At 61.4% G+C, this 922746-nt stretch carries 871 protein-coding genes, 13 tRNA genes, 2 pseudogenes and 6 riboswitches (1 of these 892 only partly in view); of the genes and pseudogenes, 374 read left to right on the plus strand and 512 right to left on the minus strand.

Going from position 1 to position 922746, the window contains the following annotated elements:
- The 6 genes from KD146_RS07630 to KD146_RS07655 all read right to left on the minus strand — a co-directional run.
- Positions 1 to 213, minus strand: partial view of an HAD family hydrolase gene (locus KD146_RS07630; protein ID WP_212658100.1) — the beginning only. It extends 1020 nt beyond the left edge of the window; only the first 213 of its 1233 coding nucleotides appear in the window; the start codon lies at positions 211 to 213; the stop codon falls past the left edge of the window.
- The gene (locus KD146_RS07635) at positions 210 to 1259 is read right to left on the minus strand and encodes an ABC transporter ATP-binding protein (protein WP_212658101.1); all 1050 of its coding nucleotides are present in this window, start codon (positions 1257 to 1259) and stop codon (positions 210 to 212) included. Before KD146_RS07635 ends, KD146_RS07630 begins: the two co-directional genes overlap by 4 nt.
- Positions 1252 to 2286 carry an ABC transporter ATP-binding protein gene (locus KD146_RS07640; protein WP_249327611.1) on the minus strand — a complete coding sequence of 345 codons (1035 nt, stop codon included), beginning with the start codon at positions 2284 to 2286 and terminating at the stop codon, positions 1252 to 1254. Before KD146_RS07640 ends, KD146_RS07635 begins: the two co-directional genes overlap by 8 nt.
- Positions 2287 to 2290: 4 nt before the next feature.
- Positions 2291 to 3424 carry an ABC transporter permease gene (locus KD146_RS07645; protein WP_212658102.1) on the minus strand — a complete coding sequence of 378 codons (1134 nt, stop codon included), beginning with the start codon at positions 3422 to 3424 and terminating at the stop codon, positions 2291 to 2293.
- A 10-nt stretch (positions 3425 to 3434) separates the two neighbouring features.
- The gene (locus KD146_RS07650) at positions 3435 to 4421 is read right to left on the minus strand and encodes an ABC transporter permease (RefSeq protein WP_212658103.1); all 987 of its coding nucleotides are present in this window, start codon (positions 4419 to 4421) and stop codon (positions 3435 to 3437) included.
- Positions 4422 to 4512: 91 nt separating this feature from the next.
- Complete coding sequence (locus KD146_RS07655) at positions 4513 to 6414, minus strand: ABC transporter substrate-binding protein (protein WP_212658104.1); 1902 nt, start codon at positions 6412 to 6414, stop codon at positions 4513 to 4515.
- A gap of 498 nt (positions 6415 to 6912) precedes the next feature.
- Here KD146_RS07655 and KD146_RS07660 point away from each other — a divergent pair, with 498 nt between their 5' ends.
- The gene (locus KD146_RS07660) at positions 6913 to 7905 is read left to right on the plus strand and encodes an ROK family protein (RefSeq protein WP_212658105.1); all 993 of its coding nucleotides are present in this window, start codon (positions 6913 to 6915) and stop codon (positions 7903 to 7905) included.
- Here the strand turns inward: KD146_RS07660 and KD146_RS07665 are convergent.
- Positions 7902 to 8951, minus strand: a complete 1050-nt coding sequence (locus KD146_RS07665) for a LacI family DNA-binding transcriptional regulator (protein ID WP_212658106.1) — start codon at positions 8949 to 8951, stop codon at positions 7902 to 7904. The two genes, KD146_RS07660 and KD146_RS07665, sit on opposite strands and share 4 nt — an antisense overlap.
- A 95-nt stretch (positions 8952 to 9046) precedes the next feature.
- Positions 9047 to 11755 carry a glycoside hydrolase family 2 protein gene (locus KD146_RS07670; RefSeq protein WP_212658107.1) on the minus strand — a complete coding sequence of 903 codons (2709 nt, stop codon included), beginning with the start codon at positions 11753 to 11755 and terminating at the stop codon, positions 9047 to 9049.
- Between the two features lie 174 nt (positions 11756 to 11929).
- Between KD146_RS07670 and dgoD the strand changes: the two genes are divergently transcribed.
- Genes dgoD through KD146_RS07685 form a run of 3 tightly spaced genes read left to right on the plus strand, consistent with a single transcriptional unit; the run spans position 11930 to position 14614 of the window.
- Positions 11930 to 13102 carry a galactonate dehydratase gene (gene dgoD / locus KD146_RS07675; RefSeq protein ID WP_212658108.1) on the plus strand — a complete coding sequence of 391 codons (1173 nt, stop codon included), beginning with the start codon at positions 11930 to 11932 and terminating at the stop codon, positions 13100 to 13102.
- 3 nt (positions 13103 to 13105) lie between these two features.
- Entirely contained in the window at positions 13106 to 13861 is a 756-nt protein-coding gene (locus tag KD146_RS07680) for an SDR family oxidoreductase (RefSeq protein WP_212658109.1), read from the plus strand.
- Positions 13862 to 13867: 6 nt separating this feature from the next.
- Positions 13868 to 14614, plus strand: coding sequence for a FadR/GntR family transcriptional regulator (locus KD146_RS07685; protein WP_212658110.1), 747 nt, complete (start codon positions 13868 to 13870; stop codon positions 14612 to 14614).
- Positions 14615 to 14620: 6 nt separating this feature from the next.
- On the opposite strand, the gene trxC is transcribed toward KD146_RS07685, so the two are convergent.
- Positions 14621 to 15061, minus strand: coding sequence for a thioredoxin TrxC (trxC, locus tag KD146_RS07690; RefSeq protein WP_212658111.1), 441 nt, complete (start codon positions 15059 to 15061; stop codon positions 14621 to 14623).
- 30 nt (positions 15062 to 15091) lie between these two features.
- A complete protein-coding gene (locus KD146_RS07695; protein WP_212658112.1) occupies positions 15092 to 15310 on the minus strand; it encodes a hypothetical protein in 219 nt (72 codons plus the stop codon).
- Positions 15311 to 15521: 211 nt separating this feature from the next.
- Here KD146_RS07695 and KD146_RS07700 point away from each other — a divergent pair, with 211 nt between their 5' ends.
- The 10 genes from KD146_RS07700 (at position 15522) to KD146_RS07745 (ending at position 23789) form a co-directional block, all read left to right on the plus strand.
- The gene (locus KD146_RS07700; protein WP_212658113.1) at positions 15522 to 16445 is read left to right on the plus strand and encodes a sulfurtransferase; all 924 of its coding nucleotides are present in this window, start codon (positions 15522 to 15524) and stop codon (positions 16443 to 16445) included.
- 108 nt (positions 16446 to 16553) lie between these two features.
- A complete protein-coding gene (locus KD146_RS07705) occupies positions 16554 to 17777 on the plus strand; it encodes a YeeE/YedE family protein (RefSeq protein WP_212658114.1) in 1224 nt (407 codons plus the stop codon).
- Between the two features lie 407 nt (positions 17778 to 18184).
- On the plus strand, positions 18185 to 18787 hold the full coding sequence (locus KD146_RS07710; protein ID WP_212658115.1) for a DUF6969 family protein: 603 nt from the start codon (positions 18185 to 18187) through the stop codon (positions 18785 to 18787).
- Between the two features lie 41 nt (positions 18788 to 18828).
- Positions 18829 to 19077 (plus strand): nitrate/nitrite transporter NrtS, encoded by a 249-nt coding sequence (gene nrtS, locus KD146_RS07715; protein ID WP_345790762.1) that lies wholly within the window; start codon positions 18829 to 18831, stop codon positions 19075 to 19077.
- A 66-nt stretch (positions 19078 to 19143) separates the two neighbouring features.
- The gene (locus tag KD146_RS07720) at positions 19144 to 19440 is read left to right on the plus strand and encodes a PRC-barrel domain-containing protein (RefSeq protein ID WP_212658116.1); all 297 of its coding nucleotides are present in this window, start codon (positions 19144 to 19146) and stop codon (positions 19438 to 19440) included.
- A gap of 126 nt (positions 19441 to 19566) precedes the next feature.
- The gene (locus KD146_RS07725) at positions 19567 to 20385 is read left to right on the plus strand and encodes a universal stress protein (protein WP_212658117.1); all 819 of its coding nucleotides are present in this window, start codon (positions 19567 to 19569) and stop codon (positions 20383 to 20385) included.
- A gap of 94 nt (positions 20386 to 20479) precedes the next feature.
- A riboswitch (TPP riboswitch) is annotated at positions 20480 to 20593 on the plus strand.
- A complete protein-coding gene (locus KD146_RS07730) occupies positions 20584 to 21192 on the plus strand; it encodes a YkoF family thiamine/hydroxymethylpyrimidine-binding protein (RefSeq protein ID WP_212658118.1) in 609 nt (202 codons plus the stop codon). Its footprint overlaps the riboswitch before it by 10 nt.
- Positions 21193 to 21241: 49 nt before the next feature.
- Positions 21242 to 22030, plus strand: coding sequence for an ABC transporter permease (locus KD146_RS07735; RefSeq protein WP_212658119.1), 789 nt, complete (start codon positions 21242 to 21244; stop codon positions 22028 to 22030).
- Positions 22027 to 22812: an ABC transporter ATP-binding protein gene (locus KD146_RS07740; protein ID WP_212658120.1), complete on the plus strand. Its 786-nt coding sequence runs from the start codon at positions 22027 to 22029 to the stop codon at positions 22810 to 22812. The genes KD146_RS07735 and KD146_RS07740 overlap by 4 nt, the downstream gene beginning before the upstream one ends.
- Positions 22791 to 23789: an ABC transporter substrate-binding protein gene (locus tag KD146_RS07745; protein ID WP_212658121.1), complete on the plus strand. Its 999-nt coding sequence runs from the start codon at positions 22791 to 22793 to the stop codon at positions 23787 to 23789. Before KD146_RS07740 ends, KD146_RS07745 begins: the two co-directional genes overlap by 22 nt.
- Positions 23790 to 23888: 99 nt before the next feature.
- Here the strand turns inward: KD146_RS07745 and KD146_RS18350 are convergent, their stop codons facing one another.
- Entirely contained in the window at positions 23889 to 24014 is a 126-nt protein-coding gene (locus tag KD146_RS18350) for a hypothetical protein (protein WP_269369944.1), read from the minus strand.
- A 279-nt stretch (positions 24015 to 24293) separates the two neighbouring features.
- Between KD146_RS18350 and KD146_RS07750 the strand changes: the two genes are divergently transcribed.
- Positions 24294 to 24911: a 5'-methylthioadenosine/S-adenosylhomocysteine nucleosidase gene (locus KD146_RS07750; protein ID WP_345790816.1), complete on the plus strand. Its 618-nt coding sequence runs from the start codon at positions 24294 to 24296 to the stop codon at positions 24909 to 24911.
- Here KD146_RS07750 and KD146_RS07755 read toward each other — a convergent pair.
- On the minus strand, positions 24908 to 25228 hold the full coding sequence (locus KD146_RS07755; protein ID WP_212658123.1) for a hypothetical protein: 321 nt from the start codon (positions 25226 to 25228) through the stop codon (positions 24908 to 24910). The genes KD146_RS07750 and KD146_RS07755 overlap by 4 nt on opposite strands.
- A gap of 181 nt (positions 25229 to 25409) precedes the next feature.
- Here KD146_RS07755 and KD146_RS07760 point away from each other — a divergent pair, with 181 nt between their 5' ends.
- Together KD146_RS07760 and KD146_RS07765 are read left to right on the plus strand one after the other, a co-directional pair.
- The gene (locus KD146_RS07760; protein WP_212658124.1) at positions 25410 to 25742 is read left to right on the plus strand and encodes a hypothetical protein; all 333 of its coding nucleotides are present in this window, start codon (positions 25410 to 25412) and stop codon (positions 25740 to 25742) included.
- A gap of 108 nt (positions 25743 to 25850) precedes the next feature.
- Complete coding sequence (locus KD146_RS07765) at positions 25851 to 26315, plus strand: cell wall hydrolase (protein WP_212658125.1); 465 nt, start codon at positions 25851 to 25853, stop codon at positions 26313 to 26315.
- 15 nt (positions 26316 to 26330) lie between these two features.
- Here the strand turns inward: KD146_RS07765 and KD146_RS07770 are convergent, their stop codons facing one another.
- From KD146_RS07770 to KD146_RS07790, 5 genes are all read right to left on the minus strand, one after another.
- Positions 26331 to 26795: a DUF2076 domain-containing protein gene (locus KD146_RS07770; RefSeq protein WP_212658126.1), complete on the minus strand. Its 465-nt coding sequence runs from the start codon at positions 26793 to 26795 to the stop codon at positions 26331 to 26333.
- Between the two features lie 74 nt (positions 26796 to 26869).
- Entirely contained in the window at positions 26870 to 27151 is a 282-nt protein-coding gene (locus KD146_RS07775) for an EscU/YscU/HrcU family type III secretion system export apparatus switch protein (RefSeq protein ID WP_212658127.1), read from the minus strand.
- Positions 27148 to 28875: a flagellar hook-length control protein FliK gene (gene fliK, locus KD146_RS07780; protein WP_212658128.1), complete on the minus strand. Its 1728-nt coding sequence runs from the start codon at positions 28873 to 28875 to the stop codon at positions 27148 to 27150. The genes KD146_RS07775 and fliK overlap by 4 nt, the downstream gene beginning before the upstream one ends.
- A 130-nt stretch (positions 28876 to 29005) precedes the next feature.
- A complete protein-coding gene (locus tag KD146_RS07785; RefSeq protein WP_212658129.1) occupies positions 29006 to 29749 on the minus strand; it encodes a glycosyltransferase family 2 protein in 744 nt (247 codons plus the stop codon).
- A gap of 103 nt (positions 29750 to 29852) precedes the next feature.
- The gene (locus tag KD146_RS07790) at positions 29853 to 30371 is read right to left on the minus strand and encodes a DUF1993 domain-containing protein (protein ID WP_212658130.1); all 519 of its coding nucleotides are present in this window, start codon (positions 30369 to 30371) and stop codon (positions 29853 to 29855) included.
- 81 nt (positions 30372 to 30452) lie between these two features.
- Here KD146_RS07790 and KD146_RS07795 point away from each other — a divergent pair, with 81 nt between their 5' ends.
- The gene (locus KD146_RS07795) at positions 30453 to 31274 is read left to right on the plus strand and encodes an ion channel (protein WP_212658131.1); all 822 of its coding nucleotides are present in this window, start codon (positions 30453 to 30455) and stop codon (positions 31272 to 31274) included.
- On the opposite strand, the gene KD146_RS07800 is transcribed toward KD146_RS07795, so the two are convergent.
- From KD146_RS07800 to KD146_RS07815, 4 genes are read right to left on the minus strand one after another with little or no spacing between them, the layout of a single operon-like run.
- Positions 31271 to 33973 carry a sensor histidine kinase gene (locus KD146_RS07800; RefSeq protein ID WP_212658132.1) on the minus strand — a complete coding sequence of 901 codons (2703 nt, stop codon included), beginning with the start codon at positions 33971 to 33973 and terminating at the stop codon, positions 31271 to 31273. The genes KD146_RS07795 and KD146_RS07800 overlap by 4 nt on opposite strands.
- A complete protein-coding gene (locus tag KD146_RS07805) occupies positions 33973 to 34209 on the minus strand; it encodes a hypothetical protein (RefSeq protein WP_212658133.1) in 237 nt (78 codons plus the stop codon). Before KD146_RS07805 ends, KD146_RS07800 begins: the two co-directional genes overlap by 1 nt.
- Complete coding sequence (locus KD146_RS07810) at positions 34193 to 34576, minus strand: response regulator transcription factor (protein WP_212658134.1); 384 nt, start codon at positions 34574 to 34576, stop codon at positions 34193 to 34195. Before KD146_RS07810 ends, KD146_RS07805 begins: the two co-directional genes overlap by 17 nt.
- 59 nt (positions 34577 to 34635) lie before the next feature.
- Positions 34636 to 36258 (minus strand): helix-turn-helix domain-containing protein, encoded by a 1623-nt coding sequence (locus KD146_RS07815; protein WP_212658135.1) that lies wholly within the window; start codon positions 36256 to 36258, stop codon positions 34636 to 34638.
- 190 nt (positions 36259 to 36448) lie between these two features.
- On the opposite strand from KD146_RS07815, the gene KD146_RS07820 reads away from it, so the two are divergent.
- From KD146_RS07820 to KD146_RS07840, 5 genes are all read left to right on the plus strand, one after another.
- Entirely contained in the window at positions 36449 to 37804 is a 1356-nt protein-coding gene (locus KD146_RS07820; RefSeq protein ID WP_212658136.1) for a substrate-binding protein, read from the plus strand.
- A gap of 62 nt (positions 37805 to 37866) precedes the next feature.
- On the plus strand, positions 37867 to 38898 hold the full coding sequence (locus KD146_RS07825; protein ID WP_212658137.1) for a branched-chain amino acid ABC transporter permease: 1032 nt from the start codon (positions 37867 to 37869) through the stop codon (positions 38896 to 38898).
- A gap of 1 nt (position 38899) precedes the next feature.
- Positions 38900 to 40036 (plus strand): branched-chain amino acid ABC transporter permease, encoded by a 1137-nt coding sequence (locus KD146_RS07830; RefSeq protein WP_212658138.1) that lies wholly within the window; start codon positions 38900 to 38902, stop codon positions 40034 to 40036.
- A gap of 10 nt (positions 40037 to 40046) precedes the next feature.
- On the plus strand, positions 40047 to 40814 hold the full coding sequence (locus KD146_RS07835) for an ABC transporter ATP-binding protein (protein ID WP_212658139.1): 768 nt from the start codon (positions 40047 to 40049) through the stop codon (positions 40812 to 40814).
- A gap of 11 nt (positions 40815 to 40825) precedes the next feature.
- Positions 40826 to 41581: an ABC transporter ATP-binding protein gene (locus KD146_RS07840; RefSeq protein WP_249327791.1), complete on the plus strand. Its 756-nt coding sequence runs from the start codon at positions 40826 to 40828 to the stop codon at positions 41579 to 41581.
- A gap of 106 nt (positions 41582 to 41687) precedes the next feature.
- Here KD146_RS07840 and KD146_RS07845 read toward each other — a convergent pair whose 3' ends face one another.
- From KD146_RS07845 to KD146_RS07880, 8 genes are all read right to left on the minus strand, one after another.
- Positions 41688 to 42449: a 5-oxoprolinase subunit PxpA gene (locus KD146_RS07845; RefSeq protein WP_212658141.1), complete on the minus strand. Its 762-nt coding sequence runs from the start codon at positions 42447 to 42449 to the stop codon at positions 41688 to 41690.
- Positions 42446 to 43348, minus strand: coding sequence for a 5-oxoprolinase subunit C family protein (locus KD146_RS07850; RefSeq protein WP_212658142.1), 903 nt, complete (start codon positions 43346 to 43348; stop codon positions 42446 to 42448). The genes KD146_RS07845 and KD146_RS07850 overlap by 4 nt, the downstream gene beginning before the upstream one ends.
- Positions 43345 to 44016 (minus strand): 5-oxoprolinase subunit B family protein, encoded by a 672-nt coding sequence (locus KD146_RS07855; protein WP_212658143.1) that lies wholly within the window; start codon positions 44014 to 44016, stop codon positions 43345 to 43347. Before KD146_RS07855 ends, KD146_RS07850 begins: the two co-directional genes overlap by 4 nt.
- Positions 44017 to 44189: 173 nt before the next feature.
- Positions 44190 to 44366, minus strand: coding sequence for a hypothetical protein (locus KD146_RS07860; protein ID WP_212658144.1), 177 nt, complete (start codon positions 44364 to 44366; stop codon positions 44190 to 44192).
- Between the two features lie 119 nt (positions 44367 to 44485).
- Positions 44486 to 44722, minus strand: coding sequence for a hypothetical protein (locus tag KD146_RS07865; protein ID WP_212658145.1), 237 nt, complete (start codon positions 44720 to 44722; stop codon positions 44486 to 44488).
- Positions 44723 to 44849: 127 nt separating this feature from the next.
- Positions 44850 to 45251 carry a thermonuclease family protein gene (locus KD146_RS07870; RefSeq protein ID WP_212658146.1) on the minus strand — a complete coding sequence of 134 codons (402 nt, stop codon included), beginning with the start codon at positions 45249 to 45251 and terminating at the stop codon, positions 44850 to 44852.
- A gap of 407 nt (positions 45252 to 45658) precedes the next feature.
- A tRNA-Ser gene (locus tag KD146_RS07875) sits at positions 45659 to 45748 on the minus strand.
- Between the two features lie 44 nt (positions 45749 to 45792).
- Entirely contained in the window at positions 45793 to 46764 is a 972-nt protein-coding gene (locus KD146_RS07880) for a quinone oxidoreductase family protein (protein ID WP_212658147.1), read from the minus strand.
- A gap of 220 nt (positions 46765 to 46984) precedes the next feature.
- Here KD146_RS07880 and KD146_RS07885 point away from each other — a divergent pair, with 220 nt between their 5' ends.
- Genes KD146_RS07885 through KD146_RS07895 form a run of 3 tightly spaced genes read left to right on the plus strand, consistent with a single transcriptional unit; the run spans position 46985 to position 49067 of the window.
- Complete coding sequence (locus KD146_RS07885; RefSeq protein WP_212658148.1) at positions 46985 to 47437, plus strand: YeeE/YedE family protein; 453 nt, start codon at positions 46985 to 46987, stop codon at positions 47435 to 47437.
- Positions 47437 to 47907, plus strand: a complete 471-nt coding sequence (locus KD146_RS07890; RefSeq protein ID WP_212658149.1) for a DUF6691 family protein — start codon at positions 47437 to 47439, stop codon at positions 47905 to 47907. Before KD146_RS07885 ends, KD146_RS07890 begins: the two co-directional genes overlap by 1 nt.
- Entirely contained in the window at positions 47904 to 49067 is a 1164-nt protein-coding gene (locus KD146_RS07895; RefSeq protein ID WP_212658150.1) for an FAD-dependent monooxygenase, read from the plus strand. Before KD146_RS07890 ends, KD146_RS07895 begins: the two co-directional genes overlap by 4 nt.
- A gap of 59 nt (positions 49068 to 49126) precedes the next feature.
- Here the strand turns inward: KD146_RS07895 and KD146_RS07900 are convergent, their stop codons facing one another.
- The 4 genes from KD146_RS07900 to KD146_RS07915 all read right to left on the minus strand — a co-directional run bounded on the left by KD146_RS07900 (position 49127) and on the right by KD146_RS07915 (position 54006).
- The gene (locus KD146_RS07900; protein WP_212658151.1) at positions 49127 to 49837 is read right to left on the minus strand and encodes an invasion associated locus B family protein; all 711 of its coding nucleotides are present in this window, start codon (positions 49835 to 49837) and stop codon (positions 49127 to 49129) included.
- Positions 49838 to 49982: 145 nt separating this feature from the next.
- Positions 49983 to 53468, minus strand: coding sequence for a transcription-repair coupling factor (gene mfd, locus KD146_RS07905; RefSeq protein WP_212658152.1), 3486 nt, complete (start codon positions 53466 to 53468; stop codon positions 49983 to 49985).
- Positions 53465 to 53743: an FAD assembly factor SdhE gene (locus KD146_RS07910; RefSeq protein ID WP_249327612.1), complete on the minus strand. Its 279-nt coding sequence runs from the start codon at positions 53741 to 53743 to the stop codon at positions 53465 to 53467. The genes mfd and KD146_RS07910 overlap by 4 nt, the downstream gene beginning before the upstream one ends.
- Before the next feature lie 104 nt (positions 53744 to 53847).
- Complete coding sequence (locus KD146_RS07915; protein ID WP_212658154.1) at positions 53848 to 54006, minus strand: hypothetical protein; 159 nt, start codon at positions 54004 to 54006, stop codon at positions 53848 to 53850.
- 260 nt (positions 54007 to 54266) lie between these two features.
- Here KD146_RS07915 and KD146_RS07920 point away from each other — a divergent pair, with 260 nt between their 5' ends.
- Together KD146_RS07920 and recG are read left to right on the plus strand one after the other, a co-directional pair.
- The gene (locus tag KD146_RS07920; RefSeq protein ID WP_212658155.1) at positions 54267 to 54422 is read left to right on the plus strand and encodes a hypothetical protein; all 156 of its coding nucleotides are present in this window, start codon (positions 54267 to 54269) and stop codon (positions 54420 to 54422) included.
- 102 nt (positions 54423 to 54524) lie between these two features.
- A complete protein-coding gene (gene recG / locus KD146_RS07925) occupies positions 54525 to 56633 on the plus strand; it encodes an ATP-dependent DNA helicase RecG (protein WP_212658156.1) in 2109 nt (702 codons plus the stop codon).
- On the opposite strand, the gene KD146_RS07930 is transcribed toward recG, so the two are convergent.
- From KD146_RS07930 to glmU, 3 genes are all read right to left on the minus strand, one after another.
- On the minus strand, positions 56608 to 57054 hold the full coding sequence (locus KD146_RS07930; protein ID WP_212658157.1) for a MepB family protein: 447 nt from the start codon (positions 57052 to 57054) through the stop codon (positions 56608 to 56610). The genes recG and KD146_RS07930 overlap by 26 nt on opposite strands.
- 76 nt (positions 57055 to 57130) lie before the next feature.
- On the minus strand, positions 57131 to 58957 hold the full coding sequence (glmS, locus tag KD146_RS07935) for a glutamine--fructose-6-phosphate transaminase (isomerizing) (RefSeq protein ID WP_212658158.1): 1827 nt from the start codon (positions 58955 to 58957) through the stop codon (positions 57131 to 57133).
- A gap of 2 nt (positions 58958 to 58959) precedes the next feature.
- Complete coding sequence (glmU, locus tag KD146_RS07940; protein WP_212658159.1) at positions 58960 to 60315, minus strand: bifunctional UDP-N-acetylglucosamine diphosphorylase/glucosamine-1-phosphate N-acetyltransferase GlmU; 1356 nt, start codon at positions 60313 to 60315, stop codon at positions 58960 to 58962.
- Between the two features lie 143 nt (positions 60316 to 60458).
- Between glmU and KD146_RS07945 the strand changes: the two genes are divergently transcribed.
- From KD146_RS07945 to KD146_RS07955, 3 genes are all read left to right on the plus strand, one after another.
- Positions 60459 to 61238: a hypothetical protein gene (locus tag KD146_RS07945; RefSeq protein ID WP_212658160.1), complete on the plus strand. Its 780-nt coding sequence runs from the start codon at positions 60459 to 60461 to the stop codon at positions 61236 to 61238.
- Between the two features lie 79 nt (positions 61239 to 61317).
- Positions 61318 to 61392: transfer RNA gene (locus KD146_RS07950), tRNA-Lys, on the plus strand.
- 12 nt (positions 61393 to 61404) lie between these two features.
- Positions 61405 to 61953: a hypothetical protein gene (locus KD146_RS07955; protein WP_212658161.1), complete on the plus strand. Its 549-nt coding sequence runs from the start codon at positions 61405 to 61407 to the stop codon at positions 61951 to 61953.
- A gap of 43 nt (positions 61954 to 61996) precedes the next feature.
- On the opposite strand, the gene map is transcribed toward KD146_RS07955, so the two are convergent.
- From map to coaD, 9 genes are all read right to left on the minus strand, one after another.
- Entirely contained in the window at positions 61997 to 62752 is a 756-nt protein-coding gene (gene map, locus KD146_RS07960) for a type I methionyl aminopeptidase (protein ID WP_212658162.1), read from the minus strand.
- Between the two features lie 4 nt (positions 62753 to 62756).
- Entirely contained in the window at positions 62757 to 64397 is a 1641-nt protein-coding gene (gene pgi, locus KD146_RS07965) for a glucose-6-phosphate isomerase (RefSeq protein WP_212658163.1), read from the minus strand.
- A 22-nt stretch (positions 64398 to 64419) separates the two neighbouring features.
- On the minus strand, positions 64420 to 65559 hold the full coding sequence (gene tgt / locus KD146_RS07970; protein WP_212658164.1) for a tRNA guanosine(34) transglycosylase Tgt: 1140 nt from the start codon (positions 65557 to 65559) through the stop codon (positions 64420 to 64422).
- A gap of 215 nt (positions 65560 to 65774) precedes the next feature.
- Positions 65775 to 66836: a tRNA preQ1(34) S-adenosylmethionine ribosyltransferase-isomerase QueA gene (queA, locus tag KD146_RS07975; protein ID WP_212658165.1), complete on the minus strand. Its 1062-nt coding sequence runs from the start codon at positions 66834 to 66836 to the stop codon at positions 65775 to 65777.
- Between the two features lie 49 nt (positions 66837 to 66885).
- Positions 66886 to 67335: a DMT family transporter gene (locus KD146_RS07980; protein WP_212658166.1), complete on the minus strand. Its 450-nt coding sequence runs from the start codon at positions 67333 to 67335 to the stop codon at positions 66886 to 66888.
- A 65-nt stretch (positions 67336 to 67400) separates the two neighbouring features.
- Positions 67401 to 67763, minus strand: coding sequence for a hypothetical protein (locus KD146_RS07985; RefSeq protein ID WP_212658167.1), 363 nt, complete (start codon positions 67761 to 67763; stop codon positions 67401 to 67403).
- A 19-nt stretch (positions 67764 to 67782) separates the two neighbouring features.
- Positions 67783 to 68262, minus strand: coding sequence for a peptidylprolyl isomerase (locus tag KD146_RS07990; protein ID WP_212658168.1), 480 nt, complete (start codon positions 68260 to 68262; stop codon positions 67783 to 67785).
- A 294-nt stretch (positions 68263 to 68556) separates the two neighbouring features.
- Positions 68557 to 69108 (minus strand): peptidylprolyl isomerase, encoded by a 552-nt coding sequence (locus KD146_RS07995; RefSeq protein ID WP_212658169.1) that lies wholly within the window; start codon positions 69106 to 69108, stop codon positions 68557 to 68559.
- Positions 69105 to 69590: a pantetheine-phosphate adenylyltransferase gene (gene coaD / locus KD146_RS08000; RefSeq protein WP_212659152.1), complete on the minus strand. Its 486-nt coding sequence runs from the start codon at positions 69588 to 69590 to the stop codon at positions 69105 to 69107. The genes KD146_RS07995 and coaD overlap by 4 nt, the downstream gene beginning before the upstream one ends.
- Before the next feature lie 119 nt (positions 69591 to 69709).
- Between coaD and KD146_RS08005 the strand changes: the two genes are divergently transcribed.
- A complete protein-coding gene (locus KD146_RS08005) occupies positions 69710 to 70090 on the plus strand; it encodes a pentapeptide repeat-containing protein (RefSeq protein WP_212658170.1) in 381 nt (126 codons plus the stop codon).
- An 18-nt stretch (positions 70091 to 70108) separates the two neighbouring features.
- Here the strand turns inward: KD146_RS08005 and KD146_RS08010 are convergent, their stop codons facing one another.
- Positions 70109 to 71335 (minus strand): MFS transporter, encoded by a 1227-nt coding sequence (locus KD146_RS08010; RefSeq protein ID WP_212658171.1) that lies wholly within the window; start codon positions 71333 to 71335, stop codon positions 70109 to 70111.
- 171 nt (positions 71336 to 71506) lie between these two features.
- Between KD146_RS08010 and KD146_RS08015 the strand changes: the two genes are divergently transcribed.
- Positions 71507 to 71971 carry a DUF805 domain-containing protein gene (locus KD146_RS08015; RefSeq protein ID WP_212658172.1) on the plus strand — a complete coding sequence of 155 codons (465 nt, stop codon included), beginning with the start codon at positions 71507 to 71509 and terminating at the stop codon, positions 71969 to 71971.
- Between the two features lie 52 nt (positions 71972 to 72023).
- Here the strand turns inward: KD146_RS08015 and gyrA are convergent, their stop codons facing one another.
- Positions 72024 to 74795 carry a DNA gyrase subunit A gene (gene gyrA / locus KD146_RS08020; protein ID WP_212659153.1) on the minus strand — a complete coding sequence of 924 codons (2772 nt, stop codon included), beginning with the start codon at positions 74793 to 74795 and terminating at the stop codon, positions 72024 to 72026.
- Positions 74796 to 75041: 246 nt separating this feature from the next.
- On the opposite strand from gyrA, the gene KD146_RS08025 reads away from it, so the two are divergent.
- From KD146_RS08025 to KD146_RS08040, 4 genes are all read left to right on the plus strand, one after another.
- A complete protein-coding gene (locus KD146_RS08025; protein WP_212658173.1) occupies positions 75042 to 76007 on the plus strand; it encodes an AraC family transcriptional regulator in 966 nt (321 codons plus the stop codon).
- Between the two features lie 151 nt (positions 76008 to 76158).
- On the plus strand, positions 76159 to 77154 hold the full coding sequence (locus KD146_RS08030) for a hypothetical protein (RefSeq protein ID WP_212658174.1): 996 nt from the start codon (positions 76159 to 76161) through the stop codon (positions 77152 to 77154).
- Positions 77151 to 79433 (plus strand): vWA domain-containing protein, encoded by a 2283-nt coding sequence (locus KD146_RS08035; RefSeq protein ID WP_212658175.1) that lies wholly within the window; start codon positions 77151 to 77153, stop codon positions 79431 to 79433. Before KD146_RS08030 ends, KD146_RS08035 begins: the two co-directional genes overlap by 4 nt.
- Positions 79434 to 79486: 53 nt before the next feature.
- The gene (locus tag KD146_RS08040; RefSeq protein ID WP_212658176.1) at positions 79487 to 80239 is read left to right on the plus strand and encodes a hypothetical protein; all 753 of its coding nucleotides are present in this window, start codon (positions 79487 to 79489) and stop codon (positions 80237 to 80239) included.
- Here KD146_RS08040 and KD146_RS08045 read toward each other — a convergent pair.
- The 4 genes from KD146_RS08045 to KD146_RS08060 all read right to left on the minus strand — a co-directional run bounded on the left by KD146_RS08045 (position 80236) and on the right by KD146_RS08060 (position 85243).
- Positions 80236 to 81306 carry a serine hydrolase domain-containing protein gene (locus tag KD146_RS08045; RefSeq protein ID WP_212658177.1) on the minus strand — a complete coding sequence of 357 codons (1071 nt, stop codon included), beginning with the start codon at positions 81304 to 81306 and terminating at the stop codon, positions 80236 to 80238. The genes KD146_RS08040 and KD146_RS08045 overlap by 4 nt on opposite strands.
- A gap of 88 nt (positions 81307 to 81394) precedes the next feature.
- Complete coding sequence (locus KD146_RS08050) at positions 81395 to 83689, minus strand: putative bifunctional diguanylate cyclase/phosphodiesterase (protein WP_212658178.1); 2295 nt, start codon at positions 83687 to 83689, stop codon at positions 81395 to 81397.
- Between the two features lie 42 nt (positions 83690 to 83731).
- A complete protein-coding gene (locus tag KD146_RS08055; protein ID WP_212658179.1) occupies positions 83732 to 84670 on the minus strand; it encodes a FecR domain-containing protein in 939 nt (312 codons plus the stop codon).
- Between the two features lie 159 nt (positions 84671 to 84829).
- A complete protein-coding gene (locus KD146_RS08060; protein WP_212658180.1) occupies positions 84830 to 85243 on the minus strand; it encodes a winged helix-turn-helix transcriptional regulator in 414 nt (137 codons plus the stop codon).
- Positions 85244 to 85392: 149 nt separating this feature from the next.
- Here KD146_RS08060 and KD146_RS08065 point away from each other — a divergent pair, with 149 nt between their 5' ends.
- The 4 genes from KD146_RS08065 to KD146_RS08080 all read left to right on the plus strand — a co-directional run bounded on the left by KD146_RS08065 (position 85393) and on the right by KD146_RS08080 (position 90883).
- Complete coding sequence (locus KD146_RS08065; protein ID WP_212658181.1) at positions 85393 to 86274, plus strand: NAD(P)H-binding protein; 882 nt, start codon at positions 85393 to 85395, stop codon at positions 86272 to 86274.
- A 144-nt stretch (positions 86275 to 86418) separates the two neighbouring features.
- Positions 86419 to 88806 (plus strand): efflux RND transporter permease subunit, encoded by a 2388-nt coding sequence (locus tag KD146_RS08070; RefSeq protein ID WP_212658182.1) that lies wholly within the window; start codon positions 86419 to 86421, stop codon positions 88804 to 88806.
- A gap of 117 nt (positions 88807 to 88923) precedes the next feature.
- Positions 88924 to 89445, plus strand: a complete 522-nt coding sequence (locus tag KD146_RS08075; protein WP_212658183.1) for a hypothetical protein — start codon at positions 88924 to 88926, stop codon at positions 89443 to 89445.
- 112 nt (positions 89446 to 89557) lie between these two features.
- Positions 89558 to 90883, plus strand: coding sequence for a sensor domain-containing diguanylate cyclase (locus KD146_RS08080; protein ID WP_249327614.1), 1326 nt, complete (start codon positions 89558 to 89560; stop codon positions 90881 to 90883).
- Positions 90884 to 90959: 76 nt separating this feature from the next.
- On the opposite strand, the gene ssb is transcribed toward KD146_RS08080, so the two are convergent.
- Both ssb and KD146_RS08090 read right to left on the minus strand, forming a co-directional pair.
- Complete coding sequence (ssb, locus tag KD146_RS08085; RefSeq protein WP_212658184.1) at positions 90960 to 91463, minus strand: single-stranded DNA-binding protein; 504 nt, start codon at positions 91461 to 91463, stop codon at positions 90960 to 90962.
- A 286-nt stretch (positions 91464 to 91749) separates the two neighbouring features.
- Complete coding sequence (locus KD146_RS08090; protein ID WP_212658185.1) at positions 91750 to 92097, minus strand: hypothetical protein; 348 nt, start codon at positions 92095 to 92097, stop codon at positions 91750 to 91752.
- Between the two features lie 134 nt (positions 92098 to 92231).
- Here KD146_RS08090 and KD146_RS18555 point away from each other — a divergent pair, with 134 nt between their 5' ends.
- From KD146_RS18555 to KD146_RS08110, 5 genes are all read left to right on the plus strand, one after another.
- Positions 92232 to 92411 carry a ribonuclease H1 domain-containing protein gene (locus KD146_RS18555; RefSeq protein ID WP_427857063.1) on the plus strand — a complete coding sequence of 60 codons (180 nt, stop codon included), beginning with the start codon at positions 92232 to 92234 and terminating at the stop codon, positions 92409 to 92411.
- Between the two features lie 145 nt (positions 92412 to 92556).
- Positions 92557 to 95451: an excinuclease ABC subunit UvrA gene (gene uvrA, locus KD146_RS08095; RefSeq protein WP_212658186.1), complete on the plus strand. Its 2895-nt coding sequence runs from the start codon at positions 92557 to 92559 to the stop codon at positions 95449 to 95451.
- 255 nt (positions 95452 to 95706) lie between these two features.
- Positions 95707 to 95859, plus strand: a complete 153-nt coding sequence (locus KD146_RS08100; RefSeq protein ID WP_212658187.1) for a hypothetical protein — start codon at positions 95707 to 95709, stop codon at positions 95857 to 95859.
- Between the two features lie 198 nt (positions 95860 to 96057).
- Positions 96058 to 96207 carry a DUF1127 domain-containing protein gene (locus KD146_RS08105; RefSeq protein WP_212658188.1) on the plus strand — a complete coding sequence of 50 codons (150 nt, stop codon included), beginning with the start codon at positions 96058 to 96060 and terminating at the stop codon, positions 96205 to 96207.
- A gap of 159 nt (positions 96208 to 96366) precedes the next feature.
- Complete coding sequence (locus KD146_RS08110; protein WP_212658189.1) at positions 96367 to 96927, plus strand: type 1 glutamine amidotransferase domain-containing protein; 561 nt, start codon at positions 96367 to 96369, stop codon at positions 96925 to 96927.
- Here the strand turns inward: KD146_RS08110 and KD146_RS08115 are convergent.
- Complete coding sequence (locus KD146_RS08115) at positions 96924 to 97577, minus strand: glutathione S-transferase family protein (RefSeq protein ID WP_212658190.1); 654 nt, start codon at positions 97575 to 97577, stop codon at positions 96924 to 96926. The two genes, KD146_RS08110 and KD146_RS08115, sit on opposite strands and share 4 nt — an antisense overlap.
- A gap of 95 nt (positions 97578 to 97672) precedes the next feature.
- On the opposite strand from KD146_RS08115, the gene trmFO reads away from it, so the two are divergent.
- On the plus strand, positions 97673 to 99058 hold the full coding sequence (gene trmFO, locus KD146_RS08120) for a methylenetetrahydrofolate--tRNA-(uracil(54)-C(5))-methyltransferase (FADH(2)-oxidizing) TrmFO (protein ID WP_212658191.1): 1386 nt from the start codon (positions 97673 to 97675) through the stop codon (positions 99056 to 99058).
- Positions 99055 to 99507 carry a YiiD C-terminal domain-containing protein gene (locus tag KD146_RS08125; RefSeq protein WP_212658192.1) on the plus strand — a complete coding sequence of 151 codons (453 nt, stop codon included), beginning with the start codon at positions 99055 to 99057 and terminating at the stop codon, positions 99505 to 99507. The genes trmFO and KD146_RS08125 overlap by 4 nt, the downstream gene beginning before the upstream one ends.
- Here KD146_RS08125 and KD146_RS08130 read toward each other — a convergent pair.
- The 4 genes from KD146_RS08130 to yajC form a co-directional block, all read right to left on the minus strand.
- Positions 99504 to 100349: a phytoene/squalene synthase family protein gene (locus KD146_RS08130; protein WP_212658193.1), complete on the minus strand. Its 846-nt coding sequence runs from the start codon at positions 100347 to 100349 to the stop codon at positions 99504 to 99506. The two genes, KD146_RS08125 and KD146_RS08130, sit on opposite strands and share 4 nt — an antisense overlap.
- A 1-nt stretch (position 100350) precedes the next feature.
- Entirely contained in the window at positions 100351 to 100740 is a 390-nt protein-coding gene (locus KD146_RS08135; protein WP_212658194.1) for an Mth938-like domain-containing protein, read from the minus strand.
- 7 nt (positions 100741 to 100747) lie between these two features.
- Positions 100748 to 103309 (minus strand): protein translocase subunit SecD, encoded by a 2562-nt coding sequence (gene secD / locus KD146_RS08140; RefSeq protein ID WP_212658195.1) that lies wholly within the window; start codon positions 103307 to 103309, stop codon positions 100748 to 100750.
- 65 nt (positions 103310 to 103374) lie between these two features.
- Entirely contained in the window at positions 103375 to 103725 is a 351-nt protein-coding gene (gene yajC / locus KD146_RS08145; protein WP_212658196.1) for a preprotein translocase subunit YajC, read from the minus strand.
- Positions 103726 to 103926: 201 nt separating this feature from the next.
- On the opposite strand from yajC, the gene KD146_RS08150 reads away from it, so the two are divergent.
- Positions 103927 to 104808 carry an ATP-binding protein gene (locus KD146_RS08150; protein ID WP_212658197.1) on the plus strand — a complete coding sequence of 294 codons (882 nt, stop codon included), beginning with the start codon at positions 103927 to 103929 and terminating at the stop codon, positions 104806 to 104808.
- 51 nt (positions 104809 to 104859) lie between these two features.
- On the opposite strand, the gene KD146_RS08155 is transcribed toward KD146_RS08150, so the two are convergent.
- From KD146_RS08155 to KD146_RS08210, 12 genes are all read right to left on the minus strand, one after another.
- Positions 104860 to 106125, minus strand: coding sequence for a M23 family metallopeptidase (locus KD146_RS08155; protein WP_212658198.1), 1266 nt, complete (start codon positions 106123 to 106125; stop codon positions 104860 to 104862).
- A gap of 168 nt (positions 106126 to 106293) precedes the next feature.
- On the minus strand, positions 106294 to 107061 hold the full coding sequence (gene surE, locus KD146_RS08160) for a 5'/3'-nucleotidase SurE (protein WP_212658199.1): 768 nt from the start codon (positions 107059 to 107061) through the stop codon (positions 106294 to 106296).
- Positions 107061 to 108389, minus strand: a complete 1329-nt coding sequence (gene serS, locus KD146_RS08165; RefSeq protein ID WP_212659155.1) for a serine--tRNA ligase — start codon at positions 108387 to 108389, stop codon at positions 107061 to 107063. Before serS ends, surE begins: the two co-directional genes overlap by 1 nt.
- Positions 108390 to 108501: 112 nt before the next feature.
- Positions 108502 to 109320 carry a twin-arginine translocase subunit TatC gene (gene tatC, locus KD146_RS08170; RefSeq protein WP_212658200.1) on the minus strand — a complete coding sequence of 273 codons (819 nt, stop codon included), beginning with the start codon at positions 109318 to 109320 and terminating at the stop codon, positions 108502 to 108504.
- Between the two features lie 3 nt (positions 109321 to 109323).
- Complete coding sequence (tatB, locus tag KD146_RS08175) at positions 109324 to 110136, minus strand: Sec-independent protein translocase protein TatB (RefSeq protein ID WP_212658201.1); 813 nt, start codon at positions 110134 to 110136, stop codon at positions 109324 to 109326.
- Between the two features lie 43 nt (positions 110137 to 110179).
- On the minus strand, positions 110180 to 110386 hold the full coding sequence (gene tatA / locus KD146_RS08180; RefSeq protein ID WP_212658202.1) for a twin-arginine translocase TatA/TatE family subunit: 207 nt from the start codon (positions 110384 to 110386) through the stop codon (positions 110180 to 110182).
- A 62-nt stretch (positions 110387 to 110448) separates the two neighbouring features.
- A complete protein-coding gene (locus tag KD146_RS08185; protein WP_212658203.1) occupies positions 110449 to 111543 on the minus strand; it encodes an ABC transporter ATP-binding protein in 1095 nt (364 codons plus the stop codon).
- Positions 111543 to 112199: an SMC-Scp complex subunit ScpB gene (gene scpB / locus KD146_RS08190; RefSeq protein WP_212658204.1), complete on the minus strand. Its 657-nt coding sequence runs from the start codon at positions 112197 to 112199 to the stop codon at positions 111543 to 111545. Before scpB ends, KD146_RS08185 begins: the two co-directional genes overlap by 1 nt.
- On the minus strand, positions 112196 to 112984 hold the full coding sequence (locus KD146_RS08195; protein WP_212658205.1) for a segregation and condensation protein A: 789 nt from the start codon (positions 112982 to 112984) through the stop codon (positions 112196 to 112198). The genes scpB and KD146_RS08195 overlap by 4 nt, the downstream gene beginning before the upstream one ends.
- An 87-nt stretch (positions 112985 to 113071) precedes the next feature.
- Positions 113072 to 115243, minus strand: a complete 2172-nt coding sequence (locus KD146_RS08200; protein ID WP_212658206.1) for an SPOR domain-containing protein — start codon at positions 115241 to 115243, stop codon at positions 113072 to 113074.
- Positions 115244 to 115342: 99 nt separating this feature from the next.
- Positions 115343 to 117088 carry an arginine--tRNA ligase gene (gene argS / locus KD146_RS08205; RefSeq protein WP_212658207.1) on the minus strand — a complete coding sequence of 582 codons (1746 nt, stop codon included), beginning with the start codon at positions 117086 to 117088 and terminating at the stop codon, positions 115343 to 115345.
- Positions 117089 to 117118: 30 nt separating this feature from the next.
- On the minus strand, positions 117119 to 118312 hold the full coding sequence (locus KD146_RS08210; protein ID WP_212658208.1) for a deoxyguanosinetriphosphate triphosphohydrolase: 1194 nt from the start codon (positions 118310 to 118312) through the stop codon (positions 117119 to 117121).
- A 99-nt stretch (positions 118313 to 118411) separates the two neighbouring features.
- Here KD146_RS08210 and KD146_RS08215 point away from each other — a divergent pair, with 99 nt between their 5' ends.
- The 3 genes from KD146_RS08215 to xth are packed head-to-tail and all read left to right on the plus strand — an operon-like array spanning position 118412 to position 120760.
- Entirely contained in the window at positions 118412 to 118762 is a 351-nt protein-coding gene (locus KD146_RS08215) for a HesB/IscA family protein (RefSeq protein WP_212658209.1), read from the plus strand.
- 51 nt (positions 118763 to 118813) lie between these two features.
- Positions 118814 to 119929 (plus strand): serine hydrolase domain-containing protein, encoded by a 1116-nt coding sequence (locus KD146_RS08220; protein ID WP_212658210.1) that lies wholly within the window; start codon positions 118814 to 118816, stop codon positions 119927 to 119929.
- A 51-nt stretch (positions 119930 to 119980) separates the two neighbouring features.
- On the plus strand, positions 119981 to 120760 hold the full coding sequence (gene xth, locus KD146_RS08225; protein WP_212658211.1) for an exodeoxyribonuclease III: 780 nt from the start codon (positions 119981 to 119983) through the stop codon (positions 120758 to 120760).
- 30 nt (positions 120761 to 120790) lie between these two features.
- Here the strand turns inward: xth and KD146_RS08230 are convergent, their stop codons facing one another.
- The 18 genes from KD146_RS08230 to KD146_RS08315 all read right to left on the minus strand — a co-directional run bounded on the left by KD146_RS08230 (position 120791) and on the right by KD146_RS08315 (position 143298).
- Positions 120791 to 121600 (minus strand): tetratricopeptide repeat protein, encoded by an 810-nt coding sequence (locus tag KD146_RS08230; protein ID WP_212658212.1) that lies wholly within the window; start codon positions 121598 to 121600, stop codon positions 120791 to 120793.
- Between the two features lie 555 nt (positions 121601 to 122155).
- On the minus strand, positions 122156 to 123520 hold the full coding sequence (locus tag KD146_RS08235) for a flavin monoamine oxidase family protein (RefSeq protein WP_249327615.1): 1365 nt from the start codon (positions 123518 to 123520) through the stop codon (positions 122156 to 122158).
- A 129-nt stretch (positions 123521 to 123649) separates the two neighbouring features.
- Entirely contained in the window at positions 123650 to 126406 is a 2757-nt protein-coding gene (locus KD146_RS08240; protein ID WP_212658214.1) for a valine--tRNA ligase, read from the minus strand.
- A 155-nt stretch (positions 126407 to 126561) separates the two neighbouring features.
- Positions 126562 to 127449, minus strand: a complete 888-nt coding sequence (locus tag KD146_RS08245; protein ID WP_212658215.1) for a DUF2497 domain-containing protein — start codon at positions 127447 to 127449, stop codon at positions 126562 to 126564.
- A gap of 196 nt (positions 127450 to 127645) precedes the next feature.
- Positions 127646 to 129010: a TolC family outer membrane protein gene (locus KD146_RS08250; protein ID WP_212658216.1), complete on the minus strand. Its 1365-nt coding sequence runs from the start codon at positions 129008 to 129010 to the stop codon at positions 127646 to 127648.
- Positions 129011 to 129168: 158 nt separating this feature from the next.
- Entirely contained in the window at positions 129169 to 129825 is a 657-nt protein-coding gene (locus KD146_RS08255; protein WP_212658217.1) for a protein-L-isoaspartate O-methyltransferase family protein, read from the minus strand.
- A 127-nt stretch (positions 129826 to 129952) separates the two neighbouring features.
- Positions 129953 to 130026 (minus strand) — tRNA-Cys (locus KD146_RS08260).
- Between the two features lie 257 nt (positions 130027 to 130283).
- Positions 130284 to 131069, minus strand: coding sequence for a sugar phosphate isomerase/epimerase family protein (locus tag KD146_RS08265; RefSeq protein WP_212658218.1), 786 nt, complete (start codon positions 131067 to 131069; stop codon positions 130284 to 130286).
- Positions 131069 to 132100: a hydroxyacid dehydrogenase gene (locus tag KD146_RS08270; protein ID WP_212658219.1), complete on the minus strand. Its 1032-nt coding sequence runs from the start codon at positions 132098 to 132100 to the stop codon at positions 131069 to 131071. Before KD146_RS08270 ends, KD146_RS08265 begins: the two co-directional genes overlap by 1 nt.
- A 103-nt stretch (positions 132101 to 132203) precedes the next feature.
- Positions 132204 to 133430 carry a D-mannonate dehydratase ManD gene (gene manD / locus KD146_RS08275; RefSeq protein WP_212658220.1) on the minus strand — a complete coding sequence of 409 codons (1227 nt, stop codon included), beginning with the start codon at positions 133428 to 133430 and terminating at the stop codon, positions 132204 to 132206.
- Positions 133431 to 133460: 30 nt separating this feature from the next.
- Positions 133461 to 134600, minus strand: a complete 1140-nt coding sequence (locus KD146_RS08280; RefSeq protein WP_212658221.1) for a Gfo/Idh/MocA family protein — start codon at positions 134598 to 134600, stop codon at positions 133461 to 133463.
- 108 nt (positions 134601 to 134708) lie between these two features.
- On the minus strand, positions 134709 to 135455 hold the full coding sequence (locus KD146_RS08285; protein WP_212658222.1) for an SDR family NAD(P)-dependent oxidoreductase: 747 nt from the start codon (positions 135453 to 135455) through the stop codon (positions 134709 to 134711).
- Between the two features lie 29 nt (positions 135456 to 135484).
- Entirely contained in the window at positions 135485 to 137818 is a 2334-nt protein-coding gene (locus KD146_RS08290) for a DUF4962 domain-containing protein (protein ID WP_212658223.1), read from the minus strand.
- Positions 137819 to 137893: 75 nt separating this feature from the next.
- The gene (locus KD146_RS08295) at positions 137894 to 139495 is read right to left on the minus strand and encodes a type 2 periplasmic-binding domain-containing protein (protein WP_249327616.1); all 1602 of its coding nucleotides are present in this window, start codon (positions 139493 to 139495) and stop codon (positions 137894 to 137896) included.
- Entirely contained in the window at positions 139492 to 140373 is an 882-nt protein-coding gene (locus KD146_RS08300; RefSeq protein WP_212658224.1) for a carbohydrate ABC transporter permease, read from the minus strand. Before KD146_RS08300 ends, KD146_RS08295 begins: the two co-directional genes overlap by 4 nt.
- Before the next feature lie 13 nt (positions 140374 to 140386).
- A complete protein-coding gene (locus KD146_RS08305; RefSeq protein WP_212658225.1) occupies positions 140387 to 141382 on the minus strand; it encodes an ABC transporter permease in 996 nt (331 codons plus the stop codon).
- The gene (locus KD146_RS08310; protein ID WP_212658226.1) at positions 141379 to 142482 is read right to left on the minus strand and encodes an ABC transporter ATP-binding protein; all 1104 of its coding nucleotides are present in this window, start codon (positions 142480 to 142482) and stop codon (positions 141379 to 141381) included. The genes KD146_RS08305 and KD146_RS08310 overlap by 4 nt, the downstream gene beginning before the upstream one ends.
- 30 nt (positions 142483 to 142512) lie before the next feature.
- The gene (locus tag KD146_RS08315; RefSeq protein ID WP_212658227.1) at positions 142513 to 143298 is read right to left on the minus strand and encodes a GntR family transcriptional regulator; all 786 of its coding nucleotides are present in this window, start codon (positions 143296 to 143298) and stop codon (positions 142513 to 142515) included.
- Between the two features lie 204 nt (positions 143299 to 143502).
- Between KD146_RS08315 and KD146_RS08320 the strand changes: the two genes are divergently transcribed.
- On the plus strand, positions 143503 to 143826 hold the full coding sequence (locus tag KD146_RS08320) for a cupin domain-containing protein (protein ID WP_212658228.1): 324 nt from the start codon (positions 143503 to 143505) through the stop codon (positions 143824 to 143826).
- Positions 143827 to 143873: 47 nt separating this feature from the next.
- Here the strand turns inward: KD146_RS08320 and KD146_RS08325 are convergent, their stop codons facing one another.
- From KD146_RS08325 to KD146_RS08345, 5 genes are all read right to left on the minus strand, one after another.
- On the minus strand, positions 143874 to 144641 hold the full coding sequence (locus KD146_RS08325) for a FadR/GntR family transcriptional regulator (RefSeq protein WP_249327617.1): 768 nt from the start codon (positions 144639 to 144641) through the stop codon (positions 143874 to 143876).
- Positions 144638 to 145351 (minus strand): ribonuclease activity regulator RraA, encoded by a 714-nt coding sequence (locus tag KD146_RS08330; RefSeq protein WP_212658229.1) that lies wholly within the window; start codon positions 145349 to 145351, stop codon positions 144638 to 144640. The genes KD146_RS08325 and KD146_RS08330 overlap by 4 nt, the downstream gene beginning before the upstream one ends.
- 80 nt (positions 145352 to 145431) lie before the next feature.
- Entirely contained in the window at positions 145432 to 146712 is a 1281-nt protein-coding gene (locus tag KD146_RS08335; RefSeq protein WP_212658230.1) for a TRAP transporter large permease, read from the minus strand.
- 1 nt (position 146713) lies between these two features.
- On the minus strand, positions 146714 to 147238 hold the full coding sequence (locus KD146_RS08340) for a TRAP transporter small permease (protein ID WP_345790765.1): 525 nt from the start codon (positions 147236 to 147238) through the stop codon (positions 146714 to 146716).
- A 58-nt stretch (positions 147239 to 147296) separates the two neighbouring features.
- Positions 147297 to 148283: a TRAP transporter substrate-binding protein gene (locus KD146_RS08345; RefSeq protein ID WP_212658231.1), complete on the minus strand. Its 987-nt coding sequence runs from the start codon at positions 148281 to 148283 to the stop codon at positions 147297 to 147299.
- Between the two features lie 338 nt (positions 148284 to 148621).
- Between KD146_RS08345 and KD146_RS08350 the strand changes: the two genes are divergently transcribed.
- The 12 genes from KD146_RS08350 to KD146_RS08405 all read left to right on the plus strand — a co-directional run bounded on the left by KD146_RS08350 (position 148622) and on the right by KD146_RS08405 (position 163691).
- The gene (locus KD146_RS08350) at positions 148622 to 149653 is read left to right on the plus strand and encodes a LacI family DNA-binding transcriptional regulator (protein WP_212658232.1); all 1032 of its coding nucleotides are present in this window, start codon (positions 148622 to 148624) and stop codon (positions 149651 to 149653) included.
- Positions 149654 to 149662: 9 nt separating this feature from the next.
- Entirely contained in the window at positions 149663 to 151279 is a 1617-nt protein-coding gene (locus KD146_RS08355) for an FAD-dependent oxidoreductase (protein WP_212658233.1), read from the plus strand.
- 18 nt (positions 151280 to 151297) lie between these two features.
- Positions 151298 to 152569 (plus strand): extracellular solute-binding protein, encoded by a 1272-nt coding sequence (locus tag KD146_RS08360; RefSeq protein WP_427857064.1) that lies wholly within the window; start codon positions 151298 to 151300, stop codon positions 152567 to 152569.
- A gap of 108 nt (positions 152570 to 152677) precedes the next feature.
- Positions 152678 to 153598: a carbohydrate ABC transporter permease gene (locus KD146_RS08365; protein WP_212658234.1), complete on the plus strand. Its 921-nt coding sequence runs from the start codon at positions 152678 to 152680 to the stop codon at positions 153596 to 153598.
- The gene (locus tag KD146_RS08370) at positions 153588 to 154430 is read left to right on the plus strand and encodes a carbohydrate ABC transporter permease (RefSeq protein WP_212658235.1); all 843 of its coding nucleotides are present in this window, start codon (positions 153588 to 153590) and stop codon (positions 154428 to 154430) included. The genes KD146_RS08365 and KD146_RS08370 overlap by 11 nt, the downstream gene beginning before the upstream one ends.
- Positions 154431 to 154443: 13 nt before the next feature.
- Positions 154444 to 155487 carry an ABC transporter ATP-binding protein gene (locus KD146_RS08375; protein ID WP_212658236.1) on the plus strand — a complete coding sequence of 348 codons (1044 nt, stop codon included), beginning with the start codon at positions 154444 to 154446 and terminating at the stop codon, positions 155485 to 155487.
- 257 nt (positions 155488 to 155744) lie between these two features.
- Positions 155745 to 156677 carry a hydroxyacid dehydrogenase gene (locus tag KD146_RS08380; RefSeq protein ID WP_249327799.1) on the plus strand — a complete coding sequence of 311 codons (933 nt, stop codon included), beginning with the start codon at positions 155745 to 155747 and terminating at the stop codon, positions 156675 to 156677.
- A 360-nt stretch (positions 156678 to 157037) separates the two neighbouring features.
- Positions 157038 to 158627, plus strand: a complete 1590-nt coding sequence (locus KD146_RS08385) for an ABC transporter substrate-binding protein (RefSeq protein ID WP_212658237.1) — start codon at positions 157038 to 157040, stop codon at positions 158625 to 158627.
- Positions 158628 to 158687: 60 nt separating this feature from the next.
- A complete protein-coding gene (locus KD146_RS08390; protein ID WP_212658238.1) occupies positions 158688 to 159662 on the plus strand; it encodes an ABC transporter permease in 975 nt (324 codons plus the stop codon).
- On the plus strand, positions 159659 to 160567 hold the full coding sequence (locus KD146_RS08395; RefSeq protein WP_212658239.1) for an ABC transporter permease: 909 nt from the start codon (positions 159659 to 159661) through the stop codon (positions 160565 to 160567). The genes KD146_RS08390 and KD146_RS08395 overlap by 4 nt, the downstream gene beginning before the upstream one ends.
- Positions 160567 to 162297, plus strand: coding sequence for a dipeptide ABC transporter ATP-binding protein (locus tag KD146_RS08400; protein WP_212658240.1), 1731 nt, complete (start codon positions 160567 to 160569; stop codon positions 162295 to 162297). The genes KD146_RS08395 and KD146_RS08400 overlap by 1 nt, the downstream gene beginning before the upstream one ends.
- A 176-nt stretch (positions 162298 to 162473) precedes the next feature.
- Positions 162474 to 163691 (plus strand): bifunctional alpha/beta hydrolase/OsmC family protein, encoded by a 1218-nt coding sequence (locus KD146_RS08405; RefSeq protein WP_212658241.1) that lies wholly within the window; start codon positions 162474 to 162476, stop codon positions 163689 to 163691.
- A gap of 214 nt (positions 163692 to 163905) precedes the next feature.
- Here KD146_RS08405 and KD146_RS08410 read toward each other — a convergent pair whose 3' ends face one another.
- Positions 163906 to 164799 carry a LysR family transcriptional regulator gene (locus KD146_RS08410; protein ID WP_212658242.1) on the minus strand — a complete coding sequence of 298 codons (894 nt, stop codon included), beginning with the start codon at positions 164797 to 164799 and terminating at the stop codon, positions 163906 to 163908.
- A 94-nt stretch (positions 164800 to 164893) separates the two neighbouring features.
- Here KD146_RS08410 and KD146_RS08415 point away from each other — a divergent pair, with 94 nt between their 5' ends.
- From KD146_RS08415 to KD146_RS08425, 3 genes are read left to right on the plus strand one after another with little or no spacing between them, the layout of a single operon-like run.
- Positions 164894 to 165178, plus strand: a complete 285-nt coding sequence (locus tag KD146_RS08415) for a DUF2218 domain-containing protein (protein ID WP_212658243.1) — start codon at positions 164894 to 164896, stop codon at positions 165176 to 165178.
- 41 nt (positions 165179 to 165219) lie between these two features.
- Complete coding sequence (locus KD146_RS08420; protein WP_212658244.1) at positions 165220 to 166074, plus strand: SDR family oxidoreductase; 855 nt, start codon at positions 165220 to 165222, stop codon at positions 166072 to 166074.
- 15 nt (positions 166075 to 166089) lie between these two features.
- A complete protein-coding gene (locus KD146_RS08425; RefSeq protein WP_212658245.1) occupies positions 166090 to 166695 on the plus strand; it encodes a protein-methionine-sulfoxide reductase heme-binding subunit MsrQ in 606 nt (201 codons plus the stop codon).
- 70 nt (positions 166696 to 166765) lie between these two features.
- On the opposite strand, the gene KD146_RS08430 is transcribed toward KD146_RS08425, so the two are convergent.
- Together KD146_RS08430 and KD146_RS08435 are read right to left on the minus strand one after the other, a co-directional pair.
- Positions 166766 to 168193 carry an aminobutyraldehyde dehydrogenase gene (locus tag KD146_RS08430; RefSeq protein WP_212658246.1) on the minus strand — a complete coding sequence of 476 codons (1428 nt, stop codon included), beginning with the start codon at positions 168191 to 168193 and terminating at the stop codon, positions 166766 to 166768.
- The gene (locus KD146_RS08435) at positions 168190 to 168960 is read right to left on the minus strand and encodes a gamma-glutamyl-gamma-aminobutyrate hydrolase family protein (protein WP_212658247.1); all 771 of its coding nucleotides are present in this window, start codon (positions 168958 to 168960) and stop codon (positions 168190 to 168192) included. The genes KD146_RS08430 and KD146_RS08435 overlap by 4 nt, the downstream gene beginning before the upstream one ends.
- A gap of 98 nt (positions 168961 to 169058) precedes the next feature.
- Between KD146_RS08435 and KD146_RS08440 the strand changes: the two genes are divergently transcribed.
- The 10 genes and pseudogenes from KD146_RS08440 (at position 169059) to KD146_RS08485 (ending at position 177962) form a co-directional block, all read left to right on the plus strand.
- Positions 169059 to 170423 carry a glutamine synthetase family protein gene (locus KD146_RS08440; RefSeq protein WP_212658248.1) on the plus strand — a complete coding sequence of 455 codons (1365 nt, stop codon included), beginning with the start codon at positions 169059 to 169061 and terminating at the stop codon, positions 170421 to 170423.
- Positions 170423 to 171727, plus strand: coding sequence for an NAD(P)/FAD-dependent oxidoreductase (locus tag KD146_RS08445; protein ID WP_249327618.1), 1305 nt, complete (start codon positions 170423 to 170425; stop codon positions 171725 to 171727). The genes KD146_RS08440 and KD146_RS08445 overlap by 1 nt, the downstream gene beginning before the upstream one ends.
- Positions 171728 to 171786: 59 nt before the next feature.
- Positions 171787 to 172188 (plus strand): annotated as a pseudogene (locus KD146_RS18465) (iron chelate uptake ABC transporter family permease subunit); the annotation flags it as partial.
- 65 nt (positions 172189 to 172253) lie between these two features.
- The gene (locus KD146_RS18470) at positions 172254 to 172538 is read left to right on the plus strand and encodes an ATP-binding cassette domain-containing protein (RefSeq protein ID WP_345790766.1); all 285 of its coding nucleotides are present in this window, start codon (positions 172254 to 172256) and stop codon (positions 172536 to 172538) included.
- 132 nt (positions 172539 to 172670) lie between these two features.
- A complete protein-coding gene (locus KD146_RS08460; protein ID WP_345790767.1) occupies positions 172671 to 173885 on the plus strand; it encodes a benzoate/H(+) symporter BenE family transporter in 1215 nt (404 codons plus the stop codon).
- On the plus strand, positions 173882 to 174493 hold the full coding sequence (gene mobA / locus KD146_RS08465) for a molybdenum cofactor guanylyltransferase (protein WP_212658250.1): 612 nt from the start codon (positions 173882 to 173884) through the stop codon (positions 174491 to 174493). Before KD146_RS08460 ends, mobA begins: the two co-directional genes overlap by 4 nt.
- A gap of 105 nt (positions 174494 to 174598) precedes the next feature.
- Positions 174599 to 174673: transfer RNA gene (locus KD146_RS08470), tRNA-Asn, on the plus strand.
- Positions 174674 to 174840: 167 nt separating this feature from the next.
- Complete coding sequence (locus tag KD146_RS08475) at positions 174841 to 175296, plus strand: SRPBCC family protein (RefSeq protein ID WP_212658251.1); 456 nt, start codon at positions 174841 to 174843, stop codon at positions 175294 to 175296.
- A 57-nt stretch (positions 175297 to 175353) separates the two neighbouring features.
- Positions 175354 to 176760 (plus strand): cryptochrome/photolyase family protein, encoded by a 1407-nt coding sequence (locus KD146_RS08480; protein WP_212658252.1) that lies wholly within the window; start codon positions 175354 to 175356, stop codon positions 176758 to 176760.
- A 152-nt stretch (positions 176761 to 176912) separates the two neighbouring features.
- A complete protein-coding gene (locus tag KD146_RS08485) occupies positions 176913 to 177962 on the plus strand; it encodes a cysteine synthase A (protein ID WP_212658253.1) in 1050 nt (349 codons plus the stop codon).
- Positions 177963 to 177978: 16 nt separating this feature from the next.
- Here the strand turns inward: KD146_RS08485 and KD146_RS18355 are convergent, their stop codons facing one another.
- The gene (locus KD146_RS18355) at positions 177979 to 178719 is read right to left on the minus strand and encodes a glyoxalase superfamily protein (RefSeq protein ID WP_282558797.1); all 741 of its coding nucleotides are present in this window, start codon (positions 178717 to 178719) and stop codon (positions 177979 to 177981) included.
- A 198-nt stretch (positions 178720 to 178917) separates the two neighbouring features.
- On the opposite strand from KD146_RS18355, the gene cls reads away from it, so the two are divergent.
- Together cls and KD146_RS08500 are read left to right on the plus strand one after the other, a co-directional pair.
- Positions 178918 to 180366 carry a cardiolipin synthase gene (cls, locus tag KD146_RS08495; RefSeq protein WP_345790769.1) on the plus strand — a complete coding sequence of 483 codons (1449 nt, stop codon included), beginning with the start codon at positions 178918 to 178920 and terminating at the stop codon, positions 180364 to 180366.
- A gap of 10 nt (positions 180367 to 180376) precedes the next feature.
- A complete protein-coding gene (locus tag KD146_RS08500; RefSeq protein WP_212658255.1) occupies positions 180377 to 181093 on the plus strand; it encodes an alanyl-tRNA editing protein in 717 nt (238 codons plus the stop codon).
- Here KD146_RS08500 and KD146_RS08505 read toward each other — a convergent pair.
- The 6 genes from KD146_RS08505 to KD146_RS08530 all read right to left on the minus strand — a co-directional run bounded on the left by KD146_RS08505 (position 181071) and on the right by KD146_RS08530 (position 187377).
- Positions 181071 to 181571, minus strand: coding sequence for a GNAT family N-acetyltransferase (locus KD146_RS08505; RefSeq protein WP_212658256.1), 501 nt, complete (start codon positions 181569 to 181571; stop codon positions 181071 to 181073). The genes KD146_RS08500 and KD146_RS08505 overlap by 23 nt on opposite strands.
- Positions 181571 to 182602 carry an amino acid ABC transporter substrate-binding protein gene (locus KD146_RS08510; RefSeq protein ID WP_212658257.1) on the minus strand — a complete coding sequence of 344 codons (1032 nt, stop codon included), beginning with the start codon at positions 182600 to 182602 and terminating at the stop codon, positions 181571 to 181573. The genes KD146_RS08505 and KD146_RS08510 overlap by 1 nt, the downstream gene beginning before the upstream one ends.
- Before the next feature lie 110 nt (positions 182603 to 182712).
- Positions 182713 to 183462: an amino acid ABC transporter ATP-binding protein gene (locus KD146_RS08515; RefSeq protein ID WP_212659162.1), complete on the minus strand. Its 750-nt coding sequence runs from the start codon at positions 183460 to 183462 to the stop codon at positions 182713 to 182715.
- Positions 183463 to 183512: 50 nt separating this feature from the next.
- Positions 183513 to 184640 carry an amino acid ABC transporter permease gene (locus KD146_RS08520; protein ID WP_212658258.1) on the minus strand — a complete coding sequence of 376 codons (1128 nt, stop codon included), beginning with the start codon at positions 184638 to 184640 and terminating at the stop codon, positions 183513 to 183515.
- A 4-nt stretch (positions 184641 to 184644) separates the two neighbouring features.
- A complete protein-coding gene (locus tag KD146_RS08525) occupies positions 184645 to 186177 on the minus strand; it encodes an amino acid ABC transporter permease (protein ID WP_212658259.1) in 1533 nt (510 codons plus the stop codon).
- Positions 186178 to 186360: 183 nt separating this feature from the next.
- On the minus strand, positions 186361 to 187377 hold the full coding sequence (locus KD146_RS08530) for an amino acid ABC transporter substrate-binding protein (RefSeq protein ID WP_212658260.1): 1017 nt from the start codon (positions 187375 to 187377) through the stop codon (positions 186361 to 186363).
- Positions 187378 to 187596: 219 nt separating this feature from the next.
- On the opposite strand from KD146_RS08530, the gene metC reads away from it, so the two are divergent.
- Positions 187597 to 188784: a cystathionine beta-lyase gene (gene metC, locus KD146_RS08535; RefSeq protein WP_212658261.1), complete on the plus strand. Its 1188-nt coding sequence runs from the start codon at positions 187597 to 187599 to the stop codon at positions 188782 to 188784.
- On the opposite strand, the gene KD146_RS08540 is transcribed toward metC, so the two are convergent.
- Positions 188766 to 189452: a phosphatase PAP2 family protein gene (locus tag KD146_RS08540; protein WP_212658263.1), complete on the minus strand. Its 687-nt coding sequence runs from the start codon at positions 189450 to 189452 to the stop codon at positions 188766 to 188768. The genes metC and KD146_RS08540 overlap by 19 nt on opposite strands.
- A gap of 165 nt (positions 189453 to 189617) precedes the next feature.
- On the opposite strand from KD146_RS08540, the gene KD146_RS08545 reads away from it, so the two are divergent.
- The 3 genes from KD146_RS08545 (at position 189618) to KD146_RS08555 (ending at position 191051) form a co-directional block, all read left to right on the plus strand.
- Positions 189618 to 189694: transfer RNA gene (locus KD146_RS08545), tRNA-Pro, on the plus strand.
- Positions 189695 to 189737: 43 nt separating this feature from the next.
- A complete protein-coding gene (locus KD146_RS08550) occupies positions 189738 to 190043 on the plus strand; it encodes an ETC complex I subunit (RefSeq protein WP_212658264.1) in 306 nt (101 codons plus the stop codon).
- A gap of 144 nt (positions 190044 to 190187) precedes the next feature.
- Positions 190188 to 191051, plus strand: coding sequence for a TraB/GumN family protein (locus tag KD146_RS08555; protein WP_212658265.1), 864 nt, complete (start codon positions 190188 to 190190; stop codon positions 191049 to 191051).
- Between the two features lie 63 nt (positions 191052 to 191114).
- Here KD146_RS08555 and KD146_RS08560 read toward each other — a convergent pair whose 3' ends face one another.
- The 8 genes from KD146_RS08560 to KD146_RS08595 form a co-directional block, all read right to left on the minus strand.
- Complete coding sequence (locus tag KD146_RS08560) at positions 191115 to 192266, minus strand: Gfo/Idh/MocA family protein (RefSeq protein WP_212658266.1); 1152 nt, start codon at positions 192264 to 192266, stop codon at positions 191115 to 191117.
- 12 nt (positions 192267 to 192278) lie between these two features.
- Complete coding sequence (locus tag KD146_RS08565) at positions 192279 to 193334, minus strand: sugar phosphate isomerase/epimerase family protein (protein WP_212658267.1); 1056 nt, start codon at positions 193332 to 193334, stop codon at positions 192279 to 192281.
- 141 nt (positions 193335 to 193475) lie between these two features.
- Positions 193476 to 194615: a Gfo/Idh/MocA family protein gene (locus KD146_RS08570; protein ID WP_212658268.1), complete on the minus strand. Its 1140-nt coding sequence runs from the start codon at positions 194613 to 194615 to the stop codon at positions 193476 to 193478.
- Between the two features lie 6 nt (positions 194616 to 194621).
- Complete coding sequence (locus KD146_RS08575) at positions 194622 to 195371, minus strand: sugar phosphate isomerase/epimerase family protein (RefSeq protein WP_212658269.1); 750 nt, start codon at positions 195369 to 195371, stop codon at positions 194622 to 194624.
- A gap of 190 nt (positions 195372 to 195561) precedes the next feature.
- Positions 195562 to 196647 carry an ABC transporter ATP-binding protein gene (locus tag KD146_RS08580; RefSeq protein ID WP_212658270.1) on the minus strand — a complete coding sequence of 362 codons (1086 nt, stop codon included), beginning with the start codon at positions 196645 to 196647 and terminating at the stop codon, positions 195562 to 195564.
- Positions 196648 to 196651: 4 nt separating this feature from the next.
- Positions 196652 to 197572, minus strand: a complete 921-nt coding sequence (locus KD146_RS08585; protein WP_212658271.1) for a carbohydrate ABC transporter permease — start codon at positions 197570 to 197572, stop codon at positions 196652 to 196654.
- Positions 197569 to 198429 carry a carbohydrate ABC transporter permease gene (locus tag KD146_RS08590; RefSeq protein WP_249327619.1) on the minus strand — a complete coding sequence of 287 codons (861 nt, stop codon included), beginning with the start codon at positions 198427 to 198429 and terminating at the stop codon, positions 197569 to 197571. Before KD146_RS08590 ends, KD146_RS08585 begins: the two co-directional genes overlap by 4 nt.
- Before the next feature lie 167 nt (positions 198430 to 198596).
- On the minus strand, positions 198597 to 199832 hold the full coding sequence (locus KD146_RS08595) for an ABC transporter substrate-binding protein (RefSeq protein WP_212658273.1): 1236 nt from the start codon (positions 199830 to 199832) through the stop codon (positions 198597 to 198599).
- A gap of 228 nt (positions 199833 to 200060) precedes the next feature.
- Here KD146_RS08595 and KD146_RS08600 point away from each other — a divergent pair, with 228 nt between their 5' ends.
- The 3 genes from KD146_RS08600 (at position 200061) to KD146_RS08610 (ending at position 201758) form a co-directional block, all read left to right on the plus strand.
- Positions 200061 to 201125: a LacI family DNA-binding transcriptional regulator gene (locus KD146_RS08600; protein ID WP_249327620.1), complete on the plus strand. Its 1065-nt coding sequence runs from the start codon at positions 200061 to 200063 to the stop codon at positions 201123 to 201125.
- 59 nt (positions 201126 to 201184) lie between these two features.
- Positions 201185 to 201261 (plus strand) — tRNA-Arg (locus KD146_RS08605).
- A 131-nt stretch (positions 201262 to 201392) separates the two neighbouring features.
- A complete protein-coding gene (locus KD146_RS08610) occupies positions 201393 to 201758 on the plus strand; it encodes a DUF1622 domain-containing protein (protein WP_212658274.1) in 366 nt (121 codons plus the stop codon).
- A 12-nt stretch (positions 201759 to 201770) separates the two neighbouring features.
- On the opposite strand, the gene KD146_RS08615 is transcribed toward KD146_RS08610, so the two are convergent.
- Positions 201771 to 202652: a helix-turn-helix domain-containing protein gene (locus KD146_RS08615; RefSeq protein ID WP_212658275.1), complete on the minus strand. Its 882-nt coding sequence runs from the start codon at positions 202650 to 202652 to the stop codon at positions 201771 to 201773.
- 90 nt (positions 202653 to 202742) lie between these two features.
- On the opposite strand from KD146_RS08615, the gene pobA reads away from it, so the two are divergent.
- Entirely contained in the window at positions 202743 to 203909 is a 1167-nt protein-coding gene (gene pobA, locus KD146_RS08620; RefSeq protein ID WP_212658276.1) for a 4-hydroxybenzoate 3-monooxygenase, read from the plus strand.
- Here the strand turns inward: pobA and KD146_RS18475 are convergent.
- The 4 genes from KD146_RS18475 to KD146_RS08640 are packed head-to-tail and all read right to left on the minus strand — an operon-like array spanning position 203891 to position 207654.
- Positions 203891 to 204655: an IclR family transcriptional regulator gene (locus tag KD146_RS18475; RefSeq protein ID WP_212658277.1), complete on the minus strand. Its 765-nt coding sequence runs from the start codon at positions 204653 to 204655 to the stop codon at positions 203891 to 203893. The two genes, pobA and KD146_RS18475, sit on opposite strands and share 19 nt — an antisense overlap.
- 41 nt (positions 204656 to 204696) lie before the next feature.
- Positions 204697 to 206019: a TRAP transporter large permease gene (locus tag KD146_RS08630; protein WP_212658278.1), complete on the minus strand. Its 1323-nt coding sequence runs from the start codon at positions 206017 to 206019 to the stop codon at positions 204697 to 204699.
- 57 nt (positions 206020 to 206076) lie between these two features.
- Positions 206077 to 206598 carry a TRAP transporter small permease gene (locus KD146_RS08635; protein WP_212658279.1) on the minus strand — a complete coding sequence of 174 codons (522 nt, stop codon included), beginning with the start codon at positions 206596 to 206598 and terminating at the stop codon, positions 206077 to 206079.
- Between the two features lie 9 nt (positions 206599 to 206607).
- Positions 206608 to 207654 (minus strand): TRAP transporter substrate-binding protein, encoded by a 1047-nt coding sequence (locus KD146_RS08640; protein WP_212658280.1) that lies wholly within the window; start codon positions 207652 to 207654, stop codon positions 206608 to 206610.
- 432 nt (positions 207655 to 208086) lie between these two features.
- On the opposite strand from KD146_RS08640, the gene KD146_RS08645 reads away from it, so the two are divergent.
- Together KD146_RS08645 and KD146_RS08650 are read left to right on the plus strand one after the other, a co-directional pair.
- Positions 208087 to 209790, plus strand: coding sequence for a thiamine pyrophosphate-requiring protein (locus KD146_RS08645; protein WP_212658281.1), 1704 nt, complete (start codon positions 208087 to 208089; stop codon positions 209788 to 209790).
- A 22-nt stretch (positions 209791 to 209812) separates the two neighbouring features.
- Positions 209813 to 210346, plus strand: coding sequence for a 2,4'-dihydroxyacetophenone dioxygenase family protein (locus tag KD146_RS08650; protein ID WP_212658282.1), 534 nt, complete (start codon positions 209813 to 209815; stop codon positions 210344 to 210346).
- 39 nt (positions 210347 to 210385) lie between these two features.
- On the opposite strand, the gene KD146_RS08655 is transcribed toward KD146_RS08650, so the two are convergent.
- The 7 genes from KD146_RS08655 to KD146_RS08685 form a co-directional block, all read right to left on the minus strand.
- Positions 210386 to 211144: an SDR family NAD(P)-dependent oxidoreductase gene (locus KD146_RS08655; protein WP_212658283.1), complete on the minus strand. Its 759-nt coding sequence runs from the start codon at positions 211142 to 211144 to the stop codon at positions 210386 to 210388.
- A gap of 64 nt (positions 211145 to 211208) precedes the next feature.
- Positions 211209 to 212663 carry an aldehyde dehydrogenase gene (locus KD146_RS08660; protein ID WP_212658284.1) on the minus strand — a complete coding sequence of 485 codons (1455 nt, stop codon included), beginning with the start codon at positions 212661 to 212663 and terminating at the stop codon, positions 211209 to 211211.
- A 12-nt stretch (positions 212664 to 212675) separates the two neighbouring features.
- Positions 212676 to 213401, minus strand: coding sequence for an ABC transporter ATP-binding protein (locus tag KD146_RS08665; protein ID WP_212658285.1), 726 nt, complete (start codon positions 213399 to 213401; stop codon positions 212676 to 212678).
- Positions 213394 to 214122 carry an ABC transporter ATP-binding protein gene (locus KD146_RS08670; protein ID WP_212658286.1) on the minus strand — a complete coding sequence of 243 codons (729 nt, stop codon included), beginning with the start codon at positions 214120 to 214122 and terminating at the stop codon, positions 213394 to 213396. The genes KD146_RS08665 and KD146_RS08670 overlap by 8 nt, the downstream gene beginning before the upstream one ends.
- The gene (locus tag KD146_RS08675) at positions 214119 to 215060 is read right to left on the minus strand and encodes a branched-chain amino acid ABC transporter permease (RefSeq protein ID WP_212658287.1); all 942 of its coding nucleotides are present in this window, start codon (positions 215058 to 215060) and stop codon (positions 214119 to 214121) included. Before KD146_RS08675 ends, KD146_RS08670 begins: the two co-directional genes overlap by 4 nt.
- A complete protein-coding gene (locus tag KD146_RS08680; RefSeq protein ID WP_212658288.1) occupies positions 215060 to 215932 on the minus strand; it encodes a branched-chain amino acid ABC transporter permease in 873 nt (290 codons plus the stop codon). Before KD146_RS08680 ends, KD146_RS08675 begins: the two co-directional genes overlap by 1 nt.
- Positions 215933 to 215968: 36 nt before the next feature.
- Positions 215969 to 217201, minus strand: coding sequence for an amino acid ABC transporter substrate-binding protein (locus tag KD146_RS08685; RefSeq protein ID WP_212658289.1), 1233 nt, complete (start codon positions 217199 to 217201; stop codon positions 215969 to 215971).
- A gap of 256 nt (positions 217202 to 217457) precedes the next feature.
- Here KD146_RS08685 and KD146_RS08690 point away from each other — a divergent pair, with 256 nt between their 5' ends.
- Positions 217458 to 218216: a helix-turn-helix domain-containing protein gene (locus tag KD146_RS08690; RefSeq protein WP_249327621.1), complete on the plus strand. Its 759-nt coding sequence runs from the start codon at positions 217458 to 217460 to the stop codon at positions 218214 to 218216.
- Here the strand turns inward: KD146_RS08690 and pcaQ are convergent.
- Entirely contained in the window at positions 218165 to 219151 is a 987-nt protein-coding gene (gene pcaQ, locus KD146_RS08695; protein ID WP_249327622.1) for a pca operon transcription factor PcaQ, read from the minus strand. The genes KD146_RS08690 and pcaQ overlap by 52 nt on opposite strands.
- A 113-nt stretch (positions 219152 to 219264) precedes the next feature.
- On the opposite strand from pcaQ, the gene pcaD reads away from it, so the two are divergent.
- Genes pcaD through KD146_RS08735 form a run of 8 tightly spaced genes read left to right on the plus strand, consistent with a single transcriptional unit; the run spans position 219265 to position 225726 of the window.
- Positions 219265 to 220059 carry a 3-oxoadipate enol-lactonase gene (gene pcaD / locus KD146_RS08700; RefSeq protein ID WP_427857065.1) on the plus strand — a complete coding sequence of 265 codons (795 nt, stop codon included), beginning with the start codon at positions 219265 to 219267 and terminating at the stop codon, positions 220057 to 220059.
- Entirely contained in the window at positions 220052 to 220453 is a 402-nt protein-coding gene (pcaC, locus tag KD146_RS08705) for a 4-carboxymuconolactone decarboxylase (RefSeq protein ID WP_212658292.1), read from the plus strand. The genes pcaD and pcaC overlap by 8 nt, the downstream gene beginning before the upstream one ends.
- Positions 220450 to 221193 (plus strand): protocatechuate 3,4-dioxygenase subunit beta, encoded by a 744-nt coding sequence (pcaH, locus tag KD146_RS08710; protein WP_212658293.1) that lies wholly within the window; start codon positions 220450 to 220452, stop codon positions 221191 to 221193. Before pcaC ends, pcaH begins: the two co-directional genes overlap by 4 nt.
- Positions 221193 to 221807, plus strand: coding sequence for a protocatechuate 3,4-dioxygenase subunit alpha (gene pcaG / locus KD146_RS08715; protein ID WP_212658294.1), 615 nt, complete (start codon positions 221193 to 221195; stop codon positions 221805 to 221807). Before pcaH ends, pcaG begins: the two co-directional genes overlap by 1 nt.
- A gap of 8 nt (positions 221808 to 221815) precedes the next feature.
- Positions 221816 to 222661, plus strand: a complete 846-nt coding sequence (locus KD146_RS08720) for a CoA transferase subunit A (protein WP_212658295.1) — start codon at positions 221816 to 221818, stop codon at positions 222659 to 222661.
- Position 222662: 1 nt separating this feature from the next.
- Positions 222663 to 223442: a CoA-transferase subunit beta gene (locus tag KD146_RS08725; protein WP_212658296.1), complete on the plus strand. Its 780-nt coding sequence runs from the start codon at positions 222663 to 222665 to the stop codon at positions 223440 to 223442.
- A 1-nt stretch (position 223443) separates the two neighbouring features.
- Entirely contained in the window at positions 223444 to 224646 is a 1203-nt protein-coding gene (gene pcaF / locus KD146_RS08730) for a 3-oxoadipyl-CoA thiolase (protein WP_212658297.1), read from the plus strand.
- Positions 224647 to 224679: 33 nt separating this feature from the next.
- Complete coding sequence (locus KD146_RS08735; protein WP_212658298.1) at positions 224680 to 225726, plus strand: 3-carboxy-cis,cis-muconate cycloisomerase; 1047 nt, start codon at positions 224680 to 224682, stop codon at positions 225724 to 225726.
- Between the two features lie 24 nt (positions 225727 to 225750).
- On the opposite strand, the gene KD146_RS08740 is transcribed toward KD146_RS08735, so the two are convergent.
- Positions 225751 to 226245: an ArsR/SmtB family transcription factor gene (locus KD146_RS08740; protein ID WP_212658299.1), complete on the minus strand. Its 495-nt coding sequence runs from the start codon at positions 226243 to 226245 to the stop codon at positions 225751 to 225753.
- Between the two features lie 200 nt (positions 226246 to 226445).
- Here KD146_RS08740 and trhA point away from each other — a divergent pair, with 200 nt between their 5' ends.
- Positions 226446 to 227126: a PAQR family membrane homeostasis protein TrhA gene (gene trhA / locus KD146_RS08745; protein ID WP_212658300.1), complete on the plus strand. Its 681-nt coding sequence runs from the start codon at positions 226446 to 226448 to the stop codon at positions 227124 to 227126.
- Here trhA and KD146_RS08750 read toward each other — a convergent pair.
- Both KD146_RS08750 and KD146_RS08755 read right to left on the minus strand, forming a co-directional pair.
- Complete coding sequence (locus tag KD146_RS08750) at positions 227123 to 227605, minus strand: DUF192 domain-containing protein (RefSeq protein ID WP_212658301.1); 483 nt, start codon at positions 227603 to 227605, stop codon at positions 227123 to 227125. The genes trhA and KD146_RS08750 overlap by 4 nt on opposite strands.
- A 10-nt stretch (positions 227606 to 227615) precedes the next feature.
- Complete coding sequence (locus tag KD146_RS08755; protein WP_212658302.1) at positions 227616 to 228239, minus strand: cold-shock protein; 624 nt, start codon at positions 228237 to 228239, stop codon at positions 227616 to 227618.
- Between the two features lie 183 nt (positions 228240 to 228422).
- Here KD146_RS08755 and KD146_RS08760 point away from each other — a divergent pair, with 183 nt between their 5' ends.
- From KD146_RS08760 to KD146_RS08790, 7 genes are all read left to right on the plus strand, one after another.
- Entirely contained in the window at positions 228423 to 228839 is a 417-nt protein-coding gene (locus KD146_RS08760; RefSeq protein ID WP_212658303.1) for a VOC family protein, read from the plus strand.
- 171 nt (positions 228840 to 229010) lie between these two features.
- Positions 229011 to 229487: a YcbK family protein gene (locus tag KD146_RS08765; RefSeq protein ID WP_212658304.1), complete on the plus strand. Its 477-nt coding sequence runs from the start codon at positions 229011 to 229013 to the stop codon at positions 229485 to 229487.
- 72 nt (positions 229488 to 229559) lie between these two features.
- A tRNA-Glu gene (locus tag KD146_RS08770) sits at positions 229560 to 229634 on the plus strand.
- A gap of 49 nt (positions 229635 to 229683) precedes the next feature.
- Positions 229684 to 229758, plus strand: a tRNA-Glu gene (locus tag KD146_RS08775).
- A gap of 208 nt (positions 229759 to 229966) precedes the next feature.
- Positions 229967 to 230509, plus strand: coding sequence for a sigma-70 family RNA polymerase sigma factor (locus KD146_RS08780; protein WP_249327624.1), 543 nt, complete (start codon positions 229967 to 229969; stop codon positions 230507 to 230509).
- Positions 230506 to 231162 (plus strand): ChrR family anti-sigma-E factor, encoded by a 657-nt coding sequence (locus KD146_RS08785; RefSeq protein WP_212658305.1) that lies wholly within the window; start codon positions 230506 to 230508, stop codon positions 231160 to 231162. Before KD146_RS08780 ends, KD146_RS08785 begins: the two co-directional genes overlap by 4 nt.
- On the plus strand, positions 231159 to 231917 hold the full coding sequence (locus KD146_RS08790; protein WP_212658306.1) for an SDR family NAD(P)-dependent oxidoreductase: 759 nt from the start codon (positions 231159 to 231161) through the stop codon (positions 231915 to 231917). Before KD146_RS08785 ends, KD146_RS08790 begins: the two co-directional genes overlap by 4 nt.
- Positions 231918 to 231987: 70 nt before the next feature.
- Here the strand turns inward: KD146_RS08790 and KD146_RS08795 are convergent, their stop codons facing one another.
- From KD146_RS08795 to KD146_RS08825, 7 genes are all read right to left on the minus strand, one after another.
- Positions 231988 to 233223 carry an SAM-dependent methyltransferase gene (locus tag KD146_RS08795; protein ID WP_249327625.1) on the minus strand — a complete coding sequence of 412 codons (1236 nt, stop codon included), beginning with the start codon at positions 233221 to 233223 and terminating at the stop codon, positions 231988 to 231990.
- Positions 233224 to 233248: 25 nt separating this feature from the next.
- The gene (locus tag KD146_RS08800; RefSeq protein WP_212658307.1) at positions 233249 to 234040 is read right to left on the minus strand and encodes a DUF1365 domain-containing protein; all 792 of its coding nucleotides are present in this window, start codon (positions 234038 to 234040) and stop codon (positions 233249 to 233251) included.
- Positions 234025 to 235359 (minus strand): NAD(P)/FAD-dependent oxidoreductase, encoded by a 1335-nt coding sequence (locus tag KD146_RS08805; RefSeq protein WP_212658308.1) that lies wholly within the window; start codon positions 235357 to 235359, stop codon positions 234025 to 234027. The genes KD146_RS08800 and KD146_RS08805 overlap by 16 nt, the downstream gene beginning before the upstream one ends.
- Positions 235360 to 235436: 77 nt before the next feature.
- Positions 235437 to 237227, minus strand: a complete 1791-nt coding sequence (gene recJ / locus KD146_RS08810) for a single-stranded-DNA-specific exonuclease RecJ (RefSeq protein ID WP_212658309.1) — start codon at positions 237225 to 237227, stop codon at positions 235437 to 235439.
- 78 nt (positions 237228 to 237305) lie between these two features.
- Positions 237306 to 238292: a class II fructose-bisphosphatase gene (gene glpX / locus KD146_RS08815; protein WP_212658310.1), complete on the minus strand. Its 987-nt coding sequence runs from the start codon at positions 238290 to 238292 to the stop codon at positions 237306 to 237308.
- A 34-nt stretch (positions 238293 to 238326) separates the two neighbouring features.
- Entirely contained in the window at positions 238327 to 239667 is a 1341-nt protein-coding gene (locus KD146_RS08820; RefSeq protein WP_249327803.1) for a homoserine dehydrogenase, read from the minus strand.
- A gap of 295 nt (positions 239668 to 239962) precedes the next feature.
- The gene (locus tag KD146_RS08825; protein WP_212658312.1) at positions 239963 to 241174 is read right to left on the minus strand and encodes an LL-diaminopimelate aminotransferase; all 1212 of its coding nucleotides are present in this window, start codon (positions 241172 to 241174) and stop codon (positions 239963 to 239965) included.
- Positions 241175 to 241589: 415 nt separating this feature from the next.
- On the opposite strand from KD146_RS08825, the gene KD146_RS08830 reads away from it, so the two are divergent.
- Positions 241590 to 242909, plus strand: a complete 1320-nt coding sequence (locus tag KD146_RS08830) for a glycosyltransferase (RefSeq protein WP_212658313.1) — start codon at positions 241590 to 241592, stop codon at positions 242907 to 242909.
- 4 nt (positions 242910 to 242913) lie between these two features.
- Here the strand turns inward: KD146_RS08830 and KD146_RS08835 are convergent, their stop codons facing one another.
- The 4 genes from KD146_RS08835 to KD146_RS08850 form a co-directional block, all read right to left on the minus strand.
- Positions 242914 to 243549, minus strand: coding sequence for a hypothetical protein (locus KD146_RS08835; protein ID WP_212658314.1), 636 nt, complete (start codon positions 243547 to 243549; stop codon positions 242914 to 242916).
- Between the two features lie 150 nt (positions 243550 to 243699).
- The gene (gene rpsI, locus KD146_RS08840; RefSeq protein ID WP_212658315.1) at positions 243700 to 244182 is read right to left on the minus strand and encodes a 30S ribosomal protein S9; all 483 of its coding nucleotides are present in this window, start codon (positions 244180 to 244182) and stop codon (positions 243700 to 243702) included.
- Between the two features lies 1 nt (position 244183).
- Entirely contained in the window at positions 244184 to 244648 is a 465-nt protein-coding gene (rplM, locus tag KD146_RS08845) for a 50S ribosomal protein L13 (protein ID WP_212658316.1), read from the minus strand.
- A gap of 169 nt (positions 244649 to 244817) precedes the next feature.
- Positions 244818 to 245891 (minus strand): COX15/CtaA family protein, encoded by a 1074-nt coding sequence (locus KD146_RS08850; RefSeq protein ID WP_345790771.1) that lies wholly within the window; start codon positions 245889 to 245891, stop codon positions 244818 to 244820.
- Positions 245892 to 245969: 78 nt separating this feature from the next.
- On the opposite strand from KD146_RS08850, the gene KD146_RS08855 reads away from it, so the two are divergent.
- The gene (locus KD146_RS08855) at positions 245970 to 246176 is read left to right on the plus strand and encodes a DUF2842 domain-containing protein (RefSeq protein ID WP_212658317.1); all 207 of its coding nucleotides are present in this window, start codon (positions 245970 to 245972) and stop codon (positions 246174 to 246176) included.
- Here KD146_RS08855 and KD146_RS08860 read toward each other — a convergent pair whose 3' ends face one another.
- Both KD146_RS08860 and KD146_RS08865 read right to left on the minus strand, forming a co-directional pair.
- Positions 246177 to 247217: a polysaccharide deacetylase family protein gene (locus KD146_RS08860; protein WP_212658318.1), complete on the minus strand. Its 1041-nt coding sequence runs from the start codon at positions 247215 to 247217 to the stop codon at positions 246177 to 246179.
- A gap of 12 nt (positions 247218 to 247229) precedes the next feature.
- Positions 247230 to 249611: a GumC family protein gene (locus KD146_RS08865; RefSeq protein WP_212658319.1), complete on the minus strand. Its 2382-nt coding sequence runs from the start codon at positions 249609 to 249611 to the stop codon at positions 247230 to 247232.
- 151 nt (positions 249612 to 249762) lie between these two features.
- Here KD146_RS08865 and KD146_RS08870 point away from each other — a divergent pair, with 151 nt between their 5' ends.
- The 5 genes from KD146_RS08870 to KD146_RS08890 all read left to right on the plus strand — a co-directional run bounded on the left by KD146_RS08870 (position 249763) and on the right by KD146_RS08890 (position 255286).
- Complete coding sequence (locus tag KD146_RS08870; protein ID WP_212658320.1) at positions 249763 to 250314, plus strand: polysaccharide biosynthesis/export family protein; 552 nt, start codon at positions 249763 to 249765, stop codon at positions 250312 to 250314.
- 11 nt (positions 250315 to 250325) lie between these two features.
- Positions 250326 to 251456, plus strand: a complete 1131-nt coding sequence (locus KD146_RS08875) for a glycosyltransferase family 4 protein (protein WP_212658321.1) — start codon at positions 250326 to 250328, stop codon at positions 251454 to 251456.
- Between the two features lie 72 nt (positions 251457 to 251528).
- Positions 251529 to 253052, plus strand: a complete 1524-nt coding sequence (locus KD146_RS08880; RefSeq protein WP_212658322.1) for an undecaprenyl-phosphate glucose phosphotransferase — start codon at positions 251529 to 251531, stop codon at positions 253050 to 253052.
- Complete coding sequence (locus KD146_RS08885; protein ID WP_212658323.1) at positions 253049 to 254332, plus strand: O-antigen ligase family protein; 1284 nt, start codon at positions 253049 to 253051, stop codon at positions 254330 to 254332. The genes KD146_RS08880 and KD146_RS08885 overlap by 4 nt, the downstream gene beginning before the upstream one ends.
- Positions 254333 to 254404: 72 nt before the next feature.
- On the plus strand, positions 254405 to 255286 hold the full coding sequence (locus KD146_RS08890) for a DMT family transporter (RefSeq protein WP_212658324.1): 882 nt from the start codon (positions 254405 to 254407) through the stop codon (positions 255284 to 255286).
- Between the two features lie 21 nt (positions 255287 to 255307).
- Here KD146_RS08890 and KD146_RS08895 read toward each other — a convergent pair whose 3' ends face one another.
- The 11 genes from KD146_RS08895 to hemP form a co-directional block, all read right to left on the minus strand.
- Complete coding sequence (locus KD146_RS08895; protein ID WP_212658325.1) at positions 255308 to 256285, minus strand: phosphotransferase enzyme family protein; 978 nt, start codon at positions 256283 to 256285, stop codon at positions 255308 to 255310.
- Positions 256286 to 256357: 72 nt separating this feature from the next.
- A tRNA-Pro gene (locus KD146_RS08900) sits at positions 256358 to 256434 on the minus strand.
- Between the two features lie 114 nt (positions 256435 to 256548).
- On the minus strand, positions 256549 to 257496 hold the full coding sequence (locus KD146_RS08905; RefSeq protein WP_212658326.1) for an energy transducer TonB family protein: 948 nt from the start codon (positions 257494 to 257496) through the stop codon (positions 256549 to 256551).
- Positions 257497 to 257499: 3 nt separating this feature from the next.
- Positions 257500 to 257931, minus strand: a complete 432-nt coding sequence (locus KD146_RS08910; protein WP_212658327.1) for an ExbD/TolR family protein — start codon at positions 257929 to 257931, stop codon at positions 257500 to 257502.
- The gene (gene tolQ, locus KD146_RS08915; protein ID WP_212658328.1) at positions 257931 to 258623 is read right to left on the minus strand and encodes a protein TolQ; all 693 of its coding nucleotides are present in this window, start codon (positions 258621 to 258623) and stop codon (positions 257931 to 257933) included. Before tolQ ends, KD146_RS08910 begins: the two co-directional genes overlap by 1 nt.
- 11 nt (positions 258624 to 258634) lie before the next feature.
- Positions 258635 to 259060 carry a hypothetical protein gene (locus KD146_RS08920; RefSeq protein ID WP_212658329.1) on the minus strand — a complete coding sequence of 142 codons (426 nt, stop codon included), beginning with the start codon at positions 259058 to 259060 and terminating at the stop codon, positions 258635 to 258637.
- Positions 259060 to 259884: a heme ABC transporter ATP-binding protein gene (locus tag KD146_RS08925; protein WP_212659168.1), complete on the minus strand. Its 825-nt coding sequence runs from the start codon at positions 259882 to 259884 to the stop codon at positions 259060 to 259062. The genes KD146_RS08920 and KD146_RS08925 overlap by 1 nt, the downstream gene beginning before the upstream one ends.
- Before the next feature lie 4 nt (positions 259885 to 259888).
- A complete protein-coding gene (locus KD146_RS08930; protein ID WP_427857066.1) occupies positions 259889 to 260980 on the minus strand; it encodes a FecCD family ABC transporter permease in 1092 nt (363 codons plus the stop codon).
- 5 nt (positions 260981 to 260985) lie between these two features.
- Positions 260986 to 261855 carry a heme/hemin ABC transporter substrate-binding protein gene (locus tag KD146_RS08935; protein WP_212658330.1) on the minus strand — a complete coding sequence of 290 codons (870 nt, stop codon included), beginning with the start codon at positions 261853 to 261855 and terminating at the stop codon, positions 260986 to 260988.
- Between the two features lie 7 nt (positions 261856 to 261862).
- Positions 261863 to 262927 carry a hemin-degrading factor gene (locus tag KD146_RS08940; protein ID WP_212658331.1) on the minus strand — a complete coding sequence of 355 codons (1065 nt, stop codon included), beginning with the start codon at positions 262925 to 262927 and terminating at the stop codon, positions 261863 to 261865.
- 3 nt (positions 262928 to 262930) lie between these two features.
- Entirely contained in the window at positions 262931 to 263110 is a 180-nt protein-coding gene (hemP, locus tag KD146_RS18480; protein WP_212658332.1) for a hemin uptake protein HemP, read from the minus strand.
- 195 nt (positions 263111 to 263305) lie between these two features.
- On the opposite strand from hemP, the gene KD146_RS08950 reads away from it, so the two are divergent.
- Positions 263306 to 265396 carry a TonB-dependent receptor domain-containing protein gene (locus KD146_RS08950; RefSeq protein WP_249327626.1) on the plus strand — a complete coding sequence of 697 codons (2091 nt, stop codon included), beginning with the start codon at positions 263306 to 263308 and terminating at the stop codon, positions 265394 to 265396.
- A gap of 60 nt (positions 265397 to 265456) precedes the next feature.
- Here the strand turns inward: KD146_RS08950 and KD146_RS08955 are convergent, their stop codons facing one another.
- Positions 265457 to 266191 (minus strand): GntR family transcriptional regulator, encoded by a 735-nt coding sequence (locus KD146_RS08955; protein WP_212658333.1) that lies wholly within the window; start codon positions 266189 to 266191, stop codon positions 265457 to 265459.
- Positions 266192 to 266362: 171 nt separating this feature from the next.
- Here KD146_RS08955 and KD146_RS08960 point away from each other — a divergent pair, with 171 nt between their 5' ends.
- The 15 genes from KD146_RS08960 to KD146_RS09030 all read left to right on the plus strand — a co-directional run bounded on the left by KD146_RS08960 (position 266363) and on the right by KD146_RS09030 (position 281748).
- Entirely contained in the window at positions 266363 to 267211 is an 849-nt protein-coding gene (locus KD146_RS08960; protein WP_212658334.1) for a fumarylacetoacetate hydrolase family protein, read from the plus strand.
- A 151-nt stretch (positions 267212 to 267362) separates the two neighbouring features.
- Complete coding sequence (locus tag KD146_RS08965; RefSeq protein WP_212658335.1) at positions 267363 to 268268, plus strand: VOC family protein; 906 nt, start codon at positions 267363 to 267365, stop codon at positions 268266 to 268268.
- A 35-nt stretch (positions 268269 to 268303) separates the two neighbouring features.
- Entirely contained in the window at positions 268304 to 268876 is a 573-nt protein-coding gene (locus tag KD146_RS08970; protein WP_212658336.1) for an NADPH-dependent FMN reductase, read from the plus strand.
- Between the two features lie 42 nt (positions 268877 to 268918).
- Positions 268919 to 269806 carry an alpha/beta hydrolase gene (locus KD146_RS08975; RefSeq protein WP_212658337.1) on the plus strand — a complete coding sequence of 296 codons (888 nt, stop codon included), beginning with the start codon at positions 268919 to 268921 and terminating at the stop codon, positions 269804 to 269806.
- Positions 269806 to 270843 (plus strand): Ldh family oxidoreductase, encoded by a 1038-nt coding sequence (locus tag KD146_RS08980; protein ID WP_212658338.1) that lies wholly within the window; start codon positions 269806 to 269808, stop codon positions 270841 to 270843. The genes KD146_RS08975 and KD146_RS08980 overlap by 1 nt, the downstream gene beginning before the upstream one ends.
- Before the next feature lie 32 nt (positions 270844 to 270875).
- Positions 270876 to 271340 carry a tripartite tricarboxylate transporter TctB family protein gene (locus KD146_RS08985; RefSeq protein ID WP_212658339.1) on the plus strand — a complete coding sequence of 155 codons (465 nt, stop codon included), beginning with the start codon at positions 270876 to 270878 and terminating at the stop codon, positions 271338 to 271340.
- A 4-nt stretch (positions 271341 to 271344) separates the two neighbouring features.
- Complete coding sequence (locus tag KD146_RS08990; protein ID WP_212658340.1) at positions 271345 to 272835, plus strand: tripartite tricarboxylate transporter permease; 1491 nt, start codon at positions 271345 to 271347, stop codon at positions 272833 to 272835.
- A gap of 76 nt (positions 272836 to 272911) precedes the next feature.
- Positions 272912 to 273874, plus strand: coding sequence for a Bug family tripartite tricarboxylate transporter substrate binding protein (locus KD146_RS08995; RefSeq protein WP_212658341.1), 963 nt, complete (start codon positions 272912 to 272914; stop codon positions 273872 to 273874).
- A gap of 75 nt (positions 273875 to 273949) precedes the next feature.
- Positions 273950 to 274351 (plus strand): YciI family protein, encoded by a 402-nt coding sequence (locus KD146_RS09000; protein ID WP_212658342.1) that lies wholly within the window; start codon positions 273950 to 273952, stop codon positions 274349 to 274351.
- A gap of 27 nt (positions 274352 to 274378) precedes the next feature.
- Positions 274379 to 274708, plus strand: coding sequence for an NIPSNAP family protein (locus tag KD146_RS09005; RefSeq protein ID WP_212658343.1), 330 nt, complete (start codon positions 274379 to 274381; stop codon positions 274706 to 274708).
- A 42-nt stretch (positions 274709 to 274750) separates the two neighbouring features.
- Entirely contained in the window at positions 274751 to 275962 is a 1212-nt protein-coding gene (locus tag KD146_RS09010; RefSeq protein ID WP_212658344.1) for an acyl-CoA dehydrogenase, read from the plus strand.
- 28 nt (positions 275963 to 275990) lie between these two features.
- On the plus strand, positions 275991 to 277172 hold the full coding sequence (locus KD146_RS09015) for a CaiB/BaiF CoA transferase family protein (protein ID WP_212658345.1): 1182 nt from the start codon (positions 275991 to 275993) through the stop codon (positions 277170 to 277172).
- A 151-nt stretch (positions 277173 to 277323) separates the two neighbouring features.
- Positions 277324 to 278529, plus strand: coding sequence for an MFS transporter (locus KD146_RS09020; RefSeq protein WP_212658346.1), 1206 nt, complete (start codon positions 277324 to 277326; stop codon positions 278527 to 278529).
- 130 nt (positions 278530 to 278659) lie between these two features.
- Positions 278660 to 280408: a sensor histidine kinase gene (locus KD146_RS09025; RefSeq protein WP_212658347.1), complete on the plus strand. Its 1749-nt coding sequence runs from the start codon at positions 278660 to 278662 to the stop codon at positions 280406 to 280408.
- Positions 280405 to 281748 carry a sigma-54-dependent transcriptional regulator gene (locus tag KD146_RS09030; protein ID WP_212658348.1) on the plus strand — a complete coding sequence of 448 codons (1344 nt, stop codon included), beginning with the start codon at positions 280405 to 280407 and terminating at the stop codon, positions 281746 to 281748. Before KD146_RS09025 ends, KD146_RS09030 begins: the two co-directional genes overlap by 4 nt.
- A 7-nt stretch (positions 281749 to 281755) precedes the next feature.
- Here KD146_RS09030 and KD146_RS09035 read toward each other — a convergent pair whose 3' ends face one another.
- The 7 genes from KD146_RS09035 to KD146_RS09065 all read right to left on the minus strand — a co-directional run bounded on the left by KD146_RS09035 (position 281756) and on the right by KD146_RS09065 (position 289254).
- Positions 281756 to 282175 carry a nitroreductase/quinone reductase family protein gene (locus KD146_RS09035; protein ID WP_212658349.1) on the minus strand — a complete coding sequence of 140 codons (420 nt, stop codon included), beginning with the start codon at positions 282173 to 282175 and terminating at the stop codon, positions 281756 to 281758.
- A gap of 93 nt (positions 282176 to 282268) precedes the next feature.
- Entirely contained in the window at positions 282269 to 283696 is a 1428-nt protein-coding gene (locus KD146_RS09040) for a glycosyltransferase family 2 protein (protein WP_212658350.1), read from the minus strand.
- Positions 283693 to 284730, minus strand: coding sequence for a HEAT repeat domain-containing protein (locus KD146_RS09045; protein WP_212658351.1), 1038 nt, complete (start codon positions 284728 to 284730; stop codon positions 283693 to 283695). The genes KD146_RS09040 and KD146_RS09045 overlap by 4 nt, the downstream gene beginning before the upstream one ends.
- Before the next feature lie 2 nt (positions 284731 to 284732).
- Positions 284733 to 285851 carry a YaiO family outer membrane beta-barrel protein gene (locus KD146_RS09050; RefSeq protein ID WP_212658352.1) on the minus strand — a complete coding sequence of 373 codons (1119 nt, stop codon included), beginning with the start codon at positions 285849 to 285851 and terminating at the stop codon, positions 284733 to 284735.
- A gap of 13 nt (positions 285852 to 285864) precedes the next feature.
- A complete protein-coding gene (locus KD146_RS09055) occupies positions 285865 to 286230 on the minus strand; it encodes a response regulator transcription factor (RefSeq protein WP_212658353.1) in 366 nt (121 codons plus the stop codon).
- Positions 286231 to 286450: 220 nt separating this feature from the next.
- Positions 286451 to 287080 carry a hypothetical protein gene (locus tag KD146_RS09060; RefSeq protein WP_212658354.1) on the minus strand — a complete coding sequence of 210 codons (630 nt, stop codon included), beginning with the start codon at positions 287078 to 287080 and terminating at the stop codon, positions 286451 to 286453.
- Positions 287081 to 287241: 161 nt separating this feature from the next.
- A complete protein-coding gene (locus tag KD146_RS09065) occupies positions 287242 to 289254 on the minus strand; it encodes a PAS domain S-box protein (protein WP_212658355.1) in 2013 nt (670 codons plus the stop codon).
- Between the two features lie 356 nt (positions 289255 to 289610).
- On the opposite strand from KD146_RS09065, the gene KD146_RS09070 reads away from it, so the two are divergent.
- The 3 genes from KD146_RS09070 (at position 289611) to KD146_RS09080 (ending at position 292961) form a co-directional block, all read left to right on the plus strand.
- The gene (locus KD146_RS09070) at positions 289611 to 290612 is read left to right on the plus strand and encodes a DctP family TRAP transporter solute-binding subunit (RefSeq protein ID WP_212658356.1); all 1002 of its coding nucleotides are present in this window, start codon (positions 289611 to 289613) and stop codon (positions 290610 to 290612) included.
- Positions 290613 to 290683: 71 nt separating this feature from the next.
- Complete coding sequence (locus KD146_RS09075) at positions 290684 to 291358, plus strand: TRAP transporter small permease (protein ID WP_427857067.1); 675 nt, start codon at positions 290684 to 290686, stop codon at positions 291356 to 291358.
- Positions 291359 to 291362: 4 nt separating this feature from the next.
- Positions 291363 to 292961 (plus strand): TRAP transporter large permease, encoded by a 1599-nt coding sequence (locus tag KD146_RS09080; protein ID WP_212658357.1) that lies wholly within the window; start codon positions 291363 to 291365, stop codon positions 292959 to 292961.
- A gap of 81 nt (positions 292962 to 293042) precedes the next feature.
- Here the strand turns inward: KD146_RS09080 and KD146_RS09085 are convergent, their stop codons facing one another.
- Both KD146_RS09085 and KD146_RS09090 read right to left on the minus strand, forming a co-directional pair.
- Positions 293043 to 293360 carry a hypothetical protein gene (locus tag KD146_RS09085; RefSeq protein WP_212658358.1) on the minus strand — a complete coding sequence of 106 codons (318 nt, stop codon included), beginning with the start codon at positions 293358 to 293360 and terminating at the stop codon, positions 293043 to 293045.
- 17 nt (positions 293361 to 293377) lie between these two features.
- A complete protein-coding gene (locus KD146_RS09090; RefSeq protein WP_212658359.1) occupies positions 293378 to 294052 on the minus strand; it encodes a helix-turn-helix domain-containing protein in 675 nt (224 codons plus the stop codon).
- Positions 294053 to 294192: 140 nt separating this feature from the next.
- On the opposite strand from KD146_RS09090, the gene KD146_RS09095 reads away from it, so the two are divergent.
- Positions 294193 to 294915 carry a response regulator gene (locus KD146_RS09095; protein WP_212658360.1) on the plus strand — a complete coding sequence of 241 codons (723 nt, stop codon included), beginning with the start codon at positions 294193 to 294195 and terminating at the stop codon, positions 294913 to 294915.
- A gap of 1 nt (position 294916) precedes the next feature.
- On the opposite strand, the gene KD146_RS09100 is transcribed toward KD146_RS09095, so the two are convergent.
- A complete protein-coding gene (locus KD146_RS09100; RefSeq protein WP_212658361.1) occupies positions 294917 to 296461 on the minus strand; it encodes a PAS domain S-box protein in 1545 nt (514 codons plus the stop codon).
- A 221-nt stretch (positions 296462 to 296682) separates the two neighbouring features.
- Here KD146_RS09100 and KD146_RS09105 point away from each other — a divergent pair, with 221 nt between their 5' ends.
- Positions 296683 to 297975, plus strand: coding sequence for an NAD(P)/FAD-dependent oxidoreductase (locus KD146_RS09105; RefSeq protein ID WP_212658362.1), 1293 nt, complete (start codon positions 296683 to 296685; stop codon positions 297973 to 297975).
- 58 nt (positions 297976 to 298033) lie between these two features.
- Here the strand turns inward: KD146_RS09105 and KD146_RS09110 are convergent, their stop codons facing one another.
- A complete protein-coding gene (locus KD146_RS09110) occupies positions 298034 to 298951 on the minus strand; it encodes a helix-turn-helix domain-containing protein (RefSeq protein ID WP_212658363.1) in 918 nt (305 codons plus the stop codon).
- A gap of 105 nt (positions 298952 to 299056) precedes the next feature.
- On the opposite strand from KD146_RS09110, the gene KD146_RS09115 reads away from it, so the two are divergent.
- The 11 genes from KD146_RS09115 (at position 299057) to iolB (ending at position 314084) form a co-directional block, all read left to right on the plus strand.
- Positions 299057 to 300331, plus strand: coding sequence for an ABC transporter substrate-binding protein (locus KD146_RS09115; protein ID WP_212658364.1), 1275 nt, complete (start codon positions 299057 to 299059; stop codon positions 300329 to 300331).
- 165 nt (positions 300332 to 300496) lie between these two features.
- On the plus strand, positions 300497 to 301327 hold the full coding sequence (locus KD146_RS09120; protein ID WP_212659172.1) for a carbohydrate ABC transporter permease: 831 nt from the start codon (positions 300497 to 300499) through the stop codon (positions 301325 to 301327).
- Positions 301324 to 302142, plus strand: a complete 819-nt coding sequence (locus KD146_RS09125) for a carbohydrate ABC transporter permease (RefSeq protein ID WP_212658365.1) — start codon at positions 301324 to 301326, stop codon at positions 302140 to 302142. The genes KD146_RS09120 and KD146_RS09125 overlap by 4 nt, the downstream gene beginning before the upstream one ends.
- A gap of 11 nt (positions 302143 to 302153) precedes the next feature.
- Entirely contained in the window at positions 302154 to 303242 is a 1089-nt protein-coding gene (locus tag KD146_RS09130) for an ABC transporter ATP-binding protein (protein ID WP_212658366.1), read from the plus strand.
- Positions 303243 to 303311: 69 nt separating this feature from the next.
- A complete protein-coding gene (locus tag KD146_RS09135) occupies positions 303312 to 305318 on the plus strand; it encodes an aldo/keto reductase (RefSeq protein ID WP_249327627.1) in 2007 nt (668 codons plus the stop codon).
- A gap of 505 nt (positions 305319 to 305823) precedes the next feature.
- Positions 305824 to 305966, plus strand: a riboswitch (FMN riboswitch).
- 107 nt (positions 305967 to 306073) lie between these two features.
- Positions 306074 to 307051, plus strand: coding sequence for a DMT family transporter (locus KD146_RS09140; RefSeq protein ID WP_212658367.1), 978 nt, complete (start codon positions 306074 to 306076; stop codon positions 307049 to 307051).
- Positions 307052 to 307254: 203 nt separating this feature from the next.
- Entirely contained in the window at positions 307255 to 308097 is an 843-nt protein-coding gene (locus KD146_RS09145; RefSeq protein WP_212658368.1) for a MurR/RpiR family transcriptional regulator, read from the plus strand.
- A gap of 119 nt (positions 308098 to 308216) precedes the next feature.
- Positions 308217 to 310142: a bifunctional 5-dehydro-2-deoxygluconokinase/5-dehydro-2-deoxyphosphogluconate aldolase gene (locus KD146_RS09150; RefSeq protein ID WP_212658369.1), complete on the plus strand. Its 1926-nt coding sequence runs from the start codon at positions 308217 to 308219 to the stop codon at positions 310140 to 310142.
- A gap of 86 nt (positions 310143 to 310228) precedes the next feature.
- Positions 310229 to 312073, plus strand: a complete 1845-nt coding sequence (gene iolD, locus KD146_RS09155) for a 3D-(3,5/4)-trihydroxycyclohexane-1,2-dione acylhydrolase (decyclizing) (protein WP_212658370.1) — start codon at positions 310229 to 310231, stop codon at positions 312071 to 312073.
- A 19-nt stretch (positions 312074 to 312092) separates the two neighbouring features.
- Entirely contained in the window at positions 312093 to 313010 is a 918-nt protein-coding gene (gene iolE / locus KD146_RS09160) for a myo-inosose-2 dehydratase (RefSeq protein ID WP_212658371.1), read from the plus strand.
- Positions 313011 to 313280: 270 nt separating this feature from the next.
- Positions 313281 to 314084: a 5-deoxy-glucuronate isomerase gene (iolB, locus tag KD146_RS09165; protein WP_212658372.1), complete on the plus strand. Its 804-nt coding sequence runs from the start codon at positions 313281 to 313283 to the stop codon at positions 314082 to 314084.
- Between the two features lie 87 nt (positions 314085 to 314171).
- Here the strand turns inward: iolB and iolG are convergent, their stop codons facing one another.
- The 7 genes from iolG to KD146_RS09200 form a co-directional block, all read right to left on the minus strand.
- A complete protein-coding gene (gene iolG / locus KD146_RS09170; RefSeq protein ID WP_212658373.1) occupies positions 314172 to 315209 on the minus strand; it encodes an inositol 2-dehydrogenase in 1038 nt (345 codons plus the stop codon).
- Between the two features lie 101 nt (positions 315210 to 315310).
- Positions 315311 to 315766: a MerR family transcriptional regulator gene (locus tag KD146_RS09175; protein WP_212658374.1), complete on the minus strand. Its 456-nt coding sequence runs from the start codon at positions 315764 to 315766 to the stop codon at positions 315311 to 315313.
- Positions 315767 to 315790: 24 nt separating this feature from the next.
- Entirely contained in the window at positions 315791 to 316102 is a 312-nt protein-coding gene (locus tag KD146_RS09180) for an integration host factor subunit alpha (protein ID WP_212658375.1), read from the minus strand.
- Between the two features lie 243 nt (positions 316103 to 316345).
- Complete coding sequence (locus KD146_RS09185; protein WP_212658376.1) at positions 316346 to 317323, minus strand: beta-ketoacyl-ACP synthase III; 978 nt, start codon at positions 317321 to 317323, stop codon at positions 316346 to 316348.
- Complete coding sequence (plsX, locus tag KD146_RS09190) at positions 317320 to 318390, minus strand: phosphate acyltransferase PlsX (RefSeq protein ID WP_212658377.1); 1071 nt, start codon at positions 318388 to 318390, stop codon at positions 317320 to 317322. The genes KD146_RS09185 and plsX overlap by 4 nt, the downstream gene beginning before the upstream one ends.
- A gap of 78 nt (positions 318391 to 318468) precedes the next feature.
- On the minus strand, positions 318469 to 319017 hold the full coding sequence (locus KD146_RS09195; RefSeq protein WP_212658378.1) for a YceD family protein: 549 nt from the start codon (positions 319015 to 319017) through the stop codon (positions 318469 to 318471).
- Entirely contained in the window at positions 319014 to 319541 is a 528-nt protein-coding gene (locus KD146_RS09200) for a ubiquinol-cytochrome C chaperone family protein (RefSeq protein ID WP_212658379.1), read from the minus strand. The genes KD146_RS09195 and KD146_RS09200 overlap by 4 nt, the downstream gene beginning before the upstream one ends.
- Before the next feature lie 168 nt (positions 319542 to 319709).
- Between KD146_RS09200 and KD146_RS09205 the strand changes: the two genes are divergently transcribed.
- Both KD146_RS09205 and KD146_RS09210 read left to right on the plus strand, forming a co-directional pair.
- Positions 319710 to 320159, plus strand: coding sequence for an outer membrane protein assembly factor BamE (locus tag KD146_RS09205; RefSeq protein ID WP_212658380.1), 450 nt, complete (start codon positions 319710 to 319712; stop codon positions 320157 to 320159).
- Positions 320160 to 320223: 64 nt separating this feature from the next.
- Entirely contained in the window at positions 320224 to 320610 is a 387-nt protein-coding gene (locus KD146_RS09210; RefSeq protein ID WP_212658381.1) for a putative immunity protein, read from the plus strand.
- 8 nt (positions 320611 to 320618) lie between these two features.
- Here KD146_RS09210 and nusB read toward each other — a convergent pair whose 3' ends face one another.
- From nusB to KD146_RS09250, 8 genes are all read right to left on the minus strand, one after another.
- The gene (gene nusB / locus KD146_RS09215; protein ID WP_212658382.1) at positions 320619 to 321113 is read right to left on the minus strand and encodes a transcription antitermination factor NusB; all 495 of its coding nucleotides are present in this window, start codon (positions 321111 to 321113) and stop codon (positions 320619 to 320621) included.
- Positions 321114 to 321215: 102 nt separating this feature from the next.
- Entirely contained in the window at positions 321216 to 322289 is a 1074-nt protein-coding gene (gene ribD / locus KD146_RS09220) for a bifunctional diaminohydroxyphosphoribosylaminopyrimidine deaminase/5-amino-6-(5-phosphoribosylamino)uracil reductase RibD (RefSeq protein ID WP_212658383.1), read from the minus strand.
- Positions 322286 to 322762 carry a transcriptional regulator NrdR gene (nrdR, locus tag KD146_RS09225; RefSeq protein ID WP_212658384.1) on the minus strand — a complete coding sequence of 159 codons (477 nt, stop codon included), beginning with the start codon at positions 322760 to 322762 and terminating at the stop codon, positions 322286 to 322288. The genes ribD and nrdR overlap by 4 nt, the downstream gene beginning before the upstream one ends.
- 9 nt (positions 322763 to 322771) lie before the next feature.
- A complete protein-coding gene (gene glyA / locus KD146_RS09230) occupies positions 322772 to 324073 on the minus strand; it encodes a serine hydroxymethyltransferase (RefSeq protein ID WP_212658385.1) in 1302 nt (433 codons plus the stop codon).
- A gap of 121 nt (positions 324074 to 324194) precedes the next feature.
- Positions 324195 to 324277, minus strand: a riboswitch (ZMP/ZTP riboswitch).
- Positions 324278 to 324325: 48 nt separating this feature from the next.
- The gene (locus KD146_RS09235; RefSeq protein ID WP_212658386.1) at positions 324326 to 324535 is read right to left on the minus strand and encodes a DUF6898 family protein; all 210 of its coding nucleotides are present in this window, start codon (positions 324533 to 324535) and stop codon (positions 324326 to 324328) included.
- Between the two features lie 92 nt (positions 324536 to 324627).
- A complete protein-coding gene (locus tag KD146_RS09240; RefSeq protein WP_212658387.1) occupies positions 324628 to 325839 on the minus strand; it encodes a L,D-transpeptidase family protein in 1212 nt (403 codons plus the stop codon).
- 293 nt (positions 325840 to 326132) lie between these two features.
- A complete protein-coding gene (gene ldtR, locus KD146_RS09245) occupies positions 326133 to 326642 on the minus strand; it encodes a transcriptional regulator LdtR (protein WP_212658388.1) in 510 nt (169 codons plus the stop codon).
- 211 nt (positions 326643 to 326853) lie between these two features.
- Entirely contained in the window at positions 326854 to 327243 is a 390-nt protein-coding gene (locus KD146_RS09250) for a DUF6163 family protein (RefSeq protein ID WP_212658389.1), read from the minus strand.
- A gap of 95 nt (positions 327244 to 327338) precedes the next feature.
- Between KD146_RS09250 and hemB the strand changes: the two genes are divergently transcribed.
- From hemB to KD146_RS09270, 4 genes are all read left to right on the plus strand, one after another.
- Positions 327339 to 328352 (plus strand): porphobilinogen synthase, encoded by a 1014-nt coding sequence (gene hemB, locus KD146_RS09255; protein WP_212658390.1) that lies wholly within the window; start codon positions 327339 to 327341, stop codon positions 328350 to 328352.
- Positions 328353 to 328407: 55 nt separating this feature from the next.
- Positions 328408 to 328926, plus strand: coding sequence for an RDD family protein (locus tag KD146_RS09260; RefSeq protein WP_212658391.1), 519 nt, complete (start codon positions 328408 to 328410; stop codon positions 328924 to 328926).
- Positions 328927 to 328985: 59 nt separating this feature from the next.
- Positions 328986 to 329714 (plus strand): arginyltransferase, encoded by a 729-nt coding sequence (locus tag KD146_RS09265; RefSeq protein WP_212658392.1) that lies wholly within the window; start codon positions 328986 to 328988, stop codon positions 329712 to 329714.
- 63 nt (positions 329715 to 329777) lie between these two features.
- Positions 329778 to 330788, plus strand: coding sequence for an endonuclease/exonuclease/phosphatase family protein (locus KD146_RS09270; RefSeq protein WP_212658393.1), 1011 nt, complete (start codon positions 329778 to 329780; stop codon positions 330786 to 330788).
- Here the strand turns inward: KD146_RS09270 and KD146_RS09275 are convergent.
- The 11 genes from KD146_RS09275 to rpoZ all read right to left on the minus strand — a co-directional run bounded on the left by KD146_RS09275 (position 330785) and on the right by rpoZ (position 341223).
- The gene (locus KD146_RS09275; RefSeq protein WP_212658394.1) at positions 330785 to 331096 is read right to left on the minus strand and encodes a Dabb family protein; all 312 of its coding nucleotides are present in this window, start codon (positions 331094 to 331096) and stop codon (positions 330785 to 330787) included. The genes KD146_RS09270 and KD146_RS09275 overlap by 4 nt on opposite strands.
- A complete protein-coding gene (gene parC / locus KD146_RS09280; protein WP_212658395.1) occupies positions 331093 to 333363 on the minus strand; it encodes a DNA topoisomerase IV subunit A in 2271 nt (756 codons plus the stop codon). The genes KD146_RS09275 and parC overlap by 4 nt, the downstream gene beginning before the upstream one ends.
- Before the next feature lie 547 nt (positions 333364 to 333910).
- The gene (recO, locus tag KD146_RS09285) at positions 333911 to 334618 is read right to left on the minus strand and encodes a DNA repair protein RecO (protein WP_212658396.1); all 708 of its coding nucleotides are present in this window, start codon (positions 334616 to 334618) and stop codon (positions 333911 to 333913) included.
- Between the two features lie 3 nt (positions 334619 to 334621).
- Positions 334622 to 335005: a YkvA family protein gene (locus KD146_RS09290; RefSeq protein WP_212658397.1), complete on the minus strand. Its 384-nt coding sequence runs from the start codon at positions 335003 to 335005 to the stop codon at positions 334622 to 334624.
- Positions 335006 to 335009: 4 nt separating this feature from the next.
- Positions 335010 to 335933, minus strand: coding sequence for a GTPase Era (gene era, locus KD146_RS09295; RefSeq protein WP_212658398.1), 924 nt, complete (start codon positions 335931 to 335933; stop codon positions 335010 to 335012).
- The gene (gene rnc, locus KD146_RS09300; RefSeq protein ID WP_212658399.1) at positions 335930 to 336637 is read right to left on the minus strand and encodes a ribonuclease III; all 708 of its coding nucleotides are present in this window, start codon (positions 336635 to 336637) and stop codon (positions 335930 to 335932) included. Before rnc ends, era begins: the two co-directional genes overlap by 4 nt.
- Positions 336634 to 337428: a signal peptidase I gene (gene lepB, locus KD146_RS09305; protein WP_212658400.1), complete on the minus strand. Its 795-nt coding sequence runs from the start codon at positions 337426 to 337428 to the stop codon at positions 336634 to 336636. The genes rnc and lepB overlap by 4 nt, the downstream gene beginning before the upstream one ends.
- Positions 337429 to 337458: 30 nt before the next feature.
- Positions 337459 to 337878 carry a holo-ACP synthase gene (gene acpS, locus KD146_RS09310; protein ID WP_212658401.1) on the minus strand — a complete coding sequence of 140 codons (420 nt, stop codon included), beginning with the start codon at positions 337876 to 337878 and terminating at the stop codon, positions 337459 to 337461.
- Positions 337875 to 338468 carry an orotate phosphoribosyltransferase gene (gene pyrE / locus KD146_RS09315; RefSeq protein ID WP_212658402.1) on the minus strand — a complete coding sequence of 198 codons (594 nt, stop codon included), beginning with the start codon at positions 338466 to 338468 and terminating at the stop codon, positions 337875 to 337877. Before pyrE ends, acpS begins: the two co-directional genes overlap by 4 nt.
- The gene (locus KD146_RS09320) at positions 338455 to 340740 is read right to left on the minus strand and encodes a RelA/SpoT family protein (RefSeq protein ID WP_212658403.1); all 2286 of its coding nucleotides are present in this window, start codon (positions 340738 to 340740) and stop codon (positions 338455 to 338457) included. The genes pyrE and KD146_RS09320 overlap by 14 nt, the downstream gene beginning before the upstream one ends.
- A gap of 114 nt (positions 340741 to 340854) precedes the next feature.
- The gene (gene rpoZ / locus KD146_RS09325) at positions 340855 to 341223 is read right to left on the minus strand and encodes a DNA-directed RNA polymerase subunit omega (RefSeq protein WP_212658404.1); all 369 of its coding nucleotides are present in this window, start codon (positions 341221 to 341223) and stop codon (positions 340855 to 340857) included.
- Positions 341224 to 341451: 228 nt separating this feature from the next.
- Between rpoZ and KD146_RS09330 the strand changes: the two genes are divergently transcribed.
- Positions 341452 to 342021, plus strand: coding sequence for a LabA-like NYN domain-containing protein (locus KD146_RS09330; RefSeq protein ID WP_212658405.1), 570 nt, complete (start codon positions 341452 to 341454; stop codon positions 342019 to 342021).
- Between the two features lie 24 nt (positions 342022 to 342045).
- Here the strand turns inward: KD146_RS09330 and smpB are convergent, their stop codons facing one another.
- Together smpB and dapA are read right to left on the minus strand one after the other, a co-directional pair.
- Entirely contained in the window at positions 342046 to 342543 is a 498-nt protein-coding gene (gene smpB / locus KD146_RS09335; protein ID WP_212658406.1) for an SsrA-binding protein SmpB, read from the minus strand.
- A gap of 5 nt (positions 342544 to 342548) precedes the next feature.
- A complete protein-coding gene (gene dapA, locus KD146_RS09340) occupies positions 342549 to 343424 on the minus strand; it encodes a 4-hydroxy-tetrahydrodipicolinate synthase (RefSeq protein WP_212658407.1) in 876 nt (291 codons plus the stop codon).
- A gap of 273 nt (positions 343425 to 343697) precedes the next feature.
- Here dapA and KD146_RS09345 point away from each other — a divergent pair, with 273 nt between their 5' ends.
- Entirely contained in the window at positions 343698 to 344633 is a 936-nt protein-coding gene (locus KD146_RS09345; protein WP_212658408.1) for an alpha/beta fold hydrolase, read from the plus strand.
- On the opposite strand, the gene KD146_RS09350 is transcribed toward KD146_RS09345, so the two are convergent.
- The 3 genes from KD146_RS09350 to KD146_RS09360 all read right to left on the minus strand — a co-directional run bounded on the left by KD146_RS09350 (position 344630) and on the right by KD146_RS09360 (position 350194).
- Positions 344630 to 345175, minus strand: coding sequence for a hypothetical protein (locus KD146_RS09350; protein ID WP_212658409.1), 546 nt, complete (start codon positions 345173 to 345175; stop codon positions 344630 to 344632). The two genes, KD146_RS09345 and KD146_RS09350, sit on opposite strands and share 4 nt — an antisense overlap.
- A gap of 154 nt (positions 345176 to 345329) precedes the next feature.
- Positions 345330 to 348590, minus strand: a complete 3261-nt coding sequence (locus KD146_RS09355; RefSeq protein ID WP_212658410.1) for an OmpA family protein — start codon at positions 348588 to 348590, stop codon at positions 345330 to 345332.
- A 248-nt stretch (positions 348591 to 348838) separates the two neighbouring features.
- On the minus strand, positions 348839 to 350194 hold the full coding sequence (locus KD146_RS09360; RefSeq protein ID WP_212658411.1) for a porin family protein: 1356 nt from the start codon (positions 350192 to 350194) through the stop codon (positions 348839 to 348841).
- A gap of 437 nt (positions 350195 to 350631) precedes the next feature.
- Between KD146_RS09360 and KD146_RS09365 the strand changes: the two genes are divergently transcribed.
- Entirely contained in the window at positions 350632 to 351375 is a 744-nt protein-coding gene (locus KD146_RS09365) for an SDR family oxidoreductase (RefSeq protein ID WP_212658412.1), read from the plus strand.
- 9 nt (positions 351376 to 351384) lie between these two features.
- Here KD146_RS09365 and KD146_RS09370 read toward each other — a convergent pair whose 3' ends face one another.
- The 4 genes from KD146_RS09370 to KD146_RS09385 form a co-directional block, all read right to left on the minus strand.
- Positions 351385 to 352191, minus strand: a complete 807-nt coding sequence (locus tag KD146_RS09370) for a hypothetical protein (RefSeq protein WP_212658413.1) — start codon at positions 352189 to 352191, stop codon at positions 351385 to 351387.
- Between the two features lie 109 nt (positions 352192 to 352300).
- On the minus strand, positions 352301 to 353461 hold the full coding sequence (gene nagA / locus KD146_RS09375) for an N-acetylglucosamine-6-phosphate deacetylase (RefSeq protein ID WP_212658414.1): 1161 nt from the start codon (positions 353459 to 353461) through the stop codon (positions 352301 to 352303).
- Positions 353458 to 354486, minus strand: coding sequence for an SIS domain-containing protein (locus KD146_RS09380; RefSeq protein WP_249327811.1), 1029 nt, complete (start codon positions 354484 to 354486; stop codon positions 353458 to 353460). The genes nagA and KD146_RS09380 overlap by 4 nt, the downstream gene beginning before the upstream one ends.
- Before the next feature lie 2 nt (positions 354487 to 354488).
- The gene (locus KD146_RS09385; RefSeq protein WP_212658415.1) at positions 354489 to 355277 is read right to left on the minus strand and encodes a GntR family transcriptional regulator; all 789 of its coding nucleotides are present in this window, start codon (positions 355275 to 355277) and stop codon (positions 354489 to 354491) included.
- Positions 355278 to 355539: 262 nt separating this feature from the next.
- Here KD146_RS09385 and KD146_RS09390 point away from each other — a divergent pair, with 262 nt between their 5' ends.
- Together KD146_RS09390 and KD146_RS09395 are read left to right on the plus strand one after the other, a co-directional pair.
- Positions 355540 to 356445 (plus strand): N-acetylmuramic acid 6-phosphate etherase, encoded by a 906-nt coding sequence (locus tag KD146_RS09390; RefSeq protein WP_212658416.1) that lies wholly within the window; start codon positions 355540 to 355542, stop codon positions 356443 to 356445.
- A gap of 285 nt (positions 356446 to 356730) precedes the next feature.
- The gene (locus KD146_RS09395) at positions 356731 to 357561 is read left to right on the plus strand and encodes a MipA/OmpV family protein (RefSeq protein ID WP_212658417.1); all 831 of its coding nucleotides are present in this window, start codon (positions 356731 to 356733) and stop codon (positions 357559 to 357561) included.
- Between the two features lie 71 nt (positions 357562 to 357632).
- On the opposite strand, the gene KD146_RS09400 is transcribed toward KD146_RS09395, so the two are convergent.
- The 3 genes from KD146_RS09400 to KD146_RS09410 all read right to left on the minus strand — a co-directional run bounded on the left by KD146_RS09400 (position 357633) and on the right by KD146_RS09410 (position 359183).
- A tRNA-Ser gene (locus KD146_RS09400) sits at positions 357633 to 357722 on the minus strand.
- 225 nt (positions 357723 to 357947) lie between these two features.
- Complete coding sequence (locus KD146_RS09405) at positions 357948 to 358643, minus strand: glutathione S-transferase N-terminal domain-containing protein (RefSeq protein WP_212658418.1); 696 nt, start codon at positions 358641 to 358643, stop codon at positions 357948 to 357950.
- Between the two features lie 99 nt (positions 358644 to 358742).
- Positions 358743 to 359183 carry a glyoxalase superfamily protein gene (locus KD146_RS09410; RefSeq protein ID WP_212658419.1) on the minus strand — a complete coding sequence of 147 codons (441 nt, stop codon included), beginning with the start codon at positions 359181 to 359183 and terminating at the stop codon, positions 358743 to 358745.
- A 342-nt stretch (positions 359184 to 359525) separates the two neighbouring features.
- Between KD146_RS09410 and KD146_RS09415 the strand changes: the two genes are divergently transcribed.
- Positions 359526 to 360296, plus strand: coding sequence for a sulfite exporter TauE/SafE family protein (locus tag KD146_RS09415; protein WP_212658420.1), 771 nt, complete (start codon positions 359526 to 359528; stop codon positions 360294 to 360296).
- A 31-nt stretch (positions 360297 to 360327) separates the two neighbouring features.
- On the opposite strand, the gene KD146_RS09420 is transcribed toward KD146_RS09415, so the two are convergent.
- Together KD146_RS09420 and KD146_RS09425 are read right to left on the minus strand one after the other, a co-directional pair.
- On the minus strand, positions 360328 to 362421 hold the full coding sequence (locus KD146_RS09420; RefSeq protein ID WP_212658421.1) for a molybdopterin-containing oxidoreductase family protein: 2094 nt from the start codon (positions 362419 to 362421) through the stop codon (positions 360328 to 360330).
- Between the two features lie 121 nt (positions 362422 to 362542).
- A complete protein-coding gene (locus KD146_RS09425; RefSeq protein WP_212658422.1) occupies positions 362543 to 363169 on the minus strand; it encodes a hypothetical protein in 627 nt (208 codons plus the stop codon).
- A 347-nt stretch (positions 363170 to 363516) separates the two neighbouring features.
- Here KD146_RS09425 and KD146_RS09430 point away from each other — a divergent pair, with 347 nt between their 5' ends.
- Entirely contained in the window at positions 363517 to 363912 is a 396-nt protein-coding gene (locus KD146_RS09430; RefSeq protein WP_249327629.1) for a DUF1801 domain-containing protein, read from the plus strand.
- A gap of 54 nt (positions 363913 to 363966) precedes the next feature.
- Here the strand turns inward: KD146_RS09430 and KD146_RS09435 are convergent, their stop codons facing one another.
- Both KD146_RS09435 and ndk read right to left on the minus strand, forming a co-directional pair.
- Positions 363967 to 365919, minus strand: a complete 1953-nt coding sequence (locus tag KD146_RS09435; RefSeq protein WP_212658423.1) for a DEAD/DEAH box helicase — start codon at positions 365917 to 365919, stop codon at positions 363967 to 363969.
- Positions 365920 to 366075: 156 nt separating this feature from the next.
- On the minus strand, positions 366076 to 366498 hold the full coding sequence (gene ndk, locus KD146_RS09440; protein WP_212658424.1) for a nucleoside-diphosphate kinase: 423 nt from the start codon (positions 366496 to 366498) through the stop codon (positions 366076 to 366078).
- A 211-nt stretch (positions 366499 to 366709) separates the two neighbouring features.
- On the opposite strand from ndk, the gene KD146_RS09445 reads away from it, so the two are divergent.
- From KD146_RS09445 to KD146_RS09460, 4 genes are all read left to right on the plus strand, one after another.
- Positions 366710 to 368572, plus strand: a complete 1863-nt coding sequence (locus tag KD146_RS09445; protein ID WP_212658425.1) for an ABC-F family ATP-binding cassette domain-containing protein — start codon at positions 366710 to 366712, stop codon at positions 368570 to 368572.
- Positions 368569 to 369000, plus strand: a complete 432-nt coding sequence (locus tag KD146_RS09450; protein ID WP_212658426.1) for a cupin domain-containing protein — start codon at positions 368569 to 368571, stop codon at positions 368998 to 369000. The genes KD146_RS09445 and KD146_RS09450 overlap by 4 nt, the downstream gene beginning before the upstream one ends.
- Before the next feature lie 69 nt (positions 369001 to 369069).
- Positions 369070 to 369933, plus strand: a complete 864-nt coding sequence (locus tag KD146_RS09455; RefSeq protein ID WP_212658427.1) for a DUF4344 domain-containing metallopeptidase — start codon at positions 369070 to 369072, stop codon at positions 369931 to 369933.
- A 36-nt stretch (positions 369934 to 369969) separates the two neighbouring features.
- Positions 369970 to 370776 (plus strand): DUF4344 domain-containing metallopeptidase, encoded by an 807-nt coding sequence (locus KD146_RS09460; protein WP_212658428.1) that lies wholly within the window; start codon positions 369970 to 369972, stop codon positions 370774 to 370776.
- A 24-nt stretch (positions 370777 to 370800) separates the two neighbouring features.
- Here the strand turns inward: KD146_RS09460 and KD146_RS09465 are convergent, their stop codons facing one another.
- From KD146_RS09465 to KD146_RS09475, 3 genes are read right to left on the minus strand one after another with little or no spacing between them, the layout of a single operon-like run.
- Positions 370801 to 371418, minus strand: coding sequence for a DUF6198 family protein (locus KD146_RS09465; protein ID WP_212658429.1), 618 nt, complete (start codon positions 371416 to 371418; stop codon positions 370801 to 370803).
- On the minus strand, positions 371415 to 371861 hold the full coding sequence (locus tag KD146_RS09470) for a DNA polymerase III subunit chi (protein ID WP_212658430.1): 447 nt from the start codon (positions 371859 to 371861) through the stop codon (positions 371415 to 371417). The genes KD146_RS09465 and KD146_RS09470 overlap by 4 nt, the downstream gene beginning before the upstream one ends.
- Before the next feature lie 9 nt (positions 371862 to 371870).
- Positions 371871 to 373352: a leucyl aminopeptidase gene (locus tag KD146_RS09475; protein WP_212658431.1), complete on the minus strand. Its 1482-nt coding sequence runs from the start codon at positions 373350 to 373352 to the stop codon at positions 371871 to 371873.
- A 210-nt stretch (positions 373353 to 373562) separates the two neighbouring features.
- Here KD146_RS09475 and KD146_RS09480 point away from each other — a divergent pair, with 210 nt between their 5' ends.
- The 6 genes from KD146_RS09480 to rsmA all read left to right on the plus strand — a co-directional run bounded on the left by KD146_RS09480 (position 373563) and on the right by rsmA (position 380892).
- Positions 373563 to 374633, plus strand: coding sequence for an LptF/LptG family permease (locus tag KD146_RS09480; RefSeq protein ID WP_212658432.1), 1071 nt, complete (start codon positions 373563 to 373565; stop codon positions 374631 to 374633).
- Positions 374630 to 375700, plus strand: a complete 1071-nt coding sequence (locus KD146_RS09485; RefSeq protein ID WP_212658433.1) for an LptF/LptG family permease — start codon at positions 374630 to 374632, stop codon at positions 375698 to 375700. Before KD146_RS09480 ends, KD146_RS09485 begins: the two co-directional genes overlap by 4 nt.
- 23 nt (positions 375701 to 375723) lie before the next feature.
- Positions 375724 to 377988: an LPS-assembly protein LptD gene (locus KD146_RS09490; RefSeq protein ID WP_212658434.1), complete on the plus strand. Its 2265-nt coding sequence runs from the start codon at positions 375724 to 375726 to the stop codon at positions 377986 to 377988.
- A 97-nt stretch (positions 377989 to 378085) separates the two neighbouring features.
- A complete protein-coding gene (locus tag KD146_RS09495) occupies positions 378086 to 378985 on the plus strand; it encodes a peptidylprolyl isomerase (RefSeq protein ID WP_212658435.1) in 900 nt (299 codons plus the stop codon).
- 51 nt (positions 378986 to 379036) lie between these two features.
- Positions 379037 to 380035, plus strand: a complete 999-nt coding sequence (gene pdxA / locus KD146_RS09500; protein WP_212658436.1) for a 4-hydroxythreonine-4-phosphate dehydrogenase PdxA — start codon at positions 379037 to 379039, stop codon at positions 380033 to 380035.
- Positions 380032 to 380892 (plus strand): 16S rRNA (adenine(1518)-N(6)/adenine(1519)-N(6))-dimethyltransferase RsmA, encoded by an 861-nt coding sequence (rsmA, locus tag KD146_RS09505; protein WP_212658437.1) that lies wholly within the window; start codon positions 380032 to 380034, stop codon positions 380890 to 380892. Before pdxA ends, rsmA begins: the two co-directional genes overlap by 4 nt.
- 20 nt (positions 380893 to 380912) lie before the next feature.
- Here rsmA and gmk read toward each other — a convergent pair whose 3' ends face one another.
- The 8 genes from gmk to fabD form a co-directional block, all read right to left on the minus strand.
- The gene (gene gmk, locus KD146_RS09510) at positions 380913 to 381551 is read right to left on the minus strand and encodes a guanylate kinase (RefSeq protein ID WP_249327630.1); all 639 of its coding nucleotides are present in this window, start codon (positions 381549 to 381551) and stop codon (positions 380913 to 380915) included.
- A gap of 10 nt (positions 381552 to 381561) precedes the next feature.
- Positions 381562 to 382431, minus strand: a complete 870-nt coding sequence (locus KD146_RS09515) for a YicC/YloC family endoribonuclease (RefSeq protein ID WP_212658438.1) — start codon at positions 382429 to 382431, stop codon at positions 381562 to 381564.
- Between the two features lie 17 nt (positions 382432 to 382448).
- Positions 382449 to 383549, minus strand: coding sequence for an endolytic transglycosylase MltG (mltG, locus tag KD146_RS09520; RefSeq protein ID WP_212658439.1), 1101 nt, complete (start codon positions 383547 to 383549; stop codon positions 382449 to 382451).
- Positions 383542 to 383691: a hypothetical protein gene (locus KD146_RS09525; RefSeq protein ID WP_212658440.1), complete on the minus strand. Its 150-nt coding sequence runs from the start codon at positions 383689 to 383691 to the stop codon at positions 383542 to 383544. The genes mltG and KD146_RS09525 overlap by 8 nt, the downstream gene beginning before the upstream one ends.
- Positions 383692 to 383715: 24 nt before the next feature.
- Positions 383716 to 384984 (minus strand): beta-ketoacyl-ACP synthase II, encoded by a 1269-nt coding sequence (fabF, locus tag KD146_RS09530; RefSeq protein WP_212658441.1) that lies wholly within the window; start codon positions 384982 to 384984, stop codon positions 383716 to 383718.
- Between the two features lie 22 nt (positions 384985 to 385006).
- Complete coding sequence (locus tag KD146_RS09535) at positions 385007 to 385243, minus strand: acyl carrier protein (RefSeq protein ID WP_046138081.1); 237 nt, start codon at positions 385241 to 385243, stop codon at positions 385007 to 385009.
- A 216-nt stretch (positions 385244 to 385459) separates the two neighbouring features.
- The gene (fabG, locus tag KD146_RS09540; RefSeq protein WP_212658442.1) at positions 385460 to 386197 is read right to left on the minus strand and encodes a 3-oxoacyl-[acyl-carrier-protein] reductase; all 738 of its coding nucleotides are present in this window, start codon (positions 386195 to 386197) and stop codon (positions 385460 to 385462) included.
- A 52-nt stretch (positions 386198 to 386249) separates the two neighbouring features.
- The gene (fabD, locus tag KD146_RS09545; RefSeq protein WP_212658443.1) at positions 386250 to 387200 is read right to left on the minus strand and encodes an ACP S-malonyltransferase; all 951 of its coding nucleotides are present in this window, start codon (positions 387198 to 387200) and stop codon (positions 386250 to 386252) included.
- A gap of 276 nt (positions 387201 to 387476) precedes the next feature.
- Between fabD and KD146_RS09550 the strand changes: the two genes are divergently transcribed.
- The 11 genes from KD146_RS09550 to KD146_RS09600 all read left to right on the plus strand — a co-directional run bounded on the left by KD146_RS09550 (position 387477) and on the right by KD146_RS09600 (position 398004).
- The gene (locus tag KD146_RS09550) at positions 387477 to 388229 is read left to right on the plus strand and encodes a TetR/AcrR family transcriptional regulator (RefSeq protein WP_212658444.1); all 753 of its coding nucleotides are present in this window, start codon (positions 387477 to 387479) and stop codon (positions 388227 to 388229) included.
- Positions 388230 to 388504: 275 nt separating this feature from the next.
- Complete coding sequence (rpsF, locus tag KD146_RS09555; protein WP_212658445.1) at positions 388505 to 388903, plus strand: 30S ribosomal protein S6; 399 nt, start codon at positions 388505 to 388507, stop codon at positions 388901 to 388903.
- 18 nt (positions 388904 to 388921) lie between these two features.
- Positions 388922 to 389176 carry a 30S ribosomal protein S18 gene (gene rpsR / locus KD146_RS09560; protein ID WP_035100429.1) on the plus strand — a complete coding sequence of 85 codons (255 nt, stop codon included), beginning with the start codon at positions 388922 to 388924 and terminating at the stop codon, positions 389174 to 389176.
- A 140-nt stretch (positions 389177 to 389316) separates the two neighbouring features.
- On the plus strand, positions 389317 to 389889 hold the full coding sequence (rplI, locus tag KD146_RS09565) for a 50S ribosomal protein L9 (protein WP_212658446.1): 573 nt from the start codon (positions 389317 to 389319) through the stop codon (positions 389887 to 389889).
- Between the two features lie 241 nt (positions 389890 to 390130).
- Positions 390131 to 391615, plus strand: coding sequence for a replicative DNA helicase (locus KD146_RS09570; protein WP_212658447.1), 1485 nt, complete (start codon positions 390131 to 390133; stop codon positions 391613 to 391615).
- A 2-nt stretch (positions 391616 to 391617) separates the two neighbouring features.
- A complete protein-coding gene (alr, locus tag KD146_RS09575; protein ID WP_212658448.1) occupies positions 391618 to 392748 on the plus strand; it encodes an alanine racemase in 1131 nt (376 codons plus the stop codon).
- 103 nt (positions 392749 to 392851) lie between these two features.
- Entirely contained in the window at positions 392852 to 394252 is a 1401-nt protein-coding gene (gene radA, locus KD146_RS09580) for a DNA repair protein RadA (RefSeq protein WP_212658449.1), read from the plus strand.
- Between the two features lie 130 nt (positions 394253 to 394382).
- A complete protein-coding gene (locus tag KD146_RS09585; protein WP_212658450.1) occupies positions 394383 to 394991 on the plus strand; it encodes a CvpA family protein in 609 nt (202 codons plus the stop codon).
- A 165-nt stretch (positions 394992 to 395156) separates the two neighbouring features.
- Positions 395157 to 396659 (plus strand): amidophosphoribosyltransferase, encoded by a 1503-nt coding sequence (gene purF / locus KD146_RS09590; protein ID WP_212658451.1) that lies wholly within the window; start codon positions 395157 to 395159, stop codon positions 396657 to 396659.
- Positions 396659 to 397393: an SDR family NAD(P)-dependent oxidoreductase gene (locus KD146_RS09595; protein ID WP_212658452.1), complete on the plus strand. Its 735-nt coding sequence runs from the start codon at positions 396659 to 396661 to the stop codon at positions 397391 to 397393. The genes purF and KD146_RS09595 overlap by 1 nt, the downstream gene beginning before the upstream one ends.
- 8 nt (positions 397394 to 397401) lie before the next feature.
- The gene (locus tag KD146_RS09600) at positions 397402 to 398004 is read left to right on the plus strand and encodes a GNAT family N-acetyltransferase (RefSeq protein WP_212658453.1); all 603 of its coding nucleotides are present in this window, start codon (positions 397402 to 397404) and stop codon (positions 398002 to 398004) included.
- Here the strand turns inward: KD146_RS09600 and KD146_RS09605 are convergent.
- The 9 genes from KD146_RS09605 to guaB form a co-directional block, all read right to left on the minus strand.
- Positions 398001 to 399266 carry a hemolysin family protein gene (locus KD146_RS09605; protein ID WP_212658454.1) on the minus strand — a complete coding sequence of 422 codons (1266 nt, stop codon included), beginning with the start codon at positions 399264 to 399266 and terminating at the stop codon, positions 398001 to 398003. The two genes, KD146_RS09600 and KD146_RS09605, sit on opposite strands and share 4 nt — an antisense overlap.
- Positions 399267 to 399413: 147 nt before the next feature.
- Complete coding sequence (der, locus tag KD146_RS09610; RefSeq protein ID WP_212658455.1) at positions 399414 to 400865, minus strand: ribosome biogenesis GTPase Der; 1452 nt, start codon at positions 400863 to 400865, stop codon at positions 399414 to 399416.
- Between the two features lie 34 nt (positions 400866 to 400899).
- Positions 400900 to 401703, minus strand: a complete 804-nt coding sequence (locus KD146_RS09615) for a tetratricopeptide repeat protein (RefSeq protein ID WP_212658456.1) — start codon at positions 401701 to 401703, stop codon at positions 400900 to 400902.
- A 129-nt stretch (positions 401704 to 401832) separates the two neighbouring features.
- Entirely contained in the window at positions 401833 to 403404 is a 1572-nt protein-coding gene (gene guaA, locus KD146_RS09620; RefSeq protein WP_212658457.1) for a glutamine-hydrolyzing GMP synthase, read from the minus strand.
- 89 nt (positions 403405 to 403493) lie between these two features.
- The gene (locus KD146_RS09625; protein WP_212658458.1) at positions 403494 to 403973 is read right to left on the minus strand and encodes a TspO/MBR family protein; all 480 of its coding nucleotides are present in this window, start codon (positions 403971 to 403973) and stop codon (positions 403494 to 403496) included.
- A gap of 62 nt (positions 403974 to 404035) precedes the next feature.
- Entirely contained in the window at positions 404036 to 404452 is a 417-nt protein-coding gene (locus tag KD146_RS09630) for a hypothetical protein (RefSeq protein ID WP_212658459.1), read from the minus strand.
- Positions 404449 to 405741, minus strand: a complete 1293-nt coding sequence (locus KD146_RS09635) for an RsmB/NOP family class I SAM-dependent RNA methyltransferase (protein WP_212658460.1) — start codon at positions 405739 to 405741, stop codon at positions 404449 to 404451. Before KD146_RS09635 ends, KD146_RS09630 begins: the two co-directional genes overlap by 4 nt.
- Positions 405742 to 405750: 9 nt before the next feature.
- On the minus strand, positions 405751 to 406176 hold the full coding sequence (locus KD146_RS09640) for an MAPEG family protein (RefSeq protein WP_212658461.1): 426 nt from the start codon (positions 406174 to 406176) through the stop codon (positions 405751 to 405753).
- Positions 406177 to 406669: 493 nt separating this feature from the next.
- Positions 406670 to 408172 (minus strand): IMP dehydrogenase, encoded by a 1503-nt coding sequence (gene guaB / locus KD146_RS09645; protein ID WP_212658462.1) that lies wholly within the window; start codon positions 408170 to 408172, stop codon positions 406670 to 406672.
- A gap of 291 nt (positions 408173 to 408463) precedes the next feature.
- Here guaB and KD146_RS09650 point away from each other — a divergent pair, with 291 nt between their 5' ends.
- Both KD146_RS09650 and KD146_RS09655 read left to right on the plus strand, forming a co-directional pair.
- Positions 408464 to 409858 (plus strand): MFS transporter, encoded by a 1395-nt coding sequence (locus tag KD146_RS09650; RefSeq protein ID WP_212658463.1) that lies wholly within the window; start codon positions 408464 to 408466, stop codon positions 409856 to 409858.
- 27 nt (positions 409859 to 409885) lie between these two features.
- Entirely contained in the window at positions 409886 to 411271 is a 1386-nt protein-coding gene (locus KD146_RS09655; RefSeq protein WP_212658464.1) for an MFS transporter, read from the plus strand.
- Positions 411272 to 411363: 92 nt separating this feature from the next.
- Here the strand turns inward: KD146_RS09655 and KD146_RS09660 are convergent, their stop codons facing one another.
- Positions 411364 to 412104: an RlmE family RNA methyltransferase gene (locus KD146_RS09660; protein ID WP_212658465.1), complete on the minus strand. Its 741-nt coding sequence runs from the start codon at positions 412102 to 412104 to the stop codon at positions 411364 to 411366.
- Entirely contained in the window at positions 412094 to 413188 is a 1095-nt protein-coding gene (locus tag KD146_RS09665; RefSeq protein WP_331284409.1) for a Ppx/GppA phosphatase family protein, read from the minus strand. The genes KD146_RS09660 and KD146_RS09665 overlap by 11 nt, the downstream gene beginning before the upstream one ends.
- Before the next feature lie 572 nt (positions 413189 to 413760).
- Here KD146_RS09665 and nirB point away from each other — a divergent pair.
- A complete protein-coding gene (gene nirB / locus KD146_RS09670) occupies positions 413761 to 416205 on the plus strand; it encodes a nitrite reductase large subunit NirB (protein WP_212658467.1) in 2445 nt (814 codons plus the stop codon).
- A gap of 11 nt (positions 416206 to 416216) precedes the next feature.
- Positions 416217 to 416549, plus strand: coding sequence for a nitrite reductase small subunit NirD (gene nirD / locus KD146_RS09675; RefSeq protein WP_212658468.1), 333 nt, complete (start codon positions 416217 to 416219; stop codon positions 416547 to 416549).
- Between the two features lie 15 nt (positions 416550 to 416564).
- Here the strand turns inward: nirD and KD146_RS09680 are convergent, their stop codons facing one another.
- Positions 416565 to 416738, minus strand: coding sequence for a hypothetical protein (locus KD146_RS09680; RefSeq protein ID WP_212659220.1), 174 nt, complete (start codon positions 416736 to 416738; stop codon positions 416565 to 416567).
- Between the two features lie 128 nt (positions 416739 to 416866).
- On the opposite strand from KD146_RS09680, the gene KD146_RS09685 reads away from it, so the two are divergent.
- The 5 genes from KD146_RS09685 (at position 416867) to cydB (KD146_RS09705) (ending at position 421463) form a co-directional block, all read left to right on the plus strand.
- On the plus strand, positions 416867 to 417259 hold the full coding sequence (locus KD146_RS09685; protein ID WP_212658469.1) for an MAPEG family protein: 393 nt from the start codon (positions 416867 to 416869) through the stop codon (positions 417257 to 417259).
- 36 nt (positions 417260 to 417295) lie between these two features.
- Positions 417296 to 417655: a YciI family protein gene (locus tag KD146_RS09690; RefSeq protein WP_212658470.1), complete on the plus strand. Its 360-nt coding sequence runs from the start codon at positions 417296 to 417298 to the stop codon at positions 417653 to 417655.
- 4 nt (positions 417656 to 417659) lie between these two features.
- Entirely contained in the window at positions 417660 to 418892 is a 1233-nt protein-coding gene (locus tag KD146_RS09695; protein ID WP_212658471.1) for an RNA polymerase sigma factor, read from the plus strand.
- Between the two features lie 158 nt (positions 418893 to 419050).
- A complete protein-coding gene (locus KD146_RS09700) occupies positions 419051 to 420469 on the plus strand; it encodes a cytochrome ubiquinol oxidase subunit I (protein WP_212658472.1) in 1419 nt (472 codons plus the stop codon).
- The gene (gene cydB / locus KD146_RS09705; RefSeq protein ID WP_212658473.1) at positions 420459 to 421463 is read left to right on the plus strand and encodes a cytochrome d ubiquinol oxidase subunit II; all 1005 of its coding nucleotides are present in this window, start codon (positions 420459 to 420461) and stop codon (positions 421461 to 421463) included. Before KD146_RS09700 ends, cydB (KD146_RS09705) begins: the two co-directional genes overlap by 11 nt.
- A gap of 119 nt (positions 421464 to 421582) precedes the next feature.
- On the opposite strand, the gene KD146_RS09710 is transcribed toward cydB (KD146_RS09705), so the two are convergent.
- The 3 genes from KD146_RS09710 to KD146_RS09720 form a co-directional block, all read right to left on the minus strand.
- Positions 421583 to 422278, minus strand: a complete 696-nt coding sequence (locus tag KD146_RS09710; RefSeq protein WP_212658474.1) for a DnaJ domain-containing protein — start codon at positions 422276 to 422278, stop codon at positions 421583 to 421585.
- Positions 422275 to 422994 (minus strand): VWA domain-containing protein, encoded by a 720-nt coding sequence (locus KD146_RS09715; RefSeq protein ID WP_212658475.1) that lies wholly within the window; start codon positions 422992 to 422994, stop codon positions 422275 to 422277. The genes KD146_RS09710 and KD146_RS09715 overlap by 4 nt, the downstream gene beginning before the upstream one ends.
- A 120-nt stretch (positions 422995 to 423114) precedes the next feature.
- The gene (locus KD146_RS09720; RefSeq protein WP_212658476.1) at positions 423115 to 423828 is read right to left on the minus strand and encodes a FadR/GntR family transcriptional regulator; all 714 of its coding nucleotides are present in this window, start codon (positions 423826 to 423828) and stop codon (positions 423115 to 423117) included.
- A gap of 287 nt (positions 423829 to 424115) precedes the next feature.
- On the opposite strand from KD146_RS09720, the gene KD146_RS09725 reads away from it, so the two are divergent.
- The 3 genes from KD146_RS09725 (at position 424116) to KD146_RS09735 (ending at position 427118) form a co-directional block, all read left to right on the plus strand.
- Positions 424116 to 425141, plus strand: coding sequence for a TRAP transporter substrate-binding protein (locus KD146_RS09725; protein WP_345790774.1), 1026 nt, complete (start codon positions 424116 to 424118; stop codon positions 425139 to 425141).
- A gap of 82 nt (positions 425142 to 425223) precedes the next feature.
- Positions 425224 to 425802, plus strand: a complete 579-nt coding sequence (locus KD146_RS09730; protein ID WP_212658478.1) for a TRAP transporter small permease subunit — start codon at positions 425224 to 425226, stop codon at positions 425800 to 425802.
- Positions 425803 to 425804: 2 nt separating this feature from the next.
- Complete coding sequence (locus tag KD146_RS09735; RefSeq protein ID WP_212658479.1) at positions 425805 to 427118, plus strand: TRAP transporter large permease; 1314 nt, start codon at positions 425805 to 425807, stop codon at positions 427116 to 427118.
- Positions 427119 to 427187: 69 nt separating this feature from the next.
- Here KD146_RS09735 and KD146_RS09740 read toward each other — a convergent pair whose 3' ends face one another.
- Positions 427188 to 427709 carry a heme-binding beta-barrel domain-containing protein gene (locus KD146_RS09740; protein ID WP_212658480.1) on the minus strand — a complete coding sequence of 174 codons (522 nt, stop codon included), beginning with the start codon at positions 427707 to 427709 and terminating at the stop codon, positions 427188 to 427190.
- A 164-nt stretch (positions 427710 to 427873) separates the two neighbouring features.
- Between KD146_RS09740 and KD146_RS09745 the strand changes: the two genes are divergently transcribed.
- The 9 genes from KD146_RS09745 to KD146_RS09785 all read left to right on the plus strand — a co-directional run bounded on the left by KD146_RS09745 (position 427874) and on the right by KD146_RS09785 (position 440740).
- Positions 427874 to 428581, plus strand: a complete 708-nt coding sequence (locus KD146_RS09745) for an ABC transporter ATP-binding protein (RefSeq protein WP_345790775.1) — start codon at positions 427874 to 427876, stop codon at positions 428579 to 428581.
- Entirely contained in the window at positions 428581 to 431130 is a 2550-nt protein-coding gene (locus tag KD146_RS09750; protein ID WP_212658481.1) for an ABC transporter permease, read from the plus strand. The genes KD146_RS09745 and KD146_RS09750 overlap by 1 nt, the downstream gene beginning before the upstream one ends.
- 779 nt (positions 431131 to 431909) lie before the next feature.
- A complete protein-coding gene (locus KD146_RS09755; RefSeq protein ID WP_212658482.1) occupies positions 431910 to 433817 on the plus strand; it encodes an ABC transporter substrate-binding protein in 1908 nt (635 codons plus the stop codon).
- 71 nt (positions 433818 to 433888) lie between these two features.
- On the plus strand, positions 433889 to 434890 hold the full coding sequence (locus KD146_RS09760; RefSeq protein ID WP_212658483.1) for an ABC transporter permease: 1002 nt from the start codon (positions 433889 to 433891) through the stop codon (positions 434888 to 434890).
- Entirely contained in the window at positions 434887 to 435783 is an 897-nt protein-coding gene (locus KD146_RS09765) for an ABC transporter permease (RefSeq protein WP_212658484.1), read from the plus strand. The genes KD146_RS09760 and KD146_RS09765 overlap by 4 nt, the downstream gene beginning before the upstream one ends.
- Positions 435780 to 436760: an ABC transporter ATP-binding protein gene (locus KD146_RS09770; protein ID WP_212658485.1), complete on the plus strand. Its 981-nt coding sequence runs from the start codon at positions 435780 to 435782 to the stop codon at positions 436758 to 436760. The genes KD146_RS09765 and KD146_RS09770 overlap by 4 nt, the downstream gene beginning before the upstream one ends.
- Positions 436751 to 437593, plus strand: coding sequence for an ABC transporter ATP-binding protein (locus tag KD146_RS09775; RefSeq protein WP_212658486.1), 843 nt, complete (start codon positions 436751 to 436753; stop codon positions 437591 to 437593). The genes KD146_RS09770 and KD146_RS09775 overlap by 10 nt, the downstream gene beginning before the upstream one ends.
- Before the next feature lie 26 nt (positions 437594 to 437619).
- Complete coding sequence (locus KD146_RS09780) at positions 437620 to 439209, plus strand: DUF5060 domain-containing protein (protein WP_212658487.1); 1590 nt, start codon at positions 437620 to 437622, stop codon at positions 439207 to 439209.
- A gap of 19 nt (positions 439210 to 439228) precedes the next feature.
- Positions 439229 to 440740 (plus strand): DUF5060 domain-containing protein, encoded by a 1512-nt coding sequence (locus KD146_RS09785; RefSeq protein WP_212658488.1) that lies wholly within the window; start codon positions 439229 to 439231, stop codon positions 440738 to 440740.
- Between the two features lie 183 nt (positions 440741 to 440923).
- Here KD146_RS09785 and KD146_RS09790 read toward each other — a convergent pair whose 3' ends face one another.
- The 5 genes from KD146_RS09790 to KD146_RS09810 are packed head-to-tail and all read right to left on the minus strand — an operon-like array spanning position 440924 to position 446038.
- Entirely contained in the window at positions 440924 to 441823 is a 900-nt protein-coding gene (locus KD146_RS09790) for a nucleoside hydrolase (RefSeq protein WP_212658489.1), read from the minus strand.
- A gap of 30 nt (positions 441824 to 441853) precedes the next feature.
- Entirely contained in the window at positions 441854 to 442834 is a 981-nt protein-coding gene (locus tag KD146_RS09795) for a sugar phosphate isomerase/epimerase family protein (RefSeq protein WP_212658490.1), read from the minus strand.
- On the minus strand, positions 442831 to 444333 hold the full coding sequence (locus KD146_RS09800; RefSeq protein WP_212658491.1) for an FGGY family carbohydrate kinase: 1503 nt from the start codon (positions 444331 to 444333) through the stop codon (positions 442831 to 442833). The genes KD146_RS09795 and KD146_RS09800 overlap by 4 nt, the downstream gene beginning before the upstream one ends.
- Positions 444330 to 445286, minus strand: a complete 957-nt coding sequence (locus KD146_RS09805; RefSeq protein ID WP_212658492.1) for a transketolase family protein — start codon at positions 445284 to 445286, stop codon at positions 444330 to 444332. The genes KD146_RS09800 and KD146_RS09805 overlap by 4 nt, the downstream gene beginning before the upstream one ends.
- The gene (locus KD146_RS09810; protein WP_212659178.1) at positions 445286 to 446038 is read right to left on the minus strand and encodes a transketolase; all 753 of its coding nucleotides are present in this window, start codon (positions 446036 to 446038) and stop codon (positions 445286 to 445288) included. Before KD146_RS09810 ends, KD146_RS09805 begins: the two co-directional genes overlap by 1 nt.
- Before the next feature lie 357 nt (positions 446039 to 446395).
- Between KD146_RS09810 and KD146_RS09815 the strand changes: the two genes are divergently transcribed.
- From KD146_RS09815 to KD146_RS09835, 5 genes are all read left to right on the plus strand, one after another.
- Positions 446396 to 447034 (plus strand): DUF2291 family protein, encoded by a 639-nt coding sequence (locus KD146_RS09815; protein WP_212658493.1) that lies wholly within the window; start codon positions 446396 to 446398, stop codon positions 447032 to 447034.
- Positions 447031 to 448554, plus strand: coding sequence for a sugar ABC transporter ATP-binding protein (locus KD146_RS09820; RefSeq protein WP_212658494.1), 1524 nt, complete (start codon positions 447031 to 447033; stop codon positions 448552 to 448554). The genes KD146_RS09815 and KD146_RS09820 overlap by 4 nt, the downstream gene beginning before the upstream one ends.
- Before the next feature lie 9 nt (positions 448555 to 448563).
- Positions 448564 to 449613, plus strand: a complete 1050-nt coding sequence (locus KD146_RS09825) for an ABC transporter permease (RefSeq protein ID WP_212658495.1) — start codon at positions 448564 to 448566, stop codon at positions 449611 to 449613.
- Between the two features lie 31 nt (positions 449614 to 449644).
- The gene (locus tag KD146_RS09830) at positions 449645 to 450487 is read left to right on the plus strand and encodes a DeoR/GlpR family DNA-binding transcription regulator (protein ID WP_249327634.1); all 843 of its coding nucleotides are present in this window, start codon (positions 449645 to 449647) and stop codon (positions 450485 to 450487) included.
- 292 nt (positions 450488 to 450779) lie between these two features.
- Positions 450780 to 451664, plus strand: coding sequence for a D-ribose ABC transporter substrate-binding protein (locus KD146_RS09835; RefSeq protein WP_249327818.1), 885 nt, complete (start codon positions 450780 to 450782; stop codon positions 451662 to 451664).
- Positions 451665 to 451790: 126 nt separating this feature from the next.
- On the opposite strand, the gene KD146_RS09840 is transcribed toward KD146_RS09835, so the two are convergent.
- Positions 451791 to 452825, minus strand: a complete 1035-nt coding sequence (locus KD146_RS09840; RefSeq protein WP_212658497.1) for a LacI family DNA-binding transcriptional regulator — start codon at positions 452823 to 452825, stop codon at positions 451791 to 451793.
- Between the two features lie 246 nt (positions 452826 to 453071).
- Here KD146_RS09840 and KD146_RS09845 point away from each other — a divergent pair, with 246 nt between their 5' ends.
- The 6 genes from KD146_RS09845 (at position 453072) to KD146_RS09870 (ending at position 459223) form a co-directional block, all read left to right on the plus strand.
- The gene (locus KD146_RS09845; protein ID WP_212658498.1) at positions 453072 to 454121 is read left to right on the plus strand and encodes a Gfo/Idh/MocA family protein; all 1050 of its coding nucleotides are present in this window, start codon (positions 453072 to 453074) and stop codon (positions 454119 to 454121) included.
- Positions 454118 to 455059 (plus strand): sugar phosphate isomerase/epimerase family protein, encoded by a 942-nt coding sequence (locus KD146_RS09850; RefSeq protein WP_212658499.1) that lies wholly within the window; start codon positions 454118 to 454120, stop codon positions 455057 to 455059. The genes KD146_RS09845 and KD146_RS09850 overlap by 4 nt, the downstream gene beginning before the upstream one ends.
- Before the next feature lie 77 nt (positions 455060 to 455136).
- The gene (locus KD146_RS09855; protein ID WP_212658500.1) at positions 455137 to 456360 is read left to right on the plus strand and encodes an ABC transporter substrate-binding protein; all 1224 of its coding nucleotides are present in this window, start codon (positions 455137 to 455139) and stop codon (positions 456358 to 456360) included.
- A 72-nt stretch (positions 456361 to 456432) separates the two neighbouring features.
- Positions 456433 to 457335 (plus strand): carbohydrate ABC transporter permease, encoded by a 903-nt coding sequence (locus KD146_RS09860; protein WP_212658501.1) that lies wholly within the window; start codon positions 456433 to 456435, stop codon positions 457333 to 457335.
- The gene (locus tag KD146_RS09865) at positions 457332 to 458159 is read left to right on the plus strand and encodes a carbohydrate ABC transporter permease (RefSeq protein WP_212658502.1); all 828 of its coding nucleotides are present in this window, start codon (positions 457332 to 457334) and stop codon (positions 458157 to 458159) included. The genes KD146_RS09860 and KD146_RS09865 overlap by 4 nt, the downstream gene beginning before the upstream one ends.
- Positions 458156 to 459223 carry an ABC transporter ATP-binding protein gene (locus tag KD146_RS09870; protein ID WP_212658503.1) on the plus strand — a complete coding sequence of 356 codons (1068 nt, stop codon included), beginning with the start codon at positions 458156 to 458158 and terminating at the stop codon, positions 459221 to 459223. The genes KD146_RS09865 and KD146_RS09870 overlap by 4 nt, the downstream gene beginning before the upstream one ends.
- A gap of 53 nt (positions 459224 to 459276) precedes the next feature.
- Here the strand turns inward: KD146_RS09870 and KD146_RS09875 are convergent, their stop codons facing one another.
- The 3 genes from KD146_RS09875 to KD146_RS09885 all read right to left on the minus strand — a co-directional run bounded on the left by KD146_RS09875 (position 459277) and on the right by KD146_RS09885 (position 460058).
- Complete coding sequence (locus KD146_RS09875) at positions 459277 to 459495, minus strand: LrgB family protein (RefSeq protein ID WP_212659180.1); 219 nt, start codon at positions 459493 to 459495, stop codon at positions 459277 to 459279.
- Positions 459496 to 459622: 127 nt separating this feature from the next.
- A complete protein-coding gene (locus tag KD146_RS09880; protein WP_212658504.1) occupies positions 459623 to 459859 on the minus strand; it encodes a hypothetical protein in 237 nt (78 codons plus the stop codon).
- Positions 459860 to 459984: 125 nt separating this feature from the next.
- Positions 459985 to 460058: transfer RNA gene (locus KD146_RS09885), tRNA-Gln, on the minus strand.
- A 258-nt stretch (positions 460059 to 460316) separates the two neighbouring features.
- Between KD146_RS09885 and KD146_RS09890 the strand changes: the two genes are divergently transcribed.
- The 8 genes from KD146_RS09890 to KD146_RS09925 all read left to right on the plus strand — a co-directional run bounded on the left by KD146_RS09890 (position 460317) and on the right by KD146_RS09925 (position 470168).
- Positions 460317 to 461246, plus strand: a complete 930-nt coding sequence (locus KD146_RS09890) for an ArsR/SmtB family transcription factor (RefSeq protein ID WP_212658505.1) — start codon at positions 460317 to 460319, stop codon at positions 461244 to 461246.
- A gap of 102 nt (positions 461247 to 461348) precedes the next feature.
- Entirely contained in the window at positions 461349 to 462860 is a 1512-nt protein-coding gene (gene arfA, locus KD146_RS09895) for an arabinosylfuranosidase ArfA (RefSeq protein WP_212658506.1), read from the plus strand.
- A 313-nt stretch (positions 462861 to 463173) separates the two neighbouring features.
- Complete coding sequence (locus tag KD146_RS09900) at positions 463174 to 465096, plus strand: ABC transporter substrate-binding protein (protein ID WP_212658507.1); 1923 nt, start codon at positions 463174 to 463176, stop codon at positions 465094 to 465096.
- A 208-nt stretch (positions 465097 to 465304) separates the two neighbouring features.
- Positions 465305 to 466309 carry an ABC transporter permease gene (locus tag KD146_RS09905; RefSeq protein ID WP_212658508.1) on the plus strand — a complete coding sequence of 335 codons (1005 nt, stop codon included), beginning with the start codon at positions 465305 to 465307 and terminating at the stop codon, positions 466307 to 466309.
- A gap of 7 nt (positions 466310 to 466316) precedes the next feature.
- Positions 466317 to 467174, plus strand: a complete 858-nt coding sequence (locus KD146_RS09910; RefSeq protein WP_212658509.1) for an ABC transporter permease — start codon at positions 466317 to 466319, stop codon at positions 467172 to 467174.
- Positions 467175 to 467322: 148 nt separating this feature from the next.
- Positions 467323 to 468303, plus strand: coding sequence for an ABC transporter ATP-binding protein (locus KD146_RS09915; RefSeq protein ID WP_212659181.1), 981 nt, complete (start codon positions 467323 to 467325; stop codon positions 468301 to 468303).
- Positions 468300 to 469211: an ABC transporter ATP-binding protein gene (locus KD146_RS09920; protein ID WP_212658510.1), complete on the plus strand. Its 912-nt coding sequence runs from the start codon at positions 468300 to 468302 to the stop codon at positions 469209 to 469211. Before KD146_RS09915 ends, KD146_RS09920 begins: the two co-directional genes overlap by 4 nt.
- Positions 469212 to 469220: 9 nt before the next feature.
- The gene (locus tag KD146_RS09925; protein WP_212658511.1) at positions 469221 to 470168 is read left to right on the plus strand and encodes a family 43 glycosylhydrolase; all 948 of its coding nucleotides are present in this window, start codon (positions 469221 to 469223) and stop codon (positions 470166 to 470168) included.
- A gap of 14 nt (positions 470169 to 470182) precedes the next feature.
- Here KD146_RS09925 and KD146_RS09930 read toward each other — a convergent pair whose 3' ends face one another.
- From KD146_RS09930 to KD146_RS09945, 4 genes are all read right to left on the minus strand, one after another.
- A complete protein-coding gene (locus tag KD146_RS09930) occupies positions 470183 to 470698 on the minus strand; it encodes a GNAT family N-acetyltransferase (RefSeq protein ID WP_212658512.1) in 516 nt (171 codons plus the stop codon).
- Positions 470698 to 471801, minus strand: coding sequence for a M24 family metallopeptidase (locus KD146_RS09935; RefSeq protein WP_212658513.1), 1104 nt, complete (start codon positions 471799 to 471801; stop codon positions 470698 to 470700). The genes KD146_RS09930 and KD146_RS09935 overlap by 1 nt, the downstream gene beginning before the upstream one ends.
- Before the next feature lie 255 nt (positions 471802 to 472056).
- On the minus strand, positions 472057 to 473640 hold the full coding sequence (locus KD146_RS09940; protein WP_212658514.1) for an ABC transporter substrate-binding protein: 1584 nt from the start codon (positions 473638 to 473640) through the stop codon (positions 472057 to 472059).
- Between the two features lie 68 nt (positions 473641 to 473708).
- Complete coding sequence (locus KD146_RS09945) at positions 473709 to 474371, minus strand: helix-turn-helix domain-containing protein (RefSeq protein WP_212658515.1); 663 nt, start codon at positions 474369 to 474371, stop codon at positions 473709 to 473711.
- A gap of 154 nt (positions 474372 to 474525) precedes the next feature.
- Here KD146_RS09945 and KD146_RS09950 point away from each other — a divergent pair, with 154 nt between their 5' ends.
- The 5 genes from KD146_RS09950 (at position 474526) to KD146_RS09970 (ending at position 478615) form a co-directional block, all read left to right on the plus strand.
- Positions 474526 to 475575, plus strand: a complete 1050-nt coding sequence (locus tag KD146_RS09950; protein ID WP_212659182.1) for an ABC transporter permease — start codon at positions 474526 to 474528, stop codon at positions 475573 to 475575.
- Positions 475575 to 476474: an ABC transporter permease gene (locus KD146_RS09955; protein ID WP_212658516.1), complete on the plus strand. Its 900-nt coding sequence runs from the start codon at positions 475575 to 475577 to the stop codon at positions 476472 to 476474. The genes KD146_RS09950 and KD146_RS09955 overlap by 1 nt, the downstream gene beginning before the upstream one ends.
- A complete protein-coding gene (locus KD146_RS09960) occupies positions 476474 to 477307 on the plus strand; it encodes an ABC transporter ATP-binding protein (RefSeq protein WP_212658517.1) in 834 nt (277 codons plus the stop codon). The genes KD146_RS09955 and KD146_RS09960 overlap by 1 nt, the downstream gene beginning before the upstream one ends.
- Positions 477304 to 478047: an ABC transporter ATP-binding protein gene (locus KD146_RS09965; protein WP_212658518.1), complete on the plus strand. Its 744-nt coding sequence runs from the start codon at positions 477304 to 477306 to the stop codon at positions 478045 to 478047. Before KD146_RS09960 ends, KD146_RS09965 begins: the two co-directional genes overlap by 4 nt.
- Before the next feature lie 76 nt (positions 478048 to 478123).
- Positions 478124 to 478615 (plus strand): GAF domain-containing protein, encoded by a 492-nt coding sequence (locus KD146_RS09970; protein ID WP_212658519.1) that lies wholly within the window; start codon positions 478124 to 478126, stop codon positions 478613 to 478615.
- Positions 478616 to 478682: 67 nt separating this feature from the next.
- On the opposite strand, the gene KD146_RS09975 is transcribed toward KD146_RS09970, so the two are convergent.
- A complete protein-coding gene (locus KD146_RS09975; RefSeq protein WP_212658520.1) occupies positions 478683 to 479639 on the minus strand; it encodes an alpha/beta fold hydrolase in 957 nt (318 codons plus the stop codon).
- Positions 479640 to 479819: 180 nt separating this feature from the next.
- Between KD146_RS09975 and KD146_RS09980 the strand changes: the two genes are divergently transcribed.
- The gene (locus tag KD146_RS09980; protein ID WP_212658521.1) at positions 479820 to 480545 is read left to right on the plus strand and encodes a helix-turn-helix transcriptional regulator; all 726 of its coding nucleotides are present in this window, start codon (positions 479820 to 479822) and stop codon (positions 480543 to 480545) included.
- Positions 480546 to 480591: 46 nt separating this feature from the next.
- Here the strand turns inward: KD146_RS09980 and KD146_RS09985 are convergent, their stop codons facing one another.
- The 3 genes from KD146_RS09985 to putA all read right to left on the minus strand — a co-directional run bounded on the left by KD146_RS09985 (position 480592) and on the right by putA (position 486361).
- The gene (locus tag KD146_RS09985; protein WP_212658522.1) at positions 480592 to 481089 is read right to left on the minus strand and encodes a CC0125/CC1285 family lipoprotein; all 498 of its coding nucleotides are present in this window, start codon (positions 481087 to 481089) and stop codon (positions 480592 to 480594) included.
- A gap of 144 nt (positions 481090 to 481233) precedes the next feature.
- Positions 481234 to 482718: a PAS domain-containing protein gene (locus KD146_RS09990; protein ID WP_212658523.1), complete on the minus strand. Its 1485-nt coding sequence runs from the start codon at positions 482716 to 482718 to the stop codon at positions 481234 to 481236.
- 238 nt (positions 482719 to 482956) lie between these two features.
- Positions 482957 to 486361, minus strand: a complete 3405-nt coding sequence (gene putA, locus KD146_RS09995; RefSeq protein ID WP_212658524.1) for a bifunctional proline dehydrogenase/L-glutamate gamma-semialdehyde dehydrogenase PutA — start codon at positions 486359 to 486361, stop codon at positions 482957 to 482959.
- A 199-nt stretch (positions 486362 to 486560) separates the two neighbouring features.
- Here putA and KD146_RS10000 point away from each other — a divergent pair, with 199 nt between their 5' ends.
- Entirely contained in the window at positions 486561 to 487028 is a 468-nt protein-coding gene (locus tag KD146_RS10000) for an Lrp/AsnC family transcriptional regulator (RefSeq protein ID WP_212658525.1), read from the plus strand.
- Between the two features lie 229 nt (positions 487029 to 487257).
- Here the strand turns inward: KD146_RS10000 and KD146_RS10005 are convergent, their stop codons facing one another.
- From KD146_RS10005 to KD146_RS10060, 12 genes are all read right to left on the minus strand, one after another.
- A complete protein-coding gene (locus tag KD146_RS10005; protein ID WP_212658526.1) occupies positions 487258 to 488838 on the minus strand; it encodes a peptide ABC transporter substrate-binding protein in 1581 nt (526 codons plus the stop codon).
- Between the two features lie 60 nt (positions 488839 to 488898).
- Complete coding sequence (locus tag KD146_RS10010; protein ID WP_212658527.1) at positions 488899 to 489891, minus strand: ABC transporter ATP-binding protein; 993 nt, start codon at positions 489889 to 489891, stop codon at positions 488899 to 488901.
- Positions 489888 to 490907, minus strand: coding sequence for an ABC transporter ATP-binding protein (locus KD146_RS10015; RefSeq protein ID WP_212658528.1), 1020 nt, complete (start codon positions 490905 to 490907; stop codon positions 489888 to 489890). Before KD146_RS10015 ends, KD146_RS10010 begins: the two co-directional genes overlap by 4 nt.
- Positions 490904 to 492088, minus strand: coding sequence for an ABC transporter permease (locus KD146_RS10020; RefSeq protein WP_212658529.1), 1185 nt, complete (start codon positions 492086 to 492088; stop codon positions 490904 to 490906). The genes KD146_RS10015 and KD146_RS10020 overlap by 4 nt, the downstream gene beginning before the upstream one ends.
- A complete protein-coding gene (locus tag KD146_RS10025) occupies positions 492085 to 493014 on the minus strand; it encodes an ABC transporter permease (protein ID WP_212658530.1) in 930 nt (309 codons plus the stop codon). The genes KD146_RS10020 and KD146_RS10025 overlap by 4 nt, the downstream gene beginning before the upstream one ends.
- Before the next feature lie 147 nt (positions 493015 to 493161).
- A complete protein-coding gene (locus KD146_RS10030) occupies positions 493162 to 493653 on the minus strand; it encodes a GAF domain-containing protein (protein WP_212658531.1) in 492 nt (163 codons plus the stop codon).
- Positions 493650 to 495245, minus strand: a complete 1596-nt coding sequence (locus KD146_RS10035) for a diguanylate cyclase (protein WP_212658532.1) — start codon at positions 495243 to 495245, stop codon at positions 493650 to 493652. The genes KD146_RS10030 and KD146_RS10035 overlap by 4 nt, the downstream gene beginning before the upstream one ends.
- 99 nt (positions 495246 to 495344) lie before the next feature.
- Positions 495345 to 496379 (minus strand): sulfate/molybdate ABC transporter ATP-binding protein, encoded by a 1035-nt coding sequence (locus KD146_RS10040; protein WP_212658533.1) that lies wholly within the window; start codon positions 496377 to 496379, stop codon positions 495345 to 495347.
- 11 nt (positions 496380 to 496390) lie between these two features.
- A complete protein-coding gene (gene cysW / locus KD146_RS10045) occupies positions 496391 to 497266 on the minus strand; it encodes a sulfate ABC transporter permease subunit CysW (RefSeq protein WP_212658534.1) in 876 nt (291 codons plus the stop codon).
- Positions 497250 to 498119, minus strand: a complete 870-nt coding sequence (gene cysT / locus KD146_RS10050; RefSeq protein WP_212658535.1) for a sulfate ABC transporter permease subunit CysT — start codon at positions 498117 to 498119, stop codon at positions 497250 to 497252. Before cysT ends, cysW begins: the two co-directional genes overlap by 17 nt.
- A gap of 217 nt (positions 498120 to 498336) precedes the next feature.
- Positions 498337 to 498828 (minus strand): group III truncated hemoglobin, encoded by a 492-nt coding sequence (locus KD146_RS10055; RefSeq protein WP_345790777.1) that lies wholly within the window; start codon positions 498826 to 498828, stop codon positions 498337 to 498339.
- Positions 498829 to 499503 carry a helix-turn-helix transcriptional regulator gene (locus KD146_RS10060; RefSeq protein ID WP_249327635.1) on the minus strand — a complete coding sequence of 225 codons (675 nt, stop codon included), beginning with the start codon at positions 499501 to 499503 and terminating at the stop codon, positions 498829 to 498831.
- A 92-nt stretch (positions 499504 to 499595) separates the two neighbouring features.
- Here KD146_RS10060 and KD146_RS10065 point away from each other — a divergent pair, with 92 nt between their 5' ends.
- The 4 genes from KD146_RS10065 to KD146_RS10080 all read left to right on the plus strand — a co-directional run bounded on the left by KD146_RS10065 (position 499596) and on the right by KD146_RS10080 (position 501594).
- A complete protein-coding gene (locus tag KD146_RS10065) occupies positions 499596 to 500198 on the plus strand; it encodes a superoxide dismutase (protein ID WP_212658536.1) in 603 nt (200 codons plus the stop codon).
- A 116-nt stretch (positions 500199 to 500314) separates the two neighbouring features.
- The gene (gene fdxA, locus KD146_RS10070) at positions 500315 to 500653 is read left to right on the plus strand and encodes a ferredoxin FdxA (RefSeq protein WP_212658537.1); all 339 of its coding nucleotides are present in this window, start codon (positions 500315 to 500317) and stop codon (positions 500651 to 500653) included.
- Positions 500650 to 501201, plus strand: coding sequence for a flavin reductase family protein (locus tag KD146_RS10075; protein WP_212658538.1), 552 nt, complete (start codon positions 500650 to 500652; stop codon positions 501199 to 501201). The genes fdxA and KD146_RS10075 overlap by 4 nt, the downstream gene beginning before the upstream one ends.
- A gap of 99 nt (positions 501202 to 501300) precedes the next feature.
- Positions 501301 to 501594, plus strand: coding sequence for a DUF6894 family protein (locus tag KD146_RS10080; protein ID WP_212658539.1), 294 nt, complete (start codon positions 501301 to 501303; stop codon positions 501592 to 501594).
- A gap of 54 nt (positions 501595 to 501648) precedes the next feature.
- Here the strand turns inward: KD146_RS10080 and KD146_RS10085 are convergent, their stop codons facing one another.
- The gene (locus tag KD146_RS10085; RefSeq protein ID WP_282558799.1) at positions 501649 to 502662 is read right to left on the minus strand and encodes a sulfate ABC transporter substrate-binding protein; all 1014 of its coding nucleotides are present in this window, start codon (positions 502660 to 502662) and stop codon (positions 501649 to 501651) included.
- Positions 502663 to 502966: 304 nt separating this feature from the next.
- Here KD146_RS10085 and KD146_RS10090 point away from each other — a divergent pair, with 304 nt between their 5' ends.
- The 9 genes from KD146_RS10090 to KD146_RS10130 all read left to right on the plus strand — a co-directional run bounded on the left by KD146_RS10090 (position 502967) and on the right by KD146_RS10130 (position 519448).
- Positions 502967 to 507646, plus strand: a complete 4680-nt coding sequence (locus KD146_RS10090; RefSeq protein WP_212658540.1) for an NAD-glutamate dehydrogenase — start codon at positions 502967 to 502969, stop codon at positions 507644 to 507646.
- 112 nt (positions 507647 to 507758) lie between these two features.
- The gene (locus KD146_RS10095) at positions 507759 to 509825 is read left to right on the plus strand and encodes an ATP-dependent helicase (RefSeq protein ID WP_345790779.1); all 2067 of its coding nucleotides are present in this window, start codon (positions 507759 to 507761) and stop codon (positions 509823 to 509825) included.
- Positions 509826 to 509998: 173 nt separating this feature from the next.
- Positions 509999 to 510946: a class 1 fructose-bisphosphatase gene (locus tag KD146_RS10100; protein WP_212658542.1), complete on the plus strand. Its 948-nt coding sequence runs from the start codon at positions 509999 to 510001 to the stop codon at positions 510944 to 510946.
- Between the two features lie 165 nt (positions 510947 to 511111).
- Positions 511112 to 512383, plus strand: a complete 1272-nt coding sequence (locus KD146_RS10105; RefSeq protein WP_212658543.1) for an AGE family epimerase/isomerase — start codon at positions 511112 to 511114, stop codon at positions 512381 to 512383.
- A gap of 69 nt (positions 512384 to 512452) precedes the next feature.
- Entirely contained in the window at positions 512453 to 513325 is an 873-nt protein-coding gene (nadC, locus tag KD146_RS10110) for a carboxylating nicotinate-nucleotide diphosphorylase (RefSeq protein ID WP_212658544.1), read from the plus strand.
- A gap of 1 nt (position 513326) precedes the next feature.
- Positions 513327 to 514178 carry a 3'(2'),5'-bisphosphate nucleotidase CysQ gene (gene cysQ, locus KD146_RS10115; protein ID WP_212658545.1) on the plus strand — a complete coding sequence of 284 codons (852 nt, stop codon included), beginning with the start codon at positions 513327 to 513329 and terminating at the stop codon, positions 514176 to 514178.
- 109 nt (positions 514179 to 514287) lie between these two features.
- A complete protein-coding gene (locus KD146_RS10120) occupies positions 514288 to 514836 on the plus strand; it encodes a PadR family transcriptional regulator (protein ID WP_212658546.1) in 549 nt (182 codons plus the stop codon).
- A gap of 15 nt (positions 514837 to 514851) precedes the next feature.
- Entirely contained in the window at positions 514852 to 516102 is a 1251-nt protein-coding gene (locus tag KD146_RS10125) for an efflux RND transporter periplasmic adaptor subunit (RefSeq protein WP_212658547.1), read from the plus strand.
- A gap of 4 nt (positions 516103 to 516106) precedes the next feature.
- Positions 516107 to 519448 (plus strand): efflux RND transporter permease subunit, encoded by a 3342-nt coding sequence (locus KD146_RS10130; RefSeq protein ID WP_212658548.1) that lies wholly within the window; start codon positions 516107 to 516109, stop codon positions 519446 to 519448.
- A gap of 106 nt (positions 519449 to 519554) precedes the next feature.
- Here KD146_RS10130 and KD146_RS10135 read toward each other — a convergent pair whose 3' ends face one another.
- The 10 genes from KD146_RS10135 to KD146_RS10180 all read right to left on the minus strand — a co-directional run bounded on the left by KD146_RS10135 (position 519555) and on the right by KD146_RS10180 (position 530070).
- On the minus strand, positions 519555 to 520034 hold the full coding sequence (locus KD146_RS10135) for a GNAT family N-acetyltransferase (protein WP_212658549.1): 480 nt from the start codon (positions 520032 to 520034) through the stop codon (positions 519555 to 519557).
- Positions 520035 to 520090: 56 nt separating this feature from the next.
- Positions 520091 to 521986, minus strand: coding sequence for an ABCB family ABC transporter ATP-binding protein/permease (locus KD146_RS10140; protein ID WP_212658550.1), 1896 nt, complete (start codon positions 521984 to 521986; stop codon positions 520091 to 520093).
- The gene (locus KD146_RS10145) at positions 521986 to 522306 is read right to left on the minus strand and encodes an ArsR/SmtB family transcription factor (RefSeq protein WP_212658551.1); all 321 of its coding nucleotides are present in this window, start codon (positions 522304 to 522306) and stop codon (positions 521986 to 521988) included. The genes KD146_RS10140 and KD146_RS10145 overlap by 1 nt, the downstream gene beginning before the upstream one ends.
- Before the next feature lie 91 nt (positions 522307 to 522397).
- Complete coding sequence (locus KD146_RS18485) at positions 522398 to 524146, minus strand: LysM peptidoglycan-binding domain-containing protein (RefSeq protein ID WP_212658552.1); 1749 nt, start codon at positions 524144 to 524146, stop codon at positions 522398 to 522400.
- Between the two features lie 174 nt (positions 524147 to 524320).
- Positions 524321 to 525913 carry a citramalate synthase gene (cimA, locus tag KD146_RS10155; protein ID WP_212658553.1) on the minus strand — a complete coding sequence of 531 codons (1593 nt, stop codon included), beginning with the start codon at positions 525911 to 525913 and terminating at the stop codon, positions 524321 to 524323.
- A gap of 5 nt (positions 525914 to 525918) precedes the next feature.
- Positions 525919 to 526395 carry a GFA family protein gene (locus KD146_RS10160; RefSeq protein WP_212658554.1) on the minus strand — a complete coding sequence of 159 codons (477 nt, stop codon included), beginning with the start codon at positions 526393 to 526395 and terminating at the stop codon, positions 525919 to 525921.
- Positions 526392 to 526871: a GFA family protein gene (locus tag KD146_RS10165; protein WP_212658555.1), complete on the minus strand. Its 480-nt coding sequence runs from the start codon at positions 526869 to 526871 to the stop codon at positions 526392 to 526394. Before KD146_RS10165 ends, KD146_RS10160 begins: the two co-directional genes overlap by 4 nt.
- Positions 526868 to 528283 carry a cysteine--tRNA ligase gene (gene cysS / locus KD146_RS10170; RefSeq protein ID WP_212658556.1) on the minus strand — a complete coding sequence of 472 codons (1416 nt, stop codon included), beginning with the start codon at positions 528281 to 528283 and terminating at the stop codon, positions 526868 to 526870. The genes KD146_RS10165 and cysS overlap by 4 nt, the downstream gene beginning before the upstream one ends.
- 238 nt (positions 528284 to 528521) lie before the next feature.
- Entirely contained in the window at positions 528522 to 528968 is a 447-nt protein-coding gene (locus tag KD146_RS10175; protein ID WP_212658557.1) for a c-type cytochrome, read from the minus strand.
- A gap of 103 nt (positions 528969 to 529071) precedes the next feature.
- Positions 529072 to 530070 (minus strand): fumarylacetoacetate hydrolase family protein, encoded by a 999-nt coding sequence (locus KD146_RS10180; RefSeq protein WP_212658558.1) that lies wholly within the window; start codon positions 530068 to 530070, stop codon positions 529072 to 529074.
- Positions 530071 to 530200: 130 nt separating this feature from the next.
- Between KD146_RS10180 and KD146_RS10185 the strand changes: the two genes are divergently transcribed.
- Positions 530201 to 531364, plus strand: coding sequence for a DUF2865 domain-containing protein (locus KD146_RS10185; protein ID WP_212658559.1), 1164 nt, complete (start codon positions 530201 to 530203; stop codon positions 531362 to 531364).
- On the opposite strand, the gene gltX is transcribed toward KD146_RS10185, so the two are convergent.
- From gltX to KD146_RS10200, 3 genes are all read right to left on the minus strand, one after another.
- Complete coding sequence (gene gltX, locus KD146_RS10190) at positions 531309 to 532634, minus strand: glutamate--tRNA ligase (RefSeq protein ID WP_212658560.1); 1326 nt, start codon at positions 532632 to 532634, stop codon at positions 531309 to 531311. The genes KD146_RS10185 and gltX overlap by 56 nt on opposite strands.
- Positions 532634 to 534298 carry an NAD+ synthase gene (locus KD146_RS10195; protein ID WP_212658561.1) on the minus strand — a complete coding sequence of 555 codons (1665 nt, stop codon included), beginning with the start codon at positions 534296 to 534298 and terminating at the stop codon, positions 532634 to 532636. The genes gltX and KD146_RS10195 overlap by 1 nt, the downstream gene beginning before the upstream one ends.
- Positions 534299 to 534419: 121 nt before the next feature.
- Positions 534420 to 535397 (minus strand): hypothetical protein, encoded by a 978-nt coding sequence (locus KD146_RS10200; protein WP_212658562.1) that lies wholly within the window; start codon positions 535395 to 535397, stop codon positions 534420 to 534422.
- A 219-nt stretch (positions 535398 to 535616) separates the two neighbouring features.
- Here KD146_RS10200 and KD146_RS10205 point away from each other — a divergent pair, with 219 nt between their 5' ends.
- Positions 535617 to 536039, plus strand: a complete 423-nt coding sequence (locus KD146_RS10205) for a response regulator (protein ID WP_249327636.1) — start codon at positions 535617 to 535619, stop codon at positions 536037 to 536039.
- Here KD146_RS10205 and KD146_RS10210 read toward each other — a convergent pair.
- The 5 genes from KD146_RS10210 to rpiA form a co-directional block, all read right to left on the minus strand.
- Complete coding sequence (locus KD146_RS10210) at positions 536036 to 537943, minus strand: PAS domain-containing sensor histidine kinase (protein WP_212658564.1); 1908 nt, start codon at positions 537941 to 537943, stop codon at positions 536036 to 536038. The two genes, KD146_RS10205 and KD146_RS10210, sit on opposite strands and share 4 nt — an antisense overlap.
- A gap of 111 nt (positions 537944 to 538054) precedes the next feature.
- Complete coding sequence (locus KD146_RS10215) at positions 538055 to 539431, minus strand: class II 3-deoxy-7-phosphoheptulonate synthase (RefSeq protein WP_212658565.1); 1377 nt, start codon at positions 539429 to 539431, stop codon at positions 538055 to 538057.
- A gap of 735 nt (positions 539432 to 540166) precedes the next feature.
- Entirely contained in the window at positions 540167 to 541543 is a 1377-nt protein-coding gene (gene gor, locus KD146_RS10220; RefSeq protein WP_212658566.1) for a glutathione-disulfide reductase, read from the minus strand.
- A 113-nt stretch (positions 541544 to 541656) separates the two neighbouring features.
- Positions 541657 to 542169 (minus strand): DUF2059 domain-containing protein, encoded by a 513-nt coding sequence (locus KD146_RS10225; RefSeq protein ID WP_212658567.1) that lies wholly within the window; start codon positions 542167 to 542169, stop codon positions 541657 to 541659.
- A gap of 34 nt (positions 542170 to 542203) precedes the next feature.
- Complete coding sequence (gene rpiA / locus KD146_RS10230; RefSeq protein WP_212658568.1) at positions 542204 to 542902, minus strand: ribose-5-phosphate isomerase RpiA; 699 nt, start codon at positions 542900 to 542902, stop codon at positions 542204 to 542206.
- A 254-nt stretch (positions 542903 to 543156) separates the two neighbouring features.
- On the opposite strand from rpiA, the gene KD146_RS10235 reads away from it, so the two are divergent.
- Complete coding sequence (locus KD146_RS10235) at positions 543157 to 543750, plus strand: L,D-transpeptidase (RefSeq protein WP_212658569.1); 594 nt, start codon at positions 543157 to 543159, stop codon at positions 543748 to 543750.
- 106 nt (positions 543751 to 543856) lie between these two features.
- Positions 543857 to 544870: a GTP 3',8-cyclase MoaA gene (moaA, locus tag KD146_RS10240; RefSeq protein ID WP_212658570.1), complete on the plus strand. Its 1014-nt coding sequence runs from the start codon at positions 543857 to 543859 to the stop codon at positions 544868 to 544870.
- A gap of 3 nt (positions 544871 to 544873) precedes the next feature.
- On the opposite strand, the gene KD146_RS10245 is transcribed toward moaA, so the two are convergent.
- The 3 genes from KD146_RS10245 to KD146_RS10255 form a co-directional block, all read right to left on the minus strand.
- Positions 544874 to 545284: a VOC family protein gene (locus KD146_RS10245; RefSeq protein ID WP_212658571.1), complete on the minus strand. Its 411-nt coding sequence runs from the start codon at positions 545282 to 545284 to the stop codon at positions 544874 to 544876.
- Positions 545281 to 545760 carry an Lrp/AsnC family transcriptional regulator gene (locus tag KD146_RS10250; RefSeq protein WP_212659186.1) on the minus strand — a complete coding sequence of 160 codons (480 nt, stop codon included), beginning with the start codon at positions 545758 to 545760 and terminating at the stop codon, positions 545281 to 545283. The genes KD146_RS10245 and KD146_RS10250 overlap by 4 nt, the downstream gene beginning before the upstream one ends.
- Before the next feature lie 143 nt (positions 545761 to 545903).
- Positions 545904 to 546440, minus strand: a complete 537-nt coding sequence (locus tag KD146_RS10255) for a thermonuclease family protein (protein WP_212658572.1) — start codon at positions 546438 to 546440, stop codon at positions 545904 to 545906.
- Between the two features lie 109 nt (positions 546441 to 546549).
- Between KD146_RS10255 and KD146_RS10260 the strand changes: the two genes are divergently transcribed.
- On the plus strand, positions 546550 to 548076 hold the full coding sequence (locus KD146_RS10260; RefSeq protein ID WP_249327637.1) for an MFS domain-containing histidine kinase: 1527 nt from the start codon (positions 546550 to 546552) through the stop codon (positions 548074 to 548076).
- 85 nt (positions 548077 to 548161) lie between these two features.
- Positions 548162 to 549235: an HD-GYP domain-containing protein gene (locus tag KD146_RS10265; protein WP_212658573.1), complete on the plus strand. Its 1074-nt coding sequence runs from the start codon at positions 548162 to 548164 to the stop codon at positions 549233 to 549235.
- On the opposite strand, the gene cobT is transcribed toward KD146_RS10265, so the two are convergent.
- Positions 549232 to 550254: a nicotinate-nucleotide--dimethylbenzimidazole phosphoribosyltransferase gene (cobT, locus tag KD146_RS10270; RefSeq protein ID WP_212658574.1), complete on the minus strand. Its 1023-nt coding sequence runs from the start codon at positions 550252 to 550254 to the stop codon at positions 549232 to 549234. The two genes, KD146_RS10265 and cobT, sit on opposite strands and share 4 nt — an antisense overlap.
- Positions 550255 to 550319: 65 nt before the next feature.
- Here cobT and KD146_RS10275 point away from each other — a divergent pair, with 65 nt between their 5' ends.
- A complete protein-coding gene (locus tag KD146_RS10275) occupies positions 550320 to 551162 on the plus strand; it encodes an adenosylcobinamide-GDP ribazoletransferase (RefSeq protein WP_212658575.1) in 843 nt (280 codons plus the stop codon).
- Positions 551163 to 551239: 77 nt separating this feature from the next.
- Complete coding sequence (locus tag KD146_RS10280) at positions 551240 to 551926, plus strand: retropepsin-like aspartic protease family protein (RefSeq protein ID WP_212658576.1); 687 nt, start codon at positions 551240 to 551242, stop codon at positions 551924 to 551926.
- Between the two features lie 56 nt (positions 551927 to 551982).
- Here the strand turns inward: KD146_RS10280 and KD146_RS10285 are convergent, their stop codons facing one another.
- A complete protein-coding gene (locus KD146_RS10285) occupies positions 551983 to 553686 on the minus strand; it encodes an alpha/beta hydrolase family protein (protein ID WP_249327638.1) in 1704 nt (567 codons plus the stop codon).
- Positions 553687 to 553869: 183 nt separating this feature from the next.
- On the opposite strand from KD146_RS10285, the gene KD146_RS10290 reads away from it, so the two are divergent.
- Complete coding sequence (locus tag KD146_RS10290) at positions 553870 to 554361, plus strand: nucleoside deaminase (RefSeq protein WP_212658577.1); 492 nt, start codon at positions 553870 to 553872, stop codon at positions 554359 to 554361.
- Here the strand turns inward: KD146_RS10290 and dusA are convergent.
- Positions 554358 to 555407, minus strand: a complete 1050-nt coding sequence (gene dusA / locus KD146_RS10295; protein WP_427857083.1) for a tRNA dihydrouridine(20/20a) synthase DusA — start codon at positions 555405 to 555407, stop codon at positions 554358 to 554360. The two genes, KD146_RS10290 and dusA, sit on opposite strands and share 4 nt — an antisense overlap.
- 94 nt (positions 555408 to 555501) lie before the next feature.
- Between dusA and KD146_RS10300 the strand changes: the two genes are divergently transcribed.
- Positions 555502 to 556863 (plus strand): FGGY-family carbohydrate kinase, encoded by a 1362-nt coding sequence (locus KD146_RS10300; protein ID WP_212658579.1) that lies wholly within the window; start codon positions 555502 to 555504, stop codon positions 556861 to 556863.
- A 75-nt stretch (positions 556864 to 556938) separates the two neighbouring features.
- Positions 556939 to 558234: an NAD(P)/FAD-dependent oxidoreductase gene (locus tag KD146_RS10305; protein ID WP_212658580.1), complete on the plus strand. Its 1296-nt coding sequence runs from the start codon at positions 556939 to 556941 to the stop codon at positions 558232 to 558234.
- A 19-nt stretch (positions 558235 to 558253) separates the two neighbouring features.
- Here KD146_RS10305 and KD146_RS10310 read toward each other — a convergent pair whose 3' ends face one another.
- The 3 genes from KD146_RS10310 to KD146_RS10320 form a co-directional block, all read right to left on the minus strand.
- Complete coding sequence (locus KD146_RS10310) at positions 558254 to 559174, minus strand: DMT family transporter (protein ID WP_212658581.1); 921 nt, start codon at positions 559172 to 559174, stop codon at positions 558254 to 558256.
- Complete coding sequence (locus tag KD146_RS10315; protein WP_212658582.1) at positions 559174 to 560091, minus strand: DMT family transporter; 918 nt, start codon at positions 560089 to 560091, stop codon at positions 559174 to 559176. Before KD146_RS10315 ends, KD146_RS10310 begins: the two co-directional genes overlap by 1 nt.
- Positions 560092 to 560286: 195 nt before the next feature.
- Positions 560287 to 562806 (minus strand): beta-mannosidase, encoded by a 2520-nt coding sequence (locus KD146_RS10320; RefSeq protein WP_212658583.1) that lies wholly within the window; start codon positions 562804 to 562806, stop codon positions 560287 to 560289.
- A gap of 265 nt (positions 562807 to 563071) precedes the next feature.
- On the opposite strand from KD146_RS10320, the gene KD146_RS10325 reads away from it, so the two are divergent.
- Complete coding sequence (locus KD146_RS10325; protein ID WP_212658584.1) at positions 563072 to 565051, plus strand: putative bifunctional diguanylate cyclase/phosphodiesterase; 1980 nt, start codon at positions 563072 to 563074, stop codon at positions 565049 to 565051.
- Positions 565052 to 565082: 31 nt separating this feature from the next.
- Here the strand turns inward: KD146_RS10325 and KD146_RS10330 are convergent, their stop codons facing one another.
- The gene (locus KD146_RS10330) at positions 565083 to 566933 is read right to left on the minus strand and encodes an ABC transporter ATP-binding protein (RefSeq protein ID WP_212658585.1); all 1851 of its coding nucleotides are present in this window, start codon (positions 566931 to 566933) and stop codon (positions 565083 to 565085) included.
- 317 nt (positions 566934 to 567250) lie between these two features.
- Here KD146_RS10330 and pepN point away from each other — a divergent pair, with 317 nt between their 5' ends.
- Together pepN and KD146_RS10340 are read left to right on the plus strand one after the other, a co-directional pair.
- Positions 567251 to 569893, plus strand: coding sequence for an aminopeptidase N (gene pepN / locus KD146_RS10335; RefSeq protein ID WP_212658586.1), 2643 nt, complete (start codon positions 567251 to 567253; stop codon positions 569891 to 569893).
- A 179-nt stretch (positions 569894 to 570072) separates the two neighbouring features.
- The gene (locus KD146_RS10340) at positions 570073 to 571731 is read left to right on the plus strand and encodes a sensor histidine kinase (protein WP_212658587.1); all 1659 of its coding nucleotides are present in this window, start codon (positions 570073 to 570075) and stop codon (positions 571729 to 571731) included.
- Between the two features lie 13 nt (positions 571732 to 571744).
- Here the strand turns inward: KD146_RS10340 and KD146_RS10345 are convergent, their stop codons facing one another.
- The 8 genes from KD146_RS10345 to ccmI form a co-directional block, all read right to left on the minus strand.
- On the minus strand, positions 571745 to 574627 hold the full coding sequence (locus KD146_RS10345; RefSeq protein ID WP_212658588.1) for a bifunctional [glutamine synthetase] adenylyltransferase/[glutamine synthetase]-adenylyl-L-tyrosine phosphorylase: 2883 nt from the start codon (positions 574625 to 574627) through the stop codon (positions 571745 to 571747).
- Between the two features lie 48 nt (positions 574628 to 574675).
- Positions 574676 to 576100: a HAMP domain-containing sensor histidine kinase gene (locus KD146_RS18225; RefSeq protein WP_212658589.1), complete on the minus strand. Its 1425-nt coding sequence runs from the start codon at positions 576098 to 576100 to the stop codon at positions 574676 to 574678.
- 4 nt (positions 576101 to 576104) lie between these two features.
- Entirely contained in the window at positions 576105 to 576776 is a 672-nt protein-coding gene (locus tag KD146_RS10355; protein ID WP_212658590.1) for a response regulator transcription factor, read from the minus strand.
- Positions 576777 to 576839: 63 nt separating this feature from the next.
- On the minus strand, positions 576840 to 578375 hold the full coding sequence (locus KD146_RS10360; protein ID WP_212658591.1) for a Do family serine endopeptidase: 1536 nt from the start codon (positions 578373 to 578375) through the stop codon (positions 576840 to 576842).
- A 127-nt stretch (positions 578376 to 578502) separates the two neighbouring features.
- Complete coding sequence (locus KD146_RS10365; RefSeq protein ID WP_427857068.1) at positions 578503 to 578967, minus strand: cytochrome c-type biogenesis protein; 465 nt, start codon at positions 578965 to 578967, stop codon at positions 578503 to 578505.
- Positions 578964 to 580937, minus strand: coding sequence for a heme lyase CcmF/NrfE family subunit (locus KD146_RS10370; protein WP_212658592.1), 1974 nt, complete (start codon positions 580935 to 580937; stop codon positions 578964 to 578966). Before KD146_RS10370 ends, KD146_RS10365 begins: the two co-directional genes overlap by 4 nt.
- A complete protein-coding gene (ccmE, locus tag KD146_RS10375) occupies positions 580934 to 581410 on the minus strand; it encodes a cytochrome c maturation protein CcmE (RefSeq protein WP_249327640.1) in 477 nt (158 codons plus the stop codon). Before ccmE ends, KD146_RS10370 begins: the two co-directional genes overlap by 4 nt.
- A complete protein-coding gene (gene ccmI / locus KD146_RS10380; RefSeq protein WP_212658593.1) occupies positions 581407 to 582495 on the minus strand; it encodes a c-type cytochrome biogenesis protein CcmI in 1089 nt (362 codons plus the stop codon). The genes ccmE and ccmI overlap by 4 nt, the downstream gene beginning before the upstream one ends.
- Positions 582496 to 582618: 123 nt before the next feature.
- On the opposite strand from ccmI, the gene KD146_RS10385 reads away from it, so the two are divergent.
- On the plus strand, positions 582619 to 583683 hold the full coding sequence (locus KD146_RS10385; protein ID WP_212658594.1) for a hypothetical protein: 1065 nt from the start codon (positions 582619 to 582621) through the stop codon (positions 583681 to 583683).
- Entirely contained in the window at positions 583680 to 585689 is a 2010-nt protein-coding gene (locus KD146_RS10390; protein ID WP_212658595.1) for an FAD-dependent oxidoreductase, read from the plus strand. Before KD146_RS10385 ends, KD146_RS10390 begins: the two co-directional genes overlap by 4 nt.
- On the opposite strand, the gene KD146_RS10395 is transcribed toward KD146_RS10390, so the two are convergent.
- The 21 genes from KD146_RS10395 to KD146_RS10490 all read right to left on the minus strand — a co-directional run bounded on the left by KD146_RS10395 (position 585686) and on the right by KD146_RS10490 (position 601753).
- Complete coding sequence (locus tag KD146_RS10395; RefSeq protein ID WP_212658596.1) at positions 585686 to 586903, minus strand: hypothetical protein; 1218 nt, start codon at positions 586901 to 586903, stop codon at positions 585686 to 585688. The genes KD146_RS10390 and KD146_RS10395 overlap by 4 nt on opposite strands.
- Before the next feature lie 87 nt (positions 586904 to 586990).
- Positions 586991 to 587470: an RT0821/Lpp0805 family surface protein gene (locus KD146_RS10400; protein ID WP_212658597.1), complete on the minus strand. Its 480-nt coding sequence runs from the start codon at positions 587468 to 587470 to the stop codon at positions 586991 to 586993.
- Between the two features lie 58 nt (positions 587471 to 587528).
- The gene (locus KD146_RS10405; RefSeq protein WP_212658598.1) at positions 587529 to 588902 is read right to left on the minus strand and encodes an ATP-binding protein; all 1374 of its coding nucleotides are present in this window, start codon (positions 588900 to 588902) and stop codon (positions 587529 to 587531) included.
- Positions 588903 to 588912: 10 nt separating this feature from the next.
- Entirely contained in the window at positions 588913 to 589572 is a 660-nt protein-coding gene (locus KD146_RS10410) for a response regulator transcription factor (protein ID WP_212658599.1), read from the minus strand.
- 29 nt (positions 589573 to 589601) lie between these two features.
- Positions 589602 to 589895, minus strand: coding sequence for a hypothetical protein (locus KD146_RS10415; protein ID WP_212658600.1), 294 nt, complete (start codon positions 589893 to 589895; stop codon positions 589602 to 589604).
- A gap of 133 nt (positions 589896 to 590028) precedes the next feature.
- Positions 590029 to 590784, minus strand: coding sequence for a glycoside hydrolase family 108 protein (locus KD146_RS10420; protein ID WP_212658601.1), 756 nt, complete (start codon positions 590782 to 590784; stop codon positions 590029 to 590031).
- Complete coding sequence (locus tag KD146_RS10425; RefSeq protein ID WP_212658602.1) at positions 590777 to 594508, minus strand: baseplate multidomain protein megatron; 3732 nt, start codon at positions 594506 to 594508, stop codon at positions 590777 to 590779. The genes KD146_RS10420 and KD146_RS10425 overlap by 8 nt, the downstream gene beginning before the upstream one ends.
- A 32-nt stretch (positions 594509 to 594540) precedes the next feature.
- Positions 594541 to 594972 (minus strand): NlpC/P60 family protein, encoded by a 432-nt coding sequence (locus tag KD146_RS10430; RefSeq protein WP_212658603.1) that lies wholly within the window; start codon positions 594970 to 594972, stop codon positions 594541 to 594543.
- Complete coding sequence (locus tag KD146_RS10435; RefSeq protein WP_212658604.1) at positions 594969 to 595859, minus strand: DUF2163 domain-containing protein; 891 nt, start codon at positions 595857 to 595859, stop codon at positions 594969 to 594971. Before KD146_RS10435 ends, KD146_RS10430 begins: the two co-directional genes overlap by 4 nt.
- Positions 595856 to 596476, minus strand: a complete 621-nt coding sequence (locus tag KD146_RS10440) for a DUF2460 domain-containing protein (RefSeq protein WP_212658605.1) — start codon at positions 596474 to 596476, stop codon at positions 595856 to 595858. The genes KD146_RS10435 and KD146_RS10440 overlap by 4 nt, the downstream gene beginning before the upstream one ends.
- Before the next feature lie 130 nt (positions 596477 to 596606).
- Complete coding sequence (locus KD146_RS10445) at positions 596607 to 597161, minus strand: phage tail tape measure protein (RefSeq protein WP_212658606.1); 555 nt, start codon at positions 597159 to 597161, stop codon at positions 596607 to 596609.
- Complete coding sequence (locus KD146_RS10450; protein WP_212658607.1) at positions 597151 to 597342, minus strand: rcc01693 family protein; 192 nt, start codon at positions 597340 to 597342, stop codon at positions 597151 to 597153. The genes KD146_RS10445 and KD146_RS10450 overlap by 11 nt, the downstream gene beginning before the upstream one ends.
- Complete coding sequence (locus KD146_RS10455) at positions 597339 to 597653, minus strand: gene transfer agent family protein (RefSeq protein WP_212658608.1); 315 nt, start codon at positions 597651 to 597653, stop codon at positions 597339 to 597341. Before KD146_RS10455 ends, KD146_RS10450 begins: the two co-directional genes overlap by 4 nt.
- A 24-nt stretch (positions 597654 to 597677) precedes the next feature.
- Positions 597678 to 598091: a phage major tail protein, TP901-1 family gene (locus tag KD146_RS10460; protein WP_212658609.1), complete on the minus strand. Its 414-nt coding sequence runs from the start codon at positions 598089 to 598091 to the stop codon at positions 597678 to 597680.
- Positions 598092 to 598253: 162 nt separating this feature from the next.
- The gene (locus tag KD146_RS10465) at positions 598254 to 598652 is read right to left on the minus strand and encodes a DUF3168 domain-containing protein (RefSeq protein ID WP_212658610.1); all 399 of its coding nucleotides are present in this window, start codon (positions 598650 to 598652) and stop codon (positions 598254 to 598256) included.
- Between the two features lie 3 nt (positions 598653 to 598655).
- Positions 598656 to 598997 (minus strand): phage head closure protein, encoded by a 342-nt coding sequence (locus tag KD146_RS10470; RefSeq protein WP_212658611.1) that lies wholly within the window; start codon positions 598995 to 598997, stop codon positions 598656 to 598658.
- Entirely contained in the window at positions 598994 to 599560 is a 567-nt protein-coding gene (locus KD146_RS10475) for a head-tail connector protein (RefSeq protein ID WP_212658612.1), read from the minus strand. The genes KD146_RS10470 and KD146_RS10475 overlap by 4 nt, the downstream gene beginning before the upstream one ends.
- Before the next feature lie 152 nt (positions 599561 to 599712).
- Positions 599713 to 600933: a phage major capsid protein gene (locus KD146_RS10480; RefSeq protein ID WP_212658613.1), complete on the minus strand. Its 1221-nt coding sequence runs from the start codon at positions 600931 to 600933 to the stop codon at positions 599713 to 599715.
- A 10-nt stretch (positions 600934 to 600943) separates the two neighbouring features.
- Positions 600944 to 601432 carry an HK97 family phage prohead protease gene (locus KD146_RS10485; protein WP_212658614.1) on the minus strand — a complete coding sequence of 163 codons (489 nt, stop codon included), beginning with the start codon at positions 601430 to 601432 and terminating at the stop codon, positions 600944 to 600946.
- On the minus strand, positions 601432 to 601560 hold the full coding sequence (locus tag KD146_RS18370) for a hypothetical protein (RefSeq protein ID WP_282220958.1): 129 nt from the start codon (positions 601558 to 601560) through the stop codon (positions 601432 to 601434). The genes KD146_RS10485 and KD146_RS18370 overlap by 1 nt, the downstream gene beginning before the upstream one ends.
- A gap of 4 nt (positions 601561 to 601564) precedes the next feature.
- The gene (locus tag KD146_RS10490; protein WP_212658615.1) at positions 601565 to 601753 is read right to left on the minus strand and encodes a hypothetical protein; all 189 of its coding nucleotides are present in this window, start codon (positions 601751 to 601753) and stop codon (positions 601565 to 601567) included.
- Positions 601754 to 601941: 188 nt separating this feature from the next.
- On the opposite strand from KD146_RS10490, the gene KD146_RS10495 reads away from it, so the two are divergent.
- Positions 601942 to 602202, plus strand: a complete 261-nt coding sequence (locus tag KD146_RS10495; protein WP_212658616.1) for a DUF2442 domain-containing protein — start codon at positions 601942 to 601944, stop codon at positions 602200 to 602202.
- Between the two features lie 124 nt (positions 602203 to 602326).
- Here the strand turns inward: KD146_RS10495 and KD146_RS10500 are convergent, their stop codons facing one another.
- From KD146_RS10500 to KD146_RS10520, 5 genes are read right to left on the minus strand one after another with little or no spacing between them, the layout of a single operon-like run.
- Positions 602327 to 602965, minus strand: coding sequence for a hypothetical protein (locus KD146_RS10500; protein WP_212658617.1), 639 nt, complete (start codon positions 602963 to 602965; stop codon positions 602327 to 602329).
- A gap of 20 nt (positions 602966 to 602985) precedes the next feature.
- Positions 602986 to 603360 (minus strand): hypothetical protein, encoded by a 375-nt coding sequence (locus tag KD146_RS10505; protein ID WP_212658618.1) that lies wholly within the window; start codon positions 603358 to 603360, stop codon positions 602986 to 602988.
- Positions 603361 to 603368: 8 nt separating this feature from the next.
- Positions 603369 to 604523 (minus strand): phage portal protein, encoded by a 1155-nt coding sequence (locus KD146_RS10510; RefSeq protein ID WP_212658619.1) that lies wholly within the window; start codon positions 604521 to 604523, stop codon positions 603369 to 603371.
- Positions 604524 to 604541: 18 nt separating this feature from the next.
- On the minus strand, positions 604542 to 605798 hold the full coding sequence (locus KD146_RS10515) for a DNA-packaging protein (protein ID WP_249327641.1): 1257 nt from the start codon (positions 605796 to 605798) through the stop codon (positions 604542 to 604544).
- On the minus strand, positions 605776 to 606198 hold the full coding sequence (locus tag KD146_RS10520) for a hypothetical protein (protein WP_212658620.1): 423 nt from the start codon (positions 606196 to 606198) through the stop codon (positions 605776 to 605778). The genes KD146_RS10515 and KD146_RS10520 overlap by 23 nt, the downstream gene beginning before the upstream one ends.
- 320 nt (positions 606199 to 606518) lie before the next feature.
- Between KD146_RS10520 and KD146_RS10525 the strand changes: the two genes are divergently transcribed.
- Positions 606519 to 606773, plus strand: coding sequence for a sunset domain-containing protein (locus KD146_RS10525; protein WP_427857069.1), 255 nt, complete (start codon positions 606519 to 606521; stop codon positions 606771 to 606773).
- A 57-nt stretch (positions 606774 to 606830) separates the two neighbouring features.
- On the opposite strand, the gene KD146_RS10530 is transcribed toward KD146_RS10525, so the two are convergent.
- The 6 genes from KD146_RS10530 to KD146_RS10555 all read right to left on the minus strand — a co-directional run bounded on the left by KD146_RS10530 (position 606831) and on the right by KD146_RS10555 (position 613309).
- Entirely contained in the window at positions 606831 to 607598 is a 768-nt protein-coding gene (locus tag KD146_RS10530; protein ID WP_212658621.1) for an MOSC domain-containing protein, read from the minus strand.
- A 40-nt stretch (positions 607599 to 607638) separates the two neighbouring features.
- Positions 607639 to 609222 carry an FAD/NAD(P)-binding protein gene (locus KD146_RS10535; protein WP_212658622.1) on the minus strand — a complete coding sequence of 528 codons (1584 nt, stop codon included), beginning with the start codon at positions 609220 to 609222 and terminating at the stop codon, positions 607639 to 607641.
- Positions 609223 to 609412: 190 nt separating this feature from the next.
- Entirely contained in the window at positions 609413 to 610657 is a 1245-nt protein-coding gene (locus tag KD146_RS10540) for a DUF2254 domain-containing protein (RefSeq protein WP_212658623.1), read from the minus strand.
- Positions 610658 to 610740: 83 nt separating this feature from the next.
- Positions 610741 to 612006, minus strand: a complete 1266-nt coding sequence (locus KD146_RS10545) for an Hsp70 family protein (RefSeq protein WP_212658624.1) — start codon at positions 612004 to 612006, stop codon at positions 610741 to 610743.
- Between the two features lie 86 nt (positions 612007 to 612092).
- Positions 612093 to 612749: a diguanylate cyclase domain-containing protein gene (locus KD146_RS10550; RefSeq protein ID WP_212658625.1), complete on the minus strand. Its 657-nt coding sequence runs from the start codon at positions 612747 to 612749 to the stop codon at positions 612093 to 612095.
- A gap of 104 nt (positions 612750 to 612853) precedes the next feature.
- Positions 612854 to 613309 (minus strand): YcgN family cysteine cluster protein, encoded by a 456-nt coding sequence (locus KD146_RS10555; RefSeq protein ID WP_212658626.1) that lies wholly within the window; start codon positions 613307 to 613309, stop codon positions 612854 to 612856.
- Between the two features lie 132 nt (positions 613310 to 613441).
- Here KD146_RS10555 and KD146_RS10560 point away from each other — a divergent pair, with 132 nt between their 5' ends.
- The 3 genes from KD146_RS10560 (at position 613442) to KD146_RS10570 (ending at position 617009) form a co-directional block, all read left to right on the plus strand.
- A complete protein-coding gene (locus KD146_RS10560) occupies positions 613442 to 615601 on the plus strand; it encodes a transglycosylase domain-containing protein (protein WP_212658627.1) in 2160 nt (719 codons plus the stop codon).
- Between the two features lie 278 nt (positions 615602 to 615879).
- On the plus strand, positions 615880 to 616452 hold the full coding sequence (locus KD146_RS10565) for a DUF1214 domain-containing protein (RefSeq protein ID WP_212658628.1): 573 nt from the start codon (positions 615880 to 615882) through the stop codon (positions 616450 to 616452).
- Positions 616449 to 617009, plus strand: coding sequence for a DUF1254 domain-containing protein (locus tag KD146_RS10570; protein WP_212658629.1), 561 nt, complete (start codon positions 616449 to 616451; stop codon positions 617007 to 617009). Before KD146_RS10565 ends, KD146_RS10570 begins: the two co-directional genes overlap by 4 nt.
- Here the strand turns inward: KD146_RS10570 and KD146_RS10575 are convergent.
- From KD146_RS10575 to KD146_RS10615, 9 genes are all read right to left on the minus strand, one after another.
- Positions 616998 to 618869 carry a putative bifunctional diguanylate cyclase/phosphodiesterase gene (locus tag KD146_RS10575; RefSeq protein WP_212658630.1) on the minus strand — a complete coding sequence of 624 codons (1872 nt, stop codon included), beginning with the start codon at positions 618867 to 618869 and terminating at the stop codon, positions 616998 to 617000. The genes KD146_RS10570 and KD146_RS10575 overlap by 12 nt on opposite strands.
- Before the next feature lie 276 nt (positions 618870 to 619145).
- Positions 619146 to 621233 (minus strand): ATP-binding protein, encoded by a 2088-nt coding sequence (locus KD146_RS10580; RefSeq protein ID WP_212658631.1) that lies wholly within the window; start codon positions 621231 to 621233, stop codon positions 619146 to 619148.
- Between the two features lie 65 nt (positions 621234 to 621298).
- Entirely contained in the window at positions 621299 to 621805 is a 507-nt protein-coding gene (locus KD146_RS10585) for a putative pterin-binding protein (protein ID WP_212658632.1), read from the minus strand.
- A 9-nt stretch (positions 621806 to 621814) separates the two neighbouring features.
- On the minus strand, positions 621815 to 622858 hold the full coding sequence (locus KD146_RS10590; protein WP_212658633.1) for an HD domain-containing phosphohydrolase: 1044 nt from the start codon (positions 622856 to 622858) through the stop codon (positions 621815 to 621817).
- A gap of 186 nt (positions 622859 to 623044) precedes the next feature.
- Positions 623045 to 623431, minus strand: coding sequence for a DUF302 domain-containing protein (locus KD146_RS10595; protein ID WP_212658634.1), 387 nt, complete (start codon positions 623429 to 623431; stop codon positions 623045 to 623047).
- Between the two features lie 203 nt (positions 623432 to 623634).
- Positions 623635 to 624015, minus strand: coding sequence for a GFA family protein (locus KD146_RS10600; RefSeq protein ID WP_212658635.1), 381 nt, complete (start codon positions 624013 to 624015; stop codon positions 623635 to 623637).
- A 56-nt stretch (positions 624016 to 624071) separates the two neighbouring features.
- Entirely contained in the window at positions 624072 to 624692 is a 621-nt protein-coding gene (locus tag KD146_RS10605; protein WP_212658636.1) for a LysE family translocator, read from the minus strand.
- A 7-nt stretch (positions 624693 to 624699) separates the two neighbouring features.
- A complete protein-coding gene (gene chrA, locus KD146_RS10610) occupies positions 624700 to 625920 on the minus strand; it encodes a chromate efflux transporter (protein WP_212658637.1) in 1221 nt (406 codons plus the stop codon).
- A 23-nt stretch (positions 625921 to 625943) separates the two neighbouring features.
- On the minus strand, positions 625944 to 626768 hold the full coding sequence (locus KD146_RS10615; RefSeq protein ID WP_212658638.1) for a hypothetical protein: 825 nt from the start codon (positions 626766 to 626768) through the stop codon (positions 625944 to 625946).
- A 354-nt stretch (positions 626769 to 627122) separates the two neighbouring features.
- Here KD146_RS10615 and KD146_RS10620 point away from each other — a divergent pair, with 354 nt between their 5' ends.
- Positions 627123 to 628268, plus strand: coding sequence for a DUF2336 domain-containing protein (locus tag KD146_RS10620; RefSeq protein WP_212658639.1), 1146 nt, complete (start codon positions 627123 to 627125; stop codon positions 628266 to 628268).
- A gap of 27 nt (positions 628269 to 628295) precedes the next feature.
- On the opposite strand, the gene KD146_RS10625 is transcribed toward KD146_RS10620, so the two are convergent.
- The 3 genes from KD146_RS10625 to KD146_RS10635 are packed head-to-tail and all read right to left on the minus strand — an operon-like array spanning position 628296 to position 631579.
- A complete protein-coding gene (locus tag KD146_RS10625) occupies positions 628296 to 628634 on the minus strand; it encodes a DUF1491 family protein (RefSeq protein ID WP_212658640.1) in 339 nt (112 codons plus the stop codon).
- Entirely contained in the window at positions 628635 to 629807 is a 1173-nt protein-coding gene (locus tag KD146_RS10630) for a peptidoglycan-binding domain-containing protein (protein ID WP_212658641.1), read from the minus strand.
- Positions 629804 to 631579, minus strand: a complete 1776-nt coding sequence (locus tag KD146_RS10635; RefSeq protein ID WP_212658642.1) for a PAS domain-containing sensor histidine kinase — start codon at positions 631577 to 631579, stop codon at positions 629804 to 629806. Before KD146_RS10635 ends, KD146_RS10630 begins: the two co-directional genes overlap by 4 nt.
- A 377-nt stretch (positions 631580 to 631956) precedes the next feature.
- Here KD146_RS10635 and KD146_RS10640 point away from each other — a divergent pair, with 377 nt between their 5' ends.
- Positions 631957 to 632250, plus strand: coding sequence for a hypothetical protein (locus tag KD146_RS10640; RefSeq protein ID WP_212658643.1), 294 nt, complete (start codon positions 631957 to 631959; stop codon positions 632248 to 632250).
- Positions 632251 to 632434: 184 nt separating this feature from the next.
- The gene (locus KD146_RS10645) at positions 632435 to 632860 is read left to right on the plus strand and encodes a SufE family protein (protein WP_212658644.1); all 426 of its coding nucleotides are present in this window, start codon (positions 632435 to 632437) and stop codon (positions 632858 to 632860) included.
- Here the strand turns inward: KD146_RS10645 and KD146_RS10650 are convergent.
- The 11 genes from KD146_RS10650 to mbhE all read right to left on the minus strand — a co-directional run bounded on the left by KD146_RS10650 (position 632857) and on the right by mbhE (position 641716).
- Positions 632857 to 633933 (minus strand): acyltransferase family protein, encoded by a 1077-nt coding sequence (locus tag KD146_RS10650; protein ID WP_212658645.1) that lies wholly within the window; start codon positions 633931 to 633933, stop codon positions 632857 to 632859. The genes KD146_RS10645 and KD146_RS10650 overlap by 4 nt on opposite strands.
- Before the next feature lie 54 nt (positions 633934 to 633987).
- Positions 633988 to 634476, minus strand: a complete 489-nt coding sequence (locus KD146_RS10655) for a DUF6456 domain-containing protein (protein WP_212658646.1) — start codon at positions 634474 to 634476, stop codon at positions 633988 to 633990.
- Positions 634466 to 634840, minus strand: coding sequence for a helix-turn-helix domain-containing protein (locus KD146_RS10660; RefSeq protein ID WP_249327642.1), 375 nt, complete (start codon positions 634838 to 634840; stop codon positions 634466 to 634468). Before KD146_RS10660 ends, KD146_RS10655 begins: the two co-directional genes overlap by 11 nt.
- A gap of 221 nt (positions 634841 to 635061) precedes the next feature.
- On the minus strand, positions 635062 to 635484 hold the full coding sequence (locus tag KD146_RS10665; RefSeq protein WP_212658647.1) for a Ros/MucR family transcriptional regulator: 423 nt from the start codon (positions 635482 to 635484) through the stop codon (positions 635062 to 635064).
- Between the two features lie 125 nt (positions 635485 to 635609).
- The gene (mnhG, locus tag KD146_RS10670) at positions 635610 to 635963 is read right to left on the minus strand and encodes a monovalent cation/H(+) antiporter subunit G (RefSeq protein ID WP_212658648.1); all 354 of its coding nucleotides are present in this window, start codon (positions 635961 to 635963) and stop codon (positions 635610 to 635612) included.
- Positions 635960 to 636256 (minus strand): cation:proton antiporter, encoded by a 297-nt coding sequence (locus tag KD146_RS10675; protein WP_212658649.1) that lies wholly within the window; start codon positions 636254 to 636256, stop codon positions 635960 to 635962. The genes mnhG and KD146_RS10675 overlap by 4 nt, the downstream gene beginning before the upstream one ends.
- Positions 636253 to 636732: a Na+/H+ antiporter subunit E gene (locus KD146_RS10680; protein WP_212658650.1), complete on the minus strand. Its 480-nt coding sequence runs from the start codon at positions 636730 to 636732 to the stop codon at positions 636253 to 636255. Before KD146_RS10680 ends, KD146_RS10675 begins: the two co-directional genes overlap by 4 nt.
- Positions 636729 to 638282 (minus strand): proton-conducting transporter transmembrane domain-containing protein, encoded by a 1554-nt coding sequence (locus tag KD146_RS10685; protein WP_212658651.1) that lies wholly within the window; start codon positions 638280 to 638282, stop codon positions 636729 to 636731. The genes KD146_RS10680 and KD146_RS10685 overlap by 4 nt, the downstream gene beginning before the upstream one ends.
- A gap of 1 nt (position 638283) precedes the next feature.
- Positions 638284 to 638661, minus strand: coding sequence for a Na+/H+ antiporter subunit C (locus tag KD146_RS10690; RefSeq protein WP_212658652.1), 378 nt, complete (start codon positions 638659 to 638661; stop codon positions 638284 to 638286).
- On the minus strand, positions 638661 to 639086 hold the full coding sequence (locus KD146_RS10695; protein ID WP_212658653.1) for an MnhB domain-containing protein: 426 nt from the start codon (positions 639084 to 639086) through the stop codon (positions 638661 to 638663). The genes KD146_RS10690 and KD146_RS10695 overlap by 1 nt, the downstream gene beginning before the upstream one ends.
- The gene (gene mbhE / locus KD146_RS10700; protein ID WP_249327643.1) at positions 639083 to 641716 is read right to left on the minus strand and encodes a hydrogen gas-evolving membrane-bound hydrogenase subunit E; all 2634 of its coding nucleotides are present in this window, start codon (positions 641714 to 641716) and stop codon (positions 639083 to 639085) included. The genes KD146_RS10695 and mbhE overlap by 4 nt, the downstream gene beginning before the upstream one ends.
- A gap of 231 nt (positions 641717 to 641947) precedes the next feature.
- Between mbhE and KD146_RS10705 the strand changes: the two genes are divergently transcribed.
- The 3 genes from KD146_RS10705 to KD146_RS10715 all read left to right on the plus strand — a co-directional run bounded on the left by KD146_RS10705 (position 641948) and on the right by KD146_RS10715 (position 645436).
- The gene (locus tag KD146_RS10705; protein WP_212658654.1) at positions 641948 to 644044 is read left to right on the plus strand and encodes a S9 family peptidase; all 2097 of its coding nucleotides are present in this window, start codon (positions 641948 to 641950) and stop codon (positions 644042 to 644044) included.
- 69 nt (positions 644045 to 644113) lie between these two features.
- On the plus strand, positions 644114 to 644719 hold the full coding sequence (locus KD146_RS10710; protein ID WP_212658655.1) for a superoxide dismutase: 606 nt from the start codon (positions 644114 to 644116) through the stop codon (positions 644717 to 644719).
- A 165-nt stretch (positions 644720 to 644884) separates the two neighbouring features.
- Positions 644885 to 645436: a response regulator gene (locus KD146_RS10715; RefSeq protein ID WP_212658656.1), complete on the plus strand. Its 552-nt coding sequence runs from the start codon at positions 644885 to 644887 to the stop codon at positions 645434 to 645436.
- Here the strand turns inward: KD146_RS10715 and KD146_RS10720 are convergent.
- Positions 645433 to 645993: an LOG family protein gene (locus KD146_RS10720; protein ID WP_212658657.1), complete on the minus strand. Its 561-nt coding sequence runs from the start codon at positions 645991 to 645993 to the stop codon at positions 645433 to 645435. The two genes, KD146_RS10715 and KD146_RS10720, sit on opposite strands and share 4 nt — an antisense overlap.
- A gap of 4 nt (positions 645994 to 645997) precedes the next feature.
- Positions 645998 to 647491, minus strand: coding sequence for a helicase HerA-like domain-containing protein (locus KD146_RS10725; RefSeq protein WP_212658658.1), 1494 nt, complete (start codon positions 647489 to 647491; stop codon positions 645998 to 646000).
- A 117-nt stretch (positions 647492 to 647608) separates the two neighbouring features.
- Here KD146_RS10725 and KD146_RS10730 point away from each other — a divergent pair, with 117 nt between their 5' ends.
- Entirely contained in the window at positions 647609 to 648928 is a 1320-nt protein-coding gene (locus KD146_RS10730) for a TIGR03808 family TAT-translocated repetitive protein (protein WP_212658659.1), read from the plus strand.
- Positions 648929 to 648931: 3 nt separating this feature from the next.
- Here KD146_RS10730 and KD146_RS10735 read toward each other — a convergent pair whose 3' ends face one another.
- Together KD146_RS10735 and KD146_RS10740 are read right to left on the minus strand one after the other, a co-directional pair.
- Positions 648932 to 649933: an asparaginase gene (locus tag KD146_RS10735; protein ID WP_212658660.1), complete on the minus strand. Its 1002-nt coding sequence runs from the start codon at positions 649931 to 649933 to the stop codon at positions 648932 to 648934.
- Positions 649934 to 650031: 98 nt separating this feature from the next.
- The gene (locus tag KD146_RS10740) at positions 650032 to 650370 is read right to left on the minus strand and encodes an SH3 domain-containing protein (RefSeq protein WP_212658661.1); all 339 of its coding nucleotides are present in this window, start codon (positions 650368 to 650370) and stop codon (positions 650032 to 650034) included.
- Positions 650371 to 650586: 216 nt separating this feature from the next.
- Between KD146_RS10740 and KD146_RS10745 the strand changes: the two genes are divergently transcribed.
- The 8 genes from KD146_RS10745 to cysG all read left to right on the plus strand — a co-directional run bounded on the left by KD146_RS10745 (position 650587) and on the right by cysG (position 662057).
- Positions 650587 to 651456, plus strand: a complete 870-nt coding sequence (locus KD146_RS10745) for an NAD-dependent epimerase/dehydratase family protein (protein ID WP_212658662.1) — start codon at positions 650587 to 650589, stop codon at positions 651454 to 651456.
- A 90-nt stretch (positions 651457 to 651546) separates the two neighbouring features.
- Positions 651547 to 652137 (plus strand): ANTAR domain-containing response regulator, encoded by a 591-nt coding sequence (locus KD146_RS10750; RefSeq protein ID WP_212658663.1) that lies wholly within the window; start codon positions 651547 to 651549, stop codon positions 652135 to 652137.
- 8 nt (positions 652138 to 652145) lie between these two features.
- Positions 652146 to 653357, plus strand: a complete 1212-nt coding sequence (locus KD146_RS10755; RefSeq protein WP_212658664.1) for a CmpA/NrtA family ABC transporter substrate-binding protein — start codon at positions 652146 to 652148, stop codon at positions 653355 to 653357.
- Positions 653358 to 653778: 421 nt separating this feature from the next.
- The gene (locus KD146_RS10760; protein ID WP_427857084.1) at positions 653779 to 655092 is read left to right on the plus strand and encodes a CmpA/NrtA family ABC transporter substrate-binding protein; all 1314 of its coding nucleotides are present in this window, start codon (positions 653779 to 653781) and stop codon (positions 655090 to 655092) included.
- A gap of 70 nt (positions 655093 to 655162) precedes the next feature.
- Positions 655163 to 656242, plus strand: coding sequence for an ABC transporter permease (locus KD146_RS10765; RefSeq protein ID WP_212658666.1), 1080 nt, complete (start codon positions 655163 to 655165; stop codon positions 656240 to 656242).
- Between the two features lie 9 nt (positions 656243 to 656251).
- Positions 656252 to 658006, plus strand: coding sequence for an ABC transporter ATP-binding protein (locus KD146_RS10770; RefSeq protein ID WP_212658667.1), 1755 nt, complete (start codon positions 656252 to 656254; stop codon positions 658004 to 658006).
- Positions 658007 to 658009: 3 nt separating this feature from the next.
- A complete protein-coding gene (locus KD146_RS10775; protein WP_212658668.1) occupies positions 658010 to 660649 on the plus strand; it encodes a nitrate reductase in 2640 nt (879 codons plus the stop codon).
- Entirely contained in the window at positions 660621 to 662057 is a 1437-nt protein-coding gene (cysG, locus tag KD146_RS10780) for a siroheme synthase CysG (protein WP_212658669.1), read from the plus strand. Before KD146_RS10775 ends, cysG begins: the two co-directional genes overlap by 29 nt.
- A 156-nt stretch (positions 662058 to 662213) precedes the next feature.
- Here cysG and ertB read toward each other — a convergent pair whose 3' ends face one another.
- The 9 genes from ertB to KD146_RS10825 all read right to left on the minus strand — a co-directional run bounded on the left by ertB (position 662214) and on the right by KD146_RS10825 (position 673558).
- A complete protein-coding gene (gene ertB, locus KD146_RS10785; RefSeq protein ID WP_212658670.1) occupies positions 662214 to 663878 on the minus strand; it encodes a thiourocanate hydratase in 1665 nt (554 codons plus the stop codon).
- A 135-nt stretch (positions 663879 to 664013) separates the two neighbouring features.
- Positions 664014 to 665099: a thiohydantoin desulfurase gene (gene ertC, locus KD146_RS10790; RefSeq protein WP_212658671.1), complete on the minus strand. Its 1086-nt coding sequence runs from the start codon at positions 665097 to 665099 to the stop codon at positions 664014 to 664016.
- A complete protein-coding gene (locus KD146_RS10795) occupies positions 665099 to 666352 on the minus strand; it encodes a Zn-dependent hydrolase (protein WP_212658672.1) in 1254 nt (417 codons plus the stop codon). The genes ertC and KD146_RS10795 overlap by 1 nt, the downstream gene beginning before the upstream one ends.
- A 163-nt stretch (positions 666353 to 666515) precedes the next feature.
- The gene (locus KD146_RS10800) at positions 666516 to 667874 is read right to left on the minus strand and encodes a hydantoin-5-propionate amidohydrolase (RefSeq protein WP_212658673.1); all 1359 of its coding nucleotides are present in this window, start codon (positions 667872 to 667874) and stop codon (positions 666516 to 666518) included.
- A gap of 156 nt (positions 667875 to 668030) precedes the next feature.
- Positions 668031 to 668783 carry an ABC transporter permease gene (locus KD146_RS10805; RefSeq protein ID WP_212658674.1) on the minus strand — a complete coding sequence of 251 codons (753 nt, stop codon included), beginning with the start codon at positions 668781 to 668783 and terminating at the stop codon, positions 668031 to 668033.
- Positions 668780 to 669715 carry an ABC transporter ATP-binding protein gene (locus tag KD146_RS10810; protein WP_212658675.1) on the minus strand — a complete coding sequence of 312 codons (936 nt, stop codon included), beginning with the start codon at positions 669713 to 669715 and terminating at the stop codon, positions 668780 to 668782. Before KD146_RS10810 ends, KD146_RS10805 begins: the two co-directional genes overlap by 4 nt.
- On the minus strand, positions 669712 to 670905 hold the full coding sequence (locus tag KD146_RS10815; protein WP_212658676.1) for an ABC transporter permease: 1194 nt from the start codon (positions 670903 to 670905) through the stop codon (positions 669712 to 669714). The genes KD146_RS10810 and KD146_RS10815 overlap by 4 nt, the downstream gene beginning before the upstream one ends.
- A gap of 100 nt (positions 670906 to 671005) precedes the next feature.
- Positions 671006 to 671917, minus strand: a complete 912-nt coding sequence (gene osmF / locus KD146_RS10820; RefSeq protein WP_212658677.1) for a glycine betaine ABC transporter substrate-binding protein OsmF — start codon at positions 671915 to 671917, stop codon at positions 671006 to 671008.
- Between the two features lie 81 nt (positions 671918 to 671998).
- Positions 671999 to 673558 carry an aromatic amino acid lyase gene (locus KD146_RS10825; protein WP_249327644.1) on the minus strand — a complete coding sequence of 520 codons (1560 nt, stop codon included), beginning with the start codon at positions 673556 to 673558 and terminating at the stop codon, positions 671999 to 672001.
- A gap of 104 nt (positions 673559 to 673662) precedes the next feature.
- On the opposite strand from KD146_RS10825, the gene KD146_RS10830 reads away from it, so the two are divergent.
- Positions 673663 to 674796 (plus strand): LysR family transcriptional regulator, encoded by a 1134-nt coding sequence (locus tag KD146_RS10830; protein WP_212658678.1) that lies wholly within the window; start codon positions 673663 to 673665, stop codon positions 674794 to 674796.
- Between the two features lie 4 nt (positions 674797 to 674800).
- Here KD146_RS10830 and rhaM read toward each other — a convergent pair whose 3' ends face one another.
- From rhaM to KD146_RS10860, 6 genes are all read right to left on the minus strand, one after another.
- Positions 674801 to 675136 carry an L-rhamnose mutarotase gene (gene rhaM, locus KD146_RS10835; RefSeq protein WP_212658679.1) on the minus strand — a complete coding sequence of 112 codons (336 nt, stop codon included), beginning with the start codon at positions 675134 to 675136 and terminating at the stop codon, positions 674801 to 674803.
- Positions 675133 to 676131 (minus strand): ABC transporter permease, encoded by a 999-nt coding sequence (locus KD146_RS10840; RefSeq protein WP_212658680.1) that lies wholly within the window; start codon positions 676129 to 676131, stop codon positions 675133 to 675135. The genes rhaM and KD146_RS10840 overlap by 4 nt, the downstream gene beginning before the upstream one ends.
- Positions 676128 to 677105 carry an ABC transporter permease gene (locus tag KD146_RS10845; protein ID WP_212658681.1) on the minus strand — a complete coding sequence of 326 codons (978 nt, stop codon included), beginning with the start codon at positions 677103 to 677105 and terminating at the stop codon, positions 676128 to 676130. The genes KD146_RS10840 and KD146_RS10845 overlap by 4 nt, the downstream gene beginning before the upstream one ends.
- Positions 677102 to 678607: a sugar ABC transporter ATP-binding protein gene (locus KD146_RS10850; RefSeq protein ID WP_212658682.1), complete on the minus strand. Its 1506-nt coding sequence runs from the start codon at positions 678605 to 678607 to the stop codon at positions 677102 to 677104. The genes KD146_RS10845 and KD146_RS10850 overlap by 4 nt, the downstream gene beginning before the upstream one ends.
- A 97-nt stretch (positions 678608 to 678704) precedes the next feature.
- The gene (gene rhaS, locus KD146_RS10855) at positions 678705 to 679691 is read right to left on the minus strand and encodes a rhamnose ABC transporter substrate-binding protein (RefSeq protein WP_212658683.1); all 987 of its coding nucleotides are present in this window, start codon (positions 679689 to 679691) and stop codon (positions 678705 to 678707) included.
- 38 nt (positions 679692 to 679729) lie between these two features.
- Positions 679730 to 680536 (minus strand): DeoR/GlpR family DNA-binding transcription regulator, encoded by an 807-nt coding sequence (locus KD146_RS10860; protein WP_212658684.1) that lies wholly within the window; start codon positions 680534 to 680536, stop codon positions 679730 to 679732.
- Between the two features lie 182 nt (positions 680537 to 680718).
- On the opposite strand from KD146_RS10860, the gene KD146_RS10865 reads away from it, so the two are divergent.
- Together KD146_RS10865 and rhaI are read left to right on the plus strand one after the other, a co-directional pair.
- On the plus strand, positions 680719 to 682818 hold the full coding sequence (locus KD146_RS10865) for a bifunctional rhamnulose-1-phosphate aldolase/short-chain dehydrogenase (RefSeq protein ID WP_212658685.1): 2100 nt from the start codon (positions 680719 to 680721) through the stop codon (positions 682816 to 682818).
- A gap of 99 nt (positions 682819 to 682917) precedes the next feature.
- Entirely contained in the window at positions 682918 to 684207 is a 1290-nt protein-coding gene (gene rhaI, locus KD146_RS10870; RefSeq protein ID WP_212658686.1) for an L-rhamnose catabolism isomerase, read from the plus strand.
- Between the two features lie 255 nt (positions 684208 to 684462).
- Here the strand turns inward: rhaI and KD146_RS10875 are convergent, their stop codons facing one another.
- Positions 684463 to 685959 (minus strand): CoA-acylating methylmalonate-semialdehyde dehydrogenase, encoded by a 1497-nt coding sequence (locus KD146_RS10875; protein WP_212658687.1) that lies wholly within the window; start codon positions 685957 to 685959, stop codon positions 684463 to 684465.
- Between the two features lie 94 nt (positions 685960 to 686053).
- Here KD146_RS10875 and KD146_RS10880 point away from each other — a divergent pair, with 94 nt between their 5' ends.
- Together KD146_RS10880 and ybaK are read left to right on the plus strand one after the other, a co-directional pair.
- Entirely contained in the window at positions 686054 to 686935 is an 882-nt protein-coding gene (locus tag KD146_RS10880) for a LysR family transcriptional regulator (protein ID WP_212658688.1), read from the plus strand.
- A 41-nt stretch (positions 686936 to 686976) separates the two neighbouring features.
- Positions 686977 to 687450 carry a Cys-tRNA(Pro) deacylase gene (gene ybaK / locus KD146_RS10885; RefSeq protein ID WP_212658689.1) on the plus strand — a complete coding sequence of 158 codons (474 nt, stop codon included), beginning with the start codon at positions 686977 to 686979 and terminating at the stop codon, positions 687448 to 687450.
- A 73-nt stretch (positions 687451 to 687523) separates the two neighbouring features.
- Here ybaK and KD146_RS10890 read toward each other — a convergent pair whose 3' ends face one another.
- From KD146_RS10890 to KD146_RS10905, 4 genes are all read right to left on the minus strand, one after another.
- The gene (locus KD146_RS10890; protein ID WP_212658690.1) at positions 687524 to 687670 is read right to left on the minus strand and encodes a DUF1127 domain-containing protein; all 147 of its coding nucleotides are present in this window, start codon (positions 687668 to 687670) and stop codon (positions 687524 to 687526) included.
- A gap of 253 nt (positions 687671 to 687923) precedes the next feature.
- On the minus strand, positions 687924 to 688052 hold the full coding sequence (gene cydX, locus KD146_RS10895; protein ID WP_212658691.1) for a cytochrome bd-I oxidase subunit CydX: 129 nt from the start codon (positions 688050 to 688052) through the stop codon (positions 687924 to 687926).
- Between the two features lie 9 nt (positions 688053 to 688061).
- Positions 688062 to 689210, minus strand: coding sequence for a cytochrome d ubiquinol oxidase subunit II (cydB, locus tag KD146_RS10900; protein WP_212658692.1), 1149 nt, complete (start codon positions 689208 to 689210; stop codon positions 688062 to 688064).
- Entirely contained in the window at positions 689207 to 690814 is a 1608-nt protein-coding gene (locus tag KD146_RS10905; protein WP_212658693.1) for a cytochrome ubiquinol oxidase subunit I, read from the minus strand. The genes cydB (KD146_RS10900) and KD146_RS10905 overlap by 4 nt, the downstream gene beginning before the upstream one ends.
- A gap of 128 nt (positions 690815 to 690942) precedes the next feature.
- On the opposite strand from KD146_RS10905, the gene cydD reads away from it, so the two are divergent.
- The 5 genes from cydD to KD146_RS10930 all read left to right on the plus strand — a co-directional run bounded on the left by cydD (position 690943) and on the right by KD146_RS10930 (position 697308).
- A complete protein-coding gene (gene cydD / locus KD146_RS10910; RefSeq protein WP_212658694.1) occupies positions 690943 to 692727 on the plus strand; it encodes a thiol reductant ABC exporter subunit CydD in 1785 nt (594 codons plus the stop codon).
- Positions 692724 to 694376, plus strand: a complete 1653-nt coding sequence (gene cydC / locus KD146_RS10915; protein ID WP_212658695.1) for a thiol reductant ABC exporter subunit CydC — start codon at positions 692724 to 692726, stop codon at positions 694374 to 694376. The genes cydD and cydC overlap by 4 nt, the downstream gene beginning before the upstream one ends.
- Positions 694377 to 694446: 70 nt before the next feature.
- Positions 694447 to 696699: a heavy metal translocating P-type ATPase gene (locus KD146_RS10920; RefSeq protein ID WP_427857085.1), complete on the plus strand. Its 2253-nt coding sequence runs from the start codon at positions 694447 to 694449 to the stop codon at positions 696697 to 696699.
- Positions 696696 to 697106, plus strand: a complete 411-nt coding sequence (gene cueR, locus KD146_RS10925) for a Cu(I)-responsive transcriptional regulator (RefSeq protein WP_212658696.1) — start codon at positions 696696 to 696698, stop codon at positions 697104 to 697106. The genes KD146_RS10920 and cueR overlap by 4 nt, the downstream gene beginning before the upstream one ends.
- A 1-nt stretch (position 697107) precedes the next feature.
- Positions 697108 to 697308, plus strand: a complete 201-nt coding sequence (locus KD146_RS10930; protein ID WP_212658697.1) for a heavy-metal-associated domain-containing protein — start codon at positions 697108 to 697110, stop codon at positions 697306 to 697308.
- Between the two features lie 204 nt (positions 697309 to 697512).
- Here the strand turns inward: KD146_RS10930 and KD146_RS10935 are convergent, their stop codons facing one another.
- The 3 genes from KD146_RS10935 to KD146_RS10945 all read right to left on the minus strand — a co-directional run bounded on the left by KD146_RS10935 (position 697513) and on the right by KD146_RS10945 (position 701069).
- On the minus strand, positions 697513 to 698460 hold the full coding sequence (locus KD146_RS10935; protein WP_212658698.1) for a substrate-binding domain-containing protein: 948 nt from the start codon (positions 698458 to 698460) through the stop codon (positions 697513 to 697515).
- A 67-nt stretch (positions 698461 to 698527) separates the two neighbouring features.
- Positions 698528 to 699547 (minus strand): ABC transporter permease, encoded by a 1020-nt coding sequence (locus KD146_RS10940; protein ID WP_212658699.1) that lies wholly within the window; start codon positions 699545 to 699547, stop codon positions 698528 to 698530.
- Positions 699528 to 701069: a sugar ABC transporter ATP-binding protein gene (locus KD146_RS10945; RefSeq protein ID WP_212658700.1), complete on the minus strand. Its 1542-nt coding sequence runs from the start codon at positions 701067 to 701069 to the stop codon at positions 699528 to 699530. Before KD146_RS10945 ends, KD146_RS10940 begins: the two co-directional genes overlap by 20 nt.
- 198 nt (positions 701070 to 701267) lie before the next feature.
- On the opposite strand from KD146_RS10945, the gene KD146_RS10950 reads away from it, so the two are divergent.
- Positions 701268 to 702293 carry a LacI family DNA-binding transcriptional regulator gene (locus tag KD146_RS10950; protein ID WP_212658701.1) on the plus strand — a complete coding sequence of 342 codons (1026 nt, stop codon included), beginning with the start codon at positions 701268 to 701270 and terminating at the stop codon, positions 702291 to 702293.
- Between the two features lies 1 nt (position 702294).
- Here the strand turns inward: KD146_RS10950 and copM are convergent, their stop codons facing one another.
- Entirely contained in the window at positions 702295 to 702648 is a 354-nt protein-coding gene (gene copM / locus KD146_RS10955; RefSeq protein ID WP_212658702.1) for a CopM family metallochaperone, read from the minus strand.
- 153 nt (positions 702649 to 702801) lie between these two features.
- Between copM and cobF the strand changes: the two genes are divergently transcribed.
- The 7 genes from cobF to cobM all read left to right on the plus strand — a co-directional run bounded on the left by cobF (position 702802) and on the right by cobM (position 708911).
- Positions 702802 to 703536: a precorrin-6A synthase (deacetylating) gene (gene cobF / locus KD146_RS10960; RefSeq protein WP_212658703.1), complete on the plus strand. Its 735-nt coding sequence runs from the start codon at positions 702802 to 702804 to the stop codon at positions 703534 to 703536.
- Positions 703537 to 703657: 121 nt separating this feature from the next.
- Positions 703658 to 704824 (plus strand): precorrin-3B synthase, encoded by a 1167-nt coding sequence (cobG, locus tag KD146_RS10965; protein WP_212658704.1) that lies wholly within the window; start codon positions 703658 to 703660, stop codon positions 704822 to 704824.
- 2 nt (positions 704825 to 704826) lie between these two features.
- The gene (locus tag KD146_RS10970) at positions 704827 to 705459 is read left to right on the plus strand and encodes a precorrin-8X methylmutase (protein ID WP_212658705.1); all 633 of its coding nucleotides are present in this window, start codon (positions 704827 to 704829) and stop codon (positions 705457 to 705459) included.
- A complete protein-coding gene (locus tag KD146_RS10975) occupies positions 705456 to 706196 on the plus strand; it encodes a precorrin-2 C(20)-methyltransferase (RefSeq protein ID WP_212658706.1) in 741 nt (246 codons plus the stop codon). The genes KD146_RS10970 and KD146_RS10975 overlap by 4 nt, the downstream gene beginning before the upstream one ends.
- On the plus strand, positions 706193 to 706954 hold the full coding sequence (locus tag KD146_RS10980) for a precorrin-3B C(17)-methyltransferase (RefSeq protein WP_212658707.1): 762 nt from the start codon (positions 706193 to 706195) through the stop codon (positions 706952 to 706954). The genes KD146_RS10975 and KD146_RS10980 overlap by 4 nt, the downstream gene beginning before the upstream one ends.
- Positions 706951 to 708156: a precorrin-6y C5,15-methyltransferase (decarboxylating) subunit CbiE gene (gene cbiE / locus KD146_RS10985; RefSeq protein WP_212658708.1), complete on the plus strand. Its 1206-nt coding sequence runs from the start codon at positions 706951 to 706953 to the stop codon at positions 708154 to 708156. The genes KD146_RS10980 and cbiE overlap by 4 nt, the downstream gene beginning before the upstream one ends.
- On the plus strand, positions 708153 to 708911 hold the full coding sequence (gene cobM / locus KD146_RS10990) for a precorrin-4 C(11)-methyltransferase (RefSeq protein WP_212658709.1): 759 nt from the start codon (positions 708153 to 708155) through the stop codon (positions 708909 to 708911). Before cbiE ends, cobM begins: the two co-directional genes overlap by 4 nt.
- Here the strand turns inward: cobM and KD146_RS10995 are convergent.
- The 12 genes from KD146_RS10995 to phnG form a co-directional block, all read right to left on the minus strand.
- Entirely contained in the window at positions 708908 to 711355 is a 2448-nt protein-coding gene (locus tag KD146_RS10995) for a bifunctional diguanylate cyclase/phosphodiesterase (RefSeq protein WP_212658710.1), read from the minus strand. The genes cobM and KD146_RS10995 overlap by 4 nt on opposite strands.
- A 173-nt stretch (positions 711356 to 711528) precedes the next feature.
- Positions 711529 to 713964: a bifunctional diguanylate cyclase/phosphodiesterase gene (locus tag KD146_RS11000; RefSeq protein WP_212658711.1), complete on the minus strand. Its 2436-nt coding sequence runs from the start codon at positions 713962 to 713964 to the stop codon at positions 711529 to 711531.
- A gap of 137 nt (positions 713965 to 714101) precedes the next feature.
- Complete coding sequence (gene phnE / locus KD146_RS11005) at positions 714102 to 715445, minus strand: phosphonate ABC transporter, permease protein PhnE (RefSeq protein ID WP_212658712.1); 1344 nt, start codon at positions 715443 to 715445, stop codon at positions 714102 to 714104.
- Between the two features lie 9 nt (positions 715446 to 715454).
- Positions 715455 to 716426, minus strand: coding sequence for a phosphonate ABC transporter, permease protein PhnE (gene phnE, locus KD146_RS11010; protein ID WP_212658713.1), 972 nt, complete (start codon positions 716424 to 716426; stop codon positions 715455 to 715457).
- Between the two features lie 63 nt (positions 716427 to 716489).
- Positions 716490 to 717401 carry a phosphonate ABC transporter substrate-binding protein gene (gene phnD, locus KD146_RS11015; protein ID WP_212658714.1) on the minus strand — a complete coding sequence of 304 codons (912 nt, stop codon included), beginning with the start codon at positions 717399 to 717401 and terminating at the stop codon, positions 716490 to 716492.
- Between the two features lie 79 nt (positions 717402 to 717480).
- Positions 717481 to 718311, minus strand: a complete 831-nt coding sequence (gene phnC / locus KD146_RS11020; protein WP_212658715.1) for a phosphonate ABC transporter ATP-binding protein — start codon at positions 718309 to 718311, stop codon at positions 717481 to 717483.
- A 191-nt stretch (positions 718312 to 718502) separates the two neighbouring features.
- Entirely contained in the window at positions 718503 to 719204 is a 702-nt protein-coding gene (phnL, locus tag KD146_RS11025) for a phosphonate C-P lyase system protein PhnL (protein ID WP_212658716.1), read from the minus strand.
- 159 nt (positions 719205 to 719363) lie between these two features.
- Positions 719364 to 720140, minus strand: a complete 777-nt coding sequence (gene phnK / locus KD146_RS11030) for a phosphonate C-P lyase system protein PhnK (RefSeq protein ID WP_212658717.1) — start codon at positions 720138 to 720140, stop codon at positions 719364 to 719366.
- Positions 720137 to 721015: an alpha-D-ribose 1-methylphosphonate 5-phosphate C-P-lyase PhnJ gene (locus tag KD146_RS11035; RefSeq protein ID WP_212658718.1), complete on the minus strand. Its 879-nt coding sequence runs from the start codon at positions 721013 to 721015 to the stop codon at positions 720137 to 720139. Before KD146_RS11035 ends, phnK begins: the two co-directional genes overlap by 4 nt.
- A gap of 55 nt (positions 721016 to 721070) precedes the next feature.
- Positions 721071 to 722159 carry a carbon-phosphorus lyase complex subunit gene (locus tag KD146_RS11040; RefSeq protein ID WP_212658719.1) on the minus strand — a complete coding sequence of 363 codons (1089 nt, stop codon included), beginning with the start codon at positions 722157 to 722159 and terminating at the stop codon, positions 721071 to 721073.
- Position 722160: 1 nt separating this feature from the next.
- Positions 722161 to 722760, minus strand: a complete 600-nt coding sequence (gene phnH / locus KD146_RS11045; RefSeq protein WP_249327646.1) for a phosphonate C-P lyase system protein PhnH — start codon at positions 722758 to 722760, stop codon at positions 722161 to 722163.
- A 1-nt stretch (position 722761) separates the two neighbouring features.
- Positions 722762 to 723217: a phosphonate C-P lyase system protein PhnG gene (gene phnG / locus KD146_RS11050; protein WP_212658720.1), complete on the minus strand. Its 456-nt coding sequence runs from the start codon at positions 723215 to 723217 to the stop codon at positions 722762 to 722764.
- A gap of 76 nt (positions 723218 to 723293) precedes the next feature.
- Between phnG and phnF the strand changes: the two genes are divergently transcribed.
- The gene (gene phnF, locus KD146_RS11055; RefSeq protein ID WP_212658721.1) at positions 723294 to 724019 is read left to right on the plus strand and encodes a phosphonate metabolism transcriptional regulator PhnF; all 726 of its coding nucleotides are present in this window, start codon (positions 723294 to 723296) and stop codon (positions 724017 to 724019) included.
- On the opposite strand, the gene phnN is transcribed toward phnF, so the two are convergent.
- From phnN to KD146_RS11110, 11 genes and pseudogenes are all read right to left on the minus strand, one after another.
- Positions 724016 to 724579 carry a phosphonate metabolism protein/1,5-bisphosphokinase (PRPP-forming) PhnN gene (phnN, locus tag KD146_RS11060; protein ID WP_212658722.1) on the minus strand — a complete coding sequence of 188 codons (564 nt, stop codon included), beginning with the start codon at positions 724577 to 724579 and terminating at the stop codon, positions 724016 to 724018. The two genes, phnF and phnN, sit on opposite strands and share 4 nt — an antisense overlap.
- Entirely contained in the window at positions 724576 to 725724 is a 1149-nt protein-coding gene (locus KD146_RS11065; RefSeq protein WP_212658723.1) for an alpha-D-ribose 1-methylphosphonate 5-triphosphate diphosphatase, read from the minus strand. The genes phnN and KD146_RS11065 overlap by 4 nt, the downstream gene beginning before the upstream one ends.
- 85 nt (positions 725725 to 725809) lie before the next feature.
- Positions 725810 to 726859 (minus strand): annotated as a pseudogene (locus tag KD146_RS11070) (sn-glycerol-3-phosphate import ATP-binding protein UgpC); the annotation flags it as partial.
- Between the two features lie 2 nt (positions 726860 to 726861).
- Complete coding sequence (gene ugpE / locus KD146_RS11075; protein WP_212658725.1) at positions 726862 to 727704, minus strand: sn-glycerol-3-phosphate ABC transporter permease UgpE; 843 nt, start codon at positions 727702 to 727704, stop codon at positions 726862 to 726864.
- A 10-nt stretch (positions 727705 to 727714) separates the two neighbouring features.
- Positions 727715 to 728599, minus strand: coding sequence for a sn-glycerol-3-phosphate ABC transporter permease UgpA (gene ugpA, locus KD146_RS11080; RefSeq protein WP_212658726.1), 885 nt, complete (start codon positions 728597 to 728599; stop codon positions 727715 to 727717).
- A gap of 96 nt (positions 728600 to 728695) precedes the next feature.
- On the minus strand, positions 728696 to 730012 hold the full coding sequence (ugpB, locus tag KD146_RS11085; protein ID WP_212658727.1) for a sn-glycerol-3-phosphate ABC transporter substrate-binding protein UgpB: 1317 nt from the start codon (positions 730010 to 730012) through the stop codon (positions 728696 to 728698).
- Between the two features lie 143 nt (positions 730013 to 730155).
- Positions 730156 to 730566, minus strand: a complete 411-nt coding sequence (gene mce / locus KD146_RS11090; RefSeq protein WP_212658728.1) for a methylmalonyl-CoA epimerase — start codon at positions 730564 to 730566, stop codon at positions 730156 to 730158.
- Positions 730563 to 732686, minus strand: coding sequence for a methylmalonyl-CoA mutase (gene scpA, locus KD146_RS11095; protein ID WP_212658729.1), 2124 nt, complete (start codon positions 732684 to 732686; stop codon positions 730563 to 730565). The genes mce and scpA overlap by 4 nt, the downstream gene beginning before the upstream one ends.
- 138 nt (positions 732687 to 732824) lie before the next feature.
- Complete coding sequence (locus KD146_RS11100; protein WP_212658730.1) at positions 732825 to 734804, minus strand: acetyl-CoA carboxylase biotin carboxylase subunit; 1980 nt, start codon at positions 734802 to 734804, stop codon at positions 732825 to 732827.
- Complete coding sequence (locus KD146_RS11105) at positions 734801 to 735391, minus strand: endonuclease domain-containing protein (RefSeq protein WP_345790784.1); 591 nt, start codon at positions 735389 to 735391, stop codon at positions 734801 to 734803. Before KD146_RS11105 ends, KD146_RS11100 begins: the two co-directional genes overlap by 4 nt.
- A gap of 7 nt (positions 735392 to 735398) precedes the next feature.
- Positions 735399 to 736931, minus strand: a complete 1533-nt coding sequence (locus KD146_RS11110) for an acyl-CoA carboxylase subunit beta (protein ID WP_212658732.1) — start codon at positions 736929 to 736931, stop codon at positions 735399 to 735401.
- 118 nt (positions 736932 to 737049) lie between these two features.
- Here KD146_RS11110 and KD146_RS11115 point away from each other — a divergent pair, with 118 nt between their 5' ends.
- The gene (locus KD146_RS11115; RefSeq protein ID WP_212658733.1) at positions 737050 to 738462 is read left to right on the plus strand and encodes a helix-turn-helix domain-containing protein; all 1413 of its coding nucleotides are present in this window, start codon (positions 737050 to 737052) and stop codon (positions 738460 to 738462) included.
- 12 nt (positions 738463 to 738474) lie between these two features.
- Here the strand turns inward: KD146_RS11115 and KD146_RS11120 are convergent, their stop codons facing one another.
- On the minus strand, positions 738475 to 740952 hold the full coding sequence (locus KD146_RS11120; protein WP_212658734.1) for a hybrid sensor histidine kinase/response regulator: 2478 nt from the start codon (positions 740950 to 740952) through the stop codon (positions 738475 to 738477).
- Positions 740953 to 740986: 34 nt separating this feature from the next.
- The gene (locus tag KD146_RS11125) at positions 740987 to 741394 is read right to left on the minus strand and encodes a hypothetical protein (protein WP_212658735.1); all 408 of its coding nucleotides are present in this window, start codon (positions 741392 to 741394) and stop codon (positions 740987 to 740989) included.
- A gap of 62 nt (positions 741395 to 741456) precedes the next feature.
- On the opposite strand from KD146_RS11125, the gene KD146_RS11130 reads away from it, so the two are divergent.
- From KD146_RS11130 to KD146_RS11145, 4 genes are all read left to right on the plus strand, one after another.
- Complete coding sequence (locus tag KD146_RS11130; RefSeq protein WP_212658736.1) at positions 741457 to 742077, plus strand: response regulator transcription factor; 621 nt, start codon at positions 741457 to 741459, stop codon at positions 742075 to 742077.
- Between the two features lie 116 nt (positions 742078 to 742193).
- Positions 742194 to 742511, plus strand: a complete 318-nt coding sequence (locus KD146_RS11135) for an Hpt domain-containing protein (RefSeq protein ID WP_212658737.1) — start codon at positions 742194 to 742196, stop codon at positions 742509 to 742511.
- Positions 742512 to 742670: 159 nt separating this feature from the next.
- A complete protein-coding gene (locus tag KD146_RS11140) occupies positions 742671 to 744557 on the plus strand; it encodes a diguanylate cyclase (RefSeq protein WP_212658738.1) in 1887 nt (628 codons plus the stop codon).
- Positions 744558 to 744846: 289 nt separating this feature from the next.
- A complete protein-coding gene (locus KD146_RS11145; protein WP_212658739.1) occupies positions 744847 to 746484 on the plus strand; it encodes a BCCT family transporter in 1638 nt (545 codons plus the stop codon).
- A 56-nt stretch (positions 746485 to 746540) separates the two neighbouring features.
- Here KD146_RS11145 and KD146_RS11150 read toward each other — a convergent pair whose 3' ends face one another.
- The 11 genes from KD146_RS11150 to ectA form a co-directional block, all read right to left on the minus strand.
- Complete coding sequence (locus tag KD146_RS11150) at positions 746541 to 746777, minus strand: hypothetical protein (protein WP_212658740.1); 237 nt, start codon at positions 746775 to 746777, stop codon at positions 746541 to 746543.
- A gap of 123 nt (positions 746778 to 746900) precedes the next feature.
- Positions 746901 to 747089 (minus strand): hypothetical protein, encoded by a 189-nt coding sequence (locus tag KD146_RS11155; RefSeq protein ID WP_212658741.1) that lies wholly within the window; start codon positions 747087 to 747089, stop codon positions 746901 to 746903.
- Positions 747090 to 747189: 100 nt separating this feature from the next.
- Positions 747190 to 747960: an ectoine/hydroxyectoine ABC transporter ATP-binding protein EhuA gene (ehuA, locus tag KD146_RS11160; protein WP_249327647.1), complete on the minus strand. Its 771-nt coding sequence runs from the start codon at positions 747958 to 747960 to the stop codon at positions 747190 to 747192.
- Positions 747957 to 748649, minus strand: a complete 693-nt coding sequence (gene ehuD, locus KD146_RS11165; RefSeq protein WP_212658742.1) for an ectoine/hydroxyectoine ABC transporter permease subunit EhuD — start codon at positions 748647 to 748649, stop codon at positions 747957 to 747959. The genes ehuA and ehuD overlap by 4 nt, the downstream gene beginning before the upstream one ends.
- A 2-nt stretch (positions 748650 to 748651) precedes the next feature.
- Positions 748652 to 749323, minus strand: a complete 672-nt coding sequence (ehuC, locus tag KD146_RS11170; RefSeq protein WP_212658743.1) for an ectoine/hydroxyectoine ABC transporter permease subunit EhuC — start codon at positions 749321 to 749323, stop codon at positions 748652 to 748654.
- A gap of 84 nt (positions 749324 to 749407) precedes the next feature.
- Positions 749408 to 750274, minus strand: coding sequence for an ectoine/hydroxyectoine ABC transporter substrate-binding protein EhuB (gene ehuB, locus KD146_RS11175; RefSeq protein ID WP_212658744.1), 867 nt, complete (start codon positions 750272 to 750274; stop codon positions 749408 to 749410).
- A gap of 69 nt (positions 750275 to 750343) precedes the next feature.
- Positions 750344 to 751801 (minus strand): aspartate kinase, encoded by a 1458-nt coding sequence (locus tag KD146_RS11180; RefSeq protein ID WP_212658745.1) that lies wholly within the window; start codon positions 751799 to 751801, stop codon positions 750344 to 750346.
- 74 nt (positions 751802 to 751875) lie between these two features.
- The gene (gene thpD / locus KD146_RS11185) at positions 751876 to 752799 is read right to left on the minus strand and encodes an ectoine hydroxylase (protein WP_345790785.1); all 924 of its coding nucleotides are present in this window, start codon (positions 752797 to 752799) and stop codon (positions 751876 to 751878) included.
- A gap of 44 nt (positions 752800 to 752843) precedes the next feature.
- Positions 752844 to 753236 carry an ectoine synthase gene (locus KD146_RS11190; RefSeq protein ID WP_212658747.1) on the minus strand — a complete coding sequence of 131 codons (393 nt, stop codon included), beginning with the start codon at positions 753234 to 753236 and terminating at the stop codon, positions 752844 to 752846.
- A gap of 13 nt (positions 753237 to 753249) precedes the next feature.
- Positions 753250 to 754539: a diaminobutyrate--2-oxoglutarate transaminase gene (gene ectB, locus KD146_RS11195; protein WP_212658748.1), complete on the minus strand. Its 1290-nt coding sequence runs from the start codon at positions 754537 to 754539 to the stop codon at positions 753250 to 753252.
- A 48-nt stretch (positions 754540 to 754587) separates the two neighbouring features.
- Positions 754588 to 755088 carry a diaminobutyrate acetyltransferase gene (ectA, locus tag KD146_RS11200; RefSeq protein WP_249327648.1) on the minus strand — a complete coding sequence of 167 codons (501 nt, stop codon included), beginning with the start codon at positions 755086 to 755088 and terminating at the stop codon, positions 754588 to 754590.
- A 344-nt stretch (positions 755089 to 755432) separates the two neighbouring features.
- Between ectA and KD146_RS11205 the strand changes: the two genes are divergently transcribed.
- From KD146_RS11205 to KD146_RS11225, 5 genes are all read left to right on the plus strand, one after another.
- Positions 755433 to 755924 carry a MarR family winged helix-turn-helix transcriptional regulator gene (locus tag KD146_RS11205; protein ID WP_212658750.1) on the plus strand — a complete coding sequence of 164 codons (492 nt, stop codon included), beginning with the start codon at positions 755433 to 755435 and terminating at the stop codon, positions 755922 to 755924.
- Positions 755925 to 756027: 103 nt separating this feature from the next.
- Positions 756028 to 756471, plus strand: coding sequence for a hemerythrin domain-containing protein (locus KD146_RS11210; RefSeq protein ID WP_212658751.1), 444 nt, complete (start codon positions 756028 to 756030; stop codon positions 756469 to 756471).
- 103 nt (positions 756472 to 756574) lie between these two features.
- Positions 756575 to 756862, plus strand: coding sequence for a hypothetical protein (locus KD146_RS11215; RefSeq protein WP_212658752.1), 288 nt, complete (start codon positions 756575 to 756577; stop codon positions 756860 to 756862).
- 21 nt (positions 756863 to 756883) lie between these two features.
- Positions 756884 to 757978, plus strand: a complete 1095-nt coding sequence (locus KD146_RS11220; protein ID WP_212658753.1) for a mechanosensitive ion channel family protein — start codon at positions 756884 to 756886, stop codon at positions 757976 to 757978.
- 179 nt (positions 757979 to 758157) lie between these two features.
- Complete coding sequence (locus KD146_RS11225; RefSeq protein ID WP_212658754.1) at positions 758158 to 760563, plus strand: S8 family peptidase; 2406 nt, start codon at positions 758158 to 758160, stop codon at positions 760561 to 760563.
- Between the two features lie 15 nt (positions 760564 to 760578).
- Here KD146_RS11225 and KD146_RS11230 read toward each other — a convergent pair whose 3' ends face one another.
- From KD146_RS11230 to KD146_RS11275, 10 genes are all read right to left on the minus strand, one after another.
- Positions 760579 to 762237: a Na/Pi cotransporter family protein gene (locus tag KD146_RS11230; protein ID WP_212658755.1), complete on the minus strand. Its 1659-nt coding sequence runs from the start codon at positions 762235 to 762237 to the stop codon at positions 760579 to 760581.
- Between the two features lie 82 nt (positions 762238 to 762319).
- The gene (locus tag KD146_RS11235; RefSeq protein WP_212658756.1) at positions 762320 to 763135 is read right to left on the minus strand and encodes an inositol monophosphatase family protein; all 816 of its coding nucleotides are present in this window, start codon (positions 763133 to 763135) and stop codon (positions 762320 to 762322) included.
- Positions 763132 to 763968, minus strand: a complete 837-nt coding sequence (locus KD146_RS11240; RefSeq protein WP_212658757.1) for a glycerophosphodiester phosphodiesterase — start codon at positions 763966 to 763968, stop codon at positions 763132 to 763134. The genes KD146_RS11235 and KD146_RS11240 overlap by 4 nt, the downstream gene beginning before the upstream one ends.
- Positions 763969 to 763970: 2 nt before the next feature.
- The gene (locus KD146_RS11245; RefSeq protein WP_212658758.1) at positions 763971 to 765005 is read right to left on the minus strand and encodes an ABC transporter ATP-binding protein; all 1035 of its coding nucleotides are present in this window, start codon (positions 765003 to 765005) and stop codon (positions 763971 to 763973) included.
- A 9-nt stretch (positions 765006 to 765014) separates the two neighbouring features.
- A complete protein-coding gene (locus tag KD146_RS11250) occupies positions 765015 to 765839 on the minus strand; it encodes an ABC transporter permease (RefSeq protein ID WP_212658759.1) in 825 nt (274 codons plus the stop codon).
- A gap of 2 nt (positions 765840 to 765841) precedes the next feature.
- A complete protein-coding gene (locus KD146_RS11255; RefSeq protein WP_212659198.1) occupies positions 765842 to 766627 on the minus strand; it encodes an ABC transporter permease in 786 nt (261 codons plus the stop codon).
- Between the two features lie 98 nt (positions 766628 to 766725).
- Positions 766726 to 767877 carry an extracellular solute-binding protein gene (locus KD146_RS11260; RefSeq protein ID WP_212658760.1) on the minus strand — a complete coding sequence of 384 codons (1152 nt, stop codon included), beginning with the start codon at positions 767875 to 767877 and terminating at the stop codon, positions 766726 to 766728.
- A gap of 353 nt (positions 767878 to 768230) precedes the next feature.
- Positions 768231 to 769244, minus strand: a complete 1014-nt coding sequence (locus tag KD146_RS11265; RefSeq protein WP_212658761.1) for a LacI family DNA-binding transcriptional regulator — start codon at positions 769242 to 769244, stop codon at positions 768231 to 768233.
- A gap of 79 nt (positions 769245 to 769323) precedes the next feature.
- Positions 769324 to 770265 (minus strand): MYG1 family protein, encoded by a 942-nt coding sequence (locus KD146_RS11270; protein ID WP_212658762.1) that lies wholly within the window; start codon positions 770263 to 770265, stop codon positions 769324 to 769326.
- Between the two features lie 149 nt (positions 770266 to 770414).
- A tRNA-Gln gene (locus KD146_RS11275) sits at positions 770415 to 770489 on the minus strand.
- 183 nt (positions 770490 to 770672) lie between these two features.
- On the opposite strand from KD146_RS11275, the gene KD146_RS11280 reads away from it, so the two are divergent.
- Together KD146_RS11280 and KD146_RS11285 are read left to right on the plus strand one after the other, a co-directional pair.
- Positions 770673 to 770749, plus strand: a tRNA-Pro gene (locus KD146_RS11280).
- A gap of 257 nt (positions 770750 to 771006) precedes the next feature.
- Positions 771007 to 771885, plus strand: coding sequence for a hypothetical protein (locus KD146_RS11285; RefSeq protein ID WP_212658763.1), 879 nt, complete (start codon positions 771007 to 771009; stop codon positions 771883 to 771885).
- A gap of 243 nt (positions 771886 to 772128) precedes the next feature.
- On the opposite strand, the gene KD146_RS11290 is transcribed toward KD146_RS11285, so the two are convergent.
- Positions 772129 to 772809 (minus strand): spermidine synthase family protein, encoded by a 681-nt coding sequence (locus tag KD146_RS11290; RefSeq protein ID WP_212658764.1) that lies wholly within the window; start codon positions 772807 to 772809, stop codon positions 772129 to 772131.
- Between the two features lie 64 nt (positions 772810 to 772873).
- The gene (locus tag KD146_RS11295; RefSeq protein WP_212658765.1) at positions 772874 to 773485 is read right to left on the minus strand and encodes a biotin transporter BioY; all 612 of its coding nucleotides are present in this window, start codon (positions 773483 to 773485) and stop codon (positions 772874 to 772876) included.
- Between the two features lie 96 nt (positions 773486 to 773581).
- Here KD146_RS11295 and KD146_RS11300 point away from each other — a divergent pair, with 96 nt between their 5' ends.
- Positions 773582 to 774484 (plus strand): MBL fold metallo-hydrolase, encoded by a 903-nt coding sequence (locus tag KD146_RS11300; RefSeq protein ID WP_212658766.1) that lies wholly within the window; start codon positions 773582 to 773584, stop codon positions 774482 to 774484.
- On the opposite strand, the gene KD146_RS11305 is transcribed toward KD146_RS11300, so the two are convergent.
- From KD146_RS11305 to pdxH, 4 genes are all read right to left on the minus strand, one after another.
- Entirely contained in the window at positions 774477 to 775292 is an 816-nt protein-coding gene (locus tag KD146_RS11305; RefSeq protein WP_212658767.1) for a DUF1499 domain-containing protein, read from the minus strand. The two genes, KD146_RS11300 and KD146_RS11305, sit on opposite strands and share 8 nt — an antisense overlap.
- A gap of 76 nt (positions 775293 to 775368) precedes the next feature.
- On the minus strand, positions 775369 to 776511 hold the full coding sequence (locus KD146_RS11310) for a M48 family metallopeptidase (RefSeq protein ID WP_212658768.1): 1143 nt from the start codon (positions 776509 to 776511) through the stop codon (positions 775369 to 775371).
- A complete protein-coding gene (locus KD146_RS11315; RefSeq protein ID WP_212658769.1) occupies positions 776511 to 777722 on the minus strand; it encodes a DUF898 family protein in 1212 nt (403 codons plus the stop codon). The genes KD146_RS11310 and KD146_RS11315 overlap by 1 nt, the downstream gene beginning before the upstream one ends.
- Before the next feature lie 71 nt (positions 777723 to 777793).
- On the minus strand, positions 777794 to 778423 hold the full coding sequence (gene pdxH, locus KD146_RS11320) for a pyridoxamine 5'-phosphate oxidase (protein WP_212658770.1): 630 nt from the start codon (positions 778421 to 778423) through the stop codon (positions 777794 to 777796).
- 107 nt (positions 778424 to 778530) lie between these two features.
- Here pdxH and KD146_RS11325 point away from each other — a divergent pair, with 107 nt between their 5' ends.
- On the plus strand, positions 778531 to 779481 hold the full coding sequence (locus tag KD146_RS11325) for a DnaJ C-terminal domain-containing protein (protein WP_212658771.1): 951 nt from the start codon (positions 778531 to 778533) through the stop codon (positions 779479 to 779481).
- A 42-nt stretch (positions 779482 to 779523) separates the two neighbouring features.
- Here the strand turns inward: KD146_RS11325 and KD146_RS11330 are convergent, their stop codons facing one another.
- Positions 779524 to 780459, minus strand: a complete 936-nt coding sequence (locus tag KD146_RS11330) for an L-threonylcarbamoyladenylate synthase (RefSeq protein ID WP_249327649.1) — start codon at positions 780457 to 780459, stop codon at positions 779524 to 779526.
- Between the two features lie 88 nt (positions 780460 to 780547).
- Between KD146_RS11330 and KD146_RS11335 the strand changes: the two genes are divergently transcribed.
- The 4 genes from KD146_RS11335 to KD146_RS11350 are packed head-to-tail and all read left to right on the plus strand — an operon-like array spanning position 780548 to position 783109.
- On the plus strand, positions 780548 to 781495 hold the full coding sequence (locus KD146_RS11335) for a histone deacetylase family protein (protein WP_212658773.1): 948 nt from the start codon (positions 780548 to 780550) through the stop codon (positions 781493 to 781495).
- Between the two features lie 11 nt (positions 781496 to 781506).
- Positions 781507 to 781749, plus strand: a complete 243-nt coding sequence (locus KD146_RS11340; protein ID WP_212658774.1) for an exodeoxyribonuclease VII small subunit — start codon at positions 781507 to 781509, stop codon at positions 781747 to 781749.
- A gap of 20 nt (positions 781750 to 781769) precedes the next feature.
- The gene (locus tag KD146_RS11345) at positions 781770 to 782369 is read left to right on the plus strand and encodes an SCO family protein (RefSeq protein ID WP_212658775.1); all 600 of its coding nucleotides are present in this window, start codon (positions 781770 to 781772) and stop codon (positions 782367 to 782369) included.
- Positions 782366 to 783109 (plus strand): TlyA family RNA methyltransferase, encoded by a 744-nt coding sequence (locus KD146_RS11350; protein WP_212658776.1) that lies wholly within the window; start codon positions 782366 to 782368, stop codon positions 783107 to 783109. The genes KD146_RS11345 and KD146_RS11350 overlap by 4 nt, the downstream gene beginning before the upstream one ends.
- On the opposite strand, the gene aroC is transcribed toward KD146_RS11350, so the two are convergent.
- Positions 783106 to 784221: a chorismate synthase gene (gene aroC, locus KD146_RS11355; protein ID WP_212658777.1), complete on the minus strand. Its 1116-nt coding sequence runs from the start codon at positions 784219 to 784221 to the stop codon at positions 783106 to 783108. The genes KD146_RS11350 and aroC overlap by 4 nt on opposite strands.
- A gap of 53 nt (positions 784222 to 784274) precedes the next feature.
- Positions 784275 to 784922, minus strand: coding sequence for a histidine phosphatase family protein (locus KD146_RS11360; protein ID WP_212658778.1), 648 nt, complete (start codon positions 784920 to 784922; stop codon positions 784275 to 784277).
- A gap of 298 nt (positions 784923 to 785220) precedes the next feature.
- On the opposite strand from KD146_RS11360, the gene KD146_RS11365 reads away from it, so the two are divergent.
- Positions 785221 to 786636, plus strand: a complete 1416-nt coding sequence (locus KD146_RS11365) for an FAD-binding oxidoreductase (protein ID WP_212658779.1) — start codon at positions 785221 to 785223, stop codon at positions 786634 to 786636.
- A gap of 21 nt (positions 786637 to 786657) precedes the next feature.
- Positions 786658 to 787254, plus strand: a complete 597-nt coding sequence (locus KD146_RS11370; protein ID WP_212658780.1) for a hemerythrin domain-containing protein — start codon at positions 786658 to 786660, stop codon at positions 787252 to 787254.
- A gap of 190 nt (positions 787255 to 787444) precedes the next feature.
- Here KD146_RS11370 and KD146_RS11375 read toward each other — a convergent pair whose 3' ends face one another.
- Positions 787445 to 788173 (minus strand): SOS response-associated peptidase, encoded by a 729-nt coding sequence (locus KD146_RS11375; RefSeq protein WP_212658781.1) that lies wholly within the window; start codon positions 788171 to 788173, stop codon positions 787445 to 787447.
- 72 nt (positions 788174 to 788245) lie between these two features.
- Here KD146_RS11375 and KD146_RS18230 point away from each other — a divergent pair, with 72 nt between their 5' ends.
- From KD146_RS18230 to KD146_RS11390, 3 genes are all read left to right on the plus strand, one after another.
- Entirely contained in the window at positions 788246 to 788647 is a 402-nt protein-coding gene (locus KD146_RS18230) for an NUDIX hydrolase (RefSeq protein WP_212658782.1), read from the plus strand.
- Between the two features lie 15 nt (positions 788648 to 788662).
- Positions 788663 to 789049: a TIGR02301 family protein gene (locus KD146_RS11385; protein ID WP_212658783.1), complete on the plus strand. Its 387-nt coding sequence runs from the start codon at positions 788663 to 788665 to the stop codon at positions 789047 to 789049.
- Between the two features lie 100 nt (positions 789050 to 789149).
- Positions 789150 to 789428, plus strand: coding sequence for a hypothetical protein (locus KD146_RS11390; RefSeq protein WP_345790787.1), 279 nt, complete (start codon positions 789150 to 789152; stop codon positions 789426 to 789428).
- Positions 789429 to 789704: 276 nt separating this feature from the next.
- Here KD146_RS11390 and KD146_RS11395 read toward each other — a convergent pair whose 3' ends face one another.
- Both KD146_RS11395 and KD146_RS11400 read right to left on the minus strand, forming a co-directional pair.
- Complete coding sequence (locus KD146_RS11395; RefSeq protein WP_212658784.1) at positions 789705 to 791528, minus strand: methyl-accepting chemotaxis protein; 1824 nt, start codon at positions 791526 to 791528, stop codon at positions 789705 to 789707.
- A gap of 339 nt (positions 791529 to 791867) precedes the next feature.
- Positions 791868 to 793202 carry a dihydroorotase gene (locus KD146_RS11400; RefSeq protein WP_212658785.1) on the minus strand — a complete coding sequence of 445 codons (1335 nt, stop codon included), beginning with the start codon at positions 793200 to 793202 and terminating at the stop codon, positions 791868 to 791870.
- 68 nt (positions 793203 to 793270) lie between these two features.
- Here KD146_RS11400 and ygfZ point away from each other — a divergent pair, with 68 nt between their 5' ends.
- The 3 genes from ygfZ (at position 793271) to KD146_RS11415 (ending at position 795398) form a co-directional block, all read left to right on the plus strand.
- A complete protein-coding gene (gene ygfZ, locus KD146_RS11405; RefSeq protein WP_212658786.1) occupies positions 793271 to 794110 on the plus strand; it encodes a CAF17-like 4Fe-4S cluster assembly/insertion protein YgfZ in 840 nt (279 codons plus the stop codon).
- 38 nt (positions 794111 to 794148) lie between these two features.
- Positions 794149 to 794751, plus strand: a complete 603-nt coding sequence (locus tag KD146_RS11410) for an HD domain-containing protein (protein WP_212658787.1) — start codon at positions 794149 to 794151, stop codon at positions 794749 to 794751.
- 125 nt (positions 794752 to 794876) lie between these two features.
- A complete protein-coding gene (locus KD146_RS11415; RefSeq protein WP_212658788.1) occupies positions 794877 to 795398 on the plus strand; it encodes a hypothetical protein in 522 nt (173 codons plus the stop codon).
- Here the strand turns inward: KD146_RS11415 and KD146_RS11420 are convergent, their stop codons facing one another.
- The 3 genes from KD146_RS11420 to KD146_RS11430 all read right to left on the minus strand — a co-directional run bounded on the left by KD146_RS11420 (position 795399) and on the right by KD146_RS11430 (position 799533).
- Entirely contained in the window at positions 795399 to 796358 is a 960-nt protein-coding gene (locus KD146_RS11420; RefSeq protein WP_282220846.1) for a cell wall hydrolase, read from the minus strand.
- A 256-nt stretch (positions 796359 to 796614) separates the two neighbouring features.
- Positions 796615 to 797124 (minus strand): hypothetical protein, encoded by a 510-nt coding sequence (locus KD146_RS11425; RefSeq protein ID WP_212658790.1) that lies wholly within the window; start codon positions 797122 to 797124, stop codon positions 796615 to 796617.
- Positions 797125 to 797250: 126 nt separating this feature from the next.
- Entirely contained in the window at positions 797251 to 799533 is a 2283-nt protein-coding gene (locus KD146_RS11430; protein WP_212658791.1) for a putative PEP-binding protein, read from the minus strand.
- A gap of 100 nt (positions 799534 to 799633) precedes the next feature.
- Here KD146_RS11430 and ispH point away from each other — a divergent pair, with 100 nt between their 5' ends.
- The 3 genes from ispH to rnhA are packed head-to-tail and all read left to right on the plus strand — an operon-like array spanning position 799634 to position 801571.
- Positions 799634 to 800605, plus strand: a complete 972-nt coding sequence (ispH, locus tag KD146_RS11435; RefSeq protein ID WP_212658792.1) for a 4-hydroxy-3-methylbut-2-enyl diphosphate reductase — start codon at positions 799634 to 799636, stop codon at positions 800603 to 800605.
- The gene (locus tag KD146_RS11440; RefSeq protein WP_282558803.1) at positions 800602 to 801132 is read left to right on the plus strand and encodes a GNAT family N-acetyltransferase; all 531 of its coding nucleotides are present in this window, start codon (positions 800602 to 800604) and stop codon (positions 801130 to 801132) included. The genes ispH and KD146_RS11440 overlap by 4 nt, the downstream gene beginning before the upstream one ends.
- A complete protein-coding gene (rnhA, locus tag KD146_RS11445; protein ID WP_212658794.1) occupies positions 801125 to 801571 on the plus strand; it encodes a ribonuclease HI in 447 nt (148 codons plus the stop codon). The genes KD146_RS11440 and rnhA overlap by 8 nt, the downstream gene beginning before the upstream one ends.
- Here the strand turns inward: rnhA and KD146_RS11450 are convergent.
- Positions 801555 to 802559: a DUF808 domain-containing protein gene (locus KD146_RS11450; RefSeq protein ID WP_212658795.1), complete on the minus strand. Its 1005-nt coding sequence runs from the start codon at positions 802557 to 802559 to the stop codon at positions 801555 to 801557. The two genes, rnhA and KD146_RS11450, sit on opposite strands and share 17 nt — an antisense overlap.
- Before the next feature lie 39 nt (positions 802560 to 802598).
- Complete coding sequence (locus KD146_RS11455) at positions 802599 to 803975, minus strand: sulfotransferase family protein (protein WP_212658796.1); 1377 nt, start codon at positions 803973 to 803975, stop codon at positions 802599 to 802601.
- A gap of 201 nt (positions 803976 to 804176) precedes the next feature.
- Between KD146_RS11455 and KD146_RS11460 the strand changes: the two genes are divergently transcribed.
- On the plus strand, positions 804177 to 804515 hold the full coding sequence (locus KD146_RS11460) for a hypothetical protein (protein ID WP_212658797.1): 339 nt from the start codon (positions 804177 to 804179) through the stop codon (positions 804513 to 804515).
- Positions 804516 to 804524: 9 nt separating this feature from the next.
- Here the strand turns inward: KD146_RS11460 and glyS are convergent, their stop codons facing one another.
- The 7 genes from glyS to KD146_RS11495 all read right to left on the minus strand — a co-directional run bounded on the left by glyS (position 804525) and on the right by KD146_RS11495 (position 811989).
- Positions 804525 to 806549 (minus strand): glycine--tRNA ligase subunit beta, encoded by a 2025-nt coding sequence (gene glyS, locus KD146_RS11465; protein WP_212658798.1) that lies wholly within the window; start codon positions 806547 to 806549, stop codon positions 804525 to 804527.
- 69 nt (positions 806550 to 806618) lie between these two features.
- On the minus strand, positions 806619 to 808526 hold the full coding sequence (locus KD146_RS11470; protein ID WP_212658799.1) for a DUF2207 domain-containing protein: 1908 nt from the start codon (positions 808524 to 808526) through the stop codon (positions 806619 to 806621).
- A 5-nt stretch (positions 808527 to 808531) separates the two neighbouring features.
- Entirely contained in the window at positions 808532 to 809092 is a 561-nt protein-coding gene (locus KD146_RS11475) for a LemA family protein (RefSeq protein ID WP_212658800.1), read from the minus strand.
- A gap of 78 nt (positions 809093 to 809170) precedes the next feature.
- A complete protein-coding gene (locus tag KD146_RS11480; protein ID WP_212658801.1) occupies positions 809171 to 810094 on the minus strand; it encodes a glycine--tRNA ligase subunit alpha in 924 nt (307 codons plus the stop codon).
- 52 nt (positions 810095 to 810146) lie between these two features.
- Positions 810147 to 810371, minus strand: a complete 225-nt coding sequence (locus tag KD146_RS11485) for a hypothetical protein (protein WP_212658802.1) — start codon at positions 810369 to 810371, stop codon at positions 810147 to 810149.
- A 13-nt stretch (positions 810372 to 810384) separates the two neighbouring features.
- Positions 810385 to 811230 carry a S49 family peptidase gene (locus KD146_RS11490; RefSeq protein WP_212658803.1) on the minus strand — a complete coding sequence of 282 codons (846 nt, stop codon included), beginning with the start codon at positions 811228 to 811230 and terminating at the stop codon, positions 810385 to 810387.
- A gap of 51 nt (positions 811231 to 811281) precedes the next feature.
- Complete coding sequence (locus tag KD146_RS11495) at positions 811282 to 811989, minus strand: tRNA1(Val) (adenine(37)-N6)-methyltransferase (protein WP_212658804.1); 708 nt, start codon at positions 811987 to 811989, stop codon at positions 811282 to 811284.
- Between the two features lie 174 nt (positions 811990 to 812163).
- Here KD146_RS11495 and KD146_RS11500 point away from each other — a divergent pair, with 174 nt between their 5' ends.
- Positions 812164 to 813177, plus strand: coding sequence for a polyprenyl synthetase family protein (locus KD146_RS11500; RefSeq protein ID WP_427857070.1), 1014 nt, complete (start codon positions 812164 to 812166; stop codon positions 813175 to 813177).
- Here KD146_RS11500 and KD146_RS11505 read toward each other — a convergent pair.
- The 3 genes from KD146_RS11505 to KD146_RS11515 form a co-directional block, all read right to left on the minus strand.
- Positions 813174 to 814055, minus strand: a complete 882-nt coding sequence (locus tag KD146_RS11505; RefSeq protein WP_345790818.1) for a 4-(cytidine 5'-diphospho)-2-C-methyl-D-erythritol kinase — start codon at positions 814053 to 814055, stop codon at positions 813174 to 813176. The genes KD146_RS11500 and KD146_RS11505 overlap by 4 nt on opposite strands.
- Before the next feature lie 7 nt (positions 814056 to 814062).
- Positions 814063 to 815805: a tetratricopeptide repeat protein gene (locus tag KD146_RS18490; RefSeq protein ID WP_212658807.1), complete on the minus strand. Its 1743-nt coding sequence runs from the start codon at positions 815803 to 815805 to the stop codon at positions 814063 to 814065.
- A gap of 107 nt (positions 815806 to 815912) precedes the next feature.
- On the minus strand, positions 815913 to 817559 hold the full coding sequence (locus KD146_RS11515; RefSeq protein ID WP_212658808.1) for an electron transfer flavoprotein-ubiquinone oxidoreductase: 1647 nt from the start codon (positions 817557 to 817559) through the stop codon (positions 815913 to 815915).
- 66 nt (positions 817560 to 817625) lie between these two features.
- Here KD146_RS11515 and KD146_RS11520 point away from each other — a divergent pair, with 66 nt between their 5' ends.
- From KD146_RS11520 to KD146_RS11550, 7 genes are all read left to right on the plus strand, one after another.
- Positions 817626 to 818444, plus strand: coding sequence for a uracil-DNA glycosylase (locus tag KD146_RS11520; protein ID WP_212658809.1), 819 nt, complete (start codon positions 817626 to 817628; stop codon positions 818442 to 818444).
- A 136-nt stretch (positions 818445 to 818580) separates the two neighbouring features.
- The gene (locus KD146_RS11525) at positions 818581 to 819909 is read left to right on the plus strand and encodes an MFS transporter (protein ID WP_212658810.1); all 1329 of its coding nucleotides are present in this window, start codon (positions 818581 to 818583) and stop codon (positions 819907 to 819909) included.
- Complete coding sequence (gene moaB, locus KD146_RS11530) at positions 819887 to 820423, plus strand: molybdenum cofactor biosynthesis protein B (RefSeq protein ID WP_212658811.1); 537 nt, start codon at positions 819887 to 819889, stop codon at positions 820421 to 820423. The genes KD146_RS11525 and moaB overlap by 23 nt, the downstream gene beginning before the upstream one ends.
- Positions 820424 to 820649: 226 nt before the next feature.
- Positions 820650 to 822479: an ABC transporter ATP-binding protein gene (locus tag KD146_RS11535; protein ID WP_212658812.1), complete on the plus strand. Its 1830-nt coding sequence runs from the start codon at positions 820650 to 820652 to the stop codon at positions 822477 to 822479.
- 135 nt (positions 822480 to 822614) lie between these two features.
- A complete protein-coding gene (locus KD146_RS11540; protein ID WP_212658813.1) occupies positions 822615 to 823079 on the plus strand; it encodes a hypothetical protein in 465 nt (154 codons plus the stop codon).
- Positions 823079 to 823306, plus strand: a complete 228-nt coding sequence (locus KD146_RS11545; protein WP_212658814.1) for a helix-turn-helix transcriptional regulator — start codon at positions 823079 to 823081, stop codon at positions 823304 to 823306. The genes KD146_RS11540 and KD146_RS11545 overlap by 1 nt, the downstream gene beginning before the upstream one ends.
- A gap of 81 nt (positions 823307 to 823387) precedes the next feature.
- A complete protein-coding gene (locus KD146_RS11550) occupies positions 823388 to 824359 on the plus strand; it encodes an NAD(P)-dependent alcohol dehydrogenase (protein ID WP_212658815.1) in 972 nt (323 codons plus the stop codon).
- Positions 824360 to 824394: 35 nt separating this feature from the next.
- Here KD146_RS11550 and KD146_RS11555 read toward each other — a convergent pair whose 3' ends face one another.
- Complete coding sequence (locus KD146_RS11555; RefSeq protein WP_212658816.1) at positions 824395 to 825864, minus strand: MDR family MFS transporter; 1470 nt, start codon at positions 825862 to 825864, stop codon at positions 824395 to 824397.
- 407 nt (positions 825865 to 826271) lie between these two features.
- Here KD146_RS11555 and KD146_RS11560 point away from each other — a divergent pair, with 407 nt between their 5' ends.
- Positions 826272 to 827420 carry a PA0069 family radical SAM protein gene (locus KD146_RS11560; protein WP_212658817.1) on the plus strand — a complete coding sequence of 383 codons (1149 nt, stop codon included), beginning with the start codon at positions 826272 to 826274 and terminating at the stop codon, positions 827418 to 827420.
- On the opposite strand, the gene KD146_RS11565 is transcribed toward KD146_RS11560, so the two are convergent.
- Positions 827417 to 828103: an HAD-IA family hydrolase gene (locus KD146_RS11565; RefSeq protein ID WP_212658818.1), complete on the minus strand. Its 687-nt coding sequence runs from the start codon at positions 828101 to 828103 to the stop codon at positions 827417 to 827419. The two genes, KD146_RS11560 and KD146_RS11565, sit on opposite strands and share 4 nt — an antisense overlap.
- A gap of 34 nt (positions 828104 to 828137) precedes the next feature.
- Complete coding sequence (locus KD146_RS11570; RefSeq protein WP_212658819.1) at positions 828138 to 828728, minus strand: hypothetical protein; 591 nt, start codon at positions 828726 to 828728, stop codon at positions 828138 to 828140.
- A gap of 149 nt (positions 828729 to 828877) precedes the next feature.
- Here KD146_RS11570 and KD146_RS11575 point away from each other — a divergent pair, with 149 nt between their 5' ends.
- The 3 genes from KD146_RS11575 (at position 828878) to KD146_RS18495 (ending at position 832207) form a co-directional block, all read left to right on the plus strand.
- Entirely contained in the window at positions 828878 to 829534 is a 657-nt protein-coding gene (locus tag KD146_RS11575) for a ribonuclease HII (protein ID WP_212658820.1), read from the plus strand.
- A 105-nt stretch (positions 829535 to 829639) separates the two neighbouring features.
- Positions 829640 to 830773: a site-specific DNA-methyltransferase gene (locus KD146_RS11580; RefSeq protein ID WP_212658821.1), complete on the plus strand. Its 1134-nt coding sequence runs from the start codon at positions 829640 to 829642 to the stop codon at positions 830771 to 830773.
- A 270-nt stretch (positions 830774 to 831043) separates the two neighbouring features.
- Positions 831044 to 832207, plus strand: a complete 1164-nt coding sequence (locus KD146_RS18495; protein ID WP_212658822.1) for a GGDEF domain-containing protein — start codon at positions 831044 to 831046, stop codon at positions 832205 to 832207.
- A gap of 29 nt (positions 832208 to 832236) precedes the next feature.
- Here the strand turns inward: KD146_RS18495 and greA are convergent, their stop codons facing one another.
- Positions 832237 to 832719: a transcription elongation factor GreA gene (gene greA / locus KD146_RS11590; protein WP_212658823.1), complete on the minus strand. Its 483-nt coding sequence runs from the start codon at positions 832717 to 832719 to the stop codon at positions 832237 to 832239.
- On the opposite strand from greA, the gene KD146_RS11595 reads away from it, so the two are divergent.
- Positions 832719 to 833543, plus strand: a complete 825-nt coding sequence (locus tag KD146_RS11595; protein WP_249327653.1) for a TetR/AcrR family transcriptional regulator — start codon at positions 832719 to 832721, stop codon at positions 833541 to 833543. The genes greA and KD146_RS11595 overlap by 1 nt on opposite strands.
- A 59-nt stretch (positions 833544 to 833602) precedes the next feature.
- Complete coding sequence (locus KD146_RS11600; protein ID WP_212658824.1) at positions 833603 to 834580, plus strand: zinc-binding dehydrogenase; 978 nt, start codon at positions 833603 to 833605, stop codon at positions 834578 to 834580.
- An 82-nt stretch (positions 834581 to 834662) separates the two neighbouring features.
- Here KD146_RS11600 and KD146_RS11605 read toward each other — a convergent pair whose 3' ends face one another.
- Complete coding sequence (locus tag KD146_RS11605) at positions 834663 to 835160, minus strand: GNAT family N-acetyltransferase (protein WP_212658825.1); 498 nt, start codon at positions 835158 to 835160, stop codon at positions 834663 to 834665.
- Positions 835161 to 835239: 79 nt separating this feature from the next.
- Complete coding sequence (mutY, locus tag KD146_RS11610) at positions 835240 to 836292, minus strand: A/G-specific adenine glycosylase (protein ID WP_212659201.1); 1053 nt, start codon at positions 836290 to 836292, stop codon at positions 835240 to 835242.
- Positions 836293 to 836362: 70 nt separating this feature from the next.
- On the opposite strand from mutY, the gene KD146_RS11615 reads away from it, so the two are divergent.
- The 3 genes from KD146_RS11615 (at position 836363) to smc (ending at position 841264) form a co-directional block, all read left to right on the plus strand.
- A complete protein-coding gene (locus KD146_RS11615) occupies positions 836363 to 836878 on the plus strand; it encodes a DUF721 domain-containing protein (protein ID WP_212658826.1) in 516 nt (171 codons plus the stop codon).
- Between the two features lie 90 nt (positions 836879 to 836968).
- The gene (locus tag KD146_RS11620) at positions 836969 to 837772 is read left to right on the plus strand and encodes a thioredoxin domain-containing protein (RefSeq protein ID WP_212658827.1); all 804 of its coding nucleotides are present in this window, start codon (positions 836969 to 836971) and stop codon (positions 837770 to 837772) included.
- A 36-nt stretch (positions 837773 to 837808) separates the two neighbouring features.
- A complete protein-coding gene (gene smc, locus KD146_RS11625) occupies positions 837809 to 841264 on the plus strand; it encodes a chromosome segregation protein SMC (protein ID WP_212658828.1) in 3456 nt (1151 codons plus the stop codon).
- Between the two features lie 15 nt (positions 841265 to 841279).
- Here smc and KD146_RS11630 read toward each other — a convergent pair whose 3' ends face one another.
- Positions 841280 to 841612 (minus strand): c-type cytochrome, encoded by a 333-nt coding sequence (locus tag KD146_RS11630; protein ID WP_212658829.1) that lies wholly within the window; start codon positions 841610 to 841612, stop codon positions 841280 to 841282.
- Between the two features lie 462 nt (positions 841613 to 842074).
- On the opposite strand from KD146_RS11630, the gene KD146_RS11635 reads away from it, so the two are divergent.
- The 9 genes from KD146_RS11635 to gcvPB all read left to right on the plus strand — a co-directional run bounded on the left by KD146_RS11635 (position 842075) and on the right by gcvPB (position 849628).
- Positions 842075 to 842473, plus strand: a complete 399-nt coding sequence (locus KD146_RS11635; RefSeq protein ID WP_212658830.1) for an AtpZ/AtpI family protein — start codon at positions 842075 to 842077, stop codon at positions 842471 to 842473.
- Between the two features lie 11 nt (positions 842474 to 842484).
- Positions 842485 to 843261: a F0F1 ATP synthase subunit A gene (locus KD146_RS11640; RefSeq protein WP_269368165.1), complete on the plus strand. Its 777-nt coding sequence runs from the start codon at positions 842485 to 842487 to the stop codon at positions 843259 to 843261.
- A 66-nt stretch (positions 843262 to 843327) separates the two neighbouring features.
- Positions 843328 to 843555 carry a F0F1 ATP synthase subunit C gene (locus tag KD146_RS11645; protein WP_108462026.1) on the plus strand — a complete coding sequence of 76 codons (228 nt, stop codon included), beginning with the start codon at positions 843328 to 843330 and terminating at the stop codon, positions 843553 to 843555.
- Between the two features lie 100 nt (positions 843556 to 843655).
- Positions 843656 to 844288: a F0F1 ATP synthase subunit B gene (locus tag KD146_RS11650; RefSeq protein WP_212659203.1), complete on the plus strand. Its 633-nt coding sequence runs from the start codon at positions 843656 to 843658 to the stop codon at positions 844286 to 844288.
- Between the two features lie 5 nt (positions 844289 to 844293).
- Positions 844294 to 844776 (plus strand): F0F1 ATP synthase subunit B family protein, encoded by a 483-nt coding sequence (locus tag KD146_RS11655; protein WP_212658831.1) that lies wholly within the window; start codon positions 844294 to 844296, stop codon positions 844774 to 844776.
- Positions 844777 to 844942: 166 nt separating this feature from the next.
- Positions 844943 to 845031, plus strand: a riboswitch (glycine riboswitch).
- Positions 845032 to 845131: riboswitch (glycine riboswitch) on the plus strand.
- A gap of 57 nt (positions 845132 to 845188) precedes the next feature.
- Positions 845189 to 846355 carry a glycine cleavage system aminomethyltransferase GcvT gene (gcvT, locus tag KD146_RS11660; protein WP_212658832.1) on the plus strand — a complete coding sequence of 389 codons (1167 nt, stop codon included), beginning with the start codon at positions 845189 to 845191 and terminating at the stop codon, positions 846353 to 846355.
- Between the two features lie 10 nt (positions 846356 to 846365).
- Positions 846366 to 846731 (plus strand): glycine cleavage system protein GcvH, encoded by a 366-nt coding sequence (gene gcvH, locus KD146_RS11665; protein ID WP_212658833.1) that lies wholly within the window; start codon positions 846366 to 846368, stop codon positions 846729 to 846731.
- A gap of 9 nt (positions 846732 to 846740) precedes the next feature.
- Positions 846741 to 848084 (plus strand): aminomethyl-transferring glycine dehydrogenase subunit GcvPA, encoded by a 1344-nt coding sequence (gene gcvPA, locus KD146_RS11670; RefSeq protein WP_212658834.1) that lies wholly within the window; start codon positions 846741 to 846743, stop codon positions 848082 to 848084.
- The gene (gene gcvPB, locus KD146_RS11675; protein ID WP_212658835.1) at positions 848081 to 849628 is read left to right on the plus strand and encodes an aminomethyl-transferring glycine dehydrogenase subunit GcvPB; all 1548 of its coding nucleotides are present in this window, start codon (positions 848081 to 848083) and stop codon (positions 849626 to 849628) included. The genes gcvPA and gcvPB overlap by 4 nt, the downstream gene beginning before the upstream one ends.
- A 59-nt stretch (positions 849629 to 849687) precedes the next feature.
- Here gcvPB and KD146_RS11680 read toward each other — a convergent pair whose 3' ends face one another.
- The 3 genes from KD146_RS11680 to KD146_RS11690 form a co-directional block, all read right to left on the minus strand.
- Positions 849688 to 850275 (minus strand): hypothetical protein, encoded by a 588-nt coding sequence (locus KD146_RS11680; RefSeq protein WP_212658836.1) that lies wholly within the window; start codon positions 850273 to 850275, stop codon positions 849688 to 849690.
- 22 nt (positions 850276 to 850297) lie between these two features.
- A complete protein-coding gene (locus tag KD146_RS11685) occupies positions 850298 to 850792 on the minus strand; it encodes a peroxiredoxin (protein ID WP_212658837.1) in 495 nt (164 codons plus the stop codon).
- Positions 850793 to 850912: 120 nt separating this feature from the next.
- On the minus strand, positions 850913 to 851725 hold the full coding sequence (locus tag KD146_RS11690; RefSeq protein WP_212658838.1) for a protein-disulfide reductase DsbD domain-containing protein: 813 nt from the start codon (positions 851723 to 851725) through the stop codon (positions 850913 to 850915).
- Between the two features lie 127 nt (positions 851726 to 851852).
- Between KD146_RS11690 and KD146_RS11695 the strand changes: the two genes are divergently transcribed.
- Positions 851853 to 852434: a YqgE/AlgH family protein gene (locus KD146_RS11695; RefSeq protein ID WP_212658839.1), complete on the plus strand. Its 582-nt coding sequence runs from the start codon at positions 851853 to 851855 to the stop codon at positions 852432 to 852434.
- On the opposite strand, the gene KD146_RS11700 is transcribed toward KD146_RS11695, so the two are convergent.
- The 12 genes from KD146_RS11700 to coxB form a co-directional block, all read right to left on the minus strand.
- Positions 852431 to 855310 carry a putative bifunctional diguanylate cyclase/phosphodiesterase gene (locus KD146_RS11700; protein WP_212658840.1) on the minus strand — a complete coding sequence of 960 codons (2880 nt, stop codon included), beginning with the start codon at positions 855308 to 855310 and terminating at the stop codon, positions 852431 to 852433. The two genes, KD146_RS11695 and KD146_RS11700, sit on opposite strands and share 4 nt — an antisense overlap.
- Positions 855311 to 855476: 166 nt before the next feature.
- A complete protein-coding gene (locus tag KD146_RS11705) occupies positions 855477 to 856088 on the minus strand; it encodes a GNAT family N-acetyltransferase (protein WP_212658841.1) in 612 nt (203 codons plus the stop codon).
- Between the two features lie 11 nt (positions 856089 to 856099).
- Positions 856100 to 857362, minus strand: coding sequence for a M16 family metallopeptidase (locus KD146_RS11710; protein ID WP_212658842.1), 1263 nt, complete (start codon positions 857360 to 857362; stop codon positions 856100 to 856102).
- Positions 857363 to 857414: 52 nt separating this feature from the next.
- Positions 857415 to 858806: a threonine synthase gene (gene thrC / locus KD146_RS11715; protein WP_212658843.1), complete on the minus strand. Its 1392-nt coding sequence runs from the start codon at positions 858804 to 858806 to the stop codon at positions 857415 to 857417.
- 69 nt (positions 858807 to 858875) lie between these two features.
- Positions 858876 to 859634: an SURF1 family protein gene (locus KD146_RS11720; protein WP_212658844.1), complete on the minus strand. Its 759-nt coding sequence runs from the start codon at positions 859632 to 859634 to the stop codon at positions 858876 to 858878.
- Positions 859631 to 859984 carry a DUF983 domain-containing protein gene (locus KD146_RS11725; RefSeq protein ID WP_249327655.1) on the minus strand — a complete coding sequence of 118 codons (354 nt, stop codon included), beginning with the start codon at positions 859982 to 859984 and terminating at the stop codon, positions 859631 to 859633. The genes KD146_RS11720 and KD146_RS11725 overlap by 4 nt, the downstream gene beginning before the upstream one ends.
- A 66-nt stretch (positions 859985 to 860050) precedes the next feature.
- On the minus strand, positions 860051 to 860887 hold the full coding sequence (locus KD146_RS11730; protein WP_212658846.1) for a cytochrome c oxidase subunit 3: 837 nt from the start codon (positions 860885 to 860887) through the stop codon (positions 860051 to 860053).
- Between the two features lie 2 nt (positions 860888 to 860889).
- Positions 860890 to 861456 (minus strand): cytochrome c oxidase assembly protein, encoded by a 567-nt coding sequence (locus tag KD146_RS11735; protein WP_212658847.1) that lies wholly within the window; start codon positions 861454 to 861456, stop codon positions 860890 to 860892.
- Entirely contained in the window at positions 861456 to 861638 is a 183-nt protein-coding gene (locus KD146_RS11740) for a hypothetical protein (protein WP_212658848.1), read from the minus strand. The genes KD146_RS11735 and KD146_RS11740 overlap by 1 nt, the downstream gene beginning before the upstream one ends.
- Positions 861635 to 862558 (minus strand): heme o synthase, encoded by a 924-nt coding sequence (locus KD146_RS11745; protein ID WP_212658849.1) that lies wholly within the window; start codon positions 862556 to 862558, stop codon positions 861635 to 861637. Before KD146_RS11745 ends, KD146_RS11740 begins: the two co-directional genes overlap by 4 nt.
- Before the next feature lie 66 nt (positions 862559 to 862624).
- Positions 862625 to 864325: a cytochrome c oxidase subunit I gene (gene ctaD, locus KD146_RS11750; protein WP_212658850.1), complete on the minus strand. Its 1701-nt coding sequence runs from the start codon at positions 864323 to 864325 to the stop codon at positions 862625 to 862627.
- 25 nt (positions 864326 to 864350) lie between these two features.
- Positions 864351 to 865250 (minus strand): cytochrome c oxidase subunit II, encoded by a 900-nt coding sequence (gene coxB / locus KD146_RS11755; RefSeq protein WP_212658851.1) that lies wholly within the window; start codon positions 865248 to 865250, stop codon positions 864351 to 864353.
- A 352-nt stretch (positions 865251 to 865602) separates the two neighbouring features.
- Between coxB and KD146_RS11760 the strand changes: the two genes are divergently transcribed.
- Entirely contained in the window at positions 865603 to 866115 is a 513-nt protein-coding gene (locus KD146_RS11760; protein WP_427857071.1) for an invasion associated locus B family protein, read from the plus strand.
- A 15-nt stretch (positions 866116 to 866130) separates the two neighbouring features.
- Positions 866131 to 866382: a PilZ domain-containing protein gene (locus tag KD146_RS11765; RefSeq protein ID WP_212658852.1), complete on the plus strand. Its 252-nt coding sequence runs from the start codon at positions 866131 to 866133 to the stop codon at positions 866380 to 866382.
- A 162-nt stretch (positions 866383 to 866544) separates the two neighbouring features.
- Here KD146_RS11765 and KD146_RS11770 read toward each other — a convergent pair whose 3' ends face one another.
- Complete coding sequence (locus KD146_RS11770; protein WP_212658853.1) at positions 866545 to 866802, minus strand: hypothetical protein; 258 nt, start codon at positions 866800 to 866802, stop codon at positions 866545 to 866547.
- Between the two features lie 155 nt (positions 866803 to 866957).
- On the opposite strand from KD146_RS11770, the gene KD146_RS11775 reads away from it, so the two are divergent.
- The 4 genes from KD146_RS11775 to KD146_RS11790 are packed head-to-tail and all read left to right on the plus strand — an operon-like array spanning position 866958 to position 870930.
- The gene (locus tag KD146_RS11775) at positions 866958 to 867848 is read left to right on the plus strand and encodes a LysR family transcriptional regulator (protein WP_212658854.1); all 891 of its coding nucleotides are present in this window, start codon (positions 866958 to 866960) and stop codon (positions 867846 to 867848) included.
- A gap of 48 nt (positions 867849 to 867896) precedes the next feature.
- Positions 867897 to 869510 carry an exodeoxyribonuclease VII large subunit gene (xseA, locus tag KD146_RS11780; RefSeq protein ID WP_212658855.1) on the plus strand — a complete coding sequence of 538 codons (1614 nt, stop codon included), beginning with the start codon at positions 867897 to 867899 and terminating at the stop codon, positions 869508 to 869510.
- Between the two features lie 47 nt (positions 869511 to 869557).
- Positions 869558 to 869779: a DUF2093 domain-containing protein gene (locus KD146_RS11785; RefSeq protein WP_212658856.1), complete on the plus strand. Its 222-nt coding sequence runs from the start codon at positions 869558 to 869560 to the stop codon at positions 869777 to 869779.
- A complete protein-coding gene (locus KD146_RS11790; protein WP_212658857.1) occupies positions 869779 to 870930 on the plus strand; it encodes a glycosyltransferase family protein in 1152 nt (383 codons plus the stop codon). Before KD146_RS11785 ends, KD146_RS11790 begins: the two co-directional genes overlap by 1 nt.
- Before the next feature lie 5 nt (positions 870931 to 870935).
- Here the strand turns inward: KD146_RS11790 and KD146_RS11795 are convergent, their stop codons facing one another.
- Both KD146_RS11795 and KD146_RS11800 read right to left on the minus strand, forming a co-directional pair.
- Positions 870936 to 871181 carry a DUF4170 domain-containing protein gene (locus tag KD146_RS11795; protein WP_212658858.1) on the minus strand — a complete coding sequence of 82 codons (246 nt, stop codon included), beginning with the start codon at positions 871179 to 871181 and terminating at the stop codon, positions 870936 to 870938.
- Between the two features lie 3 nt (positions 871182 to 871184).
- Entirely contained in the window at positions 871185 to 872036 is an 852-nt protein-coding gene (locus KD146_RS11800) for a 3'(2'),5'-bisphosphate nucleotidase CysQ (protein WP_212658859.1), read from the minus strand.
- A 269-nt stretch (positions 872037 to 872305) separates the two neighbouring features.
- Here KD146_RS11800 and KD146_RS11805 point away from each other — a divergent pair, with 269 nt between their 5' ends.
- Positions 872306 to 872818 carry a DUF6101 family protein gene (locus tag KD146_RS11805; RefSeq protein WP_212658860.1) on the plus strand — a complete coding sequence of 171 codons (513 nt, stop codon included), beginning with the start codon at positions 872306 to 872308 and terminating at the stop codon, positions 872816 to 872818.
- 88 nt (positions 872819 to 872906) lie between these two features.
- On the opposite strand, the gene ubiA is transcribed toward KD146_RS11805, so the two are convergent.
- A complete protein-coding gene (gene ubiA / locus KD146_RS11810) occupies positions 872907 to 873839 on the minus strand; it encodes a 4-hydroxybenzoate octaprenyltransferase (RefSeq protein WP_212658861.1) in 933 nt (310 codons plus the stop codon).
- A gap of 137 nt (positions 873840 to 873976) precedes the next feature.
- Here ubiA and KD146_RS11815 point away from each other — a divergent pair, with 137 nt between their 5' ends.
- From KD146_RS11815 to KD146_RS11830, 4 genes are all read left to right on the plus strand, one after another.
- Positions 873977 to 874717 (plus strand): 16S rRNA (uracil(1498)-N(3))-methyltransferase, encoded by a 741-nt coding sequence (locus tag KD146_RS11815; protein WP_212658862.1) that lies wholly within the window; start codon positions 873977 to 873979, stop codon positions 874715 to 874717.
- A 73-nt stretch (positions 874718 to 874790) separates the two neighbouring features.
- Positions 874791 to 876161: a glutamate--cysteine ligase gene (locus KD146_RS11820; RefSeq protein WP_212658863.1), complete on the plus strand. Its 1371-nt coding sequence runs from the start codon at positions 874791 to 874793 to the stop codon at positions 876159 to 876161.
- A 92-nt stretch (positions 876162 to 876253) separates the two neighbouring features.
- Entirely contained in the window at positions 876254 to 877528 is a 1275-nt protein-coding gene (gene purD / locus KD146_RS11825) for a phosphoribosylamine--glycine ligase (protein WP_212658864.1), read from the plus strand.
- Positions 877461 to 878543 (plus strand): patatin-like phospholipase family protein, encoded by a 1083-nt coding sequence (locus KD146_RS11830; protein ID WP_212658865.1) that lies wholly within the window; start codon positions 877461 to 877463, stop codon positions 878541 to 878543. Before purD ends, KD146_RS11830 begins: the two co-directional genes overlap by 68 nt.
- A 9-nt stretch (positions 878544 to 878552) precedes the next feature.
- Here the strand turns inward: KD146_RS11830 and KD146_RS11835 are convergent, their stop codons facing one another.
- From KD146_RS11835 to KD146_RS11850, 4 genes are all read right to left on the minus strand, one after another.
- Positions 878553 to 880541, minus strand: a complete 1989-nt coding sequence (locus tag KD146_RS11835) for a putative bifunctional diguanylate cyclase/phosphodiesterase (RefSeq protein ID WP_212658866.1) — start codon at positions 880539 to 880541, stop codon at positions 878553 to 878555.
- A 122-nt stretch (positions 880542 to 880663) separates the two neighbouring features.
- Positions 880664 to 881731 (minus strand): HWE histidine kinase domain-containing protein, encoded by a 1068-nt coding sequence (locus KD146_RS11840; protein ID WP_212658867.1) that lies wholly within the window; start codon positions 881729 to 881731, stop codon positions 880664 to 880666.
- A gap of 111 nt (positions 881732 to 881842) precedes the next feature.
- Positions 881843 to 882286, minus strand: coding sequence for a nucleoside deaminase (locus KD146_RS11845; protein ID WP_249327656.1), 444 nt, complete (start codon positions 882284 to 882286; stop codon positions 881843 to 881845).
- 55 nt (positions 882287 to 882341) lie between these two features.
- A complete protein-coding gene (locus tag KD146_RS11850; RefSeq protein WP_249327657.1) occupies positions 882342 to 883199 on the minus strand; it encodes a DMT family transporter in 858 nt (285 codons plus the stop codon).
- 187 nt (positions 883200 to 883386) lie between these two features.
- On the opposite strand from KD146_RS11850, the gene mutL reads away from it, so the two are divergent.
- Positions 883387 to 885228 (plus strand): DNA mismatch repair endonuclease MutL, encoded by a 1842-nt coding sequence (gene mutL / locus KD146_RS11855; protein ID WP_212658868.1) that lies wholly within the window; start codon positions 883387 to 883389, stop codon positions 885226 to 885228.
- A 46-nt stretch (positions 885229 to 885274) separates the two neighbouring features.
- Positions 885275 to 885793 carry a metallophosphoesterase family protein gene (locus tag KD146_RS11860; RefSeq protein ID WP_212658869.1) on the plus strand — a complete coding sequence of 173 codons (519 nt, stop codon included), beginning with the start codon at positions 885275 to 885277 and terminating at the stop codon, positions 885791 to 885793.
- A 5-nt stretch (positions 885794 to 885798) separates the two neighbouring features.
- On the opposite strand, the gene edd is transcribed toward KD146_RS11860, so the two are convergent.
- From edd to KD146_RS11880, 4 genes are all read right to left on the minus strand, one after another.
- Positions 885799 to 887613 carry a phosphogluconate dehydratase gene (gene edd / locus KD146_RS11865; protein WP_212658870.1) on the minus strand — a complete coding sequence of 605 codons (1815 nt, stop codon included), beginning with the start codon at positions 887611 to 887613 and terminating at the stop codon, positions 885799 to 885801.
- A gap of 62 nt (positions 887614 to 887675) precedes the next feature.
- Positions 887676 to 888380, minus strand: a complete 705-nt coding sequence (gene pgl, locus KD146_RS11870; RefSeq protein WP_212658871.1) for a 6-phosphogluconolactonase — start codon at positions 888378 to 888380, stop codon at positions 887676 to 887678.
- A 1-nt stretch (position 888381) separates the two neighbouring features.
- The gene (gene zwf, locus KD146_RS11875) at positions 888382 to 889863 is read right to left on the minus strand and encodes a glucose-6-phosphate dehydrogenase (protein ID WP_212658872.1); all 1482 of its coding nucleotides are present in this window, start codon (positions 889861 to 889863) and stop codon (positions 888382 to 888384) included.
- A 28-nt stretch (positions 889864 to 889891) separates the two neighbouring features.
- Complete coding sequence (locus KD146_RS11880) at positions 889892 to 890827, minus strand: glucosamine kinase nucleotide-binding domain-containing protein (RefSeq protein ID WP_212658873.1); 936 nt, start codon at positions 890825 to 890827, stop codon at positions 889892 to 889894.
- A gap of 210 nt (positions 890828 to 891037) precedes the next feature.
- Here KD146_RS11880 and cobU point away from each other — a divergent pair, with 210 nt between their 5' ends.
- On the plus strand, positions 891038 to 891586 hold the full coding sequence (gene cobU / locus KD146_RS11885) for a bifunctional adenosylcobinamide kinase/adenosylcobinamide-phosphate guanylyltransferase (protein ID WP_212658874.1): 549 nt from the start codon (positions 891038 to 891040) through the stop codon (positions 891584 to 891586).
- Between the two features lie 9 nt (positions 891587 to 891595).
- On the opposite strand, the gene cbiB is transcribed toward cobU, so the two are convergent.
- From cbiB to cobA, 4 genes are read right to left on the minus strand one after another with little or no spacing between them, the layout of a single operon-like run.
- A complete protein-coding gene (cbiB, locus tag KD146_RS11890) occupies positions 891596 to 892558 on the minus strand; it encodes an adenosylcobinamide-phosphate synthase CbiB (protein ID WP_212658875.1) in 963 nt (320 codons plus the stop codon).
- Positions 892558 to 894021 (minus strand): cobyric acid synthase, encoded by a 1464-nt coding sequence (locus KD146_RS11895; protein ID WP_212658876.1) that lies wholly within the window; start codon positions 894019 to 894021, stop codon positions 892558 to 892560. The genes cbiB and KD146_RS11895 overlap by 1 nt, the downstream gene beginning before the upstream one ends.
- Before the next feature lie 8 nt (positions 894022 to 894029).
- Positions 894030 to 895346 carry a cobyrinic acid a,c-diamide synthase CobB gene (locus KD146_RS11900; protein ID WP_212658877.1) on the minus strand — a complete coding sequence of 439 codons (1317 nt, stop codon included), beginning with the start codon at positions 895344 to 895346 and terminating at the stop codon, positions 894030 to 894032.
- Positions 895312 to 896148: a uroporphyrinogen-III C-methyltransferase gene (gene cobA / locus KD146_RS11905; RefSeq protein WP_212658878.1), complete on the minus strand. Its 837-nt coding sequence runs from the start codon at positions 896146 to 896148 to the stop codon at positions 895312 to 895314. Before cobA ends, KD146_RS11900 begins: the two co-directional genes overlap by 35 nt.
- 68 nt (positions 896149 to 896216) lie before the next feature.
- Here cobA and KD146_RS11910 point away from each other — a divergent pair, with 68 nt between their 5' ends.
- Positions 896217 to 896945, plus strand: a complete 729-nt coding sequence (locus tag KD146_RS11910) for a cobalt-precorrin-6A reductase (protein WP_212658879.1) — start codon at positions 896217 to 896219, stop codon at positions 896943 to 896945.
- Here the strand turns inward: KD146_RS11910 and KD146_RS11915 are convergent.
- Positions 896879 to 897325, minus strand: coding sequence for a cobalamin biosynthesis protein (locus tag KD146_RS11915; protein WP_212658880.1), 447 nt, complete (start codon positions 897323 to 897325; stop codon positions 896879 to 896881). The two genes, KD146_RS11910 and KD146_RS11915, sit on opposite strands and share 67 nt — an antisense overlap.
- A gap of 280 nt (positions 897326 to 897605) precedes the next feature.
- On the opposite strand from KD146_RS11915, the gene KD146_RS11920 reads away from it, so the two are divergent.
- Both KD146_RS11920 and KD146_RS11925 read left to right on the plus strand, forming a co-directional pair.
- A complete protein-coding gene (locus KD146_RS11920) occupies positions 897606 to 898505 on the plus strand; it encodes a cation diffusion facilitator family transporter (protein WP_212658881.1) in 900 nt (299 codons plus the stop codon).
- Between the two features lie 50 nt (positions 898506 to 898555).
- Positions 898556 to 899023 (plus strand): hypothetical protein, encoded by a 468-nt coding sequence (locus KD146_RS11925; RefSeq protein WP_212658882.1) that lies wholly within the window; start codon positions 898556 to 898558, stop codon positions 899021 to 899023.
- Here the strand turns inward: KD146_RS11925 and cobO are convergent.
- From cobO to KD146_RS11960, 7 genes are read right to left on the minus strand one after another with little or no spacing between them, the layout of a single operon-like run.
- Entirely contained in the window at positions 899020 to 899670 is a 651-nt protein-coding gene (cobO, locus tag KD146_RS11930) for a cob(I)yrinic acid a,c-diamide adenosyltransferase (protein ID WP_427857072.1), read from the minus strand. The two genes, KD146_RS11925 and cobO, sit on opposite strands and share 4 nt — an antisense overlap.
- Positions 899667 to 900233 (minus strand): hypothetical protein, encoded by a 567-nt coding sequence (locus tag KD146_RS11935; RefSeq protein WP_212658883.1) that lies wholly within the window; start codon positions 900231 to 900233, stop codon positions 899667 to 899669. Before KD146_RS11935 ends, cobO begins: the two co-directional genes overlap by 4 nt.
- The gene (cobN, locus tag KD146_RS11940; RefSeq protein ID WP_212658884.1) at positions 900230 to 903988 is read right to left on the minus strand and encodes a cobaltochelatase subunit CobN; all 3759 of its coding nucleotides are present in this window, start codon (positions 903986 to 903988) and stop codon (positions 900230 to 900232) included. The genes KD146_RS11935 and cobN overlap by 4 nt, the downstream gene beginning before the upstream one ends.
- Positions 903989 to 903994: 6 nt before the next feature.
- A complete protein-coding gene (locus KD146_RS11945) occupies positions 903995 to 904213 on the minus strand; it encodes an alkylphosphonate utilization protein (protein WP_212658885.1) in 219 nt (72 codons plus the stop codon).
- Positions 904210 to 905256: a cobalamin biosynthesis protein CobW gene (gene cobW, locus KD146_RS11950; protein WP_212658886.1), complete on the minus strand. Its 1047-nt coding sequence runs from the start codon at positions 905254 to 905256 to the stop codon at positions 904210 to 904212. Before cobW ends, KD146_RS11945 begins: the two co-directional genes overlap by 4 nt.
- Entirely contained in the window at positions 905253 to 905969 is a 717-nt protein-coding gene (locus KD146_RS11955; protein WP_212658887.1) for a CbtA family protein, read from the minus strand. The genes cobW and KD146_RS11955 overlap by 4 nt, the downstream gene beginning before the upstream one ends.
- A 24-nt stretch (positions 905970 to 905993) precedes the next feature.
- Complete coding sequence (locus KD146_RS11960) at positions 905994 to 906185, minus strand: CbtB domain-containing protein (RefSeq protein WP_212658888.1); 192 nt, start codon at positions 906183 to 906185, stop codon at positions 905994 to 905996.
- A 38-nt stretch (positions 906186 to 906223) separates the two neighbouring features.
- Positions 906224 to 906434: riboswitch (cobalamin riboswitch) on the minus strand.
- 148 nt (positions 906435 to 906582) lie between these two features.
- On the opposite strand from KD146_RS11960, the gene KD146_RS11965 reads away from it, so the two are divergent.
- Entirely contained in the window at positions 906583 to 906837 is a 255-nt protein-coding gene (locus tag KD146_RS11965) for a DUF2164 domain-containing protein (protein ID WP_212658889.1), read from the plus strand.
- Between the two features lie 21 nt (positions 906838 to 906858).
- Here the strand turns inward: KD146_RS11965 and KD146_RS11970 are convergent, their stop codons facing one another.
- Positions 906859 to 907836 carry a zinc ABC transporter substrate-binding protein gene (locus KD146_RS11970; protein ID WP_212658890.1) on the minus strand — a complete coding sequence of 326 codons (978 nt, stop codon included), beginning with the start codon at positions 907834 to 907836 and terminating at the stop codon, positions 906859 to 906861.
- Positions 907837 to 907940: 104 nt separating this feature from the next.
- Between KD146_RS11970 and KD146_RS11975 the strand changes: the two genes are divergently transcribed.
- Genes KD146_RS11975 through KD146_RS11990 form a run of 4 tightly spaced genes read left to right on the plus strand, consistent with a single transcriptional unit; the run spans position 907941 to position 910450 of the window.
- Positions 907941 to 908747: an ATP-binding cassette domain-containing protein gene (locus tag KD146_RS11975; protein WP_212658891.1), complete on the plus strand. Its 807-nt coding sequence runs from the start codon at positions 907941 to 907943 to the stop codon at positions 908745 to 908747.
- Complete coding sequence (locus KD146_RS11980) at positions 908653 to 909555, plus strand: metal ABC transporter permease (protein ID WP_427857073.1); 903 nt, start codon at positions 908653 to 908655, stop codon at positions 909553 to 909555. Before KD146_RS11975 ends, KD146_RS11980 begins: the two co-directional genes overlap by 95 nt.
- Positions 909545 to 909958, plus strand: a complete 414-nt coding sequence (locus tag KD146_RS11985) for a Fur family transcriptional regulator (RefSeq protein WP_212658892.1) — start codon at positions 909545 to 909547, stop codon at positions 909956 to 909958. Before KD146_RS11980 ends, KD146_RS11985 begins: the two co-directional genes overlap by 11 nt.
- 36 nt (positions 909959 to 909994) lie before the next feature.
- Positions 909995 to 910450 (plus strand): DUF1801 domain-containing protein, encoded by a 456-nt coding sequence (locus tag KD146_RS11990; RefSeq protein WP_427857074.1) that lies wholly within the window; start codon positions 909995 to 909997, stop codon positions 910448 to 910450.
- Between the two features lie 12 nt (positions 910451 to 910462).
- On the opposite strand, the gene rsmD is transcribed toward KD146_RS11990, so the two are convergent.
- The 10 genes from rsmD to KD146_RS12040 form a co-directional block, all read right to left on the minus strand.
- Positions 910463 to 911017 carry a 16S rRNA (guanine(966)-N(2))-methyltransferase RsmD gene (gene rsmD, locus KD146_RS11995; RefSeq protein WP_212658893.1) on the minus strand — a complete coding sequence of 185 codons (555 nt, stop codon included), beginning with the start codon at positions 911015 to 911017 and terminating at the stop codon, positions 910463 to 910465.
- Between the two features lie 3 nt (positions 911018 to 911020).
- Positions 911021 to 913045, minus strand: a complete 2025-nt coding sequence (locus KD146_RS12000; protein ID WP_212658894.1) for a pseudouridine synthase — start codon at positions 913043 to 913045, stop codon at positions 911021 to 911023.
- A 104-nt stretch (positions 913046 to 913149) separates the two neighbouring features.
- A complete protein-coding gene (locus KD146_RS12005) occupies positions 913150 to 913857 on the minus strand; it encodes a hypothetical protein (RefSeq protein ID WP_212658895.1) in 708 nt (235 codons plus the stop codon).
- Between the two features lie 84 nt (positions 913858 to 913941).
- The gene (gene lspA / locus KD146_RS12010) at positions 913942 to 914505 is read right to left on the minus strand and encodes a signal peptidase II (RefSeq protein ID WP_212658896.1); all 564 of its coding nucleotides are present in this window, start codon (positions 914503 to 914505) and stop codon (positions 913942 to 913944) included.
- 100 nt (positions 914506 to 914605) lie between these two features.
- The gene (ileS, locus tag KD146_RS12015; RefSeq protein WP_212658897.1) at positions 914606 to 917551 is read right to left on the minus strand and encodes an isoleucine--tRNA ligase; all 2946 of its coding nucleotides are present in this window, start codon (positions 917549 to 917551) and stop codon (positions 914606 to 914608) included.
- 95 nt (positions 917552 to 917646) lie between these two features.
- Positions 917647 to 918621, minus strand: a complete 975-nt coding sequence (locus tag KD146_RS12020; RefSeq protein WP_212658898.1) for a bifunctional riboflavin kinase/FAD synthetase — start codon at positions 918619 to 918621, stop codon at positions 917647 to 917649.
- Positions 918622 to 918626: 5 nt separating this feature from the next.
- On the minus strand, positions 918627 to 919493 hold the full coding sequence (locus KD146_RS12025) for a TIGR01459 family HAD-type hydrolase (protein ID WP_212658899.1): 867 nt from the start codon (positions 919491 to 919493) through the stop codon (positions 918627 to 918629).
- Between the two features lie 86 nt (positions 919494 to 919579).
- On the minus strand, positions 919580 to 920068 hold the full coding sequence (locus KD146_RS12030) for a shikimate kinase (protein ID WP_212658900.1): 489 nt from the start codon (positions 920066 to 920068) through the stop codon (positions 919580 to 919582).
- Between the two features lie 5 nt (positions 920069 to 920073).
- A complete protein-coding gene (locus KD146_RS12035) occupies positions 920074 to 921318 on the minus strand; it encodes an EAL domain-containing protein (RefSeq protein ID WP_212658901.1) in 1245 nt (414 codons plus the stop codon).
- Between the two features lie 111 nt (positions 921319 to 921429).
- Complete coding sequence (locus KD146_RS12040) at positions 921430 to 922635, minus strand: ROK family transcriptional regulator (RefSeq protein WP_212658902.1); 1206 nt, start codon at positions 922633 to 922635, stop codon at positions 921430 to 921432.
- Between the last annotated feature and the right edge of the window lie 111 nt (positions 922636 to 922746).

Here is a 922746-nt window from a genome sequence, read left to right on the forward strand (position 1 = left end):
ATGGCCAATGTCCCAGTCGTAATAGATGGCGTATTCGATTGCCAAAGCACCGTCAGGTTCAACGCGGAATTTTGACGATGGCGAAGCTTCTGGTGCGCGAAACACCGTGTAGCCGAACGCCACCGGCTGATAGGGTTCAGCGCGATCCAGCATCAACTGCGGCGCATACCGGCCCGCCAGTTCGGCATCGGGCGCCGATAAACCAGAACTCATGCGGTCACCCCGATCAGCGATAATTCTTCGGCAAAGTGGCAGCGCACCTGCCGGTCACCGGCAACGCTGCGGAGCGCGGGGACTTCGGCGCTGCATTTGGGCTGCGCGTAAGGGCAGCGCGGGTGGAAGCTGCAACCGCTCGGCGGATTGGCCGCATTGGCAATCTCGCCCTTCAGAGGGACACGCTTGCGCGTCCTGTTGCCGCGAGGATCGGGCTGCGGCACAGCGGCCATCAGTGCTTCGGTATAGGGATGCAGCGGCTTGGCAAAGAGCTTGTCGGTCGGTGCAGTCTCCATCAAGCGTCCCAGATACATCACGCCGACCCGATCCGAGATGTGCTCAACCATGCCCAGATCATGGGTGATGAACAGATAGGTCAGCCCGAACTTCTCCTGCAGGTCCTGCAAGAGATTGATGTTCTGGGCAGCAACAGACACGTCCAGCGCCGATACCGCCTCGTCTGCAGCAATAAAGCTGGGGTTGAGCGCCAACGCACGGGCGATACCGATACGCTGGCGCTGCCCGCCGGAAAAGGCGTGGGGATAGCGGTTGATGTATTCGGGCCGCAGACCGACCACCTGCAGCAATTCGGAGACGCGGTCGCGAATTTCCGCTGGCGTGCCGACGCCGTGGATCTTGAGTGGTTCACCCACCAGCTCGAGCAGCGTCATGCGGGGATTGAGCGATGAGTATGGATCCTGGAAGATCATCTGCATTTCGCGCCGCATGGTGCGCATCTGACGATCGGTCAGGCTCGACAGGTCGGTCACGGACCCATCAGCACCGCGGAACAGGATCTGCCCATCCGTCAGCGAATAGGCGCGCAGCATCAACCGGGCGACGGTGGATTTACCCGAACCGGATTCCCCCACCAGACCGAAGGTCTCGCCCTTGCGGATATCGAGCGATACATCGTCGATCGCCTTGATCTGCCCAACCTGTTTTTTCAGCCAGCCGGCCGTGATCGGGAAGTATTTCTTGAGATTGCGGACCGAAATCAGCACGTCATCAGGCATTTCAGGTACATTGATTGGAGCGTCAGACATGGGTTGGCTCCTGGGCAAACTGGTCGGCGATATGGCAGCGCGACATCTGATTGCCAAAACGCTTTTCGGGCGGCGTCTGCGTATCGCACAGGCCGGTTATGGCGTGGCTACAGCGTGGATTGAACGAGCAGCCGCTCGGCACGCTGAAGGGATCGGGCACCATGCCCGGAATGGTGGGGAGCCGCCGTCCCTGGTTGACACCAAGGCGTGGAATGGAACGCAGCAGCGCCTGAGTATAGGGATGCTTGGGCGCGTAGAAAATGTCGTCCACTGTCGCCGTTTCGACAATACGGCCCAGATACATCACCGACACGCGGTCGGCGATATCAGCAACCACGCCGAAATTGTGGGTGATGAAAATGATCGCCATGCCCAGTTCGGACTGCAATTGCTTGAGCAGCTCGAGAATCTGGGCTTCGGTGGTCACGTCCAGCGCGGTCGTTGGTTCGTCGGCAATCAACAGGCTGGGATTGCACGAAATGGCCAACGCAATCATGGCGCGCTGACGCATGCCACCCGACAATTGATGCGGAAAGGCATCGACCAGTTCGGTCGGGCGCGGCATCTGCACCTTTGCCAGGAGATCGATAGCTCGCTCGCGGGCGGCCGCTCGGCTTAGCCCCATATGCAGTTGCACCGTGCGCATGATCTGCGCGCCGATGGTGTGCACAGGCGACAGCGCCGTCATGGGCTCCTGAAAGATCATGCCAACATGTTTGCCACGCACCTGCCGGATGGCGCGGCTATTGCGCTTGAACGATGACAGTTCAAGATCTTCGCCCGTGTTCAGGCGCATCTGCACCCGACCACCGGCGTCAACAGCCCGCTTGGGCAAGAGGCGCATGATGGCACGGGCGGTGATGGACTTGCCGGACCCGCTTTCGCCAACGATGCCGAGCACTTCGCCCTTGTTGACGTGGTAGGAGACGCCGTCGACGGCCTTCACCAGCCCTTCGCGCATGGGAAAATGAACCTGCACGTTCTCAACGTCGAGCAGTCGTTCTGCGGGCATGTTTTGCTTGGTCATAGGATCACTGCCCATAGGGGTCGGCCGCATCGCGCAGGCCATCGCCGAGGAAATTGAAGGCAAGCACGGTCAGCACAACCGCCCCACCGGGCGAGAGAAGCCAAGGCGCCAGCGAGATGGAGCGCAGGTTTTGCGCGTCCTGCAGCAGCACGCCCCAACTAACAACGGGCGGGCGAAGACCCAGGCCGAGGAAGCTCAGCGCGGTTTCACCAAGGATCATCTCCGGGACCGCCAGTGTCAGGGCCGCGATGATGTAGGAGGTCATCGAGGGCAGCATGTGCCGAGTGATGATGCGGGTTTCGGTGGCGCCAGCCAGGCGCGCGGCCATCACAAAATCTTCGTTTCGAATGGCCAGGAACTGTCCACGGACCACGCGAGCCAGATGGGTCCAGCCGATCAGCGCCAGAATGAGCGTGATGAGCACATAGACGATGATGGGGTCCCAGGCGATAGGCAAGGCCGCAGCCAGCCCCATCCAGAGTGGGATGGTGGGGACCGAGCGGATCAGCTCCATCAGGCGCTGGATTGAGGTGTCGATCCACCCGCCGAAATATCCGGAGATCGAGCCCAGTGTCAGCCCGAGCACAAAGGCAAAGATGACGCCGATCAGACCAGCCGACAAGGTGACCCGACCGCCGTGCATCAGGCGCGAAAAGACATCGCGTCCCAGATCGTCGGTGCCGAGCAGATTGATCTGCTCGCGGCGGTCGTCCACTCCGAACAAGTGCACATTGGATTTGAACAGGCCGAAAAAATTGTAGTCATCGCCCTGATAGAAAAGCTGAATCGGTAGAACCTTGTCGGTATCGACCGCGTATTTCACCCGCGCCGTTTCAAGATCGCGTTCGCGCGACCAGCCATAGACGAACGGGCCGACGAACTGTCCATCGTCGAACAGGTGAATGGCCGTTGGCGGCGCTAGCGTGCGCAAGCGTTGCACCTCAAATGGTGCATAGGGTGCCACCATATCGGCGAACACTGCGCATAGCGCCAGGATCGCCAGGAACCACATCGAGATCACGGCCAGGGCGTGCTTGGAAAAGCGCCGCCAGATCAGCTGGGCCGGCGTGGCCGTGTAGAGATCTTCTTTGCGGTCCTTGGGGGCATCCGCGGCAGTGTTGATTGTCTGCTCTGTCATGGCTGAACCCTCACGCGTTACGGATACGTGGATCGAACCACGCCAGAAGGATGTCGGAGATCAGCGTGCCCACGACGGTGAAGACGCTGAGAATGAGGATGAAGCTGCCTGCGAGATACATGTCCTGCATCTTGAGGGCCTGCAGCAGCAAGGGGCCGGTAGTAGGCAGGTTGAGCACTACGGCGGTGATCACGTCGCCCGAAAACAGCGCGGGCAATGCCCAGCCCACTGTCGAAATGAATGGGTTAAGCGCCACACGGACCGGATAGGTCCAGACGACACGAGCTTCGCTCAGGCCCTGCGCATAGGCAGTCTCGACATAGGGTTTACCGAGCTCGTCGAGCATATTGGCGCGCATAACGCGGATCAAACCTGCTGCGCCGCCCGTAGCCAGCACCACCAGCGGAATCCATAAATGGGTGAGCAGATTGCCCAACTTGCCCAGGCTCCAAGGGGCGTTCTGGTACTCGGGCGAGAACAGGCCACCCACGTCGAGGTTCAGATAGGCGAAGCTTAACCACATCAAGATAAGGGCGAGCAGGAAGTCCGGGATACCCTTGCCCAGAAAGCCGAACACCGTGAACAGGTGGTCGAGCAGCGAATATTGCCGCGTCGCTGAATACACACCGACAGGGATTGCGATGGCCCAGGTCAGCACCAGGCTGGCCGAAGAGATGGCCAGGGTCAGCATCAGACGATCCCAGATCAGGGTCGATACCGGCGCATTCCATTCGAGCGAATAGCCAAAATCACCGCGCAGCACGATATCGCTGATCCAGCGCCAATACTGCACGATCAGTGGGTCATTGAGACCGAACTGCTCGCGCATGGCAGCTTCCTGAAGCGGCGAGATATACTCACCGGCATGGCGCAATTGCGCGGCATAGGCGGTGACATAATCCCCCGGCGGCAACTGGATGATCACGAAGGATATGAACGAGATGAAGATCAGCGTCGGAATCGCCAAGAGGGCGCGGTGTCCGATGAAGGCGAGCATGGTGTGTTTCTCCAGGAGCAGGCGCGCGCATGGGTATGCGGTGCCAGCAGCGATCCGGGACGGGCGGACCCGCCCCGGACACTATGTGTAGCTATTCCTGTTCAAGCCAGAACTGCTGGGTACGGGCCAGACCCACACCGCGGAAGATGTCGTCCTGCACCAGGTTTGGCTGCACGTTGTGCATCTTGTTGGAGACGATGTTGACCACCGTGCCCTCACCATAGACACCGATTACCCAACCCTGCGTGGCAAATATCTCGGCCATCTGCTTGACGTAGCCATCAGCCACTTCAACCGACGCAGACTGCGATGCCTGATCCCACAGATCGTAGATTTCCTGCATCTCTGCAGTGGGCTCCATGCCTTCGACGCCGTTGGTATTGTAGTATTTGAAGCTCTGGTTGGCGTAGCCGTCCGAACCCATAATGCGACGCGGATCGGCAGGAACGTAGGTCAGTCGATCAAACGGAATCCAATGCATCTGGAAATCGTTATTGGCGCGGTTGTTGTCCCACTGGGTGCGATCAATGACGCGTGGCAGGAATTCGATGCCGATATCGGCGAAGTTTTCTGCCAGCAATTCGAGCGTCTTGGCATGCACCGCGTCATTGGCTTCGACAACCAGACTGAAACGCTGACCATCAGGACGCAGACGGAAATCGGCGCTGTCGCGTTCGCTCAGACCAGCCTCATCAAGCAGTTCGTTGGCCAGGTCTGGGTCGTATTCAACCCAGTGCTGGGACAACTCGTCGCTGTGATAGGGCGAGCCGGTCACGGGCGCGGTCTGCAAAGGCTTGGCCAGTGCGGACTGGGTCAGTTCGTTGATCAGCTCGCGATCAACCGCAACAGACATGGCATGCCGCACAGCTTCGGTCTCGAACAGACCGCGCAGCACTTCGTCCTTGCTGTTCATATTGGGAACAAGCGACCAGACATTGGAGTCCAGCCCAGGGACGATGTGATAACCGCCGCGCTCTTCGTTTTCCTTGTAGAAGGTGTAGTTGTCCAGGCTCATATAGCGGGCCTGCATATCGATCTGGCCCTGCGCCACCATCAGGTTGAGCGTTTCCGGATCCTGAAACAGGCGATGCTCGATGCGGTCGATATAGGGAAGCTGGTTCCCCTCCTGGTCAACCGCATAATAGTAGGGGTTTCGAACCATGACGACGGTTTCAGCCGGCGCCGGGGTCTCAATCTTCCAGGCGGTGATCACGGGCAGATCTGGATTGTTCCACCAGCCCGTCAACGCACCCTTGGAACCCCAAAGATCGGTCCAGGCTGCGACGTTGTACTTGTCAGCGGCTGCAGCGAGCTCTTCCTCGCTGGCATACTTGTCGTTGAACTGGCTCAGATAGTGCTTGGGAAACAGGAAGCTGGGACGATCCAGGCTTGGTTCGCCAGTCGAATCCTTGGCCAGAATCTGCAGGAAATACACATATGGCTGGGCGAACTTGATGGTGAAAGTACGCTCATCGGCGATATCGAGCTCAAGCGGCACGCCACCTGGCGCGAAGGTTGGATCGATCGTGGGAACCAGCTTGGGGTTCATAAAAACGTCATTGTACCAAAAGGCTACGTCATCGGTGGTCACTGGCGCGCCGTCCGACCACTTCAAGCCTTCGAGCAGAGTGAAGGTGAATTCAGTCGAATCCTCATTGACCGAATAGCTCTCGATATAGCCGGGCGTCAGAACAGCGGTGCCATTCTCATCGGCGGTCCATTTCAACACCCGCTCTTCCATGAGCTTGGTGGGCCCCCAACGGTCGCCAGGACCGCTATAGGCGCGACGCCAAACGCCGCCGTATTCGCCCACTTCAAGTGCGTTCACGACAGTCGGATCTGTTGGCAGGCGTTCATCGACGGCTGGCAGATTGCCCGCCTCAACCATCTCGGTGAGCATCGGGGCTTCCTGAAAAGCCCAGGCTGCGGTTGTCAGCGCGGTGGTCGATAGCGCCGTGATCGCGAATGACGCGATCCATTTCTTTGCGTTCATTGACTTCTTCCCTCTCATTAGCGGCCCCAATGCACCAACCGGTTACTTGGCGACCAGTGATCCTCAGCAGAAGTGACAGGATGCAACGCACGAAAATGTTTTCATCGAATCCTCCCATCCTCCTGTAGCAGCACTCCCGATCGCAATTTTCTCGCGTATTCTGGGCCGTCTTGCTGTTACATGAGCTATCTTTGCGACAGTTTGACCGCGATGCAATATGAAACAATTTGCACGAGATGAAATGGAAGGCGGGGGAACCTCGGCAATCCACCAAACGCGGTCGAAGATAGGTAGTGAATTCAACAGCCTAGAGGAAAGCGTGTGACGATGGTTCTGACCGATGCCCGCATTCAGACAAATTCCCAAACCGGTTACTTACGTGTTCTGGTCGAGGCGCTGATGGATTCACCTGGCCTCCAGCGCCCGGAACTATCGCGAAAAATCGGTCTCCCGCGGATCGCTATTTCGGACCTACTAGCGAATCTGGAAATTCGCGGCATGGTTCAGGTTGCCGGATCGAGCAATGGTATGCCGGGGCGTTCGCAACAATTCTACACCTTGCGCAACACTGCGGCGCTGGCGCTGGGCTTTGATGTCGGCGGCACCAAACTGGCCGGTGCGCTTTGCGACATGCGCGGAAATATTCTTGCTGAACGCGCGGTGCCAACAACGCGAAACGGTGCCGCGGCATTGGTTGACCAGATAGCCACCATGGCCAACGCCATGTGCGCAGACGCCGGTTTGCCCCGTGCACACGTGCGGCACACGGCAATTGGCCTTCCCGCAGCTGTTGACCCTGTACAAGGCAGTCTGAGCATGGCCGGCAATTTGCCGGGGCTCGAGGGAGTGGCGCTGCTGGAGCCGCTGTCCTTGGCTTTGGGTTGCGCGGTGCATCTGGACAATGACGTGAACTTGGCGCTGGTTGCCGAACTCGCCCATGGCTGCGCTCAGGGAGAGGACAATGTGGCGTTTGTTGCGCTGGGTACCGGCATTGGTGGCGCCCTGCTTATCAACGGCCACTTGCTGCGGGGGGCATTTGGCGGCGCTGGGGAGATTGGCTACATGCCGCTTTGGCAACTTGAAATGGCGGGGTTGCCAGCGCTAGAAAACCGCGTCGGTGAAGCGGGCATTCGACGCCTCTATCGTGCAGCCGGTGGCGCCTCCGAGCACAGCGTGCGCGATATCTTCGATGCGGCTGCCGCAGAGGACGTTGCTGCGTGCGCCGCTCTGGACAGCTCGGCCGAAACGGTGGCGCGCGGGCTGGTCTGCCTACTATCGCTCGTTGATGCCCAGGTCGTTGTGCTGGGCGGCAGCATTGGCGCGCGGCAGGAATTTATCGACAGGGTGCAGACCCGTTTGGCCCAGAGCTGGATACGCCCCGTGCAGATCCGCCGCAGCGACGCGGGCGGACGCGCTGGACTGCTGGGGGCTCTCGAACTGGCACGGCAGAGCATGCTGGAGAACCTGTTTGGTCCGCTACCCAAGAGCTAGTCGAGTCGCCGAACGCTACCGCGAATTGTCAGTCGGCAGCCCAGTTCAAGTCGGTGCGCTGGCGGTGCGCCAGCGGCATTGACGATACGTTGTTCGAGCAAATGCAGGGCGGCAATGCCCATGTGGTCGAGCGGTACGCTGACCGTGGAGAGGGCGGGCGAGGTCAGTTCGCCAAGCGCCACGCCGTCAAAGCCCACCACCGAGACATCATGGGGCATGGAGACCCCTGCCCGGCGCAGCGCCGCCATGGCGCCCAGCGCCAGATTGTCCGCAGCACAGAAAATCGCGGTTACGCCACCCATGCCCTCGTGCTTGGCAATCCAGCGATCAATGGCCGCAGCGCCCATGTCAGGGAGATAGCCCTCTGCCTGCTGCACATAGGCAGTTTCGAGCGACAATCCGTTGGTACGGAAGGCATCGAGAAAGCCGTCACGCCGACGCCGGATCGTGCTGCGGCCTTCCCATGTGAGGTGCAGGATGTTGCGATGGCCCTGCTCGATCAGCCAGTTGGTGGCGTATCGTGCCCCGAAGCGATTGCCTGGTGTGACACTGTCGATCTGCATTTCATGGTCTTCGCCATTCATCAGCACGGCGGGGATGCCAGAACGGGCAATGTCGTGCAGCAGATCGGCGCGGTCCTCGTTGAGCAGCAGGATACCGTCCACAGCGGCCGCCCGAGCCTGTTCGACCAGTCGCGCGCCGCTGACCGATGGCTTGTCCACCTCCATGGGGATCACACGGATCGACCGACGCTCGCATTCGCGCATCAGTGTGCTGAGCAAAGTCCAGGAATAGTAGTTGTGCTCGTTATGGGGCAGCGTATCGCTGGGCACCGCCAGCATGATGGTGCGCAGAACCGCGATGGTCGCCTTGTCGCGGCGTTTGGCGAGATAACCCAGTGCGCCAGCTGCCTCAATGACGCGGTTGCGAACTTCCTCTGATATCGGCGCGGTGCCATTGAGCACATGGGACACCGTCGAAACAGCAACATCGGCGCTGTCGGCGATGTCCTTGATGCCGACTTTTCTGCCCGGTTCTCGCTTCACACCGTCCCCAATCGTCCCTACTGCGCCATGCAGCTGTTTTCCGTCACTCTGCGGTCTGGCGCAAGTCGTGGCAGCACACCGGGCTTCTCAAAGTGTCACTGACTGATCTTCTGCCACCATTGGCCAACCGTGTCTGCGTCGAGCCGGGTGGCGGGGTGGCCCGGTCCGCTAAGATAATGCGCAAGCGCATTGCGAAAGGCGCGGGCAACCGGTCGGGTGTCCAGATCATCGACCAGATCGGGCGCACACAGGATCAGGCGCCCCGCTCCGATGCGCGCCTCGGCCAGTAGCAACAGATCGCGATTGGTGTTCCAGTCGTCGATCACCCGGACGATTGGCGCAAAATCGATCCCGGCCACGTCGAAGGCGCGACGGTGAAACGTCATCTCCCACCAATGCCAGTCGGTGTGAGACTGTGTGGGGAAGTCACGGAAGACCGGATGGGTGTTTTCGATCAGCAGACCCAGGGTGTGCGGTTCCTGTCCCTCGGTCCACAGCGTATTCCAGAAGGCCGCCGTATGGCCCATGACCGCGTTGGGCTTGAGGGTGTCTGGTGATGGTGCCAGCACCATGGTCTCGCCGGCGCTGATGCGCGCCAGCGCAGCCGCGTCGAGGCTTGTCACGATTGGTAGGTCGGGCACGGCTGCGGCGGGAGGCATGACCCAGAGCGACCAGCGATTGCGGTATTGGGTACCTGTCAGACTGACGACCAGTTCGTAACGGGCGGAAGTGGGCAAATCTGCGGTGGCGATGATAACTTCGCCCAGTGTATGCAGGGCGCCAGCGGTGATATCTGCGGCGGTGATCAACCCCATGCGCAAGGTTTGCCCGTCCTCGGCCCTGACGGACCAGTTCAGTTCTGCGCTGGGCAGATCATGGGGGCCGAACTGCGCCAGTTGCAGCCTAGCGACAAAATCTTCGCCCTGGGTCACGACAAAGCGGGTGGCGCGGAGGAGCGGGACGATGGGGGCGCAGAACTCCCGGAATCGGGCCGGCGTGACATAGGGCTTTTCATCCCAGAAGGCGTCAACGACGCCAACCAGTGCGGTGCCCTGCCCCGGAAAATCCTGCAGCCCGAGCAGTTGAACGCCAGCGAATCCGTCGGTGCGCAGCGCCGCTTCCACTTCTTCCTTGTAGAGCTGGGTCTGCAGCGCGCCGCTGGCCATCAGGTAATCTTTTGTCAATGGCAACAAGCCCTTGGCGGCCAAGTCTTCGCGCACGCGCTCAAAATTGCGTGCTTCGAGGACGCCGGTGTATTTGTCGATTTCGGTCAGATCAGGGAAGACGCACCACTGGCCAATCTCGTGGCTGACCAAAGGTTGCGGGATGCTGTCGCGCCATTCGGACCAGTCGGTCATGGTCTCGAGCGGACGGGCGTTGAGGCGGCCGTCGAGATTTTCGCCCCAGCGCTGATTGCGCGGCTCGGGCTTAGTCAGATAGTCGGCGCGTTCGACCGTGGGCCAACCGGAGCCACCGGTGTAAACCCTTCTATTGTCTCGTGATTTCCAACCAGCGATGAAGCGTTCGAGGAAGGCGTGTGTGCCGGCGCCATTCACTTCATTGCCGACGCAGAACATGACAAAGCTGGGGTGATTACCGTAGTCGCGCATGATGCGTTCGGCTTCGGCGTGGATGTAGCGGTCCAGCGCGGGATCGGCACCAAGCACCGGCCAGACCGGGGTCTCGACATGGAGCAGCATGCCCATCTCGTCGGCGACACCAAAGGCTGCTTCGGGTGGGCACCAGGAATGATAGCGGATGTGGTTGAGGCCGTAAGCCTTTGCGGTTTCAAAAATTTTTCGCCAGCCGGCTGTGTCGGTGGGCGGGTATCCGGTAAGGGGGAAGATGGCGCAATCAAGCGTGCCGCGCAGGAAAACCGGACGGCCATTGAGCGTCAGGCTGCGGCCTGCGCGGGCGAATTCGCGAATGCCGAAGCGGGTTTGGCGGCGGTCGAGTTCGATGCCATCGCGTTTCCAGATGACGGTGGCGGTGTGCAGGACCGGGTTGAATTCATCCCAGAGGGCAGCGGTTTCGGGCAGCGAAAACGCCACCGATCTGGTGGTGAAACCGCTCGAAACTGTCAGCAGACTGTTGGCAATGAGCCTCACAGTTTGCCCGCTCAGGGCGATTTCGACCAAGAGTTCGTCGCGATGCTCACCGGAGAAGAAAGTGGGCCAGCGATTGTCGGCGTCAAAGGCATCGAGTTCGATGTCGATGCTGATGTCACGACTAAGCGCATGAACGTCCAGACGGGCGATCGAGGCACGGGCCGCTTCGATGCGCAGATAGCCAACGACCCCATTCCAGTTTGTCTGGGTGTGCTCGGTGGTTGAATGGGCCACGGCGCCCATCAGGGCACTATCGCGAATGATCGCCTCGCCCACGGCTTCAAAGCGCTCATTGTCGATCATCATGACCAGGCTGTGCTCGCCGGGGGCGAGTTTGCCGATCAGCATGCGAACAGCGGTCGACAGGCTCTCATCGCGCCCCAGCTTGTAGCCATCGAGCCAGACATTGACCTCGCCGTGCGGACGCTCGAGCGCCAGATGATAGAAATGATCGTCGCAACCTTCAGGCACGGTAAAGCTGCGGGCGTACCAGGCCTTGCCGACATAAGGATGACGGCGGCTGAGATGGGCCATGGTGCCACCGGTGGTCAGCGGGGTCTTTTGCGCCTCGTCGACACTGCCGGGCAAAGCGATGGTGTCGTCCAGCGCCTTGGCAAACCAGCATTCGCGTTCACCCCGATTGTCGGGATCCAGAGCAAATGACCATTGGCCTTGAAGGGGAATGGAAAACAGCATGGTAGTCCCTGACTGGTCGTGACGGTGTTTCGGACGCCGGCACTGACTCAACACGTCCACGCCCATCCAGTTTAATAATCTGATGTTTGAACGCAGTGTCAACCCGAGATGGCGCCTTGACCAAGCCATAGGCGCCTCATAGTGTTTAATCATCTGATGTATGAGGCTGGTCCCGTGAAGATAACTGCCATCAATACCCGCGTGGTCAATGCCGAGATGCGCAATTGGGTTTTTGTGAAGGTCGAGACCGACGAGCCGGGCCTGTTTGGCTGGGGCGAGGCCACGCTGGAATGGAAAACCCGCGCTGTGGTCGGCGCGATCGAGGATTTGGCGCCGCTGCTGATCGGCCGCGATCCGCGCGATATCGAGCAGGCCTATCGGGCCATGACCAAGCAGAGCTTCTGGCGGCTGGGTGCTATCGGCATGAGTGCGGTATCGGGGATCGAGCTGGCGCTGTGGGACATTCTGGGCAAGCATCTGAATGTGCCAGTCTGGCGCCTGCTGGGTGGCAAGGTGCGCGACAAGGTTGGCGTCTATACCCATCTGGGGATGGGCGACATGCGCGCGGTTTACGAGACCAACGATGTTGAACCATTGGTGGAGCGCGCACGCGAAGTGGTCGACCTTGGCTACAAGGCATTCAAGGCCGTGTTCATTCCCTATACCCATTATCACGCGCCCCTGCCCGAGGTGGACAAGGTGGGCCGCATGATGCAGGCGATGCGCGAAGCGGTTGGCGACAGCATCGAGATCATGGTGGACTTCCATGGCCGCCCCGCGTCAGCGGGTGCAGCGCTGGCCTATATCGAGGCGCTGGCGCCCGGCCGCCCGATGTTTGTCGAAGAACCGGTCCCGCCCGGCGATTTTGCCAATCTGGCCAAGCTGGCAGGCCGTAGTTCGGTGCCACTGGCTACCGGCGAGCGGCTGATTGAGCGGACCGAGTTCGACGCGCTGTTCGCCAGCCAGGCCATCGACATTGTGCAACCCGATATCTGCCATTGCGGCGGGTTGATGGAAGCCAAGAAAATTGCCGCGCGGGCCGAAGCCCTGGGCATTGGAGTGGCACCACACAATCCGCTGGGGCCGATTGCCGGTGTCGCGGCGCTGCACTTTGCGGTGTCGACACCCAATCACGTCATTCAGGAAGAAATGGTTGGGGCTGTGCCTTGGTATTTCGACGTCGTGCAGGGACCGATCAAGCGGGTGGATGGCTATTGGCAAGTGCCCGAGGCACCGGGCCTGGGGATCACGGTTGACGAAGATGCCTGCGCCAAGCATCCGTTTGTGCAGGAGGTGATGCACACCCAGAACGCCGTGCTCGCCGATGGCACGCTGGTGGACTGGTAGATCATGCGCCTGAAAGACAAGATAGCAATCATCACCGGCGCGGGGCGCGGCATTGGCGCGGCCATCGCCGAGGCCTTCGTGCGCGAAGGTGCCGAGGTGGTGATTGCCGAACAGGATGCCGAAACCGGCAGCGCTACGGCCACCCGGCTGGGCGCCTGGTTCGTGCCGAGCGATGTAACCGATCAGGCGTTGGTGGATCAGCTGGTCGCCGCCGTGGTGGCCAAGTATGGCCGCATCGACATTCTGGTCAATAATGCCGGGATCAACGTCTTTCACGAACCGCTGGAAACCAGCGACGCGGAATGGGCGCGCTGCATGGCGGTGGATCTCGAGGGGGTCTGGCGCCTGTGCCGGGCCGTCCTACCCACAATGCTCGCCAATCAGGCTGGCAGCATCGTCAACATCTCCTCCTCGCACAGTACCAGCATTATTCCGGGCAGCTTCCCCTACCCCGTGGCCAAGCATGGTTTGCTGGGCCTGACGCGGGCGCTGGGGATCGAATATGCCGCTCGCAATATACGGGTAAACGCGATTGCGCCGGGCTATATCGAGACGCAGTTGGCGATTGACTACTGGGCCAGCTTCCCCGATCCGGCGGCCGAACGGCAACGCACCTATGATCTGCATCCGCCCAAGCGCATCGGCACGCCCGAGGAAGTCGCCATGACGGCGGTGTTTCTGGCGAGCGACGAAGCCCCCTTCATCAATGCCACCTCGATTGCCATCGATGGTGGACGCTCGGTGCTCTATCATGAGTAGCGCGCCATGACGGACGACCCACTGGCGCGAACACTGGTGAAGCCGCGCGTGCATCGGCACGTGGTCAAGACGCTGGCGCAGCGCCTGCTTGGCGGTGCATTCCAGCCCGGCGACGTGTTGCCGCCCGAGCCCGATATGTGCGCTGATTTCAAGGTGAGCCGCAGCGCCGTGCGTGAAGCGATCAAGGTGCTCGACAGCAAGGGCATGGTGACCACCAGACCGCGTATCGGCACGGTCGTCCGGTCGCGCCATGAGTGGAACCTGCTCGATCCGGATCTGCTGGCCTGGTCGATCGAAGTGCAGCCCAGCGCCGAACTTGTGCTCAGTCTGATCGAGGCGCGTCAAGTGATCGAGCCGGCCGCGGCACGCTTTGCAGCCCTGCGCGCCACCGCAGCAGATCTGGCGCCAATGGAAGATGCCTTTGCCCGCATGAGCAAGGCCAAGCAGAGCCAAGACTTCAGCACCTTCAATCAGGCCGACATCGATTTTCACACCGCCTTGCTACGGGCCAGTGGCAATATCGTGTTCCAGCAGTTGTCCAACACCATTGGGGCTGCACTGGCCTATTCGTTCCGGTTGACCGTGGAGCGGGCCCGTGAGCCCGGCGCGTCCCTGGCCAATCATGGCGAGGTGATCGAGCGCATCCGCCATCGCGACAGCGAAGGCGCTTATGCCTCAATGGCCCGCCTGCTCAATATTGCCATTGTCGATCTGGGCCTGAGCGGCATGCAGGACAATAGCCGCCAGCTTTGACCCAGACTATCTGGTGCGCGCACCCTCGGCCCATTTGAGGATATCGCTGGACGACATAGCGCCCGAAACGCGGGCCACTTCCTTGCCGTTTTCAAACAGCAGCATGGTGGGAATACCGCGAATGGCCAGACGCGTGGACAGCTCCGGGGCTTCATCGGAATTGAGTTTGAGGAACCGCATGCCCGGTTCGGCCTTGCGGGCGGCTTCGGCAAATTGCGGGCTCATGACCCGGCACGGGCCGCACCAGGGCGCCCAGACATCGACCAGCACGGGAATGTCGGTCTTGGCGATCTGGCGTTCGAGCTTGCTGGCCGACATGTCTGCCGGGGTGCCATCAAACAGCGCGGTTGCGCACTTGCCGCACTTGCCGGCGGCGGCATTCTTGTCGGTAGAGACGCGGTTGATCGCACCGCAGGCGGTGCAGACAACGTGACTGGATTGGCTCATGGCGTTTGGTCCTGAAGGCGTGGGTTGAGGCTAGCTGACCACTTGCATGCGCACCAGCTTGGCCGCGAGCAGCAGCCAGGGCACGCCATGCAGCGCCATGTCGAAAATGTCCATTGGCCTGGTCAGCGTGCCGTTGAACAGCATGCGTATCTTTTCGACCAGATGAGGCTCTGGCAGGAAGGGCGCCAGACCCAGTGTCAGCGCCAGCAGGATCAAGGGAGTGAGCGGCAGGCTGTCGAGCCAGTCCATGGTGCACCTCAGCGTTTATTTATATTAGCACTATCTAATGTATATTGCTGCGCGGTGCAAGGGATGGCGTTGGCGAGAATGCGATGCTCATGCCATCACCGATCGAGGCATGAAAATCCGCAAGACGCCCGAAATTGGCCAAGCCATAGCCAGACACCAGCGGGGCGGGTGCACTAGAGTGCGCGCAATCTAGGAATATGGAGTATCGAGCATGCGTTTTGCACTGTTTGCCGCCGCTGCGGTTTTGAGCGTTGCCAGCATGGCAACATCCGTCCAGGCCGAGCGCCTCACCGATGCGCCGCTGGTTGATGCAAACTGGCTGGAAGAGCATCTGGGCAATGAAAGCCTGGTCGTGCTGGACGTGCGCAATCCCGTTGAGAACGTACAGCCTTACGACACCGCACATATCCCCGGCGCCATCTCGGCACCATATGGCAGCGCTGGCTGGCGCAATGAAATCCAGGGCATTCCCGGCCAGTTCCCTGGCGTGGAAGCCACCTCGGCCCTGATCAGCAGCCTGGGTATCAGCAATGACGACCACGTTGTTATCGTGCCGAATGGCGACAATTCGTCGGAATTTGGTGGCGCAACCCGCGTGTACTGGACGTTCAAGGTTCTCGGCCATGACGCCGTGTCGATCCTGGATGGCGGCGCCCGCGCCTGGGATGCAGCCGGCGGCGAAGTGACCGACGTTGCCACCGTGCTCGAGCCCACCACCTTCAACGCTGATTTCCAGCAGCATCTGCTGGCCACCACGGCAGACGTGGAAGCGGCTATCGCCAACGGCACCAAGCTGGTCGACGGTCGTCCGGTCGCGCAGTATCGCGGCGAGAGCAAGAGCCCGGTTGCCCGCGTTGCCGGCACCATTCCCGGTGCAGTCAATATCGACAATGGCCAGCTCTATGACGCTGACGGCGCCTCCTATGTGAGTGCAGAGACGGTCGCCCAGCTCGCTTCGGGCGTTGGCCTCGGCGCTGAAGAAGCCAACATTGCCTTCTGCAATACCGGTCACTGGGCTTCGGTTGTCTGGTTCGGTCTGTCCGAAGTGCAGGGTAACAAGAACACCCGTATGTATGACGGCTCGCTGGCCGAGTGGACTGCCGATGAATCGCGCCCGGTTGCCAACGGCATCTAATCGCGACTTGCCCTGAACGATACCAACAATGTCCAGAGCTCCGGTTCTGGACATTGTGCGTTTGGGCCTCCATTAGTCGAACAGGTTTTCCAAGGGGGCGTGCGCGCCATGAGTCAGATTTCTGCAACCAGTCCGGGCCCTGCACCGGCAGCCGGCGGCCTGAACGTCGACAAGGGCGTCGTGCTCGTCGTGGCGTTGGCCATGGTGATTGCCGCGCAGGTTATCGGCCAGCTGATTGATCCCCGTCAGTCGCTGCTGTTCCTGATTGGCGGCCTGCTGGGCGCCACGCTGTATCATGCCTCGTTCGGGTTCACCGGCGGCTGGCGCCGCATGGTGGTGGAACGCCGTGGCCGGGCCATGCGCGCCCAGATGCTGATGATCGGTGTTACCGCAGTCGCCTTCCTGCCCCTGTTGGCCATGGGCAATGTTTTCGGCCAGCCGCTGGTCGGCGCGACCGCACCGGTCGGTGTTTCGGTGCTGGTGGGCGCGGCGATGTTTGGTCTGGGCATGCAACTGGGTGGCGGCTGTGGCTCGGGCACGCTGTTCACGGTGGGCGGCGGCAGCGCCCGCATGCTGGTGACGCTGGTATTCTTCATCATCGGGGCGGTCGCCGGCACGGCACACCTGCCCTATTGGCTGACCTTGCCCTCACTGCCCCCCACCAGTCTGGGAACGGTGCTGGGCGTGCCCGGCGGCATTGCAGTGACACTGGTTGCCCTGGCGGCAGTGGCCGGGGTGACTGCGCTGGTTGAACGCGCCCGGCACGGGAGTCTGGAAGCGGCACCGCGTCCGGCGCGCAAGGGGCTTGAACGCCTGCTGCATGGTCCCTGGCCACTGGTTGGCGCCGGGCTGGCGCTGGCGGGGCTGAATCTGGCGACCCTGGTGGTGGCTGGTCATCCGTGGTCGATCACCTATGGCTTTGGCCTGTGGGGCGCCAAGATTGCCCAGGCGGTCGGCGTGCCGGTCGCCAGCTGGGAATTCTGGACCTGGCCTGCGCAGGCGCAGGCGCTCAACGATTCGGTGCTGGCCGACACCACTTCGGTGATGAATTTCGGCATCATTCTGGGCGCCGCGCTGGCGGCAGGGCTGGCCGGCAAGTTCGCCCCCAAGGTTGCAGTACCCCTGCTCTCGCTGGTGGCGGCTGCGCTGGGCGGCCTGCTGATGGGCTATGGCGCCCGGCTGTCGTTTGGCTGCAATATCGGCGCGCTGTTCTCGGGCATTGCCTCGGGCAGCCTGCATGGCTGGTTGTGGTTCGCTGCCGCCTTTGCGGGTAGCTTTGCCGGCGTGTTTGCACGCCCCCTCTTTGGTATGGACGGGTTCAAACGCTCATGAGCAATCGCAATACACTTCTGTTTGGCGCGGCACTGGTTGCGGCCACTGGCGCCGTTGCGGCAGATCACGTGGCTCATCGCGTGGCGGCACCGGCGGCCATAGCCGCAGCAGCGCAAAGTGCGGCGCCATGCTCGGCCGCTCCGTGTTCAGCGGCACCGTGTTCCGCGGCGCCGTGTTCGGCAGCCCCAGCGGCATCGCCGTGCTCGGCCGCGAGCCCATGTTCGGCCGCGGCACCCTGCTCTGCGGCACCGGCGGCTGCGCCCTGTTCGGCAGCGCCCGCAGCGGCACCCTGTTCAGCAGCAAGCCCTTGTGCGGCCGTAGCACCGTGTTCGGCAGCACCGGCACCTGCGGCGGCGCCGTGTGCAGCAGCGGCGCCTTGCGCGGCGGCCGGGCAGTAGGCGGCGCGTATGGACGCGTTGCGCCGGGCAGCTCAGGAAGCGGTGTTCTGCGAAACCGTTCTCGCCAAGTCCGGCGACAATGTTCTGCTCGACACGCTGCGCGGCGCAGCGCCCGTGACCTGGACCCATTACCCTCCCGGTGACGTGTTTGATCGTGAGAGTGGTGCGCAGTGGTACTATCACTGCCACGACACGGCTTGGGACGCTGGCGAGCACGGGCATTTTCACTGCTTCATCCGCCCGGCGGGCAGTGAGGGGCCCATTCACCATCTGGTCGCTGTGGGGGTGGATGCCTATGGCACGGCGATCCGGCTGTTTACGGTCAATCAGTGGGTGGTCGATGATGTGTGGGCCGATGCGGACACTACCATTGCGCTGCTGGAGCGGTTCGACATGCAGATGGCGCGGCCGTCCTATCTGGCCAATCGCTGGCTGACGGCGATTGTGGGCTTGTACCACGACGAAATTGCGGCTCTGATCACCCAACGTGATGCCGTGCTTGGCGTACACACGCCGCCTGAAGGGACACAAACCCTGCAGGACCGGTCGCTTGAGGTGGTATCCGAATGCGCGATCGATCTGAAGGCGCGCGCCGCCGAGCTGGGTGTATAAGTCCGTTCTGACCCAAGCCGGGTCCGCCAGTGGAGATCTGCGTGACCCGTTCGCCGCCCAGCCACGCCACCCCTCTGCAACGCGCGCTGAGCCCGCAGGTGCTCCGAAAATCCCTGCTGGTTGCTTTTATCGTGGGCTCGGTGCTCAATTTGATCAATCAGGGCGATGCCATGATGAGCGGTCAGGGCGTCAGCGTCTTCAAGATCGTGCTGACCTATTGCGTGCCGTTTCTGGTGTCGACCTATGGCGCCTGGAGCATGGCCCGGCTGATCAAGCCGGACGCGAGCTGACCCAAGGAACGCTTGGGGCATCGGGGCGTTGGGTTAGCAGCGTCAACAAACAAGGATTTTCGAGCCATGGATCACTCCCAGCATACTCCCCTGAGCAGTCACGAACTGACTCCAGAGACACTGCAGGGCGCGACAATTTACGGCGCCGATGACGAATCTGTGGGCCATGTCTCGCATCTGCATGGCAGTGGCGCGGCCTGTCAGGTGATTGTGGATGTCGGTGGCTTTCTGGGACTGGGTGCCAAGCACGTTGTGGTTGGGCTGGGACAGCTGGAATTCATGCGCGACGAAAACGGCAAGGTGCATGCAGTAACCGGCTGGACCAAGGATCAGCTCAAATCCATGCCTGAGCACGAGGACTAAGCGTAGCCATCAGGTTACGCTTTACATTTATGACTGAAGCCGGGCATCGCGCCGGCATTTGATCCGGATCAAGGCAAGTGCCTGAGGCAAGGCTAAGATGCCCCCATTCGCCATGGGAGATCTGAGATGGAAATTCGCAATATCGTAGTCGGCCTGACCATCGATGCGGTCGATGCGGATCTGGTCGCACTCGCTGTTGATCTGGCGCGGCACCACAAGGCGAGCCTGACCGGCTTTGTCGCCGCCCAGCCGCCCGTTGTGGCCAGCATGGGCGCCGGCGACGTGGCAGGCGTGCTCTATACAGAGCAGCTCAACGAGATCGAGGCCTCGATCAAGGATGTGCGCGACAAATTCAAGGCGCTGGTGCCGGCCAGCATCAAGACCGACTTTGCCGGGCGCGTGCAACAACCCGCGATCGGGTTGATCGATGTGGCCCGCAAGGCGGATCTGATCATCATCGGCTCGGCTGGTGAGGCACGTGATGATGGCTTCCGCAGTATTGATATTGGCGAGGTACTGCTCGGTGCCGGACGCCCGGTTCTGCTGGTGGCGCAAGGCGCAAGCAAGCTCAAGGCCGACAAGATCGTTGTCGCCTGGAAGGATACCAAGGAAGCGCGTCGGGCTATCGTGGATGCTCTGCCGCTGCTCAAGGCCGCCAGCGACGTGCAGGTCGTGGTGATCGACGAAGGCAATCTGGGGCCGGAGCGCGAAAGCATGCTGGATGCCGTTGCCTGGCTGGAGAGCCATGAGGTCAAGGTACGCGGCGACGTGCTGCCTGATGAGGACGGGGCGGCGAACGCGATCACCAAGGCAGCGAAAACAGCTGGCGCGGACCTGATCGTCAGTGGCGCCTACGGCCATAGCCGGCTGCGGGAATGGCTCGTTGGCGGGGTGACGCGGGACCTTCTGGCCACACCCGGGATCCATCGCTTCCTGTCCAACTAGACTCTGCCGATTCTGACTGCTGTGGCTTTTTCCACAGCAGCACCAGCGATTTAGAAACCCTCTTGCGTTTGCCATCGAAATCGGATTGTCTGCTCGCCATCCACAGGGGTGCTCCGTATAGCCGGGGCTGAGACGCGGGCGACATGCCTGTAAACCCTTCAAGCTGATCTGGGTAATACCAGCGGAGCGAGGCGGGCTATGTATTTCGGCGCACAAATTTCCCTATACCCCATGACCGACAATTTCGTCGGCGTGATCATGAGCGCATTGGGTGCGCTCGATCCCTATCGTGAGCAGTTGCGCATCGAGACCGACGATCTCTCGACGCTATTGGTGGGCCCGCCCGAGGCGGTGATCCCGGCGATGCGCGACATGTTCGTGGCAGCGGCCAAGACCGGTGTGCATTGCACGCTGTCCGCCACTATTTCGCGCGGTTGTCCGGGCGAGCCCCATGACAGCCGTTGCGATTCACCGCAGCTTGATGGGCCGCTTGCACCGCTTGCGGAACGGCAGGCCCATGCGCTGCAGGCGGTGCTGCAGGCACCCGATCTGGCCTGTGAGATCGCCGCGCAGTTCTCGCTCTATGTGATGGGCACTGACGATCACATGGATGAAATCTATGGCTGCATCGACTTCCTCAAGCAGTCCGGCGTGCTGGATCGGCCCAAGAATTTCTGCACCCGACTAGGGGGCGATGCCGGGGCAGTGTTAGCCGCGCTGGAGGCCGCGATCTGCAGCTTCGGGCCGCCGCAGGGTCACGTGACGATTGACCTGACAGCCTCGGCCAACAGTCCGACGCCGCGCTAAGCCGGTTCCGTTCTGTCTGCGCCATAGCGCGCCTCCATCAGGATCAGTTATGTCCAAAAACGCAGAATATGCGCGCGCCCTGGGCCGCGTTGCCCCAGCCGTTATCTCGGTGGGCGCCATCATCGTGGCCTGGGAGCTTTACGCCCAGTTTGCCGATATCGCGCCGACGACGCTGCCGCCGCCTTCGCGTGTGGTGACCCAGGCAGTGCAGCATCGTCAGGCGCTGTGGGACAATACAGTGCCCACACTGACTGCAACGCTGGCGGGGTTCGCCTGCTCACTGCTGGCCGCCTTTGTGTTTTCGGTGCTGATCGACTTCTTCGAGCCGCTGCGCCGGGCGCTGTTTCCGGTGTTCATCATCAGCCAGACCCTGCCGCTGGTGGCGATCGCCCCGCTGATCGTGCTGTGGTTCGGCTTCGGTCTGGCGCCCAAGATCATGCTGGTGGCGCTGGTCACCTTCTTTCCGATGCTGGTAGCGCTGGTTCAGGGCTATGCTGCCACTGACCGAGACATCACCGCGCTGCTGGCCTCGATGGGTGCGGGGCGGGGCCGCATCTTCGTGCTGGCGCGGCTGCCGACGGCCCTGCCCTATTTCTTCGCCGGGCTGCGCATCTCGATCACCTATGCGGTGGTGGGCGCCATCTTTGCCGAATATGCCGGGGCCGCCAGAGGGCTGGGCATCTACATCCTGAATTCCAAGAACAATTTCCGTCCCGATCTGGTGCTGGCTGCGGTGCTGGTCAGCGCCAGCCTGACGCTGATGCTGTTCGGGGTGACGGTGCTGATCCAGCGCCTCGCCATGCCCTGGGCGCGGTTGAGCCAAGGGGCAAAACCATGAGCGCGCCACGCCTGGAACTGCGCGGTATCGCCAAGCGCTTTGATGGGCTGGCAGTACTGGACGAGATCTCACTGCATGTCCGCAAGGGTGAGTTCGTCTCCATTCTGGGGCCGTCAGGGGCCGGCAAGTCGACCATTTTCAAGCTGCTGACCGGGGGGCTGGCACCCGATGCCGGCAGCGTCGCCTTTGACGGCGCGCCGCTATTGGCAGAACGGCGCCCCTTCGCCTTCATGCCCCAGCATGACGCGCTGATGCCGTGGCGGCGGATCATCGACAACACCACGCTGGGCCTGGAAGTTCAGGGCATGTCGCGCAGCGCAGCGCGTGAGCGGGTGATGACGCTGTTTCCCGAATTTGGCCTGGCCGGGTTCGAGCAGCATTGGCCCGCCCAGCTTTCGGGCGGCATGCGGCAACGCGCGGCGCTACTGCGCACAGTAGTGCAAGAGCGCGACATGCTGCTGCTCGATGAACCCTTTGGCGCGCTGGACGCGCTGACCCGTGCGGGTATGCAGCGTTGGCTGCAGACCATGTGGGAGCGCCACAGCTGGACCACGTTGCTGATTACCCATGATGTGCGCGAGGCGGTTTTCCTGTCGGACCGTATCTACGTGCTGACCGATCGCCCCGCCCGGGTGCTCACCGAAATTTCCGTATCCCTCCCCCGCCCGCGACTGGATCTGGCCTCTGCTCAGGCCAGTGCCATCGAGGCGGACCTGCTGCACACCCTGCTCAACTCGACTTCCGAACAAAGGAACCGACCATGTTTGACTGCCGTCATCTGATCATCGCCACCCTGGCGCTGGGTCTCGTTACACCGGCGCTGGCGCAGGCCACCCCCGTCAAGGTAGCGCTGGACTGGACGCCCAACACCAATCACATCGGGCTCTATGTTGCCCAGGCCAAGGGCTTTTACGAAGAGGCCGGGCTGGCGGTGGACATCCTGCCCTATACCGACACCTCGGCTGGCACGCTGGTGGCCAACCAGATTGCCGATTTCGGCATTATCGGCCCGCTGAGCCTGTTTACCCAGCACACCGCCGGCGCTGACCTGATCGGGGTTTATGCAGTGGTGCAGCACGAAACCGGGCGGCTGGTGTTCAATGACGAGCGCAGCGACATTCAGAGCCCGCGCGATCTGGACGGGCTGACCTATGGCGGGTTTGGCACCAATTGGGAGAATGCCCTGATCGGTTCGATGATCCGCGCCGATGGCGGCACGGGCGACTTCGAGAACGTGACACTGGGCACCTCGGCCTATGAGGCGCTGGCCAATGGCGCCGTGGACTTCACGCTGGAGGTCTATACCTGGGAAGGCATCAAGGCCGAACTGGATGGCGATGCGCAGCGGGCATTTGTCTATGCCGATTACGGCGTGCCGGATCAGCACACGACCATGCTGGGCTCCAGCCAGGCCTATCTCGATGCGCATCCCGATGAAGCGAAGGCATTTCTGGCGGCCACACAACGCGGCTATGCCTATGCGACCGAGCACCCCGATGAGGCCACCGACATCATCATTGCCGCCAGCAATGACATGCTGACCGATGCGACCCTTGTACGGGCGTCGCTGGGCAGCCTGATTGATGGCGATTATCTGGTGGGCGCCGACGGGGTAATCGGCACCATGGATGGCGCGAAGATGGCGGCGCTGGGCGACTATCTGCTGAACATCGGGATGCTGGTGGATGGCGATGGCGCAACGCTGGAAAGTGCGCCTGATTACAGCCGCTATTTTACCAACGCCTATCTGCCGCAGTAGTCGCTGCAGCACAAAGATTGTGTCCCCCTTTTTGGGGACACAATGCCCGGTCATGGCGTTTCGGAGGGAGACGCTGCGGCCGGGTTCATGCGTTGAAGGTCAGACGCTCCAGAAGCGCGGCCAGTAGACGTCACTGTCGAAGTCCTGCGGGATCGGCGACAAGCGGGATATGGCCGTGGCAGCGAATTCGACCTGCAGGGCATAGTGGCGGACATCTTCGGGCATTGGTTGCCCGGTGATGAATTCACGTGTGCGCCATTCATGGAGCTTGATCGCTCGGAGGCGTCGGCGGGCTTCTGCCTCAACATCCTCGACCAAAACTGACACCGACGGAGACTGCGAACCCTGCCAGGCTGGCTCGGTCCATTCTCTGCTACCCTCGATTACCGCGAAACGCACTGTGTCCTCTGCTCTCTGGCGCCGTGCCGGTGCGGCCACGCCTCAATTTATCACAAATATCACGCACGCCTTACCGAAGCGGTAACGAAGCGGCTTGGCAAGGCGATCGGCTATGCTAGATTCGCAAGTATGAGCATCCTCTATGTCATGGCTGCGCAGGCCGAGTACGGCCCGCACCTGCAAGCCAAAATCAAACCCTTGATGACCGGGGTCGGTCCGGTTGAAGCGGCGGTGACCGTCACCCGGGCGCTGGCTGAGGCACGCCCCCTGCCGCGTCTGGTGGTGTCGCTGGGATCAGCCGGGTCGCGCGTATTGCCGCAATGCGGCGTGTTTCAGGCCGTATCGGTGAGCTATCGCGATATGGACGCCTCTGCGCTGGGCATCCCCAAGGGCCAGACGCCGTTTCTGGAGCTGGCGCCAGTGCAGCCATTATCGCCGCGCATTGCGGGGCTGGACGGGGCAACGCTATCGACCGGCGCCAATATCGTGTCTGGCGCGGCCTATGTTGGGGTCGATGCCGATATGGTGGATATGGAAACCTATGCAGTGCTGCGCGCCTGTCAGGCGTTTGGCGTGCCGCTGGTGGCGCTGCGCGGCATCTCGGATGGTGCAGCCGAACTCGCCCATGTCGATGACTGGACGCAATATCTGCACATCATTGATGAGAAGCTGGCGGCGGCCGTGGATCTGATCGAGGTCGAAATGGCAACGGGTCGAATCTAGAGCTTGCCGGCCTTCTTGTCGCGCCGGGCACGGCGCCAAATGCTCCATTTGCGCATGCCGCGCAGGATGGCCGTGTTGACCGGGCCCTGCAGGAAGGCCAGATCAAGTGCCAGCAGCAAAAGGCCCAGCGGCAGCATCCAGATGCCGAGCACCGGCAAAAAGCTGAAAATGCCGCCCAGAACCAGCACAATGCCCAGTGGAATGCGGAACCAGCGCGCACCGGGCCGACGCAAATGTGCCAGAATGCCCGATGATTGGGGAATCTGGCGTTGAATGCGGTCGAACTGGCGGTCCAGCCTGGCGCGGCTCTTGACCATTAAGGTCCCCTCGGGTCGGCAAAGATGTGTGTCTGATGTAGTGCGCGCGCGGGTCAACTCCAAGGGCCTTTCTGCAGTTCTGTGGCGCCAATAGGCTCTTGCGCCGATGATCTGCGCCCCGGGCGGAACTTCCATGCTCAGCCAGAGTTGAGATGACATCACCGACAAACGGAGCATTTCAATGGCAACGGCAACTTCACGTGCATTGCAGAAGGCCGAAAACACCGGCGAGGCGATTTCGGACAATCTGACCCATCAGATTGCCGCCCTGCGCAAGCAGGTCGATCAGCTCTCCCATTCCGTGCACTCCTATAGCGACCATTCGATGAGCGACCTGCAGCACAATGCCGTGGCGATCGCGCGCGAAGTTCAGCATCAGGGTCGTGCGGTTGCACGCCAGGTCAGCAAGCAGGCAAATGCAACCGGCGAAGCCGTGCGCGAAAACCCGGTACCGGTCGTTCTGGCTCTGGGCACAATTGCCCTGCTGTCGGCGCTGGTATTCACGCGCCGCTGAGCCGCTGCCGGGCGTTAGCGATTTGCTAACCGTCCGGCTCAGACCTTCCTTAAGCCTGTTGGGGCATTTTCTCTGTCGACTGCACTGATCGACCAAGAGAGACGGACCATGGGAAAATTACGCGCGACTGCCTTGCGGGCCATGGCTCTGGTTGTGGTTGGCACCGGTCTGGGTGGCTGCAGCCTGTTCGCTATCGGCTTTGGCACGGCCCAGCTGAGCGCCAAGGAATGCATGATGCGCGCGATGTATTTCGAATCCAACCGCTCCAGCGCCGAAGGCATGCTGGCCGTGGGGACGGTGGTGATGAACCGGGTCGATGACACGCGCTATCCCAAATCGATCTGTGGCGTGGTGGGTCAAAAGAACCAGTTCGCGCAGGGCTTGCTGACCCGCAAGATGACCGATAGCGGCGCCGTACTGGCCTCACAGATGGCCGATCAGGTGATCAATGGGGCGCGTCATGCCGGGGTCCGCAGTGCGCAGCATTTCCATACCGCGGGCCTGCGTTTTCCCTACAACAACATGCATTACGTGCTCGAAGCGGGCGGCAACGAGTTCTACGAAAAATACTAATTGGTGACGGCGGCGCTAGAAATCGCCGCCGATATCAAAGCCGCCATCCCCGAAATCATCGCCGCCGGCGTCGATATCAGCATTGCTGACATCGGCTTCCCCGGCATGGGCGCTGCCTGAAAACAGGCCGCCAATGGCGTTGAACAGAAACATGCCGCCGGCCACGCCGAGTGCTGTTTCGGCGGCGCCTGCCAGAAAGCCACCCTGCCCGGCGCGCTGGTCACGGCCAGCCCCTTGCGGGTCCCATGGCCCGCGCGGGCGCTGTGCCTCCAGTTCGGCAATGCGCTGCTCGGCCTGCCGTAGCGCCTGCTCCTGCATCACCACGGTCTGGGCGAGATAGTATGGCGCAGGCGGAAATTCGCGCAGTCGCTGCTGGATCTGGAGTTCGGCATCAGCATCGCGAGGCGCGCCGGTACGGGCAACATTCTCTATGCGATCGAACAGGCCGTCGATAATGTCGTGGTCTTGCTGATTGGGCATAAGGTGGCTCCGTGATTGCTGCGTCTGCCTTACACATGGGGAGCATCGGGCGCGGTACAATAGCGCTGGGCCAATCAGAGCTTTGTGCTGGTGCGCAGGACGTAGCCGATCACCACGGCCACGGCCTCATAAAGCTCATGGGGAATGGTATCGTCGATCTCGATGCCGCTCAGGGCCTGGGCCAGCACGGGGTTGGTCTCAATGATCACCCCGTTTTCCCGAGCCAGGTCGACAATGCGTTCGGCGACGACGCCATGCCCCTTGGCCACCACACGGGGGGCCTCGCGTGTGCCCTTCTCGTATTGCAGCGCGACAGCGAGCGAGCGCTCGGGGGCCTGTTTGGGGTCGTCGCTCATCGGCGCGAATCCACGATATGGCCGGCGCTGGCTGGTTTTGGTGGTGCCGGTGGTGCGCCGTGCCTCACGATGACGGCGCCGGGCTCCAGCCCTGCCTCCACCAGCGTGTCGCGCAGCGTGTTGATGTCAGCTTCCAGCGCTTGAGAGGTAGAGCGCTCCTCGGCCCAGAGCATGACACCGGTGGCACTGCCGCGCAACGAGACCTGGGCGCCAACCTCCCCCAAGCCGAGCAGGTTGATGGCAAAGCGCATCTGCCAGCCGCGTTCGCTGGCCTCTTCGCTGGCACTGTGTTCATCGCGGTGGATCGCCAATTGCAGCAGGGTCTGCTGTCCGCCGATCACCACGGGCAGATCAACGCTCCAATCGGCCCCTTTGATGGTGGGATCAGGCAGGGAAGCGTGCTGGTGCAGGCGCACCCGCGACAGCGCCGACTCGGTGCGCTCCAGCAGGTGTTTGCCGACAGTTTCGGCGCCCTCGGCGGGATCGACCGGCTGGATTTCGAGCGCTTTGACGCGGGGGATCTGACCGCGCAGCGGTGGGGAAATCTGGGAGACCGGGGCGACCAGCGGGGTCTGCTGCCCCAGCCAGGTGGTCAGGGTCTGTCGCAGGGCCAGCATGGCCGCTTTCATGTCGGCCTGCGGGGCCAGCAATGGCGCGCCGGGGCGGGCCAGACCGGCCTCCTGAAAGGTGCCTGAATTCATGAAGGCTTTTTGCAGAGCCGCGCCATTGAGCTTGCCACCATCAAGATTGACCTGATTGGCTAGGACCTGCTGGGCCGCGCGAGCAACGGGCTCGGGCAAGGCCACCTTGCCGGCGATATTGGTCAAGGCCGCGGTCAGGCTGGCAATGCTGTTCTGCTGTGGCAGGGCCGCCTGCACCATCTGCGCCAATGCCGCCTGTGGCGTGCTGGGCATATTGGGCGCAGCCGCTGGGGTGGCTGTGGGCGTGGTGTTGACCACCGGTGTCGCGGTTGTGACGCGAGCGGCGGACGCTGCGGCCGTAGCGGGCCCGGACGTGGCAGCATTGGCAGTTGGGCTGGTGGGCGTCGAGGCCGCGTAAGGCGAGGCCGGGCGTATGCTTCCGGCAGCAATTGGCGCGGCGGCCGGCGGCGCTGTTCCTGTTGCGGCTGGGGCTGGTGTCCCGGCAGAAGTGGCTGCTGTGGGCGTGGTCTGGCTAGCTGCGGGTGCCGCTGGGGTGGTGGCCGGCGCTGATTGTGGCACCGAGATGCCAGCCGGTGCGGCGGTTGGCGCAGATGCCGTGGCGGCAGCGGGTGGGCTGGCGGGGGCTGTGGCTGCTGGCTGGGTTGCCTGACCTGGTGGGGTTGAGGCAGCGGGCGGCGGGGAACTTGCCGCTGTCTGGGGAGCGCCCGCTGGTGGCTGGGCAGTCGCGCTGGCGGGCGCAGGACCCGCTGGCTGAGCTGATGCGGGCGTGGGCGCATTGGCGATCGGTGCCGGCAAAGCCTGCTTGCCTGCTGCGACCTGCAGCGCCAGGCGCACCTGTGCGCCACTGCCCTGAACTTCAAAACGAAGGGTATCGCCGGCCTTGGCGGCCTGTGGCAGAACCAGATTGAGCAGCTTGCCCTCGATCTGCACCTGCGTGCCGCCATTGGGAGCAGGCCCCAAGACGCGACCATCGAGGACCTGACCAGCCTGCAGCGCAAGCGCCTGCAAGGCCCCGCCGCGCGCGGCCGTTACGATCTGGGGTAGCTGGTTGGGGATAATCATGGTGGACCCGACCCCGCCGCGCCATGCGGCTGCGCCAGTCTAGCGCAGGGACAGCATCTGATGATTCTGTGTCGCTTGGGAAACTTAACAGCGTGTGACCAACGCGGTCACGCCCAGACCCAGTTTGCCGCTAGTCGGGGCGGATGTCGGTATAGTCTTTGGTGACGGGCTTGCCGCGAAAGGTCACCCAGAAAAAGTTGAGCGTATAGGTGCCCGCAGTGCGAAACACGCCTTCCTTTTCCAGCCGACGACCCGAGGTCTTCATCTTGAGCCCGAATGTCCATTTGACGCCACCGACCTTGGAGAGCCGAACCGCCACATCGGTATCCTCGCCGAAGAAGTCGATGGAGCGATCATAGCCGCCTACCTGTGCCCAGGCGGCGCGCTTGAAGACGAAATTGCCACCCTGCACCACCGAACCAACGCGCAGGATGTAGCGGTTGAGAATGTAGATCAGATAGGTCAGGCCATAGAACATGTTTACCAGGAACCGGCTCCAGGGGCTCATGTCGTAATAGACATAGGGGCCGCTGAGGCAGACCAGCTTGGGATCGCGCTGGAATTCGCTGAACACGGTATCAAGCCAACCGACAGGCACAATGGTATCGCTGTCGATATTGGCGACCAGATCAAAGCCTTCACTGGCGGCAAAGCCGGCATCGCGGGCGTTGACCAGACCCTTTTTGGGCTCATCGACGACCCGGACCGTGGGAAAGCCGCGGGCAATCTCGCCGGTCCGGTCAGTCGAGGCATTGTTGACCACGATGATTTCGGCGTCGACGCCCGCGCGCGCGATCTCGGCCACCACTGATTCCAGGCATTTGCCGATCAGCGCCTCTTCATTATAGGCGGGTATGACGAATGCCAGTTTCATTGCTGCCTCATGCCGGGCCGGAACGGACCTTGGTCGCTGCAAATAGCGCCTCGGATTGGCTTGGGCAACACAAAGCGCCGCTTTTCAAGCGCTTTGCGTGCCGTCAGGCGCGCGAATCGGCCCCGGCAATGTAGTCGCGCTTGCCAATCGGCGCCCCATTGGCCCGCAGGATGGCGTAGGCCGTGGTGACGTGAAAGTAGAAATTGGGCATGGCGAACTTGGTGAGATAGTCCAATCCGCTCAGGGGCATATCGTTGCCACCAAGCTTGAGCACGACTTCACGCGTGTCGCTGTCGGCAAGGTCCTCTGGCCGAGTTGAGGCCAGCAGATCGAGCGCCTTGGCGATGCGGGCGCGGAGTTCCTCGAAGGTCTTTTCGGTATCGGGCCAGACCGGAATTTCGCGACCAGCCAGACGTGAGATGCAGCCTTTGACGTGATCGGTGGCGATCAGAACCTGGCCGCTGAAGGCAATCATGTCGGGCGCCAGGCGGGCCTGGGCCAGCACCGATGTGTCGAACTTGCGCTCGGTGGCATTGGCCTCGGCCTTGTCCATGACCACCAGCAGATTGTTCAGCATGCGGGTAAAGACTGGCACGGTCAGATCATAAACGGCGATCGTCATGGAGAGACACCTTGATTGTCGGAACGCTAACGGGAAGAGTTTACTTGTGCCTGTGGTAGCAGGATGACAAGTGAGTTGGGTATGCACAGCGATAAAGACAAGCCGGCAGGCGAGGACGAAGACCGGCACAGTGGTTATTCGCGGCTGCGATCCAAGCTGCGGCTGCTCTACCACAGCCAGTCTTCCAAAGCGCAACGGTTTCAGTTTTCGGTGCTGGTTGTCGATCTGGCGATCATCGTATTCTTCATCGCCTCGCCACTGCTGCGCGAGAACGACTCGTTTCTGTGGATCGACTACTCCATCGCGCTGTTGCTGGCGGTGGACCTGACGGCGCGCGCGCTGGCGTCGACCGACATCAAACGCTGGTTGCGACAGGTACCGGTGATCCTCGATGTCTTCATTCTGGTGACGCTGCTGGCCCCGACCTGGTTCTTCAACCTGGGCTTCCTGCGGATCCTGCGGCTATGGACGATGACGCGCAGCAGTACCTTCTGGCGCCCGCTGAACCGGCGCGGCTATGCCGAATATCGCGAGACGATCCAGGCGGTGATCAACCTGCTGGTGTTCCTGTTTGTGGTGACCGGCTTTGTCTATACGGCCTTCGCCAATCGCGGCGCCGAAGGCATTGCCGGCTATGTCGACGCGCTCTATTTCACCGTGGCCACCGTTACCACCACCGGGTTTGGCGATATTACCCTGCCCGGCACCTGGGGCAAGCTGGCCTCGATCAGCATCATGATCGTTGGCATCTCGCTGTTCGTGAAGCTGGCGCAGTCGATCTTCCGGCCCAATAAGGTGCACTTCCCCTGCCCGCAATGCGGCCTGCAGAATCACGATCCGGACGCGGTGCACTGCAAGGCGTGCGGGCACATCCTGAACATTCCCGATCCCGGCAATTATTAGCGGATAACGTCGAGCCGCACGCGGAAGCAGGCGCCCGGCAACGGGCCCTGCACCAATTCGAGCGTGCCGTTCATGCGGGCCACGATCTGGCGCGAAATCGCCAGGCCCAGCCCGGCACCACTCTGATCGCTGGAACCATGCTCGCCGCGCGAGAATTTTTCAAAGATCAGTGTGCGTTCGCCCTTGGGAATGCCGGGGCCGTTATCGGCGATCTCGACCACATAGCTGCCCGCCTTGACCGCTGAGGTGACGCGCACAACGGGGTGTTCGGCATCGTTATATTTGACGGCGTTGGACACCAGATTGATGAAGACCTGACATAGCCGGTCTGCGTCGCCCTCAACCATGGTCGGGCGGGCGCGCTCGCCCAGTTCAACCCGCATGCCGCGCTGTCGCAACAGGGCGTCGCAGACGCGCAGTGCGCGGTCCAATGCATCTTCGGCATCGGTGGGCACATTGTCCCAGGCCCGTTCGCCGCGCTCGAGCGCGGAGAGATCAAGGATCTCATCGAGCAGCTTGGTCAGGCGCAGGCTTTCCTGATGAATGGTGGAGACGAAGTGATGACGCTGACCTTCATCAATGCCGTCGGGCTCAAGCAGGATTTCGGAGAAGGAGCGGATCGAGGTCATGGGTGTACGCACCTCATGGCTGACCTGGCTGAGAAATTCGTCCTTCTGGCTGTCGAGCTCGCGCAACTGGACATTGGCGTCCTCGAGCTTTTGCGCAGTGGAGCGCAGTTCGGCCGAGGTCTTCTCCAATTGCTGGGAATACTCGATGACCTGCTGAGTCTCGTCAGCCATCTGCATCACTTCTTCGAGCGAAACGTCGGAGCCCGACACCACCTTGGACAGCATGACGTGGGCCGATGCGGCGCCGATGGAGCCCGCCAGTTCGCGCTCAAGCCGGCCGATGAATTCCGACGAGGGCTCAAGCCGGTCGGGATCAACGCCGCTCTCGCGCGCAGCCGTCTCGAACAGCGCGGCGGCTCGCCGCTCGCCCAGCACGCGCTCGGCGACAAAGAACAAATCATTGGCGGTGGCCGAGCCGCGCACGAAATTGCCCTGCGCGACGTGGCCTCGGCGGAAAACATCGACAAACAGTGTGGCCTGGATCCGTTCGAGCGCCGACTGGGTGGTCAGCAGCGACACCACGGTCAGGGTCAGCACATTGATGGTCAGGCTCCAGAACGCGGCATGGCTGAGCGGATCAAGACCATCAAGTCCGAACAGCGCTTCGGGGCGCAGCCAGGCAATGCCCCAGGGGCCATTGTCGAGCAACATGGCAACCTGCGGAGACACCGACTCGAACGAAGGCAGGAAGCTGCACCAGACCCAAACGACGAAACCGGCCGCAATGGCGGCCGTGGCTGCCTTGAGCGAGGCATCGCGCCAGAACAGCGCCGCCAGCACGGCGGGGAAGAACTGGGCAATGGCGGTGAAGGAGATCAGGCCGATAGGCGCCAGCGCGTTGGAGTCGCGGGTGAAAAAGAAGTAGAAAAAGCCCAGCGACAGGATCAGCACGATGGAGAAGCGCCGCGCGACCAGCAGCGAGCGGCTGACGCCCTGCCCGTCGCCGCTGGGTTCGCCCGAGCTGAAGCGCAGCACCAGCGGCATCACGATATGGTTGGAGACCATGATCGAGAGCGCGATGGATTCCAGGATGATCATCGAGGTGGCCGAAGAGAAGCCGCCGATAAAGGCAAACAGCGCCAGCGCGTCCTGTCCGGCTGCCATGGGCAGGGTGAGCGCGAACATGTCCGGATTGGAGCCCTCGGGCATGGAGGTCAGCCCGAACATGGCGATGGGCAGGATGAACAGGCTCATCAGCAGCATGTAGGCGGGGAAGGCCCAGCTGGCGACGCGCAGATGGTTCTCGTCGGAGTTTTCGACCACGGTCACCTGAAACTGGCGCGGCAGACAGACAATGGCGGCGACCGACAGGGCGAGCGTGGTCAACCAGCGATCGTCAAAGCTATTGCCGTCCTGTGGCCCCACGCCCATCTCTGCAGCGCGGCTGAAAATGCCTTCAAAGCCGCCACCGGCATAGACCACAAAAACCCCTACGGCGAGCAAGGCGGTGAGCTTGACCACGGCCTCAAAGGCGATAGCCGCGACAACGCCGTGGTGCTGTTCCTTGGCGTCGACATGGCGCGTACCAAACAGGATGGTGAAAACCGCCATGGCGGCGGCAATGCCGAAGGCCAGACCAACATCGTCAATGCCAGCCAGACTGCCCTGCCCGAATTCGGACGCCCCGGCGACAGTCTGGATAGAGGACGTCACGGCCTTGAGCTGCAGCGCGATATAGGGGGCGATGCCGATCACGGCGATGCAGGTGACCAGCACAGCCAGCCGGTTGGACTTGCCAAAGCGCGAGGACAGCAGATCGGCCAGCGAGGTGATGCGCTGATTGTGGCTGATGCGCACCAGCCGGCGCAGCAGGAACCACCAGCCGACAAAAACCAGTGTGGGTCCCAGATAGATGGTGAGGAATTCAAGGCCACTGCGCGCGGCGTTACCGACCGCGCCATAGAACGTCCAGCTGGTGCAATAGACCGAGATGGACAGCGTATAGACCGCCGGGGAATGCAGGAACGACTTCTTGTGCGCGCGGGCCCGCCTATCGCCGAAAAACGCCAGCACGAAGAGCAGGCCGACATAGCCGATAGCGGTGGCGATGACGAAATCGGCCGAAAGCATCAATCGGCCTCCGGCCCGTTTGTGGTGTCACCGGTTTCGGACGGCAGGAGATGGGTCAGCATCGCCGTACCCATGATCAGCAGCAGCCAGACCACAAACAGGTAGATGACCACCTGCGGCACGCCGAAATGGGTGATGGGCTGATTAAAGACATAGACTAGCGGCGGCACCAGCAGCAGGGCGCCGAAAATGGTGAGCACCAGCATGCTGGCAATGAGTTTACGCCGCTCCGCCATGCCCACCCAGCAATTGCCGCACCGCGCCGACCACATCGGCATTGGCGTAGGGCTTGGTGACGAAGCCGTCAGCGCCCAGTTCCTCGGCGGTGCGCCGATCCTGCTGCTGGCCCTTGGCCGTCAGGATGAGCACGGGCATGCCGCGCAATTCGACATTGGCGCGGATCTGCTTGAGCACGTCGAAGCCGCTGCGCTTGGGCAGCATCACATCGAGCACCAGCATACGCGGCTGCAGTCGGCGCACAGCATCAATGACAGCGTCGCCGTCGGTGACCGCGCTGATGGAAAAGCCCGCGCGGCGCAGGATGAAGTCGAGCGATTCCAATATGCTCGGTTCGTCCTCGGCAATGAGAATATCGATCGCCAAATTCCCCCCTGAAACATGCGCGGTCTCCCCTCCGCCCATGTGCCCTCACTTAAGCGCAATCAGTCCTGATCGCCAAGCGCAAATACCGTTGGCAGCAATGGCGCGCGGGTGCGCGAGGCCCCGGCATCGGGCGACAGGGTCTCTTCCTGACGGCTGGCACAGTCGCGCCGGGTGCACAGGCGGCAGCTGGGACCGACCGGGATATCGGCGGACAGATCGCTCAGGTCGAGCCCCGATGCATAGATGGTGCGATCGGCATGCAGCACATCACAGGCCAGCATGACCGAGGACGAGACAATCTGCTCGCGGAAGGCCGCCGTGCGGCGCTGCACGGTGCGCGCCAGGAACAGATAGCGCGAGCCATCAGAGAAGCGCACAACCTGGCGCAAGGGCGCGTCGGGGACCCTGAAGGCGCCGTAAATCGCCCAGAGAGGGCAGGCATGACCGCTATTGGGCAACAGCAGACCGGGCAGCGGGAAATGCTTGGTGAGCCGACCGGCAGGGTCCGAGCGCAGAAAGCCAAAGGGCACCCCCTCTTCGCCTGGACGGCGCAGGGTCACCAGACGATGGGCCACCTGTTCGAAACTGGCATTATAGACCTGCCGGAGATGGTCGATGTCATAGGCACTCGATTCTGCGTCGGCCAGCATGCGCTGATAGGGGAACACCATGGCGCCCGCCAGATAGGAGCCGACGGCGCGGGCCGCCAGCCGCCGGGCGGTGGGCGTCGAGAGCACGGCGCTATCGAGCGTTTCGGCCAGCGCATCGCCAGCCGCCAGCTCGCCATAAAGCCGGGCCAGTTGAAACTGCCTTGTGGCCAGGGTCGCGGTGCCCTGGAACCACATGCGGCGGGTCAGGATGTCAAAACGGTACTGGCCGGGAAAATCGGGCTCATCGGGCAAACCACCAAAGGCAACGGTTACAGCGAACTTCTTGCGCAGCAAATCGGTGAGCGTGGCAACGTTGAAGGGCCCTGCCCGCTCGATCTCGGCGCGTAACGCATCGGCTACGGTTTCAAGGCCGGGGAAATGGTTCTGGCGCTCAATGATGAGATCGTCGATTTCGCGGGCGGGCGAGACATTGCGGCTGATTTCGCTGGAGGTATCAAACTGGCCGATGAGATTGCGCGACACATCGGACAGGGTAAGGGTTTCGCGACTAATGGCCCCCAGGAAGCGCTGCCGTTCGGCTTCATCAAGGTCAGGCACATCATCAAGGATTTCGGCGCTGGAGCGAATGGCGGTGACGCCTGACAGGATCTGGTGCAGCAACTGGCTCAGTAGCGGATCGGAGCGCAGGCGGTCCGCATAGGCGTCGGCGTTCGAGACGGCGTCCGTATAGGCGCGATGCAGGCGCGCCAGTGCCGCAGCGCTGGCGGGGTATTGCGCCACCAGATCGCGGCGCTCATCGGGACGGAAGGGCAGCGACTCAACCACCGGGTCGGCAAAGGCCTCTTCAAGGTCCTGCAGCAGCTTTTGCTCGGTCCGTCCGGCCAATTCGTCGACATCAATGTCCAATTGGGTGGCGACACGGTTGAGCAACGCCCCGCCAATGTCGCGCTTGTTGTTTTCAATCAGGTTCAGATAGCTGGCCGAAATCCCGACCAGTCGCGCCAGTGCGGCCTGGGAAATCCTCAGTGATTTCCGTCTGTTGCTGATACGAAAACCGATTGGCGCGCGCATTGAACGGCCCTCCCCATTTCGACGTCCTGTCAACGAATTGACAATTGCCACAGTCCGTAAGATCAATAATTTACAGAATATCTCAACAATTACAACGACCTATTGCCGTCGTTTTCTCCAGAGTGAATACTCACGGGGCGGTGAGCTGTCGGCTATGTATCGACTGCCCCGCGCCAAAAGGAGGAAATCAATGACACTTTTGAAGCGCGGCCTTAGCCGCCGTAAGGTGCTGCAAACCGGCGTTGCCGGCGTTGTTGGCGCGGGCGTTGCGCCCATGATGTTCACCAAGGGCGCCTGGGCCCAGGAATTCTGCAACAATCCAACAGGTGACACTGTCACTATTGGTCTGAACGTGCCGCTGACCGGTGCCTATGCTGAAGAAGGCGCAGACGAACTGCGCGCATACCAGCTGGCCGTCAAACATCTGAACGGTGAAGGCGATGGCGGTCTGCTCAATGTGCTGACCCCAACAGCTCTGACCGGCAAGGGTATTCTGGGCAAGAAGGTCGCTTATGTGACCTCGGACAGCCAGACCAAGGCTGACGTGGCCCGTGCCGGTGCGACCCGCATGATCGAGCGTGATGGCGCGCTGATGATCACGGGTGGCTCGTCTTCGGGTGTGGCTGTTGCCGTTCAGGGCCTGTGCCAGGAAATGGGCATCATTTTCATGGCCGGCCTGACCCACTCCAATGACACCACGGGCAAGGACAAGCGTCGCTACGGCTTCCGCCACTTCTTTAACGCTTACCAGTCCGGTGTGGCTCTGGGCCCCGTGCTCGGCCAGGAATATGGCAATGACCGCAAGGCCTACCATCTGACCGCTGACTACACCTGGGGCTGGACCCAGGAAGAGTCGATGAAGAACGCCACCGAGGCGCTCGGCTGGGAAACCACTGCTGCCGTTCGCACCCCGCTTGGTGCTGGCGACTTCTCGCAGTTCCTGACGCCTGTGCTCAATTCGGGCGCTGACGTGCTGGTTCTGAACCACTACGGCAACGACATGGTCAACTCGCTGACCCAGGCCGTGCAGTTCGGCATGCGTGAGCGCGAAGTCAACGGCAAGAAGTTCGAGATCGTGGTTCCACTGATCTCCGAGCTGATGGCCAAGGGCGCCGGCCCCAATATCAAGGGCATTTACGGCACCTCCAACTGGCACTGGAACCTGCAGGATCCAGGGACCGTGGCCTTCACCAAGTCGTTCGGCGCCGAGTATGGCGCCCCACCATCGCAGGCGGCTCACACCTGCTACGTGCAGACGCTGCTGTATGCAGATGCCTGCGAACGCGCCGGTACGTTCTATCCGCCTGAAGTCATCAAGGCCCTTGAAGGCCATGAGTTCGACGGCATGGGCAATGGCCGCACGCTGTACCGCGCCGAAGATCACCAGTGCATGAAGGACGTGCTCGTGGTGAAGGGTAGCGAAAACCCAACCAGCGAGTACGACGTGCTCGAAGTCGTTCAGGTCGTTGGCCGCGATGCGGTTGATTACGATCCAGCGATCTTTGGCGGCGATCTCGGCCCTGCCGAGCCAGCCCCTATCTGCTGATTACTTGGTCCGCCCCGTTGAACGGGGCGGACCTCGCCTAAGTTTTCAGCTCGGAGCACACAATGTTTGATGCGATTTTTCTACAGTTCCTGAACGGGCTGGATAAAGGCGGGGCCTATGCGTTGATCGCATTGGGTCTGACGCTGGTTTTTGGCACCCTTGGTGTCGTCAATTTTGCGCATGGCGCGCTGTTCATGCTTGGCGCCTTCTGTGCAGTGCTGTTTCGACAGCTGATTACGCTGGAATCGGTCACGCTCGACCCCGAAAAGCTCTCACCCTGGGGGGCGCCACTCGAAATCCGCGCGCCGCTGGTGCAGACATGGTTCGGTGATTTCGGCGCCGTTCTGGTGGACTATTCAGTTCCATTCTCGATCCTGCTCACCATTCCGGTGATGCTGGTGATCGGCATCGCGCTCGAGCGCGGCATCATCAAACATTTCTACAAGCGCCCACACGCCGATCAGATTCTGGTGACGTTCGGTCTGGCCATCGTGGCCCAGGAAATCATCAAGTCGATCTTTGGCGCCAATCCCATTCCCCAGCCCATGCCCGAAGCTGTGCAGGGCGCCAGTGATATCGGCGCCTGGTTGGGCATGCAGGCCAATGTGATCACCTACCCGACCTGGCGCCTGATCTACTTCCTGTTCGCCGCCGTGGTGATTGGCGGGGTGTTCGCCTTCCTGCAGTTCACCACATTCGGCATGGTGGTACGCGCCGGCATGGCCGATCGCGAAACCGTGGGCCTGCTGGGTATCAATATCGACCGCCGCTTCACCATTGTCTTTGGTCTGGCGGCCGTCGTGGCCGGCATGGCTGGCGCGATGTACACGCCGCTGCTCCCGCCAAACTACCATCTGGGCATGGACTTCCTGGTGCTCAGCTTCGTGGTCGTTGTGGTGGGGGGCATGGGCTCACTCACCGGCGCGGTCGCCGCAGGCTTCCTGCTGGGCATCGTGCAGTCCTTCGCCTCGATGACGCAGGTCAAGGATTTCCTGCCCGGCATCGATCAGGTGATCATCTATCTGGTTGCCGTTGTTATTCTTTTGGTTCGTCCGCGTGGCCTGATGGGTCGCCGCGGTGTGATGGAGGCCTGACATGCTAGCCATGCCTCGCAAAGATCTGTTCCTGCTGCTCGGCTTCAGTGCCGCAGTGCTCACCATGCCGATCTGGCTGCAGCCCTTTGGCGCTGCCTATCCCGATCTGCTCAATCGCTTCGCGATCTTCGCGATCCTGGCGGTTGGCTTCAACATCCTGTTCGGGTTGACCGGCTATCTCAGCTTCGGCCACGCCGCCTTCTTTGGCGTGGGTTCCTATGCTGCGGTCTGGTCATTCAAGCTGCTGACCATGGACGCCCTGCCCGCCTTGCTGTTTGCCATCATCATTTCAGGCGTGTTCGCGCTGATGATCGGTTTTGTCAGCCTGCGGCGGTCTGGCATCTACTTCTCGATCCTGACGCTGGCCTTCGCGCAGATGAGCTACAATCTGGCCTATTCGGTGTTCACACCGATCACCAATGGTGAAACGGGTCTGCAGCTGAGCCTGAACGATAGCCGTTTCATCGACCGGATGTTCTTCGAGGCTGCTCCCGGCCTGCCCTCGCCGACCATTCTGGGTATGCCGCTGACCGGCTACACGGCGTTCTACTTCTGCGCCGCGTTCCTGATCGTAACCTTCTTCATCGCCCAGCGCATAACGGGCTCGCCCTTCGGCATGATGCTCAAAGGCATCAAGTCCAACCAGGTCCGGATGAACTATACCGGCTTCAACACGCGGCCCTATACGCTGGCAGCGTTCGTGATCTCGGGCATGTATGCCGGTCTGGCCGGTGGCCTTCTGGCCATTACCGATCCGCTGGCTGGTGCCGAACGCATGCAGTGGACGGCCTCGGGCGAAGTGGTGCTGATGACCATTCTGGGCGGCGCCGGGACACTGGTAGGGCCCGCTATCGGGGCCTGGATGATCAAGTATTTCGAGAACATCCTGTCGGCACTGAACGAGCAGATCCTGACCAATTTCTATAGCTTCCTGCCCGAAGGGTTTGGCGAGGTGATGGTCAAGATCACCAGCAAGTTTGTCGGCGAAGGCTGGCACCTGACCCTGGGTCTGGTGTTCGTTCTCATCGTTATCTTCCTGCCCGGGGGGATCATGGAAGGCGTCCGCCGGATTGCTGCGGCAATACGGCCGTCGGACAAGCCCGGTGCGAAATCCCAACAAACCCAACCAGCAGAGTAGGACGCGTTAGATGAGTGTAGCCAATGTCGTCCTGCATGTTGCTGACGTGCACAAACGCTTCGGGGGGCTGCATGCCCTGGCCGATATCGATCTGGAAGTCGAAGAAGGCCAGACGCATGCGATTATCGGCCCCAACGGGGCCGGCAAATCCACCCTGCTCAACGTCATCATCGGCAAGCTGGCGCCAACCAGCGGCCAGGTGGTGTTCGACGGGACCGTGCTGACCGGACGCAAGCCCTATCAGATCAACCAGCTGGGCATTGCCCGGGTGTTCCAGACGCCGGAAATCTTCGCCGACCTGTCGGTGTTGCACAATGTGATGATCCCCGCCTTGGCCAAGCGCGATGGCGCGTTCAAGCTGAACATGATGGGCTCGCTGGCCTATGAAAAGAAGATCCGCGAGGAAGCCGAACACATGCTCGAAGATGTGGGCATGCTGAGCAGCCGCGAGGATCATGCGGGCAGTCTAAGTCGAGGTGACAAGCGCCGGATGGAGCTGGCCATGTGCCTGATCCAGCACCCGCGCCTGCTGCTGCTGGACGAGCCGACTGCGGGCATGAGCCGACATGACACCAACACCACGATCGAATTGCTCAAGAAGATCAAGAGCCGCGGCATGACCAAGGTCATCATCGAACACGACATGCATGTGGTGTTCTCGCTGGCCGACAAGATCTCGGTGCTGGCGCAGGGCCGCATCATTGCCGATGGCACGCCCGATCAGGTGCGTGGCAATCCCAAAGTGCAGGAAGCCTATCTCGGAGGGGAAACGGAATGAGTACCATGGCTATGGATACCCAGATCGGCAGCGGCAGCCAGGCTGCAGCGACCGAGGCCGCCAAGCCCTTCTTTTCGGTGCGCGACGTGCACGCCTATTATGGCGAAAGCTATATCGTGCAAGGCGTATCGCTCGACATTCGCAAGGGTGAAATCCTCGCGCTGCTGGGCCGCAATGGCGCAGGCAAATCCTCGACATTGCGCACCATTGCCCGCACCGATGATCCACAGATGCGGCAGGGCGAAATCTGGCTTGATGGCGACCCCATCCACCAGATGAAGAGCTATCAGGCCGCCCAGGCCGGCATCCAGCTCGTGCCCGAAGACCGGCGCATCATTTCGGGGCTCACGGTGGAAGAAAACATCTTCCTGGCCCAGGTCGCCCCCGGCACAGGCTGGGGCCTCGATCAGATCTACGAGAGCTTTCCGCGGCTGGCGGAACGCCGCAAGCAGGAGGGCGTCACCCTCTCAGGCGGCGAGCAGCAAATGCTGGCCATCGCCCGGGCACTAGCGCGCAACCTCAAGCTGCTGCTGCTCGACGAGCCCTATGAAGGGCTGGCGCCGGTGATCGTGCACGAGATCGAGCGCATCCTGCATTCGATCAAGCCGCTGGGCATCACCACCATCATCGTGGAGCAGAATGCAGTGGCCGCGCTCAAGCTGGCCGACCGTGCCGTCATTCTCGACACTGGTGAAGTGGCCTTTTCCGGCACCGCCAAAGAAGTGCTCGACAATGCCGAGCTGCGCCAGGAATACCTGGCCATCTAGGCCGACCCGTTTTCGGTCCCCGCACCGATCCGCCCTACCCTGGGTCTTTTGACTAAAGGCATTCCGCCGATCTCACCTCTCCCCGTTAAGAGGCCCAGGGTAATTTCTAATCCTTCGGCATTTCCGGCGCATTGGCGGCGATGGTGATGCCGTCGCCCTCCAGCGCGTCGCGCACTTCGCGCGCCAGATCGACAGCGCCCGGCGTATCGCCATGCAGGCAGATCGAGCGCGCCGCCGATTGCATCACCGTGCCATCGATAGCCACCAGTTCGCCGGCCTTGGCCAGGCGCAAGCAACGGGCAATGACGGCATCGACATCATGGATTACCGCGCCCTCCTGGCTGCGGGGCACCAACAGCCCATCAGGGGTATAGGCGCGGTCGGCATAGGCTTCGCGGATCAGGGGCATGCCGACAGCCCGGGCCGCCCGCACCTGCTGGCTATTGTCGAGCGCCAGTGCGGCCATGGACGGCGCCATGCCCTGAATGGTGGCGAAAATGCCCACGGCGAAAGCCAGTTCCTCGGCTGTCTGATTGGCCAGCGCACCATGCAATTTGACGTAAGAGAGCGGATAGCCGACCTCGTCGGCGATAAAGCGCACGAGAAACAGCTGCTCGCGGATCTGACCGAGCAATTTGTCGAGCGGCATGACCAGACGAAACCGACCGAAGCGCTTGGGGTCGACATACCCCGGATGGGCCCCGGCACGCACGCCGCGCGCCTGACAGACCTTGAGAATGTGGCGAATGGTCGGGGCGTCGCCCGCATGGCCGCCACAGGCAATTGAGGCGCTCGACACGATCTCGAGCAGATCATCGTCATGGCCGGTGCCTTCGCCCAGATCAGCATTGAGGTCGATCGAGATCATGGTTGGCGGTTCCGCAGGAGCTGGTGCGCGTGGTCGACACTGACCGGGGCGAATTCGACCGTACTCTCGGGGCGCAATTGGGCAAAGCGATCCAGATCGGCTGTGATGATGGTGCCAATGCGTGGATAGCCCCCGGTGGGCTGGTGGTCGCGCATCAGCACGATGGGTGTGCCATCGCCCAGGATCTGGATGTCACCGGGCACGATGGCATCGGAAACCAGTGAGAGGCTGGTGGCGTCGGCAAAGACACCCGCGGGTTCATCCAGCCGCACGCCCATGCGATCAAGGCGACGCGAAATGCCAAAGGGCGTGCTGGCGAAGCGCTGGCGGATTTCTGTGGCGAACAGGTCGGCATGCAGGCCCCAGACAAAACGGATTGGCCCGTCCTGCGGCTCGGGCAAGGCGACGGGACCGGGCGCGGCGCCGCTGGCGCCATGCAGTTCGAGAACATCGCCAACCTGCAAGGGACGCCCGCTGAGCCCCCCAAGGCGCGCACGGCTGCTGGTGGCGCGGCTGCCCATGACTGGCGGCAGACCCAGTTCCCCGTCAAAGCGCAGATAACCGTAATTGCCAGCCGCACCCGGGGTGATGGTCAGTTCATCGCCGGTTTCCAGCACCACGCTACCAGGCCAGTCGAGGATATGCTCATTGTGACGAGCCACAAAGAGCCCGCCCGCCAGACCGATCCGGCAACGCCCGGACTGCAGTTTCAGCGCCATTCCCGCCATGGTGATTTCGAGCCCGGCATGATCGGCGCCGGCCAGCGCGCCGGCCAGTTGATAGGCCATGGCATCCATGGGGCCCGAGGCGCTGATGCCATCGGCCAGGTGGCCAAAGCGGCCTGCATCCTGCACCGTGAGCAGAGGTCCCGCGCGGGTAATCGCCAAAATCGCACTCATGAAGCCACCACAAAATGCAGCTGATCGCCGGGCGCCAATTGCGTGGGTGCGGCAGCGGCCGGATCGAAATTGTTGAAATCGGTGGAGCCAATAATGTGCCAGCCGGTGGGCAGTTCGGTGGCGGTGATGGCGGTCTGTCCGGCCGCGAACAGCACGGTGCCCGGCGGCACCATGGGCCGCACTTCGGTGCGGCGCGGCACCACCAGATTATCGGGATGCATGCCGCAATAGACAAAGCCCGGGGCGAAACCCGTCGCCAGCACGCGCACAGGCCGGGCATTGTGCGCGGCAATGAATTCGGCGCTGCTCAGGCCCAGATCAGCCGCCACACTATCGAGGTCGGGGCCATCAAAATGCACGGAAATGGTCCAGTCACGACTGGCGGACACAGCCGCGGGGTCCAGCGCGAACAGGCGCAGGCGAAGCTCGCCCACAATGTCAGCGCGGCGCGATTGCAGCGGGTCATAGCGCAACAGCACCGAGACCAGGTTGGGCACGACTTCGAGCACGCCGGCGAGCGGCTCGCGGTTGAGTTGGGTCGCCAGCGCAATCGCTGCCCGGTTGGCCGATTCAGTCAGTGCCGTGCCAAAGCGCACCAGCAGAGCGCTATCACCCAGCGTTACGATGGTCGGCGTCGGGAATGTTTCGATGACGGGCGAGCCAGTCATGAGGCTGCCTCCTGGGCGCAACATGCGGCTATTCCTGTCGGACCAGCCCGGGTCAGTCAATCCGGTCCATAAGTGCAGGCGCCTTGCCCCACTCGGAAGACCGTTTGAAGGTGCCGGTATCGCATGGCGATAGCGGCCAGATTGACCTGCCGGGTCAGGTTCGTCGTCCGGCTCTAGTTCGGGTCCCTGCCGTCCTGTTCGATGACAGCGTCAAACAGCTGCCGAGCCTGCCCTGCACCGATTGCCTCAATGGCAACAGTGGCAATGGCAGCGAACAATTCTGCAATTTCCTGAGGGTCAGTGATTTCGGCGTCGTCGTCTTCTACGTCGGCGTTGATCAGAGTAAACACAAGAACGCGCCTCCAAAGGTAGCCAATGGAGCGAGTGTGACGCGATTCCTGTTACAGAATAAATAATGAAATTTGCCCGCTGGCTGGAACACGCCGATTGCCAGAAAGGTCAGGAAAGCTTACTCTTCGCCCGCTTCGAGTTCTTCGACATAATGCTCGATCTGCTCGAATGTCGCTGAAAACGGCAGCGGCTTGTCCCCGAAAATGATCTTGAAGCTTTCGTCCTCGCGGATGGCGTGACCGCCCTTGCCCATCTTGGCCGTCAGCTTTTCAGCCGTCAGGATGGTTAGGCCATGGCGCCCGGCGATCCGCTTGAGGCGGCGCATCTTCGAGGCTTCAAATTCCTTGCGGCTCACAGCTCTTCCTATCGTGCAAACGCGGCGTAGCGGCGCCCGTTATGGCGCCAGCGACCGCTCGCGGCAACGGATACATGATTGTGGCAAACCGGTCCAGACGAACGCACGGTGCAGCTGCTGATCGCAGCTAGAACCTAATAATCTGCCAGCATCTGCAATTGCTGCGCTTGTGATGCAGCAGCAAGCGTTGGAAATCTCTGCGCGGCCAAAGCTCCCCACTCTGACGCGCATGGGCTAGCCACAGCTTGCGCCGTGCGCCCGGCGGCTCCAGATGTCGATACTTGCCACCGGAAAACTTAGGCCAATCCAGGGCCAAGCCGCTGCTAACCAATTCGGCCGCGAGGTCGCGTCCGTCAGGCAGGAAGCATTCTGCGACCAAACGATCATACGAAAGCTCTGGCTTAAGCACGGCGGTTACCGTCTGGCCCTTACACAGTTGGACCAGAGCCCATTTCGATTGCTTTCCCCAAGGGTGATCGAGTTCTGGCGCATCGATGCCGGCGAGTCGCACGCGAGACTTGCCAATCACGATCGTATCTCCGTCAATCACCCAACAACGCCCCTGAATGGCGGTCGCTGCGTGAGGCTGACTCCTTGGTTTGGGTGAGAACACTCGGCCAGCGCACGTGCCAAGGCGACCGGCGCCGACGACGTATTTGCCGTGTTGGCGCGGGTCTCCCTACCGAAAACAGCCGCACCAATAGCCGAAAAAACCTCATACTCCCCCGCAACAACTAGCATTTCCCGCTAGAATTCAGCGCCTTTCCAGCACCTTACGCAATCTGGCACGAGCGGAAAGAGGTCCGAGAACTGGTGCTGCTGCTGAGTTTGAAGATTTTTGGTGTCAACGTTGCAACCACCAGCCAGGTCGACATGGCTCGGCGCTCAAGCTTGCAGAACCGGCGGCGCAGCGTGATTTCAGATTGCTGGAGAGCATGGCGGGTGGGGAGGGATTCGAACCCCCGGGACGCTTGCACGCCCGCCGGTTTTCAAGACCGGAGCAATCGACCACTCTGCCACCCACCCGACGAGTGAGCCTTTAGCGGCAGAGTGGCGGGCTGTCCAGAGTGTCAGGGGATCAGAACGACCGAGCCTGTGGTTTGACGGCTTTCAAGGGCGCGATGGGCATCGGCGGCCTGCGCCAGTGGGAAGCTGTGATTGACCTGCACCTTGATGGCGCCACTGGCGACCGCATCGAACAGCGCCTTGGCGCCCTCGAGCAGCTCGGCGCGCTGGCTGAAATAGTGCGCGCCGGTCGGCCGGGTGACGTAGAGCGAGCCCTTGCGCGCCAGCACGGTGATATCGGGGATGGCCACCACACCCGAAGCATTGCCGAAGCTGGCCAGCAGGCCGCGCGGTCGCAGGCAGTCCAGCGACTTCTCGAAGGTGGCCTTGCCAACGCCGTCATAGACCACGTCGACGCCGCGTCCATCAGTGATCTCGCGGACGCGCTCAGCGAAATCCTCGGTGGTGTAGTTGATGACGTGATCGCAGCCATGCGCGCTGGCCAGCGCGGTCTTGTCGTCGCTGCCGGCGGTACCGATGACGGTGGCGCCCAGCGCCTTGGCCCATTGCGTGGCGATCAGCCCGGTGCCGCCTGCCGCCGCATGCCAGAGGATGGTCTCGTCCCTGGCCACGGCCCAGGTCTTGAACAGCAGGTAATAGGCCGTCAGTCCCTTGAGCAGGATGGCGGCTGCAGTCTGATCATCGACGGCATCTGGGATCGGCACCAGTCGGTCCGCAGTGACCAGACGTTCCTGGGCATAGGCCCCGACCAGGCCCTGATAGGCAACGCGGTCGCCAATCTTGAAATCGGTGACGCCGTCGCCCAGTGCGGTCACCACGCCGACAGCTTCATTGCCGGCCACGAAGGGCAGTTGCACCGGATAGAGCCCGGCGCGCTGATAAGTGTCGATGAAATTGAGCCCGATGGCGGTCTGGCGCAGGGCCACCTGCCCGGCGCCCGGCGCGCCGACGGCATGATCTTCAAAGCTCAGCACTTCTGGCCCGCCGGTTTGATGAACGAGAATGGCTTTGGTCATGGCAGGGTCCTTGATTGGGTGTGGCCTCCCAGCAAAGGCACCACACACGGAAAGTCTGAGTTGATCCTGTTTAGGCCGGGATTGGCGCGGGCAAAAGCCTTTGCAGCAGAGTTTTCCTCCACCTGCGGCGTTGCGCAGCACAAAGCGGTCGCCGCATCGCTGGCATCAGCCCACCTGGCAATGATACTCTGGTGGGCAATCGAGTTGAGAAGAGAACTTCATGGAATCGTTTACGCCGCTGACCGCCGTTATCGGTGGCAGCCTGATCGGTCTGGCCACAGCCGTGCTGTGGTTGGGCAATGGCCGCATCGCCGGCATCTCCGGTATTTTCGGGCAATTGCTGCCGCCAGCGCAGACCGTGGTCTGGCGGCTGGTATTTCTGGTTGCCATGGTGGGCTCCACTTTCGTGGTCGCCAAGCTGTTCCCACAGGTGGGCATGGGTGGCTCGGTTCCCGCAGCACTGGTCGAAGCGCCAGATGGCTGGGGCATCGCTACACCGGTCTGGCTCGTCATCGCGGGTCTACTGACCGGCATCGGCACCAAAATCGGCAATGGCTGTACTTCGGGGCACGGTGTGTGCGGACTGGCGCGGTTGTCGCGACGCTCGCTGGTGGCCGTTCTGGTGTTTTTCGGCGTGGCCATGGTCACTGTCGCTGTGACGGGAGTCGTCTGATGCGCGCCCTTAAACTCCCTTATCTCGCAACCGCAGCTGTGAGCGGCGCCCTGTTTGGCGCGGGTCTGTATGTCTCGCAGATGGTTGACGCCAACAAGGTGCTGCGGTTTCTCGATGTTACCGCCATCCCTTCGGGTGGCTGGGACCCGAGTCTGGCGTTTGTGATCGTGCCGGCCATCGTGGTGATGTTCATTGCGGTGCGGTTCAGCCGCGGGCGGCAGGCGCCGCTGTTTGATCTGCAATTTCACGAGCCCGAATATGACCGCATCGATAAGCGGCTGATCGGTGGTGCCGTGATGTTCGGCATTGGCTGGGGCATGGCGGGCATCTGCCCGGGCCCGGCAATTTCGCTGATCGCCTTTGTGCCCGATGGTCTGTGGCTGTTCCTGCTGGCCATGCTGGTGGGCTCCTATGCCGGTAGCCTGATTGTGCCAAGCGGCCACGCCAAGCGCCTGGCAGACGCCAGATGAGCGGGTTCGACGCCGATGCCATCGTGGTGGGCGGTGGCCTGGCCGGCGTGGCTGCGGCTATCGCGGTCGCCAAGGCCGGATTGCGCACAATCCATCTGGCGCCGAGCGCACCGCCGGATCGGCGCACATCGGCCCTGATGATGCCCAGCGTGGATTATCTGCGCAGGGCCGGTCTGATCGAAACGCCGGCAGCATTGGGCCATGCCCTGACCCAGATCCGCATCATCGACGCCACAGGGCGGCTGATCCGGGCACCCGAGACACTGTTTGATGCGGGCGAAGCCGGGCTGGAAGCCTTTGGCTGGAATTTTGCCAACCGCACCCTGCTGGAGCGCTTTCACGCCGTTGCGGCAAGCCTGAAGACACTGGAGACCCGCGCCGTGGGCGCCAAGGCGCTCGACCGGGACGCCGCTGGCTGGACAGTGACGCTGAGCGATGCCCCCCCCCTGCGCGTGCCGCTGGTGGTAGGCGCCGATGGCAAGAAGTCACTGGTGCGCAGTGCAGCTGGCCTGCGCGCGAGCGAACGCCAGTTCGACCAGTCGGCCCTGGTGTGCGATCTTGATCTGGGCCGCCCGATTGGTGGCACCTCAATCGAGTTTCACTATCCCAAGGGGCCATTCACCCTGGTTCCAGCGGGCGGCAATCGCGCCAATCTGGTGTGGATCGATGATGCCGCGGTGCTGGCCGAAGCGCAGGCTGGTGGCACCGAGGCCCTACTGGCGATCTTTGCCGAAAAGTCCCAGCGACTGTTTGGCACTATCGCCATGGCGACGCCGTCCTTTGTGTTCCCGCTAAGCACGCTGAGCGTTAACAGAGCGGGCCAGGATGGCGTGGTGCTGGTCGGCGAGTCGGCGCATGCCTTCCCGCCCATCGGGGCACAAGGGCTCAATCTGGGCCTACGCGACGTGGCTGATCTGGCTGCCGTGCTGGACGGCGCTGATCGCGATCAGGCTGACTGGGCCGATCAACTCAGTGTCGATTATGCCAGACGGCGCACCACTGATCTGGCACAGACCGGCGGCGTGGTGGACACGCTGTTCCGCTCCCTGCTCGCCGACATGGTTCCAGCACAGGCGCTGCGCGCCGGCGGATTGTGGGCGCTCAAGCTCGCGCCCAATCTGCGGCGGCAGGCGTTCGATGTGGGCATGGGTCGGCGCTAGCCAACAAAAAGGGCGCGGTTGCCCGCGCCCCTTTCAAAAACATTGCTGATACGATCAGCTTACTGAGCAGCGGGCTCTGCTGGCGCGTCGGCGGCTGGCGTCTCAAGCTGCTGGCGCAGCTCTTCGGCGCGGTCCTGCAGGACCTGCTCAAGGGCGTTCTCGCCGGAGGTTTCCTTGCGGAACTCGTCAAAGGTGATCGCGGTTTCGCCGTCATAGGTGGCGGTGAAGCCAGCCAGATCGATCTCGATGGTAAGATCCTGATTCTGGCGGTTCTTGGCGGTCAGCTTGAGCGTGCTGCCCTTCTTGAGCGAGTTCACATACTGCTCGTTGATCACCAGCTGGGTGGCGCACGAGGTAGGGTCGCACAGCATGTAGGGCACGCGGACGGGCTTGGAGCCGTCAATCTGCCATGTCAGGCCGAATGGCAGCAGCACGCCGAGTGGCACGGCGGCCACAGCCAGCAGACGGCTCTCCTGACCCGGATCATCGCGCAGCAGGAACGAGCCGAGGAACTGACCATTGGCCAGGACAACCTGGCGCATGATGCAGGCCTTCTGGCCGTCTTCGAGCGGATCGCAGACCTTAAGCCAGTTGGTGGACGGTACGCCAGCGCCTGCGGTTGCAGCGGCCACGGCGTCGTCAGCGACGGCGGGGGTCTCGGTAGCAGCTGCGTCCGGAGCGGGCGTTGCTTCTTGTGCGAAAGCCGACAACGGGGACAGCATGAGCGCAGCCACCGCAAAACCGGCGACGAGAGGTTTCCTGAAGTTCATAGAATTTCCTTGGCTTCCTTGGCAGTCCCGGTGACTTAGCGCCACCTTGAGATATGAACTGTCCTTCAAGTGCTGAATTCGGGCAATAACATGACCAATAGCCCATACCAAAGCAATATGACCAGACAGGGTTGATGCGGGTGGCCTAAGAAGCGGTTTCTGCCAGTTTTGCTAGGCGCGACAGAATACCGGCGGCACCCTTGAGTCGGTCATTTGGCGTGGGCCAGTTGCGAGCGAACACGAGTTTCTGATCGGGTTTAATGCGCACCTGGCTTGCCGGATCGCTGACCATCCTGACCAAACCGGCCGGATTGGCGAACTCGTTATTGCGCAGGGTGATGACCGCGCCCTTGGGACCGGCATCGACTTTTTCGACATTGGCCTGACGGCACAACGCCTTGACCAGAATCACCTTGAGCAGCGCTTCAACCTCCTCGGGCAGTGGCCCGAAGCGATCGATGAGTTCGGCACCGGCGGCATCGATATCGCGGATATCGGTCAGATCGCCGAGGCGGCGATAGAGCTGCATGCGCAATTGCAGATCGGGCACATAGCTCTCGGGAATCATGACCGGCATGCCCAGCGAGATCTGCGGGCTCCACTCATTGGTGTCCTCGTAATCGCCCTCGCCGGATTTGAGGTTGGCCACGGCTTCTTCGAGCATGGACTGATAGAGCTCGAAGCCCACTTCGCGGATGTGACCGGACTGCTCGTCGCCCAGCAGATTGCCGGCGCCACGAATATCGAGGTCGTGACTGGCCAGCTGGAAGCCGGCGCCCAGGCTTTCAAGCGATTGCAGCACGCCCAGACGGCGTTCAGCGGTGTCGGTTAGCTTGCGGTCGGCGGGCACGGTGAACAGCGCATAGGCACGGGCCTTGGCCCGCCCGATGCGGCCGCGGATCTGATAGAGCTGGGCCAGACCGAAATGGTCGGCGCGATGCACGATCAGCGTATTGGCGTTGGGAATGTCGAGCCCGGATTCAACGATGGTGGTGGCCACCAGCACGTCGAACTTGTTGTCGTAGAAGGCGTTCATGATGTCGTCGAGCTCGCCCGGCGCCATCTGGCCATTGGCCACGACATAGGAGACTTCGGGCACGTGGTCCTTGAGGAACTCGGCGATTTCAACCTGATCGCGAATGCGCGGCACGACATAGAAGCTCTGGCCGCCGCGGTATTTTTCACGCAGCAGCGCTTCGCGCACCGACAGGGCGTCAAAGGGGGAAATGAAGGTGCGGATGGCCAGACGGTCGACCGGCGGGGTCGCCAGCAGGCTGAGATCACGCACGCCGGTCAATGCCAGCTGCAGGGTGCGCGGGATTGGCGTGGCAGTCAGGGTCAGCACATGGACATTGGCCTTGAGCTCCTTGAGGCGCTCCTTGTGGCCAACGCCAAAGTGCTGCTCCTCATCGATGATGAGCAGGCCCAGATCCTTGAACTTGATGGTCTTGGACAGCAGGGCATGGGTGCCCACCACGATATCGACCTGACCGTCGGCAATGCCTTCCTTGGTGGATTTGAGCTCAGCGCTCCCGACCATGCGGGAGGCCTGGCGCACGCGTACGGGTAGCCCGGCGAAGCGCTCCGAGAAGGTCTTGAAGTGCTGGCGTGACAGCAGCGTGGTCGGCACGACGACGGCAACCTGCTTGCCGCTCAACGCCACGGCGAAGGCGGCGCGCAGAGCCACTTCGGTCTTGCCAAAGCCCACATCGCCACACACCAGGCGATCCATGACGCGGCCCGAGGTCACATCATCAAACACCGCCTCGATGGCGGCCATCTGGTCTTCGGTTTCCTCATAGGGGAAACGGGCGGCAAATTCGTCATAAGCGCCGGGATTGATCTCGACCACGTCGGCGCGTGTCAGTTGGCGGGCGGCAGCGATCTTGATCAGCTGTTCCGCCATTTCGCGGATGCGCTGCTTGAGCTTGCCCTTCTTGGCCTGCCAGGCGACGCCACCGAGCTTGTCGAGCGTGGTATTGCCTTCGTCGGAGCCGTAGCGGGTCAGCAGCTCAATGTTCTCAACCGGCAAATAGAGCTTGGTGTCACCACCATATTCGAGTTCGACGCATTCGTGGGGTGCGCCGCCGGCCTCGATGACCTTGAGGCCAAGGAAGCGGCCGATACCGTGATCGACGTGCACCACCAGATCGCCGGCGGCCAGGCTCGCGGCTTCGGTCAGGGCGTCGCTGGCCTTTTTCTTGCGCTGGGGCCGCAGGATGCGCTCACCCAGAATATCCTGCTCGGAAAGCACGAGCAAATCTTTGGTTTCAAAGCCGCTTTCAAGTGGCAGCACAACCAGCGACGTGGTCGCTGCGCTGGTGGTTTCTGCATCGCGCCAGTTTTCCGCCATGCGCGGATTGGTCAGGCCGTGATCCTTGAGCACCTGCACCATGCGGTCGCGCGTGCCCGTGCTCCAACACGCCACAATGGTGCGGCGTCCGGCCTTGCGCTCGGCCAGCAGGCGATCAACGACCGACTGGAACAGATTGGTGTCGGTGGCCTGACGTTCAGCGGCAAAGCTTGGCGCAATATGGCCGCCCGCGTCGTCATTGGCCTTGGTATCGGGCGCCATGAACTGGGAAAGCTGGATGACCGACGCCCCGGCCAGTGCATAGGGGTGTTCATCTACCGCGTAGAGCAGCTCTGGCTTGATCGGCTTATAGGGTGCCCCTGCCCCCGCCACTGTCGGCAGCAGGCGCGCCGATTCGCGGGCATCGTAATAGTCGCGGATCTGTTCGACACGGTCGCCATAGGCTTCGGCGGCCTGCTCATCGAAGACGAAGGGCGCATCGCCGACATATTGGGCCAGCGTATCGAGGTGGTCGTAAAAGAAGGGCAACCAATGCTCGGTGCCGGAATAGCGCGCGCCCCCGCTGACCGAGGCATAGAGCGAATCGTCGACCGTATTGCCGCCAAAGGCTGCGGTGTATTTCTGGCGGAAGCGGCGAATGGTCTCTTCGGTCAGGACCACTTCGCTCATCGGCGTCAGCGCGATGGATTTCAGCGTGCCCGTGGTGCGCTGGCTATCGGGATCAAAGGTGCGGATCGATTCCAGCTGGCTGCCGAAAAAATCAAAGCGCAACGGGGCTTCGGCGCTGGCGGGAAACAGGTCGACCAGCCCGCCGCGTACGGCAAATTCGCCGCTTTCGCGCACGGTGGGGACGCGCAGATAGCCGTTATTGGCGGCCCAGGCGATCAGCTTTTCGCTGTCGACAATGCGCCCGGCGGCGGCCGAGAACGACATGGTCTCAACAACGTCGCGTGGCGGCAGGCGCTGGATCAGGGCATTGACCGCTGTGAGCACCACGGCGCCCTTGCTGCCTGTGGTCAACGCCGCCAGCGTGCTCATGCGCGCGGCGATGGTCACATTGTTGGGCGAGACGCGGTCATAGGGCAGACTGTCCCAGGCGGGCAGCGTCAGCACCGGATGGCCGGGCAGCATGGCGCTGAGAATATCGGCCATGCGCTGCAGGCGCCGGCCATCGCGGGCCACAAAGACGATACTGGCGGCATCGTCCGGGGCTGCCTCGATGCGCTGCTGGATCAAGCGCGCCAGCACCATTGGCTGCATGCCGTCCGGCACATTGGCGATGGTGCGTGTGGGCTTTTGCTGCACGACGTCGTTCATTTGGCCAGCCGCGCGTGATGGTCGGCTATGACCTGAGCCAGGAAGTCGCGATCAATGTGCTCAGGTGGCTCGACCTGCCCCATCACCCAGGTCAGGAGCGGCGGATCCTCCTCGCTCATCAGCGCTTCAAGCTGATCAAGCTGGACTTCATTCATGGCCTCGGTATGGGCGTCGGCAAACGGGCCCAGAACGAGGTCCATTTCGCGCGTGCCCCTGTGCCAGGCACGATAGCGCAGCTTCTTGCGGCGCATGGCAATGTCTTCACCGGCAGTCATTTGACGCGCCATGATCCTGAAAGGTGGTTGATTGGGTTTGCTGTGTACGCCCATTGCCGAACGATGTCAGCCCTTACATCGTCGCAGGGCGATGCTGCATTGGCTCAGGACAGAAGAGAAAAGAACAGCCAGACCAGACCAATCACCGGCAACCAGGCCAGAACAGCCAGAACAAGGATCACCCACAGGCGATGCCGACGCAGCCAGTCGACGCCCTGTCGAGGGTAGCCCATCGCCAATAGCCAGCCAAATGCGCGTTCCATGGAGCCTCCCGGACATCCCCGCACCACTGGCCTATTCGCGCTAATCAAGTCCTGCGCAAATCCCGACAATTGTAACTTCCACAGGACCCTCACCCCGGTGATTCCACAGGACCCTCACCCCGGTGAATTGTCGCGCATGCCAGATATTTATGGCGTCCGGTCTTCGGTCAGCGGATGGCTGCCACGCTCGATTGGCGGCTACCGCGCGCGGCCATTTGGTTGCCTAATCAGCTGATCTCGGGCGCTGGTGGAGAGCGGCAATGGCCTGGATGAGTTTTAGAACGCGCGGTGGTGTGTTGAAGATCAAGCCACGCTGGCAAATGCGCTGGGCTGAAAGAACGCGGCAGGTGTGGGTGCTGGACCTGGGTGTCGTGGTGATCAGCTGGTGGTCGGTGCAGGACCTCGAACGGTTCTAAGGGCGGATCGCGGCATCGGCTCAGCTGCTTGTGGTCGGGGCCGGACAGAAGCTTCAATCACGCACGGCTGAGCTGTACCCTGCGGGCAGGAGAATCACCCGCGTGTCTCGCCCCGATAGTTTATCGCCACTGTTTCGTTCGCTGCACTCGATCAAGGGTGTCGGCGACAAGCTGGCTGCCCTGCTGACCAAGTTCTTCGGCGCGCCCGACGGGCAGGAGGCCATTGCCCTGGACATCCTGATGCACATGCCCTCGGGCGTGGTGGATCGCCGGCGTCAGGTGGGGATCGTCGATGCGGGCCTGAACCAGATCGTGACGCTGCTGCTGCATATAGACCGGCATCAACCGCCGCCGCGCGGCAAGCCGCATGTGCCTCATCGGGTATATGCCCATGACGAAACCGGCGAGATGCAGCTGGTATTCTTTCGGGCGCAGGGCGGCTGGGTGGAAAAGGCTCTGCCCGTCGGCGAAGAGCGCTATGTGTCGGGCACGATCGGCTTCTTCAATGGCGAAAAGCAGATCACCCACCCCGACTACATCGTAGAGCCGGAAAAATTCGCCACCCTGCCGCTGGTCGAGCCGGTCTATCCGCTGACCCAGGGGCTGAGCTCCAAGGCGCTGGCCAAGCTGGTGCGTCAGGTGATCGAAAGCGTCCCGGCCATTCCCGAATGGATTGATGGGGCGACGCTGGATCAGCGCAAATGGCCCAGCTTTGTTGACGCCATGCGCATGGTGCACCTGCCCGACGCGCCAGGCGAGGCGGAGCTGTGGTCCCCTGCCCGCCAGCGGCTGGCCTATGACGAATATTTCGTGGGTCAGCTGACGCTGCAGTTGATCCGCTCCACCATGGTGGCAGATCGCGGTATCAGTCGTGAGTTTACCGGGGAGGTCACAGACCGGGTCAGCGCCCTGCTGCCGTTCGCGCTGACGGATGGGCAAAAGACCGCCATTAATGAAATCCGGGCCGATCTGGCCTCACCGGATCGTATGTCGCGACTGCTGCAGGGCGATGTGGGTGCCGGCAAGACCGTGGTGGCGTTGATGGCCATGGCCGCCATGGTCGAGAGCGGTGCCCAGTCGGCGATGATGGCGCCCACAGAACTGCTGGCGGCGCAGCACTTCAAGACTCTCAAGCCGCTCTGCGACGCTGCCGGGTTGGGATGCGAGCTGCTCACCGGCAAGATGAAGGCTGCCGAGCGGCGGGCCAAGCTGGTCGGCATTGCCGATGGCCAAACCAATATCGTGGTGGGCACGCACGCCTTGTTTCAATCCGGCGTGGAGTTTCACAACCTCGGTCTGACCGTGGTGGATGAACAGCATCGCTTCGGGGTGCATCAGCGCCTTGCCCTGTCGGGCAAGGGCAAGCACACCGATCTGCTGGTGATGACTGCCACGCCCATCCCCCGCACCCTGGTGCTGACCCATTTTGGCGATATGGAAGTCAGCATCCTGCGCGAAAAGCCCAAGGGGCGGCAGCCAATCGATACTGCCGTGCTTTCGATTGGCGAATATGATCGGGTGATCGCCCGGCTGCAGGCGCGGCTGCATGAAGGTGCGCAGGCATTCTGGGTCTGCCCGCTGGTCGAGGAAAGCGAGCATCTTGACGTGGTCGCTGCCGAAGACCGTTTCGCCGAACTGCAAAAGGTGTTCGGCGATCAGGTCGCCCTGGTGCATGGCCGGATGAGTGCGACCGCCAAGCAGGAGGTTATGGCGCGCTTTGCTGCCAATGAACTCAAGCTGTTGGTGGCCACCACGGTAATCGAAGTGGGCGTGGATGTGCCCAATGCCTCGATCATGATCATCGAACATGCCGAGCGCTTCGGGCTGGCACAGTTGCACCAGTTGCGCGGTCGTGTCGGACGCGGGTCCGCCCGCTCATCCTGCCTGCTGCTGTTCAAGGGTAACCTGAGCGAAACCGCCCAAGCCCGTCTGGATACCATCAAATCCACCGAGGACGGGTTCGTGATTGCCGAGCGCGATCTGGAACTGCGTGGTCAGGGCGATGTGCTGGGTACGCGGCAATCGGGCATGCCCGGCTATCGCCTGGCCGTGCCAGATGTGCACCGGCACCTGCTCGATTTCGCCCATGACGACGCCAAGGCGCTGCTCTCGCGTAACCCCAGCCTGACCGGTCCCGACGGGGAGGCTGCGCGCACTGCGCTCTACCTGTTCCGCAAGGATCTGGCTATTCCGCTGATCCGGGCAGGATAGCGGCGCAAAGCTGCCGGACCAGCGCAACCGTGTCGCTGCCATCAAGCGGCAGGAAATACCGCGTCTGCCAGTTCTGGGTAGCAATGGCATCTCTGGCAATTGGCCTGGTCCAGGGTGGATAGACCCGTATGGCACGCTTGCCGCCCACCCCCGCGCGCGACATGATCCTGCGCTGCAGCAAAGTCGCCCTGTCGAAGACGAATTGGCCCTGCTGCGCCCCGTCCGAGACCGCGATAATCGCCAGTGCGATATCACTGGCGCTGTCGAGCGGTGCAATAGGTCCGGCGGGATCGGGGCGGTGCCAGAGGGTGACAAACTGGCCAATCTTGGTCGGCGTGGTTCTGGCAGCGCGATAGACGACGCTGGCGCCGTTCAGCGCCAGGCGAAACGCGTAGTATTGGGCACTCTCGGGCTCGGCCAATGGCCCGGCCGTCAGATGCAGTCCGGCCGGGGCATAGATCGTGTCCAGAGCCTGCTGTAAGGGGGCAGTCAGCCCCCTATTCCACGGTAACCGACTTGGCCAGATTACGCGGCTGATCGACGTCGGTGCCCATAAAGACCGCCGTGTGATAGGCGAGCAACTGCACCGGGATGGTGGCCAGGATCGGCGCCACAAAGCTCGACACATGCGGGATCAGGATGACGTCTGCAACGCCTTGCCCGACAGTCTGCGCGCCCTCGGGGTCGGTGATCAGGATGATCTTGCCGCCGCGTGCGGCCACTTCCTGCATATTGGACAGCGTCTTGTCGACCAGCTCGTCGGAGGGCGCGACCACGATGACCGGCATGGCTTCATCCACAAGGGCGATGGGGCCATGCTTGAGTTCACCGGCTGCATAACCTTCGGCGTGGATGTAGCTGATTTCCTTGAGCTTGAGCGCGCCTTCCATGGCGATGGGGAACATCGGGCCGCGACCGAGATAGAGCACGTCCTTGGCTTTGCTCAAGCGCTTGGCAATATCCATGATCTGGTCTTCGGTGCCCAGCGCTTCGGATACCGCTGTGGGCAGGCTGATCAGCGCGCGCACCAGCTCGGTTTCCTGCTCGGCACTGAGCACGCCACGGGCCCGGCCCGCCGCAATCGCCAGGCTGGCCAGGGCGGTCAGCTGAGCGGTCAGCGCCTTGGTCGACGCCACGCCGATTTCGGGGCCGCAGAGAATGGGAAACACCACGTGTGATTCCCGGGCAATGGTGGATTCCACGGTATTGACCAGAGAGGCGACATGCTGGCCCTGGCTGGCGCAGTAACGCAGGGCTGCCAGCGTGTCCGCTGTTTCTCCGGACTGGGAGATGAACAGCGACAGGCCGTTCTTTTCGAGCGGCGGCTCGCGATAGCGGAATTCGGAGGCCACATCGATATCGACCGGCAGCCGCGCATAGCGTTCGAACCAGTATTTGGCCACAGCGCCGGCCAGAAAGGCCGTGCCGCAGGCGCTAATGGTCAGGCGGCTGAGATCGGCGAAGTCGAACGGCATCTGCTCGCGGACCGAGACCTGTTCGGTGCCCATGTCCACATAATGGCTGAGCGTGTGGCCAATGGTTTCGGGCTGCTCGTAGATTTCCTTGGCCATGAAGTGGCGGTGATTACCCTTGTCGACCATCAGCGCCGAGGTCTGCGAGATCTGCACATCGCGTTCGACAATGGCGTCCTTGGCGTCGCGAATGGTCGCGCCGGTATGGGTGATCACGGCCCAGTCGCCATCTTCGAGATAGCTCAGGCGGGAGGTGAACGGGGCCAGCGCCATGGCGTCGGAGCCCAGATACATTTCGCCATTGCCATAGCCGATGGCCAGCGGCGCGCCGTGTCGGGCCGCGATCAGCAGCCCCTCATCGTCGCGGAACATGAAGGCCAGAGCGAAGGCGCCGCGCAGCTTTTTGAGCGTATTGGACACGGCCTGTTCGGGCTGAGCGCCCCTGGCCAGTTCGCGCGACACCCAGAGCGCCACGGCTTCGGTATCGGTCTGGGTGGTGGGCTGATAGCCATCCTTGGCCAGATCGATCAGCATGTCGCGGTAGTTTTCGATAATGCCGTTATGCACCACACCAACGCGATCGGTGGTGTGTGGGTGGGCATTGAGCTCGGTGGGGGCACCATGGGTGGCCCAGCGGGTATGGCCAATGCCGATCGTGCCCGCCAATGGTTCGGCCGCCAGTTTCTGGGCCAGATTGCCCAGCTTGCCCTCGGCGCGGCGGCGGGCGATGTCGCCTTCAGCCAGCGTGGCAACGCCGGCGCTGTCATAGCCGCGATATTCCAGGCGCTTGAGCGCATCCACGAGGCGTTCGGCAACCGGTTGATTGCCAACAATACCAACGATACCGCACATGGCTAAAGGCCCTTCTTGTTGAGTTTTTCGGCCTTGGCTGCGGCAAAGATATCCTTGGCGCGACCGGGCTTGTTGACCTGACGGCCGCGTGCGAGCGCCAGGGCGTCTGCTTCTACATCGTCGGTAATCACACTACCACTCCCTACCAGAGCGCCTGGACCCACATTGACCGGAGCGATCAGCGACGTGTTGGAGCCGATAAAGGCGTTGTTGCCGATAACGGTCTGGTGCTTGTTGTAGCCATCGTAATTGACGGTGATGACACCGGCGCCGATGTTCACATCGCTGCCAATGCTGGCATCGCCGATATAGCTGAGGTGGCTGACCTTGGCGCCCTTGCCGATATCGGCCTTCTTGACCTCGACGAAATTGCCGATCTTGGCGCCCTCGCCCAGATTGGCGCCGGGCCGCAGCCGCGCGAAGGGACCCACCGACGCATTGGCACCGACATGGGCGCCTTCGAGATGGCTGAAGGCGTGAATGACCGCACCAGTGTCGATTTTCACGCCGGGGCCAAACACCACATTGGGCTCGATGGTGACGTCCTGGGCAATTTCGGTGTCGTAGGAGAACCAGACGCTTTTGGGATCATGCAGGGTCACGCCAGCGGCCATGAAGTCGGCGCGGCGCAGTTCCTGGAAGGTTGCCTCGGCCTGCGCCAGCTTGGAGCGATCATCAACGCCAACCACTTCGGCAGGGTCGGCCTCGACATATTCGACGCGGCGACCATCGGCATTGGCCAGTTCGACCGCGTCGGTGAGATAGTATTCGCCCTTGGCATTGGCATTGCCGATACGATCGATGACGCCGCGCAAGGCGTCGGCCTTGAAACCCATAATGCCCGAATTGCACAGATCGATCTTGCGCTCGTCCTCGCTGGCATCCTTGTGCTCCCGAATAGCCACCAGGCGACCATCCAGGGTCAGCAGGCGCCCCAGATTAGTCGGATCGGCCGGACGATAGGCCACGACGACGATGTCGGCACCGTCATCAAGACGTTTGGCGATCTCGGCCAGGGTTTTGGGCGACACCAGCGGGTTGTCGGCATAAAGCACGATGACATTGCCCTTGGCGGTGGCGTAGGCCGCCTGAGCCTGTCGCACGGCATGGCCCGTGCCCAGCCGCTCATGCTGTTCGGACACCAGTGCATCGGGCGCAGCGGCCATGGCGGAAGCCCGCACGCGCTCGCTGGAGGCCCCGACCACCAGAGCGATGCTGGACGCTCCAGCCGACTGGGCGGTGCGCAGCACATGACCGATCATGGGCAGTCCGCCCACCTGATGCAGAACCTTGGGTGTGCTCGAGCGCATTCGCGTGCCTTCACCGGCAGCCAGAATGATCGACAATAGTTCCGTCATGGCGTTTCTCCGCTTCGCATTCTCTATTCGTGCGCATTTTCACAGATTTATGGCAGCCAAGAGTTGGCGAACCGCTAATCAGGGCCTCATGGTTCTTTCATTGCGCAATACCTGATTCGATTGCGCCCTCGAGGTTTTTGACATTGGCCAAGGCATCGGAACAGTTCCGGCAATCGGATGTAACCACCTGGGGCATCGTTGCGCTGGTATTTGGCGCCATTGCGGTGCTGGGCGCAAATGTATCCGCGGTTATTCCATCAAGCATTCTGGGCGGGCTGCACAAGACCCGCATTGAAGGCGCGTCGATCGACCAGCTGCGCTTGCAGGTTGCCGATCTGCGCGAAGCCAGTCTGCAGCTCAAGCGTGACAATACAGTTCTGGCCAATCGCTTTGCGCTTGAAGAGCAGCAGGGCAATGCGGTGCGCCAGCGCGTCGGTGCACTCGAAGTCAGCCTGCCCCGTCTGCTTGAGGCCCTGCCGGCGGGCGCCAAGATCGACCGCTCATCGCTGACCGCCTCGATTGGCGAAGCGCTGATCTATGACGCCGATGGCGGCTCGGTACTGATCCGCCAGCAGCCCATGGCTGAAGCCGCGCCCACACAGGGTCAGGAACAACCCCTGCCCGCACCGGTGCAAACAGCCAGTGCCGCCATACCGAATGAAATTGATTTCGGCATTGCTCTGGGCACCTCGGTGCCGTTCGAGCAGGCGCCACAAACCTGGAATGATCTGTCCATGAAGTTGGGGCCATTGCTGTTTGGCCTATCGCCCCTGCTGGTGGATGAAGCCAATAGCGACAACAAACGTATCGTGGTCGGCCCGATTACCGAACTGTCCGAAGCGACCGCGCTTTGCAGCCGTCTGGAGCGGATTTCGATTTCGTGTCTGCCCATGCCATTTGTGGGAACTCCGCTGAGCTATTGATTAGCGGCGCGATTGCGGTTGACAGCGTTGGGAACGTGGCTATGTTCCGCCGCGACGCCAGCGGCGTCAATCTTGGTGAGCGCCGGTAGCTCAGTGGTAGAGCATTCGACTTTTAATCGAATGGTCGTGGGTTCGACCCCCACCCGGCGTACCAAGACCTCTTTTCTTGACTGATAAGGCCGCTGTTGTGTCTCAGGATATCATCGATCTGCTCAAGGTGCTCGCGGCGACGCTGGTGACCTTTGCTGCCAGCACGCTGGTGATGCTCTATGTCATCTACCTGCTGGCCCAGTACGGTGCCAACCTGCCGATGATCGGTGCGGTGCCCCTGAGTGCACCGCCCGAAATGGTGCCATTGCTGGCCCGCAACCAGATTTTGCCGACCCTGGCGGCGGTTCATGTCACCGCAACCGGGCTGGCGCTGGTGTTGAACGCCCATACCATCGACATGGCACTGTTGATCACCGCCAAGGCGGTGACCGTGGTGGTGACCGCGCTGCTGGGGTTTGTGGTCGGTCACATGATCTATCTGCAGCTGACAGAAGGCGCCGCGATCCAACTCGGACCGCTCAGTCCGGTATTTATCGCGCTGCTGGGTTTTCTGGTGCTGTCGTCCTGGCTCAGCGTGCCGAATCTGCGCCCGCTGGGCAATCTTCGCTTCATCGTCGCCGCCGGCATGATCCTGCTCGGACCATTGCTGCTGGTCTGGCTTTAGCGAATCAAAACAGCTTCTTAGGCGAATAGGTTCGCATTCCGAATCAACTGTTCAGCGTGACCACAATGGCGCCGCGCGGCGTGGCGATCACCGTGTGCTCATATTGCACGCAGGGCGCGGGTGGGTTGCTGATCAGGGTCCACTCATCATCGGCCGATTTCTGGTCAGCCAGACGGCCACCCAGCGACAGGAACGGCTCGATGGTGAACACCATCCCATCGGTCATGCGCCGACGTTCGGACTTGTCGGGCCAGGTAGCTATTTCCTCGGGCGCATCGTGCAGGCTGTCGCCCACGCCGTGACTGGCCAGATTACGGATCAGCGTATAGCCATTCTTCTTGGCAAACTTGCCGATGGCATTGCCGATATCGCCCAGCGGCGCACCCGCTTTGACCGCCCGAATGCCGGCCCACATCGCCTTTTTGCCATCGCGGCACAGCGTGGTGAGCTGGCTGGCTTCAGGCGGGATGATGAACGAGGCACCGGTATCTGCAAAAACGCCGTCCTTTTCCGCTGACACATCGATATTGATCAGGTCACCCGCTGCCAGCACCCGGTCGCCGGGAATGCCATGGGCAATTTCCTCATTGACTGAAATACAAGTGGCGCCGGGGAAATTATAGGTGACCTCAGGCGCCGAACGGGCACCATGCTCGGCCAGCAAGGCGCGGCCGATCTCGTCGAGTTCCAATGTGGTCATGCCCGGACGCATGGCCTGGGCCATGGCGTCTCGGGTCAGCGCGCAAATGCGTCCGATCGCCTTGAGGCGCTCGAACTGCTCATCGGTGGATATGATCAAGCCATCAGCCCTTATTGGCGAGGTAGTAGGACAGCAGGCCCTGGGTGGAAGCGTCGTGCCCTTCCCCGCTCTGGCTACCCTCGACCTTTGGCAGCAAGGCCTTGGCCAACTGCTTGCCAAGCTCAACGCCCCACTGGTCATAGGAATTGACGTTCCAGATCACGCCCTGGGTGAACACCTTGTGCTCGTAGAGCGCGACGAGCGAGCCCAGGGTCTCGGGCGTCAACTGCTCATAGAACAACGTGTTGGACGGCCGGTTGCCGGGGAACACCTTGTGCGGGGTCAATGCCTTGATCTCGGCCTTGCCCAGCCCCTGCGCCTTGAGTTCGCCGACCACTTCATCGGCGGTCTTGCCCAGCATCAGCGCTTCGGACTGCGCCAGCACATTGGCGACCAGCTTGTCGTGGTGCGGCGGCAGGTTTTCATGCGGCCGGGCGGCAATCAGGAAATCGCAGGGAATGACGTCGGTGCCCTGATGGATCAGCTGATAGAAAGCGTGCTGACCATTGGTGCCTGGTTCGCCCCAGACGATGGGGCCGGTCGACCAGCCCACGGGCTTGCCCGCCAGCGTGACGGACTTGCCATTCGATTCCATGTCCTGCTGCTGCAGATAGGCCGCAAAGCGGCTCATGCGCTGGTCATACGGCAGCACGGCATGGGTCGAGAAACCCCAGACACTACGATACCAGACGCCGAGCACGGCCATGATGACGGGCAGGTTTTCCTCGAGCGGGGCCGACAGGAAATGTCGGTCCATCTCATCTGCACCCTGAAGGAACTTGGCGAAGTTCTCATATCCGACGGCCAGTGCGATAGGCAGACCAATGGCTGACCACACCGAATAGCGGCCACCGACCCAGTCCCAGAAGCCGAAGATGCGGTCTTCGCGGATGCCAAACTTGGCGCATGCGGGGATATTGGTCGAGACGGCCGCAAAATGGTTCGGCACAGCTTCTTCGCCCAGCGTATCGGCGATCCAGTCGCGTGCCGAGCCGGCATTGGTCATGGTTTCGTCGGTGGTGAAGGTCTTGGACGCGACGATGAACAGCGTCGTCTTGGGATCGAGACGCTTGAGAATGTCGTGAATATGGGCGCCATCGACATTGGAGACGTAATGGGCGCGCAGATCGGCGCGGGTATAGGGCTCGAGCGCCAGCGTCACCATGGCGGGACCGAGGTCGGAGCCGCCAATGCCGATATTGACGATATCGGTAAACTGGGCGCCGCCATGGCCGCGAATGGCGCCGCTGCGGATATCGTCGGTGTAGCTCTCAATGGCGGCCAGCACGGCGCGCACATCTGGCATGACGTCCTTGCCATCGACCGGCACGGGCTTGTCGCCCTGATAGCGCAGCGCCATGTGCATCACGGCGCGGTCTTCGGTGATGTTGATGTGCTCGCCTTCGCACATCTGGTCACGGCGTTCCTCGACACCGGCAGCGCGCGCCAGATCGAACAGCGCAGCCATGGTGTCTTCGTCGATGCGGTTCTTGGAATAGTCGAGCAGAATGCCCGCGCCGGTAACCGAAAAGCGCTTGAAGCGGTTCGGGTCGACAGCGAACTGCACGCGCATGGGCTGCTCTTCGAGCCGCTTGCGGTGTTTGCTCAGGTTCGAAAAACTCGCCTTGCGTCCAGCTTTAGCCATGTCGAAGAACCCTTTCAGGAAATCAGAGAACCGGCAGGTCGCCCGCGGCCCAGGCCGCACGCGTCTCCGCCGCAAAATCAGTAAATCGGCCGCCTTCGATTGCACCGCGGCAGCCCTGCACGAGTTCTTGATAATAGGCCAGATTGATCTGGGAAAGGATCATCGCGCCCAAAATCTCTTCTGTCTTAACGAGATGGTGCAGATAGGCACGGCTCCAGCGGCGGCAATTGGGGTTGGGCGAGGCCTCATCGATGGGCCGGTGGTCATCCCTATGCCGGGCGTTTTTCAGATTGATGACGCCAAAGCGGCTATAGACATGGCCGTGGCGACCGGCGCGCGTGGGGTGGACGCAGTCGAACATGTCGATGCCCCGGCCAATGGCGCCCAGAATATCGTCGGGCTTGCCGACACCCATCAGATAGCGCGGGCGATCGGTCGGCAATTCGGGGGTGATCTGTTCCAGCACGCGGAACATCACATCCTGCGGTTCACCGACAGCCAGACCGCCCACGGCATAGCCGTCAAAACCGATGGATTTGAGCCCCTGGGCTGAGCGCAGGCGCAGATCGGCGTCGTCGCCGCCCTGGACAATGCCGAACAGCGCGCGGTTCTGCTGATTGTTGAAGGCGGTCTTGGAGCGGTCGGCCCAGCGCAGCGAGAGCTCCATGGCGCGCTCGATCTCCTTGCGCTCGGCAGGCAGCTTTATGCACTCATCGAGCTGCATGATGATATCGCTGTCGAGCAGGGTCTGGATCTCGATGGAGCGCTCGGGCGTCAGTTCGTGGCTGGAGCCATCAATATGGGATTTGAAGGTCACGCCCTTTTCGGTCAGCTTGCGCAACTGCGCCAGCGACATGACCTGAAAGCCGCCGCTATCGGTCAGGATGGGGCGCTGCCAATCCATGAAATCATGCAGGCCACCCTGGCTGGCGACGCGTTCGGCGCCCGGGCGCAGCATCAGGTGATAGGTATTGCCCAGCAGGATATCGGCGCCAGTCTCGCGCACCTGCTCGGGATACATGGCCTTGACGGTGCCTGCCGTGCCCACAGGCATGAAGGCCGGCGTCTGGATATCGCCCCGTGGCGTGTCGATGCGGCCGCGCCGCGCCAGACCATCGGTGGCTGAAAGGGTAAAGGTGACTTGTTTGCTGGTCGTGCTCATGGCGCGGGTTCTAGCGGGTTGGCCGCGAGCACACAACTGGCGGTGTGCGGGCACCATGGAAACGGCTGCGGCTGGTTACCGCTCCCCTCCCAGCCTCCCCCAATCAAGGGGGAGATGCCGCGTGGTGCCATGGACACAATCCAACCACCCCAACAAGTTCACCTCCCGCTTGAAAGGGAAAGCCGCAGGGGTGAGTTTGGTCTAGGTGTGCGTTGCTACTCAGCGCGCAGCAGCAGCGAGGAGTCCCCGTACGAATAGAACCGGTAACCGTTGGCTATCGCGTGGGCATAGGCCGTCTTCATCGTCCCGAACCCGGCAAAGGCGCTGACCAGCATGAACAGGGTGGATTTGGGCAGGTGGAAATTGGTCATCAGCACGTCGACGGCAGCGAACTTAAAGCCCGGCGTGATGAAGATGTCGGTGTCGCCGCTGAACGGCGCCAGGGTTCCTGTCGCCCGGGCTGCGCTTTCGAGCAGGCGCAGGCTGGTGGTACCCACAGCAACGACCCGGCCACCGGCGGCGCGGGCGGCATTGATGCGCGCCACCGTGTCGGCGTCGATCTCGCCCCATTCGGCATGCATGACGTGGTCGTCGGTATTGTCGGCCTTCATGGGCAGGAATGTCCCTGCCCCGACATGCAGCGTCACCCGCTCAATGGTGACGCCCATGGCCTCGATCTTTGCCAGCAGCTCATCGGTGAAATGCAGCCCAGCCGTGGGCGCGGCAACCGCGCCGTCTTCGGTGGCGTAGACGGTCTGGTAGTCGGTCTTGTCGCGCTCTTGGAGGCCGCGCTTGAGCCCGATATAGGGCGGCAGCGGCATGGCGCCGTGTGATTTGATGGCTTCGTCGAGTGCTGCCCCGCCCAGATCGAAGGTCAGGGTGACTTCGCCGGTGTCGCCTCGCGCCGAGACCTTGGCTGTCAGCGCGTCAGCCTGGCCATTGCCCAGCTCAAGCCGGTCATCAATAGCCAGTTTCTTGGCCGGACGGGCAAACGCCTTCCAGGTATGGGCGTCGACGCGCTTGTGCAGGTTGAACGAGACATTGGCGCGATACTCGCCGCGCACCCGGCTGCCGCGCAGTTCGGCGGGCAGCACGCGGGTGTCGTTGACCACCAGCACATCGCCCGCCTTGAGCTGGGTCAGCAGGTCGGGAATATGCAAATCGCTGAGGCCATTGGCTGGATCGACCAGCAATAGGCGCGCGCTATCGCGGGGCTCGACTGGGTGTAGGGCGATGAGCTCTTCGGGCAGCTCGAAATCGAAGTCTGAAACTAGCATGGGCCGTCCCCTAGCATGGCCGTTTGGCGGCCGAAACTCAAACCTGTGCTTAGAGCAGGCGGATCATCATGGCGCCCACCAGCAGCAATATCGCGCCGGTTACCCGCCCCAGTGTCAGCTCGCGCACCGCCATGCCCATGAAACCGATGCGATCCAGCGCCAAACCGCCGATCAATTGCCCGGCCACCGAAAGCGCCATGACAGCGGCTGCGCCGATCATCGGGGTCAGCATGATGTTGGAGAACACATAGATGGCGCCGAGCACGCCACCGGCCACGAATGTCCACGGTGCCGGTGCGGCGAAGTTGATGGCAATGCCGCTGCTGCGGCTATAGATAACCGCCAGCGTCCACAGCAGCACGGCGCCCGCCACGAAGGAAACACCTGCAGCGGCGATCGGGACGCCAAGATTGCGACCGAGTTGCGCGTTGATTGGTGCCTGGGTGGCGATGCATGCCCCCGCAACGACGCCCAAAAGCGCCCACAGAATGGTGTCCATACGCAAGCGAACGTCCTTCTTCACAGCTCAGCTGGGGTAGGTGCGGTCTGAAGTGAGGGCGCAGATCAGTCCGCGCCGCACCGTATGGCATGGCTGGTACTATCCAGCACCATGGTGCCCATAAGGGGCCAATCGGCATCGCCGCCCTCGTAACGCAGGCGGATACTGACCACGATGTCCTGAAAATTGGGATCGACAAAATCGATCATGATGCCGGTGTCGTCACCAAAGGCCTGTCCGACCACAAAGGGCTTGCCGTCGCCCCGCTCGGGACCCGTGGAATAGGCCACCTCGCCCGCTTCGGCATGGGCGCCGACAATGTGCAGCACTGGCAAGCGTCCGGTGCCGATTTCGGCAAAGACGTTATCGCCCTCGCACCAGATGCCGCCGCTGGCCGCCACGGGGGCGGCCAGGGTGAGGCTGGCCACAAGGGCCAGCCATGTCGCCTTAGGCAGCAATATCGGCTGCCACTTTAACCGAGACCATCTTGTCCGGGTTGATGACGGGCTCGCCGCGCTTGATCTTGTCGACATTGTCCATGCCTTCAATGACCTGGCCCCAGACCGTGTACTGCTTGTTCAGGAACGGGGTGTCGCCGAAGCAGATGAAGAACTGCGAGTTGGCGCTGTCCGGGCTCTGGGCACGGGCCATCGAGGCAGTGCCACGAACATGCGGCTCGGCGTTGAATTCCTGCTTCAGATCCGGGTATTTCGAGCTGCCGGTACCACGGCCCTGCGGGCAACCGGTCTGGGCCATGAAGCCTTCGATGACGCGGTGAAACACGATGCCATCGTAGAAGCCTTCACGCACCAGCTTCTTGATGTGCTCGACATGGTTTGGCGCCAGGTCTGGACGCATGGCGATAACGACTTCGCCCTGAGTGGTTTCGATGACGAGGGTGTTTTCGGGGTCCGCGTATTCAGCCATTGGTGTGCAACTTTCAGTTGGAATTTGTGGGCCGGATGTAAGGCCAAAGCGGCGCATGTGCAACCACTGCGCGCTCAAGAAACGCCGTGCTGGCCGCCACCAGAGGCAGCGGCAGTCGACGCAGCGGGGATGCCCACCGAAGTCACCCCCTCCCGGCCTCCCCCACCACGGGGGAGGTGCCGATCGAGCGTGGGGCACTGTCGAGGTCTACCCACCACATGGCACGCCCCCTTGGTGGGGGAGGCCAGGCGGGGTGGAGCCAGCAGCGCTGACGAGGCGGTGCTACTCTAGAAGCTACTTGTATTCGATCTTTGCAGAAACGATCTTGTCGGGGTTTTCGACCTGACCGTTCTGTGACTGCGGACCCTTTTCGAGGGCGTTGACGGCGTCCATGCCGCTGACGACCTTGCCGAACACGGTGTACTGGCCATCAAGGAAGCTGGCATCAGCAGTCACGATGAAGAACTGCGAATTGAACGAGTTGGGATCCTGCGAGCGGGCCGCGCCGACAGCGCCGGGCTGGAAGCTTTCAGCATTGAACTCAGCATCGACGTCAGGCAGTTCCGAGCCGCCCATGCCGGTGCCGGTTGGATCGCCGGTCTGGGCCATGAAGCCATCGATCACGCGGTGAAACACGATGCCATCATAAAAGCCCTGTTCGGTCAGGGTAACGATGCGCTCGACGTGGTTTGGCGCGATCTCGGGCATCAGCTCGATATCGACGGTGCCGTCTTCGAGCGTCAGGATCATGTGGGGAGTGCCGGACTGGGCGAAAGCCGGAGCAGCAGCCAGGGCGGAGGCACCGATTACGAGGGCACCAAACAGGCGACGGGTGATTGCGGTCATTTCGAGTTCAAGGCCTTGAGAACGATTTGCGGGACGAAGGCGGAAATATCGCCGCCCATCTCAGCGATCTGACGCACCAATGTGGCCGAGATATGCCGAACGGGAGGACTTGAAGGCAGGAAGACGGTCTGCAGGTCGGGCGCCATCTGCGCGTTCATGCCCACCATCTGCATTTCATAATTATAGTCGGTGGTATCGCGCAGGCCGCGAATGATCAGCTTTGCACCGTGTTCACGCGCCGCGTTGACCATCAGGCCGCTGAAATCGACGATCTTGAATTCGGTATCGGTGCGCTTGCCAACCGGCCCCAGCACCTGATCGAGAATCTGCAGACGATCCTCATGCACAAAGAGCGGATTTTTCTTGCCCGGATTAATTCCGACGGCAACCACCAGCGTGTCGACCAGCTTGCAGGCACGCTCGATGACATCGAGATGGCCATTGGTCAGCGGGTCAAATGACCCCGGATAGAACCCTACCAGTCTGCTCACGCCCGCTCCCCCTTGTTGTTACAGCGGTTTTGTCATGCAGGAAGAGTCATGGCAAGGCGGGTCATGGCGTGGCATTATGCGTGCAGCCCCCCTTTTGGCTGGAGCCAGCAATGAGCAACGAGACCGGTTCAGACCCGTTTGACGGCCCGCAACTGCAAGGCAAACGCTATGAGCGTGCCAATATGGCCGGATGCCATTTTGATGGCGTCGATCTGGCGGGCGCGACCTTCTATGCAGTGATGAGCGGCACCAGTTTTGTCGACACCAATCTGAGCGGCGCGCGGTTTGATGACGTCAATATGGGGGGCGCGAGCCTGACCAATGTCAATCTCTCCGGCTGCAGCGTTACTGATGCCAATCTGTCCGGGGTGACCATCAGCGACGCCAATCTTACCGGCGCCAGCATCGAGGCAGCCAACCTGACCGAGATGCGGATCAACGGCGTGCTGGTGAGTGATCTTTTCGCCGCCTATGAGGCAGTGCAGTCCTGAGAGGTCAGGCTGGACGCATCAACTCTGCGCAGGCCGACGATTGGCGATCAACGTTGCGCCTCCCAACAGGATCAACAAGACACCGCCGGTAAAAAATGCCGAAGGCGTGCCCCAGCGTGTGGCGATGGCACTGCCGATCAGCGGGGCTGACAGCATGGTGGTGACAATCACCGCCTCCCCGCTGGCAAAGACACGGGCGATGCGGTCAGGCGGCGCTTCGGCCTGAACGATAGTGCGATAGGGCACCAGCATGAACGCTGTTGCGCCGCCCATGAAGCCCAGCGCCAGCAGGAAAGCGGGCAGTTGGATGGCCAGTCCAAGCATGGCGGTGATGGCGATTATGCCCGTCGCCAGCCCGGAGGTCACCGCCGCCAATGACATCGAACGCATGGGGTGGTTGCCTGCAATGCGACCGGCCAGCAAGGCGCCGAGCAGTCCGCCCAGACCCGAGGCGGAGATCGACAGGCCAAAGGCCGTCGCGTCAAAGCCAAAGCCCTCGGCCAGCAGTGCGATCAGCGCGTCATAGAGAAAGAACGAGAAGTAGGCGCTGGCCGAGAAGATCAGCGCGATGCGCAGGCGACGGCTGCGTCTGAATTCGGCGAATCCGGCCATGGACCGCATGGCAAATGTCTGGGTTGTGCTGCTTGTGGCTACGCGCTCGGGTACGGACACGCCCAGAATGATGATCGCCGCAAACAACGACAGCGCGCCGTTGAACAGGAACACGCTCTGCGCTGGCCAGAAAGCCAGCAAGGCGCCGCCAATGGCCGGGCCGGCAATCTTGGAGGTCTGGTTGATGGCCTGATGCAGACCCTGGGCGTGGCCCAGCAACTCGGTGGGCGTGGTCGCCTGAATGGTGGCCTGACGGGCCGGCGTAAAGGCGCTGTCGATGCAGCCCCGCACAAACACCAGCCCGAGCAACACCCAGGTGTCGCCGGTAAAGGCAAAGGCGAAGGTGGCCAGCGCGCGCCCCAGATTGGTGGCAAACAGCACGCCGCGCAGGGGCGCACGGTCGACCAGCACCGCCAGCAAGGGCCCGACAATGACATAGGGCAGGCTCAGGGCCAGGGCAAACACGGCCAGCATGACGGGCCCCTGCCCCCAGCCATAAACCAGCAGCGCCACTACGGCGGCATAGTCCAGCCAGTCGGAGAAATCGGCGGGCACGCAGGCCAGCGCCAAGCGCCGCGGCATTTTCAGGCGCAGCAGCGACCGGTAACCGGCACTCGACGGTTTCTCAGGCACACTCAGTACTTTGCATTGGAATTCCCCCCTGCTGCGAACAAGCCATTGGGTGCGTGATTTGGCAAGGCAACGCGGTTACGGAGATGGGTGGCATTTTAGCGGGTTTGGGTACGCATTACACATGCACAGGGCCTAAAAGCAGCGCCAGTGGACAGCCATCGGGGGACGCGGATGGGCTCATATCTGGACGGAATGCTGCGCTATTTCGAGTTCTGGGGCCGCAGTAGCCGCGCACAATATTTTCTGTTCTTCCTGTTTCAGCTGCTGCTGGTCTGTGCCGGCATGGCCATCGACTACAAGATGCACGGCGGCTTTGGCCGTAGCCTGACGCAGATGCCCTACACGTTGTTCATGGTGCTGATCCATATCCTGCCCGCCGTCACGGTCCAGGTGCGGCGCCTGCACGATATCGGCAAATCGGGCGCGTGGTTTCTGCTCAGCTTTGTGCCGCTGGGCTCGCTGGTGCTGCTGTACTGGGCCTTCCAGCCCTCTGATGGCCAGCAGGATTATGCCGAGAACAACGCTGCCCGGCCCCGGCAGCGCACCCGCTCGACCATTCCCGCCGGCGTGCGGATGGGTAATAGCGGTCGGCTCTCCAATGGCGGTCCGGACCTGAACGAAGGCCGCTTCATCTGACATGACAAGGGGCGCCGCAGCGCCCCCTTCACCTATTCAATGATCGCCGCGATCAGTCTTCGGTCGGTGTCTCAGGGGCGTCTGGTGCCTCGGGCGCATCGGGTGTCTCAGGCGGCGTGGTGCCTTCAGTCCCCTCGATAGCCTGGGCACCCTCGTTGCCCTCTTCTTCCTCGACCGCTTCGGGCTCGCGGATATGCTCGACCGACATCACCTTTTCATCAGCGGCCGTATCGAACACGATCACGCCCTGGCTGCCACGGCTGACGATGCGGATCGGCTTGTCACCGCCGACGGGCAGACGAATGGTCTGGCCGCCATCGCTGATCAGCATGATCTGGTCTTCGTCTTCCACGGGGAAGCTGGACACCAGATTACCGTTCCGCTTGTTGACCGCCATGGCCACAATGCCCTTACCGCCGCGGCCGGTGATCCGGTATTCGTGGCTCGAGGTGCGCTTGCCATAGCCGTTCTCGGAGATGGTCAGGATGAACTGCTCAATGGCGCTCATCTGGGCGTAGCGTTCCTGCGGCAGATCGCCGGCAACCACATCCGCCTCGTCCGAACCGGCATCTTCGGCCTGCTCTTCACCGCGCACCGCACGGCTCATCTTGAGATAGGCGGCCCGCTCTTCGGCGGTCGCGTCGGAGTGGTTGATCACGGCCATCGAGATAACGACGTCATCCTTGGCCAGATTGATGCCGCGTACACCCATGGAATCGCGCCCCTTGAACAGGCGCACATCATCGGTGCGGAAGCGGATCGCCTGGCCCATGGCGGTAGTCAGCAGCACGTCATCATTGATCGTTGCCGTCTCGACGCCGACGATCTGGTCGCCCTCATCGAGCTTCATGGCGATCTTGCCGTTCTGGCGTACTTCAATGAAGTCGGCCAGCGAGTTGCGGCGGACCGTGCCGCGCGTGGTGGCGAACATGATGTCCAGATTTGCCCAGCTGGTCTCGTCCTCGGGCAATGGCATGATGGTGGTCAGCCGTTCACCCTGCTCAAGCGGCAGGATGTTGATCAACGCCTTGCCCTTGGCATTGGCCTGCGCCAATGGCAGGCGCCAGACCTTGAGCTTGTAGGCAATGCCGCGGCTGGTGAAGAACAGCACGGGCGTATGGGTATTGGCCACGAACAGGCGGGCGACGAAATCCTCGTCGCGCGTGGCCATGCCCGAACGGCCCTTGCCGCCGCGGGCCTGGGCCCGGTAGGTCGAGAGCGGCACGCGCTTGATGTAACCCTCATGAGACACGGTCACGACCATGTCTTCGCGGGCAATCAGATCTTCGTCGTCAAAGTCGCCCAGCGCCTCGGAGATTTCCGTGCGGCGTGGGGTCGCGAACTGTTCCTTGATCTCGAGCAGTTCGTTGCGAATGATCTCGACCACGCGCTCACGGCTGCGCAGAATATCGAGATAGTCCTCGATCTGCCCACCCAGGCCGTTGAGCTCTTCGCCGATTTCGTCACGGCCCAGCGCCGTCAAACGGGCCAGACGCAGTTCGAGAATGGCGCGGGCCTGTTCTTCGGACAGATTGAAGGTGCCGTCATCATTGATGCGGTGGCGGGGATCATCGATCAGCGCGATCAGCGGCGCCACATCCTGTGCGGGCCAGCGGCGGGTCATCAACTGCTCACGCGCGGTCGCCGGATCGGGCGCGGTGCGGATCAGGGCGATGACTTCATCGATATTGGCCACGGCAACAGCCAGGCCCACCAGAATGTGGGCGCGATCGCGGGCCTTGTTGAGCAGGAAGCGGGCGCGACGGGTAACCACCTGATGACGGAAGTCGATGAAGGCCTGCAGCATTTCGCGCAGGTTCATCAGCTGTGGCTTGCCACCATTGAGCGCCACAAAGTTGCAGCCAAAAGAGGATTGCAGCGGCGTGAAGCGATAGAGCTGATTGAGCACCACTTCGGGCAGCGCGTCGCGCTTAATCTCTACCACCACGCGCATGCCGTTGCGATCGGACTCGTCGCGCATATCGGCAATGCCTTCGATACGCTTGTCGCGCACCAGTTCGGCAATCTTTTCGACCATCGAGGCCTTGTTCACCTGATAGGGAATCTCGGTGATGATGAGCGCTTCGCGCTCCTTGCGAACCTCTTCGATGGCGACGCGGCCGCGCATCATGACCGAGCCACGACCAGTCTCGTAAGCCGAGCGGATGCCGGCACGGCCCAGGATGATACCCGCGGTGGGGAAATCAGGACCGGGCATGACTTCGAGCAATTCGTCGAAAGTCACCGATTCATTGTCGAGCAGCAGCAGTGCGGCGTCGATTGTCTCGCCCAGATTATGGGTCGGGATATTGGTGGCCATACCCACCGCGATACCGCCGCCGCCATTGACCAGCATGTTGGGATAGCGCGCTGGCAGAACCGTGGGCTCATGCTCGGAGCCATCATAGTTGTCGCGGAAATCGACCGTGTCCTTGTCGAGGTCATCGAGCAGGGAATTGGTGATCTTTTGCATGCGCACTTCGGTGTAACGCATGGCAGCAGGCATATCGCCGTCGACAGAACCGAAATTGCCCTGCCCTTCGACCAGCATTTCGCCCATGGAGAAGTTCTGCGCCATGCGCACCAGGGCCATATAGACCGCCGTGTCGCCATGGGGATGGTACTTACCAATCACGTCGCCCACGACACGCGCCGATTTACGGTATGGCTTGTTGTACTCGTAGCCGTTCTCGCTCATCGAAAACAGGATGCGGCGATGCACAGGCTTGAGCCCATCGCGCACATCTGGGAGAGCGCGGCTCACGATCACGCTCATGGCGTAATCGAGATAAGACTTCCGCATCTCGTCAGTGATGGAGATCATCGAAATATCGGAGGGCGGCAGCGCGCCAGTTCCGTTGTCTGTCGTATCGGTCACTGGGGTGATTCTATGTTGGTTTTGTTCCCCGATTGATAGGCGATTCCGGGCGCAAATGCTAATTTAGGTCACAGGGAAGCTGTGGACACCTTTTGCGCGGTTTCCGGGCACGTCAGCAATGACGCGACACGCTTTGATTACGCGACGTTGCAGGCTAACAATATCGGCACACACCGCTTGCGAGGGAGAAGCATGCGCCCTGTTCAGACTGTTAGCCTGAGAGCCGGCGATTTTGATCCTGCCGTGCGCGTTGATGCCTTCAAGGAAGCTGTAGCCGCCATTTGTCGGCTCGACTTTACACCAGCTGATCCGGCCGGATTTCAGTCAGAAACCAGTATTGGGGTGCTACCTACCCTGGTTACGGGACATGGGGCACATTCATCGTGCAATGCCAACCGCACCGTGCAACTGGCGGCGGACGCGCAGGACAATGTGATGGTGCACCTGCCGCTGCAGGGCGGGTTCACCATGCAACAGGTCGGCGGGCAGTCGATCGAATGTGCTCCCGGCATGATTTATGTCGATCCCAACGAAGTCCCCGGCGAGGTGAGCTTTCATGGGGACCGGACGGACGTCTTTTATGTATCGATACCGCGCGGCGTGCTGGCACCGGCCACCAAGGGGCTCAATGCGCTAATGCGCAACGGGGCTGCCCTGACACCGCAATGGCGCCTTTTCGCCCGCTATGCGCGGATGTTGCACGAGGAACTGGGCGAGTTGCCGCCCGACCAGGCGTTGATCTGCGCCAGCCATGTGCACGATCTGGCCCTGATGGCCCTTGAGGGCGAGACCGCTCACGGCGTTGAGGGACATCATGGGGGCGTCAAGGCTGCCCGATTAACGCTTATCAAGAGCGATATAGAAGACAATCTCAGCTCTCCCCGGCTGTCTCCGGGCTGGATCGCGGGACGTCACGGAATTTCCGAGCGCTATCTGCGCAGCCTGTTTGCCAGCCAGGACACCAGCTTCCAGGATCATGTCTGCAAGCGCCGCCTGCTGGCTGCCTATCGCCGGTTGAGTGATCCCCGCCATGTGGGTCAGAGCATCAGCCAAATTGCGCTTGATGTGGGTTTTGGCGACCTGAGCTGGTTCAACGCCCAGTTCAAACGCAATTTCGGCCACACGCCCTCTGAACTGCGGGCCCGCACCGCCGTCTAGGCAGCTTTGGCACGCTGGACGCAGAGCTAGTGCCGCCCACCCTGCATGGTGTGCCGTTCACCCCAAGCATAATGGATTGCGCATCCCTATTGTCGGATCGGTTCGCCGCGCTTGCGCGTGGGCCGGTGCAACAGAAGCGAGATGTAACCCGATGTGGGATTTCAGTATTTCCAAGTCCATTGGCCTGATGGCGCGTACCGCGCCCTATGTGCTGTTCCGCATGGCGGTCTATTTCGGCATTGCGGTCGCCTATGTCCTGATCACCGGTACGGGCGCCGGCATCGGCTACGGGGTCGGTGCCTTTGGAGATCAGGATTTCCAGATCTCCTCGTCGTTCTGGGGCGGCATCATCGGGTTTGGCGCCACGGCTGGTGCGGTTTATCTGGCCCGTGAGTACATTCTGTATGTGGTCAAGGCGGGTCACATTGCCGTTCTGGTGGAACTGATCGACGGCCGCGCGCTACCCGAGGGTCAGGGGCAAATCGCCTATGGGGCCGATGTCGTACGCGAGCGTTTCGTGCAATCGAGTGTCCTGTTTGGCCTGGATCAACTGATCAAAGGCGTGATTGCGGCTGTCACAGGCTTGATGCAAGGCATTGCCAACTTCCTGCCCATACCTGGTCTGCAGCCGCTGGTGGGCATGTTCCGCGCCTTCCTCAAGGTCGCTGTGGGCTTTGTTGATGAGGTGATCCTGGCCCATGCTATGCGCACCCGCGCGGACAATCCATGGGCGGCAGCAGAAGAGGCGCTGGTGCTGTACGGGCAGAACCACCGGCAGATGATCAAGAACGCGGCGTTTATCGCGGTGGTAGTCTATGTGCTCTCATTCCTGGTGTTTCTGGTGATGCTGGCGCCCGCGGCGCTGGTTGTCTATCTGATCCCCGGCAGTTGGAGCGCGGGTGGCTTGGTGTTTGCGCTGCTGTTCGCCTGGGCCGTCAAGGCCGCCCTGATCGAGCCGCTGGCGATCTGCTGCATGCTGCAGGCCTTCTTCACGCTTACCGATGGCCAGACGCCTGATCCTGCCTGGCGTGACCGGCTCAACGGGCTGTCCCGGAAATTCAAATCCATTGGCGAGAAGGCCCAAAGCTGGGTTGGCGGCACGTCGCCTGCACAGACCATCTCTGGCGCTCAGGGAGTGCGACCATGAAAAGAGTATTTGCGGTATTGCTCGCGGCAGCGATGGGCCTGTGCGCACAAGCTCCCCAGGCACAGGAGAGCCCCCGCACGGTCATTGTCATGGATGGCTCGGGCTCGATGTGGGGACAGATCGACGGCCGACCAAAGCTTGATATCGCCCGCGAGACCGTGGGCAAGGTATTGGCTCAGATCCCTGCCGAGCAGGAGATCGGTCTATTGGCGTACGGGCATCGACGCAAAGGCGATTGCGGCGACATCGAACTGGTCGTTGAACCAGCAGCGGGTACCGGCGGACTGATCACGGACAAGGTCAATGGCATGCGCTTCTTGGGCAAGACGCCTCTGTCACAGGCCGTTCTGATTGCGGCCGAATCCCTGCGCTACGGCGAAGAAGCGGCCACCGTTGTGCTGGTCACGGACGGCATCGAGACCTGTCAGGCGGACCCATGCGCCCTGGGGATGGAGCTTGAAGCCAATGGTCTGGACTTTACCACCCATGTCATCGGCTTCGGGCTCTCGCAGGAAGAAGGCGCCCAGGTTGCCTGTCTGGCCGAGAACACAGGCGGACGCTACTTTGAGGCTCGCAATGCCGATGCCCTGATCGATGCGCTGAGCCAGACCGTGCTGTCCGACGGCCGCGCCGCCAAACAGGCCCCAGTCCCGACGCCGAAGGCAAGCCTTGACGGCCCCGAGGCAGCGGCAATCACCACTGAAATCAATGTCGACTGGACCGGGCCGGACGCCGTGGAGGACTATCTGGAAATCGTCCCTGCGACCGAGACGGCCGCCACCAGCGGCAGTCGCAACTACGCCTACACAAAGGATGGGTCACCGGCCAAGCTGATCGTACCTGCTGATCAGGGAGATTATCTCATCCGCTACATCTGGCAGGGCCCGAACGGCCGCGAGGTGATTGCAACGGCGCCCCTGACGGTGACAGATTCCGAGTTTGCCATCAGCCTGCCCCCGGGCCCCATTCAGGCAGGATCGGCGATCGCCGTAGATTGGAAAGGTCCCAATGGGCCGCTCGACTACCTTGCGATCCGGACGGAAGCCAGCACCGAGGCAGCCGATATCACCTACGCCTATACCGGCGACACCAACCCGCTCGAGATGGTGACACCCAATGAACCGGGCACTTATAGCGTTCTCTATATTGTGGAGGGAACGGGCGAGCGGCGGATCGGGGTGTCGGTGCCATTGAGCGTTGTTGAAGGCACGATCGACCTGCGGGCACCCGCTGCAGTGCGACCCGATACCGGGTTTTCGGTCGCCTGGGCAGGACCGGGCAGCAGTCAGGACTATATCGACATTGTCCCCGCCGGCTACACCGAGACCTATGGCGAACTTAAGTATGCCTATATCGGCGGCGAAGGCCCCGGCCCGCGCGAGCTTTCGGCGCCATCTGACGCCGGGGCGTACTGGATCCGCTATATTTCCGAAGGCGCAGGTGGGCGCAAAGTACTGCATCAGATCGAGCTAAGCGTTGATCCAGATGCTCCGGACGTACCGACCAGCCTGTTGGTGGCGGCCACCTTTGACGTGCCTGCCGACTTCGCCGGGACACCGGTGCAATGGTCGGCAGTGCCCCTTGAAGGTCAGGCAGTGAGCATGGACGCCTGGGCCATGAACGAGTTCGCGACGGGTCCCGTCTCGGGCAATTTCGAGCCCGGGGTCTATTCGGTACGCGGCGATGCAACTGACATGGTGTTCACCGGCACGGTGACGATCAGCGCTGACGGCGATAACCGCTTCACCATTCTGCCCGACGAGACCCTGTCGCCGACAACCACGCCCGACATGGCTGACGGCCATGGGCCCGACGATGGGGCAGATGGCACGCCGTGGGCCGACTATGCCTATAGCTGCCTGGGGGATCAGAACTGTCCACACACGGATGCGGCCAGCGGTCTGTCCTTCACCCTGCCCGCCGGATGGGTCGCGACCAGCCCGGACATGACGCCCGCAAGCGCCGGCGCACAGGCTGCCGGAGAGCAGCTTGAGCATCCCTATGTCGAGTTCTATGAGGCGGGGGGCAATATGAATGCGCTCTATCTCAATCCGCGCCAGTGGATCGCGGACAATGGGCCGTGCCAGACCACGGGCGCGGGCGAACTCTGTCTGTTTCGCAATGACGCCGCGCCCAATGATCCGGCGGCCTTCATGGCGATGGGTGCACTGCAGGCCAGCCTGATCCACGCAGCCCCGGCCGCCGCCGCACCGCTGTCGGCGGACGAGGTCGAAAGCCTGCTCGACAGGCTGGCGCCCAACCGTATCCCGGCCAACTAGTCCCCCCTCTCGCGCGCTGACCATGCGCCATCGCGCCCCTCTGGAGTATCGCCATGAAACTGCTCGCCCTCGGTGCGTTCGTCATCAGCCTGGTATCCGCCAGCGCGGCCGTCGCCCAGTTCAACCCTGTCATTGCCAAATGCACCGGCAATGGTGCCGATTTCTATCTCTCAGAATCGCAGGTTGACGCGCTGGTCGGCTCGGTCCCGGAGCCCCTGCCGACCAACAAGGATACCATTCTGGTGGTCGATCAGAAAAAGGGCATGTACTGGTCGAACCAGTCGCGCGCGGCGATCGATCGCGCCTGTGGCGGCCAGGGCAATGAGGAAATCGCGCTGTTTGATGGCGTACAGCCGCGTTCGGGTCTGTGGCAGGCCAGACTTGGCGAAACCCGACCGGAAGGGTGCCCGGCGATTTTGGCGTCGATGTTCGGCCCCGGCTTGCCCGGTCATATGCCGGCCGAACTCAGTACGCCGCGCCAGTTGACGTTCGGCGTGCCGTTTCATCCCGATCAGCTTGAGCTGACCAAAACCCTCGCGGCTAGTGGCATTTCAGCGGTCAACTGGCGCATAGCGGGGGAGGATAGCTGGCAGGCCGATATCATGAGCGATGTTTTCGCCCAGATCCCCGGCGGCCCGGGCAAGGGCAGCGGCATGGCGTGGCGGCTGACGGTGACGTCCAAGGATCGCATCGACCACAATGTGACGGTCACCATCGCGCTGCCTGCCGAAGCGGCCGCGTTGATGGGGATGAGCGGGGATTGCCGCGTCACCAGCGACAACCAATGGGTGCGGGTGGGCGATTAGCCGTCGACGGCCTCAGCGATTTCGAAAGCCAGATCAACCGGATCGAAATCCTCGCCATTGGCGAGAATGACGACGCTGGTGCCGGTATCCAGATTGCGCAGATAGACAGTCGCCGTGCCCATCCAGCTCCCGCTGTGATAGGCGATGGCATCGCCCTGCCCGCTCATAACGCTCCAGCCAAAGCCGTAGCCTTCTTCCTCGAGCAAGCCTATGGCCGTCCCGTCATCGAGCTGACCGTCGACGAACAGCTCGGCCGTTGCCGCCGTGCCCAGCAGTGAGCCGGTGGCCAACGCCTTCTCATAGCGGGCCAGATCAGCGATCGAAGTGTAGACGCTGCCATCCCCCTCGGCCACGGTCATGAATTGCGACGGTTCGAAATCGCCATCGCTGCCGGCATAGCCGGTAACGGCAGCGGTCGGCTCGACCGGTGCGCCGAGCCGGGTCTTGGCCATGCCCAGGGGCGACCAGACGCGGTCGTGCAGCACCGCCTCCAGCGTTTCCATTTCAGCCGCCGCCGCGACCAGACTGCCGAGGGTGACGTAACCGCTATTGGAATAGTCGAACCGGGTGCCGGGGGGGTGGGCTGGGCCGGCCTGTGCCAGCCAGGCGATGATCTGGGCATTGCTGGTATCGGCCCGATAGTCGAACAGGGTTTCGTCGAGATAATCTGGCAGGCCGCTGAGGTGATAGATCAGGTCGCCCACCACCACGGGCCGTTGTCCGGCGCCATAATGGGCAAAGTCAGGCAGAAATTCGCTGATTTCGGTAGCGCGGTTGAACAGATCGTCCTCGATCAGCAACTTCGCCGCCGTGCCGGTAAACTGCTTGGAGACCGAGGCCAGATCAAACACGCTGTCGGGCGTCATGGGAGCCTTGGTGTCCAGATCGGCATGGCCATAGCCCGCCATATGCTGCACAGCGCCCTGCCCGGTCACCAGCACCGTCATGCCGGGGGTATCGCTGCCAATATAGGGGGCGACCAGATCATCAATGACCGGCAGGTTCTGCGCCGCGGCCGGCACCGCCAAGACGAGCGTAAAAAAGCCTATGAATGCTGTCGAGCGCATGAATCCCCCTGTTCTGCTGGCGGAACCTAGCCAGCACGGCCCGTTCGGGCAACCGCCTCCGGCAAGTCTGCGTCTCGGTGATAGTTGGCTAGGCCGCCGAGGTCTGGTCCAGGGCCAGTTCGATGGCGAAGCTGGGGCGTCCGAAAAGGTAGCCCTGGCCGACGTCACAGCCGACAGAGGCCAGATAGTCGCGCTGCTGTTTCGTCTCGACACCTTCAGCGATCACCGTCTTGCCCAGACGCTGCGCCATGATGATGGTGGTCTCGATGATCACCTCGCTCTGGGCATTGGGCAGATTGCGCACGAAGGACTGGTCGATCTTGATCTTGTGGATGGGCAGGCTGTGCAGATAGCTCAGCGACGAGTAACCCGTGCCAAAGTCATCCATCGCGATCCTGACACCCATGTCCGAGAGCTGGTGCAGGATTTCGAGATTGGCCGGGTCGCTGGCAATGTTCATGGATTCGGTGATCTCGATATCCAGCCGGTGTGGCGGCAGGCCCGAGGCCACCAGAGCATTGTGCACGGCGGCGACCAGATTGCCCTGCTGGAACTGCACCGCCGAGACGTTGATCGAAATGCGCCCCTGCCAGCGCCATTGGGCGACCTGACGGCAGGCTTCGTGCAGAATCCATTCGCCGATCTGCACGATCAGGCCGGTTTCCTCGGCAAGCGGGATAAAATCGGCTGGCGAGACAATACCCAGCTCGGGGTGGCGCCAGCGCAGCAAGGCTTCAAGCCCCACCATCTCGCCGCTCTTGAGATCAATCTGGGGCTGATACAGCAGGTAGAATTCATCGCGCTTCAGGGCCTGCCGCAGCGCGAGATCGAGCAGACGGCGGTCGCGGATCTTCTGGCCGTGTTCGGGCTCGTAGCGTACTAGGCGCGCTTGTGCGGTCTGGGCCACGGCCAAGGCTATTTCGGCCTGCTGCAGCAGTTCCTCGCCATCAGCGTCAGCCTGATTGGCGCTGCCAAAGACGGTCTCGAGCATGATGGTGTGGCCGGCGATATCATAGGGCGCTTCGAGCACCGAGGTCACCATGGCAATCGAGGGGATCATGGTGCCACCAAAGCGGCCGTGGCGCACCGAAAAAGCAAAGATGTCGCTATCAAGACGGGCGGGCAGCGTATCGGTCAATTCGTGCAGACGCGCGGTAACTTCGCGGGCGACCATGTCATAGACCTCGTTGCCAAGACTGGCATTGAGGGCATCCAGACGCAGCAATCTGACAGCGATCAAGGTGCGGTTCAGCCCGTCGTCAGGCGTCGCGGAAAGCGCTTCGAGCATGGCGTGGCGCGACAGGGCGCCGCTGGGCTCATCGTGGCGGGCCAGATAGGCCAGTTGCGCCTGTTGCCGACGGCTCTGGCGCCAGCGTCGGGCGCGCTCATCGAGAAAGCATATGGCCAGCGTGCCACTTACCATGGCGTGAAAGACCATGGTGTCGATTACGATGGCGGCCTGAGACAATGCCTGCCACGCGGCCAGTTCGAGGCCCAGGCTCGCAATCAAGACCACCAGCGCCCGCTGTGGCACGGTAAAGCGTTTGCGCATCAGCATCACCAGCGCGGTGATCAACAGGCCGGCCAATGCAGCGGGAACAAACCCCAGATCGCTCAGCGCCCTGTCGGCCTTGAGTGTTTCGGTGGCGGCGATCTGAACCACAGCGCCCGAGAGCACGCCGAAGCGAGGCACACGGAAGAAGTCGCGCAGTTCGATGGCGCTCGCACCGATCACGACCTGCTTGTCGCGCAGAATGGCCGGATCGACCGTTCCTTCGAGCACCGAGATCGCCGAAACGCTGGGGACGGCGCTCAGGTCGATGCCGTAGTCGATGGTGATCGACGGCGCGGCTGGACCGGCCTGCGGCACCAGCGCATAGGCCAGCGCGGGAATGGACTGGATTGCCGAGGGCACAGATTCGAGCAGCGCTGTCCCGTCACCATCGACATTGACGAGGACGGCCGGAGCCTGCGCTTCAAAGCGTGGCAGTGGTCGGCTCAGCACGATTTCGCCTTTGGTGCCGGTCTGCTGGAAAGCGGCAAGATAGGCATAACCACCCGCGCGGGTCAGCGCCGCTTCAAACGCGCCGTCTGCCTGGGGTGTGGAGGCGGCGCTGAAGTCGATATCGAAAACAACTTCGAGCGCGCCCAGTTCAATCAGCCGGTCAAGCAGCGCTGCATGGACAGTACGTGGCCAGGGCCAGACACCCACCGCCTGCAGGCTGGTGGCGTCGATTTCAACAAACACCATGTCGCCGCTGGGCGCACGTGACGTGCCGGCGAAGCGCTGCCCCTGCAGTTCCTGGTCCGGCGGCTCGAACGCACCCAGCCATGCCGACGCCAGAACGGCGCCGACAAGCACAAGTACACTGATGAGCCGCACGACGGCCCGCATCAGCGCGCCGTCGTCAGCACGTGCCGCCCATTACTTGTTGAGGCCATTGGCATTGCCCTTGCCGTTGCCGCCCGCATTGTTGGTCTTGGCGCTATCGTCGTCGTCATTGTCAGCGCTATTGCCGTTACCGTTACCATTGCCGCCGGCATTGCTATTGCCGTTGCCACCGGCATTGCTGTTGCCGCTATTGCCGTTGCCGTTGCCGCCAGCATTGCTGTTGCCGCTATTGCCGTTGCCATTGCCGCCAGCATTGCTGGAATTGCCGTTGGCACTGTTGTTACCGTTGTCCTTGGTCAAGCCGAACGCGTTGCCATTGCCATTGCCGCCAGCATTGTTGCTCTTGCTGGCCTGCACTGCAGCTTCAACGTTTTCAGCCGTGGCTTCGGTCGTTGTGCCGTTGATGACCGGCTTACCGGAAAAACTGAAAACAGCCACGGCCCCGCGGCCTTCCACCAGCAGTGGCGCCTGCTTGGTCACGGTTGCATCCTGACCGGGGCGAACATCGACAACCAGATCGTTGACGGTGTCCTGCACCTGCACCACGCCGCGATCGACCTCAACGGTGGCCCCGCTATTGTCCGAACGTACGGTGAAGCGCGTGCCCTTGACGACGGCTGCCAGAAACGGGGTCTGTACTGAAAAATGCTGGACGTTGCGGCGCTCTGCCTCGATGGAGACAACACCGAAATCCTGCAGAACCGTTGTCATCAGATCGGCGCCTGCATCCTTGATGCGGATCTGGGTATTGGCTTCCAGTTCGATAGTTTCGCGACCACGGATCAGCCCGACCCGACCATTCTCGGACGTACGGACATATCGATTGGTAGGGATGATTTCACCGCGACTGACCTGACGCCAGGTCCCGCCGATCTGCTGGGTGACTTCACCGCGCACCCTGTTCACCTGCCAATCATCGGCGAAAACCGGCGCAGCAGCAAAGCACATCAGCAAAAACAGAACGATTCTCACAACGCATACTCCGCAACTTATTCAAGATGCAGGATCGACCAGCGCGCTTGCCAAACCGTTACAGCGCCCGATCACAAATGCACAATCGCAGCCTGGTGATGCTGATGGTAAAGGAATTGCCGCGCAATTACCGGGGATTTGACAATGACGGGGTCGCACTCACGCGGGGTCTGAGGGCGTATCAAAGACAGCGCGCGCCTGGTCAATGTGGGGATGGTTGTCGTTGGCCCAGCGGATCAAATGCCCGAACGGGACGATGATCGAGTGACCCAGGGGGGTCAGGCTATACTCCACCGCAGGCGGCTTGGTGTCATACACCTTGCGCGATACCATGCCGTCGCGCTGCAGTTCGCGCAGTGTTTGGGTCAGCATTTTCTGAGATATATCAGGGATATCGCGCCGCAACTGATTGAAGCGCTTGGGCCCGCTGGCCAGCGTCATGACCAACAGCATGCTCCATTTATCGCTGATCTTGTCGAGCACGCCGCGCACCGGGCAGTTCCCCACAGGCTGACCGGCATTGCTGTTCCAGCCATCCATAATGGCACTGAACTGATCCTGTTCGCTGTTCATGGTGGTTACCTCACGGTGCCGTTGTTCCAACAAGGTGCCTCCTTACCAACTGGTTCAAGGTCTACTAGATAGCACTCTCCGTTCGATACTTACTCTCCATCGGCATGCGCTGCAAGGAGATGCGAACTACCCAAAATGGAGAGACAGACATGACAAAGTTTAAAGACCAGACCCTTCTGGTTACCGGCGCTTCGGGCAATCTCGGCCGCCTTGCCGTCGAAAACCTGCTTGCTCGCGGCGCAACCAAGGTCGTCGCCGGTACACGCGATCCATCCAAGCTGGCCGATCTGGCGGCCAAGGGTGCCGAGGTGCGTGCGCTCGATTTCGGCAAGCCCGAGACCATTGCTGCTGCGCTGACCGGTGTTGATCGGCTGCTGATCGTGAGCACCGATGCAATTGGTGGTCGTCTTGACCATCACAAGGCCGCCATTGCCGGTGCCAAGTCCGCTGGCGTCAAGCACATCGTCTATACATCAGCGCCAGCGCCCCGGCCCAACGCCGATGGCGGCGCGGTGATCGAGCATTTCTGGAGCGAAGTCGAACTGGTCAATAGCGGCATCGAATTCACCGTGCTGCGCAACAACATGTATGCGGAGAACAATTTCATGGATGCCGCGCAGGTGATCCAGTCGGGCCAGTTGTTTGGACTGATTGGCGATCGCGGCGTGTCCTATGTAGCCCGTGCCGACGCTGCTGCAACGGCGGCGGGCGCCCTGTTGAGCGCTGAAGGCTCCACCATTCAGGACGTGACCGGTCCCGCACCCGTTACCAATGTTGAACGCGCTGCGCTCTATGCCAAACTGAGCGGCAAGCCCGTCACCAGCATCGCCTTGCCAGACGCCGACCTGCAGGCGGGCATGGTCGCAGCCGGTGTGCCTGCATTCCTCGCCGACATGTTGATCGGCTTCCAGAAGGATGCGCGGTCGGGTCATCAGGGTGTCACCACCGATGCCGTTGAGCGTTTTGCGGGTCACAAGCCGCAGGCGTTTGCCGAGTTCCTCGCGGCCAACCGCGCCGCGCTGGGTCTGTAGGACCATTCGGCCCCGCAGCCATGCTGGGGTCACCACTCCGTCGGGGGCGCCCTGTACGCGCCCCCTGCCCTGGTCTGACGCTTTGCTGACAAACCCCACGGAATCGCGCACGGTTGAATCCTTGCCTGGGGGGAGTCAGATTCGGTGCGTGAGGAAAGTTGGGTCAACCGCCTGTGGAGGCGGATCGCGTATGACCGTTCGATCGGTTTTGGATTTGAACATGTCGGCCTGACCACACTTCGCTTTCCCCGCATCATGGCGCTGATCGCGCTGGCCTTCACCATTCTGTGCTTCACGCAATTGCCGCGCGCCAATGTTGATGGCGACCTGATGCGGGTCTATGCGCATTCGGGCCATTACTATGATGCCTATGAGCGCCTGTCCGAGACCTTCGGCACCTTCGAAAACGACATCTATGTGCTGGTCAACTCGCCCAGCCTGACCGACCCCGCGACGCTGGAAAAAGTGCGCGAGCTCGCCTTTGATCTTGAGCTGAACGAATTCGCCGTCGGCAGTATGTCGCCGTTCACGCTGCGCAAGCCCAGTGGCGAGGGCGGTTCTGTGCCTGCCGTGCCCGAGGGCATGACCGATTTTGCCCAGGTGGCCCGCGCGCTCAGCGATCTGCAGCAGAATGATCCGATGATGCGCAATCTGATCACGCCGGACCTGACCGGAATGGTGCTGATCATGTTCCCCAATCAGGCCATGACCAAAGGGGATGGCACCAAGGCCATGCTCGTCAGCCTGCGGGAGATGCTGTCCTATTATGAGGGCGATGATCTGCAGATCGAGCTGACCGGGCCGCCGATCTGGACCTCGGAAATGCTCAATGCGGCTGTCGACGACCAGATCAAATTCACCGTCTACGGCTTTGCGCTGGGCGCGCTGATTGCCCTGCTCGCCCTACGTTCGCTGACGGGCGCGCTGTTGGTGGCTGCCACGCCCTTTGTGGCCGTGATGTGGTCGATGGGCTCGGTGATCATGATGTTCGGCTCGTTCTCGTTTTTGACCATCATCGTGACCACGCTGGTAATCGTGATGGCGTTCGCGGAGTCGATGTTCTTCATCTTCAACTGGCTGGCCTATTGGCGCGACGGCATGGAGCCGCACAAGGCGGTCGATGCCACGCTCAAGCTGGTGGGTCCGGCGACGGCGCTGACCACGCTGACCACGCTGGTGGCGTTCGTTTCGCTATATTTCTCGCCCGGTCAGGGCGTGCAGGAGTTTGCCATTGCCGGGGCGATGGGCTGCTGCATCGTGTTTCTGTGCCTGATGACGGTGATGCCGCTGCTGCTCAAGATGGCGTTGCAGCTGGGGTTCAAGCTGCCGCGCACCCCCAGCTTCGCGCTGAACGCGCCCGTGCCCGTGGCCTGGAAGCTGGCAACGAAATTGGGGCGGCCGATTACCGTGCTGTCAGTGGTGCTGGTGGGGCTGCTGTTTGTGCCCTATTTCCTGATCCAGCCACGGTTCTCGCTGCAGGATTTCATGGCGCGCGGCTCCGATGCAATGAGCGCAGCCGAAGAGATCGATCAGGGCGTTGGTGGCGTCGCCCCGCTTTATGTGCGGGTGCCGCTGGCCGACAATGATCCCAATCTGAGCACGCGCGATTTCGAGACCCTGCGCACCGTGCATGAGATCATCGAGGGCGAGCTGGGCGAGAACAAGGTGATCTCGATCGCCAGCATGTCCAACTACACCGATAACGGCTTCAGCCGTGAGGACGTGTTCGACGCGGTGGGACCATTCATGAAGCGGCGCTTCATTACCGAAGACGGCACGCAGGGGCTGGTGACCGGCTTCATGGCGACCATTATCGAGAGCGATGCGCTCAAACAGATGGTGGCGCGGATCGATGACAAGCTGGCCGATGCGGGCATTGCCGACGCCGAGATTGGCGGCTTTCGCGTACTGACCACATTTGCCACCGACGACATCGTGCGCTCGCTGCAGATCTCGCTGTCGATCAGCGTGGTCATCAACATCTTCCTGATCGGCTTCGCCTTTGGCTCGATGCGGGTGGCCGTGGCGTCGATCGTGCCCAACATGTTCCCGATTCTGGGCACCGAGGCCTATCTCTGGCTGAGTGGCTCGGGGCTGCAGCTGACCACGGTGATCGCACTGACCATCGCCTTTGGCATCGCGGTCAACGACACCATCCATTTCCTCAGCCACTATGTGCATGGGCGGCGCGAGGAACATCGCGACCATCTCGGCTCGGTCAAAAACACCATGGAGCGCATCGGCGGGGCCATCGTGGCGACCACGGTTATCCTGTGCGTGGGCACCATCATCGTGGCATTTTCCGAGCTGCCGCAGGTGGCGCTGTTCGGTACGCTGTTCGTGCTGTCACTGGCGCTGGCGCTGATCGGCGATCTGTTCATGCTGCCGGCCATTCTGGTGGCAGGGGCAAAGTTCTTTGCGCCACTGGGCCGGATCCGCGTGCGCACCGCCGACCATGATCCCACACCCGATGATCCCACCGGCGACACACTGACCGGGCGCGGCCCCTATCCGGTCCGTCCTGAACCATGAGCGCGCTTGTAAGAGTTTGCCGGGCACGGCTAGATTGCCCCGGCTTGATTCTGGGGTGCCATCCCGATCATGCAATAAATCTGCCGGGGGGCATGATTTTCTTGGAGGCCTAAGGCGATGAAGTGTTTCGGACGGCTGGCGCGCGGCGCCGCGTTGACGGGTCTGCTGGTGATGGGTGGCGCAGCCCCCGCCTTTGCCGGCCCCGCCGAGGTGGCGTTGCTGCAAACCTATATCGGGGAATGGCGTGGCCGGGGCACGCTGACCGGCGCCAATGTCGAAACGGTGGTCTGCCGTCTTTCGCTCAAGCAGGGCAATCAGGACAAGGTCAATTACAGCGGCCGTTGCAGCCTGGCGGGCACCCAGCTGACCGTGGCGGGCACCATGGCCTATATCGCGGCCAGCAAGCGCTATGAAGCCGTGATGAGTTCAAACGCCACCTTCCGCGGCGTCGCTGTGGGGCAGAAGCGCGGCAGCAATCTGATCTTCAATCTGCAGGAACGCGACGAGGATGAAGATGGCAAGGAACTGGCCATTTCAGCACAGATCAATCTGCAGTCCGACGCCATCAAGGTGGTGTTCGATGTGATCTATGTCGAGAATGGCGACAGCCTGCGCGCCGAGGTTCCCTTCACCAAATAATCCAGACGCCGGCGCGCTGGGCGCAATGCGCCCGGCTCATCCCAGTTGCAGAAAGTCTTAACCGGCGATCGACTAGAATAAGCGCGACAACCGAGTATTTGGGTCGCGTAATTTGAGCAGCCTTGCCGCCACGACTATCCGGCGCCCGCGCACAACCGAAAAGACTGCCACCGATCCGGTGTTGGCGGTGCTGTCGCGGCTATGTGCACTGCTCGATATCGACAGCGTCACCCTCTCCCGCATTGAAACCGATGGGTTTCGGCTGCTGGCCGCCAGTGGTGCCAGCCCGGATACTAGACTTCTCGGCCCCTGGATGAAGCGCGCCGCGGCCAGTGACGGCCCGCTGATCGTCGCCGATATCGCCCGCAGCCAGGGTAGCCCTGCCGCGCTGGGCTTTTATGCCGGCATGGTGCTGCCAACGGGCGACGACAAGATCAAGCTACTGCTCAGCCTGAGCGATGCCCGCCCCCGCAGCGAGGCCATGGCGCATCGGCTTGCCGGGTTGGCCATCGAGGTCACCAGCGACGCCACCATTAACCGGCTGGCCCGCCAGATCGCGCAGCACAAGGCTCAACTCGCGCTTGAACAGAACCAGTTCGAACGCGCCTCACAGACTGCCAAGATCGGCATCTGGTCCTGCGACCTCGCCGATGAATCCCTGAACTGGACGGACAGCGTCTACGACCTGTTCGAGTTGCCACGCGGCAGCGAGCTGAGCCGTGACGTCACGCTACGGCACTATACGGACCAATCCCGGCAGACGATGGAGGCCGCGCGCGCCCAAGCCATCGCCAATTGCAGTGATTTCACGGTCGATGCGGAAATCATCACCGCCAGTGGCGCTCGCCGCTGGATGCGCCTGACCGGCAATGTGGAAGCCCGCGATGGCGTCGCCGTCCGTATCTTCGGAATGAAGCAGGACATTACCGAGGAAAAGCTGCTGGCGGACAAGACCCGCTATCTGGCCGAAACCGATGTGATGACCGGGCTGGCCAATCGCAGTCAGTTTCAGACCCGGCTCGGTAATCTGGCGGTTGCGCCGATTGGCGGCCTGCTGCTGGTGGATCTGGACGGTTTCAAGCAGATCAATGACAGCTTCGGCCATGCGCTGGGCGATCAATGCCTGCGGGAAGCTGCAAGGCGTTTGACGGCGTGTTGTGACCAGGCCAGCCTGCTGGCTCGCATTGGCGGGGATGAATTCGCCGTACTGATGGGCCCCAAGCAGACCGAGAGCGAAATCTCGGCGCTTGGCGATCGTATCGTGAAGGCCGTGGGTCAGCCCTATGAGCATAATGGTCACGCCATCGCGCTGAGCGCATCGGTCGGGGTGGCATGCCACCGTCGCGGCACGGCCGACGATCTGTTCCATGATGCAGATACCGCCCTCTATGCCGCCAAGGCTGCCGGACGCAATACAAGCCGCACCCACAAGCACTGACCGCATCTATCAGGCCACAAAAAAGGGGCTGCTTGCGCAACCCCTTTGAGCATTCCGGTATCGACGCGTTCGCGCCTTAGAACGGGATATCGTCGTCCATGCCGCCGGGCTCGAAAGCCGGAGCATTGGCCTGGGGCCGACGCGCACCGCCGCCGCCGCCACCATTATTGTTGTCGCGGGCGCCGCGGAAACCGCCGCCATCGCCGCCACCTGCATTATCGCCATCGCCACGACCGTCAAGCAGGGTCATGGTCGAGTTGAAGCCCTGCAGCACGATCTCGGTGGAGTATTTGTCCTGACCGGACTGATCCTGCCATTTGCGGGTCTGCAACTGGCCTTCGATATAGACCTTGGAGCCCTTGCGCAGATAGCTTTCGGCGACGCGCGCCAGACCTTCCGAAAAGATCACCACGCGGTGCCATTCGGTCTTCTCACGGCGCTCGCCGGTGTTCTTGTCTTTCCAGTTCTCCGAGGTGGCGATGGACAGATTGACCACCTTGCCACCGCTGGGGAGATTGCGGACCTCTGGATCCGCGCCGAGATTGCCGACCAGGATCACCTTGTTGACACTGCCTGCCATCGCTCATTCCTTTTTCAATTCAGCCCCGGACTGCCTGGTTGCGGGGCGCTTACTTACGGTTGTGCAGACCCTACCCACCCAGCGCGTGGGCTTATTGATCAAGGGCTGCAGAGATAGGTGGTTATAGCGCTTCACTTGACCGGGCGCGCGCGGGAACAGCGTGTTTTAAACACATAAGAAAGGCGCTGCACCGGTCGTGCTCGGCATATGTTCACATTATGTTCCGGGCGCCGAATTTGTCAAGCGCCCCGAGGTTGTGTGCCTCGAGGCGCTGGACTGGGCAGGATCAGGCGTCGGCGAGCGCCAGTGCGCAGGCATTGGCCAGATCGCGATTGGGGTCTTCTGCGCCAAGCGGTGTCGCCCAGCCCGACTTCTCGATGATGCCGCGGCGCGAATAGGTCGAGGCTTCCTTGAGGTCGGCCAGAACGGTGACGCGATTGGCTGCCGACGTCGACTGCTGCACGCAATAAGGGGTCAGCGCTGTCGCGACGTCGGAGGCCGACTGGGTCGATGCCATCTCTTGGGCGCTACCGCCAGTGACCCAACCGCCCCAGTTAAAGCCAACAATGGCAAGGGCAATGGCGCCGGCTGCCGCGCCGTAAAGCGCAGGTTTCGTCCATACGGGGATGTGCATAAAAGTCCGATCTGTCTCGGGAGAGGCCCGCAGTATTGCAGGCCCGAACGTCAGCCTAACACGTGCTGGCGCCCCTAGGGGAACCGATTGCCCTCGCTCGCGCTGACTGCTGCTGACACATCCTGTCAGCAGCATTGTATCAAACCAATGCGATCCAATCGGGCACCTGGCGCGTTGCAGTTTGGAACGGTGCGCGCAGTGGCGTGTTCCATAACTGGGCGGATGCAAAACAGTCGAACTTGACCGAATCTGTTGCGTTCCGTTTATGTTCCGATTGCGATATGCGACGTGGCAAGGGTGAGCGGACACGCTAAGGTGAATGTGGTGCCGGGCCGCCATGCGTGAGGCCGGCTTGCGGCAAGGGCCTGCCGCGCCTATTTTCCTGTTCTTCCCGCCCTGCCGAATGACCGTTTGACCGCTGTGCAGCCACTCTGGCGCACCGAGCCATGGACTACAATGATGACGCCAAAGCCCAGCCTGAACCGAGAGATCATCGTACGCGGTGCCCGCGAACACAATCTCAAGGGGATCGACGTGAAGCTGCCACGCGACAGCCTGATCGTCATGACGGGCCTGTCGGGGTCAGGTAAATCGTCGCTGGCGTTCGACACCATCTATGCCGAAGGGCAGCGCCGTTACGTGGAATCACTGTCGGCCTATGCCCGGCAGTTCCTCGAGATGATGCAGAAGCCCGATGTCGAGCATATTGAGGGGCTGAGCCCCGCAATCTCCATCGAGCAAAAGACCACCAGCCGCAACCCGCGTTCTACCGTGGGCACGGTCACCGAAATCTATGATTATCTGCGCCTGCTGTTCGCGCGCGTCGGCGTGCCCTACTCGCCCGCCACCGGCCTGCCCATTGAAAGCCAGACCGTTACCCAGATGGTCGACAAGACCCTTGAACTGGCCGAAGGCACAAGGCTCTACCTGCTGGCGCCCATCGCCCGCGGTCGCAAGGGTGAATACAAGAAGGAACTCGCCGACCTGATGCGCAAGGGCTTCCAGCGCGTCAAGATTGATGGCGAATACCACGAGATCGAAGACGCCCCGGCGCTCGACAAAAAGCTCAAGCACGACATTGAAGTGGTCATCGACCGTCTGGTCATCGGACCCGATATCGCCGGACGACTGGCCGAAAGCTTTGAAACCGCGCTCAAGCTGGCCGATGGCATTGCACTGATCGAGTTTGCCGACGAGAAGAACGAGGATGGCACGCCGCGCCAGCAGACTTTTTCGGAAAAGTTCGCCTGCCCTGTTTCCGGCTTCACCATTGCCGAGATCGAGCCACGCCTGTTCTCGTTCAACAACCCGTTTGGCGCCTGCCCGGTCTGTGATGGCCTGGGCACCGAGCAGAAGATCGACTCCGATCAGATCGTGCCCGATCCAACGCTGTCGCTGCGCGATGGCGCCATTCTGCCTTGGTCCAAGACCAGCGCACCCTATTACAAGCAGACACTGAGCGCCGTCGCCAAGCACTTTGGCGCATCGATCGGCACCGCGTGGAACGAGCTGCCCTTCGATGTGCAGCACGCCGTGCTCTACGGCACGGGCAAGACCAAGATTGATTTCGTCTATGAGGACGGTTTGCGCCAGTACAAGACCAGCAAGGTTTTTGAAGGCGTGATCGGCAATCTCGAGCGTCGTTATCGGGAAACCGAGAGCGCCGGCATGCGCGAAGAGATCGAGAAGTACATGTCCGCCAAGCCCTGCGTGGCCTGTGGCGGCTATCGCCTGAAGCCGGAATCGCTGGCAGTCAAGATTGACGGGCTGCATGTCGGTCAGGTCACTGAGAAGTCGATCCGCAGCGCGGCGGAGTGGTTCGAGGCCCTGCCCGAGCGCTTTACCGACAATCAGAAGCTGATCGGCGAGCGCATTCTCAAAGAGATTCGTGAGCGCCTGAACTTCCTGATCGATGTGGGACTGGACTATCTGACCATGGCCCGCAATTCGGGAACGCTGTCGGGCGGCGAGAGCCAGCGCATCCGTCTGGCCAGTCAGATCGGCTCGGGCCTGACCGGCGTGCTCTATGTGCTTGATGAGCCCTCGATCGGTCTGCATCAGCGCGACAATGCCCGACTGCTTGAAACCCTGCAGCGGCTGCGTGATATCGGCAATACGGTCATCGTGGTCGAACATGACGAAGATGCCATCATGACGGCGGACTATGTCGTCGACATCGGCCCCGGCGCGGGTGTGCATGGCGGCCATATCGTGGCTGAAGGCACGCCGCAGGACATCCTCAATCACCCCGATTCGCTGACCGGCAAATATCTGTCGGGCCGCATGGGCATTGCCATGCCAGCCGAGCGCCGCACCGGCAAGCCGGGCAAGGCGCTCAGCATCAAGGGCGCGACGGGCAATAACCTTAAAAACGTTTCGGTGGATGTGCCGCTGGGCATGTTCGTGGCTATTACCGGTGTGTCGGGCGGCGGCAAGTCCACCCTGATGATCGACACCATGTATCAGGCCATTGCGCGCCGGCTGAATGGCGCCCGCGTGGTGCCTGCCCCGCACGAATCCCTGACGGGCCTCGAATTCCTCGACAAGGTCATCGATATCGACCAGTCGCCGATTGGCCGCACGCCGCGCTCCAATCCAGCAACCTATACCGGCGCCTTCACGCCGCTGCGCGAGTGGTTTGCCGGTCTCCCCGAAGCCAAGACACGTGGCTATGGTCCGGGCCGGTTCAGCTTCAACGTCAAGGGCGGGCGCTGCGAGAAATGCCAGGGCGATGGCGTGCTCAAGATCGAGATGCACTTCCTGCCCGACGTCTACGTCACCTGCGACGTATGCAAGGGCAAGCGCTACAACCGCGAAACGCTTGAAGTGCAGTTCAAGGGCAAGTCGATCTCTGACATCCTGGACATGACGATCGACGAAGGCGTCGATTTCTTCTCGGCGGTGCCGACGATTCGCGACAAGTTTGCCACGCTGCAGCGGGTGGGGCTGGGATACGTCAAGATCGGCCAGCCAGCCACCACGCTTTCGGGTGGTGAGGCGCAGCGCGTCAAGCTGTCCAAGGAATTGTCCAAGCGCGCCACCGGTCGCACACTCTATATGCTCGATGAGCCGACCACGGGTCTGCATTTCCACGATGTGGCCAAGCTGCTCGAGGTGCTGCACGAGTTGGTTGAGGGCGGCAATACCGTTGTGGTGATCGAGCACAATCTTGAAGTCATCAAGACCGCCGACTGGGTCATCGATCTGGGACCAGAGGGCGGCGATGGCGGTGGCGAGATTGTGGCAGTAGGTACGCCCGAGGATGTGGCGGCCAATGCGCGTTCGCATACCGGGCACTTCCTCAAGGAGGTGATCGGTCGTCGGCCGCATTTCGCGACCGAGGCTGCCGAGTAGGCCAAAAACGCAGGTAAGTGCATGTCAGTGCTAGCAGTCTGTTAGCCGATAGGTTTCTCTGGTGGCTGGACGCGGTGTGTCCTCCACCGGGCCGAGCCGCCGCATGGCCTGACGCCAAAGTGGCACCAGCACGACAAATTTGTGAAATTGATATGCGCTCTCTGCATGATGCAGTTGACGTTTACGACATGGCGCTTCCGTCCAAATCACCCCATCTTGGGCCTGTCTACAAGACAGCCAAAAGGGAATACGCCGATGTTTGTGAGAGCCGTCTGGCGCGTCAAGCGCCTGGTCGACATCAAGCAGACGTTGCGGGAAATGGACGTTCCCTCAACGCGTGATGCCGATCTACTGGGGATCTCAGGTCCCGACTTTTCGAAAATGACCCGGTCGCTGTTTGATCGCTAGGCTTTTTCGAGCCACCGAATTTGCGATGGCCGCCAAGACGCCAGCCGGCGGCCATCAATGTTTTGCACGGGTTAGAGTTTTGGTAACCACAATTTGCCCAGCCCCGCACAGAACGCATAGCTCATTTGACCATTATCCCACTGCTCATTCTGGTGGCACTGCCCTAAATATAAGCTCGTAAACCAAGGAGACTTCCAAATGAACATTCGCAATACCTTCAAGAAATGGGCCGCTTACCAGCAGACCGTTCGTGAACTCGCCGCTCTCGACAACCGCCAGCTCAACGATCTGGGCATCTCGCGCACCGATATCAATCGCGTTGCACGTGATCATGTCAGCTCGCTCTAAGTCGTCGATTTCAAACCTCCAAGTCGACCCAAACCGAACACCCGCTTCTCTTTGAGATGCGGGTGTTTTGTTGTCCGCGATAGCGTGATCACAAGCCTGAAAGGGCTGGAACTCCTGCAATCCTGACCCGTTGAGCCCGACAACGAACAGGAGTGACCCATGCAGAACCTTACCGGGAAAAACATCGCCATCCTCGCCACCAACGGCTTTGAACAATCCGAGCTGGAAGTGCCGCTGAACACGCTGCGCGACGCAGGTGCCACTGTGCATGTGATTTCGCCAGAGACCGGCGAGATCAAGGGCTGGGACAAGACCGACTGGGGCGATAGCGTGCCAGTCGACAAGGCGCTCTCGAATGCTTCGGCCGACGATTACGACGCCATCGTGCTGCCTGGCGGACAGATCAACCCCGACCTGTTGCGCGTCGAACCCAAGGCAATAGAACTGATCAAAGCTTTCTGGGAACAGAAGAAAGTCGTTGCCGCCGTGTGCCACGCCCCTTGGCTGCTGATCGAAGCCGGTGTGGTGTCGGGTCGCAAGGTGACCTCATATCCATCGATTAAAACCGACGTGATCAATGCAGGTGGTCTGTGGGAAGACAGCGAGGTTGTTGTCGACAAGGGGCTGATCACCAGCCGCAAGCCTGACGATCTGCCTGCCTTCTGTGACAAGATTGGCGAAGAGATTCTCGAAGGCAAACACGAGAGCCGCGCCGCCTAATAGGCGAGCCGACCAATCAATTCCTCATAACTGACCATGACGGCCTGGCGAAAGCCGGGCCGTTGCTGCAGGCGCGCGTACCAGTGTTCAATGCCGGGCATGGAGGGGCGATCGATGTCCATTGTGAACCAGCGAAACAGCGCAACGCCGGCCACGATGTCGGCATAGCTCAGCCTGTTACCGGCAATGAACGCATTGGCGGCGAGATGGTTGTCCAGTTGCAGCATGGCGGCGACCGTCTCGGCATAGGCCGCCACAATGGAAGATACGTCGTGATCGGTCTGCGGGGTGCGTACGACAAGCCAGAACAGCTTGATCCAGGCGGGCTGGAGGGTCGTGGCAGTCCAGTCGGTCCATTGGTCCACAATGGCCCGTCGGGCGGGATCTGGTGGCCAGATCCCGTCATTGCCATAAGCCGCGGCCAGATAACGCACGATGGCATGGCTTTCCCATATCGCCAGCTCGCCATCCTGAAGCGTGGGCACCAGACCATTGGGGTTGAGCGCGCGATAGGCGGGATCGTCGAGACCGCCATGCTCGCCACCAAGTTCTACATGCACATAGAGCAGTTGCAGTTCTTCGAGCGCCCAGATCACTTTCTGGACATTGCACGAGCTTCTGCGCCCCCAAAGTACCAGCTTTCTGGCCATCAACAGCGTCCCCCTGCATGGGACCGTAACACTGCACCCGGGTCAGACCACAGGTCTGTGTTGCGCAGTTCAACGGCGCTTGCTATCTGGCGCTCATGTCCACATCAGAACCTATTCATATCATCGGCGGCGGTCTTGCCGGCTCGGAAGCAGCATGGCAGGCAGCGGAGGCTGGCGCACAGGTCATTCTGCATGAAATGCGACCCGTGCGCGGCACGGACGCGCACCAGACCGACAGCCTGGCCGAGCTGGTCTGTTCCAATAGCTTCCGCTCTGACGACCATGAGCACAACGCCGTCGGCTTGCTGCACGAAGAGATGCGGCGCTGCAATTCGGTAATCATGGCGTGTGCCGACAAGCACCAGATCCCTGCTGGCGGCGCATTGGGCGTTGATCGGCACGGCTTTTCTGCCGCGGTCACCGAGGCTATCGAAAACCACCCCAACATCACCATGGCGCGCGAAGAAGTGGCCGGCATGCCGCCCGAAGACTGGCGCAATGTGATCATTGCGACCGGCCCACTTACCTCACCGGCGATGGCGGATGCGATTCTGGCCAAGACGGGTGAAGATGCGCTGGCCTTCTTTGACGCCATCGCGCCGATTGTGCATTTCGACAGCATCAATATGGACATAGTCTGGGCGCAGTCGCGCTACGACAAGGCCGGTCCGGGCGGCACGGGTGCCGACTATCTGAACTGTCCGATGAACAAGGAGCAGTACTACGCCTTTGTCGAGGCGCTAAAGACTGCTCCGCTGCATGAATTCAAGGACTGGGAAAAGGTCCCCTATTTCGATGGCTGCCTGCCGATTGAAGTGATGGCAGAACGCGGCGAGGAAACACTGCGGCACGGCCCGATGAAACCGGTCGGGTTGACCAATCCGCGCGACCCGCTGGTCAAGAGCTATGCCATCGTGCAGCTGCGTCAGGACAATGCACTGGGCACGCTATGGAACATGGTGGGGTTCCAGACCAAGATGCGCTACGGCGTTCAGGCGGAAATCCTTCGCATGATCCCGGGCCTCGAGAATGCGCAGTTTGCGCGTCTGGGGGGGCTGCATCGCAATACCTTCCTCAATTCGCCCAAAGTTCTAGGACCGGACCTGAAACTGAAAGCTGATCCCCGAATTCGTTTCGCGGGTCAGGTCACCGGCGTTGAGGGCTATGTAGAAAGTGCCGCAGTAGGGCTGATCACCGGTCGCCTCGCGGCAGCTGAAGCGCGTGGTGAGACCATGGCCACGCCGCCAAATACCACTGCATTGGGCGCTCTGGTTGCCCACATCACCGGCGGACACATCGAGTCCGAGAGTTATAGTGGCGCGCGCAGCTTCCAGCCAATGAACGTCAATTTCGGTCTGTTCCCACCGGTCACGGTTACCAAACCGGAAGGCGTCACCCGTTGGCGCGGGCCGGAAAAGACGCAGGCAAAGCGCAGGGCGATCACCTCGCGGGCGCTTGAGGATCTGAAAGCCTGGGTATGACACCGGCAGAGCTCGAAACCTATCTGCACGATCATATCCCGCTTTCTCGGGCGATGGCGGTGCGGGTGGTTGCGATTGCCGATACGAGCGTGACGCTGGGCGCGCCGCTGGCACCCAATATCAACCACCGGGACACGGTGTTCGGTGGCAGTGCCTCGGCCGTAGCGATCCTCTCAGCCTGGTGTCTGCTGCACTTGCGCCTGACAGCTGCGGGTCGACCAAGTCGCGTTGTCATCCAACGCAACACGATAGATTATCTGGCCCCCATTGCCGGAGACTTCACGGCGCGCTCGGCACTACCACCAGATGCCGATTGGGACCGCTTCTCGCGCCTGTTGGCGCGTCGCGGCGTGGCGCGGATCAGCGTTGATGCAGAACTTGATTATGAGGGCGCCGTAGCAGGTCGTCTGTCCGGCGACTTCGTCGCATTCGGCAATGAGCGCCTTTAGCGGTTGCGCCAAGCCCACCAGGCCAGTCGGGTAATCTTGCGCCAATCTGCGTCGTCTGGTGCGGCCGCAAACGGCGCCCGCGAGCGTTGCTCGAGAAGCCGATACTGCGCCTTGAGCACTGCAATTGGCGCGAAGGCTGGCTTGAGATGGGCCGGCAAATTCGCAATGGCCGTCTCGGCCTTGATCAGATGGCCAGAAGCCAGTTCAGAAATCTGGCCCAGCGCCTCTGAAAGCCCCTCGCTGTCCGTGCCAGCGAATATCTCGCCTTCCTGCACGCCATTGGCCGCGAAAATGGTCCAGGGCAGCATGATGCGCCCCTGAGCGGCGAAGTGGCCAAAACCACGCAGATGACCGATCATCGCATGAGCGACGCCAAGATGCCCCGCCGCGTCGCCGGTCTCGATGGTCTCGCCATCATTGAGGATCATGGCGGCCAGTTGATACAGCGTGGATACCGTCTCCCCAGCATAACCCTCAAAGCTCTCAAGATCAGGCATCGGGTCATCATATAGATCGAAACGTCGCGCCCCCAGCAGACGCAACAGCGTGCCGGCGGGTATGTTGTAGCGGGCAATGGTATCGAGCAGCGCATCAGCTACCGGATTTTGCCGAACCGCCCCGTGGCCCTCGCCATCGAGCGCATCACTCCACCATTGCAGCCGGATTTCGCCAGGCGCCGGATCCGACACGCGCTCGCGCGTGGAGGCGACATCGGCGTTAAAGGCGTAGAGCGCGGTGACGGCGTCGCGATGTGCACCAGTCAGCACCAGTGTCGAAAGGTAGCGGTCACGATCCCCGCTGCGCAGGGCGTCCGCTGCGTGAACAAAGCTCTCAGCACTCATCTCACCGGACCTTGTCGACCGCAATCAACGCGGCCGCCACGGCACGATGCTCGGCCAACAAGACATTATAGGTGCGTACGGCGCTGCCGGTTGTAATGGCCTCGACGATGATACCCTGCTCGCGCAGTGCCGCCCGAACATCGGGCGACAGTCCGGTGATGTCGTGTCCCAGACCAATCATGAGTACATCGATGTCGTCAGCGGCGGCCAATACCGGTGCCAGGCTGTCCAGCGTGATATCGGCCGGGGTAGCGACACTCCAGCCGAGCATGCCGGTGGGCAGGCAGAGCAACGAGCCACGGTGCGACATCTCGGCAAAGCGGAACCCGCTATTGCCATAGGCGTCGATGCCGACCTGATCGGGAAAGTGGCCGGGGGTGGTTTCGGTCATGAGAGCCTCAGACCGCCGCGCCATCCGTGGGATCGGTCAACTCCGTGCCATCCTTGTCGCCAGCCTGATCCAGACGGGTGGTAACACCGAGATAGATCAGGATCGGTGCGGCGATGAAGATCGACGAATAGGTACCGACCAGCACGCCCCAAGCCATCGAGATGGTGAAGCTGCGGATCACATCGCCACCAAACACCACCAAAGCCATCAGCGCGATGAAGGTGGTCGATGCTGTCAGGATGGTACGCGGCAGGGTCGAGTTGATCGAGATATCGATGATCTCGGGCAAGCCGATCTTCTTGTACTTCATGCGGTATTCGCGGATGCGGTCGTAAATCACGACGGTATCGTTGAGTGAGTAACCGACAATGGTCAGGATCGCGGCGATACTGGACGCGTTGAACTCCAGCCCGACAAAGGCGAACAGGCCGATGGTAAGGATCACGTCGTGACCCGTCGAGATGATCGCACCAACCGCGAACTGCCACTCGAAGCGGAACCAGAGATAGACCAGAATGCCGAGCAGCGCGACACCAAGGCCGATGGCCCCGGTGATGGCCAGTTCGCTCGAAACCGTGGGGCCAACGGTTTCAGTACCGCGAGTCACGTAGCCAGCATCCTCGATGGTCTGCTGCACCAAATTGACAGCATCCTGCTGGGCAGATGCGCCGCCGTCCTGGGTCTGAACGCGCACCAGAAGCCGGTCGGTCTCACCAAAGCCCTGCACCTGGATTTCACCAAGATCGAGCGCCGAGAGCGCTTCGCGGATCGCACCGGGTTCGGCTGTGCCGTCGGTGGCCTGGATTTCCATGGCGGAACCGCCGCGGAAATCAATGCCGAGATTGAGGCCGTGATAGCCAAACCAGCCCAGCGACAGGATCGAGGTGATGATCGAGAAGGCAATCGCGTATTTGCGAATGCCCATGAAGGAGATCTTGGTGCCGTCCGGGATCAGGCGCACCAGCTGAATGCGCAGGGTCTTGGGGCGAGCCCAATTGTACCAGCGACCAACGATGAACAGGGTCACCATATAAGCGGTGAACAAAGTCGTCAGAATACCCAGAGCCAGCGTGACGGCGAAGCCCTGAACCGGGCCCGAGCCGAGGTAGAACAGAACCACGGCAGCAATCAGCGTGGTAATGTTGGCATCCAGAATGGTGGCCATGGCGCGCTGGAAGCCCGCTTCAATGGCGGAAATCTTGCTCCGTCCGGCAGCCAGTTCCTCACGTATGCGCTCGAAGATCAGCACATTGGCGTCAACCGCCATACCGATGGTCAGAACGATACCGGCGATGCCGGGCAGCGTGAGGGTTGCACCAAGCATGGACAGAGCAGCCAGGATCAGCACGACATTGAGCATCACTGCAATGTCGGCAAACACACCGAACAGACCATAGGCGATGACCATAAAGACGATCACTGCGATCGCGCCGATGATACCGGCGGTGACACCTGCACGGATAGAATCCGCGCCAAGACCGGCACTGACCGAGCGCTCTTCAACGATATCGAGGCTGGCGGGCAAAGCACCACCACGCAGCAGCACGGCAAGGTCGTTGGCGGTAGCGGTGGTGAAGCTGCCGCTGATCTGGCCCGAACCACCGGTAATGGGCGACTGGATCACAGGGGCAGTGATAACCTGGTTGTCGAGCACGATAGCGAAACGCTGGCCGACATTGTTCGAGGTGATCTGGCCGAAGGCAATGGCGCCGCGGGTGTCGAAGCGGAAACTCACGACGGGCATGGCGCGCTGCTGGTCATAGCTGGGCTGCGCGTCCACCAGGGATTCGCCACCAAGGGCGATGTCTTCATAGAGCAGTTCGCTGCCGCCATCCTGGCTGGGCAGGATCATGGTGCCGGCAGGCAGACCCTGGGCATCGGCCTGCGCGGCTGTCATGCCGGGATAGACCATGTGGAAAGTCAGGCGCGCAGTGCGCGAAATAATGTCCTTGAGACGCGTGGAGTCGCCAAAGCCCGGGACCTGCACCAGAACACGATTATTGCCCTGACGCTGAATGGTCGGCTCGGTTGTGCCCAGCTCGTCAATACGATTGCGGATAACTTCGATCGACTGCGCGACCAGAGCGGACATGCGGTCGTCGATACCCTCCTGGGTCAGCGCCACGGTGATCCGCCCGTCAGCAGCGGGCTCGATGGTCAGTTCCTGGACGCCGGAGGTCGAGAACAACGTACCCCCGACCGAATTCTGCAGGCCTGCCAGCGCGGTCAGCGCAGTGTCAGCCTGTGTCGGGTCGGTCAGTTCGATCGAAATCGAGCGCGAGACCTCGTCGGTGGTGATCAGATTGCCGATGCCATTGTCATTGGCCAGAATGCTGCGGGCGTCGCGGCGAAGGTCCGCCAGGCGCTCTGTGACAATGCCATCCTGATTGACCTCCAGCAGCAGATGCGAGCCGCCCTGCAAATCAAGGCCCAGGACGATGGTCTGCGACGGCAGCCAGCTCGGCCATGCGTCCCGCACGGTTTGCGGCAAAAAGCTCGGCAGGGCGAAGAAGAAGCCCAGCAGAGTGACAGCAATGATGATGGCGGTACGGACCGGCGAGAACTGCATTTAAGTCGTCCTGGAAGGAAAAAAGCCGGAGCCCTTAGGCTCCGGCAACATTCGGGAGCCTGTTATCAGGCTGGCTTGTTGTCGTTGACCGGCTCAGCCTTGGAGCGGACATCAGAGACCATGCCGCGCACGATCTTGACCTTCACGCCCGAGGCGATCTCGACTTCAAGATCTTCGCCATCAACAGCCTTGGTGACCTTGCCGATGATACCGCCGGTGGTGACCACGGTGTCGCCGCGACGGATCGCTGCCAACATGGCCTGCTGGGCTTTCAGACGCTTCTGCTGTGGGCGGAAGATCAGGAACCAGAAGATCACGACCAGGAGCAGAATCGGCATCAACTGAATGAAGATGTCACCGATGCCACCGGTACCGGCGGCGCCGGCTGCCTGGGCGTAAGCGGGCGTTACAAACATAGCGAGTTCCTTGAGTTTTTCTTGGTTTGGGAGGGACTGCGCCAGTCAATCCACAGCGCTGCGCGAGGCACTGGACGCATGTGGGGCTGGTTGCACTTGCGCCCCGGTCAAAATCGGGCGGACTATACATTTGCGACCCAGTGATTGCAAAGGCATTCCGGACGCCGCAAATTGCCGCGCCGAGCTTGAGGATAGACAGCGTTGAAGAGCAAAGACCACCTGGCCGAAATCAGTGCCAAACTAGATGCGATTGCCCAGGCATTGCAGGCGCTGGCGCCCGATAAAACACCACAGGCCCCTGCCCTGGGCACGGCCAATGCCTATCACTGGGATGGCGATTCGGGAGAATTGCTGGCCGTACCGCAGGTCAGTCGCGTACCTTTGGCCATGCTCAAGGGCATTGACGCAGTGCAGGACATCTTGCTGCGCAATACCGAACAGTTTGCGCGCGGTCACGGCGCCAACAATGCGCTGCTATGGGGCGCACGCGGCATGGGCAAGAGCTCGCTGGTCAAAGCGATTCACGGCGACATCAGCGAACGAAGCGAGGATGGATTTGAACGACTGGTGCTGATCGAGATTGCGCGGGAAGACCTTGAGACCCTGCCCGTCCTGATGCGCCGCATCGCCAATGAGCGCGCGCGTTTCATCGTCTTCTGCGACGATCTGAGCTTTGATACCGGCGAAACCAGCTACAAATCGCTCAAGACCATTCTTGATGGCGGACTGGAGGGGCGGCCGAGCAATGCCCTGTTCTACGCCACATCGAACCGGCGCCATCTGATGCCACGGGACATGATCGAAAACGAGCGTTCGACGGCCATCAATCCCGGCGAGGCCGTCGAAGAGAAGGTGTCGCTATCGGACCGCTTCGGTCTGTGGCTGGGGTTCCACAATTGCGATCAGCCGACCTTCCTGACCATGGTGCATGCCTATGCGGCCCATTACGGTCTGGAACTGGACGAGGAAACCTTGCGCGCAAGGGCCATTGAGTGGGCCGCAACACGCGGCGCGCGATCGGGTCGCGTCGCCATTCAACTTGTCCGCACACTGGCTGGTGAAATGGGCAAATCCGCCACCTAAAGCAAAAGCCCCCGCAATTGCGGGGGCTTTGTATTGTCTGACGATCAGTGCCTAGCTGGCGAGCAGCGGAACCGGATCGACCGGTGTCGCACCCTTGCGCAGCTCAAAGTGCAGCTGCGGCTTGGTCACCGAGCCGGTCTTGCCGGCAGCGCCGATGGTATCACCGCGGCTGACATTGGTGCCCTTGGCAACATTCATTGAACCGAGATGAGCGTAGGCTGAGACGTAGCCATTGGGGTGGCGGATCAGGATCAGATTGCCATACCCCTCAACGCCCGAACCGACATAGATGACGGTGCCGTTTTCGGCGGCCTTGATCGAGGCACCCTCTGCGGCTTCAATATTGATGCCGGTGCCCTTGGAAGCAGCGAAATCGACCAGCACACGGCCACTGACGGGCCAGCGGAACTTGTCACTGCCGGACATGACTGGTTCTGCGGCAGGTGCTGCAGCAACCTTGACGGGTTCAGCCGTGGCAGGGGCCGCAACTGGAGCAGGAGCGGCAGCCGGGGCCGCGGTGGCCTGCAATGTATTGGGCGCAGCCTGTGGCAGGGTCTGCTGGGCCGGAACAGGGGCGATTGTCTCGCTGACCGACGCCGTCCTGGCGACGGGAGCCTTGGTGGAGAGCAGATCGGCGCGACCCGGGATGATCACCTTCTGACCAACGACGATCTTGTCGGGTGATTCCAGGCTATTGGCCTGAACCAGCGACTGGGTCGTCACCTCATAGCGGCGGGCAATCGTATAGAGCGATTCACCGCTGGCGATGGTGTGGGTAAAGGTCCCACTGGTAGCCGGCGCTGATGGCGTCACCGCAGCCAGCGTTGGCACCGAATTATTGGTCGGCATGCTGCCAAGGGCAGCGGGAGACGGCATGGTAGCCGAAGCGACGGCGGGCTGTGCTTGCATGGCTGGAACGGATCCCTGGGGCGAAGAACTCAGAACTGGTAGATTTTGCGACTGAACGGTAGGCGCAGCACCGCCGCTCGCCATGGGCGTGATCGGCTGGCTGAATGCGGGTTGTGTCGGCTGACCCCAGAGCGGCTGAACCGTTCCGGACTGCCCCATTGAACCACCGACATTGGCCGGTGGCAGGAACTGGGCGTCAGCCACCATGTTCTGCGGCGCGCCAAGGCTGGCCGGCATGGGCTGATTAAATGATTGGGGAGCGGCCTGCGGGAGCGCGCCAGTCGTGGTGGGGTCGCCAAAGGCGCGACTACCCAGACTGGAACACCCGGACAGGGCAACGGCAGCAACCAGAAGGCCAGCCATCGCAACGGCACCCTTGGGTGCCCGACGGGATACGCGGATACTCATCAGCTTACTCGTACGCAGGTACTCAACACGAATTTGAGACTAGGCCGGTAAGGTAAAGACGAGTTTAAGGCCGATGCGATTTGAGCAAAATCGAACAGCATCGATTCCGGATTGAGTAAGGTTAAGAATGCGGGCCTGTGCAAATCGCCCGCCAACCCGCGCTTTGCGCTACAGTGTCAGCGTGCCATTGAGGCGCTCGGCCAGCCCCATATCCGTCTGCTGCAGCAGAAGCGGCGTGACGGTGACATAGCCGTCCCGGCGCATGGTTTCAAAATCGGCGCCGCGATCGAGCGGCAATGGAGTCTGTGGAATGGCAACGAAGAACTTGCCGGCATTGTCGCTGGGATAATAGCTGAACGGCGACCGTGAGAAGCGCTGCAGCGGCACTACGGCGATGCCCTTGGTGGTGGCGGGGTCACAGAACGGGAAGTTGACGTTGTAGTAGTGCTCCCGCCCTTGTGCGGCAGCAATGACCGCGCGGGCAGCAGCCAGACCATGTGCCTTGGCATTGGACCAGTCGACATCGCGACTGATCTCGTAATCGACCCCCTGACTCATGGCGATGCCGATAGCGCCCTGCATGGCGCCCTCACGGGCTCCCGCTGCGGTGCCCGAGCAATTGACGATGTCACCAAGGTTCTGCCCCGCATTGACCCCAGAGAGCACCACATCGGCGGGCCGGTCACCCAGCAGATGGGTCATGCCGGCCACCACGCAGTCGGCGGGCGACCCGCCGACCACGGCAAAGGTGCGGGCATCGCGCTGGTCGATTGTCAGTTCGTGGCCAAAGCTGAGCCGGTGCCCCGCCCCTGACTGATTGCCATCCGGGGCAACAATCCAGACGTCGTCACTGAGCGCCCGCGCGATGTCGGCCATGATGGCGATGCCGGGCGCATCCACACCGTCGTCATTGGTGATGAGGATGCGCAGGCCCATTACTGGCCACCAATCGCGGTCAGACCGCCCATATAGGGCTGCAGCACGTCCGGCACGCGAACAGTGCCATCTTCCTGCTGGTAGTTTTCCAGTACGGCAATCAGGCAGCGGCCAACAGCAGTACCCGAGCCATTCAGGGTATGGACAAAGCGCGGCGCCTGCTTCTCACCAGCGGGACGATAGCGAGCGTCCATACGGCGTGCCTGGAAGTCACCACACACCGAAACCGACGAAATCTCGCGATAGGCATTCTGGCCCGGCAGCCACACTTCTAGATCGTAGGTGCGCTTGGCGCCGAAACCGACATCACCGGTGCACAGGTCCATGACCCTGTAATGCAGGCCGAGCTTTTGCAGCACGGCTTCTGCACAGCCCAGCATGCGCTCATGCTCCTCAATCGAGGTTTCCGGGGTGGTGATGGAGACCATCTCGACCTTGTTGAACTGGTGCTGGCGTAGCATGCCGCGCGTATCGCGACCGGCAGATCCGGCTTCGGAACGGAAGCACGGGGTCAGCGCCGTCATGCGCAGCGGCAGTTCGTCTTCGGACAGGATCGCTTCGCGCACCAGATTGGTCAGCGGCACTTCGGCAGTAGGGATCAGGGCAAGGCGCGAGTCGCCATGCGGGGTGAAGAACAGATCGTCTTCAAACTTGGGCAGCTGGTTGGTGCCGAACAGCGCTTCGTCGCGCACCAACAGTGGCGGCTGGACTTCAATATACCCATGCTGGGTGGTGTGCAGGTCGAGCATGAACTGGCCCAGGGCGCGTTCAAGTCGGGCGATCTGGCCCTTGAGCACGACAAACCGGCTACCCGAGAGTTTGGCCGCAGCTTCAAAGTCCATGTCGCGCGCGGCGACGCCAACCTCGTAATGCTCCTTGGGCGTGAAGCTGAAGCTGGGCTTTGGCGCGCGCTGCCTTGCGGCCGTTTCGGCCGTGCCATTGGCACCAAAATACTCGACATTGTCGGTTTCATCGGCGCCATCGGGCACGTCGTCGAACACCAGATTGGGAATGACGGCGAGGGCATCGTGCAGTTCGCGCTCCACGGCGCGCTCATCGGCTTCACCCTGCGGGATGAATTCCTTGAGCTGGGCTACCTCTGCCATCAGTGCCTGAGCCTTGGCTTCGTCTTTTTGCGCCTTGGCCTGACCAATCTGCTTGGACAGCGCATTGCGCTGTTCCTGGGCTTCATTGAGACGCTGGATAATCTCGCGCCGCCGATCATCGATGGCGAGCAGTTCAGACGCACTGGCAGAGCCTCCTTTGCGCCGTGATACGGCAGCGTCGAAGGCTTCGGCGTTGGCTCTGATCCACTTGATATCGAACATGGCTGTTACGGGCACCGCCCGCCTCTGATTGGTACAGGCTAAAAGCTGGCTCGTGGCGCGCCTGCGAGGCCACGAGGGATACTACCCCCCCGGCCCCGGACAGGCTGAGGGTCTATTCGGACGATGAGCCGGAGGTTTCCGCTTCCTGCTCGGCCAAAGCCGCGGCACGGCGGCGCTCGACCATCCGTACGGACAAGATCGAGAGTTCGTAGAGCAGGTACATAGGCAGGGCAAGGCCAAGCTGGGAGATCGGATCGGGCGGGGTGATGAAGGCAGCAAAGGTCACGATTGCCACGATAGCGTAGCGACGGCCCTTCTTGAGCAGTTCAACATTGACCAGATCGATCTGCGCCAGCAGCGTCAGCACGACAGGCAGTTGGAAACAGATTCCGAACGCCAGAATGAGCAGCATGGCCAGACCGAGATATTCGCTGACGCTCGTCAGCATCTCGATATCGTCGGTCTGCATACCGGCAAAGAAGTGCAATGCCATGGGCAGCACGACCAGATAAACCAGCGCCGCACCGGCGAGGAAGAAGATCGGAGTCGCTACAAGATAAGGGATAAACGCCTTGCGTTCATGCTTGTAGAGGCCGGGCGCCACGAACATGTAAATCTGGCTGGCAACAAAGGGGAAGCCCAGGAAAATGGCGCCGAACAGGGCGACATTGAGATAGGTGAAGAACAGCTCCTGCGGCGCCGTGAAGATCAGATTGGCGCCCGGTACGGAGCGCTTATAGGGGATCAGCAGCCACTCGTAGATGGTGCTGGCGAAGATGAAACAGAATGCCATCAACACCACGATCGCGATGGCCGAATAGATCAGCCGCTTGCGCAGTTCGACCAGATGCTCGAGCAAAGGCGCTTCGCTGCCTGCGAGTTCGTCCGGGGTTTCGGCGCTCTTGTCTTCAATCTGCTTGGGATCGGCCATGGTCTATTCGTCCCCGGCCTTGGCGGCGGTTTTCGGTGCGGCCTTGGGCGTTGCGGCAGCCCTGGATTTGGCCGGAGCGCGCTTTTTCAGCGCCGACTTGGCGGGGGTGACGTCGGCGTCAGCCCCGGTCGCGGCAGCCTTAGCTGGCGCAGTCTTTTTAGCTACCGGCGCCGCCTTCTTGGCAGCGGGCTTCCTGGCGGGTGTCGGCTTTTTAACGTCGGCGGCGGTGTCAGCAACAGCTGGCAGGTCACCGCTGGTCACAGGGCTGGTCGGCGCTGCCTTGGCCTTGGCGGGGGCCTTGCGGGCCGCTTTTGGCTTTGCTGCAGGCTTGTCAGCGGCCGCCGCAGGCTTATCGGCCTTGGCGGCTGGCTTGCCAAAGGTTGCCGAAGAGGTCTTGGGCGCCGGGCCGGCAGGCTTGAAACCGGCTTCCCTGGCAATTTCGTCGGCTGTCTTTGGCTTGGCGGGCTCGCTCATGCCAGCCTTGGCCTTGATCTCGTCAACGACGCTTTCCGCATCGGGATCGGCTGGCTTGATGACGCCGGACGGCTTGGCGCCAGTCGGCGTCATCGCGTTGAATTCCTTGCGGATTTCATCAGACGTCTTTTTAAGCGGCGCGGTGATCGAGTTGCGTAGATTGCGCACCTCGTCCAGCCCCGTGGTCTTGTTGATCTCGCGCTGGAACTCAGTACCCATACGCCTGATCTGACCCGCGACCTTGCCAATGCGGTTCATCACCACTGGCAGGTCTTTCGGCCCGATCACAATCAACGCCATGACGCCGATCACCAGCATCTCTGTCCAGCCCAAGCCGAGCATAGTCTTTATTCCTCAAAGCAAAGGCGCGACGGTCAGGAACGTCCTAGACGTCCTTTTTTTCAGGCTGAGCAGTCTCAGTGGTCGTCGCGACACGCTCAACAGGCTTGTCGTCGTCATCCTTCATGCCCTTCTGGAAGGCTTTGATGCCCGAGGCAACTTCACCCATCATGCCGGAGATCTTGCCGCGACCAAACAGCAGGATCACGACGACGGCAACAACGAGAATACCCCAAATTCCTGGCGCGTGCATTTTCAACTCCCTAAAACTTTTTCAGAACGCGTTACACGCGAAGATATAGGCCAGAAATAGGTTCAAACGCGGGGAAACACAAGAACGTGTTCCGGGTTAAGGGTCACGAAGACGTCGTGACCGACGGCTAATGCGGCACTGGCGGGCTGGCGAACACCCAATGGGATGTCGAGGCCGGCGACTTTGACTTCGCAGATGTCCTCGCCGATTGCATCGCGCTTGCTGGTGATGCGACCCGGGGTGCCCGGCCCCGACTGGCGAATACGCGCACCTCCGGCGGGCCGGATGGCGATGGTGACATGACTGCCGTCGATCAGGCCGGGCGTGGCGACGTCGCCCAGCGGCGTCTGGACCTGTTCATTTTGCACCACGCACTCAATTTCGCTGAGCGGCGAAAAGAAGCGCGCGGCGCTCAAATCCACCGGATTGCGGTAGATTTCGGCCGCTGTACCGATCTGGGCGATGCGGCCCTGGCGCAGCAGCGCGACGCGGTCGCCCAACACCATGGCCTCTTCGGGATCATGGGTGACGATCAGGCTGGTAACATTGGTTTCGCGCAGAACGGCCAGAGTTTCCTCGCGCACGGTTTCACGCAGTCGGGCGTCCAGGCTGGAGAATGGCTCGTCGAGCAGTAGCACGCCGGGACGCGGGGCGACGCTGCGTGCCAGGGCCAGACGCTGCTGCTGGCCACCTGAAAGCATGTGGGGATAATCTGCTTCACGATCGCCCAGACCGACGCGGCGCAGTGCAGCGCGGGCTTGCCCCAGTGCGGCATCACGCCCCAGGCGGCGCAGGCCAAACAGAACGTTCTGCAGCACCGTCAGGTGCGGAAACAGCGCAAAATCTTGAAACATCAGGCCAACACCACGTCGATCCGCTGGCACGGTGATGCCGGGCGCAGAGACGGTTTCGCCGTTAATGCGGACGGCACCGGCGTGAATTGGCTGGATGCCGGCGGCTACGCGCAGCGCGGTAGACTTGCCGGAGCCCGATTCGCCGAGCAGGCAGACGATCTCGCCGGGGCGCATGGTGAGGCTGAACTGGTTGAGCACCGCCCTGCCCCCAAGGCGGACGTCAACGGCATCAAATTCGAGGGTGGCGGCGAAGCTGACACCAGTGGTGCCGCGCGTTCCCCAGCCTGCAAGTTCTTCAGTCATCAGGCGTTTTCGTCCTCGCCGTCGAGATCGTCGGGGTCCAGTGGATCCTCGTCATCGCGCAGTGCGCCGTCAAAGGGAAGCGGGATCTGCATGGTGGACGGCAAACGCCCCGACAACAGGCCGGCGCCCTTGAGCTCGTCGAGGCCCGGAAGATCGCTCAGGCTTTCGAGCCCGAAGTGATCGAGAAAAGCGTCGGTGGTACCGTAGGTTACCGGGCGCCCGGGGGTCCGGCGCCGGCCGCGCATGCGGATCCAGCCGGCCTCCATCAACAAATCAATGGTGCCCTTGCCCGTGGCGACACCGCGGACCTCCTCGATCTCCGCCCGGGTTGTGGGCTGGTGGTAGGCGATGATGGAGAGGGTTTCGAGCGCGGCGCGGGAAAGCGGGCGGGTTTCGTTTTCCTCACGACGCAGCAGAAACCCAAGATCTTCGGCGGTGCGGAAGGCCCATTTGTCGCCGCGCTGCACCAGATTGACGCCGCGACCGGCATAGCGCTGCTGCAGGGTGATGAGCAGGTTAGCAATGTCGGCGCCTTCCCCCACATAGGCTAACAGACTGTGCACATCGAGCGGCTCAACAGAGGCGAAAAGTACCGCTTCGAGCACGCGTAAATTGCGCTCGTTGACCTGGCTGGGTTCGTCTGGATGGTCGTTCACGTGTCCTCGCCCCGGTGACGTCGGACAAAAAGCGGCCCAAAGGTCTGGGTCTGCCGGATATCGATCTGGCCCTGGCGCACCAGTTCGAGACTGGAAGCAAAGGTCGAGGCGCGAATGGTGGCGCGTTCGGCGGGCGTGGCCAGATAGTCGATCAGATAGGTATCCATCGGCACCCAGTCAAAACTATCACCGATCAGGCGCTGGAGGATATCGCGGGCGTCCTGCAGTGACCAGACCGTGCGCTGGATGGGCGCGTAATCGGTTACCACGCCCTTTTCACGCTGGGTGGAATAGGCCTTGAGCAGATCGTAGAGCGAGGCTTCCCACAGGCTGCGGGTCTTGATCTCGATGGGTTCGGGCATGCCGCGCGCATAGACCTGAAAACCCAGACGGGGACGGTTCATCAACTGGCTGGCAGCGGCACGCATGGCCTCAAGACGCTTGAGACGGAACTGCAGCATGGCGGCGAGCATCTCGCCGGAGGGCTCATCATCAGAAGCGCTTTGCGGCACCATCAGGCGGCTTTTGAGGTAGGCCAGCCAGGCGGCCATCACCAGATAGTCGGCAGCGACCTCAATGCGCTTCTCGCGCACCTTTTCGATGAAGCGCAGATATTGCTTAGCCAGCGCCAGAACAGAGATGGAGGCAAGGTCCACCTTCTGGCGGCGGGCCAGATCGAGCAAGAGGTCAAGCGGCCCCTCATAGCCATCGACATCGACATACATGACGTCGTCATCAGCAGGCGGGGCCGGCGTATCAAACCAGTCGGTCTGGGCGGTGGTCATCAAAGCATGCCGGGCTGCGGAAACATCGCGTCATCCTTGGCCGCTGACCGGGCGAGCGTCAAGCGTGGCAGGGGCGCCGCAACACCCCTAAAGGGTGAAGCAGTCGCCGCCCGCTGCCTTGACGTTGGTGCAGATCATATTGGCCTGTTCAATCGAGTTGGCCGGCACGCGCACGCGGTAGTAGATGCCCTTGACGCCCAGATCTACACGCTGGACTTCCAGATTGGCTCCACCAAACAGCGGGCCATAACGGGTGACCATGTTCTGGGCCGACTGGCGGGCATCGGCTTCGCTGCGCTGCGAGGCCAACTGCACATAGGCGGGCGCCGTGTCTGCCAGAGCGGGAACCTCGGTGGCACCGGGAATGCTCAGGGAAGGTTCAGCCGCCGGAGCAATCGGTGTTGCCTGCACGGCTGTGGCCTGTGTGGCCACCGGCAGGGTCAGGCCGGGAGGACGGATGCGGGGCACGACAGCGGTCTTGCCGGCAATCGGATTGCCCTGGGTATCAACAGCAGGGACGGTCGAGCCGGGTTCAACCGGTGTTACTGTAGCCGCAGGTGCTGTTTCGGCTGGTGTCGGTGTGGCGGGTTCGACATTAGCCAGAAGCTCAGGCGTTGCTGTTTCAGCGCCGGGGACTGCTGGCACATTGGGTCGGTCAACGGGCAGAATGGCACTGCCAGCCACACTATCGTCGCCGCTGACAATGGTGCCATCGGGACGAACCTTGACCGTGCGTACCTTGCGGTTTGCCAGTCCCTCTTCGCTCAAATCGGTCGGTACCGCAGCCACCTGCGTGACCTCGTTGACGTCGGCCTGATCGCGCGAGACCAATTGCTCGTCTGCGCCAGCGGAGACGCCATCCATCTCGTTAAAGACAATGGACTGCGCGCCAGCATCATCCTCGGCTGAAGCGGCAGGCGCCACTTCCTTGACCGGGCTCTCATCAGCCACCAGCAGCGGTGCCGGACCTTCTTCGCGACCGCCCAAACCCAGAACCCAGTACAGGCCAAAGCCAGCGGCCAGAAGCAGTGTGATGGCGACCAACGGCCCAGCGAGGGCGCGCGAAATGCCCGCACCAGCACGCTGCCGCGGAGCAGCTGCATAGGCTTCGGACTCAAATTCTTCAGTTTCGGGGGCGTTGACCCAGCCGACCTTGGCACCCGTGGCTTGCGCGGCTGCAAAAATGGTCTGATCGGCCGCTGACATATCCTGGGCATGGTCAACCGACGGCGTCGGCGTGGCCAGGCTGCGCAATGCCGGACTTGGTACCGGCCTTGCTGGCTTGGCAGCCGGTTCAACCGGCGCAGCGACGGGCGCGACCGCAATGGCCTCCGGCTCGGGTGCCGGGGCTGGATTGGCCTGCGCATCATCTTCGGGCAGATCAAATTCGACCCGCATTGCCCGACCAATCAGGCTTTCGATTTCGTCGATCGGGTCGAGGCCGACAGCATCATCAGCAGACGGCGCCGGTGGCGCAACAACAGCGGGCTCGGCAGATTGTGGCAGCACCTGATGGGCCTGGACCGGCTCGGCCTTGGGCGCTGGTGCGGCAACGGGTGCAGGATTGGCTGCTGGCGCGGTGCGGCCTGCTGAGGAGCCCAGACCGAATACTGGTGGCACCTTGAAGCGATCATTATCGGTGCGCGGTGCGCCGATGCTCTCGCGGCTCTGACCACCCAGGCTGGCGGCGACAGAGGCACTCATCAATGCGGGGCCCGTGCTTGGTGCAGGCGCCGCAGTGGGAACTGCTGGCGCAGGCTCGGCCGGTTGCGGCTGCGGCGCAGGACCGGGATCGGCTGCCAGCTCGGCTGAAATCAGATCGGCAATACTGTCATGTTCGTCAGTGTGCGGCGCCGGGGCCGCCTGCTCGGGTGCGGCAGGCTGGGCTGGAGCATCCTCGACGCCGGTGGCAGGCATATCCTCGGAACGGAAATCGAAGTCGAAGTGGAACGGCACATGTTCGGGCTCAGCAGGTGTCGCGACTGGCTGAGGTGACGATGGCTGATCTGGCGCCACACTGGCGGCATTCCGGGGCTTTGCGGGTTCAGCAGCCGTCGCGGAAAATGAGCGCAGAAACTCTGCCGGCCCCTTGGCTGCAGCCTTGGGGTCGCTATCGCCGGGAATACGCACGGGCATGACGGGAGCGGGCTGAGCCGGCGAACCAGAGACTGGTCCCTGACGGTCATCCTGCGCATCCTGCGCCATCAGCTTTGCGAGTTCCGCGATCAGGTCGTCTGCGGCTTCGGATTGTCCGGCCATTCGCTACGATTTCGCTAGCATAAAGCAGCGCCTCTAGGTTCCTGCAACGGCGCCCAAAGCGGGCTAATTTGCGCGACTCAACACAGTATTACGCCCGAATTATGAAAGCTCCGTCGGTGCGGAGACCCCCAGAATTCCCAACGCGTTGACGATGACCTGACGGACAGCGTCGACCAAGGCGAGTCGGGCTAAAGTCAGCTTTGGGTCGTCAGAGTTAACAAAACGTAACTGCGGGTCATCCTTGCCCTTCGCCCAGAAGCCATGGAACGCCGCAGCCAACTCATGCACGTAGAATGCAATACGGTGCGGTTCATGCGCAATAGCGGCTGCAGTGACAGTGCGCGGCCAGGCGGCGAGCACCCGAACCAGGTCGAGTTCTTCAGGCGTGACAATACGTTCGATCTCGGCAGCGGCGAGCGCTGCGGGTGATGTATCGAGCGCCGGCAGGTCGCGGGTCGCGGTCTTGAAGATCGAATAAGCGCGGGCGTGAGCGTACTGGACGTAGAATACGGGATTGTCCTTGGTCTGCTCTTTTACCAGGGCAAAATCGAAATCCATGGACGCGTCATTGCGCCGATACATCAGCATGAAGCGAGTCGCGTCGGCGCCAACTTCCTCAACCACATCGGCCAGCGTGACCAAATCGCCGGAGCGTTTGGACATCTTGAAGGGTTCGCCGTTCTTGAGCAGGCGCACCAGCTGGCAGATACGAACATCCATATCAGCGGCGTTCAGCGAGACAGCCTTGGTAGCGGCCTGCAGGCGTTTGACATAGCCGGAATGGTCGGCGCCAAGCACATTGATCATGTGGTTGAAGCCGCGCAGGAACTTGTTGCGGTGATAGGCGATGTCGGCGGCAAAATAGGTATAGGAGCCGTCGGACTTGATCAGCGCGCGGTCAGTGTCGTCGCCAAAATCGGTGGCGCGGAACAGCGTCTGCTCGCGATCTTCCCATTCCTCGGGCGTCTTGCCCTTGGGCGCTTCGAGACGCCCTTGATAGATCATGTCCTTTTCACGCAGCCACTGCAGGGTGAGGTCGATATCGCCCCCCTGCCCGTGTAGCTGGCGCTCCGAGAAGAACACGTCGTGATGGATGCCCAGCAGTGCCAGATCTGCCTTGATCAGCTCGAGCATGGCAACAAGCACCCGCTCCCTGACGATGGCCAGCGCTTCGGCTTCGGGCTTGGCCAGCAGGCTGTCGCCAAACTCGACCTTGAGTGCCTCGCCGACGGGCACAAGATAATCACCGGGATAGAGACCGGGCGGGATCTCGATGGTCTCGCCCAGAGCCTCGCGGTAGCGCAGCATGGTAGAACGGGCCAGCGTGTCGATCTGGCTGCCAGCGTCGTTGATGTAATATTCGCGGGTCACCTCATAGCCCGAATAGGCCATGAGCGAGGACAGGGTGTCGCCAAAGACGGCGCCACGGGTGTGGCCCACATGCATGGGCCCGGTCGGATTGGCCGAAACATATTCGATATTGACCGCCGCGCCGCCGCCGAGCGTGGAGCGGCCGTAATCGGCGCCCTGCTGGGAAATGGCGCGCAGCACCTGATGCCAGACCGGCGCATCGAGCCGGAAGTTGATGAAGCCGGGGCCGGCCACCTCAACGCTGGTGACGTCGCTATCGTGCCTGAAGTGATCGACCAGAGCGGTGGCCACTTCGCGCGGGTTCTTGCCCAGCGGCTTGGCCACGACCATGGCCGCATTGGTGGAGAGATCACCATGGGCCGCGTCGCGCGGTGGCTCAACCACGATACGGGCGAGCAGATCGGCACCAATCTCGGGGTAGAGAACATGCATCGCATTGGCGACACGCGCGGAAAACAGAGCGAAAACGTCCATGATAGACCTGACTATTGAAGTGGGCCGGGGTTAACGGAAATCCGGGCGAGCGTCAAACAGCCGGGCATACTCATCGAGCGCATAGGGATCGGTCATGCCGGCAATGAAATCGGCCACCACGCGTGCCAGTGCGGAATCGCTGACAGCAGCCTGCGCCGCAACGCCCCAGCGCCCCGGCATGTCGCGGGTTTCCATATAGTGCGCAAAGATGTCGGAGACGAGTTTTTCGCTCTGACGCACCGACACCATTACCGATTCATGGCGATAGACGCGCTGGAACAGGAATGTCTTGAGACCGGCAACCGCCTTGGCAATGGCGGGCGAGAACGCCACCAGCGTCTTGCCCGCCATGCGCACGTCTTCAGCGGAGGTGACGCCAGCGGTGCGGATATTGGCTGCAGTGGTGCTGATAACATCCTCGATACTGCGGGTGATCAGGCGGCGCTGCACTTCATGGGCCTGCCGCTTGGGGGCCACATCGGGGTAGCGATCGAGCACTTCGTGCACGATGGGGCCGGCAAAGGGCACATCGAGCAGATCGGCCAGAGTGAGCAAGCCGGCGCGCAGTGCATCGTCAATATCATGGGCATTATAGGCGATATCGTCGGCAATCGCGGCGGTCTGGGCTTCAAGCGAGGCAAAGCTGGACAGGCGCAGATCGGCGACGGCGGGAATATCGTCATAGCCGGCGGGCAAACCCTCCTGGGCATATTTGCCAAAGGGTGTGCCATCGGGATTGGTCAGCGGACCATTGTGCTTGAGGATGCCCTCGAGCGTCTCCCAGGTGAGGTTGAGCCCGTCATGCTCGGCATAGCGGTTCTCCAACCGGGTGACGACGCGCATGGCCTGGATATTGTGATCAAAGCCACCATAGGGCGCCATGGTGGCGTGTAGAGCGCGCTCGCCGGCATGGCCGAAAGGGGTGTGGCCCAGGTCGTGCGACAGGGCAATGGCTTCGGCGAGGTCTTCATTGAGATGCAGCGCCCGGGCCATGGAGCGCGCCATCTGGCTGACCTCAAGCGTGTGGGTCAGCCGATTGCGGAAATGATTGCCATCATGCTCGAAAAAGACCTGGGTCTTGTGCTGCAGCCGCCGGAACGCGGTGGAATGGATGATGCGGTCGCGATCGCGCTGAAACTCGCTGCGGGTCGGGCTGGGACCAGCGCCATCAATGCGACCCAAAGAAAGTTCAGGTTTGGAAGCGTAAGCAGCAGTATCGCTCATCAGTGATGGTCGCCCAATCTTTTGGCCCTTTTCATTCCGGTGCAGAGTTCCTATTTTAGCGTGACCGTTATGACATTACGAAACGGCACGGAACTGATTATGACCGAAACCGCTCTTGCTCCCACCCAAGTCGTCCTGACCGACAGCGCCGCCAAGCGCGTGTCGCGCATCCTGTCCAAGGAAGCCGAAGGGACGGTGCTGCGCATTTCGGTGGCCGGCGGCGGATGCTCCGGATTCCAGTATGAATACAATCTCGTACAGGAAAAGCCCGGAAGCGACGACACCGTTCTGCAAAAGGGCGACGCGGTGGTGCTGATCGATTCCATGAGCCTGGAATTCATGGGCGGTTCGGAGATCGATTTCGTCGATGATCTGATTGGCCAGGCGTTCCAGATCCGCAACCCCAATGCGGTGGCATCCTGCGGCTGCGGGACCAGTTTCGCGGTCTAGCCTTTGGCCGCGCGAAGCGGCTAAGCTCCCGTCAAAGCGGGAGGAAATTTGATGAAGCTTGAGCAGGCGCTGGACGCGGTGGTCGATACGGCCATCAGCGAGAAACGCATTGTCGGCAGCGTCCTGCTGGTGCGCAAGGATGGCCGCCCGCTCTACGAAAAGGCGCATGGTCTGGCCGATCGCGAGGCCGGACGCGCCATGTCGCGCGACACGATCTTTCGCCTGTCATCGGTGACCAAGCCCATCGTCGCCGCGACCATTCTGGCGCTGATGGAAGCGGGCAAGATCCGGCTTGATGACGCGGTGACGGTCTATCTGCCCGATTTCAAGCCGGCGCTGGCCGATGGCAGCGTACCGGAGATCACCATCCACCATTTGCTGACGCACAGCGCCGGACTGGCCAGCGGGCCGCTGTTGACGCCGGCGGAAACAGCTGCGGGGGTCAATCGCTGGCACCTGGGGCGCGAAACAATCGTGGCGCGGCTTGCGGCGCAGGAGCTGTTGTTTGCGCCGGGCACGGGGTGGGCCTATGGGCCCTCGATCGACGTGCTGGGCGTGATCGCGGGGCAATTGGTGGGCGGCACGCTCGAAGACGCCATCACCCGGTACGTAACCGGCCCGTTACAAATGGACGACACGCGGTTTGGCGTGCGCGACACAAGCCGGCTGGCGGCGGCCTATGCCGATGGGACAGAGGGCGCGGTGCTGATGGGCGATCCGCATAGCGTTGCCAATAATTGGGGCGGGGTGACCACCTATGATCCGGGGCGGATTTTCGACGCGCAGGCGTTTCAATCGGGGGGTGGTGGCGCTGCCGGTACGGGCCCTGATTTCATGAGGCTGCTGGAATGCCTGCGCAGCGGCGGCGGGCCGATCCTGCAGCGCGATACCGTCGCCATGGGCATGGCCAACCAGACCCCGCAACTGACGCATGCGGTGAGCCCGGGGCTGCAGTTCAGCTATTTCGGGGCCTGGGTTGCCGACGCCAGGGCGGCGGGGCTGCCCGTGGCGCCCGGCACCAATCGCTGGGGCGGGATATACGGGCACCACTGGTTCGTTGATCAGGCCAATGGGCTCAGCGTGGTGTCGATGAGCAATACCGGGCTGGAGGGCAGCGACGGGGCCTATCGGGATGCAGTGTATGACGCGATTTATGGTGCGCTCTAGTGTTGCCCCCTGCCCGTTGGAGGGCTAGTTTTCAGGCAACGGAGACTTCTCATGCGCATCGCTACCTGGAACATTAACGGCATCAAGGCCCGACTCGAATTGCTGGTCACCTGGCTGAGCCAGGAAAAGCCGGACATCGTGGTGTTGCAGGAGATAAAATCGGTCGATGAGGGCTTCCCGCGCGCCGAGATCGAGGCGCTGGGCTACAATGTCGAAACCCATGGCCAGAAGAGCTGGAATGGCGTGGCCATCCTGTCGCTGCTGCCGTTTGACGAGGTCACGCGTGGCCTGCCGGGCGATGACAGCGACGAGCAGGCGCGGCTGATCGAAGGCGTGTTTTCGGTCGAAAGCGGTGCGATCCGCGTGTGCGGCATCTATCTGCCGAACGGCAATCCGGTCGAGAGCGAGAAATTCCCCTACAAGCTGGCGTGGATGCGCCGGCTTGAGGCCTATGTGGCTGAGCGCCTGCTGCTCGAAGAACCATTCATCCTGCTGGGCGATTTCAACCTGATCCCGGCGCCGATTGACGCGCATGATCCCAAGGCGTGGTGGGGCGATGCACTGTATCGCCCCGAAAGCCTGGAGCGGTTCCGGACGCTGTCCAATATGGGCATGACCGACGCGCTGCGGGCCACCACATCTGAGGAAGCCTATACGTTCTGGGACTTTCAGGCTGGGGCGTGGCGGCGCAATGCGGGCATCCGCATCGACCATCTGATGCTCTCGCCACAGGCGGCAGACCGGCTTGATGATGTACGGGTGCACAAGGATGTGCGCGGCTGGGAAAAACCCAGCGATCACGTCCCTGTCGAAGGCCAGTTCAGCTTCTGATCAAACCCGAGGCCTGGCGCCGCGGGCGGCTCAGAAACCAGCAAATTGCGGGGCGATGGACTGAGCCAGAGCATTGGCTTCGGCCTGTTCATCAGCGGTCGAGAGCGAAATGGCGTGGTTGAGCTTTTCATCCACCCAGCCTGCATCGGCCGTGCCGCTGCAGCGCTGGTGGGAAATGGTCAGCCACATCAGGCCTTCCACCGGCTGGGCTTCGATGCCCTCAACGCCATTGAACAGCAAATCGCCGAGCTGGGCCTGGGCAGGGCAATGCCCCTTGCGGGCCGCCAGTGAGAACCAGCGCGCGCTTTGCAACGGATTCACGCCCATTTCCTCTTCCTGCATGTAAAGCAGGCCGACGCGATACTGCGCATCGGCATCGCCGAAATAGCTGGCGGCGTGCAGCAAGAGCGCGTGGGAGCGATTGGCGTCGGCGGGAATGCCAGCGTCTGGCAGACCCTGCTTGTAGTAATCGCCAACCTTGACGAAAGAGCGCGCGACGATATCGGCTTCAACGCCCTTGGGCGCGGCATCGGCGTGCTGATTGGCGATCTGGGCGAAATAACCAAATGCCTTGACCGGATCGCGGGCAACGCCTTCGCCATTTTCATACATGGTGCCGAGCTGCCACATGGCCATGGGCTGGCCGGCATCAGCGGCATTCTGCAGGGCCGCGATCAACTCGCCGCTGGACACACCGCCACCTGCCCCATCGAGCATGTTGGCCATGTTCAGCGCAGCATCGGCCGCGGTTTGTGCGTGCACGGGCAGGATTGAGGCCGAGAAGGCCAAAACGGCTGCAATCGTCACGGAAATCAGGGATTTTTCCCTAATGGCCCGCATCGTACTCCTTTTGCCCACACCGAAGCGGGCTGCGTTCTTCTCGCGAACCCGGACATCCGGGCGCTGTTGTGGGGTGTCGAGCCTAACGGCCAAAGCTGGGTGGATCGACTGGCGTACCCGCGTGACGCTGCGCGGGGAAAGCGCTGTTAGGAAACTGTTAAACTTCGTTTGTGACCGCATTGAAGCCGCGCCCATCACAAGGATGGAATTGGCATCATCTGCATAGGGCATTGGTGTCAGCTGCGCGGCAGCTATAGCGTTGGTCACGTCGAAGTCTAACCTCCCACTGTATGCCAAACCGCTGGCAAAACTGCGTTTTCACGCGATCACCGGCAATTGTGCCAAATCTCTTGAACCTGACGGGGCGGTAACAATGCGTGCGCAGACACTGTCTTGCGCGCGATTGGCCATCCGCCCCAGATGTCCAAGCCAAGCTTGTTTAGGGTGAGATTGTGGCGACAAACATCGCCAAATGGTTGCGAGTTGGCCTGATAATTTCGATTCAGACCCGCTGTTGCTGAATCGTCACATAGCGCGGCCCGTCAGTGATTCCGCTCAGGCGTCGATCTCCAGCAATCGAGCCGCGGCACGGCGACCCGATAGCAGCGCGCCATGAACCGTGGCGTGATAAGCGAAATCGGTATGTTCGCCGGCAAAGAACAGGGTTTGGGATACGGGCGTCTTGAAGGATTCGAAATCTTCGGGCGTGCTGCCAAAGCCGGCATAGCTATAGGCGCCAAGGGCATGCGGATCGGTGGACCAATGGGTGGCAATGTGGGCGACGGGTTCGGGGATGGTCTCCCCAAAGACCTCACGCAGCACGTCCATGGCGTCCGCCACCATTTCGGCATCGGTCATGGCATCGGCGGCAAAGGCGTAATTGCCGAAGCTGAGCGGCAACAGGATGTTCTGGTCTGAAAAGGTGCGGTAGTTCAGGATATAGGGCCAACGCCCCTTCACCTCGTTGAGAACGCCGAAATACTGGACATCTGTCGGCCAGAACGGCTCGGCAAATTGCAGGGCCAGCTTGGTGACGGTTCCCATGGGCATACGCTCAATGGCCTGCGCAAGCCTCTTGGGCAGGGGCGGATCAAAGGCAATGGCAACCGCCTTGAGCACACCAAGCGGCGCGGTACAGATGACGTAATCAGCCTCGTAGGCGGTGTCGCCGACATAGACCGTTGCGCCATCATCTTCTTCATAGGCCACGGCGCGAACAGCAGCATTTAGGGCTATGTCAAAGCCGGTGCTGAGTGGGGCAAGGATCGAGTCATAGCCGCTGAGCGGAATGACATCCTCGCCGTCAAAATTCTCATCAGCCGAGAAGTAGAAGGCAGATAGCTGCTCGACCGGGCCGCCGGCGTCAAATTCAATGGCCGCGGTGACGTACCAGCGGAACACCGGATCTTCGAGCAGGCCCGGCGACACACGATCAAGGGCCTGGGCCAGCGTGGTGTCATCGTCAAGATCGTCCTCGATCAGGGCGGCCGCGTGTTCGGCGCGTGCATCAAGCCCATCGATATGTTCATCGCCGACATCGTCGCCCTGCGCGGTATAGACCTCCAGGGAGTCATCATCGGTTACAAAGGTGGTGCCATCGACATCGGCCAGCAACTGGCTGACCGGATTGCCATCGGGGCCGTGTATCCAGCCGGCACCCCATTCGAAGGGCGCGCCCAGTTGCCAATCGGTGTGGATGCGGCCGCCAATGCGGTCGCGCGCCTCAAGCACGAGAACATCATAGCCCTGGGCCATCAGCTCGTGCGCCGCCGCCAGACCCGCCATGCCGGCCCCGATGACGATGATGTCGTAATCGGTCCTTGCAGGCGCGCTCTGCGCCATAGCCCGTATTGGGGCCGTGCCCGCCATGCCTGCCGCGGCGGCAATGCGCATGAAGCTTCGGCGGCTGACATCGTTCATATGGCTCTCCCCCATTGCCCCATAGTTTCGGGCTGGCGGCTGGACCGCAAGCAAAACCGCGAAAAATGGCAACGGCCAGCCCCTTTCCTGGGGGCTGGCCGTCCGTGCATTGCACTGGTGATCGGGTGCCTAGCTGAGGCGCTTGAGTGCCTCGGCAATGTGGTGACGCCGCTCTATGGCGGCTTCACGCCGGGCCTTTTGCTCCTCGATCACCTCTTCGGGCGCCTTGGCGACAAACTGCTCATTGCCCAGTTTCTTGTCGATCTGGGCGACTTCGCCATCGAGCTTGGTCACTTCCTTGGACAGGCGGGCCTTCTCGGTGGGGATGTCGATGAACTCGGCCAGGGGCAGTGCCCAGGTGGCTTCGCCAACCACGAACTGCGCCGATTCGCCGGGCACATCAGACTTTGGCGTGATCTCTTCGAGGCGTGCCAGACGGGTGATCAGCGAGGTGCCAGCCACGAGGCGACGCAGGGTCGTCTCATTGGCACCCACCACCACAAGCGGCAGCTTGGCGCTGGCGGGCACGTTCATCTCGCTGCGCACCGAACGGACATTGGTGATAACATCGATCAGCCAGGTCAGATCGGCATCGGCTTCGGCATCTTCCAAGCCAGCCAGATCAGGCCACTGGGTCAGGATCAGCATGGATTCACGCGGTGCACCGAACTTGCCCGTTTCAGCCCAGAGCTCTTCGGTGACGAAGGGCATGAATGGGTGCAGGATGGTCAGAATCTGATCGAGCGCCCAGGCTGCCGTGGCGCGGGTTTCAGCCTTGGCCGCTTCGTCCTCGCCCATGAAGACGGGCTTGGCGAACTCGACATACCAATCGCAGAAGGTGCCCCAGACAAAGTCATAGGCCGCATTGGCGGCTTCGTTGAACTTGTAGTCTACAATGCCCTGGGTGACGGCGGCGGCACCGCGCGCAGTGGCCCCGACGATCCAGCGATTGAGTGGCAGCTTGTTGGCCCTGGGATCATACCCCTCGACGCGACGGCATTCGTTCATCTCCAGGAAGCGCGCCGCGTTCCAGATCTTGGTGACGAAGTTGCGGTAACCCTCGACCCGGCTCATGGAGAGCTTGAGATCGCGGCCCTGCGCAGCCATGGCCGCGAGGGTGAAGCGCGTGGCATCGGCACCATACTGATCGATCAGCGCCAGGGGATCGATAACGTTCCCCTTGGTCTTGCTCATCTTCTGGCCCTTTTCGTCACGGACCAGGGCATGCATGTAAACGGTGTGGAAGGGCTCTTCATCGAGGAATTCGAGGCCCATCATCATCATGCGGGCGACCCAGAAGAAGATGATGTCAAAGCCGGTGACCAGCACGTCGGTGGGATAATAACGGCGCAGTTCGGCCGTATCATCGGGCCAGCCCAGGGTCGAGAACGGCCACAGCGCCGAGGAGAACCAGGTGTCGAGAACGTCTTCATCGCGGCGCAGTTCAACCGGCTTGCCGTAATGAGCGTCGGCCAGAGCCTGTGCTTCTTCGGCCGAGGAGGCGACGAACGCTTCCTGATCGGGGCCATACCAGGCCGGGATCTGGTGACCCCACCACAGCTGGCGCGAAATGCACCATGGCTTGATGTTTTCGAGCCAGGCGAAATAGGTGTTTTCATACTGCTGGGGCACGAACTTGGTGCGACCCTCGCGTACAGCCGCCAAAGCTGGCTTAGCCAGCACGTCGGCCTTGACCCACCACTGGTCGGTCAGGAAGGGCTCGATGACGACCAGCTTGGTCTTCTCGTCATGCGGCACCATGATCTTCTTGGCTTCGATATGATCAAGGCCGCGGGTCTCATTGTCCTCAGCCAGTGCGCTCAGATCATCGACGATCGCCTTGCGTGCTGCGAAGCGCTCAAGCCCGCGGTATTTTTCGGGCACGAATTCGGCATCAATAATGTTGCCGGCTGTGGTGAAGACGTTGATCTGTTCAAGATCATTGCGAACACCAACCTCGAAATCGTTGAAATCGTGGGCCGGGGTGATCTTGACCGCACCGGTGCCCAGTTCGGGATCGGCATATTCATCGGCGACGATGGGAATACGGCGGCCAACCAGCGGCAGATCGACAAACTTGCCGACCAGGGCGGCGTAGCGCTCGTCTTCAGGGTGCACGGCAATGCCGCTATCGCCCAGCATGGTCTCGGGACGGGTGGTGGCCACGATGATGTAATCGCGGGTTTCGTGCCCGGTGACATTGCCCTCTTCGTCCACGGTCGGGAACTGGTAGGTTACGCCATCGGCCAGCGGATAGCGCAGGTGCCACATATGGCCCTTGATCTCGATGTTCTCGACTTCAAGATCGGAAATGGCCGTCTCCAGACCAGGATGCCAGTTGACCAGACGCTTGGCGCGATAGATCAGGCCACGGCTGTGCAGCTCGACAAACACCTTGGTGACGGCGCGGACCATCTGATCGTCCGGCGCGCCGTTTTCACCCATGGTGAAGCGTTCACGCGAAAAGTCAGCCGAAGCGCCCAAGCGCTTGAGCTGGTTCATGATCGTGCCGCCGCTCTCGGACTTCCACTCCCAGACGCGCTCGACGAATTTCTCGCGGCCCATCTCGCGGCGGCCGGGCTGCTGACGCTCCATCAGCTGGCGCTCGACGATCATCTGGGTGGCGATGCCGGCATGGTCGGTGCCGGGCTGCCAGAGCACGTCCTTTTTGAGCATGCGATTGAAGCGGACCAGAATGTCCTGAATGGTGTTGTTGAGCGCGTGCCCGATATGCAGCGAGCCGGTCACATTGGGTGGCGGGATGACAATGGTGAAGGTCTCGGCACCGGGCGCGGCCCCTGCCCCGGCAGCAAAGGCATCGGCCTTCAGCCAGTCGGCATAGACGCGGTTTTCGACCGCGCCGGGCTCATAGGACTTTTCAAGCATTGGTCACTCGCAACAGCAGCAACCCGCCAAGCGGCGCTTCTCATTGGAGAAAGACCTGACGGGTCGGACAAAAGGTTGGGCTGACTTCAAGCAAATGCGCGATGCGGGGTCAACCGTATCGCGCATGCAGGACCCTCAGAGATGTCTTTGACAGGCTATTCGCCGCGCGAAACGCGGGCGATTTCCTTTTCCACCATGCGCTCGACAACGGCGGGCAGATTTTCATCCAGCCATTCCTTGAGCATGGGGCGCAGCATGTCGCGCATCAGGGATTCGATGGTGGCGCCGGCATTGCCCAGCCCCAGACCATTGAGCTTGGTCATCGAGCTGCGCACGGCAGCCTGAGTGGTGGGCTCGAGCAGCTGGCTGGCCATGTCGCTGGAAAGCGTGGCATCCGGCATAGGCGCGGCCTGGGCGATCGATGGTTGGGGGGCCGGTGCTTCGCTGGCCATTTCGGGCTCAGGATTGAAGGACGGCATGTCCAGATCGGCTGCGGCCTCGGGCTCTGGATTGAACGCGGGAATATCGAATTCTTCCTCGGCAACAGGCTCAGGCGCTGGCTTTGGAGCCGGCTTGGGCGCAGGCGCGGCGACCACTTCGGCAGCGGGCTTTGGCGGTGGCTCGGGGGGATCGAACGATGGCAGATCGTCGTCATCATCCTCGGCAGCAGGTGCAAAGCTGATGTCTTCCGGGTCAACAAGACCGGGAGCACCAGCCGCTTCGGGTTCGCTTTCTTCATCGACCGGGGTATCGGCCAGGATCGAATCGAAACTGAAGCCGGCGATATCGTCCTCTGCTTCGGCTTCATCGACTATCTGGGTGGCGCTGAGGGTCAACGGCTCGATATCGTCGAGCATGTCGCTGAGGTCACGGTCGTCGGCGCCTGCGGCTGCCGGACTGGCCGGTGCGGCCTCCATGGGATCCTCGGCCGCCTGAATGGAAGGTCGGCGCGGCACCCCCGCTGCATCATCATCCGCTATGATCTGCCGAATGGACGACAGAATCTCGTCCATCGAGGGTTCTTTGTGTGCCGGCTTGTTCATAGGTGCCTCTTACTCATGCGCTCGAACCGGAAAAATTAGGCCTCCGCCAACGCGGCCGAATCCTGATTCGTGAACAACACCTTAGACCGGACTGCAAAAATTAGGAATCATCACGGCGACCATACAAGTGGTCTTCCACTAAAACTTGTGGCCGGGCAGAGCCCGGCCACCAAGGATGGACGCCAATGTGGGTGCGTTACTCGGAAACACTGCGCAGTTCGGCCCAGACATCGTCGACAGCCTGGGTGTAGCGCACGGCCGACTTGATCTCGACATTGAGCCCGAGATCAGCGGCGGTCAGGTGGCCCATGGCCGCCAGCAGCGAGAAGGTGGCGATGACCTTGTTGGATGAGGCGTTGATCAGGGTTTCGCGGGCGCTGGTCAGTTCGGCCTGCGCATTGAGCACGTCGAGCGTGGTACGGGTGCCCAGATCGCGTTCCTGAATGACGCCATCGACCACAGTGCGACCAGCGGAAACCGCGGCATTGGCGGCCTGGATCTGCGCATCGGCACTCTGGATGCCGGCCCAGGCCGAGATCACCGCCTCGCGGATCTTGTCATAGGCGGACATGGCGTCCACTTCGGACTTGATCTGCTCGATATTGGCCTTGCGCACGCTGGCGCCAATGGAGCCACCAGCATAGATCGGCACGGTGATCTGGAAGCCAATGGTGCCACTGATGCCGTCCGTCGCGCCCTTGGTGGGACCGGTTGCCTTGGTGCCGACGGAGCCATTGATGGTGGCCTTGGGGCCAAAGGCAGCCTGTGCCCCATCGCTGGTGGCCTGCGCGGCGCGGATGGCGGCCTTGGCCATCATGATGGCCGGATGACCGACTTCGGCCTCGGCAATCGCGGTGGGCAGGCTGTTGGGGATCAGGCGGGCGAAATTGTGCGAAGCGTCGAGGTTCTGCGGCGCCACACCAACATAACGCTGGAATGTCGCCTGGCTGACTTCGAGGCTGTTGACGGCGGCACGATAGGCGGCATCGCCCTGTGCGAGGCGGGCTTCGGCCTGGGCGACATCGATCCGGGTGCCTTCGCCAACATCAAGGCGATCGCGCGAGGACTGCAGCTGGGCAGAGTAGAAATTGCGGTTTTCCTGGCGCAGGGCGACCAGCTGGCGACCGCTATAGACAGCCATATAGGCCTGGATGACTTCGAGCAGAACTGTCTGCTCGGTGCTGCGGATCTGATATTCGGCAGCATCGGCACCGGCGCGCGCCGCTTCGATCTTGGCTTCGGTCTGATAGTTGTCGAAAATGGTCTGGTTGTAGGACAGGCCAGTTGTCAGCGAGGTACCATCATTGAAGTTATCATTGATGATGCTCCAATTGTAATTGCCGCTGATGGAAGCCCCGATGGTGGGACGCTTGGCTGACTCGGCCAGTGCGATGTTTTCCGCGCTCGCCTTGGCATTGAGCAAGGCTGCCTTGAGGTCCGGCGCATGATCATAGGCGGCGGTCAACGCCTGCGCGATTGATTGTGCCTGTGCACCACCAACCGCAAACGCACTCACAGCCAAAGCCAGCACACTTGCGACCAATTTCCCGCGAAAACTCATGGCCCGCCTCTCCAATAACCCTCAAACTTTATGCATCGCAGGTGGGGTTCACAACCTGCTACGGCAATCCCTACCGAAGTTTAATGTGCGAAAGCTCGCGCATAGTGCCTGAGTGGCAACAGCGTGATTGTCTCACGCATCAATAGAGAAACTGTGTACTAAAAGACGAATTCGACATCAGGCTGGGCCTGATCGAGCAGTGGCAGCGTGGCGTTGAACTCACCGCGCGCGGTGATGGACTTGCCGGATTTCACAAACACATTGGCTACGGCGACGCCGCCCGTGCGGATCAGCGCAATCAGGCGACCGCCATCATTGAGCGCCGCCAGCATGGCGTCTGGCACGCTGTCGAGCGCCCCCTGCACAACGATGACATCGAACTTGCCGCGGCCGATCCAGGAGATATCGCCAGCAATGATGGTGGCATTGTCGATCCCGAGTTCCTCAAGATTGCGGCTGGCGATCTTGGCCAGCTCGGCATTGGCTTCCAGACCGGTCACTGATGCGGCCAGCCCTGCCATGACGGCGGTGCCATAGCCGGTGCCGGCGCCGATATCGAGCACGGCATCGTCATCGGACAGCTCTGCGAGCTGCAGCAGCTTGGCGAGCGTGGCCGGCGCCATCATGAAACGGCGCTCGGGTCCCTGCCCCAGCCAGTGAATATCGTCGATATAGGCAACAGACTGACGATCGGCAGGCACGAAGCGCTCGCGGGGCAGCTTGCCCATCTCGGCCAGAAGCGCCCATTCGGTCACACCACTGGTGCGCAACTGGTTGTCGACCATCCTTGCGCGCAACTGCTCAAACTGTGTCATCAATGTCGTCCGTCCATGCCGCGTCATATGCTGGACGTGAATATCCCCACCCCTGCACTCTTGGCAAGGCGCGATGGTGCGGCGCGACAAAATGAGCGGCGCATGGGTGCTATGTGCTGGGGAAAACTGGAGGCCACGTCCGGAATTGAACCGGAGTACGCGGATTTGCAATCCGCTGCGTAACCACTCCGCCACGTGGCCTCACGAAGGCTGTACCTATTGGACAGCAACTCCTTATGCAAGACCCCAGCTAACGGAGGATGAATTTTCTGAAACTCGCCCGTCAGAAACCGTGCCGGTTCGCTGAAATCTGTTGCGCGCTCGACCCCTGGCAGACGCCCCCGAAAGCAGACCACGCGAATTAGTACCCAGAGCCCGACCGGTTCCCCGGGACGCACCCCAAGACGTCATCGGGTAATGGGTGGCGTCCCCAGTACACTCCTTGGGTGGGGCGGCATTCACAGCCACGGCCTTGCGTATGTGAGAGCTGATTCAAGATCGGGGATTTCAGGGTGCCAGTGTTTTTCCCATTCAAGGCTGACGGCAGCTGATACGGGCGGGAATTCGGTCAGCACCCTAGCCAGGTCGGCAGCGGGAAAACTACCAGTTCCGGGGAGCACGTATTGGCGTTTGCCGGCGCGCAACAGGCTGTCCTTGACGTGCAGATGCGCCAGTCGCGCACCGATAATCTCGCGGGTCTGCGCAAGTGCGTTTCCAGCAGCCCAGGTGTGATGGGTATCCCAGAGAATCGGGGCATCCCGAAGGCGATTGCAGAACGCTTCGAGCGCCTGGTTGGCACAGAGCACGCCGTGGGTTTCGATCAGCAGTTGCGCCTTGATACCCTGCGCTGCGCGCAGAGCCTCCCAATGCTCGAAGCGCGCCTGGGCCAGGTCGAGCATTTCGCTATCAAGTGTCTCACCCTTGCCATCGAAGACGCGCAGGAAACGCACCCCGGCGGCGTCGGCCCATTGTGCCAGATTCTGGAGCGGCGCAAAGTCGAAGGTCTCGTCGAATAGTCGGTGGGAGCTACCCATCACCGGAACTTTTATATCTGCATCGCCCAAACAGGCTGTCAAATCCGCGGGCTGGCCGAATTCGCTGGCAAGATTTTGAGTCAGGTCATTGCTGCCCGACAGGGTCCTCACCTCGACCATGGGAATGTCGTGGGCCTGCGCAAGCTCGATAGACTGTCTGAGGGTGCGTTGCGGGCAACCCAGGGTCGAAAAACAATTGACCAACACCATCAGGCTATCCTGTCGAGTGATTGTTCCAGAACCGGGTCAAGTGGTGGCAGGCCCGCCACAAAGCGTTCAATCTCGTTGATCGCAGCTTCTGCCAAACTGTGCAGTTCATTGCCCATGGTACCAGCGATATGAGGTGTGAGCACCAGATTGGGCAGGTCATAAAAGGGGCTGTCGGGCGGAAATGGCTCGGGATCGGGCGTATCGATCCATGCCCGGATGCGACCTCTCTGGAGCTCGGCAAGCAAGGCATCATGATCGACCAGCCAGCCGCGGGCGGTGTTGATCAGGACGGCATTGTCGCGCATCAGACCCAGTTCGCGGGCGCCGATCATGTGACGTGTTTCAGGCAGAATGGGCGCGTGCAGGGAAACCGTGTGCGACCATTCCAGCAATTGGTCGAGCCCCATCGCCTGGGCGCCCATCTTCTCCACATCGGCAGGGCTGGCGAACGGATCGTACACAGCCACAGCATATCCCGAGCGAACCAGCATCGCGATGACCAGACGCCCAATTCTGGAAGCCCCGACAATACCAATGCGACGGCCGTAATTGCCGAGATGGGAAACATCCAGTCCGATACGCGAGCCAAAGCCCTGCGCGCCGCGCTGCTGGCGGTTAATATCGCGGATGTTGATGACGTCCTTGCCGGTCATGATGATGGCCGCATAGGTGAATTCAGCAACGGGAACGGCCATCGCCGCTACCGCCGAGGTAATGGGAATGCCGGCGCGCCAGAATGCGGGGGTTGTGATCGCGCGTATCGAAGCGGCGGCATAGGCGACCAGCCGCAGGTTTGGCGCCTTTTCCAAAAGGTCCTGGTCCAGAGCTGGAGCGCCCCAGGCACCCACTATTATCTCGGCCTGCTTGAGGAGTTCGGCAGCCTCCGGCGTATTGAAGTCGGTATAGGAGACCGGCGAGAGCACATCGGCAACGGCCTGCAGCCGGACCCATTGTTCGGCGCCAAAGATGCGCGGCACCAGGCCCTGGTTCATGGCAAAGACAAGTTTTGGTCTTGCTGGCGTATCGGACATCTCGACTCTCAAAAAAACTTGGGGCTGGTGGACGGCTGGCGGGTCTGGGCAATCAGGATTGTGGTCTCGATGTGGGTGTCTCGAGCCATCAGGCAAATTCGCGCTAGTAGTTCCAGAGCGTGCCGTCTTCGAGGCGAACGACCGGATGGCTACCGGGATTGTAGCTGTAGCGCTCAGCCTGCTGCTCATTGAAATCGACACCCAGACCAGGGGCATCACTGACATGAAACATGCCGTTTTCCATGCGGTGTTCGGAGGGGAACAAGGCGTCGCATTCGGGTGTGCCGAGCACGAGATACTCCTGAATGCCGAAATTGGGCGCCCATGCATTGAGGTGGGCCTGGGCCGCCATGCAGAGCGGTGAATGACTCGGTGCGCCGTGGAAGCCGGTGCGCACATGGTGCATTCCGGCAAGGTCGACGATGCGCTTAACGTGGGTGATGCCACCCGCATAGCTAACCGCAATACGAATGAAGTCGATCAACTCATTCTCGATAAGCTTGTTGCAGTCCCAGATCGAATTGAAGACTTCCCCGATGGCGACAGGCACGGTGGAATGCTGGCGCAGCAGTTTGAGCGCGTCCTGATCCTCGGCCGGGGTGGGGTCTTCAAGCCAGAACAGGTTCACCGGCTCGACTGCCTTGGCAAATTCTGCGGCTTCACGGGGTAGCAGGCGCTGATGCACGTCGTGCAATATCTTGAGGTCCGGGCCGAAGCGCTCGCGGATCTGAGCCAGCGCACCAGGCATATAGCGCATGTAGCGATCGGTGTCCCAGATCTGCACTTTGGGCCGGATACCGCTGAAATCGGTAATGTAGTTCCTGGTGTCCCCCTTGGTCTCGGAGACGCCGTAGCCCGTGGTCGGCATGCCGGGAATGCCGCATTGAACGCGGACGGCCTTGTAGCCCTGCTCGACGTAGTAGGCGATGGAATCCATCAGGTCTTCGAGATCGGCGCCCGTAGCGTGGGCATAGACCAGCGCGCCTTCGCGGCTCTTGCCACCAAACAGCTGATAAAGCGGCATGCCGGCCAGTTTGGCCTTGATGTCCCACAGCGCCATGTCGATGGCGCCGAAAGCAGCCATGGCGATCGGGCCGCGGCGAAAATAGGCGCCGCGATAGAAAAACTGCCAGATGTCTTCGCTATTGCGCGGATCCATGCCGATCAGATTGGGGATCAGATAGTCCTGAAGATAGGCAGCAGGCAGGGTTTCGCGATTGTTCAGAGTAGCGTCACCCAGACCGTAGATGCCCTGGTCGGTGATGATCTTGAGCGTGACATAGTTCTTGGCGGGACCGCCGACGAACACTTTGGCACCGGTAATCTTCATGGCGACACTCTCCGTTGCGGTGGCACAAAATCAGGACAGGTGGGACACATCCGTCCAGTTCTCGTTGTTGCGGATCAGATCAATCAGTTGCTGATACTGACTGCCTTCACGGAAGGTCGGATAAGGCTCGACCGTCTCGCCGCCGATGTCTTTGACAAATTCGCGGGCCAAATAGTGCCAGCACTGCTCGGTTTCGCCGTCGACGTTCGGCACGGCATCGCCAATGGATTGGGGCAGCGCGATTTCCTGCCACTGCTTGTCCTCGCCCCACAGGTAGAGCTGGCCGCTGCCGTAGTGGCCCTTGATATAGATTGCCCCCTGTGTGCCGTAGAAGACGATGTGATCTTCATGGAAGCGTGGCACCAGGCCGCCATGTTTGAACAGGACCGATACCGGCTTGTCGGCCAGCGGGCTCAGCACCTTTGCCATCACGGTATAAGACCATTCTACATTGCTCTGGCCCCACCTCAGCGCGGGATCGGTGATATCCTTCGGGATGAAATTTCGCCGCGTTGCGAAATTGTGCACGCCCTCGACAATGGGCGCCTTGCCCAGATCGTCGCGCACATCACCGATGATCGAGACGATCTTATCGCCGACGACGGATGTCACGATGGAGAGCGTGTGGGTGAAATTGTTGTTGAGACGACCACCGCCATCTTCCTGGCGATGCGACCAGCCAAAGGGAATATCCCGCTCCAGATTGAAGTGCGAGATGCACTCAATTTCGGTGGGTTCGCCAATAGCGCCAGCGGCAACCAGTTGACGGGCATGCAGGACACTGGGCGCATAGCGGAAGCTGGCGGCGTAGGCGGTTTTGACGTTGTTCTGCTGAGCAAGCTGGTACAGCTCGACCGCCGTTTCACCGCTGGCCGTCAGCGGCTTGTCGCTGAAAACGTGACACCCGGCGGCGATGGCCTGTTTGATCGGTTCGTAATGAGCGCCGCCGGGCGTGGCGATAGAAACGATGTCCGGCTGGCAGGCGTTCAGCGCTTCCTGCCAACTGGTGCCCGAATAGGGGATGGCCAGTTTGCCAGCGACTTCGGAGACCACGCCCGCCGTTCGGCCAACAATGCCGACAATTTCGGCGCCAGCGGCACGAAACGCGTCAGCGTGCCCCTGTGCAGCGAAGCCCGTGCCAGCAATCAAGACCTTCAACTTAGGAGTCATCTGTTCACCTGAAAGTGCAGCGTGCGAAGAGGGGCCGCGCCTCTTCCGTGACGTGGTTTTGGGGTTGGGGGGCGAGCGCGCAGGAGGGATCGGCGCGCTCGCGGACGATCAGGAAAACACCTGGCCGCCATTGATGTCGACGCAAACGCCCGTCATGAACGAAGACTCGTCGGAGGCCAGGAAGGCCACGAGATTGGCTACTTCTTCAGAGGTTCCCTCGCGCTTGAGCGGGGTGGCGGCAGCCACCTTGGTGCGGACTTCAGGCTTGGTGAAGATGTTGTGGAAGTCGGTGTCGATCATGCCCGGACAGACCGAGTTGACCCGAATATCGGGGGCCAGTTCCTTGGCCATGCCGCGCGTCATGGTCATGACCGCGCCCTTGGATGCGCCATAAGCCAGTGCGCCACCCCCTGCCCCGTCGCGCCCGGCCTGCGACGCCATGGTGACGATCGTGCTGCCAGCGCCCATATGCGGCGCCGAGGCTTTGACCACGCGCAGCAGCGAGGTCACGTTGAGGTCCATTACATTGTTCCAGTGCTCGACATCCATTTCTGCAATGGTTTTGCGCGCCAGAATACCGCCAGTGATGTGGGCAAGGATATCGATCTTGCCGAATTCCTTGACCGTGCGGGCGATAAGCGCGTCGACATCGGCCTGCACTGTCATGTCACCCTGCAGCGCAAACGCCCGGCCGCCTGCAGCGATAATCTCCTCAACGGCGGATTTCGCCCCTGCATCGCTCTTGTAGTAGTTGATGGCAACAGCGGCGCCGGCCTGTGCCAGACGCATCACGCAGGCGCGGCCAATGTCGCGACCACCGCCGGTGACGATGGCGATTTTTCCATCCATGTTCATGCTCGTATTCCTAACGTTGACGTATGATTTCAGGCTTCGAATGACTTCTGGACGACCACCTTGAAGGTGCGTTGCGCCTCATCGGTGAAGTAGAAGTCGGCGTTGTATCCCTGGTCATCCAGGAAGTGGAAAACCCGCTTGGGCTGGGTCAATTTGTAGGGAACCAGCAGCGTGGCGATGCGGTGATGGCGCGACGGCGCGAAGCTCGCCCTGATATGGGAGCTTACAGGCAGACCCTCGATTTCGCTGGGGTCGACACCGTCATAACCGGTTTCCTGCGCCAGCTTGGGCATGCCCGCCGAAGACCAGACGAACTGGCCGTAAAACCCGGCCTTGTCACCGCTGTAGCGGAAGGTATCGGTGCCCACCTGCATCTTGCTGTTGGCATGCAGCAGCCAGTCCAGCGCGACCGGTTCGGACGCGTCGACACTGTCGACGACCAGAAAATAGGAGTCGTGGATGAAGTAGACTTCGCGGGCGACGCTGGTGACCTGGGGGGACAAGGTTGCATAGGCGGGGGTCGCGTCGCCGCGAATATAGATGTGGTCACCGCGATCTTCGGCATGGGTCAACTGCCCGGTCGAGCGCAGGGCAATTGACTTGTCGGCCCCGGCATACTGGCCCTGACCATTGATCAGAATGGCATTCTTGGAGCGGGTCTGGCGGCGCCAGGTCTTGTGCATGGAGCTGTTGAAGGCGACGTAATAGCCGCTCTGGATCGCCAGATCCTCGCCATAGGCCGCCATGACGAAGGCGTTCTGATCACCATGGCTGTGGCTGATCGAACCATAGGGGCTGCTCTTCATCACGAAATGGATGTGCTCGTCGGGATTATCCTCGCGCAGCTGAATGGCGGCCCAGCCAATGCCCCTGAACCATTTCAGCTTTTCCTGCTCGGACGGCGCGACCGCTTGCACCATCGGGAAGTCGTGGCGATAGACCAGCTCATCGAAATTGAGATCCCACCAGCCGTAATTGTAGAATTCCATCTCCGTGCCGGGATCGTTGCGGTTGATCTCCTCGAAGAACCACTGATAGGCGCCATTGCCCGTGACGCCGGCGAACTGGCGCAGATTGTAGCCAATCTTGAGACAGGGCAGATCACCCATGGTGGAGTCGTCGCCAAAGGTGGCCCGCCGTGTGTCAGGCGCCTTGGTGTAGAGCGGGAAGTCGCCGGTCTTCTGGAAGAAGGGGCGCTTGTAGAGGTCAAAACCCATGAACGAGCGCAGCAGATTGGCTGCCTCGATCAGATAGGCCATGCCGGTCATCCAGTAATGTGGACCTTCGGCCCAGCCACCGTCGCTGTCGCCCCAGGGCGAATAGAGCGTGGAGAGAAATTCGACCGTGTAGTTGAGCCAGTCTTCGGCCTCGGGTTCCTCGCCCAGCAGGGCGATACAGGCAGGTACCAGCACAGCCGAGAGCGAGCGCACGGCATGGCTGTCATAGGGGAATACGTGGATATTGGCGTGGCGCATGACGTGCTCAGCGACTTCGCGCGTGCGGGTCAGCAGCGCCTGCCGCACCGTAGTACGCTCGTCTTCGCTGAGCTGATCGTGCAGCCAGTCATACCCCCAGGCCAGCGCAACGGTGACCCGGAACGCCCACTCATCGGTATAGGTGCGCGAGGTCGTCCCAGCCGGGTCCCAGGCGGCCACGGCAAGCAGCCATTGTTTGGCGCGATCCAGCATGGCCTGATCACTGGTGACCTTGCCGCCAATCGCCAGATGGCGAATGGCATAGATCAGTTCCTGACACTGGATATAGGTGGCGCGCCAGACGGCCGGCGTGCGCTTATTGCTCGGATAGGGAGGCGGCTCGGCGATGATGTCGCGCTCCAGCCAGGGCGTCACCGAAGCGTCGAAGAAGCGCTGCCAGGCGCCGTGTTCGGGGTCGTCGGATACAGCCTGGGAAAACTGCTGCAGGCTCTGTGGGTTCAGCCACAAGCGGGGATGGCTCATATTGCAGTGCGCATAGCGCGTGGCGCGGTCGGCCAGCGGCGTCTCGGGCAGATCCGCGCCCAGATCGAACTGGCGGACCGTGCTCCAGTCGGAATCAAGGGCGCCGCTATCGGCGTTGCAAGTCGCGTAACGCCAGAAATAGTGGCCCGGCTCCAACGCGGCGTCTGGCGTGAAGAAGTTCAGCGGAATGGGTTTGAACTCGTGCGTCGCCTTGGCGGGGAAACGCTCATCGGTCGACACCTGCAGAGTGTAGCGCGCGCCACTATCGACCACGGGTAGCCAGCTGAAGCGTGGCGGATTTTCAGTCAGCACGGATTTCTGGTCCGGCCAGTATTGCGTGGTGAGCGCAGCCGCGGCCGGTTGATCAAGATAGGTTTCGTGGGAACGCGGCGTGGCGGGGCTCATCGACACAGTGTCCTTGCAAATGGAAAAGAGGACCGGCTCGCCACCTGGGAGGATGGCGAGCCGGGACGGCCGCTGCTAGCCGCCGTATTGGCGTGCATAGGCCGAGTTCATGACCTCAATCACCTGGTCGTAGCCCATGCGGTTGAGGGTCGCGATGTAGTCATCCCAGTCGGCATCGACGTCGCCGCTGCCCAGGATCCAGGCCTGCTGGCGCTCAAGCATGTAGGTGCGCAGCGAGGGCCAGTACTTGTCGTAGACCGCCTGCTCTTCCTGATTGAAGGCGACGCCCAGGAACTGGTCGATCAGCAGATCATTTGCCTGGTAAAGCGCAATACCTTCGCGGGCAGCTTCGGAGGTCCACTGGTCCTCGTAGCGGTAATCCTGCCAGTAGCCGCGATAGATCTGCGCCCCAACCAGATACATCTGGCTGTTGACCGGGCTATCGCTGTTGAGCACGGCGTCGGTATAGACCGGCTGGCCGTCGATCATGTTCCAGGTCTCGCCTTCGACGCCGAAGTTGGACAGATTGCGTCCCTCTTCAGTGAAGAAGAAATCGAAGTACTTGATGGTCTCGATCGGATGCTCGTTCATGTAGCTGATGGCCCAGCCATCAGGCTTGATCGGGATGCGACGGTGCTCTTCCATCCGCACACCTGCAGCCGAAGCCGGGGGCAGGAAAGGAATGAAGTTGAAGCCGTCGATCTTGTCGGCCAGAGCGGCATTGTAGCCCGAGGTCGAGGCGAACCAGTCATGGGTCGAGCCACCAAGATTTTCGGACAGCAGGTAGTCGCGCGAGGAGGAACCGCGGGTAAAGATTTCCGCGTCGATCAGGCCTTCAGCATACCAGTCGGCGATATGGCCAAGGCCAACCCGATAGGCTTCCTGCGCGTAGGGATGGACGAGCTTGCCATCACCGTTGACGTAGAAATCGTGATAGGTGTCCGAGCCCGATGAGCGGGCATCCCACAGCGTGAGCAGGCGGTTCACTTCTTCCCACTGGCGGGCGAAATAGGGAATCTCATCCTTCTTGCCGTTGCCGTTGGGATCCTGATCGCGGAAGGCAACGAGGACGTCGTGATATTCGTCTACGGTCTGGGGCTGCTCCAGCCCCAGCTTGTCGAGCCAATCCTGACGAATGTACCAGGCCCGGCCAAACTCACCGTCAGGCAGGTAAGGGATGTAGTAGTAGTTGCCGTCATAGGCAGAAATGGCTTCCATCAGGCCGGGGTGGCTATCCCAGAAAGCCTGGATATGGGGGGCATGCTCCTTGACCAGATCGTTGAGCGGCAGGAAGGCGCCTTCCGGGCCGTACTGATTGACGGGTTGCTGGATCAGGTTGCCACCGACGATGTCGGGCATGTTGCCTTGAGCCAGCAGCAGGTTCATCGCTTCGGCAGCGTCAGTGGTATTCTTGCCGGCGGTCTGGTCGACCAGCGAAATGCCGGTCATCTCGCGAGCGGCCAGTTCGACAGGATATATCTGGGTCGTATCGCCCCCCACACCATAGCCCTGGGCACGCGGCCAGTGCATGTGGATGGTCAGTTCGAGCGGATCTTCGACGATCCGCAGATCCTGGGCCAGCGCGGGGGCGGTCAGCGCGGTCGATCCGAGCATGAGCAGCGACAAAGTCACGGGTAGAGTTCGCATGTTTTCCTCCTTGATGCGACGTTGGGTCATTCCTTCACTCCGCCCAGCAGGATGCCCTTGCTGAAGTATTTCTGGAGGAAGGGGTAGATGAGCAGGATCGGGATGATCGAGCAGACGATGATCGCCGCACTGACGGTCTCGAACGAATAGGCCGAGGTCAGCAGCGTGTTGGCGAAAGCTTCATCGTCGGACAGCTCGACGATGACGTGGCGCAGATAGACCTGCAGCGGAATCTTGTCCTGGTCCTGAAGCAGGATCATTGCCCAGAAGAAGCCGTTCCAGCGTGAGACGATGCAGAACAGTGCGACCGTAGCGATGGCCGGTTTGCTCAGTGGCATGTAGACCTTCCAGAGAACCTGAAACTCGTTGGCACCGTCCATCCGGGCCGCTTCTTCAAAGCTCTGCGGGATACCTTCAAAGAAGTTGCGCAGCAGGATGATGTTGAAGCCGTTGACCGCAAAACCGATGATGATGCCGAAATAGCTGTCGAGCAGTCCCAGATCGCGCATGTTCAGAAAGAACGGGATCATGCCGGCGTTGAACCACATGGTGAAGGCCACCATCAGGTTCCAGAACCGCCGACCCCATAGCTGCGGCCGCGACAGGGCGTAGGCACCGGGGATGATGAACACCAGGCTCATCAGCGTGCCGCCGATCGTGTAGATGAAGGTGTTCTTGTACGAGGTCCAGAACTCGGGCTCGGACAGCACACGCTTGTAAGCTTCGAGCGTGAAACCGACTGGCGTCAGGATCACATTGCCCGCCCGTGCCTCAAAGCCGGTGCTCAGCGACAGCGAGGTGATGTAGATGAACGGATACAGGGCCGACAGCGCGAAGATGGTGATCAGCACCATGTTCAGGATGACGAAGAGCTTGTCGCCGCGCGAGTACAGATTCATGTTGGTCATGGCTTGTCTCCGATCACCAGAGCGACGTGCGTGAGTAGCGTTTTGAGATGGTGTTGGCGGTCATCACCAGGACGAAGGCGACAACGGCATTGAACAGGCCGGCGGCGGCAGCGAGATCGTACTGTCCGCCCTGAATGCCCTGGCGGTAGATGAAGGTGTTGACCACGTCGGCAGTCTCGTAGGTCGCCGGCTGGTAAAGCAGGATGATCATCTCGAAGGAGACTTCGAGCATGTTGCCGATGCGGATAATCAGCATGATGATGATGGTGGGCATGATCGAGGGGATGGTGATCTTCCAGATCATCTGCCAGCGGGACGCACCATCGACCACGGCGCTCTCGTAGAGGGTCGGCGAAACCCCGGCGATGGCGGCCAGATAGACGATCGACTGGAAGCCGGCCTCCTGCCAGATGGTGGTGCCCACAAAAATCGGCCGGAACCATTCGGGCTTGGTCAGGAAGTAGACCGAGCTGACGCCGAACCAACCCAGCACGGTGTTGACGATGCCCGCTGATGGCGCGAAGGCCGTTATGACGATGCCGGCAATGATCACCGAGGAGATGAAGTGCGGCAGGTAAACCACCGTCTGCAGGGTCTTCTTGAAGGTCTGGTGCAGAACTTCGTTGAACATCACGGCCAGAATGATCGGCACGGGAAAGCCAAACAGCAGGCTGTAAAAGCTGATGATAACGGTGTTCTTGAGTGCCCGGATGAACTGGTCATTGCTGAACAGTGTCTCGAAGTGCTCGAACCAGACCCAGGGACTGGCCGCAACACCGCGGAAGACGCTGTAATCCTTGAACGCGATCTGCAGGCCGTACATCGGCTTATAGAGAAAGATGATCAGCCACAGGATGGTGGGGATCAGCATGGCATAGAGCTGCCATTCCCGCCGGATATGATCGCCAATGCGCTGCACCCTGCCCGGACGGCGACGGCGCTGCGCTTCGCGCGCCTCAACCACAAGCGTTTCGGTCTTGGTGCCTTGAACCTGTGGGTCGATGCTCATGGCGCGTGATCCTGCCCGGCCAGCGCCAGACCTGTGGCGGCATCGAACACGCGGATCAGATGGGGCTCAATGGTGAAGCCGGGGACAGTCTCGTTGATCTCACGCTGCCCCATGGTCTCGGCGCGGATGACGAAGGGCTCGCCGGCAAAAGAGGCGTGGATCAACGCCTCGGAACCCAGGGTTTCGACAAGCTCAACCGCAATGCGCAGGATGCCGGGTGCATTGTCATCGACAATGGTCACATATTCGGGACGGATGCCCAGCACGACTTCGCGCCCGACGCTGTCGGCCAGGTCTGGGAGCGGCGCCAAGGTGATTTTCTGGCCGCCCACTTCGGCGACAGGCTTGTCGCCCGCCTCCACGATCGTGGCCTTGATCAGATTCATCGGCGGCGAACCCAGGAAGGCTGCGACAAACACGTTGGCGGGGTTGCGGAACAGTTCCATGGGCGAGCCAACCTGCTCGATATTGCCCTCGTTCATGATGACGATGCGGTCGGCCAGGGTCATGGCTTCGACCTGATCATGGGTGACATAAATGCTGGTGGCGCCCAGACGCTTGTGCAGCCGCTTGATCTCGGCGCGCATCTGGGTGCGCAGCTTGGCGTCCAGGTTCGACAGCGGTTCGTCGAACAGAAAAACCTTGGGGCGCCGCACGATGGCCCGCCCCATGGCGACACGCTGGCGCTGTCCACCGGACAAATCTGCGGGCCGGCGCTCAAGGTATTCCGTCAGACCAAGAATGGTGCTGACTTCCTTGATTGCCGCGTCGACCGCTTCCTTCTTCTCGCGCCGGATACGCAGACCAAATGCGATGTTTTCAGCCACGTTAAGGTGGGGGTAGAGCGCGTAGTTCTGGAACACCATCGCGACGTCGCGATCCTTTGGTGCAACGCTGTTCACGTGCCGCTCATCGATGGTCAGATCGCCATCTGAAATCTCCTCGAGACCAGCAATCATGCGCAGCGTGGTGGACTTGCCGCAGCCGGATGGCCCGACCAGCACAACGAACTCGCGCGGCGCGACTTCAAGGTCGATGCCATGCACCACCTCGAGGCTGCCATAACGCTTGACGATACCGGTAAGTGAAACTCCAGACACGTTCTATCCTCCTCAGGGACGCGGCTCAGTTCAGGCGCGTCGAACGGCGCGCATTCGCGCGTTGTTGGTATTGAGTGCTTCGATGTATTCGAGCAGTTCGGGGCGAGCGGCGAGTTCGTCGATCTCTCGCTCGAGACTGCCCAGATGCTCGGCTATGGCGGCCTCGGCCGCATCGGGTGCGCCCGAGCGGATGGCCGCAACGATGGCGCGATGCTGCTCGATCACCAGCGGGCCGCGCCGGATATTGTAGATGCGCTTGAGATGACGGATGCGATTGACATCGCCCTGGGTCAGCTTGACGGTTTCCCAGACGCCGGGGATGCCGGCCATGGTGAAAAAAGTCTCGTGCAGCTTCTGGTCGAGATCGAAGAAGCGCTCGTAATCATCGCTGGCAACAGCCGTGGCCTGCTGAGTCATGATGGCTTCAAGCTGCACCAGGTTGGTCACGTCGTGATTGCGCATTGCGGCGCGACGAACGGCGCCAATTTCCAGCTGCAGGCGGACAAATGACGCCTCAATATAGCGGTTGATACGGATTGGCGTGACGTAGGTGCCGCTCTTGGGCACGATCTCAACCAACCCCGAATATTCCAGCCGGATCAGCGCCTCACGAACAGGCGTCTTGCTGGCCTTGAGCGCATAGCCGAGCTCATTTTCGGAGATCATGCAGCCGGGCCGTAGACGGACCGAAACGATCAGGTCCCACAGGGTGGCATAGATCTGACCGACCAACCCCTGATCAGGATCGAGCTGCACGTCAGCAAGCAGGCGCTCAAGCGTTTCAAAAGGCACCTCCTTGATCTGATCAGCCAACATGCTCGTCACCTGTCTTCCATATTTGTAAGCCCACTAGTATCTAAGCACCCCCGGTGTTGCAATACCAAATTTTTACAAATATGTCGTTGAACGGCAATTCACTTCCCTGCCCTACGGTGTCCAGCCGCAGTTTTGGGGATGAATTTGGCAGCACCAACCCGTAGAATACGAGGCACAAATGCCAGTTACAGGGAGTTTTGAACGATGATCGTGGACACACTTGCGGAGGCCACCTGGGTGGTTTCGGGCCCGGGCGCAGAGCGGCGAATCCTGGCGCAGAACGAGGAACTGATGCTCGTCGAGTTTCGATTTGCCAAGGACGGCAAGGGATTAGCGCATAATCACCCGCATGTGCAGACGACTTACGTTGCCAGTGGAAAGTTTGAGTTCACCGTTGCCGGCGAGACGCGGATTCTCAATCCAGGCGATGGCCTGCTGATCCCCTCCAACGCAGTGCACTCCTGCGTCGCGCTTGAAGCAGGCAATCTGATCGACGCCTTCACGCCTCGACGCGACGACTTCCTGTAGATTTGTAAAATTTGGACATCTTTGGCAGCGATGCTGCCGAAGATGCCTCAGCGTTGGCTATTGGCCCCGGCCCAGTCCTTGGCCACCGGCACGCCGCCATCAAAGATACGACGCCGGGCGCTCTCGATGTGATCGCGCATTGCTGAATAGGCGGCCGGCGCATTGCGATCGGTGATCGCCTTGAATATCCGGACGTGTTCCGTCTGCACCTTGGCAAGACGCTGCTCGGGGCTGGCGAGCGATAGCTGGCGGTTCAGCGTCATGGCCAGAACGATCTGCGCCTTCATCGAGGTGCGGGCATTTTCGAAGTAGTGGTTTCCCGACGCAGAGCAGACCGCCATGTGGAACTCTTCGTCGGCGGCGCCACCAACCTGCCCCGTCCTGACACACTCATCAAGCGCGGCCAGGGCTGCACGGATGCGTTCGAGATCTTTCTGGTCGTGCCGTTCAGCCGCCAGTGCTGCCGCCTCAGCCTCGATGGCAGCGCGGAATTCGAACGTGCGCTGAATATCGGCGATGGAGCCGACAGGCGCGAAGTTTAGCACTACGCCATCGGGGCGTCTTTTGACGAAGGAACCAGACCCCTGGCGCGAAACCACCAGTTCGTCGGCCTTGAGCTGGCGCAGGGCCTGGCGCAGAATCGGCCGGGAAATGCCATATCGGCTGCACAGCTCCATTTCCGTGGGCAATTTCTCGCCCGCCGGAAAGTCCCCGGTGATGATCGAGGTCAGTATCTTCTCATACACCTGATCGGCGAGTTTGGGCTCACCTGTTCGCGCTGCTGGTTCGCTCGGCTGGCTAGTCTGTTCCATCATCGCCCATTGGCTGTTCTCCAGGCGGAGAATTCAGTTTTTGTCGCTGGGTTGGTCGGCGGGTACAGGCCGATAACCGAGGCACCACCCTGTACCATTTCCAACACATAGTCTTCAAACACTGTCATTTCGACCGCTTCATCAGCCACTTCATCGGCCAAATGGGCAGGCAGGCACACGACACCCTCATTATCACCGACCAGAACGTCGCCAGGGAACACTGAAACCCCGCCACATGCGATCGGGTCATTGATGGCAACCGCGTGGTGCTTGGTCAGGTTCGTCGGGGCGCTTGGACGGCTATGATAGCTGGGCATGGAAAGCGCAGCAATTTCGGGGCTGTCGCGGAATCCGCCATCGGTCACGACGCCCGCGCAGCCCAGCTTCATCAGTCGCGTCACCAGGATGCACCCTGCCGAAGCAGCGCTGGCGTCCTGACGAGAGTCGATGACGAACACGGCCCCCTCAGGGCACTCTTCGACGCCCTTGCGCTGCGCGTGTGCGGGATCGGCGAATGATTCTATGCCATCGAGATCTTCACGGGCCGGAATGTAGCGAAGCGTATAGGCCTCGCCGACCATGTTGGGACCAGCGTTCAGGCGCTGGACGTCCTGAATGAAGATATTCTTGAAGCCGCGCTTGAACATCGCCGTCGTCAAGGTTGCCGTGCTGACCTTCATCAGCTTGGCACGTGTCTCGGGGGAAAGGCTCATGGGTTTTCTCCGCAGTTTATCTGGAGTGGCCCGCGCATCTGTTTGCGCTGGCCCGCTCAATTGAGGGTGGCCGGCGTTGCCTACTTGAGCAGCGCCGGCAGTGTGAGCGACACGGCGGGCACATAGGTGACCAGCAGCAACGCCGCCAGAATGGCGAGATAGAACGGCCAAATGGTTCGAACGCAGTCCTCGATCTTGACCTTGCCGACGGCGCAGCCAACGAACAGACAGGTTCCGACCGGCGGCGTGCACAGGCCCAGCCCCAAATTGATCAGCAGCATGATGCCGAACTGGGTGGGGTCCATGCCAATACCCTTGGCGATGGGCAGAAAGATCGGGGTGCAGATCAGGATCAGCGCGGCCATGTCCATGATCATGCCCAGGATGAGCAGGATCACATTGATCATCAGCAGGATGATAATCGGGTTGTCCGAAATGGTGGTGAGCGCGTTACTGAGCAAAGCGGGCACCTGATAGAGCGCCAGCAGATAGGCAAACGAACTGGCAAAGGCGATCAGGATCATCACCATCGCGGTCGTCTTGATCGAAGAAACCACCGCCGTAATGAAGCCGCGCATGCTCAGCGTGCGATAGACCACCCCCGTCAGCACCAGGGCATAAATGGCGCCGAATGCCCCGGATTCGGTGACGGTGAAGATGCCCGAAAGCGTGCCACCAACGATGATGACAGCGGTGAACAGGCCCGGCAGCGCGGCAACCGCCGTCAGCCCCAGAACCCGCCAGCCGGGGAATGGCTCGGAGGGGTAGTTGTTCTTGACGGCGATGGCGTAGGCGGCAATTGCCAGGCAGACGCACATCAGGATGCCTGGCACCACGCCAGCCAGAAACAGCTGCGATATCGAGATCCCGCCGCCGGCCGCGATGGCATAGATGATCATATTGTGGCTGGGCGGAATGACGATGCCCGCAATCGAGGAGGTCACGGTCACATTGACCGCATAGTCTGGCGAATAGCCCTTCTCCTTCATCACGGGAATCAGGATCGAGCCCAGTGCGGAGATATCGGCTACCGCAGAGCCGGAAATGCCGCCGAACAGCATGCTGGAGAAAATGTTGACGTTGGCCAGCCCGCCGCGCACCCGCCCGACCAGCGCCGAGGCGAAATCCACCAGCCGCTTGGCCAGCCCGCCATGCAGCATCAATTCACCGGCAAACACGAAGAACGGGATCGCCAGCAGCGAGAAGACCGAGATGCCCGAAACGGCGCGCTGGAAGGTGATCAGCAGCGGGAAGCCCTCGAACAGGAAGGTAGTTGCCGCTGCGATACCCATCGCAAATGCCACCGGTATGCCGACCCCGACAGCGAGGGCGAACACGCCCAGGAGAATTACCAAGCCCATTTCAATTGTGTCCCTTCGCCATAGCAGGCGCAAAGTGGTCATAGACCCTCAGACCGGCGCGCATTCCGGCGAAAAGAAAGATCAGCCCGCCACAGATTGCCGAGGGCAAGGTGCGGTAGCTTTCGGGGATGTTGAGCATGGGAAGCTTGGTCGACCACCCAAACTGGACCAGTTCGATACTGGCCAGCAGCATCACCAGTCCGAAGCCCGCCAGCACCACATCGCCCAACAGAACCAGGGTGGCCTCGACGCGATCGCCAAACGCTTCGCGGATAAAAGTCACACCCAGATGGCTGTCTTCGAACACGCCAGCCGCCGCCCCCAGAAAGGTGATGTAACAGATCAGCAGCAGGGCCAGTTGCTCCACCCAGGTCGGGGTGACGTTGAGAACGTAGCGGCCAAAAACCAGCCAGCCGAACGTCGAGATCAGAACAATCAGCGCCAGCGACGCCAGCGCGATACAAACATTGCTCAGCGCGGTCATCGTCCAATCGATGCCAACGCGAACCGAACCAGAATTGGCCACAGCCATCCCCCTTTGCCGCCTGTGAATGCGACCCGCTTGCGCGGGTCGCTCAGTCTTGTCAGTCGGCGTTGCGGATCATGTTGACCAGGTCGGTCAGGTCCGGATTGTCAGCCAGGAATTTGTCGTAGACGCTGGCCATAGCTGCCTGGAAGGGGGCCTTGTCGGCGATAGTGTTGATTTCCGTGCCACCGGCACGCACCACTTCCATGCTGGCCGCTTCGCGGGCCTGCCACAATTCGCGCTGGTATTCCGCACTGGCGCGACCGGCCGTGTGCACGATTTCCTGCTGTTCTGGAGTCAACGCATCCCAGCTCTTCTTGCTCATGCACAGGCATTCAGGAATGATCAGGTGCTCGGACATCGAGTAGTATTTGGCCACTTCAAAGTGGTTGGTGGACTCATAGGATGGCGGATTGTTTTCAGCGCCATCAACCACGCCGGTCTGCAGCGACTGATAGACTTCGCCGAACGCCATTGGCGTGGCATTGCCACCCATGGATTCGACCATGCCGACAAACAGGTCGTTACTCATGACGCGGATCTTCATGCCCTTAACGTCGTCAGGCGTGTTGATCGGATGCTGCGAGTTGTAGAACGAGCGGGCGCCCGCATCATACCAGCCTAGCGCCACAATGCCCTTGTCCTGCAGACCCTTGTCGATCGCGTCGCCGACCTCGCCATCCATCAGGCGATACATCTGGTCGATATTCTTGAAGATGAAAGGCAGCGAAACTACGTTGGTTTCGGGAACAGCCGGCCCCATTGGCCCGAGGCTGAAGACGCCGAAATCCATGATACCCAGACGCGTCTGCTCAATGGCGTCCGGCTGATCGCCGAGCACGCCAGCGTGGAACACCTTGCCTGTGATTTCGCCACCGGTTTTTTCGGCGACATCGGCAATGAACGAATCCATGGCAATCGATACGGGATAATCAGGCACGTGGATGTTCCAGCCGCGCCACTCAGCGGCCTGTGCACCAAGGGCAAGAAGGCCCGAAAGTGCGACCACGGCGCTGCCGAACATCAGTTTGCTTGTTAGCTTCATATTTCTTCTCCCTACCCCTCGACCGATGGGGGCATCCGCACACCTCATAACTTGTAAAAATTTGTATCGCAAGTGTGTTTGAATTTCTCGTATGTTGTAAAATGCGCAGGATCGGCACGCAGCGCCGGGCTCCCAGCGAGCGATGGTGTTTGAGGCAGCACGACCTCGCGCAGCAGATATTTCCCCATAAGAGCAGACGCGCCGCTGGCGTGACGCAGCCGATAGTCCCAGTTTCTCTTCCAGCCGGAATCCAAATTTCCGTCTTGACAGAGGCGCATGGCATCGCGCTAATACGCATTATCAGCTAATACGCATTAGCACCTTAAGGGGGACGGAACGTGGCTGCGAACAAGCGCCTTACACAACGCGACATTGCCCGTTTGGCTGGCGTAAGCCAGGCAACCGTGTCCCTGGTGCTCAATGGCGCGGCGAGTGCTGAAGGCCGTATTCCGCAAGAAACCCGCGACCGTGTCCACAAGGCGATCCGCGAAACCGGCTATGTTGCAGACCCCGTCGCTCGCAAGATGGCCAAGGGCCTCAACCGTATCCTTGGTGTGTTCACTTACGAGCCAGCTTTTCCAAGTGCTCAGGCCGACTTCTTCACGCCCTTCCTGCTTGGCATCGAAGAAGCTGCACAGGATCTCGGCTATGATCTGCTGCTGCTGACCGGCGCCGCCAGTGGCACCGAACGAAAGATCTTCGGCAGCAATACCCGGCTGCGGCTTGCCGATGGCTGTCTGATACTGGGCCGCGAATTCGACCATAGAGAACTTGAGCGTCTGGTGGCCGGCGATTACCCCTTTGTCGCTGTTGGCCGACGCGATGATGCTGGTGGTCCGGTTCCCTATGTGGGTGGCGATTATGCGTCCGGCACTGCCGCGCTGGTTGATCGTGCCCGCGAGCTCGGGCACACGCGCATTGCCTATGTTGGCCCCTCTGGTGGCGCAGAGTCGATCATTGACCGTTGGGCCGGTTTCTCTGGCGCCATTGCCGGGTTGCATCTGGTTGCACACATTGAAGAGGTTGGTCAGGACGGGGCGAAGAACCTGGACTTTCTGATCGCGAGCGGCGCCACAGCCGTGTTCTTCACCGAACTTGCCGACGCCATCCAGGTTGATGCCGTCGCGCGTGAGCGTGGCATTGATGTTCCCGGCACGCTCTCCATCGTGGTGCTGGGCAATCATATCCGCGCCGCACATACCGGACGCCGTTTCACATCTTACTCAATCCCCCGCGAGGCGATGGCGCGCGCCGCCACGCAAATGCTGGTGCGCCGGGTCGAGGACGATGCCCCAATCGAGCAGATCCTGTTGCCCTGCGAGCCCGTCGAGGGGGAAACCCTCGGCCCTGCCCTTCCGACCAAAAACTAAGACGAGACCATGACCCCAAAAGAACTCAGTGCAGATATCCTTATTGTCGGTGGCGGCCTTGGCGGCGTCGCCGCGGCGCTCGGCGCTTTGCGCAATGGCCGCAGCGTCATACTGACCGAAGAATTCGACTGGCTTGGTGGCCAGCTCACCAGTCAGGCCGTTCCGCCCGATGAGCATAGCTGGGTGGAGCAGTTTGGCGTCACGCGCACCTATCGTCAGCTGCGCAATGGCATTCGTCAGTTCTATCGCGACAATTATCCGCTGACGGCAGCGAGCCGCGCCTGGGGCGACCTCAATCCCGGTGCCGGCTTTGTCAGCAGGCTGTGTGCTGAGCCCCGCGTCGGGGTGGCCGTCATCAATGCCATGCTGATGCCCTATATCGGCGGCGGTCGTCTTACCCTGCTGCAACCCTATCGTCCTGTTGCGGCCGAAGTTGCAGGGGACACTGTGCGTTCGGTGACGCTGCGCCATCGTGACACCGGGGCGGAGATGACCGCTTCGGCACCCTATGTCATCGACGCCACGGAGCTTGGCGATCTGCTGCCAATGACCGGCACGGAATATGTCACAGGCTTTGAAAGCCGCAGCGAGACCGGCGAGCCGAGTGCGCCCGAAACCGCGCAGCCCGACAATGTGCAGGCGGTCTCGGTATGCTTCGCCATCGATCATGTTGATGGCGATCACACCATCGACAAGCCAGCCAATTACGACTTCTGGCGCCAATACCAGCCTAGCTTCTGGGGCGGCCCACTGCTCGGCTTCAAGGGCCCCAATCCACGTACGCTCGAAATTACCGAACGCTCGTTCACACCCAATCCAGATGACGATCCGCTGCTGGTTGACGCCGATCAGCGCCGCAATCCTGGCGATGGCAATCTGTGGACCTTCCGCCGGATCGCGGCCAGCCGCAACTTCGTGCCGGGCGCCTATGTGTCGGATGTCTGCCTCGTGAACTGGCCGATGATCGACTACATGGAAGGCAGCATCATCGACGTTAGTGAAGAGGAAAAGGCCAGACATCTGGCTGGCGCCGCGGCGCTTTCCTACTCCGTGCTGTACTGGTTGCAGACCGAAGCACCGCGCGTCGATGGCGGAACGGGTTTTCCTGGCCTTCGGCTTCGCGGCGATGTCACCGGGACCGATCACGGCCTGGCCATGGCCCCCTATATTCGCGAGAGCCGACGTATCCGCGCGGTCACCACCATCGTCGAGCAGGATGTCTCGATGGCCATTCATGGCAATGCCTTATCGCGACAGTACCGCGACAGTGTGGGCATCGGCATGTACCGCATTGACCTGCATCCCTCGACCGGTGGCGACAACTATGTCGACGTCGAATCCGCGCCCTTCGAAATTCCGCTTGGGGCGCTGTTGCCGCAACGCGTGAAGAACCTGCTGCCGGCCAGCAAGAACATCGGCACCACCCACATCACTAATGGCTGCTACCGGCTGCATCCAGTGGAGTGGAACATTGGCGAGGTCGCCGGCCTGCTGGCAGCACACTGTCTCAATAACGGGCTCACACCGCATCAGGTGCAGGAAAACGACGCCCAGCTCGAGACATTCCAAACCCGGCTCCATGGCGAGGGGATCGAGATCCACTGGCCTGACGTGCGCGGTTACTAACAACAACAGGAGGAAAAGTTGTCCAAGTTCACTATTCTGAAATCCACGGTTGCACTGGCTGGCCTGACAATACCGCTCGCATGGAACGGCGTTGTATGGGCGCAGGATGCAGTCGATCTGCGCATGACCATCTGGAGCTCTAACGAAGCGCATCTGGCAATGTTCAACGACATTGCTGCCGGCTTCAAGGAAACCCATCCGGGCGTCAACGTGGCGTTCGAGTCGCTGCCTTTTGCCAGCTACACCACGACACTGACCACCCAGATTGCTGGCGGCAATCCGCCTGATCTTGCATGGATCCTTGAGTCAGATGCGCCCGACTTCCTGAAGTCCGGAACGCTGGCACCACTGACTGCCACGCTGTCAGCAACCGAGGGGTACGATCTGGCTGACGTGACCGAAACCGCTACCGCGCTTTGGGCCAGCGAGGGCGAATTGTTCGCCTATCCGTTCTCCACCTCACCGCTGGGCATTTTCGTCAATAACGACGTCATTCAGGCAGCGGGTGCCAAGACGCCTGCCGAGCTCATCGCGGCTGGTGAATGGACATGGGATAATGCCTTTGCCACGGCGTCGGCCGTCGGCAATAGCGGCAAGGCCGGTCTGGTGCTGCGCGACTTCAATTATCAGACCTGGCGCAATCTGGCGGCGGTCTGGGATGGCTGGGGCGCATCGCCCTGGTCTGAAGATGGCAAGACCTGCACCTTCACCGAAGCGCCAATGGTTGACGCGATGACCGCCATTCACAATGCGATCTTCGTGCAGAACGCCATCCCCGGCCCAGGCGAAGACATCGATTTCTTTGCTGGCGAAACCGGCATGACGACCACCCAGATCAGCCGCGCGTCGCTGCTGCCCAAGGAAAACCCGTTTGACTGGGATCTGGTGCCGTTGCCAGCTGGCCCTGCTGGCACCTACGCCGTATTTGGACAGGCGGGCGTTGGCGCCTTCGCCAATCGTCCCAACACAGAGGTGGCGGTTGAGTTCATTGCCTACATGACCAACCCCGAGAACAGCCAGAAGCTCGCGCAGTTCTTCCCCCCTGCCCGTGCCAGCCTGCTCAACGCAGATACTCTGGCCACCACCAACCCCCTGCTGAGCGCCGAACAGATCGAAACTGTCGTCGTGCAAGGGATTTCGACCGGCAATGTGCTGCCCAGCCACACCAATTATGCGCAGATCCAGCAGCTCATCCGCGCTGAACTGGATTCCCTGTGGCAGGCCGATGCAGATGTCGCGACCGTGATGCAGTCGGTTTGCGACAGCATCAGCCCACTGCTCGCCCGTTAAACAGGTTGGGGGGGCCTCGGCCTCCCCATACCGCACGGCCATCGAGCAGCGCTTTCAAAAGTCCCCGCGCCCATCGTCGCGAACAAGATCCAAAGTGCGGAGCAATCCATGACCCTTGCCAACAATGATCCTCCACAACGACGCAGTTTCTGGACCATTGAGCGCCGCGATGCGGCAGCCGGGTACATTTTCATCGCACCACAGCTGATCGGTATCTGCATTTTCGTGCTGATCCCGCTGGGCCTGGTGTTCTGGTATTCACTGCACGAGTGGAACGTGCTGGCGAGCACCTTCAGATTCGTTGGTGCCGAGAATTATCAAACCCTGCTCAACGACAAATCCCTGCCCCAAGTGTTGCTGGCTTCGGCCATCTTTTCGGTCGGTCTTGTCATCCTGAACATGACGCTGGCGCTCCTGCTGGCCGTGCTGCTGGATCAGAAGCTCAAGGGCATGGTGATCTTCCGCACCCTGTTTTTCTCTCCTGTGGTGGTGTCGCTGGTCGCCTGGACCATCGTGTGGAGTTTTCTGCTGCAGAACAATGGCGGCATTAACGGGCTTCTTGCGATGATTGGCGTTGAGGGGCCCAACTGGCTGCGGAACCCGACCACTGCCATGATTTCGGTGATCGTTGTGCAGGTCTTCAAGAATGTGGGGCTGAACATGATCCTGTTCCTCGCCGCACTCCAGGGTGTGCCAAAGGAACTCTATGAAGCCGCGCGCGTCGACGGCGCCAGCGTGTTCAAGCAGTTCAGGCGCATAACGCTGCCAATGATCTCTCCAACCATCATGCTGACCTCGATCATCACCATCGTTGGATCGCTGCAGGTATTCGCCCAGATTGCCGTTCTGACGCAGGGCGGGCCGGGCATGAGCACAACGGTTCTGGTCTACTACCTCTACCAGCAGGCCTTCCAGTTTCACTTCTTCGGCTATGGCTCGACGCTGTCGATCCTGCTGTTTGCCATCGTTGCCATCCTGACCTTCGTCCAGTGGCAGCTTCGCAAGAGGATCGTATTCTATGAAAACTGATCTCTCCCCCCGGTTCCAGGTTGGCCTGTACGGCGTGATGTGCGTGCTGCTCATCCCCTTCGTCTTTCCGACCTGGTGGATGGTCACCTCCTCGGTCAAACCGATCAGCGACGTGTTTGCCTTCCCACCGGATTTGTGGCCTCGGCAGTTCGATTTCAGCACTTACCGGCAAGTGTTCGAGCTGCAACCTTTCACCCAGCAATACTGGAACTCGGCATACATCGCTGCCATCGTTACGGTGGGAACAATGGTGATCTCTTCGATGGCCGGCTATGCCTTCGCCCGGATCCGCTTCCCGTTTTCGAACGCCATCTTCATGGTCGTTCTGCTCGGTTTGCTGATCCCTTCGGAGGTCACCATCGTGCCGCTGTTTCAGATTTTTCTGAAATGGGGAATGATCAATACACACTGGCCGCTGATCCTGGTCCCGATCTTTGGGGCACCGTCAGTCTTCGCCACGTTCGTGATGCGCCAGTTCTTCATCGCCCTGCCGGGTGAGCTTGAAGAGGCTGCGCGGGTGGATGGATTGGGTCGGTTCAAGATTTTCTGGCTCATCGCCCTTCCGCTGGCAAAGCCCGCTCTGGGTGCCGTGGCGATCTTCACCTTCCTGCATAGCTGGAACCTTTATCTCGAACCCATCGTGTTTCTGTCCTCAAGCAGCATGTTCACCCTGCCCCAAGCGCTGACCCAGTTCACTGACGCCTATGGCGGGGCCATGTGGAACATCCAGCTCGCCGCTGCGACAATGACCGCCATCCCGGTTCTGCTGGTGTTCATCGTCGCCCAGAAGCAATTCGTCGAGGGCCTGGCCCACACTGGCCTCAAAGGCTGACAAGGATAATCAAATGGCTCCGGTAACCCTTAATTCCATCAAGAAGTCCTACGGCGAAGTCGCCGTGCTGCATGGTATCGACGTCGATATCGCCGATGGCGAGTTTGTCGTGCTGGTTGGCCCCTCGGGGTGCGGTAAATCCACCTTGCTGCGCATGATCGCCGGGCTTGAGACGATCAGCAGCGGCGACGTCTCAATCGGCGACCGCGTGGTCAACGACCTTGATCCCAAGGACCGCGACATTGCCATGGTGTTCCAGAATTATGCGCTCTATCCGCATATGACGGTCGAGACCAATATGGGCTTCTCGCTTGAGCATCGCGGTGGCACCAAGCAGCAGATCGCGGAACGGGTAAAATGGGCCGCCGACATTCTGGGTCTGACGCCCTATCTGGCGCGCTACCCACGCCAGCTGTCGGGCGGGCAACGTCAGCGTGTGGCGATGGGCCGTGCTATCGTCCGCAACCCGCAGGTGTTCCTGTTTGACGAACCCCTGTCCAATCTGGACGCCAAGCTGCGTGTGGTGATGCGCGGCGAGATCAAGAGCCTGCACCAGCGCCTCGGGATCACCACTGTCTACGTGACCCATGATCAGGTCGAAGCCATGACCATGGCCGACAAGATCGTGGTGATGAATGCCGGCAAGGTGGAGCAGATCGGTGCTCCGCTCGACCTCTACGATCATCCAGTCAATCAGTTTGTTGCCGGGTTCATTGGCTCGCCGTCAATGAATTTCATCGGTGGCACTGTGAGCTCCGGCGGTCTGGTCGCCCCCGGCATAACCTTGCCGTTGCCCGCTGGGGTAGATGGGAGGGAGGTTGTCTACGGCATCCGCCCAGAGCATTTCGAACTGACACCAGATGGCGTGACGGCCACTGTGTTGCTAGTGGAGCCGACGGGATCTGAAACCCAGGTTACGATGATGCTTGGCGAGCAACAGGTGATCGGTGTCTTCAGAGAACGCGTTCAGGCTCAACCGGGAACGACGATCACGGTCAAACCCGACATCCAGAACGTTCATCTTTTCGATGCGGCAACCGGCGCGCGGATAAACTGATCTGGTCAGCGCCATCGCTGTCCGGCCTCAAAACCGTAACAACGAAATCCTTGCTATGACCTCACAGTCATGGCGCGTGCGGAGTTCTGTGTGTCTGGTTGAGCGACTGCCAGTGACGTCGATGAGAGCGCCATAATCCGCCGTCGCCATGTAACTGGAAATCCATTGTCGGAGCGGTTTTGATGCGACCGAAAATTGCCTTTGCCGCCGCCGCGGACAAGACCAAGTTTGTGTTCGATGCTGAGGCATTGTAACGTCTGGAAGCGTGTTGTGATATCGTACGGGAAGAACCGCTCTCAGAGTTTTCCAGCACTTCGTCTCAAGCGGTATTGGCACAGATCGACGTCTTGATCACAGGCTGGGGCTGCCCCAAGATTGCGCCCGAAATGATCAAGGCAGCGCCTCGTCTGCGCTTGATTGCCCACTCCGCTGGGTCGGTAAAGCTCATCATAGATCAAGCTGTCTATGCTGCCGGGATCACCGTAACCAATGCGGCCGACGCGAATGCGGTACCGGTGGCCGAGTTCACATTGGCAATGATCATTCTTGCCAACAAGCGAATGTTTGAAATGCGCGACCGCTATCGGGCGGACCGCAATCGCGCCAACAGCACGGCGATGATGGATGAACCGATCGGCAACTATCATCGCACCGTCGGACTAGTTGGTGCTTCTCGCATCGGCCGAAAGGTTGCGGGCTTTCTGACCGCACTGGACGTTAAGGTGCTCATAAACGATCCGTTTGTGCAGGCGGACGATCCTGTCCTTGCTGGCGCCGAACTGGTCGATCTGGACACACTCTTGGCGCGTGCCGACGTGGTTTCATTGCATGCTCCCCTGCTGCCCGAAACACGTGGAATGATAGGCGCCGACCAGTTGCGACTTATGCGAGACGGGACGACCTTCATCAACACCGCGCGCGGCGCACTAGTGGATGAAGCGGCGCTCATCGCGGAGCTCCAGACCGGCCGAATTCATGCCGTGATCGACGTAACCTACCCCGAAGTGCCCGTCCCCAATTCGCCACTTTATGATTTGCCAAACGTCTTCCTGACACCACACGTCGCCGGCGCCATTGGGCGCGAGAGGTTACGGCTGGGGGAGCTCGTGGTGGACGAAATTGAGCGTTTCATCGGCGGCCGACCACTAGAATTTGAGGTCGAACCAGCGCTCCTGGAGCGGCTGGCCTAGACAACGATCATATTCACATTCGCGGGCGGAAATGAAATTGTCATCTGCCTGCGGCCAGCTAGCGGCTGGCCCAGTTCAGGTTCACCGGGACAATAGGTAAGCACTGCCTTCCCCCGGCCGTGGCAATGGGGGGGTAAAGCGCGGACTGGCTGCCATGCACAATCCAGCCCATAGAGGCGCACGGGCACAGTATCATCAGCGCCAAGCAGTCGCGTTTGGGCGATGCCAGGTCAGTTTAGATCACTGCGCCAATCCGAGGTCACGACGGCGTGAACGCCTGACCTTGTCTGGGGTTGGCTGCTAGAAACGAATCCACCACCGCCCTTTGGGGATACCACGGCGACTTTGAGGAGACGGATAATGCGTCACAAGTATTCAAGAACGCTGGCCTTTGCGGCCTTAGCCATGGCGCTATCGGGCGCAGCGGCTTCCCCGACATTGGCTGAAACTTTTCGCTGGGCCAGCAATACCGACCCGCAAACGATGGACCCGCACGCCGTCAATGCAGCGCCGGTGACCTCGTTTCTGAACAATATCTATGAAGGCCTGGTGCGGCGCGGCAAAGATATGGCGATCGAGCCATCACTGGCGACAAGCTGGGAAGCTCTGCCTGAGGGCGCTGGCTGGCGCTTCATACTCCGTGATGGTGTGACCTTCCAGGACGGCGCGGCTTTTACCGCGGACGACGTGCTGTTTTCCTATGAACGCGCCGCCTCCGAAGAGTCAGACGTGCGCTCCTGGTTCGCGCCGGTCTCTGAAGTGCGCGTCGTAGATGATCATACGATTGAGTTTCTGACATCGGCGCCAAATCCGCTGTTTCCCGATTCAATTGCCAATTTCATGATTCTTGATCGCGACTGGGCACAGGCCAATGCGGCCGAACGCCCTGCCCGCGACGCTGAAAATTACGCCACGCGCAATACCAATGGCACCGGCCCCTTCGCGTTGAGCGCCCGCGACCCCGGCATTGAAACGCGTCTGGTGCCCAATCCCGACTGGTGGGGTGACGTCGAGCACAATATCACCGAAGCGATCTTTACGCCGATCGGCAATCCGGCGACTGGGCTGGCAGCGCTGCTGTCAGGTGAGATCGACATGATCTCTCCCATCCCGCTGCAGGACACGGAACAGGTGGAATCCCGTGACGGTTTCAAGATCTTTGAAGGTCTGGAAACCCGCGTCATCGTGCTCGGCTTCGGCCATAACAAGGATACGCTGAGCTATTCCAACGATGTCGAGGGCGCGAACCCGTTCCTTGATGCCCGCGTCCGTCAGGCCGCCTATCAGGCCATTGATGTCGACACCATCAATCGCGTCATCATGCGCGGCAAGGCCGAAGCAGTCAGCCAGTTGCTGCCAGCAGGCCTGAGTGGCTACTCCAACGCCAATGCGGATCGCCTCGCATTTGACGATGCTGCAGCCAAATCCCTGCTGACCGAGGCAGGCTATGCTGATGGATTCTCGTTTGGCCTGATGTGCCCCAATGACCGCTACATCAATGACGAGGCCGTCTGCCGCGCCGTGGCCTCCATGTTTGCCCGCGTCGGGCTGGATGCCAGCGTCACCGCCATGCCCGTCCGCAATTACTGGGACGAACTGCGCGCCGGCAATTACGACATGTACCTGCTCGGCTGGTCGCCCGGCACGTTCGACGCCGAACACCCGATCCGCTTCCTCGCTGCGACGCCTGATGATGAAAAAAAGCTCGGCTCGTGGAATTTTGGTGGCTATTCCAATCCGCGCGTCGATGAACTGCTGCCGCTGATCCAGCAGGAAATCGATCCGACCGCCCGTCAGACCATGCTCGATGAAGTGGCGCAGATCCTGCAACAGGACATCGCCTACATCCCGCTCTACACCGAGCCTCTGATCTGGGCGGCCAAGCAGAATATCGATCTGGTCCAGCGTCCGGACAATTTCTTCATGTTGCGCTGGGTGACAGTCAACTAAGACAAACCATCGAAGCTGCGCCGGGGCCCAACCGCCCCGGCGCAAAATGGGTATCCCTCGATGATCGGTTTCTTGCTGCAACGCGCGTTCCAGGCGGCCATTGTGATGGTCGTTGTGGCGTTTCTGGCGTTCTTTCTGTTTCGCTTTGCGGGCGACCCCGTCGCGCAGATGGTGGGCGCTGAAACCTCGCTGGTTGATCAGGCGCGAATCCGGCAGGAACTGGGGCTGAATGACCCCTTCCCCATGCAATTCATGCGCTTTGTCGGTGACATCGCCACCGGCAATTTCGGCTTCTCGTTCCGCACAAGGCAACCGATCGGCGAGATGCTGATCAGCCGACTACCTGCCACAATCGAACTGGGCACAGTCGCGCTGCTGGTATCGCTGCTGGTGGGCATTCCTGCCGGAATCTATGCGGCGGTTCGTCCCAATAGCGCGGGTAGCCAAGCGTTGCTGATCACTACATTGATCGGTGTCTCCATTCCGACCTTCGTTATCGGCATCGTGCTGATCTTCCTGTTCGGCGTCTATCTGGGCTGGCTGCCGACGTTTGGCCGGGGCGAAACCGTTGAGATCGGCTGGTGGCGCTCCAACCTGTTCACGCTGGATGGCTGGCGCTCACTGGTGCTGCCGGCGATCACGCTGGGGCTGTATCAGCTAACCTTGACCATGCGTCTGGTGCGCTCGGAGATGATGGAGGTGATGCGCACCGACTTCATCCGCTTTGCCACGGCGCGCGGCATTCCCTATCGCAGCCTGCTGTTTCGCCACGCTTTGGGTAACACCATGATCCCGGTGGTCACCATTGTCGGTCTGCAGTTTGGCGGCGTCATCGCATTTTCTATTGTTACCGAGAGTGTGTTTCAGTGGCCCGGCATGGGTCTGCTGTTCCTTGAATCCATCCGCTATGTCGATATCCCGGTCATGGCGGTGTATCTGGTCGTGGTGGCGCTGGTGTTCGTGTTGATCAATCTTGCTGTCGACGTGCTCTATTTCGCGATTGATCCACGCATCCGGGTCAGGGCGGCTCTATGATCGGCCAGTTCATTCGCGACCACGAAGCGCTCTATCTGTTCTTGCGCAATCCCATGGCGATCATCGCGGCAGTGCTCACGGTTCTTATCGTGGCCGGTGCGGCACTGGCCCCCTGGCTGGTGACAACCGATCCCTATGATCTGGCCAGCTTCAGCCTGATCGACGGGCTGCTGCCGCCTACGTGGCAGGATGGCGGTACCGCCCGCTTCGTGCTGGGCACTGACGATCAGGGACGCGACATGGTCTCGGCCATTCTTTATGGAGCCCGGCTGTCACTGTTCATCGGTTTTACCGCAATGGCACTGGCGGCCATTATCGGGGTGTCAGTGGGCCTCGCAGCGGGCTATTTCGGCGGCCGCTTTGACGCCGTGGTCATGCGCATTGCCGATATCCAGCTCGCCCTGCCCGCCATTCTGACAGCGCTGCTGGTTGACGGCGTCTCGCGCGGATTGTTGCCGCGCGAACAGCACGACGATCTGCGGGTATTTGTCATCGTTCTGGCCATTGCCCTGTCGCTATGGGTGAACTTTGCCCGCACCGCCCGTGCCTCGACCTTTGTCGAGCGCAACAAGGACTATGTGAGTGCCGCCGTCATCATGGGCCAGCATCCGCTGCGGGTGATGTTCGTGCAGATATTGCCCAATATTGTGGGGCCCTTGCTGGTGATCATGACGGTTGATCTGGCTGCGGCCATCCTGCTTGAAGCGACGCTTTCCTTCCTGGGCATTGGCCTGCCCACCGATTCCCCCTCGCTGGGCACACTGATCCGCATCGGCATGCAGTTCATGTTGTCGGGCGAATGGTGGATCCTGTGGACGCCGACCATTTTCCTCGTCGCGCTGGTCATTTCAATCAACGTGCTGGGGGACTTCCTGCGCGATGTCTTCAATCCGAGGCTCCGCTAATGCTTGACGTCAAAGGGCTCAGCGTCGTCTTTCCGGATCGCTTTGGCAGCAGGACCGCCATCGAGGCAATTGATCTGCGTATTGCCGCGGGCGAAATCCATGGGCTGGTCGGGGAATCCGGCGCCGGGAAATCCACCATCGGCGCGGCCATTATCGGCCTGCTCCCCGAGCCGGGCTACGTTTCCGCCGGCTCTATTGAATTTGATGGCCAGGAACTGACGGCGCTCTCGCCGCGCGAGCGCCACAGCATGCGTGGCAAGCGCATTTCGATGATCTTTCAAGACCCTCAAACCAGCCTGAACCCGCTGATGACCATCGAACAGCAATTGGTCGAGACCATCCTGGCCCATGAGGATATCGGTCTGGATGCCGCCCGGGCACGCGCCATCGACCTGCTGGCGGAAACCGGCATCGCCGACCCGGCCACACGCATCAAGGCTTATCCGCACCAGTTCTCTGGTGGCATGCGGCAGCGTGTCGTGATCGCGCTGGCCCTGTGCAGCAATCCGAACCTGATCATCGCCGACGAACCCACCACCGCCCTTGATGTCGCGGTGCAGTCTCTGGTGCTTGACCTGATCCGGGATCTAGCCACCAAGCGAAAGATCGGCGTGCTGCTGATCACCCATGATATCGGCGTCATTTCGCAGGTGTGCGACCGCGTCAGCGTGTTGCGCAATGGCCGGCTGATTGAATCTGGCGACACACGGCAGGTGCTTGCGCAGCCCGAGGCAGATTATACCCGCCAGTTGATGGCCTCTATTCCGCGGCTCGGCAAGAAACTGCACCGCTTTGTCACCATCGAACCCGAGATCATCGCGGATGCGAAGCTGACCCGCCCCAAGGGCCGCATTGCCGCCGGTGCCAGCGCCGAGTTTGCCGCAGACTGGCTATCGCAACGCCCGACAACAGGCGATGCGCAGGCCGGCGATGCCTTGAATATTGATGATCTCAGCGTGACCTTTGGTGGCGAGGGCGCGCTGTTCCGCCGGCGAACCAAGAGCGTGCAAGCACTGAAAAACGTGAGCCTTACGGTTCGCCGCGGCGAGGTATTGGGGCTGATCGGCGAAAGTGGCAGTGGCAAGTCTACATTGGCCAAGAGCGTCGTTGGCCTCGTCATGCCGACCGCAGGCAACATGACCTTGTTGGGCGAGGCCCTGCCTGACGGGCGCCACCGCCGCCGCGATCACCCGTCGCGCCGGTCGATGCAGATGATCTTTCAAGACCCCTATTCGTCGCTGAACAATCGGCGGCAGGTGGCGGACATCCTGACCGAGCCGTTGCAGCTCTATCGCATCGCCACTGACAGGCCGCAGCAGTTGCAGCTGGTCGCCTCCATTCTCGAACTGGTGGGCCTACCTCAGGACGTAATGTGGCGCTATCCGCACCAGTTCTCTGGGGGGCAACGCCAGCGCATTGCCATCGCCCGTGCCCTGCTGGCGCGTCCTGAATTCCTGATCTGCGATGAGCCAACATCCGCGCTGGACGTTTCAATCCAGGCGCAGATCCTCAACCTGCTCAAGGATTTGCAGGAACGCTTTGCGCTGACCATCCTGTTCATCAGCCACAACATGGCGGTGGTCCGGCAGATGGCGGACAGCGTCGCGGTGCTCAAGGCCGGCGAATTGGTTGAGTTCGGCCCGGCCGAGCCGTTCTTTGAAGACCCACAACACGAGTATTCCCGCGAATTGCTCCGGCTCACGCCATCGCCCGACCAGTTGGACTCGTGACCCGGACAGACAAGCCAGATCAAGAGCCCAGTTGCCGACCAAGACAGACATAAGCTCCATCAGACCAGCGCCGTGATAGCCAGACTGACGCGACGCCGCTTGTCCGCAAAAACGGGCCCAAGGCCCACCAGCGACCGCAGAGCCGCGGCAACCAGGATAACCCAAGGTAGATCGCAATGAGCAGTGAGAAGTTTACGTTCAAGGGTCACGCTGGCGATGATCTTGCTGCAAGGCTTGATCGGCCAGACGGCCCCGTGCGGGCGGCGGCGATACTGGCGCACTGTTTCACCTGCTCAAAGGACATCGCCGCAGTCAGACGTATTGCGGGTCGGTTGGCGGCGCTTGGAATTGCGGTGCTGCGTTTCGACTTCACCGGGCTGGGACATTCGGGGGGCGAATTTGCCAATACCCATTTCAGCTCAAACGTGGCTGACCTGCTGGCTGCAGCAGAGTTCATGAAAACGCGTGATCTGGAAGTGCAATTGCTTGTGGGACATTCCCTGGGCGGCGCTGCAGTCCTCAAAGCCGCGGCCGAACTGGCGAGCGTTGGTGCGGTTGTCAGCATCGGCGCGCCCGCCGATCCGGCGCATGTGATTCACAATTTTGACGGGAAGCTCGACGAAATACGCCGGAACGGCAGCGCGGTGGTGGAGCTGGCTGGGCGGCCTTTTGAGATACGGAAGGGCTTTCTGGACGACGTTTCGCAAGCGGCGCTGGATCAGGCGCTGCCGCGTCTGAATGCTGCGCTACTGGTGTTGCACGCGCCGCAGGACGCAGTGGTCGGCATCGACAATGCGAGCCATATTTTCGGCGCTGCCAGACATCCAAAGAGCTTCATCTCGCTTGATGGCGCCGACCACTTTCTATCCCGCGAAGCGGATGCCGAGTATGTGGCCGAGATCATCGCCTCATGGTCGCAACGCTATCTCGAGCTCGCGCCAGACCCCATATTGCCAAATGCGACAGAAGGCACGGTTCGGGTGTCCGAGGCAGAAGCGTCCGGTTTTCGGCAGGACATCGTAATTTCTGGCCGACACCAGCTCGTGGCTGACGAGCCTGTATCGGTGGGAGGCACCGATCTTGGTCCCAGCCCCTATCAATTGCTGGCGGCCGGACTTGGCGCCTGCACGACAATGACCATCCGCCTGTACGCCAAACGCAAGGGCATTCCTCTCGTACATGTCTCGTGCGACGTCACCCATGATCATTGCCACCAGAATGACAGCGCCAATTGCGAGAAGGATCAGTCAAAGGTGGACGTGTTCCGCCGTATAATCCGGCTGGAGGGCGATCTGACAGCCGAACAGCGTAGTGCTATTCTGGCGATCGCCGACAAATGCCCCGTGCATCGGACACTGCACGCTCAGGCAACCATTTGCACGGAACTCGTCTAGGCTGTTGAATATCCAACGCCCGCCATGTTGAGCACGATCTTGCCGATATCGCCCTTTTCGCCAAAGGCCTGCTGGGCCGCAGCGATGTCGCGTAGCGGGACCGGTGGCCAGCCGCCATGCTCCAGGCGATATGTGTCAGACCACGTTTGGCCGTGCGGCTCAGTAGGTTACTGCTTGAGTGATCTGCTTCAATGGGCACCAGTGTTGAGAAAAGTCATGGTTGGTGGGGCGCCATGGTATCGAGGAAGAAGTCGATCAGGCGGCGGGTCAGAGCCTTTTGTGGTCCGACGTCCGGCCATACAGCGTAGACACCCAGATCGGGCAGACTCCAATGCGGCATGACCCGGACCAGTCGACCGGACGCGATCTCGTCTTCGACTTCGCCAAGGGGAAGATGCTGAATGCCAAGGCCCGCCAGTATCGCCGATTTGGCTGATGCGATGGTGTCTACTTCCAGGCGAACGCGCTCTGGCAGAAAGGCGATGGTTTCACCGTCGCACACAAAGGTCATCACGTCTGGTAGCATGGTCACGGCGATAAAATCGCAGGCCGCCAGGGCCTCGGGCGTCAGGATTGCGCCCCGCGTGGCCAAGTAGTCGGGCGCAGCGACCAGAACGCGCTGGAAATTACCGATGCGTCGACTCTTGAGGCTGCTGTCGGTCAATGTCCCCAGACGAATTGCCAGGTCAAAGCCGTCCTTGACCAGATCGGCCGGTGCGTCGCTGCTGTGCAGCGAGATTGCCACCATAGGGTGCCGCCGCGCGAAATCCCACAAGGTCTGCCGCAAACGCATGCGCTCACCCCAGGCCGGCATGGTGATGCGCAGTGCGCCGACCGGCTCGTCGCTGTCGGCGCTGAGAACATCGAGCGCCTCTTCACCGGCCGCGACCATGCGGCGGGCCGGCTCAAGCGCAGCCCTTCCCTCCGGGCTGAGCGACATCGACCGGGTCGACCGGAAGAACAGCGTGATACCCAGCTTTGCTTCGAGCCGGGACAGGTGATGGCTGACAACCGAGGTAGAGAGCTTCAGTCGGCGGCCCGCAGCACTCAGACTACCAGCCTCGGCAATGGCGACGAAGACGGCAAGGCTGCGGTAGTCTTCGATCATCTTTCTAATTCCTGGAATAATCGTTTCGCAATTCCAGTGCTAATCGAAAAGCCAGGCGTCGTCTATCTAGGACGGACGCAATCGGGAGATAGCCATGGCAACAAGTACGGCAACAATTTCATCGAGCCGCGCCAGCGGCTATCTGCAACAGCTCTGCAAGCACTTCGGTCACAAGGTTCCCGTCACCTTCACAGCGGAGGTCGGCGAGATCGCCTTGCCCTTCGGCACGTGTTCGCTGCGCGCCCAGGACACCTCGCTGGTGCTCTCGGTCACCGGCGAGACCGATGCCATCGCCCGGCTTGAACAGGTAATCGGCGATCACCTTGTGCGCTTCGCCTTCCGCGAGAACCTGTCCATGACCTGGCAGCGATCTGCCTGACACGCCGCCTGACCTGAAGCCAACATCTGGAAACCATCCGCATGACCATCGCAGTAACCGCCGTTTCGGGCCAGCTTGGCGCGGCAATCGTCAGTGCCCTCATTACCATGAACACAGGCGAGACCATTGTGGGCCTGGCCCGCAGCCCGGAAAAGGCCAATGGGTTGGGCATCGAGGTCCGCCCCGGCGATTATGACAATGCCGATCAGCTTGGCGTCTCACTGAGCGGGGTCGACACCCTATTGCTGGTCTCGGGCATGGCCGCGCCGGAAGACCGGATCGGCCAGCACCGCAACGTCATCAACGCCGCCAAGGCCGCCGGGGTCAAAAAGATCGTCTATACCAGCGTACAGGGCGCGGAGGTGGGAACGGCTTTTTCTCCCATTATCCAGAGCAATCGCCAGACCGAGGCTGATATTCGTGACAGCGGCCTCGACTGGGTCATCGGCCGCAATGGCATCTATATCGAGCCCGATGTCGAGTATATCGAGAGCTACAGCAAGGCAGGCGAGATCGCCAATTGCGCAGGCGACGGCCGCTGCGGCTACACGACACGTCCGGAGTTGGCATTTGCCTATGCCCGCATGCTCGCCGGGTCCGAACACAACGGCCACACCTACAACCTGCACGGCGCGCTGCTGAGGCAAACCGAATTAGCCGCTTATCTGAACCAGGCCTTCGGCACTGAACTGGTCTATCGCCCCATGTCGTTCGAGGCATTCAAGGCCGACCGCATCGCCGAACTCGGCACGTTCATCGGCACGGTCATCGCCGGCATATATCAGGGGATCCAGAACGGCGCGTCAGACAATCCCAGTGATTTCGCAGCCGCAGCCGGCCGGCCACACCAGAGTTGGGACGACTACTTCGCTGCGCTGAAGTCAGCCCAATCGTGAATGTGGAGCACTGAGATGAGCCTCGTGAAATCGTTTTTCAATCACCCCTACACTTTCTGGGCGATCCTGAGCCTGCCAGCCATTCCCATGCTTGCCGGACTCGCCGCCAATGAACCGGGAGCAGTGGGTGAGGTCCTGCACCCCAGCGGCGAATTCGCCGCACGGTTCATGATCATCGCCATGATGATCACACCGCTGACCATGCTGTTCAAGGGCGCCCGCTGGCCGCGCTGGCTGCGCAAACGTCGGCGTCATATCGGGGTCGCCGCCTTTGGTTACGCCGCGCTGCACACATTGCTCTACCTGATCGACGAAGGGGCAGTCGCCTTCACGGGCGCCGAGATCGCCAATTTCTACATCTGGACGGGCTGGCTGGCCTTCCTGATCTTTGTGCCGCTGGCAATTACGTCCACGGATGGCTGGATCCGCAGGCTCGGTTCACGCTGGAAAAACCTGCAACGCTTCGTTTATGGCGCAGCGGTGCTGACGCTGTTGCACTGGGCTTCGCTCCATGATTGGGGCGGCGTTGCTCCCACGCTGGTGCATTTTGGCCCGCTGGGTGCGCTGGAAGCTTACAGGGTTTGGGCAATGGTTCAGAAGCGAACTCTAAAAGCGGCGTGATGGTGCCGACTGGCCATTCAGGCTGGCAGCGGCGCGCATGATTAGGCGCGCCCCTGCCCTGTGGCGTGCCTTAGCCAATCATCAAATGGCGGATCTGGGTGTAGTCGATCAGGGACTGCATGGAGAGATCTGAGCCATAGCCGGAGTTCTTGACGCCACCATGGGGCATTTCGGTGGCCATGACGCCGTGGGTATTGATCCAGGTGACGCCATACTCAAGCGCGTTGGCCAGCCCCATGGCCGTCGCGGTGTCGCGCGACCAGACCGATGAGCCTAGTCCGTATTCGGACGCATTGGCCCAGCCCAGCGCGGTGTCGGCATCGTCAAACGGCGTGACGGAGAGCACGGGGCCGAACACTTCCTTTTGCACGATCTCGGCATCAATCGGCGCGGCGACCAGCGTCGGAGCGAAGAAATAGCCCTCGGTTTCAGCGGCGGCACCCTGGATCACATCGGCACCCGCACTGCGGGCGCGGCTGACAAAGCCATCAATACGCTCCAGCTGGCGGGCGCTGATCACCGGACCAAACTCGACATCGTCGCGCTCGGGGCGGCCATAAACCAGCGAGCCGATCATGGTTTCGAGCTTATCGGTGAGCGCCTTTGCGATATTGGCATGGGCGAAGATGCGGCAGGCGGCGGTGCAATCCTGACCGGCATTGTAGAAGCTGGCTTCGCGCAAGGTCACGACCAGCTTGTCGAGATCGGCGTCTTCACACACGATTACCGGGGCCTTGCCGCCCAGTTCGAGATGGGTGCGCTTGATCATTGGGCCGGCGGCGGCCTGCAGCACGGCGCGACCGGTGCGGACATCGCCGGTCAGCGAGATCATGCGGACGGTATCGTGGGAGATCAGGTGCTGGCCAACATCGGGGCCATTGCCACAGATGACGTTGACCACGCCGGCGGGCAGCACTTCAGCAAAGATCCGGGCGAGTTCAAGCAGGCTCAGCGGGGTCATCTCGCTGGGTTTGATGACCACCGCATTGCCCGCTGCAATGGCGGGGGCGATCTTCCAGGCCGACATCAGCAGCGGATAATTCCAGGGCGCGATCTGGGCAACGACACCGATGGGATCGCGGCGGATCAGGCTGGTCAGCGCGGGCGAGCGGAAATTGCCCGCCGCGGGCGCCGGCATGTTGCGCACCGCCGTGGCGTAAAAGCGGAAGACGTCGGCGACATTGGCCAGTTCACCAGCCTTGACGAAGCGCAGCGGCTTGCCGGCATTGCGCGATTCAACATTGGCGAGGACATCGGCGCGTTCTTCGATCAGATCGGCAATGCGCCAGAGCGCGGCGCTGCGCAGCTTGGGCGTGGAACGTGACCAGCTCTTGTAGGCGCCATTGGCCGCGGCAATGGCAGCGTCGATCTGGGCCGGGGTGGCGGAGGCCACTTCGGCCAGCGGGGTGCCGCGGGCGGGCTCGAAGGCAATCTCGACAGGCCCCTGCCCCTGGACAAACTCGCCGCCGATAAATAGCCGGGTTTCAAATGCGCTCATTTCGTCTGCTCCGCGGCTGCTGCCGGCTGATAATGGGTACGGGCTGTCTGACCGACATAGCGCCAGAAAGCCAAATCGTGAGGGCGGTCCTGTGGACGCCATTCAGGGTGCCATTGTACGGCAAATACGGGCGCTGGCGTGGCCGTGCTGGCGACCGCCTCAATTATATCGCCGGGACCAGTGGCGTTGACGGCAAGGCCCGGCGCGAGGCGGTCAATGGTCTGAAAATGCACGCTGTTGACCTCAAGGCCATCGCCGCCGGTGGCCTGCGCCAGCGGCGTGTCAGCCATCACCGTAATGGGGTGGGAATGGCCGAACATGGTGTCGAGGCTAACATCGTCGGGCGCATGGTGGGTCGGCGCATCGCCTGTGCCGCGCATGTCGCGCAGCGAGCCGCCCAGGGCGACGTTGATTTCCTGCAGACCGCGGCAAATGCCAAACACCGGCTTGCCCGCAGCGATCGCGGCGTGGATGAGCGCTGTACTCAGCGTATCACGGGTGGAATCGACTGGCGTCTGAGCCGCCGATTCGGAACCGTAATGGCGTGGATCGATGTTGGAATTGCTGCCCGTGAGCAGGACCGCATCTAGGCGCGCGACAATGTCGGCGGCGTTCTGGGCGGACTGATTTGAGGGGATGATCAGCGGGACCGCATCGGCAAACCGTTCCACCCCTTCAAGATAACGGTGTTTGACCGCCTGGGCGGGCTCACCCTCGACGGGCCGACCGCAGGCAATAACGCCAATAACAGGACGACGCTCAACCATGGCCGATATCCAATCTGATCCCCGCGCAGAGGCCTCCCTAAACGCTGAAGCACCTGCTAGATTACCGCTATGACATACAAAAATCGCGTCGGACAGATATGAGTAACGAAACGAACGAAAACGCAGACATCGTCAGCTGGCTCGATGCGAATCCGCAGATTGAGGTGCTTCACACAGCGGTCTGCGACCTTAATGGCATTATGCGCGGCAAGCGCATTCCCATCGATCAGGCGCGACGCATTGCCGATAACGGCATCCGCATGCCGCTCTCCATCGTCGGGGTGGACGTGTGGGGCGAGGATATTGTGGGCAATCCCATGGTGTTTTCCAGTGGTGACGCCGACGGCATCTGCAGCCCTACCGGGCGCGGCGCGCTGCCGATCAACTGGACGACCCGTCCCAGTGCGATGATCCCGCTCTGGCTGTTTCAGGATGCGCGCACGCCGTTTCTGGGCGATCCGCGTCAGGCACTGGCCAGTGTAGTGCGGCGCTTTGCCGAACACGGGCTGACCCCCGTGGTGGCAACCGAACTCGAATTCTATCTGGTGGACCCCGAGGCCGACAGCGCCCGACCGCCGATCTCGCCCTATACCGGCAAACGCCTGGATTCGGACGCGATCCTGTCGCTCGACGAACTGGAAGATTTCGGCGAGTTCTTCCGCGACGTCTATCTGCAGTGCGAACAGCAGAACGTGCCCGCCGATACGGCCGTGGCGGAAAACGGTATCGGGCAGTTCGAAATCAACCTGCTGCACAGCGCCGATGCGCTCAAGGCCGCCGACGACGCCGTGCTGTTCAAGCGCATCGTCAAGGGTGTGGCGCGCAAGCACAATCTGGTCGCCACCTTCATGGCCAAGCCTTATGGCGGCCGCTCGGGCAATGGCTTCCACGTGCATTTCAGCCTTAATGATACGGCTGGCAACAACGTGTTCGATGATGGCAGCGAAGAAGGCTCGGACGTGATGCTGCACGCTGTGGGTGGGCTGCTGTCGGGCATGGCGGAATCCACCCTGCTGTTTGCGCCGCACTTCAACTCCTATCGCCGCCTGCGCCCCGACACCCACGCGCCCAGCGCAGTGTCGTGGGGCTATGAGAACCGCACCACCGCGGTACGCATTCCGGGCGGCAACCCCAAGGCCCGCCGCATCGAGCACCGCGTCTCGGGCGCTGATGCCAATCCCTATCTGGTGCTGGCCGGCATTCTGGGCGCTGCCCTGGTGGGTATCGAAGATGAAATGAAGCCACCCAAGCCCTTCAAGGGCCGGGCCTATTCGGAACGCCTGCCTAAGCTACCCGCAGACTGGGCCTCGGCGGTTAACGCCTTTGAAGACGGCGACATGATCCAGCGCATTTTCGATCCGATGCTGCATTCAATGTTCGTTGCCTGCAAACGTCAGGAAATTGCCGGCTTTGCCTCGCAGGTCACCGACCTCGAGTTCAGCGCCTATCTGGAGATCGTGTGATGGCACCAAAGAGCTATGCCGGCGATGGCAGTTACCCGCCGAGCTATTACGCCGCATCGCGCGCCATCACGCGCACGCCCGTGCAGCTTGAAGGCGATGTGCAGGCCGATATCTGTGTGGTGGGCGCAGGTTATTCGGGACTGTCGGCCGCCCTGCATCTGGCCGAACAGGGCTTCAAAGTCGTCGTGGTCGAAGGCGCCAGCGTCGGCTGGGGTGCCTCGGGCCGCAATGGCGGTCAGGTGGTCAATGGGCTGAATGCAAGTCTGGACACCATTGGTCGGCGCTATGGCGAACAGACCGCCAATTTCGTGGGCGGCATGGTGCAGGAAGGCGCGGGCATTATCTATGACTGGGTCGAACGCTATGGCATCGACTGCGATCTGCGCCGCGGCAACATCTATGCCGCCTACACGCCCGCCCATATGCGCGATCTGGAAGCCAAGCAGGCGCTCTGGCGCAAGCATGGCATGGACGATCATGAAATGCTCGACAAGGATGCCATCAGGCGCCACATCGGCAGCACAGTGTATGAAGGCGGCATGATCGACCATTCCGGTGGTCACATGCATCCGCTCAATCTGGCGCTGGGCGAAGCCAAGGCGCTGGAAAGCCTAGGCGGGGTGATCTACGAAAACTCACCGGTGACCAAGGTCGATCAGGGCCCCGACAAGGCCGTGGTAACCACCGCGCTTGGCAAGGTGACAGCCAATGCCGTGCTGGTGTGCGGCAATGCCTATCTGGGCAATGTCGTCCCCGAACTGACCGCGCGTGTGATGCCTGTTTCCACCCAGATGATGGCCACCGCGCCACTGGGCAAGGAACGCGCTGAAGCGCTGCTGCCGACCGGGATGTGCGTGGAAGATGTGCGCTATATCCTGGACTATTTCCGGCTCAGCGCCGACCACCGCCTGATCTTTGGTGGCGGCATTGTGTATGGCGGCACCGATCCCGCAGATGTCATCGCCAAGCTTCGTCCGAACATGGACAAGGTATTCCCGCAACTGGCCGACATCAAGATCGACTATGCCTGGAGCGGCAATTTCGCGCTGTCGTTCTCACGCGTGCCGCAATTGGGCCGGCTGGGCGACAAGGTGTATTTCGCCCATGGCTATAGCGGGCACGGGATTACGGGCTCGCACCTGTTTGGCCGCATTCTGGGCGAAGCGGTGCGGGGCGACCTGACGCGCTTTGATACCTTTGCCAAACTGCCATGGATCCCCTTCCCCGGCGGCCGGATGTTCCGGGCGCAATACTCGACCCTGGGTTCGTGGTGGTATGCCCTCAAGGATCGTCTGGGTATCTGATCCAAGGTCGATACTGATCTTATCGGAGGCGCATTGCACAAGCTGCGATGCGCCTTTTTCCGTTTCCGCCGGCCACGACCTTGCACGCCATTACCAACAGGTTGGGCGGGACCGGGCCGCCGCTCGACAAGATCCATGAGCGCGTCATCTGGGATTTTCGGCTCAGCAGCGCCCTGGTCGCGTCGCTGTGTGGGGCCGGTCTGGTGCTTATGGCGCAATCCTGCAATCGCTGCTGCGCAATCCGCTGGCCGAACCTTATGTGCTGGGCATCTCGGCCGCGCTTCAACGGGCGTCATCTCGGTGATCGTGCCGGGCATTGGTGCAGGTGCAGTTACGCTTTCGGGTGGCGCTTTGCGGGCGCGTTGGCGGCCTTTCTGTTCGTGGTCATTCTGGCCAGCGGGGCGCGCGGTGGCGCGGATCGCACGATCCTGGCAGGCGCGGCCGCCTCGCAGCCTTTCAACCGCGTTGTTTTGAGTACGCGCCGTGGGCAGTTCTGGCAGACCCTTTCGGGGGCGAGCGTCAGCGTGTGCATATTGCCCGTGGTCTGGCGCAGGCGCCGACCGAGATAATCCTCGACGAGCCAACCAATCACCTCGATATCCAACACCAGATTGAAATTCTGCGCCTGGTCGCCGCCCTGCCCGTCACCAGCATTGTGGCGCTGCATGATCTCAACCATGCGGCGATGTTCTGTGATCTGCTGGCGGTGATGGACAAGGGCCGCGTGGTAGCGAGCGGAACGCCCCAAGAAGTGCTGACCGAGACCCTGTTGCGCGAGGTGTTCAACGTCGACGCCAGGATCGGACCATGACCGCATCACGGCAAGCTGCATATCCACTATTTGTTGAAACGGCCACGGCCGACAAGACTGTTTGGCGCGGATTGGACTTCCCGGCTCCGCCTGGCGTCCCCTAGGGTGGCGCCAGGCAGAGTGGAGAGTCGGGTGAGCCAGACAGTGCAGGGATCGGCGGGACGTCGTCGCGAATATTTCCAGCCATTGATGGCTGGCGCGCTGGCGGCCATTGTAGGGTATGCCAGTACGTTTACACTGGTGCTGGCAGCGCTGACGGCTGCAGGTGCATCGCCGCAACAGGCCGGATCGGGTCTGATGAGCGTATGCATCGCCATGGGCATTCTCAATATTGTGGTCAGCGCCCGCTTACGGGTGCCGGTCAGCTTCGCCTGGACGACGCCGGGCATGGCCTTCCTGTTGACCGTGGGCGAACCGGTGGGCGGTTTCCCCGCCGTGGCCGGGGCGTTTCTGGTGGCCGCAGTGCTGATCTTTCTGACGGGACTGATCAAACCGCTGGCGCGGCTGATGGCAGCAATTCCCGCGCCCATCGCCAATGCCATGCTGGCGGGCATGTTGCTGACGCTGTGTCTGGCACCCATCACCGCGGTGGCCGAAATGCCGTTGCTGGCCCTACCCGTGCTGTTGGCGTGGGTGATCGCCCTGCGCTTTGCGCGCCGCTATGCGGTGCCGATTGCCGTGCTGGTGACCGGTGTTCTGCTGGCGAGCACGACCAATTTGCCGCCGGGTGCCCTGGATGGGAGCTGGCCCGCGCTGGTGCCGGTAATGCCGGTGTTCACGCTGGACGCGATTATTCGCATCGGGCTGCCGATCTATGTTGTGACAATGGCTTCGCAGAACCTTCCGGGGCTGGCCGTGATGCAGGCCAATGGCTTCGTGCTGTCGCCAGCGCCGCTATTTGTGGCGACGGGGCTAGCCAGCGCGGCGACAGCGTTCTTTGGCGGCCATGCGACCAATCTAGCGGCGATCACGGCGGCGATCTGCGCCGGACCGGAAGCGCATCCGGACAAGGCCAAGCGCTGGCCGGCGCCGATTGCGACAGGGGCGACCTATCTGCTGCTGGCGCCGGGGGCCAGCCTGGCGGCGGCCTTCATCGCGGCGTCGCCGCCGCTGCTTATCCAGGCAGTGGCAGGACTGGCTCTGCTGTCTAGCCTGACGGGTGCGCTGGCGGGCGCGCTGGCGCATGAGGAAACGCGACTGCCGGCGATCTTCACCTTTGTGACCACCGCATCGGGAATCACCATTATCGGCGTGGGTGCTCCGTTCTGGGGGCTGGTGGGCGGCATTGGCATGCTGGTGCTGCTGCGTTTCGGGCTCAAGCCGACTGATCAGGGACGCGGGTCATGACAGCTGTGTATGCGCTGATCATCGCTGGCGGTGACGGGCAAAGGCTGGGCGGCGTGCGCAAGGGCGATCTGCGCGTGGGCGGTGTGCGGCAGATTGACCGGGTCCGCGCGGCGTTGGGGCAGGTCGTTGAGCCGATTCTGGTGGCGACGGGGCCAGCGGAACGTGCCATCGCCCTGCCCAACCATGCCTGCGCGGTATCCGATCTTGATGCCCCCTGTGCCGGCCCTCTGGCCGGATTGGCCGCTGCGGTGGCGCATCTGGCAGAATCAGGGGTGACGCAGGGACTGCTGGTTTCGGCGGCTGTGGATAGCCCTTTCCTGCCTACCGATTTTGTCCCCCGCCTAATCGCGGGGCTTGCCGCGGCACCTTGCGCCTATGCGGCGTGGGGCGAAGATTTTTATCCACCCAATTCGATCTGGCGGCTGGAAGCCCTGCAGGCGCTGCCTCGGGATATCGTGCAAGCGGGCGCACCGCCCAGTCTAAAGGCGTTGCAGCGGGTGCTGGGCGCGCAAAAGGTGGACTGGGCCGACGCCAGCGACGGCAATCCCTTTGCCAATATCAACACCATTGGGGACCTGCTGGCGCTGCAGCGGATCGCGCTGAACTGAGATTGGCATCGCAACAATTTCACACAGTCGCCAATTGGGGCTTGGCAAACCAAATCAAGTTCGGTACATGGACCTCGCCCTTCGCAAGAAGGTCAACGAAGGTGTTCCGCGGTAGCTCAGTGGTAGAGCAATCGGCTGTTAACCGATTGGTCGTAGGTTCGAATCCTACCCGCGGAGCCATTCGTTTCTCGCTCGTCACGAGCAATCCCCCCACATTGCCAATCTGGTTTACCGATCGGTTGCTCGCGGCCGTGCGCGGGGCTATCGCCGCGCCGGACAACATCATCTATATCTTCAATTTTCGACGTTCCCGCAGCGGGACGACACAGCAATAAAGAGGTGCTCGCATGAGCAATGGCATGGACATTGACGGTGAAAGCCAGATTTCGCTGACCCGGACCATCGACGCCCATATCGATGATGTGTTCAAGGCGTGGACCGACCCGGCACTGATCGAGCAGTGGCAGGCCGACGAAGCCGAGCTGGATGCCTTTGAGGGCGGCGAATACAAGTTCACCACCTTTGGCGATGATGAAGACCCCGAAGACCATACGGTCAGCGGCGAAATCCTGGCGTTCGTCGAGAACGAAAAGCTGGTGATGAGCTGGGTTCACAAGGACGAGGAAGACGATGAGGACGATCTGATCTTCGTGCTCGATATTGCCTTCAAGGCAATTGGTGCGGACCAGACGCAGATTACGCTGATCGAACGCGGCCTGGCTCATGCCGACCCGGAATCGCGGATCTTTTCGATCGAAGCTTGGAATGCGGCGCTCGAGCATCTCGCCGAAGTGATGGAATAAGCGCACATAGGCTGAACCAGCCGTACCCTCCGCGCGTAACAAGCGCGGAGGCAGACTATGAACAGCACGACTATTGCCTGGTTGCGCAACGATCTTCGCGTGGCTGACAATCCCGCCCTTGCGGCGGCGCAGCGCTCGGGCGAGCGCGTTATCGCTCTCTACATCCATGAAGAGACCATCGGCGTGCGCCCACCGGGCGCGGCGGCACGATGGTGGCTGCATCAAAGCCTTAACGCACTGGAGGTCGATCTGGCCGCACTCGGCATCGAGCTGCAGGTCCATCAGGGTGATCCCAACGTCATCGTGGTGGCACTCGCCAACCAGGAAAACGCATCCGGTGTGTTCTGGAACCGGCGCTATGCAGCTGGCGAGCGTGCCGTGGATACCGCGATCAAGGAACAGCTGCGCGCCGAGGGCGTAGCCGTGGAATCTTTCGGCGCCAATGTGCTGATCGAGCCCTGGGAGATCGCGACGGGGCAAGGCAAACCCTATTCTGTGTTCACCCCGTTCTGGAAAACCCTCAAACAGCGTCACATCGAGCAGCCATTGGACACCCCCGCGGCAGGCAAGGCGCGGTCCGTGCGGGCAGTGGATGACGGCTACGCAGAACCGCACTGGGCAGCAAAGCTGTCCGGTCACTGGTATGTTGGCGAGAAGGCTGCCCGGCGCACGCTGGCTGACTTCCTGGATTATCGGGTCGGCCGCTATCCCAATGAGCGTGATCTGCCCGACAGCGATGCGACGTCCAATCTCTCGCCGCATTTGCGGTTTGGCGAGATCAGCCCACGCCAGATCTGGCAGGCCGCAAACATGGCCGCTGATATCGCCCCGGAGAATGCCGGCGCGATTGACAAGTTTCTCTCCGAACTGGCCTGGCGCGATTTCAGCTATCACCAGCTCTATCATCGCTGCGACATTGCCAAGGAGCCCATGCAGGCCAAATATGGGGGCATGGCCTGGCGCGACGCGGCCGATGATCTGCGCGCCTGGCAGCGCGGGCAGACCGGCCTGCCGATGATCGACGCGGGCATGCGTGAGCTTTGGGAGACCGGCTATATGCACAACCGCGTGCGCATGCTGGTGGCTTCGCTGCTGAGCAAGAACCTGTTGATCGACTGGCGGCAGGGTGAAAATTGGTTCTGGGACTGTCTGGTCGACGGCGATGTCGCCAGCAATCCGGCGAGTTGGCAATGGGTGGCGGGCAGCGGGCTGGACGCGGCTCCGTATTTCCGAATTTTCAATCCGGTCACGCAAGGCGGTCGGTTTGACGCCGAGGGCGCCTATGTGCGGCGCTGGGTGCCCGAGCTGGCAGCCATGCCCGACAAGTGGGTGCACACGCCCTGGCAGGCCCCCGCTGAGGTGCTCAAGGCGGCTCACGTGCAGATCGGCACAACCTACCCGGCACCGATCGTTGATCTGAAGGCATCGCGCGAGCGGGCATTGCAGGCAGCCAGCGCGCTGTAGCGGAATGAAATTGCGCTGACTGGCTGCAGGCGCACTGCCATTGCGCGGCCAAAGCGCTGCGCGGAAAGCTCTGCCTGAACAGGCCGTTATCACTTGCAGGCGGTGCCGGGCGGCCCTAGGTTCGTGGTTTCCCAGCCTCAGTAGATTGCGCCATGGCCAAGCATACAGACCTCATCTCCGCTATCGGCAATACGCCGTTGATCCGTCTCAATCGCGTTTCGACGCTGACGGGATGCGATATCTGGGGCAAGGCGGAGTTTCTCAATCCGGGCCAGTCGGTCAAGGATCGGGCGGCGCTGTTCATCATCCATGACGCTGTCAAATCCGGCGCGCTCAAGCCCGGCGGCACGATTGTGGAAGGCACGGCGGGCAATACCGGCATCGGCCTGACGCTGGTGGCCAATTCGCTGGGTTTCAAATCGGTGATCGTGATTCCCGAAACCCAGAGCCAGGAAAAAAAGGACGCGCTGCGTCTGTATGGCGCCGAATTGATCGAAGTGCCGGCGAAGCCGTACAAGAACCCGAACAATTACATCAAGGTATCGCAGCGTCTGGCCGAAAAGCTCAATGCCGAACTGCCCGAGGGCGCGGTGTGGGCCAACCAGTTCGACAACACAGCCAATCGGCGCGCCCATGCCGAAACCACCGGGCCGGAAATCTGGCAGCAGACCAATGGCCGTATCGATGGCTTTATCTGCGCCGTGGGCTCGGGCGGCACGCTGGCTGGCGTTGCCGAAGCGCTGCGTGCACGCAGTGAAGATGTGAAGATCGGTCTGGCTGACCCTGAGGGCGCCGCGCTCTTCAACTATTACGCGCATGGCGAGCTGAAATCGTCGGGCAATTCGATCACCGAAGGCATTGGCCAGGGCCGTATCACGGCCAATCTGGAAGGCCTGACGGTGGACAACCCCTATCAGATATCCGATGCCGAGGCCCTGCCCTACATCTTCGACCTGCTTGAGCATGAAGGGCTGTGCCTGGGCGGGTCGAGCGCGATCAACATTGCCGGCGCCGTGCGCATGGCCCGCGATCTGGGGCCGGGCAAGACGATCGTGACGATCCTGTGCGATTACGGCAATCGCTATGCCAGCAAGATCTTCAACCCCGAATTCCTGCACGGCAAAGAGTTGCCTGTGCCCAAATGGCTGGAGGGTCGCACGTCGATCGACATCTCCAGCGTAATGGAAGCAGACCCGGCTTAGGCGGGCCTGCTGGAGATCAGCCGCGCGCCGAAAAGCCCAGATTGGTCGGTGCACGCAGTTTGCGGTCGATCCGCGGGTTCAACGGCACGGTCTGATCGACGGGCTCAAGGTCAAAGCCACGTGCCCAGCCGAGCCCGCGCCCCTTGAGATAGACGCCATAGTTGAGGCTGACGGCATCCTGGGGGACCTCAAGCACAATGGTCCGCTCGGTCCAGTCACTGCTACCGGTCAGCGGGCCATCGGTCTGGCTGCGCTCAAGATTGTCGAAGGCCAGCAAGCCGTTGGGCCCATCAATGCGAAACCAGATGGTTACGCCATCAGCGGCCTGCGCCTTGATCTGGGCCCGCAGCCGCAGCCGTTGCCCGCGAAAGTCAGCGGCATCGACAGTCTGCATAAGGGTACAGAAATCATCTTCGCCCAGCAGATCAGCGAATTCGGGGCGGCTGGCAATCAAGACAATCCCGGTCTGCTCCGGATCAAGCCCTGCCCGGTATTTGCCGGGGCTCCTGCCGCTGAGATGCCAGGCTTCGGGCAGCAGCAGGCTATCACCTGAAGCCGCGTCGATTCGGGCACTGAGGATATTCCAGTCGGCCACGCCAAACTGGCGGGCGACCAGTTCGAGGCAGGCACTATGGCCCAACTCGACGCCGCGTTCGGCCAACCCCTGACGCAGGAGTTTGGCCATAAGTTTTGCATCCATGAAACTGTTCACGGTCCGATCCTTCACAACCGGGCAAATCAAGGTCAGCGCTCGCATTACTGACGGCTTGCCCGTCAAAAAGGGTCAAACCAATCATAAATCGTGCATTCACCGTCCCCAAGGGGCACGAGCGGCTGGCTGCACGAGCCGCATTGAGGATCGCGCCGGGTTGAACCGTTGTCAATGCGCGCGCATTGTCGGGGTGGACGAGACTGTTAGAGTGCGCGTCCACGAATCTGGGGCGGGTGTATCTTGGTGGGTTTTGACGATTTTCTGCGGGCGATAATCGCCGATCTGCATATCGTGGCGGCCATCATGGCGGCGATCTACCTGCTGGCCTTTGTCTGCGCGGTGCGGGAGATCATGATTTCGCGTACCTCACAGGGCTCGATCGCCTGGATCCTGGCGCTGGCGCTGCTGCCCTTTCCAACCGCGTTCTTCTATCTGGTGTTCGGCTGGAAGGCGTTTGACGATTATGCGACCGACCGTATTCGCAATGGGCGCGCCGCCCGCCCCCTGCGGGCCAAGGATCTGGCCCTGATCGATCATGACACCGGGGCACTGTGGCCGGTGCAGACCAAGGTGTCCGAGGTGCCGTTCCTGACCGGCAATGATGTGGAATTGCTGGTGGATGGACGCGCGACATTTGATTCCATTTTTGCCGGCATCGCGGCGGCCAAGCACTATCTGCTGGTTCAGTTCTACATTGTGCGCGACGACGCGCTGGGCAAGGAACTGGCCGAGCGGTTGATCGAGCGCGCCAATGCCGGGGTGAAGGTCTATCTGCTCTATGATGATGTAGGCAGCACCGGTATGCCCCGGCGCTACCGCACCCAATTGCGCGAAGCCGGCGTGAAGGTGGCCGGGTTCAACCAGCGCCATAAATTCCTGCGGCTATACGGGCCAACGCGGATCAACTACCGCAATCACCGCAAGATCGTGGTGGCCGACGGCGACCATGCCTGGGTGGGCGGGCACAATGTCGGGGTGGAGTATCTTGGCGAAGACCCCAAATTTGGTCGCTGGCGCGACACCCATGTGCGGGTTTCCGGGCCGGCCGCGCTAGGCTGCGCCCTGCTGTTCCGCGAAGACTGGCAATGGGCCACAGGCGAAGAGTTGCCGTCTGCGCCGCCCGATACGGTGGCCACGCCGGGCAAGCAATCGGTGCTGGTGATGGGTACCGGGCCGGCCGACCGGCTGGAAGAATGCGCGATCGCCTTTACCGATGTAATTGGCCGCGCACGCGAGCGGCTGTGGATCGTCAGCCCCTATTTTGTGCCCGATACCGACATCCGAACAGCGCTTTATGCCGCCAAGCTGCGCGGCGTGGATGTGCGGATCATGTTGCCCAATGAGCCTGACCACAAGCTGGTCTGGGCCGCCAGCATCGCCCATGCCGATGCGATGATCCAGCACGGCATCACCATTCAGCGCTACACGGACGGCTTCCTGCACCAGAAGGTGCTGCTGATGGACGATCAGATCGCCACGGTGGGCAGTGTCAATTTCGACAACAGGTCATTCGCGATCAATTTCGAAATCACCATGTGGTTGACCGATCCCAAAGCCATCAGCGATGTGGAGGCCATGCTGGTGGAAGACTTCAAGAACTGTCGAGAAGTGACGATGGAAGAGGTCACCAAACGCTCCTGGCCGATGCGCTTCCTGACCCAGGCCGCCCGCCTGCTATCCCCCGTATTGTAAGAGTTTGACCATGACCCAATTCCTGTTCCGCGATGACAGCTATGCGCAGTCAGTGGACGCCACCGTGATTGCCATAACGCCCGAGAATGGCGTGGTGCTCGATCAGACCGTTTTCTATGCCGCTTCCGGTGGTCAGCCGGGGGATAGCGGCCGGATCGAGCGCGCAGACGGTTCCGTGGTCGAGATCGACACCACCATTCACCCCGACGGCGACAAGACCAGCATTGTGCACGTGCCGGTCGAGGGCGCGACGTTGCCCGCCATTGGCGAGGTGGTCACGGCAAGGCTGGACTGGGTTCGGCGCCACAAGCTGATGCGAATGCACACCGCACTGCATCTGCTCTCGGTGGTGTTCGCTTTCCCGGTGACCGGCGGCTCAATCGGCGAAGAAAAGGGCCGGCTGGACTTTGACATGCCAGCGGTACCCGAAGATCTTTTCGCACTCGAAGAAGCGCTCAACGCCATGGTGGCTGGCGATCATGGGGTTAGCCAGGAGTGGATTACCGACGCCGAAATGGCGGCCAATCCCGATCTGGTCAAGACCATGAACGTCAAGCCGCCCATGGGTCAGGGCCGCGTGCGGCTCATCCGGATCGGCGATGTCGACCTGCAGCCCTGTGGCGGCACGCATGTCCGCTCGACGGCAGAAATCGGCCCGCTCAAGCTGGGCAAGATCGAGAAGAAGGGCAAACAGAACCGCCGCGTCAGCCTGTTGTTCGCGGAATAGGGCTGCTTTGATAAAGTAGCTGGGTGGCACCGAAGCGCTGCAGACTAGCAATATGGTGCATTCCGCAACGCTCAAGCAGCCGACGGGAAGGTCCGTTGTTCCGTTGCGTTTCCGCCAGCACAGCCGGTATGCCCAGTGCGCCATGGGCGTGAGAAAGCACGGTAGCCACGCACTCATGTGCCAGCCCCCGCCCCCATGCCTGCTGCGCGAACATGTAGGAAATTTCCATCTTCCGGCGGTCGACATGGGGACCCAGTATCACCACGCCGCAAAGGAGCTGTTCGCTGACAATCCGCGCGACCCAGAGGTGGTTGTCAGCCCTAGACATCATGAGCCGCTGCGCCGCCACAATGGCTGCGTGCGGTTCTAGAGCGCCACCGAGATAAGCCCGGACATCGGCATCCTGGTAGAGCGCGGCCACAAAGGCCAAGTCGGCTTCATCTGGCGCGCGCAGGACACAGCGCGCCGTCTCCAGCATCAGCGCACTGGTGGGGCATAGAGCAGGCCTCCATTGCTCCAGAGCGAGTTCTGTCCTCGCAGCAGGGCAGCGCCGGTCTGGGGACCGAAATGGCGGTCATAGAGCTCTGAATAGTTGCCGACGGCACGAATGGCATCGGCCATGAAGGTAGGCTCAAGGCCCAGCGGGGTGCCGAAATCGCCCTCGACACCGAGGATGCGCCGGATGACGGGCGTGTGCGAGGCGGCCAGGGATTCGGTGTTCAGACCGGTAATCCCCACTTCCTCGGCGTTGATCAGCGCGAACAGCGTCCACTTGACGATGTTGAACCATTGCTGATCACCAGAGCGAACGACCGGGCCCAGCAGGTCCTTGGAAATTCGCTCGGGCAGGATGCGATGGGCATTGGGATCGGGTAAAGCACGGCGTATGGCCTGCAATTGGCGCCCCGGCGCCGAGATGATCTGGCAGAGACCGGTGCGATAGGCCAGCGCCAGATCGTCAATGTCCTCATAGGGCACTTCGGTATAGGTAGCCTGATTGGCAAAGAAGAATTCCTGGATGCGCTCAAGGTCGTCGCCGCCATCGATCACGCAGATGCTGACATTATCGAGCTCAAAGGCCGACACCAGACCCAGCGATTGCGGGACGAGAAAGGCCTGACCATCGAAAAATGCGGTGCCCACAAAGCTGGCGCCATAAATGGTGTCGCGCCGCTCGGTCCAGGGGCCATTGCGGGTGAGGACGTCGACGGCCTCGGTCTGCAGCGGCGCAAAACGGGTCTCGCCACGCAGGGAGCGGAATTCGATCAGATCGGGATCACCGAACACGGCCGCGGCAATGGCGCGGCAGAGATCGACATCAAAGCCGGACCAGCGCCCTTCAGCGTCTTTCTGGGCAAAGCCTGGCAACGCATTGGTGGCACCGCAAATCAGGAAACCGCGCTCGCGCACAGCGTCGAGGGTCTGGGCCGAAACGGGCGCAGACGCCATGGCCAGCAGGGAGCCAAGCATGGCCAGAAACGCTGGCAAACGCAGAAAAAATAGGGGCAATCAGTGGTTCCCTTCACTCGCCTGCGCATATTGGCAGGCGAGGAGGCAGGGTCAAGCCAAGCAAGGCGAAATGCCCTGACCATTTGGCCAGGGCATTGCTGATCAGACGATTAGTGCAGGATCTGGCTGAGGAACAGCTTGGTCCGCTCGTGCTGGGGATTGGAGAAGAACTGCTCCGGCTCGTTCTGCTCGATGATCTGTCCCTGATCCATGAAGATCACACGGTTGGCGACCTGACGGGCAAAGCCCATTTCATGGGTCACGCACAGCATGGTCATGCCTTCTTCGGCCAGGCTGATCATCACTTCGAGCACTTCCTTGACCATTTCTGGATCCAGCGCCGAGGTGGGCTCATCGAACAGCATGATGCGCGGCTGCATGCAGAGCGAACGCGCGATGGCCACACGCTGCTGCTGGCCGCCGGAGAGCTGACCGGGGAACTTGTTGGCCTGCTCGGGGATCTTCACCCGCTCCAGATAATGCATGGCCATGGACTCGGCCTCGCCCTTGGGAACGCCACGTACCCAGATCGGGGCCAGTGTGAGGTTCTGCAGGATGGTCAGATGCGGGAACAGGTTGAAGTGCTGGAACACCATGCCCACTTCGCGACGCACCTCGTCGATGCGCTTGAGGTCAGCGGTCAGTTCGGTGCCATTGACGATGATATGGCCTTCTTGGTGCTCCTCGAGCCGGTTCATGCAGCGGATCAGCGTCGACTTGCCCGAGCCCGACGGGCCGGCAATGACGATGCGTTCGCCACGCATGACCTTGAGGTTGATGTCACGCAGGACGTGGAAATCACCATACCATTTGTGCATGTCGACGACTTCGACGGCCACATCGGTTTCGGAGATCTTCATCCCGGCAGTGGTGTGCTCTTGGGTCGATGGGGATACTTCACTCATAATAGTTACCTCTTGTGCCCAGTGTTCAGCCGGTGCTCCATCCAGAGCGAATAGCGGGACATGGCGAAACAGAAAATCCAGAACATGAATGCGGCAAACACATAGCCGGTCACAGCCTGAGTGGGCGATGCCCAGTCAATGTCGGAACTGGCCGACTGCACGGTATTGAGCAGATCGAAAATGCCGACGATGGACACCAGCGAGGTGTCCTTGAACAGGGCGATAAAGTTATTCACGATGCCCGGAATGACGTGCTTGAGCGCCTGGGGCAGGATGATGAAATAGGTCCTTTTCCAGTAGCTCAGGCCCAGCGAGGCCCCGGCTTCATACTGCCCGCGCGGCAGCGCCTGCAGGCCACCACGCACCACTTCAGCCATATAGGCCGAGGAGAACAAGGTGACGCCGACCAGGGCGCGAAGCAGTTTGTCCACCGTGGTGCCTGTCGGCATGAACAGCGGCAACATGATCGAAGCCATGAACAGCACGGTGATCAGGGGCACAGCGCGCCAGAGTTCGATGAACATCACGCTGAGCGTCTTGATGATGGGCAGGTCGGACTGTCGGCCCAGGGCCAGCAGAATGCCGATCGGGATCGAGCAGATGATGCCCACCAGCGAGATGATCAGGGTGACCATCAGGCCGCCCCACTGCTCGGTTGGCACTTCGCGCAGGCCAAACACGCCACCATTGAGCAGGTAGAATGTGACCACCGGGAAGACCACGAAGAACAGCGCGGCGTTCAGACGCTTGAACGGTGCTGCCGGAATGGCCAGCGGGATGATCAGCGCAGCCAGCATCACGAAGACGATGTTGGGACGCCAGTACTGATCGATGGGATAGAAGCCGTAGATGAAGAAGTTGAAGCGCGCATAGATGTAAGCCCAGCAGGCCCCTGCTCCTTCAACGCGACAATCCTCAACGGTGCCACCGGGCATGACGGCATGCCCGATGATGAAGTTGTAGAGCGGTGGTACCGCCCAGAACAGAAACACCATGCCCAGAATGGTCAGCAGGGCATCGCTTGGTGTTGCGAACAGATTGGTGCGGAGCCAGAGGATCAGGCCGCCAGTCTGGCCGGGGGCCGGACGTTCGGGCGAGAATTCGTCGCGCACATAGCTCGTGGAGGTTGTCATGGTTCTACCGCTCCACCAAGGCCACTCGGGCGTTGTACCAGTTCATGAATGCTGAGGTCAGCAGCGAGAAGGTGAGATAGACCGCCATGGTCAGTGCAATCACCTCAATGGCCTTGCCCGTCTGGTTGAGCGTTGTGCCCGTAAAGACGTTGACCAGCTCAGGATAGCCGATAGCGGCACCCAGAGAGGAGTTCTTGGTCAGGTTGAGGTATTGGCTGGTCAGCGGCGGCACGATCACGCGCATGGCCTGGGGCACGATCACCAGGCGCAGCCGGTCACCTTCCTTGAGCCCGAGCGATTGCGCAGCTTCGGTCTGACCGTGGCTGACGGCCTGGATACCGCCACGGACGTTTTCGGCGATGAAAGAGGCGGTGTAGATGGTCAGGCCGAACACGAGCGCCACGAATTCAGGTGGCAGTTGGATGCCGCCCTTGAAGTTGAAGCGATTGAGTTCGGGGATTTCAAACTGCAGCGAGGCACCGGTGAGCCAGTACACCAGCACCGGAATGCCGATCGCCACCAGTAGCGGCAAAGCGATGGGGAACTTGCCTTCAGCAGCCCGATCGGCCCCTTCTAGCTGGACCCAGCCAAAGCCGACACCTGCCAACACGCTACCAATGGTAACGACGGCAGCTGGCAATGCGGGGAACATGCCACCAACAAGGAAGCCGACCACCACGGTTGCGATCATGAAGGCCAGAACCGGCTTCACGTAGAGCGCATAGGGCGTGAAGGTTACCGCCGTAAGGACCAGGGCGACAATCAGCGCAATGACGGGTGCGGAGCCCATGTCGGGCGCCATGCCCACCAGCAGCAGCGCGGCTACATAACCCACGCCGAAGGTTACCAGCGCATTGGCAACCCGGGCCGCGAGAATGATGGCCTGCGGATAGGAGCCTGTCAGCGTGCGGACACTCATGGCCCAGCGCGCAATGGCGATTGCGGCGATCACCGAAACGGCAATGGCCACGAGCACCCAGGTGAATTCATGATCGATCAGCGGCCGCGGCACCATCAAGCCACGCTGGTTGACGAAGATGTCCAGCGGCAAGTGGAAGGATTCGCGCACTGCCGGCATCGCCTTTAGAACGGCGAAGTACCAGAAGAACAACTGCAGCAGCAGCGGGATGTTGCGAATGGTTTCCACATAGATGGTGGCGAAGCGCGAGATCAGCCAGTTCGATGACAGGCGCGCAATACCCAGGGTAAAGCCCAGGATAGTGGCAAAGAAAATGCCCACCACGGCAACAAGCAGCGTGTTGAGCAAACCGGCCAGAAAGGCCTGCCAGTAGAAGGATGTTCGGCTCCAAGGGAACAGGGTGAAGCTGATGTCGAAACCAGCCGTTCTGAACAGGAAGTCGAAACCGGTGGTCTTGTTCTGGGCGGCAAGGTTTGCGGCGGTGTTCATCACCAGCCAGCCAAAAAACCCGATCACCAGAAGGGCGACGATCACCTGATAAAGAATGCCGCGGAAGACCGGGTCATTCAGCAGCGAACTGCGCGGGGCAGTCCCACTGGTATTGTCTTGCATCGCCATTGGGCATGCATTCCTTTGCTGTGAACCAGACGCATTGCGCATGCGACCAGACAAGGCTTCGCCGGCCCGGCTTACGCCACGGTCAATTCACCAGCCATTTGGCCGGTGCAGTCCAGATCGCGAGGTCGTGGTTCAAACCAAAACCGGCGCACCCCTGGGGATGCGCCGGAGATGTGGTTCTGGTTAGCGGATCGGTGGAGCGTACTGCAGGCCACCCTTGGTCCACAGAGCGTTCAGACCGCGCTCAAGGCCAATTGCAGTCGAGGGACCAACGTTACGGTCAAAGGATTCACCGTAGTTACCGATCGACTTGATGATGCGGTATGCCCAGTCCTTGGACAGACCGATCGGGGTACCGAAGTCACCCTCAACGCCCAGCAGGCGCTTGATGGCTGGGTTGTCGGAACCGAGCATCTCGTCAACATTGGCCTGGGTCACGCCCAGCTCTTCAGCTTCGAGCAGTGCGTAGTAGGTCCAGCGGTTGATCTTGAACCACTGATCGTCGCCCTGACGCACAACCGGACCAAGGGGTTCCTTGGAGATGATTTCTGGCAGGATCAGGTGATCTTCAGGAACAGCGAACTTGGAACGTTCAGCAGCCAGTGCGGAACCGTCCGTGGTGTACACGTCGCAACGGCCGTCTTCGTAGGCCTTCACAACTTCGTCCTGATCAACGAACACGACGGTGTTGAATTCCATGCCGTTGGCAGCAAAATAGTCAGCTGCGTTCAGCTCGGTGGTGGTGCCCGATTCAAGGCAGATAGCCGCGCCGGACAGCTCGAGAGCCGAGTTGATGCCGTCAGCCTTGCGGACCATAAAGGCCTGGCCGTCGTAGTACATGGTGCCCAGGAAGCTGATACCCAGATCGGTATCGCGGCTCATGGTCCAGGTCGTGGTGCGCGAGAGAATGTCGATTTCACCGGCGGAGAGAGCTGCGAAGCGCTCCTGGCTGGTCAGTGGGGTATAACGAACCTTGTCGGCATCGTTGAAGATGGCGGCTGCCACAGCGCGGCAGAAGTCAACTTCTAGGCCGGTCCAAACGTTGCTGGCATCTGGCGAAGAGAAACCGGGGACGCCACCGGTCACACCGCACTGGATGTAATCCTTCGCCATTACCTCGTCGAGAGTCGCTGCCTGAGCAGCGGTCGCACCGAGACCAAGCGAGGCCGCGAGCGCGATTGTTACGAGCGTTTTTTGCATTGTTATTGCCTTTTTTCCTGACCTTGTGTCCCGGGGTTGATGGGCAGCACCCAATTCCCCGGTGGCACCTCCACTCTTTCAAGAGCGGTTGTGATGCTGATAGGTATGCAATCGCCAATTGACGCACACGTCAAGGGTAGAGGTGGCTTTGGACAGCATGCCTGTCACTTATTTGGACACCTTTTTTCAGTTGACTGTATATTGAGCATCGAGCCCAGCATGAGTGAGAAGAAAAGCGGCAATTCCGAGCGTCGTTCTGTTGAAACCATCCTGACCCATCACGGTCGGGAACCTGACGATCAGTTCGGTTTTGTGAATACCCCGGTGTATCGCGGCTCGACCGTGCTGTTCAAAACGCTGGACGACATGGTGGGGCAGAAACAGCGCTTTCTGTATGGCCGCGCCGGCAATCCAACTACCCAGAGCGTGGAAGCCGTCATTACCGAGCTTGAGGGGGCCTATCGCACGCGTCTGGTCCCGTCGGGCCTGGCAGCCATCACCATAGCGGTGCTCAGCTGCGTCAAGGCAGGCGACGATGTGCTGATCTCCGACAGCGCCTATGAGCCCGGCCGCAGCTTTGCCGACGGCTTTCTGAAGCGCATGGGCGTGACGGCACGCTATTACGATCCGCGCATAGGCGCGGGAATCAGCGCGCTGATGCAGCCCAACACCACGGCCATTCTGGCAGAAAGCCCCGGCTCGCTGACGTTTGAAGTGCAGGACATTCCCGCCATTGCCGCAGCCGCTCATGCCAATGGCGCGCGACTGATCGTGGATAACAGCTGGGCCAGCCCGCTCTATCACCAACCGCTGGCACTGGGGGCGGATCTGGTGGTGCATGCCGGCACCAAAATGTTCGTGGGACATTCGGATGCCTTTGCTGGCACCATTTCAACGACCGAGGCGGCCTGGGCCGAGGTCGAATCAACGCGCGCCCTACTGGGGTTCTTCACGTCGGGCGACGATGCCTATCTGGTGGCGCGCGGTCTGCGCACCCTGGCGATCCGCATGAAGGAGCATCACAGCCGGGCTCTGGAGATCGCCAGCTGGCTGGAAGCACAGCCCGAAGTCGTACAGGTGCTGCACCCCGGTTTGTCCAGCCACCCTGATCACGCCCTGTTCAAACGTGATTTCACCGGCTCGGGCAGCCTGTTCAGCGTGTTGCTGGCCCCTGCCCCGCGTGCATCGGTCGCAGCGTTCGTGGACAAGCTCGAGATTTTCACGATGGGCTTTTCGTGGGGCGGTTATGAGAGCCTGTGCCTGCCGGTGCGCCTGGGCGCCAATCGTACCGCCAAGCCGTGGACGGCCGAGGGCAATCTGTTCCGGCTGCATATCGGGCTTGAAGGCATCGACGATCTCAAGGCCGACCTGGCCGATGCGATCGCTCGCTATTCAGCGGCACGCTGAAGCCGTCCGCGAAACAGGCGGCGCAGATTGGGCACCCCGCGGAACCGTACCGAGCCGTCGCTGCGGGCGTTGAACAACCAGCGGCGCCTGGCAAAACCATTACGCACGGCGTACGCGCCGAGCGTACCCACGACAAAGCCGCCGACCACATCGGTGGGGTAGTGCATGCCAATGACCACGCGCGAGAGCCCGGTCATCAGCGCGATGAACAGAATCACGCGGAACAGGCGCGGCATCATGAAGCCGACAACCAGCGCCGTGCCGATGGCAGTGGTGGTATGACCCGAGGGGAAGCTCTGAAAGCTCCAGTCATTAAAGATGGGCTGGAAGTGAAACGCCCCCAGATCCAGAAAGTGATCCGGGCGGGCGCGACCGATCAGCCGCTTGAGCAGATTGACGAAGAGCCCGGGCAGCCCAACACCGACAAAAACGAATCCCGAAAGCAGGCTGAGTTCGTGAATCGCGGCGCGATACCGCCCCAGCGGCAGCCGCAGGGCGATAAAAGTGACAACAAAAATCAGCAGCGAGGGGATAAGGACCCAATCGGAGAGACCAAAATCTGTGACAAAGGCAAATGGTGCGCGCCACACGTCGGGCCAGGCCTGCGCGCTCTGCGACGCCCAAGCATCGACGAATACCAGCACAAAAAGCACCAGAATGACTGCCATTGCGCGATCTGGCCAGGTCCGGGACGAGAGGCCAAAAGGCCAGCGGCGGGTCAGTTTTGACATGCCAATCTATTGAACGTGTGGGAAGTTTCCGTCAATGCGAGAAAGTTGTTGCAGAGACGCTTGCTCTCCGCTGCGGAACAGGTTAGGTGACGGCGGTGATTTCGGAGTGTAGCTCAGCCTGGTAGAGCACTGGTTTTGGGAACCAGGGGTCCAAAGTTCGAATCTTTGTACTCCGACCATCACATTTCGCCTTTTGGCGCCGCATCGTGTTGAGGACTTTGCATGACCGCCCGTATCTACCGCCCGGCCCCCAACGCCATGCAATCGGGCAGAGGCAAATCCAAGCAGTGGGTTCTGGTTCACGAATTGGCCGCGCAGCGGTCGATCGACCCACTGATGGGTTACACCACATCCACCGATACCAAGCAGCAGGTTCGCCTGACTTTCGAGACTCAGGAAGACGCTGAGGCTTATGCGCAGAAGAATGGCATCGCCTATTCGGTGCAGCCTGCGCATGACAGCACACCGAAGCGCTCCAGCTATCCCGACAATTTCCGCGCTGACCGCAAGACACCCTGGACACACTAAGTTCGACTTGAGAAATTAAGTTCAGCATGCGCCGCAAGTGATTGTGGCGCATTTTGTTTTCCTGTTTGCACACGATGAGACCTATTGGGCTTTGGTGCGCACGGGCTGATCTGGCAGACTAGTGATCTCAAGGAGATTGCCACCATGTTCAGATGCACCTGCCTGCTCCCCGCCCTGTTGATCATGGGTCTGGCTGCGCCCGCGCAGGCCAGTCCGGCGCTGTGGGAAGTGCGCGATGGGGACAGTGCCCTGTGGTTCTTTGGCTCCTTCCACATCCTGCCCGAAGGTACTGCATGGCGGACGCCATTGTTTGACGCGACATTCGCCGAAGCCGACAAGGTGGTGTTCGAGACCGACATTCGCCCCCAAGCCATTGCCGAGATGGGCGCCAAGGCCTTTGCCCAAGGCATCTATGTCGACGGCACCCTGCTGACCGACGTGATCGACGCAGCGCTCGAAGAACAGCTACGGGCACAGATGGCGCGTATGAACATGCCTGTGGGCACGGTTCTGGCAATGCGCCCCTGGATGGCCGCCAATACCATTTCTGTCGGCGCGTTGACGGCAAATGGCTTTGGCGCGCAGGGGGTGGAGTTTGTACTGGAGCCCGAACTGGCCGCCGAGCGCATGGTGTTTCTCGAAACCGGGGATCAACAGCTCGACGTGTTCGCCCGCGCACCTGAGGATGAGCAGATCGCCATGCTGGCAGCCACGCTCGAGCAAATGGACGACATGTCCAAAGTCATGAACAAGATGGTGGGCTATTGGGTATCAGGCACGCCTGAAGGCCTGCTCAAGCTGGTTGAGGTCGAAATGGACGGGTTTGAAGACGCGTTTGTCGAACGACTGCTCTATGAGCGCAACCGCAACTGGATGACGCCGCTCGAGCGCATGCTCGCCAATGATGAGCAGAATCTGGTGGTCGTGGGCGCGGGCCACCTGGTTGGCGACGGTAATGTGCTCGACCTGCTCAGCGCGGCCGGCTATTCGGTAGAGCGCATTCAATAGGCGCAAGATACAATCACCCCGACCGAAGCCGGGGTGACAGATTGATCAACAGCTACGTGCGGCTCAGACGTCGCTGAGCCTGGTCCACTTGCCGTCGTTCTTGCTCGACTGAACCGAGGCTGTGATGAACTGCATGCCTTCAACGCCATCGGCCAGCGTTGGCAGTAGTCCTTCAAAAGCGTCGCCTTCGCCACGAATGACCGCTGCGAACTGGCTGTAGAGCGTGGCGAAGGCTTCGAGATAGCCTTCGGGATGGCCCGAGGGGATGCGCACATTCATGGTGGAAGCCGCATTGCCAGAGATGGCGCCGCCGCGGGTCAGCAATTGCTTGGGTTTGCCGAATTCGGTGAACCACATGTAATTGGGATTGTCCTGACGCCACTCAATGCCGCCCTTGTCGCCATAGACGCGCAATTGCAGGCCATTCTCGCAGCCCACAGCCACCTGACTGGCCCACAGCATGCCCTTCGCACCGCCCTCAAAGCGCAGCATGATGTGGACATTGTCGTCGAGCTGACGGCCTTCTACGAAGCTGGTGAGATCGGCCGAGACCGAATCTGTCTTCAGGCCCGTGACAAAGCGCGCGAGATTGTAGGCATGGGTGCCAATGTCACCAATGGCCCCGCCAGCGCCGGAGCGGGCAGGATCGGTGCGCCATGAGGCCTGTTTGTTATCGTCGGTGGTGGCTTCGGTCAGCCAGTCCTGGGGATATTCGACCTGAATGACCCTGATCGTGCCCAGCGCGCCGGATTCGACCAGCTCGCGCGCCTGCCGCATGAGCGGGTAACCCGTGTAATTATGGGTCAGCAGGAAGCGGGCACCGTTCTTGGGCTGAATTTCGGCCAGCTTGCGCGCGTCATCAATGGTGGAGGTAATCGGCTTGTCGCAAATCACGTGAATGCCGGCCTCAAGGAAAGCCTTGGCCGGGCCAAAATGCATGTGGTTGGGCGTGACGATCGAGACAGCCTCAATGCCGTCTGGCCGCGCGGCCTCGGCCTTGGCCATTTCCTCGTAGGAGGTGTAGATGCGATCTTCGGCCAGGCCGAGATTGCGCCCGGATTCCAAGGCAGTTTCGGGGCGCGACGACAGAGCGCCGGCCACCAGTTCGTAATCGCCATCAATGCGGGCAGCCACGCGGTGCACGTAGCCAATAAAGGCTCCCGTACCGCCGCCGACCATGCCCAGGCGAATGCGCTTTGCGCCGTTTTCAGCCATTTGTCGTACTCCCTAGCTCAGACCGAGGATTTTGCGGTTGGCCGCCAGATCGGTACCGGCCGAGGCAAAATCGTCGAACGCGTGTTCGGTGACGTGGATGATGTGGTTCTTGATGAACTCGGCACCCTCGCGCGCGCCGTCTTCTGGGTGTTTGATGGCGCATTCCCATTCCAGAACCGCCCAACCTGCGAAATCATATTGCGCCATCTTGGAGAAGATGGCGGCAAAATCGACCTGACCGTCGCCCAGCGAGCGGAAGCGCCCTGCCCGGTCGATCCAGCTCTGATAGCCGCCATAGACCCCCTGACGCCCGGTCGGATTGAACTCGGCATCCTTGACGTGGAACATCTTGATGCGCTCGTGATAGATGTCGATGTAGTCGAGATAATCGAGCTGCTGCAGCACGAAATGGCTCGGATCATAGAGCAGATTGGCGCGCGGGTGATTGTTCACGCGCTCGAGGAACATCTCGTAGCTGACGCCGTCATGCAGATCTTCGCCAGGGTGAATTTCGTAGCAGAGATCGACGCCGTTCTCATCAAAGGCGTTGAGGATCGGGGTCCAGCGGCGAGCCAGTTCATCAAAGGCTTCTTCGATCAGGCCGGCCGGGCGCTGCGGGAATGGATAGAGGAACGGCCAGGCCAGTGCGCCCGAGAAGGTCGCATGCTCGGTGAGGCCGAGATTTTGCGAAGCCTTGGCGGCCCAATGCAGCTGCTGGACGGCCCATTCCTGGCGGGCCTTGGGATTGCCGTGCAGCGCCGGCGGGGCAAAGCCATCAAGCATGGTGTCATAGACCGGGTGCGCGGCGACCAGCTGACCCTGCAGATGGGTGGATAGTTCGGTGATCTCGATGCCGTGCCTGGCAGCGGTGCCCTTGAGCTCATCACAATAGGTCTTGGACGTGGCGGCCTTTTCCAGATCGATCAGGCTGCCGACCCAGGTCGGGATCTGCACGCCCTTATAGCCATGCCCGGCGGCCCAGCCGCAAATGGCGTCGAAGGAATTGAACGGAGCAGCGTCGCCGGCGAACTGCGCCAGAAAGATTGCGGGACCCTTGATGGTGCGCATGATTTTCTCCTCTGATGACGCTTTCGCGTCTTGGTCTTGAGCCGCTTTGTGCGAACAGGCGGCGGGGTGCCGCCGCCTGCTCAAAATGACTGGGGTAGTGTCGACGGGACCAGATGTCCTGTCAATGAGGTACGCACCTCATTACTTCAGTAGGGCCTGGGCATCCTCTGGCGTGAGGGCCATTGGGCGCTCGCAAGTGGTGCTCAGGGTCAGAACCTGACCGCTTTCGCCGGCCTTGAGCAGGCTGGTCATCACGTCCACTGCATGCAGGGCGACATCAAGACCGCACCGGGCGGTGTAGCCACCATCGATCGAGGCCATCATGTCGGCCAGACCTGCGGTGCGATAATTTGCCCGTGGCGTTGGCTTGTCGAGATCCTGATTGTTGACGCCGAAGGGGTGATCCCAGGGTGTCTCAGTGGTGCGGGTGCCGGCGACATCGGTGGTCACCAGATCGCCACCGAAGAAGTTCGGATCGGGCACGAAGATCGACCCATCGGTGCCATAGAGCTCGATATTGTGGTGACCATGCGCTGCCACGTCCCAGCTTGCGCCGATGGTGATGATGGCGCCGGAAACGAATTCGAGCACACCGTGGATGGTGGTTGGCGTGCCGACCTTGACGAAGGTGCCCTTTTGCGGGCCCTCGGCGGTCACTTCGCGCTCCGTGCGGGCCATGTTGGTGAAGGCCGAGAGGCGCTTGACCGGGCCGAGCAGATGAATCAGCTCGGTCACGTAGTAAGGACCGATATCGAGGATGGGACCAGCACCGACCTGGAAGAAGAAATCGGGGTTGGGATGCCAATGCTCCATACCACGGCTCATCACGTGGGTGGTGCCGCTCATGATCTTGCCGAGCTGACCGGAATCGATGATTTGACGCGCCTGCTGATGGGCGCCACCCAGGAAGGTGTCGGGCGCACTGCCCACCTTGAGATTGCGCTCGGCAGCCGCCTTTTTCAGCGCAGTGCCTTCTTCGAGTGTCAGCACAAAAGGCTTTTCGGAATAGGCATGCTTGCCGGCCGAGATGATGTCGGTCGACACCGAATAGTGGGTCGCCGGAATCGTCAGATTGACGATGACGTCGAGCTCACTGTTCTTGAGCAGTTCGTCTGGGGTCTGGGCAGCGACACCGAATTCCTCGGCACGCTTCTGCGCGGCTTCGGGAATGATATCGGCCACGGCGCGCACTTCGAGCCCCTTGAACAGGGGTGCAAGGCGCAGATAGGCGGCGGAGATATTGCCGGCACCCATAATGCCGACGCCAAAGGTCTTAGCCATTTTGCGTTACTTCCACTTCTTGGCGGTCTCGATCGACCGTGTCGCAAAGCGCACGGGATCGGACGGCTTGTCATGTTCGGCGACAAAGTATTTTGCCTTGGTCTTGCTGGTCACCTTGGTTATCAGATCGTCCCAGTTCATCACGCCGTGGCCAACATCGGCCCAGCCGTCCTCGTCCAGGCATTCGCCCGCAGGCGCGATGTCCTTGACGTGAACCGCGGTGATGCGGTCGCCATACTTGTCGAACCAGTCGACGGGATTGGCCTTGCCACGGGCGATCCAGGCGACGTCAGCTTCCCATTCGATCTTGGACGCGGTCTCAAGGATGATATCCATCGGCAGACGGCCCGATGCAGTCGCGTTGAATTCGAAGTCGTGGTTGTGCCAGCCAAAGCCGTAACCGGCCTTGTTGAAGGTTTCGCCCAGACCGGCAAGGGTCTCGCCCAGAGCAACCCACTTGGCTTCGTCCTGGCTGCGCTCTTCCTGCGGAATGGCCGGACAGATCAGTGTCTTGATGCCCAGCGTCTCGGCAGTCTTGAGCGCGGTATCGGTGTCCTGCAGCTGACCCAGGCCAAAATGGCCGGTTGGCATGATCAGGCCATGCTTTTTCAGATTGGCAGCGAGGCCGGCGGCATCGCCATACAGACCACCAAAGCCCTCGACCTGCGTGTAGCCGAGCGCGGCGAGCTTGCCGAGGAATTCTTCAAGCGATGGGTAGTTGCGGGCACTATAGAGCTGGAATGACAATTCGGTCATTTTGGCCTCATTATAACGTTGGAATTGGGTGTGGCGAGTAGACTGGGTGTACCAGTAGCTAGCCATGTCGTGTGATCTTGTCGCCCGCGAAGGGCAGGTCAACTACCGCAAAAGTAACATTGACCAAATGGTTCGGCGTACCGAAAGCGGGGCGCCGGAGGGCGCCACCGCAGTTTGATATCAACCGGGCCTAGAGCCGGTTGGTCGTGTTGGTGTCGAAGATCGAGCCGCGGCCCGGATCGAAACCGATGGTGACTTTCTGACCGGTCTTGAGCACCACGTCGCTGTTGCAACGGAAGGTGACCTGATGACCGGCGATCTTGGTCCAGGCCAAGGTGTCGGACCCCATGGGCTCGACAATCTCGATCTCGATCTCAGTCGTGAACGGCATGCCCTTGGCTTCTTCGCCCAGCATGATGTGTTCCGGACGCACGCCCAGCACAGCCTTGGTCTTGCCGGTCACGGGCGTGGTGAACTCATAGGTCGACACCGGAATTTCAGTGCCGTCTTCGTTGACGACGAACTTGTTGCCGTCAAGCGAGCCCTGGAACATGTTCATCTGCGGCGAGCCGATGAACCCGGCCACGTATAGATTGACCGGCTTGTTGTAGATGGTGTGTGGGTCGCTGAGCTGCTGGATCACCCCATTTTTCATGACGGCGATACGGTCAGCCAGCGTCAAGGCCTCGATCTGATCGTGGGTCACGTAGATCATGGTGTTCTTGAGCCGCTGATGCAGCCGCTTGATCTCGACGCGCAGATCGGAGCGCAGCTTGGCGTCCAGGTTCGACAAGGGTTCGTCGAACAGGAACACATCCACATCACGCACCAGGGCACGGCCGATGGCCACGCGCTGACGCTGACCGCCGGACAGTTCGACCGGCTTGCGCTGCAGCAGCGGGCCAATCTGGAGAATTTCGGCGGCGCGGGCGACGCGCTGATCAATCTCTTCCTTCTTCATGCCCGCCACGCGCAGACCAAAGCTGAGATTTCGCTCAACGGTCATCTGCGGATAAAGCGCATAGGACTGGAACACCATGCCGATGCCGCGGTCCTTGGGCTCTTCCCAAGTGACGTTCTTGCCACCGATGAAGATCTGACCGTCGGAAACATCGAGCAGACCAGCTACGCAGTTGAGCAAGGTCGACTTGCCACAACCCGATGGGCCGAGCAGGACGATGAACTCGCCCTGAGCGATATCGAGATCGAGGTGCTCGAGCACCTTCACACTACCGAAATTGAGCGACAGATCCCGGATGGAAACACTGTGTTGCATCTGTTTAACCCTTCACCGCACCGGCGGCGATGCCGCGGACGAACCATTTACCCGAGATGAAATAGACAGTCAGTGGCACGGCAGCGGTCAGGATGGTCGCTGCCATGTTGACGTTGTATTCGCGAACACCGGTCGTAGTGGTGACGATGTTGTTGAGCTGAACTGTCATTGGCATGTTCTCTCGGCCGGCGAACACGGTACCGAAGAGGAAGTCGTTCCAAATGCCGGTGGTCTGCAAGATCACAGCCACGATGGCGATTGGCACCGACATTGGCAGCATGATCTGGAAGAAAATCTGCCAGAACCCTGCCCCGTCAACGCGTGCCGCCTTGAACAGCTCCGGGGGGAGCGATGCAAAGAAATTGCGGAACAACAGTGTCAGGATGGGCATGCCGAAGATGGTGTGCACGATCACGATGCCCGGCAGTGTACCGAACAGGCCGACTTCGCGCAGACCGATGATCAAAGGATAGATCACCACCTGATAGGGCACGAAGGCGCCGAAGATCAGGATGCCGAACAATAGCTCGGAGCCCTTGTACTTCCAGAAGCTGAGCGCATAGCCATTGAGCATGGCGACCACGATCGAAATCGGTACGGAGATCAGCGTGATCTTGAGCGAGTTGATGAAACCGGGCTTGAGACCATTACAGTCACGGCCCGTACAGGCGGTATCCCAGGCCTTGAGCCAAGGCTCGAAGGTGATTTCCTGCGGCAGGTTGAACAGCAGCCCCAGCCGGATTTCCGGCAGGCCCTTGAGCGAAGTCACGATCATCACATAGAGCGGCATCAGGAAGAAGAGTGCCGAGATGACGAGGAAAGCGTAGACGCCAATACGCGCGGCGGTGAGCTTTTTGGGCTTGGCGCCACGTGGCTCGATGGCGCCCTTCGTGCCGTTCGACACGGACATAGTTTCGGACGTCATGCCTTGTTCCTCTTGCGCTTGGCATTCCACTGCAATGCAAACTGCAGAGCAATCACGGCGATGACCGGCAGCAGCATCGTGCTGGCTGCAGCCATGCCCTGCCCCACATTGGCGCGGTCGGTAATGTGCTGAATAACGTAGATGGCCGGCATCTGGGTCGCGATACCCGGACCGCCCTGCGTCATGGCGATGACGATATCGTACACGCGCACCACACCGGTACACTGCAGGATGAAGGCCGTCAGAATGGCGCCACGCATCATCGGCAAGACGATGAACAGATAGGTGCGCCAGGCCGGAATGCCGTCAATCTTGGCAGCTTTCCAGATTTCGGCATCCACGCCGCGCAAACCGGCCAGCAGAATGGCCATGGTCACGCCGACGCCGTTCCAGATACCGCCCAGAACGACACCATAAATGGCAGTTGCCTGACTGGTGAGAGGCGCGAACTGAAAATCAGTCCAGCCCAGTTTCTGAACGGCCGACTGAATGCCCAGATTGGGGTCAAACATCCACTGCCAAACCAGACCGGTCACCACCAGCGACATGGCAAATGGGTACAGGAAGATCGAGCGGAACATGTCTTCCTGCTTGATCCGCTGGTCCATGAACACAGCCAGCAGATAGCCGAACACCATGTTACCGATGATCGAGAAGATGCCGAAGGTGAACAGATTGCCCACCGAGATGTTCCAGCGGTCGGAGCTCCACAGGCGGGTGTACTGGTCAAAGCCAACGAAGTTGAAGTTTGGAAACAGCTTCGAGTTGGTGAAGGACCAGATAAACGAGAAGATGATGCAGATCACAAAAACGCCGACTGCGGTCAGGATCATCGGGATGGTCCCAACAATCGACATCAGGTTGAATCTTCGGCGTGCTTTGCGTGGGTGGTGGCCGTTGCCAGGCACCGCAGTTTCGCTGCTTTGCGCGAACTGGGACATTCAGGGACTCCCCTTGCGTGGCTCAGGCCATGCAAAAATAAGAAAGGCCGGAGGGCATATGCCCTCCGGCCAACGCATCGTGACTATTCTGCTGTCTTGAGAATGTTCACATACGAGTCCACAGCGGATTCGACAGTCATGCTGTCATCAGCCCAGAACTGAGCGACAAGGTCGTTCATCTGACCGGTGGTGTCGTTGGACAACCAGCGACCGGCATCGGTTGCGATGTTGGCAGGATCCTTGATGATCTCAAGGCCACGCTGCATGCAATCGTCAGCCAGCGACATGTCGACGTCGTCACGGATTGGCATCGAGCCCTTGGCGTTGTTGAACAGCGCCTGAACCTGAGGATTGACCATCATGGAGGCCATCTTCAGCTGAGCAGCTTCAACGTCTGGATCATCCTGCTTGGGGAACAGGAAGATGTCGCCACCGGTCGAAACCGTTGGTGCGGCGATTGGCAGAGCCAGACAGGCGTAGTCGGTACCGGCAACTTCACCAGCAACAGCAAATTCACCACGAGCCCAGTCGCCCATGATCTGCATTGCGGCCTGGTCGGTCACGACGAGGTTGGTCGTGTCGTTCCAGTTGCGGTTGGCAGAACCTTCATCCGAGAATTCCTTGAATTCGCGGAACTTGGCGAAGACGTCTGGCATCACCGAAGCGGCCAGCTCAAGGTCCTTGCCTTCAAGGATCTTCTGACGGTCGTCGAGGCCCAGCATAGCAGTCTGGATCACGCCGAACGCGCCGTTGATCTGCCAGCTTTCGCCACCGATGGCGAATGGAATGACGCCGGATTCAGCAAGCTTTGGAGCCTTCTCAAGGAAGTCTTCAAAGCTGGTTGGCAGCTCAACACCAGCATTTTCAAATGCCGGGATGGAAGCCCAACCCCAGTTCCACGAGTGGATATTGACGGGAACGCACCACCAGTGACCATCAACCAGGCAAGCCTCGGCGATCGAGGCCGGACGGATGAAACCAGCCCAGTTTTCTTCTTCGGCCAGTGGGGTCAGATCCAGCAGCATGCCGCCGCTGATCAGTTCTTCATACTGACGACCTGGATTGAACTGAGCAGCACCGGGGGCGTCGCCACCCAGAATGCGCTGCAGGGTAGCGGAACGAGCGTTCTCACCACCGGCGATTGCGGTATCGATCCACTTGTCTTCGCCCAGAGCGTCAAACTCACGAGCAAAAACGGACACAGCAGCCTGTTCGCCGCCCGATGTCCACCAGTGAATCACTTCAACGTCAGCAGCATGTACAGCTGTGCTGCCGAGAAGCGCGGTTGCCATAGTGGCGACCACTGCAAATTTCTTCATAGATTGTCCTCCCAACGATCACTTGGAGCGAAGCGCTCCCGCGAAGCCGTCAGCCGCAAGGTTGTCTTCTTGTGAGACATCCCGAGCTGACTGCGTGTAATCGATTGCATTTTCGGTTGAACGAAATCTCTGCAATCGATTGCATGAGTTTCATACACGTCTTGCGGACCTGTCAAGATCGATTTAGACAGAATGCGTTACCGACAGCGATGGGGGGCGCTGCCAGGTATGCCAAATTCTCGAAAAACGCCTACAATTCAAGATGTTGCGCGTTTTGCCAAAGTGTCTACAGCAACTGTTAGTCGTGCCCTGTCGCAGCCCGCCAAGGTCAGCGAGGCAACACGCACGCGTGTTTCAGAGGCTGTCGAGGTCACCGGTTACACTTTGAACCAGGCGGCGCGCTCGCTGCGGCAAAGAACAGCCAGAACAATTCTGGTGGCGCTGCCTGACATCCGCAATACGTTCTTTTCAACCATACTGGACGCTATCGAACGCGAAGCCGCGACACGCGGTTACGGGGTACTGGTGGTGAACCGGTTCGCCGGGGCAGAATCAGGTCGCCGGCTGCACGAGTACTTCCTTTCCAACCGGGCTGATGGACTGCTGCTGCTCGACGGCACTGTCGATCTGGCGCAATTGCTGGTGTTGAGTGCCGAGCCCTCCAATGTGCCGCTGGTAATGGCTTGCGAGACCATTCCTGGTGCTCCATTCCACACGGTACGGACCGACAATGCCTATGCCGCGCGGGTGGCCACGCGCCACCTCATTGCCCAGGGCCACACGCGCATCGGTCATATTCTTGGACCCGCAGGCAATGTGCTGACAGCGGAGCGCGAAGCGGGTTTCCGCACCGCGTTGGCGGCGAGTGGCCTGGCGACAAGGCCCGACTGGGTTCTTACAGGTGGCTTTGAGATGGAACATGGGCTGGCCGCTGCCGAGAGGTTTCTGGCCCTGTCGGACCGGCCCAGCGCGGTATTTGCGGCCAATGATGAGTCAGCCATCGGTTTCCTGTCCGGCATTCGGCGGCTTGGCCTGGAATGCCCGCGCGATGTGTCTGTGGTGGGATTTGACGATGTGGCCGTCTCGGCCCATTTCTGGCCGCCGCTAACGACCATGCGGCAACCGCGCGAGGCGCTGGGGCGCCTGGCGGCCGAAGAACTCATCGATCTGATCGAGGGCAAACCGCCTCGCAGCGTGCCCCAGCATACCGTTCTGAGCTCCGAGCTGATCGTACGCGGCAGCACGCTGCCCGCCCCTATCGAGTCGGCCAGCACGTCGGTACAAAAACAATAGGATTGGGCTGCGGTCTTCCCTTTGCCTCAGAATCCGCTACATGAAACCGGTCTGGTCCAGGTCCCGTAGCTCAGCTGGATAGAGCAGCAGCCTTCTAAGCTGTTGGTCGCAGGTTCGAGTCCTGCCGGGATCGCCAGACCTTTTTCGAACATCACAGACATGCCCATGCATTTCAGCGGGCGGTTGCGCACGATTTGCGGGGCCCATACCGTTCGGGCGCAACCACGCACGGCGCGCCGGGTTGAACCTGGTTGAAGAGGATGAGGCATGCACGAGATTTTTTCGCAGCTACTGGGGGTGACCACGCTGACCATCGAAGCTGGCGGGGTGCTGGTCATCGTGATTGGCATCATTGTGGCAGCGATCAGCTTTTTGCGCGATCCACGCCGGCCAACCGCCTATCGGGAACTGCGAGCGACGCTGGGCCGCGCAATCCTGTTGGGTCTCGAGCTGCTGGTGGCGGCAGATATCATCAACACCGTGGCAATTGAGCCCAGCCTGCAAACCGTGGGTGTGCTGGCAGGCATTGTGTTGATCCGCACCTTCCTGAGCCTGTCACTGGAAGTCGAGATCGAGGGTAAATGGCCGTGGCAGAGTGGCAACACGAAACGCGCGAACGCCAGCCAGGGGTGAGTTGAGTGCGCGTTATCCGCCTGCAAGCGTGTTGGCGCTGCGGTACCGCTCTGGTGGCTGGCCCACTGACCGCCGGAACGCGCGACTGAAATAGGCCGGGTCGGCATATCCCAAGGCGTAGGCGATCTCTTTGACCGGCATGACCGTGAAGACCAGATAGTGGCGCGCCTCATGCATGATGCGGCGCTCGACAACTGCCATGGCAGATGCCCCCAGAACGGCATTGGCCGTGCGATTAAGATGACCAGGGGTAATGCCGAGCGCCTGGGCGTAAAACGCCAGCGAACGCTGGTTGCGGAACTCCTGTTCGACCAATTGCTGGAATGCCTGGGCGTGGCGTACCGCCGGCTGCGGCGTGGGCTGGCTGGTGGCCAGTGCCCGCCGACTGGCACGCACCAATTCGGCCAGCACCACGCCAACACGAGACGAGAGCGCCAGCCCGCGCGCCTGATCGGCATGACCCGCCTCTTGCTGTAACGCCTCCAACGCCCGGGCAATGGCAGGATCGGCATCGCTGATAATGGCGGGGGTGGCCAAGGCACCAGCGGTTTCCGGGTGGCTGTCGAGCATGGCGCGCACATCGGTCTGGAACAGGGTGAGCACGGTACCGCCAACGTCACGCTCAAACCGATAGGCGTGCACGCTGAGGGCTGGCACGATCACCACGCAAGGCGGCGCAATGGCGCTCACCACGTTTTCAAGGGTAACCTCTGCGCTACCATTGGTCAGCTGCAGAACCTGAAACAGCTGCTCGTGCCTGTGGGGGCTAATGCGAAAATCGTGCAAGCTCGAACGGGCAGCAAGCGTTTCCCAATGCAGACGATCGGCGAATGGAAGCGCCGATCTTTCGCCGTACAGGGCATAAACGGGGACAGGTGAAGCGCTTTCTGACATGTTCAGATTATCCAAGTCTTTGCCGGTCCTGTCCATTGGTCAAAACAACCCTGCCCCGCATTGTTGCCCGCAAAGATGGCGGAGGACGGCATGCGGACACAGGTTGCAATCATTGGCGGCGGGCCCTCGGGGCTGATGCTGGGTCGTCTGCTGGAGCAGGCAGGCGTTGACGCGGTGATCATTGAGCGCAAAAGCCCCGACTATGTGCTGGGGCGTATCCGGGCGGGTGTGCTCGAACAGGGCACGATAGATCTGCTCGATGCGGCAGGCGTCGGCGCCCGCATGCATGAGGAGGGCCTGATCCACACCGGCGTTGATCTGGCCTTTGATGGCGAGATGCTGAACATCAATTTCGACAAGCTGATCGGCAAGCACGTCATGGTCTATGGCCAGACCGAGGTGACGCGCGACTTGATGGCGGCACGCCAGAGAACCGGCTCCAAGACCATTTATGAAGCAGACGATGTCGCCATTCATGACTTTGACGGCGCCAAGCCTCGGGTAACCTTCACCAAGGACGGTGTCAGCCACACGCTGGAATGCGATGTCATTGCCGGCTGCGACGGTTATCACGGCGTGTGTCGTGCTAGCGTGCCAGAAAACGCGGTGACCACGTTTGAACGGGTCTATCCCTTTGGCTGGCTGGGCGTGCTGGTAGAGCAACCACCAGTCGCTGAGGAATTGATCTACGCCCACCACGCGCGCGGCTTTGCGTTGTGCTCGATGCGCTCAAACACCCGCAGCCGCTACTATGTGCAGGTGCCCGGCGACGAGGATGTCAAAAACTGGAGCGACGAGCGGTTCTGGGATGAACTGCGCGCCCGGATTAACCCGGCCACTGCAGAGGCCCTCAAGACCGGTCCATCGATCGAGAAATCGGTGGCGCCGTTGCGCAGTTTTGTTGCCGAGCCCCTGCGGTTTGGCAGCCTGTTTCTGGCAGGTGACGCGGCCCACATCGTGCCGCCGACTGGCGCCAAGGGGCTCAATCTGGCGATGAGCGACGTCAAGGCGCTGGCCGAGGCATTGATCGAGCGGTTCATCGAGGGCTCCGCGGCGGGCGTGGATAGCTATTCGGCCACCGTCCTACAGCGGATCTGGAAGGCCGAGCGGTTCAGCTGGTGGATGACGTCGCTGCTGCACACCTTCCCCGAGACGGGCAATTTTGGCCGCCGCATTCAGCGCGCCGAGTTCGACTATCTCGGCGGCTCAGTTGCGGCCCAGCAAAGCCTGGCCGAGAATTATGTCGGCCTGCCGTAGAGGCGTTCACTCACCTCCAGCGCTGCGCGCTGCAAAGTCGCCAAACTCTGGTTCAGTACGGCATCGCTGAGGCGCGAGGTCGGGCCGAAACTTGAGAGGGCGGTGACCATCTGGCCGTCGCGACCCAGAACCGGCACGGCAATGGCGCTAATGCCATCCTCGCGCTCACCGCGATTAATGGCATAGCCTTGTGCCGCGATAGCCTTGAGTTCGCGCAACAGTTCATCGCGTTTGGTAAGGGTTGCGCCAGTTTTGGCCAGGCGTTCGACACTATCGAGATAGCGGCTGCGCTCGCTGGGCGTCATATGGGCCAGCCAGAGTTTGCCATGTGCGGTGCAATAGGCTTCCAGCCGGCTACCGACGCGGATATCGACCGAAAGGCTGCGCTGGGCCAGACCACGCGCGATGCACACCACCATGCCTGCCTGATAGAGCGTGGCCATGCTGGCTTCCTGCGTGTCCGCCGAAAGCCCGTCGAGCACGGGTTGCAGGAGCGGGCCCAGATCATCCTCACGCTCGGCGCGCCGCCCCAGATCAACCAGCATATAGCCCAGCCGATAGCGGCCCTTGCTGGCCGCCACCAGCGCCCCCTCGCCTTCCAGGGTTTTGAGAAAACGATGGGCAGTAATGGCGTTGAGATCGAGCTCACGCACCAGATCGGCCGCCGCGATGGTGCGTCGGGTCTCAGAAAAGAGTTTGAGAATGGCGAATGCCCGCGCCACTGAGTTGTTGAGTTGAATAGCCACTTTGCCCCTTTGGGTGCCCGACGCCTGCGCCGGACACCTAATTACGACAGAGCGTTGGGCAGGAACAAGACAATGGCGGGAAATGCGATCAGCAAGACGACGCGCACGACCTCAGCAGCAAAGAACGGCATGGCGCCCTTAAAGGTCTCCATCATTGGCACGTCGCGCGCCATGGCGTTGATAACAAAGACATTCATGCCTACTGGCGGCGTTATCAGGCCGAGTTCGACCACAATCAGTGCCAGCACGCCGAACCAGATCTTGGTGTCTTCGGGGCTCATACCGAAATCGAGCTGGGCAACGACGGGCCAGAAGAACGGCATGACCAGCAGGATCATGGACAGCGAGTCCATCAGGCAGCCGAGCAGGATCAACGACAGCAGCAGAATGATCAGGATCATGTGGGCGGAAAGCCCGGAATTGAGCATCATTTCCGCCGCAGCCTGCGGGACGCCGCCGCGCGACATGAAAATCTTGAGCAGTTCGGCGCCCAGCACGATCATGTAGATCATGCCCGATGCCTTGGCCGTTTCCAGAACGGCATCGCGCATGGCGCCCCAGCTGACCATACGGCGGGCAACCCCATAGACAACAACCAGGAAGACGCCAATCGCAGCGGCCGGTGTGGGCGTGAACAGGCCCATATAGATACCGCCGATCACCAGACCGAATATGCCCAGAACCGGCAGAATACCCGCCGTGGCACCCAATAGTTCTGCGCGACTGACCGGTTCACCCTTGGGACCGGCATCTGGGACCAGCCAGACATAGATCGCGATCACGATCATGAAGAACAGGACCGCCATCAATCCAGGGAGCAGCGCGGCGGAAAACATGGTGACGATGTTGGCTTCAACCAGCACCGCGTAGATCACGAGCACCACAGAGGGCGGGATCAAGATGCCCAGCACACCACCTGCGGCGAGTGTGCCTGTGGCCAGGGCCGGGGAATACTTATAGCGCCGCAACTCGGGGAGCGCGACCTGGCCCATGGTGGAGGCGGTAGCGAGCGACGAGCCGCAGACCGAACCGAACCCGGCACAGGCGGCAATTGCCGCCATGGCAACACCGCCCGGCAGCCTCCCAAGCCAGGCATTGGCTGCGCGGAACAGCGCCTGGGAAAGGCCAGCCTTGGACGCCACCTGCCCCATCAGGATGAACATGGGCACGACCGACAGGTCGTAATTGGAGAAAACCCCGAAGCCGAGCGACTTAAGCTGCGACATCAGAATGGCTGGCCCGGACAACATAAAAATGCCGGCCATACCGACAGTCGCCATGGCGTAAGCGACGGGAACGCGGATGGCGATCAGCCCAACAAGGGCAACCAAGCCGCCCAGCCCGATTAGCAGTTCAAAGCCCATGGTCAAAATGTCCTGACAGTCGAGGCACCGGCATCAATGGCCGGTCGGATACAATAATTAGTGGACGGCGCCTTCGCGCTCCGGCGTGGTACCGGTGACCGCTTCGATCAGGTTCACCAGCGCCGCCAGGCTCAGCAGCGCCAGGGAGATCAGGACCGGCACATAGGCAATCCAGATGGGGAACTGATAGATGGTGGTGGTTTCGCGGTATTCCTGCAGGTCGATCAGGCCGTAATACATGCGCCAGAGCAGGAAGGCGGCAAATGCCAAAGCGATGGTCGAGCCCAGCGCGACCAGGCTGTCCTGAGCCCGCCCCCGCAGTCTGGCAGTGAAGATGTCGGCGCTCACATTGGCGCCGGTGATCTGGCAGTACGGCAGGAACATGAACATGCCCATGGCCACACCCACCTGAACGATTTCATAGACACCGGGAACAGGCCGCGAAAACAGCGCGCCCCCGGCGACACTCCACACATTGGCGGCAACGACCAGGCCAATCACCACGCCACCCAGCAGAGCCCAGATAGCGGTAGCGCGCCGGACCAGCAAACTGGCGGGATGAGGATTGGTCGTTGCCATTGTGTGCTCCTAGAGGTTGCCTGCGACGGCAGCGCGGGCTGCCTCGACAAGCGCATCGCCATCAATGCCCTGGCCCGAGACTTCATCAACCCAGCGGTCGATGACTGGCTCAAGCTTTTCTGCAAAGACGGCGCTTTCCTGTGGCGTCAACATGATGTGCTGGTTGCCGGCATCGGTTGCGACCTTGATGCCGCCATTGTCGATATTGCGCCAGATTGAGCCGACCTCGCGCAGCCAGTCTTCGCCGGAATTGTCGAGGAATACCTGCTGAATATCTTCCGGCAGACTGTTCCAGCGATCCTGGTTCATCGACACCTGGAATACTGACGTGCCCAAGCGGGTCTCGGCGGCCAGCTCGATCTGGTAGTCGGTCAGATCCTGCAGCTGCAAGGCGGGAATGATCTCCCAGGGAATCAGAGCGCCATCCACCACGCCGCGTGATAGCGCCTGTGGCAGGTCGGGCACCGGCATGGAGACCGGATTTGCACCCAGGGCTTCGACAACCCATGCCCCGGTACGGGTTGGAATGCGCATTGTCAGACCAGCCAGATCATCAGGAGAGTGGATTTCCTTTTTGACCATCTGAAGGGCCTGACCTGCGTGGACGTGGCTAAAGAGCACCTTCACGCCAACATGCTCTTCGGCAAGGTACTCATCAAACATCGAGGCGATCGCCAGATTGGTCGCAATCGGATCATTGATGTGCACGAAGGGCAGCTCAAACACTTCGGTGCGCGGGAACAGGCCCGGCGAGTAGCCATTGAGTGTCCATACCATGTCCACAATGCCGTCACGCACCTGACGGATCAGCTCAGGCGGCGTGCCGCCCAGCGACATTGACGGGTAGATTTCGATTTCGACGCGACCACCAGACGCTTCTTCAATGCGCTGAGCCCATGGCTCCAGCATAGCGGTCTGTGCCGGGGCCTTTGGCCCAAGAAAGTGATGCAGTTTCAGAACGAATTCGGCCTGTGCAGAGGCGACGGACGTCAATGCTGTGGTTGCCAGGATGACGCCGCCGGCCAGCGCTGCGAGACGTGCGAATGTGTTTGCCATGTTTGCTCCTCCAAGACCCGTCATGTCCGGGCCATTTCGTGCTGCTTTGCGCAGCGCGGGTGTCGGCCAACCAGATTCGCCCAACGCGTTCCGGTCGCCGATCTTCCCTGCCTGAAGAATGGCGACCGACTGGCGAAAGTAAAATGATATATGCGCATCAAAACATAACCTGAGCGGAATGAGTTATCCCATAATTCGGCTTGCCATAGGTTGCATCGCGGATCATACACGTCGCTGTTGAAGCCACACTATATCCTCGTACAACGTTGATATATCTTATTTTTTTCTTTATCGACGCACCGCATTCGATCATCCTCGGGTTATCGACCTAAAAAATGCAGCATAATTTTATATCTAGAGATTGACCGCAGGGCGCTTTCGTCTGATGCTTTTATCGGAATTTATATTTCAATAATTGAAGTGGAAGCTGAGTTGGCGACGGGCGATCTGAGTTTGACAGCGGGCGGGGCCTTGCTGGCACGGCTGAAGGCTGTGGGTGTGGACTACATCTTCGCCAATTCCGGCACGGATTTCCCGCCGATCATTGAGGGCCTGTCCGAGGCTGCGGCTAAAGGCATCCCTCTGCCGGTGGCGCTGACCATGCCGCATGAAAGTGCGGCGATGGGCATGGCGCATGGCTATTACCTGGCGACCGGACGCAGTCAGGCCGTGATGGCGCATACCAATGTCGGACTGGCCAATTGTGCTACCGGGGCGATCAATGCGGCGGTAGAGAATGTTCCCGTGTTGCTGTTTTCCGGCCGGACACCGGTCACCGAACGCGACCGGTTCGGCGCCCGCACCGTGCCCATTGGCTGGGGACAGGAGATGCGTGATCAGGCCGCTCTGGTACGCGAAGCCAGCAAATGGGACTACGAGTTGCGCTTTCCCGAGCAGGTGGGCGAGTTGGTCGACCGCGCTTACGCCATCGCCAATTCGACCCCCAAGGGGCCCGTCTATGTAAGCCTGCCCCGCGAGGTGCTGTGCGAGCCCTACAGGCCTGACGATGTCGGCGTGCCCAATCTGATGTCGCCGGTGCGTCCTGCCCCGGACCGCAGCCAGATCGACCACGTCGCCGCGTTAATCGCGACAGCACGCAAGCCGGTGATCTTTGCCCAGCATGGCGCTGGCAGCGCAGATGCATTTGCCGCGCTGGGCAAACTGGCCGACCGCTGGGGCATTGCCGTGTGCCAGTACTGGGCGGTGCAGTTGGCGGTGCCAACGGACCATCCAATGTCTATTGGCAATGATCCTGCCGGCTTCATCGAGGATGCAGATTTGGTGCTGGTGCTCGATTCGCTGGCACCGTGGTCAGCTCATGCGCATCGCCCGGAGGCATCGGCCACCATTGTGCAATTGGGCCCCGATCCGCTCAAGGCGCGCATGCCGATCCGCAATTTCCGCTCCGACATTTCGATCGTCTCGGAAGTCTCGGACGGCATTATGGCACTCAAGTCTGCTCTTGACGCTCGAGAGGTCGGCCCCGCGATCGCCATGCGCCGAGAAGGCGTTGCCAAGATCGCCGCCGAGCGCCGCGCGGCGACGCTGGAAAAGGCCAAATTGCGCGACGATGGCGCGATGACCAGTGATTTTGTCGCCAAAGCCGTGTCAGACGCAATTGCTGGCGCCGATGCAGTGCTGCTGTCTGAGCGTGGCTGCACCATGCCGCCCATGACGCTGAACCACCATCGTGCCTGGTATCAGGAGCCGCATGCCGGTGGGCTTGGCTGGTCGTTCCCAGCGGCGCTGGGCATGCAACTGGCCGAGCGCGACAGGCTGGTAGTCGCCACGATGGGTGATGGCTCATACATGTTCGCCAATCCGGTGGCTTGCCATCAGATCGCCGAAGCGCTCGAACTGCCGCTGCTGGTGATTATTCTGAACAATGCCGAATGGGCGGCCGTACGTCATTCGGTGCTCGACATCTATCCCGATGGCTACGCCTCGAGAACCAATGCGATGCCGTTGACCGGGCTGTCGCCCATTCCCGACTTCGTCAAGGTGGCCGAGGCCAGTCGCGCCTGGGCGCGGCGGATCGACAGTGCTGACGCACTGGTGCAGGGGCTGGCTGATGCATTGGCGCACATCAAAACCACCAAATCACTGGCCCTGCTCGATATCCGGACCATTGGCTAACAATAACAGGGAGGAGGCAATCATGCCTGATGCACCAAAAACCGAGTTCTGGAAGGACCTCAAGCCGATCACCAAGGTCTTCCAGCCTGACGCAAAGCCGGAGGTCTATCTGCCGGACGCGGCAACCGATGATGAGCGCTATTATGTGCCGTTCACCGATACGGTGTCATCGCGCCCATTGTGGATCTCGCCGACGCAGAACAAATGGTGCGATATCCTGATGGCCAAGGAGGCCGGACTGGTCAATCGGCACTACCACCCCCATGAGGTGTTCGCGCTGACGCTATCGGGCAAATGGGGCTATCTGGAACACGACTGGACTGCCACCAAGGGCGATTTCGTCTACGAGACGCCCGGCGAGGGCCACACGCTGGTGGCCTACGAGCATGAGGAACCCATGAAGGTGTTTTTCACCGTCACCGGCCCGCTGATATGGCTGGATGAAGACGGCGAGCCCAACGGCTATTTCGACGTTCACAACTATATCGCGATGTGCCGCGAACACTACGACAAGGTCGGTATTGGCGCGGACTATGTCGACAGCCTGTTTCGCTAGAATGCTTGGCGGCGCTACCCGGAGCAGTGCCGCCAGCCATCATACGCTCATGCCGCCATCGACCATATGGGTGGTGCCGGTGACAAAGCCGGAGAGATCCGATGCCAGGTAAAGAATGGAGCGCGCGATTTCATCGGGCGTTGCATGCCGACCCATCGGGATCATCTCATTGAAAAACGCGGTGCCATCGCGACCAATTTCGGCACCAAGCCCCTGCTCCACCGCCAGCTGGAAACCATTGTCCACGGGCCCTGGATGGATAGTGTTCACCCGGATGCCGCGTGGCGCCAATTCCTTGGCCAGACACCGCATCAGCCCAACCTGCGCATGCTTGGCGGTAATATAGGCATAGACTCCCGGATCGCCCCGAACACCGGCAACGCTTGAGGTTATGATCAGACTGCCGCCGCTGGCCATCAGCGGGGTCAGATGTTTGGCGACAAGATAGGCGCCGCGTACATGGACGGCGTGAACCTGATCAAAGACCGCATCGGGATAGTCGGCAATCGGCGCGACAGTGCCGAAATTGCCCGCATTGGACAGCACGACATCAAGCCCGCCAAATCGTTCGGTCACCTGCGCCGCCAGATCGGCGACGGCACCGGCCTGCGATACATCTGCGGCGATCAGCACGATATCGCCTTGTGGCAATTCTGCGCGGGCCGTTTCGAGATCGACCAGATTGAGATCGGACAGGATCAGGCGCGCGCCCTCGGCCAAGAACCGGTGTGCGGTGGCACGGCCAATGCTGCCAGCGCCGCCGGTAATCAGGCAGGTTTTACCCGCTAGCAGGCTCATCGAACCCTCCAGTGCAAGAAAAAGGGGGCGCTCCGTTGCCGAAGCGCCCGTTAGTTGGTCGGGATCAGAATGGGTAGTGGATGTGACCGGACTGCTGCACGGTCATCCAGCGCAACTCGGTGAACTCGGCAATGCCCCATTTGCCGCCAAAACGGCCATAGCCGGACGACTTCACGCCGCCAAAGGGCATCTGCGCCTCGTCATGCACGGTGGGACCATTGATGTGGCAGATGCCCGATTCAATGCGCTGACCCACGGCCATGGCACGATTGGTGTCCTGACCGAAGACTGCGGCAGACAGACCGTATTCTGTGTCGTTGGCGATACGGACGGCCTCGTCGATGGAACCTGCCCGGACCACGGTCACCACGGGACCAAAGGATTCCTCGCCATAAATGCGCATGGCCGGCGTGACCTTGTCGAGCACGGTGGCATCCATGATGGTGCCATCAACGGTGCCGCCAGCAGCGAGAACGGCGCCCTTGGCGACGGCATCCTTTACCAGTTGATCAATGCGCTTGGCAGCGCCGGCGTCGACCAGCGAGCCCAGCGGGGTGTTGCCCTTGCGCGGATCACCCGCCACCAGTGTCTTGGCCTTGGCGGCCAGTCGCGCAACGAACTCGTCGGCGATCTTTTCATCGGCAACGATGCGCTCGGTCGACATGCAGATCTGGCCCTGATTCATGTAGGCGCCAAAGGCCGCAGCATTGACCGCTTCATCCAGGTCCGCATCGTCGAGCACGACGAAGGGAGCCTTGCCGCCCAGCTCGAGCAGAGCGGGCTTGAGGAAACGCCCCGCAGTCTCGGCGATGATGCGGCCAACCCGGGTGGAGCCGGTGAAGTTCACGCGGCGGATGGCGGGGTGAGCGATCAGTGTTTCAACCACTTCAGGCGCATCATCAGGCGCGTTTGAGACGGCGTTGAGCACGCCCTTGGGCAGCCCGGCCTCGTGCAGCACCTCAACGATGAGGCGATGGGTGCGCGGGCACAGCTCGGAAGTCTTCATCACCACGGTATTGCCGCAAGCCAGCGGGGTGGCCAGCGAGCGGACACCAAGAATGACCGGGGCGTTCCAGGGTGCCATGGCCAGGACCACACCAGCGGGCTGGCGGATGGCCATCGCCATGCTACCCGGCCGGTTAGTGGGAATGATGTCGCCATGAATCTGGGTGGTCAGCGATGCCGCTTCGCGCAGCATATCGGCGGCCAGGCCAACATTGAACATGGCCCAGCCTGCCGTGGCACCAATTTCAGCGCCCATGGCGTCAACGAAATCGCCGCCCCTGCCCTCAAGCAGATCGGCCGCCTTGAGCAGGATGGTACGGCGCGTCTTTGGCGAACTCTTTGACCATTCCGGGAAGGCCGCTGCGGCGGAATCCACCGCACGGTTGACGTCGTCCAGTGTAGCCGCGGCAGCGGTGGTAGCGACCTCGCCCGAGATTGGATTCATGCGCGCGAATGTGACGCCGCCGGTGGCCGCCACGTCCTGGTTATCGATCAGCAGACCGAGATGTTCCATAATAGTGCTCCTTCAACTCAAATCTGTGGTGGTGCCGCCAAGGAACGCCTGTTGGACAGCAGGATCGGTCATCAATGCCGATGCGGTGTTTTCGCCAACGATACGGCCCGCTTCCATGAGGTAGCCGCGATCGGCGATGGCAAGGCTGATCGAGACATTCTGTTCGACCAGCAGCAGGGCAACGCCTGTTTCGCGAATGCGGCGCAGGGCTGCGAAAAGTTCAGTGACCACAATTGGTGCCAGACCCAGACTGGGCTCATCGAGCATCAGCAGACGCGGATTGCTCATCAGCGCGCGTCCAATGGCGACCATTTGCTGTTCGCCGCCGGACATGGTGCGGGCCATTTGTTTACGCCGCTCGGCCAGCTTGGGGAACAGGTCAAATATCAGCTCAAGACGGGCGGCTTCACCGCCGCGTGCGCGTTGCGGGTGGGCGCCCAGCATGAGGTTTTCATCGACCGTCAGCTCGCCGAAAATGCCGCGCCCTTCGGGCACCAAGGCAATGCCGGCATCGGGAACCTTGTGGGGTGGCATGTTGAGCAATGAGAGGCCGTCGAGCGACATGGCTGTCTGGCCGCTGGTCTTGACCATGCCCGAGACAGCCTTGAGCAGCGAAGACTTGCCGGCCCCGTTGGCGCCCAGGATGACCACGGTCTCCTGATCACCCACCGAGACGCTGACGTCATCGAGCGCCAGATGGCGGCCATAGCGCAAAGAAAGATTGGCAATATCAAGCATGGCCTTCTCCAAGATAGGCACGAACTACATGCTCGTCGGCCAGTACGTCGTTGGTGGGGCCATCAGCGATCTTGGTGCCGACGTTCATCACCACCGCCCGCGAGCACAGCGCGCGGACAGCTTCCATGATGTGTTCGACCAGCAGAACCGTCATGCCGCGCTCGCGCAGCGACACGATCAGATCAATGCCGACCCGCAATTCAGTGGGGTTGAGGCCCGAAAGCCATTCATCAAGCAGCAGCAGACGAGGTCGTGCTGCCAGAGCACGGGCGAGTTCCATGCGCTTCTGATCGATATAGGTCAGATCCTGCGCCATTTCGTGCCCGCGACCAGCCAGACCGACATCGACCAGCAGTTTCTCGGCTTCGGTTTCGGCCTCTTCCCCCCAGACAGCATCGCGCCGGAAGGCTACGGCCGCCACGATGTTCTGCCGGACGCTCAATGATGGCAGCACCCGCACGAGCTGGAAGGTACGCGCCACGCCATGATGGGCGATGCGATGGGGTGGCAGGCCTGAAATATCGGCTTCATCGAACATGATGCGACCGGCAGTGGGTGCAAAAGCACCGGAGATCATGTTGATCACTGTGGTCTTGCCGGAGCCGTTTGGGCCCAGCAGCGCGACGATTTCGCCTTCGGCCACCGAGAAATCGACATTGTTGACGGCTGTCAGGCCACCGAATTGCTTGCGCAGTTTTTCTACGCGGACCAGAGCACTCATTTTGCAGACTCCTCGGGCTTGCGGTTCCGGAACCGGCCTGAATGCTCTTCGATGAAGGCCAGAACGCCGCGCGGCACGACGAAGACGATGACGATGAACAGGCAGCCCAGAATGATCGAATAATGGCTGGGGAAGTTGGCCGACAGCCACTCGAACATCAAAAAGAGCGGCACAGCGCCCAGCAATGGACCCCATAGACGGGTTGCCCCACCCAGCAGCGCCATGATCAGCGTCAGGAACGAGATGGTGGGGTTGAAGACGATGGACGGCTCGACATAGGTCCAGCGTGGCGCCTGGATGGCCCCGACCAGGGTCATGATGGTGGCGCTGACGGTGAACAGGGCCAGCTTGATGCGGGCGATATCGATGCCGGCATGGGCAGCAACCACTTCGTCGTCGCCGATGACCTTGAGTGCGAGCCCGATGCGCGAGCGGCCGATCCACCAGCCGATCAGCAGCGTCACCGCACCCAGGCCGAGCAGTTGCCAATAGATGTCGGTGGCACTGAAGGGCAGGAAGATATAGCGCCCCAGCGTGCCGGTGACATTGACCTCATACCAGGTGACGAGCTGGCGGATCAGTTCGGCCAGGCCGAAGGTGAAGATCACGAAATAGACACCCGCCAGGCGCAGCGTCGCCAATCCGACAAGCACGGCAACCACCATACCGAGCAGCGCTGCCACTAGCAGGACCAGCGGATAGGGCAAGGTTTCGGACAGGACAGCGACCGTATAGGCGCCGATGCCGAAAAAAGCGACCGTGGCCAGTGAGACATAGCGGGTTGGCCCCGAGAACAGAGCCCATGCCGTGGCCAGGGTCACATAGCCAGCCAGACCGAGCAGCAGGCCGACACCATAGGCATCAATGACCGTGGGGAGGATGACCAGACCGATCAGCGCCAGAAGAGACACGCCGAAGCCGATAATAGTACGCGACATTAGCTGGCAGCCTTTCCGAACAGGCCCGACGGGCGCCACAGAAGCACGGCCAGGAAAATTGCATAGGTTGCGGCCAGGGTAAGACCGGGATCGACATAGGTAGCGACCAGGGTTTCGACCAGACCAAGCAACAGACCAGCGACCAGCGCACCCATCAGATTGCCCAGCCCGCCCATGATGACCACCACCAGCGCCTTCATCGTGAAAATCACGCCCATGGATGCGGTGAAGGTCTGGTACATCGAAATCATCACACCGCCAGACGCTGCCAGTGTGGCGCCCAGAGCGAAGGCAAAGCGGGCGGTCCGATTGACGTCGATGCCGACAAGCGGGGCCGATTGCGGCGCGACAGCGACGGCGCGAATGGCGGTACCCCAGCGGGTGCGGGTCAAGGCAAGGTAGAGCGCGGCGCCGATCACCACCGCCAGCACGAAGGCCAGCAGTCGGTTGGCACCAATGGTGGCGCCAAAGATCTGAACGCCGAAATTGAGATAGCTGTAGCTGGTGTAGTTGGAACCGAAGACAACCAGCATGACGCCCTGCAGCACAAACAGCAGACCGAACGTGGCCAGAATGGAGTCCACTTCCAGGGTGCCGCTCTTGGCGGAGCGTTTGACCAGCGGCTGCATCATCAGGCCATAGACCAGATAGCCGAAGGCGAATGCGCCGGGCAGGATGATAATCAGCCCGAGCACAGGATTGATGCCGAGCTGGCTTACCAGCAGATAGGCACAGAAGGCGGCGATGATGATGGTTTCGCCATAGGCGAGGTTCATGATGCGCGAGATGCCGTACTGGAGCGTCAGCCCCATTGCGACAAGCGCATATGTCCCTCCGAGCACAAGCCCGGATATGATTGCGGTTACGATCACGCCGCCGCCTCCTGCATGGTCACGTGTTAGTCGATATTACTGTGCTGCGACCCAAGGTGCCTTGGGCAGCATGGGTGTGCTGGCACCGGCGCGATCCGATGGCTCGATGCCGACGAACATGCCGTTCTGCCACTGACCCGTCCACCACAGGTTACGCAACTGGTTGTCTTCCAGCTTGGTCTCACCGAGCACGGTTTCGAAGGTGCCGTTGGAGAGCTCGGCAGACACTGCCTCACGATCCAGACCGACGCGCTTGATTGCCTCTTCGAGCATCTGCAGCGAGGTATAGGTGATCACGCTGCCCCAGAGGTCAGGTGCTGCACCGATAAAGGCTTCATGGCGGGCACGATAGTCGGCATTGGCCGCATCGTTGGGATCAATACCACCCAGGCTCATAATGCCCTCGGCATTGGCGCCATTGGCGGCACCAAAAGCGGGGAAGCCAACACCAACGCCCATATAGAGGACCTTGGGATTGAAGTCGGCGACCTGTGCCTGCGCCGTCATGGCGAAGGTGTCAGGCGGATAGGAGAAAGCGATGAAGGTATCAGCGCCACTGCCTGCCGACTCATTGAGCATGGGCGAGAAATCTGACGTGGTTGGCGGATAGCTGGTGTCATAAACCAGCTCAAAACCTGCCTCGGTCAGGGCTGGACGTGCAGCCGTCACCAGATCGATACCGAAGCCATCAGCGACCGAGATCATGGCGATCTTGTTGTTGATGGTGCCTTCATCGCGGGCTTTGGTGAGAACCTCAGCCAGCGCCTTGGTGTAATCGGCACCACCGCCGAGAAGCCAGAAGCTCTTGTCCCAACGCTCGACGAATTCAGGTGCCTTGTCGGTCACGGCCGAAACGGCAAGCTGGGGATAGCCGAAGCGGTCAAACAGCGGTGCGACGGCGAGGTTGAAGCCCGTGCCCCAGGGCGGCAGAATGAAATCGACCTTGTCCTGGGTCGCCAGACGCTCAACGGCACGGACAACTTCTTCAGATGCCGAACGGTCGTCATATTCGATGACTTCGATGGGCAGACGCGAGCCATCGGGCATCTCAAGGCCGCCGGCTTCGTTGACCTCGTGAATCCACAGCTTGTAGTTGGGCACTGTGGTGATGCCGGCACCGCCAGCATTGGCACCGGACAAGGACACGGCATAACCGATCTTGACCGAGGTGCGGTCTTCGGCCTGAACGGCCAGCGAACTGGCGCTCAGCATGAGAGCGGCCACCAGACCAAAGCTTTGCAGGGCGCTCCTGCGCGAAAGTACGTTCATGAATATCTCCTCCTGTGGGACCCAAAGGGAACCCGTATGCGATGACCCGGCTCTTCGGTCGCAATGCCATCGACTAGGTGGAGCTTAGGAGCAGCATGAAGAGAGAAGAATAGACTTTTTGAGGAGAAACTTGTACTTTTGACGGATGCCGCAATCGACCCGCGATATCACTCAGGAACTCGAAGCCCAAGCGGTTCGCTCCGCGCTTGATGTGGGGCAATGGACGCTGCACGGGCGGCGCAGCAGGTGTTTTGTGATGATATCGGGCTCGGGCAGCATTCTGGTTGGCTCCGAAGACGTGGCGCTGCGGGCCCCGTGTCTGGTGTGGCTACCAGAGGGGCAATCAGCGCATCTGACAATGCGGGCAGGATCAAGCGGTGCGTGGCTGGCCGTCACGGGTCAGGCACTGGGTCATGTCGCCCTGCCCGGCAGCATCGCCGATGATCTGCGCCACATGCTGCTGCGCCCGCAATTGGGAACCACCCTCAAGCCTGATGTGGCCCGGGGCCTGACCGATCACCTGCTGGCTATTGAAGGCGAGTTGCGAGCGAGCAAGCCCGGCGCGCCCGAAATGGTGCGGCATCTATTGGCGGCAGTGTTTATCGGGCTGTGGCGAATGAGCGAACTGGTCTCGCATGAGGCACGGCCCCTGCCCCGGTTTATCGTCGATCATTTCCTGCAACTGGTGGAAGTGCATCTGAATGACCAGTGGAAGGTGGCCGACTATGCCGCCGCCATGGGGGTATCGACCGACCGCCTGAATACAGCTGTGCGCCGCGCACTTGGCAAGGCGCCGCTTGAGGTGATTCACGACCGCGTCTGCGCGGCGGCACGGCAAATGCTGGAAAGCTCAGGACTGCAAATTGATCGGGTAGCGGCGCTGCTAGGGTTTGACGATCCCGCCTATTTCAGCCGCTTCTTCAAGCGTCTGACGGGTATGTCACCCAGACAGTATCGCCATGACTATGCAAGCCGCGCGGCACGTCCCGCCGGGTCTTTCGCTGCCTGGCCCTGAGCAGGCCTGGCGTCTGCCAGCGTGCGCGCCGTGTGGCGAATGGCCGTCAGGATACTGGCCGCGGCCGGGCTCAACGTGACATCGACCCGAGTGGTCAACCCGACGGGTCCCAGCGTCTCCTGCATGGCAAACGGCAACATGGCCAGAAGGCCGTCGCGACAATCAGGCGCGACGACGCCTTCGGAAATGAACCAGATGGCATCAGTGGCCCGCAGATAGTTGCGGGCAAAGCTGTCCGAGACAGTTTCGAGCACTGTCTCAGCAAGCGGCACGTCATGGGCGCGCAGGAAACGTTCAACCGTCGGACGGATCACCGCATCCGGGGGCGGCATCAACCAGGGATAATCGGCCAGAGTCGAAAGTACGGGGGCTGACTGACGGGTCAAAGGATGGTCCTTGCGCACCACGGCGCAGACCAGTTCAGAATACAGGTGCTCAAAGCTGAGGCCCGTGATGTCGTGCGGATCAGCCATACGACCGACCACGAAGTCGATCTCGCCCGCGCGCAGCAGATCAATCAGATAGGCGTTTGGGCCCGTAATGACCCGAGCGGGCACGACGACGCCATCGGCGGTCAACGTTGCCAGGGCGGTCGGCAGAATAGCAGTCGAAACCGTGGGCAAGGCACCAACCCTTACCATGCCGGTTGCCGTTGCCTGCCCGGCCACCTGTACGCCCTGGTAAAGAGCGGCCATGCCGTTGGCAGCGTGGAGGCGGAACATTTCGCCCAGGCTGGTCAGGGTCAACGCACGACGGCTGCGATCGAACAGGGCCACCCCCAGAATCGCCTCCAATTCCTGAATGGTCTTGGTGGCAGCTGGCTGACTCATGTTTAAAGCACTAGCGGCCTTGGCCACGCCGCCAAGCCGGGCAACTTCGAGAAAACAGCGCAGATGGCGCAGCTTGAGACGGGGATCAATCAGGTTCAGCGACATGGGCACCTCGAGCGATTACGCTGATTGATATACGTCAAGTTATGCGTTGTCCAAATCTTCTCATTTCCATTTGTGACGCAAACGCGCAAAATAGTGTCAAAGGGAGCTTTGCGGTGCCGTTTGCCCGGATCAATGAAATAACCACGTGGTATCAAGAATCCGGCAGCGGTCCGGCCTTGCCTGTGATCTTTGCCAATTCGCTTGGCACCGATCACCGCATCTGGGCCGGCGTGACCAACCGGTTATCTGCGACGCGGCGCTGCGTGGTGTACGACAAGCGCGGCCACGGCATGAGCGATCTGTCGCCCCAACCCTACGCCATCAGCGACCTGGCTGCCGACCTGCTCGCGCTGGCCAACCACTGTGGCATTGAGCGCTTCGTTATCTGCGGCGTGTCGGTGGGGGGCATGGTTGCCCTGGCCAGCGCTACTGCACAGCCCGAGCGGATTGCCGGGCTGGTGCTTTGCGATACGGCTTCGCGCATTGGCACACCCGATATGTGGAATATCCGGATTGGTCAGGTCCGCAATGACGGGCTATCCGGCATTGCCGACAGTGTCATGGAGCGCTGGTTCAGCCCCGGGTTCCGCGCCACGCGGCAGGATGAACTGGCCGGCTGGCGCAATCTGCTGTTGCGTACACCGGCGCAAGGCTACGCCGAGACCTGCGCGGCCATCCGGGACGCCGATCTGTCGGCCCAGGCGCAAGCCATTGCAGTGCCAACCCTGGTCGTTGCTGGCGCCGACGATCTATCGACACCGCCCGATCTCGTGCGCGCACTGGCGGATCAGGTGAGCGGTGCGCAGTTCGCACTCATCGAAGGCGTCGGCCACATCCCATCCATCGAACAACCTGACCTCCTGGCAGACCTGCTGGGCGAATTTTTGGAGACAATGCCCCATGAGTGAGCGATCCGAACGGGCCGAAACCGGCATGACCACGCGGCGCTCCGTGCTGGGCAACAGCCATGTGGACCGCGCCGAGTCTGCAAAGACCGATTTTGATACCGACTTCCAGACCTTCATCATGGAAGGTGCATGGGGATCGGTATGGTCGCGGCCCGGCCTGACCAAGCGGGAGCGCTCGCTGATTACCCTGGCACTGCTCGCTGCGGGCGGGCATGAGGAGGAATTCGCCATGCATGTGCGGGCCACCGCCAATACCGGGGCATCGGCCAATGACATCAAGGAAGCCCTGTTGCATGTGGCGGTCTATGCCGGCGTGCCTGCGGCCAATAGCGCCTTCAAGGTTGCCAAGGCCGAACTGAGCTTGGGGCAAGACGAAAAAGGAGCGGCAGAATGAGTGATCTGTTTCCAGACGGCCCCGACGGGCTGTTCCCTCGCGATCTGGCCTGGCATCCGCCAGCCGCGACACCGGGCTATAAAAGCACGACATTCCGCGCACCGCGCCAGCCGTTGCTGTCGCTTGATGCGACCAAAAGCGAACTGACCGGGCCGCGTTTCGGGCACGGGCTGATCGGCAAGCTCGATAACGACCTGATCCGCAATTACAGCCAGGACGGCACCGAAGCCATCGGTCAGCGCCTGATCGTTTATGGTCAGGTGCTCGATGAGAATGCACGACCACAGCCCGGCGTGCTGGTCGAGTTCTGGCAGGCCAATGCCGGTGGGCGCTATCGCCACCGCAAGGAAGGCTATCAGGCGGCCATTGATCCCAACTTTGGCGGCTGTGGCCGCGCGCTAACCGACGAGAACGGCTTTTATACCTTCCGCACGGTCAAGCCGGGCGCCTATCCATGGCCCAACGGCCCCAATGACTGGCGCCCTGCCCACATCCATTTTTCGGTCTTTGGCTCGGCCTTTGCGCAGCGCCTGATCACCCAGATGTATTTCGAGGGCGACCCGATGATCTGGCAGTGCCCGATCGTCGGCGGGATCAGCGACAAGGCGGCGATCGACCAGCTCACCGCCAAGCTTGACCGCCACAATACGCCACCAATGGACGCTCTGGCCTACCGCTTTGACATCGTGCTGCGCGGTCGTCGGGCAACATTGTTCGAAAACCGCAAGGAGGGCCTGTGATGATCAACCGTTTGCCAGAACTCAAGGAAACGCCGTCGCAGACCGCCGGGCCCTATGTTCATATCGGCCTGACACCGAATTTCTGCGATATCGGCGGGGTTTTTCCGCTCGATGCGGGGATTACCATGCTGGCCAAGGAAACGCCCGGCCAGCGCATTACCATTACCGGCAGGGTGATGGATGGCAGCGACGCTCCGGTTACCGATGCCGTGGTCGAACTCTGGCAGGCCGATGCAGATGGCAATCATCCGCAGACCTCGGATAGCCCGGACAAGGCATTCACCGGCTGGGGTCGGCAGCCAACCGACGCCACGGGCACATTCCGCTTCGAGACCATCAAGCCAGGCCTTGTCGCTGGGCCTGATGGGGTGGCGCAGGCACCACACGTGTCGCTTTGGATCGTGGCGCGCGGCATCAATACCGGTCTGGCGACGCGGTTGTACTTTGCTGACGAGGCAGAAGCCAACCAGGCTGATCCGGTGCTGAACAGGGTGCTGGACCCACGACGGCGCCAGACCATGATCGCCACGGCCAGCCAGGCTGATGGCGCGACGACCTACACGCTCGATATTCGCCTGCAGGGTGAAAACGAGACTGTCTTCTTCGATATTTAGGATCGTTCATGAGCAAGTTTGTCAGCCTGCAACAGGCTATCGGGGACCATCTACATGATGGCGACACCGTCGCCTTTGAGGGCTTCACCCACCTCATCCCCGTCGCTGCCGGGCACGAGACGATCCGCCAGGGCATCAAGGATCTCACCCTAGTACGCATGACGCCTGACATCATCTACGACCAGATGATCGGGATGGGCCTGGCCCGCAAAGTGGTGTTTTCCTATGCCGGCAACCCCGGCGTTGGTCTGTTGCGTCGCATGCGGGACGCCATTGAGAACGACTACCCGCGCGCAATCCAGATCGTCGAGCATTCCCACTCGGCCATGGCGCAGGCCTATGAGGCGGGTGCCGCCGGCCTGCCAATGGCGGTGTTCCGCGGCTACAAGGGCGCAGACCTGCCCAAGGTCAATCCCGACATCCGCTCGGTTACCTGTCCCTTCACCGGCGAAGAGCTGGCGGCGGTACCGTCGCATCGCCCCGATGTCACGGTGATCCACGCCCAGAAAGCCAACAGGCGAGGCGATGTTCTGATCGAAGGCATTGTGGGCGTGCAGAAGGAAGCAGCGCTGGCCGCCAAGCGGGTGATCGTTACCGTTGAGGAAGTCGTCGACGACTTCGAAGGCATGCACCCCAATCTGTGCATTCTGCCGCACTGGACAGTGACAGCAATTGCCGTGGTGCCCGGCGGGGCCCATCCCTCCTACACCATGGGCTATTACGACCGTGACAATGCCGCCTATCTCGAATGGGACAAGGTCTCGGCCGATCGCGAGCTGTTTGCCACCTGGATGAAAGACAACGTGCTCGACGCGACGCCCGAGGCGTTCGCCGACCGCGTGAAAGGGCTTTAAGATGACCGCGTTCACGCCCACCGAAATGATGACGATTGCTGCCGCTCGCGCCCTCGACAACAAGGATGTCTGCTTTGTGGGCATTGGCGCGCCGTCGGCAGCCTGCAATGTGGCCCGACTGACCCATGCCCCCGAGATCACCCTGATCTACGAAAGCGGCACCATTGGCACTGCGCCAGAGGTGCTGCCGCTATCGATTGGCGATGGCGAACTGTGCGAGACGGCGGTGGCAACCGTGGCCGTGCCGGAAATGTTCCGCTACTGGCTGCAGGGCGGCCGTATTTCCATCGGCTTCCTCGGCGCCGCGCAGATCGACAGGTTCGGCAATATCAACACCACCGTCATCGGCGACTATCATAACCCAAAGGTCCGCCTGCCCGGCGGTGGCGGCGCGCCGGAGATCGCCACCTCGTGTGGTGAAATCTACATCACGCTCAAGCAGGCGACACGCTCGATGGTTGAGAAGATCGACTTCTTCACCTCCTTTGGCCATGGCGAAGGCGGCGATCACCGTGAGCGGCTGGGCATCACCACAAAGGGCCCTACCCTGCTGATTACCGATCTGGCCATCTGGAAGCCCGACCCGGAGACCAAGGAATTCACCGTGGTGTCGCTGCACAAGGGTGTAACCCGCGAGATGGTACAGGAAACCTGCGGCTGGACCGTGCGCTTTGCTGATAATCTGAGCGAAACGCCCGAGCCCACTGAGCTTGAACTGTCGACACTGCGTGATCTGAACGAGCGCACCCGCATCGCCCATGCCGGTGGAAAGGCAGCCTAGCATGACCGAAGCCTATATCTGCGCCTATGTGCGCACCCCGATCGGCCGCTTTGGCGGCGCCCTGTCTGCAGTGCGACCCGATGATCTGGGCGCGGTGCCGCTCAAGGCCCTGATGGAGCGTCATGGCGGTGTGGACTGGGCAGCGGTGGATGATGTGATCTTTGGCTGCGCCAACCAGGCCGGCGAAGACAATCGCAATGTGGCGCGCATGAGCACTCTATTGGCTGGCCTGCCTGAAACCGTATCGGGCACCACGATGAACCGGTTGTGTGGCTCGGGCATGGATGCGGTGATCACCGCGGCGCGGGCCATCAAGGCTGGCGAGGCCGAACTGATGATCGCCGGTGGCGTGGAATCGATGAGTCGGGCGCCATTCGTGTTGCCCAAGGCCGAGGGCGCCTTTTCGCGCAATGCCGAAATCTACGACACCACGATTGGCTGGCGCTTCGTGAACCCAGCGATGAACGCCCAGTATGGCACTGATTCCATGCCGGAAACCGGCGAGAACGTTGCCCAGGACTTCAAGGTGTCGCGTGAGGATCAGGATGCGTTCGCCGTGCGGTCACAGGCCCGGGCGGTCGCTGCACAGGATAATGGCCGCCTGGCGCAGGAAATCGTGCCGGTCACCATTGCGCAGCGCAAGGGCGATCCCAGGATCGTGGACACCGATGAGCACCCGCGTGCCGGCACCAGCATGGAAACGCTGGGCAAGCTGCGCGCGCTGTTCCCGGGCGGATCGGTGACGGCGGGTAATGCCTCTGGCGTCAATGACGGTGCCGCAGCCCTGATCATTGCCAGCGAAGCTGCTGCGAAAAGGCACGGCCTGACGCCAATTGCCCGCATTCTGGGCGGCGCGGCCGCCGGGGTGCCTCCACGCATCATGGGCATGGGCCCTGCCCCCGCCAGCCAGAAGCTGCTGGCCCGGTTGGGACTGACGGCAGCCGACATGGATGTCATCGAGCTCAATGAGGCCTTTGCCAGCCAGGCGATTGCCGTGTTGCGCGAACTGGGCGTGGCGCCTGATGCCGAGCACGTAAACCGCAATGGCGGCGCGATTGCGCTGGGTCATCCGCTGGGGATGTCCGGTGCCCGCATTGCCGGTAGTGCAGCACTGGAACTATCGCTGAACGGCGGACAGCATGCACTGGCCACGATGTGCATCGGCGTTGGTCAGGGGATCGCGTTGGGGCTGGCACGCGTATAGGCTCAGGCCAAAGCATAAAGGCAGCCAAGACGAATGAGCCTTCTAAACACAGCGCTGTTTGCCGATCCCGAGCTGGACGCCCTGCTCGACGACAATGCCCATCTGGCAGCAATCGTGCACTTTGAGGCCATGCTGGCCAGTGCCAGCGCCAGCGAAGGGCTGGTTCCGGACCAAGCGGCCCGAGCGATCAGCGACAGCCTGGCCAATGTCCGGCTCGATACGGCGGCGCTGGCGGCGGGTCTGGCCAAGGATGGCGTGGTGGTGCCGGCACTGGTCAAGGCATTGCGGGCCGGTTTGCCCGAGGCCAGCCGGTCCTATCTGCATTATGGCGCCACCAGTCAGGATGCCATCGATACCGCGTGGATGCTGCAACTGGCCCAGATCGTGCCGATGTTGCAGCTGCGCCTGGGCCATATCAGCAGCACACTGGACGGGCTGGCGGTGCAGTTTGGTCGTCAGCGCCTGATGGCGCATACGCGGATGCAGGCGGCCCTGCCTATAACGCTCGCCGACAAACTGCAGGGCTGGCAGCGGATTATTGATGAATGTAGCAGCGGGCTGACCTTTGCCGCCAAGCGCGCACTGGCGGTTCAACTGGGCGGGCCGGTCGGCAATCGTGCCAGTTTCGAGGGCAAAGGCGATGCCATCGCTGCGCGGCTGGCTGAACTACTGGGGCTGGCGGACGCGCCGGCCTGGCATGGCAATCGCGTTGCGCTGTGTCGGCTGGGCGCCGAACTGGCCGGGCTCAGCGGCGCACTGGGCAAGCTGGGCACCGATATCGCCCTGATGACGCAGAGCGAAGTGGGCCAGGCAGCCATCAGCGGCGGCGGCGGCTCTTCAGCCATGGCGCACAAGAACAATCCGGTGGAGGCCGAAATACTGGTGAGTCTGGCGCGGCACAGTGCGGGCAATCTGGGCACGCTCTACCAGGCACTGGTGCATGAGAATGAACGCTCGGGCGCGGCCTGGACACTGGAATGGCTTACCCTGCCCGCCATTGTGCGCGATGCTGGCAGCGGTTTGCTGGTTGCGCAGCGTCTGCTGGGGCGACTGAGCTTTCCGGCTCAGGACATTGGCTAGGCCGCGCGGTGCGCTCAAAGCATCCTAAAAATCAAAGCCCATCTGCGAGATTGCCGGCGTATCAACCGGGGTCGTAGCCTTGCTCGGTTTGATGGCCTTGGCCGCTTTGGGGGGCTTGGCTGCAACCGGGGTCGGTGTGGGCTCAGACACGACCGCAACTGGCTCCGGAGCCGCTACTGGCGCTGGAATAGCCTGAACGGGCTGCACCTCTGCTGGCGCTGTCTTTGAGACCCTCAGGGCCTCGGTGGGCGCCGGGGTATCCGGCAACAGATTGCCCAGCCAACGTTGCACCGGCGCCAGTTTTTTGGGATGGAGGGCGTAGCGGTTCTCGCGTCCGAACTTGTTTTCGCTGATCAGTCCGGACTGCTTGAGGACGCGCAGATGACGCGAAATCGCCGGACGGCTGATTTTGAAGGCTGCGGCCAGCACGTGAACGGGCTGCGGCCCGTCGCGAAGCAGTTCGATCAGGCGGCAGCGGGTGGGGTCGGCCAGGGCCACGAGGATTGCGATGGGCGGCATGTCTGTTCCAGATCTTGTCCCACGCTGAGTAGGTAACGACAGGGTTACTCGTCAAGCGTGCACTGGACATGCAACCGATTGTTCACCAGATACGTTGGTCTAGGCTTTACGATGTCACGCAAAATGCTGGCATTGAAAGTGACCCCGGCAACAATCTGGTCACATCCCTGCGCGAAGCTCGGAACAGGGAGAATTTGCAAATGCAGAAATCAGTGTCGTCCTATTCGTGGTGGAGCCGTGCCCAGCGGCCCTATACGCCCGCCGAGCTGATTGTCGACGGCATCGTGCACATTCTGGGTCTGGTCGGTGCCATTGCCGCGGGATCGATACTGCTGGCCTTTTCGATCATCGAGGCAGCGCCCGAACTCCCCGCCCTGTTTATCTACATCGGCAGTCTGGTGGCCGTTCTGGGCGTATCGTTGGCCTACAACATCACACCGGTATCACCGATCAAAAAGCTGCTGGCGCGGTTCGACCAGGCAGCGATCTTTTTGTTCATCGCGGGGTCTTACACACCGTTTCTGGCCGTCATGGGCGGGACCACGACCGGCATGCTGATGACGACATTTGTGTGGGGGGCTTCGCTGATCGGCGTCGCACTCAAGCTGATTGTACCCGAGCATTTCGGCCGGTTGGCCATTGCCCTCTATCTGGCCATTGGCTGGAGTGGCATTCTGGTGTTCCAGTCGCTGGCGCAGACCCTGCCGCCCACAACCATGTGGCTGCTGCTGGCCGGTGGCGTCACCTATTCCCTCGGAATCATTTTCCACCTTTGGGAAAAGCTCAAGTTCCAGAACGCATTATGGCATGTGTTCGTGGTCGGCGGCGCCAGTCTGCATCTGTGGGCCGTCATCGACTTCATGGTCATCCACCGCTTCTAATCGAGCGGCGCACTGACGCGTTCATGCTCCATGATGTCGCCGGGCTTAAGGCCAAGTTCGACCGAGCGCCCACCCGGAATTTCCAGCACGAACTGCACCGGCACGTTTGACGGGATCGATGTCGGATCCTGTGGCCGTGCGTTGACGTGGATGGTTTTGACCACACCGTCAGCGCCAACGAAAATCATGTCGAGCGGGATGAAGGTGTTGCGCATCCAGAACGAGACTTCGCGCTCCTGCTTGAAATCGAACAGCATGCCGGCATCGTCAGCCAGATCCTGAACAAACATCAGGCCTTTGGCACGGGTCTCGGGCGTATCGACGACTTCAACATTGAAAGCGTGCTCACCGCTCGAGGTATGCAGCACGAGTCGGCCTTCGTCGCTGCAGGCTGCCAGGGGGGCGGCTACCGCCAACACAGCCAGCAACGCACCGGCGCGTCGCAGCACCGGGGCAAAGCCTTGGGCAATCAATGTCATGGGTTGGTTCCTAGTGCGAGGACGGAGCGTCGCCCCAACCATCGGGTCGAATTTCGGCGACCATAAGGCCTTTGGGGCCATTGCCATAGCGCACCAGAACGAACTGACCGGGCCGCAATTCGGTGATGCCGAAGCGGCGCAGGGTTTCCATGTGCACGAAGATATCAGGGGTGCCCTCGCCCGCAGACAGGAAGCCAAAGCCGCGAATACGGTTGAACCATTTGACCTCAAGGCGAACCATGCCCGAGGTCGGCTCAACCACAACATGAGTCCGCGGCGCGGGCATCTGAGCGGGGTGTATGGCTGTTGATTCGTCCATCGAGACGATACGGAAGGCTTGCAGGCCGCCGGGCCGGTTGAGCGCTTCAACAACGATCCGGGCACCTTCATGGGCACTTTGATAGCCATCGCGGCGCAGGCAGGTCACGTGCAGCAGAACATCGGGCATGCCATTGTCGGGCACGATGAAGCCAAATCCCTTGCCGGCGTCGAACCATTTGATGGCCCCGGCAATCTCAATGGTATCAAGCCCGGCATCGGCAGAACTGTTCGCGGTATCGCCGCGCGTCATCGCACTTGTCTCTCGCGGCAAGCCCAAGGGCTCATCGCCGTCGCCACCAGAATTGGCCCCCATCGTCCCACAGCCCTTTTGTACTCGCCCCGCCGCTGCGAGGTACTCCACACTGGACACAGTCTGTCCGATTCAACGCCACTTGTTAAGCATGTCTTAGGATTTTGTTGTAGCCGGCTCCGGTTGCGGCGCAGGAGCGCGCTTGCTAGGCCAGTGGCAACAGCATTCAGCTCGGAGGAAAACACCATGCAATACCTGCACACAATGGTTCGCGTGACCAATGTTGAAGACAGTTTGCGCTTTTACTGCAACGGCTTGGGCCTTGAAGAGGTCAAGCGCACCGACAATGAAAAGGGCCGCTTCACGCTGATCTTTCTGCGCGCGCCTGGCGATAGCGGCGGCGAGGTAGAGCTCACCTACAACTGGGACCCCGAGGAATATTCGGGCGGCCGAAATTTCGGTCACCTGGCCTATCGCGTCAAAGATATCTACGCGCTGTGCCAACATCTGAGCGATATGGGCGTGGTCATCAACCGCCCGCCCCGCGACGGTCACATGGCGTTTGTGCGCTCGCCGGACGGTATTTCGATCGAACTTATCCAGGACGGCGACCTGCCGCCGCAGGAGCCCTGGCTGTCCATGCCCAATACGGGTTCGTGGTAACAGCTGAGCGCTATCGGCTAGCACACTGCTAGCATCGAGACGTGCATGACTAACGTTTCGCTAACCGTGCTGCTTAGGCTGCGGTTAGCGAAACTGATCGTATTTTAGAAACTTCAGTGACAGGCCTTTTGCCCGTCGCACGAGAGCAAATCTGGTTTCTCGGAAGTCGCCATGTTCAGCCCCCTTCGTTCCATCGCCGCCATCGCTGTCTGCGCCCTGTCGCTGACGGCCTGCGTCCCCATGGCCATGTTTGCCAGCTCCAGTGGCTCAAGCTACGCGAGCAAACGCAATGACTGGGGAACCTATGTCGCGAGCAAGGAAGTCAATGCGCTGTGCCTGTCGCCGAAGTTGCGATTCCTGATCTGGGAGTTCGAGGGGCATTTCGGGCGCAAGGTGATCATGAGTTCGGGCTATCGTGACAGCAGCCACAATGCGGCGGCTGGCGGCGCGGACAATTCCTATCATACCAAATGTATGGCCGCGGACTTCTACATTCCGGGCGTGGACAAGCGGGACATGATCCTGTTCGCAATGCGGACAAATGCCGTTGGCGGGCTGGGTTGCTATCCGGGCCGACAGTTCATTCATGTGGACGTTCGGGACCGTCCACGCGGCTATAATCGGCCGGTCACATTCTCGGGCTGTTAAAAAAAGTTCGAATGAGTGCGCAAATGGGTTGCACAACCGAAATGACCCAATTATACGACCGGCAGCGCTTAAGCGCCCTTCGTCTATCGGTTAGGACGGCACCCTTTCACGGTGCAGAGAGGGGTTCGATTCCCCTAGGGCGTACCACTCCTTCTTTCAGGAGGACGGTGCAAATTATGTCGCAGATTCTGTGTATGCGCCCATCGTCTATCGGTTAGGACGGCACCCTCTCACGGTGCAGAGCGGGGTTCGATTCCCCGTGGGCGTACCAGGACCTTTCTCCTCCCCGATTTATCTCTTCCGGCCACACGCTGTTCACGGCGATCTGGCTGGCGCACGGCGTTTTGCGCGCGCCATACCGTTTTTGATTGATCCGGCTTCCACCTGCCTCCGTAGAAGGGCTGACAGGTGTGGAGAAGACGATGTATGCCTTGAGCATGACTCAACCAAAGACCGGGTACCAACCCGGGGCGGTACAGATGGACGATCCCACAAGCCTGCTGCTGCGCGTAGCGCAGTCACGTGACCGATCGGCCCTGGCGGCGCTGTTCAACCATTTTGGACCACGCATCAAATCAATGATGCTCAAGCTTGGCGCCGGCGAGGCGCTGGCCGAGGATCTGGTGCAGGAAACATTTGTGTCAGTCTGGCGCAAGGCGGCCCTGTATTCCAACCAGCGGGGGGCGGCGAGCACATGGATATTCACCATTGCCCGCAATCTGCGGATCGACCAACTGCGGCGGCAATCGAACAAGCCGTATGAGGACCTCGAAAACCTCGAACTGGCCAGTGACGCTCCCAATGGCAGCGTATTGGCCGAACAGAATCAGGTGATCGACCGCGTCACAGCGGCGCTGACCGCCCTGCCAGCAGAACAACAGGAAGTCGTGCGCCTGAGTTTCATCCACGACATGCCACACGCCCAGATCGCCGAAACCATTGGCGTTCCCCTGGGTACCGTAAAATCGCGACTTCGCCTCGCCTATGGACGGCTCCGGCCCATGCTGGAGGACCTACAATGACAGTGAACCACCACCCCGACATTACAACGCTGATGGCCTTTAGCGCCGGTACGCTGGACGAACCCTATGCAGCCGTGATCGCGACGCATCTGGCCATGTCCGAAGGCGGCCGTGAATCGCTGCGCCATATCAACACCATTGGTGGCGCGCTGCTGAACGCCGAACCCAAGGCCGAAATGGCCAAGGGCTCGTTGGACCGCCTGATGGATGCGCTTGGCGATGATGACCGCATTGACGTAACGCCGCATGATGAGCGCCAGAGTGATGATGCCGTGCCCCTGCCCCTGCAACGCTATCTGCCCAAGGGTCTCGGTGGCGTGCGCTGGAAGTGGACCGGCCCCGGTGTAGCCACGGCAGACCTGGCCTGGGGCAGTGATGGTCGCTCGCGGCTCATGCTGCTGCGCGTGGGCGCTGGCCGCCCTGTGCCCGAGCATGGCCATGGCGGGCAGGAACTGACCCTGATCCTGTCAGGTGCCTATCGTGACCGTTTTGGCGTGTTCGCCAAGGGTGACATTGCCGATCATGACGAAGACGTCGAGCACCAGCCGATTGCCGAGCCCGGTGACGACTGCATCTGTCTTGTGGCTGTTGATGCCAAGCTGACCTTCCGCGGCCGGCTGATGCGCGCCCTACAGCCCCTGTTTGGCCTATGAGTATGCAACCGGGCGTTGCGTGGATCATAGGGGGCGGCTCGGGCATTGGCGCAGCCGTGGCGACCCTGCTGGCCAAGCGCGGCTGGACGGTGGCCATCTCTGGCCGCCGCGAGGACAAGCTGGCGGCAGTGGCCAAGGGCCACCCCACCATCAGCCCCTACCCGCTCGACGTGACGGATACCCCTGCCATTGAGGCGACGGTGCACAGGATCGCCGCCGAACTTGGCCGGATCGACCTGTTCATCTTTGGCGCCGCCGCCTGGCAGCCCATGGATGTCGGCGATTATGATTATGAGAAGTTCGCCAAGGTTGTGGATACCAATTATCTGGGCGTGCTGCGGATGGCCAATCCGGTGATTGCGCAGATGGAGCGCCAGGGTGGCGGCCATTTCTCGGTGATTGCGTCAGTGGCGGGCTATTTTGGTCTGCCGCGCTCGGCGGCCTATTCCTCGACCAAGGCTGGCCTGATCAATCTGCTCGAGACCATGCGCACCGAACTGGCGCCACGCCATATCAAGGTCCGGATGATTGCACCGGGCTTTGTCAAATCTGAGCTGACCGACAAGAACGACTTCCCCATGCCGTTTCTGATGGAAACCGACGAGGCAGCGAAGCGGATCGTGGACGGGCTGACCCAGTCTGACCGTTTCGAGATCGCCTTCCCTAAACGCATGGTCTGGCTGATGAAGACCGTACGCTGGCTGCCCTATCCGGTGTTTTTCTGGCTCACCAGCAAGATGCTGCCCAAGGATTAGCAAACCGCCATCTGGCGCAACAAAAAGGCCCGCATTCGTGCGGGCCTTTTTATATCCAGTGGTGTGCTACCTATTCTGGGCGGCGGTACTGATAGATGCCGACGTCGATAGAGCCCTCGGCAAAGCCAGCCTCGCAATAGCTGAGATAGTAGACCCATTTGCGCTTGAACTCTTCGTCATAGCCAAGCGGAGCAATCATCGGCCAGCGCTCGAGGAAACGCTCGCGCCAAAGCCGCAGTGTCTTGGCATAGGAGAGCCGGAAAGTGTCGACGTTTTCCAGCACGAGATCGTATTTCTCGCCGAATTCGCGCATCACCGTCTTGGTCAGCAGCATGCCGCCGGGGAAGATGTAGCGCTGAATGAAGTCGGGCCCGCTCTTGTAGCCTTCAAAATCGGCTTCATTGATGGTGATCGCCTGAATGGCGGCGGTGCCACCTGGCTTGAGACGATCATGGACTGTCTGGAAATAGCTGTCCCAATTGTCTTCACCAACGGCCTCAATCATCTCGATCGAGCCGATATGATCAAACTGGCCTTCGGTATGGCGATAATCCTCAAAGACCAGGGTCGCGAATTCGTCCAGCCCCTGCTTGGCCAGGCGTTCCTTGCCATATTTGAGCTGCTCGGCCGACAGCGTGATGCCGCGCAGATTGGCCTTGTAATCCTTGGCAACGGTTTCGGCGAAGCCGCCCCAGCCGCAGCCGATTTCCAGCACGGAGGAGCCTTCGGTAACCCCCGCCATATCTGCGACGCGGCGATATTTCTCGCGCTGGGCTTCCTCCAGGCTCTGATCACCAGAAGTGAACACGGCCGAGGAGTAGGTCATGGAGGGGTCGAGCCACTGGCCGTAGAAATCATTGCCCAGATCGTAGTGCTCGGCGATGTTCTTCTTGGAGCCCTCAAGCGTGTTGCGGCGCGACAGGTGATAATGCAGATCACCGGCAGCCTTGCGGAAGAAGCCCGGATTGGCCTGCTCGAACATATCGCGGTTCTGCAGGAAGAAGCGGAACAGCGCAGTGAGGTCATCGACCTCGATATCGCCATTCATGTAGGCCGAGGCAAAACCGACCGTGCCGCGCTGCATGGCTTCGCTGAGCACGCGGAAATTGTTCATCCGCATAACGGAGTGGCCGCCCGTTGCCGGATCGCCGATTGTGCGGGTGCGGCCATTGGGAAAAATCACCGTGACGGCACCGTAGGTCGGTTTGCCGATCAGGGAGACACCAATGCGGTCCACCATCCAGGAAACCAGCCGCGTCCACGGCGTTGCGCCAGTATTGCTATTGTCTATTGCTGTTTTGGTCATTGGCCCCAGAGATCCAACTTGTCTACTAAGCTTGGTGTCCGCGCTTGAGATGACGCCGCAATTTTAGCGTCAAAGGCATGCCTTTAAGCCATAGAAGCAGGGCTTCCCAGTGTATGCCCACGACCACCTTAGCTGTCATAAATGGATATGCAAACAGCAGTTTCAACAAGGTGGCGTCGGTCAGCGGGCGGCGTTCGCCGGCGAAATAAGCGGTCAAAATACCCCCTTCCTGGGTCGACAGGGCGATCCCCAGAAAGACTTCCTGATCTGGCGGGCGGACTGAAAAACGATAACTGCCTTCAAGCGTATTGAAGGGCGAAACGAAAAAAGCCTTTTTGGCCTCGTGGTGGATTTCGGGCGCCTCACCGCTCACCGCGGCCGAATAGAAGTGATGCTCGCCAAAGGTGTTGCTGACCTCATAGGCGAGGAATTTCGTGACCCCATCTGCGTCATCACAATAATAGACGGTTATGGGATTGAAGGCGAAACCGAGCAGGCGCGGATAGGCGAGCATGCGGATGCGGGCAATCGGTCCGGCGCCCGCCGCCTCCGCCTTGCGGCGGATGAAGGCGGCAATGGAGGAGCCGTCACGCGGCCCGAAATCGCCAGTAACCAGCGAGACAAGGTTGAATCGATTCAATGAGAAGAAGCGTAGTTTCTCATCCAGCGCTTCAAGTCTATCAAGATCGACAAGCATGGAGAAAACGCGATAGCGCAGCGCGTGGCGCTTGGGGCGCGCACGCTTGTGCACCACGTCGCCGACATAGATGGCGCCGAGGCGGTGCGGTTCGTCGCTGGGGTCTATTGCGCTGCCCACAGGCTCTGGTCTCCCTCTACCCAGTTATGCGCGATGCGATCACGCTGCTGGGCAACCTGCCAGGGCCGCTGCATGGGGCCGATCCGTTCGGCCACTTCGAGCCCGGCCTGCAGGCCGTCTTCGTGGAAACCATAGCCCATCCAGGCGCCGGCAAACCAGCTGCGCTGGGTGCCCTGCACCTGCCAGAGATCCTTTTGCGCGGCGATGGCGCGCGCGTCGAACAGGGGATGCTGGTAATCGGCCTCGTACTGCACCGTGCCGGGGGCAAAGTCGCGGTGGGGATTGAGCGTGACAAACAGGTCCGTCTTGGTGGGCAGTGGCTGCAGGCTGTTCATCCAATAGGTCAGGCTGAGGCCATCCTCGCCCTGCCCGCCCCGCAGATAGTTCCAGGACGACCACAAATGCTTGCGGCGCGGCATGAAGCTCTTGTCGGTGTGCAGCACGGCATGGTTGTCGGTAAAGCGGAAGGCGCCCAGCACGTTGCGCTCAGCCTCGCTGGTATCGGCCAGCAGCGCCAGCGCCTCATCGGCGTGACAGGCAAACACCACTTGATCAAAGGGGCGACGGCTGCCATCGGCAAAAATCAGTTTTATGCCATCGGCATGGCGGACGACCGAGCGAATGTCGGCATTGAGCACCGTACCAAACGCGTTCTGGGCGGCGATGCGCTGAACATATTGCTGGCTGCCGCCCTGCACGGTGCGCCAGGTCGGGCGATTATTGACCTGCAGCAGCGAGTGGTTGGCGAAGAATTCGATGAAGGTCTTGGCGGGGAAATCGAGCATGCCGCGCGATGGCGTGGACCAGATAGCCGCCGAGATGGGCAGGATGTGATCCTGGATGAAGATGCGCGAATAGCCGAACCGGTCGAGAAACTCGCCAATCGACAGATCGTCCTGACAGGTTGCGATCTGCTGCTCGGCCTTGCGGAAGAAGCGCATGATATCGCTGACCAGCCGCCAATGCTGGGGGCGGATGATGTTGCGGCGCTGGCCAAACAGACCATTGAGATATTCGCCGGAATACTCGCGGGCACCTTCGCCAATCGAGACAGCAAAGCTCATCCATGAGGCCGCTGTGGGCACATCGAGGTGATCAAAGAAGGCGGTCAGATTGGGGTAGTTCTGTTCGTTGTAGACAATGAAGCCGGTATCGACGGCAACCTCACCCTCGGGGGTGCGTGCAGCAACGGTGTTGGCGTGTCCGCCCAAGCGCGCATTGCGCTCGAACACGGTAACGTTTTGAGTCTGGGAAAGCAGCCAAGCCGCTGAAAGTCCTGAGATTCCCGAGCCGATAACGGCGATATTGGTGGCGGTCATAGTCGGGCGTGTCTCCGTCGGGGCCTGTGGGATATCTTACGCAGGCAGTAACGGATTGGATCAGGAAAAAATTTCAATCAACCCTTGGGCTTAGCCAGATCGGTCAGGCGAAACTGGACCTGTTCGCGCCCCTGGTAGTGATCAATGCTCAGGCTGCCGGCAAAGTGCATGGCCGCGTCGTTGCCGCGCAGCAACGCATCCCCAATGGCAGTGCTGGCGGCGCGGAAAGCAATGGCCTTGAGCCGCGCGCCATCTTCAGAGGTCAGGGTGAAGCTGACATGGCCGCCCTTGCCCACGACCTGGGCGAATTTTGCGCGATGGGCGGGAAAGGCAAAGATCGGGCCTGGATTGCCTGAGCCATAGGGCCCGGCGCGTTCGAGATCCTTGACCAGATCAATGCTGGCGCCGCGCGCGGTGAGCGCCGCGTCGATCCTGAGCGCGGTGGCGGCGCGGGCGGCGGCGACGTCAACAGAGAGCGTGCTGGCCAGAAAGGCGCGGAACGGGCCCAACTGGCCGGGCTTGATGGTGATGCCCGCCGCCATGGCGTGGCCGCCGCCCTTGACGATCAGCCCGGTATCGACCGCCTCGATGACGGCGCTGCCCAGGTCAACGCCGGGCATGGAGCGGCCCGAGCCGGTCCCGGTGCCATCGGCATGTAGGGCGATGGCGAAGGTGGGTCGTTCGAAACGATCCTTGAGCCGCGAGGCGATCAGGCCGACCACGCCGGGATGCCAGTTGGCCGAGGCCAGCACCAGCACCGGCGGGCCCTCCCCGCTGCCGATTTCCATTTCGGCGACGGCGACGGCTTCCTCGACGGCTTCGACCTCGATGCGCTGGCGTTCGGCGTTGAGTTCATCAAGGCGGGCGGCAATGGAGAGCGCGTGGTGCTCATCATCAACAGTGAGCAATTCGGTGCCCAGAGCGGCATTGCCGATGCGGCCGCCGGCATTGATGCGCGGACCGATCATAAAGCCCAGATGATAGGGATTGAGCGGGCCCGAAATGCGCGAGGCCAGCGCCAGGGCAGCGATGCCCTGATTGTCGCCGCGGCGGGCCACTTCGAGGCCGCGCACCACAAAGGCACGGTTCAGGCCAACCAGCGGCACCACATCGCACACCGTGCCCAGCGCCACGATGTCGAGCAGCTTGAGCAGATCGGGCAGGCCGGTATCGCCGCGCAGACGCAGCACGCGATTGACCGCCACCAACACCATGAAGGTGACGCCGGCAGCGCAGAGATAGCCGAGCCCGGAGATATCGTCGGGCCGGTTGGGATTGACCAGGGCTGTGGCGTTGGGCAGCTCGTGATCGGCCAGATGATGGTCAATCACCAGCACATCGGCGCCACGCTCACGGGCATGGGCGATGGGCTTGTCGCTGGTGGTGCCGCAGTCGAGCGTGATGATCAGGGTGGCGCCGGCATCGATCAGCTTGTCCATGGCCGCGATATTGGGGCCATAGCCTTCAAAGATGCGGTCGGGGATGTGGACCTGCGGTTCAATGCCGAAATGGCGCAGATAGCGTGCCATCAGCGCGCAAGAGCAGGCGCCGTCGACATCATAGTCGCCAAACAGGGCGACGGATTCATTGTCGGCGACCGCCTTGGCCAGCCGGTCGGCCAGCGCATCCATGGCGGTCAGCGTCGATGGATCGGGCATCAGCCCGCGTATGGTGGGGTCAAGGTGCTTTTCAGCATCGTCGAGTGCCACACCACGGGCGGCCATCACCCGGGCGAGAATTTCAGAAACGCCGGTGCGCTGAGCGATGGCGGTGGCAATGCGGGTGCTGGCCGAATCCAGTCGGTCCATCCAGGCGCGGCCGGTAACCGAGCGGGAGACGTCGAGGAATGGGCGCGGCGCATCGAGCATGGCTCAGAGGTAGGCGATTTGAGAGCGAGTTGAAAGGGCAAGCTTGGCCTCTCCCGGGCGGGGAGAGGCATGGCGTGTTCAGCGGGCGTGGCGCGCCTTGATCCAGCGCACGGTCTGACTCCAGGAGCGCATGACGACCGTGCTGGTCTCCACCGAATGGCGGCGCAGCCGGATGCCGTCGAGCAAGGTGCCATCGGTGACGCCGGTCGCGGCCACCAGCACATCGCCAGCGGCCAGTTCGGTAACGTCATAGATACGGTTGGCGTCGGTAATGCCCATTTCGACGGCCCGCGCGCGCTTTTCGGGGGTGTCCAGGATCAGCTTGCCCTGCATCTGGCCACCTATACAGCGCAGTGCTGCAGCCGCCAGAACGCCTTCAGGCGCGCCGCCGGAGCCGAGATAGATATCGATGCCGGTATCCTCGGTGCTGACCGCATGTATTACGCCCGCAATGTCGCCATCGCTGATCAGCTTGACGGCGACGCCGGTACCGCGCAGTTCCTCGATCAGCGCCGCGTGGCGCGGACGATCGAGCACGATGGCCGTGATCTCGCTGAGCGGGACGCCCTTGGCCTTGGCCAGCGCGTTGACGTTCTCGGTGGCCGTCCAGTCGATATTGACGGTGCCCCTGGGGTATTCGGCGCCAATGGCGATCTTGTGCATATAGACGTTGCGGGCGACGTTGAGCAGGCCGCCTCGTTCAGCCATGGCGAGCACAACGATGGAATCGGGCTGATTCTTGGCGCACAGCGTCACGCCTTCGAGCGGATCAACGGCGATATCGACTTCAGGACCGCTGCCCAGACCCACGGCCTGGCCGATGTAAAGATCGTCGCATTCGTGCTGCTCGCCCTCGCCTATGACGATGCGGCCAGAGATGGCGACGGTGTCGAGTTCGGCCTTCATGGCCTGCACAGCGGCATCATCGGCAGCTTTTTCGTCGCCCTTGCCGCGCCATTCGGCAGCAGCGATGGCAGCGCGTTCGGTGACGCGCACCAGTTCCAGGGTCAGGCTGCGGTGCAGATTGGCGGGGGTCTTGGTCCCCTCGACCTTACTGAGCTTCATATGTCCTCCCGGGGCCTGATTGCCCCGGCGGGGCTCAGAGTTGTTCGATCCGGATCAATTGCGGTTCACCCACGATAAACCCGTCAGAGGCGATCTGCGCAAGCGATTCACGCACCGCCGATTCTAAAGTCTGTTGAGTTATCATCACCACGGTACGCGTTGGCGAGCCATCCGGCGCTACAGCTTTGGCACTCAAATCAGACCGCTGGATGACGCTATCGATGGAAATGCCGCGCTCGCCCATGCGGGTGGCGATACCTGCCAGGGCGCCGGGCACGTCCTTGGCACTGAGGCGGATGTAGTAGCCGCCATCATGGGCACGCATGGCCGCCTCGCGATAGGGCAGCAGTTCATCGCTCGGCACGCCGAGCGGCGGCACGCGGGTGCCGCGGGCTATGTCGAGAATGTCGGAGAGCACCGAGGATGCCGTGGGCGGGCCACCGGCGCCGGGGCCAGCAAGCAGCAATTCGTGGACGTGATCGGTTTCGAGGGCAACTGCGTTCATCACGCCGTCGACGCCAGCAATGGCGCTGCCTCGGGGTACGAAGGTGGGGTGAACGCGCTGCTCGATGCCGTCGTCGGTGCGCTGGGCAATGCCCAGCAGCTTGATCTTGTAGCCGAGGTCGGCGGCGACCTGAATGTCGTGCTGGGTGATGCCGGTAATGCCTTCAACCCGGATCTTGTCGGGGGCCAGTTCATAGCCAAAGCAGAGCGTGGCGAGAATGGCGAGCTTGTGGGCGGTGTCATAGCCTTCCACGTCAAAGGTCGGGTCGGCTTCGGCATAGCCGAGCGCCTGCGCATCCTTGAGGCAATCGGCAAAGGAGATGTCCTCATTGCCCATGCGCGTCAGAATGTAGTTGCAGGTGCCGTTCATGATGCCGAACACCTTGGCGATGCGGGCAGAGCCCAGACCTTCGCGCAGCGTCTTGATGACTGGTATGCCGCCGGCGACCGCAGCCTCAAAACCCAGCTGTGCGCCGGTTTCCTCGGCCAGCTTGGCCAGTTCGGTACCGTGCTTGGCCAGCAATGCCTTATTGGCAGTGACCACGGGGCGCCCGATTTCAAGCGCCGCCTTGACCGAAGCCAGTGCGGGACCGTCTTCGCCGCCGATCAGTTCGACAAACAGGTCAATGCCATCCGATTTGGCCAGCGCCACCGGATCATCGAACCAGTCGAGGCCGGTAATGTCGATGCCGCGATCGCGCGAACGCGAGCGGGCGGCAACAGCGGTGACCACCAACTGTCGGCCAAGCTTCTTGGTGAGCTCGGCGCCATCCTTTTGCAGAATGCTGACCAGTGTCGCGCCAACATTGCCCAGCCCGGCCACGCCAACGCGCAGCGGTGGCAGTGCTTCGCCATCACCGAACTCCTGCATCGCCTTGAGAATGCGGGTGCGGGTTTCCGAACGGGGCTCACGGCCCTCGCGCAGATCGAACACGAACAGCGGATCGCCGGCAACGGTGCGGCCGAAGCGGGTCGGCGTCCAGCCGCGTGCGGAGATGAAAGTTTCGACGGCTTGGCGGAAAGACTGGATATCACTCATGGTGGCGACATCTGCATAGGAATATGCCTAGCCGTCAATAGGAGTTTGCCCAGAACCCCATATGATGCGGGCCATACCGCCCTTGCAGTGACGGTATGGCCCGATTTTCAGTGCAGAATTGCCGTGATCAGCCGACCAGCGGTACCACGTTGCCAGAACCCGATTTTGAGCCCAGCAGCTTTTTGACGTTGCGGGCCGCCTGGCGGATGCGCTGTTCGTTCTCGACAAAGGCGAGGCGTATGTACTGATCGCCATACTCACCAAAGCCGACACCGGGAGCAACACCGACACCGGTCTCCTTGATCAGCAGCTTAGCAAATTCGAGCGAGCCGAGATGGGCAAACTGTGGTGGGATCGGCGCCCAGGCAAACATGGTGGCCTTGGGCACCGGAATGTTCCAGCCAGAGCGGGCAAAGCTCTCGACCATGACGTCACGGCGGAATTTGTAGATCTTGCGGATCTCGTCGACCACATCATCGGAGCCGTTCAGGGCCGCGGTTGCAGCCACCTGAACCGGGGTAAAAGCACCATAGTCGAGATAGGATTTGACGCGCGCCAGAGCCGCGATCAGCCGTTCGTTGCCTACAGCGAAGCCCACGCGCCAGCCGGGCATGGAATAGGTCTTGGACATGGAGGTGAACTCGACGGCGATATCCATTGCGCCGGGCACCTGCAGCACCGATGGCGGCGGCACATCATCAAAATAGATCTCGGAATAGGCCAGATCCGAGAGGATGAATATCTCATTGTCGCGGCAGTACTTGACCACTTCGGCGTAGAAATCGAGCGTGGCGGTATAGGCCGTGGGGTTGGCCGGGTAGTTCAGCACCAGCGCGATCGGCTTGGGAATGGAGTGCCGAACGGCCCGGTCCAGCGAGCGCATGAAGTCTTCATTGGGATCAGCGGGCATGGAGCGCACGACGCCGCCGCTCATGATGAAGCCGAAGGAATGGATGGGATAGGTTGGATTGGGGACCAGCACCACATCGCCGGGGGCGGTGATGGCCTGGGCCATGTTGGCGAAGCCTTCCTTGGAACCCAGCGTGGCCACCACCTGGGTATCCGGATTGAGCTTCACGCCAAAACGACGGCCGTAATAGCTGGCCTGGGCCTTGCGCAGGCCGGGGATGCCCTTGGAGCTCGAATAGCGATGGGTCCGCGAATCGAGAACGGTTTCCTGCAGCTTCTTGACGATATGATCGGGTGTGGGCAGGTCGGGATTGCCCATGCCGAGGTCGATAATGTCGACGCCTTCGGCGCGCGCCTTGGCCTTGATTGGGTTGATATGCTCGAACACGTAAGGGGGCAAACGGCGGATGCGATGGAATTCTTCGCTCATGATTTCCTCTGGGGTCCGCATGGGGACCTGTCGTGGGCCGCGACGCGCTCGACAGCGCCAAACCCCATTATGGGGCTGATTATCGCGGAATTATGGTTGTAATCGGGTTAAATGCCCGCTGGGGCGTTTGTGGTGTTCGGCTCTTCCCGGCCCAGCCAGGGCCATTTGGGAAGAGCTAGCGGGCGTTTGCGCCGGCCGCCATGAAGGCGGCCGCAGCCACTGCACTGCCGGCGAGCGAGGCTCCAACCATTGCAACAGTGTACAGAGACTGCATGTCCCTTGCCCTTCGAATGCGATTTTTGTATTGAAATGAGCTATCAATAGAGCCGTTCATAATTCCTCGTCGAGGACTTGTAAATGGCGCGCCGGACGCCAACCTTGGGCTCCATGGCTGCCACACGGTGAGGTTAGACACTTGAAGCGCATTGCCCTTGTCACGATCGGCACGCAGGGCGACGTTCAACCCTATCTTGCTCTGGCCATTGAGCTAAAAGAGCGCGGCTACTCCGTCGTTCTGGGTGCGTCCGAAGAATTTCAGGGCATGGTCGAAGGCTATGGCATCGAGTTCCACACGTTGGGACCATCGATCCAGTCGTTCATGACGCAACAGCGCTTCGAGAATGCGATGAGCCAGTCCATGCTCATCAATGGCCCTTCCCTGTTGCGGCAGGGCCAACAGATCGTGGACACTGCGGCGCGCCACGCCTGGCAGATGTGTCAGGGCGCCGACATGCTGATCCTGAACATGAACACCAGCTTTGGCATCGACATTGCCGAAGCGCTGCGCATTCCGGCGATCATGGTGGCGCTGCAGCCGCTCAACTCGACCAGCGAATTTCCGCTGTGCATGTATTATGGCGGCGATTTCGGCCCGGCCTTCAACCGCCTGAGCTATACCGCCATGACGGTGCAGCAGATCTATTACAACCTGCCGCGCAACAAGCTGCGGCGCGAGCTGATGGGACTGGATTCGCGCAAGAAGGGTGGCTTCTTCCGCAATACCGATGGCACCTCGCTGGTAACGCTGTATCCCTATTCGCCCGTGGTTTCACCCCGCCCACGCGACTGGCCCAAAAGCGCCATCGTCACCGGGTACTGGCAACTCAAGGACCGCTCCGACTGGCAGCCTTCGGCAGAATTCCAGAAATTCCTCTCCGAGGGTGAGGCGCCGGTCTATATCGGCTTTGGCTCGATGCCATTCGGGGCCGAGCGCAATACCAAGATCCTCAAGGAAGCCGTGGCGATGTGGGGCGGCCGCGCCGTGGTTGCCCGCGGCTGGGGCGGCATCAATCCCAAGGATCTGCCCGACACCATCTTTGCCATCGAAAAGGCGCCGCACGACAAGCTGTTCAAATATGTGTCGGCCGTGGTGCATCATGGCGGCGCGGGCACAACGTCGGCAGGCCTGCATCTGGGCCGTCCGACATTTGTCGTTCCGCAATTGGTGGACCAACCCTATTGGGGCCGCCGCGTCTATGAGCTGGGCTGCGGGCCCAAGCCGGTCCGTCTTCGCAAGCTGACATCGGAAATTCTGGCTGGCGCACTGGGCGATCTGAGCACCAATCCGGAATACCGGCGCAATGCCACCGATGTCGCCGAAAAGCTGCAAGCCGAAGAGGGTACCGACAAGGCAATCAAGGTGATTGAACGCGTGATGGCCAATTATGTGCCGCGTACGGTCAAGGCCAAGAAGCCCAAAAAGGTCAAAAAGCCCGTGCTCAAGCGCGTCAGCTAAACCGCTAGCGGCGCACCAGCATGGTCGCCGTACCGGCGATCAGTGCCGGACCAAATACGGCTACAGCAAACCCCATTACCATCGGACCGATACCGGCGTCGAACCAGGCCAGGACCAGGAGCCCTGCCCCGGCCAGAAACACCGCGCCGCCTGCGGCGCGATGCACGATGGTCCAGGCGCGATCGCCGGCAATCGGCCAAGGCATACGCATGCCTGCATAGGTATGCCGTTCGGCTTCGTAGAGCACCACGCCGAGCAGCAGCAGGGTCAGCCCCAGCCCCAACCCGGTAAAGCGGATCAGATCAAGATCAGAGCCAAAGCCGTTGAGCAGCAGGCCCAGCTGGGTCGTGGTGATGATGGCCAGCACCAGAGAGAGCGCCGGATCAAGGATGTGCTGGGATTTGGCGAACTGGTTTTTGGTGAACAGCCGGCCCATGACGAAAAACACCACCAGCAGCAGCACCGACAAGCCCGGTCCGACCGCCAGCGCGAAATCGCGCGGCCATTGCCAGAGAGGTGTACCCCCTGACCAGCGGGCGACGAACAGGAAATCGGCGGGCACGCGGAACAGGGCCACGCCGGTAATGGCGAGGGTGACAGCGGCCAGAAGCAGGTGGAAACGGGTAACGAGGCTGTTCATCACGCTCAGATAGGCAAAGGCATCAACAATGTCAGCGTGCGCCCGTCAGAATAATGCGGCTCCGACGCGATCGGAGACGGCATGGCCGGCCACAGACACGAAAAAAGGGCCGGTTTCCCGGCCCTTTCTGCAAATTCGATAATCGCAAGCTTAGCGCTTGGAGAACTGGAAGGACTTGCGGGCCTTGGCCTTGCCGTACTTCTTGCGTTCCACAACGCGGCTGTCGCGAGTCAGGAAGCCGCCCTTCTTGAGGACTGGGCGCAGGGCTGGCTCAAAGTAGTTGAGCGCCTTGGAGATGCCGTGACGTACAGCGCCAGCCTGGCCGGACAGACCGCCGCCGGCAACAGTAACGACAACGTCGTACTGGTCGGTGCGCTCGGTCGCCACGATTGGCTGCTTGACGATCAGCTGCAACACTGGACGGGCAAAGTACTTGGCAAATTCGCGGCCATTGACCGTGACAGTGCCCTTGCCTGGCTTGATCCAAACGCGTGCAACAGCGTTCTTGCGCTTGCCGGTTGCGTAGGCACGGCCCTGTGCGTCGAGCTTCTGTTCATGCACGGGTGCAGTGTTGACAGCAGGAGCGACAGTGGTGGTGCCGAGGTCTTCGAGGGAGTTGATGGTTTCAGCCATATTACTTCACCCGCACATTCTTGGAGTTCATCGCAGCGACATCCAGCTTGGCTGGGTTCTGCGCTTCGTGGGGATGCTCGGCGCCAGCATAGACGCGGAGATTCTTCAGCTGCGCGCGGGTCAGCGGACCACCAGGCATCATGCGACGCACGGCGTTCTCAAGCACGCGCTCAGGGAAACGACCCTCGAGCAGATCGCGGGCGGAACGTTCCTTGATGCCGCCGGCAAAACCGGTGTGCCAGTAGAACTTGTGCTGGTCGAGCTTGCGACCGGTCAGCTTCACCTTGTCGGCATTGATGACAACGATGTTGTCGCCCATGTCCATGTGCGGGGTGAAGGTTGGCTTGTGCTTGCCGCGCAGACGCGAGGCAATGATCGAAGCAACGCGACCCACGACGAGGCCTTCGGCGTCGATCAGGATCCACTTCTTTTCGATCTCGCTCGGTTTTGCCGAGTAAGTGCTCATGCTTGAATTCCCTAAATCTCTGGGGTGACCGGCTCTCTCCGGTGGAGAAAGCGGCACGTTCGGTGGTCCGTGTATGGGGGATTCCGCATCCCGTCAATAGCCTTGATTTTATGCATCAAAATCAATGACTTGCAGCAACGGTATTATATTACCGCATCAAATGCAGGGTTCAAGATGCGGTTCGGTGGGCGCGGCGCATGTCGGCGATATAGGCGATGATGACGCCGGCCAGCATGAAGGCCAGGGCCTGATGGCCAACGGCCAGCGAAATCGGCACCGCCATGAGTAGCGTACCAATGCCCAGCACGACCTGCAGCAGCACCAGAATGGCCAGACGCGGCAGCCAGCCATGCACCCCGGCAAAGCCACCGGCGTCGCGCTGCTGATAGAGCATGACCGCGACGTAAGCGACGATGACATAGGCGATGGTGCGGTGAATGAACTGCACGGTCAGCGCGTTCTCGAACAGGTTCTTCCAGCCCGGCTGCATGGCGCCCAGCCCCTGCGGGACAAGCGCACCATCCATCAGCGGCCAGGTATTGTAGCCCATGCCAGCGTCGAGGCCGGCGACAAACGCCCCTGCCCCGATCTGCAGGATGATCAGGCCGAGCAGCACGACGGCCCAGCCCATATTGCGCTGTGGCGCCAGCCCGGTGACGCGCCCCGGCTCAAGTGAGCGCGGCACGTAGATCAGGGCAATAAAGAGCAAGGAGGCGGCGGTCAGATGCGCGGCGAGGCGGTATTGCGAGACCGAGGTCAACTCGCTGAGGCCCGAGGAAACCATCCACCAGCCCAGGGCGCCCTGAAATCCGCCCAGCACGAACAGGCCGAACAGTGGCCAGGCCAGTTGCGGGGTGAAGCGCTTCTGCGCCAGGAACACCACGAACGGAATGAGGAAGGCCACGCCAAGCAGGCGCCCGAGCAGGCGATGGACGAATTCCCAGAAGAAGATGACCTTGAAGTCATCCAGGCTCATCCAGCTATTGTTCACTTCGTATTGCGGGATCTGCTTATAGGCATCGAACTCGGCCTGCCACTGCGCATCATTGAGCGGCGGGATGGTGCCCGAGATCGGCTTCCAGCTGGTAATGGACAGACCGGACTCGGTAAGCCGGGTAATGCCGCCGACGACCACCATGAGCAGCACCATGGCCGCCATGGCGTAAAGCCAGATGCGTACCGGGCGAAGCCGGTCACTGGCGTAATTGGTCTGACTGCGTGCGGCATTGTGGACGGTGGTCACGGCATTTTCCCGGTGTCGGTCAACGGGTCAGAGTGGTATGCCGCTAGCAGTTCCCTCGCAATAGGCGCGATGCCGCACATGACGCAGCGTAACCGCAAGTTGATCGGTGTCTTCCTCATCTTGGGGTCGATCATCGCCTGGCTGTCGATCTTTACCTCGGTCTATCTGGCGTTTCCGCCCGATCTGCCGATCTGGATCCTGATGCCGTACTTTATTGTCGCAGGCATGGGCTGGCTCTATCCGGCCATGGCAATTATCCGCTGGATGTCCAAGCCCGACGCCTGATCAGCCGGTCAGCTTGCCCATCAGCGAGAAGATCGCGCCCGTCGCAAAGACATCGACATAGCGACGCGACTGGAAATAGCCGTTGAGCGATACGCGCGGCAGCGCGAACGGGTCCTGGGCATGACGCTTGTAGAGCCCGCCGGGCCGTGTGGTGACGGCCGATGAGAAACCCGATTCCCGCGCCAGTGCGAACTCGCGTGCCCCCGCCGAGAGCGGCCCGCCCAAGGGGTAGGAGAAGTGCGCCGGCCGCTGGCCGAACTGGGCGTGCAGGATTTCTGCCGATTTGTTGATTTCGTTGCGCGCCTGATCAAGCGGCAGTTTGGCCAGTTCGTAATGATGGACGGTATGGGCACCGATGGTGCACAGCGACTCGCCGGCAAAATGGCGCAGTTCGGGCCAGTCCATGATCAGGTCACGGCACTGCTGATCCAGATCATAGCCATAGGCGGCGGCGAATTTGCGCAGCAGCGCGATGCGCTCGTCTTCGGGCATCTTGCGCATCTGCCAGTAGAGCGTGTCAAAGGCCGCCTGCTTCTGGCTGGTGGTGCGGGTGTCGACATAGTCGGTCTCGCCATCCACCGTCATGGCAATCGCCTGTTGGCGGCTGATGATGTCCTCAATGGCCTGCCACCAAAGCTCGCCCACCCCATCGACCAGTGCAGTCGGAACATAGAGGGTGAACGGGGCTTCCTGGCGCCGCAGGATGGGCAGCGCGTATTTCAGGTTGTCCTTATAGGCATCGTCGAATGTCAGAACGACGAAGGGCCGCCCCTTTTTGGGTGCCGCGAGGCGCTCCAGCGCCTCATCCATGCTGACAATGTCGATATCGAGATCGCGCAGGCGTTCAATGACATATTCAAGAAAGCTAGGCTCGACCTGCAGTATGGCGTTAGGCGAGAAATCTGCCGGGGTATCGGGCAAGACGCGATGCAGGGTGAAGATCACCCCCCGCGACTGCGACAGCCTGCGCAGCAGACCTGGCAATCCGGACAGCCAGATCAGCTCGAACATGGTGCGGATAACCGCATACTTGGCGGACATCAGAGGCTCCGATCAGGCGGCGACGCGGGTCGCCCCCTGTGCAACTTCAACGGTGTCGAAGCCTGCTTCGATCAGTTGCGTGCGCGTATCGGCGACGGCAGTGCTGTCGTCCTTGGCATCTGCCACCAGCACCACGCGACCGTTGAGCCCGGCAAACATGGGCAGGGTTGAGTTCATGCCAACCCGTCCCGTGAGCAGCACCACGACCTCATAAATGTCGCCCAAGGCCTCGATCAGCGTTGCGGGCTTGCTGGATTTGCGTGCGATTGAGCGGCCTGTACCCCAGGGGATTTCGGCGAAGCTGTTGTCGGCAGACTTGTGCACGACTTCACCGAAGCTGGCGACATCCATGCTCAAATCCGTCAGTCCCACGTCATCGCCGATGCGGGTACTGCCGGCATCGACCAGGGCTACGCTCAGGCCGCGCGCCAGGGCGTCAGCAACAATCTCTTCGGCCACGGCTTCACATTCACCGTGCGAGCGATGCGCGGCCAGCAGCACCAGATGGGAGCGGCCCAGCACCAGATCGCCGGTCAGCTCACTCATGCTGATCAAGCCCGGAATGGCCTCATCGGCTGGGGGCGCAATGGTAGCTGCCGTTGCTGGCATGGCGTCAACAACAGGCTTGGCCGGTGCGACTTCGACAACGTCTTCAGCGGCCAGCGCACGGATCAGGTCTTCATGGCTTGAAGCAGGCTTGTTGACGGCCGCCGGTTCATCCCAGACAGGCTGCTGCCAGACGGGCTCGACCAAATCTGCTGTCTCGCCGAATTCATCAGTGGCAACCGGCTCCATTGCAGCCAATGGCCCAACGGTCTCAACAGCATCGGCATGAGCCACGACCTCCTGGTCGAAGACGGGCTCGGCGGCTTCGTCAGTAACCGCATCATCCAACTGATCCCCAGCCGGGACCTCAAATTGCTGATCGGGCTCAAGCTCGGCTTCGGAGAACGGCACTTCGTCGAGTTCATCCTGCGCCCGAACCGGCGCACTGCCCTCAATGATTGCACGCCCCGACATCAGTTCGGTGAAGACGATCAGGCCGATCTGGGTAGCAAGGGCGACAATGCCAACCGCCATCAGGATCAGGGCAGTCTTTGGCGAAGCAGGCGATACCGATGGCGCAGCAAGACTGACGACGCGCACATCAGGCAATGCCGAACTGGTCTCGGTGCGCGAGAATGCCTCGTTATAGCGCTGCAGGTAGCCTTCGAGCAAATCGCGCTGCGCCTTGGCCTCGCGCTGCAGCCCATCAAGGGTCACAGTATCCTGCGTCGCGGTGGATGCGGAGACCTTGGCGCTCGTCAAGTCAGCCTTGAGGGAGGTTTCCAGATCCGCTTCGATCTGGGCTTCGGCTTCGAGTGCATTGGCGACGCGCCGGCCTTCCAGAGCGATCTGATTGTCGAGCTCGTTGATCTGTGCGGTCAGCGCCCGAATGGTGGGGTGACTGGACAGCAGGGTTGCCGAACGCTGGGCCTTCTCGGCCTGCAGGGTGGCCTTATCTTCGCTCAGGCGCTGGATAACCACGGAATCGCGGACATCGGTCACGCCCTCAATGGACTGGCCGCGCTCAAGCATGCCGCGGATCATCTGAGCACGCGACAGAGCGGTGTTCTTGCGCTCCTGGGCGGCATTGATCTGGGTGGCGACAGCCGAGAGCTGCTGATCGAGCAGGCTGGTATTATTGCTGCCAGTGAAGAGATCATTGTCGACCTTGAAACTGGCGACAGCCGTTTCGGCCTCTTTGACTACCCCGCGCAGACGCTCGATCTCGGCGCGCAGCCAGCTGGTGGCCTCGGCCGTATCCGACAGGGAGAGCTGGGCACGACGGGCGACATGGGCATTGGCGACGGCGTTGGCGATATCGGCAGCGCGCTGTGGATCGGTCGAACGCACCAGCACCGAGATCAGACGGGAATCGCGCTCCTGAACAACGGTCAGGGCCTTGTTGAGATTTTTCAGCACCGTCTCATCAATGCTCACCGGGGTCGCCTTGCGACCCAGGAGCTGGGTGATGATGCTGATGGGCGACAGCCCGCTATTGGTGGAACCATTGAACTCGGGCACCGAGCGGAGATCCAATTCGTCGATCACCTTGAGCAGCGTGTCGCGCGACTGGATCAGTTCGATCTGACTGGATACCACCCCGGCATCGGTGCCGGAGGAAACAGGCGCCACCTCGTTGGACGCAAGCGAATACACGTTGCTGCGCGCTTCAACCAGAATGGATGCAGAGGACTCATAAAGACGCGGCACGAACAACAGCACAGCGAAGGTGACTGCCAGAAGAACCAGAGTGACCAGAATGATGCGCGGCAGACGCCGCACAACAGCACCAAGCACTGCGGCAACGTCGATCCGCGCGTCGCGCACGGCTGGTGACTCATAGGTCATGGAAGTTCCTCGTTCTATGTCCTGATTTAATGTCACCGCGTGGTAAGCATTTGGTTAAACAACTCGCACTTCGCGAAATGCACGCGCAGCGAAGGGCTTTATTAACCATGGCAAGCCAGACTGCAGGCATCTCAAAACGCGCGGGATTGTTATGCGTTGGTTACCCCTGCTCACCATTGTTCTGATGCTGCCGCTGGCGGCATGCGCAACGACGCGCCCGGCAACCTATCTGGTGGAAACCCGAGGCCCGTATGACCTCGACACCGGCGACACGGTCAGGGTCACGGTCTATGGCGACGCCGAACTCACCGGCTCCTACAAGGTCGACGACAGTGGCGCGGTGGCGTTCCCGCTGGTTGGCCCGGTTCAGGTGCGCGGCACCACCACCAAAATGGCAGCAGCCAGCATCGCTTCGGCATTGGCCAATGGCTATATGCGCAACCCGGACGTAGCCGTGGAAGTCGCCGAATACCGACCGTTCTTTATTCAAGGCGAAATCGGCGCTGCCGGTCAGTTCCCCTATGTCTATGGCATGACAGTGCGCGCCGCGATCAGCACAGCGGGCGGTTTCACAGACACCGCCAATCGCAGCAATGCCGTGGTGTATCGCCGCCAGGGCGGCGAGATGGTCAAGGGTACGGTCAGCCTAGATTTCCCGATCTATCCCGGCGACACCATCGTGATTACAGAACGCTGGTTCTGACGGGCATGCCAATGACTGCTGGAAAGCTGCGCATTCTGCAGGTGATGCGGGCGCCAGTGGGCGGCTTGTTTCGCCACGTCGCCGACCTCACCCGAGAACTGAGTGGCCATGGGCACAGTGTTGGTCTGGTGGTCGACAGTCTGGCCAATGACGCGCAGACCGAAAGCCGGCTGACTGAACTGGCGCCGCATGTGGCGCTGGGCATCCATCGCTTTGATATGCCGCGCGTGCTGGGTCGGGGCGATCTGATCACGCCGCTGGCGGTGCGTAAACTGGCCAAATCACTCGACATCAACGTGCTGCACGGCCATGGCGCCAAAGGCGGCTTTTATGCCCGGCTGGCCCGTCTGGGCGGGAGCAAGGCTGTGGCCATCTATACACCGCATGGCGGCGTACTGCACTTTGACAAGTCCTCGGCATCAGGCCGGGTGTTCCACATGCTCGAGCGCTGGCTGATGGGCCAGACCGGGGCAATCGTGTTTGAAAGTGCCTATGCGCAGGCGACCTATGGCGGGCTGATCGGTGCGCCCACCTGCCCTACGCGGGTGATCCACAACGGGTTGGCCGCTGATGAATTCGTGCCAGTACCAGCCAATGCCGACGCCGCCGACTTCGTGTTCGTTGGCGAATTGCGCGACCTCAAGGGCATTCACGTTCTGATCGAAGCGCTCGCGGGCGTAAGGCGGGCCGACGGGTCACCGGCAACTCTGGTGATGGCCGGTGATGGCAGCAGCCGCGATGCGCTTGTCGCCCAGATCAACCAGCTTGGCCTTGAGGCACGCGTCAGCCTGATCGGGGCGCAGCCTGCCCGGCCCAGCTTTGCCCGCGGGCGGATTGCCGTGGTGCCATCGCTGGCCGAGTCCCTGCCCTATATCGTGCTGGAAGCGGCGGCGGCGCAATTACCGGTGATCGCGACACGGGTTGGCGGCATTCCCGAAATCTACGGCCCCACGTCATCAAGCCTGATTGCGGCCAACGATGCCGTGGCGCTGCAAGGCGCAATGCAGGCCGCGCTGGACGCCCCTGAGGCGACAAGGCAGGAAGCGGTGCAACGCGCCGCGTATATTGCCGAGCGCTTCTCGCTGGCGCGCATGGCTGGGGATATCGAGGCGCTTTACGCTGAACTGACCGCCCCAGCTTAAGCGCTTAGCTTCACTGACTTTAAACGCCTTGCGCACAGAATGCCGCCAGATTCCCATACTGGTAGCGTTCCCATGTATCGTGTCGACCCCAAGCAGGCTCTGCTTGAACATGCAAATAAGCAAAAAGCGGCAGGCAATGCCGATCGTGAACTCTCGCCACAGGCGGAGGCCATCATCGCCGCACCGGCCGAACGGATCATATCCGGCGCCGTGGTGGTGGGTGTGGCCCAGGTGGTGGAAGCGCTGCTGCTGGCCACGCTGGGCTATGGGATCTACGCGTTCTACGTGGAACTGGGGCAGCCGACATTTTATGTCCCGGTGATCCTGGCGGCATGTCTGTTGGCCAATGTGCTGTTCAACGCGGCGCGTGCCCATCGCATCACGGCCTATCGCACCATTTTCAACCAGCTCAGCCGCGTGCTGGGCGGATGGACCCTCGTGATGGTGGTACTGGCCGTGGGCATCTTCTTTTTCAAAGCAAGCGACCTGTTTTCGCGGGTCTGGCTGGCGGGCTGGTTTGTCGGCGGCGCCGTTCTGCTGATTGGCTATCGCATGGGGCTGCGCGCCATGGTGATGCGCTGGACCCAGCAGGGCCGACTGCGGCGGCGTACGGTTATTGTTGGCGGCGGCAGCGATGCCGAAACGCTGATCGACCAGGTGCGTGCCAGTGCCAGCAACGACATTTCGCTGCTGGGCCTGTTCGATGACCGCATCGACAATCGTTCGCCCGAGAGCGTGGCGGGCGTGCCCAAGCTGGGCAAGGTCGCCGACCTGATCGAATTTGCCCGTCGCACCTCGGTTGATCTGGTGATCGTGTCGATGCCGTTATCGGCCGAAAAGCGCGTGCTCGACATGCTGACCCAGCTCTGGGTGCTGCCGGTCGACATTCGGCTATCGGCACATATGAGCAAGCTCAAATTCACCAACAAGGCCTATTCCTATGTTGGCGACATCGCCGTGTTCGACATGGCCGACCGGCCGATTTCGGACTGGAACCTGGTGTTCAAATGGGTGTTCGACAAGCTGGTGGCGATCACCGCGCTGGCGCTGCTGTCGCCGGTCATGATCGTCACAGCCATTGCGATCAAGCTCGAGAGCAAGGGGCCGGTGTTCTTCCGGCAGAAGCGACACGGCTTCAACAATGAGCTGATCAGCATCTACAAGTTCCGCTCGATGCGCGATGACATGGCTGATCTGACCGCGTCCCGGCAGGTGACCCGCAATGACGCGCGCGTCACCCGGGTCGGCAAGTTCATCCGCAAGACCTCGATCGACGAGCTGCCGCAGCTGTTCAACGTGCTCAAGGGCGAGTTGTCCATCGTTGGCCCGCGCCCGCATGCGCTGCAGGCCAAGGCCGACAATCAGCTATATTACGAGGCTGTGGAGGGCTATTTCGCCCGCCATCGCGTCAAGCCCGGCATGACCGGCTGGGCGCAGATCAATGGCTGGCGCGGGGAAACCGACACCATCGACAAGATCATGCAGCGCGTGAACCACGACCTGTATTATATCGAGCACTGGTCGATCCTGTTTGATCTCTACATCGTGCTGATGACGCCGGTGTCGCTGGTCTCCAAGAACGAGAATGCCTATTGACCCAGAGCGGCACCATGGATGGCGCTGGCGTGACCGGCTCCGCCGGGGCGGGACTGGCGTTTGTTCGTGGCCGCGCCATGAGCCTGCTCGACATGATGGTGGGGATCTGGATCTTCACCGGCGGGCTGGTGCTGTTTGAGCCCTCGCCCTACGAGCTGACGTTTCTGGTCGTGCTACCGCTGGCCTTTGTGGCGGGCATGGGGATCTACCGCTCAACCTTTGGACTGCTGGCGCTGCTGGTGGCCTTTACGCCATTCGCGCTGGTGGCGTGTTTTCAAGTGCGCTTCACCCCGATCAGCGACGCGCTGATCTTTTCGATCGTCACCATCTTCCTGCTGCTGACCAGCTATTTCATCGCCAATTATGTCGCCGGAGACACCGAGCGCCGCATGCGCATCGTGATGCGCGCCTATACGGCGGCAGCGGTGATCTGCGCGATCGTGGGCACGCTGGCCTATCTGAGGCTGATACCGGGCGCTGATATCTTTCTGCGTTATGGTCGCGCCAAGGCGACTTTCAACGATCCTAATGTTTATGGCCCCTTCCTGATCCTGCCGGCCATGTATGCGCTGCAGCGTGTGCTGCTGGGGCGTGGTCGCATGCAGTTCTGGGCGGGGGCGATCTACATGGTGCTGTTCGTCGGCGTGTTCGTGAGCTTCTCGCGCGCGGCCTGGGGGCATTTTGCGTTTTCATCGATCATCGTGCTGGGACTGTGCTTCGTGCTTGAAGCGGCGGCACGCGACAAGGTGCGCATCATGATCATGTCGCTGCTGGGCGCAGCGATGCTGGTGGTGGCGCTGGCCGGGCTGCTCAGCATTCCCTCGGTGCAGTCGCTGTTCGAAGTCCGGGCGGCAGGACAGAACTATGATTCCGGCGCAACGGGGCGCTTTGGCCGACAGGCCTATGCGTTCGAACTGGCGCTGGACAATCCGCTGGGGCTGGGGCCGCACGAGTTCGCCAATCTGCGTATCCGTGAAGAACCGCACAATGTCTATGTGTCGGTGATGCACGTATATGGTTGGGGCGGCGGCGCGATGTATTACCTGCTGATCATTCTGACATTGTGGCGCGGCACAGCCGCTCTGGCACGCCCCTCCCCCTATCGGCTGATGATGATCCCGCTGATGGGAACGTTCACCATGCTGGTTGCAGAGTCGGCGATTATCGACAGCGATCACTGGCGCCACTGGTATCTCATCGCCGGGCTGATCTTGGGCATTTCCAGCGCGATCAAGAACGACCCACGGGGCAGCGTGGCGCGCGAGAGAATGCTGATCTAGGCCTGACTTGCCGCCTCCGCATGATAGGTTGAGATCGGGAATCGGTCGCGCGTGCGGCCGCGAGGAGGCTGCATGACAGCGACGACAACTGGCGTACGCTCGCAAGCGAGCGTGGGCATAGCCTTGATGTGTGTCGGGGTGGCGTGCCTGTGCGTGAATGACGCCATCGCCAAGACGCTGACGCAGTTTTACTCGCCCGTCCAGATCCTGTTCCTGCGCAATCTGATCGCCCTGCCGATTGCGGCGCTGATCGCCTTCAAGATGGGTGGGGCCCACGCCCTGCGCTCCCATCGTCCCGCAGCGCATCTGCTACGGGGGATCGTCTGGCTGTGTGCGGCGGTGCTGTTCTTCTCCGGCCTGCGCTATCTGGAGCTGGCCGAAGCGACCATTCTGGTGTTCACCGCCCCCGCCTTCATCACCGCGCTATCGGCGCTGGTGCTCAAGGAACAGGTAGGTTGGCGACGCTGGCTGGCGGTGCTGGTGGGGTTCGTTGGCGTACTGGTGGTGGTGCGCCCCGGCCCTGAGACCTTTCAGGCTGCTTCGCTGTTTCCGCTAGCCACGGCGCTGTTCTACGCGCTGTTGATGATCAGTTCGCGCTGGGTGGACCCGCGCGAGAGCATGTGGACGCTGATGCTGTATCTGGTTGGCGCTGGCGCCCTGCTTAGCGCATTGATCACGCCGTTCTTCTGGGTGACACCCATGGCCGAGCATATCTGGCTGTTTATCGGCATTGCGGTGTTCGGCACGGCCGGGATCACCATGATGACACAGGCGTTCCGCTTTGCGCCAGCGGCGGTGGTTGCGCCGTTCGACTATACATCCCTGCTCTGGGCAACCTTGCTGGGCTGGTTGATCTGGGACGAGGTTCCCGCCGAGACAGCCTATCTGGGCGCGGCGATTATCATCGGCAGCAGCCTGTTCATCATCCTGCGCGAACAGCAGGTTCGCGCCTGAGACTGACGGGTTGGCTGCAGCTTATTGCGGCCAGATGGCGCCGCGCAGATAACGTTCTGCCAATTCGGCGGTGCCGTCTGCAAAGCCGGGCATGTGCAATTGAGCCAGCTTGGTTTCGGCGTGTGAGCCGATCCATGCGAGCAGCGCCATACGCCGCAGCATGATCATGGAATCGATCGAGGCAATGTCTTCGGCCGAGAGTGGCCGAACGGCCTGATAGCGTTCCAGCCAGGCGGCCTTTAGGGCAGGAATGGCCGGGTTGGTCTCATGAAACGAGATGGCTGCGGCAAAATCGTAGGTGAACCAGCAGAAACCGCAATCGTCGAAATCGATCAGCGCGACGTGGTCGCCATCCACCAGCACATTGCCCAGCCGCATATCGGCATGGATCAACCCGTAACGATCGGCACCAATGCCATAATCGCCCAGACGCTGCCAGAGCGCGGCGTCCAGACTGTCCAGTACGGCGCGATTGCTGGCATTGATGCCGGGCGCGGCCCGCCAGTCACCCCAGGTGCCTTCGACATCGAGAATTGAGCCCGCTCGCCAACTCTGGCGCTCAAAGCTGGCCGGGCGGTCCCACTGGGTCACGTGTTGATGTAAGGTCGCCGCATAAGTTCCTAGCGTACCAAACAATTCGCCAAGATTACTCTCGGGTGTTGGCTCAATGCCGGGAATATGGCGGAACAGCACAGCCATGCGCTGTGTCCCGTCGCGGCCAGTAAAGTTTTCCAGCAGCTTGCCAGCCGAGCTGGGAACCGGTTCGGGCACGGGAAGATCGGTATCCCGACGCAACGCCTGAAGCCAGGCCAGCTCGCTTTCGATCGACTGCACCGACTGGTAGCCGGTGCGATGAATGCGCAGGCTGAAGCAGCGATTGTCGAGCGTGTCGATCTTGAAGGTGTGGTTTTCCGAGTAATTGACCAGCTCGGTGCGCGCCCCGCTCAGGGCCGGCCAAAGCTGCAGCGCTGGTTCAATATCCTGGGATGTCAAAGGCATCAGGCAAACTCCGACGGTCCAGCCTTCGTGATCGAGCTGGGCGCGGTATAAAACCGGCCGTAAAGAGTGTGATGGTCGGAGCGGCGGGATTCGAACCCACGACCCTTTGTCCCCCAGACAAATGCGCTACCAGGCTGCGCTACGCCCCGACTGCGCGGAGACATAGAGAAGGTGGCGTTTTGAGGCAAGCCCGTTTTTTGCCGGACATGTGCACTAAGCAGTTATTTCGCGCGAACGGCGTGTCCTGGAGCATTGAGTTGTCCCTAGTTGCGCCTGAAAGCGAGGGGTATCTGCACCGTCTGGTGAGAGACGCCGAGCCCCTGCGGCAGCGGTGGGAACGGCGCAGCGCGGGTCACTGCGTCGAGCGCGGCCTGATCGAGCGCCGCATTGCCCGAGGAAGCGGTGATGCGCAGTGATGAGAGCGCACCGGAAGCAGAGACATTGAAGCGGACCATGACATCACCGGTGGCACCCTTGGCGCTGCGTGGATAGCGCTGGGCATTGGCCAGAGCCCGCCGGACCTGACGCTCCCAGGGGGCGATATCGGCGCTGCCACCGCCGCCTGTGCCACCTTGCTGACCGGCGCTGGTCTTACCCGCGGCGGTATCGGCATTGTTGGAGCCACCATTGCCCGCGCTCCGGGCCGCCACGGCCTGTGGTTTGGGCTGTTGGCGGGGGCGCTGTGTGGGTTCGGACGGCCGCTCAAAGCTGAGCGTGTGGGGCACGGGCGCGGCATTGAGGTCAGCCGTTGAGACCGGCTCAAGCGTTGCGCTCACCGGCATGAGCGCAGGCGTGACCGGCTCGCTGGCCATCGCACTGGACACCAAGGGGACCACGTCGAGGGTTTCGATCAAGGCTGAAGCCGTGGCCAGAACGGTCGCGGCGGGGACAGGGGTGACCGGGGGCAATGGTTCGGTGGCCTGGGGCTGTGGAGCCGGCTGCTCCGGCTGGTTCGGCTGCAGGCTTTGAGTTGGAATGGGCTCGATAGCGGCGCTCTGCACCGCCTGGGTGCCCGAGGACACCAGATTCTTGCTGGCCGTGCTCTCGATGGTGGCGTTTTGATTGGTCGAGACCGTCGCCATGGTCACGATATCGATGGTGACCGCACCGGGGGCTGGCGCGTCATCGGGTTGTGGCCAGGTAAAGCCGATCAGCGCGACGCCGAAAATACCGACATGCACCAGCGCTGAGCCAGACAGGGCATAGCGCATGGTCTAGGGCGTCCTCTGGGGTGCTGTTACCAGACCGATGCGGGCGTAGCCGGCACCGGCCAGTTCGCCCATCACTTCCATGATGGTGCCATAGGCCGTGTTGGTGTCGCCGCGCACATAGAGCCGTTCATCGGTGCCGTCGCCAGCGAGCCCGGCAATGGTGGTGACCAGCGCATCGAACGTAACGGGCTCACCGTCGATGGACAGTGCGCCGGCGGACTCGACGGTGATGGTGATGGGCTTTGACTGCAAGGGCATTGCCTGCGCCTTGCTCTGCGGCAAATCAATTGGCACGCCGGTGGTCATCAGGGGCGCGGCGACCATAAAGACAATCAGCAGTACCAGCATCACATCGACCATGGGGGTGATGTTGATGTCGCTGATCGGTGCCCGGCCCCGACTGCGCCTGGCCTTGCTGCCCAGTGCCATGCCCATCAGAGCGCCTTTCCGGCGTCCAGCTGCCGCGACATCAGCGCGACAAGACGATCCGCAAAGCCTTCTAGCCGGGCAATCAACTTACCGGAATCGGCGCTGAGCTTGTTGTAGGCGACAACGGCGGGAATAGCCGCCAACAGCCCCAGCGCCGTTGCCAGCAACGCTTCGGCAATGCCGGGCGCGACGACCGCCAGGCTGGTGTTTTCGGCTGCGGCAATGGCGGTGAAAGCATTCATGATGCCCCAGACCGTGCCGAACAGCCCGACAAAAGGCCCGGCGCTGCCAATGGTAGCAAGGAAGCCAAGGCGCTTTTCGAGCTGGGCGCTCTGTTCGCTGACCGCTAGGTCCAGGGCGATTTCGAGGCGACTTTGCAGCCCCATGGTGGTGGCCGCCTGAGCGGCGTGGCTCTTGTCCCATTCCTCCATGGCCGCCAGAAACACCGCGGAGAGCCCGGCCGGATCGGCACCGGCATAATCTGCCCGCAGGGCCGCCAGCGATGGCGCGCCCGCAAATGCCCGATCGAAGGCTGCCATGTCGCGCCGGGCGGCACGGTAGGCCGCCAGACGGTTGGCGATGATGGCCCAGACATAGATCGAGGCAATGAGCAGGCCGATCATCACCGATTTGACGACCCAGTCAGCCTGCATGAACAGGGCGAACATGGAAAAATCATGGGCGGGGGCAGCAGTCATGGTGTTTTGCCTCAGATGCCAAAGGTGATGTCGGGCCGGCTGGTCGTAACGAGCCCGGCAAGGCACGCGGTGGCAGCAATGGCCTGCCCTTCACAGGCGGCAATATCGTTGATCAGCAGCCGGCCAATCGCGGTGCATGGCAGATCCGCCAGTTCGAACTGCAGCACCTTGGTCTTGCCCTGGGTCAGGCCCTTAAAGTCGAGCGTGACGATACGGTCAATGGCACCATCAGTGGTGAAGAAGGCCACTTCCACCGCGGCCCGATCAATTGTGCCGTCCAGACCATTGGTGGCCAGAAAACTCACCCGGCAGGCGGTGTCACTGGCCTGCAGCGCATTGAGTTCGAGCGTCAACGCGGCTGGTGGCGGCGTTTGCTGCGCGTGTGCTGGTACGAGGGTGAGCGCGCCAATCAGGCAGGTGTAAAACAGTCGGATCATCAGGCAACCTTGCTGGAAAGAGTCTGCTCGCCCGCGCGCTGCACGGACTGCGGCAAAACGAAGGGGGCAGCGTGTGGGGGCAGCGCACCGACCCGCATGGGACAATCGAATACCGCGGCGATCAGATCGTCACGCAGCACCGCGGCGGGGTCGCCCATCCCCGCCACCCGGCCATCACGCAGCGCCACGATCTTGTCGGCATACATGGCCGCCAAATTGAGATCGTGCAGGATAGCAATGACGCCGCCGCCGGCATTGGCGAACTGGCGTGCCACATCCATGATCATCAGCTGGTGCTTGATATCCAGGCTCGAGACCGGCTCATCGAGAAACAGGTAGCGCGGCTCGCCGTCGAGCACGGGTTTCCAGACCTGGCAGATGACCCGCGCCAGTTGCACGCGCTGCTGTTCGCCGCCAGAAAGCTCGCCATAGAAGCGGCCGCCAAAGCCGGCGAGATCAACGCGCTGCAAGGCATCATCGGGCAGATGGCGCAGGCCGGGCAAGGCGATGCCGGGGCGACCTGCCGTCAGCCCCATGGCGACCACTTCGCGCACGGTGTAGGGGAACGGCAGATTGCTCGATTGCGGCAGCACCGCGCGCAGGGTGGCTGCGGTGGCCAGCGACATGCAGGCCATGTCACGGCCATTGATCGTGATCGAGCCACCATAGGCGTGATCGCGGCACAGCGCCTTGACCAGGGTGGATTTTCCCGACCCATTGGGGCCGATCACCACCGTGAGCTGGCCGGGCCGTGCGGTGAAGCTGACATCCTCGAGGATGCGCCGGGGGCCGATATCGACAGAAATCTTGTTGACGGAAATCATCATGTCACCAGGCAAAGGCGGCGCGTTTGCGCAGCAGGATCCACAGGAAGAACGGGCCACCGACGGCCGCGGTGACGATGCCGATGGGCAACTCGGCCGGGGCCACGATGACGCGACTGACCGCATCGGCCAGCAACAGGAACGAAGCACCCAGCAGCGCGGTGGCGGGCAGCAGATAGCGGTGGTCGGGCCCGATCACGAGGCGCAGCAGATGCGGCACGACGATGCCGACAAAGCCGATGCCACCGCTGACCGCGACAGAAGCGCCGGTGGCGGCGGCAACCGTCACCACCACAACCCGCTTGAAACGCTGGACCGGAATGCCGAGATGGCCCGCTGTCGCCTCGCCCAGCGTCAGGGCATTGAGGCCCTTGGCGAGGAAAGCAGAAACCGCGAGCGCGGCAATGATGATCGGGCCAGAGGCCATGATCTTGGTCCAGTTGGCACCCGAGAGCGAACCGAGACCCCAGAAGGTGAGGTCGCGCAGCTGGCTGTCGGTGGCGATGTAGACCATCACCCCCGTCACCGCGCCAGCCAGCGCGCCAAGGGCGATACCGGCCAGCAGCATGGTGGCAATGGCGGTCTGCCCGCTGCGCGTGGCCACGCGATAGAGGATGAAGGTGGTGACAAGGCCACCGACAAATGACGCCAGTTGCAGGGTATAGATGCCCAGAAATGCGGTCAGCGGCGCCAGGGCGGTGGTGCCCAGCACAATAATGCTGACAGCACCGAGCCCTGCCCCGGCCGACACGCCGACCAGTCCGGGATCGGCGAGCGGGTTGCGGAACAGACCCTGCATGAGCAGGCCGGATACCGCCAGTGCGGCGCCGATCAGCATGCCGAGCAACATGCGCGGCAGGCGGATATTGTAGATCACCGCATAGTCGCGCACGGCCTGGGTCTGGCTGTCGGGCACCTGGCCGAACCAGGCGCCGATGACGTTCAGGGTGGAGGCCCCGGAGGCGCCCGTGGTCATGGAAATGACCATGGCGACCAGCAAGAGCCCGATCAGCGCCAGAACCGTGATGCGGCCCAGACTGCTGCGATCACCCGCGGGCGCATGCGCCGCAACCTGCGCAAAAGACACTATTGCCACCTGCGCTACTCGCCGTAGAGCGCGTCGACGAGATCGGTAACGGCCTGCGGCGCGCGGGGACCAAAGCCCAGCAGATAGGAGCCTTCAAGCCGGATGATGGCATGATCGCGCCCGGCGGGCGTCAGGGCGATGGCCGGATTGCCGAACAGATCGGCATCAATGGCGCTATGGTCTTCGCCGCGCTCCATCATCAGGATGACGTCGGGCGCCGCGGCGATGATCGCCTCTTCGGTCAGCGCCTTGTAGCCGGGATATTCGGTGATGGCGTTGAGGGCCCCGGCCAGCTCGATAATGCCATTGGCGGCGGTATCGGTACCCGAGGCCTGGATCTTGCCCCCTTCGACCGAGAGCACGAACAGCACGCGCTTGCGGTCGGTCAGATCGGCGGTACGGGCCTGAACGGCCTTGAGCGCTGCGTCCAGTTCGCTGGCGAGTGCCTCCGCCTTGTCGGTAACATCAAGGGCCTGCCCCACGGCACGCACCTTGGTCAGGATTCCTTCGGCGCTGAAGCTCTCTGGCACTGTCTGGTATTCAACCCCGGCATCGACCAGCACTTCGAGCGCCTCGGGCGGGCCACTGCCTTCAACCACCAGCAAGGCGGTGGGGCCAACCGACAGCACGCCCTCGGGCGCCAGGCGTCGCATGTAGCCGACATCGGGGAGTGCGGCGGCGGCGGCAGGATAAAGCGCGGTCTGATCGCGGGCGACCAGACGATCCTCTTCACCCAGCGCGTAGATGATTTCGGTCAGCGAGCCGCCAATGGAAACCAGCCGGGAGCTGTCTTGAAACGCGTGCAGATCCTGGGCGGCTGTGGGCAGCACGAGCGTGGCGAGAGTGGCAGCAATGATGCCGGTATGGCGGAAAGACAAGGTCATGAAAATCTCACGCAGCGTTGGATTGATCAAAAAGCGGCAGGGCTTCTACGATGGCGCGCCAGCCAGCCCGTTCATCGTGACCCTCCTGGCGTTTGCCGAAGAACTGAATGATGAGTTCGCGGTCGGCGTCATAAACTTCCACCGAGCTCACGTGACCATCCGAGGTGGGCTTGCGCACGGCCCAGACCGAGGCAATCTGGTCGAGGCGCAGGTGCAGATGGAAGGTGTCGTCCATCACGTTGAGCCAGGGGCCCATGGTCTTGATGGTCTTGACCGGGCCTGAGTGGATCTGGATGCAGCCGGGATTGCCGACAAAAGCCATGATGGGCAATTCTGCAGCGACCGAAGCGTCAAACATGGATGCCACAGAAGCATGGTCGAGCTGGAAGGCGTAGTCATCCCCCACCATTTCGAGCGCATCGAGACGCGGCAGGTTGAGCGCCTGAAGCAGGCCGAAGAACTGATGGGTATCAGTCATGGCCGACCACCGCTCGCGCAGCTCGGCGAGGCTGCCCGGCTCGCCCTTGGGCTCAGGCGTCTGGGGGGCTGCCAGCGAGATCGCATCGTCCTGCTCGGCATGGCGCAGCTTGTCGATCAGTTCGTTCCAGGCATCCGTATTGGTGTCGGGGCGCGCATGCACCTTGTGGATGGCCATGCCCTGGGGGTCAAAGAACTGCAGTGAGCGCCGCACTGCGCCCGCCTCGCCTGCCTTTTCGACCGCAAATCCGAAGGCCCAGCGCGACGGGAAGACACGCAGGTCGATCTGCTCACCGAGAACCATGGACGCGCGCGCGCCGATCACCACTTTTTCGACGGGCCCGATCTTTTCGTGCACGGCGCTTTCGTTGCGGGTCAAGGCCATGACCTCGCCACAGGCCTGCAGCCCGTTGAGCAAAGTATCGACATCCGGGCGCAGGCGAATGGCAGTGGTGCCCACCTGGGCTGCCACCAGTTCGGCCTCGGAAATGGCGTGAATGCGGGCGAAATCACGCTCGCGCATCTCAGGATGTCGGGCACGCAGCTCACGAATTTGCGCTGGGGATTTGACGGCAGGCAGTTGGGTCATTGTCATGGCCTATTTGGTCAGAATGAGTTTGTCCTGGCGGGTGATCCGCAGGCGATAGGGCGCGCCGTTGTGCAGCACGACGATCTCGTCATCGCCGCCAAACAACTCGGCGGTCGTGAAAATGCGGTGCCCCTGCCCTTCAGATTCGGCGGGTTCGGCACGGAGTGGCTGGGCGGTTCTTGTCGTCACAAATGTCTCGTCAACTCGGGTCTGCGGTGTCCGGGACAGGGTGTCGCGGGGGCTCACTATTTGTTGACTCTATTACTCATGTTATCTAGAGGAGGCAATAGGTGATTGTTCAAGTCATATTAAAAAAGACACATTCCCCTGCAGCCAGCCAACAGCCAGCCAATCCAAAAAACACTAGAATTCTGGAGAATACGAATGGGGCTGGTCAGGTCACAGGCGACTGCACTGATGTGCGGCGCAGCATTGGGCGTGGTGGGAATGCAGGCGGTTGCCGCGCAGTCCGTCGGCGTGAATACGACGAACATCACAATTCTGGAGCGGCTGGTCATCGGTGCCGGCGCACCCAAGATCGCGATCGACACGCCGCAGGCTGTGACGGTGGTCAATCAGGACGATATCGACGCCGCCCAGGCTACCAGCATTGGCGATGTGCTGGACACCGTGCCGGGCGTCACCCTGATCGGCTCCGAGCGCGTGCTGGGTGAATCGTTCAACATTCGCGGCATCGGGACAGCTGAGACCTCGGGCGATGAAGCGCGCATCGTGGTCAATGTTGACGGTGCCAAGAAGTTCTATGAGCAGTACCGTATGGGCTCTTTCTTCTCGGACCCCGAGTTGTACAAGCAGGTCGAAGTACTGCGTGGCCCTGCCTCGTCAACGCTGTACGGTTCAGGCGCCCTGGGCGGGGTGATCAACTTCACCACCAAGGATGCCTCGGACTTCATCGGCTATGACAAGACCGGCGCGGCGCGGCTCAAGACGCAATACAGCTCCAACGGCAATGGTACGCTGGTGTCAGGCATACTGGCGCAGCAGATCAGTGACACGTTTGAAGTTCTGGCAGCAGGCAATTGGCGGCGCGCCGATGAGATCACGCTGGCCAATGGTGAAGCGCTGTCAGGGTCAGACTTCCAGTCACTGTCCGGGCTGATCAAGGGGACCGCGCATTTCGGCGACAATGACGAACAGGTACTGCGCCTGTCCTATCAGCGTTGGAGCAGCGATGCCGAAGATCAGGCCTATGCCCAGACCGGCACCTCGGCCATGTTCGGCAATGTCGATCGCAAGGTGCTCGACCAGACGGCCGTGCTGGCCTACGAAAACGCCGATAGCGACAATCCATGGGTCGATCTGAAGGTCAATCTGTCGTTCTCGGACACGACCGTGTCGCAGAGCAATTCAGCAACCCTTCTGGGCGCCATTGGCGATGCTGATTACGGCTATCGCACCTGGCAGGCCAATATCGAGAACACCTCGGAATTCGATACCGGCGCCTGGGTGCACTACCTGACCTATGGCGTGCAGGGCTCGTTTCAGGAGCGGACCGCCAATTCCACGCGCGGCGGCGGAACCGCGGGTATCACCACCCATCCCGAAGGTCAGGAAAAGCGGCTCGGGCTGTTTGTGCAGGATGAAGCCATCTATGACGAGCGGCTGACCCTGATCGCCGGCGTGCGTGGCGACTTCGCGTTCCAGACGCCCAAGCGCACCACGCAGGGGGAATACGACATCAATGATTTCGCGGTCTCGCCCAAGCTGGCGGCGCTCTATGATATCAATGACAATGTCTCGGTATTTGGTTCTGTCGCCCATACCCAGCGCATGCCGACACTGGACGAGCGCTACCAGTATTCCACCACGGGCCGCACGCCGGGCAAGAGCCCGAGCCTGAACCTGAAAAAGGAAAGCTCGAACTCGTTTGAGGCCGGTTTTGCCCTGTCGGGCTATGAGCTGGTGCAGGATGGGGATCAGGCCAGCGTCAAGATCACGGGCTTTTACAGCGATCTGACGGACATGATCGAGTCATCGCCAGCTGTTGCGGGCAACACCTATTATCGCAATATCGGTGAAGCCACGATCTATGGCGTGGAAGTTGAAGGCGCCTATGAATCCGAGCGTCTGTTCGGTCGCGTGGCCTATAGCGCCACCGTGGGCACGGACGACACCACGGGCGATGCCCTCACCTCGATCCCGGCTCACAAGCTGGCGGTGACGGTCGGCGGCCGTGAGCCTGAGTTCGGGCTTGAATATGGTGTCAAAGCGGTTTTCGCCGCGGCTACCGAAACCGGTGTGACCCCAGCAAGCGGCAGCGACAAGAGCACGCCGGGCTATATGAGCTTTGATCTGTTCTCGTCATGGAAGCCGACATCGGGCGTGCTGGCCGGCACGGAGGTTCGCGCCTCGATCGACAATGTGCTGAACGCCGATTACCGCGACAACCAGACACCGGACCGCTCTTCGGGCCGCACGTTCAAGTTGTCGCTGTCCAAGCAGTTCGACTGGTAATCTGCCGCCAGAAAAAGAGCCCTCGCTGCATGCGGGGGCTCACATGCCTGTAAGCTTCGACTAGAGGTTTTTCAGGCCAGCCTTGGTCGTATCGCGGATATGATCCTCAATCAGCTGGGTGGCCTTGGCGACATCGCGCGCAACGACCGCCTGCATGATCAGACCATGTTCCTTGAACTTGGTCTTGCCCATGCCTTCGGGCTGCATCTTGGCCAGGAACCGATAGCGATCAAGCTGATCGAACATCATGGTGCGCAGGCGAAACAACCAGCGCCCCTGACAGGCAGCCACCAGTGACTCATGGAATTCGCGATGGCGCTGCACCCATTCGGTGTGTCGCTCCATGCGCTGTGACCAGGGCAGGCTTTCAATGATGCTCAGCCGGTGATGGGCCGCCACGATCTGGCTTTCCCACACGTCGTCACCATGGGCAATTGAATCGGCCAGAGCCCGCTTTTCGAGATCCACATAATAGTCCGTGACCTCGATGAGTTCCTCGCGCGATACCTGGGCGACCTTGAAGCCCTTGCCGACCTCAACGGTAACGAAACCCTCCGATACCAGTTGCGAAAGTGCCTCGCGCAAGGTGCCAATGCCGACCTCATAGCGCTTGGTCAGATCAGCGAATTTGAGCTTTGAATCCGGCAAAAAGACATTGCTGACAATGTCATCGCGCAAACGCGCCACAATATCGCGTCCGGCGGATGGCTCGATCCGCTGAGTTTCACGACGTCCGGCTCTTTTGAGATCCTCGGTCAGGGCTATTCCCCTTAGCTCTGGCTGCAAACGGTCCACCTGAATAAGTCATATTTTCGAAACTTTCAACGTCAATCAGATTTTCGAAAACCACGAAGGGTACGGGTTTTGCGGGCCGCTCTGGAAAAATCCGAGCAAACTCATCGACATGGGTTTCACTTCACGCCCATTCCATTATAGCTTTATTTTCGAAACATTTGAGGATTTCGAATGCGCTACCTTTCCTTTGTCCACGACGGCATCTCCTCCTGGGGCATGCTGGGGGAATCCGGCATTGTCGATCTGGGACAGCATCTGGGCGCGCAGTTCCCCGATTTACGCAGCTACATCGCTGCTGGGTATCCGGATGCCGCGTCGCTGGCCGCTCTGCCCGCAGCGGTTGCACTGGAAACGGTGACACTGGCGCCGGTCATCCCCAATCCCGACAAGATCGTGATGGCGGCGCTCAACTATTATGAACCGGGTCAGGATCGTGACGACAAGCCCGATTATCCCGTGCTGTTCCTGCGGCTGCCCGCTTCCCAGATTGGCCATGGCGCCCCCCTGATCCAGCCACGGTCTTCGCAGAAGCTGGATTATGAGGGCGAACTGGCGGTGATCATCGGCAAGGGCGGACGCCATATTGCCCGCGAAGAGGCGCAGTCTCATGTGGCGGGCTACGCCATCTACAATGATGGCAGCGTACGCGACTGGCAGCGCCACAGCCACCAGTTCACGCCGGGCAAGAATTTTGTCGGCACGGGCGCCTTCGGGCCATGGATGGTAAGCAGCGACGCCTTGTCGCTGCCGCCCGATGGGCTGTCGCTGGTGACCCGCGTCAATGGCGTGGAAAAGCAGCGCACAGACACATCGCGCATGATCTTCGACGTGCCCTATCTGATTTCCTACATCTCCACATTCACCCCGCTGGAGCCTGGCGACGTCATCGTGACCGGCACCTGCAAGGGCTTTGGCGCCACGCGCACGCCACAGGAATTCCTTACCCCCGGCGATCTGGTGGAAGTCGAGATCGACGGACTTGGCCTGCTCGCCAATCGCGTGGCTGTAGAGGTCTCGTAGGGCACAAACAGGCCACACCAGCAGCCCGCAAAGTCGCCCGAAACGACGCCCTTCTTTCAATCATGGGCAAAGTTTCGAAAATAATTGCGAGTGTGGAATGTGTATGTTACACCGCTTCAAGAATTCGAGTTTGCGCCACCGGGAGGGTGTTTTGAGCTATCTGGTAAATGCAATTGGCCATATCCAGCTGAACGTAACGGTTATGGATGAGCTGGTTAGCGAAGCGACCGACATCCTCGGCCTGCACGTCACCCGCCGCACTGACAACCAGACATGGTTGTCGTCCAATGGCCGACAGGCCGAACTGGTGCTGCACAAGGCGGCCGAAAATTCGGTCCGTTCCATCGGCTTTGAAGCTGTCTCGACCGATGCAGTCGCCGAAGCGGCCAGCCGCGTGGCAGATGCCGGTTGCCGACTAATTTCGGAAAAGCCAACTCTGGATTGCTGTGCTGCGGGCATCGTGTTCGTGACGCCGCAGGGCCACACTTTCGAGATCCACACCCCGATTGCCGACAAGATCTATGATCGCCGCCACTATAGCGCCGGCGTGGGCGCTGTGCGGCTTGACCATATCAACCTGACCTCGCCAGAACCTGCCGAGACCCGCACGCAGCTTGAGCAGATCATGGGCCTGCGCCTGACCGAGAAGATGGTCGATGACAGCCTGAGCTGGATGCGCGGCGGCAATCAGCTGCACCACATTCTGGGCATTGTTCGCGGCCCTACCGGCGTACACCACTACTCGTTCGAACTGGCTGAATTTGGCGATTACTGCCGTCTGGGTGATCGTCTGGATACCGTCGGCAAGGAGTTCATCTGGGGTCCGGGGCGTCACCGTCCGGGTGACAATACCTATGCCTATTACATCGACGCCTGCGGCGCGATGGTCGAGCTCGCCAGCGGCATGGCCATGGTAGCGGACGACGACAATTACGAGCCCAATATCATTACCGCGCTCAAGCGCCCGGAAAATGTCCGCGTGATGAATGTGTGGGGCACACCGGCCCCCGCGCCCTGGCTTGCCCACAGCTTCCCCTACGCCAAGCCTGCTGCCTGACCGCGGCGCGCCCCACTATTGTTGAAGGAATACCGATGCCAACACTTGGCGTATTAGAAGGATCACTGCGCAAGGCGTCGCTATCGCGCGCTGTCGCCCGTTCGGCGACTGATCTGGCGCCCGAAGGGCTCGACGTCGTGCTGATGCCCAATCCGGGCACCCTGCCCCTGTTCAATCAGGACGTGCTTGACGAAGGCATGCCAGCCGCCGTTTCGGCGCTGGCCGATGCATTGGCAGGCATTGATGCCCTGCTCATCGTGACACCGGAATATAACTGGTCGATCCCGGGTGGCCTGAAGAATGCGATCGACTGGGTCTCCCGCCTCAAGCCCAATCCGCTTGAAGGCATGCCCGTGGCAATCTGGAGCGTTTCGCCCGGCATTCTGGGCGGTGCACGCGTGCATGAAAGCCTGCGCCACGTTCTGCACTCGCAGGACATGGTCATCATGGCCAAGCCCGAAGTGCAGGTCGCGGGGGCCAGGAGCAAGGTCCACGTGGCCGCAGGCACCGTCACTGATCAGGTGACGCGCGATTTCCTGAGCGCCCACCTCACACGCCTGAACGCCATTATTCAGGTCGCAACGCAAAAGGATGCGGCAATTGCCTAGTCAAACTCCGGCTCACTCGCACGCCACCGGAAAGGAAATGCCATGGAATACCCACTGAGTTTCATGTCAGACGGCCTCAAGCTGTCGGGCGTGTTGCACGTTCCGGCAGGGCGCAAGCCGGGCCAGAAACTGCCAACCTTCATCGTGCTGCACGGCTTTGTGGGCACCAAGGACAAGTCGCATGTCGAACTTGTCGCGCGGATGATCGAGGATATGGGCTATTGTGCGTTCCGCATCGATTTCCGCGGTTGCGGCGAGAGCGAAGGCGCGCGTGGCGAGGTTCGCTGCTTTGACCAGGTTGCCGATACCAAGAATGCCCTGACCTTCATCGCCGAGCGCGAAGAGGTTGATGCCGAACGGATTGGCGTGACCGGGCACAGCTTTGGTGCTGCCGTGGCCATCTTTGCCGGCGGCATCGACGAACGCATTGCAGCGGTGGTTTCGTTCTGCGGCTGGGGTGATGGCGAGCGCAAGTTCCGCGGTCAGCATCCAACGCCCGAAGCGTGGGCGCGCTTTACCGACATTCTCGATCGCGGCCGCAAGCAGAAGGAAGAGACGGGCGAAAGCCTGTGGGTCTCGCGCTTCGATGTGGTGCCGATTCCCGAAGAGCTGCGCGCCAACCTGTCGCCCAAGGCGCAGTTTGAAGTGCCCGTGGAAACCGCGCTGAGCATGTACTCCTTCCGGGCCGACGATGTTGTCGCCAATATCGCGCCGCGCCCGCTGCTGCTGTTCCATACCGCCAATGACGTGATCACCCCGATGGAGCAGTCGATCCGGCTGTTCGAAAAGGCCGGCAAGAATGCCGAACTGATGATCCCGACCGGTGTATCGCACTTCCCGCTATCGGATGAAGACGCGCCCCACACCCGCTCGCTGGTGCAGGCATGGCTCGACAAGCACTTCCCCACGCCACTGGCAAAGGGTGCCTGATGAGCTGCTATAGCCCCCAGGATCTTGAACACTTTGCGGCGGCTCTGCTGTCGGCGGGCGGGTTTGCCCCCGGCCATGCCGAGCAGACCGCCAAGGTGCTGGTCTGGGCCAATGCCCGCGGTGCGGATTCGCACGGCGTGCTCCGCATTCCGCGCTATCTCGAAATGGTGCAGCAGGGGATCATCAACCCCGTCGCTGAGCCGCTGGTAATCCAGCGTGACGGCGCGACCGCCATTCTTGAAGCGGGCAATGCACCCGGCGCCAGCGCCATGGTGGCGGCGATGACCCAGGCGGTCGAAATCGCTTCGGGTCTGGGCATTGGCTGGTGCTCGGCGCGCAATATCACTCATGCCGGCGCGGTCGGTTATTATGCCCTCGAAGCCGCACAGCGCGGCTATGTGGGCATTGTGATGACCGCATCGGGCCCCTTGATGGCCTATCACGGCGCCAAGGTTTCGGGAGTGTCGACCAATCCGCTGACCATTGCGGCGCCCTCGGGCGGCGATCCGCTGCTGCTCGACATGTCCACATCGACCGCTGCGCTGGGCAAGATCATGCTGGCCAAGGATGCCGGTACATCAATACCCGACAATTGGGGCCTGGACGATCAGGGCCTTGCCACCGAAGACCCCGCCAGCGTCAAAACGCTGACGCCACTGGGCGGGCCGAAAGGCTCGGGTCTGTCGCTGATGATCGAGGTTCTTTCGAGCATTCTGGTGGCCAATCCGGTGATCGCTGCGGCGCTTGAAGGCGGCACGGCGCGGATGAACGGGCTGGCCCTGGCGATCAAGGTTTCGGCCTTTGGCGACGGCGCAGCCTTCCGCAATGAAATTGACCGGCTGGCAACCAATCTGCGCCAGTTGCCTCGCGCTGCGGGCGTTGATGCCATTCTGATGCCCGGTGAACGCGGCTTCAGGACGGCACAGCAGCGCCAGCGCGACGGCATTCGTCTGGCTGCAGGAACCCACAAACGCCTGACTGCCCTCGCTGAGCAACTTGGGGTCGCGGCACCGCGCCCTCTCGAGGACGCTTCATAGCCACGGGCAAATTCTCTGGGAGGAGAAATACGTTGCAGGACACCGATCGGCCCACAATATCACTCTGGCGCCGCCTTATCAGCGGCGCCACAGTGATCGTATTCGGCGCCGCCATGCTGGGCATATCCTGGTCCTATCCGACCGGCAGTGTCAGCCAGATGGGCCCAGGCTTCATGCCTCATGTCATCGCCATCGGGCTGATGATCATGGGGGCCGCGGTCCTGCTGGCCGATCTGCGCGACACCGGCCTGAGCAAGGGCGCCCCGCCCCACTGGCGGGCACTGATCCTGATCTCCGCCTCGGTGATTGTCTTTGGTGCGGTGATCACGCGCGGCGGCCTGGTGCCAGCCATGTTCGGTGCCGTTCTCATCTCCACGCAGGCCAATAGCCGCACGTCCATTTTGGGCACGCTGGTCTATTCAGTCGTGGTTACGTTGTGTGGCTGGCTGCTGTTCATTGTGGCACTTGGCCTGCCGATCTCGGCATTTGGGAGATAGGGCGATGGCTGAACAATTCTTCATGGGCCTGTCGATCGTGCTGCAGCCAGAAGTGCTGATGTACGCGTTTTTCGGTGTGCTGCTCGGACAGGTGATCGGCGTGTTGCCCGGCGTCGGTGCGATTACCGCCATTTCCCTGCTGCTGCCGGTGACGTTCTATCTGGACGCGACCACCTCGGTGATCCTGCTGGCCGGCATCTACTACGGGTCGCAATATGGTGGGGCCATCGCCTCGATCCTGCTCAACCTGCCGGGTACCCCTTCTTCGGTGGTGACCTGCATTGAGGGCTATCCGCTGGCCCAACGTGGCCGGGCCGGCTTTGCCCTGCTCACCACGGCGATCTCATCGTTTCTGGGCAGCATGTTCGGTGTTGCCGTTGTGGTGCTGGCCGCCATTCCCATGGCTGCCCTGGCGCTGCAGTTTGGCGCGCCTGAATACACCATGCTGGTAGCGCTTGGTCTGGTTGCTGCGTCACTGATCAGCTCGGGCTCGCATCTGCGTGCCTTCGCCATGGCCATTCTGGGCATCGCGCTGGGCATGGTGGGCTCCGATATCAATACCGGCCAGTACCGTTTCGTGTTCGTGCCGGATCTAGCCGATGGCATTAGCCTGGTATCGCTGGCGATGGGCCTGTTCGGCCTTTCCGAGATCATCCGCAATGCCAGCAAGACCGAGCCACCCAAGCCGCATATCAATCTGACGCTGCGCGACATCTTCCCCAACCGTGCCGAAATGCGCGAGATGGCTGCCCCCATTCTGCGCGGATCGGGCGTTGGCGCCTTTTTCGGCGCCCTGCCCGGCACGGGTGCCGCGATCTCCTCGTTCATGGCCTATGCGCTGGAGCGCCGCGTTTCAAAGACGCCAGAGAAGTTCGGCACGGGGCACTTGCCCGGCCTGGCGGCGCCCGAAGCCTCCAACAACGCTGCTGCACAGACCAGCTTCATCCCGACCCTGACCCTGGGTATTCCCGGTGATGCGGTGATGGCGCTGATCATTGGCGCACTGATCCTGAACGGTGTTGTTCCCGGCCCCCGCATGATCGTGGACGAGCCAACCCTGTTCTGGGGCGTGATCGCCAGCTTCTTTGTCGGCAACATCATCCTGCTGCTGATCAATGTGCCGCTGGTCGGCATCTGGGTCCGCCTGCTCAGCATCCCCTATTACCGGCTGTACCCGGTCATCGTGCTGCTGATCTGCGTGGGTGTCTATTCGCTGCGCAGCAGTGTCATCGACGTCGCGCTGACGCTGGTGTTCGGCCTGATGGGTTACGTCATGAAGCAGTTCCGCTTCGAACCTGCTCCAGTGCTGCTCGGCTTCGTTCTGGGCCCCATGCTGGAAGAGAACTTCCGGCGCAGCATGCTGCTCTATAGCGGCGATTTCAGCATCTTCGTGACGCGCCCGATCAGCGGTGTGCTGGTTGCGTGTGCCGTCGCCCTCATCGGTTTTACCGTCTTCTCGAGCATCAAGGCACGCAGAAAGCCGAACCATTCGTGAAGACATTCCGGCCTTTCATCGGTCTGAGGCCAGTCGCAATATCACCAAGACCGTCCACAATTGGGAGAGGACTAACATGTTCAAAAAACTGGTAATGGCTGCGCCAATCTTGGCGATGATGGCAGGTACTGCCTTCGCACAGGATGATTATCCATCACGCTCGATCCGGTTCATCATCGGCTTCGGCGCGGGCGGCAATGCCGACACCGTGGCCCGTATCATCGGCGAAGACATGTCCAAGACGCTGGGTCAGCCTGTCGTGGTTGAATCCAAGCCAGGTGCAGGCGGCAATGTCGCCTCGGACTTTGTGTCCAAGGCCGAGCCCGACGGCTACACCATCCAGCTGATGGTTGGCGGTCACGCCGTGTCCGCGGCGCTCTACAATGAGCAGCCATTTGATCCGATCGAAGACTTCACCTTCGTGTCGACCATTGGCCAGTTCCCGTTCTTTGTGGCGGCGCGCGCTGGTGCATTTGACTCGATCGAAGACCTGATCGCCCAGGCCAAGGCCGCACCCGGTACGCTCAAGATTGGTCACTCCGGTGTGGGCTCGACACAGCATCTGACCGGCGAGCTGATGGATATGGAAACCGGCGCCGACTTCATCCACATCCCCTATAAGGGCGGTGCGGCTGCTGCGACTGCCCTGCTGGGCGGCGAAGTTGATGTCGTGATCGATACCGGCACCGTGGTTGCACCACAGGCTGAAGGCGGCGAGTTCGACCTGCTGGCCGTGTCGTCCAAGGATCCATGGCCAACAATGTCGGATGTGCCATCGCTGTCCAACACTGTCGCACCGGGCCTGGACATCGTGTCGTGGACTGGCGTGGGCATGCCTGCCGGCGTTGACCCCGCGATTGTCGAAAAGGTTCGCAGCGCCGTGCATGCAGCTCTGGCCAATCCCGAAGTTGCTGACCGCATCGTGGCTCTGGGCGCATTCCCCAAGCCAAACTCGGGCGAAGAAATGCGCGGCATGATCGAACACCAGATCGCTGTGTGGACTGCCGTTGTTGATGCTGCAGGCATCGAGAAGAACTAAGAGAAAACAGGGGATCGGCCGTTTCGGCCGGTCCCTTTCACACGCCCGGGGTTACCCCAATTGGAGCCTGAACCCATGATCGAGAAGACCCCGGATGAACTGACCGCCGCCATGCTCCGCCAGGAGCTGTTTGTGGTCACCACCACCCCGGCCCGCTCGCCGCAGATCCAAGCCATGCTGCCCGAACACCTGGACTATCAGGTGCAACTGGAGCGCGAAGGCAAGCTGTTCGGCGCCGGCCCCCTGTTTCAGCAGAATTCGGACGTGCCCTATGCCGGCATGATCATCCTGCGCGCCGCCACTATCGACGAGGCGCGCGCCATCGCCAATGCCGACCCATTCCACAAGGCGGGACTGCGCAGCTACACGATCAACAAATGGCTGCTCAATGAGGGTAGCATGACGGTCACGGTTCGCTATTCGGACCGCAGCGCCGTGATCGCGCGGACCGCCCACGACACCAGCGGCCAGCCTTGAGCGGCGCGACCATACCAGGAGTTTGTCATGATCTATGAAATGCGCGTCTATCACTGTGTTCCCGGCCATTTGCCGACACTGCTTAAGCGGTTTGAAGACACCACGCTGGGTGTGTGGGAACGCATGGGCATTCGCCCCGCCGGGTTTTTCACAACCGTTGTGGGGGAGTCCAATCAGGATTTGACCTACTTTCTGGCATGGGAATCGCTCGAAGAGCGCGAGCGCGTCTGGGGGGCTTTCACCAAGGACCCTGAATGGGTCGCCGCCCGCGCTGCCCATATCGAAAAATACGGCGAAGTCGTCGCCAAGGTGTCCAACCAGTTCATGGCACCGACGGCCTTTTCGACCGTCAAATAGCCCCCCTAGCCGAACCTGAATTTCCAAGAGCGAGCCGGTCTCATGAACGCATCCACCAAATCTTCTGCACCCGCCGCGGCTGGCTTTGACTGGGCCGATCCCTTTCTGCTCGAAGATCAGTTGAGCACGGCTGAGCGCGCTGTGCGCGACCATGCGCGGGACTTTGCGACCAATGAGCTGTTGCCGGTGGCTGACCAGGCCTATCTCGACGAAGTCACCGATCGCGATCTGCTGCACCGCATGGGCCAGGCTGGTCTGTTCGGCCTGAGCCTGCCCAAGGAATATGGCGGCGCGGGCGAGAACTACGTCTCCTATGGGCTGGCAGCGCGCGAGTTCGAACGCGTCGATTCCGGCTATCGCACCATTATGAGCGTGCAGTCTTCGCTGGTGATGTACCCCATCCATGCCTATGGCTCCGAAGAGCAGCGGCAGAAATACCTGCCCAAGCTGGCAGCGGGCGAGTGGATGGGCAGCTTTGGCCTGACCGAGCCTGAAGCCGGCTCGGACCCAGGTGGTATGACTACCCATGCGATCAAGACGGCCGACGGCTATCGCCTGAACGGTATCAAGCGCTGGATTGGTAACGCGCCGATTGCCGATGTGTTCGTGATCTGGGCCAAGTCGGAAGCCCATGACGGCAAGGTGCGTGGCTTTATTCTGGACCGCGGCCTGAAAGGACTGTCGACGCCCAAGATCGAAGGCAAGCTGAGCATGCGCACCTCGATCACCGGCGAGGTGATCATGGAGAATGTCGAGGTCTCCGAGGATGCCTTGCTGCCCAATACATCAGGACTGGGCGGCCCGTTTGGCTGTCTGAACCGGGCGCGCTATGGCATTGCCTGGGGCGTGATGGGTGCCGCCGAGGATTGCTGGATGCGCGCTCGCCAGTACGGACTGGATCGCAAGCAGTTCAACAAGCCGCTGGCGGGCACGCAGTTGTTCCAGAAAAAGCTTGCCGACATGCAGACCGAGATCGCCCTTGGCCTGCAGGCGGCGCTGCGCGTCGGTCGGCTGTTCGACGAAGACAAGATGGCGCCCGAAATGCTCTCGATCATCAAGCGCAACAATTGCGGCAAGGCGCTCGAAATCGCCCGCATCGCCCGCGACATGCATGGCGGCAACGGCATCCTGGCGGGCAACCATGTGATGCGCCACGCGCAAAATCTGGAAAGCGTGAACACCTATGAGGGCACCCATGATGTCCACGCCCTGATCCTGGGTCGCGCCCAGACAGGCCTGCAGGCCTTTTTCTAGGCGCCTATCAATATCTGACGTCGTGGAGATGCCCGTGAGCGCCCCTGATCAACTTCCCCCTCTGGCCGGCCTGCGTGTCGTGGAACTGGCGCGCATTCTCGCCGGCCCATGGCTGGGCCAGACACTGGCCGATCTGGGTGCCGAGGTGATCAAGATCGAAAGCCCGGAGGGCGACGACACCCGGAGTTGGGGCCCGCCGTTCATGGACCGTGATGATGGCAAGGGCGGCACCGAACGCGTGGCGGCCTATTTTCAGGCGGCCAATCGCGGCAAGACTTCGGTGGTGTGCGACCTGACCAAGGCTGGCGATCTGGCGCGGCTCAAGGCGCTGATCGCTGAAGCCGATGTGGTGATCGAGAATTTCAAGGTTGGCGGTCTGGCCAAGTATGGCCTCGATTACGCGAGCGTGTCGCAGAGCAATCCGCGGCTGGTCTATGCCTCGATCACCGGCTTTGGCCAGAATGGCCCCCGCGCCGCCCAGCCCGGCTATGATTTTCTGATCCAGGGCATGTCGGGCATCATGGATCTGACCGGCGAGCCGGACGGCGAACCGCAAAAGGTCGGGGTGGCCTGGGTCGATATCTTCACCGGGCTTTATGGCGTAATCGGTGTGCAGGCAGCGCTGGCCGAGCGTGCACGCTCGGGCAAGGGGCAGCATATCGATCTGGCGCTGCTCGATACCGCCGTTGCGGTGCTGGCCAATCAGGCCATGAACTACATGATCGGGGGCGAGGTGCCGCATCGGCTGGGCAATGCGCATCCCAATATCGTGCCCTATCAGGTGTTCCCCGCTTCGGTCGGCCACCTGATCATCGCCTGCGGCAATGACCGGCAGTTTGTCGGCCTGTGCGGCGCGCTTGGCGTGGCCGAACTGAGCCAGGACGCCGAGTATGCGACCAATCCGGCGCGCGTGGCCAACCGTGTCGCGCTGACGGCCCTGCTCGATGCCCGCACCAGACAACGCAGCCGCGCCGACCTGATTGCCGCGCTGGGTGTTGCCGGTGTGCCGTGCGGGCCAATCAATACCGTGGCAGATGCGCTGGACGACCCGCAATTGCAGGCGCGCGAGCTGGCCATTGCGCCACAGGGCGTACCCGGCCTGCGCAGCCCGCTGAAATTCTCGCGCAGCCCGCTGGCACTGGAGCATTCTGCCCCAACGCTGGGCGCCAGCGACATGCCGGTGTGGTCAAAGCGTGATGATCCGGCCTGAGCCATCGCGGCGAATGTGATCACGTGCGGGTTTGACGCGCGCGAAAGCTTCGATCAAAGATGGCCGCCTTTGAGGCAGATCAGTTGGATTCCCGTCATGCCCGGGTCTCTTGAACCGCATCTTGCTGGACGGTTCAGGGATCGGGATTGCGTTGGCCAGAGTAAAGATCGAGCGCGGCTCCCCTGACTATTGGCGCGCCTCTGCTGCGCTGTTTCTGGCCGCTTTTTCCGTCTTTGCCGCCGTCTATTCGGTGCAGCCGCTGCTACCGGTCTTTGCCGTGGAATTTGGCCTCGATGCCGCGACAAGTTCGGTCTCGCTGTCGGCGACGACCGCCACGCTGGCGCTCTCACTGTTGCTGATCGGCTGGCTGGGCAACCGGTTCAACCGCAAGCGATTGATGTTGGCTACCATGCTGGCGACGGCTGTGCTGGTACTGGCAGTGCCCGCCAGCGTGGACTGGACCAGCCTGGTTGTGGCACGCGCGCTGCTGGGTATTGCGGTTTGCGGGGTGCCAGCCATCGCCATGGTCTATCTGGCCGAAGAAATGTCCAATTCGGCGCTGGGGCTGGGCATGGGGCTGTTCGTCGGTGGTTCGGCCCTGGGTGGCATGAGCGGGCGGCTGATGGTGGGATATCTCTCGGAGATGATCGGCTGGCGTGCCGCGCTGACGGCGCTGGGCGTGCTGATCCTGATCAATGCGCTGGTCTTCCTGCTGCTATTGCCCGCGCCCAAAACCCCGCGCGCGACAACACTGAGCGTGCGCCAATTGGGCGCCAATTTCGCCAGTGTGTTCTCCGACAAGGCACTGCCCCTGTTGTTTTTGTGCTCGTTCCTGATGATGGGCGGCTTTGTCGCCATCTATAACTATGTCGGCTTCCGTCTGCTCGCCCCACCCTACAATCTTGATCATGGCCAGATCGCACTGGTGTTCGTGGTCTATCTGGTGGGCACGTTGGGCTCGGCCTGGATGGGCTCGCTGGCCGGACGACTGGGGCGGCGCAAAGTGTTCTGGCCGCTGATTGTGGTGATGCTGACGGGATTGGCGATCACCCTGATGAGTTCGCTCTGGGCCATTGTGGCCGGCATGGCGATCATGACCTTCTCGTTTTTTGGCGCACATTCGATCGCCAGCGCCTGGGTGGCGCGCCGGTCCCAGGATGCGCGGGCGCAGGGCAGCGCCATCTATCTTCTCGCCTATTATGCCGGCTCAAGCGTCATCGGCACGCTGGGCGGCTATGGCTGGAGCCATTGGGGCTGGCCAGGCGTGGTGGGCTTTTCGGCCATCACCTTTACTATCGCCCTGCTGCTGGCTTGGCGGCTCTACATCCTGCCGCCGCTCAACCTGCCCGTGGATTGAAGCAGCAAAAAATTGCATGACGGGTGCCCGCCCGCGATGCGATAACGGACCACACCTGCAAACTGTCCGGAACCGCAATGCTGCCTGAAACCCGATCCAAGCGCCCGGACGCGCCCCGCGTGTTGTGGCCATGATCAACGGCGCAGCCGTCTCACGACGCTATATCCGGCTGAGCACGCTCAATGCGCTGATCGGGCTGAGCCTGTGTGGCGCGGCGGCCTATTTCGGTGGTCGCACGGCGTCTGATCTGCAGGCGAGCCAACTGGGCGCAGCGGCGCAGCAAATTCTCAATGTGCAGGCCGAGGCGCTGAACGGTGCGCTCGACAAGTACCGCATGCTGCCAGTGATGCTGGGACACCGTCCGGACACAGCGGCGCTGTTCGAACCGGGGGCGGACACGGCAGCGACGCGGCGCATTGCCGTGCAGGCAGCGGGTATTTCAGGCGCACTGGACGTGGTGTTTGTGCGCCCCACAGGCGCGGTTCTGGCGCGGGCCTCGGCCTCGGTGGCGGATGTTATTGCCCCTGATTCAGATCTGATGCGTGCCGCCCTGCAGGGGCGACTGGGCCGCGACGAACGGGTGCTGGCAGATGGCCGGCGCACTTATGTGTTCAGTTCGGCAATGTGGCAGGGCACCACCGTGATCGGCGCAGTGGCAGTCTATGTCGACCTTGAAACCATCGAGGACAACTGGTCGCTGATCAACAATCCCATTCTGGCGTCTGACGCCTCAGGCATGGTGATCATTTCCAACCGCCCTGCCTGGCGGATGGCACCGCGGCCCGATTTCCGCAATACGGTGGAGGGTGGTGGCGCCAATCCAATGCTCGAAGAACCGACCCGCTATCTGGCCCGTTCGCGCTATCTGGCGCCGCTGAACTGGACGCTGACCGTCTTGTTGCAGGCCGCACCGATGCGGCTGGCGGCAGCCCTGTGGGGCGGGCTGGCGGCGGCGCTGACGCTGGGTCTGACGCTGGCCGTGCAGATGCTGATCAACCGCAACTTTGCCATTGTGCGCCGTACCAGGGCACAGCGTGCCAATGCCCTGCGGCTGGAACGGATCGTGCGCGACAGAACCCGCGAACTGCTCGATACCAATACCTCGCTGGCCTATGAGGTGGGGGAGCGCAAGGCGGCGGTCGAGATGTTGCGCAAGACCCAGGCCGAACTGGTACAGACCGGCAAGATGGCCGCGCTCGGCCAGATGTCGACGGCGCTGTCACACGAGATCAACCAGCCGCTTTCGGCGGTCAAAACCTATGCGCAGAATGCGCTGACCTATCTGCAACGGGGCCGGCAATCCGAGGCGATGGAGAATATTGGCCGTATTTCGGAGCTGACCGACCGGATGGCGGCAATTTCCAAGCATTTGCGCAACTTTGCGCGCAAGCCCAACCCGACATTCGGCTCGACCACCATTGCCAAGGTCATCGAAGACGCGCTGCTCGTGGTGTCGGCCCGCTTGCGTGAGCAGAGCGTGACGGTGACCACCGATCTGCACGATGCGGGCTTGCTGGTGCGGGGCGGACCGGTGCGGCTGCAGCAGGTGATGGTCAATCTGATCCTGAACGCACTCGACGCCATGAAGGGCCAATCCGACCCGACAATTGCGATCAGCGTTGCGCAGGTCGAGAACACTGTGCAGGTCTCGGTCCGCGACAATGGACCGGGCATTGAAACGCAAGACCTCGACCAGATCTTTGATCCGTTCTTTACCACCAAGGAGGTGGGTCAGGGCCTGGGTCTGGGCTTGTCGATCTCCTACAACATCATCAAGGATTTCGGCGGCACCTTGTCGGCTCACAATAGTGAGGATGGTGGCGCCTGCTTTGTGGTCAGTCTGGATCAGGGCGAGGGTGAACAGGTGGCTGCGCAATGAGTTTGCCCATCGAAGTGCTGCTGGTTGATGATGAAGAAGATCTGCGCCGGGCGACCAGCCAGACATTGGATCTGGTCGGGTTTCCGGTACGCACGACCGCCTCGGCGGAAGAAGCGCTCGCCTCGGTCTCGCGCGGCTGGCACGGCATTCTTGTGACCGATATCCGCATGCCCGGCATGGACGGCATGACCCTGTTGCGCAAGGCGGTCGCCATTGATCCCGACCTGCCTGTGCTGCTGCTGACCGGGCATGGCGACGTCAATCTGGCGGTCGATGCGATGCGCGATGGCGCCTATGATTTCATCGAAAAACCCTTTTCGGTCGAACGCCTGCTTGATTCCATTACCCGCGCAATGGAGAAGCGCCAGCTGACGCTGGAAAACCGCGCCCTGCGCTCCAGCGTTGCCAACCGTTCCGATGATCTGGAGACCCGTCTGGTGGGACGGACGCCGGTCATGGTGGCGGTGCGCAAGCAGATCCGCGCCGTCGCGCCCACCCGAGCCGATGTGCTGATCGTGGGCGACACCGGGACCGGCAAGGAGTTGGCCGCGCGCGCCATCCACGATCTGTCGTCAGATGAAGACCGGCCCTTTGTCGCCATCAATTGCGCAGCCATCCCCGCAGAGATGATGGAGGCCGAATTGTTCGGCTATGAGGTTGGGGCCTTTGCCGGCGCGATGCGGGCCCGGGTGGGCAAGTTCGAACATGCCCGCAATGGCACGATCTTCCTGGACGATATCGAGAACATGCCGCTCTATCTGCAGGCCAAGCTGTTGCGCGTTGTACAGGAGCGGGCCGTGACGCGGTTGGGGTCGCACGAGCCGATCGCGCTCAATGCGCGCTTCATCGCAACTTCCAGCGTTGATCTGGAGCGGGCCGCCAATGAGGAGAGCTTTCGCAAGGATCTGCTCTATCGGCTCAACATCGCCACGTTGCGCCTGCCGCCACTGGCCGACCGGGCCGAGGACATCCCTGCCCTGTTTGCCCATTTGGTTCAGATCGTTGCCACGCAGTTGCGCGTGCCGGCGCCAAGCCTGTCCACCAGCTATCTGTCCAGCCTTAGCCTTCGCCCCTGGCCGGGCAATGTTCGCGAATTGCGCAATGCCGCCGAACGCTATGTTCTGGGCATTGATGGCGTCGAGGAGGCACGTGCCGCCACCAGTGCAACGACGCTGCGCGAGCGGGTCCAGGCCTTTGAACGCCAGGCCATCGCCGACGAACTCCGCGCCCAGAATGGCAGCCTGAAGGCCGTCTACGAGGTTCTCGGCCTATCGCGGAAATCGCTATACGAAAAAATGGTCAAGCTGGGGCTGGACCGCAAGGACTTCCGGGAGGACTGAGGCCCGATCAGCGCCGGGTCAGTTCAACCACCGGAATGGTGCGTGTGGTCTTTTCCGCATAGTCGGCGAACTGGGGGAACAGGCTCGCCTGTCTGGCATAGGTCGCATCGCGCTCTGCTCCCTCAAGGACGCGCGCCCGAACCGGGAGCCGCTCAATTGTGGTGCCATCACCGACGGAAATATCGAATTCCGGCTGAGCGACGATATTGTGAAACCAGGATGGGTCCTTGGGACCGCCGGCATAGGACGCAAAGACGAACCAGCGGTTGTCGTCCTGTGGCAGGAACATCAGGGGCTGGGTGCGCTCGACCCCTGACTTGGCCCCAATGGCATGCAGCAGCAGCACAGGGGCATCTTTGAAATAGCCACCCGGCTTGCCGCCATTGGCATTGAAGTCTGCAATCACCTGATCGTTGAAGTCGCTCATGGTCCCTGCCCTTGCCTATGTGTGTCGTCCAGACCCCAGAGGTGGGGTACCGGGTCCGACGGCACAAGGGGCAGCGCCATTCCGGCTGAGCCATCAGTCCTTTGGCGTGAAGCCGGTACGGGTCATTTCGCCCCAGTCATTTTCTGAGCGGATGTATTGCCAATAGCCCTTGATGCGCCAGAAATTATTGAGCTGGCGATAGCCAAAATTCTCCAGAACTGCTGCGGCTGTCAGCACCGCCAGGTCGCGCGCCCTCGGAAAACGTCTAATTTCGACTTCTTCCAGTACCAGCGACGCCACGCTGACGAATACGCCGAACACAAAGACAAGGGCGGTGTAGGCCAGCAGGAAATCGGTATCGAGCACGCCGAGCAGCCACAGGAGTGGCACCAGAAAATAGCCGATGACCTCAGCGATGGGACCGAGGACATCGACGATCAGCATTTGGCCGAAGCCCAGTATGCCGACGCGACCATAGCGCGGGTTCAGCGCCATGTGGCGATAGCGGAAGAATGCCTCAAGCGCCCCGCGCTGCCAACGCGCACGCTGGCGGCTCAGAACTGCCAGGCTTTCGGGCGCCTCGGTCCAGCACACAGGTTCGGGGATAAAGACGATGCGATAGCGGCGCTTGTTGTCGATCATGTAGCGATGCAGCTTGATGACGATATCGAGGTCTTCGCCAGCCGACCCCTTGGTATAGCCACCCACGGCAACGGCCTCGCGACGGCGGAACATGCCAAAGGCGCCCGACACCAGCATCAGGGTATTGATGTGGCTCCAGGCCAGCCGCGCCATGAGAAAGGCGCGCAGATACTCAACCACCTGAAACAGCGGCAGGATCTTGTTGGGTAGCCTGATCTGGGTCACCCGCCCGTTGTCGACCACGGAGTTGTTGACGATACGGATCGTGCCGCCCACGGCCACGGTCCGGATGGGATCTTCGATGTAGGGCTGGGCGGCGCGGATCAGCGCGTCAGCTTCGAGTACGGAGTCCCCGTCGATGATGCAGAACAGCGGCGCGCGCGAGACGTTGATGCCGGCATTTTGCGCGTCGGCCTTGCCGCCATTGAACTTGTCGACAACGATCAGCCGGTCAGACGACGGCGCGCTGTAGATCCCGCGAATTTCCTCGTGCTCAAGCTTCGCTTCATAAGCGCGTTCAACCGGCTCGAGCCCAAAGGCATCGATCAGGCATTGCAGCGTGTCGTCCTTGGAGCCGTCATTGACGACGAGCACTTCGTAGTTCGGGTATTCCAGCGCCATCAGCGAGCGCACGCTTTCGACCACATTGGCCTGCTCGTTGAACGCCGGCACGATCAGCGCAATAGGCGGTGCGACCTCACTATAGCGGTGCCAGAGTACTGCGGAACGGGCCACGGGCGGACGGCTGGCCAGGGCAATGGCAGCAGCAATCAGCTGGAACACGTAGATGGCAGACTGCGCCAGCGCGACGAACACGATCACCCAGGCGGCGCCGCGCCCGATGGTGATGGCCAATGCGATCAAATCGACTTCGTTCATGCGCGGTTCTCCTCAGCCAGCAGCACCGCGGCACTTCTCTGTGTTCTTGAAGACGGCCCCTGCGACAGCGCAACAAGAGTTTGCTGCCCCTCATCACCAAGAGCGCTGAGCGACTTGGCCGCGGTATAGCGGACAATCCACTCGTCATCATTGAGCAGTCGCGCCAAACCACCATTGGCAGCGCTCAGCCCAAGCCGTCCAGCAGCGGAGGCGGCTTCAAGGCGCACTTCCCAGGAGGGATTGTCCAACGCGGCCAGCAGGGTATCGGCGGAGCGTGGATGCCCGATCAGACCCAGGGCGCGAATGACGGCGGCCTGTACTTCGGTGTGGGGGTCGGCGAGCAAAGCTTCAATTTCAGCAATATAGCCGAACTGACCGGTGTGCCCCAGCGCATCGACGGCCGCAGCACGGACAAAATCAGGGAGATCACGATTGGTCGCCAGCGCAATCAGCTCATCACTGCGATCAGTGGGGACCGAGCGAAACAGTTCGATCAGGCGGCGCGAACGCTGGCCACGGAAGCCGATCCTGTCAATGGTTTCGGCGAGGGGCGGCAGCGCATCAAGGCGTGCCAGGGCGATGCTGGCGGCGATACGGACCTCGCGTTTGCGGTCGTTCAGGGCGGCCAGCAACGCCTTGCGGGTATCCTGATAGGGAAAGGATGTCAGCCGCTCGATGGCACTGAGCTTCTGGGCCTCCTGCCCGTTGAGCAATTGGCGCCGGATCTCGTCAGGATAACCGGCGGCGGCCAGCACGCGCACAATCTGCTCGCGATCATCGCCACGCAGCACTTCGACAAACTGGAAGCAGACTTCAATCACCAGCGGCGCGGGAAACTGCGACAGCGCCTCGCTCAGCGCGTCTTCGTCGTGCGCGGCGGTAAATTCCATCAGGCTCTGGCGCAGTTGCTTCTGCAAGACAGCATCATTGGCCTTGCCCGCATCGATGAACCAGCGGCGCACCATCAGCGCGATCATCACCCCGATGGAGATGAGTGCCAGGATTGCCGTACCGATCCAGATCGACTGCAACATGGCTAGAACCTCACGCTGGCGCCAAGCCCGATGCTGGTGCGCTGGTAGGCTGCCCGGAACTCGTTGGCGGCATTGGCCCGCAGGGTCACAGCATCGCTCAGTGCCACGGTGACACCGCCAAATACCGACTGCACGTCGAGCAACGTGTTTCCCGAAATTTCGGGCGCATTGGCGTAGCCGAGAAACAGCGTGCCGGCGTCGGTAACGGCCATATCGGCGCGCAGGACGAAGCCGTCACTTTGAACACCACTATCTTCAAGCGTATGAACCCACTGCGGAGTCAGCGTCAGGCGGCCGTCAAACAGGCTGATGGCAGCACGCACCGCCAATGTAGTGGAGCGGTTCGCATCATAGATGGCGTGACGGATATCGGCGCCGATGGTCACCCCCACCGCCTCGCCTGTCAGCACACGCCAATCGCCGCCAGCATCAACTGACAGATGGGGCAGGAAGCTGGCATTGGCGGCTAGTGCGAGACCACCATAGAGCCCGATGCCGGGCTGGACCTGCGTAGCAATGCGCAAGGTTGCCTGCTGATCGCTGACGCCATTGCGGCTGGCGTTGCGCAATTGCAGCGCCAGGCTGGTCTGCTCGCTGGCGCGATAGGACAGCCCGACCAGAGCATCGATCCAGTTGCCCCGGCCAGCGCTGAGTTCGCTGTATTCGGTGCTGACATCGACCCGCCACGGACGATCATCGGCCACCGCCTGGTCGATGATCACCAGCAGGTCCGCCGCGTCCCGATAGTCAGGCTGGCGCTCCACCACGCGCTGGGCCAGCGTCCGGGCGCCAGCCCGATCGCCCTGGCGAAATCGGGCCTGGGCCAGCCCGAAGCGGGCGTCTTCATAGCCTTCGGCCAGCACCAGTACACGTTCGAACACGGGTTCTGCCAAAGCGGGCTGGCCCGCACCGAGATAGGCAAAGCCCAGTTGTACCAGCGCGTCGGTGTTGTCTGGTTGCTGCGCCACGGCCCGCTCCAGCAGGCTGATCGCTGTATCAAAGCGTTGCTCGAGACGCGCCTGCGTTCCCTGCTCGTAGAGCGTGGCGGCGCTTTGCGCGGCTGCCGGGGCCGATGCGCAGAGCAGAACAATCGGGGCAGCCAGCAGAGCGACGCGGATCATGGGTTAGGTCTCGTCAGGTCAGGTATTTCTGGATGCGAGCCAATAGCTCATCGGGGATGAACGGCTTGACCAGATAGTCCGCAGCGCCCGCTTCGAGCGCCGAGACGATATCCTTCTCGCCCTTGCGCGCGGTCAGCATGATCACCGGAATATGGGACAGGCTTGGTTCGTCCTTGAGCTGCACCAGCAGCGCAAAGCCATCAATACCGGGCATCATGGCGTCGAGCACGACCAGATCGGGCTTTTCAGCACGGATCTTGGCCAGCGCCTCTTCCCCGTCATGGGCGGTCAAAACCGTGTAGCCCTTGCCTTGCAGGCGAAACTCAATCAGCTCGATCAAAAGCTGGTCGTCGTCGCATATCAGAATTGACTGGCTCATGAAGGCGCTCCTGGTCGTGTCGGTCCAGACGATTGGCTACGCGGCTTCGGTGGCACATCAAGGGCAAACATTTGGCATCAAGGCATTTTCCAATGGGTTTGCCCGATCTCTCACAGATAGCACGCCACATGGTAAATGGCGCGTAAACGCAAACGCGCTTGTGAACGGCAAGAGCGGCACGCGTCGCTCACTCTCGCACGAGAGGCAGTCCAGAAGAGAATCAGGTCTGGTCCATGATGATTTGCTGGATGGCCTTGCGCTGACGCCGCGAGCGGATCTGGCGGGTGTGAGCGGTATCGGGCGAGATTGTAACGCCCTGATCATCGCGCACGATGGAGAATGTCCGCCTGGCACCGATCAGCAGATCATCGGAGGAATGATCGGCGATGATCATGATCTCGATCTCGATTGGCTCGGCGCGCGCCAGCAGATCCTTGGGGGCTGGTCCCTTGCGGGTGCGCGTTACCCTTTCGATCAGGCTCTGGAACGAGCCGATCGAGGTATAGTCGCCGGGATGCAGCGGGCCCTGATGGGTGCGTTGACGCGGATCGTTGGGCCGCTCGCGCTCATCGATGACCTCGAAATCGGTGACGCATTGTTCCCAATTTTCGCTGCCGGCACGCACCGTGGTCAGCACGCTTTCAAGATAGATGGAATCCGAGCTCATATTGCTGACAAAGCAGGCGGCATCCAGCCCTGAGCCTGCGGCGCGGTTGATGACGATCTTGGGCTGTGTCTGCCGACGGAAGCCGGCCAGAAATACCTGCAGATAAACCAGCCAGATGACCACCATTGTCATGTTGGTGGCCAGGCTCAGCATGTCGCTGTGCTGCGTTATCCAGTCGAGCATGGTGGCTGCAGTCCTTTGGGCGGGAATGTCCAAAGGGCAAGATCTGCGCTGCTTTCAGCGTGACTTACCCCGGCTTGCGCGTGCGCATCAGTGCACGGAGCTAAAGCCAGCGCGCCAGGATCGGTTCCATGCAGCGCTCAGTCGATGCGGAACGCCGCGCCCTACTCGGCAGCCAGAGGCAGTTCGATCCAGAAGGTCGCGCCCTTGTCGGGTTCACTGTCGAAGCCGATGGCGCCTCCCATCTGGGTGATGATCTCGCGGCTGATATGCAGGCCAAGCCCACTGCCGTATTTGGTGCGCGTAGCCGATGAATCGGCCTGCGAGAACTTGCTGAAGATCAGCGGTGCGAAGTCCTTGGAGACACCCTGCCCCTGATCGGTGACCTCAACCCGGCAGGTCTGATCGTCGGCACTGAGGGTTACCTCAACCTGCCCGCCCACGGGCGAGAATTTTGCGGCATTGGAAAGCAGATTGCTCATAACCTGCTGCAGCCGGGCCGGATCCACCCTGACCTGAGCATCGACGTCACCGGCATTGGTGCCGATCTGCACGCCGAAACGGTCCGCATAGGGCTGGTTGGTTTCGATCGCGCTGAGGATCATGGGCGCCACAAACTCGCGCCGCATATCGAACTGCATCTTGCCCGAGGCGATCTTGTCGATGTCGAGCATGTCATTGACCAGCAGGATAAGGCGCTCACTGTTCTTGTTGGCGATGTCGATCAGGTTGCGCACCTTGAGCGGCAGTTCAGCGGCCATTGTACCGGCCAGCAGACCCAGGGCGCCGCGGATGGCGGTCACCGGGGTACGCAGTTCGTGGCTGACGGTCGAGATCAGCTCATTTTTGACCCGCTCCACCTCGCGGCGCTCGGTGATGTCCTGAATCTGCGCCACCAGATATTTCACGCTGCCATCGGGATTGCGCACGGCCGATGCACTCAACTGCGCCCAGACCGTATCGCCATTCTTGCGCAGATAGCGCTTTTCAATAGTGTAGGTTTCGATCTCGCCGTCCAATAGCTGGCGCACCAATTGATCGCTGGTGGCCAGATCGTCAGGATGAGTGACCGTGCGGAAGTTCTGTTCGAGCAACTCGTCCTGGCTGTAGCCGAGCAGGTCAGCCAGCGCCTTGTTGACGCCCAGCCAGCGTCCGCTCGGTTCGAGCAAGGTCATGCCGATCGAGGCATGCTCCATGGCGATACGGAATTTTTCCTCGCTGGACCGGAGCTCCATCTCCATCCGCTTTTGCGCGGTTGTCTCAACTGTAACGCCGGCAATGCCGATAATCCGGTTGTCGCCGTCGCGCAGCGGCACCTTGGATGTGCGATAGGAGCGGCTGACCTGGTCCGGCCCGACCGTGGTCTCCTCAAGATCGGTAATCGACCGACCGGTCCGGATGATGTCCTGTTCCTGTTCGAACAAGACCTGTGCGCGGGCAGGCTCGACCAGATCGAAATCGGTCTTGCCCACAAGCTGCGCGGGATTGTCGAAGCCGTTGTGCTGCACCACCGCCTGATTTGCGGCGACAAAGGCGCTTTTGATATCCTTGACGAACTGAAAGTCCGGCGCCTGCAATAGGGCAGCCTGCAGGATGCGGCGCTCCCACAGCCCGGATCGGGCCTGCCAGACCGTAAAACCCATCAGGGTGGTCGCCAGAAAACTCACCATGGCAACGGGCAAGGCGAGCGCGTGCATCGGCTCGTTCACCGCATTGGCAGGCAGGAAGGTCAGTGTCGCCCACACAAGAAAGGCCACCAGAACACCGAGCAGAAGCACCAAGTGTGGCTGCGGTGTGGCCGAGTCATTCCACTTGCGAAGGCCCAGGGCCCCCGCGGCTGTCACCACCATGTTGATCACCGCTATGATAGCCCACTCGCCCCCCTGACTGAGCCGATAGGCACCGGCGATCAATACCGAGATCGTGGCCACGACCGGCCCACCAAAGAAAGCGCCAACAGCAATCAGCCCGGCGCGCAGATCGAAAAACACGTCTGGTCCTGTCTGGATGGACATGACCAAGCTCACCACAGCACCGCCGCCGATCAACAGGCCCGATATAGCGCGGCGCACCATCGCTGAGCGGCTATCGAGCCATATCTGCAGCTGCGACCAGGTGGAGGTCACGAGCGCGACAACAGCAAGATTGGCAATCAATGCCTGCCAGGTCGTATCCATCGCAAATTGTCCAATCAAACGGCTCGGTAAGGTCCAATCTAGCCAAATTAAGTTTCCGACCTGTGGACGACCTGCATGCAGGACAAAAAACCTTGCTCGCTGCCGTCACTGCAGGACGCGTGCGGGACGACCGCAGCAGGCAATACGCCGGCAGACGCCGCCATATGCCTCGGTTTGTACCCAAATCCCCCCATGCCAGATGCTTGATGTTACCAAATCCACCCATTCGGCGCTGCAGGTGACACATTTCCGTCGAATTTCATTGTGTCGGCGGTTGTTCTTTGTGTCAGCAGCAGCGCAGTGCTGGGGGATAGGTGCCAGCAAGGCACCACGACATTCGATTGGGAGTGAGACAAATGAAGACAATTTTGGCAACCGCCTTGACCCTTGGCGCGATGGCGCTGGGCACGCAGACTGCAATGGCAGCATGCGATGATGGCGAAATGGTCATCAAGTTCGCCCACGTGGTGGCAGCAACCGGTCACCCCAAGGGTGATGCGGCCACAATGTTTGCAGACCGCGTCAATGAAGAGATGAACGGCGTCGCCTGCATGGAAGTGTTCCCCAATTCCACGCTGTTTGACGATGACAAGGTGATGGAAGCCCTGCTGCTCGGCGACGTGCAGCTGGCCGCCCCTTCGCTGTCCAAGTTCGAAGCCTATACCCTCAAGTACCGCCTGTTTGATCTGCCCTTCCTGTTTGGCGATCTGGATGCCGTGAGCCGCTTCTTTGCGACCGATACAGCCAAGGATCTGCTGCTGGCCACTGAAGATGTCGGCTATACCGGTCTGGGTTACTGGTCCTCGGGTCTCAAGCAGTTTTCGGCCAACAAGCCGCTGCTGATGCCTGAAGACGGCAACGGCCTGAAATTCCGCATCCAGACCTCCGATGTTGCCGAAGCCATGATCAACGCCATGGGCGGTTCGGCTCAGAAGCTGGCCTTCTCGGAAGTTTACGGTGCGCTGCAGACCAAGGTCGTCGACGGTCAGGAAAACACCTGGTCCAACATCTACACCCAGAAGTTCTTCGAAGTGCAGGATGGTATCACCGAGACCAACCATCAGTTGCTGGCCTATCTGCTGGTTACCTCGACCGAATGGCTGGATTCGCTGGACGCCGAAGTGCGTGACCAGTTCCTGACCATTGCCGAGGAAGTCACCATCGCGGCCAACGACTCGGTTGCTGCGCAGGAAGCCGCGAACCGCCAGAACATTCTGGATGCCGGTGGCACCATTCGCGAACTGACCGAAGAGCAGCGCGCTGCCTGGATTGCTGCAATGAAGCCCGTCTGGGCTGAGTTTGAAGGCGATATCGGCGCCGACAATATTGCCGCCGCCGAGGCTGCCAACGCCATGTAAGACGACTGGTCCGGAGCTCCCTGGAGCCCCGGACCACCTCGCCTTGGCGCACAGACATTATTGGGGGCAGCATGACGCAGATGGTCGTGATTATAGCAGTGCTGATCGGGGCGCTGTTTTTGATTGAGCGGCGGTGGCCCAGTGCCGTTACCCGCTTTGAAGAAGGGACACTGGCCATTCTGATGGCCGCGCTGACCCTGGTTACCTTCACCCAGGTTGTGATGCGCTATGGCTTCACCACAGGCTGGGGCGGTGCGCTGGAATTCACCCGCATCCTGTTCGCCTGGCTGATCCTGTTCGGCATGAGCTACGCCATCAAGATCAATTCGCATCTGGGCGTGGACATCGTGCTCAACCTGCTGCCCGCGCGCGCGTCGCGCATCATGGCAGTGGTCGCGGCCCTTGCCTGCGTGCTCTACGCCTTCACCCTGCTATATGCCAACTGGCTGCAGTTCTTCGGCATTGATGCCCGGGGTGGCGCCATCGATTACTGGGCCAAGATGTTCAAGGTGGGCATTGGTCTGGATGACCTGCGCTATCCCGAATGGGCGCAGGAGAGCTTTGGCCTGCAAGAGCGCGTGCAGCGCTGGATTGCCTATCTGATCCTGCCCACGGGCCTGGCCCTGTTTGCCTATCGCAGCCTGCAGGCGGCCTACAACATCGCCACCGGCAAGCGCCAATACATCATCGCCAGCCACGAGGCAGAAGACCTTGTGGCCGAGAACAAAGACGCGGTGAAGGACTAACACCATGGAATCCATCATTCTTTTTATCATGGTGATCACGCTCCTGTTCATGGGCGTGCCCATCGCCGTGGCTCTGGGCCTGTCGAGCGTTCTGACCATTGCCCTGTTTTCGAGCGACAGCATGTCCTCGGTGGCGCTGCAGCTGTTTTCGGCGTCGCAGAACTATACCCTGCTGGCCATTCCGTTCTTCGTGCTGGCCTCGACCTTCATGTCGACCGGCGGCGTGGCGCGGCGCATCATTCGCCTTGCCGTGGCCAGTGTTGGCCATTTCCGCGGCGGTCTGGCGATGGCCTCGGTGCTCGCCTGCATGATGTTCGCGGCGCTGTCGGGCTCCTCGCCCGCCACCGTGGTGGCCATCGGCACCATTGCCATCGCGGCGATGCGGCAGGTTGGCTATTCCAAGGAGTTTTCGGCCGGCATCATCGCCAATGCCGGCACGCTGGGCATTCTCATTCCCCCCTCGATCGTGATGGTGGTCTATGCCACCGCGACCAATGTGTCGGTGGGGCGCATGTTCCTGGCGGGTATCCTGCCCGGTCTGGTGGCCGGACTGATGCTGATGATCGCCATTTATGTCGTCGCCCGTCGGCGCAATCTGCCCAGCGAGCCGTGGCGCGGCTTTGGTGAAGTGGTGTCTGCCGGCAAGGATGCTGGTTGGGGCCTGTTCCTGATCTTCATCATCATTGGCGGCATCTATGGCGGCGCCTTTACGCCCACCGAAGCGGCGTCGGTTGCTGCGGTGTACTCGGTGTTCGTGGCGCTGTTCGTCTATCGCGATATGGGGCCGCTCAAGGGTCTGGCCTGGATCCCGGAAGGGTCCGCTGCCAAGACGGTGGTGGGCTTCAAGGCCAGCGTTTATGCGCTGGCGATCTTTGCGGTGTGGATGATCTCGTCGTTCTTCTTTCTGGGCGGCATGGATACCACCACCCGCATGCAGATCGGCATCGCGCTGGCCGTCTTCGTGCTGGGGGCCTACCCCTATGCACGTCAGCAGCCCAACCCGCTGACCTTCCTGTCCGGTCTGCCGGTCTGGGGCTACAATCTGGGGCTGATCGCGCGCCGTTTCGTGCCTGCCCTTTTCCATGGCGACACCAACAAGGCCATGGTCGACAGCGCCAAGACGACCGTGATGTTGATGTTCATCATCGTCAATGCGCTGCTGTTCGCGCACACCCTGACGGCCGAGCGCATTCCGCAGACCATCACCGAATGGATGCTGGGCGCTGGCTTCAACTGGTTCACCTTCCTGATTGCCGTCAACATCCTGCTGTTGATCGGCGGGCAGTTCATGGAGCCATCAGGTCTGTTGCTGATCGTGGCGCCGGTGGTGTTTCCCATCGCGATGGAACTGGGGATCGATCCGATCCATCTGGGCATCATCATGGTGGTGAACATGGAGATCGGCATGGTGACGCCACCGATCGGGCTGAACCTGTTCGTGACCTCGGGCATTACCGGGATGAGTCTGGCGCAAGTGGTCAAGGCAGCCCTGCCCTTCGTGGTGGTGCTGCTGATCTTCCTGATCATCGTCACCTATGTGCCGGCGCTCTCGACCATGGTGCCCTATGCCCTGATGGGGCCGGAAATCATCCTCAACCGCTAGTGTGCTAGCGGCGCCAAAAAACAAAGAGCCCGCGGTCAGTGACCGCGGGTTTTTTGGTTTGTTGGTCGCGCTGCCCAAGGCTCAGGACTGAAGGTCGTGCAGTTGCACGCTCTGGGCCGCGCTTTCGAGCAGGGTCTTGGCGACCAGAGCCTCTTCCTTGGCCCCCTTGAGATCGACGCGGAGCATCACCGCGCTGGGAAAGCGCAAGCGCAGATCACCCAGCGTGGCCGCGCTGAGGGCGGGTCGGTCGTGACCGGGACCCATTTCTGCAACCGCCTGGGCAATGGGACAGGATACACAGCGGCTGATCCCCTGGCTGGCCAGCCGCGTCGCGACAGCATCCAGATCAGCGGTGGTGGCGAAGATACCGATGGCAGCGCGACGACGGGCCTCGGACATGGTCATACTCTGCCAGATCAATGATCGGTGCCGTCGCATTCGGCAAGCTGGCGCAGGCGTTCCAGGCTACGCACCTGAAAGCTGCCCCGATCGGGCAGATCGATGATGCGCAGGGTGCGCAGGCGGGTCATGTTGCGGCTGACGGTCTCGATGGTCAGGCCAAGATAGTCAGCTATGTCGGCGCGACACATGGGCAGGGCCAGACGCTGCGCAACTGGATCGGGCGCCTTGCGGGCCATGGTCAGCAGGAAGCTGGCGATACGCTCGATGGCGGTCTTGCGGCATAGCAGCAAGGACAGATCCTGCAGGGTCTCAACCTCGCCGCGGGCAACTTCAAGCAGCTTTTCGGCCAGTTCGGGGCGCTCGCGCATGGCGCGCAGCAGGGATTGCTTGTGGATGACGCGCACCCGGGTCGTGGTCAGTGCATCGCAATCGAAGCGATAGGTGTCACCCTGGCAGAAGCCGACAATGTCACCGGGAAAGGCGAACGCCACGATCTGGCGGCGCCCATCGGGGAAAATCTTGTAGGCGCGCACTGCGCCACTGAGAACTTCATAAAATGCGGTGGTTTCATCGCCTTCCCGGAAAAGGGCGTCATAAGGCGCCAGCAACCGCACGCCGCCTGTGCTGCCGCCTTCGGCTGGCCAGGGGGTCGGGGTCTGAGCTGGTGACGCAATAGTGGAAAGCTGCATGATGAATCCTCGATTCCCGCAAATCACTGTGGACGTGGGCTATAAGAGGGGCGGCGTGTAAGCTGCGTACGCGGCCTTTGTAATCAATTGTAACGGGGAGCATGGGCAGCCGCCCGGCCGACCAGGAGTGCATTTCCGGCATGAGCGACAATCAGAGCCACATACTGGTGGTGGATGACGACGATCAGGTGCGCCGGATGTTGCGGCGTTGCTTTGAAGATGAGGGCTACCGGGTCAGCGAAGCCACCGATCAGAGCGGCGTCGATGCCGCGCTCGACACCGGGATCGATCTGATGACGCTTGATCTCAATCTGGGCGGCACCGATGGGCTGACCATTGCCCGCCAGGTGCGGCAGAACTGGGATCTGCCCATCATCATGATCACCGGCAAGGGCGACATGATCGACCGCATTGTGGGGCTGGAGATCGGCGCCGATGACTATATCGCCAAGCCCTTTCATTTGCGCGAAGTGCTGGCACGCGTCCGCTCCGTGCTGCGCCGCAGCGGTCCGCGGGAGACAGCAAGTGCTGCAACGGCCGCGCCGACCGCCTGCATCCGGTTTGATGGCTATGCGCTGGATATGGATCGCCGCTCGCTACAAGGCAGCGCTGGAGCCATTCGCCTGACCAGTGGCGAATTCGATCTGCTGGCGCTGTTCGCCCGCCACCCGCATCGCGTGCTCAGTCGCGACCAGATCATGGACATGCTAAAGGGCCATGACTGGGCGCCCAATGATCGCAGCATCGACAACCAGATCGCCCGACTGCGCAAGCTGATCGAGGTCAATGCCCGCGAACCGCTGCTGATCAAGACCGTGCGTGGCGCCGGCTATTGCTTCACCCCGCACTCAATCGAGGCCTGAGCTAGCTCTTGAGCGCTGTGTCGATGGCATCCGCCAGATCTGCCAGACGGTATGGCTTGCGCAGGATTTTCAGTTTCTCGCCATGCTCGGGGGCGTCCCGCGACATCTCCTCGGCATAGCCAGAGGTCAACAGCACCGGCATGTTGGGATATAGCGCCTGCACCTTGGCGCGCAGCTCGAAACCACTCATCCCGCCGGGCATCACCACGTCCGAGAACAGCAGATCGGCCAGCTTTCCCGAAGCGAGCAGTTCGATGGCTTCGGCGCCGCTAGCTGCTGAAATGACGGTATAGCCCAGCTGCGTCAACCGGGTCACGGTCAGCTTGCGCACCCGCTCATCATCTTCAACCGCCAGTATGGTCTGACCTGCCCCAGCCAGCGCCTCCAGCTCGGAGTCAGCGACAACCACGGGCTCGACCCGGTGGCGGGGCAGGAAAATGCTGACAATCGTGCCCTTGCCCGGACCGCTATCGATGGTCGCCAGTCCACCAGACTGCTTGGCAAAGCCGTAGATCATGGAGAGCCCCAGCCCGGTGCCGCGCCCCTGTTCCTTGGTGGTGAAGAAGGGCTCGAAGGCCCGTTCACGCACGGATTCGCTCATGCCCTCGCCCGAATCCGAAACGGTCAGGCGAACATAATCACCGGGAGAGAGACCATCGAGCTGCTGGCCCATCTCCTCGTCGACCACCGCATTGCTGGTCTCGATGACCAGCCGTCCGCCCTCGGGCATGGCGTCGCGGGCATTGACGGTCAGATTGACGATGGCACTTTCAACCTGTGAGGGGTCGACCCGCACCGGCCAGAGGCTGGGGGTCAGCGCATTGGAGAGATAAATCGTCTCGCCCAATGTGCGGTGCAGCATGTCTGTCAGGCCGAGCACGAAGCTGTTGAGATTGATACTCTCGGGCTCAAGGTGAGAGCGGCGGGCAAAGGCCAGCAAGCGCGTGGTCAGGCGCGCGCCAAGATCGGCAGCATCAAGCGCTTCGGTGGTCAATTCGCGCTGCAGCGGAGTGGTCAGCTTGCCTTCAAGCATTTCGAGATTGCCGATGATCACCGTCAGCAGATTGTTGAAATCGTGGGCGATGCCCCCGGTCAACTGTCCCATGGCTTCCATTTTCTGGGCCTGGCGCAGCGCCAGTTCGGTTGCCTTGTGCGCAGACAGGTCGTGGATGATGCCGGTGAAATAAGTACGGCCATCCATCTCGAATTCGCTCACCGCCAGATGCATGGGGAAGAGCGAGCCGTCGCTGCGTCGCCCACTGACCTCACGGCCAATGCCGATGATCCGGCGATGGCCGGTCGTACGGTAATTGTGCAGATAGCCGTCATGTTCGGCGTGGTAGGGCTCGGGCATCAGGAAATGCACGTTGCGGCCGAGAAACTCTTCCGGACTGTAGCCAAACAGCCGCGCTGCGGCCGGATTGACGGTGGTGATGTGGCCGTGGTCGTCGATGGTGATGATCCCATCGACTGCGGATTGCAGGATCGACTGCAGCTTGCGGGCCTGCCCGAGCAGCGAGGAATTCAGTTCATTTTCGTCGGACACTGCAGACACACCATGGTTAGGACTGTCCCGAGTCCTAACCGTGCCGCCTGCCCTGCACAAACGAAAAGGGGTCGCAGATGCGCCCGGCCAAACGCTCACACCCTTGATGCAGGTCAAAAGGGTGCGCCTCGCGATTTGTTAGGCTGGGACATTAGCGGGATGGCCCGCCTGCGCGTGGCCTGCCCACCACACGAGCTTCACGCTCGTTTAAGGAGGATACAATGGCACATGTCGTCGTACTCGGCGCCGGTCTCGGCGGCACAATCATGGCCTATGAGCTGCGCGATGCGCTGGGGTCAGAGCATCAGATCAGCGTCATCAACAAGGGGCCGGAATACTCGTTCGTTCCGTCAAACCCCTGGGTTGCTGTAGGTTGGCGCGACCGGGACGCGGTAACCGTGGATCTGGCGCCGGTTTTCGCCAAGCGCAATATCGACTTTCACCCGCAGGGCGCCAAGCGGCTGCATGCCGCCGAAAAGCGCGTTGAACTCACTGATGGCCAGTCGATCAGCTATGACTATCTGACCATTTCGACAGGTCCGGAACTAGCCTTTGACGAGATCCCCGGATTTGGTCCGGAGCACTTTACCCAGTCGGTCTGCCAGATCGATCATGCATTGAAGGCCAAACCGGCCTTTGATGCGCTGGTGGCCAATCCTGGTCCGGTGGTAATTGGCGCGGTTCAGGGCGCGTCGTGCTTCGGCCCGGCCTACGAGTTCGCCTTCATTCTGGAAAAGGCACTGCGCGACGCCAAGGTGCGGGATCGCGTGCCGATGACCTTTGTCACCTCGGAACCCTATGTCGGTCATCTGGGACTGGACGGGGTTGGCGACACCAAGGGCATGATCGAAAGCGCCATGCGCGACGGCCATATCAAATGGATCTGCAACGCCAAGCTCGACAAGGTCGAGGATGGCAAGCTCAGCGTGTCCGAAATCGCCGAGGATGGCTCAGTCAAGCAGGCCCATGAACTGCCGTTCGCCTATTCAATGATGTTGCCCGCCTTCCGCGGCGTCGAGGCGGTCCGTGACATTGAGGGGCTGACCAATCCGCGTGGCTTCATTCTGGCTGATAAATATCAGCGCAATCCCGCCTTCCCCGAGATTTTCTCGGTGGGGGTCTGCGTTGCCATACCGCCGGTCGGCAAGACGCCGGTTCCCGTCGGTGTGCCCAAGACCGGGTTCATGATCGAATCCATGGTCACGGCCACGGTGCAGAACATTGCCCGACTGATCGCCGACGAAGAGCCCAATGCGGTGCCGACCTGGAACGCCATCTGTCTCGCCGATTTCGGGGATTCCGGCATTGCTTTCGTCGCCCAGCCGCAATTGCCACCGCGCAATGTGAACTGGTCCTCGGAAGGCAAGTGGGTGCATCTGGCCAAGGTCGGTTTCGAGAAATACTTTATGGGCAAGATGCGGTCGGGACAGTCCGAGCCGTTTTACGAGCATCTGGCTTTGCAGGTGCTGGGCATCGACAAGCTCAAGGCGGTCAAGACCGAGCCTGCGGAGTAGCGCAACGCGCTGCCGACGAAATGCAGAACGGCGCCCGCGGGCGCCGTATTATGCGAGCCTAGTTTACCGAACCGCTGGAATGGGCGCGGATGACGCCGGGGACGCTGGGCCGGCACCGCACATCACGCCGGAAATCGGTGGGCGACATGCCCGCAATCTTGCGGAACGACTTGTTGAATGCACTGAGTGAACCAAAGCCGCTATCCATGGCAACCTGCAACACATTTGCGTCTTCCTGCATCAGCAATGCCTGGGCGTAGCTGAGCCGCATCAGATTGACATAGTCGTTCAGCGTCATCCCGGTCGATTTCTTGAACACGTTCATCGCGTATTTGGGGTGGATGTCGGCTGCGGCGGCGATATCGCTAGAATCAATATCCTCGCGGAAATTGTCGGCGATGAAGTCACAGATGCGCACCACGATGGGCGAGGAATGGTGATCCAGTCCCTCGACGGCGCTGACGACATCAGCAGGTCCGGGCATCAGTTCGTAAGGATCAAAGCGGACACGCTCAATGCGCAGCAGCAGTTCGTCCACCGCCATACCCGCCTTCATCAGGTCGCCAGAGCGGGCATAATCGTTCCATCGCGCAAAATTGAGCGCATCGGATGCATCGGTTGCCTTGGTCACCAGGGTAGCGCCCTGCATGAGTTTTGACTGTACGTCCTGGGGGAGCCGGAGGCGGAAGAAATGCACCAGCGGCAGGTGCCCACCGGCATAGATCAGATCGTCCGAGGAATCGTCGAGCCAGTGGGGCAGCCCGCCCCAGAACAGAGCCATATCCCCAGCATTGAAGCGGACATCATGGCCGCTCATGCGATAGTGCGCCCAACCGCGCACGATGTAATTGACCTCGACCTGAGCGTGCCAATGGGCTCCGCGCATCACCAGTGGTGATGAATGAAACATGTGCAACTCAGTCGGTAGTCGCTCCACCCCATTGGCTTCGGGTTCGTAGTACGCCCGCGCCGCCATCTTACTTTCCGCCAACTCTGCATACCTTTTGGCATAGACGCCTTGCACCAGTAGCATAGCTTAGAAAGCGCTCGTCGTAAGAGCAAACTAAAAGGGAGGACTAATATGACTCGCATCGCATCTCACCTGAGCAAGACCCTCGCCGTCGCACTCACCGGTGTCAGCATGCTCAGCGTCACCGCTGCTTCGGCACTGGAAATCACCGTCTGGTGCTGGGATCCCAATTTTAATGGCGCGACCATGAAGGAAGCTGGCGAGCGCTATACCGCCATGCATCCCGACGTCACGTTCAACATTGTCGACTTTGCCAAGGCCGACCTTGAGCAGAAGCTGCAGGCGCAGCTCGCTTCGGGCACTACGGACGGGCTGCCCGACATTGTGCTGATCGAGGACTACGGCGCACAGAAATATCTGCAGTCGTTCCCCGGCGCCTTCGAAGCGCTCAATGACAGCGTCGATTACTCTGCTTTCGCACCCTACAAGGTCGAACTGGCAACCGTGGGCGACCAGACCTACTCGCTGCCTTTCGATTCCGGCGTGACCGGCCTGTTCTATCGCTCCGACATCCTGTCCAAGGCTGGCTATGAAGCGGCAGATCTTGAAGACATCACCTGGGACAAGCTGATCGAAATCGGCCAGGACGTGAAGGAAAAGACCGGCGACACCCTGCTGCCGATCGATCCAAACGACGCTGGCTGGTTGCGCATCATGATGCAGTCGGCAGGCTCGTGGTATTTCAACGCTGATGGCAGCGTGAATATCGAAGGCAATCCAGTTCTGAAGGCCTCGATCGAGACCTATCAGCGCCTGCTCGCCGCCGGTATCTCCAAGCCGGTTGCCGGCTGGACCGAATATACCGGCAGCTTCACCTCGGGCGATACCGCCGCCACCTTTACCGGCGTGTGGATGACCGGCACGATCAAGGCCAATGCGGATCAGTCCGGCATGTGGGGCATCGCGCCCCTGCCCGCTCTGGACGGCGTCGAAGGCGCAACCAATGCGTCCAATCTGGGCGGCTCGAGCTGGTATGTGATGTCCTCGGCCCCCGAAAAGGATGCCGCCATCGACTTCCTCGCCGAAGTCTGGGGCAAGGATGCCGATTTCTACCAGAAGATCCTGGTCAATCAGGGCGCTCTCGGTTCGCTGCTCGCGGCCCGCGATGGTGAAGCCTATTCGGCCAGCGACCCCTTCTTTGGTGGTGCTGAAGTCTGGCAGAACTTCTCGAACTGGCTGGGCGCCATCCCGTCCGTCAATTACGGCATCTTCACCAACGAAGCCGACGCGGCTGTTGTTGCGCAGATCCCGGCCATCACCAGCGGTGGCAATGTCGATGAGATCATCGCGGCCATCGACAGCCAGGTCCGTCAGCAGATCCAGTAGGCTCTGATCTGATACGCCGGGGGCGGGTTTCCCGCCTTCGGCACCTAAGGTCTGGTGCAGGCGGCACAGACGGCAGGCTGACACGGCCAAACGGCAAGCAGGGGGCAGCAGGTGGCGCAATCCAATCTGATACGACGCGAGCAGATCAACGGCTGGGCATTCATCATGCCCGCTTTGGTGCTGCTGGGTGTCTTCATGGTCTATCCCATCCTGTGGTCGCTCTGGATGAGTTTCCAGGTCGGGCGCGGGATGAATCTGAGTTTCGGCGGTCTGGCCAATATCATCCGGCTGACCCAGGACACGGTGTTTCAGCGGGCGCTGACCAATACGATGATCTTCCTGGCTGTCCAGGTGCCGGTCATGCTGGTGCTGGCCATGCTGTTTGCCAATGCGCTCAACGACAGCAGGCTGTGGGGCCGCAGCATCTTCCGCACGGCGATCTTTTTGCCCTGCGTGACCTCGCTGGTGGCCTATTCGGTGATCTTCCGCTCGATGTTTGCCCAGGATGGCATCATCAACCAGATGCTGATGGCGATCCACGTCATTGCCGACCCCATTCCCTGGCTGGCCGATCCGTTCTGGGCGCGCGTTGTGGTGATCCTGGCGATCACCTGGCGCTGGACCGGCTACAACATGATTTTCTATCTCGCCGCGATGCAGAATATCGACCGCTCGATCTATGAGGCGGCGCGCATTGATGGCGTGCCGGCCTGGGCGCGCTTCTTCTACATCACCGTGCCCATGCTCAAGCCGGTGATCCTGTTCACCACCGTGATCTCCACCATCGGCACCTTGCAGCTGTTCGACGAGGTCAATCTGATCACCCAGGGGGGACCTTCGGATTCCACGCTGACGCTGTCGCTCTACATCTACAACCTGACCTTCAAGTTCATGCCCAGCTTTGGCTACGCGGCCACGGTCAGTTACGTGATCGTGATCCTGGTGGGTATCCTGAGCTTCATTCAGTTCCTCGCGGCACGGGATAAACGCGCATGAGTAACCCCCTCGCTTTGCTCAGCCGCACCGCCACCTATGCCCTGCTCACGCTGGCGGCATTCATTTCGGTGTTCCCGTTCTTCTGGATGCTCGTGGGAGCCACCAACAGCTCCAATGACATCATTCGCGGCAAGGCCACGCCCGGCACGGCCCTGTTCGAGAACATCACCACATTTGTGAACTCGGTGGATCTGCCCCGCATCCTGTTCAACTCGTTCTTCATCGCTGGCGTGGGCACCATCGCCACGCTGATCGTGGCGTCACTGGCCGGCTATGGCTTTGAGATGTTCCGCTCGAAGGCGCGTGAAAAGGTGTTCGGGGTGATGATCCTGGGCCTGTCGATCCCGTTTGCGGCGCTGATGATCCCGCTCTTCGTGATGATGGCGAGCTTCAAGATGATCAACACCTATCAGGCGATCATCCTGCCCACCGTGGCCTCGATCTTCATCATCTTCTACTTCCGCCAGGCCACCAAGGCGTTCCCGACCGAGTTGCGTGATGCAGCCAAGGTCGACGGGCTCAAGGAATGGCAGATCTTCTTTTTCATCTACATGCCGGTGATGCGCTCGACCTATGCGGCGGCGACCATCATCGTGTTCATGGCCAATTGGAACAATTACCTGTGGCCGCTCATCGTGCTGCAGACCAATGACATGAAAACCCTCACCCTAGTGGTGGCGGGCCTGACATCGGCCTACACGCCCGATTTCGGTGTCGTCATGGTTGGTTCGATAACGGCCACCCTCCCCACCCTGATCATCTTCTTCCTGCTCCAGCGTCGCTTCGTCGAAGGCATGCTGGGCGCGGTCAAATAAGGTTCAAAATCATGAGCAGCTTGAAGCTTAGAGGCGTGCGCAAATCCTATGGCACCGTCGAGGTGATCCGGGGGATTGATCTGGACATTGCGGCCAAGGAATTCGTGGTGTTTGTCGGTCCGTCGGGATGCGGCAAGTCCACCCTGTTGCGCATGATTGCCGGGCTCGAGGCGATCACCGCGGGTGATCTCGACATCGGTGGCCAGCGAATGAACGATGTCGATCCATCCAAGCGCGGCATCGCCATGGTGTTCCAGTCCTATGCGCTTTATCCGCATATGACGGTGCGCGACAATATGGGCTTTGCGCTGCGCTTTGCGGGTGTGGCCAAGGACAAGATAGCCAGCCAGGTCGATGAAGCCGCCCGCATTCTGGCGCTGGAGCCCCTGCTGGACCGCTTCCCCAAGGAGCTCTCGGGCGGGCAGCGCCAGCGCGTCGCGATCGGCCGCGCCATTGTGCGCAATCCGGAAGTGTTCCTGTTTGACGAACCGCTGTCGAACCTGGACGCCGAGTTGCGCGTGCATATGCGCATCGAGATCGCGCGGCTGCACAAGGAACTCAAGACCACCATGGTCTATGTGACCCATGATCAGGTCGAGGCCATGACACTGGCCGATACGATCGTGGTGCTGCGTGATGGCATTATCGAGCAGGTCGGCAAGCCACTGGAGCTCTATGACGATCCTGCCAACCTGTTCGTGGCCGGCTTTATCGGCTCGCCCAAGATGAACCTGATGGCGGGCGTTGTAACGGCATCGGGCAACGGATCGGTTACGGTTGAGCTGACCCATCAGGGCAAGGCGCAGGTTACCCTGCCCGTCTCCGACACGCCGCCGGCTGTCGGTGCGGCGGTGACCATGGGTGTGCGGCCTGAGCACTTCGGCCTTGAAGGCGCCGGCGGCGCTGAAATGAGCGTCAACATTGACGTTGCTGAGCATCTGGGCGCGACCAGCTATATCTACGCCAACACCAAATCGGGCGAACAGATCATCATCGAGCGTGAAGAGTCTCGCCACGAGCATGATCGCGAAAGCATCACGGTCTCAATCGATACGGCCAAGGCCTATCTGTTCGACGACAAGGGCCAGCGCGTCCGCTAGCGCTGCGCCAATCAGTTTTCCAATCCCGGCGCTTGGCCGGACTTCTATTCGTTACAAAGGACCATTTTCATGGCTGAGAAAATTCGCTGGGGCATTATCGGACCCGGCAGCATCGCCAAGGCGTTTTTTGGTGGCGCCAACGACTCCCGGCACGGGGTTGTGGCGGCCATTGCGACGCGCGATCCGAGCAAGCCGAACCTGGCTACAGACTTCCCCGGCATTCGCGTGGTCAAGGGTTACGACGCGCTGCTCGCCGATCCCGAGATCGACGCGGTCTATATCGCCGTACCCCATACCGGCCACGCCGAATGGGCGATCAAGGCGGCCGAAGCGGGCAAGCACGTGCTGGTCGAAAAGCCCTTCGCGCTGTCCGCCTTCGAGATCGGCGCCGTGCTGCATGCCCACAAGCAGGCAGGTACCTTTGCAGGCGAAGCCTTCATGTATCGCCTGCACCCGCAGACCGCCAAGCTGATCGAACTGCTTAAATCGGGCGTCATTGGTGACGTGCGGATGATTCAGTCGAGCTTTGGCTTCTCGATGGGCAAGTTCCAGCCCGAGCACCGGCTGTTCGCCTCCAAGCTGGCCGGCGGCGGCATTCTTGATGTCGGCGGCTATCCCGTCTCGATGGCCCGGCTGATTGCCGGCACTGCCATGGGCAAGCCCTTCGCCGATCCGGTCAAGGTCGCTGGCACCGCCAAGCTCAATGCCGAAGGCACGGATGACTGGGCCGCGGCTGTACTGACCTTCGAAAACGGCATAGTGGCGCAGGTCTCCTGCGCAGTGATGGCCAATCTGGACAATGTGCTGCGCATTCACGGTGCCGATGGCCGTATCGAGGTGCCTGACTTCTGGTTTGCCGGTGGCGACCGCACCAAGGGTGTCGGCAAGATCGACATCATCAAGGACGGCAAGACTGAAACGGTCAGCGTGGGCGAAGAGCGCCACGTCTATTCGTTCGAGGTCGATGCCGCCTCTGAGGCCATCCTCGCCAGGCGGCAGGAACTGACTGAGCCAGGCATGAGCTGGAATGACACTCTGGGCAATGCCCGGGTGCTCGATCAGTGGCGTCGCGATGCCGGGATCGAGTTCTCGGTCGAAACCAGCGCCAACCGCGTCAACACGCTGGCCAATCGCCCGCTGGGCGCCAATCAGGGCGTCATTCCCAAGCGTTCCATTCCAGGTCTTGGCAAGCAGGCCTCGACCGTGGCGCTGGGCTTTGAGGACTTCAAGAGCTTCGCGTCAGGCGCCATCCTGCTCGACGCATTCTGGGAGCGTGGCGGCAATATCTTTGACACCGCCTTTGTCTATGGCGGCGGCTATACCGAAAAGCTCTATGGCGAGTGGCACAGCAATCGCGGCACGCGCGAAGGCTCGGTGCTGATCGGCAAGGGTGCGCATAGCCCGCTGTGCTATCCCGACGTGATCGCCAAGCAGCTGACCCAGTCGCTGGACCGGTTGCAGACCGACTATGTCGATATCTACTTCATGCACCGCGACAATCTCGATGTCCCGGTTGGCGAGTTCGTCGACGCCATGGATGCCGAGGTCAAGAATGGCCGCATTCGCGGACCATTCGGTGGCTCCAACTGGACCCGGGAGCGCTTTGACGAGGCCGTGGCCTATGCCGAACGCACCGGCAAGACCAAGCCGATGGCACTGTCCAACAATTTCGCGCTGTCCGAAATGCTGGAGCCGATTTGGGATGGCTGCGTCACCTCGGCCTCGGACGACTGGAAAAAGTGGCTGACCGACACCCAGACCACCAATTTCTCCTGGTCCAGTCAGGGCCGTGGCTTCTTTACCGACCGTGCCGGTCGCGACAAGACCGACAATGAAGAGCTGGTCCGCTGCTGGTACAATGACAAGAACTTTGCCCGTCGCGACCGTGCGATCGAGCTGGCCGAAAAGATCGGTCACAATCCGATCCACGTCGCGCTGGCCTTCGTTCTGGCCCAGCCCTTCCCGTCCATCCCGCTGATTGGGCCCCGCACACTGGGCGAACTCGACGATAGCCTCTTGGCCTTCGACATCAAGCTGACCCCTGAACAGGTAGCCTGGCTCGATCACGGCAACTAGCGGTTCCTCCCTGCCGGCCTTCCCTCACGGGGGAAGGTCAGGTGGGAGCAACAAACCAGCATGGCAGGCGAAAGACCGCCTTCCGGTCCAGCAAAAAAGCCCCCAATCTTGTGCTTCTTATCCCCGTGGCCAATGGCTGCGCATATAGTTCTGTCATTGCCTGCGTCAGAGCCCAGTCATGACGAGTGATGCGCGCAGGGACTGCCGGGGATGGGAGGTCGCTCCCGTCACGCGGGGGAAATGTGTGCTGCCTCGGTCTGCAATACGGCCAGCCATGCCCGACCCGTGCAAAGCCCCGGCGTGATGGCGAGGCGGCTGTCTCACTTTCACTTTATACCCTTGGAGGCAGCCGCCTCGCCATCGCAGCTCGATAACCGCATTCAGGCGGCGCTTTCGCGCGACCAATTTCCTGGATGGGCCAGCAAGACGCACGGTTACAGCCATGTAGCTACTTGTCGGCGCCCGGGCCCTCCCCTATGTTCGGCGCTGCGGAACGATAATTTCGCAATGTTCTCAGGGCGGGGTGCAATTCCCCACCGGCGGTAAAGGCGGCGACGCCAAGCCCGCGAGCGCTTCGTGCAAGCGAAGGTCAGCAGATCCGGTGTAACTCCGGAGCCGACGGTATAGTCCGGATGAAAGAGAACGGGACCAACGCTGGCACGCCCCGCGTTCGCACCCTTTTAAGGGCCGGGCCGCGGGCGTTGGCGAGACTTCCCGTAACCCTGAGGAAACTGGTTACGGAAAGGACTTTTGTAATGAACCACGTTTCCTCGTCTACCCAACATAGCGCTGTCACAGGCGCCCTGTTCATGGTGGTGGCAAGCCTTGCCTTCGCCGGCACCAACGTGCTGCAATCGGCGCTGCCAACGCCAGTGGAATATGGCGGCTATGGCATGAGCTCGACCGGCATGGCGTTCTGGCAATATGTCATCGCCTCGGTCCTGGCCCTACCGCTCATCATGCGCATCGGGGTGCACAATCTGCGCACCAAACACCCGGTATTGCATGGGGTTCGTGCCTTTGTGTCGGCGCTGGGCGTACACGTGTTCGTCTACGGCTTCGCCTCGGGCGTGCCGATCTGGCAGATGGTCACCCTGCTCGCCACCGGCCCGCTCTTCATCATTCTGGGCTCAACGCTGTTCCTCGGCGAACGCGCCTCGACCGCTCGTATTGGCGCGGGCCTGGTCGGCTTTGTCGGTGCCATCATCGTCTCCGGTGTCGGCGTCGAGGGGCTCAGCGCCTATACGCTGATCCCAATTGCGGCCGCCGCGCTGTGGGCGACCACCGACGTGCTGACCAAATATCTGTCGCGCACTGAATCGCCGGAAACGCTGACCGTGTCGCTATTGGTGCTGGTCACGCCCAATCACCTGCTGATCCTACTGGCCGTGAACGCCTTCGCCTGGCTGGCGCCGACGCTGGTCCCCAACGGGCTGGCCACCGGCTTCCCCTTCGCCCTGCCCTCCGGCACCGGGCTGTGGCTGTTGCTGCTGTTGGGCGGGTTGACGGCAGCCGCGCAATATCTGCTCAGCATCGCCTACAAGGTCGCCGACGCGACCTATCTGCAGCCATTTGGCGATCTCAAGGTGCCGCTGAGCGGTCTGCTGGGCTGGATTGTTCTCAGCCAGGCCCCATCGATCTGGTTCTGGCCCGGGTCGATCCTGATCCTGGCGGCGTCGACCTTCATTCTGTGGAATGAATCGCAGAACCGCCAGAAACTCAGCATGGCCTGATATGCCAAGGGGGTCGCCAACAGGCGGCCCTTTTTCATGCCCAGTTGTCCCCGCGCGGTGGGCATATTGTATTCTGCTGGTGACCGGTTCAACGGGGTCCACCAGGGCATCGTGTTTCATTCCAACTTTGGAACAGGCTTTCCAAAAGGACTTGAATGCTGGAGCAGTTTGGGGAAGATGGCGGCGCAATAGCGAGGACCCGCATGTCTGAAGTCACCGCCACAGCCGAGCCACCGCAGGATTTTGATGCCCTGCGCACCGCGATTATCGAGCGCAAGAGCGAACTGCCCAAGCGGTTGAGCCAGGTCGCGGCCTATGCGCTGGATAACCCCGACGAGATCGCCTTTGGCACGGCAGCCAGCATTGCCCTGTTAGCCAATGTGCAACCGTCAACGCTGGTGCGCTTTGCCCAGCATTTCGGGTTTGACGGCTTTTCCGGCCTGCAATTGCTGTTCCGCGCCCGATTGAGGGAGCGCACCTCATCCTATGACGACCGGCTCAAGGCGCTAGAAGCCGGCGACACCACAATTGCCGAGAGCACCAGCCTGCTCAACGGCTTTCTGGCTGCCGGGCACCGATCCATTGACGCCATTGCCGCCGCCGTGGATCCCGATCAGCTGGAACGTGCGGTGACGCTGCTGGCAGGTGCCGACACCATTTATCTGATCGCCAAGCGCCGCTCCTACCCCATCACCAATTACATGGCCTACGCCTTTGGCAAGCTGCGGGTGAAGTGCCAGTTGGTCGGCACCTCTGCGGGGACCGATGATGACCTGCTGGCCATGGCCACACCGCAAGATGCTGCCTTCGCCATCAGTTACGCCCCCTATGCTTCTGAAAGCGCGGCGCAGGCGCGGGCGCTGGCGGCGCGCGACATCCCGGTGGTGTCGCTGACCGACTCGGCTTTTTCGCCACTGGCAGAGTGCTCCCAGGAATGGTTCGAGGTGGTCGAGGCCGACCATGCCGGTTTCCGCTCGTTATCGGCGAGCATGGCCTTTGCCATGGCGCTGACGGTTAGCATTGCGGAAAAGCGGCGCCGGGGCTGACATTCCACAAATAGAACGCGCGTTCTATATTGACGAAGCGCCGGAACCTATGTTTCATAATCGGCATCCAGATCGCTGGATGAAGACTGATTGGCCGTTGGCCGCATGGGAGGATCGCCGTGACAAACGCGCAGCCCGAACACGGGACGAAAACGCTCGATGTCATTACCATCGGGCGCGCTTCGGTGGACCTGTATGGCCAGCAGATCGGCACGCGGCTTGAAGACGTCGGCAGCTTTGCCAAATCCGTGGGCGGCTGCCCCGCCAACATTGCGGTGGGCACGGCCCGGCTGGGGCTGAAGTCGGCGCTGATCACCCGCGTCGGCCACGAACAGATGGGCCGTTTCATCACCGAACAGCTGGCCCGCGAGGGCGTTGAAACTGCCGGTATAGCCACCGACCCCGCGCGCCTGACGGCGCTGGTGCTGCTCTCGGTCGAGGCCGAGGGCGTCTCGCCCATGATCTTTTATCGCACCGACTGCGCCGACATGGCACTGGACGAAGGCGATATCGATGAAGCCCTGATCGCCTCTGCCCGTTCCATCGTGGTTACCGGCACCCACTTCTCGCGCCCCAATAGCGAAGCGGCGCAGAAAAAGGCGATCCGCATTGCCAAGGCCAGTGGCGCCCGTATTGCCTTCGACATTGATTACCGCCCCAATCTGTGGGGCCTTGCCGGCCATGATGCAGGCTTTGAGCGCTATGTCGCCTCCGACATCGTCTCGCAAAAATACCAGTCGGTGCTGCCCGACTGTGACCTGATCGTCGGCACCGAAGAGGAGGTCCTCATTGCCTCCGGTGAAGCCGACCTGCTCTCCGCGCTCAGGACGATCCGTGGCCTTTCCTCCGCCACGATTGTCTTGAAGCGCGGGCCCATGGGCTGCATCGTCTATGATGGTGCCATCCCCGATGATCTGGAGGCCGGCATCGTCGGTGAAGGCTTCCCCATCGAGGTCTATAATGTGCTGGGGGCGGGCGACGCCTTCATGAGCGGCTGGTTGCGCGGCTGGCTGAGCGGCGAGAGCCACGCCACCAGCGCCACCTGGGCCAATGCCTGCGGCGCCTTCGCCGTATCACGCCTGATGTGTTCGCCGGAATACCCCAGCTGGGCAGAGCTCGATCACTTCATGACCAAGGGCAGCCCCAAGCGCGCCCTGCGCAATGACGACGATCTCAATCATATCCACTGGGCGACCACACGCCGCCGCGCCTGGCCAAAGCTGATGGCGCTGGCGATTGATCATCGCAGCCAGCTTGAGGAAATCCCCGGCGCGACGGAAGCGTCGATTTCCGCCTTCAAGGAACTTGCCGTAACGGCAGCGTCACGCATTGCGGATGGTCGGCCGGGCTTTGGCATGCTGCTCGACGACAAGCATGGCCGCAAAGCGCTGTTTGCCGCCGAAGCCCAGGGCTTCTGGATTGCCCGCCCCATCGAGTTGCCCGGTTCGCGGCCGCTGCAGTTCGAATTCAGCCAGGACATCGGCAGCCGGATTATCGACTGGCCGGTCGAGCACGCCATCAAGGTGCTGTGCTTCTTTCACCCCGACGATCCTGCCGCGCTCAGGGCCGAGCAGATCGCCAAATTGGGTGTCGCCCACGACGCCGCCCGCAAAATTGGCCGGGACCTGCTGGTTGAGATCATCGCTGGCAAGCATGGCACGCTGGGGGATGACACCATCGCCCGCGCCATGACCGAGATCTACGATGCCGGCATTCGCCCCGACTGGTGGAAGCTGGAGCCGCAAAACAGTGCCGCAGCCTGGAGCGCCATCGATCAGGTCATCGAAGCGCGCGACCCGCTCTGTCGCGGCATTGTGCTGCTCGGGCTTGAAGCCAGCCATGAAGCGCTGGAAGCCGGGTTTGCCCTCGCGCACACCTCCCGGCAGGTCCGCGGCTTTGCTGTGGGGCGCACCATCTTCGCTGCTGCCGCCAAGGCATGGCTGGCGGGCTCCATGAGCGACGAAGAGGCCATTGCCGACATGGCACAACGCTTCGGCGCGCTGGTTGCGGTGTGGGAACGTCTGGGCGATCACAAACCGGACTGACATCCCTGCCCGCCCCGTCTGGCTGTGATAGGCTTGGACACAATGACATGCAGGCGCCCATGGCGCCGACGACAAGGACTGAGGCGATGAGCCAGAACACCGTTCGACTGACAATGGCCCAAGCCGTGGCCCGTTTCATGACCATGCAGAAGACCGAGATCGACGGCGAAATCGTGCCGATTTTCGGCGGCGTGTTCGCGATCTTCGGGCACGGCAATGTGGCTGGTCTGGGCGAGGCTCTGCACGGCGTCAAGGATACGCTGCCCACCTATCGGGCGCAGAATGAGCAGGGCATGGCCAATGCCGCCATTGCCTATGCCAAGGCAAGCTTCCGCCGTCGCTTCATGGCCTGCACCAGTTCGATCGGCCCAGGGGCACTGAACATGGTCACCGCGGCCGCTTTGGCGCATGTGAACCGGCTGCCCGTGCTGCTGCTCCCAGGTGATGTATTTGCCAACCGCCTGCCCGATCCCGTGCTGCAGCAGGTCGAAGATTGGGGAGATGGCAGTGTCACCGCCAATGATTGCTTCAAGCCCATCAGCCGCTATTTCGACCGCATCACGCGCCCCGAGCAGATCATGCCCGCCCTGCGCCGGGCCATGCAGGTGTTGACTGATCCGGCCGAATGCGGCCCGGTGACACTGAGCCTGTGTCAGGACGTGCAGGCCGAGGCCTATGACTATCCCGAAAGTTTCTTTGCCGAAAAGATCTGGGGCGTGCGCCGCCCCATGCCGGATGGCGATGAGTTCGCCAATGCCGCAACCGCGCTGATCAAGGCCAAGAAGCCGGTGATCATTGCCGGCGGTGGCGTGTTGTATTCTGAGGCTGGCGCGACGCTGCGCAGCTTTGCCGAGCGCTATGGCGTGCCGGTGCTGGAAACTCAGGCCGGCAAGTCCAGCCTGCCCCATGATCACACGCTCAATATGGGTTCGGTCGGTGTTACCGGTACGGCGGCGGCCAATACGCTGGCGGAAGAAGCCGATGTGGTTCTGGCCATCGGCACACGGCTGCAGGATTTCACCACCGGCTCGTGGGCCCTGTTCAAAAATGACGATCTCAAGATCGTCGGGCTGAACGTGCAGGCCTTTGATGCGCACAAGCATCGCGCCCTGCCCCTGGTTGCCGACGCCCGCGCCGGTCTTGAAGCGCTCAATGCAGCCCTGACAGGCTGGCAGGCCGACCCCGAATGGACCGACCGCGCCAAGGTCGGCAAGGAAGACTGGCTCAATGCCGCTGCCGAGGCGACCGCAACCACCAATGCGGAACTGCCATCGGACGCTCAGGTTATCGGTGCAGTGCAGCGGGCGCGCGAGAACGCCACGCTGGTCTGCGCGGCGGGCGGCTTGCCCGGCGAGTTGCACAAGCTGTGGAAGGCCGACCAGCCCGGCAGCTATCATATGGAATATGGCTTCTCGACCATGGGCTACGAGATTGCCGGCGGTCTTGGCGTCAAACTGGCTCGCCCCAATGACGATGTCATCGTCATGGTTGGCGATGGCAGCTACATGATGATGAACTCGGAAATTGCCAGTTCGATCATGCTGGGCGCCAAGCTGACCATCGTGCTGCTCGACAATGCCGGCTATGGCTGCATCAATCGACTGCAGATGGCGACCGGTGGGGCCAACTTCAACAATCTGTTGAAGGACACCCACCATGTCACTCTGCCGGGAATCGATTTTGCCGCGCATGCTGCTGCGATGGGCGCTGCCTCGCGCAAGGTCGCTTCGGTTGCCGAGCTCGAAACAGCCCTGCAGGAAACCGAAAGCACTGACCGCACCACGGTGATCGTGATCGATACAGATCCATTGATCACCACTGATGAAGGCGGTCACTGGTGGGATGTTGCGGTACCCGAGGTAAGCGCCCGGCCAGAAGTGAACGCGGCGCGCGCAGAGTATGAGACCGCGCTCAAGCAGCAGCGGTCGTAAGGGAATTCAGACGATGAGCATGAAAGCCAAACTCGGCATGTCGCCGATTGCGTGGTGGAACGACGATCTTGTTGAACTCAGCGACGACGTATCGCTGGAGGAATGCCTGCGCCAGTCGCGCTCGGCCGGGTTCACCGGCATGGAAAAGGGCCGGCGTTTTCCCGATGATCCTGCGGTAATGCTGCCCATTCTCAAGGCGGCCGATGTCACGCTCTGCGGCGGCTGGTTCTCAGGCACGCTGGTCGATGAAGACCTGGCGACCAACAAGGCGCGCATTGCGCCTATGATCGAGCTGTTCAAGGCAGTCGATGCGCCCTGCATCGTTTATGGCGAAGTCGGTCGTTCGGTACAGGGTGACCGTTCGCGTCCTCTCAACACCAAGCCCAGGCTCGACGATGACGAGATGAAGGCTTATGGCCGCACGCTCACCGCATTTGGCGAGTGGTGCGCCGAACAGGGCATGCCTCTCTCCTACCATCATCATATGGGGGCCGTGGTTGAGACCGAAGCTGAACTTGATACCTTCATGAGCCATTCTGGCGAGGGCATTCCCCTGCTGTTTGACGCCGGTCATCTGGCGTTTGCGGGCGGCGATGTGCTGGCCGCGATCGACAAGCACCACAAGCGGATCAACCACGTCCACGTCAAAGATGTGCGCATGGGTGTCATCGATGCCCTCGACCGCAGCCGTCAATCCTTCCTCGATGCCGTGGCGCTGGGCGCCTTCACCGTGCCGGGCGATGGCTCGCTGGACTTTGGCGCGATCGTGCAGAAGTTCGCGGACTATGGCTATGAGGGCTGGTTTGTTGTGGAGGCCGAGCAGGACCCCAAGGCCAACCCGCCTCTGACCATGGCCCAGCTTGGTTACAAGGAACTTATGCGCGTCATGACCAATGCCGGTTACACTGTGGAAACACAGGGCTTTCCGAAGGGCTGAGTTGTGCCCAAGGGGTGAGTTTTGCCGCCGCCATGTGCTACATCCAATCCGTTGGGATTGCAGAGTGAAGGCAGGTTGGCGTGCAGAAAAATGACATAAGCTGGTTTCGGCCGCTTTGGCGCCGCGTTGCGGTAACAGTGTTTCTGGCGATCTGGGTCGTCTGGGAGTTGTTCTGGACCCAGGACCAGTTCTGGGCCTTTCTCGTAGGCGCGGCCCTGGCCTACTCGCTCTATAATTTCTTTTATGCGTTTCCCAAGGAGGAGCCCGATAATGGCGACCAATCCGAACCTCCGCGTCCGCCCGAAGGGGATAACGGGCCAAGTTCATAACGTAACCCCGGCTAATGCCGGCTGGACCTATGTGGGGTTTGCCCTGCACAAGCTTGGCGCTGGCGACACCGCCGGCGGCGACGCTGGCGAGCAGGAATTGTGCCTGGTGCTGGTCGGTGGCAAGGGCAAGTTCACCGTAGACGGTGTAGATTTTGGCGAGTTGGGCGAGCGCATGAGCCCGTTCGAAGGCGCGCCCTGGGCAGTTTATCTGCCCAGGGGCAGTAGCTGGACCGTGGAAGCGACAACACCACTTGAACTGGCAGTATGTGCAGCCCCCGGTGGCGGCGACTACAAGGCCCATGTCATCAAGCCGGGGCGGCACCCGCAGGTTACCCGCGGCAAGGGCGCCAATGTGCGCCACGTCTATAACATCATGCCCGAAGATGACGGCGCGGCGCATTCGCTGCTGGTTGTCGAGGTCATCACCCCGCAGGGCAACACCTCCTCCTATCCGCCGCACAAGCATGATCAGGACAATTTGCCCCACGAGAGCATGCTCGAAGAGACCTATTTCCATCGTTTGAACCCGCCGCAGGGCTTTGCCATGCAGCGCGTCTATACCGATGATCGCAGCCTTGATGAGGCGCTGGTGATTGAGGATGGCGATGTGACGCTGGTGCCCAGGGGCTATCACCCCGTGGCGACGACCGCGGGCTATGACCTCTATTATCTCAACGTCATGGCAGGCCCCAAGCGCGTGTGGAAATTCCACAACGCGGCCGAGCATGAGTGGCTGCTGAAATAGGTACTCCGCGGCAGTGCAGGTTCGCATAGAAATAGTCACCCTCGGGCTCGACCCGAGGGTGATTAGTTGGTGGCGCAGATGAGAGAATTACCGCCCCTGAAAGATCGACCGATCAGCCATCACGCCGGTGACTTCACTCACCTTGACGGTGCGGCCTTCCTTGACCGATTTGACCGCCGCGTCGGCCAGTGCCAGCGCGATCAACCCGTCGATACCGCTCGGCGATGCTGGAGATTTTGATTCCACAAAGTCGATGAAGGCACTGATTTCATGGGCATAAGCATCGAGATAGCGGGTCATGAAGAAGTCGTGCAGCGGTGGGCGCGTATAGCCACTGGCATTGGCGACTTCGATCGAGACCGGGCGCTGGTTTTCTGCCGAAACCGCGCCTTTGGAGCCATGCACCTCGATGCGCTGGTCATAGCCATAAGTGGCGCGGCGCGAGTTCGAAATGGTGGCATGCTTGCCGGTGGCGGTCTGGAGCATGACCGAGGCGCTGTCGAAGTCCCCTGCCTCGCCGATGGCCTTGTCGACCAGCACCGAGGCCTGAGCGGTCACGGATTCGATCTCCTCGCCCAGCAGATAGCGGGCCATATCGAAATCGTGGATGGTCATGTCGCGGAAGATACCACCCGAGCGTTTGATGTAGTCCACAGGCGGAGCACCGGGATCGCGCGAGACGATGGTGACCATCTCAACGGTGCCGATCTCGCCCTTGGCGATCACGTCGTGCACGGCCTGAAAATGGGGATCAAAGCGCCGGTTGAAGCCAACCATGAGCGTGGCGGCCTCGGCGTCGACCACCTTGAGGCAGGCCTTGACCCGTTCGACGTCAAGATCGATGGGCTTCTCGCAGAAGACCGCCTTGCCGGCACGCGCAAACTGTTCGATCAGCTCGGCATGGGTATCGGTGGGGGTGCAGATCACCACTGCATCGATGTCATCGGCAGCCAGAATCTGCTCAATACTACGCACCGCGCAGCCATATTGGCCGGCAAGATCGCTCGCCGCCTTCTCGAAGGCATCAGCAACAGCAATCAGCTTGGCCTTGGAATTGGACGACACAGCTTTGGCATGCACCTTGCCGATGCGGCCAGCGCCCAGCAGGCCGAAACGAACAGTCATGGGAAGTCTCCTGCAACAATAGAGAGCGATGCAACACATCAACCGTCATATTGTCAATTCAGAACATACATTCCATTTAGATCGGAAACCCGGCATTGCGTTCACGCTTCGCGTGCGCGCTCCAGAATGCGCTTGCACTCGAGCAGTTCACGCATCACCTGAGACAGCTTGTCCCGGGATTCCTGATCAAGGCCAGCATTGGCCTGCATCATGGCGTCTTCGATCTCCGCCTCGTCACCAGCGGCTTCGGCTTCCTCGATCATGGGCAGGATATCATCGATCGACTTGCCCTCGCCTACGGCGATGACATAGCGGCTGCCCTGATCCTTGATGATGCGCTGCACACCCTTGATGGTAAAACCCTGATCATAGAGCAGGTGACGGATGCCGCGCAGCAGCAGAACATCGTCGGGCCGATAGTAGCGGCGACCCCCGCCACGCTTAAGCGGCTTGATCGTGTTGAAGCGAGTCTCCCAGAAACGCAGGACATGCTGTGGCAGGTCCAGTTCCTCGGCGGCTTCAGATATTGTCCGGAATGCGTCTGGCGACTTGTCCACGAAGGCTGAGACTCGCTGGATGGCTTATTTTCCAGTCACAACCATAGATTTGTTGATCTTGGACTTCAACACGTTGGACGGTTTGAACACAAGAACCTGCCGGGGCAGGATCGGGACCTCTTCGCCCGTCTTCGGGTTGCGGCCGATGCGCTCGTTCTTTGAGCGTACCTGGAAGGACCCGAAGGAAGAAAGTTTGACATTGGACCCCGAAATCAGCGCATCGCCGATCAGTTCCAATACCCGCTCTACCAATTCAGCTGACTCGGTTCTGGACAGGCCGACCGTGCCGTAGACCGCTTCGGCGAGATCCGCCCGCGTTACCGTCTTTTGCGTCATTCGAAACCCCGTGTTGTCCGAATGGCTGGGCTCCTCGGGCGGAACAATCGTTACCATCCCAGTCTTTTGTGCGGTTCAACTGGACCTGCCAAAGGTCGCGCCAAACCGCAGAAACCCGTCCTTCCAGTCAGCGCAAACGCGCCGCACAAACCCCTCATGCGGCAGAATTTTGCACCGTGTCCTCCACTAGAAAATGACACTAACGCCTTGAAACACCTAAGGTCAATCGGGCTGCGACGGCGTCTACCAACGAATGAGGGTAGCGCCCCAGGTGAAGCCACCACCCATGGCCTCGAGCATGACCAGATCACCGGACTTGATGCGCCCGTCGGCAACAGCAACGCTGAGCGCCAACGGCACCGAGGCCGCCGAGGTATTGGCGTGTTCGCCCACGGTCATCACTACCTTCTCAGGCGGCAGGCCAAGCTTGGTCCCTGCCCCTTCGATGATCCGCCGGTTGGCCTGATGGGGCACGAACCAGTCCAGGTCGTCCACGGTATAGCCAGCCTTGTCGAGCGTGTCATAGACCACGTCGGTGATCTTGCCGACGGCGTGGCGGAACACTTCCTTGCCCTGCATGTGCACATGGCCGGTAGTGCCGGTGGTGGACGGACCGCCATCGACGTAGAGCTTGTCCCAGTGATGGCCATCAGAGCGCAGCGCTGAGGCCAGAATGCCCTGTTCAGGCGCATCGTCTGCCAGTTCGGCCTTTTCGAGCACAACCGCACCGGCGCCGTCACCAAACAGCACGCAGGTGGTGCGGTCGGTCCAGTCGAGCAGGCGCGAGAATGTCTCGGCCCCGATCACGAGAGCCCGCTTGGACAGATCGTTCTTGATGTAGCTATCGGCGGTGACCATGCCATAGACGAAGCCAGAACAGACCGCCTGCAAGTCGAAGGCCATGCCGTGATGCATGCCCAGCTTCATCTGTACCAGCGTGGCCGCTGATGGGAAGGTGTAGTCGGGCGTGGTGGTGGCAACGATGATCAGATCAATGTCGTCGGGCGTCACGCCAGCAGCCGCCATGGCGCGCTTGGCGGCCTCGACTGCCAGATCTGACGTGTACTGGCCCTCAGCAGCGATATGGCGCTGCTTGATGCCGACCCGCTGCTGGATCCATTCGTCAGAGGTGTCGACCCGCTTGGCCAGTTCGTCGTTGGTGAGGATTTTCTCAGGCAAATAGCTGCCGACACCACGGATGATGGAACGCGTCTTGGTCACGCCGGTTTTGCCTCGGATTCTGCATCAGCTGCGACAGGTGCCGCTTTGATAGGGAAACGTTTCATGGTCTCGTCGATCTTAGCGACAAGATTGCTGCGGGCCATGCCATAGGCCAGATTCAAGGCGCTTTTGTAACCGACTTCGTCGGTACCACCGTGCGATTTGATCACAATGCCATTGAGCCCCATAAACACACCGCCATTGACGGTGCGTGGGTCCATGCGCTTGCGCAAGGCGTTCAGTGCGGACGTGGCAAACAGAGCACCAATACGGCTCATCAGGTTCGACTTAAGCGCCGTGCGCAGATAGGAGCCAACCTGGCGGGCGGTGCCTTCGGCGGTCTTGAGAGCAATATTGCCGACAAAGCCTTCGGTCACCACAACGTCCACGGTGCCCTTGCCGATGTCATCGCCTTCAACAAAGCCGTGATAGGTGAATCCCGATCCGCTGGCATCACTGAGAATGCGACCGGCTTCCTTGATGGATTCGAGACCTTTGACCTCTTCGGTGCCGACATTGAGCAGACCCACGGTGGGCGACTCATCGTCGAACAGGCAGCGCGCCAACGCCGAACCGAGAATGGCGTAATCGACCAGTTGCTGGGCATCTGCGCCAATGGTGGCGCCCATGTCCAGCACGACAATATCCTTGCGCAGCGTCGGCCAGATGGCCGCGATGCCGGGACGGGCAATGCCCTCCATCGGTCGCAGGCAGAAGGTGGCCATGGCCATCAGCGCGCCCGTATTGCCGCCAGAGACGGCGACGCTGGCCTCTCCGTCCTTGACGGCCTGGATGGTCATCCACATCGAGGAGGTGCCACGCCCCTTGCGCAGCGCCTGGCTGGGCTTTTCATCCATGGCGATCACTGTTTCGCAGTGGCGCACCGATGAGGCTGACTTGAGTGCGGGGAATTCGTTGAGCAGCGGATCGATCTGCTCCTGCCGCCCGTGAAAGATGAACCGCGCGTTATTGTGCTCCTTGAGGAGCAGGTCGGCGCCGTGGATAACCGCGCGGGGGGCGTTATCGCCGCCCATGGCATCCACTGATAGAGTAATTGTTTCGATCATTTCCGCCCGTTTTCCGCCTAATCGGCAGGCCTGCGAACATATCCCATCGGGGAGTCGGTGCAAGCCCCGCCGCTGGTGCTACTGATCAATGTCGGTGGACTTCTTGAGTTTTGTCAGTGCAGCGAACGGCCCGGAGGCCTCGCCATCGACATTCAGCCCCAGAGATTCGACACTTTCGCCGGGACGACGCGGATAGGGATCGATGGCCAAGCCGATGGTTTCGAGCAGCAATGCGCTCAAATCGACCTCCGGTCCGTCAATGTGATCGGGAAAGTCGTCGTCCTCAAGGTCGACAAAAACCTCAGATCCGGGCGTGGCAACCTTTTCGGTGTCCTGTGGCAGAAACACCCGGTCAATTGCTTCTTCGATATCCTGATAGACAGGCTCAAACGACACCACAGAGGACTGGACGACGCGCGCGCTCAGGTGGCCGAGGGCACGGATACCGCCGCGCAGCGGCGTGACGGTGAGGTTGGCGTCGAAAACTTCAACCGCATCAACCTTGAGAATTTGCGCCAGTTCAGCGCGCTTTTGCGTATCAGTGGCGACCTTGACCGAGCGTCCCGAAGCGGGGAGGCGGTCAATGCGCACGATCGCGTCGAGTATGGGGGCGTCGGACTGGCTCATTGCGGGCTCTCAAACTCAATAGTGCCATTTGTTATGGCATCAGCGGACTGGCGGGACACGGCTGCATCCTGACGCAGTAGATAGGCAGCCATAGCCTCGACGTGACTGCCTTCGGCTTCGTCATAAATATTGCGCGACAATACGCCTTGCAGTGCGACCAGATCATGGCGATCCATCGCTTCAGACAAGGCAGCAAGCAGACCGAAGAACACGTTGCCCATCTTCTGGATGCGCTTGGGAACGCCGAGATCGCCGACCCCCATCTCGCGCAATGATCTGTCCATGTCCTTGAAAAACAGATCAAAAACGGCCTGACTAAAATCCTTATCCGTGCTGGCCTCGGCACGAAGCCGGCGGAACAGCAGGGCCATATGCAGGCTGATCATGTCGAAGCGACCGGTGACGGTGTCAGGCACCTGCCATTCGGCGTAGAAATGGGGCTGCCGGGATTGCGCCACAATGGCGCTATAAACGGCGTAAACCGGTTCGGTGGCGGTATTCTTGCGGAACAGGTTGAGTATCATGGGGTTGCGCTCAGCTTCGTGGTCGGCCTAACACCCGGGCAAAACGGCCCATCGGACCATTGCCAGCTTGCCAGACGGGCAGATTGGCAGCTACACATTCCGGCGGCTGAAGCGTTTGCCGCGTTGTGGTCGTGCCTATAGTCGAGAGCCATCGAGAAAGTCAAATTCATGTCCCTGCGTTCCGTCTCCGGTCCATTTGCGCCAATCGCAGCCGCTGTCGTGATCGCGGTCGCGTTGGGAGCCTGCACCAGCAGCACCTCGCTGGTGAGCTCGCGAACCCAAGGCTATGAGATTTCCGAGAGCGCTCAGGCCCAGATCCGCCCCGGTCAGAGCCAGAAACTGGTCAGCCTGGTGCTGGGCTCTCCGCAGTCGACCAATACATTTGGTGACCAGTCGGCCTGGTACTATGTGGAGACCAAAATTCGCCAGACCGCGTTCGGCATGAGCATGATTGACTCACGCACAGTCCTGGCGGTCTATTTCGACAAGAACAAGAAAGTGGTCGACAAGGCCGTCTATACGCTTCAGGACGGCAAGACCATCGCCATGGAAACACGGCGTACGCCATCATTTGGCGAAGACCGCACCTTTATCGATCAGATTCTGCAGTCGTTCTAGACCGGCTGCGCCGAGTTATCGAAGGCCCCGGGAGACCGGGGCTTTTTGCTTTTTGGAGACACAGATGCAGCACAATACCAAGCACCACAAGGCGATCGCCAGCTGGGCAGCAGACTGCGCCGAGCGCGTCCTGCCCCTGTTTGAAGCCGCAAAGCCAGGCGATTCCCGTCCCAAGGCGGCAATTTCAGCAGCACGACGCTGGGCGAGCGGCAAGATAACCATGGCAGAAGCCCGCAAGGCCGCCGTTGCCGGCCATGCTGCTGCACGCGATGCGGGTGATGCGGTGGCCCGCGACGCGGCCCGCGCCGCAGCGCATTCAGCTGCGACCGCTCACGAGCCGAGCCATGCTCGCCACGCCGCCAATTACGCCATCAAAGCGGTAATTGCGGCCGGTGGCGATGATCTTGCTGAAGAGAAATGGCAGGACGAGAAGGCGCCCATGCCGCAATAGGCCCTGCCCTATTTGGTCTCGGACATGTCCGAGCCGGCCGTGCGGGCGATGGCGTCGAGTGCGCCATTGACCATGCCGGTGGCCTCGTCTTCGTAGAAGGCCTTGGCAATGTCCACATATTCGGTGATGACCACGCGCGGCGGGATATCCTTGCGGCGCAGCAGTTCAAAGGCAGCGGCGCGCAGGATAGCGCGCAAGGTGGCATCAACGCGCTCGACCGGCCAACCTTCGGCCAGGGCCTGATCCACGGCAGGGTCAATCGCCAGCTGATGCTTGGTGACGCCGGTGACGATCTGCTTGAAAAAGTCAGCGTCAGCAGGCAGATACTGCTCGCCTTCGATCTCGCGACCCAGGTGGAAGCTGCCAAACTGGGCAAGCGTATCTTCCAGCGAGGTCCGGCCGATATCCATCTGATAGAGCGCCTGCACAGCCGCCAGTCGGGCGGCGCCGCGCTGGTTGGCGGGTCGGTCGGTCTGGGGATCGCGCTTGGGGGCATCGGCCATAGAAAGTCACTCTTTTGATTCCGGGCTGAAGGCACCGGGCGGCAAGGGCCAACCCCATAGTCGCCTCCGGCAGGAACATCAATACAATTGGCACGCCTGCAGCTATGCGGGCCGTCGAAAGAATTTGAGCGTGTGGGCTCCGTGCGCTTGCTGGCCGGTCTCGACAAGCCCCTGCTCGCGGATCAAATCGGCCATCGGCCCGGTGCTTGATGCTGCCGGGCCTGCGGTGTCGCCAGCAGCAGTTGTGATCAAGCCGAAGCAGTCAACCAGCCCGGCAAGCAACAGTGCCGATGTCAGTCGCGGACCAGACTCCACCAGCAGATTCTGAATGCCCTTGTCGGCGAGCGCTGCGAGGCTGGCCGAAAGGTCCGGGCGCCCTTTTGTGCCCTTGACGCGTAAGACCTCGACTGAGACTGGCGCGTCAATCGAGACGGTAGTTTCGGCAATGATTGCAGTGCGATAGCCGGAAAAACCACCAATAAGATTCAAGCTGCGATCAAGTCCTTCGGCCCCTGACAGCACCACCCGCAATGGGGTCCGAGATGCCAGACCGGGCAAGGCGATTGCCAGCTGCTGGTCGAGATGGCGCGCGGTCGCGGCGCCGATCAACACGGCATTGGATCGGGAGCGTTGCAGGTCGAGCCAATCGCGAGCAGGACCGCTGGCTGGGGTGACAACCTTGTCGTCTGGCGACACTGCCATCATGACCGTGACATAGGGCCGAGCCTTGACGCGGTGGCGCATATGGCCAGCATGCAAGGCCACGGACGGCGCGTGTTCGGCCAGCACGACTTCAATGCCGGCAGATTCGAGGCGTTCAACGCCAGCCTGGGCTGTACGCGGGTCCGGATCGGCAACGCCAATGACCACCCGCATGACGCCGGCGCGAACAATTGCGTCAGCGCAGGGCGGTGTGCGACCCCAGTGATGACAAGGCTCAAGCGTAACGTAAAGGGTCGCCCCCGCGGCGTCGAAGCCGGCATTTTCAAGGGCGATTGCTTCGGGGTGCGGCCTGCCACCGCGCGCCGTGACGGCGCGGGCGATCAGTGCCTGCTTGTGTGGATCAACGATCAGGGCGGCTGCACAGGGGTTGTCGCCCGTGGTACCCAGGAATGGCGTCGCATAGCGCACAGCAGCATCAAGCCAGCGCTCGTCTTGGGCAGATAGCTGGGTCAATCGTCGTCGCGCAGAGTGCCCTGCCCCTCCGCCAATTCAGCCAGAAAATTCCGGAAATCGTCGGCAGCCGAGAAATTCTTATAGACCGAGGCAAACCGGACAAAAGCCACGTCATCGAGGCCCTTGAGCCCGTCCATGACATATTCGCCAATCTGGTCAGAGGTGACTTCCACATCGCCCAGACTTTCCAGCTGGCGGACAATGCCGGAGATCATGCGCTCAATCCTGTCGGCTTCGACCGAGCGCTTGCGCAAGGCCGTATAGACCGAGCGGGCCAGTTTTTCGCGATCGAACGGTACCTTGCGACCACTCTTTTTGACCACGGTCAGGTCGCGAAGCTGGACCCGTTCGAACGTGGTGAAGCGGCCGCCGCAGCCATTACAGACGCGGCGGCGGCGAATGGCGCCGGAATCCTCGGTCGGGCGGCTGTCCTTGACCTGGGTGTCGTCATTTCCACAATAGGGACAGCGCATAAAAAGCCCTTACAGACCGTAGATCGGGAAGCGATCGGTGAGCGTCTTGACCTTGTCGCGAACCTGCGCCTCGACAGCCGCGTTATTGTCCTCGCCATTGGCCTTAAGGCCATCAAGCACTTCGATGATCAGTTCGCCAATAAGCTGGAACTCGGCTTCACCGAAACCGCGGGACGTGCCTGCCGGGGTGCCCAGACGAACGCCCGAGGTGATGGCGGGCTTTTCAGGATCAAAGGGGACCGCATTCTTGTTACAGGTGATGTTAGCGCGCTCAAGAGCGGCTTCAGTTGCCTTGCCGGTCAAGCCCTTGGGACGCAGATCAACCAGCATCAGGTGGTTGTCGGTGCCGCCGGTGACGATATCAACGCCGCCCTTGACCAGGGTTTCCGCCAGTATCTTGGCGTTGGCGACTACCTGACGGGTATAGGACTTGAACTCTGGCTGCAGTGCTTCTTTGAAGGCTACGGCCTTGGCAGCGATGACATGCATCAAAGGGCCGCCCTGGATACCGGGGAAAATCGCCGAGTTAACCTTCTTGGCGATTGCCTCGTCATTGGTCAGGATCAGGCCGCCGCGCGGGCCGCGCAGAGTCTTGTGGGTCGTGGTTGTGGCAACATGGGCGTGAGGGAATGGGCTTGGATAAGAGCCACCCGCCACCAGGCCAGCAACATGGGCCATATCGACAAACAGAATTGCCCCGACTTCATCGGCAATGGTGCGGAATTCGGCCCAGTCCATGGTCCGTGAATAAGCCGAAAAACCGGCGACGATCATCTTGGGCTGATGCTCATGGGCCAGGCTGCGCACCTGCTCCATGTCGACACGACCGTCCTGCTTGCGGACGCCATACTGGATGGCGTTGAACCACTTGCCCGACTGGTTTGGCTTGGCACCATGGGTCAGGTGCCCGCCGGCGTCCAGCGACATACCCAGAATGGTATCACCGGGCTGAATCAGCGCCTGATAGACACCCTGGTTGGCCTGCGAACCAGAATTGGGCTGGACGTTGGCGAACTCGACGCCAAAAAGCTGCTTGGCGCGCTCAATGGCCAGCGTCTCGGCGACGTCAACATACTGGCAGCCACCATAGTAGCGACGACCGGGATAGCCTTCAGCGTACTTGTTGGTGAGAACCGACCCCTGCGCGTCCAGAACGGCCTGGGACACGATGTTTTCAGAGGCAATAAGCTCGATTTCACTCTGCTGACGGCCAAGCTCATCCTTGATGGCGGCCGCCAGTTCCGGATCGGTCTGACCCACGGAATTGGTGAAAAAGTTCGGGAAGAGCGGAAGTGATGTGGCGGCGCTCATGGAACGATTACCTCGCAAATGGCGATACAGGTGGGCGTGACGGTGCCTTTATCACGTCGCGAAGTGCGATTCCAAGGCCAAGAAAGTTGGGTCTGATGCATCGGGGCTCCCCTGATATGCGGATGGGTGCCCAGGCGAGCGGCTCTTCAAGGTTCGCGTTCCCCGATGGTTCCCCATCTCTTCTCGCCAGTCGCGCGAACGCTGGAATTATGGCGCAAAATACAAGCCAGCGAAAGGGCAATTGCGTGCAGTTCAAGCGAACTTGCCCGGTGAGGCCGGTGGTGCGGCCCCTTCGCCCAGCTTTCGGCGCAGCTTGGCCAAGGCAAGTTGCTGCATCTGGGTCTTGGTTGCCGTGACGGGGGTGATGACGATCACTTCAACGCCGGTGGCAGCGTCGAACGCGGCCACCCGCATCTGACGGCCGACCTGCGAAAACTCGAATAAGACTTCACCCTGCGCCATGGCACCACGATAGCAAGATTCTACGCCTTGCGAATACAACAACGCCCTCCGGCAAGGGAGGGCGTTGGAAAAATGGCAAGAATTTCAGTGGATCAGGCCTGATCGAAGCTGACCTTGCCCTGTTCGTCGAACTTGTAGACGTCGTCACGGAAGCTGACGGTACCCTGTCGGTTGGCCCAGGCCGTGATGTAAGTGGTGTGCAGGGGAACGCGTGCCTTGCACTCAATGTCGAGCCGCTCAAGCGAGTCAAAGGTCTGATCAACGCGATTCAGATCCCAGTCGCCATTGTCGCGCAGCAGCCAGTTCACCAGCTGATTGACACCTTCAACGCGGACGCAGCCGGACGAGTGGAACCGGGCGTTCTCGTCAAACAAGGCCTTGGACGGCGTGTCGTGCAGATAGCAATCAAACGGATTGTAGAAGTTGATCTTGCAGTGGCCCATGGAATTGGCCGCGCCGGGTTCCTGGCGATACATGTAATTGATCGCGTTGCCCAAATTGTTCCAATCGATGGTGGCCGGGGAGATCTCATTGCCCTTGCCGTCATAGATATGGATGTTCTGCTTTGCCAGATATTCAGGGTCTTCCTTCATGTACTTGGTCAGGTCGCGCTCAACGAGCGACTTGGGCACATGCCAGTAAGGGTTGAAGTTGATCTGGCTGACCTTGCTGGCCATGATCGGCGTGGCGCGATCGACGCGACCGACCACTGCGGTGTGGCGCTGCTCGACCATGCCGTCATTGACGGCCTCGATGGTAGCGGCCGGAATATTGACCACGACGTAACGTGGATTGAGCTTGGCGGCCATGTTCTGGACGCGGGTATAGTTGAGATAGAGCTGCTGCAGGCGCTGCGAGGCCGGAACAGCCATGGCGTACCATGTTGCTTCGTCGACCTGGCCCTTGATGTTGAGACCATGGCGCGCCTGGAACTTACGCACGCCCGCATCGGTATCCGCATCGAAAACATCGTTGACGTTGTCGACCATGCCCATATCGCCTGACGAGATCAGGCGGCGCTTAAGGGCGATGACCGACTTCTTCGAGTTACCGAGCGTCAGGCCATAAGCCTCCTGAGGGATTTCTTCCCAGCCGCCAGCGGCAACGAAAGGCTCATATTGCGAGATCGCCAGCTGCAGATTGTAGGCGGTATCAAAAGACAGAATCGGCTCATTGGTTGCAATCAGTGCCTCGGCCGCTGTCGTATTGCCGCCCCTGTCGGCATCACGCAGGACGCGATTGCGCTCGAACATGTCGAACATCGACTCGCCTTCTTGCGCGCGCAGGGCGGTTGGCAAGGCCATGGAAGCCCCGGCCATGGCCGTGTACCGGAGGAGAGAACGTCGATTGAGCCGCATTAAGTCACCCGATTTTGTCTGACTGCCGAAGCAGATCAACTTTTACCATCCCCAAGCGGAGGTCACAACGCGGTCAAACGCATGTGATGCCGACGGATCATGCCCGTCAGGACGAGGGAATGGCCTGAACCCCATAGTGCCCTTTACCTGTGTTTGCGGCGAAAATGAGAACGCCGGCCCCTGGGGACCGGCGTTTGCAATGCAGTGTGGCGCTCGGGCAACAGCAGATGCCCGTTGAGTTAAAGCTTGTAGAGGATCTGATCGACCCAGAAGCGCTCAAGGCGGGCCAGTGCCTTGTTCAGGCCGTCAAATTCGTCGTCGCCCAGACCACCGACCTTGTCGATGGACTTGAGGTGGCGATCATAGAGTTCATCGATCACTTCAGCCACTTCTTCGCCCTTCGGGGTGAGCTTAATGCGCACCGAACGACGGTCAGAACGCGAGCGCTCCTGGAAGATGTAGCCGGTTTCGACCAATTTCTTGAGATTGTAGGAGACGTTCGAGCCCAGATAGTAACCGCGGGAGCGCAACTCGCCAGCGGTCAGCTCTGCGTCACCGATGTTGAACATCAGCAGCGCCTGAACTGGATTGATATCATCCCAGCCCATCCGGTCGAACTCATCCTTGATGAGATCAAGCAGACGGCGATGAAGACGCTCTACCCGGGAAACGGCTTCCAGATAAAGCGGCTTCAAGCTCTTGGGACGTTCCGGGGTCAATGCCTCGGCTGCGTTGGATTTGAATGCCATTTTAGCCTCACTGTTATGCAGTCTGTGCGATTTTTCGCATCTCATGAGGACAAACTACCGGCACGTTTCTAAGATCGCCCTAAGCAGCGTGATTAAGAGCATCTTACTGGAATGCAATGAGAATTTGGCTTTATTCTTCGTTACACCAGTAGAGAAATTTGTAACCTTACGGGGGTGTAAACGCGCCGGGCATGATTTGAAGCCCTGCTATTCAGTCGGCGGCGCGGGCGCGGCTGTTGCGAATGCTGAGCGCGAAGATGATGATGATAGAGGCCAGCAGGACCAGACGTACGGCGAAGCCGATGGCGGTCATGTCCACATCAGAACTACCCAGCAGATAGAGCGCCAATTCGACGCCGGTGGCCCCCACCAGAAGCACTGCGCCCCAACTGGCCTTGATCCAGAGCCCCACCGCCGCGAACAGGCGCGCCAGCGCAAAGATCGCCAGATAGACAAAGCCGGTCATGCCCATGGTGGATATGGGGCTGACAGCACCCAGATTGACGCCGAGCAGCCGTGCAGCATCGTTGAGCCCAAGCAGCAGGCTGATGATGGCGACGATGCGAATATAGATGCCGATAGGCGGAGCGTTGAAATCCATGGCAGTTTTCTATCTGTCGGCAAGGGATGCGACAAGCCGGTGCTTGGAGGCGCCGCCTGCCACTGCTAAACCGCTTGTTGAAACAGGAGACCAAGATGGCCGAGCAGTGGCACAAGCACGATATGGATCTACTGGGTGGTCGTCGGCTGCGCCGGACACGCCGCACGGCCTGGAGTCGGGCCATGGTGCGCGAGACCACGCTTACGCCGGCTGACCTGATCTGGCCGCTTTTCGTGATTGAGGGAGAGAACCAGAAAACCCAGATCCGCACCATGCCGGGCGTGGAACGGCTGAGCGTGGATTTGTGTATCGAAGCGGCCAAGCAGGCGCGCGACGCCGGCATCCCGGCGCTGGCGCTGTTTCCAAACACACCCGACCATCTACGCAGCGAGAACGGGGCCGAGGCATTCAACCCCGACAATCTGATGTGCCGGGCGCTGAGCGCCATCAAGAGCGCAGTACCCGAGATCGGCCTGATCGCCGATGTGGCGCTCGACGAATATTCCAGCGACGGCCAGGACGGCCTGGTGCGCGATGGAGAGGTTCTCAACGACGAGACCGTCGAGGTGATGATCAAATCCGCTCTGGTGCAGTCCAAGGCTGGCGCCGACATCATTGCGCCCTCAGACATGATGGACGGTCGGGTTGGCGCCATTCGTGCCGCGCTGGATGCCAGCGGGTACGAGCAGACCCAGATCATGGCCTATGCCGCCAAATACGCGTCCTTCTATTACGGACCATTCCGCGAAGCTGTCGGGTCGGGCAGTCGTCTCAAGGGTGACAAGCGTACCTACCAGATGGACTACGCCAATTCTGATGAGGCCCTGCGCGAGATCGAACAGGACATTGCCGAAGGCGCGGACAGCGTCATGGTCAAGCCGGGTATGCCCTATCTCGACATCGTCCGACGTGCCCGGGACAACTTCAATATTCCGATCTATGCCTACCAGGTGAGCGGCGAGTACGCGATGATCGAAATGGCCGCGGCCGCGGGCGCCATTGATCGCCAGGGTGCTATTGTCGAAAGCCTGCACGCATTCAAGCGTGCCGGTGCCAACGGCGTACTGACCTACTTCGCGCTCGAGATGGCACGGGAACTGACGCAGTAACATTTGTGTGCCTTTGCCTCTTGCGCTGGCGCGGGGGCATAACAATGTTGAAGACATGCACCAGACAGACACTACCGGCCCTACCCTGCCCGACCCCAAGACCGCTCCCGCATTGTTCGAGGGCGTGTTGACGCGTCGCGTCATGGCTTTTTTCATCGACCTGTTCGTCATGGGATTGATGATCCTGGCCTTCGCCTTTGTCGGGCTGATCGTCGGCTTCGTGACCTTTGGTCTGGGCTGGCTCGCGCTGATGTTTGTCGTCCCGGCCACAATCGTTCTTTATTACGGCGCCACGCTGGGCTCGCCGAAGCGCGCAACGCTGGGCATGCAGGCCATGGACATTGTGCTGACGCCGACACGTGGGCAGCCGCTGGATGGCTGGATGGCATTCGTCCATGCTGGCGTGTTCTGGGTCACGACCTGGATATCCTGGCCCCTCTCGTTGCTGTTTGCCCTGTTCACGCCCCGCCGGCAGATGATCCACGACCTGATCACCGGTACGCTGATGGTGCGACGCTCTCCCATGGAACGCCATTGGCGCGACCATTCGGCACGGGCCAATCAGGCATACTGACCCGTTGCCGCGGCTGATTGGGGAGCGTAGAGTTCCTCAACCGCACCCAAGGGTCGTGAATGACCGATCAGACGCCAGAAACCACCCAACTATTCCTGACAGCCGCCATGCCTTGCCCTTATCTGCCGGGCAAGCAGGAGCGAAAGCTGTTTACGCATCTGAGTGGCCGCCGGGCATCGAACCTGCATCATCTGCTTAGTGAAAACGGGTTTCGGCGCAGCCAGAATTTGATCTACCGCCCAGCCTGCGAGGGCTGCAATGCCTGCCAGTCTGTACGAATCGTTGCAGATGGGTTCGCGCCATCAAAGCGCTACAGGCGGGCGTTACGCGCCAATGATGATCTGAGCATCGAAGTGCGGCCAACCACGGCAACCAGCGAGCAGTATGATCTGTTCAAGCGCTATCTGGACTCGCGCCATGCCGGTGGCGGCATGACCCAGATGAGTTATGTCGACTACGAATATATGGTCGAAGACACGCCGGTTCAGTCGATCCTGATCGAGTACCGTTTGCGCGAGCATCCGGATCAGCCTCTGGTGGCTGTGGCCCTGACCGATGTGATGCCGGACGGGCTATCGATGGTCTATTCGTTCTATGACCCCGATATGGCCCACCGCAGCCTGGGCACCTTCCTTATTCTCGATCACATCGCCCAGGTCCGTTCTGCGGCCCTGGACTACGTCTATCTGGGCTATTGGGTGCAGGACTCCCCCAAGATGGCCTACAAGGCGCAATTTCGGCCGTTACAGGTGCAGCGCGGCCCGCTTGGCTGGGTCGAACTAAGCTAGGCGCCATGTTTGGGCCACACGGCTCATCCAGATCGTGGTGATCCCTTTGGCGCCGGATTCGGTATGACACCACTGCTCAACGTTGTCCGGACCTGCCTTGTCCTCGGCGCCTTGCTGGCGGCAACACTGGCAGTTGCGGCGCTGTTCGGTTTTGCCTTTGGCGCGCTGGACCTGCTCAACCATGCCCAGATATTCCTGTTTCCCGGCACGCTGATCGGGTTGGTGATCCTGGCGCTGGCCCTGCGTGGTCAGGCGCGCCGTGTCGCGCTGATTTATGGTTTTGTCGGGCTGGCGGCCTCGGCCAATGTGATGGTGCCCGAACTGATTTCAGGAATGCAGGTGCGCCCTGCGCCGCCGTCATCGGGCACCGTGACGATGATGACGCACAATCTGTTCGGCATGAATTACGAGATGGCAAAGGTAACTGCGGCGATTGCGGCAGAAGATCCCGACATCATCGTGTTGCAGGAATATTTCGGCGAGCAGGCCACCGATCTGCACCCGCGCCTGCTGGCTGACTATCCGTTTTTCACCCGCTGTCGCGGCGGCAAAAGGGCCAATCTGGGGCTCTACTCTCGAATCCCGTTTGAACAGGTGCAGGACGGCGCCTGCCCCAATAACGCCTATGTGACCGACCGGACAGGCCATATTCTGGCACGGTTTCAGCCTGACGGGTATGGCGCCTTTTCCGTGCTGACCACGCATATGGACTGGCCGCTACCGGTGGAACGTCAGCGCGCGCAATTGGTGGGGCTCTCTGCAGTTGTTGCCGAAGTGGAGGGTCCGCTCATTGTGGCGGGCGATTTCAATTCCACACCATGGTCCTACGCACTGCGTGAATTTGTGAGCAGCAACGGGCTGGTACGCGAGACGGTCAATCTGGTGACCTATCCGCTACGCTGGTTCTACTTCGGCGCCTGGCAGGACACGATCCCGTTCCTGCCCCTGGATCACGTAATGACCCGCGGCGGTGTGGTGGTGCACGAACTCCATGCAGGTCAGCGGACAGCCAGCGATCACCTGCCGGTGGTGTTCACATTCTCGGTGCAACCGAGCTCTCCCCTGCCCGACTAGTTGACCTGCAGATCAAAGACCATGATGCCGTCGCGGCCACCTTCAAGCGCGGCAACAAGGCGCGCGCCGGCAGCCTTGTGGGCAGGATCAACCAGATAACGATCACGGGCAGCCTCGTCGGCCAGATCCATGATGAAACCATCGTTGAAACCCTGCGACACGCCCTCGGGCGAAATATTGGGTCCGAAATCTGCAGACAGCAAGCCCTCGATCTGGCCCACCAGTGCATTCAGCCCGGCGTAAATCTCGGCGCGCTCGGCGGCGCTGACATCGGCACGAAACTTGACGAAGACGCAGTGGCGGATCATCCGGTAAACCTGTTGTTGCGTGGAAAGCCATTGGGCGGCTGACGGCCAGCGGTAGCGCGGTCAGCAATCCAGGCGGTCAGCTCTTCCATCGGCTTGGTAAAGGTGCGACCTGAGCTGTCGGTCCAGGTGAGGCCATCAGCAGCGTAGAAGGTCTTGATGTCAGAGACGCCGCCATCCTTGTAGCGCTGCAGGCGGACGCCCTTGCCGCGGCTCATTTCGGCGAGCTGGCTGAGCGGGAAGACGAGGAGCTTGCGGTTCTGGCCGATAATGGCTACGCGATCGCCAACAACCGGAACGAGTAGCGCCGCTTCGATAGGCGCCGCGACGTTGAGGACCTGCTTGCCCTTGCGGGTATTGGCGATCATGTCGTCTTCGCCAATGATGAAGCCATAGCCTGCGGTGGAGGCAACAATGCGCTTCTGGCCAGCGCGGTAGACAAAGATATCGACGATATCCTGGCCTTCCTCGATATCGACCATGATGCGCACCGGCTCGCCCTGACCGCGGCCGCCGGGCAGCTTGTCGCCAGCCAGCGTGTAGACCTTGCCACCAGTGGTGAGCATGAGGAGCTTGTCGGTGGTCTCGCACTTGATCGACAGCTTGAGCCGGTCACCGGCCTTGAAGCCCTTGTCGTCGATATCGTCAGTGTGACCCTTTGGTGCGCGGATCCAGCCCTTTTCGGACAGGATGACCGTGATCGGCTCGCGCTCGATAAAGGCTTCCGTGACTTCGGAGAGGTCTGCGTTGGGGGCATCCTTGAGGATGGTGCGACGGGCGCCCAATGCGTGGGGCGTCGTGCCATCAGCCTCAAGCAGCGGATAGGCCGCCTTGAGGGCTTCGACCTGCTTGCTGATATTGGACCACTGACGCTTTTCAGACGCCAACAGCGCTTCAAGCTGCCCCTGCTCCTTGGTCAGGTTCTCGTGTTCCTTGCGGAGTTCGATTTCCTCAAGCTTGCGCAAGGAGCGCAGGCGCATGTTCAGGATCGCTTCAGCCTGCACGTCGGAGAGCTCAAACGTGCTCATCAGCGAGGCCTTGGCATCATCCTCCTCGCGGATGATGCGGATAACCTCATCGAGGTTGAGATAGGCAATGATGTAGCCGCCAAGCACTTCAAGGCGATGGGCGATCTGGCCCAAGCGATGGTTCGAGCGGCGGACCAGCACTTCCTTGCGATGCTCAAGCCAGGCCTTGAGCGCCTGCGGCAGGCTCATCACCTTGGGCACCGCTCCCTTGTCGAGCACGTTGAGATTGAGCGGGAAGCGGGTTTCAAGATCGCTGACCTTGAACAATTGCTCCATCAGGATCACCGCATCGACAGTGCGGGCGCGGGGTTCAAGCACAAGACGGATATCGTCCGAGCTTTCGTCGCGCACATCCTTGAGCAGTGGCAGTTTCTTGGCGAGCAGCTGCTCGGCGATCTTTTCGACCAACCGGGACTTCTGGATGCCATAGGGAATTTCGGTGACCACGATCAGATAGGAACCGCGGCCGGTTTCCTCGATCTCCCACTTGGCCCGGAGACGGAACGAGCCGCGACCCGTGGCATAGGAGCGGGCAATCGAGGCCGCCGATTCCACCATGATGCCGCCGGTGGGGAAGTCTGGCCCCTTCACGAACTGAGTCAGCTCTTCGGCGGAAGCATCTGGATTGACATTGATAAGATGCAGGGCCGCTTCACACAGCTCATAGACATTGTGTGGGGGGACCGAGGTGGCCATGCCCACTGCAATGCCCGTTGAGCCGTTGGCCAGCAGATTGGGAAAGTTGGATGGCAGGACGACGGGCTCTTCGTCCTCGCCGTCATAGGTCGCCTTAAAATCGATAGCGTCTTCGGTGATGCCCTCGAGCAGGCGCATCGCCACATCGGTCATGCGGCTTTCGGTGTATCGCATGGCAGCGGCGTTATCGCCGTCGATGTTACCGAAATTGCCCTGGCCATCGACCAGTGGGTAGCGCAGCGCAAAATCCTGCGCCAGGCGCACCAAGGCGTCATAGATCGACTGATCGCCATGCGGGTGAAACTTACCGATCACGTCACCGACAATACGCGCCGACTTCTTGTAGCCTTGACCCGGATCAAGCTTGAGCAGTCGCATGGCGTGGATAATGCGGCGGTGAACGGGTTTGAGACCGTCACGCGCATCAGGCAGAGCACGCTGGGTGATCGTCGAGAGAGCGTAGGATAGGTACCGCTCCTCAAGCGCCTGCTTAAGGTCGACGACGCGCTGGTCATCGGCAGGCGGAAGGGTATCGGTGTCAGACATCGGCGAGCATTCCACGAGAACGAATCAGGAAAGCACTATAGCGGGGCTCGCGCCGGTTCCGACGGTTTTGCCGCGAAAAGACGCCGGTTCTGCACGGTTTTCGGACGTGCCGAAATTGCGCCCGGCCTTACGGCGTCGCGCTTGTGACGGGTAATGGGCGGCCATTGGCTCAATCCAGTTACTAACTCAGGGAGCCAAAGGCCGCCCATCACGGTCTGGAGCTTTCTCACCGGGATCGGTTCAGCCCAGGCTGGTATTGCAAGCCCGACTGCCAATTCCCCGGCCAAACGGGCGCCCCCGTCTCCAGCCTCCCCGTCCAACCCTGCGTTGGGGTCGCGTGCTGACGGGAATGTCAGAAGTATGCGCGCGGTTTTGCACGTGGGGATAAAGGGCAAACATTTCTGGCCAATGTCTCGATGAGTGCAGTCGTCTTCCCGCCGCTGCCCGAAATCTCGGAATGGACCCCAGCCTTTTGCCGGCGTGACATCGCATGTGGCGGCACGTCGGCGGGCAAGGCGCGGGGTGTTCAGAACACGTGCGGCCGCCCTCAATGCTCCAGGGTCAATGCCGCTACCAGCAGGTCTCGAGTGGCCGATGGCGTGAGGTTTCGGGGCCCTTGGACGTGGGTTTGGAGGAAGTGACTGGTCAGGCGCAGGGCGTCGGCAATGTCATGCGGACTGGCATTTCCACGGGCGGTGAGGAAACTGGGGAGAGGCAGGAGCCGGTCCAGATAGGGCGCAGCCGCCGCGCGCGACACCGCCCTGCCCGATTTGGGCGAGACATGGGTCAGATCCTCGGTCGCGCCTGTCACCGCGCAGTGGTCGAGATCCAGGCCAAAACCGAGATCATCGAGTACGGCCAGCTCAAAGCGAACCAGCGCAACTCCATCGGGGGGGGAATCAATCAGGCGCAACGCCATGCCAAGCAGGCGATCATGGGCATCGCGCTCCGGCAACTGACGCAGATGCTCACACACGAGCTGGCTGAGATAGAGCCGCGTCCGGTCGGCTATCAGCTCGGCGGCGCGCGCCTGCAGCAGTTCGACAGTGAACATGCCCAACTGGTCCTCAAGGCGCGCGCGCCAGGTCAATTGGACGGTGTTGCCAGGCTGCAGTGCTGCGGCCTGCCTGGGCGAGCGCCCCCCGCGTACCAGACCCAGACAGCGGCCCCGGCCAGCCACCATCGCTTCGGCAATAACACTGGATTCGCCGTGACGGCGGACGCCGATCAGCAGTCCCTCCCCGGTCCATTCCATCGCCTATACCCAGTCCGTTGCGAGCATGAGTGTCAACCAGACCGCCAGCAGCCAGATCAGGATGACGGCCAGCATGCCGAGCCTGCTGACCGGCTTTGCTGCAATCTGGCTGGCAGCTGCGCGAAACTCGGCGAAAAGCGGCGCCGGGATCAGTTTGACCACGGCGACAATGCCGAGCGGGACGATGAGCAGGTCGTCGAGATAGCCCAGCACCGGAATGAAATCGGGAATGAGATCGATGGGCGACAGGGCGTAGGCCGCAATCGCGGCAGCAAGAATGCGCACCGCCATTGGCGTTCTGACGTCCCTGGCTGCGAGCCAGACGGCGATTACATCGCGCTTGATGGTGCGAGCCCACTGCCTGGCACGATCGAGCCAGCCGGGCATTGGATCAGTTTTTTCCGTGCGGGTATTCAAGGCCCATCTCGCGGTAGCGCTCGGGATCATCGCCCCATTTTTCGCGCACCTTGACGAACAGGAAGAGGTGAATGGGCACCTCGTACATTTCCATCAGATCCTTGCGGCTCTCCTGACCGATGGCCTTGATGGTCTGACCGCCTGCGCCCAGCACGATCTTCTTGTGGCTGTCGCGCGTGACATAAACCACCTGATCGATCTTGTAGGAGCCATCCTTCTGGATCTTGAAGCTCTCGGTTTCGACCGTGCAGTTATAGGGGATCTCATCATGAACGCGCAGGAACAGCTTCTCGCGCGTGACCTCGGCGGCCGTGATGGCCATGGTCAAATCAGTCAGATGATCCTCGGGGAAATGCCAGGGGCCGGGCGGGATGTGCTTGACGCACCAGTCCATCAGATCGGCAACGCCATAACCCTTGAGGGCCGAAATCATGAAGGTGGCTTCAAAACGCAGCTTTTCATTGAGGGTCTGGCTGAGCTCGAGCAGCGCTTCGTTCTTGATGGTGTCGATCTTGTTCAGGATCAGGATCTTGGGGTGGCTAATATTGGCCAGACCTTCGAGCATGGCGTCGATATCGGGCGTGATGCCGCGTTCGGCATCGATAATGAAGCCGACGATGTCCGCATCCCCCGCCCCGCCCCAGGCGCTATCAACCATGGCCCGGTCGAGCCGACGCTTGGGCGCGAAGATGCCGGGCGTGTCGATGAAGACAAGCTGGGCCTGATCCTGGGTGACAACGCCGCGCACCTGGCTGCGGGTCGTCTGCGCCTTGTGGGTGACGATGGAAACCTTGGTGCCAACCAGTGAGTTGAGCAGCGTCGATTTGCCGGCGTTGGGGGCACCAACCAGCGCGATAAAGCCGCAAGAGGTGTCGGCGAGTTCAGTGGGTGAGTTCATTTGGGATCCTTCCACACCTGCTGGGAAATCAGGAACAGTTCGGCGGCCTTGTGTTCGGCGATCTTCTTGGAAGGACCGGTGGCGCTGACCTGTTCGAAATCGCCCAGGGCGATGGCAATGGTAAATTCGGGGGCATGGTCGGGACCGGAGCGGCCGACCTGGATATAGCTGGGTGGCTCAAGGCCGCGGGCCTGGGCCCATTCCTGCAAGGTGGTTTTGGCGTCGGCCTTGTTGGCCTGACCGTCAGCGAGAAATTCCTCAAACATGCGTTCGACGAACTCATAGGCCTTGCCCATGCCGCCATCGCAGAAGATGGCGCCAATGACGGCCTCGGTGACATCGCCGAGAATGGCCTCTTTTTCGGCGCCGCCGGTACGCGCTTCGCTCTCGCCGAGATTGAGTTCGCCGCCCAGATCAAGGGTGCGGGCGATGACGGCGCAGGTTTCCTTGCGCACCAGCGTATTCAGCGTACGGCTGAGTTCGCCCTCATTGGCCTTTGGGTAACGCCGATAGAGCATGTCGGCGACGACAAGCCCAAGCACGCGGTCGCCAAGAAATTCCAGACGCTGATAGGACCGCTCAATACGCTTGGCAGGCGAGACGGCGCTGGAATGCGTGAGCGCGCGATCAAGCAGGTCCGGATCGGCGAAACGATAGCCTAGCCGGAACTGAAGTTTGTCGTGATTGCGCGCTGCACGGCTCATTTGTAGACGGACTGGAACATACGATCCCAGCGCACGTTAGCGGGCCACTGCCAGATCTGCCAAGGCGGCAGGTTATCCTTGATGGAGAAGAAGCGCGCCTCGGCCTTGGCAATCAGGTTGATGTCGGGGACATAGCCGACCTGGCTGAGAACGCGGCTATCAGCGGAGCGGTCGCGATTGTCGCCCATCATGAAATAGTGGCCGGCGGGCACGACATAGACCTGAGTGTTGTCGAGCGGAGCGCTGTCGGAGATTTCCTGGATTGTGTGCGTGGTGCCTTCAGGGAAGGTCTCGCGGTACACGGTGACCTCGACGGTCTGACCCGAGCTGTCGGTATCCATGGTGGTACCGATCTCTTCGCGCTCGACCATCACATCATTGATATACAGGCGGCCGCCCTGCATCTGGACCCGATCGCCCGGCAGACCGACGATGCGCTTGATGTATTCGATGTTCTGCGGGACCGGACGGAACACGGCAACGTCGCCACGGTTGGGATCACGCCCCAGAATGCGGTTGGAGATCGGCAGCTCGAAATCCAGCGCCGTAAAGTTGCCGTAGCGCCCCAGCGAGAAGGAGTGCTTGCCATAGCCCCAGACGTATTTGTTGGCGACGAAATAGTCGCCAATCATCAGCGTCTGCTGCATCGATGCGGTGGGAATGGAAAATGGCTGATAGAGGAAAGACCGCAGCACGATGGCGATCAGCAGCGCCTCGACCACGACAACGAAGGTTTCAACCCATTCATTGGTCGCGGACTTGTTGGCAGACTTGTCGGCTGGCTGGCTCATGGATTTCCCCGGATCGGTAACGCGGCAGCGTTATTCCGTTGCGGCAGCCGGGTCAATCGGCAGCGCCTCAATGATGACGAACGCCTGGGCAAGCCCGGCGTCATCGGTGATGGTGAGATGGATGTGGGGCTGATAGCCCGGCGGCACAAGGCGGTCGAGCGCTTTTGCGGCCCCATTGGTCAAATGCATGGTCGGTTTGCCCGAAGGCAGGTTCACCACACCCATATCGCGCCAGTAGACACCGTGGCTCAGGCCGGTGCCAAGAGCCTTGGAGCACGCCTCCTTGGCGGCGAAGCGTTTGGCGTAGGAGGCGGCGCGTTCGGCGCGGCGGTCTGACTTGCGCTGCTCGATCTCGGTAAAGCAGCGCGTGGTGAAGCGCTGACCATAGCGTTCAAGGGTCTTGGCGACCCGACCGATCTGGCAGAGGTCCGAGCCCAGCCCGATGATCACTTGACCCCCTGAATGCCGCGGCTGCCCGGCTTGATGGCGGGAATGGCGGCCAGCTCTGGCGGCAGCTGATCGGCGGGATATGCCGGGACCTTGTATTCGATCAGGCTGACCAGCGGCACACCAACATCGGCTTCGCCGCCCGAGCGATCGATCAGGCAGGCGGCAGCGACGACATTGGCGCCAATATCGCGCAAAGCGGCGACGCATTCGCGGATCGACAGGCCGGTTGAGACGATGTCCTCGACCACGATCACCTTGTCGTCAGGTGCAATCTCAAAGCCGCGGCGCAGCTCAAACTTGCCATCGACCCGTTCGGTATAGAGCGCTGGCAGGTTGAGATGGCGCGCTGTTTCATAGCCGGGAATGATGCCGCCAATGGCGGGCGAGACGACCTTGGTCACATCGCCAAAGCCATCGGCATGGATTTTAGCGGCCAGTGCCTTGCAGAGTTTTTCCGTCTGGGCCGGATACTGAAAGACCTTGGCCTTTTGCAGAAAGACTGGCGAGCGCAGGCCCGATGACAGAATGAAATGCCCCTCGAGCATGGCACCGCATTCGCGGAACACGGCCAATACGTCATCTCTTGTCATCGCTAAACCTCTTGTCGACGTTGCCGTCCCATTCGAGCGTGGAAATCATCGATGCCTCGCGGGTGCCGGCGCGCTGCACGGCGCTGAGGCCGGGACTACGCTTGAGCGTTGCCAGAACATCGGTGAGTTGCGCAAGGTCACGCACCTCGATTTCAAAGATCATCTGGTGAAAGTCTGGCGAAATCATCCGCATCACCAGATTGTTGATATTGGCGTCGCAGGCCGCAATTGCCGAGGAAATCTGGGCCAGAGAGCCGGGCTTGTTCACCGACTCCATGGAGATGACCGTGGCATAGGGGCGATCTTCGCGGCCCGCCAGGTTCCAGCGCACATCGACCCAGGCCACATCGCTGTCGTGCAGATCGATCAGGGCATCGGAATGGATGGGGTAAATCAGCATGGGCTTGTCGGGCTGCAGAATGCCGACCAGGCGGTCGCCCGGCACGACGCCCTCGGAAGTCACCGTGACGCCCATGTGGAAATCCAGCTGCGCCAGCGCGGCCTTGGCCTTGGGGCCGGAGCGCTGCCCGCCGGGGACGCGGAAGCGAAACAGGTCAGTGGAGCGCAGGGCAAACCAGCCATCGGCGGTATCGGCAACCGGTAAATCAAGCTTGCGGCGGCGTTTGCGCAGTCCCTTGACGGTCGCCAGCTCGGTGGCCAGGGCTTCGGACGCGATCTTGCCCTCACCGACCGCAATAAGCAGGTCGCGGCGGCTCGGACTGCCAAGGGCCTCTGCGAGTGTCTTGGCCTCGGTCTCGTCGAGCATGACGCCTTCGCGCTCAAGCATCATGTTGAGGACGTGTTCACCCAGCGCAAAAGTGCGCTGGGTAGCAGCGTGGCGTACGGCCCGGCGAATGGCTGCCCGTGCCTTGCCGGTGGCGGCAATGCCCAGCCAGTTCATCGGCGGCATGTGGTTCTGGTCGCGAATGATCTCGACTTCGTCGCCCGAGCGCAATTGCGTCACCAGCGGCAGGATAGCGCCATTGATCTTGGCGCCGACGGTCGTGTCGCCGATATCGGTGTGCAGAGCATAGGCGAAGTCGATCGGCGTCGCGCCGCGCGGCAGGGCAATCAGCCGTCCGCGCGGAGTGAAGCAGAACACCTGATCCTGAAACAGCTCAAGCTTGGTATATTCGAGGAAGTCCTCGGTGGAACTGCCCGCCGTCAGATGGGCAATGGTCGAGCGCAGCGACCCATAAGCCTGGGATTCATTCTCGATGCGGCTGAGATCAGCCGAAGCACCATCCTTGTAAAGAGCGTGTGCGGCAATGCCGAACTCTGCGATCCGATCCATCTCTTCGGTGCGAATCTGCAGCTCGGCGCGCTGACGTCCGGGGCCAACAATGGTGGTGTGGATCGACTGGTAGTCATTGTGCTTGGGGACCGAGATATAGTCCTTAAAGCGACCGGGCACGACCTTCCACTTGGTGTGAACCACACCAAGTGTATGATAACACTCGTCAATCGACCCAACAATCACCCGGAACCCAATGATATCGGAGAGTTGCTCAAGGGCGATGGATTTGCGTTCGATCTTGTTGAAGATCGAGTAGGGCAACTTCACCCGGGCCTTGACGCGTGCGGTGATGCCTTCGGCCAGAAACCGTTCGGTCAACTCGGTCGAGATGGTTTCGATGGTTTCGCTATAGGCGGCCTGCATCTCGTCGAGGCGGGCGACAATGGCAAAGTAGTGCTCGGGCTGCAGGATCTTGAAGGAGATGTCCTCAAGCTCGTTGCGCATGTCCTGCATACCCATGCGGCCGGCGAGCGGGGCATAGATATCCATGGTCTCCTGGGCAATACGCGTGCGCTTTTCGGGCGGCATGTATTGCAGGGTGCGCATGTTGTGCAGGCGATCGGCAAGCTTGACCAGCAGCACGCGTACGTCCTGACTGATCGCCAGCAGCAGCTTGCGCAGGTTTTCAGCCTGAGCTTCCTCGCGCGACACCAGATTGAGGCGTTCGATCTTTGTCAGGCCATCAACGATAGCGCCGATCTCAGCACCGAAGAGCTGATCGATCTCGGCCCGGGTGGCGTCGGTATCCTCGATGGTGTCGTGCAGCAGCCCCACGACGATGGAGGCATCATCGAGCTTGAGCTCGGTGAGGATGGCCGCCACTTCGAGAGGATGGTTGAAATAGGGGTCGCCGGAGGCACGCTTCTGCGAGCCATGCTTTTGCATGGCGTAAACGTAGGCCTTATTCAACAACTGCTCGTCGACGTTCGGGTTATACGCCTGAACGCGTTCGACAAGCTCGTACTGACGCATCATGGGATTGGTCGCTCGCTCGGAGGAAAGAGCTTAGCGCCTGTAACAGAAATGAAAAGAGCGCCCGATGCACATCGGACGCTCTTTTCTTACATGCAGTTTGCGTCAGAACGCAAATCAGTCGTCGCGACGCTCGGGCGGCGCGAGGCTTTCGATGCCACGGAGCAGCTCTTCTTCGCTCATGGTATCGAAGCTCATCGAATCATCGTCGCTGGCGCTTTCGATCTGAGGCGCAGCATGGCTCTCAGGCTCGTCGACCTCGACATATTTCTGAAGCGAGTGGATCAGATCTTCACGCAGATCATCAGGCGAGATGGCGCCGTCGCCGATTTCACGCAGCGCAACAACGGGGTTTTTGTCGTTGTCGCGCGAGACGGTGATCTGGGCCCCCGACGAAATCATGCGCGCACGATGCGCAGCCATGAGAACGAGATCGAAGCGATTGTCGATCTTTTCAATGCAGTCTTCAACGGTGACGCGGGCCACGGACGTCTCCAAAATTTATGGAATGAGCGCTTCCCATACACGAGCCTGTCACAGGACACAAGGATAGCGTGCCCTCCCCTGCCCGCGCTTCACGAAATCGCGCTTAATCTTGCCAGTGCGATAAAAACATGTCACGTCTCGACAATTAAGACTTTCTGCGGAATTTAAGAGATCTTATAGACCGACTTTCCGTAATCGCGCCGTTGCCAGTTGATTGAGGGTTTTCAGATGAGCATCGACCCAAACGAAAAAATCGTCCTGTTTATCGATGGCGCCAATCTTTATGCGACATCGAAAGCGATTGGCATCGACATCGACTACCGGCGCTTGCTGGCCGAGTTCAAAGCCAAGGCGTTCCTGCTCCGCGCCAATTACTACACCGCGCTAGTTGAAGATCAGGAATATTCCTCAATCCGCCCGCTGATTGACTGGCTTGACTATAACGGCTTCACCGTGGTGACCAAGCCCGCCAAGGAATTCACCGACGCCACAGGCCGCCGCAAGGTCAAAGGCAATATGGATATCGAGCTGTGCGTGGACGCGCTCGAACTGGCCCCACACTACGATCACATGGTGCTGTTCTCTGGCGACGGCGACTTCACCGCTCTGGTTAAGTCGCTGCAGCGCATGGGCAAGCGGGTCACCGTGGTGTCCACACTGACCTCCTCGACCCCAATGATTTCGGACGATCTGCGGCGCCAGGCCGACTTTTTCATCGATGTGGCTGATCTGGCCAAGGCCGTCGGCCGCCCACCGGTAACGCGCCCGGTTCAGGTGCCCATGCCGGCCGACGAGTGATGTCGAAAGCCTGACGCGGCTACACTAGCCGCGCCCGCCTTCTTTCATGATGCGGGATTTGTCGCGATTCCAGTCGCGATTGCGCTCGGTTTCGCGCTTGTCGTAGTTCTTCTTGCCCTTGCCCACGCCAATAAGCAGCTTGGCAAAACCCTGATCGTTGAAGAACAGCTTGAGCGGCACGATGGTGTTGCCGGCGCGCGAAACTTCCTGATCGAGATGAGCGAGCTGCTTGCGCGAGACAAGCAGCTTTCTGCGGCGCTTTTCTTCGTGATTGAAGCGGTTCGCCTGCAGGTATTCAGGGATATGCGCGTTGATCAACCATAACTCCCCGCCCTCGGGTGAGGCGTAGGATTCGGTGATCTGAGCCTTGCCCAGACGCAGCGACTTGACCTCGGTGCCGGTCAACACAATGCCGGCCTCCATGGTTTCGCCAATAGCGTAGTCATAGCGCGAACGGCGGTTTTCAGCCACGAGACCGTGGCTGATCACACCGTTTTTCGATTTATCGTTCTTTGGAGCCATAGGCTTTAGATAAGACCTGCATGGGCCATTGCAAAGTCCATGGCCTCCTGGGTGGACTTTGAAATGGGTACGAGTGGCAGGCGCATTTCGTTTGCGCACAGGTTCAGCCGGTTGGCGACGTACTTGGCGGGCGCCGGATTTGGCTCCATGAACAGATCCCGGTGCAGGTAGACGAGCTTGTCATGGATCGCCAGTGCATCGGGGAAATTACCCGCGAGCGACAATTCCTGCATCTGCGAACTCATGCGGGGCGCCACGTTGGCGGTCACCGAGATACAACCATTGCCGCCATAGGCGTTGAAGGCGAGCGAGGTCATGTCATCGCCAGAGAGCAGGATAAAGTCCTTGCCCAACTTGGCGCGCTGCATGCTGGTGCGTTCAAGATTACCGGTCGCATCCTTGACGCCGATAATGTTGGGATGAGCCTCGTGCAGACGGGCAATGGTATCGACGGTCAGGTCAACAATCGTGCGACCGGGTACGCTGTACAGGATAATTGGAATCCCTACCGCACTGGCCACAGCCGAAAAGTGCTGAAACAGGCCTTCCTGATTGGGCTTGTTGTAGTAAGGCACAACGGAAAGCACGGCGTCCGCACCGGTCGCCTCTGCGAACTTGGCCAAGGAGACGGCTTCGGCGGTTGCGTTGGAGCCGGCGCCAGCAAGAACAGGCACACGCTTATTGGCAACTTCAACGCAGATTTCGACAACGCGACGATGCTCTTCATGGCTGACGGTCGGGCTTTCACCGGTCGTGCCAACTGGCACCAAGCCGTGACTGCCCTGCTCGATCTGCCATTCGACAAAGCTGGCGAAGGCTTTCTCATCGACAATCCCATTACGCATGGGAGTGATGAGCGCCGGTATCGATCCTCGCAGCATTTGTCGAAATTTCCTTGGTTTAGAGTGCTACGGCGGTGCCGCAGCAGATGGTTTGAACCGGCAATGCTGCCGATTTTTTGACGCTGCACCATAGTTTTTATCAAATCACACCACAACGCCTAGTTGTGGCCCAGATGACGGCAAAATGACATCCGATGCGATTGCCGTCGGCGTTCCGCTGCGAAAACCGGTGTGAACGAGCGCGTTTGACTAAAATTGCTTGAGACCGCTCCCCCGCTGCCGCTAGATGGGGACACTCGAAAGTTGCCCCATATGCCCCGCCCCAGAAGCATTCCTGACAATCACCCAGCCTTTGCCGACCTGCCAATCATCCATGTGTCCGTGGCTGGCGGTGTGCGGGCAGCGGTGCATGTGCGCGGCGAGCTTTCAAGCCAAAGCCTGCCGATCGTTTGCATTCCGGGCTATCAGCGCAATATGAGCGATTTCACCGCGTTCGCCGACGATTTCGGCCGCCTCGGCAATGCAGCGCCAGTGGTGCTGCTGGACCTGCCAGGGCGCGGACGGGCCGATAACCGCCAGCACGCTGGGGACTACAGTTCGCTGGTCGATGCGCGCGACGTGGCTGCAGTCCTGGCGGCGCTGGGCATTGAGCGCGCGGTGATCCTTGGACAGGGGCAAGGCGGACAGGTGGCCATGGCACTGGCCACGGCTCATCCACTGCTGGTGGCAGGCACGATATTGCTGGATTCCGGCCCCGTTACGGATTCGCGAGGCATAGTGCGGTTGCGCAGCAATCTTGAACATATCGAAGCCCTGCGCGGCGCCAAGTCGGTAGCGGCAGGATTTCGACGCGTTCTGGGCGGCGACTATCCAGGCCTGCCGGTCGAGCAGCTCGATAAGCTAATCGGGCGGAGCCACTATCTCGACAAACGCGGACGCGCCCAACCCCTTTATGACAAGCGCCTGATGGATGCTCTGGCCGACATCAACTTCGACGATGTGCTGACTGCGCAGTGGCCACTTTTCGACGCGCTTGGTTGCGCCTCCCTGATGCTGCTGCGTACCCAGTTGACCGACCAGTTGCGTCGCGAAACTTTTGACGAGATGGTGCGACGGCGCCCAGACGCTGTTGCGCTGACCATTTCGGGCCAAGGCTCTCCTGCCCTATTCGACCAACGCGAAGAAATTGAAGCGGTCGCCAAATTCGTCGCCAAAATTGGCGCTGTAGTGAAGACGCGTGCGGCCTAGGCACTGGCCCGTGTTTCGGAAATGAATTCGGCGGCCTGCTCAACCCAGCGTTCGCGCGCAATGCGTCCGCGCAGGACCAGCTTCTTGTCGATCCAGTTGGTGTTGGTCTTGGACCAGGCAGCAATCTGATCGAAGTGATAAACGCCCAACTCGTTGAGCGACGCCTCGATCTTTGGCCCAATACCCTTGATAAGCTTCAGATTATCGGCACCGCCGGGACGCGGGGCCTTGATCGAGGCTGGCTTGGGCCCCGTCCGCTTGGCAGCGGACTTCTGCGCGGCCTTGTTTGGCTTGCGTGTGGCGATAATGGCAGGTGGCGCTGGATCATTGGAGGCAGCCCGCGCCAGACGCGCCGCCGAGGACATGACCCGTTTGGGCGCTGCATCGGCTGCCCGCGCGGCAGCGATGGCTTCGGGTGTCACTATGCGGGTTCCGCGGCCAGCATGAAGAACCCAACGGACGCCATACCCGAGGACGCAGCCGAACAGATAGGCAGCGAGAAACAGAAGCGTGGTTTCCAGGACATGGGTAAGGTTTGTCATGGCCGGCTGGTCACGACTTGGGCGCAGTGAAACTGCGCCATCCCACCACCGTACCGATAATGGCCACGACAGTCAGATAGGGCCAATAGTATCCGAGCAAAAAAACCACTGAATCCCAGCTCATCGCCCATCACCGCTATAGTGTTGTGCCCGGTCAGAAGCGCTCATCGCTCACCGTCACCACGATGCGTCGGTTGAGGCGCTTGCCTGCGCTGGTGCCGTTATCGGCGATCGGCTTGGTTTCTCCATAACCGAGAGCGTAGAGGCGTTGCGGATCGATGCCCCGCTCGACCAATGCGGTAACCACAGCCTCTGCCCGTGCCACGGACAGGCCCAGATTGAGGCGGGCGTCGCCATCGGCGTCGGTGTGGCCTTCAATCCGGATCAGCGCATCCGGACACTCCGCCAGAATGATGACCAGTTCATCGAGCGCAATCTCGGACTCGTTGGCGATCAGCGCAGCGCCTGACTGGAACAGAATGGCATTGCGACCGGAGAAATCAGCGATAGGCCCCACACAGGCCGAGATATCGACCTTATCGGCCGCGGGCGTCGCCACAGGCTGGACCGCAGCGACGGGTTCATCAAGCACGGGCTCGGGCGCCGCAATGTCGGCGGTCCATGTCGCGGCCTCGTCTGCAGCAATAGCAGCGAGAACGCCATGGCGCTCGGTGGTGTCATCGGCAGCGCCGGTAAGCCGCCAAGTGCCATCAATGAGGTCAAGCTGTCCCGATGTCAGGCGCGACAGCGCGCCAAGGCCAATTTTTGCGCTGGTCAGAAAGCCCTCGGGCGCGCCATCTGCAATGCTGACTTCGGCAGTGTCGCCATCGGTAATGCCTGCAATCTGACTGAGAGCCTCATCGCTCGGCACCTGGCCGCTCAGGATGAAGCTGCCGTCTTCGGCGCGGCTGGCAGAAAAGGCATAGTCGGGATCAACCGCAGACACTAATGCTGGCTCCTGGGCAGTGGCTGTCGCCGCGTCAAACTCTGGCTCTATGGGGGCTTCAGGTTCAACCTGTGCAGCAGGTACGACCGGTTCAAGCAAAGTAAGCTGCCAGGCATTGGCGGGTGTTGCTGCACCGGCGAGCGCAGTATCAATTGCTGAGGCGCCCTCGGCATCGAGCAGATTGCCGTCAATACGCCATTGCGCACCATCAAAGCTTACAAAACCATCAGACAGGCGAGACAGACTATCGATAGCCGCCAGGACATCGAGCGGAAAACCATCCGGCGCAGGCGGATCGATGACGGTCAGATCGTTCAGCCCCTCCCCTACCCGCATCGCGACAACGCGCTTCAACTCATCAGCAGGCACCAGACCCTCAACGGTTACAGCACCGTCGGGCGTCTTGGTTGCCGACCAGAGATAAGGTTCGGTCGGACCGGGCTCGGGCGCTTCTACCGCGATAGACCAGCTCGCCACATCAGTTGTGGCTTCCAGGGCTGCCAGAGCCGCATCGCGCACTTCAACAGACGTCGCACGACCGACCAGTGACCAGTTGGCGCCATCGAAACGGGCTTCAGCATCGCCAATGGCCATCACTGCGTCCAGCGCCGCTTCCGCTGAAACAACGAACCCATCAGGCGCACCGCTTGCCACCTGTGTGGTGTCGGCGCTGTTCTGCGCTTTGCTTGAAAATCTTAGCCGCGCATCAGCATCGGGCACATAACCAGTAAGTGTCACGTCAGCCCCGGCGCTGGTCGCGGACCAGGTGTAGGGTTCGGCAACGGGGATTACTGGCACCGGGGCTGCAATAGACATGGACCAGCCAGCACCCGCCAGCTTGCGTGAGACGAAATCGGCTTCAATTGCGGCCTTGTCGATCTCAGACTTTGCCGTGCCGGTAATGGTCCAGCCACTGCCGTCAAACACAACCTCGCCATTCGCCAGCCAATCGAGCAGGAGTATCCCCGTCTCCGCCGACGCCACAAAATTGCGCGGTTCGCCCGAAGCAAAGGCCAGATCAGCGCTTGCTGAAGAACCTGCAGCTGTCACCAGCGATGACTTCGCGGGCGCATTGGGCACCATGCCGGATAGTGAGAGTTCACCAGCCGCATTCTTGCGAACCGACCATTGATAGTCGGCGGCAACCGGTGCATCAATCTCGGCGCGCGCTAATACGAAGCCCTGCGGCGCGTCCTCCGCGATGGTCTTCATCAGCGCCTGGTAGTCCTCACCTGAGCGGGCAACCCCACTCAGACTCAACACATTCTGGCGCAGCGAAAACCGCCCCTCGCTCATGCGTTGCAGGGCCGATAGACCAAAATCCATAGCCGACTGGTAGCGCTCTGGCGCGCCCCGTGCCAATTGAAGCCAGTCTGTTTGAGCGCCGCCAACGCTTTTGAGTTCATCACGGGTCGCGGAGTCTGGAGCGTATCCGTCGAAAATCAGTGCGCCGCCGGCCTGAAGTGTAGCGCTGGCCCAGTAGTCGTCGACACGTGGCGGTTCAAGCTCAATGATCGATCCGGCGCCCTGCAATTGCTCCATCACTGCCTGCGCAACTTCAAAAGTCGGTGGCGCGCCCGTCAGCGTGCTTTGACCATCGACGATGCTTGCAGTGCCGTATTCAAGTCGTGAAAGTTGCTCAATAAGCTTTTGAGAAACTTCGGCAAATCCACTTGGCTCACCCGACGCCAATGCCAGGCCAGTGGCAACTGACTTGCCGCCCGTTTCGGCGCTGCGATAACGTTCGACCAGATTTTCGTCGGGTACAAAACCCGAAACCTCTATGCGCCTGCCGTCGGATATGGCGCTCCACTGATAAGGCGACACCAGCGCGGGGGTGATTTCCACTTCGCCGAGTGTCACACCAGCAGGCGCACCGGCCCGCAGGACAATCAGAAGGTCCCGAAAATCGCGTGCTGATTTGGCGCGGCCCTTGATATCGACCTTAAGACCGGAAATCGTGGCCCCGCCTTCGTCGAAAAAGCGCAATTGATCAATGGCGAACTGCGCACCAGCCACCCAGAGCTGACGCTCAGGCATGCCGGAGCGCAATTCAAGCGCCCCCTGCTCAATCTTTGCGCGATTCAGCAGAAGTTGACGGGTCGTTTCATCGGGTACACCGCCGGCTAGTGAAACCGTTCCTCCATCTATCGAAGCCTCGAGCCGATATGGCGAAGCCAGAGGTGCCAGGGTTACATTCGTCTTCACGATACGAACGCCGGGGATCATGGCGATACGCTGCACGGCTGCATCGACATAAGCCTGATCGGTGGTGGTGCCCGACAGCGTGACATCGCGCATTGCAAAGGAAAGTTCAGCCCAATCAAAACCGGCCCGAGCGGCTGTCGCCGAAGTGTGACCGATGACGTCGCGCTCAATGTCGGGTGAGGTCATTGCCAGGGAAAGCGTTGATCCGGCCAAGACTGTGACAAGTCCCGGCACAACCCATTTGAGGAGGTCCCTAATCATTCCTGTTCCGATGAGATGGCCGCATTTAGGGCAACGCTAGTGCATTTCGCCAAGAGATGAAACGAAAAATGGGCCAGCAAATCCTTGGTTCACAACGACTTTTTGAAAGCCTGCATCAGGACAGCGATTTCTCACTGAACATCTACAGAATCAGGAGATCTGCAGAGGGCACCTTGCCTAGAGGGACGCCCGAAAGCAGAAAGGCCCGGCGTGAGCCGGGCCTTTCCGTATCAAAGTACGATCGAAGACTATTCGAACGACTTGGCAGCCTTGAAGGTAACCTTGTAGGCACCGTTCTGCTGGACAGTTGCGCCGAGCGAGGAGGTGAAACCACCACCTGGAGCCCAAGCCAGTTCTGCCTTACCGTAAACGTCGGAAGTGCCGGTGAGAGCAACAGCGACAGTACGGTCGGTACGGCCATAGACGCCTACTTCAGCAGTTGCCTTGAGGGTCTCGGTCACGTCAGCAACGATCTGAGCTGCAACCTGGTAGCCAGCGCCCGAACCATTGACGTCTTCGCCGAAGTAGCGACCACCAAGGTTGAAGGTCACGCCATCGGTGACGGTTGCGCCAACCGAACCACCAAAACCGTAGCCAGTTGTGCGAACGCCGCCGGCAGTGGTCACGCTCAGGACTTCAGCCGAAGCTGCAATCTTGAACATGTCGAACGAACCTTCAGCCGAGATCAGGCCGTTCAGGTAGGACGACTGGTTGCCCGAAACATACGAACCACCAGCAGCCAGAGCAGCGCGGAGCTTGAACTGGTCGAAGGTACCGGTCATGCCGGCATGGATCGCGTACAGGTCGTCAGCAACAGTGGTTGCCTGACCGTCAAGGATGCCGCCAACGGCACCGCTGATGTGAGCGGTGATCGAGTCACCGGCATAGTCCAGAACACCAACGAGGGTACCAGTCGACTCGAGCTTTTCGAGACCAACCTTAGCAGCGACACCGTTACCGAGGCTGCTTTCAACCTGGATCACGTGGCCGCCAACGGTTGGGAACAGAGCCGACTGCGAACCGTCGCGCGAACCAACAACACCGGTATCGGCGTCGGAAGCTGCGAACAGGCCAGTGAAGTTGAAGGGCTCGTCGTCGCCCTTGTTGAAGATCGAACCCTTCTTACCAGCGGAAAGAACGGTTGCGTCGCCAACCTGCACATAACCTTCGTCGATGACGACGTCATAGGTGTCGGCGGTGGTCTGAGCACCGTTGGTGTAGGCAGTCTTGTGCTCGTTCTTCAGCTTGATAACGGTGCGAGCAGGACCGAAGTCGCTCGAAGCGGTACCAACAAACTTCAGCCAAGAAACAACCTTCGAGTTCCAGTCATTGTTGCTGCCAGCAACGCTGCTCGGAGCGTCGATGTTCTTGATACCCTGGAAGGTAACGATCGGGGTCGACAGGTTGAAATTGCCGAAGTTAAATTCATACTCAACACCGCCCGAGATCTGCAGGCAGTTGGTGTCCGACGAGATCGTCAGGCCCGAAAGGCCCAGGTCGTCGCAAACGTCGAGCGAGGTGAGAACGCCGAGATCGGCAGCAAAGCCAGCGGTCGAGAGACCGGCAGCAGCAACAGAACCGAGGATAAGGCTCTTGAGTTTCATAGGTTGACCTCCAAAGTCAGTCATATTTTGGCGCCGGTTGCCCGGCAGGTTTGTCGAAACGCGACCACACTATTCGTGGTGCAGTGTGTTGCCGTCGCGCTGCGACCGACAAACGATCCCATGCATGGATTCGCAAGACCCACTCTACGCATGGCGAAGGCCGACGCAATCACGCAAAGGCCGTTTTGCGGCCGCACAGGGTGGTTGCGATCTGGATGTTGCAGATTCAGCACACACTTGGAAACCAACTGTTAACCGGACTGAACGAAGCGTTAAAATTGCAGGTTTTGCTGGGCTTTGACGCGAGGTGACTGGCGCCAAGTCGCATTTAGGGGCATCAAATTGACCAAGGCGCGGTCCGCTTATGTGGCGGCAATGTGCGCGGAATCGTCAGCAGGCGTGGCGAAACGGTCGGCGCCACCACAATTGGGGGGACCATGAATAAGGACAAGAAGGTAGCCGTTATTACTGGCGGCGGATCGGGCATTGGCAAAGCGGCAGCACTCGGTTTCGCTACAAAGGGCTATGAAGTTGCCATATGTGGACGCCGGCGCGATGCACTTGAGTCAGTGCGCGAGGCAATTGGTGGTTATGCCGGCGCGTGCGATGTCGGCGACCCCGATGCGGTCGCTGCTTTTTTCGGCGGCGTGCACGAGCGGTACGGGCGTGTCGATGTGGTGTTCAACAATGCCGGTCGCTTTGCACCGGCCACGTCGTTTGGCGATCTGGACGTGCAGACGTGGCAAGAGATGATCAATACCAATCTCAACGGTGCCTTCTATGTTGCGCGCGAAGCCTTCCGGATCATGCGCGATCAGACACCCCAGGGTGGGCGCATCATCAACAATGGCTCCATCTCAGCGCATGTGCCGCGGCCTGAGGCGGCATCCTATACAACCTCCAAGCATGCGATCACGGGGCTGACCAAGTCGATAGCGCTCGATGGGCGGGCATTCGGCATCGCTTGCGGGCAGATCGACATCGGCAACGCCGCCACCGACATGACCAGTACAATGAATAGCGGATCCTTACAGGCCAACGGCACAATGGCACCCGAGCCGACATTTGATGTTCAGCACGTGGTGGACGCCCTGCTCTACATGTCGGCGCTTCCCCTGAGCGCGAATGTTCAGTTCATGACCGTGATGGCCACCAACATGCCCTATATCGGCCGCGGGTGAGGACAGGGGTCATTGCGCTGCGGCGCTGGAATACCTTGAGACCGCCTCGCGCAGCAATTTGGCCTGGTCTTGCGGTATGCCATCGGGCACGTAGGTCACAGCCAATACGTCGCCACCCGAGAAGTATTCGTAGAACGCCAGAGCGGATAGGTAACTGCCGTATATGGAGGGGTGGTTGCAGTCGAGGTAGAGTGGGATCTCCGCAGAGTATTTGAGAATGACCTCCCAAACGAGACCGACATTGACCAGGTCGACGCCGGTCTCACGATTGAGTTGCCGGTGCATGGCCTGAATGTTGGCATGCATTTGGCGATATCCGATGGTGTCAGATCCGGCCGCTTCAGGGCAGTCGGTCGTATACCGCCATGTTACAAACATCGCGGGCGCGGCGCCACCCAGCCTGGCTTCACTGATCAGCTTTCTGGCGATACCCAGCATCTGCGCTGACAGTGATCGATCATATTGTTCCCCACTCTGAGCCTGAATCACGACGTGGTGCCATTGCTGCGCCAGCAAATCATGCACTTGCGGATTTGCCCAATGATCCGCCAAAGCGCTGCCAGCCGGTGCATGCATCTGGATACGATATTTCTCAGGTGCGTTCGCAGAGTCGGCCATGCTGCGGACCATTGCAGGCATGTCGTTGAAATAGGTACGGCTGTTGCCCACGAACAGAATATGGCGTTCAGGCCGGGCGTCAAAAAGATCCCCGACGTCCTGTATTGCGCGCATGGCGGGCTTGTTCAGCGAAGGCACAGACACGACGAGGCCGATAAGGATGGCCGTCAGGATACTGATCCGAATAATCTGAAACACTGCCGAGCCCTATCAAGCGCATGCGAGGGAGCGCCAGCACAATAGGTCGGGCACGTAAATTGCGTGTAACCTGAACCCTCAAATCCTGCGGCGAGACAGTGTAATCACGTCAGGCGCGGTAAGCTTCGGTGCCGGCGATCCAGGTCGCCTGGACTTTCCTGCTATGGGAAAGATGAACGAAGTTGGCGATCGCCCCAGGGGAAAGATGGCCGTGGTCACCTTCAACGCCCAAGGCCCGTGCTGGATAAAGTGATGCCATACGCAGGGCTTCTTCGAACGGCAAACCGATCCTGGTATGCATGAACTCGACCGCGTCGATCATATCGAGGTCGGCGCCCGCCAATGTACCGTCAGCCAGCCGCAGGGCACCGTTTTCCCGGGTAATAGTGCGGCCATTAAGGGTGAGTTCGGTCAACTCCGTCCCTGTCTGCGACATGGCGTCGGTCACCAAAAAGATATGTCCGGGTCCTGTTTTGGCGCGCAAGGCGAGTTCGATCGCAGCAGGGTGAACGTGAATACCGTCAGCGATCAGGCCCGCATGCGCTCCCGGGGTGCTCAGCAAGGCGCCCACCATGCCAGGTTCGCGATTGCCCAACTGGCTCATCGCATTGAACAAGTGCGTCGCCATGGAGGCGCCGGCTGCGTAAGCGGCGGACGCATCGGCAAAGCTGGCATCTGAATGGCCGAGACTGACGGTAATGCCCGCTCGGGCCAAGGTCGTGATCTGTTGCGGCGTTACCGTCTCTGCAGCGACGGTCAGCAACAGGTTGGGCAAATCGGTTGCTGCGGCGACCAGGCGCGCCAGATCGCTGTCATCCATGGGTCGGATCAAGGCAGGATCGTGGGTCCCCTTGCGCGCCAGTGACAGATGCGGTCCCTCAAGGTGCAGACCGAGAAATCCGGGCACTGCTTGCTGCGCCGCAGCATAGCCTGCAGCAATGGCGGCGATGTTGACCGCCACCGTATCGGTAATCAGCGTTGGCAAAAGCGCCGTGGTGCCGAACTGCGCATGAGCCGCGCACATCGTGCGAATAGTGCCGACAGACGGATCATTGTTGAACAACACGCCGCCACCGCCATTGACCTGAAGGTCAACGAAGCCAGGCACAATGCTGCCGCCGTCGAGGTGGACCCGCTCGGCGCGCGCAGGGATATCTCCGCTTGGGACGATCGCGGACACCATACCAAACTCAATCAGCAGCGCTGCGTCCTTGTGCCAGGTATGCCCGTCAAAAATGGGCACCCCGGCAATTGCCACAAGGTCGCTCATACCGTCTCGGTGACCTTGTTGAGCGCTACGGGCAGATCGGGATTGAAGCCGCGATGGCGCGAAAGCGCTTCGACAAAGCCATAGAAAGTGACAATCAACGCCAGCGGATCGGTGATGGGGTGCCCTGTCGCCGCGAACGGCAATGGGCGCGCTTGGCCCGGGCGGTCGCTGGTGAGGAAGGCCAGCGCACCCTGCCCGGCCAGCTTGTGTGTCATGTCAACGACCGAGCCTTCGGCTGCATCGCGCGCGGCAAGCCCCAATACGGGATAGCCCGGGGTAACGATCGCGACAGGACCATGCATCACTTCAGCAGCACTGTAGGATTCGGCCTGGATGTTGCAGGTCTCCTTGAATTTCAGTGCGGCCTCATTGGCGATAGCAAATCCGGGGCCACGGCCCAGGACATAGAGAGCATTGTGTCCGTCGAGCGCCGAAGCCATGCCGGACCAGTCGCAGGAGACGGCCCGCGAGAGCGCCTCGGGCAGCTCGGTGACGGCTGCGTTCAAGGTTGTATCGCCGCTCCAGCGTGCAATCAGCGCCAGGCCGGCTACCACCGACGTCACGAAGGTCTTGGTGGCGGCCACACTCTGTTCGACACCGGCATGCAGATCGATGGTGAAGTCGGAAGCGGCTGCGAGAGGCGAGCCTGCCGTATTGGTGATGGCAATGGAGATGGCGCCCGAGCGGCGCGCCGACTCTGCCATACCCACGATGTCAGGCGATTTGCCAGACTGGGAAATGGCGATGGCAGCACTGTTGGCCAGTTTGAGATCCTTGCCAAAGATCGATGCAATCGAGGGACCGATGGAGGCCACCGGGAGGCCCAGCGTCAGCTCAATGGCGTATTTGAGATAGGCCGAAGCGTGGTCGGAAGATCCGCGCGCCACTGTGGCAACCAGCGAAGGGTCGCGTTGGCGCAGGGCAGCAGCAGCTGCATCGAGCACCGGGCCACTCTTGTCGAGGAAGTTGGCGACGACGCCGGGAATTTCCGAGATTTCGCGGCGCATATGGGTCTGATCAGGCATGGTCACGGCTTATTGCCTCCATTGCTGGGGGAATCACCGATCCGCAGTTCGGCAACAAAGTCATAGGTGTCGCCCCGATAGATGGAGCGGGTGAATTCGATGACACGCCCGGAGGCGAGATAAGAGGTGCGCTCAATATTCAGGCCGGCGGAGCCGACCGGCACCTGGAGCAGGTGGGCATTCTCTTCATCAAGATTGGCAGCCCGAATGCGCTGGATGGCACGAATAGGCCGGTTACCGGTTTTGTCGAGATGCCTGTAGAGCGAATTGCCAATGGCTGTGGGGTCGGGCAGCACTCGCGCCGACAGACTGGCACGCTCGATTGCCAATGGGGTTTCCCCGGTGAGCCGCAGCCGAGAGATTCGCGCCACCTGGTCACCAGATGACAGCCCCAGAATGATGGTTTCTTCGGGCGACGGCAGGTAAAGCCCCCGTTCCAGCCATTGCGCGTGCACTTCCATGCCACGCCGCGCCATGTCTTCGGTAAAAGACGTCAGCTGGGACAGCGACTGCTCGACGCGCTGGGTTGGCGGCGCAACGAAGGTGCCCGAACCATGGCGCTGCACCAGCACACCGTCCTGCACCAATTGCAGCACGGCTTTACGCACGGTGACGCGGGACACGTCAACCTTGGCAGCGAGGTCGCGTTCGGAAGGCAAAGCATCGCCGGGATTGATGTCCCCTCGATGGATCGCATCCTCAATCCAGCGCTTGAGTTGCAGATAGAGCGGTCCCCCGCTGGGCAGCGCCACCGGACCATCGGCAAAGAAACCGTTCGACAAATCTGTCACTTATCCCCTCACCCGTTGGCACATTGCGCGACATTGCATAACACTGATCCCGCGCAACTTTGACTAGTGCAGACCGAGCGCCGTAACAATACCAATAAAATACCATTTTCCAACAGGCAATGCGGAATTGCTGGAAAATTATTGGGACGTCCTGAAGAATTGGCCTTTCGGCTGCAATTGCGCTGGCAATGGCACTCCCAGCGGGAACGCTATGTGGACAAGTGGTATTTTTTTGGCATTATCACGTCAACTGGAGACTGACATGAGTGCACCGCAAACCGAGATGACGCATGCGAGCGCGAAGGGCTTCGACACCCGCGACGCCAGCGACGCATTATCGATTCTCGCCGCGGCGCAGGTAGCAGCAGCCACTGCGACCCAGGACGCCGTGCACGAGATTGCGGCGGCTGCGAGAATGGCGGCCGACAGTCTGAACGCCGGCGGGCGACTGATCTATGCTGCAGCAGGCAGTTCGGGCCTGATGGCGATGGCCGACGCCGTTGAGTTGCCCGGCACGTTTGGCATTGACCGCGACCGCATCGTTATCCTGTTTGCCGGGGGCATTGACGCCCTGCCCGATATGCCAGGCGGGCCCGAGGATGATGCAGATGCCGCGCGCCAAGGCATTGCGAAGGCAGGCGTTGGAGCCCATGATTGCCTGATCGCCCTGACCGCCAGCGGTTACACCCCTTACCCTATGGCAGCGGCAGAAGCCGCACGTCAGGCCGGGGCGCGAACCATCGGCATTGCCAATAATGCCGGCGCTGCTCTGTTTGACCGTGTCGACGTTGCCATATGCCTGAGCACCCCCCCCGAAGTGATTGCCGGATCGACCCGCATGGGCGCGGGCACGGCGCAGAAGATTGCGCTCAACATGTTCTCGACCATGGTTGCTGTGCATCTGGGTCATGTGCATGACGGCTATATGGTCAATGTGGTCGCGGATAATGCCAAACTGCGCGACCGCGCCCGACGCATTGTGATGGACGTCACCGGGGTGACCGACGCGCAGGCGGCGCACTGGCTTGCGCTCGCAGATGGCGCGGTGAAACCCGCAATCGTGCTCGCGGCCGGCGCTGATGGTATCGAGGCAGCACGCCGATTGCTTGAGTTGCACAACGGCCAACTGCGTCCCGCTCTGAAAACCCTCGGCGCCAAGTTGTCCTGAACGGCCAAGTCGCGCCCCGCCCTGTCTGACCGGACAGTTTAGCGGATTCCACGACACTTCCTGATTGACGCGGAAAGGGATTGATCCGGAACGCGCATGGCGGCGTAACAAGTATCAGAAATCAGTGCATTGCCCGCACAACGCATGACCCCTACAAATGCACGGGGCGCCACATGCCTGAGCATGCAAGTCTCCCCGGACGGTCGTGCAAAATGTCATTGTCCATGCATTTCGCAGGGCAATCCTGAATGGTGGAATGGGGCCCCCACAGCCCGCGGAGTCTCCATGCGCATTCCAGTAAGCCTCGTTGCCAACGCAGCTGTTTTCGCTGTCCTGTCGACTTCAGTCGGTGCCGCGGAATTCGATCGCTATGGCGGCGCTGCGCCGGATCTGGTGGCGATCCAACCCGCTTCAGATTTCGCTTTCGTCCTTGGCGTCGGCATCGGCACAGCGCCGGTCTACGAGGGCGCAGCCGAATATGGTGTGACCTTTAGTCCGATCATCGAGGTCCAGCGGTTTCGTATTCCGGGCCTGATCGATATCGGTGGGGGTGAGGACGTTGGCGGCTTGAGTTTTGCACCGTCCTTTTCGATTGCCAGCAAGCGCGTGAGCGCCGAACACACCGCTTTGGTGGGCCTGAATGACGTTGAGGCGACTTATGCGTTGGGCGCGCGGATCGGCTATGAACTGGTATTGAACGACGTGCTCCGCGGTGAACTCTACGGGGCGGCGCGATATGCTGTTGGCGGAGCAGAGGGGTTCATTGGCGAAGCGGGTGTGGACATCACCGCGAAGCTGACACCGCAGTTGGAAGTTGTCGGCGGCCCGTTGATCAGCTTTGCTTCCGAAAACTACATGGACACCTATTTTGGCGTAACGGCAGGCGAAGCGGCCGCAACCGGAGGACGTCTTGGCGCGTACAACCCGAATGGCGGCGTCAAATCAGTCGGTGTGCAACTGGCCGCTCGCTATGAAATAGTCCCGGACACCTTCCTGAGCGCCAAGGGGTCCTATTCCGGCTTTGTCGGTGATGCTCTGGCCTCGCCGATCGTTACATCGGGCAGCCAACATCAATTCACCGCGGGCCTGGGCCTTGCGCGCCGCTTTGCGTTCTAGCAACACGCCGCATTAGCGAGCGCGCCTTGGCCGGCCACGTGCTGCGCTCGTCGTGCAAAAAGATGGGTGGATGGCGGAGAGGAAGGGATTCGAACCCTCGAGACAGTTTCCCATCTGCGCCCTTAGCAGGGGCGTGCCTTCGACCACTCGGCCACCTCTCCGGCAGGGGGTGGATAACGGGCGGGGTGGATGAACGCAAGTGGTTTTTGGGGTGAAAGACGGCGCGCTCACAGCTCGCGCTGTTTCCCGGGCCTGATCGCAACGAAACATGAGCCTGTCGCGAGCCAGACGCGGCGGGGACTGTCAGAATCATTGTCGTTGGCGTTGCCTACTCTTTTCAGGTGGGCGGTTGGGCCCGGGGGTCCCGGACCCAAAGGCTGAAACAATCAGCGCTGGTTGAAGAGTACCTTCTGGGCGTCCTTGTCGCTGGCCAGATCAAGCGGGGCTTCCTTGCCGACATTGAGGCCCTTGGCGACAGCTGGACGCGCGTTGAGACGCTCGATCCAGGCCGCAAAGTTCTTCAGTTCAGCCTTGTCGATGCCATAGCGCTCCCAGGACTGGGCCCAGCCAATGCACGCCATATCGGCAATGGAGTACTCGCCGGTGATGAAATCCTTGCCTTCAAGCTGCTTGTCCAGCACGCGGAACAGACGATGGGTTTCATCGCTGTAGCGCTTGATGGCGTAAGGCACTTTTTCAGGTGCATAGACGCTGAAGTGATTGTTCTGGCCAAGCATGGGGCCAAACCCGCCCATCTGCCAGAACAGCCATTCGTCGACCTTGACCTGCTGGCGCGGATCGGTGGGATAGAACTGACCGAACTTGGTGCCGAGATATTTCAGAATCGCGCCGGATTCGAAGATCGAAATGGGCTCGCCACCCGGCCCCTCTGGGTCAACGATGGCAGGGATCTTGTTGTTTGGCGAAATGGCGAGGAATTCGGGGGTGAACTGCTCGCCCTTGCCGATATCAATGCGGTGATAGTTGTACGGAACGCCAAGCTCTTCGAGAATGACGTGAACTTTCTGCCCGTTTGGGGTGGGCAGCGAGTAGGCTTCGATGGGCTTGGTCTGGGTGGTCATTGCCGGTCCATTCGTCGTTTTCGTTGGCGCCTGTTGTATCGGCAAATTACGATGAAGGGCAAGGCATGAGCGTTTCGCCCTGCCCCTCATTTGAACACATCATGCTCGCTTGACCACCATTTGTGGATTGCCATTGCCGCGCAGGGCCGATGACACACCATTGCTGTTCACGGTAGAGACCACACGATGGCGATTGTTGGCGAACATGAAGTCCGGCGTGACGTTCACCGGCGCGTCAAACTGGATGGTCAGTGTGAAGTGTTCCATATCGCCGAGCATCTGCACGCCGATCAGCGTGCCCGCGAAGGGCTGATCGAGATATGTGCCGACAACCTTGCGGCCGACCTGGAAAGGCACGGCAGTCCGGTTGGGCAGGCTGGCGCTGGCGGTGTTCCAGTCGCGGTAGCCATGGCTGCGGGCAATCTGCTCCAGAGCCGCGCTCTGGCTCAAGGACTCGCCGGTTTGCGCACGGGTTTCGCGCAGCATGCGGGCTTCAGATTTCAGGGTCTGAATGGATGGGGTATCGAGTGAAAACGTCATAACAGGATCTCTCATTTGCATGAGGCGTCTGTTGCATGGGAGCTCGCATTGCCATGAAGCGCCTCGCAAAGATGAACCTTACGGTCGTTTCTGCTCGGAGACTGGACTTCACCAACGGACTTGCGTCCGGCGAGCGGCAGGTGCCAGCGACCTGCGCCGGATATGATCCCGAGACCGGGTTTTGTCAACTGCATGGCCGTGTTGTGATCAGCGCTGGTGATGGGAGGGATCAGACAAATGTGTTGGGCGCGGGATGCCGAAGCGCGTATGGGCTGATGCAGACACCTCAGGATGGATCCCGGCCTGCGCCGGGATGACACCGCGAAACTGGACGGTCCAAAAATGGTTGAAACGCTGTTCCTGCTGATTGCCGGCCTGCTGGGCGGGGCGCTGAACTCGCTGGCGGGAGGCGGCTCGTTCATCGTTTTTCCGGCACTGCTGTTTGTCGGCGTGCCACCGGTGATGGCCAATGCGTCCAACACATTCGCCGCCCTGCCCGGCTATGCCAGCGGGGCCTATGGCTATTGGCATGCCATGGCGCAGCATAAGCACTTGCTGGTGCTCTATGGCGTTATTGCTGCGGTGTTTGGCTATATCGGCGCCGAATTGCTGCTGGTGGTGACCGATGCGCAGTTTGCGCTGGTGGTGCCGTGGCTGATGCTCTTTGCCGTGCTGTTGTTTGCATTTGGCAATCAGCTGAACGCCTATGTCGCCGCGCATAGTGGTGGCGGACGCGGCATGAAGCTGGTGGGCAGTGGCCTTTTGCTGCTGTTTCTGGCCGGGGTATGCGTCTATGGCGGCTTTTTCAATGCCGGCTTGGGCATCCTGCTGCTGGCGTTTCTGGCCACAGCGGGGATGAGCGATATTCACGCCATGAACGGGCTCAAGCTCTATGTGTCATCCATAGTGGCACTGGTGGCAGTGGCGCGGTTCGCGTTCAATGGTTCGATCGACTGGTATCATGGCTCAATCGCCTTGGTAGGCGTCGTGGTGGGCGGTTATCTGGCCGCCAGGAATGCGCACCGCTTTCCAACCAAGGTGATCCGGGCAGCGGTGATTATCTACGGGCTGGTGATGACAGGGTACTTCTTTTGGGGCGCATATCTGGGGTAGGTGAATATCCCCCGGCGAGCCCGAGTGATTGTCACTCCGCCTTTCTGATCCACACCGCGGCGTCGTGATAGACCGTGCCGCCGAAGGGCGGCGCTGGAGTGGCGCTGGTCACGGTGTTGATGCCCCTGCCCCCGCGATGGGCCTTGTTCTGATGCAGGCCCTCGGCGATCAGCACGCCAGTGGGCAGGCCGGGGCGAACGCGGGCAGTCAGATCAACGGTACCGCGGCGGTTACCGATTGTGACGAACTCACCGTCGGCGATAGCGAGACGCGCAGCATCATCGGGGTGGATGAAGACCGAGGGCACGCCTTCGCGCTTCTGGCTGCCCGGGGTTTCGTTGAAGGATGAGTTGAGGAAGGCGCGTGCCGGGCTGGTGGCGAGGCGGAACGGGTGTTCGACGGTGGCCGCCTCGGTGATGGCCCAATGGTCAGCGAAGCGTGGCATGTCGGCGGGGTCACAGGTCCACTGATAGCTCTTCTTGTCGGCGGTGCCCTGCCAATTGGGGGCAAAGCGGAAACGCTTGTCGGGCCAGTCAAAGCCGTCAGCGTAACGGGCGGTGGCGTCGGGGCGTTCGCGATCGACGAAGCCGGTCGTTTCAACTTCTTCCAAGGCGGGATAGCCCGAGCGGTGGAAGGTGTCGGCGATCACGTCGCGATCAGTCGTTTTGAACGTGTCGTCGTCGAGACCCAGCCGCAGGGCCAGAGCGTTGATGACTTCGTGGTTTGACTTAGTCTGGCCGGGGCGGGTGATGATCGCCGGGCCATAGAGAACGCGGGTGTGGCCGCCGCGGGTGTAATAGTCATTGTGTTCGAGGAACATGGTGGCGGGCAACACGATATCGGCCAGCTCGGCCGTTTCGGTCATGAACTGCTCGTGGACGACGAGGAACAGATCATCGCGGGCCAGCCCCCGCCGGACCAGCGCCTGTTCTGGGGCGACCGAGGCAGGGTTGGTATTTTGTACGATCATGGCCTTGACCGGCCCGCCCTGCTTGAGTGCCTTGGCGTTTCCCGTGAGGATGGGGCCGATTTCGGACATGTCGAGCCAGCGCGGATCGCCCTTTTGCAGGCCCGAACCGGTGAGGCGTGACTTGTCGAGCGCCCAGGTACCTGAATTGGAGTGGAAGGCGCCGCCGCCGCGATGCTGCCAAGCGCCGGTCATGGCGGGAATGCACAGCGCCGCATGCATGGCCGTGGCGCCATTGCGCTGACGGGTGAAGCCATAACCCAGACGGAAATAGCTGGCCGGCGTGGTGCCGACGAGGTGGGCGAATTCGTTAATTTCGGCGATGCTCAGGCCGGTGATGGCGGCGGCCCATGCGGGGGTCCTGTCCGCCAGATGGGCTTCGAAGTCAGGACCAAAATCGGTGAATTTTGCCATATAGGCGCGGTCGGCCAGACCATCGCGTAGCAGGATATGCATGACGGCGACAGCCAGAGCGCCGTCGGTGCCGGGGCGCAGCACAAGGCCCAGATCGGCCTGGGCCATAGTCGCGGTCTGGTAGATATCGATGACCACAATTTTGGCGCCGCGCTCCTTTTTGGCGCGCATGGCGTGAGTCATGACGTTGACCTGGGTGTGCACCGCATTGGTGCCCCAGATAACGACGCAATCGCTCTCGGCCATCTGCTCGGGATTGACGCCGCCGAGCATGCCGGTGCCCGCAATGTAGCCTGGCCAGGCGGTGCCGGTGCAGATGGTGTCGTATTGGCGGGAATAACCCTTGGCGGCGCGCAGGCGATCAATACCGTCGCGCTGCACGTGGCCCATGGTGCCCGCATAATAGTAGGGCCAGATGGCTTCGGCGCCGTGGTCGGCCTCGATCTGGTTGAAGCGGGCCGCGATTTCGTCCAGTGCCTCGTCCCAGGAGATCGGCGTGAACTGGCCGCTTCCCTTGGGGCCGCTGCGGCGCAGTGGTTGGGTCAGGCGGTCGGGATGGTGCACGCGCTCGGCATAGCGAGCCACCTTCTCGCAGATGACGCCTGCGGTATATGGATCATCCTTGGCGCCGCGCACCCGACCAATGGTGTGGTCGTCGAGAATGTCGACGTCGAGCGCACAGGCCGACGGACAATCATGAGGACAGACGGAGCGGACGGTGCGCAGGGCGACGGGCTTGTTCATAGCGCGAAAATACGCGGGTCTGGGGTCTGGTGCAAAGTTATAGTTGTGATCGCCGGATCATCCGGGCTGATGGCGTAGGCAAGTGGCACGATAATGCCTTAGGGGGGTGACGGGGCGAACACTAGGGCGCTGCGAACGCTTTGCTGGCGGATTCCGCGTTGCGGCGGGCGCGATTGGCTGCGTGCAGGGCCAGTTGGGCCGCCCCGGAGTGGAACTGGGAGAACGTGACCCGATCCTGGGCGTGGGTGGCGATGGTGATGCCGCGCCAGTTTGGGCGCACTGAACGGACGTCGGACCAGGCAATGCTGGTCTGGCGACCAAGCGCCGAGCAATATTCGAGTTTGGTGTGGTTCCAGCGCACGCGGACAAACAGACCGCCCAGACCAATGCCCAGGGCCCCTGCCCCGAGGAGCAGCGAAGCGGCGAAGGTGGCGATCATCTGGGCGGCAGGGATATGTTTGGTGCCGCCGACCAGAATAATCGCGGACATCAGTACCACCGCCAATGCTGCAGCGCCGTAACAGGCAAAATACTCAACCATTGAGGGGCGCAGTTCGGACCAGCCATCGATCTGGGCCGCCTCCTCGCCCTGCACCAGGCGCAGCGCCAGAAAGGCAGCGTAGCCAAACGCAACAACACCAGCAGCGCGCGATAGCGGCAGACCGGCAGTAAACGGAATATATTTGAGGATGAGAAGGGAAACGATAATCGACAGTGGCACAGCCACTTCCTGCCAGCGCAAGGGCACGTACGCTCTCCAAGTATTGTGGGCCGGTGACGCAGGTCGGCAATTACAGTGCGGCGATTCTAGCAAAACAGACTGATTTGGCCACTGACATTGTCGCGCGTGGACTGATTGGCGGCAGGAGCGGCGCAAAGACCACAGTTGGGATGGACCAATATAGCGTCGACTGGAAGCTGGCAGATTGAATCCAAAATTCTCCATAGCAGATTGATAACGCTGACTGATTTCCTGAAAAAGTGCCTTGGCCCTGGACGAAACGCTGCAGCGCGACCGTCGCAAAACGCTCCTGACAGGAATTGTCACGCTGGCTCGGTTAGGCTCTTTGATGTGCCAGCCGGGAGAGCAAAATTTTGAATCCAGCCGTTGCAGAAGTGTTTGACGCCTATCCAGCAGAGGCGCGAGCGGCTTTGATGGGATTGCGCGCGCTTATTCTGGAAACCGCGGCGCGTACTGATGGCGTCGGTGCGCTGGAAGAAACACTGAAATGGGGTCAGGTGAGCTATCTGACCAAACAGAGCCGCAGTGGGACTACCATCCGCATCGACCAGGACAAGCAGACCGGTGCAGCAGCGCTGTATGTGCATTGCCAGACAGATCTGGTGAGCCGCTATCGCACCCTGTATCCGGACAGTTTCGACTATCAGGGCGAGCGAGCCGTGCTGGTGCCGACTGACGCTGATTTGCATGCGCTACGTCATGTGATCGCGCTGGCGCTGACCTATCACGCGGCCAAGAAAACCAGTTGAGTCAAAAAACGGGGCGGCACTGGCCACCCCGTTCTTGATTGTTTCGTTGCCGTTTCAGATCTGCGGCTTGCGCTTGGCCTTGTGATCCTTCTTGGGCGGCTTGGCAGCGCCATCAGGCTTTCCGGCCCATTTGGGCTTACCCTTGTCCTTGCTTGGCGGTGCCTTGCTGACCTTGGGCGGACGTGGCTTGTCGAAGTCACGCTTTGGCGCACGCGGCTTGTCAGCGTCAGCAGATGGGTTCCAGGCACCGGTTGCGGGCGCCTCAAAATCATCGGGCTTCAGCCCGGCGGAGCCATAGCGCGCCTGGCGGTCAGCGCGCTCGGGCCGTGGGGCATTGGGATCATAGCGCTCGATGGGGCCCGGCGGGCGGCGCTGCGATGGTGGTGGACCAGCGCGGCGTTCACCAGGACCGTCAACAGCGGTAATTGTCACGCCACGCTCGCCCGAGCCGTTCTTGGCCAGGCTGCGGGAGAATGCGTCGGCCTTCTGGGCGGCCACTTCAAAGATCGATTCCGTATCGAAGATGCGGATCGAACCAATAGCGGTCTTGGTGACATCGCCGGCCTTGCACAGCATGGGCAGAAGCCAGCGGGGCTCAGCGCGCTGCTTGCGGCCAACATTGACCTTGAACCAGGTGCCCCCTTCGAAGCGCTCACGGGTGCGCGGATCGCTGTCGCCGGGTTTGCCGGGCTGCGGGTTTTCCGTGACATCCTCGGGCGCAGGCCGGGCCGCGAGTTGCTGACGCAGATAAGCGGCGGCAATGGCTTCGACCGAATGGCGCTCCATCAGCTGCGCGACGAATTCGGCCTCTTCTTCGGCGACAGGCAGGGTCAGCGCCGTCGCGGTCAGAATGCCTTCGCGATAACGCGCATCGATCTCGGCAGCGGTCGGTGGCGCCATGTTGGTGACGTCGAGCTTGGCGGTGCGCAGAATGCGCTGCGCGACATTGCGACGATGCATGGGCGAGATGATGACGCAGGTGCCCTTGCGCCCTGCCCGCCCGGTGCGGCCCGAACGATGCAGCAGCGTGTCGGGATTGGTGGGCAGGTCGGCGTGGATGACCAGATCAAGATTGGGCAAATCGATGCCGCGGGCGGCCACGTCGGTGGCCACGCAGATACGCGCGCGACCATCGCGCATGGACTGCAACGCATTGGTGCGCTCGGCCTGGCTGAGTTCGCCGGACAGGGTCACCACGTCGAAGCCGCGATTGTGCAGGCGGGCCGAAAGATGTTTGACGCCTTCACGGGTGGAGGCGAACACGATGGTGTTGACCGCCTCAAAGTAGAGGAGCGTGTTGATGATGGCGTTTTCGCGCTCATTGGATGGGACCAGCATGAGCTTGTAGTCAATGTCGGCGTGCTGTTCGCCGCCGCTGGTGGCTGCCACGCGCAGGGCATCGCGCTGGAAGGTCTTGGCCAGCTGGGCGATGGGCTTGGGCACCGTTGCCGAGAACAGCAGGGTCCGGCGCTCTTCGGGCGCAGCATCGAGGATAAACTCGAGGTCTTCGCGGAAGCCCAGATCGAGCATTTCGTCAGCTTCATCGAGCACAACGGCGCGCAGTGCAGACATATCGAGTGCGCCGCGCGTGATGTGATCGCGCAGGCGACCGGGGGTGCCAACAACAATGTGGGCACCGCGGTCAAGTGCACGGCGCTCGGTACGGGCATCCATGCCGCCGACGCAGGTCGCCATCTTGGCACCGGCTTCGGCATAGAGCCACTGCAGTTCGCGTTCGACCTGAAGGGCGAGCTCGCGGGTCGGAGCAATCACCAGTGCCAGCGGTGCGCCAACTGAGGTGAAGCTTTCAGCTTCGCCGAGCAGCGTGGCGGCAATGGCCATGCCGAAGGCGACAGTCTTGCCCGAACCGGTCTGGGCGGAGACGAGAAGGTCCCGGCCAGCGGTCTCGGGTTCAATGATTGCGGACTGAACAGGTGTCAGGGTCTCGTAGCCCTTGGTGGCAAGGGCGCGAGCGAGTGGGGCAGAAATGGTATCAGGCAGAGACAATGGGTATCTTTCGGGTGGGGGAGAACACCGACCCGAACCTCCCCTTGATGGTCGAGAGGGCGCGAAGGCATTCTGCATTCTGGTGCATTATAGCACAAACAAGCAAAAAGGCCGCCCCGGCGGGCGGCCTTCGAATTCGTATCGGTTCAGGACCGATTAGCCGACGAGTTCGTCGTCGTTGAAGAAGAACTTGATTTCTTCAGCAGCGGTTTCCGGAGCGTCCGAACCGTGCACCGAGTTTTCGCCGATCGAGAGAGCGAATTCCTTGCGAACGGTGCCTTCAGCAGCGTTCTCAGGGTTGGTAGCGCCCATGACTTCGCGGTTCTTCAGGATGGCGTTTTCGCCTTCGAGAACCTGGACGACGACGGGCGAAGCAATCATCTGCTCGACCAGTTCACCAAAGAAGGGGCGTTCCTTGTGGACTGCATAGAAGCCTTCGGCCTGGGCGCGGGTCATGTGGATCTTCTTGAGCGCGATCGGGCGCAGACCGGCTTCCTCGAACTTGGCAATGATCTTGCCGATCAGGTTGCGACGGACGGCATCGGGCTTGATGATGGAGAAGGTGCGTTCGAGCGCCATGGATAAGATCCTTGAATGGGTCTGTAGGGAATGGTGGCGCCTTGTAGCGGGAGACTTTGACGGAGGCAAGACGGGGCAGACATGCGTCAACGCCGGTTGCCATTGGGCGCGGTAAACTTTATCCAGCGGCAAAGACTTTTTTTGTGGGTACGCGCACGGCCTGAGCCGATGCGCTGTTTCGCCTGCCCCTCTTCCATAGATTGCCGTTGCCATGCTCTCGATCAACAACCTCACCTACCGTATTCAGGGTCGCGAACTGTTCGAGGACGCGTCTGTGGTGCTGCCGACCGGATCCAAGACCGGTTTTGTCGGCAAGAACGGGACGGGCAAGACGACGCTGTTCCATCTGATCCAGGAGCATATCCACCCCGATGCGGGCGGGATCGAACTGGTCAAGAAGGCCCGTATTGGCGCGGTGGCGCAGGAAGCTCCCGCTGGCAATGAGACCGTGCTGGACGTTGTGATGTCGGCCGACAAGGAACGCACGGCGCTGATGGCGGAGGCGGAAACAGCAACCGACCCCGACCGGATTGGCGAGATCTATATCCGGCTGGCTGATATCGACGCCTACACAGCGGAGGCACGCGCCTCGTCCATTCTCAAGGGTCTGGGCTTTGAGCAGGATCGGCAGAATTCGCCGACCCATGAATTGTCGGGTGGCTGGCGCATGCGTGTGGCCCTGGCCGGTGTGCTGTTCAGCCAGCCCGACCTGCTGCTGCTCGATGAGCCCACCAACTATCTCGACCTTGAAGGCACGCTGTGGCTGGAGAAATATCTCTCCACCTATCCCTATACCGTGTTCATGATCAGCCATGACCGCGACCTGCTGAACAAGTCAGTCAATTCAATCATCCATCTCGAGCACCGCAAGCTGACCTTCTACAAGGGCAATTACGACACGTTCGAGAGCACGCGTCGCATGCAGATGGAGCTCAACAACAAGGGGCGCGAGAAGTCGCTCGACCAGATCGCCCATATGCAGAAATTCGTGGACCGTTTCGGCGCCTCGGCGACCAAGGCCAAGCAGGCGCAGGCCCGCATGAAGATGATTGCCAAGCTCAAGCCGCCCGCAGCGATGTTTGACGAGTACTCTGCGCCATTCACTTTCCCGCAGCCCAAGACCGAGCAGGCGATGCCGATGATCTCGCTGGACGGGGCTTCGGCGGGCTATGGCGACAAGACCATTCTGCGCCACATCAATATGCGCATCGATCCCGGTGATCGTATCGCGCTGATCGGGGTGAACGGTAACGGCAAGTCGACCTTTGCCAAGCTGCTGGCCGGCGATATCAAGCCAATGGGCGGTACCTTCGCCAAGGGCAAAAAGCTGGAAATCGCGCATTTTGCCCAGCATCAAATGGACAAGCTCAAGCCCGAATGGACACCGTTCGAGCACATCGTGGACATCATGCCGACCGATAGCGAAAGCCGTCGTCGCTCGCGGCTGAGTCAGATGGGCCTGACCAAATCGCGCATGGACACGCTGGCCAAAAATCTCTCCGGTGGCGAGCGCGCCCGCCTGTTGATGGGCCTGATCACCTTTTCGGGTCCGGGCATGATGATCCTGGATGAGCCAACCAACCATCTGGACATCGACAGCCGCGATGCGCTGGTACACGCGCTCAATGACTATGAAGGCGCGGTACTGATCATCAGCCATGATCGCCATCTGATCGAAGCCACTTGCGATACGCTGTGGATCGCCGAGGGTGGCACGATCCGAGTGCTCGACGAGGATCTGGACAGCTACCAGAATTCGATCACCTCTGCCAAAGAGAGCAAGGGCGGCACCAAGGCCGAACGCAAGGCCAACAAGCAGGAAGCCGCGGCCAAGCGCGCCGAGATCGCGCCGATCAAGAGCGCCATTAAGGATGCGGAAACCAAGATCGCCCGTTTGAAGCGGGAAATCGACAAAATAGATGCCCAGCTCGAGGATCCCAAAGTCTACAATGGCAGCCCGGAACAGGTGATCGTTCTGGGCAAGGACAAAGCCCGTTTCAGCAACGATCTTGAAGCAACCGAAGAGCAATGGCTGGCGTTGAGCGCCGAGCTGGAGACTGCCGAAAGCGCATGAGCAAACTCGCCGCAAAAGATGTGATCTTTACCCTTGGGTTGCAGCGGCACCCCGAGGGCGGCTGGTACGCACAGACGTTTGAGGACGAGTCCAAAGCCGATGGTCGCTCGCGATCGACGGCGATCTACTATCTGCTTGAGCGCGGCGATGTTTCGGCCTGGCATCGCGTCGATGCTGTTGAAGCCTGGCACTTTTATACCGGCGCGCCCCTTACTCTGCGGGTTTCGGACGGCATAACCGTCGACAGCTTTGTGCTGGGGCCTGATCTCGAAGCGGGTCAACGTCCGCAGATGATCGTGCCGCGATCAGCATGGCAATCGGCCCAAAGCACAGGTGACTGGACGCTTGTGGGTTGCACGGTTGCACCGGGTTTCAGATTTTCCGGCTTCGAGATGGCGGCACCTGGGTGGGAGCCCGGCCGCGATTAACCGGCTGGAGCTCGCGTCGTTGACAGGCTGGGCAGCGTGCCGTCTGTTACACCCATGAATTGCAGGCGAATGACCATCATGCGTGACTTTGGCTGCCGCCTCACGGCTATGTTGCTGATCTGGATCGTTGGGCTGACGGCTCTCGCCCAGGCAGGGAGCCTGAGCAAGCAGGAATTCGCCGAACAGCGCCGCTTCGCCTACAATAACAGCATGTTCGTGCTCTACCATGAGGTGGCGCACCTGCTATTCGACCAGCTCGACCTGCCGGTGCTGGGCCGCGAGGAAGACGCTGCCGATAATCTGGCCACCTGGACACTGCTCAACAAGGGCTCGGCGCGGGCGGACCGCGCACTGGCTGACTCGGTTCGGGGCTGGTTTCTGTCCGGCGTTGCCTATGACAGCGGGGGTTCGGAAAGCGACTATGCTGCCCCTCATATTCTGGACAAGCAGCGGGCCTACCAGATTGTCTGCCTGATGGTGGGCAAGGACGCGGTGGCGTTCCGCTCGATGGCCAACACCTATCACCTATCGCGCGACCGGCAGGACAGTTGCCACTGGGATTACGAGATGGTCGACCGTGGTCTTTTGAGCGTTCTCAATCGCCATAGTGCAAAGACCGGGCCGGGCAGCGATGTGACAGTCACCTATCACGCTGTCGGTGGCCGGTTGGCTGACGCTGCCGACGCGTTCAAATCCAGCGGTGTGTTCGATCAGGTCGCCGATGAAATTCGCCGCAATTACAGCCTGCGTGAGCCGGTGCAGTTCAACGCAAAGCGTTGCGGCGAGGCCAATGCATTTTATGATCCGGACAATGCAGAGATTATCTTCTGCTACGAGCTAATGCAGGATTATATGGATATCTACGCGGCCAATATGCCCAAATCTGCGCCCGAGGCAGGCCGGATGAATGGCAATAAGGACAAGCACCAATAGCGCTGCTTAAAGGCGCTGCTACCGGGGGACACCGACATGAAGATACTGACTGCTGCCACACTGTTGCTGGCTGCTGGCCTGAGCCTGCCTGTTCACGCCCAGGAGGTAAGCGAGGACGACGCGGCGTGGGCGATGGACTTCGCCATGCACGACGCCGTTTTCACCATGTATCACGAGATCGGCCACATGCTGGTGGGCGAACTGGGCCTGCCCGTGCTGGGCAAGGAAGAGGACGCCGCTGACTCACTGGCAACAATTCTGCTGCTGACCGATGAAGAAGATGATGATGCCTATGAGGCGCTGATCGACAGCGCCGATGGCTGGTATTTCAACGCGGTGAACTCCACCGGCTCGGGCGTGGACGACTTCTCCTATTATGACGAGCACAGTCTCGACATTCAGCGGGCCTACGCCATGGTTTGCATGATGGTAGGCAAGGATCCAGACGCCTTCGCAGAGACAGCGGACGAATATGGCCTCGAAGCAGAGCAGCAGGAAAATTGCGCCTATACGTTCGACCAAGCCATCACATCCTGGGCGGTGGTGCTCGAGCAGCACGAAGTGACGGACGCCCGCGGCGCCGAAATCTCGGTTGTCTATGAGGAGGCTGGCGATTTCACCGAATTTGCCAACGAGTTGGAAGCGCGGCAGGTGCTGGAGCGGGCGGCCGATCTTATCATGGCCGGCTATGTGCTACCGGGCCCGGTGACCTTCCGCGCAACGCAATGCGGTCAGGCCAATGCCTTTTACAGCCCCGGCGATAGCGAAGTGATCTATTGCTATGAACTGGCCGAGGAAATGTTCCGGCTCTACATCAACGACATTCTGCCTGCCTATCAATAGGGTAAAGTCCCCTGCCCGGCCCGGTCAGCTGAAGCCGACATAGCGGCCGGGCTTGTGATTGAAGCCAATGATCAGATTGAGCATCAGCGCGCCCAGGATCGAGTAGACAACCCGGTCCAGCGGCAGCACGAAAAAAGCGGCTACCAGAATGATCGCATCAACGCCAAGCTGGAAGTAGCCCGCACGAATGTTGAAGTTTTCCTGCAGGTAAAGCGCCAGGATATTGATGCCGCCGACGCTGGCCTTGTGGCGGAACAGCGAGAGAATGCCCAATCCCATCATGCCACCGCCCACCAGGCTGGCGAAAAGCGGGTGGACCGATGCGATATCGAGCCACTCGGGAATGTGCGCGCTGAAATAGGACACCAGCCCGACGCAGACGAAGGTCTTGATGGCAAAGGGCCAGCCCATGCGCAGCACGGCCAGAATGTAGAATGGCAGGTTGATGGCAAAAAACAGCCAGCCAAATGGAATGCCGGTGCCGTATTGCAGCAGCAGGGCGAGACCCGCCGTACTGCCTGTTGTCAGGGTGACCTGCGCGTACAATACGATGCCGAGGGAGACCAGCATGGTGCCGATCAGCATGGCAAAAATGTCTTCGTGCAGTTTGTGACGGCTTGGCGTCGAGAGATCCGGTGTCATGCTTTTTTGATCCAGCGGCCGTCAGATTCCTGCTGCCAATAGGTGAGTTGAGACGTTCCCTTGAGTGCGCGCCAGGCCAGTCGGGCCTCGGCGACAGCATCCGGGTCGTGGCCCGAGAACATATAGACAATGCGCTCATAGCCCTCGGCTGATTGCGGCACGGCCCGATCCACAAAGAAGCGGCAGACCGCTCCATTGGGATTGTCGGTCTCGGTAGTGATCAGAATGGGCTGGTGGCTATCGGTCTCGGCGCCCGCCAGGCCATGGGCAAGAAAACTATCGTCGCGGTAGGTCCACAAATGGGCATCAAGCGCTTCGGCCCGTTCGCTGGAGCCGACCTCGACAATGGAGCGCCAGCCCCGCTCGATAGTCTTTTCCAGCAATTGAGGAAGGACCGCCTCGAGCGGGCGCGGTTCGAGATGATAAAAGAGCACGTCAGCCATTGCTGTACCCTAGCCCTGGTAGTGGTCCCGCACCAGCCGATCGAGCAGTGCAACGCCAAAGCCGGGCGCCCACGAGGAGTTGACCTCGGTGGCGGTGACGCCAAAGGCGGTGCCGGCAATGTCGAGATGAGCCCAGGGCACATCGTTGACGAAACGCTGTAGGAACTGCGCCGCAGTGATGGAGCCAGCGGGCCGACCGACCGAATTGCGGATATCGGCAAACTTGGATTCGACCATCTTGTCATAGACGGGGGTCAGCGGCATGCGCCACAGCTTCTCATTGGCGGCAAGGCCCGCACCGAGCAGCTTGTTGGCCAAATCATCATTGTTGGAGAACAGGCCGGCATGTTCATGGCCCAGGGCCACAATGATGGCGCCTGTCAGTGTGGCCAGATTGATCATGAATTTGGGCTTGAAACGGTCCTGAGTGTACCAGAGCGCATCGGCCAGAACGAGGCGCCCCTCGGCATCGGTGTTGATGACCTCAATCGTGGTGCCGCTCATTGCGGTGACAATGTCACCGGGCCGGACGGCATTGCCAGACGGCATGTTCTCAACCAGGCCAATCACGCCGACGACGTTGACCGGTGCCTTGCGGGTTGCCAGCGCACACATCAGGCCGGTGACCGCAGCGGCGCCGCCCATGTCGCCCTTCATGTCTTCCATGGAGCCAGCTGGCTTGATGGAAATGCCGCCGGTGTCAAATACGACGCCCTTGCCGACAAAGGCGAGCGGCGCCTCATCGGCCTTGCCGCCCTTCCAGTGCATGACCACCAGACGGGCGGGACGTTCGGAGCCCTTGGCCACGCACAGCAGCGACCCCATGCCCAGCTTTTCGAGGGCTTCTGGTTCAAGAATTTCGACCTCGAGGCCGAGTTGTGCAAGTTCAGCTGCGCGGGCCGCAAACTCTACCGGTCCGAGCACGTTGGCCGGTTCGTTTACCAGATCGCGCGCCAGCAGCGTGCCGTCGACGGTGGCATTGCGATCGGTAATGGCCTGATCAGCAGCACCGGGGTCAGCAACGTGCAGTGTAATGGTCAGGCTGGCCGGGGCGTCATCAGCGCGGGAGGACTTGTACTTGTCGAACCGATAATTGCGCAGCCGCAGGCCGGCGGCCAGCTCAGCGATCGCAGCCGGCGTGGCTTGTGCCTCATCAATCACCACGGCAATTGTGTCGACCTTGGTCGCAGCGATCTTGGCCATGAGCGAGCCACCACGATCGGTCCAGCCATTGAGCGGGGCATCACCCTCGGCCTTGCCAGAGCCCAGAACGAGCAGACGCGAGCCGGCCTGCCCGATAATATCGAGTGCCTGACCCTGGCGACCGGTAAATGCCCCGGCTTTCGCCGATTGGGCCCAGTCCAGGCCCGTTGCCGACCAGTTAGCGGCGGCAGCACCGGATGGGGCCTGCCCTTCGGCGGCGTAAATAACAGTGAGGGCGGCGGCGGTGGCAGAATGGGCAGCTGTACGGATATCAAGGGACTGGGACATGAAAAGCCTTGGTGGGCGAAGCGGCGCAAAGCGCGCGAAGGAATGATTGGCTTACATTGAGATGTTTGGGCGGCGCGTCAATCCCGCAACAGGGCTACGGACAAATCGGCGCGGGGTGTCTTGGGCGCTTGTCTGCCTGGGCGAACTGCACCAAGGTCCGCGCATTGATCGAGACACAATTGCGGCATCTGGAGGCGCTACTCAGATAGCATGAAGCGACTAACCGCTTATCTTGCGCGCCTGTTCGTCACCGATGCGGTGATCCTGTTCGGGGTGTTGTGTTTCCTGCTCTGGCTGGTCAACTGCCTGCGCTCTTTCGACGTTGTCTCGGTCAAGGGCCAAGGCGTGATGACGCTCGCCCTGCAAGGTTTGCTGACGCTGCCGCCGCTGACCATTTCGTTCTTCTACGTCTGTATCGGCATTGGTCTGGTTCGGGCCCTGCAGGCGCTGCAGGGGAATCGCGAACTGCATATCATTCACACCAGTGGCGGGCTGGGTTCGCTGTGGAAGGCCACAGCCATCGTGGCCGGGGCCGGTGTTGCGGGCGTGCTGCTGCTGTCCAATTTCATCGAGCCTGAAGCCAATCGCCGGTTGAACGTGCTGAGCGCCAATGTGGCGGCCGATCTTGTCAGCTCAACGCTTAAGCCCAAACGCTTTACCCAGGTGACACCTGGCGTGGTGATGCTGATCGGCGGACGGGGCGGCGACGGCGAGATCCAGGAGTTCTTTGCCGATGATCGCCGCGATCCAAAAACGCGGCGCACCTATATCGCCAAGTCGGCGCGGGTTTCGACCGACGGTACAAACTACGTGCTCGAGCTGCGCGATGGCGCATTGCAGAACAGCGAGCCGAACGGGCGTTTCACCGAGATTACCTTTGCGCGTTATGACGTCAATGTTGATCAGTTCTCGCAGCCCGTCGGACAACCCAACATGCTGTATCAAACCGACAGCCTGACATTGGTCCGAGACGCGCTGGCAAGTGGGCAATGGTCGCCCGAAGTGCTGACGGCCCTGGGCAATCGCGGCGCCGAAGGCCTGCGCGTGATCGGCATTTGCCTGCTGGTGCTCGCATTGGCTGGCTTTCCCAGCGGTCGACGGGCGCGGTTCAACGTCCCACTTGAAGCGGTTGTGCTGCTGATTGCGTTTGGTGAGCGCGGGTTTAGCGCCTACAGCCCCCTGGGGCCCTCGACGGGCGCACTCGCCATGATCATTGCAGGTGGCGGAACGGTGCTGATCATGACGCGCCCCCGCAAGACCCTGCCGGGGATCGCAATATGACCCGGATTGACTGGATTGTGCTGAACCGTCTGGGCAGCCGCATTGGGGTCACGGTGCTGATTTTCTACGGCATCATCACGCTGGCGGAATCGCTGGACACCTGGCGCTTCAACTTCGTCGCCGACAATTATGGGTTGCCTATGGCCGCATTGATGGTGGCAATGAGCGCGGTGCGCTGGACCATCAAGACGCTGCCGGTGACCGTGCTGATGGGCGCGATTCTGGGCTTTCTCGACCTCAAGGCGCGTCACGAGCTGACCGTGATCCAGTCGAGCGGGATTTCAATGTGGCGGGCGGTTCGCGCGCCAACCATCGCGCTTGGGCTGGCAAGCCTGCTGATCGCGCTGGGCGGGGAAACGGCGAGCACGATGATCAATCGTGGTCTGTACCCCTCCCCACCCGGTCAGGCGACGCTGCAGACGCCGGCGGGTGAAATCTGGCTGGAACAGCGCAGCGGCGATTTCCACTATCTGATGATGGCGACAGGTATGCAGCCGGGCGGTACGCTGCTGGGCAATGTCACGATCTTTCGTCTCAACGGCGGCGACGATGATCGGATTGAAGGCGCTGAAGCCTTGCTGGAAGACGGCGAGTGGGTTTTGCCCAGAGCCACTATCCGCAACGCGTTGCAGCCAGCGCGATACGTGCGCGACTACCGTTTGCCCACGACCTCCTCACCGGCAGAGATCAGCCTGAAACTGTCCTCAACTGAAGACATGACATTTTTCGAGCTCGCCGACCTGCTGCAAAAGGGTGTCTCTGACCCCGCGATCAGATCTGCCGCCACCATGCGGCTAATCAAATTACTCGCCCTGCCGCTGGTTCTGACGGGCTCACTGTTCATTGCGTTTGCGTTTACCGCGGGTTATCGAAGGTCATCTAATTATGGTCCTGCGGTCCTTTACGGGATCGTGCTGGGTTTCGTTGTGTTCGTGATTACCGAGATGGCCGACCGCGCTGGGTCGACCGGCGTTCTCGATCCTACGTTTGCGGCAGTCGGACCAGCATTTGTAGCCATTGTCATTGGCGTGACTGTGTTGCTGCACAAGGAAGACGGGCGCGCGTGAGACAAGTGGGTTGGAGCGATTTCATGACGTCGGCGCTCCGCCTGGCCAGTGCCAGTGCGGTGGCGGCCCTCATGGCTGCGACCGGCGTGCCGGCGCAAGAGTTGATTCCCACCGATTTCTTCAACGCCCCCATCGATCCGAGTTCGCCGTCAGCAATTGAAGCCAACACACTGACCTTTGATCAGGCATCCAACGTGATCCTGGCGAGTGGCGATGTGGTTCTCAAACGGGGCGGCTACACGCTGACCGGGCAGAACCTGACCTATCACCGCGGCAATAATGACGTGTATTTCACCGGTGCGGTGACTATTCGCGATCCATCGGGCAATCTGACCGAAACCAACGATCTGCAGATCACCGGCGGGATGAAGCAGGCATTTCTCGATGCCATGACCATCACCACCTATGATGGCGCGCGCATTACTGCAGACAGTGCGGACTATGACGCTGCGCTGGAAACCCTGCTGGTAAACGCGACCTACGCGCCGTGCGGGGAATGCATTGACGACAAGGGACGCCGGATTGGCTGGTCGATGAAGGCCAAGCGGATCATCTCCAATGCGGATGGTTCACTGTATATGGATCAGCCTAGCCTGGCGATCCTGGGCATTCCGGTGGCATGGCTGCCGTTCTTCTGGATGCCTGACACCAGCGAGAACGCGCTGTCGCGGGTGCCCAAGCCGACCTACAGCTATACCGAGAAAACCGGCCATTCGCTGGCATTCACTTCAACGGTCTACTCGACGCGCTGGAGCGACGTCGTGCTGACGCCAACGCTGATGAGCCGCCAAGGCCTGCTGCTGGGTGCGGCCTGGACACAACGCTTTGACGGCGGCTCGTTCACCGTCAAGGGCTCGGGTCTGTACCAGTTGGACCAGAGTGCGTTCACCTTTAGCGAAGCAAAGCGGGACTGGCGCGGGGCGGCGCAGTTCAGCGGCAGCTTCACGCCGATCGACGACTGGACGGTGGGGTTGAGCTACACCGCGTTCACAGACGCGGCCTATTTGCCCGACTATACTAGGACTGACGCCAAGTCGTCGGTCAATGAAATCTATGCGACCAATCTGACGCGCGACACCTACATCAATGCGCGGGTGCAGCACTTCAACCAGTTGGGTGACGTTACCGAAGCCAGTCAGGGACAACAGGGTCAGACGCTGCCGACAGTGCGGTTTGAACATGTCGAGGATCTGGCACCAGGCATGGGGCGGATCAAAATCAGTGGCCGTCTGCTCGGGATACACCGCGATCTTGATGCCGGCACCACCACGAATGGTACGCCCTATGTGTTCGGGTATGCCGGCAACAAGCAGCACGTCAGCCTGCAAGCCGGTTGGCAGAACCAATATGTCGGCGCGGGCGGCTTTGTGTTCACACCCTATCTTGGCGGTCGAGCGGACGCCGCCTATTACGACGGCGGTAACGGCACCGGCCCGGCTGCGACCACCCTATGGAGCGCAACACCAATTGCGGCCATGGATGTACGTTTTCCGATGGTTGCTGGTGACGGGCAGACAGTGCATCTGGTCGAACCAATCGCCCAACTGGTGTATCGCGGCTCGGAAACGACTGCTGTCGGCATCACCAATGATGACGCGCAGAGCTTTGTGTTCGATGACACCAATCTGTTCAGCTTCAATCGTTTCTCTGGCGGAGACCGTCAGGAAACCGGGCTGCGCGCCAATATTGGCGGACGCTATCAGGTCAGCTTCTCCGACGACGCCTATCTGGAGCTGATCGGCGGGCAATCATTTCATCTGGCTGGTGCGAACGCCTTTGCCGCGACCGACCCTGCTCAGACAGCAACTGGTGCCGGGCTGGACACAACTGCCTCCTACGCCGTTCTGGGAGCCTATGGGGCATTTGAACCGGGCATCAAGATCGGCGGAAAGCTGCAGATCGATACGTTCGCTCCCCGCATTACGCGTGGTGGATTTGGTGCCAGCTTCTCGCAGGACGGATATACGGCCTCGGCGGACTACAACTATCTGGCCGCCAACACCGCCGCCGGTGTGATCAGCGACCAGCACGAGATTGGCATAGGCGTGGGCGTACCAGTGGCCGATTACTGGACCATTAGAGCCGCGAGCTATTGGGATCTGCAGGCAGGCAAATGGTACAATGTCAGCGGTGGGGTCCAGTATGATGACGGCTATCTGCTGATGTCGCTGGACGGCACCAAGACCAATGGCACGGTGGATGACACCACCATCACCGCAACATTTGCCATCAAGGCACCTGCGGGCCTCAATTTTGGATATAGCCGCGTGTTCCAGGCCGGGCAGTAAGCATCACCGGATTTTGGCCGTATTGTGCGGGCAATTGACAGCGCGGGTTTCCCGCCGCATGGAGAGCGGGAAGATGAATGCGAGGCAGGAGACAATGATGGCAAATGGTTTGTGGGGACGCACAGTCAGCGCCCTGATCGTCGGAGTCCTGCTGAGTGTTGCGGCGGCCATGCCAACGCTGGCGCAGAGCGCCCGTGTGACCGTGAATGGCACCCCTATCACCGATGTGCAGATTTCCCAGCGCGTTAAGCTATTCGCGCTTGAAGGTAATCGTGGCGGCAGCAAGGGCGCGACCGAGCAGTTGATCAATGAAGCTATCCAGCTGGCCGAGGCCAAGCGTCTGGGTATTTCGGTGTCCAATGCACAGGTCGACGATGCCTTCCTGCAGATTGCCCGCAATCTCAAGATGAGCAGCGACAAGCTGCGCCAGATGCTGCAGCAGGGCGGCATCAACATGGATACACTCAAGGACCGGCTGCGGGCCGCTATCGCCTGGAACGCCGTGACCGAGCAGGCGATCATGCCACAGGTTCAGATTTCCGATCTGGAACTGGATCAGCAGGCCGCCAACCAGATCCAGGCCTATCAGGGCTTCGACTATATTCTCAAAGAAGTGATCTTCGTCGGACAGGGTTCGAGCGCCCGGACCGGCCAGGCCAATTCCTATCGCCGCAGCTTTGCCGGCTGTGACAGCGCGGTCGATCTATCGTTGAAATTCACCGATGCGGCCGTGATCGATGTCGGTCGCCGCCACGCTACCCAGATGCCCGAGGCTATCGCCAAGGAACTGGCCGGGCTCAATGTGGGCGGCATCACCAAGCCGCGCGTAGTTGAGAGCGGCGTTTCAATGCTGGCAGTGTGCGAAAAGGCACAGGCCGAAGACCTGACCTTCATCAAGAGCGATCTGCGTGCCGAGGCCGGCAATGATGCACTGGCTGGGGAAACCGAAAAATATCTGGCTGAACTGCGCAAGCGCGCCAAGATCATCTACAACTAATCGGATGGCCCGCGCTGCGGGCTATCCACGAATTCGCCGATGGGGGCCGAGATGCACAAGCCGCTGGCCATCAGCATGGGCGAGCCCGCAGGCGTTGGTCCCGACATTGCACTGCAGCTATACGCCCATCGGGCCGAGCTGAATCTGGCGCCCTTCTGCCTGTTTGGAAATACCGATTTCCTGATGGCGCGGGCAGCACGGCTGGGGCTGGAGATCGCCTTCGCTCCCGTGGGGCCGGAAGGCGCAATGGACGTGTTTGCAGACGCGCTGCCCGTCGCGCCTATCGAGGGCGATGTGCCCGACCACCCCGGCCAGACCACACCACTATCGGGCCATGCGGTGATCGCTGCGATTGAAGATGCTGTCGCATCCACCCTCAGCGGCGCCTGTCGCGGGCTGGTAACGGCACCAATACACAAGGGCGCGCTGTATCAGGCAGGTTTCAAGCACCCCGGCCATACCGAATTTCTCGCAGCACTTTGCGCGGGCGGGGGCACCCCGAGACTGCCTGTGATGATGCTAGCTCATGGTGGGTTGCGGGCGGTACCCGTAACCATCCATGTGCCGATCCGCGATGTCCCCGGACTGCTGAGCAAGCAGTTGATCGTCGACACCGTTCGCGTGGTCGCCCACGATCTTCGGCAACGCTTCGGCATTGCCCATCCGCAGATTGCCGTGGCCGGCCTCAATCCGCATGCGGGAGAAGGGGGCAGTATCGGTCGCGAAGACCTCGAGATCGTTGGACCTGCCGTGGCACAATTGCAGTTTGAGGGGATCGCCGTTACCGGCCCCCTGCCCGCTGACACGCTATTTTATCCGGCCCACTGGACACAGTATGATGCCGTGGTCGCCATGTATCACGATCAGGCACTGATCCCGATCAAGACGGTGGCTTTCGAGGACGCCGTCAATGTCACGCTGGGCCTGCCCATCGTGCGTACTTCGCCCGACCATGGTACAGCCTTTGATCTGGCCGGTACCGGTCAGGCATCTCCCAAGAGTTTTCTGGCCGCCATCGCGATGGCGGACGCAATGACGGCGGACCAATGAGCCAAATCGATAACCTGCCGCCCCTGCGCGACGTCATCGCCGAGCATGGTCTACGGGCAAAAAAGGAACTGGGTCAGAATTTTCTGCTCGATCTGAACCTGACAGCCCGCATAGCGCGGGTTGGGGGCTCACTTGAGGGCGTTCGCGTGATTGAAGTGGGTCCGGGGCCCGGCGGGCTGACACGGGCGCTGCTGGCCGAAGGCGCGCGCGAGGTGATTGCCATTGAACGCGATGCGCGCGCACTGCCAGCGCTGCAACAGATCTCGGATGCCTATCCAGGACGGCTGACGGTGATCAGCGGCGACGCCATGGAGATCGATTATAGCAGTCTGGCGGATGGGCCGACACGGATCATTGCCAATCTGCCCTACAACATTGCTACCCCATTGCTGACCGGCTGGCTGACGCTGAACCCCTGGCCATCGTTTTTCGACAGCCTGACACTGATGTTTCAGCGTGAAGTGGCGCAGCGTATCTGCGCACAGCCCAGTGATGACGCCTATGGGCGGCTGGGCGTACTGGCGGGATGGCGCAGCGAGGCGCGCATGGCGTTCAACGTTAGCCGAGAGGCCTTCGTGCCCGCGCCAAAAGTGACGTCTACCGTGGTGCATCTGGTGCCAAAGCCGGTCGAACAAGATCTTGTGGTCAAGCACGTCGAACAGATCACCAAGGCTGCCTTTGGCCAGCGGCGCAAGATGGTTCGGCAGAGCCTGAAAGCGACCGGTGTTCCAGTCGATGGCCTGCTCGCGGCGGCCGGGATCAACGGCAATGAGCGGGCCGAAGATCTTCCCATTTCGGTGTTTCTGGCCATGGCGCGGGCATTGCCCGAATTGCGCAAGGCCCAGAGCGAAAGCTGATCGATCGATTCAAGACGTTGTCAGATTGAATCGATCTGACTCTGCAAGTCTCTGACGAAGCTGGGCAAATTCAGCTGACGCTGGCGCTGTAGGCGGGCGGAGGCCAGGATCGTGCGGACCTGCTGGGTCGAGTTTTCCAGGTCCTGATTAACGATTACGTAGTCGTACTCTTCGAAATGATCCATTTCGACACGCGCATTGCGCAGACGTGTTTCGATGGTGCCCACGCTGTCCTGAGCGCGCCGCTCAAGCCGTGCGCGCAGCTCCTTGATCGAGGGCGGCAGGATGAAGACGGTGACCATGTCCTTGCGGGCGCTGCGGTAGAGCTGCAGCGTGCCCTGATAGTCGACATCGAACAGGATGTCGTTGCCCGCAGCGAGTTGCTCTTCGACGTGGGCGCGTGGCGTGCCGTAGAAATTGCCATGCACTTCGGCAGATTCGAGCAATTCGCCGTCGGCCTGCATGCGCTTGAACTTGTCCACATCCATGAAGTGGTAGTGCTTGCCATCAACCTCATCGGTCCGCCGCGCCCGTGTGGTGGCGGACACCGACAGGCGGATATTGGGATCGGCACCGAAAAGGGCCCGAGAAATCGACGACTTGCCGGCGCCCGAAGGCGACGCAATCACCAGCATGACGCCCCGACGCTGGAATTCCATCTGGCTTTTCCTATTCGATGTTCTGCACTTGCTCGCGTAATTGATCGATCGACGCCTTGAGGTCAAGGCCGATGGCGGTCAGTTCCACGGCGTTGGATTTGGAGCACAGAGTATTGGCCTCGCGATTGAATTCCTGTGCCAGAAAGTCGAGCCTGCGCCCGACGGCGCCCCCGCCGGCAATCAACTGATGCGCACTGGTCAGATGCGCAGTCAGGCGATCGAGCTCTTCGCGAATGTCAGCCTTGGTCGCCAGCAGCAGGGCTTCCTGCGCCAGACGCTCTTCGGGAATCGAGATATCATCGGCCAGATCGGCGACCTGCTGGCGCAACCGCGCCAATATGGCCTCGCGGGTACGGGCAGGATGGGCTTCGGCCTGGGCAATCTGATCTTCGATCTCCTGCAGGCGCTCGAGCAAGACTGCCGCAATGCGGCCGCCCTCCTGACGTCGGGCCAGCACCAGATCGACAAGCGCCTGAGAGACGCCTTCGATAATCGCTGTGCTCAGTGCTGTTTCTGCTGCAGCGGTCATCGGCTTGTCGCGCTGCTCAAGCACTCCCTTGAGACCGAGAATGCCATCGAGGGTCGGCGGCGAGGCAGCAATCTTGCCGGTCATTTCGCTCATGACCGCCAGCACGGTGGCCAGCGCCTGCTCGTTGACCAGCACGTGCCCGCCTGCCCCATCGCGTTCAATAGAGAGATTGCAGGTAATGGAGCCGCGCGAAATCATCTTGCCGATCAGTTGGCGGATTTCACTCTCCAATGCATCGAAACCGGGCGCTAGGCGCAGCCTTACGTCGAGCCCACGGGAGTTGACCGACTTGATTTCGCAGGTGAAAGCGGCACCCGAGACTGCGCCAGTGGCGCGGGCGTATCCGGTCATGCTCGCCAGAGACTGGCTCACTGAGCGGCCGGGGCGTCAGCAGCCTGACCAGCCTCAGCGTCTTCGAGAGCCTTGCGGGCAGCCTCTGCCTCATCGGCAATCTTGCGATATTGCGCAACGTTCTTGCGATGCTCAGCATAGGTCTCGGCGAAAACGTGTCCCTCGCTGGGCAAAGCGCCCTTGGCCACGAAGTAGAGATAGTCGTGGCTATCGGGATTGGCGACCGCGCGCAGCGCTTCAATGCCCGGATTGGCAATAGGTGTGGGGGGCAGACCGTCGATTTGATAGGTGTTGTAATCGGTCTTGGCTTCGATCTCGGAGCGGCGTAGGCCGCGGCCCAGCGTCGCCTGACCCTTGGTAATGCCATAGATGATGGTCGGGTCTGACTGCAGGCGCATACCGTCGCGCAGGCGATTGACGAAAACGGCCGCGACCTGTGGACGTTCCGAGGCCACACCGGTCTCGCGTTCGACAATCGACGCGAGTATCAGCAGTTCTTCGGGTGTCTCAATTGGCAGGTCGACCTGGCGGTCAGCCCAGACCTCGGCCAGTGCGTCAGTCATGGCAGTCTGCATCTTATCCAGCACGGACTGGCGGGTATCGCCGGGGACGTAATCGTAGCTGGCGGGCAGCACGGAGCCTTCTGCAGGTATGGTGGTGATTTCGCCAATCAGATTCTCATTGGCATTGATGCGCTGCACGACCTCCCAGGAGGTCCAGCCCTCAGGAATGGTCACCGCATAGCGAATCGGGTCGCCTTCGGTGATTTCCCTGAGGATGTCGGCCATGCTGGCACCGGCGGGGATGCGAAAATCACCCTGCTGGATGATGGAAACCCGCTCCAGTGTGCGCCCACCAGCCTGAAAGATGTAGCGGTTGGAGATGAGCCCCTGCTCTTCAAGTCGGGTGGAAATCGAGCTCAGGCCGGAGCCGGCCTCAACGCGGAAGGTGGCTTCTTCCGTCAGCGGACCATCGCCATAGAACTGCGACGCGCCATAAAGAACCGCCCCACCAGCCACAAGCAGGCCGATAACCAGCAGGGTCAGCAGACCGTTGAGGATATCAACGAAACCGTTGCGCGAACGGCGGCGCTGGCGCCGAACTTTGCGATCATTCATTTTGCGGCTCAATCTTGGTGCCCGGTCGCTTCACATAGCGCCGAATCTTGTCGGTAAAACAGCAGCCGGTCGTGACGACGGCTGCGGCATTGTTCGCAAGCCAGAGCGCAAAGACAAGAGGCACGCTGCGCCACAGCGCCAAGTGCCTCCGACAGCCGTGGAAAAGTCAGTGGACCTTGCGCATGACCAGCGTTGCGTTGGTCCCGCCGAAGCCGAAGCTGTTGGAAAGCGCCACGTTGATCTCTTTCTTGAATGCCTTTTTGGGCACAAGATTGATCACGGTATCAACCGATGGATTGTCGAGATTCAGCGTAGGCGGCGCGATATTATCGCGCATGGCAAGCAGCGAGAAAATAGCCTCGGCCGAACCGGCAGCGCCCAGCAGGTGGCCAATAGCCGATTTTGTCGAGCTCATGGCCACGTTCTGAGCGGCATCGCCCAGCATGCGAGTGACCGAACCCAGTTCGATTTCGTCGCCCAGTGGGGTCGAGGTACCATGCGCGTTGATGTAGTCAATCTCGGACGGTGCAATGCCTGCACGCTTGATGGCGGCCTGCATGCAGCGGAAGCCGCCATCACCATCTTCGGATGGTGCGGTAATGTGATAGGCATCGCCGGAGAGGCCATAGCCGATAATTTCGCCATAAATCTTGGCGCCACGGGCCTTGGCCCGCTCGTAATCTTCCAGCACCACGATGCCGGCGCCCTCACCCATGACAAAACCGTCGCGGTCCTTGTCATAGGGGCGTGAAGCCGCTTCGGGGTTGTCGTTAAAGCCGGTGGACAGGGCACGGCAGGCGGCGAAGCCGGCCAGAGCCAGGCGATTGACGCAGCTTTCAGCACCACCTGCGACCATGACGTCAGCGTCACCCAGGGCGATCAGACGGGCGGCGTCACCAATGGCATGGGCGCCCGTGGAGCAAGCCGTTACAACTGAATGATTGGGACCCTTGAGCCCGAACCGGATCGACACATGGCCTGAAGCCAGGTTGATCAAGCGACCGGGGATAAAGAAGGGGCTGATACGACGCGGACCCTTTTCGTGCAGGGTAACCGAAGCGTCGTAGATGCCGCCGACACCGCCAATGCCCGAACCGATCAGAACGCCTGTGCGTTCCTGATCTTCCTGGGTCTTGGGTTCGACGCCGGCATCCTGAATAGCCTGGGTCGCCGCCGCCATCGCATAAACGATGAAAGGGTCAACCTTGCGCTGCTCTTTGACGTCCATCCACTCATCTGGATTGTACTTGCCGTCGGCGTAGTCGCCGAGCGGCAAGCGATGAGCAATCTGACAGGCGATATCGTCAACCTGGAAGTCGTCGATGCGTTTGGCACCGCTCTTGCCAGCAAGAATATTGGCCCAAGTGGCCTCAACCCCGCAACCGAGTGGCGTAACAAGGCCAAGCCCGGAGACAACAACGCGACGAAGTTCCATGGTCAACTATCTCAATCGGTAATTAGCCGACTGCCTTGGTGAGAAACGAGACGGCGTCGCCAAAGGTCTGAATGCCTTCGGCTGCGTCGTCAGGAATCTCAACCGAGAATTCTTCTTCAAAGGCCATCACCAGCTCGACCTGGTCGAGGGAGTCGGCACCCAGATCGTCGATAAAGCTGGCCTTTTCGACAACCTTCTCGGCATCCACATTGAGGTGTTCCACAACGATCTTGCGGACCCGATCAGCGACATCGCTCATAGTTTGACTTCCCTTTTCGAAATCGAGGTTTCGTTTCGTTTCTTATTGGCGCATTGCCAAATCTTCAAGCGCTCTGTTGGCTAACTCAACGTCAATGTAGGCGCCCATTGGAGCGCCCGCAAGGCGATGGCCAGCAGTGCAATCGGGGCCGATTAGCACACTTGACCGCGGCGCGCCATAAGCCAATGCCCCGGTTTTCAACGGCTTGAACCGTTATCAGACCATCGCCATGCCGCCATTGACGTTAAGCGTATGGCCCGTGACATATGCTGCGGCATCGCTGGCAAGGAAAACTGCGCAACCAGCAACTTCCTGTGCAGTGCCCAACCGGTGGGCAGGAATCGTCGACAGGATCGACTCGCGCTGCTTGTCATTGAGCTCATCGGTCATGGCCGAAGCGATGAAGCCGGGCGCGATCGAATTGACGGTGATGTTGCGCGACGCGACTTCGTGCGCCAGCGCCTTGTTCATGCCAATCAGGCCGGCCTTGGAGGCGGCGTAATTGCCCTGCCCCGGATTACCCATGACGCCCACGACCGAAGAAATGCCGATAATGCGACCAAAACGCTGTTTCATCATTCCGCGCAGGGCGGAGCGATTGAGATGGAAAGCGGCGGTCAGATTGACCGCGATAACTTCGTCCCACTCTTCGTCCTTCATACGCATGAAGAGATTATCGCGGGTCATGCCGGCATTGTTGACCAGAATATCGAGGCCACCCATGGCCTCCTCTGCGGCCGGGACCAGCCTGTCGACCTCATCGAGCCTGGAGAGGTTACAGGGCAGGATGGGGCTGTCCTTACCGATTGCGGCCGCGGTATCTTCAAGGGCACCAACGCGGGTGCCACTGAGTGCAACGACGGCGCCGGCGTCTGCAAGGGCCTTGGCGATCTCGCGACCAATACCGCCACTTGCACCCGTCACAAGCGCGCGTTTACCAGTTAAATCAAACATTTAGTTGTCTCCTGTGGAGAAAGTGATTCAAGCCAACGGGGTTGGAATGCGATCAGGCAGAAAGCTCAGCGACGAAGGCGTCGATATCGGCCGGCGTCCCGACCGCGGTAGCGACGGCATCGCCATTAATGCGCTTGGCCAGGCCGGTTAGAACCTTGCCGGTGCCCAGTTCAGCCAGGTGGGTCACCCCGCCCTCGCCGGTCAGCCAGGCGACGCTTTCTGTCCAGCGAACCACGCCCGTGACCTGTTCGACGAGGCGCTGGCGAATTTCGTCAGGATCGGAAATCGGCGTCGCAAGAACGTTGGCGACGAGTGGCACAACCGGTGCATTGACGGTTACCTCTGCAAGCGCTGCGGCCATGGCCTCAGCGGCAGGCTGCATAAGAGAGCAATGGAACGGGGCGCTGACAGGCAAAAGCAGAGCGCGCTTGGCGCCCTTAGCCTTGGCAATTTCCAGTGCCCGTTCGACCGCAGCCGTTGCGCCCGAAATGACAACCTGGCCGGGGGCATTGTCATTTGCCACATCGCAAACCTCGTCACCGGCGGCCTCTGCAGCCACAGCACGGGCCGTTTCCAAATCCAATCCGAGCAACGCAGCCATGGCGCCGTGGCCCACGGGGACTGCTTTCTGCATGGCCTGACCGCGGGTCTTGAGCAGGCGCGCCGCGTCCGACACCGAGAAAGTTCCCGCGGCGCAAAGGGCCGAATATTCACCCAGGGAATGCCCAGCAACGAAGGCGGCGTGATCGGCAAGAGAGATGCCCTTGGCCTCAAGCACGCGCACAACGGCGAGGCTGACCGCCATCAGCGCAGGCTGAGCATTTTCGGTCAGACGCAGCGTGTCGTCAGGCCCCTCGAACATAATCGCCGACAGGTTCTGGCCGAGCGCCTCGTCAACCTCTTCAAACACGGCGCGGGCCTCGGGATAGGCCGCCGCCAGTTCCTTGCCCATGCCGACAGCCTGGCTGCCCTGCCCCGGAAAAGTGAATGCGCGCTTGGTCATGAGAGTCCTCCAGGGGATCAGTTAGACAGGCTAGAGAGGCACTGTCCAGTTGCCGGCGCATTTGCCCCGCGGGTGTGTCGGAGTCAAGGCAACGGCCCCTCTTGACGCCAAGAGCGCATATTCCGCTGTGAACAGCGCTCGTCCGGCGCGCACGCCGGTGTACCAGTGGTGCTGTGCGCCACCCGCATAGCATGTGGGTGTGGGCGCACGACATCATTTACAGACTGACGGTCAGTCTATAAACCGACCGGCAGTCAGTATTCATTCGGATAGATCATGGCCCGCACCGTAAAACACCCCGAAGTTCGCCGCGCGGAACTCGTCGGCGCTGCCCGTTCGCTGTTCTTTGAGCGTGGTTATGACGCGACCAGCGTAGATGAAATTATTGCGCGCGCCGGGGTCTCAAAGGGCGCGTTCTACTACTACTTCCCCTCTAAGGGGGCGGTACTGGAGGCACTGGCGGAACAGATGGCAGAAGAGGCTGCGGTCAATATCCGCCCCATACTGACAGACGACACGCTGAATGGCTTCGAGCGGCTGCAGCAATTTCTCAGGCTCAATCAGCGTCTCAAGGCAGAACAGGCACCGGAAACACTCGCCTTGTTCGAAGCGCTGTTCCATCCCCAGAATCTGGCGCTGCATCATCATGTCTTTACCCGGGTGAGCCGCGTCATGAACCCGATTATGGCAACGATCCTGCAACAGGGCATGGATGACGGGAGTTTCTTGCCGGGGGATCCATTGGCCATTGCTGAAGTCTTGCTGGGAATCAGCTCGACCACGCATGAAGCCGTCGCTGGGCTGGTGGGCGCGGACTCCGAAGAGGCGTTCAAAGCAGCGGCAGCAGCATTTCAGCGTCGCTGGCTCACTCAAGGGGTTATCGCCGATCGCATCCTGGGGCTTCCGGAGGGCAGCACCGAGTTTGTTGAACCGGGATTCGCCGAGGCGTTTTTTGCGGGCTGGCGACAGGCTCGAGCCCAAAGGAGTGCAACAAGAGGCAATTTTGCAGAGGACGTCGACCGGTTCTGAACGGGATGCCGCCCAGCCTCCCCCGCTGGGAGGCCCTGGTGTCGTGGGCTGAAGCCGCGAGCACGCTTGCCTTTGCCCGGCCTGTCGCTTATAGACGCGCCAGCAATTCGTTTGGCCGGGGGCTGAACGGAGGGTTTGCTTATTGCAAATAGGACGAAAAGTCCGGCCTCCCGTGTTCCCGCTCTTTGCAAGACTGCTTTGACGCCCTTCCCGGCTTCAAGGAGGCTCCGCGCTAAGTGAAATGCAGTGTTTGAACCACGAAGGAAGGCGCATACATGGCCCTTTACGAGCATATCTACCTGGCACGCCAGGACGTTTCCCAGCAGCAGGTCGAAGAACTGACCACTGCACTGACCGATATCCTGTCCAATGGCGGCGGCAAGGTCACCAAGAATGAATATTGGGGCCTGAAGGGTCTCTCCTATCGCATTCGCAAGAACCGCAAGGCGCACTACACGCTGCTGAACATCGATGCATCGCCAGCGGCGGTTGCTGAAATGGAACGCCAGATGCGCATCAATGAAGACATCCTGCGTTTCATGACCGTCCGCGTGGACGAGCATGAAGAGGGCCCGTCTGCCATGATGGCAAAGCGTGACCGTGACGACAGCCGTCCCGATCGTGGCGGTGACCGTGGTGGCTTCAGCGGCGAACGCCGCCCGCGCCGTTTCTAAGAAAAGGACCCCATAGCTATGGCAATCAAAGATCTCACGACCGCCCAGGCCCGTCGTCCTTTCCAGCGTCGCCGCAAGACCTGCCCGTTCTCCGGTGAAGGCGCGCCAAAGATCGACTACAAGGACGTCCGTCTGCTCTCGCGTTACGTTTCCGAGCGCGGCAAGATCGTCCCAAGCCGCATCACCGCCGTTTCGGCACTGAAGCAGCGTGAACTGGCTCGCGCCATCAAGCGTGCCCGCTTCATCGGCATCATGCCTTACGCCGTTCAGTAAACTTGGGCTGGGCTGGCTTCGGTCAGCCCGACCACTCGCCTACCCGCCTATCTGTGCCAACAGGCACACCGCTGGGGCATCCGGAATGGTCCGGGGCTCCTAACCGTCCAAGAGACGGGACAGCCAAAAGGAATTCCCACATGAAAGTCATTCTTCTCGAGCGCATCGCCCGCACGGGTTCGATCGGCGACGAAGTCACTGTGAAGGACGGCTTTGCCCGTAACTTCCTGCTGCCACAGGGCAAGGCGCTGCGCGCCACCGAAGCCAACCGCAAGAAGTTCGAAGCAGAACGCGCCAATATCGAAAAGCGCAATGAAGAGCGCCGCAATGCCGCTTCGGGCATTGCCGAAGGCTTGAACGGCAGCACCGTGACCATGATCCGCCAGGCTGGCGAAACCGGTCAGCTGTACGGTTCGGTTGCTTCGCGCGATATCGTTGAGGCGCTGGCTGAAGCCGGCTTCACCGTGCAGCGCAGCCAGGTCGACCTGCTCGACCCGATCAAGTCGGTTGGCCTGCACACCGTGGCCCTGAACCTGCATGCTGAAGTTGCCGTGACCATCACAGTCAACGTTGCCCGCTCCGAAGACGAAGCTGAGCGTCAGGCATCGGGTGAAGACGTCACCGTGACTGTCTATGAAGACGACGTCGATGGCGATTTCGCTGCCGGCCAGAAGGATGCCAAGCAGGACGACCGCTTCGACGACGAAGCCTAGGCCTTACGCTTCCTAGTGAATTGAAAAGGCCGGGCTCATCGCCCGGCCTTTTTGTTTGGGTCGTGCCGCGACTCGGCGCATTCTGCATGCTTGGCCGCATGCAAGCGCTGGCTATCACAATCCCCGTTGTCCACAGTGTTCACAGCGCCGTTTTAGACAGCGGTAAGAACTCCGTTGGTAGGTCGAGACTCTGGCCCGCGCTGCGTGGTTAAGAAAGGCTGACGTTTAACTCGAGGGACTCATGGCAGAGATCGCAAGGCTTCATCCGACCGAAGACAAGTCATTTCGCCTGGCGCCTCACAATGTGGAAGCCGAGCAAGCGCTGCTGGGCGCGATTCTGCTGAACAATGACGCGTTTTACCGGGTCTCGGACTTTCTCGAGCCAATCCACTTCTACGAGCCGATCCACCGCGATATTTACGAGCTAGCCGGCAAGATCATCCGCGCCGGCAAATCGGCCGATCCCACAACCATCAAGACGCATTTGCCAGATCAGCTGCTGCCTGACGTCACGATGGCGCAGTATCTGGCTCGGCTGGCTGCCGAAGCCACAACCGTGCTCAATGCTGCCGATTATGGCCAGGCGATCTACGATCTGGCGATCCGCCGGAACCTGATTCTGGTTGGCGAGGAGATGGTCTCGGTCGCCTATGAGTCAGACGTGGAGCTGACACCTAACAAACAGATCGAAAAGGTCGAGGGCGAGCTGTTCCAGCTGGCTGAAAAAGGCCGTTACGACGGCGGCTTCCTGAGCTTTTCAAGCGCGCTGAGTGCCTCGATCCAGATGGCTGGCGAAGCCTATCAGCGCGATGGCGGCCTGTCGGGCGTCGCCACGCTACTCGATGATCTGGATCGCCAGATGGGCGGCTTGCAGCGGTCCGACTTGATCGTGCTGGCCGGCCGTCCCGCCATGGGCAAGACCTCGCTGGCGACCAATATTGCGTTCAACATCGCCAAGTCCTGGAAGGCCGAGGTGACGCCGGACGGACATAACAAGACCATCAGCGGCGGCATCGTTGGCTTCTTCAGCCTGGAAATGAGCTCGGAACAGCTCGCAACGCGTATTCTGGCCGAGCAGGCGGAAATTTCGTCTTCCGATATTCGTCGCGGGCGCATTCATGACAGTCAGTTTTCCAAGCTGGTGGATGTCAGCAATATGATGAGCAAGATACCGCTCTATATCGACGACACTGGCGGTATCAGCGTGGCGCAATTGGCGGCCCGCGCACGTCGCCTGAAGCGCCAGAAGGGCCTCGACTTCCTGATCGTCGACTATTTGCAGCTGCTGAGCGGCTCGAGCAAGGCATCAAGCCAGAACCGCGTGCAGGAACTGACCGAAATCACCACCACGCTCAAGGCGCTTGCCAAGGAACTCGAAGTCCCCATTATCGCATTGTCCCAGCTGTCTCGACAGGTGGAATCGCGAGATGACAAGCATCCGCAACTGGCGGATCTGCGCGAATCGGGTTCTATCGAGCAGGACGCCGACGTGGTGCTGTTCGTTTATCGCGAGGAGTATTACCTCAAGAACAAAGAACCCAAAGAAGGTACGCCAGAGCACATGACCTGGCAGGGGGAAATGGAACAGGTGCACGGTAAGGCAGAAGTCATCATTGCCAAGCAGCGCCACGGTCCTACGGGCACGGTGCAGCTCAGCTTCGAGGCGCAGTATACGCGCTTTGGCAATCTGGCCCGTGCCGACTACCTGCCCGAGCGTATGGAATAGTAATGGCGTTGACGTCTGGCCTTGGCGGGCAACTCAGTATCGATCTCGGGGCCCTGGCCCGCAATTGGCGCGCACTGGACAAGGTCAGTGCGGGTGCGCTGACCGGTGCGGTCGTCAAGGCAGACGCCTATGGCACCGGTATTACCGTGGCCAGCAAGGCTCTGCATGCCGCTGGCGCGCGGTTCTTCTTTGTTGCCACGCCTGATGAAGGCATGGCGGTACGCGCCGCCGTTCCTGAGGCCCATATCTTTGTGATGAACGGGCTCTATCCCGGCGCAGCCAATCTCTACATTCGCCAGAACCTGATGCCGGTGCTCTGTTCGGTCGAAATGCTCGAAGAGTGGCTGGCCAAGTGCCTGGAACGCAACGAGGCCTACCCTTCGGCCTTTCACTTCGATACCGGTATCAACCGGCTCGGCTTCCGGCTGAACGAAGCTGGCTTCGTGCGTGAACGCATCGAGGCGCTGGGTTATGCGCCACAAATGCTGATGAGCCATCTGGCCTGTGCCGATCAGCCCAATCATGAAAAGAACCGCACCCAGTTGGCGCTGTTTGGCTCGGTGATGACGCAGTTTCAGGGCATTCCTGCCTCACTGGCGAACTCGGCCGGTCTGATGAGCGGCCGCGACTACCATTTCCAGATGGTGCGCCCCGGTATTTCGCTTTACGGCGGCCGGGCGCTGGTAGGCCGGAAGAACCCGATGGCCGCAGTGGTGACGCTGCATGTGCCGATCCTGCAGGTCAAGGAAGCCCGGACCGGCGAAACGGTGGGCTATGGCGCTGGCTACTCGCTGTCACGCGACAGTCGGCTGGCAATCATCAGCCATGGCTACGCCGATGGCTTTTTCCGTTCCTTGTCGGCGACCAATTCGCGACCGGGCGGCAAGGTGGCAATCCGCGGCAAGCTGTTTCCGGTGATCGGCCGGGTGTCGATGGATCAGGTGGTGGTCGACATCACCGAACTGGGTCCGGACATTCCCAAGCCAGGCGAAGGCGCTGAAGTTCTTGGCGCCAATATAAGCGTTGATGACCAGGGTGATGCCGCCGGCACGATCGGGTACGAAGTGCTGACCTCACTGAAGGGCCGGTATAACCGTAACTATGTTGGCGACGGCAATCTCCCGCCGGCATAGGTTCGCTGTTTGTTCTTGCGTCTCCACGCTGATCGACTAGTATCGCGAGCAAATTGAGGGGGCAGCCCAATCACCCCGCCCATCGTTTCGCGAAAGGTTTGTCTTGGCCAAGTCCCGCTCGTCATTTGTCTGCCAGTCATGCGGCGCTGTTACGACCCGCTGGCAGGGGCGCTGCGACGCCTGCGGCGAATGGAACACCATTGTCGAGGAGATGACAGATTCCGGCGTCGGTGCGGGCCCCAAGTCGGCCAAGGCAGGCGGCCGGCCGACCAATCTGGTGCCACTCTCGGGTGAAACCGAAAGCGCCGCACGCGTTGTCACCGGCATGGCGGAGCTGGATCGCGTGACAGGCGGCGGCTTTGTGATGGGATCGGCACTGCTGGTGGGTGGCGATCCGGGCATCGGCAAGTCGACACTGTTGCTGCAGTCGGCTGCGGCACTGGCCAATCAGGGCAAGCGGGTTGTCTATGTGTCGGGGGAAGAAGCCGTGGCGCAGGTACGGCTGCGCGCGCAGCGGCTTGGCCTGGGCGAAGCGCCGGTACTGCTGGCGGCTGAAACCAATGTCGAAATCATTCTGGCCACACTGGAGAGCGGCCCTGCCCCCGATCTGGTAATTATCGATTCAATCCAGACCCTGTGGACCGACCGCGTCGACAGCGCACCGGGAACCGTCACGCAGGTGCGCACTTCGGCGCAGGCACTGACGCGCTTCGCCAAAAAAAGCGGCGCTGCAGTGGTACTGGTAGGCCATGTCACAAAGGACGGGCAGATCGCCGGGCCTCGCGTCGTCGAGCATATGGTTGATGCCGTCCTGTATTTTGAAGGTGACACCAGTCACACCTTCCGAATTCTGCGCGGCGTCAAGAACCGCTATGGCGCGACGGACGAAATCGGCGTGTTTGCCATGACCGAACTGGGCCTTGAGCAGGTGGCCAATCCCTCAGCCCTGTTTCTCGATCAACGCGATGAAGGCGCGGCAGGTTCGGCGGTGTTCGCAGGTATGGAGGGCACGCGTCCGATTCTCATTGAGATCCAGGCACTGGTGGCGCCATCACCACTGGGCACACCACGCCGCGCCGTTGTCGGTTGGGATTCCTCCCGCCTGTCGATGGTGGTGGCAGTGCTCGAAACGCGGTGCGGCGTGCGGATCGGCGCCAATGACATCTATCTCAACGTCGCTGGTGGGCTAAAGATCAACGAGCCAGCCGCCGATCTGGCAGTGGCTGCGGCGCTGATCTCCTCGCTGACCAGTTCTCCCCTTCCCTCGGATTCGGTCTATTTCGGCGAAATTTCGCTGGCTGGCGGCGTCAGGCCGGTGGTGCATGGCTCGTTGCGGTTGCGCGAAGCCCAGAAGCTGGGGTTCAAATCGGTGTCTACGGGGCGCCTGGCGAGCGCGGACCGCAATAGCGGGCTGGAGGTATCTGAATACAGCACACTGCAAGAGCTGGTGGGGCGTATTGCTGCCAATGGCAAGCCACGCGAACCTGACCGCGATGAGTGGTAAGGGCGTGACACCTTCGGGCTTTGTGCGCAGATACTGTGCGAAGGCGTGGCCAACCCTTGGCAGCGGCGTGCAAAGCCGCTAAACGAGGCCCAATACAGCCGGGGCGGCTATAGGAGCTTAGCGAACAAAGATGCTGACAGCGTTCGACGTTGGTGTGGGTGTGCTGGTGCTGATTTCAGCAATTCTGGCCACAGCGCGGGGCCTGACCCGCGAAGTGCTTTCGCTGGCGACATGGGCCGGCTCTGCCGCCATCGCCATCTATATGTGGCAGTATCACCCCGAAATCGCCCGTGGCTACATTGCCGAGCCACTTGTGGCCGATATCGCCACGGTGGTTGTGACCTTCATCGTCGCCCTGATCGTGTTGCATCTGTTGACCATGCGCATCGCCGATTTTGTGGTCGATAGCCGCGTGGGCCCGATCGACCGCACACTGGGGTTTGTGTTTGGCGTGTTGCGCGGCATTCTGATCGCAATTGTCATCACCATTTTCGGTACATGGCTCCTCCCCAACAATCTGCCGCCTTGGGCTGCAAACTCGCAGACGCTGCCGCAGCTTCAGACCATGGGCAATACACTGATCTCCATGCTGCCAGAAGAACTTGAGGCGCAGGTGACCCAGATCCTCAAGGGCGGTACGGGCCTGACCGACGAAACCTCCGGCGGTCCGATTGCGCCAGTTGAAGATGGTACAGACGCAACCGAAGACGGTTCGGTGCAACCGGCACCAGGCGCCTGATCCGATCACGCTTTGGCGAGGGCACAGCGCTCGCCACAACCCTGACCACCTTGCAGGGCAATGGTCGGGACATCAAAAATGAGCTAGAGTCAGGGGATAGATTTCCCGCTCTGGTTCGGTCGCATAGCGCGGACCCGCGACGTCCGCGGTTGAGGCAGCATTGGCATGGAGAGCCCGTTGAACCATCCGAACGATGACCGTTTTGATCTCGATGGCGACACGCTGCACGAAGAGTGTGGCGTGTTTGGCATTTTGGGACATAGCGACGCGTCCACCCTGACTGCTCTGGGACTGCATGCGCTGCAGCATCGCGGTCAGGAAGCAGCCGGTATCGTCAGTTTTGATGGCCGCCAGTTCTATGCCGAAAAGCGGATGGGGCTGGTCGGCGACCACTATACTGACCCGGCCCTGCTGGCCAAGCTACCCGGCACGATGGCCATGGGCCATACCCGCTACTCGACAACCGGCGAAGTCGCGTTGCGCAATGTGCAGCCGCTGTTCGCAGAGCTGGGCGACGGCGGCATTGCCATTGCTCATAATGGCAATTTCACCAATGGCCTGACCCTGCGACGCCAGATCATCGCGACCGGCGCCATCTGCCAGTCGACATCGGATACCGAGGTGGTGCTGCATCTGGTGGCACGGTCGCGTCATAGTTCAACAACAGACCGCTTCATCGACGCGATCCGCCAGATGGAAGGCGGCTACGCCATGCTGGCGATGACGCGCACCAAGCTGATCGCGGCACGCGACCCGATCGGCATTCGCCCCTTGGTCATGGGCGAACTGGATGGCAAACCGATCTTCTGTTCGGAAACATGTGCGCTCGACATGATCGGCGCCAAGTATATTCGCGACGTCGAAAACGGCGAAGTGGTGATCTGCGAGACGCAGCCAGACGGCTCGATCAGCATTGAGGCGCGCAAGCCCGCCCGGCCCACACCAGAACGTCCCTGTCTGTTTGAGTATGTGTATTTCGCACGGCCGGATTCGGTCGTGTCCGGTCGCAGTGTTTATGGCGCCCGCAAGCGCATGGGCATGAACCTGGCAAAGGAAGCCCCAGTCGACGCCGATGTGGTGGTGCCTGTGCCCGATGGCGGTACACCGGCAGCCATTGGCTATGCACAAGCCAGCGGCATTCCGTTCGAGCTGGGCATTATCCGCAATCACTATGTGGGCCGCACCTTTATCGAGCCAACACAGTCGATCCGGGCGTTTGGCGTCAAGCTCAAGCATTCCGCCAACCGCGCCGAAATCGCCGGCAAGCGCGTCGTGCTGATTGACGACTCGATCGTGCGTGGCACGACTTCGCTCAAGATCGTGCAGATGATCCGCGATGCTGGCGCCACCGAGGTTCATATCCGTGTGGCGAGCCCGATGATCTATCATTCGGACTATTACGGCATCGATACGCCAGATCCCGAAATGCTGCTGGCTAACCAGCACGAAACGCTGGAATCGATGTGCAAGTTCATCGGCGCGGACTCGCTTGAGTTCCTGTCGATTGATGGCCTCTATGAGGCTGTTGGCGGCGAGAAGCGCAATGATCAGGCGCCGCAATTTACCGATCACTATTTCACTGGCGATTATCCGACGCAACTGACCGATCTGACCGGCCGCGATAAGAATGAGCCGAAAAAAGTTTCTCTGCTGAAAGAGGCCGGTTGATGGCTGTGGATCAGGATCTGGCCGGCAAGGTCGTACTCGTAACAGGTGCGTCGCGCGGGATTGGCTATGCGGCCGCGCTGGAGGCCGCCCGTCGAGGCGCCCACGTGGTCGCCGTCGCCCGCACAGTTGGCGGGCTCGAAGAACTGGATGACGAGATCCAGGATTTGGGGTCGTCAGCGACGCTGGTGCCGCTCGACCTGCGCGATGGCGACGCCATTGATCGTCTGGGCGCGGCGATCTTCGAGCGCTGGGGTGCGCTGGATGGTTTGATCGCCAATGCTGGTCAGCTTGGTGTTCTCAGTCCCCTGCCCCATGTGAAGCCTGAAGACTTTGACAAGGTGATCGCTGTCAATGTGACCGCGAACTATCGCCTGCTGCGCTCCACCGACCTGTTGCTGCGTCAGGCCGAAGCGGGCCGCGCTGTCTTTGTGTCCTCGGGCGCGGCCAAGTCCGCACGGCCATTCTGGGGGCTCTATGCCGCCAGCAAGGCCGCGGTGGATGCCATGGTGAAATCCTATTCAGGCGAAATCGCCCAGACCAAGGTCAAGGCCAACATCTTCTATCCAGGCCAGATCCGCACCGCGATGCGGGCCAAGGCAATGCCCGGCGAGGATCCCAACACGCTGCCGACACCGGCTGATATTGCGCCCAAGCTGGTGGACATGATCAGCCCCGCCTACAAGGACAATGGCAAGCTGTTCAACGCGGCTGACGATACGCTGAGCGACCTTTAGGCCAGCCCATGGTGACGCTGCGCGGCTTTCGGCCGGACGACCTACCGGCGCTCTATGATATCTGCCTGACCACCGGCGCATCGGGTGCGGACGCAAGCGCACTGCACAGCGATCCCGAGCTTGTCGGTCATATCTATGCAGCGCCCTATGGGGCGCTGGAGCCGGAGCGCGTGCTCCTGGCTGAGGACGCGTTGGGCGTTGCTGGCTATATCGTCGGCACGCTGGACAGTGACGGCTTTGCAGCGCGCCAGGAGCGCGATTGGTGGCCAGCACTGCGCCAACGCTACGCTGATGCATCAACGGGCTTCACCGAGGCCGACAGAGAGCGTATCGCGGCAATCAAGCGCCCCGGCGTTACCCCGGCGGCGATCGTCGCGAACTACCCCGCCCATATTCACATGAACCTGCGCAGTCGCCTGCGCGGCCAGGGTGTTGGTACGGCTCTGCTGGAGGCCTGGGTGGCCGATGCACGCGCCGCCAATGTGCGGGGCATCCATCTGGGGGCCAATGCCGCCAATAGCGGTGGCATCGCGTTTTGGCAGCGCAGCGGCTTTGCGCCGCTCCAGGCCGTTGGCGGAACGGTCTGGATGGGCATGGCTCTAGCCGACTAGTCCGGCAGTTTGGTCATCAGGATCTTGTCGATGCGGCGACCATCCAGATCGACCACTTCAAACTTGAACCCATCATGCTCGAACGTCTCACCAACGGCCGGCAGGCGGTTGATGATCGAGAGCACATAGCCAGCCACGGTCTCAAACTTGGCATCGCGCGGGATGGAAATCTTGAGTTTGTCGCCGAACTCATCGACCGGCATCCAGCCTGCAACCAGCCAGGATCCGTCTTCACGCTTGACCACGGCGGGGTCATCGCCGGTCTCTTCCTGAAAGACGCCAGTGATAACCTCAAGAATATCGGCAGATGTGACGATGCCTTCGAAGTGGCCATATTCGTCGACCACCAGCGCCATGTGCACGGTGGAATTTCGAATGGCACGGACCACATCGAGCGCGTCAGCGTGATCCATGACCACAGGAACAGGCTGAACGAACTTGCGCAGCTCGAGCGGCAGTCCATTGGCGAAGACGCCGATTATGTCCTTGATCGCCACCACACCGATGATGGAATCGCCGTCACCGTCCTGCACCAGCAGGCGCGAACGATGCGTGTCGAGAATGGTGCGCCGGATTTCTTCGCTCTCGTCGGACAGATCGAGCACATCGACGTCTAGACGCGGCGTCATCAGGCCACGTGCCGAGCGGTCGGCCAGTCGCATCACGCCCGAGATCATGGAGTGTTCATCGGTCTCGATCACGCCGGCAGTTGTCGCCTCGGCGATAATGGTCTTGACCTCTTCTTCGGTCACGGTCTCTTCGGAGTCGCCCGCCTGCCCCAGCAAGGCAAGCACGGCGCGACCTGAAATGTCGAGCACCCAGACAATCGGCGAGCCGATCTTGGCGATCAGCTTCATGGCTGGCGCCACGCGGGCCGCCACGCCTTCTGCATCGCGCAACGCGATCTGCTTGGGCACCAATTCACCCAGGATCAGCGAAATGTAGGTGATACCGACAACCACAACACCAACACCGAGGATGTCAGCCAGACTGCCGGCCATGCCGACGGATTTGAGCCAGTCGGTAAGGCGCAGACCCAGCGTCGCCCCGGAGAAGGCACCCGAGAGAATGCCTACCAGGGTGATACCGATCTGTACCGATGAGAGGAATTTGCCCGGATCCTCGGCCAGTTCAATGGCAGTGGCGGCGCCGCCATTGCCGAGATCGGCCATGGTGCGCAGGCGGGCGGGTCGAGCGGAGACGACAGCCAGTTCCGACATGGCCAAGAGGCCATTGATGATGATCAGAACGACGACGATCAATAATTCTGCGAACAAGGTAATTTCAAATCATGCGCCCCGCACTCAGCATCGGGTCGCTTCAACGCGCGCAATATAGGGGCAAAGTCGGGCTCGACGCCATGGCCTCAGAGAATATGTCGCGGTCAATCCGCGACATATTCCAGTCAATTAGCCCAGACGGCGCTTGGTCTTGTCGTTGTAGGGGTTTTCGCTGCCCGCACGGACCCACAAGCGGATCGGGCTGCCCTTGATATTGAAGGCTTCGCGCAAACCATTGACCAGATAACGCTGGTAGGAGGTCGGCAGCACATCGGGCCGGGATGCAAACAGGATGAAGCTGGGTGGCCGGGTCTTGGCCTGGGTCATGTAGCGCAGCTTGAGGCGGCGGCCCGACACGGCCGGAGGCGGATGTCCATCAACCATACCCTGCAGCCAGCGATTGAGCCGGGCGGTCGAGACATGGGTGTTCCATGTGCGCTCGATGGCAAAGATCGCATCCATCAGCTTGTCGATGTTCTTGCCGGTCAGGCCCGACAGGGTCACCAATGGCACGCCGCGCAGTTGGGGCAGCAGGCGCTCGCAAGCTTCGCGCAGATGGGCCAGCGCCGCATTCTTGTCTTCGACCAGATCCCACTTGTTGACGGCTATCACCAGAGCGCGGCCTTCGCGCTCGACCAGATCGGCCAGCGCCAGATCCTGCTTCTCGAACGGGATGGTCGCGTCGAGCATGAGCACGACGACTTCGGCATACTGAATGGATCGCAGGCTGTCGCCAACCGCGAGCTTCTCCAGCTTTTCGGTCACGCGGGCACGGCGCCGAATACCGGCGGTATCGACCAGGTTGATAACGCGGCCTTCCCACTCCCATGGCACCAGAATGGAGTCGCGCGTGATGCCAGCTTCGGGACCGACGAGCACGCGATCTTCGCCAACCATGCGGTTGATCAGGGTGGACTTGCCGGCATTGGGCCGACCAACGATGGCAACGTTGAGGTAGCGCTTGGGATTCCAGCGCAGCGTGGCTTCATCCCCCTCGCCCTCAAGCATGTCCTCGGTGATGTCGACATCAACCTCGGGCATGAGATCAATGATGGCCTGCTCGGCGGCACCACGTTCTGCAGCCGCCTTGTCGATGGCAGCCGAGACAATTGAATAGAGTTCGGACAGGCCGAGGCCGTGTTCTGCGGACAGGGAAATCGCCTCGCCAAAACCCAGTTTGAAGGCTTCGACCAGACCGGCTTCGGCAGCACCGCTTTCGGCCTTGTTACCGACCAGATGCACGTGCTTGCCGGCCTTGCGCAGAACCTGCGCAAAGCGCTGGTCGAGCGGCATGACGCCGGCACGGGCATCGATCATGAACAGGATGACGTCGGCTTCGCGGATCGCCAGCTCGGTCTGCTGACGCATGCGGTCTTCGAGGCTGCCGTCCGTGACGTCCTCATAGCCGGCGGTATCAAGGATGCGGAAAGTCAGATCAGCGATGCGGCCTTCGGCCTCACGGCGATCACGGGTTACGCCGGGCGTGTCATCAACCAGGGCGATCTTGCGACCAACCAGACGGTTGAAGAGCGTGGACTTACCAACGTTGGGACGACCGACAATGGCGACGGTGACGGTCATTTATTGCGTTCCGATCAGGCGGAGACAGCAGCCGCTATTGCGCGGCTGGAGCGGTCTCGGTGGTGGCGGCCGATTCATCGGTTGCCGGAGTTTCAGGCGTCGTTTGAGCGTCAGCAGGCGCATCGCCACTGACGATGGCATCAATGGCATCGGCGGCTGCATCAGCAGTCGAGGTCGGCGCAATAGCGCCTTCAGCCAGCAGCTGAGCCAGATAATAGCCCATGCGGTTGCGTGTCGAGGTCTGGGTCATCTCGTCGTTCAGAACAGCTTCGAAGCTGGCCTGAGCGGCGGCGAAATCACCGGCCTTATACTGGGCGAGGCCAAGGGTTTCGCGCGCAGCATTGCGCAGCGGGCTGGCATCGTTCGCAACACTACCTGCGCGGCTTTCGACGTCTGCCAGAGTACCGTTATCGACCATCAGCGTGCCGCCGAGCACCAGAGCCAGCTCGCGCAGGCGCGGGTTGGACTGCGCATTGGCGAGCGCATCATAGGTATTGATGGCTTCGTCGATCTTGCCTTCCTTGGCCAGCACGCCGGCCTTGCGGAATTCGGCAAGGGTCGGATAGCCACCGCTGCCATCGGCAATCAGCGTGTCGAGCTGGATGCGGGCCGCTTCAAGATCGCCGCCATCGACAAATTCGAAGGCCGTGTAGAGCTCATCGGAGGCCTGGGCAGCATTGTTGGAATGGTACCAGGTCCAGCCTTCATTGACGGCAACGATGGCCACGACGCCAATAGCAGCACCGATCACATAGGGCGCAAAACGACGCCAGAGTGCGCGCATGCGATCGCTGCGCAGCTCCTCGTCAACTTCACGGAAAATATTGTCTTCGGCCATGATCTGCCTAATGGTCGTGTTCGAATTGGAGCGCACGTTTAGCACGCTGCCGGGCGAATGCAAATGCGCCCGGCCCGGCCATTTCTGCTGTTTCTGGTGCGTTTCCAGCCCCAGCAACCGCGCCCGGGATTATTCCCACTCAATGGTGCCCGGCGGCTTGCTGGTCACGTCGTAGACGACGCGGTTGATCCCGCGGACTTCGTTGATGATGCGGGTGGCAGTCTTGCCGAGGAAGTTCATGTCGAACTGATAGAAATCAGCGGTCATGCCATCAACGGAGGTCACAGCACGCAAAGCACAGACGAATTCATAGGTACGGCCATCACCCATGACGCCGACGGTCTGGACAGGCAGCAAAACGGCAAAGGCCTGCCAGATCTTGTCGTACTGGCCAGACTTGCGGATCTCATCGAGGTAGATGGCGTCAGCCTGACGCAAAATGTCGAGCTTTTCCGGGGTAATGCCGCCGGGGCAGCGAATGGCCAGCCCCGGTCCCGGGAAGGGATGGCGGCCGATAAAGCTCTCGGGCAGCCCGAGTTCGCGGCCGAGGATGCGCACCTCGTCCTTGAACAGCTCGCGCAGCGGCTCGACGAGCTGCATGTTCATGCGCTCGGGCAGACCGCCAACATTGTGGTGACTCTTGATGGTGACCGAGGGACCGCCGGTGAAAGAAACGGATTCGATAACGTCGGGATAGAGCGTGCCCTGGGCGAGGAATTCGGCGCCGCCCAGCTTCTTGGCTTCTTCCTCGAAGGTTTCGATGAACAGGCGGCCAATGATCTTGCGCTTGGTTTCGGGATCAGAGACGCCGTCGAGCTCGCGCAGGAAGACTTTGGATACGTCGACGTGGACGAGCGGGATGTTGTACTCGTCGCGGAACATGGTGACGACCTGTTCGCTCTCATTGAGGCGCATCAGACCGTGGTCGACGTAGATACAGGTGAGCTGATCGCCGATGGCCTCGTGGATCAACACGGCAGCAACCGATGAGTCGACGCCGCCCGACAGGCCGCAAATGACCTTGCCGGTGCCGACCTGTTCGCGGATCTTCTCGATCATCTTGGCGCGGTAGGCCGCCATGGTCCAGGTTGAGGCAACGCCGCAGATCTGGTGGACGAAATTGGCGTAAAGCTTGGCGCCGTCGGGCGTGTGCACCACTTCAGGGTGGAACTGCACAGCCCAGATACGACGCGCTTCATTGGCGATCATGGCAAAAGGCGCGTTGGGCGAGGTGCCAACGACTTCAAAGCCTTCAGGCAGTGCTACGACACGATCGCCATGGCTCATCCAGACCTGATGTTCTGTGCACAGATCCCAAACACCGTTCGTGAGTGCGGAGGTCTTCTCGACCTTGACTTCGGCACGACCAAATTCGCGGTGGTGACCTGCTTCGACCTTGCCGCCCAGCGCCTGGCAAAGCGCCTGCTGGCCGTAGCAAATTCCCAGAATAGGAACGCCTGCATCTAGTATGGCGGGATCAATGGTCGGCGCGTTCTCGTCCAGCGTTGATGCGGGCCCGCCCGATAGCACGACACCCTTTGGCTGCATGGCGGCCATGGCGGCGCCTGCGCTCTGGAATGGGTGAATTTCGCAATAAACACCCGTCTCGCGAATACGGCGCGCGATCAGTTGAGTGACTTGTGATCCGTAGTCAACGATCAGGATCGATTGCGGGTGGTCAATAGTGTCTGGGCTTTGCATGGCGAGCCCTTAGCCGTGCTGCGCGAATTGTGCAAGATGGCACGTTGCAGGACTGGCTTGCGAGCGCAAAATTCCCGCTGCCGCCCCCCTCAGTTGAGGATGGCGATGGAGAGGTTCAAGGTCGAGGCGAAACCAACCCAGACTGCATAGGGGACGAAGAGCCATGCAGCGACTGTATCACGCTGGCGGGCGACGAGGATAAAGGCGACGATCAATGCCAGAATGACCGTGATAATGGCAAAGGCGGGCCACAGCATCTCGCCGATAAACCAGACTGGCGACCAGATCCAGTTGAAGATCATCTGGGCAAACCACAGCTTCATGGCGGTGCTAGCGGGCGCCAGCATCCAGATGCGCCAACCAGCCACTGCAATCATCAGGTAGAGGGTCGACCATACCGGCCCAAAGATCCAGTTGGGTGGATTGAAGGGGGGCTTGTTGAGGCTCTCATACCAGGCGCCAGGTGTAGACTGACTACCGATCAGACCGCCTACGCCGATGACGACGACGATGAAGACCACCAGGGTGATCCAGGTTCGGGGCGATTTGTAATCGATAGTAACGGTCATGGCGGCGCCCCTGATTGCATTGTCGATACACTTGTAACGTAACGCTGAGGCAGTCAGTTCATTTATTGGGTGCGCGTACACTCAGCCAGAACGATGGTCAGCAATTCCGGCGGACCTTCTGGTGATGTGAACTGCAGGGTTACGCTGTCTTCAGCTGGTGCCCAGACTGCGACAACACTGGCAAATAGCGGCGCATTGCCCGGCCGATCGAGCGGGCAATAGGTACGCAGATGGCTCTGATCTGGCTGAACGACGTCGAGCACGGCAACACGGGCACAATCATCGTCATTGCACAGTTCGCCAAGCTCGATGAACTTGTCGCCCGACGGTGCAGTGAGTACCTGACGGGTATCGGGCCCGGGAATGGCGAACCAGATCAGCGTAAAGGCCCCGATGACCAGTGCCGCCGCCGCCGCGATGAAGACAGGCAGGGTGATCGCTGTGGGCTGATCCCCGGGTTCTGGCGCCTGGGTGGTCATGCGCCACGCTTCAGGGCCGCAAGGTAAAAACCGTCGGTCTTGGTCAGCCGCGGCGTGAGCGCGATGCCCGAGCCTGCCGTCACCACGCCCGCGGGCGCAGCCGACGCGAAAGCGGCCTGCCAAAGTGCCTTTGGGTCAACCATGGTGAAATCGGGATGGGCCGCGCAGAAAGCGGCGATCTGGTCGTCGTTCTCTTCAGGCAGAATGGAGCAGGTGATGTAGATCAGCGTGCCGCCGGGCTTGAGATACCGTTGGGCATCGGCAAGAATTGCAGATTGTTCTTGGACGCGCTGAGCCAGCAGTTCGGGGGTGAGCTTCCACTTGGTATCGGGACGGCGGCGCCAGGTACCCGTGCCGGTGCAGGGAGCATCGATGACGACGCGATCCATCTTGCCAATCAGATCATCAAGTGCATCGGGCAGCGGCGCGCGGACCTGCACATTGCGGGCCCCGTTGCGTTTCAGGCGATCATAGATGGGGGCGAGCCGATTGCGGTCGCTGTCATAGGCAAATATCTGGCCTTTATTGCCCATGGCAGCGGCCAGAGCCAGCGTCTTGCCGCCAGCACCTGCGCACAAATCAAGCACCTGCTCACCGGGCACGGCACCGGCCAGGATCGAGACGATCTGGCTCCCCTGATCCTGAACCTCGAACCAGCCCTTGAGATATCCCTCGTCGGTGGTGACATTGGGTGTGCGTGCATCGCCCGATCCGGCGGGCATGGTGACGCCGACCGGGGAGATAGCGGTTTCAACCGCGCTGAAGCGGGCCAGCGATTTAAGCACCCGCTCGCGCTGGGATTTCAGCGTGTTGGTGCGCAGATCCAGCGAAGGACGCCCCGCCATAGCCTGACCTTCAGCGATCCAGTCGTCGGCAAATGCGCGCTGGAGCGACGGCAGCAGCCATTCGGGAACATCGGCCTGAACATGGCCGGGGGCATCATGTGCAAGCGTGGTGACCAGGCGGCTGACCTCATCCGCACTGAGTGTTTCTGGTGCGTGGCTGTCGTTGGCGAACAGATCATTAAGGACCGCCGGGTCCTGCCCCCAGTCGCGCACTGCCACCGCCATTACCAGAGCACGCGGGCTGTCATCGCCCATGATGGCAGCATGAGAGGCACGGTGGCGCAGCGCGTCATAAACCAGATTGCCGATGGCGGCGCGATCCCCTGCCCCGGCAAAGCGGTTGTTGATTCCCCAGGCCTTGAGCGCTTCGGATACGGGGCGCTTGCGGGTTTCAACGTCGCTGAGAACGGCAATAGCGGCAGATAGGCGGCCAGGAAGGCGCATGGGACAAGCTCAGGCTGACAAAAGGCGGAAGAGGACCATTAGCCAGAGGATGACCAGCACCGCAAGGCCAGCGGTATAAACAGCGAAACGTTTGTGTACCCGATTGCTGGTGACATGGATCACCGTATGGACGTAGCGCAGGGCAACAAAGAGCCAGGCTGCAATGACCTCAAGCCAGACAACGCCGCCAGTGCTGATGGCCAGTATCGCGATGACGTAGAACAGAACCGGGAGCTGGAATTGATTATCGAAGCTGTTGGACAGCAGGCGAGCCCTGAGCGGGTAGGCACTGCGATCGACGGCAATGTCGGCTTCGGGAATTTCGCCGGACATCACACGGGGTACACGTTCGCGCCCCATCAGCACGAGAATGGCGACGGTCAGCAATGCCTGGCCGGCGATGGCGAGAATCATGAATTTGTCGATGAGGGGCATGTTTGCGGTTCCAGTGTTGATTCCGATACGCGCGACAAGTGCTTGTAGATGAATCACAAAGGGTTGGGCACGCCAAGGCGCCGCCTGACTGCGGGTTTCGTAATGGACGGTCCCCGAGACGGTGTTTCGCCTCTAAGCAACTAAATATGAGGCGAAGACCGCCTCGGGGCATCGGTTTTTTGCCCGACCGTTTGGCCAACCCCATCGCTCGCAGGCTGGCGGCCCAGTCTTAAACCCTTACGACTGGCAATGCCGCACGCCCGGGCTCTCCCGCCACTGTCGCCTGCAGGTTGTCCGTGCGGAAGAGACGGGGTGAGTATGCGCGTGGTTTAGGGGTGGGGATTAGGCGGGATTACCGAAGGCAAGATCGTCCCCCCTCGCGGGGAGGGTCAGGGAGGGGCAGTTGGACCGGATACCGGGGCTCTCGGCCCCCACCTAACCTCCCCCTGGCAGAGGGAGGTATCCGTTCGGTGAAGCTGCGAGTAAATTGAGCCTAGCGACCGCTGCGGTAGTTGGGGGCTTCGCGGGTGATGGTGACGTCGTGGACGTGGCTTTCGCTAAGCGCCGCGCCCGAGATCTTGACGAACACGGAGTTGTCGCGGAAGTCCTTGAGATTGTGGGCACCAGTGTAGCCCATGGAGGCGCGCAGGCCGCCTGCGAGCTGGTGCAGCACGGCGCCGGCAGCCCCCTTGTACGGCACCTGGCCTTCAATGCCTTCGGGGACCAGCTTCATCTGGTCGCGCACATCCTGCTGGAAGTAGCGATCAGCCGAGCCGGAGCCCATGGCGCCGACCGAGCCCATGCCGCGATAGGATTTGTAGGAGCGCCCCTGGTAGAGATAGACCTCGCCGGGGCTTTCGTCGGTGCCCGCCAGGAGCGAGCCGACCATGACGCAGGATGCGCCACCGGCCAGCGCCTTGGCCATGTCGCCGGAGAACTTGATGCCACCATCGGCAATGACCGGGACGCCCTGGCGGTCGCCCTCTTCGGCGCAGCCCATGACTGCCGCGAGCTGTGGCACACCAACACCGGCAACAATGCGCGTTGTGCAGATCGAGCCGGGGCCGATACCCACCTTGATGGAATCCGCGCCCGCGCCGACCAGCGCCTTGACGGCTTCAGCAGTGGCGACATTGCCCGCGACGATGCGCACACCATTGCTCTCGCGCTTGACGCGCTCGACAGCTTCGGCAACGCGAACGGAGTGGCCGTGGGCAGTATCGATGACCAGCAAGTCGACGCCGGCATCAATGAGCTGCATGGAGCGCTCAAAGCCGGCATCACCCACGGTGGAGGCGGCAGCGACGCGCAGGCGACCGCGATCATCCTTGACCGCGTTGGGGTTGAGCTGGGCCTTTTCGATGTCCTTGACAGTGATCAGGCCGGTGCAACGATAATCGGCGTCGACGACCAGCAGCTTTTCGATGCGGTGCTTGTGCAGCAGCACTTTGGCTTCTTCCTTGGAAACGCCGTCGCGCACGGTGACGAGCTTTTCAAAGGTCATCAGTTCGCGGATGGGCTGGGCAGGATGCGACGCGAAGCGCACATCGCGATTGGTCAGAATGCCAACCAGCTTGCCCGTGGCGCGACCGCCCGTGCCGCCATTTTCGACAACCGGAATGCCCGAAATGCGGTTGGACTGCATCAGCGCCAGCGCGTCGGCAAGGGTCGCATCGGGGCCGATGGTGATGGGATTGACCACCATGCCGCTTTCGAAGCTTTTGACCTGGCGGACTTCCTCGGCCTGCTGTTCAGCGGTGAGGTTCTTGTGGATCACGCCCATGCCACCGGCCTGAGCCATGGCGATGGCCATGGCGCTCTCGGTAACGGTGTCCATGGCCGACGACAGGATTGGAAGGTTGAGTGCTATGTCCTTGGTGACATAGGTCGAAATGTCGGTCTCGGTGGGCAGAACATCAGAGCGCGCGGGCTGCAGCAGCACGTCGTCGAAGGTCAGCGCCGCATCGCCAGTAACAGTGGTAATAATCTTCGCCAAGGCCAGACCTTTCCGGACTTCTGAATGAGATCAGAGATGTAGGGTATTGAACCGGACGGAATTGAAATCGTCGGGTTCAGGTTGGCGAGGGTCAATAGCACCGGCAGTGCGGCTTGCATAGGGGGCCGGGCTTACGTGACGCTTTTGCCAGATAAGCGCCTAAAGCGCCGCCGTGCTGCACAAATTCTACCATACAAGGGAGAGGCAAGGGTTCTCAGAACAGCCAGAGCGGTTCATACTGAGACCTGTCGCGCTCGCGACGCTTCCGATTCCTCCCCGGTCCCTGCCCTCGTGATCCGCGTCACACCCCTCATATTGGCGGTCGCCCTGTTCATGGAACAGATGGATTCGACCGTGATCGCGACATCGCTGCCAGCGATCGCGGCCGATATCGGCACGCAGCCGATTGCGCTCAAGCTGGCGCTGACGGCGTATTTCGTGGCGCTGGCCATCTTCATTCCGATCAGCGGCTGGATGGCCGACCGCTTCGGGGCCAAGAACATTTTCCGCATTGCCATTGGCGTGTTCATGCTGGGCTCACTGGCCTGCTCGTTCTCGTTCTCGCTAGAAACTTTCGTGCTGTCGCGGTTCTTTCAGGGCATTGGTTCTTCGATGATGACGCCGGTGGGGCGCCTGCTGCTGGTGCGCTCGACGCCGCGCAATGAGCTGGTGTCGGCGATGGCGTGGCTGACGATTCCGGCGCTGCTGGGGCCGCTGACCGGGCCACTGATCGGCGGGTTTCTGACGACATACCTGAGCTGGCACTGGATCTTCTGGATCAATATCCCGATCGGCATTGCCGGGATCATTCTGGTCGGCATCTTTCTCAAGGTTCCCGAAGAGCGCAGCCAGCGGCGGCTGGATTTCCGCGGCTTTCTGATTGCCGCCGTGGCGTTCTCGGGCACGGTGTTTGGCCTGTCGGTGGTGAGCCTGCCAGCGCTGCCAATTGTTTATGGATATGCAACGCTGGCAGTGGGGTTGGCAGCGGGCGTGCTGTATTTCGTGCACGCGCGGCGCACGCAACACCCTCTGCTTGACCCCCACCTGTTCCGGCACAAGCTGTTTCGTTCGGCGGTGATCGGGGGCTCGTTCTTCCGCATCGGCGTTGGTGCAGTGCCATTCCTGCTACCGCTCATGCTGCAGCTTGGCTTCGGAATGACGCCCTTTCAATCGGGTGCCATCACCTTCGTTTCGGCAATCGGCGCGATCATGAGCAAGTTTCTGGCAGAGAAGGTCTATGCCCGCTTCGGCTTTCCCCGAACGCTGGGCTTCGCCTCGTTCTTTGGCGGGGTGCTGATAGCGGCTCAGGGGCTGTTTGACACCGCTACGCCGGTCTTGGTGATCATGGTGGTGCTGCTGCTCGGCGGGGTTTTGCGGTCGGTGTTTTTCACCGGCGCCAATGCGCTGGGCTATGCCGATGTGGGCGACGCCGAGGCCAGCCAAGCCACGGCCATTGTCGCGGTGGCACAGCAATTGAGCGTGGCGTTTGGCGTGGCGGTGGCGGGCGCCATTCTTGAGGCCAGCACCCAGATGCGTGGCAGCGAGCTGCAGCTGGTGGATTTTCAGATCGCATTTTTCGTGGTGGGCGGGCTGAGCGCGCTGGCCGGATTCATTTACTGGCGTCTGCCGGTGGACGCGGGCAGCAATGTCTCGGGCCACAGGGCGATGGCAACGCAAAAGGAGTGATCAGGGTCTGCCCCTGATCGAAACATCGTGTCCCGTATCACCCCTCTCATTCTGGCCACTGCCCTGTTCATGGAAAACATGGACTCCACGGTCATTGCGACCTCACTGGCGGCCATTGCCATCGATATTGGCACCGATCCGATCTCGCTGAAGCTGGCATTGACCGCCTATCTGGTGGCGCTGGCCATGTTCATTCCGATTTCAAGCTGGATGGCCGACCGGTTCGGGGCGCGCAATGTGTTCCGGATGGCGATGCTGGTGTTCGTGCTGGGCTCCATCGCCTGCGCCTTTGCCGATTCGCTGTTCGCCTTTGTTGCGGCGCGGTTCCTGCAGGGCATGGGCGGCGCGCTGATGACCCCGGTGGCCCGACTGGTGCTGGTGCGCTCAACCCCACGACATGATCTGGTCAATGCCATGGCCTGGCTAACCATTCCGGGCATGATCGGGCCGATTGTCGGGCCGCCATTTGGCGGGTTTCTAACGACGTATTTCTCGTGGCACTGGATCTTTCTGATCAATGTGCCGATCGGCATTCTGGGGATCGTGCTGGTCAGCAAGTTTCTGCCCGACACCACCCGCGTCGCGCCGCGTGCCATCGACTTCAAGGGTTTTGGACTGGCCGCGCCCGCATTTGCGCTGTTTGCGTTCGGCACCTCGGTGATCAGCCTGCCGGCCCTGCCACCCATGGTGGGCGTGGTGGCCACGGTCATCGGCATACTGATGGCGTTTCTCTATGCCCGGCATGCGCTGAACACCGACAATCCGCTTTTTGACCTCCGCCTGCTGCGGTTTCCAATGTTTCGCAGCGCGGTGGTGGCGGGTACGTTCTTCCGGCTCGGCCAGGGCGCGACGCCGTTTCTGTTCCCGCTGATGCTGCAGTTGAGCTTTGGCTATACCCCGTTCGAATCGGGGATGATCACCTTCTCGGCGGCCATCGGCGCGATCATCGCCAAATTCGTCGCCCACGCGATCTTTGTGCGGATCGGCTTTCGCACCGCCCTGACAGTGTCCACGCTTGTCTCGGCGATGGGGCTGTTGGCAATGGGACTATACACGCCGGAGACCGCGATCATGCTGATCATCGGCATTCTGGTGTTTGTCGGCTTCTGGCAGTCGGTGTTCTGGACCGGGAGCAATGCGTTCGTCTTTGCCGATATTGACGACAAGGACGCCGGTCAGGCCAATGTTATGAGCCAGGTGTCGACACAGCTGTCGATTGCACTGGGCGTGGCGCTGGGCGGCGGCATGCTCGAGCTGAGCACAGCGCTGCACGGCGGCGAGTTGGTGCTGGCCGATTTCCACTTCGCCTTCATGGTGCTGGCGGGAGTGTGTCTGATCTCAACAGTGATGTTCTTCCGGCTACCGAAGGATGCAGGCCATCAGTTGACGCATGCTGGCGGCGGGGCGCACTGAAACCGGCATGCCCCTCCTCCTACCAGGGGAAGGTGCTGCGCCGTGAATGGGTGCTCAGCAAGCCGCCTGCCGGGAGAGCGGTTTGAACCGCTTTAGCGGTCGTATTCGCCCTCGCCGGGGACGGTGTCATTGGTGCCCTTGAAGCCCTTGGCGATGAGATAGGCCTCGGCCGAGTCAGCGCGGCTGGAGGGTGGCTTGGCGTGGTGCGTGGACTTGAAGTGGCGCTTGAGCATGTGCAGCAGTTCATGCTCGGTGCCCCCCTGGAACACCTTGGCGATAAACACCCCGCCCGGTGCCAGCACATCGAGTGCAAAGGCCGCTGCGACTTCGATCAGCTGCACGATGCGCATGTGATCCGTCGGGCGATGGCCCGTCGTCGGCCAGGCCATGTCGGACATGACCAGATCGGCCTTCTTGCCGCCCATGGCTTCGATCAGCATGGCGGGCGCGTCGTCGTCGGTGAAGTCCTTCATCAGCAGCTTGACGCCGGGGATGGGGTCCATTTCGAGATAATCGATGCCCACGATCAGCGGATTGGCGTCGGTCGAGCCGATCGCCTTGGCAGCGACCTGTGACCAGCCACCAGGCGCCGCACCCAGATCGACAATGCGCATGCCCTTGCGGAAGAGCTTATGCTTGTCGTCCATTTCCTTGATCTTGAAGGCCGCACGGGAGCGGTAGCCTTCAGCGCGCGCGCGGGCAACATAGGGGTCGTTGAGCTGACGCTCGAGCCACTTGGTCGAACCGGTCTTGCGGCCCCGGGCCGTCTTGAGCCGGATCTTGAGGTCCTTGTCGGACTTGCGTCCGCCGGTCCCGAGAGCTTTATCCACCATTGTTGTTTCTCCGAGGATAGCGCGAGGCACGCGACCGGGTCCGGTCGGCATCCATCAGCGATATCAAAATTCCTTCGCGCAAGCCGCGATCTGCGACCCGCACCCGCTCTGTGGGCCATTCGCGACGAATGGCTTCAAAGATGGCACAGCCGGGCAATACCAGATCGGCGCGGTCACGGCCAATGCAGGGATGAGCGACCCGCCGTTCGAACGGCATGCCGATCAGCACATTCATGGTTTCATCAACCTGGTCGCGATGCATCCATAGCCCGTCAACCTTCTGGCGCTCATAGCGCTCCAGCCCCAGATGCAGGCCGGCCAGGGTTGTCACGGTGCCCGAGGTGCCAATGAGATGGACCGGGTGGCTGGCAATCATCTGGCGCAGCTTTTCGCGGCCACGGAACTGGCGCAAGTGGTCGCTGACATGGTTGACCATGGCTTCGAAGACTTCGGGAGTGACATTCACACCACCAAATTTCTCGGCGATCGAAACCACCCCGACCGGCAGGGACTGCCATGAGCGGATGGAAGCCGGCATGCGCCCCTGGGACTTTGGACGTCCACCGCGAAAATCGAGCCAGGCCAGTTCGGACGACCCACCGCCAATATCGAAGATCAGGGCGCCAGCGGTATCGGCATCGATCAGATCCGCGCAACCGGTAACAGCCAGTTCGGCCTCGGTGCGGCGATCGACGATTTCGAGCTCAAGCCCGACCTCTTCCTTGACTCGCTCGAGGAAGGCCGGCCCGTTCTCGGCGGCACGGCAGGCTTCGGTGGCGATCAGGCGCATGCGGGCGGGCTGGTGTTCGCGCAGCTTGTTGCGGCACTGGCGCAAGGCGTCGATCGTACGGTCCATCGCTGCTTCGCCAAGACGGCCGGTGACCGACACGCCCTCGCCCAGCCGGACGATACGGGTAAAGCCATCGAGCACCCGGAACCCATGATCATGGGGCCGGGCAATCAGCAGGCGACAGTTATTGGTGCCAAGGTCGAGCGCGGCGTAAAGCGGCCCGCGATGCTTGCGAGTCGGATTGGTGGCGGGCGCTGTCCGCTTGTCCGTATGGACAGCCGGCCCCTTGGCCACTGTCTTCCCCACCTGGTCAGGACCAGATGGAGCACGGAGTGCCGGCTCGTCCAAAGACGGAGGTACGGCAGCGGACCGATCGGAATCGGTCACATTAGTCTCCTGATGTGCGCGGTCGCTGTAGCCGGCAGATCCGGTCGCGCCCGAACGCACTTATTTGCGTGTCATCTTCAACGGTAGAGCAAGGTTCGGTTGAGCGCAATGAAATGCGTCGCAGCCCCTGCATGCGATGGGGACACCCGAATGACGCGGAACAAGGCATGGCGAGAAAATGCCATTTGGTTAGGCAGAATGCTGCGTGAATGTGCGATCGCGAGCAGTACTGCGCGCGACACTGATTCAACGCGCCAGCCTAAACCTCTGATCCATATACCCTTTCAGGCAGGTGTGACATTGGCACGTTTCATGCTTTGAGTTTAGTGAGAGCTCGTAGTGAGCTTGAACAGTTTGGGTGTCCAGCGTTGGGCGCCCCGCATGGCAAAGCTGCCAATCGTTTCGCGACCCCGGTGCAAACCGGCGCGCTTCGATTGGCAGCTTTTTTGTTTTGCATTGCGCCGAACAGGAGAACGCGTATGAGCGAGAGACTCGTCATTGTCGGAAACGGCATGGCACCCGGACGGATGCTTGAGCATCTGTTTGAAGCGGCGCCAGGTCGATTCGACGTCACCATTTTCAATGCCGAGCCGCGGGTGAACTACAATCGGCTGATGCTGTCGCCCGTCCTGTCGGGTGAAAAGACCTATGAAGAGATCATCACCCATGGCGATGAGTGGTATGCCGAACATGGCGTGACGCTGCACAAATCCTCGCCGGTGAGCCAGATTGATCGGGCGGCCAAGCGGGTCGTCTCGGCCAACGGGCTGGTCGCGGATTATGATCATCTGGTGATCGCCACGGGGTCCAGTCCATTCATTCCACCCGTGCCCGGTCATCAGCTTGAGGGCGTGGTGACCTATCGTGACCTTGATGACGTCGACAAGATGCTGGCTGCAGGCGCGGGCAGCAAGATCGTGGTGATCGGCGGCGGATTGCTGGGGCTTGAAGCTGCAGCGGGGCTCAAGATGCGGGGCATGGATGTGACCGTGCTGCATCTGGCGCCAACGCTGATGGAGCGTCAGCTTGATCCTGCCGCGGGCTATCTGCTGGAGAATGCCTTTAGCGAGCGCGGCGTACGCGTGATCACCCAGGCCAATACCAAGCAGGTACTGGGCACGGAGCGTGTCGAAGGGGTGGAACTGGCCGACGGCACGGTGATCGACTGCTCCATGGTGGTGATGGCCGTGGGTATTCGTCCCGCGACGGGTCTGGCCAAGGAGAGCGGTTTGGCGGTCAATCGCGGCATTGTGGTGGATGACCAGATGCGCACCGATGACCCGCATATCTATGCGTTGGGCGAATGCGCCGAGCATAGGGGCCTGTGCTACGGGCTGGTCGCGCCCCTCTACGAGATGGGACAGGTGCTGGCTGATACGCTGATCGGACAGCCTGCGAGCTATCAAGGCTCGGTGACCTCGACCAAGCTCAAGGTGACCGGAATTGACCTGTTTTCAGCAGGTGACTTCGGCGAGGGCGAGGACCGCGAGGAAATCGTACTGCGCGATGCCAGCAGCGGGGTCTACAAGCGGCTCGTGCTGAAAGACAACAAGATCATCGGCGCCGTGCTGTATGGCGAAACCGCCGATGGACCGTGGTTTTTCGACCTGCTCAAACGCGGGGTGGATACGCAGGAAATGCGCGACACCCTGATTTTTGGCCAGGCGTATCAGGGGGGCACCCCCCTGGACCCTATGGCGGCCGTTGCAGCCTTGCCGGATGAGGCAGAGATCTGTGGCTGTAACGGCGTATGCAAAGGCAAGATCACCACGACCATTACCGGCAAGGGGCTGACCGGGCTCGACGGCGTGCGCGCCCACACCAAGGCTTCGGCCTCGTGTGGTTCGTGCACCCATCTGGTGGAGCAATTGCTGCACCTGACGCTAGGCGAGGGCTATAATCCGGCGGCGGTCCAGCCAATGTGCGCCTGCACCGAATATGGCCATGACGACGTTCGCCGCCTGATCATTGCCAAAGGACTGAAATCGATCCCCGCAGTGATGCAGGAACTGGAATGGAAAACCAGTTGCGGCTGCGCCAAGTGCCGCCCTGCCCTGAACTACTACCTGGTTTCGGACTGGCCTGGCGAATATGTCGATGACGGGCAGTCACGCTTCATCAATGAGCGGGTGCACGCCAATATCCAGAAAGATGGCACCTATTCGGTGGTGCCGCGCATGTGGGGGGGGATGACCAACCCCAAGGAATTGCGGGCTATTGCCGATGTGGCCGACAAGTTCGCAATCCCTGCCGTGAAAGTCACCGGCGGCCAGCGCATCGACCTGTTGGGGGTCAAGAAGGAAGATCTACCGGGCGTATGGGCCGATCTGAATGCGGCCGGAATGGTTTCCGGCGCCGCATACGCCAAGGGGCTGCGGACAGTCAAAACCTGTGTGGGATCGGACTGGTGCCGGTTTGGCACGCAGGATTCCACCGGGCTGGGCATTCGGATTGAAAAGTTCATGTGGGGTGCCTGGACTCCAGCCAAACTGAAGCTTGCAGTGTCGGGCTGCCCGCGCAACTGCGCCGAGGCGACGTGCAAGGATATCGGCGTGATCTGCGTCGACAGTGGCTATGACATCCAGTTTGCCGGCGCGGCAGGTCTGGACATCAAGGGCACCGAATTGCTGTGCCACGCCGATACCGAGGACGAGGCGCTCGAGATTATCGTGGCGCTGACCCAGTTGTATCGCGAACAGGGCCGCTATCTCGAGCGCATCTACAAATGGGCCAAGCGGGTGGGGACGCCGTCGATCCTGGCCAATGTGGTCGAGGATCTCGACAAGCGACGCGCCTACTACGAGCGGTTCGTCTATTCGCAGACCTTTGCCCAGGTTGACCCCTGGGAGGAGCGGGTCAACGGCAAGGACGCGCATGAGTTCGCGGCCCTGGCGGAATTCGGCATGCCGGTGGCGGCAGAATGATGGAGCAGAGCATGAGCGAGTGGATCGACATCGGCAGCATTGACGCCATCCCCCGCCGAGGTGCGCGATGCGTGAACACCCCCAGTGGCAAGATCGCGGTGTTCCGCACGCAGGAGGACCAGATCTTTGCCATGGACAATCAATGCCCGCACAAGGGCGGCCCGCTCAACGAGGGCATTGTCCATGGTGCGTCGGTAACCTGTCCTTTGCACAACTGGGTCTTCGATCTGGCAACGGGCGTGGCCCAAGGTGCCGATAGCGGTCACGTGCAGACCTACCCCGTTACGCTGGTGGATGGTCGCATCCTGATGACGATTGATCAGGCACTGGCCGCCGCCGAATAGCGCCAAGCCCCCGGCTCAATCCTCGTGGCCGGGGCGCGTCACCTTTGGAGGATCACTGGCGGGAAAGGAATCGGCCAGTTCGCGATCGAGTTCCGCGTCCAGCTCCTCTGGGGTATGGTGCTGGTGGTGCTCGGCATCCTTGGTCGGCGCAGGCTGTTTGGAATCTGCTTGTGGCTTGTCGGCGGACATTAAACGTCTCCATGGTTTGGCGAGCGTGAGACAAAAGCGCGAAAAGACAGAAAATCTATTGGGCCATGTCGAAATCGACGACTGGCTTCCGTTCTCGGATCATCCACTAACCAAAGAGGTGATGATCCATGACGCTTATTACAACCACCCTATATGCCCTGCCCCTGACCATGATCTGGTTTGCCCTCTGGGTGAACGTGTCGCGCCACCGGGCGGCATTATCCTGTTCGATTGGCGATGCCGACGACAAGAACCTGCTGCAGGTCATCCGGCGCCACGGCAATTTCATCGAATGGGTACCCTTCGTGCTGCTGCTGATGGTGCTGGCGGAGGCGCAGGGCGCTGATGCGCAATGGCTGCACGCGGCGGGCATCTTGCTGGTGCTGGGGCGCATTGTGCACCCGTTTGGGCTGGCCATCCACAACGCAGGACATCCCCTGCGCTATCTCGGCAACGGGAGCAACATGCTGGCCGTGTTGATTTTGCTGATCCCGCTGGTTCGGATTGTCACCGGTTTGTGAAACATTGCCTTCAAAGGCGTCAAAAGGAATTCTGAAATGCAATACATGCTGTTGATCTACAATGACCCGACCACCGAGCCTCGCTACGGTACGCCGGAATTTGAAGCCATGATGGGCAAGTTCTTCGCGCTCAACGAGCAGATGAAAGCCGACAAGGTGCTGGTATCGGGCGAGGGTCTCAGAGGCATCGAAACGGCGACGTCTGTGCGCGTACGCAGCGGCAAGACCGAAACCATGGATGGTCCGTTTGCCGAAACGCGTGAACATCTGGGCGGCTACTACGTAATCGAGGTGCCTGATCTGGACGCCGCGCTCCGCTATGCCGCAATGGTGCCATCGGCCCAGTGGGGCACCGTCGAGGTGCGTCCGCTGATGTCCTATAATCCAGCAGGCTAGAACGATGGTATCGGCCGCCTCCGGCGCTGTTGCCGCAACACGGGCGCTTGATCACCTGGTGCGCAATGAACGGGGGCGGCTGACCGCAGCGCTGATTGCCCGACTGGGCAATTTTCAACTGGCGGAAGATTCTTTGCAGGATGCCATGGTCTCGGCGGTGTCGCATTGGGGCCGGAATGGCGTGCCGCATTCGCCGCAGGGCTGGCTGCTGCAGGTGGCTTACCGCAAGGCAATTGACCGCATTCGACATGACCGCTCGCAGGCCCGCACCGTTTCGGCGCTCAAACCGCTGCTCGGTGAAGAGACTGGCGTGGAGCCACACGAAATTCCCGATGAGCGCCTGCGGCTGATCTTTACCTGTTGCCACCCTGCCCTTGAGCGCAAATCACAGGTGGCGCTGACCCTGCGAACCATTGCAGGACTTTCGACAGCTGAGATTGCTGCTGTGTTTCTGGACAGCGAAACCACGATGGGTCAGCGCCTGTCACGGGCCAAGACAAAGATAGCAGCAGCTGGCATTCCTTTCGCCGTGCCACAGGCAGAGGATTGGCCGGGTCGACTGCAAGCGGTGCTGGCAGTGATCTATCTGGTGTTTACCAGCGGCTATGCCGCCGGTCCGACAGAAGCTCGCGATCTGGCAACAGAGGCGATTTATCTGATGCGGATGCTGGATAGGCTGCGCCCCGATGAAGCAGAGATTGAAGGCTGCCAGGCGCTATTGCTGATCACCCATGGACGGCGAGCCGCACGGCTGGACACTAATGGAGTGACCGTGCCACTGGCCGAGCAGGACCGGCAACTTTGGGACCGCCCGATGATTGAGGAAGGCCTGTCGCTGGTCGCGCGCGCCATGGCCCGACGGACACCGGGGCCTTACCAGATCAAGGCGGCTATCGCAGCGTGTCATGTTCAGGCCGAGCGATCGGACTGGCCGCAAATCGCCCTGCTCTATGATGAACTCTGGCGTCTGGAGCCGACGCCGGTCGTCAGATTGAACCGGGCGGTGGCGTTGGCGGAAACCGGCCTGTTTGATCTGGCGCTGCAAGAGACGGGCATGGTTGCCGGAGAACTGGATCAGTATCAGCCCTTTCACGCCGCCCACGCGGACCTGCTGGCCCGCACCGGGCAGACCGCGCCGGCCCTGCTTGCCTATGCGCGGGCAATAGAGCTTTCAGGCTCTGAGGCCGACCGCAATTGGCTGCGACAACGCTGCATGCAGCTGCGGCAACGCGTCTAAATCAGGCATTTAAATTGCTTTACTGCAACACGTTAGCCGGATCGAGGCAGGCAGTGTAAACTGCGTCACCATGCGGGGTGGAATCGCGGCGTGACCCTGCCCAATATATGGCCAACCCGATTGGACAATGCTTGTCGGGGCAGCTCACAGGACGATCCATGACCTTCGGTATGACCGCAGAAATCCTGGCCCGTATCCAGTTCGCGTTTACGGTGTCCTTCCACTTCATCTTCCCGGCCTTCTCGATCGGCACGGCCAGTTTTCTGGCGGTGCTCAACGGATTGTGGCTGTGGAAGCGCGACCCGGCCTATCTCAAGCTGTTTGAATACTGGAAGACGATCTTTGCGGTGACCTTTGGCATGGGTGTCGTGTCCGGCATTGTGATGAGCTACCAGTTCGGCACCAACTGGTCGGTGTTTTCGGACAGGGCCGGCGCCGTGATTGGTCCGCTGATGGGCTATGAAGTGCTCACCGCGTTCTTCTTGGAAGCCGGGTTTCTCGGCATTGCCCTGTTTGGCCGCAGGCGGGTGGGCGACACGCTGCACATGGTTGCCGTAGCCATGGTGGCGATCGGCACGTTGGTATCGGCAACCTGGATCACGTCGGCAAACAGCTGGATGCACACACCGGCTGGCTATGGCATCGACGCCAACGGGATTTTCTATCCCGAGGACTGGTGGGCGATCATCTTTAACCCCTCCTTCCCCTATCGGCTGACCCACACCGTGCTGGCTGCCTTCCTGACGACGGCCTTTGCCGTGGGCGCGGTGGGGGCGTGGCACCTGCTCAAGGACAGCACCAACCGGCAGGCGCGGATCATGTTCTCAATGGCCATGTGGATGGCGGCAATTGTCACGCCGATGCAGATCCTGGTTGGCGACATGCATGGCCTGAACACGCTGGAGCACCAGCCGGCCAAGATTGCCGCGATGGAAGGCCATTACGAGTCCCATGAAGACGGGGCACCCTTGATCCTGTTCGGCATTCCCGATGACGAAGCCGAGGAAACCAAATACGCCATCGAAATTCCCAAGCTGGGTTCGCTGATCCTGACCCATGAGTGGGATGGTGCCATTGAGGGGCTCAAGGCTTTCCCCAAGGAGGACCGCCCCCCCGCCCTGATCCCGTTCTTCACCTTCCGCATCATGGTGGGGCTTGGCCTGTTGATGCTGGGCATGGGCATGTGGTCGCTCTGGGCGCGCTACCACAAGACGCTCTACACCAATAGGTGGCTGCTGCGGGCAGCGCTGCCGATGGGTGGCTCGGGTTTCGTCGCGGTGCTGGCGGGCTGGTACACCACTGAGGTGGGCAGGCAGCCCTACACGGTCTACGGGCTGCTCCGCACCGCAGATAGCCTGTCTCCGGTGGCTGCGCCCGCTGTAGGGGCCTCGCTGCTGGCTTTCGTGATTGTCTACTTCCTGGTGTTTGGCGCTGGCGTTTTCTACCTGTTCCGCCTGTTCCGCCGGCCACCGCTCGAAATCGAGGACATGGAACTGGAGAAGGGTCCAACCCGCGCCGCGGGTCTGGTGCCCGGACCGGCGCAGGAAGAAACGCTGGGAGGCCCCAATGCCCATTGATCTGCCAACCATCTGGGCGGGCATCATTGCCTTTGCCGTGCTGGCCTATGTCATTCTGGACGGGTTCGACCTGGGCGTGGGCATCCTGTTCCCGCTGTTTCCGCACCGCCGGGACCGGGACATCATAACCAACTCGATTGCGCCCGTCTGGGACGGCAACGAGACCTGGCTTGTGCTTGGTGGCGGCGGGCTGATGGCGGTGTTTCCGGTGGTTTATGCCACTGTGCTGCCAGCGCTTTACATGCCCATCATCGCCATGCTGCTGGGGCTGATCTTCCGTGGCGTCGCGTTTGAATTCCGGCACCGCACGCAACGCGGATCGGTTTGGTGGGATGTCGGGTTCTGGGCGGGCTCGACCGTGGCCGGGTTTACCCAGGGTATCGCGCTGGGTGCACTGGTGCAGGGCATCGATGTCGCAGACCGCAGCTATGTCGGCGGCTGGTGGGACTGGCTGACGCCGTTCTCGCTGCTGACCGGGCTGGCTGTGGTGGTGGGCTACGGCCTGCTGGGCGCAACATGGATCAACCTCAAGACATCGGGCGAGTTGCAGGCGCACGCACGACGGATCGCCATGTTTGCCGGTGCTGGCACGCTGGTGCTGATCGGTGTTGTGAGCCTGTGGACGCCATTTGTGCGCGGGATCTATTTCGAACGCTGGTTTGGCTGGCCGACGGCGTTCTTCTCGGCCTTTGTTCCAGCGCTTCTGGGCGTCTGTGCGCTGGGTCTGTGGCACGGACTGATCACCGACAAGCACCTGCAGCCCTTTCTGGCGGCACTGGGGCTGTTCGTGCTGAGCTTTGTCGGCCTGGGGATCAGTTTTTATCCCTATATCGTGCCTGGCGCGCTGACCATTGCCGAAGCCGCTGCGCCCGACAGTTCGCTGCAGTTCCTGCTGGTGGGTGCGGTGATCCTGATCCCGACAATCCTGGCCTATACCGGCTACGCCTACTGGGTGTTCCGCGGCAAGATCGACCCTGAAGAGGGGTATCACTGATGGCCACCAAACCGGCCTTCACGCAAGCTGGGTGGTTCATCGGCCTCTGGCTCGCCGGTGTGCTGGCAGTTGGACTGGTGGGGCTGGTAATCAAGCTGCTTCTGGGCAGCTAGGGGCGGTTACTGGCTGAGCAGCAGGTCGCGCGCCTGGTTGATCTTGGCGGCAAGATAGCTTGAGCCACCATGGTCGGGGTGCACAGCTTTCATCAGCTCGCGGTGGGCGGCCCTGATCGCCTCATCGCTGGCACCCGGCTTGAGCCCAAGGACTTCGTAGGCCTCCGCGAGCGGGTCTGACGCAGCAGCGCGCTCACCATGCTGGTTGTCCCGCTGGGTTTCAGCAAAATACTCCCGCCAGCCGGCACGGTTGGCATCAAGCCAGCTTTCGAGCAAATGCAGGCTATCGGGGTCGGCTTCAATTTCGGCGATCAGTGCACGAGTCTCATTCTCGCCCAGATCCATCAGATCAGCGCCCGCGAAGGGACCACTGAGTACCCGGCCCTCTACGGCACCAGTATCGTGATCGAGCTCCATGGCCAGGTATCGGCTTTGCACCTTGGAAATATTGCCTTCGGGTGGACCATCGAAGGAGAAAGGCCCCAGCCGCCCAGTGCGCCATACGGAGATAGCGGTGGCGCCCAGAATCAGAGCGATGTCGATCCGTCGGGCGAAAATCATGAAGGCAGCGGCCAGCCCGGCGACGCCAACGACAAGCCAGCGCAGGCCGGTCATCAGCAGCCCGCGGTCAACGCCGCGCAGGAACTGATAGATCGCCAGGATCGCGAGCAGCGCCAGGGCGCCAAGAAATACATAACTCATCCGTGGCCGATCTGGGCCAGCAGGGCCTTGGCCTGACCGCTATTCTGCAGCTTGAGCAGATCGCGGCCACCGCTGGCAAAAGCAGCAACAGCCTTGAGCAATGCGGCCAGTTCCTGGGGTGCAGAAGCATCAAAGCGGGCATAGGCGCCCTTGCTCAGCCGGGCAAATTCGCGAAAAGCGGCCTCGACCCGACTATCGCGGCCTTCCTGAAAGACAAATAGCGGACAGCCCAGCAGACCTAACTGGCCGGCTTTTGCTGCGAGAGCGTCGACGTTCTCCTCGATAGCATCACCGACAAACACCACAGCGTTGATGCGGCGCTTGGTATGTTCGGTGCGGGCATGGGCGAAAACCCGGCCGATCTGGGTATTGCCGCCCCGGCAATCAATGCCGCTCATCAGCTTTGACAGGGCACCGGCGTCAATAACCCATTTGGAAGCCCGACACTCACCCAGCCCACGGAAATACAACAATTGCACCTGTAGCGCGCTGTCCTTGGGAATGGCCTTGAACATCTCAGCCTGCAGCGAACAGGCCAAATCCCAGGTTGGTTGCCGGCTCATTGTGGCATCGAGGGCGAACAATAGCCGTCCATCCTGGCCTGCATTGGGCCGCGCTACCGCGCCGACCTTGCGCACGAAGGCGGCAACGCTGTCGCTAACCTTGCCTTCCTGACGCAGAACACTGCCCTGCTTTGTCCGATCTTTTTCCGCCATGGCACTAATATGTGGTTGGAGCGCCCGGACGGCAAGCTCCAGCGCCCGCGGCAAGATAACCGTTTGGAGAGGTGCTCGACACGCCTGTCACCAAACAGTTGCGCGCTTCATGCCCCGGCCCTATTCGCCGAAGGTGTTGAAGCCCATGTTGAGATGGAACTGCAGGGCGTACTGGTAGCTGATGCGGTCGCGCGCAGCCAGGGCCTCAATGACTGCGGCATGTTGCTCAAAGGTGTTGGTGCGGAAGTCCTGCCGGGACTTGCCCTTCTCCATGATACCGATAATCACCGGCTTCATGATGCGATAAAGTTCGATCAGCGCGTCATTGTCCAGTATCCGGACCAGACCGACGTGGAAGTTGAAGTCGGCCTCGGATGCATCGGATTTGGTCTCAGCATTGCCCATGGCCGTATTGGCGGCATTCAGCACAGCCAGATGCTCATCGGTGAGATTGTCGAACATGGCATCAACCGAATTGACCTCGATCAGGGTACGGAAGCCCTGGATATCGGTGAAGGTCTTGCGCGAAATCTCGATGGTGTTGAACGTGAACAGATCAAAGGCGCGCGCCATGCGGTTGTCGATGATGGTCGCCCCGACCTTGGGACGGACCTCGACAACGCCATAGGCCTTGAGCATACGCATTGCCTCGCGGACCGTATTGCGGCTGGTGGAGAAACGCTCGCACAGCTCCCGTTCGGATGGCAGAGCATCACCAACCCTGAGCAGTTCGCTATCGATCAGCCCCCGGATATCGAGCACCAGTGCCTCCACGGCCGAGCGGGCGCGCACCGATGTATCGGCAGGTTCAACGGGGGGGCGTGGGGAGATCAAGGCGGCTTCTCCGGTGGCAGGGGCCAAAACTGGGCATACAACTTTTGTAGGACCAGATTTTGCATAAAAGCGCAGCATCTGGCAATAACCCGCAGAATTCAAACCCCCTTTGTGCCGATATGGGGGCAACTGGTATGACAAAAAGCGGAAAAACGGTCAAAAAGTGATATTGCCCTGATTGATTGCGTGCGCAATTCGTGCACAGTTCGGGCAACCATCCGGCGAGAACGATGCACTCCCGGGTCTATTGCCCGACCAAACAAACTGCATCGACATGGGAGAGAGACGTGAGTTTCACCAAATCATTCGCGGGACTAGCCGCGCTTACCGTTTCGGTTCTGGCGCTGACCGGCGCCGCTATGGCCGCTGACTACAACTGGACCTTCCAGACCTCGGAAAGCGCTGGCGAGCCTGGCTTCATCAACAAGCAGAAGTGGGCCGACAGCGTCACCGAACTGTCCGGTGGCCGCATTGAAATCGAACTGCTGCCAATCGGCGCGGTCGTTCCACACACCGATACGCTGGAATCGGTTGGCGCCGGCATCCTGCAGGGCCACCTGACCGACCCAAGCTATTTTGCCGGCAAGGATCCAGCATTTGCCATGATGGGCAATCTGGTTGGTGCCTGGAGCGATCCATTCGAACTGCTGGGCTTCATGCAGTCCGGTGGCGGCAATGAGCTCTACGCCGAACTGGTTGAGCCATATGGTGTGCACCTGATCGGCACTGCTGCAACTGAACCAGAAGCCTTCGTGGCTTCGGTGCCGCTGCGCAGCGTTGAAGACCTCAAGGGCCTCAAGATGCGTGCCCCTGAAGGCATGGTCTATGAGATCTTCTCCAAGGCCGGCGCTTCGCCAGTGGCCCTGCCCGGTTCGGAAGTGTTCACCTCGCTCGACAAGGGCGTGATCGATGCCGCTGACTACACGGTGTTTGCCGCCAATCAGGGCCAGGGCATGAACGATATCGCTCATTACCCGCTCTATCCCGGCTTCCACTCGCTGCCGCTGATCGATATTTCGATGAACAAGGAAATCTGGGACGGCCTGCCAGCCGATCTGCAGGCGATCCTGAATGCATCGGTCGACCAGTTCATCTTCCAGCACATCTACTCGGTGCGTCAGCTTGATGCTGCAGCCGTGGCGGAAGCCAAGGCTAACCCTGAGATCGAGATCATCAACTGGTCGGGTGACGAGCGCGCCAAGTTCCGCCGCATTGCGCAGGACGAATGGAAGAACTGGGCTGCCAAGACCGATATGACCCAGCGCTACTACGACACGGTCATTGCCTATCTCGAAGGCCGTAACCTGATCTAGTCTGGTCCAGGTACCAACACCAAAACAAAGCGCCCGGCGGAGCATTCGGCCGGGCGCAAATGTATCGACCAGGAGACCCCAGATGGCCGACGACGTTGACATTGCCGCGGTCGCCGATGATGGCGACGCCGAAATCCGCACCGGTCTGGACCGGGTAGTTTCAGGCTCAAGCAAGATACTGGCCTGGGCCATTTTCCTGGCTTTTGGCATTACCGTCTATGAAGTGATTTCGCGCTACGTCTTCGACAGCCCGACCTTCTGGGCGCATGAGACAACCACGTTTCTGATTGCCGCGATCTTTCTGGTTGGCGGACCAATTGCCTTGGCGCGCGACAAGCATATCCGCGTGCGCATGATCTATGATGCGGTTTCGCCCAAGGGCCGCCGCATCCTCGATATCGTCAATTCGATCATCGCCATGGTGTTCTTCGCCGGGCTTGCCTATGCGGGCTGGATCATGTCGTGGAAGGCCACGCATTCGCCCACGGGCGAGATCCGCTTTGAGGGCACGGGCACCTCTTGGAACCCGCCGACGCCGGCCCTGCTGAAAATGCTGGTTCTGGTGTGCGTTGCCCTGATGTTCGTGCAGACCTTTTTGCATCTGATTGCCGCCATTCGCCGCGATGTTTCCGCACCGGCCAACCGCGCCGGGGAGAAATAATCATGGGCTTCAGCGCACTTGGAATTGAATACGGCTCTTACATTCTGGTCGGCTGCATCTTCTTGCTGCTGCTGACCGGCCAGCCACTGGCCTGGGTAACCGGTCTGGTTGCCCTGATTTTCACCTTTGGCTGGTTTGGCGGCAACGCCCTGCCTTTGGTGACCTCGCGCATTTTCGGTTTCATCACCGAATATTCGCTGGTTGCCATTCCCATGTTCATCCTGATGGCCGCCATGCTGGATCGATCCGGCATCGCCAAGGATCTGTTCAACGGCATGCGGGTGCTGGCCGGGCGATTGCCAGGTGGTGTCGCCGTGCAGACGCTGATCGTGGCCATTCTGATGGCCGCGATGTCGGGCGTGATTGGCGGCGAGATCGTGCTGCTGGGCATTCTGGCACTGCCCCAGATGCTGCGCCTGGGCTATGATCGCAACCTGTCGATTGGCGTGGTGTGCGCCGGTGGCTCCCTTGGCACCATGATGCCGCCATCGATCGTGCTGATCATCTACGGTCTGGTGGCCAGTGTCTCGATTGCCGATCTGTTCGTGGCCGCGATCACCCCTGCCCTGCTCCTGTTGGCGTTCTACATCGCCTATGTGCTGTTCATCTGCATTCGCAATCCGGAAATGGGCCCGCCCATGTCCGATGAAGAGATGGCCAAGGAATCCGTCAGCAGCGCGCTGAAGTCGGTGGCCGCGCCCCTGTTCATCGTGCTGGTGGTGCTGGGTTCGATCTATGGCGGCATCGCCTCGATCACCGAAGCCGCCGCGCTTGGTGTGTCGGCGGTGCTGGTGGTGTCGCTGATGCGACGCGAACTGACCGTCAAAATGGTGCAGGACAGCCTCGTTCATACGCTCGAGACCTGCGGCATGATCATCTGGATCGGTATCGCAGCAGCGGTGCTGGTCGGCGTCTATAACCTGATGGGCGGCAACCGCTTTGTGGCCGACGCCATTCTGAGCCTGAATGCACCACCGGTGGTGATCATCATGGTGATGATGGCAATCCTGCTGGTGCTGGGCATGTTCCTGGACTGGATCGGCATCGCACTGCTCACCCTGCCGATCTTCGTGCCGATCGTGATCACGCTGGGCTATGACCCGATCTGGTTCGGCATTCTGTTCGCTGTGAACATGCAGGTATCATATCTGACGCCACCATTTGGCCCGGCCGCGTTCTATCTCAAGAGCGTTGCGCCAAAGGAGATCACGCTCAAGCACATCTACACCGCACTGTTGCCGTTCATTGCGCTGCAGCTGGTGGTGCTGGCGATCATCCTGTTCTTCCCACCGATCGCTACCTGGGCGATCAACTAGACAAAAATGCCCGTGCCACCTGAAAGTGGCGCGGGCATTTTCCTATTACGCAGTTGGCTTTGAAGCCAATCAGCGCGAGAACGGAACGGAGGCCGTGAGCACCGAACCGGACTCATTGAACTCCACTTCAAAATCCACCGTGATGGTGCCATCAACCAGCAGGATGCGCGCCCCGATGCGGACCTCGCTACCCGAACGATCACGCTGAGACTCGCGCAGATCAAAGCTGATGCGGTCGCCGCGTTTGATGCCAATGGCTGAACCGGTAAAGCCGGCATTGGAGCTCATCACCGCTTCATAGCGTCCGTTATCATCGCTATAGGCAATGGTGCCACTGATCGAGAGCGTGGTGTCGACCAATGAACAACGCCCGGTATAGTTGATGCGGCTTTGATTGCCTTTGGCCACCGACAAACGGCAGCGAAATGGCTCAGGCTCATCCCCGCCGATCAGCGTGCCTTCGCCGCGCCATTGATCGATGTAGGTCGAAAGCAATTCGACCTCGGCCACCCCGGCATGGGCTGGTGCGCTGGGGGCCAGCGTGGCCAGCACCATCAGGAGCAATGACAATATGGTTGTTGGCTTCTTCACTCGAGGGTCTCCTCCGCAGACTGATTTTTGAACCGGCCCCTTATCTGGTCGCGTCAGGCAGCTGCAAAAGTGTGGCAACGGACGCTCGACTTAAGACTGGCGCAATAAAGCGTCATGCAAAGTAGCCGCCAATACGTAACCAGCGAGTTCATAAGGCGGACTAGGTGAGCAAATCTGACGGGTCCATTATCGATGTCCGCGCGGTGAACTACACACTGCAAGTTGCGGGTCGTCCGCTGCATATTCTCAAGAATGTCTCGCTGCAGACCAAGCCATCCGAGGTGGTTGCCATTGTCGGCCCATCGGGCAGCGGCAAGACCTCATTGCTGATGTTGCTGGCGGGGCTGGAACGCGTGACGTCGGGCAGCCTGGCTGTCAACGGCGCCGATCTGACAGCGCTAGGCGAAGATGATCTGGCTCGGTTTCGTCGCCACACCATGGGGATCGTATTCCAGAGCTTTCACCTGATCCCATCCCTGAGCGCGATCGACAATGTCGGATTGGCGCTGGAAATTGCGGCACCGGAATTGTCGCAAAGCCAAGTCCGGGAACAGGCCAGCGCCGCACTGGCGGCAGTCGGACTGGCTGAACGGCTTGAGCATCGCCCCACCGCCCTATCAGGTGGTGAACAACAACGCGTCGGTCTGGCGCGCGCCATGGTTGCAAATCCGCCGCTCCTGCTGGCCGATGAACCGACCGGCAATCTGGACCAGAAGACCGGCGCCATGGTGATCGAGTTGATGTTCAATCTGGCCCGTGAGCGAGGGACTGCCGTAGTGCTGATCACCCATGATGCGGCATTGGCGGCTCGCGCCGACCGGGTGCTTACCATGACACAGGGCGAGTTGGTTGAAGCTGCGGTGACGCATTGATGCGCGCGATCTGGGCCACAGTACGGATCGGGCTGCTCGATCTGCGCGGCGATATGCGCCGGTTCATATTGCTGCTGGTGTGTCTGGCAGTGGGCACCGCGTTGATTGCCGGGGTGAACTCGGTGGGCGCCAGCATCACCCAGGCAATCGGCAGAAACGCCGCCGAATTGATGGGCGGCGATCTCGAATTATCGCGCGCAGACAGACCGGCAACGAGCGGTGAGCTCGCGCAAATGCTGCAATATGGGCAGGTCGCGGCAGTCGTTGATACCAATGTGCGGGCGCAATCGGCAGCGCAGGATGCCTTTGTCGATCTGGCTGCGGTGGGTGACGGTTATCCACTGCTCGGACGGGTTGTCAGCCCGCAGTTGGCGGGCGGCACGCCAATCTCCGAATTCCTTGCCCCCCGCGATGATCTCTATGGCGCACTTCTGGCGCCAGTGTTGCTGGACCAGTTGGGCCTTTCTGTCGGTGACAGTTTTGAGCTGGGTGGCACGACTTTCCAGGCACGCGGCACCCTGACCAAACTGCCTGACGGACCGGTGCGTGGGTTCCGGCTGGGGCTGACCACAGTGGTCACCAATGAGGGACTGGCAAGTCTGCGCGATCGCAGTTCACCCCTGCCCGGGCTGGGCAACTGGTTCCGCTACAAGCTGCTGCTGAATGCCGGGCAGGATGTCGAAATGGTCCGCGCCGCACTGGATGACGAACTTGGCGCAACGGGTTGGTCGAGCCGCACCGCGCGCGACGGGCTTGGACCAATGGTGCGTTATTACGACCTGTTCATGCGCTTTTTGGTGATTGTAGGTCTTGGATCGCTGATGATCGGCGGCGTTAGCGTCTGGACGAGCATGCGGGCCTATATTTCCGAGCGGTCCAGTGTCATCGCCATTCTGCGTAGCCTGGGGGCCGAAAAGTCCCGCGTGATGCTGCATTTTTTTACGCAGGTGATCGCACTTGCTGCCATTGGCGTGGGCGCGGGCCTGTTGGTCGGCGGGGTTGCCGCCTATGTGGTTCTGCCGGCCATTGGTGAGGCAGTGGGCATTGAACTGGCACCGAGCGTGCATCTCCAACCCCTGCTCGTTGCCGGAGGTGCCGGGTTCCTGACCGCCTTTGCCTTCGCCTATCTGCCATTGCAGCAAACCCAGGCCATCCGCCCCGTGACACTGTTTCGATCGCGGGGTCTGGCGGCGCCACCCGTGGACTGGCGCGGGCTATTGCTGACCTGGCAGATCGCTCCACTACTGGCGATCATCGGGGGATTTTACTGGCTGGCGGTGCTGATGACCGGCGATCCCCTCATCGTGCTGGTTTTCGGCGCAGTAGGTGTACTGGCGGCATTTGTGTTCCACCAGGTGAGCCTGTTTGCCCGCCTGTCGCTGGGGCGCGTGCCCTATGTTCCACTGCGTATCGTGCGGCACGCCTTGCGCGGCATTGCCGCGTACGGATCTAACGCGGCCGCCGTGGTGATCTCGATGGGCATGGCACTGACCATGCTGATTGTGGTGCTGGTGCTGCAGGGCAATCTTCGTCAAGAATTCCTCGGCGCTTCGTCCTTCGATGTGCCCACGCTGGTGGCATCGGACCTGTTTCCTGATGAAGTCGAAACCATTGAGGCGATGGTTGGCGTTGATAGCGATATTGCGCTGGCGGTTGCGACACCGATGTTGCGTGGCGCACTGACGGCGATCAATGGCGTGGCGGTGAAAGACGTGCGTACCCGCGGCCCCGAAGCAACATTCCTGCTATCGGGTGAGGTCCCCCTGACCTATCGGCCATTGATGCCAGCGGCATCCAAGTTGATGGCGGGCGAATGGTGGGCAGCCGACTACAGCGGATCAGGCAAGGTATCCCTGCATCATAGTCTGCGCTCGGGTCTTGGCGTCGACATCGGGGACAGCCTGACTTTCGAGATTTTCGGCGACGCTGTGGATGTCGAAATTGCCAGTTTCCGAGACTATTCCTGGCAGGGCGGCATCGACTTTCTGGCGACGTTTTCGCCGGGTGTGCTGGATGCCTACCCCATGACGTTGTTTTCAGCCGTCACCGCGCAGCCCGGCGCTGAGGAAGCCGCTGAGCGGGCGCTGGCTACCGCCGTGCCAGACATCAATTTCATTGCGGTGGGCGACACGCTCAAACAGATCACAACAGCGCTTGGCCAGTTGTCATTTGCTGCAGCGCTGGTGGGTGGGTTGGCCGTGGGCAACGGCCTTTTGGTGCTGATCGGCAGTCTGGCAACGGGGCGCCGGCAGCGCGAAGCCGACGCCGTGATCACCAAGGTACTGGGCGCCACCCGGATTGAACTGCTGGCAACAGCCAGCATGCAGTATCTGGTACTGGCGATCATCGCTTCGATACCCGCTGTCGCGCAGGGAATCGGACTGGGTTGGCTGATTGGTCTGGCGTTGCTGGATGTGGAGTTCACGGTTCAGCTCGATGCGCTGGGCATCGTTCTGGGATGTGCGATCGCCATCACCGCGCTGCTGGGTGCGCTGACAATCCTGCGTGCCACATCTCGACGCCCCGCCCTGTTGCTGCGCGACCTTTAATTCGCGCGATGAATCCGGCGTCGCGGGGCTCGAACGGGCGCAACGCTTGACTTTGCGTGGTAGCAAAACGACACTGTTGCCTTGAGATTGAACGCGTATTTCTAACGGTGCCGAACCGCGCTGCGCAGCGTTCCAGCCAGAACGACCCGCGCGCATGACAGAGCGCCTCGGAGTCCATTTTCGGCGTTGGGCGACACCCACCGAAAATCAAACGCAAAAATTCACAAGTTTTTTGTTTTTTTTCGTTCCTTGTCGAATTTTTTTCAACTTCGCAAATAATTGCTGACTGTCGCTCGAAGCGCGCCTGAGGCGCCCGATGCGGATCTGACGGTCAGATACAGCTCGATGACAGCAGCGCCCCTGCCAAGCTACTGATACACAACCGCAATTTGCCTCTGTTCGGCGTCGCATCTGTGCATGATAACCGCAAAAATTAGAGTCATTCCCACCCGCGAGTGACCTTCGCTCTCGCTGAAAACGGGAGCGCATTTCGCCAAATAGCGGGGCGAAATGCAACGTCATAACGGATCGCCACTTGCATTGACTTTTGGTGAAATTGCCACATATTCGATAATTAACCGCAGTTAAGAACAACAAGTCACAAAACAGCGGTGCGCGTCGGGGTAGGCGCGAAATCTGAGGTACGCACGTCAGGCGATTGATCGACGGTCCCGGAGGGTGGACTGTTTGATGCTGCGCGGTCGTGTCCGGATTTTCGAAATTACCCCTAAGGAGGAGGCTCGACCATGGCGGTCCGGGCCGATCTGGGAGGAAAGTATATGACACGGCTCAGCCGCTTCATGATGGCCCCGCTACTGGGCGCACTACTATCGACAACCGCACTTGCTCAGGGGACGATGACCGACGTCGGCACGCCCCGCAACGAGACACTGATCGTGCAGACCTTTGACGGTAAGGTCGCCAATCCCGATGCACAGAACCCCTTCATTTCCTATGCGATCTGGCGTGGCTTCCGTGAGCTCGGCTGGAGCTCGCTGTGGGAGATGGATACCGCGACCGGTAAATCCTATACCGAGCTTGCCGCGGAGATGCCTGAGGTCCTCAACGACGAGCATACCAAGTTCCGCGTCAAGCTGCGCGAGGGCGTGTACTGGAGCGACGGTGTGGAATTCACCACCGCCGATCTGGACTACACGCTCGACGCCACCTTCAAGTACCGGGACAAGCTCACCCGCGTTTCCCAGGTCGCCAGCCTGATCAAGAGCTGGGAAGTGATCGACGACTACACCATTGAGTTCGAAACCACCGAACCATCGTACGATTTCGAGACGGCCATGGGTGTGTACTCATGGGGCGCCCGCTTCGTGCCCGTTCCTAAGCACATCTTCGAGCCGCTTGGCGATGACGTGATCACCTTCAACAACGCTCCCGCCGTTACGCTCGGGCCATACAAGATCAAGGAGTACGATCCGAATGGCTTCTGGCAGCTATGGGAGCTGCGTGATGATTGGGAGCGTTCCGGTTGGGGCAATCTGGGCGAGCCCAAGGCCAAGTACGTTCTCTACAAGGACTTTGGCGCTGAAGAGACACGCACGCTGGCGTTCGTTCAGAACCAGTACGATATCGACACCTTCATGAGCCCGGATTCGATCCAGGCGGCGAAGGCTCGCAATCCGAACATTCAGACGTTCTCCGACAGCCTTCCCTACCATGACATGAACGATGCCTGCTCGTGGGCACTGTACATGAACCAGCACCAGGCTCCTTACGACCTCGAAGAGGCACGTTGGGCCATGGCCCTGTCGCTCGACCTCAAGCAGGTTGGCATCACCGCTCTGAGTGGCCAGTTCAAGGTTGCCGCTTTGCCGATCGCCGACACCCCTGTGACCGGTCCGATCTTTTATGAGCCTTCGGCTGATTTCCTTTCGAACCTGACCCTGTCTGACGGCTACAAGCCGTTCGATCCAAACTTTGGTGCAGACCTTGTTGCTGCGCTCAAGGAACAGGGTATGCCTGAATCCGAACTGCCGTCCGCCGACAATATCGCGGCGAGCTTTGGTGGCGGTTGGTGGAAGCACGACACCGCAGAAGCCGAAAAGCTGTTCGCTTCGGTCGGCATGACCAAAGGCGATGACGGCTTCTACATGATGCCAGATGGCACACCTTGGGAAATCACCCTGACTACTCCGGGCGACTGGAACAAGAACATGCAGCGGCTTGGTTTCTCCATCGCCGACAGCTGGAAGAAGGCGGGTATCAATGTTTCCGTCCAGCAGGTCGACAGTGGTGAGTTCGGCGCAACCCGGACAACCAACTCCAAGATGGAAGTGATGTTGGATTGGGCCAATACCTGCGTCTATAACGCAAACTGGCGTAATAGCTGGGGCGTGTTCAAGGCTGACAACGTCAAGGATGCCAATTCGGACGAAGCGCTGAACGGCAACTGGATGCGTGTCACCGATCCCGAGATCTTCGACATCGTCGAAGAGAGCGCCTCGCTTGAGACGACCTCGCCCGAATACATCGCCAATGGTCTTGAGATTGCGCACAAGCTGACCACCACGATGCAGGCGATCAACCTGATGGGCATTCCCACGACGGTTCCAACCAACAGCACTTACTGGACGAACTACTCCAAGCAGGACAACTTCTATGCTGCTCCTTACACTTGGTGGTCCTCGTTCAAGAAGACGCTGGTGAACATCGAACCCACGGGCAAGGAATAGTCCTCCCGACTAGTGATGGGGCGGCGTTCGCGTCGCCCCCTCCATTTCCTCGACGATTCAAGGATTAAGTTATGGGCGTGCTCCAGTACGTTGCCAAGCGAGTAGGTCTGTACCTTGCAGTCCTGTTTGTTGGCCTGACGATCACCTTCTTCCTCCCGCGCGTGATGCCGGTGAACCCGATTGATGGCTATATCGGTGAACTGCAGTCACTGTCTTCAGGGAGCCTGACTTCAGAGGCGATTGCCGAACTCAGAGAGAATCTCGAGGAGCTCTACGGCCTCAAGGGTGACATCGGCACCCAGTATCTGTCCTATCTGGAGCGCGTTATCCTGCGCTTCGACTTCGGCCCCTCCTTTGCCTATTACCCCGCCGACGTCAAAACGATCATTTTCAACGCCCTGCCCTGGACGCTGACGCTGCTGCTGACCACCACCGTTATCGGCTGGGCGCTGGGCAATATGGTGGGCCTGGTGGCGGGCTACTTCCACACCCGCAAGATGGCGACGGTGCTGGAGATCGTGGGGATCATGATCTACCCGATCCCCTACTACATCCTGGCGGTGTCAGTGATCCTACTGTTCGCCTATGTCTGGCCGATCTTCCCGCTGTCAGCGACCTTCCCGGTCGGTGAGTTCTCGCTGAACAAGATGTGGCTGATCATCTACAACTCCTTCCTGCCCGCTTTGGCACTGGTGTTGGCCGGGTTTGGCTGGAACATCCTGAGCATGAAAGCCCTGGCGGTCGCCACGACCGAAGAAGCCTACGTGACCTATGCACGGCTCAAGGGCGCGTCAAACTGGACGCGGATGACACGCTACGTGTTCCGCAACGCCATGCTGCCTCAGGTCACAGCGCTCGCGCTGTCCATCGGCACCGTGTTCAACGGCGCCCTGCTCACCGAGATCATCTTCTCATTCCCCGGCGTCGGTCTGATCATGCGCACCGCAGCAAGCGGGGGCGATTACAACGTCCTTTACGGCGTGATCACCGTGTCGATCATCGCGGTGGCGACTGCCGGCCTTGTGATCGACCTGCTTTACCCACTCCTCGATCCCCGGATTCGTCACAAATGAGTAGCAACACCAAAACTGCCGCCGCCCCGGTGCTGCTGAGCACTCGCCCGAAATGGGAGAGCCTGCTCTGGCTGCTCAACATCCGGCTCATCATCGGCCTGACCATCGTCGGCGTGCTGGCTGTCGGCAGCTACATCCTGCCCATCTTCAACACGGTCGACCCCTCCGAACAGGCGACATACTGGAAGAACCTGCCCATGTCGGGCGAGCACCTTCTGGGCACCAACTCGCTGGGTCAGGACATCTTCTGGTACCTGGTCTATTCGGTCCGCAATTCCCTGACGCTTGGGTTTGTGGTGGCCATCGGCGTGACGATCATTTCCACGATCGTGGGCCTGAGTGCCGGCTATATCGGGGGCAGCTTCGAGCGGATCGTCATGCTCATCGTCGACACCTTCATCACCATCCCCCTGCTACCCGTACTGATCATTCTGGGCGCGGTTATTCGCGGCAGCTCGACCTTTCTGACAGTTGGTCTAGTGATCATCATCTTCGGGTGGGCCTGGGGTGCCAGAACGGTACGGTCGATGGCGCTGACCCTGCGCGAACGCGAGTTCATCAACATGGCGCGCTTTTCGGGGGCCAATACGATCCACGTGCTCGTCAACGAGATCTTCCCCTATGTGTCGGCCTATCTGCTGGTGGGCTTCATCAACACGGTGCTGTTCGCCATCAATACCGAAGCCACCCTTGCGGTGATCGGCCTGTCCAAGGTGGAGGTGCCGACCCTGGGCTCAATCATCTTCTGGGCGCTCAGCTACAACGCAATGTTCACCGGCAACTATGTGTGGATCGTTGCGCCCATTCTCACCACAGTGACCCTGTTCCTGGGCCTGTTTCTCACCTCGACCGGCTTTAATGCCGCATTTGCAAGCAAGCGCGGTGTTGCATGATCCGTCTTAATAACCTCGTTGTCTCCTATCGAACCGGCCGCGGCGCCATCAACGCTGTAGACGGTGTCTCTGTTGAAATTCCCGATGGCTGCATTGTCGGCATTGCCGGCGAGTCCGGGTGTGGCAAGTCCACATTGATGAAGGCGATCTACGGAGACATCATGTCCCCGATGACGCTTTCTGAAGGCGGGATCGACTACGGCTTCAAAAACGAACGTGGCGAGCAGATCACCAGCTCCAACATTCAGGAAGAGTGGTTCAAGCGCATTTCCTACGTGCCACAGAGTTCGATGAACTCGCTCAATCCAGTGGTGCGCGTGGGCACGCAGTTTGTCGACTTTCCTGGTTCGGACCCCGACAAGAAGCGGGTCATGGAGCAGGTGCGCGCCTATGTCGGCAAGCTGGGGCTGCCGCAGGAAGCCCTTGATGCCTTCCCGCATCAGCTCTCGGGCGGCATGCGCCAGCGTGTGATGATTGCCCTGGCCACCTTCTTCCAGCCCGAGCTCATCCTTGCTGATGAGCCGACCACGGCGCTCGACGTGGTGGTGCAAAAGGAAATCCTGCTGCTGCTGATGGAACTGCAGGAGCAGATGAGGAACACGATCCTTATCGTGTCGCACGATATGGGTGTGCACTATCAGGTCACCAATCGCATGCTGATCATGTACGCCGCCAAGGCCGCCGAGTACGGCGAGTCCGAAGCCATCTTCCGCGATCCACTGCATCCTTATACGCGCATGCTGATCAACTCCCTGCCCACCATTGGCGACGACCGCGCCCGTCAGGGCATTCCGGGGACGCCACCAAGCCTGTGGCGCAAGCTGAGCGGCTGTCGCTTTGCCGACCGGTGCCCGCTGGCAACCGACAAATGCCGGGCCGAAGAGCCCGAATTCATTGAACACAGACCCGGACAATGGGCCGCGTGCCACTATGCGGGCACCGAAATTACGCAGTCGGGGGACGGATCATGGCAGTAATTTTGCGCACTGAAGGGCTCAACAAGGTCTACCGCCTGGGCAGCCTGACCCGGAACAAGCAAATCCGCGCGCTGCACGATGTGAACCTGAACATCGAGAGCGACGAACCCGCCATCATCAGCGTGGTGGGAGAGTCGGGCAGCGGCAAGACAACGCTGGCCAAGACCCTGCTCCGTCTGGTCGAGCCCACTTCGGGCCGTGCAATTGTCTACGACAAGGTGGTGGCGGGAAAGGGCGTCAGGCCCAACAAGCGCGAGTTCCTGCGCTCCATCCAGCCTATCTTTCAGAACCCGTTTGAGGCGTTCAGCCGCTATCGCCCGGTCGACGCCTATCTCCATGAGACGGCGACACGCGTCGCCGGCCTCAAGGGCGAAGAGGCTTATGGTGCCATCGAAACTGCACTGGCATCTGTGGGACTGGAATATGCCGATGTGCGCGGCAAGTACTCCAACCAGTTCTCGGGTGGTGAACTGCAGCGCGTTTCCATCGCACGAGCGCTGATCCCCGAGCCGAGCCTGATCATTGCCGACGAGCCCGTTTCGATGATCGACGCGTCGCGCCGCATGATCATCATCAATCTGTTCCTCAAACTCAAGCTCGAGGCCAAGCGGAGCTTTTTGTATATCACCCACGATCTGGCGACCGCCTACTACATCAGCGATTACGTTGCGGTGATGAACAAGGGCGTCATTGTGGAGTTTGGTACGGCGCAGTCCGTGATGGGCAATCCGCAGCACGACTATACCAAGCTGCTCCTCTCCTCGATCCCAAGCACACAGAAGCGCTGGCGGCCTCGGGTAACACCATCATCCCCCAGCGTGGTTTCGGCATAGAGTCTTCTCAGACACAGGAACCAGACATGTCTTCTTCAATTCAATCCTCCAGCGAAGCAGCGCTGTGGGCAACCTATGAAGCTGCGCTGAACGGTCCCAGTGAGGGCAATCCGTTCGTGGATGTCACGCTGTCCGCGGTGTTCATGCAGGGCGACAAGCAGATCAAGACCACCGGGTTCTATGACGGGGATGGCGTCTATCGCATCCGCTTCCTGCCCGAAACGACTGGTGAATGGTCCTTTGTGACGCGCAGCAATGCGGGTGCACTGGACGGAGTACAGGGCAAGCTGGATGTAGCCCCCGCCAAAGCAGACCATCACGGTCCGGTGCGCCCCGCAAACACATTCCACTACCGCCACGCTGACGGCACGCGCCATGTCAGCATGGGCACCACCGCCTATGCCTGGACCCATCAGGGCGGCGCGCTGGAAGAACAAACACTGGCCAGCCTGGCCAAGTCACCGTTCAACAAGATCCGCATGTGCGTTTTCCCCAAGCACTATCGCTACAATCAGAACGAGCCCGAGCTCTATCCCTATGAGATGCTGAGCAAGGGCCGGAGCGATTGGCCAGGCAAACCATTTGAAGGTTGGTCGTTTGACTTCGAGCGGTTCAACCCAGCGTTTTTCCAGCATCTGGAGCAGCGCATCAATGATCTGGCGGCGATTGGCGTCGAGGCCGATCTGATCGTGCTGCACCCCTATGATCGCTGGGGCTTTTCCCGCATGACACCGGCGCAGGACGATCTCTACCTGCGCTATCTGGTTGCCCGGCTTTCGGCCTTCCCCAATGTGTGGTGGTCGATGGCCAATGAGTACGATTTCATGGCGTCCAAATCGCTGGATGACTGGAACCGCATGATTGAAGTCGTCTCGGACAGCGATCCTTTTGACCACCTGTTGTCGATCCATAACGGCTTTGCGCCTTTCGACTACAACCACCCCAAGATCACCCATGTCTCAATCCAGCGGCAGGACACGTCGCGCGCGCTGGAATGGCGGCTGGCCCATGGCAAACCGATTTCGGATGATGAATGCTCCTATGAGGGCGACATCGCCGAGGACTGGGGCAATATCAGCGGCAGCGAAATGGTGCACCGGTTCTGGCTGGGCATGGTCAGTGGCGGGTACATGACCCACGGCGAAACCTACTACAACGACAGCGAAACGCTGTGGTGGAGCAAGGGCGGAAAGCTGACGGGCGAGAGCCCTGCCCGCATCGCCTTTCTCAAGCGTATCGTCGAAGAAGGCCCAGATGAAGGTCTGGACCCGCTGCCGCATACCGGGCGCTACCGCATTATGGCTGCTGGCGGGCTTGACCATGTCAAACTCCCCGATCTGATTTCGCCAATGCCAGGCGAGGAGGACTGGGTGCCAGCCCGCATCTTCTACGCCACGGCGGGCCAGCCGCATCGCTACTACCTCAGCTATTTCGGCGGCAATCAACCGCGCGAACTGAACGTGGCCGTGCCACCAAACGAGCAGTACAGCGCCGAGTTGATCGACACCTGGGAGATGACCCAGACCCCGCTTGCGGACAGCGTAAAGCGCGGTGACGTGCTGCATTTCACGCCCAAGCCCTACCAAGCGGTGCTGCTGAAGCGCATCGACGCCTGAGCCATCGGAGATTATTGAGATGACGGACAATATTGCGAAATGGGACTTCTTCGACCTCGTTCTGGAGGGCCCATCTGCGGGTAATCCCTATCTGGATGTTTCCCTTGAGGCGGTGTTTAGCCAAGGCGCGCGGAGTATCCGTGTACCCGGCTTTTATGACGGAGATGGCCGCTATGTCGTTCGTTTCATGCCGGATGCGGAAGGCGAATGGGACTACACAACCAAGTCCTCGGTCGGCGAACTGAACGGTAAGTCTGGTCGTGTGACGGCGACCGCCGCAGCCAAGGACGTGCATGGGCCTGTCGTCGTCACGGACCAGTTCCATTTCGCCTATGCCGATGGCACACGCTACCTGCCGTTCGGCACGACATGCTATGCGTGGACACACCAGCCGCTGGCGCTGCAGGCAGAAACCCTGAAGACGCTTGAAACCGCAGGTTTCAACAAGCTGCGCATGGGCGTATTCCCCAAGGACTACCCGTTCAACACCAATGAGCCACTGCACTCAGTGTTTCTGGAAGGTCCTGACGGCAAGCCCGATTTTGATCGGCCAAACCCCGTCGCGTTCCGGCATTTCGAACAGCAGGTCGGCAAGCTGCGTGATATGGGCATAGAAGCCGATGTCATCATGTTCCACCCCTATGACCGCTGGGGTTATGCCGACATGTCCGCGGAGCAGGATTATCGCTATGTGGCCTATCTTGCAGCGCGCCTGGCAGCCTATCGCAATGTATGGTGGGCGCTGGCCAATGAATACGACTTCCTGCTCGATACCAAGCCAATGGAACAGTGGGACCGGTTCTTCCAGATTCTGGAAGAAAACGACCCCTATGGCCGCCTGAAGTCGATCCATAATGGCGATGTGCGCAAGAATTACGACCACTCCAAGCCCTGGGTCAGCCATGTCTGCATCCAGAACTGGGATGTGAAGCGCACCTCGGACTGGCGCGATGATTACGGCAAGCCGGTGATCAATGACGAGCCGGAATATGAGGGCAATATCTGGCCGTCCTGGGGCAACATCACAGCGCAGGAGCTGGTGCACCGGTTCTGGACCACGACCATGCGTGGCGGCTATGCCGGGCATGGCGAGACCTATGCGCATCCCGAAGACATCATCTGGTGGGCCAAGGGTGGCAAGCTCTACGGTCAGGCCTGGCAGCGTCTGAAGTATCTCCGCGAAGTCCTTGAGCAGGACGCCACAAACGGGCTGACGCCTATCGGCAAATCCACCGATTTCCCATGGAGCCGCGTGTCTGGCGCGACCGATGGCGATGTTCGCTACATCTATTTTGGCGAGCATCAGCCGGTCGAGTGGGGTTCGGGCCTGCCGATGGAGCCGGGCGATTATGATGTCGAGGTGATCGACACCTGGAACATGACGGTCAGCAAAGCCGAGATCATTGACGCCATCGTGCCGCATCCGACGCGCCATGGCGAAGTGGTGCGCGGCGGCAAGCCACTGGCCGCGTTCAGTGTCAAGTTGCCGGGCAAGCCCTATCTGGCCATTCGTTGCCGCAAGAAGGGCTGATCATACCCCTGCCCTATACGGCAGGATGATTTCCGACCAACTTGCCAGCGAGGGGATCAAATCCGCTCGCTGGCTTTTTTGTGCACGGGGATTGGTCGATTGCGACCCGGCGTGGCGCCAACAAAATAGACCCCGAATGCTGTGCATCCGGGGCCTCTATCTCGGGAATGTCGGCGTTCGGGATTATCCGAAGTTGGCCAGTTCCTGCACGCCGCGATCGAAACGGGCGAGCTTGGCGTAGAAATCCTCAAGGATGTAGCGGATATCGATGCTGTCATAGACCCGGATCGGCCGGTTCTGACCGGTATGAACGTAGTTCATGTGACTGTTGAACTCGGGCGCCGGACGCCAGTCCGACACGCCACCATTGGGGTTGAGGATAACCGACAATGCGGGCGTGTCACCGAGCGAACGATGCTCGATCGGGCCCTGGTGGACACGCAGGTTCCAGTCGATCAGTTGATCGACCAGATACTTGCCGATGGCGCCCTTGTCCTCGCAGCGTTCCTGCAGCTCGGCATAGCTGACCGACATCATGCGATAGACCGTGGACGGGATCTGGCGCACCTCGATCTTGGAGCGCATCACCACATTGGCCGAGGCGATGTCATTCATCAGATTGAACTCACGACCGCCGACTGGCCAGGTACCGCCACCGATCCAGACACACACCACGTTGCGCTCAGCGATGCGCGGTTCCATCAGCAGGGCCGACGCCATGTCGGTGAGCGGGCCAAGGAAGGCCACGTAGAGCGGCCGGTCGTCATCAGCCATGGCGTGGTCGATGATCATCTGTGCACCCGCCGACGGTACGGCGGTGTTCTCGTCTGGTAGTGCACTTGCCGCGCCATTGGCTACGGGAATGCTGCCGGAAAGATCCATCAAATCAAGGATATGGTCGATTTCCTTACGGCTATCGAGCATCGCCGTCTTGGAGCGATGGTCACCAAAATGGGCGGCAATGATGCCGTGGAAGTCGAACGTCGGCGTTAGCAGTGCGTGCACAATAGTGAACTGATCGTCCGCCTCATTCTTGGCGTCAGTGTTCAGGATCAGTCGGGCACGCTTATTGAGCGGCAGCATAGTCGGCAGTCTCCGTAGGTTGTCGCCTGATCAGAACGAGCTGAACAGCGCCTTCTGGGCAATCTTGAGCGCACCAATGGCGTCATGCTTGCTCTGAGCTTCTTTGAGCGCGTCAATATCGAGCACATCAAGACCACGGCCGGCGGCCTTGAGGAAATCAATGGCGTGGTTGGCGGTTGCTACACTGTCCTCGCGGAACGGGAACTGATCGAGCTGCCAGACGCCTTCCCAATTGTTCTTGCGCAGCACGTAGAAGAACTCGAACAGTTCAATAGGGTGCAGGCTGCCGGCCACCAAATCGTCATCCCATGAGCGGTAGTTGTCGTTTACGTCCATGCCGAACAGGCGCCCGTAGTCGATGGCCATCTGGGCAGAGTCGGCAGCGGACTCGCCACCAAACAGGGCATGACCGAAATCGAGCAGGATGCCGACATTGGGCAGGCCGATCTTTTCGATGCCCAGCAGCGTGCGGGACAGCGAGTCAAAGCTCATATGCACGCGTGGCTCGCGTGGCTTGTATTCGATGACGAATTTTAGGTCGGGGTTTTCGCTGGCGAGTTGGCCAACGCCATCGAGCGAGTTCTTCCACAACGTGCCGTGATCGACCTGGAAGGGATAGTCCCAGCCGTCCTGACCGGGCCACAGCTTGACGTAGTCCGCCCCGAAGAAGCGCACCTGTTCGGCGGCATCTGTAATCAGTTCATGAGCGCGACGGCGCACGCCAGCGTCGGGGTTGGTGAAGGCGCCCTTAGCAAATTCGCGGGTGTAAATCTCGGGCGTAATGCCGATGACGCTGAGATTGTTGCGATCCAGCGCGGTCTTGATCTGCTCCTTGGAGAACTCACCACCGAAATAGGGGTAGTTGATGTCGACAACCGAAAGGTCCTTGACCTGACCGGCAATATCAATCGCCTCGATCACGCTGCGCGGCGGGCCGTAACCATCGGTCGCGTAGCGGTCCACATAGGTAGCAAAATGCCAGATGCCGGCGCCGTAAAGCTGTTTGCTCATGATAATTCTCCTCCGTTCGTCCCCGTTCGGGGTTGTGTATGAAGCGTCTGCGCCATCGCGCCGTGCCAGCGGAAAAGATGCGCAGCGCGGTCATTTTCGCTGATTGTAGGGATGTAGCGTTTGGTTTCAGGGACCGTCGATGTGGCGATACCCAGACCGGCAAAGGCAAGTGCAGCGGCACCCAGTGCGCTGACCTCAGGCGCGTCGCCCGTGGTGACGGGACGTCCCAGCACGTCAGCCTGGAACTGCATCAGAAAACCATTCTGTGAGGCGCCGCCATCGGCGCGCAATTCGGCCAGCCGCACCGTGATATCGCGCTGCATGGCGCTGAAAACGTCGGCAACCTGAAATGCGATTGCCTCGATTGCCGCGCGCGCCAGATGGGCTGGCTTGGTCCCCAGTGACATGCCGGTCAGTGTGCCCCGCGCATCGGAGCGCCAATAGGGCGCACCCAGGCCAACCAGCGCCGGTACAAAGCTGACGCCATTGCTGTTCGGAACGGTTTCGGCCAGTTCTGAGAGGGCCGCCGCGTCGGTCAGGCCGAGCATTTCTGCCATGAAGGCAGCGGACTGGCCTGATACCGAAATATTACCTTCGAGCGCGTGAACTGGCAGGCCGTTCTGGCTCCAGGCGATCGTGCTGGATATGCCGTGGCTGGAGAGCACGCGCTCACCGGTCAACGTCATCAACGAAGTGCCGGTGCCATAGGTGGCCTTGACCGCACCAGGGGTTCGCACGCCATGGCCAAACAGGGCCGCGTGGGAGTCGCCGATCATGGCATGGATCGGGATGCCGGCAGGCAGCGCGGTAGTGCCTTCGGCCAGATGGCCAAAATTTGAATCCGAGCTGCGCACTTCAGGCAGCATGGAGCGTGGCACGTCGAACAGGTTGGCGAGATCAGTGTCCCATTGCAGAGCGGCCGTATCAAACAGTTGGGTGCGCGAGGCGTTGGAATGATCCGTGGCGTGTACGGCGCCGTTGGTCAGTGACCAGAGCAGCCAACTGTCCACGGTACCGACGCGGAGTTCACCGCGTTCGGCGCGCGCACGTGCGCCGGACACGTTGTCGAGCAGCCAGGCAATTTTTGCAGCAGGGAACAAAGGATCGAGCGCCAGGCCGGTCTTGCGTTCAATGGCATCGGCATGACCGGCAGCGCGCAGGAATTCGCATTTGGGTGCCGAGCGACGGCACTGCCAGATGATGCATGGGCCGATGGGTTCACCGGTCGCTGCATCCCACACAACGATGGATTCGCGCTGGTTGGAAATGGCCAAGGCCACGATGGCGGAAGCGCCTGCTTTGGCAACGACCTGAGCGATTACCTGCCGAACGCCATCAACCAGTGCAGTGGCCGATTGTTCGGCCCAGCCGGGTTGGGGATAAGTGACGGTGTTGGGGACCGAAGCCTGATGCAGAACCCGACCATCGGCGGTGACCAGCAACGCTTTGGTGTTGGTGGTGCCCTGGTCGATGGCTAGTACGAAGTTGGTCGAACTCATCGCTTACGGGCAATTGTCTGGCGTGCAGCATCGGCGATGCCGGTTGCGGTCAGGCCGAAATGATCCATCAGCCAATCCGCTGAACCGGTCGGCACGAAACCTGGGAACCCCATGATCCGCACGGGTACTGGGGTGTTGGCTGTAACCAGTTCGGACACTGCGCCACCAAGACCACCGCGTACGGAGCCTTCTTCAACGGTCACGATCGCGCCGGCATCAGCGGCAGCCAGAATGGCGGCTTCGTCAAGCGGGTTGATGGTCGCCATATTGACGACACGGGCCGAGATGCCCTCCCCGGCCAGGATCTTGGCCGCCGCCACGGCACGGTGCACCATGGTGCCATTGGCGATGATGGTGATGTCGTCGCCTTGCACAAGAGTTTCGGCCTTGCCGATCTCGAAGCTGGCGTCGCTGCGCTCGAGCGCTGGAACCGGCATACGGCTGACGCGCACAAAAACGGGACCATTCATCGCTGCTGCGGCGCGGATGGCCTGCTCTGTCTGCCAAGGGTCCGCTGGCACGATGACAGTAAGATTGTTCAAGAGGCGCAGCCAGGCCATATCCTCGATGGAATGGTGCGTTGGGCCCAGTTCGCCATATGCGACGCCACTGGACTGGCCGATCAGCTTCACATTGACATTGGAATAGGCGATATCGGCCTTGATCTGCTCAAGCGCACGGGCGGTCAGGAAACAGGATGCAGCTGAAACGAACGGCACCTTGCCACCATTGGCGAGACCGGCTCCAACCGCGACGACTGTCTGCTCGGCAATACCGACATTGACCATGCGATCGGGCCACTTCTTGCGGAAACCGCCCAGCTTGGACGAGCCAACACTGTCGCTGACAACGGTGACGATGCGTGGATCAGCCTCCGCAAGCGCCTCAATGGTTCTGGCAAAACTGTCACGGCAATCAAACAAGCCGGCCTGTGCGGGGGCTGCTGCACTCATTAAACCAACTCCGCCATGGCCTGTTCGTATTGTTCCTTGTTGGGCACGCCGTGGTGCCAGGCAACGTTGTCATGCATGAAACTGACGCCTTTGCCCTTGAATGTATTGGCAATAATGCAAAGTGGCTTATCACGGGTAGCCGGATCAACGCTGAGTACATCGAGTAGCTGGGCATGATCGTGGCCGTCGATCATTTCGACATGCCAGCCAAAAGCACGCCATTTGTCATCCAGCGGATCAAGCGAGGCGGTTTCCTCGGTGCGCGCGCCCTGCTGCAGACGATTGCGGTCGATAATCAATGTCAGATTGCGCAGCTTGCGATGGCCCGCAGTCAGCGCCGCTTCCCAGTTACTACCCTCCTGCAACTCACCATCACCGGTGAGTACGAAGGTGCGGAAATCGGCATTGTCGATCTGACCCGCAATGGCAATGCCCAGGGCAACTGGCAGACCATGGCCGAGCGGCCCGGTATTGGTCTCAACGCCCGGCAGATAGTTTCGATTGGGATGGCCGTTCAGCCTGGATAGCGGCTGCATGTAAGTGGACAGGTCCGCCTCGGGGAAATAGCCGGCAGCGGCGAGCACCGAATAGAACACGCCGGTACAATGGCCCTTGCTCATCACGAAACGATCACGCGCCGGGTCATTTGGCTTGCTCGGATCGTAGCGCATCACACCAAAATACAAGGCCGACAGAATATCGGCCGCACTGAAATCACCACCCGGATGACCCAGTTGCGCCTCATAAACCATCTGAAAGCTGCGACGGCGGATCCACAACGCCTTTTCAGCGATGAGAGCAGCCGTGTCATTTTGGCGTTTGTGAGGTGTAAATGGCACTTGATGTTCGTCCTGTCGCTAGCAGCAGGTGGGCGTCTGGCGGGTATAGTCGGCAAACTAGCGCCGGGCGATGACGGTGGCAATGAGAAAATTTGCGTTTTCTGCGGAAAACGAAAATGAAGCAAAGCGCACAAAAACATGGTGATATAGGCGACTAACAGGTGAATAAGGACCATTGACACACTACGCAGAGATGCTTCAAAGAACGGAAATCGAAAAATATCGCAATGAACCGGAATGGTCAGCGGTACGATAACGAGGAGATTGCCAGTGGTTCACCGGTTTGTTGTCGGCATTGCGCTGACGCTGGCTCTCGCTGTGCCCCTGGCGGGGTGCAAGATTGTACCGATCAGCGAGGATGGCGCGCAAGAAGAGGCGGGCTTTGACGCCGCCGGTTATGCCAGCGCGATCTGGAGCGAACGCGGCTTCGCCCATTTCGGGGACACGGCGCAACCGGTGACCGAGGTTCTGCCGGCAATCAGTGCAGATCTGAGTGTGGCGGGCCCGCAATATGGCAGCCGGGCCGGCGAAGGCTCTCCCTGGAGTTTTGTCGTTACCGGCACCGGCACTGTCGTCGAAAAGAACACAGAGTCTCGCGCCGGTACGATGGTTGTCGAACTCGATGACGCGACAGGATCACTGCAGGCAATGCTGCAAATCGGTCCGGTCATCCGTGGCAATGCAGTACGAGATGCCCTGCCTTTTGTCTCTTTCAAGGATTTCATCAACCAGCTCGAATTTGCTGACGCTGGCAAGGCGCTGACTGCGCTGGCGCTAGAAGGCGTATCGGGCAGCATAGAAGAGTTGAAAGTCGGCGACCAAATAGCTTTTACCGGCGCCATGAGCATCGCCAACACCAGTGACCGCATGCTGATCACCCCGGTGGTTCTGGAGAAGACGGGGCCATGAGCGATATTGTCCTGAGCGCCCGTGCCATAACCAAAGCCTTTCCCGGCACACTGGCCCTGCAGAACGTCGATTTTGACGTCCATGCCGGGGCGGTCAACGTGCTGATCGGCGAAAACGGCGCAGGCAAGTCCACGCTGATGAAAATTCTGGCAGGCGTGGAGCAACCAACCCTGGGGACGATCACCATGGGAGAAGAGATTGTCAGCTTCTCCTCCATTCGGGACGCTGCTAGCAAGGGCATTGGCATCGTGTTTCAGGAGCTCAATCTTTGCCCCAATCTGAGCGTGACCGAGAACATTTTTCTTGGGCGTGACATTGCAAAGATGGGTTTCCATGTCGACCGCGCAGCCCAGAAAGAGCGCGCTGCCCAGCTTATCGGCCTGCTTGAACACGCCATTGATCCCGATGCACTGGTGGCCGATCTGATGATTGGCGAGCAGCAGATCGTTGAGATCGCCAAAGCCTTGGCTGAGGACGCGCGCATCCTGATCATGGACGAGCCGACCTCGGCACTTTCGGCCTCGGAAGTGGAAGTGCTGTTCAAGGTGATTGGCGAGCTCAAACGCGCCGGTGTTGCGATCATCTACATCTCGCACCGCCTGGAAGAACTGGTGCGGATCGGCGACCATTTTACAGTGTTGCGCGATGGCCAGTTGGCGGCGACAGCGTCAAGCGCAGATGTGACCATCCCGTGGATCATCCAGAAAATGCTGGGCGCCGACGAGGTCGTCGCCAAGCGGCCGCCAGCGGCATCAGCGGGCCCTGCCATTCTGGAAGTGAAGAATCTCAAGCTCGCGCGGCCGGGTGCAGGGTTGGCCGTCGACGACGTCTCGGTGTCTTTCAAAACCGGAGAAATAACGGCGATCTACGGCCTGCTCGGCGCTGGCCGAACAGAGCTGTTCGAAAGCCTCTATGGATTGCGATCCAACGCCACCGGTTCGGTGCTGCTGGATGGCAAAGAACTTGCGGGCCACTCGATCAATCGCCGCATGAAGGCCGGACTATTGCTGGTACCGGAGGATCGCCAACGCGATGGTCTGGTGCAGAACCTGTCCGTTGGCGGCAATCTGGGACTGGCGAGCCTGCGTCGGTTCACCAAGTTTCTATCGATATCAAAGAGCGCTGAAGCCCCATTGCTGCAGCAGGTAATCGGCCAATTGCATATCAAGACCTCCAGCGCCGATGCGCCAATCACATCGCTTTCGGGAGGCAATCAGCAAAAGGTTGTCATAGGCAAATCGCTATTGACCCAGCCGCGCGTGCTGCTACTCGACGAGCCGAGCCGCGGCATCGATATCGGGGCCAAGGGCGAGGTGTTCAGCACCATGCGCGATCTGGCCGACAGCGGCTTGGCGGTGGTTTACACCACCTCGGACCTCAAAGAGACACATGCCGTAGCCGACCGCATTCTGGTCATGGCGTATGGCAAGATCACGGCGGATTTACGCGCCGAAGACGCTACCGACGAAGCGCTTGTACTCGCTTCCACCCCGAAACCCAACGTGCAAGCGGTCGCCTAAGGAGCCATCATGTCTACTGCCACTGCATCTGCCCAATCGAGTGCTGGCGGCGGCCAGTCAGCCCTGCTGCTGTTGCTGAAATTGCGCACTTTTATTGCGCTGATCATCGTCGTTGTGTTTTTCGCGCTGATGGCGCCGAACTTCGTCTCAGTCGCCAATGCGGTGATCGTTTCCAAGCACGTGGCGATCAACGCCATTCTGGCGATCGGCATGACCTACGTCATCTTGACCGGGGGTATCGACCTTTCTGTCGGCTCTATCGTAGGCCTCACCGGGATGGTCGCAGGCGGATTGCTCGTACACGGCCTGCAATTGCCAATGCTGGGTGTGGTCATCTACCCCAACGTGATTGAAGTGGTGCTGATTGCGCTGGGCGTAGGCACGGCGATCGGGGCGATCAACGGGTTTCTCATAACCAAACTGGGTGTTGCGCCGTTCATTGCCACGCTGGGCACGCTGTATGTTGCGCGTGGCTCGGCACTGCTGCTGTCAGGCGGCGCGACATTCTCGAACCTGGTGGGCAAGCCGGAACTGGGCAATCAGGGGTATCCCTTCATTGGCTCGGGTTCCATTCTGGGCATTCCGGTTTCGATCGTGATGCTGATCGTACTGGCCCTTATTGCGGCCTATGTGGCGCAACGGACACCATTCGGGCGCCGCGTCTACGCCGTGGGCGGCAATGAGCGTGCTGCTGCATTGTCCGGTGTGCGTGTGGATCGCATCAAGATCGCGGTCTATATGATCTCCGGATTCTGCGCTGCCGTGGTCGGCCTGATCGTATCGTCGCAGCTGGTGGCATCGCACCCGGCCAGCGGCGAAACATTCGAATTGAATGCCATTGCTGCGGCGGTTCTGGGTGGCACTTCGCTGTCGGGCGGCCGCGGTCTGATCGGCGGAACCATTGTTGGCGCCTTTGTTATCGGCGTGCTGAGCGACGGCCTGGTGATGATGGGTGTTTCGGAATTCTGGCAGATGGTGATCAAAGGACTTGTGATTATTGCCGCTGTTGTGCTCGATCAGTTGCAACGCAGGCTTGCCGCCAATTCCCGTCAGGGGTAGGAGGGGCATAACCCACGCGAGGAGCGACGACTTGGCCGATTCCAGGACAACCAGCGCCAAACCCACACGCAAGGCCCGCACAGCGAACACGGATGCGTCGCGGCAGAACCTGCTGGCTGAACCGCGCCGGATGAAAATCCTGGAATGGCTGCAGGAAGAAGGCAGCGCGCGCGTGCGGGATCTGTCGGTTGCGTTCGGCGTTTCCGAAGCAACCATTCGGCAGGATCTGGAAAAACTCGATACTGATGGTTTCGTTGTGCGCGAGCATGGCGGCGCCTACCTAAAATCGATGCCGCAGCAGGTACAATCCATGTCGTTGCAGCATCTGACCAATATGGACAACAAGAAGAAGATCGGGCGCGCTGCTGCCGCTCTGGTTGGCCCCGGCGAAACCATCATCATTGATTCCGGCTCAACGACAACCGAGGTCGCCAACAGCCTGCTGGGACATCACAATCTGAACGTGATCACCAATGCGATCAATATTGCGCTGACGCTGGGCGCCCTACCGTCGATGACGGTGCATATGTCGGGCGGGCTGTTCAAGGCGCCCACACTATCGCTGACCGGTGAGAAATCAGGCGACTTCTTTGAAGGCATTTTTGCCGAAAAGCTGTTCCTGGCCACGGCCGCGGTGTCGTTCGAAGCCGGGCTCACCTTCCCCGCCATGGCCGACCTCTATGTCAAACGCGCCATGATCAAGGCGGCTTCAAAAGTGTATCTGGTCGCTGACAGCTCCAAGATTGGCCGGACCTCGTTCTCGTCGCTGGGGCCAATCGATCTGATCGGCGGTTTCATCACCGATGACGGCATTACCGATGCCGACCGTGCAGAATTCGAGAAGCGCGGCATCGAAGTTATCGTCGCGCGCTGATCGCGGCTTTCCTGCGTCTTTTCTTCCTCGTCCATAGCAAGCTCCCAGTCGCCCTAACTGTGCGGCACGCTGCCGTTTGTCTAGTTGTATGTTGAATTTTTACGCCCTTCGAAAGAAACGGCTCATTGACTCTTCTTGACTTCATTTGTAATCATCAAAAAACGCAAAAAATACCAATCAGCCGAAAGCGCTGGTGTTTGCGAAACGCCCCCATACAGGGCACTTGGAGGACACAATGAAGATCGTAAAGACTATTGCTGCTTTGGCACTGGGTGCCATCGCAGGCGTTGCGATGGCAGCGCCAACAATGGCTCAGGACCTGGTCGTGATTATCACGCCAAGCCACGACAACCCATTCTTTGCAGCTGAAGCTGAGGGTGCAAAAGCGCGCGCCGAGGAAATGGGCTATGCAACGCAGGTCTATTCGCACGATGACGACGCCAACAAGCAGAATGAGTTGATCGACTCCGCCATCGCTGCTGGCGCCGTTGCCATCATTCTGGACAATGCTGGTGCTGACGCCTCGGTCGCTGCGGTGCAGAAGGCCAAGGACGCAGGTATTCCCTCATTCCTGATCGACCGTGAAATCAATGCCACCGGCGTTGCTGTCGCGCAGATCGTGTCGAACAACTACCAGGGCGCAACACTGGGTGCTGAATCCTTTGTTGAAGCCATGGGCGAAGCTGGCAATTATGTTGAACTGGTGGGCAAGGAATCCGACACCAATGCCGGTATCCGCTCTTCGGGCTATCATGACGTGATCGATCAGTATCCAGACATGATCATGGTTGCGCAGCAGAGCGCCAACTGGAGCCAGACCGAAGCCTTCACCAAGATGGAATCCATCCTGCAGGCCAATCCGGACATCAAAGGCGTTATCGCCGGCAACGACACCATGGCCATGGGCGCCGTGGCGGCACTTGAAGCCGCGGGCCGCAGCGACGTGATCGTGGTGGGCTTTGACGGCTCCAATGACGTGCGCGATGCCATCACCGCCGGCAAGATCCACGCAACCGTGCTGCAGCCCGCTTACCGTCAGGCTCAGTATGCTGTGGAACTGGCCGACAAGTATCTCAAGGAAGGCTCGACCGGCGTTGACGAGAAGATCTCGATGGACTGCGTGTTGATCGACGAGACCAACGCGGCTCAGCTCGAGACTTTCCAGATCAAGGGCTAGTTGACCCTCGGGGGGGGGGATCGCTGATCACCCTCACCTACACTCCCGAAGACGGTCGGCTTCCCTGGAGCCGGCCGTTTTTTTGCGTGAAAGCGTCTGGACAATGCCAGCCGTTCAAGAGGCGCCTCAGCGCACCGGGGCGTCGCTATCGCCTTCAACCAATTGCATGGGGACCACGCGCCGAACCACCCCCAGACGATATTGATCACCATAGGCGGGCATAGTGGCGAGCAGCGCTTCTGCAAGGGCGATACCGAGATCGCGCAGTGAAATACGAAAGCAGGTCAGCTTGGGCGTGAGGTAGTGGGCGTGGGGACTGTCGCGCCCAATAATCGCAAAGTCCCTACCCGGCTCGAGACCGCTATCGTAGAGCCCCCGATAGAGTCCGACCGACATGACCTCGTTGGTCAGCACAAAACCGGTCGGGCGCTGATCCTTGGACATGGATGCAATACTCTGGGCGATCTGGTGACCACCGCGCTCATTGGGATAGGCCCGGAAGACCAAAGCTGGATCAAACGGAATACCATGCGCCACCAGCGCCTTGCGGTAGCTTTCGAGAAACACGAAGCCCAGATTGAGCTCATCGTGCGGCACGAACACGCCAATGCGACGATGGCCCTTGGCGACCAGCCGGTCGACGCCCATCGTCGCCATGCCGGCAAAGTCCAGATCGAGCCAGGGCTGGCCGGCATCGGTCTCACTGCGACCCAGAGCCACAAAGGGAATTTTGCGATTGGCCAGATATTCGATACGGGGGTCGACGCGCTTGGTGGCCGAAATGATCAGCGCGTCGGCAAAGCCTCGCGCCACAATGCGCTGCAGATAGTCATCAGGATCTTCCTCGGAAGAGCACAGCAGCGCGACCAGATCGAGTTGATGACGCGCGAAGACTGTTTGCACGCCATCGAACACGCTCATGAAGAAGACGTCGCCCTCACCCGTGATCTGAGCACCCGTCTGCATCATGAAACCAACCACACCTGTCGTTCCCTTGCGCAGCGAGCGTCCGGCCTGATTGGGCACATAGCCCAGTTCGGCTGCAGCCTCGAGCACGCGCTGGCGGGTTTTCTCGTTTACATCGGGTTTGCCATTGAGGGCGCGCGACACCGTTCCGATAGAAATATCGAGATGCTGCGCGAGACGCCGAATGCCTTTCATGTCGCAGCTTTCCCAAGGTGTTAGCGCTGCGTGTGGCGCGGCGCGGCAATGTCTTCAATGAACGCCCCCTGCCTGCATTGCAAGCGTTGAGGCGCTCAGTTATCCACATGCCCGACCAAATCCAGAAACGTTTACGAAGCAGCATTGACAGGGCAACCGTCGCCAATCTATCGTCGTAAACGTTTACGGATATGCGCACTATCCTCACGCAAGATGAGAGCGGCGCTGCCCTGGGAGGTTTTCATTTTGGTGTTCAAGGCCGTTCTCGCGGGTTGCGGAAGCATGTCCAAAGGTTGGTTGTCGGCGCTCGCCGATCATCTTCCCCTGCAGGGTCGCGTCGAGATTGTTGGTCTGGTCGATCTTGACCTCGCCACCGCACAGGCGCGCGCCGAAGAGTTTGGACTAGGCGACGCGATGATCGGCACCGACCTCGAAACCGTGCTGAGCGCTACCAAGCCGGATTTGCTGTTTGATGTCGTTGTGCCGACCGCGCGGCAGGACGTCGTGACGCGCGCATTGCACCATGGCTGCCACGTGCTCAGCGAAAAGCCGATGGCGGCCAGTCTGGATGCCGCGCAGACCATGATTGCTGCCGCAAAAGCTGCCGGGCGCGTGCATGCCATCGTTCAGAACCGGCGCTTCATCGCAGGTATTCGACGTATTCGTCGCCTGATCGAAAGCGGCAGCCTGGGCGAGGTCACTGCGCTGCATTGTGACTTCTTCATCGGCGCCCATTTTGGCGGCTTCCGCGAAGAAATGGACAACGTATTGCTGCTGGACATGGCCATCCACACACTGGACGCTGCGCGCTACATGGCGGGCGTTGCTCCCAAGGCGGTGTATTGCCTGGAAACCAATCCAAGCGGGTCCTGGTATGCGCACGGGGCTGCCGCCAATGCGATCTTCGAGTTCGATCACGGTGTGGTCTTCAACTATCGCGGCAGTTGGTGTGCCGAGGGCGCCAATACCAGTTGGGAGAGCGCCTGGCGGATCATCGGCACCAAGGGCACGCTGCTGTGGGATGGCGAAGAGAGCTTTGAGGCCAGGGTGGTGAGCGGCGACAGTGGCTTCTTCCGCGAGTTGACCCCTCTGGACGTTCCAGAGCCCGCCGACATTGCCCAAACCCACGGCCATGCCAGCGTGATCGCCGACTTCCTCGATGCCATTGCAGAGGGCCGCGCACCCGAAACTGTCGGCACTGACAACATCAACAGTCTGGCCATGGTCTTTGCCGCCATCGAAAGCGCCAAGATCGGCCAACGCGTCCTAATCGCAAATCAGGAAATTCACTCGTGAGCAATCCAGCCAAATCCATCCGTATCGGCACCATGATTCAGGCGACCGAGGGCAAGGCGCCTGAGAACATCGCAGCTATTGCCGATCTGGGCTTTGAGAGCTTTGAACCGTTTTTCTGGCAGACCACCAATGGTCAGGATCTTGCCGAACTGGGCAAGCGTTCACGCGACGCCATTGGTGATCGCGACATTACCATTTCGACCTTGGGCATGTTCGGCAATCCACTGGAAGACCAGGAGATGGATCGCCAGACCCTGCAGGGCTGGAAGGACTGCATCGACAATGCCCACCATTTCGGTGCCACTTGCGTGGCGGGCTTCACCGGCCGCATTCGCAACCAGAAGCTGACCGACAGCCTGCCCAAATACAAGCAGGTCTGGAGTGAACTGGCCAAGCGCGCCGCTGACAAGGGCGTCAAGATCGCCTTTGAAAATTGCGCCATGGATGGCAATTGGCAGACCGGCGACTGGAACATTGCGCACAATCCCGACGCCTGGGAACTGATGTTCAACGAGACCCCAGATGACAATATCGGGCTCGAATGGGAGCCCTGCCACCAGTTGGTCTATCTGATTGATCCCCTGCCCCAGATCCGCAAATGGGCGCATAAATTCTTTCACGTACATGGCAAGGACGCCACGGTGCGCTGGGAGGTCATTCGCGAACATGGCGTGTTCGGCAAGGAGCCGTTCGTCTTCATGCGCACGCCCGGATTTGGCGACAGCAACTGGACCGATGTGATTTCCGAGTTGCGACTGGCCGGCTATCGGGGCTCGATCGACATCGAAGGCTGGCACGACCCGGTCTACCGTGACGCGCTGGAAATGACCGGTCAGGTACGTGGTCTCAACTATCTCAAACAGTGCCGTGGCGGCGACTTCGTTGACGCCCAGGCCGCCTACGATGGCGGTGATCCATCACTGAAGAATCCGGCCTGAAGCCGGTTATGCCGGCCGGGCCAGGGAGGGTTCGGGCGGCGCGTTTATCGCAGATGTTCTGCACAGGGAGGAAAGACATGTTCAAGACCACCAGCCTTATCGTGGCACTGGCGAGCGTTTCGCTGCTGTCGCTCAATGCCGCAGCCCAGGAAGATGTGACCATCACCATCTGGTCGCTCGATGACGAAAACCAGCCCGCGCTCAATCTGGCGCGAGAGTTCAGCGAAATGGACAATGGCATCACGGTGGATTACCGCCAGATCCAGTTCGACGACGTGGTCAGCGAGTCCATGCGCGCCTTCGCCACCGGCCAGGCGCCCGACATCATTGCCGTCGACAACCCCGAGCATGCCCTGTTTGCGGCACGCGGCGCATTTCTTGACATCACTGACATGGTGGCCAATTCCCAAGCCATTGACCCCGATAACTACTTCCCGGGCCCGCTCAATTCCGTGAGCTGGAATGGCAAGATTTTCGGCGTCCCCAAGGCCACCAACACCATCGCGCTGTACTACAACAAGGACCTGTTTGCCGCAGCAGGCATCGACGCACCGCCTCAGACCTGGGCAGAGCTGGTCGAAGACGCCCGCACCCTCACCGACCCCGCAAACAACGTCTATGGCCTGGCTTTTTCAGCCAAGGCCAGCGAGGAAGGCACGTTCCAGTTCCTGCCCTGGGCCCAGATGGCTGGCGGCGGCTATGACAATATCAATGCCGCGGGTGCGGTAGAGGCACTTGAGACCTGGAAAGTCATCCTTGATGAGAAGCTGGCCTCGCCCGACACGCTGACACGAGGTCAGTGGGACTCCACCGGCACCTTCAACTCGGGCAATGCTGCCATGGTAATTTCCGGACCGTGGGAGCTCAACCGCATGCTGGACGAGGCCAAGTTTGACTGGGGCGTGGCCTTGCTGCCCGTGCCGGAAGAAGGCGCGCCGCGGTCATCGGCCATGGGCGACTTCAACTGGGCGATCTTCTCGTCCTCCAAACACCCTGACGAGGCCTTCCAGGCGCTTGAATATTTCGCCAGCCAGGACGACCGGTTGTTCCCCGAATTTGGCCAGTTGCCAGCGCGTTCCGATATCGCCATCCCAGAAACGGGCATTGCGCTCAAGGATGCCGCGCTCAAAGTGTTCCAGGAACAGCTGCAGTATGCGCAGGCACGCGGTCCACACCCCGAATGGCCAAAGATCTCCAAGGCTATTCAGGACGCCATCCAGTCGGCCCTGACCGGCCAGATGAGCGCCAAAGATGCGCTTGATCAGGCCGCCTCAACGATTTCGGGCGTGCTGGGTTCATAGGGTCCTCCCCCCTATCACTGGCTGCCCGGCATTGTGTCGGGCAGCCGATTTTACCAAGTGAGGAGACCGACCATGTCCCGGCTGCTTTCGAGCCTGCGTGACGGCAAGGGTTTCGACATTGTGCTTGTCGCCGTGCCACTGCTGTTTCTGGTGGTGCTCAGCGGCCTGCCGCTGCTGTACAATGTGGTGATGAGTTTTCAGGAAGTTGACCTGTTCAGCCTGGGGACGCTCAATCGGCCCTGGGTCGGCTTTGACAACTACGTCACCGTGTTCAGCCAACCCGAGACCTGGCCCATCCTGCGCAATACGGCGGTGTTTGTGTGTGCCTCAATCGCCGGGCAGTTCGTGCTCGGTTTTGGTCTGGCGTTGTTCTTCTCGCTGAAATTCCCGGGCGCGGCCTATATGCGCGGCCTGTTCCTGGTGTCCTGGGTGATGCCGGGCCTGGTGGTCGGCGCGATCTGGAACTGGATACTGGCCGGGGATTTCGGCGTGCTCAACTACGTGCTGAAATCGCTCGGGTTCATCTCCGAGAGCATTTTCTGGCGCTCCGATACCAACTGGTCGCTCTGGGCAGTTATCATTGCAAATATCTGGCTGGGCACGGCGTTCAACATGATCCTGCTGTCGGTCGGACTGGCCAGCATTCCCAAGGACCTCTACGAGGCCGCGGCGCTGGACGGTGCAACGGGTTGGCAGCGGTTCTGGACCATTACCCTGCCCATGATGCGCGCCACTATCGGCGCCGTGGTGTCGCTGGGTTTGATCTTCACGCTGCAGCAGTTCGACCTGTTCGCCTCGATCACCTCGGGTGGTCCGGCCAATTCCTCCAACGTGGCTCAATATTGGGCCTGGGAGCTGAGCTTCCGCCAATACGACTTCGCGCACGGCGCCACTGTATCGGTGGTCATGATCGCCGTGGTGATGCTGGCTGCCATTGTCTATGTGCGTTCCACCAAGCATGAGGTGCGTGGATGACCCCGCTATGGACCCAACGCCTATTGCTGGTGGTCGCGATCCTGCTGGCCCTGCTCTATCTGTTCCCGCTTTACTGGATGTATGTGACAAGCCTGAAGACCGGCTCGGAGATCTTTGCCACCCCACCTGGCTTTGTTCCGGCAGACCCGCAATGGGGCGTGTTCGGCTATGTCTGGGGCTTGCGCGATATGGGCCGGTTCCTGTGGAACTCGGTGATCATCGCCTCGGGCACTATGGTGCTGACGGCCCTGCTGGGCACCGGCTGCGCCTATGTGCTGGCGCGGTATCGCAATATGTGGATCGATGTGGCGCTGTTTCTGGTGCTGATGCTGCAGGTGCTGCCCGCTTCCCTGATGATCACGCCGCTGTTTGTCGGCTTTTCCATGGCGGGTCTGCTCAACCACCCACAACTGGCCGTGGTGTTGGCGCTGACGGCCAAGACCATGCCGTTCTTTGTGGTGTTGGTGCGGGCAACCTTCATGAGCGTGCCCGGCGAGCTTGAAGAAGCCGCTCAGGTCGATGGTAATTCACGCATCGGCGCATTCTGGAACATCGTGCTGCCGCTGGCCCGCAACGGCATTCTGGTGTCGGCCATCCTGATCTTCATGCAGGCCTTTGGCGAGTTCGTCTATTCCAAGTCGATCATTCAGGCCGTGGAATTGCAGCCAGCCAGTGTCGGTCTGAATGCCTTCATGGGCCCCAATACCACCGAGTGGAACAACATCATGGCCTATGCCTCAATCTATGTGACGCCGATCCTGGCGGCCTTTGTCCTCTTGCAGCGCCGGATTGTCTCCGGCCTTACCTCGGGAGCCCTCAAATGAGCGCGGAACCGCAAATTGAACTGGTCGGCATCGACAAGCATTATGGCGAATTCCATGCGCTGAAAAATATCAGCCTGACCATAGAGAAAGGTCAGTTCGTGGCGCTGGTGGGGCCTTCCGGCTGTGGCAAATCCACCCTGTTGCGCTCGCTGGCGGGCCTGGAAACCATTTCGGGCGGCACGATGAAGATCGCGGGTCGAGTGATGAACAATGTACCGCCGCGCAAGCGCGACGTGGCCATGGTGTTCCAGACCTATGCGCTCTATCCGCATATGACTGTGCTTGAGAACATGACCTATTCGCTTCGGCTCAAGGGCACTTCAAAGGCCGAGGCCAATCGGGCAGCCGAAGATGTGGCGGAAACTACCGGGTTAAGCGGGCTGCTGGGGCGCTATCCGCGCGAGCTCTCGGGCGGGCAACGGCAACGCGTGGCCATGGGCCGGGCAATCATCCGCAACCCCAAGGCGTTCCTGTTTGATGAACCGCTGTCCAATCTCGATGCGGCGCTGCGCGTCCATATGCGCAAGGAAATCCGTGCCCTGCATGACCGGCTTGGTGCCACGTCTGTCTATGTCACCCATGACCAGATCGAGGCCATGACAATGGCCGACCATGTGGTGGTTATGCGTGACGGGGTGATCGAGCAGCAGGGCTCGCCGCTCGAACTGTATGACCGACCGATCAGCCGCTTCGTAGCGGGCTTTATTGGGTCGCCCGCGATGAACTTTGTCGCCGCAACAGTTAGTGCAGATGGTTGCAGCGCTGGCCTGAACACCGCCGAAGGCGGCGCTGTCCCCCTGTCCGGAGCGCTGGAGGCTGGGCGCCGCATTGTGGTGGGTCTGCGCCCAGAGCACTTGCGCGCAGTGCCGGAGAATGGCCAGTTCAGGCTGGAAGTCGGCCCCGTTGAATCAACCGGCTCGACCACGTTCATCTCCTCGGCAGACGGGCTGGTGACGCTGGTGCAATCGGAGCGGACAGGGCTCAAGACCGGCGATCACATCGCGCTGACGATCGCGCCCGAGCACGTGCATGTGTTTGATGCCGATAGTGGGCTGCGCATTTAGGCAACCGGTCAGGAAAAGCCGAACCGCAATGCCGTGTCGCCGCCATTGAGGGCCTAGACCAGCCTCACGAACGCGCCGACAAGCTGATCGACTTGAAACGCCTTTGCCGTGCCGCAGCCACGCGATGTCAGCCCGACGGCAAAGCAGCCTGCAGCGTAATTGTTGAGCTTGGGGGCCTTCATCAACGGCGTGACGCTCTGCGCCCCCAGGATCCCGGTAGCTATGATCAGCACCGCTGTCAGAGCGGGTTTGCCGCCTATTTCACGAGCGATGCCGGCAGTGCCCGATTTTGTAGCGCGCGCTCAAATGGTCTCGTTACCAGCCCCGAACAGAAACGTGACACTGGTAGCTGAAAGAATTACAAATTGGCGAGCCGATGCTCAACAGCCCGCGACACCCTCACGGTTGGAAGCGCCCTTTTTCACACCAAAAGCGGCTAGCGACACCGGGCTGCGCGTTGAACAATTCGGCAGCCACCTGACAATTCTCCTGGTTGTAGGCAGCGCCCTCGCCGCTATCGAACGAGGCAATGTGTATGCGCATGGCCGCATCGAGTGGGCTGTTGCGGTAGAAAGTATAAGAATCATCGCCACCGCACCCGGCCAATGCAAGTGCCGTCACGACAATGGCGATCATTCGAACGGTCATTGTTATACCCAAGCTTGCAGAACTATTCCACAAGCCAGAGTGCTACCACAAAGAGCGACGACCGCCTGCTACAACAGCCCGACAAGTCATCGATGGAATTTGATAAAAAGATTTGGCTGGGGAACCTGGATTCGAACCAAGATTGACGGAGTCAGAGTCCGCAGTTCTACCATTGAACTATTCCCCAGCAGGCCGATGACCGGCTGGCGTGGGGAGACGGATCATCCCGACGCGGGGACTGCATAGACAATGCCGGCTGAGATTGCAAGCGTCTGGGGGACAGTTTTACACCATCGGCGCAGGCAGGGGGACAAGTTTGAAATCCCCAGGGGTATCTGGCGCTATCGGGGGGCGGGCCAACGCGGCGCCAGACGGCCAAGGTTGATTGGATCAGCATTCGTGATAGAAATGATCACAAGCCTGTTCCTGCCGCGAAAGAGCCCTGATGAGCCGCAATTTTCTGGTCGTTGACCCCGAAGAGGATATGGATGTTCTCAAGGGTCTGGCTTCGCCAATCCGGGTGAAAATCCTCAAGCTGCTGCATGTCGAAGGCGCGATGAACGGCAATGATATTGCCGACAAACTCAGCCTGCCCCAATCCACGGTTTCGACCAATATCCAGATTCTGGAGAGCGCCGGCCTGATCCGTACCGAGACGCAAAAGGCGCGCAAGGGCAATCAGAAGATCTGCCATTCGATGTTCGACGAAGTGATGGTGATGTTCAAGGAAGACATCAAACCGTTGGCGGCCAATACCATCGAAGTGGCCATGCCGCTTGGACTTTACACCAGTTGCGACGTGTCGGCGCCGTGTGGGCTGTGCTCGACGGACGGGATTATCGGGCTGCTGGATGTGCCCGATACGTTTCTGGATCCCGACCGGATGAAGGCCGGGCTGATCTGGTTCACACGCGGTTATCTCGAATACCAGTTTCCCAATAACGCCAAGCTGAGCCAGCACACGATCGAGGCCATGGAGTTTTCCATGGAGCTCAGTTCAGAGGTGCCGGGCACCTCGGCAGACTGGCCCAGCGACATTACGCTGTCGGTCAATGGGACCGAAATCGGCACCTGGATGAGCCCGGGTGATTTTGGCGACAAACGCGGCGTCTATACCCCCGATTGGTGGAAACTCAAGGGTAGCCAGTATGGCAAACTCAAGAGCTGGCGGGTGACGACAGACGGCACCTATGTCGACGGGATGAAGATTTCTCCGATCTCGCTGAGCGATTTGGATCTGGCAAATCACCATTCGATCCGTTTGCGCATCGCCGTCAAGCCAGACGCTAAACACCCGGGCGGCATCAATATTTTTGGCCGCGGCTTCGGCAATTACGATCAGGAAATCATCATGCGCCTGCAGACCGAAGCCTAGACGAAATACTTCCTGCCTCCCCTTGCGTGATCCGCGCCGCCTCGTTTACAACGGGGTAACTGATATAAATCAGATAAACGGGATTAGAGGGAGGAGGGCGTCGTGAAAGCATCGGTCGTCGCACATAAGGATTTTACGGTCAGCGCTATTGATGATCGGGTTTACGGGGCCTTTCTGGAGCATCTGGGTCGCGCAATCTATGAAGGCATTTACGAGCCAGACCACCCGAGCGCCGACAAGGACGGCATGCGCGGCGATGTGGCCAAGCTGGTCAAGGATCTCAATGTACCCGTAGTGCGCTACCCCGGGGGTAACTTCGTTTCCGCCTATAACTGGGAAGACGGCATTGGGCCGCGTGAAGAGCGCCCTACCCGGCTGGATCTGGCCTGGCACACCTCGGACAGCAATGCGGTCGGCGTGCATGAATTTGCCGACTGGTGCGACACGGTCGGCACCGAGATGATGCTGGCGGTCAATCTGGGTTCACGCGGCGTCGACGACGCGCGCAATTTTCTGGAATATGTGAACCATCCGGGCGGCAGCTACTGGAGCGACCTGCGCATCAAGAATGGCCGCAAGGAGCCGTTCAACGTCAAGATGTGGTGCCTGGGCAATGAGATGGACGGGCCCTGGCAGGTCGGCCACAAGGATGCCGATGAATATGGCAAGCTGGCCGCCAATACGGCGCGCGCCATGCGCATGTTTGACAGCAAGCTTGAGCTGATCGTGTGCGGCTCATCCAATGCGGACATGGCCAGCTATCCCGACTGGGAACGCATCGTCCTCGAGCACACCTATGAGCATGTCGACCATATTTCGCTGCACATGTACTTTGCCAATCGCGAGAAGGACACAGCCAACTATCTGGCACTGAACCATAAACTCGAAACCTATATCGACACGGTGGCCTCGACCATCACACAGGTGAAGAGCAAGAAGCGCAGCAAGCGCGACGTCTACATCTCGTTTGACGAATGGAATGTCTGGTACCACTCCAACAAGCAGGACCGGGTTATCCTGGAGGGCAATAGCGGCTGGCCGCACGCACCGGGTCTGCTCGAGGACATCTACAATTTCGAAGACGTGCTGATGGTCGGGTTGATCCTGAACAGCTTCATCCGCCGTTCGGACGTGGTCAAGATCGCCTGCATCGCGCAGCTGGTGAATGTGATCGCCCCGATCATGACCGAAAAGGGCGGCCCGGCCTGGGCCCAGACGATCTACTATCCGTACTATTTCGCATCGATCTTCGGCCGTGGTACGGCGTTGAATCTGATTGTCAATTCGCCCGGCTATGACAGCAAGCACGCCGACAACACCCCCTATGTGGATGTGTCGGGCGTGCACAATGAAGAGGAAGGGACGCTGAGCTTCTTCCTGGTCAACCGGCATGCCACGGAATCGATCGATGTGTCGGTGAGCCTGCAGGGATTTGCCGCCGGCACCATCATTGATCATCAGGTGATGACGCATGACAATCTGCAAGCGGTCAATACGGCCAAGAACCAGGCAGAAGTGGCGCCCCGCAAGGGGAATGGCGCCAAGGCTGAAGGCGGTTCGCTGGATGTGAAACTGCCGCCCTATTCGTACCAGATGGTGCGGGTGAAGGTTTAGCGCCAGCTGCCGATAGCGGAGAAACAGGGGAAAACACCCCTGCCCCGCGCGAATGCGAGGCTGGCCGATCTGGCGGGCGCGGAACCCACCGTTGCGAGCAATTGGCTAGCAGACTGTTAGCGTTGAGCACAGCACGCGACCAACGGAGGCGCATCGGCAACGGTGCGCCTCTTTGCATTGTGTATCATGTTTTCCGATTTACATCACAATGCGCGTTGACAAGCATAAGGGGCTGGTTAAGTATGATTTATAGGTGCTGGAGGGCATCTACATACGGAACGCGGGAGGCGTTTCGACAAGGGAGGAGTTAGATATGGATAGACGCAGTTTTCTAATCGGCACGACGGCCGTTGGCGCGCTGATGGCGGCCGGAAACGGGCTTGCATACGCACAAGACGGTGAAGGCGCCGCGCCCGATCTGGGCAAATTCCCACGCAACGAGACGGTCATCGTCCATAATCCAGAGGGCGTGATCCGCAATCCGGCATGGTTCAACCCATGGGTCGTGGGCAGCGGCGCGGGTACCAGCAATGGCCTGCACCAGCTTACCACTGATACGCTGTGGTTCATCGACCCCGATGCGGGCATTGAAGGCGCCAGCACCAATGCCGTGTACAATTCCCTGGCCGACGGCCTGTGGGAATACAATGACGACTTCTCGGAAATGACCGTCAAGCTCAAGCAGGGTATCCTGTGGAGCGATGGCGTCGAATTCACTTCCGCCGACGTCGTCTATACGGTCGAAACCCAGAAGGCGACGCCAGGCACGCCCTATAATGGCGCGTTCACAGCCCAGGTCGCCTCGGTCGAGGCGCCAGACGACTATACGGTCCACTTCAAGCTCAATGCGCCAAACTCGCGCTTCCACGCGCTGTTCTCGGTGCGCTGGACGGCCGCCTGGATCATGCCCAAGCATGTGTTTGAAAAGGTCGACGACATCCTGACCTTCGAGAACAACCCGCCCGTAAGCCTTGGGCCCTACACGCTGCATTCGTTCGACCCGAACGGCACCTGGTACATCTGGGAAAAACGCGCAGACTGGGACAAGACGGCCATGGGCATGGTCGCCGAACCCAAGCCGAAATATGTGATCTACCGGAACAATATCTCGACCGACAATCGCCTGATCGAGATGCGTAACGGCAATCTGGACATGGTCCACGATCTGACGCCGGAAGGCACGTTCTCAATCACCAAGGAAGACCCGAACGTCCAGGGCTGGTTCGCCGGCTTCCCATACGCTCATCCCGATCCTACCCTGGTGATGGCGATCCCGAACCTGCAGAATCCCAAGTTCCAGGACAAGCGCGTTCGCTGGGCTCTGGCGATGATGCTGGATGCGCGGTCGATGTCGATGGCGTCCTATCGTGGCGCGGCGACGCTGTCGGCCATCTCGGTGCCGCCAACGGGAACGCATCCGCGCGACTACCATGCGCCAATGCAGGACTTCCTGATCAATTACGAGATCGATACCGGCACCTCAAAGGTCAAGCCGTATGATCCCACCATCGGCATGCAGATCGCCGATATGGTGCGCCCACAGTTCGGGGACGCAGTGCCAAGCGAGGAGGCCGCTATCCGCAACGCGTTCGGCTATGGCTGGTGGAAGCAGAACATCCCGGCGGCTGAAGAGCTGCTGACCGCAGCCGGCTTCAACAAGGTCGGCGGCCAGTGGATGATGCCAGATGGCCAACCGTTCGCCTTCGAAGTGATGGTGCCGCAGGAAGGCGTGGTCAATCGCCTTGGTGTCATTATCGCCCAGACCTGGGCCCAGAACGGCATTCAGGCCACCGCTCAGGTGGATTCGGACACCTGGGGCCGCCAGCGCGTGGGTGACTATGAAGTCAACATCGCCTGGGCCGTGGAAACCTGGGGCGGTCATCCCGATCTCAGCTTCTTCCTCGACAGCTACCACTCCGCCTATGTGGCTGAGCCGGGCGCATCGCAGCCAGACCGCAACTGGATGCGCTGGTCCGATCCGCGGCTTGACGCGATCATCGAAAAAATCCGTGGCATCGACTTCAATGACCCCAAGGGCATCGAGTACGGCCAGGAGTTCGTCAAGCTGCATCTCGAGGAGATGCCGAACATCCCGATCATGGCCTATAATGTGTTCTCCATTCAGTCGAACCAGTTCTGGACCGGCTGGCCGGATGCAGAAAACAACTATGCCAATCCGGTCACCAACTGGTCGAACGGTCGGTACATCTTCACGCAGATCACGCCCGTCGCGTAAGCGCGTCCTCCCGGGTGGTCCGGCTTGTGCCGGGCTGCCTGGAGGGGCGCGGATTACGCGCCCCTCCACTAATCTGCGTCATCGCAAGGTGGCGCCATTGGCAGGTATGAACTGTCCAGTCCAGCTAACGCCGGATCGAGGGTGACGGGAGGCAAGCCGCCCCAGCCACCAGGACAGGCGCGTCAGAGCGGAGACGCAAGGAGTTCGAATGCAAGGCTATTTCTGGTTTGTCGGGAAGCGCGCGCTGCAGATGCTGGCGGTGATTTTCTGCGGCATTTCCGCGACCTTTCTGGTCACCCATCTCTCCCCCATTGATCCGGTTGAACAAGTGCTTGGGCGATTGTCGTCGCGGGCCAATCTGTCACCGGAAGCCATTGCCTCGACCCGCGCCGCGCTGAGCGAGATGTACGGCACGGGTCAACCAATGCTGAACCAGTATTTCAGCTTCTGGGCGCGCCTTGTGCGGGGCGATCTGGGCCCTTCCCTGATGGCATTTCCGACCCCCGCCATGACCCTGGTCATGCGCGCCATGCCTTGGACCCTGGGGCTGCTGGTGTCCGCGACCCTGGTGACCTTCGTGGTCGGCAATCTGCTGGGGGCACTCGCCGGGTACAACCAGAACAACAGGTTTTTCAAGGCGTTCGGCATATTTGCGATGGGGATCCAGCCCATCCCCTATTACGTCGTCGCTTTCATCCTGCTGATCATTTTCGGGTTCCTGTGGCCCGTGCTGCCCATATCGGGCGGCTTTGCCATGGACGTCACCCCAGGCTGGAACTGGCCGTTTATCAGCTCGGTGCTGCAACACGGCATCCTGCCCGCAACATCGGTCGTGCTGGTTGGATTTGGGGGCTGGTTCATCGGCATGCGCGCGCTGGTGTCCAACATCGTCAATGACGACTACGTCACCTATGCCGAACTGGCCAATGTGGACCAGAAGACCATTGTTGGCAGCTATGTGATCCGCAACGCCATCGTCCCGCAATTGACGGCGCTGGCGATGGCCCTGGGCGGCGTGTTTTCCGGCACGGTGATCACCGAGCAGGTGTTCAACTACCCCGGCCTGGGTTCACTGCTCATCGATGCGGTCAATGCCGGAGATTATTCACTGGTGCTGGCGGTATCGACAGTGTCGATCACGGCGGTGGCCATCGCCATTTTCGTGGTGGACCTGCTGCATCCGCTGCTCGATCCCCGCGTGCGTACGGAGTAGGCCCAGCATGTTTGCCGTTTTTCGCGATCTCATTCGCTACAATATCGAATTCGCCATTGGCGTGGTGCTGGTCGGCGTGGTCACGGTGTTTGCCTCCGCCAGCTTCTTTTCACCAGTCGACCCCTCGCTGATCTACCTGACCATTCCCGATCAGCCGCCCTCATGGCAGTATTGGTTTGGTACCAATTCGCGCGGTCAGGACATGTTCTGGCAGCTCTCGGCGGCCTTCAAGAACAGTCTGACCTTCGGGATTACCGTGGCCGTGCTGAGCCGCATCATCTCGATCTCGGTGGGGCTGACAGCAGGCTATGTCGGGGGGTGGGTTGATCGCGCGCTGATGTTCATCAACGACATCTTCGTGTCGATGCCAATCTTCCCCATTCTGGTGCTGTTCTACTTCGTGCTGCGTAGCCATATGGACAGCATGACGCTGGCGCTGATCATGGCTTGTTTTGGCTGGCCGTTTGACGCACGCCTGATCCGTTCGGTGGCATTGGGACTGAAGCACCGCGAGTTTACGCGCCACGCCGTGTTTGCCGGCATGAGCACACCCAAGGTGCTGCTGGAAGAGCACCTGCCCTATGTGATGCCCATCGTGTTCGCGACCTTCATGAACAACATGCTGTGGTCGATCGGGCTGGAGGTGACGCTGGCGGTGCTGGGGTTCACCAATATCAACCAGCCAACCATCGGCACGGTGCTGTACTGGGCCAATAGCCATTCGGCCATGGTGGTGGGTGTGTGGTGGTGGATCGTAATCCCGGTGATCCTGATCGTCATCACCTTCCTGGGCCTGTTCCTGCTGGCCGTGAGCATGAACGAGTATATCGACCCGCGCAGCCGTCTGAGGAGGATGGGCGCATGATTATCAGCTCGGCCAAGCCAGGCTTTGCCCCCCATCTCCCTGCCTCCCCCGCAAGGGGAGAGGTGTCCCTCCGAGTTGCTGGAGAGAACGCGTGACCCACGACAATACAGACCTGCTCAAGGTCGAGGGCCTCAAGGCCTATTACCAGATGAGCTATTTCGGCGTAGAGCGCGAAGTGCGCGCCGTGGACGACATCTCAATGACCATTCGCAAGAACGAGGTCTATGGCATTGCCGGGGAGAGCTCCTCAGGCAAGACCAGCTTCATCAAGGTGCTGGCCGCCGCCATTCGCCCGCCCATGCGGGTGGTTGCCGGGTCGGTGAAATATGATTTCAAGAACGGGCCCTTCGATGTTGCCAGCGCCACGCCCGAGCAGGTGGCGGCGGTGCGCTGGAAGCATCTGAGCTATATCATGCAGGGCTCCATGAGCACGCTGAACCCGGTGCGGCGGATCGGCAAGACGTTTGAGGATTTCGCCAAGCGGCCGCTGGGGCTGAGCGGGCCGGCCTATCGGGCCCGGGTGCTGGGGCATCTCGATCGGCTCAAGCTGCCCGCCGATGTGCTGCGCGCCTACCCCCATGAACTCAGCGGCGGCATGCGCCAACGCGTCACCATCGGGCTGGCCACGGTGTGCCACCCCGAATTCGTGATTGCGGACGAACCGACTACCGCACTCGATGTGGTGGTGCAAAAGGAAGTGCTCAGCCTGATCCGCGACATTCAGCGGGAAATGGGCAGCTCCGTGGTGTTTGTGACGCATGATATGAGCGTACATGCCAACATCGCGGACCGCGTGGGCATCATCTATGCCGGGCGGCTGGTGGAGGAAGGACCGACGCGCGAAATGTTCTTTGCGCCCAAGCACCCCTATACCGCCCATCTGGTGGCCAGCCTGCCGCGCATTGGTGACACCACGCAGCGCCCGGCGCTGGAGGGACGACCACCCAGCCTGGCCGAACCACCACAGGGGTGCCGGTTTCATCCGCGCTGCCCGCTGGCGGTCGACAAATGCCGGACCGAAGTACCGCCACTTGAAACAGTGGGGCCGGATCATCGCACCGCCTGCTGGCGCTGGCAGGATGTCGAACCGCTGGTCAAACCACAGGCATTGCAGGGGGCCATGGCATGAGCGCACTGCTCGATATTTCAGGGGTTTCCAAGCAGTTCACCATGGGCGGCGTGCTGTCGCGCAAGATGGTCAATGCCGTGCAGGACGCCAGCTTCTCGATCAACCTCGATACGCCGGAGATCTTTACGATCATCGGCGAAAGCGGCTCGGGCAAGACGACGCTGGCCCGGATGATCCTGGGGCTGGAACTGCCCACAAGCGGGGAGATCAGCTTTCGTGGCAAGACGGTGAGCCACAAGGTGAGCCGAGCCGAGCGGCTGGCGTTCATGGCCAATGTGCAGCCGGTGTTTCAGAACCCGTTCGAGGCGTTCAACCCGCTCAAGCGGATCGATCGCTATCTGGAATCCACCGCCAAGCGGTTTCTGAAACTGCGCGAGCAAAGCGACCTGGACCGGGCAATGGATGAAGCCCTGCAGAAGGTCGGGTTGAGCCTGGCTGAGGTGAAGGGGCGGTTTCCCCATGAGATGAGCGGCGGGCAGTTGCAGCGCGCGGCCATTGCGCGGGCGCTGATCCCCAACCCACCACTGCTGGTGGCCGACGAGCCGGTGAGCATGGTCGATGCCAGCCTGCGCATGAGCATTGTCAACCTGCTGCGCAGCCTGCGCGATGATCTGGGCGTGTCGGTAATCTACATCACCCACGATCTGGCCACGGCCTATTACATCTCGAACCGGCTGATCATCATGCAGCGCGGGCGGATCGTGGAGATGGGCGATGCGCGCACGGTGCTCGACAATCCCGAACATCCTTACTCACGCCTGCTCAAGGCCAGCGTGCTGAGCACCGAAGATGCCGGGGCCGGCCAATTGGCCACCGATCCCGAAATGGTGACGCTGGCCAACGCGCTGATTGGTCAGCCCGGCCATCTGGCGGACCGGCCCGATGGGCGGCTGGTGCGCGTGTATTGAGGAGAGCTGATGAGCGCGCCAATCTATCGTGATCCGGTCGAGGATGGGGCAGCCGACCCCACAGTGATCCGCCGTGAGGGGACCAATGAGTGGTGGATGTTCTACACCAATCGGCGGGCCAATGCCGGTGGACCGGGGTTTAGCTGGATTCACGGCTCGCCCATCGGGGTGGCGGTGTCGCGTGATGACGGGGCCAGCTGGACCTATCGGGGCACGGTCAAGGGACTGGATGATCCGGCCGATGTGGGACAGCTCAACACGCATTGGGCGCCCGAGGTGATGTTTGCCGATGGGCAGTACCACATGTTCCTGAGCTATATCAGCGGGGTGCCGGATGGCTGGGCCGTACCGCGCACCATTGTGCAGTTCACCAGCCCGGATCTGGAAAACTGGACCCGTGTGGGACCGCTGGCGCTATCGAGCGACAATGTCATCGACGCATGCGTATTCGCCAGCCCCGATGGGTTGTGGCGGCTATGGTACAAGGATGAAGGTCAGGGTTCGAGCACCTGGAGCGCCACCAGCACGGACATGCTCAACTGGACGCTTGAAGGCAAGGTGCTGCCGGGGTCACCCGAGGCGCCGCCACATGAGGGGCCCAATGTGTTCGCACTGGGCGGCTGGTACTGGCTAATCGTGGATGAGTGGCGCGGTCAGGCCGCCTATCGTTCTGACGACACCAGGAACTGGGTGCGGCAGGGGCTGATCGGCGATGTGCCGGGTAGCGACGACATGGACCGGCGCTATATGCGCCATGCCGATGTGGTGGTCGTGGGGGGACATGCGGCGCTGTATTATTTCACCCACCCGCTATGGGACGAGGCCAGCGATAAGGCGGGGCCACCCGATGCTGCGGCACGCCGGACGGCAGTGCATCATGCGCGCCTGACCGTGGTTGATGGCGTGCTGGTGTTGGAGCGCGATATCGCGGCCGATATGGCATTGCTGGCGGGGTGATCGCCGACGCGGCGTCAGGCGCGTTCCAGCATGATGGAGGGGCTACCCTTGAGCAGGGTGCGGGCATATTCGCGATAGCCCAGAATCTCGCCCAGCCGTAGCGAAGCGGTATTGGCGGGGTCAATCAGACAGACGGTGCGGCCCAGGCCCTGCGCCCGGGCCCAGTCGAGTACGGCGCTGACGGCTTCGCGGGCATAGCCATGACCTTGATATTGCGGCAGGACGATCCAGCCAGCTTCGGGGGTATCGCCCAGAGGCGGTTCGCATTTGCGCAGGTGATTGGCCAGACCGGCCTCCCCCATCACCGCGCCGGAGCGGGCATCGGTGACCAGCCAATAGCCAAAGCCGAGCAACTCCCAGTGTCCCACATAGCGCATGATGCGCGCCCATACCTCTTCGGGCGGACTGGGATGGCCAGTGATGTAGCGGACAACCTCTGGATGGGCCCACAAGGCGCAACAGGCGGCGAAGTCTGCGCGGGTATGGCCGCGCAGGATCAACCGCTCAGTGCGCAATGTGGGCGCCGGCATCAGGCCCCGCCGGCAATCGCGGAGCGCGGCATGTCCGAGAATATCTCGGCTACGCCATTGCGGATGATGACAATCTCTTCAAGACGCAGACCGAAGCGGCCCTGCAGGTAGATGCCCGGCTCGATGGAGAACACCATGCCCTCTTCGAGGATAGTCTCGGACGTGGCAGTGATATAGGGCGTTTCGTGGATATCGATGCCCAGACCGTGGCCGGTACGGTGCATGAAATTGGGACCATAGCCCGCCTCGGTAATGACGTCACGGGCGGCCTTGTCGACGGCGCTGGCCGGTGCGCCGGGCCTGGCTGCCGCCAGGGCGGCATCGACAGCGCGATCAAGGATGGCGTGGATATCGGCAAAGCCTTCGGGGGCGGTGCCGAGATAGCCAACGCGGGTCATGTCGCTGGGGTAGCCCTGGATGCGGCCGCCGGTATCGATCAGCACGGCATCATTGGGCTTGAGTTCGGTGGCGCCGGTGTGGTGATGGGGAAATGCGCCATTGGGACCAAAGCAGACGCTGGTGAATTCGGGCGTAGCGCCATTGGCCTTGTAGAATTCGCGGATGATGGTGGCTACTTCGCGCTCGGTGATGCCGGGGCGCAGCGCGGCAAAGCCGGCGGCCATGGCGGCGTCATTGAGCACGGCGCTGGCCTTGATGGCAGCGTATTCGGCATCATCCTTGCGGGAGCGCAGATAGCCTACGGTATCGCCAGTAAAGCGGCGGGTTGCGCCGGGCAGCGCATCGAGCACCAGCAGGGCAAAGTCGGTGCGCATGGTTTCGTCGAGCACGATGGAGGGTGCAGTGCGGTCGATGCCGGTGGCGGTCAGGAGTTCTTCAAGCGCAGCGTCGGGGCCGGTGTCGTCTGACCAGGGGAAGAAGGGCAGATCGGTGTGCTGGCGCGAACTGTCCACATTGAGCTTGGGCATCAGGAAACCGGCAAAGCTGGCCGAAACCAGCAGCATGACGGGGCGCTCATCGCCATGGGGGGCGAGATCGGCCAGATAGATCATGTGACTGGATGGGCCGATGACCACCAGATCGGTCCGGGTGGCGGCCATGCGGGCGCGCAGATTGGCGAGACGGGTGGTCAATGTGGCGTTCATGATGGGCTCGGTTCTGGTGGTGATCTAAGGGCAGAATAGGGGAAGCTCAGGGCTCTCAGTGCCCCCTCCTGGCCTCACCCAACAAGGGGGAGGTACTGGCCGGTGGGTGGGCGCTGTATTGCCGCCCCACGTGCGACGCCTCCCCCATTGGGAGAGGCCGGTGGGTGCGGTCGTAGCGGCCTGAGAGGTCGGAGCCGCGCCAAGGTCAGTAGGCGCGGCTCCGGGTGGCGGTGTCTTGGGCCACCGCCATTTGGCCTACTTCGTCACAAGACGGTAGTAGACGAAGTCGGAGGTAGCGCCGTTGACATAGCCTTCGACATTGTTGGCCATGGCAATGGTCAGCGCGGCCTGGAACATGATGACGATTGGCGAGTCTTCCTGAGCCTGCTTCTGGATGTCCATGTACATCTGGTTGCGCTTGGCCTGATCGGGCTCGGCCAGGGCAGCAGTGACGGCCTTGTTCAGCTCATCAGGCACAGCCCAGGCATTCCGCCATGTGGTGGTGGCGGTGTAGTTGTCATCGGAGTTGTCCGAATTGTAGGCGAACGCCTTGGCGTTGGAGTGCGGGTCCATGAAGTCAGGGCCCCAGTACAGCAGCATGCCCTGATGGGTACGCTCGCGGTACTTGGTGATGACCTGGGCACCGGTGCCGGGTAGGATGTCGAAATTGATGCCCGCTTCGGCAAAAGTTGCCTGCAGCGACTGCGCCATATCGGTGAACGGGGTCGCGTTGATCACGTCCAGGGTCACGTCGATGGGGGTTTGCACACCCGCGTCAGCCAGGATCTGCTTGGCCTTTTCGACGTCGTAGGTGTATGGCGTTTCGTCATAGGAGCCGGGGAAACCCTTTGGCCAGAAGGCCTGATGAACTTCCATCTGACCCTTGAGGAACGACTGGGTCATGCCGTCGTAATCGACGAGGTAACGGGCAGCTTCCCAGACGGCTGGCGGGGTCAGCGACTCTTCCTTCTGGTTGAACGAAAGGAAGTGCACGGCGGCCTGCGGATAGGTCTCGACCTTGATGGCGTCGGTGGAGAGGCCCGAAATCTGGTCCGGCGTCAGGTTCTTGGCAATGTCGACATCGCCCGAGGTGAGCAGCAGCTGCTGGGTTGCGGCTTCGGCGACATGGCGGATGATCACGGACTTCATGGCGGGGGCGCCACGGAAGTAGTTTTCATTGGCAGTCAGGCGCACGATTTCCGCAGGACGGTAATCGGACATCACAAAGGGGCCCGAGCCAGCCGAATGGGTGTTGAGCCATGCATTGCCCATATCGCCATCGGTCTCATTGGCCATGACCAGGACTTCGTCGACGATGGATGCGGGGCGCGAAGCCAGCACGTTGAGCACGAAGGCCGACGAGAAATCGCCCTCATATTTCACGGTGATGGTGTTGCCGTCGATGGTGACCATGCTGTCGATATTGTCCGCGGTCCAGCCGAGCTGGGCCAGAATGAAGGCCGGGGTCAGGTTCAGCTTGATCACGCGGCTGAACGAGAAGGCCACGTCTTCGGGGCGCACGGGATTGCCTGAGGCAAACTTGGCGTCGCGCAGGGTGAAAGTGATGGTCTTGGCAGCGTCATCAGCGGTCCACTCGGTAGCCAGACCGGGTGCCAGCACCGTGGTGTCTTCGGCTTCATAGCCCACCAGACGGTCATAGACGTTGGTATTGAGCTCGCCCGAGGTGAACTCATAGGCCTGTGCGGGATCCAGAGCGACGATGTCATCGATGTTCTGGGCGACGACCAGGGCGTCGGCAGGGGTGGCGGCAATAGCGGCGACACTGCTCAAGGGCAGAGCCAACGCCGTCGCCAGCAAGGCAGCACGGAAGAGTTTCATCAGCTTTTCTCCTGTTGGCGGAGCCTTGAATTGAACTGCGGGCGGACCCGCAGGAGCCTTCAAAACCCCTATTTGACGATCTTTTTCTTCTTCACCGGCTTGATGCCGGGTTTTGCAACCGCCTCGAGCTGCCGCGAGGGCTTGGCCGAGGAACGGAAGAGAGCCAACGTGCCTGTCCAGAGCAGGCGCGCGGGTGTTTCGGTGTGATTGGACCAGGAATGGGGTCGGTTGCCGCGAAAGTGCAGGCTGTCGCCGGCATTCATGATCATCTCGTCGCCATCGAGGCGCTGGGTGATGGCGCCTTCAAGCACGTAGAGGATTTCCTCCCCCTCATGCGCGACCGTCTCGGACTGGTAGCCCGGCGGCACGATCATGATGAAGCTCGAGAGCGTATTGCCGGGGAAGTCGGTGCCCAGTCGCTCATAGACGATGGAGGAACCATCGAGCGAAAAGCGGTTGCGTTCGCCGGCGCGGGTCAGCGCCGTCTTGGCCGTGGGGGCGGAAACAAAATAGTCGATACCGACACCCAGGGCCCGGGCAATCTGCGCCAGTGTACCCAGCGAAGGGGTGGCGTGGTCGCGCTCGACCTGGCTGAGATAGCCAACCGAAACATCGGCCGACTTGCCTAGCGCTTCAAGCGTCATATGCTGCTGGCGGCGACGGGCACGGATGAGCGCACCCACTTTGGGATGTCCCTCACTCTCGGTTCTGTCCTCGGCTGCATTGGTCATCAGTCCACCAAAATTTTTTTGATATAAGCAAAGTTTTCTGTATGGTGAAAGCGAAATGTGAAGGTGTTCACGATCTGCAGAAGATTCATTCTGCGGGCGTAACGCCTTGTTTTCTCAAGAGGATGTTCGCTTGAGTCTGGATCCGCAAATCACCATGGCAGAGGGTAGCGCATTTGCGACCCGCCGTCGCTGGGGCCGTCGCCTGGTCGCCATTGGCGGCTTTATCGCGACGGTTTTCCTCACCTTTCTGGGCCTGCTGGCCATCACCTTCTTTATCGGCCGGGTGATCCCGATCGATCCGGTGCTGGCGGTGGTGGGCGACCGGGCGAGCAATGAGGTCTATGCCGCGGCGCGTACGGCCATGGGGCTGGACCAGCCGCTGGTGATTCAGTTCTTCCACTATGTGGTCAACGTGTTCTCGGGCGATCTGGGCCAGTCGGTCAGCACCGGGCGCAGCGTGGTCGAGGATCTGAGCCGTTTCTTCCCGGCAACGCTGGAAATGGCCACCATCGGCATCATGATCGGCGTGCTGGTTGGTGTGCCGCTGGGCGTTATCGCGGCGAGCCGTCAGGGCTCGATCATCGACCAGATCATTCGCGTGGTGGGCCTGCTGGGCTATTCCATGCCCGCCTTCTGGCTGGGGCTGGTGGGCCTCGCGTTGTTTTATGCGCGACTGCGCTGGGTTGGCGGGCCGGGCCGGCTCGACATTTTCTATGACGGACTGGTCAGCCCGGTAACCGGCCTGTTGCTGGTGGACAGCCTGCTGGCTGGCGAGATCGATATCTTCTGGAACGCCATTACCCATCTGATCCTGCCCGCATCGGTGCTGGGCTTTTTCAGCCTGGCCTATATTGCCCGCATGACGCGCAGCTTCATGCTGGATCAGCTCAGCCAGGAATTTGTGACCACCGCACGGGTCAAGGGTGTGCCTGAGCGCGTGGTGATCTGGCGCCATGCGTTCAATCCGATCCGCGTGCCGCTGATTACCGTGATCGGGCTGAGCTATGCCGGGCTGCTGGAAGGCTCAGTGATGATCGAGACCGTGTTCTCCTGGCCGGGGATCGGCAATTACCTGACCACGGCGCTGCTCAATGCCGACATGAATGCCGTGCTCGGCTCGACGCTGGTGATCGGCGCGGTGTTCATCTTCATCAACAAGATTTCGGACGTGCTGTATCGCGTCCTCGACCCGAGGGCCCGCTGATGACCACCAGAGACTGGCTGCTCGAAGACTCCCCGACCTCGCGGCTGCAGGCCAATGCGGGACGGGCCTATCGGGTGTTTACCGCGCTGCTGCGCAATCCGCTGTCGGTGCTGGGCGGGATCATCATCCTGGTGCTGATCTTCACAGCAATCTTTGCACCGTGGCTGGCGCCCTATTCTGCCATTGGGCAGGATCTGGGAAACCGGCTGCAGCCCCCCTCCTCCGTGCATCTGATGGGTACCGATGAGCTGGGTCGCGATATCTTTTCACGGGTGATCTGGGGTAGCCAGATCACCCTGACAATCGTCGGACTGGTGGCGCTGATCTCGGCGCCGCTGGGGCTGCTGGTGGGTGCAGTGGCGGGCTATTTCGGCGGCTGGACCGACCGGCTGCTGATGGGGTTCACCGATATCTTCTTGTCGATGCCCAAGCTGATCCTGGCGCTGGCCTTTGTGGCAGCGCTTGGACCGGGCATCAACAATGCCATTATCGCCATCGCCATTACCGCGTGGCCTGCCTATGCGCGTATCGCCCGGGCTGAGACACTGACCATCCGCAATTCGGAATTCATCGCAGCGGTGCAGTTGCAGGGCGCCTCACCCATGCGGGTGATCGTGCAGCATGTGCTGCCGTTGTGCACGAGCTCGATGATCATCCGGGTGACGCTGGACATGGCCGGGGTGATTTTGACTGCTGCCGGGCTTGGGTTTATCGGGCTGGGCGCACAGCCACCGCTGCCCGAATGGGGCGCGATGATCTCGCGCGGGCGCACCTTCATTCTCGATCAGTGGTGGGTAGCGACCATGCCGGGCTTTGCCATCATCATTGTCAGCCTGGGCTTCTGCTTCCTCGGCGACGGGTTGCGTGACGTGCTCGACCCCAAGAATGAGGGCAAGTGATGGCGCCGATGCTGAGCGTTGAAAACCTGCGGGTAAGCTTTCCCACCCATCGCGGCCGGGTCGAAGTGGTCAAGGGCATTTCGTTTGAGCTGGGCCGCGAGCGGCTGGGCATTGTGGGCGAAAGCGGCTCGGGCAAGTCGATGACCGGGCGCGCAATCCTCAAACTGATCCGCAAGCCGGGGCTGGTGACGGCCGACCGACTGGAATTTGACGGGATCGACATTCGCGCCCAGAGCGAAAAGCAGATGCGGTCCGTACGCGGCGCGCGCATTTCGATGGTGATGCAGGACCCAAAGTTCTCGCTGAACCCGGTGATGACGGTGGGCGAGCAGATCGCCGAAGCGTTGGTGACGCATGAGAAACTGAGCCGGCGCGAAGTCGATGAGCGCATTCTGGCCATGCTCGAGGCGGTGCGGATCAATGATCCCAAGCGCGTGGCGGGGCTGTATCCGCATGAGGTTTCGGGCGGCATGGGGCAGCGGGTGATGATCGCCATGATGCTGATCCCTGAGCCCGAACTGCTGATTGCCGATGAGCCGACCTCGGCGCTCGATGTGAGTGTTCAGGCGCAGGTGCTTGATATCATTGACGACCTTGTGACGCGTAAGGGGATGGGCCTGATCCTGATCAGTCATGACCTCAATCTGGTCAGCCGCTATTGCGACCGCATTCTGGTGATGAATGCGGGCACGGTCGTGGAGGAATGTGCGGCCGGGCAGCTCGATCAGGCGCAGCATCCCTATACCCGCGGCCTGCTGGCAGCGATGCCGACAATCAATGAGAACCGCGACGAGCTACCGGTGCTCGACCGCAGCCAATGGGCGGGCACATGAGCGCGATCAGACTGGACAATCTGGATATTTCCTATGGCGACACCAAGGTGGTGCATGGGGTGAGCCTGGACATTGCCGAGGGCGAGAGCTTCGCGCTGGTGGGTGAGAGCGGCTCGGGCAAGTCGACCATTTTGCGGGCTATTGCCGGGCTGGCACCCGAGTGGACCGGCCAGATCGAGGTGCTGGGTGCCCCGCGCAGCCACGGCGTGGATCGCACTGTGGCGCGGCAGGTGCAGATGGTGTTTCAGGACCCCTATGGCTCGCTGCATCCGCGCAAGACCATTGACGCCACGCTGAGCGAGCCACTGACCATTCACGGCATTGGCGATCGCGATGCGCGGGTGGAACAGATGCTGACCCAGGTGGGGCTGGACCGGCGCTTCCGGTTCCGCTTTCCGCACCAGCTCTCGGGCGGGCAGCGGCAGCGCGTGGCGATTGCCCGGGCGCTGATGCTGGAGCCCAAGGTGCTGCTGCTGGACGAGCCCACCTCGGCGCTGGATGTGTCCGTACAGGCAGAAATTCTCAACCTGCTCAAGCGATTGCGGGCCGAACAGGGCCTGACCTATCTGGTGGTGACTCATAATCTGCCGGTGGTGAGTTTTCTGTGCGACCGCCTGGCGGTGATGCGGCATGGCCGGATCGTCGAGGTGGCCGATGTGGCCCAGCTCAAGCACGGCGCGCTGGTGGAGCCCTATTCGCAGGAATTGCTGGCGGCGACAGAGGGGCGCGTGACCGCCTGACGACACTCGCCTCCCCCGCCCCCAGCAATATGCGCGACGTGCGGGGCACGAATTTTACGACCCAAGGACGATATTGATGACTGACTTTTCTGCTGCCATTGCCACGTTTGATGCGGCGATTTCCGAAGCCAAGGGCGCCGAGGCTGCGTTCAAGGCCCTGCAGACGCTGACCGAGGCCACTGTGGGCACCAAGCTGTTCACCTTCATGACCGTGGACATGACCGCCGAGCTGGCGCGTCGTGCCTATACCAGCGATCCGACGAACTATCCCGGCTCCGGCACCAAGCCTATCCGTTATGACAGCTGGTTCGACATCGTGCACAAGCAGCGGCAGTATTTCGTCGCCAATACCATTGCCGACATCGCCAAGGTATTCCCCGACTACGAGCTGATCGACTCGCTGGGCTGCCAGAGCGTGGTCAATATGCCAGTCGTGATCGGCGGCGAGCTGATTGGCACGGTCAACATGTTGCACGAAGACGGCTATTACACCCCTGAGCGCGTACAGCTGATCCGCGACGTGCTGGCCGTGCCCGCCAAGCTGGCAGCACTGGTCGCTGCCCGGTAGGTCTTGCTGCGGCTGGAATGAACAAGCCCGCGGCACATGCTGCGGGCTGTTTTGTTTGTGCTCGGCTCTACAGCAAAGATGCCTTGACTTCCTGCCGCTCCAGCCAGTTCAGTATGGTCTGGTTGGTTTCCTGCGGCTTTTCCTGCTGGATCCAATGGCCGCAATCGAGATTGACGACCTCCACATTGGGCACGAAGTCCGACAAGTTTTCCGACTTCGCGACCGGATCCTGATCGCCATAGATCATCAGCGCGGGTTGCTGGATGATCGGGTTCGCATCGGCCAAGAGGTGCCAGTTGCGATCAAGGTTTCGGTACCAGTTGATACTGCCCGTGAACCCCGATGCTTCGAAGGCGGACACAAACACAGCCAGTTCGCTATCGCTCATGACCGGTTCGCCGGAGGGCGTTTCCTGTCGGGCGAGATTGATCATCATCATGCCGGGTTCTAGCGCCATGGGCGGCTGGTTCTTGCGGTAGAGATTGCGCAGGAACCGGGAAGTGTTCTGGTCGAGTACGGCGTCGGCAACGCCCGGCTGCCGGTTGAAATGAACGAAATAGAAATCGCCGCCAAGGATGGTTTCCATCATCTCGACCCAGGGCTTTTCCCAACGTTCCTGATAGGGGACGCTGAGGTTTATCAACCGCTTCACTCGGCCCGGATGCAACAAGGCTAGCCCCCAGACGACCATTGAACCCCAGTCATGACCGACAAAGGTGGCATCCTGATATCGGTAGTGATCGAGAAGCCCGACGAGATCACCGGTTAGGTGTTCGATGTCATAGTCGGTGACGGCGCCTGGACGCGATGAGTTGCCGTAGCCGCGCTGATTGGGGACGATGACATGGTAGCCAGCCGCGACGAGGGCGGGCACCTGATGCCGCCAGGAAAATGCATGCTCTGGCCAGCCGTGACACAGCACTATCGGTCGGCCCGCATTTTCGCGCCCTGCTTCAAAGACTTCGAGCTCAACACCGTTGACTGAAATCAGGGTGGGCGTGGGGAACTGGCTCTGACTAATCATTGTGCGCCTCCCTTCCCATTGCGGGATTGGTCAGAGGTCGCGTTGTGCCTGAGATGATGCCTGCTGCAGAGGGCTATGGATGTGCGCTGCAATTTCGAAATCTCCTTGCTGAGGTTTACAGCGCCTGCCTAAAATCCAATGGTGCCAAATTCTGGCACCATTGAAGCGTAACCTGGCGATATGAACTTACGTCATCGGTTAGACGCCATCGTGCGCAGCCTTCGCCGCAACGGCACCTCGACAATCGGCGAACTGGCGGCGCAGGTGGGCGCATCCAGACGCACGGTTTTGCGCGATATCAGCACGCTGCGTGATGAGGGCTTCGTGATCCATTCCGAACCCGGTCGTGGGGGCGGCCTGCAACTTGATGCGCAATCGGTTCAGACCACAGCCCGCCTGTCGGTGGCCGAGGTCTTTGCGTTGCTCATCAGCGTTGCGTCAATGCGGGCCGCTGGTGGCCTGCCGTTTCTGGGGCTGGCAGATGCCGGGCTCGCCAAGCTCGAGAAGGCCCTGCCCCCCGACAAGGTGCGCGACCTGCGGCGGTTTCTTGATTGCCTGTATGTCGGGCCCCTCTCGCCACAGGTGAACATTTCGGATCTGGGCGAGATGGACCCGGACCTGTTGCCTGCATTCGAGACTGCATTTCTGGAACAGCTACACCTGCGGTTTCAGTACCGCGATGCGAAAGGGGCGATCACCAGCCGGCGGGTCGAGCCGCAAGCCATGCTGATCCTGCCACCCCTTTGGTATCTGGTGGCGTGGGATCCCGTGCGGGATGACTTCCGGCATTTCCGCATGGACCGGATCAGCAGCCCGGAAGTTGTCGCGGAGACATCTTTCCGGCGCCGATTTGTGCCCTTTGACGATGGCGTGTCTCCCGTCCGCGGTCAGCCGCGCCAAGCCTGACTGGGCGCGCAAGAAGACGGGGCAGCACCGGACGCGCGTCTTGTAGCTAGTTCCACTGCCACCAGTTCCGCTCGAGTTCGGGGCGCAACTGGCGGTCGATCAGCCCGGCGTCGTAGGCGGATGCATGACGCGGGTCATCCTTGGCGACAATTTCAATGACCATGGTGCCGCCGGCCTTGGTGATCGTATCAATCTGGGGCGCCTCGTATTTGGTCGATGTGCCACCGAACCAGCCGTCACTCGTGGCCGCGCTGCCGCCGGAGCTCTTGAATGCCGAGGACGTTGCGATGTCTTCGCCCAAAATCACGAAGCGATCGCGTCCGCTGGCAAGTGTCAGTTCTGATGCGCGCAACAGCGCGAAATTCTGCACCATTTCGCGCGTGGTGTTTTCATTGCCCCGAACGTTGATGCGATGGACAAACTCGGAGACGCGCAGATCGGTGTAGCCGCCATCGCCACTCATGGGGCCATATGTTGTCGCGCAAGCGCTGGTGGCCAGGGCGACCAGAAAAACGGCGACTGCCTTAGAAACTGGAAAATACACGTGCTGCTCCAAACTGGTGGCTTCGCTGCTCGAAACCGACCGGCATGTTTAGGGCATCGTGCGTTTGGCAGTAGTCAGGATTTTTCCGATAGACATTCCGTGATTAGCCAAAGTGCGCGCAAAGCCAGTGCGGCTCGCACGGGATCAGTAGTCACGGCCCCTTTCGGCGCTGGTGGGCTCAATAAGGTGTTCCAGATCGGTCCGAAGCACCGCAACGATACCGGCTGCACGATAGTCGATTTCGGCATTGCCTTGGATGCTTGCTGACAGGACGCGCTCGATCATGCGCGATCCGAAGCCGCGCCGCGTGGGACTGGCGACGGGTGGGCCGCCGCTCTCGGTCCAGACCAACTCGAACTTGCCGCCATCAATTGTCCAGTTGATGGTGACATCACCGGTATCGCTGGACAGTGCGCCGTATTTCACCGCATTGGTCGCCAGCTCATGCATGGCAAGCGCAATGGCTGTTGCCGCACGCGAAGAGACTTCGACTTCGTCACCGCCCGCATGGATGCGCGTGGACCCACCACTATCGAAAGGCGCGGTGGCCGAGGCAACGATGTCGGCGAGGCGCGCCTGTGCCCAACCGCGATCGGTCAGCACATCGTGCGCGCCGGCGAGTGCCTGGAGGCGCTGCGTGATGGTGCTGGCTACGTCGGGGGAGACATCGGCACTGCGGAGGGACTGTCCGACGATGGACTGAACGGTGGCCAAGGTGTTCTTTACGCGGTGGCTCATTTCCTTGGTGAGCAGGTCTCGGTGGTTTTCCGCCTGCTTTCTGGCTGTAATGTCCTGCGACACGCCAGCCATCGAGATGGGTTTACCGTCAGCATCAAAGCGAGTCTGCGCGCGAACCTCGATCCAGCGTAGTTCGCCAGACGGGGTACGAATTCGATAATCGACTTCCAGATCACCACTGCCTGCCAGAGCCTGCTGGAAGGCATGGCGCCAGTGTTCGATGTCTTCGAGCAGAATGGCCGCCAGCAGATCCTGATAGGTGAAGGTGTCCGAGGCCTCGCGGCCGAAATTGGCCTTGCATGGACCTGACGCGACGAGCCTCTGCTCGCTTAGATCGAGGGTCCAGGCCCCCAGTCGGCCGGCTGCAAGCGTGAATCTCAACCGGTCCTCGGACGCGGTCAGATCGCTGACGCGGCGCGACACCTCGCCCTCCAGAGCGTCACGGTCCTGGGCGACACGGACCAGCCTCTCACGCTCTGGCGTGATGTCGAACTGCGATGCGAAATAGAAACTGAGTTCGCCTTCATTGAAGACGGGCGATACCAGCAGCCGGTTCCAGAACGTGGTACCGTCCTTGCGGTAGTTCAGCAGATCCAGCTCAATGGGCACACGACGCGCGATTGCCTCACGCATCCGCGTGACGTCCTGTGCATTGGTGCCTGCCCCCTGCAGAAACCGGCAATTGCGCCCCAGTGTTTCCTCGCGTGAGTAGCCCGTCAGTCTGGCGAAGGCGTCATTCACGAACACGATCGGGTTGTCTGGCTGGCGCGGATCGGTGATCAGCATGGGCATGCGCGTGGCGCGCACGGCAGCGGCGAACGGGTCCGTTCCACCGCGACCCTCGCGCTGAATTTCGAACTCAATCCGCCGCTCTTCATTGGTGTTGGTCATGGAATTCCCTTTGTCTGCAGCAGGGAAATCCCAGCATCGCCAAATCAATCAACGCAATTGATGTGCGCCGAGTTCATCCTCGTCATATCAAAAAAGTCGTCAAGGCGCCGCTATGGGGCTGGGACCCCCAGATTTTGCCAATGAAAGAGGGGCTCGCGCACTGAAGAATGTGAGGACGCGGCCTGACAATCGTCATGCGCACCCCTCCCTTTCAGGGAGCGGTGCGGTCGAATTGACGTCAGCCTGCCTGGGACATGAGTGAGGCATTGCCGCCAGCGGCCGTGGTGTCGATACACACATGGCGTTCGAGCAGCAGGCGGCTGGCATCGTCAGGAGAAGTCAGCAGCGGAATGAGGGCGCCCTCGCGTTCGCTCAGCGCGATGCGAATACGGCCCAGATCGGGGTCCTCAGCGAAATAGGCGACGGCATCGAAGCTGTCGCTGTCACGCAGGCCTTCAAGATCAAGCTCGGCCAGAAGGGCAGTATTGCCCAGGCTGGCGCAGATGACGGCCTGGGCCTGCTGATCGGCCGGGGTGGGGCCTAGGCAAAGCACGCGACCGCGCGGGGCCGAATGCATGATGTTGCTCTCTCCGGTCGGGCCCGGCAGCACCACGGGGGCGCTATCGGTGGGGCCCGGCGCCGTGGTGAAGCGCTGCACATAGTGCGGCCCGCCCGCCTTGGGCCCGGTGCCCGAGAGCCCTTCGCCACCGAAAGGCTGGGAGCCAACCACGGCACCGATCTGATTGCGGTTGATATAGATATTGCCGGCCCGGACAGCACGGGACACGGCCGTGACGCGCGAGGAGATGCGGGTGTGCATACCGAAGGTCAGGCCATAGCCCGAGGCGTTGATGTCGGCGATGACTGCATCGATCTGGTCTGCCTTGAAGGTGGCGATATGCAGCACCGGCCCGAAGATTTCCTCGGCGATCTCAGCAATGCCGTTCACCTTGAGCACGGCAGGCGCGACATAGGTGCCGCCGACCGGTGCCTTCAAGTGATGAATCAACTTGCCCGCCTTGACGTAAGTGTCGATGTGCGCTTGAATTTTTGCCCGAGCGGGCTCGTCGATGACGGGACCTATATCGTTGGCAAGCGTCCAGGGATCGCCCAGCGTCAGCTCGTCCATGGCGCCCTTGAGCATCTCGATGGTGCGTTCGGCAGCATCTTCCTGCAGGTAGAGAATGCGCAGCGCCGAACAGCGCTGGCCGGCCGACTGGAAGGCCGATGCGATGATGTCGCGCACGGCCTGTTCGGGCAGTGCAGTGGAGTCGACGATCATGGCATTAAGGCCGCCCGTTTCCGCCACAAGCGGCGCGGTGGCAGGCAGATGGGTCGCCATGGCCCGATCAATACGGCGCGCGGTGGGCAGCGAGCCGGTAAAGACCACGCCGGCAATGGCCGGGTTGGAGGTCAGTGCGTTGCCCACCTCACCCGCACCGGGAAGCAATTGCAGCGCATCGGCCGGAATGCCGGCCTCATGCAGCAGCTGGACCGCGCGGAAAGCGATGAGCGGGGTTTGCGGGGCTGGCTTGGCCAGCACAGGATTGCCAGCAACCAAAGCAGCTGCGATCTGGCCGGTGAAGATGGCCAACGGGAAGTTCCAGGGCGAGATGGCGGCAATGGGGCCGCGGGCGCTGGCCAGCGGCAGCAGTTCGGCCTGTTCGGCATAGTAACGCAGGAAGTCGACGGCTTCGCGCACCTCGGCAATCGCGTCGGCCCAGGACTTACCGGCCTCGCGGGCCAGCAGGGCGAACAATTCGGCGCTGTGGGTTTCGTAGAGGTCAGCCGCAGTGCGCAGGGCGGCAGTGCGGATGCCCACAGGGGTCTGGGACCAGTTGGCGGCGACTGCAGCATCGATGGCGGCGGCGACGTCATCGGTGGTGGCATCGGTGACGCTGCCGATGGTGTCGGTGTGTCTGGCCGGGTTGATCATGTTCACAGGCGTCCCGGCCTCTTTGCGCAGGGGCGCGGTAAGCGGGGTCGCGTGCCATTTGGTGGTCGCGAAGGCATCTCGGGCGGTCTGCATGGCCGGGAAGGCGACGGGGTCGGTCAGATCAAGGCCAGCCGAATTGATGCGCTCGCCAAAAATGGCCGATGGCGCAGGAATGACGGGGTTGGGGATGGCGTCGCCCAGCGCCAGTGTCTTGGCAATAGGGTCTTCGGCAACGGCGGCGGCCGGAATGTCCTCATCGGCAATCTGATAGACAAAAGAGCCATTGGCGCCGTTTTCAAGCAGGCGGCGAACCAGATAGGCCAGCAAATCCTTGTGGGCACCGACGGGGGCATAGATGCGGGTGCGGGTGCCCGCAGTGGTGCGCAGCACATCCTGCAGCCGTTCACCCATGCCATGCAGACGCTGGAATTCGAAGGTATCGGTGCCCTGCCCGATTTCCTCGGCCAGATGCAGCACGGCGGCAGCAGTATGGGCGTTGTGGGTGGCGAACTGGGGATAGATATTCTTGGCGGCAAACAGCTTGCGCGCTGCAGCGATATAGCTGATGTCGGTTGAGGCCTTGCGGGTAAAGACCGGATAGTCGGGCAGACCCTGGACCTGGGCGCGCTTGATCTCGGCGTCCCAATAGGCGCCCTTGACCAGTCGCACCATGATGCGGCGATCAAGCGCCCTGGCGGTGGCATCAAGCCAGTCGATCAGCGGCAGGACGCGCTTGCCATAGGCCTGCACAACCACACCAAAGCCATCCCAGCCCGCCAATTCGGGTGTAGCGAGGACTTCAGCAATGATGTCGAGCGACAGATCGAGCCGGTCGGCTTCTTCGGCATCGATGTTGAAACCGATATTGGCGTTCCTGGCAGCAACAGCCAATTTACGAGTCAGATCAACCAGTTCGGTCATGACGCGTTCGCGTTGCGCGAACTCATAGCGCGGGTGCAGCGCCGAAAGCTTGACCGATATGCCGGGATTGTCGCGCACGCCGCCGGGTTTGGCATTGGGCGCCAGGCGGGCGATGGCATTGGCATAGGCGTCGAAATAGCGAGCGGCATCGGCGCTGGTGCGGGCGGCTTCGCCCAGCATGTCATAGGAATAGGTGTAGCCGTTGGATTCCTGCTTCTTGGCGCGGGTGACGGCTTCCTCAATGCTGCGGCCGAACACGAACTGGCTGCCGAGCAGGCGCATGGCCTGCCCCACCGCGGTGCGGATTACCGGCTCGCCAAGACGCGCCACGGCGCGGTGGAATGCCGACCGGGGCGCCACTTCGGGATCGCCCAGCACCTCGGCAGTGAGGCTGAGCGCCAGCGAGGAGAAATTGACCAGATGATTGGAGGAAGCGCCGAAATGCCCGGTCCAGTTGGAGCCACCGACCTTGTCGTGGATCAGTTCATCAACGGTTTCGGAATCGGGGACGCGCAGGAGCGCTTCGGCCAGCGACATCAGCGCCACGCCCTCATCGGTGGCCAGGCCATATTCGGAGAGGAAGGATTCCATCAGGCCCAGGCGATTGCCCTTGCGCACCGTGGTGACCAGTTTTTCGGCGCGGGTCGAAATGGCGGCGCGGGCCGCATCATCAAGCCGGGTGTCAGCGATAAGCTGGCGGACCAGCAGCGTTTCATCGGCAAGGTTGAGCGCGCGCAGCGACAGGCGGGCAGCGGCGATGGCCGCAATGGGGCTGGACTGGGTCATGCTGATGTCTCCGCAGTGAAGCGCGGCGAGCATGTCTCAGATGGATCGCGGCCTGCGCCGGGATGACACGGTGATAGATGCAAAAGCCCGCTGATTATGAGACCGAGAGTGACACAACTCGATCAGGCCTTTCGCCTATTTGCATAGCCGAAGGGACAGCGCTGATGTAAAGTGCCGTCGATCAGCAGGACAATAGCCCATGAAAACTGTCACCTACGAGACTCTGGACCAGATCGACCGCCATATCCTGGATATTCTGGCGCAAGACGGCCGGATCAGTGTCGCCGAGTTGAGCCGTCGGGTGAATTTGAGCAAGACGCCCTGTCAGGCGCGGATCACCCGGCTGGAGAAGGCGGGCTATATTCTGGGCTATCGCGCGGTGATCGATCCGAGACGGCTGGGACTGCCGCATGTGGCGTTTGTCGAGGTGAAACTGAGCGACACGCGCAAGGCAGCGCTAAATGCCTTCAACAAGGCCGTGCGGGCAATTCCCGAGGTGGAACAAGCCCATATGATCGCTTCGAGCTTTGACTACCTGCTCAAGGTCCGCACCAAGGATATTGCCGGCTATCGCGAGGTGCTGGGCGAACGCATTTCGGCGCTGCCACATGTGGCCCATACCAGCACGCATGTGTCGATGGAGGCGGTGAAGGGGGACGAGGAGTAGTCGCTTCTCACGCGGCAGGCTCTCCATGATCTCGGCCCTGTAACATCCCCCTCCCAGCCTCCATCAACAAGGGGGAGGCGCCGTTTAGTGTGAGCCACGATTGTGCCCAAGAGTGGAGCCCACCTCCCCTTGATGATGGAGGCAAAATGGGATGAGGCAGCGCCTAGGAGGTTCCTAAAAAAAGGGGCACCTCTCGCGAGGCGCCCCGAGCCATTTTTAGCAGCTCGTCCTACTCAGCGATCTGGGCGTCGCGGAAGTATGGGACGTTCAATGTCGAGCGCCAGAAGCCGGTCACTTCAGGGCTCATCATCATGTAGTTGTTGCGGTGATACTGCGGCAGGATGGCGTGGTCATTCATCAGAATGGCTTCGGCCTTGCGCATCTCGGCCAGCGATTCCGCTTCGTCGCCCGTGGCCTTGGCCGCTGCGATGGCAGCGTCGTAATCGGCGTTGGACCAGTTGCCCAGATTGTTGGGGCTACCGGTGACGAAGTTGTCGAGGAACGTCATGGGATGCGGATAGTCAGCGCCCCAGCCCATCTGGGCGATCTGGTACTCGACCTTCTGCACTTCAGGGTAATAGACCTGCCATTCGGACGCCTGGATATTGACGTCAATGTTGAGGTTCTGCTTCCACATCTGCTGGATGGCTTCGAGCAGCTTTTCGATTGGCGGGGAAGAATAGGTCACGAACAGGGTTTCGGGGAAACCTTCGCCATCGGGGTAACCCGCTTCGGCCAGCATCGCCTGGGCTGCTTCGATCTCGGCGGCTTCGCCCAGACCGAAGGTATCGCGGCCATCGGTGAATTCTTCGCCGGCAATTGTCATGCCGGGAGGCACCAGGCCAAGGGCGGGAATGTCAGCAGACTGGAGCACGAACTCAACGATCTCTTCGCGATCGATCGCCATTGAGAGGGCTTCGCGAACCTTGAGATTATCAAGTGGGGCCTGATGGGTGTTGAAGAAGGCGTAGGTGGTGCCGAGGGCCGGAACGACCATGAAGGCGTCAGATTCAACCGAGAGGCGGGGAATTTCCGGAGCCGGAACAGATTCGATGCCATCGACATCACCAGCTTCCATGGCAGCCAGAGCCGTTGCGGGATCTGGGATGAGACGGAAGGTCAGCTTGTCGAGGCTGACGGCATCAGCGTCGTAATATTCGGGGTTCTTTTCAAACACGACTGACTCGCCCTGATTGAACTCGGTGACGCGGAAAGGACCGGTGCCGATGAAGGTCGCTGGATCACGCGTCCAGCCTTCTGGATCGGCTTCGACAACGTCCTGACGGACAGGGAAGAAGGTGGTGTAGGTCAAAAGCTGCATCATGTAGGGGACGCGGGCCTTGAGGGTGAAGGTCAGCGTCTTGTCGTCGGGAGCCGAGATGGCAATGTCGCCGACGCCATCAGCATTGTAGGCCTCTTCGGCGCCAACGATGGAATAGAGCATAGCTGCGTTCATCGCGCCGGTCGCAGGGATGAGCACGCGGTTCCAGGCGTAGACGAAGTCACCCGCGGTGACGGGCTTGCCGTCGGACCAGTTGGCGTCGCGCAGGTTGAAGGTGTAGGTGAGGCCGTCTTCGGAGACGTCCCAGCTCTCGGCAAGCGCGGGTACGATATTGCTATCGGCATCGAAGCGGACCAGGCCTTCAAAGGTATTGCCGATGATGGGCGCGGCAAAGGTTTCGGCCGTGGTGCCGGGATCGTATTTGGCGGATTCATTGTTGACCACATAGGTCAGTTCACCAGCGGCGAAGGCGCCGGCAGTGGAAGCAAGGAATGCCGCTGTGAGCAGTGGCAGAAAGTGCTTGGTCATGCTTTCTCTCCTTTTTCGGGCAGGGTCTCCTCCCTGTCCCTTGGTTATCTTGAGGGCAGCTTAGGCTGCCTTTGGCGTGGCCGCATCACCGGCGTAGTGGCAGGCGGCAAGATGCCCCCCGCCAATGTCTCTGAGTTCGGGTTCCTGACCGGCGCACAGCTCGGTGGCGAGTGGGCAACGGGTACGGAAACGGCAGCCACTGGGAATGGCCATGGGGCTGGGAATTTCGCCGCGCACCGGATCGGCCGGGCGGGTCGCCGTCGGATCGGGCACGGGAATGGAGGCCAGCAGCGCCTGGGTATAGGGGTGGCTGGGACGCGCATAGAGATCGGTATTGGAGGCCAGCTCAACGATCTTGCCCAGATACATCACGCCGATGCGGTCCGAGATGTGGCGCACCATGCTCAGATCATGGGTGATGAACAGATAGGTCAGGCCGAGCTGGTCCTGCAGATCTTCAAGCATGTTGACGACCTGGGCCTGCACCGAGACGTCGAGTGCCGAAATGGGTTCGTCGCAGATGACCAGTTCGGGCTCAAGCGCGATGGCGCGGGCGATGCCGATGCGCTGGCGCTGTCCACCGGAGAACTCATGGGCAAAGCGATTGGCATGATCGGGATGCAGGCCGACGCGCGCGAGCAGATCCATCACCCTGGCCGTGCGGCTTTCGGGCGTACCGATCCTGGCAATTTCCAAGGGCTCGGCGATCAGATCACGCACGGTCATGCGGCCATTGAGCGAGGCGTAGGGATCCTGAAAGATCATCTGCACGCGACGCCGAAACGGAGTGAGATCGCGCTCAGAGAGTCTGGCGACGTCCTGGCCATCGAACAGCATGGCGCCCGAAGTCGGCTCATACAGCCGGATCAGGGTGCGGGCGAGCGTGGACTTGCCACAACCGGACTCGCCGACCAGGCCCAGGGTTTCACCACGCCGGATGTCGAGATCGACGCCATCGACGGCGCGCAGGACCGGTTTGGGGCCGAACAGTCTGCCACCGACAGAGAAGTGCTTTTTGAGATTCCGGATTGAGACCAGTGGGGTGTCGGTCATGCGGCCACCTCGTTGACGCCGGGGACGCGGGGGGCGTCGGGGTGGTGGAGCCAGCAGCGGGCGGCCTGGGTGTCGCCAAACAGCGGCGGCAGCGCCGCCTGGCACTGGGCCATAGCGTGTGGGCAGCGGGCGGTGAAAGGGCAACCGGCGGGAGGATGGGCCATATCGGGCGGTGCCCCCGGAATGGGCGTGAGGCGCTGGTGGCTGTCGTCGCGCAGATCGGGGACCGACGCCAGCAGGCCTTGAGTGTACGGATGGCGCGGTGTGGCAAAGATGGTCCGGACCGGGCCGGTTTCCATCACCAGACCGCCATACATGACCACGATACGATCGGTGACTTCGGCGATGACCCCCAGATCATGGGTGATCAAGATGACAGCCATGCCCAGCCGCTGTTGCAGATCGCGTAGCAGGCCCAGGATCTGGCGCTGGATAGTGACATCGAGGGCGGTGGTGGGTTCGTCGGCGATCAGGAGCTTTGGGTCGCAAGCCAGGGCGATGGCAATCATGACGCGCTGGCGCATGCCGCCGGAAAATTCGTGCGGGTAGGATTTGAGGCGTTCGGCGGCCGAGGGGATGCGCACCAGTTCGAACAGTTCAATGGCGCGGGCGCGGGCCTCGGCGCGGCTGGCCTGACGATGGCGCAGAATGGTTTCGATGACCTGCTCGCCCACGCTAAGGGTGGGATTGAGGCTGGTCATGGGATCCTGAAAGATCATGCCGATGCGATTGCCGCGAATGTCGCGCAGATCGGCTTCATCGAGTTGCATCAGATCCTTGCCGTCAAAATCGACGGCACCACCGATGACACGTCCCGATGCCTTGAGCAGGCGGAGAACGGACATGCAGGTGATGGATTTGCCCGAACCGGATTCACCGACAATGCCGAGGATTTCGCCGGGATAGACATCGAAGCTGACACCACGCACGGCCTGCACTTCGCCGCGCTGGGAAAAGAAGGAGGTTTTCAGATCGCGGACGGAGAGGACGGGTTCACCCGTTTGCGGAACACTCATTTGCGGAATCTTGGATCAAGCGCGTCGCGCAGACCATCGCCCAGGAAATTGAAGGCGAACATGGTCAGGGAGATGGCGGCGGCAGGGAAGAAGAGCTGATGCGGATAGGCACGCATGGTTTCGACGGCCTCGGAAGTCAGCGTACCCCAGCTGGCCAATGGCGGGGTAACGCCCAGACCGATGAAGCTCATGAAGCTTTCGATAAAGATGGCCGAGGGGATCAGCATGGTCAGGGTGACGATGATGGGCCCGATGGAGTTGGGCAGCAGGTGCTTGGTCAGGATGCGCGATGTGCCGGCGCCCATGGTGCGGGCGGCAGCGACGTAGTCCTGGCTCTTGAGGCTGAGTATCTGGCCGCGTACGATGCGGGCCATATCCACCCAGAACACCGATCCAATGGCGATGATGATGGAATAGAGCCCAGAGTCGAAAACCACCATGAGCAACACGACATAGAGGGTCAGCGGAATGGTGGAGATGATTTCGACGATGCGCATCATCACCGCATCGGTCTTGCCACCGATATAACCGGACAGACCGCCATAGAAGATGCCGATGAAGAAGTTCACCAGCGTCGCGACAAAGGCGACGGTCAGAGAAATGCGGGCACCATAAAGCTGACGCACCAGCACATCGCGGCCCAATTGGTCGGTGCCAAACAGATAGGTGCGGTTCCACGACCAGCCCGATGGCGTGATGGTGTCGCCATCGACACTGACGATCCTGGGCGGCAGGCTGGAATAGTCGAGACTGATATCGGTATCGCCGAAGGTGAAGGGCTGGGCCTTCTTCATCATGTCCTTGCGGCCACCGCGAATGAGGCCGAGAACATGGCCTTCGGCGTCGACTTCATAGAGGTTGAAATTGGAGGCGTTGAGGAAGAAGCGGGTTGCGCCCCCCTGCCCGTCATCAATGGCGTAGGTTTCAAAGGCTGGCGGAATATTGGCCAGCTTGAGGTTCTGCTCGAAATAGCTGAAGGGACTGAACAAGGGGCCGAAAATGGCGCCAAGGATCAGGGCGATGATGAAGCCAAGCGCGATCACCGCGGGCTTGTTGGCCCAGAGGCGGCGGCGGGCATCCTGCCAATAGGTCAGGCTGGGCGCAGAAATGGCGGCCTCGGCATCGCCCGGCCCCAGCTTTTCCCACATGTGCGGGGCAATGGCGTGTGGCTGATCGGTCATGCTGCGGCCTTGGACAGTTTGATGCGCGGGTCGAGCACGGCATAGAGCAGGTCAACGATCAGGATCATCACCATGAGCGCGGCGGCGTAGAAGATGGTGATGCCCATAATGGCGGTATAATCGCGATTGGTGATCGAGAGCACGAACTGCCGGCCGATGCCGGGCAGCGCAAAAATCTGCTCGATGACGAAACTGCCGGTGATCAGATTGGCGACGACCGGACCCAGCACGGTGACAACTGGCACCAGCGAATTGCGCAGGCCGTGCTTGAACAGCACCTGGCCGGGACGCAGGCCCTTGGCACGCGCGGTGGTCATGTAATCCTGCTCGAAGGTTTCGAGCAGCGATGAGCGCGTCAGGCGAGCAACAAACGAGATCCAGAACCCCGACAGGGCAAAGACCGGCAGGAAATAGCCGCGCCAGTCGTCAAGCCCGAAGGTGGGCACCCAGCCCAGACGCAGGGCGAAGATGTAGAGAGTGACGGTGGCGATGACATAGCTGGGGATGGCCACGCCAATGGTGGCGATCATCATCACGACGGTATCGGGCCACTTATTGCGGTTAAGTGCAGCGATGATGCCCAGCGGAATGCCCAGGGCGATGACGCAGATGATGGCCAGCAGGCCCGTCTGCATTGTAACCGGCAGGCCATTGGCGATCATGGTGTTGACCGAGACGCCCGGGTATTTGAACGATGGCCCCAGATCAAAGCTGAGCACGCCCTGAAGATAGTTCAGGTATTGCACCCAGATAGGTTGATCGAGGCCATATTTGGCGTTGAGCGCGGCGGCAATTTCGGGCGCCAGCATACGCTCGGACACGAATGGCCCACCGGGCACGGCATGCATCAGGAAAAAGGTCAGCGTGACGATGGCCCACAGGGTGACCAGCATCATGCCCAAACGTTGAAGGAGAAAGCCCGGCATATCAGACACACCCAAGGGGTGCTGAAGACGGCAGACCGGCGATACGCAATGGGCTCAACATAATTTGTATTGCAGCACCAAAAAAATTTTACTGCAAGCGCCTTCGCGGCAATTTCAGTCCTTAATGTGCGTTTTCAGAAAACGCCCCTAAAGCTGAAAATGATTACGCAAAATCAGAAAGACTGCCGTTGCCGGGACGATCAGGTCTGCGGCCCTGGCGACCGCATCGGGGCCATAGCTGCCCTCGGCATCGAGCGCGTTGATCGTACCGAGCAATTGATTGCCCGCCATGACCGGGATGCTGATCGAGGCATCGCAGCCCAGGGTGCGGATCAGTTGGAGATCCGGGAAATTGCCTTCCATCTCGGCTGCGGAGTTGATCGCCGTGATCCGGCGTTCGGTCTGCATGGCGCGGAACCAGTCATCCATGACAATGGGCTTGGTGCCCAAAAGGGCAAAGACATCTGGATGGCTGGAATAGACGCGACGGACGTGACCGGCATCCATATTGATCGCCGTGAGCGTGAACAGGCGCACGCCGATCACCGCCCGGGCGAGCTGGTGCAGGGCTGCGCCGGTTTCGGCGGGATCGTCATAGCGCGCGAGGCGCTCTTCGAAATCACGGAAATGCTGGCTCATGCGCGCAGACGTTCATCGGCGGGAATGGTGTCAGCCCAGATCACGCAATCGCGCCCGTTTGCCTTGGCCGCATAGAGGCGATTATCGGCAATCTGCATCAGCAGACCGGAGGGTTCTTCGCCCTGCCCGGTGGCCAGACCAATGCTGACGGTAACGCCGAGGCCCGCGCCAAGGTCGGACCAGTCAATCGAACTGATGGCGATGCGAATGCCCTCGCAGAAGGCCACTGCGGACTGCTCGGGCACATTGGGGAAGACCAGGGCAAATTCTTCGCCGCCCAGACGGGCCGCATGACCATGCGGGCCCAGCTGATCAACCAGTGTCCGCGCCACGCGCTGCAGCACTGCATCGCCCACGATGTGGGAGTAGCGATCATTGATGGTCTTGAAGTTGTCGAGATCGACGATGGCCGTCGAAAAGGCGGTGCCGGCAAGCCGGTTGAGGATCTGATCAAAGCTGCGGCGATTGGCAATGCAGGTGAGCGGATCGCTGAGGGCCTGATCGGCCAGTACGGCGGCGCGGTCGCGCCACAGATCTGTCTCGGAGCGAATGGACGCCACCCGGGCGCGCCGCTGGGCGGTCTCGCCGGACTGGCGCACATAGAGATTGTGGAAGCGCTTGAACTGGACCAGCGCTGCTGAGGTGTCGCCCCTGGCCTCAAGGATTTCGGCGAGCTTGGCCACGGCGTTGGTCTGGTGATCGATAAGCCTGGTAGTTTCGGCCAGCTCTACTGCCTCAGTGGCGCTGACCAATGCCTCATCGAGCCGACCGGCACGGAACAGAACATCGCCCAGCGTATAGAGATAGTGGATGCGCAGGCCGGTGCCGGGCGCGTCGTTGAGTTCAACGCACTGCGCCAGAACGTCCAGCGCCAGATCGAAGCTACCCTGCAGCGCCAGCAATTCCGCCTTGTTACCCAGGGCTGCGCGCAGGGTCCAGGCATCGCCGCTATGACGGGCCTGCTCAATTGACTCATTGGTGAATTCGATGGCCGCCTCGCGTTCGCCCATGGCGCGATCAGGTTGCCCCAGAGACCCTGCCTCCTCGGCCATCTTGGCGTGGCAGAATCCCAGATTGAGCAGGTAGTAGCCGGCAGCGCCGCCATTTTTCTGCTGGGTGGCGATAGCGACGGCCTGTTCGACCAGATTGGCGCCCAACTCGCTCTCGCGGCAGACCGTGAGCACGATGCCCTTGGCATTGAGCGCAAAGGCCTGCATGGGCGCGTCGTCGCTGGCCTGGGCAATTTCCACGGCCATGGTGGCAAGATCATAGGCTTCATCGCTGAAGCCAAGATCGAGGAAGAGGATGGATTCAACGGCCATGGCGCGGGCCATTTCAAGCCGGTTGCCCAGACGCTCCCAGAGCCATTTGGACCCCATTGCGCATTCCAGACCCTGTTCGGCATCACCGATGCGGTAGCAGCTCCAGGCCATTTCGCACAATGCGGCGGCCATGAAATCGCTGTCGCCAGCAGCCTCGGCCTGAGCATAAACCGTTCGAAACGCCGCCAAAGCCTGCTCGCCCCGCCCGGCTCGCAACAAGCGCGTGCCCCGGATAAACTCGTCAGCGATGGCAGCTCCAGGATCAGTCATGGGGCGCTCGACGTGGTAACCGTCTGTAGCTTAACCAGATTCTCTGGCGAAACTCCTAATGCCTGCAGCAAAAATCTCTGTTTATCTGAGAAATTTCGGTCAGGACGCCGCAAAGAGCTGCCAACGACGGGGCCTGAAGGCAATGCGGCTGCTCTCGATTGCGGCGTGATCAAAGGGCAAATCGATCTCGGCGTGATGACCGCCATCGAGCGCCAGTTCGACACGACGGGTGCCTCCCACCCGGCGACTGGCGGTGACCGTGCCCAGCAAGGACGGCCCGCTATCGACCAGATCAACATCATGGGGACGGAAGAACAGACGCGCATTGGCCGGAGCGTTGGCGTCGGCCGGCAGACCGATGGACTGGCCGTCAAAACGCAGTTCGCCACCTGCCGTGGTGACAGGCAGTTGGCTGGACTCCCCGATGAAACCAAAGACGAAGGGCGAACCCGGCGTGTCGTAAATGGTGTCGGGGTCGCCAACCTGTTCGATCTTGCCCTGGCTCATGACGCAGAGGCGGTCCGAGAGTTCGAGGGCTTCTTCCTGATCATGGGTGACAAAGACCGTGGTGTGACCGGTGCGATCATGCATTTCACGCAGCCATTTGCGCAGCTCGCGACGGACCTGAGCATCGAGCGCCCCAAAGGGTTCGTCGAGCAGCAACACGGCTGGCTCAATGGCCAGTGCGCGGGCCAGAGCGACGCGCTGACGCTGGCCGCCCGAAAGCTGGTTGGGGTAGCGCTTTTCAAGACCCGAGAGCTGCACCAGATCAAGCAGTTCGAGGGCGCGGCGGCGGATTTCACCGGCTGGTGGCCGGGTTGAGCGCGGCCGCACCTTGAGGCCGAAGGAGACATTTTCGAGAATGCTCATATGGCGGAACAACGCATAGTGCTGAAACACAAAGCCGATATTGCGCTGCTGAACGCTCCATTCGGAGGCATCGGTATTGCCGAAGAAGACGCGGCCGCTGGTGGGCACTTCGAGGCCGGCGATCAGGCGCAACAGCGTGGTCTTGCCCGAACCGGAAGGACCGAGCAGCGCAATCAACTCGCCCGAGACGATATCGAGCGAGACATCGTGCAGCGCCGGGAAGCGATCGAATTCCTTGCGCACATTGGTGACGCGAACATCCATGTCCAGACTTCCTATCGATGGCCGCCAGCGGCGATTTCGGCGCTGAAGCGCCATTCAAGGACCGATTTGAGCACCAAAGTGACCAGTGCCAGCAAGGCCAGCAGAGAGGCCAGGGCGAAAGCGGCGGTGGCGTTATATTCGTTGTAGAGCATTTCGACCTGCAGCGGGATGGTGGTGGTCTGGCCGCGGATCTTGCCTGACACCACCGCAACAGCACCAAATTCGCCCATAGCGCGGGCATTGCACAGCAGCACGCCATACAGCAGGCCCCATTTGATATTGGGCAGGGTAACGCGGAAGAAAGTCTGCCAACCATTGGCACCCAATGACAGCGCGGCTTCCTCGTCACCGGTACCCTGATCCTGCATGAGCGGGATCAGTTCGCGGGCCACAAAGGGAAAGGTGACGAAAATGGTGGCAAGCACAATGCCGGGCAGCGCGAACAGCACTTCGATGCCATAGCTCTTGAGAACCGGGCCGAGCACGCTCCCCGCCCCGAACAGCAGGACGAATACCAGACCGGAAATGACCGGCGATATCGAGAATGGCAGATCGATCAGAGTGATCAGAAAGGCCTTGCCGCGGAATTCAAACTTGGCGATGGCCCAGGATGCAGCGAGGCCAAACACCAGATTGAGCGGCACGGCAATGAGCGAAACCAGCGCCGTTAGGCGAATGGCGGCCTGGGCATCCTTGCTTGAGAGCGCTGCCAGGAAGGTGCCGACGCCTTTGGAAAAGGCTTCGTGAAAGACGGCATAAAGGGGCAGCAGCAGGACCAGCGCCATGAAGGCCATGGCGATGGCGATGAGCAGCCAGCGCACCGCGCGGCTTTCGCTGGTGGGGTTGGCGCGCGAGGAACGCGCAGAAAGCCTAGTGGCCATAGCCATATCTCCGCCGGCTCCAGGCCTGAATGAGGTTGATCGCAAACAGCAGGGCAAACGAGATCAGCAGCATGACTGTGGCGATCACGGTGGCGCCGACATAGTTGTATTCCTGCAGGCGGATAAAGATCAGCAGCGGGGCGATTTCCGAAACATAGGGAATATTGCCGGCAATGAAGATGACTGATCCAAACTCACCGACGCCCCGGGCAAAGGCCAGCGCGAAGCCGGTCAAAATGGCTGGAGTGAGACTGGGTAGGACAACGCGGGTGACTGTCTGGAAACGGTTGGCACCGAGGGTCGCGCTGGCCTCTTCGACCTCGTGGCTGACCTCTTCAAGAATGGGCTGGATGGTGCGCACGACAAAAGGGAGCCCGATGAAGATCATGGCGATGACAATGCCAGCGGGCGTATAGGCAATGCGCCAACCGAGCGGGGTCAGCAGCGCGCCAATGGTACCATTGGGCGCGTAGATGGCAGTCAGCGCGATACCGGCGACGGCGGTAGGCAGCGCAAAGGGCAGATCAATGACGGCGTCAAAGATTCGGCGGCCGGGGAAACGGTAGCGCACCAGCACCCAGGCGATCAGCGTGCCGAAGACGGTGTTGATCAACGCGGCGAGGATGGCCGTGACGAAGCTGACGCGTAGCGCGCCCAACACGCGCGGATCGGTGGCCGCCTGCCAGAAACCGCTGGGACCCAAGCCAGCTGAACGAATGGCCAGACCCAGCAAGGGGATAAGGATGATCAGGGAAAACCAAGTGATGGTGAAGCCGAAGGTCAGCCCAAAACCGGGGATGACACTGGGCTGTCGAAAGCGCCATTTCGGGCGTAGGGCAGTCGCAGCGACGACAGACATGGGGAGCCTCCCATCCCAAAGGACAGCTAAACTCTATAAGATCAGTAGGCATTAACAAGCAGCGCCATGGCGTTTGCGTGGCGCACCGAGAAATATTGTGCTCAGCGGGTGGGTGTTTTGGGAATGGCGGTGTTTTTGGTGGCGATGCCCTTCGGAACCTCCTCTTGAGGGGGGTAACGGCCCTTTTGATGGACGCGGCCAGTGACCTGGCCTGGGTCTAGTCCTGGGGCGGGGTCCAGAGTGGGGTCTCGCGTTCCAGCGGCGCCATGGCGGTAATGTCATTGCCGCGCCGCATGGCGATGTTCATGCGGAAGCTGTTGCCGATGCGCTCGGAGCGCTCGATGAAGAGTTGGGCAATATCGGGCGGACAGAGTTCTTCGGCCGTGCGCCGGAACAGGGCAAGCCAGCGCATGAAATGGGCATCGGAGAGTTCGGGAATGGCCATATGCTTGGGCATGGGCCGGCCGGCATAGCGACCGGTGCCCAACAGCATGGAACTCCAGAAATCGGCAATAGTGGCCAGATGGCCCGGCCAGGCCTCGGGCGCAATAATGCGATTGAACACCGGCCCAATAACAGGGTCGCGGCGAGCATCGGCGTAGAAACGGTCCACCACGGCGCGGATCATGGCTTCATCGAGACCATCAGGGGTGTCCCAGCCAACGCGCTGATGCTGGGTGCCGATGGGTGGTCGTGGATTGTCGGTCACTCAGACCTCCCGAATGGCGTAGCTGCAGCGGCGGCCGCCTGAAACAATGTGCTCATGGCGAGTGACTTCGACCTCGGGGCCCAGTACGGCGCGGAAGACATCGAGCTCGGCGCGACAAAAACCCTGACAGGCGGTGGCAGCGGCGCAGATGGGACAATGGTTTTCAAGCAGCAGAAGTGAGCCATCGGGCTCTTCGCGCCACTCGGCCATATAGCCTTCCTGCGAGCGCAACTCGGTCAAGGTCGCGACCTTGTCGCGCAGGCCGGTGCGGTCAGCCATCGCGGCCTGGTAGGCTGCGTGGGTTTCGGCCTCACGCGTGGCAATAATGGTATCCAGAGCTCCCTCCCCCAGCGAACTGCGGACGATATCGAGCAATTGCACGGTCAGGGCCGCGTGCGTATCGGGGAAGCGGGCCTGAGCAGCAGAGGTCAACGCCCAACGCTGGGTAGGGCGACCGACGCCACTGGCCTGGCTGGTGGCTGCCACCAGCCCCTCGTCGGCAAGCCGCGCCAATTGCTGGCGGGCGGCTTCGCCGGTCGTGCCCAAAATCTTGCCAATCGCGGCAGCCGACATGGCGCCATGCATCTTGAGCGCCATCAGCACACGTTCGGCGGGATTGCGCGGCGACCAGCCAAGATTGTCCGGCGCCGGGTTTTCCAAGGACTGACTTGACATATCTGGCTCAAAGGTTTTCAAAGTCATGACTTGGAAATTAAACCGCATGACGCTGAAACGCAAGTGCGTCCCGCCAACACCAGGAGACTGTCATGGCCTTTGAACTCCCCGCCCTGCCCTATGCCCATTCCGCTCTCGCCGACCGCGGCATGAGTCAGGAAACGCTGGAACTGCACCACGACAAGCATCACCAAGCCTATGTGACGGCGCTGAACGGCCTGGTGGACAAGAACGCCGATCTGCAGGGAAAATCGCTCGAAGAGATCATCACCCTCGCCAAGGACAAGGCCGATCTGGCGCCGGTGTTCAACAATGCCGGACAGCACTGGAACCACATCCATTTCTGGAATGCGCTGTCACCCAAGGGTGGCCAGCTTGGTGGCCGGCTTGAAGCCAAGATCATCGACGATTTCGGTTCGGTCGCCGCGTTCAAGGACGCCTTCAAGTCTGCTGCGACGACACAGTTCGGATCGGGCTGGGCCTGGCTGGTGCTGGGTACGGACGGAAAGCTGAAAGCCACCAAGACCGCCAATGGCAGCAATCCGCTGGCGACGGGCGAAGGCAAGCCACTGCTGGGGCTCGATGTGTGGGAACACAGCTACTACCTCGACTTCCGCAACCGCCGACCGGACTATGTCAGCAACTTCCTCGACACGCTGGCCAATTATGAATTTGCCGAAGCCAATCTGGGCTAAGGCCTGATGCGTAACAATTGCGGTGTCATACTGGTTGGGGAGGCTCTTCGGCACATCGCGGAGCGGGCCCAGGCTGCCGGGCGGAATGACACCGCGTTGGCGGGACGGTGCCGGCCATGACCTATGTGGTGACGGAAGACTGCATAGCCTGCAAGCATATGGATTGCGTGGCGGTGTGCCCGGTTGATTGCTTTTACGAAGGCGAAAACATGCTGGTCATCAACCCGGACGAATGCATAGATTGTGGGGTATGTGAGCCCGAATGTCCGATCGAGGCCATCAAGCCGGATATGGAACCGGGCCTGGCACCGTGGATTGAACATAACAGGCAATATGCGCGGCTTTGGCCGAACATCACTGAAGTGGGCGTGCCGCCGGCAAATGCCGAGGCCATGGCGGGCCAGCCCAACAAACTCCGCGACCTGTTCTCGGAACAGCCCGGAGAAGGATCATGACGACACTGATGGCCGATTTTGAACTCCCCGATACCATGAAGCTGCGCCCGCCCCGCAATCCGGTGGTCGGCAATGCCGAATTCCGCTCGGCAATGGCCGCAATGGCCTCCACCGTCAGCGTGGTGACGGCACGTCGCGGCGATGAGCAGATCGGCCGCACCGTGACTTCAATGATGTCGCTGGCGATAAACCCGCCGACCATTCTGATTTCCATCGATATTATGAGCCGGCTGGCTGACATCATTGCCAAGACCAACGGGTTTTCCCTGGCGATGCTGGCCGATGACCAGCAAGAGGTCGGTAATGCCTTTGCCGGCGGGATGGAGCCGGAGCATCGCTTCGGTGTGGGCGAGTGGTCGCGCTGGCCATCGGGGCACCCAATGCTGCTCGGGGCAGTCACGGCAGTGGATTGCGATGTGGTTGGCGCCATCGAGACGGGCACCCATGTGCTGTTTGCCGGAGCGATTATCGAAGTGGAAACAACGACCAGTCGTTCCCCCCTGATCTGGCAACGGCACCACTACCAGACGCTGGGTGGGCTCGACTGAGCGCCGGCATGATGGCAAGCTGGGCGCAACGATTTGGCGAGGCGGCGGTTATTTCTTGCGCTGCTTTGAACTCAACCCACTCCCCAAAGGGAGACGCGCTTGCCCAGATACTACTTCCACTACCGCACCGATGACGAGTTGATCCGCGACGATGACGGCAGTGAGTTGCCAGATCTGGAAGCGGCGGAACACAATGCAGCGGCATTGGCCAAGGCGATTGTCGAACAGGCTGCCAGCACCGGGGGCGATACCCGCCTACCACGATCGATCGAGATCACTGACGCAGAAGGTGAAGAGCTGCTTTATCTGGTGTTCTGGGCCGGCCCCAAACTAGGCTCAGACGATGATCCAGACGAGGACGCACCGGCGCCGCCAAGCAGTACGGTCCACTAGTCCCCAGGCAATGGTTGAGGAAGACGTCGTGGTGGGAATGCCGGCGGCCAAAAGTCAGTTGGCGTAGATCTGATCAAAGATACCGCCATCGCCGAAGAAGCGGGCCTGCGCATCGCGCCAGCCGCCAAATTCTTCAATGGTCACAAGGTTGAGTTCAGCGAAGCGCGCGAGATCTTCGGGGGCTGCAAACTCGGGCTGCGACGGACGGAAATAGTGTTTTGCAGCAATGGATTGACCGACGTCTGAGTAGAGATAGTCGAGATAGCCCTGTGCCAGATCCCGGGTGCCGTTCGTATCAACATTGACGTCAACCAAAGCAATAGGCGGTTCGGCCAGGATCGAGACCGAAGGGGTCACGATATCGAAGGCGTCGGGTCCCAGTTCTTCAAGGGCAAGCCAAGCTTCGTTTTCCCAGGCCAACAGCACATCGCCAATGCCGCGCTGCACGAATGTGGTGGTGGCCCCCCGCGCGCCGGTATCGAGCACCGGAACGTGGCGATAGAGCTGACTGACGAATTCCTGCGCCGTGGCGTCGCTGCCATCTGGCTGCGCCTTGGCCCATGCCCAAGCAGCCAGCAGGTTCCACCGTGCCCCGCCCGATGTCTTGGGATTGGGGGTGATCACTTCAACGCCTTCAGCAATCAGATCGCCCCAGTCGACGATGGCCTTGGGGTTACCCTTGCGGACGAGAAAGACGATGGTCGAGGTATAGGGTGCACTATTGTTGGCGAAGCGGCCACGCCAGTCGGCATTGATCAGGCCAGCATCGGCAATGGCGTTGATGTCGCTATCGAGCGCCAGGGTGACCACGTCTGCATTGAGACCATCGATGACCGAGCGGGCCTGTGCGCCCGAGCCACCATGTGTGACCTGAACGGCGACGGTCTCACCGGTGGCCTGCTGCCAGTGGTCGACGAAGGCCGCGTCGAAATCGGCATAGAACTCACGTGTGGGATCATAACTGACATTGGTCAGGGTCCGATCCTGAGCGTGGCTGGTGACGGAAAAGACCAGCACAAGCGAGGCAATCAGAGCAGCATAAGCAAGAATTCTGGACATGTAGGTCATTTGTGGTCTCCCAGGAGATCGCCTGATAAAAGACTACCACATTGGTGGGGTATTACAAGGTAAAGCGCCGCCACCGAAACGCCGCAATAGAAATGCTTTGCCTCGAACGCCGCCAAATCGGGAAAAAGCTCGCCAGAAGCCTACCAAAATGCGGAGCTGCGCAATGCCATTCCAGAACCTTACCGAGGTCCTAATTTTGGCGTCGCGTCATCTGCGCATCTTTGTGGGCTGATATTGGCAAAAGGGATGGCAGACAGAGCCGCATGTGATCCCTAGACTGGCAAGGCGAGCTGAGGAGTCGAAGATGAATTTGGTACAAGCGAACCGTCCTGCCCTGCTGGAGCGTGCGGCAGCCCTGGCAAGCGAAGACGCGGGGTTCGCCGAATTCCTGCGTTCGGCCGTTCTGGCGACCGATACCGAGGATCTGGCGCGACAGGCTCCTGATCGGTTCGAAGCGATCCTGCGCCAATCCTATGCGCATCTGAAAGCCTATAGCGGTACGGGCAGCAAGCTGAGCGTGACCGCGCCGACCCAGCCCGGCGAACCGCTGGTGCTTGATATCGTATCGCCCGACATGCCCTTCATCGTCGACAGCGCGCTGGCCGCGCTACGCGCCGCAGGCGGCACGGTGCGGCTGTTTGCGCACCCGGTGGTTCGTGAACCCAGTGGGCGGGCGCTCAGCGTGCTGCATATTCACAGCGATCCCGTCAGTGATCTGGACGCCATGGTGAGCGAGATCGACTCCACCATGGCCGAGGTTGGCCAGGCAGTGCGGGACTGGCAGCCCATGCTGGAGCGCCTGCGCAAGGCGATCAGCGCGCTGAGCGAACAGAAGTCGAGTCTGGCCGATGAACCCCTGCGGTTTCTCGACTGGCTGATCGAGCACAACTTCACTTTTTTGGGGATGCGCGACTACCGCATCGATGGCGAGACGCTGGCGCCGGTCGCCAAGAGCGGGCTGGGCATTCTGACCGACGGTGAGGTCAAGGTGCTGCGCAGTGGCCCGACTTTTGTTGAATCCACGCCACAGCACGCCGCCTTCATTGCCTCGAACGAACCGCTGCTGGTGACCAAGGCCAATGTGCGGGCGCGGGTGCATCGCCGCCAGCACATGGATTATGTGGGCATCAAGATCTATGACGGCGGCGGCAAAGCCGTTGGCGAGTTGCGCATTGTGGGGCTGTTCACATCGCAGGCGCAGGCCACGCCGCACACCGAAGTGCCGATCATCCGGCGCAAGATTGCCGAGGTGATGCGCAAGTCGGGCGTTGATCCGATCGGGCATGACGGCCGGGCGCTGCTGAGCGCGCTGGACAGCTATCCGCGCGACGAACTTTTCCAGATCGGCGGCGAGCAGCTGTTTGAATTCTCCACCGCGATTGCCGGCCTGTATGACCGCCCGCGGGTGCGGGTACTGCCGCGTATCGACCGGTTCGACAATTTTGTCTCGGTGCTCGTTTATGTGCCACGCGACCGCTATGACGGCGCGGCTCGGGCGCGGATCACCCAGTATCTGGCCGAAGTCTATGATGGCCGGGTGTCAGCATTCTATCCACATTTCCCCGAAGGCGAACTGGTACGGGTGCATGTGATCATCGGCCGAATTGCGGGAAAAACCCCGCAGCCGAGCCGTGCAGAACTTGAAGCCAATGTTGACGCATTGACGAGCAATTTCGGCGACATTCTGATGGCCACGGCGACCGATCCGGCGGTGATGAGTGATTATCGCACGGCGTTCTCCGCAGCCTATCAATCGCGCAATTCCGCCGAGGATGCGCATGTCGATGTCGGGGTTCTGCATGAACTGGGCGAGAGCGCCCGAGTGGCCATCCGGCTGCGCAGCCGAGACGGCGCCGACGGCGCCCTCGGGCTGAAATTCTACCACCGCGAGCACGCCATTCCACTGAGTGACCGCGTGCCGATGATCGAAGCCTTCGGGTTCCGGGTGATCGACGAGCGCACCTATACGGTGACGCCACGGGACGGTGTGGAGCGCTATATCCATGACATGGTGCTGGCGCCCAGTGATGGCGTTGTGCTGGACCTTGATATGCGCGGACCAGCCGTCGAGGCCGGGCTGCTGGCTGTGTGGGACGGGCTGGGGGAGAGTGATCAGCTCAATACGCTGGTGACCCGCACGGCGCTGGGCTGGAACGATGCAGCCCTGCTGCGGGCATTGTCGCGCTATCTGCGGCAGATCGGGATTTCCTATTCGCAGCGCTATATCGCGCAGGTGCTGGTAAACCAGTCGGGCGCTGCTGAAGCGCTGGTGGGGCTGTTCAACGCGCTGCACGACCCTGACGAAACCAATCGGGACGCCAAGGCGGATGGGGCGCGCAAACAGATTGCGGCCGCACTCGATGCAATGGCCTCACTGGACGAAGACACCATCATCCGGCGCTTCCTCAATCTGATGGAAGCGGCGATCCGCACCAATGCGTTTCAGCGCGACCCGGAAGGCAATCGCATGCCGGCGCTGGCGATCAAGTTCGACAGCAGCATGGTCGAGGGCATGGTCGCGCCCCGTCCCTACCGCGAGATCTCGGTCTATTCGCCGCGGGTGGAAGGCATCCATATGCGCTTTGGAGCGATTGCGCGCGGCGGGCTGCGCTGGTCGGACCGGCCCGAGGATTTCCGCACCGAGGTGCTGGGGCTGGTCAAGGCACAGCAGGTCAAGAATGCGGTGATCGTGCCGGTCGGTGCCAAGGGGGGATTTGTGCCCAAGCGCCTAGTGGCCGGTATGCCGCGCGAGGCGTTTCAGGCTGAGGGCATTGCCAGCTACAAGATATTTATCGGCGCGCTGCTCGATGTGACCGACAATCTGGTCGATGGTGCAGTGGTGCCGCCCCGCGCCGTGGTGCGACGTGATGGTGACGATCCTTATCTGGTGGTCGCTGCCGACAAGGGTACAGCAAGTTTTTCGGACACGGCAAACGGGATCGCCATCAGCCGGGGATACTGGCTGGGCGACGCCTTCGCCTCGGGCGGCTCTGCGGGCTATGACCACAAAAAGATGGGCATTACGGCACGCGGCGGCTGGGAAGCTGTGAAGCGTCACTTCCGCGAGATGGACCGCGATATCCAGCGCGAGCAGTTCACCGCTGTTGGCGTGGGCGATATGAGCGGGGACGTGTTCGGTAACGGCATGCTGCTGAGTGCGCAGACGCGGCTGGTGGCCGCGTTTGACCACCGCGATATTTTCATCGACCCCAATCCTGATGCAGCCAAGAGCCTGGCAGAACGGCACCGCCTGTTTGCCCTGCCCCGTTCAAGCTGGCAGGACTATGACAAGGCGTTGATCTCAAGCGGCGGCGGGATTTTCTCGCGCAGCATGAAGTCGGTGCCGCTGTCGGCCGAGATCAAGACGCTGCTCGGCATCACGGCCAATCACGCCACGCCCAATGAGGTGATCACCGCAATCCTGAAGGCCGATGTGGACCTGCTGTGGTTCGGCGGCATCGGCACCTATGTGCGCTCTGGCCTGGAAAGCAATGCAGAGGTGGGCGACCGGGCCAATGATGCCATCCGCATTACCGGTGGCGAGGTGCGGGCCAAGGTGATCGGCGAAGGCGCCAATCTGGGCGCCACGCAACGCGGACGCATCGAGTATGCGCTCAAGGGCGGGCGGATCAATACCGACGCCATCGACAATTCGGCCGGCGTGAACTCGAGCGATCTGGAGGTCAATATCAAGATCGCCGTCGCGCCCCTGCTGGCATCTGGCACCCTTGGCATCGAAGCGCGCAATGCGTTCCTCGTGACCATGACCGATGAGGTCGCAGCGCTGTGCCTGCGCAATAACTACCTGCAGGGGCTGGCGATCTCGTTGGCAGAACGTGCCGGACTGGCGGAACTGCCGGACCACCGCGAACTGATCGAACGGCTGGAAGACCGTGGACTGCTCGATCGCGCCGTAGAGTTTCTGCCCAGTGATACAGTGCTGGAAAACCGGGTGGCGGCAGGCACGGCACTGGTGCGGCCCGAACTGGCGGTGATCCTGGCCTATGCCAAGCTGACGCTATACGCGGATTTGCTGGACGGTCGCTCGATCGACAATGACTATCTGGCGGGTGAGCTCTATCGCTACTTCCCGGGCACGCTGCGCAGCACCTATCCCGAGGCTGTGGCCGGACATCGGCTGAAACGCGAAGTGATCGCGACAGTGCTGGCCAATGCGATGATCAATCGCGGCGGACCGGCATTTGTGACCGATCTGACTGCGGCAACCAGCGCCAGCCCCGGCGAGACAGCGCTGGCCTATGCGGCGGCGCGTGATGTCTATGGACTGAGCGCGCTGAACACCGCGATTGATGCGCTCGACACGTTGATCGACGGCGATGTGCAGTTGGCGCTCTATGCTGAAGTGATGGCGCTGCTACGGCAGGAGAGCCTGTGGTTCCTGCGCAATGCCGATGTGACGCAGGGTCTGTCCGATCTGGTACAGCGTCATGCCGCCGGTGTTGCTGCGCTGCGCGACCTGAAGGGGACGGATCTGCCTGCCTCACTGGCGCAGGACGTGGCGGAGATGGCGCAATCGCTCAAGGACAAGGGCGTGCCCGAAACCACTGCGCAGCAGATCGCCGAACTGCCTGTGATCGGCTATGCCAGCGACATCGTGCTGGTTAGCGAACGCGCGGGCGTGTCGCTGGCTGATGGGGCAACCGCGTTCTTCGGGGTGTTCACGACATTCCGGCTGTGGCCGGTGATCGCGCAGAGCCGTGCATTGTTGCTCAACGACCGGTTTGACCGCATGGCACTGGACCGTGCGCTGGCCAATCTGATGCGGGCGCAGCGCGACTTGACCGCTGACGTGCTCAAGACCGAAGGAAAATCGGTGGATGCCAAGCTGGTGAACTGGCAGGTGCGGCGCAAGGCGGGCATTGAACGCACCGCCGCAGCCGTGGCCGAGCTGACCCAGGGCAAGTTGACCGTGTCACGGCTATCCGTCGCCGCGGGTCTGATGGCCGATCTGGCGCAGGAATAGAAGACCATCATGTCCGGCGGCCCTTGGGGTCGCCGGAGCAATGGCGTCAGATGGCATTGCGAACAAAACAAGAAACGTGTTCCCTGAGAACTTCTCTGGAGGATGCCGATTCGTGCTTGCCAGCCCTACCTATCTTGACGCCCTGAACCCCGAACAACGTCGCGCCGTCGTGCATGGCACCGGGGAAGCCGCGCCGGGGCCATTGCTGGTGATTGCCGGGGCGGGATCGGGCAAGACCAATACGCTGGCGCATCGGGTGGCGCATTTGATCGTCAATGGTGCCGATCCTCGCCGTATCCTGCTGATGACGTTTTCACGACGCGCCGCCAGCGAGATGAGCAGGCGGGTGGAGCGGATCGCGGCGCAGGTGCTGGGCACGAGCGCAGGCGCGGTGACCGATGCCCTGGCATGGGCGGGAACATTTCATGGCATTGGCGCGCGGCTGCTGCGCGAGCATGCCACCCAGATCGGGCTGGATACGGCCTTCACCATCCATGACCGCGAAGACTCGGCGGATCTGATGAATCTGGTGCGGCACGAGTTGGGGTTTTCCGAGGCCAAGAGCCGGTTTCCTACCAAAGGCACCTGCCTGTCTATCTATTCTCGCGTGGTCAATGCGCAGGATGATCTGGACGCGGTGCTCAAGACGACCTTCCCGTGGTGCGCGATGTGGAGCAAGGAATTGCGCGCGCTGTTCAGCGGCTATGTGGCTGCCAAACAGAGCCAGAACGTGCTCGATTACGACGATCTGCTGCTGTACTGGGCCGGCATGATGGCTGAATCGGCAATGGCGGCCGAGGTTGCCGCGCGGTTCGACCATGTCCTGGTGGACGAATATCAGGACACCAACAAGCTGCAGTCCTCGATCCTGCTGGCGCTCAAGCCGCAGGGGCATGGACTGACCGTGGTGGGCGACGATGCGCAGTCGATCTATTCGTTCCGGGCGGCGACGGTGCGCAATATTCTCGATTTCCCGTCGGCCTTCAGCCCGGCAGCCGATATCGTGACGCTGGACCGCAATTACCGCTCGACACAGCCCATTCTGGGCGCTGCCAATGCGGTCATCGAGCAGGCTAGCGAGCGTTTTACCAAGAATTTGTGGACGGAACGCCAGTCTGACGCCAAGCCGCTATTGGTGACGGTACGCGATGAGGCCGATCAGGCCCGCTATGTGGTGCACAAGGTGCTCGAAGCACGCGAGAGTGGCATGGCGCTGAAAAGCCAGGCCGTGCTGTTTCGGACCTCAAGCCATTCGGGGCCGCTGGAGATCGAACTGACCCGGCAGAACATCCCCTTCGTCAAATTCGGGGGGCTGAAATTCCTCGACGCGGCCCACATCAAGGATCTGTTGTCGATCCTGCGCTGGTCTGAAAATCCACGCGACAGGGTGGCCGGTTTCCGCGTGCTGCAATTGCTGCCCGGTGTGGGACCGGGCACTGCAGGAAAGGTGCTTGACGCCATGGCGACCGGACCGGACCCGATCTGGGCGCTGGGCGAGATCCCTACGCCGCCCCGCGCCGGCGAGGGCTGGGCGGGGATGGTCGAGCTGATGCGGCGTCTGGCAAAGGAGGAAGCTGGCTGGCCCGCCGAGCTGGGCTATGCGCGGCTATGGTATGAACCGCTGCTGGAACAGGCTTTTGACGACGCCATGGTGCGCGTGCAGGACATTGTGCAGCTCGAGCAGATTGCTGGCGGCTATCCCAGCCGCGAAAGGTTCCTGACCGAGCTGACGCTGGACCCGCCCGATGCAACCAGCGACCAGTCGGGCGTGCCGCTGCTCGATGAAGACTATCTGATCCTGTCCACCATCCATTCCGCCAAGGGGCAGGAGTGGAAGTCAGTGCATGTGCTCAATGTGGTTGATGGCTGCATCCCCTCGGATCTGGGAACCGGATCAACCCATGAACTCGAAGAAGAGCGGCGGCTGCTGTATGTGGCGATGACGCGGGCGCGAGATGATCTGAACCTGATCGTGCCGCAGCGGTTTTTCGTGACGCAACAGGCCAAGCATGGCGACCGGCATCTTTATGCGCAGCGGACGCGTTTCATTCCACGCGCCATGACAGACCTGTTCGAGGATATCTTGTGGCCGCCAGTCACGCCGGCCCATATCGAGGGGCTGTCGCCTGCGCCGGTGCGGATGGACATTTCCGCGCAGATGCGAGGCATGTGGAAATAGGGATTGGGGCCAATGAGCAGCTAGCGCATGTAGCCCCCCACATGGCCTCTCCCGTCAGGGGGAGGTATCGCTCCACTCGAGAGGTGGACCAGGCAACCCTATGCCAAAGTCGGATTGTATCTGGACGCGGCATGGGGACATTGAAGGCCCCTGCCCCAAAACCAGAGCCGCACATGACCACCCTTTCCAACTGGCTAGCCGCCCAGAGTGTTGACGCCAAGCTGGCTTCGGTGATGACCACCATGGCCGCCGCGAGTGCGGAGATTGCGGCTGTGCTACGGCAATCGGCGATTAGCGGGCAGACCGGGCTGGCCGGGCACACCAATGTGCAGGGCGAGGACCAGAAGGCGCTCGACGTGATCTCAAACGATATTGTTTTGAATCACATACGGCAAAATCCGGAGATTTCGATTCTGGTGTCCGAGGAACTGGATGAGCCGGTTCATATCGAGAATCAGGGCACCTATCTGGTGGCAACAGATCCACTGGATGGCTCATCAAACCTGGACGTAAATGTCACCGTAGGAACGATTTTTTCGATCCTGGATGCCCGCAAGGGTCTGCTGCAGCCCGGCTCGGCGCAGTTGGGCGCGGGTTATGCCGCCTATGGACCGGCCACGAGCTTTGTCATCACTTTCGGGCCGTCAGCAGCGGTGTTTACACTCAACGATGACGGCGTGTTCGTGTTGACCACCGAAAAGCTCGCCGTGCCCAAGGCGTCAGCGGAATACGCGATCAACACTGCGCGCGAGCGGCTGTGGGATGACGCAACCAAGGGCTATGTCGCCGAGAATGTGGCGGGGGAGACCGGGCCTGCCGGCAAGCGCTACAATATGCGCTGGATCGGATCGATGGTGGCCGATGTGCATCGTATCCTGATGCGGGGCGGGATTTTTCTTTATCCGCTGGACAGCGAGAACGCTGCCAAAGGCGGCCGGTTGCGGCTGCTCTATGAGGGCAATCCGATGGCGATGCTGGTGGCCGCAGCGGGCGGCGCATCGACGACCGGGCAGCAGAGTGTGCTCGATGTAGTACCGACCGATATTCACCAGCGGGTGCCGGTGGTGCTGGGCTCGGCTGACGAGGTAGCCCGCGTGGTTGCCTGGTACGCCCAGGCGTAGACGTTCCTTTGTAAGCCGCCCTTCTGGCCTGCTGCTGATTGCCGGAGGAAGAGTTTGCTGCAGCCCGCGAAATTGCGCGGGCAGAAATTGCAACGTTCTTATTGGAGCGCTATAGCTCGGGCAGATTGAGGTGCCGGCGCCCTACGCTGCCGGCCGGGAGCCACTATGACCGACGCGAACACCACCTTGCCCAAAACCAATTCCAGCCCGTGGACCAGCCGGCCGTTTCATCGGCAATATCTGATGCGGCAGGCCAATAATCTGTTCGATTTCTTCGAAGCACCGTCGCTGAATCCCAAGGGCGGGTTCTTTGAGCTGGATGATGAGGGCAAGGCGCTGAGCGCGGCCAATTCAACGCGGCAGGTGCATGGCACCACGCGCATGGTGCACAGCTTCGCCATTGGCAGTCTGATCGGTCGGCCTGGCTCGGGCGAAATGGTCGATCACGGCATGGACTATATCTGGAACAAGCATCGCGACGCCAAACATGGTGGCTATGTGTGGGGCCTGGACGACAATGGCGTCACCGATGGAACCAAGCAGGCCTACGGGCATGCCTTCGTGATGCTGGCAGCATCGAGCGCCAAGCTGGTGGGGCATCCACTGGCTGACAAGATGCTGGCCGATGTCACCGAGGTGATCGAGCGCCGGTTCTGGGACGAGAAAGTGGGCGCAGTGCGCGAGGAATTCGCCAATGACTGGTCGCAGATCACGACCTATCGCGGGCAGAACTCGAACATGCACCTGACCGAGGCGCTGATGGCAGCCTATGAGGCCACCGGCGAAAAGGCTTATCTGACCAAGGCCGAACGGATCGCCGAATTGATCATCGCCAAGCATGCCGTGCCGCTGGGGCATCGGGTGGCGGAGCATTTCGACGAGAACTGGGTGCTCGACAAGCAATATCTGGGCTCGGAAATGTTCCGTCCCTCGGGTGTAACGCCGGGACACGCGTTGGAATGGGCGCGGCTGCTGATGCAGCTGTGGATTCTGGGCGACAAGCGACTGAGCTGGATGACCGATGCAGCGCGCAATCTTTTCCGTCAGGCGATCGAGTTGGGTTGGGATACCCAGCACGGCGGGTTCTTTTATACGCTGGACTGGGACAACAAGCCGATCATGCGCGAAAAGCTGTGGTGGCCTGTGGCCGAGGCGATTGGCGCGGCAGCGTTTCTGAGCGCCTATGACCGCGATGACTATTTCCAGATCTGGTATCGCAAGCTGTGGGACCATGCCGAGAACCATGTGATCGATCATGCGCGGGGCGGCTGGCTGAGCGAGTTGACCGAGGACCTCAAGCCAACATCGCGCCTGTTTACCGGCAAGCCTGACATCTACCATGCGCTGCAGGCGTGCCTGATCCCGCTCTACCCCGCTACGGGTAGCCTGACAGCGGCAATCATCGAGGCCGAGCACACCGTCAAGCAGCACCACTAGCAGGCGCTGCTGGTTGCATCGGGCGGTGGTGGCGCGTACATCACCGCTCGAAGCCGAGAGACCCGTGCCATGTCCCGTTCTGACCGCCTGCCCGCCCAATTGCCCCGCCTGTTGGTGGAGCGCGCCGTTGCCGCTGCGCTGGAAGAAGATCTGGGGCTGGCAGGCGATCTGACCAGCCAGGCAACACTGGCTCCTCATGCCACGGCTAGTGCGAGCCTGTCGGCGCGCGAGGCGGGGGTGATCGCCGGGCTGGATCTGGCAGCGGCCGCGTTCCGGCTGGTCGGCGACGGGGTGGTGTTTACACCCGCGCTGGCTGATGGCGACACGGTGGCGGTTGGCGGCGTTGTTGCCACGGTGACCGGCCCTGCCCGACTGGTGATGTCTGCGGAGCGTGTGGCGCTGAACTTCCTCAATCACATGAGTGGCATTGCCACGCTGACGCGGACCTATGCGGATGCGGTCGCCGGCACTGGCGCGCAGGTTTGCGACACACGCAAGACGACGCCGGGGCTGCGGGCCTTCGAAAAATATGCGGTGCGCTGCGGCGGCGGGGCCAATCACCGCTATGCACTCGATGATGCGATTTTGATCAAGGACAATCACATTGCCGTCGCAGGCAGCGTAACAGCGGCCTATCAGGCGGCGGAGGCCTTTGCCGGGCATCTGGTGGCTATCGAGATTGAAGTTCAGGATCTGGCCGAGCTGGAAGAAGCACTGGCGGCGGGCGCCCGCGTGGTGCTGCTCGACAATATGGACAACGAGATGCTGCGGCAGGCCGTGGCAATCAATGCGGGTCGCGCCAGACTGGAAGCCTCGGGTGGTGTGAAGCTGGACCGGGTCCGCTCGATCGGCGAGACCGGGGTGGACTATATTTCGACCAGCCAGATCACCATGGCCGCGCAGCCACTCGATCTGGGCCTTGATGTGACGATCGGCGTCTGAGATGACCGCAGGCTTGCAGGCGCCGACCAATGCGGCGCTGACGGCGCTGGTGCTGGAAGCCGCCATTGCGGCTGCCAAAGTCATCATGGAGGTCTATGGTCGCCCGATCATCGCTATCGACAAGTCGGACGGCTCGCCGGTAACGCAGGCTGATGCAGCTGCGGAAGCCATAATCCTGGATCACCTCAAGTCCACCGGCATTCCGGTGCTGGGCGAGGAGAGCGTTGCCGCTGGGATTATCCCGGAACTGGGCGCGCGCTATTTCGTGGTCGATCCACTCGATGGCACCAAGGAATTCATCAAGCGCAATGGCGAGTTCACCGTGAATATCGCTCTGGTCGAACATGGCTTTCCGGTAATGGGCGTGGTGCTGGCACCGGTGACCGGCGAAACGTTCGTGGGCGACGCCACCGGCGCCTATTCGTGCAACACGCGTTCCGGCGCCGCCATCGACAAGCATGTGGTAACTGTTTCGTCAGATACCCCGCTGCGCATTGTGGCCAGCCGATCGCACGGCCACGCCGCGCTGGCGACGCTATGCGAAACGCTGGCGGTGGATTCGGATGTTTCGGTGGGCTCGTCCCTGAAATTCTGCCTGCTGGCGCGCGGCGACGCCCAGCTCTATCCGCGATTTACCCCGACATGTGAGTGGGATACGGCTGCCGGGCAAGCGGTTCTGGAAGCTGCGGGCGGGACCGTCGTGACGCTGGACGGGAAGCGCCTGGGATATGGCAAAGGGACCTCTGGCTTTCTCAATCCCTACTTCGTGGCCGCTGCCAACCGAGGGCTGGCACAACGCGCTGCTGCAGAAATGAGCAGAATTCTGGGCCAGTTCGCCAGCCATGCAACATAGTCTTAACTGATCTGGCCGTTCTACTACCCCGTACAACTTGCACGATTCATGTTGGGCATATACACACCCAGCATATATCAACCCGGCATATGCCCGTGGAGCTTCGTGCATGAACGTCAGAACGCTTTGCCTGTCCATCCTCTTTGAAGGGGAAGCCACCGGATATGAGATCCGGCGTCTTTGCGTGGAAGGCGAATGCTCCTACTTCATCGAAGCGAGCTTTGGTTCGATCTACCCGGCGCTGGCGCGGCTGGAAGAAAACGGCTTCGTGGTGAGCCGCACCGAGCAACAGGACGGCAAGCCGGCCAAAAAAGTCTATTCGATCACCGAAGCTGGTCGCACCGAGTTCAGGCAGCAACTGGCGGAGCCATTGGGCGAGGACGTTTTCCGCAGCCCATTTCTGCTGTTCGCCCGCTATGCGCATATTTTGCCGCGTGGACTGGTCGAAGCGCGGGTTACAGAATATCTGCGCCGCGCCACAGAAGACCGCAAGAAACTCGAAGAAATCCGATCCGAGCGCAGCTGCAATGCAGCTGAGTCATGGGTCATGGAGTACGGACGTGCAATGATGGAGGTTGCCGAACGGCACACCCGCACCCATATGCACGAACTGATCACAATGGCGCGAGCCGAGCCAGAAAAAGACGCGGCAGAATAAAGGGGCGAATTCTCGATGCGTGCATTATTTTCCTACGGTATTGCGTTTCTTATACTGATCCTGGCTGGCGCCTGGTTGGCGACGGGGACTCTGGTCATGGGCGGCAATGGCCCCGGCGAGGGCGAGCGTCCGATCGTTTCAGTGCTTGAGGGCGAAGACCACGGTCCGATCGCCACGCAGCTTGCTGAAGCCGGCGTGCTGGCTGATCACGAAAAAGACGACAGCATTGATCCAACGCTGACGATTGCCCAGCGAAACGAGGCCGAAAATGGCGCTTCTACCGGGCTGCAGTCGGTTCGCACCACGACGTATGTGGCTCAGCCCTACGCAATTGAAGTGTCGCTGCGCGGCCGCACTGAAGCCAAAGCTTCGGTTGGCGCGGTGGCCGAGACTTCGGGCATCATCGATACGGTCCATGTGACAAAGGGTCAGGAAGTCGCAATCGGCGACCTGCTGTGCACGCTTGATCAGGGCACACGCGCTGCAGCAGTGGCCCAGGCCAAGGCGGGTCTGGCGCAGGCAGAAGCCTCGCTGAGCCAGGCACAGGCCGATTTCGACACCAATGCCGAGCTCCGCAGCAAGGGCCTGGCATCGGCCAATAGCGCCCGCGGTGTGGAAGTGGCACTGGCTGCCGCCCAGGCAGGCGTTACGTCGGCTGAAGCCAATGTAGAAAACGCCGAGGCCGAGTTCGACCGCACGGAAATCAAGGCCAAGGTCGCCGGCATTGTCCAGGCACCACTGGCCGTGGCCGGCGCCATGCTGCCTCAAGGTCAGCCCTGCGCGACCATCGTTCAGCTCGACCCCATGCTGTTCATCGGTCAGGTTCCCGAAGCCCGCGTCGGGCTTGCCAAGCTTGGCCTGGATGCGGTTATCACCACGGTGACCGGACAGGAAGTCAAGGGCAAGGTGACGTTCATCGCCGCAACGGCCGACCCCGCAACCCGGTCGTTCCCAGCCGAAATTGAACTGCCAAATCCCGATGGCTCGATCCGCGACGGCATTACGGCCACAGCCGTGGTCAATATGGGCGTGGCGCCCGCACACCTGATCCCGCAGTCTTCACTGACCCTGGATGCAGATGGCGTGTTGGGCGTATCCACGGTTGAGGATGGCGCTGTCAAATTCGTGCCTATCGAGATCGCCAGTGACACCCGCGATGGCGTGTGGGTGCTGGGCCTGCCAGTTGCGGTCGATGTTATCGTGATCGGCCAAGAGTACGTCACCGACGGTCAGGCCGTCGACGCTACCAACGTAACAGCGAGCTAGACCCATGCTGGATTTCATCGAACGTATCCTGCGGATGCCACGCGTCGTACTCACCGTGATGGTGTTGCTGCTTGGCGCCGGGTTCATGGCCTACAATACCTTGCCCAAGGAAAGCTTCCCGGCGATCGACATCCCATATTTCTACGTCTCGGTGAGCCAGACTGGCGTCGCCCCGCGCGATGCCGAACAATTGCTGGCCAAGCCGATCGAGGACCGCATCAAGGAACTTGACGGGCTCAAGAACTACTCCTCCACATCGACGACAGGCCATGTCTCGGTGTTTCTGGAGTTTGACGTCAGTGCCGACAAGGATCAGGCGCTATCGGATATTCGCGCCGCGCTCGATGGCGTGTCATCGGAACTTCCCGATGATGCAACCGAGCCGACCGTGTCCGAGATTTCGTTCACCGATCAGCCGGTTATTTCGGTGGCCATTTATGGTGCTGTGCCAGAACGCGAACTGGTTCGCCGCGCCAAGGATCTCAAGGAAGAACTTGAGGGCATGGCCAATGTTCAGAGCGTGACGCTTTCGGGCTCGCGCGATGAAGTGCTTGAGGTGACCATCGACCTCAATCAGCTTGAAGCCTATGACCTGACCGCCGCGCAACTGCTGGACGCGCTGTCCAAGAACAATATGGTCGTGCCGGGCGGCACACTGGACTCCGGCCAGGGCTCGTTCAATGTCGAGGTTCCCGGTCTGATCAAGAACGCGCAGGACGTGTACTCCCTGCCGCTCAAGACTGTTGGCGACACCGTCATTACCTTTGGCCAGGTGGCCAACATTACCCGTACCTTCGAGGACGCCACCGAATACGCCCAGGTCAACGGCAAACCTGCCCTCACCCTTGGGGTATCCAAAAAGCTGGGCAGCAACGTCATCGACGTGTCCGACGAGGTGCGCCGCATCACGGACGAATTCACGGCTGACTGGCCACAGGGCATTCAGACCAGCTTCCTGATCGATCAGGCCGATTCCACCAAGGGCATGTTCCGCTCGCTCGAAGCCGCCGTGTTTACCGCTGTCGCGCTGGTGCTGATCACCTGTATTGCAACGCTGGGCTGGCGCGCCGCCATCATGATCGGCATGTCGATCCCGATCTCGTTCATGATCGCATTCCTCGTCGTGCAGATGCTGGGCATGACCATCAACATGATGATCATGTTTGGTCTGGTGCTGGCGGTGGGCGTGCTGGTGGACGACCCCATTGTGGTGGTCGAATACGCCGAGCGAAAACTGCAGGAAGGCGTGTCCAAGAAGGAAGCCTTCATTCTGGCGGCCCGCAAGATGTTTGTGCCTGTGGTGTCGGCCACCTGCACCACGCTGGGCGCCTTTGTACCGCTGCTGTTCTGGCCGGGCATTATCGGCAAGTTCATGAGCTATCTGCCGATCGTGGTGATCGTGGTGATGGTCGCCTCGCTGGTATCAGCGCTGATCTTCATGCCGATCATCGGCGCCTTCATCGCTTCGAGTCATGTCGACGAGAAGGAAAAGGAAGCCGCAGACATCGTTATGTATGCCGACAAGTTCGACACCAAGAAGGTGCGCGGCGTGACCGGCTATTATGTGCGGGCAATGGAACACCTGATGCACCAGCCGCTGATCACACTGGCGGTTGGTTTCGGCATCGTGGTGATGATGTTTGCCGCCTATATGATGAACCCGACGGGCACCGAAGCCTTCCCGGCATCGGAGCCTGAATTCGGCACGGTCAACGTGATCACGCGCGGCAATTATTCGCCGATCGAAATCCGCGACATGCTGGTCGAGGTGGAAGACCAGTTGCTGCAGGTCCATGGCATTCAGGACGTGATCATGAGCTTTGGTGGTTCCGCTCCCGATACCATTGGCTCGTTCAATCTGCAGCTGCTGCCTTACAATGAGCGCGTCAAGGCCGCCGAAATCTTCCAGGACATCCGCGAGCGCGTGGCTGGCATTTCGGGCCTTGAAGTGCAGATCGCTGCCCAGGAGAATGGCCCACCAGCCGGCAAGGCCATCAATCTGCGCGTCGAGGGTAGCGTCTATGACGATATCGCCCCGACCGTGGCCAAGCTGCGCGAGTTCATCGAGAACGATCTGGGCGACACTATCGAAGTTGAAGATGGCCGCCCTGCCCCGGGTATTGACTGGCAGGTTACTATCGACCGCGAAGCTGCTGCCAAATACGGCATCGGCGTGCGTGAGCTGAGCCCGTATGTGCAGTTGGTCACCTCCGGCGTGAAGCTGGGCACCTACCGTCCTGACGATGGCGGCGACGAACTCGACATCCGGGTCCGCCTGCCCAAGAGCGAACGTACGTTCGATGCGCTGGATTCGCTGCGGATCGTGACAGCCCAGGGTCTTGTGCCGGTATCGAACTTCATCGACCGCAAGGCGGTGCCCAAGGTTGCCAATATCTCACGACGCAATGGCGTGTATTCCATGCCGGTCGCGGCCAACCTCAACCCAACCACCGCCGATGGCGTTGAAGTCACCTCCGCCGAGAAGATCAAGGAGATCAAGGCCTGGCAGGCAACGCAGGAATGGCCCGCGAGTGTGGACATCGTCTATGGCGGCGCTGCCGAGCAGGTGGACGACACCAATGCGTTCATCGTGACCGCCTTTGGTGCCGCGATGTTCCTGATCTTCCTGATCCTGCTGCTGGAATATAACAGCTTCTATCAGGTGTTGGTGACGCTCACGACGGTGATCATGTCCGTCGGTGGCGTGCTGCTGGGCATGCTCGTTACCGGGATGAGCTTCTCGGCGGTGATGACAGGGCTGGGTATCGTGGCGCTGGCGGGTATCGTGGTGAAGAACGGCATCGTGCTGATCGACACCTATAATCACTATAATCGCGACGAACATGTTGAGCCGATCAAGGCAATGCTGATCACCATCAGCCAGCGTGTGCGTCCAGTGTTGCTGACGGCGATGGTGACTGGTCTGGGCGTGATCCCCATGGCACTGAACATCGAGTTCGACTTCATCCGCCGCGAAATCGTGGTGGGCGGCATTGCTGGCTCGTGGTTCATCCACCTGTCGGCGGCGCTGGTGTCGGGCCTGTTCGTATCCACCGCCCTGACGCTGGTGATGGTGCCGGTGATGGTGGTGGCGCCCAACGTGCTGTGGAAGCAGATCAAGTGGCTTGGCGAGCAGGCTGCCCGCCTGGCGCGATTTGCCACCGGCCGCGGCGACCAGCCAGCAACTGCAGCTCCGGCGGGGTTTGACGGCATGGCCATTGAGATTCCGGCCGATGCCGATGGGTCCAGACGCTATATCGTCAGCCCCGATGCAGGGCTGGTCGAGAAGGAACAGAACGGCGTGACTGTGGTCAGCCGTCCGGATCGACCTGAAGCGGCCGAGTAAGATCGGCGCAAATGAGTGCAGAAGGCCCGCAGTGATGCGGGCCTTTTTTGTGTTTCTCCAACAAAGCCGTTCGCCGCTGGCCGGATGTCCCGCCCCACAAAGTCACTCACGTCGAAAACGCCTGCAGCCGCCAGTCGTCGCCTTCGAAATTCAGCTGGCGGATAGAAGGTTTTCGGGTGTCGAGCACTGATGACCAGAAGGCCAAAGCGGGCGTATTGGCCAGCGGTACGGCAATGTGCCAGTCGCCGAAATGCCGCGCCAGTGCGGCACCCAGCGTCTGCCGGGCAACCCCACGCCGCCGATACGCCGCAAGTACAAAAAACTCGGCCATGAACCAGCAGGGTTGGCGACCGGTGAGCGGACACTCGTCGACGACCAGTGCAAAACCTGCGATCTCGTCGCCGACCATGATCAGGTAGGGGTGACGCCAGAAGCGGTCCAAAAAGTCATATTCAAACCGACCATCCAAGCCGACAGGAAACGGCATGAAACTCGTCATGTCGTAGAGGTAAAGCTGAATGAGATTTTCGATCAGCAGTCGTTGGTCGTGTCTGGCAGCGACCAGCATTGGCTCAGCCTGGGTCATACCCAAAGCTAGCGCCGATGAGGGCTATAGGGAAGCCAAGCTATGGCTCCCCGCCTCTACTCGCCCGCCGGTTTGCCACGCTTGACGAAGCCGTCGGGGTCGTTGGCAGTCTGGAGCAGCTTTTCCTCGGCCTCGGTGGCCTCGCGCTGACGGTTCCACATCTGGGCGTACAGGCCATCCTGGGCCAGCAGATCCTGATGACCGCCGCGCTCGGCAATGATGCCCTCACGCAGCACCAGGATTTCATCGGCATTGACGACCGTGGACAGACGGTGGGCAATGACGACAGTCGTTCGATTGGCCGAGACCACATCGAGCGCTGACTGAATGTCGCGTTCGGTCTTGGTATCAAGCGCCGAGGTCGCTTCATCCAGGATCAGGATCGACGGGCCCTTGAGAATGGTACGCGCGATGGCCACGCGCTGCTTTTCGCCACCCGACAGCTTGAGCCCACGTTCGCCCACAGGCGTATCATAGCCCTTGGGCAGGGTTTCGATGAAGGGGCCGACCTGTGCCATGGCGGCCGCTTCACGGACCTCCTCAGGCGTCGCGCCGGGGCGGCCATATTCGATGTTGTAGCCAATGGTATCGTTGAACAGCACCGTGTCCTGCGGGACCATGCCGATGGCCGAACGCAGACTTTCCTGCGTCACGTCGCGCAGATCCTGACCATCAATGGTGATGGCGCCGCCGGTGACATCATAGAAGCGATAGAGCAGCCGGGAGATGGTGGATTTGCCAGCGCCGGTCGGGCCGACAATGGCCACGGTCTTACCCGCAGGAACCTCGAAGCTGACGCCTTTGAGGATCGGTCGGTCGGGGTCGTAATGGAAGGTCACATCATCAAAGCGAATGACCGGACCGGTAACGGCGAGCGGCTCGGCGTTCGCCTTGTCCTCGATCTCAGGGTCCTGATCGAGCAGCTTGAACATCTCCTCGATGTCGGTGAGGCCCTGACGCAGTTCGCGATAGACGAAGCCGATGAAGTTGAGGGGGCGGTAAATCTGCATCAGGAAGGTGTTGAGCAGCACGAAATCGCCCAGCGTCAGCGTCTTGTTGAGCACGCCGTTGATGGCCATGATGCCGATGACGAGGAAACCGCCGTAAAAGATCAACGCCTGGCCGAAGTTGAGGAAGCCCAGTGAGGTCCAGATACGGATCGCTGAGCGCTCATAGCCGGCCATGGAGGCGTCGTAGCGATCCGCTTCCATCTTCTCATTGGCGAAGTATTTGACCGTTTCGTAGTTGAGCAGGCTGTCGATGGCCTTGCCGTTGGCATCGGTGTCGGAGTTGTTCATGTCCCGACGGATGCCAATGCGCCAGTTCGACGCCTTGATGGTGAAGAACAGATAGCCCCAGATCATGGCGATCAGTACGCCGAGATAGCTGATGCCGAACATCCACACGAAGATCACGGCGGTGATGGCGAATTCAACAATGGTGGGGGCGATGTTGAGCATGGTGAAACGCACAATGGTTTCAATGCCCTTGGTGCCGCGTTCGATAACCCGGCTGAGGCCACCCGTACGGCGCGCGAGATGGAAACGCAGCGACAGCCGGTGCATGTGATGGAAGGTGCGCAGGGCGAGCTTGCGCACGGCGTTCTGGCCAACGCTGGCGAACAGCACGTCGCGCAATTGCTGGAAGCCGGCATCAATGATGTTGCCCAGCACATAGGCAATCACCAGCACGACGGGGATGGCCAGACCCATGATCAGGGCACTGTCGGGAGCATCACCATCCAGGCTGTCGATAATGCCCTTATAGGCAAAGGGGATCAGCGTGGTCGCAACCTTGCTCAGCAGCAGGGCGCCAATGGCCAGCACCACACGCAGCCGCAGGTCGGCCCGGTCGGTGGGCCACATATAGGTCCACAAATTTCTGATCGTCGATAATACGGAGCCTTCGTCCGCGCTGACGGACGCTTTCTTCTCATCGGTATCAGACGACATCAGACGGTTTCCGCTTCCATTTTCGGGGTGGTCGGGCCCAAGCCGGCGAGCATGCCGGAATAGGCGGAGCCGAGAGCATCAAGACGCTCGCGCTGAATGATGTAGCAATTACGGGTGCCGCGGGGCTTGCGCTCTATGAGCCCGGCATCAAGCAGCACCTTGATGTGCTGGCTGACTGTGGACTGCGCAAGGGTCAGGGATTCGGTCACATCGGCGCAGCAACACTCACCGCGCTGCTGACGGGCGATGATGCGGAGAATGTTCAGGCGTACCGGATGACCCAGCGCCCGCATGATGGTGGCAATGTCGTCGTCTTGCATCGGTTCAACTGCGTTGATCGGCATATTACGATATATGGGAGTATCCGCCGAAATAATCAATGGCCCGCCAGTGAGGCGGGCCATGTTGTACTCAGTTGATCGCGCCTTCGGGCAGATTGAACACCTGACCGGGATAGATCCGGTCCGGATCGCGGATCTGGCCGGTATTGGCTTCGTAGATGGTGGTGTATTTAATCCCTTCGCCATATACGCGCCGGGCAATGGTCCAGAGATTGTCACCGCGACGGATAATGGCCTTGCCGGCAGCAAAACGCTGATCATCGACACTGCCCACCGACACAGCGACCATGGTCGGGATCGCCGGATCTGCTTCGGCAGCGGGCTGTGCGGCAGTATCAGCCGGTGCGGGGTTGTCCGTGGCTGGCGTCGCAGCGGGTACTGTCGTCTGGCCGGCCTCGGCGGTTACGACAGGCTCGGCAATAGCGGGCATGTCGATGACGAAGTCGACTTCGGCACGCGATGCAACCTCGGCGCTACCGCTTTGCAGCATATCGATACGAACGCGCTGGTTTGGCTTGGTCAGCACCTTGCCCGCTTCAATGAGCCAGCGACCATCGGAAACGGTGCTGTCGGCAATGAAGCTATCATCGACATAAAGGCGGACAGTGGCGCCGTTGGGGCCGCTACCCGCGAAGAACGTGCGTTCACCCTCGACTTCGACCGCGTCGATGGTGACGGCAGCCATGTCGCTAGCAATTGCTGGTGCAGCAGCTTCGACCACGGCCGGTTCGACGGCGGGTGCTGCGACCGGATCGGCCGCTGCCACTGCCGTTTCCGTTGCCGGTTCTGTCGTCGGCGCAGCAGGCTCAGTTGGGGTGGTTTGCCCGGTTGTCTCAGCCACAGCCGTTGACGGGGTAGACGTTGCTGCGGCCGCTGCGGGTTCGCTTGAGCTTGCCACATCAGTTGCTGGCTCAGCCACATCTGTAGTTGCGGTTGTCGTGGCAAACGCAGTTTCAGCTGGTGCGGCTGGTGTGGACGCTTCGCTGGCGGGCGTTGCCGGCTGGGCAGTGGTTACCGCGGTCGCTGCAGCAGGGGCAGCCGAAGCGGTTGTTGCTGCGGCCGCTTCTGCGGTCTGCTCGCTCGCCATCGCCGCGACCGCTGCAACGGATGCCTCAGCGGCCGGGGCCGGTTCGGTTGCTGTTGGTTCAGCGGCGGGCGCAGGTGTCGCGGGGTCTGGCGTGGTGGCCTCAGCGCTCACCGCTGCTATCTGGGTCTTGCTGCCCGCAGTGGCGCGCGGCAGACCCTGCAGAACTTCGCTGACCGCGCCGGGGGTGCTAGCGACAACCAGTGGCTCGCTGGTCTTGTCTTCATTGATGGCAACGACAAAGGATTGCGGGGCGAGCCCCTCCTTGCCGGCTTCACCAAGCGTAATCTCGGTGCCACCGGGGGCAATGCGGACGTCGGGCACAAGCACCCAGTCGCCGCTGGCCTCAACAGTGGTGGTGCCAAGCAGGGTACCATTGGAATAGATTTCGATTTCGCTGCCAGGTGTTCCGCTACCGGCGATCACCACCGAACCATCAGGCTCGGCGCGCAACAGACCAAATGTCGCCGCGATCAGGTTTTCGGGGGCTTCTGCCGCTGCATTGGCGGCGACAGCCGCCGCATCGGCGGGCACGACATCAAGCTCGGGTTCAACCAAAGCCGTGTCGGCTTCGGGCTCGGACGCCGCGGCAGGTTCTACCGCTTCAACGGGATCAACCGCAGTGGCCGTCGCCTCGACCGGCGCAGGCGCGCCGCCGGGCAACAGTCCTGTTTCGCGCAGCTTGCCCTGCAGGCACTGGCCCAGGCCATCATCAGCATTGAAGCAGGTGACCACGCTGGGCCCTGCAAGAACGCCAAGAATAATCGCGACAGTGACCGCAGCAGCTCCGAGTGTGAGCGCCAGAGGCTGTTTCGGAGCGGTTGGTTTCGGAGCGGAATCGGCCAGTTTGTCCTCCCGGACCGTTGTGACGGCAACGCCGTCCGGTGTGATCAGCTGTCGTGTTGCGCGCTAGAGCGCTTCAGTCTTGAGCAGCTTGTATGTGATTGATTCATACAGAGCTTCAAAGGAAGCATCAATGATGTTGGGTGAAACGCCGATGGTATACCAACGCTCGCCCGTGCCGTCGCGGCTTTCGACCAGTACACGGGTGACCGCGCCCGTGCCGCCGTCCAGGATTCGCACCTTGAAGTCCACCAGTTCGAGGTCCTCGATACGAGACGAATACTTGCCGAGGTCTTTTCGCAAGGCCAGATCAAGAGCATTGACCGGGCCGTTACCTTCAGCCACCGACATCAATAACTCGCCTTCGACACGGATCTTGACCACCGCTTCGGTGACGGTGATCTCCTCGCCCTGCGCATTGTGGCGGCGCTCAACGGAGGCCCGATAGGTGTCGACGTCGAAATAGCTGGGCAACGTGCCGAGCACTTCATGGGCCAGAACGGCAAATGAAGCGTCGGCGCCGTCGTAGGAATAGCCGCGCGATTCGCGCTCCTTGACGGTAGCGAGCAACTTTTCGAGCCGCGGATCATCCTTGGCGAGCTCAATGCCGTGGCGCGCCAGCGCCGTCAGCAGATTGGACTTGCCGGCCTGCTGGGAAACCATGATGGAGCGTTCATTACCCACGCTCTCTGGTGGCACGTGCTCATAGCTCGAGAAATCCTTGAGCAGGGCCGAGGCGTGAATGCCAGCCTTGGTGGCAAAGGCCGAGGCACCGACATAGGGGGACTGCTTGAGCGGCGCGCGATTGAGCCGATCATCAAAGGCGCGCGAGAACTGGGTCAGGCGCGACAGGCTATCGGCGCTGATGCCCGTATCGAAGCGGTCGGCAAAGACCGGCTTGAGCGCCAGAGTGGGGATCAACGTGATCAGATTGGCATTGCCGCAGCGCTCGCCAATGCCATTGAGTGTGCCCTGGACCTGGCGCACCCCGGCCTGGACAGCCGCCAGGGTATTGGCAACGGCCTGACCGGTATCGTCATGGGCATGGATCCCCAGATGATCGCCGGGAGCGACTGTGAGCACCCTGGCCACGATGTCACTGACTTCACTGGGCATGGTGCCACCATTGGTGTCGCACAGGACGACCCAGCGGGCGCCGGCATCAAGTGCGGCACGCACGCACGACAGCGCGTAATCCGGATTGGCCTTGAAGCCATCAAAAAAATGCTCGCAGTCGATCAGCGCTTCCTTGTCGGCCGCGACTGTCGCCGCCACGCTGTCGCGCAGACTGTCGAGATTGTCCTCGAGCGAGATTTCGAGCGCCGTGGTGATCTGGTGGTCCCAAGCCTTGGCGACGAAGCACACCGCTTCGGCCTGCGAATTGATCAGGCCCTGCACGCCCGGGTCGTTGGCGGCGGAGCGCCCTGCCCGCTTGGTCATGCCAAAAGCGGTGAATTTGGCGCGCCTGGTGCGCTTGGTTTCGAAGAACTCCGTATCCACCGGATTGGCGCCGGGATAGCCGCCCTCGATATAGTCCACGCCCAGATCTTCAAGTAGCCTACAGATGGAAATCTTGTCCTCGACCGAGAACTCGATTCCGGCCGTCTGCGCACCGTCGCGCAGGGTGGTGTCGAAGATATAGAGGCGTTCTTTGGTCATTAAACTCACTCAGGCCAGCGGTCAGTATCGTGATCGGGATGCTGATGATTGGTGGACGCGATGAAGGCGGCAGTGTCGGGCTGCTCAGCCTCGGTGCTTGGGCGATCGGGCCGATGGCCCATGGCGTTGACCCAACTCAGGCGGCTTTCGACGCCGTGCTGATCGACCGGCGGGAAGGCCTCGGGCTGGTCCAGCGAACCGATCGAAACCGATATGTGATCGCCATCACGATATCCGAAGGTCAGTGGTGTGCCGCATTGTCGGCAAAAGCCGCGCTCGGCCTGATCGGAAGAGTGGAAGATGGCAATCTCGCCGCGGGTGACGGCGAAGCTATTGAGCGGTCCACCGACGAGCGGTGCATAGAAGCTGCCAAAGGCTTTCTGGCACATGCGGCAGTGGCAGATATGGGCGCCGTCAGGCTTTTGATCGAAACGATAGCGCACAGCGCCGCACTGGCAACCGCCGGTAAATGTCTGGGTCATGGCCGATCCTCTTTGGGTGGCCAGTCGGCGGTGTCATGGTCGGGGTGCTGATGGGAGTGGATGCCCGCCAGAAAGGCGGCCCACTCATCATTGGCCTCGGCCCGGACCGGCAGCGCCGTCAAACCATCGAAAAAGGGTAGCTTATCAGCCAGGTTGACCTGGATTTCGGGCGCAGCGGCCGCCGGATCGTCAAAAGCGCCGATGGCCAGTTCGAGGCCGAAGCGCGTCTCATAGGCCAGCGGCGTGCCGCAATCGCCGCAAAAGGCGCGGCGCGCGGCATTGGAGGACTGGAACCATTTTGGCGTGCCACGGGTCCAGGTCGCATTGTGGGCAGTGGCCAGCGGGCCGAAGAAACCGCCAAAGGCCTTCTGGCACATGCGGCAATGGCAGATGGAGGGACGGCCCAACCGCGTCACCCGGAACCGCACAGCGCCGCACTGGCAACCGCCGGTGTAAACCTGAGGGGCATCGCTCATCGCTTGATCTCCCACTTGGTCTGGCGGGCACCTGCCTCGTCCTTGTAGTCCATCAGGGTTATGCCCTGATCGGCCAGTTCGGTGCGAATGGCGTCGGCCTTGGCAAAATCCTTGGCATTCAGCGCAGCGAGACGGTCGGCAATGGCGGTGGCAAGATGGGGCGGCTCAGCGGTATCGGCTTCGGTGGCCAAGAGTGTATCGAGTCCAAAACCCAGGAAACGCAACGTGGCAGCCAGGCAGTGCCTGGCTATGTCACCGCCATCGCGATTGGCTTTTTTGGCGATGACATCAAGGGCGACGGTGGCGCGGTGAAATCCCAGATCGTCGGCAAGCTCCTTGATCACGGACTGATCGGGGCCGTCGCTCTCGGTCAGCGTTGCGCCCTGCGCAGCGCGCTGCCAGTCGCGCAGCTTGGTTTCGGCTTCTTCGAGCCGCTTGACGGTGAAGTCGATGGGTTCGCGATAATGGGTCATCAGCATGCCCAGACGCAACACATCACCGGGCCATTTGCGGCCACCGAAATCGGTGGTCTCGAGCAATTGGGCAATGGTGTAGAAATTGCCCAGGCTCTTGCTCATCTTCTGGCCTTCGACCTGCAGGAAGCCATTATGCATCCAGACATTGGCCATGGCATGGGTGCCGTGGGCGCAGCGCGATTGGGCAATCTCGTTCTCATGGTGGGGGAAGATCAGGTCGAGCCCGCCACCATGAATGTCAAAGAGCTGACCGAGATAACGTTCGCTCATGGCCGAGCATTCAATGTGCCAGCCGGGTCGACCACGTCCCCAGGGGCTGTCCCAACCCGGCTCGCCATCGCTGGACTGCTTCCACAGCACGAAGTCGGCGGGATTGTGCTTGTGAGCTTCCACGGCGATGCGAGCGCCGGCAAGATTGTCTTCCAGATTGCGACCGGAAAGCTGGCCGTAGTCGGGCATGGATTTGACGTCGAACAGCACTTCACCATTGGCGACATAGGCGTGCTTCCTGGCGACCAGTGCGGCGATCAGGGTCTGCATCTCAGCGATGTTGTCGGTGGCGCGGGGCTGGATGGTCGGCTCCAGGCAACCCAGCGCGGTCACATCGGCCTGATACTGGGCAGCAGTGCCTTCGGTGACCTTGCGGATGGCCTGATTGAGCGGCAGGTCCGGGTAATCGCGGGCGGCACGCGCATTGATCTTGTCATCGACGTCGGTGATGTTGCGCACATAAGTGACGTGATCGGCGCCATACGTCTGGCGCAGCAGCCGAAACAACAGATCAAACACGATCGCCATGCGGCCGTTGCCGATATGGGCAAAGTCATAGACCGTGGGGCCACAGGCATACAGGCGCACATTGGCCGGATCGATGGGAACGAAGCGTTCCTTGGCGCGGGTGAGCGTATTGTAGAGCTTGAGCTGCGGCGTGGTCATGTGGTCCGTCCCTGGCCATGCGGAAGTGCGCTGGCAGACGGCTCTTCAGGTATCAGAAAATCAGGATGAAGAAGACCGCGCCGCCAACGAGTGGTTAGCAGGTAATAATGCAGCGGTTAATCAGAATGATCTGCGACTTCATGGGCTGGACATTGGCGTCCGGACGCCCGGAAATCAAGCATAAAGAAAAAAGGCGGCCCCGAAGGACCGCCAAATCGCTTTGGAGGCGATTGAACTGCTAGCTGCGATACTGCTTGTGGCAGGTGCCGCAAGTGGCCCCGATGGCCTTGATGGCGGCGCCATAGGCATCGGCGTCGCCCGCCTGAGCGGCGGCCAACCCGTCTGCCGCGGCAGCGCGACCCGTTTCGGCGATGGCGGTGAAGGCATCCCAGTTTTCCCAGATGGCAGGCAGCGCTTCGCTGTCACCGATATTGGAACCTTCGGGGAAGACGGCGGGGATGTGGGTGTAGTTGTCGATCAGCGACTGCATGGCGGTCTCGGCTTCGGCACCTGTCAGCGCACCAGCAGATTTGAGCAATGCACCGTTCTGCTTCATCAGCATTTCGCGGGCAGCCATGGCCTCTTCTGCGGTGGTGGGGGCGACGAAGTCCTGTGCCACGCTGGCAACAACACCGACCGACATCAGACCGGCAACAGCAATGGCAGTAATCTTCTTCAGCGACATAGATGCACCCTCAACGCGCAGAGATCATTTCTGGACAAACTGTCGCATGAGCTTGTGACAGGCCCAATGCGCACACGGGAATGTTATCAGCCCGGCCAAGAGGTTAGGCGAGCGTGACTGTTTGTTCGATATCGCCAAACACCGACTGTCCCTCGGAAATTGCCCCGATCCGAACGACGTCACCAGCCTTCAGGAACGGGGTGCGAGCGCGCCCATATTTGAGTTTTTCGACGGTCCGCGCCTCGGCAATGCAGGCGAAACCGATTCCATCGCGCTTGATGGGCAGGCTTTCGTCATGCCGGTTGGACACAGTGCCACCGCCGATAATGGTGCCGGCAGCGAGCCTGCGGGTGCGGGCGGCCTCAATAATCAGATCGGCAAAATCGAAATGCACGTCGGTGCCCGCATTGGGTTGTCCATAGAGCGTTCCGTTGACCTCGATGCGTACCGGCAGATGCAGGCGGTTGTCGCGCCAGACATCACCCAGACTATCAGGGGTAACAACGATGGGGGCAAAAGCAGTCGATGGTTTGGAATGGAAGAAACCAAACCCGTTCTGCAGGTCATCGAGCACCAGACGGCGTAGCGAAACGTCATTGCAGACAGTGATCAGCCGAATCGCCGCAGCGGCCTGCTCGCGCGTGGCACCCATGGGCACAGCATCGATGATGACGGCAATTTCGGCCTCGAAATCGATCGCCAGTTCAGGATCAGTGGCAATGATGGGGTCGGCGGGCGCCGACAGCGAATCAGAGCCGCCCTGATAAAGCAGGGGGCGGGTGGACTGGAGTTCCTCGTCCTTGCTGCCCTTGAGGCTGCGCACGCGCTCAAGATGGCTGAGATAGCCCGAGCCATCGATCCACTGATAGGCCCGCGGCAATGGCGCCAAAGCCGTTGCAGGATCAAAGGGTTGGCCGGAGATAGCGCCAGCGTCCAGCTGCTCGGCGAGCGCGGACAATTGCGGCGCCACAACCTGCCAATCATCGATCGCAGCCTGTAGGTCAGGGGCAATACGACCAGCCGAGACGAAGCGGGTCAAATCTGCCGAGACGACGACAAGTTGTCCGTCGGGGCGACCGTTTTTCAGCGTTGCAAGCTTCATTGAGCGTATTCTCTTGCTGGTGTGACCGCGCAGCGCTACCGCGACGCACGTGCTGACACTATAATGTTGCCTTGGGTCCTAGCGTTGTCTTAAGGCCCAATAACGACGCGCAGGGCGCCAACGGGTTTCAATGGTATTTTCAAGCAGCAATGGCGCGCGCGCCCTGATCCTTCTGGCGCTGGCCGCACTATGCACGGTTCTGGACGTCAATGTCGCCTATGCGCAGTCATCGCAATGCGTACGGCTGGAAAATGCCTTGCGCCAGTTCGACCGCAATGGCGACTTCCGCCAGATGGGCGGCAATTCACAGGCAGCCCGGCAGGCGCAGCGCGATGTGCAGAATATGGAAAGTCGTTATGTCCGTGACGGGTGTAACGACGACGCCAAGGCCGGACGCACGCTGACACCGCAGTGCCGGCAGATCGGCCGTGAGGTCTTGCGCTTGCGCGAAGTGGCCGCCGACATTTCCCGGCAGGTGGAAACTGCCAATGCAGTTGCCGGTCAGCGCGAGGCAATCCTGCAGGAAATGGCCCGCTTTGGCTGCGGTGCCGATCGCGGTTCGAGCGCCACGTTCTCCAATGATCGGCAGACGCTGTTCGACCGCATTTTCGGCACGACCTCGGAAGGCGATTTCACCGGCGGTCAGATGATCGATGGCGGCGATTATTGGGGCTATCAGGGCTATCAGACAGTGCGCACGGTCTGCGTGCGCCTGAGCGACGGGTATTTCTGGCCCATCAGCTACGCCACGCTCGCCGACTATGTCGGCAATGATGCGCAAAGCTGCCAGCAGAGCTGCCCGACTACGCCGGTAGCGCTGTATTTCTATGACAATCCCGGACAAGAGCCCGAACAGATGCGCAATCAGTTTGGCGAGCCCTATACAGCGCTGCCAAGCGCATTTGCCTATCGCAACGAGATCGACACCAGCCCGAGCGCCAGTTGCAAGGTGGCGCCGCAGTCCGATGGTGCCATCACCATGGCCGAACGCGGCGATGGCAGCACGCGCGCGATGATCGAGGTTGCCGGTGAACGCTTTCCCATGCCGCTGCGTGACCCGCGCGGGGTAACTCCGGTCATGGCGGTCGAAGCAGCGCCATTGCAGACCGCAACGCTGGTTGATGTGCCCCTGCCCCGCCCACGGCCAGCCGGCCCCGGCGAAACGCCAGTGACCCGACCAGTCAACCAGTCACCCGCCGAAACGGCGCTGCGACTGGTTCAGTTCGGCGACAAGGTGGTCAGGGTAGTCGGTCCAGACACCCCGTACGCCCAACCAACGGAAGCAGGGACTTAAGCTCTGGTCCGTCATGGCGCCCGGTCAAGGCCAGGCGCAGTGGCAGGAACAGGGCCTTGCCCTTGCGGCCGGTGGTGGTCTTAAGCGCGCCAGTCCATTCGGACCAGGTGTCGATCGACCACGGCTCGGCCGGCAACATGGCCTTGGCCAATGCCAGAAATTCACGATCCTCGTCGGCAATGACAGGCTCGACAGGGCCCGTGATCAGCTTGGCAAGATCCTTGATGTCGTTGAACTTGGTGAGGTTGTCGCGCAGGGACAGCCAGATCGCCTCGCCTTCCAGACCCAGGCTGGTCAGACGGTGCAAGGCATCCTCGTAGCTCATGGCGTGCAGCAGGCGCGCGTTCAGCCCATCGAGTTCAACTGGATCAAAGCGCGCCGAGCCATGTGAAATCATCGAGAAGTCGAGCCGTTCGGCGATCTCGTCGAGCGAGGCGTAGGGTTCAACGGGCAAGCTGGTGCCGGTGATGGATGCCATAATGGCCACGGCTAGCGCTTCGTACCCCTCATCGCGGAAATCGGCGAGCGACTGGGAACCCAGGCGCTTGGAAAATCCCTGCCCCTGCGCATCGGTCAGCAGGTTGTGATGGGCAAAGATCGGCACGGTGCCGCCCAAGGCCTCGATGATCTCGATCTGCGTGCCGGTATTGGAAACGTGGTCCTCGCCCCGAATGACGTGGGTGATGGCCAGATCGATATCGTCCACGACCGATGGCAGCGTATAGAGATAGCTGCCATCTTCGCGGATCAGGACCGGGTCTGACATCGAGGCGGTGTTGACGGTCTGAGGCCCCTTGATCAGATCTTCGAACTGCACCGGGCGGCCATCAAGCTTGAAGCGCCAATGAGGCTTGCGGCCTTCGGATTCGAGCCGGGCGCGATCTTCATCGGTCAGCTTGAGGGCGGCGCGGTCGTAGATGGGCGGGCGACCAAGCGCGCGGGCCCGGGCACGACGACGATCAAGTTCACCAGCGGTTTCGTAACAGGGGTAAAGCCGACCATCCGCAATCAGCCGGTCGCGAGCCGCATCATAGAGGTCGGTGCGCTCGGACTGGCGCACCAGCAGATCCGGCGTGATGCCAAGCCAGGCCAGATCGACCTCGATGCCGTCGGCAAATTCTCGGGTGGAGCGCGCCAGGTCGGTGTCGTCCATGCGCAGCACATATTTGCCGCCTTTGCGACGGGCGAAAAACCAGTTGAGCAGCGCCGGGCGGGCATTGCCGAGATGGATGCGACCTGTCGGGGACGGTGCCCAGCGAACGATGGTCATCAAATGCTCCGGTCTTTGTAGCCATTGGTGATGGGGTATTTGCGCCCCATGCCGAAGGCCTTGGGGGTCAGCTTGGGTCCGGGGGCGGACTGGCGGCGCTTGTATTCGGCGATGTTGACCAGACGTTCAATGCGCTGAACCAGCGCGACGTCGTGGCCCTGAGCGACGATCTCGGCAAGGGACAACTCGTCTTCGACGATGCCCTTGAGGATGGCATCGAGCACCGGATAGGGCGGCAGGCTGTCCTGATCGGTCTGGTCGGGGCGCAGCTCGGCACTGGGTGCCTTTTCGATGATAGCCTGGGGAATGACTTCTCCAGCGGGGCCAAGGCAATCGCCGGGAACATGGCTGTTGCGCCAGTCGGCGAGCCGGTAGACCTCCATCTTGAACATGTCCTTGAGCGGATTGTAGCCGCCATTCATGTCGCCATAGATGGTGGCATAGCCCACGCCCATTTCGGACTTGTTACCGGTGGTGAGCAGCATGGAGCCCAGCTTGTTGCTGACGGCCATCAGAACGACGCCGCGCATGCGCGACTGGATGTTTTCCTCAGCCAGATCGGCGGGGCGATCGCCGAAGATCGGGGCAAGCTGTTCCAGCGCCTCGTCGACCGGGCTGCCAATGGAGACGATGTCGTACCGCACGCCAAGGTTGAGCGCGCAGTCCTTGGCGTCCTTGAGGCTTGCCTCTGAGGTATAGCGATAGGGCAGCATGATGCAGTGGACGTTTTCGGGACCAAAGGCGTCGACCGCCATGGCTGCGACGACGGCACTGTCGATGCCGCCAGAGAGTCCCAGCACGACCTGCTTGAAGCCGTTCTTGTGGACGTAGTCGCGCAGGCCGAGCACGCAGGCCAGCCAGGGGGCTTCATCGGTGGTGGTCAATTCGGTGACCTCGCCATTGGCGCAGGTCCAGCCATCGTCACTCCGCACCCAGTCGGAGACAATGAAATCGGTGGCGAAGGACTTGCCCTGAACGACCAGCTTGTTGCCCGGTTCGATGGCGAATGAGGCGCCGTCAAAAACGATCTCGTCCTGTCCGCCAACCTGGTTGAGGTAGAGCATGGGCACGTCGTCTTCAGCGACACGGGCTCGTACCAGTTCCTTGCGGATATGCTGCTTGTTGGTCCAGTAGGGCGAGCCATTGGGGCAGAGCATGATCTCGGCGCCGCGCATGGCCAGATGTTCACATACGCTGGCGTGCCAGACGTCCTCGCAAATGGGGATGCCCACCGGCACGCCCTTGATGGTCACCGGATCTGGCAGTGGCCCGGCGGTGAAGTAGCGCTTTTCGTAAAAGACGTCGTTGTTGGGCAGTTCACGCTTGAAACGTGTGGCGATGATCTCGCCCTTCTCGGCGACAATGGCAGCATTGTAGAGGCCATTCTTATCCCACCAGATGGTGGGCAGCACGACGACGACATCGGTGCCAGCGGTATCGGCTGCCAGATCGCGGGCAGCCTGCATGGCGTCCCTGACGAATTGCGGCTTGAACAGCAGGTCATCGGGGAAGTAGCCGGTCAGGAAAAGCTCGGAGAACATCAGGACGTCGGCTCTAGCGGCAACGGCATCGGCCAGAGCTGTGCGGGCCAGCGCCAGATTGCCCGGCAGGTCGCCGACCTTGGGATTGAGCTGGGCGAGCGCAATTCGGAGGCGGTCTGTCACGATAAATCTGCCCGTTGTCTGAGGATGTGCGGACGCAGCGGCAGGCAAGTGCCGGAACGCGCGCAAGACTTATCCGCTCGCCCCTATCAGGGCAAGCGCACAACGTCAGCCGGCAGGCGGACTAAAAGCGGCCGGTCAGCTCGAACAGCGCACCATAGCGGAAGATGCGGGCGAAATTGCTGGGCAGGTCCAGAGTTGGCAGGTTGGCGCCGCCCGAAGACGAGGTGAACTTGGCATCGAGCTGGCCTTCGAGATACCAGGCACGGCCACCGACGCGTACAGTGAGGTTCTCGGTTGGGTGAAAACCCACCAGACCTTCAGCCATGACACCATAGCCGCGACCGGTCAGTGTGGTCGGTGCGCGTTCCTGGAAATTGCCAAAGCCGGGGAAATTGTAGCCCGTCGGAGAGTTGCCGCCCAGCGTACCGGAAATGGCGGCATAGGGGACGGCTGCGACTTCACCCTGAAAGTCGAATTGTTCGTACTCGGCCTGGCCCTTGACGCCCAGGCGGACAGCATGAATGTCAAAATCGTCCTTGGCGGTACCGAAGGAGGTTGGATTGCTTGCGCCATCAAAGGTGGCGCCGTACTGGCCCGAACCGATGTCGGGCGCGTCTTTCCAGTACTGATAGCCGATGAGGCCACCGAACGAGAAACCCTCGTCCATATCGCCCCACGGCAACCAGCCGAAATCGGTGCCGATATAGCCAATGTTGGAATTGCGGCCAATCGAGCCCGACGATGAGGGCGTGACGGCATAGGTACCCGTCGTGGACAGGCCGAGACCGGCCTTGCCGCTCAAATAGGTCTGGGTCGACAGATCTTCGATCTTGCCGTGCAGTTCGCCAATATGGGTCTGATCGCGGGTGGAGATGGTCACATCGCCCAGCGTCGTGCCGCCGCTGACAGCGGTAAAGCCGGCGTCCTGTTCGCCCCACGACATCCAGTAGCGCGTGCCAAACTCAAACCGCAGGTCATCGTCCGGGTTTTGCCAGCTTTCGGGGTAGGCTGGGCGCATTTCAGGATAATCGGCGGCCAGTGCGGGCGCTGCAGTGAGCATAGCCAGTATGGCAACGGCGCCTTTGAGGGAGCGCTTCATGTGGTTCTCCGGTTCGACAGCCGTGTGGTTCCAGACCCAAGCTATGAAGTATTAGGGTTAACGTTCCGCTAAACGCGCCGGAGGCCGCATTGGCGGTTTGGTAACGTCATCGGCGCATGCTTGATCACGCTTGCAGGAAAATGCGATAAAATGGCAACCAGACGCTTACTGACGAGTTGCCCTTAGCCAGTTGGCGAAATGTGACCGAGAGTTGGACTTATGACGTGCAGGATATTGGTGGTTGAAGACGAGATCTTCGTAGCCACGGAAATCGAACATGTGATCGAGGAGATGGGCTTTGAGCCTGTCGGAATCGCTGCTGAACAGCGTGCAGCGCTTGCTCTGGCAAGCAAAGCCGATGTTGCACTGGTCGATCTCAACCTGCGTGACGGTGCCACCGGCATCAATATTGGTCGCATCCTGTCGCAGACGCATGGCGTTACTGTGATGTTCATGACCGCCAACCCTGCACAGCTCGGCTCAGGTGTGCCCGGTACAATCGGCGTTCTGCCCAAGCCGGTGACCGATCAGGATTTGCGGGATGCCGTGTCATATGCTGTCGCACGTCACCGCGCTTCAGAGGCGGCACCACCGCGCCGCCTGCAATTGTTCAAGCTGCCGGGTTCGCTGAACCTGACCTAGCTCTGCCGCTGCAGTTTTGCCGAGCGCTTGAGGGCTTCAATCGGCAGATCGACCTCGACGCGCAGACCATCCTTATCCCAAGCCCGCTGCAACTCGCCCCGCAACTGTCCCTGAACGCTCAGTTCGATGACGCGAGAGCCAAAGCCTGACGTCTCACCGGGAGTGACTTCGGGACCACCCACCTCTTTCCATGACAGATGATAGCGGCCATCGGTGGGCCCCTGCCCGGTCAGCACAACACGGCCGGTGTCGATGGAGAGCGCGCCGTATTTGGCGGCATTGGTGGCCAGTTCATGGAACAGCAAGGCCAGCGGCGTCGCGGCGCCATCGTCGATCTCGGTATCATCGCCCTCAAATGTCACCCGCTGCTCATCGACATCGCGATAAGGCTGCATCAGACGCTCGATCAGCGATTTGAGCGAGCTCTGGCTGACGCTGGGGCGTGACTCGCTGGAGTGGGGCCGCACGAAGTCGTGGGCCTCGCCCAGGGCGTAGATGCGCTGGCGCAGTTCATTGGCGAACGGCTTGAGTTCGGGGCGGCTACGCGCCGACAGGCTGATGATGCCGGTCAGAACGGCGAAAATGTTCTTGATGCGGTGGCTGAGTTCCTGGGCGACCAGTTCGCGCTCTTCGGCGGCCAGCTTGGCCTCGTGAATGTCGGTGCAGGTGCCGATCCAGCGCACGATGGTGCCCGATGCATCGCGAATGGGCAGGGCCAGGCCCAGCGTCCAGCGATATTCGCCCGAGCGGTGCCGCAGGCGGTATTCGATCTGGTAGGGCTCGCCAGTATCGAGCGAGTTCTTCCAGACGCCCCAGGCGCGGTCCTGATCGTCAGGATGGAACATGCCGTTCCATGCCTCGCCATCGGTAGAGCCATCGGGCACGCCGGTGAACTCATACCAACGGGCGTTGTAGTAATCGTGGAAGCCATCGGGCAGCGTTGACCAGACCATTTGCGGCATGGCGTCGGCCAGGGTGCGGAAACGCAATTCGCTTTCGGCAAGCGCGTCGGTCGTACGGCGCTGTTCTGTGATATCGACCAGCACACCGGGAAAGCGCTGAATCACGCCCTCAGCGTTGAAGCGCGGGCGGCCTGATGCCACAACCCAGCGGATCTCGCCATTGCGGCCCTGCACGCGGTATTCGGAATGGTAGGGCGACTTTTCGCGGATCGATGTGGCAATTTCCTCGCCCACGCGTTCGGCGTCTTCGGGATAGATGGCAGCCAGGAAATCCTTGAGCGGCACACCCAGACCGGCCTGCTGCGGGTCAAGGTTGAACAGTTCGGCAAATCGATCGTCGGCGGTGACGGTATCGCCGGGTACATCCCAGTCCCAGGTGCCGACAAGGCCCGATCCACTCAGGGCCAGCGACAGGCGCTCTTCGCTGCGCGCCAGCGCCTGCTTGGCGAGAACCTGATCAGTCGTGTCGAGCACCACGCAAATGCCGGCCAGCGGCTGCCCGTCCTCCCCCAGCACGGGACTATAGTGCAGATCAAGCCAGGTTGTTTCAAACTGCCCATGACGGTCGAGCAGCATTTCCTGATCCTTGAGCGTGACCGTCTCGCCGCGCATGCAGCGCATGACCTTGTCAGCGTTGAACTCAGCAGCTTCGGGCCAGGCGTCGACAGCCGGCATGCCAAAAATCGCCGGATGACGCTGGCCAGCGAACACCGCATAGGCATTATTATAGATCAGAATGCCCTGATGGCCGATCAGCATGGCCATCGGCGCCGAGGCGGCCATCATTACACGAACAGCGCCCTTGAGGCTCTCGGGCCATTCGGGAATGGGACCAAGGGGATTGCTGGTCCAGTCATATTCATTGACGAGCTTGAGGGTTGGATCGGACTCCAACTGGGCACGGGTCTCGGCGGAGGCCGCGGGAAACAACGACTTTGGCATTAAAGGCCTTCATGAATCTGGCGCATAGCAAGCACGATCAGACGCACAAGAAACCCGCGCGCATCCGGTCAAACGCGCAGGTGTCCATGTTGGTTTCAATTCATTGCGGGTTTATTCCCCCGCGGCAAGACCCTGATGCGCCGGTTTTTGCGCGTGGACTTCCTCGGCAACCAAGAAAGCCAGTTCGAGCGCCTGACTGGCGTTGAGGCGCGGGTCGCAATAGGTGTTGTAGCGATCCGAGAGCGTGGCTTCGGTCACCGCGGAAACACCACCGACGCATTCGGTCACATCGTCGCCGGTCATTTCGATGTGTACGCCACCGGCGTAGGTGCCCATATCGCGGTGTACATCGAAGAACGATTTCACCTCGGACAGAACACGATCAAATGGCCGGGTCTTGAAGCCGGTCGACGCCTTGATGGTATTGCCGTGCATCGGATCGGAGCACCAGACAACTGTGCGACCGGCACTCTGAACGGTTTCGATCAGGCGCGGCAGATGATCGTGCACCTTGTCGGCGCCAAAGCGGGTGATCAGGGTGATGCGACCAGCTTCATCGGTCGGATTGAGCCGATCGAGCAGGCGCAGCAGGTCCTCGCTCGACAGCGATGGGCCGCACTTGATGCCGATCGGGTTCTTGATACCGGCAAAATACTCGACATGGGCCGCATCAGGCTGGCGGGTACGATCACCAATCCACAGCATGTGGCCCGAGGTTGCGTACCAGTCATTGGAAATGGAGTCGCGACGGGTCAGCGCCTCCTCATAGCCGAGCAGCAGCGCTTCATGGCTGGTGAAGAAACTGGTCTGCTTGAGCGCGGGCGTGTTCTCCGGCGTGATGCCCAGAGCACTCATGAAGGTGATGGCGTCGTCAATCTTGCGCGCCACTTCCTCGTAACGCGGATAATAGTTCGAGCCCTTCATGAAGCCGACTGTCCACTCGTGGATACGTGTCAGCTCGGCATAGCCGCCCATGGAGAAGGCGCGCAGCAGGTTGAGCGTAGCGGCAGACTGACGATAGGCCTGCAGCATGCGATCGGGATCGGGGATGCGCGAGCCTTCATTGAAGTCGATAGCGTTGATAATGTCACCGCGATAGCTGGGCAGTTCGACACCGTCGATGGTCTCGGTATCGGCAGAGCGCGGCTTGGCGAACTGGCCAGCAACGCGACCAACCTTGACGACGGGCTTGGAAGCACCGTGGGTCAACACCACCGCCATCTGCAGGAAGACGCGGAAAAAGTCGCGGATATGGTCCGCGCCATGTTCGGCAAAACTCTCGGCGCAATCGCCCCCCTGCAACAGGAATGCCTCACCGCGGGCGACAGCGGCCAGCCGGGTCTTGAGGTCACGCGCTTCGCCGGCAAACACCAGCGGGGGGAAGGTGGAGAGCTGACGCTCGGCTTCGCTCAAGGCCGCTTGATCGGGATAGGCCGGAACCTGTGAAATCGGCTTGGCGCGCCAGCTATCGGGGGTCCAGGTGGTCATATCGGGTCTCGCTCACGCGGGTTACAGGCTGTTGGCTGGCGGAATACCAAGGCAGGACGGCTGTGCCAAGGATAATCGGGGCTGAGGCGCGCCAAAACCCCGCCCGGCCCTGTGGCGTCGCGGTATCACGGGTAACGGGCGGCCATTGGGCCTCAAGAAATGTAGAGAACGGTCCAAGGGCCGCCCGTCACGAACCGGTTTTGTGCGAGGGGCGGTTCAGCCTGCGCCGGTGTTTCAGACGCGGCTGCCGCTTGCCCCACTGGACAGGCGCCCCCATCCCCCGGCCCTCCCGCCTGGCCCTGCGTTGGGACCAGTGACTGGCGGGAACGGGCCCATGATGTCACGGGGCGAGCGGGCGGGCACTAGATGGATAAGGTTTTGGAGACCCCCCCTAGCCTCCCCCTGGCAGGGGGAGGAACAGGTCTGGTGGTGGGGGCAAAATAGGGGCTCTCGCTCCCCTCCCTACCTCCCCCATCAAGGGGGACGCGCAGGACGGTGGCGCTGGCTAGATCGAGGTCAGGCCGCAACCCCTCTTCAGCGCTCCAAATCAAGCGAGCTGAACTCCATGCGTGGTGCGGATGGTGCCACAGCCACTGCGCAGCACCTCCCCCTTGATGGGAGAGGCCGGGAGGGGGCTGATCTCAGGATGAGTCCCGGAATGACCCGATGGGTTTTCGCCATTGGGCCACTGCGGCGCCGGATCTGCAGGTGTTGGACGGCGCAAAGCGCCCCGCCCTAGCCGCCGATCTTCTGGCCCTTGCGATAGGTGTAGCTGGGGGCCTTGAAGGTCACCAGTTCCTCGGCCGCAGAAGGATGCAGCGCCATGGCGCGGTCGAAATCGGCCTTGGTGGCGCCCATGCCGATGGGAATAGCCACGAGCTGGATCATTTCGGCAGCGCCGTGGCCCAGAATATGGACACCGAGCACCTTGCCGCCATCCTTTTCGGTGATGAGCTTGAGGATCATGCGCTCGGTGCGCGTGGACAGCGTGTTCATCATGGGCCGGAAGCGTGAGACGTAGACGTCGATGTCCTCATGGGTCACCGCTTCGGCTTCGGTGAGGCCGATGACGCCGATCTCTGGTTCGGCGAACACTGCCGTGGGAATCTCGGAGTGATCAACCGCCATCGGGTTGTTGTTGAACACCGTCTCGGCAAAATACCAACCTTCACGGATGGCCACCGGCGTGAGCGCGGCGCGACCGGTGACGTCGCCAACGGCATAGATGGATGGCACCGAGGTCTTGGAGAATGCATCCACGGCAATAGTCTGATTAGCGTGCAGTTTGACCCCAGCCTGTTCGAGCCCCAGGCCATCAACATTGGGCGAGCGGCCCGTGGCGAACATGACAGCACTATAGGGCGCGGTAACGCCATCGCTGAAAGTGGCAGCGATATCAGCGCCGTCTCGTGCCAGCGAGGCGATCGTGGTCTGGTAGATGATCTTGATGCCGCGGTCGGTCAGGCCGCTTTCAAGGCCGCGGCGCATGTCATCGTCAAAGCCGCGCAGCAGGCAATTGCCGCGATAGACAATGGTTGTGTGTACGCCCAGACCAGCAAAAATTGTGGCGAATTCCACAGCGATATAGCCGCCACCCTCAATCAGAATGGAGTGTGGCAGGGCGGGCAGATCGAAGGCCTCATTGGAGCTGATGCCCAGTTCAGCGCCCGGGATATCGGGCGTGAAGGGCCGGCCACCAGTGGCCACCAGGATATATTTGGCATCCAGATCGCGATCCTGACCGACCAGATGCACGCTATTGGGACCGGCAACCACCGCGCGGTCGCGGATGATCTCGACGCCGGGCTTCTCAAGATTGGTCACATAGGCATGCTCGAGCCGGGTGATTTCCTTTTCCTTGTTGGCGACAAGGGTGGGCCAATCAAAGCTGGCATCGACTTTCCAGCCGAAACTGGATGCGACGTCGAACAGGTCGTGGAAGCGGCTGGCATAAACGTAGAGCTTTTTGGGCACGCAGCCGCGGATCACGCAGGTGCCGCCGACCCGGAACTCTTCAACAATGGCGACCTTGGCACCATAGCTGGCCGCCATGCGGGCGGCGCGAACGCCCCCCGAACCCGCGCCAATAACAACCAGATCATAAGTGCTCATGGGACGGCTCCGTGCGCGTGGGTCTATCGGCAATCACCGATGAATATAGACCGCGGATCGCATAAAAAAAGACCCCGCACAAGGCGGGGTCCGTTGTTGGCGTGCCGCTCAGACTAGAGCTGAATACCCTGGCCGCGCAATTCGGCGCGGACCTTGGCAAAAAACTCGGGACGGACATTGTTGGTGAAAACCTGCATCACGTTCTGCAGATCAGCGTTCACCTCCGTATTGGCCTTGGCCAGCTTCTGGCCGGTTTCGCTTTCGTAGAAGGCGACGATTTCCTGCAGCTCTTCAATGCTGAAGCGGGCCGCATAAACACGCGCGAACTGATTGAGCAGCTCGCCCTTGCGATCGCGATATTCTTCCAGGATCTTGCCAATGGCAGCGTCAGTCTGTTCGCTGATCTCGGGGTTCTGCTGGACGATCTGGCGCATGGTGCCGATGCCGATCTCGACCATGGTGATCTCGAAAATGGACGCACGATCAGTCAGATCGATATATTTGCGGGCCAATGCCAGCTGCTCGGGTGGTACTTCCTGCGCCATTGCAGGGACAACCATCGCCATCATGCTCAGGCTGAGCATTACTGCCACCAGCGCTTTGACGCGCATCATTACACCGGTCATTGTTGAACCACCCATCCTGTCGATACCCAAAAAATCAATTGTCGCTTGAGAGCGTTCTTACGCCATCAGGCGCGGCCACATAAGCCTTCTTGCACATATTGAGGAACAGGCCGTGCTGGACCACCCCGGCTATATCGAGCAAGTCGGCTGAAAGCGCTTCTGGCTGCGAAATGCGGCCAAAAAAAGCATCGAGGATCAGGTGATCCCCATCTGTCACATAGCTTTCGCCTGTCGCTGTGGTGCGCAGGCGTACTTCGCCAGCGCAACCATGGGCCCGGCAGACAGCCTCAACCGTGCGGCGCGTGGCGCCCAGACCGAAGCGATTGACCTCGATAGGCAGCGGGAAACGGCCAAGCGTTTCGACCAGCTTGGAGGAATCGGCGATCACGATCATCAGATCCGAGGCCGCGGCAACGATCTTTTCGCGCAGCAAGGCGCCACCGGCGCCCTTGATCAGATTGAGCTGCGGGTCGATTTCGTCGGCGCCATCAATGGTGATGTCGAGCCGGTCGAGCGTATCGAGATCGGACAGCGGAATATTGAGGCTTTCGGCCTGGCGCGCCGTGGCTTCAGAGGTTGGCACGCAAATGCACTCGAAACCGGCAGCGACTTTTTCGCCGAGAAGGTCGACGAAATGGCGGGCTGTGGAGCCGGTCCCCAGCCCGAGCTGCATGCCCGACTGAACCTGCGTTAGCGCCATTGCGGCCGCCTGCCGCTTCAGTTCTTCGCTCATAGTGCCCTCGCTACCCGGTAAAATTGGCATCGCAGGGCGACATGGCTGTGTCAATGGCCAGGAGGCGGGCCAATCACGGATTGGTGAATGGAAATTGTAACCAGCTGGCAACACAATTTGGGCATGCTGGCTAAAGTGTGGCTAAATCGAGGCTTGTGCCTCTTTTCGCTGTTCTTCAAAACGCGTAAGCAACGCCAGTTGTTTAACGCGCGAATCGAACGCTCGTTCTTACTTGCAGGGGCCAAGTCTTCAAGATGATCAAATTCAAGTCCGCGATCGTTATCGCGATTGCACTCCTAATGTCGCTCGGCGGTGCTGCGCCGACCATGGCGGAGCGTGTCTATGATCCTGATACCGCCAACTGGGTGGACGCGTCGACGCTCCAGGCCCGCAAAAGCGGCGGCAGCGCCATTCGCAAGCAGATCGTGAGCTACTCCTCCAATTATGCGCCGGGCACGATTGTTGTCGAAACCGGTGAGCGTCGTCTCTATCTGGTGCTCGAAGACGGCAAGGCCATGAAGTATGGCATTGGCGTTGGTCGCGACGGCTTTACCTGGTCGGGTACCCACCGCATCACCCGCAAGGCCGAGTGGCCAGGCTGGACGCCGCCAGCGCAGATGCGCAAGCGCGTGCCTGATCTGCCAGCTTATATGCCAGGTGGCCCTGACAATCCGCTGGGCGCACGGGCCCTGTATATCGGCTCGACCCTGTATCGCGTGCATGGCACATCCGAGCCCCGCTCGATCGGTCTGGCCGTCTCTTCGGGCTGCATCCGCCTGACCAATGAAGACGTTGCCGATCTTTATGAGCGCGTGCAGGTCGGTGCCCGTATCGTGGTCAATCACTGATCCGGACGCGGTCCTCGCCAAAAATTGTCAAAGGGTCGCCAGCAGGCGGCCCTTTTTTGTTGCTGGGTGGCTTTGAAAAAACCGGGCAGAGGATTAGGTTTGCGCCATGATTAGCACCGCGTCCCCTGCCCGCCCGCTCGTTGACCGCTATGGGCGGCATATTTCCTATCTGCGCATTTCGGTGACCGATCGCTGCGACTTCCGCTGTGTGTACTGCATGGCCGAAGACATGACCTTCCTGCCCAAGCGCGACGTGCTGAGCTTTGAGGAAATCGAGACCATAGCCGGTGCCTTCATTGCGCGCGGTGCGACGCGCATCCGGCTGACCGGCGGCGAGCCGCTGGTGCGGCGCGATATCATGGAGCTTGTGGCCACGCTGGGCGCGCGCATTGGTCAGGGGCTGGAGGAGCTGACCATCACCACCAATGGCAGCCAGCTGGCCAAGCATGCCGACGGGCTGGCGGCGGCGGGGGTCAAGCGGATCAATGTGTCGCTCGATACGCTGGATGAGGCGCGCTTTGCCGCCATTACCCGGCGCGGTCGGCTGACCGAGGTGATGGATGGCATTGCAGCGGCGCAGTCGGCCGGGATCGCCATCAAGATCAACATGGTGGCGATGCGCGGCGTCAATGACGACGAGATCGAGCCAATGATGGCCTGGGCGCATGGGCGCAAGATGGGGCTGACGCTGATCGAGGGCATGCCGCTGGGCGAAGTGGGCATTGACCGGGTGGACAGCTATCTGCCGTTGCGCGAATTGCACGACCAGTTGGCGCGACGCTATACGCTGGAAAAACTGAGCAAGCGCACCGGCGGCCCCGCGCGCTATGTGCATGTTGCCGAAACCGGTGGCGTGCTGGGCTTCATCACGCCGATGAGCCACAATTTCTGCGAGAGCTGCAATCGCGTGCGGCTGACCGCAACGGGTCAGCTGTTCATGTGCCTGGGGCAGGACGATCAGGTCAATTTGCGCGATGCGCTGCGCACCGGCGGCGCCGAGGCGCTCGACGCTGCCCTTGATCAGGCCATGATGCTCAAGCCCAAGGGGCACGATTTCGTGCTGGATCGCAGCAGCACCGCGCCTTCGGTGGCGCGGCACATGAGCGTTACAGGCGGCTAGACCCTAGCGGTTCTCGGCGCGTTCGATCAGCTCGACAATGATGCCATCCGGATCGCGCACGAAGGCGACGCGTTTGACCATTTCGGTGTTGTGCGCATTGCGCGGACGCTCGACGACTTCAACGCCGGCCGCTTCGAGCCTGGCCAACATGGCGTCGACATCGGTGAAGGCAAAGGTCAGGTGTCGCATCCCCGCCTCACCGGGCTGCACATCGCGCGACCGCGTCGTGTCGACAATATTGGGCACCATGATCTCAAGCATGCCGCCACCGGCATCGAGAAACAGCAAATCCCCATTGGGCTGGGCTTTACGCAAGGCCAGGCGCAGGCCGAGCAGGTCGCAGTAGAAGGCGATGGTCCGCTCGGCATTGCTGGCGGTCATGCCGACATGCTCGAACCCGATCAGGCCGCTCATTTGTCGTCATCCGAAATCAGCGCGAAATCGAGCGGCAGGGCCGTGGTGTACTTGATCTGGCCCATGGCGAAGGCGGAACTGACATCGGTCAGGTTGATCTTGCCGATCAGGCGTTTGTAGAAGGAGTCATAGGCGCCGATATCGGGCACCACGACGCGCATCAGATAGTCGATATCGCCACTCATGCGATAGAATTCCACGACCTCGGGAAACTCGTCGATGACGCCGGCAAATTTGCGCATCCAGATGTCGTTGTGCTCATTGGTCTTGACTGAAACGAAGACGGTCACGCCCACATTGACCTTGACCGGATCGAGCACCGCGACGCGGCGCTGAATGACGCCATCTTCTTCCATTTTCTGGATACGGCGCCAGCACGGCGTGGTCGACAGACCGACCTTGCGGCCGATCTCGGCCACCGGCATCGTCGCGTCTTTTTGCAGTAACGTCAGGATTTTTCGATCAATCTTGTCCAATGCCATTACGCCCCCTGCGGAATTTGATTTCTGAGAATGAACAAATCTGGTCCAAATTTGGCTGAAGAAGTGCCACATCCGCCCCGTGTTCGCAATAATCTTGCGCGCTGCAAGTTGAGCAGCGTGATCAAGGTCTTGTTAACCTAGAGCCCGAACCAACCCAGCAAGCCGCTGGGACGTGCATGGTCGTCACGCCAGTCAGACGGTCTGTCGAAGGCACCGGCCCAGATCCCGCGCCGGGCCGACCGGGCCGCAGATTCCTCGCGCCAATAGTCGCCGCTGGAAACGGCCAGCCCTTCGACTACCATGATCGCGCCGAGATCCGCGCCATCAACACTGCAACGCGCCAATAGGCGCTCATAGCGATCGCGTCCCTCAGGACGACAATCGAGCGGGCCGCTGGCGAGCAGTTCGGCCATGCGGTTTCGGGCCTGTTGTCCACAGGGCCACCGCCCGCCGCCAGCACGTGCACAATCCTGCGCCAGTTCGGGGGCGTCCAGCCCGAGCAGGCGCACCCGGTCGTCGCCCAGGTGGAAGCTGTCACCATCGCTGACGCGAGCGTTTCCCGCGATCGGCGGCAGGGGCGCATCGAGCCAGTTTGCCAGCAGGGCGACGCCAGCCAGGATGATTATTGCCAGGACAGCACCACGCCGGCCGGAAAAGAGTGTGGAACGAGACATCGTTAGCCGTTGGATTTCACCAGCCGTTAACTACGCGCTGGCTAGTGTTTCGCCAAGAGTAGTGCACGCGTCTTGAGTGCGCATTGATAGTAACGAGTAACGAGTACCCATGACGACCCCTTCGGCTGTCATAGAAGATGTCCGTTCGCAAATGGGCCGAGAAGGCAAACGCACGGCCCAGCGTACCGTTCTGGACGCCCGTCAGCGCTTGACCTCAAGCTCGGGCACACGCTCGTCGTTCGACTTCGAACTGATGCATGAATATGCCAATTCCCGGCTCAACGCTGCGTTGCCCATGGCAGCGCTGGTGGGCATTCTGGCATTTGTCGCGACCTTCTGGGTGCCGGTGCTGTTCACTGCGCTGTGGGCCGGCCTGGTGCTGCTGAGCATGCTGATCGTGGTGGTGCTGGCACAGCGCTTCAAGCGCGCAGAGCCCACCAAGTTCAACGCCGGTGAATGGACCACCTCATTCGTGGCGGGTGAAACCCTGCTCGGACTTGCCTGGTCATTGCTGGCGCTGTTCACCCTGGTGGCCAATCCCGACACGCTGACGCCGGTAATGTTTGCCATGGTGCTGGTGGCCATTGCCGCCAATGCCATCACCACGCGCACCCTGCCCCCAGCCACGCTGATGAGCACGCTGCCGGTGACCGTGACCGTGTCGGCCAATCTGATCCTGCTGGGCGGCACGCTGAATTACACGCTGGCCGCCGTGGCCATGTGTGGCGAGGTGTTCTTTGTCTACCTGGCTCGCCAGCTGCATGCCTCCGAGTTGCACACCATCACCCATCAGGCCGAAAAAGATGCGCTGATCAACGAGCTTGAAGAAGCGCGCCATATGTCGGACGAGGCGCGGCGTCATGCCGAGCAGGCCAATATTGCCAAATCCCAGTTTCTGGCCACAATGAGCCACGAACTGCGCACCCCGCTCAACGCCATCATCGGCTTTTCCGAAGTGCTGCAGTCGGAGCTGCTGGGTCCCCATCAGGTGCCACAGTACAAGGAATATGCTGGCGACATTCATGGCAGTGGTCAGCATTTGCTCAATCTGATCAACGAGCTGCTCGACCTCAGCCGCATCGAGGCAGGCAAGTATGAGCTGAATGAGGAAGTGGTATCGCTGGTCGATATCGCCGCTGATTGCCGCCGCATGATGGAATTGCGCGCCAAGTCCAAGAGCATCGAGCTGGTGTTCAGCGTCGGCGACAATCTGCCCAAGCTGTGGGGCGATGAACGTGCCATTCGTCAGGTGGTGCTCAACCTGCTCAGCAACGCCATCAAGTTCACGCCCCAACACGGCAAGATCATTCTGCTGGTGGCCCGCAGCGGCGACGGCGGACAACTGGTCTCGGTCAAGGACAATGGCCCCGGCATTCCCGAGGACGAAATCGAAACTGTGCTGTCCTCGTTCGGACAGGGCTCACTGGCGCAGAAGACCGCTGAACAAGGCGCAGGCCTTGGCCTGCCTATCGTGCAGAAAATCATGGAGCTGCACCAGGGCCGCTTTGACCTGTTCAGCAAGCTGCGCTTCGGCACCGAAGTGATCGCGACCTTCCCACGCGCCCGTGTCATGGATGCGCTGGCGCCAGTCGTAGAGCGCAAGAACCGCCTCGAGATCTATTCCGCGGCCGGCTGACCTCCACTTAAATGTTTCTGCGGCATTTTATTAATGTGGCGTGAAGCTTCTTCCGTTATGTTGATCCTTCAGGCTGGAGGATCTTATGCGCAAGCAAAGCGAGCGCGGCGCCGTACTACTTGTTACTGACCGACCGACCCCATCGGAGACGAGCAGCGTCGCCCAAGAACTTGGTGCCGATGCGGTCTTTCTGAGTGATCTTGCTGCCCGCAGACTAGATGGTGACCCCAGCCTGATTGTTGATGTCGATTTGCGCGATGTCGACATTGTCCGCCAGCTCAAGGCCGCCCTGCCCCCGCGTGGGGCCGGCTGTCGCATTTTCCTGATCGATACCGATAACCGGGTAACCTCGGTGCATGCCAATGTGCTGGGCGCCAACCACCTGCTATCAAAAAAGGCCACCGTGGCTCAGATGCACGCGGCCCTGGACAAGCATTTCGGGATCAGCGCGCATGTGCCACAGGACGAGGCCGTGCTGGCATCGATCTGCAGCGGCGTGCAGGCACTGGACAACAGCTTTCAGGCGATGGCCAACAAGATCGAGCTGGACAATGCAGGTGTCATTGCGGCCTGCGAGAAGATTGCCGACGCCGTTTGCGTCGATGGGGTATGCGACTGGCTCTCGGCTGTACGCAGCCACCACGTCGGTACCTTTCAGCATTGCATGCTGGTGACCGGGGTAGTGGCGGCCTTCGCCACAAAAACGAATATGCCGCGCGAAGAAGTCGTCCGCATGACTGTGGCGGGCCTGCTGCACGACATCGGCAAGTCCAATGTGCCAGTGTCCATTCTGGACAAGCCCGGCGCGCTGACCCTGCGCGAGATGGATGCTATTCGCGTGCATCCGGTGGCTGGCTATAACTACCTGGTCGACAACAGCACCATGGATGCCGAAATCCTGAGCAGCGTGCGCGGCCATCACGAATATCTCGATGGAACCGGCTATCCCGACAATCTGACAGCCAGCGACATCAATGAGATGACCCGCATCATCACGGTGTGCGATGTCTATGCGGCGCTGATCGAACGGCGCAGCTATAAAGAGCCCAAGACGCATGCCGAGGCCGTGGCGATACTGCACTCGATGGCGGCAGCGGGCAAAGTCGAGGCGCGCCTGGTGCGCGAGCTCGACTGGATCATGGCGCCTGGCGAGGACTAAGCGTCCTTGCCGCTGACCGCTGCGCTTTCAAAGGTGGCCATATTGTTGTGCAGGTGCAGTGCGGTCTTGGCCAGCACTGCTGCAAGCGCCGCGCCACTCCCCTCGCCCAGGCGCATGCCCAGATCGAGCAGTCCCTTCTGGCCCATCGCCTCCAGTGCGCGCGCGTGGCCCGATTCTGCCGAGACATGGGCGAAGATGCAGTGATCGATCGCAGCCGGATTGACGGCATGTGCAATGGCAGCAGCCGAGGTGGCGACAAACCCATCGACAATTACCGGCACCTTCTGATGTCGTGCTGCCAATAGTGCCCCAAGCATGGCGGCGATTTCACGGCCGCCGACGCGGGCCAGAATGGCCAGCGGATGATCGAGTTCGCCGGCATGGTGCGCCAGAGCCTGATCGACGGCATCCGCCTTGCGCTTGAGGCCGGCTTCATCGACGCCGGTGCCACGGCCAACCCAGTCGGCACCCGTGCCTCCATAGAGCGCCGCATAGATGGCGGCAGCGACAGTGGTGTTGCCGATCCCCATTTCGCCAATGCAGATCAGGTCGGGCTTTCCGGCAATGGCTTCCATACCGTAGGCGATGGTGGCGGCGCACATCTTGTCGTCGAGGGCGGCTTCGCGCGTGATGTCGCCCGTGGGCAGTTCAAGCGCCAGTTCAAACACCCGCAGATTGATTTCATGCAGTGCGCAGATCTGGGAGATGGCGGCACCGCCATTGGTGAAATTGGCGACCATCTGAGCCGTAACTTCGCGTGGAAAGGCCGAGACGCCCTGATCGGTAACGCCATGATTGCCGGCAAAAATGGTGACCATGGGATTGTCCAGCCGCGGCTGGGCGCGTCCCTGCCAACGGGCCAGAAATTCGACCAGGCCTTCAAGGGCGCCAAGCGAGCCGGGTGGCTTGGTCAGCTGCGAATCGCGCGCGCGGACCTCGGCGACGGCTGCTTCATCGCCCTCGGGCGCGATGGTCAGAAGCTCCAGAACGTCGGCGTAGGCGGGATTCAGCGAAGGCATGGCGTGTCCGAAATGCTGTGGTAGGAAGGAGGCCATCTTGTTGCGTAGAACGAGGCCAAAAGCAATTGACCGAGCAGCGACCCGAGGACGCCATTGCGCCTGAGGCAATGGAGCCGAGCCGCCCCGAGACACGCCCGGGCGGCTTGGGGCTGGCCGATGATCTGGTGATGGCGCTGCGCTTTTTCTCGCGTCTGCCCACTGGCAATTCGCCGCATCAGAAGCCGGAGCTGAACCGGATTGCCATGGCACTGCCGCTGGCCAGCGTCGTGATTGGCATTGGCCCGGCCCTGCTGTTGATCGGCGGGGGTTTGATCGGCCTGCCGGCCTATTTTGCTGCGGCACTGGCAGTGGCCGCCATGGTGATGGTCAGCGGCGCGATGGCCGAAGATGCATTGGCTGATGCGGCGGATGGGTTGTTTGGCGGGCACAGCGTGGCTCGGCGCCTCGAGATCATGAAAGACAGCCGCCATGGCACCTATGGAGTGGCGGCGCTGTGCCTGTTCCTGATGTTGCGGGTAAGCGGGCTGGGCGCGATCGCTGCGTTCAACCCCCTCGCCGCCGGCGCCATCTGGCTGGCCGCAGGAATTGTGGGACGATCGGGCGCGCTCTGGCTGGCCGTGGCACTGCCTGCTGCCCGTAGCGACGGGGTCTCGGCAACGGCGGGCACCGTCCGTGGCCGCAGCTTTGGCGTCGGGGCGGTGTTTGCCGTGGTGCTGCTGTTTGTGCTGGCCGCGCCGGCAACCAATCTGGTGGCACTGGGGTTTGCCCTGGTGGCCGCGCTGGTGGTGATCGCAGGCTGGAGCGCGTTGTGCAGGCGACTGGTTGGGGGACAGACTGGCGATCTGATCGGCGCGCTTGGAGCCCTGGTTGAAATCGCCGTATTGTGTGCGCTGCTGCCATTTGCCTGAGCCAGGCGGCCTTGAATTGGCCACCTGCAATGCCTTTATCAAACCAGAGCCCTGTCACGACACGAAAGCGCAACAGTATGATTTTCATTGGGATTGCGTTGCTCGTCGCCGTCGGGCTGGCCCTGCTGATCAGCGCCGATGCCGGTACGCTGGTGGGGCTGAACCAGATGCAGACGGCGCAGTTGATCCCGCTCCTGGTGCTGCTCATCGTGTTCGCCGGCGGGCTGTTCACAAGGCGGCGCAAGGCCAAGGAACTGCTGACGAGCCTGGTGCTGTGGGTCGGCATTTTCGGCGTGGCGAGCCTGAGCTACGCCTATCGCGATGAAATCCTAGGCGTTTGGGGTCGGGTGGCTGGCGAACTGCAGCCCGGCGTTGCCATGGTCAATGTGGAACAGGGCACGGCGACATTCCGGCGCGGCATTGGCGGGCATTTTGAAATCAATGCGACAGTGAACGGCCATACCACGCCGATGATCTTCGATACCGGCGCCAGCGCTGTAGTGTTGACCATTGCCGATGCGGAAGCGGCGGGGATCACCACCAAGAAACTGCGGTTTTCCGTTCCGGTCTCGACCGCCAATGGCACCGGGCGCGCGGCCCGGGTGAAGCTGGACAATCTGGTGGTGGGCGGTATTACCCGGCAGGGCATTGTGGCGTTTGTCGCCGAGGCCGATGCGCTTGAAACCAGCCTGCTGGGGATGACGTTCCTTGAGACACTGAGCCGGTACAGCGTGACGCAGAATTCGCTGGAGCTGCTGGACTAGAGCAAAAAAACGGCCGGTGCGCACACCGGCCGTCTCGTTTTCGCAGGTCCGCGTCGTTAGCTGACGGGGAACTGGGTCGCCTGCCCGGCCACAATGTACCAGGTGACAAACAGGGCGTTGATGAAGGCGCCAGGCAGATAGCTGCCGGTGCGGCGCCAGGCGAAGGTGGACAGGAACGCCACGATCGAGAGCAGTGGCAGGAACTGCATGGCAATCACGGTGTTGAGCGGCTCGTTCATCGAGAACAGATGACCACTGAACAGCAGCGTGCCGTACTGGAAGGCCAGGAAAACCAGGAAGCCGAGCGCCAGCGCGCCGACATTGCTGAAGTACTGGACCAGACGGCTATCGCCAGCCACCGACAGACCAGTGTGCAGGCCACGTAGGGCGAACACGAAGAATGCAGTGAACGGCACCAGATAGACCAGAGCGATCTTGAAATGGACAAGGCTCATCGGCTTCAGGGCAACAACCCAGAAGCGGAAGTCGATCTTGAACAGGAAGTCGGCGGCCAGCACGAACAGATAGCCAATACCCACGGTGGACAGCGCGATCAGCACGGCACCCCAGATGGGGCCACGGCCTTCGACCTTGTCGCCCTTGAGCACGAAGCCGACCAGGAAGACGATCAGGCCGTTCAGAACCGCCCAGAAGGCGATCTGGCTGGTAATAGTCTGTGGCAGCAATGCCGAGGCCGGGAACAGCTGACCACCCCAGGCGAAGAACTGGTAGTAGGTCAGCACAGGCACAAAGGCGCTCAGCGCGAAAGCAATCCACCACTTGGCCCCACGGCTGGTGTGCGCAGCTGGCACGGCAGTGGAACGCATGGCAGCAAAAGCGGGTGCGGCCAGCAGCATGTCGAATGTCCCGGCGAGCAGGACGACGAAGCCAATCAGAGCGATCAGCGTGCCAATTTCCTTCCAGAGCCAGATCTGGTCGCCGGAGGGGATTGGGTCAGCGCCATCGAGCGTCTGGGCGAACCAGTCGATGGAATAGCCGATGGCTTCTGGCGAAAGATGATCGCCGGGATGGGTGGTGTTGGGCATTTCGAGAACGCGGGCTGTGCCAGCGGCGATGTCGCCATAGATCTGGCCGGGCACAACGGTTTCGGTGGTGCCAAACACGGCCTGCAGCTTGGGGCTGGTCGGCGCATCCTGGGCACGATCAACGCCCCACATCAGCTGGCTGAACTCGTCATATTTCGAGAACACGACTGACAGATTGCGTGGCCATTCAGTGGTGCCATCGGCAGCGAACGGCGCACCGGTGCTGGAGCCTTCAAGCACCATGGACTTGTAGCCATCGGGCAGCGCGCCAGCGGCAGCCAGAATGGTCCATCCGCCCATGGAGTGGCCTTCAAGACCGATATTGTCGACATCGACGATATCGAGATTGCGCAGATAGGCCAGCGCGCCGGGTCCACCAAAGCCGTTGGCAAAGGCGGGCGCGTCGGAATAGCCATGACCGGACTGATCGAGCGCCAGCACGATATAGCCGCGACGGGCATATTCGATGGCAAAGCCGGACTGGGTTTCGCGGCTGTTGATATAGCCATGAACCGCGAGAATGGCGGGGGCCTTGTTTTCGGCACTGACGCCGGGTGGCACATAAAGCAGACCGCTCAGGGTCTGGCCGTTATTGCCGGTAAAACGCAGATCCTTGATGGTCACGTCGCCGGAGGTCTGAATGAAATGAGCGAGCAATGCGCCCAGAAGAATGATGACCCATCCAATATGGAACAGGCGGAATTTGCGTAACATGTAGAGGCTCCCCTTGCTGTAGTGCGGGCCATTACCCGTCACTGACATGTTACCTAGCCCCTAATACGAAACCGAACGCGCCACAAACGAAATATTTGCGCGCATTAACGAAAGCCGTTGATGACTTCCGTTGGCGCAGCGCGCGGGCTAATCTGATGCCCCAAACCCAAGAGTGGAATTGCCATGAGCCAGCGCCCCTATGACGAAGCCAATCTGCGCCGCGCCTTCGCCGTGGCCAGTCAGTCGCGCGCGGGCGGCGACCACCCCTTTGGCGCGGTGCTGGCCGACAGCAAGGGCGTGATCCTGATGGAACAGGGCAATGGCTTTACCGCTGAGGGACGCGACCGCACGGCGCATGCGGAAAAGCTGCTGGCGACACGGGCGGGCAAGACTTACAGCCTGACGGTATTGGCCGGGGCGACGCTGTACAGTTCGGCAGAACCCTGTGCGATGTGCGCGGGCGCGATCTATTGGGCGGGTATTGGCCGGGTGGTGTTCGGCCAGACCGAGGTGGCGCTCAAGGCGATCACCGGCGACAACCCGGAAAACCCGACGCTGGACCTGCCCTGCGTGGTGGTATTTGAGGCCGGGCAGCGGCCAACCGAGGTAGTCGGCCCGCTGCTGGAGGATGAAGCCAGCGCGCTGCAGGCCGATTACTGGGGCAGCCGTGGCTAGTTCGCCTGTTCGAGACGATGGCGGTTTACCGCATCGAGGGCGCGCAGCATGACCGCTGAATCGGCGCCGGGCTTGCAGGCATCCACGCTCATGATCTGGCGGAACTGGCGGGCGCCGGGCAGTCCGGCCGCCAGACCCAGCATATGGCGGGTGATGTTGTTGATGCGGGCACCGGCGGCGAGTTCGCGATCGGCATAATCGGCCATGGCGTGCATGACGGCCGCCAGGGTCACCGGCTCGGTGGTGGCGCCAAAGAAGCGTTGATCGACCTCGGCCAGCAGCATGGGATTGTGATAGGCGGCGCGGCCCATCATGACGCCATCGGTGTGCTCAAACTGGGCTTGCGCCAGTTCCAGCGTGTCGATGCCGCCATTGATAAAGACCGGCAGCGGCGCCAGACGGGCGCGCAGGCGATAGACCCGGTCATAGTCGAGCGGCGGAATGGTGCGGTTTTCCTTGGGCGAGAGACCCTGGAGCCAGGCCTTGCGGGCGTGGACATAGAGCGCGTCGACGCCCGCATCGACCATGGCGTCGGCGAAGCGGTCGAGACCGGTTTCGACATCCTGATCGTCAATGCCGATGCGGCACTTCACCGTCACCGGGCGGTCGGTGGCATCGCGCATGGCGCGGACGCATTGGGCGACCAGTTCAGGCTCGGCCATCAGGCAGGCGCCAAAACGGCCCGACTGCACGCGATCGGACGGGCAGCCGACATTGAGATTGATTTCGGCATAGCCGTAATTATCGGCAAGGCGGGTGGCGGCGGCGAGCTCAGCGGGATCGGAGCCGCCCAGTTGCAGGGCAACCGGCTGCTCGAACGAGTCAAAGCGCAGATGGCGGTCGACATCGCCGTGCATGATGGCGGCGCTGGTGACCATCTCGGTGAACAGCAGGCCTTGGCGCGTCAACAGGCGATGGAGGTACCGGCAATGGCGGTCCGTCCAGTCCATCATCGGGGCGACGCTAAAGCGTCGGGCGCGGGCAAGTGCGGTCATGGGGCGGGCAAATAGCGCAGATCGTGCAGATTGGCCAGTGGTTGAGGACAGAGGTGCATTGCACCAAGGGCTAACATGTCAGTTATGGTCATTGGCGCCAAATTCCAGTATTGCGGCTGCACGACGTTCAGCGAGTGCCCCTGATATGCCCCTGCCCCGTTTCATCGCCGTCATCGATATTGGCAAGACCAATGCCAAGGTTGTGCTGATTGATGCCCATACCAAGCAGCAACTGGCGGCGCGCAGCACCCCCAACACGGTGCGACAGGACGGGCCCTATCCGCATGCTGATGTGGAGCGGTTGTGGAGTTTCATGCTGGAGAGCCTGGGGGCACTTCAGACCGAGCACGGGGTGGACGGGATTTCGATCACCACCCATGGCGCGACGGTGGCGCTGCTGGCGGGCTTTGCGCTGGCGCTGCCGGTACTCGATTATGAATATGCTGGGCCCGACGAGACCGGCGCCCCCTATAGCGCGGTGCGACCCGACTTTGCCGAGACGCTGTCGCCGCGCCTGCCCAACGGGCTCAATATCGGTGCGCAATTGTTCTGGCAGAGCCAGAAATTCCCCGAGGCGTTCGCCACGGTCACGCAGATCCTGACCTATCCGCAATACTGGGCCTGGCGACTGACCGGCATCATGGCAAGCGAAGTGACGTCGCTGGGCTGCCATAGCGATCTGTGGGCGCCCGGCAAAGCCGATTTCTCGTCGCTGGTGACCGGGCAAGGCTGGCACGACCTGTTCCCCGAGGTGCGGCCTGCGGCATCCGTGCTGGGAACGCTGCGCGCAGATATTGCCGAAGCCACCGGCTTGCGGGCCGAGACGCCGGTCACCTGCGGCATTCACGATTCCAACGCGTCCTTGCTGCCGCATCTGGGGGCGCATGAGGAGCCATTCACGATCCTGTCGACGGGCACCTGGGCCATCGCCATGACCGTTGGCGGCGACACCACCCATCTTGATCCGGCACGCGACAGCCTGGCCAATGTCGATGCCTATGGCCGACCGGTGCCGACTGCGCGCTTCATGGGCGGGCGCGAATTCGACATGCTGGCGCCCGGCGCAGTGACACCGACGAGCGAAGATGCCGATGCGGTGATCAAAGGGGACGTTCAGGCGCTGCCCAGCTTCATGGCGGGCGTGGGGCCCTTCCCCGGCCATGTCGGCTGCTGGACAAGTGACCCCGATATACTCAGCCCAGGCGAGCGCACGGCTGCGGTCTCGCTTTATCTGGCGCTGGTGACCCAGACCTGTCTTGAGCTGTGCGGGTTGGGCAAGCAGATCATCATCGAGGGGCCACTGGCGCGGAACCAGCTCTATGCAGCGGCGCTGGCGCGGCTAACCGGTATGCCGGTGGTGGCATCGGGCGATGCGACGGGCACCAGCCTGGGTGCCAGCATGCTGTTTGGCGGGGCGGCAGGAGTGGCTTCAGGCACGCCCGTGGCACCGCTGCAGCATGTGGGCTTTGACGGCTATGCCGAACGCTGGCGGCAGCGGCTGGCCTGACAAGGGAGCCATGCGCCCGGGCTGATTGAAGGCTCTGGCCCGCTTCCCTATCTCTGGTAAGAGCGGAGGGTTGTGATGAGCAGTGCAAAGCATCGTGTGGTGATTGTCGGCGGCGGCTTTGGCGGTCTGTCGGCTGCGCAGGCGCTGGCCAAGGCGGATGTTGAGGTGACGCTGATCGACCGGCGCAACCATCACCTGTTTCAGCCGCTGCTGTATCAAGTGGCGACGGCCTCGCTGAGCACCGCTGAAATTGCCTGGCCAATCCGACACATCCTGCGCAAGCGCGACAATGTCACGACGCTGCTGGCCAATGTGACCGGGGTCGATACGGCTGCGCAGCAAGTGCTGCTCGATGATGGCAGTGCGGTCGGCTATGACAGCCTGATCCTGGCCACCGGGGCACGACACGCCTATTTCGGCCATGACGACTGGGAGCAGTTCGCTCCGGGTCTGAAGACCCTTGAAGATGCCACTACCATCCGCCGCAAGCTGCTGCTGGCATTTGAGGCGGCGGAACGCGAAAGCGACCCCGACAAACGGCGCGCGCTGCTGACCTTTGCCATTATCGGTGCGGGCCCGACCGGCGTGGAGATGGCCGGGGCAATGATCGAGCTGGCGCGATCAAGCCTGCAGGGCGAGTTCAAGACCATCCAGCCCAATGAGGCGCGGGTGGTGCTGATCGAGGGCGGCGACCGCGTGCTGCTCAATTTCGATCAATCCCTATCGGCCTATACGCTCAAGGCGCTGCGGCAGTTGGGGGTCGAGGTTGAACTGGGGCAGATGGTCAGTGCCATTGACGGCGAGGGCGTGACCTATGGCGACAAGCGCCTAGCGACCCATACGGTGGTCTGGGCGGCAGGGGTTGCCGCATCGCCAGCCGCCAGATGGCTGGGGGTCGAGCCTGACCGGGCCGGTCGAGTGCGGGTGGCACCAGATCTATCGGTGCCGGGGCATCCCGAAATCTTTGTGGTGGGCGACACGGCCAGCATCAGCATGGATGACGGCAAGCCAGTGCCAGGCGTGGGCGATGCGGCCAAGCAAGGCGGCAGGCACGCCGCGCGGGTAATCAATCAACGGCTGGCAGGCAAGACCGAGCCCCTGCCCTTTCGCTATCGCCATGCCGGCGATCTGGCGACGATCGGCAAGCAGGCGGCGGTGATCGATTTCGGCTGGATCAAGCTGACCGGCTGGATGGCCTGGTGGGTGTGGGGCTTTGCCCACATCTACTTTCTCGTGGACCTCAAGAACCGCATCTTCGTGACGCTGAGCTGGCTGTGGATCTATCTCAGCGGCCAGCGCCGTGCCCGGCTGATTACCCAGGGCGACGCCAATGGCCCTGCGCCGATCAAGGAAGTCAGCGAGGGCGATTGAGCAAGGCATGCTCTGAACTTCAGGCCTCAAGCACCTCGTCCACCGAGGTGGATGGCCGGCGCAGCTTTCGCTCGCGCAGCCAGATATAGAGCCCGCTGGCCACGATGATGCTGGCGCCAAGATAAAAGCCATTATCGGGCGGCTGGCTGAACAGCACCCAGCTGGCCAGAGCCAGATAGAGCAGTTGCAGATAGTTGAACGGGGCCAGCGTCGACGGCGCGGCGTAACGGTGTGCGACCGATATCAGCATGTGCCCAATCATGCCGGCGGTGCCTGCGGCAAAAAAGGCCAGCCATGAAGCAGTCTGGGTTGGCCAGACCCAATCGGTGAAGGCAATGGGCGTAACCAGTAGCAGCGCGGTGCCACCAGCATAGACCTGCTGGGTGACCGCTGTGTCCACCCCTGCAAGCTTGCGGGTCAGGATAGAGAACAGCGCGATAAAAAATGCTGCGCCGATACCCAACAGCGCAGCGGGGTGGAACGCCTCGGTACCGGGGCGCACGATGATCAGAATGCCAATGAAGCCAGCGCCAATGGCCATCCAGCGGCGCCAGCCCACCTTTTCGCCCAGCATGGGACCCGACAGCGCGCAGACCATCAGAGGCGACGAAAAGATCAGCGCGCCGGTGACCGTCAGCGGCAGGTAGCGCATGGCGAGGAAATTGCCGCCGGTAGTGCCCAGCAGGCAGAGCCCGCGCGCGACCTCAAGCTTCCAGTTTCGGGTGACGAACATATCGCGCCCGCGCAGGGGCACAAAGATCGCCAGCAGCAGCGCCACATGTACGCCATAGCGCACAAAGATGATCTCGGAGGTTGGCATGCCCGTGCCCGAAAGCCATTTGGCCGAGATGTCGAGAAACACCAGAATGGACTGCGCAACCAGCAAGAGCAGAATGCCCTTGCTGGCGTTTTCTTCCAGGCCGGCCACCGGGCGCGCCATCAGCGAACCTCGGCGATGGGTGTCACCACCGGCTTGGCCAGCTGACGCTCACGCAGCCAGATATAGAGGCCGCTGCCGATGACGATTGGCGCGCCAACATAAAGCCAGATATCGGGCAATTGGTTGAACACCATCCAGCCGGCCAGCGCCATGAAGATGATCTGCAGATAGGAAAAAGGAGCAATCACTGCGGCCGGGGCGAAACCATAGGCGACGGTGATCAACTGGTGACCGACAAAGCCGAACATGCCGATGGCAAAAAAGGCGATCCAGCCGTCGATCGAATCCGGCCAGACCCAATTGGCAAGCGCAAAGGGCGCCAGCACGAGCGTGGAGAAAATGCCGACATAGAACTGGCTGGTGGCCGGGCTGTCGACGCCGGCCAGACGCCGGGTGAAAATGAAATAGAAGGCCGAGCTGGCCGTGCCTGCCAGGGCCAGCAGCGAGGCGGGATGAAAGGCGTCGGAACCGGGGCGCACGATCACCAGAACGCCGATGAAGCCGACACCGATGGCAGCCCAGCGGCGCCAGCCCACGGTTTCACCCAGCATGGGCACCGAGAGGGCACACAGGATCAGCGGCATGGTGAAGCCGATGGCACCGGTAACGGTGAGGGGCAGGTATTGCACGGCGAGGAAATTGCCAACCGACATGCCCAGCATGGCCACTGCGCGCAGGATCTGCAGCCGCAGATTGCCGGTGCGCACCAGGTTCAGGCCCTGTTGCGGCAGGTTGATGGCCGATACCAGCGCCAGATGGACGACATAGCGCAGGAACACGATCTGCATCAGCGGGAAGCCCAGCTGTCCCAGCCATTTGGCCGAGCTGTCGATGCCGGTGAACATGAAGTAGGCGACGAGAGCGAGCCCGATGCCGAACAGACGGCGCTCAGGGGGCGGTGCAAAAGCTGTAGACATGGCTGATCCGAGTGCCGCGAGGAGGCGCGGCCTTGGATACAGGCATAAAGATCATGCCATGGGTGTCAATGTCACGGGCAGCAAAATCTTGTATGGTAGATGATTGTGATGGGATCGACGGGTTCTGTTGGCCGGCGCGTCACTCCCTCCCGGCCTCCCCCATCAAGGGGAGGACGAGAGGTGTGGCTGGAGTTCCTAGAACGTCTCAGCCAGATTGCGCACCTTCAAGCTCTTGGCCAGATCGGTCGACGAGACCGTAGCGCCGTGGCGCGGGGTGAAGACCAGTTCGGTGGTCCGGCCCGGCAGGAGCGTGATGGCGTTGTCCGAGAAGTAGCCGGGCAGATCGACCGTGGCGGTGACAAACAGGGCGGGCTTGTCCGATGACAGGGTCAGCACCGGCTGACCATCGCGGTCGGACCAGGCGCTGGTGATGGTCGGGCTGACCAGTTCGTAGGCCTTGTAGGGCTTGGGGAAATAGTCGTTTTCGCCCAGCAGATTGCCCTTGGCATCGCGCCAGGAGAAGAACAGGAACTCGTCGGCGGCCAGATCGGCAGCGGCGAGTTTGGACACCTCGATGGCAGCGTCGGGACCGACGGCGCAATTGCCCGAGAAGACGACGCGGTCACCACCGCCGATTTTGACGGCGCGGACGTCGAGCGCGATGCTGGTCGGAGCGCCCGTATCGTTGATGGCGCGCAGCACGATGGATGTGGGTTCAGCGCCTTCGACGGGCGTGCCGCGTGAATTGGTCTGCACATCGTCATGGACCGGCACGGCGACAACATTGACCGGGAGGAAGAAGCGCTTGGCCATATATTGCAGCAGTTTCCACTGCCCGCCGTAGTCCAGGCTGGACCATGACGCGACGGGCCAGATGTCGTTGATCTGCCAGAACAGCGTGCCCATGCAACGCGGTTTGGTCGAGCGCCAGTATTCAATGGCGGTCTTGATGGCCAGGCCCTGCTGGATCTGGGAGAGGAAGACCATCTGGTCGAAATCGCGCGGGAAGCGGAAATAGCGCGTCATGGTTTCAAGAATGCGGGCATTGCCGCCATCATTGCGCTGATGGTTTTCCATCACCGGCGAGGACGGATTGCGATCCTTGGGCTCGGCAAAGGTCTCGATGATGTTCATCGAGGTGAAAGACTGGAAGCCGAATTCAGAGGCAAAGCGCGGATTGACCGTGCGGTAGGCCTCAAAGCTCTTGGCTGAGTGCCAGACGTCCCAATAATGGGTGTCGCCGCGGGTATCGGCGTGCCAGCCATCGGAGAAGTCGAGATAACCCATGGAGGGCGAGGACGGCCAAAAGCGGCGCGCGGGATCCTCATCCTCGACGATATTGCCGAGCATGGAGTTGAGGCGGTCGTAATTGGCGACGTAGCGCTCGGGCGCGGCCTTGGTTTCGGGATACCAGGAGAGCGAGCCGATCACTTCATTGTCGCCGCACCACAGAGCGATGGACGCGTGGTGGCTGAGGCGACGGACCTGCTGGGTGATCTCGGCGCGCACATTGTCCAGGAATGGGCGGTCGGAGGGATAGCTCATGCAGGCGAACATGAAGTCGTGCCAGAGCAGAATGCCCAGTTCGTCGCACATCTCGTAGAAATAGTCCGGCTCGTACTGACCACCGCCCCAGATGCGCAGCATGTTCATATTGGCGGCCTTGGCACTGCCAAGCAGGTCGCGAATGACATCGGGGGTGATGCGGCTGGGAATGGCATCGGCCGGGATCCAGTTGGCACCCAGCATGGAGATGTCGCGGCCATTGATGCGGCACTTGAAGGTGTGGTCGATTTCGTCGGGCTCGACGATCCATTCCAGCTTGCGCAGGCCGATCTGGCGGGTGGTCTTCTCCCCTTCCAGATTGGTCACCAGTTCGTAGAGCGGCTGCTCGCCCTGCCCGGCTGGCCACCACAGTTTGGGGTTCTTGATGGTGAGGTTATGGGTGACGACGTTCTCGCCCTTATTGACCACGACCTTGTCGGTGATGGTCTGACCGTCAATGGTGTGTTCAAGCTCTACTTCACCATGGGCAAAGGCAAAAAGCCGAGTCTTGATAGACAGTTCGACCGAATTGCTGCCATGGGCCTGATCGACCTGGACGCTCTCCTGACGCGCCAGGCGCGACTTGCGCAGGCTCATGGTGCCATAGACGCCGATGGGCATGATGCAGATGCCCCAGTCCCATCCCGCATGGCACGCGGCCTTGCGGATGAAGTTCATGTGGATGCCCTTGAGACCATTGGTCTGGTAGTTCTTGGTGAAGGGGATCGGGAACGGATGGGCATCGGCACGTGCCTTTGCAACGTCGGGCGCGATGGCGAAATCGATGCGCAGGGTATTGTCCCCTGCCCGCACCTTGCCGGTCACGTCGATATCGTTGCGCAGGAAGCTGTTCTGCGTCTCGGCGACCACTTCACCATTGAGCGAAATGGTAGCGATGCAATCGACCTCGGCCAGGGTCAGGGTCAGATAGCCGTCAATATCGGCGGCGCTGGCGGAAAAGCTGCGCTCAACGGACCAGGCGGTCTCGTTGACCCACATCACCTGCTTTTCGTTTTCGCCATAATAGGGGTCGGGAATCTTGTCGGCGGCGAGCAGCGCGGCATGCACATCCCCGGGCAGGGTCAACGGCACGGCGATATCGCTGGTCGGCGATGTCAGCGCGAAGCTGCCGGCCAGATCGAGAGCCGAATAGGTGGCGGGAATGGACATGAAAGGCTCCTCCGGGGGGCCGCCTGGCCCACCCTCACTGCTTGGTTCTGGGTGCAATGGGCGGTTGGAAGCCCCTATGCAATCGATTTCATTGCAGGTCTACCCAATCTTTTGAGCGCTTCCAATGGGTGAAATGAGGGATTTTTGAGTTTTTGCAGCGTTGCTATTGCAGGCAAACAACCAAATGCTGGTTTTGGCAGCGACAACGTTTACGCTTGTATTAGGATTTGCGCGTCTAACCTGTGCTTAGGCAAGGGACCCGTCCATGTGGACAGTAAAGTCAATCAAACGGCTGTTTTCGGTTCCCGACGATCCGGAACTCGTGCTGGCGCAGGCACAAGCGCTGTCACGGCAGGTGCCGCTAATGTACGCCATGGTGTTGGTGAACACCGTTATTCTGGCCAGCACCCATGTCGGCGTCGCACCTGATCTTCTGGCCATCTACGTTCCGGCAATCCTCACGCTGGCCAGTCTGGCGCGCATTGCTTCGTGGTGGCGCGATCGCGGGAATTCGCAAGATCTGGAAAAAGCGCGGCGCAGCATTGGCATGATGATGCGCGTCATGCCGGTCCTTTCGGTCGGCTTTGCCGTATGGACCATCGGCCTATTGCCCTATGGCGATGGCTATCAGCAATCACAGGTGGTGTTCTTTTGCGGCATCACCACGATTGGCTGCATGTTCTGCCTGATGCATGTGCGCGCAGCGGCGCTGACCATGGGGGCACTGGCCCTGTTGCCGTTCACCCTGGTGATGCTGGCCATGAACCATCCGGTGCTGGCGGCCATGGCCATCAATCTGGCGGCGGTCGTGGTGGTGATGCTGTTTGTGCTGATGGGCAATTACCGCGACTTCTCGGCCCTGGTGGCCTCACGTACGGCCATGGCGCAGAAACAGGCCGAAACCCAGAGGCTGTCGGATGAAAACGACCGACTGGCCAATGTCGATACGCTGACCGGTCTGCCCAATCGCCGATCGTTCGATCGTCATCTGGACCAAATGCTGAGCACGCCACAGCCTGAAGGGTCCGAAATCGCCGTGGTGCGACTTGATCTGGACAGCTTCAAGTCGGTCAATGAGATCTTTGGCCAGATAACCGGTGACCGCGTTCTGGTGGAAGTGGCGCGCCGGCTCAACATGCTGCGCCCGCCGGGCACGTTTGTTTCGCGGCTGGGCGTGGACAATTTTGCGCTGGTGCTGTCAGGGCCGATGTCCGACGACATCCTGAACAAGTTCGGAGCCGTGCTGTGCCGGGCCATGCGCAGTTCCTTTGATTTGCAGAGCGCCAATATCCATCTGTCGGCTTCGGTAGGGTTGGCCACGGCGCGCCCCGGCGACAGCGCCGCGATGGTCTATGACCGGGCTGACTATGTGACATCACTTGCCAAGCGCGACTGCCGCGGCAGCGCGCTGGTGTTCGCTGAACGCCACGAGCACGAGATCAGCAAGGTGCGCCGCATCGAGCATGAACTCTACACGGCCGATCTGGATGCCGAGCTTTCCATCGTCTTCCAGCAGCAATTCGACACGGCGCTGAACTGCACGACAGGCTATGAGGTGCTGGCGCGCTGGAACAGCCCGGTTCTGGGACAGGTCTCTCCAGTTGAGTTCATTCCATTGGCCGAGCGCACCGGGGTGATCTGCCGGATCACCCAGACCGTGCTGCGCAAGGCACTGGCAGCCTCCGCCAAATTGCCACAGCATATCAGGCTATCGGTCAATCTGTCGGCCAACGATGTCGGATCAACGCCTGCCACCGAGGCCATTATCGAATTGGTGGAAGCGGCGGGGCAGCCCTGCCGGATCGACTTCGAGATCACCGAGACGGCCATCATGCGTGACATGAAGCAGGCTGGCGATGCGCTGGCGAGCCTGCTGACGCTGGGTTCGCGCATTGCGCTGGATGATTTCGGCACGGGCCATTCCAGCCTGACCCATGTGCAGAAGCTGCCGCTTGACCGGATCAAGATCGACCGCAGCTTTGTAGCCGACATTGTCGGTGACACCACCAGCCGGGCCATCGTCAAGACGATGGTGGACATGTCCCACAATCTGGGGATTTCGTGCGTGTTCGAGGGTGTCGAAACCCCGGAACAGCTGACCACGCTCAAGGCGTTGGGCGGCACGCTGATGCAGGGTTATCTGTTCGGGCGGCCGGTCGATGAAGACACCATGCTCACGCAGGTTGCCCAGGAGCAAGCCAGCTGGGGCGCCAAATCCATCGAGAAGCTTGGTGCCGCAAACTAGCGGTTCGCGGCACCGGTGAGTTGCTTGCCGCCTACTGGGCGGCTGACTCGGCCTGGTCGACGTCGATGAAACCACCCGACTGGCGATGCCAGAGGCCGGAATAGATACCCCCGCTATCGACCAACTCGGCATGGGTGCCAGTCTCCACGACACGCCCCTTATCGAGCACCACCAGACGATCCATCATGGCAATGGTGGACAGCCGATGGGCAATGGCGATCACCGTCTTGCCCTGCATGAGCAATTGCAGCTGACCCTGAATGGCTGCTTCCACCTCTGAATCGAGCGCGGATGTCGCTTCATCAAGCACCAGGATCGGGGCATTCTTGAGCAATACCCGGGCAATGGCGATGCGCTGGCGCTGCCCACCGGAGAGCTTGACGCCGCGTTCGCCGACATGGGCGTCGAAGCCCATGCGCCCCTTGGGATCACTCAGCCCAACGATGAAGTCGCTGGCTTCGGCCAGATCGGCTGCTTCGCGCATCATTTCCTCAGTCGCATCGGGGCGGCCATAGAGGATGTTCTCGCGCACCGAACGATGCAGCAGCGAGGTATCCTGGGTGACCACACCGATATTGGCGCGCAGGCTGTCCTGCGTGACCTTGGCGATATCGTGCCCATCGATGAGCAGGCGACCATCGGCGCGGTCATAGAAGCGCAGCAGCAGATTGACGATTGTCGACTTGCCCGCGCCGGAACGTCCGACAAGACCGATCTTTTCGCCGGGCCGGATATGCAGGTTGAGGTCCTCGATCACACCACCGGTCTTGCCATAGTGGAACGAGACATTCTCGAACTTGATATCACCCTTGACGGTACCAATCGGCTCTGCCGCCGGATCATCGGAAACGACGCGCGGCAGCGAGATAGAGGAGATGCCGTCGCGCACGGTGCCGATATTTTCGAACAGCGAGGACATTTCCCACATCACCCACTGGCTCATGCCCTGAAAGCGCATGACCAGCGCCAGCGACACGCCGAGCGCACCAGCAGTCAGGTTGCCGCCGAGCCAGGCCCAGATGCCGACGCCTGCCACAGCTGCGAGCAGGACATAGTTGGAGAACAGGATCGAAACCTGCAGCACACTGGCCAGTCGCATCTGCCGGTAGGCGGTATCGAGGAACTGGTCCATGGCCTCCTTGGCGTAGGTTTCCTCCCGGTTGGAATGGGAGAACAGCTTGACCGTGGCGATGTTGGTGTAGCTGTCGACAATGCGGCCGGTCATCAGCGAGCGGGCGTCGGCCTGCTCCTGGGCGATCTTGCCGAGCCTGGGCACGAAGTAGAACATCATGCCGACATAGGCCGCGAGCCAAGCCAGGAAGGGCACGGCCAGCAGCAGATCGGTGGAGCCAACCAGAATGACCGCGCCGATGAAGTAGACGACGACATAGACCAGGATATCGAGCAGCTTCATCACCACTTCGCGCACGGCGAGTGAGGTCTGCATCATCTTGGCGCCGATGCGACCGGCAAACTCGTCCTGGAAATAGCTCATCGACTGACGGATCAGGTAGCGATGGGTCATCCAGCGAATGCGCTGCGGAAAATTGCCCAGCAGGGTCTGGTGCATGACCAGCGTGCTCAGCAGCACCAGCAGCGGCAGAACGATGAGGACGAAGCCACCCATCAGGGCCAGTTTCCATCCTTCCTGCGCCAGAAATGTGGTGCGATCCGCATCGGCCAGCCAGTCAACGATATCGGCGACAAAGCTATAGAGCAGCACTTCACCGGCGGCGATCAGCGCCGAAGTGACGGCCATCAACGCCAGCCACTTCTTGGCGCCATGACTATAGTGCAGGCAGAAGGCCAGCAGCCCCTTGGGCGGCTCGCCGGGGTCGCCCGGGGGATAGGGATTGAGACGCCGTTCAAACCAACGCAGCATTGTCGTCACCATGGTTAGAGCCGAAGGGCCCTGCACCGGGGCCGGTCTCGCCGCCCCAGACACAGCTGCGGGTCGGGCGGGACAGGCCAAAAGGGGCAGGACCGATCGAAAAATTCGGATACCGCGCTCGATATGCCCGCAATTGGCACAGAGGAGACACGTGATGCGGCTGAACACCCCCTCCCCAATACCGTCCCAATTGGCGTACAAGAGTGGACCTGCGCAGTCGCTGACGCCAGACTACACGAAAGTGCCGAGTCTGCTGTTGCGGCGCGGCCACAGTTTATTTTCAGACCGACGAATTTACGGATCCTTCCATGCGCACCGAGACCGAGCAAACCATCTACCTCAAGGACTATGCGGTCAGCCCGTACCGGATTGTGTCAGCAGACCTCGATTTCAAGATCACCGAGGCTGATACGCGGGTCCGGGCGCAGCTGACCATCGAGCCCAACCCCGGTACTGCCGCCGGCACGCCGCTGGTGCTGGATGGCGATGAACTTGCTCTTGGGTCCGTGGCCATTGACGGCGCGCCACTGGTGCAATCGGCCTATGCCGCCGATGCGACGAGCCTGACCATAGTCGAGCCGCCGCTGCGCCGCTTTGTGCTCGAGACCGAAGTCACCATCAAGCCCGCAGGCAATACCAAGCTGATGGGGCTGTATCGCTCGGGCGGCACCTGGTGCACGCAGTGCGAGGCCGAGGGCTTCCGCCGCATCACCTATTATCTGGATCGACCCGACAATCTGGCCGTGTTCAAGGTCCGCATCACCGCGCCGCAGGCCGTCGCGCCGGTGCTGCTGTCGAACGGCAATCTGATCGAACAGGGCGATGCCGGCGACGGCATGCACTTTGCCGTGTGGGAAGACCCCTTCCCCAAGCCGAGCTATCTGTTTGCGCTGGTAGCGGGTGATCTGGGATCGATCACGGACAGCTTCACCACCGCCTCGGGCCGCAAGGTCGATCTGGCGATCTATTGCACCCATGGCAAGGAAGACCAGTGCCTGTGGGCCATGGATAGCCTGAAGCGCTCCATGGCCTGGGATGAACGGCGCTTTGGCCGCGAATATGATCTGGATATCTTCAACATCGTGGCCGTGTCCGATTTCAATTTCGGCGCGATGGAGAACAAGGGTCTCAACATCTTCAACGACAAGCTGGTGTTCGCGCAGCCCGAGACCGCCACTGATGCCGATTACGATGGCATTGAGCGCGTGATCGCGCACGAATATTTCCACAACTGGACCGGCAATCGCATCACCTGCCGCGACTGGTTCCAGCTGTGCCTGAAGGAAGGGCTGACGGTCTATCGCGATCAGGAATTCACCAGCGACGAGCGCAGCCGACCCGTCAAGCGCATCTCCGATGTGGTGACCTTGCGTGCGGCGCAATTCCCCGAAGATGGCGGCCCGCTGGCCCATCCGGCGCGGCCCAGCCAGTATGACGAAATCAACAACTTCTATACGGCCACCGTCTACAATAAGGGCGCCGAAATCGTGCGCATGCTGGCGACGCTGCTGGGCGAGGCCGGGTTCCGCAAGGGCATGGACCTGTACTTCGAGCGCCATGACGGCGAAGCCACCACGATCGAGGCATTCCTGGCCGTGTTTGCCGAGGCCAATGACGTCGATCTGGAGCAATTCAAGACCTGGTATCTGCAGGCCGGCACGCCCCGCCTGAGCGTCAGCGACAGCTATGATGCGGCCAGCCAGACCTATACGCTCAACCTCAAGCAGGAGACCCAGCCAACGCCGGGTCAGCCGGAAAAATCGGCGCTGGTGCTGCCCATCAAGTTCGCCCTGATCGGACCCAATGGCAGCGAGATGAGCTGGACCGGGGTAACGGGCGGCGATGTGCGCCAGGACATGATCGTGCTCGACGCTGCCAGCGCCACGATCACCTTTAGCGGCGTGCCGAGCAAGCCGGTCCCCTCGCTGCTGCGCGAATTCTCTGCGCCGGTGAGCATGGACAGCGCGCTGTCCCAGGCCGACCAGTTGTTCCTGGCCCAGCATGACAGCGATCCATTCAATCGCTGGCAGGCGCTGCAGGATGTCGGCATGGGGCTGGCCGTGGCCGCCATTGACGGCACGCCGTGGAGCGACGCATCGGTGAAGGCGCTCAGCCAGGCCATGGCTGAAACCCTGGCCAGCGACACGCTGGATGATGCGTTCAAGGCGCTGGCACTGAGCCTGCCCGCCGAAGCGCAGATCAGCCGGACCATTGGCAAGGAGATTGATCCGGACCGCGTGCACAAGGTGCGCAAGGAATTGCTGAAGGCGGTGTTCGCCCCGCTGGCGCTGGAAATGCTCAATGCCTATCTGGCGCTGTCTAGCGAGGCGCCCTATGCGCCAGATGCCGCGAGCACGGGCCGCCGGTCACTGCGCAATCGGCTGCTGGCCCTGATGGTCGCCAGTGATTGCGCCGGTGCGGTCGGGCTGGCCGCCCAGCAATATGCCGGCGCGCGCAACATGACCGACCGGTTGGCGGCCCTGAGCGCCAGCACCCTTGCCTGGACGCCCGACGCGGCCAAGCTGCTGGGCGACTTCCACGCCAATTTCGCGGCCAATGATCCGCTGGTGCTGGACAAGTGGCTGGCGGTCACCGCATCGGTGCCCGAAGATGGGGTGATCGAGCGCATTCAGGCGGTATTGGCCGATCCGGGCTTCCCCAAGACCAATCCAAACCGCCTGCGCTCACTGATGGGATCGTTCACGTTGAACAACCCGACCCAGTTCGCCCGCGCCGATGGGGCCGGTTTCCGCTTTGTGGCTGATTTTGTTGCCGAGGTAGACAAGATCAATCCGCAGGTGGCTGCCCGGGTGCTGACGGGCTTCCGGATCTGGCCGATGCTGGATCAGAGCCGTCGCGACGCCGCAAAGGTGGCGCTGGGCGGGCTACAGACCAAGGGGTCGCTGAGCCGCAACACGGCGGACATACTTGCCCGCATGTTGGCAAGCTAAAATACGGACAAGCTTGGAAGAATTTTTCTTCTGCAGCTAAGTGATTCTCCTGACTCGCAAATTTGCGGGTCAGGCCTGGTCGGGCGTTTTGCGGGTCTGGACACCGGAGTCCTGCTGATTCATTGTTCGTTAAGGGCAAATCGGGTCGGACTACCACCCCCCACAAGACGGAGACACTTATGCGGTCGGCGGAGACATCCGGCGTCGGCGCCAATGGATTCGGCGCAGACCAGGAGCAGGCGAACACTCGCCAGGTCAACGACAGCAGAAGCCCCGCCAACCCATCGGGCTGGCAGGCCGTTATCTCACCCATTACAGCCGCTGTGGCACTCACCGCGCTGTGCGCGGCAACACTGTTTGTCGCCTATGACACCATGCGCACCTTTGAGGATGCGCGCCATGAACTGGCGGTTATCGGCAGCAGCATCGCAGCAGACATTGCGGGGCTTGCGCCCGAAGCGGCGGCCCTGGCCGTGGATACCCTGCCCCAGCGTTTCAACACCGTGACCCGCGCCAGCCTGTCGTCAGCGCGCGAGGCCGTTGATCTTCCCGCCTTTTTGAGCCAGTTCGTGCCCGCCGGAGACCACGGCACGCTGGCGCTGGAAGCCACGCCGGAAAGTGCCTGGTCGGCCATTGGCCAGCGGGCGGGTATTGCATTCGGTCTGGCGGGCGTTTTGACCGCCTTTGTGTGGCGTCGCCGGCGCGGCGACATGCCTGACCTACTGCAACGCCACAATTACCGCACACTGGCGGCAGCCATTCCGATGGGCGTGGCGTGCTGGACCAAGGACGGCTCGCTGGTGGTGTGCAATGAGCAGTATCGCGAGCGCTTCAAGCTGCTCGGCAAATCACTGACCTATCATCACGCCGTCAAACGCATGATCGAGGGCGGCTATATGAAGCTGCTCAATGAAGACGAAAACAATCGCCTGCTCGAAGTACACCGCCATGACGGATCCTGCCTGCTGATCGACGAGCGCCCGCTTTCCGATGGCGGGTTCATGACGCTGGTCAGCGACGTGACCGAGCGCAAAAAGACCGACACCATGTTGCACGCGATCCGCGAAGAGCAACGCCATCTGGCCCGGCGCTACCACGAGGAAAAGCTCAAGGCCGAGGCTGCCAGCCACGCCAAGACCAACTTCCTCGCCCATCTCAGCCACGATATCCGCACCCCGCTCAACCACATTATCGGCTTTGCCGAACTGATGCGACACCAGGCCTATGGCCCGTTGGGTGATGAGCGTTATGCCGACTATGTGCAGTCGATCAAGACCTCTGGCGAACACCTGCTGGCGTCGTTCGCCACCATCCTGGATCTCGCTGAGCTTGAGAACGGTCAGAAAGCCCTGCGCCGCGATCCGGTGGCTATCGATGCGGTGCTGCGCAATGTCATGGAGCGTTTCGCCGCCCCCGCGGCACGCGCCAAACTGGCATTGAGCATCAGCCAGAGTTGCGACGCCACCATTGAAGGCGATCAGCTGGGTCTGGTCCGGATGATCTCCAATATCGTGGAGAACTCTCTGCGCTTCACCCAACCGGGCGGACAGATCGCGCTGGCCGCCTATCAAGCCGATGACGGGGTGGTGATCGAGATCACCGATACCGGCATCGGCATGAACCAGGAGCGCCTGGCGACATTGTCCCAGCCGTTCGCGCTTGGCGATGCGACATTCACCCGCGAGGGCATGGGGCCAGGTCTGGGCATTTCGATTGCGCGCGCCATTGCCGAACTGAGCGGCGGTCGTCTGGTGATCGACTCCAGTCCCTCGCTTGGCACCACTGTCGCAATCTCCCTGCCGCTGCAGGTGACCAGCGACGTTTCCGTCGCCGCCTGAGATCACAACTCCTTCAGAGCGTGCGCGCCTTGGCGTACCATTGTGCCGCTGCCGCAGAGACCTCGGCCCGCATATCGGCCAAATCGATCTCGAGCCGCCCGAAATCGGGATAGTGCGTCAAACCTGCCAGCAATTCCTTGAACGCATTGGGCCAGGGCTCATCCTTGAGCGGGTCGATCAGCGCTGCTGTCATCACCTGCATCACCGTGGAATAGACCTGATGGATTTCGGCAAGGCGCCGACCAGCGGGCACGAGATCGGTTTCGCTGAGCCGTACCAAGACCTGCGCCGGGGTTGCCTGAGGCAAGGCAATGGTCTTGCCGGCGACCAATTGGGCGGATTGCGCGATGAATTCGAGATCGACCAGACCACCATCGGCCAGCTTGAGATCAAATGCGTGCCGGGGGGGCCGCTCCTTGCCCATCAGACCGCGCATTTCGACAACATCATCAATGGTCTTGGACGCATCGCGCGCGCGCGACATCACGGTCGAGATGGCGTCGGCGACGGCATAACCAAAGCTGTCATCGGCCAGCACAACGCGGGCGCGGCTGAGCGCCAGATGCTCCCAGGTCCAGGCATTGTCGCGGTGATAGGCGCTAAAGCCAGCCAGGCTGGTGGCAAGCGGGCCGGCATTGCCTGAGGGGCGCAGGCGCATATCGGCTTCATAGAGCACGCCCTCGGCCGTCGGGGCGGTTATGGCGGCAACCAGACGCTGGGTCAGACGGGTATAGTACTGATTGGTGCTGAGCGGCTTTTCACCGTCGGATTCGCCATCCGGTGCGTCGTAAAGCAGAATAAAGTCGAGATCGGAGGCGACAGTCATCTCTCGGCTGGCCATCTTGCCGAAGGCCAGCAGCGCCACCGTGCCACCGGCCATAATGCCGTGGCGGCGTTCAAACTCGGACCGGACGCTACCGAACAGGCGATTGAGCAGGGTTTCGGCAAGGGCGGTGAACTGCTCCCCGGCCCCATGCGCATCAACCGTGCCCGAAAGCAGGCCTGCGGCGATCAGGAACTTCTGCTCCTGCCCGATAATGCGGGCGCGGTCGATGACCTCCTCATAGGAGCGGGCATCCGCCAGAAAGGCATCGACCTTGGCCACCAGCACATCACGATGGGTCACATCATTGGCAAAGGCGGGGTCGATCAATCCATCCATGACATGGGCGCGATGAATGACGGCCTCGGACATGCGGGGTGCCGACGCCATTAACTGCACCAGCAGTGTGCGCAGGCTGGGGTGATTGCGCAGCAGGGCAAACAGTTGCACGCCCGTGGGCAGGCGCGACAGGAAATTGTCGAACTTGGCCAATGCCGCATCGGCATTGCCGGCATTGCTTAGTGTGGTCAGCAGCGCGGGCAGCAATTCTGTGAGATGGCCCCGGGCCGCAGAAGCACGGGTGGCGGGATAGCTGCCATAGTGCCACTTGCGGACAATCTCGATGACCTTGGATGCATCGCCAAAGCCCATATTGGTCAGGGTTTCAAGCGTGCCTGGATCGTCGTCATTGCCGGTAAAGACCAGATTGCCTTCCCCACTCCCAAGGCTTTCGCCCTCGGTGAACAGTTCGGAATAATAGGCCGAGACCAGCTCCAGCGCGCCGCGATAGTCGGCCTCGAACTGGCGCAGATCGGGCTGTCCCATCAACTGGCCAATAATTGCCACCTCTTCGGGGGTGGCGGGCATGACATGGGTCTGTTCGTCACGCAGCATCTGCAGACGGTTTTCGACAGCGCGCAGATACCAATAGGTATGGCGCAGCTCGGAGGCGGCGCGTGGGGTGATCCAGTTGGCATCGGCCAACGCTGCCAGCGCATGGGCAGTCGGCTTGACGCGCAGCGTCTTGTCGCGGCCACCGGCAATCAATTGCTGGGTCTGGGTGAAGAACTCGATCTCGCGAATACCGCCACGGCCAAGCTTGACGTTGTGTCCCTCAACGCGGATATCGCCGACATTCTTGGCGATATTGATCTGGCGCTTCATGGCCTGGATATCGGCGATGGTGGCGAAGTCGAGATGCTTACGCCAGACATAGGGAGCCAGTTCCTTGAGGAAGGCCTTGCCCACTTCCTTGTCGCCAGCGCAGGCGCGCGCCTTGATCCAGGCGGCACGCTCCCAGTTCTGGCCCCGGCTTTCGTAATAGGACAGCGCGGCATCGAACGAGATGGCGACAGGGGTCGAGCCAGGGTCGGGCCGCAGCCGCAGATCGGTGCGGAACACATAGCCATGGGCCTGCCGCTCCTCCATCAGGCCGACCAGCTTCTGGACCATGCGCGAATAGATCTTGGTGGCTTCCAACGGATCCTTGAGCACGCCCTTTTCGGGATCGTAGAACACCACAATATCGATATCGGAGGAGTAGTTCAGCTCCTGCCCGCCATGCTTGCCCAAGGCGAAAATGGCGAGACCGGAATTGGCCGCATTGGCCTGTTCGGGCTCCAGGGTCAGTTGGCCCCGCTCGGCAGCCTGCCGCATCAACATGTTGAGTGCGGCATCAAGGGCCGCGTCAGCCAGATGGGACAGCGCGGCTGTGGCCTGCGCGGTGGTCCAGGCGCCGCCGGTTTCGGCGACGGCTGCCAGCAAGGCGGTACGCCCCTTGGCAATGCGCAGCAGCGGGGCGAGTTCGGCTTCGTCGGCGGCACTGCGCCCGGCAGTGTCGACCGCTTCGATGATGTCGGTGAAGGCACCGTCAGGATTATCGCTGAGCGCCTCGACGAACCAATCAAGATTGGTCTGCGCCAACGCGAGCAGATAAGGCGCTGATTCCAGCAGCGGCCCGATAGCGGGCGCATTGGGCTTAAGGGCAGCGCGCTGGTCAGCCGAGGCCTCTGCGAGCCATGCGTCAAAGACCGGCGTTTTGATCGGAGGCAGGGCGTTCAGTGTTGTGACCATAGGCACATGGTTATCTTGGCGCCGTGCAACGGGCAAGGTGGGCGCGCATCACACAGCGGCGGCGGGCAGATCGATCACGGCGCGCACGCCGGGATCATTGTCCTCGATACGGAAGCTGCCGCCATGCAGGCTCGCAACGGCATTGACCAGTGACAGACCCAGACCCGAGCCGACTTCGGAACGGCTCTTTTCGAGGCGCACGAAGCGTTCAATGGCCCGCTTGCGGTCGGCCTCGGGAATGCCAGGACCATTATCGGCCACTTCGATAAGGACACGATTGCCGGCCTGGCGCAGCCCGACAGTAATCCGCCCCTGCCCCTCGCCATGGGGTTTGGCGTATTTGACGGCGTTTTCGAGCAGATTGACCATGGCCTGGCCGATCAGTTCGCGATTGGCATGCAGGTGCACCGCGTCAGCGATGGAGGTTTCCACCACAATGCCTTCATCCTCCGCCACCGGCCCATAGAGCTCGGCAACGTCGGCAACGATGGCGCTGACGTCCACATCGCTCAAGGCGCCCGAAGGAGCCCCGGCTTCGGCACGGGCAATCATCAACAGCGCGTTGAAGGTCTGGATCAGCCGGTCACTCTCGGCAATGGTGGTCTCGAGCGCCAGCTGCCGGGTTTCGTCGCTGGCGCCTTCACGCAGGGCGGACTCGGCCTGATTGCGCAGTCGGGTCAGCGGCGTCTTGAGATCGTGGGCCACATTGTCGGTGACCTCCTTGAGGCCCTGCAGCAGCTGCTCAATGCGGTCGAGCATGGCGTTCAGATTGGTGGCAAGCCCATCGAATTCGTCATTGCGCTTGGTGACCGGCACGCGCTCGGACAGGTTACCCGACATGATCTTGGTGGAGGTGTCGCGGATGGTGTCGATGCGGCGCAGCACGCGTTGCGCGGTTATGCCGCCCGCAATGATGGAGAACAGAATGATGCCCAGCACGCCAATCAGGAAACTCTGAATGATGATCGCCGAGAAGCCTCGCCGCTCGATCACGTCGCGCCCGACCACCAGTCGCATGCCATTGCTCAGCTCGACCGAACGCACCACGGCATAGCCTGATTTGGCGCGCGGCGGGCGTCCGTCGGTCTGATTGGTGGTGTCGGTCAGCGCCTCGGCGCGCTCGTAGTCGAAGCCGTAGGTGCCGGGGGTAACCAGCACCTCGGCGGGTACATCGGTGATATTGCCAAGCAGATACTGGCCAGAAGCGTCCCCGAGATAGTAGACGCCGGGCCCGGGTGAGCGCGATACGCGCTCGACGGCGAAAGCCACCGCGCGCACGCCCTGATTGGTGTCGATGCGCTGCAGTACCCGCACTTCGCGGTCGATATCGTCGGCCTGCTGGCGCTGGATCGAGATGCTGGACTGCCAGCCGATAAAGCCCAGCAGCAGGATCGAAAATATCCCGAAGATCAGGATAAACGTTGCCGTCAGCCGGACCGTGGATGTGCGCCAGAGCTGGGCAATGGTGTTCACAAGGCTACTCGCGGATCATGTAACCAGCGCCGCGCACGGTCTGCAGCAAGGGGCTGGCATGCCCCTTGTCGACCTTGGAGCGCAGGCGCGACATGTGGACGTCAATGACATTGGTCTGGGGGTCGAAGTGGTAGTCCCAGACATTTTCAAGCAGCATGGTACGGGTCACCACCTTGCCGGCATTCTTCATGAGATATTCGAGCAGGCGGAATTCACGTGGCTGGAGCAGGATGGTTTCGCCATCGCGTTCGACCTTGCGGGAGAGACGATCCAGGGTCAGGCCGCCCACGGCATAATTGGTGGCGGCTTCGGAGGGGCTGGAGCGGCGCGCCAGCACTTCGACGCGGGCCAGCAATTCGGTAAAGGCATAGGGCTTGGTGAGATAGTCATCACCGCCGGCGCGCAGGCCGGTGACGCGGTCATCAACCTCGCCCAGCGCCGAGAGAATGAGAACAGGGGTTTTGTCGTCTTCAGCGCGCAGCGACTCAACGATGGACAGGCCATCGCGGCGCGGCAGCATGCGATCAACGATCAGCACGTCATAATCCATGCCCGAAGCCATGGCGTAACCGGTTTCGCCGTCGGCGGCGTGGTGGGTAATATGACCGGCTTCATCGAGCGCCTGGATCAGGTAGCTCGCTGCTTCGCGGTCATCTTCGATCAACAAAATCTTCACCGCGGTGCCCCCGGGATACTGATGGGAAATGGCCCCGGAGCAATGCCCCGGAGCCGTACTGGTTTATTCGCTCAGTGGCAGGCCGACGAAGCGGGCTTGACCGTCGCGGCTGGCCTTGACCAGAGCGGTGTTGAGGCCCTTGGCCTTGACCGCATCAAGCGCAGCTTCGAACTCGTCGAGGCTGGAGACGGCCGTGTTGTTGACTTCCAGAATGGCGTCGCCGATGGCGAGACCCTTCTTGGCAGCTTCAGATCCCTCTTCAACGTCCTGGATCAGCAGACCGCCCGTACCATCGGAATTGGGCACAAGGGTCAGCCCAACGCTGGACTTGGTGGGGATTTCAGCCGGTGGTGTGGGCTGTGCTGGTTCCTCAACGGCCGGTGCTTCCTCGTTGAGAGTCTGCAGCTTGACCGACAGCTTGGTCTCGGCACCATCGCGCCAGATGGTCAGCTCAACGGTGGACTCGGGGGCCTTGCCGGCAATGGTGCGGCTGAGGTCGAGTGCATCGTCGATCGGATCGCCGTCGACTGCGGTGATGATGTCGCCCGACTTGACGCCAGCAGCGCCGGCAGGGCCGTCAGAGGCAGGCTCGCGGACAATGGCACCCTTGGCATCGGCCAGGCCAACACCGTCAGCAATGTCACGGGTGACATCCTGAATGGACACGCCAAGATAGCCGCGGGTTACCGAGCCATCATCGATCAACTGCTGGACGATACCCTTGACGGTAGCCGCGGGGATCGCAAAGGCGATACCGACATTGCCGCCATTGGGCGAATAGATGGCGGTGTTGACACCGACCACTTCACCCTGGGTATTAAAGGCCGGGCCACCGGAGTTACCGGTGTTAACGGCCGCGTCGATCTGCAGGAAATCGCCGTAGTTTGAACCACCAATATTGCGGCCCGACCCGGAGATGACGCCGACAGTAACGGTGCCGCCCAGACCGAAGGGATTACCCACGGCGACGACCCAGTCACCAACGCGGCTCGACTCGGATTCAAACTTCACAAATGGCAGGTCGGTGCCTTCGATCTTGAGCACGGCCAGATCGGTGCGCTCATCGGTACCGACAATGGTGGCTTCCTGTTCGACGCCGTCGTCAAACACCACGGTGACCTTGGTAGCGTTTTCGACAACGTGATTATTGGTGACGACATAGCCGTCAGCGGAAATCACGAAGCCAGAACCGGCTGCCATGAACTGGCGTGGCCGTGGTGCCTCGCCGCTATTGTCATTGCCGCCGCGCGGATTCTGCTGACCGAACTGGTCAAAGAAATCGCGGAAGGGGTGGCCTTCTGGCAGATCGGGGAAATTGAAGTCGAACTGGCCGCCGCCACGCTGCACATTGCGCGGGCTTTCCTGGGCTTCGACAAGAATGGAAACCACGGCTGGTTTGACGGCCTCGACGAGGTCGGCGAAGCCAGCATGGGGCTGAACGGCCTGGGGAACGACAATCTGGGCGGCGTTCTGCACCTGGGCATTGGCGGTCTGGCCGGTGATGACATAGGCGGTCGAAACACCGCCGATACCGATCATCAGCGCCAAGGCGGAAGCCCCGAGCCACTGACTGGTACGCTTCATGATAGATGGACGCATCGCGAATTCTTCTCCTTCGGGCAAGCCCTCAACAGCTTACGGTGTAGGTATGGAACACCCGAGCTTTCGGAGAGGTTGCGCCAACATTAAGGTTTGGCAATGTTGGCGGCGAGAATGCGGCGAAGACTTAGTCGCTGGTGTGGCGCTCAAGCGCGTCGAGCGCGGCGCGTTCTTCGGCGCTCAGCTCGGTTTGGGGCACGGGCGCGGGGCGGCGGCCAACAATCACCAACACAATCAGACCAACGCCCAGCAGCAGCGGCGCGGCGATCCAGAGCAGAAGCGTGTGCTCGTTCAGGCGCGGATTGAGCAGAACATATTCGCCGTAGCGGTCGACCAGATATTGCCGCACCGCTTCATCGCTATCGCCGGCGACAAGGCGTTCGCGCACCAGCACGCGCAGATCCTTGGCCAGATCGGCATCGCTGTCATCAATGGACTGGTTCTGGCAGACAAGGCATCGCAGGCCAGCGGAGATATCGCGGGCCCGCTGCTCGAGCACCGGGTCATCAAGCAGCTCGTCCGGGCTGACAGCGAGCGCGGCACCGCTCAGCAGCAGGGCCAGGCTCAGGGCCAGTGCGCGCAGCCAGATCATTCTGCGGGCTCCAGAGCGGGCGCAGCAGCCCGGCGCGGTGCGCCAATGCGGACACGCCGGTCACTGAGCGAAATGATGCCCGCCAGTGCCATCAGCAGCGTGCCGATCCAGATCAGCGTGATGTAGGGCTTGAACCAGATGCGCACCACATGGGTGTTTTCGAGTGGTTCGCCGAGCTGCAGGTAGAGCTGGGAGAAGCCATAGGTCTGAATGGCCGCCTCCGTGGTGGGCATACCGCTGGCGACATAGGTACGTCGGTCAGCCATGGTGTCGCGCATCTTGCCATCGGGCGCGGTGATGGTGAAGCGCCCCTCATCGGCCACATAATTGGGGCCCGGCACCTGAGTGAAGCTGTCAAAAGCCACGACATAGCCGGACAGTTCAGCGCTCTCGCCGGGGTTCAGCGTGGTGACCAGCTCCGTCTCCCACGCACTGGTGGCGACAATGCCCAGGACGGTGACGCCAATCCCGAAATGGGCAATCGCGGTCGCCCAGCTTGCGCGTGGCAGACCGATCAGCCGGCGCCAGCTTTCGGAAACGGGGATACGGCCCAGCCTAGTGCGCTCAACCAGTTCAGCGAAAGCGCCAAAGGCTACCCAGAAGCCGAGCAGCAAGCCCAATGGCGCCAGCGAGATGGATACCCCGCCCAACGCTGAAATCAGGATGGTAAAAAAGATCGCCAGCGCCCCGGCCCACATCAGGCGTTGCGCGGCCGCGACGATATCGGCGCGTTTCCAGGCAAGCATGGGGCCAAAGGGCAGCACCACCAGCAAGGGTGCCATCAGAGCACCAAAGGTGAGATTGAAGAACGGTGCGCCGACCGAGATGGTGGTACCGGCCACTGCATCAAGCAGCAGCGGATAGAGCGTGCCCACCAGCACTGCGCCAACGGCGGTCGCCAGGAACAGGTTGTTCAGGATCAGCGCACCCTCACGACTGACCGGCGCGAACAGCCCCCCCTGGCGCAGAGCGGCAGCCCGCAGCGCGAACAGGAAGAAGGCCCCGCCAATCAAAATGGCGAGCATGGTCAGGATCACCAGACCGCGTGTCGGGTCACTGGCAAAGGTATGCACCGATGTCAGAATGCCCGACCGCACAAGGAAGGTGCCCAGCAGCGACAGGCTGAAGGTGATGATGGACAGAAAAATCGTCCATATTTTCAGCGCATTGCGCTTTTCCATCACCAGCGCCGAATGCAGCAGCGCCGTGCCGGCCAGCCATGGCATGAAGCTGGCATTCTCCACGGGGTCCCAGAACCACCAGCCACCCCAGCCGAGTTCGTAATAGGCCCAGTACGAACCCATGGCGATGCCCAGGGTCAGGAACGTCCAGCTCAGCATGGCCCAAGGGCGCACCCAGCGCGCCCAGGCCTGATCGATACGGCCCGAGATCAGCGCGGCAATGGCAAAGGAGAAGCAGATCGAGAAGCCGACATAACCCGCATAGAGCAGCGGCGGGTGGATCGCCAGACCGATATCCTGCAGCACGGGGTTGAGGTCATTTCCCTCAAACGGCGCCGGAAAGACCCGCTCGAACGGGTTGGATGTGAAGATGGTGAAACCGGCAAACGCGGCGGTCAGCAGGCTTTGGGTGGCCAGAACCAGGGACAGAAGATCACTGGGCAGGCGGCGACCAAAGGCAGCCACCATGGCGCCAAAGCCGACCAGGATCATGATCCACAGGACCATGGAGCCTTCGTGATTGCCCCAGACGCCGGAGATCTTGAAAATCAGCGGCTTGAGCGAATGGGAATTATTGACCGCCAGCAACAGCGAGAAATCGGAGGTTACGAACGCCTGGATCAAGGCCAGAAACGCGACCACGACCAAAACGAACTGCAGTACGGCAGCCTGGCGGAGAACCAGTGCAATACGGCTGCCCGAGCGCCAGAACAGGAAACCGCCCACCGTTGCCATTGTGGCAATGGCAAAGGCCAGGATCAGGGCGAAATGTCCGAGTTCAATGCTCACTGTGATGCCATCTCCGGCCGCCATTCGCCGCTCGCCTTAAGCGCCTCTACGACTTCCTTGGGGATGTAATTTTCGTCGTGCTTGGCCAGCACATTGGTGGCCGTAAACTCGCCATCGGGCCGCAGACTGCCCTCGGCAACCACCCCCTGCCCTTCGCGGAACAGGTCGGGCAGCAGTCCGACATAATGGGCGGCCACGTCGGTAGCGCCATCGGTAACGACAAAGCTGTTGTCCTGACCGTCGCGCACCCAGCTATCGGCCTTGACCAGACCACCCAGACGGATGGGCTGGCCGATGGCAACGTCGCGGGCGATCACGTCCGATGGGGAATAGAAAAAGACGATCTGGTCGCGCAGCGCCACCAGCACCAGTGTGGTGGCAAGGCCCACCACCACAGCAAAACCGGCGATCACGGCCAATCGCTTCTGCTTGCGGGTCCAACCCGCCTTACGCATGCCGACGGGCGTGGTCATTGCGAAGCTCCATTGATGGTCAGGCCGGAATCGAGCGCAAGCGTGTCGAGATCACCGCGATCAAATGCCAGGGGATAGGCGGCAACAGCGTCGTCAAAGGCAGCCTGCGCCTTGGCCGTGTCACCCAGAACGAGATAGGCGCGGACCAATTGGGTCCACTCGTCAATCGAGCCGCCCTGATCGGCAAGACGGGTCGCGAGGCCCGAGACCATCTGGCCGATCATTTCGGCTTCCTGATCATTGCTGGGAGCAACACCGTCATTGGTGGCCACCAATAGACCCTGTCGAGCCGCGCCAAGCCAGGGCTCATCCCCCTTGGACAGCGCCAGTGCCGCATTCCAGGCCTCAATGGCGGCGGGGAAATCTTCCTGACGCGTTAGTTCGGCAGCGATATAAAGCCGCGACAGCACGTGCTGGGGGTCGCTGGCCGCAGCGACTCGTAACAGGTCCATGGCCTCGGGTGATCCGGCGCCCTGGGCCTGAAACATCAGCGCCTCGGCCAGATTGGTCTGCAGGTCCGCACTCGCCCCATCCAGTTCAATCAGGCGACGATAGGCGTTGGCGGCGTCGGCAAAGCGCCCCAGTTCCATATAGGCGGGGGCGATTACGGTCCAACCACGCACATCGTCGGGATTGGCCGCCAGGGCGGCTTCGATGCGGGTAATGGCGCTGGTCAGATCGACCGGCTGCTCTACGGCCTCGGCAACACGCCCGGCCAATGGCTGGCTGGACATGCCGGGATTGCCCAGCACGGCGTAAAGCCCCAGCGCAATGGCGGCGACGCCAGCAAGGCCGACCAGAATGGTGGTGCGACCGACCTGTCTGGTGGCCGCAGCGGCGGGGCCTGCTTCGGACTTCAAGCGCAGAAGTTCACGGGCCAGTTCGCTTTTGGCAGCCAGCGCATCGGCCTCGCTGAGCTTGCCAGCGGCCTGATCGGCATCAATGCCGGCCAGTACAAGCCCAAAATGGCTGTTGGCATCAGTGATTTCAGGCGAGTTTGCGTTGACCGTATGCGAACCGGCTGCGTAAAAAAGCGCAGCGCACGCAATGGTGGTAACGGCGATGGCAATAAACCAGAATATCATGAGCCACAGTTACTTCGCGCCGCCGCGCGGCAATTGCTGCCCATCTATAAGCGGAATATGGCGAAAAACCACAAAAACACGGATCATTGAGGCGGACGCATTGCCACAGGTCAAGCAGGTGGCATGACGCATAGCCCGGTCGACTTTCTGATTATCGGCGCCACACCGCTGGCCCGGCTGCTGGCCGGACTGCTGGCGTCGACCCATGGCAAGTCGGTGCTGCTGCAGGGCGAACGGGCGTTTGGCATGCGCCTGTCGCGCGATCTGGATCTCTCGGTGGGCGCCATGACGCGACCTGAGAGCTGGGCGCTTTTGAGGGCGACCGCGCCCGAAGCGACCAGACTAATCAGCCGGATCGGCAAACGTGCCGCCATCGCGCGACTCGATCCTGTCGTGTTTGCCGATCACCTTGCGGGACAGCAGGCGCTGGGACATATCCGGCATATGGCAGCTGCCTATGGCGTGGCTGCAGAGCGGACGCCGCTCAATTATCTGGGCGCGGGCCGTCAGGGCGTCGTGCTGCGTGACGCGGTGCTGTTGCGCCGCGCAGCGCTGGAGCCAGCGCTTGACGGGTGGCTCGAACAAAGCGGCGTGCAGCAATTGACGGCAGATGCCAGCCTGCATATTGCGCGCGATGGCAGCGCCGAAGCCATGCTGGACAACAAGCCAATCACCATTGGTCGGACCATCCTGGCCGACGACGACGCCATTCTGGCGCATCTGCGCGATGGTGCCTGGCCTGCCCTGCTGCACCGACAGAATGTGAGCACCATCCTGAGCGAGCCGACGCTCCCGCTGGCTGCGCCGGTGATGTGCCAACTCGATGATGGTGTGTTGCTGCACCAACAGGCCGAGGGTGGCATTCTCGCCCAGGGGCCGGGCGATATCGCCGCCTTCTCGGCGATGCTTGGCAATCTGCTCGGGGAAAAGCATACGATCGAGCATGCCGGGCAGACGCAGTCCGTACGTCTGCGCACCGGTGACGGCGCACCCGCTTTGGGACGCCTGCATGGCACGGGGGCCGATATATTGGCCGGGTTCGGTTGTATCGGGGCGTTTCTGGCACCAGCGATTGCCCGCTGGCTGACTGGCACAGCCAACGCCGCCGAGAATGCGTGGTTCGGCGCCCGCCTGATCAATCGCGGCACAGCCAACCGGTCGGTCAGCGATATCGGAGCGGCAGGATGAGAGGGCAACCCAACCGGCTGGCCGCGGAAACCGCCGGGCCGTTTTCCGGCAGCGCCATTGACCGCAGGCAACCCCTGCAATTCCGCCTTGATGGCCGCACCATTGCCGGCTTTGTCGGCGATACCGTGCTCAGCGCCGTGCTGGCGTCGGGCGTTGATGCTGTCGGCAAGCGCGGTGACAGCACGCTGGCGCTCTCGCCCCGGTTTGCGCCGGCGATCATTCCGGCAGCACTGGCCACCGACACCCAGCGGGCCCTGGCGATGGAGCGCACGCCGGCCAAAGATGGTGCGGATTATGTAACCCTGGCCCCACGCAAGCGACAGGTGCTTATCGATGGCCTGCGCCGTCTGGCATCGCCAAGCACCACGCTGGGTCTGGACCTGGACCATCCAGCGGCCATGCGCCAGCCTTGGCGGACAATTGCCGGGGTGGCGGAAACACCGGCCCAGCTCATCGTGGTGGGCGGCGGCATTGCCGGCATGGCCGCGGCGGTTGCCGCGGCAAATGCTGGTCTGAGTGTGCTGGTGCTCGAAGCCTCCCCGCGGTTGGGCGGCCATGCAAGGCTGTTCGGCACGCTTGAGGGAGAAGAAGCTGCCGATGCCAGCTTTGTACGGCTGGGCGCCGCCATTGCCAGCGCGCCAAATGTCACCACGCTCACCCATGCCGCAGCTTTCGCGCTGCGGCCCGGCGTGGTGCGTGTGCACATCACCGATGTCTCGGGACCAACGCCTACGGCCCGCGTCGTCGACATGCATGCCCCCCATATTGTGCTGGCCACTGGCACAACCGAGCGCCTGCCGCTGTTTGCGGGCAATCGACTACCCGGCGCGGTCGGGGTGCGCGACGCCTATGATATGGCCGAACATTACGGGGTCTGGTGTGGGCAGTCGGCGGTCTTTGCCACCGCCAGCAGCGCCGCCTATCGTCTGGCCATGCTGGCCCGCGACGCCGGCATTGCCGTTCCGCGCATCATTGATGCACGGCCCCAGCCACAATCGCGCTTCATCGAATACTCCAAGGCCTACGGCATGACGCTGGCGGCGGGCACCATCATCGCCGAGGCGCGGCGGGCTTCGCAGGGGCGTGGCTTGTCCATCAGCCCGCAGCTGGCGGTGGATGGCTTTAGCCGCACCGAGCCGGGCATGAAGGTCGATCGTCTGGTGGTCTGCGGCGGCTGGCAGCCCGAACTGAGCCTGTGGCACATGGCGGGCGGCAACAGCCAATGGAATGCCCAGCGGCAACGCCTGGAGGCCGCCAATGGGCCCGACGGTATCGTTCTGGCCGGCAATGCGGCGGGACATCTGGGCCATCAGGCCTGTCTTGAGAGTGGTCAGGCTGCCATTGATGCCCTGCTTGGCCGCGCGCCGGGCAGCGTCAGCGAACATGGCGTCGATCCCATTTACGAAACGCCGGACGCCGCGACGCCAATCGCGCCGATTGCGGGGGCTGGCGACAGCAGCTTCCTTGATGGTGGGCGCAGCTGTATCGAGCGGCCAACCCCGGCCCCGGCGCGCCGGCATGACTGGATCAAGGGCGCATCGGCGCCGGACTGGCCGCTGGCCGATGGTCCCCATGCTCTGGGGGCGCCCGATGTGGCAGCCGGTGTGCAGTTAAGGGAAATTGATCCCGCGCATGCCGGATGGGTGGCCCAGCAGCGCGTCCCCATGGTGACGATTGCCACAGCAGCAGACAGGGCGCCGACAGCGCATGTATCAGCACCACTGGTCCCGGAGTTCCTGACCGACCGCTATGGCAGCGATGCCGGTTTGTGGCTGATCAAGCCCCATGATGCACGCTGGCTGGAGGCGGGCGCCCTGATCCAGCCCAATAGCGACGTATCTGATCCTGCAGCGGCGGTTGGCGTGGTGCTGCGGCACGACAAGGATGGTTGTATTGCTTTGCTCAGGGCCGGGTTTGCCCAAGCCGGGCAGACAGCGGCCGTGTGCGAGCCAGGACGCGCGACGCCGGTTCGCGTGCTGTCAGCCTATCCGGCAGAGCAGGTCTAGTTGGCGCGTTGAGCCGATGCGCGGGCGCGCTTGAGCGTTTCGGCATATTCAGGATTGAAGCGCACTTCAGCCATCTTGATGCCGGCATCGAGCCGGGCCGAAATGATCGGATCGGCAGGGTTTTGCCGGATCAGGTCGAGATTGCGCTGCAGCTGCATTTCGAGTGCCTCACCCGACTGGCTCCATGCCTGATCAAACACCGCGTTCAGCGCCATGGAGGCGCGGCATTCGCGGACAGTGGCCAGCAGATAGATGCCGTTGATCGCCGCCAGCAGCCGGTCATTGTCGAGCCGATCGGTGCTGGCGTCACGGCCCCGGCGCAGCGCCTGATTGAGGTCGGGCACGACATCGCGCAGGCGCGGTTCGATACGATCGGAAACCTGCTTGGTCAGCGATGACAGAATGGCCGCCCATGTGCTGCCGCGCTCAAATTCGATATAGCCGGTCAGGGCCCGCACCAGCCGGTGGAAGCGATCCAGGCCACGGCAGATCAGGTCGATATCGGCAAATGGCCCGCTGGGCTGCAGCAGATAGATCTGGTTCTGCGCATGGGCCAGCATGGCGTCGACAACCGGCGCAAAGCCGCTGCGGGCCACCGAGGCTTCAGTCGCATTGCCGGACAGCTTGATGACGGTGGTGACCAGACGGGTCGGATTGACGATCTGGCGCATGGCGGCATGAAACAGCAATGCTGCCAGCGGCGGATCGCGCAGCGGCATGGATTGCAATGCCACGCCGAGCGCAGAATCTTCGCCGATATTGTTGATGGCCTTGCCGAAGGCCGTGGCCTTGGCCAGCAGCGGGCGGGCACGCAGCGCCGACAGGATTTGCGGCAGGGCATCGCGGGCCTCGTCGCTGCCCAGCATGGTGCGCAGGCGGCGGGCGGTTTCGGGGTCCGCATCGGCCTTTTCCAGGGCCTCCTTCATGCGGGCCATGATCTTGGGGAGTTGTGGCTCGAGCACTGCCGAGGTCAGGCTGCCATCAGCAATTTCATCGGGTGAAATGAAATCGGAACAGATGTCGCGGCAGACCCAGGTCCAGCCGGCCACAACGCTGCTGCGGCGAATCGATCCCGGGAACGTAAAGGTCGCGGGATCTTCAACGATCACCACATCGAGTAGCCCCGCAAAAGGCCGCACTGCCGGGCGTCCGGCGCGATTGGTCGGACGGGCGGCAGCGGCTGACGGTTCGGATCGGTTGGCAGCTTGGGACATATAAGCAGTCGGTCTGAGGATAGGTATTGACCTAAGCCTATAGCCCGTTCGTAAATTTTCCCTATCGCCCCAGTGGAAAGACCGCTGTTAGGCGGCAGCTTTCTCCACTGTCCAATTGCCGTTCTGCTCGCGGCAGGCGGTACCCTTTTTCACGAATTCCTGGCCACCGATTTTGACGGTGTGGGTGAAATCGCGGCAATCAAGATTGTTGACGCGGACATAGGGGCCAACGGCCACCGAGCCGGTCGTGCCTTTGTCGCCGGTCCAGGCGCGCGGCGCACCGGGACGGCCGAACTGCAGGGCATAGAACTGGGCGGTGTTGGCGGCAGCGGAATCCTTGGCCGACATCTGTGCCAGGGCGGCCGTATCGACAAAGCCATTGGAAACGCTTGTGGTCAGCAGCGCCTGCTGGGTGGTCTGCGCGGGGCTGGCCACCAATGGGGCCGAATAGACGGGCGTGATCGGCGCAGCTACCGGCGCCTGAGCCACCTGATTGGATCCCGTGCTGGCGCAAGCAGCCAGAGTCAGGGCGAGCAGCGGGGTGGCAATGATGGCGAAGCGGGTCATGTTTCTCGGTCTCTGCGTGGTTGGTAGGGTCTTGTGGTTCCAATGCGGCGAAAGTGCGTCAGGTTGCAGGTCGCGTGACACCGCTCTGGCGGGCTGTCGGCAGGCGCAACTCGACCAACAGGCCACCCAAAACCGAGCGTTTCAGGGCCAGATCGCCGCCATATACATCCACCAGTTCCTTGACGATATCGAGCCCCAAGCCGCTGCCAGGTGTTTTCTCGTCGAGCCTGACACCGCGACGCAACACTTTCTGGGCGTCCTCCGCGCTCAGGCCTGGGCCATTGTCATCAATGGCGAGCAACAGGACCGTGCCCGCACTGCCCTGCTCGGCGCTGAGTCGGACCTCCACCTGTCCCCCGGACCATTTGCAGGCATTGTCGAGCAGATTGCCGGCGATCTCCTCGAGATCGGCCTCGTCTCCCCGGAACCAGGGCAGCGCGGGCTCGTGTGGATGCAGGGTGATGGCGATATCGGGATGGATCTTGGCCATGACGCGCGACAGACGCGCCATGATCTTGGCGGCATCGGCCTTTTTGCCCACTACTGAGGTACGCGCGGCCAGACGCGCCCGCTCGAGATAGGTCGTGACCATGGTGCTCATCTTGTCGCTTTCGGCCAGCACGACATCGGCCAGAGCGCCCTTACTGGTGCCCGCCTCGTTGCGCAGCACGGCAATGGGCGTCTTCAGGCCATGGGCGAGATTGCCAACCTGATTGCGCGCGCGCTCGATGATCTGGGTGTTGGAGCGCAGCAATTCGTTGACCTCTTCGGCCAGCGGCGCGATTTCGCGTGGATAGGTGCCGGTTACCGCCGCGCTTTCGCCGGCGCGCACGCTTTCAATAGCCGCGCTCAACCGGTCCACGGGGCGCATGGCAAAGCGGGCAACGATAAAGCTCATCATGGCCAGCATGACCCCGACCGCGCCCAGCACGATAAAGGCCTGACCGCGGAAATTGCCAACCAGTTCAAGGATTTCGCTCAGATTACCGGTGACGATGATTTCATAGGTATCGGGCCCGATCGTCACCGTGCGCTCGACCACCCGCATGCTTGTGCCAAAGCTGTCATCCATGATCGCGGTTTGGCGCCCCGAGGCACTCACCGGACCGGGAATATCGGGTGTGTCGATGCCCACCACCGAGCGCGAAAGATTATAGAGCGTGCCGTCGGCATCGCGAATGGCCCAGTACCAGCCCGAGCGCGGCCGGCCAAAACGCGGATCGGCCAGAGCTATGTCCTGGCTTTGCGGGTCACCGGTCTCCAGCAAAGATCCGGCCAGGCTTTCAACATGGAAATCCAGCGTATCCGAGAGCGCTGTATCGAGCGCGCGGGAATAGAGGTCGGTCAGCAAAAAGCCGGTGGCGACCAGCGCCACAACGAGCCAGCCCGCCGACAGCCAGAACAATGATGCGGCGATCGAGCCTTTGCGCATGGCCTCCAGCTCAGTCTTCGGCGATCTGGTAACCCAGACCACGCACGGTCTGAATGCAGTCCTCGGGCAGTTTTTTGCGCAGGCGCCCGACGAACACCTCGATGGTGTTGCTGTCGCGGTCAAAATCCTGATCGTAGAGATGTTCGGTCAGCTCGGTGCGCGAGATCACCTTGCCCTTGTGGTGCATGAGGTAGCTGAGCAGGCGCAGTTCATGGCTGGTCAGCTTGATCGACTGGCCATCAACCGTCACCTTGCCCGAGCGCACATCAAGGCGCACCGTACCCGAGACAATCTCGTTGGAAGCCAGTCCGGCCGCGCGGCGCACCAGAGCCCGCAGACGCGCCAGTACTTCTTCCATATGAAACGGCTTGGCGACATAGTCATCAGCGCCGGCGTCGATGCCCTGCACCTTGTCGCTCCAGCGATCGCGGGCGGTCAGCAGCAGCACGGGGGTTGTCTTGCCATCGCGGCGCCAGTTTTCCAGCACCGACAAACCGTCCATCTGGGGCAGGCCGATATCAAGGACGATGGCGTCATAGGGCTCGGTATCACCAAGAAAGTGCCCCTCTTCGCCATCAAAGGCGACATCGACAGCATAGCCGCCTTCGGTCAGGGCGTCCTTGAGCTGCCGATTGAGATTGACGTCGTCTTCGACAACGAGAATGCGCATTGTCTGGCCCCCAGATGCAGTCGGAATGTCTATTGCGCGTCCAGAACCAGGTTCTGTGCTTCGCCGGTCGCGGTCAGCAGACCAATAACATAGACCAGACCGCCTCCCTCGTCACATACCGCAACATTGAGGATTTCCGCGCTGCCGTCGATACCGGCACCGGCCAGCACGGCGGCCAGCGACATGATCTGGCCAGACGATACCGCCTCCTGGATCTGTCGATTATCAAGGCACGATTGCGCGCCGGCCGAGCCCATACCGGCCAGACCAAGCGCCAGAGCAATGGCCAGGGGGGCAAGGCGTTTTGAGAGCAGTGTTTTCATGAGGCCAATCTATGGCGGGCAAGCTGAATGGGACATGAATGGGGCAAGCGGCGCCAGAGGGTCAAGATTTTCATGGCCCGAGACGCCCAATCGCTCTGTCATATCAGCACGCAACAGCCCGCCCGCAAGGCTTTCAGGCCTGCGCAATATCGCCCTTGAGCCCCTTGCGCAGGAAGATCACTGCCAGCGCCTCCATGATCAGATGGCCCGCTGAGCCGCCATCTAGCGTTGGCAGGTCAATGCCGAGTACCTGCGCCAGCCCGGCCAGCAGCATCAGGGCGGCCGTGATGTAGGTCTTGTAGCCGTTCAGGATATCCATGGTCTGTCTCCGTTTGGTGATGGATGGGGCGGCACCGGCAGCGTCCAGCGCTGCCTGCCGAATGGCCGTGACGCGGGCCGACCAGCCCTTGCCGAAGGTGGCGAAACTGGCAAGGCGCGTGAGAAAGGACATGCGACGATCGCACAGCGCATTGATCAGGGTGGCAGCCCCTTCAAGCGCTATACGGGTTTTGAGCGCGCCCAGGGTCAGCGGCCCGATTGCGCCGTCGACCAGCACGCCCAGGTCCCCCTGCAGCGTCCGGATAGCCCGGTCGGGACCGGAATTGACGGCAAAATCAAACAGCGCCAGGTCAAGACCGGGTGGCATCTGATCGGCATTGACCCGGCTCCAGTAGCCCGCCCGGTAGATACGCGCGGCTTCAGCGCGTCCCAGCCCCTGCACATCAGCCTTGGGTAGCGCCCACCAGGGCGAAACATTGCGCCAGCGGGCCAGCGTCTTGCGGGTAATGCCCAGATTGGTGGCGCCGCCCGGATCGCGCGGATGATCGGCATAGCCGCCCTCGTGCTGCAGCACGGCGTTCAGGCAAATTTCAAATCGGGTTTCACTCATTGAACTCTCCCACTGCAGCGTGGCCCGCGCCCAGAACCGGGCTTAGCTGGGCGATGGTGAAGCTGAAACTGGTTGCAGGCGCGCCGAAATCGGCGGTTTGATCAGCGCTCGCATAGGTCGCTGCAGCGTTTTCGGCTTCGATGACGCGTTTGAGTGTGGGTCCATCAAGAATGGTCACCCGATAGGCTTCAGGCGCATGCTCCAGCGTGGTTTGCGCCACGCCCCAGCCATCGGCATCGGCCCGGCTGCGCCGCACCCAGGTCAACGTGATATCGCCACTGTCCCCGCGGATTGCACGCAGATGGACCGGCGGCAGCGGCAGGGCGGGGTCGGCGTCAACCACCACTGTTTCTTCAATACCCACCAGATCGCTACTGCCGGCATAGATACGGAAACTGCGCGTTTCACCGAGCCAGCCCGGTTCAACCGGCAAGCTGGCCGCTCGACTGTCGAGCACCACGACACGCTGACCGATTGCCGCAGAACCCATTCCGGGATCGCTTCCCTGCAGCCCGCGCAGCAGCTTGGCCAACCGATAGCGCCCCGGCGCGATCAGGCTGGCCTCGGCGAAACCGATAACCTCCCAACTGCCCGCGTCGCTCTGCACCGCAATGCGGTTGCTGCCGGCCAGTACGGCCAGCGGCTCGGCAGCCGCCAGATGGCCAGCATGGAGCAATACCTCGAGGCTGTGCCCATTGTCCCAGAGGGATCTTGGCCCCGGCTCCAGCGCCGTCGCCAAGGTGCCCAGATAACCGCGCCGATCCAGATTGAGCACGGATGCACCGGTGGTTTCGTCCACCAGTTGCAGTGTGCCCGGCCAGGGACTGGCATAGCCCGCCAAGAGCAGTCGCGAGCGGCCGGGATTGTCCGGCAAGGGTGGCAGATGGGCCAGCGTCACCAGTGGCACCGCCCGCACAGCGGTGCCACTGCCACCGCGCACGGGCTGGTCAGCTCCCACCGCCTGTGCCGTTTTCGTCACCAGCGTGTGCGCCGTCACCCGTCGCATCAGACCATCGCGGATTTCAGCGATCTCGAACGGTCCTTCGGCGAGCCCGTCAATCTCCACCAGATCACCCGGCTCGAGCGCCAGTTGATGCTGTGACAGGGCAAACTCCAACGTCTCGCGACGCGCGGCCTGCCCATCAAGCAGGCGTTCGGCCGATAGCCGCGCTGCTGCGCCATCGAGCACAAAGCCCACTGCCTGCGTTGTCAAAGGCCCGTCGTCCTGCGCCACAGCCGTCACCGTGCCGGTCAGATAATCGCGCTCGCGATCAACAAAACTCAGCGCCAGCCGCCCCGGCAGCTCCGCCGGATCCCCTCTTCTGCGCAGGAGATTAGCTGCTTCTCCATGCGCCAGTTCGTCTGGCGCCAACAGCGCAGCCGAACCATGCGCGGCATTGCCCAGATGCAGTCCGGTCGGACGATTGACCAGCCCCTGCCCCGCCACCGCGATCAGCGGCTCCAGCGCGTCGCGCGCCGTGGTCACACGCGTCAGTGCGTAGCCGCTGACAAAGGGCAAAGCTGGTTGCGCCTGCAGTTCGACGCCATGCGCGGTTGCGATAGCGCTGGCCAGTTCATCACTGGACAGCCCCCCCAGCCGCCCGGTCAGCCAATGGCCGTTGCGATGGTTCACGCCATCGGACCAGACTGCACTGAGCGCCGGAAAGGCCGGATATGGCCGGGCGTCCCAGCTCCAGTGATAGATCCGGTCGGTATCGAGCATGCCGGGTGGATTGTTGCCGCCATCGCGCCAATGCGCCTGATGCGCGCGCAGAACCTGACGCTGGATCAACGGGTCCGGCAGACCGCTGGAAAGGTACGGACGCCCGCTTTCCGCGCTCTTGTCGTCGCCGAAAATATTGGGCTGGTTGGCGCCCTTGTCGACGGCGCCGCAGCCCAGTTCCGTTAGCCAGATTGGCTTTGCGCCCGGCACCCAGGCGGTTGGCGTGCCGCTGCGTACCCCATTGGGACGATCATGGTGCGGCTGGCTCCACCAGTTCGCGATATCCTTGAAACGCCAGACCCAGGGCTCCCCATAGGCACCATCGCTGATCGGCGTACGGATCTGGCTGAGCCGGTCAGCAGTGCTGGCATAGAACCAGTCATAGCCCTCGCCACCGGCGATATTGCCCTGCAGATAGGCCAGATCGTGCCCGGTATCGGACGAGCTCGCGTCGGCATGGCCGGTGCCGTCGCGCCAATCGGCCAGCGGCATGTAGTTGTCGATCCCTACCGCATCGATATTGGCCGAGGCCCAGAGCGGGTCGAGATGGAAGAACTTTTCGCCGTCAGGCTGGTAGCCCGCATATTCGCTCCAGTCGGCGGCGTAGGTCAGCTTGGTGTCCGGCCCGACAATGGCGCGCACGTCGCTGGCCAAACTCACCAGCGCATCGACAAAGGGAAAGCTGTTTCCAGCCCCGCGTACCGTGCTGATGCCCACCATTTCCGAGCCGATAATCAGGGCGTCGACGCCGCCGGCAGCCACCGCCAGTCCGGCATAATGCAGTGCCATCAGCCGGTGGGCCGCAGCAAAGCTTGCCACTTGCGCGCTCGCAGCCGCACTCTGGTCGGGCGAGCCGGGCTGGCCCGGCGCCGGGTCACAGGTGATGCGCCCGCGCCAGGGATAGCTTGGCTGCGCTGCGCCACCATAGGGATTGGGCAGCATATTGTCCGTCGGGACATCCATCATGATGAGCGGATAGAGCGTCACCGACAGGCCACGCGCCTTGAGATCGGCAATCGCGGCCAGCACCGCGCTGTCCGAGGGCGTGCCCCCATAGGCCGCGCTGCCATTGTGGCTGGATACCACCGGCACATCGCCGCGTGCCAATCCCGCCACCGACCAGTCCGTATCGAGCATGGGCCGGTGCGCCGCCTCGACGCGCGGGCCGATGCTGCACTGGCCGCAGCGTAGATCATCGCCGAACCAGGCGACCACCAGCGCGACGTGCTGCAGGTTCGGACAAAGCGCTGTCAGCTCGTCGATCGACCAGCTCCAGTCGCTGACATGGGGGAAGACGTGGGTATTCTCCCCCACCGTTTCGCCCGGCCCGGCCAGTCGCACGCGCGGCGTCGGATCATAGCCGAACTCTGTCGCGCCGGGGATCACCGTTACCGCCCGAATATTGGCTTCGAGGTCGCCCACGACCCGGCAGAGCTCGACCGAGAGCTGGGGAATGCGATTGCCGAAACGGTTGAGCGGGAGTTGCTCGACCACCAGATAGCAAAGCCCGCGATAGGCGGGCGCGGTGCCTTGGGTCGCTTCAATCAACCCGTCAGGCAATTGATCCTCAGTGCCCCGATAAAACCGCAGCGTCAGACCCTCGGGGTCAAGCAATTGCCCGTCAGCCCAGATACGGCCGAGCCGATGCACTTCGCCCTCGCAGAAGGCCACGGCAAAGCTGGCGCCGACCGCGTCCTGGGTCTGATCGCCGCCAAAGCCTTTGGCCCCGGCATTTTCACCACCCAGCAGTTCCAGCTCGCGGGCCCAGATAATATTGCCTGCGAGCCGGCTCCAGCCAAACAGACGCGGCACCGCCCCGCCTTCGCTGGACCCCTGCAGCCGAATGTCGACGCCGCCCGTCTCGGGCTTTTCACCAAACAGCGCATTGTCGAGCGCACTGCCAGCCAACGCGCCCAGCGCCCGGCCGATGGTGGCACCAATGGGCCCGCCAACCAGCCCGCCGACAGCCTGTCCAGCCAGCGAAAGCGCGAGAGTGGCCATGAGATATTCCTGTGATTGAGGATAAAGGCTGCCTAGTCCTCAGCAAGGCACCCCGGAAACCGGAACCGCCCCGCGACCCGGCGCGCCCAGGCTTCGGTCAGGTTGGCCTCAACAACGCCGAGCCGCTCCTGCGCGTGGATAAACCGCGTTGGCGAAATCAGGATGCCGCAATGCTTGGGTTCGTGCCCGGCCAGCCTGAACAGCACCACCTGCCCGGTTCCCAGCGTGCCATGCTCGACCAGCAGCAGCGCTTCAGCTGCCACCCGCAGGGCCCCGGCATTCAGCGGATCGCGCAGATCGGCGCGATAGGGCGGCACCGCCATGGGTTCGCTGCCATACAGCGCCCGCCACACACCGCGCAGCAGGCCCAGGCAATCGCACCCTGCCCCAATTGTCGCCGCCTGATGCCGATAGGGCGTGCCCAGAAAGGCGCGCGCTGCCGTGACCACCGCATCGGGGTTCACGGCACCACCGCCCGTCCATCGAGCGCGTCGCCATTGCGCGGATGGCGCAGCACGTAGTCGCTGCCCGGAATATGCGGGAAGCCACGAAAATTGACCGCATTGTCGAACTTGGCCTGACAGGTGGAAAAGCGTCGGTCGCAACCCGCAGTGACGCCGAACGTATCGCCCACCGCCACCCAGTCGCCTATCCGGGTGCTGAACGCCAGCACATCCGCACTGCCCAGCCGCGCATGGTTCACCACCGCGTCGCTTAGACCATCGCGTTTGCCATCGCTCCACAGCACCGTGCCAAAGCTGAACCAGCCCTCAGCAAAGCCCTCCAGCCCGGTCACGACCGCGCGATAGGGATCATCCAGTGCCGTCACCGTGGCAGAGCCCTGCAGGCTGGGCATCGCCAGCGTCACCCCACAGCGCGCATCGCCCACACGGGCATCGCACAGGCTCTGATAGATCCGGCCATGCGTCGCGTTAAGCCCCTGCTGGGCCGAGCGCAGTTCGGCACGAAATACCCCGTCCTCGCGCACAACCTCGCCAATGCTGTCGCGCCGCAGCAGCAGGCGCTGGCTCACATCGCTCCAGTTCACCCGCCAGGTCTGAACCTGGGCGCCATCATAGCGCCCGAGCAGAATATCGTCTTCGCTGATCACCTCGGCGCTGAGCACGCCGAGCACCTCGCTGGTCTGCACCTGCGCGCCCAACCGCGCCGGCACCTCGCTGCCATCGAGCCCATTGGCCGGCGTATAGTCTGTGCCATCAAAACTCAGAACCCGGTCATGATCGGTAAAGCCGAGCACCACGCCATCGCCCCGCGTCAGCTTCCAGCAATGGCACAGCGTGGTCTCGCTCTGCGCCAGATGCGCCGCCAGCCCGATATCGAGCGTTCTCATGGCAGAATCTCCACTAGCGGAATGCTGGGCACTTCGGCACCATCGAAGCTGGTCAGTTCGACATCGAGCCGGTCGGTGTCAAAGCGGACCGGCACGTCAAACAGAAACCCGGCGGTGACCGCCACACCCAGCCCCGGCGCCATATCAAAGCTGACCAATCCCGTGGTCAGATCAACCGTCCAGCCACTGAGCTGCTCCGCCCCGTCGAGCGCCACCCGCACCGAACCCGATACGGGCCGCGTGATGGGCCGCAGATAGGGATCAAAATCAGCGCCATAGCGCTTGGTCAGTGCAAAGCCGGTCTGCGCCCCGTCCCCGGTGCCGATCGCCTGATCCAGCGGGCCTGGCATTGTCCCCGCACTGGAGAAGTCGAGCCCATCATGCCACAGAAAGCCATGCAGCCGGCCACGCCGCTCCTCGAAGAAAGCCAGCACCGCCGCCATATCGGCGCGTGATTTGACGCCATAACCCGCATTGTAGCGCCGCCGCGAATAGTGCCAGCGTCCATTGCGCTGCTCACCACCACCGGCCAGCGTGACCACATCGGTTCTGCGCTCCGGCCCACCCCGCGCCCCCAGCGCGACATCAAGCGGGAAACGGATGGAATGAAAGGCCATGAAGATCTCCAACTGCTGCGCACCCCCACCCAACCTCCCCCGGAAGGGGGAGGTTGGTGAAAGGTGCTCGATCTTGGTTCCGCCTCCGGGCCATCCCTCCCCCTTCAGGGAGAGGTTAGGTGGGGTATTGCTAGCTCGCGCGCGTGCCGCGCTTGACGGCGCGCAACAGCATGGCGCTGAGCTCAGCCTCGCTCGCGGCGAAGCTGCGGGCATCACTGGCCGTCACATTGAACGTCACATTGATCGCGCCGCCTCCACCACCGCTACCAACGCCCAGCCGACCGTCACTGCCGCGCTGCAGTGGCAACACCGCTTCAGCGCCTGCCTCGCCCATCACGCCCAGTCCCTGCCCGAGCGGGAAATAGCTCGGGCTGGCGATCACGCCGCCCTTGGCGAAGGGTGTCACCCCGGCCAACGCCGGATTGGTCGCGGCAAAAAGATTACCCACCATCCCGCCGACCAGATCGCCCAGCGGCCGAATGGCGGCCTTGAGCGCGATATCGGCAAAGCTCTTGGCGATGTCGCCGAGCAGGGATTTGAACGACTTGCCGTCGCTGAGGGCCCCGCGAAACGCATTGCTGATGGAGCGGGCAACGCCATCGGCCAGATCGCCAATGCGGTCGAGTTCGAGCGACACATCGCTCAATTCGTCACGAAAATTGTCGGCAAACAGATCATCGGCCATCGGGGAAACGCTCCATCAGATCACTGAGATCGCCACGGCTGAGCGGACCGGTCTGCGCGCCCATAATGGCGCCCCAGGCCGCTGCCAGTTCACGCGGCGTCAGCGCCCAGAAATCGCGGGCTGGCAGGCGCAGCACGCCCAGCCCAAAACCCATCGCCGCGTCCCAGGGAAAGGGCGTCATGAGCCTTCTCCAAAGGTCGCCTTAAGCAGTCGTGCAGCAATTTCGGCGGCGCCCTTGAGCCCGCCTTCAATACTCAACCGTGCCAGATCATCATCGCTGAGTTCATTGCCACCGCCGCGCAGGCCGGCGCCCAGAATGGCGGTCAGATCGGCAGCAGAAACCCGCCCGCCAGAAAAGCGCTCTGCCAGTCCCACCAGATCCCCGGCCTGCAGCCGGGTCTCCAGCTCGGCCAGCGCGCCCAGCGTCAGGCACAGTGTCAGCGTCTCGCCGCCAATGACGGCGTCAATTTCTCCGCGTTGGGTGATGGCCATGTTCGTGGTCCTTTCGGTAAATGCCTAGAGCGCCGCAAAGCTGAGCTCGCCCGCGCTTTCCAGCGCCAGGTCGAACGTCACCTCGCCGGCATGGTCGCCGGAGAATTCCAGCGCCACGATCTGGAACGGCCCGGTGACGGTGCCGAAATCGGGGATGATCAACTGCCAGTCGCGCAGCGTGCCGGCAAAGAACAGGGCGCGGATCTGCGCGTCTGAAGCGCCATCCTTGAATACCCCGGCACCCGACACCGAGGCGCGTTTCACCCCACCGCCAGCCAGCAATTCACGCCAGCGCCCGGCGCTTTCCTGATCGGTGGTGTCGACGGCCGCAGCATTGAACGCCAGCGCCCGCGTGCGCAGCCCCGCCACGGTGAGAAAACTGCCCGACCCGGTCTGGTCGAGCTTGAGCAGCATGTTGCTGCCGCTTTGAGCGGCCATGAGATTTGCCTTTCAAGAATTGCCACGGCGCCGTGCTAGCCACCCCACCCTCAATCCCTCCCATCAAGGGGAGGGAGGCGCCAGATCGGATGTCCGTGTTCATCGTCTCCCTCCCCCTTGTGGGGAGGGATCAAGGGTGGGGGTGACGCTACGGACGCTGCCCTACCCCGCTGCACTGAACACCCGGATCGCCACGGCGGCCCGCGCCAGCCCGGTATCGTCGTCGATCACCGTGTCAGTGCGCACATGGCCGATATGGCTGAGCGCCAGTCCCGGTGCGTCAAGCGCCAGTGTCACCGCTACCACGCGCTCGGCCATGTCGAGCGCGCGCTGTCGGCTGGGTTGATCGCCCCAGCAATGCAGCTGCAGGCGGTGTTCCTGCCCCGGTGCCAGATCAACATTGCGCGTCAACACGTCGTGGCGGGCAATCAGCACATAGGGCGGCGTTCGCCCCCCGGGCGCAGCATCGAAGACGCCGTCATCGCCAATGATTGCGCCCAGCGCGACATCGGCTTTGAGCGCGGCGACCAATGCCGTCTGCAGAACGGTGATGGGGTGCATGGCCTACCCCGTGAAGCTGGTTTCGCTGCAGGCGCAGCTGAGATAGGCGCGGCGGCCATTGAGGTCGGCGGCGCTCACCACATCCAGGTCACGCCCGCGATAAAGAATGCGGTCACCCGGTTTGATATCGGTGCGAAAACGCAACACCACGGCGTGCGAAATCTCCACCGCCCGGCCATCGGCGCTGGTGCCCTGCCGCCCGCGCAGCGTGCGTACCCTTGCCCACACGGCGGTCAGCGGCACAAACACCGTGCCATGGCCACCCGCGCCATCGGCGGCCATTTCGCGCCTTTTGAGCTGCACCCGGTCGGTCAGTGTGCCAATGGGCGGAACGCGCTCGCTCATAGCCGCACCCGTTTGTGAGGCGCCACCAACCGGTCAAAGCCGCTGGGCACCACAGCGCCCGAGCCCGCCACGATCACCGCATCGCGATGCTCAAACCAGTAACCGACCAGCACCAGCAGCGCCTGGCGGATATCGGCAGGCACATCCTCGGGCTCGGTCCCGAAGCCGGCGACATAGTCGACTTCAATCCCCTGCCGCTCCCGCAGCACCGGCATGCCCGCCACACTGGCTGGCAAGAGCAGCCGGTCGGGCTCGCTCAGAAACTGCGCCAGAGGCACTTCATGCCCTGCGCCATCACCATCGTACGCGGTGATCTCGGTAACGCTGATGAACGGGCTCACCGGCAGTTTCACCTGCCGATCTTCTGGCCAGGCGTCCAGCACCACGCGCCAGCTCTGCGCCAGCAGTGCCTGCCCGGTCACGCCCTCGACATGCAGCCGTGCTGCGCCAATCAATGTGGCGATCAGCCCGTCCTCGGCACTGTCATCGACCTTGAGAAAAGCCCTGGCCTCGGCAAGCGAAACCGGCTCCTCCGCGGGTCCCGCGAGAAGATAAGACGTCATTTTGTTTGCCTTTTGTTGGGTTGCGACAACCCCCTCCCAGCCTCCCCCTGAAAAGGGGGAGGAGCGAGCTCGGTGGTCCTTATGCGATTTCGCCCCGCCCACCACGCGGTTCCTCCCCCTGCCAGGGGGAGGTTAGGTGGGGGTCAGCGTTGTCAGCTCGCGGCGAACTTCAGCAGCTTGATCGCGTCATAATCGGCGATCCCGCCGCCGACGCGCTTGGTGGTGTAGAACAGCACATAAGGCTTGGCGCTGAAGGGGTCGCGCAACACGCTGACGCCTTGGCGGTCCACGATCAGATAGCCGCGGCGGAAGTCACCAAAGGCAATCGAGAGCGCATTGGCCGCGATATCGGGCATGTCCTCGGCCTCGACCAGATCAAAGCCCATGAAACGCGCCTTGCCATCAGCCGTCGCGGCGGGCTGCCACAGATAATTGCCGTCGGCATCCTTGAGCTTGCGCAGCGTGCCCTGCACCTTGCGGTTCATCACCCAGGATGCGTTCTGGCGGTAGCCGGCCTTGAGCGCATAGACCAGATCGATCAGCACATCACTGGCATTGGCAGTAGGCAGCGCCCCGGCCGAGCCGGTGGCGACATAGCCCAGATTGCCCCAGCTCCAGCTGGCTTCCGCCACCGTGGTGGCATCGAGAAATCCGGTCGGCTTGTTGACGCCATCGCCCGATACGAAAGCCGTGGTTTCCTGCGCCGCGAAGGCCGCGTTGACCTCGTCGGCAATCCACTGCCCCACATCGACCGCCGCGTCTTCGAGGAAGGCCGATGTCGCCGCCGGCATTGCGTAGAGCTCCATGGTCGGATAGCTCAGCTCGGCCAGGGTCTGGCTGCCGGTAATGGGGCGCGCCGCGGTCTCACCAACCCAGCCCACTGCGGGCCCCGTCACCGAGATGGGGCGCTTATAGACCGAGCCGGACACCTGCCGTACACCGGCAATGGCGCGAATGGGCGACACCGCCGTCATCAGTCTTGTGATTTCGGTCTCGGTTTCGGGCGGCACGACATAGCCGCCATCGGCATTGACGCCCACCGAGAGCGCCTTCTCTTCGCCGCGCTTCACATAGGAGGCGAAAGCCTGCTTGTATTCGCCATCGACCGGCATTCCCTTGCCGTCGAGCTGCGGGCGGGCCCGCTCGATCAGCGCGCGATCCATCGCCGCCTTGTTGGTGTCGAGCACGGCATTGAGCCGGTCGAGCTTGCCTTCGAGCAGGCCATCGGCGCTGCCGCGCTTTTCCAGCTCGCCCAGGCGCTGGTCATTGGTGGCCTTGAACTCTTCAAAGGCGGTCGAGAATTCGGCGAACAGCGCGGCAATATCGCCCTGCGCGCCGGCCTTGGTTTCAAGGCCGTCACTGGTGGTGGTCATACAAATATCCCTATCGGTTGCGGATGGTGTGGGTGGCGGCGGCGATGGCCGCGCCGGTGCTCAAGCCCGAGGGCGCAATGCGTGCGTCCTCCAGCATGGGAAAGGTGACGATCGAGATTTCAAACAGATCGATCTGCCAGAGTTTGCGCAGTCCGCCAGCGCGGCTTGCCCGCACGGTGCGAAAGCCAATCGAGAGTCCGTCCAGCGCCCCGTTTTCGATCAGCCGTCTGAGTGCATCGGCGCGCGGCACGCCGGGCACCAGCCGTCCGGTCACGAACAGGCCATGCCCATCTTCGCCAATGGTCTTCCAGGTGCCGACCGGCTCCTTGGGGTCATGCTGAAACAGCAGTCTGATGCGCTTGCCGCGGCGCGCCAGGCTCTGGGTGAAGGCGCCCGGCATCACCACATCGCCCCCGGCATCGCGCCGGTTGAACAGGCTGGCATAGCCGGAAAAGCGCCCGTCGCTATCGATGGGAATGGCGCTTGAAATCGCGCCCATCAGCGCTTTCCACTCGGCTTGGCCGCACTCTTGCCACCGGGTTTAGGGCTGGCCAGCGTACCGGCCAAATTCCAGGCAAACTGCCGGAAGACCTGTTGCGCTTTGGGAAAATTGTTCTTTTTTGCCATGGGCTTAGTCATCCTTTCTGAAAAGCCGATTCAGATTGGCGATTTCCTGCACGAAGTCGTTGAAGTGTTGATTCACCCGCGCCATCTCACGCAGGCTCCACACAAGAAGGGCACTGGCCCCACTGGCCCACAGGAACAGCGCGAGATGGGCCAGATCCCCCCGCTCAATGACGGTGCGCGTCAGTTCGTCCATGGATATTTCTCCTCGATAACCACTGCAGGTGCTTCAAACTCGGTCGTCACCCTCGGGCCTGACCCGAGGGCGTTGTACTGCCGGAGCGTCCGTGCAAGTGCAGTCCACTCGGGTCTGGCCCGAGGGTAACGGGCAGTGCGTGTGGAAGACCCTTTGTTCCCCAGACAAATGCCCGCTAGAATGTCGACATGAGCACTTTGACGCTTGAGACAGCACCGCTTGCCGTGGACCTCGTCGTCGACAGCACCAGCTTGCGCGTCAGCCTAGATGACGGCCGCGAGCTCGCCGTGCCACTGGCCTGGTTTCCCCACCTGCGCGACGCGTCAGACGCTGACCGCGCCAACTGGCGGCTGTTCGGCCGCGGTGACGGCATTCACTGGCCAGCCCTTGATGAAGACATTTCCGTGCGCGGTCTGCTCGCCGGCCACCGTCAGGCCAACGCCGCCTAAATCCCCAACATCGCCCGCTTCTCCGCATCGCTGAGAAACTCCGCATTCCCCACCCGGCTCCACAGCGCCGCGCGGTCTTCGGTCAGGGCTTGGTCGTCATTGAAATCCGGCGCAGGAAAAGCGCTCAGACCCAACTCTCGCGCAACTGCGCCAGGCTTGCGGCGGCCGCTTGGCTGCGGTCGGCCACCTGTTGTGTTCGCATTTTCCGGGCCGCCATGTCGGCCAGAAAAGCGGCAACATCATCGAGCGAAGCGGGTCGCTCCAGCAGCGCCACCAAAGCCGGCAGATCGTCGCGGTATTCACGCAATCCTGGCGGATTGTGCCTGGCGTCAATCGGGTCCCATTCCCGGTGCAGAATCGCATTGACGCCGTTGAGCTTGTCAGCGGCCCTGACAATCGCCTCCGCGCCCGGCAGCAATTGTGCCTTGAAGAATTTCGGGTGGGTAAGCAGCAGGGTAATTTCTGCCTTGCTCAAGATGCTGTCGGGATAGTCCGGTCGTGCTGCAGACTTGCGATCCAGCCCGAGGGTGACGTCATACTGGTCCGCCGGCAGTCGGGCCGTTGACACGATCTCGATATAACCACCATCGGCATAGGTCCGGGTTCTGCCGTCGCGCGCAAACCTGTAGGCTATCTGTGTGGTCACGTGACGCGCCGAGAAGCTGCTACTGTCGGCCCTGTAGACGAGCAGCAGTTTCTCCTGGCCGCCGGCACCCAGCCCAAAGATCACGTCGCCGACTGTGATGGCGTTGAGGGCCTGCACTCTTAATGGCATCGAAAGCCTCACCTTGACTGGGTCTGCTCGAATGGTCGGAGCGTTTCTTCTTGCTCCCCGTGGGGCAGACCCTGAATTCCCAGAAACTTTATGGCGCAATCCCGACAAAGGTTCTTGCCGAAGATCGTGTACATTCCCGTCGTACCAAATGTCCCTCCCAGCTGGCAGCCACCGGAGAACCCATCGCAACGGGAGCCCGCCGCAACATGCAAGCGGTCAGTGACCCACTGCCCGCCTTCCGGTGTGCCCTTTGGCGCTCGTGGCTGATCGGCACGGTAGCGCTTCTCGAGCGCCCGGGCCAGCATGCCAAGCTTCATCTCGAGCGTGGCCAATCGGACGGCAGCGATCAAGGCACGCAGCCGGATTTGCAGAAAACGCGACATGACGAACCTCAGATCCCCAACATCGCCCGCTTCTCCGCATCGCTGAGAAACTCCGCGCTGCCGACCCGGCTCCACAGTGCCGCGCGGTCTTCGGCCAGGGCTTCGACGCCGTCGAAATCCGGTGCAATCGTCGCCCCGTCGAAGGCCGGGGCCAGCCAATTGCTGAGTTCATCGGCCACGCGGACCACCAGAGGGATCAGGGTCTGCCGCCACAGGGCGCGGTTGGCTTCGGCCAGATTGGCGTAGGTATTGTCGCCAGGAATCCCCAGCAGCATGGGCGGCACGCCGAAGGCCAGGGCTATGTCGCGGGCGGCGGCGTGCTTGGCGTCGATGAAATCCATGTCGCGGGGGCTCAGCGCGATGGTCTTCCAGTCCAGCCCGCCTTCGAGCACCATGGGCCGCCCGGCATTGCCCGCCCCGGCGAAATTGGCTTCGAGCTCATCCTTGAGCCGGTTGAACTGGTCTTCGGTCAGCGTGCCCGCCGCCATGGAATAGACCAGCGCCCCGCTGGGCCGCGCTGCATTGTCGAGCAACGCCTTGTTCCACTGCCCGGCGGCGTTGTGGATATCGAGGCTGGTCTGGGCGGCGTCGAGCGGCGCCATGCCGTAGTGATCGTCGAGTGGGTGAAACAGCGCCATGTGCAGCACCGCGGGCAGCGGCTCACTGTCCTGGCGCAGGCGCTGGCTGCGCCCGCCCACGGTATAGTCATAGGCCATCGGCCAGCCATCGGCGCCGGCCACCACCTTCATGCGGTCGGGCCGCAGGCAGAACAGCCCCCGCACCGCACCATCAATCATGCCCGCCTGCAGATAGGCGTTCCCCGCCGTCTGCAGATAGGCATAGACCGCCTCGAGCAGCTCGCCGCCCGATTGGCGCGCATTGGGCCGCCCCAGCAGTTCACTTAGCGGATGCTCCTCCACGCGCTGGCCGTTCACGCTGACCACCAGCGGCACCCGATTGGCCGTCTCGGCGATCAGCCGCACGCAGCGATAGACCACCGGGTTGCGCGCAAAGCCCTGATTGACCAGGCTGGCAAAGCCGCGCTGGCTCCAGTTTGCCGCGCCCAGCTGGTTGAGGCTGAGCAGGCTGTGCCCGGCAAAATTCTTGCGTTCATCAGGCGCGTTTGTTCGCCCGCCCAGCAGGCGGTTGATCCAGTTCGGCATGGTTTGGTTCCTTGAACTCTAAAGCCCGCGCACCCGTGGCTGCACATCGTTGAGCAACAGCTCGGTGATTGCCCAGACCAGCGCATCGACCCGGTCGGGCGAATGGCCATCGCTCTTGCCGTCAGCGCCAAAGCTGCACATTTCGTCTTCCAGCGCACTCAGCCCGGCGAGATGGGCCACCAGCCCGCGCCCATAGAGCGCTGCAACCGGTTCGGCGCGCAGCCATTTGCCGCGATTAGCGCGTACCGGTCGTACCGGTACCTTGGGATCGATCTGCGCGATCACCGAGGCCACGAGATCGCCGCCCTGATTGACCTCGGCCACAATGCCGTCGGCCTGATGAGCATGAAACGCCGCCACGGCGCGTCGGGCCCAGCGCAGCGGCGATGCGGCGCTCAGGGTGCAATCCTCGAGCACCACCGCCTCCTCCCCCTGGCGTCCGGCAACAACAATGCCGCAGGCATCGGATCTGGCGTGGCCGGTCACCGGCGGGTCCACCGCCACTACAATGCGCTCCAGAGCCAGACTCTGGGGCGGTCGAAACATGTTGCGCTGCCACAGCGCGCCGGGCAGATCCTCGATCAGTTCGCCATCCAGCTCCTGACGGCCCAGCACCGTGCCGCGATAGCGCGCCACCACCGCATCAAGAAATTGCGGCGCCAGCTGCGCAGAATTCTCGATGGTGGCCATGCGCGTCACCACGGTCTGCGGGTCGGCCAGCAGGCGCTTGAGCAGCCGCGTCGGTCGCGGTGTCGTGGTCGCCATCTGCTGCGGTCGTTCGCCCAGCCGCAGCCCAAATTGCAGCATGTCCCAGGCGTCTTCCGCGCGTGGCCATTTGCCGATCTCGTCGCACCAGGCGGCGGCAAATTGGGGGCCGCGAAAGCGATCCGGGTCGGAAGCCGAGAGCAGCGTGGCTTCGACCCCGTTGGGCCAGATCAGCTGGTGCCCGCGCAAGACGGGGCGCTCCAGCTCGGGATGCACGTTGAGCAGCCCGCTTTCGCCCCGCACCATGATCGCCAGCGCCTCGGCGATGGTTTCACCCACCAGGGCAATCGGTCCGATCCGCTGCCGGACCAGCCCGCGCACCCATTCGGCGCCTGCCCTTGTCTTGCCCGCGCCGCGCCCGCCCATCAACAGCCAGGTGGTCCAGTCCCCCTGCGGCGGCCGCTGCTTGGGCAGCGCCCATTTGTTCCAGTCATAATACTGCGCCTCGACCTGATCATCGGTCTTGGCGGCGACTTCGGCCTGCGCCTCAGCGCTTCTTGAACTGATCAAGGCGTTTGGCCAGCTTGTCGCGCAGATCGGCCATGTCCTTGCGGCTTGGCGGCTCCACGTCGCGTTCTGCGGCGCCCATCTCGATCAGCTTGTCGAGGGTCTTGGTCATGGTGGAAAGCACATTGGCCTGCTTGTCGATCGGTTCGTTCACCGCCGCCTCCAAATTCCTGATCTGCTTGTCGAATACCTTGAGCATGCGGGCTACCAGATCGGCCTTGGTGACGATCCGGGCCCGGCAACTCAACCAGCCCTCGCTCTGCCGCCGATAACGCAATTGGTAGGGGGTAATCCCGTGCCGCTTGCAGATCATGGCCGGCAGAAAGCTTCGGCTCTCATACTCCTGGCGAATGACAGCCCAATTCACCGCGCCAGTCTCTGCCGTCGGCTCGCTTGTGCGCATCACTGTCTCGCTGAAAAATCGGCCCGGGTCCGTGTGACCCAGTTTTCCGATCATGTCAGAACAATAGCAGACCAGCGTGACGCGGGGATAAGAGGGGGAAGTTTCGTAGATCGGCAGGTCATTGCTGCGGCGACAGTGACGCGGCTCTGGTTCGTCTTGAATGTATCCCCTAAGCCAGTCCTTGAAGGTTGTGATCCATCAGCTAAAGACGATTAAACCATTGGGAATTCGCATTTAAGTTTCGGAAATTTGACGCCAACCTGGGGTCTGAGACTTGAGATGGGGCCGAGGGCGTGCTCAGTGCCCTCAGGAGAATAGAAATGAAACCCATTACACTCGTCGCGTCGGCGTTCATGGCTTTTGGCTTGGCCATGTTTGTTGCGACCGCCGCCACGGCAGGCGAAAATGACGCCTGCAATATCAAGGGCAATGTCAGCACCAGGGGAGAGCGAATCTACCACGTTCCCGGACAGCGATATTATGACCGCACGCGAATTAGCGCCTCACACGGAGAGCGCTGGTTCTGCTCAGAAGCAGAGGCGCGTGCTGCTGGCTGGCGCCGATCAAAGGTGTAGACCAGAGGAGGAGCGCGCCGGGCATGGTTATGAGCCACCGCCCTGCAAACTCTGTTGCTAGGTAGACATCCCGACCCGCAGAACCGCGCCCCGGGCCGTGCAATAAGTCCCAAAAGAGGCCGGACGCGCCGTGGAGCGTTCGCGGCTCATGGCGCCGATCAGTTTAAGCGGCTGCTTTTGCCGACTGGCATCCTCAAGGCTGATATTGGGAAGTTCACAGCGCACGCAAGGCTCGCGCAGATCCAGCGCTGCCGGCCCGAAGTCCAGTGCGCGGGCGGCTTCCTCAGCAAAGGCTGCGTGGTTGCCCGACAGCACGATATTGGGGCGGAAGCGCTCGACGGCGATGGCCGACTCGCCACGTTCGGCCAGACGCGCATTGAGCGCTGCAAGCGAGACGGTGGAGACGGCGTGTACCGGGTTCAGCCCGCCCCAGCGATGGGCCTGTTCACCGAGCCGAACAAGGCGGCAGGCTGCTCCAAGGCAGGAGCCCAGCCAGCTGGCGACGGCATCGCCCTGGTCAAACCCGGGCAGCTGATAGCCCTCCTGCTCAACCATGACTGGGCTGTCCGAGGCAATTTCGGGCAAGGGCCCCGGCCGCCCTTCGGCGTCCCTCAGCACCAGTCTGTCCATCTCAAGCTGTGCCGAAAGCAGGGCCATGCGCGGAATGTCGCCCTGCCAGAGCATGCTGCCATCGGGCCGCGTGACCAGCCATTCGCGGTCGCCGCGCAGCGAGCCGCTTGGCGTGATCTGCGCCTCTTGCACCGCCATCCCGCCCAGGGATTTGACCGGATAGAGAAACATCTGCTCGATGCGGAAGCTGGTCATGAACATCCTTGCCGTGAGATACCGGGTTTGATCGCCAAGCTCATATCGCTGCCGCCACCGCTTCAGCAGCTTCAGAACAGGCCACAAGGCCCTGCGCGAAGGGATAGCGTTCCATCATGACAGGGATGGAAATGCAGAATATGTCGCTGGCAGAACGATCATCGAGCTGGAGCCGAAACTGGTCATCCGCGCTCTGGCCGCTGGTGCGCTTGAGCTGGTCAACGGTTGCCAACGCTTGGTCGAGCTGGGTGAAACCCAGATCTGATATGGAGGCCGCATTCTGCCCACGTGCATCGATCAGCGTGCCAAAGCTTTCCGCACGACCATCGGCGGCGAGCGCAAAAACGCCCGATCCATATCGGATAGTGCCCGTCTCGCCAAGGGCCACAACGTCCAGGCAGTTGGCGCCATGCAAGGCCAGCAGGCGCTGGATGGAAAGGTGGGGGACACAGCCATAGGCGTCGGCGAAAACCGGCGCGAGATGGCGTCGGAACCGGGCGAGATCCTTGCGGTCCAGAAAGGGGACGATCTCGCCAAAAACCTCATGGGCCCGCATCAGCGTATAGCGCCACATGATGACACGCCGGGCACGATAGTCTCGTCTGGATTGCTCGAGGTTTTCGGCGATCGCGTCGAAACCCTGGCATGCCTTGCGCATGGCGAGATAGGCCTTGCCGAAGCTTTCCGGGGTAAACCGTTTCACGTCGAGACGATCGAGGAAGTCCGGATCATCGGATGCCAATTGCTGCTTGAACAACTTGAAGGCCTTGGCCAGCAGTCCTTTCTGCCCCTCCTTGCGCAACAGGTCGAGCCGCGCTGGGGTAAAGATCATCAGCGGTTCTTCGGGAATCGGATAGAAAAAATCGGCGTCCGGGACCGTCCCCTTGCGGGAGGCCATGACAATGCGCAGCGGCTTGTCTGACAGGGGCTTGTAGGACAGGTTCTGTTCCTCGCCTTCAAATCGGCCATAGCGGCTGGCAATACTGACGGCGGCGTCAATCGCGCTTAGCGAGGATCCCAGAATCAGGGCCGCGCAATCACGCCCCAGTTCGATGTCCTGCACCGGATAGGGAGAGCGGTAGAGCCCCCCAACGGACGCGTTGTTGTCCGCTTCAGTCATGTGGCCGGTGGCCATGATTACGACATCAAAGCGCCGGCGGGCCCGCTTACCTTCCTTGTCGACAAAGACCGTCGTCCTGTTTCCATCCGGCTTGATGTCAAGCACGCGGGTATTGGTCTCGATTGCAACGGTCTGCCAGGGGCCGCAGTCCTGCACCAGCCGGATGAGCTGGTCACTGTAGTAGGCACCGATCAGCACCCTGGGATAGAAATCACGGTCGCTCACCTTGTCGCGTGCGATGCCGAACCTCTTCAGCACTGCGGCATCTGCAGAACGGACCCAGTCTGAAAGCGATACCAGCACTGGCGGAATCTCAACTGAGGTGATGTTGGCCATCATGTCCGCTGAATTGTGCAGTTCCGAATAGGGTATGCCGCAACCTGCGACCGGTCCCGCTTCAAAAATGGTGATGTGCGACCTGGTCGCTTTCTGCAGCAGGTTCTTCAAGGTGTAGACGGCGGTTGGTCCACCCCCGACTACCGCGATCCGCTTTGTATGTGACATGTTGTTGTACCAGAAGAGCCGAGTTGTTGGGGTAACGCGCGTCGCGCAGAAAAGTACGCCCCTGCGCCGCATTCTCTGGCCAAAATATACTGCTGCCCTTGGCCAGCGTTACGCCCACCGTCAAGGTGCGGCCCGTTTGCGCGCACCTATCTCCGCCCAGGTGGGGCAGACTACAGGAGATAGACCAGACTTATTCCCCGCCCTGCTCGTGCGCAAAGGCTGCTGCGTCTTCCAGCGTCTTGAGGTCGCTCTCGGCGGTCATGGCCTGGCGCGCGCGGGCGGCGGCGTCGCGGGCCATGGCGAGGGCGGGTTGCTTTAGTTCGTCGCTGGCATGGGCCAGGGTTTTTAGCCCCGCCAGCAGGCGCAGCACCACTTCGATGGTTGCGGCGCCGTCGCGGGCGATGGGGCGGAAGGCGTCGTCGATCAGATCGGCCGGATCAAGCGGCGGCGCCGAGACCAGATCATAGCGCGGTTGCTGATCCTCATTATGGGGCTGGCGGGCCACCAGCACGCGCACCAGCGTGCCGATCACGTCGATGGCCGTGCCCGCGTCATTGATGCCCGGTGACATGGCCTTGCTGGCAATTTCGCCCAGCACCACCAGACCAAAGCGCGGATCGCTGTAAAAGGTGCGGCTGTCGCCCACGACAAAGGCCGCTGCCAGATCATCGACGCACGCGTCGGGCACGGACCCTTCAACCAGCATGAGCGGCCGATTGGGGGCGACATAGGCGCCGGGGCGCGCGGTGATGGCGATGGTCAGCTCGTTTTCCTTGGCGATGCGCTGGAGCTTGCTGGCGTCGACATGCTGCACATAGCCCACCGAGCGGGCGTTGATGGGCATGCCCTGCGGCGCGATGATCTGCAGGCGGCAATCGAAAAACGGGTGCTCGGTGATCATGGTGAAGGCTTCGCGGGTGGCGTGCTCGACCCGGTCAATCGTGTGGCCCACGCGACCAATGGCCGAGATCTGGCCGATCCAGCGGATCAGCGCGGTCACCACTAGCACCACCACGCCCAGCGTCACCGCAAACAGGAACAGCCGTCCCGCCTCGCTGTAAAACCCGGCCGACAGCCCGATTATCCCGACGATGGAAAACAGGAACGCGCCGATAAACACCGAGATCGAGGTCTGGGCGCTGCGGTCGCCGGTGATCAGCGACACGGCGCGCGGCGAGGTGGAATTGGAGGCACTCGAGAGCGCGCTGACCATGGTGGAGAGGGCAAACACCGCCACCGTCAGCAGGCTCGATGCCAGAATGGTCAGGATCGACACCACGCCGTTGGAGGGCATGGTGAACGGCAGATTTTCCGGGGCGAAGCGAGCCAGAAACCAAGCGATGCCGATGCTCAATATGGCCACGACCGAGAACGCTGCGGGCAGAAACCACATGCGCTGCACGATCTGGCGTATCTGGAATGCAATCTGACTCATGGAAGAACCCCCTGCCCTTTATAACGCGGGCGCGGGCAAAGGGTTGTCGGAAATCGACGCGGTGTCGGCGCGCGTGGGCGCGGTCAGCCGCGCGGCCCGAACTTGCGCGCGGCATCCATGGCCAGGCCGAGCCCCACGCTGCCCAGCACATCGGTGCGCACCAGTTCCGCCTCGGGGAACAGCGCCTCGAGCCGCTGGGCGATGGCGGGCACCTGGGTTGAACCACCGGTCAGGATCAGGCTGTCGATCTGGCCGATGCCCACCCCGGCCCGCCTGAGGGTTTCGCCGATGGTGGCCTCGATCCGCTCCACCGAATTGGCCAGCGCGGCGGTGAATTCAGCAAGCGAGATGGCCGTGCTGATGGTCTGGTCGCGCACCGGGAAGGCAAAGTTGGTGGCGTCGGCATCCGAAAGCGCAATCTTGGCGGCCTCAACGGCGCCAACCAGCCGATGCCCCAGCCGGTCCTCGATCAGCTCGATCATGGTCTCCACCCGCTCACCCGCCTGCGCCTCGCGACGGGTGCCGCGCAGGTCGCGCAGCGCCTGGGCATTGTAGAGCCGGTTGATGCGGTGCCAGGTCGAGAGGTCATAATAGGGCGCGACCGGCAGATGGCGCTTGCCGTCCCGGGTCAGCGTGCCCAGCCCCAGCTCGGGCATGACCTTGGCCATCGAGAGTAGCCGGTCGAAATCTGTGCCGCCGACATGCACACCGGCCGTGGCCAGAATATCGCCGCTGCGATCGCTGGCCCGGGCCCGCTCTGGCGACACCCGCACCACCGAAAAGTCCGAGGTACCACCGCCCAGATCGACGATCAGCGCCAGCTTTTCCGTGCGCACCTGCCGCTCATAGTCGAGCGCGGCGGCAATCGGTTCAAACTGGAAGTCAATATGGCGAAAACCCTGCGCCCGCACGGCGCCTTCCAGCTGATCCTGCGCTGCGGCATCGGCCACCGGGTCATCATCGACGAAGTGCACCGGGCGGCCGCATACCACGCTATCGAGGCCGGCGCCCAGCTCTGCCTCGCCGCGCTGCTTGAGCTGGGCAATGAACAGCCCCAGAATCTCGACAAAGCCATAGCTGCGCGCCTTGACCCGCGTGGTGTCGCCGATCAGTGCTGTGCCCAGCACGCTCTTGAGCGAGCGCATCAGCCGGCCATCGGCGCCGGTGACATATTCGGCCACCGCCTTGCGGCCGAAATGGATGGTGTCATCCTCAAAGCCAAAGAACAGCACGCTGGGAATGGTCGGCTTGCCGTCTTCAAGCGCCAGCAGATGGGGGACGCCATCAGCGTCGAGCTGGCCCATGGTTGAATTGGACGTGCCAAAGTCGAGGCCGCAAGCTTGGGTCATTACCGCTCATCCATGGGAAAGGCGGGCGTCAGCGCGCCCGGGGGATGGCCGTCATAAGGGGTGATGGCGATGCGCGCAAGCCGGGGTCAGGCGGCTTTCTTGCGCTTGCGGTCCTGTGCGGGACGCAGGTCGATGGTCTCGACCCGGCCCAGACCCTTGCGTTGCGCCTTCTTGAGCGCATCGACCGCGGTCTGGAAAAACTTCTTGTCGTAACTGCCGCGCGGATTGCCGACCGCCAGCCCCATGCTGACGGTGACGGCACCGGCATGGCTTTCCTTGTTGCTCAGACCCAGGCGACGCACGGCCTCATGCATTTTGGCGGCGCTGGCTCGAGCCATGAGCACGGGTAGGTCGGGCAGCACCACGACAAGGCTCGAAGGTCCCCAGCGCAGGCAGGTGTCGGTGGCGCGGGGCAGGTTCTCGGTAATGGCCTGCATCACGCTGGCAATGCAGTCATCGGCTGCCGGTTTGCCATAGGCAATGAAGTAGTCGTTCATGGCATCGACTTCGATCACCAGCAGCGAGAGCGAGACATGACGATGGGCCGCAGCGGCCCAGCCACTGGCAAGCTCTTCGTCGATGCGTTCACCCAGTTTGGGACGCAAACCGATCGTGCGGGCAATGGCAGGCTGATCATAGGAGAGCTGGCGGCTTGCCGAAACCGGACGCAGTGATGCGAGCGCGGCCCGCACGCGCGGCCAGAACGGCTCTGCGACTTCCTTGTCGAACGCTGTGTCAGTCATTTCGCTGCCCATCCTAGGCCTGCACTCCCTCTGCACAGGGTTGATCAGGCCACAAGATGGTTAACGAGGCATAAAGATTTGCGGGGAAGGTAATCGTTCCGAACTTAAAGCTCTTCGGGCGGCTCCCATTCGGGCCACTCCACGGCGTGCTCTTCCCACGTGTCGGGTTCGACATCGCCTTCGAGTACGGTGCGCCCACTGACCGACACGCCGACGTCAATCACCGTCTGGGGATCGCCCGATACCAGCGGGTGCCACCAGGCCAGTCCCTTGCCCTCGGAAATGCGGCGATAGGCGCAGGTCTTGGGAATCCAGGGAATCTCGGTGACATTCTGCAGCGTCAGCTTGATGCAGTCGGGCACCTTGGCCTGACGATTGGGATAGTCGGTACAGCCGCAGGTATCACCGTCGAGCAACTGACAGCGCACATCCGAGGTGATCAGGATGCCCGTATCTTCATCCTCGAGCTTGAGCAGGCAGCAGCGGCCGCAGCCATCGCACAGCGCTTCCCACTCGGTCTCGGTCATTTGATCGAGGGTTTTTTCTTCCCAAAAGGCCATCTTAATCCGGTCATGGTAACACTATGGTCGGTTTGCGCTTGTGTGGCGCGCGCCGCAATCATATTCCAGCGATAATGTTGCATTGGCGCTGGGTTGCGGACAACAGTCTGTGAGTGCCAACCGGGGAAATCCGTGCAGGATCCGTTCTATACCAAGGAAAAGCGCAAGAAGACCTCCAGCATGCTGGCGGCCGATGCGTGGCTTGATTCCTCACTCTATGAGTTCGGCCAGTCGCTGGGCCGAGGCTGGACGCGCTTCCAGGATTTCATGTCGATTTTCCATGTCAGCGGCTTCAAGCGGCTGTTCGTGGAGATCGTTTCGGACGGTCTGTCCTTCTTTGCGATTGGCTGTGTGCTGATGGTGGCGCTGGCGGTGCCGGCCTTTGATGCCACCGCGACAGGCGAGTTCAACAAGGCCGAAGACTATTCGGTGGTGTTTCTGGATCGCTATGGCGCCGAAATCGGCCGCCGGGGCATTCGATCGGACGATTCGGTGGCGCTGGCCGATATGCCCGACTATCTGATCAAGTCGACGCTGGCGACCGAAGACCGGCGCTTTTATGACCATTTCGGCATCGACGTGGTGGGCACGCTGCGCGCCATCGTGAGTAATGCCGGCGGTGACAGTGGCACCCAGGGCGGCTCATCGATCACCCAGCAATTGGCCAAGAACCTGTTCCTGAGTTCGGAACGCACCATCGAGCGCAAGGTGATCGAGGCGTTCCTGGCGGTCTGGCTGGAGTGGCACTATTCCAAGGACGAAATCCTCAAGCTCTACTTTGACAACGCCTATATGGGCGGCGGCAATTTCGGCGTGGTGGCGGCGTCCGACTATTATTTCGGCAAGAAGGTGCAGGATATCAGCCTGGCCGAGGCGGCCATGCTGTCGGGCCTGTTCAAGGCCCCTACCCGCTATGCACCCCATGTCGATCTGGCGGCTGCCCGTGGTCGCGCCAATCTGGTGCTCAGCAATCTGGTCGCGGCCGGCTTTCTGACCGAAGGTCAGGTGACCGCCGCGCGGCGACATCCGGCGACCCCGATCGACCGGGTGGCAGATGCCAATTCGCCGAACTACTTCCTTGATTGGGCTTTTGTCGAAGCCAAGAAGCTGATCGAGGCGCGCAATCACACCACCAATAATTTTGTCGTGCGCACCACCATCGACACCACGCTGCAGAAATATGCAGAAGAAGCGGTGATTTCGACCGTGCGCGAGGGCGCCGAGCAGTATGATGTCGAACAGGCCGCCATGGTGGTCACCGATACCAAGGGCGCCATTCGCGCCATGGTGGGCGGCACTGATTACGGCAAGAGCCAGTTCAACCGCGCCATTGTGTCCACGCGCCAGCCCGGCTCGGCCTACAAGATCTTCGTATATTCCGAGGCGTTCGAGCAATTGGGGCTGACCCCCAGCGATATGATCACCGATCGACCGGTATGTATTGGCGACTGGTGCCCGCAGAATTATGGCCGCAGCTATAAGGGCACCGTCACCCTGGCCAGCGCCTTTTCGCAGTCACTCAATACCGTGCCGGTGACCCTGTCGATCAAGACGGGTCGCGATACCATTGCCGCGCTCAGCCACCGCATGGGGCTGCAGGCCGATTATCCCGTCACCCGCTCGCTGGCGCTGGGCGTGGCTTCGGTTTCGGTGCTGGATATGACATCGTCCTATGCGGTGCTGGCCAATGACGGTTACAAGACCCCGGCCTTCGGCATTACCCGCATGACCACGCTGAGTGGCGATCCGGTCTTTGACCTGGACCCCGATGCGCCGCGTGAACGCATTCTGAGCGAAACCACCGTCGCCAACATGAATTACATGCTGCGCGGCGTGGTCACCGGTGGCACCGGACGGCGCGCACAGGTGCCCGGTGTCCCGGCCCTTGGCAAATCCGGCACCACCTCATCATATCGCGATGCTTGGTTCTGTGGCTTTACCGGCAATTACGTTGCGGCGGTGTGGTTCGGCAATGACGACTATCACCCCACCAATAATCTGACCGGCGGTAATCTGCCCGCCATGGCGTGGCAGAAATTCATGGCTTATGCCCACACCAATATCGACATCAAACCGGTGTTCGGGGTCGATTTTGTGCCCGAGCAGACCATCATTGCCGACGCTGATGCCGATGGAACCGATACGGACATTCTCGAACGCCCACCGAGCCTGACCCCGGAAGCTGCGCGCAAGCTGGTGATTCTGGCCAATATGTTCAAAGCCGAGCGCGAAACAGGCAGCATCACCACCGAAGCCAGCGCCCCACTGCCCGCAGCCGTCGAAGAACTGTAGGCTTTGACTACAGTGTAGCGGGGCCACAATCAGTCCTCACGGGCCGCACAATCGGGCGTGAACCGTGTTCAGATCGCCGATATCGCGGCAGGCCGCAAGACTGGCTCGGTCGCGACGCGCGGCAAGCTGGCAGAGGCGCTTGGTGTGAGCATGGATGATCTGGGCTGATCAGTGCATCGACCCTTCCGCCCGCCCCGGCCCCTTGCTATAGGCTAAAGCCAGCCACTCCGCGCAGGTCCGTGTTGCCCATGCCGATTTTCAACCAGAGCCGCTAGACCGTGCGCTTTGTCCTCTATCTGCTGATGATGATTGCCGTTGCGCTCAGCGTGGGGTTCGGCCTGAGCTATTATGCGCTGACCGATGGCCGCCTGTTTGGCGCTGTGCAGGTGGGCCCCTGGACCGCCTGGCCAGATGTCGGCTCCGATGCCCCCAATCCCTATACGCGCGGCCTGTTGGCGCGCGAGGCCACGCTGCAGCTCGGGCAAGCCGAAGGGCTGCGTTTCAGCGCCAGCGTGGATGGTGACGAGCAGCCACTGACGAGAGAATGCAGCTACCGGGTCAAGGGCAATACGCCGCTGGCGACGGCCTGGACACTGGTGGCGCTTGATGCACAAGGGCGCAACATCGCGGCACCCGACACGCAGATGACCATGCGTTCCTCGGGTCTGGCACGGCTCAATGATGGCTCTATCGAGATCGGCATCGGCACATCGCTGATGCCGGGCAACTGGCTCGAGCTGACCGGATCGGGGCCGTTCAGCCTGGTGCTGACCCTGTACGACACCGCCGTGTTCTCGGGCTTTTCGAGTGATGAATCCATGCCCACCATTATCCGGGGCAATTGTTCATGATGCGGCTTTTGCTCTGGCTGGCTGGAGGCGTGCTGCTGGGCGGCATCATCCACATCATCGTCATCCTCACCCTGCCCCGGCTCGATGAGGACACCGTGTGGACCCGCATCGCGGCCATTGATGCGGTTGATCGCGTCACCATCCTGCCGCAGATCGCGCCTGGCGAACCCAACCCACTCGGCCTTGACCCCGAGGTGATCTACGGGGTGTGTCAGCTCGATCTGGCCAAGGGCCCCGGCTATATCAGCGGCGTGCTGCCCGAGGCATACTGGTCGGTTGCGATCTACAACGAGGCCGGCGTGGTGACCTATTCGACCACCAATCGCGATGGCATCGGCCAAACGCTGGAAATGGGCATTTTCAATGCCGCGCAAACCCGCCTGCTCGCGCAGCAGCAGCTTGATGTGGCCGAAGGCCTGCTGGTGGTGGAGTCCGATGATGACAACATCTTCGCGCTGGTGCGCCTGCTGCCGCCCCATCAGGCCATGCGCGCCCGCTTCGCCGATGTGCTGGCTCAAACCGGTTGCGGCAATCGGGCCGATCGATCAGGCAGCTGAGGAGCGCGACTTCTTGCTCTGACCCTCAAGCACGACGGCGGCGCTGACCGGGCGGCTGAAATAATAACCCTGGAACATGGTCGCGCCCAGCGCCCGCAGAGCGGCAATCTGCTCTGCCGTCTCGGTGCCTTCAACCACGCAGGAAATACCCAGGTTCTGGCACAGATCGAGTGTGGTCTTGACGATGGCCTGGCTGGCCCGACTGGTTTCGACATTGGCGACAAAACACTGATCGATCTTGATCCGGTTCAGCGGCAGCGTCTGCACGCGCGACAGGCTGGAATGTCCAGTACCGAAGTCATCAAGCGAGATGCGCGCGCCATGGGCCAGCAGCACGTTTAGCGCCGTGGTGGCCTCCTGGCTATCGTGCATCACTGCGGTTTCGGTAATCTCGAAATCGATGCGGCAGGGCTTGAGATCAGATGCTGCCAGAATGGCCGAGAGATTGTACATCGCATCGGCCGAGGCTAGATCGTGCATTGAGAGATTGACCGAGACACGCTGCTGATCGGGCAGTTTGGCCGCCAGATCGAGCGCATGGCGCACCATGCACTGGGTAATGCGCGGGATCAGGCCCAGCCGTTCGGCGATCGGGATGAAGCTGGCCGGCGACACCTGGCCCAGCTCGGGACTGTGCCAGCGCGCCAGCGCCTCATAGCTTTCAGGCCTGCCCGTCGCGATATTGATGATGGGCTGAAACACCGGCACGAGTTCATGCTCGAAGCTGGCCTGCAGCAGCGCTCGTTCAATCTTGTGGGTGTGGCTGATCGTGGCCTGGTGTTGTTCGCCAAAGACGACAAGGCCACCCTTGTGATGGTGCTTGGCCTCATAGGCGGCGTAGTCGGCACGGTCGAGAATGGTTTCAGCGGAATCACCCTCAAGCGATTCCGCGATGCCCAGTGAACCGCCCAGTCGGGCGACCGCGGCATCGAGATAGAAGGGCTGCTTGAGCTGGGTGATCAGCATTTGCGACCAACCCTGCAAAATCTCAGCGTCAGGCTTGCCGGGCAGCAGGATGCCGAACTCGTCGCCGCCAATGCGGGCCACGACTGGCTTGAGCCGGCCATCCCCCTGCAGTCGGCGCGCCACTTCGACCAGCACCTGATCGCCAGCGGCGTGGCCATAGGCATCATTGATGCCCTTGAAGCCATCGAGATCGACAATGCACACCACAACCCCGTCGGCCTGCTCGACCATATCGGTGAGCATCTGCATGAAGTGGCGGCGATTGGGCAGACCGGTCAGAAAATCTATATTGGCCAAACGGGCGCTCTTTTCGGACAGCTCGAGCGTGGCCAATTGCGCCGCTTCGCTGCGAATGCGCGCCGTCACCTCGCGCTGCACCACGCCGCGCAGCAGGGTGGAGAGCCCGATACAGGTCACCGCCGAGGCGATCGCGATAAAGATGTAGGGTCCAAAGCTGGCGGGTTCGCTGCTCCGCGCAACCAGCAGCATTGAGCCCAGCGCAGCGGCAACACTGATCAGGACGGAACGCTGGGTCACCGACGACATGGCAAAGGCCACAGCCAGAAGGGGAAAGTAGACCATTTTGGCCGGTTCGTAGTGCGCCAGCTGATAGGCCAGCACGTTGAGCAGCATCAGCAGATGCAGGACACCATTGAGGAGTTCCAGCCCGCCGACGGATAGTTGACGGGTTTCGACAATGCGCCAGAGCAAAACGGAATAAAGCGCCGTCGCCGCCGAGATGGACGCCATAACCACAAGTGTGATGCCGCTCTCATCGGGAAAGTGGGCGAAGGTGACGAAGGAATAGTAGGCCATCGTGGCAATCAGAAAGCCACGATGCAGGGGCCGGTAAGCAACGGCGATGTGCTCGGCTAAACTCTTCTGTACGCTCACAGAATCGACCGTTGAAACGGATGCGGCTGTCTGGCCTTCTGGCCCGCGCTCAGTCTTCATCTATTCCGTCACCGCCATTCTTGGCGCGTCCCTGTTCAAGCCTTTCGTTGTAAGCAGATTGTCCGAAGCAATATTTAATGGCGGACCAGTATTGGGGAAATACAGTCGCTTATCTGCATTTAAGCTCGTCAAATGCGCACAGCGTTACCAATATCCTACCCATGCATATATTTGCACGGGCGCCGCAAAATTACAGCATGTCAGACTACATGCAGCTCAGGCCGCATCGCGCCGGAGCGTTTCGAGTTGCTCGCGATCGAGCGGACCGGCACCAAGATCATCGGCCCTGGCAGCGATTGCCGAATAGCCCAGTGCCAGCGCGGCGCCCTTGAGCGTATGCAGGGCACTCTTGAGCGCGAATTCATCGCTCTGACCGAGTGCGACAATGGCGCGATCAACCAAGTGCACGGCATCGGTCTTGAACTGCACCTCAAGCTGCCTGAAGCTGTCGGGACCCAGCTCTTCGATCAGGGTTTTCTGGTAGTCCTGATCGATATCGCTGGGGGTCAGATCGAGCGGGCGGTTCTCTAGCTGGTGCAGCAATGGCGACAGGGTGGCCTCGAGCTTGGCGCGGGTTACCGGCTTGGCGATGAAATCGTCCATGCCCACGCGGGCGCAGGCCTGCCGGTCCTCGGTCATCGCATTGGCGGTCAGCCCGACAATGGGCACGTTGAACCCCAGAGCGCGGGCATGACTGGTCGCGGTGACGCCGTCGAGCACGGGCATCTGCATGTCCATCAGCACCAGATCCAGGCCACCCATGGCGATCGCATCAATGGCCTCTTCGCCATTATGGGCGTAGACCGGCTGCAGCCCCATCTTTTTGACCAGAGCCCCGGCAACCTGACGGTTGATGGCATTGTCATCGACAATCAGCACCCGCCCGGTTCTGGCGGCCGGCTCGCGTCGGCTCGGTGACAGGCCCGGCAGGGTTTCCAGCGGCATGGCGGCCAGATCCGGTTGCTGCTCGTGCGCCTCGACGGCCGAAACGGGCAGCGTGAACCAGAAATTGCTGCCATGGCCGGGCGTGCTGTCGACGCCGATCTGGCCGCCGACAGCCTCGACCAGCCCCCGACAGATCGCCAGTCCAAGCCCGGAGCCGCCGTGCACGCGGGTGCTGGAGCTATCGAGCTGGCTGAACTGCTTGAACAGGTGGCGCACATCGCCTGCTGCAATGCCCGGTCCGGTGTCCTCCACCCGACAGCGCAGCACGCCGTCGGCGATCGTGGCAACGATGCTGACCGCACCATGCTCGGTAAATTTGAGGGCATTGCCAACCAGATTGACCAGCACCTGGCGCAGCTTCGCCGGATCAGCGGTGAGGGTGACATCGGGATAGGAAAAGCTGAACTGCAGCTGCGCGGCCTTTGCCCGAGGCGCCATCATGTTGCGCACAAATTCCATCACCTCGGCCAGCGCGAAGTGCTGGGGCTGTGACTGGATGGCACCAGCCTCAAGCTTGGAGAAGTCGAGCACGTCATTGATCAGGTCGAGCAGCATGTCACCGGACTGGCGGATCACGCCCACCTGCTCGGCCTGCTCGGTATCAAGCGGGGTGTCGGCCAGCACGTCGGCCATGCCGATAATGCCGTTGAGCGGAGTGCGGATTTCGTGGCTCATCGTGGTCAGAAAGATGGATTTGGCTTCGCTGGCCGCCCGCGCGGCGCGGGCCGCCCGTGCGTTCTTCTGGCTGAGCAGTTCGACCTCGCGACCATTGCGCGAAAGATGCGCCAGTTGCAGCGCCAGCATGACGACAGTCAGGATCAACCCTATGGTGAGCGCTGCCATTGCCAAGCCGATATGAACATAGGCCTGCATGGTCGCTTCGCGCTCATTGACGCGGATTTCTCCCACTGCAGCATTGGCCGCGACGATCAAGCTGCCTGTGGCGCTGCGCAATTCGGTCGCGGCGGCGATTATCGCATCAATACGGGTCGCCAACTGCTCTGGATTGGTGGCCAGTGCATCCAGTTCAGGGGTAAGAGCGAGCACCTGATCGCTTACTGCGCGCGCGCTGTCGCCGACGTCAGACCCGGCACCAAAGACTATTGCATAACTACCGCCGCCCAGCAGGCCAATACGGCTATAGAGCAGGTCGAACCGCAGCAGCAGCTCATCCACGGTGCTGTCGACCTTGGCATGCATGGCCGCTTCAATGAGACGTGAGGTTTCACGATCGACCTGATAGGCGGCCCATACGGCGTCCTCGCGCACACTTTGCGCCTGCGCATTCTGGCGCTCATCAATGCCGAAAACCAGCCAGATCACCGATGCCAGCATGATCGCGCTGGCCACGATGAGCACAATGATGCTCCACCCGATCCGCCGCGTCACTTTGCGCCGAAGTTTTATCGCCTTGCCAGCCATGCCTATTTCACCGCGATCGAGGTGACCTGCCAGACGGAGCGACCAAAGATAACTTCGTTGTAAAGTTCTTCGTCCTGGTCGAAGGGGTAGATGACAAAGGACGGCCCCTTGTCACGCACCGATAGCGGCTGCCCGTCAATCTGGTTGGCAAGTATGATGCGGTAGTTCTCGAAATCCGCGAAGGGGATATCAGCCGAATAGTCGTTCAGCGCCGTGACGGTCACGGTGGTGCCGCTGGCGCCGACCAGTTCGAGCAAGGCCAGGGCTTCTGGCCCGGTAAAGCTCTGCGCGGTGTCATACCAGGGCGTGGTGGCGGTTGTGGTATGCTGCGGCAATGCATCAAGCATGGCGCGATCAAACTCTGCGCGGCCAGTTGCATTGGTGTGAGCGATGTTGCCGGTGACGGTCAGCAACACCGGCCCTTGAGGCGTTTGCAGCGGCACAGCCTGGGAAGGCACCGCAGCGAACGCGACAAAGGCAATGGCGAGGGTGGTGAGACGGGTGTGCATGGGCTGTTCTCAGGCTGCGGTCTGAAGCTTGGCGGCGGCCGTGAGCGGCGCGATCCGCCCCCAGGCGCGCTCGAAGGCGGCTACGCAGTTGGGATCAAACTGGCTACCTGCGCACCGATTGATTTCGGCGCGCGCCTGGTTGACCGGCCAGGCCTTCTTGTAAGGGCGCTCGCTGCATAGCGCGTCGAACACGTCGGCGACTGCAGTGATACGCGCGGCCAGGGGAATCGCGTCGCCGGCAAGACCATTGGGGTAGCCTTTGCCGTCCCACCGTTCATGGTGGCCCAGCGCTACAATGGCGGCCATCTGGACCAGATCTGAACTGCCACCAGAGAGAATTTCTGCACCGATCGCCGCATGGGTGCGCATGATGTCGAACTCTTCATCGGTCAGCCGGCCTGGCTTGTTGAGAATAGCGTCGGGCACACCAATCTTGCCGACATCGTGCAGTGGCGCAGCCAGAGCCAGCGTGCGGGCAAAGGCTTCGCTCTGCTGCATTTCTTCTGCGATGAACTGCGAAATCTGGGCGACGCGCTCAATATGCTGACCGGTCTCCCCGTCGCGAAACTCGATGGCGCGCGCCAGCCGGAACACCACTTCCTCTTCCCGCTCCTGCAAATGGCGCGTGGCGCGGTCCACCCGCACCTGCAGGTCTTCGCTGCGCTTGGCGAGCGCATTCTGGGCCTGACGCAAATCCAGCAGGTTTGTCACCCGGGCCCGCAATTCAAACGGATCGACCGGCTTGGTCAGGAAGTCAGTAGCGCCAGCTGCAATGGCCTGCAGCCGCAGGGCACGATCGCGGTCCGCAGTGATCATGACCACGGGCACATGGGTGTGCATCGCCGTTGCACGCATCTCCTGGATCAGTTCCAGCCCATTCATGCCCGGCATGAGGTAGTCGACGATGACCAGATCCCACACGGATTCGGACAGTGCTGCCAGGGCGTCCAGCGAGTCCGCAAAACCGGTGCACTGAACGTGCTCCAGCCGACCGACCAGCTGGCAGATAACGGCGAGGTTGGAGCTGTTGTCTTCAACGACCATTACGCGCATCTTGGATCTCCTAGTGAGACCCTGCATAATAAATTCCGTTGCGGAATTCATTCTGTTAAGGCGCGTAGGCTTTCCCGTTTATTACTGAACAGACGTCACAATGTATCATCGCCCTGCGCCATTGCAGAACGATGAACGCTTGAAAACAAATGATGTCAGGTCTTTACCTAAGCTAGGCCCCAGCGGTCAGAGTGCTTCGACAACATCGGACAGCATCTGTCGGACCTGCCCTGCCACCGACTGCAACTGCGCGTTCTCGATGGCGCTCATGGATGCAACAGGGTCAATCGCACTGACTTCAACGCCGCCATTGTCCAGTTCGCGGACGATAACATTGCAGGGCAACATGGCCCCGACCCGAGGCTCCAGCTTAAGCGCCTCAAAAGCCATTTTCGGATTGCAGGCACCAAGGATCACATAGCCCGGAATGGTCTCATCAAGCTTGGCCTTCATGGTCTTCTGCACGTCGATCTCCGTGAGCACACCAAAGCCCTTATCGGCAAGCGCCGCCCTGGTGCGATCGATGGCGGCCTCGAACGTGGTATCGGCCAGGGTCTTGTTAAAGGTGTACATATCGATCTCCAGCATTTGAACGGCAAAGGGGATTGGGGCGTTCCGCGTCTGAATCGCCACGAAGGAAACGCCTCAGGAACACGCACGTTCCGACAAAAGCCGGTCCATCCCGTACCGCTACAATATGCCGTTTTACTCAAACGCAATTGAGACAGGTCAAATCGCGCAGCCACGGGCCTCTGGTATTTTTCTCCGGGTCGCCGCTATTGTGCGTTCTGCGGTAGGCCATCGGCGATTTCGTAATAGTCACCCTTGTCGGCCACGAAGATGTGCAGGGCCAGCTTGGTGCCGGCCGGGCCGTCAAACGCCCCCATCATGATGCCGATCCAGTCGAGGTGGACCGGATCAAAGAACAGCGAGGATCCACACACAGCACAAAAGCCGCGCCGCACCTTGTCCGATGATTTGAACCAGTTGATCTTGTCGTCGCCTGTCACAGTTAGCGATGCTCGTGGCACATCGACACCGGCTTCGTAGTGTCCGGTGTGTTTGCGGCACATGGTGCAGTGACAGGCAGATGCCTCGGGCAAGTCGCCCGCAACGCTGAACTGCACGGCGCCACACAGGCAGGATCCCGAATGCATGATCGTCCCCCTTCAGACATGACTGGGCGGAGATTGAACCGTTTTGCGCCGGTGAACTAGCCCATCCACGCCAGAGAACTGATGGCCAGAACGCCAAAGCCGCTCAGCACCAATCCGGACAGTCCTGCGACCCAGCCTGCAAAACCGGCTGGCAGACGCTTGTGGGCCAGCGCCACGCCGCCGCTGAGCAGGACCCACCAGCACAGCGAGCCGAGGAAAATACCGGCAACGACCATGACGGCGCCGCCGTCCCGCGCATCATTGGCCAGTCCCAGCCCGGCAAAGATGGCGGTAAACGAGACAATGGTCAGTGGACTGGTCAGCGTGAGCATGAAGGTCGCCAAAAGGGTGCCCAGCAGGTCCCCGGCGCCAATACGGGCCGCCTTTGATGCCGGTTTGGGCCTCATGCTCCGCCAGCCCAGCCAGATCATGAACATCCCGCCCACCAACCGCATGGGGCCGTCGACATGGCTCAGCAGCGCCGCAAAAGCGGCAAAACCCAGCGCAGCCAGCGTGGCATAGAGTGCGTCGGCCAAAGCGGTGCCCAGACCGCCAACCATGCCAGCCCAGAAACCGCGCTCAAGCGTGCGATTGATGCACAACGCGCCAATTGGACCCAGCGGCGCGGCGATAGCCAGGCCCAGTATGAAGCTTTTGATGAACAGGGCTGGGTCCATGGCGGTGCTAGACTGCCACCATGCCAAGGCCACCCAGCACCCCGCCGCTCACGGCCAGCGCCAGCACCACCACCCATGGGGGTGCCTTCCAGGCGACCAGCAATACAATGCCTGCGACGGCCAGAGCAAAGTCGATCGGTCCCAGCACGGCGCTGGTGAAAACGGGATTGTAGAGTGCGACGCCCAAAATACCGACCACGGCAGCATTGGCGCCCCGCATCCCGGCTTGCGCTAGCGGACGCGTGCGCACTGTGTTCCAGAAGGGCAGCACGCCCACCAGCAGCAAAAAACCCGGCGCGAAGATCGCAAGCAGTGCAATCAGGCCGCCGCCAATATCATTGGGCATGGGGGTTTGGGCGGCGCCCAGATAGGCAGCGAAGGTGAAGAGCGGACCGGGCACGGCCTGGGTCGCGCCATAGCCGGCAGTAAAGCTGTCGGCGGTCAGCCAGCCCCGCGCCACTGTCTCGGCTTCGAGCAGCGGCAGCACAACATGGCCGCCGCCAAACACCAGGGAGCCGGCACGATAAAAGGCGTCAATCATCCCCATGGCGTGGTTCTCGGCCATGCCGGCCAGAACAGGCAGCCCCAGCAGCAACACGGCGAACAGAACAAGGGCAATGAAGCCGGTCTGGCGACTGACGGAGAAATGAACCGGCGATGAGCCGGGAATCGGCAGATCACGACATAGCCAGAGCCCGCCGATCACACCCAGCACAATAGCCAGCACCTGCCCCAGCGCGCCGGGTACAAGCACCATGACGGCAATCGCCAATACGGCGATGCTGGCGCGGATACGGTCTGGTGTCAGCGATCGGGCCATGCCCCATACGGCTTGGGCCACCACCGCGACTGCCACGAGCTTGAGCCCATGCAGCACGCCCTGAGCGATAGCGCCATCAAGCGCATTTGCGGCCATGGCAAAGGCGATCAGCAATGCTGCCGATGGCAGGGTGAAGGCGGCCCATGCCGCGAGAGCGCCCATGGGCCCTGCCCGCCACAGGCCCAGCGCGAAGCCGACCTGGCTGGAGGCCGGCCCGGGCAGGAACTGGCACAGCGCCACCAGATCGGCATAGGCGGCGTCATCAAGCCATTTGCGCCGCAAGACCAGTTCGTCGCGAAAATAGCCCAGATGGGCAATCGGGCCGCCAAAAGCGGTTACGCCGAGCTTGAGAAAGGCGGCAAAGACTTCGCCCGGCGATCCGGCGGGTTTGACGGGGGAGGTATCCAAGGGGGGCTCCGGAATGGCAGGCGCTACTTCTGCAGCACGATCTCGGTGTCGCCCCTATTTTGGAAGCGTGACGGTATCACGACACTACCCTTGCCGCGTCCCGAGGTGCCATCGCCGCAAAAATCATGGCGGTTGGCGCGGGTGACATAAACCGACATCTGCCGCAGCGCCTCATCCACCGTCAGTGACTGCTCATGGGGTGTCTCCACCAGCAGGCTGTCCAGCGCGAAGTCATAGCTGTCATAGCGATAGTTCAGGGCCCGCACGAACCAGGCGATATAGGCGTCGTTCTCATATTTGCGGGCAGCGACGTCGCCAGAGGCACTTGCAGGCAGGTCGGCGCGCAGGCTGGCCAGGGCGGCAGCGCGCTGCTGATCAACCGCGATCACCGCGCAGATGGCGGCAAAGGTGGTCGGCAGTGTCTGGTTGTCGATCGAAACATTGGCGCCGACCGTGCTGTAGCGGGTGCGCGAGGACTGGTAGGCCGTCTTGCGCAGATAATCGTAATAGCGATCGGTCTGGTAATAGGTGTCTTTGGGCGGGATGATCCGCGTGCGCTGCAGTTCGACCGAGGTGTCGAACAGCCAGTCCTTGGCATGGGGCGCGATCAGGAACCGCCAGACGCGATCGTGCATCTCGGTTTCCTGGTCGGTCTTGTTGAAGCCGGACACGGGCTCTTTGCGCATGCCGGCAATGACGTTGCCGGCCGCAGGCATGGCGGTGTCATGCGTGAAGCTGGGCTGCGCGCGGCCGAAATCGCCGACAGGTCGCGCGATGCAGCCAGCCAGCAGGCCGGTCAGCGCGACAATCGTAATCAGGCGCAGGCTTGTGCGAACGCGGTCAACCACGCTTTCGTTTTGGCCGAGGGTCGAGAGACTTCTTAGGTAGAGACGGCGTCCCGCGTTCATAACGCACCCCGGTAAAAATCAGGATCTGGGCGTCGACAGGTTTTCTTGTTCCCGTATCAAGCGACTTCCGTCGCCCATCGAATTTGACGAGCTTTCCCAAGCTGCCCTCCATCTGAACTCGCTCCCCCTTTCCCTGAGGACAGCGTCTCGTGTTGCAAATCGGCCAGCACGACGCCCCTCGTGCTTCCGAAACCCATTAAGAGATCGTCAAGGTTAACAGTCTGCTAACGAATTGGCGGCAAAGGTGGGTACACATCGAATGTGATGCGATTCCGAAGTGACGGTTCTTATAAAATGCTTGGTTTCCAGCCCTACGAGACGTTTCAACTGCTGATCGAGACCGGCGGCATTGACCGAACGAACACGCTTTTGATTGCGGCGTGCGACGCCTATACGCGGCGCGGCAAAGCGACTGCTCCCGAAATGGAACAGTTTGAGGCGCTGGCCAGCCGCCTGTTCCCGATTGCCGGCCCGCAGGCCAAGGCAAAGGGTGCCGCCATTCTGGGTCGTGCCGAGGTTCTCTCGCCAGCGCTGGAGCGTCTGGTGGTCGAGAATATCGGCGAAGACCTCAACACATTCCTCAATGGCGCCAAGGAGTTGTCCGAGCAGACCATGCTCAGCATCGTGTCGCGCTATGACGTGCCGGGCGCTGCAACCATTGCCGCCCGCCCCGATCTTTCCAATGTGGTGCTGGCCAAGCTGTTCCAGATGAACTCGCGCAAGGTCTACCGCGCGCTGGCCTCCAACACCCATATTGTCCCCCGGGGCGCCTATCTCAGCGCCCTGGCCCGTTCGGCGCAGATGGACCACATGGTCGCCGAGTCGCTGGCCAAGCGGTCCGATTTCGACGCGGCCCTGCTGGCCCCGGCCTTCTTTGATCTCTCCGACACCGATCGTCTCAAGGTCATTCAGGCCTTCGCCCATCGCGAAACCCCTGTCGCCCCAATCAAGAAGACCATCGAACAGTTGACCGTTGCCAATGCCGAGCTGACCAAGGCGCTGATGAAGCTGTTCTCGGAGAACCGCCGCCCCGAGGTCACCAAGCTGCTCAGCCAGATTACCGGTCTGGATGAAGTGCGTTGCGGGCAGATCGCCCATGACGTTACCGGCTCTGCCCTGTTCGTGATCCTGCGGGCCTTTGGCTGCAGCGCCTATGACGGGCTCAAGGTTCTGATCCACGCGACCAGCCACGACAATGATCGCTCGCGCGCGCTGGCTGATTTTGCCACCATGTTCGGCAATGTCACACCGGATGCAATGGCTTATCTGATGAGCGCCTGGCGTGGCGAAGTGAACCTGCTCGAACTGGCCAAGCCAGAATACAAGCCGTTCACCGAGACCAGCCGCCGCACGCCATCTAGCCTTGCACCAGCGCATAATCCTGTGGTGGAACAAGCCATCGAGGCTCTGGCACGCATCGGCATCAAGCGCGCCAGCTAGGCGCGGCTCGGAAACAGGACATGTGGGCTATTTGACGACATCGATGCCCACATCGTCGCCGCGCAAGTCCAGACTGAGCACCCAGAGATCGGGATCGAAATCGACTTCGCGGGCGATGCGATCGCGCACGTCTGCAGCCGAACTACGATGGAAACGCTGCTGAAACACCAGAGCCGCGCTGTCATCGGTGCGACTGACCATGGGCGCAGGTGTATAAAGCGAGACCGTGCCGTCGAGATGGTCAACTTCAATAAAGACCTGGCCGGCGATCGGGTCACCGCGCCGAGAAACCACGCACATATTGCCCAGATCATTGTGCCGCCGCACGAACACACCGCACCAAATATCGCTACGGAGCGTGCTCACCTAGATGGAAGCGCCGGCGCTGCGCAGCAGGCTCACGAGGTCAGGCTTTACCTCACCGGTGAGCTTGTAGCTGTGGAAATTCTCGAACTCACGGATCGCGCGGGCTGTTGAGTCACCGGGCTGACCATCGATGGAGCCATGATAAAAGCCAAGGCTGGCGAGGCCGCGCTGGATCTGGCTGACCAATTGCTGATCATTGGCTGGCGCACCAGTGCTTACACCAGCCACCTGCTGCGGCGCAGGGGTGGCCGGGGCAGCAATCGGGGCCGCCATGGGTTCAAGCGAGGCCACCTGCACAGGCTTGGGCATGGGTTGGGCGGAACTGCCCAGCGCGACGGCCGGACGCGGACTGGTGCCTTGCGCGGCAGGCGTGCCACCAACTGCCGCAACAATGGAATCAATGGTCTGCGCGGCAGCATTGCCGACGGTATCAACAGCATTGTCGACTGGCGTCAGGGTTGGCAGGCGGGCGATCACCTGCACCTGCTCAACTGGCTGGGTCGGTGCTGGCTGAACGGGCTGGGCAACGGCCTGCTGCACGGGTTCAGGGCGGGTGGCGACCGGCGCCGGACGCGGCGCGATCTGAGCGGCCTGCTGGGTCATGGGAACTCGGCCTGCTGCGTCGGCTCCCAGGATTGCCTCCACGACGGCGGGCGTCAGCGCGCCTGTGGGCTCAAGCCCGTTGCGCTCTTCAAACGACCGGATCGCATTGGCTGTCATTGGCCCGTAAAAGCCATCGACCTTACCGTTGAACAGGCCAAGCTCGGTCAGTTTCTTCTGGACGGCAAAGGCTTCTCGATTGCCAACAGGCGCTTCTGGAATGCGCTGGGTCGGCGCTGCAACGCTGCCTGTGGTGTCATTGGCTGGCAAAGGCGCGACAACAGCCAGACGCTCGGCCGGCGCTGGAGCGGGCTCAGGCGCGCTAACGGGGTCCACAATTGCGGTCTGCCCGCTTTGGGCCGGCGCAAAGAACGGCGCAGGATGGTGGCCGGGCTGGAAATAGAGCGCATTGCTGCCCGCCAGTGCGGTCAGGGTCACCAGCGCCATCAGACCGGTCGATGCCAGCGGCGCCTTCATATAGTGCGACAGGGCCCATAGGCCTGCGCGACCCAGCGAGGCCGCGACAGCGCTTCCTGCAGCCAGCGGCAGGTGAGTCAGAGTGGATGCTGTCATTGCGCTTTTCTTTTTTCGTCTTGCCATGGGGTGCTGCGTTCGGCGGCTTGTTCTCTGTGGAGTGGGGTGATGGTGGCAGTCTCTGCGGTGTTTATTGCTGGACCGTTTATGGGAAGCAAGACAGTCACTGTTGTCCCCGCTCCGATCTCGGACATGGCACGCAGGGTGCCTTCATGCAGTTCGACCAGTCCCTTGACGATCGACAGCCCCAACCCGGTACCTTCGTATGGCCGGGAAAGGCCGCCCTGCGCCTGGAAGAAGGCTTCACCAACACGGGCAAGCGACTCAGGGGCCATACCAACACCTTGATCGATCACGGACATGTTCAAACTTTGGCCCTGCCGCTTCATGTTGACGACAACCGTGCTGCCGGGATGGCTGAACTTGATGGCATTGGACATCAAGTTGAGCAGGATCTGGCGGCAGGCGCGCTCATCGGCATTGAGGGTCGGCAAATTGTCTTCGACATTACTGACAAGGCGGACGTCGCGTTCCTGGGCCAAAGCCTCGACCATGTTAAAGCACGGCTCGATGATGTTCTGCAGTTCAAAGGGTTCGCTCTGCAGCTCGAACTTGCCAGCCTCGATGCGCGACATGTCGAGGAGCATGCGGACAACCTCGAGCAGATGTTTGCCACTCTGATGGATCAATCCGGCATATTCGCTGTGGGTCGGCGACAACTCACCCCCAATGCCTGTACTCATCATTTCGGAGAAGCCGACAATGGCATTGAGCGGTGTACGCAGCTCGTGTCCCATGGTGGCCAGGAAGCGCGACTTGGCGCTGGACGCTTCCTCGGCGGCCCGGTGGGCCTCGATCATGGCCGCTTCGTTGTCCTTGCGTGCGGTGATGTCACGGAACAGCGCGATGACTTCATGGCGCACACCGGTATTGTCCGGATCAAGGACCGGGGACAGGCTGATCTCGACCCAGACGAAGCGGGGTACGGTCGGCGAGGAATGCGGATCGTCCTGACGCATCCGCACTTCGATCAGCCGGGTCTCCCCGCCCTGATTGGCGTCGGCGAAGGCGGTCAGATAGGCAGGCCGATCCATCACATGCATGCGCGCGCCGAGACCGCTACCCGTCAGCTCAAAGCGACGGCAACCAAACAGCGTTTCGGACGAACGCGACGCCAGCAGCACTTCGCCATTGCTGGAAAAGCGGATGACTGCATCCTGAACATGCTCGATCAGGTGACGATAGGCGGTGACCTGGGCCTTGTCGTAGACTTCAAATGCCCCGTTGATGCGGTTGGCAGTGTGGATGACCACGCTGACGCTGACGGCCAGGGTAATGCCCGATGCCAGCGTGAGAATGCCTGACGGCATGAACGGGGTCGGCACGCCAATGATGGCGGTAACGGCGCCCAGCGCAACAATGGCCGTTGCCATGATCCAGCTATGCTGGCGCAATCTGGTGTGGCCGAGCAGCGCGGCCAGCACGGGCCCCATCAGCGCGACGGCCATGCCGATATCGGCAAATCGATTATCGGCCAGGGTCAGCAGCAGCCCCAGACCAAGCAAGGTATAGACCTGGCCGGCAACGGCCTGCTGAAACAGCTGGCGCTGATGCAAAGCCAGTGTCGTCATGCCGCTCGCCAGCGCCACTGTGGCCAGGATGAAGGGCAGGACGGTGCCGGTGACCAGCCAGTAAATGGCCAGCGGCATGACCAGAGCGCTGGTGACGATCGCAATTCGGGAATTGTTGGCCAGCGTCTTGCGACGCAGCACTTCGGGCCGGTTGCCGGACCCGGCGACGGCCAGGGGCATCTCTTTGCTTGCGACAAAAGAGAAGAGGCTACGCATATACACAATACTCACTATCACGACGCCAGCGGTGACGGTGCCGAGGCACCCCGGGTCAGACATTTACGCGTCCCACCCGGCCCGGATGAACTCCGGGTCTTGTTGAGCCCACACTGGCGGCCAAGAGCTAAGGCGAGCTTAAATCTCGGGCCACCAATGGCTTGGCGATGGGTCCAGAGGGGCCTTTCTGGGGTTAGCGTAAACAAGGTGTTTCGCTTGCTGCCAAACTGCGTGGCAATTGCCTCAAATTTTATCGAATTGCCCCAGTCCGGCTTAAGAGGCGGGGCGTAGCTTGGTTTGTGCAGGGTCATACAAGCCCTGCGAAAACTATGGATTACCAGATGTTTGTCGTCGTTCGTTCCGTTTTTTGGCTTGCCGTCGCCTATATGGTGATCCGCCCCGGCGTTGATCTGCCCGATGGCAATGCCGTCGCCGCGCAGGCCATGGCGGCCGGTTCTCAAGTGGTGAGCGAACAGATCAATCGCATCGAATGCACAGATATCACATGCGCTGGTGGCAAGGCCGTGTTTGCCGCAGCGCTGCAGTCTTCCCCGTCAGTCGGTCTTCCCATGCATGTGATGCCGACAAGCAGTCTGGCCCCCATTCCCCGGCCCCGGCCGGACTGGGCGGGTTAAGCGGCGCCACTACGGCGCCCTGAAGTACCCCAGGGTTCGTGTCTCTTCCCCAAGTGACGCACTCCAACGACCCTGGCCCTGCCCCAAGCACGCTGCCCCGTGCTTGGGGCTTTTTCTTTAGATGTGCGATGATGCCGCCGCGATGTCGCTTGCGAGCGCTGCGCCGGCCCCCTAGATAGGGGGCATGAGTGAGCCAGCAGCCTTCCAGGATATCGCCGAGAACCTGTCCTTCCTTGACGACTGGGAGGATCGCTACCGCTATCTGATCGAGTTGGGGCAGGCCTTGCCCAAGCTCAGCGACGCAGAAAAATCCGATGAGAACCGGGTGCATGGCTGCGTATCGCAGGTCTGGCTATCGGCAGAGACCGAAGCGCAGGACGGGCAGACCGTGCTGCGCTATCGCGGCGAGAGTGACGCGATGATCGTTCAGGGGCTGGTCGCCATTCTCCTGGCACTCTATTCAGGGCGCCCTGCCGGCGACATCGCGGACACCGATGCCATTGCCATCTTTGACAAGCTGGGCCTGCGCGAACACCTGACGGCACAGCGTTCCAACGGGCTGGTGGCAATGGTCAATCGTATCCGGTCTGAGGGGGCCGCCCTGCGCTAGGCGGCTGCCGGCGTAACCGGACCAGCGGGCGGCTTGTTGCGGCTCGCGAACCGCTTGCTGACAAAGCGCAGCAGCGGCAGTTCACCCCATTGGTAGAGCATCCAGCCGGCCGTTGTGCCGCCGATGATCGAAACCGCCGCTACCAGATAGTCCGCGAACATATCTGCAGGGTCCAGCAGCTTGAAGGCGATGCCCGACAGGATCGCCACCTCATATATGTGCACCAGATAGATGGAATAAGAAGCATCGCCAATGCGTTCGAACAGGCCGATGCGTGGCATGACTGGCTCAAGCCGCACCAAAAGAAGCACCAGCGCCGTCGCGAAAATCAGGAAGCCGATAAAGGCGTAGCCATCCTCGACAATCTCGGCGCCCCAGGCGAATCCCTCAATCATCGCGATCAGACCAACAATGGCAGCTGCATAGATCGCGTTTCGCGAGAGTTGGCCGATCTTGCCGCGCATGGTTGCCAAGCCCACCCAGGCGCCAGCACAGAAGGCCAGCGGCATGTAGCTGGTGTAGAATTGAGGAATGGCCGACTGCGGCTCAAAGATAAGCCCCATCAGCGCCAGTGCGGAAAATGCGATGGTGAGGCAAACCACCCGCGCGCCCGCGCCCAGAAAGGCCAGCAGGGCGAAGCTGACATAGAAGAACATCTCATAGTTGAGTGTCCAGCCGAGCTTGTAGAGCGGATGAATGCCGCCGCTGACCGGATTGTAGAAGGGTATGAACAGCAGGGACAATACCAACTGGGTGCCGTCATAGACCGTCGTCTTGAATATCTGTGGCGCGTAAAGCGCCAGCGCAGCCGCCAGCAGGGTGGCGATCCAGTACATTGGAACGACGCGGATGAAGCGACGCCGGAGGAATTCGGCGGCTGAAAAGCGCCCTTCCCCGGTCACCACAACCATGATGAATCCCGAGATCACGAAGAACAGAATGACCCCGAGCCACCCCAGGCGGCTAAAGCCGAGATTGTGCTCGACCAGCGGGTACAAAAGGGCGTGCGATGCCAGGACAAGTATCGCCGCCAGTCCGCGCAGGTATTGGATCGAGAAGAATTTGTGGCCCATGAATTTCGGTTATCACGCAATTTGTATGACCAATCATTACCAATCATTACGTAGTTAAGAACAGTCTTCCGCGATAATCGGCAGACGTTCGCTGCGCCAGGTTCGGGCAGACAGGTGTTCCGGGCCGGCCGCTTGTTCGAGCAGCCCCAGTTGTGCGGCGAGTTGGCTAAGGCCGATGCGCAATACCAGCTTGGCGCTGCGTCGTGGCCAGCGGCGCTCGGTCTCGACGGCCTGCAGGCCCTTGCCCACCCCGCACACATCAAACAAGACGCCCCAGCAATCGGGCGGCAGTTGCGCGGCCAGACGGTTCAGGCGCTGTCGCGCGTGACTGGCGCTATCGGCAATATCCCCGGGGGTTCCGCCCGACTTGCTGCCCACCCGGGCCGGGTCATAGGACATGGTCAGTCTTGGCGCGAGCTGGGCGCGCCGGATCAAACGCTCAAGGCGCTGCGCTGCCTGCACGTGGTGTGGCCCCAAAAAAGCCTGCCCATCATTGTCGCGACTGGCGGCCAGTCGATCCACTGCGGTCTGATCAGTGGGCATGAAGGGTCCCCGCGTCCAGCTGTGCCTCGAGCTGGCGCTCAAGCCCACTCACGTCCTCGTCGAACCCTGGGTCGTCACGCAGATCTTCAATGACCGCACAGGCATACGAAACGGTGGTCCGATCGCGGCCAAACGCATCGCCGATTTCACGCAAGGTGCACCCCAGAATGACGTGCGAGAGATACATGGCCAATTGCCGGGCCCGGGCCGTTCCCATGCGGCAGCGCGAACGGTGGGTCAGCAGGCGAACAGGGATGCGTTTTTCGCGCGCAATCAACGCAATAGCCGCGTCGCATGCGCCGGTGTTGATTGACGGCGCGGACAGGGCTGGAATGGCTTGGGCAGATAGAAAGAGCTGAAACATCGGCTGGCCTCGTCAATATGCAGGAATTTATTCCTAGATACTGACATTTGGCAAGCAGGGCGGGGATAAGTCGCACAACAGCGCGCGACCATGTCCCACAAATTCAAACGGCCGCCCCGTGGGGCGACCGTTTGAAGCGTCGTTCTCGCCGGGGCCCGACCGCAGCTTGGGATGCGGATAATTGAGCGCGACGTCTCTTTGCGTGAGTGGCGAAATTCGCCTTAGGCAGCCTTGCGGCCCAGACCGTTGTCCTTGGCCAGCTTGGATCGGGTTGCCGAGTAGCTGGGGGCAACCATTGGGTAGTCAGCTGGCAGGCCCCACTTCTCTCGGTATTCTTCGGGCGAGAGATTGTAGTGGGTACGAAGATGGCGCTTCAGCGATTTGAACTTCTTGCCGTCTTCGAGACAGATAATGTAGTCAGCCGCAACAGATTTGCGCACGGGTACAGCTGGCTTGAGCTCTTCGACAGGAAGCGGGGCTTCATTTGTCGAGAGTGTGCGCAGCGCGCCATGAACTTCCGCGATCAGCTTGGGCAGATCACTTGGGCTCAAAGCATTGTGGCTCACATAGGCAGAGACGATCTCGGTGCTGAGCTCGATCAAGTCTTGCTCGTAACCGGGCGTCGCGCCGGTGGTGTCACTCATATTTCAACCTTCCGATTTTTTATTGGGCCGTGAATTCACACTCACAGCCACCTTAGACTACTAGGGCTGTTTATTGGCCACTGCAACCCGATTTACCGTCGTTAACATGTAACGATCTGCGAATGTTATGCAGGAGGATTCTGGCTACTTTCAGACGGAAACTCGTCTACCACCATGATTTCTGCGCGATGCTCATCGCCCCGATGATAGACACGCGCCAGAAGGTGCGCGGCAACCGGGGTGGTCAGCAGCAGAAAACCAGTGCCCAATATGGCGCGCAGGGCCACGGCGCCATCAAAGCTTATCAGGGCAACTGCAAGCAGGATCATGCCGCCGCCAACGGCGCCGGCCTTTGATGCGGCGTGCATGCGCGTGTACAGATCGGGCAGTCGCAAGACACCAACAGCGCCCAGCAAAGCAAATGCCGCGCCCACCAGCAAGAACGCGCAACCCAGATAGGTGGCCAGATTGGCGATCATGAGCGGGTCTCCTGATCGCGTAATCTTGATAGCATGTAGCGGGCGAAAGCGACCGTCGCCAGGAAGCCGAGCAGCGCCAGGCTGATCGCGATATCGAGATAAAGGGTCAGGCCGGTACGGATGGCGATAGCGCCAACGAAGCCCATGGCCACCACGGTCAACAGATCAAGCGCCAGAACGCGATCTGCCAGCGTCGGCCCGATGACGACGCGGATCACCGCAATCCCCATGGCGATGGTCAGCATGATCAAGGCAATCATGGTGCTTAGCGAGACGATTTCGGCTGTGCTCATATGAACACCTCCTTAATCTTGGTTTCAAAGCCACGGGCGATCTCGGCGATCAGGGCATCGCGATCGCTGAGATGAAGGACGTGAACATAGAGCACGCTGCGATCCTCAGCGACATCGACACTCAGTGTACCCGGGGTCAACGTAATCATATTGGCCAGCAAGGTAATTTCAGCATCGGACTTCACCGATAGCGGAAATGCGATGATAGCCGGGCGCAGCGCCGACTTGATATCGGGTGTGAGCACTATGATGGCAACCCGCACCGCACTGACCATGAGCTCCCAGAGAAACAGCAGGGCCAGCGAGATGACCCGCTTGAGGCGCAGCAAGACGCGCGGTGACGCGAACCAGTTGCGCAGCATCAGGGCGGTCAAGGCACCGATACCCGCGCCCAGCAGCAAATTGAGTGCGGTAAAATTGCCGGTGATGGCAGCCCAGACCAAGGCAAGGCTGACGATCATCATTGCCAGGTTCATGGTGTGATCTCCGCAAGACCGAAGGCATCACTATAGCGTGCCGGGTCTACCATATCGGCAGCACCGATACCCACAGCCTCAAACATCGGGTTGGGCCACAGCCCTGCGGCAATGATCAGCACGGCCAGCGCCCCGGTGGCGAGGTAGTGCAGACGGTTCGGCGCCTCGGTGGGTGGTGCCTCGGGCGTAAAGTCCGCGCGCCAGAACATATGAGCCCAAAGGCGCGAGCCAGCGATGATGGTCAGCACGGCATTGACCAGCAGGGCCAGCACCAGAATGCCGCCCACGACGCTGCCCTCGGCAAGGCCAGCCTGGATCAGCACCAGTTTGGGCCAGAAGCCGAGCAGCGGCGGCACGCCAGCGGCTGCCAATACCAGAACAAGGAACAGCACCGAGAGCGGCGCGCTGGTGGCGTATAGCCCGCCCATCCGCCTGGTGTCCGATTCTCCGGTCTGCTTTTCGATCAGCCCGGCGACCAGATAGAGCGCTGTCATGGTGAGCATGGCGTGGAAGATATAGAGCCCTGCCCCGCTCACGCCGGCCAGCGATGGCATGGCAATACCAGCCAGAACCGCGCCAATGCCGCCGATGACAATGAAGCCAATCGATCTGCGCAGATTGGTTTCAGCAATCGCGCCGAGCGGCGCCACCAGCAGCGTCGCGACAGCAGTGACCACCAGAACCGGCTCAAGCACGGCGTGGGTGCTGGGTAGCAGCACCACCAGCGTGCGCAGCAAGGCATAGATGCCAACCTTGGTCAGCAGGCCGGCCATAAGGGCCGACACTGCTGCTGGTGGCGCGTGATAGGAGGCCGGCAACCACGTATTGACCGGGAAGGCTGCCGCTTTCATGCCAAAGGCCAGCAGCATCAGCGCGGCAACGCCGACCATTGCAGCGGGGTTGGCGAACGGCGCCACGCGCATGATGTCCGCCATGTTGAGCGTGCCCAACAGGCCGTACAACAGTCCCAGCGAGAGCAGGAAAATGGTGGTGGCCAAGAAGTTGAGGAAGCCGTATTTGACCGCGCCATCGAGCTGGATCGGACGTCCGCCAATGACGAGCAGACCGAACGAGGAGATCAGCATCACCTCGAACCAGACATAGAGGTTGAACAGATCGCCGGTCAGGAACGAGCCGGTCACACCGGCCAGCAGCAGCAGCACCAGGGCGTAAAAACCATCGCCGGCCGAACCCGGGTGCCGATCCGCCTCGGCGTAGATCAGGACGGTCAGCGTCACCACGGCCGCGGCGAGGGCAAAGCTGGCGCCGAACACGTCAGCGGTGAAGCTGATGCCGAAGGGCGGCAGCCACTTGCCCATGGTCATGCTGAGGGGGCCGAACTCGACCACACGTAATAACAGGCTGACTTCACAAGCAATGATGCCCAGTGTGATGGCCAGCGCCAGAACAAAACCGGGACCGGCGGACCGGCGCAGAATCAACAGCAGGGCAGCGCCCATCAGGGCCAGCGCCATAGGCAAAACGATCACCCAGTCAGCGGTCTGGGTAACGGTCTCGATCATCGCTGACGGCACGTTTTCTGCGGCCATCTCAGTAACTCAATGGAGGGTTGGGCGTGTTCTCGGGCTCGGTCACACGCATGGTGTCAGTATTGTCAGCATCGAGCGCCTGATAGGCGCGATAAGCCAGCACCAGCAGGAAGCTGAACATGGCGAAGCCGATAACGATCGCTGTCAGGATAAGCGCCTGAGGCAAGGGGTTGGCGATGGGGCCAGCTGGATGTTCCATTCCCTTGGGAACAATCGGGGCAATTTCCAGTGTCAGGCGGCCGGCAGTGAAAATCAGCAGGTTCACGCCATTGCCCAGCACCACTACGCCCAAGAGCATGCGGATCAGCGAGCGCGAGAGCAGCATATAGACACCCAGCGCCACGAAACACCCGACGAGAGCGGCGATTACAAAATCCATCAGAGCTCCTCCCCGTCTTCGCTTTCAAGCGCCAGTGCCACGGAAGCCAGGGTGCCAAAGACCACCAGATAGACGCCGATATCAAAGATCAGCGGGGTCGAGAACGGTACCACGGAGCCACCAATATCAAGATAGAGCCAGATGCTGGTCATGAACGGGTTGCCGTTGAAGATGGACAACATGCCCGACAGCCCGGCGATCAGCACGCCGAAACCGGCAATGCTGAGGGGATCAAAGCGCAGGGCACGCCGTGCGTCGGCTGCACTCGACGCCATGCCGAGAACCGCAATCGCGGAGGCCGCGATCAGCCCGCCAATAAAGCCGCCGCCTGGTTCGTTATGGCCGCGCAGGCAGACGTAGACCGAGAACACCAGCATGGTGGAAACGATCATGGGGGCGATGGTGCGGAAGATGACCGTGTTCATGACTCAGCCCTCTTGCGGCGCGTGGTCGGTGTCTTGGTCGGCGCAGCTGGCGCTTTGGCGGGGGCTGCCGGGGTCGTCGCTGCAGCGGTCTTGGCCGCGCCCGTTTTTGTGGCGCGCGTTCTGGTCGAAGCTGGCTTGGCCGCGGCGGCCTTTGGCTTTGTCGTGGCTTTTGCCGTGGTTGTAGCCCGCGGGGTTGCAGCCGCTTTGGCGCGCGTGCTCTTGGGCTTGATCTTGGGCACGACAGGATTGGGCGGCAGTGGCGCAGCAACGGGGACCGGCTTTTTACGACTGCGCAGCAACACCATGATGGAGATGCCGGCGGCCATCAGCACCGAAATTTCGCCCAGCGTATCAAAGCCACGGTAATCGACCAGAATGACGTTGACGATATTGGCACCATGCGCGATCGGGACGCTGGTTGCGATGAAGAAGTCGGACAGCCGCGTGTCGAGCGTTCCCGAGAGCACCACCATGAGCAGCAGGCTGACGCCAACGCCGCAGACGACGGCCAATGTACCATCACGCGCCAGATCCTCGAACGGCCGGTGATCGCGTTCATCGAGATTGAGCCGTGTCATCACCAGCGCAAGGATCACCACCGAGAGGATTTCAACCATGAGCTGGGTGAAGGCCAGGTCGGGCGCACCAAACAGCAGGAAGATCAGCGCGACGGCTGTGCCCTGCACGCCCAGCGCGAGAATGGAATATAGCCGGTTGGGCGCAGCAACGATGGCGCCCAGGCCCAGCAGGGCCAGACCGACCACACCCCATTCATAGGGCGACAGATTGGGCCAACTCAGCTTGGTACCCCAACTACCCAGCTCGGCGGTCGGTAACAGCGCGTTGACGGCGCCAAGACCAAACAGCGGCACCATGAGGGCCAGCGCCAGCATGGCGAACACCGTGACCAGATAAAGCTCGAGGCGACCATGATGCAGCAGGCGCGTTACCGCACCGGCAAAGCGGATCAGTCCGAACATGACGATGTCGAACACCGTATCGGCTGTCCAGCCCAGCGCGGCATCAAAGCGGCGCAGCAGGGTGCGGATGGTAGCCGCATTGCGATAGGCCAGCACTGCCAGGACCCAAGTGGCAACCGAGAGCCAGACCACTGGCTTGGTCAGGTCGATGTTCCAGGTCAGATGGCTTTTGACTGGCTCGTGCAGAATGGCGGTTGCGGCCGGCTCCAGAACCGTATGGCCGAACCAGTCCAGCAACAGGGCAAAGGCAATGCCGGTTACCCCGAGAATGACCGGCCCGGCAAGCAGTCCGAGCGGAGCTTCATGCGCGGATTTGGGCGTCTGCATGGCCGGGCCGAGAAACGGCTTGATCGCGACCAGTGCGCCGACAGCGGCCAGCAACGCATTGCCAGCGATCAGTACGGCCAGCACAGCCAGATCCTGCCACTGGGGCGAGAGCAGGTAGAGATACATCTCTTCCTTGGCAAAGAAGGCGATGGTGGGTGGCAGGCCGAACATGGACAGCCCGGCCAGCATGGCCGCCACGAAGGTGATGGGCATCTTGCCCGAGAGCCCGCCCAGCGCAGTGATATCGCGGGTGCCGGCCTCGTGGTCGATCGCACCGACCACCATGAACAGGCCAGCCTTGTACAGAGCGTGCGCGACAAAATAGATCACCATGCCGGCAATGGCAGTCTCGGTGCCCAGACCGATCAGCAGCACCAGCAGGCCCAGCGAAGCAATGGTTGATTGCGCCAGCATCTGCTTGAGATCGGTCTGCTTGAGCGAACCAAGTGCGCCCCACAGCAGGGTCACACCACCAAAGCACACCAGAATGGTGGTCCAGGCGGTTGTGTCTCCGAGCCAGGGCGTGGTGCGCGCCAGCAGATAGACACCGGCCTGCACCATGGTTGCCGAGTGCAGGAACGCCGACACCGGGGTCGGCGCCTCCATGGCATTGGGTAGCCAGAAGTGCAGCGGAAACTGCGCCGACTTGGTGAAGGCGGCGATCAGGAAGAAGGCCAGCACCAGACCATAGAGCGAATGCCCCTGCAGCCCGCCTTCGAGCCCCCGCAATTCGCTGAGTTCCCAGGTGCCGGTCAGCTGCTGCACCAGAATAACGCCCGCCAGCAGGGCCATGCCGCCAATATTGGTGATGACCAGTGCCTGGATGGCGCCGCGACGGGCCGCCGCTCGCACCGCGTCAAAGCCGATCAGCAGGAAGGAGGTGACTGCCGTCAGCTCCCAGAACACGAAAAGACCGAGCATGTTGTCGGCCAGAACCAGGCCAAGCATGGCGCCCATGAAGGCCATCAGAAAGGCGAGAAACCGCCCCAGATGCTGATGTCCCTGCAGGTAGGCACCCGAATAGATGATGATCAGCGCGCCGATTCCCGAAATCGTCAGCGCAAACGTCAGACTCAACCCGTCGACGAAGAACGACAGGTCCAGTCCATAGGCGGGGACCCAGCCAATGCGCGCAGAGATCGAACCGGTGGCGAGGACAGGCTCGATCAGGCTCAGCAAAAAGACAAATATGGCACCGGGAACAAGCGCTAAAATCCAACCCGACAGGGGTTTAGTGAAGCGATGCAGCAGTGGCGCCAGCGCAGCCGCAACAAATGGCGCAATCGCCACCAGTGCAATGCTCGCGTCAATGTTTGGCCCCAACTGAGAAACTCCATAGTCTATCGGGCCTTGCGGCCGCTTTGTTGTGTGGTGACCTTAACCATTGAGCCGGGGGCGACAAGCCTAATCCGTTCGTCTGCGACGAAGTGTCGGCATCAGTTGGGGAAATCGCAGTGCTGGCAATCAGGCCAGCGCCGCCCTATGTCTGAAGGCCACACCCAAAGCGCCAGAGCCAATTGCGGTTCTGCCACCGCCTCCAAGTCCGGACCTGCCATGACCAAGACCACGCCGCCTGTTGCCGCCCGCAAATCCCACGTCGTGACGTTTCACAATATCGAGCGCGACGACCCCTATCACTGGCTGCGGGCGCCCAATTGGCAAGAGGTGATGCAGAAGCCCGAAACGCTGGATCCCGAGATTCGCAGCTATCTCGACGCCGAGAACGCCTATTTCGACGATGCATTTGGCACTCGCACGAGCAAGCTGCAGGATACCATCTACAAGGAAATCCGCGGCCGCATCAAAGAAGACGATAGCGGCATTCCGACCCCAGACGGCCCTTTCGCCTATAATTCGCGCATGCTTGAGGGCAAGCAATACCCCCAGATCGTACGCACTGCCCGCGATGGCGGTCCCGAGAGCGTGCTGCTGGACTGCAATATTGAAGCTGGCGACGGCTATTTCGGCTTTGCTGGGGCCGAGCATGATCGCTCGCACAAATTCCTCGCCTGGGCAGCAGACCGGGCGGGTTCCGAATATTATGACATTGTCATCCGGGATCTGGAGACCGGGGCAGACAGCGCCGAGGTGATCACCAATACCGCCGGCTCCTATGTCTGGAGCAATGATAGCGGCTCCATCTATTACACCGAATATGACGACAATCATCGGCCCTACCGGGTGCGTCTGCATATCATCGGGACCGATCAGGCCAATGACCCGATCATCTTTGAAGAAAAGGACCCCGGATTCTTTGTCGGTGTCGGCCGGACCCTGAGCGACAAGTTCATTGTCATCGACGCCCATGATCACCAGACCTCTGAATGCTGGCTAATCGACGCCGAGACCGGTGGCGCACCGCAGCTGGTTGCCCCGCGCGTCACCGACCGTGAATATGACGTCGATGAACGTGATGGCCTGCTCTATATCCGCACCAATGCTGACGGCGCCGAGGACTACAAGATCGTCACCGCGCCGATCGATAATCCGGGCGCGGACAACTGGACCGATCTGGTAGCACACAGCCAGGGCGTGCTGATCCTCGATACCGTGCTGATCAAGAACCACATGCTGCGGCTGGAACGCTTTGAAGGCCTGCCGCGCATTGTGGTGCGCGACCTGCGCAATGGCCGGGAAGAGAGCGTCAAGTTCGACGAGGAGGCTTACGCGCTGGGCATGTCGGTCGGCTATGAGTTCGACACCTCGGTGTTCCGGCTGACCTATTCCTCGCCCACCACACCATCGCGCACGTTCGATGTGGATCTGGAAACCGGCACTCGCACCCTGCTCAAGGAGCAGGAAGTGCCCTCCGGTCACAATCCGGATCACTACGAAACCCGCCGCCTGTTCGCCACTGCACCCGATGGCGAGCAGGTCCCGGTCACCGTGCTTTATCGCAAGGGCACCAAGCTCGACGGTTCAGCCCCGGCCCTGCTTTATGGCTATGGCGCCTATGGCATGTCGATGCCGGCAGCGTTTTCCATCTCCGCGCTGTCGCTGGTGGATCGCGGCTTTGTCCATGCCACCGCTCACATTCGCGGCGGTATGGAAAAGGGCTATCGCTGGTATGTGCAGGGCCGCCGCGAACACAAGACCAACACCTTCACCGATTTCATCGCCGCTGGCGAAATGCTGATCGAAAAGGGCTACACCAGCAGAGGTCGCATCGTGGCACAGGGCGGCTCGGCGGGTGGCATGCTGATGGGCGCCATTGCCAATCTGGCCCCTGACCTGTGGGGCGGCATTCTGGCTCAAGTGCCCTTTGTCGACGTGCTCAACACCATGCTCGACGAGACCCTGCCGCTGACACCACCAGAATGGCCGGAGTGGGGTAATCCGCTGGCTTCGCCCGAAGACTATGCCCGGATCGCGGCCTATGCACCCTATGAGCAGGTGACCGCCAAGGACTACCCACCGATATTTGCACTGGCTGGCCTGACTGATCCGCGTGTTACTTATTGGGAGCCCGCGAAATGGGTTGCCAAACTACGGGCAACCAAGACAGGGTCCGCACCATTGTACCTCAAGACCAATATGGGTGCGGGCCATGGCGGCGCCTCCGGGCGCTTCGACCGGCTCAAGGAAACGGCAATGTGCTACGCCTTTGCGCTGAACGCCGTTGGTTTGGAAGGATCATTCACTTCCAACTAATTGTTGCCGTTATCAAAACGCCCTATACCAAGCTTACTTCCCTCAGCGTCTTTCCAAATGGAGGCCTTTATGACGACCAAGTTCACGCTGCCGCCCCTGCCCTACGCTTATGACGCGCTCGGCCCCTACATGTCGGCTGAAACGCTTGAGTACCATCACGACAAGCACCATCAGGCCTATGTCACCAATGGTGAGAAGCTGCTCGAGGGTTCGGGTCTGGAAATCCTGCCGCTGGAAGACATCGTCAAGGAAGCCCACGGCAAGAATGCCGGCCTGTTCAACAATGCTGGCCAGCACTACAACCATGTTCACTTCTGGAACTGGATGAAGCCCAATGGCGGCGGCAACAAGCTGCCAGGCAAGCTGCAGGCAGCCATCGACTCAGATCTGGGCGGCTTCGACAAGTTCCGTGCTGATTTTATCGCGGCTGGCACCACCCAGTTCGGTTCGGGCTGGGCCTGGCTGTCGCTCAAGGATGGCAAGCTGGAAGTCTCCAAGACTGCCAATGGCGAGTCGCCCTTGATTCACGGCGCGCACCCGCTGCTGGGTGTCGATGTGTGGGAGCATTCCTATTACATCGACTACCGCAATGCCCGTCCGAAGTACCTTGAAGCCTGGTTCGATAACCTGGTGAACTGGGAACATGTCGAGCTGATGTTCGAAGAAGCCAATTAAGCGGCTGTTTCCACAAGCATTAGAGCCCGTCAGCGCCCCGCGCTGGCGGGCTTTTCCATGCGGTTTCCCACACGTTTCCCCCGCTGATTTACTGCTTTGCAAACAGCGCCCTTCAATGCTCCACCCGAGCGTGGTAACGCTTTGTTTACTATTCGGGGGATGCCTGTGACACAACCAGCCAAGGTCGTTGCCATTATTGCGGCAAACCCGGCACTGTCTTCTTTGTTAGCGATGGTTGTGGCCGGTGACCCCCGGCTCAATGTCCGCATTTTCGAGAGCGAAGTCGAACTAATTGCCTTTATGCGCGTCTCGCCGATCCACATGCTGGTCTGCGATTTCGACCGCGAGGGCCGTCCCGCCTATGAGATGGTGGAAAGCATCCGGCTCAATGGCGACCTGCTTAGCCAGGAGGTCCCCGTGATCGCCCTGACCCGTCATGTCACCCCGCCCATGCGCCATCAGGCGATCAGCGCGGGCATTGACGAAGTGATCATCAAGCCGATGTCACCACGCTACCTGTTTCAGCGTATCCAGATCCGGCTGCGCACGCGCAGTGTGGTGGGAACGCTGGGCGGCTATCGTGGGCCCGAACGCCGTAACCGCATCTTTGCGCCCATCCCCACGCCGCAGCCAGCGCGCCGTGCCAGCGACAATGTGGTGCCGTTGTTTCCTGACCGGCGCAAGCCACAGCATCCGGTGATGGAGCCGCGCGCCTAGCGCGCTTCGCTGACCAGCCGGCTGATCCGGCTCCACAAATCTTCGATATTGTCGGCGAACTGGATGGCGCGGTCATAGCCTGGCAAACCGGGCGAGAGCACATCTACGGAATAGCCGCGCATCACCTCGAAAGCCTTGTGGCGATTGAGCATGACCACGGGCGTGTTGCGGCCCAACGCCTTGGCTGCGGACCAGACACCGAACAGCTCAGTCGCCGAGGCCAGTGAACCGGGCAGAGCAACCATGCCCTCGGCCAGCCCGGCGATACGATTGAGCCGCGCTGGGGCATCTTCCACCACCTCCATGGTGACGCCCTTGAGCGCCGGTGGCAGCACGATACTGCCGTCGGCCACAACCTGCACGGCACCGCCGGCGGAACGGGCCGCGGTGATCAGCGGCACGGGAATGACACCCTTCTCGGCCAGACAGACCAGTTGCGCACCGCGCTTGGCGAAATAGGTCCCCGCTTGGCTCATGAGCGAGGCGCGTTCGGCGTCGCCGGGGCCCTTATTGGAAGCGAAGACGGCCAGGACGGGGCCACGTTTGGTGGGTTCCATGGTGCTAACCTCCGCGCTTCAGGCTGCCGAGGATGCCGCGCACCAACGCATTACCCAAGCGATTGGCCACGGTACGGGCCAATGAATTCATGGCCGCTTCGGCCGGTGTCTGTCGTGTCGAGCGTCGCTTCTTGGGCGCATCATCCTGATAGGTTCGCTTGGCGGTCTTGCGCTCTTCGTCTTCGAGCTGCTGGCGTTCTTCAGCCAATTGCTTGTCACGTGCCTTGCGGGTCAGCACCTCAAAGGCGGAATCGCGGTCAATCGCGGTATCGTACAGCCCGCCGACCGGCGAGTTCGCCATGATGGCCTTGCGCTCTTCGGGCAGGATGGGCCCAACCTGCGCCGATGGCGGCCGGATCATGGTGCGCCCGACCATGGATGGGACACCCTTGGACTCCAGCACTGAAACCAGCGCTTCACCAATGCCCAACTGGGTAATGGCCTCTTCGGTCGAAAAGGCGGGGTTGGGGCGGAATGTTTCGGCCGCGACACGCACTGCCTTCTGCTCGCGAGGGGTATAGGCACGCAGAGCGTGCTGCACGCGATTGGCCAGCTGTGACAGCACCGATTCTGGAATGTCGACGGGGTTCTGGGTGACGAAATACACGCCGACGCCCTTGGAGCGTACCAGTCGCACGACCTGCTCAACCTTGTCGATCAGCGCTTTGGGCGCATCGTCAAACAGCAAATGGGCTTCGTCAAAGAAGAAGACCAGCTTGGGTTTGTCCATATCGCCTACTTCGGGAAGTTCCTCGAACAGTTCGGACAGCATCCAGAGCAGGAACGTCGAATAGAGCCGCGGCGACTGCATCAGATCATCGGCGGCCAGAATCGAAATGAAGCCACGCCCATCGCGGTCGGTCCGAATCAGGTCGGCGATGTCGAGCCCACGCTCACCAAAGAAGTTTTCCGCACCCTGCTGCTCAAGCACCAGAAGCGAGCGCTGGATGGCCCCGATCGAGGCGGTCGAGACATTGCCATAGCGGGTCGAGATTTCCTTGGCGCGCTCCTGCACATTGACCAGAAGCGCCCGCAAATCCTTGAGGTCGAGCAGCAGCAGCCCTTCATCGTCAGCCAGCTTGAAGGCGATGTTGAGCACGCCCTCCTGGGTGTCGTTGAGTTCAAGCAGGCGGCTGAGCAGCAGCGCACCCATTTCTGAAATGGTGGTGCGGATGGGATGGCCCTGGCGCCCGAACAGATCCCAGAAAATGACGGGGAAGATGTCGTCCTTGAACTCGGAAAAGCCGATTTCCTGGGCACGCTGGGTCTGCCAGCCCTTTGCCTTGCCCATCTTGGCGACCCCGGAGAGATCCCCCTTGATGTCGGCGGCAAAGACCGGCACGCCAGCGGCGGCGAAGCCCTCGGCCATGACCTGCAGGGTTACGGTCTTGCCCGTGCCCGTCGCGCCAGTCACCAGCCCGTGGCGATTGCCATATTTCAGAGCGATGTATTCCGGCTGCGTGCTGGTTCCGAGAAAGATCTTGTCGTCAACGAGCATTGGCACCCACCCTTGGAAGTTGGGTTCTTATAGCCGTCCCGGTCGGCACGGGACAACTCGTAACTCTGTTTTCCAATGACCATGGCGGGCCAGCCCGCGGCAGGGCAATATGGCGCCATGAATCAGACCGCGTTCGCCAATCGCCGCCAAGTCCTTGCCGGAGCCATTGTTCTGGCTGCCGGCGCCCCTATTTCTGCCCATGCGCAAAGTGTGCTTGAGCCATCGACGCTGGGCCTGACGGCCAATTCGGGACTGGATCAAAGCGCGGTGTTGCAGCGAGCGCTTGATCTGGCTGCAGCTGCAGGGCAGATCCTGCGCCTGCCCGCGGGCAATATCCTGGCCAGCAATCTGATATTTCCCAGCAATCTGATCGTTGAAGGGGTGCCGGGCAGCACCGTGGTCAGCCCCGCCGACGGTGGGATCATCGCCAATATTGTCGAACGCAACTCGGTTGTTCTGCGCGACATTATCTTTGCCGGCGCGGGCAGTGCCCAGCAGACCCCGGCCCTGCTCAACATAGAACGCAGCGCCACCATCGCCCTGGAACGCTGCACCCTGCGCGATGCGCCAGCGACGGGTCTGCGTATTTTCGACGCCGCCGTGACCATTCGCGATTGCAGTTTCTCCCAGATCGGTGACGCAGCGGTCCACTCCATGGACAGTAGGGGCCTGATCATATCGGGTAATCGCATCACCCATTGCGGCAATGCCGGCATCCGTATCTGGCGTGGCGAGAACGGCTCGGACGGCTCGATCATCACCGGCAACCGGATTGCCAATATCGATTGGCGCGGCGGCGGCAACGGTCAGAATGGCAACGGGATCAATGTGTTCTGGGCCGACGAAGTGGTCATCGCCGACAATCACATCGCCGATTGCGCCTTTACCGCCATCCGGCTCAATTCTACCAACAACACCCAGGTCAGCGGCAATATCTGTATGCGCTCGGGCGAGGTGGCGATCTTTTCGGAGTTCGGTTTTTCGGGCTCGATCATTGCCAATAACATCATCGATGGTGCCGCGACCGGCATATCGATCACCAATCTGGACAGTGGCGGCCAGCTCGCAGTGTGTTCGGGCAATATCGTGCGCAACATCACCCCGGCTTCGGCGGTCAATCCCGACACCATTCCCATCGGCATCTTTGCCGAGGCCGAAACCGCCATTACTGGCAATACCGTGCAGAACGTGCCCGGTGTCGCCATTGCCGCTGGCTATGGCAGCTTCCTGCGCAATGTGATGATTTCGGGCAATGTGATTTCTGCCAGCACCATTGGCATTGGGGTCAGCGTTGCCGAGGGCGCCGGGACGGTGCTGATCGGACGCAACGCCATCAGCGGCGCCGACAAGGCCGTGGTCGGACTGGCCTGGAGCGATGTTGTCGAAGCGGACCTGATCGCCAATGCCGGTCGCTACCGCAATGTCACCATCGACTAGCGCTCAGAAGCCCACCGAGCGCATCTCGCCGACGACGTCGCCGCGGACGCTCCTGATGGACTGGTGTGCAATGGTTTCCAGGACAGCGCGCTGGTCGGCGTCGGGCTCGGCGAACTTGAGCAGCATGCCAGCGACCATGGCATGGGCGGCCAGCACATTGCCGTCGTCACATTTGAGCGCATAGCCCCAGCCCTTGTCGCGGATCGCGCCACACTGCACGCCGTCGGCGCCATATTTCTGCATCACGCGGCCATTGAAGGCCGCCATGATGCGGGTGTCGGCATGATCGGTGCCCCCCACCAGATGCGGCAGGGATGTTGCGGCGTCGAGCAGCCGTTTGGCGGCTGCCCCCATTTCGGGCGTCAGGCCGGTGCCGGTTGCCATGCGGGCAAAGCCCCTGGCAAAGGCACGCAGCGGCGCGGCATAGGTGGGGATAGAGCAACCATCGGTGCCGCATTTGGCTTCGGTCAGCGGCTCCCCGATCACCGCTTCGACGCTGGCACGCACCTGTTGCTGCACGGCGTGTTCGCGATTGGCGTAACCTGCGGTTGGCTCGCCCATGGCCAGAGAGACGCTGAGCATACCCGAATGCTTGCCCGAACAGGCATTGTGCAGCGTGGACGGTTTGGCGCCCAGCGCCCGCAAGGCGGCGCGCGCGGCTGCATTGATGGGCTGATGCGCGCCGCATTCCAGATCGGCCTCGGACAAGCCAAGGCGGCCCAGCAGCCCAGCGGCAACCTCGACGTGGAAGTCTTCGCCATTGTGGGAGGAACAAGCCAGGGCCAATTCTTCGGCACTATGGTGGAATTGGGTGTCAGCGTGACGGGCAAAAATCGCCAGAGCCTGCATCGACTTGATGGCCGAGCGGGGGAAGATGGACCGCTCTATGTCGCCGGCTGAGGCGATAATTATGCCATCGGCATCGATGATCGCAAAGGCGCCGCGGTGACGGTTCTCTACCCAGTTGCCACGAACGGTTTCGGCGAGAATGGGATTGGCATCCATCAGAAAAAACTCCGGTCCAGGCTGTTCTCAGAACAGCGCAGGACCGGAAAAGTCAACAGATTGCATGGGGTCGACTATGCAGGCCGGGGCAAACCGGATCAGATATCAGCGTCGTAAACCGGGGTCAGAAAGCGCGCATTGACCCAACCCTGGGTATAATTGCGATCTACCAGGCACCAGTCCGAGCCGGTTTCAAAAGTAATGCAGCGCTCGACCCAGACCGCTACACCGGGCGCGAGTGCGCCGGTTTTCTGGGAGTGTGCAGCAGGCCATTTGCGAACATTGAGCTGATCCCAATGGGCAACGCCGGACACCCGCGCCAACTGGTCCACGGCATAGCCCTCAGCCATGGCTGGCTGAACGGCAAAGGCACTGGCGGCGGCGATCACCAGACCACACAATGTGGCGATGAGTACTTTTTCCTGCTGCTTGTTCATCTGTCTCTCCCTCAAGAGCGCTGACTGGCTTGACGGGGAGATTGCCTGGACCGGCTTGAACCAGACCTGATATCGCTGTTCAGAAACCGTTCATCTGGGAAAACTGGCATTTTCAGTTGCCGCATCCGCCCCTCTTAGCGGGTTGGCAGCGCCTGAGTTCCGTGCCACGCTCGGGGCAATATCAGGCACGAAGTGCTGCAATTTGAGGAGGTTAGAATGACCAAAGTTCTCGTCACAGGTGGTAGCGGCAAGCTTGGACGCGCAGTGCTGCGGGATCTGGTCGCGCATGGATATGACGTGCTCAACCTTGATCAGCAGCCACTCACCGAAGCCATCTGCCCCAGCGTTCAGGTCGATCTGACTGATTTCGGTCAGGTTGCGGCAGCGATCATGGGCGGGGTGGACGAGCGCGGCGGGCCATTCGACGCGGTTGTTCACCTGGCTGCCATTCCGGCGCCCGGCCGCGCGCCCAATGCCGCAACCTTCGCCAACAATGTGCCCACCACCTATAATGTTTTTGAGGCCTCGCGCATGGCGGGCATCAAGAACATCACGTTTGCCTCGAGTGAAACCGTACTGGGTCTGCCCTTTGATACCCCCCCGCCCTATGCACCGGTCGATGAGGAATACTATCCGCGTCCGGAATCGGCCTATTCGCTGGGCAAACTGCTCGATGAAACCATGGCTGCCCAGTTCTGCCGCTGGGATCCTGATCTCCGCATCTCGGCGCTGCGCTTTTCCAATGTGATGAACCCGGAAGACTATGCTGCCTTCCCCAAGTTCGATCACGACCCGATGCTGCGCAAATGGAATCTGTGGGCCTATATCGACGCCCGTGACGGGGCTCAGGCCGTGCGGCGCTGCATTCAGGCTGATTTTACGGGCTTTGAGGCCTTCATCATTGCCAATGCAGATAGCGTGATGACGCGCTCCAACATGTCGCTGCTGGCCGAGGTTTTTCCGGGCGTGGAAACCAAGGGCAACCTCACCAATAACGGCACGCTGCTCTCGATCGAGAAGGCCAAGCGCATGCTGGGCTATTCGCCGCAGTTCAGCTGGCGCAATGAGGTCGCTGCCAAGAATTAAGAGCATCAAAACCTTCAATCCAGTTTCTGCATAGGAAATGTGCAGAAACAGGACTTGTGGTTTTTGTGGGCAATGACGTAACTGTCGCCGATGCCCATTCCCGATCTGTCCATTTTGATCATCGACGAGAACCGCATCCGCGCCTCCATCATCGAGGACGGCTTGCGCGAGGCCGGGCATGCACGCGTGGTGGTCATCCACGATGTGAACGAGGTTGGCCGCACGATTGCCGACACCTCTCCCGATGTTGTGTTCATCGACCTGGAGAACCCCAAGCGCGATACGCTGGAGCATTTCTTTTCGCTGTCGCGCGCCATTCAGCGCCCCATCGCGATGTTCGTTGATCGCTCAGAGAGCCAGATGATTGAAAAAGCGGTCGAGGCCGGCGTGTCTGCCTATGTCGTGGACGGCCTGAAAAAGGAGCGAGTCAAACCCATCCTTGATATGGCGATCTCGCGCTTTAATGCTTTCGCCAAGCTGACACGGGAGCTGGAGCAGGCCCGCAGCGAGCTTGAAGACCGCAAGATCATTGATCAGGCCAAGGGCATTTTGATGAAGACCCGCGGTCTGGCCGAAGCGGATGCCTATGCCCTGCTCCGCTCCACCGCCATGAACCAGAACCGAAGGATGGCCGACATCGCTCAAAGCCTTGTCACCGCGGCCGAACTGCTCGGCCCATAGGAACGCCCATGTCCACAACGCACCTCACCGCCGGTTTCCTGCCCCTGCTCGACAGCGTGCTGCTGGTGCTGGCGCGCGAAAAAGGCTTCGCTGAGGCCGAAGGGCTCGACCTCAATCTGGTGCGCGAGACCAGTTGGGCCAATATCCGCGACAAGGCGGCGCTGGGGCATTTTGATATAGCCCAGATGCTGGCGCCCATGCCCTTGGCCGCTAGTCTGGGCCTGACGCCACTGGCCAGCGAGATGATCGCGCCAGTCGTTTGCGGGCTGGGCAATAACGCCATCACGGTAAGCGCCGATCTGTGGCGCTCCATGGCAGATCACGGCGCGCCGGGCAATCTTGCTGCGGGCCCATCGGGCGCCGCGCTGGCCAAGGTTGTCGCCGCGTCGCGGCGCAAGCTGCGCTTTGGCGTGGTGCATCAGACCTCGTCCCACAATTACGAATTGCGCTATTGGCTGGCTGCCAGCGGCATCCAGCCTGATCGCGATATCGAGATCGTCGTGTTGCCGCCCTCTTTGCTTCCCGACGCGCTGGGGAGCAGCGGGCTGGATGGCTATTGCGTGGGTGAGCCTTGGAACAGCATTGGCGTGGCCACCAAAGGCGCGCATATGGTCACCACCAAGGCTGCAATCTGGCAGTCCAGCCCGGACAAGGTCATCGGTATGCGCGCCGACTGGGCGCAGGCACAACCCGAACGGGTTGCGGCCATCATCCGGGCGATCTACCGCGCCGGTGAGTTCTGCGCCGACCCGGCCAATCACGCCGAAATTGCCCAGATCATGGCAAAGCCCGCCTATCTCAACGCGGCGCCCGATATTGTCGGTCGCGCGCTGAGCGGTCGGTTCGAGATTGGCGCCGGCGCGGTGGCGCAGGTGCCCGATCACTTCATTCCCAATGCCAGCGCTGCCAACTTCCCCTGGAAGAGCCATGCGCTGTGGTATTACTCTCAGATGGTGCGCTGGGGCGAGGTGACGAGCAGCCCGACCAATGCAGCCATCGCGGCAGCCTGCTTCCGTCCTGATCTGTATCGCACGGCCCTGGCACCCCTTGAGATCAATGTGCCGGTGCTCGACGACAAGACCGACGGCACCCACGACCGCCCCTACCAGATCGCGGGCACACGCGGTTCGCTCACCATGGGGCCCGACCAGTTCTTTGACGGTCAGGTCTTCGACCCCTCCGCCCTCGACCGCTACATCGCCGAACAGGCGCGCAGCTGACCCCGCCAATTTTTAGGCGAGGCTCACATCTGATCAAAAAATACGCAAAATGGCGCTGTTTTGAGCCGTGGCCGTTTTCCACGCCGTGGCATCGAAAAACCCTAGAATCCATCAAGTGACTGATACAGAACAATAATGTCTCTCAAAACCAACTTGGCATAGTTCCTGCAATGAAGTTGGCGAAAGGCGCTCCTCCCAAGACGCTCCTTTGATCGACGTCCAAAGCAGGGCGTCTCCAGGCAAAGCTGCCAACCGGTGTCGTATGTGGTCCTCAGGTCCCTGCGTCAGCCAGTTGGCAGCTTTTTTGTTTTTCCGATCGGTGCAGATGGAGAACTCGATGACTAAGACAATGACGACCCAGTCCGGCAAGAAACGCTCAGCTTTGCGCGCGCTGTCGATCGGGCTGTTGGCCGCCACGGTAATGGCACCGCTGGGTGCCCACGCCGAAATGCTCGACGTGGAGAAGGATGAGCTCAAATTCGGCTTCATCAAACTGACCGATATGGCGCCGCTCGCCATCGCTTATGAGCTGGGTTATTTCGAAGATGAAGGGCTCTATGTGACGCTGGAGCCGCAGGCCAACTGGAAGGTGCTGCTGGATGGCGTGATTACCGGCACGCTTGACGGCGCGCATATGCTGGCGGGCCAGCCGCTGGCGGCAACCATCGGGTATGGCACCGAAGCCCATATCGTCACCCCCTTCTCAATGGACCTCAATGGCAATGCCATCACGGTGTCCAACGCGGTCTGGGAACTGATGAAGCCCAATCTGGAAATGGGTGCCGACGGCTTGCCACAACATCCCATCAGTGCAGCAGCACTGCTACCGGTCATCGACCAGTTCGCCGATGAGGGCCGTCCTTTCAATATGGGCATGGTGTTCCCGGTCTCGACCCACAATTACGAGCTGCGCTACTGGCTTGCGGCCGGTGGGGTCAATCCTGGTTATTACTCACCTGACGATGTATCCGGCCAGATTGGCGCCAAGGCCTATCTGTCGGTTACGCCTCCACCGCAGATGCCCTCGACCATGGAAGCGGGCACCATTGACGGTTATGCCGTTGGCGAGCCCTGGAACCAGGCTGCGGTGTTCAAGAAGATCGGCGTGCCGGTCATCACCGATTACGAGCTTTGGAAGAACAACCCCGAAAAAGTGTTCGGCATGACCGCCGAATTTGTCGAGGAAAATCCCAACACCACCATCGCCATCACCAAGGCGCTGATCCGCGCCGCAAAGTGGCTGGACGAGAACGACAATGCCAATCGCCTTGAAGCGGTCGATATCCTGTCGCGCTCGGAATATGTCGGCGCCGACGCCGAGGTCATTGCGAATTCGATGACCGGCACTTTTGAGTATGAGCCCGGCGACATTCGCGACGTGCCCGACTTCAACGTGTTCTATCGCTACTTTGCGACCTACCCCTACTACTCCGATGCCATCTGGTACCTGACCCAGATGCGCCGCTGGGGGCAGATCGCCGAAGACAAGTCCGATGACTGGTATGCGGACGTCGCCAAGTCAGTGTACCGCCCCGATATCTACCTGCAGGCGGCGCGCATGCTGGTTGACGAGGGCATGATCGCAGAGGGCGACATCCCCTGGGACACCGATGGCTTCCGGCCATCGACCGACGAGTTCATCGACGGCATTGCCTATGATGGCCGCACCCCCAATGCCTATATCGACAGCCTGCCCATTGGCCTGAAGACCGGCGAAACCGCGGCCTCAAAATAGCGCCTGCACACAGCATGGCCGGGCCAGCGCGGTCCGGCCAGCGCAACGCGACGAAAACAGGATCAAGACCATGAGCATCGCCAGCGACATCGGCTCCAAGGGCCGTTCAGATGATAGACGCCAGAAGCTGTTTGCCGGGATCAATCGCGCATCGGCCTGGCTGGGCGCCCTAGGGCTGGGGTGGTTGACGCCACTGCTCAAGATCGCTGCGGGCGACAATCCGCGCGAACAGATGGGCGAGCTGCGCGACAGTCTGGTGTTCCCGCTGATGGGCATTGTCATTTTTGGTTTGGCCTGGGCGGCACTGGCCCCGCAGGTGCAGACATCGCTGGGCGCCATTCCAGGGCCGGTGGAGGTCTGGGAGCAGGCCGGTGCGCTGTGGCAGGACCATGTCGACGAGCGTGAAAAAGAGGCCGCGTTCTATACCCGGCAGGACGACCGCAACGCCAAGCTGATCGCCGAGGGTCGCGAGGATGACGTCAAGTTCCGTGGCTTTACTGGCAAGCCGACCTTCATCGACCAGATTTTCACGTCCCTGAAAACGGTCGGCCTTGGCTTTGCGATTGCCACGGTCATTGCCGTGCCGCTGGGTATCGCATCGGGGCTCAGCCGCCCCTTCAATGGAGCACTCAATCCCCTGGTGCAATTGTTCAAGCCGGTTTCACCGCTGGCCTGGCTGCCCATCGTCACCATGATCGTTTCGGCAGTCTATGTGGACGTCAATGACGCCTTCCCCAAGGCGCTGATCATCTCGGCGGTGACTGTGACGCTGTGCTCGCTGTGGCCAACCCTGATCAACACGGCATTGGGTGTCGCCTCGATCGACAAGGATCTGATCAATGTCGGCAAGGTGCTGCAACTATCGACACCGACCACCATCGCCAAGCTGGTGCTGCCCTCGGCCATGCCGCTTATCTTCACCGGACTGCGCCTGTCACTGGGTGTGGGCTGGATGGTGCTGATCGCTGCTGAAATGCTGGCGCAGAACCCGGGACTGGGGAAATTCGTCTGGGATGAATTCCAGAACGGCTCCTCCAATTCGCTGGCCCGCATCATCGTGGCAGTGCTGACCATCGGCGTCATCGGCTTCATGCTCGACCGCGTGATGTTCACCCTGCAGACAGCCTTCACCTTCTCGTCGAACCGCTAGGAGGCGTTGATGCCAGCCATTCTCGAACTGTCCGATGTGTGCAAGCACTATGGCGAAGGTGCCAAGCGCGCCGAAGTTCTTTCCGGCATCAATCTGAGCGTTGAAGAGGGCGAGTTTGTCGCCATTCTCGGCTTCTCGGGTGCGGGCAAGACGACGTTGATCTCCATGCTGGCGGGGCTGACAGAGCCCGATCGCGGCGGGATCATCTTCCGCAATCGCGAAATCAGCGGACCGAGCCCGGAGCGCGGCGTGGTGTTCCAGTCCTATTCGCTGATGCCCTGGCTATCGGTGGGCGGCAATGTGGATCTGGCCGTCAACGCCGTGCACAGGACCAAGAGCCGGGTCGAACGCCTGGCGCTGCGCAACCACTATATCAACATGGTCGGTCTCGCCCACGCTGTGGACCGCCGCCCTGCCGAGTTGTCGGGGGGTATGCGCCAGCGCGTGGCCGTCGCCCGGGCACTGGCCATGCAGCCGGAAATCCTGCTGATGGACGAACCGCTCTCAGCACTCGATGCACTGACGCGCTCCAAGCTGCAGGACGAATTCGCGCTGATCTCGGAGGCCGAGAAAAAGACCATCATCCTGATCACCAATGATGTGGATGAAGCCATCCTGCTGGCCGACCGGGTGATCCCGCTGACACCAGGACCGGCGGCAACGCTTGGGCCCGAATTTTCTGTCGGCATTGAACGTCCGCGTGACCGCGCCGCCCTGAATGGCGATGACCGGTTCATCACGCTACGTCGCGAGATCACCGAATACCTCATGGATGTGGGTGCTGGTCGCAATGCGTCGGGCGACCATGATGTGGCGCTGCCCAATGTGGTGCCGATCAGTCGCGGCAAGTCCCAGAAGCTGCCGGCGGCCTATGCCAATGCCGCCGCATCGCCCACCGAAGCGGGCTATGTCGAGTTCTCTCAGGTCTCCAAGGTCTACCCCACGCCCAAAGGTCCGCTGACCGTGGTGGACGGCTTCGACTTCAAGATGAACAAGGGCGAGTTCGTCACCCTGATCGGCCATTCGGGCTGCGGCAAGTCCACGGTGCTGTCGATGGTGGCGGGCCTGAACCCGATTTCCTCGGGCGGCGTCGTGCTGGACAATTCCGAGGTAGTCGGCGCCGGACCCGACCGCGCCGTGGTGTTCCAGGCACCTTCGCTCATGCCCTGGCTGACCGCCCGCGAAAACGTGGCACTGGGTGTGGACCGGGTTTACCCCAATGCCAGCGCTGCCGAGCGGCGCGACGTTGTCGAATACTATCTCAATCGCGTCGGGCTGGGCGACTCCATGCACCGTCAGGCCAGCGAGTTGTCCAATGGCATGAAGCAGCGCGTCGGCATTGCCCGCGCCTTCGCCCTGTCGCCCAAGCTGCTGCTGCTCGATGAGCCCTTCGGCATGCTCGACAGCATCACCCGCTGGGAGTTGCAGGATGTGCTGATGGATGTCTGGGCCAAAACCCAGGTGACCGCCATCTGCGTCACCCATGATGTCGACGAGGCCATCCTGCTGGCCGACCGGGTCGTGATGATGTCGAACGGTCCCAATGCCCGGATTGGCAATGTGATGGATGTCGACCTGCCCCGACCGCGCTCGCGCAAGGCGCTGCTCGCCCACAAGGATTACTACGCCTATCGCGAGGAATTGCTGGGCTTCCTCGAGGCCTATGAAGGCGGTGCCAATCCGGATCAGGAAACGCTCGATCGCATTCGCAACAAGCGCACGCAGCGCACCAGTTCGGGCCAGATGCCCCATTCGGCGGCCTGAGCCATGACCCTGTCTGTTGCCAGCACCACCACCCGCACCACCTGCCCCTATTGCGGGGTCGGCTGTGGGGTGCTGGCAACCCCACAGGCTGATGGCAGCGTGGCCATCGCCGGTGATCCCGATCACCCGGCCAATTTCGGCCGGTTGTGTTCCAAGGGGTCGGCGCTGGGTGAGACGCTGTCGCTGGATGGACGCCTGCTCTATCCAGAAAGTGATGGCGCCAGAGTCACTTGGGACGAAGCGCTGGAGCGGGTTGCCAGCACCTTCAAGCGAGCCATTACCGAATTCGGACCCAATTCGGTGGCGTTTTATGGCTCTGGTCAGCTGCTGACCGAAGACTATTACGTGGCCAACAAGCTGATGAAGGGCTTCATCGGCAGCGGCAATATGGACACCAATTCGCGGCTGTGCATGGCCTCCTCGGTCGCCGGCCACAAGCGCGCCTTCGGCTCAGACACCGTGCCGGGGAATTACGAGGATCTCGAGTTGGCCGACCTGATTGTGCTGGTGGGGTCCAATCTGGGCTGGTGCCACCCAGTGCTGTATCAGCGCATCGTCAAGGCCAAGGCCGAGCGCCCCGATATGCGGATTGTGCTGATCGACCCGCGCCGCACGGTCAGCGCCGATATTGCCGATCTGCACCTGCCTTTGCAGTCGGATGGCGACGCCGCCCTGTTTGTCGGCCTGCTTGCCCATCTGGCCAATGCTGGCGTCACGGCGCCCGGTTTCATCGCCGACCACACCAGCGGCGTCGACGCGGCCTTGCTGGTGGCCGAGGACTGGACTGTCGCGCGGGTTGCCACGGCCACCGGGGTGCCTGAACACGCCATTGCTCTGTTCTACGACTGGTTCGCGCGGACCGAGAAGACCGTCACGGTCTATTCGCAGGGTGTCAATCAGTCGGCGGCTGGCACCGACAAGGTCAATGCCATCGTCAATTGCCATCTGCTGACCGGTCGTATTGGCCGACCCGGCATGGGCCCCTTCTCGGTCACGGGTCAGCCCAATGCCATGGGTGGTCGCGAAGTGGGTGGACTGGCCAATACGCTGGCCGCCCATATGGATTTCAGCCCGGACGCGATTGACCGCGTCGGCCGGTTCTGGCGCAGCGACAGCATTGCAACCGAGCCTGGGCTCAAGGCCGTCGACCTGTTCGCTGCCATGGGGCGCGGGGAGATCAAGGCGATCTGGATCATGGCAACCAATCCGGTGGATTCCATGCCCGAAGCGGACATGGTCAAAGCAGCTCTGGCCGCCTGCCCCTTCGTTGTGGTCTCCGACATGTCGGCGCGTACCGATACCGGCGTCACGGCCCATGTTCGCCTGCCCGCAGCGGGTTGGGGCGAAAAGGATGGCACAGTCACCAATTCGGAACGCCGCATCTCACGCCAGCGCCCCTTCCTCGCCCTGCCCGGCGAGGCCCGCCCCGACTGGTGGATCGTCAGCGAGGTGGCTAGGCGGATGGGGTTTGGCGATGCCTTTGGCTATGCCAGCCCAGCCGATATTTTTGCCGAGCACTCAGCCCTGACCGGCTTTGAAAATGATGGCAGCCGCGATCTTGATCTGTCCGGTCTGATCGAGGCCGATTATGCCAGTCTGGCGCCGACACAATGGCCTGTGCGGCGGGCGTCACGCGCCCGCATGTTTGGTGATGGCCGGTTCTTTACGCCAGACCGGAAGGCGCGCTTTGTGCCCGTCCTGCCGCCACCGCCCTTCGCCCCGGCCCCGGGCCGCTTCATATTCAATACCGGGCGGGTCCGGGATCACTGGCACACCATGACTCGCACCGGCAAAACCCCGCGCCTGTCTGCGCACTACGCCGAACCGTTTGTCGAAATCCACCCCGCTGACGCCGACCGGCTCAACATCGCCCGGGCCAGTCTGGTGCGCCTGTCCAATCGGCACGGTAGCGTCGTCGTGCGCGCATTGGTGACCGACCGGCAGCGGCGTGGCCATTTGTTTAGCCCTATGCACTGGACCGATCAATTTGCCTCCAATGGCAGGATCGATGCGCTGGTCACGGCCAAGGTCGATCCATTCTCGTCCCAGCCTGCCCTGAAGATGGCCGAGGTCGAGGCCGAACCGGTCAATGCCGCGCTGTTCGGCTTCTTTGTGTCGGCTCAGCGTCCTGCGCTGGACAGCGCCTATTGGGCCGTGGCGGAGGCTGTCGGCGGGATGCGGGGCGAGCTGGCCTGGTTCGAGCAACCCGCCGATTGGGATCACTGGCTACGATCTGCCTTTGCGCTGCCGCAAGCCGCGCGCATCCATTCGATGCTCGATAGTGGCTCGGGTCGTCGAAGTTTTGTCGTGCTCGAACAGGGGCAGCTCGTCGTGGCGCTCTACACCGCCCCCGAGCCGGTTGCCGTGTCGCGGCAATGGGCAGTGGGTCTTTTGTCAGCCCAGGGGTTGAGCGCCTCAACGGTCCTTGCAGGCCGACCAGGCGCCGACATGCCCGATAGCGGGGCCATTGTCTGCTCGTGTTTTTCGGTGGGGGTCAACACCATTACCGCCGCGGTCACCGCTCAGGGCTGCAGCACCGTCGAGGCTGTCGGCGCATGCACCAAGGCTGGCACCAATTGCGGCTCCTGCCGCGCTGAAATCAGGGGGATCATCGATGCGCATCGTCTCGCAGCAGCCGAATAGGGCACGTATTGCGCCACTGGCCGTATTGCCGGTCTTCTTCGACCTGATCGACAAACGGGTGATCGCCATTGGCGGGTCGGAGCCAGCAAGCTGGAAAATCGAACTGCTGGCTGCCGCTGGCGCCCATGTGCAGGTGCTGGCGCCTGTGGAGAGCTGGTGCGATGAGCTGGTGGCACTGGCCGAGACCAGCCGCACAGCCGGCACGATCAGCCTCGTTGATTGCCACTGGGCCCCTTCAGATATGTCCGGCGCCGCGCTCGCGGTCGCCGACATCGAGGACGATGCCGAAGCCGCTGCCTTTGTTGAGGCGGCACAGCGCCAGGGTGTTCCTTACAATGTCATCGACCGCCCGGCATATTGCCAGTTCCAGTTTGGCTCGATCGTCAATCGCTCGCCGGTGGTGGTGGGCATTTCCACGGCAGGTGCAGCCCCCATTCTGGGGCAGGCCGTGCGTCGCCGCATCGAAACGCTGCTGCCTGCCACACTGACCGACTGGGCGCAGTTGGCGCAACGCGTACGCGGTGCCGTCATGGCACGGCTTGAAGCAGGCCCTAAGCGCCGCGCCTTCTGGGAGCGACTGGCCGAGCGGGCCTTTGGCGACACCCCGCCTACAGCTGCCGATGGCGATATTGAACGTAACAATGCCAATCCAATCCCTGGTCGTGTCACGCTGGTCGGCGCCGGCCCCGGCGATGCGGACCTGTTGACGATCAAGGCCGTCCGCGCGCTGCAATCGGCCGATGTTATCCTGTTTGACGATCTGGTGTCCGCCGAAGTGCTTGAACTGGCACGCCGCGAGGCCAAGCGCATGTTGGTGGGCAAGCGCGCTGCGCGCGAAAGCTGCAAGCAGGAAGACATCAACGCAATGATGCTGGGTCTGGCGCAACAGGGCATGCATGTGGTGCGGCTGAAATCGGGAGATCCGATGATCTTCGGCCGCGCCGGTGAAGAGATAGAAATGCTGGAGCGCCACGGTATCGCGGTCTCGGTTGTTCCCGGCATCACGGCCGCGCTGGCACTGGCCAGTCGCCTCGGGCTATCGCTGACCCACCGCGATCATGCGCAATCGGTGCACTTCGTCACCGGCCATTCACGTCAGGGCGTATTGCCCGACACACTGAACTGGAGGGCGTTGTCTGATCCGGCTACCACCAGCGTCTACTATATGAGCCGCCGCACCCTGCCCCAGATTGTCGCCCAGCTACAGGCCCAAGGCATGAGCCTGAGCACGCCAGCGATCATCGCTGGCAATGTGGGTCGGGCCGATGAGCAGGTCTGGCGTGGCACCATTGGTGAAGCGATTGCCGCTGTCACCGCCTTCCCACTATCCGCGCCCACGATCTTTGCTGTGGGCAACGCACTGCAGATGCGCGCGGTCGCGAACCCGGCTCTGGCGGTGAGTGCCTGACACGCAGACAGAACCGGTGTGACCTCGGCTCGTGTCTGGTTTTGCCGAAAGGGCGTCCCCCGTCCTTCGGCGGTCCCCGGATAGCATCCGGGGACCACTCTCAAACCGGCTTTGTGCCCGTCTGCGCATCCCTCGAGGATGCCTTACAGTTCGGGATTAATTACCCAGCGGGATATGCCCAATACCCTTGAGAGCGATCTCATCGAGGCTCTCATCATAGCCCGCATCGGCATAGCGCATGACGCCGAGCGCGGTGTCATTGGTCAGCGCATGGTCGAGCCGTTCATCACCACCGGGCGTACCGTCCGCGATCACCGTGACCCCGGCCGAAGTCATGTAGCCGGCATAGCCACCACCGCCGGAATGGACGACGACGAGATCGGCCATGGAGGAGCAGAGCAGCATGGCGTCAAGCAGCGGCCAGTCGGCGATGGCGTCCGAACCGTCCTGCATGTTCTCGGTCATGATATTGGGGTGGGCCATGGCCCCGGCATCGAGGTGATCGCGGCTGAAGGCGATCGGACCGGCCAATGTACCGTCGGCCACCATGGTGTTGACGGCCCGGGCCAGATCGGTGCGCTCACCATGGCCGAGCCAGGCGATGCGGGCGGGGAGACCTTCGAACGGAACATGTTCGCGGGCCAGCGCGATCCAGTTGGTGACGATCCTGTTGTCGGGGAACATTTCGAGCAGTTTGTCGTCAATCTTGGCGATATCGGCGGGGTCGCCTGACAAGGCCATCCAGCGGAATGGGCCGATGGCACGGGCGAACAGCGGGCGCAGATAGGCTTCGGTGAAAATCTTGATGTCGAAGGCATTCTCGACCCCGCCCGCTTTGGCGTGGGTGCGGATCAGATTGCCATTGTCGAATACCTCGGCCCCAGCCTGCTGGAAAGCCAGCATGGCGCGGACGTGATCGACGATGGAGGCCTGACTGGCCGCCATCAACTGGCCGGGCCCTTCGACGCGCAGGCGTTTGACCTCGGCCATGCTCATGCCCTTGGGGACATAGCCATAGACCAGATCGTGGGCGGAGGTCTGGTCGGTGACGATATCGGGGACGATGCCGCGGCGGGCGATTTCGGGGTAGATTTCGGCGGCATTGCCGACCAGACCAATCGAGGTGGCGCGCTTTTCGGCAACGGCCTTGTCGATCATTGCCAGCGCCGTATCGAGGTCGGGCGCGATGGCTTCGAGATAGCCGATTTCCTGGCGCTTGGCCGCCCGGTCGGCGTCGACATCAACGCAGAGGATCGCCGCGCCCGCCATGCGACCGGCCAAAGGCTGGGCGCCGCCCATGCCGCCCAGGCCAGCGGTCAGGATGAAGCGGCCGGCGAGCGTGCCACCGAAGCGGTTTTCGGCGATGCGCATGAAAATCTCGTAGGTGCCCTGAATGACGCCCTGACTGCCGATATATTGCCAGGCGCCTGCCGTCAGACCGCCCCAGCAGATCAGGCCCTTCTGCTCGAGTTCGTAGAACACTTCGGCCCTGGCCCATTGCCCGACAATGTTGCAATTGGCCATGATGACCAGCGGCGCCTTGGCGTGGGTCTTGAGCAGGCCAATGGGTTTGCCGGACTGGATGATCAGGGTCTGATCTTCGTCCATTTCCAGCAGCGTCTTGACGATGGTCTTGTGGCTGGCCCAGTTGCGGGCGGCCTTGCCCAGCGCCGCATAGACAATCAGCTCATCGGGGTTTTCGCCGACGCTGAGCACGTTCTCCAGCAGCCGCAGCAGCGCTTCCTGACGCCAGCCTTTGGCGCGCAGTTCAGGACCGCCGGGGATGGGAAAGTCTGGATGGCGTGGGTTTGGTGTGGGCATTTCTTGGTCTTTCGTCTGAACCTGCAAAAAACTCGGTGTCATTCCGGCGCAGGCCCGAATCCATCCCGAAGATCATGGGCGCGGCAGCATCTCGGGATGGACCCCGGCCTGCGCAGGGTGACACCGTAAATGGGACTAGTTCTGCGCAAGCGCATAGCTGGCCAGATCGATCCCCATGCGCTCCTCGACAAAGGGATAGACAGTGGGATCGAGCACGGAGGAGCTGAGCGGAATGACGGTCTTGGGGACGTGCAGCACGAAGATCTGCATGCCGATTTCGAGCTGGCCAACGCTGAGCGGTTCGCCATCGCTTGAGAGCGTGGTCAGCACATCGGGGAAGGTCGCCCGCCGGGTGCCGGACCTGTCGTCCACCGCCATATATTCATTCATCACATGCAGCACATCGCCCGATGCCAGGGTGACCGTGCCGATGTCGAAGGCTTCCCTGGTGTAGACCACCGATTTGTCGGTGATCCGTCCCTCGCAGAGGATGGTGCCGCCTGTGGTTTTGGCGATGGTTTCGATGATGGCGGTGCCGCCCTTGCCCTGCGCCGCGAGGATGGCTTCGCCCAGCTTGAGTGCCAGCGAAATGCCGCCGAGGGCTGCGTGGCGTTGTACATAGCTGGCGCGCAGCGGATTGCGGCAGGAGGCAATGAAGCCGCCGGACATGTCGGCAGCGGTGCGCAGGATGGGCGAGACTTTGGCCGTCGCGCCGCGCGTTACCAGTTCGATATAGCGGTTCTTGTCGCGATTGCCGCCCACGGCAGTCTGGATCATCTGTTCGGGAGAGCCAGCCATGCCGATCGAGCCCATATCGCCCGTGGGATGAGCGCGAATATCGCCGACAGCGTCGACCACCCTGGTGCCCAGAATGGCGGAAGGCAGCCAGCCATTGAGGGTTGATGACTTGCCGTTCTGCCCGACCATCAGCCCGCTGAGTTTTTCGCCCAGCGCGTCCTGCAGCAATTGCACGGCTTTGACATAGTCGACGCCCTGCATTTCCCATGGCGTGGTGGAGGCAGGAGCGCCAATTGCGGCGGCGGTGGCCACCCAGTCATCGGCATTGAGCTCTTCAATGCTGACCAGTTCAGGCTTGCCGACCGAGACCGCGGCGTGCCCAAGCATGCGGCCATGATCGGCCCAACCACCACCCCCAGCGGCGTAGACTGAACCGCCCAGAACGGCTGCTTCGACATCCTTTTCGGTGAGAATACGGCCCATCAAATGTCCTCTTGCAGTTTGGTGTCAAGCGCCATGACGGCATCCAGCAGGACGGCCGCGCCCAGCGCGATATCTTCAGCGGTGGCCAATTCATCGGGGGCGTGGCTGCGACCATCGACGCAGGGCACAAAGATCATGGCTGCCTTGGTGATCCGCGCCATCCAGGCGGTATCGTGCCCTGCCCCCGAGGCCATGCGGCGGTGGCTGGCGCCAGCGGTTTGACAGGCGCCATCGAGCACGTCGAGCAGGTCGGCATCGCCGGGCGTCGGTAGATTGTCCGAGACCATTCGGGGCGCCGAAACCGCTACGCCGGTCTTGGCAGCAATCGCCCCGACGCCATTGTCGAGTTCATCAACGAAGCGCTCCATATCCTCGCGGCGTTCGGCACGCGCATCGATCAGCATGCGCACTCTTGCGGGCACGACATTGGCCGCGTTGGGGGTCATTTCGAATTCCCCGACCGTCGCGGCGAAATGGGCTTCTCCACTGGCTAGCGCCTTGGCGAGTTCCTCGACACCCAATGCGATCCAGGCTGCGGTGGTCAGCGCGTCCTTGCGGGCGCCCATCGGGGTGGTGCCCGCATGGTCAGCGCGGCCTTCAACGATGATTTCAATACGGGTGATGCCGGCAATGGCCGTGACCACACCGATATCGATTTTCTCATTTTGCAGCACGGGGCCCTGCTCGATATGCAGTTCGAGGAAGGCCTTGATGTCGTCGCGCTCGGCGCTGTGCAGCGGGTGGCCGCCGACATCGGCAATAGCCTGTTCGAGCGTTAGTTCACCGGCCACGCGCTGCAGCCACTCAGGCGGTCGCGAGCCGCTCATGCCGCGACTGCCGATGCAGGAGACCCCAAAGATCGAGACCTCTTCGGCGAGGAAATCGGCCACTTCGAGTGTATGATCAAGAACAGTGCCCTGATCCCGCAGCGCCCGGACCACTTCGAGGGCGGCGATCACCCCGGCAATGCCGTCAAAGCGGCCACCATCGGGCACGGTGTCGGAATGCGAGCCGAGCATGATGGTGCCCAGATCGGGATGGGCGCCGCGAATGGTGCCGATCAGATTGCCCGCCGCGTCGATCTGGGTAACGGCCCCGGCGTCGCGCATGGCCTGTTCAAGCCATTTGCGGCCCTCAAGGAATTTCGGGGTAAAGGCGCGCCGCGTATAGGGACGATCCGGCTCGGTAATACCGGCCAGCGCGTCGATATCGTCGGCAATGCGCCGGGCGCGAATGGTGGAATTGGTATTCATGACAGCGGTTGCTCCCGTCCGGTGGCTGTTCCACCCCCACCCTTGGTCCCTCCCCACAAGGGGGAGGGAGACGATGGGTGCGCGTTCAGGAGCAAAATATCGGTTTCTCGCAGGATGTGCTTCCCTCCCCCTTGTGGGGAGGGAGTGAGGGTGGGGGATCCGCTCATGCGCCTGCCTCCGGCCGCACGAACCGTCCGAAACCCGGTTCGCCAACATTGGTGCCGTCAAACACCTGCTGGCCGCGCAGATAGGTCAGGCCGACCGTCCAGGGCAGCTCGATGCCGTTATAGGGCGACCAGCCCACCACGTTGTGCCCGCTCTCGGCAGCGTCGTAGCGTTTGGGGCGCGGGAACAGCACGGTGATGTCAGCATCCTTACCGACGCTGAGTGCGCCTTTTGCATGGTCGATGCGGAAGTGTCTTGCCGGGTTTTCGGCCATCAGCTTCGCGGCCCAGGTCAGCGGGATATCGCGCTCCAAGGCGCCCTTGATGAAAAGCGGCACCATAACCTCAAGGCCCGGTACGCCTGAGGCATTGGCCAGCATGTCGGGGTTGGTCTTGCGGTTTTCCGACCAGCTCACATGGTCGGTCGAGACCATGGTGACATTACCGGCCCGCACATGCTCCCAGAGCTTTTCAACCTCGGCGCGCGGACGGATGGGCGGGTTGATCTTGGCTTTACCGCCGAGCCGGGCGACATCATTTTCCTCGTCCAGCGTCAGATAATGGATGCAGCATTCGATGGTGGCTGCAAACCCCTGCTCGCGATAGGACCGGGCAATGTCATAGCCCCGGCCGAGCGAGCAGTGCACGACATGGGCCGGGCAACTGGTGGCGGCACCCGTCTCATAGATTTGCAGGCTGGCCAGCAATTCGGTCAGCGGTGGGCGACTCAGGCCATGGGCGCGAAAGTCAGTGATGCCCAGCGCCTTGACCCTGGCCATTGCCGCGCGCACGGCCTCGTCATCTTCGTTATGGACGCCGGCGGTCAGTCCGGTGGGCGCAATAGCCGCAAAGCACTCCGCGAGCAAAGCTGCGGAGATACGCGGGAAGCGGACCGGGTCGGTGCCGAAGGTGGAGAACTTGAAGGCAGCGACACCGGCTTCAACCTGCTCGGCGATGCGGCTGGCGCCCTCCTCGGGCACCACGGTGCCATAGAGCGCGAAATCCACACGGGCCTGCGGTTGGGCCAGCGCGACCTTGGTGCGCACTGCGGCCGCCGAAGCGACCAGATTGCCCTCGTCATAGGGCATATCGACAATCGTGGTGACGCCGCCGGCAGCGGCCGAGCGGGTGGACCAGATGAAGTCTTCCTGATCGCGCTGGCTGAGGGAATGGGTCTGGGCGTCGATGGCGCCGGGCAGGATCAGCGCGTCGCCCAATTCATGGCGTTCATGAGCATGGGGCGGCGTGCCTTCGCCGACATGGACGATCTTGCCGTCGCGCACGGCGACATAACCGTTCTCGATGATGAGGTCGGGGAGGACAATGGTGCCGGAGAGGACGAGATCGAAATCGGACATGTCACTGCTTCCAAGAACGGGGCGTGGGCTTCCCTCCCCCTTGTGGGGAGGGAGTGAGGGTGGGGGTAAGGGTCGGGCACCGCGCGTAAAACTCACCCCCACCCTTGATCCCTCCCCACAAGGGGGAGGGAGACGAAAGAGCCGCAAGCATCACCATCATGCCGCGGCCCTCCCCAACTGACCGGTGCGGGCCATCAGGAAGCGTTCGAGGGCAGAGAGACCGTCATAGATCAGCACGGCGAGGACGCCGACGATCAGGCCGCCCTGCAGCACGAAGCTGGTATTGCTCGAGAGCAGCCCGGCGATGATCACCTCCCCCAAGGTCCGTGCAGCGACGGTCGAGCCAATGGTGGCGGTGGCCAGCGAAATGACCACGGAAAGTCGAATACCGGCCAGAATGACCGGAAGCGCCAGCGGCAGTTCGATCTTGAGCAGGCGTTGCCAGCCGGTCATGCCCATGCCCTTGGCCGCGTCGGTGACGGCGGGCGGCAGATTGGTCAGGCCGGTCAGCGTATTCTCGAAAATGGGCAGCAGACCGTAGAGAAACAGCGCCACCAGGGTTGGGGCGGTGCCGAAGCCCAGCATGGGCACCGCCAGCGCCAGCACGGCCACGGGCGGAAAGGTCTGCCCGACATTGGCGAGACTGCGCGACAGCGGCAGGAATTCGGCCCCGAAAGGCCGGGTTACGATGATGGCCAGGCCCACGGCAATGATAGTGGAGGCTGCGGTCGCGGCGGCCACGATGGCCAGGTGATTGAGGGTGATGTCGAGCAGGCTGCCCTGATTGTAGATGGCGGGCTGGCTGTTTTTGGTGAACAGGCTGAAGAAGCCGCTGAACAGCTCGGGGCTGGCCAGAAACAGGCCCAGCACCAGAAACGCCAGCAGTCGGAGGAGATTACCCGTGGTCATTGTGGTCTGGCCGCCAGTTTGGCCAGCGCGTCCAGCGTGACCTGACCGACAATCTGGCCATCGCGCAGGACCGGCAGAGCGGGCCGACCAGACCAGAGCAGCTCGGCATAGGCATCACGCAGGGAGGCTTGCGCCGCGATGGGCTCGCCGCTGGCCTCGCCGGGCTCAATGTGATCGGCAACCTTGGACAGCGAGAGCAGGCGGAAGGGACGTTCGCTGGTGCCGATCAGTTCGGCGACAAAGGGCGTTGCAGGATTGGCGATGATCTCGGCGGGCGCTGCACATTGCAGCAGCTTGCCCTCGTCCATCACGGCGATGGTGTGGCCGAGGTGAATGGCCTCTTCCATGTCGTGGGTAACCAGCACGACGGTGGTGCCGAATTTGCGCTGAATGGCCAGCAAATCGTCCTGTGCCTTGGCGCGGATCACCGGATCAAGCGCGCCATAGGGCTCGTCCATCAGCAGGATATTGGGCTCGGCCGCTAGAGCGCGGGCCACGCCAACGCGCTGCTGCTGGCCGCCGCTGAGCTCGTGCGGAAGCCGATCGCGGAACTGGCCGGGATCGAGCTGGAACAGCTCCATCAGTTCGCCGACGCGGCGGGCGATGCGCGCCTTGTCCCAGCCGACCAGCTTGGGCACGGTGGCAATGTTCTGGCCCACGGTACGGTGGGGAAACAGACCATGCCCTTGAATGGCGTAGCCGATGCGGCGGCGCAGTTCATAGGCGGGGATATCGGCGATATCCTGACCATCGATGCGCACTGTGCCCGAAGTGGGCGTCACCAGCTTGTTGATCATGCGCATCAGCGTGGTCTTGCCCGAGCCCGAGGTGCCGACCACCACGCAAATGGTGTGGGGCTGAATGGTGAGCGTGACATGATCCACCACCACGGTGCCGTCATAGCTCTTGGTGAGGTCTTCGATCTCGATCATGAGCGCTTCCCCTCGCGCGCGGTCATTTCCACCAGGGCGTCGAGCACCACAGCGGCAGCAAAAGCCAGGGCGACTGTCGGCACAGCCCCCAGCAGCACCAGATCCATGGCCGTCTGGCCAATGCCCTGAAACACGAAGACACCAAAGCCACCGCCGCCGATCAGTGCGGCTATGGTGGTCAGGCCGATATTCTGCACCAGCACGATGCGGATGCCGGTCAGGATCACCGGAAAGGCCAGTGGCAGTTCAACCGCCCTGAGGCGCTGGAAATCGGTCATGCCCATGCCGCGCGCCGCATCGATGGCTGCCGGCGAGACGCTTTGCAGGCCCACCACGGTGTTGGAGACGATGGGCAGCAGCGAATAAGCGAACAGCGCGACTAGAGCAGGCGCCGTGCCGATGCCCGAAATGCCGATGGCCGATGCGCCGGGGATGTTGGCGGCAATCCAGGCCAGTGGGGCGATAAGAAGGCCAAACAGGGCAATTGAGGGAATGGTCTGGACGATGTTGAGCACATTGAGCACGCCGGCGCGCAGGGGTTTGACCTTGTAGCAAACAATGCCCAGCGGCAGGCCGACCAGCGTGGCAATGGCGACCGAGCCAAAGGCCAGCACCAGATGGGTGCGCGCTTCAGACCAGAAGGCCGGGGCGCGATTGGCATATTCCTTGAGCATGGAAAGCTGATCCCAGCCGCCGCTCCACAACAGCAGCGCCATAGCTGCCGCCACCGCGATCAGAATGGCGACGCGTGTGAGGGGCTTGAAGGCCAGCCGGGTCAGGGCGTCGGTTTCCAGCAAGGCGAAGGCGAAGACCAGCAGCCAGAACCCCGCGCCGGGCGAGACGCGTGCGAAGGTGTTGCCCTCGGGCGTCAAAAAGGCCGCTGACTGGCCCATCAGGACGAACAGCACGGCGAGGACGGAAAACCCGACGATCAGCTTGGTCAGCGGGGCAAGGCGCAATAGAGCTACACCGAAACCGGCAAGCAATGTGAGTGTGAGCAGCGCGGAAAACTGGCCCGGCAGCGCCTCAAACAGTCCCTTGGTCTCGCCGAGCACGATCCGGTTGGCGCGGAACAGGGCGAAGGGCAGTGCGGCACCGGCAGCAGCGATCAGGGCGATCATGACGCCGAGCTTGTCGAGCGCGAACCAAACGGGTCGCGTGGCGGCAGCGGGAGTGTCGGCTATGCTCATGCTGGCTCCAGAACGGTCAGTAGATGCTTCGCCTTGAAAGGGCCCCTACTCCGCCGGAGCAAGGAATGGGGTGAGCGCGTTGCCCTCACCCCGGTTCGGCCTACTGCAGGAAACCGCCCTGGGTCAGATAGTCGGTTGCCACGGCGGCAGAGGCTTCGCCACCGACCTGCACGCGACCATTGAGGTCCTGGAGCACTTCGAGCGTCAGGCCTTCAAAGACGGGCTTGAGCAGTTCTTCGATCTGCGGGTATTCCGCCAACACGTCAGCGCGGATGATCGGCGAAGGCTGATAGACGGGCTGCACACCCTTGTCGTCCTCGAGCACCTTGAGGCCGGAAGGGGCAATACCGCCATCGGTGCCATAGACCATGGCGGCATTGACGCCATTGGTCTGCTGGGCGGCAGCGGCAATGGTGGCCGCGGTGTCGCCACCCGACAGGGTGATGAGCTGATCAGGGGTCAGGGAGAAGCCATAGACTTCCTGGAATTTTGGCAGCGCGGCAGGCGAATTGACGAACTCGGCCGATGCGGCAAGCTTGACCTCGCCACCGCCAGCAACCCAGGCGCCGAATTCGCTGAAGGTGTTCAGGCTATTGGCTTCGGCAACGTCGGACCGGATGGCCACGGCCCAGGTGTTATTGGCGGGCGATGGCGTCAGCCAGACGATATTGTTGGCCTCGAAATCGAGCTTGGCGGCTTCGGCATAGGCCAGTGCAGCGTCGTTCCAGAGCGGATCATCGGCCTTTTCGAAGAAGAAGGCGGCGTTGCCGGTGTATTCGGGGTAGATGTCGATCTCGCCCGCGGTGATGGCCTGACGCACAATGGGTGTGCCACCAAGCTGGATGCGGTCTTCGACGGCAATGTCGTTGGCCTCAAGTACCTGCTTGATGATGTTGCCCAGAACGCCACCTTCAGTGTCGATCTTGGACGATACAACCACTTGAGCGTTTGCGGCCGTGACGGAAATGGCGAGCGCAGCGACTGCGCTCAAAAGCGTGGATGTGAGGCGCATTGGTTTCTCCGTTTTCTCCGGGTCTGTTACCCGGCTGTCCCTAACGTAGCGTCTTGGTAGAAATGAGCCAGATCGCAAATTCTATTCGACAGGGCCCAGGGCGAAAAACTCGTCCAATTCCATAATCGCTGAGTGAGCGATTAGTTCGTTCATAATTGCGTCAGAACCGAGTGCGTGTTCGACAGCTTCAACTTCGGCCGATAGTGGCCGATCCACCGTGTAGTATTCAGCGTGCTGACGCACGAGCTGGTATATGATGCCCGGCACATTACCCGGACGGTCGCCCGAGATGTCCATGGCCTGCGCCGCCAGTATGGCTTCGAGTGCTGACAGGCGGTTGAGCGCCATGACCTGGCGCTCAAAGCGTTCCACGACCAGTGGCAGGAAAGCCGCTTCATCCTCCAGCCCACCCGCCACCACCATGGAGTTGGCTGAAATGGGGTTGGTCATGCTCAGCACGCGGGCAAACAGTTCCCCGGCCAGTTTGATGATGGGGCCAAAGCCGGTGGCGATCGATCCGGGCGCCACCAGATTGACCGGCAGGTCACGCCGGCCACCATTGCCCAGCAATACGCAGCGGTTAAATGAATTGCGGGCGATATGGGCCAGCCCCAATTGCGCGGTCTGCATGAAGACCGTCACATCCAGCGGCAGCGAACCGCCAGAGGTCAGCACCTGCCCGCCAGCCACGACCGGATTGTCATCCGTCCGACCGGTGGCAGCCAGCAATGTCTTGCCAGCGGCAACCAGGGTTTCAAAGCCGGTGGCAAAAACCTGGCTCATCATGCGCAGGCTGAGCGGATCCTGAATATGGGTGGCATTGGGCCAGTCCCAGCCCATCGCATTGAAGTACAGCCAGGCCCCGATCCCCGCCTCGCGTTCGGTTCCAACATGAGCCACCGCTTTCCACGGATCGCGCGACGCGCCGAGCGCCCCTGCCGTGGTCAGCCCGGTCGCCAACATGACACGCACGGTTCTAGCGGCCTCGCGGATGGCGTTGGCGGCCGCGGCATAGCCGACGGCGTTGGTGGAGATCGACGCCAGACTATCGCGTGGCGCCAGTCGAAAGGCGTTCAGACCGGCCTGTGAGAGCGCCTCGGCTGCGGGCAGGCGCTGACCGTTGAAGGTGGCCTCCCCTGCACCGGTCAGCACCGCACCGATCTGGCCCATCAGGCCGATATCGGCACAGCCGATCGAGCCGGTGCGCCGCACGACCGGCACGACGTCGGTGGACAGCAAAGCAAGATAGGCGTGAACCAGATCGGTGGTGCAGCCAACGCGTCCGGTCAGCGCCATATTGACGCGAATGGCCATTGCGGTGCGGACGATCTCACTGGAAAAGGCATCACCCGTGCCAAAATGGTGCGCGCGCACCAGCCCGAGATTGAACGCATCGAGCTGGTCGGGGGTCCACTCGACATCCTTCATGGCGCCGACGCCGGTGGTGGCTCCATAAACGGCCTGTCCGCCGGCCATTGCGTCTTCGACCACCGTGCGGGCGTTTGCCACGCGCACCAGCGCGTCGTCATTGGCAACCAGACGGGCAGAGCGACGGCCAATTCGCGCAATGTCGGCAAAGCTCAGCGGCTTGCCGTTGAGGATGATGGGGTCGCCGCGCACTGTCATGGCCAGATCATTCATGGGGGCACGCTATTGGATAGTCAGCCATATTGGGATATCCCAATTACTGAACAGGCTATGCGCTCATTCTGTGCACCACCATAGTCTGCTCGAAAGGCAGGCAGATGGACACCGCTACGCTGATCGCCGTCGATTCCGTTCTGCGGACCCGCAGCGTGCGCGGCACCGCCAGAGTGCTGAGCCGGCCCGCGTCCACAATTGCCGCCGCTATCGCCCGCTTTGAAGCAGAAGTCTCGATCGGGCTAATCGAGCGCGCCGGCTCAGGCCTGGTCGCCAGTCTTGAAGCGGTGCGGCTGGAGCCGGCCATCAAACAGGCAGCACAACTGGCGCAGGCCGTGTCGCCGCATCACGCCATCAAACTCGACGCGCTTGAGCGCTTCATTCAGGTGGCCAGTGTGGGCAGTATCCGGCGCGCGGCACGCACCATGGGGCTGGGACAGCCGCAGCTGACGCGCCAACTGGCACAGCTCGAAGCCACGCTGGGCCAGACACTATTGCAGCGCAGCAGTGGCGGCTCGCGACTGACGCCCGAGGGCAAGACCTTGCTGACGCGGACCGAAGCCCTGCTGGCTGCCTGGCGGGAACTGTCAGGGGCCTCCGATGAGCGGTTTCGCAAGGCAGCAGCAACGGCGCGGCTCGGCTCGGTCATTCCATTGGGCTATGAGAGCGAGATTGCCCGGCAATTGGCCAATCTGGCGGCGCGCTGGCTGGCCGAGCGTCCCCGCGCCCCACTGCTGGTCAGTTCGACCACGGCCGACCAGCTTATGGCGGGTCTCAAGAGCGGCTTGTTCGATGTGGCCTTCCTCGATACCGCACGCCTCCCCCCCGATCTGGATGGCGAGATCGTTGCCACGTCGCCATTGGCGGTGGTCGGCGTTCGCGCGGGGCACACCAGCATTGCCGATGCGCTGTTGGCCGCACCGCTGGCGGTGCCCAGCGCGCGCTCGGGCTTGCGGCAATCGATCAACGAAATCCTTGCAACCTATCTCAGCGACATCGAGCGCGACGCGCTGCAGATGATCGAAATCGACTCCATTCCGGTCATTCTCAATCTGGTGCTGCACCACGGCTTTGTGTCGATCCTGCCCCAGACCTCGGTCAGCCGCATTCGCGAGGATCTGGCTCAAATGGCCCTGCCCCGGCGCCATGACATGAATTTCTGGCTGTGCTGGCCGCGCGATGGTGGCGGGGCCACGCTAGGCGCAGCGCTGATCGCCGCCATTGCCGAGAACCGCTAGCGGCTCATTTCATCCAGAACAGGGGTACCAAATCGGTGGCGATGGGCTCGTTCTGCGCATTGGTCGCCATGATATCGGCCATGTGAGCCCACCAGCGCTGCATCACCGCCGTCGCGGGCAGGTCGGCCATGGTGTGATCCCGGCGCCGCCAGAGCACGCCGAAAAGGGTATTGGTCTCTTCGTCGAGGTGGATCGAATAATCCTTCACCCCGGCCTGGTGCAGCAGATCGACCAGCTCGGGGAAAATCTCGTCGTGCCGCTTCTTGTACTCGGCCGTCTGCCCGGGATTGAGGTGCATCTTGAAGGCATGCTTTTCGTAGTCGCCGTCGGTGATGATCATGCGCGCTGCCTCCACATGCGGAACAGAATGGGCAGCGCGATGACCACGATCAGCAGGCCGCCGATAAAGATCGACATGACGATGCCCGGCACATTGAGCAGGCCAAGGCCAAAGGTCACCAGCCCCATGATCAGGGCTGCCAGCACCACGCCGATGATGGACCCTGCGCCGCCCAGAATGGAGACACCACCCAGCACCACCATGGTGATGGCTTCAAGTTCCCAACCTTCGGCGATGGAGGGCCGGGTAGAGCCCAGGCGGGCGGTGAGCAGAACAGCGGCCACACCGCTCATCAGGCCGGTCAGGCAGAACAGGATGAACTTGATGCGATCAACCCGCACGCCGGAGAACCGCGCGGCAACATCATTATTGCCGATGGCGAAGACGCGACGGCCAAAATTGGTGCGGTGCAGCAGCACCCAGTAGATCACCGCGCAGACCAGAAACAGCACCAGCTCAAACGAGATGACCCAGCCGACATAGCCCTGACCGAACCAGGCAAAGCTCTTGGGATAACCCTTGAAGCTCTGATCGCCCAGAATGATGAAGCTGATGCCGCGGAACAGGCTCATAGTACCGATGGTGACCACGATCGAGGGCAGCTTGAGCTTTGTGACCAGTGCCCCGTTGACCGCACCACAGGCCAGGCCCGCGCCAATACCCACCAGCACCAGAACGGGCGTATCCGCCCCATATTGAAGGGCCAGTCCCATCAGGGTGGAGGCCAGCGAGATGATGGCAGCCACCGACAGATCAATCTCGCCCGAAATGATCAGCAGAGCCATGGCCAGCGCGATCAGTGCCTTCTCGGTGAAGTTGAACGTGAGGTCGCTCAGGCTCCAGGCATTGAGAAAATAGGGCGAGGCAAAGGAATTGACGATGAAGATGACCACGGCCACCAGCACCAGCAGGCTTTCCCAGCTGAGCACAGCGGACTTGAGCGGGTTATCCAGACGGTCTGGCAGTTGGCGGCCAGTCGCAGCGGTGTCGGTCATGCGGCTTCCGCCTTCTTGAGAATGATGCGGCCCTTGCTGGCTTCACCGCGTGCATTGAGCACTACGGCGAGCAGAATGGCGGAGCCAGAAATGGCCATCTGCCAGAACGGGCTGATATTGATCACCGGCAGGGCATTGTTGATCACGCCCAGGAAGATCGCCCCCAGCAGCACGCCGGGCACGGTGCCGATGCCACCGGCAATCGAGACGCCGCCAATCACACAGGCCGCGATGATGGTCAGCTCATAGCCGCCCGCCACTTCGACCGATGCGATGACGTAGCGCGAGATCCACAAATAGCCGCACAGCCCGGCCACGGCGCCAGCAATGGTAAAGGCCAGGAACTTGGTCTTGCCCACATCAATGCCGGTATAGACCGAGGCCGTCGGGTTGACGCCGATGGCATAGAGCGAGCGGCCGAGCGGCGTGCGGGTCATCAGGATGTAGAAAAGCACAGCAGTGACAATGGCGAACCAGCTCAAGACGGGCAGCCCCAGGAAAATCACGCGCTGCAGTCCGATAAAATCCGGGCTCATCTGCGCCGCGTTCACCCAGGCGCCGCCCGAGATGACGAACACCAGACCACGGAAGATGGTCAGCGTGCCCAGCGTCACCACGATGGGCGGAATATTGAGCCGCCAGACCAGCACGCCATTGAAGGCCCCCAACCCTGCCCCGACCACAAGGCTGAGCGCCATGAGCAAGGGGATCGGCACTTGAGGGAAAGCAGCATTGATCATGGCGACGACCATGCCGGTCAGTGCCAGATTGGAAGCCATGGAGAGGTCGATCGAACGGGTCAGAATGACCGCCATCTGGCCCAGAGCCAACATCATCAGGATGGAGGTGTCGTTGAATATGGTCAGCAGATTGCTCGGCTGTGAAAAGCGCGAAAAGCGCAGCGTGACCATCACGATGACCAGCAGAATGGCGAGCGCCAGCCAGACTTCGCGGTGTTTCATAAGGCGGTTCATGCTGCCTGCTCCTCGACGATACCGGCAGCCAGTCGCACCAGCGTCTCGGGCTTGAGGTTGTTGTTTTCAATGGTGTCGACCATGCGCCCCTCGCGCATCACCACGATGCGGTCGCTCATGCCGATCACCTCGGGCAGCTCGGACGAGACCATGATGACGCTCAGGCCCTGAGCGACCAGCTCGGCCATGAATTCATGCACGGCGGCCTTGGAGCCGATGTCGATGCCCTTGGTGGGTTCATCGAGAATGATCACCTTAGGCTCGGTGGCCAGCCATTTGGCGATCACCACCTTTTGCTGGTTGCCGCCCGAAAGTGTCGACACATTCTGGCTGAGCGAAGAAGCACGCAGATCGAGGCGCTCGGTATAGGTGCGGGCCAGCGCGAACTCTTCAGCCATCCGCAGGAAACCCGATTTGCTGGTCTTGCCCAGTGAGGGCAGCGAAACGTTCTTGAAGATCGGCTCGCCGGTGATGACACCCTGCTTGCCGCGCTCTTCGGGCACATAGACGATGCCAGCTTCAACGGCGTCAGCAGCGGATTTGGGCGTGATGGTCTGCCCGCTGAGCTCGAGCGTGCCGGAGGAAGTCTGGGTCATGCCGAACACCGCCTGCATCACCTCGGAGCGACCCGCACCGACCAGACCATAAAAGCCCAGGATTTCGCCCTTGCGGACGGAAAACGAAATGTCGTCAAATTCGGTTGGGTGGCTCAGTCCCTTGGCCTGCAGCACCACCTCGCCAATATCGGCATGGCGGGCGGGAAAGATGCCTTCAACCGGGCGACCAACCATGAGCTGGACGATTTCGCTCTGGCTGGTGTCCTTGATCAACCCCTTGCCCACCTGCTCGCCATCGCGGAACACGGTGAAGCGGTCGGCGATGCGGTAGATCTCGTCGAACTTGTGGCTGATGAACAGAATGGCTTTGCCATCTTCCTTGAGCAGTTCGATGAGCACATAGAGCTCTTCGATTTCCTTCTGGCTGAGAGCGGCAGTCGGCTCATCCATGATGACCACGCGGGCATCAATCGAGAGCGCGCGCGCCACGGCAACCAGATGCTTTTTGGCGATGCCCAATTCCTTGAGCTTGATATCGGGGTCGATGCCGGCAGCCATGGAGTCCAGCGTCTCCTTGGCCTCGGCGCGCATGGTGCGCCAGTCGATCATCCCAAAACGATTGGTTGGCGCATGGCCCAGATAGATATTCTCCGCGACCGTCATTTCGTCGAACAGCACGGTTTCCTGATGAATGGCGGTGATACCTACGGCGGAGGCCGAGTGGGCAGTGGGCAGGCTGACGATTTCGCCACCAACACGGATTTCACCAGCGTCAGGCTGGTAGATGCCAGTCAAAGTCTTGACCAGTGTGGATTTGCCCGCGCCATTCTCGCCAATCAGCGCAGTCACCTGGCCAGGATAGAGCTCCAGCGACACTTCGTTGAGCGCCTTGACACCGGGAAAGCTCTTGGAAATGCCGGTCAGGGTCAGAATTGGGTCGGTCATGGGGGCTGTCCGCTATAAGTGCCCCTGCCCGGCTAGACCCGAACAGATCAGCCAGAGAGGGGAGACATCCCGGCGCCGAGGCGCCGGGATACTAGGATCAATAGATCTTGGAGAATTCTTCGATGTTGGACGCATCGAATGTGAACGGGGCAGCCATGGCGCCCGAAGCAGTATCGTCCAGAGTCAGCTCGCCCATGCGACCCATTGACAGGGTTGCGCCGGGACCGGCTTCAGCACCTTCAACCAGATCATTGGCCAGCATCACTGCCGAGTAGCCCAGATCGATCGGGTTCCACAGGGCAACGGCCTGGGAAGCGCCATTGTCGATGAACTGCTTGAACTCGGATGGCAGTGCCAGGCCGGTCACGTTCACCTTGCCGATCAGATCCTGATCGGTGACGACCTGTGCGGCAGCCACGACACCAACAGTGGTTGGGGCAATGATGGCCTTGAGGTCAGGATAGGACGCGATCAGGCCCTTGGCTTCGTCGGTCGACTTGACCGAGTCATCATCGCCATAGACGACTGCCACGAGATTGATATTGGCAAACTTCTCTGGCAGCGCAGCCTTGGCGGCGTCGATCCAGGCGTTCTGGTTGGTTGCAGTGGATGCAGCCGAGAGAATGGCAACATCACCACCGTCTGGCAGATAGTCAGCAGCCAGCTTGATGATGGTTTCGCCGATCAGATTGGTTTCCGATGGGTTCAGGTGCAACTGACGGCCTTCAGGCGCAACACCCGAGTCCCAGCTGATCACCTTGATGCCGCGTTCCATGGCCTTCTGCAGCGCAGGCACCAGGGCGTCAGGATCGTTGGCCGAGATGGCAATGGCGTCGACCTGCTGTGCGATCAGCGAGTTGATCACTTCGATCTGGGCTTCGGCAGTTGCCGAGGTCGGGCCGGTATAGATGACTTCAACGTCACCGAGTTCAGCGGCAGCTTCCTGTGCGCCCTTATTGGCGGCATCAAAGAAACCGTTGCCCAGCGACTTCACGACCAGCGCGATGCGGGTCTGGGCGAAGGCCGGGCTGGCGAGCAGCGCGGCGACAGCGGTGGTGGCTGCCAGAACTTTCAAGAACTTCATTGGTATTCCTCCCTGGAATATGGTGGTCGTCTTTGGTCTCAGGCGACTGTGGATTGCTTGTCGGCCTGAGCAGTCGTTTCCGCCACAATGAGCCGCACGCCTGCCGTTTCGAGCATTTGGCGGTCTTCGTCGCGGATGCCGGCGTCGGTGACGACGGCGGCTATTCGGTCGAGGCCGCATAAAATGAGGCTCGATCTGCCCGAAAACTTGGAAGAGTCAGCCAGCACGATCAGCTCGTCGGCCTGCCCGATTAGGCCCAGCTCGGACTGGACGACCATGGGATCGGCCTCCATCAATCCGTGCTCGCCGATGCCCTGGCAGCCAATGAACATGCGCTTGGCGTAAAAATGTGAGGCAACCACGCCGCCAAAGGGCGACAGGATGACGTTCTGCTCGCGATAGACCGTGCCGCCGGGGATGACGACGGAATTGCGCGAGTTGTGGATGAGGTATTCAGCGATTGCGAAGCTGTTGGTGAATACCGACAGCCGGCGCGAAGTCAGGTGATGCACCATCTGGTAAGTGGTGGTGCCGCCATTGATGATGATCGGCTCGCCGTCATTGCACAGTTCCGAGGCGGCGCGGGCAATGGCGCGCTTCTGCTCGATATTAATGGTTTCATTGACCGCAAAGGGGCGCCCCATCAAGGCGGTCTGCTCAGGCGGATTGACCGCCTCGGCACCACCGCGCACGCGCCGCACATCGCCGCGCAGATGCAACGCCGCGATATCCCGGCGAATGGTCGCTTCGGACGAGCCGGTGACCTCACACAGATCAGCGACCGTGGCGACGGCACGCGTCTGCACGGCGGCAATGATCACTCTGTGGCGTTCTGTTTCGTGCAATGCAGCTATCTCCCTGGCGCATTTCTTCCCATCGAATTCAATCACTGTCAATCATCAAACCGTCAAATTCGAAAATACGCGAACATTTATGCTTGCTTGTGATTGTTTCTGATTGACGAGCGTGATTGATCATGGCTATGTCCGGCCAATCCTGATTACAGCCAATCTCTGGGAGGAGTCTCATGTCCACCACCGCGCCAAAGCGCCTCGCCAATCTCTGGGATGATGCCAAGGCGGCCGCCATGAGCGAGCCCGAGCGTCTCGTCTACCGCTCCAACCTGCTGGGCAGCGACAAGCGTGTGACCAATTATGGTGGTGGCAACACCTCCTCCAAGATCTTCCAGAAAGACCCGCTGAGCGGCGAAGAAGTCGAAGTGCTCTGGGTCAAGGGCTCGGGTGGCGACAGCGCCTCAATCAAGCTCGACGGGTTCTCGACCCTCTATATGGACAAGCTGCGCGCGCTGAAGGGTCTGTATCGCGGCGTTGAATTCGAAGACGAGATGGTGGGCTATTTGCCCCACGCAACGTTCAATCTGAACCCGCGCGCGGCCTCGATCGATACCCCGCTGCATGCCTATGTGAACCACGCTTACGTGGACCACATGCATCCGGACGCGATCATCGCGATTGCTGCCTCCAAGAATTCCAGAGAATTGACCCAGCAGATCTTTGGCGACACCATTGGCTGGCTGCCCTGGAAGAAGCCCGGCTTCGAGCTGGGCCTGTGGCTGGGCAAATATTGCGAGGAGAACCCCAATTCCAAGGGCGTGATCCTGGAGAGCCACGGCCTGTTCACCTGGGGCGACACGCCCAAGGAATGCTACGAAACCACGCTTCTGATTATCAATCAGGCCATTGAGTGGTTCGAGACCCAGACCGAAGGCAAGACCATTTTTGGTGGTGAAGCCGTCAAGTCGCTGGACGCCGATGCGCGCCGCGCCATTGCCGCCAAGCTGATGCCGAAAATTCGTGGCCTGATCTCGGAAGACAGCCATAAGCTGGGCCATTTCGATGACAGCCCGGCTGTGCTCGAATTCGTCAATTCCAACAATCTGCGACCGCTGGCCGCGCTGGGCACATCCTGCCCTGACCACTTCCTGCGCACCAAGATTCGGCCGCTGGTGATCGAGTTTGATCCCGCCAATCCCGATGTCGACGCCGTGGTTGCCAAGATCCCCGAGGACATCGCCGCCTATCGCGTCGACTACCAAGCCTATTACGACCGCTGCAAGCACGACAATTCACCAGCCGTGCGCGATCCGAACGCTGTCGTTTACCTGATGCCGGGCGTGGGCATGTTCACCTTTGCCAAGGACAAGGCGACCGCCCGCATTTCGGGTGAGTTCTACGTCAACGCCATCAATGTGATGCGCGGCGCCTCGACGGTGTCGACCTATGTCGGCCTGCCTGAGCAGGAAGCCTTCGACATCGAATACTGGCTGCTTGAAGAGGCCAAGCTGGCCCGTATGCCCAAGCCAAAGTCGCTGGCCGGCAAGATTGCCGTGGTGACCGGTGGTGCCGGCGGTATCGGCAAGGCCACTGCCGTGCGTCTGCTGCGTGAAGGCGCCTGCGTGGTGCTGGCCGATATCGATGAGACCGCGCTGGTAAATGCCACCGAGGAACTCACGGGTGTGTTCGGCAAGGACGTCGTTCGCCCGGTCAATATCAACGTAACGCGCGAAGAGCAGGTCATTGCCGGCTTCGCCAATGCGGTGGTCGAATTCGGCGGTCTGGACATTCTGGTGTCCAATGCGGGTCTGGCCTCTTCTGCGCCAATCGAAGAGACCACGCTTGAGCTTTGGAACAAGAACATGGACATCCTGTCCACGGGCTATTTCCTGGTTTCCCGCGAAGCGTTCCGCCTGTTCCGCGCCCAGAAGATCGGCGGCAATGTGGTGTTTGTGGCCTCCAAGAACGGTCTCGCCGCCTCGCCCAACGCCTCGGCCTATTGCACCGCCAAGGCTGCTGAAATCCATCTGGCCCGTTGCCTGGCGCTGGAAGGCGCTGGCGAGCAGATCCGCGTCAACGTGGTCAATCCCGACGCCGTGCTGCGCGGCTCGAAAATCTGGGCCGGCGAATGGCTTGAACAGCGCGCATCGACCTACAAGACTGACAAGGATGGTCTCGAGGAAATGTATCGCGAGCGTTCCATGCTCAAGCGTTCGGTGTTCCCCGAGGATATCGCTGAAGCGATCTATTTCTTTGCTTCGGATGCCTCGGCCAAGTCGACCGGCAACATCATCAATGTGGACGCAGGCAACGCCCAGTCGTTCACACGATAAGTACATCGGCTAGTTGCCCCCCACCCTCATTCCCTCCCCACAAGGGGGAGGGATCGAGGGTGGGGGTTGAGAGCCACGATTTTGGGGAGGAGCCCTAACATGACCGATACCATTATCGATCCAACCGTCGTCGAAGCCGAGAACGCCCGCCGTCTGGCTGATCTCAATGTCGATTATGACACGCTGGGCGAACGGCTCGACCGTCGCGGCATTGCCATCGACACCATCAAGGCCAAGGTTGCCGGCTTTAACGTGGCCGTCCCTTCATGGGGTGTGGGCACGGGCGGCACCCGCTTTGCCCGCTTCCCGGGTCTGGGCGAGCCACGCGATATCTTCGACAAGATCGACGACTGCGCCGTCATCGCGCAGCTGACGCAGGCCACCAATACCGTTTCGCTGCATATTCCGTGGGACAAGGCCGACGCCAACCGCCTCAAGCAGGCCGCATCGCGTTTTGGTCTGGGATTTGATGCGATGAATTCCAACACCTTCGCCGATGCCAAGGGCCAGTTGCAGAGCTACAAGTTCGGCTCGCTCAGCCATGCTGACAAGGGCACGCGCCAGCAGGCCATCGAACACAATCTGGAATGCATCGAGATCGGCAAGACGCTGGGCTCAAAGGCGCTCACCGTATGGATCGGTGACGGCTCGAACTTCCCCGGCCAGGTCAATTTCGCCGATCAGTTCGCCCACTATCTGGATTCGATGAAGGCCATCTATCCAGGCCTGCCCGATGACTGGCGCATCTATACCGAACACAAGATGTATGAGCCGGCCTTCTATTCCACGGTCGTGCAGGATTGGGGCACCAATTACCTGATCGCCAAGGAGCTGGGCGACAAGGCCTATTGCCTGGTCGATCTGGGCCACCACGCGCCCAACGTCAATATCGAGATGATCGTGTCCCGGCTGGCCCAGTTCGGCAAGCTGGGTGGCTTCCACTTCAACGATTCCAAATATGGCGACGATGATCTGGACGCCGGCTCGATCGATCCGTATCGCCTGTTCCTGGTGTTCAACGAGCTGGTCGATATTGAAGGCAAGGATGCCAACTTCCATCCGGCCCACATGCTGGATCAGTCGCACAATGTCACCGACCCGATTGAGTCGCTGATGCTGTCGGCCGCCGATGTGCAGCGCGCCTATGCGCAGGCGCTGCTGGTGGATCGCAAGACGCTGGCCGCAGCCCAGAGTGGCAATGACGCGCTGGTGGCAACGGAAGCCCTGCGCCAGGCCTATCGCACCGATGTCGAGCCGATCCTGGCCATGGCTCGGCTGGAAAATGGCGGCGCCATTGACCTGCTGGGCACCTACCGCGCCTCGGGCTATCGCGCCAAGGTTTCCGAGGTCCGCCCGGCCATCGAAGCGGGCTCAAGCGGCATTGTTTGACGCTTCTTTCCTTCTCCTGATGAAGACCAACTGGCCCGGCGCGCAAGCGCCGGGTTTTTTCATGGCTTCTGCCTTCCCACCGGATTCACCCTCCCTTGTGGGAGGGAAGCGAGACAGGACTTGGATCTTCGCAAATTCCGTGACCGGGACCGGCAAGCGCTGTACTTGCGGCGTCACCCCTCCGGGCCTCCCCATCAAGGGGGAGGTGTGGCGCAGAGCAAGCGGCATGGTGTGCCAAAGGAGTAGACGTCAGGCTCACTTCATCGTTGGCATCTGGAACTCGGCACCGTCCTTGATGCCCGAGGGCCAGCGGGCCGTTACGGTCTTGGTCTGGGTCCAGAACTTGATGGCGTCAGTGCCGTGCTGGTTGAGATCGCCAAAGGCGCTGGCCTTCCAGCCGCCAAAGCTGTGATAGGCGAGTGGCACCGGCACAGGGACATTGATACCCACCATGCCGACATTGACCCGGGCGGCAAAGTCGCGCGCGGCGTCACCATCGCGGGTGAAGATCGCGGTGCCATTGCCATAGGGGTTGTCCATGGTCAGTTTGAGCGCGTCCTCATAGGTCTTTGATCGCACCACCGAGAGCACAGGCCCAAAGATCTCTTCCTTGTAGATATCCATCTCGGCCGTGACATTGTCGAACAGCGATGGTCCGACGAAATAGCCATTCTCGTAGCCCTGCAGCGTGAAGCCACGGCCATCGACGGCCAGGGTCGCGCCCTGGGCAATGCCGCTCTCGACCAGCGCTGCGATGCGGTCCTTGGAGGCCTGGGTGATGACCGGGCCCATTTCGCTGGCCGGATCGGTGGCGGGACCAACCTTGAGCTTGTCGAGGCGCGGCTTGAGTGCGGCGATGATCTTGTCAGCAGTTTCGTCACCCACCGGCACGGCCACCGAGACGGCCATGCAGCGCTCGCCGGCCGATCCATAGCCAGCACCCATCAGCGCATCGGCTGCCTTTTCCATATCGGCGTCGGGCATGATGATCATGTGGTTCTTGGCGCCACCAAAAGCCTGCACGCGCTTGCCTTCAGCGGCCGCTGTCGCGTAGACGTAGCGGGCGATCGGGGTCGAGCCGACAAAGCTGACGGCACCAATCTGGTCATGATGCAGGATGCCGTCGACGACCGCCTTGCCGCCATGCACGACATTGAGAATGCCCTTGGGCAGCCCTGCTTCAATGGCCAGCTGCGCCAGCTTGACCGGCACGGATGGATCACGCTCGGATGGTTTTAGGATGAAGGCATTACCCGCAGCGATGGCGGGCGAGAGCATCCAGAGCGGGATCATGGCCGGGAAGTTGAACGGGGTGATGCCCGCGCCAATACCGACCGGCTGGCGCATGGAATACATGTCGATTCCCGGCCCGGCCCCATCGGTAAATTCGCCCTTGAGCAAATGCGGGGCACCGGCGACAAACTCGGACACTTCCATGCCGCGCTGAATGTCGCCCTTGGCGTCCTCGACGGTCTTGCCATGCTCGAGGCTGAGCAGTTCGGCCAGTTCCTGCATGTCGCGATTGATCAGCGCCACGAAGTTGAAGAACATCCGGGCCCGACGCTGCGGGTTGGTCGCGGCCCATTTGGGCTGAGCCTGCGCGGCCGATGCCACGGCAGCGTCCAGATCAGCCTGGGTCGCCAGCGCTACGCGGGCCTGAACTTCACCTGTCGCGGGGTTGAACACGTCCTGATATTCGGCGCTGTTGCCGGTGGTTTCGACGCCGTCGATGAAATGGCCAATGGTGCGCATGTCGGTCTCCCTTGTTTGAACAAAGGTATGGCGCTACGTTTATCGCATCGCAACGCGATAGATTTCGTATCTGTTGTGCAGAAAGTATAGCCCAATGAACTGGGACGACGTTCGTATCTTCCTGGCGGTCGCCCGCAATGGCCAGATATTGGGGGCCGCGCGCAGCCTGGGGCTCAACCACGCCACCGTGGCGCGCCGCCTGACCGCGCTGGAACAGGCGCTGGGCAGCACTCTATTCACCCGCAAGACCAATGGCTCGGAACTGTCCAGCGCCGGCGAAGGCTTTCTGCAGCATGCCGAGCGAATGGAAAGCGCCATGCTGGCGGCCAGCGAGTCGGCCGGTGCGGACAGTCTTATTGACGGGACAGTGCGCGTCGGCGCGCCCGACGGGTTCGGCGTGGCGTTCCTGGCGCCCCGACTGGGCGAACTCATCGAGCGGCACAAGGGCCTGCGGGTGGAACTGGTGCCGGTACCACGCGCCTTCTCGCTGTCGCGGCGCGAGGCCGATATTGCGGTGACCCTGGAGCGCCCACGCGAGGGGCGACTGGTGGCGCGCAAGCTGACCGACTATCGGCTCGGGCTTTATGCCAGCCAGACCTATCTCGATCAGCAGGGCACACCGGCCGATCTGGCCGCCCTCGCCCAGCACCGGCTGGTTGGCTATGTCGACGATCTGATCTTTACCGCCTCGCTCGACTACACCGCTGAATTTCTCAAGGGATGGGGGTCGACCCTGGCGATTTCGTCGGCCATGGGCCAGACCGAGGCGGTGCGGGCTGGCGCGGGCATCGGCATTCTGCACGCCTTCATGGCGCAGCGCGACGCAAACCTTGTGCCCGTGCTGCCCGCCCACACCCTTACCCGCAGTTATTGGACCGTAGTGCATGAGGATTTGCGGGCGATCCGTCGCGTTGCGCTGGTGGCCGAGTTTCTTGCCGAGATCGTCGCGCGGGACCGGGCTATATTTGGCGCCTGAGAGGGGCTTGCCCGGCGCTATGGCTGCGCTAAAACAGGGCCATGTCCAAGACCACACCTGCCACACTGGCGCTGATCAAAGCCAATGTCGCCTTCGACACGGCGACCTATGATTATGATCCCGATGCGGACCGCGTTGGTTTGCAGGCCGCTGAGGCCATGGGGGTCTCGGCATCCATCGTGCTCAAGACGCTGATGGCCGAGGTGGATGGCAAGCCGGTCTGCGTGGTGGTGCCCTCGGATGCCGAGGTGAATATGAAAAAGCTTGCCGCAGCTTTTGGTGGCAAGTCGGCGCATATGATGAAGCCGGCCGACGCCGAGCGGCTGACCGGCTATAAGGTGGGCGGGATCAGCCCGTTCGGGCAGAAGAAGCAGGTGCCCACGGCGGTCGAGGAACTGGCGACACTGGAAGATGCGATCTTCCTCAATGGCGGACAGCGCGGCCTGCAGATCCGCATGAAGCCTGATGACCTCGTGGCAGCACTGGGCGGCAAGGCCGTCGACCTGATCCGTTAGAAACGGAACCCCAGACAGACAAAAGGCGCCCGATCGGACGCCTTCATCTCAAGTCTAGTGTCGGCAGGCTCGATTAACGAGCGTAGTTGCCGCGGGCGATGTTCTTGATGTCGCCGCGAGTGATGCCCAGATCGTTGAGCTGACGAGCGTCGAGTGCATTGAGCTCGCGCATGGTGCGCTGGTACTGAGCAAACTGGTTGAGCTTCTGGCGGATGTTCATTTTCGGTTCCCCTTCGTTTCGATGACCAATATCTATACTCAGCCAGTCGTGATTAGTAGGTGGACTTTGTGCACATCCGTTATGCACTGGATGCAAATTAAAGAGGCAGTTCGTTCATATTGGGTTTAGCTGCCCCGCCGAGTCTACCACGCCCGTTTCGGGCCAACCATTTGATATACATAAGCAAAATGGGCGCCACTGCAGCGACGCCCGCCTTAAGCTTTGCTTAACCAGTTAATTGCCCGTTATGCACTCATCGCTTGGTGGCGGAGCGGCTCTCCTGCGCATGACGGCGATCTTCGCGCATTTCGAACCACATTGCGTTGAGAATGGCGAAGCTGCAGGCCAGCCCGACGCCCAGAATCCACGAGAAATACCACATGTTCGTCTCCTAGTAGGCGTTGGGGTTCTTTTCGAGCGACCGTGTGGTGACATCCCCGCGCATGACGCGGAACACCCAGGCGGTGTAGGCCAGAATGATGGGCAGGAAGATCACCGTCGCCAGCAGCATGATGAACAGGGTGAGGTGGCTTGAAGAGGCATCCCACAATGTCAGCCCGGACTCTGGCACCGTCGAGGACGGCAGCAGGAAGGGGAACAGCGACAGTCCTGCCGTCGAGATGATACCAAAGATGGCCATGCTCGAGGCCACAAGGGTTGGAATGCGCAGCCGTGCCTGCAGCCCGAGAACCGCTGCCACCAGGCCCACAAAGCCCAGCACCGGCGCCGCGATCATCCAGGGATAGAGACCATAATTGGTCATCCAGCCACCCGGGACCAGCGCGACTGTTTTGCCCAGCGGGTTGATGGCGCCATTGGTGTCGACAATGCTGGTGATGGCATAGCCGTCCATGCCGAAGGCCACCCAGACGCCACCCAGCGCAAACAGCATGATGGTCGCCAGTCCCGCCCACGTCCCGTATGTGCGGGCCCGATCCGCCAGCACACCCGTGGTCCGTCCGGTAATCAACACGGCACCCTGCAGCACGATCATGCCCACGCTGACCAGCCCGGCAAGCAAGGCGAATGGCATCAGCAGTTGGAAGAAATTGCCGGTGTAGAAGGCGCGCAGCGTATCGTCGAGATAAAAGGGCGCCCCGAGCAGGACGTTACCCACGGCCACGCCCATGATCAGCGACGGCACAAAGCCGCCGACAAACAGGGCCCAGTCCCAGGCCGAGCGCCAGCGTGTATCGGCAACCTTGCCGCGAAACTTGAAGCCCACCGGGCGCAGGATCAGCGCCAGCAGGATCACGATCATGGCCAGGTAAAAGCCCGAGAAGCTGACGGCATAGAGGGGGGGGAAGGCGGCAAAGATGGCGCCGCCACCCAGCACCAGCCACACCTGATTGCCTTCCCAGGTCGGGCCGATCACATTGATCAGTACACGGCGTTCGGCGTCGGTGCGGGCGACGAAGGGCAGCAAGGTTCCCACGCCCAGGTCACGCCCTCCCATCACGGCGAAGCCGATCAGCAGGATGCCCAGCAATGCCCACCAGATGAGGCGCAGCGTTTCGTAGTCGAGCGGAATGGTGCTCATGATCCGAGTTCCTTGTTGGCGGGAGTGGCAGGCAGGGCGGCGACGACAAAGTCGGCGTCCTCGCCTTCATCGGCAGCGGCAAACAGCTTGTCCTGTGGCCCGGCCTTGATGATCTTGAGCATCAGCATGACCATGATGACCAGCAGCACGGTATAGAGTGCCACATAGAAGGTGAGCGAGATCACCAGATCCCAGAAGTGCAGGCCTGAGGCCGCGTAGAAGGTGGGCAGAACGCCTTCGACCGCCCAGGGCTGCCGACCATATTCGGCGATCAGCCAGCCCGCTTCGATTGCCAGCCAAGGCAGCGGCAGTGTCGCAAAGGCGATCCACAGCATGGGCCGGCTGGTGTCGAGCCAGCCACGCGATGCGCGGTAGAACCAGACTCCAAAGAAGGCGATGAAGAAGAAGCCGATAGCGACCATGACGCGGAAGCTCCAGAAGAGCGGCCACACATCAGGCACGGTATCGAGCGCTGCCATGGTGATTTCCTCACCCGTGGCGTTCTCGACATCCTCGCGATACTTCTTGAGCAGCAGGCCATAGCCCAGATCGGCCCAATGTTCGTCAAAGGTCGCCCGGGCGGCGGTATTGGTGCCGTCAGCGCGAATTTCCTGCAGGGCCTTGTAGGCCACGATACCGGACTGGACGCGAATCGCGGCGTGCTCGGTCAGCTCGGTGATGCCGGGCAGATCGCGATCGATCGAGCGGGTGGTGATCAGGCCCAACACCCAGGGCAGTTGCACCTGGAATGCCGGTTCGCCGGGCAAATCGCTGGGAATGGCGAACAGGGTCAGCGCGGCCGGGGCCGGCTCGGTGTGATACATCGCCTCCATGGCGGCGATCTTCATCTGCTGGTGTTCGGTGGCGACATAGCCGCTCTCGTCACCTAGCACGACCACGGACAGGGCTGAGGCCAGACCGAAACTGGCGGCAACAACCATGGAACGCTTGGCCAGTTCGATATGCTTGCCCTGGAGCAGGAACAGCGCGGAAATGGCGAAGATGAACACGGCGCCGCAGACATAGCCGGCGCTGACGGTGTGCACGAACTTGGCCTGCGCCACCTGGTTGAAGATCACGGCGATGAAGTCGGTGACTTCCATGCGCATGGTGTCGGGATTGAACTTGGCGCCGACCGGGTTCTGCATCCAGCCATTGGCGATCAGGATCCAGAGTGCGGAGAAATTGGCGCCCAGCGCCGTCAGCCAGGTCACCGTCAGATGGCCCACCTTGCTCAGGCGATCCCAGCCGAAGAAGAACAGGCCGATAAAGGTAGCTTCGAGGAAGAAGGCCATCAGGCCCTCGATGGCCAGCGGCGCCCCAAACACGTCGCCGACATAATGGCTGTAATAGCTCCAGTTCATGCCGAACTGGAATTCCATGACGATGCCGGTGGCAACGCCCATGGCGAAGTTGACGCCAAACAGGGTGCCCCAGAACAGGGTCGCCTTGCGCCAGATTTCGCGCCCGGTCATCACATAGGTGCTCTCCATGATGGCCATCATGAAAGACAGCCCCAGGGTGAGCGGCACGAATAGGAAGTGATACATGGCGGTGGCGGCAAATTGCCACCGCGACAGCTCAACGACAGTCATGTCGATCATAGCGATATTGCCTCTACGCTTGTCGGCGCGCCGAGTCGCAACCGATTAGAAGCTATTTGCCTGTCCGCGCTCGCGCCCGCATTGACCTAAATCAATGTGCGTTCGACCGCTCAATATAGGGTGCGCCCATGCCCAAGACGTCGACCTCCCCCGCCGCCCCCATCCCACCTCAAGGCCAGCCCACCGTGACCAGCCCGGACCGTCAGAACGCCAAGACTTTGTCCGGCTTGCGCCGTTTCGGCGGGCCGTGGCTGTGGCTGGCGATTGCGGCGCCACTGCTGGGCGGCGTGTTGCTGGTGGTTCAGGCGTGGACCCTGGCAGGCATTGTTGGCGGCGTGGTGGAGAATGGCGCTGTCATCGCGGCGATGACGCCCGGCATCGTACTGATCTTTGGGCTGTTGCTGACCCGCGCCGCGCTGGCCGCGATCGGCGATCGGGCCGGCACGGCCGCGTCCGAGGCCATCAAGACCAATCTGCGGCAAGCGCTGTTTGCCCAATTGCTGTCCCGCTCGCCCCGTGCCGCTGATCAGCCCCATTCGGGCGCAGCGTCTTCGGCGATGATTGATCAGGTCGAGGCGCTGGATGGGTTCTTTGCCCGCTACGTGCCCGCCATGGTGCAGGCGAGCCTGCTGCCGCTGGCCTTTGGCGCCATTATCCTGCCGCTCGACTGGCTGGCGGGCCTGCTGTTTCTCGTCACCGCACCACTCATCCCGGTATTCATGGCGCTGGTGGGCTGGGGCGCGCAATATGCCACCGACCGGCAAGCCCGTGCGCTGTCCCTGCTCAATGGTCGCTTTGCCGACCGCCTGCGGGGGCTCACCACACTGAAACTGTTCGGTCGTGCCGAAGCCGAGACGGCTGGCATTGTGGCTGCGAGCGACGAATTGCGTCACCGCACGCTGCGTGTGCTGCGTATCGCTTTCCTGTCCTCGGCCGTGCTGGAATTCTTCGCTGCGCTGGGCGTAGCAGGCATCGCGCTTTATGTCGGGCTGACCTTCATCGATTTCCTGCACCTGCGCAGCACACCACTGACGCTTGAGCTGGGCCTGTTCCTGCTGCTGATGGCGCCGGAAGTCTACAATCCGCTGCGTCTGCTGGCAGCGCATTATCACGACCGGGCCTCGGCCAAGTCGGCCATTGGCGAAATCCAGGCCCAGCTCGGCGCCCTGCCCGCAGAGATCGTCCCGCTCGGCCACGCCGAACCGTCAGCATCGCCGGATGCAATGGCATTGCGGCTGGACAAGCTCACCCTGCGCACGCCCGACAATGCCCGCGTAATCCTGCATGAGACGGGGCTGAACATCAAAGCAGGCGAGCATGTCGCCATTGTCGGCCAGAGTGGCATTGGCAAATCGAGCTTGCTCGAAGCCATTGCCCGGATGCGCCCGCATGGCGGTGCCATCACGCTGGGTGATCAGCCCCTGGAAGACTGGGATGAAGCCGAACTGCGCCACAGCGTCGCCATGCTGGGCCAGAAGCCCCGGATTTTTGCGGGCAGCATGGCGGACAATATTGCCATGGCGCGCCCGGATGCGACGCCCGCGCAGATTCGCAGTGCTGCCGAGCGTGCTCAGGCCGCCGGGTTTGCCGATGCCTTGCCCGAAGGGCTCGATACGCTTTTGGGTGAAGGCGGGCTTGGTCTTTCAGGTGGACAGACCCAGCGCATCGCCCTGGCGCGCATCTTCCTGCGCGATCCCGGCCTGATCCTGCTCGATGAGCCGACCGCGCATCTTGACGCAGAACTCGAACAGGCCGTGCTTGATGCCCTGCTCGACTTTGCGCACGGTCGCACGCTGATCATTGCCACCCATTCGCAGGCCGTCGCCAAGCGCATGCACCATGCCTATCGCATTGCCGGGGCGGAACTGCTGGCCACCCCGGTTTCCGCCGCCAGTGTCAGGAGTGTTGCATGAACGCGCTGCTCGCTTTTCGGGGGCTGTTTGCCCGTCAGGCCAAAGGTCTGTTGATCGCCCTGCTGCTCTCGCTGGTGGCGCTGGCCTCCGGCGTGGCGCTGCTGGGCACGTCGGGCTGGTTCATCACTGCAACGGCCCTGACCAGTGCAGGCCTGGCGTTCAACCTCTTTGTGCCGTCAGCCATGGTGCGCGGCTTTTCCTTCGTGCGTATTCTGGCACGCTATGGCGAACGCCTGAGCGGCCATGACGCGACGTTGCGCCTGCTGGCTGATATTCGGGGCTGGTTGTTCGGGCGGCTGTTTCCACGCCTGCCTCTTAATGATCGCCATATGCGCCATGGCGATCTGGTCAGCCGGCTGACCGCCGATGTCGACGCGCTCGACACCGCCTTTCTGGTCGCCATCGGCCCGATTACTGCCGCTGTGGTGATCGGCACCGTTCTGACAAGCATTCTGGCGTTCCTGCTGCCTGCAGCAGCTGTAGTCTATGGCCTGAGCTTTGGCATGGCGGTGCTGCTGGTGCCCGCCGGTCTGGTGCTGACCAGCCGCAAGGCAGGCTCGGCGATTGTGATGCGTGCCGCTGCGGCGCGTGCCGCGATACTCGATGGTATTGAGGGCCATGCCGATCTCACGCTGTTCGGGGCGCTGGGCGACACTCAGGCGCGCTTTTCAGAGACCGCAACAGCCCTGTCCGAGGCGCGCGGGCGCCTTGCCACACTGAGCGGGTTTGCCGCCTTTGGCGTGCAGGCACTGGCGGCCATTGCGCTGGCCGGATCGCTCTGGCTGGGCCTGGAGGCCTTCGCGGCCGAGCAGATTGACGGCCCGGTACTGGTCGGCCTGCTGCTCGCCATTCTGGCCAGCTTTGAGGCCAGCAGCGTCATTGTGCGCAGCGTCACCAAGCTGACCACCGCCATGGCCGCCGCCGAACGGCTGACAGCAATTGCCGATGCCCCAATCGAGATCGTCGATCCGGCCAGCCCCATCGCCCTGCCCGACAATCTAGCGATCACTCTGGACAAGGTGCGCTTTGCCTATGATGGCGGCGCGCCGGTGCTGAATGATCTCGAGCTCAGCGTTGCGCCGGGCGAGCATGTGGCCATTGTGGGTCCCAGCGGCATTGGCAAATCCAGCCTGCTCAACCTCTTGCTGCGACTGGCCGAACCGCAATCGGGCAGTATCACCCTGGGCGGCGTCGACCTGCCCGCGCTGGCCCTGTGCGATCTGCAGACCAGCATGGCCCTGCTCAGTCAGGACAGCCCGCTGTTCAACGACACTATTAGTGCCAATCTGCTGATCGCCCGTCCCGATGCCAGTGAAGATGCCCTGTGGGCGGCGCTGGACGCCGCCGGCATTGGCGATTTCGTGCGCGCTTTGCCCAAGGGCCTCGATACGCTGGTGGGCGAAGCTGGCCGGACGGTTTCGGCGGGTCAGGGACGGCGGTTATGCCTTGCCCGCACCCTGCTCAGCCCTGCGCCCATCCTGCTGCTTGATGAGCCCACCACCGGTCTGGATCGTACCGCAGAGGTCGCGTTCTTTGATACCTTGCGCAAGGCTGCCACCGGGCGCACGGTGATCCTTGTGACCCATGCCGGCATCCCCGAAGGCACGGTGGACCGGGTGCTGACCATGCGCGGCGGACAGCTCACTTAGATCATCGCGACACGGGTCTTGACCTTACCATGATGGGAAGGTCTATATGGCTGAGGACGAGGTGATTGAAATGAACGAACACGTCCACAACAAACCCATTAGCATTGATATTGACGGCATGACCTGCGCCTCCTGCGTGATGCGGGTGGAAAAGGCGCTCAGCAAGGTTCCCGGTGTCGAAAGCGCCAGCGTGAACTTTGCCACCGAGCGCGCCAGTGTGCGGATGGCCGATACGAGCAATGTGGCCGCCCTGCTCGCCGCGGTCGAGAAGGCTGGCTATACCGGCCATGAAACGCCCCAAGCCAGCGCGCATTCCGGGCATCAGCATCACGATGAAGACGCCGCCATCCTGCGGCGTGACGTGATACTGGCGGCCATTCCGACGCTGCCGCTGTTCGCGCTGGAAATGGGTGGGCATCTTTACATGCCCTTCCACATGTGGCTGACCGCCCTGATCCCCACACCGACACTGCATATCTTCTATTTCGTGCTGGCCAGCTTCGTGCTGTTCGTGCCGGGCTGGCGCTTCTTCAAGGTGGGTATTCCCGCCCTGCTGCGCGGCGCGCCAGAGATGAACTCGCTGGTCGCGCTTGGCTCTGGCGCCGCCTATCTCTATTCGGTGGTCGCGACGTTCGTGCCGCAGGTGCTGCCGAGCCAGGCGCAGTATGTCTATTATGAAGCCGCTGCGGTCATCGTCACGCTGATCCTGGTCGGGCGCCTGCTTGAGGCCATCGCCAAGGGCCGTACCGGCAATGCCATTCAACGTCTGGTGCGCGAGCAGGCCAAGACCGCCCGCGTCGAGCGCGACGGGCAGATCACCGAGATCGCCATCGAGCAGGTACAGGTCGGCGACATTATCGTGGTGCGTCCCGGCGAAAAGATCGCCGTGGATGGCGAGATCACCGAGGGCGCCAGCCATATCGATGAATCGATGATTTCGGGCGAACCCCTGCCCGTCTCCAAGACGGTCGGTGCCGAGGTGGTTGGCGGAACGCTCAACACCTCGGGCAGCTTCAGTTTCCGCGCCACCAAGGTGGGTGGCGACACCATGCTGTCGCAGATCATCCGCATGGTCGAGGAAGCCCAGGGCGGCAAGCTGCCCATTCAGGGCGTCGTCGACCAGATCACGGCCTGGTTTGTGCCCGCCGTGATTGCGTTGTCGATCCTGACATTTGCGATCTGGCTGGTGTGGGGCCCAGACCCCGCCTATGTCTTTGGGCTGGTCAACGCCGTGGCGGTGCTGATCATTGCCTGCCCCTGCGCCATGGGGCTGGCCACACCGACCTCGATCATGGTGGGCACGGGCCGCGCGGCCGAAATGGGCGTGCTGTTCCGCAAGAGCGAAGCGCTGCAGCGTCTGCGCGATGTGTCTGTGGTGGCTTTGGACAAGACCGGCACGCTGACCGAAGGCAAGCCGGCCCTGACCGACATCATACTCGATGATGATTTCGAGCATGATGAAGTGCTGGCCCTGGTCGCGGCTGTCGAAGCCAGATCAGAGCATCCCATCGCCACCGCCATCGTGACCGCTGCCGAAAAAGCCGGGCTGACATTGGGTGCCGTCACCGAATTCGCTTCGGACGCTGGCAATGGTGTCACCGCCCGCGTCGATGGGCGACTGGTGGCGATTGGCTCGCAGCGCCATCTGGGGCACCTCGATTTCTCCGACTTCGCCCAGGCCATCGAGAAGCTGGCCGATGAAGGCAAGACCCCGGTGTTTGCCGCCATCGACGATAAACTCGCCGCCGCCATTGTGGTCGCCGATACCATCAAGCCCACCAGCAAGGCCGTGATCGCTGCGCTGCACGAACTAGGCCTTAAGGTGGCGATGATCTCGGGCGACAATCGCCGCACGGCCGAAGCCATTGCCCGTCAATTGGGCATTGATGAGGTGCGCGCCGAAGTGCTGCCCGCCGACAAGGTGGACACCATCAAATCGCTGCGCCAGTTCGGCACGGTGGCCTTTGTCGGCGATGGCATCAATGACGCCCCTGCGCTGGCCGAAGCCGATATCGGCATTGCCGTGGGCACCGGTACCGATGCCGCAATCGAGAGCGCCGACGTGGTGCTGCTCGGCGGCGACCTCAAAGGTGTGCTTGATGCGCTGGTGATCAGCCGGGCGACCATGAAGAACATCTGGGAGAACCTGTTCTGGGCGTTCGGCTACAATGTGCTGCTCATTCCGGTGGCCGCAGGCGTGCTATATCCGGCGTTCGGGATCCTGCTTTCACCCATGCTGGGTGCCGGCGCGATGGCGATGTCGTCAATCCTTGTGGTCTCCAATGCCCAGCGGCTGCGCGGGGTGAAAGGGGTGACGCTATGAATATTGGCGAGGCTGCCAACGCCTCGGGCGTTTCGGCCAAGATGATCCGCTATTACGAATCCATCGGCCTTATTCGCCCGCCGCATCGCACTGACAGCAATTACCGGGTCTATGGCAGCGATGAAGTGCATGTGCTGCGCTTTATCAAGCGGTCCCGCACGCTGGGCTTCTCAGTCGAAGAGACCGCGACCCTGCTCAGCCTGTGGCAGGACAAGTCCCGGGCCAGCGGCGAGGTCAAAGAGGTCGCGGTCAGCCATATCATGGCGCTCGAAACAAAGATCGACGAGTTGCAGGCCATGGTCAAAACCCTCAAGCATCTGGCGCATTGCTGCACAGGTAATGATCGCCCCGACTGCCCCATTCTGGACGACCTCGCGGGCGTCCCAACGCCAAGCAAAGGACATTGAAATGACCGACAAGACCGTTTTCGCCGTCAACGACATGAGCTGCAATCACTGCGTCGGCGCCATCCGAAAATCTCTGGAAGAGGCCCTGCCCGGCGCCGAGATCGACGTCGATCTGGCATCACACAAGGTCAGCTTTACCGGCGACCGCGCCAAGGGTGAAGAAGCCATCCGCGAAGCCGGCTACACGCCTGAGGCGGCTTAGCTCGGGGATACCCCCTCCCGTCCTCCCCCTGACAGGGGGAGGAGCTGCATCGGAGCCTTGGCAACATCCCGCCCACCCACTGCACGGATTCCTCCCCCTATAGGGGGAGGTTAGGTGGGGGTGCCCAAGCAAACAAACTGATCCATCCCAATAACAAAGGGCGCCCCAGGGGCGCCCTTTGCTGTCCGTTCTGGGTATGGGAGGTCAGAACGGGCTGTCTGGGAAGTAGAACTGCTCGGCGTTTTCCTGGGTGATCAGGGGCGAGCCGAGAATATAGCTGCCGGTGACCGGACCATTGGAGATGAAGTGGTTCACCGTCACGTCCATTGCCGTGGCAATTTGGGCCGGTGGATACAGCACGTCGACGGGCACCAGCGGATCACCATCCATCACGCCCTTGACGATTTCCTTCATGCCAGCGCCGCCGACCACGAACATTTCGCTTTCGCGACCAGCCTGCTTGATGGCCTCGACCACGCCCAGCGTGATGTCGTCATCCTGAGCCCAGACGCCGTCGATATCGGGGAAGCGGCTCAGGAAATCCTGCATCACTTCAAAGCCGTCATCGCGGTTCCAGTTGGCGAACTTGTTGTCGAGCACATTGATGCCCGAGCCTTCGATCTTGCCCATGAAGGCGTCGAAGCGTTCGGTGTCGAGCACGGTGGGGATACCGCGCAGGATGACGATGTTGTCGCCATCGCCGAGGCGGGTCATCATGTACTCGGCCGAGACTTCACCCATTTCGGTATTGTTGCCCGAGACGTAGACGTCCTGGATGGACGGGTCGGTCAGGCCACGGTCGACCACGGTGATGAAGGCGCCGGTGTCGGCAACGGCGCGGACAGGCTCGGTCAGAGGCTCGGATTCAAACGGCAACACTACCAGGGCGTCGATCTGATGCACCGAGACCAGGTCTTCGAGATCGCTGGCCTGATCGGCGGGGCCGTCAGCGGTCACGATGATGATGTCGATATTGGGATTGGCGGCTTCAAGGCGCTTTTCAGCTTCTGCGGCGTGCCAGTTCAGGCCGCCCATGAAACCATGAGTTGCGGCTGGAATAGAGACGCCGATCTTGATCTGATCCTGCGCGAATGCTGCGCCGGCCAGTGCGCTGGTGGCCAACAGGCCCAGTGCGATTGACTTCAAAGACATAGCTTAGTCCTCCCTGTGTTCTGGCGCTGCTTTGGCGCCGGTTCTCCCGCCCCGTTGGGGACTTGGATTATTCGGCCTTCTTGCGTGCACCGCGGAGCGAGCCGCGCTGCAGGTAGACTGCCGCCACGATGATCACGCCCTGCACTGCCCCGTTGAGGTAGTTCGAGATGATCTCGGTGAGATTGAGAATATTGCCGATGGCCGTCAGGATCAGCGCGCCGATCACCGTGCCGCCAATGCGGCCGAAGCCGCCCTTGAGCATGGTGCCGCCAATGATCACCGCAGCGATGGCTTCGAGTTCCCACAGCACGCCGGTGGCCGATGATGCCGAGCCCAGGCGCGGCACATAGATGATGGTGGCCAGCGAGACGCACAGACCCTGCAGGATATAGGTGGCGGTCTTGACCCGGTCGACCTTGATGGCCGAGTAGCGCGCCACGTGTTCATTGGAGCCGATCGCCATGCAATAGCGGCCAAAGGCGGTGCGGTTCATCAGCACCCAGCCGATGATCGCCACGAAGATGAACACCCAGACCGGAATGGGGATGCGCAGGAAGCTCTCATAGTAGACCGGGCGATAGATATCGCGGGCACCCGAAGCCAGCGACAGCGTGCCGCCATCGGCAAAATAGGTTACCAGCGAGCGATAGATGCCCATGGTGCCGAGCGTCACGATAAAGGCTTCGATCTTGGCCTTGGTGGTGAGAAAACCGTTGATATAGCCGGCACCCACGCCCAAGATCAGCGAGCAGCCAATGCCCAGCAGCACCGTCCAGATCGAGGCGCCCAGCGCGTCCACGGCGGTATTCATGACAATGATCATCACGCCCGCGATGAAGGCGGCCATGGAGCCCACTGACAGATCGATGCCGCCTGCGGTAATCACGAAAGTGGCGCCCACCGCGATGATGCCGATAAAGGCCGAGCGGGTCAGAATATTGGTGATGTTGCCTTCATTGAGGAAGGCTGGATTGAGGCTGTAGCCCAGGATCACCAGCAGGATCAGCGCCAGCAGCGGTCCCAATGTCTTGAGATCAATCCGGAAGCTTCTGCCCGGCTTTGCAGCCTCATGCGCTGATACGCTCATCGTCCCCACCCTGCTTGATGCCTGCGGCGTACCGCATGATTTCTGCTTCCGCGATTTCGGCGCCCTCGAGCTTGCCGGCCAATCGCCCTTCGCGCATCACCAGCACCCGATGGCTAAGCCCGATCACTTCCTGCATCTCCGAAGAGATCAGGATGATGGACTTGCCCTCGGCCGCCAGTGCCGCGACGATATGATAAATCTGTTGTTTGGTGCCCACGTCGATGCCGCGCGTCGGCTCATCCATGATGATGATGTCGGGCTCGGCTTCCATGGTCTTGCCCAGCATCAGTTTCTGCTGATTGCCGCCCGATAGCTGCCCCACCTTGACCGAGGCATCGCGCGCCCGGATATCGAAACGGCGCACGGCGCGCTCGAGCGCACTGGCTTCGCTCTTGCCGTCCAGAAAGCCGTTCTTGAGGTGCTTTTTGAGCGTCAGCAGGGTCAGATTGGGTTCCAGCCCGACATTGAGCAGAAGCCCCCGCCCCTTGCGGTCCTTGGTCATATAGGCCAGCCCGGCAGCAACCGATTTGGCGACGTCGGTAAAGTCCTGCGGCGTGCCGTTGACCTCGACCGTGCCATCATCACGCGGATTGAGCCCGACAATGGCCTCGGCCACAGCAGTGCGACCCGAGCCGATCAACCCGGCAAAGCCGAGGATCTCGCCCTTGCGCAGATCAAACGAGATGTCCTTGACGCCAGGCGCCACCAGATTGCGCACCGAGAGCACTACGGGGGCGTCGACATCGGGCTCATGCTTGGGTGGATAGAGATTGGAGAGCTCGCGCCCTACCATCATCTGCGCGATGGAATCCGGGGTCAGCGCCTCGGTGCCCACCGTGGCGATCAACTGGCCGTCACGCAGCACGGTGACGCGCTGAGCCAGTTCCATGATCTCGTCAAGCTTGTGGGAAATGAAGATCACGGCCACGCCGCGTGCGGTCAGACGGCGGATCTGTTCGAACAGCGTCTGGGTTTCGCCCTGCGACAGCACGGCGGTCGGCTCGTCCATGATCAACACGCGCGCGTCGCGGCTGATGGCCTTGGCAATTTCGACCATCTGTTTGTCAGCAACCGACAGCGTGTTGATGCGTGCGTCCGGATCGACATTGACGTGCAGGGTATCAAGAATGGCAGCGGCCTGGGCCCGCATGTCGGCCAGCCGCAAGAAGCCGTTCTTGGTCAGTTCGCGACCCAGGAAAATGGAGTCGGCAACCGTCAGATGTTCAGCCAGCAGCAATTCCTGGTGGATCACCACGATGCCCATGGCTTCGGCTTCGCCATTGGGCGGCAGCACAGCGGTCTTGCCATCATAGGAGATGGTGCCTGAGGTCGGCTGCTCGAGACCGGACAGCACCTTGATCAGGGTTGATTTGCCTGCGCCGTTCTCGCCGATAATGGCGTGAACTTCACCGGGCTTGATATCGAAATCAATGCTGAACAGGACGGGGATTTCGCCGAACGATTTACTGATCCGGTGTGCGGACAGGATCGCTGGCGCGGACATGCCTTCGGCGCTGGACATCGTTGAACCCCTCCCTGAACGCGGCAGGGTTGAACCCCGTCTCTTCGCTCCTGAGACAATGATGTAAAGGTTTTCATGATTGATGTAAAGGTTTACAAACGGGAGAAACGGTATAAGCCGTAAAGGAGGGTCTGGCGCCGCGTGAGCCATCTGCTAAAGGCAGCGACAGCGGGCGTCAGTGGGCGTGCGAGGCACAGATTGCAGCACCGAAAACTGGCCACAATTGAAGACGTAGCGGCGATCGCCGGCGTATCCATCGCCACGGTCAGCCGCGCTATCAATGAGCCCACCAAGGTTGCTGACGAGACGCGTCGCAAGGTCACCGAGGCCGTTGCGCGCACCGGCTACACCACCAATGCCATGGCGCGTTCACTGCGCATGCGCCGCTCCAACATGATCCTGATTCTGGCGCCCGATGTGGGCGATCCGAACTTCTCCAATATTCTGGTGGGGCTCGAAACCGAGGCCTCCAAGCGCGGCTATGGGGTGTTGATCGGCAATACCCAGAATGATCCGACGCGCGAGACTGATTATCTGCGCTTCATCAATTCCAATCAGGCTGACGGGTTGATCCTGCTTACCGGTCACCTGCCCTATGGCATTGGCGAACAGGGCAATCCCGTGCGCCTGCCGCCCATGGTGGCGGTCAACGAACCGGTCTCCAATAGCGATGTGCCCTTTGTCGGTGTCGATAATTTCGAGGGGGCCCGCATTGCAGCCGAGCATCTGATCGCCCAGGGGCACCACCGCATCGCCTTTATCGGGCATTCGACCAGCAAGGCGGTCAACATGCTGCGCGAGCAGGGCTATCGCGCGGCCCTGAGCGGCGCGGGCATCACCATTGACCCACGGCTGATACTGGACGGCGATGGCACCACGGAAAGCGGCCGAGCGGCGACCGAGCACATGTTTGTCCGCGATGTGCTGCCCACCGCCTTTTTGTGCGTCAACGACGCCACCGCGCTGGGGGTGATCATCTCGCTGAGTGCGCGCAAATATGATCTGCCGCGCGACTTTTCGGTGATGGGATTTGACGATATTTCGTTTGCCAGCTTCGTCACGCCATCGCTGACCACCATGAAGCAGCCGCGCCACAAGATTGGCGAGGGCGCCATGGACCTGCTGCTGGCGCTGCTGGCGGGCGAGACGCCCGCCAAGAACGAAGTGCTGTTGCGCAGCGAGCTGATCGTGCGCAATTCGGTCAGTGGGCCGCGACGGGGCTGAGCTACTGGTCGCGCTTGGCCAGCCAGTCCTGCATCCAGGCGATTTCCTGCTCCTGCGCCGCGATCACTGCCTCGGCCAGCGCCCTCACCTCGGGGTCGTTGCCATGTTCGAGCACGATACGGGCCATTTCGACGGCCCCTTGATGATGCGGGATCATGGCATTGATGAAATCAAGGTCAGCATCGCCAGTATAGGTCATGGCCATGTCGGCATGCATCTTTTCGGCCATGGCTGCATAGGCATGGCTGGCCGGCATCTCGGCGCCGGACATGCCAGTCATCGCGCCGTGATCCTGCGCAAAGGCGGGCAGCATCAGGCCAAGGGTGATCGTTGCAGCAAGCAGGAGAGATTTCATCGCAAATCCGTTTGTTAGAAGACGCTGATGTGTGGCGCCTTCCCCTCTGGGAAGGTCAAGCCGAATGCGATTGGTGCGCGGAGTTGTGATCGCTTTGCCCCATCGGTAGCCGCAGTGCTTGTCAACGCCCCAGCCCTGAGGCAAGAACCGGGCATGAAGACCATTCTCATCGTGGGCATCGGGGCGGGCAATCCCGAGCACATCACCATTCAGGCCATCAACGCGCTCAACCGCGCCGATGTGCTGTTCATCCCGGACAAGGGGGCGAGCAAGGCCGATCTGGCCGACCTGCGCCGCGAGATCATCGCCCGCTATGTGACCAATCCCGCCAGCCGCACGCTGGGCTATGCCGTGCCCCGGCGCGACGCAAGCAATCCCGACTACGGCGCCGGCGTCGATGACTGGCACGCGGCACTCGCCGAGCGCTTTGCCGGCCTGCTCTCCGAAGTGCCCGATAACGGGGCGTGCGCCTTCCTCGTCTGGGGCGATCCGGGCCTCTACGATTCAACCATCCGCATTGTCGAGCGGTTGCGCCAGACCCACCCGGTCAGCGTCGAAATCATGCCCGGCATTACCTCGGTCCAGGCACTGACCGCGGCCCATGGCATTGCGCTGAACCGTATTGGCGAACCGGTCCAGATCACGACAGGCCGCAAGCTCGGTACCGTGGCCGACGACACCATCGTCATGCTCGACGGCCAGACCGCCTTCACCGAGGCCGATCCCGACCTCGAGATATTCTGGGGCGCCTATCTCGGCACGCCGGATGAAATCACCATTTCCGGCCGGTTGGGCGATGTGGCCAGCCAGATTGTCGAAACGCGCCAGACCGCCCGCGCCCGGCATGGCTGGATGATGGATACCTATCTGCTGCGCAAGCGGGACTAGGAGTTGCCGCCCGCTCTCCCCGCCCCCTTGGGGCATGGGCGCGCGGGTGGACGGTCTTGGCCCATCATCCGCCCAAAGGCAGATATTCCCCCTTGCGATCCAATCGGCTACACCACCTGCCATGTCCGCCGCCCAACCCATCGCTGCCCCATCGCCCCGTCGCCGTGGCGCCTGCCCGACGCTTGAAGCGCCGATGCAGACTGGTGATGGCCTGCTGGCGCGGCTACGCGTTGGCGAGGGGCGCCTGACGCCAGCGCAGTTACACACCATTGCCGAACAGGCCACCCATCACGGCAATGGACAGGTCGAGATCACTGCGCGCGGCAATCTGCAGGTGCGCGGGCTGACACTGACCAGCACTGCCCCTTTCGCCACCGCCGTCCGCGCCGTTGTCGACATCGAGCAGGGCCTTGTGGTGGAAACGCCACCACTGGCCGGAGACGATGCGACTGAAATCAGCGCCCCACGCGCGCTTGCTGTGTCCATCAGGGACCTTGCCGCAGCGCTGGGCGAGCAACTTGGCCCCAAGGTGACCGTGGTGGTCGATGGCATGGGACAGATCACCCGTGCCGGGCTCAAGGCCGATATCCGGTTGACCGCCATCGCGCCCCAGCATTGGTCACTGGCCATTGCCGAGCAGCCTCAAAGCGAACTGCACGAGAGCGCGGCGGCCGCTGCCGTTGTTACCGTCCTGCACAAGCTCGTCGAGCTGGGTCCAGCCGCGCGCGCCACCGATCTGGTCACACCCCGCGCATCGGCCGCCCCGTCGTCCAGCCAGACCATCGGCCAGTTCACGCTGGCCAGCGGCAGCGCAACAGGTATCGCCCTGCCCTTCGGCGCCAGCGACAGCCCGTCTTTGATGGCGCTTGCGCGCCTTGCCACAGACCATGGCATTGCCGAACTGCGTCTCGCGCCGCATCACACCCTGCTCGCGATCAACGCGCCAGCGGGTTTTGTCCACGACGCCGCCGCGCTCGGCTTCATTACCGATGCGAGCGATCCCCGCACCCGCATCAGCGCCTGTATCGGCAGTGCCGGCTGTGCGTCAGGCCTTATTCCGGCCCGCGAAATCGCCCAGCAACTGGCGTCCGCCCTGCCCGCAGGCCGCGATCTGCACGTTTCGGGTTGCGCCAAGGGCTGCGCCCATCCGCGCCGCGCTGCATTGACGCTGGTGGGTCAGGCAGGCGGTTACGGTCTTGTCATCAACGGCAGCGCGGGCGATACGCCACAGACTGTTTTGCACGCGGACCAGCTTGAGTCCGCCATCGGCCCGTCCGGGCAAGGATGACGATGACCCAATACGACTACATCAAGGATGGCGACGCCATTTATCGGCAGTCCTTTGCCATCATCCGGGCCGAAGCCGATCTGTCTGCCTTTTCGCCCGACGAGGCCGAACTTGCCATCCGCATGATCCATGCCGCCGGCTCGGTCGATGCCGCGCAGCATTTCGAATTTGGTCCCGGCTTTGTCACCGCCGGACAGGCCGCGCTCAAGTCCGGCGCACCGATCTTCTGCGACGCCGAAATGGTCGCCCGTGGCGTCACCGCTGCCCGTCTTCCAGCCAATAACGAGGTGGTCTGCACCCTGCGTGACCCGGCCACGCCGGGCATCGCACAGGATATCGGCAATACCCGCTCCGCCGCGGCACTGATGCTGTGGTTGCCGCGCCTGGAAGGCGCTGTGGTCGCCATCGGCAACGCCCCCACTGCCCTGTTCTACCTGCTCGAACTGCTGCGCGACGGCGCGCCAAGACCTGCAGCGATTATCGGCATGCCTGTGGGCTTTGTCGGCGCGGCGGAGTCCAAGGCCGCACTGGCCGAGAACTCCTATGGCGTGCCTTATGCCATCGTGCGCGGCCGGCTGGGCGGTTCGGCCATGACCGCTGCGGCGCTCAATGCGCTGGCGAGGACGGGCATATGAGCGGCAAGCTGATTGGGGTCGGCACAGGCCCCGGCGATCCGGAACTGCTCACGCTCAAGGCCGTGCGCGCGATCGAGAACGCCGATGTAATTGCCTATTTCGCCAAGCAGGGCAATTCGAGCAATGCACGCGCCATTGTCGCCGATCTGATCACCACCCAGATCGAAGAGCAGCTGGGCTATCCGGTCACCACCGAGATCGACCGCCGCCATGCCGATTACAAATCGGCCACCAGCGATTTTTACGCTGAAGCCGCCGCGCGCGTCGCCGCCCATCTTGATGCAGGCCGCACGGTGGCCGTGCTCAGTGAGGGCGATCCGCTGTTTTATGGCAGCTATATGCATATCCATGTGCGGCTGGCCCATCTCTATCCCACCGAGGTTGTGGCGGGGATCACGGCCATGTCCGGCTGCTGGTCACAGGCCGGGCTGCCGCTGGTGCAGGGCGATGACATTCTGGCCGTGCTGCCCGGCACGCTGGAAGAAGCCGATCTGACAGCGCGCCTGGGCAATGCCGATGGCGCCGTCATCATGAAGGTGGGCCGCAACATGGCCAAGGTCCGCCGCGCCATTGCGGCGGCTGGTCGGCTCGAGTCTGCCGTTTATGTCGAGCGCGGCACCATGGCCAATGGCGCCTCAATGCGGCTGGCCGACAAGCCCGATGATGTCGCCCCCTATTTCGCGCTGATCCTGGTGCCCGGCTGGAACACCCGCCCCACATCGGCAGGTGCTGCATGACCGGCAAGCTCACCATTGTCGGCACCGGTCCGGGCAATCCCGATCAGACCACGCCCGAAGCGGTCAATGCGATTGCGGCCAGCCATGTATTCTTTGGTTACGGCCCTTATCTCGACCGCCTCACCCTGCGCGACGATCAGCGTCGCGTGGCCTCGGACAATCGCGAAGAACTGGCGCGCGCCAAGGATGCGCTGATGACGGCCGCCTGGGGCGAGCAGGTCTGCGTTGTCTCGGGTGGCGATCCGGGTGTGTTTGCCATGGCGGCAGCGGTCTGCGAAGCCATTGAAGACGGCCCGCCCGCCTGGCGCGAGCTGGAACTGTCCATCGTCCCCGGCGTCACCGCCATGCTGGCTGTGGCGGCCCGCGCCGGCGCCCCGCTGGGTCATGATTTCTGCGCCATTTCGCTGTCGGATAATCTCAAGCCCTGGACGGTGATTGAGCAACGCCTGCGCGCGGTAGCCACTGCAGGGCTGGTGATTGCGCTCTACAATCCCATTTCCAAGGCCCGCCCCTGGCAGCTGGGCAGTGCATTCTCCATCCTGCGCGAAGTGCTGCCCTGGACTACGCCGGTGATCTTTGGTCGTGCTGCAGGCCGGCCCGATGAAGCCATCAGCGTGGTGAGTCTGGCCGACGCCGATCCGGCCAAGGCCGATATGGCGACCTGTGTGGTCATCGGTTCGCCCGAAACCCGCGTCATCGAGCGCCCAAATCAGGCGCCGCTGGTCTATTCGCCGCGCTCCCTTGGAGCGCCCAAATGAAGTGGCTGTCGATCGTCGGCATTGGTGAGGATGGTTTGGTCGGTCTGGGCGAGCCTGCCAAGGCGGCCATTGCCGCAGCCGAGATCGTCTTTGGCGGCGCACGTCACCTCGAACTGGCCACCCCTGTCATCACCGGCGAGCGCCAGCCATGGCTGTCGCCATTCTCGGACGCCATTGCGGCGGTGCTGATGCATAAGGGCCGCAGGGTCTGCGTGCTGGCCTCGGGCGATCCGTTCCATTTCGGCGTCGGCGCCACGCTGACGCGCCATGTCGATGCCAGCCAGATGGCAGTCTATCCGCATCCCTCCTCGTTCAGCCTCGCCGCTGCCCGGCTGGGCTGGCCGCTGCAGGATGTGCTCAGCCTGTCATTGCACGGTCGCCCACTCGATCTGATCCGCCCGCATTTGCATCCCGGTGCGCGTATTCTAGCGCTGACGTCTGATGAGAACGGCCCGACCCAATTGGCGGCGCTTTTGAGCGAAGCCGGGTTCGGCATTTCCATCGTCACCGTGCTTGAAGCACTGGGCGGGGGCGATGAGACCGTGCGCAGCCAGGTGGCGATGAATTTCGACATTACCGGTATCAACCCGCTCAACATCTGCGCCATCAGCGTCGTCGCCCTGCCCGGCGCCCGCGTTGTGCCGCTGACGCCGGGGCTGGATGACGCGCTGTTCGAGCATGACGGCCAGATGACCAAGCGCGAGGTGCGCGCCCTGACCCTGTCAGCACTGGCGCCCCGTCGCGGCGAGACATTGTGGGATATCGGGGCGGGGTCCGGCTCGATCGGCATTGAGTGGATGCTGGCCGATCCCAGCCTGCGCGCCATCGCCATTGAGGCCGATCCCGAGCGGGCCGCGCGCATTGGGCGCAATGCCAGCGCGTTTGGTGTGCCCGATCTCAAGATCGCCGTCGGCACCGCCCCCGCAGCGCTGGCCGAGCTTGGGCCCCCCCATGCCATTTTCATCGGCGGTGGCGGTTCGGATCCCGGCGTTCTCGACGCCGCCATTGTGGCGCTGCGCCCCGGCGGTCGACTGGTTGCCAATGCGGTGACGCTGGAACTTGAAGCGCTGCTGCTCGCCCATCACACCAGGCTGGGCGGCAGCCTGACCCGTATTGCCGTCGCCCGGGCCGATGCTGTCGGCTCCATGACCGGCTGGCGCCCGTCCATGCCGATTACCCAATGGGTCTGGAGCATGCCATGACTGTGCACTTCATTGGGGCCGGCCCCGGTGCGGCCGATCTGATCACCGTGCGCGGGCGCGACCTGCTCGCCGCCTGCCCGGTGTGCCTTTATGCCGGCTCCATCGTGCCACAGGAAATGCTGGCCTGGTGTGGGCCCGATACCCGCCTGATCGACACCGCCCCGCTCTCGCTGGACGAAATCGAGGCCGAATACGCCAAGGCGGATGCGGCCGGCGAGGACGTGGCGCGGCTGCATTCGGGCGATCTGTCGATGTGGAGTGCCGTCGCCGAACAGATGCGGCGGCTGGATCGGCTGGGCATTGCCTATTCACTGACGCCCGGCGTGCCGGCATTTTCGGCAGCGGCAGCCACACTGGGGCGCGAACTGACCATTCCGGCTGAAGCCCAGAGCCTGGTGCTGACCCGCATTTCGGGTCGTGCCTCGGCCATGCCCCCGGGCGAAACCCTGGCCGCCTTTGGCGCTACCGGGGCGACACTGGCCCTTCACCTGGCCATTCATGCGCTCGATCGGGTGGTTGAGGAGCTGACGCCGCATTATGGCGCGGATTGCCCGGTCGCCATCGTGTTCCACGCTTCCTGGCCCGATGAGAAGATCATCCGGGGCACGCTGGCCGATATAGTCGAGCGCTTTGCCGCCGATCCGGTGGAGCGCACCGCCATCATCTTTGTCGGGCGCACGCTGGGTGCCACCGATTTCCGCGAGAGTTCGCTCTACGATCCGGATTATCAGCGGCGGTTTCGCGGCCGCGACTAGACCACCATCTGGCCCAACATGGGCTCGATCAGGTCTTCCCAGTCAATCTCGCCGGGTCGGCCGAGCAGAAAGCCCTGCGCTTCGCTACAGCCTTCGACACGCAGCACCTCAAGCTGGGCGCAGGTCTCCACGCCTTCAGCCAGAACCGGCACCGACAGGCTCCTGCCCAGCGCCAGAATGGCGCGGACGATCGCCTTGGACTGTTCGTCGTGATCAACCTCGGTCATGAAGGAGCGATCGATCTTGATCTTGTCGAAGGGGAAGCTGCGCAGCGTGTCGAGCGAGGAATAGCCGGTGCCGAAATCGTCAATGGCGATGGAGACACCCATGGCCTTGATCTGGCGCAGGATATGGAGCGCGCGCTGCTTGTCGGCGATGATCGAGGTCTCGGTGACTTCGAGCTCCAGCAAGGAAGGCGACAGACCGGTTTCAGTCAGGACGTCGCGCACGGTATCGATCAGATCGAGCGAACCCAGCTGCACGCCTGAAACATTGACGGCGATCTTGCGTTTTTCGGGCCAGCTGGCGGCATTGCGGCAGGCAGTGCGCAGCACCCAGGTGCCAATGGCGGTAATGGCGCCGCACTCTTCGGCCACCGGAATGAAATCGGCGGGCGAGACCATGCCGTGGCCGGGGCGGCTCCAGCGCAGCAGCACTTCATAGCCAGTGATCTCGTCGGTCGCGACCGACTTCTGCACCTGATAGACCAGCGAAAACCCGTTGGTTTCCAGGGCCGTCCACAGATCCTTGGCCATGGCACGCCGCTGGCGCGCATGCTCGTCCATGTCGTGTTCGTAGTAGCAAGTACGGCGATCAAATTCGGCTTTGGCGCGATACATCGCCAGATCGGCATTGTTGAGCAGGCGCGAGCGGTCCCCACCATCTTCGGGGAAGATGGCCACGCCGATGCTGGCCGAACTGTTCACGGTGACAACATCGGTCTCGATCCGCGTAAACAGCGCGCTTTCAATGCGGGCGATGAAGTCGCGCAAGGCATCCATGGAGGTGAACATCTTGAGCGCGGCGAATTCGTCGCCACCCAGACGCGCCACCACCTCGCCCTCCTTGAGGCCCGTGCTCAAGCGTGTTGCCAGTGCCTTGAGCACCTGGTCCCCCACCTGGTGGCCATAGGTGTCGTTGATTTCCTTGAACCGGTCGAGGTCGACGGCGATGACGGCAAAATTCTGGTCGGTTTCGCCTGCAGTGTGCAAGGCGTGATCGAGCTGTTCGTTGAACGCGGCGCGATTGAGGATATTGGTCAGCGGATCATGGTAGGCCAGATGGGAAATGGCGGCCTGCGAGCGCTGCTCGTCGGTCACGTCATCAATCGTGGTCACCCAGCCACCATCGGCAATGGGGCGGTGAACGAAGCGCACAATGCGCCCGTCATCAAGGGTGCGCAGATAGTCTTTGACTTCACCGCGGGCGATCCCGGCAATCAGTTCATCGATCCGCGTTTCGGCTTCCTGCTGTTCGGCTGTCGTATTGGGCCGGGATGCACCCTGCATGGCCAGCGAGAGATCCCGGAAATGACCGCCCACTGCATCGTCGCCAATGCCCTGGGCCCGGATCAGATCGGTGGCGGGCTGATTGTGAAACCGCAAATGGCCGGTATTGTCGAACAGACACAGGCCCTGCGCCATGTGGGTGGTCGCCAGTTCGAGCAGCGAGGTGACCTCGTTGATCCGCGCGGCATCGGCTTCCTGCCGTTCCTTTTCGCGCTGCGTGCGGCGGCGATCTGCCTCGTCGAGCAGCACGCTGCCAAAGGCTGCACCCAGCACCAGGAGCGAAATCAGGGCAACGCCGCCTGACAACCAGCCGCTATTGATTTCCCCGCCAGCGCTGAGCGGAAAGCAGCGCGAGAAGTCGGCGGCGCCCATGGCGGTGAAGTGCATGGCGCAGATGGCCAGGGTCAGCAGCAAGGCCCCCGTCAGCATGCGGCCATTCATGGCCGCAACGAAGGACAGGCCACCCAGAAGCATGCCGGCGATAACCGACAGGGCGATCATGCCAGTGTTCCAGCCAATCGCGCCGCCCATGACCAGTGCGGCAATACCGGTATAGTGCATGCAGGAAATGGCAATGCCCACGACCGCGCCACCGAGGAATTGATCGGCCACACTCTGGCCGCGCGCGGCCATCGCAATGCCGACGCCACAAATGCCGATGGCAATCAGCAGCGAAGCGCCGGTCAGCAACAGGTCATAGCTCAGGGTAAAGCCGGGGCGCAGCGCCAGCATGCCAATAAAATGGGTGGCCCAGATGCCCAGACCAACGGCGAGGGCAGCCACGCCAATCCAGATCACATGCATGCGGCCGGTGGCGCGGCGGGCGTGCCGCAGCAGGCTCACGCAGGCATAAGCCGCCACCAGACAGACAATAGCAGCCAGCCCGACAAAGCGCGGGTCGTGCTGCTGCAGGAAAAAATCGACAAAAGCGAACACGCGCGGGGCCTAATTCGACTGACAGACGCCACTTGGCGCCGCAATTGCCGCAAATCTAGTCCGCGCGGCTTAAACTGATGTTACGCAACAAGGTTTCTGAATTCTCACCAGATGGCGGTTCCGGCATGTTTGCCCATGCTCTGCTCCCGTTGCAGAGCCACTGGCATGTGGCGCTAGAGCCGCATTTTGCGCAGCAAGGGCGTGACACTGCTGGTCCACAGGATGTCGCCAGGCCGCCCCAGGAAATAGCCCTGCGCCTCGTTGCAGCCTTCCGCGCGCAGCACATCAAGTTGACTGCTGGTCTCCACGCCTTCAGCCAGAACCGGGACCGACAGGCTTTTGCCGAGCGCCAGAATTGCCCGGACAATCGCCTTTGACTGATCATTATTGTCGACATCGGCCATGAAGGAACGGTCGATCTTGATCTTGTCGAAGGGGAAGCTGCGCAGCGTGTCGAGCGAGGAATAGCCGGTGCCGAAATCGTCGATGGCAACCGACACCCCCATGGCCTTGATCTGGCGCAGGATATGCAGCGCCCGCTGCTTGTCGGCGATGATCGAGGTTTCGGTGACTTCCAGTTCCAGCCGCGATGCGGCCAGCCCGGTCTGGAGCAGGACATCGCGCACCGTGGTGACCAGTTCCATCTGGCCGAGTTGCACGGCTGAGATATTGACCGCGATCTTGTATTTTTCGGGCCAGGCTGCAGCAGCATAGCAGGCGGTACGCAGGACCCAGGCGCCTATCGCGGTGATCGCGCCGCTTTCTTCGGCAATGGGAATGAAGTCCATGGGCGGCACCAGACCGTGTCCCGGCCGGTTCCAGCGCAGCAGGACCTCATAACCGGTGATCTCATCGCTCTCGACGGATTTCTGCACCTGATAGGCCAGGTGAAAGCCGTTATTCTCGACCGCAAGCCACAGGTCCTTGCTCATGGCACGGCGCTCACGGGCATATTCGTCCATGTCGTGTTCGTAATAGCAAAGACGCCGGTCAAACTCGGCCTTGGCGCGATACATCGCCAGATCGGCATTGTTGAGCAGGCGCGAGCGGTCGCCGCCATCATCGGGGAAGACGGCCACGCCAATGCTGCCCGCCGTGCTCACGGTGACCTGGTCGGTGACAATACGGGCAAACAGCGCGCTTTCGATGCGGTCCAGAAACTCGCGCAGGCTTTCGATCGAGGTGAACATCTTAAGCGCGGCAAACTCGTCCCCGCCCAGTCGGGCGATTGTCTCGCCTTCCTTCAGGCCTGTGCTCAGCCGCGTGCCGAGGGCCTTGAGAACCTGATCACCCACCAGATGACCATAGCTGTCATTGATTTCCTTGAACCGGTCCAGATCAATAGCCACCACGGCGAAGTTCACATCCGTCTCGCTGGCGATGGAGACGGCGGCGTCGACGCGCTCATTGAACGCCGCGCGGTTGAGCAGGCTGGTGAGTGGATCATGATAGGCCAGATGGGCAACCTGGGCCTGCGAGCGCTGCTCGGAGGTCACGTCGTCAATCGTGGTTACCCAGCCGCCATCGACAATCGGGCTATGCTGAAAACGGATAATGCGCCCGTCATTCATGGTGCGCATGTAATCACAGGTTTCGCCGCTGATAATCTTGCTGATGATGCCGTCAATGCGGTGCTCGGCCTCTTCGCGGGGGGCGTCGGCAACCGGCCGGGAAGTGCCCTGCAGTGCCAGCGCCAGATCGCGGAAATGCATACCGATCAGATCATGGTCGCCAATGCGATCGCCGAACAGGTTCGAGATCCGGTTATTGTGAAACTCCAGATGGCCATCGCGGCCGAACAGGCACAGGCCCTGCGCCATATGGGTGGTCGCCAGTTCGAACAGCGTGGTCACTTCCGTGATCTGTTCGGCGTCCGCCAATTGGCGCTGACGCTCGGTTTCGGCGCGGCGACGATCGGCCTCTTCGAGCACCATGCTGGCAAAGGTGATGGTCAAGGCGATCAGGGAGATTACCGTGACGCCGACTGACATCATTTCGCTGGTGATCTTGCCGATGGCTGGCAGCGCCGAACAGTTGGAGAAATCTGCGGCCGCCATGGCGCCGAAATTCATGCCGTAGGTCGCGACGCCCAGCAACAGGGCGCCGGCCGTGATATGGCGCCGCATCGCCACCACAAAGGCCAGCCCTGCCAGCGCCATGCCGACGATGACCACCACCGTGAGTAATGGCAGGTTCCAGCCGATCGTACCGCCGATCACCGTGCCAGCGCGGCCAAATATCTGAATGGAGGCCATGGCGAGACCCACCACGGCGCCGCCCAGGAACCGAATGCCGATGCCGTCACCGCGCGTTGCCAGCGCGACGCCAGCGCCGCTGATCAGAACGGCAACGAGCAGCGACAGATCAATCGCCCCCGGCGTGAAGCTGATGGCGAAGCCTGGGTTCCAGGCCAGCGCGCCGATAAAGTGGGTCGCCCAGATGCCCAGCCCTATCAAGACGCTGGCGACACTGATCCAGATGGCCTGTGCGACGCCGGTGTGGCGCTGGGACTTCCGCAGCAAATTGGTGCTGCCATAGGCGGCGACCAGGCAAACCACAGCGGCCCAGGCCAGAAGGCGGGGATCATGAGCGGGAAAGAGAGAATTCATTGAAGAAAACACGGTGCCGCCTTTACCAGAGCACCCTTACCTTAAAGACCCGCACTTAAGCTGACGTTACAAGACGGGGATAACCAGATGTTACCTTCCGCCGAAGAATAAAAAGAATGGACGCATCCGGATGTCGCTCAATGCGCTGCCGGACCGGTCAGACGCGAGCGGATCGCATTGGAAATATTGTCGAAAATGAACACCACGATCAGGATCAGGATGACCATATAGGCAACGTTCTCCCAATCCTGATTGGTGCGCATGGCCTCGATCAGTTTGAGCCCGATACCCCCTGCCCCTACAGCGCCGATAATGGTGGCCGAGCGGGTATTGCTCTCCCAGAAATATAGCGCCTGACTGACAAAGACCGGCAGCACCTGGGGCACCACACCATAGCGGTGCACCGCCATGCCCGATGCACCGACGGATTTGACGCCTTCGCGCTGGCGATCGTCGATGTTTTCGAGCGCCTCGGTATTGGTCTTGCCCAGCGTGCCGGTGTCGGTGAAGAAAATGGCCGCGATACCCGGAATGGGCCCCGGGCCAAAGCCACGCACGAAGAACAGTGCCCAGATCAGCATGTCCACCGAGCGCAGGAAGTCAAAGGCCCGTTTCATCAGCCAGTTGCCGGGGCGATTGGCGGTGATGTTGCGCGCGGCAATGAAGGAAAGGGGAAAGGCCAGCAATGCGGCGAACAGCGTGCCGACAAAGGCCATGACGATGGTCTGGAGCAGCTTGTCATAGACATCAAGATGCTGCCACTCGGCATTGTAGAGAAACTCGACCGCCATCAATTGCACATTGGGCATGTCGGGCTCAAAGCGCGGCGCCACGGTGATCGCCCGCCAGACCTCGGCGGCGGTCATGCCAAAGAAATGCGAATTGGTATCGAAGAAGAAATTGGGCCAGCCCAGAAAACGATGACGGACATAGACCTGGGTATTGCGGATCTCGGCCTGCCCGACAAAGCCGTAGTCGACCGTCACCCGGCCTCCCTTGAGCGACATGGCGGCGGGTGCATCGACGGGCAATAGCGCCCCATCATCGGTAATGGGCACGTCATAGCGCTGGCCGTCGACCACCGCGACCACGGCGGTCGGGCTGATCTCGACGCTATTGGCGGGGCTACCAAAGCTTGTCACATAGCTTTTGGGTCCGGTCTGCTCGATCCAGTCGGGATCGGGATTGTCGCCCAGCAGCGAGCGGGTCCATTCGAGTTCGACACTGTCATTCTTGAAGCGGAAGCGCGGCGTGGCCTCCCAGGAATACCAGTCCGCAATATAGATGCTGGCGCGGGCCCATTGGGCATTGGCCAGCACGCCCGAGATATCGAAGAAGAAGAAGCAGAACACCAGATAGGCCGCCGTTCCCAGCGCCACCAGCGGCACGGTCAGGCGCTGCTGCAGGGGACGATGAAACACGGCGCCGTGGCGGGCCTTGAGGGCAAGAGCCTCACTGGCGGTCATTTGCATGCTGGACATGTGTTTTCCTCAACCGCCGAACTGGAAAGCAGACGGGCCGACCAGACGCTTGCGCAACGCGCCGGAGATCGCGTCGATGCCGATAATGGTGGCAAACAGCAGGATGATGATGGCGTAGGTCTTGGCGGCATGATCGCGGCCAATCGAGAGCCGGAACACCTCGCCAATGCCGCCGCCGCCCACCGCGCCGATAATGGTGGAGGCGCGCACATTGATTTCGGCGCGCAGCAAGGCATAGGAGACGAAGTTCGGCATGACCTGGGGCACGAAGGCGAAGCGGACGCGCTCGAACCAGTTGGCCCCCACCGAGCGCAGCCCCTCATCGGCGCGGCCATCGGCATTCTCGGTGACTTCGTAGAACAGCTTGCCCAGTGCACCCACCGTATGCAGGCTGACCGCAACAATAGCACCGATCGGGCCCACCGAGAGGATGGCCACCAGCATGCCGGCGACGACGATTTCGGGGAAAGCACGCAGCACTTCGAGAAAACGCCGCACCACGAACCGGATCGGGCGTGACCCGGTCACATTGCTGGCTGCCAGAAAGCACAGGCCAAAGGCAAAAGTGACGCCGAAAATGGTCGAGACCAGCGCGATATTGATCGTCACCAGCATCTGGTAGAAATATTCGGGCAGATAGAAATCGCCGAGCAGATAGACCCGGCCTTCCTCGTAATTGTACTTGAACGAGCCATCGGCCAGCGGCGAAGGCAGATCGAACAGCGCGCGCACGATTTCCATCGCCTCGTCGGGCTGAAAGTGAATGAAGAAGTCGAAGAAATAGGGCAGCCGGTCGAAGAAGGCGCCAGCGTTTGACGCATTGGCAAACCAGAGCGAAGCGGACAGCACCACCAGCAAGGCGCCCCCGACCAGCAGCGTATAGAGCCGTCTGGTGCGCAGCAGGGACCGGTAGTGCGCATGCACCACGCCCAGTTCCCTGGAAAGCGGGGCCGGATTGCCGGGAAGGATGGTCTCGCTCATGGATCGCCCTCAAAGAATGGCGGCGGCGTGTGATCACGCCGCCTGCCGGTATCGGATTGGCGATCAGCCGCCGATGGTTGCCTTGCGAGCGTCGATGATCGGCTTGTAGAAATCGGCGTCGACGGGGGCATAGCCCTTGTAGTCGCCGCGTTCGATGCCGCTGAAGCACTCGTAATTGGTCTCGGGCAGATTGGTGTAGAAGGCGACGATCTTGTCCTTCATGGCCTGCGGCAGGTCCGAGCGCATCACATTGGGACCATTGGGGATCAGCGGCGAGAGCCAGAGCTGGGTCACGTCTTCCATGTCCAGCATGCCCTTGTCGGCCATCGAGCGGGTATTGCCCGAGCTATAGCCTTCGGAGAATTCGCCAACGCCCGACGTCCAGGTCACAGCCACATCGACCTTGTGGTCGAGCAGGGCGAGAACGTTGTTCTCGTGGCCACCATTGAACGAGGTTGCCGAGAAATACTCGTCATTGGCCATGCCGGTCTGTTCGGGGAGGGTCACCAGCGGGATGAGATAGCCCGAGGTGGAGTCCGGATCGGCATAGCCCAGGGTCTTGCCCTTGGCCGCTTCGAGGGTGTCGATGCCCGAATCCTTGCGGGCCAGCAGGATCGAGTGATAGCCCATGGCGCCGTCGAGCTGGACGGTGGTGTTGAAGGGCTCAACGGCTTCGGGGTCGGCCAGATAGACCTTGGCAAAACCTGAAGCACCCAGACCGGCGATATCGAGCGTGCCGCCGAGCAGGCCCTGGATTACACCGTCATAGTCAGCTGCGGGGAACAGTTTGACTTCCTTGACGCCCAGCGCTTCTGGCAGCAGGTCGATCAGGCACTGGTTGTTGGCGAGACGGTCGGTCTCGTTTTCGCCGCCAAGGATGCCGATGCGGATTACATCCATTTCCTGGGCGAAGGTCGGTGCAGTGACGCCAGCGAGCGCGATGCCGGCGAGCAGGACGGTACGAATTGCGGTCATGGAAGTCTCCTTTGGTGACGCAAAGATGTCGACGGACTGCCGGGCTGGGCCCGTTGTGCAGCCGCGGAACGCTTGAATTTCAGAGGGCGTCGGCCAGTTCGCGGGGCTTGGCCGTGGGCCGCCGGGCGGGCTCGATGCTGGTGGAAGTCATGGCTTCGGAGAAGGCGTCTTCGAGCCCCTCGGCACCGTAGAGCTGGCGCGCCACATCGGTGGTCAGTTGCTCGGGTGTGCCGTCAAACACCACCCGGCCTGCCGCCATGCCGATGATGCGACCGCAATAGGCGCGCGCAGTATCCAGGGTATGCAGATTGGTAATCACGGTCAGGCCCTGCTCGCGATTGATGGCGTGCAGGCTGTCCATGACGATCTTGGCATTGCGCGGGTCCAGGCTCGCGATCGGCTCATCGGCCAGGATCATGCGCGGGGCCTGCATCAGCGCCCGAGCAATGGCCACACGCTGCTGCTGGCCACCGGACAGGGTCTGGGCCCACTGGGTGGCAGTCTGGGCGATGTCGAGCCGTTCGAGCGCCTGGAGTGCCCGCAACTGCTCAGCTTCGGTAAAAATCTGCAACAGCGACAGCAGCGTCGAGCGATGGTTGAGCCGGCCCAGCATCACATTGGTGATCACATCCAGACGTGGCACCAGATTGAACTGCTGAAAGATCATGGCGCAATCACGTTGCCAGTTGCGCAGCGCCTTGCCGCGCAGCGCCGAGACCTCGACGCCATCAAAGCGGATGGCGCCCTCGGACACATTGGTCAGCCGGTTGATCATTCGCAGCAGGGTCGACTTGCCGGCGCCTGAACGGCCGATAATGCCGACCATCTGCCCCTGCGGGATTTCCAGATTCACGTCGCTGACGGCAAGCTTGTCGCCGAAGCGCCGCGAGACATTTGAAATCGTAAGCATCAGCGCCCTCGCTGTTGAACTGCGGCAGACCTAGGGCGGCGACGTGAAGCTGGGATTACACTGGGGTGACGGTTGCGTGACGATGCACAAGAGCGCAATTTGGGAGCCCGGAACGGGCAAAAACGCCCCTGGGATCGATGCCAGGGAGCGCTTTTGAGTGCCCGCTCTACCTGATCGTGTGCAATAGGGGCCTACGCAACGATCCTGGGCGCAAAGGCAGTCACATCGAGAATGCGGTCGGCGACCTGCTCGCGCACTTCCTCATCGTGGAAGATGCCCAATTGGGCGACACCTGCCGCCTTTTTCTCGGCAATCATGGCCACCACAACGGCCCTGTTGGTGGCGTCGAGCGAGGCCGTCGGTTCATCGAGCAGCAGCACCGGATGGGCGGTGATGAAGCCGCGCGCAATATTGACGCGCTGCTGCTCACCGCCTGAAAAAGTCGCTGGCGGCAGGCTCCACAGCCGTTCAGGCAGGTTGAGCCGGGCCAGCAGGTCGCGCGCCCGTCCCTGCGCCCGTTCGCGTTCAACGCCGCGAATAACCAGCGGTTCGGCCACCACGTCGAGCGCGGAAACGCGGGGTACGGTGCGCAGGAACTGGCTGACATAGCCGATGCTATCGCGCCTGAGCGTCAGCACGGTGCGCGGGTCGGCACTGGCCAGATCCACCGGCTCACCATGGTGGCGCAACACGATGGTGCCAGCATCAACACCATAATTGCCATAGACCATTTTGAGGATCGAACTCTTGCCGGCCCCCGATGGTCCGCCCAGCACGACGCATTCGCCGGGCTGGACGTCGAAGGTCACATTGTCGACCACCGGCAGCACCACGCCATCGCGCAGGTGCATGGTGAAGGTCTTGGCCAGATTTTTCACGGATAGGGCGGTCATTGGATAGCTCCGCAGATGTGTAAGAAACCCCCACCTTGGTCCCTCCCCACAAGGGAGAGGGAGAAGACGGGGCAACGATCGGTGGCACAGTGTCGTCCGCGCACTGGACAGGCTTCCCTCCCCCTTGTGGGAAGGCAATGAGGGTGGAGGATCTCATCCTCACACCTGCAAGATCGAGGAGACGAGCAATTGGGTATAGGGCTCGCGCGGATCATCCAGCACCCGGTCGGTCAGACCGGATTCGATGACGTGGCCGTCCTTCATCACCATCATGCGGTGGCTGAGCAGACGCGCGACGGCCAGATCATGGGTCACCACTATGGCCGCCAGTCCCAACTCCCCAACCAGTCCGCGCAGCAGATCGAGCAGGCGGGCCTGCACCGACACATCAAGGCCGCCAGTGGGCTCGTCCATGAACACCAGGCGCGGCCCGGTCACCAGATTACGGGCAATCTGCAGGCGCTGGCGCATGCCGCCAGAAAAGGATCGCGGCTGATCGTCAACACGGTCGGCGGCAATCTCCACCCGACCGAGCCAATCGAGCGCGGTGGCGCGGATATGGCCGTAGTTCCGGTCTCCCACTGCCATCAGCCGTTCGCCGACATTGGCACCAGCCGACACCGTCATGCGCAGACCATCGGCGGGGTTCTGATGCACAAAACCCCAATCGGTGCGCACCAGAAAGCGGCGCTCGGCTTCGCTCAGATCGTAGATATTGCGCCATTGCTCATCGCGCATGCGGTAAAGCGTCCGGCCCGCGCTGGGCTCGAGCGTCGCCGAAAGCGAATTGAGCAGTGTGGTCTTGCCCGAGCCGGATTCCCCGACAATGGCCAGCACTTCGCCGGGCCAGAGCGCGAAGCTGACATCGGCACAGCCCAGACGGCTACCGTAATATTTGGTCAGACCCTCAACCTTGAGAAGCGGTTCGGCGCTCATTGGGCTGCCTCCTGTTGCACGCCCAGGGCGCCGACATGCCCGGCTTCGCGGCGTTCCTCGCAGTTATCGGTGTCCGAGCACACATACATGTGCCCGCCATGGTCATCGAGAATGACCTCGTCGAGATAGACCTGTTCGGCGCCACACAGCGCGCAGGGCTGTTCGAAATGCTGCACCTCGAAGGGATGGTCTTCAAAGTCCAGACTGACCACTTCGGTAAAAGGCGGAATGGCGTAGATGCGGTGTTCACGCCCTGCCCCGAACAATTGCAGGGCGGCACTCATGTGCATTTTGGGGTTGTCGAATTTGGGGGTTGGCGAGGGGTCCATCACATAGCGCCCCTCGACTTTGACCGGATAGGCATAGGTGGTGGCGATATGGCCGTGCCGGGCTATGTCCTCATAGAGTTTGACGTGCATCAGCCCGTATTCCTCCAGCGCGTGCATCTTGCGCGTCTCGGTTTCGCGCGGTTCAAGGAAGCGCAGCGGCTCGGGGATCGGCACCTGATAGACCAGGATCTGCCCCTGCCCCAGTGCCCGTTCGGGAATGCGGTGGCGGGTCTGGATGATGGTGGCCTGCGCAGTATGGGTGGTCGTGGCGACCTGCGCTACCTTGGCAAAAAAAGCCCGGATCGAGACCGCATTGGTGGTGTCGTCGGCGCCCTGATCGATGACCTTGAGCACATCATCGGGCCCGATGATCGAGGCGGTCACCTGCACCCCGCCCGTGCCCCAGCCATACGGCATGGGCATTTCGCGGCTGGAAAACGGCACCTGATAACCGGGAATGGCGATGGCCTTGAGGATGGCCCGACGGATCATCCGTTTGGTCTGCTCATCGAGATAGGCGAAATTGTAACTCGTGACGGCGTTCATGAGTGAGCCTGCCAGGTTGGGAGGGGGTGGGGCCACAGGCACAGAAAACCGGGCATCATTCTGCCGCCTCCCTGATCCCTGCCGTTTCATGTTCTGCCCGCATGCGGCGGATCAGGTCGAGCTCGGCCTGGAAATCGACATAGTGCGGCAATTTGAGGTGTTCCACGAAGCCGGTGGCCTGCACATTGTCGGAATGGGCAATGACGAATTCCTCGTCCTGGGCAGGGGCGACAATGTCCTCGCCAAATTCACGCGCCCGCAGCGCGCGATCCACCAGCGACATGGCCATGGCCTTGCGTTCAGCCTGCCCGAATACCAGGCCATAACCGCGCGTGAACTGCGGCGGCAGCTTGGCCGACCCCTTGAACTGGTTGACCATCTGGCATTCGGTGACGCGGATGCGGCCCAGATTGACGGCAAAACCCAGCTCGGGAACGTCAAATTCGACGTCGACCTCGCCGATGCGGATCTCGCCGACGAAAGGATGGCTGCGGCCATAGCCGCGCTGGGTGGAATAGGCCAGTGCCAGCAGGAAACCCTCATCGCCACGCGCCAGAGCCTGCAGGCGCAAGTCACGGTCGAGCGGGAAGTCCAGCGGCTCGCGGGTCAGATCGCCCACCGGGCGATCCGGATCGGTTTCGCCATCGGGCTCCATCAGCCCCTGGCGCCCCAGCAAGTCGGTAACGCGCGGCGCGGCGACAGGGGTTTCCTCGCGCAGGATCGGGGCTGGCACATCGCCATCGACAATTGATGGATCGAGCAGGCGATGGGTGTAATCAAAGGTTGGGCCCAGCATCTGCCCACCAGGCAGGTCCTTGAAGGTGGCCGAGATGCGTCTTTCGATCAGCATCTGCCCCGTCTCGATGGGCCGGGAATAGCCAAAGCGCGGCAGCGTGGTGCGATAGGCGCGCACCAGAAAGATCGCCTCGATCAGATCGCCACGAGCCTGCAGCAGCGCCAGCGCCGCCAGCTCGGTATCATAGAGCGAGCCCTCGCCCATAGCGCGGTCGACGGCCAGCCCCAATTGCTCAACAATCTGGTCGAGGCGCAGGCCGGGCACGGAACGGTCGCCGCGGCGGCGATCGGCCAGCAGGGCATGGGCGTTGGCAATGGCGGCCTCACCGCCCTTTACGGCTACATACATCTCAGCTTCCTTCCACAATGCGGGTGGAGCGCGGCAGGCCCATGACCTGCCCATCGGCCACCAGCAGCAGATCGATGCCGCGCGGGAACAACGCCCGATTGGCGGCCCATTGCGCACGGAAATCCTCGGGCAGGCCAAGCGGGCTAATATGGAGCGTGTCCTTGATGCCCGGGCCGCGCAGGGTCAGCGCCGCGCCACCATGCAGCGCTGGCACGGCGAGCACGATGGTGGTCGAACGATCAGGGTATTCCTGGGTACCCAGATTGAACTGGTCCAAGGCGGGCAAACGTGTTGCTTCGCCAGCAATGGCGAAGACCGCCTTTTGCGGGTCGCTCACCAGTGGCGCGCCAGCATGAAACGCCACGAACTCCAGAACGGCCGTGTCGGCGCGCAGCACGTCATCGAGCCAAATGGGGCTGTCGTGATCGCTCAGTGTGAGCAGTACGCTCACCAATTCGGTCGACATGCTGTCAGAAATGGGTGCAGGTGTGACCAGGTTTTGCACTGTTCCGGGGTTGGCCAGCGCAGCCATCACGGCGCGGAACGCAGCCCCCGATTGCAGCACGGGATCGGCAAATCCGCCTTCAAGCAGCGTGTCCATTTCAGTTATCCCCTCGCACCATGGTGAAAAAGTCGACCTTGGTGGCCGCTGCTTCGCCGCGCCGCACGGCATCGTTTCGCTGCGCAAGCTGTTGCAATGGCGCGATAATCTGCGCCTCTACCGCCTCAGGCCGGGTCTGCCAGAGCGCGTCGATCACCGCGATGGCCTGTGCCTTGGCCAGATCGCGCCCCAAACAATACCCGTGCCCAATCTGACCGGTTATAATGCGGACGCTGGCCCGGCTGACACTGGCTTCGCCCATATTGAAGGGGGCGCCGCCACCACCGGCCCGACCGCGCACCATAACGAGCCCGACCTCGGGTCCGCGAATGGGGGTATAGTCGGGCTTGTCGGTCCAGGCGTCCCAGACGGCGGCCAGTTCGCGGGCCGGCGCGCTGGCCAGCGTATCGAGCGCTGCCTTGCGCCGGGCCTGATCGCTGCTCATTGCGGTTTGCATGCTTGCCTCGATTTGTCTAATCTACTATACAACTAGTGTCCTCATTCCGGTCTTAGGCGTTCTGTGTGAAAGTGCAATGACAGATCAGAAAAGTGCTCTGGGCGGGGTCGCGCTGTGGCGACGCATCGCCGATGCGATCCGGCTCGACATTGTCGGCGGCAAGCTGGCGGCGGGCGACAGGCTGCCAACGGAAGCGGCGCTGGCCGCTCGCTTTTCTGCCAATCGTCATACCGTGCGCCGGGCGCTGGCTGTGCTGGCTGATGAAGGGGTTGTGGCCGCCGAGCAGGGGCGCGGCACCTTTGTGCGCAGCGCGCGACGACTGAGCTATCCGATTGGCCGCCGCACCCGGTTTTCCGAAGGTCTGGCCGGTCAGGCCCGGAGCCTGTCCACCCAGCATCTAGGCGACAAAATCGAGAATGCCACAGCCAGTATCGGCCGCGCACTGGCCATTCCCACCGGCGCCAAGGTCGTGCGGATCGAAGGGCTATCGTCGGCCGATGGCCGCCCGCTGTCGCGCAGCACCACCTGGCTGGCCTATCGCCAGTTTGCCGACTTCGGCCAGCGTATCATCGAGATGACCTCGTTCACGGCGACCTTTGCCAGCTATGGGATTGCCGACTATGCGCGTGCCTCGACCCGCATTTCGGCACGCCATGCCGATGTCGAGGAAACAAAGCTGCTGGCGCTGTCGGCCGGGGCCATCGTGCTGGTGTCAGAGGCCGTTGACGAGGATGCAGAGGGTCATCCCATCTCCTATGCCCTGAGCCGGTTTCCGGCTGAGCGTATGGAACTTGTGGTCTAGGCGCGTCTGGCCTGCCGGGCCAGATCCTCGAGCAGCGCCACGAACTGCATGCCTGCGACCTCCAGCGCGCCGGAATTGTCGATCCGGATGGTGCTTGCTGGCAGGCGGTCGCTGACCCGGCGTTCCATACGGTTCTGGATCGATTGCGCCGTCTCGCGCCCGCGATCGGCCAGACGTTGTTCGATCACCTCACGCTTGGCAGACACCGCCACTACCACAGCATCGGCATAGCGCTCGATCAGTTGCGGGATCATCGCGCGCGAGAGATTGGCCACCACGATCCGACCGGCGCTCAGATCGTCCTCGAGCCCGATGGGCAAGCCATAGCGCAGGCCATGGGCACCCCAGGTCAGCGCAAAGGCACCATCGCGTTCAGCCTGCGCAAAGGCGGCCTCATCAAGGCTGTCATGGTCTTCGCTATCGCCATCGGCCTGACGCGTCACAACGCGACGCACGACATGGATCAGGCCGCTCGGCTCAAGCCGCTCGCGGGCGAAGTTCATCAGGCTATCCTTGCCTGCGCCACTGGGGCCGACAACGGCGACAAAAGTCCCACTCATATGACGCGACGGCCTTCACGATACACGGTCAGCACGATGGGGATACCGTCCTCGACACGCAGATGAACGAAGTCGGCACGCTTGCCCGTGACAATCTCGCCCCGGTCGCGGAAACCGGCAGCTTCTGCGGGACGCTTGGTCACCAATTGCACGGCCTTGGCCAAACTTATCCCCTCAACGTTCTCGGCGAGCGAGAATGCAGACTGTAGCATAGAGAAAGGAATGTAGTCCGACGACAGGATATCGAGCAGATCGGCTTCGGCCAGCGCCCGCGCCGACACATTGCCGGAATGAGATCCGCCGCGCACCACATTGGGTCCGCCCATCAGGATGGCCATGCCTGCCTGACGTGATGCCTTGGCGGCTTCCATGGTGGTGGGGAATTCGGCGACATCAATGCCCAGCGCGACAGCCTCCTCGACATGGTCGCGGGTGGCATCATCATGGCTTGCCAGCACGATGCCGAGCGCCCTGCAGGCCTGGGCGATGGCCCGGCGATGTGGCCCGGCAAAGCTATCGGATTCGATATTGCGACGGCGGGTAAAGTCGTCGAGCTCGGCATCGCTGAGCTTGAGCTTGCCCTGGTAGTAGGTCTTGTAGGCGTCCATGCTGGCGAACTGACGCTGGCCGGGGGCGTGGTCCATCAGGGACACCAGACGCACCTGCGGATCATCCTTGAGCAGGTTGAAGCTCTCCAGGCAGTCAGGCGCGGAGACTTCGCAACGCAGATGGATGTGGTGCTCGGCGCGCAGTCGCCCCGCCTTGGTGCCCGCCGCAATGGCACCGGTAAGGGTCTTCATTTCAACAGCGCCCATGTCCGAATTCTCGTCGAGCCCGACACGGATGGCGTCAAGCACGGTGGTGATACCCGAGGCCGCGATCTGGGCATCATGGGCCTGCACGGCTGCTACCGGGTTCCAGCGCACCTTGGGGCGCGGCGCATAGTGGGTTTCAAGATGATCGGTGTGCAGTTCCACCAGGCCGGGGATCAGATAATCGCCATCAAGATCAATACCCTTGCGGACGGGCGTGCCGATATCGGTGATGACACCACCATCGACCCGCACCGAGCCCTCGATGATTTCATTAGCCAGAACGATCCGGGCATTGGTGAGGACAAGCTCCCCGAGTGCGATATTGTTCATGAGCGGCTTATCCTGCTGGCGTGGCAAACGAGCTGATGGCATCGGGCAACGGCGTTGGCTGACGATCAGGGACGGCAGCGCCATCATCGAGCCGGCGGCCGGTGGCACTGTTGAAGGGGTGCAGGCCCGCGCGCGGCAGCGTCAGATCAAGGCGCGCGCCTTCTGATAGCTCAGAGCGCCCCTGAGCCACAACGATTACCGCCTGATCCAGCCCTTCGACCCGCAAATAGAGATGGCTCTCGCCCCCCACCGGTTCGATCAGCTCGACCGTACCACTCAGCCCCATCTCCCCTGCCCCGGCCTTGCCCAGCCGCACGGCATCGGGACGCACGCCGACAATGTCGGTGCCCTGGGGCAGATCGGTTGGGACGTGAACACCCGCAAGCGCCTGGACCTGCTCCATCGGCATCAGGTTCATTGGCGGCGACCCGATAAAGCCCGCGACAAACAACGAGGCTGGGCGGTCATAGAGTTCGATGGGCTTGCCGACCTGCTCGATGCGGCCGGCATTCATCACCACCAGCCGGTCGGCCAGGGTCATGGCTTCAAGCTGATCGTGGGTGACGTAAACACTGGTGGTCTTGAGCGCGCGCTGCAGGCGGCGAATTTCAATGCGCATCTGTCCACGCAGCTTGGCATCGAGATTGCTCAACGGCTCATCGAACAGGAACGCCTTGGGCTTGCGGACAATGGCGCGACCCATGGCCACGCGCTGGCGCTGGCCGCCAGAGAGCTGGCGCGGCTTGCGATCAAGGAAAGGCGTGATCTCGAGAATGCGCGCCGCCTCGGCCACGCGGGCGTCAATCTCGGCGCGCTGGGTACCCCGGTTCTTCAACCCGTATTCCAGATTACCGCGCACGCTCATATGCGGATAGAGCGCATAGTTCTGGAACACCATGGCGATGTCGCGCTCGGCGGGCTCCTTGCGATTGACCACATCACCATCGATGGAAATCTCCCCTTCGGTGATGGTTTCGAGCCCCGCAATCATGCGCAGCAGGGTGGACTTGCCGCAGCCCGAGGGGCCCACCAGCACGACCAGTTCGCCATCGGCAATCTGCAGGTCGATGCCGTGCACCACGGCCACGCCGCCGGGATAGGTTTTCTTGACGCCGGTCAGGTCGATGCTTGCCATGACTATTTCTCCGTTTCGACCAGGCCCTTGACGAACAGGCGCTGCATGAAAATGACGATGAGGACGGGGGGCAGCATGGCCAGCACGACAGCGGCCATGATGATGTTCCATTGCGGGTCGCTGTCAGCCACGGTCGCCATGCGCTTCACACCCATCATCAGCGTGTAGTATTTGGGATCGGTGGTGACGAGCAGCGGCCAGAGATACTGCATCCAGCCATAGATGAAGAGGATGACGCACAGCGCCGCGATATTGGTGCGGCTGAGCGGCAGCAGGATATCGCGGAAGAACTTCATGGGCCCCGCACCGTCGACACGTGCCGCTTCCATCAGTTCGTCAGGAATGGTCATGAAGAACTGGCGGAACAGGAAGGTCGCCGTGGCCGAGGCGATCAGGGGAATGGTGAGGCCAGCATAGGAATTGAGCAGGCCCAGATCAGCCACCACCTTGAAGGTAGGGATGATGCGCACTTCGACAGGCAGCATCAGAGTGATGAAAATCAGCCAGAACACCAGCAGGCGGCCGGGAAACCGGAAATAGACGATGGCATAGGCCGAGATGATCGAAATGGCGATTTTGCCGACGGTGATCAGCACCGCCATCATCAGCGAGTTCCACGCCATCAGCCAGAACGGCGCGACACCGCGACGGGTCTCGGTCAGCACCTGCATGATGTTGTTGATCAGCTCGCTACCGGGGAGCATGGGCATGGCCCCCGAGGACAGGGCCAACGGACCATGGGTGGCCGCGACCACCGCGATATAGACCGGAAAGATCACCACGATTACCCCGGCGATCAGGAACAGGTGGGTCAGGACAGTCAGGAAGGGACGATTTTCGACCAAAGCCGTGCTCCTAGTATTGCACCCGGCGTTCCACGAAGCGGAACTGGATGATGGTGAGGCCGATGACGAACATCATCAAAATGACCGACTGGGCGGAGGACGAGCCGATATTGAGGCCGATATAGCCGTCCGAATAAACCTTGTAGACAAGGATGTTGGTGGCCTGATTGGGCCCGCCAGCGGTGGTGGCATCGACGATGCCGAAGGTGTCGAACATGGTGTAGTTGAGGTTGACGATCATCAGGAAGAAGGTGGTCGGCGAGAGCAACGGAAAGACAATGGTCCAGAAGCGTTTCCAGGGCCCGGCACTGTCGATGGCGGCCGCTTCGCTGAGCGATTGGGGCACCGATTGCAGCCCCGCCAGAAAGAACAGGAAGTTGTAGGATATCTGCTTCCAGCTGGCCGCGATGATGATCAGGATCATCGCCTGGGTGCCGTTGAGCTGATGGTCCCAGTCAATGCCGAAATAGGCCAGCAGATAGGGCAGAATGCCGGTGCTGGAATTGAAGATGAACCACCACAATATGCCCGCCACAACGGGCGAGACCGCATAGGGCCACAACAGCATGGTGGAATAGGCCGTGCCGCTGCGGATCAGCCGATTGACGCAGACCGCCAGGATCAAGGCCAGCCCCATCGAAATGATGGTCACGGCCAGCGCGAACAGCGCCGTACGGCCGATTGCGGCGAGATAGTCAGGGTCGGCAAACAGACGGCCATAGTGCAGCAGGCCGACAAAATTGGTGGAAAGCCCAAACGGATCTTCGCGCTCGAATGATGACTTCACCGCCTGCCCTGCGGGCCAGATGAAGAAGATCAAGGTGATGATGAGCTGCGGCGCCACTAGGAAATAGGGCAATGCCATGCTGGGAAAGGTGGTGCGCTTGGTATCCATGACCGGGTCCGCTGAAGTCTGCCGGGGATGGACCGCGGCCGAGAAGTGGCAAGGAAACAGGGGCGACCATGGCCGCCCCTGCCCGGGAGGTGAGGCCTAGTTATTGGTGGCTTCGAAATCGCGCAGCATCTCGTTGCCGCGGCTTACCAGCGCGTCCAGAGCTTCCTGGGCGGTCTTGTCACCTGCCAGCAGCGCCTGGAATTCCTGATCGATCACGTCGCGGATCTGGGTGTAATTGCCGAAGCGCAGACCCTTGGAGTTGACCGTGGGAGCGTTCAGCGTGATCTGCTTGATGGCGACGTCGGAACCGGGATTGGCGGCGTAATAGCCCTGCTGCTGACCCAGTTCATAGGCAGCCTGGGTGATTGGCAGGTAGCCCGAGAACTGGTGCCAGTCGGCCTGAACTTCAGCAGAGGAGAGGTAGCTGAAGAAGTCAGCAACGCCCTTATATTCGGCTTCGTCATGGCCCTGCAGCACCCACAGGGTCGCGCCGCCGATGATCGAGTTCTGTGGTGCGCCTTCGACACCCTCATAATAGGGCAGCATGCCGTAGCCAACTTCGAAGTCAGCAGCATTGTTGATCACGCCGGCACGCGAGGCCGACGAGTTCATGTAGATGGCGCATTCCTGGGTGTAGAACTTGGCCGGGGCATCAGCACCGCCGCCAGGTCCGCCGTACTGGAACAGGCCCTCATCCTGCCACTTCTTCAGGTTTGCCCAGTGCTTGGCCTGATCCGGGCCATTCATGGTCAACTCGGTATTGAGACCAGCAAAACCGTTCTCTTCAGTGCCGATCTGCAGATTGTGCCAGGCCGAGAAATTCTCAAGCTGCACCCAGGAAATCCAGCCCGAGCTGAAGCCACATGTGGCAGCGCCCGATTCCATAATCTGGTGCGAGAAGGCTTCGAGTTCTTCCCAGGTCTTGGGTGGCACGTCGCGGTCAAGACCTGCGGCTTCGAACACGTCCTTGTTGTAGTACAGGATCGGGGTCGAGGAGTTGAACGGCATCGAGAGCATATTGCCCTGGGTGTCGGTGTAGTAGCCGACAACGGCGGGCAGGAAGCCGGACTGATCGAAATCGGCGCCCATATCAGCCATCAGCTGATAGACTGGGTAAACGGCGCCTTGGGCGGCCATCATGGTGCCGGTGCCCACTTCAAACACCTGGACGATGTCTGGCTGTTCGCCGGCGCGGAATGCGGCGATGGCAGCGGTCATGGTCTCGGTATAGGAGCCCTTATAGACCGGGGTCACGTGATAGTCGGACTGGCTATCATTATAGGTGGCGACAATTTCTTCGAGCTTTTCGCCCAGTTCGCCGCCCATGGCATGCCACCAGCTCACTTCGGTCTGTGCGAAGGCGGTGGTGGAGGTCAGGGCGAGCGCGAGTGCGGCAAGGGAAAGGCGAACCATAAGGTCTCTCCTACATGACGGAAAATATCAGCAGGACGGGCGCCCTCACTGGCTCGTCTGATGCGAGCGAGGGCTGCCTAACAATGGTACTTATCGGTTGGGTGACGAAGCTGTGACGCTTGCGTGACAGCGCACAGACTTGCTCAGGCCGGCACTTGCTCGAGTTCGATCAGCGTGCCGTCAAAGTCCTTGGGGTGCAGGAACAGCACCGGGTTGCCATGGGCACCAGTTTTCGGCGTGCCATCGCCCAGCACCCGCGCACCGCCCTGGGTCAGGGTGGCGGCAGCGGCGGCGATGTCGGGGACCTCAAAGCAGATATGGTGCATGCCGCCCGCCGGGTTCTTGGCCAGAAAAGCGGCGATGGGCGAAGCTTCGCCGAGCGGCTCGAGCAGTTCCACCTTGGTGTTGCCGGTGTCGACGAACACCACCGTGACACCATGCTCGGGCAGCGCCTGCGGCTGGCCGACCTTGGCGCCAAGCAGGTCGCGGTATTTGGCGGAAGCCGCGGCCAGATCGGGGACAGCGATGGCGATGTGGTTGAGGCGACCGATCATTGGTTGGAGAGCCTTCCCTCGATCTGGCTGAGCACCGAAAAGGCTGCACTGAGCACGTTGGTGCCGGGACCAAAGATGGCGGCCACACCACTATCGAGCAGGAAGTCGTAATCCTGCTCAGGAATGACGCCGCCAACAATGACGGTGACTTCACCCAGTTCGCGGTCCTTGAGCGCCGCGATCAGTTCGGGCACCAGGGTCTTGTGGCCTGCTGCGAGCGAGGAGACACCCACGGCGTCGACCTTGAGTTCTCCGACATGGGCGGCGACTTCGGAAGCGGTCTCGAACAGATCGCCCATATGGACATCAAAGCCGAGATCGGCGAAGGCGCTGGCGATAACCTTGGCGCCACGATCATGGCCGTCCTGGCCCATCTTGGCGATAAAGATGGAGGGCGCCCTGCCCCGGCTTTTCCTGAAACTGTCGATGCGCCCGGCAATGGCGGCGAATTCGGGATCATCGCCATAACCATCGGCATAGACGCCCGAGATGACGCGGGTGATGGCGGCGTGGCGACCGAATACATCTTCCATGGCCTGGCTGATTTCGCCCAAAGTGGCGCGGGCGCGGGCGGCAGCAATGGCCGCGTCGAGCAGATTGCCCTCATCCATGGCCGCATATTCGCGCAGGGCGGCCAGCATGGACTGGCACTTGGCCTCGTCGCGGCTGGCGCGGACGCGCTGCAGCAGGGCGATCTGTTCGGCGCGTACCTTGGCATTGTCGATATCGCGCACCTCAAGGGCATCCTCGACATCGAGCCGGTAGCGGTTGACGCCGACAATGACATCCTCGCCGCGATCGACACGGGCCTGCCGCTGGGCGGCGGCTTTTTCGATTTCGAGCTTGGGCGCGCCACTCTGGACGGCCTTGGTCATGCCACCCTGGGCTTCGGATTCCCCGATCAGCGCCCTGGCGCCGTCGACCAGTTCCCTGGTCAGCGCCTCGACATAGTAGGAGCCGCCCAGCGGATCGACCACGTCGGTGATGCGGCTTTCATGTTGCAGGATCAGCTGGGTATTGCGGGCGATGCGGCTGGAAAACTCGGTGGGCAGCGCGATGGCTTCGTCAAAGCTGTTGGTGTGCAGGCTCTGGGTGCCGCCCAGCGTGGCGGCCAGCGCCTCGATGGTGGTGCGCACGATATTGTTGTGCGGGTCCTGCTCTGTCAGCGACACGCCCGAGGTCTGGCAATGGGTGCGCAGCATCTTGCTTCGAGGGTCCTTCGCGCCCAGCTCGGTCATGATCTCGCTCCAGAGCTGACGCGCGGCGCGCAGTTTGGAGACTTCGAGGAAGAAGTTCATGCCGATGCCGAAAAAGAAGCTGAGACGACCGGCGAATTTGTCGATATCGAGGCCACGGGCCTGGGCGGCGCGGACATATTCCATGCCGTCAGCCAGGGTATAGGCCAGTTCCTGCACCGCCGTCGCGCCGGCCTCGTGCATGTGATAGCCCGAGATCGAGATCGAGTTGAATTTGGGCATGTGCTCGGCGGTGTGGGCGATGATGTCGCCAACAATGCGCATGGAGGGTTCGGGCGGGTAGATATAGGTATTGCGGACCATGAACTCCTTGAGCACATCGTTCTGGATGGTGCCCTGCAGTTTGTCTTGGCTGACGCCCTGCTCTTCGGCCGCCACGATGAACATGGCCAGCACGGGGATCACCGCGCCATTCATGGTCATGGAAACGCTCATCTGATCAAGCGGGATGCCGTCGAACAGGATCTTCATGTCTTCGACACTATCGATGGCCACACCAGCCTTGCCGACATCGCCGACAACGCGTGGGTGATCGCTGTCATAGCCGCGATGGGTCGCCAGATCGAAGGCAACCGAAAGCCCCTTCTGCCCCTTTTCCAGCGCCTGCCGGTAAAAGGCATTGGACTCCTTGGCGGTCGAGAAGCCGGCATATTGCCTAATCGTCCAGGGCCGGTTGGCATACATGGTGGCGCGCACGCCCCGGGTGAACGGCTCGGCACCGGGGACTTCGCCATCCTCGCCGAAATAGACCGGCTGCACGGGGACGCCGCCATAGTCGCGGTTCAGCGAGTCCAGCGGCGTGTCCTTGAGTTCGGCCTGGGCGAGTTTGGCCCAGTGGGCGAAATTGGTTTTCTGGTCAGACATCGTAACCCCCACCCTTGTTCCCGCCCCACAAGGGGGAGGGAGACGACGCGGCATGGCCCGCATCACACCATTGAACTTTCGGCGTCTGCGCATCCCTCCCCCTTGTGGGGCGGGAATGAGGGTGGGGGCATTGGCTCATCACACCGCCTCAAATTCGAGAATGACCTGATCAACGGCAAGCACTTCGCCAGCAACGGCGTGGACCTTGCTGATGCGGGCTTTCTTTTCGGCCTTGAGGACGTTTTCCATCTTCATGGCTTCAACGATGGCCAGGGTCTGGCCATCCTCGACCACATCCCCCTCGGCCACATCGATGCGCACCACCTGCCCCGGCATGGGGCAGAGCAGGAACTTGCTCATGTCGGGCGGCACCTTGATCGGCATGTGCTTGAGCAGGGCCGCAACATGGGGCGCGAGCACCAGCACCTTGAGGTCTGCGCCGCGATAGCGGATGCGGAAGCCCGAAGTGGTGGTGTTGACCTTGAGCACGGCGCGGCGACCATCGGACCAGTCGACATGGGCCAGACCCGAACCGGGCCGCCAGTCGAGACGGGCGGCCTGACTACGCCATTCGGCGTCGACGACAAAGCCGTCGCCATCCGGACTGATGCTGACAGGCAATGCCTGCTCGCCCAGTTGCACATGCCAGTGATGGGCGGTCGCGGTGTCTCCATTGCGGGCCACGCGTCGTGTCATCATCATGGCCGCAGCGGCGGCGATATCGAAGACATGCTCCTCGCTGAGTTCGGCGCCGTGGAAACCCTCGGGGAATTCCTCGGCGATATAGCCGGTGGTCAGCCGCCCGTCCCTGAACCGCGCCTGCTCCATCACCGTCGAGAGGAATGGCAGGTTGTTGCCGACGCCCTCGACTTCAAAGCTGTCCAGCGCCACGGCCATGGCGTCGATGGCTTCGCCGCGGGTGGGTGCCCAGGTGCACAGCTTGGCGATCATCGGATCGTAAAAGGTCGAGATTTCGCCGCCCTCGAACACGCCGGTATCATTGCGCACGACCAGATCGTCGGAGTTGCTTTCGACCGGTGGTTGATACTTCACCAGTCGGCCAGTCGAGGGCAGGAAATTGCGATAGGGGTCTTCGGCGTAAAGCCGGCTTTCAATGGCCCAGCCATTGCGCCGCACATCCGCCTGGGTGAGCGGCAGCTTTTCGCCATTGGCGGCGCGCAGCATGAGTTCGACCAGATCGAGCCCGGTGATCAGCTCGGTGACGGGATGCTCCACCTGCAGGCGGGTGTTCATCTCAAGGAAATAGAACTTCTTGTCCTTGTCGACGATGAACTCGACCGTGCCAGCGCTCTGATAGCCAACGGCCTTGGCCAGCGCGACGGACTGTTCGCCCATGGCCTTGCGGGTGGCTTCGTCGAGAAAGGGCGATGGCGCCTCTTCGATGACCTTCTGGTTGCGGCGCTGGATCGAGCATTCGCGCTCGTTGAGATAGAGCACATTGCCGTGGCTGTCGCCGATCAGCTGGATTTCGATATGGCGCGGCTCAGTGACGAATTTCTCGATGAAGATGCGGTCATCCCCAAAGGAGGATGCGGCTTCGGATTTGGAGCGATCAAAGCCCTCGCGCGCCTCGGCGTCGTTCCAGGCAATGCGCATGCCCTTGCCGCCACCGCCGGCGCTGGCCTTGATCATCACCGGGTAGCCGACGGATTTCGAAATGGTCACGGCATGCTCGGCGTCGTCGATCAGCCCCATATGGCCGGGCACGGTGGAGACACCGGCTTCAGCGGCCAGTTTCTTGGATGTGATCTTGTCGCCCATGGCCTCGATGGCCTTGACCGGCGGGCCGACAAAGATGATCCCGGCGGCTTGCAGGGCTTCCGCGAATTTGGGGTTTTCCGAGAGGAAGCCATAGCCGGGATGCACGGCCTGCGCCCCTGTGGATTTGCAGGCTGCGATGATCTTGTCGATCTGCAGGTACGAGTCCTTGGCCGGGGATGGACCGATATGGACGGCCTCGTCGGCCATGCGCACGTGCAGCGCTTCTCGGTCGGCATCCGAATAGACAGCGACCGTGGCAATGCCCATGCGCTTGGCCGTCTTGATGACCCGGCAAGCAATCTCGCCCCGATTGGCGATGAGGAGTTTGGTGATCATTTTTCGCCAGCGCCTTTGTTGTTCGCGGGACTGTCTGCTCTGCGTCTCCCTCCCCCTTGTGGGGAGGGATCAAGGGTGGGGGTGTCGGCCAGCGCATTCAGGATCATGGCCATCGTGTCATCCAGATTGTGCCGCACGTCGTCATTGCTGATGCGGAGAACGCGATAGCCTTGAGCGGCGATGAAGCCATCGCGTGCGGCATCACGAACCAGCGCCTGCCCCATGTGATGGCTGTCGCCATCTACCTCGATCACCAGCCTGGCGCGGTGCGAGGCGAAATCGGCATAGTAGGGACCGAGCGGCACTTGACGCCGGAAGTGGTGGCCCAGCGGCTTGAGTTCCCGCAGCGCGTTCCACAGCCGGGCCTCGGACGGTGGCATGGATTTCCGCAATTGCCGCGCCCGCTGAACGCTCATAGCCCCCCACCCTTGATCCCTCCCCACAAGGGGGAGGGAGACGATAGAACCGCACCAATCCAACGCAAAGCCAGACCAGACGCTTGCGCCATGCCCCAACGTGCCACAACTGACCGGGAGGGTATCCCTCCCCCTTGTGGGGAGGGAACAAGGGTGGGGGTGCAAATCCATGCCACCCTCACAACGGAATATTGTCGTGCTTCTTCTTCGGACCCTGCGACTGCTTGTTGCGCAGGGTGGAAAAAGCACGGATGACGCGGCGGCGGGTGCCGTGGGGCATGATGACGTCGTCGATAAAGCCGCGTTCGGCGGCGACGAAGGGATTGGCGAAGCGGGCCTCGTAGTCGGCGGTGCGCTGGGCGATCTTGTCCTTGTCGCCCAGTTCGGAGCGATAGATGATTTCCGAGGCGCCCTTGGCGCCCATCACCGCGATTTCGGCTGAAGGCCAGGCGTAGTTCACGTCGGCCTTGATGTGCTTACTCGCCATCACGTCATAGGCGCCGCCATAGGCTTTGCGGGTGATGACGGTGACCAGCGGCACACTGGCTTCGGCATAGGCGAACAGCAGCTTGGCGCCATGCTTGATGATGCCGCCATATTCCTGGGCCACGCCGGGCAGGAAGCCGGGCACGTCGACCAGGGTGAGGATGGGGATTTCAAAGCTGTCGCAGAAGCGGATGAAGCGCGCGGCTTTCTTACTGGCATTGATATCGAGGCAGCCGGCCAGCACCAGCGGCTGGTTGGCGACGACGCCGACCGTTTCGCCATCGAGGCGGATGAAGCCGATCAGGATATTGCCGGCATGGTCCCTTTGCAGCTCGAGGAAATCGCCCTCATCGGCGATCTTCTCGATCACCTCGCGCATGTCATAGGGCTTGTTGGCGCTGTCGGGGATGATGGTGTCCAGGCTCGGATCGTCGCGCACAATGGGCTCGTGGGTCGGCCGGCGCGGCGGCTTCTGGCCCGCCGCGAGCGGCAGGAAGCTGTAAAGCCGGCGGACTTCGAGCAGGGTTTCGATGTCGTTCTCAAACGCGGCATCGGCGACCGAGGAAATCTTGGTGTGGGTGGAGGCACCGCCCAGTTCTTCCTGGGTGACGGTCTCATTGGTCACTGTCTTAACCACGTCGGGGCCGGTGACGAACATGTAGCTGGTGTCTTTGACCATGTAGATGAAGTCGGTCATGGCGGGCGAATAGACCGCGCCGCCAGCGCAGGGGCCCATGATCACTGAAATCTGCGGCACGGCGCCCGAGGCCTGAGTATTGCGCCAGAACACGTCGGCATAGCCACCGAGCGAGGCCACGCCCTCCTGAATACGGGCGCCGCCACTATCATTGAGGCCAATCACCGGCGCGCCATTCTGCATGGCCAGATCCATGATCTTGCAGATTTTCTTGGCGTGGGTTTCGCTCAGCGAGCCCCCAAAGACGGTGAAATCCTGGCTGAAGACATAGACCATGCGGCCATCAATCTTGCCCCAGCCGGTGACGACGCCGTCGCCGGGAATGATGGTCTCGGCCATGCCGAAATCGGTCGCCCGGTGGGTGACGAACATGTCGTATTCTTCAAAACTGCCGGGATCGAGCAGGATTTCGAGCCGTTCGCGGGCAGTCAGCTTGCCCTTGCCGTGCTGGATATCGATGCGCCGCTGGCCACCGCCGACCCGCGCTTCGGCCCGCTTGGTTTCAAGTTGAGCGATGATATCCTGCATGCGTTCGTCTCCCTGCTGAGGGGAGACTAGCGCGTTGTTATCAATCCCCCAAGACAGCAAAGGGCGCGCCTGTTACAATCACACAAGATCGAATTTGTAATTTTGTGGATTTGTGTGAATGGCCACCCGCAAGATATTTGCCGGCGCCCGGCTGCGGGCCCTGCGGACCCAGCATAAATTGACACAGGGCGAGCTGGCAGCGCGGCTCGATATCTCGGCCTCCTATGTCAACCAGATCGAGTCCAATCAGCGCCCGCTCACGGCATCAGTGATGATGGCGCTGGCGGACGGGTTCAATCTCGATCTGTCCGAGTTGATGACCGATACCTCGGATCGTCTGCTGGCCGATCTGCGTGAGGCGCTGGCCGATCCGGTGTTTGGCGAGGGCGTGCCGAATTTGCAGGAACTCAAGACGGTAGCAGCCAATGCGCCCGACATGGCGCGGGCGATGCTGGCGCTCTACGAAACCTACCGCAAGACCAATGAGCGGCTGGCCAGCGTTGATGCGGCGCTGACGCGCGATCCGCATTCGGGCATGCAGACCGCCTATGAGGAAGTGCGCGACTTCTTCCACTATGCCGACAACTACATCGATCCGCTGGACCGCGCAGCCGAAGCGCTGGCGGACGAGTTGGGCACGTTCGAACCGGACCGGCTGAACCGACTGATGGCCTATTGCGGGGAGGCCCATGACCTTCGGGTGGTACTGACCGCACCGACACGCCCCGATCTGATCAAGGATTATGATCGCTCAACGCGGACGCTGGCGATCAATGCGCGGCTGGAGCCGGCGACCCAGTTCTTCCAGATTGCCGCCCATCTTGCGGTGATGGAGCAGACCACCCTGCTCGAGCAATTGCTCGACGCCGCCAATTTCAAGACCACCGAAGCGCGAGCCATTGCCCGCATGGGGCTGACCAATTATTTCGCCGGGGCGCTGCAGATGCCCTATGGCGCCTTTCTCAAGGCGGCCGAGGCGCATCGCTATGATATCGAGGAACTGGACCATCTGTTTGGCGCCAGTCTGGAGCAGGTGGCGCACCGGCTCTCGACCATGCAGCGGCCGCGCGAAAAGGGCGTGCCGTTCTTTTTTGCCCGGGTCGATGCGGCCGGCACGATCACCAAGCGGCATTCGGCAACCGCGCTGCAGTTTGCCCGCTTCGGCGGCGCCTGCCCGCTATGGAATGTGCATCGTGCGTTCGAAGCGCATGGCCAGATCATCCGGCAATTGGCGGAAACGCCAGACGGCAATCGCTATCTGTGCCTGGCTTGGTCAAGCGAAAAGCGCAGTGGCGGCTATCATGGCGTGACGCGGCGCTATGCCTATGCGCTGGGCTGCGAAATCAGCCACGCCAATCGGCTGGTCTATGGCAGCGATATCGAGCCGGCGCGGGCCAGCTTTGACCCCATCGGGGTATCCTGCCGCATTTGCGAGCGCCGCAATTGCCCGCAGCGCTCGGTGCCGCCGCTGGCTGCCGAAATCACCATCGACAGCAACCGGCGCGCCATCGTGCCCTACCAAATCAACTAGAGGCGGCGCGACCTATTGCAGCGTGCGGCTGGCCGACCAGGCCGCCTTGCCATCGGTGCCCGGCTTGGGGCCCTCGAACTTCATCTCGTCGAGTGCCGAGAGCACGGCGTGGCGCTCCTGCTGAAACCGCATGCGGGGCACCAACAGATCCGTCTGCGCCAGATGGGCTGTTTCCAGCTGGCGAGCGGCGTCGGAGAGCTTGGTGAAGCCCAGCAACCCGGCGGTCGAGATCAGCTTGTGCGCTGTGACCTTTTCGGATTCGGCGCCATCCGCGCTGGCGTCGCCAACACCTGCGGCCAGCAATTGCGTCTCGAAGCGTACCAGCAATTGATCGACACGTTCCTGACCCATGACGGCGATGAGTTTGACCAGCTCCGGGCTTGTCGGGGGCGAGACGTCATCGCTCTTGAGCGCCTCGCGTCCGTCAATGACGCGTTCGATCTGGGCCAATAGGACATCGCGCTCGAATGGCTTGCCGACATGGGCATTCATGCCAGCGCGCTTGAACCGGGCGATTTCCTCGACCACGACATTGGCCGTCAGCGCGATAATCGGCGTCTGTCCGACGCGACCGGGCATGGCGCGAATGCGGCGGGTTGTCTCCACCCCATCCATGCCGGGCATCTGGATATCCATCAAAATGGCGTCAAACTTGTGCTCGGCAATGGCGACCAGCGCCTCTGTGCCGCTCGATACTGCCGTCACCGTGTGACCCATTGGCGTCAGCAATGCCGTCACGACCTCCTGATTGATGGCAAGGTCTTCCACCAGCAGCAATTTGGCGGGTCTGGCCTTGGCCAGGGCAATTTCAGACAGGTCTGTCTTGGCGGCCTGGCTTACGGCTTCGGGCAGGACGGCAAGATAGGTAAAGGTCGAGCCGCGCCCAGGCATGCTGTCGAGCAGGATTTTACCACCCATGTTCTCGGCGATGCGCCGGGAGATCGCCAGACCAAGCCCAGTGCCGCCATATTGCCGGGAAATCCGGCTGTCTATCTGGGCAAAGCTCTCGAACAGTTGTGACTGGCGTTCAAGCGGTATGCCGATCCCGGTATCGGTGACCGCAAAGCTCAGTTTGCCAGGAGAACCCGCCGTGCTCTCGCGTGTGACCGTGAGCGACACCGTACCGACATTGGTGAACTTGATGGCGTTCCCCAACAGGTTGAGCAGCACCTGACGGACCCGCGCTTCGTCGCCAGTCACAACCTCGGGCAGGTCATCATCCAGAACCAGATTGAGCGACAAACCCTTGGATTCTGCCTGACTGCGAACGATCGAGCAGCACGAAGTAGCCATGGCCCGCAATTTGAATGGCGCCTGCACCATCGCCATGCCGTTGGCCTCGATCTTGGAGAAATCGAGCACGTCGTCAACGATGGTGACCAGTGCTGCGCTGGCCTGCTGGATCAGATCGAGCTGGCGGCGCACCGTTTCATTGATCGAGCCATTCGCCAGGATCACCTGGGTAAACCCGGTGATGGAGTTGAGCGGCGTGCGGATTTCGTGGCTCATGGTGGCCAGAAACTCGGTCTTTGCGGCGCTGGCCTTGCGCACCTGTTCATTGGCATCGCGCAATTCCTCTAGCATGCGACGCCGGCCAGCCACGATGGCGGCCACAGGCAGCGACAGGAACACGCAAACCGCCAGAAAGCCCTGCAGGAAGAACATGCGTTCCTGAAGATCACCGTCCACAAATTGCACGGGACCGGATGTCGTCATGGTCAGGCCAATCGAGACAAGGGCAACGCCCAGCACCGCCACTGCCGCACCGAAGAAGCCAGTATAAAACGCCACCAGCACCAGCGGCGGCAGGACTATGAACAGCAGTGGATAGTGCGCCTGCCCGAACACTATCGCGGTGACCACCATTACAAGCGCGAGCAGAAGCAGGGCCCGCGGCTGCACCAGACGCTGCAGTTCCTCATTCATATCGAGATTGCGGACGCTCCAGGCGATCGGGAAAATGATCAGCATCCCCAGCGCATCGGCGGGCCACCAGGACCAGAACACCTCGTTCAGCGGCGCGCCATAAAGCTGCAAGAGCAGCACAGCGGCCAGCATTGCCGACACAATTGGTGCCAGAAGGGCTGCAAAAGCGACGAACAATACCTGGTGTCGCACATACGAAAAGCTCAGATTGGGGGCAAAGCGATCCAAAAGCCAAACGGCGCTGAACACCTCAACTGTATTGCACAGCGCAAGTCCGAGCGCGGCGGTCCCAACATCCCCGGAAGCGAGATTGGCCAGTACATTGCCGATCAGGGCTGCTGCGCCCGCCCGCAAGCGTGCTGGCGTGGGGACAGCCAACACCACGCTGAGCAGAAAGGCATTGGCAAACCAGATTGAGGCGACACGACCGGCTTCGCGTGTCAGCCAAATCCCCGTCCACGCCATGGCGAAGACGACAACACCGACGAGCAGAAACTGCAGCGTGGCCTGCGCCATGGGGGAGTGCGCGGGCGCAATCGAGATCTCGCTGTCTGCGGCGGCCATATGGGCCGTCCGCGCTGCTTGGCTCGCCATATGGTCAGGAGAACTTTGCACAATAAGCCCTGCATTCGAGGATGACCTGCTTGACGGAAGCAGCCAGCCTCGCGCGACTGGCGAGCGTTGACATGTCAGCGTTGAGCAGCAATGCCGACAGTCCGTCGAAGCCGAGAAACACCGAAATGGGCGACAGATCACTGCGGATGAGGTCGAACGACGCCTCGTCAATCACCTCGCCTTCCAGTTCCTGATCGATTTTTTCGAGGTATTTCAGCAGCGATGCCAACAGGCTGGCCGCGCCGGCAACACCAAGTTCACGCACGCGCCGGCCGAACAGTATCTGGTTCCAGACCAGATTTTCATTGGCGGGCAGACTTTGGTGCAAGGTGGTCGCGCTGCCAATTTGTACCCTTGCCGTGGAGCGCGAATTGGTCGATTTAATAGACATAGGATGTCTCCTGAAGGCCTCGTCCAGCTGCCGAGAAGAAAATGCAAACCGGCGAAAAATCTGTGACCACCATATATTTGCTTGATGACCACCCTCTGGTGATCGAAGCCTTGCGCGCCATGATCGGCCAGGCCGATGATCTTTCTGTCATTGGCTCTTCCACCTCGGGTGTAGACGCCATGGCCGAGATCCCCGAACTGGCCCCTGACATCGTCGTGGCAGATCTGGGCATGCCCGAACTGCCTGGCGAAGAAGTCATTCGCTGGCTGCGCTCGACCCATCCCGACATCGCCATCATTGTCCTGACGGCACGGCGTAATCTGGCCACGCTGCGCCCGCTGGTGGATGGCGGGGTGCTGGGCGTGATCGGCAAGACGGCCGTGTCCGGTGAACTGCTCAACTGCATTCGCACCGTGGCCGCTGGCGAGGTATTTCTCGAAATCGAGAACAGCCCCAACGATACCGGCGATGGAGCGACCGTGGATGCGCTCAGCAATCGCGAGCTCGAGGTCCTGCAGATGGTCGCGCGTGGCCTGTCCGGCAAGCAGATTGCCGCCCAGTTGGGTATTGCCGCCAAGACAGCAGAAACCCACAAGGCACGTGGTCTGGCGAAGCTGGGCCTGTTCAGTCGATCCGACATTTTCCAGTTTGCCCATCGCGAAGGTTGGTTGGACAATAATTAGCAAGCTGGTCCTGACGCGATCAGTCGGGAAAAACCTGACCGTTCAAGGCGGGATTTCTGAGGCATTGTTGGCTCATCAGGTGGCGCGTGGCGTCATCACCGTATGTGGGTTTCAACATGACCGAACCAGTACCCTTTGAAATCACGATGGCCGCCTTGCGCGAGCATTTCACGACGCGCGCCCGCAGCGAAGGCGAGGAACTCAAGCTCTTGGCAGGGACGGTTGTCGTGGACGAAACCGCGCTCAAGCGGATCCGCAGGATCGCACACAGCCTGGCGGGTGCTGCAGCCATTTTCGGCATGCCGGCCGTCTCGACCGAAGCCGCGGATCTCGAAGAGGCAATTGTCGACGGCGCGCCTGAGAACGACATTGCCAGCCAGAGCACCTTGCTGGCCGACAGACTGACAAATCTAGGCTCGTGCCAGCCAGCCTGATCGCCGGCCATCCTTCAGACTTTCCTGCCACCACCAATGCCTCGCAGAACCGATACCAGCGATCAATTGTGATCGAAGACGCTACATTTCACCGGCACTTTTAAACGCTTTGCTCAGGGCCTGAGCGCACACTGCATTGATAAATTGGAGGCACATGCCATGACCTACGTGTGGCAAGCATTGGTGGCGAATTTTGCCGTCGTCGCGCTGGTGACCTCAATCTGGTCGCAGATGCTGGGGTGGCTCTATGACCAAAGCCCGATGCGACGACGTGCGGCGCTGGGTCTGCTGGTCGGGCTGGGCGCAGCGGCGACCATCGCCATGTCGGTCGAGGTGTCGCCTGGGGTGTTTTTCGACCTGCGTTCAGGCCTGCTGACGCTGGGTGCCTTTTTCGGCGGCCCGGTTGTCGCTCTGATTGCGACCGTGATTGCCGTGGCCTATCGCGCTTTTGAGGGGGGCGCGGGCGTCGTGGTGGGCACAGCCAACCTCGTGGCAGCAGCCTTGATCGGACTGGGCGTGCGCCGGCTGAGCGCCGCGTCAGGACCCAATATACGTTGCATTCTTCTGCTGGGTGTCGCCATGGTTGCCTTGATCTGGGCGTCCATCATGTTGCTGCCCGCCGAAGCACAGGCCCGGGCTCTGGCTGGTTTCGCCTTGCCCACCTCGGTCATGAGCTTTCTGGCCACGATCACCATGGGCCTGACGGTGCTGCATGCTGGCGTCATCGCCCGTGAGCGCAGCATCCTGCATGCCGCCCTCGAGCAATCGCCAGATTTCCAGTATATCAAGGACACATCCAGCGTGTTCGTCGCGGCAAACCGGGCTGTTGCCCGACACAACGGGTTCAATGAGCCCGGCGAGCTGGTCGGCAAATCGGATTTTGATCTATATCCGCCCGAGCGCGCGCAACAGCTGTTCGAACAGGAACAGGTGATCCTTCAGACCGGCCAGGCCAGCAATGATATCGAAGAAGTCGTCAAGGACGCACAGGGCGTCGAGCACAATTATCGCACCTCCAAGGCCCCACTGCGCGACCATGAGAACCGCATTATTGGGCTGGCTGGCGTGACGGTTGAAACCACCATGTTCAAGCAGCTTGAGCACGAACTGGTGGAAAGCCGCGACATGCTGGCCACCGCCCTGGCCGAAATGAGCGACGGGCTGGCCATGTTCGACGCCAATGGCTTCATGCTGTTCTGCAATGACCAGTATCGCGACGCCTTTCCGCTCACCGCGCATTTGCGCCGCCCCGGCGTGCATATCAGGCAGATCCTGCAGGCGGTCGTCGATACCGGCGAACAGGTGCAGCTGCCCGTTTCGGGTGAAAAGGCGTGGGTTGATTACGCATCGAACCAGCTTAAACAGGCCAATGTAGAGGAAATCGAGCTGTTCAACGGCCGCCATCTGCAGCTGCGCAATCGCCCTGCCCCCGATGGTCGCTCTTTGGTGCTGGTGTCAGATGCCACAGAACTCAAGGTCGCCGAGCGCGCTTTGATTGCGGCCAATGCCAGCCTTGAGACGCTGGCTTCGGTTGATGACCTGACCGGTCTGTTCAATCGGCGGGTGTTTGACGAAACTCTGGCACGTGAGCTTAGTCGCAGCGTTCGCGCCAACAGCCATCTGTCGCTGCTGATGGTCGATGTGGATCGTTTCAAGGCCTATAATGACACCTATGGTCACCAGTCAGGCGATCGCTGTCTCAAGACCGTGGCGGGCAGCATCAAATCATCCATGCGCCGCTTTAGCGATATGGCTTCGCGCTATGGCGGGGAGGAGTTCGCCATCATTCTGCCCGAGACCGATGAAGACGGCGCCTATTTCATGGGCGACGCCTTGCGCAAGGCGATCCGCGACGAGGCCATACCGCACAGCGCCAGCGAAAAGGGCGTTGTCACGGTCAGTGTGGGACTGGCTCACTATGGTCCCAACAGCAATAGCCGGGCGGCCGCCGAACTGATCGGGCGCGCCGACGAAGCGCTCTATTCAGCCAAGGCTGCCGGCCGCGACCGGGTGATGGGCTGGACCCAGGTTTCTCCGCTCCATTAGCCAACCGCTCCCCTGTACAGCCTGATCGATGCACAGTGGTGTCCATGAGCGGGCAAATCGGGTAACCTCCCCGCGCACTGTGTGAGGCAGTTATTGCGCTGCGCCGGCTGAAAAGTGGCTGGCGACAGGACTTATTTTGAACCTTTTGGCCGTGGGCGCGTAGTGCTTATGGGGGTGTTGTTGCCATCGCACGATGGTGACCTTGGCTCTTTTGCAAATCACCACTGAGCAGCACGCGGACGGCAGGTCCCCGTGCTGAGCGTCACATTGCCAAACAATGGGAGATCCAATGAGCATCGATAATGACGATCCGTCAGAAAACAGACCACCGGAGGGGCCGACCGAGGTTATCCAGACCGATTACGAGATCGGTCAGGACAACATCGTTCGTCGAAGAGGCTGGCTCAAGGTTGATATTCACAACCCGGTCTTTCTGATTTCAGGTCTGGCCATTGTCGGGTTTGTGATCCTGACCCTGTTCACCGGTCCTATCGCAACCGATGCCTTTGTCGGGTTGCGTGACTTCCTGACCGGCACATTTGACTGGTTCTTCCTGCTGGCTGGCAACATCTTCGTGCTGGTCTGCGTCGGCCTGATCCTGAGCCCGCTGGGCAAAATCCGCATTGGTGGTCGTGACGCGACGCCGGACTATTCCTATACCGGCTGGCTGGCGATGCTGTTTGCTGCGGGCATGGGCATTGGTCTGGTGTTCTACGGTGTGTCCGAACCGGTCTCCCACTTTACGTCTTCCATGGGCGGCATTGTTTCGGATGGCGGCGCACGCACCGACTGGGCGCCACTTGGCGCAGCTGTTGGCGATGCCGATTCCGCCCGTCGTCTGGCGATGGCCGCGACCATCTTCCACTGGGGTCTGCATCCCTGGGCAATCTATGCGGTTGTCGGCCTCTCGCTGGCGATCTTTGCCTATAACAAGGGTCTGCCGCTGACCATGCGGTCGATCTTCTACCCGCTGCTGGGTGAGCGGATCTGGGGCTGGCCCGGTCATATCATCGATATTCTGGCCGTGTTTGCCACCCTGTTCGGTCTGGCGACGTCGCTTGGCATCGGTGCCGGTCAGGCCAATGCGGGACTTTCATTCCTGTTTGGGCTGCCCACCAATAATCTCACCATGGTATTGCTTATTGCGGCCATTACAGGTGTGGCGCTGGTGTCGGTGCTTGCGGGTCTGGATGCTGGTGTGAAGCGGCTTTCCGAGATCAACATGGTGCTGGCCGGTGTGCTGCTGCTGTTTGTGATCCTGGTGGGACCAACTATCCAGATCCTGAGCGGCTTCTTTGCCAATCTGTGGGCCTATGGCAGCAATCTGCCTGCGCTATCCAATCCCTTTGGTCGGACAGATGACAATTTCCGTCAGGGCTGGACCTCGTTCTATTGGGCATGGTGGATTTCCTGGTCGCCATTTGTCGGCATGTTCATCGCCCGGGTCAGCCGCGGCCGCACGGTTCGCGAATTCCTGATCTGCGTGATGCTGGTGCCGGCTCTGGCCAGCGTGCTGTGGATGACCACCTTTGGTGGCACAGCCATTAGCCAGATCGTCAATGACGGGTATCAGGCCGTGGCTAATGCGAGCCTGGAGCTGCAGCTGTTCGAAATGCTGGCGGCCCTGCCACTGACCCAGATCTCGTCCTTTGTGGGCATTGTCCTGGTCATTGTGTTCTTCGTGACATCATCGGATTCCGGCTCGCTGGTAATCGACACCATCACGGCCGGTGGCAAGCTTGATGCCCCCGTGGGACAGCGCGTTTTCTGGGCGAGCTTTGAGGGTCTGGTCGCTATCGCCCTGCTGTTGGGTGGCGGTCTTGCCGCACTGCAGGCCATGGCCGTTTCAACCGGCCTGCCCTTTGCGGTGATCCTGTTGCTGGGCTGTGTGGCGCTGGTGAAGGGCCTGATGGCCGAGCCGCGCTAAAAGCGATCCACACGCCAAAACAAACCCGCCGCAGCGCTTGCTGTGGCGGGTTTTTCTTATTCTTCCTCGCCGGTCCAGGTTGGACGACTATAATCGGGCTTGGGCGGCGGAGTGCCGTCATGGGCATAGCTATTGGGTCCGATATCGGGCTCGGGATGCTGATCGGCGCCGCCGGGATGGGGGACCTTGTCGGTATCCTCATGCACCTCGGGATGGGGGTCAGCGACGTCGTTTAGCCCGGTGCCGGCACCTGTGGGCAGGCCGTCGGGTTGGGGAATGGAACGCTCAATCATGGTTGGCTCCTCAAACGTGTTTGCACTGGGTATCAAGCCTCAAACGGCAATCGGCCCAACGCGGCACACCTCAAAGAGGTTGCCGCGCCGGGCCGAGCACTGCTCGCTTTGGAGGTCGGCAGTTTAGTGAACGGTTGCCGGCAGAATGGTCTCACCCAGCAGGCTGACGGACACGCCGGAGCGACCAATCTCGGCAAGGCCAAGATTGCGCAACTGCTCCACGAGCTCATTGTCAACGCCGCTACGCCCTGCGCGCAACGCGCTCAGGGCCTGTTGTTGCTGGGGGGTCAGAAGGGTCCAGGATAGGGTCATCGGCTTCACCTCGCTTGTTGTGCGATGTAAACCTTGAATGCGCCTTTGCGTTCCCACGTCCCTGATCACATCTGGACTGGCGCGCCCCGATGCCCCACCGCTAGTCGATCACGGCCTGCAGAAATTCACGGGTCCGCGCCTCGGTGGGGTCGGTGAACAACTGTTCGGGCGTGCCCTCTTCGCGGATCTGACCCTGATCGAAGAAACATACCCGGTCCGAAATCTCGCGGGCGAAACGCATTTCGTGGGTCACCAGCAGCATGGTCAGATCGTGTTCCTCGGCCAGGCGACCGATCACGGTAAGCACTTCGCCGACCAGTTCGGGATCCAGCGCCGAAGTGGGCTCATCAAACAGCAGTATGCTGGGCCGCATCGCCAGGGCCCGGGCAATGCCGACACGCTGCTGCTGTCCGCCCGAAAGCTGGTGTGGATATTTGCTGGACTGATCGGCCAGGCCAACCAGATCAAGCAGCTCCTCGGCCCGCTGTCGGGCTTCCCTCTTGCTCATCCCGAGCACCTTGACCGGTGCCTCGGTGATGTTGCGCAGCACGGTCATGTGCGGGAACAGATTGAACTGCTGGAACACCATGCCCAGTTGCGCGCGCATTTTGCGCAGATGCGCCTCGCTGGCCGGCTTGAGCCCATCAGGCCCCTGCTCGTGCCAGAGCGGTTCGCCATTGACCGAGACGACGCCGCCATCAATGCCCTCAAGCGTCATCAGAATGCGCAGCACGGTCGACTTGCCCGAGCCGGATGGTCCGATAATGGAGACCTTCTCGCCGCGCTTGACCTCGAAATCGAGTTCGTTGAGCACGGTCAGGTCGCCGAAGCGCTTCACGACCTTGTCGAATTTGATGATTGAATCGCTCATTTTAGGGGTATCCCCTGCTTGGGAAGCCAGTTGTCGAGCAGGCGAACGCCTGCCGACGCAACCAGCGTCATGATGAGGTAGAGGCCGCCAACCAGTGACAGCGGAATGAGGTAGCTGAAGGTGCGATCGCCAACGATCTTGGCGACGTTGAGCATCTCGAGCACCGTGACGACCGATAGTACTGGCACGTCCTTCATGATCGAGACCAGGTAATTGCCCATGGCCGGCACGATGCGCGGAATGGCCTGCGGCACCACGATATGGGTAAAGGTCCGCGCCGCCGACAGGTTGAGCGCCCGCGCCGCCTCATGCTGATCCTTGGCCACAGCTTCAAGCCCAGCCCGATACACTTCGGAGGTGTAAGCGCTGTACTGGATGCCCAATGCCAGCGCGCCGGTCATGAACGCCGGCAGCACGATGCCGTACTCGGGCAGCACGTAATAGAGGAAGAACAGCTGCACCAGCAGGGGCGTGTCGCGGATGAACTCGGTGATCAGGGTCGCAGGCCACGAGATGAAGCGCGACGGTGCGCTCTTGAGCACGGCAAAGACCAGTCCCAGTACCAGCGCGACGAAGAAGCCGAGCACGGTGGCCTGGATTGTCACCCACATGCCGATCAACAGGATCGGCATGATGGAAATGGCGAAGGCGAGTGGGCTCGATAGGTCCCATTCAAATCCGAATAACATGGCTAGCCTCCCACCGTGCGCCAGCGCGTGACGTAGCGCTCAAGCAGTCGCATGAGGCCGGTCACGACCAGCGCCATGCCGAAATAGGTCACCAGCAACATCGAATAGATGGTGGTGCTGTCCTGGGTGAAATTGCGGATCTGTTCGGCGCGGAATGTCAGATCGCCCAGGCTGATAAGCGAGACCAGTGCGGTGTCCTTGAGGTTCTGCACCGCCAGATTGCCGAACGAAGGCATCATTTCGGGGATGGCCTGGGGAATGGTGATGTTCCACAAGGTCTGGCGCGAGGTGAAGTTGAGCGCGCGAGCGGCTTCATGCTGGTCGGTATGGACCGACTGAATGGCGCCGCGCACCACTTCGGCGCCATAGGCACCGATATTGAGGCCCAGAGCCAGCACGCCGGCGAGCACCGGCGGCAAGCGCAGGTCGATGCCCATCGCCGTACCGGCCAGCGGCAGCGCGAAATATAGCCAGAACAGCTGAACCAGCAGCGAGGTGCCACGGAACACTTCGATATAGGCAACCGAGACACCCTTGATCGCCCAATTGGGCGAGAGCTTGCCGATGCCGAAAACGAAGGCCAGCACGGCGCCCAGCACGGTGGAATAAAGGGTCAGCTGGACGGTGACCCAGGCCCCCTCCATCAGGGGCGTGATGTAATCTGTCCAATGCATGGTCTTTTCCCTGCAAACAGGCGTTGAAACGCGCCAAGGGCGGGTGCCGGAGCACCCGCCCAGAGCAGCATCAGAGCGCGTCGATTACTCGGCGGCGCAGAGTTCTTCGGTGGTCTTGGTGCCCGAGCCGTCGACGTCGGACTGGGTGAAGCCATAGCCCATCAGCGTTTCGGACCATTCTGGCGTTGCCTTGAATTCGGCCAAAGCGCCATTGACGGCGTCACGCAGTTCTTCATTGCCGCTGGCGAAGGTGAAACCACCCCAGCTGCGCACGGGCACGCCACCGATTACGGGATCGGAAAAATCGCTGGCGACTTCAACGCCCTTGCCCTGATCGGCCAGACCGCTGGCTGTCAGGCTGGTCGCGGCATAGGCATCAGCCCGGCCCGTCGACACGGTCGAGATCGCGTCGGCATTGGCAGCGATGGTCACCAGATTGCCCTCGGAAACACCGAGTTCCTGCATCATGTCGAGCTGGTCGGCACCGGCCATGATAGCGACCTTGAGGTCGGGGTTTTCAGCAAAATCGGTATAGGCGTGGATGCCCTTGGGGTTACCTTCTGCCACCAGCAGGCCTTCGCCATAGGAGGTGTTTGGCTGAGAGAACAGCACCTGGGTGCAGCGATCGGGACGGATGGCCATTTCAGCGGCGACCATGTCGAAACGATCAGCCTGCAGACCGGGGATCAGCGATGAGAAGTTGGTGGTGACCCACTCAATGTTGTCGACGCCAAGCTTTTCCATGATGGCCTTGGCCACATCTGGACCTGCGCCGAGCGCCGCGCCGGTGGGGTCGACATAGCCATAGGGGATTTCGTTGGCTACCGCGATGCGGATGGTTCCTGATTCCTGGATCTCTGCGAGCGTTGCAGCGCTGACGGCCGTGGAGGCCATTGCGGATACGGCAATCGCAGACAGTGCTGTGAGTGCATTCTTTCCGAATTTCGTCATGGTGTTGCTCCTCTTTGATTTTCGGGCAGGTAGCCGGTTGCAGCCCAATCGAATTCAACCGGCCTGTGTTTAGGCGACGGCGTGCAGCGTCTCGCGTTGCGCCGGTGCCCAATTCTCGATCAGGCCCTTGTGCAGGGCCTTGATGGTGTTTTCGAAATCGGCCTGTTCGACCACGACCTGCAGGTCCACCTTGCGGATCAGGTCATGCACGCCGAGTGGTTCAATACCGGCGCCTGCCAGCGCCTTGATGGCCTGCAGCAGCACGGCGGTGCCGCTAAGATCGCGCCCGATGGCCGAAACGATCGACACCTTGCGCAGGGTGATCTCGGCGCTCGGGAAGGCTGCAGAGAGATCGGCTTCAACCCGGCGAATGGCCTTCATCGACCCTTTGAGAAAGTGGGTGATGGTATTGGCGTTGGAGGTCTTGGAGATGATCCAGACGCTGTGGCGCTTGAGCGCGTCCAGAATGCCGGAATCATAGCCTTTCACCCCGACCATGTCCTGATCGTAGAACTCGAGCGCAAACACGTTGCGCAGCCCGGTGACGATCTCAACCTGCGGCGCACGTGCATGCAGGTCCGAACGGATCAGCGTGCCGTCGTGCTCGGGCTCGAAGGCGTTCTTTACCCGGAGCGGAATGCCCGCCTGACGCAGGCTCTTGGCTGCCCGGGGATGGATCGCTTCCATCCCCATATTGGAGAGCTGATCGGCCACGTCGTAATTGGTTTCGCCAATGACCCGGACGGCGTCCACACCGACCACACGCGGGTCGGATGAGGAGAGGTGAAACTCCTTGTGGATGATTGCCTCGCCAGCGCCGGTGACCACCGCCACGCGCGATAGTGTCACTTCGCTATACCCGCGATCATAGGTGCCCATGAGCACTTCTCGGCACTGGGCATAGCCGGTGACGATGGGCAGTTCGCGGTTGACATCGATCTCCTCAAAGGCCCGCGCGATGGCTTCGTCCAGCGGCAACTGGCTGTCTTCACGCCAGCCGGTGAGATCAACAAAGCGGGCATTGACGCCCTGCATGTTGAGCAGCATTGCCGTATTGAAGGCCGACTGCGCCTCGCCCAGCGAGGCGAGCATTTCGCGAACCGTGAGCAGGTGCTGTTCAAGCTGGAAGTGCCCGAACGAGCAGAGCCGTGACAGATCGATCAGACAGGAGCGGACGCCTTCGACGCGTTCGCGCGCGAAACGGTTGGCTGTTTGCCGCGCGCCGTCATCGCTGAAGATTTCAGCGTTCTGCGCAAACATCTTTTCGGCGACCTGATTGAGGGCATCGCCCCAGGTCCAGCTACCCTCGGCACTGGCGAACAGGGCATAGACTCCCGGTTCGCCCGATTTCTTGTGCTCGAGCAGGCTGTCGGTCATGCCCGCATAGGCGGATACCACGAAGATGCGATTGTAGAGGTCGTCGCCCTCGCGCGTACCGATCAGCACGGTGTCGAGCAATTCGGCGGTGCGCGTCATGGACGTGCCGCCGATCTTTTCAACCGTGTGGTGCTTAGTCGTATTGGTCATGTCGTCTCCGGCGCTTCCCCGGCTTGGTGCGGGGGAAGCGGTGCCTTGGTGTCAAAATTCGGGGGGCGACCGGCCTAGACGAGTTTGCCGCCCTCAATGCTGATCGGTGCCGCAGGATCGCGCGAGCTCAGGAATGCCGGACGCGGTGCCTTTGCCGCAAAGGGCTCGACCACGCGATTGTCCCAGGCGTTGTAGACGAAGAACGCGTTGGAGCGCGGGAATGGCGTGATGTTGCCGTTCGAGCCGTGAATGGTGTTGCAGTCGAACAGGATGACCGTACCGGCGCGGCCGGCGGCGTAGTCCACGCCGAAGGTCTGGGCCAGCTTGGACAGGCTGTCCTGCGAGGGCACACCAATTTCCTGCTTCTTGAGCGAGGTCTTGTGGTTGTCGTCCGGGGTCTCGCCAGCGCAGGCCACATAGGTCTTGTGCGAGCCAGGCATCAGCATGAGCGGCCCGTTGAGGGCATCATTGTCGGTCAGCAGAACCGAGGCCGAAATGGCGCGCATGCGCGGCATGCCATCCTCGGCGTGCCAGGTCTCGAAGTCGGAGTGCCAGTAGAATTCCTTGCCGGTAAAGCCCGGCTTGTAGTTCAGGCGCGACTGGTGGAGATAGACATCGTCATTGAGCAGATAGCTGACACGACCGGCCACGCGCTTGTCGCGGGCGAGACGGTCAAACAGCGCGTTCTGCTCGTCGAGACGGAAGACGGTGCGCACTTCGTCCGAATTTGGCTCGGTGATGATGTTTTCCGGGGCCAGCTTGGCTTCCCCCGAGCGCATGCGCGCAGATTCTGCCTGCAGCGCTTCGATCTCCTGGGATGAAAAGACACCCTTGAGCACGAGATAGCCGTTCTTTTCGAACGACTCCGTTTCGGCGCGGGTCAGCGGCGCTTCAGGCGACCACTTGCCCCAAACCGTGGGGTCCTTGCGCTCGAGCCATTGCTCGGCTGGCAAGCGTGTGGGGTAGTCGTCCTGCTGGGTAGTGTTGGTGGCGGGCATTGTCATGTCTTGGCCTTTCTCTTTTGAGGGTTGAAAGGACGCGACTAGGCGTCTTCGGTGATGGGGGCGTAGGAGCCATCTTCACGATGGACTTCGGTGCCGGTCACCGGCGGGTTGAAACAGCAGGCCATGACCATCTCGCTCTTGGCGGTCAGGCGATGCTTGTCGTTCTTGTCGAGCGCGTACATCACGCCCGGGCGGATCTGGTGCACCTTGCCGGTATCGAGCTCTTCAATGCTGCCCTCGCCGGACACGCAGTAAACGCTCTCGAAGTGATGCTTGTAGTGGAACACGTGGCTGGTGTTCTCGTGGATGCGCGTGATGTGGAAGCTGAAGCCCATGTCATCGCCGGCCAGCAGCAGACGCGTGCTGTCCCAGCCATCAGAATTGACGAGGCGTTCGCCCTTGCGGGCCTCATGGAGATCTCGAACGATCATGTTGCGTATCCTTCTATTCGGCAGCTGCGCGGTGCAGACCCATGACCGCATCAAAAGCGGCCTCCAGGGTGTCCAGGCCCGCAGCAAGCTGCTCGGTTGAAATGGTGAGTGGCGCGAGCACCTTGACGATCTGGTCAAAGCTACCCGAGGTCTCGATGATCAGACCCTTGGTGAAGCAGGTCTTGCAGATGGCGGCAGCGTGTTCGCCGCTACCCGCATCAACGCCCAGCATCATGCCGCGGCCCTTGATGCCCAGATCATGCTCATCGGCAATGGCACCCAGGCGATCGGCCAGATATTCGGCCTTCTTGGCCACTTCGGTGGCGAAGCTGTCATCGGCCCAGAACTTCTCCAGCGCGGCGGCTGCCGTGATGAAGGCGTGGTTATTGCCACGGAAGGTGCCGTTGTGCTCGGCTGGCTTCCAGATGTCATGCTCTGGCTTGATCAGCGTGACGGCGAGCGGCAGGCCCATGCCCGAGAGCGATTTCGCCATGGTGATCAGGTCGGGCGACAGGCCCATGCCATCAAACGAGAAGAAGCCGCCCGTACGACCGCAGCCGGCCTGAATGTCATCGATGATGAACAGCGCGCCGTGCTTGCGGGCGATCTTTTCGATCTGCTGCAGCCAGCTCTTGGATGCGGCATTGAGCCCGCCTTCGCCCTGCACGGTCTCGACGATGATGGCGGCTGGCGCATCCACGCCGCTGGAGGGATCGGACAACTGGTGGTCCAGCAGGTCGGCTGTATTGATCTCGGGGCCATAATAGCCGTCAAAGGCGGCGCGGGTGACACCCGAAAGCGGCGTGGAGGCACCGGCGCGGTGCTTGCCATTGCCGGTGGCGGCCAGTGCGCCCAGCGTCACGCCATGAAAGCCATTGGTAAAGGAGATCACATTGTTGCGGCCTGTGACCTTGCGCGCCAGCTTGAGCGCGGCTTCAACGGCGTTGGCGCCAGTCGGTCCGGTGAACTGGACGCGGTGGTTCATGCCGCGGGGCTTGAGGATGTACTGTTCGAAATTGGCCAGGAAGTGCTCCTTGGCGTCGGTGAACATATCCAGGCCATGGGCAATGCCATCGGCGGAGACGTACTCGATCAGTGCAGCCTTGAGATCGGGATCGTTGTGGCCATAGTTCAGGCTCGAACAACCGGCGAGGAAGTCGGTATAGGCCTTGCCGCTGGTGTCGTAGATCGTGGCGCCAACTGCCTTGTCGAACATCTTGGGAAAGCTGCGCGAATAGGAGCGCACCCGGCTTTCAACGCGGTCGAAAGTGGCAAGTGGCGAAGTGGTTTTGGTCAAAGTCATAGAGCGCGTCTCCCAGGACGATTGTCAGTCAGAGATGAAAATGTCAGATCAAGCTGCGGCCAGGCTGGCCACGCGATCCCGTTGAATTGGTCCGATCGACACGGCGAATTCGCTGGCATGTTCGCCGGCGAAATGGCTGTCTCGATCAAAGCGTTCGGCGCGCTGCAATTGCGCGTTAAGCGCCTTGGCTACGGAGCCGAAGAGCGCCCATGATGCCTCATTGTCACCGGTAATGGTGCAGCTCACCTGGGTCAGCTTTGCATTGCCCACACGGGCTAGCGCGTCAGCGATCAAGCGTTTGCCCAGGCCTTGGCCGCGTGCTTCGTCGCTAACACAGACCTGCCAGACGAACAGTGTGTCGGGCTGGGCTGGCGGCACGTAGCCCGACATCCAGCCGACCACTTCGCCATCGCGCTCGGCGATGGTGCAGGTGTCGGCGAAATCCGAGCATTGCAGCAGATTGGCGTAGAGCGAATTGCTATCGAGTGCAGGTGTTGCCTCGATCAGCGCCCAGACCCGGGAACCATCGGTATCCCGCGGGGCACGCAAGCGAATCTTCAGATCGCCAGATGCATCTGCCTGATGCAACCCGGCCTTGTTCAGAACGGCATTCCCTTGAATCATGGAGCGACTATTTAGATCGTCAGAACTAAATGTCAACACGATCCGGCATCACATAATACCTTCCGCGGCAAGGTAAACTCAGGAAATCTATGCGTTCTGTGGGATTGAGGTTATTTCCCCAGCCAAAGTTATTTTTGCACCCTCCGACGGCGAGAGCGCATTGTGATAAAACTGTTTAGATTTTGCGAACTAAATGTGACGCAGGGCCGTTATCGCTTATCCGCTTGGGTTCAGTTTCCTATGGCGCTAGAGTATTGGAGTTGATCGAGATGGGTGTTGCGTTGGAAAATCGGACCAAGGTTGCCTTGACTGCCATGCGCAAGATCCTGCGCACCACCGAGTTGAACAGCAAGCGGTTGATGCAGGAAACCGGACTGACACCATCTCAATTGATCTTCATGCAATTGCTCGACGACGAGCGCGAGCAGACCGCTGGCTATGTTGCCGGACGCATGGGCATTACCCAGGCCACCACCACGGCCCTGCTGCAAAAGCTTGAAGCGCTGGGCATGATACAGCGCCGCAAGGGCGAAACGGATCGCCGCCAGGTATGGCTGTCACTGACCGATGCGGGCCGCAAGGTGCTGACCATTGCTCCTGACGGGGTGCACGCCCGCTTTCAGGAGCAGTTCGCAGCCCTTGATGATTGGGAACAGGCGATGCTGATTGCCTCGCTGGAACGGGTGGCAGCGCTACTGGGCAATGAGGATCAGGCCGCGGCAGCCGTGCTCGATGCAACGGCAGCCCTCTCAAGCGATTGAGCGAGACGGCCATGGGCTCAAACTGAGTCTGAGTTGATCGGGGTCAAATATTGCGACAGGGGCGGTGCTAGGCTTTGGACTTGCCAGCCTAGTGGAACACCCGATGACTCTGCCCAATCGCCATATCGCGGCACTGGAACAAAGCTATAGTGAGCTGCTGGCGCTGTGTGACGCCCTCGAAACGGTGGCTGACAACCTGCCCCATGAGATCAATGCCCGGGTATGCCGTAGCCTGGCGGATGCACTTGAACCGCTGGTCGCCCGCACCCACCAGCAGGAAGAAGAGACACTTTTTCCTCTGCTGGCAGCGAGCCAGAATCCGCAGCTCAGCCGCACGCTGGCGCGATTGCGCGAAGAGCATCTGGCCGATCACAGCACCGCAGCCGAGGTCAGCGAAGCGCTACATGACCTGAGCGCAGGAGCGTCCAAGCTGTCGCCCGATGCTGTTGGTTATTTGCTGCGCTCCTTCTTTGAAAGCATGCGCCGCCATGTATTGAGCGAGCAGGAACTGCTCGCCATGGTCGGCCCGCCCCCGCTGCTGCACTAGAGGTGAACCAAGGCAATGGCCATCTGAGCCTGATGGGCACATTGTGTATGCCCATGCGGGGCGCCATGGCCTAGTCTGTCAGCGTATAGCGAGGAGTCTGCGTTTGGACACAGGTGAAGCGGCGACAGGTTGGTCGGAGTTGTGGGGCGAACTGATCGAGGCGTTCGACTTCCTCAGCAGCGGGCTGTTCTCGCTGATTTGGCAGCCTTGGGGGCAGATCCAGATCGCAACCCTGCTGGGAGTGCTGGGCGTCACCTTTCTGATAGCGCGCCGGATCGAGCCGGTCTTTGAAAAATGGGTGCGCGGACTCGAGACCAATCGGCGCACCATGCGGGCCTATGCGATCCTGCTGCGGCGGCTGCATCTGGTATTCTTTTGCGCCAGCACCTAGGCGATCTGGCTGGTGATGCGGATGACCACCTGGCCCAGCCGCTCCTATCTGATCGGGGTGGTGGCGAGCATTGCCACGGTCTGGCTGGCAACTTCGCTGATCAGCAAGCTGGTCAAAAGCCCGCTGGTGGCCCGCCTGTTGACCGTCAGCGTCGTTGTGCTGGTGGCGCTTCAAATCCTGGGCGCCATCCCCATTGCCGCTTCAGTGCTCGACGCGGCGGCCCTGTCGGCAGGTGAGTTCCGCATCTCACTGCTTACAGTGGTCAAGACGATCTTCATTCTGAGCGTCTTGCTGACGATCTCGCAGATGATTTCGGGCTTCACCGAAACCCGGCTGCAATCGCTGGACGAGATTTCTCCATCCATGCGCGTGCTGGCCGGCAAGCTGGTTCGGGTCGGCCTGTTCACCATCGCAATTGTGCTGGGTCTGCAATCGGTCGGGCTGGACCTGACCACGCTAACCGTGTTTTCCGGCGCCATTGGTCTGGGGCTTGGTTTCGGACTGCAAAAGGTGGTGTCCAATCTGGTCAGCGGCGTCATCCTGCTGCTCGATAAATCGGTCAAGCCCGGCGATGTGATCGAAGTGGGCGATACCTTTGGCTGGATATCCAAGCTGGGTGCGCGCTTCGTTTCGGTGGTGACGCGCGATGGTCGCGAATATCTCATCCCCAATGAGGATCTGATCACCAATCAGGTGGTCAACTGGTCCCACACCAATCCGCGGGTGCGGCTGGAAGTGGAGTTCGGGGTCTCCTATGAGTCAGACCCGCTGACCGTGCGCAAGGTGGCCATCGAGGCAGCCGCACAGCCCAAGCGCGTGCTCGGCGTTCCCGCGCCGGTCTGTCACCTCAAGGGTTATGGCGATTCCTCGGTCGACTATGTGTTGCGGTTCTGGATTTCCGATCCCAGCGATGGCGTCATCAACATCAAGAGCGATGTGCTGATCGCGCTGTGGTACGGGCTTAAGCAGAACGGCATCGGCATCCCTTATCCGCGTCGCGACATCACCATCATCAAGCCTGTTGCTGTGACCTCCCAAGCGGACGAAACGCCGGTTGCTGCAAAGCGCTCACGTCCCCGGTCCAAGGCCCCAAAACCTGCGGCCAAATCGCCCTAGCGCGCCGCGCTCGCATGGCTCGATTCGACGCAAAGCGCCCCAAAACCCAGCTGAACAGCCCGTGTCAGGAATTTCCTTCACTTCGGAATATGCTGTGATGTCAATGAATTGGCCCGTCAGGCCGCAGTAGCAAGAACTTGTGATGTAGCGCCCGCCGACGGCCATGATAATGGCGAGGCATGTCGACATCCAGCAAGCAGGCGTCGCCTTCCGAGGCTCAACGCGCGCGTATCACCATTGCCAAATCCCTGCTGAGCACGGCGCTGATGGCGACCGTGCTGTCTGCTTGTGGCGGCGGCGGTGGGGGTTCGAGCGGCGGCGCCCCCAGCTCAACGCCCAGCGCAACAAGCGGCTGGGCGACCCGCAGCGTGACCTTCAATCCTGCGGTGGCGGCCAGCATCCTGCTCTCGGCCGAATTTCGCAATGCCGATGCCAATTGCACCTTTGTCGGCTGCGCCGCTGCGGGCACCCCGGCAGTAGGGCAATCGCAGGCGTTCGAGTTGCACAATCTGCACACCGCCCTGTCGTCGGGTGTCACCGGCGCCGGCAAGCTGGTGGCTGTGGTTGATGATGGCTTCCGCCTGACGCACCGCGAATTCTCCGGCAAGACGCTGAGCCAGACCGGCGCGCTGCCGCTGGCCGATCACGGCACGCATGTGGCGTCGCTCATTGCCGGCGTGAAGGACGGCGTGGGCATGCATGGCGTCGCGCCGGGCGCCAATCTGCACCTGACCTCGTTTGATCCAGCGGGCGGCGGCACGCTCGACATCGACAACGTCATTGCCGGCACGCTGAATGCGGCCGGTCTGGGCGCGGTGGCCCAGAACAATTCGTGGGGCTACAATGTCGATGCCCGCACGCTGCAGAACCACCTGACTGCCAATCCTGGACACAGCACCGCCCAGGCACTCAATGCCGTGGTTGCCGGCTTCGGCGCTGCCAAATGGCAATCCTATCTCGATGCCCTGAACACCTTCGAGAACGGTGGCGTGGTCGTTTGGGCCCTGTCCAATGACAACGCCATGACGTCGGGCGACGTGATGGCGACCCTGCCCTATTTTGACACAAGGCTGCAGGGCGCCTGGATTGCTGCCGCCAACGGGTATTTCGAGGTCAACGGCGCGGGGGACATCAGCAAGGCGATCCGGCTCTCGGCCGCCTGTGGGCTGGCTGCCCGGTTCTGCATTGCCGGTGACGGCACCACTACGGCGGCCAATGGCGCGTCGGACAGCGGCTATTCGGCGGGCACCGGCACCTCCTATGTTGCGCCACAGATTTCGGGCGCGGTCGCGCTCCTGGCACAGGCCTTTCCCGACATGACCCCGGAGGAATGGGCCAAGCGCCTGATGGCGAGCGCGGACAATAGCTGGTTCTCCAAGCTGGGCGTGCCGGTGGCCGGTTCGGTCGATTTCGGCAATGGCGTCAGTCATGCCTATTCCACCGAATGGGGCCACGGGGTGCTCGATATCGGCGCGGCGTTGGCGCCGATCGGCAGCGTCGCCGTGCTGTCGGGCGCCACGGTAACAAGCAGTGCGCGCGTCGGGCTGGCCGAGAGCGTATTGTTGGCTCCTGCCGCCTTTGGCGATGGGCTGACCACGGCGCTCGAAGGCACCGATGTGGCCGTGTTCGACGCGCTCAATCGCGGCTTCGCCGTTGAGGGCTCGGCGCTGGTTTCCAGCCCCGCCCCCACCATGCTGCCAGACCTGCTTGGCGCGGTGGAAACACCGCATTGGGGCGCCCTGCCCTCCTATCAGCAATTGCTGCGGCAGGCGCCAGATCTGGCCGAGGATGGCGCATCGGTTGCCATGCTCAGCAGCGCCGCTGGCGTCTTCGAGCAGCCTGGCAGTAGTGCTTTGGCCGAACGCAGCTCGGTGTTTGGCATGGTCCAGGACGCCGTGGCGGTCATCGCCACCCAGAATGCCGGCCCGCTCGACATCACCGCGATCGGCTTTGCCGGGCGCGGGGTGAATGGACAGACGGCGGGCATTGGCGGCACCGGGGTCAATCTGAGCTGGAGCGCTGGCGGCAGCCGCGCCAGTGTCGGTGTGAGCTTTATGAACGAACAGGGCGGCCTGTTGGGCATGCCCGAAAACGCGGCCTTTGGCTGGGGGACAGGCAGCGCTGCAGGAACGGCCCATATCGGGCTGGATCAGCAGATCGCGACCGATCTCGCGCTGTTCGGCCGGCTCGAATATGGGGTTGCCCGCCAGAGCGGCGCGACGTCCGGGCTGGTGGCCAATATGTCGGATCTGCAGTTTTCCGGCTTCGAGGTCGGCGCCCGGATGAATTCGGTGCTCTTTGCCAGCGACCGGCTGAGCTTTTCGCTGGCCCAGCCGCTGCGGATCGAGAGCGGCACGATGGGTCTGTCGCTACCGGTGTCGCGCAATGCGGATGGCGCCATTGAGCACCGCCAGCAGGACGCTGATCTGACCCCGGGTGGGCGCGAGTTCAATCTGAGCCTGGCCTATAGCCAGCCTATAGGCTCGGGGCAGTGGCAGATCGGCCTGCAGCACCGGCTCGATGCGGGCCATATCCAGGGCGCCTCATCAAGCGGTCTGGCATTGGGCGTCGGGCAGTCGTTCTAGCCAATATCAACGCGCTCAGGGCGCATTGACCAGCTTGGAGCGCAACAATTCGCCATTGTCGCTGAGGATGGAATAGCCGATGCCGCTGAGCAGCGAATTGATGCGCCGCAGCGCGTGGATAGTCTCCAGATGCAAATCGCTGGTCTGCATGCTGGTTGAATTGCCAGCCCGCAGCCGGGCAAAATGCTGCGACATGCTGGAGCGCTCCATGCTGTTGATCTCTTCCTTTTCGGCCACCAGTTCGCGTGCGGATTCGGTGTCTTCGGAGACCAGCACATTGGCGGCCAGCTGCATGTTTTCGAGTACCCGCGCGTGCAGATCCGTCAGTTCCTGCCAGCCCTGCGGGGAAAAGCTCAGCCGGCGTTCGAACTTCTGATCAGCCAGCTTGAGCATCTGCTTGGTGATGATATCGCCGGCCTGCTCCAGCCCGATGGCGAAGTTGATCAGATCGGAGGCGCGCCGGGTCTGGGCCGGGGTCATGGCATCCCATTTGAGCCGCGTCAGGAAAAGCTTGATCTCACGATTGGCCTGATTGACGTCGAGTTCCAGCGTCTTGACCCGTCGGCTCGCGGCCTTGTCGGCGCTCTGGTAGATTTCCATGATGGGCTGGAGCATGACCTCGACCGTTTCGCTCATGCGCAGCAATTCACGCGTCACGCTGGCCAGCGCCAAGTCGGGATTGGTCTGGTTGTCGGCCTGTAGCGCGGGCGTACGCATACGCGCCACGTTGAAATCGCCGGGCACGACCGCCTCGGCGACAAAGCGCTCGGTCGCACGGGCCAATGGCCCGGTCAGCGGCAGGCCCAGCAGCAGCACGGCTGCATTAAATCCGATATGCAGCAGGCTGGCCTGCTGGCCCACCGTACCCGGCAGCGCCCCCAGATAGCCGTGCAGCACCTGAAACGCCGCCAGGCAGATCAGGGCCGCGCCGCCGCGCAGCGCCAGCGCCCCCAGAGCCATGCGCCGGGCCCGCACATCGGCGCCGCGGGTCATGCCCACCGCAATCAGCGTGCCCCCCAGATTGGCGCCCAGCACAAAGGCGGCGGCGACCTCAAAGGGGATAACCCCGGCGGAGCCAAAGGTGATGATCACCAGAATGGTGGCCACGGAGGAATAGGAAATCCAGGTGATCAGGGCGGCCACGAAGAAACTGGTCCACAGATCCCCCTGCAGATAACCGATCGCGGCCTCAAACAGGCTGCTGCCGCGCCATGGCGCCGTGGCTTGCGAGACCATTTCGAGCGACAGCAGAACGAAGGCGACACCCAGTATCAGCCGCCCAAGTTGCTTGGTCTGGCGGCTATTGCCGCGCAGAAACAGCAGGCCGCCCACAATGATCAGCGGCGGCGTCAGCAGCGTCAGATCAAACGAGAGCACGCTGGCGATGATGGCTGAGCCGAAATAGGCGCCCAGCATGAGCGCAAGCCCGGTGGCGCCTTCCATCAACCCACCTGCGGCGAAGCTGGCTGCCAATGCGGCCACCGCCGTTGAGCTCTGCAGCGCAATGGCCATCAAGGTGCCGGCACCGGCGGCACTGATCCGACTGGAATCAGCGTGCGCCAGCAGACGCTTGAGCTGGGGGGAATAGGCGCGTTCAACTGCCGTGCGCACCATGCGGACGGCCCATAGCAACAGCACGATTGCTGCAATCAGTTGAATAGCGATCAAATACATCCAGCGCTCCGACAGCCTCGCGCCAAATCAGGCGCAACGTTCATGCTGGGTCCATGCCGCGCCAGATGCAAGGTCAGTTAGCTCACCCTACCGGGTCTTTGCGTGGCACGCCCTGCAGGTTTTCGAGCAGAAACGCATGGGTGGCCCGATTAGCCACGATCAGCACGCCGGTGCGTTCAAAGGTTTCGGGTCCACGGCCCCACCAGTCGGTGACAATGCCGCCTGCCTCTTCCACCAGCAGGATACCGGCGGCGGTGTCTACGAAGCCGGTTTCCTCGTAATAGCCGGTCAGACGACCGCAGGCGACATAGGCGCAGGAATTGGCGGCACTGCCGACCACGCGAACGGCACCGATTGGCGCGCGGATGGCGTCGAGGCGGTCATAGGCGCCGGGGTAAAGCTGCAAATTGGGCGTGGGAAGGCCCGTACCCACGCACATCATGGCCACATCGGTACTGGCACTGACCTTCAGACGCTCGCCATTGAGGAACGCGCCGCCCCCCTTGAGCGCGGTGAACATCTCATCGGACACCGGATTATAGACCAGACCGCACATGGTCTGGTTGCCCCGGCGCAGGGCGATAGTGATGGTGTAGTGCCAGCCATTGAGGAAATTGGTGGTGCCATCGATGGGATCAACCAGCCAGCGATGCTCGGCGTCGCTGCCTTCGACGGGTGCAAATTCCTCGCCGGTCAGGCTCCAGTCGGGCTGCAGTGCAAACAGACCGGCGCGGATCAGCTGCTCGGATTCCTTGTCGGCATCAGAAACGAAATCGCCGGGACCTTTGACGCCAATTTCGAGCTCGGCGAAGCGCTTGAAATGGCGCTGGGTCAGCTCACCAGCGCTGCGGGCAATCGCTACCATCTGGTCGAGAATGTCAGGATAAGAGACGGTCATGCGGTCAACGCCATGGCAAGACCCTCCGGGTCATCAGTGGTGATTTGGTCGACTTTGAGCGCCAGCAGACGGTTGACCTGCGACACGGTGATGGGGGTGACGGCGCGGATCGTCCAGGCGTCCACCCGGTGTCCTGCGGCCTGGAATGCGGCGATGATGTCAAAGCCGCTGCGGTCGGCCTCAAGCACGATTTCGTAGTGCAGATAGATGAGGTCGGCCTCAGGTGCGATTGCCAACGCGTCGGCAGTGAACCGGGCAAAATCGCCGCTGGCTTGCAGCCGTTCCAGCGAAGCGCCGTAGCAGGGATCGTAGCCGCGGCGCAGGCCGGGTGTGGCCGTCGCCAATTGCTCGACAGCCAGCGCATCGCCGCACGAGACAATCATATGCGGCGCGAGACCGCCAATACTGGCAGCGAAATTGGCGATGGTCCGGGGGTCGAGCGCGGCTGCATCCTGCTTGAAATCGAGCTGCAGCAACGCGTCGGCATGTGGTTGTTGCCTGGCAAGCAAGGCGCAAAGGTCTTCAAGCAGTAGAACGGTGTCGGCAATCGGCGCGCCGGCCTCATTGCGCAGATGCAATTGGCGCAGATCAGCCGCCCGAGCCTCGGCGATTGCGCCCGTCCCGGTGGTTTCCCGCTCCAGCGTGAGATCATGCAGCACGGCCATGCCATGATCGGCATGGACCACCAGATCGACCTCGACGCTGGCGCCCAACCGCATCGCCTCGACAATGCGCTTGCCGGTAAACACCGGATCGGACGCCTTGCGACGACCGCGATGCCATTTCAGCCAGGTACGATGGCCGTCACGCTCAACATAGAGGGGGTCCGCCATGCTCATCCCCGATAGATCTGGGCATTGTCGCGGAAGGCGGCAATGGCCTTGGGCCGCAGGTTGACGCCCTGCCCTGCGCTGAACAGATCAGGATGGGAAACCATGGCTTTGATGCGGGTGCCATCCTTGAGATCAAGGTCGACCAGACCATGCGTGCCGAAATCGGTGATGCGGTGGATCTTGGCAGCGCCGGGATCGGCCGCGACCAGATCGAGGGCCTCGGGACGGACCGCCAGCGTTGCCGGCCCATCGCTGACCGGCAGGGGCACGTCGATACCCGAGCCATTGAACTGGCCATTGCTGACAGTGCCATCCACCAGATTCATCGAACCGATAAAACCTGCCACAAACGGGGTCTGCGGGTTGCGATAGACCACATCGGGCCGGTCGACCTGTTCGCTGCGACCATCGCGCATGACAACGATCCGGTCGGCCATGGAGAGCGCTTCGTCCTGCCCGTGAGTCACGAACAGCGTGGTGATCTTGAGCCGCTGCTGAATGTCGCGCACCTCTTCGCGCAGCCGTTCGCGCAGGTGCTGGTCCAGGCTGGCGAAGGGTTCGTCGAGCAACAGGATCTTGGGCTCGAGCACCAGCGAGCGCGCCAGCGCCACGCGTTGCTGCTGGCCGCCCGACAGTTGATGCGTCAGGCGATCACCATAGCCGGCCAGCCCCACCAGTTCGAGAACCGCCTCGACCTTGTCGCGAATTTCGTCAACGGGCAGCTTGCGCAGCTTGAGCCCGAAAGCGAGGTTCTTGAACACATTCATATGGGTCCACAGTGCATGGCTCTGAAACACCATGCCGGTGGGCCGCTTGTTGGGCGACAGCCGGGTGATGTCTTCGCCATCAATGGTGATCACGCCAGCGGAGGGCTGCTCGAAGCCACCAACCATGCGCAGCAGTGTCGACTTGCCCGAGCCCGAGGGCCCCAGCAGGCAGACAAGCTCACCATCGGCCACATCGAGAGAGAAGCGTTCGACAGCCACGGTGCCGCCAGCAAAGACCTTGGAAACGTCGGAGATATTGAGAACAGACATATTCTTTTCCTAGCCGCCAAAGCCACGGGCAAAGGCACCGCCGCCGATAACGCGGCGCGCAAACATGAGCGCGATAAAGGAGGGAACCCACAGAATGACCGACAGCACGGCGCCGTACTGAATGACCATCTGGTTGTTGATGAAGCTGATCATCAGCACCGGCATGGTGCGGATGCCGGGCGCCCCAATCAGCCAGGCGCCTTCGGTTTCATAGAAGGTGCCTACAAAGCTGAGCAGCACCGCCGCCGCAATCGTCGGGCCGGCCTGCGGCAGGGTGATGGACCAGAACACGCGCAGGGGACTGGCGCCGACATCGCGGGCCGCCTCCTCCATACGTCGATCCACCGCCTGAAACGCCGCCACCGGGATCCAGATCATGAACAACAGCGTGCCCACCAGCTGGATCAGCACGACACCCCAGAAGGTGCCGATCAGATTAAGCTGCAGGAAGATGGCCGCAATGGCGATCAACAGGCCGAATTTGGGAAAAGCGTGCCCGGCCAGGAACGAGAAGAACAGCACGGTGCGACCAGGAAAGTTCATGCGGGCAAAGGCGTAGGCCGCGGGCAGGCAAATGGCTGCCGACATCAGGGTGACGACGGTGGACAATTGCAGGCTCAGGGTCAGTGCGCTCCACACATCGGGACGCGTCAGGGTCTGTTCCCAAAAGCGCAGGCCGAACTGCTGTGGCACCACATTGGGATAGCGCCAGATTTCGGTGAAGGCCCAGGTGCCCACCACCAGCAGCGGGAAGATGATCGCGATCGCCAGCAGAGCCGTGAAGACAATGCCAAGCCAGTCAATGCGCGGCCGGTTTGTAATGGTGACTGCCATGGCTATTTCCTCTGATTGCGCGCGACCGAGCGCACGTAGAAGAGCCCGAAGGCAATACAGAAGCCGAAGGTGATGACGGCCTGGGTGACGGCATTGATCGGATCGTTCACCTCGCGGAAGGTACGCTGCATGAACGGCCCCATCATTTCAGGCGCGGCCGGGCCCAGCAGATAGGGCAAGGTAAAGGCCGAGAAGATGCCCAGAATGGAGAAGGACAGGGCCACCAGGATCGAATTGGAAATGCGCGGCAGGATGATGTGCCAGAACACTTCAAGCCGATTGGCGCCCACATCGCGGGCGGCTTCGATGGCCTGATTGGCGACGCTGCCCAGCCCCGAGAGCAGGATCAGCACGGTTAGCGGGATATTGTCCCAGACCAGTCCGATGACCGGCCCCCAGGGCGTCAGATATGGGGTGCGGATCTTGGGCAGGCCCACCGAATTGAGCACGATGTCGACCATGCCATTGGGGCCCAGCACGCGAATGAATGCATAGGCCAGGATGATCGAGGGCACGAACATCGGAAAGATGGCCAGTGCCTGCACAAAGCCCGGCAGCCGGCCGCTCGAAAAGCGCAGATAAAGCGCGATCGGCAGGCAGATCAGCAGCAGGAAGATGGCGCAGACAGCCGTTGTCCACAGCGTGACGCTCAGATTGGCCAGGCTGTAGCCGTCGGAAAAGAAGAAGGCGTAGCTCGAAAAATCCAGCCCGTAGTCGCCGGACAGATCGGGGCGCCAGATGGTGCGGACAATGGCGTTGATAATGGGCCAGATGACCAGCCAGGCCATCAACAGCACGGGGATGCCGACGAGCAGGAGGCCGGTTGGCCTCCTGCTGTCGGTGGTGGCATCGATCAGCGGCCGATGCTCCGCCTTAGTCGCCTCGCTCACGAGTTGCGGTCAACGTTTGGTGCAACATTGCGGTACCAGCCATCATTGATGGCTGAGGACCAGTCGCCACCGGGGAAGGTGGGGATGGAGGTCGGCACGATGTCGGCGAAACGCTCGCGCAGTTCAGGCGAGACATATTCCCAGGACACGCCGGGGAAGCCGCCCAGTTCGGTCAGGATGGCGCTCTGCATTTCTTCGGAGAGGATGAAATCGGCCAGCTTGAGCGCGGCGTCGCGATTGGTGCCGTTCTCGATGACCACCGAGCGGGTGAAACCGCCGGCCAGCGCCAGATCCTGCAGCTGTACCAGGCCTGTATCGGCGGGCAGAACGCCCTGATCGATAGCCTGAAGCACCTGATCGGACCAGACCGGGGTCATGGTGACCACGCCCTGTGCCAGCAGCTGAATGGACTGGGTGTTGCCCGAGGAATAGGCGCCGCCATCATAGAGCGATGGGGCGATGTCCTGCAGCAGCGCCCAGGCCTTGCCCAGCGCTTCCTCACCGAATTCTTCGGTATAGTTGTCGACGGTGAACACCGCTGGATCCAGACCATTGGCCTGATGGATGGCGCGGCGCACGAAATTGCCGCCCGAACCACCCTTGTCGGGACGGTTGTAGACGAACTGGCCGGGATTGGCCTTGATCCAGCTGACCAGCGCATCCCAGTCCTTGGGGGCATCGGCAGGGGCCAGCTTGGTGGTGTCATAGGCAAGCAGCACCTGGCTGCCGCGATAGGGCAGGCTGTAATCGCTCTCGATGGCCAGCGGGTTGACCTTGGCGTAGTTGGACAGGCCCGCTTCCTTGATATTGGTGTAAACGCCAGCTTCGATGGCGCCCGAGGGCAGCAGGGCGTCGGCGGATTCAAAGAAGTCAGCCTGCGGATCGGCATTGTTCTGCTTGGCGGCCATGGCGCGCTCGCCAATCGAAATGATGCCGGCGCCGTCGCCACCATCAACCAGATTGATCGAAATACCGGGATTGGCGGCCTCGAAAGCGGGACGCACGGTATTGGTCCAGAAGTCGAGAATATTGGTGTCCGAGCTGGTGTACCAGTCAATGCGACCTTCTTCAGCGAAGGCCAGGCGCGGCATCAGAGCCATGCCAGCGGCGGTCCCTGCAGCCGAGATCATAAAAGTACGACGTTTCATTTTGCTCTCCCATCTAGACGGCTCAAGACGAGCCTCTACGCTGTTTGCCGATCCTGGAGGTGGCACATCGACCGCGGTCGAAGGCGAATTCAGAACGGCATGTATCCGCCCACCTCATGGGGCTCCTCCCCCGATACAACGATCAGCGGAAGGCAATCCCAATCTTGTGTCGGGTATTGCCGGGCGCTTGCTCGCAAGCACAAGACAACACCGAAAACCGCTTGCACACAAGTGCAATGTTTTCAGCGACTGTCGGGACACTTATCGAGCGCGCATAACGTTTTGATGACAAAGTACGACTGATCACGTGTGCAATATAATTGCACATCTGGTGCAAGTCGTGTCCCAGACGCTCAGGACGCGGAGGGCCTGACCGACTTGCGCCACACCGGTACGGGCTCGAACAGGCGGCGTTCGGAGCCGGCGGCATCGGGATCGAGCAGCAGGTCCACGACATGGGTGGCCATGGCCGTCAGCGGCTGGGCAAAGGTAGTCAGCTTGTAGGATTCCCAACTGGCCTGCTCGATATCGTCAAAACCGACAATGCACAGATCCTGGGGGATACGCAGGCCAAATTCGTGGCGGGCGGCGTCCATGAAACCCAGGGCCAGCAGATCGGTCACGCAGAACACCCCGTCGGGGGCCTGCGAGCGTCCGAAGACCTGGCGGGCACTCTGAAACCCCGAAGCATAGCTGGTCGGGCCGGTCGCGGTGATGGCTACCTGCATCCCCACGGCCTGGGCCGCCGCGACGAAGGCCCGTTCGCGCTGCACCAGACTGGCGGTGCCCGCCGTCGAGGTGATCACGCCCAGCCGCTGGCAGCCGGCGCGCCGCAGCAGGAACAGCGCCTCGGTGCTGGCCAGCGCATTGTCGACCCCCAGATTATGGCTGCCCACCAGTTGATCATCACGATTGATCAGCACCACCTGCTGACCATTGGCCAGACAGGTTTCGATCAGCGCCGCCGGCGGCGTGCCCGAAAGCACGACCGTGGCATCGGCCCGGTAGTTCAAGGTCTGGCGCAGGGCCGAGGAAACGCTTTCGGTATCGGTTTCGGTATTGATCACCATGGTGATCTTGCCCGCTGCCTGCAGCTTGCGGGTGAGTACATCGACCATGGTGGCGCGGATCGGCGTGGTCATGTCAGCCACGACCAGGCAGACAATGCTGCTGCGCTCGCGCAGCACGCGCGCCAGATGATTGACGTGATAACCCAGCGCACTGGCGGCCGCGAGCACCTTGGTACGGGTCGCCTCGGAGACGCTGGCGCCATCGGTAAAGGTGCGCGACACGGCCGAGCGCGACACGCCGGCCTTGTCGGCCACCATCTGTGCGCTGACGAAACTGCGGGACTTCAAATCGCTCATCGTGACGGCCTACCCCCAAGCTGTCGCGATAGTGAAGGGAAACGGGCCGACGTCAAGCCGACCCCTTTGCGCGATGGCGTTACGCCTGGTCAGGCTTCGCCGTGGCAAGCGCCTCGGCGACAGCCAGATCGGCCATGGCCAGAATGGCTTCGCGGGTCTTGGCAGCAGCGATGAAGCGGCCATTGTGGCAGAAGCTGGCGCCCGGCACGCCCGAGGCAGCCTCAAGCTCGGCGCCGGTCAAACCCGCCCAGGCAGCGGGCAGGTCGGCGCGCACGTCAAAGCCTTCATCGGCGCTGCGAATGGTGCCCAGCGACCAGTCATCGCCACGTGGATTGACCACGAACAACAGGTGATCAGCGCCCGCCTTGATGATGGCAGGGCGATGCGGCATGCCCATGGACAGCTCGAGCACATGCCCCTGCCCGGCCTTTTCGATGGCCTGCATGACCATCGATTCAGCGCGCAGCTTGGCCGCACTGCGGGCGATTCTGGCTTCAACGAACGTGCGCGCAATACCCAGCGCCACGTGGAAGCCGCGGTCCTCAGCCTCGGGATCGGTTTCGTCAAAGACCGGCTTGAGAGTTTCGAGCAGTGCCGAGAGCGTGTGGCCGGCCAGAATACCGGCCGTGGCCGGGCTGAGGGCGCCATTATCCACCAGATCGATGGGCAGCACGAAGCTGGTGTCAAAGCTGGAAAATACGGTCTCGACATGATCCGCCGGCACATTTGAAGCGGCCAGGTAATCGCGGCCGAAATGCTTCCAGATCAGGCCAAACGAGCTATAGGGCTGATCGACATCGCGCAGCGGCGCACCGCGCTGATGGTGATCAAATATCCGCGCCTCGGCATCATAGGCCCCGCCCACGTCATAAACGATACGGTCGGGTCCCGGCGTGATCCATTCGGGCGCGCGGCTGCGCACGATGCGCGCCTGGGGAAACAGTCGGGTCAGGATGACGCTGGAGAGCAGTTCATCGGCATGGAAGCCACCGGAATGGGTGACGAGAAGCTCTGGGGTCATGCCGGGGTGTGCCTTGTGGTTCGCGCGGATGCGTTTGGAGTTGGCACCAGATACCCATTGCCGGGTGTCAGCTCAACCCGCGATCGCACCCAGCGGTCGCAAAGACCATGACTGCGGCCAATCCGCGACGGTTTTTGATCAATGAGAAATGGCTGGGGCGCCAGGATTCGAACCTGGGAATGCCGATACCAAAAACCGGTGCCTTACCACTTGGCGACGCCCCAACTGGCGCGGTTCGTACACGGTTTGGAGGCGCTTCGCAACATGGTCTGAGCGGCCTTAAATGCCATTGCGTAACGCTTGAACGGCAAAGCCAGCTTGGCTATAACGCCCCGCATCGCGAATGGCCGCGACGCCCCCCTGTGCTGGGCGTCTGCCGCCACATTATCCCGTATCGCGAGATCTGACGGAGTATAGCGCAGCCTGGTAGCGCACCTGCTTCGGGAGCAGGGGGTCGCAAGTTCGAATCTTGCTACTCCGACCAGCAAAACCGGGCCTCTCAGCGGGTCCGGTTTTTTCTTGGCGACACAGTTGCGACACAGTTAGCCAACTGTTTGTCGAATTGGCTCGGCAATCTACTATGTCCTTCGCATTCGCAAGTAGTCAAGCCGACAAACCAAGACGCGGCGACTATCTAGGTTACAGTTACACCAACTGGCCTATGCTTAAGGGCCAACCTTTATAGACAGTGACTTCGGCTACTTCTAGAAGCAAGTGGTACGGACACTGGGGCGTTTAGAAATGAAAAACCTATCTGGATCGACCTATGCGCTGTTAGTCGGCCTATTCGCCCTAGTATTTGCGATAATGATCACCGCACTTGCGCAACGCTTCGGATGGGAACTCGTGGTGGGTTCGGACCGATCACTATTGGATGCAACCCTGACCTTGGGGACATTCATAGGAGCCCTAGGTTCGTTGTTTTTTCTCTACCGCAGATGGATGCACGACGACGATGCTGCCAAGAGCACCTTGGTTCGCGATCGATTGACGATCATGAAGGGAGCTGCGGAGCTCTTGGCGACTGATCGACAAGGTTCTCAAACAGCGGCAATTGGATTGCTCGTGGGTCTCGCGGAGAAGTACCCCCAAGAAATGGGCCCCATATGCACCGTGATGCTAGCCCACTATGTTTCAGACCGATCTGCCGAAGAATGGGAACGCTGCAGGGAGGCCTTCGACACTCAAACGATGCCGCTCAAATTCCACCGCGGCGACGGAGCACTATCTCTCGCGATATGCCAACTAGCTTGGATTCGAAAGGTTTTTGGTAAATGGCCGGGAACAGGCAACGAAAACGGACTCATGCATGTTGACCGCTGGTATCTAGGAAGCCACCGCTTTCACGAACTCACTCTCGACGATATTTGGATTCAAAATGGAGTCATCAATGACGTCGAGTTTAGAAAATGTTCTCTAAGAAACGCGACACTCCACTTGGTTGTCGCTGGCTTCTTGCGGTTCAAAGACTGTGACCTCAGCAACACACGACTTGTAATCAAGGACTTCTCAGGAAGTGACCTTGGTACGGACGCCTTCAGCGCTTCGGTGGCCATCGAAGGAGGTTGCATCACTGAAGGAATGTCGATCGTTGCAATGGGGCCAGGGGGATTGAGCTAGCTGGCTCCGCTAAGATTGTTTCGTCGCAACAAAAAAAATTTTGACGACACAGTTGCGACACGGTTAGCAGAACAAAAGGTGATGTTTCGCGTTTGTTCGGCGCCAAAAACCCCGGAAATTCGGGTTTTTTGCTATGATCTGTTGCTTCGGGAGCAGGGGGTCGAGTGTTCGAATCACTCTACTCCGACCAACCAAGCCCGACCTCTGATGAGGCCGGGCTTTTCTGTTGGCGGGACCCCTGCCCTATTTGGCTTTCTTGGCCAGCCAGATGTGGTGGCGTTCGCCGCCCTTCTTGCCGCGGGCGCGGACCTTTTCTTCCCTGACGGCAAAGCCGGCCATGGTCAGGCGCTTGGTAAAGGGGGCGCTGGTGTGGGAGGACCAGACCGCCAGCACCCCATCGGGACGCAGGCTGGTCAGCGTGCGGCGCAGGCTTTTGACGCTATAAAGCTGCTGGTTGGAATCGCGAGTCAGGCCCTCGGGGCCATTGTCGACATCGAGCAGAATGGCGTCATAGAGATTTTCGCCCACCAGCGCTGTGCCGACATCGCCCAGACGGATGGTGACGCGCGGGTCCGACAGGCAGGTGCCGAACACGTCGGCCATGGGCCCGCGAGCCCATTCGACCACGGCGGGCACCAGTTCGGCCACGGTAATGCGGGCATCGGCGGGCAGGATGTCGAGCGCAGCGCGCAGCGTGAACCCCATGCCCAGACCGCCGATCAGCATGTGCGGCCTGGCGCGGCCGGCAATGGCTTGCCAGCTCAGGCTGGCCAGCGCCTCTTCGGAGCCGCTCATGCGGCTGTTCATCAGCGAGGTGGTCCCCGCCATGATGGAAAATTCGCTGCCGCGCTGCATCAGACGCAGATCGCCCTCGCCGCCGGGCACGCTGGCCGTATCGAGCAAAGTCCAGGGGTTTACAGCCATGCTATCTCACAAAAACAGAAAGCCGGCCACGAGGGGCCGGCTTTCGAAAACATGTTGAACGCGATTAGCGCTTGGCGACCATCTTCCAGGCGCCGGTAACGGTCAGGGCAGCCAGCGCCATCTTGAGGATGTCCCAGATCACGAAGGGCTGCACTGCCTTGGCAAAGGCCGAAGCGATCACATTGGTCTGGTCGATCCAGCCGGCCTGACCAGCCATGATCACCAGCCAGGCAAAGCCGAGCACGAACATCACGGCATCGCCGACCAGCATGGCCGAGAACAGCGCCAGTGGCTTGCCCGAGGCGCCGCGGTCAGCAGCAAAGCCGACAATGGCTGCCAGAGCGACAAAGCCGAGCAGGAAGCCGCCGGTGGGGCCAACGAGATAGGCAAGACCACCGCCCGTGGCGAACACGGGCAGGCCCATGGCGCCTTCGAGCAGGTACAGGCCAACAGTGGCAACGCCGATGCGCATGCCAAAGGCTGCGGCCAGGGCGGCAATGGCAAAGCCCTGCAGCGTCACGGGAACGGGCCAGACCGGCACGTTGATCTTGGCGCACAGGGTGATCAGCAGCGTGCCAAGGACGACAGTTGCCAGATTGGACGCCAGCTTGGCAGCGTCACCCTTGGGCTGGTAGAGGCCAAGGAGCGTGTTGGGCGTGGTCAAAGTGACGGCCATTTCATACCTTCCATGCAAAACGGGAACCGGCATCCCTCTGCGGGACGCACAACAGTTCGTATGTTCACTTCATAATCTGACGCCTTCGGGAGTGCAATGGCTGCCACCCTCACCTTCAATAGGGAATTTGACCCGCAAACCGGGGTTGCCGTGCCGGTCTGCGCGGGCCTGGTGCGGATTACCGCGCCCAATGGCAGCCCCTATACCTTCACCGGTACCAACAGTTTTCTGCTCGGCCATGAGCGGCTTGCCCTGGTTGATCCGGGTCCCGACGATGCCACCCATCTGGCGGCGCTGCACGCGGCCATGGCCGGTCGAGCGCTTGAGGCGATCATTCTGACCCATACCCATCGCGATCACAGCGCCGCTGCCGCACGGCTGGGGCGCCAGTATGACGTGCCGATCTGGTTTGGCGGGCGGCACCGGTTATCGCGGCCGCTGCGGCGATTCGAACGCAATGTGCTGCGCAAATCCTGCGACTGGAATCTGGTGCCCGACCGCACACTGATTGATGGCGAGGCCATTGCGGCGGGCGATGTGCGCATCAGCGTGCACACCACGCCGGGCCATTGCGCCAACCATCTGGCCTTCGGCTATGGCGATGTCCTGCTCAGCGGCGATCACGTGATGGGCTGGAATTCCACACTGGTGTCGGTGCCGGACGGGTCAATGGCCGATTATTTTGCCTCGCTCGACAAGGTCATTGCCCTGCCCCAGCAGCGTTACGTGCCCGCCCATGGTGGAGCCATCGAGAACGGTCCCGGCTTTGCCCGGGCACTCAAGGCGCACCGGCACATGCGCAATGGTCAGGTGCTGGCTGCCATTGCCGACGGTGCGCACAGCATCGGCGCTCTGGTCAGTGCGATCTACCCCAGCCAGAGCCTGCCGGTGCGCATAGCGGCGCGCATGACCATTGCCGCCCATGTCGAATATCTCGAAAACCTGGGCCAGCTCAGCGTATCGCGGCGTCCATGGGGCACACGGATACGCGCTAGCTGAGCGGCGCGACGTCATCCTCGACGGGCTCGATGTCGGGCTGATTGACGTTGGGGTTATCGCGCAGCAGCACGGTGACGGCATCGTCGAGCTCGGCCAGAAAGCGCTCGATGCGTTGCCCATTGGCGCCAAAGTCATGCAGCGCGTTGAGCGAGGCGGAGCGCATATCGACCATGGCCGTGGTAGCGGTGCCGGTAACGCGGACCACTGCCTCTTCGCGCCAGCCGGGAATGGTCATGATCTGGGCGTTGATCTGCGCCGGCGCCAGCGCCGCATCGGGCGCACGCACCAGCCGCACGTCCCAGCCATGATCCTGGATGATCTGTTCGACCAGCGCAAAGGTCTGCGCCTGCCCCAGCGGGTAGGCGCGGGTTTCGGCGCTGGGGAAAATCGACTGGGCCTGCGCGGCGGTGAGCAGTCTGGGGGGTGGCATGGCCGCCGTGCCGGGCTCGAACACCAGGGGTAGCGCGCCACGCGTGGTGGTGGCGATGTCGGTGACGGCCGGATATTTCAGCGCCAGATTGCCGTACCAGGCAAAGGGGGCCAGACAAAGCAGGCCAAAGAACAGACCGAACAGCGCCTTGCTCCAGCCCTGATCGCCGGTTTGCCAGAGCCGCGCCAGCGCGATTACCGCGCATAGCACGGCCAGCAGGGCGACAAGGGCGGCGCCGATGGTGGTGGTCAAGAACAGGTCACTGGAAATCAGACGCAGCCGGTGCAGCAGCACCGAGATGATGACAAGCGGCACCGCGACGCTGCCCAGTCGGCGCGCCCAGATGGCCCATCGCGATGTCCGGATCAGTATGCGCACTCTGCCGCCGCCGCTTCACTTGAGCCAGACATAGCGCCAAGGTGTTGCGCGAGTTTGAAGATTTTGCCGTTGCGCATCACTTGGTCTTGGTTTGCCCGCTATTGAACGCGGTACGGTCACACATGGTTCTGATGGCGCGCCATTCGGTGGTGGTGAAAGGCGGCTCGAGCCCATCGGGGCGCTGTGCACCCAGCTCGGCCAAGGCGGCCTTGCGATCATCGGTCAGGGGATGGGTGCTGAGCAGCGCCAGCGCGCGGGCGAAATCATCGTCGCGACCGACACGGTTGAGCAGATCGGCCAGCCCGGAGGGGTCAAAATCCATGCGCTGGGCAACCGCGGCGGCAAAGGCATCGGCCTGCCGCTCGGCATCGCGCGAAAAGCTGGCATCGATGATGGTGGAACCCAGGCCCGCCGCCAGTGAAATACCGGTCATATCACCCAGAATGAAGCCGATCAGCGCACCAGTGCCGGCCGAGGAAATCAGCTGCTCCATGCCGTGGCGATGGGCGACGTGGCCAATCTCATGGGCCAGTACACCGGCGAATTCATCGGGGAACCGCGCCTGTTCGAGCAAGGCCGAGAAGAAGAATACCTGCCCGCCGGGCAGCGCGAAGGCATTGGGAATGTCGGATCGCACCACATTGATGCTGAGCGCAAAGGGCGACCCGCTCTCGGCCATGGCGGCCTGACCGAACCGGGCTATGGCGCGGTTGGCGAGGCTGTCGGGATCGGGATCACACAGCTGAAACCCACCCAGACTGGCCTCCATCTGGGTGGCGACGGTGGCACCCAGCCGCTGCTCCCAATCGGTAGGCACCAATCCCACAAGGCGGTTGGCCAATAGCGGCACGCCATAGAGATAGGCGGCAATTACCGAGGCCAGCGCCAGGGTGGCTATCACCGCCAGACGGGTCTGACGCCCGGCTTCGCGGCGCTGCTTGGACTGCAGCACCGGCAGGGTTGCCCGGATACGCGCGACATTTTCAGCGCCCTGCACCACCACCCGTGCGCCGGCCGAGGCGCTGCTGCAGGCCAGCCGCAATTCGTCCCGGCGACCAGGAACAACATAGAGGTCCGCTGCCGGCCAACGCGCCAGCTCATGATGATCGGTCGCCGCATTGATCAGCAGGCTGCCGGTCTCGTACTCGGCCAGATAGTGCAGCTCGACGCCGTGCACGTCGGCCACGCGGCCATCATGGAAACGCCCCAGGATCGGCATCAATAGGCCCCCACATTGAGCGCATCGGCCAGACCTTCACCCGCCAGCGCCTTGTCCTCGCTGCGGGCGCGCACGCCGCGCAGGCTGTCGGCCCCGGCAATGCTGGCGCCGCTGGCAATCAGATTCCAGTAGCCCAGGCCAATGAACAGCTCGGTCATCATGGTGAAGGCGCCCAGGATCAGCAGATAGCCAAAAATGATGGCAATCAGGGTGACCAGGCTGCCCTGCATGTAGCGAAAGAAGATTTCGGGATCAAAGCCGCCGGCAAAAGCCTCATTGGCCACCAGCCCCAGCACGACGAAGCCGCCAATGGCCAGCAGCACGAAGGCGCCCAGCAGGGCCAGCCCGCACAGCACATACTGCCCGAACAGGGCTCGACCGGTTACCGTGACCGTGACAACTGCGCTGCCCAGCCGGACGCTGGAATACATGCGGCTCAGCTCGCGCGCCTGATAGCGCAAGGCCAGCAGCGCGATCAGCAAGGCCCCGATGCCCAGCGGCACAAGGCCCAGCGGATTGAACTCGCCCCCGGCTGGCACGACATCCATGGCCAGCCCGACGCCTGCCGCGATGGCGCCGATGATCACCACCGCGACATAGGTCAGATAGTATTGCGCGGCGAGCTGTTTCCAACTGCCGACAAAGCCGAAGCGCAGATCGCCATACCAGCTATGGCCATAGCGATAGCGCCACAGGCTGGCGGCCATGAATGGGTAGACCAGCCCCGCGGTGACGATCATCAGCAGGGACCAGCCAAAGCGACGCAGGGCATAAGCCCAGCCATTGCCGGTCTGATCAAAGCGAATGCCGCGCCACAGCGTGCGCGAAAAGCGGAAATCACGGGCGCGATAGATGGCGTAGCCCATCAGGAACCACAACGCGACACCGATGCCGCCATAGCCAATGATGGCCGCGTCTGTGGACAGTGTGGAGAGGTAGAAAAACACCACATAGAAGGGCAGGAACACCGCCAGCGCCATCAGGAAACCGAGCAGCAACTGCATGGCATTGCCGGTATACTCCAGGCTATCGCCATCAATTTCGGTATTGGACCAGTAAAAACGCCGCTTCCAGGTCAGCAGCCAGAAGCGATACAGGCCAATGGTGGGCAAGAGCAGCAGATAGCCGCGCAAGAGCAGGCCGCCCAGTTCGCGTCGCGTTCCGGTGAATACGACCGGCACCGGTCGCCCCGGGCCCTGTTGCATGACCATGCCAAATCTCCGCCTCCCCTGCGTTTTAGGGGAGGCAGGCCGGATTGGAAAGCATGGTCAGTGCCAATTTGCTAGGGATAGAGCCGCTGGCTGGTCCAGGGCTGGTCGATCCCCTCGCGGGTGAAACGCACCCGGTCATGCAGGCGAAACTCGCCATCCTTCCAGAATTCAATGCTCGAGGGCACAAGACGGAATCCGGACCAGTGCGGGGGCCGGGTCACCCCGTCCTCGCCGATCTGGCTGGTCCGCTGGGCAACCTCGTCGAGCAAGGTCTGGCGGTTTTCGAGCGGCCGCGACTGCTGCGATACCGACGAAGCAATCTGGCTGCCCTTGGCGCGGCTGGCGAAATAGGCGTCGGCCTCGGCAGGCGTCACCTGCTCAACCGGCCCGCGCATGCGAATCTGTCGGCGTAGCGACTTCCAGTGCATCACCATGGCCCCCTTGGGCTGGTCCAGCAGCTGATGGCCCTTGGTGCTTTGAAAATTGGTGAAAAAGCTGAAGCCGCGCTCATCGCGCGCATTGAGCAGCACCATGCGCACATCGGGCAGGCCATCGCCATCAACACTGGCAAAAGCCATGGCGTGCGGGTCATTGGGCTCGGCTTCCTGCGCCAGCGCGAACCATTCTTCGAACAGCGCGAGGGGGTCCAGGGCGGTGCGATCCGCATCATCAAACAGGCGTTCGGTCAAAGTCTGCAGCATATCGATATCATCCCTTCGTCGCGCAAAACTGGACAAGCCGGGGGGGCGTGGCCATATAGGACTCGAAACCGGGGCGAAGCAACGCCCGCATCTATTGAATGGACCAAATGCGCGATCCCTATTCCGTGCTTGGGGTGCCTCGTTCGGCTGGCGAGAAGGACATCAAGTCCGCCTATCGCAAGCTGGCCAAGAAGTTCCACCCTGACCAAAATCCAGACGATCCTGCAGCGCACGGCAAATTTGCCGAGGCGACCAATGCCTATGACCTGCTCAACGACAAGGAAAAGCGGGCCCAGTACGATCGCGGCGAGATCGATGCCGACGGCAATCCGAAGTTTGCCGGCTTCCATCCCGGCGCCGGCGGGCAGCGTGATGGCCGCACCGCGCAGGGCGGCTTCACAGCTGAGGACATCCTCAAGGAATTCATGAGCGGCTTTGGCGGCCAGCCGCGTGGCGGCGCTGGTCGTGGCCCCGGCCCCGGTGCCGGCGGCGCCCAGTGGGACCCGTTTGCCGGCGCAGCTGCAGGCGGCGGCGCTGGCGCAGGACGCGCCATGAAGGGCGATGATGTGGTGGTCAACGCCACCGTCTCGCTCGAGGATGCCCACAAGGCGGCCTCGATCCAGGTGCGCATGCCCAGCGGCAAGGTGCTTTCGGTCAAGCTGCCCGAGAAGGTCGAAGAGGGCCAGCAGATCCGGCTCAAGGGCCAGGGGTCTCCCGGCATGGGCGAGCCCGGCGATGCGCTGGTCACGGTGCGTTTTGAAAAGTCCAAGCAGTTCCGCCGCGATGGGGCCGATATCCGCACCGATGTGCCGATCACGCTCTATGAGGCGGTGCTGGGTGCCAAGGTGCGCGTCCCGACGCTGGATGGCTCTGTCGAGTTGAACCTGCCACCAGGCATGGATACCGGCAAGGCGCTGCGCCTGAAGGGCAAGGGGCTCTATGGCGCCGGCGATCTCTACGCCAATCTCAAGGTCATCCTGCCGCCCGGCGGGGATGCCGATCTCGAGGCGCTGGCCCGCTTCATGCGTGACCAGAAGCCCTACAAGGTCCGCGACTAGCGAAACCCTGCCTCTCCCCTTAAAGGGAGAGGTGAGGACACCCTAGTCCCTTGGCGCCGCGGCGCGCTGCAAACGATCATTGATGGCTTCGCCCAGCCCCCGGTCGGGGACTGGCGCCACTGCGATCATGTCGGCGCCCAGCCCATCAAGCTCATGCAACATGGCGAACAGATTGCGCGCGGCTTCATGAAGGTCGCCACTGGGTGAGAGATTGCGCGTGGGACCGGCAAAATCTTGGGCCTTCCCGAAGGCCAGATAGGCCTCTCCCGCCTTTGGCGTGGTGTTCAGCCGCAGGCTGGCATTGGGCGCATAATGGCTCACCAGCATGCCCGGCGCCGCCACGGCTGCGTCCTTGTCGGCTACAGCCACTGACAGGCCCAGCGCCTGCTCGATATCGTGGCGGGCGATCGCGCCGGCGCGCAATTGCACCAGTTGATCTTCCAGCACCCGCACAATGGTGGATTCCACCCCGGCCCGGCAGGGCCCGCCATCAAGTACCGGTACGCGCCCATCAAAACCCAACCGCACCTGAAAAGCCGTGGTCGGGGACAGCCGCCCCGAAGGATTGGCCGAGGGTGCAGCGAGCGGCTTGCCAACAGCGGCCAGCAGCGCCAGTGCCAGCGGGTGATCGGGAATGCGGATGGCCACGGTATCGAGCCCGGCCATGGCAACATCGGCCAGTCCATTGCCCGGCCTGGCGGGCAGCACCAGGGTCAGCGGTCCGGGCCAGAGCGCTGCAGCCCGTCGGGCCAGTGGCGAAAACTCGGCCAGCGTCTCGGCCATGGCCAGATCGGCGCAATGGATGATCAACGGATTGAAGCGCGGACGGCCCTTGGTCTCATAGATCGAGAGGACCGCATCGGCATTGGTGGCGTCGGCGCCCAGCCCATACACGGTCTCGGTGGCAAAGGCGCATAACTGGCCGGCGCGCAGCAGGGCTGCAGCGTCTTCCACCGTTTTCGGATCAGAATGGGTCATGACATCCTTCATGGGTCTCGGCGTTGTTTGACAACGCCAACGAGGCGCGTCAAGACGAAGGGGCAAGAGCATAGGAGCCCGACCGCGCGTGAGTACGCTACTTGTCAATCAACCGAACTTCGCCGATCACGTCACGCCGCAGGGTCATCCCGAGCGCGCGGACCGGCTGCGCGCCGTCGAAGACGCCCTGGCGCGACCCAGGTTCGACAAGCTGATCCGGCGCGATGCCCCCAGTGGGGATCTTACGCTGGCCGAGCTGGTGCACAATGCTGCCTATATGGCCAAGCTGCGCGATGCGCGCCCCGCAGAGGGTATTGGCCAGCTTGATCCGGACACCTTCATTTCCGCAGGGTCGCTGGCTGTTGCCGGTACCGGGCTCGGCGGCGCATTGAGCGCTTTGGACGCGGTGCTGATGGGGGAAGTCGACAATGCCTTCTGCGCCATTCGCCCGCCGGGCCACCACGCCGAAATTGCCACGCCCATGGGGTTCTGCCTGATCAACACCGTGGCCATCACGGCGCGTGAGGCACAGCGCAAATATGGCGCGGAGCGTGTCGCCATCATCGATTTCGACGTGCATCATGGCAATGGCACACAGGATATCTTCAAGGCCGACCCGAGCGTGTTTTACGCCTCGAGCCATCAGATGCCGCTGTTTCCGGGTACCGGCAGGGCTGACGAGACCGGGGTGGGCAATATCGCCAACAGCCCGCTTGATCCCCATACCGGTGGCGCTGAAATGCGCGACGCCTACCTCACCCGCATCATCCCCGCGCTGGTCGATTTCTCTCCCGATCTGATCCTGATTTCGGCGGGTTTCGACGCCCATGAGCGCGATCCACTGGCCCAGTTGAACTGGAGCTCGGCCGACTATGGCTGGATCACGGGTAAATTGATGGATGTGGCCGACCGCTACTGCGGGAACCGCATTGTTTCGCTGCTCGAAGGTGGCTATGACCTCAAGGGACTGGCCGGTGGGGTTTCCCATCACGTAGCCATGCTGATGGACGGTGCCATCGGGCACCTGGACGAATAGGAAATTTGCTGATGGCCGACAATGACGATGTGAAGACGCTGAGCTTTGAGGCCGCACTGGCCCAGCTCGAGGAAATCGTCGGCAAGCTGGAATCGGGCAAGGCCCCACTGGCGGAATCGATTGCCATCTATGAGCGCGGCGAAGCTCTCAAGGCGCATTGCGAAGCGCTGCTCAAAGCCGCTGAGGCCCGCATCGAGAAGATCACCCTGTCGCGCGACGGCAATCCCACGGGCACCGAGCCCCTCGACGCCTAGGCGTCAGCCAGCGAGACATCATGAACACCAAGACCCTCCGCAATCTGCGCGTCGTGCTGTGGTCACTTGTTGCCATTGTAGCAGTGGCGGCCACCGCGCTTTACGTATTCCAGCCCCCTGCCCGCCCACTGGGCATTACCGGGCAGGAATTCGCGCTGAACTCGACCCGCGGCGGCGCCTTCACCCAGGACGATCTGATTGGTCCACCCAGCCTGATCTTTTTTGGCTATACCTTCTGCCCCGATGTCTGCCCCACCACGCTGGCCGAAACCACCGCCATCCGTGATGCGCTGGGGCTGACGCCGGAGCAGTTGCGCATCATCTTCGTGTCGGTCGACCCCGAGCGCGACACGCTCGAAATGGTCAGGGAATATGTCGAAGGTTTTGATCCGGGCGTGATTGGTCTGGTCGCCAGCAGCCTGGAACAGACCGAAAATGCCAAGGCCGCCTTTGGCGTGTTCTCTGAAAAGGTCGGCGAGCCCGGCGACCCCTATTACCTGGTCAACCACACCGCCCTGACTTTCCTGGTCAATGCTGATGGCACCTTCCAGGGCACGATTTCCTATGAGGAAGATCAGGACACTGCGACCGCCAAGGTCAAGCGTCTGGTCGGACTGTGAGCGAGCGCATCCGCCTCGATCTGGCGCTTGAACAGCGTGGTCTGCTGCCCAGCCGGGCGCGGGCACGCGACGCGATTTTGCGCGGCACCGTCACCATTAATGGTGTCACGGCGGTCAAGCAGAACCAGATGGTGGGCAAGGACGACAAGCTTGAGCTGAGCGATCCGGCTGCCAATTACGTCTCGCGCGCCGCTCTCAAGCTGGTCGCCGGGCTCGATGCTGGCGCCATCGACCCCAAAGGCAAGATCTGCGCCGATATCGGCTCATCCACGGGCGGCTTTACCCAGGTACTCATGGAGCGCGGGGCAGCCCGCATCTATGCCGTCGATGTCGGCCATGACCAGTTGCACCAGCGGCTCAAGGGCAGCGATCGCGTGGTCAGCATGGAAGGCGTCAACGCCAAGGATCTGACGGCAGAGGCCATTGCCGAGCCGATCGCCCTGCTGGTCTCCGATGTCAGCTTCGTTTCGGTCACCAAGGTTCTGGCAGCACCTTTGGCACTGTGCGCGCCCGGCGCCGATGCCGTCATCCTGTTCAAGCCGCAGTTTGAAGTGGGTCGGCGCAATGTGGGCAAGGGCGGCATCGTGACCAGTCAGGAGGCCATCGATACGGCCCTGACCGAAATGGTGGCCTTTATGCGCGAACAGGGCTTTGCCCACCGCCTGTCTATCCCCTCCCCCATTACGGGCGGCGACGGCAATACCGAAACGGTCGCGATTTTCAGCAAGACTGCAGGCTAGTTCCGCTCGAACCCGAGGGCGCCTTCACGGCCGGTCTGGCCGCGGTGACGCAGATAGTGGTCGGCCAGCACCAGCGCCATCATGGCCTCGCCCACTGGCACGGCACGGATGCCGACGCAGGGGTCATGACGGCCCTTGGTGATGATATCGGTGTCTTGGTTGGTCGTGGTCACGGTCTGGCGTGGGGTCAGGATCGATGAGGTCGGTTTGACGGCAAAGCGGCAGACCACCGGATCGCCATTGGAAATGCCGCCCAAAATGCCACCGGCCTGATTGGACAGGAAATAGGGTTTGTCCGCACCCGCCCGCATCTGATCGGCATTGTCGACGCCGGTCAGGCTGGCCGATTCAAAGCCGGCACCGATTTCCACCGCCTTGACCGCATTGATGCTCATCATGGCCGAGGCCAGATCAGCGCTGAGTTTGCCATAGATCGGCGCACCCCAGCCTGCCGGCACGTTTTCGGCGACAACTTCGATTACCGCGCCAACCGAATTGCCTTCCTTGCGGATGCCATCGAGATAGTCGGCCCACAGCGCTGCGGCCTTCGCATCGGCGCAGAAGAAGGGGTTTTCGCCGACCTGATCCCAGTCGAAATTGTTGTAGTCGATCTTGTGCGGACCAACCTGCACCAGGCTGGCACGGATGGTGATGCCGCCGAGCACCTGACGCGCAATGGCGCCAGCAGCCACGCGCGCTGCGGTTTCGCGCGCCGAGGTGCGGCCACCACCGCGATAATCGCGCACGCCATATTTCTGGTCATAGGTATAGTCGGCATGCCCGGGACGGTATTTGTCGCGGATGTCCGAATAGTCCTTGGAGCGCTGATCGGTGTTCTCGATCATCAACGAGATGGGCGTGCCAGTGGTACGCGGCCCGTCGGTGCGTTCATCTTCGAACACGCCGGAAAGGATGCGAACCGCGTCGGCCTCGCGACGCTGGGTGGTGTATTTGGATTGGCCGGGCTTGCGACGGTCCAGATCGCGCTGAATGATCTCGGGCGTCAGCGTCAAGCCGGGAGGGCAGCCGTCGACAACCACGCCAAGGGCTGGCCCATGGCTCTCGCCCCAGGTGGTGAAGCGAAACAGATGTCCAAATGTATTGAATGACATGGCGCGGTCCCGGATGTTGTCGACGTTCTAGGGGCCTATGGCCGAGTGGTCAATCAACGTGCCGACTGGCGTTGTGCATCCCACGTATTGGCAGCCGAGTGCAGCGCCATCTGCCGACCCGTGAAATGGGCAATCACCCCCTGCGGCGGCGGCCAGTTGAGCACATCGGCCCGCTCGGCGCCCTCGACCAGATGGCGCAGCACGCGCAGCACACCGCCATGGGCGACAACCACGGCGTTTTGCGTCAGCTCCTGCGCGAAATCGAGCAGGCGATTGGCCACATCATCATAGTTTTCGCCGTTTTCGGGCCGGAAGTGCCAGTAGCTGGCATCGCGCTGGCCCGGCGCCTGAGCCATTTCCGCGCTGAGATCAGCGTGCAGCCGGCCTTCCAGATCGCCGAATGAAATCTCGATCAGCCGCTTGTCGAGAATGACAGGGGGCAGCTCGATATCGAAAGCGGCGCGCATGCGGTCCATGGTTTCGGATGCGCGGCTGAGCGGGGAGGCAAACCAGTTCAGCGATGTGGGATCAACACCATCGCGTTCGAGCATTTCGCGCAGCAGAATGCCATTGGCATCGGCCTGCAACTGCCCGGTCCTGTTGAGCGGAATATCCTTGCTGCCCTGGTAGCGCTGTTCGCGGTTCCAGTCCGTTTCGCCGTGCCGGGCAAAGTAAAAATCCGGCCATTGAAAGGTCGTCATGCTCAATCCCGCTCTCGCCAGTGCGTACTGGCGTTTGTTGGCCCCAGATGATGGGCAGTTTCGGCGCTGGCGTTGGCGCCCGGTTGACGGGCAGCAGCACGCCGATGACAGCGACGCCAGTACCAAATTAGTGGATCTTGCTTCTGACACCACCGGCCAGAGCGACTGGCAGCTATGTGGTGCCACCAGCAGAATTGATATTATGTCGTACTGGAGTCGTTGGCCCGCTTGTGGCACATGGCACCCTGATGGGGCAAGATTGCCGCGCGTTTCGAGATCACCAGACAACGGAATTTCAATGTCGGTTTCCGCCGCCACCATTGTCGACCAGCTCACGGCCCTGCTTGGTGCCAATGCCGTGATCGGGGAGCCGGGACAGATGGGGATCTATCTGCACGAGCCGCGCAAGCGCTTCCACACGGGGGCCGCCGCGGTGGTCATGCCCAGTTCGATCGAACAGGTGCAGGCCATCGTGCGCTGGGCCAATGCAGCCGGCGTCGGCATCATCGCCCAGGGCGGCAATACCGGTCTGGTCGGGGCGCAGGTGCCCCTGCGCGGCGACGAGGTGATCATCAGTATGGCCAAGCTGGACCGCATCCGCGCCGTTGATACGGCCGCAGGCACCATGACCGCCGAAGCCGGGGTCATTCTGGAAAATGCCCACGCCGCTGCCGAAGCGCAAAACACCATCTTCCCGCTCTGGCTGGCCTCCCAGGGCTCGGCGCGAATTGGCGGTCTGCTGGCCTCCAATGCCGGTGGCGTCAATGTGCTGGCCTATGGCAATGCGCGCGAGCTGACCATGGGCGTCGAGGCTGTCATGGCCGACGGGCAGCGCTATCAGGGGCTGAACTCACTGAAAAAGGACAATACCGGCTACGATCTGCGCGATCTGCTGGTCGGCTCGGAGGGCACACTGGGCATCATCACGGCAGCCACGCTCAAGCTGTTCCCCAAGCCCGAAGACTACGAGACCACCATCGTCAACATTGCCGGGCCCGAAGCGGCGCTACCGCTGTTTGAATTGCTGCGGGCACGCATTGGTGGCCGGCTCAACGCTTTTGAGCTGGTGCCCCATATCGGGCTGGAAATGCAGCTCAAGCACGGATTTCTGGATTCCGACCCCACTGCCGGGGCCTCGCCCTGGTATGCGCTGATCGAAGTGGCGCGCATGCAGGGCGGCGAGGCAGGCAGCCTGATGAGCGCCATCGAGACCGCCTTTGAACAGGGCTTGATCGACAATGCCGTGTTTGCCGAGTCGCTGGCTGACCGCACCCGCATGTGGTCGTTCCGCGAACAGATGAGCGAGGTGCAATCCAAGGAAGGCGCCTCGATCAAGCATGACGTCTCGGTGCCGATTGCCGCGGTGCCGCAACTGATCGCCGAAGGCATTGCAGCGGGCGAGCGCGTTTCGCCGGGCATTCGCGCCGTGCCGTTCGGGCATATGGGCGATGGCAATATCCACTTCAATTTCAGCCAGCCCGAGGGCGCTGATCCCAAGGCGTTCATGGCCGAATATGACGAGAAGCTGCACGAGGCGATCTACGAGATCGTGCTCAAGCTGGGCGGTTCGGTGTCGGCCGAGCATGGCATTGGCCAGCTCAAGGTGGACCTGCTCAAGCAGGTCAAGGATCCCGTGGCGCTCTCGCTGATGCGCACCATCAAGACTGCGCTTGATCCGAAGGGCATTCTGAACCCCGGCAAGATGCTGGGCTGACGGTTACAAAATGGTGCCGTCTTGTCCCCAGCGGCAAAGCGGCCCATCTATTGCGCCATGTTGCTCAATATCGCCTTTCTCGACGACGCCACCCGTCCCCCCGCCCCCAGGCTTGAGGGCCTGACCGACGCCCAGCGTCAGCCGGGCCAGCATCTCAAGATGATCCATGATCATCTGCGCGATAACATGGCCACGCTGGGCAAGCTGATCGCGCGCGCCAAGGCCGGCAGCATCACGCCCGCCGAGATCGCGGCTGAAACCGGCGATCTGGCAATGGTCTCGAACTATCGCCGCTTCGGCAATCTGTGCGGGCAGTATTGTCAGATCGTGCACACCCACCATTCCATCGAGGATTATGCGATCTTCCCGGCGCTGGCCGAGCAGGGTCCGGTATTCAAGGCCATTGCCGAGCGGCTGCAGGCCGAGCATGTGGTGGTCCATGAATTGCTGCTGGCACTGGTCGACGCGCTCAACGCGCTGGCCGGCGAGCCTACCCAGGCGCGGTTCGAAGAGACCCGGGAAATCTATCAGGCACTGGAGCGCGTGCTGCTGTCTCACCTTGGCTACGAGGAAGAGGCCATGGGCGACGCGCTGGGCTATTTCGATATCGGCGTCTAGGGGGTCAGGGCCTCAGACGCGGGTCGACCTGTTTGGTTGCCCCATCCCCTCATAACCTCCCCCTGTCGAGGGGAGGAATTGGTCTTGCGATTGTTGAGTATTTTGCCCGCAGCCCGCTCTGATTCCTCCCCCTATCAGGGGGAGGCCAGGAGGGGGTGAAGCCGCAGTAACAAAGCTCGCAAGATATCCCCTAAAACAGATCCAGCTGCCCGCCGCCGCCAGCGACCTTGCGCACCGGTTCCGGCTTTTCCACCGTCACCGGCACAATCAGCCCCGGATCATCATCGCGCGCAGAATTGACCCGGGTCGACACGGGATGAAATTTCAGCGCCCCATCGGGCAGCGGCAGCGCCAGTTGGGCGGCGGTGTTGGCGCGCACATCACGTACGTTGAGCCAGTCATCGATCGCCTGCCCTTGCAGGATCGCAGGCATGCGATGATGGATGGGCGCGAGCTGGCCATTGGTCGGCACCGTGATGGTGGAGAGGCTATCGATCTCTTCGCCCTCGGGGCCACTCCAGGTGGCGTAGAGCCCGGCCAGCGCCATGGGCCGATCGTCCTCGAAGGTGATGTAATAGGGCTGCTTGGACTTGTCGGGATTGGTGTGCCACTCGTAATAGCCACTGGCGGGAATGATGCAGCGGCCATGCTTGAGGGCATCGCGGAAGGCGGGCTTTTCGCCCATGGTTTCCACCCGCGCATTGACCAGCAGCGGAAATTCGCGTGGATCCTTGACCCAGCGCGGCACCAGGCCCCAGCGTGCAAAATGACCCTCGCGGCGACCGCCCTCTTCCCAGATCGCGGCAACGGGCTGGGTCGGGGCGATATTGTAGCGCGGCACCATCTCGATGTGATTGAGCAGCTTGAACAGCTCTTCCATCATTTCAGGTGGCAATGTGGAGGCATAGCGTCCGCACATGTTCGATGTCTCCCAATTGGCCAACAACAGGTAGTGTGTGAACCAACGAATCGCAATTGGACGCCCAAACCTGTGACCGACAAACTCCCCAATGCCGCCAGCGTGGCTCTGGTGCGCGATGGCAAGGTGCTGCTGATCAAGCGCGCCTATGAACCCTACAAGGATTTGTGGACCCTGCCGGGCGGCCGCATTGAGCCCGGCGAGACCATCGAGCAATGCGCGGCGCGCGAAATCACCGAGGAAGTGGGCATCACCATCCGCAATCCCCGGCCGGTGATCCTGCAGGCGCTGGGGCGCGACGAGGCCTTCATGCTCCAGGTATTCGTGACGGGCGACTTCACCGGCAAGGTGACGCCCTCCGACGAGGTTGCCGATCATCTGTGGGTGGATCCAACGGCGCTGATCGCCTTTCGCACCACCAGCCGCCTTGATGACGTTCTCGCCAGGGCCTTCGCAGTGATGGGGCAAAGCTGATACAGGAGGCGGGTATTGTTGCGGACCGCCATGAAAAACCTGCGCCAAATTGCCATCGCCGCCTGTCTGCTCGTGCTGGGCGCCCTGCCCGCGCTGGCGATTGATCCGCCTTATCAGCGGCAGATGGAGCGCCTCTCGGAAATTATGGGGAGCCTCTATTTCCTGCAGCCGCTATGCGGCACCAACCGGACGGACTGGCGCGCGCAAATGGCCGATCTGATCGCGCTGGACCAGCCCGATGAGGACCGTCGCCAGCGGCTGGCCGGTGCCTTCAACGAAGGCTATACCGCCTATGCGCGGTTCCATCGGGCCTGCACCCCCGCTGCCAGTGCGGCGCTGTCGCGCCTGCTTGATGAGGCCGAACGCACCGCCCGCGACATTCACACCCGGTTCGCAGAGTAGTCCGGCTCTGCTATGGGTTGGATACAAACGCGTACGACTTGTTAACCTTCGGGTTACTTCTGCCGCGCCCACCGCAACAGCCTGTGCTACCCGAGGTGTTATGACGACGAGCAAGACCATGTTTGCACCCGCTTCGGGCCTGGGCGTTTTCGACCGCGAAAGCGGCGAGCGTCAGATCGCGCTGGAATATCTGGCCGAGGCCTGGAACGAAGCTGAAGAAGATGGCGTGCAAAGCGGCTCGCTGGCCCATGCATCGCTGTTTGCGGCGCTGGCCACGCTGGTCAAGATGCACGGCGACGAAGCCGCTGCCGACCTGGTCGCCATGCTCCCCGACCGCATCCGCTCGGGCGAATACAATCTCGACAAGATATTGCAGTAGGGCCGTTCTAGGCCTGAAAGCGTCCACTGAAATTCAGCGACCCGGACGCGGTTTGCGACCCCATTTCAGACATTCAGGCCGATAAGCCTTGACGCCGAAACAAGCCGCTCACCACCCACCGCGCGTCACCCTCGGCCTTGACCCGAGGGTTCTTCACTGACGATCCCATCCCAGAACTCGCGCCGCCTCTGCCCCTGCCGAAACCATGAAGTACAGTACCCTCGGCTCAAGGCCGAGGGTGACGACAGGTGGGAGAGCGGCCACGCAGCGACTAAATTAGAACTCGTTCCAGTCTTGCTTGATGGCCGCATTGCCGTTCACCGCATAGGCCTTGGCAGCGTTGCCGGCGCGATACTGCTGCGACTTGATGTCAGTTGCAGTCTGTTTGTGGGCCACTGGGGGCGCGTGCCGTGCCGACGGTTTGGCAACAGTCTCGCGATGTTCAACGGTGAAGACTTCGACGATCTGATCCAGCTCGCTCGCCTGCGTTTCGGTCTGCTCCAGAGCCGCGTTCATTTCCTCGACAAGCGCCGCATTGTGCTGGGTCATTTCGTCCATATCGCGAACTGAAGTGCTCACCTCGACTATGGCAGTTGACTGTTCTTGGGTGGCGTGAGCGATCTCGGTGATCAGCTCGCTGTTCTGACGAACGCTTTCGACCATGTCGTTCAGCTTGGCTGCGGCAGTAGAGACCAGCTTGGAGCCCGACTCCACCTCTTCGGCAGAACGCTCGACCAGAACTTTGACGTCCGAGGACGCACTGGCCGCTGACTGTGCCAGTCGGCGCACTTCCACTGCGACCACGGCAAAACCTTTGCCGGCGTCCCCCGCACGGGCCGCTTCTACCGAAGCATTCAGGGCTAGCAGGTTGGTCTGGAAGGCGATATCATCAATCATACCGATGATGTTGGAGATCTTGGCAGAGGATACTGAAATCCGCTCCATTGCCTGATTTGCTTCGCCCATAACCACGCCTGTGCTGCTAGCGGCTTCGGACACGGCAAGAGAACGGGTGTTTGCCGCCTCGCTACGCTTGGCATTTTCCTGCACCGTGGTGGAGAGCTGCTCCATGGCAGCGCTGGTTTCTTCGATGGCGGCGGCCTGGCGGGTCGTCCGGTCTGCCAGATCATTGGCGCCCGACAGGATTTCGCCCGTCGCGGTCTTCAGGATTGCCGAGGTTTCGCGCAGCTGGGACATGATGCTGGCGAACTTTTCCACCGTATCATTGAAGGCAAGGCGCACTTCATCAAGTTCGCCCACTAGCGGAGCGTCGATGCGGGCGGCCAGATCGCCCCCGGCAAGCCTTGATAGACTTGCCCCGATAGTGACTACAGCAGCCTTGCGTGCAGTAATGTCGGTTGCGTATTTGACAACTTTATAAGGGCGGCCATTCATGTCAAAAATCGGGTTGTAGCTCGCCTGGATCCAGACCTCCTTGCCCCCTTTGCCAAGTCGCTGGTATTCGGCAGCCTGATATTCGCCGCGCCCCAAAGCTCTCCAAAACTCGCTGTACTCTTTGCTTCTGGCAAAGTCGGGTACAGCGAACATGCTGTGATGCTGACCCTTAATCTCTTCCAGCCGATAGCCCATCGTCGCACAGAAATTCTCATTGGCGGTTAGGATGGTCCCGGACAGGTCAAACTCAATCACCGCTTGTGACTTCGAGATGGCGGCGAGCTGGCCTCTATAATCAGCATTGGCGAGTTTCTGTGCCGTAACATCGGTCGCAATCTTGATGACCTTAAAGGGCTTCCCTGCTGCGTCCAGAACCGGATTGTAGGAGGCCTGTATCCAGACTTCTTTGCCACCATTGCCGATGCGCTTGTATTCGGCAGCGTTGAATTCACCGTTGCGGAGCCGCGCCCAGAACTCTTGGTAATCTGCGGACTTCGCGTATGAAGGCTCCACAAATATGCTGTGGTGCTTGCCCTGGACGTCATCAAGCTCATAGCTCATTGCCGCCAGAAAATTGGCGTTGGCGGTAAGGATGGTGCCATCGAGATTGAACTCGATAATCGCTTGTGAAGCCGACAGCGCGGCGAGCGTCGCGTGGTCATCCGTTGCTATTTTTCTTTTGGTTCGCGATGTGAACAGTGCCATGGAGCCTTCCGCCTCGTGCATATAAGCAACTCGCTTATGGAGCATACGCACTAATTAATTCCTAAGCAGAACTTATTGTTTGAGGCTGGCTTGAGGCGACGCTGCTCGCCTGCAGACAGTCTGCTAGCATCCCAAACCGACGAACGATTTGCGGTATCCGGCCGATAGAGTGGTGTTGCTGTGGTGGACATGGTCGCAACGCTTGATGTTACCACCGCTCAACGCCACGGCTCACATAGTGCCCGACAGCCTTCTTCCGGCCTCAAATTTGATCGCTGTCTGCTTAACGAACTGACCGCCCTAGTAGCAGACTGTCCGCTACCCGAACCCGACGAAGCGCTATGCGTCCTGTGGCAGTGCTTCCAAGAAGCTGATTGGCTGGCCGGTTGAGGGCGTCACCAGTTCGCCCTGCCACATCACTGTCTTGCCGCGCACAATGGTGCCCACGGGCCAGCCGGTGACCGTGACGCCGTCATAGGGCGTCCAGCCGGCGCGGCTTTTGACGTCGGCATTGCGGATGGTTTCGCGGCGCTTGAGATCGACAATGGTGAGGTCGGCATCATAGCCCACCGCAACACGACCCTTTTTGGCGATGCCGAACAGGCGGTTGGGGCCGGCGCTGGTCATGTCGACAAAGCGCTGCAGGCTGAGTTTTCCGGCATTCACATGGTCGAGCATGATCGGCACCAGGGTCTGCACGCCGGTCATGCCGGAATGGCTGGCGGGGTAAGGGTGATCCTTTTCCTCGCGCGTATGCGGGGCATGATCGGACCCCAGAATATCGGCGACGCCATTGGCCACCCCCGCCCAGATCCCCGCGCGATGCTGGGCATCGCGGACGGGGGGGTTCATCTGCACATAGGTGCCCAGCCGATCATAGGCGGTCTCATCGAGCGTGAGGTGATGCGGGGTTACCTCGACGCTGGCGACGTCCTTGTGATCGGCCAGATAGACCATCTCTTCGGCAGTCGAAATATGCAGCACATGAATGCGCTTGCCGGTCTTGTGGGCCAGACCCACCAGCCGCTTGGTGCAGTTGAGCGCTACTTCGGGCGAGCGCCAGACCGGATGGCTCGATGGATCGCCCTCGACGCGCAGGCCCTTGCGTTGCTCGAGCATGAATTCGTCTTCGGAGTGGAAGGCGGCACGGCGCGAAATGGCATTGAGGATAGCCTCGACGCCATCGTCATCGGCCACCAGCAGTGAGCCGGTGGAACTTCCCATGAACACCTTGATGCCAGCGCAACCGGGCAGTCTTTCGAGTTCGGCCAGTTCGCCGACATTCTCGTGCGTGCCGCCAATATAGAAGGCGAAATCGCAATGCATGCGATTGGTGCCGGCGGCAATCTTGGCCTCAAAGGTTTCCCGGCTGGTGGTCAGCGGGTTGGTGTTGGGCATTTCAAATACGCCCGTCACGCCGCCCATGACGGCGGAAAGGGAACCCGATTGCAGATCTTCCTTGTGGGTCAGGCCCGGCTCGCGGAAGTGCACCTGGGTATCGATGACCCCGGGCAGGATGTGCAGGCCGGTGCAGTCGACGGTTTCGATGGCGCTATCGCCCGACAGATCGCCCAGCGCCGCAATGGTGCCATTGCGCACCGCCACATCGGCCCGGCCTTCGCCATCGTGATTGACCAGTGTCGCGTTCTTGAAAATCGTGTCGTACTGCGCCATGTCTCTGGTCCTGCCGTTCCCCGTGTTAGCCCGGTTTAGCGGAGGCAGCGACCAAGAGGCAAGCGACCATGACCACCCATCTGCGCGCCGACCGTGCCGTATTCCGTTTTTCGGGCGCCGACGCGCATAAACTTCTCAATGACGTCGTCACCGGTCCAATACCCGCCTCGGGCGCCGGAGATGGCGAGCCGGCCGCCGCGTGGGCGCTGCTCTCGCCCCAGGGCAAGATTCTGGCCGAGGGCCTGGCCGGCCATGCCGAAGACGCCATCTGGGTGGACGTGCATGAATCGGTCGCCGACGATTTTTTCAAGCGCATGAAAATGTACCGCCTGCGCGCCCAGGCGGTGATTGACGATCTGCGCGAGAGCCACCGCGTCGGCTTTGCCCAGGATGCGGAACCGGCAGGGATCCGTCACACCGATCGCTTTGGCCCGCTCAATATCGGCTGGCGCGTGATTGCCCCGGTCGAGGCCACCAGCGACTGGATTCAGAACGATGCCTTCTATCAGGCAGAGCGTATCGGCGTCGGCATCGCCCACCAGGGCAATGACTTCGCGGCCAATGAGGCCTTTGCCCATGATATCGGGCTCGACATTCTGGACGGCATCGACTTCGCCAAGGGCTGTTATGTCGGCCAGGAAGTGGTCTCGCGGATGAAACATCGCGGCACCGCCCGCCGCCGCCCGGTGATCGTATCGGGCATTGAGGGGCCTGCCGGTTCGCCCGTAATGGCCGGGGGACGCGAGGCTGGCCAGATTGGTGCTGTCGTGGATGGCCGTGCCGTGGCGATTCTGCGTCTCGACCGCCTCACCGACCTGTCAGCGGTGACGGTTTGCGACAAACCCGTGACGCTGAATCTGCCGGTCTGGGCCGCATACACGTTTGGCGAATCGAGTGCCGATGAGTAGCGTTCAACGCTAACAGTCTGCTAACCAATTGGGGCAAGATGGCACGGACCAGTTCACGGGCCTGGCAACGCATGTTGTCAGGACGCCGCCTAGATATTCTTGACCCCTCGCCGATGGATGTCGAACTGCCCGACATCGCGCATGGCCTGGCCCGCGTTGCCCGCTGGAACGGCCAAACCTATGGCGATTATCCGTTTTCGGTGGCCCAGCACTCAGTGCTGGTACTCGAGCTGTTTCGCGCCAGCAACCCCGATGCAACACCCATTGCCCTGCTTCAGGCACTGCTGCACGACGCCCCCGAATATGTGATGGGCGACATCATCTCGCCCTTCAAGGCCGCGATGGGCGGCAATTACAAGGACGTTGAAAACCGCCTGCTTTCCGCGATTTTCCTGCGCTTTTCGCTGCCCGCAGCGATGACCGGAGCGGTCGCAAAGCTGGTCAAGAAAGCAGACCGCGAGGCCGCGTTTTTCGAGGCGGTTCATCTGGCGGGCTTTGAGGAATCAGAGGCGCGCAAATTCTTCGGCGCACCGGGCCAGCCAGCCTTTGATGTCGATGCATTCGACCGGTTGATCCGCCCCTGGCCCACAGGCGAGGCGCATGATCGCTTCGTGGCGGCCTTCGAAGCAATTTCCCTTTAGTACCAGCACTTTGGCGGCTGTGTATATTAACCTTAACAAGGGATGAACTTTGCGTGTGACAGGTGGCTATGGTTTTTATTCCGTTAACGCGAAACCCGGTTTCGCTTCATTCCGGGACGGAAATCATGGACCTGCCAAGCCGCCACATTCTGATTGGGATGACCTTGGGTGCCATGTGCGCCAGCGTATTGGCTGTCACCGGCCCGGGCGCAGTGGTTGAAACCTTTGCTGACGAGATGCTGAAACCAGCGGTCGTGGCGCCGGGCTTTGACACCACCAAGCTGGTCAGGTTCGAAGACCGGGATTACGAAATTCGGGCCGAAAACTGGGTGTCGCAGGACCCCATTTCGTCCGATGTGGTCAAGAAGGTCGAAGGCGGCCGGGTGTCTTACGTGACCATTGCCACCACCAGCACCGGCACCTATTCGACCGACGGGCTGTTCTCCAACAAGGTGCAATATCCCGGCATCACGGTGGAAGACGTGACCTATCGCCCCAATAATTTCTTCTATTGGCGCAGTGGCGGCTGGTCGAGCTTCAACAGCCGCAAGGTCAACTCGTTCCTCTATATCCGCTCGGGCGACACGCGCGTTAGCACCTGGGGCAATCGCACCTGCGTCAGCGGCAAGGGCTTCCGGGTCTGCTGATCAGCCGAACAGCCAGCCTGCCTTGAAGCGATAGAAAACGTGCAAGCCGATCTGGGTCAGCTTGGTCATGCGGGGCGCCCAGGCCGGGCGGACATAGGTAGCGTGATAGTGCGTCGCGTCGGCCACTTCGGTCAGGTAAAGCTCACCATCGGTGAAGCGACGGGAGATGTCCTCGGCCTGCGCCCATGACTTGGCGTCGTTGATGGATTCGGGAATACCGTCACAGGCAAAGGAGAACTGGCAGGCATTGCGCTTGGTCTGGTTCTGAAACACCACGCCGCAAATGGTATTGGGATAGCGACGATCCTTGACCCGGTTGAGCACCACCTGTGCCACGGCCACCTGGCCGCGATAGCTTTCGCCGCGCGCCTCAAAGTAGATTGCCGTGGACAGGCACCACAGTTCCTTGTCCGAGGTGGCAATGGCCTGTCCGGTTGCAAAGCCGCCGGTGACAGGTGCCGTTTCACGGGCATAGGCGAGCTGCTCAGAGGCCAGCATTGGCATTGGGGTAGCGTCGCTGGTTGGGGCGATACCGGCAATGGCGTCGAGCGCGGCTGCCGTGGATGGATTGATGGCCGCAATGGACATGCGCGGCCCGATCTCGACGTCGCCGGTCGGCTCGATATCGGCAAAGCGCGTCTGGCCCATGGTGGGATCAGCGGGCGCACGCAGGGCTGCCAGGCGGGTACGCACTTCGGCAAAGCTGCGTGAGAAGGCCAGTGCATCGACGGCGGGGCGAACGCGATCGCCCTTCTCGGCGCGATTGGGACCAGTGAAACTGGCAGAAGCAAACAGATTGTTGACCGACCCGGTAATGACGGGATCAACGCCGGAATAGGACAGGCTGGCACTGGCCAGTTTGATTTCGGTGGGAAGTGTTTCAGCGAGGTCGGCAACCGGGCCGAAAGCACCGCCAGTCAGGGCGGCATAGCTCAGCAATCCGAGTGCGGCTACAGCCACAAATCTGGCGATAGGGCGCCCGCGGCGAACCGCTTTAGCCGCGCGCAAACGCGCCACTGGCCGGTGGGAAAAAACCATCTACGCAACTCAACACAACGCAACACAACTACTGATCGGCGATAGAGACGCTAGAATGCCGACAGTGGTGATGATGACTTATTAGGGTTAGCAGCGCGTAAACGGCGTTTTGGGCATGGCAATGGTGCAACCGTGGCACGGAGTGGGCATTGCTGTGATCGGAGCGCGAAGGACGGTTCTAGATGCCGCAGGCCGCGCGGACCGGGACGACTTCAGCGATGAAGGCATCAACCCGGAAGCGGACGGAAAGCGAGCGGGAATTGACCGGGGTTACCCGCGCGGTGAGGTTTGTTGCGCCGGCCAGACCGTCCAGAAACGCGGCAGCGTCGCGGCTATTGTCGAGCACAATGGCCGTGTTGTCAGTGTTGACCGGCAAGGTCTGACTGCGGGCAGCGCGCAGATCGTATTGCAGGGTAATCCCCGCATCGCGACCCAGGGCCGACATGGTATTGCCGGCAAAGGCAAAGGCCACACTGAGCACATCGGCATCACAGGTTACCGTCATGGTGGCTGGCGCACGACCACTGGGCCGGGCGGGGATCAGGGTTTCCGATTGCAACGTTACGCTCAGTCCGCTCTGGGCGGCGGCGTTGTCGCGGAACAGCCCGTCATAACAGGCCAGACGTTCAACATCGGTCTCGATCAAAACGCATTGCGAAATGCCCGTCTGGGCGAATGCAACGGGCATTGGCGCCGCAAACAGGGGCAGTAGTGCTAGAGCCGACAATCGTTTCACGTCGATAAAGTCCCATCCCATTGTGCTGACTTGGTGCCAGCTTGTTCCCCCTGCATATAGGGATTGTGCGACCGCTATTTAAGCGGTGGCCTGCGCCAGTGTCAGCCGGGCAACGGGCACACGATAGGGTGAACAACTGACATAGTCGACGCCCAGCCCCGAGAAGAACTTGAGCGAGGCCGGATCGCCGGCATGTTCGCCGCATATACCGATCTTGAGCCGCGGGTTAGCCGCCCTGCCCCGTTCGATGGCCATGGCGATCAACTCGCCCACGCCTTTCTCGTCAATGGTTACGAACGGATCACGCTCATAGATCCCCTTGCGCTGATAGGCGGCCAGGAATGTTGGCGCATCATCGCGCGAAATGCCGAAGGTTGTCTGGGTCAGATCATTGGTACCGAAGGAAAAGAAATCGACCATATTGGCGATATCGCCCGCACGCAGGCAGGCGCGCGGCAGTTCGATCATGGTGCCAAAGGAGAGTTTGACCCGCTCGGTGCGCAACAGTCCCGAATTGGCGGCGATGGTATTCATGCGCTCGCGCACAAAGGCCACTTCGCTGGCGGTCGAGACGAAGGGCACCATGACCTCGACGGCCACCGGCTCGTCCTGGCTTTCGCTGGCCGCACGCACCCCGGCCATAATGGCCTGCATCTGCATGGAAAGGATTTCGGGATAGGTGATGGCCAGCCGGACGCCGCGATGACCCAGCATCGGATTGACCTCGGCTATGCGTTCGAGGCGCAAGCGCAACTGGCGCACGGCGAGGCCGAGTGACGCAGCGGTTTCCTCGATGTCTTCGTCGGTGCGGGGCAGGAATTCGTGCAGTGGCGGGTCGAACAGCCGCACGGTGACCGGGCGCCCCTTCATGGCCGAGAACAGCGCCGAATAATCGCCGGTCTGATAGCCGACCAGACCATTGACGGCCTGACTGCGATCATCCTCGTCTTCGCTCAGGATCATGCGTCGCAGGGCGACCATGCGTTCGGGCGAAAAGAACATGTGTTCACTGCGGGCCAGACCGATGCCCTCGGCGCCAAAGCTGAGCGCCGTCATCGCCGATTCCACGGTCTCGGCATTGGTGCGCACCGCAATCTTGCGCGAGGCATCGGACCAGTCGAGCAGTGTGCCAATTGCACCACCGATATGGGGCTGGGCCAGCGGCAATGTGCCGACATAGACAGTGCCGTCGCTGCCATCGATGGTGAGCTGATCGCCGGTACGGAATTCGCGCTCTCCGATCCAGCAGATCATTTCGCTGGCGTCGACCGACAGCGTGCGCACGCCCGCAACGCAAGGCTTGCCGGTGATGCGGGCCACCACGCCGGCATGGCTGGACATGCCGCCGCGCGCTGTCAAAATGCCGGTAGCGGCCTTCATACCCTCGATATCGGCGGGGCCGGTTTCGTTGACCACCAGAATGCAGTGTTTGCCGCGCGCCCGTAGACGCGCCGCATCTTCGGGGTTGAATACGATGGTGCCACTGGCCGCACCGGGCGAGACGCCCAACCCCATCGCAATGGGGGCAGCGCCACCGGTGGATTTGAGCCGGGGATGCAGCAATTGGGTCAGGCGGGCCGGATCGACGCGGCTGACGGCGTTCTGCGGCGACCAGACCTTGCGCTTGACCCGGTCAACCGCGGCCTCGAGATCGGCGGCCGCCGACGCCTGGAACGGGCGAGCTGATAGAAACTGCAGCTTGCCGCGCTGAACGGCCACGGCGCAGCACATATGCCGCCCCGCCTTGGCGTCGACCAGCGCCACGAGGGCATCAACCGATTCGGGCAATTTGGGCAGCGGCGCGCCATCGAGCGGCGCCGGGCCCAGAGCCCCGGTCGTGCCGTTGCGGGTGAGGAACTGTTCGATCTCGCCACCGGTCTGGGCCTGCACGAGAATGATCTGCTTGCTGCGATCATCATCGGGGCGCCCGGTCCAGCCATGGCCAAAGCCATAGCTGTCAAAGGCGTTCTTGATCGCCTTGGCCAAGGCGCGGTTGGGGTCTACCGAATCTTCGGGATTGGCCGGGGCCGCGATACCCAGCTTTGCGGGCATCAGGCCTGCATTGTGCTTGGCGGCGGAGGTGCGCACCACAAGCGGAGGCGGCGCACCATCCTTGTCGACCAGCTTGAACAGGCAGGCGACCCAGTGGGTGCGCAGCCGTACATCCTTGCGCGTGCGTTCAGACTGCAGGGCCTCCCATGCAGCGCGAGTCAAAACGATGGTGGGGACGGTCGGATATCCGGCTTCACCGACACGATAAATCCAGCGCGCTTTGCCGCTGAGCAGCTTGAGCTGGCTCGCAGACAGGTTCGCCTTCCCCATTGCGGGGGCAATCGCGAACATTTCCTGCGCCAAACTCACGGGTAAGTCCTTGCTTTTCTTGCACCGGCATCATGCCTGTGCCTGTTGGTCGCTGCAACAAGACTTGACTTGCCGGCGTGACGAAAGCATCTCATCTCATATGGAAAAGCGGCCACAACTAGACATTCTGCTCTGCGCCCCCCGCGGTTTTTGCGCCGGGGTCGATCGCGCCATCCAGATTGTTGAACTCGCCCTCGAGAAATACGGCGCTCCTGTCTATGTGCGTCACGCCATCGTTCATAACAAATATGTGGTCGATGGTCTGCGTGACAAAGGCGCCATTTTTGTCGAGGAATTGAGCGAAATACCGGAGACCGAAGCACCGGTGGTGTTCTCGGCTCATGGCGTTCCGAAATCCGTGCCGGCAGATGCCAAGAGCCGCAACATGTTCTTTCTGGACGCCACGTGTCCGCTGGTGAGCAAGGTGCATGTCGAGGCGCAGCGTCATTTTGCCGAAGGTCACGAAATCGTGCTGATCGGCCACAAGGGCCATCCTGAAGTCGTGGGCACTATGGGGCAATTGCCGGTTGGCGCCATCACGCTGATCGAGACCGTGGCCGATGCCATGGTGTTTGAGCCGCGCGATCCCGACACGCTGGCGTTTGTCACCCAGACCACACTGTCGGTTGACGACACCCGCGAGATCGTCAACGCGCTCAAGGAACGCTTTCCGGCCATCAATGGCCCGCACAAGGAAGACATCTGCTACGCTACCACCAACCGGCAGGAGGCCATCAAGGCCGTCGCGCCCGAGGTGGATGCCATGATCGTTGTTGGCTCGCCCAATTCATCCAATTCGCTGCGTCTTGTGGAAGTCGCCGAAAGAGCAGGCTGCAAGGTCTCCATGCTGGTGGACCGTGCGTCGGAAATTGACTGGGCACGGTTTGAGGGCATCAGGACACTGGGCGTATCAGCGGGGGCTTCGGCGCCTGAGAAGCTGGTCGACGAGGTGATCGAAGCCTTTGCCCAACGCTATGACATCAAGGTCGAGGCCCGGGTGACCGCCAAGGAAAACATCGCCTTCAACATTCCGCGCGAGCTGCGGGCGATCGAAGCTGCCGTCACGCAATGATCGATCGCGTCTTGATTGAGACCGACCGCTTGTTGCTGTCTGGATGGTCGATGGATCAACTGCCAGATCTGGTTCGCCTGCATGGCGATCCCGAGATTGCCAGATATCTCAGCGCCAGCGGCGAACCCTGGTCCCAGGCGCAGGCAGAAGCGGCGCTGGCAGGCTGGGTCGAACTGTTCGAAACCTGCCAGCTGGGCAAGTTGCGGGTGACGCGCAAATCCGACGGTGTCCTGATCGGACGAGCGGGCTATGGGGTTTATCCCCGCACAGGCGAACCCGAGCTAGGATATGCCCTGTTTGGTGAGCACCATGGGCAGGGTTATGCGACAGAAGCGGCATCGGCACTGCGCGACTGGATCTTTGCCGAGACCGAGCATAACCACTTCATCGGCTTTGCCGATACGCGCAATGAGCCCTCGCTGGCAGTGCTAAGGCGGATCGGCATGGTGCCAACGCATCTGGAAACGGAGCCAGGCGGACTTGTCTGCCAGTTCCACGTCTATAACCGGCCGAGGGCGCATGACTGACACGGTGATTATCCACACTGACGGCGCCTGTTCGGGCAATCCAGGCCCCGGTGGCTGGGGCGCCATTCTGCAATATGGCGACAAGACCAAGGAATTGTGCGGCGGCGCTGAGCTGACCACCAACAACAAAATGGAACTGACCGCCGCCATTGAGGCGCTCAACGCGTTGACGCGACCCTGCGAGATCGAACTCCACACCGACAGCCAATATGTCAAGAATGGCGTACAAAGCTGGATGAAGGGCTGGAAGAAAAACGGCTGGCGCACGGCCGACAAGAAGCCGGTCAAGAACCTCGAACTCTGGCAGGCGCTCGATGAGGCCACCAAGCGCCACACCATCGACTGGCGCTGGGTCAAGGGCCATGCCGGGCACGATCTGAACGAGCGCGCCGATCAGCTCGCCAATGATGGCATGGCGCCGTTCAAGAACGGTCGCTAGGGCGCCGGTTCAGCACGGTCTGGGCCAGTGGCTTGAGTGCCCTGGCGATCGGGGCGATGACAAAACCCACGACAGGGATCAACAGACCGCCCAGGATCAGGCCACCGATCCCGTCGATCAGCGCCATCATGAACCAGCCCGCAAACCCTGCAATAGCGGGCAGAGCGTGCGCGGCCCACTCGGACGCGCCTTCGATGAAGTGCTCGGGCCCGGTGATGCCGAATTCGACCAGACCATGGGCAATGATGCCGCCGCCGACCCAGATCATGGCGGCCGTGCCGACCACGCTTAGAGCCTGCATGAACGCAGGCATGCCCTTGACCAGTGCCCGGCCAAAACCGCGGCCTGCGCCGGTACGGCCATTGTTGGCCATCCACAGGCCGAAGTCGTCGCCCTTCACGATCAAAGCAACACCGCCATAGACCACCACGGTGATGCCAATGGCCACCAGGGCCAGGATCAAGGCGCGCGAGATGACGTCTGGCGCCTCAATGGCCGAGAGGGCAATGGTCATGATTTCTGCTGACAGGATGAAATCGGTCTGGATCGCGCCAGCGATCTTCTGGTCTTCAAGCGCCTCGGCATTGACGGCGACAGGTTCAAGACCAGCCTCATGGGCCTCTGCCTCATGCGGCGCGAGGGCATGAAACACTTTCTCGGCGCCCTCATAACAGAGATAGGCCCCGCCGATCATCAGCAGCGGGGTGATGAGCCAAGGCACGAACGTGCTGAGCACCAGTGCTGCCGGCAACAGGATGATGAGCTTGTTCTTGATTGAGCCGCGCGCGATGGCCCCGACAATGGGAAGCTCGCGATCTGCGCTGAAGCCGTCAACATAGCGCGGCGTCACCGCTGCATCGTCGATCACCGCGCCTGCTGCCTTGACCCCGGCCTTGGCAGCCTGTCCGGCAATATCGTCCAGTGACGCAGCGGCCACCTTGACCAGACCGGCAACATCATCAAGCAGTGCAAGCAGTCCGACGCTCATCGAGAATCCCCCATATACAAGGCCCGACCATAGCGATGACTAGCCGGCGCGCAACTGGTCCTGAGCCTCACTGTCGATCCAGTCCTGGCCACCCATCGCCTTTACCAACGGTCCAAGCCACTCTTTGTATCCCTCGAACTTGCCGACAGAGCGCGAATAAATCTTCTGGCGCACCTGCCACTGGCTGGCGGTGTGTATCTGACGGCTATCGCGCTCGGGCGTAAGACAGGCATCATCCCAGTCCAGACCGACAAAGTCGATCAGCCGCCGCGATTGACCATCGGGGTCGGCGACCAGCATCTCGTAACTGAGATCAAGAATGGGCAGGTTCAGCGTGCGCTTCCACAGCGTCATGATATCGGCCGTCTGGCGGATGCGCTCGCCCAGGTCGGTCTGACGAAAGGCAAAGCCGTGGCCAGCGTTGAACCGGGTGAACAGGTTGGAAAGGCCACAATCGAGTGGATGGCGCCGCATGTGAATGATCCGCGCGTTGGGAAACAGCGCCGCGATCAGCCCCACCCGGAAGGCATTGTCGGGCGTTTTGTCGGTGAGCACGCGGGTCCCTTCAGGGGCACCGGCGCGCATGGCGCGCAGGCCCTGTTCGGCGCTGGCCCGCAGTATGTCGCGGCCCAATTGCGTCAATCGATCCGGCTTTCCCTGGAGCAGGTTGTGCTCGAGCGCACCCAGAGTTGGGGTTTCGCCCAGCGCGAACACGGCGGGATGACGGTTGAGGATCGCTTCGGCCAGGGTCGTTCCCGAGCGCGGCATGCCCACAATGAACACTGGCGCGGGGCCCGGTGGTTTGCCACGCGCCTGCGGTATTGTTCCAGCTTCAGCCAGTGCCGTCAGGCTCTGCATGTGCTGGCGCTGAGGGCCATTGTCATAGCGGCGATCGGCCAGCCAGTTGGCCTCGATGCAGAAATGCATGGCCCGGGCATGATTGCCCAGATCGGCATAGACCTTGGCCAGACCAAAGCACAAAAACTCCAGCGCCTGACGGGCGAGCGTGCCAGAGCCATAAAGCGTGAGCATATCGCGGACCGTCTGATCCTCGGCGGTGAAGCGTTGGTTCTGGACCAGTGCATAAAACGCCATGGTATCGTCAGGCTGGATGCGCAGCGCTTGGGCAAAGCTGTCACGCGCACCAGCCATATCGCCGCTGGATGCCTGCAGCGTCGCCAGATTGTGCCAATAGGGCGCCGTGCCGGGCGCCAGCGTCACGGCGCGCTCCAGCAAGGCGATGCACTCTTGCACCGGATGACCGAGTTCCCATTCGGCCATGGCGACGCAGACCATAGCAGAGGGGTTGTCGGGATCATCGCTCAATATCTGGCGGGCAATGCGACTGGCGTCGACAAAGCGCCGGGCAGACACCATGTGCCAGGCGCCCTCGAGAGGGGATAGTGCAAGTTTCAAGGCTGGGAATTCTCAACAGGTCGTCGGGAGGAGGCGACGTCGGCACTGTGGTGAGGTTGAGCCGGCACCACAAGTTACGGTGCATTACAGATTCGTAACGCCGGTAATGCGCCGACCAGCCCCCAGGCCAAGCCCGTCATTGGCGGCCAGTCACGGGAGTATGACTTGCATGCGCACGCCGAAACGGGCTGAGTCAGCGCCATGAAATGGCTTGTCTCACTGATGCTGAGTTTTCTGGCGCTGACTGCGCCTGCGCTGGCGCAATTCCCGCCGCCGGGCATCTATGTCTGCATTGATGGCCACGGCGCGGCCTTTGGGACGCTGAGCCTGTTTGTGGCCGGCGATTATGACATTGCCTCCGAAGCCATTCCGCGCGGTCAAGGTCAGGTCACCTCATCAGGCTCCCATGTCACGGCGCAGAGTGGTCCGCTGGCCGACATCGGTCTGACCGGCCACTTCGTCACCGACGACTATGGCGACACGGTCTTCGACTTCGAGACCAGCATGGGCGCGCTCAAATGCGCCCTGCCCCAGGGCTAGGCGAACTGCCTAGCCGGCGACCTTGGAGAAATCGGCAACCAGATGCATGGTGTCGCGCAGACGTGCCAGCAGGTTCAGCCGGTTGGTGCGCACGGCGGCGTCGTCGTCATTGACCATTACGGCGGTAAAGAACGCATCCACCGGGGCCCGCAACGAGGCCAGTTCGGCCATTGCGCCCTTATAGTCATCCTGGGCCACGTGGGTGCTCACGGCGGCGTTGACGGCATCAACGGCAAAGGCCAGCGCAGTTTCTTCGGGCAGCTTGAGTGCATCCTGGGAGACGGTACCGGCATAGCTGGTGCCGTCCTTTTTCTCTTCGGCAGCCAGAATATTGGCAGCGCGCTTGTAGCCCGCCAGCAGGTTCTGGCCATCGGAGGATGACAGCAGGGTCGAGAGTGCCTCAGCGCGCTGGGCAATCTGCAGCATGTCATCGCTGTCTTCGGCTATCACGGCATCGACCAGATCATGGCGGGCGCCGGAGTCGCGCAGCATCACCTTGAGGCGATCATGGAAGAAGGCCAGCAGATCGGCTTCCACCGTGAGCGGCAGCTTGAGATTGTTCTCGATGATGATGCGGATCACGCCGAGCGCGGCGCGGCGCAGGGCAAACGGATCCCGCGAACCGGTAGGCTTTTCATCGATGGTCCAGAAGCCGGTCAGCAGGTCGAGCTTGTCGGCCAGTGCCACGGCAATCGAGGTCGGCTCGGTGGGCACCTTGTCGGTGGGGCCGAGCGGCTTGTAGTGCATTTCGACGGCCGTCGCGATGTCGGCGGGCTCGCCCTGGGCGGCGGCGTAATAGCGCCCCATGAGCCCCTGCAGTTCGGGAAACTCACCGACCATGCCGGTGGTCAGATCGGCCTTGGCAATCATGGCGGCACGCTTGGCGCGCTCTGGATCAGCACCGACCTTTGGTGCGATCTCACCGGCCAGCTTCACCAGTCGCTCGACGCGGGCAAACTGGCTGCCCAGCTTGGCGTGGAACACGGTGTCTTCGAGCTTGGGTAGACCGTGTTCAAGCGGCAGCGCCAGATCGCCTTCGTAGAAGAACATGGCGTCGCTGAGCCGGGCGCGAATGACGCGCTCATTGCCCGCGGTGATCACCGTGCCGCCATCGCTGGCTTCGGTATTGGCGGTGATGATGAAATTGGGCGCCAGCTTGCCGCTGGCGTCACGCAGGCAGAAACATTTCTGATTGGCGCGAATGGTGGCGATGATGACTTCTTCAGGCAATTTGAGGAAATCGGGGTCGAACGTGCCCATCATCACGACGGGCCATTCGACCAGACCCGCAACCTCTTCGAGCAGGCCTTCATCGGTGATCACGGTCAGCCCCTGGGCAAAGGCCAGCTGCTCGGCGTCGGTCTTGATGATGTCCTTGCGACGGTCAATATCGAGCACGACCTTGGCGCGCTCCAGCGCGGTCACATAGTCATCGAAACGACGTACCTTGATCGGCTCGGGCGCCAGGAAGCGGTGACCAAAGGTGGTTTGGCCCGAGGTCAGCTCATTAGAGTCAAACGGGATGACGATAGGCTCTTCGTTTTCTGCGCCGAAAGTCGCGGTGATGGCGCGCAGCGGGCGCACCCAGTTAAAGCTGCCACTGCCCCAGCGCATGGACTTCGACCATGGGAAGTCGGTCAGCACTTTCGGCAGCATGGTCGACAAGAGCGTCACGGCATCAGCGCCAGGCTTTTCGATCAGCGCGACGTAGAAATCACCCTTTTTCGGATCGCTCTCGACCTTGGCCTGATCAATCGAAGTCAGCCCTGCCCCGCGCAAAAATCCATCAATGGCCTGCTGCGGCGCGCCAACCTTGGGGCCCTTCTTTTCTTCGCGGGTATCGGGCGAGCGCGCAGGCAAGCCGGTGACGGTCAGCGCCAGGCGGCGTGGCGTCACGAAAGCCTTGGCACCCTCATAGACCAGACCGGCATCGACCAGTGCATTGGTGACCAATTTCTTGAGGTCATCGGCCGCGCGCCGTTGCAGGCGGGCCGGGATTTCCTCGGAAAAGAGTTCGAGCAGCAGTTCGGGCATAGGGGATACCAAGGGTTAGAAAGGCGCGGATTTGCTTAACTTGGGCGGGCGGCGATGTCTACAAGACGATTACCAACCGCCGCCACCGCCACCGCCGCCACCGCCACCAGAAAACCCACCGCCGGATGACCCGGACGAGCTCGATTGCACTGGTTGAGCGGCAACCATGGCCGCTGTCATTGAGCTGGCTGCGGCGCTGACTGCGGTCGTCATGTTGGAGGCAGCGCTACGGGCTCGGCCAACATTGCCGCCGCTATACCAGCCGGGGGCGTAGTGATCCGGCGCATCGACCACAGCGTGGCGAGCCAACTCGGCTTCGAAGTGTTCGCTCCAGGGCTTTTCCACCTGCAACGCGATGGCGAATGGCAGCAAGCGCTCAAAGCGCTCCACCGTCATGGGCGGCACCTCGCTCATGTTAATGCGGTCTTTTTCGGCTGTCTCAAGGTACATCTTGAGGCCGTCGATTTCGTCCATCACCTTGCGTCCCTGCAGCGTGGGCGCCCGCATCAGGAAGGCGAACACGATGGTGACAATGACGATGGAGACTGCAGAGACCGAGGCAACATTGATGGTCAGGCTGGTGAGACTGTCAAACGCCAGCCCCACAATATTGACGCCGGCAATGAGAACCCAGATGGCAATGAAGACACGCGACAGATAGCGCTTCTGAAAGCCCTTGGAGATCAGGCCACCCAGTGAGGATAGCAGGATGCCCAGCGCGACCGAGCCAATCAGCCAAAGCGGATCGAGAATGTCGAGGAACATCATGCCTGCCAGCAAACCGATACCGAGCACATAGCCAAGCACGGAATAGCCGGTATTGTTCTTGAACCAGACCAGCCGGTTTTCCTGTGTGATGGCCGTGGTGAAGGCATTGCGGCGCTTGGCAAGTTCGGGACCGGTGGACTTGTTGATCACGACGGCGTCTCGCGACTGCAGATACTCAAACATCACTTCCTCACCCGGCGGCAAGGTTTCGGCGGGCTGTTTCCCCGTTCTGGCCAGCCGGAGGTTCTTGGTGGAATTATCAATAGTGATCAGGCCTTTGACGCCCAGATTGAAGATTGCAGCGGTCAGGGCGGTCCAGCCACTGTCGCTAAACCCCCATTTGTGGATGTAGTGGACCAGAGCGGGCGAAAACCCGGCCGGCGCGTGAAAGCGCGGGATAATGACGCCCTTCTGCGGATCGCGACCCACGCGGAACCAAGCCAGCGCATTATAGGCGGCCGCCAGCAAGGCGGCGATCACGGGGATGATGCTGTCGCGCAGATCGGCTACCTGCTGGCTCAATGCCGCAACGCCGGTGGGATATACGATGACACCCTTGTCAAAGGAGACCGCCACGGTCAGCCCCTCGCCCGGCCCCAAAGCCCTGGTGGTCTTGAAGGCAACAGTCTGATCGGTGAGACGGCGTATGTCGGCGCCCTGCTTGGTTGAGCCGACTGGTCCGGTATAGGCCGACACATCAGAAATGCGGGCACCATCGGGGAGGCGAACGACAGCCTGGGCCGACAGGATCGGGAACACCCAGTAATTGCCAGTCACGTTCCAATAGAGCTCATCGTGATCTTCGAAGGCGCGCGCCATGCGGCTCATGGAATAGGTGATGGTGTAGCTATGGTTGCCATAGTTGAGGAACACATCGGGGTCGCCGATCCAGATCCGCTGGAAATCGCCCATGCGTTCGACCCGGTACGTCTCGGGCTGGCCGTCGCGCTGTACATTGAGCACATCGAAATCGGGGCGAACCTTGCCGCCGTCGCTGCCCGCCAGCACCACTGGAATATCACGGTAGATGCCGCGACGAATTTCATCGCCCTCGGCGTTGACGGTGAGGGTCTCGGTGACCGTTACGGTGCCATCCACCGCCATGGTGATGTCGCTGGCATAGGCGCGAATTTCCTCGCGCGCCGCGCCCGGAACGGCCAGCAGCAGGCCGATGAGCAGGGCGATGATCGACCGAAACAAAGCAGGCATGGCGGCTAGTTGAACTTGACGGAAGGGACGGCCCGGTCGGCTTCGTTCTCGAGCTCGAAATATTCGGCCTTCTGGAAGCCGAAATTGTTGGCGACCAGATTGGAGGGGAAGCTCTCGACCATCACATTGAGATTGCGGGTGGCGCCATTGTAGTAGCGGCGCGACATCTGGATTTCGTCCTCGACACCCTGCAAGGCCGACTGGAACTCAAGAAATGTCGTGTTGGCCTTGAGGTCGGGATAGGATTCCGCGATGGCGAGCAGGCGCCCCAGAGCCGATGAGAGCTGACCTTCAGCTGCGGCGCGCTGTTCGGGCGAGCCATTGGCGGCGCCGGTGGCAGCCGCACGAGCATTGGTAACCGCTTCGAGCGTCTCGCGCTCATGGCTCATATAGCCCTTCACCGTCTCCATCAGGTTGGGGATGAGATCGGTGCGGCGCTTGAGCTGGACATCAATGCCCGACCAGCCTTCTTCGACCATCTGCCGGTTCTTGACGAGGCCATTATAGATGCTGACAGCATAAATGGCGGCAACAACCACCAGACCCAGAATGATCCAACCGATCATGGTGCAGGCTCCCTCAAGCGCTTTTCACATGCTGCGGACACTGGCATTGCCCCGCGATCAGCGCAATGGCTGACGCGCCTATTCCGCGCCGCCACCATCGGTTTGCAGCCAGGCCTCGCCGCAGCTCTTGGACAGCTCTCGAATGCGCAGGATGTAGCTCTGGCGCTCGGTCACCGAGATTACGCCACGGGCATCGAGCATATTGAAGTTATGCGCGGCCTTGAGCACTTGTTCATAGGCGGGAATGGCCATGGTCTGGCGGTTGGCCTCGGCGCCCTTCTTGAGAATGGCCCGGCACTCCTGCTCGGCATCTGCGAAGTGACGGAACAGCATGTCGGTGTCAGCAGCTTCGAAATTGTACTTGGACTGTTCCTGCTCGTTCTGCAGGAACACGTCGGCATAGGTGACCTTGTCGTCGCCGGTACCGCCATTGAAGTTGAGCTCCATGATGGAGTCCACATCCTGCAGATAACAGGCTAGGCGCTCCAGGCCATAGGTCAGTTCGCCCGCAACAGGATTGCACTCAAAGCCGGCAACCTGCTGGAAATAGGTGAACTGGCTGACTTCCATGCCGTCGCACCAGACTTCCCAGCCCAGACCCCAGGCGCCCAGCGTGGGGTTCTCCCAGTCGTCCTCGACAAAGCGCAGATCATGCAGTGCAGGGTCCACACCAATCGCATAGAGCGATTTGAGGTAGAGGTCCTGAATATCGGGCGGCGATGGCTTGAGGATCACCTGAAACTGATAATAGTGCTGCAGCCGGTTGGGGTTTTCGCCGTAGCGGCCATCGGTGGGGCGGCGCGATGGCTGCGCATAGGCAGCCTTCCAGGGCTTGGGACCCAGCGCGCGCAACACAGTGCCGGTGTGTGAGGTACCGGCGCCCATGGGCATGTCATAGGGCTGCAGAATGACGCAGCCCTGCTCCGCCCAGAATTGCTGCAGCGTGAGGATCAGACCCTGAAACGAATTCTTTGGGTCCATGAATGATGGGCGGTTGGTCATTTGGCAGTCCCTGCTAACTGGGACAAACCTCTAGTTTGGCCGTCCCGCAGGGTCAACGGCGTTTGTCATCATCATCGGGACGGAAGCGGCCATCCTGATCGCGCTTGAGATCGATAATGCCCGGCTTTTCGCGCTCGCGCTGGTCGCGTTCGCGGCGCAGGCGACGGGCCTCCTCATCATCAGCCTTGAACTGTCCGGTCCAGTCGCGCCAGATGCGGCGGACACCAAGATAGATGAAAATGCCGATAGCGGCGAAAATCAGGACACGAAGCAGCATTGCGGTCATTGTCTTAGAGTCCCAGTCGCGCCCAGACGGCACGGTCTTCAACGGTGGCAGCGATATCGGCAGTGACGCCCGCAGCTGAAAAACCAAAGCGCGGTAGGCTGAACAGGCCGCGCTGGGGTTCGATCATCTTGATCTGAACTTTCTTGCCATAGCGGGTGCGCAACGTTTCGTGCAGATCGCCAATGGCGTCGGCCAGGCCCAGATCGACACCGCGCTGACCGGTCCACCATTCACCGGTGAACAGGTCCTTGTCCTCGCCCTTGAGCTTGCCGGCCCGACCTGCTTTGACGTGGTCGATGAACACCTGATGGATATCGAGTTCGAACTGCTTGATGCGTTTCACATCGGCGGGCTTTTCAGGCATGAACGGGTCAAGCGTGGATTTATTGTTGCCCGCAGTGTGGACGCGACGCTCGATGCCCAGCTTTTCCAATGCGCCAACGAAGCCGAAGCCGGCCATGATGACGCCGATCGAGCCGATGATGGAGCTTGGGTCGACGATGATTTCGTCCCCTGCCACGGCGATGAAATAGCCGCCCGACGCCGCGGCATCCTCGACAAACACCAGCACGGGCTTGTTGTGCTCATTGGCCAGATCGCGAATACGCTTGGAGATCAGCCGGCTCTGCACCGGCGAGCCGCCTGGCGAGTTGACGATGATGGCGATCGCGGGTGCTGATTTGACAGCAAAGGCGCGTTTGAGCAGTGGGCCGACATTGGCAATGTTGAGACGCCCCTGACGTTGGTCCGCGGAAATAACGCCGTGCAGGCGAACCACAGGAATAACCGTCTTACCCCGACCCGTCAGTCGCTGTAGCCAGGTCCGCGTCGTGGGGGCCGTGTCGTCCATTGTCGCTCCTTGCGCTGCGTCGTTGCCAGACTTAGGTCGTGCTGGCGCCGATTACCAGTCGAGACGCGCCGTGCCCCGGAAGATTGCATCAAACGCGGGCTGGAAACCGCGCCCGCTATCGTCATGCAGCGCCCGACTGGCCAGAAGGGTCAATGGCGCCCTGGACCCCTTGATGCCCCGCACCAGCACCCGGCTGGCGGCAGCGCCAGGCCTGGGGGTCAGCGGCAACACGGTCAGCGCACCAAAACGCCGGTCAAAGGCATTGAGCAGTGGTGTCAGGCTTTCAGCGGGGTAGATGAAAATGATCTCGCCGCCCCCGGCCGCGCACCCCGCCGCAGTCTTGACCCAGAGGTCAAGCGCTTCGGCACCCATGTGGCGCGCCCCGGCCCGCCCTGCGTCGCCAGCCAGTGTGCCCGCGCCATCGGCAAAGAACGGCGGGTTGGCGATGACTGTGGCAAAGGCATTGTCCGCCAGCCCGGCGGCCAGCCGCACTGCGCCCTTGGCGCTGACATCGACTGCCAGCGTGTTGGCGCGTTCGGCCATGGCATTCTCGGCAATATTGGTTTGCGCCAGTGCCAGCATCTCGGTGTTTTGATCGGCCAGCACGGCCGTCAGGCTCTGCTGGTGGCTCAAGGCGACCAGCGCCGCCGTGCCCACGCCACAGCCCAGATCGAGCAGGGTTTTGCGCCCGGCGTCTGTGGCCGCCCCCAGCAACACGCTGTCCAGCCCGGCGCGAAAGCCATGCCTGGGCTGCGACACAGTGAGGCTACCGCCCAAAAAGGCGTCGCGCGTTACCGTTTGGTGTTTTACAAAGGCAGTAGGCTGGTCTAGGGACATCGCACCCGAAAAGGCCGGTTTTGCGCGACCTTACATGCGCAAAGACCGCAGACTCAATCAATTTTGCCGATGTCGGCATGTTGGGATGGATACACGGTGTCAGTGCTGACGCAAATCAAAGAGGCGCCTGCCGCCACGCCGATCGACCGGTTGCTCAATGCGACTGCGGACGACATGGCCAAGGTCAATGCGCTGATCCTGAGCCGGGCCGACTCGCATGTCGAGATGGTGCCCGAACTTGCCCGCTATCTCATTGAAAGCGGTGGCAAACGCCTGCGCCCCATGTTGACCGTCGCGGCTGCCCAGCTGTTCGCCAATGGCAATGGTTCGGCGATCAATTTCGCCGCCGCCGTGGAGTTCATGCACAACGCGACCCTGCTGCACGATGATGTGGTGGATGAGAGCGATATGCGGCGCGGCAAACCTGCAGCCCGCATGGTCTGGGGCAATAAAGCGTCCATTCTGGTGGGCGACTTCCTGCTTGGCCAGGCCTTCATGATGATGGTGGAAACCCGCGACATCGATTCGCTGGGCGTGCTGTCGGCTGCGTCTGCCGTGATGGCCGAAGGCGAAGTGTTCCAGCTTGCCAAGACGGGCGATCTGACAACCTCGCCCGAAGATTACGCTGCCGTCATTCGCGCCAAGACCGCTGTGCTGTTCGAAGCCGCCTGCGAAGTGGGCGCCATGGCTGGTGGCGCTGACGAGGCTGGTCGCAAGGCGCTGGCGCAATACGGCCTCGAGCTGGGCAATGCTTTCCAGCTGGTCGATGACGCTCTCGATTATGGTGGGCAGGCCGGGACGCTGGGCAAGAATACCGGCGATGATCTGCGCGAAGGCAAGATGACCCTGCCGATCATTCTGGCATTGGCCGAAGGCACCGAGGTGGAACGCGATACTATCGCCAAGGCGCTGGGCGACCCCGAGGCGACTGTCGAACAGGTGGCCGACGTCGTGGCGATCCTGACCCGGCTTGAGACCCTGCCCCGTACTCTGGCCAAGGCGCATGAGCATGCCCGGGCGGCCCAACAGGCGCTGGAGGTTCTTCCGGTATCGGACATGCGCGCCCTGCTCAGCGATGTGGTCGAGTTCAGCGTCTTGCGCGCTTACTAGGCGCCGGGCACCAGCAGCGGCGCCGCAGCCACCCAATGCTCAGGATTTTGTTCACGCATCATCTGGGCGGCTTGATGAGCCTGTCCGCTGGAGCCGAACAAGCCGAACACAGTCGCGCCCGAGCCTGACATGCGGGCCAGCATGCAACCTTGCGCTGACGCCAGATAATCCACGATCTCGCCAATTACCGGCACCAGCTTGACGGCCGGTGGTTGCAGGTCATTGCGGGTTTCCGCCAGCCAGATACCGATCTGTACCGGCCGGGTCAGCGGCGATGGCAAGGCAGGGAGCGGATAATTGTCATGGGCCCGCAGACGCCGGAATACGTCGGCGGTCGCCAAGGGCACCATAGGATTGACCAGCACGATGTGGAGCGCGGGAAACTGCGGCAGAGGTTCGAGCAGCTCACCCACGCCACGCGCCAGTAGCGGCGCCGAAACCAGACAGGCCGGCACATCGGCTCCCAGCCCGGCGGCCAGGTCGGACAGCTCGGGCACAGGAATGGGATGGCTGGATTGCGACACCATCAGCCGCAATGCTGCGGCGGCATCGGCGGAGCCGCCGCCAATGCCCGCTGCCACCGGCAGGTTCTTGGTCAGGCGCATGGCCAGCCCTGTCGGCACAGCATCTGGCCAGCGCACACGGAACGCGGCGACTGCCCGGGAAACAAGATTGTTGGGCCCGGCGCCCAGCCCCTTCGCAAAGGGGCCGACAATACTCAGCGAATCCTGATGGTCCGGCACCGCCTCGAGTTCATCGGCGACGTCGGCGAACACGACAAGGCTCTCAAGATCATGAAAGCCGTCCTCCCGGCGCCGCGTGACATGCAACGCCAGGTTGATCTTTGCCGGGGCAATCTGGGTGACAGGTTCGAGCACCAAGGCGCTATTGCGTCGCGTTCTCGGCCGTCAGCCCGTCCGCTAGCTTCTCGGCCACCCGTTCCTTGACGTTGCCCACTTCGTCCATCGCAGCAGCCACGTTCCACTGGAAGCGCGCTTCGAGACGGCGCCCGACCTTCCAATAGGCATCGCCCAGGTGATCGTTCAGCTCGGGGTCGTTGGGTCGCAGCAGTACAGCGCGCTCAAGCGTGCGGACGGCCTCTTCGATGCGACCAAGTTTGTAGAACGCCCAGCCGAGCGAATCGACGATGTAGCCATCCTGGGGTTGGGCATCGACGGCCTTTTCGATCATGCCCAGTGCCTCTTCGAGATGCATGTCCTGATCAATCCAGCTATAGCCCAGATAGTTCAGCACAGCCGGCTGATCGGGGTTGAGTTCGAGCGCCTTGAGGAAGTCGGCTTCAGCTTTTGGCCACTCCTTGGCCCGCTCATAGGCGATGCCGCGCACGTAATAAAAGCGCCAATCACTAGGATGATCACCACCGGTGATCTCCAGCGCATGCGAATAGGCAGCGGCGGCTTCGGCATATTGCTCGTCATAGCGGAGCATGTCGCCATAGACAGATACGGCGTCCAGATCGTGGGGACGGGTCACCACGATGTTGCTCAGGCGCCGCAGGGCTTCCTCGCGATCGCCAAGAGCGTCGAGGTTCTGGGCAATCCGGACCACCGCTGTGGGTTTCATGGCCGAGGTGACCGGCACGCCATCATAGATGCGATTGGCCGCGTCGTGCTGACCAGCGGTGTCGAGCAGTTCGCCCAGAGCCAGTGAAATCACGTCTGCATTGGGGTCGAGATAGAGCCCCATGCGCAGGAATACCAGCGAGAGATCGAGGCTGCCATCACGCGACAGGGCCACGCCGATGCCGTGGAACATTTCGGCTGCACCAACCTGCACATTGGGGGCGAAGATGCCGGGGCGCTGCCCTGCTTCAATCTGCTCGCCAACAACGGTGACCACGGGATGGCTCAGCCCTTGGCTCTGGAATTCAGTAATGACGTCCTTGGCTTCATCAAGCTTGCCGGCATTGGCCAGCATGCGCGAATAGACCTCGACGATACGGGCCACGTAGGGTTCGGATTCAAACGCCTGACTCGCCAGATCGATGGCAAGGTCTGTCTCGCCAGCCACTTCGGCCATCAGCGCACGGTGGAAGACCAGAAAATCGTCGAGTCCGGATTCGCCGAGCGTATCCAGCATATCATCGGCTTCGGACTTGCGATTGCCGCCGACCAGCGCCCAGGCCCGCAAAATGCTGGCCGTGATGCCGGTAAAGCTATCCTGCCCGATGGCGCCCAACTGGCGCTCTGCAGCGTCATAGCGGCGCTCCTTGAGCGCTTCGGTTGCCACCACGAGCTCGGCGAGTTCATTGGTGGGGTCGAGCTCGAGCAAATGCTTTGCGGTAGAGGCCGCCTGCCCGATCTGCCCATCAGCCGCGAAGGCGATAAAGGCGCGCTCAACCAGAACCGGGTTCTGCCAGTCGGCCTGGGCCGCCAGATAGAAATAGCGGGCTGCCTCGTCGGTGCGCAGATCCTGCAGCGCCTGCTGGCCCGCCATATAGGCGCCGGTGACACTGGCCCGGAACATGGGCATCAAGTCGAAATTGGTGCGTGCATCCGATTGGGCGGTCTGCACGGCCTGTGCTGAATAGCCGGGCTGGGATGCTGTTGCCGCCAGCAGGATGGCCACCAGGGCCGGGCGCGCGAAGCGGTTCAAAAGCGATGTCACGACGGTGTATTCTCCCTTGGTCCCTGCGGACCCGTTCTCGCGGCAAAGATTGGCCGTTTTGGGACTGCGCCGCAAGGCCACCCCACAAGCGTGATCAAGGATGGCGACTACATGCCGCTATAATTGGGCCCGCTGCCCCCCTCGGGCGGGACCCATGTAATGTTCTGCGCCGGATCCTTGATGTCGCAAGTCTTGCAGTGCACGCAATTGGCCGCATGGATGCGGAATACTGGTGCCGCGCCTTCCTCAGCCAACTCATAGACGCCCGCTGGGCAGTAAAGCGGTGCAGGCTCACCGTATTTGGGCAGATTGTCCCGCACGGGCACAGCAGGATCGGCCAGTCTGAGATGGACTGGCTGGTCCTCGTCATGCGCCAGATTGGCCAGATAGACAGAGGAAGCCCGATCGAAGGTCAATTTTCCGTCAGGTTTGCCATAGCGCCGCCCGGAAACGGCGGCCTTGGGCTTGAGGCCGGCGGAGTCGGGCTTGTCATGCGACAGCGTGCCCAGCAGTGAGCGGCCCAAAATCGCGGAGGACCAAAGCTCTACACCGCCCGCCAGCGCGCCCAGCACGGTACCCAGACGGGACCAGAGCGGCTTGACGTTACGCACTCCCTTGAGTTCGTCGGCAATACCGGTCTGCATGACGCGATCGCTGAGATCGGCGATCACATCGTGCTGGCGCCCGGCGCCAATGGCGCTGGCCACCGCATCAGCCGCGCCGATACCCGACAGAATGGCGTTGTGGATGGCCTTGAGGCGCGGTGCGTTCATGAACCCCGCAGCGCAGCCAATCAGACCACCGCCGGCGAAGGCCAGTGTGGGAATGGACTGCCAGCCGCCCGCGGTCACCGCACGGGCGCCATAGCTGATGCGGGTGGCGCCTTCGAGCAGTGGCGCGACCGACTTATGAGTCTTGAAGCGCTGGAACTCGTCAAATGGTGACAATGTCGGATCGGTATAATCGAGATAGGTCACCTGCCCGACATAGAGCTTGCGATCTTGGGCGTGGTAGACAAAGCCCCCGCCGGCGGTTGCGTTGTCGAGCGGGAAGCCGAGATAGTGATCGACGCGACCGGGCTGATGCTTGTCGGCGGCAATCTCCCAGACCTCCTTGATGCCCAGACCATATTTCTGGGGATCATTGGCCAGTTGGTAATCGCCAATGATCTGCTTGGCCAGCGAGCCGCGCGCGCCTTCGGCGATCAGGGTATATTTGGCTTCCAGCGCGATGCCCTCGGCAAAGCCGGGTCTGGGATTGCCCGCTTCGTCACGACCCAGATCACCGGTAATGACACCGCGCACCGGGCCACCGCCGCCGCCCAGCACATCGACGGCGGCCGTCATGGGGAAGATATCAACGCCCAGATCGGCCGCCTGCTCGCCCAGCCAGCGCACCAGATCGCCCAGGCTGACGATTACACCATTGGGGGTCTTGAGCTGTGGTGGCATCAACCAGTGTGGGAAGGCCAGATCGCCATTGCCCGTCAGCAGGTGATAGGTATCGCTGGTGACATCGGGACCCACCGGGGCTCCCTTGAGGCGCCAGTCGGGGATCAGGGCATCAAGGCCACGCGGATCCATGACAGCGCCCGAAAGGATATGGCCGCCAACTTCGGCGGCTTTTTCAACCACGGTCACCCCGAGTTCAGGGTGATGCTGCTTGATGCGGATGGCTGCAGACAGGCCCGAGGGGCCGGCGCCGACAATCAGCACATCAGTGGAAATGGTTTCGCGCGTGCCAGCCTCTGCCATATAGAATGCCTCTTGTATTCCGGACGCGGCTGGCCGCGCCAAACGGGCTGTGACATAACAGAGAACATGACCGAAAATCACCCGCTAAATCACGACGAAATGCTCGCCGTGCTGGATTGGTATCGCGCCGCTGGCGTGGATATCGCCGTGGGCGAAGAGCCGGTCGACCGCTTTGCACAACGACCACCGGCCCGTCCTGCGGCTACACCGCCCCCCACTGCAATGCCGGGCGCCGCACCACCGCAGCGTGCCGTCGAGCCCCCCGCTATTGGCGGAGATCCCGGCGAAGCACGCAGTCTGGCGGCATCGGCCAAGTCCCTGGACGAGCTGCAGGCGCTGCTGGAAAACTATGACGGGTGCGGGCTGAAACTGCGGGCGACCCAGCTGGTGTTTGCCGATGGCAATCCGGTTGCCGACATCATGCTGATCGGCGAAGCGCCGGGGGCTGAAGAGGACCGGCAGGGCAAACCCTTTGTCGGCAAGTCGGGACAATTGCTTGACCGTATGCTGGCAGCGATCGGGCTTGATCGCACCAAGGTCTATATCGCCAATACCGTGCCTTGGCGTCCACCCGGCAATCGCACCCCAACACCCGAGGAAATGGCGCTCTGCCTGCCCTTTCTGCACCGACAGGTCGAACTGGTTGCACCCAAGCTGGTGATGACTTTGGGCGGACCCGCCATGCAGACCATCTTTGAGACCACAAGCGGCATCATCAAGATGCGCGGCAAGTGGTCCGGGGTGACCATTGGCAGCCATCAGGTCGAGGCCATCCCGACGCTGCATCCGGCCTATCTGCTGCGCAACGCTCCTGCCAAGGAACAGGCCTGGGCCGACATGCTGAGCCTGAAGTTGAAGATCGAGGCGCTCGGTCTGGGCCACTAGGCGTCCAGAGCGGCTGAAGCGGGAATTTCTGGGGGGCATTGGCGGGTTTTCCATTGCACCCGTGCCGGAACGCCGCACTAATGTCACTGTTGCGTGATTTGCCGCGCTACTCCAATCCCGCAGAGCCGAAAGCGCCATGGCCTCCGTAATCAAAATCTACGCCCTGTTCCTGGGTTCCGCCCTCTTGATGTTCGGTGGTGGGCTGCAGGGCCTGCTGCTCTCGGTTCGTGGTGCCGAAGAAGGTTTCTCGGTTCTCTCGCTGGGCCTGATCGGCACCGGCTGGTCGATCGGCTTTGTCGCCGGCTCGATTACCGTGCCTATGGTCGTGCGCAATGCGGGCCATATCCGGGCCTTCTCGGTGATGGCGGCCATCGGCACCATCACCATTTTGCTCAACCTGCTTTGGGTCAACGATATCAGCTGGATCGTGCTGCGTGCGCTGTCGGGCTTCTGCTTTGCCGGCGCAGCGATGATAGTGGAGAGCTGGCTCAATGAGGTGGCCGACAACAAGAGCCGTGGCACGATCTTTTCGATCTATGTAACGATCAATATGGCTGCCTCCACGCTGGGTCAGGTTGCCATGTCTGTGACCGGCACGGCGGGCTATATCCCCTTCGTGATCGGCGCCATCGCCTTTGCCTGCGCCATTCTGCCGACCGCGCTGACCTCCAGCCCACAGCCACGGCCGCTATCGTCGGCCAAGATCGATATCGGACTGCTCTACCGCACCTCGCCGGTGGCGGCGATCGCTGCATTTTCCGTCGGCATGGCCAATGGCTCGTTCGGCACGCTGGCGCCGGTCTATGGTTACCAGCGCGGCCTGGATGCCAGCGGCATCGCCTTGCTGTTTGCCATCGCCGCCATTCTGGGCGCGGTCGCGCAAATCCCCTTTGGCCGGCTTTCTGACCGCATTGACCGCCGCATCGTGATGATCGGGCTGTCCGGCTTCGCCTCGATTGTTGGCGTGTTGACGGTGCTGATCAATCCCGAAGCGGGCTGGGGCATGTATGTGCTGTTTGCCGCCTATGGCTTTGCCGCCAACCCGATCTATGCCGTGGCCGTCGCCCATGCCAATGACTATGCCAAGGATGGCGAGTTCGCCAAGATTGCCGGCGGTATGCTGCTGATCCTGGGCATCGGTCTGGCCATCGGCCCGATCGTATCCTCGTTGATCATGGGCGCCTGGTCGCCGGTGGGCCTGTTCATGGTCACCGCGTCCTTCCATGGTGCGCTCGCGGTCACCGCCTATCTGCGCATGCGCATCCGCAAGAGCGTCGACGCAGCCGACCGCGCGCCATTCCAGCCCATGGGTAATGATCGCCAGGTCACGCCGGAGAGCTTCGTGCTTGACCCCCGCGCCGAAGCTGACGACATCGAAATGCGCGTCGACGAAACACCCGTCCCCGAAGAGCTGGCCGGTTTGAATGACGAGGAGAACCCCAATGTTCAAAACGGCGCAGTTTGAGGACCGGGCGTTCAAGCCCCTGTCGATTGCGGTCATTGCCGTGTCTGACACGCGGACACTGGAAACCGACACAGGCGGGGCGCTGTTGAAGTCTCTGCTGGAAGCTGATGGGCACATCTGCGCCGACCGCGTTGTTGTACGGGACGATATCCAGCTTATCCGTCAGGCGGTACAAGGCTTTGTCGCTGACCCCAAGGTGGACGTGGTGCTGACCACGGGCGGTACCGGCTTTTCAGGTCGCGACGTCACTCCCGAAGCTGTCGAGCCGCTATTCGACAAACGCATGGAAGGCTTTTCGGTACTGTTCCACCAGTATTCGGCGACCACGGTGGGCACCAGTTCACTGCAGTCACGCGCCACGGCAGGCTTGATCGGCACCAGTTTCGTGTTCTGCCTGCCTGGCTCCCGTGGCGCCTGCCGCGACGCGTGGGAAGGCATTTTGACCCACCAGTTCGATTACCGGCATAAACCGTGCAATTTCGTCGAGCTGATGCCAAGGCTGGACGAGCGCTAGCCGTGTTGCTGATGGGCAACGCTGCAAAGCTGGCGCCCGCAAAAGCCAAATTGGGTCATGACAGCGCGAGCAAGCGCGGCTAGCCTGACTGGTGACAGCACGATGCTGGGAGATCTTTGATGAGAATTATGGACATACGCACGCACCGCTAGACGGGCCGCGCCGCTATGTCGGGCTGCCTGTCAGCTCCTCATCAATTTGATCATCTGCCCCTGGAGGGCATCCCATGTTTCCCAGCTTTGAAAAGCTCGTCGATCCGTTCATGCCCCATGCCGAAACGTCACCCAGCGCCTCTGTCTGGCAGTTTGTTGGCGACAGCCTGAAACCCTTTCACCGCGTCATCGCGCTGAGCCTGCTGCTAACGCTGATCAGCGCGAGCATCGAGGTCTGGCTGATCGGCTATACCAGTTCGCTGGTCGATACGCTGGCACTGGCCGAACCCGCACTGTTGTGGGAAGAGCACGGCCTGGAGCTGATCGGGGCAGCCGCTATTCTCTTGCTGCTCCGCCCCCTCGCCGGCTTTATTGGCGAGGGCCTGGACGACATCGCCTATCGTCCCAATGCCGAAACCCTGATCCGCTGGCGGGCGCATCGTCATGTGCAACGCCAATCGGTCGGCTGGTTCCGGCGCGACCTGTCGGGCCGCATTGCCAATCAGGTGCGCGATATCGGGGCATCAGCGACCGGCGCGGTCTATCAGGTGCTCCACACGCTGACCTATGTGATGATCTATGTGATCGGCTCGACCTTGCTGATCGGCTCGATCGATATCAGGCTGATCACGCCCTTGCTGGTGTGGATCGCCTGTTTTGTTGGCCTGATGGTCTATGTCGTGCCGCGCCTGCATCGCGCCTCGCATGACTTGCAGGGCGCCAATGCCGATCTGACCGGCATGCTGGTGGACGGTTATGCCAATATTGATGTGATCAAGCTGTTCGCCAATCAGGCTGCCGAGGACGCCGAGAGCATGCGGCGCTTTGCGGCCTCCCGCAGCACACTCGTGGCAGTTCAAAAGCTGGAGGTCACGGTCAATGTAAGCATGATTTTCATGGGCAGCCTGCTGATTGTCGGGCTGGTCGGCTATACCGTGGTGCTATGGCAGGCTGGCGGCGCACCGCTGGGGCTGGTTGCGGCCTCGCTGGCGCTGAGCTTTCGCATTACCGGCATGGCTGAATGGATGCTCGATGCGGTGTCGTCGATGTTCACCCATCTGGGGGCCACACGGCAGGCATTGCAGACTGTGGCGCAGCCGCTGGAAGTCGTCGATGCACCCAATGCGCCGGCCTTGACGATCACCACAGGAGCCATCGGCTTTTCCGGCGTCAGCCACCACTATGGCAAGGGCGTCGGCGGGCTGGACGGCGTCAGCTTCGACATTGCTGGCGGCGAAAAGATCGGCATTGTCGGGCGCTCGGGTGCCGGTAAGTCGACACTGGTCAATCTGCTGCTGCGCTTCTTTGAGGCTGAAGCGGGCCAGATCAGCATTGATGGTCAGGACATTGCAACGGTGAGACAGGACAGCCTGCGCGGCGCCATTGCCATGGTGAGCCAGGATGCCAGCCTGCTGCATCGTTCCGTGCGCGACAACATTGCTCATGGTCAGCCCGATGCATCACAGGCCACCATCGCGGCAGCGGCCGAGCAGGCCATGGCGTCGGAATTTATTGCAGGTCTGGTCGATCAACAGGGCCGTCGCGGCTACGACGCCCTTGTCGGTGAGCGCGGCGTGCTGCTCTCAGGCGGGCAGCGTCAGCGCATTGCCCTGGCGCGGGCGATCTTCAAGAACGCCCCCATACTGGTGCTGGATGAAGCCACCTCGGCGCTGGATTCCGAGGCTGAAGCGGCCATTCAGGACACGCTCTATGGCGTAATGGAGGGCAAGACGGTGATCGCCATCGCCCATCGCCTGTCCACCATTGCCCGCATGGATCGCATCGTGGTGCTGGATCAGGGGCGAATTGCCGAGCTGGGATCCCATGACAGCCTGCTTGCCCAGAACGGCATCTACGCTCAGCTCTGGGCGCGGCAATCGGGCGGCTTTATTGGCAACAACTAGCCCTGAGGCGAGCGTGGTCTGGGTGGCGACCTGCGTCGCCAAGGTTAAGTCCCCGCAACATGGTGTTATATATATTTGACATGATGTTCGTTTTAGATGATATAGCGTCATAGATTACAAACATGGAGTGATGCGATGTCTTTACGCGAGAAGAACGCATGGATTGCCGTCGGGATTACCCTGGCGGTCTGGAGCTATTATTTCGGGGCGTTCTGGATCGAAGCATTCGCCGGGATCGTGGACGGGGCTGAAGTGCTGGTGCGATTCCTGGTGTGTATGGGCATTTCGCTGGTGGTGATGATCGGCTTGAATGTGTTTGCCGGCGTCATGAGCAAGAAAAACCTCGATGCCGCTCCCGATGAGATGGAGCGTCACATCGAGGCGCGGGCCGACCGCTTTGGTTTCCGGTTGCTCGAGCTGCTGGTCCCGGTCGGGCTGATTGGCGGGCTGCTGGCCACCGACACCATCAAGGCCGCCTACCCGGCTGATCCCGGCGGCGCCGTGGCGTTGATCTTTGCCAATGGTGTGCTGATGGCTTTCGTCATCACCGAACTGGTGCGCGAAACCACCCATATCATTGCGTTCCGGATGAGCGCGTAATGGCCACGCCGCCTCCCATCAGCAATATCATCCGACGCCTGCGCTTTGATGCGAACGAGATGACCCAGCAGGAGTTGGCCGACCGCATCGGCATGACAAGACAGACCGTTGCCGCCATCGAGCAGAACAAATACTCGCCCTCGCTGGAAGCCGCTTTCCGTATTGCCGAGGTGTTCGAGGTGGAAATCGGCACCGTGTTCCAATGGAAGAAGACCGCCACCGACTGAGCTGACGCCCAGTTCCCCAAAAATCTTGCACAGCCCGAGCAGGGCTGCGGGCGAAGCTTGCCCGAAATCTGGAGATCCTAGATGAAAGCCGCCGTTCAGACTGCCTATGGCGCCCCCGAAGTCGTTACCATCATCGATATCCCCAAGCCCGTTCCCAAGCCGGGTGAAGTGCTCGTGCGCATCGTCGCGACTACCGTGACGTCCGGCGACGCGCGCCTGCGCGCCTTCCGCATTCCGGCTGCCTTCTGGCTCCCGGCCCGGCTGTTCCTGGGTATCTCCAAACCACGCAAGAGCGTTCTCGGCTCTGAGTTCTCCGGCATTGTCGAGGCGGTTGGTGCGGGCGTGACGCGACTGAAAACCGGCGATCGGGTGTTTGGCATGCACGTCTTTGATGCCCACGCCCAATACAAGGTGGTCCCGCAAACCGCGGCTGTCACCGCCCTCCCCCAAGGCATGGATTTCGCCGAAGCCGCCGCCCTGCCCTTTGGCGCCCTGACGGCGCTGCACTTCTTGCGCCTGGCCAAGATTGCACCAGGCCAGAAGGTGTTGATCAATGGCGCCAGCGGCGCCGTGGGCAGCTTCGCTGTGCAGTTGGCCAAGCATTTCGGTGCCGAGGTCACGGGCATCTGCAGCGCCCGCAATCTGGATATGGTGCGGGCCCTGGGTGCTGATCATGTGATCGATTACAGGCAGACTGACTTTTCCCGCAATGGCATCCAGTATGACGTGATCATGGACACTGTGGACACGGTCAGTGTTGCCCAGTTCGAACGAGCGACGCCCCCGACGGGCCAGCTGATCGCCAGCAATGCTGGCGGCGGCATGATGCTGCGCGCTGGATTGCGCAAATTGCTGGGTGGCCGGCAGATCATCGTCGGCGTGGCAGGCGAGCTGTTGGCAGATATCGAGACACTGCGGGATCTGGCGGCAGCGGGTGTATTGCAGGCGACCATCGATAGCCGCGTGCCCTTCACCGAGATTGTCAAGGCGCATGCGCTGGTCGATAGCGGGCGCAAGCGCGGGGCTGTGGTTGTCGAGGTTTCGGCTCCATAAGAAAACGGCGCCCGCTGGGCGCCGTTCTGGATGGTCTAGTGGCCGCCCATGCCGGGCGCGCCGCCTTCGGGCTTGCGAACAAAGAACGCGGTGACGATTGCGAACAGGGAAATGGTCGCGCCCACCATGAATGCCAGCTGGATGCCACCAGCCAGGGCGCTGACGGGCTCCACACCCTCTGCAGCCAGACCGGCGGTGCGAATGCTCATCAAGGCCACGAACAGCGCAATACCAGCGGCCCCGGCGACCTGTTGCACCGAGCCGAGAATGGCGCTGCCATGCGAGTACATTTCCTGCCGCACCGAGCCCAGAGCGGCAGTGAACAATGGTGTGAACACCAGCGCCAGACCGATGCTGATGATGATGTGACCGGTCAGGATGGCCCAGACCGAGGTGTGCTGATCCACCCGGGTCAGAGCCCAAAGCACGATCGAGACCAGTGCCGTACCGGGTACCAGCAACTTGGTTGGACCGATGCGGTCATACAAGCGGCCAACCGATGGCGCGAGCAGCCCCATCAGCAAGCCACCGGGCAACAGCAACAGGCCGGTCTGCAGCGTATCGAGACCCAGAACATTCTGGGTGTAGATGGGCAGCAGGATGACCGTGCCGAACAGGGCCATCATGGCAATTCCCATGGTCAGCACGGACACGGTGTAATTGCGCGATAGGAAGGTGCGCAGATCAAGCAGCGCCTTGTCCTGCCGCGACAGCACGATCTGACGCCAGATAAACGCAACCATGGACACGCCGCCGACCACCAGAGGTAGCCAGAGCGGGAAGGCCGCACCGGCCTGTTCGCCTTCGCCCAGGCTGGACAGGCCATAGACCAGTCCGCCAAAGCCCAGCGCAGACAGGATTACCGAAGCGATGTCGAGTGGCGCATAACGCGGCGTGGTCACGTTCTGCATCTTGCGACTGCCCAGAGCCAGCGCACCCAGTGCGATTGGCAGCATGAGGATAAACATCCAGCGCCATTCGAAATTGGCCAGGATGAACCCGCCAATGGTGGGCCCGATCGCGGGCGCAACCGAGATGACGATGGAGATGTTGCCCATGGTCTTGCCGCGTGTTTCGGGCGGCACCAGCGTCATCACCGTGGTCATTAGCAGCGGCAACATGATGGCCGTGCCGACCGCCTGAATGACGCGACCAAAGATCAGCAGTTCGATGCCGGGCGAGGCGGCGCAGATCAGCGTGCCAGCAGCAAAGACCGACATGGCGAGCATGAAGACGGGCCTTGTGTTCATACGCTGCAGCAGAAAACCCGTAATGGGAATGACAATGGCCATGGTGAGCAGGAAGGCGGTAGTCAGCCATTGCGCGATATTGGCCGCGACGCCCAGATCCGCCATCAGATGAGGGATGGCCACGCTCATCATCGTCTCATTGAGAAAGACGACAAAGGTGGAGCCAAGCAGCAGCGCGATGACGAGTTTGTTGCGGGCAGAGTTGTCGACCTCGCCCGAGGGCAAATCACCCGTGGTTGTTGCGTCAATGGTCATAGAAATCCCTCGAATAAAATAGCAGCGTCGACAGTGCGACGGTTGATGTCTTCCAGCTTCGACAACACCATGAGAAAATGTGGTGACAGCCCGTGTCAGCATGCGTCGGCAACGGGCTGCATATTCGCCGTTGCCCGGCGATGATCAGCATAGAATTCAGATAGGCCCACGCGCCAGCAATTGCCCCGTTGGCGGCAGCGGAGGCCCGGCATATTCCTAAAAATGGCCACGGTCCATCGGGCAGTGCGCATAGCGCGTGTGCGCGTGGCAATCTGTTGCGCTTCTGCCACCACAGGACGTTAACAAACTCGACATCGTTCTTGTTCTGTTCTCGTGGAACTGTTACATCCCGAGACGCGTTGATCAGTCACGATTCGACTGTTGCGCGTTCGGCAGGAGACGTTTTCATGGCCTTTTATCAAGCCCCATCATTTGAAGCTCTCGAGCAACTCAGCCGCAGCCGGGATGCCGATCTGGCACGGCGGGAATTGCTGGATGTCGATCAGGTTCGCGGACGGGGCGCGCAGAGCAATCGCAGCGGCCGGTTTGAAAAGCAGACCCGCGAGTCTTTTGATGACGGCTGGGACAATGTCGAGCCGCTGTCGATCTTCGAGACGGTCGAACACAATGAGCGCGCCAAAACCATCATCACGACCAATGACAGTCCCGACATTGGGTTTGAGCGATCGATCAACGCCTACCGCGGTTGCGAACACGGCTGCTCGTACTGCTATGCCCGGCCCAGCCACGCTTTCCTGGGCCATTCGGCCGGTATCGAATTCGAGCGCGACATATACGTCAAAACCAACGCGGTCGAGGCGCTGCGGACCGAATTGTCTGCCAAGAACTACCGGGTAAAGCCGATCGCCATGGGCACCAATACTGACCCCTATCAACCGGCCGAGCGCAAGCACAAGCTGACGCGCGGCATTCTCGAAGTGATGCTGGCGACCAGACATCCAGTGATGATCACGACGAAGTCGGCGCTGATCACCCGGGATCTGGATCTGCTGACCGAACTGGCCAAGTTGGGGCTGGTAAAGGTGGCGATCTCGATGACCTCGATGGACCACAAGCTGAGCCGCCGCATGGAGCCCCGTGCATCCTCCCCGGCGCGCCGGCTCGAGGCCATTCGCCTGCTCACCGAGGCCGGTGTTCCTGTCGCGGTATTCGCCTCACCAATGATCCCGGCGATCAACGATATGGAACTCGAACGCATTCTCGATGCTGCAGCAGCACAGGGCGCCACCAGCGCGCAGATGATCCTGCTGCGCCTGCCCGGCGAAGTGCGCGACGTGTTCCGCGAATGGTTGCTGCGTCACTTCCCCGACAGGGTGCGTCATGTGCTCTCGCTAGTGCGCGACACACGCGGCGGCAAGGATTACGACTCCCGTTTTGGCACCCGCATGACAGGCGAAGGCCCCTATGCGACCCTGCTGCGACAGCGCTTCGAAAAAGCACGCGAGCGCTACGGCCTGGACGGCAAGCTGCCGGGTCTGCGCAATGACCTGTTCGAGGCTCCCGAAATCGAAAGCGCCCAGATGAGCCTGTTCTAGGCGATCTGGCTGGCGCTGACCCGATCGGCAACGAAGGCGAGCAACGCGGGATCGTCATAGCCGTCGGCCGACAGCACCGCTCCGGCCGCACGTAGCGCTGCGTCATCAAGGCCGGTGCGCATCCCTATCGTGGCAATGCCCGCTGCCGTGGCCGAGGCGATGCCAGTGCGCGAGTCCTCGAACGCCAGCGAATGTTCGGCTTGGGCGCCGAGCAGGCGCAGGCCCTCTAGGTAGGGCATGGGATGCGGTTTGCCATGCGGCAGTTCGGCACCAATCACCACCGCCTTGAAGCGGCTGGTGATACCCAGACCGTGCAGGATCAATTCGGCATTGGCGCGCGGCGCATTGGTGACCGCCGCCATGGCAATACCTGCCGCATCGGCCTGGTCGAGCAGATCAAACAGTCCGGCTACGGCATGGATTTCGGTGGCGGCGAGCTCGCGAAACAAAGCTTCCTTGTCATCCATCACCGCCATGCGTGCATCAGCATCCAGGTCTGGCAGAAAGCGCGCGGCGATATCGACATTGGCCAGCCCCTGTAGTTCACGGACAAAGCGGGCCCGGTCAAAGCTATGGCCAAACGGGGTAAAGCTGCGATTGAAGGCTTCCAGATGCAGCGGGTCGGTGTCGGCCAGCGTGCCGTCAATGTCGAACAGCAGCGCGGCGCCGGGCGTCGGGATCATGAACAGGTCCAGTCTTGGGGGGCAATAGGGGTGGTCAGTATTGGGCAACCTTGCGGGCGAAGCTGGCCATGAAATCAAGCGAGGCCAGAACGCCACGCATCGATAGCCAGACCTCCTCGCTCGCGCCCCCGTCACCGTTCAAGGGCACAGTCATCGTCAGTGCATTGCGCCGCTTCATCTCTTCGAGCAGCGCCGCCTTGCGCACCGGATCGGCTACATAGAACTGGTTGGTGGTGTTGTAGCGCGTCTCAAGATCAGCAACGAAATCGAACTGCATGGTGACGCCGCCATGAAAGTTCAGTTTGAGTGGCCGACTGGTATCGGTCTGCGCCTTGTCAGCGGCCACTGTCACCGCAATATCAAGTTCACCGGTCAGGCGATTGCGCAGCATGGTGAGCTTATAGGCAGGTAGGCCGGCGCTGTTAAGCTGCTGGCTGCCGGTGCTGGCAAAGCAGGAGTGCCCGTAAAAATCGGTAGCGTCATCATCGATCACGTCGGGGCAGGCCGCCAGCCAGTCACGATGATACTCGCGCCATTCGCCATAGGGGTGATGAAAGGGTTCGGCGGCCAGTGGAAAGGTCGCGGCCAGCGTCATAACGAGGGCGAAGCCGAATTTGGCAATCATTGTGTCTTGTTTCCCATGCTGCCCCCAGCGGAAAACCTATAGCAGCCCCGGCGCCAGACGCCACCGCCGGCCTCCAATTTTGTCGGTGTGAATATCGGCTCTGTCCGCAGGCGTGTTGACTTGGCCGGCGTGGGAGCGATGCTGCGCCCATGATGTTCGATTCGACAGTTCAGAGCGCGCCTGACTATTCCCACGAGGCCGAACTCAAGGCACGTGGTGCACGAATTGTGGCTGGGGTCGATGAAGCGGGCCGTGGCCCACTGGCCGGCCCGGTGGTTGTAGCGGCCGTGGTGCTGGACCCCGATGCCATTCCGGCGGGGCTCAATGACTCCAAAAAGCTCAATCAGGAACAACGCGAGGCGCTGTTCGAACACGTGGTTGCTTCGGCGCTGGCCATCAGTGTCGTGGTTGCCCCGCCCTCTATTATCCTGAGCCACAATATCCGGGGCGCCACGCTGTGGGGCATGGCGCAAGCCGCGTGTGGACTGAGCATCCGGCCTGATCGGGTACTGATCGATGGGCGTGATGTGCCGATGGGCCTGCCCTGCGACGGCATGGCGCTGATCGGCGGCGACGGGCGCAGCGTGTCGATAGCGGCGGCCTCGATTGTCGCCAAGGTGACGCGGGACAGGATGTGCGCAATCATGGATTGCGACGCGCCTGCCTTCGGCTTCGCTGGTCACAAGGGATATGGCACGGCCAGGCACATGACGGCGCTGAGTGAGCATGGTCCTTGCCGGCACCACCGCGAGGCCTTTGGCCCTGTGGCACAGGCGCGGCTCAGGTTGACTGCACTGGCCGGTTAGGGCTGCGGAAAGCTACGCCTTAACCTCCTGCTAACCCCTTGCATACGCTCCATTAACTCTGCGGTTCTATAACAGGGTTGTTAGTACTGCGTTAGGGTTAAGTGTATGTTGCGTACCGCGCGTAAGGCTCCAGAAGCCGTTGCGGAAGAGGCACCGCGTCTTCCGATCGATTCCATTCTGGTGGGTGATTGCATCGACCACATGAATGCCCTGCCGGCTGGTTCGGTAGATCTGATCTTCGCCGACCCCCCCTACAATCTGCAGCTCGACCAGGGCCTGACGCGTCCTGACCAGAGCAAGGTTGATGCGGTGGACGACGAATGGGACAAGTTCGACAGTTTTGCCCATTACGACAAATTCACCCGCGCCTGGCTCAAAGCCGCGCGCCGGGTGCTCAAACCGGATGGCGCCCTGTGGGTCATCGGGAGCTACCACAACATTTTCCGGGTTGGGGCCGCCTTGCAGGATCTCGACTACTGGATGCTCAATGATGTGATCTGGCGCAAAGCCAATCCAATGCCCAATTTCCGCGGCACGCGCTTTACCAATGCGCATGAGACGCTGATCTGGGCCGCCAAGAGCCAGAAGAGCCGCGTAACCTTCAACTATGAAGCCATGAAGCTGGCCAATGACGATACGCAGATGCGCAGCGACTGGCTGTTCCCCATCTGCACCGGCTCCGAGCGCCTAAAGGATGATGACGACGAGAAGGTCCATCCGACCCAGAAGCCGGAGGCGCTGCTGTTCCGCATCCTGAATGCGACCACCAAGCCTGGCGATATCGTGCTTGATCCGTTTTTCGGCACCGGCACCACTGGCGCAGTAGCCCGCAAGCTGGGCCGTCACTTCATCGGCATCGAGCGCGAAGACACCTATATCAGTGCTGCGCTCAAGCGCATTGCGGCCATCCGTCCGGGCACCTTTGAGGCGCTGCAATCGGTCACGCCCAAGCGCAAGGAAACCCGCATTCCGTTCGGTTCGCTGATCGAGCAAGGATTAATTGAGCCTGGCACGCAACTCTTCGACTTAACGAAACGTTACTTCGCCATGGTTCGTGCAGACGGCTCACTCGTCTCAGGTTCCCACCAGGGTTCAATCCACAAGGTTGGCGCGCTGGTCCAGGGGGCAGAGGCATGCAACGGGTGGACTTTCTGGCATCACGAACAGGCGGGCCGCACCGCTCCAATCGATGACCTCCGGGCTGGTGTGCGCGCGCAACTCGAATCGATGTCTGCCTGATCCTGACCTCCAATCATCAGGTATTTTGAATTGGCCGCCGGTTTGCCCCGGCGGCCTTTTTTTGTCCTGACGCCGAATCCGTCGCACTGGGACCTTTCACCCGTGATTTTCTATCCCCCAGCGATTGAGTGGTTGGCGGATCATGGGGGCAGAACCGAACACGACAGCATTCGGCAAAACTTAACGATAGTCGCAATGCGACCTGCCTTGGATGCGTGCTCTTAACCCTGCCCGCGCACACTGGTCTGCACCTGCCCGGGATAGATTGTTGTGACTGCACTCGTAGAACTTCACATCGTTGTTGCCGCCGTGCTCGGCGTGCTGTCCATGCTCTGTCTTGTCGCCAGTCTGAGCTTGGGGCGAAATGATGCGCTGACCTGGACGGCGGCGGCGCTAGCCAACGGTACGCTGCAGACGCTGGTCATCGCCTTTGCCTCCGACAGGCTTGTGGAGTTTCTCTCGGCAGCAGTATTGGCGCCGCTCAGTTTTTTGGCCGCGAGTCAGGCCATGGCTTGCCTTGGGCCCGCGTTGGGCCATCGGCTGCGCACCATCATTGCCGTAGGTGCGCTGTCAATGGCCGCCGTGGGCCTGCATCTGATTAACGCGCCATTTCCGGTTCAGGCTGCAGCTTTCGAACTGGCCTGCCTGTTGGCCATGATCGATCTGGTCTGGCGTGTCCGACATCATCCCGCCTCAGGATTGCAGACAGCTTTCAAGTTCGTAGCCTATGCGCTGCTGGCGACGACCGCTATGCGGCTGCTGATGTTACCGCTGCATTTCGGACCAAACGCATCGTTTGAACTGTTCAAGACATCTTTGGCGGAGAATCTGTTCTTTGGCGCGGCCAGCGTCTTGACCCCATTCGCAACCATTCTGCTGCTGGCGCGCATCATTCTTGAAACAACCCAGACCCTGCGACACCGCTCCGAGCGCGATGGTCTGACCGGGCTTTTCAACCGGCGCAGCATGGATGCAAAGGCCGAGACAACGGGACAAGGTGGAGCGGTCATCTTTTGTGACATCGATCACTTCAAGGGGGTCAATGATCGATACGGCCACGGCGCTGGCGACGCCGTAATCTGCAGTTTCGCGCACTTGCTCGACGCGACGGGCCAGACCGCTGGCCGAATTGGAGGCGAAGAGTTTGCGATCATTCTGCCCGGCCGCGAGGCCGATGAGGCCGCTGCGGTTGCCGAAGAGGTGCGCCTTCAGTTTCATCACAGCATCCACGATGCCCTGCCATTGGATGAGCGATTGAGCGCCAGTTTCGGAGTCGCCACCTATGGCGTCCATGAGGCTGCGCGCCATGCCTTCGAGCGCGCAGACGCGGCCCTCTATGCCGCCAAGTCTGGCGGACGTAATCGTGTCGTGGTGCACGGCCCGTCGGCACCGCTCCCGACCCAGCGCTCCACCGACAAACGGCGCGCAGCCTAGCACTTGCCCACTTGGCGTTGGCCGCAGCCTCAAGCGATGGCGATGATTTCAAGTTCGAGCGAACCCGCACTCACCAGTTCACCCACGCCCTTGCCCATAAGGGCACTGGCAATCGGGGAAACATAGGATATCGAGCCCGTCTTGGGATCAGCTTCGTCCTCGCCCACGATACGATAGGTTTGCGTGCGACCATCATCTCTGGAGAAGGTGACGGTTGCACCAAAGCTTACCTCAGTCGGCGCGGCAATCACGGGCATAAGCTGAGCCGTCCGCAGGCGCTCGGTATAGTAACGCAGATCGCGGAACGGATTGGCGGCCTGACGGCGCCGTTCGTTGACGTCCTCAATCTTCATGGCTGCATCATAGGCAACGCGCGCCGCGTCGCGCTGCTGTTCCAGTGCCGCCAGGCCTTCGGCGGTGACCAGATTGGCTGCGCCGGAAATTGGCCGATCGGGCAGCTGGGTCTCTGCGGCAGTCTCGGCGCTGTCTTCCTTGGTGAACGCTACGCTCAATGCTCATCTCCATTGGCGGGGACGCCACGTTTGAAGCCATAATCCCAATTCCGCCATTGGCGCAAATCCGGGTGAGGTTTGGGAACGCCTTCGCCCCAAGATCGTTCCGGGCAGACACATACAGCCAACCCCATTCCACAACCGTTGCCGCGAATGGCGGCTCAAATGCGAGCGGCAAAATAAATCCCGCACGATCACTAGACGACCGGTCTATTCCTTCCTATATGCCGGTCATGATCGAGCCAAGCAAATCAGAACAGACCCGCCAGCGCATCCTGACGACAGGGCGCAAGCTGGTGCTGGGTGTGGGTTTTACCGGGATGGGCCTGCAGGAGTTGCTGAGCGTCAGCGGCGTTCCCAAGGGGTCATTTTATCACTACTTCGCCTCCAAAGAGGCGTTTGGCTGCGCCATGTTGGACGACTATGTCGCTGAGTATCTGGAACGCCTCGACCTTCTGGTGGCAGCGCCCCTGAGCGGTGGCGAGCGGTTGAAGCAGTACTGCCAGGCCTGGCTTTCGAGGGACGCTTCCACTTCGATCCCTGAAAACTGTCTGGTGGTGAAACTCGCCAGCGAAATTTCAGACATGTCCGAGGACATGCGGCTGATTTTTGATGCAGGCGTTATCGCACTGGACGAGCGGATTGAGCGCATTCTGCGCGAAGGCGTGGCGGATGGTTCGATCAAGCCAATTGCGGATCCGGCTGAAGCGGCAAGACTGCTCTACGGCCAGTGGTTGGGCGCAGCGATCCTGTCCAAGCTGAGCAAATCCCAGCAGTCGCTGCGCGATGCCCTCAACGATACGAGCGCACGCTTTTTTCCCTGAACCCATTCGGCCCGCACCCCGCGTGCCAATTCAACAACGACCCAAGAAAGGACTTCGCCATGCGCGCAGCAATCTATGAGACTTTTGGAAATCCCGCTGACGTCACCAAACTGGGCGATGTCGCCCAGCCCAATCCCGGTGCCGGCGAAGTGCGGATCCGCACCATCCTGTCGCCCATCCACAATCATGATCTATGGACCACGCGCGGCAGCTATGGCTACAAGCCGACCCTGCCCGCCATCGGCGGCACCGAAGCTGTCGGCACCATTGATGCCGTTGGCGAAGGCGTCGACGCTGCGCTGGTTGGCAAACGCGTTGCCGCAGCTGGCATTCACGGCACCTGGGCCGAGTTCTTCATCGCCCAGGCCACCGGCATCGTGCCGCTGCCTGATGTGATTTCGGATGAAGCTGCAGCCCAGCTGATCGCCATGCCGTTCAGCGCGATTTCGCTTCTCGATTTCCTCACCGTCAAACAGGGTGACTGGATCGTCCAGACCGCCGCCAATGGCGCGGTAGGCAAGGTTCTGGCTGCGCTGACTGCCGAGCGTGGCATTGGTCTGGTCAATCTGGTGCGCCGTCAGGAAGCGGTGCAGGAACTGACCGATCTGGGCATGACCAATATCGTGGTGACCTCGGACGCGGACTGGATCGATCAGGTCAAGGCCATCACCGGTCCTGATGGCGCCCGCGCTGCCGTGGATTCGGTGGGTGGCGCGGTTGGCGCCGGTCTGGTCGACGTGCTGGGCGAAGCGGGCGAACTGGTGGTGTTTGGCACTGCAACCGGCGAACCCATGCCGCTGAACTCGGGTGCCATCATCTTCAAGCACATCACCATCAAGGGCTTCTGGGGTGCCAAGGTCGGCGCCGCGATGGCCGCTGAAAAGAAGGGCAAGCTCATCGGCGAGCTGGTGACCCTCGCGGCTCAGGGCAAGCTGCCCCTACCCGTTGGTGGCATTTTCGATCTGGCCGATGCCGCCAAGGCGATGGACGCTGCCCTGGTGCCGGGCCGCGCTGGCAAGGTCCTGCTGCGCGCCTAGGTTCCGGTCCGCCAAAACGACGAGGGGCCCGCCACATCGGCGGGCCCTGTTGCCCAAGATGACGGGGCGACTTTCTGCGCCTTCAGCTGGCTTCAAGGGCCGGCGCGAAGAGCAGCTCACCCGCCGGGGCCTCGCCCACGAAGACGATCCGCTGGACAATCCGCGCTTCCAGGTCGCGATAGCTAATTGCCCCATCGCTTGCAAACCCCATTGGACCATAAACTTTGGGATTGCCAATAAGCGCGCATCCTGCGGCGCCCGCTGATCTGAGGCAGTCCAGACCACAGGAAATTAGCGCCCGGCCAATGCCGTTGCGCTGCATGTCGGGCTCTACCGACACCGGCCCCAGTCCATACCAATCCCCGTGAACGCCATTGATGCTCGCCGGCGAAAAGGCGACATGCCCCACAATCCGCCCGTCGATTTCGACGACAAGGGAAAGGGTGAGATCGCCCGACGCCCGCAGTTCGCCAATCAACGACGCCTCGGTGCCATCTGCGAAGGCCATTGGCGCAAAGGCGCGCTCGGTGAGCTGGTGGATGGCGTCCTCGTCGCCAGGTTGTTCGTCGCGGATTATCAAACCTGCCTCCAATCACCATGCAAACGGCGTGGGTCCGCAAGAAGCGTAGCGCAGTTTTGGATGATTGAAAAAGTGCGGCCTATTCCAGCCCGGCTGCCGCCAGCACCTTGCGGAACAAAGTCGGCAGGGCTTCACCCTTGAGCGCTGCAGGCTCGGCCCACCAGCCGCCCTCAAGCGCATCGGGCTCCACCGCGGCGGACCACACCTCGAGCTCAAGCCGGAAATGGGTGAAAATGTGCACCACTTGCCCGCGATGCTGCCACTCGCCGTCCATTGGATAGGTGACCTCAACCAGTTCAGCGGCCCAGTCCGATCCTGGCACTTCGGTCATGCCGCCGAGCAGGCCTTTGGTCGGGCGGCTCTGCAGATAGACGTCGCCTGCCGCGTCGAGCATGACGAAGGCATGGCCCTTGCGCACCGGGCGCTCGGCCTTGGCCGGTTTGATCGGATAGAGGGTGGGTTCGCCCTGTCGGGTAGCAATGCAACCCGGCTGGATCGGACACAGCATGCAGGCGGCCGCACGGGGGGCGCAGATCGTGGCGCCCAGATCCATCATGGCCTGGGCAAAATCGCCGGCGCGTTGCGGCACTGATGCCTGCAGCGCCGCGCGCAATTCCTCCTTGGCCTCGCGCACGGGCACGTCGAGCGCATAATAGCGCGCCAGCACCCGGTCGAGATTGCCATCGAGCACGGCAACCTGTTCGTCAAAACAGATCGCAGCGATGGCCGCGCTTGTATAGGCGCCAATACCCGGCAGGGTTTGCAGACCCGCCGAGGTTTGGGGAAACTGCCCCGCATGCTCATTCACCACCGCCTGGGCGCAGGCATGCAGATTGCGGGCGCGGGCGTAATAGCCCAACCCGGCCCATTCCTTCAGCACGGAGTCCAGTGGTGCGGCAGCCAGATCAAACACGGTTGGCCACAGGCTGGTGAAGCGTACGAAATAGCTTCTGACCGTCGCCACCGTGGTCTGTTGCAGCATCACTTCGCTCAGCCAAACCCGGTAGGGATCGGGGTGCTCTCCTTTTGCGCGGGCCGCTGGCGCGACACGCCAGGGCAGATCGCGGGCATGGCGATCATACCAGGCGAGGACAGACGGCGCGTCGATAAGGGCAGGATCGGACAGGTGCATGGGCGGCAGATTTGGAGTAGGACAGGCCAACGCGCAAGTCCTTCACCCCACAGTGTCACCGCATAGACCCATGGCCAAAGACGATCTTCCAGAACCCAAGCGCCGCAACCGCACCATGAGTGTGGCCGACGTGCTGTCGGGTGCGCTGGATCCGGTGCTGAAAAAGCGTGGCTTCGCCAGTCGCGATATCATCGAACACTGGTCAGTGATGGCGCCAAAGCCCTATGACGAAGTGGCCATTCCCGACAAGCTGAGCTGGCCACGCGGCGAGCGCAGCGCCGAGGGCGCCACGCTGGTGCTGCGCTGCGTGCCGGGCCATGCGCTGGCGATTTCGCATGAAGGCGAAAAGATCGCGGCCGCGGTCAATCGCTATTTCGGCTTTGTGCTGGTGGGCTCTGTCAGATTGTCGGCCGAGCCATTCACACCCGGTTCAGGCAAAAAAGACGATGCTCCTTTTCAACCGAGCGAGAGCGTGATTGCCAAGGTCGGGGCCCAGGTGGCCGAAGTGGAAAACGAGGATTTGCGCGAGGCGTTACGGACATTGGGACACGCACTGTCCACCCGGTCGGAGCGAAATAATGGATAGTGTGTTCACCGAGCAGTGATGAGCATGCCTACTTGCTCCCACATTTGTCCCGTGTAGTGTCGCCGCAAAGAAAAAACAGGAGCGTTAGCCGTGAATTTTACCCGCCGTGACACCCTTATGCTGGCCGCTGCCGCATCGGCTTTGAGCCTGTGCGGGGTCGCCACCGCCAACGCTGCTGAAGGCGACATGGTCGCTGTTGATCAGTTGATGGCGCCCGCCGGTGACTATGTCGACCACGCCGAAGGCAGCCCTGACGCGCCTGTGACCGTGATCGAATATGCCTCACCGACCTGCCCGCACTGCGCCACTTTCGCCAATGAAGTGCTGCCCGATTTCATCGAAGCCTATGTCGATACCGGCAAGGTCTATCTGATCACCCGCCCGTTTGTGCGCAATGTGCTCGATGCGGCTGTGTTCATGCTGGCTGAAGCCGCTGGCCCGGACAATTACCACAATGTGGTCGCCACCTATTTCAAGACCCAGACCACATGGGCCAGTTCGGACAAGCCACGCGACGCGATTCTGGAAATCGCCAAGCAGCTCGGCTTTACCCAGGAAACTTTCGACGCCGCATTGACGAATCAGGCCCTGTTTACCGGGATGGAAGCGGTGCGTGAGCAGGCACTGAACGATTTCGGGCTCGTGGGAACGCCGACATTCTATGTCAACGGCAAGACACTCAGTGGTGACAAGACGCTTGAAGAGCTCGCTGCCGCGATCGACCCGCTTGTGCCTGCCGATTTCGTGGCGCCAACGCCTGTGGCAGCGGACGCAATGGCGCCTGCTGCTGACGCAATGGCTCCAGCCGACGCGATGGCGCCTGCCGCTGATGCGATGGCTCCGGCTGACGCAATGGCGCCTGCTGCCGATGCGATGGCACCCGCTGCGCAATAATCTGAGCTTAGGCAGCGCTACCACGGTGGCGCTGCCATGAAGTTTTCACGCCTTAAACTGCACGGCTTCAAATCGTTCTCTGACGAGACCACTCTTGTCATGGAACCCGGGCTGACCGGCATTGTCGGCCCCAATGGCTGCGGCAAATCCAATCTGGTCGAGGCCATGCGCTGGGTGATGGGCGAAAGCTCATACAAGGCGATGCGTGCCTCGGGCATGGATGACGTGATCTTTTCGGGATCGGGCAATCGCCCGGGCCGCAACTCGGCCGAAGTCACCCTGGTGCTCGACAATTCCGACCGCACCGCCCCGGCTGCGCTGAACAACGCCGATATTCTTGAAGTCACCCGCCGCATTGAGCGCGAGGCCGGGTCGGTCTATCGCGTCAATGGCAAGGAAGTGCGCGCCCGCGACGTGCAATTGCTGTTTGCCGATGCCTCGACCGGCGCCCATTCTCCCGCCATGGTGCGCCAGGGTCAGATCGGCGAGCTGATCGCCGCCAAGCCCACTGCCCGCCGCGCATTGCTCGAAGAGGCCGCCGGCATTTCGGGGCTGCATTCGCGCCGCCATGAGGCCGAATTGCGGCTGCGGGCTGCCGAGGCAAATCTTGAACGCGTCGATGACATTATCGCGCAGGTCGAAACCCAGCTGGAAACCCTCAAGCGCCAGGCCCGTCTGGCCACGCGCTATCGTGGGCTGAGCGGCGATATTCGCCGCGCTGAAGCCACACTGTTTCACATTCGCTGGGTCGCCGCGCGCTACGCCGAAAAAGAGACTCAAGCCCAGCAGGCGGTGCTGGTGCGCGAACTGGCCGATGCCACCCATCTCGAATTGCAGGCGCAGAAAAAGCTCGAAGCCGCTGATGCGGCCCTGCAGCCCTTGCGTGATCGCGAGGCGGTCACCGGTGCCGTGCTGCAGCGCTACACTATTCTGTCGGAACAGCTGGCCGAGGAAGCGCGGCGCGCCAGCCAGCGTCAGGCCGAACTGCAGGATCGTATTCGCCAGCTAGCCGCCGATGGCCAGCGTGAGCGTGATCTGGTGGCCGAGAGCGAAACGACGCTGGCGACCAATGCTGAAGAACTCGGCAAGTTGCAGGCCGATGGCGCGGCCGCTCAGGCCGATTTTGACATCGCCCGAGGTGACGCTGACGCCGCCAAGGCTGCTGTTGCCGCTGCTGAGATCGAAGCCCGCAACGCTGCAGATGCGCTGGCTCAGGTGCGGGCACGCCGCGATCAGGCCGAGCGCAGCAAGCGGGATGCGGACACCCGCATGGCGCGGCTGACCCAGCAGATTGCTGATGTCGAAACCGAAGCCCGCAACATCGCTGCCAGACTCGATGCCGATGAAACGCTGAACCAGAAACGCACGGCGCTTGTCGAAGCACAAAGCCGCACGGTGGAAACCGAGCAGGCTGCCACCCTTGCCGAAGAGGCTACCGCTGTCGCCCAATCCAAGCTTGACGCTGCCCGGCCGCGTCTGGCCGAGATCGATGCGGCGCTGAACCGGCTGGAAGCCGAAGCTACCACGCTGGGCAAGATGCTCAACGTGGGCTCCGGTCTGTGGCCGGCCATTGTCGACGAACTCAAGGTAACGCCGGGCTACGAAACCGCCCTGGGTGCGGCGCTGGGCGACGATCTTGAAGCCAGCTCGGATGCCGGTGCGCCCATGCACTGGTCTGTACCGGTCGATCATAGTGATGATGCCGCCCTGCCCCAGGCCGCCGAGCCCCTGTCGCGCTACGTTACAGGCAGCCCTTTGCTTAAGCGCCGTCTCGACCAGATCGGGCTGATCCACGCTGTTGACGGACCCAGCCTGATGCACGCGCTCAAGCCGGGCCAACGCCTGGTCACACTTGAGGGTGCGGTCTGGCGCTGGGACGGTTTCATTGCTGCAGCCGACGCCCCCAGCGCCGCCGCCCAGCGCTTGGCGCAGCGCAACCGTCTGGCCGAACTGGACGAGGAAATCACCCGCACCAAGGGTGAACGCAATGGCTGGAAGCGCGACGTGGATGCACTGGTCGCCGCGCTTGACGGCGCCCGTCAGGATGAGCGGCACAAGCGTGAAGCCTGGCGCGCTGCGCAACACGCCATTGGCGCAGCCCAGACCGAAGTCGACAAGGCGCAGCGCGCCATTGGCGACCTGACAACGCGACAGTCGACGCTCGAAGAAGCCCGCCTGCGCCTTGCCACCAGCCTGGGCGAAGCCGAAGCCCAGCGGGGCGAAGCCGAACAGGCGCTGGCCGCTGCTGGTACCGAGGACGATGCCGCCAGAATTGCTGATGCCAAACAGGGCGTGCTGACCGGCGCGCGCGAACGGGCAGATCAGGCTCGGCTCAAGCTGGGCAGCTTTGAAACCGCGGCTCAGATGCGGCGGGGCCGTGTGGCGCAGCTAGAGCGCGACACCCAGAGCTGGAGCCGCCGCCGCGACAGCGCCAGAGCGCAGCTATCAACGCTTGATCAGCGCACCGCCGAAGTTCAGGCGCAGCTGGAAACTGCGAGCGAAACACCCGATGGCTTTGCCGCTCGCCGCGCGCAGCTCGACGATCAGATCGAGACGGCGAAGATCGAACACAAGGCGGCAGGCGACAGCTTCAATGTGGCCCAGACCAGTCTGCGCGAGGCCGACAAGACTCTGCGACTGGCCAGCGAGACACTCTCGAATGCACGGATCGAGCTGACCCGGATCGAAGAGCGCGTCAAAGGCTTCATCGCCCAGCGCCAGCAGATCGAACGCCAGATTGAAGAAACGCTGGATATCCCGGCTTCCAGAACGCTGGAAGCCTCAGGGATCAAGGCTGAAGAATCGCTGCCGACCGAAGCGGCAACCGAGCAGAAGGTTGATCGGCTCAAGGCCGAGCGCGAGCGCCTGGGCGGGGTCAATCTGTCGGCCGAAAGGGAAGCCATCGAGGTTCAGGAAAAGCTCGACCTGATGGTCAACGACAAGAACGATCTGATCGAGGCCATCGCCAAGCTGCGCACCGGCATTTCCTCGCTCAACCGCGAGGGCCGCGCTCGGCTTAACGAGGCCTTCGTCAAGGTCAACGAACATTTCCAGGAGCTGTTCACCACGCTGTTTGGCGGCGGCACGGCCGAGCTGACCTTTGTCGAAAGCGACGATCCGCTCGAGGCGGGTCTGGAAATCATCGCCCGGCCACCCGGCAAGAAGCCCCAGACCATGACGCTGCTCTCGGGTGGCGAGCAGGCCCTGACCGCGATGAGCCTGATCTTTGCAGTGTTTTTGACCAATCCTGCGCCGATCTGCGTGCTCGACGAAGTCGATGCGCCGCTTGATGACGCCAATGTCGAGCGCTTCTGTAATCTGCTCGATTCCATGCGCCAGCGTACCAATACGCGCTTCATGGTCATCACCCACAATCCGATCACCATGAGCCGCGTTGATCGCCTGTTCGGCGTCACCATGGCCGAACGCGGGGTCAGCCAGCTGGTCTCAGTCGACCTGACCACAGCCGAGACGTTTCTCGAAGTGGGATGAAGCTCCTCGGGCCCGCTACTGCTGCGGTTCCAGCGACTTGAGATAGGCGATGATCGCCGAGGCCTGTTCGGGGTCGAACTCGAATTGCGGCATTTCGGGGTGGGCGGTCACGATTCCCTCGACCAGCGCCTCGCTGAGAAACGACACATCATAGCGCAGGTGGAGTTCGCGAAAGCGCGGCGCGATGGCCAATGGACTGTTGCCCGTTGACTGTGTGGCATGACAATCGGCGCAATACATGCTCACCAGCGCCTGTCCCTCGGCAACGCGATCAATGTCCTGGGCGACAAGCGGACCAGTGCCGAGCAGCACGAGCGTGGTGATCATTATGGCCTTGGGCAGGATCATTGCAGTCTCCGGGATCAAAGCAGCATCAAGACCGACAGGACGTCGGACACGAGGCGCGATCGATCAACCCTATGCCCATGCAGGATCGGCGCATTGATTGGGATCAACTGGTGACGCAGCGCGGACCTTGTGAGGGCTTGGCCCCACGCACCCAAACGCCCCTTTAGTCCCCACCATGTGATCGGACACGCCAAGCACTGTGCCCACCGTCAAAACGAGGACCGCTTATGGTGTCCGCATGCCCGCTGGCAGTCGAGAATCCCCTGTCCCTCGCCCTGACTTCGCCACGTTCAAGGGTGGACAGCATGCCGCACCCCCGCGTCACGTCTTTTTCACCTGCAATAACAACAGCTTACAGTCGGTAAGGTTATCTTGACACTCTCGGACCCCACTACTATGTTGCGCGCGACTTAAAAGGGCGTCCCGAAAACAACGGGGCACGGCCGACCGAGGAGTGAGCGGATGGCAAAACCGCAAGACACCAAAGGTCAGTCCGACAGCGCCCAAGGGGTGACGCACGATCTTGCATCGCGCATTGCCCTGGCCAAGCGGGATCGCGCCGTCGAGGACAACAGAGCCTCGGCTGAAGCATCCCCGGAGATGAGCGGTATGGCGCGCGGCATGCGCATCGGTACCGAGTTCATCGCCGCGATCCTGGTGGGTGCCGTATTCGGCTACCTCATCGATCTTGGCCTGGGGACCAGCCCCTGGGGTTTGCTCATCATGTTGTTGGTGGGCTTCGCCGCTGGAATACTCAATGTCACCCGCGTGGTGGCGCAAATGAATGCCGCATCGCCTGCCCCGGCTGGGTCCGATATGGGACCTGACGAGACAGACGAAGATGATAACGATGACGCTTAGAGGGCTCTATCTTGGCCGGTACTGATCCGATCCACCAATTCGTCATCGAGGACATGTTCCCGCTGTTTACCGTTGGCGGTGACGGCACCGAGGGTTCTGGCCTCAATTTCGCTTTCACCAATTCGGCGCTGTTCATGGTCGCAACCGTTGCGATCATCGCTCTGTATCTGATCCTGTCGACCGGATCGAAGAGTGTGGTGCCAAATCGGGCGCAGCTTCTCAGCGAGCTGGTCTATGGCTTCGTGGCCAATATGGTGCGAAGCGCCGCCGGCACCGCCGGCATGACCTTCTTCCCGCTGGTGTTCAGCCTGTTCACTTTCATCTTCGTGGCCAACATGCTCGGCATGGTGCCGTATTTCTTCACTGTGACCAGCCACATCATCGTCACCTTCGCGCTGTCGATGCTGGTGTTCCTGACCGTGGTGATCTACGGCTTCGCCAAGAACGGCCCGAAATTCCTCAAGCTGTTCGTGCCTTCAGGCGTGCCCGGCTACATTCTCCCCATCGTGGCGCCAATCGAGTTCATCTCGTTCATGAGCCGCCCGATCTCGCTTTCCGTGCGTCTGTTCGGCAATATCCTTGCCGGTCACATCACGCTCAAAGTCTTCACCGGTTTCATCGTCACCATGAGTAGCCTGGGTTTCCTGGGTATTCTGGGGTCGGCGCTGCCGCTGATCATGGCCGTTGCGCTCACCGGCCTTGAGTTTCTCGTCGGTGCTGTTCAGGCTTACGTTTTCGCTGTCCTGACCTGCATGTATCTCAACGACGCGATCCACCCATCTCACTAACTACCAGTCACGGCGGGCTGTTCCGCCAGAACCCCCGCTTAAAAGTCGCTTGAAAGGACTATTATAATGGAAGCTGAAGCCGCAAAGTACATCGGTGCCGGTATTGCTTGTTTCGGTATGGCTGGCGCCGCCATCGGCGTTGCCAACATCTTCGGCAACTTCCTGTCGGGCGCCCTGCGCAACCCGTCGGCTGCTCCGAGCCAGTTCTCGAACCTGATCTTCGGCTTCGCCGTGACCGAAGCTCTGGGCATCTTCTCGTTCCTGGTTGCCCTGATCCTGCTGTTCGTCGTCTAAGACGCTACGCTGCGATCACGATCTTCCGCAGCCGGGCTCGGTCCGGCTGCGCGCTATTCTCCGGCGTGATGCCGGCTGACCGGATTTAACGGGACCTCACCTGATGGTAACGCAAGCTTACGCCGAAGAAGCGGCTGTACCGGCCGAAGGGCAAGTCGACGCGCATGGCGCCACCGATGCAACCCACGCCGACCCCACCGCTGATACTCATGCCACGACCGAAGCCCATGGTGGCGAGCATGATTCGGGCGTGTTCCCGCCCTTTGACCCAGCAACATTCCCATCGCAGCTGCTCTGGCTCGCCATTACCTTTGGTGCGCTCTACCTGCTGATGAGCAAGATTGCCCTGCCCCGCATTGGCGGCATTCTGGAGAACCGCAAGGCGATCATGGATGCCGATCTGGCAGCCGCCGACGCCTCGCGTCAGAAGACCGATGCAGCGATTGCCGCTTATGAAGCCGCTCTTGCTGCGGCCAAGGCCAAGGCTCAGGGCATTGCCAATGAGAGCCGCGAGGCAATCCAGGCTGATCTGGCTGCCAAGCGTGGCGCTGTCGAAGCTGATTTGACCTCCAAGGTCGCGGCCGCTGAGACCCGCATCGCAGCCACCAAGGCTGAGGCGCTGACTCACGTCGATGAAATCGCCACCGAAACTGCCCAGACCGTCGTGACCCAGCTGGTCGGCGATGTGTCGGCTGACAGCGTTCGCGCTGCGGTCGCCAAGGCCAAGGAGTAAGCGAGATGGAATTCGACAATAGCTTCTACGCTCTTGTAGCGCTGGTCATCTTCCTGGGTCTGGCGATGTATTTCGGCATTCCCAAGATCATCGGCGCCATGCTGGACAAGCAGATCCAGAAGATCGCCGACGATCTGGCCGAAGCTAAGAAGCTGCGCGAAGAAGCCGCTGCCCTGCTCGTTGAATATGAGCAGAAGCGTGTGGCTGCAGAAGGCGAAGCCGAAGGCATCATCGCCGCTGCCAAGGAAGAGGCGACCCGCCTCACCGCCGAGGCACAGGCATCGCTGGCTGATCTGGTCGCCCGTCGCACCAAGTCGGTGGAAGACAAGATCGCTCAGGCGGAAGCTCAGGCTGTCGCTGAAGTGCGTGCGCGCTCGGCCGACGTCGCCATCGAGGCAGCCCGTCTGGTGCTGACCGACGAGATGAACCGCAAGGGCGGTGAAGTCGTCGACAAGGCCATCGCCGATGTGGGCAATCGCCTGAACTAGGGTTTGGCGCGTTCAAGATTCGAAGGCGGGCAGCAATGCCCGCCTTTTTTGTTTGGCTGGGCCCCTTGGTGCCTCCCCTGACAGTGCAGGTTGGCAGGCAGGCAGCACAAATCACTGTACCCATGCACCGGGCGCGATTGACGCCCCGCGGAATCTCAACCATGGTGAAATCACTGCGGGAGAGACTGGTTTTTCTCCAGCGCCGAAGGAGCAACCGCCCCGGAAACTCTCAGGCCAAAGGACCGCAGGACGCTACAACTCTGGAAAGCGGATCGGCATATTGCCGGGTCCCACCGAAGGAGCAACCGGCGCTCAGCCGGGAAATCTCTCAGGTGATCAGGACAGAGGGGGCACGGAACTCGCCGCAAGGTGAGTGCAATCGTGTCACCGAGTTCATATCCGGAAAGAGTTGATGGCCCAAACCACAGCCCAAGACCTCAAGACCACCCCATTGTTCGAGCGTCACAATGATGCTGGCGGCCGCATGGTCGAGTTCGGGGGCTACAGCCTTCCCGTACAATACCCCGCCGGCATCATGGCCGAGCACAAATGGACCCGCGAAGCCGCCGGCCTGTTTGATGTTTCCCATATGGGTCCCAGCTTTTTGCGCCTGAGCAGTCCCAGCGGCGACGCCGAGGCCGATCATGCCGCGATTGCCGCCATAATCGAACCGCTGATCTGTGGCGACATTGCCGGGCTCAAGCCCGGCCAGATCCGCTACACCCTGCTGCTCAATGAAACCGGCGGCGCCATTGACGATCTGATGGTAGCCCGCTCTGCCACCACGGCGGGCGAGCTTTATATTGTGGTCAATGCCGGCACCAAGGAGGGCGATTTCGCCCGTATCGCAGCCGCTGCCGGGGACCGCGCCGAACTGGTGCGCGCCGATGACGGTGCGCTGATGGCGCTGCAGGGCCCGCAGGCTGTTGCAGTTGCGGCAGTCTTGCTGCCCGGCGTGGCTGAACTGGGCTTCATGCAATACACCCCCATCGAGTGGCAGGGCGCCATCCTGATGGTCGCGCGCGCTGGCTATACCGGCGAAGACGGCGTTGAAATTCTGTGTCCAGCCGACAAGGCACACGCGCTGTGGGACACGCTTCTGGCCGATGAACGCGTCAGGCCAGTTGGCCTTGGCGCCCGCGACAGCCTGCGTCTGGAAGCCGGTCTGCCGCTCTATGGCCACGACCTGAACGAAACCGTTTCTCCGGTTGAAGCCGGTCTTGGTTTTGCCATTTCCAAGCGTCGCCGCGAGGCCGCTGATTTTCCCGGCGCCAAGCGCATCCTGGCTGAACGCGAAAACGGTCCGACCCGCATCCGTGTCGGCCTGATCGTGGCCGGCGCCCCGGCCCGCGAAGGCGCCGAAATTCTCGACGCATCCGGCACGGCGATTGGCGTGGTCACCAGCGGCGGTTTCGCGCCCTCGCTGGGCAAGGCCATCGCTCTGGGATTTGTGCCGCCCAGCCACGCCGAGATCGGCAACACGCTGCAGGTCAGCGTGCGCGGCCGTGCCCAATCTGCCGAAGTGGTGGCGACGCCCTTCGTGCCTCATCGTTATTTCCGCAAGCCCAAAGCCAGTTGAGGGATCGCTCATGACCACCAAGTTCACCCCTGATCACGAATATATCCGCGTCGAGGGCGCTACCGGCGTTGTGGGGATCACCCCCTACGCTCAGGAAGCGCTGGGCGATATCGTCTTTGTAGAGCTGCCCAGCGTCGGCAAGGTGCTCAAGAAGGGCGACGAAGCTGCTGTTGTTGAATCTGTCAAAGCCGCATCGGAAATCTATGCTCCGGTCGCGGGCACCGTCACCGAAGTCAACGAAGCGCTGTCGGGCGAACCCGGCCTGATCAACACCGATCCCGAAGCGGGCGGCTGGATCTACAAGATCGCCATCGCCGATGCCGGCGAGCTCGACGCCCTGCTTGATGATGCGGCCTATGCCGATTTGACGAAGTAACGGACACTCATGCGCTACCTCCCCCATTCCGAAGCCGAACGCACCGAGATGCTTGGCGTCATCGGTGCAGCCAATGTCGATGCTCTGTTCAGCGCCGTCCCCGAGGGCGCGCTCAAGAGCTTTGATCTCGGCCTGCCAGCCCACAGCCCAGAATTTCTGGTCGAAGCCCATATGCGGGCTCTGGCCGGCCAGAACCATGCCGGGTCCGATGGTCCGTTCTTTGTTGGTGCCGGCGCCTATCGCCACCATGTGCCAGCCACGGTCGATCATCTGATCCAGCGTTCGGAATGGCTGACCGCCTACACGCCCTATCAGCCGGAGATCTCGCAGGGCACCCTGCAGATGCTGTTTGAATTCCAGACCCAGGTGGCCAAGCTCACCGGCATGGATGTGGCGAACGCATCGCTTTATGACGGCTCCACCGGCACCGCTGAGGCCGTGCTGATGGCCCGCCGCCTGACCAAGCGCAACAAGATCGTGCTCTCGGGCGGTCTGCACCCGCATTATCGCGACGTCGTCCGCGCCTATCTCAAGGACGATGCCGATCTTGAATGCCTGTCGGCATCGCCTGAAGGTCAGGGCGACATTCTCGATCATATCGATGAGCAGACCGCGGCCATTGTCGTGCAGACGCCCGATTTTTATGGCCATCTGCGCAATATCAAGACCGCTGCCGATGCGGCACACGCCAAGGGCGCGCTGCTGATCGTGGTGATCACCGAGATTGTCTCGCTGGGCCTGCTTGAAGCTCCCGGCGCGCTGGGTGCCGATATCGTGGTGGCCGAAGGCCAGTCGATCGGCAATGCGCTGAACTTTGGCGGCCCCTATCTGGGCCTGATGGCAACCCGCAAGGAGTTCATCCGCCAGATGCCCGGTCGTGTCTGTGGCGAAACCGTGGATGCCGAGGGACAGCGCGGCTTTGTGCTGACCCTGTCCACCCGCGAGCAGCATATCCGCCGCGAAAAGGCGACGAGCAATATCTGCACCAATTCGGGTCTGTGCGCACTTGCCTTCTCGATCCACATGGCGCTGCTGGGTGAAGCTGGATATGTCCGGCTTGCCCGCCTCAACCACGCCAATGCCTGCAAGCTGGCCGATGCGCTGGAAACCGTTCCCGGTGTCGAGGTTCTCAACAGCACCTTCTTCAATGAAATGACCATCCGTACCAGCCAGCCCGCTGCCGCGCTCATCGAGCGTCTGGCCAAGCGCGGCATTCTGGCCGGCGTGCCGGTCAGCCGCCTTGAGCCATCAGCTGTTGGTGTCGAAAAGCTGATCGTGCTGGCGGCGACCGAGCTGACCACTGATGGTGATATCGCCGCCCTGTGCAGCGCCCTGACGGAGGAACTGGCATGAGCATGAACAATCAGGGTCGCCCAACCGGTACGGGCACTTCGGGCTTTGCCTCCACATCGGGCTCATCCATGTTGCCCAATGAACCGCTGCTGTTCGAGATCGGCGATACCGAACACTCCGGCGTCGACCTGCCCGACGCCAAGATCAGCAATGCCCGCCTGGGCGGTTTTGAGCGCAAGCTTCCCCTTGATCTGGCTGGCCTCACCGAGCCCGAGGCAATGCGGCACTATGTCCGTCTCAGCCGCCTCAACCACTCGATCGATAGCGGCATGTATCCGCTGGGTTCGTGCACGATGAAGCACAATCCGCGCCTCAACGAAAAGATGGCCCGCCTCCCCGGCTTTGCCGATATTCATCCGCTGCAGCCGGTCTCGACCGTGCAGGGCGCGCTCGAACTGATGAACGAACTCAGCCACTGGCTGATGACGTTGACCAACACAGCTGCCGTCGCGCTGAGCCCCAAGGCCGGCGCCCATGGCGAATTGCTGGGCATGATGGCGATCAAGGCCGCGCAGGAAGCGGCCGGTCAGGGTCATCGCAAGATCGTGCTGGTGCCCGAAAGCGCCCACGGCACCAACCCGGCAACTGCAGCTTTTCTGGGCTATTCGGTCAAGGCTATCCCGGCCCGCACCGATGGCACGGTGGACGTGCAGGCGGTCAAGGATGCCCTTTCACCCGAAGTGGCGGCAATCATGCTGACCAACCCCAATACCTGCGGCCTGTTCGAGCCTCAGGTGATCGAGATTGCCAAGGCGATCCACGATGCGGGAGCGTTCTTCTACTGCGATGGTGCCAATTTCAACGCCATTATGGGTGTGGTGCGGCCGGGCGATCTGGGTATCGACGCCATGCACATCAATCTGCACAAGACCTTCTCGACGCCGCATGGCGGCGGCGGCCCAGGTGCGGGTCCAGTGGTGCTGTCGGCGGCGCTGGCTCCCTTTGCGCCGGTGCCCTTCGTGCGCAAGGGCGATAAGGGCCTGGAGCTGGTCGAACACACCCAGACCGGCGCTCTGGGCCGCATCACCGCCTTCCAGGGCCAGATGGGCATGTATGTCCGCGCCCTGACCTATATGCTCAGCCATGGCGGCGACGGGCTGGCTCAGGCGGCAGAAGACGCAGTGCTCAACGCCAATTACATCAAGGCTCGCCTTGAGCATGTGTTCTCGGTGCCATTCACCGATTACCCGACCATGCACGAGGCGCTGTTCGACGATAGCTTTCTGGATGGCACGGGCGTTACCACGCTCGATTTCGCCAAGGCGCTGATCGACGAGGGTTTCCACCCCATGACCATGTACTTCCCGCTGGTGGTGCATGGTGCGATGCTGATCGAGCCGACCGAAAGCGAATCCAAGCAGACGCTGGACCGCTTCTGTGACGTGATGGAAGAACTCGCGCTCGATGCCAAGGCCGGCAATTCCGAGCGTTTCACCGCAGCTCCGCTCAATGCCCCGCGCCGGCGCCTTGATGAAACCCGCGCTGCGCGCTCACCCATTCTGAAATGGGAACGGCCAGACGATCTGCCCCAGGCAGCCGAATAAGACAAAGGGCCCGTGGATCACTCCACGGGCCCTTTTGCATTCGAACTGGATTGTCGCAATCAGTTGCGAGTGTCGAAGCCGACCCAGATGGTGATGTCCTCGCCGCCCAGATAGGGGATGGCGACATTCTCGATCACCTTGACGAATTCGGCGGACCGGGCGGTCGCATCGATCGGCACGGCAATGGTATATTTTTCCGAGAAGATGGCCTGCCCGTCGCGCTCGACGGCAAAGCGGATCGGAGCATTGACCGTTGTCTGCTTGCCCTGAGGGCCCAGCAGCACGCGGCCGGTAACACCCATATTGACGTTGATCAGGCCGTTCGACACCACGCAATTGCGCGTGCTCTCGTCGATCACGCCCTGATATTGCAGCGCGCGGGCGTCGCCCGTCTTGCCGCTACCATAGTAGAACATGGCTTCGCTGCCGGGGCGCACGCGGATCGGCGGGCACTGGCTGGCGATGGCTGGCAGGGCACTGCTCTGGGCCTGGGCGACCGCTGCAGGCGTCGCTGTGGCGTTTTGCAGGGTCTGTGTCTGGGTGGCGCTGCCGCCGCCAAACATGCTGCCCATCGAGCAGCCAGCCAGCAAGACTGCGGCGGAGGCGGCTGCGGACAGGCGCAGAGCCAGGGGCGTGAATGTGGTCATCAGCAAATCTCCTGGCGCGATATTAGCTGTTGGCGGCTTCAAGGGCCATCAGAATAGCAGGGGCACCGCTGGCACCGACGCCTGGGCCATCTTCCACGAAGATATCCTGCACGACGCCGTCCCGGATCAGCATTGCTGAGCGTGCCAGGCGTGGGCCCATGCCGGCGGCCGTCAGGTCCAGTTCAAGACCAAAGGCCTTGGCCAGTGCACCATTGCCGTCAGCGATGAAATCGATCTGGCCCAGAGCGCCGGTGTTTTCCGCCCAGGCTTTCATGACGTGATGATCATTGACCGCTGCGCAGATAATGCGCTCGACGCCTGCCGCCTTGAGCTTGGGCTGGTTGGCCAGAAAGCCGGGCAGATGATTGACGTGGCACGTCGGGGTGAAGGCGCCGGGCACGGTGAACAGAACCGTCACCCCCTGCCCCATCACTGCGTCGGTGGTGGTGTCGGAGATGCCGTCGGCATTGACGAGTTTGGTCGGCACGGACGGTAGCTTGCTGCCGCGTTCAATCATATTCGGTAGACCTTATGACTATGGCTGCCAGCAGCAGCGCTTCACCACGCTCAATTGCTTCCGGAATAAGGGGCTTTGCCGGCCCAGACAAGGCCTTGGAGGGGTTTCCCCGTGCCGTGTCTAGTCTGCCAGTTCGACAGCGACCGAGCGCTCGATCTCGAAGGCGCCCATGTCGGTCATAAACGTCAGTTCGACGCGCTGATCACCCAGATCAGTATGATCGGCCTCCCCTAAAACCGGGATCAGCACTAGGTTCGGTTCCGGGCTTTTTTGCGGCGCGCCAAACAGCGGTTCACCGCTGGCCGTAGCGGCAATCAACGAGCCGGGATCAAGCGCAGGATCGCTGATCGGAATTTCAAGCATATTGGTGCGCGCGTCGAACACCACGTCACCGATGGGCTGGGCGTAGTCGTCCCAATCGATGGGCGACATGGCCAGCGCCTGCCGCAACCGCAGACCGTTAGCGCGATCGGGGCTGCCATCATCAAGCGCCAAGGAGAACTGCGCCTGAGCCGGGACGCAAATATCGGAGCAGATCCCCAGAATGGCCGAGAGGTCCACCTGAGTGGCACCGGGTGCCAGCGCCACATCAATGGGCAGCACGGTGGGGCCGAAATAGACATAGTCCAGATAGCCACCGGTCATATCCAGCGTCGGATAAGGCCAGAGGATTTCGTGCCCAAGTACCCCGTCTGTCGCGCCGAAATCCAGTTCAGTCGGCAGTCCACTCTCGCCCGGCACACGCCAATAGGTCTTGGTGTCGGCAGGCATATCGATTTCGATGCCCATCAGGGTGTGGCCACTCGGCTTGATCTGGCCTGTGCTGATCAGCCGAATCTTGACCCCGGGGGCCACCTCCTGCCACGGCGTTTCGCCCGCAATGGCAGGCAGCACTAAAACGGACAATGCAAACGACAGGATAATTGGACGCATGGGATGGATTTAGCGCAGTCCTGTGTGAAGAAACAGCTAGGACGCCATCAGGCCTTCGTGAAGACCAGCAGGCTCATTCGTTCACCGGCAACTTGGCAGTGCCACAATGGACCCCTACAATGGGGTTATGAAATCTCTTGAAGGACAATTCCTCGTCGCCATGCCGGACATGGATGATGAACGCTTTGCAGAAAGCGTCATCCTGCTGGTCGGCCATGGCGAAGAGGGCGCAATGGGGCTGGTGGTCAACCACGAACTGGCCAATCTGCGCTTTGCTGACATTATCGACGAGCTTGATCTGGGTGAGGCGGATAATCTCATCAAGGTTCCCGACGCCATCCGCGATCGCGCCGTGATGCGCGGCGGTCCGGTCGAAAAGGGGCGCGGTTTCGTGCTGCACTCTTCGGACTATGAAAGCGGCAATACCTATCCTGTTGCAGGCGGGGTCAGCCTGACGGCCACGCTGGACGTTCTCAAGGCCATCGCCTTCGGCCCCAAGCCGACATCGTCGCTGTTCGCACTGGGCTGTTGCGGCTGGAGCCCTGGCCAGTTGGAAGACGAGTTGGCCAATAATGGCTGGCTCACCGTGCCCTTCTCACGCGCCCTGCTGTTCGAGACACCCGTAGAAGACCGCTATGAGGCTGCGCTGGCGAGCCTGAACGACAATATCAACCGGGCCACGCTGAGCCCGGATGCCGGTCACGCCTAGCGACCAAGCTGAGCGGCGAGCTTCTTGCCAAATTCGGGACCTGTCATTGCCGCGCCAAAGGCATAGCCCTGGGCATAGCGACAGTTCAGGGTCCGCAGGCGGTCCAGTTCCTCAGGCGTCTCGACGCCTTCGGCAATCACCATCAGATCAAGATCGCTGGCCAGGGTAACAACCGATTTGATGATCGGACCCTGGGTATGGGCGATGCCATTGCCTTCGCTGATCTTCACGAAGGGCTGCGGGATCTTGATGGTGTCAAACGGGAAGCGGTGCAGATAGCTCAGCGAGGAGTGCCCGGTGCCGAAATCATCGAGCGCCAGACCCAGTCCCAGATTGCGCAGCGCCTGCAGCATATAGGCGGAGTGCTCGGGATTGGTCATCACCTGGCTCTCGGTAATCTCGAGCTTGAGGTGATGGGCCAGTTCCTTGTCCTGGCTGACCAGACTGCGCATGTCATTGAGCAGCGTCTCGGTCGCCAGCTGGCTGGGCGACAGATTGACCGAGATGAAGAAATCCTCGGGGAGACCGAAGGCAATCATCCAGTCCTTGGCCTGGGCAGCAGCCTGTTCAAAGGCCAGGCGTCCCAGCTTTTCGATCTGCCCCGAGCGCTCGGCCAGTGGCACGAATTCATCGGGATTGACCACGCCACGGGTGGGGTGGGTCCAGCGCATCAGCGCTTCGGCACCAACCATCTGGTTGGTCTGAATGTCCATTACAGGCTGGAACTGCACATGCAGTTCGCCTTGTTTCATGCCGCGCTCGAGGTCTTCCTCGCTGGCACGGTTATAGGCGGCAATCGAGCGTGCTGAAGCGCGGTAGGCCTCGATGCGGTCGCCACCCAGTCGCTTGGCATAATACATGGCCAGTTCGGCATCGCGCAGCACATCGGCCGCCTCGGCCGGGTTGCTGTCATAGATCGTCACGCCAATCGAAGCTGTCAGCGTCAGGTCGCGATCACCGAAATTGAACGGGGCCTTGAGCGCCTTGCGGATTTGCTCGGCTGTCTCGGCAATCTTGCCCGCGGCCTGCTCGGACGCCAGGATCACCGCGAACTGGTCGCCGGTCACCCGTGCGACGGTGTCGAGCGGCCGCATGATGCGCGAGATGCGACGCGAAATGGCCAGCAGAACCGAGTCAGAGGCCGCGTGGCCAATGCGCTCTTCAAGCTCCATGAAACGGTCGATATCGATCAGGAAGACGGCCGGCTTGGTGCCGCCGGGAGTACGGGCACGCACCAGTGCACGCTCGAGACGATCCAGGAACAGCTGACGATTGGGCAAACCCGTCAGGCTGTCATGGACGGCGTCATGCAACAGACGCTCGCGCGAGGCGCGGTCCTCGGTGACATCCTGCAATGTGCCCACGATGCGGTTGACCTGACCATCACCGCCCAGCACCGGCTTCACCCGCATGCGGAAAGCCCGGTAATTGCCGTCATGGCCAGCAATGCGCATATCGGCGGAGACCTTGCCGCGGCGCAGTTCGACCAGTGTGTCGAACGCGGTGCGGAAGCGATCCCGATCATCGGGATGCACGCGATCGAGCCACAGCTTGATGGCGCCCCGCAACGAACCGCGCTTTTCGCCCAGACGCACTGCCAGTTCGTCGCTGACCGCCACGCGATCACGCTCGATATTCCAGTCGAAGACAAAATCGCCCGAGCCGGTCAGCGCCAGCGCACGGCGCTCGACTTCGGACAGCGTGCCAATGGTCACCTGACCTTCAGAGAAGGCATGCTGCACTGCCGTAAAGCCGAGCAGCATGACGATCAGCACCAGACCACCACCCACGGCAGGCTGGGCCACATCATTGGACACCTGACCGGACACCACGAGCCAGGAATAGAACAGCCAGGCAATCAGGATGATCCAGGTAGGCACCAGCAGCACGGCGCGGTCATAGCCGCGCAGCGCCAGCAGCAGGATCAGGAAGAAGCCCGACAGGCCGAGCAGGGCCAGCACCAGCCGGGAAATGGTCGAGGCGATGGCAGGCTCAAAGAAGGCAAAGCCGAACAACGCCAGAAACAGCGCGGCCAGTCCAAGCGCCAGATGCACAAAGCGCAGATGCCAGCGATGCAGGTTGAGATAGATGAACAGGAACCCGGCCAGCGTCGTGGCGATACCCGCCTCGGCTGCAGCCCGTAGCGGCGGCACACCCGAAGCCGACAGGCCCAGCAGGCGGCCCAGCACGCCAAAATCGATCAACAGATAGGTCAGCACAGCCCAGGCCACGGCTGCGGTGGCCGGGAACACGCCACGGCCCTTGACCACAAACATGATGGTCAGGAACACGGCGGCGAGCGAGGCAACGCCGAGCACCACGCCCCGGAACAGGGTGAAGGAGTTGACGTAGTCGCGATAGGCGTTTGGTTGCCAGATATAGAGTTCGGGCAGGTCCTCGCCCGTCAATTCGGCCACAAAGGTCACCGTCGCTCCCGGGTCGAGCGTGACCTCAAAGACGTCGGCCTCAGAATCACTGAGACGAACCGGCCGGATACCCGCACTCGGTGTCAGGGCGGTGATGCGATCGCTGCCCAGATCTGGCTGCAGGATCCCTGAACCGGGCAGCCGATAGAACGGCGCCACCAACAGGCGCTCGATCTGCTGATCGCTGTCATTGCGCAGGGCGAAGAGCGCGAATCCGGGGTCGGTGCCCTTTTCAGACGCCAGCACCTCAATGCGGCGGATAATGCCGTCAGCACCGGGCGCGGTGGACAATTGCACGCGACCGCCATCACCGGGCCGGATTTCCAGCACGTCAGACAAATTGACCGCGTTGACATCATCGGGGACCGAGATGACTTCGAGAGCTAGGGCGGGAGCGAGGGATGCCAGCGCGAACGCAAGACACATCGCGAGTGCATAAAAGTGACGCATCAAGGGCGACTATATCCTGCGGTAGGCTTCATTGTGGCATCGATCCGGACAAGCCACAGAAATCGGCTATGAGCGGAAACGGCATCCTCTTGAGGGGAGCGTCCTTTGGTAGCGGGGATTGACGCAAGCGACAAGGTTGCAGAACTGTGATGAAATAGCCACACACCTAGATGGCGCGGCTGACAAAGTGCGCCAATTCATAGCGCTCCTTGGTCAGTCCGAACATCACATGGTCTTCCCAGCGACCATTGATCTGCAAATATTTCTCGGCAAAACCCTCTTCGACGAAGCCATTTTTTTCCAGCACCCGGCGCGAGGGCGTATTGCCCGGCAAAAACGCGGCGTGAATGCGGTGCAGATCAAGCGTCTCAAACACGAAGGGCAGACAGGTGGCCACGGCTTCGGTCATCAATCCCTTGCCGGCATATTGCTGACCCATCCAATAGCCCAGATTGACGAACTGGGCCGCCCGGCGGCGGACATTGGACAGGGTAATGCCGCCAACCAGCCGCTCCTTATTGCCATCGGGCTGAAAAATGAACAGCGAATAGTCGGTCCCCTCCTCGGCCTCCTGGCGCGCGCGCTTGACGCGGGTAACAAAGATCCGGCGGGCCAGATCAGCCTCGGTCCAGCGCGGCTCGAAGGGTCGCAGGAATTCGCGGCTTTCGCGGCGCAGCGTGTACCATTGCTGATAGTCTGAAAGCTGCGGCAAGCGCAGCAGGGTGTTCTCACTGCGCAGCGTAATCAGGGATGTCGGCGAGGACCAGGGCCAGAGCACCGCTGTGGCTCCTAGCGCCGAAGATGATCGCCAATGGCCTGAACATCAGCCAGGTTTCCAATGGGGCCGATGCCGGCCACTGTCGGATTGCCCTGGGTGAAGATCTGCTCGGCAATATCCTGCACGCGCTGGGCGGTGATGGCGTTGATGCGATCAACCGTCTCCATCATCGGAATGGGACGCCCCCATAGGATTTGCTGGCGGGCCAGCTGGCCGGCACGGGCCGAGGGGCTTTCGAGCGACATCAGCAGACCGGCTCTGATCTGGTTGCGCACCCGGACAACTTCCTCTTCGGTGATGTTTTCGGTGGCGCGCTTGAGTTCGTCGAGCACAACCGGCACCAGATCGGCAACCTCGTCTTCGCCAGTGGCTGCAGCAACGCCAAAGACACCACTATCGGCGAAGGCCCAGTGGAAGGAATAGACCGAGTAGCACAGGCCGCGCTTCTCACGCACTTCCTGGAACAGGCGCGAGCTCATGCCGCCCCCCAGGATCGAGGCCAGCACCTGGGCTGCGTAGAAGCCATCGGCATTATAGGCCCGGCCCTCAAAGCCGACCACGATATGGGCTTGTTCATGATCGGAGACCAGCCGTTCCTGACCACCCTGATACTCAGCGCGCTGCGGCGCCGGTGCGCCATTGGGCTTGAGATCGGCAAAGCGCTCGCGCGCCACATCGACCAGCCCCTCATGGCTGACATTGCCCGCCGCAGCCAGCACCATATGGTCGCCCACATAGTTGCGGTTCATATATTTGCGGATGGTGTCGGGATTGAACTCGCGCACCGAATCCACTGTGCCCAGAATAGTCCGGCCAATAGGCTGGCTGGGGAAAGCGGCTTCCTGAAACAGGTCGAATACCTGATCGTCTGGATTGTCGCGCGCCGCGCCAATCTCCTGCACGATGACCTGCTTTTCGCGGGTCAATTCGTCTTCATCAAACAGCGAGTTCTGCAGGATATCGGCGAGAATATCAGCGCCGAGAACCACGTCTTCCTTGAGCACGCGGGCAAAATAGCCGGTGTGTTCGATGGAGGTGGCGGCGTTCAGGTCGCCGCCGACGTTTTCGATGGCCTCGGCAATCTCAAGCGCGGTGCGCGAGGTTGTTCCCTTGAACGCCATGTGTTCGAGCAGATGGGAGATACCATGCTCGGTCTTGCGCTCGGAGCGAGCACCCGCCTTGACCCAGACCCCCAGCGAGGCGCTTTCAAGATGCGACATGTGGTCGGTCAGGACCACCATGCCATTGTCCAGGGTCGTCGATTGTACGCTCACTAGAGATTCTCCTCAGGCCCAGCGATCGAGTGACCGCTGGTCCCTCTTGTCGCTAGGCAGCGCGCGTGCGCGCTGAGATGAAATCTTCGACCGCTTGCTGGTCGTTGGCAAGGACGCTGAGGCGTTCCTCACGATCATAGAGGTCAGCCAGCCAGGCTGGCAGCGCCGGATCGATGCCTGATGCATCCTTGACGGCTGCAGGGAATTTTGCCGGATGGGCTGTGGCCAGCGTGACCATCGGAATGGCGCCAAGGTTCTGCTGGGCCACATGCACACCCACGGCGGTGTGGGGATCAAGCAGATAGTCGGCGGCCTTGAGGGTGTTGGCGATGGTGGCCCTGGTGGTGGCCTCGTCGGTGGTCGCTGCGGCAAAGCCGCGACGGATCGCGCTGAGGGCATTTTCGGGCACGGCAAAGCCACCTGACTGCTTGAGACCGTCCATCATGCGCACCACGGCACCGGCATCGCGCCCCGCGCCTTCAAACAGCAGACGCTCGAAGTTCGAGGATATCTGGATGTCCATTGAGGGGCTGATAGTGGGCGCCACGCCGGCCATTTCATAGCGACCGGTTTCCATGGTGCGACGCAGGATGTCATTGGCATTGGTGGCAATGATCAGCTTGTCGATCGGCAGGCCCATGGCCTTGGCGCAATAGCCGGCAAAGATGTCGCCAAAATTACCCGTCGGTACGGTGAAACTGACGGGCCGGTGCGGCGAGCCGAGCGACACGGCCGCCGTGAAATAATAGACAATCTGGGCGACGATGCGGCCCCAATTGATCGAGTTGACGCCCGACAGACGCACCCGGTCCCGGAAATTGTGGTTGTTGAACATCGCCTTGACGATATTCTGGCAGTCATCAAACGTACCATCGAGCGCAATATTGTGGACATTGGCGTCCAGCACGGTGGTCATCTGCAGGCGCTGCACCGGCGAGGTGCGCCCCTGGGGATGCAGGATGAAGATATCGGTGGTGTCGCGGCCACGGAAAGCTTCGATGGCAGCCGAACCGGTATCACCTGAAGTCGCGCCGACAATGGTGGCCTTGAGCCCGCGCTCAGCCAGAATGTGGTCCATCACCCGGCTGAGAAACTGCATGGCGACGTCCTTGAACGCCAGGGTGGGGCCATGAAAGAGTTCGAGCACGAAGTGGCCCGGCGCCAGCTCGACCAGCGGCGCCACCGAGGGGTGCCGGAACACGCCGTACGAATCATCAATGATCTGCTTGAGCTTGGCTGGCGCGATCTCGTCGCCGACGAAGCGGCTGATCACGGCATAGGCGACATCCGCATAGGATTTGCCCGCAAAACTGGCGATTTCAGCGGTACTGAACTGGGGCCAGGACTGCGGCACATAGAGCCCGCCATCAGAAGCAAGGCCAGCGAGAACTGCGTCAGAGAAGCCGAGCACGGGTGCCTGACCGCGCGTTGAAACAAACTGCATTGGGGGGAAGCGCCCTTTTAGAATTGTTGCAACCTAGTGAAACCGCGGCTGAACCGCAAGTTCACCAACTCAGCTCTTGCGTGCCGCGCGCTGCCGCGCCAGCCAGAAGCCCAACATAACCACAGCCACAATGGCGAAGCCAAACCAGGTATAGGCGTAGCCGAGGTGGTTGTTGGGGAATTCGATGACCGTCTCCCCGCCCTGGGGCAGCTCATTGGGCGCACCGGCAGGCAGATCGACATAGTATGGGGCGAACGGCGCCAGCGCAGGATCGACCATCTCGGCCAGTCGAACCGGATCGCGCACCCACTCCACCCTGTTGGAGGTGTCTGGCGCAGGCGTCATGAAGCCGGCCGTTTCGCCCGGCCGCAGCAGGCCGGTGATGGTCACCTGCGTGATATCGCTTTCGCTGTCGCTAACAGCGGCTTCCTGCAAGGCTTCTGGCACAAAGCCGCGATTGACGAATACCGTGCCGCCCTCGGCCAGCACGAAGGGTGTGACTACCCAATAGCCGGGTCCCGAGGCGGCGCCGCGGGCATTGGCGAGGCTGGTGAACACCGTCACCGTCTGGTTGTAGCGAAAGGCACCGGTCAGCGAGACCGGCCGGAAATTGAGTTCCGCCAGATCAAGCCCGGGCCATTGGGCAGCATTTGGTGCAGCGATCGGCGCGGCGTCGAGACGTTCATCGACCGCAACGATCAGCGCTTCCTTTTCGGCCAGCCGCTGCAATTGCCAGGTTCCCAGCCAGGTGCACACCACGGCCAGTGCCAGCATCAGCACCACAAAGGTGCCCGTCATCAGCGGGCCGAGGCGGCGTTGGGGGCTCATTGGTGACCCTCATGGGCGTCGTGTCGGAACTGCAGGGCTACCAGAACACCCTTGAAGGGCGGCAGCAGCGCCAGCGACAGCACAATGGTGGTTGGTATCCACAGCATCAGATGGACATAGGGTGCGGGGTTGAACACCGCGCCCACGACCAGTGCCAGCAGGATCACGATTGGGGCTACCAGGAAGATCACGAAGATGGCCGGGCCATCGCCGCTATCGGCAAAGGAGAGATCAAGCCCACAGACCGTGCAGCTTGGCGCAACCTTGAGATAGCCCTTGAACAACTTGCCTTCCCCACAGCGCGGGCAGCGGCGAAGCAGACCGGCAGTTATCGGCGATGGCTGGGTCAAAGCAGGCCTCCAAACAATTCGGGGCGCAGCTTGCTGCTGCGCCCCGTACATTCCGTCAGATTTCGTCTAGTGGTTCAGGGCCACGCCCCAGCTGCCCCAGACATAGACCGAGGCAAACAGGAACAGCCAGACCACGTCCACGAAGTGCCAGTACCAGGCAGCAAATTCGAAGCCGAGGTGACGCTCGGGGGTGAACTCCCCACGCTCGGCACGGATCAGGCAGATGGCCAGGAAGATGGTACCAATCAGCACGTGGAAGCCGTGGAAGCCGGTGGCCATGAAGAAGGTTGCGCCATACATCGAACCGGCAAACGAGAAGCCAGCTTCGGAGTATTCCAGTGCCTGCACAAAGGAGAACAGCACGCCCAGTGCAACGGTCAGAACCAGACCCCAGCGCAGACCCTTGCGATCGCCTTCGAGCAGAGCATGGTGCGCCCAGGTCACGGTGGTGCCCGAGGTGAGCAGGATCAGCGTGTTGAACAGTGGCAGGTGGAACGGATCGAACAGCTCGATGCCCATGGGTGGCCAGACACCACCGGTTGCGGCAACGCGGGCGTACTGCTCGACGTCGTCGAGGCGGAAGAAGCCGTCAAAATAGGCCCAGAACCAGGCCACGAAGAACATCACTTCCGAGGCGATGAACAGCATCATGCCGTAGCGGTGATGCATCTGCACGACGGGGGTGTGATCGACGCCGTTATTGGCTTCTTTGACCACATCTGCCCACCAGGCATACATGGTATAGAGCACGCCAACCAGGCCAATGAAAAACACCCATGGGGTCCAGTTGTGCATCCAGAAGACGCCACCAATGGCAAGGATCAGTACGGAGACCGAGCCGACGAACGGCCACGGGCTCGGTTCGACCATGTGATAGTCGTGGTTCTTGGCAAGTCCAGCCATGGTCAGCTTCCCTCGTTGTCTGAAGCGTAGAAGGTATAAGAGAGCGTGATCTCTTTGATGGTGTCGAGCTCTTGGTTGTCGTCAAGCTCGGGGTCGATAAAGAACACAATCGGCATTTCGACGGTTTCGCCGGGCTGCAGCGTCTGCTCGGTGAAGCAGAAGCATTCGATCTTGTTGAAGTAGACGCCTGCCCGTTCGGGCGCGACGTTGAAAATGGCGTGGCCGGTAACCGGCTTGCTCGAATAGTTGGTAGCGACGAAATTGACCGTGTCGACGGCGCCGATCCTGTCGGTGATCGGCTTGGCCGGGGTCACTTTCCAGGCCAGATCGTTGGACACGTTGGAATCGAAGCGCACCTTCATTTCGCGGGCAATAATGCCCTTGGGCGTTTCGGTCGCGACCTGGGTCGTGCCGCCAAAGCCAGTGACCTGACAGAACAGCTGGTAGAGCGGCACCGAAGCATAGGCCAGCCCCACCATGCCCGCAGCGATCACCAGCCCGCCCAGCGCGGTGCGCCGGTTGCGTGTGGTGGTGCGCGTCGCACTATCATGATGGGTCAGATCAGCCATTACATAGCCCGATCAAACAGCGCTGGCCCCATCTTGACGATGGTCAGCGTGTAGAAGGTGATGGCGAACAACGCCAGCGCGATGGCCAGGGCTATCGAACGACGGCGACGGACCTTTGCACGCGCAGCGGCGACCTCGGGGGCCTCGATCTCGACAGCGCGAATTTCGTCGGGTGCACTCATGCCAATACCCCAAAACGCAGCAGCAGATTGTCGACCAGCAGGGCAAAGAACAGAACGAACAGATAGCCCAGCGAATAGTTGAACAGGGCGCGTGCCGATTTGCGCATGGCGACATCCTCGCCGGTGCGCAGCAGGCGCCAGGCAAAGAACAGGAAAGCAGCGCCCGTCGCCACGGCAACAGCGGTATAGACCACGCCGGCAAAGCCCAGCAGGGTTGGCAGCATGGCAGAAAGCGCCAGCAGGATGGTGTAGATGAAGATCTGCACCTTGGTGTGCGCGGCGCCCTTGACGTTGGGCAGCATGGGAATGCCGGCCGCGCCGTAATCGCTTTGCTTGTAGAGCGCCAGCGCCCAGAAATGCGGCGGGGTCCACAGGAAGATGATCATGAACAGCGCGATGCTTTCAACGCTGATCGTGCCGGTTACCGCGGCCCAACCCACCATGGGTGGAAAGGCACCGGCCGCGCCGCCAATCACGATGTTCTGTGGTGTCGAACGCTTGAGCCACATCGTGTAGACGACGGCATAAAAGAAGATGGTGAAGGCCAGCAGGCCGCCGGCAACCCAATTGGTCGCCAGACCCAGCAGGGCCACCGAAAACACCGAGAGCACGACGCCAAAGATCAGGGCTTCGCCGCCGCTGATGCGACCGGCCGGAATGGGCCGGTTGACGGTGCGGCTCATGATGGCGTCGATATCGGCGTCATACCACATATTGAGCGCGCCCGAGGCGCCTGCACCGATGGCGATGCAGACCACGGCGATGACACCAAGCAGCGGATTGATGCCACCGGGGGCAACAACCAGGCCAACAATGGCCGTAAACACTACCAGCTGCATGACATTGGGCTTGAGCAGCGCGAGGTAGTCCTCGACGCGTGCCTCGCCCGTCATGCCGGATAGATGTCTGGTGTCATCCATTAAAGCCACTGGCTTTGCTTTCCTTGGGGTCGTTGATCGGGCCGCGCGAACGCGGCCCGGATGCACTTAGTGCGCGTTGGTCGAGTCGATCTTGGGCAGCGTGGTGAACTGGTGGAACGGTGGAGGCGAGCTCAGCGTCCATTCCAGCGTGGTTGCACCAACACCCCAAGGGTTGTCACCCGCAGGACGCTTCTTCCGGCCTGCTTCCCATGTCGCATAGAAGAAGATGATCATGGCGACGAAGGTGATGTAGTAGCCGAACGAGGAGATGCGGTTGAAGAAGCCGAAGGCATCGGGATAGTCGATGTAACGGCGCGGCATACCGGCAAGGCCCAGGAAGTGCTGCGGGAAGAAGATCAGGTTCACGCCGACGAACATGGTCCAGAAGTGCGCGGCAGCCAGGGTCTCGTTGTACATGTAGCCGAACATCTTGGGATACCAGTAGTACCAGCCAGCGAAGATCGAGAACACGGCACCGAGCGACAGCACGTAGTGGAAGTGAGCAACCACATAGTAGGTGTCGTGCAGGGCACGGTCAGCACCGGCATTGGCCAGCACCACACCGGTCACACCACCAACGGTGAACAGGAAGATGAAGCCGATAGCCCAGAGCATTGGCGACTTGAAGGTGATCGAACCGCCCCACATGGTGGCGATCCACGAGAAAATTTTCACGCCTGTGGGCACCGCGATGACCATGGTGGCCGCCACGAAGTAGCGCTGCACGTCCAGGCTCAGGCCTGTGGTGTACATATGGTGCGCCCACACCACGAAGCCGACAAAGCCAATGGCAACCATGGCGTAGGCCATGGCCATATAGCCGAAGATCGGCTTGCGGCTGAAGGTCGACACGATGTGGCTGACAATGCCGAAGCCCGGCAAAATCATGATGTACACTTCGGGGTGACCGAAGAACCAGAACAGATGCTGGAACAGTACGGGATCGCCGCCCTCGGCAGGCTTGAAGAAGGCAGTGCCGAAATTGCGGTCGGTCAGCAGCATGGTGATGGCGCCGGCCAGCACGGGCAGAGCCAGCAGCAGCAGGAATGCAGTCACCAGAACCGACCAGGCAAACAGCGGCATCTTGTGCAGCGTCATGCCCGGAGCGCGCATGTTGAAGATCGTGGTTATCAGGTTGATCGCGCCCAGAACCGAGCTGACGCCGGCAACGTGGAGCGAGAGAATGGCAAAGTCCATGGCCGGGCCAGGATGGCCGGTGGTGGACAGCGGCGGGTAGACGGTCCAGCCGCCACCAAAGCCCAGAGCGCCGGGGCCAGTGCCTTCAAAGAACAGGCTCATCAGCAGCAGGATGAACGCAGGTGGCAACAGCCAGAACGCGATGTTGTTGATGCGCGGGAACGCGGTATCGGGCGCGCCGATCATCAGCGGCGCGAAATAGTTGGCAAAGCCGCCCATGGTGGCAGGCATGACCACGAAGAACACCATGATCAGCGCATGCGCGGTGGTGAACACGTTGTACATGTGCTTGCCAGCGTCGAGCGCCGCGGCACCCGACGCATCCATGCCATAGACCATGGCCGCAAGGCCGTGGAAAATCTGGATGCCGGGCTCCTGCAATTCCATGCGCATCACGCCGGAGAGCAGACCACCGATAATGCCGGTGAAGATTGCGAACACAAGGTACATCACGCCGATGTCCTTGTGGTTGGTCGAGTAGACCCAGCGACGCCAACCGGTCGGCGTATGCGCGTCGTGTGCGCTATCGTGTCCGGTCGCGTGGGCTTCGAGGTGAGCGGTGTCGGTCATATTCGTTTATCCCCTGACCCGTGGTCTACTGCACTGCTGCAAGCGTTGCGTTGGCGGCGGTGTAGTCACCCCCCTCGAACGCAGTCATGTAAGCAGCGAATTCTTCTTTAGTGACGACGCGAATGGCGATCGGCATGAAGGCGTGGTCCTTGCCGCAAAGCTCGGAACACTGGCCATAGAAAATGCCGGTCTCGCGCGAGTTGAACCAGGTCTCATTGAGGCGACCGGGCACGGCGTCAATCTTGATGCCGAACGATGGGACGGCAAAGGCATGGATGACGCCGAGCGGATCAGCGGTCACCTGCATGCGCACCGTGGTATCGACTGGTACGACAAGCTCATTGTCCACAGCCAGAAGGCGCGGCTGGGCCGGCTTGGTGCCCAGACGATCTTCTTCATTGAGCATCAGCGAGGTGAACTCGATGTCCTGGTCGACATACTGGTAATCCCAGTACCACTGCTGGCCCGTTGCCTTGACGGTCAACTCGGGTGCAGGCACCTCGACTTCGCCGAACGAGAAGATGTTGGAGCCGAGATATTTGCGCTCGCCATCGGGTGTGGTCAGCTGATCGGACAGCACACCGAAGGACGGGATGGCGATGATGATCAGGATCACGATCGGCAGAACGGTCCAGACGATCTCAACCATGGTGTTGTGGGTGAAGCTGGCTGGTGTCGGGTTGCGCTTGGCATTGTAGCGGAAGGCAATCCACAGCAGCAGCGCCAGCACGAAGACGACGATCAGACTGATGGTCCACATCAGAATGCCGTCATGGAAGCTCGTGATCGAGTCCATGATTGGCGTCACTGACCGCTGCAAATGGAACTGCCCTGGCAGTGGATGGCCGGCCGTATAGCCCGCTTCTTCCTGCGCGGCAGCCAGAGCCGGGGCCAGCGCCACTGCGGCAGCTGCGAAAGCGCCCATCTTTCTCAAGAACTGACCGATCACCATAAACCCCTGTATCGACTGCAATTGGCGCATCCGCACCGGGATTGAGTGGCATAACAGCGGCATAGATAACGCCGCCCCGACTCAACCTCGGAGCGAAAAACTCTTCCGGAGACCTAAATCATATTGAAAGGGGCAAGTCCATTGCGGCAACACTGTGTAATGCTGCGTCATATTGCGCGGCGCAGCGCCGGTTTCCGCCTCACCCCTGCCGCAGTTTGCCCGACATATCGTCAGCAAATCCGGGCTTTGGTTGACTTGCGGCATCGCGTAACGGAAACACTTGGAGCCTGAAGCGTGCGCACGATTCGGCAGGAGTATTAAGAGAGTGAAGCGGATTTTGAAGCGTCACCTGGCTGGCATTGGCCTGGCTGTTCTGGCAGTTGCCGCAGGCGGCAGCGCGGTTTTGGGCCAAGGCGTTGTTCGCGCCCAATATGGTGACTGGCAGATGAGCTGCGATACCCCACCGGGTGCCAGCTTTGAGCAATGCGCCATCATCCAGAATGTTCTGGCCGAAGATCAGCCCAATGTCGGTCTGTCCGTCATTATACTGCGCACGGCCGATCGCGAGGCCCGTCTGCTGCGTGTACTGGCACCACTGGGCGTGCTGCTGCCCAATGGTCTTGGCCTGAATGTGGACGGTCAGGACATGGGCCGGGTGGCCTTTGTGCGCTGCCTGCCCAATGGTTGCGTTGCCGAAGTGGTACTGGACGACGACCTGATCGAAACATTGTCCGATGGCAGCAGCGCGATCTTTGTGGTGTTCAAGACCCCCGAAGAGGGCATTGGCATTCCCGTGTCGCTTAACGGCCTCAAAGACGGCTTTGCGCAACTCCCTTGATCCGGAGCGCCACCAATGACTGAAGAACGCCGCGCGACCATTCGGCATCGCACCCTCAAGGGCGGCCGCGTTGTCACCAATGCGGGCTATTCCACCTATGACTGCACGGTGCGCAATCTGTCCGAGGCGGGTGCCCGGCTTCGGGTGGCCAGCATTGTCGGCATTCCCGATGAGTTTGAACTGGCCATGGATGACGGGCGCAAATACGCCTGCCACGTGGTGTGGCGCACCGAAGCCGAACTCGGCGTCAGCTTCAACGTAGCGTAAAAAAAGCCGGACGAGTGCGAGGCACTGTCCGGCAAGTCATCAGGAAACGGGATCGGTGGCAAAACCGACCCGGGAGATGGCACGACGCTCGTAACTGCAATTCGTACCAACCTGGGAACATCGCCCGAACGTATCCGGGCGATGGAAACTTGTTTGCTGCGCCTAGAGGCGTGCGTTGCGGGCGCGGGCAGCGCTGAGCACATGCGCGCCGGCAGGCTGCTTGCGGCTGAGAGCGGTGGTGATATCGTCGCGCGAGATACCGATATCGCTGAGGCGGTCGTGGTCGAGTTCAAGCAGGGCGTACAACGCATTCCGGCGGGTTCGTGCAGCTTTCGCCTTGGCGATCCAGCGCGTGAGCGCGACAAATGGATTGGGCGTGGCGGCCGCAAGTGACCGCTCGCCGGAGAGCGAGATAGCCATGATGTTCTCCAAACATGTGGTTGTGCCGAAGGGAGTTCGGCGGATCCGACACCGTGTGTTCTGGTGCCGATGATCAAGCAGTAGCGCTCTGGACAATTATTCGTCCAACAAATAGATTTCATCTAATTCATCAATTTGAGTTATGTGAGGGCAAAATGGCTGCGCCGCTTGATCTGGACCAGTTGCAGAGCTTTTGCGCGATTGCAGATTGCGGCAGCTTTACCGAGGCGGCCCGCCGCGTGAACAAGACGCAGTCAGCAGTCTCGATGCAGATCAAGCGCCTCGAGGAACGGCTGGGGCAAACCCTGCTGGCGCGCGAGGGTCGCAGCGTCACGCTGACGCTGCATGGCGAGGCGCTCTATGCCCGCGCTCGCAAGATGCTGCGCACCAATGCGGAAATCCTCGACCACTTCTCCGACGGCGTGCTGGCTGGCTCGATCCGGTTCGGCGTGCCCGACGATTATGCCGTGCGGCTGCTGCCGGTGATCCTGTCGAGTTTTCAGCGCACCCACCCCAAGATTGCCGTGGACGTATCCTGCATGGCCTCCGAGCATCTGACCGAAGGCATGCGGGCCGGGCGTTACGATCTGATCGTATTCACCCAGGGCACCGAGCAGAACTATGGCGAGCTGTTCCGCACCGAAAAGATGCACTGGGTGGCCAGCCACGGTGGCCGCGCCTTGGCCAGCGACCCGTTGGCAATCGCCTGTGGTCCGCATTTCTGCATCTGGCGCAAGGATGCCCAGGATGCACTGGACCGGGCGAGCAAGGATTACCGCATCGCCTATACCTCATCAAACGCTACGGCGATCTCAAGTGCGGTGCTGTCGGACCTGGCGATTGGCTTCTTGCCCGAAAGCGCCCTGCAGCCGGGCATGCGGGTGGTCGATGACGATCACGAACTGCCCCATCTGGCCGATGCCCAGATCGCCCTGATGCGGGCCAGCCACGCCTATGGCGGCATTTATGATGCGCTGGCCAATCATATTGTGCAGTCGATGGGCAACCTCGATGCAGCGGCAAGCGACACAGAAGCAGCGGAGTAAGCGCGCCGCACTCTTGACCTGTCGGGGCCGATGTCGCACCAACAGGCCATGGCCGAGACACTCACAAATGCTGCTGAATTCAGCGTCAGCGAAATCGCACAAGCGGTAAAACGCACCGTCGAGGATGAATTCGGCCATGTGCGGGTGCGCGGCGAGATATCAGGCTTTCGCGGACAGCACTCTTCGGGCCATGCCTATTTCACCCTCAAGGATGAGAGCGCCTCAATTGACGCCGTCGTCTGGAAGGGCAATTACGCCAAGCTGACCTTCAAGCCCGAAGAGGGGCTAGAGGTGATCGCCACCGGGCGGCTGACCACCTTCCCGCGTTCCTCCAAATACCAGATCGTCATCGACAATATTGAGCCCGCGGGTGCCGGTGCGCTGATGGCGCTGCTTGAGGAGCGCAAGCGCAAGCTGGCCGCCGAAGGGCTGTTCGCCCGCGAACGCAAACAGTCCCTGCCCTATCTGCCCCGCGTGATCGGTGTGATCACCTCCCCCACGGGCGCGGTGATCCGCGATATCCTGCATCGCCTGGCCGACCGCTTCCCCAGCCATGTCATGGTCTGGCCGGTGCGGGTTCAGGGCGATACCTGCGCCCCCGAAGTGGTCAATGCCATTGAGGGGTTCAACGCCATGGTCGCCGGCGGCGCCATGCCCCGGCCCGATCTGTTGATCGTGGCGCGTGGTGGTGGCTCGATCGAAGACCTGTGGGGCTTTAACGAAGAGGCCGTGGTGCGCGCGGTAGCCGCCAGCACCATCCCGATCATTTCCGCGGTTGGCCACGAAACCGATACCACGCTGATCGACTATGTCTCGGATATGCGGGCGCCAACGCCGACGGCTGCCGCCGAAGCCGCAGTGCCGGTGCGGGCCGAACTGATCGGCTATGTCGATGATCTGGGCGGCCGGCAACGCCAGGCAACGCGCCGGGTAACCGCAACCGCGCGCGACCGTCTGCGTGCGGCCGTGGCCGGGCTGCCCCGCGCCTCCGATCTGGTATCACTGCAACGCCAGCAGCTTGATCACGCGGCCTCGAACCTGCTGGGCAATCTGCGCCATTCGGTACAGTCACTGCGCGTGCGCTATTCGCGCACGGACTCCAAGCTCACGCCGCGTCTGCTGCAAGGCCAGCGCCAGGAAGCCGCCGAAAAGCTGCGCAATCTGTCGCTGCGCGCCAATGCGGGGCTGCGCAAGACGGTGGACCGCACCCGCCTTACTTTTGATCCGCGCGCCGAGCGTCTGGCCGCTTCGGTTTCCCGGCTGATCGAGCGCAAGCATTCCCAGTTCGCCGGCATTGGTCCGAAACTGTCGCCAAGCGCGCTCAAGACCGAATTGCGCCACGCCCACAGCGTGCTGACGCCGCTGACAGCGCGGCTGCGCGCCAGCATGGCGCTCAATCTGGGCGAGGCGCGCGCGGCGCTCACGCAGTCGGACAAGCTGCTCGCCTCGCTGAGCTACAAGAGTGTGCTGGCGCGCGGTTATGCGGTGATCAAGGACGATCAGGGCAATCTGGTGCAGGCCCGGGCCACGCTGTCGCCGGGCGATGCGGTGGCCATCGAATTTGCCGATGGTGAGGTCGGCGCCACAATTGCAGGCAGTCCGGTTATCAAGAAGAAACCACGCGGACAAGTTGACAGCGACACTCAAGAAAGCCTCTTTTGATCGGTATCAATGCTCGCTATATCGAGCGTGGTTAAAGGATTTTCATCATGAACCTTTTTGACAAGGGCTTTGCGCCCACCGAAGCCGTGATCCGCTACCTTGATGGCGACTATGTCGTGCTCAAGCCGGGCACATTTGCCCGCTGCGCCATTACCGGCAAGCCGATCCCGCTCGATGAGCTGTTCTACTGGAATGTTGATCGGCAAGAGGCCTATGCCGATGCCACCGTCGCCAATACGGCGTTCGAACGGTTCGGCCTGGGCGCCTGATGGCTGTGGAAGCGTCACCACACCGTCGTCGTTTCCTGTTCATATCCAACGGCCATGGCGAAGACTGGATCGCCTCAGCCATTGTGGCCCGCCTGCCCAAATCGATCGAGGTCAATGCCTATCCCATGATCGGTGCGGGCAATGCCTATACCGGGGTGTGTCCGATCGTGGGTCCACGCGCCACGCTGGCCTCGGAGGGCTGGCGCAATGTCAAAGGCTCGCTGCAGCGCGACCTGACCAGCGGCGGCCTCAAGACCATCCCGCCGGCATTACGATTTCTGCGCGAGATCCGCGGCAGATATGAGCGCGTCATCATCGTGGGTGATGTCACCGGCGTGCTGGCCGCCTATGCCTGTGGCCTGCGTGATCTGATCTATCTCGATGTCTACAAGACGGGCGCGGCGCGGCTTTACTCAGCGGCCGAACGCTTTGTCATCAAGCGCGCCTGCACCACCGTGTTCTGTCGGGCCGACAATCTGGCGCAGACGCTTGAGCAGGTCGGCGTGGATGCACGCTCGGCCGGCAATGTGATGATGGATACCATTCCCGACGGGGACTATGACGCCCAATCGCGCCGGACAAGGCCATTGGCGGTCACACTGCTGCCCGGCAGCCGCGCATTGACTGCCGAGAGTTTCGAATTGCAGATCGATGCGCTGCGTTCCCTGCCCGCTGATCAGCGCCCCGATATCTTCCTGGCGGTGGCCGGCGGCATCAATATTGACGATCTGGCCAAAAAGACCGGCCTGCGCCGCACCCATATGCTGAGCGCAGAATCCGATGATCTGGGTGAATTGTCCGACGGGACGCTGAGCGTGCACATGGCGCGCGGTGGTGCGATGGGCAATCTGCTGGCGGCATCGGATCTGGTGCTCTCGCAAGCGGGCACGGCGACCGTTCAGGCTCTGGGGCTGGGCAAGCCCGCCATTACCTTCGTCAATCCACGGGATCGACGCTCGCGCTTCAATGATGAGCAGAAACTGTTTGGCGAGGCCCGCACCGTGGTGCCGGCCGAGGCGGCTGCCATCGGGGCCGCGCTGCGTGGCTTGCTCGAAAATGATGAAGAGCGACGGCGCCAGGCGGCGATAGGCCGCCAAAACATTGGCGGCCCCGGTGCGATGCAGGCCATTCTGGAGGCCATTGAGGCCTAGAGAGCTTACTTCTTGTCGGTCTGGGGATCGAGCAGGCGGTGCAGGTGAACGATGAAGTAGCGCGTCTGGGCGCTATCGACCGTCATCTGCGCCTTCTGCTTCCAGGCGACCAGGGCTGCAGCGTAGTTGGGATACAGGCCAACCACGTCCACCTTGTCGAGATCGGCAAAGGTGACGCCCTCAATGCTGGACAGTTCGCCACCGATCACCAGGTGGAGCAATTGTTCGTTGGGGACTTCTTTTTCAGCCATCGGTCAAATCCGTTCATCGGTAGAAGTAGGTTCTGCGGTGAGCGCCTCGTCGGCAGGACAGCCATAGACTTCTATAAGCGCCGCGTGAAGCAGCGGTTTTAGGCTCATGTCGGCAAGTGCCGCAAGCGCCCCGTGACGCACATCTCGTCTGTTAAATTGTGGGAACCCGCTACAGACGTCGGCGACATCCATACCACACTCATCCAGAATGACCGTGGCGGCGGCAATATCCCAATCCTGGCTGCCGCGGCGGCTGGCCACCGCGTCGAGCTTGCCGGTCGCCACCTGGACCAGCCGATAGGCCAGCGAGGGATAGTAAGGGCCACGCGTATAGTTGAGTCCGGCATCCTGCAAATGCTGGTGCACGGCACCGGCAGCCGGAATGACCGGCGGGGAGCCGGGGCGACGGCGGCGCTGGATGGGCTTGCCGTTCAGGCGCGCCCCGCCATCGCGGGTGGCTTCATATAGTTCGTCGCGCATGGGCGCATAGACGACACCTGCCACAGCCACGCCGTCCTCGACCACCGCCAGACACACAGTCCAGCTGTCTTCGCCGCGCAAAAAGCCGCGTGTGCCGTCAATGGGATCAACCACAAAGACGCGTTCGCAATCCAATCGTGAAGGATTATCCGCCGTTTCTTCGCTCAGCCAGCCATAGGTCGGACGCGCCTGGAGCAGTGCGTTGGCCAAATATCGGTCAACAAGGATGTCCGCTTCGCTCACGGGCGAGGCATTTTCCTTGTTCCAGCTCTTCACTTCGCGCCGAAAGAAGCCGCTGGCAATGATGCCCGCTGCTACCGCGGAGGCGCGGAGCAGTTCGAGATCTTCAGCGTAGGTGGTGGGCGGAATGGGCATATTCCGGGCCTTTTAGGCTTGCCCCGGGTTTTGGACAAGGGGCCGCCTGCGCCCGATCACCAGCTTGTCAATTATGGCAGCGTTAACAGGGCGACACCGGGTGGGGTTAACCGGGTCCTACTGGGTGCAACACCCTGCTAACCCTCTCGAAAAACAAGATAAACTTAACCCAACCGATTAAGGGGGCAGGTAAGTCGGCGCGCTATGTTGGGTGCAAGAAAGAGAGCACCAAAAACCAGCTCTCGAAGTTGACAGGAAGGCGAATTCACATGGTTCATGGCGTTGCGATGGAAGGATCGTCGGTCGTTTTGGCATTCGGCAAGCCCGCAGTGGCGGAGCGCCGATTTGTCGCCTCGAACGATAACGGTCCCAAGGATCCGGTTAAAACCGTTACAGTCCGCCGCATGCTCGAGCAGAGCGGTGTGGCAATCAAGATCAAGGTGCCGGTCACCGAGTTCATTGGCGTGGCAGTTGCCACTACCCTCTCGGAAGAGGGTGTTCTGACCAGCTCGATCGAACTGGTGCATTCGGACCATGAGCTGAACTACCGCGTGTTTGAAGAAGAGGGCAATCACAACGTCGTCGCCGAATGGCAGAACTGGGGCAAGAAATTGCGCCTGCCGCTGTTCATCAAGGCCGGCGATGGTGCCTACATGCCCTATAGCCAGCAGGTTGATGGCGTCATGGTTGGCTCAAGCCAGTCGCGCCGCAAGCTGGTTGCCGAGGCGGGCCGTCGCCCCCGTTTCCTCAACCGCCGCAAGCCTGGTCAGGCCGAAGCCTAAGTTTACCGACGCCTCCAAGTGACGTTCAAGAGGGTTGACCGGTGGTGCGGTCAGCCCTTTTGGCGTTTTTGGGCGTTCGTGGATTTGCCTACCAGACCCAGTCAGCCAATAGCGCCAGCGCCAGCGTGATGCCGACATAGTGGTTGGAACAAAACCGGGCCCGCGGATTGTCGTCCACATCGGCGTCCACCGTCTGCACCTGCCAGGCCAGCAGCGCCAGCGCCACCAGCGAGATCACCGCAAACACAATGCCGGCGCCCGCCAGGGTCGCGGCAGCCAGCCACAGCACATAGGCACCAGCGTAGAACCCGGTCACGATGGGCCTTGTCTTGTCGCCGAACAGACGGGCGGTGGATTTGACGCCGATCAGCGCATCGTCCTCGACATCCTGCAGCGCATAGATGGTGTCGTAGCCGATCACCCACAAAATGGTGCCCAGATAAGCCAGCAGCGCCGGCATGGCGAAGCTGCCGGTCTGCGAACTCCAGCCCACCAGCGCGCCATAGGAGAAGGCCAGGCCCAGAAACAGCTGCGGCCACCAGGTAATGCGCTTCATAAAGGGATAGATCGCCACCAGTATCAGGGAAGCGACGCAGGCCCAGACCGTAAAGCGGTTGAACTGGAACAGGATGACCGAGGCCAGCAGAGCCTGGGCAATCAGGAAAGCCAGCGCATCGCGCGCGGTTACCGCGCCCGAAGGGATTGGCCGCGAGCGGGTGCGGGCCACCTGCATGTCGATATCGCGGTCGACAATGTCGTTAAAGGTACAGCCCGCGCCACGCATCAGCACGGCCCCAACCAGCATCAGGATTGCTGCCATCCAGTCAAAGCCGCGCTCCGGTGTGGCAATCGCGGCCAGCCCCAGCCCCCAGGTGCAGGGCCAGAACAGCAGCCAGAAGCCAATGGGCCGGTCCCAGCGCGCCAATCGCGCATAGGGCTTGAGCCATTGCGGCGCATAGCGATCCACCCAATTGTCCGACTGGGCATCAGCAACAGTGCCGGACTGTTCAACATCGGACATGGGCAGGCTCCTTCATCATGTCACGCGGATGGGGACCGGCGACTCTTTGGACCAGTGGTTAGCAGAATTCGCCCCGTCGCTAAAACGGGGCAAGTGTAAAGATGACAATTCGGGGCCAGCGATGCTATCGCTGCGCCATGCCACGCACCCATGCCAGCCTGCCCCGTCTTTATGTTGAACCCGATCTGAGCGCCGGCGCCCAGTTAACGCTGGGCAAGGAGCAGTCGCTCTATCTGGCCGCCGTGCTGCGCAAGAGCGTGGGCGATGAAGTGGTGCTGTTCAATGGTCGCGATGGTGCCTGGTTGTGCCGTCTGATCAGTGATTCCAAAAAATCGGTGCAGCTCGAACTGGTCGAACGGATTGCCGGACAAACCCCGGTTTCCGATCTCTGGTATGGCTTTGCACCGCTCAAGAGCGAACGGCTCGACTACGTCATCCAGAAGGCGGTCGAGATGGGCGTGGGCACCATCCAGCCGGTGATTACCCGCTATACCCAGGTCAATCGCCTCAAGCATGAGCGCATGGTGGCCAATGCCATCGAGGCTGCCGAGCAATGTGAAGTGCTCAGCGTGCCCAGCGTCGAGCCCGAAATGACACTTGAGCGCCTGATCGATGGCTGGCCTGCCGATCGCACATTGATCCTGGCCGATGAGAGCGCCGCATCTTCCTCACCGGTCGAAACCCTTGGCAGCCTGAAGGGGCACAAGGTCGGCATTCTGATTGGGCCCGAGGGTGGGTTTTCCGATGAAGAACGCGCAAAACTGATCGCCCTGCCCTATGTGGTGCCGATCAGTCTGGGCCCGCGCATTCTGCGTGCCGACACCGCTGCGGTGGCTGCCTTGGCGGTAATTCAGGCAATCATCGGTGATTGGCGATAAAAGGCGATTGCTTTGTGCTTGCGCAACGCTATGTTCCGCCCAACATTGACCCCTCCTATACCGAGGACACTTCATGGCCGGCGCCGACAGCTACAGCCCTCTTATTGAATCGCGTGCGGACCTGATCGAGGCGATGGCGCGCGGGTGCAAACCCGAGAGCGAATGGCGCATTGGCACCGAGCACGAGAAGCACGTGTTCCACACCAATCCGCTACGCCCGGTCGCCTATGAAGGCCCCAATGGCATTCGCGCGCTGCTCGATGGCATCCAGGCCGAAACCGGCTGGCATCCCTTCTATGATGGCGACAACCCGATCGGGCTGCGCAATGATGAAGTGGCGGGCGGTATTTCGCTGGAGCCCGGGGGGCAGTTCGAACTGTCCGGCTCGCCCCAGCTCGATCTGCACGCTTCGGCAGCGGAGCTGGCCGAACATATGGCCGTCAGCAAGAAAGTCGCCGGTCCGCTCGATATCCACTTTCTGGGTCTGGGCGTCACCCCGATCTGGTCGGTCGATGAGATCTGCTCGATGCCCAAATCGCGCTACGGCATCATGAAGCCCTATATGGAAAAGGTCGGCACGCTGGGCACATCGATGATGTTCCGCTCGGCCACCGTACAGACCAATCTCGATTTCTCCAGCGAAGCGGACATGGTCAAGAAGCTGCGCGTGGCCGTCGCCCTGCAGCCTATCGCTACCGCGTTGTTTGCCAATTCGCCCTTCGCCGATGGCCGTGACACCGGCTATCTCAGCTTCCGCAGCCATATCTGGCTGAATACCGACGACGCCCGCACTGGCATGCTGCCCTTTGCCTTCGAGCAGGGGTTTGGCTTTGAGCAATATGCCGACTATGCGCTGGACGTGCCGATGTATTTCGTCATCCGCAATGGCGATTACGTCAATGTGGCGGGCGAGAGCTTCCGGGCCTTCCTGCGCGGCGAACTGCCCCAACTGCCCGGCGAAAAGCCAACCATCAAGGATTGGGAAGACCATCTGTCGACCATCTTCCCCGAAGTGCGCCTCAAGCAGTTCCTTGAGATGCGCGGCGCCGATATGGGCGACGAGAGGTCGGTGACGGCGCTGTCGGCCTTCTGGACCGGCCTGCTCTATGACGCGGTTTCGCTCGAAGCCGCCTATGAGCTCATCGAGCCATGGACCCAGGGCGAACGCGACGCCATGCGCCGCGATGTGCCTCGTCTGGGTCTGATGACACCGGTCGGGCGCACCAATATCTATGATTTCGCTGCTCAGGCCGTCGGCATTGCCGAAGCCGGGCTGATCCGCCGCAATCGCCTGAACAGGGCAGGTCAGGACGAAACCATCCATCTGGCGCCGCTCGAAGAAACCATCCGGCTGTCCAAGTCGCCAGCCGATCGCTGGCGCGACAAGCTGGCCGGCGCATGGAATGGCGACATGACCCGGATCTTCCAGGAAGCCGAGATGTAGCCAGACCCACTGGTCGCAATTGCGACCATGGGGACTTGCACCCCTCGCCGTGGTGGTGCATCACGCGCGCAGCAAGCGCGGAGGGCACAAGCATGCGGGTTCTGGTGATCGGTTCAGGTGGACGCGAGCATGCGCTGGCATGGAAAATCGCCCAGTCGCCGCTGTTGAGCAAGCTGTATGTCGCTCCCGGCAATGGCGGCACCGAGGCTGTTGCGCAGAACGTGGCGCTCGACATCAACGACCACCCAGCAGTCATCGCCTTCTGCCAGTCCGAAAAGATCGACTTCGTCGTGGTCGGCCCCGACGCGCAGGTGGTGGCCGGTCTGGGCGATGATGTTCGCGCCGCCGGGTTTGATTGCTTCTGCCCGTCCAAGGCCGCTGGTCAGCTAGAAGGCTCCAAGGGTTTTACCAAGGCGCTATGCGACGAGATGGATATCCCGACCGCCGCCTATGGCCGGTTTGATAGCGAAGCGGCGGCCCTGGCCTATCTCTATACCCAGGGCGCACCCATCGTGATCAAGGCCGATGGTCTGGCCGCGGGCAAGGGTGTCACCGTTGCCATGAGTGTGGATGAAGCCGAAGCGGCGATCATCGACTGCTTTGCTGGTGCCTTTGGCCAGTCGGGTGCGGAAGTGGTGATCGAGGAATTCATGGAAGGCGAGGAGGTCAGCCTGTTCGTGCTGTGCGATGGCACCGACATTCTGCCGCTGACCACCGCGCAGGATCACAAGCGCGCCTTTGATGGCGATACCGGCCCCAATACGGGTGGCATGGGTGCCTATTCCCCTGCTCCGGTGATGACCCGCGAAACCTACGAGGAGACGCTGGAGCGGGTGATCTGGCCGACCGTCAAGGGACTGGCCGCGCGCGGCACGCCCTATCAGGGCGTGCTCTATGCCGGGCTGATGCTGACTGAAACCGGCCCCCGTCTGGTCGAATACAATGCCCGCTTCGGCGATCCGGAAACCCAGGTCATGATGATGCGCATGGACAGCGATCTGCTGCCGCTGCTGCACGCGACCGCGACCGGCACCCTGGGCGGCCATGAGGTGAGCTGGAAGGATCAGTATGCGCTCACCGTCATTCTGGCGACCCAGGGCTATCCAGCCAGCTATTCCAAGGGCTCCGAGATCAAGGGCGTGGAAAATGCCGGTTCCGAGCATGTTCATGTGTTCCACGCGGGAACGCGTCGCGACGGCGCGCGTTTACTTGCAGAGGGTGGTCGCGTGCTCAATGTGACCGCTCTGGGGACGGGTGTCCGGGAGGCGCAGCAGCGTGCTTACGCAGGCGTGGACAAGATTGACTGGCCAGAAGGCTTTTGCCGCCGCGACATCGGCTGGCGGGAGCTCGCCCGTACCCGCGTCTGAACCATTCCTCAACCTCAATCCGCTAGGCTTCCGCAAGACAGTCTTTGACCAGACCCCGTCGCAACGTCCGCTGACGCCGCTGCAAAAGCGCGGCCAGGCCCTCGCCGACAGTCTGCGTAACAAGGGCAAGGAGCGCGGCGGCATGAGCACGATTTCTGGGCCACGAATTGGTATTGCGCTGGGCGGCGGCTCGGCGCGCGGCCTGACCCACATTCCCTATATCGAAGCGATGGACGAGTTGGGCCTCAAGCCCGCGGTTATTTCAGGCACCTCGATTGGCGCGCTGATCGGGGCCGGCTGGGCTGCGGGCATGACCGGCAAGGAATTGCGCGAGCACTCCTATGAAGTGCTGGGTACCATGCGCAAGATCGCCACCAAATTGTGGGCGATCCAGCTGCGCGGGCTGGGCGGCATTCTCAAGAACGGCATTTCGATGCAGCTCGATGCCTCGAGCATTGTCGACAGCTTCATCCCCGAGGATTTCCCGCTCGAGTTCAAGGATCTCAAGATCCCGCTTTATGTGGTGGCGACCGATTTCCAGAGCTGGCACCAGGTGGTGTTCAATTCCGGAGCGCTACGTCCGGCCATTGCCGGCTCGATTGCCATTCCCAGCCTGTTCAAGCCGGTCAACTATGCCAACCACATTCTGGTCGATGGCGGTGTGGTCAATCCGCTGCCGCTCGATCAGGCTGATATCGGTACCGACTTCCTGATCGGCATCGACGTCAATGGCGATCCCTCCGAGGGCATCAGCAAGACCGATCACAAGGCGCTCGATATCTGGTTCGGTTCGGCCCAGATCATGATGCATTCGTTGACCGCGCACATGATGGCGGCCTATCCGCCCGATATCTATATCCGGCCTCATGTCGCCAATTTTGGCGCGCTGGAATTCTGGCGCGTGCGCGAAATCGTCAGCCATGGCGAAGCCGAGAAAGAGCGCTTCAAGCGCATTCTGGCACAGAAGGTCGAAGACTATATCCAGGACAGGCTGCCTGCCGCGGGTGTTGAATAGCCTGCAGGATCAGCCCCGCGATCGGGCCTTCTTTGGAACGCTTGTCTTCTTGTTGTCACGCCGGGTTGCGGCAACGTTGTTGAGCAGGAATGGCGCGATATCGACCGGTCGCATCGGGCGCCCGAAGTAGAACCCCTGCATCTGATCGCATGACATTGCTGAGAGAATGTCGGCCTGCTCTTCGGTCTCGATGCCCTCTGCCGTAACCACCATGTGCAGACGATGGCCAAGCGCAATGATGGCGTCGAGCACATCACTGGCCTGCCCCCGGCTATCGGCCAGTCCCATGATGAACGAGCGGTCGATCTTGAGCTTGTCGAAGCCGAACTTCCACAGATAGCCCAGGCTGGAATAGCCCGTTCCGAAGTCGTCCATGGCGATGGACACGCCCAAGGTCCGCAGGTCGGCAAGCTGACGACCGATCTTGTCGGTGTCGTGCATCAGAAGGCTTTCGGTGACTTCCAGTTCCAGCCGGGTGGCGGGCAGACCGGTCTGCGCGAGCAGCTCGCTGACGAGTTCGGGCAGTTCCTGGCTCTCGAACTGGCGGACGGAAAGGTTGACCGACACAAACAGATCATCGGGCCAGGCTGCGGCCTGGGCCATCGCTGTCTTGAGGACCCATGTGCCAATGCGTTCGATCTCGCCAATGGATTCAGCCACCGGAATGAACTCATCAGGCGGGATGCGCTCGCCATCCTCATCGGTCAGGCGCAACAGGGCCTCAAAACCGACGCAGAGGTTCGAGGTCTGGTCCAGCAGCGGCTGAAATTCCAGGGTGAACAGATCAAGGTCATAGCCCTGCCGTACGGCCTTTTCGACCTTCTGGCGGCGCGCCACGGTGGCCTCGAGCGCCTGATTGAACACCTTGTGCAGCCCGCGACCATCGGCCTTGGCCTGATAGAGCGCCATATCGGCCTTGTGCAGACAATCCGCCACAGAGACCGTTGTGTCGGGCACCATATAGACACCAACGCTGATACCGCCGGTGACGGTCACCCCGCCCGTGCGGAGGGGCAGTTTGACGTCCTGCTGCACGCGGTCGACGACCGCCAGAATGGCCTGAGGACTATCTGCGGCGATGACCGCGACGAATTCATCACCACCGATACGCGATGCGACACCGGTTTCGCCAATGCCGCGCGCAATGGCTTCGCCAACATGGCGCAAAAAGGCATCGCCGGTCTGGTGTCCGAATACATCATTGGTGGATTTGAAATTGTCGACATCGGCGTACAGCACGGCGACGCAATTTGCCTTGCTGGCCAGTGATGCGGTCTTGAAGAAGGCGTCGCGGTTGAGCAGGCCGGATACGGTGTCGAAATTGGCCAGATACTCGATCGACCGCTTCGCGGTTTTCTGTCGTTCGCGCAGATAGGCAATCAGGAAATAGGCAACGGCCAGGATGACGGCGAACAGCGCTGACATCGCGATGGAATACTGGATCGCCGAACTGGTGAACTGGCGGTACATTGCGGTCTTGTCGACATAGACAATGGCAACGCCGATCACCTGCTCGCCCGATACGATAGGGGTGTAGGCCTCGATAAAGTATTTCGGCTCGGTCGCGTCGGCAGTTTCGTCATGGATGAAGGAGGCAATACCGCCCTCTGCCAGAATTTGCTGAACGGTGTCGAGATGCCCCCCGATATGTGGGGTTTGGTGGGGGTGCGCGCCATGTGCCATGGCGCCATCATCGCTCTGGGCAGCCCAGACCACGGCGTCGCCCTGTTGATTGAACAGCTCAAAGCGAAAAACATCACTGACCTGGGACAGCGACAGAACCGCACTGAGCTGATCCTGATCGGGATTGTCGGCTTGCAGCAATGACTCGAGGTCTGGCGTTTCGTCGGTAAGGTACTGCGCCCATTGCACGGCCTCCCGCTCGGCTGCAACGCCGACCCCGTGCTGGATCACGGCAACAAGACCGAGACTGGCCGCACCGATCAGCACCAGGATCATGGACATGGCTGCAACAGTGATGATCAGTTTTTTGCGCATGGAGAACCCGCCAACCTCATTTCCTCTTATCTTCCTCGATAAGATTTAAGAAAGGTTGGACGGACTGCGCTGCCGTGATCAGCTGTTATGTATCCTATGAGCTGAAAACCGGGTGGGATCAGCTAGCCGATCTGCTCCGACTGCATGCCGGCAAGATCGGCCGAGATAGTGCAGACCAGGCCCTCGGGCCTGAAATCCATTATCACTTCGGACCCACTGCTGGGCAGACCTGCACGCACCAGCCGGCTGCCAAAGCCCTTGTCCTGGGGTTGCTCGACGGCGGGGCCACCCTGCTCCACCCATTTGATGACAAAAGCCTCGACGCCCTGACGCGATTCCACGCTCCAGTTGATGTTGACCACGCCATCAACGCTGGCCAGTGCCCCATATTTGGTGGCGTTCGTGGCCAGCTCGTGCAGGATCATCGACAGCGTCAGCGTTGGCTTGGATGACAGCTTGATCGCGGGGCCATCGGCCACAATGCGCCGCTGCCCTTCATTGCCATGCAGGGCAGCAATCTTCTGGACAATGTCGGCGACGCTGGCATGACCGGCACTGCCCGCGATCAGCATATCCTGCGCATCCGCCAGCACACCGATACGCTCGGTCAATGTTTTCGAAATGCCGGGTAGATCATTCTTGGAACGCAAGGTCTGGCTGACAATGGCCTGGATCAGCGCCAGCTGGTTTTTCAGGCGATGCCCGATCTCCTGCGACAGTACCTGCTGCTCGCTCTCGCGTTCAGCCAGCGCCAGATTGGAACGCTGCAGGGAGTGGGCCAGTCGGGCCATGGATTCGCGCTCGGCCTTGAGGTGCTGGGCAGTCACGGTGATGCCATGGATGATGACAATGTCGACGCTGACGATGAAGGCATAAAACAGCAATGCCGTGGTCGCGCCCGCGTTGAGAGCAAATGAATTGGCCGGGGCGATGAAGAAGAACCAGGACGCCAGACCGCACAGCACTGCCGAAACCACCCCGGGCCAAAGCCCTGCCAGCAAGGTGGTGACAATGACAGCGGGGAAAAACGTCAGATAGGGAAAGCCCGGCGGCAGGGCATCGCTGAGGCCATAGCGCAGCGCAAAGGCAACAACGCACAGGCCCAGCGAAAGCGACCAGCGGAACAGCGGCGAGCGATTGCGGGTCACAATCGTCTGCAGTGCCGTAGTAAATCTGCTCTTGTCGCTCACGGTGCCTCTGTCGGATTTGGATGAAATTGGTCAGAACCACTGACCAGCATATACGGGAAAAGCACGAAAGCGGAACCTGCATTGGGCCGCTTTATGCACAGCGCGCAACATCTATCCGCGCCGCAGGTCCTGAAAAAACGCCTTGAGCATGGCCTCTGACCGCGCCGCGCCAATGCCGCCAATGATCTCAGGGGCATGGTGGCAGCTGGGCTGCTCAAACAGCCGCACGCCATTCTCGACGGCGCCTGCCTTGGTGTCTTCAGCCGCGAAATAGACCCGACGCACCCGGCTGTGGGCGATAGCACCGGCGCACATGGCGCAGGGCTCAAGGGTGACATACAGATCGCAACCATCCAGCCTGCCCGTGCCGCGTTTGGCCAGGGCCGCGCGCATGGCCAGCAGTTCGGCATGCGCGGTGGGATCGTTGAGCGCCTTCATGCGATTGCGCTCGGCGGCCAGCACGGTTTCGCCTTCCATGACCACCGCGCCCACGGGCGCTTCGCCATTGGCGGCGGCTTCCTCGGCCAGCGCCAGCGCGCGATTCATCGGTGTCATGGGTGGATGCGGCATGGCGTGGTGATACTGTTCAATGGCAAAACGGGCAAGCCGGTCACAGCCGACGGCGGCGCCCGGCCCCCAGAATGGCGATGGCGATGCCGCCCAGAATGATGATCGAGGCGATCAGCAGTCTTGGCGTGACGGCTTCGCCCAGCACCGGCACGGCGATGGCGGCGGCAATCACCGGCACACTGAGCTGGACCACCGCGGCGCGGGTCCGGGTCAGTTGGGGCAACACGGCATACCAGATGGCATAACCCAGTCCTGAGGTTATCGCGCCAGACGCAATGGCCAGGGCAACCCCCAGCGGGCTTGGCAATTGCCAGACCAGCCCGAAGATCAGCAAGATCAGGGCAAATGGCACGCAGCGCACAAAGCTGCCCGCGGCGTCAGCCAGCGGCCGGGTCGAGCCGCGCCCCAGTAGCGAATAGGCCGCCCAGCACAGCCCCGAGACCACCATCAACAGGGTTCCCAGCGGGTCGGGTGCGCTCAGGCCGGGCGATATGAGATAGACAAACGCCCCCAGTGCCACGACCAGCCCGAGCCATTCGAGCGCGCCGGGACGGTCTCCGGCGATCAGCCCCCGCGCAATCATGCCGAACTGCACGCTGACAAACAGCACCAACGCCCCCATGCCAGCCCCCAGCAGCACATAGGCCAGCGAGAAGGCCAGCGCATAGCCAAACAAGGCGGCGGCTTGCTGCGCGGTGCCCAGGCTGGCGATCTGGCGCCAGCTGGCGGCGCGCGACAATCCCACCAGCAAACCCAGCGTTACCGCGCCGGCCAGCAAGCGAATGGCGGTGAAGCCGGCGGCATCGAGTTGCCCTGCCCCCAGCGCCTGCCGGGCCAGCACGGAATTGGCCGCAAAGGCCAGCATGGCCAGGCCTGTCAGTCCGATGATCCTGATCATGTCTGCTCCTCGCACTGACTGCTGCGCAGCCCTGATGGATGGGTCTAGCACCCAAAGCCGTGCGCGCACCACAAAGGGCGCCATTCCGGCAGGACACAATCATGACAATTGAACCGGTGACAGAGCCCGCAAACGGGTCGGAATGGCTGGCCGGACGCCCTATATTGAGCGTTCAGGAGAATCGCCCTTGCCCATCCGCCAGCTACCCGAAGTTCTGATCAACCGCATTGCCGCTGGCGAAGTGGTCGAGCGCCCTGCCAGCGTCGTCAAGGAACTGGTCGAGAACGCCATTGATGCGGGCGCCAGCCGCATTGCCGTGACCACGGCTGCTGGTGGCAAGACTCTGCTGCGCATCGAGGATGATGGCCATGGCATGGATCGGGCTGACTTGCTGCTGTCGGTCGAGCGCCACGCGACCTCAAAGCTGTCCAGCGACGATCTCGATGATATCCGCAGCCTGGGCTTTCGCGGCGAGGCGCTGGCCTCGATCGGCTCGGTGGCCGAGCTGTCGATCTCATCGCGCCCCGCTGACGCCGAGAGCGGACTGCGCATTGATGTGCGCAATGGCGTGCGCAGCGGGCCGGTGCCGCAGGCAATGAACCGGGGCACCATTGTCGAGGTCAAGAACCTGTTCGCCAATGTCCCGGCGCGGCTGAAATTCCTCAAGACAGACCGTGGCGAATCCGGGGCCATTACCGATGTGCTCAAGCGCCTCGCAATGGCCAATCCCACCGTGCATTTCGTGCTCAGCGGCAGCGATCGCTCCACCTCGAACTGGCCTGCGGTCAGCGGCACAGGCGCATTGCAGGCGCGACTGGCGCAGGTAATCGGCGACGACTTTGCGCAGAATGCGGTGACGCTGGCGCATAGCCGGCACGGCGTGGTTGTGGCTGGTCTTGCGGGCCTGCCGACCTATACCCGTGCCAATTCGCTGAGCCAGTTCTACTTCGTCAATGGCCGCTCGGTGCGCGACAAGGTGCTGGTGGGCGCCGTGCGCGCTGCCTATGGCGACTACATCTTCCGCGACCGCTTTCCCGTAGTGGCGCTCTATATCGCCATTGATCCTGCCGAGGTCGACGTGAACGTTCATCCCGCCAAGGCCGAACTGCGCTTCCGCGATGCAGGCGCGGTGCGCAGCGCCGTGATCCGGGGGATCGGCGAAGCGCTGGCCGCAGCAGGCTTCAAGGCCTCTACCAGCGTAGCCGATGATGTGCTGGGCGCCTTCACTGCCCCTGAGCAACAGGCCAGCGGCGTTTCCACCGCGCCCATGATCTCCGGCTCAACTGCCTACCATCCCACCCAGACCTCGGCCTTTTCGGGCTATGAGCGGGTGTCGGGATCGGGCAGCAGCAATCCGTTTTCGCCCGATTATGGTCAGACCGGTCTGGATGGTCTGAACGAACCCAGCGCGCGGGTCGAAGCCGAGCCTGCCCCGGCTCTGGTCGATTACCCGCTGGGCACGGCGCGGGCGCAGATGTTTGACAATTTTATCATCGCCCAGAATGGCAACAGCCTTCTATTGGTTGATCAACACGCGGCCCATGAGCGGCTGGTCTATGAACGGTTCAAGGCGCAGCTGGCCTCGGGGCCCGTTGCCAGCCAGGCTTTGCTGATCCCGCTGGTGCTTGAGATGCCCGAAGAGGACTGCACCCGGCTTGAAGACGCGTCCGACGAGCTGGCGCGCTTCGGGCTCTATCTCGAACGCTTCGGCCCGCGCGCCATTGCGGTGCGTGAGACCCCAGCTCTATTGGGCAGCTCGGACATTGAAGGGCTGGTGCGTGACCTGTCCGATGGGCTGGCAGAATGGGATTCCATTGCTGCCGTCAGCGACCGCATGGAAGCGATCATCGCGCGCATGGCGTGTCACGGCTCGGTGCGCTCGGGCCGCCGCCTGCGGGTCGATGAAATGAACGCCCTGCTACGCGACATGGAGGCCACGCCCCATTCCGGCCAGTGTATTCACGGCCGCCCGACCTATGTCGAGCTCAAACACAAAGACATCGAGCGGCTGTTCGGGCGGAGCCGGTAGGCCCTACGGGGCGGAACAGCAGTGCCGGAACATTCGTTGCCCATCCATGCTCTATTTCACCAGCGATACCCATTTTGCCGATCCGCGGGTGCTCCGCCTCGACCGGCGTCCCTTCGCCAATATGGCCGAGCACGATGCCGCCTTGATTGCCAGCTGGAACAGCGTCGTGCAGGCCGATGACGATATCTGGCACCTTGGCGACGTCGTCCGTGGGGATCAGGGCGCAGTTGAAGCTCTGCTGCACCGGTTGAACGGCACCAAGCATCTGATTGTAGGCAATAACGATCCGCTATCGACCCAGTCGGCGCAAGGCTGGGCCAGTGTTCAGCACTATGCCGAGCTGAAGATCGACATTCAGCTCTATGTGCTGTGCCACTATCCCTTCCGCACCTGGAACCAGATGGGCAAGAAATCCATCAATCTGCACGGTCATTCGCATGGCCGGCTGGCGCCTATGCCGCGGCAGTTCGATGTGGGGGTCGATCCGCAGGGGCTGCGGCCCCGGCGACTGGACGAAATTGTGGTCAGCCGCCGGCGTGGCCGGACTGCAACGCCCGCGGCCTGAGCTTCTTACTGAAACACGCTCGCGCCCTTGTCCGCCACGCCGACCATGGCACGGAAGTTGGCGAAGAGTTCGCGGCCCATGCCGAAATGCTGGCTGCGCAGATCTTCGGTGGCCGGGGTGCGCGCGAAGAATTCCTTCTCATCGCCCAGGAATGTCAGTGAGCCTTGGTTGGCGTCGAGCCGGATCATGTCACCATCGCGGATCTTGGAGATCGGGCCACCATTGACCGCTTCGGGGGTCATGTGGATGGCGGCGGGCACCTTGCCCGACGCACCCGACATGCGGCCGTCGGTGAGCAGCGCGACCTTGAAACCGCGATCCTGCAACAGACCCAGAGCCGGGGTCAGCTTGTGCAATTCGGGCATGCCGAGCGCCTTGGGGCCAGAGAACCGCACCACCGCGATCATGTCGCCGGTCAACTCGCCTGCCTTGAACGCGGCCTGCAGGCCTTCCTGACCATGGAAGACGCGCGCTGGCGCTTCGATGACGCGGTGCTCTGGCTTGACGGCCGAGACCTTGATCACCGAACGACCCAGATTGCCCGACAGCAGTTTGAGGCCACCAGTCTCCTGGAACGGGGTCGCCACCTTGGTCAGCACCTTTGGCAGGGCGGATTCCCTGGGCGATGGCTCAAAGGTCAGCTTCTCTTCGATCAGCTTGGCCTCGACCGTGTAGTTGGACAGCCCATTGCCCCAGACGGTCTTGACGTCTTCGTGCAGATGGCCGCTTTCGAGCAGTTCCTGAATGAGGAAGCCCATGCCGCCAGCGGCGTGGAAATGGTTCACGTCGGCCACGCCATTGGGGTAGACGCGCGCCAGCAGCGGGGTGGCGTCCGACAGGTCGCTCATATCGTCCCAGGTCACCTGCAGGCCAGCGGCCGCCGCGATGGCGATCAGGTGCATGGTGTGGTTGGTCGAGCCGCCCGTGGCGTGCAGGCCGACCAGACCGTTGACGATGGCCTTTTCGTCGATGACGTGACCAACGGGGGTGTAATCATTGCCCTGTGCGGTCAGCGACAGCGCACGAATGGTGGCTTCGCGGGTCAATGCGTCGCGCAGCGGGGTGCCGGGATTGACGAAGCTGGCGCCAGGCAGATGCAGGCCCATGATTTCCATGAGCATCTGGTTGGAGTTGGCGGTGCCGTAAAAAGTGCAGGTGCCTGCCGCGTGGTAGGACTTGGACTCCGCTTCGAGCAATTCGGCGCGGCCGACCTTGCCTTCCATATAGAGCTGGCGAACCTTGGCTTTTTCGTCATTGGGGATACCCGATGGCATGGGGCCGGCGGGCACGAACACCGCTGGCAGGTGGCCAAAGGTCAGCGCGCCGATCAGCAGGCCGGGCACGATCTTGTCGCAAATGCCCAGATAGACGGCGGCATCGAACATGTTGTGGCTCAGCGAAATGGCGGTCGCCATGGCGATCACGTCGCGGCTGAACAGGCTCAGGTCCATGCCGGGCTGGCCCTGGGTCACGCCATCGCACATGGCAGGCACGCCACCGGCAACCTGGGCGGTGGAGCCCATTTCGCGGGCCGCCTGTTTGATCAGATCGGGATAGAATTGATAGGGCTGATGGGCGCTCAGCATGTCGTTATAGCTGGTCACGATGCCCAGATTGAGCGATTTGTGGCCGGCCAGTTGCGCCTTCTCGGCGGGCGAGCAGGCAGCGAAGGCATGGGCAAGGTTGCCGCAGGAGAGCACGGTACGGTTGACGCCGGCTTCGCGGGCACCCTCAAGACGGTTCAGATAATCGCGACGGCTGTCGCGGCTACGCGCGGCGATGCGATCGGTGACATCCTGGATGGCCTGACGGACAGACATATCGGCTCCTGTTCTTGGAGCCCTTCGTGGCCAGAGCGGTCAATTGGGGACCGCTGAGGGGACTATGGGCACCAGTAGACGTTGACGGCGTGGCCGGACCGCAACACGGCACGAATGGGCATGTCCTGGGTCGGACCATCTCCCAAAGCGGTGTCGAGCACGGCGGCCTTTTCCTCCCCTTCAATATGAAGGTACAGCCCATCCGCGCGGAGGAGACGCGGCAGGGTAAAGGTGATGCGGGGTTCGCCCGCGCCCGGTGCGCGGATGGCCAGGGTGGGGCCTTCCTCGCTCAGGGCCTGGTCCAGCGTATCGCCGCCGGGAAAGAACGAGGCGGTATGGCCGTCGCTGCCCATGCCCAGCACGACAGCGGCGAACTGCTCGGGCAGATCGGCCAGCAGGGCATTGGTGCGCGCCACGCCCGCGGCATCAGGCTCATCGCCGCCCGAATAGAGCGGGTAGAAGCGCGCCGTGGCTGCGGGTCCCTGCAGCATGCGTTCATTGACCAGCAAGGCGTTGGAGCGGTCATTGGTTTCATCGACCCAGCGCTCATCAACTAGGGTGACGATCACCTTGGACCAGTCGATGTCCTTGGTCTTGCCCAGCGCCTGGAAGAACCGGCTGGGGGTCGACCCACCGCTGACGGCAATCGCCGCCTCGCCGCGCGCGTCGATGGCTGTGCGAATGCGGTCGGCAACGGCCTCTGCCAGTTCATTGGCAAGGGTCGGCTTGTCGGCAAAGCTGCGGCGCTCGAGCACGGGCTGGGTCATTCTAGTTCTCATCCTCATGCCAGGTGCGGCCATCACGCTCGATCAGCGCATGCGAGCCGCTGGGGCCCCAGGTGCCAGCCACATAGGACTGTGGTGGTTCCGAAGACCGTTCCCAGGCCTCGCGGATCGGGTCGACCCACTTCCAGGCCGCTTCGAGTTCGTCGCGACGCATGAACAGGGTCTGGCTGCCACGGATCACGTCGAGCAGCAGGCGCTCATAGGCTTCTGGCGTGCGTTCCGAGAAGGTCTGGGCAAAGCTCAGGTTCAGGGGCACTTCGCGCAGGCGCATGCCACCGGGACCGGGATCCTTGATCATCATCATCAGCTTGACGCCCTCATCGGGCTGCAGGCGGATGATCAACTTGTTGGCCTTGGGTGCGCCCTCGGCGTGGTCAAAGATCGAATGCGGAATCGGTTTGAACTGGATGGCGATTTCCGAGACCCGGCTGGCCATGCGCTTGCCGGTGCGCAGATAGAACGGCACGCCGGACCAGCGCCAGTTTTCGATTTCGGCCTTGAGTGCCACAAAGGTCTCGGTGCGGCTGCCCTTCTTTTCTTCGGGCAGTTCGTCCTGATAGCTGGCCACCGAGGTGGTTTCGGAGCTGACGCCCTTGTACTGGCCGCGCACGGTCATCTTGGCCACGTCACCATTGGTGATGGGCTTGAGCGAGCGCAGGACCTTGAGCTTTTCGTCGCGCAACGCATTGGCGTCGTCGCTGGCGGGCGGCTCCATGGCCACAAGGCAGAGCAACTGCAGCATGTGGTTCTGGATCATGTCGCGCAGGGCGCCGGATTCGTCATAATAGCCGCGGGTACCGGCCCCAACGCTTTCAGCCACGGTGAGCTGGACGTGGTCGATATGGGCCGAGTTCCACACGGGTTCGAACAGCGTGTTGGCAAAGCGCAGCGCCAGCAGGTTCTGCACGGTCTCTTTGCCGAGATAATGGTCGATACGGTAGACCTGATCTTCCTCGAAGATCTTGGCCACGCCGTCATTGATTTCCATCGATGACAGCAGATCGTGGCCCAGTGGCTTCTCGATCACCACGCGGGCGTCGCGACGATAGACCTTGGTCTTGGAGAGCTGTTCGGCGATCGGCTCGAACAGATCGGGGGCCACGGCCAGATAGAAGGCGCGGACAACTTCAGGGTCGTCTCGCAGGGCCTTTTTCAGATCGCCCCAGCCCGCTTTGTTGCTGACGTCGTTGATGATGTAGGAGAAAATATTGACGAAGCGCTCGATGACCGCGGCGTCCTGATATTCCTTTTCCACGAACTGGGTGATCGCATCACGCGCGGCGTTCTGGAAATCGGCATCGCTCAGCTTGGAGCGCGACACACCAATAATGCGGCTGTTCTCATCGAACTGGCCATCCTTGAAGCGGTGATAGAGCGCAGGAATCAGCTTGCGCTTGGTCAGATCACCGGTGGCGCCAAAGACCACATAATCGAATGGCTGGACGGGAATGATGCGGCTGGACAACGGGCTAGTCCTTAGTTTGACGCGAGGTTCAAGCGAAATTGTGCTTGGCGAGAATGACAGCGCCATGCAGCGGCTCGAAGCGTGGCAGCATGACAAAGTCGCCATAGCGCTTTTCGAGGAGCGGGAACAGACGCTGGCCGAAGCCACCGACGATCGCCATCACCTTGGCATTGCGCGCCTTGAACCACTTTACGTAGGTTTCGATATAGCTGAACTGCAGTTCAAGCATCTTTAGGGCGACCGGATCGCCTTGGTCGAGATAGTCGCTCATCAGCGGCATCAGCTTGCCGAATTCGGCAGGCGCACGGCCGATCAGGGCATCATCGCAGCCTTCCGAGCCATCATTGCTGATGATCCTGAGATCCATGTCGGTGGCAAATGACCAGGTCATCACCGCCTGATTGTCACCACCGAGCGCGGCGATCACTGCCTTGGTCAGCGGCGACGATGGCACCAGACCGTCTTCGGCCTCCACAGAATAGCGCACCAGTTCGCGGCCCAGAATGGCGCCCGACATCTGATCGCCAATCTGGAAGCCCCAGCCACCGGCCTGATGGCGCTGGCCATCAACCACTGCCAGCGCTGCCGAACCGGTACCAACGATGATCACCGCGCCCTCTTCGCCACCAAGGGCGCCGGCATGGGCAATATCGATATCGTCATAGACCTTCACCCCGGCAAAGGGCCAATGCCGTGCGGCGAACTCATCGCGCGCCGAATCCATGCGGCCACCGGCCATGCCAAAGCAGGCATAGGTATTGGCGGTCTGTGCATAGTCGAGCCCAGCGGCAGCGAACACATCGCGCGTGCCGGCCAGAATGGCCTTGTAGGCGGGTTCGCCATCGTCGATCTGCAGGTTGGAGCGACCGTTCCTGACCTCAGCCAGCGTCTGCAGATTCTCATCGGCCAGACGCACGCGGCAATTGGTACCGCCACCATCAACGCCAAGGTAGTATCTCGTCACGCTAGGATTCTCCGAATTCAGAAGGGATTCTAGGGTCTGGTTTCGGCGCGGACCATAGTGCGAAAGCTGATAATACGAAAGTAGGATAAGGCACAAAATATCCCTGCCAAGTCCCCTGCCCGCATGGCTCGCCTGCGCGGAGCATACAAGCAGTTATGGCCACAGGGTTTTCGTGGCATACCATAGCGGTGATCAGATGGAGGTCGAAGCATGACGCGACACGTGTTGGTGCTGGGCGGCGCCCGTTCGGGCAAAACCGCTTTTGGCGAGAGTTTGGCCCTGCGCAGCGGCAGTACGCCGGCCTATCTGGCCACTGCCGAAGTGCTTGATGGCGAGATGCGGGACCGCGTTGCCAGCCATCAGGCCGGACGCGCCGGACAGTTCGCCACCATAGAAGAGCCGTTGGCGCTGTCGAAGACCCTGCTCAAGGCAGCCAGGAGCCATGACGTCATTCTGGTGGATTGTCTGACCCTGTGGATCACCAATCTGCTGGTATCTGGCGACAATGTTGCCGCGCAGGTGGAAAAGCTCGGGCAGACACTGGGCCAGTTGCAGGATACGCGGATCATTCTGGTCAGCAATGAGGTCGGTCTGGGCATTGTCCCCGACAATGCCATGGCCCGCACCTTCCGCGATCTGGCCGGCAGTGCGCATCAACGGCTCGCCGAGATCTGCGACGATGTCTATTTCGTCGTCGCGGGACTGCCCATGACGCTCAAGGGCGAACCACCCATCCCCACCATGGGACGCACGCAATAGGCACCAGAATCAGCCAAGGGCTATACTCAGTGCTAACAGTGCGCTGACACTTAGCAGCACATTCAGGGTCATGCGGTAGAGGGTTAGCGCGCGGGTGATATGATAGGGTCCGAGCTTGGTTTCGCCTTCGCCCATGATCGGCAGATCGACCACTTCACCGTCATAACTCCTTGGCCCACCAAGCGAAAACCCGAGCGCGCCAGCAAAGGTCGCCTCCGGCCAGCCCGAATTGGGCGAGCGGTGTTTCATGGCGTCGCGCGTGGCCGCCTGCCACGCCTTGGACGGGCTGGCCCCGGGCACAAAGAAGCAGGCAATGGTCACCAAAACCGCCGTCAGCCGGGCGGGAACGAGATTGACCAGATCATCAAGGCGCGCGGCCGCCCAACCAAAATCGGCGTAGCGCTCATTCTTGTGGCCGATCATCGAATCAGCGGTGTTGATGGCCTTGTAGAGCGCAATGCCCGGCAGGCCGAGCAGCACCAGCCAGAACCACGGTGCGACCACACCGTCCGAGGCGCTTTCGGCCAAGGTCTCCACCGCTGCGCGGGAAACGCCAGCGGTATCAAGCTGTTGGGGATCTCGGCCCACGATCTGGCTCACCGCCTCGCGCCCGGCCTCCAGCGAGGTCAACAGCGCATCGGCCACCGCCTGCACGGCCCGACCCAGTTCCTTTTGCGCCAGGAAGGGCGTCGTCAGCAGGATTTCGAGCACCCAGCCGAGCGGTATGCGGTGCACAATATTGCGCACCATCAGCGTTACAATCAGCGTCGTGCCGAGCACCAGCACCATGGTCACCATGCCGCGCACGCGCCGTTGCTCGGGGGATTGCTCCTCCTTCCACAGTCGTGATTCGAGCCAGCTGAGGAGCTTGCCGATCCACATGACGGGGTGGCCGATCTGGGCCAGCAAGCGAGGCGGATAGCCCTGCCAGCGCTCGAGGATCAGCGCCAAGGGAGCAATAAATACGTGCATCAGTCCAGCCTAACGGGTTCTGCGAGCCCCAAAAGGGCATCAATATCAATGTGATGTTCAAGGTGAGCGGCCAGTGCATCGAGCGTGGTGTCGATGCTGGCCTCATAGGCGAAATCAGGCGAGGCAACATTGCCCAGCACAGCACGCCGGAAATCGTCGGCGGCAAACAGACCGTGCAGATAGGTGCCCTGCACCCGGCCGTCGGCGCTCACCGCGCCTTCGTTCATGCCCGCCACATGGGCGAAAGGCCGTGCAATATCAGGCCCCTGGGTAACACCCATATGCATGTGATAGCCGGCAATGGCAGTGCCGGAGCCCAAGTGAATGGCCCGCTCTACCCGCAATTGCTTGACCGGGCTGAGGACGGTTTCAACATCGAGCAGACCAAGGCCCTCAGTCGTACCCGGCGTGCCTTCGATCCCGTCCGGATCGGCGATGGAGCGCCCCAGCATCTGGTAGCCGCCGCAAATGCCGATGATCTTATCCCCGGCGCGGTGATGGGCGATAATATCGATGTCCCAGCCATTGGCGCGCAGCGCTGCCATATCGCTGCGGGTGGCTTTGGAACCGGGGAGGATAATCAGATCAGCGTTGCGGGGAATAGCTTGCCCCGGCGCCACCAGCACCAGATTGACTCCCGGTTCGGCCCGTAGCGGATCGAGATCGTCAAAATTGGCGATGCGCGGCAGTTGCGGCACGGCAATGGTGAGGGCGCCGGACTTGTCTGAGGTGTAATCGGCCAGCGCCAGGACATCCTCTGCCGGCAGCTTGCCCGCATCGGTAAACCAGGGCACCGGACCGAAGCAGGGAACCCCGGTCTTTTGCGCGAGAAAAGCGATTCCATCGGCGAAAAGCGAAGGATCACCTTGAAACTTGTTAATCAGGCTGGCGCGGATGCGTTTGGCGTCGGCCGGGGCGACCACTGCAAAGGTGCCTACCACCGATGCAATAACCCCGCCCCGATGGATGTCACCCACCAAAACAACTGGAATATCAGCAGCTTGCGCAAAACCAAAATTGGCGATGTCATTGCGGCGCAGGTTGACTTCTGAGGCGCTGCCAGCGCCTTCAACGATAACAAAATCCACATCGGCCGCCAATTCATGAAAGGCGTCGATCACCTCGGGCAGCAGCTTGCCGCGCTCATTCCAGTAGGTGCGCGCGGTCATTGAGGCCACACGCTGCCCCCGCACCACTACCTGTGAACCAGTTTCCAGTTCAGGCTTGAGCAGAACCGGGTTCATGGCGGTAATCGGCTCGCGTCGCGATGCCCGTGCCTGCAGCGCCTGAGCCCGCCCGATCTCACCACCATCGGCGGTCACGGCGGCATTATTGCTCATATTCTGCGGCTTGAACGGCGCGACCTTGAGGCCGCGATTGGCCAGGGCACGGCACAGGCCAGCGACTATCAGCGATTTGCCGACGTCCGACCCCGTCCCCATGAACATCAGTGCCTTAGCCATGGCCAGACTTATGCCGCATCAATCACGTGCGCGTAAGACCCCATCACCCGCCCAATTACCGCGCCCATGGGCGGCATGGCATCGCCACGCGCATCAGCAGCCGCAAACAGCGGGTTCAGCCGTGACTGTTTGGCAGATGAATAGTGAAACTCATGGCCATTGAGCCGACCCGGCCAGGGCAGATCGCCCGACTGCACCAGGCGCCGATAGCCCAGAATACGCTTGGGACGATCAATGTGCGTCGTCACCGGCAACAGTCCCGCCATGGCATGGCTGGCGCCGGCCTTGTCCACCAGTGCATCGCCGAGCACCATGAAGCCGCCGCACTCGCCATAGAGCAGCGCGCCGCGGTCGCGCGCGGCCACCAGTCCCGCCTTGAAGGCGTCCGCAGCGGCCAGTGTTGCGCCATGCAGTTCGGGATAGCCGCCGGGCAGGAATACGGCATCGGCATCCCCCCCAGGCGCTTCGTTGCGCAGCGGCGAAAAGAAGCTCAACTGCGCACCCTGACTGCGCCAGCCATCAAGCAGATGGGGATAGGCAAAGGCGAAAGCATCATCGCGGGCGATCGCCATATGCTGGCCCAGCGGCGGCAGATCCGCTGCATCCTCGGCACCTTCCCCCAGCGGCGCGGCAATGGCCTGGAACCGGTCGAGATCGACATAGTCCCCCATGGCGGTGGCCGCCTCATCAAGGAAACCGGCAAAGGCGTTGACCTCGCCGGGCAGCACCAGGCCCAGATGGCGCTCGGGCAGCACCAGCGCCGGATTGCGCGGAATGGCGCCAAGGCAGGGAATACCCGTCGCGGCCAACGCCTCGGTCAGCATGCGCTCATGCTTCATCGACGCCACGCGGTTGATGATCACCCCCGCAACCCGCACGCCAACCCGCCAGTTGGCAAAGCCAGCCACCAGCGGCGCTATGGATTGGCTTTGCCGGTCGGCATCGACCACCAGAACCACAGGCAGCTCAAGCAGTTCGGCGAGATCGGCTGTGGATCCGATGCCGTCGGCTGCACCGTCAAAGAGGCCCATCACGCCTTCAACAATAAGCAGATCAGCGCCCGTGGCCTGGGTCGCGGCCAGCTGCTTGAGTCGGTGCGGGGTCATCGACCAGGGGTCGAGATTGACGGCGTCGCGCAGCGCTGCGCGCGCCAGAAAGGTGGGATCGATGTAGTCCGGACCGGTCTTGGCCGGTGCAACGACGACACCGCGCTGGCGCAAGGCGGCCAGCAGGCCAAGTGTGACCACGGTCTTGCCCGAACCCGAGCGCGGTGCGCCAATGACGAGCCCTTTAGCCAAAGGTGTGGCTCCGCATCTGCCCGACATACCAGTCCAGCGTCTCGCGATACTGGCTGACCGCGCCCAGCACGACGATGGCCGGGGTTGGAATGTCTTTAAGTTCGCTGACTTCGCCCAGCGTGGTTTCAATCACGACCTGCTGTGGTGTGGCGGCGTGGGAGACAATGGCGAGGCGCTCGCCGCCATCGCGACCGGCCTCAAGCAGTTTTTGTGTGATGGAGCCCAGATGCTTGATCGCCATGAACATGACGATGACTGGCGCGGCCTTGGCCACGGCGGGCCAGTCCACACCATGCGGCACGGCGCCCGATTCATCGTGGCCGGTGAGGAACATCACAGCCTGATTGACGTCGCGATGGGTGACAGGAATGCCGGCATAGGCCAGCCCGCCAACGCCCGAGGAAATACCGGGCACAATACGGAACTGCACACCGTGCTTGACCAGCATCCCCGCCTCCTCGCCGCCACGGCCAAAGATGAACGGGTCGCCGCCCTTGAGGCGCAGGACGCGCTTGCCAGCCTTGGCCAGCGCCACCAGTTGCAGCGAGATATCGGCCTGTTTGGGCGATGGTTTGCCGCCACGTTTGCCGGCAAAGATGCGTTCGACGTGACGCGGTGCCATGGCCAGCAGATCAGGCGAAACCAGTGCGTCATGAACAATCACATCGGCCTGTCCCAGGGCGTGATAGGCAAGCAGGGACGCCAGCCCCGGCCCGCCCGGGCCCGCGCCAACCAGCCAGACCGTGCCCGGTTCGAGCTGCGGGAAATCAGCATTGTCGAGGGCCGCGAAATGGGCGCGGCGGCGTGGTTTGCGGATCCAGCCGAACATCAGTGCATCAACCCTTGAGGCGCGCGGTGGGAATGGGCACAGTGGCGCGTCATGAAGTACTCAGTGCGATGAAGATTCTGATCCTGGGCGGCACCGCCGAAGCGCGTGATCTGGCGGGGCGTCTGCTCGAACTGGGCCATGATGTCACCAGCTCGCTGGCTGGTCGCACACAGAATCCTACCCTGCCCGCCGGCGCGGTGCGCATGGGCGGATTTGGCGGTGCGGTTGGACTGGGCTCCTATCTGAGAAACGAGAACATTGAGCGGCTGATTGACGCCACGCACCCCTATGCGGGCACGATTTCGGCCAATGCGGTCGCCGCCGCCCAGGCCAGCGGCGTGATGCTGGTGCGTTACATGCGTCCGGTCTGGGCGGAGCCTGACAGCGCGGGCTGGACCAATGTCGCCACGGCAGCCGAGGCTGCCTCGGTCTTGCCCGCCGATGCCACGGTTCTGCTCACCACAGGTCACACTGGTCTGGTTGATTTTCTTGGCCGTGCCGATTGCCGCTTTCTCGTGCGCCTGATCGAGGCCCCGGCCGTGGCAATCCCGTCCCACACGAGGCTGCTGCAGGACCGTCCACCCTATGGACTGGCCGACGAAATGGCGCTGTTGGCGCGCGAGAGCATCACTCATCTGGTCACCAAGAATTCCGGCGGGGCACAGACGGCGGCCAAGCTGGAAGCGGCGCAGCGACTTGGAGTTGAGGTGATCATGATTGCCCGTCCCGCCTATGGCCCAGCGCTCGAAGTGAGCAGCGTGGATGGTGCTATCGAGGCATTGGCGCTGACGGGCTGACCAAAACTGGCCACGCTGAATCCGAGCTTACAATCGGAAATGGCGCAGGTGGCATAATCTGATTTGCGTTTATGCAGGCGGACCGGGCCAGCCATGGCAGCCACGGCGTCAGCGACACCGGGCACATCGCCACTCAAATCGGCATCATCAAGCAGGCGCATTGGCACGGCGAAATACAGCGCCACGGGCAGGAGCAGCGGACTGGTTGCCTTGCGCATATGAGTGCCAATAGCGGCCAGTTGACTGGGATGCAGGTTCAGTTCAGCGAGGCAGGCCCGGATCAGTGCGATGATCTCACCGGCACTGGCCGCGGAGGCAAAGCCAATGCCAGCGACAAATCTGTCTGTAGGGGCGGGGATCGCCCCGAATCTAGCTGTCATAATCGCCTCTCAAAGCAAGAGGCAGGTTCGCTCAAGACCGTTGCAGCTCCGGGGTTGGTCCCCGATTTGGGTCGACCGCACCGAATTCTGTTTCAGTTCCTTCGTGGGAACTCTGCGCATGTTTTGGTTCTAGGCGGGCAGAACCGCTTGGTCAATCAATGGCTTGGCCTGCTTCATGACCAGATAAGAATGCTTCTGAAAATGATTTGCAAATTCAATGACTTGTCGCGTCGGTTTTGGGTGGTTATGGCCTCCCCATGATTTGGGGCGAGACTGGACAATGACGGCAACAGCAAAGCGAACGCTGGCCATTGCGGCAGCAAGCCTACTGATCGGCCTGATCGTGCTGGGACTCAAAGTGCTGGCCTGGCAGATTACCGGATCGATCGCGCTCTATTCCGATGCCCTGGAATCCATCGTCAATGTGGTGACGGCCATTGCGGCGCTCAGTGCTGTATGGCTGGCGCAAAAGCCCGCCGACGCCGCCCTACCCTATGGCTATCACAAGGCCGAGTATTTCTCGGCCGTGCTGGTGGGGGTCATGATCATCGTGGCGGCGATCCTGATTGCCCGCGAGGCCATTACCGGGCTGATGACCCCCACCCTGCCCGACGCCCCTATCGAAGGACTGAGCATCAGCATTGTCGCCACGGTGATCAATGCGGTCTGGGCCTTTGTACTGATCCGGCATGGCCGCTCGGTACGTTCGCCAGCACTGCAGGCCGACGGCAAGCATTTGATAACGGACGTGGTCTCAACAGGCGGGGTCATTGTCGGACTGGCCCTGGTCTATCTGACCGGCTGGGCGATGCTGGATCCCATTCTGGCGGCGCTGGTGGCGCTCAATATCCTGTGGTCAGGCTGGGCAGTCATCCGCGACAGCGTAGGCGGGCTGATGGACGTGGCTGTGCCCAAGGAAACCCAGCAACTCATTCGCGAGGTTATCGCCGCCAATGCCGATGGGGCCATTGAGGCGCATGACATCCGCACGCGACAGGCTGGCAAGATGACGTTCATCGACTTTCATCTGGTGGTGCCTGGCGCGATGAGCGTCGACGATGCTCACGCCATCTGCGACGCTATCGAGGCCAAGCTACGCGAGGCCGTCCGACAGGTTCAGATCACTATTCATGTTGAGCCCGAAGACAAGGCCAAGCATTCCGGCATCGTGGTGGTCTAGCGCGCGAATGTGACTTGCCCTGCGCCTGCACCGCAGGCAGATTCGCAGCCATGCGAGACGTCCTTGTTGCCCTGTTCGCCCTGTTGACCCTGCCCGTCTTCGCGCAGGGCTGGGATCATTATGACAATGCCCGATTTGGTTACAGTATCGCCGTGCCGACTGGCTTTGTCGGTCAGGGCGAGAGCGAGAACGGGGATGGTCAACACTTCGCTTTGCCCGGTCGCGCCATTGCGCTGAGCGTCTGGGGGGGCTGGCTGAATCACTTCGATAGCGAAGTTGCGGCCCGCATGGGCCAGGATGCGGCTGATGGCTGGAACCAGACCTATCAGGCGGTCACGCCGCGCTGGGCCAGCTGGTCAGCGAGCGCGGGTGGTCAAATTCTCTACCAGCGCATGATCGCACTCTGTGACGGCCAGAGCTACGCCGCCTTCCGCGCCGAATACGGCGTGCGCGACCGGGCCGAGATGGACCCGGTCATTGAGCAATTGGTGGCCAGCCTGCGCGGCAGCGCCTGCTAGAATTCGATCCCGACCTGCGCCTTCACCCCGGAGCGGAAGTGGTGCTTGATCTCGGTCATTTCGGTGACGAGATCAGCGATCTCGATCAGTTCATCCTTGGCGTTGCGACCGGTGACGATGACGTGGGTATCGACTGGCTTGTTCTTGAGAAACTCGACCACTTCCTCGATTGGCAGATAGTCATAGCGCAGGCAAATATTGAGCTCGTCGAGCAGCACCATCTTGTAGCTGGGGTCCGAGATCAGTTTTTTGGCCTGCTCCCAGGCCTTGCGCGCGGCGGCCAGATCGCGCTGGCGGTCGGCCACGTCCCAGGTAAAACCTTCGCCCATGGCGTTGATGGTGACCAGCTCGGGAAACTTGAGCAGCACGTCGCGCTCGCCGGTCTCCCAGACGCCCTTGACGAACTGCACCACCCCGACCTTGAAGCCATGGCCAAGCGCCCGGAACACCATGCCGAAGGCGGCAGTCGACTTGCCCTTGCCCTTGCCCGTGTGGACGATGAGCAGGCCCTTTTCCTGGGTCTTGGTGGCGAGGATCTTGTTGCGCGCCTCGCGCTTCTTGCGCATTTTCTCGGCGTGATAGGCATCACGCTCCGCCTCGGTCATGAGGTCGGTTTTCTTGACGGGCTTGGCTGGCGTGTCGGTCATGCAAGGTGCTCCGCGTGTTCAATGATCAATCTCGCGGCCACTTCGGGCGCGATGTCGGTAGTATCGAGGTCAAACCGATTAGGATGCCTGACCCCCAGGATGCGCCGTTTTGTGCGAACGCTTCTGGCACCGGACGCATCGGTCATCTTGAGCCTAGCCTCGCGATCTGCCGAAGGTATGCGCGCGTCATGGGCCGCGTCCGAGGCTGTGAGCAAAACTGGCACGAAAGTGGCGTTGCGCTGTTGGGCGACCGCGACAACCTCGGCAAAGGCGGTGTGGTCCATCGGATCGTCTTCCATCAGGGCGTTGGTCAGAATGAAACTGGCATCGGGCGGGGCGATCTCCGCCATGGCGATCAGCGCCTGGCGCCGGATGGCCATGATCAGCTCCCAGGCCTGCGCTGGGATCGGGGCCTTCCCGTCCTCACGGATCAGTGAAAAGACCACGTTGTTGGCCAGATGATTGTCGAAAACCCGCGCGCGGGTTGCTTCGGCGATAGCCCGCGCAATGGTCAGCTTGCCGACGCCATAGTGGCCAATCAGGTAGATGATGGTGTTGTTCATACCTCGCCCCCCAGCAGAGCGTAAGCCGAATTGGAACGTGGGGCCCACAACCCTCTTTCGCGGGCGTCGTTGAATTTGGCGATGAGTTCGTCATAGCCATAACGATTGGCCTGCCGAATAAAATCACGGGTCGCGTCGTCCTCGATGAAGGCCTCAAAAGCCAGATCGAAATGGTGCGTTTTGACCGCCCCGGTGGTGGCGGCAAAGGCGAACATGAAATCGACTGTGGCGATGATCTCAAAGGCGCCGCGATAGCCGTGGCGCTTGACGCCGTTGAGCCATTTGGGATTGACGACGCGGGATCGCATCACATGGCTGATCTCTTCTTCCAGCGTGCGGATAACGGGCCGTTCGGGGCGGGAGTGATCATTGTGATAGGCGGCGGGCTTGAGCCCCGTTAGGGTTTCAGCGGCGGCGGAAAGACCGCCCTCGAACTGATAGTAGTTGTCGCTGTCGAGCAGATCGTGCTCGCGATTGTCCTGATTGTGGATCACCGCGTCGATATCGGAGAGGCGCGCCGCAAAGCGGTCGCGCTCGGGGATGCCGGTGGCCCGGGCGCCATAGGCATACTGCCCCCATTCGAGCGCCTGCTTGCCCAGATCGGCCTTTGTCGACCAGTTGCCGCTATCGATCAGGGCATTGAGCCCGGCGCCATAGGTGCCCGGTTTGGAACCGAATATGCGATGCCCGGCAGCTAGGCCCGCCTCGGCTTCGCTTTGCCCGGCAGCCATCATGCCAAGCGCATCGGCGCGCATGCGTGCAGCTATGGGATTGTCGTCAGTGGGTTCATCGAGCGCGCCAATTGCGCGGATAGCGCGATCGAACAGGGCCATCTGGGCCGGGAAGGCATCGCGGAAGAAGCCGGAAATGCGCAGGGTGACATCCACGCGTGGCCGACCCAGCTTTGGCAAGGGGATGATCTCATAGCCCGAGACGCGCAGCGATCCCGGATCCCAGATCGGCTTGGCGCCGATCAGGGCGAGTGCCTGGGCAATATCATCGCCGCCCGTGCGCATATTGGCTGTGCCCCAGACCGAGAGCGCGATCGAACGCAAATGATGGCCATGGTCCTGCAAATGACGCAACACCAGGCTTTCAGCCGATTTCTGTCCGAGCCCCCAGGCGGTCGGGGTGGGCACGGCTCGGTTATCAACCGAGAAGAAGTTACGACCGGTCGGCAGCACGTCAAGTCGACCGCGTGATGGTGCGCCCGAAGGGCCCGGGGCAATGAATTTTCCATCCAGCCCGTCGAGCAGGGCCTGAAATTCAGCCGGCCCAGACCGGGCCAGGCGCGGCCGGATGATGGTCTCCACGGTGCCGAGCACGGCGCGGGTCGCGGTCCAGCCCGCCTCTGGCATCATGGTGCCCTCAACCAGGTCAGCCGCGATGGCCTCGAGTTGTTCGACCACGTCGCCGACACTGCGGGCACTTGCTGCCGGGGAAACGATGGACGGCCCCGACCAAATCTGGCCCAGTTTGGCCGTCAGCGGATCAATTCCTAGTTTGAGATCATCCGCCAAAGCGCGGATGAGCGAATTCTCCCCTGCTCCTTCGCCGCGCGGCACGCGCGCAAGCGCCACGATCAGATCACGCTCCAGATCGCCTTGCGGCGACCGGCCAAAGATGTGCAGGCCGTCGCGGATCTGGGCTTCCTTGAGATCGCAGAGGAAGTTGTCGATCTTGATCAGGGCTTCAGTTTCGTCCTCGGGCAAACCGATATCGCGGTCGAGCCGGCTGTCGCGGGTGAAATCGAGAATGCGCCGTTGCAGATCGGCCAGCCGGCGCCGGTCCATGCCCGAGGCTGCGTAATACTCATCGAGCAGCGCTTCGAGGTCCTTGAGCGGTCCATAGGTTTCCGCCCGCGTGAGTGGGGGCACCAGATGATCAATGATCACCGCGCCCGTGCGCCGCTTGGCCTGAGTGCCCTCGCCGGGATCATTGACGATGAACGGATAGAGATGGGGCAGTTGGCCCCAGAGTGCGTCAGGATAGCTGAGCGCGTCGAGCGCGGTGGCCTTGCCCGGCAGCCATTCAAGCGTGCCGTGCTTGCCGTTGTGGATCAGCGCGTGGGCGCCATACTCGTGGCGGAGCCAGAGATAGGCAGCCAGATAGGCATGCGGCGGGACCAAAGCAGGGTCGTGATAGTTCTCGGTTTCGTCGAGATGATAACCCCGAGCGGGCTGCAGCAGGATCGCGACGTTGCCCAAGACCAGAGCGGGCAGATGGAAGTTGTCGCCCCGCACAAATGGATCGGTCACGGGATCGCCCCAGCGGCTGGTGATTTCAGCGCGCATCGATTCGGGTAGTGCGGCGAAGAGTTCGGCGTAGCGGGACAAGGTCAGCGTTGCCGGAGACACGCCACGCGCCGGATCGGCATTTGTCGGGCCGGACTGGAGGGCGGTGATGAGTTCTTCCGAGGTCTGTGGCAAGGCCGACCCCAGTGCATAGCCCTCCGCCTCCAGCGCCTTGAGCATCTCCACTGTCGAAGCGGGGGCGTCATAGCCGACGCCGTTGGCAAGACGACCATCCCGGATGGGGTAGTTGGCCAGGACGAAGCCAATCCGCCGCTCCGACCGGGCCGTTGCGCGTAGCCGGGACCAGTTTGCGGCCAGCGCTGCGGTGCGGGCGATGCCGTCAGCGTCAGGCGCATAGGCGGTCAGAGGGATCTGGCAGCGCTCGTGCCAGATTGCATCAGCACGGTGGCCGACGATCAGCCCAGCCAATCGTCCATCGACCTCGGGCATAACAAGGAACATAGCCATGTCCTTGGCGCTCAGGCCCTGGCTATCGGCCAGCCATTGATCCTGAGAGCGGCCGGACTGAATCAGCTGAATGACCGGAGCGTCGGTCCCAGCAAAAGGGTTTGCCTTACCGTCCAGACCATCAATCCCCAGCGCGAAACCAGTGAGATTCAGGATGGTCGTGGGCGCGACATCGCCCAGAACCTGCTGCACGAAACGGACGCAAGCGGCTTCCTTGAGCGAAGAGACCAGCACGGGTACCGGCGCTAGTCCCTGCTCAACCAGCGCAGCGATCAGCGCTTCAATGGTTGCCGTTCCGGCGCCTTCGAGCGCCGCGCGGTAGAACAGGATCGGGACATGGGCAGGCTTGGCGCCGGGAGGCAGGCAGAGCTTGTCGCGGATGTTTGCCTGATCGGTGACACCCAGTCCGGGATACCAGAGACCAAAGCGCGCAAAAGGCTGGGGGTGCAGGTCGGTGAGCAAGGCCCCCGCATCCGTCTGCAGAGCGACCGACCGCTCCCCGGCGCGGCCCGGCGCGCCAAGTGTGTGGAGCCCCTTCAAGATCGCATCGGCGTTGTCGGGCCCGCCAGCGATGAACAGGCTGTGGAGCCGGCTCCAATCGTCAGGATGGACCGTGGAGCGCGATTGCAGAATGGGATCGGGACTGGCATCACCCGGCAACAGGGCAAGAGGGATTTTGTGGTTGGCGCACAGCGCCGTCAGTTCATCAACGCCATACTGGAAGTAGGCCGCGCCGCCGATCAGACGCAGTACTACCAGGCGTGCATGGGCCACTGTCTGCTCAAGCCACAGATCGACGGAAAGGTTGTTGGAGAGGCGCAGCGTATTGGCGAGACGCAGATCGTCTTCGCCAGCGCGATCGGCAGCCCCTGCCAGCATGGACAATTCGCTATCGGCCGAGCTGGCAAATACCAGCGCACCGGGGCGCTGATTGAGATCAATCGCCTCGCCCTCTTGCTGAATGGCGCCGGCCTGGGCCGATAGCAGATGCATGAAGCGCTAGGCCTTCTTGAGGAACTCGGTGCGCAAGACCAGGCCCTTGACCTTTTCGGCATTGCATTCGATTTCGGCAGTATCGTCGGTCAGACGAATATTCTTGACCAGAGTGCCACGCTTCAGGGTCACCGAGGTACCCTTGACCTTGAGGTCCTTGATCAGGGTGACGGCGTCGCCGTCATTGAGTTGGGTACCGTTACTGTCCTTGGTGGGCTCACTCATGCTGCTGCTTTCTCAAGGCTGGAGGTGATGGCGGCGCGGTCGAGCGGGCTTTCACCGATCACAACAAGGGCGGTATCGCGCGTTTCGCCGTCTTTCCAAGGGCGGTCGAAATAGGCCGTGATGCGGGGGCCTACGGCCTGAATGGCCAGACGGGCGGCTGCCCCGGGCACTGCGGCAAAGCCCTTGAGGCGCAATACATCATGAGTGCGAATAGTGCTCTCGATTATGGCCAGCAATTCGTCCTTGCCGACAATGGCAGGCAGGCGGATCGAGAAGCTGTCGAAATCATCATGCTCATGCGGCTCGCCATCATGCTCAAGCTCATGATGGCTGGGGCGGTTGGCGATGTCGTCTTCGGAGCCCATGCCCAGGCCGAGCAATGCAGTGATATCGACATGGCCGTTCTGTGCGCGCAGCACGCCGACACCGGGGCGCAGTTCGGCTCTGATATTGGCTTCAACCTTGTCGAGCATGGCGGCGTCGAGCAAGTCCGCCTTGTTGATTACCACCAGATCGGCCACCGAGAGCTGGTCTTCAAACAGCTCGCCCAGCGGGGTCTCGTGGTCGAGCATTTCATCCTGACGACGCTGCGCATCGACCGCTGCCTCATCAGAGGCAAAGCGTCCCTCGGCCAGAGCCGACGCGTCGGCGACGGTAACGATGCCATCAATGGTCACCTGTGCCTTGATCTCGGGCCAGTTGAAGGCGCGGATCAGTGGCTGGGGCAGCGCCAGTCCTGAGGTTTCTATGATGATATGATCAAACTTATCAGGGCGAGCCAACAGCGCCTGCATGGTGGGAATGAATTCGTCGGCCACGGTGCAGCAGATGCAGCCATTGGAGAGTTCGACCATGTCCTCTTCGCGGCAGGTCTCATCGCCACATCCGGCCAGAATGTCCTTGTCGACGCCAAGATCACCAAACTCATTGATGATCAGGGCAATGCGCTTGCCCTTGGGGGCATGAGCGAGCAAATGGCGTACCAACGTTGTCTTGCCTGCGCCCAGGAAGCCGGTGATGACGGTAGTAGGGATCTTGCTCATGAATGGGCTCCGGCGGACTGACGCGTGAAATGGTCGTGCAGGCGGCCAAAGACGAGGCCCAGCACGACCCAGAAGACGGCGGCGTTAAAAAGCGATGCGCTCACAAAACTGGCGGCCAGACCGGCGGGCACGGCAGTGCCCGCTTCGGGTGGCTGTGGGGCACCGACTACGTGAGGCAGAGCGACTAGGGCGATGGCAGCGGCCAAGACCCATGGCGCCTGAACTTTGGCAGCCAGGACAAAGGCGCCACCCGTGCAGAGAGCGGCGAGCCCCCACCAGAGCTGACGGGCGACCGTGTCAGCCACAGGCATACCCGGCAGACCGGGCGGCAGACCAAATGCCGGTGCCAGCGAGAAGGCGGCGAACCCGCCCAGACCCCAGAGCAGACCAGTTGCCCAGCTGATGGGTAGATTGAAGAGCAATGATACGGCGCCGATGATCAGGGCAAACCCGGCGGCCATCAGCAGATTGGCGAGGATGGTATAGCCAGTGCGCTCAATACCATCCTGTGGCGCCCATTGGGCCGGGTCATGGCTGTGTGGCACGGCGGCTTCGCCGTCGGCGTGTTCGTGGGCGTGCTCGGCGGGTGCGGTACCCTCATAGCTTTCCGCAGCAACGATGAGCGGGGTGACACGAAGATATTGAATGGCAGATGTGATCAGGCCAGCACAAAGCGCTGCGAGAACCGCAGCAAAAAACAGATTGCGAAACATGTGAGTTCTCTCGTTATTCCGGCCTTAGTGGCAGGGAAAGCCCATGGCGTGGCGGGTGTCGTGCGCGCCATTGTGCAGGCGATAATCGCCAGCAAAGCCGGTACCGACCAGAAGGGTCAGACCGAGCATCAGTGCAAGGGCACCAGCGATCAGACGCTGGGAGATCGAGAGAGACTGGAGACCAGTCGCGGTATTTGCAGTGGTATTGGTATTCATGGCAGCACCCTCCGTGCGCGGAATCGTGAAGGCCGTTTGGCCCGGTTCGTGTGCCGGCAGGTCTCCTGGCTCGCGGTGGAGATAGCTCTCTCGCCTTCCCGGCTCGCGCCAGTGGCATAGTGAGAGAGTGCACCGCTTACAGTTGCGGGGGCAGCCACGGTTTTGCGCCCTGATGGGTACGTCGCACCGTGTTCCCTTTTGATCCCTCCGGCACAACGGCCTTTGGGAACCAACACCAGACTGGTTTGCCACCAAATGGCGCAAACCGCAATGTCTGGCAGGCCGTTGCTCGGAAAACAGTGGCCCGGTCAAGTCCACAACAGGCCCAGAGAGGGTGATTACAGACCGACGAACCCTACCGACTCGCTTTAGATCTGGCGCAAACAAGGAGATTGCGATGAAGCCGATCAAATTCAGCCGCGAGGAAACCAAGGCCATCGTTGGCGAAATACAGGACTATTTCCGCGAAGAGCTCGACGAAGATATTGGCGCGATTCCGGCCGAGATGCTGATGGGCTTTTTCGCCGACAAGATGGGGGCCTATTTTTACAATCGCGGCGTTTATGACGCCCAGGGGCTGATGCGCGAACGTATGGACAGCTTGACCGATGATCTGTTCGCCCTGGAGCAGCCCACCAAGCATTTGCGCTAGGCGGGCTGCTAAATCGTAGCCCTAGCCCAGGCAGTCAACAAGACTTGTAGCCAGCCCGCGCAACAGGTTCGGATAGAGATCAATTCCTGCTTCCAGCGCACCGCCCTCGGGATCAAGCGTGCCCGAACGGGCAGCGCTGCCCTCGGTAATTGCGTTGATAATGGTGGGTGCAAAATTGGGTTCGGCAAACACACAGGCTGCGCCCAGTTCGACCAGCCTGGTCTTGAGCTCGTCTATGCGCGCTGCGCCGGGCATGGTGTCGGGCGTCACGGTGATGGAGCCGGCAAGATTCAATCCGAAACGCGCCTCGAAATACTGATAGGCGTCGTGAAAGACAATAAAGGGCTTGTCCTTGACCGGAGCGAGCATGGCATCGATCTCCGCCTCGAGCTCATCCAGACGCACCAATTGGGCTTCGGCATTGCTCTGGTAGGTGGATGCGTTGGCTGGATCGGCCTGGGCAAGTGATGTCGCGATTTGAGTGACCATCAGCTTGGCGTTTTCCGGATCGAGCCAGAAGTGCATGTCGCCTTCGCCGTGCTCGTCATCGGCGCTTTGTTCGCCTTTCATGGCATGATCTTCAGCGCCGTCATGATCATGGATTGCATCATGCGCATGTTGATCGTCGTGCTCGTGTGCTTCGAACGCACCTCCCTCTCTGACGGGCAACAAGACGATGCCCGGTGCCGCCGCCAGTTCCACAACGTCGGCACCAGTTGAGAGCGTTTCGAGGGCGTCGCCGAGAAACAGCTCCAAGCCATGTCCGGTCCAGAAGACCAGGTCAGCATTTTGCAGCGCATCGGCATCGGATGGCTTGAGGGCGTAGGTGTGTGGCGAGGCCGAACCGTCCACGATCAGATCCGGCTCGCCTACCCCCTCCATGACCGCAGCAACGAGAGAATGTACGGGCTTGATAGATGCCACGACGCCGGGCGCTGCCCAGGCAGTGGTTGTGAGGAGACCAGCCGTCAGCATGGCAAATGGAGCGAGCAGTTTCATCTGGGAGACCTCATCCTGGGCAATGTCGATATATGATATGTTATGTTATTACGTTTGCGGCGTTGTTATGCTATAACGTATTGAACGCCGTCAAGAGGCGATGGATGGAAGCTTTGGCGGAACAAGAAATCCTCATCACGCTGGCTGGTGCCGGCGTTGTGCGCGGTGGCCGAAAACTGGTGAGCGGGGTCGATCTGACCATTGCGCGCGGCGAGATCGTAACCCTGATCGGCCCAAACGGGTCTGGCAAATCGACCACCGCCAAACTGGCGACCGGGGTCCTCAAGCCCAGTGTGGGCACAGTGACGCGGCAACCGGGTCTGAAGATCGGCTACGTGCCGCAAAAACTCACGATCGACTGGACACTGCCGCTGACTGTAGAGCGCCTGATGACGCTGACAGGACATTTTTCTGCCAGCGCAATTGCTGCCGCACTGGACGCTGTCGGCGCGGCACATCTGCTCAAAGCGGCCGTGCAGGAGCTCTCGGGCGGCGAATTCCAGCGCGTGCTGTTTGCCCGCGCCATGATCCGAAAACCTGATTTGCTGGTGCTCGACGAGCCCGTACAGGGTGTCGACTTTTCCGGCGAAGTGGCACTGTACGATCTGGTTCGGCAGATCCGCGACACGACGCGCAGCGGCATTTTGATGATCAGCCACGACCTGCATGTGGTGATGGCCGAAACCGATACTGTGATCTGTCTGAACGGCCATGTCTGCTGTCGCGGCACGCCGACTGCGGTCAAGAACAGCCCGGAATATCTGCGGCTCTTTGGCGAACGCGCTGGTGGTGCGCTGGCGCTATATCAGCATCACCATGACCATGAACACCATGATGACGGCTGCGTTGTGCCCGAGGGACAAACGCATGATCACAGTCACGGCCATGAAGGGCACGACCATGTTCGCTGACTATTTTTCGCGGGCACTTATCGCGGGTATCGGTCTGGCCCTGGTCACGGGGCCGCTCGGGTGCTTTGTCGTCTGGCGACGCATGGCCTATTTCGGAGACACCATGGCCCATTCAGCACTGCTCGGTGTCGCGCTATCGTTCCTGCTCTCAATCAATCTGACGCTGGGTGTCTTCGCTGTCGCCGCCATGGTGGCGGGCGCGCTGATCGTGCTGCAGCGACAGGCGACGCTGTCGACCGATGCGCTGTTGGGCATATTGAGCCACTCCACGCTGGCTGTCGGCCTGGTGCTGGTCGGCTTTTTGACCACGGTGCGGATCGACCTGATGGGGTTCCTGTTCGGTGACATACTGGCCGTCTCGGTGCAGGACATCGTCATCATCTACGGGGGTGGCATTGCCATACTGGCTATTCTGATCCTGGCTTGGCGGCCACTGCTCGCCTCCACGGTCAGCCCGGAACTGGCAGAGGCCGAAGGCCTGCGACCTGAGGCCAGCCGGTTGGTGCTGATGATCCTGATGGCCAGCGTGATTGCCATTGCCATGAAGCTGGTAGGGGTGCTGCTGATCACGTCTCTGCTGATCATTCCGGCGGCGACGGCCCGCCGTTTGAGTTCGACGCCTGAGGCCATGGCGGCCGTTGCCGCAGTCCTGGGCGCCGTTGCCGTTGTCGGCGGCCTGTTTGGCTCGCGAACCTGGGACACCGCCTCAGGTCCATCCATTGTGGTGATGGCCCTGATTGTATTTTTGCTGTCGCTGACTGTTCCGGTTACGCGGCTGTTCGGCAGGAGGACGCCACATGGCACATAGTCACGCCGCCCCAGGTGATCTGACGCGCAATCAGGGACTGGTGCTGGGCACTTTGACAGGTTCATCGGGGCCGCTCAGCGCCTATGACATTCTCGACAAATTGCGGGCTGACGGTCTTCGCGCGCCGCTGCAGGTGTATCGGGCCCTAGACAAGCTGGTTGAACGCGGATTGGCGCACCGGCTGGAATCGCTGAATGCCTTTGTTGCTTGCGCGGACGAGCATTGCCATCGCAAGGGGCTGATTGCCTTCGCGATCTGCAGTGATTGCGGCAAGGTCAATGAGTTCGCCGACGCGGTAATCGAGGAACGGCTGGGCAACTGGGCCGGCGATCAGGGTTTCAAGGTCGAGCGAACGACAATGGAAATCCGGGGCAAGTGCGCGCAATGCGCGGTCGTAGCCTGACGCAGTTCGCTATACGCGTGTGTCGTGACGTGCAAGATGGATCGTGGACAGGCTGGGCGACTACGGGAGGACCTACCCTTGAATGCTGCAGAGCAAATCGATCAGTTGATTGCAGGCCTTGGGGATTGGCGTGGCGATACCCTCGCCAAGGTGCGCAAATGCTTCATCGGGGCCGATCCCGAAATTGTCGAAGAGTGGAAGTGGATGGGGAGCCCGGCATGGTCCCGCGATGGCCTAATTGCGGTGGGAGACGCCCACAAGGCCAAAGTAAAGGTGACCTTTGCCTACGGTGCGAGCCTGCCTGATCCGGATGGGGTGTTCAACGGCAAGGACAATGGCAAGACAAGGCGCTCGATAGAAATATTTGAAGGCGACACCGTCAATGCAGATGCACTGGAAACGCTGATACGCGCCGCCATCAGCTACAATCTCGACAATCTCAAGAAAAACGCCGGGAAGCGCGCGCGGAAAGATACCGACAAGGCATCCTGAGACGCCGCGCGCCTAGTTGAAGGTCAGGAAGTGCACAGCGGCGGCGCCATAGACCCGGCGATCATCGAGTGCGAAGGCGTCGGGAATGACGATCTCGGCCTCAGCGCTCTCTTCAAAAACCAACGTCGCGCCAGCGTTGAGCCAGCCCCCCCTGGCCAAGCCGTCCAATGCCTGCTCCCCCAGACCCTGCCCATAGGGAGGATCGAGGAATACAAGATCGAACTTGCCGAATGTCCCGGTCGGGCCAAGATTGATGGCATCGCGGCGCAGCAGCTTGGTGTTGCCACCGACGCCAAAGGCCTCGATATGATCGCGGATCAAACCGCGCGCTTCGGCGCCCATATCAACAAAGGTCGCATGAACGGCGCCACGCGACAGCGCCTCAAATCCCAGTGCGCCGGTACCGGCGAACAGGTCGAGCACGCGCAGCCCGTCAAACACCGGGCCAAGACGTGAGGCGAGGATGTTGAACATGGATTCGCGCACGCGATCGGCCGTCGGGCGAATGGAATCGTCCGACGGAGAAATTAGCTGCTTTCCCTTGAACCTGCCGGCAACGATGCGCACGGATCAGGCCTTGGGACGGCGTGGGCCGGACGGACGACCGGCACCACCACTGGGGCGTCCTGGACCACCCGACGGACGACCACCACCCGCGGGGCGACCCGCGCCACCTGTGGGACGTCCGGCACCCGGGCGCCCACCACTGGCAGGACGACCGCCGCCCGCAGGCTTGCCGGGACCACCAAAGGAACGACCACCGGGCTTTGGACCACGCTGAGGTGCTGCACCGTCGCGCTTGGGATGAGGCTTACCGTCGGAACGGGTCTTGGGCTTGCCATAGGTCTTGGACTCGGACCCCAGATCGTCACGGCCGGGACGCGGACCGCGCTGTGGGCGGGCTGGACGTTCTGGCCGATCGGCGAACACAGGACGATCACCCTCGGGGCGATAGCCGCGTGCAGGTTTGTCGGAGAAATTGCGGCCGGGGCGCTTTGCCTCGCCCTTGAACGCAGCGCCTTCACCGCGTTCGCTGTCGGGACGCAAACGGGGTTCAAAGCTGCGCGCCGGACGCTCGCCACCTGGGGCGTCGCCCCGACGTGGACCGCGCGGGGTACCCGTGAAGGCACGGTCACGCGGTGGGCGCTCACCGCCCTCAGGCCGGGTACGCGGCGCAAAGCTGCGGGCTGGACGCTCACCAAAATCGCGCGATGGACGCTCGCTACGCCCTGCACCCGGGCGGGCCGACGCAGGACGATCGCCATAGGGACGCTTGGGGCGGTCGCCGTCTTCACGACGTGGGCCGCGCGGCTTGTCGCCAAAGGCCTTCTTCTCAAAGGGTTTCTTGTCGCCATATGGCTTCTTGTCGCCATAGGGTTTCTTGTCCCCAAAGCTCTTCTTGTCGCCAAACGACTTCTTGTCACCGGGCTTGCCGCCCGCAGGACGTGGCGCCTTCTTGCCATAGCTGCTTGCGGGCTGATCATCGGGATCACGCCAGGCTGACTTCTTGCCCAAATTCTTCTGCACAAAATCCTCTGGCGCACGGCCATCTTCATCAAAGTGAATGCGGCGCGGCGGCGGCGCGTCTTCATCGCCAAAGGTCTCTTCCCGCTTGAGCATGGGCTTGCGACTGTCAAAACGACCGGGGCGATCCTGGCGCGGACGTTCAGCGCGGATTTCTTCCTCGGTCTTTTCAGCGCCATCCGTAAAGCGGAAGCGCTGACGGGCAATCTCGACGGTGTTGGTGCCGCGGCCCGTCAGGCGGTCGCGCGTGGGCTTGCCCTCTAGCGCATTGGCTTCAGGCATTTCGCTGTCGAAATCGACGTCAGCGGCATCGGCAAGCTTCTTGCCGAGCTGGTCGCGCAACATCTTCGCCTTGATGGTCTCGATACCGCCGACCGGAATATCGGCAAGCTGGAAGGGACCGTAGCTGACCCGGATCAGGCGATTCACCTCGAGGCCCAGTGCGCCCAGCACATTCTTGACCTCGCGGTTCTTGCCTTCGCGCAGCGCCAGTACAAGCCAGACATTGGAACCCTGCTCGCGTTCCAGGGTCGCTTCAATGGCGCCGTATTTGACGCCATCAATTTCGATGCCGTCCTTGAGCTTGTCCAAGGCAGCCTGGGTGACCGAACCATGGGCGCGCACGCGGTAGCGGCGCAGCCAGCCTGTCGCAGGCAGCTCCAGCACACGCTTGAGGCCGCCATCATTGGTGAGCAGCAGCAGGCCCTCGGTGTTGATATCCAGGCGACCTACAGTGACCACGCGCGGCAGGCCGTGCGTTTCAAGATGTTCAAAGATGGTCTCGCGGCCCTCTGGGTCCTTCTCTGTGACCACCAGACCAGCAGGCTTGTGGTAGAGCCAGACGCGAGTGCCCTGACGCGCCGCCAGCGGAGCGCCGTCGACCATGACCTTGTCACGATCGGTTACGTTGAAGGCGGGAGTCACTACCTTCTTGCCGTTGACCACAACGCGGCCTTCGGTGATCCACACCTCGGCGTCTCGACGCGAGCAAAGCCCGGAGCGGGCGATGACCTTGGCGAGACGATCGCCGGTATCAGGTTTGGCGGGGGTGGAGTCGTTCAGTTCGCGCATTTTTGCGGGCTTTCATGTCATGCGTGACCCATTGGGGCGGCGCAGAAAGGAGAAAGCGGCCGGATCATCCGGCCGCCTTGTCGTCGTAGAAACCGGACCGAAGCCTAGTTGGTAATTTCGGACTTCGAGAGACCAACGCCAGGACCGCCACCGATAGAAGGCGACGCGCTGTTTGACTGCATTTGCCGGCGGATGGCCTTACGCACCTCTTCAGGGCATTTCGGATCGTTGAGCGACACCAGATCGCCGCCGGGTGCCGAGCAGATCAGATCAGCGTCACCTACACGGGTAAAGTACTCATCAGGCGGCATGTAGAGCGGGCGCTTGGTGTTGACGCGCACATCGATATTGGCCGCACTCATGCGGGCCTGGAGGGCTCTGGCTTCGGCGTCCGTCAACGGGCGACCGGCCACCGAACGCAGATCAACCACACGCGCATTGCGCAGGCGCTGCAGATCAGCCTCAGTCAGATTGCTGGCGTCAATCTGGGCGGTATCGCTGTCGGTCGGCAATTGCGCAGATGCCGTTTGCGTTGTGGGAGTTGGCAGACTCTGACCCGACTGGGGAAGCACCAGCGGTGCGCGGGCCTGGGTCAGCTCTTCTTTGGGCTCTTCGCCGGGGATGAGGCCCAGGCCGCGTGCGGTCGAGCTCATCACTTCGCGTTCAAAGGTACCTGGGTCGGTCAGCGCATTGGTGCCTTCGACCGTGGTGCAGGCAGCCAGCCCCAGTGCCAATAACAGCGCGAGCGCAGCGGATCCAGCCCGGGAGGTGGCGCGAAGAGCAGCCTGCTGCCCCGTCATTGCAATACGCATGAAACGTCCTTCAAGATGTCGGCGGCGCTTATAGCGCATTCTGCGCACTAAGACCAGATTCTGGCGGCAACGTGTTCGCGCCCCTCAGGCCGCGGATTTACTGGGTCGACCAATGCCGATCAGGTCGGCAATCAGCAGGATCACGCCGAACGTTATCGCGACGTCGGCAATGTTGAAAATGTAGAATGACCACGTTCCCCAATGGAGGTGGAAAAAATCTGCCACCGCACCATAAAGCAGTCGATCAAGAGCATTGGAAAGCGCCCCACCGATACACAGTGCCAGCCCCATGCGGATCAGCGGCGTTTCGGCACGGACCCACCAGACGGACAAGGCGGCTATCGCCACCAGCATGATGGCACCCAACCCCCAGACCGGCATGCCGTCAAGCAGGCCGTAGGAGACACCGGTGTTCCAGACCAGCACGTAATCGAAGAAATCGGTGACTCGAACAATCTCGCCACCGCGCCAGCCGGTCATGGCAAAGGGAACGTAGCTGACAAGAACCTCAACGCACTTGGCGGCCCCAACCGAGATGCAATCGGCCGAGACCTGATAGGCCTTGTGTGCACGATCCAGGCCAAAGGCCAGAATGGCCATGGTCAGCGAGAAATAAACCGATGGGTCAGTCAGTGATCGGCGATCCATCATTGATCTCCAGGTCGCCTATGGCGACGGCACGCGTTCTGCCCATTCGGCCTGTTCCCCGGCTCATGCCGGAGAACATTTATCATCACAGACGCAATCGCTAGAGCCCAGCAGCCGCACGCTCGCGCAGCGCCTGCGCGTCGCGGGGCGATACTTCAGGATATTCCGGGTCCGAGCCAACCTCAGGCAGCACTTTCCAAGACCGCGCACAACGCGTGCCCTTGGCAAGCCCTGGCAGCACGGCGATACCGGCCACATCATCGAGGCGAAACGCTTCAGACGGGCCTTCACCGGTCTGGACTGCGATGGCGGACGTAATAGCGATCTCGGCCAGATCCTGGCCCTTGAGCGCCGTCAGATAGCGTTCATCGGCAAGAAATACCTGGGGGGCAGCCTCAAGTGAGGAGCCGATACGTTTTTCGCGACGTTCGATCTCAAGCGCACCGGTGACCACACGGCGGACGCTGCGGATAAGCTGCCACTTGGCCGCAAGATCAGTATTGAGCCAATCGCCCGGCACTTCGGGAAACAGGCGCAGATGGACCGAGGAGCCTTCTTCCGGGTGCCGTTCAAGCCAGACCTCTTCCATGGTGAACACCAGAATCGGAGCCAACCAGGCCGTCAGACAATCGAACAGGTGATGCAGCACGGTCAGCGCGGCGCGGCGCTTGATCGAAGAGATCGGGTCGCAATACAGCGCATCCTTGCGGATGTCGAAGTAGAAAGCGGAGAGTTCGATGTTCATGAAGTTGGTCAGCAGGGTGACGACCTTGCGGTAGTCATACTCCTTGTACGCCCCGCGCACCTGAGCATCGAGCTGAGCCAGACGGTGCAGGATGACCTGCTCGAGTTCGGGCATGTCCTTGGCGTCGACCGCGTCCTGGGCGTCGTAATGGGCAAGGTTGCCCAACAGCCAGCGCAGCGTGTTGCGTAGCTTGCGGTAGCTGTCGACCGTGGTCTGGATGACTTCCTTACCGAGGCGCTGATCTTCCTGATAATCGGTAGAGGCAACCCAGAGACGCAGGATGTCGGCGCCGTATTGCTTGATGATATCTTGGGGGGCAACGGTATTGCCCAGCGACTTACTCATCTTGCGGCCTTCGCCATCCATGGTGAAGCCATGGGTGAGTACGCTTTCATAGGGCGCAAAACCGTTGGTGGCGCAGCTTTCCAGCAGGCTCGAGTGGAACCAGCCGCGATGCTGATCACTACCCTCAAGATACATCGAAGCGGGGAACTTCAGATGCGGCCATTTCTGCTTGTTGCGCAGCACCCAGGCGTGGGTCGTGCCCGAGTCGAACCAGACGTCGAGGACGTCGCGGATCATCTCAAAATCGTCTGCCTTGTACGCGTCGCCAAGGAAGCGCTGGGCCGCGCCGTCCTTGTACCAGGCATCTGCGCCTTCGGCCTCGAACGCATCGGCGATCCGGTGATTGACCGCTTCGTCCTTGAGGACTTCATTGGTGCCCTTGCGCACGAAGACGCTGATTGGCACGCCCCAAGCACGCTGACGGCTGAGCACCCAATCGGGGCGGTCGGCGATCATGGCGCGCAGGCGGTTCTGGCCCGAAGCCGGGTAAAACTTCGTCGCATCGATGGCGTTGAGCGCGCGGTGGCGCAATGTATCGCCAGCCGCGCCCTGGATATCGCGATCCATATAAACGAACCACTGCGGGGTATTGCGGAAGATCACCGGCTTCTTGGAGCGCCAGGAGTGTGGATAGGAGTGCTTGACCCGGCCACGTGCGACCATGGCATTGCGCTCGGCGAGGGCCGAGATCACCCGGTTGTTGGCATCACCTTTTTTGCCGTTGTCATCGATGACGCGCGCGCCCTCAAGGCCCGGTGCGTCCTTGGTGTAAAAGCCGTCATCGCCGACCACATAGGGGATGGCGCTGTCGATGCCCTTTTCGCCCAGCAGTCGGGTCGAGTTCATCCAGATTTCAAAGTCGTCGAGACCATGACCGGGTGCGGTGTGCACAAAGCCTGTACCGGCGTCGTCAGTGACGTGTTCGCCATCGAGCAGGGGCACTTCGAAATTGTAGCCATCGCCCAAACCACGCAACGGATGGAAGCACGAGGTGATGTGAGCCGGATCGACATCCCCGATGCGGGCGAATTCTTCGACCTTGGCCTTGGCAAAGGTGTCGGCAGCCAGATTGTCGGCCAGGATATATTTCTCGCCCGTGGAGGCCCAATTGCCCTCGGGCGCCTTGGTCACTTCATAAAGGCCATAGGCGATCCTGGACGAAAACGAGATGGCCCGGTTGGCCGGGATGGTCCACGGCGTGGTGGTCCAGATGATCACCGACGCGTTCAGATCATGGAATGCACCCGAGGTGATGTCACCGCCGCCCGAACGGACCGGGAATTTTACCCAGATGGTGTCGCTCTCATAGTCGGCATATTCGATTTCGGCTTCAGCCAGAGCCGTGCGCTCGACAACTGACCACATCACAGGCTTGGAGCCGCGATAGAGTTGGCCGGAGCTGGCCACCGTCATCAATTCGCGCGCGATCTGGGCCTCGGCGTCAAAGCTCATGGTGAGATAGGGATTGTCCCACTCGCCCAGGATGCCGAGCCGCTTGAACTCTTCGCGCTGTACATCGACCCACTGCTCAGCAAAGCTGCGGCATTCCTGCCGGAATTCAACGACAGGTACGTCGTTCTTGTCCTTGCCTTTGGCGCGGTACTGCTCTTCGATCTTCCATTCGATAGGCAGGCCATGGCAATCCCAGCCCGGCACATAGGCCGAGTTGAAGCCCAGCATCTGCATCGAGCGTGAAACCAGATCTTTCAGCGTCTTGTTGAGCGCATGGCCGATATGGATATTGCCGTTGGCATAGGGAGGGCCATCATGGATGGTGAAGAGAGGGCGATCCTTGGCCTGCTCGCGCTGCAGGGCAAAGATGTCCATTTCTTCCCAACGCTTGAGCCATTCGGGCTCGCGCTGCGGCAGGCCCGCGCGCATGGGGAAGCTGGTTTCTGGCAAAAATAGGGTTGCCGAATAATCGGTTTCGGCGGCGCCTGCGACGGTATCGGTCATGGGAAACGGCAATCGTTCTGGAGATTTGGCTGCCTTTTAGCAAGGCAGGGGCCATGGGGCAAAGGCTGATTTGGGACAGCTGGCGTCGGTGGCGATCAGCCGATGAAGCCAAGTTTGCTGTCTAGCGCGCCGATGGGGCGCGCGGTGCTAATGAGCTCCCGGGCCTTGCGGCTGTCGCGATCCATGGCGGTAATCAGTTCGTCGAGCCCGGAAAAGACTTCCTGGCCACGGATATGGCCAATCAACGCGACCGAAATGGTCTGCCCGTAAATGTCCTCATCGAAGTCGAACAGATGAGTCTCAAACGGCGGGCGCTGATTGTTAAACATGGGCTTGCCGAAGGCGGCTACCCCGTCAAGCAAGCGGCCGGCAACCTTGGCGCGGACGGCATAGACGCCTTGTGCCAGCTGAAAGCTGGCATGGGTCATGGTGTTGGCCGTGGGATAGCCAAGCTCCCTGCCCCGCTGGTCACCCTTGACCACGCAGCCATCGAAAAACCAGTGATAGCCCAACAGTCGATTGGCTGCCGAGACCGCCCCTTCGGAGAGGGCTGCGCGAATACGCGAAGACGAGATGACCTCATCGCCTTCATCCATCAGGTCGAGCGTTTCAACAGCAAAGCCGTTGGCGTCGCCGGCAGCCTTGAGGAATGCGGGTGTACCGCGACGCTGACGCCCAAAGTGGAAATCGGAGCCAACAATGACGCCGGTCACTCCCAGCGCATCAATCAAAAAGCGTGAGACAAAATCCTCGGCTTCAATCTGCGAAAAGTCTCGATCGAATTTGAGGATGGTGACCGCATCAACACCAAAGGCCTCGGCCAGCCTGGCCTTGGAATCGCCTTCGGTGAGCCGGAACATGAAGGGAGCGGGTGCGAACACATCGCGGGGATGCGGCTCAAACGTCAGCACCATCGCCGGAACACCTGCGGCGTCAGCACGGTCCTTGAGCGCTGAGAGCACCATTTGATGGCCGCGATGAAAGCCATCGAAGTTGCCGATGGCAATATAGGCGCCGCGCAGCGAAGCGGGCACGGCATCGAGATTGGACAGGCGCTGAAACGTGCTCATCGCTGCTACCAGGTCAGCCGCGGCAGAAAGCCCGCCATATTCGCACGGCTGGGTGCCACCAGATCAATAATGGCCTGCGGATCAGGTTTTCCGAAGGCGTCGAGCTCGGCGGCGTGGATCGAGCCGGTGACAAACAGCAGGTCGAGCCCGAACTTGGCGGCGCCTGTGGCGTCGGTCCGCACGCTGTCGCCGATGGCCAATACGCGCGATTTATCGAGACTTTTTCCAGCAGCCTGCTCAGCCAGACGAAAGGCTTCCTCGTAGATTGGCTGATAGGGCTTGCCCGCCATGAGGACCATGCCACCCATGGCAGCATAGAGGTCGCCCAACGCACCGCCGCAATAGATGATCTTGTCTCCATGCTCGACGACGCGGTCGGGGTTCGCGCAGATCATGGGCAGCTTGCGCTGCAACCAGAACTTGGCGCGTTCACGGTACATTTCAGGAGTATCATCATCGGTATCGAGATCGGTGACGACAACGGCCTCGGCCTCGTCGGCGCCCGTGCGGCGAACATTGAGCCCTTCATAGAGCGCATCATCTTCAGTGGCCGGTCCGACGTGATGGATGGCCTTGCCGGAATATTTGCCGATCATCACGCGCGTTGCATCACCTGACGACACGATGGCGTCGTAGGCGCCGCGTGTGACGCCAAGGCGATCAAGCATCTCGATCAGCGGACCAGAGGGACGCGGCGCGTTGGTGATGAAGACCACCTTGCCGCCCGCCTTGCGGTATTCAACCAGCGCATCAACGGCACTGGGGAATGCCGAGACACCGTTATGCACAACGCCCCAGACATCGCTCAGCACGGCGTCGTAGGAGCGGGCAAGGTCAGATAGGCCGGAGATGGTGGGTAGCTGGCTGGTCATCGCTGAGATCCGGTGCGTGCGGGATGTGGGCTGTATGTGGCAGCTTGCCCCTTGGGATCAAGGGGAAACCACAATGTGACTGGGTATCACAGCTTTGGCGACAGGCCGAAATGATGGCAAATCTGCACCGCGCTAGCCCGCGGCGTGGCCATATCGACAATAGTAAGATTGCTGAACTCGCGACTGGCATAGCCCTCCACATACATCTGGCGCGTGCGGAGGATCTCGTGAGGGCGCAACTGGCGACTTCCGCGATTACTCATGGCAGTTTCGACTGGCGGTGCCAGCGTCACCACACGCAAATCAGCGTGTCTGGTAGCGCTGACGCGCAGCAATCTTTGGTAATCGTTGTGACGCAGCGGTGTTGCCAGCACCAGTACCGCGCCATCTGCGGTAGCAATGAGATGCTCTAACCGCCGCATGGAGGCCTCGATACGGGCGACCAGAGGCGCATCATCGGGGGCATCGTGATCATCACCATCAAAAAACGCTGCCCGGGGCACAATGGCGGCCAAGGCTTTTCCGGTGGTGGTCTTGCCAGCATTGATGGGGCCGTTGAGCACCACGACCAGCATGCAGATCAGCTCTCGGCGCGGCGCAGCTTGGGCGTCGCACCGCGCGGCGCTTCGACAACAAGGTCTGGCCGGACGGGACCGGGCGCGGCAATGTGAGGGCCCTGTACCAGAGTGATACCATCCTCGAGCAATTCAACGATCTGGCGTTCGCTGGCGATGCCGGTCGCCAGCAGCACGACTTCGAAACGCGCAACATAGTCGGCGATATCGGAGGCATGGAAATCGGTAAAGCTCTCGGGTGCCTCAATGAAACGGGCCGCATCGACGCGCAGCGAGCGCACATTCTGAGCGGCCATTTCGGCAACATCAACGCGCAGTGATTTGACGTTGACGATGGAGAAGCCCGCGCCCTTTTTGGCGACGGCGTCGGCAATTGCGCGCTCAGCCGTGCTCATGCCCAGCCATTCACTCTCGGCAATGGCAAAGATCAGACCTTCGGCGATGGCCCGATTGGCCTCAAGCGAAGCAAGCAATTGCTCGGAAGACGCAGAATCGCCAAGCGAAGCACGCGAAAGCGGAATGTAGAGCGTGATGGGTTGACCGCTGGAGCGGGCGCGTCGACAAATGGTGATTGCCTCAACCAGACCAACACCTTCGATGTGGCGCAGCACATCCTGACCGTTGCGGCGCGGCGCGAAGTCTGCGTAATCGGCCAGATCGCCATCTTCGAGCATCAGGCGGGGCACCAGATCATAACCCTGGGGACGACGCTGGGGCAGCGTAACAACAGGCTGGATGTGATAGACGAGCCGATTGTCGGCTAGTGCCTGACGCACCATTTCAAGCGGGATCGAGGGTTCAGGCTCGCGCGCTGGCGGTGCCGATGGTGGCGGGACGGCTGCCGCAATCATGCGCTCGCGCCCGGCGGGCTGAGGCTTGGCGGCACGATCCTCGATCTCGGCAACTGCCTCGGCAACCTGTCGGATCACCGTACCCAACACGGAAATATCGGCTTCAACGCCATCAAGGCGCTGGTCAGCATTGATATCAGCCATGGCATTGATGCGCTGGCCCAGCACTGCGCCGGCCTGAGCATCCGTTGCAAGAAGACGGGATAGGTCTTCGATGGCGCGTTCCAGCCGGTTTTCGGCGCGCTGACGCAACGTGCGTTCAAGCAGCACCACGAAGACACAGCCGACAACCACGGCAGCAAGAATCGCCTCGGCGGGCGTAAACGTCAGCCCAAAATAGGCTGTCGCGCCGACGCCGGCCGCAGCAAGGGCGATAAACGTGTAGACCAGTGCCTGCACGGGCGGACCTATGAACCCTTTGTAATCGCCGGGATTCGGCTTCCCCTCATAGCACCGCGTCGGATGCTGCAAAAGGCGAACGCCGCCTCTTCCAAGGCTAATTGCGCCTCATCAGGTGGAAAACAGCTTCCAGGCCCGCGAGAAGAAGCGCTGGAACAGTATCAACTGCGCTGCACCCCGTGCGGCAGCGGAAGCGCCCATGCAGCCCATTTCGACAGCAGGATGATCTGCAGTGAGTGAGGGCAGCAGGTGGAGATGGTGCACAACGCGCTCGTGTAAACGTTCAACGATATCGCGCGGCATGATGCCATCAACGATGGCTTCGTCCACCTCGATCACGGCGCGTGTGTTGATAATCGCCTTGGCCAGTGCCGAGCCAGCCTTATCCAGCCATTGTGTGGCAACAGGCTCGAGCGCATCCCAATCCCAATTGAAGGGGCTGCCAGTGGGCACATCCATCCCCGCCTTGGTCAGCATGTGCTGCAGAGCCATGATCGAGGCGACCAGATGGACAAATGTCAGATTGCCTTCATCGTCGCATATCAGGATCGAGCCGAGATTGGCGGCGTGGCCTTCGCCCTCCCAGAGCTCACCATTGGCGACCAGCCCACCCCCGACAAATGTACCGACCTGAAAATAGGCCAACCCACGAGGCCAGGGAGCGGCGTGTGCGATCACTTCGGACCAACAGGCTGCGTTGCCATCATTGTACCAATGCACAGGCAGATCGACATCTTTGGCAATGCGTTCGACCAGATCGATGTCACGCCACAGAGCGGCCTGCTCTTCAGGGGCCTCCACCAGGCCAATATTGCGACCAATATGAGAGGGGCTGGCCACACCAATACCGGCAAGGCGTGAGCGCTGAACATCGGTCAAGCCAGAGCGAATGGTGGCTACTTCTGCAGCGATATCGGAAAACAGGGTACTGGCATCGGGATAGGCGTAGCTGCGGCGGACGCTGGCCAGCGTCTTGCCGGACATCTCGATCACCAGCACTTCAAAATGCCGCCAACCGACTTCAATGCCAATGGCCACGGCCCCATGCGGGTTGAGAAAAAGTGGGGTTGCGGGCTGGCCGCGCCGACCGCGCAAGACTTCGCCGCGAATGACCAGGGCGCGGGATTCCAGTTCAGCCACAATGCGCGAGGTGGTTTGTGGTCCCAATCCAGACAATCGCGCGACGTCAGCATTTGACGCCCCAGGATTTAGCGCAAGCAGGGTGAGTACAGCCCGCTCATTGGTTATTCGCACGCCCGACTGAGCAACGCCGCGCGACATTGGATTGATATCAGTCGTTTCAGAATCCTTTTGCATGGAGTGACTTAAACGACTGCGACGACCCGGATCAAGCACAATGCATTTTTTCATTCAGCGAAATGCGGAACGGAAAATTTACCCTGATGAGAAACAATTGGCATAACACCG

This window comes from Devosia litorisediminis, assembly GCF_018334155.1.
Classification (GTDB): domain Bacteria; phylum Pseudomonadota; class Alphaproteobacteria; order Rhizobiales; family Devosiaceae; genus Devosia; species Devosia litorisediminis.

Bases quoted from the DNA above. Each gene is read 5' to 3' on its own strand.
- KD146_RS07635 (WP_212658101.1), bottom strand. From the start codon at position 1,259: ATGTCTGACGCTCCAATCAATGTACCTGAAATGCCTGATGACGTGCTG.
- KD146_RS07640 (WP_249327611.1), bottom strand. From the start codon at position 2,286: ATGACCAAGCAAAACATGCCCGCAGAACGACTGCTCGACGTTGAGAAC.
- KD146_RS07645 (WP_212658102.1), bottom strand. From the start codon at position 3,424: ATGACAGAGCAGACAATCAACACTGCCGCGGATGCCCCCAAGGACCGC.
- KD146_RS07650 (WP_212658103.1), bottom strand. From the start codon at position 4,421: ATGCTCGCCTTCATCGGACACCGCGCCCTCTTGGCGATTCCGACGCTG.
- KD146_RS07655 (WP_212658104.1), bottom strand. From the start codon at position 6,414: ATGAACGCAAAGAAATGGATCGCGTCATTCGCGATCACGGCGCTATCG.
- KD146_RS07660 (WP_212658105.1), top strand. From the start codon at position 6,913: ATGGTTCAGGTTGCCGGATCGAGCAATGGTATGCCGGGGCGTTCGCAA.
- KD146_RS07670 (WP_212658107.1), bottom strand. From the start codon at position 11,755: ATGCTGTTTTCCATTCCCCTTCAAGGCCAATGGTCATTTGCTCTGGAT.
- KD146_RS07680 (WP_212658109.1), top strand. From the start codon at position 13,106: ATGCGCCTGAAAGACAAGATAGCAATCATCACCGGCGCGGGGCGCGGC.
- KD146_RS07685 (WP_212658110.1), top strand. From the start codon at position 13,868: ATGACGGACGACCCACTGGCGCGAACACTGGTGAAGCCGCGCGTGCAT.
- trxC (WP_212658111.1), bottom strand. From the start codon at position 15,061: ATGAGCCAATCCAGTCACGTTGTCTGCACCGCCTGCGGTGCGATCAAC.
- KD146_RS07695 (WP_212658112.1), bottom strand. From the start codon at position 15,310: ATGGACTGGCTCGACAGCCTGCCGCTCACTCCCTTGATCCTGCTGGCG.
- KD146_RS07700 (WP_212658113.1), top strand. From the start codon at position 15,522: ATGCGTTTTGCACTGTTTGCCGCCGCTGCGGTTTTGAGCGTTGCCAGC.
- KD146_RS07705 (WP_212658114.1), top strand. From the start codon at position 16,554: ATGAGTCAGATTTCTGCAACCAGTCCGGGCCCTGCACCGGCAGCCGGC.
- KD146_RS07710 (WP_212658115.1), top strand. From the start codon at position 18,185: ATGGACGCGTTGCGCCGGGCAGCTCAGGAAGCGGTGTTCTGCGAAACC.
- KD146_RS07720 (WP_212658116.1), top strand. From the start codon at position 19,144: ATGGATCACTCCCAGCATACTCCCCTGAGCAGTCACGAACTGACTCCA.
- KD146_RS07725 (WP_212658117.1), top strand. From the start codon at position 19,567: ATGGAAATTCGCAATATCGTAGTCGGCCTGACCATCGATGCGGTCGAT.
- KD146_RS07730 (WP_212658118.1), top strand. From the start codon at position 20,584: ATGTATTTCGGCGCACAAATTTCCCTATACCCCATGACCGACAATTTC.
- KD146_RS07735 (WP_212658119.1), top strand. From the start codon at position 21,242: ATGTCCAAAAACGCAGAATATGCGCGCGCCCTGGGCCGCGTTGCCCCA.
- KD146_RS07740 (WP_212658120.1), top strand. From the start codon at position 22,027: ATGAGCGCGCCACGCCTGGAACTGCGCGGTATCGCCAAGCGCTTTGAT.
- KD146_RS07745 (WP_212658121.1), top strand. From the start codon at position 22,791: ATGTTTGACTGCCGTCATCTGATCATCGCCACCCTGGCGCTGGGTCTC.
- KD146_RS18350 (WP_269369944.1), bottom strand. From the start codon at position 24,014: ATGCCCGAAGATGTCCGCCACTATGCCCTGCAGGTCGAATTCGCTGCC.
- KD146_RS07755 (WP_212658123.1), bottom strand. From the start codon at position 25,228: ATGGTCAAGAGCCGCGCCAGGCTGGACCGCCAGTTCGACCGCATTCAA.
- KD146_RS07760 (WP_212658124.1), top strand. From the start codon at position 25,410: ATGGCAACGGCAACTTCACGTGCATTGCAGAAGGCCGAAAACACCGGC.
- KD146_RS07765 (WP_212658125.1), top strand. From the start codon at position 25,851: ATGGGAAAATTACGCGCGACTGCCTTGCGGGCCATGGCTCTGGTTGTG.
- KD146_RS07770 (WP_212658126.1), bottom strand. From the start codon at position 26,795: ATGCCCAATCAGCAAGACCACGACATTATCGACGGCCTGTTCGATCGC.
- KD146_RS07775 (WP_212658127.1), bottom strand. From the start codon at position 27,151: ATGAGCGACGACCCCAAACAGGCCCCCGAGCGCTCGCTCGCTGTCGCG.
- fliK (WP_212658128.1), bottom strand. From the start codon at position 28,875: ATGATTATCCCCAACCAGCTACCCCAGATCGTAACGGCCGCGCGCGGC.
- KD146_RS07785 (WP_212658129.1), bottom strand. From the start codon at position 29,749: ATGAAACTGGCATTCGTCATACCCGCCTATAATGAAGAGGCGCTGATC.
- KD146_RS07790 (WP_212658130.1), bottom strand. From the start codon at position 30,371: ATGACGATCGCCGTTTATGATCTGACCGTGCCAGTCTTTACCCGCATG.
- KD146_RS07795 (WP_212658131.1), top strand. From the start codon at position 30,453: ATGCACAGCGATAAAGACAAGCCGGCAGGCGAGGACGAAGACCGGCAC.
- KD146_RS07800 (WP_212658132.1), bottom strand. From the start codon at position 33,973: ATGCTTTCGGCCGATTTCGTCATCGCCACCGCTATCGGCTATGTCGGC.
- KD146_RS07805 (WP_212658133.1), bottom strand. From the start codon at position 34,209: ATGGCGGAGCGGCGTAAACTCATTGCCAGCATGCTGGTGCTCACCATT.
- KD146_RS07815 (WP_212658135.1), bottom strand. From the start codon at position 36,258: ATGCGCGCGCCAATCGGTTTTCGTATCAGCAACAGACGGAAATCACTG.
- KD146_RS07820 (WP_212658136.1), top strand. From the start codon at position 36,449: ATGACACTTTTGAAGCGCGGCCTTAGCCGCCGTAAGGTGCTGCAAACC.
- KD146_RS07825 (WP_212658137.1), top strand. From the start codon at position 37,867: ATGTTTGATGCGATTTTTCTACAGTTCCTGAACGGGCTGGATAAAGGC.
- KD146_RS07830 (WP_212658138.1), top strand. From the start codon at position 38,900: ATGCTAGCCATGCCTCGCAAAGATCTGTTCCTGCTGCTCGGCTTCAGT.
- KD146_RS07835 (WP_212658139.1), top strand. From the start codon at position 40,047: ATGAGTGTAGCCAATGTCGTCCTGCATGTTGCTGACGTGCACAAACGC.
- KD146_RS07840 (WP_249327791.1), top strand. From the start codon at position 40,826: ATGGATACCCAGATCGGCAGCGGCAGCCAGGCTGCAGCGACCGAGGCC.
- KD146_RS07845 (WP_212658141.1), bottom strand. From the start codon at position 42,449: ATGATCTCGATCGACCTCAATGCTGATCTGGGCGAAGGCACCGGCCAT.
- KD146_RS07850 (WP_212658142.1), bottom strand. From the start codon at position 43,348: ATGAGTGCGATTTTGGCGATTACCCGCGCGGGACCTCTGCTCACGGTG.
- KD146_RS07855 (WP_212658143.1), bottom strand. From the start codon at position 44,016: ATGACTGGCTCGCCCGTCATCGAAACATTCCCGACGCCGACCATCGTA.
- KD146_RS07880 (WP_212658147.1), bottom strand. From the start codon at position 46,764: ATGACCAAAGCCATTCTCGTTCATCAAACCGGCGGGCCAGAAGTGCTG.
- KD146_RS07885 (WP_212658148.1), top strand. From the start codon at position 46,985: ATGGAATCGTTTACGCCGCTGACCGCCGTTATCGGTGGCAGCCTGATC.
- KD146_RS07890 (WP_212658149.1), top strand. From the start codon at position 47,437: ATGCGCGCCCTTAAACTCCCTTATCTCGCAACCGCAGCTGTGAGCGGC.
- KD146_RS07895 (WP_212658150.1), top strand. From the start codon at position 47,904: ATGAGCGGGTTCGACGCCGATGCCATCGTGGTGGGCGGTGGCCTGGCC.
- KD146_RS07900 (WP_212658151.1), bottom strand. From the start codon at position 49,837: ATGAACTTCAGGAAACCTCTCGTCGCCGGTTTTGCGGTGGCTGCGCTC.
- mfd (WP_212658152.1), bottom strand. From the start codon at position 53,468: ATGAACGACGTCGTGCAGCAAAAGCCCACACGCACCATCGCCAATGTG.
- KD146_RS07910 (WP_249327612.1), bottom strand. From the start codon at position 53,743: ATGACTGCCGGTGAAGACATTGCCATGCGCCGCAAGAAGCTGCGCTAT.
- KD146_RS07915 (WP_212658154.1), bottom strand. From the start codon at position 54,006: ATGGAACGCGCATTTGGCTGGCTATTGGCGATGGGCTACCCTCGACAG.
- KD146_RS07920 (WP_212658155.1), top strand. From the start codon at position 54,267: ATGGCCTGGATGAGTTTTAGAACGCGCGGTGGTGTGTTGAAGATCAAG.
- glmS (WP_212658158.1), bottom strand. From the start codon at position 58,957: ATGTGCGGTATCGTTGGTATTGTTGGCAATCAACCGGTTGCCGAACGC.
- glmU (WP_212658159.1), bottom strand. From the start codon at position 60,315: ATGACGGAACTATTGTCGATCATTCTGGCTGCCGGTGAAGGCACGCGA.
- pgi (WP_212658163.1), bottom strand. From the start codon at position 64,397: ATGGCTAAAGCTGGACGCAAGGCGAGTTTTTCGAACCTGAGCAAACAC.
- tgt (WP_212658164.1), bottom strand. From the start codon at position 65,559: ATGAGCACGACCAGCAAACAAGTCACCTTTACCCTTTCAGCCACCGAT.
- queA (WP_212658165.1), bottom strand. From the start codon at position 66,836: ATGCTAGTTTCAGACTTCGATTTCGAGCTGCCCGAAGAGCTCATCGCC.
- KD146_RS07980 (WP_212658166.1), bottom strand. From the start codon at position 67,335: ATGGACACCATTCTGTGGGCGCTTTTGGGCGTCGTTGCGGGGGCATGC.
- KD146_RS07990 (WP_212658168.1), bottom strand. From the start codon at position 68,262: ATGGCTGAATACGCGGACCCCGAAAACACCCTCGTCATCGAAACCACT.
- KD146_RS07995 (WP_212658169.1), bottom strand. From the start codon at position 69,108: ATGACCGCAATCACCCGTCGCCTGTTTGGTGCCCTCGTAATCGGTGCC.
- KD146_RS08005 (WP_212658170.1), top strand. From the start codon at position 69,710: ATGAGCAACGAGACCGGTTCAGACCCGTTTGACGGCCCGCAACTGCAA.
- KD146_RS08015 (WP_212658172.1), top strand. From the start codon at position 71,507: ATGGGCTCATATCTGGACGGAATGCTGCGCTATTTCGAGTTCTGGGGC.
- gyrA (WP_212659153.1), bottom strand. From the start codon at position 74,795: ATGATCTCCATCACTGACGAGATGCGGAAGTCTTATCTCGATTACGCC.
- KD146_RS08025 (WP_212658173.1), top strand. From the start codon at position 75,042: ATGCGCCCTGTTCAGACTGTTAGCCTGAGAGCCGGCGATTTTGATCCT.
- KD146_RS08030 (WP_212658174.1), top strand. From the start codon at position 76,159: ATGTGGGATTTCAGTATTTCCAAGTCCATTGGCCTGATGGCGCGTACC.
- KD146_RS08035 (WP_212658175.1), top strand. From the start codon at position 77,151: ATGAAAAGAGTATTTGCGGTATTGCTCGCGGCAGCGATGGGCCTGTGC.
- KD146_RS08040 (WP_212658176.1), top strand. From the start codon at position 79,487: ATGAAACTGCTCGCCCTCGGTGCGTTCGTCATCAGCCTGGTATCCGCC.
- KD146_RS08045 (WP_212658177.1), bottom strand. From the start codon at position 81,306: ATGCGCTCGACAGCATTCATAGGCTTTTTTACGCTCGTCTTGGCGGTG.
- KD146_RS08060 (WP_212658180.1), bottom strand. From the start codon at position 85,243: ATGAACAGCGAACAGGATCAGTTCAGTGCCATTATGGATGGCTGGAAC.
- KD146_RS08065 (WP_212658181.1), top strand. From the start codon at position 85,393: ATGACAAAGTTTAAAGACCAGACCCTTCTGGTTACCGGCGCTTCGGGC.
- KD146_RS08075 (WP_212658183.1), top strand. From the start codon at position 88,924: ATGAAGTGTTTCGGACGGCTGGCGCGCGGCGCCGCGTTGACGGGTCTG.
- ssb (WP_212658184.1), bottom strand. From the start codon at position 91,463: ATGGCAGGCAGTGTCAACAAGGTGATCCTGGTCGGCAATCTCGGCGCG.
- KD146_RS08090 (WP_212658185.1), bottom strand. From the start codon at position 92,097: ATGCACATCCCCGTATGGACGAAACCTGCGCTTTACGGCGCGGCAGCC.
- uvrA (WP_212658186.1), top strand. From the start codon at position 92,557: ATGACGCCAAAGCCCAGCCTGAACCGAGAGATCATCGTACGCGGTGCC.
- KD146_RS08100 (WP_212658187.1), top strand. From the start codon at position 95,707: ATGTTTGTGAGAGCCGTCTGGCGCGTCAAGCGCCTGGTCGACATCAAG.
- KD146_RS08105 (WP_212658188.1), top strand. From the start codon at position 96,058: ATGAACATTCGCAATACCTTCAAGAAATGGGCCGCTTACCAGCAGACC.
- KD146_RS08110 (WP_212658189.1), top strand. From the start codon at position 96,367: ATGCAGAACCTTACCGGGAAAAACATCGCCATCCTCGCCACCAACGGC.
- KD146_RS08115 (WP_212658190.1), bottom strand. From the start codon at position 97,577: ATGGCCAGAAAGCTGGTACTTTGGGGGCGCAGAAGCTCGTGCAATGTC.
- trmFO (WP_212658191.1), top strand. From the start codon at position 97,673: ATGTCCACATCAGAACCTATTCATATCATCGGCGGCGGTCTTGCCGGC.
- KD146_RS08125 (WP_212658192.1), top strand. From the start codon at position 99,055: ATGACACCGGCAGAGCTCGAAACCTATCTGCACGATCATATCCCGCTT.
- KD146_RS08130 (WP_212658193.1), bottom strand. From the start codon at position 100,349: ATGAGTGCTGAGAGCTTTGTTCACGCAGCGGACGCCCTGCGCAGCGGG.
- KD146_RS08135 (WP_212658194.1), bottom strand. From the start codon at position 100,740: ATGACCGAAACCACCCCCGGCCACTTTCCCGATCAGGTCGGCATCGAC.
- secD (WP_212658195.1), bottom strand. From the start codon at position 103,309: ATGCAGTTCTCGCCGGTCCGTACCGCCATCATCATTGCTGTCACTCTG.
- yajC (WP_212658196.1), bottom strand. From the start codon at position 103,725: ATGTTTGTAACGCCCGCTTACGCCCAGGCAGCCGGCGCCGCCGGTACC.
- KD146_RS08155 (WP_212658198.1), bottom strand. From the start codon at position 106,125: ATGAGTATCCGCGTATCCCGTCGGGCACCCAAGGGTGCCGTTGCGATG.
- surE (WP_212658199.1), bottom strand. From the start codon at position 107,061: ATGGGCCTGCGCATCCTCATCACCAATGACGACGGTGTGGATGCGCCC.
- serS (WP_212659155.1), bottom strand. From the start codon at position 108,389: ATGTTCGATATCAAGTGGATCAGAGCCAACGCCGAAGCCTTCGACGCT.
- tatC (WP_212658200.1), bottom strand. From the start codon at position 109,320: ATGGCCGATCCCAAGCAGATTGAAGACAAGAGCGCCGAAACCCCGGAC.
- tatB (WP_212658201.1), bottom strand. From the start codon at position 110,136: ATGCTCGGCTTGGGCTGGACAGAGATGCTGGTGATCGGCGTCATGGCG.
- tatA (WP_212658202.1), bottom strand. From the start codon at position 110,386: ATGCACGCGCCAGGAATTTGGGGTATTCTCGTTGTTGCCGTCGTCGTG.
- KD146_RS08185 (WP_212658203.1), bottom strand. From the start codon at position 111,543: ATGACTGAAGAACTTGCAGGCTGGGGAACGCGCGGCACCACTGGTGTC.
- KD146_RS08195 (WP_212658205.1), bottom strand. From the start codon at position 112,984: ATGACCACCGCCCAGACCGACTGGTTTGATACGCCGGCCCCGCCTGCT.
- KD146_RS08200 (WP_212658206.1), bottom strand. From the start codon at position 115,243: ATGGCCGGACAATCCGAAGCCGCAGACGACCTGATCGCGGAACTCGCA.
- argS (WP_212658207.1), bottom strand. From the start codon at position 117,088: ATGGACGTTTTCGCTCTGTTTTCCGCGCGTGTCGCCAATGCGATGCAT.
- KD146_RS08210 (WP_212658208.1), bottom strand. From the start codon at position 118,312: ATGAGCGATACTGCTGCTTACGCTTCCAAACCTGAACTTTCTTTGGGT.
- KD146_RS08215 (WP_212658209.1), top strand. From the start codon at position 118,412: ATGACCGAAACCGCTCTTGCTCCCACCCAAGTCGTCCTGACCGACAGC.
- KD146_RS08220 (WP_212658210.1), top strand. From the start codon at position 118,814: ATGAAGCTTGAGCAGGCGCTGGACGCGGTGGTCGATACGGCCATCAGC.
- xth (WP_212658211.1), top strand. From the start codon at position 119,981: ATGCGCATCGCTACCTGGAACATTAACGGCATCAAGGCCCGACTCGAA.
- KD146_RS08230 (WP_212658212.1), bottom strand. From the start codon at position 121,600: ATGCGGGCCATTAGGGAAAAATCCCTGATTTCCGTGACGATTGCAGCC.
- KD146_RS08235 (WP_249327615.1), bottom strand. From the start codon at position 123,520: ATGAACGATGTCAGCCGCCGAAGCTTCATGCGCATTGCCGCCGCGGCA.
- KD146_RS08240 (WP_212658214.1), bottom strand. From the start codon at position 126,406: ATGCTTGAAAAGTCCTATGAGCCCGGCGCGGTCGAAAACCGCGTCTAT.
- KD146_RS08245 (WP_212658215.1), bottom strand. From the start codon at position 127,449: ATGAACAAGCCGGCACACAAAGAACCCTCGATGGACGAGATTCTGTCG.
- KD146_RS08250 (WP_212658216.1), bottom strand. From the start codon at position 129,010: ATGAGTTTTCGCGGGAAATTGGTCGCAAGTGTGCTGGCTTTGGCTGTG.
- KD146_RS08255 (WP_212658217.1), bottom strand. From the start codon at position 129,825: ATGACACAGTTTGAGCAGTTGCGCGCAAGGATGGTCGACAACCAGTTG.
- KD146_RS08265 (WP_212658218.1), bottom strand. From the start codon at position 131,069: ATGGTGTTGGTCAATTGTTTTTCGACCCTGGGTTGCCCGCAACGCACC.
- KD146_RS08270 (WP_212658219.1), bottom strand. From the start codon at position 132,100: ATGTCCGATACGCCAGCAAGACCAAAACTTGTCTTTGCCATGAACCAG.
- manD (WP_212658220.1), bottom strand. From the start codon at position 133,430: ATGAAGATTACCGGTGCCAAAGTGTTCGTCGGCGGTCCCGCCAAGAAC.
- KD146_RS08280 (WP_212658221.1), bottom strand. From the start codon at position 134,600: ATGACTCCTAAGTTGAAGGTCTTGATTGCTGGCACGGGCTTCGCTGCA.
- KD146_RS08285 (WP_212658222.1), bottom strand. From the start codon at position 135,455: ATGAACATGGATGGAAAAATCGCCATCGTCACCGGCGGTGGTCGCGAC.
- KD146_RS08290 (WP_212658223.1), bottom strand. From the start codon at position 137,818: ATGAGCCCCGCCACGCCGCGTTCCCACGAAACCTATCTTGATCAACCG.
- KD146_RS08295 (WP_249327616.1), bottom strand. From the start codon at position 139,495: ATGACCCAACGTCGCATCAAGGAGGAAAACATGCGAACTCTACCCGTG.
- KD146_RS08300 (WP_212658224.1), bottom strand. From the start codon at position 140,373: ATGACCAACATGAATCTGTACTCGCGCGGCGACAAGCTCTTCGTCATC.
- KD146_RS08305 (WP_212658225.1), bottom strand. From the start codon at position 141,382: ATGAGCATCGACCCACAGGTTCAAGGCACCAAGACCGAAACGCTTGTG.
- KD146_RS08315 (WP_212658227.1), bottom strand. From the start codon at position 143,298: ATGTTGGCTGATCAGATCAAGGAGGTGCCTTTTGAAACGCTTGAGCGC.
- KD146_RS08320 (WP_212658228.1), top strand. From the start codon at position 143,503: ATGATCGTGGACACACTTGCGGAGGCCACCTGGGTGGTTTCGGGCCCG.
- KD146_RS08325 (WP_249327617.1), bottom strand. From the start codon at position 144,641: ATGATGGAACAGACTAGCCAGCCGAGCGAACCAGCAGCGCGAACAGGT.
- KD146_RS08330 (WP_212658229.1), bottom strand. From the start codon at position 145,351: ATGAGCCTTTCCCCCGAGACACGTGCCAAGCTGATGAAGGTCAGCACG.
- KD146_RS08335 (WP_212658230.1), bottom strand. From the start codon at position 146,712: ATGGGCTTGGTAATTCTCCTGGGCGTGTTCGCCCTCGCTGTCGGGGTC.
- KD146_RS08345 (WP_212658231.1), bottom strand. From the start codon at position 148,283: ATGAAGCTAACAAGCAAACTGATGTTCGGCAGCGCCGTGGTCGCACTT.
- KD146_RS08355 (WP_212658233.1), top strand. From the start codon at position 149,663: ATGACCCCAAAAGAACTCAGTGCAGATATCCTTATTGTCGGTGGCGGC.
- KD146_RS08365 (WP_212658234.1), top strand. From the start codon at position 152,678: ATGACCCTTGCCAACAATGATCCTCCACAACGACGCAGTTTCTGGACC.
- KD146_RS08370 (WP_212658235.1), top strand. From the start codon at position 153,588: ATGAAAACTGATCTCTCCCCCCGGTTCCAGGTTGGCCTGTACGGCGTG.
- KD146_RS08375 (WP_212658236.1), top strand. From the start codon at position 154,444: ATGGCTCCGGTAACCCTTAATTCCATCAAGAAGTCCTACGGCGAAGTC.
- KD146_RS08385 (WP_212658237.1), top strand. From the start codon at position 157,038: ATGCGTCACAAGTATTCAAGAACGCTGGCCTTTGCGGCCTTAGCCATG.
- KD146_RS08390 (WP_212658238.1), top strand. From the start codon at position 158,688: ATGATCGGTTTCTTGCTGCAACGCGCGTTCCAGGCGGCCATTGTGATG.
- KD146_RS08395 (WP_212658239.1), top strand. From the start codon at position 159,659: ATGATCGGCCAGTTCATTCGCGACCACGAAGCGCTCTATCTGTTCTTG.
- KD146_RS08400 (WP_212658240.1), top strand. From the start codon at position 160,567: ATGCTTGACGTCAAAGGGCTCAGCGTCGTCTTTCCGGATCGCTTTGGC.
- KD146_RS08405 (WP_212658241.1), top strand. From the start codon at position 162,474: ATGAGCAGTGAGAAGTTTACGTTCAAGGGTCACGCTGGCGATGATCTT.
- KD146_RS08410 (WP_212658242.1), bottom strand. From the start codon at position 164,799: ATGATCGAAGACTACCGCAGCCTTGCCGTCTTCGTCGCCATTGCCGAG.
- KD146_RS08415 (WP_212658243.1), top strand. From the start codon at position 164,894: ATGGCAACAAGTACGGCAACAATTTCATCGAGCCGCGCCAGCGGCTAT.
- KD146_RS08420 (WP_212658244.1), top strand. From the start codon at position 165,220: ATGACCATCGCAGTAACCGCCGTTTCGGGCCAGCTTGGCGCGGCAATC.
- KD146_RS08425 (WP_212658245.1), top strand. From the start codon at position 166,090: ATGAGCCTCGTGAAATCGTTTTTCAATCACCCCTACACTTTCTGGGCG.
- KD146_RS08430 (WP_212658246.1), bottom strand. From the start codon at position 168,193: ATGAGCGCATTTGAAACCCGGCTATTTATCGGCGGCGAGTTTGTCCAG.
- KD146_RS08435 (WP_212658247.1), bottom strand. From the start codon at position 168,960: ATGGTTGAGCGTCGTCCTGTTATTGGCGTTATTGCCTGCGGTCGGCCC.
- KD146_RS08440 (WP_212658248.1), top strand. From the start codon at position 169,059: ATGAGTAACGAAACGAACGAAAACGCAGACATCGTCAGCTGGCTCGAT.
- KD146_RS08445 (WP_249327618.1), top strand. From the start codon at position 170,423: ATGGCACCAAAGAGCTATGCCGGCGATGGCAGTTACCCGCCGAGCTAT.
- mobA (WP_212658250.1), top strand. From the start codon at position 173,882: ATGACAGCTGTGTATGCGCTGATCATCGCTGGCGGTGACGGGCAAAGG.
- KD146_RS08475 (WP_212658251.1), top strand. From the start codon at position 174,841: ATGAGCAATGGCATGGACATTGACGGTGAAAGCCAGATTTCGCTGACC.
- KD146_RS08480 (WP_212658252.1), top strand. From the start codon at position 175,354: ATGAACAGCACGACTATTGCCTGGTTGCGCAACGATCTTCGCGTGGCT.
- KD146_RS08485 (WP_212658253.1), top strand. From the start codon at position 176,913: ATGGCCAAGCATACAGACCTCATCTCCGCTATCGGCAATACGCCGTTG.
- KD146_RS18355 (WP_282558797.1), bottom strand. From the start codon at position 178,719: ATGCGAGCGCTGACCTTGATTTGCCCGGTTGTGAAGGATCGGACCGTG.
- KD146_RS08500 (WP_212658255.1), top strand. From the start codon at position 180,377: ATGACCCAATTCCTGTTCCGCGATGACAGCTATGCGCAGTCAGTGGAC.
- KD146_RS08505 (WP_212658256.1), bottom strand. From the start codon at position 181,571: ATGCTGGAGACGGCGCGCTGTGTCCTGCGCGCGCCAGATGAAGCCGAC.
- KD146_RS08515 (WP_212659162.1), bottom strand. From the start codon at position 183,462: ATGAAGATCTCCGAAACCGATGTGGCCGTCGAAGTCGTCGACATGCAC.
- KD146_RS08520 (WP_212658258.1), bottom strand. From the start codon at position 184,640: ATGACAACCTCCACGAGCTATGTGCGCGACGAATTCTCGCCCGAACGT.
- KD146_RS08525 (WP_212658259.1), bottom strand. From the start codon at position 186,177: ATGGCGATGCAAGACAATACCAGTGGGACTGCCCCGCGCAGTTCGCTG.
- KD146_RS08530 (WP_212658260.1), bottom strand. From the start codon at position 187,377: ATGCAAAAAACGCTCGTAACAATCGCGCTCGCGGCCTCGCTTGGTCTC.
- metC (WP_212658261.1), top strand. From the start codon at position 187,597: ATGAGTGAGAAGAAAAGCGGCAATTCCGAGCGTCGTTCTGTTGAAACC.
- KD146_RS08540 (WP_212658263.1), bottom strand. From the start codon at position 189,452: ATGGCAGTCATTCTGGTGCTTTTTGTGCTGGTATTCGTCGATGCTTGG.
- KD146_RS08550 (WP_212658264.1), top strand. From the start codon at position 189,738: ATGACCGCCCGTATCTACCGCCCGGCCCCCAACGCCATGCAATCGGGC.
- KD146_RS08555 (WP_212658265.1), top strand. From the start codon at position 190,188: ATGTTCAGATGCACCTGCCTGCTCCCCGCCCTGTTGATCATGGGTCTG.
- KD146_RS08560 (WP_212658266.1), bottom strand. From the start codon at position 192,266: ATGGCTGAAAACGGCGCAAAGCGCATTCGCCTGGGCATGGTCGGCGGC.
- KD146_RS08565 (WP_212658267.1), bottom strand. From the start codon at position 193,334: ATGCGCACCATCAAGGGTCCCGCAATCTTTCTGGCGCAGTTCGCCGGC.
- KD146_RS08570 (WP_212658268.1), bottom strand. From the start codon at position 194,615: ATGGCTAAGACCTTTGGCGTCGGCATTATGGGTGCCGGCAATATCTCC.
- KD146_RS08575 (WP_212658269.1), bottom strand. From the start codon at position 195,371: ATGACCGAATTGTCATTCCAGCTCTATAGTGCCCGCAACTACCCATCG.
- KD146_RS08580 (WP_212658270.1), bottom strand. From the start codon at position 196,647: ATGCAACACAGTGTTTCCATCCGGGATCTGTCGCTCAATTTCGGTAGT.
- KD146_RS08585 (WP_212658271.1), bottom strand. From the start codon at position 197,572: ATGACGTCCGAAACTATGTCCGTGTCGAACGGCACGAAGGGCGCCATC.
- KD146_RS08590 (WP_249327619.1), bottom strand. From the start codon at position 198,429: ATGTCGATTGTTGGGACCATCCCGATGATCCTGACCGCAGTCGGCGTT.
- KD146_RS08595 (WP_212658273.1), bottom strand. From the start codon at position 199,832: ATGAAGAAATTTGCAGTGGTCGCCACTATGGCAACCGCGCTTCTCGGC.
- KD146_RS08600 (WP_249327620.1), top strand. From the start codon at position 200,061: ATGCCAAATTCTCGAAAAACGCCTACAATTCAAGATGTTGCGCGTTTT.
- KD146_RS08610 (WP_212658274.1), top strand. From the start codon at position 201,393: ATGCACGAGATTTTTTCGCAGCTACTGGGGGTGACCACGCTGACCATC.
- KD146_RS08615 (WP_212658275.1), bottom strand. From the start codon at position 202,652: ATGTCAGAAAGCGCTTCACCTGTCCCCGTTTATGCCCTGTACGGCGAA.
- pobA (WP_212658276.1), top strand. From the start codon at position 202,743: ATGCGGACACAGGTTGCAATCATTGGCGGCGGGCCCTCGGGGCTGATG.
- KD146_RS08630 (WP_212658278.1), bottom strand. From the start codon at position 206,019: ATGGGCTTTGAACTGCTAATCGGGCTGGGCGGCTTGGTTGCCCTTGTT.
- KD146_RS08635 (WP_212658279.1), bottom strand. From the start codon at position 206,598: ATGGCAACGACCAATCCTCATCCCGCCAGTTTGCTGGTCCGGCGCGCT.
- KD146_RS08640 (WP_212658280.1), bottom strand. From the start codon at position 207,654: ATGGCAAACACATTCGCACGTCTCGCAGCGCTGGCCGGCGGCGTCATC.
- KD146_RS08650 (WP_212658282.1), top strand. From the start codon at position 209,813: ATGCCTGATGCACCAAAAACCGAGTTCTGGAAGGACCTCAAGCCGATC.
- KD146_RS08655 (WP_212658283.1), bottom strand. From the start codon at position 211,144: ATGAGCCTGCTAGCGGGTAAAACCTGCCTGATTACCGGCGGCGCTGGC.
- KD146_RS08660 (WP_212658284.1), bottom strand. From the start codon at position 212,663: ATGGAACATCTCGGTCTGCTGATCGATAACCAGGACGTGGCGGCCACC.
- KD146_RS08665 (WP_212658285.1), bottom strand. From the start codon at position 213,401: ATGCTTGATATTGCCAATCTTTCTTTGCGCTATGGCCGCCATCTGGCG.
- KD146_RS08670 (WP_212658286.1), bottom strand. From the start codon at position 214,122: ATGAGTGCTCTGGTCCGCGTAGAAAAACTGCGCAAGCAATTCGGTGGC.
- KD146_RS08675 (WP_212658287.1), bottom strand. From the start codon at position 215,060: ATGTCGCGTACTATTATCGGCTTCGGCGTGTCTCTTCTGGCGCTGATC.
- KD146_RS08685 (WP_212658289.1), bottom strand. From the start codon at position 217,201: ATGAACGTACTTTCGCGCAGGAGCGCCCTGCAAAGCTTTGGTCTGGTG.
- KD146_RS08690 (WP_249327621.1), top strand. From the start codon at position 217,458: ATGATATCGGGCTCGGGCAGCATTCTGGTTGGCTCCGAAGACGTGGCG.
- pcaQ (WP_249327622.1), bottom strand. From the start codon at position 219,151: ATGTCGCTGAACCTGATTGATCCCCGTCTCAAGCTGCGCCATCTGCGC.
- pcaC (WP_212658292.1), top strand. From the start codon at position 220,052: ATGAGTGAGCGATCCGAACGGGCCGAAACCGGCATGACCACGCGGCGC.
- pcaH (WP_212658293.1), top strand. From the start codon at position 220,450: ATGAGTGATCTGTTTCCAGACGGCCCCGACGGGCTGTTCCCTCGCGAT.
- pcaG (WP_212658294.1), top strand. From the start codon at position 221,193: ATGATCAACCGTTTGCCAGAACTCAAGGAAACGCCGTCGCAGACCGCC.
- KD146_RS08720 (WP_212658295.1), top strand. From the start codon at position 221,816: ATGAGCAAGTTTGTCAGCCTGCAACAGGCTATCGGGGACCATCTACAT.
- KD146_RS08725 (WP_212658296.1), top strand. From the start codon at position 222,663: ATGACCGCGTTCACGCCCACCGAAATGATGACGATTGCTGCCGCTCGC.
- pcaF (WP_212658297.1), top strand. From the start codon at position 223,444: ATGACCGAAGCCTATATCTGCGCCTATGTGCGCACCCCGATCGGCCGC.
- KD146_RS08735 (WP_212658298.1), top strand. From the start codon at position 224,680: ATGAGCCTTCTAAACACAGCGCTGTTTGCCGATCCCGAGCTGGACGCC.
- KD146_RS08740 (WP_212658299.1), bottom strand. From the start codon at position 226,245: ATGCCGCCCATCGCAATCCTCGTGGCCCTGGCCGACCCCACCCGCTGC.
- trhA (WP_212658300.1), top strand. From the start codon at position 226,446: ATGCAGAAATCAGTGTCGTCCTATTCGTGGTGGAGCCGTGCCCAGCGG.
- KD146_RS08750 (WP_212658301.1), bottom strand. From the start codon at position 227,605: ATGACATTGATTGCCCAAGGCTTTGCCCCGGTGCTGCGACGCGCCGGT.
- KD146_RS08755 (WP_212658302.1), bottom strand. From the start codon at position 228,239: ATGGGGGCCAATTCTGGTGGCGACGGCGATGAGCCCTTGGGCTTGCCG.
- KD146_RS08760 (WP_212658303.1), top strand. From the start codon at position 228,423: ATGCAATACCTGCACACAATGGTTCGCGTGACCAATGTTGAAGACAGT.
- KD146_RS08765 (WP_212658304.1), top strand. From the start codon at position 229,011: ATGTTCAGCCCCCTTCGTTCCATCGCCGCCATCGCTGTCTGCGCCCTG.
- KD146_RS08780 (WP_249327624.1), top strand. From the start codon at position 229,967: ATGGACGATCCCACAAGCCTGCTGCTGCGCGTAGCGCAGTCACGTGAC.
- KD146_RS08785 (WP_212658305.1), top strand. From the start codon at position 230,506: ATGACAGTGAACCACCACCCCGACATTACAACGCTGATGGCCTTTAGC.
- KD146_RS08790 (WP_212658306.1), top strand. From the start codon at position 231,159: ATGAGTATGCAACCGGGCGTTGCGTGGATCATAGGGGGCGGCTCGGGC.
- KD146_RS08795 (WP_249327625.1), bottom strand. From the start codon at position 233,223: ATGACCAAAACAGCAATAGACAATAGCAATACTGGCGCAACGCCGTGG.
- KD146_RS08805 (WP_212658308.1), bottom strand. From the start codon at position 235,359: ATGACCGCCACCAATATCGCCGTTATCGGCTCGGGAATCTCAGGACTT.
- recJ (WP_212658309.1), bottom strand. From the start codon at position 237,227: ATGCTCGATGCGCCGCGCCCATTCCTCGACGTCTCCCGCTCGGTTACC.
- glpX (WP_212658310.1), bottom strand. From the start codon at position 238,292: ATGAAGCTCAGTAAGGTCGAGGGGACCAAGACCCCCGCCAATCTGCAC.
- KD146_RS08820 (WP_249327803.1), bottom strand. From the start codon at position 239,667: ATGCAGGAGTTCGGTGATGGCGAAGCACTGCCACCGCTGCGCGTTGGC.
- KD146_RS08825 (WP_212658312.1), bottom strand. From the start codon at position 241,174: ATGAGCGAAGAATTCCATCGCATCCGCCGTTTGCCCCCTTACGTGTTC.
- KD146_RS08835 (WP_212658314.1), bottom strand. From the start codon at position 243,549: ATGAACAGCCTCGTTACCCGTTTCCACCTGCTTCTGGCCGCTGTCACC.
- rpsI (WP_212658315.1), bottom strand. From the start codon at position 244,182: ATGGCTGAAACCATCAACTCCCTCGAAGACCTCGGCACCACCACTGTC.
- rplM (WP_212658316.1), bottom strand. From the start codon at position 244,648: ATGAGCACTTACTCGGCAAAACCGAGCGAGATCGAAAAGAAGTGGATC.
- KD146_RS08855 (WP_212658317.1), top strand. From the start codon at position 245,970: ATGACGCAGCGTAACCGCAAGTTGATCGGTGTCTTCCTCATCTTGGGG.
- KD146_RS08860 (WP_212658318.1), bottom strand. From the start codon at position 247,217: ATGTCCGCCAAGTATGCGGTTATCCGCACCATGTTCGAGCTGATCTGG.
- KD146_RS08865 (WP_212658319.1), bottom strand. From the start codon at position 249,611: ATGACCTATGAGTCACCAGCCGTGCGCGACGCGCGGATCGACGTTGCC.
- KD146_RS08870 (WP_212658320.1), top strand. From the start codon at position 249,763: ATGCGTTGGTTACCCCTGCTCACCATTGTTCTGATGCTGCCGCTGGCG.
- KD146_RS08875 (WP_212658321.1), top strand. From the start codon at position 250,326: ATGACTGCTGGAAAGCTGCGCATTCTGCAGGTGATGCGGGCGCCAGTG.
- KD146_RS08880 (WP_212658322.1), top strand. From the start codon at position 251,529: ATGTATCGTGTCGACCCCAAGCAGGCTCTGCTTGAACATGCAAATAAG.
- KD146_RS08890 (WP_212658324.1), top strand. From the start codon at position 254,405: ATGACAGCGACGACAACTGGCGTACGCTCGCAAGCGAGCGTGGGCATA.
- KD146_RS08895 (WP_212658325.1), bottom strand. From the start codon at position 256,285: ATGCCTTTGACATCCCAGGATATTGAACCAGCGCTGCAGCTTTGGCCG.
- KD146_RS08905 (WP_212658326.1), bottom strand. From the start codon at position 257,496: ATGCGCTATGCCCTGTCTGGCTCAGCGCTGGTGCATGTCGGTATTTTC.
- KD146_RS08910 (WP_212658327.1), bottom strand. From the start codon at position 257,931: ATGGGCATGGCACTGGGCAGCAAGGCCAGGCGCAGTCGGGGCCGGGCA.
- tolQ (WP_212658328.1), bottom strand. From the start codon at position 258,623: ATGACTGCTGCCCCCGCCCATGATTTTTCCATGTTCGCCCTGTTCATG.
- KD146_RS08920 (WP_212658329.1), bottom strand. From the start codon at position 259,060: ATGATCCGACTGTTTTACACCTGCCTGATTGGCGCGCTCACCCTCGTA.
- KD146_RS08925 (WP_212659168.1), bottom strand. From the start codon at position 259,884: ATGATTTCCGTCAACAAGATTTCTGTCGATATCGGCCCCCGGCGCATC.
- KD146_RS08935 (WP_212658330.1), bottom strand. From the start codon at position 261,855: ATGACCTTGTCTTTCCGCCATACCGGCATCATTGCTGCCACTCTCGCC.
- KD146_RS08940 (WP_212658331.1), bottom strand. From the start codon at position 262,927: ATGACAATGACCCAACTGCCTGCCGTCAAATCCCCAGCGCAAATTCGT.
- KD146_RS08950 (WP_249327626.1), top strand. From the start codon at position 263,306: ATGGGGCTGGTCAGGTCACAGGCGACTGCACTGATGTGCGGCGCAGCA.
- KD146_RS08960 (WP_212658334.1), top strand. From the start codon at position 266,363: ATGCGCTACCTTTCCTTTGTCCACGACGGCATCTCCTCCTGGGGCATG.
- KD146_RS08970 (WP_212658336.1), top strand. From the start codon at position 268,304: ATGCCAACACTTGGCGTATTAGAAGGATCACTGCGCAAGGCGTCGCTA.
- KD146_RS08975 (WP_212658337.1), top strand. From the start codon at position 268,919: ATGGAATACCCACTGAGTTTCATGTCAGACGGCCTCAAGCTGTCGGGC.
- KD146_RS08980 (WP_212658338.1), top strand. From the start codon at position 269,806: ATGAGCTGCTATAGCCCCCAGGATCTTGAACACTTTGCGGCGGCTCTG.
- KD146_RS08990 (WP_212658340.1), top strand. From the start codon at position 271,345: ATGGCTGAACAATTCTTCATGGGCCTGTCGATCGTGCTGCAGCCAGAA.
- KD146_RS08995 (WP_212658341.1), top strand. From the start codon at position 272,912: ATGTTCAAAAAACTGGTAATGGCTGCGCCAATCTTGGCGATGATGGCA.
- KD146_RS09000 (WP_212658342.1), top strand. From the start codon at position 273,950: ATGATCGAGAAGACCCCGGATGAACTGACCGCCGCCATGCTCCGCCAG.
- KD146_RS09005 (WP_212658343.1), top strand. From the start codon at position 274,379: ATGATCTATGAAATGCGCGTCTATCACTGTGTTCCCGGCCATTTGCCG.
- KD146_RS09010 (WP_212658344.1), top strand. From the start codon at position 274,751: ATGAACGCATCCACCAAATCTTCTGCACCCGCCGCGGCTGGCTTTGAC.
- KD146_RS09015 (WP_212658345.1), top strand. From the start codon at position 275,991: ATGCCCGTGAGCGCCCCTGATCAACTTCCCCCTCTGGCCGGCCTGCGT.
- KD146_RS09025 (WP_212658347.1), top strand. From the start codon at position 278,660: ATGATCAACGGCGCAGCCGTCTCACGACGCTATATCCGGCTGAGCACG.
- KD146_RS09030 (WP_212658348.1), top strand. From the start codon at position 280,405: ATGAGTTTGCCCATCGAAGTGCTGCTGGTTGATGATGAAGAAGATCTG.
- KD146_RS09035 (WP_212658349.1), bottom strand. From the start codon at position 282,175: ATGAGCGACTTCAACGATCAGGTGATTGCAGACTTCAATGCCAATGGC.
- KD146_RS09040 (WP_212658350.1), bottom strand. From the start codon at position 283,696: ATGAACGAAGTCGATTTGATCGCATTGGCCATCACCATCGGGCGCGGC.
- KD146_RS09045 (WP_212658351.1), bottom strand. From the start codon at position 284,730: ATGTTGCAGTCGATCTGGATCGGTACGGCAATCCTGGCACTCATCTCC.
- KD146_RS09050 (WP_212658352.1), bottom strand. From the start codon at position 285,851: ATGATCCGCGTCGCTCTGCTGGCTGCCCCGATTGTTCTGCTCTGCGCA.
- KD146_RS09055 (WP_212658353.1), bottom strand. From the start codon at position 286,230: ATGAGCCAGTCAATTCTGATATGCGACGACGACCAGCTTTTGATCGAG.
- KD146_RS09060 (WP_212658354.1), bottom strand. From the start codon at position 287,080: ATGCTCGACTGGATAACGCAGCACAGCGACATGCTGAGCCTGGCCACC.
- KD146_RS09065 (WP_212658355.1), bottom strand. From the start codon at position 289,254: ATGGATACGACCTGGCAGGCATTGATTGCCAATCTTGCTGTTGTCGCG.
- KD146_RS09070 (WP_212658356.1), top strand. From the start codon at position 289,611: ATGAAGACAATTTTGGCAACCGCCTTGACCCTTGGCGCGATGGCGCTG.
- KD146_RS09075 (WP_427857067.1), top strand. From the start codon at position 290,684: ATGACGCAGATGGTCGTGATTATAGCAGTGCTGATCGGGGCGCTGTTT.
- KD146_RS09080 (WP_212658357.1), top strand. From the start codon at position 291,363: ATGGAATCCATCATTCTTTTTATCATGGTGATCACGCTCCTGTTCATG.
- KD146_RS09085 (WP_212658358.1), bottom strand. From the start codon at position 293,360: ATGTCCGAGGCCCGTCGTCGCGCTGCCATCGGTATCTTCGCCACCACC.
- KD146_RS09090 (WP_212658359.1), bottom strand. From the start codon at position 294,052: ATGCAGCTTTCCACTATTGCGTCACCAGCTCAGACCCCGACCCCCTGG.
- KD146_RS09095 (WP_212658360.1), top strand. From the start codon at position 294,193: ATGAGCGACAATCAGAGCCACATACTGGTGGTGGATGACGACGATCAG.
- KD146_RS09105 (WP_212658362.1), top strand. From the start codon at position 296,683: ATGGCACATGTCGTCGTACTCGGCGCCGGTCTCGGCGGCACAATCATG.
- KD146_RS09110 (WP_212658363.1), bottom strand. From the start codon at position 298,951: ATGGCGGCGCGGGCGTACTACGAACCCGAAGCCAATGGGGTGGAGCGA.
- KD146_RS09115 (WP_212658364.1), top strand. From the start codon at position 299,057: ATGACTCGCATCGCATCTCACCTGAGCAAGACCCTCGCCGTCGCACTC.
- KD146_RS09120 (WP_212659172.1), top strand. From the start codon at position 300,497: ATGCCCGCTTTGGTGCTGCTGGGTGTCTTCATGGTCTATCCCATCCTG.
- KD146_RS09125 (WP_212658365.1), top strand. From the start codon at position 301,324: ATGAGTAACCCCCTCGCTTTGCTCAGCCGCACCGCCACCTATGCCCTG.
- KD146_RS09130 (WP_212658366.1), top strand. From the start codon at position 302,154: ATGAGCAGCTTGAAGCTTAGAGGCGTGCGCAAATCCTATGGCACCGTC.
- KD146_RS09135 (WP_249327627.1), top strand. From the start codon at position 303,312: ATGGCTGAGAAAATTCGCTGGGGCATTATCGGACCCGGCAGCATCGCC.
- KD146_RS09140 (WP_212658367.1), top strand. From the start codon at position 306,074: ATGAACCACGTTTCCTCGTCTACCCAACATAGCGCTGTCACAGGCGCC.
- KD146_RS09145 (WP_212658368.1), top strand. From the start codon at position 307,255: ATGTCTGAAGTCACCGCCACAGCCGAGCCACCGCAGGATTTTGATGCC.
- iolD (WP_212658370.1), top strand. From the start codon at position 310,229: ATGAGCCAGAACACCGTTCGACTGACAATGGCCCAAGCCGTGGCCCGT.
- iolE (WP_212658371.1), top strand. From the start codon at position 312,093: ATGAAAGCCAAACTCGGCATGTCGCCGATTGCGTGGTGGAACGACGAT.
- iolB (WP_212658372.1), top strand. From the start codon at position 313,281: ATGGCGACCAATCCGAACCTCCGCGTCCGCCCGAAGGGGATAACGGGC.
- iolG (WP_212658373.1), bottom strand. From the start codon at position 315,209: ATGACTGTTCGTTTCGGCCTGCTGGGCGCTGGCCGCATCGGCAAGGTG.
- KD146_RS09180 (WP_212658375.1), bottom strand. From the start codon at position 316,102: ATGACGCAAAAGACGGTAACGCGGGCGGATCTCGCCGAAGCGGTCTAC.
- plsX (WP_212658377.1), bottom strand. From the start codon at position 318,390: ATGATCGAAACAATTACTCTATCAGTGGATGCCATGGGCGGCGATAAC.
- KD146_RS09195 (WP_212658378.1), bottom strand. From the start codon at position 319,017: ATGAGCCAGTCCGACGCCCCCATACTCGACGCGATCGTGCGCATTGAC.
- KD146_RS09200 (WP_212658379.1), bottom strand. From the start codon at position 319,541: ATGATACTCAACCTGTTCCGCAAGAATACCGCCACCGAACCGGTTTAC.
- KD146_RS09205 (WP_212658380.1), top strand. From the start codon at position 319,710: ATGTCCCTGCGTTCCGTCTCCGGTCCATTTGCGCCAATCGCAGCCGCT.
- KD146_RS09210 (WP_212658381.1), top strand. From the start codon at position 320,224: ATGCAGCACAATACCAAGCACCACAAGGCGATCGCCAGCTGGGCAGCA.
- nusB (WP_212658382.1), bottom strand. From the start codon at position 321,113: ATGGCCGATGCCCCCAAGCGCGATCCCCAGACCGACCGACCCGCCAAC.
- nrdR (WP_212658384.1), bottom strand. From the start codon at position 322,762: ATGCGCTGTCCCTATTGTGGAAATGACGACACCCAGGTCAAGGACAGC.
- glyA (WP_212658385.1), bottom strand. From the start codon at position 324,073: ATGAGCGCCGCCACATCACTTCCGCTCTTCCCGAACTTTTTCACCAAT.
- KD146_RS09235 (WP_212658386.1), bottom strand. From the start codon at position 324,535: ATGGCGCAGGGTGAAGTCTTATTCGAGTTTTCGCAGGTCGGCCGTCAG.
- KD146_RS09240 (WP_212658387.1), bottom strand. From the start codon at position 325,839: ATGGCCTTGCCAACCGCCCTGCGCGCGCAAGAAGGCGAGTCGATGTTC.
- ldtR (WP_212658388.1), bottom strand. From the start codon at position 326,642: ATGGCATTCAAATCCAACGCAGCCGAGGCATTGACCCCGGAACGTCCC.
- KD146_RS09250 (WP_212658389.1), bottom strand. From the start codon at position 327,243: ATGGATTTCAACGCTCCGCCTATCGGCATCTATATTCGCATCGTCGCC.
- hemB (WP_212658390.1), top strand. From the start codon at position 327,339: ATGGCCGAGCAGTGGCACAAGCACGATATGGATCTACTGGGTGGTCGT.
- KD146_RS09260 (WP_212658391.1), top strand. From the start codon at position 328,408: ATGCACCAGACAGACACTACCGGCCCTACCCTGCCCGACCCCAAGACC.
- KD146_RS09265 (WP_212658392.1), top strand. From the start codon at position 328,986: ATGACCGATCAGACGCCAGAAACCACCCAACTATTCCTGACAGCCGCC.
- KD146_RS09270 (WP_212658393.1), top strand. From the start codon at position 329,778: ATGACACCACTGCTCAACGTTGTCCGGACCTGCCTTGTCCTCGGCGCC.
- KD146_RS09275 (WP_212658394.1), bottom strand. From the start codon at position 331,096: ATGATCCGCCACTGCGTCTTCGTCAAGTTTCGTGCCGATGTCAGCGCC.
- parC (WP_212658395.1), bottom strand. From the start codon at position 333,363: ATGTCTGACACCGATACCCTTCCGCCTGCCGATGACCAGCGCGTCGTC.
- recO (WP_212658396.1), bottom strand. From the start codon at position 334,618: ATGGAATGGACCGGGGAGGGACTGCTGATCGGCGTCCGCCGTCACGGC.
- KD146_RS09290 (WP_212658397.1), bottom strand. From the start codon at position 335,005: ATGCCCGGCTGGCTCGATCGTGCCAGGCAGTGGGCTCGCACCATCAAG.
- era (WP_212658398.1), bottom strand. From the start codon at position 335,933: ATGAACTCACCCACTGAACTCGCCGACACCTCTTGCGGCTTTATCGCG.
- rnc (WP_212658399.1), bottom strand. From the start codon at position 336,637: ATGAGCCGTGCAGCGCGCAATCACGACAAACTTCAGTTCCGGCTAGGC.
- lepB (WP_212658400.1), bottom strand. From the start codon at position 337,428: ATGAGCCAGCCAGCCGACAAGTCTGCCAACAAGTCCGCGACCAATGAA.
- pyrE (WP_212658402.1), bottom strand. From the start codon at position 338,468: ATGACAAGAGATGACGTATTGGCCGTGTTCCGCGAATGCGGTGCCATG.
- KD146_RS09320 (WP_212658403.1), bottom strand. From the start codon at position 340,740: ATGATGCGTCAGTACGAGCTTGTCGAACGCGTTCAGGCGTATAACCCG.
- KD146_RS09330 (WP_212658405.1), top strand. From the start codon at position 341,452: ATGAGCATCGACCCAAACGAAAAAATCGTCCTGTTTATCGATGGCGCC.
- smpB (WP_212658406.1), bottom strand. From the start codon at position 342,543: ATGGCTCCAAAGAACGATAAATCGAAAAACGGTGTGATCAGCCACGGT.
- dapA (WP_212658407.1), bottom strand. From the start codon at position 343,424: ATGCTGCGAGGATCGATACCGGCGCTCATCACTCCCATGCGTAATGGG.
- KD146_RS09345 (WP_212658408.1), top strand. From the start codon at position 343,698: ATGCCCCGCCCCAGAAGCATTCCTGACAATCACCCAGCCTTTGCCGAC.
- KD146_RS09350 (WP_212658409.1), bottom strand. From the start codon at position 345,175: ATGACAAACCTTACCCATGTCCTGGAAACCACGCTTCTGTTTCTCGCT.
- KD146_RS09355 (WP_212658410.1), bottom strand. From the start codon at position 348,590: ATGATTAGGGACCTCCTCAAATGGGTTGTGCCGGGACTTGTCACAGTC.
- KD146_RS09360 (WP_212658411.1), bottom strand. From the start codon at position 350,194: ATGAAACTCAAGAGCCTTATCCTCGGTTCTGTTGCTGCTGCCGGTCTC.
- KD146_RS09365 (WP_212658412.1), top strand. From the start codon at position 350,632: ATGAATAAGGACAAGAAGGTAGCCGTTATTACTGGCGGCGGATCGGGC.
- nagA (WP_212658414.1), bottom strand. From the start codon at position 353,461: ATGAGCGACCTTGTGGCAATTGCCGGGGTGCCCATTTTTGACGGGCAT.
- KD146_RS09380 (WP_249327811.1), bottom strand. From the start codon at position 354,486: ATGCCTGATCAGACCCATATGCGCCGCGAAATCTCGGAAATTCCCGGC.
- KD146_RS09390 (WP_212658416.1), top strand. From the start codon at position 355,540: ATGAGTGCACCGCAAACCGAGATGACGCATGCGAGCGCGAAGGGCTTC.
- KD146_RS09395 (WP_212658417.1), top strand. From the start codon at position 356,731: ATGCGCATTCCAGTAAGCCTCGTTGCCAACGCAGCTGTTTTCGCTGTC.
- KD146_RS09405 (WP_212658418.1), bottom strand. From the start codon at position 358,643: ATGACCACCCAGACCAAGCCCATCGAAGCCTACTCGCTGCCCACCCCA.
- KD146_RS09410 (WP_212658419.1), bottom strand. From the start codon at position 359,183: ATGACGTTTTCACTCGATACCCCATCCATTCAGACCCTGAAATCTGAA.
- KD146_RS09415 (WP_212658420.1), top strand. From the start codon at position 359,526: ATGGTTGAAACGCTGTTCCTGCTGATTGCCGGCCTGCTGGGCGGGGCG.
- KD146_RS09420 (WP_212658421.1), bottom strand. From the start codon at position 362,421: ATGAACAAGCCCGTCGCCCTGCGCACCGTCCGCTCCGTCTGTCCTCAT.
- ndk (WP_212658424.1), bottom strand. From the start codon at position 366,498: ATGGCGCTCGAACGCACCTTCTCCATCATCAAGCCCGATGCCGTCCGT.
- KD146_RS09445 (WP_212658425.1), top strand. From the start codon at position 366,710: ATGCTCTCGATCAACAACCTCACCTACCGTATTCAGGGTCGCGAACTG.
- KD146_RS09450 (WP_212658426.1), top strand. From the start codon at position 368,569: ATGAGCAAACTCGCCGCAAAAGATGTGATCTTTACCCTTGGGTTGCAG.
- KD146_RS09455 (WP_212658427.1), top strand. From the start codon at position 369,070: ATGACCATCATGCGTGACTTTGGCTGCCGCCTCACGGCTATGTTGCTG.
- KD146_RS09460 (WP_212658428.1), top strand. From the start codon at position 369,970: ATGAAGATACTGACTGCTGCCACACTGTTGCTGGCTGCTGGCCTGAGC.
- KD146_RS09465 (WP_212658429.1), bottom strand. From the start codon at position 371,418: ATGACACCGGATCTCTCGACGCCAAGCCGTCACAAACTGCACGAAGAC.
- KD146_RS09470 (WP_212658430.1), bottom strand. From the start codon at position 371,861: ATGGCTGACGTGCTCTTTTATCATCTCGAACCGCGCCCGCTCGAGGCG.
- KD146_RS09475 (WP_212658431.1), bottom strand. From the start codon at position 373,352: ATGTCCCAGTCCCTTGATATCCGTACAGCTGCCCATTCTGCCACCGCC.
- KD146_RS09480 (WP_212658432.1), top strand. From the start codon at position 373,563: ATGAAGCGACTAACCGCTTATCTTGCGCGCCTGTTCGTCACCGATGCG.
- KD146_RS09485 (WP_212658433.1), top strand. From the start codon at position 374,630: ATGACCCGGATTGACTGGATTGTGCTGAACCGTCTGGGCAGCCGCATT.
- KD146_RS09490 (WP_212658434.1), top strand. From the start codon at position 375,724: ATGACGTCGGCGCTCCGCCTGGCCAGTGCCAGTGCGGTGGCGGCCCTC.
- KD146_RS09495 (WP_212658435.1), top strand. From the start codon at position 378,086: ATGGCAAATGGTTTGTGGGGACGCACAGTCAGCGCCCTGATCGTCGGA.
- pdxA (WP_212658436.1), top strand. From the start codon at position 379,037: ATGCACAAGCCGCTGGCCATCAGCATGGGCGAGCCCGCAGGCGTTGGT.
- rsmA (WP_212658437.1), top strand. From the start codon at position 380,032: ATGAGCCAAATCGATAACCTGCCGCCCCTGCGCGACGTCATCGCCGAG.
- gmk (WP_249327630.1), bottom strand. From the start codon at position 381,551: ATGGAATTCCAGCGTCGGGGCGTCATGCTGGTGATTGCGTCGCCTTCG.
- KD146_RS09515 (WP_212658438.1), bottom strand. From the start codon at position 382,431: ATGACCGGATACGCCCGCGCCACTGGCGCAGTCTCGGGTGCCGCTTTC.
- mltG (WP_212658439.1), bottom strand. From the start codon at position 383,549: ATGAATGATCGCAAAGTTCGGCGCCAGCGCCGCCGTTCGCGCAACGGT.
- fabF (WP_212658441.1), bottom strand. From the start codon at position 384,984: ATGGAACTTCGTCGCGTTGTTGTCTCCGGGCTTGGCCTTGTTACGCCA.
- KD146_RS09535 (WP_046138081.1), bottom strand. From the start codon at position 385,243: ATGAGCGATGTCGCTGATCGGGTCCGCAAGATCGTTGTGGAACACCTC.
- fabG (WP_212658442.1), bottom strand. From the start codon at position 386,197: ATGTTTGATTTAACTGGTAAACGCGCGCTTGTGACGGGTGCAAGTGGC.
- fabD (WP_212658443.1), bottom strand. From the start codon at position 387,200: ATGACCAAGCGCGCATTCACTTTTCCGGGGCAGGGCAGCCAGGCTGTC.
- KD146_RS09550 (WP_212658444.1), top strand. From the start codon at position 387,477: ATGGCCCGCACCGTAAAACACCCCGAAGTTCGCCGCGCGGAACTCGTC.
- rpsF (WP_212658445.1), top strand. From the start codon at position 388,505: ATGGCCCTTTACGAGCATATCTACCTGGCACGCCAGGACGTTTCCCAG.
- rpsR (WP_035100429.1), top strand. From the start codon at position 388,922: ATGGCAATCAAAGATCTCACGACCGCCCAGGCCCGTCGTCCTTTCCAG.
- rplI (WP_212658446.1), top strand. From the start codon at position 389,317: ATGAAAGTCATTCTTCTCGAGCGCATCGCCCGCACGGGTTCGATCGGC.
- KD146_RS09570 (WP_212658447.1), top strand. From the start codon at position 390,131: ATGGCAGAGATCGCAAGGCTTCATCCGACCGAAGACAAGTCATTTCGC.
- alr (WP_212658448.1), top strand. From the start codon at position 391,618: ATGGCGTTGACGTCTGGCCTTGGCGGGCAACTCAGTATCGATCTCGGG.
- KD146_RS09585 (WP_212658450.1), top strand. From the start codon at position 394,383: ATGCTGACAGCGTTCGACGTTGGTGTGGGTGTGCTGGTGCTGATTTCA.
- purF (WP_212658451.1), top strand. From the start codon at position 395,157: ATGGAGAGCCCGTTGAACCATCCGAACGATGACCGTTTTGATCTCGAT.
- KD146_RS09595 (WP_212658452.1), top strand. From the start codon at position 396,659: ATGGCTGTGGATCAGGATCTGGCCGGCAAGGTCGTACTCGTAACAGGT.
- KD146_RS09600 (WP_212658453.1), top strand. From the start codon at position 397,402: ATGGTGACGCTGCGCGGCTTTCGGCCGGACGACCTACCGGCGCTCTAT.
- der (WP_212658455.1), bottom strand. From the start codon at position 400,865: ATGACCGTCACCGTCGCCATTGTCGGTCGTCCCAACGTTGGTAAGTCC.
- KD146_RS09615 (WP_212658456.1), bottom strand. From the start codon at position 401,703: ATGGCCGAAGACAATATTTTCCGTGAAGTTGACGAGGAGCTGCGCAGC.
- guaA (WP_212658457.1), bottom strand. From the start codon at position 403,404: ATGCAAAGCCCAGACACTATTGACCACCCGCAATCGATCCTGATCGTT.
- KD146_RS09625 (WP_212658458.1), bottom strand. From the start codon at position 403,973: ATGACCGTTACTATCGATTACAAATCGCCCCGAACCTGGATCACCCTG.
- KD146_RS09630 (WP_212658459.1), bottom strand. From the start codon at position 404,452: ATGACCACCCAGGCGCCAGAACCCGGGGATCAGCCCACAGCGATCACC.
- KD146_RS09635 (WP_212658460.1), bottom strand. From the start codon at position 405,741: ATGCGCCTTCCTGGCCGCCTATCTGCCGCTATTGCCGTTCTCAGCGAC.
- KD146_RS09640 (WP_212658461.1), bottom strand. From the start codon at position 406,176: ATGCCCCTCATCGACAAATTCATGATTCTCGCCATCGCCGGCCAGGCA.
- KD146_RS09660 (WP_212658465.1), bottom strand. From the start codon at position 412,104: ATGGTGGATAAAGCTCTCGGGACCGGCGGACGCAAGTCCGACAAGGAC.
- nirB (WP_212658467.1), top strand. From the start codon at position 413,761: ATGAGCGAGAGACTCGTCATTGTCGGAAACGGCATGGCACCCGGACGG.
- nirD (WP_212658468.1), top strand. From the start codon at position 416,217: ATGAGCGAGTGGATCGACATCGGCAGCATTGACGCCATCCCCCGCCGA.
- KD146_RS09680 (WP_212659220.1), bottom strand. From the start codon at position 416,738: ATGTCCGCCGACAAGCCACAAGCAGATTCCAAACAGCCTGCGCCGACC.
- KD146_RS09685 (WP_212658469.1), top strand. From the start codon at position 416,867: ATGACGCTTATTACAACCACCCTATATGCCCTGCCCCTGACCATGATC.
- KD146_RS09690 (WP_212658470.1), top strand. From the start codon at position 417,296: ATGCAATACATGCTGTTGATCTACAATGACCCGACCACCGAGCCTCGC.
- KD146_RS09695 (WP_212658471.1), top strand. From the start codon at position 417,660: ATGGTATCGGCCGCCTCCGGCGCTGTTGCCGCAACACGGGCGCTTGAT.
- KD146_RS09700 (WP_212658472.1), top strand. From the start codon at position 419,051: ATGACCTTCGGTATGACCGCAGAAATCCTGGCCCGTATCCAGTTCGCG.
- cydB (WP_212658473.1), top strand. From the start codon at position 420,459: ATGCCCATTGATCTGCCAACCATCTGGGCGGGCATCATTGCCTTTGCC.
- KD146_RS09710 (WP_212658474.1), bottom strand. From the start codon at position 422,278: ATGAGTTATGTATTTCTTGGCGCCCTGGCGCTGCTCGCGATCCTGGCG.
- KD146_RS09715 (WP_212658475.1), bottom strand. From the start codon at position 422,994: ATGGCGGAAAAAGATCGGACAAAGCAGGGCAGTGTTCTGCGTCAGGAA.
- KD146_RS09730 (WP_212658478.1), top strand. From the start codon at position 425,224: ATGGCCGACGACGTTGACATTGCCGCGGTCGCCGATGATGGCGACGCC.
- KD146_RS09735 (WP_212658479.1), top strand. From the start codon at position 425,805: ATGGGCTTCAGCGCACTTGGAATTGAATACGGCTCTTACATTCTGGTC.
- KD146_RS09750 (WP_212658481.1), top strand. From the start codon at position 428,581: ATGCGCGCGATCTGGGCCACAGTACGGATCGGGCTGCTCGATCTGCGC.
- KD146_RS09755 (WP_212658482.1), top strand. From the start codon at position 431,910: ATGACACGGCTCAGCCGCTTCATGATGGCCCCGCTACTGGGCGCACTA.
- KD146_RS09760 (WP_212658483.1), top strand. From the start codon at position 433,889: ATGGGCGTGCTCCAGTACGTTGCCAAGCGAGTAGGTCTGTACCTTGCA.
- KD146_RS09765 (WP_212658484.1), top strand. From the start codon at position 434,887: ATGAGTAGCAACACCAAAACTGCCGCCGCCCCGGTGCTGCTGAGCACT.
- KD146_RS09770 (WP_212658485.1), top strand. From the start codon at position 435,780: ATGATCCGTCTTAATAACCTCGTTGTCTCCTATCGAACCGGCCGCGGC.
- KD146_RS09775 (WP_212658486.1), top strand. From the start codon at position 436,751: ATGGCAGTAATTTTGCGCACTGAAGGGCTCAACAAGGTCTACCGCCTG.
- KD146_RS09780 (WP_212658487.1), top strand. From the start codon at position 437,620: ATGTCTTCTTCAATTCAATCCTCCAGCGAAGCAGCGCTGTGGGCAACC.
- KD146_RS09785 (WP_212658488.1), top strand. From the start codon at position 439,229: ATGACGGACAATATTGCGAAATGGGACTTCTTCGACCTCGTTCTGGAG.
- KD146_RS09790 (WP_212658489.1), bottom strand. From the start codon at position 441,823: ATGCTGCCGCTCAATAAGCGTGCCCGACTGATCCTGAACACTGACGCC.
- KD146_RS09795 (WP_212658490.1), bottom strand. From the start codon at position 442,834: ATGAGCAAACAGCTTTACGGCGCCGGCATCTGGCATTTTGCTACCTAT.
- KD146_RS09800 (WP_212658491.1), bottom strand. From the start codon at position 444,333: ATGAGTTCGACCAACTTCGTACTAGCCATCGACCAGGGCACCACCAAC.
- KD146_RS09805 (WP_212658492.1), bottom strand. From the start codon at position 445,286: ATGAGTGCAGCAGCCCCCGCACAGGCCGGCTTGTTTGATTGCCGTGAC.
- KD146_RS09810 (WP_212659178.1), bottom strand. From the start codon at position 446,038: ATGGTTTATGAGGCGCAACTGGGTCATCCGGGTGGTGATTTCAGTGCG.
- KD146_RS09820 (WP_212658494.1), top strand. From the start codon at position 447,031: ATGAGCGATATTGTCCTGAGCGCCCGTGCCATAACCAAAGCCTTTCCC.
- KD146_RS09825 (WP_212658495.1), top strand. From the start codon at position 448,564: ATGTCTACTGCCACTGCATCTGCCCAATCGAGTGCTGGCGGCGGCCAG.
- KD146_RS09835 (WP_249327818.1), top strand. From the start codon at position 450,780: ATGGCAGCGCCAACAATGGCTCAGGACCTGGTCGTGATTATCACGCCA.
- KD146_RS09840 (WP_212658497.1), bottom strand. From the start codon at position 452,825: ATGAAAGGCATTCGGCGTCTCGCGCAGCATCTCGATATTTCTATCGGA.
- KD146_RS09855 (WP_212658500.1), top strand. From the start codon at position 455,137: ATGTTCAAGACCACCAGCCTTATCGTGGCACTGGCGAGCGTTTCGCTG.
- KD146_RS09860 (WP_212658501.1), top strand. From the start codon at position 456,433: ATGTCCCGGCTGCTTTCGAGCCTGCGTGACGGCAAGGGTTTCGACATT.
- KD146_RS09865 (WP_212658502.1), top strand. From the start codon at position 457,332: ATGACCCCGCTATGGACCCAACGCCTATTGCTGGTGGTCGCGATCCTG.
- KD146_RS09870 (WP_212658503.1), top strand. From the start codon at position 458,156: ATGAGCGCGGAACCGCAAATTGAACTGGTCGGCATCGACAAGCATTAT.
- KD146_RS09880 (WP_212658504.1), bottom strand. From the start codon at position 459,859: ATGATCGCCATTGTCGTGACGGCACTTGCATTGGCCGGGTGCGGTGGC.
- KD146_RS09890 (WP_212658505.1), top strand. From the start codon at position 460,317: ATGAGCCGCAATTTTCTGGTCGTTGACCCCGAAGAGGATATGGATGTT.
- KD146_RS09900 (WP_212658507.1), top strand. From the start codon at position 463,174: ATGGATAGACGCAGTTTTCTAATCGGCACGACGGCCGTTGGCGCGCTG.
- KD146_RS09905 (WP_212658508.1), top strand. From the start codon at position 465,305: ATGCAAGGCTATTTCTGGTTTGTCGGGAAGCGCGCGCTGCAGATGCTG.
- KD146_RS09910 (WP_212658509.1), top strand. From the start codon at position 466,317: ATGTTTGCCGTTTTTCGCGATCTCATTCGCTACAATATCGAATTCGCC.
- KD146_RS09915 (WP_212659181.1), top strand. From the start codon at position 467,323: ATGAGCTATTTCGGCGTAGAGCGCGAAGTGCGCGCCGTGGACGACATC.
- KD146_RS09920 (WP_212658510.1), top strand. From the start codon at position 468,300: ATGAGCGCACTGCTCGATATTTCAGGGGTTTCCAAGCAGTTCACCATG.
- KD146_RS09925 (WP_212658511.1), top strand. From the start codon at position 469,221: ATGAGCGCGCCAATCTATCGTGATCCGGTCGAGGATGGGGCAGCCGAC.
- KD146_RS09930 (WP_212658512.1), bottom strand. From the start codon at position 470,698: ATGCCGGCGCCCACATTGCGCACTGAGCGGTTGATCCTGCGCGGCCAT.
- KD146_RS09935 (WP_212658513.1), bottom strand. From the start codon at position 471,801: ATGAACGCCACATTGACCACCCGTCTCGCCAATCTGCGCGCCCGCATG.
- KD146_RS09940 (WP_212658514.1), bottom strand. From the start codon at position 473,640: ATGAAACTCTTCCGTGCTGCCTTGCTGGCGACGGCGTTGGCTCTGCCC.
- KD146_RS09945 (WP_212658515.1), bottom strand. From the start codon at position 474,371: ATGACCAATGCAGCCGAGGACAGAACCGAGAGTGAGGGACATCCCAAA.
- KD146_RS09950 (WP_212659182.1), top strand. From the start codon at position 474,526: ATGGCAGAGGGTAGCGCATTTGCGACCCGCCGTCGCTGGGGCCGTCGC.
- KD146_RS09955 (WP_212658516.1), top strand. From the start codon at position 475,575: ATGACCACCAGAGACTGGCTGCTCGAAGACTCCCCGACCTCGCGGCTG.
- KD146_RS09960 (WP_212658517.1), top strand. From the start codon at position 476,474: ATGGCGCCGATGCTGAGCGTTGAAAACCTGCGGGTAAGCTTTCCCACC.
- KD146_RS09965 (WP_212658518.1), top strand. From the start codon at position 477,304: ATGAGCGCGATCAGACTGGACAATCTGGATATTTCCTATGGCGACACC.
- KD146_RS09970 (WP_212658519.1), top strand. From the start codon at position 478,124: ATGACTGACTTTTCTGCTGCCATTGCCACGTTTGATGCGGCGATTTCC.
- KD146_RS09975 (WP_212658520.1), bottom strand. From the start codon at position 479,639: ATGATTAGTCAGAGCCAGTTCCCCACGCCCACCCTGATTTCAGTCAAC.
- KD146_RS09980 (WP_212658521.1), top strand. From the start codon at position 479,820: ATGAACTTACGTCATCGGTTAGACGCCATCGTGCGCAGCCTTCGCCGC.
- KD146_RS09990 (WP_212658523.1), bottom strand. From the start codon at position 482,718: ATGACCAACACCAATGAAGAGCGGCGGATTGAGTTCGAAATTCAGCGC.
- putA (WP_212658524.1), bottom strand. From the start codon at position 486,361: ATGACCCAGTCCAGCCCCATTGCGGCCATCGCCGCTGCCCGCCTGTCG.
- KD146_RS10000 (WP_212658525.1), top strand. From the start codon at position 486,561: ATGAAAACTGTCACCTACGAGACTCTGGACCAGATCGACCGCCATATC.
- KD146_RS10005 (WP_212658526.1), bottom strand. From the start codon at position 488,838: ATGACCAAGCACTTTCTGCCACTGCTCACAGCGGCATTCCTTGCTTCC.
- KD146_RS10010 (WP_212658527.1), bottom strand. From the start codon at position 489,891: ATGACCGACACCCCACTGGTCTCAATCCGGAATCTCAAAAAGCACTTC.
- KD146_RS10015 (WP_212658528.1), bottom strand. From the start codon at position 490,907: ATGAGTGTTCCGCAAACGGGTGAACCCGTCCTCTCCGTCCGCGATCTG.
- KD146_RS10020 (WP_212658529.1), bottom strand. From the start codon at position 492,088: ATGACCGATCAGCCACACGCCATTGCCCCGCACATGTGGGAAAAGCTG.
- KD146_RS10025 (WP_212658530.1), bottom strand. From the start codon at position 493,014: ATGCCGGGCTTTCTCCTTCAACGTTTGGGCATGATGCTGGTCACCCTG.
- KD146_RS10030 (WP_212658531.1), bottom strand. From the start codon at position 493,653: ATGAGCCAGCATTTCCGTGATTTCGAAGAGCGCCTCGCGCGCTATGAC.
- KD146_RS10035 (WP_212658532.1), bottom strand. From the start codon at position 495,245: ATGACTGATCCTGGAGCTGCCATCGCTGACGAGTTTATCCGGGGCACG.
- KD146_RS10040 (WP_212658533.1), bottom strand. From the start codon at position 496,379: ATGGATGTTCGCGTCACCAATGTGCGCAAGGAATTCGATCGCTTCCCG.
- cysW (WP_212658534.1), bottom strand. From the start codon at position 497,266: ATGGCTATGGCCACTAGGCTTTCTGCGCGTTCCTCGCGCGCCAACCCC.
- cysT (WP_212658535.1), bottom strand. From the start codon at position 498,119: ATGTCTGTCGTCGCTGCGACTGCCCTACGCCCGAAATGGCGCTTTCGA.
- KD146_RS10060 (WP_249327635.1), bottom strand. From the start codon at position 499,503: ATGTCAAGTCAGTCCTTGGAAAACCCGGCGCCGGACAATCTTGGCTGG.
- KD146_RS10065 (WP_212658536.1), top strand. From the start codon at position 499,596: ATGGCCTTTGAACTCCCCGCCCTGCCCTATGCCCATTCCGCTCTCGCC.
- fdxA (WP_212658537.1), top strand. From the start codon at position 500,315: ATGACCTATGTGGTGACGGAAGACTGCATAGCCTGCAAGCATATGGAT.
- KD146_RS10075 (WP_212658538.1), top strand. From the start codon at position 500,650: ATGACGACACTGATGGCCGATTTTGAACTCCCCGATACCATGAAGCTG.
- KD146_RS10085 (WP_282558799.1), bottom strand. From the start codon at position 502,662: ATGACCTACATGTCCAGAATTCTTGCTTATGCTGCTCTGATTGCCTCG.
- KD146_RS10090 (WP_212658540.1), top strand. From the start codon at position 502,967: ATGAATTTGGTACAAGCGAACCGTCCTGCCCTGCTGGAGCGTGCGGCA.
- KD146_RS10100 (WP_212658542.1), top strand. From the start codon at position 509,999: ATGACCACCCTTTCCAACTGGCTAGCCGCCCAGAGTGTTGACGCCAAG.
- KD146_RS10105 (WP_212658543.1), top strand. From the start codon at position 511,112: ATGACCGACGCGAACACCACCTTGCCCAAAACCAATTCCAGCCCGTGG.
- nadC (WP_212658544.1), top strand. From the start codon at position 512,453: ATGTCCCGTTCTGACCGCCTGCCCGCCCAATTGCCCCGCCTGTTGGTG.
- cysQ (WP_212658545.1), top strand. From the start codon at position 513,327: ATGACCGCAGGCTTGCAGGCGCCGACCAATGCGGCGCTGACGGCGCTG.
- KD146_RS10120 (WP_212658546.1), top strand. From the start codon at position 514,288: ATGAACGTCAGAACGCTTTGCCTGTCCATCCTCTTTGAAGGGGAAGCC.
- KD146_RS10125 (WP_212658547.1), top strand. From the start codon at position 514,852: ATGCGTGCATTATTTTCCTACGGTATTGCGTTTCTTATACTGATCCTG.
- KD146_RS10130 (WP_212658548.1), top strand. From the start codon at position 516,107: ATGCTGGATTTCATCGAACGTATCCTGCGGATGCCACGCGTCGTACTC.
- KD146_RS10135 (WP_212658549.1), bottom strand. From the start codon at position 520,034: ATGACCCAGGCTGAGCCAATGCTGGTCGCTGCCAGACACGACCAACGA.
- KD146_RS10140 (WP_212658550.1), bottom strand. From the start codon at position 521,986: ATGTCGTCTGATACCGATGAGAAGAAAGCGTCCGTCAGCGCGGACGAA.
- KD146_RS10145 (WP_212658551.1), bottom strand. From the start codon at position 522,306: ATGCAAGACGACGACATTGCCACCATCATGCGGGCGCTGGGTCATCCG.
- cimA (WP_212658553.1), bottom strand. From the start codon at position 525,913: ATGACCAAAGAACGCCTCTATATCTTCGACACCACCCTGCGCGACGGT.
- KD146_RS10160 (WP_212658554.1), bottom strand. From the start codon at position 526,395: ATGACCCAGACATTTACCGGCGGTTGCCAGTGCGGCGCTGTGCGCTAT.
- KD146_RS10165 (WP_212658555.1), bottom strand. From the start codon at position 526,871: ATGAGCGATGCCCCTCAGGTTTACACCGGCGGTTGCCAGTGCGGCGCT.
- cysS (WP_212658556.1), bottom strand. From the start codon at position 528,283: ATGACCACGCCGCAGCTCAAGCTCTACAATACGCTCACCCGCGCCAAG.
- KD146_RS10175 (WP_212658557.1), bottom strand. From the start codon at position 528,968: ATGTCGCTGAAGAAGATTACTGCCATTGCTGTTGCCGGTCTGATGTCG.
- KD146_RS10180 (WP_212658558.1), bottom strand. From the start codon at position 530,070: ATGAAGCTTGCAACGCTGAAAAACGGTCGCCCCGACGGACAACTTGTC.
- KD146_RS10185 (WP_212658559.1), top strand. From the start codon at position 530,201: ATGGTATTTTCAAGCAGCAATGGCGCGCGCGCCCTGATCCTTCTGGCG.
- gltX (WP_212658560.1), bottom strand. From the start codon at position 532,634: ATGACCATCGTTCGCTGGGCACCGTCCCCGACAGGTCGCATCCATCTC.
- KD146_RS10200 (WP_212658562.1), bottom strand. From the start codon at position 535,397: ATGAAGCGCTCCCTCAAAGGCGCCGTTGCCATACTGGCTATGCTCACT.
- KD146_RS10205 (WP_249327636.1), top strand. From the start codon at position 535,617: ATGACGTGCAGGATATTGGTGGTTGAAGACGAGATCTTCGTAGCCACG.
- KD146_RS10210 (WP_212658564.1), bottom strand. From the start codon at position 537,943: ATGCCAAAGTCGTTGTTTCCCGCGGCCTCCGCCGAGACCCGTGCCCAG.
- KD146_RS10215 (WP_212658565.1), bottom strand. From the start codon at position 539,431: ATGACCACCTGGACCCCCGATAGCTGGCGCGCCAAGCCGATTTCACAG.
- gor (WP_212658566.1), bottom strand. From the start codon at position 541,543: ATGAGCACTTATGATCTGGTTGTTATTGGCGCGGGTTCGGGGGGCGTT.
- KD146_RS10225 (WP_212658567.1), bottom strand. From the start codon at position 542,169: ATGACCGGTGTAATGATGCGCGTCAAAGCGCTGGTGGCAGTAATGCTC.
- rpiA (WP_212658568.1), bottom strand. From the start codon at position 542,902: ATGAGCGAAGAACTGAAGCGGCAGGCGGCCGCAATGGCGCTAACGCAG.
- KD146_RS10235 (WP_212658569.1), top strand. From the start codon at position 543,157: ATGATCAAATTCAAGTCCGCGATCGTTATCGCGATTGCACTCCTAATG.
- moaA (WP_212658570.1), top strand. From the start codon at position 543,857: ATGATTAGCACCGCGTCCCCTGCCCGCCCGCTCGTTGACCGCTATGGG.
- KD146_RS10245 (WP_212658571.1), bottom strand. From the start codon at position 545,284: ATGAGCGGCCTGATCGGGTTCGAGCATGTCGGCATGACCGCCAGCAAT.
- KD146_RS10255 (WP_212658572.1), bottom strand. From the start codon at position 546,440: ATGTCTCGTTCCACACTCTTTTCCGGCCGGCGTGGTGCTGTCCTGGCA.
- KD146_RS10260 (WP_249327637.1), top strand. From the start codon at position 546,550: ATGACGACCCCTTCGGCTGTCATAGAAGATGTCCGTTCGCAAATGGGC.
- KD146_RS10265 (WP_212658573.1), top strand. From the start codon at position 548,162: ATGCGCAAGCAAAGCGAGCGCGGCGCCGTACTACTTGTTACTGACCGA.
- cobT (WP_212658574.1), bottom strand. From the start codon at position 550,254: ATGCCTTCGCTGAATCCCGCCTACGCCGACGTTCTGGAGCTTCTGACC.
- KD146_RS10280 (WP_212658576.1), top strand. From the start codon at position 551,240: ATGATTTTCATTGGGATTGCGTTGCTCGTCGCCGTCGGGCTGGCCCTG.
- KD146_RS10285 (WP_249327638.1), bottom strand. From the start codon at position 553,686: ATGTTACGCAAATTCCGCCTGTTCCATATTGGATGGGTCATCATTCTT.
- KD146_RS10290 (WP_212658577.1), top strand. From the start codon at position 553,870: ATGAGCCAGCGCCCCTATGACGAAGCCAATCTGCGCCGCGCCTTCGCC.
- KD146_RS10300 (WP_212658579.1), top strand. From the start codon at position 555,502: ATGCCCCTGCCCCGTTTCATCGCCGTCATCGATATTGGCAAGACCAAT.
- KD146_RS10305 (WP_212658580.1), top strand. From the start codon at position 556,939: ATGAGCAGTGCAAAGCATCGTGTGGTGATTGTCGGCGGCGGCTTTGGC.
- KD146_RS10310 (WP_212658581.1), bottom strand. From the start codon at position 559,174: ATGGCGCGCCCGGTGGCCGGCCTGGAAGAAAACGCCAGCAAGGGCATT.
- KD146_RS10315 (WP_212658582.1), bottom strand. From the start codon at position 560,091: ATGTCTACAGCTTTTGCACCGCCCCCTGAGCGCCGTCTGTTCGGCATC.
- KD146_RS10320 (WP_212658583.1), bottom strand. From the start codon at position 562,806: ATGTCCATTCCCGCCACCTATTCGGCTCTCGATCTGGCCGGCAGCTTC.
- KD146_RS10325 (WP_212658584.1), top strand. From the start codon at position 563,072: ATGTGGACAGTAAAGTCAATCAAACGGCTGTTTTCGGTTCCCGACGAT.
- KD146_RS10330 (WP_212658585.1), bottom strand. From the start codon at position 566,933: ATGCTGCGTTGGTTTGAACGGCGTCTCAATCCCTATCCCCCGGGCGAC.
- pepN (WP_212658586.1), top strand. From the start codon at position 567,251: ATGCGCACCGAGACCGAGCAAACCATCTACCTCAAGGACTATGCGGTC.
- KD146_RS10340 (WP_212658587.1), top strand. From the start codon at position 570,073: ATGCGGTCGGCGGAGACATCCGGCGTCGGCGCCAATGGATTCGGCGCA.
- KD146_RS10345 (WP_212658588.1), bottom strand. From the start codon at position 574,627: ATGGTCACAACACTGAACGCCCTGCCTCCGATCAAAACGCCGGTCTTT.
- KD146_RS10360 (WP_212658591.1), bottom strand. From the start codon at position 578,375: ATGCGTCCATCTATCATGAAGCGTACCAGTCAGTGGCTCGGGGCTTCC.
- KD146_RS10365 (WP_427857068.1), bottom strand. From the start codon at position 578,967: ATGATCTGGCTGCGCGCACTGGCCCTGAGCCTGGCCCTGCTGCTGAGC.
- ccmE (WP_249327640.1), bottom strand. From the start codon at position 581,410: ATGACCACGCCCGTCGGCATGCGTAAGGCGGGTTGGACCCGCAAGCAG.
- ccmI (WP_212658593.1), bottom strand. From the start codon at position 582,495: ATGATATTCTGGTTTATTGCCATCGCCGTTACCACCATTGCGTGCGCT.
- KD146_RS10385 (WP_212658594.1), top strand. From the start codon at position 582,619: ATGACGCATAGCCCGGTCGACTTTCTGATTATCGGCGCCACACCGCTG.
- KD146_RS10390 (WP_212658595.1), top strand. From the start codon at position 583,680: ATGAGAGGGCAACCCAACCGGCTGGCCGCGGAAACCGCCGGGCCGTTT.
- KD146_RS10395 (WP_212658596.1), bottom strand. From the start codon at position 586,903: ATGTCCCAAGCTGCCAACCGATCCGAACCGTCAGCCGCTGCCGCCCGT.
- KD146_RS10400 (WP_212658597.1), bottom strand. From the start codon at position 587,470: ATGACCCGCTTCGCCATCATTGCCACCCCGCTGCTCGCCCTGACTCTG.
- KD146_RS10405 (WP_212658598.1), bottom strand. From the start codon at position 588,902: ATGCGCAAAGGCTCGATCGCCGCATCATTGTTCTGGCTGTCGGCGGGC.
- KD146_RS10410 (WP_212658599.1), bottom strand. From the start codon at position 589,572: ATGCGCATTCTCGTTGTCGAAGACGACGTCAATCTCAATCGGCAGCTC.
- KD146_RS10415 (WP_212658600.1), bottom strand. From the start codon at position 589,895: ATGAAAACACTGCTCTCAAAACGCCTTGCCCCCCTGGCCATTGCTCTG.
- KD146_RS10420 (WP_212658601.1), bottom strand. From the start codon at position 590,784: ATGAGTGAAACCCGATTTGAAATTTGCCTGAACGCCGTGCTGCAGCAC.
- KD146_RS10425 (WP_212658602.1), bottom strand. From the start codon at position 594,508: ATGGCCACTCTCGCGCTTTCGCTGGCTGGACAGGCTGTCGGCGGGCTG.
- KD146_RS10435 (WP_212658604.1), bottom strand. From the start codon at position 595,859: ATGAGAACGCTCGATATCGGGCTGGCGGCGCATCTGGCGCAGAGCGAG.
- KD146_RS10440 (WP_212658605.1), bottom strand. From the start codon at position 596,476: ATGGCCTTTCATTCCATCCGTTTCCCGCTTGATGTCGCGCTGGGGGCG.
- KD146_RS10445 (WP_212658606.1), bottom strand. From the start codon at position 597,161: ATGGCCGATGATCTGTTTGCCGACAATTTTCGTGACGAATTGAGCGAT.
- KD146_RS10450 (WP_212658607.1), bottom strand. From the start codon at position 597,342: ATGACGCCCTTTCCCTGGGACGCGGCGATGGGTTTTGGGCTGGGCGTG.
- KD146_RS10455 (WP_212658608.1), bottom strand. From the start codon at position 597,653: ATGGCCATCACCCAACGCGGAGAAATTGACGCCGTCATTGGCGGCGAG.
- KD146_RS10460 (WP_212658609.1), bottom strand. From the start codon at position 598,091: ATGGCCGCTCAAAGCGGCAGCAACATGCTGCTCAAGCTCGACCAGACC.
- KD146_RS10465 (WP_212658610.1), bottom strand. From the start codon at position 598,652: ATGCACCCCATCACCGTTCTGCAGACGGCATTGGTCGCCGCGCTCAAA.
- KD146_RS10470 (WP_212658611.1), bottom strand. From the start codon at position 598,997: ATGAGCGAGCGCGTTCCGCCCATTGGCACACTGACCGACCGGGTGCAG.
- KD146_RS10475 (WP_212658612.1), bottom strand. From the start codon at position 599,560: ATGACGTCTTATCTTCTCGCGGGACCCGCGGAGGAGCCGGTTTCGCTT.
- KD146_RS10480 (WP_212658613.1), bottom strand. From the start codon at position 600,933: ATGACCACCACCAGTGACGGCCTTGAAACCAAGGCCGGCGCGCAGGGC.
- KD146_RS10485 (WP_212658614.1), bottom strand. From the start codon at position 601,432: ATGGGCGCGATTTCAAGCGCCATTCCCATCGATAGCGACGGGCGCTTT.
- KD146_RS18370 (WP_282220958.1), bottom strand. From the start codon at position 601,560: ATGGCAAAAAAGAACAATTTTCCCAAAGCGCAACAGGTCTTCCGGCAG.
- KD146_RS10490 (WP_212658615.1), bottom strand. From the start codon at position 601,753: ATGGACGAACTGACGCGCACCGTCATTGAGCGGGGGGATCTGGCCCAT.
- KD146_RS10495 (WP_212658616.1), top strand. From the start codon at position 601,942: ATGAGCACTTTGACGCTTGAGACAGCACCGCTTGCCGTGGACCTCGTC.
- KD146_RS10505 (WP_212658618.1), bottom strand. From the start codon at position 603,360: ATGTCGCGTTTTCTGCAAATCCGGCTGCGTGCCTTGATCGCTGCCGTC.
- KD146_RS10510 (WP_212658619.1), bottom strand. From the start codon at position 604,523: ATGCCGAACTGGATCAACCGCCTGCTGGGCGGGCGAACAAACGCGCCT.
- KD146_RS10520 (WP_212658620.1), bottom strand. From the start codon at position 606,198: ATGCGCACAAGCGAGCCGACGGCAGAGACTGGCGCGGTGAATTGGGCT.
- KD146_RS10525 (WP_427857069.1), top strand. From the start codon at position 606,519: ATGAAACCCATTACACTCGTCGCGTCGGCGTTCATGGCTTTTGGCTTG.
- KD146_RS10530 (WP_212658621.1), bottom strand. From the start codon at position 607,598: ATGACCAGCTTCCGCATCGAGCAGATGTTTCTCTATCCGGTCAAATCC.
- KD146_RS10535 (WP_212658622.1), bottom strand. From the start codon at position 609,222: ATGTCACATACAAAGCGGATCGCGGTAGTCGGGGGTGGACCAACCGCC.
- KD146_RS10540 (WP_212658623.1), bottom strand. From the start codon at position 610,657: ATGAGTCAGATTGCATTCCAGATACGCCAGATCGTGCAGCGCATGTGG.
- KD146_RS10545 (WP_212658624.1), bottom strand. From the start codon at position 612,006: ATGACCCAAGCTTGCGGCCTCGACTTTGGCACGTCCAATTCAACCATG.
- KD146_RS10550 (WP_212658625.1), bottom strand. From the start codon at position 612,749: ATGACTGACACAGCGTTCGACAAGGAAGTCGCAGAGCCGTTCTGGCCG.
- KD146_RS10555 (WP_212658626.1), bottom strand. From the start codon at position 613,309: ATGGCCTTTTGGGAAGAAAAAACCCTCGATCAAATGACCGAGACCGAG.
- KD146_RS10570 (WP_212658629.1), top strand. From the start codon at position 616,449: ATGATGCGGCTTTTGCTCTGGCTGGCTGGAGGCGTGCTGCTGGGCGGC.
- KD146_RS10585 (WP_212658632.1), bottom strand. From the start codon at position 621,805: ATGCACACCCGTCTCACCACCCTCGCCATTGCCTTTGTCGCGTTCGCT.
- KD146_RS10590 (WP_212658633.1), bottom strand. From the start codon at position 622,858: ATGCGCGTAATGGTCGTTGAAGACAACAGCTCCAACCTCGCCGTTATC.
- KD146_RS10595 (WP_212658634.1), bottom strand. From the start codon at position 623,431: ATGTACACCTTTAACAAGACCCTGGCCGATACCACGTTCGAGGCCGCC.
- KD146_RS10600 (WP_212658635.1), bottom strand. From the start codon at position 624,015: ATGCATTCGGGATCCTGCCTGTGTGGCGCCGTGCAGTTCAGCGTTGCG.
- KD146_RS10605 (WP_212658636.1), bottom strand. From the start codon at position 624,692: ATGGACCCAGCCCTGTTCATCAAAAGCTTCATACTGGGCCTGGCTATC.
- KD146_RS10620 (WP_212658639.1), top strand. From the start codon at position 627,123: ATGCTTGGTTTCCAGCCCTACGAGACGTTTCAACTGCTGATCGAGACC.
- KD146_RS10630 (WP_212658641.1), bottom strand. From the start codon at position 629,807: ATGACAGCATCCACTCTGACTCACCTGCCGCTGGCTGCAGGAAGCGCT.
- KD146_RS10635 (WP_212658642.1), bottom strand. From the start codon at position 631,579: ATGCCCCTGGCCGTCGCCGGGTCCGGCAACCGGCCCGAAGTGCTGCGT.
- KD146_RS10640 (WP_212658643.1), top strand. From the start codon at position 631,957: ATGTTTGTCGTCGTTCGTTCCGTTTTTTGGCTTGCCGTCGCCTATATG.
- KD146_RS10645 (WP_212658644.1), top strand. From the start codon at position 632,435: ATGAGTGAGCCAGCAGCCTTCCAGGATATCGCCGAGAACCTGTCCTTC.
- KD146_RS10650 (WP_212658645.1), bottom strand. From the start codon at position 633,933: ATGGGCCACAAATTCTTCTCGATCCAATACCTGCGCGGACTGGCGGCG.
- KD146_RS10655 (WP_212658646.1), bottom strand. From the start codon at position 634,476: ATGCCCACTGATCAGACCGCAGTGGATCGACTGGCCGCCAGTCGCGAC.
- KD146_RS10660 (WP_249327642.1), bottom strand. From the start codon at position 634,840: ATGTTTCAGCTCTTTCTATCTGCCCAAGCCATTCCAGCCCTGTCCGCG.
- KD146_RS10665 (WP_212658647.1), bottom strand. From the start codon at position 635,484: ATGAGTGACACCACCGGCGCGACGCCCGGTTACGAGCAAGACTTGATC.
- mnhG (WP_212658648.1), bottom strand. From the start codon at position 635,963: ATGATCGCCAATCTGGCCACCTATCTGGGTTGCGCGTTCTTGCTGGTG.
- KD146_RS10675 (WP_212658649.1), bottom strand. From the start codon at position 636,256: ATGAGCACAGCCGAAATCGTCTCGCTAAGCACCATGATTGCCTTGATC.
- KD146_RS10680 (WP_212658650.1), bottom strand. From the start codon at position 636,732: ATGAACCTGGCAATGATGATCGTCAGCCTTGCCTTGGTCTGGGCTGCC.
- KD146_RS10685 (WP_212658651.1), bottom strand. From the start codon at position 638,282: ATGGCCGCAGAAAACGTGCCGTCAGCGATGATCGAGACCGTTACCCAG.
- KD146_RS10690 (WP_212658652.1), bottom strand. From the start codon at position 638,661: ATGGATTTTGTAATCGCCGCTCTCGTCGGGTGTTTCGTGGCGCTGGGT.
- KD146_RS10695 (WP_212658653.1), bottom strand. From the start codon at position 639,086: ATGAACACGGTCATCTTCCGCACCATCGCCCCCATGATCGTTTCCACC.
- KD146_RS10705 (WP_212658654.1), top strand. From the start codon at position 641,948: ATGACCAAGACCACGCCGCCTGTTGCCGCCCGCAAATCCCACGTCGTG.
- KD146_RS10710 (WP_212658655.1), top strand. From the start codon at position 644,114: ATGACGACCAAGTTCACGCTGCCGCCCCTGCCCTACGCTTATGACGCG.
- KD146_RS10720 (WP_212658657.1), bottom strand. From the start codon at position 645,993: ATGGAACCCACCAAACGTGGCCCCGTCCTGGCCGTCTTCGCTTCCAAT.
- KD146_RS10725 (WP_212658658.1), bottom strand. From the start codon at position 647,491: ATGCTCGTTGACGACAAGATCTTTCTCGGAACCAGCACGCAGCCGGAA.
- KD146_RS10730 (WP_212658659.1), top strand. From the start codon at position 647,609: ATGAATCAGACCGCGTTCGCCAATCGCCGCCAAGTCCTTGCCGGAGCC.
- KD146_RS10735 (WP_212658660.1), bottom strand. From the start codon at position 649,933: ATGGATGCCAATCCCATTCTCGCCGAAACCGTTCGTGGCAACTGGGTA.
- KD146_RS10740 (WP_212658661.1), bottom strand. From the start codon at position 650,370: ATGAACAAGCAGCAGGAAAAAGTACTCATCGCCACATTGTGTGGTCTG.
- KD146_RS10745 (WP_212658662.1), top strand. From the start codon at position 650,587: ATGACCAAAGTTCTCGTCACAGGTGGTAGCGGCAAGCTTGGACGCGCA.
- KD146_RS10750 (WP_212658663.1), top strand. From the start codon at position 651,547: ATGCCCATTCCCGATCTGTCCATTTTGATCATCGACGAGAACCGCATC.
- KD146_RS10755 (WP_212658664.1), top strand. From the start codon at position 652,146: ATGTCCACAACGCACCTCACCGCCGGTTTCCTGCCCCTGCTCGACAGC.
- KD146_RS10760 (WP_427857084.1), top strand. From the start codon at position 653,779: ATGGCACCGCTGGGTGCCCACGCCGAAATGCTCGACGTGGAGAAGGAT.
- KD146_RS10765 (WP_212658666.1), top strand. From the start codon at position 655,163: ATGAGCATCGCCAGCGACATCGGCTCCAAGGGCCGTTCAGATGATAGA.
- KD146_RS10770 (WP_212658667.1), top strand. From the start codon at position 656,252: ATGCCAGCCATTCTCGAACTGTCCGATGTGTGCAAGCACTATGGCGAA.
- KD146_RS10775 (WP_212658668.1), top strand. From the start codon at position 658,010: ATGACCCTGTCTGTTGCCAGCACCACCACCCGCACCACCTGCCCCTAT.
- cysG (WP_212658669.1), top strand. From the start codon at position 660,621: ATGCGCATCGTCTCGCAGCAGCCGAATAGGGCACGTATTGCGCCACTG.
- ertB (WP_212658670.1), bottom strand. From the start codon at position 663,878: ATGCCCACACCAAACCCACGCCATCCAGACTTTCCCATCCCCGGCGGT.
- ertC (WP_212658671.1), bottom strand. From the start codon at position 665,099: ATGGGCCGTATTCTCACCGAAAAGGATGTCGAAGCAGCCGTTCTGGGC.
- KD146_RS10795 (WP_212658672.1), bottom strand. From the start codon at position 666,352: ATGAATACCAATTCCACCATTCGCGCCCGGCGCATTGCCGACGATATC.
- KD146_RS10800 (WP_212658673.1), bottom strand. From the start codon at position 667,874: ATGTCCGATTTCGATCTCGTCCTCTCCGGCACCATTGTCCTCCCCGAC.
- KD146_RS10805 (WP_212658674.1), bottom strand. From the start codon at position 668,783: ATGACCACGGGTAATCTCCTCCGACTGCTGGCGTTTCTGGTGCTGGGC.
- KD146_RS10810 (WP_212658675.1), bottom strand. From the start codon at position 669,715: ATGATCGAGATCGAAGACCTCACCAAGAGCTATGACGGCACCGTGGTG.
- KD146_RS10815 (WP_212658676.1), bottom strand. From the start codon at position 670,905: ATGAGCATAGCCGACACTCCCGCTGCCGCCACGCGACCCGTTTGGTTC.
- osmF (WP_212658677.1), bottom strand. From the start codon at position 671,917: ATGCGCCTCACATCCACGCTTTTGAGCGCAGTCGCTGCGCTCGCCATT.
- KD146_RS10825 (WP_249327644.1), bottom strand. From the start codon at position 673,558: ATGAATGATCTGGCCATGACAGTGCGCGGCGACCCCATCATCCTCAAC.
- KD146_RS10830 (WP_212658678.1), top strand. From the start codon at position 673,663: ATGGACACCGCTACGCTGATCGCCGTCGATTCCGTTCTGCGGACCCGC.
- rhaM (WP_212658679.1), bottom strand. From the start codon at position 675,136: ATGATCATCACCGACGGCGACTACGAAAAGCATGCCTTCAAGATGCAC.
- KD146_RS10840 (WP_212658680.1), bottom strand. From the start codon at position 676,131: ATGACCGACACCGCTGCGACTGGCCGCCAACTGCCAGACCGTCTGGAT.
- KD146_RS10845 (WP_212658681.1), bottom strand. From the start codon at position 677,105: ATGAACCGCCTTATGAAACACCGCGAAGTCTGGCTGGCGCTCGCCATT.
- KD146_RS10850 (WP_212658682.1), bottom strand. From the start codon at position 678,607: ATGACCGACCCAATTCTGACCCTGACCGGCATTTCCAAGAGCTTTCCC.
- rhaS (WP_212658683.1), bottom strand. From the start codon at position 679,691: ATGAAGTTCTTGAAAGTTCTGGCAGCCACCACCGCTGTCGCCGCGCTG.
- KD146_RS10865 (WP_212658685.1), top strand. From the start codon at position 680,719: ATGTCCACCACCGCGCCAAAGCGCCTCGCCAATCTCTGGGATGATGCC.
- rhaI (WP_212658686.1), top strand. From the start codon at position 682,918: ATGACCGATACCATTATCGATCCAACCGTCGTCGAAGCCGAGAACGCC.
- KD146_RS10875 (WP_212658687.1), bottom strand. From the start codon at position 685,959: ATGCGCACCATTGGCCATTTCATCGACGGCGTCGAAACCACCGGCAAC.
- KD146_RS10880 (WP_212658688.1), top strand. From the start codon at position 686,054: ATGAACTGGGACGACGTTCGTATCTTCCTGGCGGTCGCCCGCAATGGC.
- ybaK (WP_212658689.1), top strand. From the start codon at position 686,977: ATGTCCAAGACCACACCTGCCACACTGGCGCTGATCAAAGCCAATGTC.
- KD146_RS10890 (WP_212658690.1), bottom strand. From the start codon at position 687,670: ATGAACATCCGCCAGAAGCTCAACCAGTTTGCTCAGTACCAGCGCACC.
- cydX (WP_212658691.1), bottom strand. From the start codon at position 688,052: ATGTGGTATTTCTCGTGGATTCTGGGCGTCGGGCTGGCCTGCAGCTTC.
- cydB (WP_212658692.1), bottom strand. From the start codon at position 689,210: ATGAGCACCATTCCGCTCGACTACGAAACGCTGCGCCTCATCTGGTGG.
- KD146_RS10905 (WP_212658693.1), bottom strand. From the start codon at position 690,814: ATGATCGACATGACTGTCGTTGAGCTGTCGCGGTGGCAATTTGCCGCC.
- cydD (WP_212658694.1), top strand. From the start codon at position 690,943: ATGCCCAAGACGTCGACCTCCCCCGCCGCCCCCATCCCACCTCAAGGC.
- cydC (WP_212658695.1), top strand. From the start codon at position 692,724: ATGAACGCGCTGCTCGCTTTTCGGGGGCTGTTTGCCCGTCAGGCCAAA.
- KD146_RS10920 (WP_427857085.1), top strand. From the start codon at position 694,447: ATGAACGAACACGTCCACAACAAACCCATTAGCATTGATATTGACGGC.
- cueR (WP_212658696.1), top strand. From the start codon at position 696,696: ATGAATATTGGCGAGGCTGCCAACGCCTCGGGCGTTTCGGCCAAGATG.
- KD146_RS10930 (WP_212658697.1), top strand. From the start codon at position 697,108: ATGACCGACAAGACCGTTTTCGCCGTCAACGACATGAGCTGCAATCAC.
- KD146_RS10935 (WP_212658698.1), bottom strand. From the start codon at position 698,460: ATGTCTTTGAAGTCAATCGCACTGGGCCTGTTGGCCACCAGCGCACTG.
- KD146_RS10940 (WP_212658699.1), bottom strand. From the start codon at position 699,547: ATGAGCGTATCAGCGCATGAGGCTGCAAAGCCGGGCAGAAGCTTCCGG.
- KD146_RS10945 (WP_212658700.1), bottom strand. From the start codon at position 701,069: ATGTCCAGCGCCGAAGGCATGTCCGCGCCAGCGATCCTGTCCGCACAC.
- copM (WP_212658702.1), bottom strand. From the start codon at position 702,648: ATGAAATCTCTCCTGCTTGCTGCAACGATCACCCTTGGCCTGATGCTG.
- cobF (WP_212658703.1), top strand. From the start codon at position 702,802: ATGAAGACCATTCTCATCGTGGGCATCGGGGCGGGCAATCCCGAGCAC.
- cobG (WP_212658704.1), top strand. From the start codon at position 703,658: ATGTCCGCCGCCCAACCCATCGCTGCCCCATCGCCCCGTCGCCGTGGC.
- KD146_RS10970 (WP_212658705.1), top strand. From the start codon at position 704,827: ATGACCCAATACGACTACATCAAGGATGGCGACGCCATTTATCGGCAG.
- KD146_RS10975 (WP_212658706.1), top strand. From the start codon at position 705,456: ATGAGCGGCAAGCTGATTGGGGTCGGCACAGGCCCCGGCGATCCGGAA.
- KD146_RS10980 (WP_212658707.1), top strand. From the start codon at position 706,193: ATGACCGGCAAGCTCACCATTGTCGGCACCGGTCCGGGCAATCCCGAT.
- cbiE (WP_212658708.1), top strand. From the start codon at position 706,951: ATGAAGTGGCTGTCGATCGTCGGCATTGGTGAGGATGGTTTGGTCGGT.
- cobM (WP_212658709.1), top strand. From the start codon at position 708,153: ATGACTGTGCACTTCATTGGGGCCGGCCCCGGTGCGGCCGATCTGATC.
- KD146_RS11000 (WP_212658711.1), bottom strand. From the start codon at position 713,964: ATGAATTCTCTCTTTCCCGCTCATGATCCCCGCCTTCTGGCCTGGGCC.
- phnE (WP_212658712.1), bottom strand. From the start codon at position 715,445: ATGTCCAGCATGCAAATGACCGCCAGTGAGGCTCTTGCCCTCAAGGCC.
- phnE (WP_212658713.1), bottom strand. From the start codon at position 716,426: ATGAGCGAGACCATCCTTCCCGGCAATCCGGCCCCGCTTTCCAGGGAA.
- phnD (WP_212658714.1), bottom strand. From the start codon at position 717,401: ATGACCGCAATTCGTACCGTCCTGCTCGCCGGCATCGCGCTCGCTGGC.
- phnC (WP_212658715.1), bottom strand. From the start codon at position 718,311: ATGCTTACGATTTCAAATGTCTCGCGGCGCTTCGGCGACAAGCTTGCC.
- phnL (WP_212658716.1), bottom strand. From the start codon at position 719,204: ATGACCGCCCTATCCGTGAAAAATCTGGCCAAGACCTTCACCATGCAC.
- phnK (WP_212658717.1), bottom strand. From the start codon at position 720,140: ATGAGCGCCGAACCGCTTCTCAAGGTTGAGGGTCTGACCAAATATTAC.
- KD146_RS11035 (WP_212658718.1), bottom strand. From the start codon at position 721,015: ATGAACGCCGTCACGAGTTACAATTTCGCCTATCTCGATGAGCAGACC.
- KD146_RS11040 (WP_212658719.1), bottom strand. From the start codon at position 722,159: ATGTATGTAGCCGTAAAGGGCGGTGAGGCCGCCATTGCCAACGCCCAT.
- phnH (WP_249327646.1), bottom strand. From the start codon at position 722,760: ATGGACACGCTGCTTGAAGGCGGATTTGCCGATCCCGTGCTGCAATCG.
- phnG (WP_212658720.1), bottom strand. From the start codon at position 723,217: ATGCAAACCGCAATGAGCAGCGATCAGGCCCGGCGCAAGGCAGCGCTC.
- phnF (WP_212658721.1), top strand. From the start codon at position 723,294: ATGACAGATCAGAAAAGTGCTCTGGGCGGGGTCGCGCTGTGGCGACGC.
- phnN (WP_212658722.1), bottom strand. From the start codon at position 724,579: ATGAGTGGGACTTTTGTCGCCGTTGTCGGCCCCAGTGGCGCAGGCAAG.
- KD146_RS11065 (WP_212658723.1), bottom strand. From the start codon at position 725,724: ATGAACAATATCGCACTCGGGGAGCTTGTCCTCACCAATGCCCGGATC.
- ugpA (WP_212658726.1), bottom strand. From the start codon at position 728,599: ATGGATACCAAGCGCACCACCTTTCCCAGCATGGCATTGCCCTATTTC.
- ugpB (WP_212658727.1), bottom strand. From the start codon at position 730,012: ATGGTTCGCCTTTCCCTTGCCGCACTCGCGCTCGCCCTGACCTCCACC.
- mce (WP_212658728.1), bottom strand. From the start codon at position 730,566: ATGATCGGTCGCCTCAACCACATCGCCATCGCTGTCCCCGATCTGGCC.
- scpA (WP_212658729.1), bottom strand. From the start codon at position 732,686: ATGTCTGACCAGAAAACCAATTTCGCCCACTGGGCCAAACTCGCCCAG.
- KD146_RS11100 (WP_212658730.1), bottom strand. From the start codon at position 734,804: ATGATCACCAAACTCCTCATCGCCAATCGGGGCGAGATTGCTTGCCGG.
- KD146_RS11105 (WP_345790784.1), bottom strand. From the start codon at position 735,391: ATGGATTTGCACCCCCACCCTTGTTCCCTCCCCACAAGGGGGAGGGAT.
- KD146_RS11110 (WP_212658732.1), bottom strand. From the start codon at position 736,931: ATGCAGGATATCATCGCTCAACTTGAAACCAAGCGGGCCGAAGCGCGG.
- KD146_RS11115 (WP_212658733.1), top strand. From the start codon at position 737,050: ATGGCCACCCGCAAGATATTTGCCGGCGCCCGGCTGCGGGCCCTGCGG.
- KD146_RS11120 (WP_212658734.1), bottom strand. From the start codon at position 740,952: ATGGCCGCCGCAGACAGCGAGATCTCGATTGCGCCCGCGCACTCCCCC.
- KD146_RS11125 (WP_212658735.1), bottom strand. From the start codon at position 741,394: ATGTCTATTAAATCGACCAATTCGCGCTCCACGGCAAGGGTACAAATT.
- KD146_RS11135 (WP_212658737.1), top strand. From the start codon at position 742,194: ATGACCGAACCAGTACCCTTTGAAATCACGATGGCCGCCTTGCGCGAG.
- KD146_RS11140 (WP_212658738.1), top strand. From the start codon at position 742,671: ATGACCTACGTGTGGCAAGCATTGGTGGCGAATTTTGCCGTCGTCGCG.
- KD146_RS11145 (WP_212658739.1), top strand. From the start codon at position 744,847: ATGAGCATCGATAATGACGATCCGTCAGAAAACAGACCACCGGAGGGG.
- KD146_RS11150 (WP_212658740.1), bottom strand. From the start codon at position 746,777: ATGATTGAGCGTTCCATTCCCCAACCCGACGGCCTGCCCACAGGTGCC.
- KD146_RS11155 (WP_212658741.1), bottom strand. From the start codon at position 747,089: ATGACCCTATCCTGGACCCTTCTGACCCCCCAGCAACAACAGGCCCTG.
- ehuA (WP_249327647.1), bottom strand. From the start codon at position 747,960: ATGAGCGATTCAATCATCAAATTCGACAAGGTCGTGAAGCGCTTCGGC.
- ehuD (WP_212658742.1), bottom strand. From the start codon at position 748,649: ATGTTATTCGGATTTGAATGGGACCTATCGAGCCCACTCGCCTTCGCC.
- ehuC (WP_212658743.1), bottom strand. From the start codon at position 749,323: ATGCATTGGACAGATTACATCACGCCCCTGATGGAGGGGGCCTGGGTC.
- ehuB (WP_212658744.1), bottom strand. From the start codon at position 750,274: ATGACGAAATTCGGAAAGAATGCACTCACAGCACTGTCTGCGATTGCC.
- KD146_RS11180 (WP_212658745.1), bottom strand. From the start codon at position 751,801: ATGACCAATACGACTAAGCACCACACGGTTGAAAAGATCGGCGGCACG.
- thpD (WP_345790785.1), bottom strand. From the start codon at position 752,799: ATGCCCGCCACCAACACTACCCAGCAGGACGACTACCCCACACGCTTG.
- KD146_RS11190 (WP_212658747.1), bottom strand. From the start codon at position 753,236: ATGATCGTTCGAGATCTCCATGAGGCCCGCAAGGGCGAACGCCTCGTC.
- ectB (WP_212658748.1), bottom strand. From the start codon at position 754,539: ATGACTTTGACCAAAACCACTTCGCCACTTGCCACTTTCGACCGCGTT.
- KD146_RS11205 (WP_212658750.1), top strand. From the start codon at position 755,433: ATGGGTGTTGCGTTGGAAAATCGGACCAAGGTTGCCTTGACTGCCATG.
- KD146_RS11210 (WP_212658751.1), top strand. From the start codon at position 756,028: ATGACTCTGCCCAATCGCCATATCGCGGCACTGGAACAAAGCTATAGT.
- KD146_RS11220 (WP_212658753.1), top strand. From the start codon at position 756,884: ATGACCACCTGGCCCAGCCGCTCCTATCTGATCGGGGTGGTGGCGAGC.
- KD146_RS11225 (WP_212658754.1), top strand. From the start codon at position 758,158: ATGTCGACATCCAGCAAGCAGGCGTCGCCTTCCGAGGCTCAACGCGCG.
- KD146_RS11230 (WP_212658755.1), bottom strand. From the start codon at position 762,237: ATGTATTTGATCGCTATTCAACTGATTGCAGCAATCGTGCTGTTGCTA.
- KD146_RS11235 (WP_212658756.1), bottom strand. From the start codon at position 763,135: ATGACCGTCTCTTATCCTGACATTCTCGACCAGATGGTAGCGATTGCC.
- KD146_RS11240 (WP_212658757.1), bottom strand. From the start codon at position 763,968: ATGGCGGACCCCCTCTATGTTGAGCGTGACGGCCATCGTACCTGGCTG.
- KD146_RS11245 (WP_212658758.1), bottom strand. From the start codon at position 765,005: ATGTCTGTTCTCAATATCTCCGACGTTTCCAAGGTCTTTGCTGGCGGC.
- KD146_RS11250 (WP_212658759.1), bottom strand. From the start codon at position 765,839: ATGGCAGTCACCATTACAAACCGGCCGCGCATTGACTGGCTTGGCATT.
- KD146_RS11255 (WP_212659198.1), bottom strand. From the start codon at position 766,627: ATGGCCTGGCTGGTCATCTGGCCCATTATCAACGCCATTGTCCGCACC.
- KD146_RS11260 (WP_212658760.1), bottom strand. From the start codon at position 767,877: ATGAAACGTCGTACTTTTATGATCTCGGCTGCAGGGACCGCCGCTGGC.
- KD146_RS11265 (WP_212658761.1), bottom strand. From the start codon at position 769,244: ATGAGCGATTTGAAGTCCCGCAGTTTCGTCAGCGCACAGATGGTGGCC.
- KD146_RS11270 (WP_212658762.1), bottom strand. From the start codon at position 770,265: ATGACCCCAGAGCTTCTCGTCACCCATTCCGGTGGCTTCCATGCCGAT.
- KD146_RS11285 (WP_212658763.1), top strand. From the start codon at position 771,007: ATGAAAAACCTATCTGGATCGACCTATGCGCTGTTAGTCGGCCTATTC.
- KD146_RS11290 (WP_212658764.1), bottom strand. From the start codon at position 772,809: ATGGCTGTAAACCCCTGGACTTTGCTCGATACGGCCAGCGTGCCCGGC.
- KD146_RS11295 (WP_212658765.1), bottom strand. From the start codon at position 773,485: ATGGCCGTCACTTTGACCACGCCCAACACGCTCCTTGGCCTCTACCAG.
- KD146_RS11300 (WP_212658766.1), top strand. From the start codon at position 773,582: ATGGCTGCCACCCTCACCTTCAATAGGGAATTTGACCCGCAAACCGGG.
- KD146_RS11310 (WP_212658768.1), bottom strand. From the start codon at position 776,511: ATGCCGATCCTGGGGCGTTTCCATGATGGCCGCGTGGCCGACGTGCAC.
- KD146_RS11315 (WP_212658769.1), bottom strand. From the start codon at position 777,722: ATGGTCATGCAACAGGGCCCGGGGCGACCGGTGCCGGTCGTATTCACC.
- pdxH (WP_212658770.1), bottom strand. From the start codon at position 778,423: ATGCTGCAGACTTTGACCGAACGCCTGTTTGATGATGCGGATCGCACC.
- KD146_RS11325 (WP_212658771.1), top strand. From the start codon at position 778,531: ATGCGCGATCCCTATTCCGTGCTTGGGGTGCCTCGTTCGGCTGGCGAG.
- KD146_RS11330 (WP_249327649.1), bottom strand. From the start codon at position 780,459: ATGACCCATTCTGATCCGAAAACGGTGGAAGACGCTGCAGCCCTGCTG.
- KD146_RS11340 (WP_212658774.1), top strand. From the start codon at position 781,507: ATGGCCGACAATGACGATGTGAAGACGCTGAGCTTTGAGGCCGCACTG.
- KD146_RS11345 (WP_212658775.1), top strand. From the start codon at position 781,770: ATGAACACCAAGACCCTCCGCAATCTGCGCGTCGTGCTGTGGTCACTT.
- aroC (WP_212658777.1), bottom strand. From the start codon at position 784,221: ATGTCATTCAATACATTTGGACATCTGTTTCGCTTCACCACCTGGGGC.
- KD146_RS11360 (WP_212658778.1), bottom strand. From the start codon at position 784,922: ATGACGACCTTTCAATGGCCGGATTTTTACTTTGCCCGGCACGGCGAA.
- KD146_RS11365 (WP_212658779.1), top strand. From the start codon at position 785,221: ATGTCGGTTTCCGCCGCCACCATTGTCGACCAGCTCACGGCCCTGCTT.
- KD146_RS11375 (WP_212658781.1), bottom strand. From the start codon at position 788,173: ATGTGCGGACGCTATGCCTCCACATTGCCACCTGAAATGATGGAAGAG.
- KD146_RS11390 (WP_345790787.1), top strand. From the start codon at position 789,150: ATGACGACGAGCAAGACCATGTTTGCACCCGCTTCGGGCCTGGGCGTT.
- KD146_RS11395 (WP_212658784.1), bottom strand. From the start codon at position 791,528: ATGGCACTGTTCACATCGCGAACCAAAAGAAAAATAGCAACGGATGAC.
- KD146_RS11400 (WP_212658785.1), bottom strand. From the start codon at position 793,202: ATGGCGCAGTACGACACGATTTTCAAGAACGCGACACTGGTCAATCAC.
- ygfZ (WP_212658786.1), top strand. From the start codon at position 793,271: ATGACCACCCATCTGCGCGCCGACCGTGCCGTATTCCGTTTTTCGGGC.
- KD146_RS11410 (WP_212658787.1), top strand. From the start codon at position 794,149: ATGGCACGGACCAGTTCACGGGCCTGGCAACGCATGTTGTCAGGACGC.
- KD146_RS11415 (WP_212658788.1), top strand. From the start codon at position 794,877: ATGGACCTGCCAAGCCGCCACATTCTGATTGGGATGACCTTGGGTGCC.
- KD146_RS11425 (WP_212658790.1), bottom strand. From the start codon at position 797,124: ATGCCCGTTGCATTCGCCCAGACGGGCATTTCGCAATGCGTTTTGATC.
- ispH (WP_212658792.1), top strand. From the start codon at position 799,634: ATGGAAAAGCGGCCACAACTAGACATTCTGCTCTGCGCCCCCCGCGGT.
- KD146_RS11440 (WP_282558803.1), top strand. From the start codon at position 800,602: ATGATCGATCGCGTCTTGATTGAGACCGACCGCTTGTTGCTGTCTGGA.
- rnhA (WP_212658794.1), top strand. From the start codon at position 801,125: ATGACTGACACGGTGATTATCCACACTGACGGCGCCTGTTCGGGCAAT.
- KD146_RS11450 (WP_212658795.1), bottom strand. From the start codon at position 802,559: ATGAGCGTCGGACTGCTTGCACTGCTTGATGATGTTGCCGGTCTGGTC.
- KD146_RS11460 (WP_212658797.1), top strand. From the start codon at position 804,177: ATGAAATGGCTTGTCTCACTGATGCTGAGTTTTCTGGCGCTGACTGCG.
- glyS (WP_212658798.1), bottom strand. From the start codon at position 806,549: ATGCCCGAACTGCTGCTCGAACTCTTTTCCGAGGAAATCCCGGCCCGC.
- KD146_RS11470 (WP_212658799.1), bottom strand. From the start codon at position 808,526: ATGCCTGCTTTGTTTCGGTCGATCATCGCCCTGCTCATCGGCCTGCTG.
- KD146_RS11475 (WP_212658800.1), bottom strand. From the start codon at position 809,092: ATGATCGGTTGGATCATTCTGGGTCTGGTGGTTGTTGCCGCCATTTAT.
- KD146_RS11480 (WP_212658801.1), bottom strand. From the start codon at position 810,094: ATGACCAACCGCCCATCATTCATGGACCCAAAGAATTCGTTTCAGGGT.
- KD146_RS11485 (WP_212658802.1), bottom strand. From the start codon at position 810,371: ATGCTGCTTCGTGTCCTGATTTTCGCCGCTATCGGCATTTTCATCTAT.
- KD146_RS11490 (WP_212658803.1), bottom strand. From the start codon at position 811,230: ATGGACGACACGGCCCCCACGACGCGGACCTGGCTACAGCGACTGACG.
- KD146_RS11515 (WP_212658808.1), bottom strand. From the start codon at position 817,559: ATGGCAGAGGCTGGCACGCGCGAAACCATTTCCACTGATGTGCTGATT.
- KD146_RS11520 (WP_212658809.1), top strand. From the start codon at position 817,626: ATGACCGAAAATCACCCGCTAAATCACGACGAAATGCTCGCCGTGCTG.
- KD146_RS11525 (WP_212658810.1), top strand. From the start codon at position 818,581: ATGGCCTCCGTAATCAAAATCTACGCCCTGTTCCTGGGTTCCGCCCTC.
- moaB (WP_212658811.1), top strand. From the start codon at position 819,887: ATGTTCAAAACGGCGCAGTTTGAGGACCGGGCGTTCAAGCCCCTGTCG.
- KD146_RS11535 (WP_212658812.1), top strand. From the start codon at position 820,650: ATGTTTCCCAGCTTTGAAAAGCTCGTCGATCCGTTCATGCCCCATGCC.
- KD146_RS11540 (WP_212658813.1), top strand. From the start codon at position 822,615: ATGTCTTTACGCGAGAAGAACGCATGGATTGCCGTCGGGATTACCCTG.
- KD146_RS11545 (WP_212658814.1), top strand. From the start codon at position 823,079: ATGGCCACGCCGCCTCCCATCAGCAATATCATCCGACGCCTGCGCTTT.
- KD146_RS11550 (WP_212658815.1), top strand. From the start codon at position 823,388: ATGAAAGCCGCCGTTCAGACTGCCTATGGCGCCCCCGAAGTCGTTACC.
- KD146_RS11555 (WP_212658816.1), bottom strand. From the start codon at position 825,864: ATGACCATTGACGCAACAACCACGGGTGATTTGCCCTCGGGCGAGGTC.
- KD146_RS11560 (WP_212658817.1), top strand. From the start codon at position 826,272: ATGGCCTTTTATCAAGCCCCATCATTTGAAGCTCTCGAGCAACTCAGC.
- KD146_RS11565 (WP_212658818.1), bottom strand. From the start codon at position 828,103: ATGATCCCGACGCCCGGCGCCGCGCTGCTGTTCGACATTGACGGCACG.
- KD146_RS11570 (WP_212658819.1), bottom strand. From the start codon at position 828,728: ATGATTGCCAAATTCGGCTTCGCCCTCGTTATGACGCTGGCCGCGACC.
- KD146_RS11575 (WP_212658820.1), top strand. From the start codon at position 828,878: ATGATGTTCGATTCGACAGTTCAGAGCGCGCCTGACTATTCCCACGAG.
- KD146_RS11580 (WP_212658821.1), top strand. From the start codon at position 829,640: ATGTTGCGTACCGCGCGTAAGGCTCCAGAAGCCGTTGCGGAAGAGGCA.
- KD146_RS11595 (WP_249327653.1), top strand. From the start codon at position 832,719: ATGCTCATCTCCATTGGCGGGGACGCCACGTTTGAAGCCATAATCCCA.
- KD146_RS11600 (WP_212658824.1), top strand. From the start codon at position 833,603: ATGCGCGCAGCAATCTATGAGACTTTTGGAAATCCCGCTGACGTCACC.
- mutY (WP_212659201.1), bottom strand. From the start codon at position 836,292: ATGCACCTGTCCGATCCTGCCCTTATCGACGCGCCGTCTGTCCTCGCC.
- KD146_RS11615 (WP_212658826.1), top strand. From the start codon at position 836,363: ATGGCCAAAGACGATCTTCCAGAACCCAAGCGCCGCAACCGCACCATG.
- smc (WP_212658828.1), top strand. From the start codon at position 837,809: ATGAAGTTTTCACGCCTTAAACTGCACGGCTTCAAATCGTTCTCTGAC.
- KD146_RS11630 (WP_212658829.1), bottom strand. From the start codon at position 841,612: ATGATCCTGCCCAAGGCCATAATGATCACCACGCTCGTGCTGCTCGGC.
- KD146_RS11635 (WP_212658830.1), top strand. From the start codon at position 842,075: ATGGCAAAACCGCAAGACACCAAAGGTCAGTCCGACAGCGCCCAAGGG.
- KD146_RS11645 (WP_108462026.1), top strand. From the start codon at position 843,328: ATGGAAGCTGAAGCCGCAAAGTACATCGGTGCCGGTATTGCTTGTTTC.
- KD146_RS11655 (WP_212658831.1), top strand. From the start codon at position 844,294: ATGGAATTCGACAATAGCTTCTACGCTCTTGTAGCGCTGGTCATCTTC.
- gcvT (WP_212658832.1), top strand. From the start codon at position 845,189: ATGGCCCAAACCACAGCCCAAGACCTCAAGACCACCCCATTGTTCGAG.
- gcvH (WP_212658833.1), top strand. From the start codon at position 846,366: ATGACCACCAAGTTCACCCCTGATCACGAATATATCCGCGTCGAGGGC.
- gcvPA (WP_212658834.1), top strand. From the start codon at position 846,741: ATGCGCTACCTCCCCCATTCCGAAGCCGAACGCACCGAGATGCTTGGC.
- gcvPB (WP_212658835.1), top strand. From the start codon at position 848,081: ATGAGCATGAACAATCAGGGTCGCCCAACCGGTACGGGCACTTCGGGC.
- KD146_RS11680 (WP_212658836.1), bottom strand. From the start codon at position 850,275: ATGACCACATTCACGCCCCTGGCTCTGCGCCTGTCCGCAGCCGCCTCC.
- KD146_RS11685 (WP_212658837.1), bottom strand. From the start codon at position 850,792: ATGATTGAACGCGGCAGCAAGCTACCGTCCGTGCCGACCAAACTCGTC.
- KD146_RS11690 (WP_212658838.1), bottom strand. From the start codon at position 851,725: ATGCGTCCAATTATCCTGTCGTTTGCATTGTCCGTTTTAGTGCTGCCT.
- KD146_RS11695 (WP_212658839.1), top strand. From the start codon at position 851,853: ATGAAATCTCTTGAAGGACAATTCCTCGTCGCCATGCCGGACATGGAT.
- KD146_RS11700 (WP_212658840.1), bottom strand. From the start codon at position 855,310: ATGCGTCACTTTTATGCACTCGCGATGTGTCTTGCGTTCGCGCTGGCA.
- thrC (WP_212658843.1), bottom strand. From the start codon at position 858,806: ATGCAGTTTGTTTCAACGCGCGGTCAGGCACCCGTGCTCGGCTTCTCT.
- KD146_RS11720 (WP_212658844.1), bottom strand. From the start codon at position 859,634: ATGAGCCCCCAACGCCGCCTCGGCCCGCTGATGACGGGCACCTTTGTG.
- KD146_RS11730 (WP_212658846.1), bottom strand. From the start codon at position 860,887: ATGGCTGGACTTGCCAAGAACCACGACTATCACATGGTCGAACCGAGC.
- KD146_RS11735 (WP_212658847.1), bottom strand. From the start codon at position 861,456: ATGGCTGATCTGACCCATCATGATAGTGCGACGCGCACCACCACACGC.
- KD146_RS11740 (WP_212658848.1), bottom strand. From the start codon at position 861,638: ATGAGTGCACCCGACGAAATTCGCGCTGTCGAGATCGAGGCCCCCGAG.
- KD146_RS11745 (WP_212658849.1), bottom strand. From the start codon at position 862,558: ATGGATGACACCAGACATCTATCCGGCATGACGGGCGAGGCACGCGTC.
- ctaD (WP_212658850.1), bottom strand. From the start codon at position 864,325: ATGACCGACACCGCTCACCTCGAAGCCCACGCGACCGGACACGATAGC.
- coxB (WP_212658851.1), bottom strand. From the start codon at position 865,250: ATGGGCGCTTTCGCAGCTGCCGCAGTGGCGCTGGCCCCGGCTCTGGCT.
- KD146_RS11765 (WP_212658852.1), top strand. From the start codon at position 866,131: ATGACTGAAGAACGCCGCGCGACCATTCGGCATCGCACCCTCAAGGGC.
- KD146_RS11770 (WP_212658853.1), bottom strand. From the start codon at position 866,802: ATGGCTATCTCGCTCTCCGGCGAGCGGTCACTTGCGGCCGCCACGCCC.
- KD146_RS11775 (WP_212658854.1), top strand. From the start codon at position 866,958: ATGGCTGCGCCGCTTGATCTGGACCAGTTGCAGAGCTTTTGCGCGATT.
- xseA (WP_212658855.1), top strand. From the start codon at position 867,897: ATGGCCGAGACACTCACAAATGCTGCTGAATTCAGCGTCAGCGAAATC.
- KD146_RS11785 (WP_212658856.1), top strand. From the start codon at position 869,558: ATGAACCTTTTTGACAAGGGCTTTGCGCCCACCGAAGCCGTGATCCGC.
- KD146_RS11790 (WP_212658857.1), top strand. From the start codon at position 869,779: ATGGCTGTGGAAGCGTCACCACACCGTCGTCGTTTCCTGTTCATATCC.
- KD146_RS11795 (WP_212658858.1), bottom strand. From the start codon at position 871,181: ATGGCTGAAAAAGAAGTCCCCAACGAACAATTGCTCCACCTGGTGATC.
- KD146_RS11800 (WP_212658859.1), bottom strand. From the start codon at position 872,036: ATGCCCATTCCGCCCACCACCTACGCTGAAGATCTCGAACTGCTCCGC.
- KD146_RS11805 (WP_212658860.1), top strand. From the start codon at position 872,306: ATGGTTCATGGCGTTGCGATGGAAGGATCGTCGGTCGTTTTGGCATTC.
- ubiA (WP_212658861.1), bottom strand. From the start codon at position 873,839: ATGTCCGATGTTGAACAGTCCGGCACTGTTGCTGATGCCCAGTCGGAC.
- KD146_RS11815 (WP_212658862.1), top strand. From the start codon at position 873,977: ATGCCACGCACCCATGCCAGCCTGCCCCGTCTTTATGTTGAACCCGAT.
- KD146_RS11820 (WP_212658863.1), top strand. From the start codon at position 874,791: ATGGCCGGCGCCGACAGCTACAGCCCTCTTATTGAATCGCGTGCGGAC.
- purD (WP_212658864.1), top strand. From the start codon at position 876,254: ATGCGGGTTCTGGTGATCGGTTCAGGTGGACGCGAGCATGCGCTGGCA.
- KD146_RS11835 (WP_212658866.1), bottom strand. From the start codon at position 880,541: ATGCGCAAAAAACTGATCATCACTGTTGCAGCCATGTCCATGATCCTG.
- KD146_RS11845 (WP_249327656.1), bottom strand. From the start codon at position 882,286: ATGACACCGATGAATCGCGCGCTGGCGCTGGCCGAGGAAGCCGCCGCC.
- KD146_RS11850 (WP_249327657.1), bottom strand. From the start codon at position 883,199: ATGATCAGGATCATCGGACTGACAGGCCTGGCCATGCTGGCCTTTGCG.
- KD146_RS11860 (WP_212658869.1), top strand. From the start codon at position 885,275: ATGCTCTATTTCACCAGCGATACCCATTTTGCCGATCCGCGGGTGCTC.
- edd (WP_212658870.1), bottom strand. From the start codon at position 887,613: ATGTCTGTCCGTCAGGCCATCCAGGATGTCACCGATCGCATCGCCGCG.
- pgl (WP_212658871.1), bottom strand. From the start codon at position 888,380: ATGACCCAGCCCGTGCTCGAGCGCCGCAGCTTTGCCGACAAGCCGACC.
- cobU (WP_212658874.1), top strand. From the start codon at position 891,038: ATGACGCGACACGTGTTGGTGCTGGGCGGCGCCCGTTCGGGCAAAACC.
- cbiB (WP_212658875.1), bottom strand. From the start codon at position 892,558: ATGCACGTATTTATTGCTCCCTTGGCGCTGATCCTCGAGCGCTGGCAG.
- KD146_RS11895 (WP_212658876.1), bottom strand. From the start codon at position 894,021: ATGGCTAAGGCACTGATGTTCATGGGGACGGGGTCGGACGTCGGCAAA.
- KD146_RS11900 (WP_212658877.1), bottom strand. From the start codon at position 895,346: ATGTCGGGCAGATGCGGAGCCACACCTTTGGCTAAAGGGCTCGTCATT.
- cobA (WP_212658878.1), bottom strand. From the start codon at position 896,148: ATGTTCGGCTGGATCCGCAAACCACGCCGCCGCGCCCATTTCGCGGCC.
- KD146_RS11910 (WP_212658879.1), top strand. From the start codon at position 896,217: ATGAAGATTCTGATCCTGGGCGGCACCGCCGAAGCGCGTGATCTGGCG.
- KD146_RS11915 (WP_212658880.1), bottom strand. From the start codon at position 897,325: ATGACAGCTAGATTCGGGGCGATCCCCGCCCCTACAGACAGATTTGTC.
- KD146_RS11920 (WP_212658881.1), top strand. From the start codon at position 897,606: ATGACGGCAACAGCAAAGCGAACGCTGGCCATTGCGGCAGCAAGCCTA.
- KD146_RS11925 (WP_212658882.1), top strand. From the start codon at position 898,556: ATGCGAGACGTCCTTGTTGCCCTGTTCGCCCTGTTGACCCTGCCCGTC.
- cobO (WP_427857072.1), bottom strand. From the start codon at position 899,670: ATGACCGACACGCCAGCCAAGCCCGTCAAGAAAACCGACCTCATGACC.
- KD146_RS11935 (WP_212658883.1), bottom strand. From the start codon at position 900,233: ATGAACAACACCATCATCTACCTGATTGGCCACTATGGCGTCGGCAAG.
- cobN (WP_212658884.1), bottom strand. From the start codon at position 903,988: ATGCATCTGCTATCGGCCCAGGCCGGCGCCATTCAGCAAGAGGGCGAG.
- KD146_RS11945 (WP_212658885.1), bottom strand. From the start codon at position 904,213: ATGAGTGAGCCCACCAAGGACAGTAACGGTACCCAACTCAATGACGGC.
- cobW (WP_212658886.1), bottom strand. From the start codon at position 905,256: ATGAGCAAGATCCCTACTACCGTCATCACCGGCTTCCTGGGCGCAGGC.
- KD146_RS11955 (WP_212658887.1), bottom strand. From the start codon at position 905,969: ATGTTTCGCAATCTGTTTTTTGCTGCGGTTCTCGCAGCGCTTTGTGCT.
- KD146_RS11960 (WP_212658888.1), bottom strand. From the start codon at position 906,185: ATGAATACCAATACCACTGCAAATACCGCGACTGGTCTCCAGTCTCTC.
- KD146_RS11965 (WP_212658889.1), top strand. From the start codon at position 906,583: ATGAAGCCGATCAAATTCAGCCGCGAGGAAACCAAGGCCATCGTTGGC.
- KD146_RS11970 (WP_212658890.1), bottom strand. From the start codon at position 907,836: ATGAAACTGCTCGCTCCATTTGCCATGCTGACGGCTGGTCTCCTCACA.
- KD146_RS11975 (WP_212658891.1), top strand. From the start codon at position 907,941: ATGGAAGCTTTGGCGGAACAAGAAATCCTCATCACGCTGGCTGGTGCC.
- KD146_RS11980 (WP_427857073.1), top strand. From the start codon at position 908,653: ATGACCATGAACACCATGATGACGGCTGCGTTGTGCCCGAGGGACAAA.
- KD146_RS11985 (WP_212658892.1), top strand. From the start codon at position 909,545: ATGGCACATAGTCACGCCGCCCCAGGTGATCTGACGCGCAATCAGGGA.
- KD146_RS11990 (WP_427857074.1), top strand. From the start codon at position 909,995: ATGGATCGTGGACAGGCTGGGCGACTACGGGAGGACCTACCCTTGAAT.
- KD146_RS12000 (WP_212658894.1), bottom strand. From the start codon at position 913,045: ATGCGCGAACTGAACGACTCCACCCCCGCCAAACCTGATACCGGCGAT.
- KD146_RS12005 (WP_212658895.1), bottom strand. From the start codon at position 913,857: ATGCGTATTGCAATGACGGGGCAGCAGGCTGCTCTTCGCGCCACCTCC.
- lspA (WP_212658896.1), bottom strand. From the start codon at position 914,505: ATGGATCGCCGATCACTGACTGACCCATCGGTTTATTTCTCGCTGACC.
- ileS (WP_212658897.1), bottom strand. From the start codon at position 917,551: ATGACCGATACCGTCGCAGGCGCCGCCGAAACCGATTATTCGGCAACC.
- KD146_RS12020 (WP_212658898.1), bottom strand. From the start codon at position 918,621: ATGAGCACGTTTCAGCGCCTGTCCAATCTCGATGCCGTGCCCGCTTCG.
- KD146_RS12025 (WP_212658899.1), bottom strand. From the start codon at position 919,493: ATGACCAGCCAGCTACCCACCATCTCCGGCCTATCTGACCTTGCCCGC.
- KD146_RS12030 (WP_212658900.1), bottom strand. From the start codon at position 920,068: ATGCTGGTCGTGGTGCTCAACGGCCCCATCAATGCTGGCAAGACCACC.
- KD146_RS12040 (WP_212658902.1), bottom strand. From the start codon at position 922,635: ATGCAAAAGGATTCTGAAACGACTGATATCAATCCAATGTCGCGCGGC.